The organism is Novosphingobium sp. G106 (genome assembly GCF_019075875.1).
Lineage (GTDB): Bacteria > Pseudomonadota > Alphaproteobacteria > Sphingomonadales > Sphingomonadaceae > Novosphingobium.
Window position 1 is genome coordinate 3,982,508 of the sequence record NZ_JAHOOZ010000001.1, and the last position, 849,993, is coordinate 4,832,500.

Annotated in this window: 837 protein-coding genes, 9 tRNA genes and 32 pseudogenes (2 of these 878 only partly in view); 461 read left to right on the plus strand and 417 right to left on the minus strand. The window is 65.0% G+C overall.

All coding sequences use genetic code 11. The features are described 5' to 3' along the window. The 4 genes in view from KRR38_RS19000 to KRR38_RS19015 are tightly spaced (at most 11 nt apart) and all read right to left on the minus strand, a layout consistent with a single transcriptional unit that may run on beyond the window. On the minus strand, nt 1–591 hold the 5' portion of the coding sequence (locus KRR38_RS19000) for an enoyl-CoA hydratase/isomerase family protein (protein ID WP_217404508.1). The gene continues 135 nt to the left of window position 1, outside the view; 591 of the gene's 726 nt are visible here — the first part of the coding sequence; its start codon is at nt 589–591; the stop codon falls past the left edge of the window. Between the two features lie 11 nt (nt 592–602). Then, complete coding sequence (locus tag KRR38_RS19005) at nt 603–1,457, minus strand: MaoC/PaaZ C-terminal domain-containing protein (protein ID WP_217404510.1); 855 nt, start codon at nt 1,455–1,457, stop codon at nt 603–605. A 4-nt stretch (nt 1,458–1,461) separates the two neighbouring features. Next, nucleotides 1,462–2,682, minus strand: coding sequence for an amidohydrolase family protein (locus tag KRR38_RS19010; RefSeq protein WP_217404512.1), 1,221 nt, complete (start codon nt 2,680–2,682; stop codon nt 1,462–1,464). Nucleotides 2,683–2,686: 4 nt separating this feature from the next. After that, nucleotides 2,687–4,111, minus strand: a complete 1,425-nt coding sequence (locus KRR38_RS19015; RefSeq protein ID WP_217404514.1) for a class I adenylate-forming enzyme family protein — start codon at nt 4,109–4,111, stop codon at nt 2,687–2,689. 146 nt (nt 4,112–4,257) lie between these two features. On the opposite strand from KRR38_RS19015, the gene KRR38_RS19020 reads away from it, so the two are divergent. Then, entirely contained in the window at nt 4,258–5,349 is a 1,092-nt protein-coding gene (locus KRR38_RS19020) for an amidohydrolase (protein ID WP_217404516.1), read from the plus strand. Between the two features lie 14 nt (nt 5,350–5,363). Further along, a complete protein-coding gene (locus tag KRR38_RS19025; protein ID WP_217404518.1) occupies nt 5,364–5,918 on the plus strand; it encodes a nuclear transport factor 2 family protein in 555 nt (184 codons plus the stop codon). Nucleotides 5,919–5,930: 12 nt separating this feature from the next. On the opposite strand, the gene KRR38_RS19030 is transcribed toward KRR38_RS19025, so the two are convergent. Next, entirely contained in the window at nt 5,931–7,652 is a 1,722-nt protein-coding gene (locus KRR38_RS19030) for an amidohydrolase family protein (RefSeq protein ID WP_217404520.1), read from the minus strand. A 12-nt stretch (nt 7,653–7,664) separates the two neighbouring features. Then, nucleotides 7,665–8,621 (minus strand): TauD/TfdA family dioxygenase, encoded by a 957-nt coding sequence (locus tag KRR38_RS19035; protein WP_217404522.1) that lies wholly within the window; start codon nt 8,619–8,621, stop codon nt 7,665–7,667. 101 nt (nt 8,622–8,722) lie between these two features. Between KRR38_RS19035 and KRR38_RS19040 the strand changes: the two genes are divergently transcribed. The 4 genes from KRR38_RS19040 (at nt 8,723) to KRR38_RS19055 (ending at nt 13,158) form a co-directional block, all read left to right on the plus strand. Beyond that, a complete protein-coding gene (locus KRR38_RS19040; RefSeq protein ID WP_217404524.1) occupies nt 8,723–9,688 on the plus strand; it encodes a LysR family transcriptional regulator in 966 nt (321 codons plus the stop codon). An 85-nt stretch (nt 9,689–9,773) separates the two neighbouring features. Further along, on the plus strand, nt 9,774–10,130 hold the full coding sequence (locus KRR38_RS19045; protein ID WP_217404526.1) for an STAS domain-containing protein: 357 nt from the start codon (nt 9,774–9,776) through the stop codon (nt 10,128–10,130). 18 nt (nt 10,131–10,148) lie between these two features. Then, a complete protein-coding gene (locus KRR38_RS19050; RefSeq protein WP_217404528.1) occupies nt 10,149–11,126 on the plus strand; it encodes an MBL fold metallo-hydrolase in 978 nt (325 codons plus the stop codon). After that, nucleotides 11,101–13,158 (plus strand): CHASE2 domain-containing protein, encoded by a 2,058-nt coding sequence (locus tag KRR38_RS19055; RefSeq protein ID WP_217404530.1) that lies wholly within the window; start codon nt 11,101–11,103, stop codon nt 13,156–13,158. The genes KRR38_RS19050 and KRR38_RS19055 overlap by 26 nt, the downstream gene beginning before the upstream one ends. On the opposite strand, the gene KRR38_RS19060 is transcribed toward KRR38_RS19055, so the two are convergent. Together KRR38_RS19060 and KRR38_RS19065 are read right to left on the minus strand one after the other, a co-directional pair. Next, nucleotides 13,155–13,724: an OmpA family protein gene (locus tag KRR38_RS19060; RefSeq protein WP_217404532.1), complete on the minus strand. Its 570-nt coding sequence runs from the start codon at nt 13,722–13,724 to the stop codon at nt 13,155–13,157. The two genes, KRR38_RS19055 and KRR38_RS19060, sit on opposite strands and share 4 nt — an antisense overlap. A 10-nt stretch (nt 13,725–13,734) precedes the next feature. Next, nucleotides 13,735–14,169: a FecR domain-containing protein gene (locus KRR38_RS19065; protein ID WP_254514871.1), complete on the minus strand. Its 435-nt coding sequence runs from the start codon at nt 14,167–14,169 to the stop codon at nt 13,735–13,737. Between the two features lie 88 nt (nt 14,170–14,257). Here KRR38_RS19065 and KRR38_RS19070 point away from each other — a divergent pair, with 88 nt between their 5' ends. After that, complete coding sequence (locus KRR38_RS19070) at nt 14,258–14,632, plus strand: ATP-binding protein (protein WP_217404534.1); 375 nt, start codon at nt 14,258–14,260, stop codon at nt 14,630–14,632. Between the two features lies 1 nt (nt 14,633). Here the strand turns inward: KRR38_RS19070 and KRR38_RS19075 are convergent, their stop codons facing one another. The 8 genes from KRR38_RS19075 to KRR38_RS19110 form a co-directional block, all read right to left on the minus strand. After that, complete coding sequence (locus KRR38_RS19075) at nt 14,634–15,548, minus strand: M48 family metalloprotease (protein ID WP_217404536.1); 915 nt, start codon at nt 15,546–15,548, stop codon at nt 14,634–14,636. After that, the gene (locus KRR38_RS19080) at nt 15,545–16,069 is read right to left on the minus strand and encodes a hypothetical protein (RefSeq protein WP_217404538.1); all 525 of its coding nucleotides are present in this window, start codon (nt 16,067–16,069) and stop codon (nt 15,545–15,547) included. The genes KRR38_RS19075 and KRR38_RS19080 overlap by 4 nt, the downstream gene beginning before the upstream one ends. A gap of 126 nt (nt 16,070–16,195) precedes the next feature. Further along, nucleotides 16,196–18,028 carry an adenylate/guanylate cyclase domain-containing protein gene (locus KRR38_RS19085; RefSeq protein WP_217404540.1) on the minus strand — a complete coding sequence of 611 codons (1,833 nt, stop codon included), beginning with the start codon at nt 18,026–18,028 and terminating at the stop codon, nt 16,196–16,198. Between the two features lie 49 nt (nt 18,029–18,077). Then, nucleotides 18,078–18,959: a transglutaminase family protein gene (locus KRR38_RS19090; protein ID WP_217404542.1), complete on the minus strand. Its 882-nt coding sequence runs from the start codon at nt 18,957–18,959 to the stop codon at nt 18,078–18,080. A gap of 10 nt (nt 18,960–18,969) precedes the next feature. Next, nucleotides 18,970–21,456 carry a circularly permuted type 2 ATP-grasp protein gene (locus tag KRR38_RS19095; protein ID WP_217404544.1) on the minus strand — a complete coding sequence of 829 codons (2,487 nt, stop codon included), beginning with the start codon at nt 21,454–21,456 and terminating at the stop codon, nt 18,970–18,972. Next, complete coding sequence (locus KRR38_RS19100) at nt 21,446–24,817, minus strand: DUF2126 domain-containing protein (RefSeq protein ID WP_217407343.1); 3,372 nt, start codon at nt 24,815–24,817, stop codon at nt 21,446–21,448. The genes KRR38_RS19095 and KRR38_RS19100 overlap by 11 nt, the downstream gene beginning before the upstream one ends. A 116-nt stretch (nt 24,818–24,933) precedes the next feature. Beyond that, complete coding sequence (locus KRR38_RS19105) at nt 24,934–25,386, minus strand: hypothetical protein (protein ID WP_217404546.1); 453 nt, start codon at nt 25,384–25,386, stop codon at nt 24,934–24,936. Between the two features lie 262 nt (nt 25,387–25,648). Continuing rightward, nucleotides 25,649–26,533 carry a LysR family transcriptional regulator gene (locus KRR38_RS19110; protein ID WP_217404548.1) on the minus strand — a complete coding sequence of 295 codons (885 nt, stop codon included), beginning with the start codon at nt 26,531–26,533 and terminating at the stop codon, nt 25,649–25,651. 116 nt (nt 26,534–26,649) lie between these two features. On the opposite strand from KRR38_RS19110, the gene KRR38_RS19115 reads away from it, so the two are divergent. Next, complete coding sequence (locus KRR38_RS19115; protein WP_254514873.1) at nt 26,650–27,489, plus strand: oxidoreductase; 840 nt, start codon at nt 26,650–26,652, stop codon at nt 27,487–27,489. A 220-nt stretch (nt 27,490–27,709) separates the two neighbouring features. On the opposite strand, the gene KRR38_RS19120 is transcribed toward KRR38_RS19115, so the two are convergent. The 4 genes from KRR38_RS19120 to KRR38_RS19135 all read right to left on the minus strand — a co-directional run bounded on the left by KRR38_RS19120 (nt 27,710) and on the right by KRR38_RS19135 (nt 32,588). After that, on the minus strand, nt 27,710–28,441 hold the full coding sequence (locus KRR38_RS19120; protein ID WP_309141087.1) for a M23 family metallopeptidase: 732 nt from the start codon (nt 28,439–28,441) through the stop codon (nt 27,710–27,712). A gap of 156 nt (nt 28,442–28,597) precedes the next feature. Beyond that, nucleotides 28,598–29,386, minus strand: a complete 789-nt coding sequence (locus KRR38_RS19125) for a ferritin-like domain-containing protein (protein ID WP_254514874.1) — start codon at nt 29,384–29,386, stop codon at nt 28,598–28,600. 2 nt (nt 29,387–29,388) lie between these two features. After that, nucleotides 29,389–29,865: a peroxiredoxin gene (locus tag KRR38_RS19130; protein ID WP_217404550.1), complete on the minus strand. Its 477-nt coding sequence runs from the start codon at nt 29,863–29,865 to the stop codon at nt 29,389–29,391. Continuing rightward, complete coding sequence (locus KRR38_RS19135; RefSeq protein ID WP_217404553.1) at nt 29,865–32,588, minus strand: bifunctional [glutamine synthetase] adenylyltransferase/[glutamine synthetase]-adenylyl-L-tyrosine phosphorylase; 2,724 nt, start codon at nt 32,586–32,588, stop codon at nt 29,865–29,867. The genes KRR38_RS19130 and KRR38_RS19135 overlap by 1 nt, the downstream gene beginning before the upstream one ends. A 106-nt stretch (nt 32,589–32,694) precedes the next feature. Between KRR38_RS19135 and KRR38_RS19140 the strand changes: the two genes are divergently transcribed. The 3 genes from KRR38_RS19140 (at nt 32,695) to KRR38_RS37085 (ending at nt 35,587) form a co-directional block, all read left to right on the plus strand. Then, nucleotides 32,695–34,335, plus strand: coding sequence for a M28 family metallopeptidase (locus KRR38_RS19140; RefSeq protein ID WP_254514875.1), 1,641 nt, complete (start codon nt 32,695–32,697; stop codon nt 34,333–34,335). Beyond that, nucleotides 34,332–35,312 (plus strand): agmatine deiminase family protein, encoded by a 981-nt coding sequence (locus KRR38_RS19145; RefSeq protein ID WP_217404557.1) that lies wholly within the window; start codon nt 34,332–34,334, stop codon nt 35,310–35,312. Before KRR38_RS19140 ends, KRR38_RS19145 begins: the two co-directional genes overlap by 4 nt. 149 nt (nt 35,313–35,461) lie before the next feature. After that, nucleotides 35,462–35,587 carry a hypothetical protein gene (locus KRR38_RS37085; RefSeq protein WP_256449490.1) on the plus strand — a complete coding sequence of 42 codons (126 nt, stop codon included), beginning with the start codon at nt 35,462–35,464 and terminating at the stop codon, nt 35,585–35,587. On the opposite strand, the gene KRR38_RS19150 is transcribed toward KRR38_RS37085, so the two are convergent. Together KRR38_RS19150 and thrS are read right to left on the minus strand one after the other, a co-directional pair. Then, nucleotides 35,584–36,027: an acetyltransferase gene (locus tag KRR38_RS19150; protein ID WP_217404559.1), complete on the minus strand. Its 444-nt coding sequence runs from the start codon at nt 36,025–36,027 to the stop codon at nt 35,584–35,586. The two genes, KRR38_RS37085 and KRR38_RS19150, sit on opposite strands and share 4 nt — an antisense overlap. Beyond that, nucleotides 36,024–38,015, minus strand: a complete 1,992-nt coding sequence (gene thrS, locus KRR38_RS19155; RefSeq protein WP_217404561.1) for a threonine--tRNA ligase — start codon at nt 38,013–38,015, stop codon at nt 36,024–36,026. The genes KRR38_RS19150 and thrS overlap by 4 nt, the downstream gene beginning before the upstream one ends. Nucleotides 38,016–38,413: 398 nt before the next feature. Between thrS and KRR38_RS19160 the strand changes: the two genes are divergently transcribed. The 6 genes and pseudogenes from KRR38_RS19160 to KRR38_RS19185 all read left to right on the plus strand — a co-directional run bounded on the left by KRR38_RS19160 (nt 38,414) and on the right by KRR38_RS19185 (nt 49,286). Then, nucleotides 38,414–40,558, plus strand: coding sequence for a bifunctional diguanylate cyclase/phosphodiesterase (locus KRR38_RS19160; protein WP_217404563.1), 2,145 nt, complete (start codon nt 38,414–38,416; stop codon nt 40,556–40,558). 67 nt (nt 40,559–40,625) lie between these two features. Continuing rightward, nucleotides 40,626–41,372, plus strand: coding sequence for an alpha/beta fold hydrolase (locus KRR38_RS19165; RefSeq protein WP_217404565.1), 747 nt, complete (start codon nt 40,626–40,628; stop codon nt 41,370–41,372). 11 nt (nt 41,373–41,383) lie between these two features. Then, a complete protein-coding gene (locus KRR38_RS19170) occupies nt 41,384–42,265 on the plus strand; it encodes a hypothetical protein (RefSeq protein ID WP_254514876.1) in 882 nt (293 codons plus the stop codon). Further along, on the plus strand, nt 42,262–43,254 hold the full coding sequence (locus tag KRR38_RS19175) for an LLM class flavin-dependent oxidoreductase (protein ID WP_217404567.1): 993 nt from the start codon (nt 42,262–42,264) through the stop codon (nt 43,252–43,254). The genes KRR38_RS19170 and KRR38_RS19175 overlap by 4 nt, the downstream gene beginning before the upstream one ends. Before the next feature lie 18 nt (nt 43,255–43,272). Then, nucleotides 43,273–47,981, plus strand: a pseudogene (locus tag KRR38_RS19180) (NAD-glutamate dehydrogenase domain-containing protein). Nucleotides 47,982–48,062: 81 nt separating this feature from the next. Further along, entirely contained in the window at nt 48,063–49,286 is a 1,224-nt protein-coding gene (locus KRR38_RS19185; RefSeq protein ID WP_217404569.1) for an NAD(P)/FAD-dependent oxidoreductase, read from the plus strand. 27 nt (nt 49,287–49,313) lie between these two features. On the opposite strand, the gene KRR38_RS19190 is transcribed toward KRR38_RS19185, so the two are convergent. Both KRR38_RS19190 and KRR38_RS19195 read right to left on the minus strand, forming a co-directional pair. After that, a complete protein-coding gene (locus KRR38_RS19190) occupies nt 49,314–49,793 on the minus strand; it encodes a M10 family metallopeptidase C-terminal domain-containing protein (protein ID WP_309141088.1) in 480 nt (159 codons plus the stop codon). Beyond that, nucleotides 49,750–50,760: a VCBS domain-containing protein gene (locus KRR38_RS19195; RefSeq protein WP_217404573.1), complete on the minus strand. Its 1,011-nt coding sequence runs from the start codon at nt 50,758–50,760 to the stop codon at nt 49,750–49,752. The genes KRR38_RS19190 and KRR38_RS19195 overlap by 44 nt, the downstream gene beginning before the upstream one ends. Before the next feature lie 384 nt (nt 50,761–51,144). On the opposite strand from KRR38_RS19195, the gene KRR38_RS19200 reads away from it, so the two are divergent. Further along, nucleotides 51,145–51,468 carry a RidA family protein gene (locus KRR38_RS19200; RefSeq protein ID WP_217404575.1) on the plus strand — a complete coding sequence of 108 codons (324 nt, stop codon included), beginning with the start codon at nt 51,145–51,147 and terminating at the stop codon, nt 51,466–51,468. Here KRR38_RS19200 and queG read toward each other — a convergent pair. Next, nucleotides 51,437–52,522: a tRNA epoxyqueuosine(34) reductase QueG gene (gene queG / locus KRR38_RS19205; RefSeq protein WP_217407348.1), complete on the minus strand. Its 1,086-nt coding sequence runs from the start codon at nt 52,520–52,522 to the stop codon at nt 51,437–51,439. The two genes, KRR38_RS19200 and queG, sit on opposite strands and share 32 nt — an antisense overlap. Before the next feature lie 64 nt (nt 52,523–52,586). Here queG and KRR38_RS19210 point away from each other — a divergent pair, with 64 nt between their 5' ends. The 3 genes from KRR38_RS19210 to msrB are packed head-to-tail and all read left to right on the plus strand — an operon-like array spanning nt 52,587 to nt 55,384. After that, a complete protein-coding gene (locus KRR38_RS19210) occupies nt 52,587–53,588 on the plus strand; it encodes an ATP-binding cassette domain-containing protein (protein WP_217407349.1) in 1,002 nt (333 codons plus the stop codon). Continuing rightward, nucleotides 53,585–54,832, plus strand: a complete 1,248-nt coding sequence (locus tag KRR38_RS19215; RefSeq protein WP_217404577.1) for an ABC transporter permease — start codon at nt 53,585–53,587, stop codon at nt 54,830–54,832. Before KRR38_RS19210 ends, KRR38_RS19215 begins: the two co-directional genes overlap by 4 nt. Before the next feature lie 60 nt (nt 54,833–54,892). After that, entirely contained in the window at nt 54,893–55,384 is a 492-nt protein-coding gene (gene msrB / locus KRR38_RS19220) for a peptide-methionine (R)-S-oxide reductase MsrB (protein ID WP_217404579.1), read from the plus strand. Nucleotides 55,385–55,390: 6 nt separating this feature from the next. Here the strand turns inward: msrB and KRR38_RS19225 are convergent, their stop codons facing one another. The 4 genes from KRR38_RS19225 to KRR38_RS19240 all read right to left on the minus strand — a co-directional run bounded on the left by KRR38_RS19225 (nt 55,391) and on the right by KRR38_RS19240 (nt 59,255). Continuing rightward, nucleotides 55,391–56,035, minus strand: coding sequence for a PilZ domain-containing protein (locus tag KRR38_RS19225; RefSeq protein ID WP_254514880.1), 645 nt, complete (start codon nt 56,033–56,035; stop codon nt 55,391–55,393). A gap of 194 nt (nt 56,036–56,229) precedes the next feature. Next, nucleotides 56,230–58,734 carry a TonB-dependent receptor gene (locus tag KRR38_RS19230; protein WP_217404583.1) on the minus strand — a complete coding sequence of 835 codons (2,505 nt, stop codon included), beginning with the start codon at nt 58,732–58,734 and terminating at the stop codon, nt 56,230–56,232. A gap of 71 nt (nt 58,735–58,805) precedes the next feature. After that, nucleotides 58,806–58,890, minus strand: a tRNA-Leu gene (locus KRR38_RS19235). Between the two features lie 83 nt (nt 58,891–58,973). After that, nucleotides 58,974–59,255, minus strand: a complete 282-nt coding sequence (locus KRR38_RS19240; protein WP_217404585.1) for an integration host factor subunit beta — start codon at nt 59,253–59,255, stop codon at nt 58,974–58,976. A 280-nt stretch (nt 59,256–59,535) separates the two neighbouring features. Here KRR38_RS19240 and KRR38_RS19245 point away from each other — a divergent pair, with 280 nt between their 5' ends. Then, a complete protein-coding gene (locus KRR38_RS19245; protein WP_217404587.1) occupies nt 59,536–61,185 on the plus strand; it encodes a peptide MFS transporter in 1,650 nt (549 codons plus the stop codon). On the opposite strand, the pseudogene dxs reads toward KRR38_RS19245, so the two are convergent. Then, nucleotides 61,182–63,130: pseudogene (dxs, locus tag KRR38_RS19250) on the minus strand (1-deoxy-D-xylulose-5-phosphate synthase). The gene KRR38_RS19245 and the pseudogene dxs overlap by 4 nt on opposite strands. A 96-nt stretch (nt 63,131–63,226) precedes the next feature. On the opposite strand from dxs, the gene KRR38_RS19255 reads away from it, so the two are divergent. Next, the gene (locus KRR38_RS19255; protein ID WP_217404589.1) at nt 63,227–63,610 is read left to right on the plus strand and encodes a VOC family protein; all 384 of its coding nucleotides are present in this window, start codon (nt 63,227–63,229) and stop codon (nt 63,608–63,610) included. 5 nt (nt 63,611–63,615) lie between these two features. On the opposite strand, the gene KRR38_RS36260 is transcribed toward KRR38_RS19255, so the two are convergent. The 8 genes from KRR38_RS36260 to rpe all read right to left on the minus strand — a co-directional run bounded on the left by KRR38_RS36260 (nt 63,616) and on the right by rpe (nt 71,360). After that, nucleotides 63,616–64,014: a proline dehydrogenase family protein gene (locus KRR38_RS36260; protein ID WP_254514881.1), complete on the minus strand. Its 399-nt coding sequence runs from the start codon at nt 64,012–64,014 to the stop codon at nt 63,616–63,618. A gap of 437 nt (nt 64,015–64,451) precedes the next feature. Then, nucleotides 64,452–65,573: a GNAT family N-acetyltransferase gene (locus KRR38_RS37430; protein ID WP_217404591.1), complete on the minus strand. Its 1,122-nt coding sequence runs from the start codon at nt 65,571–65,573 to the stop codon at nt 64,452–64,454. Between the two features lie 72 nt (nt 65,574–65,645). Beyond that, nucleotides 65,646–66,104, minus strand: coding sequence for a Fur family transcriptional regulator (locus KRR38_RS19270; RefSeq protein ID WP_217404593.1), 459 nt, complete (start codon nt 66,102–66,104; stop codon nt 65,646–65,648). A gap of 20 nt (nt 66,105–66,124) precedes the next feature. Then, a complete protein-coding gene (gene msrA, locus KRR38_RS19275) occupies nt 66,125–66,796 on the minus strand; it encodes a peptide-methionine (S)-S-oxide reductase MsrA (RefSeq protein ID WP_217407350.1) in 672 nt (223 codons plus the stop codon). 22 nt (nt 66,797–66,818) lie between these two features. After that, nucleotides 66,819–66,968: a hypothetical protein gene (locus KRR38_RS19280; RefSeq protein WP_217404595.1), complete on the minus strand. Its 150-nt coding sequence runs from the start codon at nt 66,966–66,968 to the stop codon at nt 66,819–66,821. Between the two features lie 127 nt (nt 66,969–67,095). Continuing rightward, nucleotides 67,096–68,688, minus strand: coding sequence for a bifunctional phosphoribosylaminoimidazolecarboxamide formyltransferase/IMP cyclohydrolase (purH, locus tag KRR38_RS19285; protein ID WP_217404597.1), 1,593 nt, complete (start codon nt 68,686–68,688; stop codon nt 67,096–67,098). 80 nt (nt 68,689–68,768) lie between these two features. Next, entirely contained in the window at nt 68,769–70,592 is a 1,824-nt protein-coding gene (locus KRR38_RS19290; protein WP_254515533.1) for a heparinase II/III family protein, read from the minus strand. Between the two features lie 105 nt (nt 70,593–70,697). Beyond that, on the minus strand, nt 70,698–71,360 hold the full coding sequence (gene rpe, locus KRR38_RS19295) for a ribulose-phosphate 3-epimerase (protein ID WP_217404602.1): 663 nt from the start codon (nt 71,358–71,360) through the stop codon (nt 70,698–70,700). Nucleotides 71,361–71,633: 273 nt separating this feature from the next. Between rpe and KRR38_RS19300 the strand changes: the two genes are divergently transcribed. Beyond that, nucleotides 71,634–72,131: a DUF2141 domain-containing protein gene (locus tag KRR38_RS19300; RefSeq protein WP_217404604.1), complete on the plus strand. Its 498-nt coding sequence runs from the start codon at nt 71,634–71,636 to the stop codon at nt 72,129–72,131. Nucleotides 72,132–72,137: 6 nt separating this feature from the next. On the opposite strand, the gene KRR38_RS19305 is transcribed toward KRR38_RS19300, so the two are convergent. The 3 genes and pseudogenes from KRR38_RS19305 to KRR38_RS37435 form a co-directional block, all read right to left on the minus strand. Then, nucleotides 72,138–72,872, minus strand: coding sequence for an NTP transferase domain-containing protein (locus KRR38_RS19305; RefSeq protein ID WP_217404606.1), 735 nt, complete (start codon nt 72,870–72,872; stop codon nt 72,138–72,140). Between the two features lie 72 nt (nt 72,873–72,944). Next, nucleotides 72,945–74,046: pseudogene (locus KRR38_RS19310) on the minus strand (inositol-3-phosphate synthase). 91 nt (nt 74,047–74,137) lie between these two features. Then, entirely contained in the window at nt 74,138–75,238 is a 1,101-nt protein-coding gene (locus tag KRR38_RS37435) for a CDP-alcohol phosphatidyltransferase family protein (RefSeq protein WP_217404608.1), read from the minus strand. Between the two features lie 124 nt (nt 75,239–75,362). Here KRR38_RS37435 and KRR38_RS19320 point away from each other — a divergent pair, with 124 nt between their 5' ends. Beyond that, complete coding sequence (locus tag KRR38_RS19320; protein ID WP_254514882.1) at nt 75,363–76,265, plus strand: CDP-alcohol phosphatidyltransferase family protein; 903 nt, start codon at nt 75,363–75,365, stop codon at nt 76,263–76,265. On the opposite strand, the gene KRR38_RS19325 is transcribed toward KRR38_RS19320, so the two are convergent. After that, a complete protein-coding gene (locus KRR38_RS19325; RefSeq protein WP_217404610.1) occupies nt 76,262–77,428 on the minus strand; it encodes a glycosyltransferase in 1,167 nt (388 codons plus the stop codon). The genes KRR38_RS19320 and KRR38_RS19325 overlap by 4 nt on opposite strands. A gap of 111 nt (nt 77,429–77,539) precedes the next feature. On the opposite strand from KRR38_RS19325, the gene KRR38_RS19330 reads away from it, so the two are divergent. The 4 genes from KRR38_RS19330 (at nt 77,540) to KRR38_RS19345 (ending at nt 80,928) form a co-directional block, all read left to right on the plus strand. Next, nucleotides 77,540–78,739: a M20 family metallopeptidase gene (locus KRR38_RS19330; RefSeq protein WP_217407352.1), complete on the plus strand. Its 1,200-nt coding sequence runs from the start codon at nt 77,540–77,542 to the stop codon at nt 78,737–78,739. A gap of 90 nt (nt 78,740–78,829) precedes the next feature. Further along, nucleotides 78,830–79,297 (plus strand): nuclear transport factor 2 family protein, encoded by a 468-nt coding sequence (locus KRR38_RS19335; RefSeq protein ID WP_217404612.1) that lies wholly within the window; start codon nt 78,830–78,832, stop codon nt 79,295–79,297. Next, nucleotides 79,294–80,244 (plus strand): hypothetical protein, encoded by a 951-nt coding sequence (locus tag KRR38_RS19340; RefSeq protein ID WP_217404614.1) that lies wholly within the window; start codon nt 79,294–79,296, stop codon nt 80,242–80,244. Before KRR38_RS19335 ends, KRR38_RS19340 begins: the two co-directional genes overlap by 4 nt. Before the next feature lie 3 nt (nt 80,245–80,247). After that, complete coding sequence (locus KRR38_RS19345; protein WP_217404616.1) at nt 80,248–80,928, plus strand: AAA family ATPase; 681 nt, start codon at nt 80,248–80,250, stop codon at nt 80,926–80,928. A gap of 40 nt (nt 80,929–80,968) precedes the next feature. Here KRR38_RS19345 and KRR38_RS19350 read toward each other — a convergent pair whose 3' ends face one another. The 3 genes from KRR38_RS19350 to KRR38_RS19360 all read right to left on the minus strand — a co-directional run bounded on the left by KRR38_RS19350 (nt 80,969) and on the right by KRR38_RS19360 (nt 84,015). Further along, a complete protein-coding gene (locus KRR38_RS19350) occupies nt 80,969–82,270 on the minus strand; it encodes a TonB-dependent receptor domain-containing protein (RefSeq protein ID WP_217404618.1) in 1,302 nt (433 codons plus the stop codon). Further along, entirely contained in the window at nt 82,267–83,466 is a 1,200-nt protein-coding gene (locus KRR38_RS19355) for a TonB-dependent receptor plug domain-containing protein (RefSeq protein ID WP_217404621.1), read from the minus strand. Before KRR38_RS19355 ends, KRR38_RS19350 begins: the two co-directional genes overlap by 4 nt. Nucleotides 83,467–83,724: 258 nt before the next feature. After that, nucleotides 83,725–84,015: a GNAT family N-acetyltransferase gene (locus KRR38_RS19360; RefSeq protein WP_217404623.1), complete on the minus strand. Its 291-nt coding sequence runs from the start codon at nt 84,013–84,015 to the stop codon at nt 83,725–83,727. Between the two features lie 57 nt (nt 84,016–84,072). On the opposite strand from KRR38_RS19360, the gene KRR38_RS19365 reads away from it, so the two are divergent. Beyond that, nucleotides 84,073–85,074: a low specificity L-threonine aldolase gene (locus tag KRR38_RS19365; RefSeq protein WP_217407353.1), complete on the plus strand. Its 1,002-nt coding sequence runs from the start codon at nt 84,073–84,075 to the stop codon at nt 85,072–85,074. Here the strand turns inward: KRR38_RS19365 and KRR38_RS19370 are convergent. After that, nucleotides 85,071–85,838 (minus strand): SDR family NAD(P)-dependent oxidoreductase, encoded by a 768-nt coding sequence (locus KRR38_RS19370; RefSeq protein WP_217404625.1) that lies wholly within the window; start codon nt 85,836–85,838, stop codon nt 85,071–85,073. The two genes, KRR38_RS19365 and KRR38_RS19370, sit on opposite strands and share 4 nt — an antisense overlap. A gap of 58 nt (nt 85,839–85,896) precedes the next feature. On the opposite strand from KRR38_RS19370, the gene pepN reads away from it, so the two are divergent. From pepN to KRR38_RS19400, 6 genes are all read left to right on the plus strand, one after another. Further along, on the plus strand, nt 85,897–88,554 hold the full coding sequence (gene pepN / locus KRR38_RS19375; protein ID WP_217404627.1) for an aminopeptidase N: 2,658 nt from the start codon (nt 85,897–85,899) through the stop codon (nt 88,552–88,554). Then, nucleotides 88,547–89,314, plus strand: coding sequence for a peptidoglycan editing factor PgeF (gene pgeF, locus KRR38_RS19380; RefSeq protein WP_217404629.1), 768 nt, complete (start codon nt 88,547–88,549; stop codon nt 89,312–89,314). The genes pepN and pgeF overlap by 8 nt, the downstream gene beginning before the upstream one ends. A 203-nt stretch (nt 89,315–89,517) precedes the next feature. Further along, on the plus strand, nt 89,518–90,084 hold the full coding sequence (petA, locus tag KRR38_RS19385) for a ubiquinol-cytochrome c reductase iron-sulfur subunit (protein ID WP_217404631.1): 567 nt from the start codon (nt 89,518–89,520) through the stop codon (nt 90,082–90,084). Between the two features lie 27 nt (nt 90,085–90,111). Continuing rightward, on the plus strand, nt 90,112–91,395 hold the full coding sequence (locus KRR38_RS19390; protein WP_217404633.1) for a cytochrome b N-terminal domain-containing protein: 1,284 nt from the start codon (nt 90,112–90,114) through the stop codon (nt 91,393–91,395). Between the two features lie 27 nt (nt 91,396–91,422). Beyond that, complete coding sequence (locus tag KRR38_RS19395; protein ID WP_217404635.1) at nt 91,423–92,259, plus strand: cytochrome c1; 837 nt, start codon at nt 91,423–91,425, stop codon at nt 92,257–92,259. A 75-nt stretch (nt 92,260–92,334) separates the two neighbouring features. After that, nucleotides 92,335–92,871, plus strand: coding sequence for an adenine phosphoribosyltransferase (locus tag KRR38_RS19400; protein ID WP_217404637.1), 537 nt, complete (start codon nt 92,335–92,337; stop codon nt 92,869–92,871). Between the two features lie 166 nt (nt 92,872–93,037). On the opposite strand, the gene KRR38_RS19405 is transcribed toward KRR38_RS19400, so the two are convergent. Continuing rightward, nucleotides 93,038–94,345, minus strand: coding sequence for a malonyl-CoA decarboxylase domain-containing protein (locus KRR38_RS19405; RefSeq protein ID WP_217404639.1), 1,308 nt, complete (start codon nt 94,343–94,345; stop codon nt 93,038–93,040). A 244-nt stretch (nt 94,346–94,589) separates the two neighbouring features. Between KRR38_RS19405 and KRR38_RS19410 the strand changes: the two genes are divergently transcribed. Then, nucleotides 94,590–94,663 (plus strand) — tRNA-Gly (locus tag KRR38_RS19410). A 37-nt stretch (nt 94,664–94,700) separates the two neighbouring features. On the opposite strand, the gene KRR38_RS19415 is transcribed toward KRR38_RS19410, so the two are convergent. From KRR38_RS19415 to KRR38_RS19425, 3 genes are all read right to left on the minus strand, one after another. After that, nucleotides 94,701–95,036, minus strand: a complete 336-nt coding sequence (locus KRR38_RS19415; RefSeq protein WP_217404641.1) for a hypothetical protein — start codon at nt 95,034–95,036, stop codon at nt 94,701–94,703. A 128-nt stretch (nt 95,037–95,164) separates the two neighbouring features. Next, nucleotides 95,165–95,404, minus strand: coding sequence for a hypothetical protein (locus KRR38_RS19420; RefSeq protein WP_217404643.1), 240 nt, complete (start codon nt 95,402–95,404; stop codon nt 95,165–95,167). A 97-nt stretch (nt 95,405–95,501) separates the two neighbouring features. Continuing rightward, nucleotides 95,502–96,296 carry a metallophosphoesterase family protein gene (locus KRR38_RS19425; protein ID WP_217404645.1) on the minus strand — a complete coding sequence of 265 codons (795 nt, stop codon included), beginning with the start codon at nt 96,294–96,296 and terminating at the stop codon, nt 95,502–95,504. 30 nt (nt 96,297–96,326) lie between these two features. Here KRR38_RS19425 and KRR38_RS19430 point away from each other — a divergent pair, with 30 nt between their 5' ends. Then, entirely contained in the window at nt 96,327–97,385 is a 1,059-nt protein-coding gene (locus KRR38_RS19430; RefSeq protein WP_217404647.1) for a M48 family metallopeptidase, read from the plus strand. Here the strand turns inward: KRR38_RS19430 and KRR38_RS19435 are convergent. The 5 genes from KRR38_RS19435 to KRR38_RS19455 all read right to left on the minus strand — a co-directional run bounded on the left by KRR38_RS19435 (nt 97,382) and on the right by KRR38_RS19455 (nt 103,353). Next, the gene (locus tag KRR38_RS19435; protein WP_217404649.1) at nt 97,382–97,756 is read right to left on the minus strand and encodes a hypothetical protein; all 375 of its coding nucleotides are present in this window, start codon (nt 97,754–97,756) and stop codon (nt 97,382–97,384) included. The genes KRR38_RS19430 and KRR38_RS19435 overlap by 4 nt on opposite strands. After that, entirely contained in the window at nt 97,756–98,925 is a 1,170-nt protein-coding gene (locus KRR38_RS19440; RefSeq protein ID WP_217404651.1) for a hypothetical protein, read from the minus strand. The genes KRR38_RS19435 and KRR38_RS19440 overlap by 1 nt, the downstream gene beginning before the upstream one ends. A gap of 70 nt (nt 98,926–98,995) precedes the next feature. Further along, nucleotides 98,996–101,203 (minus strand): GumC family protein, encoded by a 2,208-nt coding sequence (locus KRR38_RS19445; RefSeq protein ID WP_217404654.1) that lies wholly within the window; start codon nt 101,201–101,203, stop codon nt 98,996–98,998. A 7-nt stretch (nt 101,204–101,210) separates the two neighbouring features. Further along, nucleotides 101,211–101,831: a polysaccharide biosynthesis/export family protein gene (locus tag KRR38_RS19450; protein WP_309141089.1), complete on the minus strand. Its 621-nt coding sequence runs from the start codon at nt 101,829–101,831 to the stop codon at nt 101,211–101,213. A 139-nt stretch (nt 101,832–101,970) separates the two neighbouring features. Then, nucleotides 101,971–103,353: an O-antigen ligase gene (locus KRR38_RS19455; protein WP_217404659.1), complete on the minus strand. Its 1,383-nt coding sequence runs from the start codon at nt 103,351–103,353 to the stop codon at nt 101,971–101,973. Between the two features lie 227 nt (nt 103,354–103,580). Between KRR38_RS19455 and KRR38_RS19460 the strand changes: the two genes are divergently transcribed. The 3 genes and pseudogenes from KRR38_RS19460 to KRR38_RS19465 all read left to right on the plus strand — a co-directional run bounded on the left by KRR38_RS19460 (nt 103,581) and on the right by KRR38_RS19465 (nt 109,095). Next, a complete protein-coding gene (locus KRR38_RS19460; protein ID WP_217404660.1) occupies nt 103,581–108,302 on the plus strand; it encodes an FG-GAP-like repeat-containing protein in 4,722 nt (1,573 codons plus the stop codon). Next, nucleotides 108,268–108,531: pseudogene (locus tag KRR38_RS37815) on the plus strand (calcium-binding protein); the annotation flags it as partial. The gene KRR38_RS19460 and the pseudogene KRR38_RS37815, both read left to right, overlap by 35 nt. 6 nt (nt 108,532–108,537) lie before the next feature. Then, the gene (locus tag KRR38_RS19465; protein WP_217404662.1) at nt 108,538–109,095 is read left to right on the plus strand and encodes a calcium-binding protein; all 558 of its coding nucleotides are present in this window, start codon (nt 108,538–108,540) and stop codon (nt 109,093–109,095) included. A gap of 39 nt (nt 109,096–109,134) precedes the next feature. On the opposite strand, the gene KRR38_RS19470 is transcribed toward KRR38_RS19465, so the two are convergent. The 21 genes from KRR38_RS19470 to panC form a co-directional block, all read right to left on the minus strand. Beyond that, the gene (locus KRR38_RS19470; protein WP_217404665.1) at nt 109,135–110,133 is read right to left on the minus strand and encodes a hypothetical protein; all 999 of its coding nucleotides are present in this window, start codon (nt 110,131–110,133) and stop codon (nt 109,135–109,137) included. Further along, nucleotides 110,130–110,699 (minus strand): serine O-acetyltransferase, encoded by a 570-nt coding sequence (locus tag KRR38_RS19475; RefSeq protein WP_217404667.1) that lies wholly within the window; start codon nt 110,697–110,699, stop codon nt 110,130–110,132. The genes KRR38_RS19470 and KRR38_RS19475 overlap by 4 nt, the downstream gene beginning before the upstream one ends. A 2-nt stretch (nt 110,700–110,701) precedes the next feature. Further along, the gene (locus KRR38_RS19480) at nt 110,702–111,277 is read right to left on the minus strand and encodes an NAD-dependent epimerase/dehydratase family protein (protein WP_309141200.1); all 576 of its coding nucleotides are present in this window, start codon (nt 111,275–111,277) and stop codon (nt 110,702–110,704) included. Beyond that, nucleotides 111,174–111,842, minus strand: coding sequence for an NAD(P)-dependent oxidoreductase (locus KRR38_RS37440; protein WP_217404672.1), 669 nt, complete (start codon nt 111,840–111,842; stop codon nt 111,174–111,176). Before KRR38_RS37440 ends, KRR38_RS19480 begins: the two co-directional genes overlap by 104 nt. Then, the gene (locus tag KRR38_RS19490) at nt 111,839–113,056 is read right to left on the minus strand and encodes a hypothetical protein (protein WP_217404674.1); all 1,218 of its coding nucleotides are present in this window, start codon (nt 113,054–113,056) and stop codon (nt 111,839–111,841) included. Before KRR38_RS19490 ends, KRR38_RS37440 begins: the two co-directional genes overlap by 4 nt. Continuing rightward, entirely contained in the window at nt 113,053–114,189 is a 1,137-nt protein-coding gene (locus KRR38_RS19495; RefSeq protein WP_217404676.1) for a hypothetical protein, read from the minus strand. Before KRR38_RS19495 ends, KRR38_RS19490 begins: the two co-directional genes overlap by 4 nt. Nucleotides 114,190–114,343: 154 nt before the next feature. Then, the gene (locus KRR38_RS19500) at nt 114,344–115,570 is read right to left on the minus strand and encodes a polysaccharide deacetylase family protein (RefSeq protein WP_217404677.1); all 1,227 of its coding nucleotides are present in this window, start codon (nt 115,568–115,570) and stop codon (nt 114,344–114,346) included. Between the two features lie 85 nt (nt 115,571–115,655). Continuing rightward, a complete protein-coding gene (locus tag KRR38_RS19505; protein WP_217404678.1) occupies nt 115,656–116,525 on the minus strand; it encodes an AAC(3) family N-acetyltransferase in 870 nt (289 codons plus the stop codon). Beyond that, a complete protein-coding gene (asnB, locus tag KRR38_RS19510) occupies nt 116,522–118,450 on the minus strand; it encodes an asparagine synthase (glutamine-hydrolyzing) (protein WP_217404679.1) in 1,929 nt (642 codons plus the stop codon). Before asnB ends, KRR38_RS19505 begins: the two co-directional genes overlap by 4 nt. After that, nucleotides 118,450–119,640, minus strand: a complete 1,191-nt coding sequence (locus KRR38_RS19515; RefSeq protein ID WP_217404680.1) for a lipopolysaccharide biosynthesis protein — start codon at nt 119,638–119,640, stop codon at nt 118,450–118,452. Before KRR38_RS19515 ends, asnB begins: the two co-directional genes overlap by 1 nt. A gap of 14 nt (nt 119,641–119,654) precedes the next feature. Next, nucleotides 119,655–120,761 (minus strand): DegT/DnrJ/EryC1/StrS aminotransferase family protein, encoded by a 1,107-nt coding sequence (locus KRR38_RS19520; RefSeq protein ID WP_217404681.1) that lies wholly within the window; start codon nt 120,759–120,761, stop codon nt 119,655–119,657. After that, on the minus strand, nt 120,758–121,228 hold the full coding sequence (locus KRR38_RS19525; RefSeq protein ID WP_217404682.1) for an acyltransferase: 471 nt from the start codon (nt 121,226–121,228) through the stop codon (nt 120,758–120,760). Before KRR38_RS19525 ends, KRR38_RS19520 begins: the two co-directional genes overlap by 4 nt. Then, a complete protein-coding gene (locus KRR38_RS19530) occupies nt 121,225–121,758 on the minus strand; it encodes a Gfo/Idh/MocA family oxidoreductase (protein ID WP_217404683.1) in 534 nt (177 codons plus the stop codon). The genes KRR38_RS19525 and KRR38_RS19530 overlap by 4 nt, the downstream gene beginning before the upstream one ends. Beyond that, entirely contained in the window at nt 121,710–122,282 is a 573-nt protein-coding gene (locus KRR38_RS19535) for a Gfo/Idh/MocA family protein (RefSeq protein WP_217404685.1), read from the minus strand. The genes KRR38_RS19530 and KRR38_RS19535 overlap by 49 nt, the downstream gene beginning before the upstream one ends. 53 nt (nt 122,283–122,335) lie before the next feature. Beyond that, a complete protein-coding gene (locus tag KRR38_RS19540; protein ID WP_217404687.1) occupies nt 122,336–123,220 on the minus strand; it encodes an NAD-dependent epimerase/dehydratase family protein in 885 nt (294 codons plus the stop codon). Continuing rightward, nucleotides 123,217–123,786: a sugar transferase gene (locus KRR38_RS19545; protein WP_217404689.1), complete on the minus strand. Its 570-nt coding sequence runs from the start codon at nt 123,784–123,786 to the stop codon at nt 123,217–123,219. Before KRR38_RS19545 ends, KRR38_RS19540 begins: the two co-directional genes overlap by 4 nt. A gap of 74 nt (nt 123,787–123,860) precedes the next feature. Then, nucleotides 123,861–125,561, minus strand: a complete 1,701-nt coding sequence (locus KRR38_RS19550) for an SDR family NAD(P)-dependent oxidoreductase (RefSeq protein ID WP_254514883.1) — start codon at nt 125,559–125,561, stop codon at nt 123,861–123,863. Nucleotides 125,562–126,099: 538 nt separating this feature from the next. Next, on the minus strand, nt 126,100–127,545 hold the full coding sequence (locus KRR38_RS19555; protein WP_217404693.1) for a right-handed parallel beta-helix repeat-containing protein: 1,446 nt from the start codon (nt 127,543–127,545) through the stop codon (nt 126,100–126,102). A 109-nt stretch (nt 127,546–127,654) separates the two neighbouring features. Then, nucleotides 127,655–127,819, minus strand: a complete 165-nt coding sequence (locus KRR38_RS19560) for a hypothetical protein (protein ID WP_217404695.1) — start codon at nt 127,817–127,819, stop codon at nt 127,655–127,657. A 179-nt stretch (nt 127,820–127,998) separates the two neighbouring features. After that, nucleotides 127,999–128,781 carry a CsgG/HfaB family protein gene (locus KRR38_RS19565; protein WP_217404697.1) on the minus strand — a complete coding sequence of 261 codons (783 nt, stop codon included), beginning with the start codon at nt 128,779–128,781 and terminating at the stop codon, nt 127,999–128,001. Nucleotides 128,782–128,926: 145 nt separating this feature from the next. Next, the gene (gene panC, locus KRR38_RS19570) at nt 128,927–129,805 is read right to left on the minus strand and encodes a pantoate--beta-alanine ligase (RefSeq protein ID WP_217404699.1); all 879 of its coding nucleotides are present in this window, start codon (nt 129,803–129,805) and stop codon (nt 128,927–128,929) included. A 95-nt stretch (nt 129,806–129,900) separates the two neighbouring features. Between panC and KRR38_RS19575 the strand changes: the two genes are divergently transcribed. The 3 genes from KRR38_RS19575 to pgmG all read left to right on the plus strand — a co-directional run bounded on the left by KRR38_RS19575 (nt 129,901) and on the right by pgmG (nt 132,575). Then, complete coding sequence (locus tag KRR38_RS19575) at nt 129,901–130,725, plus strand: division plane positioning ATPase MipZ (protein ID WP_217404701.1); 825 nt, start codon at nt 129,901–129,903, stop codon at nt 130,723–130,725. Nucleotides 130,726–130,735: 10 nt separating this feature from the next. Next, a complete protein-coding gene (locus KRR38_RS19580; protein ID WP_217404703.1) occupies nt 130,736–131,023 on the plus strand; it encodes a J domain-containing protein in 288 nt (95 codons plus the stop codon). Between the two features lie 148 nt (nt 131,024–131,171). Continuing rightward, nucleotides 131,172–132,575, plus strand: coding sequence for a phosphoglucomutase/phosphomannomutase PgmG (gene pgmG, locus KRR38_RS19585; RefSeq protein ID WP_217404705.1), 1,404 nt, complete (start codon nt 131,172–131,174; stop codon nt 132,573–132,575). 4 nt (nt 132,576–132,579) lie between these two features. On the opposite strand, the gene KRR38_RS19590 is transcribed toward pgmG, so the two are convergent. Together KRR38_RS19590 and KRR38_RS19595 are read right to left on the minus strand one after the other, a co-directional pair. Next, nucleotides 132,580–134,124 (minus strand): alkaline phosphatase, encoded by a 1,545-nt coding sequence (locus tag KRR38_RS19590; RefSeq protein ID WP_217404707.1) that lies wholly within the window; start codon nt 134,122–134,124, stop codon nt 132,580–132,582. Nucleotides 134,125–134,215: 91 nt separating this feature from the next. Further along, nucleotides 134,216–135,166: a BON domain-containing protein gene (locus KRR38_RS19595; RefSeq protein ID WP_217404709.1), complete on the minus strand. Its 951-nt coding sequence runs from the start codon at nt 135,164–135,166 to the stop codon at nt 134,216–134,218. A 202-nt stretch (nt 135,167–135,368) separates the two neighbouring features. On the opposite strand from KRR38_RS19595, the gene KRR38_RS19600 reads away from it, so the two are divergent. Continuing rightward, nucleotides 135,369–137,837 carry a ligase-associated DNA damage response DEXH box helicase gene (locus tag KRR38_RS19600; RefSeq protein ID WP_309141091.1) on the plus strand — a complete coding sequence of 823 codons (2,469 nt, stop codon included), beginning with the start codon at nt 135,369–135,371 and terminating at the stop codon, nt 137,835–137,837. 5 nt (nt 137,838–137,842) lie between these two features. Here KRR38_RS19600 and KRR38_RS19605 read toward each other — a convergent pair whose 3' ends face one another. The 5 genes from KRR38_RS19605 to KRR38_RS19625 form a co-directional block, all read right to left on the minus strand. Beyond that, nucleotides 137,843–138,283, minus strand: coding sequence for a biopolymer transporter ExbD (locus KRR38_RS19605; RefSeq protein WP_217404711.1), 441 nt, complete (start codon nt 138,281–138,283; stop codon nt 137,843–137,845). Between the two features lie 182 nt (nt 138,284–138,465). After that, nucleotides 138,466–138,915 carry a biopolymer transporter ExbD gene (locus tag KRR38_RS19610; protein ID WP_217404713.1) on the minus strand — a complete coding sequence of 150 codons (450 nt, stop codon included), beginning with the start codon at nt 138,913–138,915 and terminating at the stop codon, nt 138,466–138,468. A 34-nt stretch (nt 138,916–138,949) separates the two neighbouring features. Then, nucleotides 138,950–139,480 (minus strand): biopolymer transporter ExbD, encoded by a 531-nt coding sequence (locus KRR38_RS19615; RefSeq protein ID WP_217404715.1) that lies wholly within the window; start codon nt 139,478–139,480, stop codon nt 138,950–138,952. Between the two features lie 126 nt (nt 139,481–139,606). After that, nucleotides 139,607–140,383, minus strand: a complete 777-nt coding sequence (locus tag KRR38_RS19620) for a MotA/TolQ/ExbB proton channel family protein (RefSeq protein WP_217404717.1) — start codon at nt 140,381–140,383, stop codon at nt 139,607–139,609. A 68-nt stretch (nt 140,384–140,451) separates the two neighbouring features. Next, entirely contained in the window at nt 140,452–141,102 is a 651-nt protein-coding gene (locus KRR38_RS19625; protein ID WP_217404719.1) for an energy transducer TonB, read from the minus strand. Between the two features lie 343 nt (nt 141,103–141,445). Here KRR38_RS19625 and KRR38_RS19630 point away from each other — a divergent pair, with 343 nt between their 5' ends. From KRR38_RS19630 to KRR38_RS19650, 5 genes are all read left to right on the plus strand, one after another. Then, nucleotides 141,446–142,300, plus strand: a complete 855-nt coding sequence (locus KRR38_RS19630) for a hypothetical protein (RefSeq protein ID WP_309141092.1) — start codon at nt 141,446–141,448, stop codon at nt 142,298–142,300. A gap of 59 nt (nt 142,301–142,359) precedes the next feature. Further along, entirely contained in the window at nt 142,360–143,679 is a 1,320-nt protein-coding gene (locus tag KRR38_RS19635; protein ID WP_217404721.1) for a homoserine dehydrogenase, read from the plus strand. 136 nt (nt 143,680–143,815) lie between these two features. Further along, a complete protein-coding gene (gene glpX / locus KRR38_RS19640) occupies nt 143,816–144,796 on the plus strand; it encodes a class II fructose-bisphosphatase (RefSeq protein ID WP_217404723.1) in 981 nt (326 codons plus the stop codon). A gap of 116 nt (nt 144,797–144,912) precedes the next feature. Beyond that, a complete protein-coding gene (locus KRR38_RS19645; RefSeq protein WP_217404725.1) occupies nt 144,913–145,848 on the plus strand; it encodes a ribose-phosphate pyrophosphokinase in 936 nt (311 codons plus the stop codon). Beyond that, the gene (locus tag KRR38_RS19650) at nt 145,848–146,630 is read left to right on the plus strand and encodes an inositol monophosphatase family protein (RefSeq protein ID WP_217404727.1); all 783 of its coding nucleotides are present in this window, start codon (nt 145,848–145,850) and stop codon (nt 146,628–146,630) included. Before KRR38_RS19645 ends, KRR38_RS19650 begins: the two co-directional genes overlap by 1 nt. Nucleotides 146,631–146,634: 4 nt before the next feature. Here KRR38_RS19650 and KRR38_RS19655 read toward each other — a convergent pair whose 3' ends face one another. After that, nucleotides 146,635–147,222, minus strand: coding sequence for a DUF805 domain-containing protein (locus KRR38_RS19655; protein WP_217404729.1), 588 nt, complete (start codon nt 147,220–147,222; stop codon nt 146,635–146,637). Nucleotides 147,223–147,258: 36 nt separating this feature from the next. Beyond that, entirely contained in the window at nt 147,259–147,552 is a 294-nt protein-coding gene (locus KRR38_RS19660; RefSeq protein ID WP_217404731.1) for an antibiotic biosynthesis monooxygenase, read from the minus strand. A 62-nt stretch (nt 147,553–147,614) separates the two neighbouring features. On the opposite strand from KRR38_RS19660, the gene KRR38_RS19665 reads away from it, so the two are divergent. Next, on the plus strand, nt 147,615–148,055 hold the full coding sequence (locus KRR38_RS19665) for a gamma-glutamylcyclotransferase (protein WP_217404733.1): 441 nt from the start codon (nt 147,615–147,617) through the stop codon (nt 148,053–148,055). 29 nt (nt 148,056–148,084) lie between these two features. On the opposite strand, the gene KRR38_RS19670 is transcribed toward KRR38_RS19665, so the two are convergent. From KRR38_RS19670 to KRR38_RS19680, 3 genes are read right to left on the minus strand one after another with little or no spacing between them, the layout of a single operon-like run. Beyond that, nucleotides 148,085–148,549 carry a GyrI-like domain-containing protein gene (locus tag KRR38_RS19670; RefSeq protein ID WP_217404735.1) on the minus strand — a complete coding sequence of 155 codons (465 nt, stop codon included), beginning with the start codon at nt 148,547–148,549 and terminating at the stop codon, nt 148,085–148,087. A 12-nt stretch (nt 148,550–148,561) separates the two neighbouring features. Continuing rightward, complete coding sequence (locus KRR38_RS19675; protein WP_217404737.1) at nt 148,562–149,023, minus strand: SRPBCC domain-containing protein; 462 nt, start codon at nt 149,021–149,023, stop codon at nt 148,562–148,564. Next, a complete protein-coding gene (locus tag KRR38_RS19680; RefSeq protein ID WP_217404739.1) occupies nt 149,020–149,358 on the minus strand; it encodes a helix-turn-helix transcriptional regulator in 339 nt (112 codons plus the stop codon). The genes KRR38_RS19675 and KRR38_RS19680 overlap by 4 nt, the downstream gene beginning before the upstream one ends. A 211-nt stretch (nt 149,359–149,569) precedes the next feature. Here KRR38_RS19680 and rpmI point away from each other — a divergent pair, with 211 nt between their 5' ends. The 7 genes and pseudogenes from rpmI (at nt 149,570) to KRR38_RS19715 (ending at nt 157,392) form a co-directional block, all read left to right on the plus strand. Continuing rightward, nucleotides 149,570–149,773, plus strand: coding sequence for a 50S ribosomal protein L35 (gene rpmI, locus KRR38_RS19685; RefSeq protein WP_217404741.1), 204 nt, complete (start codon nt 149,570–149,572; stop codon nt 149,771–149,773). An 18-nt stretch (nt 149,774–149,791) separates the two neighbouring features. Then, nucleotides 149,792–150,148, plus strand: a complete 357-nt coding sequence (gene rplT, locus KRR38_RS19690) for a 50S ribosomal protein L20 (RefSeq protein WP_217404743.1) — start codon at nt 149,792–149,794, stop codon at nt 150,146–150,148. Between the two features lie 224 nt (nt 150,149–150,372). Continuing rightward, a complete protein-coding gene (locus KRR38_RS19695; RefSeq protein ID WP_217404745.1) occupies nt 150,373–151,179 on the plus strand; it encodes an AraC family transcriptional regulator in 807 nt (268 codons plus the stop codon). Between the two features lie 83 nt (nt 151,180–151,262). After that, entirely contained in the window at nt 151,263–152,345 is a 1,083-nt protein-coding gene (pheS, locus tag KRR38_RS19700; RefSeq protein WP_217404747.1) for a phenylalanine--tRNA ligase subunit alpha, read from the plus strand. 13 nt (nt 152,346–152,358) lie between these two features. Continuing rightward, on the plus strand, nt 152,359–154,785 hold the full coding sequence (pheT, locus tag KRR38_RS19705; RefSeq protein WP_217404749.1) for a phenylalanine--tRNA ligase subunit beta: 2,427 nt from the start codon (nt 152,359–152,361) through the stop codon (nt 154,783–154,785). Nucleotides 154,786–154,829: 44 nt separating this feature from the next. Beyond that, nucleotides 154,830–155,715: pseudogene (locus KRR38_RS19710) on the plus strand (aldose 1-epimerase family protein). 138 nt (nt 155,716–155,853) lie between these two features. After that, complete coding sequence (locus KRR38_RS19715; RefSeq protein WP_217404751.1) at nt 155,854–157,392, plus strand: peptide chain release factor 3; 1,539 nt, start codon at nt 155,854–155,856, stop codon at nt 157,390–157,392. Nucleotides 157,393–157,488: 96 nt separating this feature from the next. On the opposite strand, the gene KRR38_RS19720 is transcribed toward KRR38_RS19715, so the two are convergent. Then, nucleotides 157,489–158,199 carry a sulfotransferase family protein gene (locus tag KRR38_RS19720; RefSeq protein WP_217404753.1) on the minus strand — a complete coding sequence of 237 codons (711 nt, stop codon included), beginning with the start codon at nt 158,197–158,199 and terminating at the stop codon, nt 157,489–157,491. Between the two features lie 38 nt (nt 158,200–158,237). Between KRR38_RS19720 and KRR38_RS19725 the strand changes: the two genes are divergently transcribed. From KRR38_RS19725 to KRR38_RS19735, 3 genes are all read left to right on the plus strand, one after another. Continuing rightward, nucleotides 158,238–158,942, plus strand: coding sequence for an endonuclease/exonuclease/phosphatase family protein (locus tag KRR38_RS19725; RefSeq protein WP_217404755.1), 705 nt, complete (start codon nt 158,238–158,240; stop codon nt 158,940–158,942). Nucleotides 158,943–159,092: 150 nt separating this feature from the next. Beyond that, nucleotides 159,093–159,431, plus strand: a complete 339-nt coding sequence (locus KRR38_RS19730) for a P-II family nitrogen regulator (protein ID WP_217404757.1) — start codon at nt 159,093–159,095, stop codon at nt 159,429–159,431. Between the two features lie 42 nt (nt 159,432–159,473). Next, nucleotides 159,474–160,970 carry an ammonium transporter gene (locus KRR38_RS19735; protein WP_254514884.1) on the plus strand — a complete coding sequence of 499 codons (1,497 nt, stop codon included), beginning with the start codon at nt 159,474–159,476 and terminating at the stop codon, nt 160,968–160,970. A 154-nt stretch (nt 160,971–161,124) separates the two neighbouring features. On the opposite strand, the gene KRR38_RS19740 is transcribed toward KRR38_RS19735, so the two are convergent. Beyond that, a complete protein-coding gene (locus tag KRR38_RS19740) occupies nt 161,125–161,556 on the minus strand; it encodes a TIGR01244 family sulfur transferase (protein WP_217404759.1) in 432 nt (143 codons plus the stop codon). Between the two features lie 307 nt (nt 161,557–161,863). Between KRR38_RS19740 and KRR38_RS37210 the strand changes: the two genes are divergently transcribed. From KRR38_RS37210 to KRR38_RS19775, 7 genes are all read left to right on the plus strand, one after another. Beyond that, nucleotides 161,864–162,625, plus strand: a complete 762-nt coding sequence (locus KRR38_RS37210) for a cold-shock protein (RefSeq protein WP_217404762.1) — start codon at nt 161,864–161,866, stop codon at nt 162,623–162,625. Between the two features lie 185 nt (nt 162,626–162,810). Then, nucleotides 162,811–164,004: an aspartate aminotransferase family protein gene (locus KRR38_RS19750; protein ID WP_217404764.1), complete on the plus strand. Its 1,194-nt coding sequence runs from the start codon at nt 162,811–162,813 to the stop codon at nt 164,002–164,004. After that, nucleotides 164,001–164,927: an ornithine carbamoyltransferase gene (gene argF / locus KRR38_RS19755; protein ID WP_217404766.1), complete on the plus strand. Its 927-nt coding sequence runs from the start codon at nt 164,001–164,003 to the stop codon at nt 164,925–164,927. Before KRR38_RS19750 ends, argF begins: the two co-directional genes overlap by 4 nt. Nucleotides 164,928–164,937: 10 nt before the next feature. Beyond that, nucleotides 164,938–165,864: an Hsp33 family molecular chaperone HslO gene (locus tag KRR38_RS19760; RefSeq protein WP_217404768.1), complete on the plus strand. Its 927-nt coding sequence runs from the start codon at nt 164,938–164,940 to the stop codon at nt 165,862–165,864. 112 nt (nt 165,865–165,976) lie between these two features. After that, nucleotides 165,977–166,381 carry a hypothetical protein gene (locus KRR38_RS19765; protein ID WP_217404769.1) on the plus strand — a complete coding sequence of 135 codons (405 nt, stop codon included), beginning with the start codon at nt 165,977–165,979 and terminating at the stop codon, nt 166,379–166,381. A gap of 53 nt (nt 166,382–166,434) precedes the next feature. Then, nucleotides 166,435–167,136 carry a 7-cyano-7-deazaguanine synthase QueC gene (gene queC, locus KRR38_RS19770; RefSeq protein ID WP_217404771.1) on the plus strand — a complete coding sequence of 234 codons (702 nt, stop codon included), beginning with the start codon at nt 166,435–166,437 and terminating at the stop codon, nt 167,134–167,136. Beyond that, a complete protein-coding gene (locus KRR38_RS19775) occupies nt 167,123–168,682 on the plus strand; it encodes an MFS transporter (protein WP_217404773.1) in 1,560 nt (519 codons plus the stop codon). The genes queC and KRR38_RS19775 overlap by 14 nt, the downstream gene beginning before the upstream one ends. Here the strand turns inward: KRR38_RS19775 and KRR38_RS19780 are convergent. From KRR38_RS19780 to KRR38_RS37090, 4 genes are all read right to left on the minus strand, one after another. Continuing rightward, nucleotides 168,666–169,205, minus strand: a complete 540-nt coding sequence (locus KRR38_RS19780; RefSeq protein WP_217404775.1) for a superoxide dismutase family protein — start codon at nt 169,203–169,205, stop codon at nt 168,666–168,668. The two genes, KRR38_RS19775 and KRR38_RS19780, sit on opposite strands and share 17 nt — an antisense overlap. Nucleotides 169,206–169,379: 174 nt before the next feature. Then, nucleotides 169,380–170,471 carry an OmpA family protein gene (locus KRR38_RS19785; RefSeq protein ID WP_217404777.1) on the minus strand — a complete coding sequence of 364 codons (1,092 nt, stop codon included), beginning with the start codon at nt 170,469–170,471 and terminating at the stop codon, nt 169,380–169,382. A 265-nt stretch (nt 170,472–170,736) separates the two neighbouring features. Beyond that, the gene (locus tag KRR38_RS36290; protein ID WP_254514885.1) at nt 170,737–171,006 is read right to left on the minus strand and encodes a DUF2793 domain-containing protein; all 270 of its coding nucleotides are present in this window, start codon (nt 171,004–171,006) and stop codon (nt 170,737–170,739) included. 377 nt (nt 171,007–171,383) lie between these two features. After that, nucleotides 171,384–171,512, minus strand: a complete 129-nt coding sequence (locus KRR38_RS37090) for a hypothetical protein (RefSeq protein ID WP_256449493.1) — start codon at nt 171,510–171,512, stop codon at nt 171,384–171,386. A 50-nt stretch (nt 171,513–171,562) separates the two neighbouring features. Between KRR38_RS37090 and KRR38_RS36295 the strand changes: the two are divergent. Then, nucleotides 171,563–171,861: pseudogene (locus tag KRR38_RS36295) on the plus strand (DUF932 domain-containing protein); the annotation flags it as partial. A 229-nt stretch (nt 171,862–172,090) separates the two neighbouring features. Here the strand turns inward: KRR38_RS36295 and KRR38_RS19805 are convergent. Beyond that, the gene (locus KRR38_RS19805) at nt 172,091–172,252 is read right to left on the minus strand and encodes an acylphosphatase (protein ID WP_217407537.1); all 162 of its coding nucleotides are present in this window, start codon (nt 172,250–172,252) and stop codon (nt 172,091–172,093) included. Nucleotides 172,253–172,474: 222 nt separating this feature from the next. On the opposite strand from KRR38_RS19805, the gene KRR38_RS19810 reads away from it, so the two are divergent. The 3 genes from KRR38_RS19810 to KRR38_RS19820 all read left to right on the plus strand — a co-directional run bounded on the left by KRR38_RS19810 (nt 172,475) and on the right by KRR38_RS19820 (nt 175,028). Further along, a complete protein-coding gene (locus KRR38_RS19810) occupies nt 172,475–173,395 on the plus strand; it encodes a HEPN domain-containing protein (RefSeq protein ID WP_217404781.1) in 921 nt (306 codons plus the stop codon). Between the two features lie 140 nt (nt 173,396–173,535). Further along, a complete protein-coding gene (locus tag KRR38_RS19815; RefSeq protein WP_217404783.1) occupies nt 173,536–174,042 on the plus strand; it encodes a ParB/RepB/Spo0J family partition protein in 507 nt (168 codons plus the stop codon). 344 nt (nt 174,043–174,386) lie between these two features. After that, nucleotides 174,387–175,028, plus strand: a complete 642-nt coding sequence (locus tag KRR38_RS19820) for a YqaA family protein (protein WP_217404785.1) — start codon at nt 174,387–174,389, stop codon at nt 175,026–175,028. Nucleotides 175,029–175,031: 3 nt separating this feature from the next. Here KRR38_RS19820 and KRR38_RS36300 read toward each other — a convergent pair whose 3' ends face one another. Beyond that, entirely contained in the window at nt 175,032–175,604 is a 573-nt protein-coding gene (locus KRR38_RS36300) for a hypothetical protein (protein ID WP_254514886.1), read from the minus strand. 104 nt (nt 175,605–175,708) lie between these two features. Then, the gene (locus KRR38_RS19830; protein WP_217404787.1) at nt 175,709–176,431 is read right to left on the minus strand and encodes an IclR family transcriptional regulator; all 723 of its coding nucleotides are present in this window, start codon (nt 176,429–176,431) and stop codon (nt 175,709–175,711) included. 75 nt (nt 176,432–176,506) lie between these two features. Here KRR38_RS19830 and KRR38_RS19835 point away from each other — a divergent pair, with 75 nt between their 5' ends. The 4 genes from KRR38_RS19835 to KRR38_RS19850 are packed head-to-tail and all read left to right on the plus strand — an operon-like array spanning nt 176,507 to nt 179,477. Then, a complete protein-coding gene (locus KRR38_RS19835) occupies nt 176,507–177,466 on the plus strand; it encodes a TauD/TfdA family dioxygenase (RefSeq protein ID WP_217404789.1) in 960 nt (319 codons plus the stop codon). 28 nt (nt 177,467–177,494) lie between these two features. Further along, complete coding sequence (locus KRR38_RS19840) at nt 177,495–178,361, plus strand: alpha/beta fold hydrolase (RefSeq protein ID WP_217404791.1); 867 nt, start codon at nt 177,495–177,497, stop codon at nt 178,359–178,361. Between the two features lie 38 nt (nt 178,362–178,399). Next, nucleotides 178,400–178,960, plus strand: coding sequence for a nuclear transport factor 2 family protein (locus KRR38_RS19845; protein ID WP_217404793.1), 561 nt, complete (start codon nt 178,400–178,402; stop codon nt 178,958–178,960). Nucleotides 178,961–179,018: 58 nt separating this feature from the next. Next, entirely contained in the window at nt 179,019–179,477 is a 459-nt protein-coding gene (locus KRR38_RS19850; RefSeq protein WP_217404795.1) for a cytochrome c, read from the plus strand. A gap of 3 nt (nt 179,478–179,480) precedes the next feature. Here the strand turns inward: KRR38_RS19850 and KRR38_RS19855 are convergent, their stop codons facing one another. Then, nucleotides 179,481–180,377 carry a sulfotransferase domain-containing protein gene (locus tag KRR38_RS19855; RefSeq protein ID WP_217404797.1) on the minus strand — a complete coding sequence of 299 codons (897 nt, stop codon included), beginning with the start codon at nt 180,375–180,377 and terminating at the stop codon, nt 179,481–179,483. A 176-nt stretch (nt 180,378–180,553) separates the two neighbouring features. Here KRR38_RS19855 and KRR38_RS19860 point away from each other — a divergent pair, with 176 nt between their 5' ends. Then, a complete protein-coding gene (locus tag KRR38_RS19860; protein WP_217404799.1) occupies nt 180,554–181,591 on the plus strand; it encodes a hypothetical protein in 1,038 nt (345 codons plus the stop codon). Beyond that, the gene (locus KRR38_RS19865; protein ID WP_217404801.1) at nt 181,588–182,751 is read left to right on the plus strand and encodes a sulfotransferase; all 1,164 of its coding nucleotides are present in this window, start codon (nt 181,588–181,590) and stop codon (nt 182,749–182,751) included. Before KRR38_RS19860 ends, KRR38_RS19865 begins: the two co-directional genes overlap by 4 nt. Here the strand turns inward: KRR38_RS19865 and KRR38_RS19870 are convergent. Both KRR38_RS19870 and KRR38_RS19875 read right to left on the minus strand, forming a co-directional pair. Then, the gene (locus KRR38_RS19870) at nt 182,715–183,506 is read right to left on the minus strand and encodes a TerC family protein (protein ID WP_217404803.1); all 792 of its coding nucleotides are present in this window, start codon (nt 183,504–183,506) and stop codon (nt 182,715–182,717) included. The two genes, KRR38_RS19865 and KRR38_RS19870, sit on opposite strands and share 37 nt — an antisense overlap. Before the next feature lie 10 nt (nt 183,507–183,516). Next, complete coding sequence (locus KRR38_RS19875; RefSeq protein WP_217404805.1) at nt 183,517–183,690, minus strand: hypothetical protein; 174 nt, start codon at nt 183,688–183,690, stop codon at nt 183,517–183,519. Between the two features lie 160 nt (nt 183,691–183,850). Between KRR38_RS19875 and KRR38_RS19880 the strand changes: the two genes are divergently transcribed. After that, nucleotides 183,851–184,519, plus strand: a complete 669-nt coding sequence (locus KRR38_RS19880) for a PEPxxWA-CTERM sorting domain-containing protein (protein ID WP_254514887.1) — start codon at nt 183,851–183,853, stop codon at nt 184,517–184,519. Between the two features lie 52 nt (nt 184,520–184,571). On the opposite strand, the gene mtnC is transcribed toward KRR38_RS19880, so the two are convergent. The 7 genes from mtnC to KRR38_RS19915 all read right to left on the minus strand — a co-directional run bounded on the left by mtnC (nt 184,572) and on the right by KRR38_RS19915 (nt 188,932). Next, a complete protein-coding gene (gene mtnC / locus KRR38_RS19885; protein ID WP_217404807.1) occupies nt 184,572–185,237 on the minus strand; it encodes an acireductone synthase in 666 nt (221 codons plus the stop codon). After that, a complete protein-coding gene (locus tag KRR38_RS19890) occupies nt 185,234–185,785 on the minus strand; it encodes an acireductone dioxygenase (protein ID WP_254514888.1) in 552 nt (183 codons plus the stop codon). The genes mtnC and KRR38_RS19890 overlap by 4 nt, the downstream gene beginning before the upstream one ends. Then, nucleotides 185,779–186,414, minus strand: coding sequence for a methylthioribulose 1-phosphate dehydratase (locus tag KRR38_RS19895; protein ID WP_217404811.1), 636 nt, complete (start codon nt 186,412–186,414; stop codon nt 185,779–185,781). The genes KRR38_RS19890 and KRR38_RS19895 overlap by 7 nt, the downstream gene beginning before the upstream one ends. Before the next feature lie 60 nt (nt 186,415–186,474). Next, a complete protein-coding gene (locus tag KRR38_RS19900; RefSeq protein ID WP_217404813.1) occupies nt 186,475–187,674 on the minus strand; it encodes an aminotransferase class I/II-fold pyridoxal phosphate-dependent enzyme in 1,200 nt (399 codons plus the stop codon). A 7-nt stretch (nt 187,675–187,681) separates the two neighbouring features. Then, complete coding sequence (locus KRR38_RS19905) at nt 187,682–187,921, minus strand: acyl carrier protein (RefSeq protein WP_217404815.1); 240 nt, start codon at nt 187,919–187,921, stop codon at nt 187,682–187,684. Between the two features lie 93 nt (nt 187,922–188,014). After that, nucleotides 188,015–188,542 carry a nuclear transport factor 2 family protein gene (locus KRR38_RS19910; protein WP_217404817.1) on the minus strand — a complete coding sequence of 176 codons (528 nt, stop codon included), beginning with the start codon at nt 188,540–188,542 and terminating at the stop codon, nt 188,015–188,017. A 12-nt stretch (nt 188,543–188,554) separates the two neighbouring features. Further along, nucleotides 188,555–188,932, minus strand: coding sequence for a response regulator (locus tag KRR38_RS19915; RefSeq protein ID WP_217404819.1), 378 nt, complete (start codon nt 188,930–188,932; stop codon nt 188,555–188,557). A gap of 109 nt (nt 188,933–189,041) precedes the next feature. Between KRR38_RS19915 and KRR38_RS19920 the strand changes: the two genes are divergently transcribed. From KRR38_RS19920 to KRR38_RS19940, 5 genes are read left to right on the plus strand one after another with little or no spacing between them, the layout of a single operon-like run. Next, the gene (locus KRR38_RS19920; protein ID WP_217404821.1) at nt 189,042–189,275 is read left to right on the plus strand and encodes a DUF3572 domain-containing protein; all 234 of its coding nucleotides are present in this window, start codon (nt 189,042–189,044) and stop codon (nt 189,273–189,275) included. Beyond that, nucleotides 189,272–189,916, plus strand: coding sequence for an HAD family hydrolase (locus KRR38_RS19925; RefSeq protein WP_217404823.1), 645 nt, complete (start codon nt 189,272–189,274; stop codon nt 189,914–189,916). The genes KRR38_RS19920 and KRR38_RS19925 overlap by 4 nt, the downstream gene beginning before the upstream one ends. Further along, nucleotides 189,913–190,386, plus strand: coding sequence for a RidA family protein (locus KRR38_RS19930; RefSeq protein WP_217404825.1), 474 nt, complete (start codon nt 189,913–189,915; stop codon nt 190,384–190,386). The genes KRR38_RS19925 and KRR38_RS19930 overlap by 4 nt, the downstream gene beginning before the upstream one ends. After that, complete coding sequence (locus KRR38_RS19935; protein WP_217404827.1) at nt 190,358–191,149, plus strand: glycerophosphodiester phosphodiesterase family protein; 792 nt, start codon at nt 190,358–190,360, stop codon at nt 191,147–191,149. The genes KRR38_RS19930 and KRR38_RS19935 overlap by 29 nt, the downstream gene beginning before the upstream one ends. A gap of 4 nt (nt 191,150–191,153) precedes the next feature. Beyond that, a complete protein-coding gene (locus KRR38_RS19940; protein WP_217404829.1) occupies nt 191,154–192,296 on the plus strand; it encodes a GNAT family N-acetyltransferase in 1,143 nt (380 codons plus the stop codon). A 60-nt stretch (nt 192,297–192,356) separates the two neighbouring features. Here KRR38_RS19940 and KRR38_RS19945 read toward each other — a convergent pair whose 3' ends face one another. Beyond that, the gene (locus tag KRR38_RS19945) at nt 192,357–192,695 is read right to left on the minus strand and encodes a hypothetical protein (RefSeq protein ID WP_375293426.1); all 339 of its coding nucleotides are present in this window, start codon (nt 192,693–192,695) and stop codon (nt 192,357–192,359) included. Between the two features lie 339 nt (nt 192,696–193,034). On the opposite strand from KRR38_RS19945, the gene dksA reads away from it, so the two are divergent. The 6 genes from dksA (at nt 193,035) to KRR38_RS19975 (ending at nt 197,322) form a co-directional block, all read left to right on the plus strand. Further along, complete coding sequence (dksA, locus tag KRR38_RS19950; RefSeq protein WP_217404831.1) at nt 193,035–193,493, plus strand: RNA polymerase-binding protein DksA; 459 nt, start codon at nt 193,035–193,037, stop codon at nt 193,491–193,493. 254 nt (nt 193,494–193,747) lie between these two features. Next, nucleotides 193,748–194,113, plus strand: coding sequence for a PilZ domain-containing protein (locus KRR38_RS19955; protein ID WP_217407359.1), 366 nt, complete (start codon nt 193,748–193,750; stop codon nt 194,111–194,113). Between the two features lie 72 nt (nt 194,114–194,185). Then, nucleotides 194,186–195,682 (plus strand): ABC transporter substrate-binding protein, encoded by a 1,497-nt coding sequence (locus KRR38_RS19960; RefSeq protein ID WP_217404833.1) that lies wholly within the window; start codon nt 194,186–194,188, stop codon nt 195,680–195,682. A gap of 41 nt (nt 195,683–195,723) precedes the next feature. Next, nucleotides 195,724–196,143, plus strand: coding sequence for a DUF4112 domain-containing protein (locus KRR38_RS19965; protein WP_375293466.1), 420 nt, complete (start codon nt 195,724–195,726; stop codon nt 196,141–196,143). Nucleotides 196,144–196,201: 58 nt separating this feature from the next. Continuing rightward, nucleotides 196,202–196,414 (plus strand): hypothetical protein, encoded by a 213-nt coding sequence (locus KRR38_RS19970; RefSeq protein ID WP_217404835.1) that lies wholly within the window; start codon nt 196,202–196,204, stop codon nt 196,412–196,414. Next, nucleotides 196,411–197,322 carry an SDR family NAD(P)-dependent oxidoreductase gene (locus KRR38_RS19975; protein WP_309141093.1) on the plus strand — a complete coding sequence of 304 codons (912 nt, stop codon included), beginning with the start codon at nt 196,411–196,413 and terminating at the stop codon, nt 197,320–197,322. The genes KRR38_RS19970 and KRR38_RS19975 overlap by 4 nt, the downstream gene beginning before the upstream one ends. On the opposite strand, the pseudogene arfB reads toward KRR38_RS19975, so the two are convergent. The 4 genes and pseudogenes from arfB to pabB form a co-directional block, all read right to left on the minus strand. Further along, a pseudogene (arfB, locus tag KRR38_RS19980) lies at nt 197,319–197,736 on the minus strand (alternative ribosome rescue aminoacyl-tRNA hydrolase ArfB). The gene KRR38_RS19975 and the pseudogene arfB overlap by 4 nt on opposite strands. Next, nucleotides 197,729–198,391 carry an RluA family pseudouridine synthase gene (locus KRR38_RS19985; RefSeq protein WP_217404837.1) on the minus strand — a complete coding sequence of 221 codons (663 nt, stop codon included), beginning with the start codon at nt 198,389–198,391 and terminating at the stop codon, nt 197,729–197,731. The pseudogene arfB and the gene KRR38_RS19985 overlap by 8 nt, the downstream one beginning before the upstream one ends. Next, nucleotides 198,391–199,563, minus strand: a complete 1,173-nt coding sequence (locus tag KRR38_RS19990; protein WP_254514889.1) for a pyridoxal phosphate-dependent aminotransferase — start codon at nt 199,561–199,563, stop codon at nt 198,391–198,393. Before KRR38_RS19990 ends, KRR38_RS19985 begins: the two co-directional genes overlap by 1 nt. Continuing rightward, nucleotides 199,560–201,350: an aminodeoxychorismate synthase component I gene (gene pabB, locus KRR38_RS19995; RefSeq protein ID WP_217404839.1), complete on the minus strand. Its 1,791-nt coding sequence runs from the start codon at nt 201,348–201,350 to the stop codon at nt 199,560–199,562. The genes KRR38_RS19990 and pabB overlap by 4 nt, the downstream gene beginning before the upstream one ends. 102 nt (nt 201,351–201,452) lie before the next feature. Here pabB and KRR38_RS20000 point away from each other — a divergent pair, with 102 nt between their 5' ends. Further along, nucleotides 201,453–203,018 (plus strand): helicase HerA-like domain-containing protein, encoded by a 1,566-nt coding sequence (locus tag KRR38_RS20000; RefSeq protein WP_217404841.1) that lies wholly within the window; start codon nt 201,453–201,455, stop codon nt 203,016–203,018. A 10-nt stretch (nt 203,019–203,028) separates the two neighbouring features. Then, on the plus strand, nt 203,029–205,689 hold the full coding sequence (locus KRR38_RS20005) for a M1 family metallopeptidase (RefSeq protein ID WP_217404843.1): 2,661 nt from the start codon (nt 203,029–203,031) through the stop codon (nt 205,687–205,689). Between the two features lies 1 nt (nt 205,690). Here the strand turns inward: KRR38_RS20005 and KRR38_RS20010 are convergent, their stop codons facing one another. From KRR38_RS20010 to KRR38_RS20020, 3 genes are read right to left on the minus strand one after another with little or no spacing between them, the layout of a single operon-like run. Beyond that, nucleotides 205,691–207,130, minus strand: coding sequence for a HAMP domain-containing sensor histidine kinase (locus tag KRR38_RS20010; protein ID WP_254514890.1), 1,440 nt, complete (start codon nt 207,128–207,130; stop codon nt 205,691–205,693). Next, nucleotides 207,127–207,867, minus strand: a complete 741-nt coding sequence (locus KRR38_RS20015; RefSeq protein ID WP_217404846.1) for a response regulator — start codon at nt 207,865–207,867, stop codon at nt 207,127–207,129. The genes KRR38_RS20010 and KRR38_RS20015 overlap by 4 nt, the downstream gene beginning before the upstream one ends. 18 nt (nt 207,868–207,885) lie before the next feature. Then, on the minus strand, nt 207,886–208,467 hold the full coding sequence (locus tag KRR38_RS20020; protein WP_217404848.1) for an EF-hand domain-containing protein: 582 nt from the start codon (nt 208,465–208,467) through the stop codon (nt 207,886–207,888). A gap of 312 nt (nt 208,468–208,779) precedes the next feature. Here KRR38_RS20020 and KRR38_RS20025 point away from each other — a divergent pair, with 312 nt between their 5' ends. Then, on the plus strand, nt 208,780–210,147 hold the full coding sequence (locus KRR38_RS20025; RefSeq protein WP_217404850.1) for a M48 family metalloprotease: 1,368 nt from the start codon (nt 208,780–208,782) through the stop codon (nt 210,145–210,147). Between the two features lie 10 nt (nt 210,148–210,157). Next, nucleotides 210,158–210,892, plus strand: a complete 735-nt coding sequence (locus tag KRR38_RS20030; RefSeq protein WP_217404853.1) for a DsbA family protein — start codon at nt 210,158–210,160, stop codon at nt 210,890–210,892. 80 nt (nt 210,893–210,972) lie between these two features. Here the strand turns inward: KRR38_RS20030 and KRR38_RS37445 are convergent, their stop codons facing one another. Beyond that, entirely contained in the window at nt 210,973–212,103 is a 1,131-nt protein-coding gene (locus KRR38_RS37445; RefSeq protein ID WP_217404855.1) for an adenylate/guanylate cyclase domain-containing protein, read from the minus strand. Then, nucleotides 212,096–213,073 carry a TIR domain-containing protein gene (locus tag KRR38_RS20040; protein WP_217404857.1) on the minus strand — a complete coding sequence of 326 codons (978 nt, stop codon included), beginning with the start codon at nt 213,071–213,073 and terminating at the stop codon, nt 212,096–212,098. Before KRR38_RS20040 ends, KRR38_RS37445 begins: the two co-directional genes overlap by 8 nt. A gap of 99 nt (nt 213,074–213,172) precedes the next feature. On the opposite strand from KRR38_RS20040, the gene KRR38_RS20045 reads away from it, so the two are divergent. From KRR38_RS20045 to KRR38_RS20060, 4 genes are all read left to right on the plus strand, one after another. Continuing rightward, nucleotides 213,173–214,333, plus strand: a complete 1,161-nt coding sequence (locus KRR38_RS20045) for a sensor histidine kinase (protein WP_217404859.1) — start codon at nt 213,173–213,175, stop codon at nt 214,331–214,333. 44 nt (nt 214,334–214,377) lie between these two features. Beyond that, on the plus strand, nt 214,378–215,175 hold the full coding sequence (locus KRR38_RS20050) for a LytTR family DNA-binding domain-containing protein (protein WP_217404861.1): 798 nt from the start codon (nt 214,378–214,380) through the stop codon (nt 215,173–215,175). Between the two features lie 167 nt (nt 215,176–215,342). Further along, nucleotides 215,343–216,200 carry a carboxylating nicotinate-nucleotide diphosphorylase gene (gene nadC, locus KRR38_RS20055; protein ID WP_217404863.1) on the plus strand — a complete coding sequence of 286 codons (858 nt, stop codon included), beginning with the start codon at nt 215,343–215,345 and terminating at the stop codon, nt 216,198–216,200. After that, nucleotides 216,197–216,895: a ribonuclease T gene (locus KRR38_RS20060; RefSeq protein WP_217404866.1), complete on the plus strand. Its 699-nt coding sequence runs from the start codon at nt 216,197–216,199 to the stop codon at nt 216,893–216,895. Before nadC ends, KRR38_RS20060 begins: the two co-directional genes overlap by 4 nt. On the opposite strand, the gene KRR38_RS20065 is transcribed toward KRR38_RS20060, so the two are convergent. Beyond that, entirely contained in the window at nt 216,892–217,347 is a 456-nt protein-coding gene (locus KRR38_RS20065) for a nucleoside deaminase (protein WP_217404868.1), read from the minus strand. The genes KRR38_RS20060 and KRR38_RS20065 overlap by 4 nt on opposite strands. Nucleotides 217,348–217,459: 112 nt before the next feature. Between KRR38_RS20065 and rpmB the strand changes: the two genes are divergently transcribed. Next, nucleotides 217,460–217,747: a 50S ribosomal protein L28 gene (rpmB, locus tag KRR38_RS20070; protein WP_217404870.1), complete on the plus strand. Its 288-nt coding sequence runs from the start codon at nt 217,460–217,462 to the stop codon at nt 217,745–217,747. 147 nt (nt 217,748–217,894) lie between these two features. Here rpmB and KRR38_RS20075 read toward each other — a convergent pair whose 3' ends face one another. The 5 genes from KRR38_RS20075 to xseA form a co-directional block, all read right to left on the minus strand. Beyond that, nucleotides 217,895–218,884, minus strand: coding sequence for an esterase-like activity of phytase family protein (locus KRR38_RS20075; protein WP_309141094.1), 990 nt, complete (start codon nt 218,882–218,884; stop codon nt 217,895–217,897). Between the two features lie 127 nt (nt 218,885–219,011). After that, nucleotides 219,012–221,909 carry a TonB-dependent siderophore receptor gene (locus KRR38_RS20080; RefSeq protein ID WP_254514891.1) on the minus strand — a complete coding sequence of 966 codons (2,898 nt, stop codon included), beginning with the start codon at nt 221,907–221,909 and terminating at the stop codon, nt 219,012–219,014. A gap of 276 nt (nt 221,910–222,185) precedes the next feature. Beyond that, nucleotides 222,186–223,052 carry a M23 family metallopeptidase gene (locus tag KRR38_RS20085; protein ID WP_309141095.1) on the minus strand — a complete coding sequence of 289 codons (867 nt, stop codon included), beginning with the start codon at nt 223,050–223,052 and terminating at the stop codon, nt 222,186–222,188. Further along, nucleotides 223,049–223,252, minus strand: a complete 204-nt coding sequence (locus KRR38_RS20090; protein WP_217407366.1) for a DUF2093 domain-containing protein — start codon at nt 223,250–223,252, stop codon at nt 223,049–223,051. Before KRR38_RS20090 ends, KRR38_RS20085 begins: the two co-directional genes overlap by 4 nt. A gap of 43 nt (nt 223,253–223,295) precedes the next feature. After that, nucleotides 223,296–224,666 carry an exodeoxyribonuclease VII large subunit gene (gene xseA, locus KRR38_RS20095; protein ID WP_309141096.1) on the minus strand — a complete coding sequence of 457 codons (1,371 nt, stop codon included), beginning with the start codon at nt 224,664–224,666 and terminating at the stop codon, nt 223,296–223,298. Between the two features lie 96 nt (nt 224,667–224,762). Between xseA and purD the strand changes: the two genes are divergently transcribed. Beyond that, the gene (purD, locus tag KRR38_RS20100; RefSeq protein ID WP_217404872.1) at nt 224,763–226,049 is read left to right on the plus strand and encodes a phosphoribosylamine--glycine ligase; all 1,287 of its coding nucleotides are present in this window, start codon (nt 224,763–224,765) and stop codon (nt 226,047–226,049) included. Here the strand turns inward: purD and KRR38_RS20105 are convergent. Beyond that, nucleotides 226,046–227,038: an adenosine kinase gene (locus tag KRR38_RS20105; RefSeq protein WP_217404874.1), complete on the minus strand. Its 993-nt coding sequence runs from the start codon at nt 227,036–227,038 to the stop codon at nt 226,046–226,048. The two genes, purD and KRR38_RS20105, sit on opposite strands and share 4 nt — an antisense overlap. Before the next feature lie 112 nt (nt 227,039–227,150). Between KRR38_RS20105 and KRR38_RS20110 the strand changes: the two genes are divergently transcribed. Both KRR38_RS20110 and KRR38_RS20115 read left to right on the plus strand, forming a co-directional pair. Continuing rightward, nucleotides 227,151–227,594, plus strand: a complete 444-nt coding sequence (locus KRR38_RS20110) for a hypothetical protein (RefSeq protein ID WP_217404876.1) — start codon at nt 227,151–227,153, stop codon at nt 227,592–227,594. Between the two features lie 58 nt (nt 227,595–227,652). Then, complete coding sequence (locus tag KRR38_RS20115) at nt 227,653–228,606, plus strand: hypothetical protein (protein ID WP_217404878.1); 954 nt, start codon at nt 227,653–227,655, stop codon at nt 228,604–228,606. On the opposite strand, the gene KRR38_RS20120 is transcribed toward KRR38_RS20115, so the two are convergent. The 9 genes from KRR38_RS20120 to KRR38_RS20160 are packed head-to-tail and all read right to left on the minus strand — an operon-like array spanning nt 228,596 to nt 234,824. Continuing rightward, a complete protein-coding gene (locus KRR38_RS20120) occupies nt 228,596–228,955 on the minus strand; it encodes an iron-sulfur cluster assembly accessory protein (RefSeq protein ID WP_217404879.1) in 360 nt (119 codons plus the stop codon). The genes KRR38_RS20115 and KRR38_RS20120 overlap by 11 nt on opposite strands. Next, nucleotides 228,955–229,440, minus strand: a complete 486-nt coding sequence (locus KRR38_RS20125; protein ID WP_217404881.1) for an SUF system Fe-S cluster assembly protein — start codon at nt 229,438–229,440, stop codon at nt 228,955–228,957. Before KRR38_RS20125 ends, KRR38_RS20120 begins: the two co-directional genes overlap by 1 nt. Next, on the minus strand, nt 229,437–230,600 hold the full coding sequence (locus tag KRR38_RS20130; RefSeq protein ID WP_254515562.1) for a cysteine desulfurase: 1,164 nt from the start codon (nt 230,598–230,600) through the stop codon (nt 229,437–229,439). Before KRR38_RS20130 ends, KRR38_RS20125 begins: the two co-directional genes overlap by 4 nt. Before the next feature lie 50 nt (nt 230,601–230,650). Then, on the minus strand, nt 230,651–231,388 hold the full coding sequence (locus tag KRR38_RS20135; RefSeq protein ID WP_217404886.1) for a SufD family Fe-S cluster assembly protein: 738 nt from the start codon (nt 231,386–231,388) through the stop codon (nt 230,651–230,653). Beyond that, nucleotides 231,385–232,125 (minus strand): Fe-S cluster assembly ATPase SufC, encoded by a 741-nt coding sequence (sufC, locus tag KRR38_RS20140; protein ID WP_217404888.1) that lies wholly within the window; start codon nt 232,123–232,125, stop codon nt 231,385–231,387. Before sufC ends, KRR38_RS20135 begins: the two co-directional genes overlap by 4 nt. 8 nt (nt 232,126–232,133) lie before the next feature. Beyond that, entirely contained in the window at nt 232,134–232,622 is a 489-nt protein-coding gene (locus KRR38_RS20145) for an endonuclease domain-containing protein (protein ID WP_217404890.1), read from the minus strand. After that, a complete protein-coding gene (locus KRR38_RS20150; RefSeq protein WP_217404892.1) occupies nt 232,619–232,918 on the minus strand; it encodes a cytoplasmic protein in 300 nt (99 codons plus the stop codon). The genes KRR38_RS20145 and KRR38_RS20150 overlap by 4 nt, the downstream gene beginning before the upstream one ends. Continuing rightward, nucleotides 232,915–234,396 (minus strand): Fe-S cluster assembly protein SufB, encoded by a 1,482-nt coding sequence (sufB, locus tag KRR38_RS20155; protein ID WP_217404894.1) that lies wholly within the window; start codon nt 234,394–234,396, stop codon nt 232,915–232,917. The genes KRR38_RS20150 and sufB overlap by 4 nt, the downstream gene beginning before the upstream one ends. Then, a complete protein-coding gene (locus tag KRR38_RS20160) occupies nt 234,393–234,824 on the minus strand; it encodes an SUF system Fe-S cluster assembly regulator (RefSeq protein WP_217404896.1) in 432 nt (143 codons plus the stop codon). Before KRR38_RS20160 ends, sufB begins: the two co-directional genes overlap by 4 nt. A gap of 353 nt (nt 234,825–235,177) precedes the next feature. Here KRR38_RS20160 and KRR38_RS20165 point away from each other — a divergent pair, with 353 nt between their 5' ends. The 4 genes from KRR38_RS20165 (at nt 235,178) to KRR38_RS20180 (ending at nt 240,471) form a co-directional block, all read left to right on the plus strand. Then, complete coding sequence (locus tag KRR38_RS20165; RefSeq protein WP_217404898.1) at nt 235,178–236,221, plus strand: quinone-dependent dihydroorotate dehydrogenase; 1,044 nt, start codon at nt 235,178–235,180, stop codon at nt 236,219–236,221. A gap of 11 nt (nt 236,222–236,232) precedes the next feature. Further along, nucleotides 236,233–237,951 carry a gamma-glutamyltransferase gene (gene ggt / locus KRR38_RS20170; protein ID WP_217404900.1) on the plus strand — a complete coding sequence of 573 codons (1,719 nt, stop codon included), beginning with the start codon at nt 236,233–236,235 and terminating at the stop codon, nt 237,949–237,951. Between the two features lie 82 nt (nt 237,952–238,033). Then, entirely contained in the window at nt 238,034–239,836 is a 1,803-nt protein-coding gene (locus KRR38_RS20175; RefSeq protein ID WP_217404902.1) for a long-chain fatty acid--CoA ligase, read from the plus strand. Then, nucleotides 239,833–240,471, plus strand: coding sequence for a DUF998 domain-containing protein (locus KRR38_RS20180; RefSeq protein WP_217404904.1), 639 nt, complete (start codon nt 239,833–239,835; stop codon nt 240,469–240,471). Before KRR38_RS20175 ends, KRR38_RS20180 begins: the two co-directional genes overlap by 4 nt. Before the next feature lie 37 nt (nt 240,472–240,508). On the opposite strand, the gene KRR38_RS20185 is transcribed toward KRR38_RS20180, so the two are convergent. The 3 genes from KRR38_RS20185 to KRR38_RS20195 form a co-directional block, all read right to left on the minus strand. Next, on the minus strand, nt 240,509–241,036 hold the full coding sequence (locus tag KRR38_RS20185) for a hypothetical protein (RefSeq protein WP_217404906.1): 528 nt from the start codon (nt 241,034–241,036) through the stop codon (nt 240,509–240,511). A gap of 118 nt (nt 241,037–241,154) precedes the next feature. Next, nucleotides 241,155–242,165, minus strand: a complete 1,011-nt coding sequence (thiS, locus tag KRR38_RS20190; RefSeq protein ID WP_217404908.1) for a sulfur carrier protein ThiS — start codon at nt 242,163–242,165, stop codon at nt 241,155–241,157. Between the two features lie 19 nt (nt 242,166–242,184). After that, nucleotides 242,185–242,544, minus strand: coding sequence for a MerC domain-containing protein (locus KRR38_RS20195; RefSeq protein WP_254514892.1), 360 nt, complete (start codon nt 242,542–242,544; stop codon nt 242,185–242,187). A 100-nt stretch (nt 242,545–242,644) separates the two neighbouring features. Between KRR38_RS20195 and KRR38_RS20200 the strand changes: the two genes are divergently transcribed. The 9 genes from KRR38_RS20200 (at nt 242,645) to KRR38_RS20240 (ending at nt 248,511) form a co-directional block, all read left to right on the plus strand. After that, entirely contained in the window at nt 242,645–243,691 is a 1,047-nt protein-coding gene (locus KRR38_RS20200; RefSeq protein ID WP_217404912.1) for a COX15/CtaA family protein, read from the plus strand. Next, on the plus strand, nt 243,688–244,014 hold the full coding sequence (gene cutA, locus KRR38_RS20205; protein ID WP_254514893.1) for a divalent-cation tolerance protein CutA: 327 nt from the start codon (nt 243,688–243,690) through the stop codon (nt 244,012–244,014). The genes KRR38_RS20200 and cutA overlap by 4 nt, the downstream gene beginning before the upstream one ends. Continuing rightward, complete coding sequence (locus KRR38_RS20210; RefSeq protein ID WP_217404914.1) at nt 244,011–244,727, plus strand: hypothetical protein; 717 nt, start codon at nt 244,011–244,013, stop codon at nt 244,725–244,727. The genes cutA and KRR38_RS20210 overlap by 4 nt, the downstream gene beginning before the upstream one ends. A gap of 136 nt (nt 244,728–244,863) precedes the next feature. Continuing rightward, a complete protein-coding gene (gene rplM / locus KRR38_RS20215; RefSeq protein ID WP_217404916.1) occupies nt 244,864–245,343 on the plus strand; it encodes a 50S ribosomal protein L13 in 480 nt (159 codons plus the stop codon). Beyond that, nucleotides 245,343–245,876, plus strand: a complete 534-nt coding sequence (gene rpsI, locus KRR38_RS20220) for a 30S ribosomal protein S9 (protein ID WP_217404918.1) — start codon at nt 245,343–245,345, stop codon at nt 245,874–245,876. The genes rplM and rpsI overlap by 1 nt, the downstream gene beginning before the upstream one ends. Before the next feature lie 39 nt (nt 245,877–245,915). Beyond that, nucleotides 245,916–246,674: an HPP family protein gene (locus tag KRR38_RS20225; RefSeq protein ID WP_254514894.1), complete on the plus strand. Its 759-nt coding sequence runs from the start codon at nt 245,916–245,918 to the stop codon at nt 246,672–246,674. Between the two features lie 154 nt (nt 246,675–246,828). Then, complete coding sequence (locus KRR38_RS20230) at nt 246,829–247,209, plus strand: PadR family transcriptional regulator (protein WP_309141097.1); 381 nt, start codon at nt 246,829–246,831, stop codon at nt 247,207–247,209. Beyond that, the gene (locus KRR38_RS20235) at nt 247,199–247,777 is read left to right on the plus strand and encodes a DUF1700 domain-containing protein (RefSeq protein WP_217404928.1); all 579 of its coding nucleotides are present in this window, start codon (nt 247,199–247,201) and stop codon (nt 247,775–247,777) included. Before KRR38_RS20230 ends, KRR38_RS20235 begins: the two co-directional genes overlap by 11 nt. Beyond that, nucleotides 247,774–248,511, plus strand: coding sequence for a GIN domain-containing protein (locus KRR38_RS20240; protein WP_217404930.1), 738 nt, complete (start codon nt 247,774–247,776; stop codon nt 248,509–248,511). The genes KRR38_RS20235 and KRR38_RS20240 overlap by 4 nt, the downstream gene beginning before the upstream one ends. Here the strand turns inward: KRR38_RS20240 and KRR38_RS20245 are convergent. The 3 genes from KRR38_RS20245 to KRR38_RS20255 are packed head-to-tail and all read right to left on the minus strand — an operon-like array spanning nt 248,505 to nt 250,537. Next, nucleotides 248,505–249,392 carry a metallophosphoesterase gene (locus KRR38_RS20245; protein WP_217404932.1) on the minus strand — a complete coding sequence of 296 codons (888 nt, stop codon included), beginning with the start codon at nt 249,390–249,392 and terminating at the stop codon, nt 248,505–248,507. The genes KRR38_RS20240 and KRR38_RS20245 overlap by 7 nt on opposite strands. After that, the gene (locus KRR38_RS20250; RefSeq protein ID WP_217404934.1) at nt 249,382–250,236 is read right to left on the minus strand and encodes a diacylglycerol kinase family protein; all 855 of its coding nucleotides are present in this window, start codon (nt 250,234–250,236) and stop codon (nt 249,382–249,384) included. The genes KRR38_RS20245 and KRR38_RS20250 overlap by 11 nt, the downstream gene beginning before the upstream one ends. 34 nt (nt 250,237–250,270) lie before the next feature. Further along, entirely contained in the window at nt 250,271–250,537 is a 267-nt protein-coding gene (locus KRR38_RS20255; RefSeq protein ID WP_217404936.1) for a hypothetical protein, read from the minus strand. 225 nt (nt 250,538–250,762) lie between these two features. Here KRR38_RS20255 and KRR38_RS20260 point away from each other — a divergent pair, with 225 nt between their 5' ends. Next, the gene (locus tag KRR38_RS20260; RefSeq protein WP_217404938.1) at nt 250,763–251,083 is read left to right on the plus strand and encodes a UrcA family protein; all 321 of its coding nucleotides are present in this window, start codon (nt 250,763–250,765) and stop codon (nt 251,081–251,083) included. An 83-nt stretch (nt 251,084–251,166) separates the two neighbouring features. On the opposite strand, the gene KRR38_RS20265 is transcribed toward KRR38_RS20260, so the two are convergent. From KRR38_RS20265 to KRR38_RS20280, 4 genes are all read right to left on the minus strand, one after another. Beyond that, nucleotides 251,167–251,892, minus strand: a complete 726-nt coding sequence (locus KRR38_RS20265; RefSeq protein ID WP_217404940.1) for a LytTR family DNA-binding domain-containing protein — start codon at nt 251,890–251,892, stop codon at nt 251,167–251,169. After that, nucleotides 251,885–252,658, minus strand: a complete 774-nt coding sequence (locus KRR38_RS20270; RefSeq protein WP_309141098.1) for a histidine kinase — start codon at nt 252,656–252,658, stop codon at nt 251,885–251,887. Before KRR38_RS20270 ends, KRR38_RS20265 begins: the two co-directional genes overlap by 8 nt. 112 nt (nt 252,659–252,770) lie before the next feature. After that, entirely contained in the window at nt 252,771–253,220 is a 450-nt protein-coding gene (locus KRR38_RS20275; RefSeq protein WP_217404945.1) for a hypothetical protein, read from the minus strand. A 72-nt stretch (nt 253,221–253,292) separates the two neighbouring features. Continuing rightward, complete coding sequence (locus KRR38_RS20280) at nt 253,293–254,819, minus strand: fumarate hydratase (RefSeq protein ID WP_217404947.1); 1,527 nt, start codon at nt 254,817–254,819, stop codon at nt 253,293–253,295. Between the two features lie 183 nt (nt 254,820–255,002). Between KRR38_RS20280 and KRR38_RS20285 the strand changes: the two genes are divergently transcribed. The 5 genes from KRR38_RS20285 to KRR38_RS20305 are packed head-to-tail and all read left to right on the plus strand — an operon-like array spanning nt 255,003 to nt 258,489. Beyond that, nucleotides 255,003–255,608, plus strand: coding sequence for a protein-L-isoaspartate O-methyltransferase (locus tag KRR38_RS20285; protein ID WP_217404949.1), 606 nt, complete (start codon nt 255,003–255,005; stop codon nt 255,606–255,608). A gap of 2 nt (nt 255,609–255,610) precedes the next feature. After that, nucleotides 255,611–257,137: a TolC family outer membrane protein gene (locus tag KRR38_RS20290; protein WP_217404951.1), complete on the plus strand. Its 1,527-nt coding sequence runs from the start codon at nt 255,611–255,613 to the stop codon at nt 257,135–257,137. Between the two features lie 5 nt (nt 257,138–257,142). After that, on the plus strand, nt 257,143–257,649 hold the full coding sequence (locus KRR38_RS20295) for a DUF2497 domain-containing protein (protein ID WP_217404953.1): 507 nt from the start codon (nt 257,143–257,145) through the stop codon (nt 257,647–257,649). A 28-nt stretch (nt 257,650–257,677) separates the two neighbouring features. Then, nucleotides 257,678–258,109 carry a thioesterase family protein gene (locus tag KRR38_RS20300; RefSeq protein WP_217404955.1) on the plus strand — a complete coding sequence of 144 codons (432 nt, stop codon included), beginning with the start codon at nt 257,678–257,680 and terminating at the stop codon, nt 258,107–258,109. Continuing rightward, a complete protein-coding gene (locus tag KRR38_RS20305; RefSeq protein WP_217404957.1) occupies nt 258,106–258,489 on the plus strand; it encodes a ferredoxin in 384 nt (127 codons plus the stop codon). Before KRR38_RS20300 ends, KRR38_RS20305 begins: the two co-directional genes overlap by 4 nt. A gap of 59 nt (nt 258,490–258,548) precedes the next feature. Here the strand turns inward: KRR38_RS20305 and KRR38_RS20310 are convergent, their stop codons facing one another. Next, nucleotides 258,549–258,845 carry a hypothetical protein gene (locus KRR38_RS20310; protein WP_217404959.1) on the minus strand — a complete coding sequence of 99 codons (297 nt, stop codon included), beginning with the start codon at nt 258,843–258,845 and terminating at the stop codon, nt 258,549–258,551. Between the two features lie 130 nt (nt 258,846–258,975). On the opposite strand from KRR38_RS20310, the gene KRR38_RS20315 reads away from it, so the two are divergent. The 4 genes from KRR38_RS20315 (at nt 258,976) to xth (KRR38_RS20330) (ending at nt 261,638) form a co-directional block, all read left to right on the plus strand. Then, the gene (locus tag KRR38_RS20315) at nt 258,976–259,404 is read left to right on the plus strand and encodes a CBS domain-containing protein (protein WP_217404961.1); all 429 of its coding nucleotides are present in this window, start codon (nt 258,976–258,978) and stop codon (nt 259,402–259,404) included. Between the two features lie 77 nt (nt 259,405–259,481). After that, nucleotides 259,482–260,471 carry a YdiY family protein gene (locus KRR38_RS20320; protein ID WP_217404963.1) on the plus strand — a complete coding sequence of 330 codons (990 nt, stop codon included), beginning with the start codon at nt 259,482–259,484 and terminating at the stop codon, nt 260,469–260,471. Between the two features lie 50 nt (nt 260,472–260,521). Continuing rightward, the gene (locus tag KRR38_RS20325) at nt 260,522–260,854 is read left to right on the plus strand and encodes an iron-sulfur cluster assembly accessory protein (protein ID WP_217404965.1); all 333 of its coding nucleotides are present in this window, start codon (nt 260,522–260,524) and stop codon (nt 260,852–260,854) included. Between the two features lie 7 nt (nt 260,855–260,861). Beyond that, the gene (gene xth, locus KRR38_RS20330) at nt 260,862–261,638 is read left to right on the plus strand and encodes an exodeoxyribonuclease III (RefSeq protein ID WP_217404967.1); all 777 of its coding nucleotides are present in this window, start codon (nt 260,862–260,864) and stop codon (nt 261,636–261,638) included. 36 nt (nt 261,639–261,674) lie between these two features. On the opposite strand, the gene KRR38_RS20335 is transcribed toward xth (KRR38_RS20330), so the two are convergent. The 10 genes from KRR38_RS20335 to KRR38_RS20380 all read right to left on the minus strand — a co-directional run bounded on the left by KRR38_RS20335 (nt 261,675) and on the right by KRR38_RS20380 (nt 268,132). Then, nucleotides 261,675–262,292, minus strand: a complete 618-nt coding sequence (locus KRR38_RS20335) for a cell wall hydrolase (protein WP_375293427.1) — start codon at nt 262,290–262,292, stop codon at nt 261,675–261,677. Nucleotides 262,293–262,513: 221 nt separating this feature from the next. Continuing rightward, nucleotides 262,514–262,855, minus strand: a complete 342-nt coding sequence (locus tag KRR38_RS20340) for a DUF1491 family protein (protein ID WP_217404971.1) — start codon at nt 262,853–262,855, stop codon at nt 262,514–262,516. A 6-nt stretch (nt 262,856–262,861) separates the two neighbouring features. Continuing rightward, nucleotides 262,862–263,347 carry a PaaI family thioesterase gene (locus KRR38_RS20345; protein ID WP_217404972.1) on the minus strand — a complete coding sequence of 162 codons (486 nt, stop codon included), beginning with the start codon at nt 263,345–263,347 and terminating at the stop codon, nt 262,862–262,864. Next, nucleotides 263,322–263,783 carry a PTS sugar transporter subunit IIA gene (locus KRR38_RS20350; protein ID WP_217404974.1) on the minus strand — a complete coding sequence of 154 codons (462 nt, stop codon included), beginning with the start codon at nt 263,781–263,783 and terminating at the stop codon, nt 263,322–263,324. The genes KRR38_RS20345 and KRR38_RS20350 overlap by 26 nt, the downstream gene beginning before the upstream one ends. A gap of 113 nt (nt 263,784–263,896) precedes the next feature. Then, a complete protein-coding gene (hpf, locus tag KRR38_RS20355; protein WP_217404976.1) occupies nt 263,897–264,463 on the minus strand; it encodes a ribosome hibernation-promoting factor, HPF/YfiA family in 567 nt (188 codons plus the stop codon). Nucleotides 264,464–264,481: 18 nt separating this feature from the next. Next, nucleotides 264,482–265,162 carry a DNA polymerase III subunit epsilon gene (gene dnaQ, locus KRR38_RS20360; RefSeq protein ID WP_217404978.1) on the minus strand — a complete coding sequence of 227 codons (681 nt, stop codon included), beginning with the start codon at nt 265,160–265,162 and terminating at the stop codon, nt 264,482–264,484. 51 nt (nt 265,163–265,213) lie between these two features. After that, on the minus strand, nt 265,214–265,816 hold the full coding sequence (gene coaE, locus KRR38_RS20365; protein ID WP_217404980.1) for a dephospho-CoA kinase: 603 nt from the start codon (nt 265,814–265,816) through the stop codon (nt 265,214–265,216). Beyond that, nucleotides 265,813–266,670 (minus strand): shikimate dehydrogenase, encoded by an 858-nt coding sequence (gene aroE, locus KRR38_RS20370; protein ID WP_217404982.1) that lies wholly within the window; start codon nt 266,668–266,670, stop codon nt 265,813–265,815. Before aroE ends, coaE begins: the two co-directional genes overlap by 4 nt. Next, nucleotides 266,667–267,290 carry a nucleoside triphosphate pyrophosphatase gene (locus KRR38_RS20375; RefSeq protein WP_217404984.1) on the minus strand — a complete coding sequence of 208 codons (624 nt, stop codon included), beginning with the start codon at nt 267,288–267,290 and terminating at the stop codon, nt 266,667–266,669. The genes aroE and KRR38_RS20375 overlap by 4 nt, the downstream gene beginning before the upstream one ends. Beyond that, nucleotides 267,287–268,132: a pyruvate, water dikinase regulatory protein gene (locus KRR38_RS20380; RefSeq protein ID WP_217404986.1), complete on the minus strand. Its 846-nt coding sequence runs from the start codon at nt 268,130–268,132 to the stop codon at nt 267,287–267,289. Before KRR38_RS20380 ends, KRR38_RS20375 begins: the two co-directional genes overlap by 4 nt. 354 nt (nt 268,133–268,486) lie before the next feature. Between KRR38_RS20380 and hemE the strand changes: the two genes are divergently transcribed. The 6 genes from hemE (at nt 268,487) to KRR38_RS20410 (ending at nt 273,191) form a co-directional block, all read left to right on the plus strand. Then, nucleotides 268,487–269,515 carry a uroporphyrinogen decarboxylase gene (hemE, locus tag KRR38_RS20385; protein WP_217404988.1) on the plus strand — a complete coding sequence of 343 codons (1,029 nt, stop codon included), beginning with the start codon at nt 268,487–268,489 and terminating at the stop codon, nt 269,513–269,515. A gap of 22 nt (nt 269,516–269,537) precedes the next feature. Further along, nucleotides 269,538–269,981, plus strand: a complete 444-nt coding sequence (locus KRR38_RS20390; RefSeq protein ID WP_217404990.1) for a CopD family protein — start codon at nt 269,538–269,540, stop codon at nt 269,979–269,981. A gap of 28 nt (nt 269,982–270,009) precedes the next feature. Beyond that, nucleotides 270,010–270,369, plus strand: coding sequence for a hypothetical protein (locus KRR38_RS20395; protein WP_217404992.1), 360 nt, complete (start codon nt 270,010–270,012; stop codon nt 270,367–270,369). Between the two features lie 161 nt (nt 270,370–270,530). Next, a complete protein-coding gene (gene rho / locus KRR38_RS20400; RefSeq protein WP_217404994.1) occupies nt 270,531–271,787 on the plus strand; it encodes a transcription termination factor Rho in 1,257 nt (418 codons plus the stop codon). Nucleotides 271,788–271,808: 21 nt separating this feature from the next. After that, nucleotides 271,809–272,453: a TerC family protein gene (locus KRR38_RS20405; RefSeq protein WP_217404996.1), complete on the plus strand. Its 645-nt coding sequence runs from the start codon at nt 271,809–271,811 to the stop codon at nt 272,451–272,453. 27 nt (nt 272,454–272,480) lie between these two features. Continuing rightward, nucleotides 272,481–273,191: a YjbE family putative metal transport protein gene (locus tag KRR38_RS20410; RefSeq protein ID WP_217404998.1), complete on the plus strand. Its 711-nt coding sequence runs from the start codon at nt 272,481–272,483 to the stop codon at nt 273,189–273,191. A 3-nt stretch (nt 273,192–273,194) separates the two neighbouring features. Here KRR38_RS20410 and KRR38_RS20415 read toward each other — a convergent pair whose 3' ends face one another. Continuing rightward, nucleotides 273,195–274,163 (minus strand): quinone oxidoreductase, encoded by a 969-nt coding sequence (locus KRR38_RS20415; protein WP_217405000.1) that lies wholly within the window; start codon nt 274,161–274,163, stop codon nt 273,195–273,197. Between the two features lie 96 nt (nt 274,164–274,259). Further along, nucleotides 274,260–274,958 carry a dienelactone hydrolase family protein gene (locus KRR38_RS20420; protein WP_217405003.1) on the minus strand — a complete coding sequence of 233 codons (699 nt, stop codon included), beginning with the start codon at nt 274,956–274,958 and terminating at the stop codon, nt 274,260–274,262. 109 nt (nt 274,959–275,067) lie between these two features. On the opposite strand from KRR38_RS20420, the gene KRR38_RS20425 reads away from it, so the two are divergent. The 7 genes and pseudogenes from KRR38_RS20425 to KRR38_RS20455 all read left to right on the plus strand — a co-directional run bounded on the left by KRR38_RS20425 (nt 275,068) and on the right by KRR38_RS20455 (nt 282,562). After that, nucleotides 275,068–275,322 carry a DUF6489 family protein gene (locus KRR38_RS20425; protein WP_217405005.1) on the plus strand — a complete coding sequence of 85 codons (255 nt, stop codon included), beginning with the start codon at nt 275,068–275,070 and terminating at the stop codon, nt 275,320–275,322. Between the two features lie 39 nt (nt 275,323–275,361). Beyond that, a pseudogene (gene mnmE, locus KRR38_RS20430) lies at nt 275,362–276,637 on the plus strand (tRNA uridine-5-carboxymethylaminomethyl(34) synthesis GTPase MnmE). Between the two features lie 67 nt (nt 276,638–276,704). Beyond that, the gene (mnmG, locus tag KRR38_RS20435) at nt 276,705–278,552 is read left to right on the plus strand and encodes a tRNA uridine-5-carboxymethylaminomethyl(34) synthesis enzyme MnmG (RefSeq protein ID WP_217405008.1); all 1,848 of its coding nucleotides are present in this window, start codon (nt 276,705–276,707) and stop codon (nt 278,550–278,552) included. Next, nucleotides 278,549–279,202, plus strand: coding sequence for a 16S rRNA (guanine(527)-N(7))-methyltransferase RsmG (gene rsmG, locus KRR38_RS20440; RefSeq protein WP_217405010.1), 654 nt, complete (start codon nt 278,549–278,551; stop codon nt 279,200–279,202). Before mnmG ends, rsmG begins: the two co-directional genes overlap by 4 nt. Beyond that, the gene (locus KRR38_RS20445) at nt 279,199–279,975 is read left to right on the plus strand and encodes an AAA family ATPase (protein ID WP_309141099.1); all 777 of its coding nucleotides are present in this window, start codon (nt 279,199–279,201) and stop codon (nt 279,973–279,975) included. The genes rsmG and KRR38_RS20445 overlap by 4 nt, the downstream gene beginning before the upstream one ends. Continuing rightward, entirely contained in the window at nt 279,972–280,946 is a 975-nt protein-coding gene (locus tag KRR38_RS20450; protein WP_217405015.1) for a ParB/RepB/Spo0J family partition protein, read from the plus strand. The genes KRR38_RS20445 and KRR38_RS20450 overlap by 4 nt, the downstream gene beginning before the upstream one ends. 134 nt (nt 280,947–281,080) lie before the next feature. Next, the gene (locus KRR38_RS20455) at nt 281,081–282,562 is read left to right on the plus strand and encodes a sorbosone dehydrogenase family protein (protein WP_217405017.1); all 1,482 of its coding nucleotides are present in this window, start codon (nt 281,081–281,083) and stop codon (nt 282,560–282,562) included. Between the two features lie 91 nt (nt 282,563–282,653). On the opposite strand, the gene KRR38_RS20460 is transcribed toward KRR38_RS20455, so the two are convergent. Both KRR38_RS20460 and KRR38_RS20465 read right to left on the minus strand, forming a co-directional pair. After that, entirely contained in the window at nt 282,654–283,481 is an 828-nt protein-coding gene (locus KRR38_RS20460; protein WP_217405019.1) for a DUF815 domain-containing protein, read from the minus strand. After that, the gene (locus KRR38_RS20465; RefSeq protein WP_217405021.1) at nt 283,478–285,220 is read right to left on the minus strand and encodes an acyl-CoA dehydrogenase; all 1,743 of its coding nucleotides are present in this window, start codon (nt 285,218–285,220) and stop codon (nt 283,478–283,480) included. The genes KRR38_RS20460 and KRR38_RS20465 overlap by 4 nt, the downstream gene beginning before the upstream one ends. A gap of 48 nt (nt 285,221–285,268) precedes the next feature. Between KRR38_RS20465 and KRR38_RS20470 the strand changes: the two genes are divergently transcribed. After that, nucleotides 285,269–286,213, plus strand: a complete 945-nt coding sequence (locus KRR38_RS20470; RefSeq protein WP_217405023.1) for an L-threonylcarbamoyladenylate synthase — start codon at nt 285,269–285,271, stop codon at nt 286,211–286,213. Here the strand turns inward: KRR38_RS20470 and KRR38_RS20475 are convergent. The 5 genes from KRR38_RS20475 to KRR38_RS20495 form a co-directional block, all read right to left on the minus strand. Further along, a complete protein-coding gene (locus tag KRR38_RS20475) occupies nt 286,210–286,533 on the minus strand; it encodes a hypothetical protein (RefSeq protein ID WP_217405025.1) in 324 nt (107 codons plus the stop codon). The genes KRR38_RS20470 and KRR38_RS20475 overlap by 4 nt on opposite strands. Before the next feature lie 120 nt (nt 286,534–286,653). Next, nucleotides 286,654–287,184: a CarD family transcriptional regulator gene (locus tag KRR38_RS20480; RefSeq protein ID WP_217405027.1), complete on the minus strand. Its 531-nt coding sequence runs from the start codon at nt 287,182–287,184 to the stop codon at nt 286,654–286,656. 277 nt (nt 287,185–287,461) lie between these two features. Then, complete coding sequence (fdxA, locus tag KRR38_RS20485) at nt 287,462–287,800, minus strand: ferredoxin FdxA (RefSeq protein ID WP_217405029.1); 339 nt, start codon at nt 287,798–287,800, stop codon at nt 287,462–287,464. Beyond that, nucleotides 287,797–288,111 (minus strand): RNA-binding S4 domain-containing protein, encoded by a 315-nt coding sequence (locus KRR38_RS20490; protein WP_217407371.1) that lies wholly within the window; start codon nt 288,109–288,111, stop codon nt 287,797–287,799. The genes fdxA and KRR38_RS20490 overlap by 4 nt, the downstream gene beginning before the upstream one ends. A gap of 4 nt (nt 288,112–288,115) precedes the next feature. Continuing rightward, nucleotides 288,116–290,647 (minus strand): helicase-related protein, encoded by a 2,532-nt coding sequence (locus KRR38_RS20495; RefSeq protein ID WP_217405031.1) that lies wholly within the window; start codon nt 290,645–290,647, stop codon nt 288,116–288,118. A 166-nt stretch (nt 290,648–290,813) separates the two neighbouring features. Between KRR38_RS20495 and KRR38_RS20500 the strand changes: the two genes are divergently transcribed. The 6 genes and pseudogenes from KRR38_RS20500 to KRR38_RS20525 all read left to right on the plus strand — a co-directional run bounded on the left by KRR38_RS20500 (nt 290,814) and on the right by KRR38_RS20525 (nt 297,103). Continuing rightward, on the plus strand, nt 290,814–292,397 hold the full coding sequence (locus KRR38_RS20500) for a M23 family metallopeptidase (protein ID WP_254514895.1): 1,584 nt from the start codon (nt 290,814–290,816) through the stop codon (nt 292,395–292,397). 92 nt (nt 292,398–292,489) lie between these two features. Beyond that, nucleotides 292,490–293,484: pseudogene (hemB, locus tag KRR38_RS20505) on the plus strand (porphobilinogen synthase). Beyond that, a complete protein-coding gene (locus KRR38_RS20510) occupies nt 293,481–294,005 on the plus strand; it encodes a GNAT family N-acetyltransferase (protein WP_217405035.1) in 525 nt (174 codons plus the stop codon). Before hemB ends, KRR38_RS20510 begins: the two are co-directional and overlap by 4 nt. Further along, nucleotides 294,002–296,260: a spermidine synthase gene (locus KRR38_RS20515; protein WP_217405037.1), complete on the plus strand. Its 2,259-nt coding sequence runs from the start codon at nt 294,002–294,004 to the stop codon at nt 296,258–296,260. Before KRR38_RS20510 ends, KRR38_RS20515 begins: the two co-directional genes overlap by 4 nt. Then, on the plus strand, nt 296,257–296,841 hold the full coding sequence (locus tag KRR38_RS20520; RefSeq protein ID WP_217405039.1) for a gamma carbonic anhydrase family protein: 585 nt from the start codon (nt 296,257–296,259) through the stop codon (nt 296,839–296,841). Before KRR38_RS20515 ends, KRR38_RS20520 begins: the two co-directional genes overlap by 4 nt. Then, entirely contained in the window at nt 296,822–297,103 is a 282-nt protein-coding gene (locus tag KRR38_RS20525; protein WP_217405041.1) for a DUF167 domain-containing protein, read from the plus strand. The genes KRR38_RS20520 and KRR38_RS20525 overlap by 20 nt, the downstream gene beginning before the upstream one ends. Here the strand turns inward: KRR38_RS20525 and KRR38_RS20530 are convergent. After that, entirely contained in the window at nt 297,093–298,685 is a 1,593-nt protein-coding gene (locus KRR38_RS20530; protein ID WP_217405044.1) for a cisplatin damage response ATP-dependent DNA ligase, read from the minus strand. The two genes, KRR38_RS20525 and KRR38_RS20530, sit on opposite strands and share 11 nt — an antisense overlap. After that, nucleotides 298,686–299,690 (minus strand): ligase-associated DNA damage response exonuclease, encoded by a 1,005-nt coding sequence (locus tag KRR38_RS20535; protein ID WP_217407372.1) that lies wholly within the window; start codon nt 299,688–299,690, stop codon nt 298,686–298,688. A 100-nt stretch (nt 299,691–299,790) separates the two neighbouring features. Here KRR38_RS20535 and KRR38_RS20540 point away from each other — a divergent pair, with 100 nt between their 5' ends. Further along, on the plus strand, nt 299,791–300,378 hold the full coding sequence (locus KRR38_RS20540; RefSeq protein WP_217405046.1) for a hypothetical protein: 588 nt from the start codon (nt 299,791–299,793) through the stop codon (nt 300,376–300,378). Between the two features lie 58 nt (nt 300,379–300,436). On the opposite strand, the gene clpA is transcribed toward KRR38_RS20540, so the two are convergent. Then, entirely contained in the window at nt 300,437–302,812 is a 2,376-nt protein-coding gene (gene clpA, locus KRR38_RS20545) for an ATP-dependent Clp protease ATP-binding subunit ClpA (RefSeq protein ID WP_217405048.1), read from the minus strand. A gap of 138 nt (nt 302,813–302,950) precedes the next feature. Further along, entirely contained in the window at nt 302,951–303,154 is a 204-nt protein-coding gene (locus tag KRR38_RS20550) for a DUF1192 domain-containing protein (RefSeq protein WP_217405050.1), read from the minus strand. A gap of 90 nt (nt 303,155–303,244) precedes the next feature. On the opposite strand from KRR38_RS20550, the gene KRR38_RS20555 reads away from it, so the two are divergent. Beyond that, nucleotides 303,245–304,246: an NAD(P)H-quinone oxidoreductase gene (locus tag KRR38_RS20555; RefSeq protein WP_217405052.1), complete on the plus strand. Its 1,002-nt coding sequence runs from the start codon at nt 303,245–303,247 to the stop codon at nt 304,244–304,246. A 69-nt stretch (nt 304,247–304,315) separates the two neighbouring features. Beyond that, the gene (locus tag KRR38_RS20560) at nt 304,316–304,942 is read left to right on the plus strand and encodes a glutathione S-transferase family protein (protein ID WP_217405054.1); all 627 of its coding nucleotides are present in this window, start codon (nt 304,316–304,318) and stop codon (nt 304,940–304,942) included. Between the two features lie 6 nt (nt 304,943–304,948). Here KRR38_RS20560 and KRR38_RS20565 read toward each other — a convergent pair whose 3' ends face one another. Further along, nucleotides 304,949–305,698 (minus strand): hypothetical protein, encoded by a 750-nt coding sequence (locus KRR38_RS20565; RefSeq protein WP_217405056.1) that lies wholly within the window; start codon nt 305,696–305,698, stop codon nt 304,949–304,951. A 180-nt stretch (nt 305,699–305,878) separates the two neighbouring features. Here KRR38_RS20565 and KRR38_RS20570 point away from each other — a divergent pair, with 180 nt between their 5' ends. Continuing rightward, nucleotides 305,879–306,580 carry a DUF1013 domain-containing protein gene (locus tag KRR38_RS20570; protein ID WP_309141100.1) on the plus strand — a complete coding sequence of 234 codons (702 nt, stop codon included), beginning with the start codon at nt 305,879–305,881 and terminating at the stop codon, nt 306,578–306,580. A 100-nt stretch (nt 306,581–306,680) separates the two neighbouring features. Continuing rightward, nucleotides 306,681–308,366 carry a long-chain fatty acid--CoA ligase gene (locus KRR38_RS20575; RefSeq protein WP_217405058.1) on the plus strand — a complete coding sequence of 562 codons (1,686 nt, stop codon included), beginning with the start codon at nt 306,681–306,683 and terminating at the stop codon, nt 308,364–308,366. Here KRR38_RS20575 and KRR38_RS20580 read toward each other — a convergent pair. Beyond that, complete coding sequence (locus KRR38_RS20580) at nt 308,363–308,743, minus strand: polymer-forming cytoskeletal protein (protein ID WP_217407374.1); 381 nt, start codon at nt 308,741–308,743, stop codon at nt 308,363–308,365. The two genes, KRR38_RS20575 and KRR38_RS20580, sit on opposite strands and share 4 nt — an antisense overlap. Nucleotides 308,744–308,747: 4 nt before the next feature. Further along, a complete protein-coding gene (locus tag KRR38_RS20585) occupies nt 308,748–309,914 on the minus strand; it encodes a peptidoglycan DD-metalloendopeptidase family protein (protein WP_254514896.1) in 1,167 nt (388 codons plus the stop codon). A 258-nt stretch (nt 309,915–310,172) separates the two neighbouring features. On the opposite strand from KRR38_RS20585, the gene KRR38_RS20590 reads away from it, so the two are divergent. The 13 genes from KRR38_RS20590 (at nt 310,173) to KRR38_RS20650 (ending at nt 322,454) form a co-directional block, all read left to right on the plus strand. Next, a complete protein-coding gene (locus tag KRR38_RS20590; protein WP_217405060.1) occupies nt 310,173–311,447 on the plus strand; it encodes a glutamate-5-semialdehyde dehydrogenase in 1,275 nt (424 codons plus the stop codon). Nucleotides 311,448–311,455: 8 nt separating this feature from the next. Further along, on the plus strand, nt 311,456–312,100 hold the full coding sequence (locus KRR38_RS20595; protein ID WP_254514897.1) for a nicotinate-nucleotide adenylyltransferase: 645 nt from the start codon (nt 311,456–311,458) through the stop codon (nt 312,098–312,100). A 124-nt stretch (nt 312,101–312,224) separates the two neighbouring features. Continuing rightward, the gene (rsfS, locus tag KRR38_RS20600; protein WP_217405065.1) at nt 312,225–312,641 is read left to right on the plus strand and encodes a ribosome silencing factor; all 417 of its coding nucleotides are present in this window, start codon (nt 312,225–312,227) and stop codon (nt 312,639–312,641) included. Continuing rightward, complete coding sequence (locus tag KRR38_RS20605; RefSeq protein ID WP_217405067.1) at nt 312,638–313,060, plus strand: 23S rRNA (pseudouridine(1915)-N(3))-methyltransferase RlmH; 423 nt, start codon at nt 312,638–312,640, stop codon at nt 313,058–313,060. The genes rsfS and KRR38_RS20605 overlap by 4 nt, the downstream gene beginning before the upstream one ends. 91 nt (nt 313,061–313,151) lie before the next feature. Beyond that, nucleotides 313,152–314,300, plus strand: a complete 1,149-nt coding sequence (locus KRR38_RS20610) for a murein hydrolase activator EnvC (RefSeq protein WP_254514898.1) — start codon at nt 313,152–313,154, stop codon at nt 314,298–314,300. Between the two features lie 96 nt (nt 314,301–314,396). Continuing rightward, nucleotides 314,397–315,740, plus strand: a complete 1,344-nt coding sequence (locus KRR38_RS20615; RefSeq protein WP_254514899.1) for a S41 family peptidase — start codon at nt 314,397–314,399, stop codon at nt 315,738–315,740. Between the two features lies 1 nt (nt 315,741). Beyond that, a complete protein-coding gene (locus KRR38_RS20620; RefSeq protein WP_217405073.1) occupies nt 315,742–316,230 on the plus strand; it encodes a disulfide bond formation protein B in 489 nt (162 codons plus the stop codon). Then, complete coding sequence (locus KRR38_RS20625) at nt 316,227–316,763, plus strand: demethoxyubiquinone hydroxylase family protein (protein ID WP_254514900.1); 537 nt, start codon at nt 316,227–316,229, stop codon at nt 316,761–316,763. Before KRR38_RS20620 ends, KRR38_RS20625 begins: the two co-directional genes overlap by 4 nt. Before the next feature lie 107 nt (nt 316,764–316,870). Further along, complete coding sequence (locus tag KRR38_RS20630; RefSeq protein ID WP_217405075.1) at nt 316,871–317,473, plus strand: hypothetical protein; 603 nt, start codon at nt 316,871–316,873, stop codon at nt 317,471–317,473. A gap of 570 nt (nt 317,474–318,043) precedes the next feature. Then, nucleotides 318,044–318,583, plus strand: a complete 540-nt coding sequence (locus KRR38_RS20635; protein ID WP_217407377.1) for a TolC family protein — start codon at nt 318,044–318,046, stop codon at nt 318,581–318,583. Beyond that, nucleotides 318,561–319,124, plus strand: coding sequence for a TolC family protein (locus KRR38_RS20640; RefSeq protein ID WP_217405078.1), 564 nt, complete (start codon nt 318,561–318,563; stop codon nt 319,122–319,124). Before KRR38_RS20635 ends, KRR38_RS20640 begins: the two co-directional genes overlap by 23 nt. Beyond that, complete coding sequence (locus tag KRR38_RS20645) at nt 319,121–321,280, plus strand: ATP-binding cassette domain-containing protein (protein WP_217405080.1); 2,160 nt, start codon at nt 319,121–319,123, stop codon at nt 321,278–321,280. Before KRR38_RS20640 ends, KRR38_RS20645 begins: the two co-directional genes overlap by 4 nt. Before the next feature lie 19 nt (nt 321,281–321,299). Beyond that, nucleotides 321,300–322,454 (plus strand): HlyD family efflux transporter periplasmic adaptor subunit, encoded by a 1,155-nt coding sequence (locus KRR38_RS20650; RefSeq protein WP_217405082.1) that lies wholly within the window; start codon nt 321,300–321,302, stop codon nt 322,452–322,454. A 6-nt stretch (nt 322,455–322,460) separates the two neighbouring features. Here KRR38_RS20650 and KRR38_RS20655 read toward each other — a convergent pair whose 3' ends face one another. The 20 genes and pseudogenes from KRR38_RS20655 to KRR38_RS20740 all read right to left on the minus strand — a co-directional run bounded on the left by KRR38_RS20655 (nt 322,461) and on the right by KRR38_RS20740 (nt 342,187). Next, the gene (locus KRR38_RS20655) at nt 322,461–324,110 is read right to left on the minus strand and encodes a glycosyltransferase family 39 protein (RefSeq protein ID WP_217405085.1); all 1,650 of its coding nucleotides are present in this window, start codon (nt 324,108–324,110) and stop codon (nt 322,461–322,463) included. 74 nt (nt 324,111–324,184) lie between these two features. After that, the gene (locus KRR38_RS20660) at nt 324,185–325,168 is read right to left on the minus strand and encodes a TylF/MycF family methyltransferase (RefSeq protein WP_217405087.1); all 984 of its coding nucleotides are present in this window, start codon (nt 325,166–325,168) and stop codon (nt 324,185–324,187) included. A gap of 18 nt (nt 325,169–325,186) precedes the next feature. Then, complete coding sequence (locus KRR38_RS20665) at nt 325,187–326,569, minus strand: hypothetical protein (RefSeq protein WP_217405089.1); 1,383 nt, start codon at nt 326,567–326,569, stop codon at nt 325,187–325,189. Continuing rightward, entirely contained in the window at nt 326,566–326,955 is a 390-nt protein-coding gene (locus KRR38_RS20670) for a GtrA family protein (protein ID WP_217405091.1), read from the minus strand. Before KRR38_RS20670 ends, KRR38_RS20665 begins: the two co-directional genes overlap by 4 nt. A gap of 1 nt (nt 326,956) precedes the next feature. Beyond that, entirely contained in the window at nt 326,957–327,913 is a 957-nt protein-coding gene (locus tag KRR38_RS20675) for a glycosyltransferase family 2 protein (protein ID WP_217405093.1), read from the minus strand. Next, complete coding sequence (locus tag KRR38_RS20680) at nt 327,910–328,980, minus strand: hypothetical protein (protein WP_217405095.1); 1,071 nt, start codon at nt 328,978–328,980, stop codon at nt 327,910–327,912. The genes KRR38_RS20675 and KRR38_RS20680 overlap by 4 nt, the downstream gene beginning before the upstream one ends. Nucleotides 328,981–328,994: 14 nt before the next feature. After that, nucleotides 328,995–330,524, minus strand: a complete 1,530-nt coding sequence (locus KRR38_RS20685; protein ID WP_217405096.1) for an SLBB domain-containing protein — start codon at nt 330,522–330,524, stop codon at nt 328,995–328,997. A 121-nt stretch (nt 330,525–330,645) separates the two neighbouring features. Further along, nucleotides 330,646–330,978 (minus strand): hypothetical protein, encoded by a 333-nt coding sequence (locus KRR38_RS20690; protein ID WP_217405097.1) that lies wholly within the window; start codon nt 330,976–330,978, stop codon nt 330,646–330,648. Nucleotides 330,979–331,085: 107 nt separating this feature from the next. After that, complete coding sequence (locus KRR38_RS20695; protein WP_217405098.1) at nt 331,086–331,775, minus strand: HAD-IA family hydrolase; 690 nt, start codon at nt 331,773–331,775, stop codon at nt 331,086–331,088. Continuing rightward, the gene (locus KRR38_RS20700; RefSeq protein WP_217405099.1) at nt 331,775–333,643 is read right to left on the minus strand and encodes a thiamine pyrophosphate-binding protein; all 1,869 of its coding nucleotides are present in this window, start codon (nt 333,641–333,643) and stop codon (nt 331,775–331,777) included. The genes KRR38_RS20695 and KRR38_RS20700 overlap by 1 nt, the downstream gene beginning before the upstream one ends. A 97-nt stretch (nt 333,644–333,740) precedes the next feature. Beyond that, nucleotides 333,741–334,859: an N-acetylneuraminate synthase family protein gene (locus KRR38_RS20705; RefSeq protein ID WP_217405100.1), complete on the minus strand. Its 1,119-nt coding sequence runs from the start codon at nt 334,857–334,859 to the stop codon at nt 333,741–333,743. A gap of 163 nt (nt 334,860–335,022) precedes the next feature. Then, on the minus strand, nt 335,023–335,952 hold the full coding sequence (locus KRR38_RS20710) for an NAD(P)-dependent oxidoreductase (protein WP_217405102.1): 930 nt from the start codon (nt 335,950–335,952) through the stop codon (nt 335,023–335,025). A gap of 10 nt (nt 335,953–335,962) precedes the next feature. Beyond that, complete coding sequence (locus tag KRR38_RS36315) at nt 335,963–336,568, minus strand: DegT/DnrJ/EryC1/StrS family aminotransferase (RefSeq protein ID WP_309141101.1); 606 nt, start codon at nt 336,566–336,568, stop codon at nt 335,963–335,965. A gap of 28 nt (nt 336,569–336,596) precedes the next feature. After that, a pseudogene (locus KRR38_RS36320) lies at nt 336,597–337,322 on the minus strand (DegT/DnrJ/EryC1/StrS family aminotransferase); the annotation flags it as partial. Next, the gene (locus KRR38_RS36325; RefSeq protein WP_254514902.1) at nt 337,319–337,516 is read right to left on the minus strand and encodes a hypothetical protein; all 198 of its coding nucleotides are present in this window, start codon (nt 337,514–337,516) and stop codon (nt 337,319–337,321) included. The gene KRR38_RS36325 and the pseudogene KRR38_RS36320, both read right to left, overlap by 4 nt. Beyond that, complete coding sequence (rfbG, locus tag KRR38_RS20720) at nt 337,513–338,409, minus strand: CDP-glucose 4,6-dehydratase (RefSeq protein ID WP_254514903.1); 897 nt, start codon at nt 338,407–338,409, stop codon at nt 337,513–337,515. Before rfbG ends, KRR38_RS36325 begins: the two co-directional genes overlap by 4 nt. Beyond that, entirely contained in the window at nt 338,394–339,164 is a 771-nt protein-coding gene (gene rfbF, locus KRR38_RS20725) for a glucose-1-phosphate cytidylyltransferase (RefSeq protein WP_217405104.1), read from the minus strand. The genes rfbG and rfbF overlap by 16 nt, the downstream gene beginning before the upstream one ends. A gap of 264 nt (nt 339,165–339,428) precedes the next feature. Continuing rightward, nucleotides 339,429–340,232, minus strand: coding sequence for an enoyl-ACP reductase FabI (gene fabI / locus KRR38_RS20730; protein ID WP_217405106.1), 804 nt, complete (start codon nt 340,230–340,232; stop codon nt 339,429–339,431). After that, the gene (locus tag KRR38_RS20735; RefSeq protein ID WP_309141102.1) at nt 340,229–341,248 is read right to left on the minus strand and encodes a YihY/virulence factor BrkB family protein; all 1,020 of its coding nucleotides are present in this window, start codon (nt 341,246–341,248) and stop codon (nt 340,229–340,231) included. The genes fabI and KRR38_RS20735 overlap by 4 nt, the downstream gene beginning before the upstream one ends. A gap of 12 nt (nt 341,249–341,260) precedes the next feature. Next, nucleotides 341,261–342,187 carry a DnaJ C-terminal domain-containing protein gene (locus tag KRR38_RS20740; RefSeq protein WP_217405108.1) on the minus strand — a complete coding sequence of 309 codons (927 nt, stop codon included), beginning with the start codon at nt 342,185–342,187 and terminating at the stop codon, nt 341,261–341,263. 100 nt (nt 342,188–342,287) lie between these two features. On the opposite strand from KRR38_RS20740, the gene pdxH reads away from it, so the two are divergent. The 3 genes from pdxH to KRR38_RS20755 are packed head-to-tail and all read left to right on the plus strand — an operon-like array spanning nt 342,288 to nt 344,640. Next, nucleotides 342,288–342,905, plus strand: a complete 618-nt coding sequence (gene pdxH / locus KRR38_RS20745; RefSeq protein WP_217405110.1) for a pyridoxamine 5'-phosphate oxidase — start codon at nt 342,288–342,290, stop codon at nt 342,903–342,905. Continuing rightward, nucleotides 342,902–343,846 carry a cation diffusion facilitator family transporter gene (locus KRR38_RS20750; RefSeq protein ID WP_217405112.1) on the plus strand — a complete coding sequence of 315 codons (945 nt, stop codon included), beginning with the start codon at nt 342,902–342,904 and terminating at the stop codon, nt 343,844–343,846. The genes pdxH and KRR38_RS20750 overlap by 4 nt, the downstream gene beginning before the upstream one ends. Continuing rightward, nucleotides 343,843–344,640 carry a PhzF family phenazine biosynthesis protein gene (locus tag KRR38_RS20755; RefSeq protein ID WP_217405114.1) on the plus strand — a complete coding sequence of 266 codons (798 nt, stop codon included), beginning with the start codon at nt 343,843–343,845 and terminating at the stop codon, nt 344,638–344,640. The genes KRR38_RS20750 and KRR38_RS20755 overlap by 4 nt, the downstream gene beginning before the upstream one ends. Here KRR38_RS20755 and KRR38_RS20760 read toward each other — a convergent pair. Beyond that, on the minus strand, nt 344,637–345,761 hold the full coding sequence (locus tag KRR38_RS20760) for a serine hydrolase (protein WP_217405116.1): 1,125 nt from the start codon (nt 345,759–345,761) through the stop codon (nt 344,637–344,639). The genes KRR38_RS20755 and KRR38_RS20760 overlap by 4 nt on opposite strands. Nucleotides 345,762–345,862: 101 nt before the next feature. Here KRR38_RS20760 and KRR38_RS20765 point away from each other — a divergent pair, with 101 nt between their 5' ends. Next, nucleotides 345,863–346,144, plus strand: a complete 282-nt coding sequence (locus KRR38_RS20765; RefSeq protein WP_309141201.1) for a hypothetical protein — start codon at nt 345,863–345,865, stop codon at nt 346,142–346,144. Here KRR38_RS20765 and mnmA read toward each other — a convergent pair. Continuing rightward, a complete protein-coding gene (gene mnmA / locus KRR38_RS20770; protein WP_217405120.1) occupies nt 346,141–347,289 on the minus strand; it encodes a tRNA 2-thiouridine(34) synthase MnmA in 1,149 nt (382 codons plus the stop codon). The genes KRR38_RS20765 and mnmA overlap by 4 nt on opposite strands. A 130-nt stretch (nt 347,290–347,419) precedes the next feature. Between mnmA and KRR38_RS20775 the strand changes: the two genes are divergently transcribed. The 6 genes and pseudogenes from KRR38_RS20775 to KRR38_RS20800 all read left to right on the plus strand — a co-directional run bounded on the left by KRR38_RS20775 (nt 347,420) and on the right by KRR38_RS20800 (nt 354,504). Then, nucleotides 347,420–347,743, plus strand: a complete 324-nt coding sequence (locus tag KRR38_RS20775; protein ID WP_217405122.1) for a hypothetical protein — start codon at nt 347,420–347,422, stop codon at nt 347,741–347,743. Nucleotides 347,744–347,751: 8 nt separating this feature from the next. Continuing rightward, a complete protein-coding gene (locus KRR38_RS20780; protein WP_217405124.1) occupies nt 347,752–348,051 on the plus strand; it encodes a DUF1153 domain-containing protein in 300 nt (99 codons plus the stop codon). Between the two features lie 249 nt (nt 348,052–348,300). After that, entirely contained in the window at nt 348,301–349,500 is a 1,200-nt protein-coding gene (locus tag KRR38_RS20785) for an efflux RND transporter periplasmic adaptor subunit (RefSeq protein ID WP_217405125.1), read from the plus strand. Nucleotides 349,501–349,503: 3 nt separating this feature from the next. Next, nucleotides 349,504–352,703: pseudogene (locus KRR38_RS20790) on the plus strand (efflux RND transporter permease subunit). Between the two features lie 68 nt (nt 352,704–352,771). Then, a complete protein-coding gene (locus tag KRR38_RS20795) occupies nt 352,772–353,986 on the plus strand; it encodes a DUF445 domain-containing protein (protein ID WP_217407379.1) in 1,215 nt (404 codons plus the stop codon). After that, nucleotides 353,983–354,504 carry a GNAT family N-acetyltransferase gene (locus KRR38_RS20800; protein ID WP_217405126.1) on the plus strand — a complete coding sequence of 174 codons (522 nt, stop codon included), beginning with the start codon at nt 353,983–353,985 and terminating at the stop codon, nt 354,502–354,504. Before KRR38_RS20795 ends, KRR38_RS20800 begins: the two co-directional genes overlap by 4 nt. Here the strand turns inward: KRR38_RS20800 and KRR38_RS20805 are convergent. Then, nucleotides 354,501–355,064 carry a nuclear transport factor 2 family protein gene (locus KRR38_RS20805; protein WP_217405127.1) on the minus strand — a complete coding sequence of 188 codons (564 nt, stop codon included), beginning with the start codon at nt 355,062–355,064 and terminating at the stop codon, nt 354,501–354,503. The two genes, KRR38_RS20800 and KRR38_RS20805, sit on opposite strands and share 4 nt — an antisense overlap. A 56-nt stretch (nt 355,065–355,120) precedes the next feature. Here KRR38_RS20805 and KRR38_RS20810 point away from each other — a divergent pair, with 56 nt between their 5' ends. Then, the gene (locus tag KRR38_RS20810) at nt 355,121–355,807 is read left to right on the plus strand and encodes an enoyl-CoA hydratase/isomerase family protein (RefSeq protein ID WP_217405128.1); all 687 of its coding nucleotides are present in this window, start codon (nt 355,121–355,123) and stop codon (nt 355,805–355,807) included. A 4-nt stretch (nt 355,808–355,811) separates the two neighbouring features. Here KRR38_RS20810 and KRR38_RS36330 read toward each other — a convergent pair whose 3' ends face one another. The 6 genes and pseudogenes from KRR38_RS36330 to sucC all read right to left on the minus strand — a co-directional run bounded on the left by KRR38_RS36330 (nt 355,812) and on the right by sucC (nt 361,093). Continuing rightward, nucleotides 355,812–356,891: a phosphotransferase family protein gene (locus KRR38_RS36330; RefSeq protein WP_254514904.1), complete on the minus strand. Its 1,080-nt coding sequence runs from the start codon at nt 356,889–356,891 to the stop codon at nt 355,812–355,814. Between the two features lie 44 nt (nt 356,892–356,935). Then, on the minus strand, nt 356,936–357,595 hold the full coding sequence (locus tag KRR38_RS36335; protein WP_254514905.1) for a zinc-binding dehydrogenase: 660 nt from the start codon (nt 357,593–357,595) through the stop codon (nt 356,936–356,938). Nucleotides 357,596–357,611: 16 nt separating this feature from the next. Continuing rightward, nucleotides 357,612–357,953: pseudogene (locus tag KRR38_RS37820) on the minus strand (alcohol dehydrogenase catalytic domain-containing protein); the annotation flags it as partial. A 113-nt stretch (nt 357,954–358,066) separates the two neighbouring features. Beyond that, nucleotides 358,067–358,996 carry an electron transfer flavoprotein subunit alpha/FixB family protein gene (locus KRR38_RS20820; protein ID WP_217405131.1) on the minus strand — a complete coding sequence of 310 codons (930 nt, stop codon included), beginning with the start codon at nt 358,994–358,996 and terminating at the stop codon, nt 358,067–358,069. After that, nucleotides 358,993–359,742 (minus strand): electron transfer flavoprotein subunit beta/FixA family protein, encoded by a 750-nt coding sequence (locus tag KRR38_RS20825; RefSeq protein WP_217405132.1) that lies wholly within the window; start codon nt 359,740–359,742, stop codon nt 358,993–358,995. The genes KRR38_RS20820 and KRR38_RS20825 overlap by 4 nt, the downstream gene beginning before the upstream one ends. Before the next feature lie 150 nt (nt 359,743–359,892). Continuing rightward, nucleotides 359,893–361,093: pseudogene (gene sucC / locus KRR38_RS20830) on the minus strand (ADP-forming succinate--CoA ligase subunit beta). Nucleotides 361,094–361,238: 145 nt separating this feature from the next. On the opposite strand from sucC, the pseudogene KRR38_RS20835 reads away from it, so the two are divergent. Continuing rightward, nucleotides 361,239–362,031: pseudogene (locus KRR38_RS20835) on the plus strand (3'(2'),5'-bisphosphate nucleotidase CysQ). A 2-nt stretch (nt 362,032–362,033) separates the two neighbouring features. Here KRR38_RS20835 and KRR38_RS20840 read toward each other — a convergent pair. The 4 genes from KRR38_RS20840 to KRR38_RS20855 are packed head-to-tail and all read right to left on the minus strand — an operon-like array spanning nt 362,034 to nt 364,169. After that, on the minus strand, nt 362,034–362,447 hold the full coding sequence (locus KRR38_RS20840) for a DoxX family protein (RefSeq protein ID WP_217405133.1): 414 nt from the start codon (nt 362,445–362,447) through the stop codon (nt 362,034–362,036). A 13-nt stretch (nt 362,448–362,460) separates the two neighbouring features. Continuing rightward, nucleotides 362,461–362,679, minus strand: coding sequence for a DUF4287 domain-containing protein (locus tag KRR38_RS20845; RefSeq protein ID WP_217405134.1), 219 nt, complete (start codon nt 362,677–362,679; stop codon nt 362,461–362,463). Between the two features lie 51 nt (nt 362,680–362,730). After that, nucleotides 362,731–363,438 (minus strand): helix-turn-helix domain-containing protein, encoded by a 708-nt coding sequence (locus KRR38_RS20850; protein ID WP_217405135.1) that lies wholly within the window; start codon nt 363,436–363,438, stop codon nt 362,731–362,733. Nucleotides 363,439–363,473: 35 nt separating this feature from the next. Beyond that, complete coding sequence (locus tag KRR38_RS20855) at nt 363,474–364,169, minus strand: OmpA family protein (protein ID WP_217405136.1); 696 nt, start codon at nt 364,167–364,169, stop codon at nt 363,474–363,476. A 176-nt stretch (nt 364,170–364,345) separates the two neighbouring features. Here KRR38_RS20855 and KRR38_RS20860 point away from each other — a divergent pair, with 176 nt between their 5' ends. Both KRR38_RS20860 and KRR38_RS20865 read left to right on the plus strand, forming a co-directional pair. Further along, entirely contained in the window at nt 364,346–365,668 is a 1,323-nt protein-coding gene (locus tag KRR38_RS20860; RefSeq protein WP_217405138.1) for a hemolysin family protein, read from the plus strand. A gap of 918 nt (nt 365,669–366,586) precedes the next feature. Then, the gene (locus tag KRR38_RS20865) at nt 366,587–366,991 is read left to right on the plus strand and encodes a hypothetical protein (RefSeq protein WP_217405141.1); all 405 of its coding nucleotides are present in this window, start codon (nt 366,587–366,589) and stop codon (nt 366,989–366,991) included. Between the two features lie 86 nt (nt 366,992–367,077). Here the strand turns inward: KRR38_RS20865 and rplL are convergent, their stop codons facing one another. Continuing rightward, nucleotides 367,078–367,455 (minus strand): 50S ribosomal protein L7/L12, encoded by a 378-nt coding sequence (gene rplL, locus KRR38_RS20870; RefSeq protein ID WP_217405143.1) that lies wholly within the window; start codon nt 367,453–367,455, stop codon nt 367,078–367,080. A gap of 69 nt (nt 367,456–367,524) precedes the next feature. Then, on the minus strand, nt 367,525–368,040 hold the full coding sequence (gene rplJ, locus KRR38_RS20875; RefSeq protein WP_217405146.1) for a 50S ribosomal protein L10: 516 nt from the start codon (nt 368,038–368,040) through the stop codon (nt 367,525–367,527). A gap of 625 nt (nt 368,041–368,665) precedes the next feature. Here rplJ and KRR38_RS36340 point away from each other — a divergent pair. Then, on the plus strand, nt 368,666–369,364 hold the full coding sequence (locus tag KRR38_RS36340) for a PEPxxWA-CTERM sorting domain-containing protein (RefSeq protein WP_309141103.1): 699 nt from the start codon (nt 368,666–368,668) through the stop codon (nt 369,362–369,364). A gap of 98 nt (nt 369,365–369,462) precedes the next feature. On the opposite strand, the gene KRR38_RS20885 is transcribed toward KRR38_RS36340, so the two are convergent. Then, nucleotides 369,463–370,470, minus strand: a complete 1,008-nt coding sequence (locus KRR38_RS20885; RefSeq protein ID WP_217405148.1) for a hypothetical protein — start codon at nt 370,468–370,470, stop codon at nt 369,463–369,465. A gap of 624 nt (nt 370,471–371,094) precedes the next feature. On the opposite strand from KRR38_RS20885, the gene rpoB reads away from it, so the two are divergent. The 9 genes from rpoB (at nt 371,095) to KRR38_RS20930 (ending at nt 382,721) form a co-directional block, all read left to right on the plus strand. Then, nucleotides 371,095–375,276: a DNA-directed RNA polymerase subunit beta gene (gene rpoB, locus KRR38_RS20890; RefSeq protein ID WP_217405150.1), complete on the plus strand. Its 4,182-nt coding sequence runs from the start codon at nt 371,095–371,097 to the stop codon at nt 375,274–375,276. Nucleotides 375,277–375,355: 79 nt separating this feature from the next. After that, on the plus strand, nt 375,356–379,639 hold the full coding sequence (gene rpoC, locus KRR38_RS20895; RefSeq protein WP_217405152.1) for a DNA-directed RNA polymerase subunit beta': 4,284 nt from the start codon (nt 375,356–375,358) through the stop codon (nt 379,637–379,639). Between the two features lie 96 nt (nt 379,640–379,735). Then, nucleotides 379,736–380,047: a ribosomal protein L7/L12 gene (locus KRR38_RS20900; protein ID WP_217405154.1), complete on the plus strand. Its 312-nt coding sequence runs from the start codon at nt 379,736–379,738 to the stop codon at nt 380,045–380,047. 165 nt (nt 380,048–380,212) lie between these two features. After that, nucleotides 380,213–380,377, plus strand: coding sequence for a hypothetical protein (locus KRR38_RS20905; protein ID WP_217405156.1), 165 nt, complete (start codon nt 380,213–380,215; stop codon nt 380,375–380,377). Between the two features lie 127 nt (nt 380,378–380,504). Continuing rightward, a complete protein-coding gene (locus tag KRR38_RS20910; protein ID WP_217405158.1) occupies nt 380,505–380,846 on the plus strand; it encodes a PilZ domain-containing protein in 342 nt (113 codons plus the stop codon). A 49-nt stretch (nt 380,847–380,895) separates the two neighbouring features. Next, nucleotides 380,896–381,330 carry a hypothetical protein gene (locus KRR38_RS20915; protein WP_254514906.1) on the plus strand — a complete coding sequence of 145 codons (435 nt, stop codon included), beginning with the start codon at nt 380,896–380,898 and terminating at the stop codon, nt 381,328–381,330. Between the two features lie 91 nt (nt 381,331–381,421). Further along, on the plus strand, nt 381,422–381,877 hold the full coding sequence (locus tag KRR38_RS20920; protein ID WP_217405161.1) for a thermonuclease family protein: 456 nt from the start codon (nt 381,422–381,424) through the stop codon (nt 381,875–381,877). Between the two features lie 137 nt (nt 381,878–382,014). Further along, nucleotides 382,015–382,242: a hypothetical protein gene (locus KRR38_RS20925; RefSeq protein ID WP_217405162.1), complete on the plus strand. Its 228-nt coding sequence runs from the start codon at nt 382,015–382,017 to the stop codon at nt 382,240–382,242. A 62-nt stretch (nt 382,243–382,304) separates the two neighbouring features. Continuing rightward, on the plus strand, nt 382,305–382,721 hold the full coding sequence (locus tag KRR38_RS20930) for a nuclear transport factor 2 family protein (RefSeq protein ID WP_217405164.1): 417 nt from the start codon (nt 382,305–382,307) through the stop codon (nt 382,719–382,721). A gap of 7 nt (nt 382,722–382,728) precedes the next feature. On the opposite strand, the gene KRR38_RS20935 is transcribed toward KRR38_RS20930, so the two are convergent. The 4 genes from KRR38_RS20935 to KRR38_RS20950 all read right to left on the minus strand — a co-directional run bounded on the left by KRR38_RS20935 (nt 382,729) and on the right by KRR38_RS20950 (nt 385,446). Then, nucleotides 382,729–383,163: an MAPEG family protein gene (locus KRR38_RS20935; protein ID WP_217405166.1), complete on the minus strand. Its 435-nt coding sequence runs from the start codon at nt 383,161–383,163 to the stop codon at nt 382,729–382,731. Between the two features lie 87 nt (nt 383,164–383,250). Then, nucleotides 383,251–383,457, minus strand: a complete 207-nt coding sequence (locus KRR38_RS20940) for a zinc-finger domain-containing protein (RefSeq protein ID WP_217405168.1) — start codon at nt 383,455–383,457, stop codon at nt 383,251–383,253. A 33-nt stretch (nt 383,458–383,490) separates the two neighbouring features. Beyond that, on the minus strand, nt 383,491–384,615 hold the full coding sequence (locus tag KRR38_RS20945; RefSeq protein WP_254514907.1) for an AI-2E family transporter: 1,125 nt from the start codon (nt 384,613–384,615) through the stop codon (nt 383,491–383,493). A gap of 48 nt (nt 384,616–384,663) precedes the next feature. Further along, nucleotides 384,664–385,446 carry an SDR family NAD(P)-dependent oxidoreductase gene (locus KRR38_RS20950; RefSeq protein WP_254514908.1) on the minus strand — a complete coding sequence of 261 codons (783 nt, stop codon included), beginning with the start codon at nt 385,444–385,446 and terminating at the stop codon, nt 384,664–384,666. 50 nt (nt 385,447–385,496) lie between these two features. On the opposite strand from KRR38_RS20950, the gene KRR38_RS20955 reads away from it, so the two are divergent. The 8 genes and pseudogenes from KRR38_RS20955 (at nt 385,497) to KRR38_RS20990 (ending at nt 393,753) form a co-directional block, all read left to right on the plus strand. After that, nucleotides 385,497–386,444, plus strand: a complete 948-nt coding sequence (locus KRR38_RS20955; RefSeq protein ID WP_217405170.1) for an ABC transporter ATP-binding protein — start codon at nt 385,497–385,499, stop codon at nt 386,442–386,444. A gap of 136 nt (nt 386,445–386,580) precedes the next feature. Continuing rightward, nucleotides 386,581–386,856, plus strand: a pseudogene (locus KRR38_RS20960) (endonuclease domain-containing protein); the annotation flags it as partial. 106 nt (nt 386,857–386,962) lie between these two features. After that, nucleotides 386,963–388,540 (plus strand): L-aspartate oxidase, encoded by a 1,578-nt coding sequence (gene nadB, locus KRR38_RS20965; protein WP_217405173.1) that lies wholly within the window; start codon nt 386,963–386,965, stop codon nt 388,538–388,540. Further along, nucleotides 388,537–389,001: an SRPBCC domain-containing protein gene (locus KRR38_RS20970; protein ID WP_217405175.1), complete on the plus strand. Its 465-nt coding sequence runs from the start codon at nt 388,537–388,539 to the stop codon at nt 388,999–389,001. Before nadB ends, KRR38_RS20970 begins: the two co-directional genes overlap by 4 nt. Before the next feature lie 131 nt (nt 389,002–389,132). Continuing rightward, on the plus strand, nt 389,133–389,891 hold the full coding sequence (locus tag KRR38_RS20975) for an SDR family oxidoreductase (protein WP_217405178.1): 759 nt from the start codon (nt 389,133–389,135) through the stop codon (nt 389,889–389,891). A gap of 4 nt (nt 389,892–389,895) precedes the next feature. Beyond that, the gene (locus tag KRR38_RS20980; RefSeq protein ID WP_217405180.1) at nt 389,896–390,657 is read left to right on the plus strand and encodes an SDR family NAD(P)-dependent oxidoreductase; all 762 of its coding nucleotides are present in this window, start codon (nt 389,896–389,898) and stop codon (nt 390,655–390,657) included. Between the two features lie 42 nt (nt 390,658–390,699). Continuing rightward, complete coding sequence (locus tag KRR38_RS20985; protein ID WP_217405182.1) at nt 390,700–391,725, plus strand: zinc-binding dehydrogenase; 1,026 nt, start codon at nt 390,700–390,702, stop codon at nt 391,723–391,725. A 132-nt stretch (nt 391,726–391,857) separates the two neighbouring features. After that, nucleotides 391,858–393,753 carry a glycosyltransferase family 2 protein gene (locus KRR38_RS20990; protein ID WP_217405184.1) on the plus strand — a complete coding sequence of 632 codons (1,896 nt, stop codon included), beginning with the start codon at nt 391,858–391,860 and terminating at the stop codon, nt 393,751–393,753. 79 nt (nt 393,754–393,832) lie between these two features. On the opposite strand, the gene KRR38_RS20995 is transcribed toward KRR38_RS20990, so the two are convergent. From KRR38_RS20995 to KRR38_RS21005, 3 genes are all read right to left on the minus strand, one after another. After that, nucleotides 393,833–394,078, minus strand: a complete 246-nt coding sequence (locus tag KRR38_RS20995) for a GlsB/YeaQ/YmgE family stress response membrane protein (RefSeq protein ID WP_217405186.1) — start codon at nt 394,076–394,078, stop codon at nt 393,833–393,835. A gap of 90 nt (nt 394,079–394,168) precedes the next feature. Beyond that, nucleotides 394,169–394,708, minus strand: coding sequence for a nuclear transport factor 2 family protein (locus KRR38_RS21000; RefSeq protein WP_217405188.1), 540 nt, complete (start codon nt 394,706–394,708; stop codon nt 394,169–394,171). Nucleotides 394,709–394,804: 96 nt separating this feature from the next. Beyond that, nucleotides 394,805–395,764: a LysR family transcriptional regulator gene (locus KRR38_RS21005; protein WP_217405190.1), complete on the minus strand. Its 960-nt coding sequence runs from the start codon at nt 395,762–395,764 to the stop codon at nt 394,805–394,807. Nucleotides 395,765–395,882: 118 nt separating this feature from the next. On the opposite strand from KRR38_RS21005, the gene KRR38_RS21010 reads away from it, so the two are divergent. From KRR38_RS21010 to KRR38_RS21030, 5 genes are all read left to right on the plus strand, one after another. Beyond that, on the plus strand, nt 395,883–396,962 hold the full coding sequence (locus tag KRR38_RS21010) for a Rieske 2Fe-2S domain-containing protein (protein WP_217405192.1): 1,080 nt from the start codon (nt 395,883–395,885) through the stop codon (nt 396,960–396,962). Beyond that, complete coding sequence (locus KRR38_RS21015) at nt 396,962–397,999, plus strand: aldo/keto reductase (RefSeq protein ID WP_217405195.1); 1,038 nt, start codon at nt 396,962–396,964, stop codon at nt 397,997–397,999. The genes KRR38_RS21010 and KRR38_RS21015 overlap by 1 nt, the downstream gene beginning before the upstream one ends. 547 nt (nt 398,000–398,546) lie before the next feature. Continuing rightward, nucleotides 398,547–400,472: a ribonucleoside-diphosphate reductase subunit alpha gene (locus KRR38_RS21020; protein WP_254514909.1), complete on the plus strand. Its 1,926-nt coding sequence runs from the start codon at nt 398,547–398,549 to the stop codon at nt 400,470–400,472. 23 nt (nt 400,473–400,495) lie between these two features. Next, on the plus strand, nt 400,496–400,831 hold the full coding sequence (locus tag KRR38_RS21025) for a hypothetical protein (protein ID WP_217405200.1): 336 nt from the start codon (nt 400,496–400,498) through the stop codon (nt 400,829–400,831). Between the two features lie 138 nt (nt 400,832–400,969). Beyond that, nucleotides 400,970–401,389 carry a membrane protease subunit gene (locus KRR38_RS21030; RefSeq protein WP_254514910.1) on the plus strand — a complete coding sequence of 140 codons (420 nt, stop codon included), beginning with the start codon at nt 400,970–400,972 and terminating at the stop codon, nt 401,387–401,389. 80 nt (nt 401,390–401,469) lie between these two features. Here the strand turns inward: KRR38_RS21030 and KRR38_RS37450 are convergent, their stop codons facing one another. Both KRR38_RS37450 and KRR38_RS21040 read right to left on the minus strand, forming a co-directional pair. Then, nucleotides 401,470–401,892, minus strand: a complete 423-nt coding sequence (locus KRR38_RS37450) for a DUF2171 domain-containing protein (protein ID WP_309141104.1) — start codon at nt 401,890–401,892, stop codon at nt 401,470–401,472. Between the two features lie 132 nt (nt 401,893–402,024). Then, the gene (locus KRR38_RS21040; protein WP_217405202.1) at nt 402,025–402,738 is read right to left on the minus strand and encodes an alpha/beta fold hydrolase; all 714 of its coding nucleotides are present in this window, start codon (nt 402,736–402,738) and stop codon (nt 402,025–402,027) included. Nucleotides 402,739–402,809: 71 nt separating this feature from the next. On the opposite strand from KRR38_RS21040, the gene KRR38_RS21045 reads away from it, so the two are divergent. From KRR38_RS21045 to KRR38_RS21090, 10 genes and pseudogenes are all read left to right on the plus strand, one after another. Further along, nucleotides 402,810–403,598: a glutathione S-transferase family protein gene (locus KRR38_RS21045; RefSeq protein ID WP_217405204.1), complete on the plus strand. Its 789-nt coding sequence runs from the start codon at nt 402,810–402,812 to the stop codon at nt 403,596–403,598. Next, nucleotides 403,595–404,050: a cupin domain-containing protein gene (locus KRR38_RS21050; protein WP_217405206.1), complete on the plus strand. Its 456-nt coding sequence runs from the start codon at nt 403,595–403,597 to the stop codon at nt 404,048–404,050. The genes KRR38_RS21045 and KRR38_RS21050 overlap by 4 nt, the downstream gene beginning before the upstream one ends. Beyond that, nucleotides 404,047–404,481: a cupin domain-containing protein gene (locus tag KRR38_RS21055; protein ID WP_217405208.1), complete on the plus strand. Its 435-nt coding sequence runs from the start codon at nt 404,047–404,049 to the stop codon at nt 404,479–404,481. The genes KRR38_RS21050 and KRR38_RS21055 overlap by 4 nt, the downstream gene beginning before the upstream one ends. Beyond that, a complete protein-coding gene (locus KRR38_RS21060) occupies nt 404,478–404,921 on the plus strand; it encodes a cupin domain-containing protein (protein WP_217405210.1) in 444 nt (147 codons plus the stop codon). Before KRR38_RS21055 ends, KRR38_RS21060 begins: the two co-directional genes overlap by 4 nt. Continuing rightward, on the plus strand, nt 404,918–405,388 hold the full coding sequence (locus KRR38_RS21065; RefSeq protein ID WP_217405212.1) for a cupin domain-containing protein: 471 nt from the start codon (nt 404,918–404,920) through the stop codon (nt 405,386–405,388). Before KRR38_RS21060 ends, KRR38_RS21065 begins: the two co-directional genes overlap by 4 nt. A gap of 12 nt (nt 405,389–405,400) precedes the next feature. Beyond that, complete coding sequence (locus tag KRR38_RS21070; RefSeq protein WP_217405214.1) at nt 405,401–406,138, plus strand: glutathione S-transferase family protein; 738 nt, start codon at nt 405,401–405,403, stop codon at nt 406,136–406,138. A gap of 199 nt (nt 406,139–406,337) precedes the next feature. Beyond that, nucleotides 406,338–407,403, plus strand: a pseudogene (locus KRR38_RS21075) (ribonucleotide-diphosphate reductase subunit beta). A 2-nt stretch (nt 407,404–407,405) separates the two neighbouring features. After that, nucleotides 407,406–407,888: a Panacea domain-containing protein gene (locus KRR38_RS21080; RefSeq protein ID WP_217405216.1), complete on the plus strand. Its 483-nt coding sequence runs from the start codon at nt 407,406–407,408 to the stop codon at nt 407,886–407,888. 1 nt (nt 407,889) lies between these two features. Further along, nucleotides 407,890–408,693, plus strand: coding sequence for a hypothetical protein (locus KRR38_RS21085; protein WP_217405218.1), 804 nt, complete (start codon nt 407,890–407,892; stop codon nt 408,691–408,693). 56 nt (nt 408,694–408,749) lie between these two features. Beyond that, nucleotides 408,750–409,046 (plus strand): DUF1294 domain-containing protein, encoded by a 297-nt coding sequence (locus tag KRR38_RS21090; RefSeq protein ID WP_254514911.1) that lies wholly within the window; start codon nt 408,750–408,752, stop codon nt 409,044–409,046. Nucleotides 409,047–409,141: 95 nt separating this feature from the next. Here KRR38_RS21090 and KRR38_RS21095 read toward each other — a convergent pair. Further along, nucleotides 409,142–409,954, minus strand: a pseudogene (locus tag KRR38_RS21095) (hypothetical protein); the annotation flags it as partial. Nucleotides 409,955–410,102: 148 nt separating this feature from the next. Between KRR38_RS21095 and KRR38_RS21100 the strand changes: the two are divergent. The 6 genes from KRR38_RS21100 to KRR38_RS21125 all read left to right on the plus strand — a co-directional run bounded on the left by KRR38_RS21100 (nt 410,103) and on the right by KRR38_RS21125 (nt 414,499). Further along, the gene (locus tag KRR38_RS21100) at nt 410,103–410,588 is read left to right on the plus strand and encodes a DUF2314 domain-containing protein (protein ID WP_217405220.1); all 486 of its coding nucleotides are present in this window, start codon (nt 410,103–410,105) and stop codon (nt 410,586–410,588) included. 277 nt (nt 410,589–410,865) lie between these two features. Beyond that, nucleotides 410,866–412,293 (plus strand): metalloprotease TldD, encoded by a 1,428-nt coding sequence (tldD, locus tag KRR38_RS21105; protein ID WP_217407388.1) that lies wholly within the window; start codon nt 410,866–410,868, stop codon nt 412,291–412,293. Between the two features lie 114 nt (nt 412,294–412,407). Next, nucleotides 412,408–412,809, plus strand: a complete 402-nt coding sequence (locus KRR38_RS21110) for a hypothetical protein (RefSeq protein ID WP_217405223.1) — start codon at nt 412,408–412,410, stop codon at nt 412,807–412,809. A gap of 82 nt (nt 412,810–412,891) precedes the next feature. Continuing rightward, nucleotides 412,892–413,518, plus strand: a complete 627-nt coding sequence (locus KRR38_RS21115; protein ID WP_217405225.1) for a TetR/AcrR family transcriptional regulator — start codon at nt 412,892–412,894, stop codon at nt 413,516–413,518. Between the two features lie 31 nt (nt 413,519–413,549). Beyond that, a complete protein-coding gene (locus KRR38_RS21120; RefSeq protein WP_217405227.1) occupies nt 413,550–414,104 on the plus strand; it encodes a DUF924 family protein in 555 nt (184 codons plus the stop codon). Next, nucleotides 414,101–414,499: a DoxX family protein gene (locus tag KRR38_RS21125; protein WP_217405229.1), complete on the plus strand. Its 399-nt coding sequence runs from the start codon at nt 414,101–414,103 to the stop codon at nt 414,497–414,499. The genes KRR38_RS21120 and KRR38_RS21125 overlap by 4 nt, the downstream gene beginning before the upstream one ends. Here the strand turns inward: KRR38_RS21125 and KRR38_RS21130 are convergent. Next, complete coding sequence (locus tag KRR38_RS21130; RefSeq protein WP_217405232.1) at nt 414,496–414,840, minus strand: hypothetical protein; 345 nt, start codon at nt 414,838–414,840, stop codon at nt 414,496–414,498. The genes KRR38_RS21125 and KRR38_RS21130 overlap by 4 nt on opposite strands. Nucleotides 414,841–415,009: 169 nt before the next feature. Between KRR38_RS21130 and KRR38_RS21135 the strand changes: the two genes are divergently transcribed. Continuing rightward, entirely contained in the window at nt 415,010–415,363 is a 354-nt protein-coding gene (locus tag KRR38_RS21135; RefSeq protein WP_254514912.1) for a helix-turn-helix transcriptional regulator, read from the plus strand. Further along, nucleotides 415,360–415,845 carry an SRPBCC family protein gene (locus KRR38_RS21140; RefSeq protein WP_217405234.1) on the plus strand — a complete coding sequence of 162 codons (486 nt, stop codon included), beginning with the start codon at nt 415,360–415,362 and terminating at the stop codon, nt 415,843–415,845. Before KRR38_RS21135 ends, KRR38_RS21140 begins: the two co-directional genes overlap by 4 nt. A 48-nt stretch (nt 415,846–415,893) precedes the next feature. Here the strand turns inward: KRR38_RS21140 and KRR38_RS21145 are convergent, their stop codons facing one another. Genes KRR38_RS21145 through KRR38_RS21155 form a run of 3 tightly spaced genes read right to left on the minus strand, consistent with a single transcriptional unit; the run spans nt 415,894 to nt 417,176 of the window. After that, nucleotides 415,894–416,340: an SRPBCC domain-containing protein gene (locus KRR38_RS21145; RefSeq protein ID WP_217405237.1), complete on the minus strand. Its 447-nt coding sequence runs from the start codon at nt 416,338–416,340 to the stop codon at nt 415,894–415,896. Nucleotides 416,341–416,379: 39 nt separating this feature from the next. Continuing rightward, nucleotides 416,380–416,850, minus strand: a complete 471-nt coding sequence (locus KRR38_RS21150; protein WP_217405239.1) for an SRPBCC domain-containing protein — start codon at nt 416,848–416,850, stop codon at nt 416,380–416,382. Continuing rightward, on the minus strand, nt 416,847–417,176 hold the full coding sequence (locus KRR38_RS21155) for a helix-turn-helix transcriptional regulator (RefSeq protein WP_217405241.1): 330 nt from the start codon (nt 417,174–417,176) through the stop codon (nt 416,847–416,849). Before KRR38_RS21155 ends, KRR38_RS21150 begins: the two co-directional genes overlap by 4 nt. 116 nt (nt 417,177–417,292) lie before the next feature. Here KRR38_RS21155 and KRR38_RS21160 point away from each other — a divergent pair. After that, nucleotides 417,293–418,595: pseudogene (locus KRR38_RS21160) on the plus strand (Hsp70 family protein). 3 nt (nt 418,596–418,598) lie between these two features. On the opposite strand, the gene KRR38_RS21165 reads toward KRR38_RS21160, so the two are convergent. Both KRR38_RS21165 and guaA read right to left on the minus strand, forming a co-directional pair. After that, nucleotides 418,599–419,012, minus strand: coding sequence for an SgcJ/EcaC family oxidoreductase (locus tag KRR38_RS21165; RefSeq protein ID WP_217405244.1), 414 nt, complete (start codon nt 419,010–419,012; stop codon nt 418,599–418,601). Between the two features lie 7 nt (nt 419,013–419,019). Further along, nucleotides 419,020–420,579 (minus strand): glutamine-hydrolyzing GMP synthase, encoded by a 1,560-nt coding sequence (gene guaA / locus KRR38_RS21170; RefSeq protein WP_217405246.1) that lies wholly within the window; start codon nt 420,577–420,579, stop codon nt 419,020–419,022. Nucleotides 420,580–421,180: 601 nt separating this feature from the next. On the opposite strand from guaA, the gene gyrB reads away from it, so the two are divergent. From gyrB to KRR38_RS21180, 3 genes are read left to right on the plus strand one after another with little or no spacing between them, the layout of a single operon-like run. Next, nucleotides 421,181–423,703: a DNA topoisomerase (ATP-hydrolyzing) subunit B gene (gene gyrB, locus KRR38_RS21175; RefSeq protein ID WP_217405248.1), complete on the plus strand. Its 2,523-nt coding sequence runs from the start codon at nt 421,181–421,183 to the stop codon at nt 423,701–423,703. Between the two features lie 58 nt (nt 423,704–423,761). Further along, nucleotides 423,762–424,349: a hypothetical protein gene (locus KRR38_RS37455; protein WP_309141105.1), complete on the plus strand. Its 588-nt coding sequence runs from the start codon at nt 423,762–423,764 to the stop codon at nt 424,347–424,349. Between the two features lie 25 nt (nt 424,350–424,374). Beyond that, nucleotides 424,375–425,541 (plus strand): 5'-nucleotidase C-terminal domain-containing protein, encoded by a 1,167-nt coding sequence (locus tag KRR38_RS21180; RefSeq protein ID WP_309141106.1) that lies wholly within the window; start codon nt 424,375–424,377, stop codon nt 425,539–425,541. Here KRR38_RS21180 and KRR38_RS21185 read toward each other — a convergent pair. Further along, on the minus strand, nt 425,538–426,587 hold the full coding sequence (locus tag KRR38_RS21185) for a class I SAM-dependent methyltransferase (protein WP_217405251.1): 1,050 nt from the start codon (nt 426,585–426,587) through the stop codon (nt 425,538–425,540). The two genes, KRR38_RS21180 and KRR38_RS21185, sit on opposite strands and share 4 nt — an antisense overlap. A 10-nt stretch (nt 426,588–426,597) precedes the next feature. Beyond that, nucleotides 426,598–427,455 carry a prolipoprotein diacylglyceryl transferase gene (gene lgt, locus KRR38_RS21190; RefSeq protein WP_217405254.1) on the minus strand — a complete coding sequence of 286 codons (858 nt, stop codon included), beginning with the start codon at nt 427,453–427,455 and terminating at the stop codon, nt 426,598–426,600. Between the two features lie 158 nt (nt 427,456–427,613). On the opposite strand from lgt, the gene KRR38_RS21195 reads away from it, so the two are divergent. The 3 genes from KRR38_RS21195 to KRR38_RS21205 are packed head-to-tail and all read left to right on the plus strand — an operon-like array spanning nt 427,614 to nt 432,508. Beyond that, complete coding sequence (locus KRR38_RS21195) at nt 427,614–429,278, plus strand: class I adenylate-forming enzyme family protein (RefSeq protein WP_309141107.1); 1,665 nt, start codon at nt 427,614–427,616, stop codon at nt 429,276–429,278. Continuing rightward, on the plus strand, nt 429,275–432,025 hold the full coding sequence (locus KRR38_RS21200; protein ID WP_217405259.1) for a [protein-PII] uridylyltransferase: 2,751 nt from the start codon (nt 429,275–429,277) through the stop codon (nt 432,023–432,025). The genes KRR38_RS21195 and KRR38_RS21200 overlap by 4 nt, the downstream gene beginning before the upstream one ends. Before the next feature lie 60 nt (nt 432,026–432,085). Further along, on the plus strand, nt 432,086–432,508 hold the full coding sequence (locus tag KRR38_RS21205; protein WP_217405261.1) for an NUDIX domain-containing protein: 423 nt from the start codon (nt 432,086–432,088) through the stop codon (nt 432,506–432,508). A gap of 383 nt (nt 432,509–432,891) precedes the next feature. On the opposite strand, the gene KRR38_RS21210 is transcribed toward KRR38_RS21205, so the two are convergent. Continuing rightward, nucleotides 432,892–433,722 carry a 23S rRNA (adenine(2030)-N(6))-methyltransferase RlmJ gene (locus KRR38_RS21210; protein ID WP_217405262.1) on the minus strand — a complete coding sequence of 277 codons (831 nt, stop codon included), beginning with the start codon at nt 433,720–433,722 and terminating at the stop codon, nt 432,892–432,894. Between the two features lie 76 nt (nt 433,723–433,798). Between KRR38_RS21210 and KRR38_RS21215 the strand changes: the two genes are divergently transcribed. Then, complete coding sequence (locus KRR38_RS21215; RefSeq protein WP_217405265.1) at nt 433,799–434,119, plus strand: hypothetical protein; 321 nt, start codon at nt 433,799–433,801, stop codon at nt 434,117–434,119. A 658-nt stretch (nt 434,120–434,777) separates the two neighbouring features. Continuing rightward, nucleotides 434,778–435,704 carry a phosphatase PAP2 family protein gene (locus KRR38_RS21220; RefSeq protein WP_217405267.1) on the plus strand — a complete coding sequence of 309 codons (927 nt, stop codon included), beginning with the start codon at nt 434,778–434,780 and terminating at the stop codon, nt 435,702–435,704. Nucleotides 435,705–435,859: 155 nt separating this feature from the next. Here KRR38_RS21220 and KRR38_RS21225 read toward each other — a convergent pair whose 3' ends face one another. From KRR38_RS21225 to KRR38_RS21265, 9 genes are all read right to left on the minus strand, one after another. Next, entirely contained in the window at nt 435,860–436,276 is a 417-nt protein-coding gene (locus KRR38_RS21225) for a DUF3035 domain-containing protein (protein WP_217405269.1), read from the minus strand. 3 nt (nt 436,277–436,279) lie between these two features. After that, complete coding sequence (gene lspA, locus KRR38_RS21230) at nt 436,280–436,894, minus strand: signal peptidase II (protein WP_217405271.1); 615 nt, start codon at nt 436,892–436,894, stop codon at nt 436,280–436,282. Beyond that, entirely contained in the window at nt 436,891–439,722 is a 2,832-nt protein-coding gene (gene ileS, locus KRR38_RS21235; protein WP_217405273.1) for an isoleucine--tRNA ligase, read from the minus strand. The genes lspA and ileS overlap by 4 nt, the downstream gene beginning before the upstream one ends. Before the next feature lie 79 nt (nt 439,723–439,801). Further along, nucleotides 439,802–440,737: a bifunctional riboflavin kinase/FAD synthetase gene (locus KRR38_RS21240; RefSeq protein WP_217405276.1), complete on the minus strand. Its 936-nt coding sequence runs from the start codon at nt 440,735–440,737 to the stop codon at nt 439,802–439,804. A 12-nt stretch (nt 440,738–440,749) separates the two neighbouring features. Next, nucleotides 440,750–441,235 carry a dihydrofolate reductase gene (locus KRR38_RS21245; RefSeq protein ID WP_217405278.1) on the minus strand — a complete coding sequence of 162 codons (486 nt, stop codon included), beginning with the start codon at nt 441,233–441,235 and terminating at the stop codon, nt 440,750–440,752. Between the two features lie 7 nt (nt 441,236–441,242). Further along, nucleotides 441,243–442,301 carry a 5-(carboxyamino)imidazole ribonucleotide synthase gene (locus KRR38_RS21250; protein ID WP_217405280.1) on the minus strand — a complete coding sequence of 353 codons (1,059 nt, stop codon included), beginning with the start codon at nt 442,299–442,301 and terminating at the stop codon, nt 441,243–441,245. A 4-nt stretch (nt 442,302–442,305) separates the two neighbouring features. After that, nucleotides 442,306–442,761 (minus strand): 5-(carboxyamino)imidazole ribonucleotide mutase, encoded by a 456-nt coding sequence (gene purE, locus KRR38_RS21255; RefSeq protein ID WP_217407390.1) that lies wholly within the window; start codon nt 442,759–442,761, stop codon nt 442,306–442,308. Nucleotides 442,762–442,787: 26 nt separating this feature from the next. Beyond that, entirely contained in the window at nt 442,788–443,474 is a 687-nt protein-coding gene (gene gpmA, locus KRR38_RS21260; protein WP_217405282.1) for a 2,3-diphosphoglycerate-dependent phosphoglycerate mutase, read from the minus strand. Between the two features lie 44 nt (nt 443,475–443,518). Next, nucleotides 443,519–443,674, minus strand: a complete 156-nt coding sequence (locus tag KRR38_RS21265) for a hypothetical protein (protein WP_217405284.1) — start codon at nt 443,672–443,674, stop codon at nt 443,519–443,521. Between the two features lie 131 nt (nt 443,675–443,805). Between KRR38_RS21265 and KRR38_RS21270 the strand changes: the two genes are divergently transcribed. Next, nucleotides 443,806–443,880: transfer RNA gene (locus tag KRR38_RS21270), tRNA-Thr, on the plus strand. A gap of 52 nt (nt 443,881–443,932) precedes the next feature. On the opposite strand, the gene KRR38_RS21275 is transcribed toward KRR38_RS21270, so the two are convergent. After that, entirely contained in the window at nt 443,933–444,148 is a 216-nt protein-coding gene (locus tag KRR38_RS21275) for a hypothetical protein (protein WP_217405286.1), read from the minus strand. 256 nt (nt 444,149–444,404) lie between these two features. Here KRR38_RS21275 and KRR38_RS21280 point away from each other — a divergent pair, with 256 nt between their 5' ends. Further along, nucleotides 444,405–444,743 carry a transposase gene (locus KRR38_RS21280; RefSeq protein WP_217405288.1) on the plus strand — a complete coding sequence of 113 codons (339 nt, stop codon included), beginning with the start codon at nt 444,405–444,407 and terminating at the stop codon, nt 444,741–444,743. A 29-nt stretch (nt 444,744–444,772) separates the two neighbouring features. Here KRR38_RS21280 and KRR38_RS21285 read toward each other — a convergent pair whose 3' ends face one another. The 7 genes from KRR38_RS21285 to KRR38_RS21315 form a co-directional block, all read right to left on the minus strand. Then, on the minus strand, nt 444,773–445,477 hold the full coding sequence (locus tag KRR38_RS21285) for a glutamine amidotransferase (RefSeq protein ID WP_217405290.1): 705 nt from the start codon (nt 445,475–445,477) through the stop codon (nt 444,773–444,775). A 51-nt stretch (nt 445,478–445,528) separates the two neighbouring features. Then, complete coding sequence (locus KRR38_RS21290; protein ID WP_217405292.1) at nt 445,529–447,994, minus strand: TonB-dependent receptor; 2,466 nt, start codon at nt 447,992–447,994, stop codon at nt 445,529–445,531. Between the two features lie 107 nt (nt 447,995–448,101). After that, a complete protein-coding gene (locus tag KRR38_RS21295; RefSeq protein WP_217405294.1) occupies nt 448,102–448,290 on the minus strand; it encodes a YezD family protein in 189 nt (62 codons plus the stop codon). Further along, on the minus strand, nt 448,287–449,264 hold the full coding sequence (locus tag KRR38_RS21300) for a sulfate/molybdate ABC transporter ATP-binding protein (RefSeq protein WP_217405297.1): 978 nt from the start codon (nt 449,262–449,264) through the stop codon (nt 448,287–448,289). Before KRR38_RS21300 ends, KRR38_RS21295 begins: the two co-directional genes overlap by 4 nt. Continuing rightward, a complete protein-coding gene (cysW, locus tag KRR38_RS21305) occupies nt 449,261–450,097 on the minus strand; it encodes a sulfate ABC transporter permease subunit CysW (RefSeq protein WP_217405299.1) in 837 nt (278 codons plus the stop codon). Before cysW ends, KRR38_RS21300 begins: the two co-directional genes overlap by 4 nt. Beyond that, nucleotides 450,094–450,900: a sulfate ABC transporter permease subunit CysT gene (gene cysT / locus KRR38_RS21310; protein ID WP_309141108.1), complete on the minus strand. Its 807-nt coding sequence runs from the start codon at nt 450,898–450,900 to the stop codon at nt 450,094–450,096. Before cysT ends, cysW begins: the two co-directional genes overlap by 4 nt. Nucleotides 450,901–451,025: 125 nt before the next feature. Beyond that, nucleotides 451,026–452,075 (minus strand): sulfate ABC transporter substrate-binding protein, encoded by a 1,050-nt coding sequence (locus KRR38_RS21315; RefSeq protein ID WP_217405303.1) that lies wholly within the window; start codon nt 452,073–452,075, stop codon nt 451,026–451,028. A gap of 396 nt (nt 452,076–452,471) precedes the next feature. Here KRR38_RS21315 and KRR38_RS21320 point away from each other — a divergent pair, with 396 nt between their 5' ends. The 9 genes from KRR38_RS21320 to KRR38_RS21360 all read left to right on the plus strand — a co-directional run bounded on the left by KRR38_RS21320 (nt 452,472) and on the right by KRR38_RS21360 (nt 461,358). After that, nucleotides 452,472–453,047 (plus strand): lytic transglycosylase domain-containing protein, encoded by a 576-nt coding sequence (locus tag KRR38_RS21320; RefSeq protein ID WP_375293428.1) that lies wholly within the window; start codon nt 452,472–452,474, stop codon nt 453,045–453,047. Nucleotides 453,048–453,152: 105 nt separating this feature from the next. Continuing rightward, entirely contained in the window at nt 453,153–453,470 is a 318-nt protein-coding gene (locus KRR38_RS21325; RefSeq protein WP_217405307.1) for a TrbC/VirB2 family protein, read from the plus strand. Between the two features lies 1 nt (nt 453,471). Then, nucleotides 453,472–453,756 (plus strand): type IV secretion system protein VirB3, encoded by a 285-nt coding sequence (locus KRR38_RS21330; RefSeq protein WP_217405309.1) that lies wholly within the window; start codon nt 453,472–453,474, stop codon nt 453,754–453,756. 14 nt (nt 453,757–453,770) lie between these two features. Then, nucleotides 453,771–456,185: a VirB4 family type IV secretion/conjugal transfer ATPase gene (locus KRR38_RS21335; RefSeq protein WP_217405311.1), complete on the plus strand. Its 2,415-nt coding sequence runs from the start codon at nt 453,771–453,773 to the stop codon at nt 456,183–456,185. Continuing rightward, nucleotides 456,182–457,396: a type IV secretion system protein gene (locus KRR38_RS21340; RefSeq protein WP_217405314.1), complete on the plus strand. Its 1,215-nt coding sequence runs from the start codon at nt 456,182–456,184 to the stop codon at nt 457,394–457,396. Before KRR38_RS21335 ends, KRR38_RS21340 begins: the two co-directional genes overlap by 4 nt. Beyond that, nucleotides 457,393–458,199, plus strand: coding sequence for a TrbG/VirB9 family P-type conjugative transfer protein (locus KRR38_RS21345; RefSeq protein ID WP_217405316.1), 807 nt, complete (start codon nt 457,393–457,395; stop codon nt 458,197–458,199). Before KRR38_RS21340 ends, KRR38_RS21345 begins: the two co-directional genes overlap by 4 nt. Before the next feature lie 8 nt (nt 458,200–458,207). After that, nucleotides 458,208–459,299, plus strand: coding sequence for a TrbI/VirB10 family protein (locus KRR38_RS21350; protein WP_217405318.1), 1,092 nt, complete (start codon nt 458,208–458,210; stop codon nt 459,297–459,299). A 117-nt stretch (nt 459,300–459,416) separates the two neighbouring features. Next, nucleotides 459,417–460,772 (plus strand): NADP-specific glutamate dehydrogenase, encoded by a 1,356-nt coding sequence (gene gdhA, locus KRR38_RS21355; RefSeq protein ID WP_217405320.1) that lies wholly within the window; start codon nt 459,417–459,419, stop codon nt 460,770–460,772. Nucleotides 460,773–460,776: 4 nt separating this feature from the next. Next, nucleotides 460,777–461,358 carry a Pycsar system effector family protein gene (locus tag KRR38_RS21360; RefSeq protein ID WP_254514914.1) on the plus strand — a complete coding sequence of 194 codons (582 nt, stop codon included), beginning with the start codon at nt 460,777–460,779 and terminating at the stop codon, nt 461,356–461,358. A 9-nt stretch (nt 461,359–461,367) separates the two neighbouring features. On the opposite strand, the gene KRR38_RS21365 is transcribed toward KRR38_RS21360, so the two are convergent. Then, nucleotides 461,368–462,291 carry a tetratricopeptide repeat protein gene (locus tag KRR38_RS21365; RefSeq protein ID WP_217405322.1) on the minus strand — a complete coding sequence of 308 codons (924 nt, stop codon included), beginning with the start codon at nt 462,289–462,291 and terminating at the stop codon, nt 461,368–461,370. Nucleotides 462,292–462,385: 94 nt separating this feature from the next. On the opposite strand from KRR38_RS21365, the pseudogene KRR38_RS21370 reads away from it, so the two are divergent. The 4 genes and pseudogenes from KRR38_RS21370 to KRR38_RS21385 all read left to right on the plus strand — a co-directional run bounded on the left by KRR38_RS21370 (nt 462,386) and on the right by KRR38_RS21385 (nt 468,420). Beyond that, nucleotides 462,386–464,920, plus strand: a pseudogene (locus KRR38_RS21370) (cyclic nucleotide-binding domain-containing protein). After that, on the plus strand, nt 464,920–465,798 hold the full coding sequence (locus KRR38_RS21375; RefSeq protein WP_217405324.1) for a hypothetical protein: 879 nt from the start codon (nt 464,920–464,922) through the stop codon (nt 465,796–465,798). The pseudogene KRR38_RS21370 and the gene KRR38_RS21375 overlap by 1 nt, the downstream one beginning before the upstream one ends. Before the next feature lie 15 nt (nt 465,799–465,813). After that, nucleotides 465,814–467,535 (plus strand): cytochrome c3 family protein, encoded by a 1,722-nt coding sequence (locus KRR38_RS21380; RefSeq protein ID WP_217405326.1) that lies wholly within the window; start codon nt 465,814–465,816, stop codon nt 467,533–467,535. A 33-nt stretch (nt 467,536–467,568) separates the two neighbouring features. Next, nucleotides 467,569–468,420: a phosphodiesterase gene (locus KRR38_RS21385; RefSeq protein ID WP_217405328.1), complete on the plus strand. Its 852-nt coding sequence runs from the start codon at nt 467,569–467,571 to the stop codon at nt 468,418–468,420. 3 nt (nt 468,421–468,423) lie between these two features. On the opposite strand, the gene KRR38_RS21390 is transcribed toward KRR38_RS21385, so the two are convergent. From KRR38_RS21390 to galU, 9 genes are all read right to left on the minus strand, one after another. Then, entirely contained in the window at nt 468,424–469,245 is an 822-nt protein-coding gene (locus KRR38_RS21390; protein ID WP_217405330.1) for an SDR family NAD(P)-dependent oxidoreductase, read from the minus strand. An 80-nt stretch (nt 469,246–469,325) separates the two neighbouring features. Beyond that, the gene (locus KRR38_RS21395; protein WP_217405332.1) at nt 469,326–469,655 is read right to left on the minus strand and encodes a hypothetical protein; all 330 of its coding nucleotides are present in this window, start codon (nt 469,653–469,655) and stop codon (nt 469,326–469,328) included. Nucleotides 469,656–469,900: 245 nt separating this feature from the next. Continuing rightward, nucleotides 469,901–471,451, minus strand: coding sequence for a DHA2 family efflux MFS transporter permease subunit (locus tag KRR38_RS21400; RefSeq protein WP_217405334.1), 1,551 nt, complete (start codon nt 471,449–471,451; stop codon nt 469,901–469,903). Nucleotides 471,452–471,454: 3 nt separating this feature from the next. After that, the gene (locus KRR38_RS21405) at nt 471,455–475,540 is read right to left on the minus strand and encodes an LVIVD repeat-containing protein (RefSeq protein WP_217405336.1); all 4,086 of its coding nucleotides are present in this window, start codon (nt 475,538–475,540) and stop codon (nt 471,455–471,457) included. Further along, complete coding sequence (locus KRR38_RS21410) at nt 475,540–477,528, minus strand: hypothetical protein (RefSeq protein ID WP_375293429.1); 1,989 nt, start codon at nt 477,526–477,528, stop codon at nt 475,540–475,542. Before KRR38_RS21410 ends, KRR38_RS21405 begins: the two co-directional genes overlap by 1 nt. Beyond that, entirely contained in the window at nt 477,528–479,504 is a 1,977-nt protein-coding gene (locus KRR38_RS21415; RefSeq protein ID WP_217405338.1) for a heme-binding protein, read from the minus strand. The genes KRR38_RS21410 and KRR38_RS21415 overlap by 1 nt, the downstream gene beginning before the upstream one ends. Further along, on the minus strand, nt 479,504–480,184 hold the full coding sequence (locus tag KRR38_RS37460; protein WP_309141109.1) for a hypothetical protein: 681 nt from the start codon (nt 480,182–480,184) through the stop codon (nt 479,504–479,506). Before KRR38_RS37460 ends, KRR38_RS21415 begins: the two co-directional genes overlap by 1 nt. Next, a complete protein-coding gene (locus KRR38_RS37465) occupies nt 480,066–480,881 on the minus strand; it encodes a multiheme c-type cytochrome (protein WP_309141110.1) in 816 nt (271 codons plus the stop codon). The genes KRR38_RS37460 and KRR38_RS37465 overlap by 119 nt, the downstream gene beginning before the upstream one ends. Nucleotides 480,882–481,076: 195 nt before the next feature. Beyond that, nucleotides 481,077–481,982, minus strand: a complete 906-nt coding sequence (gene galU, locus KRR38_RS21425; RefSeq protein WP_217405340.1) for a UTP--glucose-1-phosphate uridylyltransferase GalU — start codon at nt 481,980–481,982, stop codon at nt 481,077–481,079. A 140-nt stretch (nt 481,983–482,122) separates the two neighbouring features. Here galU and murA point away from each other — a divergent pair, with 140 nt between their 5' ends. From murA to chrA, 3 genes and pseudogenes are all read left to right on the plus strand, one after another. Beyond that, the gene (gene murA, locus KRR38_RS21430; RefSeq protein WP_217405342.1) at nt 482,123–483,406 is read left to right on the plus strand and encodes a UDP-N-acetylglucosamine 1-carboxyvinyltransferase; all 1,284 of its coding nucleotides are present in this window, start codon (nt 482,123–482,125) and stop codon (nt 483,404–483,406) included. Between the two features lie 59 nt (nt 483,407–483,465). Next, nucleotides 483,466–483,711 carry a hypothetical protein gene (locus tag KRR38_RS21435; protein ID WP_217405344.1) on the plus strand — a complete coding sequence of 82 codons (246 nt, stop codon included), beginning with the start codon at nt 483,466–483,468 and terminating at the stop codon, nt 483,709–483,711. A gap of 131 nt (nt 483,712–483,842) precedes the next feature. Continuing rightward, nucleotides 483,843–485,112, plus strand: a pseudogene (chrA, locus tag KRR38_RS21440) (chromate efflux transporter). Here chrA and KRR38_RS21445 read toward each other — a convergent pair. The 3 genes from KRR38_RS21445 to KRR38_RS21455 form a co-directional block, all read right to left on the minus strand. Further along, nucleotides 485,083–485,292: a ribbon-helix-helix domain-containing protein gene (locus KRR38_RS21445; protein ID WP_217407393.1), complete on the minus strand. Its 210-nt coding sequence runs from the start codon at nt 485,290–485,292 to the stop codon at nt 485,083–485,085. The pseudogene chrA and the gene KRR38_RS21445 sit on opposite strands and share 30 nt — an antisense overlap. A 210-nt stretch (nt 485,293–485,502) precedes the next feature. Continuing rightward, on the minus strand, nt 485,503–486,225 hold the full coding sequence (gene phbB, locus KRR38_RS21450; protein ID WP_217405346.1) for an acetoacetyl-CoA reductase: 723 nt from the start codon (nt 486,223–486,225) through the stop codon (nt 485,503–485,505). Between the two features lie 141 nt (nt 486,226–486,366). Continuing rightward, entirely contained in the window at nt 486,367–487,116 is a 750-nt protein-coding gene (locus tag KRR38_RS21455) for a hypothetical protein (protein WP_254514915.1), read from the minus strand. Nucleotides 487,117–487,383: 267 nt separating this feature from the next. Here KRR38_RS21455 and KRR38_RS21460 point away from each other — a divergent pair, with 267 nt between their 5' ends. The 6 genes from KRR38_RS21460 (at nt 487,384) to KRR38_RS21485 (ending at nt 495,725) form a co-directional block, all read left to right on the plus strand. Then, the gene (locus KRR38_RS21460; RefSeq protein ID WP_217405348.1) at nt 487,384–487,851 is read left to right on the plus strand and encodes a DUF3576 domain-containing protein; all 468 of its coding nucleotides are present in this window, start codon (nt 487,384–487,386) and stop codon (nt 487,849–487,851) included. Between the two features lie 14 nt (nt 487,852–487,865). Further along, complete coding sequence (gene leuS / locus KRR38_RS21465) at nt 487,866–490,391, plus strand: leucine--tRNA ligase (RefSeq protein WP_217405351.1); 2,526 nt, start codon at nt 487,866–487,868, stop codon at nt 490,389–490,391. Then, on the plus strand, nt 490,388–490,894 hold the full coding sequence (lptE, locus tag KRR38_RS21470) for an LPS assembly lipoprotein LptE (RefSeq protein ID WP_375293430.1): 507 nt from the start codon (nt 490,388–490,390) through the stop codon (nt 490,892–490,894). The genes leuS and lptE overlap by 4 nt, the downstream gene beginning before the upstream one ends. Nucleotides 490,895–490,904: 10 nt before the next feature. Continuing rightward, the gene (holA, locus tag KRR38_RS21475; RefSeq protein ID WP_217405353.1) at nt 490,905–491,930 is read left to right on the plus strand and encodes a DNA polymerase III subunit delta; all 1,026 of its coding nucleotides are present in this window, start codon (nt 490,905–490,907) and stop codon (nt 491,928–491,930) included. Between the two features lie 165 nt (nt 491,931–492,095). Continuing rightward, entirely contained in the window at nt 492,096–493,493 is a 1,398-nt protein-coding gene (locus KRR38_RS21480; protein WP_254514916.1) for a L,D-transpeptidase family protein, read from the plus strand. 111 nt (nt 493,494–493,604) lie between these two features. Then, nucleotides 493,605–495,725, plus strand: coding sequence for a bifunctional diguanylate cyclase/phosphodiesterase (locus tag KRR38_RS21485; protein WP_217405357.1), 2,121 nt, complete (start codon nt 493,605–493,607; stop codon nt 495,723–495,725). A 22-nt stretch (nt 495,726–495,747) separates the two neighbouring features. Here KRR38_RS21485 and KRR38_RS21490 read toward each other — a convergent pair whose 3' ends face one another. The 4 genes from KRR38_RS21490 to KRR38_RS21505 all read right to left on the minus strand — a co-directional run bounded on the left by KRR38_RS21490 (nt 495,748) and on the right by KRR38_RS21505 (nt 501,145). After that, nucleotides 495,748–497,058, minus strand: coding sequence for a glycosyltransferase (locus KRR38_RS21490; protein WP_217405359.1), 1,311 nt, complete (start codon nt 497,056–497,058; stop codon nt 495,748–495,750). Further along, entirely contained in the window at nt 497,055–497,690 is a 636-nt protein-coding gene (locus KRR38_RS21495) for a TetR/AcrR family transcriptional regulator (RefSeq protein ID WP_217405362.1), read from the minus strand. The genes KRR38_RS21490 and KRR38_RS21495 overlap by 4 nt, the downstream gene beginning before the upstream one ends. A gap of 135 nt (nt 497,691–497,825) precedes the next feature. Beyond that, on the minus strand, nt 497,826–499,106 hold the full coding sequence (locus KRR38_RS21500; RefSeq protein ID WP_217405364.1) for a cytochrome P450: 1,281 nt from the start codon (nt 499,104–499,106) through the stop codon (nt 497,826–497,828). 98 nt (nt 499,107–499,204) lie between these two features. After that, nucleotides 499,205–501,145, minus strand: coding sequence for a PKD domain-containing protein (locus tag KRR38_RS21505; protein ID WP_217405366.1), 1,941 nt, complete (start codon nt 501,143–501,145; stop codon nt 499,205–499,207). A gap of 126 nt (nt 501,146–501,271) precedes the next feature. Between KRR38_RS21505 and KRR38_RS21510 the strand changes: the two genes are divergently transcribed. From KRR38_RS21510 to KRR38_RS21530, 5 genes are all read left to right on the plus strand, one after another. Beyond that, nucleotides 501,272–502,132, plus strand: coding sequence for a TIGR03620 family F420-dependent LLM class oxidoreductase (locus KRR38_RS21510; protein ID WP_217405368.1), 861 nt, complete (start codon nt 501,272–501,274; stop codon nt 502,130–502,132). Nucleotides 502,133–502,185: 53 nt separating this feature from the next. Then, nucleotides 502,186–502,470 carry a hypothetical protein gene (locus KRR38_RS21515; protein WP_217405370.1) on the plus strand — a complete coding sequence of 95 codons (285 nt, stop codon included), beginning with the start codon at nt 502,186–502,188 and terminating at the stop codon, nt 502,468–502,470. A gap of 108 nt (nt 502,471–502,578) precedes the next feature. Further along, nucleotides 502,579–503,763 (plus strand): amidohydrolase family protein, encoded by a 1,185-nt coding sequence (locus KRR38_RS21520; protein ID WP_217405372.1) that lies wholly within the window; start codon nt 502,579–502,581, stop codon nt 503,761–503,763. A gap of 136 nt (nt 503,764–503,899) precedes the next feature. Further along, nucleotides 503,900–505,084, plus strand: coding sequence for an amidohydrolase family protein (locus KRR38_RS21525; RefSeq protein ID WP_217405375.1), 1,185 nt, complete (start codon nt 503,900–503,902; stop codon nt 505,082–505,084). Further along, nucleotides 505,081–505,902 carry a TauD/TfdA family dioxygenase gene (locus KRR38_RS21530; RefSeq protein WP_217405376.1) on the plus strand — a complete coding sequence of 274 codons (822 nt, stop codon included), beginning with the start codon at nt 505,081–505,083 and terminating at the stop codon, nt 505,900–505,902. The genes KRR38_RS21525 and KRR38_RS21530 overlap by 4 nt, the downstream gene beginning before the upstream one ends. Here KRR38_RS21530 and KRR38_RS21535 read toward each other — a convergent pair. After that, entirely contained in the window at nt 505,899–506,876 is a 978-nt protein-coding gene (locus KRR38_RS21535; protein ID WP_217405378.1) for an alpha/beta hydrolase, read from the minus strand. The two genes, KRR38_RS21530 and KRR38_RS21535, sit on opposite strands and share 4 nt — an antisense overlap. 133 nt (nt 506,877–507,009) lie before the next feature. Between KRR38_RS21535 and KRR38_RS21540 the strand changes: the two genes are divergently transcribed. Next, a complete protein-coding gene (locus KRR38_RS21540; RefSeq protein ID WP_217405380.1) occupies nt 507,010–507,315 on the plus strand; it encodes a hypothetical protein in 306 nt (101 codons plus the stop codon). Here KRR38_RS21540 and recQ read toward each other — a convergent pair. Then, nucleotides 507,312–509,108 carry a DNA helicase RecQ gene (gene recQ, locus KRR38_RS21545; RefSeq protein ID WP_217405383.1) on the minus strand — a complete coding sequence of 599 codons (1,797 nt, stop codon included), beginning with the start codon at nt 509,106–509,108 and terminating at the stop codon, nt 507,312–507,314. The genes KRR38_RS21540 and recQ overlap by 4 nt on opposite strands. A 110-nt stretch (nt 509,109–509,218) precedes the next feature. On the opposite strand from recQ, the gene KRR38_RS21550 reads away from it, so the two are divergent. The 3 genes and pseudogenes from KRR38_RS21550 to KRR38_RS21560 all read left to right on the plus strand — a co-directional run bounded on the left by KRR38_RS21550 (nt 509,219) and on the right by KRR38_RS21560 (nt 511,489). After that, a complete protein-coding gene (locus KRR38_RS21550; protein ID WP_217405385.1) occupies nt 509,219–509,812 on the plus strand; it encodes a carboxymuconolactone decarboxylase family protein in 594 nt (197 codons plus the stop codon). Further along, a complete protein-coding gene (locus tag KRR38_RS21555) occupies nt 509,809–510,603 on the plus strand; it encodes an MBL fold metallo-hydrolase (protein WP_217405388.1) in 795 nt (264 codons plus the stop codon). The genes KRR38_RS21550 and KRR38_RS21555 overlap by 4 nt, the downstream gene beginning before the upstream one ends. A gap of 24 nt (nt 510,604–510,627) precedes the next feature. Beyond that, a pseudogene (locus tag KRR38_RS21560) lies at nt 510,628–511,489 on the plus strand (SDR family NAD(P)-dependent oxidoreductase). A 3-nt stretch (nt 511,490–511,492) separates the two neighbouring features. Here KRR38_RS21560 and KRR38_RS21565 read toward each other — a convergent pair. The 3 genes from KRR38_RS21565 to KRR38_RS21575 all read right to left on the minus strand — a co-directional run bounded on the left by KRR38_RS21565 (nt 511,493) and on the right by KRR38_RS21575 (nt 514,213). Further along, the gene (locus tag KRR38_RS21565) at nt 511,493–512,353 is read right to left on the minus strand and encodes an HD-GYP domain-containing protein (protein ID WP_217405390.1); all 861 of its coding nucleotides are present in this window, start codon (nt 512,351–512,353) and stop codon (nt 511,493–511,495) included. Then, nucleotides 512,350–512,754, minus strand: a complete 405-nt coding sequence (locus tag KRR38_RS37825) for a DUF3391 domain-containing protein (RefSeq protein WP_217405392.1) — start codon at nt 512,752–512,754, stop codon at nt 512,350–512,352. The genes KRR38_RS21565 and KRR38_RS37825 overlap by 4 nt, the downstream gene beginning before the upstream one ends. 142 nt (nt 512,755–512,896) lie before the next feature. After that, complete coding sequence (locus KRR38_RS21575; RefSeq protein WP_217405394.1) at nt 512,897–514,213, minus strand: hypothetical protein; 1,317 nt, start codon at nt 514,211–514,213, stop codon at nt 512,897–512,899. Between the two features lie 155 nt (nt 514,214–514,368). On the opposite strand from KRR38_RS21575, the gene KRR38_RS21580 reads away from it, so the two are divergent. Both KRR38_RS21580 and KRR38_RS21585 read left to right on the plus strand, forming a co-directional pair. After that, nucleotides 514,369–514,725, plus strand: a complete 357-nt coding sequence (locus KRR38_RS21580; protein WP_309141111.1) for a metalloregulator ArsR/SmtB family transcription factor — start codon at nt 514,369–514,371, stop codon at nt 514,723–514,725. After that, the gene (locus tag KRR38_RS21585; RefSeq protein WP_217405396.1) at nt 514,715–515,191 is read left to right on the plus strand and encodes an SRPBCC family protein; all 477 of its coding nucleotides are present in this window, start codon (nt 514,715–514,717) and stop codon (nt 515,189–515,191) included. The genes KRR38_RS21580 and KRR38_RS21585 overlap by 11 nt, the downstream gene beginning before the upstream one ends. 8 nt (nt 515,192–515,199) lie before the next feature. Here the strand turns inward: KRR38_RS21585 and metH are convergent, their stop codons facing one another. From metH to KRR38_RS21605, 4 genes are all read right to left on the minus strand, one after another. Then, complete coding sequence (gene metH, locus KRR38_RS21590; protein ID WP_217407397.1) at nt 515,200–517,839, minus strand: methionine synthase; 2,640 nt, start codon at nt 517,837–517,839, stop codon at nt 515,200–515,202. A 115-nt stretch (nt 517,840–517,954) separates the two neighbouring features. Continuing rightward, nucleotides 517,955–519,001: a homocysteine S-methyltransferase family protein gene (locus KRR38_RS21595; protein WP_217405398.1), complete on the minus strand. Its 1,047-nt coding sequence runs from the start codon at nt 518,999–519,001 to the stop codon at nt 517,955–517,957. Next, nucleotides 518,998–519,915 carry a methylenetetrahydrofolate reductase [NAD(P)H] gene (gene metF / locus KRR38_RS21600; protein WP_217405400.1) on the minus strand — a complete coding sequence of 306 codons (918 nt, stop codon included), beginning with the start codon at nt 519,913–519,915 and terminating at the stop codon, nt 518,998–519,000. Before metF ends, KRR38_RS21595 begins: the two co-directional genes overlap by 4 nt. After that, nucleotides 519,912–520,919 (minus strand): metalloregulator ArsR/SmtB family transcription factor, encoded by a 1,008-nt coding sequence (locus KRR38_RS21605; protein WP_217405402.1) that lies wholly within the window; start codon nt 520,917–520,919, stop codon nt 519,912–519,914. Before KRR38_RS21605 ends, metF begins: the two co-directional genes overlap by 4 nt. A 133-nt stretch (nt 520,920–521,052) precedes the next feature. Between KRR38_RS21605 and KRR38_RS21610 the strand changes: the two genes are divergently transcribed. From KRR38_RS21610 to KRR38_RS37830, 4 genes and pseudogenes are all read left to right on the plus strand, one after another. Continuing rightward, nucleotides 521,053–521,355, plus strand: a complete 303-nt coding sequence (locus KRR38_RS21610; protein WP_217405405.1) for a hypothetical protein — start codon at nt 521,053–521,055, stop codon at nt 521,353–521,355. 92 nt (nt 521,356–521,447) lie between these two features. After that, nucleotides 521,448–523,103, plus strand: coding sequence for an NAD+ synthase (locus KRR38_RS21615; RefSeq protein ID WP_217405407.1), 1,656 nt, complete (start codon nt 521,448–521,450; stop codon nt 523,101–523,103). Then, nucleotides 523,100–524,437, plus strand: a complete 1,338-nt coding sequence (gene gltX, locus KRR38_RS21620) for a glutamate--tRNA ligase (protein WP_217405409.1) — start codon at nt 523,100–523,102, stop codon at nt 524,435–524,437. The genes KRR38_RS21615 and gltX overlap by 4 nt, the downstream gene beginning before the upstream one ends. 615 nt (nt 524,438–525,052) lie before the next feature. After that, nucleotides 525,053–525,163: pseudogene (locus tag KRR38_RS37830) on the plus strand (PEPxxWA-CTERM sorting domain-containing protein); the annotation flags it as partial. Nucleotides 525,164–525,200: 37 nt separating this feature from the next. On the opposite strand, the gene KRR38_RS21630 reads toward KRR38_RS37830, so the two are convergent. Continuing rightward, the gene (locus tag KRR38_RS21630) at nt 525,201–525,539 is read right to left on the minus strand and encodes a hypothetical protein (RefSeq protein WP_254514918.1); all 339 of its coding nucleotides are present in this window, start codon (nt 525,537–525,539) and stop codon (nt 525,201–525,203) included. Between the two features lie 97 nt (nt 525,540–525,636). Continuing rightward, the gene (locus KRR38_RS21635) at nt 525,637–526,563 is read right to left on the minus strand and encodes an alpha/beta fold hydrolase (protein ID WP_217405413.1); all 927 of its coding nucleotides are present in this window, start codon (nt 526,561–526,563) and stop codon (nt 525,637–525,639) included. A 161-nt stretch (nt 526,564–526,724) separates the two neighbouring features. Here KRR38_RS21635 and KRR38_RS21640 point away from each other — a divergent pair, with 161 nt between their 5' ends. After that, nucleotides 526,725–527,123, plus strand: coding sequence for a response regulator (locus KRR38_RS21640; RefSeq protein WP_217405416.1), 399 nt, complete (start codon nt 526,725–526,727; stop codon nt 527,121–527,123). A gap of 16 nt (nt 527,124–527,139) precedes the next feature. Here KRR38_RS21640 and KRR38_RS21645 read toward each other — a convergent pair whose 3' ends face one another. Beyond that, complete coding sequence (locus KRR38_RS21645; RefSeq protein WP_217405418.1) at nt 527,140–527,565, minus strand: nuclear transport factor 2 family protein; 426 nt, start codon at nt 527,563–527,565, stop codon at nt 527,140–527,142. Nucleotides 527,566–527,662: 97 nt separating this feature from the next. Between KRR38_RS21645 and KRR38_RS21650 the strand changes: the two genes are divergently transcribed. From KRR38_RS21650 to KRR38_RS21670, 5 genes are all read left to right on the plus strand, one after another. Continuing rightward, nucleotides 527,663–529,063, plus strand: a complete 1,401-nt coding sequence (locus KRR38_RS21650) for an MATE family efflux transporter (RefSeq protein WP_217405420.1) — start codon at nt 527,663–527,665, stop codon at nt 529,061–529,063. Nucleotides 529,064–529,191: 128 nt separating this feature from the next. Next, the gene (groES, locus tag KRR38_RS21655) at nt 529,192–529,479 is read left to right on the plus strand and encodes a co-chaperone GroES (RefSeq protein ID WP_217405422.1); all 288 of its coding nucleotides are present in this window, start codon (nt 529,192–529,194) and stop codon (nt 529,477–529,479) included. A gap of 39 nt (nt 529,480–529,518) precedes the next feature. After that, nucleotides 529,519–531,162 (plus strand): chaperonin GroEL, encoded by a 1,644-nt coding sequence (groL, locus tag KRR38_RS21660; RefSeq protein WP_217405424.1) that lies wholly within the window; start codon nt 529,519–529,521, stop codon nt 531,160–531,162. Nucleotides 531,163–531,342: 180 nt separating this feature from the next. Next, nucleotides 531,343–532,068, plus strand: coding sequence for an aspartyl/asparaginyl beta-hydroxylase domain-containing protein (locus KRR38_RS21665; protein ID WP_217405426.1), 726 nt, complete (start codon nt 531,343–531,345; stop codon nt 532,066–532,068). 142 nt (nt 532,069–532,210) lie between these two features. Beyond that, on the plus strand, nt 532,211–533,224 hold the full coding sequence (locus KRR38_RS21670) for a serine hydrolase (RefSeq protein WP_217405429.1): 1,014 nt from the start codon (nt 532,211–532,213) through the stop codon (nt 533,222–533,224). A gap of 173 nt (nt 533,225–533,397) precedes the next feature. Here KRR38_RS21670 and KRR38_RS21675 read toward each other — a convergent pair whose 3' ends face one another. Together KRR38_RS21675 and KRR38_RS21680 are read right to left on the minus strand one after the other, a co-directional pair. Continuing rightward, complete coding sequence (locus tag KRR38_RS21675; RefSeq protein WP_217405431.1) at nt 533,398–533,667, minus strand: hypothetical protein; 270 nt, start codon at nt 533,665–533,667, stop codon at nt 533,398–533,400. Between the two features lie 235 nt (nt 533,668–533,902). Beyond that, complete coding sequence (locus tag KRR38_RS21680) at nt 533,903–534,181, minus strand: hypothetical protein (protein ID WP_217405434.1); 279 nt, start codon at nt 534,179–534,181, stop codon at nt 533,903–533,905. 375 nt (nt 534,182–534,556) lie between these two features. Between KRR38_RS21680 and polA the strand changes: the two are divergent. The 4 genes and pseudogenes from polA to KRR38_RS21700 form a co-directional block, all read left to right on the plus strand. Next, nucleotides 534,557–537,403 (plus strand): annotated as a pseudogene (polA, locus tag KRR38_RS21685) (DNA polymerase I); the annotation flags it as partial. A gap of 589 nt (nt 537,404–537,992) precedes the next feature. After that, a pseudogene (locus tag KRR38_RS37835) lies at nt 537,993–538,103 on the plus strand (mechanosensitive ion channel domain-containing protein); the annotation flags it as partial. Between the two features lie 400 nt (nt 538,104–538,503). Then, entirely contained in the window at nt 538,504–538,848 is a 345-nt protein-coding gene (locus KRR38_RS21695) for a helix-turn-helix transcriptional regulator (RefSeq protein ID WP_217405436.1), read from the plus strand. Next, entirely contained in the window at nt 538,845–539,315 is a 471-nt protein-coding gene (locus KRR38_RS21700) for an SRPBCC family protein (RefSeq protein ID WP_217405438.1), read from the plus strand. Before KRR38_RS21695 ends, KRR38_RS21700 begins: the two co-directional genes overlap by 4 nt. 57 nt (nt 539,316–539,372) lie before the next feature. On the opposite strand, the gene KRR38_RS21705 is transcribed toward KRR38_RS21700, so the two are convergent. Beyond that, nucleotides 539,373–541,682 carry a CDC48 family AAA ATPase gene (locus KRR38_RS21705; RefSeq protein WP_217405440.1) on the minus strand — a complete coding sequence of 770 codons (2,310 nt, stop codon included), beginning with the start codon at nt 541,680–541,682 and terminating at the stop codon, nt 539,373–539,375. A gap of 417 nt (nt 541,683–542,099) precedes the next feature. After that, nucleotides 542,100–542,882, minus strand: a complete 783-nt coding sequence (locus tag KRR38_RS21710; protein WP_217405443.1) for a universal stress protein — start codon at nt 542,880–542,882, stop codon at nt 542,100–542,102. Nucleotides 542,883–542,990: 108 nt separating this feature from the next. On the opposite strand from KRR38_RS21710, the gene KRR38_RS21715 reads away from it, so the two are divergent. Continuing rightward, nucleotides 542,991–543,635: an HAD-IA family hydrolase gene (locus KRR38_RS21715; protein ID WP_254514919.1), complete on the plus strand. Its 645-nt coding sequence runs from the start codon at nt 542,991–542,993 to the stop codon at nt 543,633–543,635. 10 nt (nt 543,636–543,645) lie between these two features. Here KRR38_RS21715 and KRR38_RS21720 read toward each other — a convergent pair whose 3' ends face one another. Next, complete coding sequence (locus KRR38_RS21720; protein WP_217405445.1) at nt 543,646–544,098, minus strand: tRNA (cytidine(34)-2'-O)-methyltransferase; 453 nt, start codon at nt 544,096–544,098, stop codon at nt 543,646–543,648. A 44-nt stretch (nt 544,099–544,142) separates the two neighbouring features. Next, nucleotides 544,143–544,955 carry a sugar phosphate isomerase/epimerase gene (locus KRR38_RS21725; protein ID WP_217405447.1) on the minus strand — a complete coding sequence of 271 codons (813 nt, stop codon included), beginning with the start codon at nt 544,953–544,955 and terminating at the stop codon, nt 544,143–544,145. A gap of 140 nt (nt 544,956–545,095) precedes the next feature. Here KRR38_RS21725 and KRR38_RS21730 point away from each other — a divergent pair, with 140 nt between their 5' ends. From KRR38_RS21730 to KRR38_RS21760, 7 genes are all read left to right on the plus strand, one after another. Continuing rightward, a complete protein-coding gene (locus tag KRR38_RS21730; RefSeq protein WP_217405449.1) occupies nt 545,096–545,803 on the plus strand; it encodes a CoA transferase subunit A in 708 nt (235 codons plus the stop codon). Continuing rightward, nucleotides 545,800–546,675, plus strand: a complete 876-nt coding sequence (locus KRR38_RS21735; RefSeq protein ID WP_309141112.1) for an HAD family acid phosphatase — start codon at nt 545,800–545,802, stop codon at nt 546,673–546,675. Before KRR38_RS21730 ends, KRR38_RS21735 begins: the two co-directional genes overlap by 4 nt. Continuing rightward, nucleotides 546,675–547,310, plus strand: coding sequence for a CoA transferase subunit B (locus tag KRR38_RS21740; RefSeq protein WP_217405451.1), 636 nt, complete (start codon nt 546,675–546,677; stop codon nt 547,308–547,310). Before KRR38_RS21735 ends, KRR38_RS21740 begins: the two co-directional genes overlap by 1 nt. Nucleotides 547,311–547,323: 13 nt before the next feature. Further along, nucleotides 547,324–547,869, plus strand: coding sequence for a glutathione peroxidase (locus KRR38_RS21745; RefSeq protein WP_217405454.1), 546 nt, complete (start codon nt 547,324–547,326; stop codon nt 547,867–547,869). 119 nt (nt 547,870–547,988) lie between these two features. Next, a complete protein-coding gene (locus KRR38_RS21750; RefSeq protein WP_217405456.1) occupies nt 547,989–548,651 on the plus strand; it encodes a ferritin-like domain-containing protein in 663 nt (220 codons plus the stop codon). Nucleotides 548,652–548,670: 19 nt separating this feature from the next. Continuing rightward, nucleotides 548,671–549,051: a metallopeptidase family protein gene (locus tag KRR38_RS21755; RefSeq protein WP_217405458.1), complete on the plus strand. Its 381-nt coding sequence runs from the start codon at nt 548,671–548,673 to the stop codon at nt 549,049–549,051. Between the two features lie 320 nt (nt 549,052–549,371). Further along, complete coding sequence (locus tag KRR38_RS21760) at nt 549,372–550,082, plus strand: alpha/beta fold hydrolase (protein WP_254514920.1); 711 nt, start codon at nt 549,372–549,374, stop codon at nt 550,080–550,082. 39 nt (nt 550,083–550,121) lie between these two features. Here KRR38_RS21760 and metK read toward each other — a convergent pair whose 3' ends face one another. Both metK and lnt read right to left on the minus strand, forming a co-directional pair. Beyond that, entirely contained in the window at nt 550,122–551,336 is a 1,215-nt protein-coding gene (gene metK, locus KRR38_RS21765; RefSeq protein ID WP_217405460.1) for a methionine adenosyltransferase, read from the minus strand. Between the two features lie 42 nt (nt 551,337–551,378). Continuing rightward, nucleotides 551,379–552,965 carry an apolipoprotein N-acyltransferase gene (gene lnt, locus KRR38_RS21770; protein ID WP_217405462.1) on the minus strand — a complete coding sequence of 529 codons (1,587 nt, stop codon included), beginning with the start codon at nt 552,963–552,965 and terminating at the stop codon, nt 551,379–551,381. A 105-nt stretch (nt 552,966–553,070) separates the two neighbouring features. On the opposite strand from lnt, the gene KRR38_RS21775 reads away from it, so the two are divergent. Further along, nucleotides 553,071–553,760 (plus strand): heme-binding protein, encoded by a 690-nt coding sequence (locus KRR38_RS21775; protein ID WP_217405464.1) that lies wholly within the window; start codon nt 553,071–553,073, stop codon nt 553,758–553,760. 39 nt (nt 553,761–553,799) lie between these two features. Here KRR38_RS21775 and KRR38_RS21780 read toward each other — a convergent pair whose 3' ends face one another. The 4 genes from KRR38_RS21780 to hisS form a co-directional block, all read right to left on the minus strand. Next, nucleotides 553,800–554,639 (minus strand): DUF4167 domain-containing protein, encoded by an 840-nt coding sequence (locus tag KRR38_RS21780; protein ID WP_217405466.1) that lies wholly within the window; start codon nt 554,637–554,639, stop codon nt 553,800–553,802. 241 nt (nt 554,640–554,880) lie between these two features. Then, nucleotides 554,881–555,714, minus strand: coding sequence for a peptide chain release factor N(5)-glutamine methyltransferase (prmC, locus tag KRR38_RS21785; protein ID WP_217405468.1), 834 nt, complete (start codon nt 555,712–555,714; stop codon nt 554,881–554,883). 10 nt (nt 555,715–555,724) lie between these two features. Beyond that, nucleotides 555,725–556,795: a peptide chain release factor 1 gene (prfA, locus tag KRR38_RS21790; RefSeq protein ID WP_217405470.1), complete on the minus strand. Its 1,071-nt coding sequence runs from the start codon at nt 556,793–556,795 to the stop codon at nt 555,725–555,727. Nucleotides 556,796–556,934: 139 nt separating this feature from the next. Continuing rightward, nucleotides 556,935–558,176, minus strand: coding sequence for a histidine--tRNA ligase (gene hisS / locus KRR38_RS21795; protein ID WP_217405472.1), 1,242 nt, complete (start codon nt 558,174–558,176; stop codon nt 556,935–556,937). Nucleotides 558,177–558,260: 84 nt separating this feature from the next. Between hisS and KRR38_RS21800 the strand changes: the two genes are divergently transcribed. From KRR38_RS21800 to ppa, 3 genes are all read left to right on the plus strand, one after another. Continuing rightward, the gene (locus KRR38_RS21800) at nt 558,261–560,222 is read left to right on the plus strand and encodes a M61 family metallopeptidase (protein WP_217405474.1); all 1,962 of its coding nucleotides are present in this window, start codon (nt 558,261–558,263) and stop codon (nt 560,220–560,222) included. Then, nucleotides 560,219–560,884 carry a DUF1345 domain-containing protein gene (locus KRR38_RS21805; RefSeq protein WP_217405476.1) on the plus strand — a complete coding sequence of 222 codons (666 nt, stop codon included), beginning with the start codon at nt 560,219–560,221 and terminating at the stop codon, nt 560,882–560,884. The genes KRR38_RS21800 and KRR38_RS21805 overlap by 4 nt, the downstream gene beginning before the upstream one ends. 81 nt (nt 560,885–560,965) lie before the next feature. After that, a complete protein-coding gene (gene ppa / locus KRR38_RS21810) occupies nt 560,966–561,505 on the plus strand; it encodes an inorganic diphosphatase (protein WP_217405479.1) in 540 nt (179 codons plus the stop codon). A gap of 110 nt (nt 561,506–561,615) precedes the next feature. Here ppa and KRR38_RS21815 read toward each other — a convergent pair. Together KRR38_RS21815 and KRR38_RS21820 are read right to left on the minus strand one after the other, a co-directional pair. Beyond that, nucleotides 561,616–562,959 (minus strand): annotated as a pseudogene (locus KRR38_RS21815) (TldD/PmbA family protein); the annotation flags it as partial. Nucleotides 562,960–563,067: 108 nt separating this feature from the next. Next, nucleotides 563,068–563,463 carry a hypothetical protein gene (locus KRR38_RS21820; protein ID WP_254514921.1) on the minus strand — a complete coding sequence of 132 codons (396 nt, stop codon included), beginning with the start codon at nt 563,461–563,463 and terminating at the stop codon, nt 563,068–563,070. A gap of 179 nt (nt 563,464–563,642) precedes the next feature. Here KRR38_RS21820 and lptB point away from each other — a divergent pair, with 179 nt between their 5' ends. The 3 genes from lptB to KRR38_RS21835 all read left to right on the plus strand — a co-directional run bounded on the left by lptB (nt 563,643) and on the right by KRR38_RS21835 (nt 566,850). Then, on the plus strand, nt 563,643–564,431 hold the full coding sequence (gene lptB, locus KRR38_RS21825) for an LPS export ABC transporter ATP-binding protein (RefSeq protein WP_375293467.1): 789 nt from the start codon (nt 563,643–563,645) through the stop codon (nt 564,429–564,431). A gap of 40 nt (nt 564,432–564,471) precedes the next feature. Continuing rightward, nucleotides 564,472–565,983: an RNA polymerase factor sigma-54 gene (gene rpoN, locus KRR38_RS21830; RefSeq protein WP_217405486.1), complete on the plus strand. Its 1,512-nt coding sequence runs from the start codon at nt 564,472–564,474 to the stop codon at nt 565,981–565,983. 210 nt (nt 565,984–566,193) lie between these two features. Beyond that, the gene (locus tag KRR38_RS21835) at nt 566,194–566,850 is read left to right on the plus strand and encodes an energy transducer TonB (RefSeq protein WP_217405488.1); all 657 of its coding nucleotides are present in this window, start codon (nt 566,194–566,196) and stop codon (nt 566,848–566,850) included. An 88-nt stretch (nt 566,851–566,938) separates the two neighbouring features. Here KRR38_RS21835 and KRR38_RS21840 read toward each other — a convergent pair whose 3' ends face one another. Further along, nucleotides 566,939–568,744 (minus strand): methyl-accepting chemotaxis protein, encoded by a 1,806-nt coding sequence (locus tag KRR38_RS21840; RefSeq protein ID WP_217405490.1) that lies wholly within the window; start codon nt 568,742–568,744, stop codon nt 566,939–566,941. A gap of 226 nt (nt 568,745–568,970) precedes the next feature. Here KRR38_RS21840 and KRR38_RS21845 point away from each other — a divergent pair, with 226 nt between their 5' ends. Both KRR38_RS21845 and KRR38_RS21850 read left to right on the plus strand, forming a co-directional pair. Further along, entirely contained in the window at nt 568,971–569,309 is a 339-nt protein-coding gene (locus KRR38_RS21845; protein WP_217405492.1) for a hypothetical protein, read from the plus strand. 191 nt (nt 569,310–569,500) lie between these two features. Further along, nucleotides 569,501–572,011 carry an ATP-binding protein gene (locus KRR38_RS21850; RefSeq protein WP_217405494.1) on the plus strand — a complete coding sequence of 837 codons (2,511 nt, stop codon included), beginning with the start codon at nt 569,501–569,503 and terminating at the stop codon, nt 572,009–572,011. 111 nt (nt 572,012–572,122) lie between these two features. Here KRR38_RS21850 and KRR38_RS37470 read toward each other — a convergent pair whose 3' ends face one another. The 7 genes from KRR38_RS37470 to KRR38_RS21885 all read right to left on the minus strand — a co-directional run bounded on the left by KRR38_RS37470 (nt 572,123) and on the right by KRR38_RS21885 (nt 577,956). Further along, nucleotides 572,123–573,406, minus strand: a complete 1,284-nt coding sequence (locus KRR38_RS37470; protein WP_217405496.1) for a cytochrome P450 — start codon at nt 573,404–573,406, stop codon at nt 572,123–572,125. A gap of 175 nt (nt 573,407–573,581) precedes the next feature. After that, nucleotides 573,582–574,277 carry a spermidine synthase gene (locus tag KRR38_RS21860; protein ID WP_217405499.1) on the minus strand — a complete coding sequence of 232 codons (696 nt, stop codon included), beginning with the start codon at nt 574,275–574,277 and terminating at the stop codon, nt 573,582–573,584. Nucleotides 574,278–574,300: 23 nt separating this feature from the next. Beyond that, the gene (locus KRR38_RS21865; protein ID WP_217405501.1) at nt 574,301–574,630 is read right to left on the minus strand and encodes a DUF6481 family protein; all 330 of its coding nucleotides are present in this window, start codon (nt 574,628–574,630) and stop codon (nt 574,301–574,303) included. A 105-nt stretch (nt 574,631–574,735) separates the two neighbouring features. Beyond that, entirely contained in the window at nt 574,736–575,437 is a 702-nt protein-coding gene (locus KRR38_RS21870; RefSeq protein ID WP_217405503.1) for a hypothetical protein, read from the minus strand. Beyond that, nucleotides 575,355–575,783 (minus strand): hypothetical protein, encoded by a 429-nt coding sequence (locus KRR38_RS21875; RefSeq protein WP_217405505.1) that lies wholly within the window; start codon nt 575,781–575,783, stop codon nt 575,355–575,357. Before KRR38_RS21875 ends, KRR38_RS21870 begins: the two co-directional genes overlap by 83 nt. 96 nt (nt 575,784–575,879) lie before the next feature. Next, nucleotides 575,880–576,923, minus strand: coding sequence for a rod shape-determining protein (locus KRR38_RS21880; protein WP_217405508.1), 1,044 nt, complete (start codon nt 576,921–576,923; stop codon nt 575,880–575,882). Nucleotides 576,924–577,065: 142 nt separating this feature from the next. Continuing rightward, the gene (locus KRR38_RS21885; protein ID WP_217405510.1) at nt 577,066–577,956 is read right to left on the minus strand and encodes a LysR family transcriptional regulator; all 891 of its coding nucleotides are present in this window, start codon (nt 577,954–577,956) and stop codon (nt 577,066–577,068) included. Between the two features lie 109 nt (nt 577,957–578,065). Between KRR38_RS21885 and KRR38_RS21890 the strand changes: the two genes are divergently transcribed. Next, nucleotides 578,066–578,764: a pirin family protein gene (locus tag KRR38_RS21890; RefSeq protein WP_217405512.1), complete on the plus strand. Its 699-nt coding sequence runs from the start codon at nt 578,066–578,068 to the stop codon at nt 578,762–578,764. Nucleotides 578,765–578,842: 78 nt separating this feature from the next. Next, nucleotides 578,843–579,421 carry a nitroreductase family protein gene (locus KRR38_RS21895; protein WP_217405515.1) on the plus strand — a complete coding sequence of 193 codons (579 nt, stop codon included), beginning with the start codon at nt 578,843–578,845 and terminating at the stop codon, nt 579,419–579,421. Between the two features lie 71 nt (nt 579,422–579,492). On the opposite strand, the gene KRR38_RS21900 is transcribed toward KRR38_RS21895, so the two are convergent. From KRR38_RS21900 to KRR38_RS21910, 3 genes are all read right to left on the minus strand, one after another. Further along, a tRNA-Cys gene (locus tag KRR38_RS21900) sits at nt 579,493–579,566 on the minus strand. Nucleotides 579,567–579,632: 66 nt separating this feature from the next. Next, the gene (locus tag KRR38_RS21905) at nt 579,633–579,941 is read right to left on the minus strand and encodes a PilZ domain-containing protein (protein WP_217405517.1); all 309 of its coding nucleotides are present in this window, start codon (nt 579,939–579,941) and stop codon (nt 579,633–579,635) included. Nucleotides 579,942–580,003: 62 nt separating this feature from the next. Further along, complete coding sequence (locus KRR38_RS21910) at nt 580,004–581,389, minus strand: RNB domain-containing ribonuclease (protein ID WP_217405519.1); 1,386 nt, start codon at nt 581,387–581,389, stop codon at nt 580,004–580,006. 97 nt (nt 581,390–581,486) lie between these two features. Here KRR38_RS21910 and KRR38_RS21915 point away from each other — a divergent pair, with 97 nt between their 5' ends. From KRR38_RS21915 to KRR38_RS21945, 7 genes are read left to right on the plus strand one after another with little or no spacing between them, the layout of a single operon-like run. Continuing rightward, nucleotides 581,487–582,599: an S-(hydroxymethyl)glutathione dehydrogenase/class III alcohol dehydrogenase gene (locus KRR38_RS21915; protein WP_217405522.1), complete on the plus strand. Its 1,113-nt coding sequence runs from the start codon at nt 581,487–581,489 to the stop codon at nt 582,597–582,599. After that, entirely contained in the window at nt 582,599–583,435 is an 837-nt protein-coding gene (gene fghA, locus KRR38_RS21920; RefSeq protein WP_217405525.1) for an S-formylglutathione hydrolase, read from the plus strand. Before KRR38_RS21915 ends, fghA begins: the two co-directional genes overlap by 1 nt. After that, complete coding sequence (locus tag KRR38_RS21925) at nt 583,432–583,857, plus strand: NAD(P)H-dependent oxidoreductase subunit E (protein ID WP_217405528.1); 426 nt, start codon at nt 583,432–583,434, stop codon at nt 583,855–583,857. Before fghA ends, KRR38_RS21925 begins: the two co-directional genes overlap by 4 nt. Further along, nucleotides 583,854–585,365 (plus strand): NADH-ubiquinone oxidoreductase-F iron-sulfur binding region domain-containing protein, encoded by a 1,512-nt coding sequence (locus KRR38_RS21930; protein WP_217405530.1) that lies wholly within the window; start codon nt 583,854–583,856, stop codon nt 585,363–585,365. Before KRR38_RS21925 ends, KRR38_RS21930 begins: the two co-directional genes overlap by 4 nt. Beyond that, the gene (locus tag KRR38_RS21935; RefSeq protein ID WP_217405533.1) at nt 585,362–585,892 is read left to right on the plus strand and encodes a molybdenum cofactor guanylyltransferase; all 531 of its coding nucleotides are present in this window, start codon (nt 585,362–585,364) and stop codon (nt 585,890–585,892) included. Before KRR38_RS21930 ends, KRR38_RS21935 begins: the two co-directional genes overlap by 4 nt. Continuing rightward, on the plus strand, nt 585,882–588,758 hold the full coding sequence (fdhF, locus tag KRR38_RS21940) for a formate dehydrogenase subunit alpha (RefSeq protein WP_217405535.1): 2,877 nt from the start codon (nt 585,882–585,884) through the stop codon (nt 588,756–588,758). Before KRR38_RS21935 ends, fdhF begins: the two co-directional genes overlap by 11 nt. A gap of 1 nt (nt 588,759) precedes the next feature. Further along, nucleotides 588,760–588,954: a formate dehydrogenase subunit delta gene (locus KRR38_RS21945; protein ID WP_254514922.1), complete on the plus strand. Its 195-nt coding sequence runs from the start codon at nt 588,760–588,762 to the stop codon at nt 588,952–588,954. Here KRR38_RS21945 and KRR38_RS21950 read toward each other — a convergent pair. Further along, nucleotides 588,951–589,565 carry a LysE family translocator gene (locus KRR38_RS21950; RefSeq protein ID WP_254514923.1) on the minus strand — a complete coding sequence of 205 codons (615 nt, stop codon included), beginning with the start codon at nt 589,563–589,565 and terminating at the stop codon, nt 588,951–588,953. The genes KRR38_RS21945 and KRR38_RS21950 overlap by 4 nt on opposite strands. Before the next feature lie 152 nt (nt 589,566–589,717). After that, complete coding sequence (locus KRR38_RS21955; protein WP_254514924.1) at nt 589,718–590,077, minus strand: helix-turn-helix transcriptional regulator; 360 nt, start codon at nt 590,075–590,077, stop codon at nt 589,718–589,720. A gap of 31 nt (nt 590,078–590,108) precedes the next feature. Here KRR38_RS21955 and KRR38_RS21960 point away from each other — a divergent pair, with 31 nt between their 5' ends. Continuing rightward, entirely contained in the window at nt 590,109–590,567 is a 459-nt protein-coding gene (locus KRR38_RS21960) for an SRPBCC family protein (RefSeq protein WP_217405538.1), read from the plus strand. 71 nt (nt 590,568–590,638) lie between these two features. Then, entirely contained in the window at nt 590,639–591,298 is a 660-nt protein-coding gene (locus KRR38_RS21965) for a TetR/AcrR family transcriptional regulator (RefSeq protein WP_217405540.1), read from the plus strand. Nucleotides 591,299–591,311: 13 nt separating this feature from the next. Here the strand turns inward: KRR38_RS21965 and KRR38_RS21970 are convergent, their stop codons facing one another. Then, a complete protein-coding gene (locus KRR38_RS21970) occupies nt 591,312–592,118 on the minus strand; it encodes an SDR family oxidoreductase (protein WP_217405543.1) in 807 nt (268 codons plus the stop codon). After that, entirely contained in the window at nt 592,115–592,954 is an 840-nt protein-coding gene (locus KRR38_RS21975) for a MaoC/PaaZ C-terminal domain-containing protein (protein WP_217405545.1), read from the minus strand. The genes KRR38_RS21970 and KRR38_RS21975 overlap by 4 nt, the downstream gene beginning before the upstream one ends. Nucleotides 592,955–593,081: 127 nt before the next feature. Here KRR38_RS21975 and KRR38_RS21980 point away from each other — a divergent pair, with 127 nt between their 5' ends. Together KRR38_RS21980 and KRR38_RS21985 are read left to right on the plus strand one after the other, a co-directional pair. Beyond that, nucleotides 593,082–593,687 (plus strand): molybdopterin-dependent oxidoreductase, encoded by a 606-nt coding sequence (locus tag KRR38_RS21980; protein ID WP_217405548.1) that lies wholly within the window; start codon nt 593,082–593,084, stop codon nt 593,685–593,687. After that, nucleotides 593,597–595,324, plus strand: coding sequence for a molybdopterin-dependent oxidoreductase (locus KRR38_RS21985; protein ID WP_217405550.1), 1,728 nt, complete (start codon nt 593,597–593,599; stop codon nt 595,322–595,324). The genes KRR38_RS21980 and KRR38_RS21985 overlap by 91 nt, the downstream gene beginning before the upstream one ends. 28 nt (nt 595,325–595,352) lie before the next feature. On the opposite strand, the gene KRR38_RS21990 is transcribed toward KRR38_RS21985, so the two are convergent. Next, nucleotides 595,353–595,820, minus strand: a complete 468-nt coding sequence (locus tag KRR38_RS21990; protein WP_217405552.1) for a MarR family winged helix-turn-helix transcriptional regulator — start codon at nt 595,818–595,820, stop codon at nt 595,353–595,355. A gap of 147 nt (nt 595,821–595,967) precedes the next feature. On the opposite strand from KRR38_RS21990, the gene KRR38_RS21995 reads away from it, so the two are divergent. Then, complete coding sequence (locus KRR38_RS21995) at nt 595,968–596,363, plus strand: Ohr family peroxiredoxin (RefSeq protein ID WP_217405554.1); 396 nt, start codon at nt 595,968–595,970, stop codon at nt 596,361–596,363. An 81-nt stretch (nt 596,364–596,444) separates the two neighbouring features. Here KRR38_RS21995 and KRR38_RS22000 read toward each other — a convergent pair whose 3' ends face one another. Then, a complete protein-coding gene (locus tag KRR38_RS22000; protein ID WP_217405556.1) occupies nt 596,445–597,833 on the minus strand; it encodes an SRPBCC family protein in 1,389 nt (462 codons plus the stop codon). 129 nt (nt 597,834–597,962) lie between these two features. Here KRR38_RS22000 and KRR38_RS22005 point away from each other — a divergent pair, with 129 nt between their 5' ends. Further along, the gene (locus tag KRR38_RS22005; RefSeq protein ID WP_217405558.1) at nt 597,963–598,403 is read left to right on the plus strand and encodes a nuclear transport factor 2 family protein; all 441 of its coding nucleotides are present in this window, start codon (nt 597,963–597,965) and stop codon (nt 598,401–598,403) included. Here the strand turns inward: KRR38_RS22005 and KRR38_RS22010 are convergent. Both KRR38_RS22010 and KRR38_RS22015 read right to left on the minus strand, forming a co-directional pair. Further along, nucleotides 598,400–599,239 (minus strand): TauD/TfdA family dioxygenase, encoded by an 840-nt coding sequence (locus KRR38_RS22010; protein WP_217405560.1) that lies wholly within the window; start codon nt 599,237–599,239, stop codon nt 598,400–598,402. The two genes, KRR38_RS22005 and KRR38_RS22010, sit on opposite strands and share 4 nt — an antisense overlap. Beyond that, complete coding sequence (locus KRR38_RS22015) at nt 599,240–599,683, minus strand: nuclear transport factor 2 family protein (protein ID WP_217405562.1); 444 nt, start codon at nt 599,681–599,683, stop codon at nt 599,240–599,242. A 140-nt stretch (nt 599,684–599,823) separates the two neighbouring features. Here KRR38_RS22015 and KRR38_RS22020 point away from each other — a divergent pair, with 140 nt between their 5' ends. The 3 genes from KRR38_RS22020 (at nt 599,824) to KRR38_RS22030 (ending at nt 603,850) form a co-directional block, all read left to right on the plus strand. Then, nucleotides 599,824–600,477 carry an FABP family protein gene (locus tag KRR38_RS22020; protein ID WP_217405564.1) on the plus strand — a complete coding sequence of 218 codons (654 nt, stop codon included), beginning with the start codon at nt 599,824–599,826 and terminating at the stop codon, nt 600,475–600,477. A 104-nt stretch (nt 600,478–600,581) separates the two neighbouring features. Next, nucleotides 600,582–602,696, plus strand: a complete 2,115-nt coding sequence (locus KRR38_RS22025; RefSeq protein WP_217405566.1) for a glycosyltransferase family 41 protein — start codon at nt 600,582–600,584, stop codon at nt 602,694–602,696. A gap of 140 nt (nt 602,697–602,836) precedes the next feature. Continuing rightward, nucleotides 602,837–603,850, plus strand: a complete 1,014-nt coding sequence (locus KRR38_RS22030) for a hypothetical protein (protein ID WP_217405568.1) — start codon at nt 602,837–602,839, stop codon at nt 603,848–603,850. Between the two features lie 120 nt (nt 603,851–603,970). Here the strand turns inward: KRR38_RS22030 and KRR38_RS22035 are convergent, their stop codons facing one another. The 5 genes from KRR38_RS22035 to KRR38_RS22055 form a co-directional block, all read right to left on the minus strand. Further along, a complete protein-coding gene (locus KRR38_RS22035; RefSeq protein WP_217405571.1) occupies nt 603,971–605,617 on the minus strand; it encodes a hypothetical protein in 1,647 nt (548 codons plus the stop codon). A 129-nt stretch (nt 605,618–605,746) separates the two neighbouring features. Then, nucleotides 605,747–606,052, minus strand: a complete 306-nt coding sequence (locus KRR38_RS22040; protein ID WP_217405573.1) for a UBP-type zinc finger domain-containing protein — start codon at nt 606,050–606,052, stop codon at nt 605,747–605,749. Next, nucleotides 606,052–607,722, minus strand: coding sequence for a cyclic nucleotide-binding domain-containing thioredoxin-disulfide reductase (locus tag KRR38_RS22045; RefSeq protein WP_217405575.1), 1,671 nt, complete (start codon nt 607,720–607,722; stop codon nt 606,052–606,054). Before KRR38_RS22045 ends, KRR38_RS22040 begins: the two co-directional genes overlap by 1 nt. Continuing rightward, nucleotides 607,719–609,095, minus strand: a complete 1,377-nt coding sequence (locus KRR38_RS22050; RefSeq protein ID WP_254514926.1) for an FAD-containing oxidoreductase — start codon at nt 609,093–609,095, stop codon at nt 607,719–607,721. The genes KRR38_RS22045 and KRR38_RS22050 overlap by 4 nt, the downstream gene beginning before the upstream one ends. Then, nucleotides 609,095–609,406 carry a hypothetical protein gene (locus tag KRR38_RS22055; protein WP_254514927.1) on the minus strand — a complete coding sequence of 104 codons (312 nt, stop codon included), beginning with the start codon at nt 609,404–609,406 and terminating at the stop codon, nt 609,095–609,097. Before KRR38_RS22055 ends, KRR38_RS22050 begins: the two co-directional genes overlap by 1 nt. Before the next feature lie 369 nt (nt 609,407–609,775). Between KRR38_RS22055 and KRR38_RS22060 the strand changes: the two genes are divergently transcribed. The 4 genes from KRR38_RS22060 to KRR38_RS22075 all read left to right on the plus strand — a co-directional run bounded on the left by KRR38_RS22060 (nt 609,776) and on the right by KRR38_RS22075 (nt 614,908). Beyond that, nucleotides 609,776–611,719: a PrkA family serine protein kinase gene (locus KRR38_RS22060; protein ID WP_217405580.1), complete on the plus strand. Its 1,944-nt coding sequence runs from the start codon at nt 609,776–609,778 to the stop codon at nt 611,717–611,719. Between the two features lie 25 nt (nt 611,720–611,744). Continuing rightward, on the plus strand, nt 611,745–613,055 hold the full coding sequence (locus tag KRR38_RS22065; RefSeq protein WP_217405581.1) for a YeaH/YhbH family protein: 1,311 nt from the start codon (nt 611,745–611,747) through the stop codon (nt 613,053–613,055). Further along, the gene (locus KRR38_RS22070; RefSeq protein ID WP_217405583.1) at nt 613,052–614,617 is read left to right on the plus strand and encodes a SpoVR family protein; all 1,566 of its coding nucleotides are present in this window, start codon (nt 613,052–613,054) and stop codon (nt 614,615–614,617) included. The genes KRR38_RS22065 and KRR38_RS22070 overlap by 4 nt, the downstream gene beginning before the upstream one ends. Before the next feature lie 78 nt (nt 614,618–614,695). Continuing rightward, a complete protein-coding gene (locus KRR38_RS22075) occupies nt 614,696–614,908 on the plus strand; it encodes a hypothetical protein (RefSeq protein ID WP_217407539.1) in 213 nt (70 codons plus the stop codon). 113 nt (nt 614,909–615,021) lie between these two features. On the opposite strand, the gene KRR38_RS22080 is transcribed toward KRR38_RS22075, so the two are convergent. After that, on the minus strand, nt 615,022–616,035 hold the full coding sequence (locus tag KRR38_RS22080) for an LLM class flavin-dependent oxidoreductase (RefSeq protein ID WP_217405585.1): 1,014 nt from the start codon (nt 616,033–616,035) through the stop codon (nt 615,022–615,024). Between the two features lie 874 nt (nt 616,036–616,909). On the opposite strand from KRR38_RS22080, the gene KRR38_RS22085 reads away from it, so the two are divergent. Then, nucleotides 616,910–617,140: a hypothetical protein gene (locus tag KRR38_RS22085; protein WP_217405587.1), complete on the plus strand. Its 231-nt coding sequence runs from the start codon at nt 616,910–616,912 to the stop codon at nt 617,138–617,140. Between the two features lie 901 nt (nt 617,141–618,041). Here the strand turns inward: KRR38_RS22085 and KRR38_RS22090 are convergent. Continuing rightward, nucleotides 618,042–618,416, minus strand: a complete 375-nt coding sequence (locus KRR38_RS22090; protein WP_217405589.1) for a hypothetical protein — start codon at nt 618,414–618,416, stop codon at nt 618,042–618,044. A gap of 1,110 nt (nt 618,417–619,526) precedes the next feature. On the opposite strand from KRR38_RS22090, the gene KRR38_RS22095 reads away from it, so the two are divergent. Continuing rightward, nucleotides 619,527–619,928: a thioesterase family protein gene (locus KRR38_RS22095; protein ID WP_217405591.1), complete on the plus strand. Its 402-nt coding sequence runs from the start codon at nt 619,527–619,529 to the stop codon at nt 619,926–619,928. Between the two features lie 45 nt (nt 619,929–619,973). On the opposite strand, the gene KRR38_RS22100 is transcribed toward KRR38_RS22095, so the two are convergent. Then, on the minus strand, nt 619,974–620,693 hold the full coding sequence (locus tag KRR38_RS22100; RefSeq protein ID WP_217405593.1) for a Crp/Fnr family transcriptional regulator: 720 nt from the start codon (nt 620,691–620,693) through the stop codon (nt 619,974–619,976). Between the two features lie 174 nt (nt 620,694–620,867). On the opposite strand from KRR38_RS22100, the gene KRR38_RS22105 reads away from it, so the two are divergent. Further along, a complete protein-coding gene (locus tag KRR38_RS22105) occupies nt 620,868–621,146 on the plus strand; it encodes a hypothetical protein (RefSeq protein ID WP_217405595.1) in 279 nt (92 codons plus the stop codon). A gap of 125 nt (nt 621,147–621,271) precedes the next feature. Then, nucleotides 621,272–621,532: a hypothetical protein gene (locus KRR38_RS37840; RefSeq protein WP_375293431.1), complete on the plus strand. Its 261-nt coding sequence runs from the start codon at nt 621,272–621,274 to the stop codon at nt 621,530–621,532. A 62-nt stretch (nt 621,533–621,594) separates the two neighbouring features. Here the strand turns inward: KRR38_RS37840 and KRR38_RS22110 are convergent, their stop codons facing one another. The 8 genes from KRR38_RS22110 to KRR38_RS22145 form a co-directional block, all read right to left on the minus strand. Continuing rightward, on the minus strand, nt 621,595–621,783 hold the full coding sequence (locus KRR38_RS22110) for a hypothetical protein (RefSeq protein WP_217405597.1): 189 nt from the start codon (nt 621,781–621,783) through the stop codon (nt 621,595–621,597). 314 nt (nt 621,784–622,097) lie between these two features. Further along, the gene (locus tag KRR38_RS22115; RefSeq protein ID WP_217405600.1) at nt 622,098–622,445 is read right to left on the minus strand and encodes a response regulator; all 348 of its coding nucleotides are present in this window, start codon (nt 622,443–622,445) and stop codon (nt 622,098–622,100) included. Continuing rightward, nucleotides 622,442–623,884: a PAS domain-containing protein gene (locus KRR38_RS22120; protein WP_309141113.1), complete on the minus strand. Its 1,443-nt coding sequence runs from the start codon at nt 623,882–623,884 to the stop codon at nt 622,442–622,444. The genes KRR38_RS22115 and KRR38_RS22120 overlap by 4 nt, the downstream gene beginning before the upstream one ends. Before the next feature lie 674 nt (nt 623,885–624,558). Further along, the gene (locus KRR38_RS22125; protein WP_217405602.1) at nt 624,559–625,116 is read right to left on the minus strand and encodes a TspO/MBR family protein; all 558 of its coding nucleotides are present in this window, start codon (nt 625,114–625,116) and stop codon (nt 624,559–624,561) included. Further along, nucleotides 625,113–625,358 carry a glutaredoxin domain-containing protein gene (locus KRR38_RS22130; RefSeq protein WP_217405604.1) on the minus strand — a complete coding sequence of 82 codons (246 nt, stop codon included), beginning with the start codon at nt 625,356–625,358 and terminating at the stop codon, nt 625,113–625,115. Before KRR38_RS22130 ends, KRR38_RS22125 begins: the two co-directional genes overlap by 4 nt. Nucleotides 625,359–625,462: 104 nt before the next feature. Further along, the gene (locus KRR38_RS37475) at nt 625,463–625,765 is read right to left on the minus strand and encodes a hypothetical protein (protein ID WP_309141114.1); all 303 of its coding nucleotides are present in this window, start codon (nt 625,763–625,765) and stop codon (nt 625,463–625,465) included. 71 nt (nt 625,766–625,836) lie between these two features. Then, nucleotides 625,837–626,250: a response regulator gene (locus KRR38_RS22140; protein ID WP_217405606.1), complete on the minus strand. Its 414-nt coding sequence runs from the start codon at nt 626,248–626,250 to the stop codon at nt 625,837–625,839. Beyond that, the gene (locus KRR38_RS22145; RefSeq protein WP_254514928.1) at nt 626,247–626,567 is read right to left on the minus strand and encodes a response regulator; all 321 of its coding nucleotides are present in this window, start codon (nt 626,565–626,567) and stop codon (nt 626,247–626,249) included. The genes KRR38_RS22140 and KRR38_RS22145 overlap by 4 nt, the downstream gene beginning before the upstream one ends. Here KRR38_RS22145 and KRR38_RS22150 point away from each other — a divergent pair. The 6 genes from KRR38_RS22150 (at nt 626,560) to KRR38_RS22175 (ending at nt 631,503) form a co-directional block, all read left to right on the plus strand. Beyond that, on the plus strand, nt 626,560–627,006 hold the full coding sequence (locus tag KRR38_RS22150) for a hypothetical protein (protein WP_217407540.1): 447 nt from the start codon (nt 626,560–626,562) through the stop codon (nt 627,004–627,006). The two genes, KRR38_RS22145 and KRR38_RS22150, sit on opposite strands and share 8 nt — an antisense overlap. 68 nt (nt 627,007–627,074) lie before the next feature. Next, the gene (locus KRR38_RS22155; RefSeq protein ID WP_254514929.1) at nt 627,075–628,049 is read left to right on the plus strand and encodes a sensor histidine kinase; all 975 of its coding nucleotides are present in this window, start codon (nt 627,075–627,077) and stop codon (nt 628,047–628,049) included. A gap of 108 nt (nt 628,050–628,157) precedes the next feature. Continuing rightward, complete coding sequence (locus KRR38_RS22160) at nt 628,158–629,432, plus strand: sodium:proton antiporter (RefSeq protein WP_254514930.1); 1,275 nt, start codon at nt 628,158–628,160, stop codon at nt 629,430–629,432. A 922-nt stretch (nt 629,433–630,354) separates the two neighbouring features. After that, nucleotides 630,355–630,600: a hypothetical protein gene (locus KRR38_RS22165; RefSeq protein ID WP_217405613.1), complete on the plus strand. Its 246-nt coding sequence runs from the start codon at nt 630,355–630,357 to the stop codon at nt 630,598–630,600. Nucleotides 630,601–630,647: 47 nt separating this feature from the next. After that, nucleotides 630,648–630,917: a hypothetical protein gene (locus KRR38_RS22170; RefSeq protein WP_217405616.1), complete on the plus strand. Its 270-nt coding sequence runs from the start codon at nt 630,648–630,650 to the stop codon at nt 630,915–630,917. Nucleotides 630,918–631,038: 121 nt separating this feature from the next. Beyond that, on the plus strand, nt 631,039–631,503 hold the full coding sequence (locus KRR38_RS22175; protein ID WP_309141115.1) for an NUDIX domain-containing protein: 465 nt from the start codon (nt 631,039–631,041) through the stop codon (nt 631,501–631,503). Nucleotides 631,504–631,703: 200 nt separating this feature from the next. On the opposite strand, the gene KRR38_RS22180 is transcribed toward KRR38_RS22175, so the two are convergent. Then, nucleotides 631,704–632,048, minus strand: coding sequence for a DUF6894 family protein (locus KRR38_RS22180; protein WP_217405619.1), 345 nt, complete (start codon nt 632,046–632,048; stop codon nt 631,704–631,706). A 393-nt stretch (nt 632,049–632,441) separates the two neighbouring features. Here KRR38_RS22180 and KRR38_RS22185 point away from each other — a divergent pair, with 393 nt between their 5' ends. Next, complete coding sequence (locus KRR38_RS22185) at nt 632,442–632,807, plus strand: hypothetical protein (protein WP_217405621.1); 366 nt, start codon at nt 632,442–632,444, stop codon at nt 632,805–632,807. Between the two features lie 85 nt (nt 632,808–632,892). Here the strand turns inward: KRR38_RS22185 and KRR38_RS22190 are convergent, their stop codons facing one another. Then, entirely contained in the window at nt 632,893–633,768 is an 876-nt protein-coding gene (locus KRR38_RS22190) for a transglutaminase family protein (RefSeq protein WP_217405623.1), read from the minus strand. A 306-nt stretch (nt 633,769–634,074) separates the two neighbouring features. Here KRR38_RS22190 and KRR38_RS22195 point away from each other — a divergent pair, with 306 nt between their 5' ends. From KRR38_RS22195 to KRR38_RS22205, 3 genes are all read left to right on the plus strand, one after another. Continuing rightward, entirely contained in the window at nt 634,075–634,527 is a 453-nt protein-coding gene (locus KRR38_RS22195; protein WP_217405625.1) for a PA2169 family four-helix-bundle protein, read from the plus strand. A gap of 70 nt (nt 634,528–634,597) precedes the next feature. Further along, a complete protein-coding gene (locus KRR38_RS22200; RefSeq protein WP_217405628.1) occupies nt 634,598–634,960 on the plus strand; it encodes a PRC-barrel domain-containing protein in 363 nt (120 codons plus the stop codon). 662 nt (nt 634,961–635,622) lie between these two features. Beyond that, nucleotides 635,623–635,865 (plus strand): response regulator transcription factor, encoded by a 243-nt coding sequence (locus tag KRR38_RS22205; protein WP_217405630.1) that lies wholly within the window; start codon nt 635,623–635,625, stop codon nt 635,863–635,865. 180 nt (nt 635,866–636,045) lie between these two features. Here the strand turns inward: KRR38_RS22205 and KRR38_RS22210 are convergent, their stop codons facing one another. Together KRR38_RS22210 and KRR38_RS22215 are read right to left on the minus strand one after the other, a co-directional pair. Continuing rightward, nucleotides 636,046–636,252 (minus strand): hypothetical protein, encoded by a 207-nt coding sequence (locus KRR38_RS22210; protein WP_217405632.1) that lies wholly within the window; start codon nt 636,250–636,252, stop codon nt 636,046–636,048. A gap of 224 nt (nt 636,253–636,476) precedes the next feature. Further along, complete coding sequence (locus tag KRR38_RS22215) at nt 636,477–636,800, minus strand: hypothetical protein (protein ID WP_217405634.1); 324 nt, start codon at nt 636,798–636,800, stop codon at nt 636,477–636,479. 237 nt (nt 636,801–637,037) lie between these two features. On the opposite strand from KRR38_RS22215, the gene KRR38_RS22220 reads away from it, so the two are divergent. Both KRR38_RS22220 and KRR38_RS22225 read left to right on the plus strand, forming a co-directional pair. Further along, complete coding sequence (locus tag KRR38_RS22220; protein WP_217405637.1) at nt 637,038–637,313, plus strand: hypothetical protein; 276 nt, start codon at nt 637,038–637,040, stop codon at nt 637,311–637,313. 92 nt (nt 637,314–637,405) lie between these two features. After that, the gene (locus KRR38_RS22225; RefSeq protein WP_217405639.1) at nt 637,406–637,606 is read left to right on the plus strand and encodes a hypothetical protein; all 201 of its coding nucleotides are present in this window, start codon (nt 637,406–637,408) and stop codon (nt 637,604–637,606) included. A gap of 116 nt (nt 637,607–637,722) precedes the next feature. Here the strand turns inward: KRR38_RS22225 and KRR38_RS37095 are convergent, their stop codons facing one another. Together KRR38_RS37095 and KRR38_RS22230 are read right to left on the minus strand one after the other, a co-directional pair. After that, nucleotides 637,723–637,851: a hypothetical protein gene (locus KRR38_RS37095; protein ID WP_256449498.1), complete on the minus strand. Its 129-nt coding sequence runs from the start codon at nt 637,849–637,851 to the stop codon at nt 637,723–637,725. 11 nt (nt 637,852–637,862) lie between these two features. Continuing rightward, nucleotides 637,863–638,099 carry a DUF6894 family protein gene (locus KRR38_RS22230; protein ID WP_217405641.1) on the minus strand — a complete coding sequence of 79 codons (237 nt, stop codon included), beginning with the start codon at nt 638,097–638,099 and terminating at the stop codon, nt 637,863–637,865. 86 nt (nt 638,100–638,185) lie between these two features. On the opposite strand from KRR38_RS22230, the gene KRR38_RS22235 reads away from it, so the two are divergent. Together KRR38_RS22235 and xth (KRR38_RS22240) are read left to right on the plus strand one after the other, a co-directional pair. Then, nucleotides 638,186–638,383 (plus strand): hypothetical protein, encoded by a 198-nt coding sequence (locus tag KRR38_RS22235; RefSeq protein ID WP_217405643.1) that lies wholly within the window; start codon nt 638,186–638,188, stop codon nt 638,381–638,383. Between the two features lie 229 nt (nt 638,384–638,612). Beyond that, nucleotides 638,613–639,410 (plus strand): exodeoxyribonuclease III, encoded by a 798-nt coding sequence (gene xth, locus KRR38_RS22240; RefSeq protein WP_217407410.1) that lies wholly within the window; start codon nt 638,613–638,615, stop codon nt 639,408–639,410. A gap of 109 nt (nt 639,411–639,519) precedes the next feature. Here the strand turns inward: xth (KRR38_RS22240) and KRR38_RS22245 are convergent, their stop codons facing one another. From KRR38_RS22245 to KRR38_RS22255, 3 genes are read right to left on the minus strand one after another with little or no spacing between them, the layout of a single operon-like run. Beyond that, nucleotides 639,520–640,176, minus strand: coding sequence for a DUF6766 family protein (locus tag KRR38_RS22245; RefSeq protein ID WP_217405645.1), 657 nt, complete (start codon nt 640,174–640,176; stop codon nt 639,520–639,522). 2 nt (nt 640,177–640,178) lie between these two features. Further along, nucleotides 640,179–640,739: an ankyrin repeat domain-containing protein gene (locus KRR38_RS22250; protein ID WP_217405647.1), complete on the minus strand. Its 561-nt coding sequence runs from the start codon at nt 640,737–640,739 to the stop codon at nt 640,179–640,181. Further along, nucleotides 640,729–642,951, minus strand: a complete 2,223-nt coding sequence (locus KRR38_RS22255; RefSeq protein ID WP_217405649.1) for a catalase — start codon at nt 642,949–642,951, stop codon at nt 640,729–640,731. Before KRR38_RS22255 ends, KRR38_RS22250 begins: the two co-directional genes overlap by 11 nt. Nucleotides 642,952–643,187: 236 nt before the next feature. Between KRR38_RS22255 and KRR38_RS22260 the strand changes: the two genes are divergently transcribed. From KRR38_RS22260 to folE, 6 genes and pseudogenes are all read left to right on the plus strand, one after another. Then, on the plus strand, nt 643,188–643,937 hold the full coding sequence (locus KRR38_RS22260; protein ID WP_217405651.1) for a Crp/Fnr family transcriptional regulator: 750 nt from the start codon (nt 643,188–643,190) through the stop codon (nt 643,935–643,937). Beyond that, on the plus strand, nt 643,934–644,134 hold the full coding sequence (locus KRR38_RS22265; protein ID WP_217405653.1) for a hypothetical protein: 201 nt from the start codon (nt 643,934–643,936) through the stop codon (nt 644,132–644,134). The genes KRR38_RS22260 and KRR38_RS22265 overlap by 4 nt, the downstream gene beginning before the upstream one ends. A 150-nt stretch (nt 644,135–644,284) precedes the next feature. Then, nucleotides 644,285–644,845 (plus strand): SRPBCC family protein, encoded by a 561-nt coding sequence (locus KRR38_RS22270; RefSeq protein WP_217405655.1) that lies wholly within the window; start codon nt 644,285–644,287, stop codon nt 644,843–644,845. After that, nucleotides 644,845–646,035, plus strand: coding sequence for a zinc-dependent alcohol dehydrogenase (locus KRR38_RS22275; protein WP_217405657.1), 1,191 nt, complete (start codon nt 644,845–644,847; stop codon nt 646,033–646,035). Before KRR38_RS22270 ends, KRR38_RS22275 begins: the two co-directional genes overlap by 1 nt. 10 nt (nt 646,036–646,045) lie before the next feature. Then, nucleotides 646,046–646,831 (plus strand): SDR family oxidoreductase, encoded by a 786-nt coding sequence (locus KRR38_RS22280; protein WP_217405659.1) that lies wholly within the window; start codon nt 646,046–646,048, stop codon nt 646,829–646,831. Between the two features lie 261 nt (nt 646,832–647,092). Then, nucleotides 647,093–647,705 (plus strand): annotated as a pseudogene (gene folE / locus KRR38_RS22285) (GTP cyclohydrolase I FolE). 301 nt (nt 647,706–648,006) lie between these two features. Here folE and KRR38_RS22290 read toward each other — a convergent pair. After that, nucleotides 648,007–649,071 (minus strand): YihY/virulence factor BrkB family protein, encoded by a 1,065-nt coding sequence (locus tag KRR38_RS22290; RefSeq protein WP_217405661.1) that lies wholly within the window; start codon nt 649,069–649,071, stop codon nt 648,007–648,009. A gap of 288 nt (nt 649,072–649,359) precedes the next feature. On the opposite strand from KRR38_RS22290, the gene KRR38_RS22295 reads away from it, so the two are divergent. Further along, nucleotides 649,360–649,623, plus strand: coding sequence for a DksA/TraR family C4-type zinc finger protein (locus KRR38_RS22295; RefSeq protein ID WP_217405664.1), 264 nt, complete (start codon nt 649,360–649,362; stop codon nt 649,621–649,623). Between the two features lie 120 nt (nt 649,624–649,743). Here the strand turns inward: KRR38_RS22295 and ligD are convergent, their stop codons facing one another. Together ligD and KRR38_RS22305 are read right to left on the minus strand one after the other, a co-directional pair. Next, the gene (gene ligD, locus KRR38_RS22300; RefSeq protein WP_217405666.1) at nt 649,744–652,305 is read right to left on the minus strand and encodes a DNA ligase D; all 2,562 of its coding nucleotides are present in this window, start codon (nt 652,303–652,305) and stop codon (nt 649,744–649,746) included. Between the two features lie 69 nt (nt 652,306–652,374). Further along, the gene (locus KRR38_RS22305) at nt 652,375–653,346 is read right to left on the minus strand and encodes a GNAT family N-acetyltransferase (RefSeq protein WP_217405669.1); all 972 of its coding nucleotides are present in this window, start codon (nt 653,344–653,346) and stop codon (nt 652,375–652,377) included. 157 nt (nt 653,347–653,503) lie between these two features. Between KRR38_RS22305 and KRR38_RS22310 the strand changes: the two genes are divergently transcribed. Further along, nucleotides 653,504–653,716, plus strand: a complete 213-nt coding sequence (locus KRR38_RS22310) for a KTSC domain-containing protein (protein WP_217405671.1) — start codon at nt 653,504–653,506, stop codon at nt 653,714–653,716. Nucleotides 653,717–653,750: 34 nt separating this feature from the next. Here the strand turns inward: KRR38_RS22310 and KRR38_RS22315 are convergent, their stop codons facing one another. Both KRR38_RS22315 and KRR38_RS22320 read right to left on the minus strand, forming a co-directional pair. Continuing rightward, complete coding sequence (locus KRR38_RS22315; RefSeq protein ID WP_217405673.1) at nt 653,751–654,008, minus strand: hypothetical protein; 258 nt, start codon at nt 654,006–654,008, stop codon at nt 653,751–653,753. Further along, entirely contained in the window at nt 654,005–654,910 is a 906-nt protein-coding gene (locus KRR38_RS22320; RefSeq protein WP_217405675.1) for a Ku protein, read from the minus strand. Before KRR38_RS22320 ends, KRR38_RS22315 begins: the two co-directional genes overlap by 4 nt. Nucleotides 654,911–655,086: 176 nt before the next feature. On the opposite strand from KRR38_RS22320, the gene KRR38_RS22325 reads away from it, so the two are divergent. Next, nucleotides 655,087–656,112 (plus strand): ATP-dependent DNA ligase, encoded by a 1,026-nt coding sequence (locus KRR38_RS22325; RefSeq protein ID WP_217405677.1) that lies wholly within the window; start codon nt 655,087–655,089, stop codon nt 656,110–656,112. A 27-nt stretch (nt 656,113–656,139) separates the two neighbouring features. Here the strand turns inward: KRR38_RS22325 and KRR38_RS22330 are convergent, their stop codons facing one another. Beyond that, nucleotides 656,140–656,511: a UvrB/UvrC motif-containing protein gene (locus KRR38_RS22330; RefSeq protein ID WP_217405679.1), complete on the minus strand. Its 372-nt coding sequence runs from the start codon at nt 656,509–656,511 to the stop codon at nt 656,140–656,142. Nucleotides 656,512–657,040: 529 nt separating this feature from the next. Here KRR38_RS22330 and KRR38_RS22335 point away from each other — a divergent pair. The 4 genes and pseudogenes from KRR38_RS22335 to KRR38_RS22355 all read left to right on the plus strand — a co-directional run bounded on the left by KRR38_RS22335 (nt 657,041) and on the right by KRR38_RS22355 (nt 660,930). After that, nucleotides 657,041–657,844 (plus strand): oxygenase MpaB family protein, encoded by an 804-nt coding sequence (locus tag KRR38_RS22335; RefSeq protein WP_254514932.1) that lies wholly within the window; start codon nt 657,041–657,043, stop codon nt 657,842–657,844. Nucleotides 657,845–658,164: 320 nt separating this feature from the next. After that, a complete protein-coding gene (locus KRR38_RS22340) occupies nt 658,165–658,713 on the plus strand; it encodes a hemerythrin domain-containing protein (RefSeq protein WP_217405683.1) in 549 nt (182 codons plus the stop codon). Nucleotides 658,714–658,913: 200 nt separating this feature from the next. Continuing rightward, nucleotides 658,914–659,800 (plus strand): annotated as a pseudogene (locus KRR38_RS37845) (alpha/beta fold hydrolase). A 194-nt stretch (nt 659,801–659,994) separates the two neighbouring features. Continuing rightward, nucleotides 659,995–660,930: a cation diffusion facilitator family transporter gene (locus KRR38_RS22355; RefSeq protein ID WP_217405689.1), complete on the plus strand. Its 936-nt coding sequence runs from the start codon at nt 659,995–659,997 to the stop codon at nt 660,928–660,930. A gap of 210 nt (nt 660,931–661,140) precedes the next feature. On the opposite strand, the gene KRR38_RS22360 is transcribed toward KRR38_RS22355, so the two are convergent. Both KRR38_RS22360 and KRR38_RS22365 read right to left on the minus strand, forming a co-directional pair. Beyond that, the gene (locus KRR38_RS22360) at nt 661,141–662,685 is read right to left on the minus strand and encodes an ATP-binding protein (protein ID WP_217407411.1); all 1,545 of its coding nucleotides are present in this window, start codon (nt 662,683–662,685) and stop codon (nt 661,141–661,143) included. 68 nt (nt 662,686–662,753) lie between these two features. Continuing rightward, on the minus strand, nt 662,754–664,241 hold the full coding sequence (locus KRR38_RS22365) for an ATPase domain-containing protein (RefSeq protein WP_217405692.1): 1,488 nt from the start codon (nt 664,239–664,241) through the stop codon (nt 662,754–662,756). Between the two features lie 464 nt (nt 664,242–664,705). Here KRR38_RS22365 and KRR38_RS22370 point away from each other — a divergent pair, with 464 nt between their 5' ends. Further along, nucleotides 664,706–665,371, plus strand: a complete 666-nt coding sequence (locus KRR38_RS22370) for a response regulator transcription factor (protein WP_217405695.1) — start codon at nt 664,706–664,708, stop codon at nt 665,369–665,371. A gap of 185 nt (nt 665,372–665,556) precedes the next feature. On the opposite strand, the gene KRR38_RS22375 is transcribed toward KRR38_RS22370, so the two are convergent. Then, nucleotides 665,557–665,727: a hypothetical protein gene (locus KRR38_RS22375; protein WP_217405697.1), complete on the minus strand. Its 171-nt coding sequence runs from the start codon at nt 665,725–665,727 to the stop codon at nt 665,557–665,559. Nucleotides 665,728–665,896: 169 nt separating this feature from the next. Next, complete coding sequence (locus tag KRR38_RS22380; RefSeq protein WP_217405699.1) at nt 665,897–667,828, minus strand: PAS domain-containing sensor histidine kinase; 1,932 nt, start codon at nt 667,826–667,828, stop codon at nt 665,897–665,899. 720 nt (nt 667,829–668,548) lie between these two features. Here KRR38_RS22380 and KRR38_RS22385 point away from each other — a divergent pair. Genes KRR38_RS22385 through KRR38_RS22395 form a run of 3 tightly spaced genes read left to right on the plus strand, consistent with a single transcriptional unit; the run spans nt 668,549 to nt 671,846 of the window. Continuing rightward, complete coding sequence (locus KRR38_RS22385; RefSeq protein ID WP_217405701.1) at nt 668,549–669,922, plus strand: alginate export family protein; 1,374 nt, start codon at nt 668,549–668,551, stop codon at nt 669,920–669,922. Between the two features lie 53 nt (nt 669,923–669,975). After that, nucleotides 669,976–670,866, plus strand: coding sequence for a DUF1259 domain-containing protein (locus KRR38_RS22390; RefSeq protein ID WP_217405704.1), 891 nt, complete (start codon nt 669,976–669,978; stop codon nt 670,864–670,866). Next, nucleotides 670,863–671,846 carry a YncE family protein gene (locus KRR38_RS22395; RefSeq protein WP_217405706.1) on the plus strand — a complete coding sequence of 328 codons (984 nt, stop codon included), beginning with the start codon at nt 670,863–670,865 and terminating at the stop codon, nt 671,844–671,846. Before KRR38_RS22390 ends, KRR38_RS22395 begins: the two co-directional genes overlap by 4 nt. A gap of 117 nt (nt 671,847–671,963) precedes the next feature. Here the strand turns inward: KRR38_RS22395 and KRR38_RS22400 are convergent, their stop codons facing one another. Continuing rightward, nucleotides 671,964–673,403 (minus strand): PAS domain S-box protein, encoded by a 1,440-nt coding sequence (locus KRR38_RS22400; RefSeq protein WP_217405708.1) that lies wholly within the window; start codon nt 673,401–673,403, stop codon nt 671,964–671,966. Between the two features lie 191 nt (nt 673,404–673,594). Here KRR38_RS22400 and KRR38_RS22405 point away from each other — a divergent pair, with 191 nt between their 5' ends. From KRR38_RS22405 to KRR38_RS22420, 4 genes are all read left to right on the plus strand, one after another. After that, the gene (locus tag KRR38_RS22405) at nt 673,595–673,864 is read left to right on the plus strand and encodes a GlsB/YeaQ/YmgE family stress response membrane protein (RefSeq protein ID WP_217405710.1); all 270 of its coding nucleotides are present in this window, start codon (nt 673,595–673,597) and stop codon (nt 673,862–673,864) included. A 206-nt stretch (nt 673,865–674,070) separates the two neighbouring features. Beyond that, nucleotides 674,071–674,481, plus strand: a complete 411-nt coding sequence (locus KRR38_RS22410) for a low affinity iron permease family protein (protein ID WP_217405712.1) — start codon at nt 674,071–674,073, stop codon at nt 674,479–674,481. Between the two features lie 182 nt (nt 674,482–674,663). After that, nucleotides 674,664–675,434: a glycine zipper 2TM domain-containing protein gene (locus tag KRR38_RS37850; RefSeq protein WP_217405713.1), complete on the plus strand. Its 771-nt coding sequence runs from the start codon at nt 674,664–674,666 to the stop codon at nt 675,432–675,434. A 569-nt stretch (nt 675,435–676,003) separates the two neighbouring features. Next, nucleotides 676,004–677,169, plus strand: a protein-coding gene (locus KRR38_RS22420) for an IS3 family transposase (RefSeq protein WP_375293412.1) whose coding sequence is annotated in 2 segments (ribosomal slippage) — nt 676,004–676,256 and nt 676,256–677,169 — 1,167 coding nt in all. Because the reading frame shifts where the segments join, the coding sequence is not laid out codon by codon here. A gap of 2,739 nt (nt 677,170–679,908) precedes the next feature. On the opposite strand, the gene KRR38_RS22425 is transcribed toward KRR38_RS22420, so the two are convergent. Further along, nucleotides 679,909–680,604 carry a hypothetical protein gene (locus KRR38_RS22425; protein ID WP_217405714.1) on the minus strand — a complete coding sequence of 232 codons (696 nt, stop codon included), beginning with the start codon at nt 680,602–680,604 and terminating at the stop codon, nt 679,909–679,911. 262 nt (nt 680,605–680,866) lie between these two features. Between KRR38_RS22425 and KRR38_RS22430 the strand changes: the two genes are divergently transcribed. Beyond that, complete coding sequence (locus KRR38_RS22430; protein WP_217405715.1) at nt 680,867–681,178, plus strand: hypothetical protein; 312 nt, start codon at nt 680,867–680,869, stop codon at nt 681,176–681,178. A 197-nt stretch (nt 681,179–681,375) separates the two neighbouring features. Here KRR38_RS22430 and KRR38_RS37855 read toward each other — a convergent pair whose 3' ends face one another. Further along, complete coding sequence (locus KRR38_RS37855; protein WP_375293432.1) at nt 681,376–681,570, minus strand: hypothetical protein; 195 nt, start codon at nt 681,568–681,570, stop codon at nt 681,376–681,378. A gap of 202 nt (nt 681,571–681,772) precedes the next feature. Between KRR38_RS37855 and KRR38_RS22435 the strand changes: the two genes are divergently transcribed. Next, nucleotides 681,773–682,072: a DUF1153 domain-containing protein gene (locus KRR38_RS22435; RefSeq protein WP_217405716.1), complete on the plus strand. Its 300-nt coding sequence runs from the start codon at nt 681,773–681,775 to the stop codon at nt 682,070–682,072. A 214-nt stretch (nt 682,073–682,286) separates the two neighbouring features. Here the strand turns inward: KRR38_RS22435 and KRR38_RS22440 are convergent, their stop codons facing one another. From KRR38_RS22440 to groES (KRR38_RS22450), 3 genes are all read right to left on the minus strand, one after another. Then, entirely contained in the window at nt 682,287–682,472 is a 186-nt protein-coding gene (locus KRR38_RS22440; protein WP_217405717.1) for a YdcH family protein, read from the minus strand. A gap of 125 nt (nt 682,473–682,597) precedes the next feature. After that, nucleotides 682,598–684,223, minus strand: a complete 1,626-nt coding sequence (gene groL, locus KRR38_RS22445; protein ID WP_217405718.1) for a chaperonin GroEL — start codon at nt 684,221–684,223, stop codon at nt 682,598–682,600. 56 nt (nt 684,224–684,279) lie between these two features. Next, nucleotides 684,280–684,594, minus strand: coding sequence for a co-chaperone GroES (groES, locus tag KRR38_RS22450; RefSeq protein ID WP_217405719.1), 315 nt, complete (start codon nt 684,592–684,594; stop codon nt 684,280–684,282). Between the two features lie 269 nt (nt 684,595–684,863). Here groES (KRR38_RS22450) and KRR38_RS22455 point away from each other — a divergent pair, with 269 nt between their 5' ends. The 3 genes from KRR38_RS22455 to KRR38_RS22465 are packed head-to-tail and all read left to right on the plus strand — an operon-like array spanning nt 684,864 to nt 685,612. Then, entirely contained in the window at nt 684,864–685,097 is a 234-nt protein-coding gene (locus KRR38_RS22455; RefSeq protein ID WP_217405720.1) for a hypothetical protein, read from the plus strand. Next, nucleotides 685,097–685,363 carry an usg protein gene (locus KRR38_RS22460; RefSeq protein WP_217405721.1) on the plus strand — a complete coding sequence of 89 codons (267 nt, stop codon included), beginning with the start codon at nt 685,097–685,099 and terminating at the stop codon, nt 685,361–685,363. The genes KRR38_RS22455 and KRR38_RS22460 overlap by 1 nt, the downstream gene beginning before the upstream one ends. 27 nt (nt 685,364–685,390) lie before the next feature. After that, nucleotides 685,391–685,612, plus strand: a complete 222-nt coding sequence (locus tag KRR38_RS22465) for a hypothetical protein (RefSeq protein WP_217405722.1) — start codon at nt 685,391–685,393, stop codon at nt 685,610–685,612. A gap of 97 nt (nt 685,613–685,709) precedes the next feature. Here KRR38_RS22465 and KRR38_RS22470 read toward each other — a convergent pair. From KRR38_RS22470 to KRR38_RS22485, 4 genes and pseudogenes are all read right to left on the minus strand, one after another. Then, nucleotides 685,710–686,187, minus strand: a pseudogene (locus KRR38_RS22470) (Hsp20 family protein). Between the two features lie 300 nt (nt 686,188–686,487). After that, on the minus strand, nt 686,488–687,381 hold the full coding sequence (locus KRR38_RS22475; protein WP_217405723.1) for an NAD(+)/NADH kinase: 894 nt from the start codon (nt 687,379–687,381) through the stop codon (nt 686,488–686,490). A gap of 11 nt (nt 687,382–687,392) precedes the next feature. Then, a complete protein-coding gene (locus KRR38_RS22480) occupies nt 687,393–688,379 on the minus strand; it encodes an SPFH domain-containing protein (protein WP_217405724.1) in 987 nt (328 codons plus the stop codon). An 11-nt stretch (nt 688,380–688,390) separates the two neighbouring features. Further along, the gene (locus KRR38_RS22485) at nt 688,391–689,116 is read right to left on the minus strand and encodes an NUDIX domain-containing protein (protein ID WP_217405725.1); all 726 of its coding nucleotides are present in this window, start codon (nt 689,114–689,116) and stop codon (nt 688,391–688,393) included. A gap of 178 nt (nt 689,117–689,294) precedes the next feature. On the opposite strand from KRR38_RS22485, the gene KRR38_RS22490 reads away from it, so the two are divergent. The 3 genes from KRR38_RS22490 (at nt 689,295) to KRR38_RS22500 (ending at nt 691,546) form a co-directional block, all read left to right on the plus strand. Further along, a complete protein-coding gene (locus KRR38_RS22490) occupies nt 689,295–689,522 on the plus strand; it encodes an AlpA family transcriptional regulator (RefSeq protein WP_217405726.1) in 228 nt (75 codons plus the stop codon). A gap of 570 nt (nt 689,523–690,092) precedes the next feature. Then, on the plus strand, nt 690,093–691,133 hold the full coding sequence (locus KRR38_RS22495; protein WP_217405727.1) for an ArdC family protein: 1,041 nt from the start codon (nt 690,093–690,095) through the stop codon (nt 691,131–691,133). Then, nucleotides 691,130–691,546 (plus strand): DUF2958 domain-containing protein, encoded by a 417-nt coding sequence (locus KRR38_RS22500; protein ID WP_217405728.1) that lies wholly within the window; start codon nt 691,130–691,132, stop codon nt 691,544–691,546. Before KRR38_RS22495 ends, KRR38_RS22500 begins: the two co-directional genes overlap by 4 nt. A 207-nt stretch (nt 691,547–691,753) precedes the next feature. On the opposite strand, the gene ltrA is transcribed toward KRR38_RS22500, so the two are convergent. Further along, nucleotides 691,754–693,322, minus strand: a complete 1,569-nt coding sequence (ltrA, locus tag KRR38_RS22505) for a group II intron reverse transcriptase/maturase (RefSeq protein ID WP_217405729.1) — start codon at nt 693,320–693,322, stop codon at nt 691,754–691,756. A gap of 580 nt (nt 693,323–693,902) precedes the next feature. Between ltrA and KRR38_RS22510 the strand changes: the two genes are divergently transcribed. The 17 genes from KRR38_RS22510 (at nt 693,903) to yaaA (ending at nt 714,599) form a co-directional block, all read left to right on the plus strand. Further along, nucleotides 693,903–695,744, plus strand: coding sequence for a ParB N-terminal domain-containing protein (locus KRR38_RS22510; protein ID WP_217405730.1), 1,842 nt, complete (start codon nt 693,903–693,905; stop codon nt 695,742–695,744). 217 nt (nt 695,745–695,961) lie between these two features. After that, nucleotides 695,962–696,645, plus strand: a complete 684-nt coding sequence (locus KRR38_RS22515) for a thermonuclease family protein (RefSeq protein WP_217405731.1) — start codon at nt 695,962–695,964, stop codon at nt 696,643–696,645. 506 nt (nt 696,646–697,151) lie between these two features. Beyond that, the gene (locus KRR38_RS22520; RefSeq protein ID WP_217405732.1) at nt 697,152–697,454 is read left to right on the plus strand and encodes a DUF736 domain-containing protein; all 303 of its coding nucleotides are present in this window, start codon (nt 697,152–697,154) and stop codon (nt 697,452–697,454) included. A 411-nt stretch (nt 697,455–697,865) separates the two neighbouring features. After that, nucleotides 697,866–698,000 carry a hypothetical protein gene (locus KRR38_RS37100; protein WP_256449502.1) on the plus strand — a complete coding sequence of 45 codons (135 nt, stop codon included), beginning with the start codon at nt 697,866–697,868 and terminating at the stop codon, nt 697,998–698,000. Between the two features lie 621 nt (nt 698,001–698,621). Then, nucleotides 698,622–700,670: a relaxase/mobilization nuclease RlxS gene (gene rlxS, locus KRR38_RS22525; protein ID WP_254514933.1), complete on the plus strand. Its 2,049-nt coding sequence runs from the start codon at nt 698,622–698,624 to the stop codon at nt 700,668–700,670. 295 nt (nt 700,671–700,965) lie between these two features. Then, entirely contained in the window at nt 700,966–701,388 is a 423-nt protein-coding gene (locus KRR38_RS22530; protein WP_217405733.1) for a CopG family transcriptional regulator, read from the plus strand. Continuing rightward, complete coding sequence (locus tag KRR38_RS22535; protein WP_217405734.1) at nt 701,381–701,590, plus strand: helix-turn-helix domain-containing protein; 210 nt, start codon at nt 701,381–701,383, stop codon at nt 701,588–701,590. Before KRR38_RS22530 ends, KRR38_RS22535 begins: the two co-directional genes overlap by 8 nt. A gap of 85 nt (nt 701,591–701,675) precedes the next feature. Next, complete coding sequence (locus KRR38_RS22540; RefSeq protein WP_309141116.1) at nt 701,676–702,572, plus strand: HEPN domain-containing protein; 897 nt, start codon at nt 701,676–701,678, stop codon at nt 702,570–702,572. Between the two features lie 201 nt (nt 702,573–702,773). Beyond that, a complete protein-coding gene (locus KRR38_RS22545) occupies nt 702,774–703,793 on the plus strand; it encodes an AAA family ATPase (RefSeq protein ID WP_217405735.1) in 1,020 nt (339 codons plus the stop codon). Between the two features lie 46 nt (nt 703,794–703,839). Next, nucleotides 703,840–706,191: a S8 family peptidase gene (locus tag KRR38_RS22550; RefSeq protein ID WP_217405736.1), complete on the plus strand. Its 2,352-nt coding sequence runs from the start codon at nt 703,840–703,842 to the stop codon at nt 706,189–706,191. Nucleotides 706,192–706,326: 135 nt separating this feature from the next. Then, nucleotides 706,327–708,636, plus strand: a complete 2,310-nt coding sequence (locus KRR38_RS22555) for a P-loop NTPase fold protein (RefSeq protein WP_217405737.1) — start codon at nt 706,327–706,329, stop codon at nt 708,634–708,636. A gap of 248 nt (nt 708,637–708,884) precedes the next feature. Then, nucleotides 708,885–709,856, plus strand: a complete 972-nt coding sequence (locus tag KRR38_RS22560) for an alpha/beta hydrolase (RefSeq protein WP_217405738.1) — start codon at nt 708,885–708,887, stop codon at nt 709,854–709,856. Nucleotides 709,857–710,097: 241 nt separating this feature from the next. Next, nucleotides 710,098–710,385: a hypothetical protein gene (locus tag KRR38_RS22565; RefSeq protein WP_217405739.1), complete on the plus strand. Its 288-nt coding sequence runs from the start codon at nt 710,098–710,100 to the stop codon at nt 710,383–710,385. Further along, the gene (locus tag KRR38_RS22570) at nt 710,382–711,008 is read left to right on the plus strand and encodes a TetR/AcrR family transcriptional regulator (protein WP_217405740.1); all 627 of its coding nucleotides are present in this window, start codon (nt 710,382–710,384) and stop codon (nt 711,006–711,008) included. The genes KRR38_RS22565 and KRR38_RS22570 overlap by 4 nt, the downstream gene beginning before the upstream one ends. A 37-nt stretch (nt 711,009–711,045) precedes the next feature. Next, nucleotides 711,046–711,933 carry a TIGR03620 family F420-dependent LLM class oxidoreductase gene (locus tag KRR38_RS22575; RefSeq protein ID WP_217405741.1) on the plus strand — a complete coding sequence of 296 codons (888 nt, stop codon included), beginning with the start codon at nt 711,046–711,048 and terminating at the stop codon, nt 711,931–711,933. 1 nt (nt 711,934) lies between these two features. Further along, entirely contained in the window at nt 711,935–713,731 is a 1,797-nt protein-coding gene (locus KRR38_RS22580) for an acyclic terpene utilization AtuA family protein (protein WP_309141117.1), read from the plus strand. 115 nt (nt 713,732–713,846) lie between these two features. After that, the gene (gene yaaA, locus KRR38_RS22585; RefSeq protein WP_217405742.1) at nt 713,847–714,599 is read left to right on the plus strand and encodes a peroxide stress protein YaaA; all 753 of its coding nucleotides are present in this window, start codon (nt 713,847–713,849) and stop codon (nt 714,597–714,599) included. A 111-nt stretch (nt 714,600–714,710) separates the two neighbouring features. Here yaaA and KRR38_RS22590 read toward each other — a convergent pair whose 3' ends face one another. Together KRR38_RS22590 and KRR38_RS22595 are read right to left on the minus strand one after the other, a co-directional pair. Beyond that, nucleotides 714,711–714,962: a response regulator transcription factor gene (locus KRR38_RS22590; protein WP_217405743.1), complete on the minus strand. Its 252-nt coding sequence runs from the start codon at nt 714,960–714,962 to the stop codon at nt 714,711–714,713. 139 nt (nt 714,963–715,101) lie between these two features. Next, a complete protein-coding gene (locus KRR38_RS22595; protein WP_217405744.1) occupies nt 715,102–715,818 on the minus strand; it encodes a TetR/AcrR family transcriptional regulator in 717 nt (238 codons plus the stop codon). 271 nt (nt 715,819–716,089) lie between these two features. Here KRR38_RS22595 and KRR38_RS22600 point away from each other — a divergent pair, with 271 nt between their 5' ends. Next, nucleotides 716,090–718,546 (plus strand): TonB-dependent receptor domain-containing protein, encoded by a 2,457-nt coding sequence (locus tag KRR38_RS22600; RefSeq protein ID WP_217405745.1) that lies wholly within the window; start codon nt 716,090–716,092, stop codon nt 718,544–718,546. A 131-nt stretch (nt 718,547–718,677) separates the two neighbouring features. Here the strand turns inward: KRR38_RS22600 and KRR38_RS22605 are convergent, their stop codons facing one another. The 5 genes from KRR38_RS22605 to KRR38_RS22625 all read right to left on the minus strand — a co-directional run bounded on the left by KRR38_RS22605 (nt 718,678) and on the right by KRR38_RS22625 (nt 722,570). After that, on the minus strand, nt 718,678–719,892 hold the full coding sequence (locus tag KRR38_RS22605) for an MFS transporter (RefSeq protein WP_217405746.1): 1,215 nt from the start codon (nt 719,890–719,892) through the stop codon (nt 718,678–718,680). Between the two features lie 79 nt (nt 719,893–719,971). Beyond that, entirely contained in the window at nt 719,972–720,730 is a 759-nt protein-coding gene (locus tag KRR38_RS22610; RefSeq protein WP_217405747.1) for a TetR/AcrR family transcriptional regulator, read from the minus strand. Next, a complete protein-coding gene (locus KRR38_RS22615) occupies nt 720,731–721,624 on the minus strand; it encodes an oxygenase MpaB family protein (RefSeq protein WP_217405748.1) in 894 nt (297 codons plus the stop codon). Next, entirely contained in the window at nt 721,621–722,076 is a 456-nt protein-coding gene (locus tag KRR38_RS22620; protein WP_217405749.1) for a nuclear transport factor 2 family protein, read from the minus strand. Before KRR38_RS22620 ends, KRR38_RS22615 begins: the two co-directional genes overlap by 4 nt. A 20-nt stretch (nt 722,077–722,096) precedes the next feature. Then, nucleotides 722,097–722,570, minus strand: coding sequence for a nuclear transport factor 2 family protein (locus KRR38_RS22625; RefSeq protein WP_217405750.1), 474 nt, complete (start codon nt 722,568–722,570; stop codon nt 722,097–722,099). A 110-nt stretch (nt 722,571–722,680) separates the two neighbouring features. On the opposite strand from KRR38_RS22625, the gene KRR38_RS22630 reads away from it, so the two are divergent. The 5 genes from KRR38_RS22630 to KRR38_RS22650 are packed head-to-tail and all read left to right on the plus strand — an operon-like array spanning nt 722,681 to nt 727,076. After that, nucleotides 722,681–723,463, plus strand: coding sequence for an SDR family NAD(P)-dependent oxidoreductase (locus KRR38_RS22630; RefSeq protein ID WP_217405751.1), 783 nt, complete (start codon nt 722,681–722,683; stop codon nt 723,461–723,463). 10 nt (nt 723,464–723,473) lie between these two features. Further along, entirely contained in the window at nt 723,474–723,986 is a 513-nt protein-coding gene (locus KRR38_RS22635) for a nuclear transport factor 2 family protein (protein ID WP_217405752.1), read from the plus strand. Then, nucleotides 723,979–725,361 (plus strand): SRPBCC family protein, encoded by a 1,383-nt coding sequence (locus tag KRR38_RS22640; protein WP_217405753.1) that lies wholly within the window; start codon nt 723,979–723,981, stop codon nt 725,359–725,361. The genes KRR38_RS22635 and KRR38_RS22640 overlap by 8 nt, the downstream gene beginning before the upstream one ends. Nucleotides 725,362–725,372: 11 nt before the next feature. Continuing rightward, entirely contained in the window at nt 725,373–726,269 is an 897-nt protein-coding gene (locus tag KRR38_RS22645; protein ID WP_217405754.1) for a TIGR03619 family F420-dependent LLM class oxidoreductase, read from the plus strand. Nucleotides 726,270–726,290: 21 nt separating this feature from the next. Beyond that, nucleotides 726,291–727,076 carry a coniferyl-alcohol dehydrogenase gene (locus KRR38_RS22650; RefSeq protein WP_217405755.1) on the plus strand — a complete coding sequence of 262 codons (786 nt, stop codon included), beginning with the start codon at nt 726,291–726,293 and terminating at the stop codon, nt 727,074–727,076. A 151-nt stretch (nt 727,077–727,227) separates the two neighbouring features. Here KRR38_RS22650 and KRR38_RS22655 read toward each other — a convergent pair whose 3' ends face one another. Further along, nucleotides 727,228–729,540: an arylsulfatase gene (locus KRR38_RS22655; RefSeq protein WP_217405756.1), complete on the minus strand. Its 2,313-nt coding sequence runs from the start codon at nt 729,538–729,540 to the stop codon at nt 727,228–727,230. Between the two features lie 167 nt (nt 729,541–729,707). Here KRR38_RS22655 and KRR38_RS22660 point away from each other — a divergent pair, with 167 nt between their 5' ends. Further along, nucleotides 729,708–730,601, plus strand: coding sequence for a LysR family transcriptional regulator (locus tag KRR38_RS22660; protein WP_217405757.1), 894 nt, complete (start codon nt 729,708–729,710; stop codon nt 730,599–730,601). Nucleotides 730,602–730,789: 188 nt separating this feature from the next. Here the strand turns inward: KRR38_RS22660 and KRR38_RS22665 are convergent, their stop codons facing one another. Beyond that, on the minus strand, nt 730,790–731,473 hold the full coding sequence (locus KRR38_RS22665) for a MarC family protein (protein ID WP_309141118.1): 684 nt from the start codon (nt 731,471–731,473) through the stop codon (nt 730,790–730,792). 315 nt (nt 731,474–731,788) lie between these two features. Between KRR38_RS22665 and KRR38_RS22670 the strand changes: the two genes are divergently transcribed. From KRR38_RS22670 to KRR38_RS22680, 3 genes are all read left to right on the plus strand, one after another. Further along, nucleotides 731,789–732,442, plus strand: a complete 654-nt coding sequence (locus KRR38_RS22670) for a hypothetical protein (protein WP_217405758.1) — start codon at nt 731,789–731,791, stop codon at nt 732,440–732,442. 574 nt (nt 732,443–733,016) lie between these two features. Next, the gene (locus KRR38_RS22675) at nt 733,017–735,380 is read left to right on the plus strand and encodes a phosphoketolase (protein ID WP_217405759.1); all 2,364 of its coding nucleotides are present in this window, start codon (nt 733,017–733,019) and stop codon (nt 735,378–735,380) included. Further along, nucleotides 735,377–736,510 carry an acetate/propionate family kinase gene (locus tag KRR38_RS22680; RefSeq protein ID WP_217405760.1) on the plus strand — a complete coding sequence of 378 codons (1,134 nt, stop codon included), beginning with the start codon at nt 735,377–735,379 and terminating at the stop codon, nt 736,508–736,510. The genes KRR38_RS22675 and KRR38_RS22680 overlap by 4 nt, the downstream gene beginning before the upstream one ends. Nucleotides 736,511–736,674: 164 nt before the next feature. Here KRR38_RS22680 and KRR38_RS22685 read toward each other — a convergent pair whose 3' ends face one another. The 4 genes from KRR38_RS22685 to KRR38_RS22700 all read right to left on the minus strand — a co-directional run bounded on the left by KRR38_RS22685 (nt 736,675) and on the right by KRR38_RS22700 (nt 740,355). After that, a complete protein-coding gene (locus tag KRR38_RS22685) occupies nt 736,675–737,070 on the minus strand; it encodes a response regulator (protein ID WP_217405761.1) in 396 nt (131 codons plus the stop codon). Between the two features lie 647 nt (nt 737,071–737,717). Then, on the minus strand, nt 737,718–738,749 hold the full coding sequence (locus KRR38_RS22690) for a sensor histidine kinase (protein WP_217405762.1): 1,032 nt from the start codon (nt 738,747–738,749) through the stop codon (nt 737,718–737,720). Nucleotides 738,750–739,073: 324 nt separating this feature from the next. Continuing rightward, the gene (locus tag KRR38_RS36355) at nt 739,074–739,349 is read right to left on the minus strand and encodes an RcnB family protein (protein WP_254514935.1); all 276 of its coding nucleotides are present in this window, start codon (nt 739,347–739,349) and stop codon (nt 739,074–739,076) included. Nucleotides 739,350–739,962: 613 nt separating this feature from the next. Further along, nucleotides 739,963–740,355 (minus strand): hypothetical protein, encoded by a 393-nt coding sequence (locus KRR38_RS22700; RefSeq protein ID WP_217405763.1) that lies wholly within the window; start codon nt 740,353–740,355, stop codon nt 739,963–739,965. A 163-nt stretch (nt 740,356–740,518) separates the two neighbouring features. On the opposite strand from KRR38_RS22700, the gene KRR38_RS22705 reads away from it, so the two are divergent. Further along, a complete protein-coding gene (locus KRR38_RS22705; RefSeq protein ID WP_254514936.1) occupies nt 740,519–741,073 on the plus strand; it encodes a CinA family protein in 555 nt (184 codons plus the stop codon). After that, nucleotides 741,070–741,279 carry a hypothetical protein gene (locus tag KRR38_RS22710; protein WP_217405764.1) on the plus strand — a complete coding sequence of 70 codons (210 nt, stop codon included), beginning with the start codon at nt 741,070–741,072 and terminating at the stop codon, nt 741,277–741,279. The genes KRR38_RS22705 and KRR38_RS22710 overlap by 4 nt, the downstream gene beginning before the upstream one ends. A 188-nt stretch (nt 741,280–741,467) precedes the next feature. On the opposite strand, the gene KRR38_RS22715 is transcribed toward KRR38_RS22710, so the two are convergent. Together KRR38_RS22715 and KRR38_RS22720 are read right to left on the minus strand one after the other, a co-directional pair. Then, nucleotides 741,468–741,761 carry a plasmid stabilization protein gene (locus KRR38_RS22715; protein ID WP_217405765.1) on the minus strand — a complete coding sequence of 98 codons (294 nt, stop codon included), beginning with the start codon at nt 741,759–741,761 and terminating at the stop codon, nt 741,468–741,470. Between the two features lie 98 nt (nt 741,762–741,859). Further along, complete coding sequence (locus tag KRR38_RS22720) at nt 741,860–742,228, minus strand: response regulator (protein ID WP_217405766.1); 369 nt, start codon at nt 742,226–742,228, stop codon at nt 741,860–741,862. Nucleotides 742,229–742,480: 252 nt separating this feature from the next. On the opposite strand from KRR38_RS22720, the gene KRR38_RS22725 reads away from it, so the two are divergent. Further along, nucleotides 742,481–742,651: a hypothetical protein gene (locus tag KRR38_RS22725; RefSeq protein WP_217405767.1), complete on the plus strand. Its 171-nt coding sequence runs from the start codon at nt 742,481–742,483 to the stop codon at nt 742,649–742,651. Nucleotides 742,652–742,735: 84 nt separating this feature from the next. Next, nucleotides 742,736–742,936, plus strand: coding sequence for a hypothetical protein (locus KRR38_RS22730; protein WP_217405768.1), 201 nt, complete (start codon nt 742,736–742,738; stop codon nt 742,934–742,936). A gap of 168 nt (nt 742,937–743,104) precedes the next feature. Here KRR38_RS22730 and KRR38_RS22735 read toward each other — a convergent pair whose 3' ends face one another. From KRR38_RS22735 to KRR38_RS22750, 4 genes are all read right to left on the minus strand, one after another. Further along, the gene (locus KRR38_RS22735; protein WP_217405769.1) at nt 743,105–743,863 is read right to left on the minus strand and encodes an SDR family oxidoreductase; all 759 of its coding nucleotides are present in this window, start codon (nt 743,861–743,863) and stop codon (nt 743,105–743,107) included. Nucleotides 743,864–743,901: 38 nt separating this feature from the next. After that, complete coding sequence (locus KRR38_RS22740) at nt 743,902–746,118, minus strand: hypothetical protein (protein WP_254514937.1); 2,217 nt, start codon at nt 746,116–746,118, stop codon at nt 743,902–743,904. Nucleotides 746,119–746,678: 560 nt separating this feature from the next. Then, nucleotides 746,679–747,938 carry an NAD(P)/FAD-dependent oxidoreductase gene (locus tag KRR38_RS22745; protein ID WP_309141119.1) on the minus strand — a complete coding sequence of 420 codons (1,260 nt, stop codon included), beginning with the start codon at nt 747,936–747,938 and terminating at the stop codon, nt 746,679–746,681. A gap of 109 nt (nt 747,939–748,047) precedes the next feature. After that, nucleotides 748,048–748,374: a hypothetical protein gene (locus KRR38_RS22750; RefSeq protein WP_309141120.1), complete on the minus strand. Its 327-nt coding sequence runs from the start codon at nt 748,372–748,374 to the stop codon at nt 748,048–748,050. A 198-nt stretch (nt 748,375–748,572) separates the two neighbouring features. Here KRR38_RS22750 and KRR38_RS22755 point away from each other — a divergent pair, with 198 nt between their 5' ends. Together KRR38_RS22755 and KRR38_RS22760 are read left to right on the plus strand one after the other, a co-directional pair. Further along, a complete protein-coding gene (locus tag KRR38_RS22755) occupies nt 748,573–748,812 on the plus strand; it encodes a DUF6582 domain-containing protein (RefSeq protein ID WP_217405771.1) in 240 nt (79 codons plus the stop codon). A 315-nt stretch (nt 748,813–749,127) separates the two neighbouring features. Continuing rightward, entirely contained in the window at nt 749,128–749,925 is a 798-nt protein-coding gene (locus KRR38_RS22760) for an inositol monophosphatase family protein (protein ID WP_217405772.1), read from the plus strand. Nucleotides 749,926–750,029: 104 nt separating this feature from the next. Here the strand turns inward: KRR38_RS22760 and KRR38_RS22765 are convergent, their stop codons facing one another. Genes KRR38_RS22765 through KRR38_RS22780 form a run of 4 tightly spaced genes read right to left on the minus strand, consistent with a single transcriptional unit; the run spans nt 750,030 to nt 752,694 of the window. Continuing rightward, nucleotides 750,030–750,587 carry a nuclear transport factor 2 family protein gene (locus tag KRR38_RS22765; RefSeq protein WP_217405773.1) on the minus strand — a complete coding sequence of 186 codons (558 nt, stop codon included), beginning with the start codon at nt 750,585–750,587 and terminating at the stop codon, nt 750,030–750,032. Nucleotides 750,588–750,613: 26 nt separating this feature from the next. Then, the gene (locus KRR38_RS22770; protein WP_217405774.1) at nt 750,614–751,483 is read right to left on the minus strand and encodes an SMP-30/gluconolactonase/LRE family protein; all 870 of its coding nucleotides are present in this window, start codon (nt 751,481–751,483) and stop codon (nt 750,614–750,616) included. Nucleotides 751,484–751,510: 27 nt separating this feature from the next. Beyond that, nucleotides 751,511–751,816: a putative quinol monooxygenase gene (locus KRR38_RS22775; RefSeq protein WP_217405775.1), complete on the minus strand. Its 306-nt coding sequence runs from the start codon at nt 751,814–751,816 to the stop codon at nt 751,511–751,513. Between the two features lie 8 nt (nt 751,817–751,824). Further along, nucleotides 751,825–752,694 (minus strand): TauD/TfdA family dioxygenase, encoded by an 870-nt coding sequence (locus tag KRR38_RS22780; RefSeq protein ID WP_217405776.1) that lies wholly within the window; start codon nt 752,692–752,694, stop codon nt 751,825–751,827. A 48-nt stretch (nt 752,695–752,742) separates the two neighbouring features. Here KRR38_RS22780 and KRR38_RS37105 point away from each other — a divergent pair, with 48 nt between their 5' ends. Further along, on the plus strand, nt 752,743–753,402 hold the full coding sequence (locus KRR38_RS37105; protein ID WP_217405777.1) for a TetR/AcrR family transcriptional regulator: 660 nt from the start codon (nt 752,743–752,745) through the stop codon (nt 753,400–753,402). 533 nt (nt 753,403–753,935) lie between these two features. Here the strand turns inward: KRR38_RS37105 and KRR38_RS22790 are convergent. Continuing rightward, nucleotides 753,936–754,011 (minus strand) — tRNA-Thr (locus tag KRR38_RS22790). Nucleotides 754,012–754,587: 576 nt separating this feature from the next. On the opposite strand from KRR38_RS22790, the gene KRR38_RS22795 reads away from it, so the two are divergent. Continuing rightward, nucleotides 754,588–755,787 (plus strand): IS256 family transposase, encoded by a 1,200-nt coding sequence (locus KRR38_RS22795; protein WP_217401522.1) that lies wholly within the window; start codon nt 754,588–754,590, stop codon nt 755,785–755,787. Between the two features lie 1,961 nt (nt 755,788–757,748). Next, nucleotides 757,749–758,357, plus strand: coding sequence for a PEPxxWA-CTERM sorting domain-containing protein (locus tag KRR38_RS22800; protein ID WP_217405778.1), 609 nt, complete (start codon nt 757,749–757,751; stop codon nt 758,355–758,357). A gap of 1,430 nt (nt 758,358–759,787) precedes the next feature. Here the strand turns inward: KRR38_RS22800 and KRR38_RS22805 are convergent. After that, nucleotides 759,788–760,051: a hypothetical protein gene (locus KRR38_RS22805; RefSeq protein WP_217405779.1), complete on the minus strand. Its 264-nt coding sequence runs from the start codon at nt 760,049–760,051 to the stop codon at nt 759,788–759,790. Between the two features lie 836 nt (nt 760,052–760,887). Here KRR38_RS22805 and KRR38_RS22810 point away from each other — a divergent pair. The 3 genes from KRR38_RS22810 (at nt 760,888) to KRR38_RS22820 (ending at nt 762,502) form a co-directional block, all read left to right on the plus strand. Further along, nucleotides 760,888–760,962, plus strand: a tRNA-Val gene (locus tag KRR38_RS22810). A 515-nt stretch (nt 760,963–761,477) separates the two neighbouring features. Continuing rightward, entirely contained in the window at nt 761,478–761,927 is a 450-nt protein-coding gene (locus tag KRR38_RS36365; protein WP_254514939.1) for a helix-turn-helix domain-containing protein, read from the plus strand. Beyond that, entirely contained in the window at nt 761,924–762,502 is a 579-nt protein-coding gene (locus tag KRR38_RS22820) for a PIN domain-containing protein (RefSeq protein WP_217405780.1), read from the plus strand. Before KRR38_RS36365 ends, KRR38_RS22820 begins: the two co-directional genes overlap by 4 nt. A 351-nt stretch (nt 762,503–762,853) precedes the next feature. Here the strand turns inward: KRR38_RS22820 and KRR38_RS22825 are convergent, their stop codons facing one another. The 4 genes from KRR38_RS22825 to KRR38_RS22840 all read right to left on the minus strand — a co-directional run bounded on the left by KRR38_RS22825 (nt 762,854) and on the right by KRR38_RS22840 (nt 765,096). Continuing rightward, nucleotides 762,854–763,108, minus strand: a complete 255-nt coding sequence (locus KRR38_RS22825; protein WP_375293433.1) for a helix-turn-helix domain-containing protein — start codon at nt 763,106–763,108, stop codon at nt 762,854–762,856. Nucleotides 763,109–763,157: 49 nt separating this feature from the next. After that, a complete protein-coding gene (locus KRR38_RS37110; RefSeq protein WP_217405781.1) occupies nt 763,158–763,337 on the minus strand; it encodes a helix-turn-helix domain-containing protein in 180 nt (59 codons plus the stop codon). 273 nt (nt 763,338–763,610) lie between these two features. Next, nucleotides 763,611–764,843, minus strand: a complete 1,233-nt coding sequence (locus KRR38_RS22835) for an integrase arm-type DNA-binding domain-containing protein (protein ID WP_217405782.1) — start codon at nt 764,841–764,843, stop codon at nt 763,611–763,613. A 166-nt stretch (nt 764,844–765,009) separates the two neighbouring features. Further along, a tRNA-Leu gene (locus KRR38_RS22840) sits at nt 765,010–765,096 on the minus strand. A gap of 217 nt (nt 765,097–765,313) precedes the next feature. Between KRR38_RS22840 and KRR38_RS22845 the strand changes: the two genes are divergently transcribed. Next, nucleotides 765,314–765,616, plus strand: a complete 303-nt coding sequence (locus KRR38_RS22845; protein ID WP_217405783.1) for a DUF1153 domain-containing protein — start codon at nt 765,314–765,316, stop codon at nt 765,614–765,616. Nucleotides 765,617–765,685: 69 nt separating this feature from the next. Here KRR38_RS22845 and KRR38_RS22850 read toward each other — a convergent pair. Beyond that, a tRNA-Gln gene (locus KRR38_RS22850) sits at nt 765,686–765,758 on the minus strand. A 132-nt stretch (nt 765,759–765,890) separates the two neighbouring features. Here KRR38_RS22850 and KRR38_RS22855 point away from each other — a divergent pair. Further along, a complete protein-coding gene (locus KRR38_RS22855; RefSeq protein WP_217405784.1) occupies nt 765,891–767,123 on the plus strand; it encodes a Ppx/GppA phosphatase family protein in 1,233 nt (410 codons plus the stop codon). Then, on the plus strand, nt 767,120–767,779 hold the full coding sequence (locus KRR38_RS22860) for an RlmE family RNA methyltransferase (protein WP_217405785.1): 660 nt from the start codon (nt 767,120–767,122) through the stop codon (nt 767,777–767,779). Before KRR38_RS22855 ends, KRR38_RS22860 begins: the two co-directional genes overlap by 4 nt. Nucleotides 767,780–767,992: 213 nt before the next feature. Here the strand turns inward: KRR38_RS22860 and KRR38_RS22865 are convergent, their stop codons facing one another. Next, a complete protein-coding gene (locus KRR38_RS22865) occupies nt 767,993–768,631 on the minus strand; it encodes a cytochrome c family protein (RefSeq protein WP_217405786.1) in 639 nt (212 codons plus the stop codon). Nucleotides 768,632–768,748: 117 nt separating this feature from the next. Here KRR38_RS22865 and KRR38_RS22870 point away from each other — a divergent pair, with 117 nt between their 5' ends. The 9 genes from KRR38_RS22870 to KRR38_RS22910 are packed head-to-tail and all read left to right on the plus strand — an operon-like array spanning nt 768,749 to nt 777,341. Continuing rightward, nucleotides 768,749–769,642 (plus strand): prephenate dehydratase, encoded by an 894-nt coding sequence (locus KRR38_RS22870; protein WP_217405787.1) that lies wholly within the window; start codon nt 768,749–768,751, stop codon nt 769,640–769,642. A gap of 41 nt (nt 769,643–769,683) precedes the next feature. After that, on the plus strand, nt 769,684–770,367 hold the full coding sequence (locus KRR38_RS22875; protein WP_217405788.1) for a hypothetical protein: 684 nt from the start codon (nt 769,684–769,686) through the stop codon (nt 770,365–770,367). After that, nucleotides 770,364–771,671, plus strand: a complete 1,308-nt coding sequence (locus tag KRR38_RS22880) for a DUF4350 domain-containing protein (RefSeq protein WP_217405789.1) — start codon at nt 770,364–770,366, stop codon at nt 771,669–771,671. The genes KRR38_RS22875 and KRR38_RS22880 overlap by 4 nt, the downstream gene beginning before the upstream one ends. Continuing rightward, complete coding sequence (locus tag KRR38_RS22885) at nt 771,668–772,636, plus strand: AAA family ATPase (RefSeq protein ID WP_375293434.1); 969 nt, start codon at nt 771,668–771,670, stop codon at nt 772,634–772,636. Before KRR38_RS22880 ends, KRR38_RS22885 begins: the two co-directional genes overlap by 4 nt. A 3-nt stretch (nt 772,637–772,639) precedes the next feature. After that, entirely contained in the window at nt 772,640–773,950 is a 1,311-nt protein-coding gene (locus tag KRR38_RS22890) for a DUF58 domain-containing protein (RefSeq protein ID WP_217405790.1), read from the plus strand. Then, nucleotides 773,950–774,984, plus strand: a complete 1,035-nt coding sequence (locus KRR38_RS22895; RefSeq protein ID WP_217405791.1) for a stage II sporulation protein M — start codon at nt 773,950–773,952, stop codon at nt 774,982–774,984. The genes KRR38_RS22890 and KRR38_RS22895 overlap by 1 nt, the downstream gene beginning before the upstream one ends. After that, nucleotides 774,981–775,913, plus strand: coding sequence for an RDD family protein (locus KRR38_RS22900; RefSeq protein WP_217405792.1), 933 nt, complete (start codon nt 774,981–774,983; stop codon nt 775,911–775,913). The genes KRR38_RS22895 and KRR38_RS22900 overlap by 4 nt, the downstream gene beginning before the upstream one ends. Nucleotides 775,914–775,923: 10 nt before the next feature. Then, nucleotides 775,924–776,832, plus strand: coding sequence for a class A beta-lactamase (gene bla / locus KRR38_RS22905; RefSeq protein ID WP_217405793.1), 909 nt, complete (start codon nt 775,924–775,926; stop codon nt 776,830–776,832). Further along, nucleotides 776,829–777,341: a GNAT family N-acetyltransferase gene (locus KRR38_RS22910; RefSeq protein ID WP_217407421.1), complete on the plus strand. Its 513-nt coding sequence runs from the start codon at nt 776,829–776,831 to the stop codon at nt 777,339–777,341. The genes bla and KRR38_RS22910 overlap by 4 nt, the downstream gene beginning before the upstream one ends. 16 nt (nt 777,342–777,357) lie before the next feature. Here KRR38_RS22910 and KRR38_RS37480 read toward each other — a convergent pair whose 3' ends face one another. Further along, nucleotides 777,358–778,554 carry a cytochrome P450 gene (locus KRR38_RS37480; protein WP_217405794.1) on the minus strand — a complete coding sequence of 399 codons (1,197 nt, stop codon included), beginning with the start codon at nt 778,552–778,554 and terminating at the stop codon, nt 777,358–777,360. A 176-nt stretch (nt 778,555–778,730) separates the two neighbouring features. On the opposite strand from KRR38_RS37480, the gene ispG reads away from it, so the two are divergent. Genes ispG through KRR38_RS22930 form a run of 3 tightly spaced genes read left to right on the plus strand, consistent with a single transcriptional unit; the run spans nt 778,731 to nt 780,596 of the window. Beyond that, on the plus strand, nt 778,731–779,876 hold the full coding sequence (ispG, locus tag KRR38_RS22920; protein WP_217405795.1) for a flavodoxin-dependent (E)-4-hydroxy-3-methylbut-2-enyl-diphosphate synthase: 1,146 nt from the start codon (nt 778,731–778,733) through the stop codon (nt 779,874–779,876). After that, nucleotides 779,848–780,117, plus strand: a complete 270-nt coding sequence (locus KRR38_RS22925) for a hypothetical protein (protein WP_254514940.1) — start codon at nt 779,848–779,850, stop codon at nt 780,115–780,117. Before ispG ends, KRR38_RS22925 begins: the two co-directional genes overlap by 29 nt. Further along, nucleotides 780,114–780,596, plus strand: coding sequence for a GNAT family N-acetyltransferase (locus KRR38_RS22930; RefSeq protein ID WP_217405796.1), 483 nt, complete (start codon nt 780,114–780,116; stop codon nt 780,594–780,596). The genes KRR38_RS22925 and KRR38_RS22930 overlap by 4 nt, the downstream gene beginning before the upstream one ends. Here the strand turns inward: KRR38_RS22930 and KRR38_RS22935 are convergent. After that, the gene (locus KRR38_RS22935) at nt 780,587–781,018 is read right to left on the minus strand and encodes a hypothetical protein (protein ID WP_217405797.1); all 432 of its coding nucleotides are present in this window, start codon (nt 781,016–781,018) and stop codon (nt 780,587–780,589) included. The two genes, KRR38_RS22930 and KRR38_RS22935, sit on opposite strands and share 10 nt — an antisense overlap. Before the next feature lie 51 nt (nt 781,019–781,069). Between KRR38_RS22935 and KRR38_RS22940 the strand changes: the two genes are divergently transcribed. Beyond that, nucleotides 781,070–781,345, plus strand: a complete 276-nt coding sequence (locus tag KRR38_RS22940; protein ID WP_217405798.1) for a KTSC domain-containing protein — start codon at nt 781,070–781,072, stop codon at nt 781,343–781,345. Here KRR38_RS22940 and KRR38_RS22945 read toward each other — a convergent pair. Further along, on the minus strand, nt 781,308–781,655 hold the full coding sequence (locus tag KRR38_RS22945) for a DMT family protein (protein WP_217405799.1): 348 nt from the start codon (nt 781,653–781,655) through the stop codon (nt 781,308–781,310). The genes KRR38_RS22940 and KRR38_RS22945 overlap by 38 nt on opposite strands. Before the next feature lie 95 nt (nt 781,656–781,750). On the opposite strand from KRR38_RS22945, the gene KRR38_RS22950 reads away from it, so the two are divergent. Beyond that, a complete protein-coding gene (locus tag KRR38_RS22950; protein WP_217405800.1) occupies nt 781,751–782,533 on the plus strand; it encodes an alpha/beta fold hydrolase in 783 nt (260 codons plus the stop codon). Here KRR38_RS22950 and KRR38_RS22955 read toward each other — a convergent pair. The 3 genes from KRR38_RS22955 to KRR38_RS22965 form a co-directional block, all read right to left on the minus strand. After that, nucleotides 782,530–782,985 (minus strand): nuclear transport factor 2 family protein, encoded by a 456-nt coding sequence (locus tag KRR38_RS22955; protein ID WP_217405801.1) that lies wholly within the window; start codon nt 782,983–782,985, stop codon nt 782,530–782,532. The genes KRR38_RS22950 and KRR38_RS22955 overlap by 4 nt on opposite strands. After that, on the minus strand, nt 782,985–783,770 hold the full coding sequence (locus KRR38_RS22960; protein ID WP_217405802.1) for an SDR family oxidoreductase: 786 nt from the start codon (nt 783,768–783,770) through the stop codon (nt 782,985–782,987). Before KRR38_RS22960 ends, KRR38_RS22955 begins: the two co-directional genes overlap by 1 nt. 61 nt (nt 783,771–783,831) lie before the next feature. After that, on the minus strand, nt 783,832–784,215 hold the full coding sequence (locus tag KRR38_RS22965) for a DUF3592 domain-containing protein (RefSeq protein WP_217405803.1): 384 nt from the start codon (nt 784,213–784,215) through the stop codon (nt 783,832–783,834). A gap of 133 nt (nt 784,216–784,348) precedes the next feature. Between KRR38_RS22965 and KRR38_RS22970 the strand changes: the two genes are divergently transcribed. Further along, nucleotides 784,349–784,672 carry a hypothetical protein gene (locus tag KRR38_RS22970; protein ID WP_217405804.1) on the plus strand — a complete coding sequence of 108 codons (324 nt, stop codon included), beginning with the start codon at nt 784,349–784,351 and terminating at the stop codon, nt 784,670–784,672. Between the two features lie 46 nt (nt 784,673–784,718). Here KRR38_RS22970 and KRR38_RS22975 read toward each other — a convergent pair whose 3' ends face one another. Then, nucleotides 784,719–785,954, minus strand: coding sequence for a NupC/NupG family nucleoside CNT transporter (locus KRR38_RS22975; RefSeq protein WP_217405805.1), 1,236 nt, complete (start codon nt 785,952–785,954; stop codon nt 784,719–784,721). A 158-nt stretch (nt 785,955–786,112) separates the two neighbouring features. On the opposite strand from KRR38_RS22975, the gene KRR38_RS22980 reads away from it, so the two are divergent. The 7 genes from KRR38_RS22980 (at nt 786,113) to KRR38_RS23010 (ending at nt 791,031) form a co-directional block, all read left to right on the plus strand. Beyond that, nucleotides 786,113–786,799, plus strand: a complete 687-nt coding sequence (locus KRR38_RS22980) for a queuosine precursor transporter (protein WP_217405806.1) — start codon at nt 786,113–786,115, stop codon at nt 786,797–786,799. A 54-nt stretch (nt 786,800–786,853) separates the two neighbouring features. Further along, nucleotides 786,854–787,753: an acetylglutamate kinase gene (argB, locus tag KRR38_RS22985; protein ID WP_217405807.1), complete on the plus strand. Its 900-nt coding sequence runs from the start codon at nt 786,854–786,856 to the stop codon at nt 787,751–787,753. A gap of 44 nt (nt 787,754–787,797) precedes the next feature. Then, entirely contained in the window at nt 787,798–788,403 is a 606-nt protein-coding gene (locus tag KRR38_RS22990; protein WP_254514941.1) for a hypothetical protein, read from the plus strand. 76 nt (nt 788,404–788,479) lie between these two features. Next, nucleotides 788,480–788,773, plus strand: coding sequence for a YggT family protein (locus tag KRR38_RS22995; protein WP_217405808.1), 294 nt, complete (start codon nt 788,480–788,482; stop codon nt 788,771–788,773). Further along, complete coding sequence (gene folD / locus KRR38_RS23000) at nt 788,770–789,669, plus strand: bifunctional methylenetetrahydrofolate dehydrogenase/methenyltetrahydrofolate cyclohydrolase FolD (protein WP_217405809.1); 900 nt, start codon at nt 788,770–788,772, stop codon at nt 789,667–789,669. Before KRR38_RS22995 ends, folD begins: the two co-directional genes overlap by 4 nt. Further along, on the plus strand, nt 789,666–790,406 hold the full coding sequence (locus KRR38_RS23005) for a hypothetical protein (protein ID WP_217405810.1): 741 nt from the start codon (nt 789,666–789,668) through the stop codon (nt 790,404–790,406). Before folD ends, KRR38_RS23005 begins: the two co-directional genes overlap by 4 nt. Before the next feature lies 1 nt (nt 790,407). Beyond that, nucleotides 790,408–791,031 (plus strand): MarC family protein, encoded by a 624-nt coding sequence (locus tag KRR38_RS23010; RefSeq protein ID WP_217405811.1) that lies wholly within the window; start codon nt 790,408–790,410, stop codon nt 791,029–791,031. 3 nt (nt 791,032–791,034) lie between these two features. On the opposite strand, the gene KRR38_RS23015 is transcribed toward KRR38_RS23010, so the two are convergent. Continuing rightward, nucleotides 791,035–791,658: an LON peptidase substrate-binding domain-containing protein gene (locus tag KRR38_RS23015; RefSeq protein WP_217405812.1), complete on the minus strand. Its 624-nt coding sequence runs from the start codon at nt 791,656–791,658 to the stop codon at nt 791,035–791,037. A gap of 9 nt (nt 791,659–791,667) precedes the next feature. Further along, a complete protein-coding gene (locus KRR38_RS23020; RefSeq protein WP_217405813.1) occupies nt 791,668–792,576 on the minus strand; it encodes a tetratricopeptide repeat protein in 909 nt (302 codons plus the stop codon). 202 nt (nt 792,577–792,778) lie between these two features. Between KRR38_RS23020 and KRR38_RS23025 the strand changes: the two genes are divergently transcribed. The 3 genes and pseudogenes from KRR38_RS23025 to KRR38_RS23030 all read left to right on the plus strand — a co-directional run bounded on the left by KRR38_RS23025 (nt 792,779) and on the right by KRR38_RS23030 (nt 794,449). Beyond that, nucleotides 792,779–792,853: transfer RNA gene (locus tag KRR38_RS23025), tRNA-Gly, on the plus strand. Between the two features lie 186 nt (nt 792,854–793,039). Beyond that, nucleotides 793,040–793,195, plus strand: a pseudogene (locus KRR38_RS37860) (DUF6538 domain-containing protein); the annotation flags it as partial. Nucleotides 793,196–793,324: 129 nt separating this feature from the next. After that, a complete protein-coding gene (locus KRR38_RS23030; protein ID WP_217405814.1) occupies nt 793,325–794,449 on the plus strand; it encodes a site-specific integrase in 1,125 nt (374 codons plus the stop codon). Nucleotides 794,450–794,729: 280 nt separating this feature from the next. Here KRR38_RS23030 and KRR38_RS23035 read toward each other — a convergent pair whose 3' ends face one another. The 6 genes and pseudogenes from KRR38_RS23035 to KRR38_RS37870 form a co-directional block, all read right to left on the minus strand. Further along, nucleotides 794,730–794,993, minus strand: coding sequence for a hypothetical protein (locus KRR38_RS23035; RefSeq protein ID WP_217405815.1), 264 nt, complete (start codon nt 794,991–794,993; stop codon nt 794,730–794,732). Next, nucleotides 794,990–795,274 (minus strand): hypothetical protein, encoded by a 285-nt coding sequence (locus tag KRR38_RS23040; protein WP_217405816.1) that lies wholly within the window; start codon nt 795,272–795,274, stop codon nt 794,990–794,992. Before KRR38_RS23040 ends, KRR38_RS23035 begins: the two co-directional genes overlap by 4 nt. A 27-nt stretch (nt 795,275–795,301) precedes the next feature. Then, nucleotides 795,302–795,559, minus strand: coding sequence for a hypothetical protein (locus KRR38_RS23045; RefSeq protein WP_217405817.1), 258 nt, complete (start codon nt 795,557–795,559; stop codon nt 795,302–795,304). Between the two features lie 171 nt (nt 795,560–795,730). Then, a complete protein-coding gene (locus tag KRR38_RS23050; protein WP_217405818.1) occupies nt 795,731–796,180 on the minus strand; it encodes a hypothetical protein in 450 nt (149 codons plus the stop codon). Between the two features lie 150 nt (nt 796,181–796,330). Next, on the minus strand, nt 796,331–796,426 hold the full coding sequence (locus KRR38_RS37865) for a helix-turn-helix domain-containing protein (RefSeq protein WP_375293468.1): 96 nt from the start codon (nt 796,424–796,426) through the stop codon (nt 796,331–796,333). 93 nt (nt 796,427–796,519) lie between these two features. Continuing rightward, nucleotides 796,520–796,926, minus strand: a pseudogene (locus tag KRR38_RS37870) (recombinase family protein); the annotation flags it as partial. Between KRR38_RS37870 and istA the strand changes: the two are divergent. The 8 genes and pseudogenes from istA to KRR38_RS23095 all read left to right on the plus strand — a co-directional run. Next, nucleotides 796,849–797,895 (plus strand): annotated as a pseudogene (istA, locus tag KRR38_RS23060) (IS21 family transposase); the annotation flags it as partial. The pseudogenes KRR38_RS37870 and istA sit on opposite strands and share 78 nt — an antisense overlap. After that, nucleotides 797,882–798,610 (plus strand): IS21-like element helper ATPase IstB, encoded by a 729-nt coding sequence (gene istB / locus KRR38_RS23065; protein WP_217401355.1) that lies wholly within the window; start codon nt 797,882–797,884, stop codon nt 798,608–798,610. The pseudogene istA and the gene istB, both read left to right, overlap by 14 nt. Before the next feature lie 176 nt (nt 798,611–798,786). Then, a complete protein-coding gene (locus KRR38_RS36385; RefSeq protein ID WP_254515647.1) occupies nt 798,787–798,960 on the plus strand; it encodes a helix-turn-helix domain-containing protein in 174 nt (57 codons plus the stop codon). Between the two features lie 150 nt (nt 798,961–799,110). Further along, entirely contained in the window at nt 799,111–799,560 is a 450-nt protein-coding gene (locus tag KRR38_RS23075) for a hypothetical protein (RefSeq protein ID WP_217405818.1), read from the plus strand. A gap of 171 nt (nt 799,561–799,731) precedes the next feature. Further along, entirely contained in the window at nt 799,732–799,989 is a 258-nt protein-coding gene (locus KRR38_RS23080; RefSeq protein ID WP_217405817.1) for a hypothetical protein, read from the plus strand. 27 nt (nt 799,990–800,016) lie between these two features. Beyond that, a complete protein-coding gene (locus KRR38_RS23085) occupies nt 800,017–800,301 on the plus strand; it encodes a hypothetical protein (protein ID WP_217405820.1) in 285 nt (94 codons plus the stop codon). Then, nucleotides 800,298–800,561: a hypothetical protein gene (locus tag KRR38_RS23090; protein WP_217405815.1), complete on the plus strand. Its 264-nt coding sequence runs from the start codon at nt 800,298–800,300 to the stop codon at nt 800,559–800,561. The genes KRR38_RS23085 and KRR38_RS23090 overlap by 4 nt, the downstream gene beginning before the upstream one ends. An 855-nt stretch (nt 800,562–801,416) precedes the next feature. Beyond that, nucleotides 801,417–802,031 carry a PEPxxWA-CTERM sorting domain-containing protein gene (locus KRR38_RS23095; protein WP_217405821.1) on the plus strand — a complete coding sequence of 205 codons (615 nt, stop codon included), beginning with the start codon at nt 801,417–801,419 and terminating at the stop codon, nt 802,029–802,031. Nucleotides 802,032–802,281: 250 nt separating this feature from the next. Here KRR38_RS23095 and KRR38_RS23100 read toward each other — a convergent pair whose 3' ends face one another. The 10 genes from KRR38_RS23100 to KRR38_RS23145 all read right to left on the minus strand — a co-directional run bounded on the left by KRR38_RS23100 (nt 802,282) and on the right by KRR38_RS23145 (nt 812,035). Further along, entirely contained in the window at nt 802,282–802,716 is a 435-nt protein-coding gene (locus tag KRR38_RS23100) for an RcnB family protein (protein ID WP_217405822.1), read from the minus strand. A gap of 210 nt (nt 802,717–802,926) precedes the next feature. Further along, nucleotides 802,927–803,676 (minus strand): SDR family NAD(P)-dependent oxidoreductase, encoded by a 750-nt coding sequence (locus tag KRR38_RS23105; protein WP_217405823.1) that lies wholly within the window; start codon nt 803,674–803,676, stop codon nt 802,927–802,929. Between the two features lie 17 nt (nt 803,677–803,693). Further along, on the minus strand, nt 803,694–804,437 hold the full coding sequence (locus KRR38_RS23110; protein ID WP_217405824.1) for an SDR family oxidoreductase: 744 nt from the start codon (nt 804,435–804,437) through the stop codon (nt 803,694–803,696). A 10-nt stretch (nt 804,438–804,447) separates the two neighbouring features. After that, nucleotides 804,448–805,836: a hypothetical protein gene (locus tag KRR38_RS23115; RefSeq protein WP_217405825.1), complete on the minus strand. Its 1,389-nt coding sequence runs from the start codon at nt 805,834–805,836 to the stop codon at nt 804,448–804,450. Nucleotides 805,837–805,926: 90 nt separating this feature from the next. Continuing rightward, nucleotides 805,927–806,514 (minus strand): hypothetical protein, encoded by a 588-nt coding sequence (locus KRR38_RS23120; protein ID WP_217405826.1) that lies wholly within the window; start codon nt 806,512–806,514, stop codon nt 805,927–805,929. Between the two features lie 64 nt (nt 806,515–806,578). Next, entirely contained in the window at nt 806,579–807,445 is an 867-nt protein-coding gene (locus KRR38_RS23125; protein WP_217405827.1) for an alpha/beta hydrolase fold domain-containing protein, read from the minus strand. Nucleotides 807,446–807,484: 39 nt separating this feature from the next. After that, a complete protein-coding gene (locus KRR38_RS23130) occupies nt 807,485–808,651 on the minus strand; it encodes an LLM class flavin-dependent oxidoreductase (protein ID WP_217405828.1) in 1,167 nt (388 codons plus the stop codon). 14 nt (nt 808,652–808,665) lie between these two features. Further along, nucleotides 808,666–809,493, minus strand: coding sequence for an SDR family NAD(P)-dependent oxidoreductase (locus KRR38_RS23135; RefSeq protein WP_217405829.1), 828 nt, complete (start codon nt 809,491–809,493; stop codon nt 808,666–808,668). Nucleotides 809,494–809,584: 91 nt separating this feature from the next. Further along, the gene (locus KRR38_RS23140; RefSeq protein WP_217405830.1) at nt 809,585–810,784 is read right to left on the minus strand and encodes an amidohydrolase family protein; all 1,200 of its coding nucleotides are present in this window, start codon (nt 810,782–810,784) and stop codon (nt 809,585–809,587) included. 150 nt (nt 810,785–810,934) lie between these two features. Next, nucleotides 810,935–812,035 carry an AraC family transcriptional regulator gene (locus KRR38_RS23145; protein ID WP_217405831.1) on the minus strand — a complete coding sequence of 367 codons (1,101 nt, stop codon included), beginning with the start codon at nt 812,033–812,035 and terminating at the stop codon, nt 810,935–810,937. A gap of 152 nt (nt 812,036–812,187) precedes the next feature. Between KRR38_RS23145 and KRR38_RS23150 the strand changes: the two genes are divergently transcribed. The 3 genes from KRR38_RS23150 to KRR38_RS23160 all read left to right on the plus strand — a co-directional run bounded on the left by KRR38_RS23150 (nt 812,188) and on the right by KRR38_RS23160 (nt 814,560). After that, on the plus strand, nt 812,188–813,282 hold the full coding sequence (locus KRR38_RS23150) for a hypothetical protein (RefSeq protein ID WP_217405832.1): 1,095 nt from the start codon (nt 812,188–812,190) through the stop codon (nt 813,280–813,282). A gap of 157 nt (nt 813,283–813,439) precedes the next feature. Continuing rightward, nucleotides 813,440–813,781: a hypothetical protein gene (locus KRR38_RS23155; RefSeq protein ID WP_309141123.1), complete on the plus strand. Its 342-nt coding sequence runs from the start codon at nt 813,440–813,442 to the stop codon at nt 813,779–813,781. 164 nt (nt 813,782–813,945) lie between these two features. Next, nucleotides 813,946–814,560 (plus strand): hypothetical protein, encoded by a 615-nt coding sequence (locus KRR38_RS23160; protein WP_309141124.1) that lies wholly within the window; start codon nt 813,946–813,948, stop codon nt 814,558–814,560. Between the two features lie 7 nt (nt 814,561–814,567). Here KRR38_RS23160 and KRR38_RS23165 read toward each other — a convergent pair whose 3' ends face one another. Genes KRR38_RS23165 through KRR38_RS23175 form a run of 3 tightly spaced genes read right to left on the minus strand, consistent with a single transcriptional unit; the run spans nt 814,568 to nt 816,991 of the window. Then, nucleotides 814,568–815,134 (minus strand): hypothetical protein, encoded by a 567-nt coding sequence (locus tag KRR38_RS23165; RefSeq protein ID WP_217405833.1) that lies wholly within the window; start codon nt 815,132–815,134, stop codon nt 814,568–814,570. A 10-nt stretch (nt 815,135–815,144) separates the two neighbouring features. Beyond that, nucleotides 815,145–815,546, minus strand: coding sequence for an SH3 domain-containing protein (locus tag KRR38_RS23170; protein WP_217405834.1), 402 nt, complete (start codon nt 815,544–815,546; stop codon nt 815,145–815,147). Between the two features lie 2 nt (nt 815,547–815,548). Then, entirely contained in the window at nt 815,549–816,991 is a 1,443-nt protein-coding gene (locus KRR38_RS23175; protein WP_217405835.1) for an NAD-dependent succinate-semialdehyde dehydrogenase, read from the minus strand. Nucleotides 816,992–817,188: 197 nt separating this feature from the next. Between KRR38_RS23175 and KRR38_RS23180 the strand changes: the two genes are divergently transcribed. From KRR38_RS23180 to KRR38_RS23205, 6 genes are all read left to right on the plus strand, one after another. Then, nucleotides 817,189–818,577: an aldehyde dehydrogenase family protein gene (locus KRR38_RS23180; RefSeq protein ID WP_217405836.1), complete on the plus strand. Its 1,389-nt coding sequence runs from the start codon at nt 817,189–817,191 to the stop codon at nt 818,575–818,577. Between the two features lie 139 nt (nt 818,578–818,716). Next, nucleotides 818,717–820,174, plus strand: a complete 1,458-nt coding sequence (locus KRR38_RS23185) for an aldehyde dehydrogenase family protein (RefSeq protein WP_217405837.1) — start codon at nt 818,717–818,719, stop codon at nt 820,172–820,174. A 52-nt stretch (nt 820,175–820,226) separates the two neighbouring features. Then, on the plus strand, nt 820,227–821,027 hold the full coding sequence (locus KRR38_RS23190) for an SDR family oxidoreductase (protein ID WP_217405838.1): 801 nt from the start codon (nt 820,227–820,229) through the stop codon (nt 821,025–821,027). 3 nt (nt 821,028–821,030) lie between these two features. Beyond that, nucleotides 821,031–822,353 carry a cytochrome P450 gene (locus KRR38_RS23195; protein ID WP_217405839.1) on the plus strand — a complete coding sequence of 441 codons (1,323 nt, stop codon included), beginning with the start codon at nt 821,031–821,033 and terminating at the stop codon, nt 822,351–822,353. Between the two features lie 8 nt (nt 822,354–822,361). After that, entirely contained in the window at nt 822,362–823,384 is a 1,023-nt protein-coding gene (locus tag KRR38_RS23200; RefSeq protein ID WP_217405840.1) for an NADP-dependent oxidoreductase, read from the plus strand. 32 nt (nt 823,385–823,416) lie between these two features. Continuing rightward, complete coding sequence (locus tag KRR38_RS23205) at nt 823,417–824,442, plus strand: DUF2889 domain-containing protein (protein WP_217405841.1); 1,026 nt, start codon at nt 823,417–823,419, stop codon at nt 824,440–824,442. A gap of 130 nt (nt 824,443–824,572) precedes the next feature. Here KRR38_RS23205 and KRR38_RS23210 read toward each other — a convergent pair whose 3' ends face one another. Next, a complete protein-coding gene (locus KRR38_RS23210) occupies nt 824,573–825,337 on the minus strand; it encodes an enoyl-CoA hydratase/isomerase family protein (protein ID WP_217405842.1) in 765 nt (254 codons plus the stop codon). A 13-nt stretch (nt 825,338–825,350) separates the two neighbouring features. Further along, nucleotides 825,351–826,574, minus strand: a complete 1,224-nt coding sequence (locus tag KRR38_RS23215) for a CaiB/BaiF CoA-transferase family protein (RefSeq protein WP_217405843.1) — start codon at nt 826,572–826,574, stop codon at nt 825,351–825,353. 218 nt (nt 826,575–826,792) lie between these two features. Here KRR38_RS23215 and KRR38_RS23220 point away from each other — a divergent pair, with 218 nt between their 5' ends. Then, on the plus strand, nt 826,793–830,269 hold the full coding sequence (locus tag KRR38_RS23220) for an indolepyruvate ferredoxin oxidoreductase family protein (RefSeq protein ID WP_217405844.1): 3,477 nt from the start codon (nt 826,793–826,795) through the stop codon (nt 830,267–830,269). Here KRR38_RS23220 and KRR38_RS23225 read toward each other — a convergent pair whose 3' ends face one another. After that, a complete protein-coding gene (locus KRR38_RS23225; protein ID WP_217405845.1) occupies nt 830,270–830,719 on the minus strand; it encodes a GbsR/MarR family transcriptional regulator in 450 nt (149 codons plus the stop codon). It abuts the gene before it with no gap. A 145-nt stretch (nt 830,720–830,864) separates the two neighbouring features. Here KRR38_RS23225 and KRR38_RS23230 point away from each other — a divergent pair, with 145 nt between their 5' ends. The 5 genes from KRR38_RS23230 to KRR38_RS23250 are packed head-to-tail and all read left to right on the plus strand — an operon-like array spanning nt 830,865 to nt 834,591. Continuing rightward, complete coding sequence (locus KRR38_RS23230) at nt 830,865–831,623, plus strand: SDR family NAD(P)-dependent oxidoreductase (protein WP_309141125.1); 759 nt, start codon at nt 830,865–830,867, stop codon at nt 831,621–831,623. Between the two features lie 11 nt (nt 831,624–831,634). Further along, nucleotides 831,635–832,141, plus strand: coding sequence for a nuclear transport factor 2 family protein (locus KRR38_RS23235; RefSeq protein ID WP_309141126.1), 507 nt, complete (start codon nt 831,635–831,637; stop codon nt 832,139–832,141). Between the two features lie 41 nt (nt 832,142–832,182). Then, nucleotides 832,183–832,680, plus strand: a complete 498-nt coding sequence (locus tag KRR38_RS23240; RefSeq protein ID WP_217405846.1) for a nuclear transport factor 2 family protein — start codon at nt 832,183–832,185, stop codon at nt 832,678–832,680. 55 nt (nt 832,681–832,735) lie between these two features. Further along, nucleotides 832,736–833,770 (plus strand): zinc-binding dehydrogenase, encoded by a 1,035-nt coding sequence (locus KRR38_RS23245; protein WP_217405847.1) that lies wholly within the window; start codon nt 832,736–832,738, stop codon nt 833,768–833,770. Next, a complete protein-coding gene (locus KRR38_RS23250; protein WP_217405848.1) occupies nt 833,770–834,591 on the plus strand; it encodes a sugar phosphate isomerase/epimerase in 822 nt (273 codons plus the stop codon). Before KRR38_RS23245 ends, KRR38_RS23250 begins: the two co-directional genes overlap by 1 nt. Here KRR38_RS23250 and KRR38_RS23255 read toward each other — a convergent pair. After that, complete coding sequence (locus tag KRR38_RS23255; protein WP_254514942.1) at nt 834,570–835,433, minus strand: LysR family transcriptional regulator; 864 nt, start codon at nt 835,431–835,433, stop codon at nt 834,570–834,572. The two genes, KRR38_RS23250 and KRR38_RS23255, sit on opposite strands and share 22 nt — an antisense overlap. A gap of 111 nt (nt 835,434–835,544) precedes the next feature. On the opposite strand from KRR38_RS23255, the gene KRR38_RS23260 reads away from it, so the two are divergent. The 5 genes from KRR38_RS23260 to KRR38_RS23280 are packed head-to-tail and all read left to right on the plus strand — an operon-like array spanning nt 835,545 to nt 840,487. Next, the gene (locus tag KRR38_RS23260) at nt 835,545–837,146 is read left to right on the plus strand and encodes a carboxyl transferase domain-containing protein (protein ID WP_217405850.1); all 1,602 of its coding nucleotides are present in this window, start codon (nt 835,545–835,547) and stop codon (nt 837,144–837,146) included. 13 nt (nt 837,147–837,159) lie between these two features. Further along, the gene (locus tag KRR38_RS23265) at nt 837,160–839,097 is read left to right on the plus strand and encodes an acetyl/propionyl/methylcrotonyl-CoA carboxylase subunit alpha (protein WP_217405851.1); all 1,938 of its coding nucleotides are present in this window, start codon (nt 837,160–837,162) and stop codon (nt 839,095–839,097) included. Between the two features lie 7 nt (nt 839,098–839,104). Then, nucleotides 839,105–839,470, plus strand: coding sequence for a TfoX/Sxy family protein (locus KRR38_RS23270; protein ID WP_217405852.1), 366 nt, complete (start codon nt 839,105–839,107; stop codon nt 839,468–839,470). Nucleotides 839,471–839,472: 2 nt separating this feature from the next. Then, nucleotides 839,473–839,928 carry a MaoC family dehydratase gene (locus tag KRR38_RS23275; protein ID WP_217405853.1) on the plus strand — a complete coding sequence of 152 codons (456 nt, stop codon included), beginning with the start codon at nt 839,473–839,475 and terminating at the stop codon, nt 839,926–839,928. 25 nt (nt 839,929–839,953) lie between these two features. Continuing rightward, a complete protein-coding gene (locus KRR38_RS23280; RefSeq protein WP_217405854.1) occupies nt 839,954–840,487 on the plus strand; it encodes an SgcJ/EcaC family oxidoreductase in 534 nt (177 codons plus the stop codon). Here KRR38_RS23280 and KRR38_RS23285 read toward each other — a convergent pair whose 3' ends face one another. The 3 genes from KRR38_RS23285 to KRR38_RS23295 all read right to left on the minus strand — a co-directional run bounded on the left by KRR38_RS23285 (nt 840,488) and on the right by KRR38_RS23295 (nt 844,538). After that, a complete protein-coding gene (locus KRR38_RS23285) occupies nt 840,488–840,892 on the minus strand; it encodes a nuclear transport factor 2 family protein (RefSeq protein ID WP_217405855.1) in 405 nt (134 codons plus the stop codon). 58 nt (nt 840,893–840,950) lie between these two features. Continuing rightward, a complete protein-coding gene (locus KRR38_RS23290) occupies nt 840,951–843,470 on the minus strand; it encodes a TonB-dependent receptor (protein ID WP_217405856.1) in 2,520 nt (839 codons plus the stop codon). A gap of 285 nt (nt 843,471–843,755) precedes the next feature. Beyond that, a complete protein-coding gene (locus KRR38_RS23295; protein ID WP_217405857.1) occupies nt 843,756–844,538 on the minus strand; it encodes an IclR family transcriptional regulator in 783 nt (260 codons plus the stop codon). Between the two features lie 119 nt (nt 844,539–844,657). Here KRR38_RS23295 and KRR38_RS23300 point away from each other — a divergent pair, with 119 nt between their 5' ends. From KRR38_RS23300 to KRR38_RS23315, 4 genes and pseudogenes are all read left to right on the plus strand, one after another. Continuing rightward, the gene (locus KRR38_RS23300) at nt 844,658–846,235 is read left to right on the plus strand and encodes an acyl-CoA synthetase (protein ID WP_217405858.1); all 1,578 of its coding nucleotides are present in this window, start codon (nt 844,658–844,660) and stop codon (nt 846,233–846,235) included. 137 nt (nt 846,236–846,372) lie between these two features. Continuing rightward, nucleotides 846,373–847,497 (plus strand): MaoC family dehydratase N-terminal domain-containing protein, encoded by a 1,125-nt coding sequence (locus tag KRR38_RS23305; protein ID WP_217405859.1) that lies wholly within the window; start codon nt 846,373–846,375, stop codon nt 847,495–847,497. 133 nt (nt 847,498–847,630) lie between these two features. Next, nucleotides 847,631–848,848, plus strand: coding sequence for a CaiB/BaiF CoA-transferase family protein (locus tag KRR38_RS23310; protein WP_217405860.1), 1,218 nt, complete (start codon nt 847,631–847,633; stop codon nt 848,846–848,848). 135 nt (nt 848,849–848,983) lie between these two features. Beyond that, nucleotides 848,984–849,902, plus strand: a pseudogene (locus KRR38_RS23315) (SDR family NAD(P)-dependent oxidoreductase). Here KRR38_RS23315 and KRR38_RS23320 read toward each other — a convergent pair. Then, on the minus strand, nt 849,899–849,993 hold the final stretch of the coding sequence (locus KRR38_RS23320) for a VOC family protein (protein ID WP_217405861.1). It continues 766 nt past the right edge of the window; the window shows 95 of its 861 coding nt (coding positions 767–861); the start codon falls outside the window, past its right edge; it ends in the stop codon at nt 849,899–849,901. The pseudogene KRR38_RS23315 and the gene KRR38_RS23320 sit on opposite strands and share 4 nt — an antisense overlap.

Genomic DNA, 849,993 nt, shown 5'->3' on the forward strand with positions numbered 1-849,993 from the left:
AATGATTCGCGCGACACGATCGACCTCGGCATCGAGCCGATCGTCGGAGACCACGCGAATCCCGGCGCCCAGCGCGACGAGATCGGACACGGGCACGAGGTCCGCGGTCCACGTCAGATAGCGCATCGCCTGTTCGGACATCATCCGCCGCAGCATCCCCGCACCGCCGACCGCGCCGACCTTGATCTCGAACTGACCGAAGCGGGCGTTCTCCGAAGCGATCGCGAAGTCGGCGAGGCATGCGTAAAGAAAGCCCGCACCCACCGCGATACCGCGGACCTTGGCGATCACCGGCACCTTGCACTCGTGCATCACGCGGAAGACCTCGCGGCCGAGCTGCATGCCGTAATGCGGGATCGCGGGAGGCAGCGTGGCCGAGCTGGGCCGCTCCTCCTTCACGTCCATGCCGGCAGAGAAGAACTTCTCGCTAGTGCTTTCGAGCACGACGACGCGCGTTTCCCAGTCCTCGCTGGCTTCGATGAAAGCCGCCTTCACCGCGTGCATCATGTCATAGTTGATCGCGTTCGCCGGCGGGCGGTTGAGCGCGATCGTGCGGATACCATCGGCATCGCGCCTGGACTCGACGATCATGTCCTCTCCTGTCATTCGCCTATCTCGCAGCGGCCGTTGCGGAAGATCGTCGCGCCGCGTTCGGCCGCCTCGCATTCGAACGAAATCACCGATCCGTCCCGCCAGCTCTTCGTCACCAGCGTCTCGCCGGGGAAGAAGGGTGCGGCGAAGCGCACGTCGAAGCTGCGGATCAGGGCCGGATCGTTGCCGCACCAGTCCTGCATGATCGCGCGCGCGGCGAAGCCATAGGTACACAGGCCATGGAGCAGCGGCTGTTCGAAGCCCACGGTCTTGGCGACGACCGGGTCGATGTGCAGCGGATTGGCGTCCCTGATCGCATAGCGATAGAGCGCCGCCTGGTTCGCCGGCACATGCTGGCGCCGTTCCTTGTCGGGCGCGCGCTGCGGGATCGCGTGGATCGGGAACGGATCCTCGTTCGGTCCGCCGAAACCGCCGTCGCCGCGGCAATAGAGCGTCAGCACGACGGTGGCGCAGGTCTCGCCCGTCGCCGCATCGGCGATCGTGTGCTCGGCATAGACGACTGCGCCTTTCTCCGCGCCCTTGTCCGAGACGCCGAGCACGCGGCTGGAACTGCGCACGCGCCCCGCGGGCGGCAACGGCGCGTGGATGCGCAGGCGCTGCTCGCTGTGCACGACCTTGCGGAAGTTGATCTCGGCGCGGCCAAACAGATCGCCCGAGGAATCGAGCAGGGTCGTGGCGAAAGTCGGCAGGACGCGCAGGTCCTTCTCGTAGACGAGGCGCAGGTCGTCCGCGCCGAGTTCGTCGAGCCCCGCGCCGACGCCCAGCGCATAGATGATCGCATCCTGCTCGGTATAGGCGAGCTCCGCCGGGCCAGAGGTCAGCGAAAGGATTTCGGGATAGATCACCGCCTCAGTTCCAGATGCCGATGACGCGGGCGAGGTTCTCGCCCATCACGCCGCGCGTGGCTGCCTCGCCCAGGACGGGCTCGATCTTGTTCGCATAGGTCGCGGGATGGGCGAGGCCCTCCGGGTGCGGATAGTCCGAGCCGAGGATGATATGGTCGGTCGGCAGCACGGCGGCGAGTTGGGTAACGTCCTCTTCAGGGAACGGCGTGACATAGAGATGCTGCTTGAGGATCGCGCTGGGCAGGTCGTGCAGCTTGGGCGCGAGCTTGGAGCCGCGCCCCGACTGGTAGGCCTTGTCCATCTGCTTGAACAGATCGGCCACCCAGAACGAACCGCCTTCGACCGCCATAACGTTGACCTTGGGGAAGCGGGTGAACAGGCCGTGGAAGGTCAGCGCCGCCATCGTGTCCATCATCGGCCGCGCGCCGGTGCCGAGGTAGGACTGCATCGGCGTGATCTCGGTATAGGTCGGATCGCCCTTCTCGCCCCAGTGCACCGAGACGAGCTGGTGGTACTGGCTGAACGAGGAATGGAACGCGACGGGCACCCTGGCCTCGTTCAGCCGCGCCCAGAACGGATCGAAATGCTCCGAGGCCGGCGAGCGGCCGAACACCGGCCCCGTGCGCAGATGCACCGCGCGGGCGCCTAGCCGAAGTACGCGGTCGAGCTCCTTCACCGCCTCGTCGAGATCGAGCAGCGACAGCAGCGGCACCGAGAACAGGCGGTTCTCGGTGGCATAGCCCCAGTCGTCCTCGAGCCAGCGGTTGAAGGCATGGAGGTTGGCATAGGTCGCGCCGATGTTGCTGGCGAGCTGCTGCTCGATCATCACCGCGAGGCTCGGATAGAGCATCGCCGCGTCGATCCCCTCGCGGTCCATGAATTCGAGACGCTTGCCCACGTCGATCGAGTCCGGCAGTTCCTCGGCGCGCATCCGGTTCCGGACATTGAACTCGGCCATGCCCATGTCGGCATTGGGATCGCGAAACATCTCGAGGATGGACTCGGGCGGGGCGATGAAGTCCTGCGGGTGGACCGAGTTCGAGCGCAGCCGCTCGTTGCCGACCATCACGTAGTTGCGGCCGTTCTCGGCACGCTCGACGTGGATCGCCCAGTCGGCCCAGGCCGGGTCGATGTGGCGGGTAAAGCTGTCGTAGCTCTCGTAGTAGTGGTTGTCGCCGTCGAAGACCCGGTAGCGACCAGGGGCGTTGAGCGTGGCTTCGATCATCGTTCTATCCTTCCAGGGCGGAGGTTTCTGGGGCGAGCATCAGGCCCGAGCGGCGGACCTTGCCGGCGTCGTTGCGGATCGGCTCGGGCGAGAATTCGATGCGGCGCGGCAGCTTGTAGCGGGTGATCCGCGTCGCGAGGTAAGCGAGCAGGTCGTCGCGCCCGATCGTGCCGTTCTCGGCATAGACGCGGGCGCAGACGATCTCGCCCAGGTCGTCGTCGCGCTGGCCGAAGACGACGGCATCGCCCACGGCGGGATGGCTCTGGATCGCGGCCTCGACCTCGGCCGGAAAGACGTTGTTGCCGCCGGTGTTGATCATGTCGACGCGCCGGTCGGCGAGGTAGAGGAAGCCATCCTCGTCGAGCGAGCCCAGGTCGCCGAAGCTCTCCCACTCGCCATTGAGCCGCTGCTTCACGTCCGAGATCACGATGAAGCGGCGCGCGTCGACCGTGTTGCGCATGTAGATTTCGCCCACCGTGCCCGGCGGCACCGGCCGGCCCTCAGCGTCGAAGATCGCGATCTCGCCATTGCCCGCGGCGCGCCCGACCGAACCCGGGTGGTCGAGCCATTCGCGGCCGGAGATGACCGTGGTCGAGACTCCTTCGCTGCCGCCGAAGATTTCCCAGACCGCATCGGGGCCGACGAGGTCGATCCAGGCCTGCTTGAGCCACGACGGACAGGCCGCGGCCGAATGCCAGACGCGCTTGAGCGAGGATAGCTTCGCGCGATCCTCCGGCGCTTCCGCGGCCTTGAGGATGCGGTTCATCATCGTCGGCACGTAGAGCGCCCAGTGCGGCTTGTGCTGATCGATCAGCGCGATCGCCCGGGCTGCGTCGAACTTGCGCATCATGACGACATGGATGCCGCGCGTCAGGCCGCCGATCAGGTGGTTCATCGGCCCCGAGTGATAGGTCGGCCCCGGCACGAACATCGCCGGTCCCTCGGTCCAGCCCCAGTGATCCTCGGCAGGGTCGAGCGTGCAGGGTTCGGTATCGACGATCACCTTTGGCAGGCCCGTGCTGCCGCCGCTGGCCTGGGCGCGGCAGCGCAGCGCGAGCAGGCTCGGGCGCTCCCACAGCGGCTCCCCCGCGATGTCCTGCCCCTCGCGCAGCACGACCCGCGCGCCGGCGGCGGCCATGATATGGGCGAGTTCCGCCTCGGGCACGGTCTGCGACAGCGGCAAGGGCGTTGCGCCCAGCCGCCAGGCGCCGAGGAAGAAGCTCGCCTGCTCGTGCGAATTGGCCATCGGCAGGACGACGACGTCATCGCGCTGCACGCCGAGGGCATGGAGCCGGCTGGCAGCCCGGCGCGACGTCTCCACAAGCCGGCGATAGGACCAGGCCTCGTCCTCGACCGTCAGCGCCGGATCGTCGGCGCGCGCCAGCGCCAGGGCGTCCACGAGATCGACGATGTGCTGTCTCTTGTCCATCGGCCGCACGCTCTCCCTCGCGACTCATTATTTTAGACATCGTATAGATTTAAATGACCCATCTGCAATACGGCGCGCATAGATTCGCTTGACGGGCTGTCAGAAATTTAGATGTTGTCTGAAAATAGAAACGAGCGGGACGAGGCATGGCGGCAGGAACAGCGGCGGCTCACGGTGCGGAAGAGGGTCCGGTCGAGGCCATTCTCGAACCCGACCTGCCGATCGTCGACGCGCATCATCACCTCTGGTTCCAGTCGCAGGCGACACTCGATGCGCTCGACCGCGAGGACGGGGAACTGGGGCCGCTGACCCAAAACTTCAGCTTCCATCCGCGCTACCTGTTCGACGAATTGATGGGCCACGCGACCTCCGGCCACAACGTCCGTGCGACGGTCTATGTCGAGGTCCACTCGATGTACCGGCGCAGCGGCCCCGAGCACCTGCGTTCGGTCGGCGAGATCGAATTCGCCAACGGCATGGCGGCGATGGCCGAAAGCGGCATCTTCGGCGAGCCGAAGCTCTGCGCAGGGATCGTCGGCGGCGCCGATCTGCGCCGCGGCGCGGCGGTGCGCGAGACGCTAGAAGCGCAGGCGATGGCCGGCGGCGGGCGCTATCGCGGCATCCGCGCTGCCGGTATCGCCTACGATGAGCGCCTGCCCAAGCTGTCCGCCGCGATCGGCAGCCGGCCCGGGACCATGGCCGATCCGGCCTTCCGCGAAGGCCTGGCCCAGCTCGCACCGCTGGGCCTCTCGTGCGACATCTTCCTGTTCGAACCCCAGATCGCCGAGCTCAAGGACCTCGCCCGCGCCTTTCCCGACACGCAGCTCATCCTGAACCACGTCGGCATGCCGACCGCGCTCGGTGGCTTCAAGGGCACCCTGTCCGAACGCTTCCCGATCTGGCGCGACGCGATCCGGGCCGTGGCCGAGCACCCCAACATCACGATCAAGCTCGGCGGCCTGGGCAATGCCATGTGCGGCTTTCCCGAGGCTGGACGGCCCGAGACGACGGGCTCCGAAGAACTGGCCCGCGCCTGGGGCCCCTATATCGAGACCTGCATCGAGGCCTTCGGACCCGAGCGCAGCATGTTCGAGAGCAACTTCCCCGTCGACGGCGTGACCGCGCGCTATCCCGTCGTCTGGAACACCTTCAAGCGCATCGTCGCCGGCGCCTCGCCGGACGAGAAGGCCGCGCTTTTCGCGAGCACGGCCGCGCGCATCTACCGCCTGAACATCTGAAGAGGACCCACGCCATGACCGATCTCGCCGCGACGCTCGACTACGTGAAAAGCCGCATGGATATCCTCGACTGCGTCAACCGCTATACCCGCGGCATGGACCGGCTTGACCGGGACTCGGCGCTCTCGGCCTTCCATGCCGATGCCCAGCTCGAATATGGCGTCTTCGTCGGCTCGCCGGCCGAGTTCTTCGACTATTTCCACGAGCTGCACCTGCATCACCACAAGTCGACCAACCACATGATCTGCAACCACGTCTGCGATCTGGAAGGCGATGTCGCGCATACCGAAACCTACTTCGCGGTGGCCAACAACAACGCCTCGACCCCGCCCTTCTCGCTGGCCGGTGGCCGCTATGTCGACCGCTTCGAGCGCCGCGACGGCCGCTGGGCGATCGCCACGCGCGTCTGCGTCGGCGAATGGGACGCGACGCCGGGCAACGAACTGGCCGAGAAGCTCATCGCCAAGTTCCGCGAGATCGTCAGCATCGGCCGCGACCGCTCGGACGTATCCTATCAAAGGCCGCTGACTGTCCCGCCGGAGCGCCTGGGCACCAGTATCGCGGTCTGAACAACTGATCTCTTATCGCGCACCGCGCACCAGCCGGCCGGGAAGCGCCCCGGTCGGCTTGCCGGCGCGGTAGGTTACCTCGCCCGAAACGATCGTCGCATCATAGCCATCGGCCGCCTGCATCAGCCGGCGCCCGCCCGCGGGAAGGTCATAGACCGGGCGCGGCGCGTGGAGCTGCAGGCGATCGAGGTCGATGACGTTGATGTCGGCTTTCAGGCCGGCGGCGATACGGCCGCGGTCGCGCAAGCCGACTGCCTCGGCGGTATCGCTCGCGAGCATGCGGATCGCGCGCGGCAGGTCGACCCGCTTGGCGGGATCGGGATGCGCGGCCCAATGGGTCAGGAAATAGGTGGGCAGCGCCGCGTCGCAGATCATGCCGTAGTGGGCGCCGCCGTCGCTGAGGCCCAGCAGCACGTTGGGATCCTTGAGGAAGACCTGCCCTGCCCCTTCGAAGCGCTCGCCGATGCGGTTGGCCGAGGGGCGATAGAGCACGGCGCGGCCTTCGTCCTCCAGCAGCGCGTCGTAGATCACTTCCCTGGGATCGAGCCCGGCGCGCCGCGCGCGGGCGGCGATGCTGTCCTCCATCGCCGGGTGATAGTTAGGCGGATCGCCGAGCGGGAACAGCCAGTCGGTATCGTCGGCCACGGCCTTGAAGAAGGCGTGCGGGTCGTCGCTCTGTTCGCTCATCAATCGTCGGCGCAGTTCGGGATCGCGCATCGCGGCGACTTTCTCCGCCAGCGGCAGATGCGCGATCGCGGCGAAGCTGGGATGGAAGGCGAAAGGATGCAGCGAGAGGTCGAGGCCGATGAGGATGCCCACCGGCCGCGGCATGACCTGCGCCTTGATCGGCAGGCCGTCGGCGCTCGCCTGGGCGATACCGTCGAGGATCACCAGCCAGCGGTCGCTGCCGTTGCCCGGCTGGGTCAGCGTGAAGGACAGCGGCCGGCCCGAGGTTTCGACCAGGCCGCGCAGCAGCGCCACCGTCTCCTCGCCCGAAAGGCGGTCATCGCCGAGAATCTCGAACACCCCGCCGCCCGCATCGCGTAGCCCTTCGGCCAGGGCGGTGAGTTCGGCCACCTCGCTGGTGATGGTCGGCACGTTGCGCCCGTCGCGGTAGCGGTGTGCGAGATTGCGTGTGGTGCTGACGCCGATCGCGCCCGCGCGGATCGCCTCGGCGGTGAGTTCGCGCATCTGTTCCAGGTCTTCGGACGTCGGCGGCTCGCAATCGGCCCCGCGCTGGCCCATCACGTAGACGCGCAGCGGGTTGTGCGGCAGCTGCGCGGCGAAATCGATGTCGGCATGACGCTGTTCGATGGCGTCGAGGTAATCGGGAAAGGTCTCCCAGTTCCACGGCAGGCCTTCGCTCATCACCGCTTCGGGGACGTCCTCGACGCCCTCCATCATCTTGATCATCAGCTCGCGCTGGTCAGGCCGGGCCGGCGCAAAGCCGACGCCGCAATTGCCCATGACCACGGTCGTCACGCCATGCCCGGACGAGGGGGCCAGGCGGTTCTCCCAGGTGATCTGGCCATCGTAATGCGTGTGGATGTCGACGAAGCCCGGCGTGACGATACGGCCGGTGGCATCGATCTCCTCACGCCCGCGGCCGGAGATCGCGCCGACGCCGGCGACGGTCCTGCCGCGGATTGCGACGTCGCCGACGAAGGGCTCGCCGCCGCTGCCGTCGACTACCGTGCCGCCGCGGATGACGATGTCGAAGTCAGGTTCGGACATGGTTCTTCTCCCTTAGACGTCGAAATCGGCGACCGGGCCGTCGAGCCCGAGTGGACGGCCGAGCGCATAGTCCCCGCGGATCGTGGTCCGTTCCATCACCCGCGTCTGGTCGATCGGCACGCCCCGCGCGCTGTGCAGCGTGCGCCAGTTGTCCCAGAGCACCATGTCGTCGGGCTGCCAGGCATGGACATAGGCCAGCGCAGGATCGGTGCAGACGGCGACGACTTCGCGCAGCAGGGCGTCGCCCGCCGCGGTCCCGTCCTCATAAATGCCCAGCGCGAAGGCCGGCGAGACGTTGAGCACCTTTCGGCCGGTTTCCGCCTGGGTATAGACCATCGGATGGATCACGCGCGGGTAGGTGAACTTGCGCTTCTCGATCTGGGTGCCCGAGGCGGCCATGCGGATGAGGCGGGCATCGCCCTGGTCGACGAAGGGCTGCAGACTCATGTCGACATCGACGTGATAGACGACGTGGAGGCCTTCGATCCGCTCGCGCAGGCTATGGGGCAGGCGCTCATAGGCCGCGATCTGGTCGATGAAGCCGGTCTCGCCACCGATGTCCGGAAGCTGCACCGGGCGCAGGATGCCGCCATGGTTGATCCGGTGGGTGTAGATCAGGTCGCTGTGCCAGGGCAGCCAGCCGCCGCGCAGATCGCCGCCGATGTCGTAGTAGCTGCCGTCCTCGGGATAGAACTTGATCTTCACCAGGTCGGGCGCGCCGGCTTGGCGGCTTTCGGGAAAGGGGTGCGGCTCGAGATCGCCGAAGCAGCGGCTGAGCTCGAGATGCATGTCCTGCGAGGATTCACCGTCGCGGAACAGCAGCACGCCATGTTCGATCCAGAGATCGTTGAGCCGGCGGCGCATCGCGGGATCGTCGAGGTTATCACGCGTCAGGCCCGCGATGGTCGCGCCGAACGGCAGGACCGGCGCGAGCGGCGATATGCGAATGTCGGTGGCGACGCTGGCCATGTTCGGTCTCCCAACCGTTTCGGCATGGATGACGCAGCAGATGTTCCAGCACAAATGCCGTTTGGTTTGCGCCAGCTCTGCCGTTCCGGCATATCTGTGCCATGGAGCTCAAGCATCTGCGCTACTTCGCCGCGGCGGTGGAGGAAGGATCGCTTCAAGGGGCCGCCGCCCGGCTGAACATCGCTCAGCCTGCGCTGTCGCGCCGTGTGCGCGACCTGGAAGCTGCGGTCGGCTGTCAGCTCCTGATCCGCGGTGCACGCGGGATCGAACCAACGCGTGCGGGGCTGGCGCTCTACCGCGACGCCGTGGCGATTCTGGACAGTGTCAACGAAGCGGTTCAGCGCGCCCGGCAACAGGGGCACGACCGGGATCGCAGCATCGGCCTGGGCCTCGCGCCGACGGTAGCGCGGAAATACGCGTTCCTGCGCCAGGCGCTGGAAGAGTTCGCGCTGGGCGATCCCGAGAGAAGCATCGCGTTTCGGCAGGGCTCGTCCACCGAGCTCGCGGAAGGCCTTCGCGAAGGAACGCTCGACCTTGCCCTGATGTACGAGCAGCGTCCGGACTCGCCCCACGTCGCCGAACATCTCATCCATCGCGAGGTCTATATCCTCGCGGTCCATCCGGCGCACCGCCTCGCCACGACGGGGCCGGCCGATCTCGCCGAGTTGATCGGCCAGCCGCTGATCTGGCTGACGCGGCGCGACAATGCCGGCAACGTCAATCCGATGATGGCGCAGCTGCGTCGGCACGGGCTCGAGCCGGTGATCGGCCAGCTCGCCGAAAGTCCGGAGGAGCAGCTCGATATCGTCATGGCCAGCGTGGGCGCCTGCATCACGCCGGCGTCAACGATCCTGGCCGTGCCGCCCGGGGCGCTGCATTTCAGGGCGCTACCGAAACTGGATGCAACCATCGACTTCACGCTCGCCTGGCGTAGAACGGGGCTCGGCGAGGCCGCGGCGCAGCTGCTGTCCGAGCTGGAACACGCCATTTCCCGCCATCGAGCAGCGATCGAAGAAGGCCGCGAGGCGTGGATATCGCTCGACGGCTCTCTGCTCTACCGGCTGTAACGGCCGGAAAGAGTACCAGTTTGGCGCACCGGTTTCCGCGGGTGTGCCGCTTTCCAATTCCTTCGTGATCGCTTAACCTTAAGCTATGACGCGGGGCGATCTGGCTTGGACGGTTGAAACGCGCGGCGACGTGCGTCTGATTGCGCCTGCGGGCAGGGTGGACGAAGCGAGCGCCACCGCTTTTGCCGAACGGCTGGCTCAAGAGATCGAAAGCGCCGCCGCAGACGGTTCGCGCCGGCTGGCGATCGATCTCGCCGCGATCGACTATATGTCCTCGCGCGGCCTGCGCGGGCTGACCCTGGCGCAGCGCAAGTCTGGCGAGAGCGGGATCTCGATCGTGCTCGTCCGCCCCAACGAGATCATGCGCGAGATCCTCGCGATCAGCCGCTACGACAAGGTATTCCAGGTCTTCGACAGCATCGACCAGATCGGCACGACCTAGGGCAATTGGGAGCGGGGGATGAAAGTCCGGTTCTGGGGTACGCGCGGATCGCTTCCGGTGGCGCAGAAGGCCGGCACCGTCCGTGACAAGATCGCCGCCGCACTGGTCGCCGCCGACGGCCGCAAGTTTGCCGATGCCGAAGAAGCCCGCCGCTTCGCCGAAAGCGATCTCGATTTCGCGGTGTCCGGCACCTATGGCGGCGCGACGAGCTGCGTCGAGATCGAGGCAGGCGCCGATGCCGACGGCGAGGAAGTTTTCATCGTCTGCGACCTCGGCAGCGGGCTGCGCGAGTTCGGCCTCGATGCCATGGGCCGCTGCGCCGCCGGCCATCCGCGGACTTATCACGTCTTCCTGTCCCACTTTCACTGGGACCACATCATGGGCTTCCCGTTCTTCGTACCGGTGTTCGACCCAAACGCGAAGATCGTGATCCATTCGGGACATACCGACGCCGAGGAAGCACTGCGCCGCCAGCAGGAGGAAATCTCCTTCCCCGTCGCCTTCGAATGGCTGCGCGCGCAGATCAGCTTCCGCACGCTCGAGACCGGCCGGGAATACCAGATCGGCGCGGTGAAGGTCGAACTGATCGAGCAGAACCACTCGCACAAGTCTTATGGCTACAAGTTCACCGACGAGGCCGGCAAATCGGTGATCTACAGTACCGACAGCGAGCACAAGATCGACGCCATGGACGCCGAGGAGGCCTTCGTCGCCTTCTTCGGCGACTGCGACCTGGTGATCTGCGACACGATGTATTCGCTGGCCGATTCGATCTCGATGAAGGAGGACTGGGGCCATTCGAGCAACGTCGTCGCGATCGACCTCTGTCACCAGGCACGGGCGCGGCGGCTGGCATTGTTCCACCACGAACCTACCTACAGCGATGCCGACATCCAGCGGATGCACGAGGAGAGCATCCGCTATGAGGAACTGACGCGCGAGCATGCGCCGCTAGACGTGATCTGCGCCTATGACGGCCTCACCGTCGAGGTCTGACCGGCCCGGCCGCCGGCATGTCTGGTCGGTGGTGGCGGTGGGCGCGCTGATCGGCGCGCTGCTCAGCCTGATCGTCGCCAATCCGGTCCGGCGCGCGCTGTTCGACGAATGGCAGGTGCTTTCGCCGCGCAAGATCGAGGCGAAGGAAGTCGCGGTCGTGCTGATCGACCGCGAGAGCCTGGCTTCGGTCGGCCCCTGGCCCTGGCCGCGTTATTATCTTGCCAGACTGGCCGAGACGATCGCCGCGCAGAAACCGCGCGCGATTGCCTTCGACATGATCTTCGCCGAGGCCGACCGGCTCAACCCCAACCGCTTCACCGCGCTCTATCCCGAGCTCGATGCCAGTTCGGTCGCCGCGATCGGCGCGCTGCCGTCGATGGACACGAGCTTCGCCCGGGTGCTCGGCACCGCGCCGGTCGTGCTGGGCCGGCTGGGCATCGACGGTGGCGGCAGCGATCCCAAGGCGCTGTTCGTCGACCCCGAGGTCGGCGGGCGGCCGCCGCCGGGCACGGCCAGGTTCCCCTATGTGCTGTCGAGCATAACGGAGCTCGACGACGTCGCGCTGGGTCACGCCATGCTCAACGGGCCGCCCGACGCGGATGGCATCGTGCGTCGGGTGCCCCTGTCGATCCTGGCAGACAACCGCGCGATGCCGGGCCTGGCCGCCGAACTGACCCGGATCGCGCTCGATGCGCCCAAGCTCTCGTGGTCGGGCGAAACCGCTACGATCGGCACGCGCCGCCTGCCCGCGGACGATGCCGGGCAGATGCAGCTGCGCTTCGGCCACTTTCCCAACGCCGCGCGCCATTCGGCCGCGCAGGTGCTGGCTCACGCAGTGCCGGGCCGCGCCTTTGCCGGCAAGATCGTGCTGATCGGGCTCGGCGCCGAGGGGATCGCCGACCTCGTCTCCACGCCGCTCGAGACCGAAGGCTACGGCGTCTTCGTCCAGGCCCAGGCCGTCGATGCCATGCTGCACGGCGGCTGGCTCTCGCGCCCGCCCTGGCTTGCTGCCTGGGAGTGGGGCTTCGGCCTGCTGCTGGCGCTGCTGATCGGGCTCGCGGGGGCACTCTGGCGCCGCTGGCCGTGGCTGCTGGCCGGCGCGATCGGCCTTCTCCTGCCGCTCAAATCGTGGCTTCTGTTCGACTCGGTCGGACTGCTGTTCGATCCGCTACGCCCGGCGATGATCGGGCTCGGCGCCGGCTTCGCGCTCGCCGTCCTGGTCATACAGCGCGGCCGCGCCGAGCGCGCGCAGCTCGGCCGCGCGCTGGTCGAGCAGCGCATCACCACGGCGGTGCAGGAAGGCGAACTGCAGGCCGCACGGGCGATCCAGCTCGGCATGGTGCCGACGCGCCAGCGGCTGGCCTCGCTCGATCCGCGGATCGATGCCAGCGCGGCGCTGGAGCCGGCCTATTCGGTCGGCGGCGATTTCTACGACGCGATCCGGATCGACGCCGATCGCCTGCTGTTCCTGGTCGGCGACGTCACCGGCAAGGGCGTGCCCGCGGCGCTCTACATGGCGCTGTCCAAGACCCTGGCGAAAAGCGTGCTGGTGCGCGAGCGCGGCGGGCTCGCCCATGCGGTCAACACGCTCAACATCGAGCTGATGCGCGACGCCGACGATGCGATGGGCGTGACCATGCTGGTCGTTCTGGTCGACTGCGCCACGGGCAGGCTGACGATGGTCAACGCCGGGCACGAGAACCCGATCCTGCTGCGGCCGGGCCAGGCGCCCGAGACCGTGCCGATGGAGGGCGGCCCGCCGTTCTGCGTCGTCGAGTTCGCCTATCCCGAGGAGACTATGACGCTGCACCCCGGAGATATGCTGGTGCTGATCACCGACGGCGTGACCGAGGCACAGGATGCGGAGGGGCGGATGTTCGGCCTCGATGGAGCCCTGGCCATGCTCGGCAAGCGCCCTGGCGACGATCCCGATGCGCTCGTTGCCGGCACGGTAGAAGCGGTCCGCGGCTTCGAACACCCGACCGAACCCAGCGACGATTTGACGATCCTGGCGCTCCGCTACCGCGGCTAGCGCACGATGACTTCGACGCGGCGATTGTCGGCATTGGCGACATTGTCGCCGGTGTTCACCGCCGGCTCGCGCTCGCCGCGGCCGACCGCGCTCAGCGCGTCCTTGGGGAAACCCTCGGCGATCAGCTCGGCCATGACCTCGTCGGCGCGTTTCTGCGACAGGCGATCGTTGTCTTCGTCGCTACCCACCGTGTCGGTGTGACCGGTGACCTGGACTTCGGCACCCGAGCGCGCCGCCATTTCGGCGCGGATCTGATCGAGCACCGGTCGCGACGTTGGCAACAACGTCGAGGTCCCGTCGACGAAGTAGAGCGTGAAGCTCTTCGCCGGTGGCGGCAGCGCGTTCATCAGCTGCTGGTAGGCCGGTTTGATCGCGGTTTCCGTGCGCAGCGTCGTCCCGCCACGCGTCATCCGCGCCGAGCGCAGCGGCTGGTCCATGACCTGCTCGCCCCCCTTCTCGTCGAGCACGGCCAGCGCGCCCACCGGATGACCGTCCTCGCCCGGCAGCAGCAAGGCCTTCGGAGCAGCGCAGGCTCCGAGCGCCAACGCCAGTACGGCTCCCCCCATCCTCCTCATGTCAGGGAACGTCCACCACGAAGCGCGTGCCGCGCACGCCCAGCATCGATGTCGGCGTGCGCACGCGCATCGCGTCGCGTCGCGACTTGGCGATGCTGCCCGAAACCACGCCCAGCGAACCACGGTCGACGCTCGTGACGAAGGAACCGCTCTGGCGCGTCCGGTCGAATTGAAACTCGGTCAGGGTCACGCGACTGTTGGGGCCGACCGCGAAGCGCGTGCCGTCAACGAAAGTCACGCCCAGGCGCCCATCGCGACCGGTGACGAGGATATCGCCCGGCTCGAGCTGAACGCCCGGAGCCACGGCCACCGTCCGCCCGCTGCGGTTGACCGAAGCCGCGCCGACGTTGCTCTTGACGCGACCGATCTCGGCAAGCGCCGGAGCGGCACTGGCGATCATGACGGCAAGCGCCGCAATCTTCACAAGAGAACGCAATTTATTCCCCCTCGGCCCTTGGCCGTGGCATACCACCGGCATGGTTTCGGGGACAACCATTTCGCATTGTCACAAGTCGGGACACGAGTTGTCTGCCGCATTGCTCGCGGCGACAGGCGCGGTCGAGGCATTCGCGGGCTCTGCGGAGCTCGACCGTGTCACTGCGCGGCGGCTGGCGATCATCGTCGAGGAGATCGTCGCCAACGTGCTCGATCACGCCGCGCACGACCGTGACATAGCGTTCACGCTCTCGCTCGATCATCGTGAGAGCGGCCCGCTCGTCACGCTCGAAGACGACAGCGATGCGTTCGACCCACGGACTGCTGCATCGGTGGAAGCACCCAATCCGGACCGGGGCGGCGGAGTAGGTCTCGCGCTCGTCTCGGCCTGGGCGGAGATCGTCTCCTACGACAGCGCCGAGGGCCGGAATCGCCTCGTCCTGCAGCAGCGTCTTACCGGCTGAACTAGTTCCTGCGACGCCCCCGGCGCGGCGTCGATTTCGTCGCCGCCGGCGTGACGCGCGGCGGCTCGCGCAGCGCCACGAAGCTCGGAAGATCCTCGACGACATTGGTGACTCCGTCGAGCTTGGTGCCCATCGCGCGGTCGAGCCGGTCGAGCCGGTCGACGGGCAATGGGTGGGTCTTGTTCATCAGCGCAAAGCCCTTGTCGTCGGGCGCTGCGCTCAAGGTCTGCAGCACGCCGACGAGGCCGTAGGGTGAATAGCCGGCGCGCGCAGCGATGACGACGCCCATGCGGTCGGCGTCGTATTCGTCGTCCTTGTCGAGGCCGCGCATGTACATGGTCTTGCCGGCATTGATCAGCGCGGTCTTGAACTGCCCCGCGAGGCCACCGGTGCTGCCGCCGACATAGTCGGTAAAGCCGCCGAGCGCCGAATCGCGCAAGGAACTCTGCAGCGCGTTGATGTGATCCTTGCGCACGACATGCGAGATTTCGTGCGCCAGCACGCCGGCGAGCTCGCTCTCGTTGCGCATCCGGTCGAACATGCCGCGGGTGATCAGCACGTAGCCGCCGGGCATCGAGAAGGCGTTGACGTCCGCGGTCTCGACGATGCCGAATTTCCACGGCAGGTTCGGCCGGTCGCTGTGCAAGGCGAGCCAGAGCCCGAGCCGGTTGACGTAGCGCTGCTTGGCCGCGTCCTGCACCAACGGCGCCGTGCCGAGGATGACGCTGGCGAGATCGCCGCCAAGCTTGACCTCCTCCTCCTCGCCGATCTTGCGGAATGAATCGCCCAGTTTCTTGACGTTCTGGACGCCTTTGACCAGCCCGCCGATATTGGGGAACTGGGCCTGCGCTGCTGCGGGCAGCGCCTGCAGGACGCAGGCGGAGAGGACGACGCGGAATTTGCGGGCGGGTGTCATTTCCGGCTCCGTCCCTTGTCGAGATAGTCGACGGTATTTTCCTTGAGGCTGGCCTTCGTCGCCGTCGCTCGGGCATCGTCGGCGCTCACCGCCAGCGTGCCCAGCAGTTCGAGCTCGGCATAGTCCGGGGTGGCGTTGCGGATGTCCTCTTCGTCCATTCCCTTGACGCCCGTCGTCACCGTGCGGCCCGAGCTGCCGGTCTGCAGCAAGGACATGGGATTTCCGCCCGAGGGCCTGGCCCCGCCCGGCCGTGCGGCCCCGGCCGGACCCGGTTCCAGACGCAGGTTGAGCACGCGGACCCAGCCGGTCTTGCCGCCCGCCTCGACATTGGCCCAGGCGCCGCGGCGTTGAAGGATCGTCACGGGCTGGTTGGCCGTCAGGGGGCCGGACTTCGCGGCGTCGATGAAGGGTTGCGCGAGGAGATCGCTGGCACGCAGGACGAGGCCCTTCTCGGCCGCTTCGGCGCTCGTGACCCGGCAGAGCAGGATCGCTGTCAGTAGAATTGCAACGATGCGTCGCATGTCCGTCCCCATCGGATGCCGACCTCACTACCAGTTATCGGCATTAGCGCCTATAGGTTAGCAAAGTGATGCCCCTACTCGATAATCGAGCAAAGGTGATGTGGCCAATGTCACATCTTTCGGCCGTCAACTTCTACGCGTCGGCTCGTAAAGCCGTACCGGGGCCTCTCGACCCTTGACACTGTGCGAGCCGCAGTCCCGCCAATCGAAGGCCTCGCCCACGGCTTCCTTGGTCGCCTCGGACACCAGCACGCGGGCGATGCCCTTGGTCAGGCCCTCGATCCGGCTGGCAAGGTTCACCGTGTCGCCGATAACCGTATAGTCGAGCCGGTCGTTCGAGCCGATGAAGCCGACGACTGCGCGGCCGCTGTGAATGCCGATACCGATCTCCAGCTCCGCCCCCAGCGTGCCGAGCTGCCCGCGCAGGTCTTCGAGCGCGGCCGACATGTCGAGCGCGGCGGCGACGGCCTGCTCGGCGTGGTTGGGGCTGGCGACGGGGGCGCCCCAGAAGGCCATGATCGCGTCGCCGATGAACTTGTCGAGCGTGCCGCCGTGGCGGAAGATCACTTCGACCTGCTTCGAGAAATAACTGTTGAGCAGCGCCACGACATCCTCAGGCGCCGAGCTTTCTGACAGCGCGGTGAAGCCGCGGATGTCGGAGAACAGCACCGAGACCTCGCGCGATTCGGCGCTGGCGCGGTAGTCGATGTCGCCGCGCTCGATGAGGTCGGTCACCACGCGCGGGTCGAGGAAGCGCTTGAACATGCCCGAAGTGCGCAGACGCTGGGTGCGTTCCTCTAGATAGGCGATCGCGCTGCCCGAGAGATAGAAAGCCCAGCCGAAAGCAAGCGGCCCGAACAGGGGCACGAACACGCCGTTCGCCAGAGCAAGGGCGCCGACGAGGACCGAGGCAGCGGTGATCGCCAGCATCACGTAGCCCAGCCGGTTGGCGCTGACGTTTCGCGCGAGGCCGATCGCGACGACGGCGATCAGCAGCAGCGCGAAAGGCGCCATCGACGGGCGCGGCACTTCACGCAGCCAGTCGCCGCGATCGAGATTGTCGAGCGCGGTCGCGAGGATCTGGACACCGGGATAGGTGCTGCTGAGCGGGGTCAGGCGCAGGTCGAGCAAGCCTGGCGCGGCAGTGCCGACGACGATCAGCTTGCCTTTGAACTCATCCTTTGGCCGCAGGGGGTGCTCACGCAGGCTGTCGAGATAGACGTCGGCGAAGGAGACGTGCTTCCAGTCGCGCCGCCAGTTCAGCAGCACTTCCTGCTGCGGCGGCAGCGGATGATGGAGATCGCGCATCACCCGCGCGGCGAGCGAGGGGAAACGCCAGCCCTTGCGATCGCGGTAAAGCGTGTGGTGACGACCGACGCCGTCGCTGTCGCCGGTGAAATTGATCAGCCCGCCGCGCATCGCCCCAGGCTGATCGACGAGCACCAGCGGCATCATCAGCGGCACCCGCGCATCGACCGGCGGTTTCGTCAGAGGCTGCGCACCGATCGCCGGCGGCATCTGGCTGACCCAGGCGCCCTCTCCGTCGGCATTGAGCGTCATCGCCAGCCAGACGTTGGGATGCCGCGCCACGGCATCGGTCAGCGCCGCATCGTGCTCGGGCCGGTAGATGTCGCGCTCGTTGAACAGGATGTCGAAGGCCATGCCGCGCGGCTGCTGCTGCATGACGTAGTCGATCAGCTCGCCATGGACCGAGCGCGGCCAGGGCCAGGAACCGGCAATGTCGTTCATCATCTCGAGCGAGCGCTGGTCGATGTCGATGATGATCACGCGATCCGATTCGGGCCGCCGGGCGGTGTTCAGCGTCAGCAGGACATCGCCCGCGCGCTGGTCGACGATGCGGGTGAAATCGAGATAGCGGTAGTCGGCGAAGACGAGAACGGCGAAGCCCAAAGCCAGCAGGACCCACCTGCTCAGCGCCAGCCGTCTGAATTGCCCCACGACGTTCCCCATGCCGTGATCTTGGACCAGCACGCGCGCGCGCGCAATTCTACTCGATCGGCGCGACGTCCACCGAGAAGAACATCGTCTGCTGCCCGCCGCCGCGGAACACGCCGTCGAGCGGGGCAACGTCGCTGTAATCGCGGCCCATGGCGACGAAGATATGGTCGGTCGTGGCGAAGACGTTGTTGGTGGGGTCGAAGCCGACCCAGCCCAGATCATCGCCGCACCACAGCGCTGCCCAGGCGTGCATCGCATCGGCACCGACCAGCCGCTGCATCCCCGGCGGCGGCCGCGTACGCAGGTAGCCGCTGACATAGGCCGCGGGGATGCCATAGGCGCGCGCGGCAACGATCATGACGTGGGCGAAGTCCTGGCAGACGCCGTGGCGGGCGCGGAAGGCATCGAGCACCGGGGTGTCGGCCCGCGTGGCGCCACTGTCATAGGCGAACTCTTCGTGGATCGTCGCCATCATGGTTTTGCCGGCTTCGATGACCGGCATGTCCTCTTCGAGCAGGCCACGCGCCCAACCCGCAATCTCGGGCAAGGGGCCGGCGATCGGCGAAGCGAAGAGGTACGAGGCGGGCGCCGAACGGGTGAGATCGGGCCGCGCCAGCGCCAAAGCACGAAGCTCTGTAATGGTCGGGCTGTTCGCAGAGGCATAGTCGGCCGGCGGCGGAGCGACGTCGACGGTGAAGCTGCTTTCGATCGTCAGCTGGGTGATCGGATCGCGCAGCGTCAGCCGCGCCTCGTTGACCACATAGGCGCCCTCTTCCTCCTGCACGGTCCAGGGCAGCGGATCGACGAAACGACGGTAATTGGTCACCGTCTGGCTGGGCCAGGGCGCGGGCCGCAGCCGCACGTTGAACTGGGCGAGATGGACGAAGCCCGAATAGCGGATCGTGTTGTTGTGGCGGACCTCGTAGATCATGGCGGGTAGATCATGCCAGCAGACTGCCCTGGGTCGGATCCTCGGGCAGTTCGTAGTGCAGGAAATAACGCTCGGCGATCGCGTCGGACAGCGCCATCAGCCGCGTCTCGGTATCCTGCAGCAGCATGTCGCCGAGCTCACCGACCATCGCGCTGCGCAGCGGCCCGACGAGCGCGCGCGCGGCGAGCAGCGGCGCTTCGGGGACGTTGTCCTCGGTCAGCTGCGGCAGCGCCGCGACGTGTTCCTCGATCTTGCAGAGCTGGAACAGCAGCGAGCGCGGGTTGTCGCCGTCGAGCAGAACGAGGTCGTAGACCGGATCGCGGAGAGGCCCGGTGAGATAGCGCGAACGGTAGATGATCTGGCTGTCGCAGAGGTCGAGCAGCACGCCGAGCGCATCGTCCTGCACTTGCGCCCAGGAAAGCTGGCGCGCGATCCGGCAGATCGACAGCGCGCGTTCGAGCCGGCGGCCGAGGTCGAGGAAGCGCCAGGCCGGGCCGCGCACCATGTTCTCGGCGCTGAGGCCGGAGAGCGCACCGAAGCGCTCGATCAGGTCACGCGCCGATTCCATCATCGCATTGGGTCGGTCGCTGTCGATCCGCGGCATCGGCCGCTTGGCGATGCGCCAGAAATCGCGCGCGAAACGCTCGCGCAGCGACAGCGCAACGGTCTGGCTCTGGCGGATCAGCGCGGCAACGCCGCCGGGCAACTGCGCCTCGACCAAGGCCGCGCCGCAGACGCTGGGGATCGGCTGGCCGGCGGTAGCCTCGGTGATCGCACCCCAGAAGAACAGCAGGCGGACCAGGCTGTGGCGCACTTCGGGATCGCGCGCGTCGCCGCCGTCGACCTCGATCGAGCTGCCGAGGATCGAGCGTATCACGCGCAGGGTCATTTCGGCACGTTCGATATAACGGCCGAACCAGAACAGGTTGTCCGCCGCTTGGCTGGCGAGGATGCCGCCGCCGCGACGGATCGTTGGTATTTCGAGATTGATCGCGGCATTGCCCGGCAGCGGCGTGTCGTCGACCACGCAGACGTCAGCCGACAGCTCGCCCTCGCCCATCAGCGAGGTCAGCAAGTGATCGCTGGTCGAGACGCGCGCGAAGCCGCCGGGCATCACGGTCCATTCGCCATTGGCACCGCGCGCGACGAAAGCGCGCAGGGTAAACGGGCGCGGCACGAGCTGGTCGTCGATCATCGCCGGGGTGGTCGAAAGGTTGACGATCTCCTGACCACAATAGTCCATCGGCCGCCGCCGCATCGCTTCGAGCAGTGCGGCGCGATCCTTCGCGCTCAGCGAAGCGCCGGCCACCGGATCGCGGCCGGGCAGGTTCACCGAGGCCTGGCCGAAGGCGGAACCGATCACCAGCTCGTCCATCCGCTGCTCGACGATGCGCGCCTCGTTCTCCTGCCCGCACCACCAGGTGGCGATATTGGGCAGGATCGGCTCCTCGCCGAGCAGGTTGCGAAACAGCCGCGGCAGGAAGGCGGAGAAAGCGCGCGCTTCGAGCACTTCGACGCCGGGCCAGTTGGCAATCTGCAGCCCGCCGCGCGCCCAGGTGTCGAACAGGTTCGGCACGCCGAGCTCTGACCGCGCGTCGAAGCTCAGCGGATCGAGTGCGTTGGTGTCGATCCAGCGCCAGACTGCATCGATCCGCTTGGGGCCGGCAATGGTGCGGACGTAGAGCTTGTCGCCATCGACGGTGAGATCACGTCCTTCGACCAGTGGCAGGCCAAGATAGCGCGCAAGGTGCGCCTGCTCCGGGTAGGACTGGTTGAACCGGCCCGGCGTGAGCAGAGCGACGCGCGGGCGGGCGCGCTCGCAGTCACGCGCGATGCCCTCCCGCAGGCCCGAGAAGAAACCGGCGACGCGGCGCGTGTGGATGTCGGTCAGTAACGAGCCCGTCGCGCGCGACAGCGCCAGCCGGTTCTCCAGCGCATAGCCGATACCGTTGGCCAGCCTGAGCCGATCGCCGAGCACGCGCCACTGGCCCCGCGGACCGCGCGCGAGATCGACGGCATAGACGTGGATGAGATGCCCGCCGCGCGGCCTGAGGCCAATCATCCGCCGCGCGAAATAGCGGCTGCCGGCAACCACGGCCGCGGGCAGGTGCCCCTGCGCGACGAGGTTCTGCGGGCCGTAGATATCGGCGGCGACCTGTTCGAGCAGTTCCGCGCGCTGGATCAGCCCGCGTTCGACCGTGGCCCATTCCTCGGCGCCGACGATCAGCGGCATCGGCGTCAGCGGCCAGTCGCGCTCGTCCTCGTCGCCGGCGATACGGAAGGTGAGGCCGAGGTCCAGGATCTGCCGTGCGACCTGTTCGTGGATCGCAGAGAAATCCTGGTCGGCGGGGTCCGCGAGCCCGTTCGCCACCTGGTGCCACTTGGCCGCAACGGCATCGCTCGCACCGCGGAACAGATCGCCCGCGGTGGCGTCGGCCGGATAGGCATCGAGCCGGCTGCGTACCGGCGCGGTTCCGCTCTGCGGATCAGCCAGCACGAATCGGGCGACGCAGATCTAGCGACATCGGGAACTCTCCCGCCAATTCCTCGGGCGGCATGGCCTGGGGTCCGGGCGAATGGCCCTGATCCTGGAAGCGCGCCTTGCGCCGCGCTTCTGCCTCGTAACCGTTGATCGGCACGTCATCATAGTTGCGCCCGCCCGGATGCGCCACATGATAGACGCAGCCGCCCAGCGAGCGTCCGTTCCAGGCATCGAGGATGTCGATGGTGAGCGGCGCATGCGCCTTCATCATCGGGTGCAGGCAGTTGGACGGCGCCCAGGCCTTGTAGCGGATGCCGCCGACCCCTTCGCCCGGCGAGGCAGTCGCGGTCATCGGCACGCGGCGGCCGTTGCAGGCGATGATGTGGCGGCCCGAGACGAGACCCGTGGCACGCACCTGCAGTCGCTCGGTCGAGCTGTCGACATAGCGCACGGTGCCGCCGATCGCGCCGGTCTCGCCCAGCACGTTCCACGGCTCGAGCGCGTGGCTGATCTCGAGGCTGACGCCACCGCCTTCGACCGTGCCGTGGACCGGGAAGCGGAACTGGCGCTGCGCCTCAAACCAGACGGGGTCGAAATCGTAGCCTGCGCCGCGCAGGTCGGCGAGGACGTCGAGGAAATTGGCCCAGACGAAATGCGGCAGCATGAAGCGGTCGTGCAGCGCCGTGCCCCAGCGGACCAGCGATCCGTCGAGCGGCTGTTTCCAGAACATCGCCGTCATCGCGCGCAGCAGCAATTGCTGGGCCAGGCTCATCTTGGCGTCAGGCGGCATCTCGAAGCCGCGGAACTCGACGAGGCCGAGCCGTCCGGTCGGCCCGTCGGGCGAGAACAGTTTGTCGATGCAGATCTCGGTGCGGTGGGTGTTGCCCGTCACGTCTACCAGCAGGTTGCGGAACAGACGGTCGACCACCCAGGGCGGTGGTTGCTCCGACCCCGGCCCCGGGACTTGGGCGAGCGCCACTTCGAGCTCGTAGATCAGATCGTGCCGCGCTTCGTCGATCCGCGGGGCCTGGCTGGTCGGGCCGATGAACAGCCCCGAGAAGAAGTAGCTGAGAGCCGGATGCCGCTGCCAGTAGATGACGAAGCTCTTGAGCAGGTCCGGGCGGCGGATGAACGGCGAATCGAGCAGGCTGGGCCCGCCGAGCACTATGTGGTTGCCGCCGCCGGTGCCCGTGGCGCGGCCGTCGACCATGAACTTGTCCGCGGTCAGCCCGATCTCGCGGGCGTTGTCGTAGAGCGTCTCGGTAATCGCCACCGAATCGCGCCAACTCGTCGCCGGATGGATGTTGACCTCGATCACGCCGGGATCAGGAGTGATCTTGAGGACGGTCAACCGCGGATCTGGCGGCGGCGGATAGCCTTCGATCCGCACCGGCGTGCGGTTGACCTCGGCCACGGCCTCGATCGCGGCGATCAACTCGAGATAGTCGTCGAGCGCCTCGACCGGCGGGATGAAGATCGAGAGATAGCCGTCGTGCGGCTCGATCGTCACCGCGGTGCGCACCGCACCTTCGATGATGTGCTGCTCGACGCGCTCCTGCTGGGCGACCTGCGGGCCCTCGACCGCCTCGGAGCGCTGCTCCCTGTCGGGCGTCTCTGCCTCCCGCACTTCGTAGCCGCGCTCGGTCAGCTGGGTGCGGAAGTCGGCGAGCGGCTGGCGCGGCTCGGCCGTGTCGCGCGGGTGGATATAGGGGAAGTCCGAAGGCGGCACGAAAGGCAGCGAGCCCAGCGGCAAGCGGTAGCCGAGCGCCGAATCGCCGGGCACCGCGAACAGGGCGCCGCGGCGGACCTTCCACTGCTCGCTCTTCCAGCGCGGCTGCTGCTTGACCTCGGCATTCCACCGCTGGACCGGCAGGACATAGCCGACCGGCTTGGTCAGCCCGCGCTCGAATGTGCGCATGTAGCGCGCGCGTTCCTCGGGATCGTCGAGCTTGGGATCGGTGGGCGAGGTGTTTGCCGGAAGCTCGGCTTCCTTGACGATCCAGCTGACCGCGTCCTCGTAGACCGGCTGGACGAATTCGGGCTCGACGCCGAGATATTGCGCGGTCTCGATCAGGAAGCTGCCGGCCAGCGCCTGGTCGATCTTCGGCGCGGCTTTCTTTTCCTCGGGGAACAGCTCGCCCGCGATCAGCGAGGGATCGCGCCAGATCGGCACCCCATCCCCACGCCAATAGATCGAATAGCCCCAGCGCGGCAGGCTTTCGCCCGGGTACCATTTGCCCTGGCCGTGGTGGAGCAGCGAGCCGGGCGCGAAATTCTCGCGCAGCATGCGGATCAGCTTGTCGGCATAGGCGGCCTTGGTCGGGCCGACGGCGGCGCTGTTCCATTCGGGCGCTTCGAAATCGCCGTCGGCGATGAAAGTCGGCTCGCCGCCCATCGTCAGCCGGACGTCGCCGGCGTTCAAGTCGGCATCGACCCGGTCGCCGAGATCGAGCAGCGCCTGCCAGCGCGCATCGGTGAACGGCTTGGTGATACGTACCGCCTCGGCGATACGGCTGACGCTCATCGCAAAATCGAAATCGACCTCCGCCGGTTCGGCCAGGCCCTCGATCGGCGTCGCCGAGCGGTAGTGCGGCGTCGCGGCGAGCGGGATGTGGCCCTCGCCCGCGAACATGCCCGATGTCGCGTCGAGCGCGATCCAGCCGGCGCCGGGGACATAGGCTTCGGCCCAGGCGTGGAGGTCGGTAACGTCCTGCTCGACCCCCTTGGGCCCGTCGACCGGGATCACGTCGGCGACGAGCTGGATCGAATAGCCCGAGACGAAACGCGCGGCGAAGCCCAGCCGGCGCAGCAGCTGGACGAGCAGCCAGGCCGAATCGCGGCAAGACCCGGTGCCCGCCGCCAAGGTCTCCTCGGGCGTCATCACCCCGGTTTCCATGCGGATAACGTAGTCGATCCGCTGCTGGAGCCGGCGGTTGATGTCGACGAGGAAATCGACCGTGCGTCCCGCATGGCCGGCATGTTCCGCGACCAGAGCCTCGAACAGCGGACCTTGCGGCTCGGTGTCGAAATAGGCCGCAAGGTCGGCCTCCATGATCGGGCTGTAGGCGAACGGGTATTCCTCGGCCTCCGGCTCGACGAAGAAGTCGAACGGATTGATCACCGCCATCTCGGCCAGCAGGTCGACCTCGATCGAGAAGTGGTCGACCGGATCGGGAAAGACGATCCGCGCCTGCCAGGAGCCGTGCGGATCCTGCTGCCAGTTGAGGAAGTGGTTCGCGGGGCTGATCTTTAGCGAATAGTTGGGCACCGCGGTGCGGCTGTGCGGCGCGGGCCGAAGCCGGATTATCTGAGGGCCGAGCCTTATCGGGCGGCTGTAGCGGTAGCGCGTGAGGTGGTGGAGCGCGGCCTTGATCATGCCGCGGAGTGTGCGGCAATCCATGTTGCGCTGCAACACGGAAGTTCGGTTGCCGTTGGAGGGACTCCCGGCCGGCGCGGAGGCCAGGGTGGAGCCCCTCCGTTAGCTTCCAGGAGTTAGAGGGGCGGGTTCTGGCAGCTCGCCGCCACGGGGCGCGTGGGGAAAATCGCCGCCTCGTCCATCATTCGGCCGAGAGCGGAGAGTGCGCCGATGAGGTCTCCGATCGAATCCTCCTCGACGAGCAGCCCCAGCGTGTCGCGTAGCGCCTCGGGGCGCGAATCGCGCAGCGAGCAGACGAGACTGAGGATCAGCGCCTCGTGCTCCGAGACGTGGTTGCAGGCGAGCGCGCAGAACTGGAACGTCTCCAGCCCGTTGCGGTTGAACAGCGTCATCATGCGCAGGAAGGGCTGCAATCCGGCGATCATGTTCCACCGCGCGAAGGCATTGCCCAGCGCAGAGCCGGGGCACTGGCGGTCGCCCATGGCCTTGACCCAACTGCGCATCGACCAGACCATGAAGCGCCCGCCATGATCGAGGCTGGTGACCGGACGGTCGAGGAAGTCGTACATTTCGGGCTCTCCCTATGTGATCGAGCAGATTGATTCTCTCCAGAAGCCAGTTGGACACTATTCCTCTTGCAAATGCAAATGATTCGCAATAACTAGATGTGGTCAGCGGGTGGGACCCCATGTTCACCCCGTTGCCTTGGGTCGTTTTGACCTTTTCTCCCTCCCCAACTTCAACCGGGGCCGCGCATTTCCCGTGCGGCCCCGGTCTTTTGTTCACATCGCCATCATCTTCGTTGCATGCGTTGGTGCAGCTGCCGGTCGCCTATACGCGTAGCGCTTCGATCACCGCGCGCAGACCGGCCGAAATGTATTTGCGCGCAGGGTAGTAGAGATAGAGCCACTCTTCGGGCGCGCGCCACGGCACCAGGCATTCGATGAGTCTGCCGTTTTCGATGTGCGGCCGAGCGCGGTCTTCCCAGACGTAGGCCAGAGCATGACCCGACAGCGCGGCAGTCACCATGAGTTCGTGATCGTCGAGCGAGAGAGGGCCCGAAGGCTCGAACTGCGTCGTCTTGCCGGCACGGACGAATTCCCAAGGATAGGCCGTGCCGTTCGGATAGATATTGCGAATGCAGACGTGATCCTCAAGCTCTGCGGGCGTGCGCGGCTGGGGTTGGCGCTCGAAGTAGGTCGGGGATCCGACGACGATCAGCCGCGCGCTGGGCCGGATTCTGACCGCGGTCATGCCCTCGCGCAGGCTTTCGCCGAGCCGGATGCCGGCATCGAAGCCTTCGGCAACGATATCGACGAGGCGGTCGGTCGCGACGATCTCGAGCTCAAGATTCGGGTTTCGCTCGAGCAGGGGCGCCATGACCGGCCCGAAGACGAACAAGGCCGCCGAACTGGGCACGTTGATCCGCACTTTGCCGAAGGGCGTGTCGCGGAACCGGTTTAGCGCGTCGAGCGCAGAGCCGATCTCGCCGAACGCCGGCGAAAGCTGGGCCAACAGCATTGCGCCGGCATCGGTGAGCGAGACGCTGCGCGTCGTGCGGTTGAGCAGGCGGATGCCGACGCGAGCTTCGAGGTTGCTGACGGCATGGCTGATGGCCGAGGCGGTAACACCGCGTTCCTCGCTCGCCCGACGGAAGCTGCGATGACGCGCCACAGCGTCGAAGGCCGCCAGTTCGGAAAGGTCGGTCGTGCGCATAGATGAATTTCACTCATCTGTGAGAGGAAAACTATCGCGCTAATCGGAAGAATAGAAAAGCGGCAATTTACTCCTCGCGAGCCGGCATTGGGCCGGACCCGACAAGGAGACTGATCATGACCATGAAGACCTGGTTCATCACCGGCGCATCGCGGGGTTTCGGCGCGCTGGTGACCGAACGTGCGCTGGCCAAGGGCGATGCCGTCGTCGCCACGGCACGCAATCCGCAGGCGATCGCCGATCGCTTCGGCACGCACCCCAATCTCCTCGCCGTCGTGCTCGACGTGACCGACGAGGCCCAGGCCGGGGTGGCCGCGCGCGCCGCGATCGACCGGTTCGGCCGGATCGACGTGCTGCTCAACAATGCCGGCTTTGGCTTGCTGGGGGCGGTCGAGGAAGCGAGCGCGGCCGAGGTCGAGGCGATCTATCGCACCAACGTGTTCGGCCTGCTCAACGTCACCCGCGCCGTGCTGCCGCACATGCGCGCGGCGCGTTCGGGACGGGTGCTCAACGTATCGTCGATCGGCGGCTATCGCAGCGGGGCGGGCTTTGGTGTCTACTGTTCGACCAAGTTCGCGGTCGAGGGGCTGAGCGAAGCGCTGCATGAAGAACTCGCGCCGCTTGGCGTGCATGTGACCGTGGTAGAGCCGGGATTTTTCCGCACAGATTTCCTCGACTCGCAGTCTCTCTCGGTCAGTCCCGCAATCATCGGCGACTATGCGACAACGGCAGGCCAGGTCCGTGAGATAGCGAGCGGGCTGAACCATCAGCAGCCGGGCGATCCGGCCAAACTGGCAGAGGTATTGATCGCTTTCGTGGACGCACCGAACCCGCCGGTACGACTGCCGCTCGGCAGCGATACCGTGGCGGCGATCGAAGCCAAACAGGTTTCGGACACTGCCATAGTGGAACAGTGGCGCGCAGTCGCGGTATCGACGGATTTCGCCTCGGAATGAAAACTGCCCCGGAGCGGAGTTCGCTCTGCTCCGGGCCCCTGAGGCTGGCCAATGCCGAAGGCATGACTGCTTGCGTCCACCGCACCAACAAAAAAGGCGGCACCGAAGCGCCGCCCTTGTTGCATCCTCCTCAAACTACCCTTTTGTTCTACCCTGTTTGTTTTTTTGGGCTGGGTTTGGCTTTGTCGCCCGGTAGCCTCGAAGCTCCGGGCAAAATCTCTTAGTAGCTGGCGACCTGCATGTAGGGGACCGGGTTCACGGCCTCACCGGCGATGCGGACTTCGTAGTGCAGGTGCGGGCCGGTCGAGCGGCCGGTCGTGCCGACGTAGCCGATAATGTCACCCTTGTGGACTTCCTGGCCGGCCGCGACGTTCAGGCGCGACATGTGGCCATAGCGGGTCTCGATGTTACCGCCGTGCTCAAGCGCGACATAGAGGCCGTAGGAGCTGAACCAGTCGGCGCGGCTGACGATGCCGTCGGCCGTGGCGTGGATCGGCGTGCCGACCGGCGCGGGCAGGTCCACGCCCTTGTGCATGCGGCGACCGCCGAGCACGGGGTGAACGCGCATGCCGAAGTCGCTCGACATGTGGAACCCTTCGACCGGGACCCGCGAAGGGATCGATGCGCCCGAGCGGCGGAACGGATTACCGGTGAAAGCGATCAGGGGGGCGACGCCCGAGGGACGCGAAGAAGCGGCGAGGTTGGCGGCTTCGGAAACGGCTGCAAGCGGAGCCTGCTGCTTCTCGATGGCCTGCCAGCTGGAGAACAGCGAGCGGAACTGCTCTTCACCGCCGGTGGCCGGCTTTGCGGCCTGGGCTGCGCGCAGCGGCGCGGCGATGTCGGCGTTGGCACTGCTGTTGGCCAGTGCGGGGTTGGCGCTGAACACCGCTGCTGCGGCAATGAGCGAACCCGTGAATGCACGTACCGTCGCGATAAAACCGTTAACGACCACTCAAAATACCTTGTCTCGATCGGTAAGGTTTGCACGGGGCAAACCGCCGAGTACGACCATGTTCTGTCTCGGCAGCAGGGCCGCCGAGCCTGTTTTTTGGAGATGGTCGGAACCCCCCGCCAACTCGCAGCTTGGTTGTAGACAGGCAAAACTTACCTACGCAACCGCAGCATAGAGAGTCCGCGGTAAACCGGCTGCCGCACGCGCTGAGTCGTTGAACGGTGGCTTCGGAGTGCCCCGATAGTGGCGTTTTACCAGCGAATTCCACAGGTTTTCGACCGTTTCGCCGCGTCGATCGCAGGCTGCGGCGAAATGATTTGCGCCGAAACGAACGTGGCGAATCTCATCGTCAAGGATTCGTTCGAGCAGTCTGACGCCAGCTTCGTCACCCGTCGCACGCACCCGCGAAATCGTTAACGGGGTGACGTCCAGCGCGCGCGCTTCGAGCACCATCGGCACCACGGCTAGCCGCGCTGCGGCATCGTGCCGCGTCTCGTAAGCGGCGTCCCACAGGCCATCGTGAGCGGGCAGCGCACCATAATGGCTGCCGAGCGCTTTGAGCTTCCGTTCGAGCAGGGCGAAATGCATCGCCTCGTCGGCCGCGACCGAGAGAAAGTCGTCGACACAGCCCCGCCCCAGTTCGGCACCGAACCGCCCGACGAGGTCGAGCGCCAGATCGATCGCGACGAATTCGATATGCGCGATCGCATGCCACAGCGCGATCCGGCCGCGTTCCGACCCGCCCTTGCCGCGCTTGGGCATGCGGTTGGGCGGCAGCAGTTCGGGCGCGGCGAGGCGCGCCGGGCGATCGGGCATCGTGACGTCAAAGGCATAGGCCAGCCGCCCCAGCCGCCAGTCGCGCGCGACCTTGCGCGCCGCCATCGCCTTGGCGCGCGGGTCGCCGGTCAGCAGCGCGGCGTGGATGGCTTGTGCAACGCTGGGCAAAATCAGAGCGCTTTCGCCGCCTCCAGCACCTGGGCCGCGTGGTCTTTGACCTTCACCTTGTCCCAGACGCGGGCGATCTTGCCGTCGGCGCCGACGAGGTAGGTCGTGCGGACCATGCCCATATAGGTGCGGCCGTAGTTCTGCTTCTCGGTCCAGATGCCGAGCGCATCGGACAGGCCGCCGTTTTCGGCATCGCTGGCAAGCGGCGCGACGAGGCCGTGCTTCTCGGCGAACTTCTGGTGCTTCTTCGGCGGATCCTTGCTGACCCCGAGCAGCGCAACGCCGGCCTTGTCGAATTCGGGCGCGAGGCGCGAGAAGTCGATGTTCTCGGTGGTGCAGCCCGGAGTGTCGTCCTTGGGATAGAAGAAAACGACCAGCTTCTTCCCCTTGAAGTCCGACGGCTTCACCTGGCCGCCATCGGGCGTTTCGAGCGCGACATCGGGCAGGGCGTCGCCGACACCGGGACGGGTAGAGCTCATCAGGCTATCTCCAGTTCTTCGCCGAACAGGTCTTGCCAGACCGCGGCGACCGCGCCGCGTGCCTGGGCCAGGCTGGCCAGCACGGCATCCCAATCGCTGCATCCGCAGGCCTTGGCAAGCACGCTTCGTGCTGCGGACGGTGGTTCCCGCGCATCTGGCGCCAGCAGGCGTGCGGTGATCAGCAGGCGCGCCAGCGTCCCGTGCGCAGCGATCATTGCCTCGGGCAACAGCCCTTCGGCGATCAGAATGGGAATCGCCTCGCCGAGCCGCGGGATCAGCGCCTTGCCCTCTCTGAGTTGCAGATAGTGGACGATGAATTCGACATCGACGAGCCCGCCGCGCGACAGCTTGACGTCAAGCAGGCCCTTGCCCGGCTTGTGCTGCGCCATGGTCGCGCGCATTTCCAGCACGTCCGCCCGCAACTTCGCCGCATCGCGCGGCGCCTTCAGGACTTCGCTGACTATGCCGCAAAGCGCGTCGCGCGCCTCTGCCGAACCGTAGAGGGGCCGGGCACGGCACAGCGCCATGTGCTCCCAGGTCCAGGCCTGCTCCTTCTGGTAGCGCTCGAATGAGTCGAAGCTGACCGCGAGCGGCCCCTGGTCGCCCGAAGGCCGCAGCCGGGTATCGACCTCGTAGAGAGCGCCTTCCGCGGTCGGCACGCTCAGCGCACCAGTCACGCGCTGGCACAGGCGGTTGTAATAGGCGGTGGCGGCAAGCGGGCGGCGTCCGTCCGATTCGGCTTCGAAATCGCCGGTGAACAGATAGACCAGGTCGAGGTCAGAGGCGTGGGTCAGCGCGCCGCCGCCCATGCGGCCGAGACCGAGGATGACGAGTTCGCTGGCAGCGATGCGGCCGTGGCTGCGCTCGAACTCGGCCAGGGCCGCATCAGTCAGCACCCGAATCGCAGCTTCGGCGACGCGCGCAAGGGCAGCGGAGATCTCGAGCGGATCGGTCGCGCCTTCGATCAATTGGACGCCGAGAGCAAAACGCTTCTCACCGACGCGGCGGCGGACACGGTCGAGCACGCGCTCGTAGTCGTCGTCGCACTCGCCGCAGGCGAAGTCCGCAACCAGCGCCTCGACGTCGCCGGGCAGGGCGAAAGCGCTGGCGTCGATCAGCGGGTCGAGCAGGTCGGTGCGGCGCGCGAGCTCGTCAGCCAGCGGCGGGGCGAGGCTGAGAATGCGCGCGAGCAGTTGCACGAGCGCCGGCCGCGCTTCGAGCAGGTTGAACAGGTTGATCGCCGTCGGCAGGTTCGCCAGCAGCTGTTCCCAGCGCAGGAAGGCACGCTCGGGCTCGGGCGCGGCGGCGAGTGCGGCGAGCAGGGCCGGCTGGATCGCATCGAAGGCCATACGCGCGGCCTCGCTGCGCAGCGCGCGCATCTTGCCCGATCGCCAGCCGTCGATGCGCTGGGCCAGCTCGTCGGCGTCGGCGAAGCCCAGTCGCGCGAGTTCCTCGGTCAGCGGTTTGCTGCCGACGGGCAGGACATTCCCGCCGAGACTCCCGCCGTTCCCGCCACCATTCCCGCTTGCTGCGATCAGCGCGTCGTAGCGCTCGCCGACCGCCTGGGTGATGCGGGTGATCTCGCTCAGGAGTGCATCGCTGTCGGGCAGGCCCTCAAGCTTCGCCACGCCCTCGATGGCCGCCCATTCGCTCGGCAAAGCATGCGTCTGCTGGTCGGCGACCATCTGCAGCCGGTGTTCGAGCGTGCGCAGCCGGTCGTAGCTGTCGCCAAGGAGCTGCGCATCGTCGGCGGGAATGATTCCCGCCGCAGCCAAAGCATCGAGCGTGGCGCGCGTGCCGCGCAGCCGCAGCGCTGGATTGCGCCCGCCATGGATCAACTGGTGCGTCTGGGCATAGAATTCGATCTCGCGGATCCCGCCCCGGCCCTTCTTCAGATCGAAGTTCGGCCCTACGGTCCAGGCTTGGCGGGTGTTCGAGCGGATCTGCGACGTCAGCCGGCCGATCTCGGCGATCGCGCCGAAGTCCAGGCTCTTGCGCCAGACGAAAGGCCGGATCGCCGCGAGGAAGGCTTCACCCGCTCCAATATCACCCGCGCACGCGCGCGCGCGAATGAAGGCCGCGCGTTCCCAGGCGAGCGCCGAGCTTTCGTAATGGGTCAGCGCCGCCTCGATCGGAATCGCCAGCGGGCTGACTTCGGACGCCGGCCGCAAGCGCAGGTCGACGCGGAAGACATAGCCGTCGCCCGTCACCCGGCCGAGAGTCTCGACGACGGCACGTGCGACGCGGTCCGCCGCCTCGCCCGGCTCGTCGCGCTCGCGACGGGGGAGCAGCGCGGGATCATAGAGCAGGATCGGATCGATGTCCGAGCTGTAGTTGAGCTCGCAGGCGCCGTGCTTGCCGAGCGCCAGCGCGATGAAGCCGGCGGGCTCGGCATCGGGCACGCGGCGGCGGATGGCCTCGGCGATGGCTGCGTCCATCGCGCGGTCGGCGAACAGCGAGAGTTCGCCGGTGACTCGCGCCACGGGGAAGGCGCCCGCCAGGTCGCCGATCGCCAACGCCAATGCCAATGCCAGCCGCTCGCGCCGCAGCGCCACGCCGACCTCCTCCACGCCCTCGCCCTGTCGCGTGGCCCAGGCCAGCGCTGCCTTGCCCTCGCCAGCCGCCAGCAGCGCGACGAGATCGGGCAGCCGGTCCATCGCGCGCGAAAGGAAAGGCGCATGGGCTTCGGCGCGGGCTAGGGCTCCTGTCCAGTCGGCAGTCATGACCTCTGACTGCCCGCACACGGCGCGCAGAGCAAGCTGCCTTGTCGCCTGCCGCACGCTCACCTAAAGCCGCCTTGCCTGCCCCCCCCCACAGGATATGACCTTCATGAAACCAGCGCTTTCCGCCCTGACCGTCCTTTCGATCCTGCTCGCCGCGCCGGCGCTGGCCGCCGAGCCGCAGATCGATGTGCCGCTGATGAAGCGCGTGGTCGAGCGGCTGTCGGCCGACGACCTCGAAGGCCGCGCACCCAGCACCGCGGTCGAGCCCAAGGTACTCGACACGATCATCGCCGCGTTCAAGGCGGCCGGGCTGCAACCGGGCAAGGATGGCTGGCTGCAGGACGTGCCGACCGTGGAAGTCACCGGCAGTCACCATTCGCCGCTGGCAATCACCGGTGGCACCGCACCGCTGAGCTTCGCCGTGGGCAAGGACTATGTCGCGAACAGCTATCGCCTGCTTCCCAGGACCGACATCCAGGGCGCCGAGCTGGTCTTCGTCGGCTATGGCATCAATGCCCCGGAGCTCGGCTGGAACGACTATGCGGGCATCGACATGCACGGCAAGATCGCCGTGATCCTGGTCAACGACCCCGACTACCAGACCGAAGGCGAGCAGGGCCTCTTCAAGGGCCGCCGCATGACCTGGTACGGCCGCTGGCCCTACAAGTACGAGGAAGCCGCCCGCCAAGGGGCCAAAGGCGCGCTGATCGTCCACGAAACCTTCCCCGCCGCCTATGGCTGGAACGTCCTGCAATCGAGCGGGACCAGCCCGCAGTACTTCGTCCAGTCGCCCAACGACGGGATGGACCAGACCGAGGTCAACGGCTGGATCCAGCTGCCCGTCGCGCAGAAGATCTTCGCCGCCGCGGGCAAGGACTTCGCCGGCCTCAGCGCCGCTGCCCGGCAAAAGGGCTTCAAGGCCGTGCCGCTGGGCCTCAAGGCCAGCCTGTCGTTCGACAACGCTGTTCGCCGCTCGGTCTCGCACAATGTCGTCGGCGTGCTGCCGGGAACGACGAGGCCAGACGAATATGTGCTCTATTCGGCCCACTGGGACCACCTCGGCCACTGCACGCCCGATGCCAGCGGCGACGACATCTGCAACGGCGCGGTCGATAATGCGACCGGGGTCGCCGCGCTGACGGCGATCGCCAAGGCCAGTGCCGCGGCCGGACGCGCGCCGCGCAGCCAGGTGTTCCTGGCGGTCACGCTCGAGGAATCGGGTCTGCTCGGTTCGGAATTTTATGCGCGGCATCCGGTCTATCCGCTGGCCAAGACCGTCGGCGGCGTGAACATGGACGCGCTGGACCCCGGCGGCCGCGCGCGCGACTACTCGCTGACCGGCGGCGACAAGTCCGACCTGACCGCGTTGTTCCGCGCGGCGTTGGCCGACATGGGCCTCAAGGAAACGCCCGAGGACCACGCAGAGCGCGGCAGCTACTACCGGTCGGACCATTTCAGCTTCGCCAAGCGCGGCGTGCCGATGTTCGACCTCTCGCGCGGCACCGACCTTTTCGTCGGTGGCAAGGCAGCCGGCGACGCGGCCCACGAAGACTACGTCAAGAACCGCTACCACGGCCCGAACGACGAATATTCGCCCGACTGGGACTGGTCAGGCATCACCGAGGACGTGACGTTGTTCTATCGCCTCGGCCACGATCTCGCGATCAGCAGCGCCTGGCCGAACTGGCACCCTGACGACGAATTCCGCCGCGTGCGCGACGCGAGCCGGGCTACGGTGACGAAATGACCTTCAGCTTTCCCCCCGAATGGCACCCGCAGGACTGGCTGTGGATCGGCTTCCCGCACGATGCCGAGGAATGGCCGGGTTTTCTAGACGCAGCGCAGGCCCAGATCGCGGCCTTCGCGGGCGCCGTCGCCGAAAGCGGGCAGGAGGTGCGGCTGATCGTGCGCAGCGAGGCCAACGAGGCGCGGGCGCGGAGGCTGGTTGGCAGCAAGGTCACGCTCGAACGCCGTACCTATGGTGATGTCTGGCTGCGCGATACCGGGCCGCTGGTGAGGACAGACGGTGCGGGTGGTCGCCGGGCGCGGCGCTTCGGCTTCAACGGCTGGGGCGGGAAGTACCTGATGGAAGGTGATCAGACGATCGGCGCCGAACTGGCGCGCGATGCCGGTCTCGAAATCGACACGTCGGACTGGATCCTCGAAGGCGGCGCGATCGACACCGACGGCGCAGGCGTGGTCGCCACGACCGAGCAGTGCCTGCTCAATCCCAACCGCAACCCGCAACTGTCGCGCGGCGAGATCGAGCGCCAGCTCTGCGCCGATCTCGGTTTCGAGCGCGTGCTGTGGCTCGGCGACGGGTTGATCAACGACCACACCGACGGCCACGTCGACAATCTCGCACGCTTCGTCGCGCCCGGCGTGCTGGCGCTGCCGCGCGCCAACGGGGCGAACGATCCCAACGCGGCGATCTATGCCGACGCCAAAGCGCGCGCCGAGGCCTTCGGCGTGACCGTGCGCGAAGTGCCCTCGCCCGGCCTGCTGGAGCGTGACGGGCGGATCGAGCCGGCGAGCTACATGAACTTCGCGATCACCTCGAAGCTCGTCGTCGTACCGACTTTCGGCATGGCGATGGATGCCGAAGGCGTGGCCGCGGTGGCAGAGCTATTCCCCGATCGCGATTGCCTAGGTCTGCCCGCCGATGCCGTGCTCGCGGGCGGCGGCGGCTTCCACTGCGCAAGCCAGCAGATGCCTTCGGCATAGGCTAAAACCGGCTATCCTGAGCTTGTCGAAGGACTGTCCTGTTCTTGAGGCAGTACCGGTTGTCGCCAGAAAAGTGCAGCCCTTCGACAAGCTCAGGGAGCCGGAAAAACGTTTACGGTTCAGCAATGCCTCGGGCGCATGATCGAGCAATGGCACGAGTCATCGCCCTCACCCGCACCGCCCGGCAGGAGCCGCTCGAAGCCTTGCGCATATTGATCGTCTGCGGCTGCGCGCTCGCGTTGATCGCCGCCGGCGAGGCCTTGCCCTTCTTCTAAGCCCTCGCCGGTCCTGCATAGCGCAGGTGGACGATCGGATAGGGTCGCCCGTCCGAATCCAGCTCCGACCGCCCGATCCGCACAAAGCCGCGCGCCTCGTAGAACGGCAGCGCATTGCTCGCCTGCTCATTGGCATCGACCAGCGCCGCGGGCGCCAGCGTCAGCGCATGGGCGATCAGCGCAGAACCGAACCCGCGGCCATGTACGGCGGGATCGACGAACAGCGCGTCGATCATGTCACCGTCCATCACCAAGAAGCCGACCGGCAGGTCGGCATCGTCGACGATCCAGAGCGGAGCTTCGGGCAGGAAGCCCGAGACGATCCCGTCGATCTCCTGCCGGTGTTCGGCGCTGAGGAAACCGTGCGTTGCATCGACCGCCGCGCGCCAGATCGCCAGCGCGCGCGGAACGTCCGCCGAAGTACCGGGCCGAACCTTCACCGCAGATCAGGCGGAGTCGCCTCCGCCTTCAGCATGGCGATCGCCTCGTCCAGCGGCATGAAGCGCTGGCGCTCTTCGCCCAGCGTGCGGATCGCGACGGTGCCTTCCTCGGCCTCGCGCTTGCCGACGACCAGCAGGTGCGGGACCTTGGCGACCGAGTGCTCGCGCACCTTGTAGTTGATCTTCTCGTTGCGCAGGTCGGTCTCGGCGCGCAGGCCCGCGGCCTTGAGCTTCTCGGCCACTTCGGCGGCATAAGGATCGGCGTCGGAGACGATCGTCGCCACCACCGCCTGCACCGGCGCCAGCCAGACGGGCAGCTTGCCGGCGAAGTGCTCGATCAGGATGCCGATGAAGCGCTCGTAGGAGCCGAAGATCGCGCGGTGGAGCATCACCGGGCGGTGCTTCTCGCCGTCCTCGCCGATGTAGTTGGCGTCGAGCCGCTCGGGCAGCATGCGGTCCGACTGGATCGTGCCGACCTGCCAGGTGCGGCCGATCGCGTCGGTGAGGTGCCATTCGAGCTTGGGCGCATAGAAGGCGCCTTCGCCCGGCAGCTCTTCCCAGCCATATTCGGGCGTGGCGAGGCCCGCCGCGATCACGGCGTCGCGCAGCTCGGCTTCGGCGATGTCCCACTGCTCTTCGGTGCCGATGCGGTTGTCGGGCCGCAGCGCCAGCTTGATCGCATAGGTGAAGCCGAAGTCCTTGTAGACCCGGTCCGCGAGCGCGCAGAACGTGCGGACTTCATCGACGATCTGGTCCTCGCGGCAGAACAGGTGGCCGTCGTCCTGGGTGAACTGGCGCACGCGCATCAGGCCGTGCAGCGCGCCGTGCGGCTCGTTGCGGTGGCAGCAGCCGTTCTCGACGAGGCGCAGCGGCAGGTCGCGGTAGGACTTGATGCCCTGCTTGAAGATCAGGATGTGCGCCGGGCAGTTCATCGGCTTGAGCGCCATCCACTCGGCGTGGTCCGAGACCAGCGGTCCCTCGTCCTCGACATTGGGGATCTCGTCGGGGATGACGAACATGTTCTCGCGGTACTTGCCCCAGTGGCCAGACTTCTCCCACTGACGCGCGTCCATCACCTGCGGCGTCTTGACCTCGAGGCACTCGGCCTCGGTGATCGCGCGGCGCATGTAGTCTTCGAGCGCGCGGTAGATGACGTAGCCCTTGGGATGCCAGAAGACCGAGCCGTGGGCTTCGGCCTGGAGGTGGAACAGGTCCATCTCCTGCCCAAGCTTGCGGTGATCGCGCTTGGCCGCTTCCTCGAGCCGGAGGAGATGCGCTTCGAGCTGCTTCTTGTTGAGCCAGCCCGTGCCGTAGATGCGGCTCAGCATCGCGTTCTTCTGATCGCCGCGCCAATAGGCGCCCGACACGCGCGTCAGCTTGAACGCGGCGGGATCGAGTTTGCCCGTCGAGGGCAGGTGCGGGCCGCGACACATGTCGTACCAGTCCGATCCGCTGTGATAGACGGTCAGCTCCTCGCCCTGCGGCAGCTCGGCGGCCCATTCGGCCTTGAAGCTCTCGCCCGCGGCCTTCCACTTGGCGATCAGGTCATCGCGCTGCACGACTTCGCGCACCAGCGGCTTGTTGGCGGCGATGATCCGGCGCATCTCGGCCTCGATCGCCGGCAGGTCTTCGTCGGTGAACGGTCGAGCCGCGGGCGCGAAGTCGTAGTAGAAGCCATCGTCCGTCGAGGGGCCGAAGGTGATCTGCGTGCCGGGGAACAGCGCCTGTACGGCTTCGGCCAGGACGTGGGCGTAATCGTGCCGCGCGAGGTCGAGCGCCTCTGCCTCGTCCTTCGCCGTCACCAGCGCCAGCGAGGCATCGCCCGTGAACGGCCGCGACAGGTCGACGAGCTCACCGTCGATCTTCGCCGCCAGCGCCGCTTTGGCGAGGCCCGGCCCGATCGCCGCGGCGACGTCTGCGGGAGTCGAGCCGGCCGGCATCTCGCGCACGGATCCATCGGGCAGGCTGATCTTCAGAAGTTCGGTCATTCTCACTCTCGATCGAATTTTGCGGCGGTTTGGCAGAAAGCCCGACGCACCGGAAGGGGCGGCGTCTGTCAGTCAGGTTCGAAAAGGAGACGCCGCCTGTCCGAACCCGGACGGCGGCGTGCCGGCGCGCTAGGCGCCCGCGACGAACCGCCCCCGGTTGCCCGGGGTGGTGGTAGTGCTCGGCGCAAGGGAGAATACGCGTGCCATCACGGCCCGATTAGCACGGCGGCCGGCGCGGCTCAAGCGCGGCTAATATGACAGAAAAATGGCAGAAATCTGAGGTTTTGCTTCATAACTTAGGGAGAATTTCTCAACCATTGGCGCGTAGCTGGATCGCGTTCGGTGAACATGCCGGCCGCAGCGACGCGAGCCGGCCAAAAAAGTCGATGAGGTCGTTAATGCAGTGGTTGACGGGGGCGGGCCTCAAGGCCGGCCTAGGGGCTATTTTCGGATCGCTGGAAAAGCGGCTGATCGGGGCGTTGCTGCTTATCGTCGCCTGTACCGGCGCGCTGCAGGTGATCTCGCAGGATCGCGCAATCAAGCTGCGCGTGGAGAGCGAGACGCTGCGCGCCGCGGCAACTAATACCGAGCATGCCGAGCAGCTGGTCAAATCGATCTCCCAGTTCCGCCTGGCGACTCATCTCTATCTGTCGCCCGAACCCGGCGTCGATGCGAGCGAGTCCGACGACGGCGAGCTGACCGACACTGCCATCCGCATCGGCGAACAGATCAATGCGCTGCGCGCTACTGGCATGGAGCTCTATGGCCTGACCCAGGACAACGCGGCGCTCAACGACATCGACCAGCATGTCGCCACGATCATCGACGTCCATGGCAATCCCGCCTCGGGCCGCGCCGAGCGCGCCGCGATCGACGATCGCAATGCGCGGATGGCCGCGCTCGCCGCGGCGATCGAGGCCAAGGCCAGCGCCGACCGCGACGGCGCATACGACCAGCTCAGCCGGTCGAGCTCGAACTGGCAGTGGCTGGTGATCGGGACCGGTGCGGTGACGATCGGTTTCGCGCTGCTGATCCTGTTCGACCTGCTGTTCAACATCCTCCCCGCGCTGCGCCGCATGCATGTTGCCTTGCGCCGGCTGGCGGCGGGCGATCTCGACATCGAGGTCGGCGACTTCCGCCTGCGCGAATTGAAAGCGCTGTCAGGCTCGCTCGAAACCTTCCGGCGCAATGCCCAGGCCGTGCAGAATCTGGCCTTCACCGATCCCTCGACCGGACTGCCCAATCGCCGCGCCTTCGTCGACCGGACCGGCGAACGGCTGGCCGGCGCGAACGGCCAGACCTTCCTGGTGATGCTGGCCGACATCGACCGCTTCAAGCATGTCAACGACGACTACGGCCACGCCGTGGGCGACCAGCTCGTCAAGCTGATCGGCGAACGCATGAAGCATGAACTCGGCCCGGACGCGATCATCGCGCGTGTCGGCGGCGACGAATTCGCCCTCTGCGTCGCGCTGCCCGAAGCGGCCGCCGCGCCGACGCTGGGCACCAACCTGATCGGCGCCATGCGCGCGCCGTTCGATCTCGGCGACTACAACGTCGCGGTCAGCATTTCGCTGGGCCTCGTCGAAGCCAAAGGCATCGAAGCGGCCACGGGCGACGACGAAGCCAGCGATCGTGAGGCCGAGGTCAACGCGCTGATCAACAAGGCCGATCTCGCGCTCTACGCTTCGAAGAACGGCGGCCGGAACCGCGCGACGCGCTTCACCACCGACCTCGCCGAGGAGCGCGAGCTCAGCCGCGCGCTCGAACGCGACCTCGCGCTCGGGCTCGACGACGGCCAGCTGCGCATGGTCTATCAGCCGATCCACCCGTTCCAGGGGGCCGAGAACGAGGTCGAGGCGCTGGTCCGCTGGAACCACCCGCTGCTCGGCGAGATCAGCCCCTCGCGCTTCATTCCCGCCGCCGAGCGCAGCGGCCTGATGGTCCAGCTCGGCTACTGGATCGTCCAGCGCGCCCTGACCGACCTGGCGCGCTGGCCCGGGTTGTCGATGAGCATCAACCTCTCACCGCTGCAGCTGGCGCAGGAGGGCTTCGTCGGCTTCCTGATGGATTGCTGCCGCAAGCAGGGCATCACGCCGCAGCGCGTGATCCTCGAAGTCACCGAATCGCTGTCGATCGAGCGCAACACGCGCGCGCTGATGACGCTGAACCTGCTGCGCAACGCCGGTTTCCGCATCGCGCTCGACGATTTCGGCACCGGCTATTCGTCGCTCTGCATGATGAAGACCTTCAAGTTCGACCGGCTGAAGCTCGACCGCAGCCTGATCACCGATCTCGACAAGGACCCGACCTCGCAGGCGGTGTTCGACGCGGCGGTGACCATGGCGCTGCGCATCGGCGCCGAAGTGGTGGCCGAGGGCATCAGCGAGGAAGACCTGGTCAGCCCCGTGCGCAGCGCCGGTTGCACCCACGTCCAGGGCTATCACTACAGCCGCCCGATCGAGGCGGATGCGGTGCAGGGCTACTACGAGGGATCGCCGCAGCTCGAGGGCAAGCCGGACGCGGGTCGCAAGGTGGCCTGAGGTTACGCAGCGGATTGGCGAGGATGATGCCTTGCCGAGCCGCCCCGTCCGGCCCACATAGCCGGTGATGACCGAGCTGCGCTTTCATGAGATGCCCGACGGGCGCCGCATCGCCTATCGCTTCGCAACCGGCGGCGGACCGACGATCGTGTTCCTGCCCGGCTACATGTCCGACATGGCCGGCGGCAAGGCGAGCGCGGTGTTCGACTGGGCCGTGTCGCAGTGGCGAACCTGCCTGCTGGTCGACTATTCGGGCTGCGGCGAAAGCTCGGGCGACTTTGCCGACGGCACGCTCTCGCGCTGGCGCGACGAGGTGCTGGCGCTGATCGAGGCGCTCTGTCCCGGCCCCGTCGTGCTGGTCGGCTCGTCGATGGGCGGCTGGCTGATGCTGCTGGTAGCCCTCGCCCTGCCGGCCGAGCGCCGCGCCGGACTGGTCGGGATCGCCGCGGCGCCGGACTTCACCACCTGGGGCCGGTCCGATGCGGACAAGGCCCGGCTCGCCGCGGGCGAGACAGTCTACGAGCCCAATCAGTACGGGCCGGAGCCGACGCCAACCCATCCCGGCTTCTGGGCCGATGGGCAGGAGCACCTCCTGCTCGGCGACGACATCGGGCTCGATTGCCCCGTACGGCTGCTCCACGGCCAGGCCGACCCCGACGTGCCCTGGGAAGTTTCCATGCGCCTCGCGGCCGTCGTGCGTTCAGCCGACGTGCAGGTCACTCTGATCAAGGACGGCGACCACCGCCTCTCGCGCGACCAGGACATCGCGCTGCTGCTGCGCACGGTAGCGGCACTCGTCGGGGAGGCCGGCTGACGGAGCCCCGGATGTCGCTTGTCCTCGCCTTTCTCGCCCAGGTCGGCGCACTTAATTCGCCCGGCGCCGCGCCCCCGCTGCCGCATGAGCTGCAGAGCGAGCCGCTGCGGCCGCCGCGCAAGGCCCGGGTCCAGGCGCAGACAGCGCCGGCAAGGGTGCCAAGCCGGCAGCAGAGCTGCCTCGATATCGCGGAACAGACGCCCACCGACGGCGAAGCGAGCGCACGGTCCTGGCTCGCCAGCGTACAAGGCCCGGAAAAGGCGGTGCCCGGCGAATGCCTGGGCGTGGCGCTGAGCCGCCAGGACAGATGGGCCGAGGCCCAGTCCGCCTTCGTCGCCGCGCGCGATGCCGCGGGCGACAAGACGCTGCGCGCGAGGCTCGGTGCCATGGCCGGCAATGCCGCGCTGGCGCAGGGTAACGCTGGTGCGGCGCTGACCGAGCTCGATAGCGCGCATGCCGATGCCGTAGGCGACGCGGCGATGACGGGCGGCATCGACGTGGACCGCGCCCGTGCGCTGGTCTTGCTCAAGCGCAACGACGAGGCCGCGGCCGCGCTGACCGAAGCCCGCGAAGTCGCGCCCGACAATGCCCAGGCCTGGCTGCTGTCAGCGACCTTGTCTCGCCGGATGAACAAGCTGCCCGAAGCGCAGGCGCAGATCGAGAAGGCCGCGGCGCTGATTCCCGCCGATCCGGAAATCGGGCTCGAGGCCGGCGTCATCGCCGTGCTCGCGGGCCGCAACGACGCAGCGCGCAGAAGCTGGCAGTCGGTCCTGGCGACCGCTCCGGACAGCGAGGCGGCAGCGACCGCCAAGGGCTATATCGCGCAGCTCGGCCCCGCCCCCGCCGCGCAGGGGCCGAAGCAAACGCCAATGCAGACGGCAGTGAAACCATGATCCCGCTTTCCGTCCTCGATCTCGTTCCGGTGCGCGAGGGCGGCACGGTGGGCCAGGCGCTCGCCGAAACCGCCGCGCTGGCACAGGTCGCCGAGGCGGCGGGCTACAGGCGGTTCTGGGTCGCCGAACATCATGGCATGGAAGGTATCGCCGGCGGCGCGACCTCGGTCGTGCTCGCCCACATCGGCCATGCCACATCGACCATCCGGATCGGCGCGGGCGGCATCATGCTGCCCAACCACAATCCTTTCGTCATCACAGAGCAGTTCGGCACGCTCGACGCGCTGTTCCCGGGCCGCATCGACCTTGGCCTCGGCCGCGCGCCCGGAGCCGACCAGCGGATCGCCCAGGCCCTGCGCAAGAACCTGATGGAAGCCGCCGACCGCTTCCCGCAGGACGTCGCCGAATTGCAGGCGCGCTTCGCCGGCTATCCGCCGCTGCCGCTGGCAGCGACGCCAGGGACCGGCGCCGACGTCGAGATGTGGATCCTCGGTTCCAGCCTGTTCGGCGCCAGCCTTGCCGCCCATCTCGGCCTGCCGTTCGCTTTCGCATCGCATTTCGCCCCGGCCCAGCTCGACGCGGCGCTGAAGCTCTACCGCGAGCGGTTCCAGCCTTCGGAGACGCTGGAGAAGCCCCACGTCATGGCGGCGATGATGGTCGTCGCGGCCGATACCGACGAGGAAGCCGCGCTGCTTTCCACCTCGGGCGACCAGAGCTTCGTCGCGCTGCGGACGGGCAGCCCCGGCCGGCTCAAGCCGCCGGTGCCCGGCTATCGCGACAGCCTGCCGCCTGAGCTGCGCGCGGGACTCGACTTCGCCCGGAGTGCCAGCGCGATCGGCAGCCCGGCGAGCGTGCGCCAGCAGATGCAGGCCTTCATACAACGGACACAGGCGGACGAGATCATCGTCGCCGGTGCCATCTGGGATCCCAAGGCGCGGGAACGCTCCTTGCAGTTGACTGTTGAAGCCCTGCGACAGGGCGGAGTTTAAAAAACGGGGGAGCGGCCAATGCCGTCCGAAAAGCGCCTGGCAGCTGCCGTGGCCGAAGAACTGTCCGCCTCGCTGCTCGCCGGCGAAGACATTTTCACCAAGGAAAGCCTGGCCGCAGCGGCCGGCGCAGTGCTGGAAGCGGCGATGGATCGCGAGCCTGGCAAGCCGGCAATCGTAGTCAGATCGGTCACGGGTCCAGTCGCCGACCGGCTGACGCGGATCACCGTGGTCAACGACGACATGCCGTTCCTGGTCGATTCGATCGCGACGACGGTCGACGCGCAGGGGTTGGCGATCGACCGGCTCGTCCACCCGATGGTCACGGTTCGCCGAACCGAGGCCGGCAGGCTCACGGACCTTTCCGTAGGCGGCGAGAAGGGCCTGCGCGAGTCGATCGTCTATATCGAGACCCCCGCGCCGACGCGCGGACCCGCGTGAAACTGCGCGCAGCGCTGGCCGCGACGCTGGAGGACGTGCGTGCCGCGGTCGCCGACTGGCCGAAGATGCAGACGGCACTGTCCACCGACGCCGGGCGGCTCGAACAGATCGCCGGCGCCGATACCGATGGCGCGGCGCTGCTGCGCTGGTTCAAGGACGACATGCTGACCCAGCTCGGCCACGTCATGCGCCGCCGCGACGGGCGGCAGAGCAAGGCGCTGGGCATCTGCCGGCTGGGCCGCCGCGTTCTGCCCACCGCTGACAACTTCGAGCGCGCTTTCGATTGGTTCGAAAAGGGCGGGCGGGCGCCCCTGCTGCTCAAGTCCGACGAGATCAGCCATGTCCATCGCCGTGTGCCGGTGGACCTGGTGATCGTGCCGGTGATCGAGGACGGCAAGATCAGCGCGCTCTCAGTCCATGCCGGGCTCTGGACCAGCGCCGCCCTGGCCGCCCCGCCCGACCTGGTGCCCTGCCTGCGGACCGCGCTTGCCGCGCTAATGGAGCGCTTCGGCTTCGATCCGCGCGGGCATGACGGCAAGGCGCTGGTCCACGCGCTGACCGCGCTGCCGCACGACCTTATCATCGCTTTCGAGAGCGATGACCTGACCCGCATCGCCACCACCATGATGAGCCTGATCGACCGGCCGCGACCGCGCATCCTGCTGGTCCGTTCGCCGCTCGACCGGCATCTCTATGCCTTCGTCTGGATGCCGCGCGACCTGTTCTCGACGGCGCTGCGGCTGCAGGTCCAGGCCATGGTCGCCGATGCGGCCGACGCGCCGGTGATCGACTGGAACCTCGAAATCACCGAGAACCTCGCCATGCTGCGCTTCGTCGTCGACATCGACGATAACGCGCCCACGCCCGACGAGACGGTGCTGGACAAGGTCCTCGCCGCCATGGTGCGCGGCTGGCCGGCGGCGGTCGAAGCGGAACTGGTTGCGTGCGACGCGCCGGGCAGGGCGGCCGCGCTTGCCGCGCGCTTCGCCGATGCCTTTCCGCTCGCCTACCGCATGGATTACGGCCCGGCCGAGGCCGCCGCCGATATCGTCCGCCTGCAGGGCCTCTCTGTGGACGGCGCCGACACCGCGCCGCGTCGCGATGCTCGTTTCCACTGCCCTGAGGGCTGCGGTGAGGGCCGGCTCCACCTCAAGCTCTACCAGCGCCGCGGCATGCTCGAACTGTCCGACGCCGTGCCGATGCTGGAGAATTTCGGCTTCCGCGTCGCCGGCGACATGCCGACGATCCTGAACGAGGGCGAACTCGGCGCGATCCACGATTTCCAGCTCGACCTGCCGCGCGGCCTCACCGGCCCCGACCTGATGAAGCGCGCCGCCGAGGTCGAAGCGGCGATCGCCGCGGTGCTCAACGGTGTGGCCGAGGACGATGCCTTCAATCGGCTGATCACCGCCACGGCGATGGCCGCGCACGAGGCCAACTGGCTGCGCGCCTGGTATCGCTATCTGCGCCAGGCGACGCTGTCCTACGGCATCGGCACCGCGGTCGACGCGCTGCAGAACGCGCCGCGGGTGGCGCGCGGGCTGATCGCGCTGTTCGCCGCGCGCCACGATCCCGCCTTCTCCGGCGACCGCGCCAAGGCCGAAGAGGCTGCGCAGACCGCGATCCGCGAGGGGCTGGCGGCGGTCTCCGCGATCAACGACGACCGGCTGCTGCGCCACTACCAGGCGCTCGTCGAAGCCGTGCTGCGCAGCAATGCCTTCGTCGTGCCGGCAAAAACCGCGCCCGAGACGGCGCTGGCCTTCAAAATCGATTCGGCCGCCGTCCCCGGCCTGCCCCGGCCCGTGCCCTGGCGCGAGATCTTCGTCTATTCGCGCCGGGTCGAGGGCATCCACCTGCGCGCCGGCCCGGTCGCCCGCGGCGGGCTGCGCTGGTCGGACCGACGCGACGACTTCCGCACCGAAGTGCTCGGGCTGATGAAAGCACAGCGCGTCAAGAACGCGGTGATCGTGCCGACGGGCGCCAAGGGCGGCTTCTATCCCAAGCGGCTGCCTGACCCGGTGCGCGACCGCGAGGGCTGGTTCGCCGAAGGCAAGGCGAGCTACCAGGTCTTCGTCCGCACCCTGCTGGTAATCACCGACAACATCGTTTCGGGCAAGGTCGTCCACCCCAAGGGCGTGGTCATCCGCGACGGCGAAGACCCCTATTTCGTCGTCGCCGCCGACAAGGGCACGGCGACCTTCTCCGACACGGCCAATGCGCTGGCCGAGGAGAAGGACTTCTGGCTCGACGACGCTTTCGCCAGCGGCGGCTCGAAGGGCTATGACCACAAGGCGATGGGCATCACCGCACGCGGTGGGTGGATCTCGGTGCAGCGCCATTTCCTCGAACGCGGCGTCGACGTGCAGAACGAAAGCGTGCGGGTCGTCGGCTGCGGCGACATGTCGGGCGACGTGTTCGGCAACGGCATGCTGCTGTCGAAGGCGATCAAGCTGGTCGCCGCATTCGACCACCGCCACATCTTCCTCGACCCCGATCCCGACCCGGCAAAGAGCTGGGCCGAGCGCAACCGCATGTTCGCGCTGCCGCGGTCGTCGTGGGACGACTACGACAAGGCGCTGATCTCCAAGGGCGGCGGCGTGTTTCCGCGTTCGCTGAAGTCGATTCCGTTGAGCGCAGAAGTACGCGCCGCGCTGGGCATCGAGGCCGAGAGCGCCGATCCCGAAACGCTGATCTCCGCGATCCTCAAAGCGCCGGTCGACCTGCTCTGGTTCGGCGGCATCGGTACCTATGTGAAGGCCGAAAGCGAGAACAACGTCCAGGTCGGCGATCCCGCCAACGACGCGCTGCGGGTCAACGGCCGCGACATCCGCGTCCATGTCATCGGCGAGGGCGCCAACCTTGGCTGCACCCAGGCGGGGCGGATCGAGTTCGCGCTCCAAGGTGACGAGGGCCAGGGCGGCCGGATCAACACCGACTTCATCGACAACTCAGCCGGCGTCGACTGTTCGGACAACGAGGTGAATATCAAGATCGCGCTCGCCTCGGCCAAGCGCGACGGGCGGCTGACAGAGAAGGCGCGGGTCAAATTGCTCGGCGACATGACCGACGACGTCTCGGCCATCGTCCTGGAAGACAACCGCTTGCAGGCGCTCGGCCTGTCGATCGCCGAGGCCCCTGGCGCTGCGGCGACGCCGTCCTACATCCGCGTCATCGAGATGCTCGAGGAGCGCGGCCAGCTCGATCGCAAAACCGAGGGTCTGGCCGACAACGAGGTCCTCGCGCGCCGCGCCGCCGAAGGCCCCAACAATGGCGGAGGGGGCCTGACTCGCCCCGAACTGGCGGTGCTTTTGTCGAGCGCCAAGCTCGCCATCCAGGACGCGCTGGAGAGTTCGGCCTTGTCCGACGACCCCGGTTTGACGGTGGACCTGCTTGCCGCTTTCCCGCCGCAGATGCGCAAGAAGTTCGAGGAAGACATCCTCGGCCACCGCCTGCGGCGCCAGATCATCGCCACCAAGATCGCCAACCGCATCATCAACCGGCTCGGGCTGGTCCATCCCTTCGAGCTGGTCGAGCAGGAAGGCGCGACCCTGGGGCAAGTCTGTGCGGGCTTCATCGCCGCCGAACGGCTGTTCGGCATGGACCGGATCTGGCAGGCGCTCGAAACAACGGCCATGCCCGAGCCGGCGCGCATCCGGTTGCTGGGCAGCGCGGCCGCGGCACTGCGGCCGCAGATCGCCGATCTGCTGCGCGTCGGTGCGGGGCAGGTACGCCCCTCCGCCCTGATCGAGGCGCTAAAGCCCGGCGTCGACCAGTTGGCCGGCGCGGCGCAAAAGCTGCTCGGTAGCGAGAGCCGCACAGCATCGGGCAGGCTGCGCGACGAGCTCATCGCCGCTGGCGCCCCGGAAACCGAAACCGGCATGGTCGCACACGTGTTCGACATGGACGGGGCGGTCGGGCTTTCCAGCCTGGCGCGGGACATCGGCGTGACTGCGCCGGCACTGACGGCAGCCTTCATCGACCTCGGCACCCGACTAGGGCTCGACTGGGCGCAGGGCACCGCGGTGCGGCTGAACCCGTCGGATAGCTGGGAGCGGCTACTCGTCGCCGGCCTGTCGCGCGACTTCCAGCAAATGCGGCTCGATTTCCTGCGCCGCTCGATCGCCGGAAAGAAGGACCCCGTGGCCATTGTCGACACCTGGGCCGCAGCGCAGGCCGGCGCGATCCGCCAGTTCCGCGCGACGATAGCCCGCGCGCAGTCTGCGGTCGCGGTCTCACCGGCGATCCTGGCCCAGCTCGCCACGCAGGCACGCAACCTGCTGGCGCGATGACTCGCCTTTTGTGATCCATAAAGGCTCATAGGTGCGCGACGCCCCATTGACGCGCGGCGAAAATTCGCCAATCGAGCGGCCATGGAACAAGCAGATGTCGTCATTGTGGGAGCGGGTCATGGCGGGGCGCAGTGCGCCATCGCCTTGCGCCAGGGCGGATTTACCGGATCGATCGTGATGATCGGGCGCGAGCCCGAGCCGCCTTACGAGCGCCCGCCGCTGTCGAAGGAATATTTCGCCCGCGAGAAGACCTTCGACCGGCTCTACATTCGTCCGCCCGCCTTCTGGCATGAGAAGGACGTCACACTTCACCTCAATGTCGAGGTGACCGCGGTCGATCCGGCGAAGAAGGAACTGAGCCTGTCGAACGGTCAGGGCCTGACCTACGGCAAGCTGGTCTGGGCGACCGGTGGCGACCCGCGGCGGCTGTCGTGTCCGGGGTCTGACCTCGCCGGCCTGCACGCCGTCCGCACCCGCGCCGACTGCGACCAGTTGATGGGCGAGATCGACGGCGGCGTGAAGAACATCGTCGTCATCGGCGGCGGCTACATCGGGCTCGAAGCGGCGGCCGTGCTGACCAAGCTCGGCTGCAAGGTGACCCTGCTCGAAGCCCTGCCGCGCGTTTTGGCGCGCGTCGCGGGCGAGCAGCTTTCGGCCTTCTACGAAAAGGAACACCGCGATCACGGCGTCGACCTGCGCACCGGCGTTGCGGTCGAAGGGCTGGTTGGTGAAGGCCGCGTCTCGGGCGTGCAGCTGGCTGACGGCACCGTACTGCCGGCCGACGCGGTGATCGTCGGCATCGGCATCGTCCCCGCTGTGGGGGCACTGATCGCCGCCGGAGCCTCGGGCGGCAACGGCGTCGACATCGACGAATACTGCCGCACCTCGCTGCCCGACATCTATGCCATCGGCGACTGCGCCGCTTTCGCCGCCGACTACGCCGGCGGCACAGTGATGCGCGTCGAATCGGTGCAGAACGCCAACGACCAGGCGACCTGCGTGGCCAAGGCGATCCTCGGCGACGAGCATCCCTACAAGGCCTTCCCCTGGTTCTGGTCGAACCAGTATGACCTGCGCCTGCAGACCGCCGGCCTCTCGGTGGGCTACGACCAGACCGTGCTGCGCGGCGATCCCGACGCGCGCTCGTTCTCGGTGGTCTATCTCAAGGGCGGCAAGGTCATCGCGCTAGACTGCGTCAACATGGTCAAGGACTATGTCCAGGGCCGCAAGCTGGTTGAAACCGGGGCAAGCCCGGACTTGGCTCAGCTCGCCGACGCGAACGTGCCGCTGAAGGAACTGCTCTGAACCGTGCGCCTCGGTGCGCCGGCGAGGCTACAGGAAAAAATCATCCGCCGTCAGGGCACTGACCCCGAGCCTGAGCATAAAGTCCGTCTTGCCGTCGCCATTGATGTCGGCGCTGATATGACCATATGCATCGTAGCGTAACTGCCCGGCGACTTTGCCGAACTGCGCTGAGCCGATGAACGTGAAGCTGTCATTTGTCGCGGCACCATTGGCCGAATTGGCGTCGATGGCGGACAGGTCGATCCTGTCACCCGCGCCGAAGTCCCAGATCTCGTCGGCCGATTGCGCTGTTCTGCCGCTGTCGCCACGGCTGAATACGAAAGTATCGGCGCCGGCGCCGCCTTCCAACCGATCGACGCCAACCCCGCCGATCAGGATATCGTCCCCTTGGCCGCCCATGAGAAAATCGTCGCCGCCGCCGCCCAGGATACGATCGGACGATGCCGAACCAATGATCGTGTCGTCACCGGTGCGCCCGTCGATCCGGGCGATGCCCGCTAAGGTCACGCCCGACAGGTCGATGGTGTCGTCCTCTCACGGCGCCCGCGATGATCACGTTGGCATAGCCATTGCCGTCGATTGCTTCGATGCCGACGATGCTGATGTCCCGATAGTCCGAAACGTCGAAGGTCCAGTTGATCGTCACGTTGTTCGCAGTGGCGCGGATCGTGTCTAAGCCTTCCCCGCCGTCGAAATCGGCGACGACGTTGCCTTTTACCCAGAAGACGTCGTTCCCGGTGCCGCCATCCAGCGTGTCCGCGCCGCCATTGCCTTCGATGATGTCATCCCCGGCTCCGCCGCTGATAACGTTTGCATAGCGGCCGCCCGCGAGCACGTCGGCATGGGCCGATCCGATAAGGTTGCCGATATAATAGAATCTGTCGCCAGCCGCTTCGCCATAGCTTCCGCCTTTGGTCAGCAGGCTGGCCGAGACGCCAGAAGCCGCATCGGCATAGGTCACGGTGTTGACACCGCCTGGCCCGCCCATGCGATCGGCACCTTTACCGCCGTTGAAGAGATCGTCGTACGCGGTTCCGACGAGAACATCGTCGCGGTCGGTACCGATGAATATCTCATAGCTGCCGCTAATCGAAACGGTGAGAACACCGTAATCGCTCAGCCCATGCGCATCGATCACTCTGTATTCCACGCCGTCGAGTTGCGTGTCACCCTGCCGCAACGCGAGGGTGTTGAGGCTGGAGTTATCCAGCGCATAGGTCCAACTTCCATCGGCCTTGACGAAGAATTTGCCGAACATGCAAACGAAGATCGTGCCCTGATCCGTAACCGGATTGGGCTCAAACGGACCACGGAAGACATCCGACACGATCAGCCGCTCGTCCGGATCGGATGCGAGATCAGGATCGGTATCGTTTGCCAGCAGATTACCTGAAAGCAGGGCAACGCTGCCCTGGACCAGGCTACCACCTTGATCCTCGACCGCGAGCGGCGCGCTATTCACCGTGCGCTCCACGCGCAAAATCGATCCGCTCCGGCGACATGCGCCGGTTCCGCAAACACAAGAGCATTGCTTGTCGCCCCCAAGCCCCGGCGATCGGAGAATTTCCGATGGCCGTCGGAAGGCTCACCACATCGGCGTGAAGCTTTGATGTCGAAAAGGAGATGCCGCGGACCTAAGCCATAGCGCGCATTGACCGCCTGATGCGGCTGGCCGACGCTCGGCCGGTTGCAACAGGAGGTTCACACATGCGCACTGCCTTGCTTGCGGGTTTCGCCGCGGTAACCGCCCTTGGCCTGCCCTCTGCCGCCCGGGCCGAGAACGTGCATTTGCCGGTCATCCGTCCCCCCTGCTCCCGCGGACGCGCCGGCCAATCCGGGTCCGCCGTTCAGTGCAGCGGTGCAGGCGGGCGACACGCTCTATATCTCGGGTTCCACCGACACCGACCCGGCCACCGGCAAGCCTTTCACCGATCCAAGGGCGGGCGCAAAGTCGCTGCTCGACGGTCTGACGCGCACGCTCACGCGCGCCGGTATGACGATGGACGATCTCGTCTGGGTCCAGGTTTTCGCCACCGACCTCGGCAACTATGCCGCGTTCAACGAGGTCTATCGCACCTACTTCAAGGGGCCGCTGCCCGCCCGTGCCTTTCTCGGCGCGGGGAGCCTGCTTAACGGCGCCAACTTCGAGATCATGGGCACGGCGGTAAAGGCGAAGAAATAGTGCGGTCAGAGAGCGCGGCGGCGGCCCAGTCCGCCGCTTCGGCGACTACCGGATCTGGATCGCGGCGCAGCGTCTCTACCTGCGCCCGCAAGCCCGCGTCGCCACTGTTCCCCGCCGCGATCAGGCAGTTGCGCACGAAACGGTCGCGGCCGATCCGCTTGATCGGCGAGCCGGAAAACAGCGCGCGGAAGCCGGCATCGTCGAGCGACAACAGTTCGGCCAGCTTCGGCGCAACCAGTTCGGCGCGCGGCAGGAAGGCGCGCATCGCTGCTGCATCCTGGGCGAACTTGTTCCATGGGCAAACCGCCAGGCAATCGTCGCAGCCGTAGATGCGGTTGCCCATGGCCGCGCGGAACTCGTCGGGGATCGGACCCTTGTGTTCGATCGTCAGGTAGCTGATGCAGCGGCGGGCATCGAGCCGGTAGGGCGCGGGAAAGGCCTCGGTCGGGCAGGCATCCTGGCAAGCCTGGCAGGTGCCGCACCGGTCCTCGCCCGACTCGTCCACGGGCAGGTCCAGCGTCGTGTAGATCGCGCCGAGGAACAGCCAGGAGCCGTGTTCGCGGCTGACGAGGTTGGTATGCTTGCCCTGCCAGCCGAGCCCCGCCGCCTCGCCCAGCGGCTTTTCCATGACCGGTGCCGTATCGACGAAGACCTTGACCCCGATATCGCCAAGCCCGCGCTTCTTCGCGGCTTCGACCAGCCAGCGCGCCAGCGCCTTGAGCGCCTTCTTGACGACGTCGTGGTAGTCCTTGCCCTGGGCATAGACCGATATCCGCGCCCGGTCTGGATGGTCCGCCAGCGCCAGCGGATCGCTGGCAGGCGCATAGCTCATGCCGAGGCCGACCACGCTGCGCGCCTCGGGCCAGAGCCCTTGCGGCGAGCGGCGGTGGTGCGCGCGCTCCTCCATCCAACCCATCGAGCCGTGCATGCCCTCGGCCAGCCAGGTCTCGAGCCGAGCCGCCGCACGCGCATTCTCGGCCGCCGGCGCAATGCCGAAGGCGGCGAAGCCCAGCCGCTCCGCCTCCGCCGCGAGATCGGTGCGCAACGTGGCCATGGCTGCGGCGTTAACCAACTTTGCTGACGCTCCTATTCACAAGCCGCGGCTAATGCCGCAGACCATGAGGATGGACCTAGGTGATTGGGCCCCCACGGGCAATGAGAGCGCAGAAAAGGCGGTAGCCGGCAGGCCGCTCGCCATCGAGGCCCGCGGCCTCGTCAAGCGCTTCGACGGCTTCACAGCGGTGGACGGCGTCGACCTGTCGGTGCCCGAGGGCGCGATCTACGGCATTCTCGGCCCCAACGGCGCGGGCAAGACCACGACCCTGCGCATGCTGCTGGGCATCATCGATCCCGACGAGGGCCTGCGCCGGCTGCTCGGCGCCGATCGGCCGCATGACGTCGCCCATGCCGTCGGCTACCTGCCCGAGGAGCGCGGGCTATATCCGGCGATGAAGGCCTATGAGGCGATCGCCTTCGTCGGCGCACTGCGTGGCCTACCGCTGGCCGAGGGCCGCAAGCGCGGCAAGGCGCTGCTCGAGGAGCATGGCCTGGGCTATGCGATCGACCGTCAGATCCGCCAGCTGTCCAAGGGCATGGCCCAGCAGGTGCAGATCCTCGCGACGCTGGTCCACGAGCCGCGGCTGGTGATCTTCGACGAGCCGTTCTCGGGCCTCGACGCGCTCAACCAGGGCAAGCTCGAAAAAATGATGCGCGGACTGGCCGAGAAGGGCACGACGGTGATCTTCTCGACCCACGTCATCGCCCATGCCGAACGACTCTGCGACGAGGTCGCGATCATCGCCGGTGGCAAGGTGCCGTTCGCCGGCCCGGTCGACGTCGCGCGCGATCGCATTCGCCCGCAAGTACGGCTGGAAACGCGGGCCGACGACGGCCCCTGGCGCGCCGGATTCCCGGCCGATGCCCGGCGCGAGGGGCGGTTCTGGCATTTCACCCTGCCCGACACGGGCATCGAGCCGCTGCTGCGTGCGCTGATCGAGGGCGAGGCGGGCATCCTCTCGCTGTCGATCGAGCGCGCCGGGTTGCATGATGCCTTCGTTGCCATTGCCGGCGAGGCCGCAGCCAAGGCGCTGGAAGAAGAAGGGCCGGAGGAAACGCGATGACCACTCCCGTCCAATCCGGTCGCCTGTCGACGCTGGCCGCCGCGCTGGTCGTCGCCCGGCGCGATTTCGGCGCGGTCCTGTTCAGCCGCAGCTTCATCTTCTTCCTGCTGGGCCCGCTGTTCCCCGTGATCATCGCGATGACCGCCGGCAACATTGGCCAGAAGGTGCAGGAGAATGCAGCGCAGCCCGTGCTCGGCATCGCGATGCAGGCAGCCGATGCCGATGCGATGATCGCGGCGCGGCGCAAGCTCGATCCACGGATAGGCGCGAGCCTGCCCGAATTCGTCGTGGTCAAGCGATTGGCCCCCGGCGAGGCTTTCGACGCCACCACTGCGCTCAGCGGCAAGGGAGCCAATCTCGCCGCGATTGCCAGCGGCCCGCTTTCAGCGCCGGTGCTCACGGGTCCGACGGGGCGCATCGAGTGGTGGAAAGGCCCCGTTTCACTCGTCGCTGCAGAGGCCCTGGGCCGCGGACCGAAGAGCTATCCCGAGGTCTGGCTGTCGGGCACCAACGCCAATACCACGGCCGACCAGCACGAGGATCGCACGCGCACCGCCCAGGCCGGGCAGACGCTGCTGTTCTTGCTGACCATGCTGCTCGCCGGCATGGTGCTCTCCAACCTTGTCGAGGAGAAAGGCAACAAGATCATCGAGATCCTGGCGGCGGCGATCCCGATGGAGGCGGTGTTCTTCGGCAAGCTGTTCGCCATGCTGGCGGTATCGCTGGTGGCGATCTGCGTCTGGGGCACGGCGGGCGGCGCGGTGATGCTGGCGGGCGCGCAGGCGCTCGGGCCGGTGGCGGCGCCGGCGGTCGGCTGGCCGGCGTTCCTGGCGCTGGGGGGGATCTATTTCACGATGGCCTATCTGCTGATCGGATCGGTCTTCCTCGCGATCGGCTCGATGGCGACGACGGTCCGCGAAGTGCAGACGCTGTCGCTGCCCGCGACCATGCTCCAGCTCTTCGTGTTCCTCTTCGCCACCTATGCGATGAGCCGGCCGAACAGCGCGGTCGAACTGGCCGCGATCGTACTGCCCTTCAGCTCGCCCTTCGCCATGCTGGCGCGGGCGGCACAGGATGGGGCGATCTGGCCGCACCTGGCGGCGATCGCCTGGCAGGTGCTGTGGGTGCTGCTGCTGGTGCGCGCCGGTTCGCGGCTGTTCCGCACGCGGGTGATGAAGTCGGGCTCGGCGGGCGCAGCGCCCAAGCGCGGACTGTTCGGCCGGCGCAAGGCCGCCCGCGCCTAGTTGACATCGCGCCGGGACAACCGATCTTCTGGGGACAGTATCCCCCGGAGAACGCGCCCCATGTCCCAACACCTCGATCGCCGCAGCTTCGTGACATGGCTCGCCGCTTCGGCCGCGCTTCCCGCATTGGCCGCCTGCGGCAGCGGCACCGCCTCGGCCGCCGCCTATCCGGTCAGCTACAGCGAGGCTGAATGGCGCAAGCGGCTGACGCCCGCCCAGTTCCACATCCTGCGCGAGAAGGGCACCGAGCGCCCCGGCACCTCGCCGCTGCTGAACGAGCACCGCCGCGGCACTTTCGTCTGCGCGGCGGACGGCAATCCGCTGTTCTCCTCGACCACCAAGTTCGAGAGCGGCACGGGCTGGCCGAGCTTCTACCGCCCCCTGCCGCGCGGGATCGGTACGTCGCGCGATTTCGATCTGGGAATGGTCCGCACCGAAGTGCACTGCGCGCGCTGCGGCGGCCATCTCGGCCACGTGTTCGACGACGGTCCGGCGCCGACCGGGCTGCGCTATTGCATGAACGGCGACGCGATGGCGTTCCGCGCCGGCTAGGTCACCTCAGGCGAAGCGCCGGGGCGAGGCCTGTGCGGCGGGCGCGACGATCGGCTGCAACTGGGCGGCCAGCTTGGCCAATTCCTCGAAGCTGAAGACCTGCTGGAAGACGAGGCCATAGGCGCTGCGCGAGCGCCAGCAGACATTGCCGACGATCGTCGGCAGGCCTTTCACGGTGAAGTGGACCTTCTGGCGGATCGCCAGCGGCAGAGTGGTTTCGATGCGAGCGCCTTCGCGCGACAGGTCGCGCACGGTCGCCTCGCCGCTCTCGCCATCGGCGGTGATCCTTGCTGGGAATTCCAGCCGCAATCGCAGCGCGCGTTTGGGATAGGGACTGGCCTCGGCGATGAAATTCTTGACCTCGATCCAGTCGGCAAAGCGGAAGCCGGCGTGGTCCGCGGCTTCCCAGACGCGGTCGAGATCGTAGCGCTCGCCGGTGCTGAGCTCGAGCGAGAAGCGCTGGACGGGCGGCAGCTTGTGGAAGATGCGCAGCCTCACGCCGCTCGCCGAGACGTCGCGGATGATGCAGAGATATTCGGCGCCTTCGCAGATCAGCTTCGCGCTGCGGATCAGTAGAGTGAAGCGCGGCGCCGAGCGCAGTTCTTCGACCGAGAGCTCGGCAGCGTTTTCGGCAGCTGGATTGCGGCTCAAATCTTCCATCTTGCACCCGATCAAGCGCAGTCCGGCAGCCCCCTGGCGCACGCAGACGCGGTTAATATCGAGTGACGATAGGCTATGTGGCCTAACGGGCCATTAATCCCACCGCAATTTTTGAGACCGATTTGGACAAGAAAAGGCCCGGCTGCGACCTGCGCAACCGGGCCATATTCTATAGAACGGTCAGATCAGAACTTGTAGCCGACCGTACCGCCGAAAGTCAGCGGCTCGCCGATAGGCGCATAAGTGCGCGTCGTCGGCCGGTAGTGGACCTTGTAGATCTTGTTCGTCAGGTTGTTGCCCCAGACGCGAACATAGTAATGATCGGTCGGGTCCGCCCAGGTGATCGACGCATTGACCAGAGCATAGCCGCTCTGACGCGCGCGCTGTTCGTTGGCGCGACCGACATAGGCCGTGCCTTGCAACGTCTGCTGGTTGTTCGGCGCCGGCACCGGCTGTCCGGCCAACACAGCAGCGTTTTTGCGGGCAGTGTACGAAGCATCGCTCTCGCCGCCCCAGATCGACGCATCGGTCACCACGTAGCTGGACGTGTACTTGAGGTTACCCGCAAAGGTCAGGCCGCCTTCACCCTGCGGCACCTTGTATTCGAAGCCGACGAATCCCGAGAAGTCCGGGGCGCGGACCATCTGCATGTGCGAAATGTCCTGCCAGGCCGGCGGGATGAACACATTGGTTGCGCCCCTAAGCGGATCGACGGAATTGGGGAAGGCAGCAGCTGCCGGATTGACCGAAGTGCCGCGATAGTAGGCACCGTCGCCATAGCGCGCGTGCAGCCAGGTGGCGCCGGCGTTGACCTTGAAGTTCTCCATGACGTTGTAGCTGAAGTTGGCTTCGGCGCCGTAGATCTTCGCCTTGGGAATGGTCTGCAGGAGAACGCCCGTCACACCGTTGACGAACTGCACCGAGCTGACCTGCAGATTGTGGTAGTTGTAGTAGAAGCCCGAGAGGTCGAAGCTGTAATTGTGGCCGGCGCCCTTCACGCCGACTTCGAAGGCATCGATCGTCTCCTGGCCGATCTGGCCGAATTGCTTCCAGGTCGCGGCAGTGTCGAACGGGATGACGCCGTTCCATTCACCGGCCTTGAAGCCTTGCGAATAGCTCGCGTAGATGTTGGTGCGCGGTGCGATCTCATAGCGGATCGAAGCCCGCGGCGTGAACTTGCTGTAGGTCGAGCCATTGGTCGCGTTGTAGTTCTGCCCGCGCGATGCGCCGAACGGAATCGTGATCGCCGTCGCGCCGAGAGCCGCGCAGCCCGTCAGCACTGCGCAGTACGACGTCTTCACCGCAGAAATGTCCTGCGTTTCCTTGCTGTAACGGCCGCCGACGTTGATGCTCAGCTTGTCCGTCACGTGGAAGGTCGCGTCTAGGAAAAGCGCAAAGGCTTCCTTGGTGCGCGCATAGTCGCTGGTCGAGGCCAGGCGATAGGCCGAGAACGGAGTGCCCGGGCCCGAGGTCGGCGTGTTCGGGAACACGTAGTTGGCATTCTCGCGGCCCTTCCCGAACTTCTCCTTGTTGTTGAAGTAGGTGCCGCCGATGATCAGGTCGAGGTTCTTGATGGCGTTGATCGTGTAGTCGACGTTCTCCTGCCAGGTGTCCTCGAAGATCAGCGAGTCCGAGATCGTATCGTTGGCCACACCCGTGAGGCCGAACGCGCTGTAGCGACCATCGGAATCGTAAGTCGTCACGAGGCTGGAGTGCTGGTAGCCGGTGACAGACCGCAACGTGCCGATGCCGGTATCGAGTTCGAGCTTCAACGAACCCTCGTGCTGCTTGAAATCGAGCACCGCGGCGTCTTCGGAAACGTCGCCCAGGTTACGCGGCGTGAAGCCCGCGGTCAGGTTTTCGAACGGCGTGAAGTAGGCGCCCCGCGGATCGCTGGCGCGCGTGAAGTTATAGCCGATCGTGGCCGTCAACGCCCCCAGTTCGCCCTTGAGCTTGGCGCGGACCGATTCCTGCTCCAGCCCGAGCGTGCGACCATCGGTCTTCGTCACGTCGGTGAGGCTGACCTTCTTGTAGTAGCCGTCGGTCTTGCGATAGGTGCCGGCGATGCTGAAGCCGACATTGTCGCTGAGCGGCCCCGCGACATAGCCGCGCGCGCGCCGGTCGTCGAAGCGGGCATAGGTCGCCTCGAGATTGCCCTTCATCGAGCTGCCCGGATCGATCGTATCGAGCAGAATCGCGCCGCCGGTGGCGTTGCGGCCATAGAGCGCGCCCTGCGGGCCCTTGAGGACCTGGATGCTCTGGACGTTGGGCAGATCCATGTTCAGGACCTGCGGCGTGATCTGGTAGAGACCGTCGACCCAGAGCGCGACGTTGTTCTCGTAGGAACCCGAGTTGGTCGTGGTGACGCCGCGGATCGCCGGCTGTGGATAGGTACCGCTATTGTTGAGCGAGAAGCCCGAGGTCACGTTCTGCAGGTCGCGGACGCTGTTGACGCCCAGCTGACTCAACGTCTCCGGAGTGACGACGGTAACGGTCATCGGCACGTCTTCGACCGCTTCTGCGCGGCGCTGCGCGGTGACAACGATAGTGTTGCTGTCGACGCTGGCTTCCGCGCCCTGCGCCAAGGCGGGGGTGACGGAGAAGGGCGCTGCCAGCGCCGATGCGCCGAGCATGGTCGCCAGCCGCAGCCTGCGGCGCGCATGGATAGTCCTCGATTGATGTGTTTTCATTGCATCCTCCCTTGTTTATTGCATTAATTCCGGGGAGTTACCTCCCTCTGGTACCTAGTCTCGAAGGGGCTTGGTGCGGACGGCGGGACTCGAACCCGCACTGGGATACCCAAGCGGATTTTAAGTCCGCTGCGTCTACCATTCCGCCACGTCCGCGCGGGTGATGCGCGCCGTCTGTCGCAGAAGGCCCAGCCGCTTACAATAGTCCGGCAGCAACAGCTGCGCGCCCATCGGGCTGCCTAGCCGACGTTCAGGCGAGCGCGCATTTCCTTGCCCGGCTTGAAATAGGGCACGCGCTTCTCGGGAACGCTCACCGTATCGCCGGTCCGGGGATTGCGGCCCTTACGCGCTTCGCGCTGGCGGGTCGAGAAGGCGCCGAAGCCACGCAGCTCGACACGGCCACCCTCGGCCAGGCTTTCCGCCACTTCATCGAAGAAGGTATCCACCGCGCGCTCGACATCCTCGATGCGCAATTCGGGATTCTCTCTGGCCAAGGCCTGCAACAGCTCTGATCTGATCATCGCAACTCATCCCCCCACGACCCGGACTGAGCACCGCCACAATATTGGCTGCGCAAGCTCGCACCGTAGTGTCAAATTGCCATGACGCCCCGCTATTCGCAATACCGAAAGCTGGAACAGTACCGCTCAGGCAAACAATTTTACGGGGCTGTATCAATCTTGTATCACTATTCCTGGGGAACGACGTTCTCGAGGCAGCGGCTTTTCATCGCGACCAACTGCGCCTAGTCTGGCCGCTTGCCGGCAGGGCAAGGTCGCATGAGAAAGATCGCCACCCAGAATGAAATCCATGGCCGTCTGGAACGAGGGTGACTGGATCGCTGCGATCGCCGCCACCGCGCTATTCGCATTCCTGATCGTCGGCGCGCTGATCGCCACACGCAAGAGCGAGGAATTCGTCGGCCATCCGCGCGGCCTGTTCGTGCTGTTCTATGCGGAGATGTGGGAGCGCTTCTCCTATTACGGCATGCGGGCGCTGCTGATCCTTTATCTCACCAAGTTCTGGCTGTTCGGCGACGGCAAGTCGAACCTGATCTACGGCGCCTATACCAGCCTGGTCTACATCACCCCGGTGCTCGGCGGATATCTGGCCGACCGCTGGCTGGGGCAGCGCAAAGCCGTGGTGTTCGGCGGCCTGCTGCTGGCACTCGGCCACCTGTTCATGGCTTACGAAGGCTTGCAGGGCGCGACCGACCCGCTGGTCAAGCAGGCCGATCCGGCGATCAACGTGTTCTGGCTGGCGCTGGCGCTGATCTGCGTCGGCTCGGGTTTCCTCAAGGCGAACATCTCGGTGATCGTCGGCCAGCTCTATGCCATGCGCGATATCCGCCGCGACGCCGCCTACACGATCTTCTACATGGGCGTGAACGTCGGCGCGGCGCTCGGCACGATCCTGGTCGGTTACCTCGGCGAGACGATCGGCTGGTCCTGGGGCTTCGGCCTCGCGGGCATCGGCATGGTGCTCGGCCTCATCATCTTCATGATCGGCAAGCCGGCGCTGCGCGGTCAGGGTGAACCGCCCAAGCCGCTGGTGGGCAGCCGCGAATGGGTGCTCTACGGCACAGGCTTTGCCGCAGTGGCGGTGCTCTGGTTCCTGTTGCAGTACCAGGGCATCATCCAGAACCTGCTGATCGTCAGCGGCGTGGCGATGCTGCTCTACACGCTCTACGAAGCATTCAAGCTGCCCAAGGAACCCCGCGAGCGGATGTTCGCGATCCTGTTCCTGATCGCGCTGAACCCGGTGTTCTGGGGCCTGTTCGAGCAGGCCGGCGGGTCGCTCAGCCTCTATACCGACCGCTACGTCGACCGCGCCGGAGTGCCCACCAGCCTGTTCCAGTCGATCAACCCGATCTACATCGTACTACTGGGCCCGATCTTCGCCGCGCTGTGGCAATGGCTGGGCAAACGCGGGCTGGAACCCTCGGCCCCGGCCAAGTTCGGCCTCGCGTTGGCCCAGGTCGGGCTGTCCTTCCTGGTGTTTGTCTGGGGCGCCCGCGCTGTGGGCATCGAGAACATGACTCCCGTCATCTTCGTGTTCTTGATCTATTTCTTCGCCACCACCGGCGAGCTGTGCCTCTCGCCCGTCGGCCTTTCGGCCATGACCCGTCTCGCCCCGCTGCACCTTGGCAGCTTCATCATGGGCGCCTGGTTCTACATGACCGCGGTGGGCAATTTCGTCGCCGGCAAGATCGGTGAGGCGACCGGCGGTGAAAGCGGTGAGATGTCCAAGGAGCTGACGCTGGACATCTATACCAGGATCGGCTGGATCACGATCGGCGTGGCCGTCGTCGTCATGGTGCTGGCGCGCTGGGTGAAACGCTGGATGCACCTCGATACACTGGAAGACCGCGTCACGCCGGCCGACCAAGCCGCGATCCACGGCGGCGGCGAAGGCGAGAACGTCGAGGGGGCGTTGCCGGGGCGGGCCTAAGCCCGCGCCTCGCTGACCCCGGCGCTGTTGTGGCGCAGGGCTTTCAGCACGGTATCGACGATCTGCGGGGCGTTGAGGCCGGCGGCGTCGTACTGCTTGTCGGGCGCGTCGTGGTCCTGGAAGAGGTCGGGCAGGCGCATCGTGCGGATCTTGAGGCCGCCATGGGCGCTGTCGGGGTCGGTCAGGCCCTCGTCGCTGGCCATGGTCAGGACATGGGCGCCGAGCCCGCCGACCGCGCCTTCCTCGACCGTGACGACGACCTCGTGCGTCGTGATCAGCTTGCGGATCAGGTCCTCGTCGAGCGGCTTGGCGAAGCGCAGGTCGGCGACCGTGGTCGACAGCCCCTTGGCGTCGAGCTGGTCGGCCGCCTTGAGCGCTTCGGCCAGCCGCGTGCCCAGCGAGAGCAGCGCGATCTTGTTGCCCCCCTTGTCATTGCCGCGCACAATCCGGCCCTTGCCGATCTCGAGCCGCTCGGGAACCTCGGGCAGCGGCACGCCGACGCCGTTGCCGCGCGGATAGCGGAAGGCGATCGGGCCGTCGTCATGCATGGCCGCGGTATGCGTCATGTGGACCAGCTCGGCCTCGTCGGCCGCGGCCATGACGACCATGTTGGGCAGGGTCGCGAGGTAAGTGACGTCGAACGAGCCCGCATGAGTGGCGCCGTCGGCACCGACGAGGCCCGCGCGGTCGATGGCGAAGCGCACCGGCAGGTTCTGGATCGCGACGTCGTGGACGACCTGGTCGTAGGCGCGCTGCAGGAAGGTCGAATAGATCGCGCAGAACGGGCGCATGCCCTGGGCGGCGAGGCCCGCGGCGAAAGTCACCGCGTGCTGCTCGGCGATGCCGACGTCGAAGCTGCGGTCGGGGAAGGCCTCGCCGAACTTGTCGAGCCCGGTGCCCGAGGGCATCGCCGCGGTGATCGCGCAGACCGTGCTGTCGCGCGTCGCCTCGGCGATCAGCGCTTTCGCGAAGACGTTGGTATAGCTCGGCGGACCGGCGGCGCCCTTGGCCTGCTCGCCGGTGACGACGTTGAACTTCTGCACGCCGTGGTACTTGTCGGCGCTCTGCTCGGCCGGGGCGTAGCCCTTGCCCTTCTGCGTGACCACATGGATCAGGCACGGACCCTCGGCGGCGTCGCGCACGTTCTCGAGCACCGGGATCAGCTGGTCGAGGTTGTGACCGTCGATCGGGCCGACGTAGTAGAAGCCCAGCTCCTCGAAGAAGGTGCCGCCCATCGCCATGCCGCGGGCGAACTCGTCGGTCTTCTTGGCGGCGCGGTGCAGCGGCTCGGGCAGCCGGCGCGAGACGCGCCGCGCGAGATCGCGGATGCCGAGGAACTGGCGCGAGGAGACCAGCCTGGCGAGATAGGCCGAGAGCCCGCCGACCGGCGGCGCGATCGACATGTCATTGTCGTTGAGGATCACGACGAGGCGGCCCCCGCCTGCTTGGCGTTGTTCATCGCCTCGTAGGCCATGCCCGCGCTCATCGAGCCGTCGCCGATCACCGCGATGCCGCGGCCCGGCGTGCCCGCCAGCTTGTTGGCCACGGCAAAGCCCAGCGCGGCCGAGATCGAGGTAGAACTGTGCGCCGCGCCGAACGGGTCGTACTCGCTCTCGCTGCGCTTGGTGAAGCCCGAGAGCCCGCCGCCCTGGCGCAGCGTACGGATGCGGTCGCGGCGGCCCGTGATGATCTTGTGCGGATAGGCCTGGTGACCGACGTCCCAGACGAGACGGTCGGCCGGCGTATCGAACACATAATGGATCGCCACGGTCAGCTCGACCACGCCGAGACCCGAGCCCAGGTGCCCGCCGGTCTGCCCGACGGCAGCAATCGTCTCGCTGCGAAGCTCGTCGGCCAGCTGGCGCAGCCGCTCCGGCGGAAGCTTGCGCAGGTCGTCCGGACTATCGATCGTATCGAGCAACGGGGTGGCCGGTTCGGCAGTCATTGATAGGCCCTTACACGCTCGGCTAAGTGGTGTCGATTGAGCGTTGCGGCAATATTCTCAGCCTCCTGCAAGCGCTCCGCACGAGAGGATGTTCCCATGACGTTGCTATCCGCGAGCCCGGTCGCTTTCATCCTCACGGCCGACCGGACTCGGGCCAAGCCGTTCTATGCCGGCGCGCTGGGCCTGCCGATTCTCTCCGAGGACGACTTTGCTGTGACCTTCGGCCTCGGCAGCGGCATGACGATCCGGCTAACCGACCTGCCCGGCCACACCGGCGCCCAGCATACCGTGCTGGGCTGGGACGTGCCCGACATCGCCGCAGCCGCGGCCGAGCTCAAGGCCAAGGGCGTGACCTTCCGCATCTACGAAGGCTTCGGTCAGGACGCCGACGGCATCTGGAGCCCGCCTGGCGGCGGCGCCAAGGTCGCCTGGTTCACCGATCCTGACGGCAACGTGCTGAGCCTGACGCAGTTCGGCTAGAGGGTTCAGTCGACCAGGCCCAGCCGGTCGCGGACGATCCACTTCGGCAAATAGGGACGGCCCAGCGCCTTGTCGGCGGCATAGGGCAGCCAGCCCGGCCCGAACGGCACATAGATCCGCACCGGCACACCCAGCCGCCGCGCGATCGCCATGGTGCGGCGCATCGGCAGACCGCGGAGCTGCTCGAGCTCGCACGGCGTGCCGGCATCGAGCAGGATAGCGAGCGCACGCTCGGCAAGCAGAGGGCTGTGGGTGGCGACTGAAACAGGAGCGGTCCGGCCCGCGAGGCGCGTGACCAGGCCGAGGTAACTGGCTTCGATATCGCAATCCCCCCCAGTCGGGATCGGCCCACTCCCCCTTGACGATGCGCAGCCGCGCAGAGGTATCTCGGAAACGCGCCGCATCGGCCATGGAGCGCCTCCAGCGCGCGGGCAGAACGCAACCGGTGCCAGGGAACTGCGCCAGCAGCTCGCCGAACAGCGCCTGCGTGGCTTCGGCCTGGTGCGGGGCGTGCGCGTCGAACAGCACGGCCAGCCCGGACGATGCCGCAGCCTCGGCGATCGCCCGAAGGTGGGCCCGGTCGAATCCGAGCGGCGGCGCCTTGACCGAGAGATAGGCATCGCCGGCCCGCTCCTTCAGGCAGCCGGCCACGGCCACATTGGCAGCCGCGATGCTCTTCGCCGTGTCACGGCTTCCCGGGAAGTGTCCCGCGGTAGCGCGCAAGCCACGCGCCTGTAGCCTGGCGCAGATCTGCGCTGCTGCCTCGGGACCGGGCCCACTGCTGACCTTCTCGATCTGGCGCGGCAAGGCATAGCGCGCATCGCGCAGCATGCCCCAGAGGTCAGGCCGCATCGGCCCTGGGCTTCATTCGTGCGGTCATCCAGGTCGCCAGGTCAGCCGAGAAGCCGACCGCGCCGCGCAGGCCGAACGGATAGGTCCGCACGCGCAGGCATTCGCGGTGCTCGCGGGTCCAGAGCGCGGCGATCCACGGTTCGACATCGCCGAGCAGTTCGTAGGACTGCAGCCGGCGGCCGGCCGCCCAGCCCAGCGTATGCAGCATCAGCAGCGTGCCCGGCGAGCATTTGCCGAAGGCCTCGTCATAACCGATCTTGAACAGCCAGTAGCGGTCCAGGCATTCGAGCCCCATCTGCATGGCGACGGCCTGACCGTCGATACGCAGGAAGGCGACGCGGAAGATGCCTTGCCGGCTCGCCGAACGGAAGAAATTGCGGAAGAAAGCTTCCTTTGCGCCGTCGACCGCGATGGCCGTGCCAGCCTCCTTCTTCCACGAGCGCACTTCGACGGCGATGGCTTCGTCGAACAGCGCGTCGAAGGCCTCCACGCCCGGCGAGAGCATTTCGTAGGTCACCGTCCCGAGTTCGCCCGCACGGCGCGCGGCGCGGCGGAAATCGGATCGCCGCCCGGAATTGAACTGGCTTTCGGGCGCGGTCCAGCTTTCGTCGAGCGTGATCGTCGGCGTCGACACCCCCGGTCGCACCGACAGCCAGCCCTTGCCTTTCATCGCGCTCCGCAAGGCTGGGATCAGACCGGAGCTGGCCGGAATGCGATCGAGCAGCAGTGGCCGCGACTGGCGCGACAGCGCCTCCGCCAGCAGCACCACGCCTTCGTCATCGGCGCAGAGCGCATCGACGGGTTCGAACAGTTCCCGTGGCCCAACCGCCCGCCAGCGCGCGAAATAGCCCTTGCCGCGGCACAGCGGCAACAGCGCGCTCGCACCGCTCGCCGTCGATGCCATCAGCAGGGTCAGTGGCGTATCAGCGAGCAGCGTTTCGGAAAGTGAAGCGGCAAAAGCATAGAACTGCGTCGGCAGCTGCGCGGTCAGCTCGAGCCGAGCCCACGCGCCGATCAGCGCTTCGTCGGCGCTGAAACCGACGAAGCGCGAACCGCCGTCGAGACTGTCTTGCCGCAAGGCGCCTGCCCGGCCGACAAAATGCGTCGCCACTGCCGTCCCCCTTTGGGCGAGACATAGCGATACGGACTTAGGATTGGGTAAACCGGACTAAGCCGAGACCTCTCAACTACAGGTCTCGCACATGCCGCGCAGTTCGACCACGGGACGAACGTCTGCGAAGCCAGCGCTCTTCGCCGCGCTCACCAGCGCGCCGGTGAGCTTGTCGTCGTCGATATGGACGAGCTGGCCGCAGGAATCGCAGATCAGGAAGATGCAGTCGTGGCGACAGCCCGGGTGGCTGTTGGCGACATAGGCATTGGCGCTCTCGACCCGGCGCGCGAGATTGGTGCGCACGAAGAGATCGAGGATGCGATAGACCGAGTTCGCCGCGACGCGCTTGGCACGTAGCGCCGAGACGCTTTCGGCGATGTCGTAAGCCGAGCTCGGCTTGTCGCGTGCCGCGAGCGCGGCGAAGACGTCGGCACGCATCTCGGTCCACTGCTCGCCCTCCGCGACCAGCGCATCGCGCGCCGCGTCGATCAGCGTTTCACCCTCGTGCTCGTGATGGTCGTGCCCTGACATGCCCCCGATATAGGCAGCAATCAGCGCGCGGTGAAGGCTCGCTTGTATTCGCCGGGAAACACACGTTGCAGCGCTGCCACCTTGGGCGCGTCCCAGCGCCGGATATAGGGGTGATCGGGGTTGTTCAGCATGAAGTCCTGGTGATCGGTCTCGGCCGGGTAGAAGCGCTGATAGGCCTCTATCCGGGTGACGATCGGCGCATGCCAGACGTTCGAGGCGCGCAGCTGGGCAAGGTAAGCCTCTGCCACCGCACGCTGCTCGGGATTCATCGGTACGAGCGCGTTGCGGTACTCCTTGCCGACATCGGGGCCCTGGCGGTTGAGCTGGGTCGGGTCGGTTACTACCGAAAAGAAGATGCGCAGCAGCTGGTCGTAGCGGACGCGGGCGGGGTCGTAGGTGACGCGCACCGATTCGGCGTGGCCGCTGTCGCCGCCGTGGATCAGCTCATAATGCGCCTTGTTGGCAGGGCCGCCGTGATAGCCCGAGACCGCGCTGGTCACGCCGATCACATGGCTGAACACGCCTTCTACGCCCCAGAAGCAGCCACCCGCAAAAATTGCGGTCTTGAGGCCGGCTGGCTCGCTCGCCTGGCGCTGTGCGGCGGGCGTCAGAACGACAGTCTCGGCGGATGCGGGTTGCTGACAGGCGGCGGCAAGCGCCAGGAGGGGCAGCAGGAAGGCTGCGCGCCTCATCACGCGACGGGCTGGCTGGCGATCACTGGGCTTCGGCCGCGACGGCCTTGGGAACCACGCCGGTCGCTACGTCGCTGCTTCCACCAATGCCGAGCGTCGCCAGCACGAGCAGTGCCCCGGCGCCGAAGCCGAGGGCGAAGAAGCGGGTAATCTCTGACTTGAACAGTCCCATTGCATGAGTCGCTTTGTGATTCGTCGTGGCGGCCAATGGCATCACCGCGATTGCGGCGAAGTGAATAATACCACAAATTCCCTAATCGCGCGGCAAGCCGAGCTTATCGCGCGACGAACCGTTTGCCTTAGTGGCGGAATTGCCGCATTCCGGTGAAGACCATGGCCAGGCCGGCCGCGTCCGCAGCGGCTATGACCTCATCGTCGCGGATCGAACCACCCGGCTGGATGATCGCCGTGGCGCCCGCTTCGGCGGCGGCGAGCAGGCCGTCGGCGAAGGGGAAGAAGGCGTCCGAGGCGACCGCGCTGCCGACGGTACGTGCCTGGTCCCAGCCATAGGTCTCAGCGGCTTCCTTGGCCTTCATCGCGGCGATGCGCGAGCTATCGCGGCGGTTCATCTGGCCCGCGCCGATACCCGCCGTGACGCCGTCCTTGGCATAGACGATCGCGTTCGACTTGACGTGCTTGGCCACGGTCCAGGCGAACAGGCAGTCCTGAAGCTCCTGCTCGGTCGGCTGGCGCTTGGTGACGACCTTGAGGTCATCACGCGATATCGCACCGGTGTCGCGGTCCTGTACGAGCAGGCCGCCGGCGATGACGACCTGGTTGAAGCCCTTGCGCGCCGGATCTGGCAGGCCCTGGCTGATCAGCAGACGCAGGTTCTTCTTCCTGGTGAAGGCCGCGCGCGCCGCATCATCGGCACCGGGCGCGACGACGACTTCGGTGAAGATCTTGGCGATTGCCTCGGCGGTCGGCCCGTCGAGGGGGACGTTTGTCGCGACGATACCGCCGTAGGCCGAAACCGAATCGCAGGCCAGCGCCGCTTCCCAAGCCTCGAGCAGGGTCGGTGCCGTGGCGACGCCGCAGGGGTTGGCATGCTTGACGATGACTACCGTGGGCTGTTGCCCGGCGAATTCGCCCACCAGTTCGAGCGCGGCATTGGCGTCGTTGTAGTTGTTGTAGGACAGCTCCTTGCCCTGGACCTGCTCGGCCTGGGGAATGCCGGTGCCGAGCGACGAGCTGTCGGCGAGATAGAGCGCGGCTTCCTGGTGCGGGTTCTCGCCATAGCGCAGCGTGGTCGCGAGCGTGCTGGAAACTGCGCGGCGCGGCGGGAAGTGATGCTGCTGGTCGGTGCGGGCGAACCAGCCGGCGATCGCGGCATCGTAGGCGGCGGTGGCGGCGAAGGCCTTGGCGGCCATGACCTTGCGGAATTCTAGCCGGCTGGCACCGCCCGTTTCCTCAAGCTCCGTCAGCAGCGTCGCGTAGTCGGCGGGGTCGGTGAGGATCGTCACATAGGCGTGATTCTTCGCCGCCGAGCGCACCATCGAGGGGCCGCCGATGTCGATGTTCTCGATCACCTCGTCGCGCTCCGCACCCTTGGCCACGGTCTGCTGGAACGGATAGAGGTTGACCACGACGAGGTCGATCGCGCCGATGCCGTGCTCTGCCATCGCCTTGGCATGCTCGGCATCGTCGCGCACCGCGAGCAGGCCGCCGTGGACCATCGGGTGCAGCGTCTTGACGCGGCCGTCCATCATCTCGGGGAAGCCGGTGAGATCGGACACGTCGCGCACCGTCAGGCTCGCGTCACGCAGCGCCTTGGCCGTGCCGCCGGTCGAGACGAGTTCGACGCCCCGCGCGGCGAGCGCCTTGCCGAGATCGGCGAGGCCCGCCTTGTCGGAAACGGAAAGCAGCGCGCGGCGGATGGTGACGTCTGTCATGGCGAGACTCGCTATTTATGGCGGGGATTCGCGCCCCCCATAAGGATTTCAGCAAGAATCGCCAGCGGGCCGGGACCCGGTTACCCCATCTTCTTCAGCAGCCAGGCAAAATTGCCGCCGCCCCGCGAGACGAGACCGCTGACGACGAGCTGCTGGATCGGCACCGGCCGGCCCTGCCCGTCGACCCAGAACAGATCCTCGACGGTCACTTCGCCGCCCGCGGCACGGAACTGCCAGTAGGTGCCATCGGGCAAGGCAATGCCGACGCCCTGGCCATCGTCCGACAGGCCGACCTCGATATTGGGGCCCAAATGGAAGCGGATGGCGAAGGCCACCTTGCCGCGCTTGCCCTTGCGGCCGGTGGGCACCAGCAGGTCCTCGCCGCGCAGCTCGCTGCCGTCGTCGCGCAGGATCAGGATGCGGCGGTGGACCAGGCCGTAGCGCGCGGCATAGCCGTTATGGCTGGCTTCGAGCCGCGTCGCGCGGCCGCCTTTGCCGGCCTTGTCGACGGCATCGCCTTCGAGCGTGCGGCGGTCTATGTCGACTTCGGAGACGCCCGAGCCGATCTTGCCGTTGATCAGGACGGCGGTGGAATTGACGTCATCGAGCACCAACGTCGAATGCGCCGCGGTGGCGCGCAGGCCCTGCTCGAGCCGGACCGGAACGAGCCCGCCCGCGGCGGCCGAACCGCCGCAGTTGACGACGATCCGGTGTGCGCCCGAGGAAAACTCGAAAGCCAGCGTCGAGGCGCAGCCCGTCCGCGCATGCTTCGCCATCGGCGGCGGCGCGGCGTCGAACAGCAGCAGGCTCTTCTGCGCGGTGACGCGCTGGAAGCCCCACTGGCGCACGTCGCGCAGGGGCCGCGTGCGCACGCTGCTGGCATCGACCAGCCGGGCGATCTCGTCGGCGTCGATCGCCCAGGAGCCCTGCCACGAGCCCAGCGAGCCGTCGCCGTGGGTCAGCGCGAGCAGCGGCGGCACCAGCACCGCGATCAGGTTGTCGAGCGCTTCGGGCGCCTCGCGCCGCGTGGCGCGGTAGCAGGCGCGCAGGCTGACGAGCAGCGTGATCGCTTCCATCTGGCCGAGCGGGCTGCGCGACAGCACGCCGCCATCGTCGCCGATCAGGTCGCCCAGCGCGCGGATCAGCCCGGCCTCGCCAAAGAGGCGGCGCGGGCGGCCGTCGGGCAGCAGCAGGCCCGAGGCGACGATGCCACACCAGCCGGCGACCGCGCCCAGCAGGTCCTCGGCACGGCCGACGTTGCGGTCGAGCCAGCGCGCGCCGTCCATGACCGCCGCAAGTACACGCGGGCGCAGTCGCTTGTCGTGACCCGAAAGGATCAGCGGCGCGTGGACCAGCCAGTTGAGCTGGCGCGTGCCGGCGTTGGCCACACTCCAGGCTGGCCCCTTGCCGGGCTTGCCTGGCGGCTTGGGATTGGCGTCGAGCCAGGCGGCGAAGATCCGTTCGGCGACGGGCACGCCCTGCTCGCGCACGGCGCAGGCTTCGAGATCGGCGAGCCAGGCGAAGGAATGGACCACGCGCTCGAGCGGCGGGGTCATCCGGCCGGCGCCGGCGAAGTCGATCTGCGCTATCGGCGTCTTGGCACCGTGAACGAGGAAATGCCCGGCACGCAGCGCGGTGCCCGCGGCGCGGCTGCCCGGCAGCGGGTTCGACACAGTCGCCAGCAGCCGCGGCTTGGCCGACTTGCCCATCGGCGAGCTGAGCATCGAGCCGGGCACGCCGATCTTGTAGGCGAATCGTACCAGCCATTCGCCGGCACCGACCGAGGGCGGCGAGAAATCAGCGAGCGCCAGCGCCCGTCCCGGCTCGATGATGCCGGGCTCGACCGGTTCGCCGCGGTCCCGATCAGCCTCGCTGGCGGTGACCTCGGCTTCACTCACCACCATCTCCTCGGCCGCGTCGGTCAGCGGAATTGCCAGGGCGTCACCGGCATCGATATCAATAGCGGTACGCGTGGCGGCGAGAGCGGAAGTTGCCGTCTCGCCCATGGCTCAGGCAAGCCCCTTGAGCGCGGCGATATTCGCCGCATAGCGATCGGGGCCACCGCGGAACGTCGCCGTGCCAGCGACCAGCACGTCCGCGCCGGCATCGACGCAGGACTGCGCAGTGCCGACATCGACGCCGCCGTCCACTTCGAGCCTGATATCCCGTCCCGTCTTGTCGATCATCTTGCGGAGCGCCTCGATCTTGCGCAGCTGGCTGGAAATGAAGCTCTGCCCGCCGAAACCCGGATTGACGCTCATCACCAGGACGAGGTCGATCTCGTCGATCAGGTAATCCAGCATCTTGGCCGGGGTTCCCGGGTTCAGCGAAACGCCGGCCTGCTTGCCGAGGCCCTTGATCGCCTGAACCGTGCGGTGGGCATGCGGACCCGCCTCGGGATGGAAGGTGATGATGTCGGCACCTGCCTCGGCAAAGGCCTCCAGGTAGAGGTCGACCGGCGAAATCATCAGGTGCACGTCGAAGGGCTTCTTGGTGTGCGGCCGCAGGGCTTTGACCACCATCGGCCCGATCGTGATGTTGGGCACGAAATGGCCGTCCATCACGTCGACGTGGATCCAGTCGGCCCCCGCCGCATCGACCGCGCGCACTTCTTCGCCCAGCCGGGAGAAATCGGCGGAGAGGATCGAGGGCGAGATGAGAGGGGCGGCCATGAAAGGCGATTAGACACCGCCACGGGGGGGGGACAAGGACGAAACCAGGTGTTTTCCACACGCGAAGGTAAGCCGCACGACTAACGCCATTGCGCATGCGGCCAACCGTCGCCGCAAAGGCTTGCAAATTCAGTCTGTATTCAGCGGCAAAATCGAATATTAAGCCCTCTCGCCCCCGGGGGCCGCCGCCCCGCCGTCTCGAAACGGCAATGCCAAGCTGCTGAGATAGCCAATCCTTTTCCCCTCATTTTCATTGTCAGGACCAGTACGCCCATGACCCTCCCGAGACGTCTGAGCGCGGCGGCGATCGCTTGCGCCGCCACGCTGACGGCATTCTTCGGACACGCTGCGCAGGCCCAAACGGCAACGCCGCCGGCGGGCTGCACCGGCACGCCCAGCGCAACCTGGATCACCGTCAATGCGGAAGGCTTGCGCAACAGCAACGGCCTGCTCGCGGTCACCCTCTATGCCGACAATCCCAGCAAGTTCCTGGTCCGTCACGGCTCGCTCTACGTCGGCCGGGTGAACGCGGTGCAGGGCACGACCCATGCCTGCCTCTTCGTGCCGAAGCCGGGCGTCTATGCGCTGGCGCTCTATCACGACGAGAACGGCGACAAGAAGTTCGACCGCACTTCCATCGGCTTCCCCGCCGAAGGCTATGGCTTCTCGAACAATCCGCCGACGCTGGCCGGCCTGCCGTCGTTCCGCTCGGTCCGCCTAAACATCCCGCGCACCGGCCTGACTACGCGCGTGCAGATGAAGTACCCCTGATCCGATTCAGCCGTAGATTTCCTTGAGCTGCACCGGGGCCTCCGCCTCGGCCAAGGCATGCGCACGCGGATCGTCGACGTCGAGCCACCAGGCCTCGCCGACGTCCAGCGTCGCCGCCCGGCCCTTGTCGGCGAGGCGCTGCATGCCGTCGGACAGGCTTCCGGACTTGCCCGCCGTCACGGCCTCGGCGATCGCCTCGGCGAGTTCGGGCGTGGCGAGGAATGCACCGCAATCGACCGCGTCGTATTCGGGTATCGTCTTGCCGATGGCTTGGATGAAACCGCGCGCGTCGGTCCGGACCCAAGTGGCATCGTCGGGGTCGATCAGCGGGCTGGTGATGCGCCGGTCGATTCCCAGCGTGACGCCGCGGTCCGAGCCACCGGCCCCGGCGAGCTGCTGCAGCACCGCCGCGGAAAATATGTGGTCGGCCATCATCAGCAGGTAGTTGCCGTCGATCCGCGCAGCACCGGCCATGACCGAGAAGCCGTTCGGCTTCGACCAGTCGTCGACGCGCTGCGCGACGACGGGAATGCCCGCACGATCGGCCAGCGCCGGCAATGCGGCCTCGACCTTCTCCGCCTCGTGGCCGGTGACCACGACGACCCTCGCCGCGCCTGCGGCCGCGGCCTGGCGCACGCCGAGTTCGAGCAGCGGAATGCCCGCGACCGGTGTCAGCGGCTTCGATTCGGAAATGTCGCGCAGGCGGCTGCCATATCCCGCGGCAATGATCAGGGCTTCCATCGTGTCCTCACAAACGAACGGCGCCGGCCAGAACCAACTGACCGGCGCCGCCGTTAACCAGATTTGTCAGGCTTATTCCGCGGCGAGCGCGGTGACGCCGACATATTCCTCGACCATCTGCGCGGCGACGTCGTCGTTGAACTGCTGCGGCGGATGCTTGCAGAAGTAGGCCGACGGGCCGATCAGCGCGCCGCCCTCGCCGCGCTCGAGCGCGACCTTGCAGCAACGGATGGCGTCCATGACGACGGCCGCCGAGTTCGGGCTGTCCTCGACCGAGAGACGCAGCTCCAGGTTCATCGGGACATTGCCCCACAGCTGGCCTTCCATGCGCAGGAAGCAGAGCTTGTTGTCCTTCTGCCACGGCACATAGTCGGACGGGCCGACGTGGATGTTCTCGTCCTCGAGACGCTGGGCAAGCATCGCCTGCACGGCCTCGGTCTTCGATTCCTTCTTGCTGCCCAGACGCTGGCGGTCGAGCATGTTCATGAAGTCGGTGTTACCGCCGGTGTTCAGCTGATAGGTGCGCTCGACATTGACGCCGCGGGCACCGAACAGGCTGGAGAGAACGCGGTGGACGATCGTTGCGCCGAGCTGCGCCTTGACGTCATCACCGACGATCGGGAGGCGCTTCTCGCGGAAACGGGCTTCCCACTCGGGACGGCTGGCGATGAACACGGGCATGCAGTTGACCACCGCGACGCCGGCTTCGAGCGCGCATTCCATGTAGAATTCGGTGGCTTCCTGCGACCCGACGGGGAGGAAGTTGAGCAGAACCTCGGTGCCCGACGCCTTGAGCGCGGCAACGATGGATTCGCGGGTAGCTTCGGGCGCGTCAGCAACGATGAAGCCGCGCTCGCCCATGCCGGTCATGTGCGGGGCGACGCCGTCAGACACGCGGCCCATGATGACCTTGACGCCCGTTGCGGGGACGTTCGGCTGAAATACCGCAGTGTTGTTCGGCGCGGAGAAGATCGCTTCGGCAATGTCCTTGCCCACTTTGCGCGCATCGACATCGACGCCCATCACGAACTCTACGTCGCCGGCTCCGTAGCCGCCGATCGTGTCATGAATGAGTCCCTGAGAGGAGTTATTCGAGCGATAATAGGCAACCCCCCTGCACCAGTGAGCTGGCGCAGTTGCCCACGCCGATCACGGCGACCTTGATTGGCTTCATCAATTTTCGATCCCTTTCGAAAGACGCTTTTGCGCCCTAAACGCACGTAATTGTGAAAACACGCGGCAAAAGCAAGAAGTTTGCACAACGGTCAAGTTTGTCGCGGGCGAAGGACGAACACCACGACCACCAGCCAGACGGCAGCTCCAAACGAAAACAGCATGAGTCCCGGCGCCGCGACTCCCGCGACGATTCCGACGAGCCAGCCCAGAGCAAAAAAGTCCCGCATCGTCAACCAAATGAGCGTTTGGAACAGCCAGGACCGGCGCGCCTGGAAGTGCGTCTTAACCTCATCGAAGGTGAACGCAGCCTTGCTGTGACGCGCGCGTCGGCCGATCAGGAACAGCCCCAAAGCGACGATCGCCAGCCCCAGCGAGCCTGCGATTGCCGCTTCAGCGTTGCCCTGAATCCACAGATTAATGTCGAGCCCGGCAAGAAAACCTATGTTAGTTACCGCGTCGACGAGGCTGTCGGCCAGGGCACCGGCACGCGAAGACCGGAAAGTGGCTCGGGCGATCTCGCCATCGACGCCGTCGACGATCGACGCGAGCTGATAGAATATCGCGCCGAGGATCAGCCCGTTCGTGCCGCCGAAGATCAGCGAAGCGAGCATGGCAACCGCCAGCAAGGCCGACACCGCGGTCGCGTGGAACGGCGTGATCCCGGGGAAGCGCAACAACAACCGGCTGATCGCTTGCGAGATGGGCCGGTTGATCAGCTGCGAGACGATGCCGTCGCCCGGTTTCGAAGTTCCCGCGATGATCGCCTCGGCGGCGCGGTCAAGCCGCGCAATCGCCTGCGCTCGCGTGAGCTGGGGCAAGCGGGCCCAATCGCGTGGCGGAGCGAACAGCAGGGCACCATGCGGCAGTTCCGCGCCGGACAAGGCGGATCGCAACCGCTCGGCGCTGACCGGATGCTCACCCTGAAGCAGCAGTTGCGGCGCGTCGTCGCCCGCCAGCGAAGCGGTATCGACCACACTGTAAGGCATGCCCTGGGCCAGCCGCGCGAGCTCGGCCGCGGCGTTCCTGTCTGGCCGCCAGCCACCGGGCACGGCAATCGTGCAGCAAGCCGCCCCTGCCTGAGCAACCTCGCGCAAGGCACGCGCCGCGGCCGGCAGGCCCGCGACGAGATGCGCCGCCGACCAGGCGTCCGAAAATACGACGACTACCCCGTTGCTCGTCCGAATACTCACACACGATCCCATCACCGGCCTTCCCCGGCGCCGGTCTTGCTATATAGCGAGCCCGCGGCGACGCAAGGCGGCGCACCGGAACGGATCGCCCACCCTGGGCAAAAGCAGAGTAAGGAGTAGCGTCTTGGCTGCCGCGACACGCGACGAAACCCGCAAGGGCCCGCTGCCCGAAAGGCCCCGGCGCGCGCGCGAACTCCAGGATCCGCTGAACCACTATCTCTATCATCCGCTGGCCTGGCAGCTGGCGCTGCGCCTGGCGCGGACACCGCTGACGCCGAACATGGTCTCGGTCATCGGCGCGTTCTGTGTGATCGGCGCGGCCGCGGCCTACGCCCAGCCCTGGTGGCCGATTTCCGCCCTGCTCGGCCTCTTCCTCCACATGGCCTGGCACGTCGTCGATGGCGCCGACGGCGATCTCGCGCGGATCACCGGCAAGACCAGCCCGACCGGCGAATTGGTCGACGGGATCTGCGATTACGCCAGCCATATCGTGCTCTATTTCGTGCTGCTCTGGCTGCTGCTGCCGCAGATCGGCTGGATCGCATGGCCGATCATGGCGGTGGCTGGGCTCAGCCACATCGTCCAGTCGAACCATGTCGAAGTGCAGCGCCGCCAGTACCAGTGGTGGGTCTATGGCACGCCTTGGCTGCGCAACACCCATACCGAGGGTTCGGAGACCGCGAAGGGCGGAGCCGGCGCGCTAGTCTCGTTCTACCTGCGCCTCGCCAGCGGCATGACGCCCCACGCGCTGAAGATCGACGCGGCGGTGGAGAAGGCGATGGCGAGCGATCCCGCCGCGCTCGAACGCATCCGCGCCGCAGTTCGCGCCGAGGCGCCACCGCTCCTGTTCCTGTGCAAGCTGCTCGGCCCCAACCCGCGCGCGATCGTGCTCGGCCTGTCGATGCTGGCGGGCAGCCCGCTCTATTATTTCATCTACCAGGGCGTGGTGCTCAATGCGCTGCTGGTGCTCTCGGTAGTGCGGCACAACCAGGCGGCCGAACGGATCGCCGCGCGGATCGGCGCCTAGGCGATCATTTCCGCCAGCCGGCGCGCGAAGAATTCGCCGAGCCGTTTGCCGCGCGCGTCCCAACTGTTGCGCTCGGCCAGCGCGCGGGCATTTGCCCCGAGCCGTGCGGCCAGTTCGGGCTGGGTCAGGAGCAGGTCGAGCGCCAGCGCAGCCGCACGCGGATCGTCGGGCTGGACCAGCATCGCGGTTTCCGAATCCTGCAGCAGGTCCGCGGTGTCGGGCAGAGCCGGCGCCAGGATCGGACGGCCGGCGGCTAGATAGGCAAAGGTTTTCAGCGGTAGCACGCAATTGCCGAAGCGGCGCAGCGGCTCGCTCGACGCAGGAATCAACAGCACGTCGGCGGCAGCGAGGAAACCGGGCAAAGCATGCGGTGCTTGCCAGGCCACTACTGCGACGTTGGGCAGACGGCGCGCCTGGGCTTCGATCGGGCCGTCCCCCTCAGAGCCGACTATCAGGAAGCGGATCTCCGGCCGCAGCCGCGCCATGGCGAGCAACTGATCGAGCCCTTTCTGCTCGTTGACCCGCCCGGCATAGACCGCGATCTGCGCCGAGACGTCGAGCCCCAACGCCTGCCGCGCCTCGATCATGCCGGTGTCGGTGTGAATCACCGCACCATGACTTCCATTGTGAGCGACAAGGATGCGATCCTCGGAAACGCCAGCGCGCTTGTAGGCGTCGGCCGCGAGGCTTGAATGCTGGATAAAGCCGATACAGCGGGGCGCATTGGCCGTGCGCCGGATGATCGGCCGCGCCACTGGATAGATGTCGGGCCAGGGCCGGTAATGGTCGAAAGCAAAGGGGATCGGCGAGGAGCGGCCCAGCCCCAACACCGCGGGCAGCCGGCACAGCATCATGTCGAAAGTGGCGAGCCTACCGCTGGCGATGAGTTGCCGCAGCCAGGCCATGCCCTGGCGGAGGGTATCGCCCGCCCACCGGCTGGCGATCGCTTCGACGGCGAAATCGGGCTCGACGCCGAAACGCTCGGCAATTTCCTCGACCGTCACGGGCGTGACATCCGAGGGCGTGGGGACGAACAGTGTTACACGATGACCTTGCCGGGCCAGCGCGGCGACGGTGTAGATCGTCTGCTCGCAGGAAGCCTTGGTGTCGGGACGGTACCACGAAACCGGATATGCGATGTGAAGCCCGGAAGCGGAAACCATGGACGTATTTTCTCCACTTGACCGCGACTTGCCAAGCCCCTGTTTGCTGGTTGTCGCTGGAAAGCCCGCGGCAAGCGGTTATCATGCCGCAAAACGGACGGACCTATGCCCATGTTGCATGAAGCGCTGATTGACGATGCCCGATCGATCGCGGAGCGGATCACCGACCTGCGGCGGGCGATTCATGCCGAACCCGAACTGGGCCTTCATACCCCAAAAACCCGCGACAAAGTCCGCGCCGCCCTGGCCCACCTGCCGCTCGAATGGCGCGAGGGAACTTCGACGACCGGGCTGATCGCCCTGCTGAAAGGCGGAGCCGGAGAGGGGCGCTCCGTGCTGCTGCGCGGCGACATGGACGCGCTGGCGATGCCCGAGGAGACTGGGCTGGACTTCGCCTCGACGATCCCCGGGACGATGCATGCCTGCGGGCACGATGCGCATACGGCGATGCTGGCCGGCGCAGCCGAACTGCTTTGCCGACGCGCGGATGCGCTCAAAGGCGAAGTGCGCTTCATGTTCCAGCCGGGTGAGGAAGGCTATCACGGCGCCCGCTTCATGATCGAGGACGGGTTGCTCGATCCGCTGCCCGACGCCGCTTTCGCGCTACACGTCATGCCGACTGCGCCGCACGGCCTGATCGCCGGGCGCGCGGGTGCCTTGCTGGCAGCGGCAGACCAGCTCGACATCGTCATCGAAGGGCGCGGCGGCCATGCCTCGATGCCGCACCAGACACGCGACCCTGTGCCCGTCGCGGCCGAGATCATCCTCGCGCTGCAGACGATGGTGACGCGCCAGTTCGACGCGCACGATCCCGTGGTCGTGACCGTCACCAAGCTCGACGCCGGCACCGCGCACAACGTGATCGCCGATCGCGTCGCCCTGCGCGGGACGATGCGGAGCCTGTCGCGCGCCAACCGCGCGCGGCTGCCTGAAGCGGTGCGATTGCTCGCCGCAGGGATTGCCGGGGCACATGGGCTGACGGCCGATGTCACCGTGACCGAGGGGTTTCCCGTGACGATCTGCGATCCACATGCGGTAGATTTCGCCGAGAAGCTGAGCCGCGAGATGTTCGGGCCGCAATCCTTCCTGCGCCTCGACGCGCCGATCATGGGCGCGGAGGACTTCGCCTACGTACTCGACAAGGTGCCTGGTGCGATGTTCTTCCTGGGCGTGAGCCACGAGGGCGAGGACTGGACCAAGTGCTGCGGCATCCATTCGACCAAGATGATGCTCGACGAAAGCGTGATGCCCCGCGGGTCCGCGCTGCTCGCCGGCCTGGCCGAAAGCTTCCTCGAACGCGGCTTCGAATAGGCGCCAGCAAGACGTATTGCCGCAGCGGTCATCTACCGGTGCTTGCATTGGCCGGGCGTCTCGCGCTTTGCTCGGAGTGAGGAGAGGCGCATGGACCGGCTGGAGCGACTGGAAGCGATCGAGGCGATCCGCAGCCTGAAGGCCCGCTATTTCCGCCTGATGGACACCAAGCAGTGGGATGAGCTGCGCAGCGTCTTCACCAGCGACCTCAAGGTCCTGACGCCCGAGGGCACAGTCTATGCCGAAGGCGGCGACACCTATGCCGCGGCCCTGCGCCATTCGCTCGAACATGCTGTGTCGGTCCACCAGGGCCTCGCCGGCGAGGTCGAGATCGACGCGGACGGCACGGGCCGCGCGATCTGGGCGATGCAGGACATCATTTCCTGGGAGGATCGCCACCCCAAGGCCGGCTGGAAAAGCATCGTCGGCCGCGGTCACTACCATGAAACCTACCGCCGCGAGGACGGTACTTGGCGCATCGCCGCGCTGACGCTCACCCGCCTCTCACTTGACATCACGTGGCCTGCTTCGGGCCCAGAAGGACACCAACCCACATGACCGACGATCTCTCGTTCGCCGACTATTTCGGCGAAGGCCGCGACGACAATCCCTATTGGAACGAAAGCGTGTGGTTCTCGTTCTCGATCCCCGAGCGGCGGATCCACGGGATGATCCAGTACTACTTCCGCCCGAACATGGGCATGCTCAACGGCGGCCCCTGCATGTGGGACGCCTCGGGCACCTACCAGTGGAACGCGCTCTACTATAACTGGAGCCACCTGCAGGGAATGCCGGCGGGCGCACAGAAGTTCGACATGCAGGCGCGGACGTCGCTCAAGGTGAAGATGCTAGAGCCGCTCAAGCGCTACAAGCTCGACTACGACCGGGACGGTTTCGAGATGGATCTCGTGTGGGAGGCCGTCGGCCCCTGCCACGAGCTGCACACGGGCGATCCCGGCCAGATGGCGACGGCCAAGTTCCACATCGAGCAGCCCGGCCGGATGAAAGGCACGATCCGCCGCCACGGTGAGGAATTCCCGGTCGACTGCTTCTCGATGCGCGACACCTCCTACGGCGCGCGCGAGTACGAATCGCTGGCCACTGGCGGCTATTTCTGGGGCATCGCCGAAAACAGCTCGTTCCACGCGCTCTGCATGACCTCCGAAGGCCTCTATGGTCGCGAGGCCAAGTGCATCGGCGGCTACATCATGAAGGACGGTGAGATGGCGAGCATGGTCTCGGGCAAGCGCACCGTGCTCGAATTCGGCCAGTTCGGTCCGTCGAAATTCGTCTTCGAGGGCACCGACACGCTCGGCCGGTCGATGACCGCCACGGGCACGATCGATCCGGGCCTGGTCTTTACCGGCTATACTGACCACACCGTGGTATGGTCGCTCGCCGAATGGGACTGGGACGGCGTCAAGCACTGGGGCGACAACCAGGAATTCTCGCCCGGGGAGCCGTTCCGCCAGATGGCGCGCGGCGAGATCAAGCTGGGGGAATAAGGAATGCCCGGCCAGATCATCATCATCAACGGCACCTCGGGATCGGGCAAGTCGACCGCGGCCGAACTCTTCCAGAAGCGTTCGGACGACTACTGGCTGCTCTACGGCATCGACCACTTCCTCGCCGGCACCCAGCCCGCGCAGTACGGCCACCACGGCCCCAAGTCGCGCGAGGGCATCCATGCCGAGCCGGCCGATCCGGCGAACCCGGACGGGCCGCTCAAGTGGACGCTGGGTCCCAAGGGCGTCCAGGCCTTCGCCACGCTGCACGAATGGATCGCCTCGGCCTCGCGCCAGGGCTGCAATATCGTGTTCGACCATCTGCTGATGACGCAGACCCCGGTGCTGGCCGACTGTGCCTGGCGGCTCGAAGGCCTGCCCGTGCTGCTGGTGACGCTGAAGCCGCCGATCGAAGTGCTCGAGAAGCGCGTCGCCGAGCGGCAAATGGACAAGAAGCTGCCGACCGACCTACTCGGCGAGGATGCGGTGAAGAAGATCGTCGACCGCCTGGCGCGGCTGCGGCCGTGGTTCACCGAAGTGGTCTATGCCAACGACATCGCCGATCTCACGATCGACACCGCGGCCCACGGGCCCGAGGCAGTCTGCGCAATGATCGAGGCGCGGCTAACCGAAGGGCCGGGAACGGCGTTCGACCGGCTGCGCGAGAAATATCCGCGCCCGTAAGATATCGTCCCGGGCTGCCGCCCGGGACGATACTTCTCCTTTACAGGGCCGTCGGGCGCAGAGTCAGACGGAAGAACACCTCACGCCCGCGGTCGGGAATGCAGGCCAGTTCGTCCAGCCCGGCCGCATTGCGCGCCGTGCCGCCGCTCAGCGGCGGCAGCAGCACCTGCCCGGTCGAGGCGCTGAAAGTCGTGCAGTTGCCCGCAGTGAATTTGTTGGTGAGGTTGTTGCCGATCACCGCGAGTTCCCAGCCGCCGTCGTTGTCGCCGATGCTGATGTTCGCGTTGATCTTCGCGTAGCCCGTCTGGGTCAGGCCCGCCAGGCCATCAAAGCGACCGAGACCGCGCAGGAACTTGGACGTGTACTGGCCATTCACGCCCAGCTTCACGCGCATGTCCTTGCCCGCCGGCATCTCGTAGTCCACGCCGCCGGTCACGGTCCAGTCGGAGGCCTTCGGCAGTGGCGCTCCCGAAAGGTCCTGGCCCTTGTAGAGGCCGTAGAGGCCGTTCACGAGCACCGCGCCGGCGCCGGGGTTGGCCTGGCTCGACCCGCTCGCCGAAGTCGCCGGGAACGGGCTGAAGAACAGGTTGCAGCCGTCCTGCACGCGCTGGCCGCCGTAGCAGGGCGCATTGTCGAACTTCTGGAACCGCGCGTGGTTGTAATTCACCGCCAGACGGGTCGTCAGGCCGGGAACCGAAGGCGGCGCATAGGTAGCTTCGAAGTCGAGGCCATAGACCTTGGAGGAAGCGGCATTGATCGTCTTGATCACGGGCAGTCCGCCCGCCGCCTGCTCGTTGGCGCCGACCTGGAGATCGGAATATTTGTAATAGTAACCGGCCAGGTTGATCGTCAGGGCACGGTCTAGCATTCGCGCCTTGATGCCCAGTTCGCCGCCCTGAACCTTTTCGTCGCCGAACGAATTGTCGGCGCCCGGCGTCGCCGGCACGGTCATGATGAACGAGCCCGACTTGTAGCCCTGCTTGAGCGCGCCGAACACCGTGAGGTCGTCGGTCGGCGTATAGGTGATGGTCAGTTCGGGCGACCAGTTCTTCGACCGCAGGTTCGGCTTGGCGATCGTGATCGGGATCGGCGTGCCGAAATAGCTGGTCAGGCTGGAGGCATCGTCATGCCGCTTTTCGTCGGTGTAACGCACACCGCCCGCGATCTCGAGCGTCTCGACCGGCTTCCAGCGCAGCTGGCCGAAGCCCGAGTAGGTCTGGATGCCGACGTCGTTGGTACCAGCGGTGAGCGTCCGCGGCAGTTTGAGCGCCGTGTTGCCGGCGACGTAAACCGTATTGCGGACCCGGGCGTCCTGGTAGAACCCGCCGATCAGGAAGTTCACCGGCGATCCTGCCAGTCCGACTGCAGCCGGAGTTCCTGCGTGAAATCGCGGCGGAAGAAGCGGTTGTCGGATGACAGCGAAGGCCCGGCATAGCCGCTGTTCACGCCGTTAAGCAGGCCATCCACCTTGTGGTGGAAATAGCCGGTGGTCGAGGTGAAGGTCAGCTCGGGCGCGACGTCGTAGTTGATTTCGCCCGTGCCGAAAGTCGTCTCGTAGCGGAGGAACGGCGTGCCGCCATTGCGCGAATCAGGGAAGGCGACCGGGTCGAGATCGACGATATAAGCCGTGCGATCGACCTTGCAGTTGTCGTTCGGATTGATGAACGGGATGCCCAGCGGCGCGCCGTTGCCGTCGGGGCAGTTGCCCAGCGGCGAACCGCCGCCGATGACCGTGCGCTTGGTATTGTTGATCTTGAGCCGGACGCTGACGTCGCTCGAGGGCTTCCAGACCAGCGTGCCGCGCAGGATATATTCCTCGGTCGCGTTATAGCGGTTGCTCGACGGGGTCTTCGCGCCGGTGCCGGCCAGCGCCGTCGCCTTGTTGAAGAAGTAGCCGTTATCGTCCGAATACATGCCCGCGAGGCGGATGCCGACGGTGTCGCTGAGCGGCCCCGAATAGATCAGCTCGCCGCGCTTGCTCTGTGCCTCGACGCCGTAGATCGCGTTAGCCGTCACTTCGAGTTGATCGCCGGGATCGGCCGTGCGGATGGCGATAACGCCGCCCGGGCTGTTCTTGCCGAAGAACAGCGCCTGCGGGCCCTTGAGCACTTCAACCTGGGCCATGTCGAACATGCCGACGTCGTAGCTCGCGCCCTGGGTCAGCTGCAGGCCATCGATATTGAGCGACACCGATTGGTCGACGCCAGCGTCGAGCGAACTGGTACCGACGCCGCGCAGCGCGATCTGCGTGCCCACGGTCAGCACGTTGCCGCCGATCTGGAGGCCGGCGACCTGCTGGGTGATGCCGCGGATGTCGGTAACGTTGTTGGCAGCGAGCGATTCGGCGGTCAGCACGGTCTCCACGACTGGCACTTTCAGGATCGATTCCTGGCGCTTGCGCGCGGTGACGATGATGTCGCCCTTCTCCACATAGGCGCCCTGGCCCTCGGTCGCCGCGGCGTCCTGCGCCAGCGCAGGCATGCTCCAGATCCCCATTACCGGTACGGCCGCTGCGGCCAGTAAGGCTGCTTTCCTCATGATGTCCCCTCCGTCTGTGACCGACGGTTTGTTGAGCGCTCGATACGATGGCGCTGATTTTCTGCGACGCAGGTCGGTCTGCCGCGTCGGACGGGCGAGGGCCTAGCGCATCGCGCGGGCAAGTCTTGCCCTTGGCGGGCACTGCGACTTGTCCCGCAACGCGATTGCAGGAGGAGTCAATTTTTCGGGCAACTAGCCTACCGTTACGGACAGAAAACTGAACGATCGTTCAGCAATCAACCGATATGCAGAAGGTTTTCAAGCCTGGAGGGAGGCCCATTCGGGATGGCGCTTGAACGCCACCGCGACATAGCTGCAATCGGGGCGGATCTTGAAGCCGTCACGGTCCGCGTCAGCGATCAGCGCCTCGACCAGCTTGGCCGCGACCCCGCGATTACCGATCTCCGGCGGGACCAGCGTATGGTCGGCAACCTTGACCCCGTCCTCGAGATACCAGGTCAATCGGCCCACCACATCGCTGTCGGGGACGTGGGCACGGTACTCGCCGTTGCCGCCGGCATCGTGGCGGGTAATCGTGAGGCCTTCCATAAGCTGAACTCCGCAGCGCTTGACGCGGCACCTGCCGGGCGCAAGGCTGATATGGCCATGCACTTCATGTCCGACAATGCCGCCTCGGTGCACCCAAACGTCTGGCAGGCGATGCTCGCCGCCGACACCCCAGACTCACCCTATGACGGCGACGCGCTGAGCGCCAAGCTGGACGAGGCCTTTTCCGAGGTGTTCGAGCGACCCTGCTGGGCGCTCTGGGTGGCGAGCGGCACGGCGGCCAACTGCCTGGCGCTGGCGACGATGGTGCCGCCGCAGGGCGGCGTCATCTGCCACCGCGAGGCGCATATCGAGACCAGCGAAGGCGGTGCGCCGGGCTTCTACACCCACGGCGCCAAGCTGATGCTGGCGGATGGGGACGGCGCGAAGCTGACCCCGACGGCGATCCAAGGCGTGATCGATCCGATCAAGCCCGGGGTCCACTGGGTCCATCCCGCAGCGATCTCCATCACTCAGGCGACCGAACTCGGCCGCGTCTATACGCCCGCGGAAGTCACCGAAATCGGCCTTCTGGCGCGCGACAGGACGATGTGGCTGCACATGGACGGGGCACGCTTCGGCAATGCCGTCGCCTTCCTGCGCAGCACGCCCGCGAAGCTGACCTGCGACGCAGGCGTTCACGCACTGAGCTTCGGCTTCGTCAAGAACGGCGGCCTCGGCGCCGAGGCGATCGTGTTCTTCGATGAGGGCCTGGCCGACATCGCCCGCTATCGCCGCAAGCGCGCCGGTCACCTCCAGTCCAAGGGCCGTTTCCTCGCCGCGCAGATCCTGGCCCTGCTCGACGGCAAGCTGTGGCTGGAAAACGCCATGGCCGCGAACGAGGCTGCGGCGATCATCTCGCAAGGCGCCGCGGACCGCCTGCTCGAGCCGGTCGAAGGCAACCAGCTGTTCGTGCGCATGTCGGGTGCCGAACGCGAGGCGCTGCGCGGGCAGGGCTTCGCGTTCTACGATCACGGCCCCGATGGGGCACGGATGGTGACCGCCTGGGACAGCCGGCCCGAACACTGCACGGCAATGGCCGAAGCGATCGCGGCGCTCTAGACCAGCGACCTCAGCCCCTCCCGATAGGTCGGATAGCGCGGCCGCCAGCCGAGGACGCGCTTCGCCTTGCCGTTCGAGATGCGGCGGTTCTCGGCGTAGAAGGCGCGGGCGGCGGGCGACAGGGCGGCCTCGTCGAGCGAGAGCAGCGGCGGCTGCGCCACGCCGGCGAGCCGGCAGGCCTCTTCTATCACCGCGTTCTGGCCGCAGGGCAGGTCATCGCCGAGGTTGTAGGCGCCCACCGGTGCATCAAGCGCCGCGATCACCCCGTAAGCGATGTCCTCGACATGGACGCGGCTGAACACCTGCCCCGGCAGGTCGATCCGGTGGGCCTTGCCCTCGCGCACGCGGTCGAGAGCGCTGCGGCCCGGTCCGTAGATGCCCGGCAAGCGGAACACCCGCGCGCCGCGCCGCAGCCATTCGGCATCGGCTTCGGCACGGGCGGAACGACGGCCACCGCCGGTGGGGGCAGTCTCGTCGACCCAGGCGCCCGCTGTATCCCCATAGACGCCGGTCGAGGAAAGATAGCCGAGCCAATCGTGCTTCAAGGCGTCGCCGTAGCGCGCGAGCACGGGGTCGACACCTTCGGCCGGTGGCACAGACGACAGGACATGGCTGGCCGTGGCGAGACCCTCGCGGACCTTATCTTCGTCCTCGAACGGGATGTTTCCGCCGCCGGTACCGGCCACCATCCACCCCTCCTCGCGCATCGCGCGCGCGATGACGCTGGCCGTGTAGCCGAGGCCGAAAATAAACAATCGTTTCATCGGCCCATTTGATAGCGCGAGCGCTGGCAATCGGAAACGCATGCTCTAGATTGGCCCCATGGATATCGCCAGCAGACCCTCGACGCCGATCGAGAACCCCGAAACGGCCGACGCCGCAGTACCGCCCAAGGCCCCCGCGGTGATCCGGCGCGAGGACTATCGCGCGCCCGACTGGTTCGTGCCCGAGATCGCACTCGATTTCGCGCTCGACCTCGACGCCACGCGTGTCCGGGCGACGCTGGAAGTCCGGCGCAACGCGCAAGGCTCGGGCGACCACACGCTACGGCTCAACGGCGACGGCATCGCCGCGCGTTCGGTCCTGGTCGACGGACAGGTCGCGAACGACTGGCGGATGGACGGGCTGGACCTGCTGATCGAGCTGTCGGGCGACGCCCATACGGTCGAGATCGAAACGCTGATCAATCCGGCCGCCAACAGCCAGCTGATGGGGCTCTACGCCTCGAACGGCATGCTCTGCACCCAGTGCGAGGCCGAGGGCTTCCGCCGCATCGCCTTCTTCCCCGACCGCCCCGACGTGCTCAGCACTTACAAGGTGCACATGGAGGGCGACAAGGCACGCTTCCCCGTGCTGCTGTCGAACGGCAACTGCACCGCAACCGGAGAGGGCACCGACGGCAAGCACTGGGCCGAATGGCACGACCCCTGGCCGAAGCCCTGCTATCTCTTCGCGCTGGTCGCGGGCGAGCTGGTCGCCAACCACGATACCTTCACCACCGCGGGCGGCCGCAAGGTCGATCTCAACATCTGGGTCCGCCCGGGCGACGAGGGCCGCACCCAACACGCGATGGATTCGCTGATCGCCTCGCTGAAGTGGGACGAGGAAACCTTCGGCCGCGAATACGACCTCGACCTGTTCAACATCGTCGCCGTCTCCGACTTCAACATGGGCGCGATGGAGAACAAGGGCCTCAACGTCTTCAACACGCGCTACGTGCTGGCCGACCCCGAGACCGCGACTGACGCCGACTACGACGCGGTCGAGGGCGTGATCGGCCACGAGTACTTCCACAACTGGTCGGGCAACCGCGTGACCTGCCGCGACTGGTTCCAGCTTTCGCTCAAGGAAGGCTTCACCGTCCTGCGCGACCAGCTGTTCTCGGCCGACATGGGCTCGCCCGCGGTCAAGCGGATCGAGGACGTGCGCGTGCTGCGCTCGGCCCAGTTCCCTGAGGATTCGGGGCCGCTGGCGCACCCGATCCGGCCGGATTCCTACCAGGAGATCTCGAACTTCTACACCTCGACCGTCTACAACAAGGGTGCCGAGGTGATCCGCATGATGCGCTCGATGGCGGGGCCCGAATGCTTCCGGGCCGGCACCGACCTCTATTTCGACCGCCACGACGGCGAGGCAGCGACGTGCGAGGACTTCGTCAAGGCGATCGAGGACGGCACCGGGCTCGACCTCAAGCAGTTCCGCCAGTGGTACAGCCAGGCCGGCACGCCGCAGGTCAAGGTCCGGGTCGACCACGAAGGCGACACCGCGACGCTCCGCATCACCCAGACCGTCCCCGTCACCCCGGGCCAGCCGGTCAAGCAGCCGATGCCGATCCCGCTGCGCGTCGCGCTGTTCGACCGCGACAGCAGCGAGCACAGGGGCGAGCAGCTGATCGTGCTCGACAAGGCCGAGGACAGCTTCACCTTCCCCGGCTTCGCCCGGACGCCAGTGTTGTCTATCAACCGCGGCTTTACCGCGCCCGTCGCCATCGACAGCGACGTGCCCACCGCCGACCTCGTCTTCCTTGCGGCCAACGACGACGATCCCTTCGCCCGCTACGAAGCCATGCAGAGCCTCGTCGTCCAGCACCTAGTCGCGGCGGTCGGGGGCGGCATGCTCTGCGATGCCGAGCGGCAGTCGGGCCGCGACGCGATCGGCCGCGCGCTGGCGGCGATCCTCGACGACGCGACGCTCGACGACCTGATGCGCGGCGAACTGATGATCCTCCCATCCGAGGCCTATCTCGCCGAGCAGCTCGCGATCGCCGATCCCGGCGCGATCCATGCTGAGCGCGAAGGCCTCAAGGCCTGGCTCGGCCGCGAGCTCGAGGACCGGCTAGCTGCGCTGCATGACCGGGTCAGCGCTGTGTCCTACAGCCGCAGCGCCGAGGCACGCGGTGCGCGCAAGCTCAAGACGCAGGCGCTCGTCTATCTCGCGGCGGGCGTGCCCGACGAAGCCGCGAAGCGCGCGGCTACGCAATATGCCGCAGCCGACAACATGACCGACCGCCAGGGCTCGTTGATGGTGCTCTGCGGCCTTGATACGCCCGCCCGCGAGGAAGCCCTCGCCGACTTCCGCAAGCGCTACGACGGCAATGCCCTGGTCATCGACAAGTGGTTCTCACTCCAGGCGGGTTCGCTGCACCCCAGGGTGCTCGATCACATCAAGGCGCTGGCCCAGCACCCGGACTTCACGCTGCACAATCCCAACCGCGTGCGCGCGCTCTACATGTCCGCCGCGGTCAATCCCAAGGCGTTCCACTCGGGCGATGGCGAGGGCTACCGGATGATCGCCGATCTGATCCTGGCGCTCGACCCGATCAACGCGCAGACCGCGGCGCGCTTCGTGCCGCCGCTCGGCCGCTGGCGGCGGATCGAACCGCAGCGTTCGGGCATGATGCGCGCCGAACTCGAACGCATCGCCGCCGCGCCCAAGCTATCGCGCGACACGCTCGAGCAGGTGACCAAGAGCCTTGGCTAAACCGGTCGAAGTCAACCGTGCCGAAGTCCTGGCCGGCATTCCGCACGGCTTTCTCGGGCGCCGCGGAGGCGTTTCGACCGGCGTGGTCGCGGGGCTCAACGTCGGGCTCGGCTCAGGCGACGAGGAGGCTGCCGTCGCCGAAAACCGCAAGCGCGCTGCCGCCGCAGTGCTGCCCGGCGCGCCGATCGTTGCCTGCTATCAGATCCACTCACCCGACTGCGTCACGGTGGGCGAACCGTGGAGCGACGCCGAGCGGCCGCAGGCCGATGCCCTGGTGACCGACCGGCCGGGCCTACTGCTCGGCATCGTCACGGCCGACTGTACGCCCGTGCTATTCGCCGACCGCGAGGCCGGGGTGATCGGTGCAGCCCACGCGGGCTGGAAGGGCGCGATCGGGGGCGTTACCGACCGCACGATCGAGGCCATGGAAGCGCTGGGCGCGCGGCGCAGCGCCATTTCCGCAGCGATCGGCCCGACGATCGCGCAGGCCAGCTACGAAGTGGACGAGGGCTTTCGCGAGCGCTTCTTTTCCGCCGATTCGGCCAATGAACGCTTCTTCGAGGCGGGAAAGCCTGATCATTGGCAGTTCGATCTGCCCGCCTACGTCGCCGCGCGGCTAGCCGGCGCCGGGATCGGCCAAGTCGCGACCCTAGGCCTCGATACCTATGCTGTGCCCGACCGCTTCTATTCGTTCCGCCGCGCGACGCATCGTGGCGAGCCTGCCTATGGCCGCCAGATGTCGCTGATCGGACTGCCTTGAGGCAGGCTGAACGCTTTGCGGAAATCGCCAAAAATGCGGTTGGCAGGGCGAATTTTCGCGTCTATCAGCGCGCCAAGCCGGGGTCCGGCACGGGTCTGACCCGTGCAAAAGCCGGCGTCAGGGGGCTACTCAGGTGTAGCACTGGGCGAATAGGCCCGCGCCACTTTCCGGTTGCGGGCATCTAGAGCAAGGCAAGGTCAACCATGGCACATGATGCGGGCACTGACACTCCGGAACACATTGCCGGGGATGGAGTGCGGCGGCGCGATTTCATCAATATTGCAGCAGTCAGCGCGGCTGGCGTCGGCGGAGCGCTCACGCTCATCCCGCTGATCAGCCAGATGGCCCCTTCGGCCGACGTGCTGGCCGAGAGCTCGGTGGAGGTCGACCTTTCGCCGATCAAGCCGGGCCAGGCGATCAAGGGCGTGTTCCGCAAGCAGCCGGTGTTTCTGCGCAATCTGACGCCCAAGGAAATCGCCGAGGCCGACAAGGTCGCGATCTCCAGCCTGCGCGATCCGCAGACGCTGGCCGAGCGTACCAAGCCCGGTAAGGAGAACTGGCTGATCACGATGGGTGTCTGCACCCATCTCGGCTGCGTTCCGCTGGGCGCCGGTGAGGGCGAAGTGAAGGGTGAGTTCGGCGGTTATTTCTGCCCTTGCCACGGTTCGACCTACGATACCGCTGCGCGCATCCGCAAAGGCCCGGCACCGAAGAACCTCGAAGTGCCGAAGTACGAATTCACCACCGATACCGTCGTCAAGATCGGTTGAGGCCGAGAGCTACGCTGAGGACAAACCATGAGCTTTCCCTGGGCCAATGAATACAAGCCGTCGCATCCGTTCATGAAATGGATGGACGAGAAGCTGCCCGTGCCGCGTCTCGTCTACAATTCGGTCGGCTCCGGCTATCCCGTGCCGCGCAACCTCAATTACTGGTGGAACTTCGGTTTCATGGCGCTGACGTGCCTGGGCATCCAGATCGTCACCGGCATCATCCTGGCGATGCATTACGCAGCTAACGCGGGCGTCGCTTTCGATTCGGTCGAGCACATCATGCGCGACGTCAACTGGGGCTGGATGCTGCGCTACACGCATGCCAACGGCGCCTCGGCGTTCTTCGCGGTGATCTACATCCACATCTTCCGCGGCTTCTACTACGGCTCGTACAAGGCCCCGCGCGAAATGGTGTGGCTGCTCGGGGTCGTGATCTTCCTGCTGATGATGGCCACGGGCTTCATGGGCTACGTGCTTCCCTGGGGCCAGATGAGCTACTGGGGCGCCAAGGTCATCACCGGCCTGTTCGGTGCGATCCCGCTGGTTGGCGAACCGATCCAGCACTGGCTGCTCGGCGGCTTCGCTCCCGACAACGCCGCGCTGAACCGCTTCTTCTCGCTGCACTACCTGCTGCCGTTCGTCATCGTCGGCGTGGTCGTGCTGCACATCTGGGCGCTGCACATCCCGGGCTCGTCGAACCCGACGGGCGTCGAAGTGAAGACCGAGAGCGACACCGTGCCGTTCTTCCCCTTCTTCATCGCCAAGGATGGCTGGACGCTCGGCCTAGGCCTGACCCTCTTCACCGCCCTGGTGTTCTTCGGCCCGAACATGTTCGGCCACCCGGATAACTACATCCCGGCGAACCCGATGAGCACCCCGGCGCACATCGTGCCCGAATGGTACTTCTGGCCGTTCTACGCGATCCTGCGCGCCTTCACCTTCGACTTCTTCATCGTTCCCGCCAAGCTGATGGGCGTGATGGCGATGTTCGGCGCGATCCTGGTGTGGTTCTTCCTGCCCTGGCTCGACAAGTCGCCGGTGCGCTCGGCGAACTACCGCCCGACCTACCGGAAGTTCTTCTGGTTCGGCCTGATCCCGACCATGCTCGTGCTGTTCTACTGCGGCGGTGCGCCGGCGCAGGAACCCTACGTCATGATCAGCCAGATCGCGGCGTTCTACTACTTCGCGCACTTCCTCATCATCCTGCCGATCGTCTCCTCGATCGAACGGCCCGATCCGCTGCCCTTCTCGATCACCGAGGCTGTCCTCGGCAAGGACGAGACCGCCGCTTCGGCTCCGGCCGCCTGACCCTCTGAGAGACGGAAAGACAGACACATGATCCGCATCCTCTCCATCGCCGTCGGGCTGTTCTTCACGCTCGCACTGGCCTGGTCGTTCGGTAACGGCGCCTACAACGCGATCACCGAGCCCGCGGCCCCGACGGCCGAGCACGAGTTCCATCTTCACCCGAAGGAGCTCCACCTCGCCAGCGACGGCGTGTTCGGCAAGTTCGACAAGCAGCAGCTGCAGCGTGGCTTCCAGGTCTACAAGGAAGTCTGCTCGGCCTGCCACTCGCTGCGTCTGGTCGCCTTCCGCGACCTGAAGCAGATTGGCTACAACGACGACGAAGTGAAGGCGATCGCCGCCGGCTTCCAGGTTCCGGGCGTCGATCCCACGACCGGTGAAACCAACACGCGTCCGGGCCTGCCGACCGACTACTTCCCCAAGCCCTTCGCCAACGACATCGCCGCGCGCGCCGCCAACAACAATGCGGTTCCGCCCGATCTGTCGCTGATGACCAAGGCCCGCCACGAAGGTCCCGCCTATGTCTATTCGCTGCTGACGGGCTTCCAGAACCAGCCGGCCGAACTGATCAAGGAGTTCCCGGACTCCAAGACGCCCAACGGCCTGCACTACAACCCGTACTTCGCGAACCTCAACCTCGCGATGGCGCCGCCGCTGACCGCAGATGGCCAGATCACCTACAAGGACGGCACGCCCTCCACGGTCGACCACTACGCCAAGGACGTCGCCGCGTTCCTCGTCTGGACGGCCGAGCCCAAGCTCGAGAAGCGTCACCAGACGGGCTGGCCGGTCGTCCTGTTCCTGCTGTTCGCTACGGTCCTGGGCAACCTCGCCTACCGCAACGTGTGGCGTAACGAAAAGCACTGAGGCTAGCGCCAGACAGGCTAATCAACGCCCCTCGCATCACCCGATGCGGGGGCGTTTGCTTTTGGGGATACCCAGATGACCATCGATGAACTGAAGGCCCTGATCCGCTCGATCCCGGACTTCCCGCAGCCGGGCATCCTGTTCCGCGACGTGACCACGCTGATGGGCAACGGCCCGGGCTTCGCGGCCACCGTCAAGCTGCTCGCCGAGCAGGCGAAGGCACTGGGGGCAGAGGCCATTGCCGGGATCGAGGCGCGCGGGTTCATCTTCGGCGCGGCTGCAGCGGCCGAGCTGGGCCTTGGCTTCGTACCGGTGCGCAAGCCGGGCAAGCTGCCGGTTCCGGTGCTGGCGCTCGACTATGCGCTGGAATACGGCACGGGCACGCTCGAAATCGATCCAGACGCGATCGACGCCGGGCAGCGCGTGGTGGTGATCGACGACCTGCTCGCCACCGGCGGTACCGCTCTCGCCGCGACGCAGCTCCTGCGCAAGGCAGGAGCGAATGTCGAGCATTCGCTGTTCGTCATCGACCTACCCGATCTGGGCGGCAACGAAAGGCTGCGCGCGGCCGGACTATCCGTGACAGCGCTGATGGAGTTCCCGGGACACTGAAATACCTTCTCCCGCCTGCGGGAGAAGGATAGCGCAGCTTGCCGCGCCAGCGGCTAGCGAAGCTTGGATGAGGGCGGGACACGCTACACCCGCCACCCTCACCGCTGCGACCAGCGAGCAAGCCAGCCAGTCTCGCTCCTCTCCCGCAAGCGGGAGAGGGTGGCCCTCACGCGACCTTCTCGACCTTCTTCGCTTCCTTGGCTTGGCCGCCATCGGCAAGGGCCTGCACCGCCTTTGAGGCGGCGACCGTGCCGAGCTCGGTCAGCGCGAAGTGGTTCGCCTCGATCTCGGCGAGATCGTAGACGTAGTTCACCATCACGCCGTGCGATTGGCGCAGGCCGTTGGCCGACAAGTCCGCATTGGAGTGGATCGCCTCGAGCCGCGCACCGTTGCCGAGATGGAAGCGCGCCACCGAATCGGCCGGACCGCCGCGCTTGGAACGCGCCGTGGTGAGATAGCGCGCCGCATAGGAGCGCAGCTCGCGCGCCGGCGGCACCTTGGCCTCCTTGCCGATCTCGCCCGCGAGCCACTTGGCGAAGCCCGGCACCGGCGATAGCGTCGCGGTGCACTTGAGCTGTGGCAGTTCCTCCTTGAGCAGGCCGACGACGCGCTTGATCAGGTAGTTGCCGAAAGGAATGCCGCGCAGGCCGTCCTGGCAGTTCGAGATCGAGTAGAAGATCGCGTGGCTTGCTGCATGCGGATCGATCACCTTGCGCTTCTGCGCGGTGATCTGGCCGATGCCGCTGGGCAGTTCGTCGGTCAGCGCGACCTCGACGAAGATCAGCGGATCGTCGGCCATCTGCGGGTGGAAGAAGCCGTAGCAGCGGCGATCGATCGGCTGCACGCGGCGGCGCAGTTCGTCCCAACCGGCAATCTCGTGGACCGCCTCGTACTTGATGATCCGCTCGAGCAGCGCGGCCGGGGAATCCCAGGCGATGCGGCGCAGTTCGAGGAAGCCGGCGTTGAACCAGGCGGTGAAGGCGTCTTCGAGCTCGCGATCGAGCGCCTTGAGGCCCGGGGTCTGGTCTGGCGCGCTCAGCAGGTCCGAGCGCATCGCGATCAGCCGCTGCGTTCCCTGCGGCGCGAGGTTGAGCATGCCGATCAGCTTCTGGCTCGGCGAGGCGCTCGCCTCACTCAGCGCCTGAGCGGCGCTCTCGTCGCGCTTTTCCTGCCAGCGGGCGATCGCCTTGTCGATCGCCGCGGCGTCGCGCGGGTGCAGATCGTGGATCTGCGCGAGGAAAGCCTGGCGCGCCGGAAGGTCGCTGGCCTCGTAAAGGTCGAAGAAGGCCGAGGCCAGCGCCGGGCCCGACGCCTTGCCGCGCAGCGACAGCAGCGCACCCGCGAGATCGAGCAGCCCTTCGCTGGTGGCCGGGCGCGGGGCAATGCCGATCCGCGAGAGCAGCTTGCCGAGCCGCGAATTCATCACGAGCTCCAGCGGATTGCGCCGTACCGGGCGCGATCTGGGCATATCCATGGCCTTATCCTTTTCCCCGCCACTTGGGCCAACAAACGCCGACCCGGACGATTCGATCCTAAACAATATGGGTTTAGAATGAATGAGCCGACAGTGGTGTGACAAGGACTTATGGAAGCGACGAAGCGATTCAAGGCTGCGGCAACGGGCATGTCCGCCCAAGACAAGCCGCGCCGGTTCGGTTCGACGATTGACCACGACGGCGCGCTGGGGCATGGGAAGCCCCGCGCGAGACCTTCGCCGTGCGGGTATAGCATAGTGGTAATGCACTAGCCTTCCAAGCTAGCTAGAGGGGTTCGATTCCCCTTACCCGCTCCAACTCCCTCCGATCCTGAACCTGCGCAGAAGCAATGCGTTATGCCTCGCCGCGCCGTTCGGGACGGTCGCGCAGGGCCATCGGGCGAAGCCGCACGCCCAGGCTGATGACCAAGGGCCAGCACAGCGTATTGCCGAGATCGGCAAGCGTATCGGATACCCGCAGCCCATAGGAGAGATAGTCCATCGTCTCGTTGCCCAGCTCGGCCGCGGCCACTACCGCGAACGGCAGGAACGTGGCCAACGACCGCCGGCTGACGATGCGGACGAGCAGAAGGATCGCCAGCCCCGCATGGATGTGAAGGATCGCATCGGGCAGCCCGGTGCCATCCCCGATCCACAGTATCCAGGAATGATAGAGCTTGGGAAAATCCATTCGGCCGTCATACTCGCAATGTCGGATCTCGCACGCCCCCAAGCGCCTGCGATTGCCGGGACCGCGAGCCGCCCCGCAAAAAAAATGGCGGCACGGGGCCGCCATCTTCCCTATCCTGTTTCCGAAGCTTACTTGCTGTCGGAGCCGTCCGAAGCGACGATGGCCACCGTGCCGGCGACGACAATGGCAGCGCCGATGCCCAGCGCCACGCCGGAACCGATCTTGTTCGCCTTCTTGACCGAAGTCACCGCTTTCACCGGCGCCGCCTTGGCGATCGAGAGCGACGAAGCAGCGGGAGCCGCGGCCATCGCCGGCGTCGCGAGGAGAGCCGAAGCCGCAACGGCCGCGAATAAATTGCTGATATTCATTATTTTATTAGCCCCCTGAAACATTCGCGCAGACAGCTATCATCGGCAGCATGACGTCACAAGCGATGTCGTAACCGAATTGGCGGCAATCGACGCATCACGCGGCGACCGCCGCAGCAAGCCCTCGCTCCTGCACGATCCAGCGGCGATCGCCCTCGAAACCCATTGCACTGAGCACGCCGCTGCGGAAGGCGCCCGTGTCGAGAGCGATGCGATGCGGCAGCTCGACCACCTCGTCGAAGATCGTGTGGCCGTGGACCACGACCTTGGCGAAGGGTGGCTCCGCGCCGAGAAACTCCTCGCGGATCCAGCGCAGGTCGCTCGGCCGCTGCTCGTCGAGCGCCACACCCGGCCGAATCCCGGCGTGGACGAAGACGTAATCGCCAGCGACGATCTGGTCTTCGAACGACTCGAGAAACTGGCGGTGCGCCGCCGGTACCGCCGCCTCCACCAGGCGTGCCAGTTCGTCGTAGTCAGCGGCGGCGTAGGTCTCTTGCACGATGCCGTAGCTGAGGATCGTCTCGATCCCGCCGATCCGGGTCAGGAAGCGGAGCCCCTTGGCGTCGCCCTGAAGCGCCGACAGGAAGACTTCCTCGTGATTGCCGAGCAGGAAGCGGGTGCCGGGTCGCTCATCGCGCAGCGCGATGAGACGATCGACGACTTTCGCAGAATCGGGTCCGCGATCGACGAGATCGCCGAGGAAGATCAGTTCGCCGGGAGAACCGCCCCGCGCACTATCGTCGGCGTCGATGCGCGCCAGCAATCGCTCGAGCAGGTCGAAACGGCCGTGAATATCGCCGATTGCATAGATGCGGCGTCCCTCCGGCACGCACGGCACAGCGGCAGTCGCATCGCTCCGCTTGCGACCGAGAGAGAGAAGTTTCCTGATCATGACAAGGCCGTTAGGGCAGCGGGGATGAACATGGAATATCCGAAACGGGCGGCTGCCATTGCGGGAGCACGGATCGGGCGATTGGCCTGCGCGCTTCTTGCGATCGGCCTGCTGGGAAGCGCGCCGGCATCCGCCGCTGCGGCCGACAATCCGTTCGAAGCGATCCGCGAAACCGACGCCACGCTGGCACGGATCGGCTTCCGCCTGGCGACGGCCAACGCGTCGCTCTGCGACCGGCTGGAGCCGGGCCTGGGGCTCGTGCTCCACACCCCAAGCCAATATGCGCGCGGTGCGCGCGCCGAAGCTGTCCGGCACTTTGGCTTCGACGGGCCGGTCGGCGTGGAAGCGGTAATCGCCGGGTCACCAGCAGAGCGCGCCGGCCTTCATGCCGACGACAGCCTGAGCGCTGTCGGCGCGGCGCGGTTCGTCACCACCGATCCCCAGGCAGAGGCCAGCACGGCGGCGCTGATCGACGTCACCGCAGGAATAGCCGCGCTGCCGCCGGATGCACCGCTGACCGTCGAAGGGCGCCGCGCAGGTGCGCCCTTGGCGATCACGGTCCACCCCGTGCCCGCTTGCCACTCGCGCTTCGAAGTGGCCATTTCAGCGGGTTTCGACGCCCAGGCCGACGGCGACCTCGTCCAGATCAGCAGCCGGTTTCTCGAGACCTATCCCGAGGATCAGGTCGCCGCGGTCGTGGCCCACGAACTGTCGCACAACATCCTGCGGCACCGCGAGCGCCTGGAAGCGATAGGCGTGTCCTTCGGCATGCTCTCGGGCTTAGGGCGCAACGTACGCTATTTCCGTGAGACCGAACTGCAGGCGGACATCCTCTCGATCGCGCTGCTGGCGAACGCCGGTTACAATCCGCAGGCGGCCGTGCGCTTCTGGCGCGACTTCGGCCCCAAGCGTGCCGGCGGCATCCTGCGCAGCCGGTCGCACCCCGCCTGGCGGGATCGCATCACGACGATCGAGAATGCGATCGCAGCACTCGGACCGGAACGGCCGGCGCGGCCAGCTATCCTCGGCGATCGGAACAGTCCGCTGAAAGGGGAATGGGAAGCGTTGATCGCGAGGCACGCAGACTAGCGGCGATCGCGCTCCTTCTTCTCCACATCGACGAACGGCGACCGGGCGTTGGCCTGCGGATCGTAGTCTTCATCGATCCGGTTATGCATTCTCGACTGGATGCGGTTTTCGATGCGAGTGGAGATGCGTTTCATCGGATGGACGTCGGACGCGACATCCTCGCGCACCTGCCGCTGACCCGCACGGCCGACGGCGGATCGGGTAACGATGCCAGGCGAAGGCGCCTCCTGCTCAGCGGGCCTCTGCGACAATTCCTGCTGCGGCTCTTGCTGCTGAGGCTCATCATCGCGATTCTGCCCCGCTTGTGTCTGTGCAAACGCGGGCGTCACCGCAGCCAAGCCCAACAGGCCGAAGAGAAAACGCAGCGGCATCACGGCGCCGGAGCCAGCTGTACGCGATCGAGCTGGCCGTTCATGCCCGTTACCGCATCGGATGCGCGCGCGACGAACTCGAGAACCTGCACCGGGCATCCCGCGGGCACGCTCATGTCTCCGGCAAAGTTACCGCCCGACTGCGCGGAATTGGGCATCGGTACCCGCGCCAGCTCACGCCCATCCGACCGGCATAGCAGCCTCCAGTAGGGCAGCGACACGGAAGCCTGTTCGATCCCGCTGCTATGCCCGCTGAGGCGGTAAGTGCCGGGCGGGAGCATCTGCACCTGCTGAAGCATGGGACCGCCCGTGCTTGCGGGTGCAGCGAAGTCGAAGAAACCATCACGCTCGCCACGCTGGATCGAGGTGCTCACCCCTCCATCGTTGACCGGCACCCAGTCGAACGGAGTCGGCCTGTCGCCGGCTCCGCCGAAGCGGGGATCGCGTGACCGGTGCTGGTCGGCGTCGCGGTGTATCGCCGCGTAGTGGCGCCACGCCTCGTCCGGTAGACCGTCGACCAGTAGTGCATTGATGGCGACGGCATGGGCGTTCACGGGAACCGGCACGCCAGCCCGACCAAGTTCGAGAAAGAGCGCCGAAGTCGTCCGCGCGTCGGGCGGATTGGCCGTGACATAGCTGACGAAGGAATCGGCCCAGAGCGGCTTGCGGGCCAGCGTCTCTATCAGCGGACCGCGCACCTCGGCGTCGGCACTGGCGGAGGTGAGGATCGGGAAAAGCAGATCCCAGCTCTGCCCTTTGGCGCGCAGCGCGATGTCGTAGTGATGCAGCGCGCCGCGGATGTCACCGCGCGAGACGGCTGCCTCGATATTCCAGAGCTGAGTCTGAAGATCGCGGCGCGACAATCTTTCCGAATAGGCGAAGATGCGGCGTGCGCCTGCAACATCATTGCGAAACTGAGCGTCGATGCCCAGCGTCGAGACCGCGACGACAGCGGTCGGATCCCGCCGCAGCGCCTGACGTGCGAGCGCATCGGCGCGCTGTCGGTCGGCCGAAGTTGCCTGCGGGCCGGTGAGCGAAGCGGCGAAAGCGGCAGTGATCCGTCCGTCCCATGGCGCGATGCGGTGGGCCGCAGCCGCGTTGCTCTTCACCAGAACCTGCGCGAGCGTATGTGCGACGCTGAAGTAGCTGGCCACGACTGCCGCCGCCACCAGTCCCCCCCGGATCGCCCATTCGCGAGGAGCGCGGCGCGGAAGGAAACTGCGGCGCGGCACGGCTGGCTCAGCCCCTGCCCTTGGCCTCGTCGCGGCCGTAGCCGTAACCATAGTTGTAACCGTAGCCGTAGTGGGCCTTGCGGGCTTCGAACTTGGTCAGGACGCCGCCGAATATGCGGGCATTGGCGCTGGCAAGACGTCCCAGCGCGGTCCGGACCAAGCTCGACCGAATGCCGTGGGATTCGACTGCGTAGATCACGCCCTCGACACGGCTGGCGATCAGCGGCGCATCGGCGAGGCCCATGACCGGAGGCGAATCGATCACGACGTGATCGTAGTCCTCGAGCAGGCGCTCGATCAGCAGCGACAGCCGTTCGCCGGTGAGCAGCTCGGCGGCGTTCGGGGGAATCGGACCCGCCGACATCGCCACGAAACCCAGGTCGCTCATCTGGAAGGTCAGCGGCGCAATGTCGTCCTGCCCGGCCAGGAAGTTGCTGAGACCTTGGTCATGGTCGACGCCGCCGAGGTGATGCACCGAGGGCGAGCGCATGTCGCCATCGACCAGGATCACCTTGCGGTGCGCACGCGCCAGAGTGGTGGCAAGCGCCAGGGCGGTGGTCGACTTGCCTTCCGACGGACGAGTCGAAGTGACCGCGAACGAACGCGGCACGCCGTGTTCTGTCGTGAAGCCAAGGTTGGTCTGGATCGCGAGGTACGCATCGAACAGATCGGACTTGCGATCGAGCAAGGCCTCGCGCGGGGTGCCCGTATTCACCTTGGGCACCGAACCGAGCAGCGGCAGGCCAAGCCGCCGTTCGACTTCGGCCGGGTCCGCGATCGCTTCGTCGATCTGTTCGAGCGCGAAGGCGAGAAGGCCGCCGAGGCCCACACCGACGAGCAGGGAAATCAGCAGGTTCAGGAAGAGGCGCGGGCTCGAAGGCTTCTGCGGGATATCGGCCGCATCGACCACCGAGATGTTGTTCACCCCGACACCACCAGCGACCCCGATCTCCTTGAAGCGTTGGAGCAGCCCGTCATACAGCGCGCGGTTGGTATCCACTTCCTGCTGGAAGATGTTGTACTGGATGCTGCGGCGGCGGAGATCGAGGTAGTTCTGCTTGAGTTCGTCGACCTTGGCCTTCAGCGCGCGCTCGCGCTCGATCGCCCCGCGATAGTCGGCCTGGAGCGAGCCCGATACGCGGCCTTCTTCTCGCGCGATCGAACGATCGAGCTGGTCGATCTGCGACTGAATGGCTTTCGCCGCCGGATAGCCTGGCTCGAACTGGACCATCAGCCGCTGATATTCCGCCGAAAGTTCGGCCCGGCGCTGGCGCAGGTTGTTGATTGCCAGATTGCGCAGCGCCTCGGCCGAGGCGCCGCCGCCGCCCTGTTCGGAACGCGATTGCGCTTCGATGCGAGCCGCCGTGGCTTCGCTGAGCGACGCGTTGAGCGTGGCGAGATTGTCTGCGACGATCGATCGTTCCGACGTGGTCGAACCGTTGTTCGACTGTGCCGGCAGATTGATGATCTGCTGCTGCGAAGCATAGGTGACCAGCTGCCGCTGCGATTCATCGAGCCGCTCCTTCTGCAGAGCGAGCTGGCGTTCGAGCAGGTTGCGGCCATAGGAGGTGGCCTGGACCTTGCGTTCGAGATTCGTCTGGATGAAATTCTCGGCCCAGGCATTCGCGACGCGCGCCGAAAAGGCGGGATCGGGGCTGGTGAAGCCGACAGTCACGAGGCGGGACAGACGCGTCGGATCGACCGAGATGTACTTCAGCAGAATCTCGCCAGCAACACGCTGACGTTCGGCTCTGCCCGACGACGGGTAGTGCCCGTTCTCGAACTGGAACGCCGGCGAGTCATCCGAATTGCCGAAGCGCTCGTAGAAAGCCGGATCGTCGACGAGGCGCAACTGGATGGCCACCCGCTCGGAAAGGGTGCGCGAACGCAGCAAACCGTACTGCGTCTGATAGAATTCCTGATCGGCAATGCTGGTCTCGCGATCCACGCCCTGGAAATCGGTGACCTTGCTCGCTTCCCGCGAGATTTCGACCGTCGTCGTCGCGGTATATTTGGGCGTCATCAGCAGCGTGACGATAAGCCCCAGGAGAACGACGCCCACGATCGCCCCGATGATGACGTAACGCCAGCGCAGCGCGATCCGCAGGTACTGGCGGATCATCGGCAGGCGTTCGGGCTCCGTGTCACGCAGGTTGGCGAGCGGAGCCAGGTTGGCCGGGACGCCCAGCGGGCCGGGATTATGCGCATTCATCATGATAACACTACTGCACGACTGCGATCAGGGGTGCCGCAAGGAGCGGTGCCAGCGAGACGAAGTCCTTGAACAGGCGGCGCTGAGGCGAATCACCGACGACGATCACGTCATTGGCGTAGATCGGGGGATCATCGTAGGCGCCACGCCGAATGGCGGCCATGTTGTAGAGACCTGCCATCTTGCGCCCTTCGACAGTGCGCAGGATGACCACGTCGTCCTGCCGCGCGAATTCGGACATGCCCTTGGCCGAGGCGATCGCCCGCATCAGCGTCATCTGGTTGGTCACGGGATAGAGGCCCGGCTCGACCACCTGGCCGTCGACGGTCACGACCTGGCTGACCGAGCTCTTGATATTGATGGTGACTTCCGGATTGCGCACGTAACGCCCCCGGAGCGCCTGCTCGATGCTCCTGGACAGTTCTTCGGCGGTTTTGCCCCTTGCGTCGAGCGAACCCACGAGCGGCATAGCGATCCGCCCGCCGGCATCCACCTGCAGTTCGCGGCTGAGATCGGGAACGTTGAAGACATCGACCTGGATCGTATCCAGCGGTCCGATCAGCGCCGGTCTGTCCGCCGCCGTGAGATCGGCGCGATTGGGGGCAGGAAGGCTAGACGAGTCCTGAACCACGGTAAGCCGGTCGGTCGAAACGAGGGGCTCACGACCAGCGCACCCGCTGAGAGTGCATGCCAGCAACAATAGGGTCGAAAATCTACGCATCAGTTTGATTGGCTTCTAAGGTTACAGGCTGCGCGGCGGCTCATAGATGCTAAGCGGACTGTGGTAAAGCTGAGGCGCTTGCCGGTTGTGCATGGTCGCTCAGCCAGACGGCAGCAATCATGACTATTGCCATGATCATGGGCGTGCGTGCCGGATAGTCGACCAAGCTGGCGAGCATTATCAGCAACAGCATCGCCGAACCCAACCGGGGTATGACGTGAGGGCGATCCGCTTTCTCACGCCAGGCACGAAAGGTGGCCTTCGCCCACCAGCCGAGCGCGGCGAGGAGCAGAAGCAGGCCGGGCAATCCGGCGTCGAGCACAATCTCCAGGAAGTCATTGTGGGCGTGGTTGAAGTAAGTCGGCTTCAACAGCGCCATGGGCTCGTGCAGGCGGAACAGCGGATCGAAACCCCCTAGGCCGCTGCCGAACGGGAAGTAGTGACCGATCATGTCGAGAACCACGGGAAGGCCCCGGGTTCGCATGTCTTCGCCAACGCCCAGCGCGATCGTGCGATTGATCGATTCAGCGCGATTGGCCGCCACGCTGGTGAGGATCACGGCTGCGATTATGCCGACCACGACAAAGATCAGGACCCGCACAACCCATTTCGGCGCCCGGCGAAGCTCGCGCCGAATACCCTGCCTGGACAGGAGCAGCCCGAGACACATCGCCAGCAGACCGACCAGCATCCCAGCCCGAGACCCGCTGGCAAGGATGGTCAGCGCGAACAGAAGGAGAAGCGCAAAGGCCAAAGGGCCGCGCCGGTGCATTCGGCGCTCCTCCATGAACGCCCAGACAGGCGCCAAAAGACAGCCGCAGGCGAGATAGAGGGCGAAGTGGTTGCGGTTGGCGAAAGTACCGCTCACCTGCCCCAGCTCATCGTTTATCAGCGGATTGTCCAGATGTGCGCCGGAAAACTGCAGGAGACCGATCAGGGTCGATAGCGCGATCAAGGCCAGGACGAGGCTGGGCAACCAGGCCCGTTCCCGCCGCGTGAGCCCCAGGACCAGCAGCAGCACGACGGCCGGCACGATCAGCGACGAGAGCGCGTTCAATGTGGCGTCGGGAACGATCGACCAGGGACGCCAGGGCTGCGATTGCCCGCTAAGCAGCGCAGCCGAACCGAGAACCCCGCGGCCAGGCAACATCTGCCAGATCGATGGCGGCAGCGGGACGATCTGCAGCAGGGTGAGCGCGATCGCCGCCAACATCAGGACGGCGACCGGACCGATCGCTTTGGCTGCCGGCCGATCGCCGAACACCAAAGCCAATATCAGGCATATCCAGGCTGCCGCGCGAACGACAACCTGCCCCCAGACATCGGCACGCGATGCACCGCCTGCCGCGCACAATACGATCAGAAAGCCGGAAAGAAGAACGAAGGAGGCCGTAGGCCTGGATGCCCAAATCGAGTTGACGCGCACTCCCATACCGACGTGCCAATATGCGAAATCTTCCGGGCGTGAAACCTCTCTTTTGGCGTTCGGCACTGCACTCGATGCGGGGCCGGCCGATTCCGGCGGCCAGCTTCATAACGCGCAGGATCGTGGGTCAGTCAGGGCTTCACCCTAGTTACCCTAAACCTCCTGATAACCCTCTTTTGATACCCCGCTTGCCGGTCTTCAGGCGCAAAAAATAAAACGGGGTTTCAATCGCTTTGCCGAATTATGATTTTGACGCTGACGGTTACAGCGATTGGTACAGTTCTCAACCCGGCGCGGGAGTTCTAATCAGCCTCTCCAACGGCGCATCCTTTTCTGCTGCCTCGGCGTGGTATCAAGACCCCCAGTGGACCGCCGGACCTTGCTATGTCGGCGACTTCGACGGCGACGGCCGATCGGATCTGCTGCGCGTTTCGACGAGCGACGCCAGCCTGAGCGTTCTGCTGTCCGACGGCACGAAGTTTCTCGATCCCGTCTCCTGGAACACGGACGGTGCCACGTTGAGCGGTACCTTGCTGACGGGAGACTTCAACGGCGATGGCAAGACCGACGTCATATCCGCACGTGCCGACGGGACCGGTGTCGATATTCTGCTGTCGACGGGCAACGGGTTCCTGCCCGCCGCGGCCTGGGCCGACACGGAGCTGACCGACTTCTCCAACTGGCTGGTCGGGGACTTCAACGGCGACGGCAAAGACGACATCCTCCGGAAGATCGCCGGATCCTATGGCGCGGAGGTCCTGCTTTCGACAGACGGCACCCCCATCCTATCGACCAACTGGACCACGGCCGGCGTGCTGCAAGGCCAGAACTGGATGATCGGGGACTTCAACGGCGACGGCAAGGACGACCTCTTCCGCGTCCTGCCCTATCAGCTCGAACCCGACGTGTTCCTCAGCAACGGCCAGGGTTTCTACGAAACCAGCCATTGGAACGACGTAACCGGGATCGATTTCAGTTCCGCCAGGCTAGTCGACCTGAACGGCGACGGGCTGACCGACATCGCGGTCAACGACCAGTTCTCGCTCCTGAGCACCGGCCACAGCTTCGTCGCGAGCTATTCGGACGATCAGTTCCATCCCGAAAGCCTCGTGATACCGAAAGTGATCACCGAGGGCGGCGCGATCATTCTGAACGTCGACCACGGCGATCAGTACGCCTGTACGATTTTCGATCCGTCCACGGGCGCGGTCATCGCCTATCTGCCGTCATTGCCCGACGACGGCTATCGCCTGGAAATCGGCGACAGCTTCGCCCCCGGCTCGTTCTACGCGGTCCGCCTGACCTCGGTCAGCGATCCCCAGCTTTCCTATACCACCTCCTTCAAGGTGATATCCCAGGATGCGGCGGACCAGATGCTGTCGCTACTGGATCGCTTCGACATCAGCTATCACGAGAATACGGCTACCGGCCTGTTCTCGGACGACGGCTGGAAGGCGGGCCTGAAGTCCTTTCAGGATCTGGGAGATCTCTTCGCATCGAGAAGCGCCGCCGATCAGCATCTCGAGTTCGAAGGCTATGGCACCGAGACCGCGAACGCCTTGTATCTCATGGAATCCGTCAACCTCATGTGGGGCTACGGCAATCCGGTGGAAAGCACGCTGCCGGGACGGGTCATTCGCAACGAGCAATTCACCGCCACCGATACCAGCCAGATCACGTTCGATCTGTACCTGAACGCCGAGATTGCCGACTGCCAGGACTACGCGGCGCTGAACGCCTATCTCTTGACCCGCGCGGGCATCGAGAACCGGATCGTCCTGACCACGGGTCACGTTTTCAACGAAGCTTTCGTCGACGGGAAATGGTGGACCTTCGACCCGACCTACGGAATTGCCTATGGCGCTTCCTATGCAGAAGTTCTGAGCGGCGCCCAGGACATTGCCCTTCTGGACTTCGGCCGTGCCTCTTCCGCTCTCGGCTCCGATAAGTATAGAGAAATTACCGACGACGCCTATATTCAGAAGATCATCTCGGACGCTGCAGGGTCTTCGTCATCACCGCAGTATCTGTCGGTTTCCGATTTCTACGATTACATCGCCGATGGGTTCATCTACCGGCAGGCCCTGCCCGAAGGTGCCCTCGATCAAACCTTCGCCCCCGTGCCCATCGCTGACGGATACAACGCCACGCAAGTCGATTTTCGGGATTTCTACTACTATCTTTCAAACCTCAGCCGCTTCGACGTTTCCTATGCCGGGGCAACCAAAGCGGATCTGATCGGGGGCCTGGCAGGTAGTGCGCCGACGCTCCACGGCCTCATGTACGATCTGCAGTTGAGCCTGGCGCGTGCCGGCACCCCGCTCGAGCCGGTGCTGCTCACGACACAGAGCGCGATCTCCGATTGGGACCTCGATGCTTTGGGCGGCAGCGGCTCGGCCTATTTCGAAGCGGCGCTCGCCGGTGCAACGGCGAGCACACGCCTTGTCGCCTCGCTCGCCTCCGTGTTCGGCGCGGCCGGATTCGACGTGCGGATCATCGACGCCCACGGCGCCACCTTCCTGGAACTCGTTGGCGAGAAGGCGTCCTATGTCGTCGATCCGCGGCTCGGCATCGTTTACCTCGGCCGGTTCGACGAAGTGCTGGGATCGAACCAGGTCGAGACGATCATCCTGGACAACCCTGCACTCTTTCCCGAGCAGAGCGCTGGCGACGCGCAACAGGCCGCGCTCAGCCAGGACATGAAAACGAACCTGCTGAAGTTCCAGCTCGGCTATTACGCCGACTATTCCTCAACGTCATTCGATGACTGGCTGTTTGCCCAGGCTGGCGGCGATGGGCAGAATCTTCAGGGAGATTCGGCCGACAACACGCTGCAAGGCGGGGAAGGCAACGATCTCCTGTCCGACCATGTTGGCGGCAACGACACCCTGTGGGGAGGTGCCGGCAACGATCTCATCGACGTCACGCGGCCGCTCGATGTGCCCGGGTCGACCGTTGTGGTCGATGGTGGAGACGGGCAGGACGATATCCGCTTCAACGGCGCCGGTCGCAATCTCGATGACGTTTGGGCGAACGGCGGCGACGGCGACGACAGCATCCATATCGTCGATGCGAAGACTGTCGGGATCAACGCGGGTGGCGGCGCCGACACGATCTATCTGGTATCGAACAGTGGCTCTTCCGCTTCGATCGATGCGGGATCGGGCAACGACACCATCTATGTCTCGGGCTCCGGCGCGGTGACGATCTCGGCCGATGAGGGCGACGATACGCTCTGGATTGCCCAAAGCGAGAACACGATAGAAGTTTCGCTGGGTACCGGCCAGGACCGGATCGTGCTGCTGCCTTTCGTCTCGGAGGAAGGCTTCTCGCTCGGCGCGCCCGTGGTGGTGACAGACTTCGCGGTCGGCCTGGCCGGCGATGTTCTCGATCTGAGTCAGTTCCTGGCGAAGAGCTTCGATTGGGACGGCTCTAACCCCTTCGCGTCGGGGCACCTCAGGCTCCTGCAAGATGGCAGTTCGACGCTCGTGCAGATCGACCTGGATGGCGGCGGAGATACTTTCCAGACGGTCATCGTGCTTGAAGACGTTTCGGCGGAGGAGGTATCCTCGCTCAATCTTGGAGGTCTGGTCGAGGGCATCGAGGTTACGGGAACCGCTGCGCCCGAAGAGATCGTCGGAACGAGCCTGGCAGATGTTCTCAGAGGTCTGGACGGCGATGACGTCATCAAGGGCGGGGGCGGCGCCGATCTGATGATCGGCGGTCTCGGCGACGACACCTATGAAGTCGACAACGCGGGCGACGTCGTGGTGGAACTGGCCGGCGAAGGCCACGATACGATTGCGACCAGCCTGAACACTTACAGCCTCGAGAACGTCCCCAACGTCGAGGCGCTGATTTTCACGGGCACCGGCGACTTCACCGGCATCGGCGGGTCGGGTGACGACACCCTGCAGGGCGGAGACGGCAACGACACGCTGATCGGCAATGGCGGCGACGACATTCTCGACGGCGGCACCGGTTTCGACATCGTGGTCCTCGACTACGACAGGCGGGCCGCGAACGTGACATACGGCGTCGGCGAAATCGTGCTGGACGGCCCACAAGGGCACGACCGGATCATCAACGTGGAAGCGATCCAGTTCGCGGACGGACTCTACGATGTGCGCTCGGACGGGCTGATCGCGGCCAATCCGCGCCAGTTGCTGGACGGGACGGCGTCGGCCGACTGGATCGTCGCGGGCGATTCCGCGGACACGGTCAACGGCGGCGACGGCAACGATGCCATCTTCGGCGGTTTCGGCGCCGATATCCTCCATGGCAACGACGGGGATGACCGGCTGGAGGGCGGCGAGGATGACGACACACTTTACGGAGAGCTGGGTCGCGACACGCTGAGGGGCGGCATCGGGAACGACTACCTGTCCGGAGGCGACGGCGACGACTATCTGAACGGCAACGCAGGCAACGACGTGCTCGTCGGCGGGGCCGGTTCCGATCAGCTATTCGGTGAGGACGGAAACGACCAGTTGCAGGGCGGCGACGATGCCGACTACCTGGACGGCGGGGACGGTGACGACACTCTCAACGGCGGTGCAGGCGCCGACAAGTTGTGGGGGCAAGCAGGCAACGACTACCTCGCCGGCGACGATGGCAACGACTATCTGAACGGCGGCGTCGGCGACGATATTCTCTACGGCGGCGATGGATCCGACCAACTATTCGGCGAGGATGGCAACGATATTATCTCCGGCGAAGGGGATGCCGACTATATCGACGGCGGCGAGGGTGACGACACGCTCTATGGCGGCCTGGGTGCGGACATCCTGGTGGGTCGCGGGGGCGCCGATACGCTCTACGGTGGCGACGACAACGACTACCTGAACGGCGGATTGGGCGCCGACGTGCTCTACGGCGACGACGGCTCCGACCAGTTGTTCGGCGACGACGGCGACGACTATCTCCACGGGGGGAGCCGGCGCCGACTACCTTGATGGAGGCCTCGGCGCCGACACGCTTTTTGGCGATGCAGGCGCAGACAAGCTGATCGGACGCGAGGGCAACGACACCATCTACGGCGGCGACGACAACGACTACCTGAACGGCGGACAGGGAGACGATATCCTGTTCGGCGACGATGGCTCCGACCAGCTATTCGGTGAGGACGGAAACGACCAGCTCGATGGCGGCAACGGCGACGACTGGCTCGACGGCGGGCTGGGTGACGACGTGATCCACGGCGGACTGGGCGACGACGTGTTGCTGGGCCGCGAAGGCGACGACCATCTCTACGGCGACGACGGCAACGACTATATGAACGGCGGAGACGGCGCGGACATCCTCGAGGGCGGCAACGGCGACGACGTCCTCGTCGGCCTGGACGGCGACGATCATCTCTATGGCGACAGCGGCAACGACAGCCTCCAGGGCGGTGCGGGGAATGACGTGCTCTACGGCGGCGACGGGAATGACACCCTGCTCGGCGGAGACGGCGACGACATCCTCTACGGCGGCGCCGGCGATGACGTGCTGTCGGGCGGTCTGGGCAGCGACATTTTCGTCGTCGGCCCGGGAGAAGGGAATGATCGCATCGTCGACTTCGACAATGCGGCTCAAGGCGACGTCATCAAGCTGGCGGGCTTTGGCTGGACGAGTTTCGCGGACGTTCAGGCCCATGCTTCGCAGCAGGGTGCCAACACGGTCATCGAATTCGCACCGGGAGATACGCTCACGATTTCGAACGTGGCGCTCACGAGCCTTTCGGCCGCGGCCTTCCAATTCGCATAGCGGCAACTCCACGGCGCGCCGATCTCTTCTGGAAGGAGCTTAACCGGGAGAGCCGAGGACCTCGTCGAGCCACCCCGCCAGCGAATAGCGCCGACGAAGGTCCGGAGCGGGTTCGACGTAGTCCTGCCTGAAGAAATCGGGATCGATGCGCGCGTGGGCGCGGTCGATCACGAGAATGTTCCGCGGGTCGAAGAACTCCTCCTCGACGATATGCGGATTGGTCGTGATCAGCTTCTTGCGCGCGCCGAGGGTTTCCAGCGTGCGCATCGTCAATCCGCGCTGGAGCGGATGCTCGATATCGAGAATGGCGCGCGAGCGCTGGAACACGCGTCCGGTCTCCTCCTTCTTCATCGGCGCGTAGCGGAATAGGTCCGCCGGAACGCGCCGGAACGCGTTGCTCTTCAAGCCGTAGTAGCGCCGCACCCAGGGCGCTTGCAGGAACAGATACCAGAACCGGGAAATATCGGCGGGCAGCGAGGTGTCGATCGCGTTGACGATCGACGCGCGATCGCTGTGCGCGGTTCCGACGAAACTGATGTCGTAGAGCGGCGGCTCGTCCGAAACCGCGTCGAACACCGGGATGAAGAACAATGGCCGGTAGCGGAAGCCGAACTGCCGCGCATCGATGCGGTCGAAACCCGAAACACGGTCATATTTCGACAGTGCGGGAATGACCGAGGCCCGATTGCGCAGCGAATCCCAGATATAGAGAATGAAAGTGGCGTTCGGGCTATGCCGGCGCACATCGTCGAAGAATGCGATCGGCAGTGTCTGGCCGTTGATCACGAAGACGAAGTCGAACGATGCGTCGACCTCGGCGAGCACCTTCCGATAGAGCGGCAACGCTGCCTTGGCGATCATTCCCGGCGCGAGCTTGGTGACCGCCGTCATGAACGGGGTATCGAACGGGCGATCGAACAGGCGCGTGACCTTGGCACCGCGGCGGGTCATTTCCGCTACGATATCCTCGTCGTAGCCGAAAAATCGCGGCGCAACGAAAAGGATGCGCCGTCCATTCAACGCAACGTCGGTGGTCATGGCTTGTCAGAACCCGATCGTATCTCGCATGCAGGGGCGAGCGCGAGGGCGCCGGGCGGCAGCGAAGTGACGACATTGGCATTGCTGCCGATCCGGACGTCTGCGCCGATTTCGACCGGTCCCAGCACCTTGGCACCCGCCCCGATCAACACGCCGTCGCCGATCACCGGCCGCCGCTCCAGCGAGAAATCCATGTCGAGCTCGCGCGCGCCGATCGTGACGCCCTGATAGATGGTGCAATTGCTGCCGATCCGGGCGGCGCCGATCACCGTACCCTGGGTGTGCGGCAGGAACAGGCCCGGTCCGATCTCGCACTGGGAAGCGACCTCGATGCCGAACAGCACATAGGCCACGAGCGAACAGACCCGGGCGAGAGGCCCCAGCCGCCACAGAGCGCAGCGATAGGCCAAACGGATCATGAGATTGGGAAAAAGCCGCGGCGACAGCAGCATGAGCCATCCCTTGAGCCCTACCCGCGCCGACGCTCCTCCCGTCAAGGCCCGGTAGCGCAGGATATCAGCGCGCAAGGATTGCCGCAGCGAGAAGCGCGGTTCAGCGGCTTGCATAGTCAGCCCATCAGCCCGCGTTCGCGCAGTTCGGCATTGGCGCGCTCGAGACGATCCTCGGGCAATTCCTCGCCGGCGGCCCAGCGCGCGAAACGGCCGATGCCGGTTGCCAGGCCGATCCTTGGCGTGAAACCGAGAATGTCCCGCATGCGCGTGATGTCCGCGACGTTGTGACGAATGTCGCCGAGACGAAATTCTCCGGTCACCCGCAGATTTCGCGGCTTACCCAATGCGTCCGATAGCAGCCCGGCCACCTCGCGGACGCTCGTCCCGACCCCGGAACCGACATTGATCACCGCCCCCGACACTTCCCTCATCGTGAGCGCGCGCGCCAGAGCCTCTGCCACGTCCTCCACATGGACGAAGTCGCGCGTCTCCTCGCCGTCCTCGAACAGTGGCAGTTCGGCGCCGTGGCGCAATTTGGTCGAGAAAATGGACAGGATGCCCGTGTAGGGATTCTTCAGCGACTGCCCTTCACCATAGACGTTCTGGAGGCGCAGGATCACGTGACCGATGCCCAATGCTTCGCAGGCGATGCGGACCAGATCTTCCTGGGCGAGCTTGGTCGCCGCATAGATCGATGCCGGCCGGGTTGCGTCCACTTCCTGGGTCGGCGCCGCGGTCAAAGCCGAGCCGCATTGCGGGCAGGACGGATCCCAGCGCGCCGCCATCAGGGCCTCGGCGTTCCGCGCACCGGGGGAAACAGGGCCCGGTCCCGCAGTGCGTGCAGCGATAGCGGCCCTCGCCATAGACCGATCGGCTCGAGGTCAGTACCACCTTTTGCACCGAGCGATCCTGCGACTGCGCGAGGATATCGAACAGCAGTGCGGTGCCCTGGCTGTTCACTTCGTTGTAGCGCGCGATCTCGTACATCGACTGGCCCGTGCCGGTTTCCGCAGCAAGGTGCGCCACCGCCGTGGCACCGTCGAGCGCATTCAGCCAGTCGGAGCGCTCGGTGACCGAGCCGTGGATGAATTCGATCCCATTGCGTTCGGCCCAGGCCGGTACAGGCGCGCCGAGCCCGTGAATCTGCGGTGACAGGCTATCGAGTATGCGAACCCGCGCGCCCCGCGCGAGCAGGTTTTCGGTCAGCTTCTGCCCGATGAAGCCCGCTCCGCCGGCGATGAGAAACAGGTCCGTCACTGCAAGCTAACCTCCGCACGCGGCGCCGGTGCGGAGCGCGGCCTGACATCGAAAAACAGCCCGAAGAAAAGCAGGAACAGAAAGCCGTTGCTGAGCAACTGGCCAATCAGACCGGCAGAATAGAGACCGAGCACATAGAGCGGCCATATGGACCGAAACGCCTCATCGCGCGACCGCGCAAACCACTTCAGCGAACGCCCGATGAACAACGAGAACAGTATGACCCCGTACCAGCTGAAATTCACCAGGGCCTCGACAACGTAAACCGCATTGGAAGAGCCCGTTCCGGTCTCATTCTGCCCCCACTGATATTCGAAGACTATCCGCTCGAACGGAATGCGGGCCTCCCCGAATATGGGAGCCAGGAAACTGCTGGTCGCGCCAAAGAAAGGATGGTTGTGAAAATAGATATCGAAAACGCTTATCGAATCCGCTGCGGTGAACACCGGGACGGCGAACGACCGCCAGATGATATGCACCAACGGGCTGGACGGCGTGTAGTCGGAACTGAAGAAATCGGCCGAACCGCCTCCTGCCGTTACGGAAGCGCCGGACCCCGACAAGGTCGTCACCAGCAGCAGAATGGCTGCCCCCGCTGCCAGTGTGGTCTTGGGTCCAAATCGGCTGGTTACCGATCCCGTTCCGAAGAGATACAAAAGGGGCAGCATGACCTTCAGAAAGAAGGCTTTCTCGGCAAAGCTGATTGCGTAGACGATAAAGAATATGGTCAGGACCCAGCGCCACCTGAAGCGGTGTATGAACATCAGCGATATGCTGTACGGGATGATGGCACCGGTAAAAAACGCATTGAGGTAAACGAATATTGCCTCGACGCCCTCGCGGCTTTTGAGAAACTCCTCTCGCTGCAAGGCGATGAGATCGGGGCTTCCGCCCATGATGGCCGTGACGAGGGGAATTGCCGGTGCCGTTGCGACGATCAACGCAGCGATCAGCAAGAACGGAACCCAGACGAGCGCGGTAAACGTCTCCATGGATACTTCGATCTTGCGATCGCCGGTCAGGATGCGGCTTTTACCCAGAAACCCGACGAGAACGCTGACCACGGCCACCACAGTCACGGCAGAAAGCCTCAGGTAGCCATTGTCGGTTTGCGTCTGGAAGGTGAAGATCACGGGCGTGACGGCATAACCCAGGAAGATCGCCAGCGCGAATATCAGGCCCGAACGGGCGGGATCGAGAATGAAACGGATCATGGGTTTCGATCCGCCAATTTGGCGATGATGGCTTCGGATGCCCGATCGTAGGCCATGAGGAGCGAGGCCTCCTTCTCTGCCGTATCGTGAGATCGAGGCAGCTTGCTTCCGTTGCTTGCGGCGATGTCCCCGAACGTCGCCACGAGCGCAGCCTCATCGAGCAGATGCACGCAGAAACCGCAATAGTGCCGCACGAGCCAGTCTACATCGGATTGCGCGCGAATGTGGACGGGCAGGATCGGCTTCTCCCGGCGGAAATACTCGAACAGCTTGATCGAGACCTGCCCTTGATTGTCATCGGCGTGGTAACCGAGGAAAAGCAGCACGTCGGCCGCGTTCTGGACTTCGGCGACCGCATCGTGGCTCATCTGCGGACCGAAAACGATCAGGCCATCGGGAATCTGCCGCCCCCGCATGCGCGCAGCGAGTTCGCCGCCTGCCCCCACGAAGACGAACTGGATGTCGCGCGCTTCCGGATGTCGGCCAAAAGCCTCCACGGCAGCGAGAAAACCGTCGAGATCGTAGAAGCCCGCGGGGATGCTGCCCGTATAGACAATCTTGCGTGTGCCCGGCCGCAGCGCTTCGGATACGCATGCCCAGTCAAAAGCGGCCGGATCGGACAAAACCGGCTTGATGTGTGTCGCCACGTTGAAAACCACATCGGGCTTGCGCCCGAAGCGCTTTTCAAAACGCGCCTGTAGCGCCGGTGCGACGGTCGTGAAGATATCCGCGCCGCCGATAACCCATGATTCCACCAGCCGCTTCTGGAACTTCGGCCCTGGGAAAGCCGTGTGCAGGCTCCAGAGGTCGCGCATGTCGAGGGCCATGACGATACGATCGCCATGCATGGCCTTCATGACGCGGCCGGCAACTCCCATCGAAAACGGCGGGGATGAACACAGCAGCACGACACGGGAGGGGCCGTCACGCAGCATCGCATTCAACGTGGCGATGAGGCGAAAGATCGACGGGAATAACAGATCCAGCATGAAGACATGCTTGAGCAGCCGCCCGACGCGGGCCAGGCGGCTATCGCGGACCCCCGCACGAGGCGGGGCAGCAGCTATCCATTCCTTCCGCTTCGCCTGCAGTTCCTCGACCGAATGGACGTCGGCCCAGCGCACGTCGAACAATCCCGAAACCTGGAACAGCCGCACCGATTGACCGCGCGCGAGGATATATTCGCACCAGCGCTGCTGGCGAAATCCCCCCCCCGAGCTGACTCATGATATCGGCCGACAGGAGCCAGATTGCGGGCGTCATAGGATATTTCCAGGTCCGAACGTGTCAGGCAGCGGCGGGAAGCAGCCGCAAAGCCGCTCGATAGGTGGCGAAGTGCCAGCTCTGCTCAAAATAGTTGTTGTGCCATAACAGAGTGAGTTCGCCACGGAAGCGCCGGCACCAGCCGGCAAGGGTTTCGATACGGTGTTCCATCCTCGATTGATCGAGGTGTTCATAGCGCTCTGCAAGCAGCGTTGCATCCATGGCAAGCAGAGGATGTTCGATCAGATCGAGCGGACGCTGCGAAGCGTGGTCCCACAGGGCAAAAGGGCGGCAGGTCCCGCGACGGAAACCCGAGTGATCCGCAAAGCCGAGCGACGAGTCATGCGAGAACCCCGCTGCGGCCAGGAGCGCCGGGGTAAGCGCAGGATCGAAACGCAGATAGTGCATGCGAACGGGCGGAATCTCGAAAGGCAGGCCCAGCTTTCGGTGAATTTCGATGACCCGGTCGCGCTCCCGCTCCAGCGTGGGAAGCGAGCGAAAGCTGTTGTAGCTGGGATGAACGCCGAGCCGATGCCCGCGGTCCAGGATAGACTGCCACAACCTCATCATGACGGGATGATCCACATCGTAGTCGCCATCGACCCGTCCGCCGCTATGGCCCGCGATGACATAGAAGGTGCTGCGCGCGCCGACTTCCTCTGCTTGATCCATCATCCAGGCAAAATGATCGAACGGATCGCGACCAATATCTCCAGCTCGGACCCGCGCCCACTCTACCGGCGCCCTTGCTGCCTGTAACCAGCGACCGCGCAGTCCATCGCTGGCAATGGCCCTCATCAAGGCCATCGGGGATTGGAACGGATAACGGTACGGCGCGTCCACGTCGTGCGACAGGCTCAGGTGAGGATGCCTCTGATCGGCCTGCAGGGCCGGCCAGAGCCGCTGGAGCGCACGGACGATCGCGTCGCCCCACAGGTCGACGAAAGGCGCGTCGCCATAGCCTGCAGCGAACAGCCGCGATTTCGCCGCCGGAAACCGATCGTGCTGGTCGCGCTCCCCGCTTTCGACCTCTTCGGTCCCGGCAAGGACATGGAACAGTGCGGACAGCAGAAGCTCACCCAAGCCCCGGTGCTCGACCGACAACAGGTCGATGGCGTCGATCCTGTCGGGGGTGTGGGTCAGCAGCGGCGGAACGGAGCCAGTGAATGACCGATCCGCTGCGGCCAAGCACAAGCGCGCGTCGCCGTGGACGAACTCCACGCCTGGCAGTGGATGCTCGACGATCTCCATCGGCAATCCCGCACCGTCACGCAGAACCGCTTCGATGACATAGCGCGTGCGCAGGTCGCCGGCAGGAATAAGGACCTTCAAGGCGTCAGGCGCCATCGGCCGATCGTCCAAACCGTTTCAACAAGCGCCGGAAAAACCAGGCTGGCGCATGATGGACCCTGTCCCAGCGGCGCGCGTTGCACATGGCACAGCCCGGATTGTCGCAGACGGCGAAACGCGGATCGGCGCCGAGCAGTTCGCGCTCGATCGCGAATGCCTCACGCAAGGGGACCATGATCGAATAGGCCGCACCGACCATGCCCGCACTCAGGATGCCCCTCGTGACATAGTGCTCGTAGAAACGGCTGAACCCCTGCGAGCACAGCCCGTGATCGCGACGCTTGAAGAGCTTCGTCCCACCGGTCTCATCGAGGTAATATACCGAATTCAGCCAGGGAAACATCACGCGCCGGTAGAGCCCGAGGTCCGCTTCGGCAAGGTGGGCGGTGGTGAAGCCGGGGCTGCTGTCGACGCAGCCGACGAGCAGTCCCTTGCCCGCCAGTTCGACCAGCTTGCGGACCGGCTCGTAGGCGCCGCTCTGCGCATCGTGACCTGCAAGGATGATGTCAGCCTGTCTGCCGATGGCAACCATCGAGCAATTCGGATGGCGACTCCGCTGCATGGCGGGGTGCGCAAGCATGGCCTTCGGCAGCGCGCCCGCATAGGTCGGGCTATCGACCGTGAACGGCTTGGCAGGATCGGGTTTGCGGATAAAGGCCGTGTCGGTGAAGGCCAGCGAAACGATCGTCCCCTCGTCGCCTACGGCATCGAGCAGGGCGCCGACGATGGCCTGCCCCCCGCCCTGTATGCGCCCCACCTGACCGAGAGCGCCGCGCACCAACAGGACATCGCCCCTGCGTACGCCAAGGGATCGCAGGTCGGATGCTATGTCATCTCGGCTCAGGCTCGATTTCATATCCGGCTTTTCCAACCGCCATCGGCAAAGGTATCTGCCCAGGCCACCAAGTTGAGCGCGCGCACGCGCAGCCCCATCGAGGCAGCATTGAGATTGGTCGCATATTCATCCCCGACACCCCAATCGGTAAAACGCCTGAGTTGTGCCCGCGGCCTATCGAACCAGGCCCGCAAAGGGCCTTCGGCCCATTGCTTTTCCGGAATCGGCCAGCCGAGCTTGTCCTTTCGCCAGATGACGCTGTCGGGCAGCTTCCCGTCGAAGGCACGCCGGGCAATAAATTTCGTCCAGCCGCGGTGAATCTTGTAGGCTTCCGGGACCCTGGCGAGAAACGACGCCAGGCGGACATCCAGAAACGGCATTCGGGATTCGACACCGAAAGCCATCGACGTTCGATCCGCGTAGTGGATCAGGTTGGCCAGACTCGTCTGTGCATCCATCAGCAGATGCCGATTCATGCCCACGGACAGGCTGCGCCCATATTTGCGATGGCGATCGGCAAGACCGGGCAGAACGGCCATGAGCCTCGATCGCTGCAGCAAAGAGATCCCGAGCGATCCGGCGGCAAGGCGCCGGGGATGAACGTCGGCGATCCCGGCGAACTCGCGTGCAGCTTCCGACAGGCTGACGCCAGCAAGACGATGCGGCAGGTAGAACAGGTAGCCGCCGAGCTGCTCGTCAGCCCCCTGGCCGTCCAGCGTCACCTTAATTCCCGTCTGCTGCACCAGCTTGAAGGTGTGCCAGCCGGACATGCAGGTGGATTCGGGAGGCGTATCCATGTGCCAGATCATACGCGCATGCTGTTCGGGTACGTCTTCAGGATCGGGCTCGATCGTGTTCATCGTGACGCCGCAGAGTTGCGCCACTTCCCGGATATAGGCGCTTTCGTCGCAGGCTTCGGTTCCCGGCGTGCGATAGACGCTCGAGAAACTGTGCTGCCTGGGCGCATCCGGCGTCTCGCCCAGCGCCCTGGCCGCAAGGTATACCACGCTGGAACTGTCGAGGCCGCCGGATAGCGCCGAGCCGACGGGAACGTCGGCGCGCAGGCGGATGCGGACGCTGTCATCCAGCAGCCTGGCATATTCCTCCGCCAGCGCCTCGGCGCGGGCGCGATCGTACGGTTCCTTGGAGCTGTCGGTTTCGAGCTGCCACCAACGCTGCTGATCGCCCAAGAGGTCGATATCCGCAGACAGCGGTGCATAGATCATGCTTCCCGCGCGCAGCCGGACGACGTCCTGATAGATGGTCGTGTCGAGCCATTCGGAAGGCCCATCGCGCAGATAGGAGCGCACGTGCTCCCGATCGGGGCGGACCGAGAAACGCGGATGCGGGAGAAAGGCCTTTATTTCGGACCCGAAATGGACGGCGCCGTGATCCTTCCACAGATAGAGCGGCTTCACTCCGAAGCGGTCGCGCGCGAGGAACAGCATCTGCTTGCGCTGATCGATCAAGGCGAAGGCCCACATGCCGTTGAACCGCTGCAGGCAATCGGTCCCCCATTCTCGATAGGCAGCCAGGATGACCTCGGTATCGGAATGGCCGCGAAAACTATGACCCAGCGCGATCAGCTCACCGCGCAGTTCGACATGGTTGTAGATCTCGCCGTTGAAGATGATCCAGGTGGATCGATCCTCGGATGCCATCGGCTGATGGCCGAGAACGGAAAGCTCCACGATGGCAAGCCGCTGATGCCCGAGCACGATCGCAGCCTCACCGTCGAGCCGATCCGGCATGGGCCGCCATTCGACGCTCGATCCGCCCACGATCGACGGATCGTCGCTTCCGTAGATGACGGGATGTGCGGCGGGATCGGCGAACACCGCCACACCGGTGCCATCCGGCCCGCGATGCGCGATCGTCGAAAGGCTAGCGAGTACGGAACCCGTCGAGATCGCACGTGGCGAAACGAAGCCGAAGATTCCGCACATTAGGCTTTCCTGAAGACCGTCATGATGACGCGCAGGTAGATCAGATAGAGAATGATTTCATGCACCGCATAGAAAGCGGCGAACCCGTCCAGCGGGAGCATCCGGCTCGCCAGGCTGAACAGCGTCGCAGCCGACACGAAGTAGAGGACCTGCCAACGCAGCGCGAGATCGAACCGCTGAAAGGTCGCAAGGACCGCGCTGATCGGTGAAATCGACGCGCGAATGAACACGGCCGCCGAAATACCGACGATGAATGCCGCGCTGATCCGCCACTGGCTTCCGAACAGCCAGCCAAGCACCGGCTCGCCGACGGCTGCCACCACGATCAACGCCGCGCAGGCGCCACCCGCGAGCATCATCAGCAGCCGCTTGAGCAGTAGCTGCAGTTTAGGAAGATCGTCGCGCAGGACGGCCGTATCCCTGAGCAATATCTGCCCCAGGCTGATGCTCACCAGCATCAGCGGCGCGCCGACAATCCTTTGGATCTGCGAAAATGCCCCGCTGCCTTCCGTCCCGTAAGCATAGGTCACGATCCAAATGCACAGGCTGTAGCCGACCACGTCCAGGATGGCGCCGGGAAGCCCCAGCAGAGCAAACGAACGATAGCGCGCGGCCGTCGCCGCAAGGCTTGGACCGTGGCGATGCCGCGTGAGCATAGCCGCAAGGATCAGGCATCCCGGTGCGTAGGATAGTGCTTGCGCCCACATCAAACCGATATTGGGAAACAGCGCCAGCCCGACGAACGCAAGGCCCTGCCCTCCCCGTAGCGCGGCCATCGCGCGGATATGCCCGCGGCGCAGCAGCATGGAGCTGGCAGCCTGGAAATTGGCGCCGAACAGTACGCAAAGGCCCAACTGGAAAGGATGGTTGGCGATCCCGCCCACTGCTCCCACAAATGCCAGCAAAGCGGCAATGATCGCGACCAGGACCGCAGCCGCTCCCGCGATCAAAGCACAGAGCCGCAGAAGTGTAGGCGCATCCTCGTCGTCCGTCGATGGCAAGGCGAGATCGAACCGAGCGCAGCCGACCGCAACGCTGATGTTCGTGGCAGTGATGAGCAGCGCCAACATGCCGAAGTTCGCGGGTCCATAGAGGCGCACCAGCCACGGCGTTGAGAGGAGCACGGCACCCTGGCCCAGCGCCGTACCGAGCCCGAGCCCTCCTGCTCGCTTCAGAACGGTGCCGAGCATGACCGGCGCGGAACTCAGGCGTCGATCAGCGCGAACGCCCTGACCGCCTCCACCACCACCGAGGCGTCTTCGACCGTCAGGTGCTCCCCGATGGGCAGGCTCAGCAAGGTCGCATCAGTGCGATTGGCAAAGAAATAGGCATCGCCCATGCCGAGATAGTCATAGGCACGCAGCTTGGGCAGCGCGATCGGATAGTGAATGCCGGTCTGAATCTCACGATCGGCAAGGAATGCCTGAAGCTGGTCGCGCTGTTCGCTGCGGATCACGAAAAGATGAAAGGCGTGGCGGCCGTCGTCGGGCAATGCCGGCAGAACAATCCCGTTCAGATCGCGCAACCCTTCGAGATAGACCTGGGCGACGGCATTGCGCTGCGCAATCCAGTCGTCGAGGTGCGGCAGCTTGGCGAGCAGGACCGCTGCCTGCAAGCCGTCGAGGCGGCTGTTACGCCCCTCGAACAGGTGATCGTACTTCTGCAGCCGGCCGTGGTTGCTGATCATGCGGCAGCGCTCGGCAAGGGCCGTGTCGTTGGTGACGATCGCGCCGCCATCGCCGTAGGCCCCGAGGTTCTTGCCGGGATAGAAGCTGAACGAGCCAGCGTCGCCGATCGCCCCGATCCGCTGTCCTGCGATTTCGGCACCATGCGCCTGGGCGCTGTCCTCGATGACGCGTATACCGCGGACGCGGGCGAATTCGACGATCGGCGCCAGCGGCACCGGGTAACCGTAGAGATGCACCGCCAGGATGGCGCCGGTCCGCTCGGTAACCGCCGGCATGATCGTATCGATCGTCAAAGTGTAGGTGACAGGGTCGACATCGGCAAAGACCACCCGGTGGCCCGCGCGCGTCACCGCTTCGGACGTGGCGATGAAGCTGTTCGCGGGAACAATGATTTCACTGCCTACGGGAAGGTCGAGCGCTTCGATGATGATCTCTATCGCGTCGGTGCCGTTACCCACGCCGATGCAATGCGCGGCGTTCTGGTAGGCGGCGAATTCGGTTTCGAACTGCTTGACCGCCTTGCCGCCGATGAACGCGGAACCCTCGATGATCTCCGCGATCGCGGCATCGATCTCAGGCTTCAACGATTGATACTGCGCAGCGAGATCAAGGAACTTGATCATTTCACATCCCCAATCTTGCGTGCGGGTACGCCGGCGTAAAGACCGGGCTCGGTTATCGCGCGGGTCACTACCGAGCCTGCCCCGACAACGACGTCATCGCAAATTTCGACCGGCATGATCGTCGCATTGGTGCCGATGGAAACGCGATTGCCGATCGTCGTGCTGCGCCACAAGGTGCGATCACCCCGCGCCGGACCGCCGCGTTCGAACGTGTCGTTAATGAACATCGCACCATGCGAAACAAAGCAATCCTCGCCGATGCTCACGAGTTCGCAGACGAAGGCATGGCTCTGTACGCGCGTGCGCGCGCCGATCGTCACGCCGCGCTGGATCTCGACGAAAGGTCCGACGAAGACATCGTCACCCAACGTGCATTCGTAGATGTTGCTGGGCTCGACGATGGAAACGCGCTCACCCGCAACGACATCCCGGATCGCGCATTGCAGACGCTTGATCTCTCCGCTCATGTGCGGCCGAGACGGCAATGTTGCGGCTGGAAGCGCAATGCCACCTCGCGTCCGGTCTCGACCGATTCATAGATGGCATTGATCAGCTCGAGGCTGCGACGCCCCTCCAGCCCGTCGACCAGTTGCTTCCGGTCGTTGGCGATCGAGTCGATCACGTGATCGTAGTAGGCCTGATGGCCATAGCCATAGACATTCGGCGGGTTCACCGAATAGCGTTCAAGAACCTCGGCATCGCCTTCCTCGGGCTCGACGAAATTCCAGTGCTTCATCTGATTGACGGCAAAGCCGCCGATTTCGACCGTGCCCTTTTCGCCGAGCACCGAGATCGACCCCTCCAGGTCCTTCGGACGAACCGCTGTCGTCGCCTCGATCACGCCAAGGGCGCCGCTGGCGAACTTGAGCACGACAACGGCGGTATCCTCGGCCTCGATATCGACCAGCGCCGTCGTCGCCTTGGCGAATACGGTTTCGACATCGCCCATCATCCATTCGAGCAGATCGACGTGATGGCTGGCCTGGTTGGTGAGCACCCCCCGTCGTAGGCCCAGGTGCCGCGCCAGGCATCCTGGTCGTAATAGGCCTGAGGACGCGCCCAGCGGACGCGAACCGTGCCGAGCACCATCTTGCCGAACCGGCCCGCTTCGACGGCTTCACGCAACTTCACGACGGGCACATTGAAGCGATTCTGCTTCACGACAAAGAGCTTCACGCCCGCCGCATCGCAAGCGCGGATCATCGCGTCGGCATCTGTCAGCGTCAGCGCCATGGGCTTTTCGACCATGATGTGCTTGCCGTATTTCGCCAGGTTGATGACGTGCTCTGCGTGTCGGCCGCTCTCGGTGAGCACGACGAACACGTCGATCTCCACCGACCTTGCCATCTCATCCATATCGGAGAACGCGGACACGCCGAAGCGCTCGCCGAACGCATTAGCCTTTTCCGGAACGATGTCGCAGACCGCGGCCAATCTGGCCCCTGCGATTTCACCAAGCCCCAAGAGCTCGGCATGACGCTTTGCAATGCGCCCACAGCCGACAAGCCCAAAACTCAACATGTTCGCTTAGCCAATCCCTTGGTCTCGTTCCGCCCCCGAAGCACGGCTGCTCTCTAGCAGCTTCGCCGATGTTGTCCAGTGAACCGCCCGGCGACGAGGCCGTCCAAATAGCCCAACAAGGCGGCTTCCACACCGTGCTCTCCCGCGCCCTTCAACAGGTTGGCGGACGGAGACAGGACGCTCGAACGGAACAGCCGATCCGCAATCGCGGGGGCAATCCTGCCGGCGAGCAAAACTGCGGCTTCGGGGATAGGCAGTATGGCAATACGCCGCCCGAGCCTTTCGTCAATCAACCGTGCGATCACGGTCAGATCAAGCGGGCGAGGGTCCGCGGCGACGCAAACCTCGACAGATGGATCGGGCCCCTTCGCCAGTTCGATCAGGATCGCGGCCGCGCTCGCGTAGGTAATCATCGAACGCCGGCAGGGCTTTGCCGCAGAACTAGGCAAGACCCGCAAGCGCAGCATCAGGGCCACAAGCCGGCCGAGCATCTCGGGCTCCTGCGCGCTGAACATGAACGGCAGTCGCAACACAGACACGCGAAAATCGGCATGGTCGAGCGCCAACAAGGCCTGCTCCGCCGCAAGCTTGCTTCTGCCGTAGTCTCCCAAGGGCAAGAGCGGGGTCGCGGCATCGATCTGTTCGGCGCGCCCATAGACAGAAAAGGAGCTCACCTGAACGAAGCGCCGTACGCCAGCCATGCGCGCTTGCTGCGCTAGGTTGGTCGGGAAGGCCACATTCATCCGTTCGATCGCTTCGGTGGTACCGGTGACGCGGTTCGCGCAGTTGATGATCGCCTCGATCCCGGTCAACGCGGAAGGATCGGCCGTACCGTCGCCAGTAGGATTGGCCGCCACACCGCACGGCCCCAGCGCCGTCAGCACCGCCTTGCCCAGTTGCTCGTCGCTACCGGTTACAAGCACGCGAGCTTTGCTCACCGACCCGATACTGCGGCATCGCCGCTACCCCTGCCGAGTGCAGTCTGCATGAGCAGCATCAAATCTCGCCGCAGCGTCCAGGGTGAGAGGTAAGCGGCATCGGCGTGGGCGAGCGCCACTGGCTCGCTCATGTCGAGCCCGGCGATCTGGGCAACGCCGGTTATGCCTGGCCTCAGGCCGAGCACGCCGAGACGCGCGCGCTCCTCGATCAACTGCACCTGGCTCGGCAGGCAAGGGCGCGGACCGACAAGGCTCATGTCGCCGGTCAAAACATTCCAGAGCTGCGGAAGCTCGTCGACCTTGCTCTTGCGCAACAGGTGCCCCGAACGGGTGATCATCGACGCGCCCACTTCGTGCGACGCGCGATCGGGCGTGTCGACCCGCATCGTCCGCAGCTTGAGCATCGTGAAGATACGGCCATCGCGACCGACGCGCCGTTGCCGGAAAATCGGCGAACCGCCCGAATCGAGCCACACCCAAGGCATCACCGCCAATGTCACGACTAGGGCCGGCGCCGCGATGACCAAGCATACCAGCACATCGAACACGCGCTTCAGAGGTTTCATGTTTTTCCTGCCGAGCCGGTGCCGTTGATCGTCATGTGCAACAGTTCCCGCCGCCGCACCGATGGCTTCGGCTTCTAGTCGGTCATTGCGGGATAATCGACTCTGGTTTCGCGCGCGAACCGCCGCCGCTCCACACCCTGATAGGCCCAATCGACGATCTGCGCTTCCGGTTTGTAGTCGGTCACCAGCTTCAACAGCAGATCACGCGCGGAGGACACATCGCGGCGCTTCAGCGCACTTTCCAGCTCCTGCATCAACGTCTTGAAGGCGACAGGAGAGAGGGGCAGCAGCTCGTTCGCCTTCATGATGCGCTCGTGCGCGGTCGTCATCGGATTGTTGCCGATGAGTAATTCCTCGAAGAGCTTCTCACCCGGGCGCAATCCCACCACTTCGATCGCAATATCCCCGTCGGGGTTGGCGCTGTCCTGCAAGCGGAGGCCCGAAAGCGAGATCATGTTGCAGGCTAGATCATAGATCCTGACCGGCTCACCCATGTCGAGCACGAAGACTTCGCCGCCACGGGCAAGCCCCGCGGCCTGGATGACGAGCTGCGCGGCTTCCGGGATCGTCATGAAGAAGCGCGTGATGTCGGGATGGGTGACGGTTATCGGACCGCCCTCAGCAATCTGGCGCCGGAACAGGGGTACGACCGACCCGCTCGAATTGAGGACGTTGCCGAAGCGCACCATCGAGAAGCAGGTATCGCCAGGATCGAGCGCCGCGATTTGCAGCGTCATTTCGGCGAGGCGCTTGGTCGCGCCCATCACGTTCGTCGGCCTAACGGCCTTGTCAGTGCTGATCAGCACGAAATGCTCGACACCGAACTGGCGCGATACCTCGGCAACGGTCAAGGTACCGAACACGTTGTTGTCGATGCCTTCGATCACATTGTGCTCGACCAGGGGCACATGCTTGTACGCTGCCGCGTGGTAGACGGTTTGGGGACGCCACACATTGACGATTTCGGCGATGCGATCGCGGTCTCGCACCGAAGCAAGCAGGGGCACGATCTGTACGCCGCTCTGGTGCCGCTCCAGTTCGGAGTGAATTTGATAGAGCGCGAATTCGCTCTGTTCGACCAGCAATAACCGCTGCGGCTCCTGCGCCAGTATTTGCCGGCAGAGCTCGCTGCCGATCGAACCGCCCGCGCCGGTCACCATCACGACGCGCGACGTTATGGTGCGCCCGAGCAGATGGCTTTCCGGCGCCACGGCTTCACGGCTGAGAAGGTCGTCGATATCGAGATCGCGCAGGTCGCGCATGGAAATCTTGCCCTGGGCAAGATCCGACACTGCCGGAACTGTCTGCACGCGCACGGGCAACTCGCGAAGTTTCGCGATGATCTCGTTGCGGCGCTTGCGCGTGGCGCCCGGCATCGCGAGCAGAATATCGGTCAACACGCCCGACTGGATCGCCGCGACGGCCTGTTCGGGAGATTTGACGACGATCCCGTTGATGGTCTGGCCGTGAAGCGATTCGTTGTCGTCGATGAAGGCCGCCACGATGATGTCATCTGTTGCAGACAGAGCCAGAGCTAGCTGATGGCCGGTCGCGCCGGCGCCATAGATCGCGACGCGTTCTTTCACCCGGCGGCGGCCCGCGGCCGTCCAGCCGAACCATTCACGCACGACCAGCCGCGACAGCAGCACGATCAGCAGCAGCAGGATGGGTTGAATGACACCCATCGTCCGCGGCACGCCGGGTACGCTGATCAGGGTGAAAACCAGCAATGTCGGCAGCATCGCGCAGGCCACGGCATAGGTGACCAGCATCATCGCCTTCTGGCCGACATGCCGGAACACCGCACGATATAGGCCGAAGAAATGAAAGGTCGGGAGTGCAACGACCGGCGCAAAAGCGAACGCGAACCAAACGCCCCAGGTAAAATCGGGCAGTTCGCCGAGGCGCAGATAGAATGCCGTCAGCATGGCCAAAACACAGGCCAGCGCATCGCAAATGAAAGCTATCGTTCGCTTCCATACCCTGGGGAGCGAAATCAATCTGACGCAAAGAAGATCAAAACTCATGCGTATCCCGGTGGGCAAAGACCGGTGCGGTCGCTTTCAGGCGGATTTCGCACGGCAACATTTTATCCTTCGGCGACTGGCGTGAAAACCATCCCACCCCCGCGAAACGCCGGGACGTCACTAGCTGGAAGCGTGCTTGGAACGGTGTCGCAGCGCAAACTGATATCCTCAACCGGTCGGGCCGTGTCGCACAAACTCTAACGGGCTGCAACGTCTGGGTCGCTCCGTGATTCTGCTGATCCGGCGAGCGGACTGCCGCATAAGACCGTCGCACCGCCATAAGCGCTCATCGCCTGCCCTGCGCGTTCCCGCCGGCGCGGGCGGGGGAAACTGGAAGTGCCGTGATCGCGCCTGCCAATGTATAGTTGGCGAAAGTGGCATTGCTGACTGCATTGCCCTTGATGACGTTGTGGCCCGAAGTACCCTGTTCGATGATGCCATGCGACATTTTCGCGCTTCTATCGTCGATGGTGTTCCCCGCGACCCTGGATTCGACGGTGTTCAGGAGCCAGAGGCCGGCACCAAAGCCGGCGGCGTGTCGATTGGAACGCCGGATCGTGTTCCCGGAAATGGTGATGGCCCTGTTCCGGCCCGAGGGCGCAATGCAGGCGATGCCATGGACGCCGCTATCGCTGATCGTGTTTCCTGTGACCGATAAGTCCTCGACCTGATTGATCTCGATATTGCTCGCCGCCGAGCCCGTCGCGACATTGTTTGCCATACGGCCATGCCGCAGGTTCGCGACTTCAATATTGACGTAATTGCCCGACAGGACGTTCCCAAGGATGTTCAAATGCGATTGGACCGCGCCGCTTGGTGCATTGGCTACATAGATGCCGCCGCCCGACGAAAGCGGCAGGCCAGAATTTCGGATGCGGTTGCCGCGAATGGTCACGTTCGAAACGGTGCCGGTACTTCCAGAATAGGTCGTGATGCCCTTGCGATAGGCATTCTCGATAGTGACCCCGGACACCTCGATGTCCGACACGTTCGCGTTGTCGGTATTCGTGAAGATCATGATGCCGTGGTTGTTGGTCGCCGTGCCACCGCCAACCCCCAGGGCCCGGCCGCAATCGACCACTCGGCCGCCCCGGATCGCCGACCGCGTCAACTCCTCGAACAGAATTCCGCCCTGGGCCGTGTCGTGGACATAAACGTCTTCGATCACGTGGCCCGAACCGCCCGTCAGCCAGATTCCATAGTTCGCCCCTGCGTTGGTGGCATTCGCATCCACTTCCAGAGTGCGGATCGAGACGTTCGAGACCCCGGTACCACGTAGTAGCGCGCCAGCGATCCTGGCGCCCGCCTTCGCCTTGATGGCGGCGCCATTGCCAATGATCGTCAAGCCGGCGGGAAGGGTCAACTCAACGCTGACAAGATATGTCTTGCCCAATCGGAGGACGACGGGCGCACGCAAGGCAGCCGCCGCCGCGAAGGCATGGGCCAGCGCGGTGGCATCATCGGCAATCCCGTCGCCCACCGCACCGTATTGTGCGGGATCGATGGATGTTTGCTGGTGATCGACCTGAGCGACGGCAGCGGCACCCATATCGGGGATGAGCCCACCGACCAGCATCGCGCCCACCATTGCAATCGATGCAATGACGAAACGCAGAATGATCGAGCCAATCACAGGCTGCAACCGATAGGGACGGCGATGAGGTGCAACAAGGTATGCCAAATCCGTAATCTTAACCGCAGATTTGAAGGATATAGCACTTAAACCAGCCACTCTGGCGACGTTCTGTTAACCTGGGCGCTCCCGGATAGCCATGATCCGTGCGGAGCGCCCAACTCCGTCGGGACTTGCCCCGGATCAGCCAGTTTGACCGCGCGGCGAGTCAGTGCCCGCGGAAAAACCGCTCGAAGAAGCTTGGTTCTTCCATCGGCCGGAGCGGGCCGTGGATCCTGCGGCGGAGGCTGGGGTCGAGGTGCTGGCGCGGCTTCGACCAGCGGTCGGACAGGCTGCTGTGCGTGGTGTAGTTCGACATGGGCGTGTCCTCCATGGCAGGCACCCTCTCCCAGGTGCGCTAAAGTACCATCAACTCCGCGAAGGGAGAATACGTGGATGACCTGGGAGTTCCCCGGTCCGTATATTTCCCGAGCGCCGAGGGGCTCGTCGCCCCAAATGAAACGGGCGGACCTTTCGGCCCGCCCGTACTAAGCCAAATCGCTTGGCGCCGCGTCAGTTGGCGCGGGGTGCCGCCGCCGCGGCATTGTCTGGAAGGCCGCCGAGCTGGCTGACAAGCTTGGTATAGGCGTCGAGATAGGCGAGGACGATGACCTGGCCGATCTCGGTGTTCTGGTAGCCACCGCCGCCAGCGCCCGCGAAAGTTCCCCAGAAGCTGCCGCCACCACCGCCGCCGCCGAAGCTGACGTCGGACTTGCGCGCATAGCCCTCGGTCAGCGCGGTTTCCTCGGTGGTGCGGGCGTCTACGACAGAGAGCGTGACATTGGCTTCCTTCTTGTTGACGTTGATGCCGCCGGCGATGGCGCCGAAACCGCGGCCGAACAGGCCGCCGCCGATCGAGCCGAGCACGGCGCCAGCACCGCCGCCGCCCGAATTGCGGTTGGCGCTGACGATGTTGGGCTCGAGGAAGTAGTCGGCCGCGCGGACCTGGCCTCGCCCCAGGTTGGAACCGCGCTGCAATTCACCGTTATCGGCCATCGCACGCTCCATGGCGCGGCTCTGCATCGAGCGGCCACGGTTCACCAGGGTGAAGCAGCCCGATTGCTGGACGAAGACGCGCAGGATCGCCTCGGGACTGCCGAGGTTGTAGTCGCGCCACCACTGGTTGTCGGGCTCGACGATCGCGAGCGCGCCGAGGTTGCGCGTGCAATGCGGGATTTCCTGAGTCCCGCGGGTTTGCGCCTGGCGACCCGAAGACCCCTTGGTATCTGCGGCTGAAGCCGCCGATCCGGCCAAAGCGATAGCGAGTGCGGCCGCCCCACAGACGAATTTCTTCATCGATCCAACTCCTTCATACGCCCACGGCGCACGGGCACCCCGCCCGAAATCCTGTGATGTTATGATGAGCGCCCGTTAACCGCGTCATAACGCGCTTTGACCGGCGCGCAAATGACGAAAATATGCGGTCGACCAAGGGCTTGCGTCAGATGGAGACGCTGCCCTGAACGCGGCCGGGAACTGGCATGTTGTCGATGAGTCGCGCCTTGCCGATCCGCGCTGCTACCAGCAGCCGCGCACCGGCACTCTCGAGCTTTGCCACCGGCGCCAAAGTGTCGGGATCGCGCAGATCGGCATAGTCCACCGAGGCAAAGCCGCCGGCCAGCAGCTTGTGCCGGAGCTCGGCCAGCGTGGGCGCGGCATCCTCGCCTGCCGCCAAGGCGTCGATGGCCTCGCGCATGGCTTGGGGGAGCGCTGCCGCCTTGGCGCGCTCCTCGGGCGTGAGATAGGCGTTGCGGGAACTCATCGCGAGGCCGTCCGCCTCGCGTACCGTGGCGATTCCGTAAATGGTATCGACATGGGGGCGGACGAGATCGAGGTCGCGCGCCATGCGGCGGATCACGGCGAGCTGCTGCCAGTCCTTCTCGCCGAAGAAGGCCACGTCCGGGCGGACCTGGTTGAACAGCTTGACCACCACGGTCGCCACCCCGTCGAAATGGCCGGGCCGGGCGGCGCCGTCGAGCCCTTCGCTGACGCCCGAGACCGAAACGTTGGTGGCATAGCCGTCGGGGTACATGACCTTCACCGTCGGCGCCCAGACGAGCGAGACGCCCTCGCCCGCCAGCATATCGACGTCGCGCGCGAGCTGGCGCGGATAGGCGTCGAGATCCTCGCCCGCACCGAACTGGCGCGGATTGACGAAGATCGACACGGCGACGTGCCGGGCCACCCGCCTGGCCTCGCGCACCAGCGTGAGATGGCCGTCATGCAGGGCGCCCATGGTGGGTACCAACGCCAGCGGCCCGTCCACGCGCAGAGCCTCGACAGCACGGCGCAGTGGATCAAGCTGGTGGACGGTTTGCATGGACTAGCCCCCTCAGTTAAGACCCTACGGACCGGCTCGCTCGCCAGGGCCGCCGGGCGATAGCAGCAACACTTTCAGAAAGCGAACATCGTTCCGTGGCTCCATCCAACGCTCCACACCGTATCGTTTTCGCCAATGAGAAGGGTGGCACCGGCAAGTCGACGACCGCGGTCCACGTCGCCGTCGCCCTGGCTTACCAGGGCGCAAAAGTCGCGGCGATCGATCTCGATCCGCGCCAGCGCACGCTGCACCGCTATCTCGAGAACCGCGCCGAGACCCAGCGCCGCCGCGACGTCGCGCTGCCGACCGCACGCTTCGACGTGTTCAAGGGGGAGAGCGTCGAGGAGCTCGAAGCGCTGAGCGCCGAGGTCGGCGAGGGCATGGATTTCCTGCTGTTCGACACGCCCGGCCGCGACGACGCCTTCGCCCGCCATGTCGCCACCACCGCCGACACGCTCGTGACGCCGCTCAACGACAGCTTCGTCGACTTCGACCTGATCGGCCAGGTCGATGCCGAGACCTTCAAGGTTCGCCGCCTGTCGTTCTATGCCGAGCTGATCTGGGAAGCGCGCAAGAAGCGCGCGATGTCGACAATCCGCGAACAGAAGCGCGAGATGGACTGGGTCGTCGTGCGCAACCGCACCGGCTTCACCGAGGCGCGCAACATGCGCCGTATCGACCAGGCGCTGACCGAGCTGTCGAAGCGCGTCGGCTTCCGCGTCACCAGCGGCCTCAGCGAGCGCGTGATCTACCGCGAACTTTTCCCCTCGGGCCTGACGCTGCTCGACAAGGGCCATCTGGGTGAGCTCGGTACCAGCCACCTCGTGGCGCGCCAGGAAGTGCGCCAGCTGATCGCCGGGCTCAATCTGCCGTTGCCGGGCAAGCCGCAGCGCGAACTGGCACTGGCCGCAGGAGCCTGACGACCGGTCGATGTCGAGGATTGTCCTCTACCTCGTGCTGGCCTCGCTGGCCTGCAAGCTGATCCTGGGGAAATGGCCCTGGGACTACCTGCGACCGACGCCGACGCGCCAGCAGGCCGTGTTCCGCGCCCGCAAGCTGCTGGGCGTCGAGGCAGGCGCCTCGCGGCAGGACATCATCGAAGCCCATCGCCGGCTACTCGTCCTCGTCCACCCCGACAAGGGCGGCACCAATGGCCAGGTCCACGAGGCGAACAGTGCCCGCGACCTGCTGCTCGACGAGCTTCCCTACGAAAGCTGATCGCAGGTTATCGGCGGGGAACCGGCCTACAGGCAGCGCGTTGACCGGGTGAAGGGGCGGACCGGGACGACACCATCGACACGGACGCCACTTTGCGCGCAGAAGCCCCTCCGGGGCGCGCCGCCATGCCATCCGTTATGGAGCGACAATGAACCACCAGTTCCACCCGACCGTCCTGCGCGAATACGACATTCGCGGCATCATCGGCAAAACGCTGAGCGTCGAGGACGCGCGTGCGCTCGGCCGCAGCTTCGCCACGCGGCTGCGCCGCGCCGGCGGCCAGAAGGTGGTCGTGGGTTATGACGGCCGGGTCAGTTCCCCGATCCTCGAGGACGCGCTGATCGAAGGACTGACCGGCAGCGGCGCCGACGTCGTACGGGTCGGCCTGGGGCCGACACCGATGCTCTATTACGCCGAGGCATCATTTGAAGACGTGGATGGCGGCATCCAGATAACCGGCAGCCACAACCCCGCCAACTACAACGGCTTCAAGATGATGTTTCAAGGCCGTCCATTTTTCGGCGAGGACATCGTCGAACTCGGCCGCATGGCCGCGGCGGGCGACTGGATGCACGGGCTGGGCACGTGCGAACGCCGCGAGGTGCAAAGCGCCTATGTCGACCGGCTGCTGCAGGGACTGGACGGTATCGACCGCGACTGGCTCGCTTCGCTGCGGATCGGCTGGGATGCCGGCAACGGCGCCAGCGGTCCTGCACTCGAAGAATTGACGGCCAAACTGCCGGGTGAACACCACCTGCTCTACACCGAAGTCGACGGACGCTTTCCCAACCATCACCCCGATCCTACCGAGGAGAAGAATCTCGCCGATCTGAAAGCGCTCGTCGCCGAGAAGAAGCTCGATTTCGGCGTGGCTTTCGATGGCGACGGCGATCGGATCGGCGCCGTCGACGGCACGGGCCGGGTGATCTGGGGCGACCAGCTGCTGGCGATCTATGCCGAGGACGTCCTGCGCGACGAGCCCGGAGCCACGATTATCGCCGACGTGAAGGCCAGCCGCGCGCTGTTCGAGCGGATCGCCGAACTGGGCGGCAAGCCGCTGATGTGGAAGACCGGGCACAGCCTGATTAAGTCCAAAATGAAGGAAACCAATGCTCCGCTAGCCGGCGAGATGAGCGGGCACATCTTCTTCGCGCACCAGTATTACGGCTTCGACGATGCGCTCTACGGGGCGATCCGCCTGATCGCGGCCTCGGCGCACCAGGGCAAGTCGGTGACCGAGCTGCGCGGCGCAATGCCCGCGCTGATCAATACGCCCGAGTTGCGCTTCCAGGTCGACGAGAGCCGCAAGTTCACGGTGATCGACGAGGTCAAGGAGCGCCTGGCCGCCTCAGGCGCGGATGTCGATGCGACCGACGGCGTTCGCGTCAGCACGCCCGACGGCTGGTGGCTGCTGCGGGCGTCGAATACCCAGGACGTACTGGTTGCCCGTGCCGAGAGTGGCGACCAGCCCGGACTCGATCGGCTGCTCGCACAGGTCGATGCGCAGCTTGCAGCCTCGGGACTGAAGCGCGGACCGCAGGCGGAGCACTGAGCGCCTAGCGCCGCTCCGCCTCCAGCACCTTGCTCCACTGCACGCGGCCGGCGATGTCGCGGATCGACAGCGTCAGCGCGTGGCTCTGCGGGTCGATCTCGCCCATGCCGAAGAACTGCAGCCCCGCGCGCGGGCTGATGTCGGGCAGCGGCTCGGGGACGCCGGTATAGACGACTTCGGGGCCGAAAGTAGGGTCGGGTGGATTGAGGCTCAGGCTGAACGTACCGGCATTGATCGGGCCGGCGACGATCTCCCAGAACGGCAGGAAGTCGCGAAAGGCGGCGCGGTCGGGATGGTAGTGCACCGCAGCCGGGAAATGCACGTCGGCGCTGAGCCAGACGGTATTGGCGATGTTCTGGGCGCGGATGAAGGAGAGCAGGTCCGCTAGCTGGCCTTCACGTCCGCCGGGAGCACCGGGCAGACCATTGGCCATTGCCTCGATCCCGCCCGGTGGAACGTCGGGCATCAGGTCCTTGACCGTCAGCGACAGCGGCATTTCGCACCCGATCACCTTCCACACCGCGCGCGAGCGTGCGAGGCCCTGCTTGAGCCAGGCGATCTGGCGCTCGCCGTAAAGCCCGGCACCCGGCTTCGGCGAGGCCGCCTCGGCATTGCCGCCACGATAGCTGCGGGCATCGAGCAGGAAGACTTCGAGCAGCGGCCCCATGGCGAAGCTGCGCTCGACGCCGCTCACACCGGGCAGAAGCCGCATTGGATTGAATTCGACCATCGCCTGCCGGGCATGCGCGGCCAGTTCGCGGATCGGCGGACCGCTCTGCACCGCCTTGTCCGGGAACCAGTTGTTGCGCACCTCGTGGTCGTCCCACTGCGCCAGCATGGGCACTTCGGCGAGGAAGGCGCGCTTGTTCCGGTCGAGCAGGTTGTAAGCGAAATTGCCGCGGAAGTCGTCGAGCGTCTCGGCCGTGCGGGCCTTGGCCGGCGTGACGAGGTTCCGCCAGGTGCCGCCGTCGGCCAGTTTCACCTCTTCTTTCAGCGGATTGTCGGCGTAGATCTGGTCGCCCAGATGGATGAAGAAATCAGGCCGGACCTGCCGCATCGCCTCGTAGAGCCGGTAGCCGCCGAGCTCGGGATTGATGCCGAAACCCTGCCCGGCTTCGTCGCCCGAAAAGGTGAAGCGCACCGGCCGCGGCTTGAGATCGGGCAGGCGCAGCCGTGCCTCGCTCCAGGCGCTGGTAAGCCGGGCATTGTCGGGGTCCTGAAAGGCGACGCGGTAGTGTATCTCCCCGCCGGGCGGCAGGCCGGTCAGGTCGAGCTTGGCGGCCAGGCCGCTGTCCACCGTCGCCAACGGACCGATGCGCCGCTCGACCTTGCGGAAGCCGGCATCGCGCGACCATTCGACCACCATGCGTGCAGGCCGATCAGCTGCGCCCCAGATCATCGCGCGATCGGTCAGCACGTCGCCGCTCATCGGCCCGTAGGGCATCGTCGGCCGCGCGCTTTCGGCGCCGATCAGCGCCGGTGCTCGCGCCCCGACCAGAGCCGTGCCCGAGACCGCCAATCCGCCTGCCAGAACATCGCGCCGCCGCATGACTGCTCCTTACCTCGCGCCTGCGACGCTTCCATGGCATACAAAAAGGCGCCCCCCCAAGGAAGCGCCTTCCCGTTTCGATTCAATGCAATCAGACCTTGGTCGCCTGCTTGCTCGGATCGCTGCCGGCCGAGCTTATCGTGCCGCCCTCGGCGGTCGAACTGGCGCTCGTGGCATAGTTGCCGGTATAGGCCGTGCCGCTGGCCGAAGCGGTCTGGACGCGCAGATTGTTCTGTACGTGTTTCACGCCCGATATATCATCGACCACATCCTCGGCCCGGCGCTTGGCCTCGCGGCTGGCGACGGTGCCGTTCAGCGTCACTTCGCCATCCTTGACGCTGACGGTGACATTGCTGGCATCGACGCGCCAGTCGTCGGTCAGCTTGTCGTTGGCGTCGTCGCGAATGCGCTCGTCGGAACGGACATAGTCCTTCGGTCCATGCCCCCGGTGATCCTGTTCGCGGCGGCGCGCGGCGTCGTCATCACCGAACCAGGAAGCGACTTCGTCGCTCGCCCGGTCCCAGAAGCCGCGGCGCCCATCATCACGGTCGTAGCCATGTTGGCGATAGTCGGCGCCGTAGTGCTGGCTGCCGCCGTAGAAGGAACTCGGCACCTGCGGTGCGCCGACCGCCCAGCTGCCCTGCGACCCGGTGAAATAGCTCGAATCGCCGGTGCCGCCATAGGTTCCCTGGTAGGGATGGCCCGAGCGAAGTTCGCGGTCACGCTCATGCCAATGGACCTGCGGTCGATCCTGGCGATCGCGGCCGGCGCCGTAGGTGCGCTGCTCGGGCGAGGTCTCGTCACGGCCATAGCTGTTTCTGCCGCCATAATTGTCGTCGCGATAGGCTCGGCCATAGCCGAAGTCCTGGTTGCGGCGATTGGCTTCGTCGCGGTCGTCGCTGAAGCGATCGCTGTCGCTCTGCGAGCCATAGGATTGACCCTGAGCCTCTCTCCGATAGCGTTCTTCGGCGCGGCGCCAGCGATCACGGCGGTCTTCATCATCGTTGCGGCGACTGAAGCTGTCTCGATGGTTCTCGTACATAGTGGGTCCTCTCGATTTGAAAGCCGCGACCGCGGTTCCCGAGCCTCGCGTGCGCTTCCTTCTGGAGAACACGGCTGGCCGGACCTCCGTTCCGCGTTTCGTCGCAACCGGCGACCGCATGGAACGGGCTGATTTCAGGCAAACATTTCTGCCTCGTGTCCCGCCTATCGACAGGCGACATCGCCTTCCCCATCTTCTTTGCGTGAGCGTCCAAACCGCCCTGCCGCCCGAGATCGCCGCCTGGTTCGAGGGCCGCGGCTGGCGCGTGCGGCGGCATCAGAGCGAAATGCTCGAAGCCTCCGATGCCGGGCAGCATGCCCTGCTCGTGGCGGATACCGGCGCGGGCAAGACACTTGCCGGGTTTCTGCCCACGCTCGCCGATTTCGCGCCCTCGCGCCTGGCAGATGCGCCCGTGCCGGACGGCCTGCACACACTCTACGTCTCGCCGCTCAAGGCCCTCGCGCATGACGTGCAGCGCAACCTCATGGCGCCGATCGAGGAAATCGGCCTGCCGATCCGCGTCGAGACGCGCAGCGGCGATACCCCGTCCGACCGCAAGGCCCGCCAGCGCGCACGGCCGCCGCATGTGCTGCTGACCACGCCTGAATCGCTGTCGTTGCTGCTGTCCTATCCCGAGGCCGGGCAGCTCTTTTCGACGCTGAAGCGCGTGGTGATCGACGAGGTCCACGCCTTCGCGACGGGCAAACGCGGCGACCTGCTGGCGCTGTGCCTCGCGCGGCTCCAGACGATCGCGCCCGACATGCGCCGCGCGGCGCTGTCTGCAACTGTCGCGGACCCCGACGAGTACCGCGCCTGGCTCGCGCCCTGGGGCGAAATCGACCTTGTGACGCAGGTCGAGGGTGAACCTGGAGCCGAGCCGGAGGTTTCGATCCTGCTCCCGCTGGAAGAGCGCGTGCCCTGGAGCGGCCATGCTGCCGCCTGGGCCATCCCGCAGCTCTACGAGCAGATCAAGGCGCACCGGACGACCTTGGTCTTCACCAACACGCGCTTCCTCGCCGAGTACCTGTTCCAGCTTCTCTGGGACGCCAACGAGGACAAGCTGCCGGTCGGCATCCACCACGGCTCGCTGTCCAAGGAGGCGCGGCGCAAGGTGGAAGGCGCGATGGCGCGTGGCGAGCTCCGCGCGCTGGTCTGTACGGCAAGCCTCGATCTCGGCGTCGACTGGGGCGACATCGACCTCGTCGTGCAGATGGGCGCGCCGAAGGGCTCGTCGCGCCTGCTGCAGCGGATCGGGCGCGCCAACCACCGGCTCGACCAGCCGAGCAAGGCGCTGCTGGTGCCGGGCAACCGCTTCGAATTCCTCGAGGCCATGGCCGCCGCCGATGCGGTCCATGAAGGCCAGCGCGATGGCGAGGACTTCCGGCCCGGCGGGCTCGACGTACTGGCGCAGCACGTCATGGGCTGCGCCTGCGCCGGGCCGTTCCGCGAGGACGAGCTACTCGCCGAGATACGCAGCTCGCTGGCCTATGCCTGGGTCGATGCGGAACGTTTCGCGCGCGTGCTCGATTTCGTCGCCACCGGCGGCTACGCGCTGCGCGCCTACGACCGTTTCCGCCGCATCGTCCGCGACAAGGATGGCGTCTGGCGACTGACGCACCCCGAGCGGGCGCATCGCCACCGGATGAACGCGGGGATCATCGTCGATGCCGAGATGCTCGACGTGCGCTTCAAGAACGGCAAGTCGCTTGGCCGGGTAGAGGAGAACTTCGGTGCCAGCCTGAAGCCCGGCGACACCTTCCGATTCGCCGGCATGGACCTCGAGGTCGAGGCGATCCGCGATCTCGAGCTGATCGTGCGGGCAGCGAAGAAATCGGCGACGATCCCGAGCTACATGGGTGCGCGGATGCCGCTGACCACGCATATGGGCGAGCGCGTGCGCGCGATGCTCGCCGACCGCGCCGGCTGGGGCCGCTTTCCCGACGACGTGCGCGAATGGTTGGAAGTCCAGGACTGGCGCTCCCACCTGCCCGCGCCGGGGCGGCTGCTGGTCGAGAGCTTCCCGCACCAGAAGCTCGAATACACGACCTACTATACCTTCGAGGGCTGGAACGCGAACCAGTCGCTCGGCATGCTGATCACGCGGCGGATGGAGGATCGCGGGCTGGGGCCGCTGGGCTTCGTCGCCAACGACTATGCGCTGGCGGTCTGGGGGCTGAAACCGGTCGACGATCCTGCAGCCCTGCTCTCGCCCGATATCCTGACCCACGAATTCGTCGACTGGGTTCAACAAAGTTACCTGCTGCGCCGTGCCTTCCGCGAGGTTGCCGTGATCTCGGGCCTCGTCGAACGGCAGCACCCGGGCAAGAAGAAGACCGGGCGGCAGGTCACCTTCTCGACCGACCTGATCTACGACGTGCTGCGCAAGTACGAGCCCGACCACCTGTTGATCGAAGCCGCCTGGGCCGATGCGCGCGCACGGATGACCGACGTCGCGCGCGTCGCCGACGTGCTCGACCGCGCTGCGCGCGAGGTCGACCATGTCCGGCTCGAACGGATCAGCCCGCTATCGGTGCCGGTGCTATCGATGATCGGGCGCGAAAGCCTGCCTGCGGGCATGGCCGACGACATGCTGCTCGAGGAGGCAGAGGGCCTGGCCGCGGCGGCGATGCGGCCAGATCCGGTCGAAGAGGAACGCGAGGAAACCGGGTAGGGCCGCTATTCGGAGGGCTTACCGAATTCGGCGAATCGCTCATTACCGACAAAACCGAACTTGGTGACGCCGGAGCGCTTGATGTCGCGCGTAACGCGCGCGGCCAGATCGTAGCTCGCTTGTGCATCCGGTTGGTACTGGAGCTCGGGTTCGACCGGCCGCTGCCGCGATTGCATTAGCAATGTAGTAAGTTGCGTTTCACTGACGGCCCTACCGTTCCACATGATCTGGTCAGCAGCCGTTACCTCGAGCCGATTGACTACGGGATCGATGGGCCGATCGATTACAGGCGCACCGGCGCTGACGTTAAACTCGGTAGAGTTAGTCGCGACGGGTATTGTGATGATGAACATGATCAGGAGCACGAGCATCACGTCGATCAGCGGCGTCGTATTCATTTCCATCATCGGCTGGCCGCTTCCGGGCCGCGCGCTTGCAATCGTCATCGCCAACTCTCCTTTCGACAACACCTTCCCAAATTCTTTTCTCGAGTGAGACAGGTGTATCAGAGGCCCGAGTTCGCGAGAAGCGGATTAAAGGCAGCGCTACCGCGTCATTTGCGCGCACTGGACAAACGAAAAGGGGCGGATCGCTCCGCCCCTTCCATATCCGACCGGTAGCGTGGCGCTTACTTGGCGCCGGCCGCCTTGTCGAATTCCGAGAACTGCTCGTTGCCGACGAAGCCGAACTTGGTGACCTTTGAGCCCTTGATGATGTTGAGCACCTTGGCCGAGAGGTCGTAGCTGGCATCCTGGTCGGGCTGGAACTGCAGTTCCGGCTCGACCGGCATCGCGAGGGTAGCCTTGAGATCCCTGACGAGTTCGCTGCCGGTCTGCGGCGTCCCGTTCCACAGAATCAGCCCCTCGCGCGTCAGCGTGAGCTTGTTGATCGTCGGCTTGATCAGATTCGGCGGCGGCGGGGTGTTGTTTGGTACCGGCAGATCGATGTCGGTCGAGTGCGTCGCGACCGGAATGGTGATGATGAACATGATGAGGAGCACGAGCATGACGTCGATCAACGGCGTCGTGTTCATTTCCATCATCGGACTGCCATCGTCCTTGCCGCCTGACATTGCCATGGCAAATTACTCCTGAGTTACGTGCCGGCGCCGATTAGGCTTTCGGATCGACGGGATTCGAGATGAAGCCGACCGTCGGATAGCCGGAAATCTGGACGTTGTAGATGGCACCGGCGATGCAGCGCCACGGGGCGTTTACGTCGCCGCGGATGTGCACCTGAGGCACCTTGTCCGGTTCGCGCATCATCGCTTCGGGACCGCCCGCGCGCTTGACGATCGCGTCGAGCCGCTTGAACGCCTGGTCGCGGAGCTCTTCCGAGTTCACCGGCGTGATGTTGTTGAAATAGACGCGGCACTGGCCATAGCGCGAAGCGCCTTCGAAGCCGGGCTGACCCGCACTGCGACCACCGGAGTCGGTCGTGGTGACCGTCAGCAGCAGGTTCTCGACCTTGTCCTTCGATTCCTGCGAAACGACGATCGGGATCTTCAGCTTTTCGATGGTCTGGATCGCGACGGGAACCGCGATGAGGAAGATGATCAGCAGCACCAGCATCACGTCGACGAGCGGCGTGGTGTTGATGTCGGACATCGGGGTCTCTTGCCCGCCGCCTACTGAAACCGCCATAGTATCGTCCTATCCTTGCATTCTCGGTCCGGGAGAGGGCGACGGGCCCGCATGCAGCTGCCCGTCGCAATTCATTCCCGGCTGGCGGCGGAATTCACCGCCGCCGTTATCGCGCGCCGTTTGCGCTTAGGGCTTGGTCGGCGCAGCGGCCGGCTTCGCAGCCACCGGAGCAGGCTTGCCCGGAGCGGCGGTCAGGAACGCGGGCTTGACCGCACCGCCCGAGGCGATGTTGGCCAGAACGTCGGTCGAGAAGCCGGTGAGGGTTTCGCCGATCCGCTTGTTGCGCGACTGCAGGTAGTTGTAGGCGAGCACCGCGGGAACCGCGACGAGCAGGCCGAGCGCGGTCATGATCAGAGCTTCACCGACCGGACCCGCGACCTTGTCGATCGAGGCCGAACCGGCGATGCCGATGTTGATCAGCGCGCGATAGATGCCGACGACGGTACCGAACAGACCGATGAACGGCGAGGTCGCACCGACGGTGGCGAGGAAGGGGAGGCCCGCGGCGAGACGAGCGTTGATCGAGGCTTCCGAACGAGCCAGCGAACCGTGCAGCCAGTCGTGCGCTTCGGTCGAGTCCTTGAGCTTCAGGGCGTCTTCTTCGGCCAGGAGGCCGTCATCGACGATCTGGCGCCAGGCGCTGTTCTTGTCGAGCTTGGAAGCGCCGTCCTTGAGTGTCGGGGCTTTCCAGAAGCTGGCGCGCAGGTCACGGCCCTGACGCATGATCTTCGACTGTTCGACCCACTTGGTGAACAGGATGTAGAACGAGCCGAACGACATGATGCCGAGAATGGTCACCGTCGCATAGGCGATGAAACCGCCCTGCTGAAGCGCTTCGGCAAAGCCGAACTTGTTCTGCGGCGCGGCCTGGGCGGCCGGAGCAAGAAGGTCAATGAGTTGCATGCGGTTAGTCCTCTCAAGAATGGAAACAATCGGCCGGCAGCGCGCGGCATGCCGGCACAGTCAGGAAATCAGTCTTTCGGGATGACCCACCGGACCCGGTTCGAATAGGATCCAGAGGTCGGGTTGCCTTCACCATCGGTCGCCGGAGTGAAGCGGGCACGGCGGCGAACGTTGTCGCAGGTCGCCGCATCGAGATCGGCATGGCCGCTCGACGAGGTGATCGAACAATCGGTCACCCGGCCATCGGGACCCACCGTGACGCGGAAGCTGGTAGTGCCTTCGCGTTCTTCACGCAGCGCGCGCGACGGATAGTCGTTCGTCGTTGCCCAGTTCCCGGGATTGCCCTTCGGCTGAGCGCCCTTGGGCGTGAAGCGCGGCGGCGGCGGTGCGGCAGGAGCCGGCGGCAGCACGACCATCGGCGGCGGTGCGGGCGGCGGCTCGGACACGGTGGTCACCATCGGCGGCGGAGCAAGGTTCACCTTCGGCGGAGGCGCCACGATGGGCGGCGGAGGCAAATCCTTCTTCGGCGGCGGTGGTGGCGGTTCTTCCTTTTTGACTTCTTCCTTGATGTCGACCGTCGTCACCTTCTGGATGACCTTCTTGGCCGCTTCGTAGGCCAGACCCGTAACGAGCGCATAACCAACCAGGACGTGAATAAGGGCAACGATGATCAACGCGGTAACGCGATTACCGCTCATCTTTTGGTCAGCGTAAGCCATTCCGACGCATCACTCCATAACAATGCCCCGGGGGAAGCCCGAGGCGAACATGGGGCAAGCTTGAGGCCCGCTCCCATGCGAGTTTCTTAAAATTACAACCCGACGGACGTCCACTTCCCCCTCTCGGGGCATCGGCGCCCGAACAGGCGAAGGCAGGGCCTTTTTTTGTTTTAGCCCGGATTTCAGGCCCGCTTTAGCTCCGTTGCCAAACCCGTGCAACGCCTTATGCGCACGTCCAGAAGTTAACATCAGATTCAGACCCGTTAAAGCTGACTGTCGAAGTGGGGAGCCCTATGGCGGCCCCTAGAGCCCTCGAAAATACGACAAATTGCGGAGTTCCATCGTGATCCACCCGACCAAGCGCTTCGTTCGAATGCCCGGCACCATGATGGTGGCGGTGATTCTCCTGAATTTGTCAACTCCCACTTTATCGGCGGAGGTGTCCCCCGGTGCGACCTACGCCGACCTTGCAGATATGTCCGATTCGGCGCGATTGGTTCTGCGGGCTCAGGTCCGCAAGATGGCTCCGGTCGAGCCGGCGCGCGCACGGGGCGTTCGGGCGGGTTGGACGCGCTATTATATAGAGGCGCGGACCGAGGCGCTGATCCGAGGCGACGCGCCGCTCGGCCAGTCGCTGCGCTACCTCGTCGACATGCCGCCGGACGAGCGCGGCAAGGCGCCGAAGCTCAAGAAGAGATCAGTGCTGCTCTTCGCGACCAGCGCCAAGGGTCCTGCCGGCGATCTGCAACTCGTCGCCCCGGACGCGCAGGTTCTGTGGGATGCCGACGCGGAGGCGCGGACGCGTGCGATCCTCGCCGCGCTCGTCGCGCCCGACGCACCGCGCAAAGTGACCGGCGTGCGCGAGGCGATCTATGTGCCCGGCAATCTCGCCGGCGAAGGCGAAACGCAGTTCTTCCTCGATACCGCCGACCATTCGGCCGCCTCGATCACGGTCCGCCACCAGGCCGGCGCTCCGACGACCTGGGGCGTCTCCTTCTCGGAAGTCGCCGCACCGGCGGACAGCGCGCCCGCGCGCGATACGCTGACCTGGTACCGGCTCGCCTGTTTCCTGCCCAACAGCCTGCCGCGCGGGGTCAACCTGTCCGAAGACGCCTCCAGCCGCGGCCAGGCCGAAGCCGACTACCGCATGGTGCTGGGCGAGCTCGGCCCGTGCCAGCGGAACCGGGCTGCCTCCTAGCACTGCCTCTGGCGTTTTGGCCGGCTCTCGCCTAGGGCGCGCACCCGAAAGGGGGCATCATGGCCGCACCGCTTAGAATCGCACTGGCAGGACTCGGAACCGTCGGCGGAGGCGTCATCCGACTGATCGAGACCAACGGTCCGCTGATCGAGCGCCGTGCGGGCCGGCCGCTCGTCATCACCGCCGTCAGCGCGCGCGATCGCAACAAGGATCGCGGCGTCGACATCTCCCGCTACGGCTGGGAAGACGACATGACCGCCATGGCCGCGCGCGACGACGTCGACGCAGTGGTCGAGCTGGTCGGCGGCGCCGACGGCCCGGCGCTGACCCTGGCGCGCAATGCCATCGCCCATGGCAAGTCGCTCGTCACCGCCAACAAGGCGATGATCGCGCACCACGGGCTCGAACTGGCCGAGCTGACCGAGAAGGCGCGCGTCGCGCTGAAATTCGAAGCCGCGGTGGCCGGCGGCGTGCCGGTAATCAAAGGCCTGCGCGAAGGCGCGGCGGCCAACAACATCGACCGCCTCTATGGCATCCTCAACGGCACCTGCAATTTTATCCTCTCGACGATGGAGGACACAGGCCGCGATTTCGCCGACGTGCTCGGCGAGGCGCAGGCCAAGGGCTATGCCGAAGCCGATCCCAGCTTCGACGTCGAAGGCACCGACGCCGCGCACAAGCTGGCGATCCTGTCGGCGATCGCTTTCGGCACCCGGATCGACTTCGCCTCGGTCGACACGGCAGGGATCACGCGCATCCAGGCGGCGGACATCGCCCAGGCCGATGCGCTGGGCTATGTCATCCGGCTGATCGGGCTGGCCGAAGTCGATAGCGAAGGCGGCCAGCGGCGTCTGTTCCAGCGCGTCCAGCCGCACCTCGTGCCCTTCGATCATCCGTTGGCCCATGTCGACGGCGCGACCAATGCGGTCGTCGCCGAGGGCAATTTCTCGGGCCGGCTGCTGTTTCAGGGCGCGGGTGCGGGCGACGGACCGACCGCGAGCGCAGTGGTTGCCGACCTGATCGACATCGCCCGCGGCGATCTCGGCGGCGAAGCGGGCGCGCCTTTCTCGATCCAGGTCTCGGAAATGGAGACGATGGCGCCGGCCCCTTCGGGCCACCGGCTAGGCCGCGCCTATATCCGCTTTATGGTTGCCGACCGGCCCGGCGTTCTGGCCGAGATCACGGCCGCGATGCGCGATGCCGGCGTCTCGATCGAAAGCCTGATCCAGAAAGGACGCGCGGAGGAAGGTGGCAACGTCCTGGTTGCAATGGTCACGCACGAGGGTCCCGAAGCGCGGGTCGCCGAGGCGCTGCGCCTGCTCGATGGATCCGATGCGCTGGCCGAAGCGCCATTGGTGATGCAGCTGCTGGGCGAGTGACACTGGCAGTGGTGCGGTAATAATCCAGGGCTAGGGGAGCGCGACAGCGCTCCATCTCGACAAGAGTCGCGGCGCTGGCTAAGCGGCGAGCCAAATCCGTTGCGCGCCGCATCACTTGAGAGGATCAGCCAGTCCCATGACCGCCACCCCTGCCAGCCATGTGCTCGACCGCGTTCTCGTTCTCGAAATGGTGCGTGTCACCGAAGCCGCGGCGATCTCTGCCTCCAAGCTGATCGGCCGCGGCGACGAGAAGGCTGCTGACGCGGCGGCCGTCGAAGCGATGCGCGCGGCGCTTAACGAGCTCTACATGGACGGCACCGTCGTCATCGGCGAGGGCGAGCGCGACGAGGCGCCGATGCTGTTCATCGGCGAGAAGGTCGGCGCGGCGCAGGGCAAGGGCCCCAAGATCGACATCGCGCTCGATCCGCTCGAAGGCACGACGATCTGCGCCAAGGCCGGTCCGAACTCGCTGGCCGTGCTCGCGGTGGCCGAAGAAGGCAACCTGCTCAACGCGCCCGACGTCTACATGGACAAGCTGGCGGTCGGCCCCGGCTATCCCGAAGGCATCATCGATCTCGCCAAGACGCCGACCGAGAACGTCAAGGCCGTCGCCGCGGCCAAGGGCGTGCAGCCCAATGAAATCATCGTCTGCGTGCTCGACCGTCCGCGCCACGCCGAGCTGATCGCCGAGCTGCGCGGTCTAGGCTGCGGCGTCGTCCTGATCGGCGACGGCGACGTCGCCGGCGTGATCGCGGTGACCAACGAGGACACCACGATCGACCTCTACATGGGTTCGGGCGGCGCCCCCGAGGGCGTGCTCGCCGCCGCGGCGCTGCGCTGCGTCGGCGGCCAGTTCAACGGCCGCCTGCTGTTCCGCAACGACGACGAACGCGCCCGCGCGCGCAAGTGGGGCATCGAGGACCTCAACAAGATCTACAAGCTCGAGGAACTCGCCAAGGGCGACTGCATCTTCGCCGCAACCGGCGTGACCGACGGCTCGCTGCTCCAGGGCGTCAAGCGCCTCAAGGGCGGCCGCATCACGACCGAGAGCGTCGTCATGCGCGCTTCGTCGGGCACCGTCCGCTGGGTCAAGGGTGACCGCCGCAAGGCGCAGTGATCCACCGGGTAATCCACGCTGCTGCATTTGCGAAATATTGCATTCCCGCGACTCTGGGTTAGAGCCGGGCCGCTTGTAGAGGCCCTCGAATCGAGCGGGCGGGAAAGGCAGACGCAATGAAGATCATGGCCGGCAACAGCAACCTGCCGCTCGCAAGGGCGATCGGGGGCTATCTCGAGCAGCCGCTGACCGATGCCAGCGTGCGCCGTTTCGCCGACGAGGAAGTCTTCGTCGAGATCCACGAGAATGTCCGCGGCGAGGACGTCTTCGTCGTCCAGTCGACCAGTTTCCCGGCCAACGACAATCTGATGGAACTGCTGATCTGCATCGATGCGCTGCGCCGCGCATCGGCCAAGCGGATCACGGCGGTGGTCCCCTACTTCGGCTATGCCCGGCAGGATCGTAAGTCGGGGTCGCGCACGCCGATCTCGGCCAAGCTGGTGGCGAACCTGATTACCGAGGCTGGTGCCGACCGCGTGCTCTCGGTCGATCTCCACGCCGGGCAGATCCAGGGCTTCTTCGATATCCCGACAGACAACCTCTACGCGGCGCCAGTCATGGCTGCCGACATCCAGGCGCGGTACGGCGACCAGTCGCTGATGGTCGTCTCGCCCGACGTCGGCGGCGTAGTCCGCGCCCGGGCGCTCGCCAAGCGGCTCGATAACGCGCCGCTCGCCATCGTCGACAAGCGCCGCGACAAGCCCGGCCAGTCCGAAGTCATGAACATCATCGGCGACGTGAAGGGCCGCGCCTGCATCCTGATCGACGACATCATCGATTCGGGCGGCACGCTGTGCAACGCGGCCCAGGCGCTGATGGATGCCGGCGCTTCCAGCGTGACCGCCTATATCACCCACGGCGTGCTTTCGGGCGGCGCGGTGGCGCGGGTCAACGGCTCGGCGCTCAAGGAACTGGTCATCACCGATTCGATCCTGCCGACCGATGCCGCCAAGGAATCGGACCGCATCCGCATCCTCACCATCGCCCCGCTGCTGGGCGAAGCGATCCGCCGCACGGCCGACGAAAGCTCCGTCTCCAGTCTGTTCGACTGATGAACCTCGACGCCGACATCGCTCTGGCTCTGCGGCTTGCCGATGCGGCGGGCGAGGCGATCCGTCCGCATTTCCGCAGCGGCGTCGAATCGGAGCGCAAGGGCGATGCCAGCCCGGTGACGATCGCCGACCGCGCCGCCGAAGAGGCGATGCGACGCATCCTCAAGGCGGAAGTGCCGCGAGATACCGTGATCGGCGAGGAATTCGGCGCCACTGCCGGTAGCTCGGGCCGTTCCTGGGTGCTCGATCCGATCGACGGGACCTGTTCGTTCCTCGTCGGCCGGCCGATCTTCGGCACGCTGATCGCGCTGGTGGTCGAAGGCTGGCCCGTGCTGGGCGTGATCGACCAGCCGATCCTCGGCGAACGCTGGGTCGGCTCCACCGGACGGCCGACCACCTTCAACGGCCAGCTGGCCCGCACCCGCGCCTGCCGGGAACTCGGCGATGCGACGCTCGCCACCACCGGCCCTCACTACTTCGACGATCACGACGGCGCCCATTTCATGGGCCTCGCCGCCAAGACCGACCACAAACGGATGGTCATGGGCGGCGACTGCTACAACTACGCGCTGCTCGCCTCAGGGCATATCGACGTGGTGTGCGAGGCCGGACTCAAGCTGCACGACTGGGCGGCCCTGGTGCCGGTGGTCGAAGGCGCCGGCGGCACGATGTGCGACTGGAACGGCGATCCGCTACACGCGGGATCGACCGGCCATGTCCTCGCGCTAGGCGATCCCGCGCGGCTTGAGGACGTGGTCGCGGCGATCGCCTGCGACCACTGAGGGCTCAGAGAGGCGGCGGACCGTAGGGGTTGTCACCGAGCGTGCCTTTTCGCGCCAGCAGATAGATCACTCCAACCAGACACGCGATATAGACCGCGTTGTTAGCGAAGGTCAGAAAGAAGCGGCCGAGTTCAGGCTCTTTGCCGGCCCGTATGCCGGCGAACATATCGTTCATCAGCCAGAAGCCGGATGACAGAAAGAAAACCGGGATCAAACCGATCCAGCCGGGCACATTGCTATCGTGCAGACGCCGCGCCGCCGCAGATGCGATAAGCACGACGACTACCAGGGCCCCGACCATGACAAGGCCCAGAAAGGGCTGCATGTCGGGCATCAGTTCCGGATGATTCCCGTGAACCTGAATCGAATAGTGGCCCGGCCCCTGCTCGACGGTAACCTCATCCGGATGGGTCTGTGCAAACTCCTGCATGCGGCCGATCGCGCTTCCGATCATCGTCACGCCATAAAACAGCCAGCTGGCCACCGTGGCGCCGATTACTATGCCGGCATAGGGCCAGAATTGGTCCTGGCGGTCACGACCGGAGAAGTTGAAAAGATTGGCCAGGCAATGCCTGATCGACGCGAGCAGCATTCGAACCCCCGTTTGCCCCGTGATTTCCCTTGACGATCAGCCCGCCAGGCGATCCCAGTCCGCCATCTGCAGTGGCCCACCCATGACTGCCATGATTCGGCCCATGACGTCCTTCGGCAGCTGCGATCCCGCGGCCTTGCGCGATTCCTCGCCGTCCCAGAATTCGAGGAACAGGAACTTCTGCGCTTCCTTGCGATCCTGCAACACCATCGCGCCCTGCGACCCGGCGATGCCCTTCACCGCTTCCGCGAGGTCTCCAAGGGCAGCTCCGAGCGCATCCTCGCTGCCCTCGCGCGCGATCATCTGATAGCTGTGCACCAAAGCCGTCATCTTGCCTCTCCGTTCCGTTCGATGGGGACTTAGATGGCAGAGCGGCGGAATACAGGAAAGCGATGCATTTCTTCTTCTATGGCACGCTGATCGCGGGCAGCGGCAATCCGGTGGCCGCCGCCGCCCATGCGCTGCTGCGCGACCTGGGTACGGTAACCGCGCGCGGCGCGCTCTATGCCGTTAGCGACGCCGAGGGCTGGTATCCCGTGCTGCTTTCAGGTGCCGGCCCGGTCCACGGCCGACTCTATGAAGCGGCACCGGGTTTCGGCGAGTCCGATCTCGCTGCGCTCGACGCCTACGAAGATTTCGATCCCGCCGACCCGGGCGGCTCGCTCTATGTCCGCTCAACGATCGTCGTCAGCGACGGCGATGGCGCCTTCCACCAGGCCCAAGCCTACAGCTTCAACCGCCCGCTGCCGCCGGGCGCCCAGGCCATACCCGACGGCGACTTTCGAGCCTGGATCGCGCGAGAAGGGCTCAAACCCTACGGGACGGCATCGTAACCGACCGCGGCGTTGACGGGATCGTCCTGTCAATAGAGCAAAGGCCGGTTCAGTTCGGTGCGCCATTGAGCGGCGTCCGGCGTCGATTGCGGACCGACCGAATACAGTTCCCAAAGGCTGGGGGCGCCCTTGTGGCCGTTTGCGTCCATCCAGGCGATGAAAGCGTCCCAGGCCTCGGGCAGTCCCTCGTAGGGACCGGTATAGATCGCGCGTGCGACCCGCCCGGCCGGAAGTTCGCCAGGCAAGACACGGCCGGCCGGCGTCACAGGCGAGGAAACCTTGATGCCTAGTTCGAAGTCGAAGACGTCCGACGGCAGCTTTACGTGATGTGCGAATATGGCGCCGATCGGTTCGACACCCTGAGCGCCGAGGGTCGTCAGCAGCTCGCCGACGGCAGGACCGAAGACGTTGGGCATATCGCTGCTCGGAATTGTCAGGCGAATCACCGCGGCCTGCTCGGCGGCGGTCTCGACTATCTGATGTTCGCTCAGCATATTCGATCCTTTCTAAATCATCGTCTCGAGCCGCTGGAAGCTGGCTTCCATGCCATGCTCCATGCCGCTCGCCAGCATGGCCGCACGCGTCTCGGCATCGGGCAGGCTCATGCGCATGGTCATCAGCGTGCCGGCACCGTCGGGCTCGAAGGTCGTTTCGATGCGATTTTCGGGCGTCGGGTCGGGCAGGTGCATGCGCTCGACGTGGACGATGCGGCTGAACGGGGTAAGCTCGAGAAATTCGCCGGTGGTATGGAAGCCACCCGCGCCATTGCTCCATTCGTAACGGAAGCTGCCGCCTGGCCGAGCATCGCAAAGGCATACGGGCATGGTCCAGCCGTCCGGGCCGAGCATCCAGCGCTGGATCAGTGCCGGCTCGACATGGGCCCGATAGACCGCCTCCGCCGGTGCGGCGAATCGGCGGGCGACAATCACGCGCGTATCGCCTTCGGTCTCGATCGTCAGTCCAGTCATGCTGGTTCCTTTCCTTCATTGGGGTTCATCGCGGCCAGCACCTGGTCGAGCCGGTCGTAGTTGGCGGCCAGCGCCTTGCGCAGCATTGCCAGCCACTCGTCGATCGCGGCGATGCCCGCAGGCGCCAGCGCGCAGGGGCGTTTCGTCCCCTCGACACGACGCCGGATCAGGCCCGCGCCTTCGAGCACCTTGAGATGGCGGGAGATCGCGGGCTGGCTCATCGCGAAAGGCGCCGCCAGTTCCATCACCGTCGTCTCGCCAAGCGCCAGCCGTGCGAGAATCGCCCGGCGCGTCGGATCGGCGAGTGCGGAGAAGGAGGCATCGAGGTTGGGCATCGGGTGATTCTCTTTGTATAGCCATTGTGTTATATAACATACATGCTATGGTCAAGCGTGCAATCTGCGAAGCCCCGCTTGCACTGCGCGCTTGCCTTCCGGCGCATCCCTGACTATGGGCGCCCGCTTCACGACACGGATTCAAGCCACCGGCCTGGCTCAAAGGGCTGCCACGGCTGGTTGGAACGTGTCCCTGAACGAGGAGACGAAAATGCCCAAGCTCAAGACCAAGAGCGGTGTGAAGAAGCGCTTCAAGCTCACCGCGACCGGCAAGATCAAGCACGGCGCCGTCGGCAAGCGTCACCGCCTGATCAGCCACAATGCCAAGTACATCCGCCAGCATCGCCGTACCGACACGATTTCCGACGCCGACGCGAAGGTGATCAAGAAGTGGGCGCCCTACGGGCTCGGCTGAAACTAGGAGTACTGATCAATGGCACGTGTCAAAAGGGGTGTCACCACCCGCGCCAAGCACAAGAACATTCTCGAGCAGGCCAAGGGTTACCGCGGCCGCCGCAAGAATACGATCCGCGTCGCCCGCCAGGCCGTCGAAAAGGCCGGGCAGTATGCCTATCGCGACCGCAAGGTTAAGAAGCGGAGCTTCCGCGCCCTGTGGATCCAGCGCATCAACGCTGCGGTTCGCGCCGAGGGCCTGACCTATTCGCAGTTCATCCACGGCACCAAGCTGGCCGGGATCGAGCTCGACCGGAAGGCCATGGCCGATCTGGCGATGAACGAAGGTGGCATCTTCACCGCCATCATCGCGCAGGCCAAGGCGGCGCTCGCCTAAGCTCTTTCCCTTAGGGTTAAAAATCAAAAGGCGCAGACTCTTAACGAGTCTGCGCCTTTTTGTTGCGCTGCAGCATAATTGCCATTAGGGCCGCGCCCGAACGAGTGGTATCGTTCCAGTACGGGGGTCGCTTACCGTGCAATCGGCTTGTAACGTTCAAGTGAAGTTTCTGTCGCCGCCGGAGGCTCTTCGGCGTTACTTCACGTCGTTTTACTTTGCAGAAATTGCGCCTGCACCTGGCAGAATCGGCCGTAGACCTACTCCAGCCCGAATGGTCAAACCTCCGCTTCTTCTCGGGTGCCTTCCCTACAGCCCACGCGCGTGACGGCACTTCGGTCGCCGGAACGCCATTCTGCGTTACCGGGCCCAGCAGCCAGGCCGTGCACTTCGCCGTGGGCCCGACCCGCCTTTGGGGAGTCGGCTTCCTGCCGCTGGGCTGGGCCAAGTTCGTCCGGGGCGAGGCAGCTGATCTGGCCAATGCCGTGGCCGACGGTAACACTCACGATGCCTTCGCCTCGTTTCGCCCGCTGGCTGAGACGCTGTTCGGCGAGGAGCCCGACATCGAGGCCGAGCACGCCCGAATCGCCGAACATTTCCTGGCCCGCGCCCACGAACCGCTGGCCGACGAAGACCGCATCGTCGCGATCCACCAGGCGCTGATCGATCCCGAAGTCCACACCGTCGGCGCGCTGGTCGATCGTATCGGCGGCACGCCGCGCACGATCGAGCGCGTCTGCCGCCGCGCCTTCGGCTTCGCGCCCAAGCTGCTGCTGCGCCGCCAGCGCTTCATGCGGAGCCTGGCGCAGTTCATGCTCGACCCGAAAATCCGCTGGTCGGGGGCGATGGACGGGCACTATCACGACCAGGCGCAGTTCGTCCGCGACTTCCGTTCCTTCATGGGCATGACCCCCAGCAAATATGCGGCGATGGACAAGCCGATCCTCGCGGCCGTGATGCGCGAACGCGCGCGGATCTCCGGCGCCGCCGTGCAGACGCTCGACGGACCGAAGGGCGGAGCGGTCATCGGCTAGTCTTCGTAGCCAGGTCCGATTGCGATTCGACGCGCTGCCGCTTAAGGAGCGCCCCTGATTTCAACTATCGGGTGATTTCTCCAGTGGACTACGCGGCAACCGGGCAGGAGGCGCTTTCGCGGATCGCGGCAGCGCAAGACCTAGACACGCTCGAGGGGCTGCGGGTCGAGTTTCTCGGCAAGCAGGGCTCGATCTCGGGACTGCTGAAGACGCTGGGGGGCATGAACCCCGACGAGCGCCAGAGCGAAGGCCCGAAGATCCACGCGCTGCGCGAGAGCGTCACCGAGGCGCTGTCGGGACGCAAGGCCGGCCTCGAAGGCGCTGCGCTCGAAGCGCGCCTAGCCGCCGAGCGCATCGACCTTTCGCTGCCCGCGCCCGACATGCCGCGCGGTTCGGTCCATCCGGTCAGCCAGGTCATGGACGAGATGGCCGAGATCTTCGCCGACATGGGCTTCGCTGTCGCCACCGGCCCCGAGATCGAGGACGACTGGCACAACTTCACCGCGCTCAACATGCCCGAGAGCCATCCGGCGCGCGCGATGCATGATACCTTCTACTTCCCGGACAAGAATGCCGACGGCCGCGAGATGCTGCTGCGCACGCATACCTCACCCGTGCAGATCCGCACGATGCTGGAGCGTGGCGCGCCGCTGCGCGTCATCGCGCCGGGCCGCGTCTATCGCTCGGACAGCGACGCGACCCACACGCCGATGTTCCACCAGATCGAAGGCCTGGTGATCGACAAGGGCATCCACCTCGGCCACCTCAAGTGGACGCTGGAGACCTTCCTCAAGGCCTATTTCGAGCGCGAGGACATCGTCCTGCGCCTGCGCCCGAGCTATTTCCCCTTCACCGAACCTTCGGTCGAAGTCGACGTCGGCTTCACCCTCGTCAACGGCAAGCGCGTGCTCGGCGGGCAGGAAGGCTGGATGGAACTGCTCGGTAGCGGCATGGTCAACCGCAAGGTGATAGCCGCGGGCGGTCTCGATCCGGACGTCTGGCAGGGCTTCGCCTTCGGCGTTGGCGTCGATCGCCTGGCGATGCTCAAATACGGCATGGACGACCTGCGCGCCTTCTTCGACGGCGATGTCCGCTGGCTCGCGCATTACGGCTTCGCTCCGCTCGACGTCCCGACATTGTCGGGCGGCGTGGGCACGGCAGCTTAAGAGGAGCGACCACATGAAATTCTCGCTCTCCTGGCTCAAGGACCACCTCGACACGTCCGCGACGGTCGATCAGATCGCCGACAAGCTCAACGCGATCGGCCTCGAAGTAGAAGGCATCGAGAACCCGGCCGAGAAGCTCGCCGGCTTCACTGTGGCGAAAGTGCTGAACGCCGAGCGCCACCCCGATGCTGACAAGCTGCAGGTACTCACCGTGGACCGCGGCGACGGCCAGCCGCTCCAGGTCGTCTGCGGCGCGCCCAATGCGCGGTCAGGCCTCGTCGGGGTGCTCGGCCTGCCGGGCGCGGTGGTGCCGGCCAATGGCATGGTGCTGAAAGTCGCGGCGGTGCGCGGCGTCGAATCGAACGGCATGATGTGCTCGACGCGCGAGCTCGAACTCGGCGAGGACCACGACGGCATCATCGAACTGCCCGCGGACGCGCCGATCGGCACGAGCTTTGCCGACTACCACGGCGCCGATCCGGTGTTCGACATCGCCATCACGCCCAACCGGCCCGACTGCATGGGCGTCTACGGCATCGCCCGCGATCTCGCAGCGGCGGGGCTGGGCACGCTGAAGCCGGTCCCGGTGGCCCCCGTCGCCGGCACTTTCGCTTCGCCGGTCGAAATCCGCACCGACGATGCCGAAGGATGCCCCGCGTTCTACGGCCGCACGATCGTTGGCGTGACCAATGGCGCTTCGCCCGACTGGATGCAGGCGCGGCTCAAGAGCGCCGGCCAGCGGCCGATCTCGGCGCTGGTCGACATCACCAACTACCTGATGCTGACCTACGGGCGCCCGGCGCACGCCTATGATCGCGCCAAGCTGACCGGCGCCGTCGTCGCGCGCCGCGCCAAGGACGGCGAGGGCGTGACCGCGCTCAACGGCAAGCACTACTTGCTCGACCATTCGATGACCGTGATCGCTGACGACGCAGGCGTCCACGACATCGCCGGCATCATGGGCGGCGAGCATTCGGGCTGCTCCGAGGATACGCGCGACGTGCTGCTCGAGATCGCCTATTTCGATCCGACCCGGATCGCCGCCACCGGCCGGACGCTGAACCTCACCTCGGAAGCGCGCAGCCGTTTCGAGCGCGGCATCGACCCGCAGTTCCTCGACGCCGGGCTCGACCTGCTGACCGGGCTGATCCTCGATATCTGCGGAGGCCAGGCTTCAGAAGTCATCCGCGCGGGAACGCCGCCCTCGGGCGCCAAGGTCGTGCACTACGAGCCCGCGCTGGCCGAGAAGCTCGGCGGCGTCGCGGTTCCGCCGGCGCAGCAGCGAACGATCCTGGAAAGCCTGGGCTTCGGCGTGGTCGCGGTGGAGAGCCAGACCGGCGAGCAATGGAGCGTCACCGCTCCGGGCTGGCGCCCCGACGTCGACGGCGCGCCCGACATCGTCGAGGAAGTCATCCGCATCCACGGCCTCGACAAGGTCGAAAGCGTCGCCCTGCCCCGCGCGGACGGCGTCGCCCGGCCGACCACAACGCCCGCGCAGAAGCTCGAACGCCGCCTGCGCCGTGCCGCGGCAGCGCGCGGGAGCCACGAGGCCGTGACGTGGTCGTTCCTGCCCGAGGCGGACGCCGATGCCTTCGCCGACGGCGCCAACGATTCTGGGGGCGGCGTCTGGACGCTGGCCAATCCGATCAGCGAGGACATGAAGGCCATGCGTCCCTCGCTGCTGCCTGGCCTGCTTGCCGCGGTGCGCCGCAACCTCGACCGCGGGGCCACGGGTCTGCGCCTGTTCGAGATCGGCCGCCGTTATCTGCGCGGTGAAGGCGGAGCCAGCGACGAGCGCCTGTCGCTCGCTGTGATCCTTGCCGGCGAGAAGACCCCGCGCGGCTGGGCCACGGGCAGACCAGCGAGCTTCGACGCCTTCGACGCCAAGGCCGAGGCTCTGGCACTGCTCGCCGAAGCCGGTGCTCCGGTCGACAACCTGCAGGTCATGGGCGAGGCTGGACCACAGTTCCATCCGGGCCAGTCGGGCACGCTGCGGCTCGGACCCAAGACCGTGCTCGCACGCTTCGGCATGCTGCACCCTGCCGTGGCCAAGCAATTCGACATCGACGCGTCGGTCGCGGTGGCCGAGCTGTTCCTCGACGCGATCCCCGGCAAGCGCGGCGCGGCGACTTTCGCCCGCGCGCATTACGCGCCGCCGGCGCTGCAGGCGGTGACGCGCGATTTCGCTTTCCTTGTTCCCGCCGATCTTCCCGCTGGCGATCTCGTCCGCACGATCAAAGGCGCCGACAAGGCGAACATCGTCGCCGCCCGTCTGTTCGACGACTTCCGCGGCCAGGGCGTGCCCGAGGGTCAGAAGTCGCTGGCGATCGAGGTCACGCTCCAGCCGGGCGAGAAGACCTACGCCGAAGCCGATCTCAAGGCGATCGCCGAGAAAGTCACCGCGGCGGCGGCAAAGCTCGGGGCAACGCTCAGAGGCTGATCGAGGATTGAATCGGGCGCGGCTTGCGGCATGATGCGCGGGCCATGCCTGATCTCATCTCGATCGCCTCGGGCGACCTCACCGCCCGGATCAACCCGTTCGGCGCCGAACTCTGGTCGCTGACCGACGGCGAGGGCCGCGAGTATATGACCGACGCCGATCCGGCGTTCTGGACCGGCCATGCGCCGCTGCTGTTCCCGATCGTCGGCGCGCTGAATGGGGGGGGAATATCGGCTCGGCGGCGAGACTTACGCGTTGCCCAAGCATGGTTTCGCACGCACCAGCCTGTTCACGTTGATCGAGCATGACGCCGATTCAGCGCGCTTCCGGCTGACCGACAGTGCGGAAACTCGCGCAGTATATCCTTTCGCTTTCGCGCTCGACGTGGTTTTCGAACTCGACGGCCCGACTCTCCACATAACCGCGACGGTGGAAAATCGCGGCGCAGAAGAATTGCCTTTCAGTTTCGGTTTTCACCCTGCCTTCGCCTGGCCGCTACCCGGAGGAGCGGTCAAGGCCGATCACCGCGTGACCTTTGCTGAACCTGAACCTCAGTCGATCCGCCGCATCGACCCATCGAGCGGCCTCGTCCTGCCTAATACCCAGCCAAGCCCACTTGTCGGGCACGAACTGTGGCCGACCGCAGATCTGTTCGAGCCCGACGCGCTGATCTGGGATGAACTATCCAGTTGGCATTTGACTTGGGGTGCACCGGGCGGATCGCTGTTGAATATCGCGTTTCCCGACACCCCGATGCTCGGTATCTGGCAGAAACCGGGAGCCCACTACCTGTGCATCGAGCCGTGGCAGGGTATTGCTGATCCGCAGGGTTACGCCGGCGACTTCTACGAAAAGCCGGGAGTGGTGATATTAAATCCAGGCACTTCAGAAGGATTTCGTATGTTTATCACCGTTCAATCAGCCTCCTAGTCCGTCCGTCCTGAGCTTGTCGAAGGACCGTTTTCATTCGCGCAGCTCGGGAGAAAAGGGCAGCCCTTCGACAAGCTCAGGGTGAATGGAGCGGGTGTTGGTGGACGTAACCGTCCGCCCGCGCTAACCGCGCGGCCCATGAGTTCCAATCCCCCCCGTTCTAACCGGCGTACCTTCGCCATCATCTCGCATCCCGACGCCGGTAAGACGACGCTGACCGAGAAGCTGCTGCTGCAGGGCGGCGCGATCCATCTTGCCGGCGAGGTCAAGGCGCGTGGGCAGGCGCGGCGGGCGCGGTCGGACTGGATGAAGATCGAGCAGCAGCGCGGCATCTCGGTGACCAGCTCGGTGATGACCTTCGAGCGACAGGGCGTGACCTTCAACCTGCTCGACACGCCGGGCCACGAGGATTTTTCCGAAGACACCTATCGCACCTTAACCGCCGTGGACTCGGCGATCATGGTGATCGACGCGGCGAAAGGCATCGAGCCGCAAACCCGAAAACTGTTCGAAGTCTGCCGAATGCGTTCGGTGCCGATCATCACTTTCATAAACAAGGTCGATCGCGAGGGCCGCTCGCCGTTCGACCTGATGGACGAAGTGGCCGACGCGCTCGCGCTCGACGTCTGCCCGATGGGCTGGCCGGTGGGCATGGGCGGCGTGTTCCAGGGCGTGCTCGACATCACCACGGGCAAGGTCAGCCGACCCGAAGGCGACAGCCGCGAATTCCTCGGCAAGATCGACGATTCGCCCGAACTGCCACCCGAGATCGCCGACGAGGTCGAACTGGCCCAGGGCGGCTATCCCGAGTTCGACATCGAGGCCTATCGCCACGGCGACCTGACGCCGGTCTATTTCGGCTCGGCGCTCAAGAACTTCGGCGTGGCCGAACTGATCGAGGCGATCGCGAACTTCGCGCCACCGCCACGCCCGCAGCCTAGCGAGCAGGGCGTAATCCAGCCGGACGACAAGGAAGTCACCGGCTTCATCTTCAAGGTCCAGGCCAACATGGACCCGCAGCACCGCGACCGCATCGCCTTCATGCGGCTGGTCTCGGGCACCTTCAAAAGGGGCATGAAGTTGACGCCCTCGGGCCTCGGCAAGCCGATCGCGGTCCATTCGCCGATCCTGTTCTTCGCGCAGGACCGCGAGATCGCCGACAGCGCCGAGCCGGGCGACATCATCGGCATCCCCAACCACGGCACCTTGCGCGTCGGCGATACCCTGTCCGAGCAGAACAAGGTGCGCTTCACCGGCCTGCCCAACTTCGCGCCTGAGATCCTGCGCCGCGTCGCGCTGAAGGACCCGACCAAGACCAAGCAACTCCGCAAAGCGCTCGACGATTTGTCCGAAGAGGGCGTGATCCAGGTGTTCTATCCGGAGATCGGCGCGCAGTGGATCGTTGGTGTCGTCGGTCAGCTCCAGCTCGAAGTGCTGATCAGCCGGCTCGAAGCCGAATACAAGGTCGAGGCGATGCTCGAACCCGCGCCGTTCGATACCGCGCGCTGGCTCAAGGGTTCGGACGCGGCGCTCAAGGGCTTCACCGATTTCAACAAGTCGAACCTCGCCAAGGACCGCGATGGCGATCCGGTGTTCATGGCGCGCTCGGCCTGGGACGTTTCCTACCAGCAGGAACGCAATCCGGAGCTGACTTTCAGCGCGACAAAGGAACGCTAGCGGGCGGCCTTCGACAAGCTCAGGCCGAGCGGGGTCGGGCTAAAAACAACATCCGCTCATGCTGAGCTTGTCGAAGCACAGGCCCAGCCGTCGACCTCAGATTCCCGCTACGGCGCGCGCCTTTTCCGTATGCTGCCAGAACTCCTCGCGCGAATTGGTGCGCGGGAACGGCTCCGGCGGCGCCGGTACGCCCAGGAAGGCACAGAGCGGCTCCCAGCCGTCGCTTGCTTCGAACTCGAGCAGGCGCGACGCCGGGATCGTCCGGCGAACGCCTTCGACGTGGCGCTCGAACGCGGCGATGACGTTGTCCCGGCTGAAGTCGTGACCGAAGGTATTCTGCGATATGATCACCCCGCCGAAATACATCGGATGGTCTTCCGGCACCTTGTCGCCCGGCCCCAACCCCATCAGTTGCATCGACTTCAGGATCGTCTCGCTCATGGACTCGTACCAGCGCTCGGGATCGCGCTTCGACAGGATAATCTTGGCATCGGGATAGCGGTTGGCGAGCTCGGCGTAGAAGTGGCAGCCCGGCCAATCGACGGTGGCATTGTAGCCAGCGAAGATCTCGTCCCATTCGACCGCCTCCCCGCGCGCCACACGGTTCCAGTACGGCACCTGCGTCGCCGGATTGCCGAACACTTCGACCATGTGGTGGCACGGTCCGAATCCCAGCATTTCCAGCGCGGTCTTGAGCGTGAGCGTCCCCGTCCGGCCGAGGCCCGCACCGATCACCTTGAGCGCCATGGCCCACCCCCTTGCTGCCTCCGCGGGAACGCGGTCGGCCTTGGCGGATTGTGTAGCCATTGCCGCCAGGGAGCAAGGGGCCTAGCCTGAAGCCGACCGTGGAACTCACTTTCGCCAGCTACAACATCCACAAGGCCGTGGGTCTCGACCGTCGGCGCGATCCGGACCGCATCCTTGCGATCCTGAACGAGACCGGCGCCGACGTGATCGCGCTGCAGGAGGCGGACCGGCGTTTCGGCCGGCGGGAGAGCGTCCTGCCGCTCGCGGCTATCGAGAGCCACACGCCCTATCGCGCGGTGCACCTGGGAATGCGACCCGATAGCATCGGCTGGCATGGCAATGCCCTGTTGGTTCGGCGCACCATCGAGGTGACCGAAGCCTGCGCGGTGCCGCTGCCCACGCTCGAGCCGCGCGGCGCGATCCGCGCCGACCTTGTGGTGGAAGGGCGCCGCCTTCGCGTCGTGGGCATGCACCTCGACCTCTCCGGCCTCCGCCGGCGGCAGCAGGTGCGCTCGATCCTCTCCCATGTCACGGATTGCGAGAACCCGGTCCCAAGCGTGCTGATGGGCGATTTCAACGAATGGGCGCGGCACGGCGGCTGCTTCCACGAGATCCCGCGCGATTGGCAGGTCCTCGCCCCTGGGCGCAGCTTCCCCTCGCGCCGGCCGGTGGCCCAGCTCGACCGTATCGTGGTCTCGGACGAATGGCGCGCCATCGCTACGGGGGTCCACCACAGCGCCCTTGCTGCGCGTGGATCTGACCATCTGCCCGTCTGGGCAAGACTTGTGCTGCCTAAAATTTAGGCAACTGCCCACGATTCAGGCGCAGCCCGTGGCGCGTTCTTACAAGAGCGGGCGCGCGCGCCCTGGATTCTTTACGAATCCTTAAATTGGCACACCCCTTGCAGTGACTCCCCCTGCCGGCGATCGGCCGGTGGCTAGCAGGGGATAGGCATGAAATTCATCATCGCCATCATCAAGCCGTTCAAGCTCGACGAGGTGCGTGAAGCTCTCGGCGCCATCGGCGTCGCGGGGATGACCGTCTCCGAGGTCAAGGGATTTGGACGGCAGAAGGGGCAAACCGAAATCTACCGGGGGGCCGAATATTCGACCAACATGCTTCCCAAGGTGAAGATCGAGGTCGCCGCGCCAGACAGCCTAGCAGATCAGATCGTCGAGACGATTCAGCAGACGGCCAGCACCGAAGCCATCGGTGACGGCAAGATCTTCGTTCTCGACCTCGCATCCGCCGTGCGCATCCGCACCGGCGAGTCTGGAGACACCGCGCTGTGACGAGCGCGTCCGACCCATCTTTCAACAGGGGGGGATTCCACCATGATCCGCAAAATGATTTGCGGTGCTGGCGCGCTGGGCACTTCGCTCTTCGTCGCCACCACCGCCTGGGCGCAGGAGGCCGCGGCAAGTGCCGCTGCCGCCATCGCCACTGCTGCGCCTACGCCTGAAGCCACCGCATCCGCCACCGCCGCCGCGACGACCCTGATCAAGGCGCCAACGGTCGCGCAGATGGCCACCATGGTCAACAAGGGCGACACCGCCTGGATGCTCGTCTCGGCCGCACTCGTCCTGATGATGAGCGTTCCGGCCCTGGCGCTGTTCTACGGCGGCCTGGTCCGCACCAAGAACATGCTCAGCGTGCTGATGCAGGTCTTCATGATCGTCTCGATCGCCGGCCTTGTCTGGTGCTGCTGGGGCTATTCGATGGCCTTCACCGGCGGCTCGACGCCGTTCGTCGGCGGCTTCTCGAAGGTGTTCCTGGCGGGCGTCTCGGGCTCGACCTATGCCGCGACGTTCTCGAACAACGTCTATCTGCCCGAGCTCGTCTTCGTCGTCTTCCAGATGACCTTCGCGATGATCACCCCGGCGCTCATCGTCGGCGCCTTCGCCGAGCGCGTGAAGTTCACGCCGCTGATGATCTTCATGGTCCTGTGGCTGACGCTGATCTACTTCCCGATCGCGCACATGGTCTGGTACTGGGCCGGCCCGGACTTCCTGCCCGACGCCCCGACCGACTACGGCTATCTCTGGGGCATGGGCGCGCTGGACTTCGCCGGCGGCACCGTGGTTCACATCAACGCCGGTATCGCAGGCCTCGTCGGCTGCCTCATGATCGGCAAGCGCATCGGCTTCGGCAAGGAAGCCACGCCGCCGCACTCGCTGACCATGACCATGATCGGCGCCTCTCTGCTGTGGGTGGGCTGGTTCGGCTTCAACGCCGGTTCCAACCTTGAAGCCAACGGCGTGACCGCGGTCGCCTTCATCAACACCATGGTCGCCACCTGCGCCGCAGCGGTGTCCTGGGCGATCATCGAGCAGCTGCACCACGGCAAGCCCTCGATGCTGGGCGGTGCCACCGGTGCCGTCGCCGGCCTGGTCGCGATCACTCCGGCTTCGGGCTTCGCCGCGCCGATGACCTCGATCGTCCTCGGCCTCGTCGTCTCGCCGATCTGCTACTTCTTCGTCAGCGTCGTGAAGAACAAGTTCAAGTACGACGACACGCTCGATGTCTTCGGCGTGCACTGCATCGGCGGTATCATCGGCGCCATCGGCACGGCCATCGTCGCCGACCCGGCCCTCGGCGGCCAGGGCTTCTTCGACTACACGAAGTTCCCCGCCGTAGCCGGCACCTACGACATGGGCGCGCAGCTGATCACCCAGATCAAGGCTGTGCTGCTCACGCTGGTCTGGTCGGGTGTCGGTTCGGCGATCCTGTACTTCATCGTCGACAAGATCTTCGGCCTGCGTCCCACCGAGGAGTCCGAGCGCGAAGGCCTCGACATAACGGAGCACGGGGAGCGCGCCTACAACTACTGAGTCAATTCAAGTTTGGCGGGGGACGGGTTTTCCTCCTCTCCTCCCACTCGGACCCCGCCATCCGTTGTTCCTCCTGCGAACAGCAAACTAAAGGGCCGGAGCCAGCCGCTCCGGCCCTTCTTTTTTGTCCGCGCCGGATGGAGGGAAGTAGGGGTCAGCTCTTGCCGCTGGCCAGCACGTCGCACAGCGCGCGCACCGGCGAAATGTCATAGCCCGCCTGCGCCGCCTGGCCGGCCAGCGCGTCGGGATTGGCGCCGCGGCTCGCTTCGGCCAGCGACCACAGCAGAGTCGACCGCGTGCCCGAGCGGCAATAGGCAAGCACCGGCCCGCCTGCATTTTCCAGCGCCTCGGCCATCGCCGTGACCTGGGCCTGGCTGAAACCGGCATGGGTCACCGGGATCGCGACATAGTTCAGGCCCGCGGCCCTGGCCGCCGCCTCGATCTCCGCGCCCGGCGTCTGGTCGTCGCTTTCGCCCTCGGGGCGGTTGTTGATGATCAGCGTGACGCCCTGCGCCGCGGCCGCCGCAATGTCCGCGAGGTCGATCTGGGGGCTGGCGAGGACGGAATCGGAAAGCTTGCGGAACATCGGGCCATCTCCATCGCCGGATGAAAGTCGGGCGGCCTGCCTCTCTGCCAAGCCGTGACAGGGCTGGCAAGTCGGCCGCGGCGGCAAGCCGGGGCGCTTCCGAGACGAGTCACCAAAAGGGCACAAAATCCAATGCATTCATGCGGCAGACATGATTCCGTTCGCCATTCGGCCGAATCTCGTATATGCCGCAACCTGCAGAGGAGAGCCCGCGCTTGCAGCGTGGAAGTTGGCCCTGTCGCTTGGCGCGATTCGTCCGCGTGGCCAAGCTCGTTGGAAGGGGCGAAGCGAAGGTATACTCCGGTTTATGGGTTTCGATAGAGGTCGTCGCGGAAGGGGACGCGACAAACGGGACGGTTTCGGCGAAGAAGGCTTTGATCCCTTCGCAGGCGGCGGCGGCGACAGGTTCGGCGGTGGCGGCGATAGGTTCGGCGGCGGCGGTGGCGATCGCTTCGGCGGTGGCGGCGGACGCGGCGGCTTTGGCGGTGGCGCCGGTGGCGGCGGCGGACGCTTCGGCGGCGGCGGTGGTGGCGGCTTCGGCGGCCCCCGCGGCGGTGGCGGCGGCGGTGGCGGCATGCCCGCCCAGGTCGTTGGCCAGGGCAAAGGCGTCGTGAAATTCTTCAACTCGAACAAGGGCTTCGGCTTCATCCAGCGCGATGAAGGCGGCGAAGACGTGTTCGTGCACATCAGCGCGGTCGAGCGCGCCGGGCTGGAAGGCCTGGCCGAGGGCCAGCAGCTGGAATTCACGCTGGTCGATCGTGGCGGCAAGATCTCGGCGAGCGACCTCGTGGTCGTCGGCGACGTCATCCCCGTCGAGAAGCGCGAAGCCGCGCCGCAGCGCTCGCTCACCGGCGAGAAGGCTACGGGCACGGTCAAGTTCTTCAACTCGATGAAGGGCTTCGGCTTCATCACCCGCGACGACGGCCAGCCGGATGCCTTCGTGCATATCAGCGCGGTCGAACGTTCGGGCATGTCGGGCCTGAACGAGGGCGACCGGCTCGAATTCGATATCGAGGTCGACCGACGAGGGAAGTACTCGGCGGTCAACCTGGTGCCGCGTCAGGGTTGATCCCGTCCGCACCGCCCCTGGTGTTTGACCCGGGGCTCGCGACAGCATAAACGCGCGCAAATGGCGGCCCCCAAGAGTCTACGGACTCGGGGGGCCGCCATTTGTCGTTTGCGTTTCCCGAAGCATCGCAAAAGCCGCGATGCGACGATCAGACTTTCGATTTCGGAATGCAGAGGAAATTGACGATGTCCATCACCCCGCTCATGCCCGTCTATGGTCGGTGCGAGTTCCGGCCGGTGCGCGGCGATCACTGCCACCTGATCGGCGAGGATGGCCGCCGTTATCTCGATTTTGCCGCGGGCATCGCGGTCAATGCGCTCGGCCACTCGCACGCCGGCCTGATCGGCGCGATCCAGCGCCAGGCGGGCGAGCTGATGCACGTCTCCAACCTCTACGGCAGCCCGCAGGGCGAGCGCCTGGCCCAGCGGCTGGTCGACCTGACTTTCGCCGACACCGTGTTCTTCACCAATTCGGGCGCAGAAGCCGTGGAATGCGCGATCAAGACCGCGCGTTCCTACCACCAGCACGGCGGCAACGAGCACAAGTTCGAGCTGATCACCTTCAACCAGGCCTTCCACGGACGGACCCTGGCAACGATCAGCGCCTCCAGCCAGGAGAAGATGCACAAGGGCTTCCTGCCGCTGATGCCGGGGTTCAAATACGTCGAGTTCGACGATCTCGACGCGGTGAAAGCGGCGATCGGACCCAATACGGCAGGCTTCCTGGTCGAGCCGATCCAGGGCGAAGGCGGCATCCGCACCGCGTCCGACACCTTCATGAAGGGCCTGCGCGCGTTGGCGGACGAGCACGACCTGATGCTCGTACTCGACGAGGTCCAGTGCGGCTATGGTCGCAGCGGCACCTTCTTCGCCTACGAACAGTACGGCATAACGCCCGATATCGTCGCTTCGGCCAAAGGCATCGGCGGCGGCTTCCCGCTCGGCGCCTGCCTCGCCACCGAGAAGGCGGCGCGCGGCATGGTCGTGGGCGCGCATGGCTCGACCTACGGCGGCAACCCGCTGGCCATGGCCGCGGGCGAAGCGGTGCTAGATGCCTTCACCGCCGAGGAAGTGCTCGCCAATGTCCGCGACAAGAGCGCCAAGATCGTTGGCCGCCTCGAGCAGTTCATCGGCAACTATCCCGAACTGTTCGAGGAAGTCCGCGGCCGCGGGCTGCTGCTCGGCATCAAGCTCAAGGTCGAGCCGCGCGGCTTCGTCGCCCATCTGCGCGACAACCACCAACTGCTGACCGTCTCCGGCGGCGACAACACGCTGCGCGTCGTTCCCCCGCTTGTCATTGACGACAGCCATATCGACGAATTCATGGACAAGCTTTCGGCCGGCGCCGCGAGCTATCCGATGGAGCCTGCAGGAAAATGACCCGGCATTTCATCGACCTCACCGACGCGGGCGGCGATGCCGTCGCTGCGATGCTCAATGACGCGCTCGACCGGAAGGAAGCGCGCAAATCCTGGACCAAGGGCAGGCCCGACGCCGATGTGCCGATGGCCGGCCATGTCCTCGCGATGATCTTCGAGAAGAACTCGACGCGCACGCGCGTCTCGTTCGACATGGCGATGCGCCAGCTCGGCGGCAGCGCGATCGTCATGGACGCCGGCACCACGCAGATCGGCCGCGGCGAGAGCATCGCCGACACCGCGCGCGTGCTCAGCCGCATGGTCGATGCGATCATGATCCGCACCGACGATCACGCCAAGATCGAGGAACTCGCGCACTATGCCAGCGTTCCGGTGATCAATGGCCTTACCGACCTTTCGCATCCCTGCCAGATCATGGCCGACCTGCTGACGATCATCGAGCGCGGCTATGCCCTGCCCGGCCTCCAGCTGGCCTGGCTGGGCGACGGCAACAACGTTCTGAATTCCCTGATCGAAGCCGCGGGCCTGATGAAGTTCACGGTGCGCGTCGGTGGTCCGGCGGGCTACGAGCCCGATGCCGGCTTCGTCGAGCGCGCGCGTGCCGCGGGCGGCGAGGTGATCTTCACCCAGGACCCGCGCGAGGCCGTGGCCGGCGCGCAGGTCGTCGTCACCGACACCTGGGTCTCGATGGGTCAGGCCGGCGGCGACGTGCATATCGCCGCGATGCAGCCCTATCAGGTCAATGCCGCGCTGATGGCCGCAGCTGCCAAGGACGCGATCTTCATGCACTGCCTGCCCGCGCACCGCGGCGAGGAAGTGACCGACGAGGTCATCGACAGTTCCAGCTCGGTGGTATGGGACGAAGCCGAGAATCGCATCCACGCGCAGAAGTCGGTGCTGCGCTGGACGCTCGGCCAGCTGTGAAGCACGCACTGTGAAACATAGGGCCGCCCTGCCCGAAGGCGAGACCGGTTTTGACCGCGTTCTCACCTTCGCGCTCCCCCAGCGCGACGCGCGCGGGCGCGTGGTGCGGCTGGGACCGGTGCTCGACGAGATCCTTTCGGCACACGACTATCCCACCGCGATCCGCCACCTGCTGGCCGAAGCACTGGTACTCACCGCGCTGATCGGCTCGCTGCTCAAGGAAGATGGCGGCCAGCTGACCATCCAGGCGCAGGCCCAAGCCCAGGAAGGTGCCGCGCCCGGCATCGTCGACCTGCTCGTCTGCGACTATCGCGGCGGCGAAATCCGCGGCTATGTCCGTCACGATGCCGAGCGACTGGCCGCGCTGGAATCCTTCCCTTCGCTGCAAGCGCTATTCGGCGCAGGCGCCTATCTCGCCCTGACTTTCGACCTTGCCACGACCAACCAGCGTTACCAAGGCATCGTTCCGCTCGACGGGGAATCGCTGGCCGAGGCCTGCCAGGCCTATTTCGCGCGTTCCGAACAGATTCCGACGCTGATCCGCACCGGCGTCCGCTGGGACGGCCAGCACACGATCGCCGGCGGCCTGCTCGTGCAGCACTTGCCCGAGGGCGAGGAAGGCCGCGAGCGCCTGCACGTGAGGATGGATCATCCCGAGTGGGAGCATGTCGCCATATTGGCCGGCTCCACGCGGCAGGAAGAACTGATCGATCCGACGCTTTCGCTCGAAGGCCTGGCCTGGCGGCTGTTTCATGACGAAGGCGAGGTCCGTGTCGACGCGCTGGCGCCGCTTTCGCGCGGTTGCCGCTGTACAGCCGAGCACTATGCGAGCGTTCTTTCGCGCTTCCCGGAGTCGGAGCGCGAAGAGATGCGCGGCGACGACGGGATGATTTCGGTCGACTGCGCGTTTTGCTCGCGCGTCTTCAAGATCCCTTGAAAACTCACGATTCATCTCTCATATGGCACATTTGGTCGACGCCGACCGCTTTGGTACAATTTCTGCCTCAGAAATGATGGCTTAGCGACGCCGACAGGGGCGGGACGAGACGATGACGAGCCGGATACGATTGGCCATGGCTATGGCGGGGTTGCTCGTCGCTTTTTCCGCGCCCGCGGCAGGGCAGCGGCCGGCCCTCGCCATGCTCAACGAACTCGACGCCGGGCGGTGGGAACTGCGCGTGCGCGACGACGGTTCGGTCGAGCGGCTGTGCCTGCCCAACGTGAAGCGGCTGATCCAGCTACGCCATCCCGCTGACGCCTGCGAGCGGCTAATCGTCACCGATGCGGACAGCGAGGTGACGGTGCAGTACACCTGCCGCGGCCGCGGCTATGGCCGCACCCATATTCGCCGCGAGACCAGCCGGCTGATCCAGCTCGACACCCAGGGCATCGCCGACGGCCTGCCCTTCGCTTTTGCCGCCGAAGCCCGTCGCGTCGGAGACTGCGCCACCTGAACTCGAAAGCGAGCGCGGTTGCCTCGCCGCCGGGGAGCGGCTAGCCCCTGACGATGTCGTCGCTTCCCCTTGGAGAAGGCCGCGAGGCCGTGGTGCTGCTGTCGGGCGGCCTGGATTCGATGGTCGTCGCCGGCCTGGCGCGCGAAGCCGGCTATCGCATCAACGCGCTGACGATCGACTACAACCAGCGCCACCGCGTCGAGCTCCAGGCCGCCCGCGTCGTCGCGAATGCCGTGGACGCGGTGCGTCACGTGGTCCTGCCGCTCGATCTCCGGCAATTTGGCGGGTCTGCGTTGACCGACGATATCTCGGTGCCCAAACAGGGCGTGGATGAAAGTGCGATCCCGGTTACCTATGTGCCGGCGCGCAACCTCGTCTTTCTGTCGCTGACACTCGCCTGGGCCGAAGCCCTGTCCTCACGCGATATCTTCATCGGGGTCAACGCGCTCGACTATTCGGGCTATCCCGACTGCCGCCCCGAATTCATCGCAGGCTTTGCCGACCTGGCCGATCTCGCCACCAAGGCCGGAGCAGAAGGCGAACGCTTCGCCATCCATGCACCGCTGCAATTCCTCGGCAAGGCCGAAATCGCGCGCGAGGCGCACCGGCTCGGGCTCGATCCGGCGATGAGCTGGTCGTGCTACGATCCGCAGCCCGGTGGCCTGCCCTGCGGGCTCTGCGACAGCTGCCGACTGCGCCGCGCGGGCTTCGCCGACGCCGGGCTCGACGACGGGCTGACCTATGCGGCCAGCTGAGGCGGAGACCGACAGCGGCTATCGCAACTACGTCCTCGGCGTGCTGATGCTGGTCTATGCGCTGAACTTCATCGACCGCCAGCTGATCACTATCCTCGCCCCCGACCTGAAGCGCGACCTCGGCATCAGCGACAGCGATTTCGGCTTTCTCTACGGCACCGCCTTCGGCGTGTTCTACGCTGTGTTCGGCATCCCGCTCGGCAAGCTGGCCGATCACTGGTCGCGCGTGCGGTTGCTGACGGTCGGGCTGGCGCTCTGGTCTGCGATGACCGCCATGTCGGGTTTCGCACGCAATTTCGCGCAGCTCGGCGCAGCGCGCATCGGCGTCGGGGTGGGTGAAGCCACCGCCAGCCCCTGCGCTTATTCGTTGGTCAGCGACTATTTCCCGCCGCATCGTCGCGCGCTGGCGCTGTCGGTCTATTCGGCGGGGCTCTATCTGGGCGGCGGTATCTCGCTGGCTTTCGGCAGCAAGATCGCCGCCGACTGGAACGCCCACTTCGCTGTCGGCCAGGCGCCATTCGGGCTAGTCGGCTGGCAGGTCGCCTTCCTCGCGGTGGGTGTCCCAGGGCTATTGCTGGCACTGCTGGTGACGACCCTGCGCGAACCGCCGCGCGGCCGTTTCGACCCGCCGGAGGCCGAAGCAGATGTAGCGGCAGCCAAGCCGCTCGCCGATTTCATGCGCTCGCTCGAAGGCGTGCTTCCACCGTTCACTCTTTTCGCCGCAGCCCGGCACGGCACAAATGCCCTCGCAATCAACGCCCTGGGCGCGGCGATAGCCTGCCTGCTGGTCTGGGGGATGGCCCACCTGACCGGCGATCTCGTCCAGTGGGCCGCCTTCGCGCTCGGCTGCTATGCGGTGTTCTCCTGGGGCCAGAACCTGCGGCTCAGCGACAGGCCAACCTTCGATGCCGTCTGCCGCTCGCGCGCACTGGTCGGTGTTACACTCGGCTACGGCCTCGTCACCATAGTCGGTTACGCGATGACCGCATTCGCGCCGCTCTATGCGATCGAGGTCCTGGGCGCGAACCCGCGCGAAGCCGGGTTCATGCTTGGCGGAGCGGGAACGCTCGGCGGGATCATCGGCGTCGTCGGCGCAGGTGCGCTGGCCGATCGCCTCGCCGGAACCGAGCGCAACTATCGGCGCGTTTGGGTGATCGCCGGAACCGCAGTCGGCTCGGCACTGCTCTATGCGCTGATGTTCACCGCGACTTCGCGGGGGGCGTTCTATGCGCTGAACTTCATCGGCTGGATTTTCTTTTCGGGAACGCTAGGCGGCTCATCGGGCGCGGTAGTCAATGCCGTGGCGCCGCGCGTAAGGGGTATTGCCACAGCAGGCTTCGTGCTCGGCTCGACGCTGCTCGGACTCGCGCTCGGGCCCTATTCGGCTGGGAAGTTCTCATCCCTGCTCGGCAGTCTCGGCGATGGATTGCTCGTGCTGCTGGTCGTCGTGCCATTCGGCCTTGCCGCGCTGGCCGTGGCGGAACGCGAGTTGCGCCGCGCAACTCGCACAGCGCCGGGTGCTGGAGAGCTTAGCGGATACGCGTGATCGCGGCGCAGGCAATGCGCCCGCCGCTATTGCCGCTGGGATCGGTGCGGTAGTCGTCCCCATTCGCGTGAACGACGAGCGAAGTGCCGTCACCGTCGAACAGCACCTGCCAGAGTTCGGCCTTCGTGCCCGCCAGCCGCGCGGTCAACGAGCCGCTTCCGCCGCTTCCGACGGTCAGGTTGGGCAAGTCGCCGAGATGGCTGCCCTGGGGGTTGAGGCTGCCGTGCATCTTCCCATGCGGATTGAGATGTCCGCCGGCACTGACGAAATCGGGCGCATTGCAGCTTCCGACCATGTGCAGGTGAACGCCATGCTGCCCCTTCGGTAAGCCGTGAACCGTGAGTTTGAGGACCATGCCGTCACCGCGCTCGGCCAGAGTAACCTGGCCCCGCGTTGCCCCGCTGCCGTCGAGCAAGACCCCCGTGCCGACGATGCTCTTGTTGGCTGCCGCCGCGGGAGCAAGCCCGACCGTGGACGCAAATGCGCCGACGATCAGAAGGGGGAAGGAACCTTTGGTCAGCATCTTGATTCTCCGCGACAACCGCGCGGAAACTAGCATGTGCCCGTCGCAGGCCAAGCGAAAGAGGACCGCCGTAGAAAACCACAGGCAAAGAAAAAGGGGCCGGATTGCTCCGACCCCCAATTCTTGCCGATCCGGTTCCGGACGGCACCAGGCCATCCGGCGGGACCGTCGAGATTACATGCCCGAACCCGGACCGTAGGTGATCTCGACGCGACGGTTCTGCAGCTCGCGCACACCGTCCGCAGTCGGGACGCGCGGGTTGGTTTCACCGAAGGCCTGACCCGTGATCGCACCGTCGGGGATGCCCCGGGCGGTGAGGTACGAGCGGACCGAGGTATTACGACGCTCGGACAGGCCGAGGTTGTACTTCGGCGTACCCGAACGGTCAGCATAGCCGGCCAGCATGATCGGAACGCGATCGCAGTTGGCATAGGCGCTGATCGCGCTGTCGAGGATGGTCGCAGCCTCAGGCGTGATGTCCGACTTATCCCAGTCGAAGAACACGATGTACGGACCCTTGTTGCACACCGGCGGAGGCGGCGGCGGCGGGGGAGGCGGCGGCGGCGGCGGCGGGGGAGGCGGCGGCGGCGGCGGCGGCGGAGCTTCACCACCGAAGTTGTAGGTCAGGCTCGCGAGAAGCGAGTGCGACCGGAACCGCGTGCTCACCGGCGCGCCGGCGTTGTTCACCACGTCGACATTGCTGGCGTTGAAGAAGCGATACTTCAGGCCCACGTCGACATGATCGCTCAGCGGCGCGCGAACGCCGGCCAGAGCCTGCCAGGCGAAGCCACTGTCGGTGTCGTTGATCGCCGCACCGATGCCGGTCGAGGGCCCCGGGTTACCGGCCTGAACCTTGACGCGAGCGACGCCCACGCCGCCGCCGATGAAGCCCTGAAGGCCATCGTCGGGACCGAAGTCGAGCAGGCCGTTCAGCATGAAGCTGAGAGCGCTGGTGCCGCCATCGATGCGGCTACCGGGATAGGTGACAGTGCCGACGCGATATTCATCGCCTTCGTTGGCACGACGATAGCTCGCCTCGGTTTCGAGACGGAACATGCCGAAGTCATAACCGATCACGCCACCGAAGTCATAGCCGGTGGAAAGATCAAAGTTGCTGGCGTTGTTGGTTGTTCCGATGTCGAAATTAAGGTCTTCGACGATCATCGCGCCACCATCGGCTTCGACATACCAAGAACCGTCGCGTGCAAAAGCCGGTGTGGCGAGGGCCGTAGTAGCCAGCGCCATCCCAATGACGAGTTTCCGCATTATTATTCCCCTATTATAGAGACTGGAGCCACCGAGTAGCGTCGTGTCTACTGCGATAAACCTGCTCACGCAAGTGTGCAAAACTGATCGCTGTTGCATAAAAGCCGCGATTCCGGAGGGTTGGACGTGAGAAGTGACATTCCACCCCGGCCAGACTGGCGTTCGGCAGTTCCCTCACATTCATTCCCCTTATGCACTTTCGGGATAAATCCCGGCCACTTTAAGAGCAACTATAAGTTGCAAAATTGCTACGCGAGCCTCGGCATCAACGATCGATCCACCGGTTGGTTCCACGGGTTCCCCGGCAATTTTCCAGGTCCCGAAAAAAGCGACGCTCCTGTCCCATCGAACGATCGAGCAGGCGCATGCCGTCGCGGGGAGCGACGAACAGCCAGTTGCCGGATTGGCGGCAGGCCAGCTTGCCATCCTGCCCCGCCCAGTCCCCCGTGGCTGCGCTGGCGACCAGCCAGCTTTCACCGTCGACGGGTGTCGGCGGCGGCGAGGTCGCCTCGCTGTCAATGGCAGGATGCAGCAACGCGTCGGCCAGGGCGTGGGCTTCGTTGAAAGGCTTCCTTTGGGGTCTGGCCCGGGAAAAGAAGCGGAAGGCCGAAGCGCGGGCTGGCGGTATCGAACAGGAATGGATCGCTCATTACGGGTCCCGATCAGTCTAGCATGTGGAGAAAAAGCGGCTCTGACAGCGCGTAGCTGCCCTGCTGACGGACCTTGATCGGCCGCCCGGCAGCGCGGCGAGCGTTTCCGGCGGCAGGACGAGGCGTGGCTCGCCAAGTTCCCAGACCGCCAGCGGAGCAGCCGGATCGCCCAGCTTCACCAGATAGCGCTCGGATTGCTGTGCAGCGGCGCGTCGACCCCGTCCGGCCAGGACCAGGCCCCCCGCGCCCGCCGCGTCCAGCCCTACTCGATCGCGCCGCCGGCCAGGAAGGAGACCTGCGGATGGACCGGCGAGGGCGGCCGCAAGGTTATGCCGCGCAGCGCGATGATCGAAGACACCGGCACATCATCGCCGAACCCGACCGCGGCCACGTGCGCCTCCGGGCTGTTGCCGACCGCCGTTGCATCGATTGCGACAAGCCGTGAGGGCGCTGCCCGCGCCGCTCGCCGGCATCACCATGCTCCATGGCCTCCTCTCGCACCGCGGCGAGCAGGTGAAGCTTTTGGAGACGGGAAAGGGCCGAGCCGAGCTTCGTGCCGCGACCAGCCCCAGCTATGGCGGCATCTGGGATCACGAACTGGTCGCCACCGTCATGAGATCGCCGGCAACGGCACCGGGGACACGTGCTGGCAAGTGCCCGGCGTGCTCGACTGGAGCTCGATGGTCTATAATCCTGAGGTCGATATTACCCGCGACAACACGACGCTCTACCTGAACGAGGGGCCGCTTAGCGTCGTATTCCGATCAGTCCCCGACGTCGAACAAACTGACCACACCTTGCTCGTCGGATCAGCCCGTTTGGCGTCGTGTGAAACCTTTGATCGGTTCGATTTCTGCAGCCTCGGATTGGACGCTCTCAACGATGGATGAGGGCTACCCCTTGTGAAGATGCTTTGCAAACTGATCGAGCATGCTTTTGTCGCCGATCGCATGGACCTCTACGCGACCATCACGCCGATTTCCCACCCAAGCCCATGACGCCCATTTCGCGTGCCTTGGTCACGGTGCATTCCCGGAAGAACATCGCTTGGACATGGCCTTGAATCAGAAACCTGCGCGCGGCGGTCACTGATATGAGGTCACCGGAATTCTGAACTGCGTCCTTGCTCATCATCTTGCCGTTAGCAGCGGAGACAGCCGCCCGGCAGCCTCGTTGCGGTCGAGTGCCAATAACACAGAACAGGATGCAAGGGAGATCCAAGCTCGGGGATGCAAATGTCGATCCGTCCGCACGCCTGATTCGATCCAAATCCGTCGTGAAAGTTGGGACTCTCCAGGGCCTCCCAGCCGCGTGGACTGTTCATCCCGACCACATTTGCTAGGACCGCTTCTCATGCGCACCGATCTCGACCATCTGCCGCCAGCCAAGCAGCGAGAGCTCGAGCATGTCGTGCAGGTCCTGTTCGAGGAATTCTCCGCCGCTCAGGAAAATGCGACCGGGCGCCGCACGCGCGGTCGCATCACAAAGATCATCCTTTACGGCAGCCACGCCCGCGGCAGTTGGGTCGACGAGCCGCACACCGCCAAAGGCTACGTCTCGGATTTCGATTTGCTGGTTATCGTCAACCAGAAGGAACTGACTGACCGGGCAGCACACTGGACGAAGGCCGAGCAGCGGCTGAACGAAGAGAAGCTCGCCGGCCATCTCCGAACCCCGGTGAACTTTGTGGTCCACTCCCTACAGCAGGTAAATGACGCGTTAGCGCATGGCCGCTTCTTCTTCATGGACCTCGCCCGCGACGGCATTGCGCTGTTCGAGGCCGATGACAAACCTCTGCCCCAGCCGAAGCCGAAAACTCCGGAAGCCAACCTTCTTATGGCGCAGGAATATTTTCAGGAGTGGTTTCCGGCGGCGATGCGTCGCTACGATTTCGCACGATTTGGCCTTGAGAAAGGGCATTCGAAGGAAACCGCGTTCGAGTTGCACCAAACTGCCGAAAGTCTCTACCATTGCGTCCTGCTTGTCTGCACGTTTTACACCCCGCACAATCATAACCTTGCCTTCCTGCGGACTCAGGCCGAACGATTAGACCTTCGTCTCGTCGACGCCTGGCCGCGCGACACGCGCAAGGAGCGGGCCATGTTTGAGAAACTGAAGGACGCCTATGTGAAGGCGCGGTACTCCAAACACTACCGCATCAGCGCAGAGGAACTCACCTGGCTCGGCGAGCACGTCGAGGAGCTGGGCCGCATTGTCCAAGTCGTCTGCAGTGACCGCATAGCTGCCCTCGCAGCATCTGCCAAAGCAGCCTGATCGCAAACCAATCAACTATCGTGGTGCCGAACGACTCCGCTCGCTGGCGTGATGTCTCGTGCCTCTCGATGGCCCAGTTATTTGATCTGAGCCAGCCGCTCACCGAAATTCGGGCAGGAGAAAAGTAAGCGGTGGAGCGGATGCGGCAAGCGACCTGGTGGTCAGGTCGGCGCTGCATTCCGGAGACCATCAATGAACCAGCAACCGATCCTCGTTCCGGCCACGCGGCTGACCAAGTCGCCCAGCAACGTGCGCCGACCCGTTATCCCGAAGCCGACGCGCAGCTCGAGGCCAACATCGCCGAATACGGCGTCATCCAGAACCTGAAAGGCATGCCGGTAGCGCGCAAGAAGGGCGCCTTCGAAGATGAATACGTCCTGCCGGTCCTTGTCCTCGCCGACGCTAGGAACGCCATCGAAATCAGCCTCGCCGAGAACTTCATCCGCCTCGCGATGAACCTGGCAGATGCCTGCCGCGCGTTCCAGGACGTCATCGAGACCGAAAACAAAACGCCGACCGATGTCTCGCGTCGCTTTGGCGTCACCGAGAAGTTCGTCCTGGGCGGTCTGCGGCTCGTCTGCCTTGCCGAACCGATCTTCGAAGCACTCGCTGCCGGCGACATCACGCTCGACGTGGCGATCGCTTAGTCGGCAGCCTGGCGGACGTTAGAGGTTTCGGCGAGCTTGGCGAGAAATCGCTGCGCCAGTTCTGCGTCACTGCGCCCGCGGCGGCATGGCCCGCGCCGGGCCGACGCTGCTCGCGACGGCGCACACGCTTATTGCCCCGCCCAAGCGGTTTCGCCGAAGGCATTCGTTGCTCCGGCCAATGAGAAAAACGCGATGGCGCGTCGCCTTCCCGGCGACTCGCACCATCTCGATGTTCCGTTATGCAAGCAATGAGCGTGACGATGTCAAGTCGAAATAACCGATTTGGTTATTGCCCGTGGAATCGCGCCCGTCTAAGCAGCGCAATCGCCCGAGGGGAACCGAGCATGCTGCGCAGCCTGTACAACTGGACCATGGACAAGGCCGCGCATCGCCATGCGCAGTGGTGGCTGGCCTTCTTCGCTTTCGTCGAAGCGAGCTTCTTCCCGATCCCGCCGCACCCGTTGCTTGGCCTGATGTGCCTGGCCGAGCCGAAGAAGGCGATCCGCTATGCGATGATCGCGACCCTGGCTTCGGTGATCGGCGGCCTGCTCGGCTATGCCATCGGCCATTTCGTCTACGAAAGCATCGGCGTGCAGATGCTGGCGCTGCTGGGCCTGACCAAGAGCTTCCCCCAAGCGGCCTGCTATCTTCGCGAGTACGGCGCCGAGATTATCATGATCAAGGGCGCGACGCCGATCCCGTTCAAGCTGCTGACGATCACCGCCGGCTTCATCGGCATGCCGCTGCTGACCTTCATCGCCGCGAGCGTCGTCTCTCGCTCGATCAGCTTCATGATCGTCGGCGTGCTGTTTCGCCTGTTCGGCGCACCAATCAAGGCCTTTATCGACAAGTACCTCGGCCTCGCCACGGCTGCTTTCGCCGTGGCGGTGGTCGGTGGCTTCGTCGCGATCATCATGCTCAGCGGCACAGGCAGCGAGACGAGCGCGAAATGCGCACACGCCCCGCCGATCACCGCGACGGCCTAACCGTCAATTCTCGCCGCGCCGCCAGCCTCCGCGCCCGCCGCGATTTCCGCGGCCGGCAGGATCGCCGGTCGGCGATGACGTCAGGCCCTGCGACTGACGCTGCGCCTGCCAAGCCTCGCGCCGCTGCTGACGCTGATCGTCGGTAAGATCCTGCGATTGCTGACGCCGCGACTGCCAGGCCTCGCGCCGGGCCTGCCGTTGCTCGTCGGTCAGGCCCTGGTTCTGCGATCGCCAGGCTTCGCGGCGTTGCTGCCAGTTGCTATCGCCGGCATTGTTGCCATTGCCCCGGAAGCCGCTCCAGTTCTCGCTGCCCGAGCGGCTGCCGCGGCGGCCTTCCCAATAGCGGCGCTGGTTGTCGTTCCAGCTGTAACGACGCCCACCGCGATCGTAGATGTAATAGCCCGAGCCAGGATAGTAGTAGCCGTCGTTCCAACCCCAATAGGGGTCGCCGCCATAATAACCGCTGCCATAGCCGAGGCTGACGCCGCCGCCATAGCCATAGTCATCGCCCATGCAGCCCGAGAGCGTGAAGACGGCAGTTGCGGCCAGAAGCGCCGCGCCGATTGGATGTTTCATGGGAGCTTCTCCCGATGTCCTGCGAATCAGGAACTTTACGAGAGTACTACGCACTAACCCCGATGAAGGTTGCCTGAATTCTCGGGGTTTTACCCGATCGCAATCTACCCGACGGCCTGCGTCAGGGCCTCCGCTTCACGCCGCAGCCGCTTGCCTACCTCGTCGCGCCGCGAGGGCGGCAGCCGCTCGACCGGCCCGGTCAGCACCAGCGCCCCGGCGGGCACGCCCTGGCGCGAGACGATCGCAGCGGCCATGGCCACCGCGCTGGGCTCGATATCGCCGTCGTTGACCGCATAGCCGCGCGCCCGCGTCGCGTGGAATTCCTCGCGCAGGGCGGCCGTCACCGGCGTCCCCAGCAGCCTCTCCTGCTCCGCCTCGGACAAATGCGGCAAGATCGCCCGCGCCGTCGCCGTGCCGTGGACGCGCACGACCATGCCGACCGGCTGGACCATGCGCAGCAGGTGCTCGCTTTCGAGCGCGTCGAGCACGACGAACTGGTCGCCGTCGGGCACGGTCAGATAGGCGGTCTCGCCGGTTTCGCCGCGCAGCCGCTCGAGCGCGGGCCGCGCGCGCTGGCGCAGGCTATCGGTGCTGTGCGGCGGGCGGGCCAGGGTCAGGACGTGCGGGGTAAGTTCCCATTGCCCCGGCATGCCCACGGCGACGCGAATCCAGCCGGCGTCCGCCAGGGTCATCAGGTCGCGCTGGACAGCGCTCTTGTCCGCGCCGAGATCGCGGGCGAGCGCCGAGACGCCGATCGGCTGGTGCGCGGCGCAATGCTCGAACACCTTGAGCACGCGCGAGGCGCTGGAACTCCGCTTGACCGCCATGCCCATCCCTGCAATGTTACTATTCGACAAGATATATTACATTGTAATACGGTTCTGGCAAGTCTGGAGAGTTCCATGTCCTTGACTGATGTTCGACCACTGCAGGAAGGCCTGCCGTTCGGTGTCCGCATCGGCGGCCTTACCCGCGACCAGACGGCCGACCCTGCGATCCGTGACGAGATCGAGGCGCTGTTCTGGCAGCACGGCATGATCGTCTTCGAGGATGTCGAGCAGTCGGACGAGATGCAGGTCGCGCTGTCGACGATCTTCGGTCCGCTGAAGGAGCATCCGGTCAAATCGCTCGCCCGCGTCGACAGCGAGCGCTTGCCCGGCGTGATCGAGCTGCACACCAAGCCCAATTCGGGCGGGATCGTCGAAGTCGACGGCAAGCGCGTCTCGCACTGGCTGCCCTGGCATTTCGACCATTGCTACAACGACGAGCTAAACCGCGCCGGCGTGCTGCGCGCGGTGACGATCGTCGAGGAGGGCGGCATCACCGGCTTCATGGACGGCGTGGCACTCTACCAGGCCTTTCCCGCCGAACTGCGCGAGCGGATCGAGGGCAGCGAAGTCGTCTACACGCTGTCGACCCACTACACTCACCTCAAGTTCGGCCGACCGGCACAATACCGCGAGATCGAGCCAAAGCCCTCGTCCGATGCCTTCCGCGCCCAGGCGGCCGCGATGTCGCGCGCGATCCACCCGGCGGTCTGGACGCGGCCCACGGGCGAAAAGGTGCTCCACGTCTCGTCCTACATGGCCGAGGGTCTGCTCGGCCATGAGGATGCCGAGGGCGATGCGCTGCTCGAGGAAGTCTGCCAGGCGATCAATGGCTTTGCCGGCAAGTGCTCGTACCACCACAAGTGGCGTCCGACCGACATGGTCATCTGGGACAACACCCGCATGCTCCACGCCGTCTCGGGCAACCGCCCCGAGGACGAGCGGCTGATGTACCGCACGACGATCAAGGGCGACTACGGTCTCGGCCGCTGGGAGAGCGAAGCTCCCGCGGAAGCCGCGGACGCGATGGCCTGAATTCAACGAATCCAAGGGAGAGACTGCAATGGCGCGCATCGAGGTCGATGGGCTTGAGCTCGACTACGAACTGATCGGCGACGAAGGCGCGCCGCCGCTGATGCTGACGCCGGGCGGGCGCTATCCGCGCGACACCGCCGGTGTGCCCGAGCTCGGCCGCATCTTCGCCGACAACGGCTACCGCGTGCTGCTGTGGGACCGCCCGGGCTGCGGCGCCTCCGACATCGGTTTCGACGCGCCGACCGAGTCGGTGATGAACGCCAATGCCGCGGTCGGCCTGATCGAGGCGCTGGAGCTCAAGGACATCACGCTGGTCGGCGGCTCGGCGGGATCGCGCATCTCGCTGATGGCGGGCATCCGCATGCCGCAGAACGTCAGGAAGATCGCGGTCTGGTGGCTCTCGGGCGGGCCGATCGGCCTCGCCGGGCTTGCCTGGTTCTATTGCGGAGACCAGGTCGCCGCCTGTTCGAAGGGCGGCATGGAAGCCGTGGCGGAGCTGCCCAGCTGGGCCGACCAGATCGCCCGCAACCCGCGCATCCGCGAGATCCTGCTACGCCAGGACCCGGACGAATATATCGCAGTCATGGAAAAATGGGCCAAGGCCTTCAACTATCGCGAAGACACGCCGATGCCAGGAATCAGCGAAGCGGATTTCGCCAAGCTGACCATGCCCGTGCTCGCCTTCCGCAGCGGCAAGAGCGACATGGCCCATACCCGCGCGACCTCCGAATGGGTCGCGCGTCTGTTGCCCAACTGCACCTTCAGGGACCCGCCCTGGGGCGACCAGGAATGGAACTACGTCTCCACTTTCCCCAACGACGTCGCCGCGCGCCGCGGCCGCTTCGAACGCTGGCCGCTGATCGCGCCCGACGTGCTGGAATTCCTCAAGGCCTGAGGTTAGGCTCCCGGCTGAATCGGAGACGGGAGAACCAAATGGAAGCCGAACTGGACCGCAAGCTGCGCGAGCTCGTCGACCGGAGCGAGATCTGGCGTGTCATGCAGAAGTACGGCCGCGGGCTCGATCGGCTCGACAAGGGGCTCGTCATGTCCTGCTACTGGGAAGACGCGATCGAGGATCACGGCAACTACGTCGGCCACCCGAGCGACTTCATCGACTGGGCCGACCAGTCGACGCTGTCGTTCCAGTCGAGCCAGCACGGCCTGCTCAACCATTCGTGCGACCTCCAGGGCGACGACGCCTATTGCGAGACCTACTACCTGTTCAGCGGCGTCACCGGTGGGCCGACCAACTTCATGTCGACCGGTCGCTATATCGACCACTTCCAGAAGCGCCCCGGACCAAACGGCCCCGTTTGGAAGATCGCCAACCGCGTCTGCATCATCGAAGGCAAGTTCGACGTGCCCGCCAGCATGATGGGCGCCGACCTGCCGCCGCCCTATACGCCCGAGGAACCCTGCCAGGCGGCGCGCGACCGGACCGACGTATCCTATCACCGCCCGCCGGTTCCGCGCCGGCCCAAGCAGCTCGCCTGACGGGAACACCGTCCACTACCCAGCCGTTTCGCGTCCCGTCACTAGGAGACCCATCGCTATGAAGCCTCTGATCCTGCTCGCGCCGTTCGCCAGTCTCGCGCTGGCGGCCTGCGGCGGTCCGCAGACCCCCGGCGCCAAGGCCGCGCACGAACGGCACGAGAATTTCGAACAGATCGGCAAGAGCTTCAAGGCGCTCGGCGAAGAGCTCAAGAAGGACGCGCCCGACGTCGCGAAGGTCAAGGAGAGCGCGACGACGATCAACAATTACGCTTCGCAGGTGAAGACTTGGTTCCCCGCCGGCTCGGGCCCGCAGGATGGGGTAAAGACGCATGCGCTGGAAGCAGTGTGGAAGGACCCGGACGGCTTCGGCCTGGCCGCGGCCAAGCTGACCGACGCCGCGACCGCGCTCAATAGCGCCGCGCAGTCGGGCGATCTCGCCGCGGTGCGCGGCGCGGTCCCGCCGCTCGGTGCCGCCTGCAAGGGCTGCCACGAGAAATTCCGCGCGAAGGATGACTGAAGTCTAGCGCTGCCCCAGCCATGCAGCGCACTCCTCGCCAAGCTCGGCCCGGGCCCTGGCTTCGTAGGTTGCGCTGTCCGCGGCGGGCAGCACGTCCTGCCAGCGGCCATTGATGCCCTTGTTGATGAAGGTCGCCCCGCCGCCTTCGAAGATTATACCGCCGAGGGGCGTGACGTGATCGGCGTTGGTCTTCATCCATTCGAAGCTGCACAAGTTCTCGATCTCGGGCCAGTGGTCCGCCGGCACCGAGACCTCGAGGAAATCGGCGATCTCGCGCATCTTGCCTCCCATGTCGCGCTTGAGCTCGGCGAAATGGAGCATCATTACGTTAGGCAGGTGGCGGATTTCCCACCATGAGCGGACGTTTTCCCAGAAGGCCCAGAACGGAAAGCCATCGCGATCGAGCCACTCCCGGAAATAGGAGCAGATATCGGGATTGGGCGGATCGATCTTTGGACCGACGAGGCCGGGCGTATCGTTCAGAATCTCGTACCATCTGGCGTTGGCATTGGCGTGATGGTTGTACATCGACCATATGACGTCGCGCCCGTCGCGACCGACGAAGATGTACTTGGCCTTGGCCGAGAAGCGCAGCGCGTCGACGGGAAGGTGCGTCTTGAGGAAACGCCGGGCGGTCTGCGCCTCGAGCTCGGGCAGCTTGATATGCCTGGGCGGTACGCGCAGGTCGACCCATGGCGACAGGTCCGACACGGGTAGGGTCGGATCGGGTCCGTGCATAATCTGCCCGACGATCTGCTGCGTCCAGGTCGTGCCGGACTTGGCATAGGTCGCGATGAAGACGTCGTCGTCCCGGAACGTGAAATCGTTCCAGATCGTCGAGTCCATATGATGATTGTGCAGCTCGCGCGTCTTGCGCGGCAGTTCCGTTGTCGGATCCATGCCGATTCCCCCAGGGCGTTTTCGTATGCACCTTTTAGCACAGAGGCATGGCAGGCAGAACATCGCAGGCCGATGTTCTAGAGATAGGGGCCCTCAACCGGACCTTTCGTGTCACATGGTTTGAACGGAGCGCCGCGCATCCCTAAGCCCGCCGCAAAACGTGAAACGGAGCAGGAATGGCACACCCCCCGCGGATCGCGATCTATGGCATCGGCCAGTACGGCATGATGATTGCACGCCTCGCCGCCGACCGCGGCTGGCCGATCGTCGCTGCGTTCAACCGCGCCGGGCCCAAGGTCGGGCATGACCTCGGTCGCGTGATCGGGCTCGGCCGCGATCTCGGCGTCGTCATCCAGGACAGCGAGAGCGGTGACTATGCCGGCCTCGACGCCGACATCGGCGTGGTCACGCACCGCGATCTGCTAAGCGCCAACATGCCCGCCTACCGCCGGCTGATGGGCGCAGGGCTCAACGTGGCCTGCCACGGCGTCCAGTCCTACCTGCCGCAAAGTAACGATCCCGAACTTGCCGCCGAGATCGAAGCGCTGGCCCAGTGCAACGGCGTGACCTTCACCGGCTGCGGCATCTGGGACATGTCGCGGATATGGGCGGGAATCCTGACCGCCGGCCCCTGCACCGAGATCAGGTCGATCCACATCGCCAGCCTCACCGACCCCGAGGGTCAGTGCAATTCGATCGAACAGATCAGGCAATACTGCATCAGCCTGCCGGTCGAGACCTTCCACGAGCGCGGCATCGCCCGCAACGCCGCCGCACTGGCCAAGAAGACTATCCCCGAGATGGTGCTGCGCGCGCTAGGCTACACGGTGCTTGAATCCACCGCGACGATCGAGCCGGTGGTCTACGACGTGCCGGTGAAGACCAAATTCGTGCCCGAGGGCTGGTTCGAGCCCGGCCTGGTCATGGGCGTGCGCTTCCGCTGCGAGACGACCACGGCCGAGGGCGTGACCGGCACCGGCCTGATCGATCAGCGCATGTTCCTGCCCGGCGACGTCGAGCACATGTTCTGGGAAGTCGACGGCACCCCGCGCAACCGCACGCGGGTAGAGCGGCTGGATTCGGCCCATGCCACGGCAGGTAACCTGTTCAACCGCATCCCCGACATCATCGCCGCGCGACCGGGGATCGTGCCGGTCTATGAAATGGGGCCGCTGAAGACCACTGCGGTGCGCTGGCCGAGGATCGGCCGGTGAACCCGCATCCGCTGTCGCCGACCGCCGAGCAGCTCTTGGCCCGCTCGCGCGAGATCGCGGATATCGAGCTCGTCGACGAGGAAGTGGTCGAACCGCTGACCGTGCTCGTCCGCGCACTTAATACTGAGGCGAAGCTCGATGCCGAGGGTGCCCGCGCCTACGAGGCCAAGTTCCTGCGACTTCTGGTCAACCGCCTGCGGATGAAGCGCGATTTCCTGGCGCATCCCGAAATCGCCGAACAGGAGATCGCCGGGCCGCTGGTCATCATGGGCGTGGCGCGGTCGGGCACGACCAAGCTGCAGAAGGTCCTCGCCGCCTCGGGCGATTTCAATTTCCTGACTTTCTGGCAGAATTTCAACTGGGCCTCGGTCAGCGGCACACCGGGTGAGCCCGTCGACGCGCGTATCGCTGAGGCCGATGCCTTCTGCCGCTGGTACGACGAGCGCTCGCCCGAGACCAAGCTCGGCCACCACTTCTCCGCGCTCGAGCCCGAGGAAGAGGGGCCGCTCAGCGAGGGCTGCTTCGTCGCGCCCTCGTTCATCGGCTATGCCGAGATGCCGAGCTACGCGCAGTGGCTCGCAGACAAGCCGCGCAGCATCTTCTTCGCCTTCCTGCGCGACGTGCTCAAATACCTGCAGTGGCAGGGTCTCGCCGTGCCCGGGCGGCCCTGGCTGCTCAAGTCGCCCAACTACAACGGTCACGAGGCGGCGATCCGCGAAGTGTTCCCGAATGTCCGCTTCGTCGTCGCCAATCGCTCGCCGGTCGAGACACTGGCCTCGATGTGCAAGCTGCTGCGCTGCTTCCGTACGGCCTACGGCAGCCCCGAGGTCGACAATGCGATGATCGTCGAAGGCAATTACCGCGCGATGGAAGCCCACCTCGCCAACCGCGCCGCGCATCCCGAGATCCCGATCCTCGACCTGCGATTCCAGGACATCGTCGGCGCGCTGCCCGCGACAATCGAGCGGATCTACGCCCATGCCGGCATGGCGCTGACCCCGTCCTCGCGCGAGCGCATACTCGCCTGGAACGCGGCCAATGCCATGCACAAGCACGGCGAGTTCAGGTACTCGCTCGGCGACGCCGGCCTTGAAGAAGCCGTGATCCGTGAGCGGATGGCCCGCTACTTCGAGCTGCTCGAAAGACTCGATGCGGCCTGATTCGCCTTCAGCCTGCGCCGACGCGACCAGATGTTGAGACTCTCGACACCGGCCGAGAAGGCCATCGCCGTGTAGATATAGCCCTTGGGCACATGCACGCCGAAACCGTCGGCGATCAGCACCGCGCCGATCATCAGCAGGAAGCCCAGCGCCAGCATAACCACGGTCGGGTTCTCGTTGATGAAATTGGCTAGCGGATCGGCCGCAACCAGCATCACCGCCACAGCCACGATCACCGCGACCACCATGATCGGCAGGTGGTCGGTCATGCCCACCGCGGTCAGGATCGAATCGATCGAGAAGACGATGTCGAGCAGCAGTATCTGCACGATCGCCGCTCCGAAGTTCATAGCCACCTTGCCGCCGGTATCGAAGACGTCGCCGGCGGGCGCGGGATCGACGTTGTGATGTATCTCCTTCGTGGCCTTCCAGACTAGGAACAGGCCGCCGGCAATGAGGATCAGGTCGCGCCACGAGAACTGCGTCTCGAAGCCCTCGCCGCGCAGGCCGAGGTCGAAGACCGGAGCGGTCAGCCCGACCAGCCAGGCGATCGTCGAGAGCAGCGCGAGCCGCATGATCAGCGCCAGCGCGATGCCGGTACGCCGCGCCTTCTGCCGTTGCGCTTCCGGCAATTTGTTCGACAGGATCGAGATGAAGATCAGGTTGTCGATGCCGAGCACGATCTCCATCACGACCAGTGTCAGCAAGGCGGCCCATACGGCCGGCTCGGAAAATAGCGTCAGTAAGCCTTCCACGTTCGTCCCTTCACATCAGCGAAGCTGTGCCGATCGGGCCGAGGACGGGGGTGCTGGAGGAATGGGCCTCAGGACGCACCGAGCTCGGCTCGATGCGGTCCGACATCACGATCATCGCTGGAATGATCGCCAGAGGGGCCCGGTCCGCGCTTTGCGATGTAGCGGCGGCGGCGGCCCGGTTCAACCCCGCTGTCCAGCGAGCGCGCGTTCACGTCTCGCGCCTATTGCGTCCAGAACCGAGACAATCGCGTTTTCTCGCTAGCGGTTTGCGCATGCGCCGCTAGCGGGGCGGCTCGGGACGCAAAGAGGCTCGCGGGAACGGGCCTACTTTCCAAGGGAAACCAATGAACAAGAAACTGGCTACGGTGCTTCTGGGCACCGCCATGCTGGCCGCCACGCCGGCAACGGCTGCGACCGTCATGTACAATCTCACGATCTCGGGCAGCGGCAGCAGCTCGACCCCCAGCAACGACACGCCCTATTTTCTGCTGTCGAACACGTCGACGCACACCGGCGCGCCGAACAGCGCCGATGCGCTGACCGCGATGCTGACCTCGTTCAAGCTGACCTTCAACGGCACGTCCTACGTCGACCGCCTGACTTCGTTCCAGGGTTCGCCCAACGCCACTTCGCCGGGTATTTCGAACCAGGTCATCTACCCGACGCCGAACACGCAGGACAACATCGGCACGCCCGGCTTCCAGCTGGGCCTCACCGGCTTCAATCCCGGCGACGGCTATCGCTTCGCCGTGGACTTTGACAAGGCCGGCGGCGCGAACGAGAACTATCGCAGCCTGCTCGAAGGCGCAGTCATCGAAGTCGGCTTCTCCGACGGTACGAAGCTGACCAAGACGCTGTCCGGCTTCAACGCCAACGACCCCTCGTTCAGCTTCTCGGGCAGCGACATCTCGGCCGCCGTGCCCGAGCCCGCGACCTGGGGCCTGATGATCCTCGGCATCGGCGGAATCGGCGCCTCGCTGCGCCGCCGCAAGGCGACCCTCGCGACCGCCTGAAGCCGCTAACCGGCAAACGAACCGCCGTCGGCCTCATGGCCGGCGGCGTTTTTCATACCACTCCCTCGAGGCTGGCAACCGTCGGGAAAGGATTCTCGACCGCGCCGTCTCGCGCCACCAGCAGCACGCTGAAGCCCGCACCCTGCGCCGCGACGAGTTCCTCGGCCACGTCCGACAGGAACAGGATCTCGCCCGCCGACACGCCGATAGCTTCGGCGATCGCGCGATAGGAGGCGGCCTCCCTCTTCCCCCCGACGGCCGTATCGAAGTAGCCGCTGAACAGCCCGGTAAGGTCGCCCTGCGCAGTATGGCCGAACAGCAGCTTCTGCGCCGCGACCGAACCCGAGGAATAGACGTAGAGCGCGATGCCGGCCGCGTGCCAGCGCCATAGCGCCGCGGCAGCATCGTCGTAGATATGGCCCTTGAGCGCGCCCGAGGCGTAGCCCTTGGCCCAGATCAGTCCCTGGAGTTCCTTGAGCGGCCCGACTTTGCTGTCGGCATCGTGCCATTCGAGCAGCAGCGCGACGCACCTATCGGTATCGAGATCCGCCCGGTCGCCTTCGAGGCGCACCGCCGCGAGGATCGGTGCAACCTCGTCAGGATGCTCCGCGACGAATGTCGCTAGGCGTGCGCGTGAATAGGGGAACAGCACCTCGTGAACGAAAGCGATGCTCGAGGTGGTGCCTTCGATGTCGGTGACGATGGCTCTGGGCGTCACGCCGCACCTTCGTACAGCGGAATCGCCGCAGCGATCGTGTCGCCGGTGAACCGCGCCACCCAGCCCTCGGGCGTGGTGAAAAGCCGGATCGCGGTGAAGCGCGGCTGCGCGCCCGTGTCGAACCAATGACGCAGCCCGGCGGGCAGGACGATGAGATCCCCCGCCGCGCATTCGAGCGCCAGCACCTGCCTGCCCGCACGTATGTAGAACATGCCCGATCCTTCGACGAAGAAGCGCACCTCGTCATCGTCGTGAACATGCTCGGCAAGGAACTTTGCGCGCATCGCCTCGCGCTGCGGATTCTCCGACGTCAGGCGGACGACATCGCACGACTGGTACCCGCCGCGCGCCTTCAGCGCTTCGATGTCCGCTGCATGGGCCGCAACGATGGTATCGTCGTCCAGAGCCTCGCCCAGAGACCGCGCCGGCCACCGCTCGAAGCCGACACCCGCCTCCGCGAGCCGCGCGGTTATCGCCTCCGGTTCGGAGATCGTCCCCTGTACCGCGAAGGGCGCCGTGTCGTCGTAGAGGGTCAGAGTCGTCACCATGCGGCTCCTTGCGCTTTCAGCCGTTCCCACTCGCAGGCAAGCAGGAATTCGCTGCCCTCGACGATGTTCTCCGCCGCGGCCAGAGTCGGCCCCCAGGCGTAGAGGCCGTGCCCGCAGATATAGAACGCCGGCAAAGGCGGCGCATCGGTTTCCAGCAGCGGCCGCAGCCGCTCGGTGAGCGCCGGCATGTCCTGGCTGTTGTCGACCAGCGGCAAGCTCACGTTCGCCTCGTGTGTCCTGACTCCCGGATAGACTTTGAGCATTTCGTAACCGGCAAGCTCGATGATCTCTGTGCCGCGCAAGGCCCGGCTGAGCACGGTGCCCGCCACCGAATGGGTATGAAGCACGGCGCCTGCGCCGGGAACGGCCTCGTAGATCAGGCAATGCAGCAAGGTTTCGGCCGAAGGCTTCTTGCCGTCGAGCGCCGCACCGGTTTCCGACACGCGCATGATCTCGTCCTCGCCGAGGCGCCCTTTGTGCGCGCCTGAAACCGTGATCGCGATCGAACCGTCGGAGAGCCGCGCCGAGAAGTTGCCCGCGGTGGCCGGGGCAAGGCCGCGGTGGTCGAGTCGACGGCCGGTTTCGATCAGGGCGCGCGCAGTATCGGCGAATTCGTCACGGAAGAGCATCGCCCATAGCTAGGCGCCCGTTCGTGACGACTTGATGACGATCGTGCGGCAATCGCGCGATCAGATGATCCCGGTCGCCTTCCCCGCGCGCTCGAACATGCCAATGATCGTCTGGACCTGCTCGGCCGAATGCTCGGCGCAGAGCGAGCAGCGCAGCAGCGTCATGTTCGCAGGCGTCGCCGGCGGGCGAGCAAGGTTCACGTAGAGGCCCTCCTTCAAGAGCGCTTCCCACATCGCCGCGCCGCGTTCGAGATCGGGCATGATCACCGAAATGATCGCGCTCTGCGGGCTGTCGGTGCCGAGCTGAAAGCCGCGGTCCTTGAGGCCTTTGTGCAGCGTGCGCGAATTCTCCCAGAGATGCGCGCGCTTGTTGCCCGAATGCATGAGCTTGCGGATCGAGGTCGCGGCGGTGGCGACGACGCTCGGCGGCAGCGAGGCGGTGAAGACGTAGGGCCGGCAGACCAGCCGCAGGATCTCGAACTTCGGGTGGTTGGAAACGCAGAAGCCGCCGACCGTACCGACGCTCTTGGAAAAAGTGCCGATGACGAAATCGACATCGTCGAGCACGCCCTGATCCTCGGCAACACCGCGGCCGTTGGGACCGATGAAGCCCATCGAATGGGCCTCGTCGACCAGCACCATCGCGCCATTGGCCTTGGCGACGGCGATCATCTCCTTGAGCGGGGCGATATCGCCCATCATCGAATAGACGCCTTCGAGGATCACCAGCTTGCCCGCGCCCTCGGGAATGCGCTTGAGGCGCTTTTCCATGGCTTCGAGGTCGTTGTGCTTGAACGGGACGACTTCGGCATCACCGAGCTTGCAGCCGTCCCAGATCGACGCGTGGCTGTCGATGTCGAGGACGATGTAGTCGCCCTTGCCCGCCACCGTGGAAATGATGCCGAGGTTGGCCTGGTAGCCGGTCGAGAAGACCATGGCGTGATCCATGCCGTAGAATTCGCAGAGCGCCTGCTCGACCGCCTTGTGCCCGGCATAGGTCCCGTTGAGCACACGGCTGCCCGTCGTGCCCGAACCGAAATCGTCGAGCGCCTGCTTGCCCGCATCGATCACGTCGGGATCGAAGGTCATGCCCATGTAGTTGTAGGTGCCGAGGAGGATCGTTTCACGGCCGTTGCAGATCGCGACGGTCGGCGAGATCACCTTTTCCATCACGAGGCTGAACGGATCCTCGACGCCCGAGGCGAGCAGCCCCGCGCGGAGGTCGATGATCGGCTGGAACTTGTCGAACAGGTCGCCCATCTGCCGATCAGCCCTGCAGCTTCACGACGGCGTCCACAAGCTGGCCGTAGGTCTCTATCTCGGCCTGCTGGTTCATGCTGATGATGATGTCGAATTCGTCCTCGATCGCGGCGACGAAATCCATCACGGTCAGGCTGTCGAATTCGAGGTCGCCGGAGAAAGTGCTGGTGTCGTCGATCGGGACGCCTTTCTTGTTGAACGGCGCGATCAGCGCTGCGATCCGGTCGGCAGTGGCGGCACGGTCCATCAAAAAATATGCTCCTGAAACGATGCTGGCCCTCTGGCCAAGAATTGCGGCGCAAAAGCGGCGCGGGGCCGCCGTGTCAAGTTCTGCCGCGCCTCACGATCCGCGCGGGTTGACCACCGCAGAGATGTAAGCCGCGTCGCGCAGGCCGTCGGGTCCGCCCAGAATGGACTTGGGCAACGGCTCGCGCGGCAAGGGATCCAGGCGGTCATATCGCAGGCGCCAGCTCGTGATCTTCCAGGCGCCCTCGATCTTCCGGTAGGTCTCGTATTCGCGGCCGTGGCCGTTGTAGCCGCAGCGTTCGCCGGTCTGGGGATCGAACGGCCATTCGTTGTAATCGTGGAGCACCCAGATGCCGCTCGCTTCGGTCGGGCTTTCGAAGGTTATCTCGGGCATCGAGAAGCGGTGGAGCGAAATGGCCCCCTCGAGCATGTCCCTGACGGCGTAGGCGTAAGTCGCACCGCCGTGCATCAGTTCGCCCATGCCGAGGTCGAAGGTGCAATCGGCGCTAAAAACGTCCTTGAAGCCTTCCCAGTCCTTGACGTCGGCCAATCGGCCGAACCGCGCCTTCAGCTCGATAATCTCCTTGTAGTCGAGCATCTGTTGCAACAGGTCCTCAGCCATCGCGTCCTCTCCTTAGACTGCCGCTTTTTCGACCAGACCTTTCACGGCCGCCATGAACGGCCCGATCGACACGGGCTTGGCCAGGTAGGAATCGGCGCCCGCCTCGCGGATGCGTTCCTCGTCGCCCTTGCCCGCATAGGCGGTTACCGCCAGCACCGGGATCGAGCGCAGGATGGGATCGGCCTTGGCCGCCTCGATCAGGTCGAGCCCCGAAACGTTGGGCAACTGGATGTCCATGATGATGAGGTTGGGGACGAAGCTCTTGGCCTTGTCCAGCGCATCGAGCCCATCGGCGACGGGCTCCACGGCATAGCCCTGACTCTTCAGCACGTCGCAGAACAGCTTCCGATTGAGATCGTTGTCCTCGACAACGAGGATTCGCTTTGCCATTCGCCAGCCCGCGCACCATGTTGGTAAAGCGAACTTCTAAGCGCTGCAGGCGAGACTGACAATTCTACGAGACCGCTCATCCCCCGCGATAAATGCGGATTCACAGGCTTTGGCGCTGTCCGCGCTCGGCTGGGTGCTGGGCGACGAGAGCCGCGCCTCCCGCCTGCTCGCGCTAACGGGGCTAACCCCCGACGAACTGCGCGAGGGCCTTGGCGATCCGGCACTGCTCGGCGCGGTGCTCGACTTCCTCTGTTCGCATGAACCCGATCTCGTCGCCGCGGCCGATGCGCTCGGCGTCACGCCGCAGGACCTTGCCGGCGCGCGCGAAAGACTGAACCCATGAGCCGGCCGCTGGTCATCACCGATTGCGACGAAGTCCTGCTCTACATGATCGCGCCGTTCCGCGACTGGCTGGCCGAGACGCAGGGCATCCTGTTCGACATGAGCCGCGAGGACTTCGGCCGCGCCATGACCTATGCCGGCAGCGGCGACACGGTCGTGGGCGAGGAAGTCTGGCGGCTGCTCAACCTGTTCTTCGACGGCCAGATGCACCGCCAATCGCCCGTGCCCGGCGTGATCCAATCGATCGCCGCGCTGCGCGAGCATGCCGATGTCGTCGTCCTGACCAATCTCAAGGACTTCCGCCAGCAGGCGCGAACCCAGCAGCTGCTCGGCCACGGGCTCGATCTGCGCGTATTCACCAACCAGGGGCCGAAAGGCCCGGCGCTCAAGGCAATCCTCGACGAGTACCAGCCGTCGCGCGCGGTGTTCATCGACGACATCGCCCAGCACCACGGCTCGGCCGCCGAGCTAGTGCCGCATGTCAGCCGCCTACACCTCTGCGCCGAGCCGCTGCTCGCGCCGCATATCACTTGCGCCCACACCGCCGGCCACGCTCATGCGCGGATCGACGACTGGGAGAGCGCCCTGCCCTGGCTGCTCGATCGCCTGACCAACCAGAACGCCACCACGGAGACCGCATGACCACCGACGCCGCAATCGACGCGAAGTTGGCCGAACTCGGGCTGGAACTGCCCGAACCCGCCGCGCCGGTGGCCGCCTATGTTCCGGTGGTGATCGCCGGCGGGCTCGCCCACGTCTCGGGCCAGCTGCCCTTTGTCGACGGCGTGCTGGTCAAGGGCCGGCTCGGCGCCGACGTCGATGCCGGCAAGGGCTATGAGGCGGCGCGCGCCTGCGGGTTGATGATCGTCGCCCAATTGCGTGCGGCGCTGGGCTCGCTCGACCGGGTCGAACGGATCGTCAAGCTCGGCGCTTTTGTCAATTCGACCGGCGATTTCACCGACCAGCCCAAGGTCGCCAACGGCGCTTCCGAACTGATGGCCGCGCTCTTCGGTGAGGCCGGCAAGCATGCCCGCAGCGCGGTCGGCGTACCCGTACTGCCGCTTGGCGCCGCGGTGGAGATCGATGCCATTGTCGCCATTCGCGCCGATTGACCGCTGGCTGGCGCCGGCGCCCGATCCGGGCAAGGCCGCCTGGATCGGCGACCATATTTTCGCCCATCGCGGCCTTCACTACCCCGGCGTTCCCGAGAATTCGCCCGGCGCTTTCGCCGCCGCGATCTTCCGCCACTATGGCATCGAGTGCGACATCCAGCGCTCGGCCGATGGCCAGGCCATGGTCTTCCACGACTGGGATCTGGACCGGCTGACCAGCCAGAGCGGACCCGTGGCGAAACGTAACGCCGCCGAACTCGGCGCGATTATGCTGACCGGCAGCGAGGACCACATTCCGACGCTGCGCCAGTTGCTCGACCAGATCGACGGCCGCGTGCCGCTGCTGATCGAAATCAAGTCGCGCCGCCAGATGCATATCGGCGCGATCTGCCTCGCGGTTCGCCGCGTGCTTGAAGGCTATGTCGGCCCGCACGCCGTGATGAGCTTCGATCCGCGCGTATCGCGCTGGTTCGCGACCCATTCGCCGGCGACCGTGCGCGGGCTCGTCGTCACCGAGGAGAACGACAAGACGGCGACGGGCCGGATCAAGCGACACCTGTCGCTCTGGCAGGCGCGGCCCGACTTCCTCGCTTACGACATCCGCGACCTGCCGAGCGCCTTCGCCGCCGGCCAGCGCAGCCGCGGCCTGCCCGTGGCGAGTTGGACCGTGCGCAGCGCAGAACTGCGCGACAGGGCGGCGCTCCACGCCGACGCACCGATCGCCGAAGGGGCGGGGATCGGGCAAGTGCCTGTGCTAGGCTGACCTCATGGCCGATTCCGATCCCGCCTATGCCGTCCGCCTGCTCGCTTCGGTCGGCGAATGCGATGCCGCCGAATGGGACGCGCTGACCGATGGGGGCAATCCCTTCGTCTCGCATGCCTTCCTCAGCGCCATGGAGGATTCGAAGTCGGTCGGCGAGCGCAGCGGCTGGCTGCCGACCCCGCTTGTGATCGACGGGCCCGACGGGCGGCTGGCGGCGGCCCTACCGGCTTATGTGAAGTCGCACAGCCAGGGCGAATATGTCTTCGACCACTCCTGGGCCGATGCCTGGCACCGCGCCGGTGGCTCCTATTACCCCAAGCTGCAGATCGCCGCGCCGTTCACCCCGGCGACCGGCCCGCGCCTGCTGACCCCCGAGCCCGCGCTCGCGGCGCCCCTGCTGCGCGCGGCCGAGCAGTTCTGCGTGCAGCAGGGGCTGTCCTCCGCCCACGCCACTTTCATCGAGCCTGCCCAGGCTCCGCTATTCGAGCGCGCCGGCTGGCTGCTGCGCGAGGACATCCAGTTCCATTGGGAAAACCGCGGCTACGCCAGCTTCGACGACTTCCTCGCCCAGTTGAGCTCGCGCAAGCGCAAGGACCTGCGCAAGGAGCGTGCCGCGGCGCAGGCCGGCGTCGAGATTCGCGCGCTGCGCGGCGACGACATCCGCCCCGAGCACTGGGACGCCTTCTGGCATTTCTATCAGGACACCGGCGCACGCAAATGGGGCCAGCCCTATCTGACCCGCAAAGCTTTCACCCTGCTCGGCGAGCGGATGGCGAATCAGATCCTGCTGGTCCTGGCTTTCGTGGATGACCAACCCATCGCGGGCGCGCTCAACTTCATCGGTGCCGACGCGCTCTATGGCCGCTACTGGGGGGCGCTGGTCGACAAGCCGTTCCTGCATTTCGAGCTCTGCTACTACCAGGCGATCGACGCGGCAATCGCGCTGGGGCTTTCCCGCGTCGAGGCGGGCGCACAGGGCGGGCACAAGCTGGCGCGCGGCTACGAACCGGTGCGCACCATCTCGGCGCATTACATCGTCCATGAAGGATTTCGCGAAGCGGTCGCCGAATTCCTCGCGCGCGAACGCGAGGGGATCGTCGGCGAGCAGCTCTATCTCGGCACGCGAACGCCGTTCAAGAAAGGTTAGGGCGATTTCGCGCCGGCTGCCCCCGGCCGGCCCGGAAATCGCAGCAGAACCAGTAGTACCTCAGGCCGCCTTGCGAGCCGTCGCGGCGAGCCATTCGCGGGCGCGGCGCTGGGCTTCGGCGATCTCGCGCGCGGTCATCTCTTCCGAAATGTCCGCCCGGCACATCTGGGCTTCCTCGTGACCCGCGACGGCGGCGAGGTTGAACCACTTGTGCGCTTCGACCAGGTCACAGGCGATGCCGTGGCCGCCGGTCGAGTAAGCCACACCGAGATCGAAATAGGCGGCAATGTCGCCCTGCGCCGCTGCGGCGAGGCATCGTGCCACCATCATGTCACCGGCTGTGTCTTGCGTTTCGCTCGCGCCGGCCAAGTCAGTATTGTGTATCCAGGCTATCGTCATGCTAGTTGCCCCCCTGGCTGAAAATACGGGTCCTCCTTCGCCCGTCCTGTGTCGGACGCTGGCAGATTTATGGTCAAGAAAAGGTTAACGCGTTTCCGCATTTCTCGCCGGGCGAGGCCCGGATTGGCCCGAACCCACATGCCCAAAGCTCGGAATTCTCACAAAAATGTCATCTTCAGCAGGGCTTAAGGAAATTTCATGTAGGAGAAAGTCTATTGCCGCTTGTGCGGGTTCAGGCCCCCAACTATAGGCGCGGCAACCGTGGCTCGCAGTACGCTACCGGGAAAACCCGGGGCACCAAATGCAGGCGGTCCGGGGAGGAGTGGTGCGGAGACTCTGATGGCGACTGCCCTTGCTGATGAAATCGACGTCCTGGCGAAAGCCAAACGTGCGCTAGGGGGCGATTACACCCCCAGCGAAGACGAGCCCTATATGTCGGAGGCGCAGCAGGACTATTTCCGGCGCCTGCTGATGGAATGGAAGAAGCTGATTCTGAATGCCGCGGCCGATACGCTGCAGCAGCTCCAGGACGGCCCGATCCGCGAGCCCGACCTCAACGACCGCGCCTCGAGCGAGACCGATTGGGGCATCGAGCTGCGGACTCGCGACCGGCAGCGCAAGCTGATCGCCAAGATCGATTCGGCGCTGCGCCGCATCGAGGAAGGCGACTACGGCTATTGCGAGGTCACCGGCGAGCCCATCGGCATCGGCCGGCTGACCGCCCGCCCCGTCGCGACGATGACGGTCGAGGCGCAGCAGGCGCACGAACGTCGCGAGAAAGTGTCCCGCGACGACTGATGTGCGATCGCCTTCGATTGCTTCGAAGGCGATGCTCCAGCTTCTCGGCTATCCGCGGCTTCGGATCCGTCTGATGGCCAATCTGTCCCGAAATCGGTCTGATGCGGCGCCTCCAGATTCCCGATTAAAGCTTTGTTTGTCAGTTCCGTTTATCAGCGGGCGGTGGTACGACGGCTATGGGTCGCACCATGGTTGCACGCACGGATCTCGACTGGGATCTTCGATTTGGCACTGGCAATTGGCTAGGCGAGACGATGGACGGAAGTGAAAATAGGCAAATCGCGCGCGACAGCCTGTTCGTCATGGCCGACCTGCGCCTGCCCGATTCCGCCGCCGAGCATCGCATCAAGGTGCGCAACCTCTCCGCCGGCGGCATGATGGGCGAAGGTACGGTGCGCGTTTCGCGCGGCGACCTCGTCGAAGTGAACATCCGCAATATCGGCTGGGTCGAAGGCTCGGTAGCCTGGGTCCAGGACGATCGCTTCGGCGTCGCCTTCCAGGAAGAGATCGATCCCAAGGTGGCCCGCGCGCCGGTGGCGCAGGCACAGACGGCGGGTGCCAGCCCCTCGCCCCAGCATAAATACGTGCCCCGCGACGCTAAGTCGCTGCGCAAGATCTGATCCCAAACTGGCCGGGCATTCCTTGCCCAGCCGCATTCCCGCCTCCGGCAAAATCGGCTAGGTCCGGCGCGGATGCGAAAGGCCCGGAAATCCCTCGCGAAACGCATCAAGCTGCTGGTCGCTTTGCTGGCTGGCCTGCCGCTTGCCGCCTGCGGTTCGGGCAAGGACGCGCTGACCGTCGTCACCATCGGCAGCCCCGCTTCGCCTTTCGAGAAAACCGCACGCCTTTCGCCGCCGGCCCGGTTGATCCGCGCCGCGACGGTCGAGGGCCTGGTCGGCTTCGACGAGCAGGGCCAGATCGTCCCGGCCCTGGCGGACCGCTGGATCGTCACCGACGACGGGCTGAGCTACATCTTCCGCTTGCGCGACGGCACTTGGGCCGACGGCAGCCCGCTGACCGCACAGAGCCTGCGCACCGCCCTGCGCGAGACGATGGCGGGGCTCCGCGGCATGCCCCTGGCGCTCGACCTCTCGGGCATCACCGAAATCCGCGTGATGACCGGACGCGTGATCGAGATCCGGCTGGCCGCGCCGATGCCCAACCTGCTGCAGCTGCTCGCCCAGCCCGAGCTCGGCCTAGCCCACGAGGATCTGGGCACCGGCCCGATGCGGCTGCGGCGCGACGGCGACGTCGCGCTGCTGACCGCGATTCCGCCGGAGGGTCGCGGGCTGCCCCAGGTCGAGGGCTGGAGCGGCAAGGTTCGCCCGCTGCGGCTGCTCGCGCTTCCCGCCGAACAGGCCGTGGCCAGGTTCAACAGCGGCGAGGCGGACGTCCTGCTGGGGGGCAGGATCGAAGACTTCCCCCTGGCAGGCTCGGTCGGGCTCATCCGCGGGACGATCCAGCTCGACCCGGTCATGGGCCTGTTCGGACTGGCCGTTTCGGAGACCGACGGCTTTCTTGCCGCGCCCGAAAATCGCGAGGCCGTGGCCATGGCGATCGACCGCAGCGCGCTGATCGACGCTTTCGGCGTCGGCGGCTGGACCCCGACCACGCGCATCGTCGGCGCCGGCGTGGCCGACGATCCAGGCTCCATCGGCGAACGCTGGCCCGGCCTGTCGATCGGCGAGCGCCGCGCCCAGGCCACCGCACGGGTCAACCGCTGGCGTGCCACCCAGCCGGGAGCGCCGGCACCGGTCGAACTGCGCCTGGCGCTGCCGCGTGGACGCGGCGGCGATATCCTGTTCGCGCGGCTGCGGGCCGATCTCGCAGCAGTCGGCATCGAGGCCCAGCAGGTCGGCCCCGACGACGAAGCCGAACTCCGCCTGGTCGACGCCGTCGCCCGTTATCCCCGCGCCGCCTGGTTCTTGAACCAGCTGGGTTGCGGTGCCAGGCGCGGCCTCTGCAGCGAGGATGCTGATCGCCTGGTCGCTCAGGCGCAGCGCGCGAGCGACCCCGCGGTCGGCAAAAATCTGCTCGCCGATGCCGAGGCAGAGCTGACCAAGGCGAACGCCTTCATCCCCTTCGGCCCGCCGATCCGCTGGTCGCTTGTACGCGGTGACGTCCACGGCTTCGCCGCCAACCGCTGGAACATTCATCCCTTGATGCCGATGGCTATGCTTCCCAAATGAAGCGCGTCCGTCGTTCGGACGGGATCGGAGCGAAGACCAAAATGGCCGGTACGGCACAGCAGACACGGCGCATGGCGCCGGAACTACCCCTCGGACGCGACGCAGTCGCCGTGCGGCAGCGCATAGAAATGGCCGAGCGGCTGCTCGAGCGGGTATTTGTCATCCCCGGTATCAACCGGCCGATCGGGCTCGACGTCATCCTCGATATCGTGCCCGTGGCTGGCAATGCGATCGGCGCGTTGATGGGCATGTACCTGGTCTGGGAAGCCCGCAACCTCGGCATGTCGAAGTGGCAGATGACGCGGATGATGGGGAACGTCGGGATCGACGCCGTCATCGGTGCGGTGCCCTTCGTCGGCGCCGTCGCGGACTTCTTCTTCCGGTCGAACACGCGCAACCTGAAGATCGTCCGCAAGCATCTCGACAAGCACCACCCGGCCTCGCGCATCATCGAGGCCTGATCGCCCGAACCTGATTGGAGGGGCTGGCGGCGCTTTCGCCAGCGGCTATGATGCCGCGATGCGCAAGACCTGCCTGCTCGCCCTTCTTTTCGCTCTCGCCGCCTGCGGCAAGTCGGACAATGCCCCCGGCCCGGGCGGCGTCACCGTCGGCGAGGCCCGCGCGCTCGACGAGGCGGCCGAGATGATCGAGAAACGCCAGCTTCCTAAGGACGCGCTGCATCCGCCTGCTCCGGCCCCTTCGGCCGCGGCCAGCGCAAGCACCACGCCATGATGCTCGCGGGCAAGGTCGTCGCCGTGACCGGCGGCGGGCGCGGCATCGGGCGAGCCATCGCGCTGCTCTGCGCGCAGGAAGGTGCCGCGGTGCTGGTCAACGATCCCGGCGTCGCGCAGGACGGAGACGGCAGCGATGCCGGCCCCGCCGAGCAGACCGCCGCCGATATCCGCGCCGCCGGCGGCCAGGCCCAGGCCAATCTCGCCAGCGTCGCCGATCCCGCGGGCGCGCAGTCGATCGTCGCCGACGCCATTGCCGCTTTCGGCCGGATCGACGCCGTGGTGAACAACGCCGGCATCCTGCGCGACGCGATCTGGCACAAGCTGAGCCACGAGGACTGGCGCGCGGTGATCGACGTCCACCTCCACGGCGCCTTCAACGTCGCCAAGGCCGCAACGCCGCATTTCCGCGAGCAACAGTCGGGCAGCTTCATCCATTTCACCTCGGGCAGTGGGCTCACCGGCAACGTAGGCCAGGCCAATTATGCCGCGGCCAAGCTGGGCATCGTCGGCTTGTCGCAGTCGATCGCGCTCGACATGGCGCGCTACGGCGTGCGCTCGAACTGCATCGCGCCGGTCGCGTTCACCCGAATGATCGAGAACCTGACGCGCCATCGCGCCGACGACGACCCCAGCATGGCCAAGTTCCGCGACATGGGGCCCGAAAAGATCGCCCCGCTCGTCGCCTATCTTGCCTCGGACGTCGCGGCAGACGTCACCAACCAGGTCTTCGGCGTGCGCCGCAACGAGATCTTTCTCTATTCCAAGCCGCGCATCCTCCGCTCGATGGCCAAGAGCGAAGGCTGGACCGCGCAGTCGATCGCCGACGAGCTGATGCCCGCGTTGCGCCCAGATTTCGAGCGGGCCGATCTGACGGCGCAAATGCTTCAGCCCTACGATCCGATCTAGTCGAAGCTCACCTTACCGCGCCCGGCCTTGACCGCGCCGCGCAGCTTCTTGCCCTGGAGCCGCTGTTCCTTGCCGACACGGTTGAGGCGGGACTTGGCGCGCTTTTCGGGCAGATTGTGCGCTTCGGTCAGCAGTTCGGCGAGCCGCTCGCGGGCGTCGGCGCGGTTGGCTTCCTGGGTACGGAAGCGGCGCGCAGTGAGGACGAGTTCGCCGCGCGCGGTCATACGGCTGCCGGCGAGTTCCTTGAGGCGGTGAAAGATCTCGGGGGGGCAGGCGCAACGCGAAGACGTCGAGCCGCAGCTGCACCGCGGTCGCCACTTTGTTGACGTTCTGGCCGCCGGGGCCCGAGGCGGTGATGAAGCTTTCGCTCGCCAGTGCCTGCGCGCGTTCGATGGCAGGCTCAGCGTCAGGCATCCGGCTCTTCGAAGCCGAGAATGGCGAAATCGGCGGGCAGTGACGAAGTCGCGGCGACCGGCGGCTTGTCGCCGCGGTGCAGGATAAGCGCAGAGGCGTGGAGCATCGTGCGGGTCACGCGGCGGTCCTTCTTACCGTAGACCGGATCGCCGACCAACGGAAAGCCGAGCCCGGCGAGCGCGTGGATGCGGATCTGGTGGGTGCGACCGGTCACCGGCTTGAAGCGGACCATGGTGACGCCATCGTGGACCGCCAGTCGCTCCCAATGGGTCATCGCCGGCTTGCCCTTCTTCGCTGCGATCATCCGCCAGCCGTCCTTCTCGCTGCTGATCTTCGACAGTGCGAGTTCGATCGTGCCGGCTTCCTCGGCCAGCTCGCCGGCGACGAGGCCGATATAGGTCTTGTCGACCTGGCGCTCCTCGAAAGCGGCGGAGAAGCGCTTGAGCGCCTTGGGATTGCGCGCGAGCAGCAGGCAGCCCGAGGTATCCTGGTCAAGCCGGTGGACCGGTGCGGGTGGGCGCTGGAAGCCGAGCTTGAGCTGTTCGAGATAGTCCTCGAGGCAGGGCCCGCCGGCGCGCGGACGATCGAGCGGCAGACCGGCGGGCTTGTCGATGACCAGGGCCTCGCCGTCTTCGAACAGGATGGGCAGGTCCATCAGGCGACCGCCGCCGCGATCCGGCGCACGGCTTCGGCGAGCTGCGCGTCGTCGGCAGCGAAGCTGATGCGAAAGCCGTCCGCCCCGCCGAAGGCCGAAGCCGGGACGATGGCGACGCCGTGTTCTAGCAGTTGCAAGGCCAGTGCCTCGTCATTGCCGAACCGGCTCATCAAGGGCGCGGCGTCGACCATGCAGTAGAACGCGCCGTCGGGCACCGGGCTCGACAGGCCGGGGATCGCATTGATCCCGCCGACCACGAGATCGCGCCGCGTGCGGAACCGCTCGCGCCAGTCGAGCAGGAAGTCCTGCGGGCCCTCGAACGCCGCCACCGCGCCAGCCTGGCTGACCGAGCTGGGGTTGCCCGAGCTGTGCGACTGCAGCTTTTCCATCGCCTGGATTAGCCAGCGCGGGCCAGCGACGACGCCGATGCGGAAGCCCGTCATCGCGTGGCTCTTGGAGACGCCCGACACGGTCAGCACGCGGTCGGCAATGCCGGGATATTCCACGGCGAGCGTCGCATGGGCGCCGCCCGAGTAGCGGATCGGCGCATAGATATCGTCGCTCATCACCAGCACGCGCGGGTGGCGTGCCAAGACCTCGCCGATCGCCTGCAGCTCCTCGGCCGGATAGGTCGCGCCCGTGGGATTGCCCGGGCTATTGAGCAGCAACCAGCGCGTACGCGGCGTGATCGCCTGTTCGAGCTGTGCGGCGGTGATGCGGAAGCCGCCCGCGGCGTCGGTCGGCAGCTTGACCACCTCGGCCCCGGCGAAGCGGACGATCTCCGGATAGGAGACCCACCACGGCGCGGGGATCAGCACTTCGTCGCCGGGATCAAGCGTCGCCAACAATGCGTGGAAGATCGCCTGCTTGCCGCCGGCGCTGATCGTCACCTGGCTGACCGGCACTTCGATGCCGAGATCGCGGGCGAAATGCAGCGCCGCCGCCTTCTTCAGGGCCGCCGTGCCGCCCACCGGGGTATATTTCGTATCACCTGCGTCCATCGCCGCCTTTGCCGCGGCGATGACGTGCGGCGGCGTGGCGAAATCGGGCTCACCCACCGACAGCGAGATGATGTCGCGCCCTTCGGCCTTGAGCGCCGTGGCGCGGTCGGTCATCGCCGTGGTCTGCGAGGGGGCGATGCGCTGGAGCGCTATGGACGTATTGTCGGTCATGGAAGCAGCCTCGCTGGCATCAGGCCGCGCAGGGCATTGCCGATGAAAAATCCCTGGCCGAGATCGGCGAGCGTCAGCTCCGCCTCTTCGGCGCGGCCTTCCTCGATCAGCGCGCGGCGCAGCACGCCCGGCAGCAGGCCCAGCGCCAGCGGCGGGGTCAGCAGCTTGCCGTCGCGCTCGACGAAGACATTGGTGAAGCAGCCTTCGGTGACGAGCCCGTCGCTGCGCAGGAACAGCCCCTCTACCCCGCCCTCGGCCTGCGCCGCGGCAAGCCCGGCCTCGTAGAAGCCGCGGTCCGAATTCTTGTGCCGCAGCCGCCAATCGCCCGGATCGACCGGCAGGCGGAACACCGCGCATGGCGCCGGGTCGGGCAAGTCGGCAGGAAGGTCGGCCAGTTCGAGGCTGTAGGAACCGCTGCGCGCGAGCACGAGCCGCAGTTTGCCCGGCCGATCGGCATCGAAGCACAGCGCCTGTATCGCGTTGCGCACGGCGTGGCGATCGAACAGGAAGCCGAGTTCCGAAGCGCTCGCCTTGATCCGTTCGAGATGCAGTTCGAGCAGCGGGATGCCGCCGTCGGGCGTGAAGGCCATGGTCTCGATCAGGTCGAAACTCGCCGGCGACTCTCGCACGAAACCCCCTTTGACCAGGCACTCGCGCCATTCGTCCAGTGCATCGGAATCGGCGACGATCGCCGATCCCACCCCCAGCACCGCACGACCCCGACCATTTTCGCCGGGTGTCAGACGCAAAGTTCGGATTGCCACATTGAACGCAGCATCGCCAGAGGGATCGATACGGCCGATTGCACCGCAGTATGCCCCCCGCGCATCGCGTTCGGTCTGCTGGATCAGTTCCATCGCCCGGATCTTGGGCGCGCCGGTGATCGAACCGCAGGGGAACAACGCGCGGATCATGTCGACCGCCCCCTTGCCCGGCTGCAGCCGCGCGCGCACGGTCGAGACCATCTGGTGCACGGTCGGATAGCTCTCGACCGCAAAGGCGTTCTCGACCCGCACCGAGCCCGGCTCGGCAACGCGAGAGAGATCGTTGCGCATCAGGTCGACGATCATCAGGTTCTCGGCGCGATCCTTGACCGAAGCGGCGAGTTCGTCGGCCAGCGTCTTGTCCTCGCCCGGCGTGCGGCCACGCGGACGCGTGCCCTTCATCGGCTTGACCGTCGCGGCGCCGTCTTTCAGCGCAAAGAACAGCTCGGGCGAGAAGCTGAGCAGCCAGTGCGTGCCGTCGAACACCACGCCGCCGTAACCGGCGCCCGCCGAGGGCCGGATCGCCGTGTAGAGCGCCAGCGGATCGCCGCGCCAGGACGCCGCGAGCGGAAAGGTCAGGTTGGCCTGGTAGATATCGCCCGCGCGGATCGCTTCCTGCAGCGCGGCGAAGTTGCGGCCATAGCCGCCGAATGAAAGCTGCGGCTCGAGCGGACCGATCGAGCCCGATGGACCACCGGCATTCGCCGCGAGCCACTGCGGTACTTGGGCGGCGGAAATCGTCTCGTAATTCTCGAAAGCACCGAACCAGACCAGCGGCCCCATCGCCCCGGTTCGCCCCGCGGCGAGCGAGGCCAGCCGCGGTTCGAGCGCAAGGCCGGCCTCATAGGCGAGGTAGCCGGCCAGCTCGCGCCCTTCGGCATGCAGCGCCTCGATCCGCGCCAGCGCGGGCGCCACCTCTTCGGGCCGCCGTGCGACGACCAGCTCGACCGGCGCGCGGTAGAGCCTGGCGTCGCTCGCGCCCTCGGGCCGGGCATCGTCGAGCAGGATGAAGGGTTCGGCCATTCTGCCCGCCCTCTAGCCGCGACAGGCGCCGCTTGCAAAAAGCCTCTCGCACAGTGTCCTAGGCCCCGGTACACCTGTGCCGCAAGACAGCTGGAGTGCGGCATGAGCGAGATCTACATCGGACTGGGCGCGAACAACGAGCGGCAGGTGCTGCACCTCGGCCGAGCTAACCGCCACGGGCTGATCGCCGGCGCGACGGGCACCGGCAAGACCGTCACGCTCCAGACCATCGCCGAGCAGTTCTCCGCCAACGGCGTCCCCGTCTTCCTCGCCGACGTGAAGGGCGATCTCTCGGGCATTTCGATGGCCGGCAGCCACGAGTTCAAGAACGCCGCGATCCTCGAAGGCCGGGCGAAGGAAATCGGCATCACCGACTACGCCTATCACGACAATCCGGCGATCTATTGGGATCTCTACGGCGAGCAGGGCCACCCGATCCGCACAACCATCTCGGAAATGGGCCCCTTGCTGCTGTCGCGGCTGATGGGCCTCAACGAGACGCAGGAAGGCGTCCTCAACGTCGCCTTCCGCTATGCAGACGACAACGGCTGGCTGCTGCTGAACCTCGAGGACCTGCAGGCCGTGCTCACCGCCACGGCCGAGAACGCCGGCGAGCTCGCGACCAAGTACGGCAACGTGTCGAAGGCCAGCGTCGGTACGATCCAGCGCCAGCTGCTCGCTTTCGACAGCCAGGGCGCAGCCAAGTTCTTCGGCGAGCCGGCCTTCGAGATCGCTGACTTCATCCGCTGCGACGACAACGGCAAGGGCTACGTCAACATCCTCGCCGCCGACAAGCTGATGCAGAGCCCCAAGCTCTACGCCACCTTCCTGCTCTGGCTGCTGTCCGAACTGTTCGAGGCGCTTCCCGAAATGGGAGATCCCGACAAGCCCAAGCTCGTCTTCTTTTTCGACGAGGCGCACCTGCTGTTCGAGGACGCACCCGACGCGCTGATGGACAAGGTCGAGCAGGTCGTCCGGCTGGTCCGCTCGAAAGGCGTCGGCGTCTATTTCATCACGCAGAACCCGATCGACATTCCCGAGAAGATCGCCGGCCAGCTCGGCAACCGCGTTCAGCACGCGCTGCGCGCCTTCACCCCGCGCGACCAGCGCGCGATCAAGGCCGCGGCCGAGACCTTCCGGATCAATCCCGATCTCGACGTCGAGAAGGCGATCACCGAGCTCAAGGTGGGCGAAGCGCTTGTCTCGACCTTGCAGGACGACGGCAGCCCCTCGGTGGTCCAGCGTACCCTGGTAGCGCCACCATGCTCGCGGCTCGGGCCGGTAACGCCCAAGGAGCGTGCGATCGTCCAGTCGATCAGCCCCTGCGAGGGTAAGTACGATACCGAGGTGGATCGCGAATCCGCGTCCGAAATCCTGGCGCAGAAAGCACAGGATGCAGTGGCGGCGGCGCAAGTCGTCGAGCAGCAGGGCGAGGAAGCGCAGCGCGCGCAGCCGCGCCAGTCGCCCTCGCTCTGGGAGAAGGCCGGCAAGGCCGCGCTGGGCGCCGCCGCAGCTTCGGCCGGGACCATGGTCGCACGCAGCATGAGCGGCCGGAAGTCTTCGGCATCGCCGATGGCCTCGGCCGCCACCGCCGCAGTAGGTGCGGTTCTGGGCAGCGGTGCGCTCGGCCGATTCGCACGGGGTTTGCTTGGCGGATTATTGCGCTAATAAGGCAGCGATGATCCGCACACTCCTGGCCGCGCTGCTGGCCACCGTTCCGGCGCAAGCCTTCGCCCAGGCCGCCGTTCCAGCTCCCGCCCCAGCGCCTGCCGCGACGCCAGCCGCCTATCCGGTGGGACAGCTTTCCGACGCCGTGCAGCCGCAGGACTATCGCCTCGATCTCACCGTCGATCCGTCGAAGGAGCGCTTCTCGGGCAAGGTCGAGATCGACGCGCTGCTGAAAGCGCCCAGCGCGACTATATTCCTCCACGGGCGCGATTTCGCCATGAACCGCGCGGTCGCGCGGGTCGGCGGCAAGGAATTCGTCGGGACCTGGAAGCAGATCGATCCGACAGGCGTCGTCGCGCTGACTTTCGCCCAGCCGCTGCCGGCCGGACCGGTCGTCTTTGCTTTCGACTACGATGCGCCGTTCCAGGACGGACCCACCGGCATGTTCCGGGTCAAGGTTGGCGGCGACTGGTATAGCTGGACACAGTTCGAATCGATTGACGCGCGTGCGGCTTTCCCGGGCTTCGACCAGCCTTCGTTCAAGACCTCGTTCACCGTCACTCTGCGCACACCGCGCGGACTGAAAGCGGTCGGCAACGCGCCTGAGACATCGACGACCGCCGAGGGCGGACTCGACGTCCACCGCTTCGCCCGGACCCTGCCGTTGCCAACCTATCTCGTGGCCATGATGGTCGGCCCCTTCGCCACGGTCGAAGGCACGGTTCCGCCGACGCCGCAGCGCACGAAACCGCTGCCGCTGCGCATCGTCACGACGCAGCCCAACGCCGCCAAGCTCGACTTCGCGCTACAGGGCTCGAAGGAAATCGTCGCTCTGCTCGAAGACTATTTCGCCGACGGTTTCCCCTACCCCAAGCTCGACCAGATCACCTCACCGATCCAGCCCGGCGCGATGGAAAACGCCGGCGCCGATCTCTATGGCGACAGCCTGCTGGTGATGACCAAGGACGCGCCGACGCCGAAGAAGCGGCAATTCGGCATGGTCGTCGCGCATGAGCTGGCGCACCAGTGGTTTGGCGATCTCGTCACGCCGACGTGGTGGGACGACATCTGGCTCAACGAAAGCTTCGCCAACTGGATGGGCTACCGCATCGGCGACGCCTGGCGGCCCGATCTCAATATCCGCGCCGGCGCGGTGGCCGAGGGCTTCGGCGCGATGGACACTGACGCGCTGCTCGCCGGGCGGCCGATCCACCAGAAGATCCCGGCCAATTCGGACATCGACGCCTCGTTCGATTCGATCACCTACGGCAAGGGCGGCCACGTCGTCGCGATGATCGCGGCCTTCATGGGTGACACGAAATTCCGCGACGGCGTGCGCCGCTATATGGCCGCGCACCGCTACGGCAACGCCACCAGCACCGACTTCTTCGCCGCCATGGCCGACGCTGCGCACGATCCACGGATCATCCCGGCGATGCAGAGCTTCATCGATCAGCAGGGCGTGCCGCTGCTGACCTTCGCCCGCACAGCAGACGGCTACACTGTCCGCCAGAGCCGCTACGCCAAGCTCGGAACGACGCCGCCCGCAACGCGCTGGGGCGTGCCGATGTGCCTGCGCCGCGGCGAGACGCGCCAGTGCAGCCTGCTGACCGAGGAAAGCGCAGCGGCGACGATCTCCGGCAGCGGCCCGCTGGTGCCCAATGCCGGCGGCACCGGCTACTACCGCTTCGAACTGCCCGCGGCCGACTGGGACGCGCTGATCGCCGATGCCGACAAGCTGACACCGAGCGAGGCCCAGGCGACGGTCGATTCACTGTTCGCCAGCCTGCTCGCGGGGCGGTCAGGCGCGACCAAGCTGGCCGCGCTGGCGGAAAAGCTGATCAACTATCCCGACAGCTACGCCAGCGACGTCGCCATCGGCGCGCTCGGCAACCTGACCAGCGCCGACCTGCTCGACGATGCCGGCCGCCGCGGCTGGCGGCGCTTCGTCAAGCGGCTCTATGCGCCGCTGCTGACGCAGTACGGTTTCAATCCGCGTGCCGGTGCCTATGCCGCCGACGCGCCCGAGCGCGCCCAGAGGCGAGTCCAGATCGTCGCACAGCTCGCCGGCGCGGCGCGCGACAAGGGCCTGCGGCGGCAGCTCGAAGCGGCGACGCGCGACTTCCTCGCCGGCAATGCCCAGGCGCTCGACGAATCATGGCTGGGGCTCGGTCTCGACGTCCATCTCGCGCAGGGCAAGCTGCCCGCCGCCAAGGCGCTGGTCGACAAGGCCCTGGCTTCGGAAGACCCGGCCTTCCGCCCTGCCGCGCTGGGCACGGTGGCGGGCAGCGGGCGCAAGGATGTTGCCGCCTGGCTGCTCGACGGCCTCAAGGATCCGCGTCTGCGTGCGAGCGAAAAGCGCGACCTGCTGCGCGGGGTGATCCTGAACGGAAGCACGCGCGAAGTGGGCTATGCCTGGCTGCGCGCGCACCTGGACGAACTGACTACGGGCGCGGGCGGGATCTTCTTCGCCGCGCGCCTGCCGCAGATGCTCTCGCGCTTCTGCTCGGTCCAGCGCGCCGATGAATTTGCCCGCGATCTACGCCCGCGCTTCGCGGGCAAGTCCGGCGAGCTCGAACTCGAACGAACGATCGAGCGCATGCGCAATTGCGGCGTGCTGAGCGACAAGCGCAAGGACGAGCTCTCGGCCGAGTTCGCGCGCCTGAAGTGACCTAAAGCGGCAGGCTGATCGTCGCGACCAGCCCAACGACTTTCCCGTCCGCACTGCGGCGGTTGGCAAGCGCGAGCGAGCCGCCGTGCTGCTCGGCGATGGCGCGGGCGAGGGTCAGGCCGAGCCCGGCCCCGCCGGTGGCGCTGTTGCGCGAAGGCTCGCCGCGCGAGAACGGCTCCATCATCCGCTCGATATCGGCTTCGGCGATACCCGGCCCATCGTCCTCGATCCAGATCACCGCCTGCCGCGTCTCTCGCACCAGTGACACCCGCGCGCGCTGGCCATAGCGCAGCGCATTGTCGATCAGGTTGCGCAGGCCGCGGCGCAGCCAGGTCGACCGCACCGGCAGGACGATACGCGGCATGTCATTGAGTTCGACCGGCTCACCCATGTCCTCGTATTCCTCGACCACCGAAGCGACGAGCGCCGAGATCTCGGACTTCTCGAGCGGATCGCTCGGCCTGCCGACGCGAGCGAGCGAGAGGATATCGTCGAGCGAACGGACGATATCCTCGATCGTCGCTGCCATGCGCGCTCGCTCGATATCGTCCTCGACCGATTCGATGCGCACGCGCAGCGCCGCGAGCGGCGTCTTGAGATCGTGGCCGATCGCGCCGAGCATCACGTCCTTTTCATCGAGCAACGCGGCGATGCGCGCTTCCATCGCATTGTGCGCGACGATCAGCCGGCGCACGTCGTCCGGGCCCTCTGGCTCGAGCTGGCCATCGGGGTTGCGCGTCTCGGTGAAGCGCTCGAGCCGCTCGGTCAGCGCCTCCAGCGGCCGCGTGATGCGCCGCAGGATCAGCGCGATCGCGCCCACCAGCACGACATAGATGAACAGCGTCTGCAGCAGCAGCGATATGACGATCGCGCGCTCGCCCGGCGGTACGATCGCGCGCGCGACGATCCAACCGTCGCGTTCGGGTATCTTCACGGCCGCGACGACGACCTGCGTCGGCTGTTGTTCGTGCTGGGCAACGAGCACCCGCCGCTGCCGTTCGAGCCGGCGGCTGGCCACCTCGTCACGCGCGATCGCGCGCCGCAGCACGATGACGTCCGCCACGGCGAAGTCCTGGTCGGCAAGGATATGGCGCAGTTCGCCCTCGGCTTCACTGTCGCGCACGTCGCCCGCCTGCTGCGGCGATGCGATGGCACGCTCGGACCGGAAGCCGCCACCACCGCCGCCACCGCGAAAGCCGGGACCGAAATCGGGGCCGCGCCCCCTGCCTGCGTCGCGCGGCGGGCGACCCTGGGCGCGATCGTCGTCGTCGCGCGCCGAGAGAAGACGAAATGCTGCCGAATGCAGCAAGGCGGCTTCGCGCCGCTCGGCCCCCGCGCGATAGGCGAGAACCGCACCGATGAGCTGCGCGGCAAGCAGCGCGACCGCGACCGCGAGCATCATCTGCCCCATCAGACTGCGCGGCAGGAACCTGCGGATCATGCGGAAGCAGTGCGCTTGACGTCGGTGGCGAGCATGTAGCCGCCGCCCCAGACGGTCTGGATCAGCTGCGGGTTGCGGCTGTCGACCTCGATCTTGCGGCGCAGGCGGCTGACCTGGTTGTCGACCGCGCGGTCGAACAGATGCGCCTCGCGGCCCTGGACCATGTCGAGCAGGCGGTCACGATCGAGCACCTGCCGCGGATGTTCGAGGAAGGCCATGAGCAGGCGGAACTCGACCGAAGAGATTGCCACGATCGCTCCTTCGGGGTCGATCAGCCGGCGCTTGAGCGGGTCGAGCTTCCAGCCTTCGAATTCGAACAGCTCGTTCTCGGGCGCGGCGGCGCTGCGGCCGGCGCGGCGGAGCACGGAGCGGATGCGCGCGACCAGTTCGCGCGGCTCGAAGGGCTTCACGACGTAGTCGTCGGCGCCGATCTCAAGCCCGACGATGCGGTCGGTCGCCTCGCCTTTGGCCGTCAGGAAAATGGTCGGAATCGCGCGTGATTCGACGAGATGACGGCACAGCGACAGACCATCCTCGCCGGGCATCATGATGTCGAGCAGGACGAGATCCGGGGCCGCCCCGTTGTTCTGGTCGTCGCGGATCTGGCTGCGCGCCTCTGCAGCGCTGGCTGCCTGGGCAACGTCGAACCCCTGGCGCGAGAGGTACTCGGCCAGGGGTTCGCGCAGGGCTGCCTCGTCGTCGACGATCAGCAGCCGGACGGGCGCGGTCTCGTTCATGCTTACCGCGCTCCGGGCTTAGTTGGGCTTGGCTTCGGGCTGGCCCATACGGCTCTTCCACTGCTCACGCATCGCCTGACGCGCGGCCTGGCGTTCTTCCTTGGTCACCGTGCCGTCGTGGTTGGTGTCCATCCGGTCGAAGCGCTGCAGCGCTGCTGCCGTGAATTCGGCCTGGGTGATCGTGCCGTCCTTGTTGGCATCGGCCATCCGGCCCATCATCATTCCGCCGCCGCGATGGCCGCCACGGTGGCCCCAGCCGTGCTTGCCGGAACCGCGTTCACCGTCGGGACCGCCGGCTTCGGGACCATGCGGACCGCGGGCACCCGGGCCCATGGCGTCGAACTCGGCGCGCGAAATCTGGCCGTTGTGATCGGTATCCATGCGATCGAACATGGCGTCGCGGCGCGCCGCGCGGTCGGCCTGGTCGAGCTTGCCGTCCTTGTTGACGTCCATGCGGGCGAACATTTCCTGCGCCTTGGCCTGAGCTTCGGCACGGGTAAACGAGCCGTCGCCCTTGGCGGCCTGCTGGGCATAGGCCCCACCGGCAACAGCGGTGACGGCCAGCGAGAGCCCCAGCATGATCTTGCGAGTCCTGGTCATTTTCATTTCGATCCTCCGATACTTCCCAAAAAAGGCGGAAGCCGCGCCGGGGACGTGAAGGGGAGGGGGAACGTCCCGCAACACAGCTTCCTTGGCCTTGCTTCTAGAAGCCGAATGTCGCGCGGTTATGCCGGCTCAAGGGTTTATTGTCGCCAATTGTCACAATGCAGCCGCCTCGTTCATCTTGCTGAAAGTGCTTTGGCATGTTGATACATCTCGAAGGTGGTGAAGCAAGCGCCCCGCGGCTACACCCATTGCATGCCCTACCCGCTTCATGCCCGGTTCAGCGCTTTTCAGGCTAGCGCAGAGCCCATGCGCAATCGCCTTCGCACGCCGGGCCGCCTTCTGCTCGCAATTGCCGGAGCCGCCGTCATCGCGGTGCAGCCCGCCGCCGCCCAATCGATCCTGCGCGATGCCGAGACCGAAGCGCTGCTGCACGACATGGCGCAGCCCATTGTCGTCGCCACGGGGCTCGACCCCAAGAACGTGGACGTCGTCCTGGTCAACGATTCCTCGGTGAACGCCTTCGTCGTCGGCGGTCAGGCGGTCTATCTCAACAGCGGACTGATCAACACGGCCGACAGCGCCAACGAGGTCCAGGGCGTGATCGCGCACGAACTAGGCCACGTCGTCGGCGGCCATGCCATCAGCGACGGCGGCGGCAAGGCAGCCCAGGGCATCAGCCTGCTGTCGCTGCTGCTGGCGGCCGGCGCGGCCGCTGCAGGCGGCGGCGACGCGGCGATCGGCGTGCTTATGGCCGGGCAGCAGGCAGCTATGGGCAAGTACCTCGCCTTCAGCCGCAGCCAGGAATCGAGCGCGGACGCCGCCGGCGCGCAGTTCCTCTCGAAAGCCGGGATCACCGGCAAGGGCTCGGTCGCCTTCTTCAAGAAGCTGCAGAACCTTGAGTTCCGCTATGGCTTCACGCGCGACGCGGACTCCGAATTCTACAGCACCCACCCGATGACCGGCGACCGCATCACGACGCTGCAGGACACCTACGAGAAGGATCCGGCCTGGAACAAGCCCAGCGACCCGGCGATCGAGGCACGGTTCCAGCGGGCCAAGGCCAAGCTGTTCGGCTATCTGGCCGAACCCGCCGATACGCTGCGGACCTATCCCGAAGGCGATAACTCGGTCCCCGCGCGCTATGCCCGCGCCTATGCCTTTCACAAGGACGCGCACCTCGACAAGGCGATGGACGAGACCGACGCGCTGCTCAAGCAGGCGCCCGACGACCCCTATTTCCTCGAGCTCAAGGGCCAGATCCTGCTCGAAGCGGGCAAGCCACTCGACGCGCTCGCCCCGTTGCGACGCGCGACCGAGCTCACCAACAACCAGCCGCTTATCGCCACTACTTTCGGTCACGCGCTGATCGCCACCGAAGACGCCAAGAACATGCCGGAGGCGCAGCGCGTGCTGAAGGCGGCCGTGGCGCGCGACCGCGAGAACCCCTTTGCCTGGTACCAACTCGGCGTGGTCTATGCGGCCAACGGCGACATGCCGCGTGCGCGTCTCGCCAGCGCCGAGCAACAGGTGCTCTCGATGCGGATGCCCGAGGCTCTGGGCAGCGCCGAAGCGGCCGAGTCGGCGCTGCCCAAGGGCTCGCCCGACTGGCTGCGCGCGCAGGATATTGCCATGCAGGCGCGCGCGGCGATTGAACAGACCCGCAAACGCAGGTAGCCCGCCGCCTATGAACTCTCGCAATTGGACGGTGCTGACCGTCGTCGGAATCGTTCTCGCCCTCGGTGCCGGCCTGCTCGTCGGTCGCTATTGGCACGACAGTGATCGGACTAAGGGCAACCGTGCCGAGGTCGAAAAGATCGTCCGCGAGTATATCCTCGACCATCCCGAGATCCTGCCCCAGGCGATGGAGAACCTGCAGAAGCGCGAGAATGCGCAAGCGCTCTCGGGCATCAGCGATCAGGTTCACGCCCCCTTCCCCGGCGCCGTTCTGGGCAACCCGCAAGGCAAGGTGACGCTGGTCGAGTTCACCGACTTCGCTTGCACATTCTGCCGTCAGAGCGTCGCCGAGGTCGAGCAGCTGATCGCCGCCAATCCTGACCTGCGCGTCGTGGTGCGCGAGTTGCCGATCCTCAGTCCGCAGAGCGCCAATGCCGCCAAGATGGCGCTCGCCGCCGCAGAGCAAGGCAAATATGCCGCGTTCCACAACGCGATGTACGCCGCCGGGCAGCCCAGCCCCGAAACGATCGCCGCCGCCGCCCAGGCCGCCGGGCTCGACATGGACCGTGCGAACAAGACCATCGCCGATCCCAGGCTCGAGGCGGAACTGACACGCAACGTCGAATTCGCCCGCAGGCTGGGCTTCAGCGGCACACCGAGCTGGATCGCGGGCGATGCGCTGCTCTCGGGCGCCGTGGGCAAGGACCGGCTGGCCGAAGCGATCGAGGCTGCGCGGAAGGGGTGATGCTTCGACAAAGCTCAGCATGAGCGGATGTTGTTTTAGAATCCAACCCCGCTCAGCATGAGCTTGTCGAAGGCCAAGCGCTACACCGCCTCCAACAAATACAACTCCAGCTCGCCGGCTTCCTTCGCCAGCGCCTTGCGTCCGACCGAAGTGAAGCGGCAGTCGTTGCAATCGTCGATCAGCAGCGCCGCGGCGAAGCTTTCGGTGCAATAGACCCCGCCGACCGGCGTTACCGGCTCGATCCGGGCCGTGCGGTTGACCTCGCTGCCGTACCAGATGCGGTTGCCGGTGATGCGGTCTGTGCCGACCCAGATCGGACCATAGTGCAGGCCGATGCGCATCCCCGCGATGCCGCCGGGCGGGGTCAGCGCCGGCGGCAGGTCCGCCAGGCGCTGCTGCAGCGCCAATGCCAGCCGCGCAGCGATGCGCGGCTCGTCGACGATCGCGTAGATCGCGTCGCCCCAAGTGTTGCGGAACTCGACGTGGTCGCCGAACTCGGCCAGCACCGCGCCGATGCGGCCCATGACCTCGGCCATGAACAGCGGCAGTTCGCGCTCGCCGAGCCGCGAGAAGCCCTTGTAGTCGGCGAAGAGGACCGAGCGGATCTCGCGCCGCGTGCCGTCGCCGGCGGGCGCGTGCTGCGGGAAGGCCAGGTTGCGCTCCACCGGGCCGGCCGGGATCGCCACGGTCTCGCGCCCCAGCGCCTGCCACATGCCGATGTCGGCGAGCGTGCCGGCAAGCCCGGTCTTCGACAGCGTCTGGAACTTGTCCGAAATCACCGCCACCTGCACCGCCTCGCTACCGATCTGCTGGGCGCGCAGCGCGGTGAGACCCATGACCAGGCGGGTATTATAGGCAAACTGGTTGTCGTCGCCGACATAAGCCCCCGGCGTGGCGAAATGGACCGCCACCGCGGCATCGCGGCAGGCATGATAGCGCGCCAACCAGCCCTCGCCGCCGCAGAGCACCGATTCGGGAATGAAGTCCTCTTCCGCAAAGGGCAGCACGACGTTGAGCTCGGCCCCGCGCGCTAGTAGCGCCTCGGCAATGAGTAGATCGGCGCCGCAGGCCAACGGGCCATAGCCGATCGTCGTGCCCAGCCGGTCGAGCGCCTCGCCGATCCGTGCGGCAAGTGGCACTTCCTCGGCACAGCCAGCGTTGAACATATGACCGCAATAGCCGACGACCGCGGCCGGGCCGGTCTCAGCCACCGTAGCGCGCCTCGGCCTTGGCCAACAGGTCGACGTTTGACTGCTCGGTCGGCGTCAGCTGCACCTGATCGTAAAGTGGCTTGTACCAGGTATAGCGGCTGAACCAGTCGCGCAGCCAGGGATCGTTGAACTTGCGTCCCTTGCGCGCATAAATCTCGTTGCGCGCGATCCGCAGGGTCGTCGGGCCCTTCGACATGACTTCGGCGGCCGTCAGCAGCCGCGTGCTGGAATCGGGAAATTCCATGTCGGCCGGATTGGGCTTGAGCGCCGCCTCCTGATCGGGATCGAGAACCGGGGCCGGTACCGCCTGCGAAGGCGTGGGAGCGGCCGCCTCGGGCTGCGGTGCGGCAACGGCAGGGGCCGGCGCTGCCACGGGAGCGGCGCTGGAAGGCGGCGTGGCCGGAGCATTGCTACCCCGCCCCAGCAACATACCGCCCGCCACGGCCAGCGCGACCACGGCTATGCCGATGCCCGCGAACAGCGGCCAACGCGACGCAGTGGGTGCGGGGGCCGGGGTGGGCTGCGGTTGGTACTGCGGTGGCGGCGGAACGCGCGGCGTCGACGGTTCCGCGGTGCCGCGCTGGCCACACAGATCGGCCAGGCTGAGCTTGACCTTGCGCCATCCCGGATGGTCGTCCTCGCCGCGCCAGTCGCCCATTTCGGCATACTGGATCTGGTTGAATGGCAGCGGCGGCATGACATCGTCGATCGCGGTCTGAATCAGCTTGCGCTGGTTGCGCGCCATGTCGGCCTCGGCGCGGACCCATTCCGATTTGGCCGCGCTGGCCGACCAGACGACGATCGCCGCCTTGGCGCTCGCGACTTTCTCGGTGATCACGTCGCCATAGGACTGGTGCGGCGGCAGCTCGGCATCCCACCACACGTCATAGCCGGCCGCCTCTACGGCGCGGGCCAGCATCGCCACCATCGGCTGGTCGCTGCGCGAATAGGAAATGAATACGTCGACCATCGGCAGCCCCGCCCGTTGCGGATGCGAGGATAAGGCGCGCTAACGGTCTCTCCAAGCAGGGATTTCATCCCGCCGCGGTTTTCGGCTAAGGATGGCCACATGGCCGTGCTGCCCTTCCGACCGACGCCCTTCTTCGCCAACAAGAACCAGGCCTTCTGGCGCCTGCAGGCAGCCGGCTGGGCCGGTGCGATGCTGCTGCGCGCGATGTCGAGCCTGGCCAATGCCCAGCCGCCCTCGTTCCTCGTGCTGCTGCTGATCGCGACGATCACGGGCTTCTCGATCTCGCTGCTGCTTTCGGTGGTCTATCGCCAGCTGATCCAGCAGCGGCCGCTGATCACCTGGGGCGTGACCATGCTGATCCTGCCGTTCGCGGTGGCGCTCAACGCCTTCATCGATGCCTGGGTAATCTCGCTCTACCGCGCCGAGAGCGAATCCAGCTTCGCACAGCTGTTCGTCGGCGTGTTCTACCTCGACCTGACGCTGCTCGGCGCCTGGTCCGCGCTCTATTACGCGATCAATTTCTTCCTCCAGATCGAGGAGCAGAACGACCAGCTGATCCGGCTGGAGAACCAGGCGACCAGCGCCCAGCTCGCCATGCTGCGCTACCAGCTGAACCCGCACTTCCTGTTCAACACGCTGAACTCGATCTCGACGCTGGTGCTGCTCAAACAGACCGAACCGGCCAACGCGATGCTGAGCCGCTTGTCATCGTTCCTGCGCTACACGCTGATCAACGAGCCCGGCGGGCGGGTCACGGTCTCGCAGGAAATCGACACGCTGAAGCTCTACCTCGACATCGAACGGATGCGCTTCGAGGAGCGGCTGCGCACCACCTTCAACGTCGATCCGGCGACCGAGACCGCGCTGCTGCCCTCGCTGCTGCTGCAGCCACTGGTCGAGAACGCGATCAAATATGCGGTCGGCCCGCAGGAGAGCGGCGCCGAGATCACGATCACGACGCAACTCATCGGCCAGAACCTTCGCATCACCGTCTCGGACACCGGCCCGGGCTTGCAAAGCGCCAGCACCAGCAACAGGTTGTCGGGCGTGAGTTTCGACGGCGGCGAACCTGTATCCACCGGGGTGGGATTGGCGAACATTCGCGATCGCCTGGCGCAAGCCTATGGCGAGCAGCATCGTTTCGAGACGTTGGAACCACCCGAGGGCGGCTTTGCCGTCGTCATCGAGATCCCCGTAGAACGCCGCGAAATTGCGGAACAGGAACCCATCGCGCCGCGAATCGTTGCTGCCGCGGGTTGAACCGTCGCATAGTAGCGTTCCGGGTTCCCAGCAGAGGTTATTGCATGAGCATCCGCACCATCCTCGTCGACGATGAGAAACTGGCTATCCAGGGACTTCAGCTTCGCCTGGAGAAATTCCCCGATGTCGAGATAATCGACACCTGCTCGAACGGGCGCGAGGCGATCCGCAAGATCAAGACCGAGAAGCCCGATCTGGTCTTCCTCGACATCCAGATGCCTGGCTTCGACGGTTTCTCGGTGGTCAAGGGCGTGATGGAGATCGAGCCCCCGCTGTTCGTCTTCGTCACCGCCTATCAGGAGCACGCCGTGAAGGCCTTCGAGGCCAACGCGGTCAACTACCTGATGAAGCCGGTCGACGAGGACAAGCTCGCCGACACACTCGACCGGGTGCGCACGCGCCTGATCGAGAAGCGCGGCGCCGAAGAGGCCGAGAAACTCAAGCACGTCCTCGCCGAAGTGGCGCCCGATGCGATGGATGCGATGCCCGAGGAGCCCGACGCCAACGCCGCGCGCTACGAGAAGCTGATCAACATCAAGGATCGCGGCCAGATCTTCCGGATCGACGTCGATTCGATCGAGCATATCGAAGCCGCCGGGGACTATATGTGCATCCGCACCGCCGACAATTCGCTGATCCTGCGCGAGACGATGAAGGACCTCGAACGCCGGCTCGACCCGCGCGTGTTCCAGCGCGTGCACCGTTCGACCATCGTCAACCTCAACCAGGTCCGCCAGGTCAAACCGCACACCAACGGCGAATGCTTCCTCGTGCTCGATTCGGGTGCGCAGGTAAAGGTGAGCCGGTCCTACCGCGACGTGGTGGCGCGCTTCGTTCATTGAGCGTGAAGGCCGAGGTTGTGCCAGCATCCTTCGCCAAGCTCAGGATGATGCTTCGACAAGCTCAGCATGAGCGGGGTTGGGAACAACCAAACCTCTGCTCGGCCTGAGCTTGTCGAAGGCCCACGCGCAACGCTTGACCTGAAACAGCCTCCCGCTAGTCAGCAGGCATGACCTTCTCGATCCCCGGCTTCGACCTCGATGCCTTCGTCGCCGCCACGCTCGCCGAGGATCTCGGCGAGGGCTGGCCCGGCGGCGGCCGTGACGTGACTTCCGAAAGCGTCATTCCCGCCGATGCCCGCTTCACCGGGGTGATGGACAGCCGCGATGCGATCACCGTCGCCGGCCTGCCGATCGCCGCCGCCTTCTTCCGCAAGCTCGACCCCGCGATGGAGATCGAGATTCTGGTCGAAGAAGGCGCACAGGTCTCGGCAGGCTCGGACCTGATGCGCCTCTCGGGCAACGCCCGCGCCATGCTGACCGCCGAGCGCAGCGCGCTCAACACCGTGCAGCACCTCTCCGGCATCGCGACCATGACGCGCGAATATGTCGATGCCATGGGCGGCCACGCGGTGCTGCTGGACACGCGCAAGACCATTCCCGGCCTGCGCCACCTGGAAAAGTACGCGACGCGCATGGGCGGGGCGCAGAACCACCGGCTCGGACTGTGGGACGCGGCGATGATCAAGGATAACCACGTCGCGGTCGCCGGCAGCGTCGGCCAGGCCGTGGGTGCGGCCAAGGGCGCTGGGGTCGAGCGAATCATCTGCGAGGTCGATCACCTTGATCAGATCGAACCGGCGGTAGCAGCGGGCGCCAACCACCTGCTGCTCGACAATATGAATCCCGACAAGCTGCGCGAAGCCCTGGCGATCGTCGCCGGCCGCGTGCCCTGCGAGGCGTCGGGCGGGGTCAACCTCCAGACCATCGGCGCGATCGCCGCGACGGGGGTCGACTACGTCTCGGTCGGCCGCCTGACCCAGAGTGCGCCCGCCGCCGACGTCGGGCTGGATTTTACGCCGCTATGACTTGGCGCGGCGCCGCGCTGCTGGCTCTGGCCATACCGGCTCCGGCGCTAGCCCAGGCCTATCAGTGCACCCCGCCGCAGCGGTTCGATCCAGTGCGGCCGATTCAGCCCGACGGGCCGCCGCGGCGGGTGCCGATCGCGGGCTATACGCTGGCGGCGAGTTGGTCGCCCGAATATTGCCGGCGGCCGCAGGACAAGGCCTCGATGCAGTGCTCTGGCGCCAACGGCCGCTTCGGCTTCGTGCTCCACGGGCTCTGGCCCGAGGCGGGCAGCGGGCCCCCGCCGCAATGGTGCTCGCTGACGCCGCGGCCCTCGGCTCAGGTCATCCGCCGCAACCTCTGCATGACGCCGGTGCCCTGGCTGCTCGAGCACGAATGGGCCAAGCACGGCAGTTGCATGGCGAAGACGCCCGAGACCTATTACCGTGCCGCCGGCGCGCTCTGGCGCTCGCTGCGCTGGCCCGATGCCGACCGCCTCTCGCGCCAGGACGGGCTGACCGCCGGCGACCTGCGTCGCGCTTTCGTCGAGCGCAATCCAGACTGGAAGTTGGAGCAGATCGGCGTGCTGGCCAGTGACACCGGCTGGCTGCGCGAAGTGCACCTCTGCTATGGCCGCGACTTCATGCCCGCGGCCTGCGACCGCCAGAGTTTCGGCCCACCCGATTCGGCAACGCTGAAGATCTGGCGCGGGCTCTAGCGCCGCTCGCGGAAAAATCCGCGCAACAGTTCAGCCGCCTCGGCCTCGCCGATCCCCGGATAGACTTCAGGCCGGTGCAGGCACTGGTCCTGCTCGAACACCCGCGCGCCGTGCTCGACCGCGCCGCCCTTGGGATCGGACGCTCCGTAATAGACCTTGGCGATTCGCGCGTGGGCGATGGCGCCGGCGCACATCGCACAGGGCTCGAGCGTGACCCAGAGTTCGCAGCCGTCGAGCCGCTCGTTGCCGATCGCCTGCGCCGCCGAGCGAATCGCCAGCAGCTCGGCATGGGCGGTAGGATCTCTGAGGGTGCGCGGGGCATTGTGCGCGGTAGCGATCACCGCACCGTCCTTGACCACGACCGCACCGATCGGCACTTCGCCCGCAGCCACGGCCTTCCCGGCCTCGGCGAGCGCAAGCGCCATCGGTTCAGGAAGCGGCCAGCGTGACATCCGAGCGGCGCTAACACCTCGCCCCCCTGTGCACAACTTGACCTTGGCGGGTGGAATCGGTAAGGGCGCCGCTCCCCCGTTATGGGCCAGCATTTTCGAAGCGAGTAAAACCATGTCCCGCATTTGCGAACTGACCGGCAAGGGCCGCCAAGTCGGCAACAACGTCAGCCACGCCAACAACAAGACCAAGCGCGTGTTCCTGCCCAACCTGCAGAACGTCACGCTGCTGTCCGACGGCCTGGAGCGCAGCTTCAAGTTCCGCGTCTCGACGCACGGCCTGCGTTCGGTCGAGCATGTCGGCGGCCTGGACAACTGGCTGCTGAAGGCGGCCGACGCCAAGCTGTCGCCGCGCGCGCTTAAGGTGAAGCGCGACCTCGCCAAGAAGCAGGTCGCCGCCTAAACCTCTTTCAGAGGCAATTCGCTGAAGGGCGCGGGGTAACCCCTCGCGCCTTTTTGCGTGCATGAGGCTTTTTCCAGCTGACGCTGGAAGCGGCACCGGCCCGCTCCCCCACCCGTGCCGCGTCTGGTTCAGCCTTGCTGAACCCCATCAGGGCAGCCGCGCCGGGTCTACCACCATCTTCCAGAGCAGCGTGCGCTGGGTCACCGCATGATTATCGTCGGAGATCAGCCAGACGGTGACCCGACCGTCGGCGCGCGGCTCGATCGCCATGCCTTCGAAATTGTCGACCGGAAGACTCGATGTCAGCTTGGCGACCTCGGTGGCATGCCAGACCACGCCGGGGCGGATCTCGGCGGGATCGGCTATCGTGATCCGCCCCCCGAAATGCAGCGGAAACGGCCATAGCAACCGGCGCTGGAGCACGAGTACGCGGCCATCGGGCAATTGGGCCATGTCGGTGACGCTGAAATTGGGCGAGCCGGAGAAGCTGAATTCCACGCCCCTGTCTCCCCGCAGCGGATCGCGCGGGAACAGCACCGCCGGATGCAGCCGCGGTTCGAAGAAGCCGGTGAACCCCTCCTCGATCACGACGAAGCGGCCGTCGTGCAGCCGCACCATGGCCTCGGGCCCGACATTGCGCGGCCAATCGTGCATCAGGACGGGCCTGATATTGACGAAACTGCGGAAGGCGGGATCGATCCGCGAGATCGCGTTGCTGTCCTCCCGCGCGACCCAGACGGTCCCGGTCGCGGGATCCTGGGTCGCGGCTTCGGTATCCCGATTCTTGCGTATGCGTTCGAACCCCGGCAGCACCTCGGCCGAGATTGGCCGAGCATAGGGGACGCCCGGCGGCGAGAATTCGAAACGCCGGGCATTGTCGCCGATCGCCATCAGCCGCCCACCCGGCCTCGGCAGCAGTGCCGAATAGCCGCCGAAGGCACTGTAGTCGCTGGTCAGCGACCAAGCCCGCTCCAGCTCGAAGGCACCGAGATGATGCGCCAGTTCGGCTTTGGGCGGCAGCTTCACCTCGGCAAAGCGGATCGAGGCCGTGGGATTCCAGGGTGCTGCCGTCTGATAGAACCACATCCCCGGCGCGAGCCCCAGGATCAGCAGCAGGGCGAGGAGGACGCGGCGCACGGGTCAGGGCATAGCGGATCGCGCCGGATCGGCAAGCATCGGCCAGGCTGAGTCGATGCGCGACGAAAAAGGGCGGCGGATTGCTCCGCCGCCCTGCTCGAAAGGCCTCGCGACCTCTACGAGATCGTCAGAACTTCGCCCTTACGCCCGCATAGAGCCGACGACCGAGCAGGTCGTAGGTGCTCGCGACGGTATTGCTGCCCGGCCACTGGTTGGTGAGGTCGGCAACGATCGGCGGCTGCTTGTCGAACAGGTTGTTCACGCCGAAGTAGACCTCGTAGTTCTTGTCCTCGCCGACCGTGAACTTCGCCTGGATGTCCGAATAGGTATAGGCGGGGATCCGGTCCTCGTTGGTGGTCGTTACGACAGGGCTGAAGTAACGGAAGGTGTAGGCAAGGGTAAAGGGCCCGGTCTGGTAGGCGAGGTTGGCCGTCACCTGATCCCGGAAGCCCGTACCGATGTTCTGGCTGGTGCCGTAGACATCCGCGACGCCCACCTGGTGGCTGACGAAGGCGCCGGCAAACGGCGTCTTGTCCTGCTTGAACTTGTGGTTCCAGAACACGCTGAGGTTCACGCTTTCATCCGGGCCGAAGAGGTGCGGCCTGAACGCGTAGTGGACCTGGGTGTCGAGTCCGGACACCTGATAGGACGCACCGTTCAGGAAGATCGCATCGACCGACTTGATGATGCCCGTGGCAGGATCGCGGGTCACGTTGCTGCAGAAGTTCGGATCACTGGTTGCCACGCACTGATTGACCGAATCCTGGAAATCGACCTGCGTGATCGCGTTGTTGACCTTGATGTTGTAGTAATCGACCGAAAGATCAAAGCCGCGGAAGAAGCTGGGCGTGAAGGTGCCGCCCAGCGTCAGCGTGTTGGTCGATTCGGCGCCAAGGTTCGCGTTGCCGCCGATGGTGCCGCTGATCGTCTGGATCTGCGCCAGCGAATAGTTGAACGTCGGGTGCGTCTTCAGATAGTTCGCGATGCCCGGGATGGCCTTGCAGGCAGCCGACAGCGGCAGCGGGCCGCCGGCAATCGGATCGTCACCGTTGCCGCCGTTCTGGTCGCAGGGATCGATCACCGCCGGCGCGGTGTTGGCCGCGCCCGAGTACAGCTCGTTGACATTGGGGGCGCGGACCGCGCGGGCATAGATCGCGCGGAAGCGGATGTCCGAGACCGGGGCGTAGGTGCCGCCGAACTTGTACGACACGAACCCGCCGACGGTCGAATAGTCGGCATAGCGAACCGCGCCTTCGAGGCTCAGTTCCTGCGCGAACGGAACGTTGCGGAGCAGCGGAATGCTGACTTCGCCGTAGACTTCCTTCGAATCGTACTTGCCCACCGTGTTGGCCGCCTGCTGGAACGAACTCCAGCCCGACTGGGTGAACGGATCGTAGAACTGTTCCGATTTCTCGCGATGGTATTCGGCGCCGACCGCGATCTGCACCGCGCCGGCGGGCAGCTGGAAAAGCGAGCCGGAGAGATTGAGCGCGGCAACGTCCTGCGTGCCCGTGCGCTGCAGGTCATAGACCGCCGTGTCACCCACATTGGCGCCGGGCACCAGGGCACCCTTGCCGGTGTAAGTGCGGAGCCACTTGATCATCGCGGGCGTGACGGTGTTGAAGCCGAAGATGTTGATCGGGACGCAGCCGGCGGCTTGCGCTGCCGGATCGGTGCAGCCCTGGAGCGCTGCGCCGTAGTTGGTCATCATGATTGCGTCGCCCGACGTGTGGTCCTTCACCCGGCTGTGTTCGTAGTACGCCTCGTACTTCCAGTTCGAACCGATATCGCCCTTCACACCGAGCACGCCGCGATAGTAATCGCGTTCGCTGGCGGCGCTGCGGTCGAAGATGCCGTTCGAGCGACGACGGAAGTAGATGATGTCACCGGCCGTCGCATTGCGGATCGCTGCGGGTACGTACTGTTGTGTCTTCGGGATACCGCTGAAGGCAGAACCGTCGAAATTGTACACGGTCTGGCCCTGCGCGCCCTGATCGTCGACCGCCAGCGGCTCGACGGCCGAGCGGGCCGTGGTCCTGGAATAGGTGAATTCGCCGAACACGGTCACCGCCGGGCTGAACTCGTAGTCCCCCGTGACCGAGCCCAGGTAACGCCGGCTCGGCGTCGTCAGCAGGCGATCACCATTACGGTTGTAGCCGTCGATGGCAGCGCTTTGATAGGGCTTGACCGCATTGGCGGAGTTGAAGGTGTAAGTCGTCCCGGCAGCAGGGCTGAAGGTCGGCGAGCCGCCGGTGTCGAACAGGCCCTGCGCGGCATAGGAGCTCTTGTTGGGTACGTCGACCGCCGAATAGGCGCGACTGCGCGCGTAGACCGGCTCGTCATTTGTGAAGGTGAAATTGGCGATCACGTGGCCGCGACCGTCGGAGAAGGTCTTGCCGGCGGTGATGGCGGCGAGCTGGTTGCCGGCATCGCCGCGGTCCGAAACGCCGCCCTGCATGTGCAGCTGGATGCCGTCGAACTTCTTCTTCAGGATGATATTGACCACGCCGGCGACCGCGTCCGAACCGTAGACCGCGGAGGTGCCGCCGGTGGCGATCTCGATGCGATCGATCAGGTCGGGCGCGATGTTGTTGAGGTCGACCGCGCTGTCGCCCGGCGTACCGACGCTGCGGCGGCCGTTTATCAGCACCAGCGTCCGCGAGGTGCCGAGGTTGCGCAGGTTGACGGTCGAGATGCCGTTGTCGAAGTTAGAGAAGTTCGAGGCCGACTTGTCGAGCGACTGACCAGCGATCGGAATGTCGCGAATGGCGTCGAGAGCGTTGGTCTGGCCCTTGTTCTGGATAGCCTGATCAGTGACCACCGAGATCGGGATGGACGCTTGCAGATCGGGCCGGGAGATGCGCGATCCGGTGACGACAATCGCTTCGGCTTCATCGGCGGTGCCTTCGGACTTCGCCGCGGGCGCGGTGTCCTGGGCGAACGAAGGTGTGGACAGCAAGGCAATGCCGACAGCCATCGCTGCTGCACCGACTTTCAGCGCAGCAAAGTTCGTCATGGTTTTCATGGTTTGGGACCCCTGGGTTCAAAGGGCTGCCCGCCAATCCGCCTGAAGCGCAAAAATGCATGTCCGCGCTCCGGGAAAAGCGCGGACTTCAGGCGGATTGGGACAGCCTCGTGGATAAAAACTCACATGGCTGAAAGTTCCGCTTGGGGCTATATACTGACAATGCTGTAAGGTCGGTTTTTGCGCGATATGTAACAATCCTGCAACACATGCACCGTTGGCTCCGCACAGGCGTGCCGAGTGTAATGCTTATCAAGTAGTTGGAATTGGCCGGATTTATCCGGCTAGTTCATCGGCCCCGTGAACAGGATCGGATCGAGGCGCAGAATCGCGCCATTTAATGCCCCAGTGCAGATGCGGGCCGGTCGCGCGGCCGGTCATGCCGATCCGGGCGATGATCTGGCCCTGCTTCACCGCCTCACCCTGGTGCACGAGAATCTGCGAGCAATGCAGGAAGGCGCTGTTGAGCCCCATCCCGTGGTCGATCATCAGCAGGTTGCCCTCGAGCGTGAACGGGCTGGCCGCGGCGAGGATGACGACCCCGTCGGCTGGCGCGGTGATCGCGGCGCCCGCCCCGCCCGCTATGTCGGTGCCTGAATGATAGGAACCCGGCACACCGTTGTAGATGCGCTGCGAGCCGAACATGCCTGAAAGGCGGCCCCTGGCCGGCCAGGTGAAGCGCTGCCGCCAGCCCTGGCTGTGGCTGTCGATCGCCCGCGCGGCGTTGATCTGCTTGAGTTCGGCCTCGCGGCGGATGCGGAAGGCCTCGCTCGGCGGTGTGCCGGGCTTGGGACCGAGCGGAATATATTCGAGCTTCCAGGCGCGCGGTGAGACCGCCAGCGTGCGCGTGATCGCAGTGCCATCGCCAAGCTGGGCGACGAGCCGCGCCTGCGCGCCCGCGTCGCGGTCAAATGCGAGGAAGAAAGCACCGTCGGGGGCGACGGAAACGGGCTTGCCGTCGAACGTCAGGGCCGCGGTGCCCGCAGGCGCCGTGCCGCGCGCCCAACCGCCCTGGGTCAGTTCGCCGGCAAGCGCGATGTCCTGCCGCGGCGCGCTGGCGCTCGAGCGGGTTATACCGCTGCCTACCGCCACGACCGCTGCCGCACCGGCAAGGCCGAGCACTATGACCAGTGAACGCTTCACTTCGCTTCCATCAGTCTCCGCGTCGAGATCTCGCAGCTGGCATAGGCCTCCTGCAGTTCCCCACTCCAGTAACGCAGTGCATCGAGCGGAATCTTCTCGCCCGTCACGGCGCAAAGCACATAGCTGCCGGCAGTCACTACGCGGAAGCCGTTGGGGCCATAGTGCAGCGTGGCGGGGCGATCGTTCGAGGACATCAGCATGGCAGACACTATAGGAAGCCCCCCCTTCCAAAGCAAATTGGCCTTAAAGCAATTTGCCCTGCTCGGGCGGCGCCGGTTTGTCCTTGCGCGCGGGCGGTGCGGCGCGGACGCCGGCGGGAGTCACAGCCAGTTCGCCGTCGCGGAAGTGCAACGCCAGCGCCGCCTCCTTGGCCGCCACCGCCTTGCTCACCAGCGTGCGCCCGTCGGCGCCCGTGACGCGGACATAGCCGCGATCGAGGATGTTGTCGGGATTGAGCGAGACCATGAGGCGGCCCAGCCCGTCGAGCCTGTCGCGCTGCGCTGCAATCCGGCCCGTAACCAACGCCGGCGTCAGCCGCTGCGCCGCCAGCCGATGCTTCGCATGATCGAGCCGCGAGGCGAGCAGCGGTGCGGAGAGCCGCGCACGGTCCGCCTGCAAGGCTTGGCGCGCAACGACGATGCGCTCGCCCAGCCCACGCCGCAGCCGCTCGCCCAGGTCGTCGAGCCGCTGGACGAAAGGCGCGAGTACCGCATCGGCGCGGGGCAGGCGCTGAACGCGCGCTTCGAGCCGCTCACGCCCCAGCGCCACCGGCCGGGCGACCGCGCGGCGCTTGCGCAGCGCCAGTTCGGCGACCTGGTTGATCAGTTCGCTGCGCACCGGCACGGCATGCTCGGCCGCCGCGGTCGGGGTCGGCGCGCGGAGATCGGCGGCGAAATCGGCGAGGGTGGTGTCGGTCTCGTGGCCGACGGCGGAGATCACCGGGATCGAGCAGCCCGCGATCGCCCGCACCACCACTTCCTCGTTGAACGCCCAGAGGTCCTCGATCGAGCCGCCGCCGCGCGCGACGATGACGAGATCGGGCCGCGGCACGCGCCCGCCCGGTTCCAGCCGCGAGAAGCCGTTCACCGCCGCCGCCACCTGCTCGGCCGCGCCCTGCCCCTGGACCAGCACCGGCCAGACGACGACGTGGCAGCCGAAGCGGTCCGACAGCCGATGCAGGATGTCGCGGATCACCGCCCCGGTGGGTGACGTCACGACGCCAATCACGTCGGGCAGGAACGGTATCGGCCGCTTGCGCGCGCTGTCGAACAAGCCCTCGGCCTCGAGCCGCGCCTTGGTCTTGGCGAGCAGCGCCAGCAAGGCGCCCTCGCCCGCCACTTCCATCCGATCGATGACGATCTGGTAGTTCGAACGGCCGGGATAGGTCGTCAGCTTACCCTGGGCGATCACCTCGATCCCGTCCTCGACGCGGAACGGCAGGTTACCCGCCTGCCCGCGCCACATGACGCCGTCGAGCCGCGCCGATTCGTCCTTGAGGCAGAGGTAAAGATGGCCCGATGCCGCGCGCTTGACGCCCGAAAGTTCGCCGCGGACGCGGACGAAGCCGAAGCGTTCCTCCACCGTGCGCTTCAGCCGGCCCGAAATCTCGCTCACCGAAAGAGGCGCGGCGTTGTCCCCCGGTGTATCCTTCGCTACCAGCCCCCCCCCGGACCATTGGCATCATCGTCATCGGAATAAGAAGGCACGCGTATGAACATCCTGCTGTTGGGATCGGGCGGGCGCGAACATGCGCTGGCATGGAAGCTCGCGCAATCCCCGCTCTGCGAGACGCTCTACGCTGCGCCCGGCAATCCGGGGATCGCCGAGCAGGCCGAACTGGTCACGCTCGACGTGACCGACCATGCCGCAGTCGTCGCCTTCTGCGAGGCCAAGCGGATCGGCCTCGTCGTCATCGGCCCCGAGGCGCCGCTGGTCGATGGCCTGGCCGATACGCTACGTGGCGCCGGCTTCGCGGTCTTCGGTCCCAGCCGCCAGGCCGCGCAGCTCGAAGGCAGCAAGGGCTTCACCAAGGACCTTTGCGCCCGCGCCAACATCCCCACCGCCGGCTATGAGCGGGTGACCAGCGAAGCGGCCGGCCTCGCCGCACTCGCGCGCTTCGGCGCGCCGGTGGTGATCAAAGCCGATGGCCTCGCCGCGGGCAAGGGCGTGACCGTGGCCATGACCATGGCCGAGGCAGAAGAGGCCGTGCGCGAGATTTTCAGCGGCCGCTTCGGCGAGGCGGGCGCAGAGGCCGTGGTCGAGGAGTTTCTCGAAGGCGAGGAAGCCAGCTTCTTCGCGCTGACCGACGGCTCGACGATCATTCCCTTCGGCTCGGCCCAGGATCACAAGCGCGTCGGCGACGGCGACACCGGCCCCAACACCGGCGGCATGGGCGCCTATAGCCCGGCGCCGGTGCTGACACCGATGCTGGAAGGCGAAGTCCTGGCAAAGATCGTCGCGCCGACGGTGCGGGCCATGGCCGACGAAGGCATGCCCTACTCTGGCGTGCTCTATGCCGGGCTGATGCTGACCGCCGAAGGCCCCAAGCTGATCGAATACAACGCGCGCTTCGGCGATCCCGAATGCCAGGTGCTGATGATGCGGCTGGAAAGCGACCTCGCCGAGATTCTGCTCGCCTGCGCGGAAAACAAGCTGTCCGCCTGCCAGCAGCCGGTCTTTTCATCCGATACCGCGCTGACCGTGGTCATGGCGGCCGAGGGCTATCCGGGCACGCCCAGGAAGGGCGGCCGGATCGACGGCATTCCCGCAGCCGAGCATGACGGCGCCAAGGTATTCCACGCCGGGACCGCGCTGGGCATCGACGGCGTGCTGACCGCGGACGGCGGCCGGGTGCTCAACGTCACGGCGCGTGGCGCTTCGGTGCGCGCGGCCCAGGCAAAGGCTTATGCCGCGGTGGATGCAATCCGCTTTCCCGAGGGCTTCTGCCGCCGAGACATCGGCTGGCGTGAGATCGAGCGCGAAGCCTCCAAAGGCTAGCCCAGCTTCGCGGCCAGCTCCCTGAGGTCTGCCTCGGGCCGCGCACCGTAGTGCGAGATCACTTCGGCGGCGCAGACCGCGCCGAGCTTGAGGCTCTGCGCGAGCGGATAGCCGCGGACGTGGCCGAAGAGGAAGCCGGCGGCGAAGAGATCGCCCGCGCCGGTAGTGTCGACCACCTTGGCGATCGGCTCGGCCGGGACTTCGGCGCGCTCGGTGCCCGCCACCGCGACCGCGCCCTCGGCACCGCGCGTAACAACGAGCAGCGGCACCTGGCTCGCCAGCGCAGCCACGCCAGCGTCGAAGTTCGCCTCGCCCGTCAGCGCGGCGAGTTCGTCCTGGTTGGCAAAGAGGATGTCGATCTCGCCGGCGGCGATCAGCTTGCGGAAATCGTCGCCGTGGCGCGAGATAACGAATGCGTCGGACAGCGTGAAGGCCACCTTGCGCCCGGCGCCTTTCGCAGCGCTGATCGCCTTGCGCATCGCAGCGCGCGGCTCTTCAGGATCCCAGAGGTAGCCTTCGAGATAGAGCACCGCTGCGCTGGCGATCGTGCTTTCGTCGAGCGCGGCGGCGGGCAGGAACTGCGAGGCGCCGAGGTAGGTGTTCATCGTCCGCTGGCCGTCTGGCGAGACGAAGATCAGGCAACGCGCCGTCGGCGGATCGCCCGCACGTGCCGGGGTTCCGAACGCGATACCGCCGGCGCGGATGTCATGCGCAAAAACCTCGCCGAGCTGGTCGTCGGCGACCTGGCCGATGAAAGCGCAGCTGGCGCCGAGCGCGGCAAGGCCGGCGAGCGTATTTGCAGCGGAACCACCCGAAATCTCGCGCGCCGGTCCCATCGCCTCGTAGAGCTCGCGCGCCCGGTCAGTGTCGACCAGAGTCATGCCGCCGCGGACGAGGCCGAGTTGCTCGATCGCTTCGTCCGAACTGGGCGCCATGACATCGACGATGGCGTTGCCGATGGCGATGACGTCTAGGGAAGGCTGGGACATCGGCGATTTCCTGCGTTGGTATGTTCAGCGGCGGCGCCTAGCGGTCAGCGCTCCTGATCACAAGGCCCGTTGGCGTTGACATGGCCCGCCGCCCAAGCGATGCCGCTCGGCAATGCGTAACTTTGCGACATTCCCGCTGGTCATGGCTCTGGCCGTGGTGCTCTCGGCCTGCAGCACGGCCGGAACCGCGCCGCGCACCGGCACGGCACCTCCGAAGAAGCCCGTCACCGTGCGCCAGAACAAGCCGCGCCAGGCCGTCCGGCAGCCGATCACCCGGCCGCCGCCGGTGGCGCAGGTGCTGCAGCTCCCCGGGCTCGAAGGCGTGATCGGGCGAAACTCGGCCGAGCTCACTCGCCAGTTCGGCACGCCCCGGCTCGACGTCCTGGAAGGCGATGCGCGCAAGCTGCAGTTCACGGGCACGGCCTGCGTGCTCGACATCTATCTCTATCCGAGTACCCCGGGCCGCGAGCCGCAGGCAACCTATGTCGACGCCCGCCGCGCCGACGGCCGCGACGTCGATCGCGCCGCCTGCATCCAGGCACTGAGAAAGCCGTAACCCGAATTTAAGCTGATCGGCCGATAATCCCCGCGAAAAGGTTGGGGACATACGACCGATGAGCATGCATTTCCGCGATCTCGCCGCGCAGGCCGCTGCCGACGGCATCATCTCGCCCGAGGAAATCCTGATCCTGCGCCGTGCCGGCTGGCAGGACGGCAAGATCGACATCGACGAGGCCGAAGCGATCTTCGCCGTCAACGACCGCATCGAAGACCATTCGCCCGAATGGGTCGACTTCTTCGTCGAGGCGCTGGCCGAATATGTCGTCAACGGCTCGGAGCCGCTCGGCTATGTCGACGAGGCGAAGGCCGAATGGCTGATGGAGCACATCGACCGCGACGGCGCGGTCGAGACCATGGGCGAGCTCGAACTGCTGGTGAAGCTGTTCGAACGCGCCACCAGCGTTCCCGAGCAGCTTCGGACCTACGCCATCGCTCAGATCGAAAAAGCGGTACTCATCGGCGAAGGCCCGACCCGCTATGGGCAGGGGCTCAGCCTGGGCAATATCAACGACACCGAGGCAAAGCTGCTGCGCCGCCTGATCTTCGCACCCGCGAGCGACCGTCCGGCCGGGGTCAGCCGCGCCGAAGCAGAGCTGCTGTTCCACCTCAAGGATGCGACGCTGGGCGGCGCCAACAGCCCCGAATGGAAGCGCCTGTTCGTCCAGGGCGTCGGCAACTACCTGATGGCTTACACCAGCTATGAACCGCTCTCGCGCGAGCGCGCGGCCGAGCTCGAGGAATTCATCAGCCGGCCGAGCGACGGCGTCGGTCGCTTCTTCGCGCGCATGGCCCATTTCGACCTGCAATCGGGCTTCACCGGTGTGTTCGGCCGCAAGCCCATGCGTAACCGCGAGGCCGAAGAGGCCGTCGCTCAAGAAATCACGGGCGACGAGCGGTCCTGGCTCGATGCCCGGATCGACGCCGACCATCAGGTCGACGAGTACGAGCAGGCGCTGATGGATTTTCTGGCGGAAGAAGGCGGCAAGGAACCCTTGCTCAGACCGTGAAGCTTTCGCCGCAGCCGCAGCTCCCCTTGGCGTTGGGGTTCTGGAAGGTGAAGCCGGCGGTGAAGTCGTCTTCTTCCCAGTCCATCGTCGAACCGATCAGGTAGAGCACGCTGGCGCCGTCGATGAAGAACAGGCCGCCCGGCGTTTCGATCCGCTCGTCGAAGGCATTGGCCTCGGTCACATAGTCGACAGAATAGGCCAGACCCGAGCAGCCGCGGCGCGGGGTCGAGAGCTTGACGCCGATCGCGTCCGCGGGTGCCTGGGCCATCAGCTTGGCGACGCGCGCTTCGGCAGCCGGGGTCAGGATGACCGCGGCGGGGCGTGCGCGTACTTTGGTTTCGCTACCCATTACAGCATTCCCAGTTCGAGCTTGGCCTCGTCGCTCATCGACGACATGTCCCACGGCGGGTCCCAGACGAGATTGACTTCGGCATCGCGCACGCCGGGAACCGCGCTGACGCGCAGTTCGACTTCGCCCGGCATCGATTCCGCCACCGGGCAATGCGGCGTGGTCAGCGTCATAGTCACCTTGACCTCGCCGTCATCAGTGACGTCGACGCCGTAGATCAGGCCGAGGTCGTAGATGTTGACCGGGATCTCGGGGTCGAAGATTTCCTTCAGCGCCGAGACGACGCCGTCGTAGATCGCCCCGCCGGGTTCGCCTTCAGCTGCGCCCTGCGGCTTTTCCGCGAGGAAGCCTTCGAGATAATCACGCTTGCGAGAGAGCTTGGCGCCAGGAGTCTCAGGAGCCGTCTCGATATCCTCGACACGCGCACGCGGCGGCGGCGTCACGCTCTCGACTTCTTCCACGGTGAACTTGGTCTCTTCACTCATCCGAAGATCCTCTTGGTCCTCTCGATGCCGCGCAGGAGCGCGGCAATATCGCTTTCGTCGCTATAGATGCCGAAGCTGGCCCGCGCCGTCGCCGGCACGCCGAGCCAGTCCATCAACGGCTGCGCGCAATGATGCCCGGCGCGGATCGCCACGCCTTCCTCGTCCAATATGGTGCCGAGGTCGTGCGGATGCACCCCGTCGAGCGCGAAGGAGACGATGCCGGCCGATTGCTCGGGACCGAACACGGTCACCGAATTGAGCCGGCGCAGTTGGTCGCGCGCCTGCGCGGTCAGCGCCATTTCGTGCGCCGAGATCGCCTCGATGCCGATCGCCTCAACGTAATCGACCGCCGCAGCGAAGCCGATCGCCTCGATGATCGCCGGGGTGCCAGCCTCGAACCGCGCGGGCGGCGGGGCATAGGTCGTGCGCTCGAAGGTCACGCGGTCGATCATCGCGCCACCGCCGTGCCAGGGGGGCATCGATTCGAGAATCTCCGCCCGCGCCCAGAGTGCTCCGATGCCCGTAGGCCCGTAGAGCTTGTGCGCTGAAAAGACGTAGAAATCCGCGCCCATCGCCGCGACATCGACCGGTAACCTGGGAACCGCCTGACAGCCGTCGACCAGCACCTTCGCGCCGACCCGGTGCGCCAAAGCGACGGCATGTTCCACGTGGAGCATCGAGCCGAGCACGTTCGAGACATGGGCGAGCGATACCAGCTTGTGCGCCGGCGTCAGCAAGCGCTCGGCCGCGGCCAGGTCGATCAGGCCATCGGGCGTCAGCGGGCAGACGTCGATCTCGACGCCGGTGCGGTCGCGCAGTAGCTGCCACGGGATGATGTTGGCGTGATGCTCGAGCGTCGACAGCAGGATACGGTCGCCGGCCTTGAGATGGGTGTTGCCCCACGAGTGCGCGACGAGATTGATCGCCTCGGTCGCGCCGCGGGTGAAGACCAGCTCGTGCTCGGGCGCGCCGATGAAGGCCGCGATCCGGCGCCGCGCCGCCTCGTAGGCCAAGGTCATGTCGGCCGAACGCGCATAGACGCCGCGGTGGACCGTGGCGTAGTCGGCGCCCATCGCGCGGACGGTAGCGTCGATCACCGCCTGCGGCTTCTGCGCCGTGGCGGCCGTGTCGAGGTAGTGCCAGGGGCTGCCGTCGGCCATCACCAGGCCGGGGAAATCCTGACGTACGGAGCGGATGGGAGTAGCCACGTTCACAGCATCGCCTCCAGCCGCAATAGCGCCGCCTGGGTCAGGCTCTCCTCGTCGGCCGCGCCGGTGAAGGCCTCGGCGATGAAGGCTTGGAGCATCAGCTGCTTGGCTTCGGGCGGAGTCAGGCCGCGCGACTGCAGATAGAACAGGCCCATCGCATCGAGCTCGCCCACCGCGCAGCCGTGTGCGCACTTGACGTCGTCGGCGTAGATTTCGAGTTCGGGCTTGGCATTGGCCGTCGCGGTCCGATCGAGCAGCATCGCCCGCACCGACTGCTCGGCATCGGTCCCATCGCTGCCGCGTGCGACCGCGACCTTGCCGAGATAGGTGCCCACGGCCTGGTTGCCGAGCACCGAGCGCACCACCTGCCGGCTGACCGCGTTGGGCGCCTCGTGGCTGACTTCGGTGACGATCTCCAGCGTCTGCGCGCCCGAACCGAGCTGCGCGGCGCCGAGCGTGAACGATGCCCCCTCGCCCAGCCGCGCTTCCACCGCAATGCGGCCGAAAACGTTGCCAGCATTTAGAATGCGCAAGTCGAAAGCCGCCCCGGCCTCCACTTCGATCACCAGATGCCGCGCGACAGCGGCCTCACCCTGCTCGACGACGCTCAGCGATGTGTTCTGCCCGCTCGGCACGAGAATTTCCTCGCGCGCAACCGGCCATACGCCCGCCAGCGCATCGATATCCGAATAACGGAACGCTTCGCTCTTGCGCGTCGGAAGGGGCGCGAGTTCGCTCACGCCACCGCCTCGTAGCCTTCTTCTTCCAGCTGAAGCGCCAGCTCGGGACCGCCAGTCTTGACGATGCGGCCGCCGGCGAGGACGTGGACCTTGTCGGGCTTCACGTAGTCGAGCAGCCGCTGGTAGTGGGTGATGAGCAGCACGCCCTTGTTCGGCTTGCGCATGATCGCGTTGATCCCCTCGCCGACGATGCGCAGGGCATCGATGTCGAGGCCCGAATCGGTCTCGTCGAGCACGGCGAACTTGGGATCGAGGATGCCCATCTGGACCATCTCGGCGCGCTTCTTCTCGCCGCCCGAGAAGCCGACGTTCACCGGGCGCTTGAGCATGTCCATGTCCATGCGCAGCAGCGCTGCCTTCTCCTTGGCGAGCTTGAGGAATTCACCGCCCGACAGCGGCTCCTCACCGCGCCCGCGGCGCTGGGCATTGGCCGCCTCGCGCAGGAACTGGACGAAGGAGACGCCAGGAATCTCGACCGGATACTGGAAGCCGAGGAACAAGCCGGCGGCAGCGCGTTCGTAGGGTTCGAGCGCGAGCAGGTCCTGTCCGGCGAAATCCACCGAGCCGCCGGTCACAGCGTAGCCGGGCCGGCCGCCGAGCGTGTAGCCGAGCGTCGACTTGCCCGCACCGTTGGGCCCCATGATCGCGTGAATCTCACCCGCATTCACGGTGAGCGAAAGGCCCTTGAGGATCAGCTTGTCGGCGACGGTGGCCTGGAGGTTGTCAATCTTGAGCATGGTCATCTCTAGTAATCCCGCCGTGCGCGGCCGGGGTTGGCGGGCCGCGGGCGGGCGCGGCGTTCGTCGTAGTTCTTCTTCATTTCGGCTACGATCGCCTGGACGACGCCAGCCGTATCGTCGCGCACCTGCGCCGCGGGATAGCGCAGCACCTTGATGCCGACTTCAGCAAGGCTGCGATCACGGCGACGGTCGATCTCGGCATTGGCATCGGGCTCGTCGATCTCGACCGCAAGCTTGAGCGAATGGCAGGCGAAATCGACGATCGCCGAGCCGATCACCACCTGGCGGCGGAACCGGTACTTGCCGAGTTCGGCGGCGACGAGCGCCTCGGCCAGCAGCACCTGCGCCTCGGTCGGGTTGCGCCGCATCTCGCGCGCGGTGTCGTGCAGCGTATCGAGCCGCGATTCGGCAATGTTCCAGCCGCGGCCCTTCTTTTGCAGGGCCGGGGCTTCGGTACGCTCCTCGGGCGGACGGACGGTGAGAGTCTTCTTCAAAACCAAGCCTCGTTCATAGCCTTGAGAAAGGCCAATTCGGTCACTGGGAAGCCAGAAGCCGAACCAATCACCGAATCTATGCCGCACTTAGGACACATGGCCGTCGCGCCGTCATCGATCCACTCTTCGACCAAAGCCGGAGCATAAGTTCGGCAGCAGTAAAAGCAGCCAGCTTCGTTACTTTGGCCGAGTTCATCGCGGTTTTCGCTGCAATGCGCGTGCGCTTCGCCGACCGGCCCACCATTCTTTTTGAAATCATTGATGCGCGAAATCGCTTGATCGAAATCGTCACTCATCCGACCGATCCCTCGAGACTGATCCCGAGCAGCTTCTGCGCCTCCACGGCGAACTCCATCGGCAGCTGCTGCAGCACTTCCTTGGCAAAACCGTTGACGATCAGCGCCACGGCCTCTTCTTGGCCGAGCCCGCGCTGCATCGCGTAGAATAGCTGATCGTCGCTGATTTTGCTGGTCGTCGCCTCGTGCTCGATCTGGGCCGACGGATTGCGCACCTCGATATAGGGCACGGTATGCGCCCCGCATTCGCCGCCGAGGAGCAGGCTGTCGCACTGGGTGAAGTTGCGCACGCCCTCGGCCTGGGCACCGACGCGGACGAGACCGCGGTAGGTGTTGTTGCTCTTGCCCGCCGAAATGCCCTTCGAGACGATCGTCGAGCGGCTGCCCTTGCCATTGTGGATCATCTTAGTGCCGGTATCGGCCTGCTGGTAATTGTTGGTCACCGCGACCGAATAGAACTCGCCGACCGAATCCTCGCCGTTGAGCACGCAGGACGGGTACTTCCAGGTGATCGCCGAGCCGGTTTCTACCTGGGTCCACGACACCTTGCTCCGCTTGCCCTGGCAGAGCGCGCGCTTGGTGACGAAGTTATAGATGCCGCCCTTGCCCTGCGCATCACCGGGGTACCAGTTCTGCACGGTCGAATACTTGATCTCGGCATCGTCGAGCGCGACCAGCTCGACCACGGCGGCGTGGAGCTGGTTCTCGTCGCGCATCGGCGCGGTGCAGCCTTCGAGATAGGACACGTAGCTGCCCTTCTCGGCTATGATCAGCGTCCGCTCGAACTGGCCGGTGTTTTCGGCATTGATGCGGAAATAGGTGCTGAGCTCCATCGGGCAGCGCACGCCCTCGGGGATGTAGACGAAGGTGCCGTCCGAGAAGACCGCGCAGTTGAGCGCGGCGAAATAGTTATCCTGCGTCGGCACGACCTTGCCCAGCCAGCGCTTCACCAGCTCGGGATATTCGCGGATCGCCTCGCTGATCGAGCGGAAGATGACGCCCGCCTGCTCCAGCTCCTTGCGGAAGGTCGTGGCGACCGAAACCGAATCGAACACGGCATCGACCGCGACCTTGCGCGCACCTTCGACGCCGGCGAGCACCTTCTGCTCCTCAAGCGGAATGCCGAGCTTTTCATAGACGCGCAGGATCTCGGGATCGACCTCGTCGAGCGAGGACAGCTCCTTCTTCGCCTTGGGCGCGGCGTAGTAATAGGCGTCCTGGTAGTCGATCGGCGGGACGTTGAGCTTGGCCCAGTCGGGCGGCGTCATCGTCAGCCACATGCGATAGGCCTTGAGCCGCCAGTCGAGCATCCATTCGGGCTCGTTCTTCTTCGCCGAGATGAAGCGGACGGTGTCTTCGCTCAGACCCTTGGGCGCGAATTCGGTTTCGATGCCCGAAGACCAGCCGTGCTCGTAATCGGCGACGCGCGCTGCCGCGTCGCGGGCGGCCTGGTCCTTCAGCGTGGTTTCCTCGGTCATGATACGGTCTCGGGCGCGCGCTGCGCTACTTCGGCCAGCCGGGTCAGCGACACTTGCGCCAGGGCGCCGCGCAGCGCCTCGTTCACCAGCGGCCAATGCGGCCGGACCATGCAGGACGATTCCAGCGTGCAGTCGTGCCGGCCATGCTCGACGCAGGCGGTCAGCGCGATGGGGCCTTCGACGGCTTCGACGATGTCCGCCAACGTGATCGCCGCCGCCGGCCGCGCGAGCTTGAGCCCGCCGCCGACACCGCGCGACGAGCGCAGCAGCCCCGCCGCGGTCAGCCGGCTGACCAGCTTCTGCACGGTCGGCGCCGGGACACCCGTCTCCTCGGCGAGCTGGGTCGCCGAAACGCGCGCACCGCCACAGTGCCGCGCAGCGGCGGCCATGGTGACGACGGCATAGTCTGCCATGCTCGAAAGTCGCATTTGAGAACCGTTCGCAAAATCGGAGTGATTCGTTCCGGTTTCACCTAAGAGCGGTTCGGTCGCATTTCAACCGCTGCTTCGCAGCATTCCGTGGTTCAGCGGCGGTCTATCTGCTGCGGACAAAAAAGAGGCGGCCTTCGGATGATCCGGAGGCCGCCGCAAAGTCGAGAACTCGCTGCAAATGCTACGAGCCCTTCGGGTCGCAGGGGTCGGATATGCCTGGCCTCCAACAAAAAATTGTACAAATGCGACACACTTCAACGGCTCACCTCGTATTTACACTATATTGTGTTCGATATGGCCAATGGGCAACACATTGAGCTTTGCCTGTCGCAGGCGCTAAGGGCGCGAGGATGGTCTATTCGCTCCTGCGCCCCGCCCTGTTCCGACTCGACGCCGAGCAAGCACACGGCCTTGCCTTGAACGCGCTGAAGCTGATGCCCGGCAGGCGCCACGCCCAACCGGGCGGCCCGCTGGCGGTGACGGTGGCCGGCATTGCGTTCCCCAACCCACTCGGCATGGCGGCTGGCTTCGACAAGGACGGGGAAGTGCCCGACGCGCTGCTCGGCCTGGGCTTTGGCTTCGCCGAGGCCGGCTCGATCACGCCGCTGCCGCAGGCGGGCAACCCGCGCCCGCGGCTGTTCCGCCTTGTCGAGGACCGCGCGGTGATCAATCGCATGGGCTTCAACAACCGCGGCGGGGCCGAAGCCGTAGAGCGACTGCGCGCACGCAATGGCAAACCGGGCGTCGTCGGCATCAACATCGGCGCCAACAAGGACTCGGCCGACCGCATCGCCGACTATGCCCTGATGACGCGGCTGTTGGCCCCCTTCGCTTCCTATCTGGCGGTCAACATCAGCAGCCCGAACACCCCGGGCCTGCGTGCGCTGCAGGACGAATCGGCGCTTACCGCGCTGCTCGACGCAGTGCTGGAAGCGCGCGGCTCCTACGGCCCACCGATCTTCCTCAAAGTCGCACCCGATCTCGAGCCCGCCGACATCGACGCCATCGCCCGCATCGCTATCGACAAGGGCTTGGGTGCGCTGATGGTCTCGAACACGACGATCTCGCGTCCCCAAGGTTCTCTGGCGTTGACCTCACGCCATGCCGGCGAGGCTGGCGGACTGTCGGGTGCGCCTTTGCGCGAGCTGGCGCAGCAGCGCCTGCGCGACTTCCGCAAGGCAACCGGCGGCGCGGTTCCCCTGGTCGGCGTTGGCGGCATCGCCAGCGCCGAGGATGCCTGGGCGCGCATCCGCGCCGGGGCGAGCCTGGTCCAGCTCTACAGCGCCATGGTCTATGAGGGACCGGGCATTGCGCGGAAGATCACGCGAGGGCTTGAGGAACTGATGAAAAAGGACGGATTCACGTCGATTGCAGAGGCGGTCGGAAGCGAATAGCATCGGGCGCGATGCTGCGCTCCCTCCTCGCTCCGCTTGCCGCCGGCCTGCTTCTCGCCGGCTGCGCCACCGCCCCCAAATCCGTCTCGACTGCACCGAACAGTAGCGCCTTCGCGCATGGCATGGTCAGCGCCGCCGATCCGCGCGCAGCCGATGCCGGGGCCGAGATGCTTCACGCGGGCGGCAGCGCGACAGACGCGGCGCTCGCCATGCTGCTGGCGCTCAACGTCGTCGAGCCGCAAAGCTCGGGCGTCGGCGGTGGCGGTTTCATGGTGCTCGATGACGGCAAGGGCCACGTCGAAACGCTCGACGGCCGCGAAGCAGCGCCCAAGGCGGCGACGCCCGAATGGTTCAAGATGAACGGCCAGTACCTCTCGGTACCCCAGGCCATCCCCGGCGGGCTCAGCGTCGGCGTTCCCGGCAATGTCGCGCTGATGGCGCAGGCGCACGAGCGCTATGGCAAGCTGCCGTGGAAACAGCTGTTCGGCCCCGCGATCAAGCTTGCGCGCGACGGTTTCGCGGTGACGCCACGGATGCGCCAGTTCCTCGACCGGGCGCGCGGCACGGCCGGGCTGACCGCCGACGGCCGCGCGCTCTATTTCGGCGCCGACGGCGAGCCGCTGCCTGTCGGCACCACAATCCGCAACCCCGCCCTCGCCGCCTTCCTCGAAAAGCTCGCCGCGGGCGGCCCGAAAGTGTTCTATTCGGGCGCCAATGCCGCGGCGATCGCCGAGACGGTGTCGAAGTCGCCGCGCAACCCGGCGCCGATGACCGCGAGCGATCTTGGCGCCTACCACGCCAAGTGGCGCGCGCCGGTCTGCGCGCCCTACCGCGCCTACAGGATCTGCGGCATGGGTCCGCCCGCCTCGGGCGCGACTACCGTCTCGGGCGTGCTCGGCGTGCTCGAACGCTTCGACATGACTGCGCTGGGCAAGGATTCGCCCGTCGCCTGGCACCTGATCGCCGAGGCCGAGCGGCTGGTCTATGCCGACCGCGACCGCTACCTTGCGGACAGCGACTTCGTCTCGGTTCCCGTCGCCGGCCTCGTCGCGCCCGACTATCTCGCTGCCCGCTCGCAGCTCATCGCGCCCGACAGGACCCTGCCCGCCGCCACGCCCGGCACGCCTCCCGGCGCCCAGGTCGCCCAGGCCGATACGCTGACCCCCGACGTGCCCTCGACCACTCATTTCGTCGCGGTCGACCGCAGCGGCCAGGCGGTGACCCAGACTTCGACCGTCGAAAGCAGCTTCGGCTCGGGCCTGATGGTCAGCGGCTACTACCTCAACAACGAGCTGACCGATTTCAGCCTCGTGCCCGACCGCGACGGCAAGCCCGTGGCCAACCGGGTCGAGCCCGGCAAGCGCCCGCGCAGCTCGATGGCGCCGACCCTGGTCTACGGCCCCGACGGCAAGCTGAGACTGGCGGTCGGAGCCGCCGGTGGTGCAACGATCCCGGCACAGGTGCTGCGCGTGATCATCGGCGTGATCGACTGGAAGCTCTCGGTGCAGGACGCGATTGCGCTGCCGGTGATCTATGCCCCGGGCGGCACGACCGTGTCGGTCGACAAGGGCGGCGCACTGGAGGCGATGATCCCGGCGCTGAAAGCCCTCGGCCACGACGATATCGTCGTGCGCGAGCTGCCGCTGAAAGCCAATGCCGTCGAAGTGGTGAACGGCGAACTGCACGGCGGCACCGATCCGCACACCGAAGGGGTTGCCAGATCGGACTAGTTTCCACCGGTAATGGCGGTACTATTCTGAACGATCTTGCGTTAGGACCGGGCGCAAGGACGGGCGAGAGGGCAGCAACCGCGTGAAGTTTTCCGATTTCGACGCCAGCCGCAATCTCGTCGAGCTGTTCTTCCTGCGCGCGGACGAGTTCGGCGAGAAGCCGATGCTCTGGGCCAAGCGAGACGGGGCCTGGCGATCGATCAGCTGGGCCGAGGCCGCGCGTCGCGTCTGCCTGATCGCGGAAAGGCTGCGCGCGCTAGGGCTCGTCCAGGGCGACCGCGTGCTGCTCGTGTCCGAGAACCGCCCCGAATGGTGCCTGGCCGATCTCGCGATCATGGCCGCGGGCTGCGTCACCGTCCCTGCCTATACGACCAATACCGAGCGCGATCATCTGCATGTGCTGGAAAACTCGGGCGCTCGTGCGGTCATCGTCTCCGACGCCAAGCTGGCCAAGCCGCTGCTGCCCGCCGTGCTGCGCTCGGACAACGTCAAGCACGTCATTGCGATCGAGCCGCTGCGCAACAACCAGGCCGGTGCGGTCGCGATGCACGACTGGTCCAGCCTGCTGGCGGGCGATGCCGCTGCCGCGCGCGCGGCGGTCGACGCGCGCATAGCCGGGGTCGGCCGCGAGGACCTCGCCTGCATCATCTACACCAGCGGCACCGGCGGCGCACCGCGCGGGGTGATGCAGCACCACGGCGCGATCCTTTGCAACGTCGGCGGCTGCGCCGAGATCCTGAGCGAGGACTTCGGCTGGGACGACGAGGTCTTCCTCTCGTTCCTGCCGCTGAGCCACGCCTACGAGCACACTGGCGGCCAGTTCCTGCCCATCGGCATGGGCGCGCAGATCTACTACGCCGAGGGGCTCGAGAAGCTTTCGGCCAATATCGAGGAGGTGCGCCCGACGATCATGATCGTGGTGCCGCGGCTGTTCGAAGTGCTGCGCGCGCGGATCATCAAGCAGGTGGAAAAGCAGGGCCGCCTCGCCAACTACCTGATGGACCGGGCGCTCCTGCTGGGCGAGCGCAAGGCCGAGGGCAAGCAGCGGCTGATCGACCAGCCGATGAACCTGATCCTCGAACGCACGCTGCGCCCGAAGATCCGCGCGCGCTTCGGCGGGCGAATGAAAGCATTGGTCTCGGGCGGCGCGCCGCTGAATCCGGACATCGGCGTATTCTTCGACGCGATGGGTCTGACGCTGCTCCAGGGCTACGGCCAGACCGAAGCAGGGCCTGTAGTCAGTTGCAACCGCCCCAAGGCCGGCCTCAAGATGGACACCGTCGGCCCGCCGCTGCGCGGGGTCGAGGTGAAGATCGCCGAGGACGGCGAGATCCTGCTGCGCGGCGAGCTCGTCATGCACGGCTATTGGCGCAACGAAGCCGAAACCGAGCGCGTGCTGCACGATGGCTGGCTCTCCACCGGCGACGTCGGCCATCTCGATGACCGGGGCCGCATCGTCATCACCGATCGCAAGAAGGACATGATCGTCAACGACAAGGGCGACAACGTCTCGCCGCAGAAGGTCGAAGGCATGCTGACGCTGCAGCCCGAGATCGCCCAGGCCATGGTGGCGGGCGACAAGCGGCCCTATCTCGTCGGCCTGATCGTGCCCGATGCCGAATGGGCCCTCGCCTGGGCACGCGCGCAGGACGAGAAGTTCGACATGAAGGCGCTGCAGGACCTGCCCGCCTTCCGCACCGCGGTGCGCGATGCAATCGACCGGGTGAACCGCGATCTCTCGGTGATCGAGAAGGTCCGCCAGTTCTGCTTTGCCGACGAGGCCTTCTCGATCGACAACGAGGAAATGACGCCGAGCCTGAAGATCAAGCGGCACAAGATCCGCGACCGCTACGGCGCGCGACTGGACGGGCTGTACAAGGCTTGACCTCGCGATTGCGGCTGCCCGGCGCACTCTGGCTGCTCGCTGGCCTGCTTTACCTGACATCCGAAGCGATCGCCGCTTCGGCCTTCGTCGGATACAGCTACGCGAACAACTACATCAGCGACCTCGGCGTGCCTTACGCCCTGACCGACGGCACGGTCTCACCCCTCGCATGGGTGATGAACTTTGGCGGGTTCATCCTCGATGCCCTGCTTTACGGTGCGGCGGCGATCGCGGCGATGGGCCTCCAACGCCCGCACCGACGGAGGGCCACGGCTTTCGTGGTATTTGCATTGATCCACTCGGTCGGCTCGATATTGGTCGGCACCGTCCATAGCGGTCCGCGCGAGATCGCTGCCGGGACGCACGACATTCATGTCTTAGGCGCGGCGATGGCAATTATCGGCGGCAACGCCGCGTCGATAACCGCGAGCCGTTTCGATGCGTCGGCGGCCTACCGGCGCGCAAGCCTGTTCCTGGGACTGGTCGGATTGGCCAGCCTGGTCATGCTCGAAGCCAATCGGATTACAGGCACGCCGATCCTTGCCGACGGCCTGTTCGAGCGAGGCAGCGTCTATGCGATTACGGCCTGGGAAATCCTGACGGGCCTGACGCTGCTGTTCAGCAAGCGCGATTGACTGAAGCACGAGGGCCGAAGCCCTCGCCCCGCCTAATTCAAGCCGCTTCCTTCTCGATCCACTCGGGGAAGAAGCAGGGCTCGCGGGTCGACCAGCCGGGCGCAGTAGCCGCGGCTTCGCTGATCGAGTGGAGCAGCTTCTTGCGGCGGTCGGGCTTGATCTGCGGCAGCGCGGCGGCGGCGCAGAAGGCGCTGGGCAACCAGGGCCGCACGGCGGCGCCGAGCAGGCGCTCGTAGAGGAAGCGATAGGCCGAGAAGCTGGTGATGCGATCCTGGGCCAGATCGAAGCCGGTCACGCGCACGAGCTTGCCGATGAAATCGTCGAGGCCGTCGAAGCCGGTCTCTTCGGGCGCCGCGCCGCGCAGGTTCTTGAGTTCCTGGTAGGCGACGTACTGCGAACGGATCGAAGCAACCTCGGCAGCGTCGCGTGCCCAGAGCTTGAATGCATCCTGGCGGCCGAGGCCGATATCGAGGCTGCGCTTGATGTAGCGCTGCTCGCAGGCCGAGAAGCTGGCGAATTCGCGCAGCTCGTTGATCGTCAGCGAAGCCGTACCCGTGTTGCCCATGGCAAGATGAACCCCCGTTGCAGGCCAATGGGCCCGACAAGCAGACTTCATCAGAACTTGGTTATTATCGGGTTAACCAACCCGCCGATTAAATGCGCAGGCTAACGGAAGCTTTTGATCAGATCAGACCCGCCAGCGGGCTGGAGGGATCGGCATATTTGCGCGTCGCCATACGACCTGCGAGATAGGCATGGCGGCCAGCCTCGACTCCCAGCTTCATCGCGCGGGCCATACGGATCGGATCCTTGGCTTCGGCAATGGCCGTGTTCATCAGCACGCCGTCGCAGCCGAGCTCCATCGCGACCGCCGCTTCCGAAGCCGTGCCGACACCGGCATCGACCAGCACGGGCACCTTGGCGCCCTCGACGATCAGGCGCACGGTCACCTTGTTCTGGATGCCGAGGCCCGAGCCGATCGGCGCGCCGAGCGGCATGACCGCGACCGCGCCGGCTTCCTCAAGCTGCTTCGCGGCGATCGGATCGTCGACGCAATAGACCATCGGCAGGAAGCCTTCCTTGGCCAGGACCTCGGTCGCCTTCAGCGTCTCGCGCATGTCGGGATAGAGCGTGCGTGCTTCGCCCAGCACTTCCAACTTGACCAGATCCCAGCCGCCCGCCTCGCGCGCCAGGCGCAGGGTGCGGATGGCATCGTCGGCGGTGAAGCAGCCGGCGGTGTTGGGCAGATAGGTGATCTTTTTGGGATCGATGAAGTCGGTCAGCATCGGCGCCTTGGGATCGCTGACGTTGACCCGGCGCACGGCGACGGTCACGATCTCGGCCCCCGAAGCCTCGACCGCCGCGGCGTTCTGCGCGAAGTCCTTGTACTTGCCCGTGCCGACGATCAACCGCGATCGGAAGGTACGGCCCGCGACGGTCCAGGTGTCTTCCGCAGTGGTGTCAACGTCCCCACCCCCGACGAAATGGACGATCTCGAGCACGTCGCCGTCGCCGAGCACGACCTCGGCCAGCGAGGAGCGCGGTGCGATCTCGCCATTGCGCTCGACCGCAACCTTCTGCGGGTTGAGCTCCAGGCTCTCGACGAGCTGGGCGATCGTGGCGCCGGCGGCAATGCGGCGCGGCTCGCCGTTGACGGTCAGGGAAAGTTCCGCGGAAGTGTTTTGAACGGTCATGGCCCACAGCCCTTAGCGTTCAGGCGGCGTGGCGCAAGTTCCGGATATGGGCCGTGGCGACCAGCGCGACGCCGGCGATCGTCAGCATGGCTTCCTTCGGGCCGTGAGGAACCAGCAGCGCGAGCGACATGAGCGAGATTCCGCCCGCGCCGATAAGCAGCGGCCCAGCCTGCCGGTGACGCAGCACGCCCAGCCCCAACGTGACCACACCGACGGCAATCGCCAGCGCCAGGCCGATCTCGTGGATCGCCGGCGTCAGCAGGATCTCGCCGCCGAGACCGAGCACCGAGACGAGCACGATCGAAAGCACGCAATGAAGCGCGCAGAGCCCCGAAAGGACCACGCCTACCCGGTCGAACCGGTCCCGAATCGTGAGCATGACGCGCGACATGCCGATGATCTATGTGATGTTGTATCATCTTGCAACCCGAGTCGCCTCGCCGCTTGCGATTTTGTCCGGCCGGGAGCAGGACGCGGCCATGTTCGATTCCTCTACGGTCCGTGGCTCGGATCTCTCCGCCAGGCCGCTGGCGCTGGCGCGCTGGCTTTATATCGTGGCGGGCCTCGTCGTGCTGATCGTCGCGGTCGGCGGGATTACCCGGCTGACCGAGTCGGGCGTGTCGATCACCGAATGGAAACCGGTCTCGGGCGCGCTGCCGCCGCTTAGCCAGGCGCAGTGGCAGTCCGAGTTCGACGCCTATCGCCAGACGCCGCAATTCATCCAGATCAACGGCCCGGCCGGCATGACCTTGGCCGACTACAAGTTCATCTTCTTCTGGGAATGGGTGCACCGGCTGATTGCCCGGGCGATCGGTATGGTGCTGGCGCTGGTGATCGCCTGGTACGGGATCAAGCGGCAGATCCCGCGTGGCTACCTGCCGCGGCTGTTGGCGCTGGTCGCCCTGGTCGGGCTGCAGGGCGCGATCGGCTGGTGGATGGTCGAATCGGGCATCGTCAACGACGTCAAGGTCAGCCATTTCCGCCTCGCCGCGCACCTGCTGACGGCGCTGGTGACCCTGGGCGGCCTAGTCTGGACCGCGCTCGACCTCCAGGCGCTGGCCCGTGGCGAACCGCGTTCCCGGTTGACCGGCTTCGCCGCCCTCGCCCTCGCCGCGCTGCTGGTACAGCTGTTCTTCGGCGCGCTGACTGCGGGTCTGCGCGCGGGCCATGTCGCGAACGACTGGCCGCTGATGCAGGGTAGCCTCGTTCCCGAAGGCATCGACTGGACGCTCGGGCCGATCCATGCCGCGCTCAACGATCCCTTCCTGATCCATTTCATCCACCGCTGGTGGGCCTGGGTGGTCGTCGCCGTGCTGATCGTCATGGGCCGCAAGCTCAAGGCCGCAGGCCAGCGCCCGGCCTCGATCGCGCTGCACAGCGCCTTCGGCGCCCAGGTGATCCTGGGCATCGTCACCGTCTGGTCGGGCATCGCGCTGTGGCTGGCCGTGGCGCATCAGCTGACCGGCGCACTACTGGTCGCGGCGACGACCTGGGGCGCTCATGCGCTCGGCAGGCGCAGGGCATGATGGAACCTGCAGGCCCCGCGCTGATCTGGTGCCCCTTTCCCGACGCGGGAATAGCCGCCGCAACGGCTAAAACGTTGCTTGACGAAAGGCTGGTCGCCTGCGCCAATATCCTGCCCGCCATGCTTTCGCTGTTCGAATGGAACGGCGAGCGCGGCGAAGCGACGGAGGCGGGGGCCTTGTTCAAGACGGATGCCGCATTGCTCGATCGTGCCGTGGCGCGCCTGGCCGAGGAGCATCCCTATGACGAGCCGGCCATCCTGGCCTGGCACTGCGATGCCGCGACGCCCGGCACCGCCGCCTGGCTCGGAGGCCTGACCCGGTGAGCCGTGCGGTCTGGCTGGTGGCCACGGCTGCGATCCTCCCCATCGCAGCGATGTCGGCTGCCGAAACGCCGAAGCCGGCGGCCGGCCTGTTCAAGCCGACGGCGGCGCCGCTGATCCTGACACGCACGCTGCGCCATATGATGCACGACGGCACGGCCATCGTGACGCGGCGCAGCTACCGCGTGCAGTTCACCGCCGAAGGCAATGGCTTCGAACTCGCGGGCACGCTTAGCGAAGTCAGCGTCGAGGCCCCGCCCGGACTCGAAGCGCTCGCCGCGCTCGAACGCCGCCGGCCAGACCCCGGGATCTTTCCGATCAAGCTCGATGCGGCGGGCATGATCGTGCCCTCCGAAGATCCCGCGCCCAGCCGGCAGCAGCGCCAGGCGATCGGCACGGCCTCGGCCGACATTGCCCGGATGAACCTCGCCTCGGCCGAGGCGACGCAGGCGCAGGGCTTCGTCTCACAGTTCCAGACGCGGCCCTTCCGGACCTACTGGCCGCTCGACCTGTTCCACCCGGCCGCGGGCACGCAGCGCGAGCAGAAGGCGATCGCGCTCGACGGCGGCCTGCAAGGGCAGGTCACGACCGTCATAACCGCCAGCACCGATCGCGCCTCCGGCCTAGTCTCCGATTTCACCCGCACCGTCGTGACGGATCTGGGAGGCGACAAGCGCACCGTGATCGAGGAATGGACGCTCGCTCCGGCGCCCTAATTCCGAACGGTATTATTTTACCTCCATGCAAAACCGCCCATTCGCTTGACTTTTGGCGCCCTTTCCACGATTGGGCCGCCTTCGCCGCGCATCCGTCCACTCGGATTCGCGGTCAAAGCAAGGGAAATGACCAGCCATGAAGGCGCTCAGCAAGGTCACCCGGTCGATCAAGCCGGCCGAGGTGGAAAAGAACTGGCATCTTATCGATGCCGAAGGGCTCGTGCTCGGCCGCCTCGCGGTGATCGTTGCCAACGTCCTGCGCGGCAAGCATAAGCCGAGCTTCACCCCGCACGTCGATTGCGGCGATCACGTCGTCGTGATCAATGCTGATAAGGTGCGGCTGACGGGCAACAAGCTCAAGCAGAAGACCTATTACAAGCACACCGGCTATGCCGGCGGCATCAAGGCGGTCACCGCGGACAAGATCCTCGACGGCCGCTTCCCCGAGCGCGTGCTCGAAAAGGCGGTTGAGCGCATGATCCCGCGCGGCCCGCTCGGCCGTGCGCAGATGCGCGCGCTGCATCTCTACGCCGGCACCGAGCACCCGCATGGTGGCACCCAGCCCCAGCCGCTCGATGTTGCCAGCCGCAACCGCAAGAACAAGGTGGGTGCCTAATGTCCGATAACACCGTCACCGATCTCGCCGACCTCGGCGCTCTCGCCGCCGGCGCTCCCGTGGATGCTTCGACCGAAGCCGCTCCGGAAGCTCCCGTCGTGCGCACCGGTCCCCCTGCTCCGATCCGCGATCAGGAAATCGACGCACAGGGTCGCGCCTATGCGACCGGCCGCCGCAAGGACGCCGTCGCCCGCGTGTGGCTGAAGCCCGGCTCGGGCAAGATCATCGTCAATGGCCGCGATCAGGAAGTCTACTTCGCGCGTCCGACGCTGCGCCTCGTCATCAATCAGGTGTTCGGCGTCGCCGATCGCGCTGGCCAGTACGACGTCGTCGCGACCGTCAAGGGTGGTGGCCTCTCGGGCCAGGCCGGCGCGGTCAAGCACGGCATCGCCCAGGCGCTGAGCAAGTTCGAGCCGAAGCTGCGCGCCGCAGTGAAGGCCGCCGGCTTCCTCACCCGTGACCCGCGCGTCGTCGAGCGTAAGAAGTACGGCCGCGCCAAGGCCCGCCGCAGCTTCCAGTTCTCGAAGCGCTAAGCTTTTCGCGAACTGCTGCCGAAAATCGGGGGGTCAGCCATGCTGGCCCCCTTTTTTCGTATCTGCACGCAATCCCGGGAGCCTCCCCTGCCCTATCGCCTCCTCGTCCGCGCTGCGAGCCACGCCGGCGGCCGTCTGGGCTGGGCACGCAGCGCCGTGGGCGCGATCCTGGGCATCGTTTCCGCCACGCTGGTGACCGACATGGTGCTCGGCACCAACCGGGCCGCCCTGCCCTGGCTGGTCGCCCCGGTCGGCGCTTCGGCCGTGCTGGTCTTCGCGCTGCCGGCCAGCCCGCTGGCGCAGCTCTGGCCGGTTCTGGGCGGATCGATGATCTCGGCAATGATCGGCCTCGCGGTCGGCCATCTGATGCCCTACCCTCCGCTCGCCAGCGCGGTGGCCGTCGCCGTGGCAATCGCGGTGATGAGCGCGCTGCGCTGCCTCCATCCCCCCGCCGGCGCCTGCGCGCTGATCGGCGCGATGGGCGCGCCGCTGATCACCGCGGTCGGCTGGCCGACCTTCCTGCTCGCGCTCTGGCTCGATCTCGTGGCGCTGCTCGGCATGGCCTGGGTATTCAACAACATGACCGGCCATAGCTGGCCGCACGAGGCCGCGGCGATCGCTCCGCTGCCGCCCCAACACTGGATGGGCCGCTACGACATGGCCGATCTCGAGGCCGTGCTCGAGCACTGGGACGAAGTGCTCGACGTCAGCCGCGACGATCTCGACGCGCTATTCCGCGCAGTCGAAGAGCAGACCTATCAGCGCGTCAATGCCGGCCTGGAGCCGCGCGACCGCTGACTTTGCGCTCCGTGCCGGCGCGCCACCCTTAAAATTCTCCCATATTTCAGCGATTTCGAGGGTACTACGCATTGATTGGAACTAGTCATAACAAGCTACCTTGCAATGAATAGTACCTTGTATTAGACAGGCCTCGAACCAGGAGGCGTGATTCGTGCCCGAGGCTATCGAAATCCAGCTGAAGAAGGGGGTGCTCGGCCTCTGCGTGCTCGCGCTGCTCTCGCGCGGGAACAGCTATGCCTACGAGATCGCGAGCAAGCTCTCGCATGCGGTCGATATGGGCGAGGGCACGATCTATCCGCTGATGCGCCGCATGCAGAACGAAGGGCTTGTCGGCACCTATCTCGAGGAATCGCCATCGGGGCCGCCGCGCAAGTATTACCGGCTGACCGACGCCGGTCACGCCAGCCTGGCCTCCCAGCTCGCCGAATGGCGCAGTTTCACCACCGCCGTCGAAGGCCTGATCGGCCATGTCGACGCGGCCCCAGCAGATGCACAACCCGAAGCAGGTGCGGAGACCCGGGATGACGCGTGACGAATTCCTGAAACGGCTGCGGCGCGGCCTCGAGGGCATGTCCCCCGAAGCGATCGCCGATGCGATCGGCGACTACGAAGCCCATTTCGACGCGGCGCGCGAAGATGGGCGCTCCGAAGCCGAGGTGGCCGAAGCGCTCGGCGATCCCGGCCGGCTGGCGCGCGAGCTTCGCCTGGAAGCGGGTATCAAGCGTTGGGAGGAAGTCCGCTCGCCGTCCTCGGCGACCAATGCGGTCATCGCCTTCCTGGGCCTGGGTGCGATCGACATTCTCGTGCTGCTGCCGATCCTACTGCCGGCGATCGGCGTGATCATCGGGCTCTACGCCGCGCTGCTCGCGCTGTTCATCGCCGGCGGCGTGATGCTGGTGACCGGGCCTTTCAGCGGCCTCACGGTCGGCCCCGCGATAGGCTTCGTCTTCGGCGGCCTGGGCATGATGTCCGCCGCCGTGGCCTTCGGCGCGCTGCTGTCGATCGTCGCGATCTGGTTGGTCAACGGCCTGCTGTGGTTCGGCCGGCTGCATTACCGGGTCATCGAACCCGCCATCAAATCCGACAGGAGCGCCCAATGATCCGCAAGCTGCTCATCGTCTTCGTCAGCGGGCTCGTGCTGTCGATCCTGCTGGTCAGCGGCGCCTGGGTGCTCGGCGGCGAAGAGATCAAGGCCCGCTTCCGCCACGACCACGGCGATTGGGACTTCGACGCGAGCGACGACGGCCCGACCGTAAAGCGAAGCTTCGCGTTCGACGGCTCACGCATACTCAAGATCGACGGGCCGGTGTCGCTGCGCTTCGTCCGCGGTCCCAAGAGCGAGATGACCGTCTCGGGCAATGCCCGCCTGATCGACGGCTTGCGCTGGCAAGACGGCGAACTCTCTTCCGAGCGCCACGGATGGCGACATCACGGCGGGCTCACCGTGGAGATCACCGCGCCGCAGATCGCCGGCCTGGAACTGCGCGGACCTAGCCATGTAACGCTGGAAAACCTCGACCAGCCGTCGCTTCGCATCGAAGTGCGCGGGCCCGCAGACCTCGACGCTTCGGGCAAGGTGGGCAAACTCGACATCGACAGCCGCGGCGTCGGCACGCTCGATCTCGCCAAGGTCGAAGCCGGCGATGCCACCGTGCGCGTCCGCGGCGTCGGCAATGTCGACATCAAGGCTGCAGGCACGGTCGATGCCTCACTCAACGGCGTCGGCAACATCACACTCCACCGCAAGCCCGCGATCCTGAACGCGGAAACGCATGGCGTCGGTGAAGTCCGCCACGATTACGACGAAGACGGAACCGCCAAGAAGGCTCAGTGAACCGGCGGGTCTTCCACCGGAACCGCGCCCACCGGCGCGATCGGTTCTTCCTCGGAACGCGGCGGCAGCGCATTGGGCGGCACGTCCGGGATCAGCATCTCGCGCGTCGGTACCGCTTCGAGATTGCGCACGCGCACTTTCACGTCATGGCCGGAGATCGTCAGCTCGTTGAAGCTCGGCGGGGTCGAGCGGATACGCTTGGACAGCGTGCCCGCGCCTATCATCCGTACCGGGCCGGCCGCGGTCTCGTGCTGCAGGTCGAAGGCGTCGTGGACATGGCCCGACAGCACCGCGAGGACATTGCGCCGGGCAAGTGCTTCGAGCGCGCGCTGACCGCCGCGGGTGAGGGCGGTGCCGCGCGTGCCGGTCTCGACCAGCGGGTGATGGCAGGCGACGAGAACGCGTGTGCCTTCAGGCAAGGCATCGATCTGCAGTAGGGTCTGCGCCAGCGCGGCTTTCGTCACCCAGCCCTTCGACCAGTTCAGCCGCCACTGCGCGCGCGCCGTTGTCTTGAGCGGGACGATGGCGACGCCTCCCACGCCCTGGCGAAGCTCGATCTTGCGCTCGACCAGCGCCTCGATCGCACGAAAGCGGCGGTAAGGATCGAGGAAGCGCTCGGCGAGGTTGAAATAGGGCAGGTCGTGGTTGCCGACCTCGACCGTGACCGGCGCTTTCAATCCGAGGATCCAGTCGCAGGCGGCGGCATATTCGCGCGACCGCGCGCGCATCGTCAGGTCGCCGGTGATCGCGACTGCGGCGGGCGCCTCGCCCTCGATGCAGCGCTCGGCCCATGCCAGGGCGTGCCGGTCCTCGAGCCCGAAATGGATGTCGGAAATGTGGAACAGGCGCAAAGGCGCGGAGGCCGGCGATTCAGTCGTCATCGCGGGTCGCTAGCAGATCGACGCCGCAGTGGGCGAGGGTGAACGTCTCCTCGTTGCCCGCTTCACCCGGTTCGCCGTCGATCAGCAATCCCATCGCTTCCCCTTCCGGACAGGCAAGCCGCACCGAACGATAGTGGCCAAGACTGTCATGCGGCCCCTCGCGGAAATTGCGCCGCAACAGCGCGATCCCCTGCTTCGCATAGTCGCCAAGTGTTTCAGCATAATAACCTTCGACCGCAAAGCCGTCCGCCCCGGGCACGAGCTGGATCGCCGAATAGCCCTCCGGCCGGCCAATCGCAGGCTCCACACAGTGGACGTTGGAACCCGCCGTGGATTCGCCGATGGCCTCGGCCGCGCCGCTGATCGTGCCGAGCACGTCGGTTTCGCGCATCGCCTCGCGGACCTGCGCCCAGGCGGTGCCCGGTCCGGCGAGAATGCCCGACAGACCATCGCCATGCCGCGATCGCACCAGCGTCGGGCGGACCAGGCGGGCGCGGCCGGCTGCGACGCGGGCGATGATCTCGGCCGGCTCGGCATCGCCGTGCAGGCGCTGCGCGAGAATGTTCATCGTCCCGCCAGGAAGCACCAGCACCGTGCCTTCCCAGCCGGTGAGCCCGGCAACCAGCGAATTGACCGTGCCGTCACCGGTGAAGATCACCAGCAGATCGACAGTTGCGCGGCGCAACTCGTCGATCGCGGGCGCACCTTCCTCGTGGAAGCCGATGCGCCGGCCGATCAGGCAGTTCTCGTCGCGAAAGGCCTGTTCGAGCGCCGCCACTGCATCGTCGCTGTTACTGCCGCTCGCCGCGTTCACCGCGAGCCAGATGGTCTTTCCATGGATCATCGCAAAGGGACGCACGCGGCGCCGGTTTGGTTCCCTAGACGCGGCCCGAGAGGATCAGCCAGGCCGACAGCGCATTGACCATGCTGTAGAGCGCATAGCCCCAGGCCCAACCGAGTGCACCGGCGTCGACCATCAGCATGGCGCCGAGCAACATGAGGAATTCGACGCCCAGGCTGATGCGGCCGCTGAGCATGTGGACGAACCAGGGGGTTCGTCCAAGCAACGGATGTCCACTTTCGAGGACAGCCCTTTGCATCGCGAAATTGGCGATGCCGAGCAGGAAGAGCACGACGATGGCCATAGACGGGGGCAGCCTACGCCTTGCCGCGCCGCTTGGCCAGTGGAGGTAGAGACAGGCCAAGCGTCATCGCTCCGACGGCTTGCCGTTCGTCGATCCCGGCATGACGCTCGTCGAAGCGGCTCGGCCCTCGTCGGCCGGTGCAGGGTTTGGTCGAACGATCCGGGAAGCCTGCTGCGGCGAGCGGTAACAGAGCTCCAGTCCGTTAGGAATGGAAGGGAACCGGACATGAGAACTATCCTATTTTCGCTCGGGATCGCAGCGGCCTGCCTGGCGGCCAACCCCGCTTTGGCCGGCGAGGTCAAGCTCGCCTGGAAGGATCTCGATCTCACCACCGCAGCCGGCAAGGCCGAGCTCGGCAGCCGCATCGACGCGGCGGCCGAACAGGCCTGCACGTCCGACCCGGCCACCGGATCGAGGCTCACCCGTGCAACCCCGGGCTGCATCGCCGATGCGCGTCAGGCAATCACCGCACAGGTCGCCGCCAAGCTCGGCAACAACCGATTTGCCGCCAGCGGTGGCGGCGCCAATGGCGAGGCACGCCGCTAAAAAGTTCGCGTGGGGACGGCCGCCCCGCACGAAAAGGTGAGCCCGGCGGCGGGACCCTCCGGGCTCACCAAACACCCGCCGATTCAGCGCCCGGCCATGGCCTTGGCGCGCGCGAGATAGGTCCGCCCGATCCGTACCGCGCTGCCATCGGCAAGCTCTGCCGACCAGGTCCCCAGCCCATCGTGCTTCAGCCCCCGAATGCGGTCGCGCCGCAGGATGCAGGAACGGTGCAGGCGGATGAACAGCGCCGGATCGAGCCGCGCTTCGAGTCCCGAGACGGTGTGGAGCAGCAGATAGCTCGCCTCGCCGACATGCAGCCGGACATAGTCGCGCTCGGCATCGATCCGGTCGATGTCGACCGCCGCGATGCGCAGCAGTTCCGAGCGGTGGGGCACCCAGAATTCCTCGAGCCATTCACCCTTGGTCTTCTCGCCGTCGTTCCGACGCGCCAGCGCCCGCGCGATCGCGCGCTGCAGCCGTTCGGGCGCCACCGGCTTGAGTACATAGTCGACCGCCTCGAGATCGAAGGCTTCGACCGCGAAACCGTCGTGCGCGGTGACGAAGATCACCGCGGGCGGCGAGGGCTGGGCGGCGAGGGTACGGGCGAGGGCGAGGCCGTCCATCTCGGGCATGGTCACGTCGAGCAGGATGAGATCGGGCGCCAGCGCGGCGATCAGCCGCAAGGCCGCGCCGCCGTCGCTCGCCGTGCCGGCCACGGCGATGCCGGGCAGGCCCGCGCAAACGATCTGCAGCCGCTCGACCGCAAGCGGCTCGTCGTCGACGATCAGGGTGCGTAGCGCCTCAGCCATCGCGGTGCTGAAGCGGCAGGCGGATCACGGTCCTGAACCCGCCCTCGGGCGCGGTGCCGGCGTCGAGGCTGGCCGCCCCGTCGAAACGCGCCTGCAGCCGGTCGCGGACATTGGCGAGGCCGATGCCGCAACCGTCCTGCCAGATCGCGCCCGCTCCGGGTCCGTCGTCGCTGACCGATATTGTAAGCCCGCCGGCCTCGGCGCGCGCGGCTATGGTCACGGTCACCGGGCGGTTGGTGGCGGCCACGGCATATTTGATCGAATTCTCGACCAGCGGCTGCAGGATCATGCCGGGCACCAGCACGTCGGCGAGTTCGTCGGGCACTTCGAACACCGTCCGCAGTCGCTCGGGAAAGCGAACGGCCTCGACCTCGAGATAGAGCTTCTGGAGCTTGATCTCCTGCGCCAGCGGCAGGTCTCCGGTGGGGTCGCCCGCCAGGCTGCGGCGGTAGAAAGTGGCGATCGTCTGGATCATCCGCTCGGCCTCCGCCGGCTTGCCGGTGAGCACCAGCGCCGACAGCGAATTGAGCGTGTTGAACAGGAAGTGCGGGTTGATCTGGTAACGCAGCGAGCGCAGCTCGGCCGCCTGCGCGGCACGGCGGAACTCGCCCTCGCGGCGCTCTGCCGCGCGCGCCTGCTGGGCATTTTCGAGCGCGAGGTAGAGCGCCATCCAGGCCACCAGCAGGAAATAGCGGCCGAGCGCCATGTCGGCATACTCGTCCCAGAAATTCTTCTCCTTGGCCGGCAAGGTCTGCGCCTTAGTCATCGGAGGCGGGGACGCCGGTGAATTCACCGCAGGCGAGGGGGGTGAAGGAGGCGAGGGCGGGACAGGAGGTGATCTGTCCGCGCCCTTGCTGGCATTCACGACCAGCTTGCCATCACCCACCTCGACAACCGAGCCGTCGTCGCTGCGCACGCGAACATGCCCCCCCATGTATCTCGACGACATTGCCTTCGCCGTCATCGAGCACATTGACGCTTTGCCGCTGTTCTTGCTGCTTCGCCTCGTGGTCCATGTCGGCGAAGGCCCAGCTGTTGATCATCGTCGCGAGCAGGGCCACGGGGAGTGCGGCCATCAGCATCAGGCTCGCCCGCCGCCATAGCGGCCAGCGCGCGAGCAGCGCCAGCAGCGGCCAGAGCGCCGCGGTCACGGCCATCGAGCCCAAGGTGACGACCAGCCGCCGCGAGAGGAAGGCCCAACTGAGGTCGTAACCCAGCAGCGCGCCGCGCAGCGTCGTCAGCACGAAATAGCAGGCCCAGAGGCCCACGATCGAAGCCAGGACCAGCCGCGGCGGGACCCGCGGGCGCTGGGCGGTGTTGTCGTTCATTGCCCGACAAATAGCCCGCCAGGCGGCCGGTGCGCCAGCCGCTTGGTCGATCCGCCTGGGACGCTCGTCGAATCAGCTCGGCTGGAGCAGGCCTTCCTTGGCGATCTTGTCCTGCCAGACCAACGGCGCGAGCTTGTGGACGTTGCTGCCCTCGCTATCGACCGCGACGGTCACCGGCATGTCCTCGACCGTGAACTCGTAGATCGCTTCCATCCCGAGATCGGCGAAACCGACGACTTCGGCCTTCTTGATCGCGCGGGCGACGAGGTAGGCCGCGCCGCCAACCGCCATCAGGTAGGCCGACTTGTGCCTGGCGATCGATTCGGTCGCCGCCGGGCCGCGCTCGGACTTGCCGACACTAGCGAGCAGGCCGAGATCGAGCATCATGTCGGAGAACGAGTCCATGCGCGTGGCCGTGGTCGGGCCGGCGGGGCCGACGACCTCGTCGCGCACCGGATCGACCGGGCCGACGTAGTAAATCACGCGGCCCTTGAAATCGACGGGCAGCGCCTCGCCCCTGGCCAGCATGTCCTGGATGCGCTTGTGCGCAGCGTCGCGGCCGGTGAGCATCTTACCGTTGAGCAGCAGCCGGTCGCCCTGCTTCCAGGCCTGAACTTCCTCGGCGGTCAGCGTGTCGAGATTGACCCGCTTGGCCTCCTTGCTGGGCGTCCACTGCACTTGCGGCCATTCCTCGAGCTTCGGCGTCTCGAGATAGCTCGGACCCGAGCCGTCGAGCGTGAAATGCGCGTGGCGCGTCGCGGCGCAATTGGGGATCATCGCGACGGGCTTGCCCGCGGCATGGCACGGCCAGTCGAGGATCTTGACGTCGAGGATCGTCGAAAGCCCGCCCAGCCCCTGCGCGCCGATGCCCAGCGCGTTGACCTTGTCGAAGATCTCGATGCGCATGGCTTCGAGATCGTTCTGCGGGCCACGCGCCTTGAGCTGGCCCATGTCGATCGGTTCCATCAGGCTCTGCTTGGCGAGTTTGACGCAATGTTCGGCCGTGCCGCCGATGCCGATGCCCAGCATGCCCGGCGGACACCAGCCGGCGCCCATCTGCGGCAACATCTCGATCACCCAGTCGACGATCGAATCCGACGGGTTCATCATCTTGAACTTCGACTTGTTCTCGCTGCCGCCGCCCTTGGCTGCGACGTCGACCGAGATCTTGCTGCCCGGCACCATGCTGACGCTGAGGACGCAGGGGGTGTTGTCCTTGGTGTTGCGGCGGGTGAAGGCGGGATCGGCCAGCACCGAGGCGCGCAGCTTGTTCTCAGGGTGGTTGTAAGCCCGGCGCACGCCATCATCGACGACGTCCTGCAGCGAACGGTCCGATTCCAGCCGGCAGTTCTGGCCCCATTCGATGAAGACGTTGACGATGCCCGTGTCCTGGCAGAGCGGGCGATGGCCCTCGGCGCACATGCGGCTGTTGGTCAGGATCTGCGCGATCGCGTCCTTGGCGGCCGGGCCTTGCTCGGCCTCGTAGGCCTCGCCCAGCGCGCGGATATAGTCCATCGGGTGGAAATAGCTGATGTACTGGAGCGCGTCGGCGACGCTTTCGATCAGGTCTTCTTCACGGATGGTGACCATCTCAGCCATTATGCGTATCCCCATGCTGCAGCCGTGCGGGCAGAAATCCGGGCCGCCATAAGCCCACCGGGACGCTCCGTCAAAGCGCTTGGCGAGCTTGCAGCCTTCGCCTATTAGCGTGCCACCGCGCTACCGGGGGGCCGCTGCAAGGTACTGGTCGGGCTTCGGCAGCGCATGAGGGATTTGCATTTGATGACTTTGACCGAGAACCGCCCCGCTGCTGCTGCGTCAGAAGCGGCCCGCCGTGCGATGATCGACAGCCAGCTGCGCACCAGCGGCGTCAACGAGCCCTGGGTGCTCGCCGCCATGGCGCGCGTCCCGCGCGAAGACTTCGTTCCCGAGGCGGCAAAGGCCGCCGCCTATATCGACCGCGCCGTGCCGCTGGGCGAGGGCCGCTTCCTCGCCGCGCCGCTGGTCCAGGGCATGATGCTGAGCGAGGCCAAGCCGAGCGCCGAGGACAAGGCGCTGCTAATCGGCGACGCTAACGGCTACCTCGCCGCGCTCCTCGGCCCGCTCGTCGGCTCGCTCGAAGCGGCCGATCCCGCCGATGTCTCGGCGAAGAAGAAAAACGGTCCCTACACGCTGATCGTCGTCGATGGCGCGATCGAGGAACTGCCTGGCGCGCTCGCGACGCAGCTCGCCGAGGGCGGCCGCATCGTTACCGGGCTCGTCCTGCGCAGCGTGACCCGGCTGGCCGCGGGCCGCAAGGCTGCGGGCGAAGTCGCACTGCTGCCGCTCGCCGAGATCGGCATCCCCGTCCTTCCCGAATTCGCTGCACCGAAGCGCTGGAGCTTCTGAACGTGCCGCAAACCGGCCTGCGCCTCCGGCTGCTGGCCGGAGCAGCCCTGCTGGCGAGTCCCGCCGCCGGGCCCGCCGCAGCCGAGGACCTGCGCGGCGCGCTCGTCGCCGCCTACAACACGAACCCGACGCTGCAGGCGGCCCGCGCGGGCCAGCGCGCCACCGACGAGGACGTGCCGATCCAGAAGGCTGCCGGCCGTCCATCGGTGACCGGGCAGGCAACGCATACCGAATTCATCCAGAAGAGCGCCAACAACTTCACCGCGCCCGATCGCAACCTGAACGGCACCGTCTCGCTGTCGGTACCGCTTTATTCGGGCGGATCGGTGCGCAACGGCGTGAAGGCGGCGGAAACCCGCGTCGTGGCCGGCCAGGCAGCGCTGCGCGGCACCGAGAGCACGGTGTTCAGCCAGGTCGTGGCGGCCTATATGGACGTAATCCTGAACGAGGCGGTGGTTGGCCTCAACCGCAGCAACGTCCAGGTTCTCGAAGTCAATCTGCGCGCCACGAGCGACCGGTTCGAGATCGGCGACCTCACCCGTACCGACGTCGCGCAATCACAGTCCCGCCTGGCGCTGGCCCGCGGTGATACGCGCACGGCCGAGGCGAACCTGGTGGCAGCGCGCGAACGGTATATCAGCCTTGTCGGCGAAGCCCCGGGCGCGCTCGATCCGCCGCCGCCGCTGCCCGGCTTGCCCACCAGCGCCGAGGAAGCGGTAACGCAGGCACTGGACGAAAATCCCGACCTCCTTGCCGCGCGCGAACAGCGCAAGGCGGCGGCCTATGACGTGAAGGTAGCAGGGGCAGGGCGCTTGCCGACGGTCCAGGCTTTCAGCCAGGGCACCTACAACAACTATTTCGGTACCCTGGGCGGTGCCGGCGGCGCCGCGGCTGCCTTCACCCAGCACGAGACGACCGCCCAGGTCGGCCTGCGCGCCTCGGTCCCGTTCTACCAGGGCGGCCGTCCCGCCGCCCAGCGCCGCCAGGCCCAGGCCCTCGAAGGCGCCGCCATGGAGCAGGAGATCGCCGCCGAGCGCAACCTGATCGCGCAGGTCCGGTCGGCCTATTCCGCGTGGCAGGCCTCGAACGAACTTATCGTTTCCAACCAGTCGGCCGTCGATGCGGCACGGCTGAGCCTGGAGGGCGTGCGCGCCGAAAACAGCGTCGGCAACCGCACGATCCTCGACATCCTCGACGCCGAGCAGGAACTGCTCTCGGCCAGCGTCCGCCTCGTCACCGCAAGGCGCAACGCCTATGTCGCCGGCTTCGCGATGCTAGCGGCCATGGGCAGGGCCGAAGCGCAGGATCTGGGGCTCGATGGCGGGACGCTTTACGACCCCGGCGTCAACTACAAGCGCGTGCGCGGAAAGTGGTTCGACTGGGACGACGATGCCGCGCCGAAGCCCCAATCCACGCGAACCGTTGACACCAAGCCCCAAGACGGCGAGATTCATGGCACTGAGGGGGGCTACGATTCAGTCTACCAATACTGGTGCGCCCGACACGAATGCCCAGGGGGGGGTAAATAACCGCGATGCGTCAAACTGCTGAACCGACGGTCGAGGAAATTCTCGAATCGATCAAGAAGGTGATCGCGCGCGACAACCGCGCCGGCGCCGACGAACAGCGCCGCCAGCGCGAGACGCAGGGCGTCGTCGCGCCTGCCGTGCATCAGGCCAAGGACCTCGAAGAGGACCGGGCGGCTGATGACGAGGCCTTGTTCGACGAGGAAGACGTGCTCGACCTCGGCAGCGAAAGCGAGTTCGCCATGACCGAAGACGACGGTGACGAACGGCCCGAATCGCCGCTGCTGACCGATGCCGCACGCGTATCGATGCAGGAATCGCTGGCCGCGCTGGCCATGCTGGCCGAACCCGGCGTGCCGCCGCAGATCGTGCGTTCGGGTGAAACCTCGCTCGAAGGCATGGCGCGCGAGCTGCTGCGCCCTGCGCTGGCCGAATGGCTCGACAAGAACCTGCCGCAGATGGTCGAGCGCATGGTCGCGAGCGAGATCGCCAGGATCGTCGGCAAGAAGGGCTGATTGCCCGCCAGCCGATACCGACAGACCGATGCCGAAACCCGATCCCGCGCTGCTCGATCCGGCGCGCTATCCGTTCCATTGCAGCATCGAGACCCGGTTCGCCGATCTCGACGTCAACCAGCACATCAACAATGTCTCGCTGGTCGGGCTGCTCGAGGAAGGCCGCGTGCGCTATCACCGCGCAGCCGGCGACCACGGCGCGCGTGGCGAGCTCTCGGTCATGGTCGTCAGCATGGCGGTCGAATTCCTCGGCCAGAGTTATTTTCCCGATCCGCTGAAAATGCATGTCGCCGCGGGACCGCTCGGGCGGACCAGCTATAGGCTCCTCCAGCTCGTCACCCAGCAGGAGCGGCTGATCGCCTTCGCCGAGGTGACGATGGTCAGCACGGCCGGCGGCCAGCCCAATGAAATCCCAGCCGCGGTCCGCGAAAGCCTCCAGGCCTGGGCATTGAAGTCATGAACGACAGCCCGGAAGTCGTGGCCCAGGCCGAACGCGCCCTCGAGATTCTCGGCGGCTTCGCGACCCAGCGCCACATCATGATCTGCGCCGACCCGGAAAAGCCCAAGTGCTGCGATCGTGAGACCGGGATCGAGGCCTGGAACTTCCTCAAGCGCCGGCTCAACGAACTCGGGCTGGGCGGTAAGGCCGGCGTGCTGCGCAACAAGGTCTCATGCCTGCGCGTCTGCATGGCCGGGCCAGTCGCCGTGGTCTATCCCGAGGGCGTCTGGTATCACGGCTGCACGCCCGAGGTGCTCGAACGGATCATCCTGGAACACGTGATCGGCGGCGTGCCGGTCGAGGAATACCGGCTCAATCCGCCCAGAGCGGAGGCGCTCTAGGTTTTTGTTTTACCTCGATTTCCGAGTCGCCAGATGATTCCATCCGGCTCGAAATCGCTCTAGGGATTAGGGTGCTCGTCCTCAAACGGATCGACGATCGCATCATCGTGACCGGTGCCGTTTGACAGGAAAACCAGGCCCATCAGCGCCGACATCAGCAGCATCATGAAACCGATTCCGAGCGCGGTCGCGATGTAGAAATGGATCGAGACGAAGCCGTTCTCGCGGTAGAGCAGCACGCAGGCGCCGATCACTATGGTGATGGTCACGCTGAGCATCAGCCACATCAGCCGCCTGAACCGCGCCCAGGCGAAGGCGGCGGTCTCGGGATCGTCGAGAGGCGAGCGCGGAATCATCGCAGCCGCCTTGCGCCTTTGGCAGGATGTTCGCAAGCAGGGAACCTGCCCTGCGGGGCTGCGGCGCGATGAACTGGCGCAAATGCTTGAGCTATGGCATAGTGCCTGCCCAAGCTCCGGGAGACGAGCCATGACCATCGGGCGCCTGATTGAAGGCCGGGCCGGCACCATCATCACCTGCGAAGCCGATGCCAGCGTACGCGAGGGAGTCGCGCTGCTGGCTGGGAAACGCATCGGCGCGATGCCGGTGATGGAGAAGGGCAAGATCGTCGGCGTCTTTTCCGAACGCGACGTGATTTACCAGCTGCAGTCGCTCGGCCCCGCCATGCTCGACCGCAAGCTGCGCGACGTAATGACAAGCCCGGCGGTGACTGTCGAGCCCGACACCACGGTGCTGGCCGCGCTGTCGCTGATGACGCGGCGGCGCATCCGGCACCTGCCGGTGGTTCAGAACGGCGAAATGCTCGGCCTCGTGTCGATCGGCGATCTCGTCAAGTCCCGCATCGAACACATCGAAAGCGAAGCCGAAGCGCTCAGGACCTATATCCAGACCGCCTGAACGTCGCGGAAGAGACCCGCCAGCATGCTATCGCCACAATCTTTTGTCATGCCGCGATCCAGCGAAAGAGGAACTGCATGCTCGCCAAAGCCCGCTGGCTGACCGTCGTTTTCGCCGCCCTTCCCTATACCGCCTCCGCCGCCGACACGCCCGCCGACAATCGTGGGCCGGAAGCGGCGGGCGATGCCGCCAGCGCGGCCAGCACGGCGCCGCTCGATCCCGGCATCCGCAAGATGATCGAGATCGCGATCGCCAAGGGCAACGCCACGACGATCGCTAGCGTCTTCGCCGTCGCCCGCCAGGCCGCGCCCGAAGCCAGGCAGGAGATCGACGAACGCGAGCAGGCCTGGCACGCCCAGGTCGCCGTCCAGACCGCGCAGGCCAAGGTCGAGCAAATCGAAAAGCTGCGCACCGCCTCGGCGCTGTCTAACTGGAAGGGCGAAATCGAGGCCGGAGCCTCGCGTTCGACCGGCACCTCGAGCAGCTTCGGCATGCTGGGTGCGCTGGATCTCAAGCGCGAAGGGGTGGACTGGACGCACAAGCTGTCCGCCCGTGCCGACGTGCAGAGCACCAACGGCGAGACCACGACCGAACGGGTCTTCGCTGCCTGGCAGCCGAGCTACCGCTTCCAGGAACGCACCTATGCCTATGGCCTGGCCCAGTACGAGCACGACACCTTTGCCGGTTACGACAATCGCTACACGCTCGGCGGCGGGCTAGGTTACCGGGCGCTCGACGGGGCGCGGGTCAAGCTCGAGCTGGAAGGCGGACCGGCGCTGCGCCGGATCGACGAAGTCGACGGTGGTGGCATTCATTCGCGCATCGCCGGCCGCGGATCGCTCAATCTCAACTGGCGGGTCACGCCCACGCTTAGCCTGACGCAGAATACCGCGGTCTATATCGAAGGCGCCGACGGCAACGTCGTCGCGAATACCGCGCTCGATACCAAGCTGATCGGCAATCTCAAGGCGCGCTTCTCGTACAACGTCCAGTACGAGCGCAACCCGCCGGTCGGCACGGCGGAACTCAACACGCAGAGCCGCGCGACCTTCGTCTACAGCTTCTAGGCACGAGCCTGCCGCTTGCCCGGGGCGGCCTGAGTCCCTACATCCGGCGCATGGAAGCACCCAGCCTGACTCTGAGCCCCTCGGCAGCCGCCCGCGTCGCGGCAATCGCCGCCAAGACGGGCAAGCCCGCAATCCTGCGGCTTTCGGTCGAGGGTGGCGGTTGCTCGGGCTTCCAGTACCAGTTCGGCTTGGCCGAGGCGCCCGATGCCGAGGACCTGGTCAGCGAGACCGACGGCGTGCGACTGGTGGTCGATCCGGTCAGCCTCGACCTCGTTTCCGGCTGCGTCGTCGATTTCGTCGGATCGCTGGGCGGCGCTGCCTTCCGCGTCGAGAACCCCAATGCCGTGGCCGGCTGCGGCTGCGGCTCGAGTTTCTCGGTCTGATCGCGGCATGATCAAAGTCGCGTCGTTCAATATCAACGGGATCAAGGCGCGCCTGCCGCGCTTGATCGAGTGGCTGGAGGAGACGCGTCCCTCGGTCGCCTGCCTGCAGGAGATCAAGACCCAGGACGAGGGCTTCCCGGTCAAGGATTTCGAGGCGATCGGCTACAAGGCGATCTGGCACGGCCAGAAGGGCTTCAACGGCGTCGCCATCCTCGCCGACGGCGTCGAGCCGGTAGAGGTCCGTCGCGGGCTCGAAGGCGATCCTACAGACGAGCATTCGCGCTACATTGAATGCGACGTGTTCGGCCTACGCATCGCCTGCATCTACCTGCCCAACGGCAATCCACAGCCCGGACCCAAGTTCGACTACAAGCTGCGCTGGATGGAGCGGCTGCGCGACCGGATGCGCGAGATCGCCGCCGAGGAAGTTCCGGCAATCATCACCGGCGATTTCAACGTCATCCCCGAGGACAAGGACGTCTGGTCACCGGCCGCGATGGCCAGCGATGCGCTGATGCAGCCGGAATCGCGCGATGCCTATTTCCGCCTGCTCGGCGACGGCTGGACCGACGCGCTCGACCTGCACAATCCGCGCGGCGGCGTCTGGACCTTCTGGGACTACCAGGCCGGGGCCTGGCAGCGCGACCATGGCTTCCGCATCGACCATGCGCTGCTGTCGCCTGAAGTGGCCGATCGGCTGATCGCCGCGGGCGTCGACAAGGAATATCGCGGCCGCGAGAAGGCCAGTGATCACACACCCGTCTGGGTGCAGATCAGCGAGTAAGACCCTCCCCGAGCTAGGCCCGGGGAGGATCCATCGTCACCTGTAGAAAACGTGATTGCCGATCCGCGCGATGCGGGTCGCCCGCCAGCTGGGCGAGACGCGTGCAGCGTGAAAGAACAGCGCGCCCTCGGCCGGGCTGCGCACCGAACCCGCATCGGCGATGCGCGCGATGGCGACGGCTTCGTGCCAGTCCTGCGAGGCGGTGTTGATCGCGGGCATCGCGCGACCGCGGATGAACGAGAACTGCGAGGGCTGGTAGACCACGCCGCAATAGGAGGCGGGGAAGCGGCCCGACTTGGACCGGTTCACGATGACCCGGCCGACGGCGAGCTGGCCGGGCAGGGGTTCGCTCTTGGCCTCGAAATAGATGGCGCCGGCGAGGCAGCGCATTTCGGGTGAGAGCGTTTCGGGCTGGGTCTGCTCCGCAACCAGTTCGGCGAGCGAACCGCCGACAGAGGCGGTAGCGGCAGCAGCATCGTCGCTCTGCGCGGGTCCGGTGGAGAGAACCTCCTGGGCCTCGGCGGGCAGCGGCTGGACGATGGGCCGGGAAATCGTGGAGAGGGTTTCCTGTTTGGCCGGCCCGGACAGCGTGTCCTGAGCGACCGCGCCCGAACCCTGGGCGCTGACAACGGCAGTAAAAAGAGTCGCGGCCACGGCAAACGTGCTGGCCGGATATAACTTGGACTTCATTATTTCAAATTCGGGTGCGGTGAACGCGCCCGCGCAGAAGGAACCGAACCGCCGCGAGCGACGTTAGATGTTCGGAGCGTCCTGCCGGCTGCCCCCCGTCTGCGTGCTTGCCGGAGCGGCCTTAGTGCCGTCCCCGCCGCCTGCGCGACCGTGAGCGGTCCCCATGTTGCCCGTTCAGCCGAGAGTCAACTTGTGGGCACAGGCAATCCGATGAGTCGTTCCCCCTGCGCGATGTCCAGCTCTATGATCCACAAGTCTCGGTCCTGGGCGCCACGACGGGTCAGATATTCTCCGAATTCCGCTTTATTTTCATCATCTTGAGACCTCGAAAGGGTCCATTTTCGGTCACCATCCGGGGCCGGCATGCGCTCGTAGACCCGCGCATTTGTGTCATTTTCGCACAGAACGAGCAAAATCGTTCCCGCTTCGCTTTCACCCTTCTGCAACACAGCTGCGAAGCCACCTTCGGCCTGAGTCTGGCGAATCAGCGCCGCGGCTTCGAGATGCGCAGGGAGCCGCCCTTCCATGTCAGCTCAACGCAGCGCCTGGGCGTAGCCGGCGAGCCCCGAGAGCGAGATACGCGAACGCTGGAACGTGCCGGTGCCGCGGCCGATTTCCTCGCCCTCGCTGTCGATCAGCCGCGATTCGGCGACGAGCACGCGCCGCCGGCCCGAAATCCAGCGCCCTTCGGCCACGACCTGTCCGATCCGCACGGGCCGGGTGAAATGGAGGTTGAACGAGGTCGTCAGCAGGAACCGGTCGGTCACCAGCGTATTCGCCGCATAGAAGGCCGCATCGTCGAGCATCTTGAAATAGATCGTGCCATGCGCCGCGCCGGCAGCATGGTAGTGGCGCTCTTCGACCTGGAAAATGATCCGCGAGTAGCCTTCCTCGGTGATCTCAAGGCTGGACGCGAAGAGCTGGTTCACGGGTGCCGAGGCGTAGAGCCCTTCGAGCGCGCGCCAGTGAAGTGTCGCGCCTGAATCGCGGGCCTCAGGCGGCGTCGCGGTCGATGACATTGCAGATCAGGCCGTAGATCGCTTCCGGACCCGGTGCCTGGGTCAGCGCCGCGTGCATTTCCTCGTCGCGCATCATCCGCGAGATCGCCGCGAGCGCGTGGAGGTGGGTCGCTCCGGCATGTTCGGGCGAGAGCAGGCCGAAGACGATATCGACCGGCCGGCCATCGGCCGCATCGAAAGCAACCGGCGCCTCGAGCCGCAGCAGCGCCGCGACCGGACGGTTCACCCCGGCGAGCCGGGCGTGCGGTATGGCGACGCCGCGGCCGAAGCCGGTACTGCCCAGCTTCTCCCGCTCCTGCAGCTTGGCGAGCACGTCCGAACGGTCCAGCGCATAGACCGTGGCGAAACGGTCTGCGAGCTGTCCGAGGATTGCCGGCTTGCTATCGGCGCGAATGGCACCGACGGCTTCGGGCAGGATGGTGAAGAGAGATCCCATTAGCAATCAAACAATAGTCCAGCACCAGTTGCCAGATGATGTACGAACCTGAGCCCGGGTCGCCCCGGGTGCCAAGCCTCTTTCGATCTGGAAAGCAAGCGCGTTTGCGAGCGTCAGGACGGTTCGACCCAGCCGATCGAGCCATCGCCGCGGCGGTAAACCATATTATGCTTGCCGGTTCCAGCGTTTTTGAAAAGCAGGGCGTTGGTGTTGCGCAGGTCGAGCATCATCACCGCGTCGGACACCGTCGCTTCGGGAACGTCCACCTTGGTCTCGGCAATGACCACCGGCGCATCGGCGGTCACTTCCGCATGATCGTCGGCCGGCTCCTCGAAGATGACGTAGGCGGCTTCCTCTTCCTTCAGCGCATAAGTGCTCTGTTCATGCCGGTCGTTGAGCCGGCGCTTGTAGCGGCGCAGCTGCTTGTCGATCTTGTCGGTCGCCTGATCGAAGGCGATATGCGCGTCCTGCGCGATGCCCGCTCCCTTGAGCACGAGGCCCTGCATCACATGGGTAACGATATCGCAGCGGAAAGCGCCGGCCGGCGCGCGCCCGAAAGTCACCTGAGAGGACAAGGCGCGGGCGAAGTATTTGTCGACCACATTGGTCAACCGCTCGCTGGCGTGGACTTGCAAGGCTTCGCCCGTGTTCATCTGATGACCGGATACGCGGATTTCCATGGTCCATCTCCTCTTGGGCTAGGTACTCCAGAGCGGAGCCTTGAGAGTCTGTATAAACTCGGCATGCGCAGCGAGTTCCGCCTCGCTGGCGGCGTGTGGCCGGGCCGGGCGGAACACGCGGTCGGTGCGGACCGTCATCACCGTGACGATTTCCTTGCGCCGATCGGCCGCCAGCTCGAGCCCGATCTGCCGTCCGCCGCGCAGCTCGACATAGACCTGGGCGAGCAGTTCGGCATCGAGCAGCGCACCGTGCTTGGTGCGGTGGCTGCGATCGATGCCATAACGCGTGCAGAGCGCGTCGAGCGATAGCTTGGCGCCGGGATGGCGCGTACGCGCGATCGCCACCGTATCGACCATGCGATCGCGCGAGACGATGTCGAGCCCGCAGATAGTCATCTCGGCGTTGAGGAAACCGAAGTCGAAGCCGGCGTTGTGCGCGATCAGCGGACTGTCTTCGATGAATGCGATCAGCTCGGCCGCGCGCTCGGCGAACTTCGGCTTGTCGGCAAGGAAAGCCTCGGACAGGCCATGTACCGCCTCGGCCTCGGCCGGCATGTTTCGCTCGGGATTGAAATAGGCGTGAAACGTGCGGCCGGTGGCGACGCGGTTGACCATTTCGATGCAACCGATCTCCACCATCCGGTCGCCGCGCTGCGGATCGAGGCCGGTCGTTTCGGTGTCGAAAATGATCTCACGCATCCCGATTGATATCGGCCCGAGAGGGCTGCGAAGCAAGGGGTTGTCGCGCTATTATTCGCTTGCCGTCAGGCTGTGGACGAGCCGCTGCACGGCATGGCGCGTTTCGGCCAGCGAAGTGCCGGTATCGACGACATAATCCGCCCGGGCGCGCTTTTCCGCGTCGGGCACCTGCAGCTTGAGGATCTGCTCGAATTTCTCGGGCGTCATGCCGGGACGGGCGAGGACGCGTTCGCGCTGCGCTTCGGCGGAGGCCGAGACGACGACCACGGCATCGACCTGTTCCCAGCCACCCTTTTCGAACAGCAAGGGAATGTCGAAGACGATCAGCGGCTTCTCCGCATTCTCGGCGAGGAAATCCTTGCGCATCGCGCCGACGGCGGGATGGACGATCCGTTCGAGGCGCTTCAGCGCTTCTGGATTGCCGAACACCGCCGCGCCCAGCTTGGGCCGGTCGACGCCCTGAGGGCCGGTCGTGCCGGGAAACTCCGCCTCTATCGTCGGCAACAGCGCACCGCCGGGACCCTGGAGCCGGTGGACAGCGGCATCGGCATCGAACACCGGCACGCCCAGCCCCTGGAACATCGCAGCGACGGCGCTCTTGCCCATGCCGATCGAACCGGTGAGGCCCAGGATGAACGGCCTGGCCTCGCTCACGAAGTCAGCCTTGCGCGCAGTTCGCCGTCGAAGTCGCGCGGCGGTGCGACTCCGAAGAAGTGCTCGAAGGCCACCGCCGCCTGGCCAATCAGCATCGACAGCCCGTCGATCGTGCGGAAGCCAGCCGCGCGAGCGCATTGCAGGAAATCGGTATCGAGCGGGTGCGTGACGATGTCGTAGATCACGCTGCCCGGCGGTGCGTGGCTAAAATCGAAAGCGAGCGGCGGCTGGCCCGCCATGCCCAGCGGGCTGGCATTGACGATGAGGTCGAGACACTGTTCGCGATCGTCGAAAGCGAAATCGGTGGCATCGGCGAAATGGGCGAGATCGATTGCATGGTGATCGTTGCCGCGCGCCAGTTCGTCGAGCAGTTCCTGTGCCTTCGCCGGATTGCGCCCCGCGAGCACGACGACACAGCCCTGATCCGACAGCGCCGCGACGATCGCGCGCGCCGCGCCGCCCGTGCCAAGGACGCGGGCCATGCGGAAGTAATGCTTCTCGGCCAGTGACGACGCCAGCGGCTCGAGAAAACCTGCGGCGTCGGTATTGTAGCCGGTCAGCGTGCCGTCGGCCTCACGCACCACCGTGTTGACCGCACCGATGCGCGCGGCGAGCGGATCGACCCGGTCGAGCAGCGGCATGATCGTCTGCTTGTGCGGCATGGTCACGTTGCAGCCACGCCAGTTCGCGTTTCCGCGGACACCGGCGATATAATCTGGCAGCCCATCGGCAGTGACCAACGAACGGCCATAGTCCGCCTCAATGCCGAGCTTTTCCAACCAGAAGCCGTGGATCGCAGGCGATTTCGACTGGGCAATCGGATCGCCGATTACCTCGGCATAGCGTCTGCTCACCGCGGCAGCTCACCGAGATCGCGCAGCGCGCCCAGAACCTGCAACAGCGGCATGCCGAGCACGGTGAAATGATCGCCGTCGATCCGCTCGAACAACTGCACGCCCCGCGCCTCGATGCGGAACACGCCGACGCAGCCCGCGACCGCCGGCCACTCGGCATCGAGATAGGATTCGATAAAGCTGTCCGACATGGGCCGGACGTGCAGCTCGGCCGTCGCCGCATGAGTCCACAGCGTCGCGCCATCGCGCACCAGCGCCGCCGCACTATGCAGATACATGATCCGGCCTGCGAAGAAACGCAGGTGTGCCGCCGCTTCCTCCCGGCTCTTCGGCTTGTCGAACCGCTTGCCGTCGACCGCGACAAGCGAATCGCTGCCCAGGACCAGAGCATCGCGCTGCTCGCATGAAACCGCGAAAGCCTTCTGCTCGGCGAGCAGCAACGCGATCACCTCAGGCGGCTTCCCGGCCTGGTCGTGCTCGATCGCACGCTCGTCGATGTGCGCCGGGATCGCTTCGAAATCGACGCCGGCGGCCGATAGCATCTCGCGGCGAGAAGCGCTTTGCGAAGCGAGCACGAGCGGCCGCAGGCGAGCCTGGCCTGAACTGGTGGGAAGAGTCATATCGGTTTGGGTCCAGCCGGTGTGGTATCGCCAGAAGCCTGGCGTTCGTTAAGCAGGTTGATCACCGCCGCTGCAGTCTCTTCGATCGAGCGGCGGGTGACGTCGATCACAGGCCAGCCGTTATCAGCGAACATGCGCCGTGCATATTGCACTTCGCGGCTGACCTTCTCGGTATCCACATAGGCCGTCTCGGGTGACTGGTTGAGCGAGAGCAGCCGGTTGCGACGCACCTGGATCAGGCGCTCCGGGGCCGTCGTCAGCCCGACCACCAGCGGCCGGCGCAACCCGAACAGCGCGTTGGGCGGCGGGCTTTCGATGACGATGGGAATATTGGCGACCTTGTAGCCGCGGTTGGCGAGGTAGATCGACGTCGGCGTCTTCGACGAGCGCGACACGCCGGCGAGGAGGATGTCGCAATCCTCCCAATCCTCCCAGGCAACGCCGTCGTCATGCGCGATGGTGAACTGGATCGCCTCGACGCGCGCGAAATAGGCGTCGTCCATCAGGTGCTGGCGGCCGGGCTTGCCCTTGGCTTCCTGGCCGAGCACGTTTTCAAGGGTATCGGTCACGGCGTCGAGTGCGGCGACCGAGGGCAGGGCAAGCGCCCGGCAATGCTCTTCGAGCCGGGTGCGCGTCTCGCTGTTGACGAGCGTGAACAGCACAAGGCCGGGATTGGCGGCGATATCGGCCATGATCCGGTCTAGATGCTGACGCGAACGGACCATCGGCCAGAAATGGCGCACGACGTCGGCATCCTCGAACTGGGCGAGGGCGGCCTTGGCGATCATCTCCAGCGTTTCGCCGGTGGAATCCGACAGAAGGTGGAGGTGAAGGCGGGTCATGCGGTCGGATCGGGCCTGCTTGTGGATGGGGCCTGATCAGGGATCAGGGGCTGGGGACAAAGCCTAGCATAAATCATGAGAGAGAAGGTCTGACAACTTCGGGGGGTCATTCGCTGCCCACTGGCGGCATTCGGATCCGGACTCTGTGGACAGGTGGACAGCGCTTCCCACAGGCTGGGGATAGCTGGGATAAGCCTTGCTTGACGGCGCAGCGAAGGGAGTCGCCAAGCGGCTGCCCTCTGTTCACGGCGGGACAAATCGGGCAAGGCGCCGCTGTCCCCGATATCCACAGGACCTACTACCTACAGAATCCTATTATAAATCTTTTATTTTATTGGATTGGACCCTTCCGAAATGTCCGGACTCCTCCTTCGCACGTTGCGCGGCGAGAATGCTTCCGAGCGACCGATCTGGCTCATGCGCCAGGCGGGACGCTACCTGCCCGAGTACCGCGCGCTGCGTGCCGAGAAGGGCGGATTCCTTGCGCTCGTCTACGACAGCGACGCCGCGGCCGAGATCACGCTCCAGCCTATCCGCCGCTTCGGCTTCGATGGCGCGATCCTGTTCTCCGACATCCTGATCGTGCCCTATGCGATGGGCCAGGATCTCGAATTCCTGGTGGGCGAAGGCCCGCGCCTCTCGCCCCGGCTCGTGGATACCGCACTGGATGGCCTCAGAGCTGCGCCTGAGCGTCTCGAGCCGATCTATGCCACCGTGGCCAAGGTCAAGGCCGGACTCGGCGCTGGACGGACGCTGCTGGGCTTTGCCGGAAGTCCCTGGACCGTCGCGACCTATATGGTTGCCGGCGAGGGCAGCCGCGACCAGCACGTCACGCGGGCGATGGCCTATCGCGATCCCAAGGGCTTCCAGGCGATCATCGATGCGATCGTCGAGGTTACCGTGGATTACCTCGCCGGCCAGGTCCGTGCCGGCGCCGAAGCCGTGCAGCTGTTCGACAGCTGGGCGGGCAGCCTGGCCCCGGCCGAATTCGAGCGCTGGGTGATCGCACCCAATGCCGCGATCGTCACCCGGCTCAAGGCGCATTTTCCGAGTTTGCCGGTGATAGGCTTTCCCAAGGGCGCGGGCGAGAAGCTGCCGGCCTATGCCCGCGAGACCGGGGTCGACGCGCTGGGGCTCGACGAGACGATCGATCCGTTCTGGGCGGCGAAAGCTCTGCCCGAGGGCCTGCCGGTACAGGGCAATTTCGATCCGCTGCTGATCGAGGCGGGCGGACCGGAGATCGACCGCCAGGCCACGCGCATCCTCGATGCCTTTGCCGATCGGCCGCATGTCTTCAACCTGGGCCACGGCATCGGTCAGCACACGCCTATCGCGCATGTCGAGCAGCTGCTTGCCGTCGTCCGCGGCTGGCGGCGCCCCTGACGGCTCGCTATATGCCGGGTCCATGCAACAGGTTCTCGCGATGACCTATCTCTGGCTCAAGGCCGGCCACATCATTTTCGTGATCTTCTGGATGGCCGGGCTGTTCATGCTGCCGCGCTATTTCGTCTATCACCAGGAATGCGAGCCGGGCTCGCCTGAGAACGCGGTCTGGATCGATCGCGAGCGCAAGCTGCTCAAGATCATCCTCTGGCCATCGCTGGTCGTCGTCTGGGTGCTCGGTCTCGCCCTCGCCATGACGATCGGCGCTTTTGCCGAAGGCTGGTTTCATGCCAAGCTTGCGTTGGTGCTGGCGCTGTCGGCCTACCACGTCTGGCTGGCCGGCTATGCCGCCGCCCTGGCGAAAGGCGAGCGCAAGCTCACGGGCAAGAAGCTGCGCCTGCTCAACGAAGTACCGGGCATCGCCGCGGCGCTGATCGTTGTGCTGGTGGTCGTCAAGCCGTTCTGATCTTCGACACCTTTCTGGAGCCAAGCCGATGATGACGATCCTGCTCGCGGCCGCTGCGGCTTCCGCTGCGCCGGCGCTGCCCACCGATCCCGACGTGCGCTGCATGGCCGCCTATCTGGTTGCGGCGGGCAATGCGAAGGACGACCCCTCGGTCAGCGCCGACGACAAGGCGGGCATCCAGTCGATCGTCATGTATTTCTTCGGCAAGCTCGACGGGCGCCGGCCCAATGCCGATCTCAAGAGCGACATCCTGAAGATCGTCGGCTCGCCGACCTATACCCAGATCCTCCGCCCCGACATCGAGCGGTGCAGCGCCGAGGCCGAAGCGCGGGGCAAGTATCTGCAGTCGTTCGGCGATCAGACGGAAACCGGCGCGCCGAAGCCTTAGATCGTCGCGCCCCGATTGACGGGCGGCCCCTGCATAACTATGTGAGCTTCGTCTTTACCGGCAGCCGACGGCGTGCATTCCCGCAGGCCCGATCCGCTTTCTCCAAGCCCTTCGATCGGCCGGTCATCGAGACCTCTCTAAATCCGCAAATCGGACTCACAATGCATCTCAAAGAACTCAAGAAAAAAACCGCTGCCGAGCTGGTCGAAATGGCCGAAGAGCTCGAAATCGAAGGCGCATCGACCCTCCGCCGACAGGACCTGATGTTCGCCATCCTCAAGGAAGTGGCGGAAGACGGCGAAGAAATCATGGGCCTCGGCACGATCGAAGTCCTGACCGATGGCTTCGGCTTCCTGCGCAGCCCTGAGGCGAACTATCTCGCCGGCCCCGACGATATCTACGTCTCGCCCAACCAGGTCCGCAAATGGGGCTTGCGCACGGGCGATACGGTCGAAGGCGAAGTCCGCGCGCCCAAGGACGGCGAGCGCTATTTCGCGATCACGAAGCTGACCAGCGTCAACTTCGACGATCCCGAAGCAGTGCGTCACCGCGTCAACTTCGACAACCTGACGCCACTCTATCCTGACGAACGCCTGGTGCTCGACAGCTCGGACCCGACGGTCAAGGACAAGTCGGCCCGCGTGATCGACTTGATCAGTCCCCAGGGCAAAGGCCAGCGGGCGCTGATCGTCGCGCCACCGCGTACGGGTAAGACCGTCCTGCTGCAGAATATCGCCAAGGCCATTACCGACAACCATCCCGAGGTCTTCCTGCTGGTGCTGCTCGTCGACGAGCGTCCCGAGGAAGTCACCGACATGCAGCGCTCGGTGAAGGGTGAGGTCATTTCCTCGACCTTCGACGAGCCCGCGCAGCGCCACGTCCAGGTCGCCGAAATGGTCATCGAGAAGGCCAAGCGTCTCGTCGAGCACAAGCGCGACGTCGTCATCCTGCTCGATTCGATCACCCGCCTCGGCCGCGCCTACAACACCGTGGTGCCGAGCTCGGGCAAGGTCCTGACCGGCGGTGTCGACGCCAACGCCCTGCAGCGCCCGAAGCGCTTCTTCGGTGCCGCGCGCAACATCGAGGAAGGCGGCTCGCTGTCGATCATCGCTACCGCGCTGATCGATACCGGCAGCCGCATGGACGAAGTCATCTTCGAGGAATTCAAGGGCACCGGTAACTCGGAAATCGTTCTCGACCGCAAGGTTTCGGACAAGCGCATCTTCCCGGCGCTCGACGTCGGCAAGTCCGGCACGCGCAAGGAAGAGCTGCTCGTCGCCAAGGACCAGCTCTCGAAGATGTGGGTGCTGCGCCGTATCCTCATGCAGATGGGCACGGTCGATGCGATGGAATTCCTCCTCGACAAGATGAAGGATTCCAAGAGCAACGAGGACTTCTTCGCCACGATGAACCAGTAAGCCGGCAAGCATCGGCACCCGATGGATCTGCAATCGCTTCTTTCGTCGGGTGTCGTCGCCGATTTCGGCAAGGTCATCGCCATCGACCTGATGATGGCCGGCGACAACGTCGTCGTGCTCGGTGCTCTGGCTGCGGGCCTTCCTTCCGACCAGCGCAAGAAGGTCATCACGATCGGCGTCGGCATCGCGCTGGTTTTCCTGATCGGCTTCGCGCTGCTGGCCACACAGTTGCTACATGTCGTCGGCCTGCTCGAGGCGGGCGGTTTGATGCTGCTCTGGGTAGCATGGAAGCTGTTCCGCGAGCTGCGGCACCAGGACCGTGCGCCCGACGACATGACCGACGCCGAAATCTCGGCCGAGGCATCGAGCAACCCCAAGAGCTTCAAGGCTGCGGTGATCCAGGTCGTCATTGCCGATCTGTCGATGAGCCTGGACAACGTGCTGGCAGTCGCCGGAGCGGCGCGCAAGCATCCGTTCGTGTTGCTGTTCGGCCTGGTGTTCTCTGTCACCTGCATGGGACTTGCGGCGAACGCGATCGCCCGGCTGATCGAGCGGCATCGCTGGGTCGCCTATCTCGGCCTGGCCATGCTGCTCTATGTCGCAGCCTCGATGATCTTCGAAGGCTGGACCGATCCCGACATCGGCTTGCTGTCCCTCTTCACCTGACCGCGAAACGAGGCTAGCGCTGCGCCCATGATCGAATTGATGGCGAACGCGGCCGATGCCGCCGAAATGATGGGGCCCGGCGGTATCTGGGAGGCGATGAAGCGCGATTTCGCGAACATCGGCACGCCCAGCGCACTGGCTGCATTCCTCCAGGTGCTGATGATCGACATCGTCCTCGCCGGCGACAACGCGATCGTCGTCGGTGCACTCGCCGCGGGACTGCCCGACGCGCAGCGCAAGAAGGTCATCGCCATCGGCGTGCTCGCAGCGCTGGTACTGCGCGTTATCTTTGCGCTGATGGTGACCTGGCTGCTCGGCATCGTCGGCCTGGTGCTCGCCGGCGGCTTGCTGCTGCTATGGGTGGCCTGGCGCATGTACCGCGACATTCGCGCTCACGCTTCACCGGCTGGCGGCTCGCCCGAGGTCGCGGGTGACGAGCATTCCGGCCTGAGCCCGGCCAAGAGCTTCGCCGCCGCCGCCTGGGCGGTTGCCGTCGCCGACGTCTCGATGAGCCTCGACAATGTCCTCGCCGTCGCCGGTGCGGCACGTGAGCATCCGGGCATCCTCATCGTCGGCCTGATCTTCGCCGTCGCGCTGATGGGCGTCGCGGCGAACATCATCGCCAAGTACATCGAGCGTTACCGCTGGATCGGCTGGGTCGGCCTCGTCGTCATCCTCTACGTCGCGGTGAAGATGATCTGGGAAGGCTGGCACGAGGTCGTGCCTCACCTGTTCTGATTCCTAGGGAATCAGAACTGTCGATCCCACGGTCTGCCGCGCTTCCAGGGCGCGGTGGGAATCCGCTGCGTCGGCCAAGGCAAAGCGCTGACCGATCACGGCCTTGACCACGCCGCGCTTCATCCGGTCGAACAGCCGCTCGGCCGTATGCGCGAGATCCCTCGGCGCTGCGATGTAATCGGCCAGGGTCGGGCGGGTCACGTAGAGCGAACCGCCGCGCATCAGTTCGAGCAGGGTGATCGGCGGCACCGCACCCGAGGCATTGCCATAGCTTGCCATCAGCCCGCGCCGCTTGAGACAGGCGAGCGAGGCCGCCCAGCTGTCCTTGCCGACACCGTCATAGACGACATCGACGCCCTGGCCGCCGGTGATGGCTTTCACCTGATCGGGCAGTGCGTCAAACGAGCCACTGAGGCTGTGATCCGCCGCGACGCTTGCGGCCTTCTCCGGGGTACCGGCGTGGGCGATCACGGTGACGCCCTTGTCGCGGAGCCAGGGCACGAGGATCGAGCCGACGCCGCCCGCTGCCGAATGGACGAGCGCCACCTGTCCGGCCGAGAGCGCGATCGTGTCTTCTGCGAGATAGCAGGCGGTGAAGCCCTTGAGCATCGTTGCCGCTGCGTCTTCGGCCGAAATGCCGTCGGGGACGCGGACGATCCGGGCGGCAGGGAGGATGCGATGCGTGGCGTAGGCTCCCGGCGCGCTGACCGAGCCGACGCGGTCACCCACCGCGAATTCGGTCACGGCCGAGCCGACCGCCACGACCTTGCCGACGCTTTCGGAGCCCAGCGCGATCGGGAAGGGCGCGTCGTAGAGTCCCGTGCGATAATAGGTATCGATGAAGTTGAGGCCGATCGCCTCGTTCTCGACGAGGACTTCGTCCGCACCGGGCTTGCCGGGGTCGAAGTCCTCGCGTTCGATCACCTCGGGTCCGCCGAACCTGCGAACCACCATGCGCCAGGGCCCAGTCATTTACGTCTCCGTTGCGCTAGCACCCTTCGACAAGCTCAGGGTGAGCGGGGCTGGATTTTCAGAACAACATCCGCTCATGCTGAGCTTATCGAAGCATCAGCCCACGTGCCTCGCGAAGAACTCCGCGGTGCGCGTATCAGCCAGCGTCGCGGCTGCCTCGTTGCGGCGCACGCCGTCCTCGGCGGCAAAGCCGTGGTCGAGGCCTTCGTAATCGTAGAGCGTGACGTGCGGGTTGTCGTCGAGCCCTTCGTGCATCGCCTTCTGCGCGTCGGGCGAGACGAAGCCGTCGGCGGTCGGCACGTGCAGCAGCAGCGCCTTGGCGATGGCATGCGATTCGTTCAGCATCTGGTCGATGCCGACGCCGTAGTAGCCGACCGAAGCGTCGACGTCGGTGCGCGTCGCAGCCAAATAGGCGATCCTGCCGCCCATGCAGAAGCCGACCAGGCCGACCTTGGCGACGCCGGCTTCACGGCGAATCCAGTGCACGGTAGCCTCGACATCCTGGATGCCCAGGTCGAAGTCGTGCTTCATCATGTAGCCGACGGCTTCCTGGAATTGCTCGGGAATGTCCGAATCGAGTTCGATGCCGGGCTTCTGCCGCCAGAACACGTCGGGCGCGACGGCGAGGTAGCCCTTGGCTGCCCAGTCGTCGCACTTCTTCACGATGCCCGGATTCACGCCGAAGATTTCCTGGATGACGATGATCGCGCCGCGCGGGCTGCTCGCGGGTTTGGCGACATAAGCAGGGAAGCTGCCGGCGCTATCCAGAGTCGGGATCGTCGTGTTGGTCGTCATGGCGGCTCTCCTCGGGGCTGTTTCGTGGCCTATTCCTAGGCCTCGGCGGTGGACTTTGCCAAGGCCGTGTGTCAGCAGTGCTGCATGAGCAATCGCCGAGGTTAAGGCCATGAAAGTCAACGTCGAGATCGATTGCACGCCCGAGGAAGCCCGACGGTTCCTGGGCCTGCCCGACGTCAGCAAGGCCAACGAAGCCTATATGGATGCGGCGCTGAAAGCGATGCAGGGCGTCGGCAGCTTCGAGCAGATGCAGGAATATGCCAAGCAGCTCGCGCCGATGGGGCAGATGGGCATGAAGCTGTTCGAGAACCTGATGGCCAGCGGCGCCAGCTTTGGCGGTATGGGTGGCGCGGGCAAGAAGTAGAACTCCCGCCGTCCGGGCGATTCTGCTAGCGCCCGCGGCATGACCGATACCATCTTCGCGCTCTCGAGCGGCGCCCCGCCGGCCGCGATCGGCGTTGTGCGGATCAGCGGACTCGCCGCGGGCGAGGCCTTGCGCGCGCTGGCGGGAGGGTTGACGGCACCCCGACATGCCGCATTTCGGCCGCTGTCGGCCTGCGATGGTGCACTTCTCGACCGCGCTCTGGTGCTCTGGCTGCCAGGTCCGGGCACTGCGACGGGCGAGGACATGGTCGAGCTCCATCTTCATGGCGGCCGCGCGGTGATTGCCGCGGTGGAGCGCGCGCTCGAAGCGCTCGGGTTGCGCCGCGCAACTCCGGGCGAGTTCACGCGCCGGGCCTTCGCCAATGGCCGGATAGACTTGGCCGAAGCCGAAGGGCTGGCCGATCTGCTCTCCGCCGAGACCGAACTACAGCGCCGCTCGGCGATGGCGATGGTGGGAGGTGCGTTCTCGGGCCAAGTCGAGGACTGGCGCGAGCGCGTGCTTGCCGCTGCGGCCGCTGTCGAGGCCGTGCTCGATTTTGCTGATGAAGATGATGTCGCGGTTCTTCCGACCGATTTCTCCGCCCGCCTGGAGGCGCTTTCAGGCGAAATCGGCGATTGGCTGGCGCGCCCGCGCGCGGAAATGCTGCGCGAAGGCTTTCGGGTGGTGCTGGCTGGTCCGCCAAACTCTGGAAAAAGCACACTTTTCAATGAATTAGTTGAAAGTGAGGCGGCTATTACTGCTCCAATCGCGGGAACAACGCGCGATGTGCTGACCCGCCCGGTTGCTATCTCCGGCGTGCCGTTCCTGTTTGTCGATACCGCGGGACTGCGCGATGAGGCGGGTGACGAAATCGAGGCCATCGGTGTCGCGCGGGCGAGGGGTGAGCTTGGACAGGCCGATCTCGTGCTGTGGCTCGGACCCGAAGGTGAGGGGCCGGACGGCTGTTGGGAGATTGCGGCGCAGATCGACCGGGCCGATGGCGTGGACAAGGGGGGCACCGCGCCATCGGCTTTCGGCGATCACGGGGGACGGGCTGGCAGCGCTCCGCGACGACCTCGTCGTCACAGCCCGCGCCGCGCTGCCGAAACCCGGGGAGGCCGCGCTCAATGCTCGTCAGCATATTCTGCTGGGCCGGGCGGGGACAGCGCTGGTCGATGCCTGCCGCGACAGCGATCCGCTGGTCATAGCGGAGCACCTGCGCATCGTCCGCGTCGCTTTCGACGGCCTGATCGGTCGCGCGACGACCGAGGATATGCTCGACGCCCTGTTCGGACGATTCTGCATCGGCAAATGAGCCGAACTGTTCCACGTGGAACATGCGCGCTTTGACGCGAATCCCGGTGTCGGTTAAAGGGCGCCGCATGCACTCCTTCGACATCATCGTGATCGGCGGCGGCCATGCCGGCGTGGAAGCGGCGGCGGTCGCGGCCCGGATGGGCGCGCGCGTCGCGCTGGTCAGTTTCGACCTCGCTGCGATCGGTGCGATGAGCTGCAATCCGGCGATCGGGGGACTCGGCAAGGGTCATCTCGTGCGCGAGGTCGACGCCTTCGACGGGCTCATCGCGCGCGCGGCCGATGCCGGGGCGATCCATTACCGGATGCTCAACCGCTCGAAGGGCAGCGCCGTCCAGGGCCCACGCGTCCAGGCAGACCGCAAGCGCTTCAAGGCGGCGATCCAGACGATGATCCGTCAGCAGGGCGATCTCTCGCTGGTCGAGGGTGAGGCCGCCAGCCTGGTCCTCGCCGGTGGGCGCATCGTCGGAGTCAAGCTCGGCGACGGCAGTGAACTCTCGGCGAAGGCAGTCGTGCTCTGCACCGGCACCTTCCTCGGTGGCACCTTGTTCCGCGGCGAGGAGCGGATGACCGGCGGCCGGATCGGCGAGGCCTCGGCCCAGGTTCTGGCGCAGCAGTTGCGCGAGGCTGATCTGCCGATGGCCCGGCTCAAGACCGGCACACCGCCGCGGCTGGACGGGCGGACGATCGACTGGGGCCGGCTCGGCGAGCAGCCTTCGGACCGGGAACCCTGGACGATGTCGCCACTCGGCGAAGGCAGGGTGCTGCCGCAGATATTCTGTGCGATCACCCGGACGAACGCACGCAGCCATGATGTGATCCGCGCCAACCTCCACCGCTCGCCTCTGTTCACCGGCGCGATCGGCGCTTCGGGCCCGCGCTACTGCCCATCGATCGAGGACAAGATCCACCGCTTCGCCGACCGCGACGGGCACCAGATTTTTCTCGAACCCGAAGGTCTCGACACGCATCTCGTCTATCCCAACGGCATCAGCACATCGCTGCCCGCCGAGGTCCAGCTCGACATGTTGCGGACGATGGAGGGGCTCGAACAAGTCGGGATGGCAGTGCCCGGCTATGCGGTCGAGTACGACCACATCGATCCGCGTGCCCTGCGGTCTAGCCTCGAACTGCGCGCGATCCCCGGTCTCTACTGTGCAGGTCAGATCAACGGCACGACCGGCTATGAGGAAGCGGCCGCCCAGGGGCTAGTTGCCGGAATGCATGCTGCGTCCGCCGTGCTCGGCCGCGAACCGGCGCCGATCGACCGGGCCAACAGTTACATGGCGGTGATGATCGACGACCTTACACTGCAGGGGGTGAGCGAGCCCTACCGCATGCTCACAGCGCGCGCCGAGTACCGGCTGCGTCTGCGCGCCAACAATGCCTCGACCCGGCTGACGTCGCTCGCGATCACGGCGGGATGCGTCGGCCGGGAACGGGCCGAATGGTTCGAGCAGCGGGAGTCGAAGCGTCAGGCGTTGGAGCAGGAGCTCGATCGCGAACTGTCGAGCGCGGTGCTTGCCGGGGAAGGACTGCCTGTACGCACCGACACCGGAAGACTATCCTTGCGCGAATGGCTGCGCTTCGGCGGGATCGACCTGGCCGCGCTGTCTCTCTGGATAGCGCCCGAAGTACTGGCCGACACCGAGCTGGCCGAAGAGGTTGCCGAGGACGCAGCCTATGCGCCCTACCTCGCGCGGCAGGAGAGCGAGCTACGCGAGCTGCGTGCTAGCGAAGCGTTGGCGCTGGGTGATGATTTTCCTTATGACGCAATTGCAGGTCTCTCCCGCGAGATGGTCGAACGCCTGGGCAAGGCGCGACCGGCAACGCTCGCCGCGGCGGGTCGGGTTCCGGGTGTGACGCCTGCGGCGCTCGCTGCGCTACTGGTCCATGCGCGCAGGCTCGCCGCATGATCGCCGATGAGGGCGAAGCTCGCGCCTGGTTGCGTCAGCTTCCGGAATGCGATGATGCAGCGATGGTCCGGCTCGAGCGGTTGGCCGACCTGCTCGCCGATGAGAACCAGCGCCAGAACCTCGTCTCGGCGGCGAGCTTGGAGGAGGTCTGGCGGCGGCATATAGCCGACTCTGCTCAGCTCGTGCCGCATGTTCCACGTGGAACATCGCCGTGGATGGATCTGGGAACGGGTGCGGGGTTTCCCGGTCTCGTCGTTGCTGCGCTCCGTCCGGACTGCGAAGTCGTGCTCGTCGAATCGCGCAAGCGGCGAATTGAATGGCTGGAGCGTGCGGCCAGCGAGCTCGGTCTGACTCGCGTGACCGTGCAGGGCTTGCGACTTGAAGATGTCCCGGCGCGGAACGCCGCGGTCATTTCTGCGCGCGCTTTTGCTCCACTTGACCGATTGCTGGACCTATCCGCACGATTTTCCACAAGCGACACGGTGTGGCTGTTGCCCAAGGGGCGTTCGGCGCAGCAAGAACTCGCTATGGTTCGCGGATGGAATCACATGTTCCACGTGGAACAATCGCTGACCGATTCGGAAGCCGGTGTGATCGTTGGAACTTTGGCGGGGCCGATACGACCCGCCAGGAAGGGAAAAGCTTCGTGATTCGCGTAGCAATCGCCAATCAGAAGGGCGGGGTGGGCAAGACCACCACTGCCATCAACATCGCCACGGCCATGGCCGCAACTGGGTGGAAGACGCTGCTGATCGATCTCGATCCGCAGGGTAACGCTTCGACGGGGATCGGCATCCAGGCCGCGGACCGCCTGCGCTCGTCCTACGACGTGCTCATCGATGAGGCGTCGATCGCTGAATGCGCGATGGCGACTCGGATCCCCGGTCTCGATGTCGTTGCGGCGACCGTTGATCTGTCCGGAGCCGAGGTCGAGCTTGTGGCGGTGGAGAACCGCACCGACAAGTTACGCCAGGCTCTCGATCGCGAGAACGGCTATGACATCTGCTTCATCGATTGCCCGCCCTCGCTCGGCCTGCTGACGCTCAATGCTCTGAGCGCGGCCGATACGCTGCTCGTTCCGCTACAGTGCGAGTTCTTCGCGCTAGAAGGCCTGAGCCAGCTTTTGAAAACTGTCGAGCAGGTTCAGCAGCGCTTCAATCCCGAGCTCGGCATCATTGGTGTGGCGCTGACGATGTTCGATCGCCGCAACCGCCTGACCGACCAGGTGGCCGATGACGTGCGCTCGTGCCTCGGCCCGCTGGTGTTCGGATCGACGATCCCGCGCAACGTCCGGCTGTCCGAGGCGCCGAGCCATGGCCTGCCGGCACTCGTCTATGATCACGCCTGCGCCGGCAGTCGCGCCTATATGGCCCTGGCGCGCGAGCTGATCGCGCGGCTGCCCGAACAGAGGAAAGCGGCATGAGCGACGATCCCGTCATCCGTATTGCCGTGCCGCCGGCCGAAGCCGCTCCGGCGAAGCGCAAGCCGCCCGCGCTGGGTCGCGGCCTCGGCGCATTGATGGGCGAGACCCGCCGCGAGGAATCGGTCGTTGCTGCCCGCAGCGTCGGCAGCGCACCCGCGGCACCGACTAGCGGACTGGCGATGCTCTCGATCGCGGATATCGAGCCACACCCCGAACAGCCGCGCCGCTATTTCGCTGAGGAAGCGCTCGACGAGCTTGCCGCCTCGATCGCGCAGCGCGGGGTGATCCAGCCGGTCATCGTCCGACCGCTACGCGCGGGCCGCTATCAGCTCGTTGCCGGCGAACGCCGCTGGCGCGCGGCGCAGCGTGCGCAGCTGCATGAAATCCCGGCGATCGTCCGCGAGCTGACCGAGCGCGAGGTCATGGCCCTAGCGCTCATCGAGAATCTGCAGCGCGAAGATCTCAATCCGATCGAGGAAGCGCGCGCCTATCACCGTCTTGCCGAGCACGAGAGTCTGACCCAGGCTGAGATCGCGCGGATGGTCGACAAGAGCCGCAGCCATGTCGCCAATATCCAGCGCCTGCTGCTGCTACCCGAACCGGTCATGATGCTGGTCGAGCAGGGCAAGCTGTCGATGGGCCACGCCCGCGCGCTGATCGGGGCCGAAGGCTCCGAGAAGCTGGCCGAGTTGGCAGTGGAGAAAGGGCTGTCGGTCCGAGAGGTTGAGAAGCTCGTGCGCCGCCAGACCAAGGGCGATGCGCCTTCCGCGCCGCGCACGGCCAGGCCCGAGCGCAGTTCGGCCGACGACGCGGATATCGCAGCGGTACAGGGTCATCTCGAGGAGTTCCTCGGCCTGCCGGTAAAGATCCTCGCCGACGCCGATCCGCGTTCGGGCGCGGTGACGATCCGCTACCGCACGCTCGACCAGCTTGATCTGATCTGCCAACGGTTGACCGGTGGTGGTATTTAAGTAATTGATAAATAATTATAAAGTTTAGAACTCGGTGAGCAGTTGCTGGCGCGCCGAGGGCTAGTCGCTTGGGGTGGCGGTAAGTCTCAATTCCCTTCCTTGCCGTGATGCGGTGTGCGCTCTATCTCTCCGGCATGAATCCTCGCTTGCGCAAGCTCCTCGTCACGCTCGGCGTGATCGTCGTCGTCCTCGTCGCCTTCACGGCCTGGGTCATGCACGGCAATCCTTCCGACAAGCCGTCTGATGCGACCACGGGTAAAAGCCCGCTGCTGGTCGAGGCGGAGAGCGAGACGATCCCGAGCGTCGGTCTCGCCACGACGATCGGCTGGACGGCAGGCGAGGCGCCCAAGCCGGCCCAGGGCCTGGCGGTCGCCCGTTTCGCAGAAGGGCTCGATCACCCGCGGACGCTGCTGACCTTGCCGAATGGAGACGTGCTCGTCGCCGAGACCAATTCTCCGCCGCGCGAAGGTGGCGGCGGCAGTGGTGGGATCACCGGCTTCTTCATGAACCTGTTCATGAGCCGGGTTGGCGCCGGTGAGGCCTCGCCGAACAGGATCGTGCTGCTGCGTGATGCCGACGGCGACGGCGAGGCCGAGCAGCGCTTCACGTTCCGCGAGAAGGGCCTCGTCGCGCCCTCGGGCATGGCCTGGGGCGCGAACAAGCTCTACATCGCCAATCACAACGCCGTGCTGGCTTTCGATTTCGTTCCCGGCGCAACGACGCTGACCGGTGAGCCCAAGAAGCTCATGGACCTGCCGGGCGGCGGTAACCACTGGATGCGCAACCTGCTGCTGAGCCCTGACGGCAAGAAGCTCTACGTCGCGGTCGGCTCGTCATCGAACATCGCCGAAAACGGCATTGCTGCCGAACAGGGCCGCGCGGCGATCTGGGAGATCGACCTCGCCAGCGGCAGCGTCCGGCAGTACGCGGGCGGTCTGCGCAATCCCAACGGGATGGGCTGGAACCCCTCGACCGGCGAGCTGTGGACCGTGGTCAACGAGCGCGACATGCTCGGACCCGATCTCGTGCCCGACTACCTGACCAACGTGCCCGTCGGCGCGCAATATGGCTGGCCCTGGGTCTACTGGAAGGACGTGATCGACTGGCGCGTCAAGGATCCGATGCCCGAGTTCCTGCTCGAATATACGCGCAAGCCGGAGTTCGCGCTGGGCGCCCATACCGCGGCGCTGGGGCTGGTCTTCGCGGGCGACGGCAATATCATGGGCGATGCCTATGCAAACGGTGCCTTCATCGCGCGCCACGGTTCGTGGAACCGCAAGCCTCTCGCGGGTTACGACGTGGTCTTCGTCCGCTTCGATGCCAACGGCAATCCGCTGGGCAAGCCGCTGCCGGTGCTGACCGGCTTCCTTACGGGTAACGACAACGAGACGCATGGCCGCCCGGTCTGGCTCGCCTGGGACAAGCCGGGCGCGCTGCTGGTAAGCGACGATACTGCCGGGGTGATCTGGCGGGTGATGGCGCCGGGCGCCAAGCCACTGGTCGGGCCCAAGGCGGTGGTCACGGATCACATGCCCGCGCAGAAGGGGCTCACCGACCCGACGACCAAGTACGAGGCGACGCTTGGCGAAGTGCGCAACGAAATGAAGCAGCGGTAACCTTCGACAAGCTCGGGCTAAGCGGGAATATTTGTATAAACGCGACATCCGCTCATCCTGAGCTTGTCGAAGGATGCCAGCGAAACGCCTCCTAAATCGCCTTGCCGGCGCGCCCGGCGAGTTCGGTGACGTACTGCCAGGCCACGCGCCCTGATCGCTGGCCCCGACGCCGCGACCATTCGAGTGCATCAGCCTGCTCCCAGGTCAGGCCGAAATGCGCCGCATAGCCGGCGATGATCGCAAGATAATCGTCCTGGTTGCAGTTGTGGAAGCCGATCGACAAGCCGAAACGGTCGGCCAGCGCGAGCCGATCATCGACCGCGTCGCGCGGATTCAGTGGATCGTCCTGCTCGCTGGCATGGCGTGGGACGATGGCGCGGCGATTCGAAGTGACCGCCAGACGGACGTTGCCCGGCCGCGCTTCGACCCCGCCTTCGAGCCACGAACGCAGTAGTCGCGGTCCGCCGCCGTCGCCGTCCTCGAAGCCGAGGTCGTCGATGAAAACGAAGAAGCGGCGGTCGATCCTGCCCAAGGTCGCGAAGAGTCCGGCAATGCCTGCCATGGCATCCTGCGCGACCTGGACGAGCGCGATGCGGCCCGGATGGAGCGTCTGTGCAGCGACGATGCTCGCGCGCAGCAGCGCCGACTTGCCCATGCCGCGCGAGCCCCAGAGCAGCATGTCGTGCGCTGCATGGCCCGCGGCGAGGCGGGTGACGTTGGCGGTCACCACGTCCTTCTGCTGATCGATCCCCTGAAGCAGATCGAGCGCCGGTGCGTAGATCTTCTCGACCGCTCGGGCGCCGCCACCGTCCCAGACGTAGGCGGGATGGGCCAGCCAGTCGATTGCCGGGGCGGGTGGAGGTGTCAATCGCTCGAGCGCGGCCGCGATGCGCGCGAGGGGATCGCCCTGATCGGTCATCCGGCCAACTCCTCGGTGCTCAGATCATAGAGGAGCGCCGATCCGCCGGTGGCTGACGCCTTCAGCCCGATCGCTTCGGGAACGATGCGGTTGAGGAAGTAGCGTGCGATCACCGGCTTGCTGCGGGCGATGCCAGCGGGCGCGCCATCCTCTCCGGCCGCACGGGCCTGGCGAAGTAACTGCCATCCGGCGACGGCCACCGCGCACATCGTCTGGAACGGCACGCTGCCCGCCAGCCGGTCGTCGAGGCTGGCATCCTTGAGCATCCATTCGCCGGTTCCGGCGCAGGTCTGCGCCAGTTCGGCCAGCGCCGCAGCGTCACCCGCCTCGCGCGCGATCTCCGCCATCAGCGCCGCCAGTACTCCGCCGTTGTTCATGCCGAGCTTGCGCGTCACCAGATCTGCTGCCTGGATGCCGTTGGTGCCTTCGTAGATCGGCGTGATCCGGGCATCGCGGAAATGCTGGGCGGCGCCGGTTTCCTCAATGAAGCCCATGCCGCCGTGGACCTGCACGCCGAGGCTCGCGACTTCGCAACCGACGTCGGTGCCCCAGGACTTGATCAGCGGCACCAGCAGCTCGGCACGCGTCTGCGCGGTGGCATCGCCCAGCGTTCCGCGATCGACCTGGCCTGAGGTGTAGTAGAGCAGCGCCCGCGCGCCTTCGGTGAGCGCCCGCATCCGCAGCAGCATGCGGCGCACGTCGGGATGCTCTATGATCGCCACGGACGCTTTGTCGGCCGAGCCGGCACGGGCCGACTGTACGCGCTCGCGCGCATAGGCCATGGCGCGCTGGGTCGCCGCCTCGGCCACCTGCACGCCCTGGCTGCCGACGTTGATCCGCGCCGAGTTCATCATCGTGAACATCGCGCGCAGGCCTGCGTTTTCGGCGCCGACGATCTCGCCGATGCATTCGTCGTTGTCGCCGTAGCTCATCACGCAGGTCGGCGAGGCGTGGATGCCCATCTTGTGCTCGAGGCTGACCACCTTGAGGTCGTTGCGCGGTCCCAAGGTGCCGTCCTGGCCGACAAGATACTTGGGCACGACGAACAGCGAGATGCCGCGCGATCCTGCCGGAGCGCCGGGCGTGCGGGCGAGGACCAAATGGACGATGTTGCCCGAAAGCTCGTGCTCGCCCCAGGAAATGAAGATTTTGGTGCCCTTGATCCGGTACTTGCCGGCGTGGGGACCCTCAGTGATGGGCGTCGCGGTGGTGCGTAGCGCACCGACGTCGCTGCCCGCCTGCGGCTCGGTCAGGTTCATCGTTCCCGACCATTCGCCGCTGATCAATTTCGGCAGGAACAGCGTCTTCTGGTCTTCGCTGCCGTGATGGTCGAGCGCTTCGATCGCACCGACGGTCAGCATCGGCAGCAGGCTGAAAGCGAAATTGGCCGCGCCCATCGTTTCGAGCACGCAGCAGGCGAGGCTGTAGGGCAGGGCTTGGCCGCCGAAGGCTTCGGGCGCGGCCACCGCGCCCCAGCCGGCCTCGACGAAGCCCTGGTAGGCTTCGGCATAGCCCGCCGGCAGGCGTACAACGCCGTTCTCGAGCTTCGCGCCCTCGGTATCGCCGACGCGGCTGAGCGGCGCCCAGACGCCCTGGGCGAAATCGCCTATGCCTTCCGCGATTGCTTCGACCATATCGGGGCTCGCGGCGGCGAAGCGGTCCTGCGTGGAGAGTTCCTCGATCCCGGCGCAGACCTTGAGCGCGAAGACCTGTTCGGCGGTGGGCGGGGAGAAGTCCATTGCGCGCTTTTCCTTGGCTTTGGCCGGCAAGGCCTATAGCGGCGGGCCATGACGGGCAACAGCCAAGCCACGATAGCTACCGCCGACGAGGCCGGAATCGCCCGCGCCGCTGCCGTGTTGCTGGCGGGCGGGCTGGTCGCGGTGCCGACCGAGACCGTCTATGGCCTCGCCGCGCGCGCGGACAGCGATGCGGCGGTTGCGGCGATCTACCGTGCCAAGGGGCGGCCTGACTTCAATCCGCTGATCGTCCATGTCATCGATCTGGCCCAGGCCGACGAGCTGGCCTTGTTCGATGAGCGCGCGCTTCGGCTGGCAGCGGAATTCTGGCCTGGCGCTTTGACTCTGGTGCTGCCGCGCCGGACCGGGGCCGGACTGGCTGCTGCGGTTACCGCGGGGCTCGAGACCGTGGCGTTGCGCTGCCCAGCCCATGGCGCGATGCGTGCAGTGCTGGCGGCGGCGGGCCTCCCGCTCGCCGCGCCTTCGGCTAATCGTAGCGGCGGGGTGAGCCCAACCAGTGCGGCCCACGTCGTAGCGTCGCTCGGACCGAAGGTCGATCTGGTCCTCGACGGCGGCACCTGCGAGGCGGGGATCGAATCGACGATCGTTGCGCTCAGGCCTGGCGGCGGCTGGCAGATCCTGCGACCCGGGCCGATCACCGGGGCCCAGCTTTCGGCGATTCTCGGCGGCTCAAGTGACGTCACGGCTTCAGGCATCGAAGCGCCTGGGCAGCTTGCCAGCCACTATGCACCGGGCAAGCCGGTGCGGCTAAACGCGCCGGAGGCGGCCGCGGATGAGTTCCACATCGGTTTTGGACCGGTGGCGGGCAATGTGACTTTGTCCGCTTCAGGTGACCTTGCTGAGGCGGCCGCGCGGCTCTACTCGGTCTTGCATGAAGGCGCTTCGGCCGAGCAGCCCCGCATAGCGGTGGCGCCAATACCGCAGGATGGAATCGGTGCGGCGATCAACGACAGGTTGAAGCGGGCTGCCGCCTAACGCTGCGGCGCAGGTATCGTCGCGCGCAGGTTTTCCATTTCCCCGTAGTCGGCGCGGGCGACGTCGCAGGCCTCCTCGTTTCCGTTCATGCACTGCTTGGTGTGCTTGTCGTAGTCGCGTTGGAGCCTGCCGAGCCGCTCCTCACGATGGCGCAGGTCGCGGCCGCGCTTCTCGTCGGATTCGGACTGGCTCGTCGTCATCATGTCGACGCCCTTGGAAGCCACGCGCACTGGCGCAGTGACGAGATTGGCAGCGGTGCTGGCGATGCAGCCGCTCATCAGCGGCGCGGCTAGCGCGATGGGGACAAGGCGAAGGATCATGCTGCGGTCATAGCGTCCCGAGGTTGCCCGCCCATGAATTTGGGATGAGGAGAGTGCCCATAACGGCAAAGGGCCGCCCCTTGCGGAACGGCCCCCTGGTGATCTTGCGATCCTATCCGATCAGGCCGGAGCCGTCTCGTAGTATTTCGGCGCGTATTCGTTGAGGATCGCGAGGATCTTCTTAAGCGCTGCCGGCTCGTCGGTCTTTTCCATCGCCGCGAGTTCACGCGCGAGGCGCGATGAGGCGGCTTCGAAGATCTGCCGTTCGGAATAGGACTGCTCGGGCTGATCGTCGGCGCGGAACAGGTCGCGGGTCACTTCGGCGATCGAGACGAGATCGCCCGAATTGATCTTGGCTTCGTATTCCTGGGCGCGGCGCGACCACATGGTGCGCTTGACCTTGGGTTTGCCCTTCAGCGTGTCGAGGGCTTCGCGCAGCGTCTTGTCGGACGACAGTTTGCGCATGCCGATGGCTTCGACTTTATTGACCGGGACGCGGAGCGTCATGCGTTCCTTTTCGAAGCGCAGCACGTAGAGCTCGAGCTGCATGCCGGCAATTTCCTGCTTTTGAAGCTCGATGACTCGGCCGACACCGTGCTTGGGGTAAACAACGTAATCACCAACGTCGAAGGCGTTAGCCTTGGTTGCCATGTATCGTCCTTTCGCCTGCAGGGGCGACGCCGGTATGCCGGTTGAGGATAGAGGGGATGACCGACGCCGTATCCGCGCGGTCCGATGGCTCCATCAACCGGTGTTTTGCGACCCTGCCTTCCATGATGCCTGCTGCCGTTGTGGGACAGAGGGCCCCGGCAGTCGGGTGATTATATAGCACTGCTGTAACAAAATTGCCAGAGGCGAGAATCCTTTCGGATTCCCGCCTGCGCAAAAGTGTACAAACATTAATATTCCCGCGCGCAGCGCGGGGCGATCAGTCGCCTTCGCCGGGCTCTGCCGAGAAGAACTGGTCGAACTTGTTCTCGACGCCCTTGTACTCGTCGGCATCAGCCGGCGTGTCGCGCTTCGAGGTGAGGTTCGGCCATTCCGCCGAATACTTGGTGTTCAGCTCAAGCCACTGCTCGAGGCCGCTTTCGGTATCGGGCAAGATCGCTTCGGCGGGGCATTCGGGCTCGCAGACGCCGCAGTCGATGCATTCGCTGGGGTTGATGACGAGCATGTTCTCGCCCTCGTAGAAGCAGTCCACCGGGCAAACTTCGACGCAATCCATATATTTGCAGCGGATGCAGGCGTCGGTGACGACATAAGTCATGGCTGCAAATCCCCTTCGGCAGTTTCGTTACGATTGGGCGCTGCTATGGGGAAAGCCCCGGTCTCGTCAAGCACCCTGTAGCAGGATTGTGCCTCGGGTGCGGGCCCGCGGCGGTGCGGCAGGGCCAGCAACTCGATCACGCGCACACCCGGCGCCAGCGGCAAGGTCAAGATGTCGCCGGCCACCACCTTCTGATGGGCTCGGTCAACGCGGCGCGAATTGAGCCGGATATGGCCCTCCTCGGCCATCGCCTGAGCGATCGAACGTGTCTTCGCGAGCCGCAGGAACCAGAGCAGTTTGTCGATTCGCATGGAATTAACGGACCAGTTCGGCGAGCGCGGCAAAGGCGCCTTCGGGCCGGCGCGGTTCGGCGGGCTCGGGCTCGGCCTGCCGGCGCGGCGGGCGCCAGCGCCAGGTCAGCGGCTGCAGCGGGCCGTGCGCGCCTTCGCGCAAGGCTCGCGGCATCAGCGGCTGGAAGCCGGCGAGGCGCAACAAACGGGCATAGCTCGCCGTGGTCAGCCCCATCGACACTGCCTTGGCCGGATCGAGCGTGAACGGCCGGCGGCCAGCCGCGATGCGCGCGGCGTGGGCATCGCGCAGCAGCTTCTCGGCCATGTCGACCCGCAGCCATTGCTTGCCGAGCACGCGGTAGCCGGGCGGGAGGGGGCGCTTCTCGGCCGCGAGGGTGGGCGGCATGGCCGGATCGGGCAGCGGCGTCTTGCGGCCCGTGAGTTCGCGCCAGAGCGCGAGCGCGGCGGGGCGCAGCATGGCCGGTACGAAGAGGTCGAGCGCACCGACGCGCAGGCCTAGCCGGGCGAGCATCGTGCGCTGGTCCTTGCCGAGCGCATCGAGCCCCGATTCCGCGCGTTCCATGAGTCCGCCCTCCTCGACCAACCGGATCAGCAGCGCGCGCAGCTCGGGTCCGGCCTCGTGCGCCATGGTCGCGGCTTCGAGCTTGCGCAGCGGCGCCAGCGGTTCGAGCATCCTGCCAAGCCAGCCGGCCAACGCCGTAACCAGCGCCTTGCGCGCAGGGGCGGACAGAGCGTCAAGCGTCGGATCAGGGACGATCTGGGGGGAGAGCAGGGTCTTGCCGCGCGCCAGTCGGCCCAGCACTTGGCCGTCCCAGGCAATCGCGCCTTCTTTCAGAGTCGGCGTGGCGGTCCCGTCGGCCAGTGTTTTGGTCAGCACATCGGCGCGCTGGGCCAGCAGTCCCGGCACGTGGCGCTCCGCCGCCGCCAGCAGCAGCTTGTGGTCGGCATGGCGGGCGGCGGGATCGACGACGAAGCGGAAGCCCTTGAGCCGGCCAATGTGCTCGCCGTCGACCAGCACGTCCTCGCCGTCGAGTTCCACTGGCAGCAGCGCCGCGTCGGGGCCGAGCTTCTTCATCAGCACGGCGGTCCGGCGGTTGACGAAGCGTTCGGTCAGCCGTGCGTGCAGGGCATCGGACAGCCGCGCCTCGACCGCGCGGGCACGGGCGGCCATCTCGTCCTTGGCCAGGACCCAGTCGGGCCGCTGGGTGATATAGGCCCAGGAGCGGACCGAGGCGATGCGGTGCTGCAATGTGTCGATATCGCCCGAGACGTTGTCGAGCGCGGCGATCGCGCCGGCGACATAGTCCCCGCCGAGCTGGCCGCGGCGCAGGTCTTCCCAGAGCCGTGCGACGAAGCGGCCGTGCGTCTCGGTGCCCTGCTGGCGGAAATCTGGCAGGCGGCAGGTTTCCCAGAAGCGCCGGACGGCCTGTGGCGAGCGTACCGTGCCGGCGATCTCGGGATCCTCGGCAAGCCGCTTGAGCACGGCGAGGTCGATCGCTTCGGGCGCCGCGATGAGCTGCGGGACTGTCGGCGGGGCTTCGAGATCGCCGATCAATGTGTCGAGATTGTCGAAGCGCGGCTCAGGCTCGCGCCAGAACAACCGGGTCAGCGGCGGAAAGCGGTGCTCCTCGATCGCATAGACTTCCTCGTCGGCGAATGTGGCGTCATGACTTCCGGTGCCGGCGAGCGTGCCGAAGGTCCCGTCGCGCTGGTGACGGCCGGCGCGGCCGGCGATCTGCGCCATTTCCGCCGTGGTCAGCCGGCGGTGGCGGACTCCGTCGAACTTCGACAGGCCGGCGAAGGCGACGTGGCTCACGTCGAGATTGAGCCCCATGCCGATGGCATCGGTGGCAACGAGATAGTCGACCTCGCCCGACTGGTAGAGCGCGACCTGGGCGTTGCGCGTCTGCGGGCTGAGCGCGCCCATCACCACGGCCGCGCCACCGCGGAAGCGCCGCAGCATCTCGGCGATGGCATAGACCTGCTCGGCCGAGAAGGCGACGATCGCGCTGCGGGGCGGGATGCGCGAGAGCTTGGTCGCGCCGACGTGGCTGAGCGTCGAGAAGCGCGGGCGGCTGACGATCTCGGCTTCGGACACCAGCGCCCTGATCATCGGTTCGAGCGTGGCCGAGCCGAGGATCATCGTCTCCTCGCGGCCGCGGGCGTTGAGCAGACGGTCGGTGAAGACGTGCCCGCGCTCGCGGTCGGCGGCGAGCTGGGCTTCGTCCAATGCGACGAAAGCGAGGTCGCGGTCTATCGGCATCGCCTCTGTCGTGCAGAGCAGCCAGCGCGCATCCCTGGGCTCGATCCGCTCCTCGCCGGTGATCAGCGCGACGCGATTCTCGCCCTTGATCGCGCAGACCCGGTCGTAAACCTCGCGCGCCAGCAGCCGCAGGGGAAAGCCGATCGCTCCGCTCGAATGGGCGCAGAGCCTTTCGATGGCGAGGTGGGTCTTGCCGGTGTTGGTCGGGCCGAGCACCGCCTTTATCCGGGAATCGGCTGCGCTGCGCGCCTGTGCGGGCGGGTAGGTGGCCATCTTGCGAATCAATGTGGCATTGCCCTCGGGCGCCCGCAAGGGACGGCGCTTTCGCCCCGTCGCTGGACTTTGTGAAAATCCACAGGATTTAGCCAAAGATTAACCTTGATCGTGCAGGGATTGGTGCTGGATCTGCGGCGAAATGGCCGCGCGCGGGGACCGGCACTTGTACAAGCCACACGGCGAGCTCGACGGCATCGGTGGCGGCCCAGCGGCCGTCGCAGCGGTGCCCGCGTTCGGCCTTGCCTCGGCAGACCGCTTTCAGCCCCGCCGCGACTGGCGCAGCCGCATCGAACATCACTTCCACAGGCTCGATCTGGTCCACGACCTGGCCGAGGACATCGGCACCGCGCACTGGTATCGCGGGTTTGGGACGATGATCGCTCTGGGTGTCGCCGCCCTGGCCTTCTGGCCCGATTTCTCCGCAGTAGAAGCTGCCACCACGGTTCACGCCGGCGCGTCGGTTCGGGACGAGTATCGCAGCCAGGCGATCGCCCCGCTCGGGCTGGGAGGCGACACCGGCCGCCGGATGGGGCCCAGCGCGAAAGTGGTGCCGCTGGCCAGCGTGCCGGAGCGGGCAAGCCTCCAGCTCGTTGCAACGCTCGGCGAGGGCGACAATTTCGCCCGCATGCTCCAGCGCGCGGGCGTCGGCACATACGATGCCGGTGTCGCTTCCGACATGGTCGCTGCGGTGATGCCGATCGGCGACGTGAAGCCGGGTACGCGCTTCGACGTGACGCTCGGCCAGCGCAGTGCTCCGGGCGAACCGCGGCAGCTCGACAAGCTGGTCTTCCGCGCCCGCTTCGATCTCGATCTCGCGGTCGAGCGGCAGGGCGGGGGACTGACGATCAACCGGCACCCGGTCGCGGTCGATGCGACGCCGCTGCGTATCCGCGGCACGGTCGGCGCGAGCCTGTTCCGTTCGGCCCGCGCGGCTGGCGCGCCGATGAAGGCGATCGAGCAGTATCTCCAGACGGTTGCTGCCCATCTCAGCCTCGACGGCGACATGGCCCCGACCGACCAGTTCGACATGATCGTATCCTACAAGCGCGCTGCTGGTGGCGGCAACGAGGTCGGCGACCTGTCCTATGCCGGGCTCGAACGCGACGGCAAGCCGATCGCCCAGCTCGTACGCTGGAAGGACGGCCAGTTCGTCGATGCCGCCAGCATGAGCCAGCCGCAGGTCTTCAGCACGGGCATGGTCCAGCCAGTTAACGGCCACATGACCTCCCCTTATGGCATGCGCCGCCACCCGATCCTCGGCTATGTGCGGATGCACGCGGGCATCGATTTCGGCGCGGCCTGGGGTTCGCCGATCTTCGCGGTGAGCGACGGCGTGGTCACTTTCGCCGGCCGGCACGGAGGACACGGCAACTACGTCAAGCTCGACCACGGCGGCGGGCTGGGCACCGGCTATGGCCACATGAGCCGCATCGCGGTCGTGCCCGGCGCGCATGTCCAGGCCGGGCAGGTGATCGGCTATGTCGGCTCGAGCGGGCTCTCGACCGGACCTCACCTGCATTACGAGGCCTATCAGAACGGCCGCACGGTCAATCCGCTGTCGATCAGCTTCGCCAGCTTCCGCACGGCGAGCGTCGACAAGGGTGAGCTCGACGCGGTCAAGGGCAAGATCGCCGCGCTGAAGAAGGTTGCACCAGGCGCCGCGTTGCAGAAGCTCATGCCCAAATATGCGCCGGAGAAGGGCGCAACTGGCGCAAAGTCCAAAGCCCCGATTGCCGAGAGCGATTGAAGCGCGCGGTTGATTCCGATTTTCTGTGGACGCATCGCCAGTTGCGGAAAACCGGTTCCCACTTTTCCGCGCGATGCTCTAGAAGCGCGGCGATGACCGCGTCCTATCCCGCTTTGCGCCTCCGCCGCACGCGCGCCACGGCCTGGAGCCGGGCGATGCACCGCGAAACCTTCCTCTCGCCCGCCGATCTGATCTGGCCGCTGTTTGTCACCGACGGCAGCGGTGTGGAGGATCCGATCGCCTCGCTGCCCGGCGTCTCGCGCTGGTCGCTCGACGGCATCGCGGCACGGGCCAAGGAAGCGGTCTCGCTCGGCATTCCCTGCATGGCGCTGTTTCCCAACACCCAGCCCGGGCGGCGCAGCGAGGATGGGCGCGAGGCGCTCAATCCCGACAACCTGATGTGCCGCGCGATCCGCACGATCCGCGACGCCGTGGGCGACGGCGTCGGCGTGCTCACCGACGTGGCGCTCGATCCCTATACCAGTCACGGGCAGGACGGTCTGATCGACGATGCCGGCTATGTGCTCAACGATGCCACGGTCGAGGTCCTGGTTGGCCAGTCGCTGAACCAGGCCGCCGCGGGCGCGGACATCATCGCACCTTCGGACATGATGGATGGCCGCATCGGCGTGATCCGCGCCGCGCTCGAAGGCGCAGGCCACGCGAACATCCAGATCATGGCCTATGCCGCCAAATATGCCTCGGCCTTCTACGGCCCGTTTCGCGATGCGGTGGGTTCGGGGGGCTGCTCAAGGGCAACAAGATGACCTACCAGATGGACCCTGCGAACGGCGAGGAAGCGCTGCGCGAAGTCGCGCTCGACCTCGCCGAGGGCGCCGACAGCGTCATGGTCAAGCCGGGTCTGCCCTACCTCGACATCGCCCGCCGGGTGAAGGAGCGCTTCGAAGTGCCCGTCTTCGCCTATCAGGTGAGCGGCGAGTACGCGATGCTCGAGGCCGCGGTCTCGGTCGGCGCGGCGGACCGCGACGCGCTGGTGCTCGAGACATTGACCGCCTTCAAACGCGCGGGCTGTTCGGGCGTGCTGACCTATCATGCCGCCCATGCGGCGCGGCTTCTGGGCGCATGATCGAAACCGAACGGCTGATCGTGCGCCCCTGGCGGGAAGCCGATCGCGAGCCGTTCTTCGCCATGGCCTGCGATCCCGAGGTCATGCGCTACCTGTTGCCGCTGAACACGCGCGCCGAAAGCGACGAGCGGATCGACAGCCTGATGGCCATGCAGGCCGAGCACGGCCATTGCTTCTGGGCCGTGGAGCGGCGCGAGGACGGGCGTTTCCTGGGCTTCTGCGGCGTTGTCATCCCGCGTGAGCCGATCTGGGAACATGAGATCGGCTGGCGTCTGGCACGCGATGCCTGGGGCCAGGGCTATGCCTATGAGGCGGCACAGGCCTCGCTCGACTGGGCCTGGCGGCACATCGACACGCCGTCGATCATGGCGATCACCAACATAGAAAACACCCGAAGCTGGGGGCTGATGGAGAGGCTGGGCATGAGGCGTTATCCCGAAGAGGATTTCGAGCATCCGTCGGTGCCGGTGGGCGATCCGCTGCGCCCGCATATCCTCTATCGCATCCACCGCCCGCAATGAGCGAAGGCGACATCGCCGGCAATCCGCCGGTTCGTAGCGTGCCGGTCAACCGCGCGCTGTTCGTCGCGACGATCCTGACCGGGAGCTTCCTGCTGTTCCTCGTCCAGCCGATGGTCGCGCGCATGGCGCTGCCGCGGCTCGGCGGCGCGCCGAACGTCTGGAACAGCGCCATGCTGGTCTATCAGGCGCTGCTGCTGGCGGGCTATGGCTATGCTCACAAGCTCGGCCAGATGCCGCTGCGCCGCGCGGCGAAGATCCACCTGACGCTGCTGGTCGTGGCGGCGGTGACCCTGCCGGTGACGCTGGTCGCGCTGCCGGCACCCGCGCCGGGCTGGGAAGTGCTGTGGGTGCCCGCGCTGTTTGCGGTGACGATCGGTCCCGTGTTCTTCCTCGTCTCCGCGCAGGCGCCGCTGATGCAGCGTTGGTTCGCGCTGCATCCGGGGGCGGGCGAGCCCTGGGCGCTCTATGCCGCATCCAATATCGGCAGTTTCGTCGGGCTGATCGCCTATCCGATCCTGGCGGAACCGCTGCTGAGTATCCACGAACAGAGCCTGACCTGGAGCATCGGCTATGGCGTGCTCATCGCGCTCGTGGCGCTGACCGCCTGGGCACGCTGGCACGTGGCGCCGATCGCGCAGGTTGCCGACGCGCCGATCGAGGATCAGGCGGAGCCCATCGGCTGGCAGCGCATCACGCTGTGGCTGGCGCTTTCGGCTGTGCCGTCGGGCCTGATGCTGTCGACGACGACGCATCTCACCACCGACGTATTCGCCATGCCGCTGCTATGGGTGATCCCGCTCGGGCTCTACCTGCTGAGCTTTGCTTTCGCCTTCTCCGACCACCGGGACGTTGCCAACGCGGTGACGCGTGTCGCGCCGCTGATCCTGATTCTCGCCGGCGGCACGGCGATGCTGTCGCATAGCGCGAGTAGCATGACTCTGGCGACGGGCAGCGTCGCGCTGCTGTTCGTCGTCGCGGTGGCGCTCCATGCGAAGCTGTACGACAGCCGCCCGCCGGCCTCGCAGCTGACCTTGTTCTACTTTGTCATGTCGGCGGGCGGCGCGCTCGGAGGCGTGTTCACCGCGCTGATCGCGCCCGTGGTGTTCGACTGGGTCTGGGAGCACCCGCTGCTGGTGATCGCTGCGGCGCTGCTCTTGCCATTGAAGCCGGTGCTCGATTGGCGGCGGCTGCCCGATCTCGATCCGGGCATGGCCCGCGCCGGGGTGGTGATGCTGCTGCTCGTCTCGCTGTTCCTGGCCTTCAAGGTCCACGAGTACATCGCGGCGACCGATTCCTCGCTGTCGCGGCTGTGGTTCGTCGGCGGCATAGCACTGATCGGCATGCTGCTGGTGCCGTGGCGCGCCGCCTTCGTCACGCTGCTGGTCGTGCTGATGTTCGCGCAGGGCGGGATCGAAACGGTCAAGGCCTCGCTCGAGGGAGCACGGACGCGCAGCTATTTCGGCATCTATACGGTGCGCAACTATGAGGCGAGCAGGCTGCGCACGCTGGCGCACGGCACGACGCTGCACGGCCAGCAATCGCTCGACAAGAAGCTCGAATGCGCGCCGATGACCTACTACGGCGCAGGCTCGGGCGTGGGCGTCCTGCTGGGCAATGCGCAGATGCTCTATGGCCGCGAGGCGCGGATCGGCGTGGTCGGGCTCGGCACCGGGACGACGGCCGCCTATTTCCAGCCCGGCGAAAAGTGGCGCTTCTACGAGATCGATCCCGCAGTGCTGCGCCTCTCGCTGAACGGCACCTTCACCTACCTGACGCATTGCGCGCAGAACCCGCAGGTCGAGATCGGCGATGCCCGGCTGGAACTCGGCAAGACGGCGCCGGGCTCGTTCGACATCCTGGCGGTCGATGCCTTCTCGTCCGACGCGATCCCGCTGCATCTGCTCACCGACGAGGCGGTGGGCGTCTATCTGCGCGCGCTTTCGCCCAAGGGCGTGCTGCTGATCCACATCTCGAACCGGTACATCGAACTCGAGCCGGTGCTCTCGGCGATCGCCAAGCATCGTGGACTCACCGCGCGGGTGCGCGACGACAATCCGTATGACCGGAACCTGCTGACACCCTCCTCTTGGGTCCTCCTCACGCGAGATCCGACGCAGCTCAAGGCGCTTGCCGCGGCGAGGCCCGATGCGCCATGGACGCCGCTGCAACCGCCGGCGCCGCGGGTCTGGACCGACGATCACGCGTCGATCCTGCCCTATATCCTCTGGCACAACCTTTTGGGACCACAGCAATGACCGACAACAGCCTTTCGCGGCGGACCGATATCACGATCGCTGCGATCAAGGGCAAGGCCCCGCGCATCCATTCCAGCGCCTTCATCGCGCCGGGCTGCCGGATCGTCGGCGATGTCGAGATCGGGCCCGACGCGTCCATCTGGTACAACTGTGTGATCCGCGCCGACGTGCACCGCATCGTCATCGGCGCGCGCAGCAATATCCAGGATGGCACCGTCGTCCACTGCGACAGCCCCAAGCCGAAGCGGCCGGACGGATTCCCGACGATCATCGGCGACGACGTGCTGATCGGCCACATGGCTATGGTCCACGGCTCCACGCTCGAGGACCGGGCCTTCGTCGGGCTCGGCGCGATCGTCATGGACGGCTGCACGATCCATTCGGACGGTATGCTCGCCGCAGGCGCGCTGCTGACCCAGGGCAAGGTCATCGAATCGCGCCAGCTCTGGACCGGACGCCCGGCCAAGTACCTGCGCGACCTCACCGACGATGCCCTGGCCGACATGCGGGCCGGGGTGAAGGGCTATGTGATCAACGGCAAGATCCACCGCGAAGCGCTGGATGGCGCGCAGCAAGGCTGAGCTGCCGGCGGCGGAGGCGATCCGCGCATTGGTGGATGGCGAGGGCCGGTTAGCCGTGCGCGTGACCCCGGGCGCTCGGGTCGAGACGTTGGAGATTGCTGACGGCAGGCTGCTCGCAAAGGTCCGTGCCAAGCCAGAGGACGGAAAAGCGAATGCCGCGGTGATCGCGCTTCTGGCGACAGGCCTCGGCATCGCGCACTCGCGGCTTGTCCTGTTGCGCGGCGCAACTTCGCGCGAGAAGCTTTTCCGGATCAATCTTTGATCATCCCCCGCAGCGTCTCGATCCGGTCGGCCTCGTGCGCGGGTTTGTCGGTGCGGATGCGGCTGATGCGGGGGAAGCGCATGGCGAGGCCGGACTTGTGGCGCTTGCTGGCGTGGACCGAATCGAAGGCGACTTCGAAGACCAAGCTCTTGTCGGTCTCACGCACCGGGCCGAAGCTCTTCACCGTGTGGTTGCGGACATAGCGGTCGAGCCATTTCAGCTCCTCGTCGGTGAAGCCGAAATAGGCCTTGCCGACCGGCAGCAGCTCGGCGCCTTGATCGGGATCGCCGTCCCAGCAGCCGAAGGTGTAGTCCGAATAGAACGAGCTGCGCTTGCCGCTGCCGCGCTGAGCATACATCAGCACGCAGTCGACCAGTAGCGGATCGCGCTTCCATTTGTACCAGAGACCGGTGCGGCGGCCGGCGACATAGGGACTGTCGCGGCGCTTGAGCATGACGCCTTCGATCGCCTCGTCGCGGGCGCGCTCGCGGATCGCGGCGAGTTCGTCGAGGCTGGCGGCCTCGATCACTTCGCTGAGATCGAAACGTGCCGGATCGAGCCGCGGTACGAAGCACTGCAACATGGCGCGGCGCTGCTCCCAGCTATGCTCGCGCAGGTCCTCGCCTTCGAGGATCAGCGCATCGTAGAGCCGGACGAAGGCCGGGTATTCCTCGAGCATCTTCTTCGAAACGGTCTTGCGCCCGAGCCGCTGCTGGAGCGCGTTGAAACTGGCCGCGCCGCCCTTTTCGCCGCCTTGATGCGTGCCGCGTACGAGCAGTTCGCCGTCGAGCGCCGCCGGGATCTCGAGCGCGGATGCGATCTCGGGGAATGTGCCCGATATGTCGTCGCCGGAGCGCGAATAGACCCGCGTTTCGCCGCCCGCGTGAACGAGCTGGACGCGGATGCCGTCCCATTTCCACTCCGCCGCATAGTCGGCCATGTCGACCACCGTATCGTCGAGCGGGTGGGCGAGCATGAAGGGGCGGAACAGCGGCATGTCCTCGCCCGAAGGCGGCTCGGCGCCGCGCGCGGCCCAGTCGAACAGCGGCAGATAGGGCGCGGTCTGGCCGTGCCAGTACTCCTCGACATCGTCGACGCTGACTTCGAAGGCCTGGGCGAAAGCGGTCTTGGCGAGCCGTGCAGAGATGCCGATGCGCATCGCGCCAGTCGCGAGCTTGAGCAGGGCATAGCGGCCGTTGGCGTCGAGCCGGTCGAGCAGGGCTGGCAACTCGCGCATCACGGACGCGCGGGTCATGCTGGCGAGGATGTCGACGGCTTCGGCGACGGTCGGCGGTGCAGGGGAATTGGGCGGCTCGGGCCAGAGAAGGCTGGCGGTCTCGGCGGTGTCGCCGACGTAGTCGCGCGACAGCGCGAACAGCACCGGATCGACACGCTCCATCAGCAGGTTTCGGATCGTCGAGCCCTTGACCGCAGGGAAGTCGAGCCCGTCGGTCAGCGCGGCGAGCGCCCAGCCGCGGTCGGGATCGGGGGTGAGGCGCAGGTAGTCGGCCAGCAGCTTCAGCTTGGCGTTGCGCGAAGAGGTATAGACCAGCGCGTCGAGGAGGGCGGCGAAATGTTCCACCTAGTCGTCCTCGTCCTCGTACCCCACCATTGCCAGCGCCCGCGCCTTGCGCTGGTTGAGCTCGCACCAGCGCAGCAGGGCTTCTTCGCGGCCGTGGGTGATCCAGGTCTCGGCGGGGTTCACGTCCTGGATCGTCTGGGTCAGTTCGTCCCAGTCGGCGTGGTCGGAGATCACCAGCGGCAGCTCGACATTTCGCTGGCGCGCACGCTGGCGAACCCGCATCCAGCCCGAGGCCATGGCGGTGATCGGATCGGGCAGGCGGCGGCTCCAGCGGTCGTTTAGCGCCGAGGGCGGGCAGATGATGACCTGGCCCATGAGATCGGCCTTGGGCGTGTCGGCCACCAGCCGCAGGTTGCCGAGATCGACGCCGAGCTCCTGATAGAGCCGGCACATCCGTTCCATCGCGCCGTGCAGGTAGATCGGCTCGCGATGGCCCGCGCGGCGCAACTCGGCGATCAGCCGCTGCGCCTTGCCCAGCGCATAGGCGCCGACGAGCACGCAGCGTTCCGGGTTGGCCTCGCGTGACGCGAGCAGGCGCGCGACTTCCTCCTCGACCGGTGGATGGCGGAACACGGGCAGTCCGAAGGTCGCCTCGGTGATGAGAATATCGCACGGCGTGACCACGAAAGGCGGGCAGGTGGGGTCGGGCCGGCGCTTGAAGTCGCCGGTGACGATCACCCGCTCACCGGCGTGTTCGAGCAGGATCTGCGCCGAGCCGAGTACGTGGCCCGCCGGTAGCCAGGTCGCGGTGACGCCGCCCTTGAGTTCGATCGTCTCACCGTAGGGTATGGCTTCGCCGCCCTCGGTTACCCCATACCGCACTTCCATGATGGCCAGCGTCGCCGGCGTGGCGATCGTCCGACCATGGCCGCCGCGCGCGTGGTCGGAATGGCCGTGGGTCACCAGTGCGAGGTCGACCGGCCGCGCCGGGTCGATCCAGCACTTTGCGGGCGGGATATAGATTCCGTGCGATTCGGGTCGGATCCAGGACGCGGTGGCGGGCATGGAGGAAAGATGGCGCGGGGTGGCCAATTGTTCCAGCCCGGCCGGTGTTTGCGAAAGCCGATGGCCGCGTTAGGCTGCTGGGGAACGAGAGGCATCCGATATGGACGCGATCACGTCACACGACATCTATTTCCATATCCGCGTCCTGCTGGGCGTCGTCGTCGGTCTCGGCGTGACGCGCATTCTGTCGGGCCTGGCCCGGCTGGTGCAGCATCCGGGGCAGAAGCGACTCTATTTCCCGCATCTGGTCTGGGCGCTGGTGATCCTCACCTCGATCATCCACTTCTGGTGGTGGGAGTTTGCGCTGATCCACCAGGAGACCTTCCGCTTCCAGCTGTTCGTCTTCATCCTGTTCTACGCGTTCCAGTTCTTCGTGCTCGCCAGCCTGCTGTTTCCTGACGAGATGGCCGAGTACGACAGCTACGCCGACTACTTCCTCTCGCGCCGGCGCTGGTTCTTCGGGCTGTTCGCGCTGACTTTCGTCACCGACTTCGCCGATACGCTGATCAAGGGGCCGGCGCGGCTGGCGGAGCTGGGACTGGAATACGAGATCAAGCTGGTCGTCTGCATCGGTCTTTGCCTGGTCGCCGCGGTCACCGGAAACCGGCGCTTTCACTGGCTCTTCCCGGCGATCTACCTGCTCTATTACCTCGGCTGGATCGGGCGCGAGTTCGACATCCTCGGTTGAAACGAAAAAGCCCCGGAAGCTTGCGCTGCCGGGGCTCCATTCGAGAGTTCAGCTCGATTTATTCGGCGTCGGTGCTCGGTTCCTGCTTCTTTGCCGCGGGCTTGCGCTTGGCAGCAGCCTTGGGCGCGGGCTTGGCAGACTTCTTGACCAGCTTCGGCGGGGCCGGGGTCAGCTCGAAGCTGAGCGCCGCGTCCTTGACCGAGACATGGACCTCGCCGCCGTTGTTGAGCTTGCCGAACAGCAGTTCCTCGGCGAGCGGTTGCTTGACCTTCTCCTGCAGCAGGCGGGCCATCGGCCGCGCGCCGTAGAGCTTGTCGTAGCCGCGCTCGCCCAGCCAGCCGCGGGCATCGCCGTCGAACTGGATGTGGACGTTCTGTTCGGCCAGCTGCAGTTCGAGCTGGAGGATGAACTTGTCCACGACCCGGCTGACGACTTCGGTGCCGAGGTAGGCGAAGGGCACGATGGCATCGAGGCGGTTGCGGAACTCCGGAGAGAACATCCGCTTCACCGCTTCGTCGCCGGCGTCTTCCTTCGAGACGTCGCCGAACCCGATGCCCTGCTTGGCCATGTCGGAGGCGCCCGCGTTGGTCGTCATGATCAGGACGACGTTGCGGAAGTCCACCGTCTTGCCGTGGTGATCGGTCAGGCGACCGTTATCCATCACCTGCAGCAGGATGTTGAACAGGTCGGGATGCGCCTTCTCGATTTCGTCGAGCAGCAGCACGCAGTGCGGCTGCTGGTCGATCGCATCGGTCAGGAGACCGCCCTGATCGAAGCCGACATAGCCCGGAGGCGCACCGATCAGGCGGCTGACCGAGTGGCGCTCCATGTATTCGGACATGTCGAAGCGCTGCAGCGGAATGCCCATGATCGAGGCGAGCTGGCGTGCAACTTCGGTCTTGCCGACACCGGTCGGGCCCGAGAACAGGAACGAGCCGATCGGCTTGTCCGGATCGCGCAGGCCGGCACGGCTGAGTTTCATTGCCGAAGACAGCACTTCGATCGCCTTGTCCTGGCCGAAAACTACGCGCTTGAGGTCGCGCTCGAGATGCTCGAGCACGGTGCGGTCGTCGGAGCTGACCGACTTGGGCGGGATACGCGCCATCGTCGCGATCACGGCCTCGATCTCCTTGGCGGTGATCGTCTTCTTGCGCTTGCTTGGCGGCAGCAGCATTTGCATGGCGCCGACTTCGTCGATCACGTCGATCGCCTTGTCGGGCAGCTTGCGGTCGTTGATGTAGCGGGCCGACAGCTCGACCGCCGTCTTGATCGCGTCGGGGGTGTACTTGACCTTGTGGTGGTCTTCGAAGGCAGAACGCAGGCCCTTGAGGATCTTGATCGTGTCCTCGATCGTCGGCTCGTTCACGTCGATCTTCTGGAACCGGCGCAGCAGCGCGCGATCCTTCTCGAAGTGGTTGCGGAATTCCTTGTAGGTGGTCGAGCCGATGCAGCGGATCGAACCGCTCGACAGGGCCGGCTTGAGCAGGTTCGAGGCGTCCATCGCGCCGCCGCTGGTCGCACCGGCGCCGATCACCGTGTGAATCTCGTCGATGAACAGCACGGCTTCGGGCATCTTCTCGAGTTCTGAGACGACCTGCTTCAGCCGCTCCTCGAAGTCGCCGCGATAGCGCGTGCCGGCGAGCAGCGAGCCCATGTCGAGCGAATAGATCACCGCGTCGGCCAGCACCTCGGGAACGTCGCCTTCGACGATCTTGCGCGCCAGGCCTTCGGCGATCGCCGTCTTGCCGACGCCGGGATCGCCGACATAGAGCGGATTGTTCTTCGAGCGGCGGCAGAGGATCTGGATCGTCCGGTCGACCTCGGGGCCGCGGCCGATCAGCGGGTCGATCTTGCCGGTCAGCGCCTTCTCGTTGAGGTTGACCGTGAACTGATCGAGCGCGGAATCCTTTTTCTGGCTCTTGCTGTCGCTCTTTTCTTCGGCCTGCGGCACTTCGTTCTCGCTACCTTTGGGGGTGCGGTCCTCGATCCGGCGGCCGCCCTTGCCGATGCCGTGGCTGATGAAGCTCACCGCATCCAAACGGCTCATGTCCTGCTGCTGCAGGAAATAGACCGCGTAGGAGTCTCGCTCGGAGAACAGCGCGACGAGCACGTTGGCGCCGGTCACCGTGTCCTTGCCCGAGGACTGGACGTGGAGGATGGCGCGCTGGATCACGCGCTGGAAGCCGGCGGTGGGGGCGGGGTCGCCCTTGTCCGCGGTCTTGAGCGACTGGTATTCCTGATCGAGGTACTGCCGCACGACATCGCCGAGATCGCCGAGGTCGACGCCGCAGGCCTGCATGACCTGGGCTGCGTCCGAGTCGTCGATCAGCGCGAGCAGCAGATGCTCGAGCGTTGCATATTCGTGGCTGCGTTCGGACGCATGGGCCAGGGCCGAATGCAGCGTCTTTTCGAGGTTCTGAGCGAAACTGGGCATCATCTATCTTTCGCTAGGGAAGGTGACTTTCCGCTGACGGGAAAACATGAAGAAGATTGGTTAACGAATCCCCGCGGGAACGGGGTGGGTTGATCCCTATATGGGAAGGCCTCTTCGGCGTTGCGAGAGGGGCGCCTCTCACGGTGTTTTCAACCTGAACAACGCGTCGGCAGCGGCCATATGAGCGGCGGTCTTGGCCTTGTGGGCGGTGACGCGGGCGATCTCGGCTTCGAGCAATTCTATGCGTGCGACAAGCTCGTCCTGCGAATAGCTGTCGAGGCTTTCGCCGGCTAGTCGGCTGGCGGAATCTCCGCGGGGCCGTGGTCGATCGTCGTCGTCCATTGCGGTGCAGCATCGGACGCTCTTCGCTTGCTGTCAACCGGTAGCCGGATTAGTGAACAAGTGCGTTTCGCGCGGCAAAAGGGGGCCCAAATGCCGGCAATTGTTCCGCAATTCATGACGGCTATGGGCTTCGATGCGCCCGGCGGCCCCGAGGTGCTGCGCGCCGAAACACTGCCCGTGCCGAGTCCCGGACCGGGCGAGGTGTTGGTCAAAGTCGCTTTTGCCGGGGTCAATCGGCCCGACGTGGTGCAGCGGCAGGGCTCCTATCCGCCGCCGCCGGGCGCTTCGCCGATTCCTGGGCTGGAGATCGCCGGCGAGGTTGTTGCGCTGGGCGAGGGCGTTGGCGAACTGGCTGGGGGCCAGCAGGTCTGCGCTTTGGTGCCGGGCGGCGGCTATGCCGAATACTGCCTGGCGCGGGCCGAACATTGCCTGAGCGTACCCGAGGCGCTGAGCCTGGCCGAAGCGGCCGCGCTGCCCGAGACGCTGTTCACCGTCTGGCACAACGTGTTCGAGCGTGGCTGGGCGATGGAGGGCGAGACGATCCTGGTCCACGGCGGCACCAGCGGCATCGGCACCATGGCGATCCTGCTGGGCAAGCTGTTCGATCTCACCGTCATCGTCACCTGCGGCGGGCCCGAGAAATGCGCGCGCGCGCTGGAGATCGGCGCGGCCCATGCGATCGATTACAAGGCGCAGGACTTCGTCGCGGAAGTCAGCCGCATCACCGGCGGCAAGGGTGTGCAGATCGTGCTCGACATGGTCGCGGGCGACTATGTGCCGCGCAATCTCAAATGCCTCGCGGAGGACGGGCGCCATGTCACGATCGCTGTGCAGGGTGGGGCGAGAGCCGAGCTCAACATGGCCGTGGTAATGATGCGGCGCTACACGCTGACCGGTTCGACGTTGCGCCCGCGTTCGGCCGTGTTCAAGGCGCTGCTGACACAGGAGATCGCGCGCAACGTCTGGTCCTTCGCCGAGGCGGGCCAGCTGCGCCCGGTGATGGACAGGACCTTCCCGCTGGCCGAAGCCGCCGCTGCGCACGCACGAATGGAAGCGGGCGCGCATGTCGGCAAGATCGTTCTGGAGATATAAGCTCTCCTTGTCGCTGCACCTCGGCTTCGTGGAAGTCAGGCCCGGCCCAATCCGCTAGGTATCGTGCCCATGGACACATTCATCCTCCACGAAGACCCCTGCAGCGGCAATTGCTACAAGATCCGGCTCACCGCGGCGCTGCTCGGGCTGCCGATCGAGCGGCGGTTCTACGACATTCGCAAGGGCGAGACGCGGACGCCGGAATTCCTGCGTGAGGTCAACGCCAATGGCCGCATTCCGGTACTGCAGATCGGGGAGGGCGCGGCTGCGCGCTTCCTGCCTGAGAGCAACGCTGCCTGCTGGTACCTCGCCGAAGGCAGCGCGCTGATTCCGGACAATCGCTTCGACCGGGCCGACATGCTGCGCTGGATGTTCTTCGAGCAGTACAACCACGAGCCCAACGTCGCGACGCTGCGCTTCTGGCTGTCGATCGTCGGCGAGGGCGATCTGAGCGACGCCCAGCGCGGCCAGATCGCGGCCAAGCGCGCGGGCGGCGAGGCTGCGCTGGCGCTGATGGACGAGCATCTCGCCAGCCGTGACTGGTTCGCGGGCGACCGAGCATCGCTCGCCGACATCGCACTCTATGCCTATACCCATGTCGGTGAGGAGGGCGGCTTCCGGCTGTCCGACTATCCGGCGGTCCGCGCCTGGTTGGACCGCATTGCGGCCCTGCCCCGCTATGTGCCGATGGATTGAACCGGCTTAGTACTCGTAGCCTTGGTCGGTCCGTTCGACATTGGTCGTCGGCGCGGCCGCTTGGCTCAGCGCGCGCTCCTGCTTCCATTCGGCGTCCGCCTGAGCGAACTCGCGCTGTTCCTGCGCCGCGTCGGGATCGACCGTGCGGATCGCGCTGCCGTTCACACTGGGCTCGGACGAACGGCCCGAACCGGAAAACGCCAGCAGCAGCGTCGTCAGCTTTTCCGGGTTGTTCTTGAGGTCGAGCGCGCGCGCCATTTGCTTCTCGTTGGTTGCAACCGCGATCGCCAGAAGCATGGTCGAGAGGCCCGAGGTTTCGGATTTCGCGCTCGAACCCATCTCGAGGCTGCGCCCGGTCGCTTTCAGCAGGCCTTGCAGGGCGTTCTCGATCTTGCGCTCGCTGACCACCATCTCCTTGCCGCCGATCGTGGCATGGACTTCCGGGACTCTGACGAATGCGTGCACGACCGTCGCCTGGCCGCCGTCCTTGGCTTCGAGCTTCAGGCGGACGGTGGCGGGAAAGCTGCCGCTGCCGGGGATCGTGTAGAGGATTTCCCCATCGCTTGGCCGGCTGCGCTGGAAGGTGATGCCGGGAAATACGATCTGCGCCTGGCTGATGTCGGCCGCCAGCAGCGGCGCATAGACTACCTCGACCGGCCGCTTGATCTCGACGGCGAAATCCTCGGCATCGCTGCCTTCGCCGCAACCGGCGAGCAACACTGCCGGCGCCAGAACCGCAAATCCCCAAAACCGCATGTCTCGTCCCCTGGATGACGCGCGATGCTCATAACTAGGAATGCTTAAGCTTTGGTGCGTTCCACTTGCCGAACCGGGCGATTGCGCCTAGATGACGGTCGGTACGGCCGCTCCGCGAGGGGCGGCCCTTATTGTTTCTGCCGAATTTTCGAACAAGATTTCCCGAGTGGAGAAGAACCCGTGACCCAGCCCACCCCGCTGATGCCGCATGCGACCGCATCCTGGCTCGTCGACACCACGTCGCTGACCTTCGAGCAGATCGCCGAATTCTGCGGGCTGCACATCCTCGAGGTTCAGGCCATGGCCGACGATCTCGCCAGCAGCAAGTACACGGGCCGCGATCCCGTTCGCGCCGGCGAGCTCAACATGGCCGAGATCGAGAAGGGCCAGGCAGACCCCAACTATTCGCTCAAGATGCAGAAAGCGCCGGTTACGGTCAATCGCACCAAGGGCCCGCGCTACACGCCGGTGTCGAAGCGCCAGGACAAGCCCGACGGCATCGCCTGGATCCTGCGCCACCACCCCGAGATTTCGGACGCGCAGATCGGCAAGCTGATCGGCACGACGCGCAACACGATCGCGGCGATTCGCGACCGCTCGCACTGGAACATCGCCAACATCCAGCCGAAGGATCCTGTAACGCTGGGTCTTTGCTCGCAGCGCGAGCTCGATGCCTTGGTGGCCAAGGCGGCGAAGAAGGCGGGCATCGTCGACGACGGCCTGGCCGACCAGCGCCTTGGCGACGACCGCGAGGCCCTTATCGAGGAACTGCGCGCCGAGCGCGAGGCCGCGACCAAGGCGGCCGGCGAAGCCGCGCAGGAACTCGAGGCCCAGGCTTGGCTCGAAGCCAAGCGCGCGGCCGAGGCCGCCGGCGAGGCCTGAGGCCCATTATCAGTCAGTTCGGAGCATTTGCCGCTCCGAACTGACATTGCTGTAAACAAGCCCGCTTGCCCTTCGCGCGGGGACAGTCCACACTCTTCTCATGGAAGAGGGGATCGGACCGGAAATCTGGCGCACGCGCTACGCGCATCCTGGCGTCTGGGATCAGCAGTTTCCGCCGCTCGCCATGACCGATCTCTTTGCCGAGGCAGCGGCGAAGCGCGGCGATGCGCCGCTGGTCGACTTCTATGGGCGCATTTACAACTACAAGGACATGCTGGCCGAGGCGCGTCATTTTGCCGCCGGCCTCCAGGCCATGGGCGTCGGCAAGGGTGACCGCGTCGGGCTCTACCTGCCCAACGTTCCCACCTATATCCCGGCCTATTTCGGCGCGATGTTCGCCGGCGCCACCGGGGTGAACTTCTCGCCGCTCTACACCGCGCGCGAGCTCGAGGCGCAGGTCGAGGATTCGGGCACGCGGCTGATGGTCACGCTCGACTCGCCGGCCCTGTTGCCGACCGCGCTCGAAGTGCTGAAAAGTTCGTCGCTCGAAAAGCTGATCGTCGCCCATCTCGCGGACATGCTGCCTTTCGTCCAGAGCCTGGGCCTGCGGATGTTCCGCCGCCGCGAGATCGCGCCGATCCCGAAGCAGGCCGATGTCATCCATTGGCGCGACGCCTTGTCCCCGGCCGAGCCCAAGCCGGTAGCGATCGATCCGCTGACCGATCTGGCGCTGCTGCAATATACCGGCGGCACCACCGGCACGCCGAAGGGCGCGATGCTGACGCACCAGAACCTGTCGGCCAATGCCCGCCAACTCGTGGTGATCGATCCGCACCGCAGCGAACGCGACGTGATCCTGGGCGTGCTGCCGTTCTTCCACGTCTTCGCCAATGCCTGCGTTCTCAACCGGACGGTGTTCGACGGCGGCTCGATCGCGTTGCTGCCGCGGTTCAATGCCGGGCAGGCCTTGAAGACACTGGCGCGCACCCAGGCCACCGCGATCCCCGGGGTGCCGACGATGTACCAGGCTTTGCTCGATCATCCGGATCTGGAGAAGACCGATTTCTCCTCGCTGCGCACCTGCGTTTCGGGCGGCGCGCCGCTGCCGGCGCCGGTCAAGCAGCGCTTCGAGGAGGCGACCGGTGCGCGGCTGATCGAAGGCTACGGCCTGACCGAGACCTCGGGCGTGGTCACGACCAATCCCTACGAGAACGGCGACCGCTCGGGCACCATCGGCCAGCCGCTGCCCGGCACGCGATTGCGGCTGCTCGACAAGGAAGACCCGACGCGCGACGCGCCGCCTGGCGAACCGGGCGAGCTGGTCGTCAACGGCCCGCAGGTCATGCTCGGCTACTGGAACCGGCCCGAGGCGGCGGCTTCGGCCTTTGCCGAGATCGACGGCGAGCGCTGGCTGCGCACCGGAGACATCGCGGTGATCGAGCCCGACGGCTTCGTCCGCATCGTCGACCGCAGCAAGGACATGATCGCGGTCGGCGGTTTCAAGGTGTTCCCGAGCCAGGTCGAGGCGGTGCTGTTGCAGCATCCCGCGGTAAAGGAAGCGCTCGTGATCGGCGTGTCGGACAATTATCGCGGCGAAGTGCCGCGCGCTTTCGTGACGTTGCACGAGGATGCGGAAGCCGACGGCACCGCGCTCAAGGACTGGGTCAACGAGCGGCTCGGCAAGCACGAGCGCGTCGACAGCGTCGTGGTTCGGCTCAGCCTGCCCAAGACCATGGTCGGCAAGCTCGACCGCAAGGCGCTGCGCGAAGAGGTCGCGGCAGCTTAGTCCTGCGAGCTTGCGAGGATCAGGTGCGTTTCGGCGTTTTCCGGCGAGGTCTTCGCGCCGCGCGGCTGCAGGCGGCCGTCGACGAGCGCGCCCTGCTCGATCGTCAGCGCGTCGTAGTGGACGTCGCCTTCGATCCGCGCACTCTTGAGGATCACCAGCTCGCGCGCAGAGATCGTACCGCGGACCTTGCCGGCCAGTCGCGCAGTTTCGGCAGTCACCGCGCCGACGATCTCGCTGCTCTCGCCCTGGACCAGAGCAGCGCAGGCGATGTCACCTTCGACCTTGCCGTCGATGTGCAGGTCGGCCGAGGCGGTGATGTCGCCGCGGATTGCGGTATCGGCGCCGAGCACCGAGAAGGTGGAGCCTTTGCCCGCCATGCGGTTAGTTGCGGCCACCGGGGCTTCCGGCCCGGGCTTCTTCGAGAACATGGGGGGCTGCCTCCAGGAAGGGCCGCGGGTTGACGGGCCGGTCGTTGATCCGGACTTCGAAATGCAGGTGCGGGCCGGTCGAGCGGCCGCTGGAGCCGATGGCGCCGATGAGGGCGCCGGCCTTGACCGGCTGGCCGACCGTCGCGTGGAAGGCAGACATGTGCGCATAGCGCGTCATCAGGCCGTTGCCGTGGTCGATCTCGATGCAATTGCCATAGCCCTGGCGCTGGCCGACGAAGGCGACCTTGCCCTTGGCCGCGGCGTAGATCGGCGCGCCGATCGGGCCCTTGAAATCGAGCCCGGCGTGGAAGGCGCCTTCGCCGGTAAAGGGGTCGGAGCGGTAGCCGAAGCCCGAGGAGATGAATTCCATCGAGGCCGGCAGGGTATTGGGAATGCCCGAAAGCCCACGCTCGAGCAGGCCCATGCGGGCGAGGCTGAGGCCGAGGCGGCGGAAGCGCGGATCGAGCGAGCCATCGGCTGACGTAGCGAGGTGCATCAGCGGACCACCCTGCGCACTCTTGTCGTCGAGCTGGGCGATCATCGTCTCGGGATTGAGGCCGAGCGCGCGGATCGCTGAAGAGGCGCGCTCCGAACGCCGGTCGGCGAGGCGGGTCATGTTCTCGACGAAGGCGAGCTGGCGCGCTTCGATGCGGGCCAGGCCGGCGGCCTCGGGCAGCGCAGCGCTGACCTTGTCGACGGTCCGCTTGGCCTCGCTGCTGCTGTTGGAAACGGTTTCGCCGGCCTTGGCATCGGCTGGTAGCTCGCCGACCTGGCTCTCGACCATCTTTTCGATGAAGTCCTGCCGGCGGGCGAGGTCGGCGGCGGTCGCGTCGAGGTTCTTGCGGTAGGCGGAGACGCGGCTCTCGGCGGAGGCTACATCGGCTTCGCGGTTCAGCAGCGCCAACCGATTACGCGTCGACAGGATCTGCGAAATGGCGACACTCGCCATGGTGACGATCCAGGCCGCGAGCAATAGCGCGACGACGCCGGCGACCGCCATCTGCAGCCGCGAGGAAATCTTGATGAAACGGACCTGTCCCTGCGAACGCATGAAAAACTCGCGTTCGGGAAACACCGCCCGCAGGCGGCTCTGCATGCCGCCGGCAGTTGCAACTTTCAAAGCGACCCCGTGCTTATAGCCTTTTTACCCCACGGCTGGCGCGGCTAGCAGCTTCATTACCTAGGGGCGAATCCCTAGGGACGATTCACGCCGAGTCGAGCGCCGGTAGCGACGAATGGTGAAAAGTGCGCACAACGCGCGGGTTCGCGCCTCACATTTAGGTAACGATTTAGTTGGAGGGGCGATTCGCTCCCAACTCTATCGCCGGTCGGATACACTGCGGTGACAGGCGCGCCGCCGGGTGCTAGGCGCGGGATCATGGCTACGCAGACTCTCGTTACGGAAACCCCCGAGGCGCTCGTCGCCCGCATGGCCGAGACCGGCCGCGCCGCGCAACGTCGGTTGGCGCTTTTGTCCGACACCGAGAAGGCCGCTGCACTGCGCGCTGCCGCGCAGGCGCTCCGTGATGCCGAGGGCGAAATCCTCGCCGCCAACGCGCGCGACTATGCCGCGGGAGAGGCCAACGGCCTGACCGGTGCCATGCTCGACCGGCTGAAGCTCGATGCGAAGCGGCTGGCCGGCGTTGCCGATGCCGTGGCCCAGGTCGCCGAGCTGGCCGATCCCGTCGGCCAGGTCATCGATCGTAGCGAGCGACCCAACGGCCTCCGGCTCAGCCGGGTGCGTGTGCCGATCGGGCTGATCGGCATTATCTACGAAAGCCGCCCCAACGTTACCGCCGACGCCGCGGCCCTTGGCTTCCGCTCGGGCAATGCCGTGCTGCTGCGCGGCGGCAGCGAGGCGGTCAATTCCAACCGCGCGATCCACGCGGCGCTTGTCCGCGGGCTCGAATCGGTCGGCGCGCCCGTCGATGCGATCCAGCTCGTGCCCACGCAGGACCGTGCGGCGGTCGGCGCCATGCTGACCGCTGCCGGCCTGATCGACATGATCGTGCCGCGCGGCGGCAAGAGCCTCGTCGCGCGCGTCCAGGCCGATGCCCGCGTGCCCGTGCTCGCGCACCTCGATGGCATCTGCCACACCTATATTCATTCGTCTGCCGATCCGGAGATGGCGCGGACTATCGCGCTCAACGCCAAGATGCGGCGCACGGGCATCTGTGGGGCGATGGAGACATTGCTGCTCGACGCACTGTTTCCGCATTCGGCCGATGTCGTGACCGCATTGCTCGACGTCGGCTGCGAACTGCGCGGCGATGCCCGTGCCTGCGCGCTCGATCCGCGCATCCTGCCGGCAGCGGCCAACGACTGGGATACCGAGTACCTCGACGCGATCCTTTCGGTCGCGGTGGTCGACGGGCTCGACGCGGCGCTGGCGCATATCGCGCAGCACAGCTCACACCATACCGACGCGATCGTCACGGCCGACGACGCTGCGGCCGAGCGATTCCTCGATGAAGTCGACAGCGCCATCGTCATGGTCAACGCCTCGACCCAGTTCGCCGACGGCGGCGAATTCGGCCTCGGCGCGGAGATCGGCATCGCCACGGGCCGCCTCCACGCGCGCGGCCCGGTCGCGCTCGAAGGGCTGACGACCTACAAGTGGGTCGTGCGCGGAACCGGCCAAGTTCGTCCTTGAGCAGAGGATTGCCGCGCTACGTCGGCCTGCTCGGCGGCAGCTTCAATCCAGCGCACGGCGCGCATCGGCGGATCACGCTGTTCGCGCTCGATGCGCTGGAGCTCGACGAGGCCTGGTGGCTGGTTTCACCGGGCAATCCGCTGAAGCCTACGCAAGGCATGGCGCCGCTGTCCAAGCGCTTCGCCTCGGCCCGGCGGACGGCCCGCCGCGCCCCGATCCGGGTCTCGGCCGTCGAGCGCGAACTGGGTACGCGCTATACCGCCGAGACGCTCAAGAAGCTGCAGCGCCGCTATCCGAACCGGCGCTTCATCTGGCTGATGGGGGCCGACAATCTCGCCCAGTTGCACCGCTGGAAAGACTGGCGAAAGCTCGCCCGGTCCATGCCGATTGCAGTTGTCGCCCGTCCGGGGTATGATGAAGCCGCTGTCGCGAGCCCCGCGATGGCCTGGCTCAGGCGTTTCCGGACGTCCGCCGCCAGTATCCGCAACCGGACTGGATGGAGCGCTCCGGCGCTGGTGTTATTGCGTTTCGATCCCGATAGGCGTTCGGCCACGGCAATCCGCCAGGCCGATCCGCACTGGGCAGACAGCCTCGAAACAGGCGGTTTGCGCGACGGGGTAACGCACCGTTCCATCCCATCGGGTGCGGAATGAGCCCAAAGGGCAAACCCGCGAGCGCGCTGACTTCCTGCGGTAACATTTTCCGATCAATTCTTGACCGCGTAAGCGCGCTTCCCATTTGTCATAGTGTTATTTCAGAGGAGCAATTTCGACTTACATGAACCAGGCGCAATCCCAGCCGGCCGCCGCCGGCGCTGCCGCCCCCGCCCCAGCTTCTCCCGTCGCTGCTGAGCAAGACTCGCTGCACGCGCTGGTGCTGACCTCGCTTGACGACGATCAGGCGCAGGAGGTTGTCTCCATCCCGCTCGAAGGCAAGAGCACGATCGCGGACCACATGGTCATCGCCTCGGGCCGCTCGACCCGCCAGGTAACCGCCATGGCGCAGAAGCTGGCCGAGCGGATCAAGAAGGCCGGGTTCGGCAATGCCCGGATCGAGGGTCTTCCCGCTGCCGACTGGGTCCTGGTCGATGCCGGCGACATCGTCGTGCACCTGTTCCGCCCCGAAGTGCGCAGCTTCTACAACCTCGAGCGCATGTGGGCATTCGGAGACAGTGCGGCCCTCGGAGCCGCGTGAGGCTCCACATCATTGCCAGAGGCAAGATCGGCCGCTCGCCCGAGGCCGAACTTGTCGATCGCTATGCCAAGCGTATTGCCTGGCCGTTCAAGCTCAGCGAGCTGCCCGACGTGGGCGGCACGCTCCCGGCACCGCTTACGCCTTCGCGCGATATCCTGCTCGACGAGCGCGGCCGCCAGCTTTCGTCAGAGGAATTCGCCGCCCTGCTCGGCCGCTGGCGCGACGACGGGGTGCGTGAGACGCGCTTCCTGATCGGCGCGGCCGATGGGCACGGCGATGAAGGACGGGCCAAGGCCGATCTGCTCATTGCCTTCGGTGCGATGACCTGGCCGCATATGATGGCCCGGGCCATGCTCGCCGAACAATTGTGGCGCGCGACCAGCATTCTTGCTGGCCATCCCTACCACCGATCTGGTTAAGACCGACGTTATGACGTCGGGGCTGCGACCACTTTTATACTTTATCCTGCCGATGAGCGTGCTCGCGGGGGTCTGGGCGTTTGGGGCGGCCATGGCGCAGCAGACCTACGACGATGCCGCCGATGCGCGTCGCGCGCTGGCGGACGCGCGTTCGCAGGGCGCAACGGCGCGTGAACGGGCGGAGCGGCTCGAGGCCGAGGCGGCCCGCGTGTCGGCCGTCGCCGATCGCACCGCGCGCGAGGCAGCCGCCGTCGCCGCGCGCATCCAGCAGACCGAGGCAGACATTGCCGAGCATCAGGCGCAGGCCCGGCTGATCGGCCGCGAACAGGCGGTGCTGCGCGCGCGGCTGGCCGAGCGGCAGCAACCCGTGGTGCGGCTGACCGCGGCGCTGCAGCGGCTGTCGCGGCGGCCGCCGGCGCTGGCGCTTTTGCGCCCCGGTTCGGTACGCGAGACGATGTACATGCGCGCGCTGCTCGCGACGATGTTGCCTGAAGTTCAGCGCCGCACTGCCGCGCTGCGTGCCGAAATCGACCGGAGCAAGGCACTGCAGCAGCGCGCCGAAGTTGCGCAGCGCAACTTGCGCGAAAGCCAGGCCATGCTGACCGCGCGGCGCAAGACGCTGGCTGCGCTCGAAACCCGCCAGCGGCTCGATTCGCGCAGCGTCACCGGCGCTGCCGACCGCGAGGCCGAACGCGCGTTAGCGCTGGCCGAGCAGGCGCGCGATCTCGGCGCCCTCACCGAGGAACTGCGCAAAGCAGGCGCGGTGCGCGACGAGCTTGCGAGGCTGCCCGGCCCGGTAATGCGTCCGGCACGGCCCGAGGAAGCGCAGGTTGCTCAGACCGAGCAAGCGCCGACCGAGGCCGCCGTGGGTCTATCCGGCTATCTGCTTCCCGTCGCAGGCCGGCTGGTCAGCGGCTTCGGCGCAGCGCAGCAGCAAGGCGGCGCGCTGGTCCGCGGCATCGCGCTGGCGCCCCGCGGCGGTGCCCAGCTCGTCGCGCCCGCTGCGGGCCGCGTCGCTTTCGCCGGGCCTTATCGCGGCTACGGCAATATCGTCATCATCGAGCATCCCGGTGGCTGGACCTCGCTGGTCACCGGCCTTGCGCGCCTCGATACCAGCGTCGGCGCGCCGCTGCTCGGCGGATCGCCGCTCGGTATCGCCGGGCCCGGCCAGCCAATCGTCACGATCGAGCTGAGGCGCGACGGCCTGCCGGTCAATCCGTTGGAATTCGTAGGGCGGTAATGGGGGCCGGTAACGGGATCGGGCGCCCTGTCCGGGCCATCTGGCGTTCATCCCGCGAGGGCGATACAAGCACCATTCATGTTTGAAAGACTCCCGATGTCCAAGCTTGCTTCCATCGCCCGCGCGACCATGCTGGTCGGCGCCGTTGCCCTCATTCCGGCGGCGACGCAGGGTCTTGCCGCGGTCGACAGCCGCTCGGGGCCGCAGTTCGGCCGGCTCGTCGCGATCTACCAGCTGATCAAGCAGAACTACGTCGACAACGTCGACGACGACAAGCTGGTCAAGGGCGCGATCAACGGCATGCTCGAAAGCCTCGACCCGCATTCGTCGTTCCTCGACGGCCCGAGCCTGCAGCGGCTGGAGACGATGATCGACGGCAACTATTCGGGCCTCGGCCTGTCGGTCGTGATGGACGACGGCGCGGTCAAGGTGGTTTCGCCGTTCCGCGGCAGCCCGGCCGAGCAGGCGGGCATCAAGGCGGGCGACTACATCACCCACCTCGACGGCAAGCTCTATTACGGCGGCGACCTCGACGAGGCCGTGGCCAAGATGCGCGGCCAGGCCGGCACCTCGATCCGCCTGACGATCTTCCGCTCGGGTCGCGACGAGCCTTTCGACGTGACTGTCACGCGCGGCGTGATCCAGCTCCAGCCGGTGACCTCGAAGCTCGACGGCACGGTCGGCGTGGTCACGGTCAATGAATTCTCGCGCGATGTCGGCAAGTACGTCGACGAGGCGATCACGAAGATGAAGCGCGACACCGCCGGCAAGCTGTCGGGCATCGTGCTCGATCTGCGCTCCAACCCCGGCGGTTCGCTCGACGAGGCGATCGCGCTGTCCGACCTGTTCCTGACCTCGGGCGACATCGTTTCGCAGCGCGGTCGGATCGCCAGCGAGAATGAATATTACAAGGCCGAATCGGTGTTCAAGGGCGACGTCGCCAAGGGCCTGCCGATCATCGTGCTGGTCGATGCGGGCAGCGCCTCTGCCTCCGAGATCGTCGCCGGCGCGCTACAGGACCAGGACCGCGCGGTGATCATGGGCGAGCGGACCTTCGGCAAGGGTAGCGTCCAGTCGATGTTCACGCTCGACAAGACCAGCGCGGTCAAGCTCACCACGGCACGCTACTTCACGCCTTCGGGCCATTCGGTGCAGGAAGGCGGCATCGAGCCAGACATCCGCGTGCCGCAGCTGTCCGATCCCGATGCGCGCAAGCGCTCGGAACGCGCTCTGCGCGAATCCGACCTGCGCGGGCACCTGATCAACGAGGTGAACCTCGAGGACAAGCAGCTCGAGACCGACAAGCAGGACGATCCGCGCTTCCGCCTGACCGCGGAACAGCTCAAGGCCAAAGGGATCACCGACTTCCAGCTGACCTACGCGATCGACACGCTGCGCCGGACCGCCCAGCCGGGCCTGCTCGCCGCGCGCAAACCCTAACATGGCGGTGGGGGAAGCGGCGCTCAAGCAGGCGCGCGGGATTGCACTGGCAACGCCTCTGGCGCTGCTCGGCGGCGCGTATATCGGGCAATATGCCTTCCATCTGTTCCCCTGCGAGATGTGCTGGTGGCAGCGCTATGCCCATTTCGCGGCCCTCGCACTGGCGGTTCTGGCCTTTGTCGTCCCGACTGGAAAGCGATCATTCGTCTGGCTGGCGGCGCTGGCGATCGCCGTTTCGGCGGTGATCGGCGGGTTTCATGCCGGGGTCGAATATCACTGGTGGGAAGGTTTCACCGCCTGCACCACCTCGGTTACTGCCAAGGGCGGCGATCCGCTGGACGCGATCATGAACGCCCCGCTGATCCGCTGCGACGCGGCGCAGTGGGAGCTGTTTGGCATTTCGCTGGCCGGATGGAACTTCCTCTTTTCCGGCGTCGCCGCGCTGGCGGTCGTGCTACTGCTCGGGCGTAGCGCGAAGGGAACGGCATGAGCGAGGCACAGCCCAAAAATTCATTGGCCGACACGTCCATCATGCTTCGTGTCGACCAGGCGGGCGAATATGGCGCGACGCGGATCTATGCGGGCCAGCTCGCGGTGATGGGCAACCGCACGCCGCGTGCGGCCGAAATCGCCGCCATGGCCGTTCAGGAAGCCGCACATCGTGCGCGGTTCGACGCCCTGCTGGCCAAGCGCGGCGTGCGACCGACAGCGCTGCAGCCCTTGTGGAGCGTTGCCGGTTTCGCGCTCGGCGCGGCGACCGCGCTGGTCGGGCCTGAAACTGCGATGGCCTGCACGGCAGCGGTCGAGGAGGAAATCGACCGGCACTACACGCGCCAGATTGAGGCGCTGGGGGACAGCGATCCCGAGCTATCCGGAATGATTGAGGAATTTCGCGCCGACGAACGCGCGCACCGCGAAGCTGCGCTGGAGGCGGGTGCGGAAAGGGCTCCGGCCTATCCGCTGGTCTCCGCGGCGATTCGTCTTGGATGCCGCGTCGCGATCCGGCTGTCGGAGCGTATCTGACGCTGCCGCGGAACGATGTACTGACTCGGCCGCTTCAGTTATCATTCACTGCCGACGACCCTATATCGTTGGAGCCACTCGGACCGACCAGACAAGGAAACGATGCCGTGCCACGCCTTTCTCTAGCCGCCGCAGCCGTTGCCCTGGTTTCCACACTTCTGCTTTCCCCCGTTACGGCCGCAGCGCAGGCGGCCGGCCCGGCGGCGCCCTCGGGGGAGGACAAGGTCAACATGCTCATCGTCTATGGCGACGACGAATGCCCGCAGCCGAAGGGGGACGAGATCACCGTCTGCGCGCGCAAGAGCGAGAACGAGCGCTATCGCATCCCCGAAGAGCTGCGCGGTTCGCAGTCGCCGGCCAACGACGCCTGGAACAACAAAGTCATGGCCTATGAGACGGTCGGCAGGTCGGGCACGCAGAGCTGCTCGCCGGTCGGCCCGGGCGGAGCGACCGGCTGCGTCCAGCGCCTGATCGACAAGGCCTATGCCGAAAAGGGCCAGAATCCCTCGATCCGCTTCGGCGAACTGATCGCCGCCGAGCGTGCGAAGCGTCTTTCGACGATCGATGCCGATGCGGCCGCCACCCAGGCGCGCGTCGAGCAGGCCGAGCGCGACTACGATGCCCGCCGTCAGGCGGAAGAGGCCGGCAAGGCCGCTCCGGCGCCGGCAGTGCCCGCCCAAACCCCTACAGGTTCTCCGGCCGGCCAGTAGAACCACAACATCTCGTAGTTTCCGCATTCGATTGCGGCGCGCAGTTCATTATTTGCATGCGCTGCAACGGTTAACTATAGTTGGCCGCAGGCTCGCAGCCGTGCGGGCGGCGTCGCTTCGGCTACGGTGACGCCGGAAGCATCTGCGGAGTAGTCGGTATTTTGCCGGCCGCGTCTGAGGGGACAGGCGCGTGACGAGATTATCCAATATGACAATCAGCCATCTCGGAGCGCCTGCGTTTGAATCACCGTCCCGACGTCAACCGGCCGGCAACCGGCAAGCTCCGCGCGAGCGTCGGACGATGACCCGAATGACTTCCCTGGCTGCGCTGACCTGCGCGGCGGCCTGTCTTGTTGCTGCTGCGCCGCCCGTGCAGGGTCCTCCGGCCCCCGCTGCCCCTGCCTATGGTCCCCCGTCGGACAGTGACGTTGCGATCGCGCCGGTCGCGGCGCCGCCCGGGATTCCTCCGGCGTTGCTGGAGGCGGCGGCAACCGCGACCGAGAACTATCCGTCGATCCGCAATGCCGAAGCCGAGCTTCGCGCTTCGCGGACGGACCTGCGCAGCGCGCACTGGCTGCGCTTCCCCAGCGTTCAGGTCGAAGCCCTGGCGCTGCGGGGGGCAAGCCGGGCTATGATGACCCGTTCACGGCCAATATCGTCGGCGAGCAGCCGATCTACAATTTCGGCAAGCTCGACGGGACGATCGACCGTGCCCGTGCGACCATGCTCATGCGCGTCGCCGCGCTCGACCAGACCGCGCAGCAGGTGGCGATCCAGGTATCCGACGCGTTCTATAACCTGGCGCTCGCGGCCCGGCGGACGGCCGTGCTAGAAAGCGGTCTGGAACAGCATCGCGCGCTGCTCCAGACGATCCAGAACCGCGTTCGCCAGGAAGTCAGCCCGCAGGCGGACCTTGACCTTGCCATGTCACGCACGGCGCAGCTCCAGCAGGATCTCGAACAGGCCAAGGCCGCGCGCAGTTCCGCGCTCGCCCAGCTGGTCCAGCTCGTCGGCACCAATAGCCAGGACTTCGGCATGGTGCCCGAGTACGATGCGGTAACGATGCATCCGAGCGATCAGGGGGGCCATGGCGCGCGCGCTCAATTGTGACCCGGGCCTCGCGCGGCTGCGCGGGGAAGTGCTCATCGCCCAGGCCGATGTCAGGGTCGCCAGGGGGGCGATCATGCCCGAAGTGGTGGGGCAGGTGTCGCAGAACGAGATCACCGGCACGCGCGTGGGCATCGTCCTGCGCGCGCAGACGGGGAACGGCCTGTCGAAGCTCACCGATGCCGAGGCAGCGCGCACCCGGGTGGATGCGGCGCTGTTCAACGTCGCCACGGCCGAACGCGAAGTACGCGAACAATTGCAGCTCGATTTCGTCAACAACCGTTCGGCGCGCGAGCGAGCGGCGGCGAACACGCAGGCGAGCATGACTTCGCAGCTCGTCACCGAAAGCTACAAGCGCCAGTTCATCACCGGCCGCCGCACCTGGCTCGACGTGATGAATGCATCGCGCGAAGCAACGAATTCTAAACTATCCGTGGCCGAGGCCGAGACGTCGGCCATGGCTTCCAATGCGCATATCTGGCTCAGGACCTGTGGCTGGCAGCCGAGGCCGCTCGACAGCGGTCTCCCGGGAGCAAAGAAATGACGACAGATACCAGCCTCCGCGGCGCCGTGGAGCATTTCGCCCACGTCAAGGGCACGGCACTCGCGCCCAAGTGGGATGACGGTCTCGACGACGCGGATCTCGGCCTCGGCGCTGAGGACCTCGCCGTGCTCTGTGCGCGGCTTGCCTGGCCTGCACCGGCACAGCTTCACGCCAGGCCGCGCGCCGATCAGTTCCCGCTTCTCGTCTACGACCGGGCGATCGGCTGGGCCGTGGCCGAACAGTGGGAAAGCGATACGCTGATCCGGCTTTCGGGCCTGCATCTGCCGTTGCTCGACTACGGCGAAGACCTGGCCTTCTTCGACGTCGCCTTCCCCGATCCGCTGCAGCAGGGCCAGGAGACGCCGAAAGCGATCTCGATCTTCTGGCGCGCGATCATCAAGCGCAAGTCGGTGCTGGTCTCGGCGACTCTGGCAACGGTCTTCGCCAATATCATCACCCTGGTGACATCGCTCTATTCGATGCAGCTCTACGACCGGGTCATTCCCAACGGCAGCGGCAGCTTCTCGACGCTCTGGGTGCTGACGATCGGCGTGATCGCGGCGCTGTGCATCGATTTCATCCTGCGTACGGTGCGCTCGATCATGATCGAGCGCGAGGCGGCCGAAATCGACGCCGAGGTTTCCGAATACTTCTTCGCTCGCGCGCAGGCCGTCCGGCTCGATGCCCGTCCGCCGGGCATCGGCACGATGGCGGCGCAGTTGCGCGGGCTCGAGCAGGTGCGCGGGATCATGTCCTCGGGATCGCTGTTCCTGCTGTCGGACCTGCCCTTCGCGCTTTTCTTCATCGTCATCATCGCCCTGATCGGCGGGGTGGTGGCGATCATTCCGGTCATCGCGCTGCCGATCTCGCTCGGTCTGGCCTTCGGCCTGGCCAAGATGATCCGCATCGGCACCGACCGCGCGCAGGTCAGCAGCAACCGCAAGAACGGCCTGCTGGTGGAATCGCTCGACGCCGCCGAATCGATTAAGGCCGGGCGCGGCTCGTGGTTTATGCTGGCGCGCTGGAACCGGCTGCTGCGCGAGATCCATCACTACGAGGATCCGGTCAAGCAGCGGTCGGCCGCGGCGGCCACGGTCTTCGCGACGATGCAGCAGCTCGCCTATGTCGGCATCATGGCGGTAGGCGCGGTCGAGGTCGCCGCGGGCAACATGACCTCGGGCGCGCTGCTCGCCTGCTCGATCATCTCGGGCCGGGTCAACGGCCCTCTGATCGCCATGCTGCCCGGGCTGATCGTGCAGTGGGGCTATGCGTCCTCGTCGCTGCGCGCGCTCGACGGCATCCTCAAGCTTCCGCTCGATCGCACTTCGGGCGAAAGCTCGCTGCGGCCGGGCAAGATCGAAGGGCCGATGGTGCTTGAGCGGATCCGCTTCGCCTACCCCGGCGCGCGCGAGGGGCTCGACATCGGTCGGCTCGAATTCCGCCCCGGAGAGCGCATCGCGGTCATCGGCGGCGTCGGTTCGGGCAAGACCACGCTGATCCGCATCATGTCGGGCATATTCGACGCTCAGCAGGGCACGGCCAAGCTGGCCGGCCTCGACATGACGCAGATTGCCGACGACGTGCTGCGCCAGCATATCGGCTATCTTCCGCAGGAGTACCGGCTGATAAACGGCACCCTGCGCGACAACCTGCTGCTCGGCCTGCCCAAGCCCAGCGACGAGACGGTCATGGAAGCGGCGAAGAAGACCGGCCTGATCCAGCTCATCGCATCGCATCCGCTGGGGCTCGACCTGCCGATTCAGGAAGGCGGCCGCGGGCTCTCGGGCGGCCAGCGCAGCCTCGTCGGTCTCACCCGCCTGCTGATGGCCAACCCGCGGATCTGGCTGCTCGACGAGCCCACCGCCAATCTCGACCAGAACAGCGAAGTCGCAGTGCTCGCCGCGCTCGACCAGGCGATCGGGCCCGACCAGACATTGGTGATCGTCACCCACCGCCTGCAACTGCTCGCGCGCGTCCAGCGGGTGATCCTGATGGGCGGCGGCAAGGTCATGCTCGACGGACCGACCAACGAAGTGATCCAGAAGCTTCAGGCCAAGCCGACGCCGCCTGCGCGGCAGGCCAAGATCGCACCCGCCGCCGGGTCTCCGCCGGAGTCGCCCACCGCACCGCCCGTCTCGGGCACCTTCGGCCGCTAGTTCCAGGAAACGCAGCACCATGTTCAAAGCGTCTCGGACTTCGACCTGGGTCATCGCCACGATCGCGGTGACGATCGTGCTGTTCATCCTGTGGTCGCTCTGGGCCGAGCTCGATCAGGTCACCCGCGCGCCGGGCCGCGTCGTCCCGATCGGCCGCGTCCAGATCGTCCAGAGCGCCGACGGCGGCGTGATCAGCGAGATCCGCGTACGCGAGGGCGACAAGGTCACGCGCGGCCAGCTGCTGGTGACGCTCGACAAGGTCAAGCTTCAGGCCGCGGTGACCGAGGCACGCGCCAAGGTCGCCTCGCTGCAGAGCGCGATGGTCCGGATCCAGGCCGAACTCTATGACCGGCCGCTGACTTTCCCCGCCGGCCTCGACGGCTACCCGGACTTCGTGCGCAACCAGCGCGAGCTCTATTTCAAGCGCCGTGCTGCCCAGCAGTCCGATCTCGATGCCTTGCACTCGATGAAAGGGCTGATGCGCCAGGAGCTCGACCTCAACATGCCGCTGCTCAAGAGCGGCGACGTGGCCCGGTCGGAGATCATCCGCATGCAGCGCGGGATTGCCGACGTCGACGGGCAGATCTCGGGCAAGCAGGCCAAGTACATCGCCGACCTGCAGACCGAATATACCAAGACCGACGAGGACCTCGTCTCGGCGCAGCAGATCCTGGCGCAGCGCGAGGATTCGCTGAAAGCGACCGACCTCATCGCCCCGACCAACGGCATCGTGAAGAACGTCCGCCTGACCACGGTCGGCGCCGTGCTTCGTCCCGGTGACGAGGTGCTGCAGATCGTGCCCTCGGGCGAGCGGCTGATCATCGAGGCGCAGGTCGCGCCCAAGGACATCGCCTTCGTCAAGGTCGGCCAGCAGGCATCGGTGAAGTTCGACGCCTATGACAGCAGCGTCTACGGCGTCGGCCACGGACGTGTCACTTTCATCAGCCCCGACACGCTGAGCGAACAGCGCCCCGACGGCACCTCGGTCACCTATTTCCGGGTGAACCTCGAAGCCGATGCCAGCAGGCTGCGGCCGCGCCATCCGGGCGAGAAGATCGAGATCCAGCCCGGCATGACCGCGACAGCCGAGATCCTCACCGGCAAGAACACGGTGTTCCGCTACCTGACCAAGCCGATCACCAAGACCACGTCGGAATCGATGAGCGAGCGCTAAAGCGGGTCACCGCGGGAAGCGGATGATCCGGGTGACCGGGCCGCCGACCTTGCCATATTCGGGCGAGAACGTCGCGACGATCTGGCCGCGCGAAAGCATCTCGCGATAGGCGGCGTACTGCTCGGGGAAGGCCGTGCGTTCGGCCGCATAACGGTCGTATTGGGTCAGGATGGCATAGTCGGCGCGGCAGGTCTCGCGCATCGCCGGTGCGACCGTGCCGTAGTCGACGTTCGACCGGCCCTTCTTGCCGGCCTCGACCGTATGGAGCTGCACCTTGCCGTGGAGCATCGCCTTGGCGTCGATGCAGCCGGCGTCGCCGAGCGGGAAGATGAAATGCCAGGGCTCGGGCTGGAGATCGAAGGCGAAGTGCTCGACCAGCACCGTGCTGCCCGCCGCGACGTTGCGGTGCGCCCAGGCCGAGGCGAGCTGGCGCGTGTCGTTGAGACGCGCGCGCGCGTCGGCCGCCGCGCGCAGGCCTGGCTGAAGCAGCGCTAAGGCGAGCACGGCAGGAATTGCAGCGGCGGCGAATCGGGGTGAACTGCGCTGAGTAACCAGGGCACTCAGCGCGGCCAGACCGGCAGCACCGGCGATCGCCAGCAGCGGCATCAGCGCCAGAGCCCAGCGTTCCCAGACCAGGTTCTGGACGCAGAGCAGCAGGGAGAAGCCGAGTGAAACCGGCAACAGGACGGCCAAAGCCTCGCGCCGGCGGGCTATCATGACGAGACCCCAGGCGGCCAGGGCCAGCCCTATCACGCCAAAACCGGTCAGCACCGGCCCGCTCAGATACCACCAGGCGTTGTCCCAAGGCGCGCCGCCGGTTGCGCCAAGGTGGCGGATCTGCGCCTCGCCGCGCATGTTGCCGAGCGCGGTCCTGGAATCGAGCACGAGATAGGGCGAGATCAGCAGCAGGAAGCCCAGCGCCATGGCGCCCGACAGGGCCAGCCGTAACACGCTGCGGCGGCGGTCGGCGGGGTGGCTCGCCATGCGCAACGCCGCGACGCCACAAAGTGCCAGAGCGGTGATCGCATAGGGCCACTTGGTCGCTATCGCCGCACCCAGCCACAGCGCGGCCAGCACATGGTCGCGCCAGCGGTCATGGCGGGCGATGCGCAGCGCTGCCAGCATGCACAGCAGCATGAAGAAGCAGGCCATCATGTCCGAGCGGATCACCTGCGACCAGGTGACGTGCACCGGATTGACCGCCAGCAGCGCCGCGGCGGCGAGCGCGGTGCGCCGGCCCAACAGCTCTCTCGCCAGGAGATAGGTCAGGTAGATTGTCGCCAACGCGAAAACCGCCATGGCGATGCGCCCGGGCAGGATGACCCAGCTCGGATCGGCATAGATGGCATCGGCGAAGCTGCCGACCGTGGGGAACCGGCCCAGCAAATGGCCGATGCCGAATACGGCTGCAGTGACCAGCGCCAGTACGTACATCGTCGTGGTGGCGGGATGGCCGAACCAGCCGGGATTGAGCGTCGGCCCGCGGAGCATCTTGAGCGCGCCTAGCTCGAAGGTCAGCTCGTCGGGGTCGTTGAGTGCGGGCAGGCCGAAACGGATGCTATAGAGGCAAATGACGAGGGCGATGACGAGAATACCCGCGAGAACAATTCCGTGCCCGGGTGCACCCGCAGCAGCGGACGAATCTCGTGCAATCATCTGCCCCTCCGACCGCGCGCGGTCGTAAGGCGGGCGGGGAAGCACAAGGTCATCCAGGTCAGATAACTCACTCATCAGGGCTTCATCACGACAATAGAACCGGAAAAGTCAGGAAGTGGTAGCGTGCAGGCTGACGTTGTTGCGACGAAATCCTCCACCGCCTTGCGCACACCATTGTAGCGGCCGTTGTTGTAGTCATGAACGAAGATGAAGCCGCCAGAATTGAGTCGCTGGTAGAAGAATTCGAGGCCGGCAGCGGTGGGGTCGTGCAGATCGACGTCGAGGCTGACGAAAGCGAAGCGATCCTCGACACCTTCCGCCGTCGCAGGAAAGAATCCTTGGTGCACAACCACCCGCTCAGGCCGATGCAGCTTGCTCATCACCAGGTCGATGCTGGTGTTGGCGAAGTCACCAAGGCTCGCCCCGGAAAATCCCGAGTTCTCTTCGGCACCGAGATCGGCCTTGGCGAAGCCTTCGAACGTGTCGAACAGATGAAACGGCCGATCGGGGAAAAGCCGCGAGATCAGGTGAGCTTGATCACCACGGAACACGCCGAGTTCGGCCACTGAACCGGTGACGCCTCTCGATGCGATCTGTTCGGCGCAGAGGTTGAAGGTCTGGTTTCGGACGAAGTCGACCGGCCAGGCAGAGGCCTTTAGGTTCTCGCTCTCGAAACGGAGATACATCGTGGCGATGCCTGCGGCTGGCAGGTTGATACCCAAGCCCTGGTTCAGGCGAGTGATGTCGATATTGACCTGATCGACGAGCGTCGCGCTGGCGCTGGGGCAAAGCGCGAGGATCTTGTCGGGCGCGGCGCCGAGAGCGATCAACTGCTCGCGCACCGGATCGACCGCACCCGCGGTGATCACAAGTGCATCGTAATCGAGTCGTGCCAGCTCGGCGGCGGGCACAATTGATACCCCGCCCGCGCTTTGCCCATGACGCGCGGCGTCGTTATCGCCGATGGCGACGAGTTCGACATCGCCGGGAAGCAGGGTGAGAAGATCTTTCAGGCCGCTACCGGCGCCGAACGCCGCTAATTTGCGAAACTTCGTCATGACTATACCTTTTTGGGATCAACTATCGTTGCTCGTAGCCGCGGCGGGAATGGGGTGCTCCACCAGCGGCAGAATTGGGGCATCGTCGCGATAGCGCCAGCGACCTCGCCACCCCTGCTGGCGAATGTCTGTCCAAATGTCGCGGAGCGTTACGCAGGCGAGGCAGATGATAATGAGGTAATTGCCCACCAACCGCAGGAGCGAAGCGGCGCCAACGCCGTATTGGGTGATAACCCGGGCGCCCCCATCCCATAGCCAACTGGTCCGCACCATTGGTGCAATGTCGAAAATCACATACTCGGCGGGCAGACATAGTAGGTAAGCGACGAGCAAGGCGATCGGTCGGCCTACGCCGCGCCACGGTTCCATGAACACGAATATAAGAACAAGCAGTTGCGTGTAACCGCCGGCCTCTGAAGAACTGAGCGCCAGCGTGATAGCCAGGAATACCATGCGGTGAAGCGGGACCGCTTCAGGCCGCAACCAGGCTGCCACAGCAGCCAGGACGATCAGTAACTGAGTCGTCCGCAGATATCCGGTGACGACTATCAGCAGAATATCGACAACATTCGAATCCAAGATCGTCGTGATCGGGAAGGTCTCTCCCTTGAGCAGCGAGATCGCCGGGATAAAACTGCCGGCATACCATAGATCGAGGAAACCGCCGGCGCCAAAACCGCCGACATAGGTCGTGACGTTCCGAACGATCTGGCTTGGCGAGCCCTCGCCGAGGAACAGCCAGGTGACGATATAAACCGCCGCTCCGAACAGCAGCATGCCTTCGGTCTGGGACCACTTACGCCGAAGCAACGGCGCAAACACCGCGCCGATCAGGTAAATCTTGAAGTTCAGCGCGACGCCGCCGAAAAACCATCGCAGGCGTGCCGATCTCAGCAAGGGGCCGAAGCCCAGTAGCACCGCGGGATAGGTGAACAGCAGCAAGTTGCCGCGCTCGAATGCAAAGATCATCGGAAAGCCGAAGGACAGGGCAAAGGCCCGCGGAATATAGGTCTCCCGGTCGTGCTTTCGGAACGTTAGGAAGGTCAGTATCGCGTTGACCAGGACCATGCCCAACAAGGCATAAATGCCGATGTGATCACAATCGCGTGCCCATTCGCTTTCGAACTGGGGATAGCAGCTTGGCTTGCTGAAGATGCGCAGGATGATGAAAGACAGTGGCGGATAGATGGTGCCGGCAATATCATATGCACCGGGCTCGTGCCCCCAGACAACCAGCGAGTACCAGTCCATGAAAGTGCCCCAGGGCTCGTAGAACCATGGCTGCGGCAGATAGTGGTATTTGAAGAGGAACCAGGCCGAATAGGCGAGCCCTGACAGAATGCCGCCAATGAAGGCATATTCCAGCCATAGCGATGCACGCCGGCGCCGGACCACTGTCATGCCTTGGCGGCCTTGAAGACGAACTGCTTGAGCACGAAATAATTGATGAACGAGACGATGACTACCGACACGAAACCGGCAAGATAGGGCGAGACGATGAACTGTGCGACCGATGCGAGCACGGCCAAGCCCGCCAGATAGTTGAAGGCGTAGGATAGCGTGAAACGCATTTTCGCCGAGGAGGCATCGCGGAAAACATGACGCCTGTAGCTGATGTAGTTGAAGGCGACGCCTATGCAGTGTGATAGGAGTTGAGCTGCGAACATGTTGATGCCCAGCCAGATCAGCAACGAATAGAGCCCGAAACCGAAGCCGGTGTTGACCACGCCAGCCTGGTAGTAGCGCCAGACCTCAAGCAGGCGGGCTCGGGATGGTCGTACAATCACGTCAGTAATTCGGGGGGAAGTTGATGCGCTCGCGCTCTATCACCAGCGGTGTGCGACGTGAACGCTCGGAAATAATTCGGATATTGTCGCCCAAAAGGCCAAGAAAACCGAACAGCAGCGCAAATTCGGCCTGGACAATAGCAGCGATGAACCACCCGGCAATAGGGCGGCCCAGAAAGAACGCGACGGTTCCGCCAATCAACATGACCACAGTCATCAGGGAACCGAAAGCGCCAATGTACATCGGCGCGCGCAACAGACGTTTCGATGAACCGGCCAGCGCAGACATTGCGAAATCGAGCAGCCCGAAGAAGTCGTTCTTTGATTTTCCCGCTGCACGCTCGGGGCGCGTGTATGGCAGCGTGACAACCTTGAAGCCGGTTTCCACCAGCATGCCGCGGAAGAAGGGTTCGGGTTCAGCCAGCAATCGGGTCGCGTCGACTACGCGCGCATCATAGATGCCGAAGCCGGTGGCGTTGGGAATGACCGGATAGTCGCCGAATTTTGCGGCGAGCCAGTAGGACAGCTTGCGCATGGTGCGCAGGACGGGGCCGGCTTTGCCTTCGCCCTGCCGAACGCCGAGTACGATGTCCGCTCCCGCACGCCATTGCTCGACCAGCTGAGGGATTAAGGCGGGCGGATCCTGGAAATCGGCCGCGAGGCCAAGTATCGCGCGCCCGCGCGCCTGATAGATCGCGTGGACCGGTGAGCGCATCTGGCCGAAGTTTCGCGTGTTGACGATTAACCGCACACGCGGTTCACGCGCGCAGATCGCCCGAACGATTTCCACCGTGCGGTCGGTCGAATCGTTGTCGATGAATATGACGTCGAAACTCAACCCGAGCGGCTCGAGTTCGGCGATCGCCGCCGCGACGATCGCCTCGGCGTTCTCTTCTTCGTTGTAGCACGGGATGATGACCGAGATATCCGGCCGCTCAGGCGTGTCCGTCGGGGTCATGTCAGCTTCCGATCCTGCAGCGGCGGACGCAGCGTGTAGAACTCGATAGCAATGCCGAGCAGCACTAGCAGTACGCCCATCATCAAGGGCGCGTAGTTGTATTGCCGGGCCGGATCGACATAGGCCGGCTCGAGCACACGCACGTTGATGTTCGAGGTCATGTCCTCGGCAGCGGTGCTTTGCAGGAACCGTCGATAGGTCTCGTGCAGGACCTGGGCGAACAGTAGATCCCGTCGCAGACGCTCGCCTCGCGTCGATTCTTTGACCACTTGGCCAACGGAATCCACTTTATCCGGCGCAATGGACTTCGCCTCGTCCAGTTGTGCCTGGAGTGCTTCGAGCTCTGCGAGAATCTGGCGCACGCGCATGTTGTCGTCAGTCGCAAACTGGCGCTGGGCAGCGAGTTCGACTTGTTTTGACTTGATCATCTGCTCGAGCACGGGAATCCGCTCGCCGATAGCGGTGATTGCGGCGAGAGGCTGGCCGTAGCGGGTCTGCAAGCGGAAGTTGTCGTAGTCGGTCTGCGCCTTCTGCAGCCGTTCACTGGCGTCAGCGACGATGTTGACCAGGATATCGCGCTTGAAGGTCGCTTGGTTGCGGCTGATCGTTGCGAGTTTCGCACTTACCGCTTCGCCATAGGCCGCCACGATCTCGCTGCCGAGCTTTCCGTCGCCGTATTGGATCTCGAACTGTATGATGCCGCCTCGCATCGATCGGACATCGACCTTTCGGTCGAGCCAGCGCAGGACATGGATCCGGTCCATGTCGAGCCTTTGGTTGAGTTTAAGCTTTTCGGCAACAGCATTGCGTACGCTGGGGCTGGCCGCGATCTTGAGCGCAACTTCAACCGTGGACTGGTTACCGAACACGCTGTTGAGAGCGCCGAGCTGACTCATGCCCGACGAGATGCTGAGACTTGGCGGGGCTTCAGGCGTCAGGCTCATCGCGGCACGCTTGCGTTCCGGGAAGAGTGTGAGCACGGCGCACAGCGCCACGAGTACCAAGATCAGCACACGGCGCTTACTTGGCTCGCGGAACACCGGCGCGTGCGTCAGTCGGCCGATCATGCTTTGCGCCTTCGTCACTGAATTGCGGCCACGGTCGCGGCACTCAGGCCGAGTTGGAACAGCGTCTGGGTGATATCCTTGAACTTGGCCCAGAATGTATTGCCCTGGGTTCTTACGGGCACGAAAATGATGTCACCAGGCAGTACGCGGGCCTTCAATGCTCCGCGCTTCTTGCTCAGAACCTCGCCATTGGCGCGGACAACGAAGATCGTGCCCTTGTCGGCTGCGCGGATCGTGCCGCCGGCCTGCTCGATATAGTCCTGCACACGCTTGGGACCGCCGGCGCCGAGGAGGAAAGAGGCAGGGCGATAAACCGCGCCGAACACGCCAACCGTATCGATCCGCGGCGGAACGACGATCCGATCGTTGTTCTCGAGAACGAGATTACCGGGCAACTGCGTCTCGTTGGGGGAGAGTTCCAGCACGAGCCGGCCATCCGGCTCGGCGCTGCGCAGTTTTTCCAGGAAGCCACGGACCGATGCGAGTTGCGCCTGACGGTCGCCGCCGTTGAATGACGTGTCTTGGGTCAGTGGGGCGGTGATCAAAACCTGCTCCATCTGGTCGATCGCGTCTCGATAGCTTTGGCGTTGCTGCGTACGTACCGTCTCACGGGTAAACCGGGTGCCGAAAACGAAAGCGCGCTGAGTCAGCCCGCCGGCCATTTCGATGACCGTCGAAAGCGGAGTGCTGGGCGGCACGTAATAGTTGCCGGGCCGATTGACCTCTCCTTCAAGCCGCACGATCGTCGATTGGCGATCGAGCGGCCGTACGAGCGAACCCTGCGGCAGTAACTGGATAATGTCGCCCGCTTCGGCTGTCTGGGTCGCCGCATCGCCGCGGCTGAGCTGGTGGTTCCAGCCGCTGTCGCGGTCGCGCAGGCGATAAAGTATCACACGTCCCCCGTCGGCGAGGTTGGTCGGGCCGCCCGCGATGCGCACCACGTCCTCGATCGTTTCGCCCGCACGCGCCTCGTAAACGGCCTCTTCGTTGACGCTGCCGACGACCGCGACCTGTTGCCCGACCGGCGGGATGAACAAGACGTCTTCGTTTTGCAGCAACGGATCGCGCGATTTGTCGCCCTTTCGTATAAGGTCATAGAGATCGAAATCGACGACCTCGCGGCCATTGCGATAGAGCTTGATCGAGCGGAAGCTGCCCCCTGCCGAAGGCCCGCCCGCGGCCAACACGGCATTGACCAGCGTCGAAAGGCTGTTGACCGTATAAGCCCCGGGATTGTTGGCGAATCCGGTCACGTAGACGCGTACGCCGCGCAGTTGCTGGATGGAGACCGCAACGTTGTAACCGCGGTACTGGCGGCCGACCGCGGCCACGAGGCGGTCCTTGAGGTCGCGATAATGCGTTCCGACAAGCCGGACGGCGCCTACGTTCGGCAGGATTATCTGGCCGTTGCGGTCGATTTCGAAATTGGCACTGCCTTCTACCGAACCGTTGAGCGAGATCGATATGACGTCCCCGACATTGAGCGCGTAGTCGGGAGGGATCGCTGAAGTTGCTGGAACTGCATAGTCGCGATTGCTGGGCAATAGAAGATCGCTGCCGAAGCGCTTCAGTTTGCGGCCGGTGACTTCCAGCAGCCAACGCTCGTATTCGCCGGGCGCTGCGGGCGGCTTGAGCCGAGGATTGCGAATGTCGAGAACATCGCTGTCAGGTCCGGGCGGAGCATTGGAGAGCGCAGCCGAGGGGGGATTGGGCGATGCCGCCCGAGATCGTCACGGGGGCGATGGGCGTCGTCGGCATGACGACGGTGCTCGTGCTTCGCTGCGGACCGTCCTGGCTCGTGCCGCGCTGGTTCTGGCTAGACTGCCCGCCATCGAGTGGGGAGCCGCTTGGCACGCCACCGTAATCGCCCATCTGTGCCCAGGCGACCTGTGAACAGAGCAGCGATAGCCCGACCGGCACCACCATGGCGATCCAGCAGAACCGGCGAAATCCGCGCGGCTTGCCCTTGGCCCCGCTCAGCAAACCTTCAGCAGTCATCGAATTTATGTCCACCCGAACTTATATCCGCCAGCGCCGCCGCCGGCACCTAACATGCGACCCGAACCTTGGCCATGATCAACATGGTGGCCGGATCGCCTCGATTTTCAGCCAGTCGCGCGAACCTGCGGCGCCCGTTCGTCCGATACCAGCCGATGCAGCACGGTCGGAAGTTCATCGAACCTCGCGAAGACGGCCGACACCGCTTCATTGGCGCAGCGATCTGGCTCGTAACCTCCCAAAAACAGTGCGAAGCGCAGCCCCGCAGCGGTCGCGGCACGCGCGTCGATGTCGCTGTCACCGATCATGATCGCGACATCTCTTCTTCCTGCCAAGCCTTGCAGTGCATGACGAAGCGGCGCCGGATCGGGCTTGCAGACGGCCAAAGTGTCGCCGCCAACGATCGCCCCGAAAAAGTGGGCGAGATCCAGTTGCTCCAGCAATAGGCGTGCGAGCTGCTCAGGCTTGTTGGTGACGACCGCGCAGGCGTGGCCGACCGACGTGAGCTTCGTGAGAGCGTCGATCACACCGGAAAAGATGATCTCGGGCTTTGGGGGTAGCCGGGTAAGAATCGCACGAAATGCAGCGACGTCGGCTTCGCTGTCGCCAGCGAGCAAGCCTAGAGTCTCGCGGACCAATGCCGGCGCGCCTTTGCTGACCAGGCGGCGGACGCGGGCGACATCAGCGGGCCCGCCACCACGCATCGCCGACAGCTCGGAAAGCGCTAACGTGATCGTGACCGCGCTGTCGACCAGGGTGCCGTCGAGATCGAAGAGAAGTGCTGCCGGCCGGTTCATCAGCTCATCAATGGAATGAGCATATTCGCCTCGAGTTCCTCGCGCGGAAGGAAGGGGGCGAGGTCTTCCAGCGGGGCGGTGACCATGGTGCCGTCCTCAAGCTTTTTCGACGAGAGCTTGGGCGCGAACTGCTGAGCCTTGTCGGTCATGATCTCGCAAATCGCAGGGCCCTCAGCCTCCAGCGTCCGGCGCACCGCATCGCGAATGTCCGAGTGGTCTGAGGTTCTAGTATAAGCGAAACCGAAAGCGGCGGCGATCTTGCCGAATTCGGGGAAGGTTACGCCCGAATCCGGACCGCAACCAACCGAAAAGCCCTGAAAGTGAGCCTGCTGCGACTGACGGATCGAGTGATAGCCTGAATTGTTGTAGAGGAAGATCTTGGCCGGGATGCCCTGACCGACGATCGTCTGAAGTTCCTGCAGGTTCTGCATGATCGAACCATCGCCCGCCATGCAGATGATGCGTTCGGGATAGGCGGATCCGGATTCCAAAGTCATGGCATGCCACGCGCCGATCGTCGCGGGCAGATCATAGCCCATCGATGCGGCTCCCGAGTTTGAATAGAGCCGCTGTCCCTTCTTGAGCCGAGCCGCTTGGACGGTGACCACAGCCGCGGTGGCATCAGCCATGACGACTACTTCGTTCTCCTCCAGCTGCTCGAACAGCGCCTCTGTGAAGCAATAAGGGTTCACAACTCCCTTGGTTTCCCAGTATTCGGGCAAGACCGGGTGGTATTTGGCGCGGCGCTCAAGCGCCCAGTCAAGATAGGCTTTGTGGGTCGTCGGCGCTTCGTAGCCCACGAGCGCGCGCTCGAGCGCGGGCAGGAAATCCTTGAGGTTCGCGTGGATCGGCATGTCGATCGACAGCGTCGGCTTGGCGAGTTCGGCGGCGTCGACGTCGACCATGATCTTCTTCGCAGCACGCGCGAAGGAGGCGAAATTGTAGCTGATCTGGCGGATGTTGAGCCGGCAGCCGAGCACGAGTACGCAGTCGGAGTTCTGCACCGCGAAGTTGCCCGGTCGATCGCCGACGGTGCCGGGACGACCGACGTAGAGCGGGTGTTCGTCTTCGACGAGGTCTTGCGCATTCCAGGCGGGCGCCACGCCGATCCCGAGCTTTTCGGCTACGGCGAGGAAACGGTCGTATTCGCCGCTGATGCGCACGCCGGTGCCGGGCAGGATCACCGGGCGTTCAGCAGCCTTGATCGCCGCGACGACGTCGCGCGCGGCCTGGTCAAGCGCTTCGCCGGTCAGCCATCCATATTCCGCTGGAAGGGCAAAGTCGCGGCCATAGCCTTCAAGCCGCGGATCGAAACCGTGGAGATCCTCGGTGTCGATCAGCGCCGACTGAACGTCGATCGGAATGTCGATCCAGACCGGACCCGGCCGGCCGGTCTCCGCCAGCCACAGCGCCTTTTCCAGGATATAGCGGATATCGCGCGGATCAGTGACCATTGCCGCGAACTTGGTGATCGGCTTGACCATCGAAACGATGTCGACTTCCTGGTCGCCGAGCTGGCGCAGGCGCACTGGCGCGTTGCTGGCCAGCGTCTCACGCTTTACTTGGCCTGATACGACGATCATCGCGATCGAATCCGTATAGGCGCCGTGCACACCGTTCAGCGCGTTGATGCCGCCTGGGCCGGTCGTAACGTTGAGTGCGGCGAGCCGTCCCGAGAGCCGCGTATAGCTCTCGGCAGCCATGGCCAGCGCCTGCTCGTGGTGGCAACAGACGTATTTCAGCCCATCGACCCGACCCATGGCATCGTTGAGATGCATCGCTCCGCCGCCAGTCAGCATGAACACGTGCCGCACGCCGTACTCGTGCAGGCGGCGCGCAATGTAGTCGGACAGGCGGATTTTGGTCATGGTCGTTCCTGAAAGCACCGAGCTCCAGCCCCGATAGAGTCGGGACCAGAGCTCCGCAAGCCTAGCAGTAGCCCTTAGCCGAGCCGGTAAAGGCGGCTTACTGGTTGACCGCGATCTTCATGTCGGGGAGCCGACGTGCCAAGCCGCGGTCGGGCACCAGGCGGCGCACTTCCGGATCGCTAGTGTAGGCCGCGTCGATGTCGTCCAGCAGAACCGGCTCATCGGCCGCGAGCGGACCCTTGAGCACCTCACCGCTTTCGAACTCGCGGGTCGAGATCTGCCCCTTGAGCAGAGGCACGGCGAGATAGACGTCGTCATCGGTCAGCTTGTGGCCGGCGGGTAGGTCCTGCTTGACATAGACGCCACGAACCAGCGCATCGAGATATTCGCGCTCCTTGGCCGGAACCGAGCGCTTGGCCTCAGCCGAGCCGCCGCACATTTCCTTGGCCTTGTTAAAGGCCTTGAACCAGACGTCGGCCTGATCGGGCTTCGTGCAATAGGGGCTGACAGGGACGCCTTCGTAATCGATGTCTATGTGACGTTCGAAAGTACGGGCACCCTTGCCATAGGCGATGAGGATGGAATCGTGCCAGTCACGCTGCTCGTGCGTTGACAGGCCGATCGTGATGTCCGGATAGCGCGCCTTGAGATAGTCAATCTGGTTGAGCTCGAGTTCGCTGTCTTCGGACGGATAGATCGACACGCAGTGATTGAGCGCGAAAGGAATGTTGCGCGAGGTGAAGTAATTCACCAGCCGATCGATGTGATGCGCATCGGCACCGCCAGACGAGGCGACGACGGGAAGGCTGGTCCCGGCAAGCTTGCGTAGCAGCGTCTTGTCGCGGATGTCGGAGCTGGCAATCTTTAGGATGTCGACGCCGAACTCGACACATTTGTCGACGGAGACCTCGTCGAACGGAGTGACCATGGCAATCATGCCATGCGATTTGACGCGATCGATCATGGCGCGCAGCTCTTCCCAGGGCATCTGAGTGGCCAGCGTCTTCTTAATGTAGCGAACGTCGTCGCAATCTCGGTAATCGCGATGAATGAACTCGTCGACGTTGCGGAATTGCAGCTTGATCGATGCCTTGACGCCATTCTCCTTCACCACGGCAGCGAAGTCATCGATGATCTTCAGGCCACGTTGGAGCTTGCCCCAATGGTTGTTCGCCAGTTCGAGGACGAACAAATCTTCAAAGATATCAACTACCACTAAGCGTCTCCAAACCTGTGCGAAGGCTTCTATCCGGCGAGTGATCCCGCGTCCAGCCTCATGCGACTCACTTTCAACTTCTATTGTAGACAGTCGATATCACCAATTTGGATGCATTTTCCGCTCCTGAACTGGCATTAGCTGTCTTAACTAAACGTCTTTCCTACTGCTGCATGGCACTTGTCCGATCCAGCCAGGCGATCGTGTCCCTTACCTGCAGCGGCAAGGCAGACAGCCGATCGCCGAGTTCCATGGCCAGGACTTTGGTTTGCGCGTGATCGCCGAGATATAGGCTCGGGCGCGTGTAGTCGACTGGCCGGCGATTGATCTTTGGCGAATTAGGGGAGGCTTCGGCTACGAGCACAGCGAGGTCTTCCATCTCGACGACTTCGGCGCCGCACAGGTCGATCGGCCGATCCCGGCCGACGCCCTGTACCGCCGCGTCGATGACCAGAGTGCAGAGATCATCGACATGCAGAAAGGACCGGAAAACCGGGACTTGGGCTTCAATGAGGATTTCGCCCTGTTCGCGTGCCTGGAGGGCGAAATTCGAAATGGCATAGGACTGCAGCTTGTTAATGTGCGGTCCCGCAACGTTGAAGATCCGGCCGGCGATGACCGGTATTCCAGCGGACTTGCCCCAGGCGATGAAGCGCGCTTCCTGACGCAGTTTAGCGAGGCCGTAGGGGTGCTGATCGCCCCCCCGCTCGGCCAGCGCAGCGGCGCCCGAGGAGGAGACGAACAGACTTGCCGGTGCGGCCATGCCTATCGCGGCCAGCAAGGCATCATCTATCGCATCGTTAGTCGCGTTGAAGGCGGATTCGCCGAGCTGATCGGCCTTTTCCTTGGTCAGGTAGGCGAGGTGGATGACATGGGCACCCGCGACATCATCGGGGCCGATCGTATCGAGCGCGCGCACCTCGAGCCGTTCGCCCGAAGCCAAGGTCATGCTCCGTGCCCGGGATCCGAAGGTGACCACCCGTCCGCCCAACCGGCCATCGAACGCCCGGGACAGGGCGTCGAGCATCGCCCTGCCAATCCAGCCCGAAGGGCCGGTCAACACGAAACGGGACGAGGCAGGCGGGTGGGCCATGCTTCAGCGATTATCCCTTGCGGCGCGCGGCGATGAAGCCGGCCAGGGTTTCGACGGCGTAGGCGAGGTGGCTTTCGGTCAGTCCCGGGTAGAGTCCTATCCAGAAAGTGCGTTCGGTCACGATGTCAGCATTGGTAAGATCGCCGACAACGCGATAACGCTGATCTTTCATATATGGTTGCCGAAGCAGGTTACCACCGAACAGCAAACGAGTGCCGATCTTGTGGTCGTTTAGGAATTCGACCAGTTCCTCGCGGTCGATGCCGGTCTTTTCGCGGATCGTGATCGGATAGCCGAACCAGGACGGTGTGCTGCGCGCAGTAGGCTGCGGCAGAATCAGGACATCCTCCAACGGCCGTAGCATCTCGGTCAGCAGGTCGAAGTTGCGTTGCCGCGCGGCGATGAAGCCGTCGAGCCGGTCCAGCTGAGCCAGACCCACGGCCGCCTGCATGTCGGTGATCTTGAGATTGTAGCCGACGTGGCTGTAGGTGTATTTGTGGTCGTAGCCCTTCGGCAGCGAGCCGAGCTTCTGGCAGAACCGCTTGCCGCAGGTGTTGTCCTGACCCGGCGCACAATAGCAGTCGCGCCCCCCAATCGCGCATCGATTCGATCGCACGTTTCAGGTTGGGCTTCTTGGTAAACACGGCGCCGCCTTCACCCATGGTGATGTGGTGTGCAGGATAGAAGCTGAGCGTGCCGATATCGCCGAAAGTGCCCACGCCCTTGCCGTCATACCGCGCGCCCAAGGCGTCGCAGCAATCCTCGACGACCAGCAGATCGTACTTCTTGGCGACGCGCATCACTTCGGCGATGTCGAAAGGATTGCCCAGCGTATGCGCGACCATGATCGCGCGCGTCTTGTCGGTGACGGCGGCCTCGATCATCTCGGGCTTGATATTGTAGGTCGGGATGTCGACGTCGACGAAGACCGGGATGAGCCCATATTGCAGCGACGGATTTACCGTGGTGGGGAAGCCGGTGGCCACGGTGATGACTTCGTCGCCCGCCTTCAGAGCCTTGTCGCGCACATAGCGTTTCGACGTGAGCGCGGAGAGCGCGAGCAAATTGGCCGAAGAACCCGAATTCGTCGTCAGGGCAAAACGCACGCCCAGTCGCTCGGCCAGTCTGGCTTCGAAAGAGTCGTTGAAGCGTCCGGTGGTCAGCCAGAAATCCAGCGAGGAATCCACCAGCATTTGCATGTCGGTATCGCCATAGACCTTGCCGGAAACGGGCACGGGGCTTTGGCCAGGGACGAAAGGCTTGGTCGCATGAAAGCGACGGGCATATTCGCCCGTAAGGTCGAGGATGAGCGAACGCAGTTGCGCTTCATCGAGACCTGAGGGGTCGAACATGGGAGTCTCGACGGTCATGCAGCCCCTTTCTGGGAAAGCGCGCGTTTGAATTCGATGCGATAGTCGTCAAGCTGCGCGAGCGAGATCGCCCGTGCATCGCCGCCGTCGGCCACCTCGCGGTGCCACTCGACGATACGAGCGAGCGCGCTATCGAGCTGATAGGCCGGGCGCCAGCCCAACTCGTCGCGAGCCTTGGCGCAATCGAGTTTCAACAGCTTCGCCTCGTGTGGTTGTGAGCCTTCGGCCTGTTGCCAGTCGATTGCCCCCCCAGTCGCTTACCATACGCTGAACGATCCAGCGCACGGGTTGCGTATCGCCTTCGGCTGGTCCGAAATTCCAGCCCGTCGCGGCCCAATCGTGGCCTTGGACAAGACGTTCGGCGATCATAAGATATCCCCCCTAGCGCCTCTAGCACATGCTGCCATGGCCGGATGGATTCGGGAGAGCGGATCAGGGGCTTTTCCCCAGCAATCAATGCTCGGATGAGATCAGGGATCAGCCGGTCTGTCGCCCAGTCGCCCCCGCCGATGACATTGCCGGCGCGCACGGAGGCCAATTTGGCCCCCTGTTGGAAGAAACTACGGCGATAGGCTGCGACGACCAGTTCACTTGCGCCTTTGCTGGCGCTGTAGGGATCGTATCCGCCCATAGCGTCGTCCTCGCGGTAGGGCCTGTCCGTCTCGCGGTTCTCGTAGCACTTGTCGCTAGTGATGCAGACTATGGCCTTGAGACTTTCGACGCGCCGGCACGCGTCGAGTACATGCACGGTGCCTTGCACGTTGGTCGCGAAGGTTTCTACCGGAGTGGAATATGACAGCCGTACCAGCGGCTGCGCTGCGAGATGAAAGACCACTTCGGGCCGCGCCGCCGCCATGGCAGCCTCGACCGCAGCGAGATCGCGGATATCGCCCTCGACGTGGTGGACGAGTTCGGCCACGCGCGCCTGTTCGAACAGGCTCGGGCTTTCGGCCGGCAAGGCAAAGCCCGTGACTTGGGCGCCCATGCGCGTTAGCCAGAGGGCGAGCCAGCTTCCCTTGAAACCCGTGTGACCGGTGAGGAAGACCTTGCGCCCGCGCCAGAAGGTGTCGCTTACCAGATCTTCCAAGGGGCGCCTTCCTGCCAGAGCTGCTCCAGATATTGCTTGTCACGCAGCGTATCCATGGGCTGCCAAAACCCGTCGTGGCGGAAGGCGACGAGATCGCCTGCCGCGGCGAGGCGTTCCATCGGCTCGCGTTCCCAGATCGTGCCGGGTCCTTCGATCTCGTCGAGCACGCTGGGATCGGCAACGAAAAAGCCGCCGTTGATCAGGCCACCGTCGCCGGCGGGTTTCTCGCGAAAGCTGGTGACGTTGTCGCCGTCGAATTCGAGCGCGCCGAAGCGGCCCGGCGGGGCAACGGCGGTGATCGTCGCCCTGCGGCCGTGTGCTTGGTGGAATGCCAGTTGCGCCGTGACGTCAACCGTGGCGACGCCGTCACCGTAAGTGAAGCAGAAGGGTTCGTCGTCAGGCAGGAAACGGCGTACGGCCTTGAGGCGGCCGCCAGTCATCGTTTCCGCGCCGGTATCGACCAGGGTTATTCGCCATGGCTCGCTGCGCTTCTCGTGCACTTCCATGCTGTTCTGCACCAGATCGATCGTCACGTCGGCGGCATGAAGGAAGTAGTTCGCGAAGAACTCCTTGATCATGTAGCCTTTGTAGCCGAGGCAAATGATGAAATCGTTCAAGCCGTGGGATGAATAGATCTTCATGATATGCCAGATTATCGGCATGCCGCCGATCTCGACCATGGGCTTCGGACGAACAGAAGTTTCCTCGCCGAGTCTGGTGCCAAGGCCGCCGGCCAAAATTACAGCCTTCGGCAATGACTTACTCCTGATAAACGCCCAGATTCAGGGCTCTTTAGGTGTGCCACTATCGATCTGTCAATGTTTCGTCATGGCGACAGCGCAGGCCTGAGTTGACGCACGCCGAGCACCGAGAGGCACCCACCTGGAAGCATTAACTTCCTTAACCGCCTTTATTTGACAAAAAATTGACAGTCGCATCAACAGAGGCAACCGGTTGCCGCAAATAGAAGCTTGTTCGTCGCGTTTCTAGGTCTCAAAAGCTGCCAAAATGGACGCAGTTCACACCAGGCTGATGTCCGGCGCATCTTCCTGCTTCATGCCGATGACGTTGTAGCCCCCGTCGATGTGATGGATTTCGCCGGTCACGCCCGAGGACAAGTCGGACAGCAGATAGAGCGCTCCGCCACCGACGTCCTCGATGGTGACGTTGCGGCGCAGCGGCGAATTCAGCTGGTTCCACTTGAGGATATAGTTGAAGTCGCCGATGCCGCGCGCCGCCAGCGTCTGGATCGGGCCGGCAGAGATCGCGTTGACGCGGATATTCTCCGCACCGAGGTCGTTGGCCAGATATTTGACGCTGGTCTCGAGCGCGGCCTTGGCTACGCCCATGACGTTATAGTGCGGGACGACCTTCTCGGCGCCGTAATAGGTCAGCGTCAGGATAGAACCGCCGCTCGACATCATCGGCTTGGCGCGCTGGGTCACTGCGACCAGGCTGTAGGCCGAGATGTTCATGGTCATCAGGAAGTTGTCGAGCGTGGTGTCATAAAAGCGCCCGCGCAGCTGGTTCTTGTCGGAGAAGCCGATGGCGTGGACAATGAAGTCGATCGTCGGCCAGCGCGCGGCCAGCGTGGCGAAGGCGGTGTCGAGCGCGTCCATGTCGGACACGTCGCAGTCGATCAGGAAATCGCTGCCCAGGCTCTCCGCCAGCGGCCGCACGCGCTTTTCCAGTGCCTCACCCTGATAGGAGAAGGCCAGCTCGGCGCCGTGTTCGGCCAGGCGCTTGGCGATCCCCCAGGCGAGCGACTTGTCGTTTGCCAGGCCCATGATCAGGCCGCGCTTTCCCTGCATCAGACTCGTCATTCCGTTTTCGTCCCGTTCCCTTTACTCTGCTCGCGCACCCGATCATCCGCCTGTCCGAGCGCATCGCGTTCCTCGGGTGTCTCGGCAAGCGCCGCGTTGAGTTCGGCGCCCATCACCATCCCTAGTCCGACAAGCCAGAAAAAGAAAAGCGTGATCATCACCCCGGCGAGGCTGCCGTAGGTCAGGTCGTAGGAAAAAAATCGCCTGAGGATACCGGGCAACACTACCGTCATCGTCACCCACCAGACCGTGACCAGCAGCGCGCCCGGCCATTTGGGATAGCGCCGGCTGCGATAGGCCGAAGGGGTCAGCGACAGGAACAGCGAATAGATCGACAGATAGAGCATCGCCGCGGGGATCAGCCGCGAGGTGGTCAAGGTCAGAGTCCAGTCGCCGAGCCGCGGAAACCACGAGGCGATCGCTTCCTGCGCAGCGCTGATCGCCACCTGGGCGAACAGCGAGATCAGCAGCAGGATGACGGCGCCCATGATGAAGGCGGTCGAAAACAGGCGGTAGCGCCAGAAGGCTGCCGTCGCGCGCGTGCCATAGGCGCGGCGCAGGATGTCGCGGATCGTCTCGATCAGGCTCGAGACCGACCACAGGCCGACGATCCCGCCGAACCAGAGCAGCCAGCCGCTGCGCGCCTTGACCACGCTGAGCGCGACGGGTTCGAGCGCGCGGGCGACGACCGGCGGCGCGGCGGAGAGGAACGCGCGGATCGAGGCTTCCTGCTGCCCTGCCTCGCCCAGTGCCGTGAACACGGCGGCGATGACGATGAAGAAGGGGAACAGCGCGAGGATCGCGGTATAGGCTAGGTTCCCGGCGTGGATGAAACCATCGGTGTAGGTCCCGACGATCACGCGCTTGGCTACGATGAAGAAGTGGCTGGCGGGCCCGAGATTGCGCTCGAACTGCTGCTGCAGAGCGTCGCGGTCCAAGAGCAGGGCCTTGCGCCGCCGCGCCTCGGGAGACTGATCATTGAGCCCGGCAGGCGTATCGATCGGGGCTTCCTGCACGCGCGTGTCGGTTCAGACGCCGAGCCTGGCGCGCAGCGGCCGTTCGTCGCGCCAGCCTTCGAGGCGCCGGGCGAGGTCCTCGTCGCCTTCGGGCAGCACGATCTCGAGCGTGATCAGCTGGTCGCCGCGCGTGTTGTCCTTCCTGGTGAAGCCCTTGCCCTTGAGGCGCAGCGTCTTGCCCGAGCTGGTGCCCGGCGCGATCGTCAGCATCACCGCCCCGTCGACCGTCGGCACCTTGACCTTTGCGCCGCCCACCGCCTCGTCAAGGCTGATGGGCAGGTCGAGGCGGATGTTGTCGCCGTCGCGCTTGTAGAACGGGTGCGGCTGGATTTCGATCGTCACCAGCGCGTCGCCGGCGCCGCCCGGACCGGGCTCGCCCTTGCCGCCGAGGCGCATCTGCGTGCCGTCCTCGACGCCCGCGGGGAGCTTGAGGTCGATCGTCTTGCCATCGCCTAGGGTGATCCGCTGCGAGGCGAGCGTGGCAGCGTCGGTCAACGTTACGCTGAGCCGGTACTGGACGTTGCTGCCGCGCGGCGCTGCGCGGCTGCGTCCGCCGCCGAAGCCGCCGCCCATTCCTCCGGGTCCACCGGCGCGCCCGCCGAAAATCCCGCCGAAGATGTCGCCGAGGTCGATGCCCTCGGACGAAAAGCCGCCGCCGCCGAAGCCCTGATGGCCGCCGCCGGGGCCGCCACCGCCGAAACCGTAGCCCATCGGATTGCCGTCGGCGTCGATCTCGCCGCGATCGAACTGGGCGCGCTTGTCCTTGTCGGACAGCAGGTCGTAGGCGCGCGTGACGTCGCTGAACCGCTCGGCCGCCTTCGGATTGTCCGAATTGCGGTCCGGATGCAGTTCCTTTGCAAGCTTGCGGTAGGCGGACTTGATGTCCTTCTCGCTCGCGCCGCGCGATACGCCCAGGGTGGTATAGGGGTCTGCTGCCATCGCGCCTAACTAGGTGCGCAAGGTGGCGACGACAAGCCGCGCTTTCCTCCGGCGTTGTGCATCGCTATTTCGAAGGGCTCTTTTGGATCAGGAACTGCGCGTGGAAGCCGAACAATTCGCCGATACCATTCCCCATGGCGATCCGATCGCGCTGTTCGAAGCCTGGTATTCGGCGGCCCAGGCGAGCGAACCCGGCCTGCCTGATGCGATGGCGCTGGCGACGGCCACGGCGGACGGACGCCCTTCGGTGCGCATGGTCCTGCTCAAGGGCCACGGCCCGGGCGGTTTCCTGTTCTATACCAACAGCCATAGCCGCAAGGGCGACGAACTCCTCGCCAATCCCCACGCTGCGCTGCTGTTTCATTGGAAATCGCAGCGCCGCCAGGTGCGGCTCGAAGGGCCACTGTCGCCCGTCGATGCGGCTACCGCGGACGCATACTTCGCCAGCCGCGCGCGCGATTCGCAGCTCGGCGCCGTAGCGTCGGACCAGTCGGCGCCGCTCGATTCCCGCGCGACCTTTCTGCAGCGCTTCGAGGAGGTCGAGGCCCGATTCGCCGACGGGCCGGTCGAACGGCCTGCACATTGGCTCGGTTACTGCCTGAAACCGCAGACCATCGAGTTCTGGCAGGACCGCCCCCACCGGCTGCACGAAAGGCGGCAGTTCACGCGTGTTTCCGATGAGGGAGGCGGCTGGACGAGCACGCTGCTCTATCCGTGAAAACTTCCGGCGCGACTTTCGCGGATCAGGGACGGCTCAACCGCAGTGCGGCCTATGCCAGCATCGCTGTGGCGCTGCTGCTCGTCGTGCTCAAAGGCTGGGCAGCATGGTCGACGGGTTCCACGGCGATGCTCGGCAGCCTGGCGGACACCGCGCTCGACCTGATCGCCAGTGTGGTCACGCTGGTCGGTGTCCGGGTGGCGGCGCAGCCCGACGATGCCAAGCACCGCTTCGGCCATGGCAAGGCCGAGGCGCTCTCGGCTATCTTCCAGGTGACGCTGATCTCGATCTCGGCGCTCGGCCTCGCGGCGCGCGCGATCGAACAGTTCTTCGCAGGCGGCCGCACCGAAGCGGCGGGCGAGGGCATTGTCGTTTCTGTCGTGGCGATGGTGGCAACCGCGGCCCTCCTGGCCTGGCAGCGGCACGTGATCCGTCGGACCAATAGCCTCGCCATCGCCACCGACCATGTCCACTACCAGTCGGACCTACTGCTCAACCTCGCGGTGATCGCGGCGCTGGCGCTCGATCAATATGGCGGGATTGCCGGCTCCGACCCCCTGCTGGGTCTCGCCATTGCGGCCTGGCTCGGCTGGGGCGCCTGGGGTGCGTCGCAGCGGGCGATCGACCAGCTGATGGACAAGGAGTGGCCGCAGGAGAAGAAGGACCGCTTCATCGAACTGCTCGCGCGCCATCCCGAGCTCAAGGGCGTGCATGATTTGCGCACGCGCACCGCGGGCAACCGCGATTTCGTCCAGTTCCACGTCTGGGTCGATCCGGCGATGTCACTGGGCAAGGCGCACCGCATCATGGACGAGATCGAAGCGCGGCTGGCGGTCGAATTTCCCGATACCGAGATCCTGATCCACCCCGAGCCCGAGGGGCTGATGGACCAGGAAGGCCTGCAGGCCGAGGAAGTGCTGCCCGTGGAGACCCGCCCATGACGACGTCCATTCCCTACTGGCATGTCGATGCCTTCACCGACCGGCCGTTTGCTGGAAACCAGGCGGCGGTGATGCAACTGGCAGAGCGGCTCGACGACGCCGTGCTGCAGGCAATCGCCACCGAGCACCTCTTCGCCGACACCGCCTTCCTCGTTCCCGATGCGAGCAGCGTGGCCGATTGGGAGCTGTGCTGGTTCACGCCGACGGTGGAGGTCAAGCTCTGCGGCCATGCCACGCTGGCCTCGGGCCATGTCCTGCTGACTCTTGCGCCGGAACGCGACGCGGTGCGGTTCAGGACGCGCCATGCGGGCGTGCTCGAGGTGCGGCGGTTGGGTCAGGGCTACGAGCTCGCGCTGCCCGCGATCGCCACTGCGCCCGGCTCGTTTCCCGAGGCGGTTATGGCGCTGGGCGCGGAGCCTCGCGAAATCTGGCGCTCTCCCGCCGGCTACACCCTTCTCGTGTTCGACGGCGAAGATCAGATCCGGGCACTGCGGCCCGACCTGCGCATGCTCGCCCGATTGGGCGACGAGCAGTTCATTGCCACCGCCCCGGGGCGGGAGACGGACGTCGTGAGCCGCGTCTTCGTGCCGGGGGGTGGAATCGACGAGGACAGCGTCACCGGATCGGCCCATGCCGCGTTGACGCCGTTCTGGACGCAGAGGCTGGGACGCAAGAGCTTCACCGCCTACCAGGCCTCGAAGCGCGGCGGGCGGGTTTCGTGCCGCCTCGACGGGAAGCACGTCTGGCTCGGCGGCGACTGCGTTACCGTCGTCGAGGGTACGTTCTTCCTCTAGGCCTTCGGGAACAGCGCGACGATATCGGCCAGTCGCCGGCGCAGTTCGGCGCGATGTTCGCCGTCGGTCTTGCCGAGGCGGACCAGGGTCAGCTTCTGGTCCGGCGAGACGATGACATATTGGCCGAGGTGGCCGACGCAGGCGAAGGCGCTTTGCGGGGCGCGGTCGGGGAACAGCATGTCGCCGTCGGCCTTGGTCGGGCGGTTGAGCCAGAGCTGGGCGCCATAGGCGGGATTGCGCGGGCTCGGTGATGTCATGAAGTCGACCCAGCCGCGCGGGACGAGCTGCGCGCCGCGGACCGCGCCGCCGTTGCGCAGGAATTCGCCGAACTTGCCCCAGTCGCGCGCCGTGGCATGCATCATGCTCGAGCCGATCAGCGTTCCTGCCGCGTCGAACTCGACCACGGCCGATTTCATGCCCACCGGATCGAGCAGCCGCGTGTGCAGATAGTCGCGCACCGCCTGGCGGCGGAACCCGGGGTCGGGGTTGTCGGTCAGCGCGCGCGCAGCGATATCGGCAAGGATCACCGTAGTGGCCGAGGAATATTCGAAGGTTCGCCCGGGGTCGGCCTCGAGCGGCTGGGCCTCGGCATAGGCGGCCATGTCGTCTCGTCCATCGAGGAACAGCATCCGCACCTCGTCGGAATCGTAGACCGGCGAACTCGCCTCGCGATGCCGCAGGCCCGAACGCATCTGCAGCAGCTGACGCAAGGTGATCTCACCGCGCGGGTCGCCCGATCGCTGCCAGGCGGGCACCGGTGCGGTCTCGTTGAGCCGCAGGCGGCCGTCGGCCACCAACTGCCCGATCATCACACCGGTGATCGTCTTCGACATCGACCAGCCGATCAGCCGGCTGCTGGGCCCATAGCCCTCGCCATAGCGCTCGGCGACGATGCGGCCGCCAGACATCACCAGCAGTGCGCGGGTCTCGCCGGCCTGGCCATCGGCGAAGAGATCGTCGATCGCGCGCGCCAGTTGCTCGCGCGGCACCCCGGGCTCGGTCGTGACCGCAGATAGCGCCGCGGGCGCCAGCGGTGGAGGGCCTTTATCCCCGCCGCCGCATCCCGCCAGGGCTGGCAGCGCGAGCAGCGGCAGGATAAGGGGCAGGCGGCGCGTCGGCATGGCGTGCGGTCCATGCGACAAACCGGGTTCCAATGGCAACAGCACAGCCGATAGCTTCATCATCTGCCCGGCGCAAAAGGCGCCGGCTGTGGTTGATTCCTGTGGTTATCCTAGGCGGGGCGGTCGCTTGGTTCTGGCACCCCCTGCATTCCTATGCGGTGACGGGCGCTTCCTATGGCGCGCGGGTCGGCTGTTCGTGCCGCTTCGTCGAAGGACGTGCGCTCGGCGACTGCCGCAAGGATTTCGAGGCGGGCATGGCGCTGGTGCGCCTGAGCGAAGATGAGACGGCGAAGAGCGTCACGGCGAGCTTCCCGCTGCTTTCCCGCCAGACAGCGACCTTCCGCGAAGGCGAGGGCTGCGTGCTGGAGCGGTGGGAGAACTAAGCGGCTTCGGTCGAATCGATCCAGCCGCCGCCGACTACGCGGTCACCCGCATAGATCACCGCCGCCTGTCCCGGGGCGACGCCGTATTCGGGGCTGGCGAAACGGATCGTGGCATCGGCACTATCGCCTAGCGGCCCTTCCAGACTGATCGGCACGGGCTTCGCCAGCGAACGGACCTTGGCGGTCAGGTGCGTGTCGGGCAGCGGCCCGATGCGGTTGGTCTCGACGATCCGCGCCGATCCGACCGCCAGCAGATGCCGCGGCCCCACGAGCACCCGGCGGCCAGGCGCATCGATTCCGGTGACGTAGAGCGGTTCGGGCTGGCCGCCGATCTCGAGCCCGCGGCGCTGCCCCACCGTATAGTGGATCACGCCGCGATGCTCGCCGAGCACCTCGCCGCTGGTCGCGTGGACGATCTCGCCCGGTGCGGCACCTTCGGGGCGGACCTTGCGTACCACCGCGGCATAGTCGCCTTCGGGAACGAAGCAGATATCCTGGCTGTCGGGCTTGGCCGCGACCCTGAGGCCGGCGGCTTCGGCGATCCGGCGCACCTCGCTCTTGGGCAATCCTCCCAAGGGGAAGCGCAGGTAATCGAGCTGCGCCTCGGTGGTCGCGTAGAGGAAATAGCTCTGGTCGCGGGCGGGATCGGCGGCGCGATGCAGCTCCGGGCCCGCGGCGCCCAGCGTGCGGCGGACATAGTGGCCGGTCGCTAGGCAATCGGCGCCGAGCTCGCGCGCCATGGCGAAAAGGTCGGTGAACTTGGGCCCCATGTTGCAGCGGATGCAGGGAATCGGGGTGCGGCCGGCGAGGTAATCGTCGGCAAAGCGCTCGACGACCTCCTCGCGGAAGCGCGATTCGTGATCGAAGACATAGTGCGCGATCCCGAGTCTGTCGGCGACGGCGCGGGCGTCGCGGATATCGTCGCCGGCACAGCAGGCGCCCTTGCGGCCGGTGGCTGCACCGTGATCGTAAAGTTGCAGAGTCACGCCGATAACCTCTGCGCCGCTGGCGGCGGCTAGGGCGGCGACCACCGAGCTGTCCACTCCCCCAGACATGGCGACAACGATCCGCCGCTCCGTAAGCGGTTGCGGCAATTGGAAAAGCGCGGCGGCATCGAGGCCGGAAAGGGCAGCGTCGGCGGACATCAGAGGTCCCATATAGGCGCGGTAGCGGCTTGGAAACAGGCGGTTGCGGCCAGTTAACTTAAGTCAATGTCAGGTAAAGCCCGCCTTTACCTCCCCTTGACCTCTGCGCGCTATAAGCTGGTCCATGAAAATGAGCTTCGACCTCGAAACCCCGCTGGCGGCATCGTTCGCAATGGCGGCTGGAAACCATCCGGGCGAGACGTTCGACTGGTACGACCTGCGGGCCCGCATGGCAGCCGCCTATGCCACCCGCTGCGTGCTGGAACTTGAAAAAGCTCGCGAAACTCCGATTCCCATGGGCAGCTTCGACCGCGGATCCGCGCGCGTCATGGCGGTCTACGGCATGGGCCCCAGCGAAGGGTTAGAACGTATTAACCCAACTGGTTTAGCCAATGGCAATTCGGGGTGCGACAATAAGACGGTCGCTGCCAACGCAAACGTGGCAGGCGACTGAGGATAGAGATGATCGAGAACCAGAAAATCCGTCCTGCGATGGTAATCGGGCCGCTCGGCGAACCGCTCTCCGTGGATTCGCTGCCGCCGCCGAGCACGACCCGTTGGGTCGTCCGTCGCAAGGCCGAAGTCGTGGCCGCCGTGAACGGCGGGCTGCTGACGATCGACGAAGTGTGCGAGCGTTATTCGCTCACGCTCGAGGAATTCGCCTCGTGGCAGCGCGCGGTCGACCGCTCGGGCATGCAGGGCCTGCGCGTCACGCGCATCCAGCACTATCGCGATCTCTACGAGCGTCAGCAGAAATACTGACCGTCTAAGGCGGCGGCGCAGCCCTGCGCCGCCGCGATATTCTCTCCACAGCGCCGCTATTCTGCCGCTCGGCCCGCAAACGGCCGGATGACTGCGCATTGCCTCGCGGCGAGCGCAGGTCTATGTCGGAATGTGAATTATCCGCACACCGCGGCATCACTACGATGTCCGCGGTGTTTCGGGTCAGGGTGTAAGGCAGGAAGCCGTCTCGCCGCCATTGGCGCTGCGGTTCCTTTCCGGGTGGAATCGATGAACTACGATACCAAGATCGATGCGGCTAGCGGTGCGGAGGATTCCTCCTATAATCCGCTCGTCGCAGGCGATGCGGAAGATCGCGCGTCGAGCCGCCGGATGTGGATCATCGGCGCGGTTGCCGCCGTTCTGATGATCGGCCTGTGGTTCATGCTTCATCACAAAGGCGCCCCGACGCCCGAAACGTCGACGATCGCCCAGGCGCCCGTCGTTACCGTGATCGCGCCCGGCCGCAGCACCGTTGCCGGCCAGATCACCGCAACGGGTACCTTGGGCGCACGGCGCGAGTTGCCCGTCGGTTCGGTCGGCGAAGGCGGCCAGGTCGTCGAAGTGCGCGTCGAACCCGGCCAGTGGGTCCGGCAGGGGCAGATACTCGCGGTTATCGACCGTTCGGTGCAGAGCCAGCAGGAAGCCGGCAGCGCCGCGCAGACCCGCGTCGCCCAGGCCGATGCCAGGCTCGCCCAGGCCAATCTCGACCGTGCGCTCAAGCTGGTCGAACGCGGTTTCATCTCCAAGGCCGACATCGACCGGCTGACCGCGACGCGCGACGCCGCCAATGCCCGCGTCGGTCTCGCCCGCGCGCAGCTCGGCGAGATGCAGGCGCGTGTTCGCCGGCTCAATATCGTGGCTCCGGCCGACGGCCTGCTGCTCGAACGCATGGTCGAGCCCGGCCAGGTCGTCGCGGGCGGCAACACCCCCCTGTTCCGTATCGCCAAGGGCGGTGAGATGGAGCTGCTTGCGCGGCTGACAGAGGATGACCTCGCGGCGATCTCGACGGGCGTGTCGGCCCAGGTCACACCCGCGGGTTCGGGCAAGAGTTTCACCGGCCAGGTCTGGCAGATCTCGCCGGTGATCGACCCGCAGACCCGCCAGGGAATCGCGCGCATCGCGCTTGCCTATGCGCCGGAACTCAGGCCCGGCGGCTTCGGCAATGCCACGATCGCCGCGGGCAGCGTCGTTGCGCCCTTGTTGCCCGAATCGGCGGTGCTGTCCGACAGCAAGGGCAGCTATGTCTTCATTGTCGAGAAGAACGGCAAGGTCGCGCGTCGCGACGTCAAGACCGGCGGCCTGAACGATCGCGGCATCATCGTGATCTCGGGCCTCTCCGGCGATGAACAAGTCGTCCAGCGCGCCGGCGCCTTCCTCTCGCCGGGCGAGACGGTGAAACCGAAGCTGTCCGCGCAGCCGAAGGGCTGATCGATGAATTTCAATCAGCTCTCGGCCTGGTCGATCCGGCACCCCGTGGTGCCGATCGTCTTTTTCATCGCGCTGGTCATCGCCGGCATCGTCAGCTTCATGCGCATGGACGTGCAGCAGCAGCCCGACATCGAATTTCCGCTGGTCATCATCAGTGTCACCCAGCCCGGCGCCGCGCCGAGCGAGATCGAGACCCAGATCACCCAGAAGGTCGAAGCGGCGGTCCGCTCGATCAGCGGCGTCGTCACGATCAGTTCGACGGCGACCGAGGGTTCGAGCCAGACGATGGTCGAGTTCGCCATCGGCGAAGACATCAACGGCGCGGTTAACGAAGTGAAGAACTCGGTCGACCAGATCCGTTCCTCGCTGCCCGACGGCATTCTCGAGCCGCAGATCTTCAAGGCCGCTACCTCGTCGCAGCCGATCGCCTATTTCGCGGTCGAGGCCGACGACATGACGATCGAGCAGCTCTCCTGGTTCATCGACGACACCGTGGCCAAGCGCCTGCTGTCGATCGACGGCATGGCCGAAGTGAAGCGCTCGGGCGGCGTCAGCCGCGAGATTGTCGTCACCCTGATTCCCTCGCAGATGCAGTCGCTCGGTGTCACCGCGAGCCAGGTCAACGCGACGCTGCGCAATCTCAACGTCAACGCCGCGGGCGGCAAGGCGGAGATCGGCGGCACGCGCCAGTCGGTGCGCGTGCTCGGCAACGCCGAAGACGCCTACAAGCTCTCGCAGACCGACATCGCGCTCGGCAATGGCCGGACGATCAAGCTGGCCGACATCGCCAAGGTCACCGATTCGTTCGGCGAGATCGTCAATATCGCCAAGTACGACGGCAAGCCGGTGGTCAACTTCGGCCTGACGCGTGCGCGCGGCGCCTCGGACGTCACCGTCTACGACAGCGCGGTGGAAGAGATGGGCAAGCTCGAGAAGGAGCACCCGGGCGTCCACTTCAAGCGCATGTTCACTTCGGTGGGCTACACCAAGGCGCAGTATGAAAGCTCGATGGCCTCGATGGTCGAGGGCTCGATCCTTGCGGTCATCATCGTCTTCTTTTTCCTGCGCGACTGGCGTGCGACGATCGTCTCGGCGATCGCCATCCCGCTTTCGGCAATCCCGACCTTCTGGTTCATGGAGATGCTGGGCATCACCCTGAGTTCGCAGTCGCTGCTCGCGCTCGGCCTCGTCGCGGGCGTCCTGGTCGACGATGCGATCGTCGAGATCGAGAATATCGTGCGCCACATGCGCATGGGCAAGTCAGCTTATCAGGCGGCAATCGACGCAGCCGACGAAATCGGCTTGGCGGTCGTCGCGACGACTTTCTCCATCGTCGCGGTATTCCTGCCCGTCGGCATGATGCCCGGCGTCTCGGGCGAGATCTTCCGCGCCTTCGGCCTGACCGTCGTCGTCGCGGTGCTGATGAGCCTTGCCGTCGCGCGTACGATCACGCCGATGGTCTCGGCCTATTTCCTCAAGGCGCACGGCCATGCCGAGCACGCCGGCGGGCCCTGGATGGACCGTTATCTCGACGTGCTGCACTGGTCGCTCGATACGTCGAAAGCGCAGGCCTACCGCGCAGAGCATCGCGGCGTAGATGGCCACCTCAGTCTGTTCCACCGCCTCGGCGCAAGGCTGCGCGACCATCGTGTCTGGATGATGGGCGTCGGCGGCTCGGCGCTGCTCCTCACCGGCGTGATCGGCGGATCGCTGCCGATGGAGTTCTTCCCGACGCAGAATAACGACTTCAGCGGCATCCAGATCGAGATGGTGCCCGGCACGACGCTCCAGCAGTCGGAGGCCGTGTCGGACCAGGTGCGCCGCATCGTCCAGCAGCGGCCAGAGACCAAGAACGTGCTCCAACGCATCTTCGAGGACAAAGGCAACCTGATGGTCATGCTCCGCGAGGACCGCAAGAAGACCAGCAAGGAATTCGAGAACGAACTGACGCCCATTCTGCAGCAGATCCCGGATGCTCGCGTGACCATTCAGGATATGCAGAGTCAGGGTGGCGGCACCGGCACCGGCCGGCCGATCTCGATCATGCTCACGGGCACCGATTCGGCGCTGCTCGATCAGACCGCGGCGAAGCTTGTCCAGGAAATGCAGGGCTTGAAGCAGATCGTCGCCCCGCGCGTCAGCGCCGACATGCGCCGGCCCGAGATCGTGGTGAAGCCGCGGCTCGATCTCGCCTCGCAGCTCGGCGTCTCGACCCAGGCGCTCAGCACGGCGATCGCGTCGCGACGATCGGCGAGATCGACCAGAACGCAGCCAAGTTCTCGCTATCGGACCGGCAGGTACCGATCCGCGTACGCCTGCCCGAGGACGCGCGCCGCGACCTGTCGAACATCGCCAACCTGCCTGTGCAGACGGCGAGCGGTGGCTCGGTACCCCTGTCGCGCGTCGCGGAGATCACTTTCGGCTCGGGGCCGACGACGATCCAGCGCTACAACCAGCAACGCCGCATCTTCGTCGGCGCCGACCTCGCGCCCGGCGTCGTCAAGAGCGAGGCGACGAGCGCCATTTTCGCCCTGCCGACGCTGAAGCACCTGCCGCGCGGCGTTACCAATTCGCCAGTCGGCCAGGATCAGTGGCAGCTCGAAATGATCCACAACCTGATGATCGCGGTTCCCACCGGCATCCTGCTCGTCTTCGCCGTGCTGGTGCTGCTCTACCACCGGATCATCTCGCCGCTGGTCAACATGGGCTCGCTGTTCCTCGCGCCCTTCGGCGGGCTGCTGGCGCTGCTGATCACCGGGCAGTCGCTGTCGATGCCCGTGTTCATCGGCATCCTCATGCTGCTCGGCATCGTCGCCAAGAACTCGATCCTGCTGATCGACTTCGCGATCGAGGAAATGGCCACCGGTACGTCCAAATTCGATGCGATCGTCGAAGCCGGGCACAAACGGGCCCAGCCGATCGTTATGACCACCGTGGCTATGATCGCAGGCATGATTCCTACCGCGCTGTCGCTTTCCGGCGATGGCGCCTGGCGCGCGCCGATGGGCACGACGGTGATCGGCGGGCTGCTCTGCTCGACCTTCCTGACGCTGCTGATCGTGCCCGCCCTGTTCAGCCTCGCCGACGGGCTCGAGAAGCGCCTCGGACCGAAGCTGCGCCGCTCGCTGTTGACCTATGAGCCCGAGCATGGCGAAGCCTCGCGCCGCCTAGAGCGCGGAGAAGGCGCCCTGCCGGCGGAGTGAGCGAGTTGGGCGAAGCCCTGTCTGGCCCTGCCAAGCCCGATGCCCTGCTGTCCGACAGGGCGCGCCGCATGCGCATGATCGCGACGGGGCTGCTGCTGTTCATGGCGGCTAGCTTCCTCGCGGCGCGCGAGCTTTCGGCGCTATTCCCGCACCCGGCCTGGGGCTTTGCCATTGCCTTCACCGAAGCGGCGATGGTCGGCGGCCTGGCCGACTGGTTCGCGGTCACGGCGCTGTTCCGTCACCCGCTCGGCCTGCCGATCCCGCACACCGCGATCATTCCGGAGAACAAGGACCGCATCGCCGACACCATGGCGGCCTTCCTGCGGACCAATTTCCTCACGCCCGCGGTGGTCGCGCGGCGGATCCAGGGCTTCAACCTGGCGCAGGCGGCGGGCAACATGCTGATCGAGCAGCGCAGCGGCACCCAGTCGCGGCTGCGCGACGGCGCGGCGAACCTCCTGGCCGACCTCCTCGAATCGCTCGATGAAGAACAGTTCGGCGGCATGGTGAAGTCGGGCCTCAAGAAGCAGCTGACCAAGCTGAACCTTGCACCGCTGCTCGGCCAGCTGCTGCAGACCGCGATCGCCGACCGCCGGCACCCGCCGGTCCTCGACGCCTTCATCCGCTGGGCCGCGCTGACGATCGAGGCCAATGAAGACCTGATGCGCGACATCATCCACAAGCGCGCGGGCGCGCTGCTGCGCTGGACGGGGCTCGACGACAAGGTCGCCAATGCCGTGCTCGACGGCATCTACAAGCTGCTCGCCGAGACCCTGGTGATCCCCGATCACCCGATTCGCGCCAAGATCGAGGAGGGCCTGGCGACGCTCGCCCACTCGCTGCTGCACGATCCCGAAATGCAGGAGAAGGTCGCGCGGCTGAAGGAGGAGGTGCTCGCCAATCCGGCAATGAGCCACTGGCTCGACGGCATGTGGGAACGCACGCGCGGCGGCCTGCTGCGCGCGGTGCGCAATCCGCAGGGCCTGATGAAAGGCAGCCTGGGGCTCAGCATCGAGCAGCTCGGCAGGACGCTGGTCGAGGACGAGGAACTGCAGCTTCTGGTCAACCGCTTTGCCCGGCGCACCCTGGTCGGCTCGGTCTCGCGCTATGGCGACGAGATCGTCCGCATCGTCTCGGAAACTGTGAAGCGCTGGGACGCGCGCACGGTGACTGGCCGGATCGAAGGCGCGGTCGGTCGCGACCTCCAGTTCATCCGTATCAACGGCACGCTGGTCGGAGGGCTGGTCGGCGTGCTGATCCATACGGTGGACCGGTTGCTGTGAGCGAGCCGCTTCTGCGCACGGAGCGGCTCGAACTCTGGCCGCCGCGGCTGGGCGACATGCCGGGCCTCGTCGACCTTATTGCCGCTGACGAGACGCGGCGTTTCCTCGGTCCTGCGGAGGCTAGCGCAAAGAGCCAGTTCGAGAAGCTGCTGCGCAATGCTGGCGGCTGGGCGCTCTACGGCTACGGCAGTTTCCATGTTCGCCTGCACGGGGAGCCCGACATCGTCGGCAGCTGCGGCATTTTCCATACCTGGCGTGGCTTCGGCCAGGGCATGGACGACGTGCCCGAAGCCGGCTGGATCATCCGTCACGACCACTGGGGCAAAGGCATCGCCGGCGAAGCGATGCGCGCAGCGCTTACCTGGTTCGATGCGACTCACGGGCCACGACGGATCGCGGCGATGATCGAGGATGGCAACGCCGCCTCGCAGAAGGTCGCGGCGGCGTTGGGCTTCCTCGAGTACGGCCGCCAAGAGTTCGAAGGCTCGCCGCTGATCCTCTACGAGCGGATCGGCTAAGCTGGAGCCGCGACCTCGGCGAGCCAGGGATTGCCCGAATGGGTGAGGCCCAGCGTGCGATAGGAATGGTCCTCGGGCCCGCGCCGGGTTTCCTCGAAGCCGCGACCGGCCAGCCAGTCGCGCTCCTGCGCGTGTGAGATCGACCATTCGCGGATGCACAGGCGATCCTTGATCCGCCAGACGCCGCCCTCGCGCACCAGCGTATCGATATAGCGCCCCCCAAGCTGGTTGAGCATGTCCGCCACGCCGTTCTTGCCTGGATAGATCACAGTCGCGACGAAATAGGTCTCGGCACCAGCCTGATCGCCGTCCACCTTGATCAACGACTGGCCCAGCATGTGGCTGACCACATCGGTCGTGCGCAGCGATTCCTCGACCGTCTCGATCGAGAAGCGGCGGCCTTCCATCTTGCGTGGGCCGTGGTCGTCCCAGCTGTCGGCAGCATAGGTGCTCGCCATCTCTACCTCGTCGCCGCGGTCACAACCGTGGCAGTACACGGCCAGCAACTGGCGGATTTCGTGGTGGTCGAGCATTTCCTGCAGGCGCGGATCAAGATCCATCTTATCCCCTCTCTCGTCGTTTTGCGGAGAGGCTAGCACGTGATAGGCCCGGCGCCATGGCCGAAGTGGAACTGACGAAAGAGGGGCCGGTCGCGCTCATCACGCTGAACCGGGGTGCGAAGCGCAATGCGATATCGATTGCGATGCAGCGTGAACTGGTGGCCGCGCTGGAGGCGGTTGCCGGCGACGCTGACGTCCGTGCGCTGATCCTGACCGGCGCCGGCTCGGACTTCTGCGTGGGTGGTGATCGCGCCGTGGTCGAGCAGATCGCCGCGGACGCCGGTTTCGAAGCGATGGCGGCGGCACAGCACCGCCGTACCGCCGCCGTCCTGTTCGGGCTCGAGGTGCCGGTCATCGCGGCGATCGAAGGTGCGGCTTTTGGCTTCGGTGCCGAGCTTGCCGCCGGCAGCGACATCGTCGTGATGGGCGATGCCGCACGGCTGGCCGATCCGCACGTCCGCTTCGGACTCCCGCCGGCACCGATCGTGGCGCTGGCCTGGCCGCTGATGAGCTCGCGCCTAGTAGCGGCCGAGCTAGTCCTGACCGGGCGGGAGGTTCCGGCGAACGAAGCGCTGGCGCTGGGCCTCGCCAGCCGGGTAGTGCCGGCCGGAACCGCGCTCGCCGTGGCTAGAACATTGGCCGAGACGATTGCAACTCTGCCCGTCGAGGGCGTCGCTCTCGCCAAGCGGGCGATCCGGCTCGACGTCGCCGATCTCGACCGGTTCTATCCGCAGCCGCGCTGAACGCTCAGGAAATCCGCCGGATGAATTCGGCGTTGCGCTTGAAGCCGCCGTCGACGCTGCGGCGAAAAAACTCGCCAACCTCCGTCGGCAGGTGTCCCGCGGCGGCGGCAGCTACCTTGTACTCGATGATGCAGCCGACCTTGAATCCCGCGAGGATGCAGAAGTAGTCGAAGTCGGCCATGTCGCGGCCGGTGCCCGCGCAATAGTATTGCCCCAGCGCCTGCTTGGTCGGCGCGTTGGTCACGTCGATCAGCCCGTGGGCGCTGGTCATGTCCGGGAAGCGTTCGTCGCGCAGCCCGCCGCAGAGCCAGCCCATGTCAAGCATCGGGTCGCCGATCGTCGACAGCTCCCAGTCGATCATCGCCGCGAGCCGTGCCGGCGGGCCGTGGCGGAACAGGACGTTGGTCGTCGCGATGTCGCCGTGGATGATGCCGATGTCGCGCGTCGGCCGGGCATTGGCGCGCAACCATGCTTCGACCTCGTCATAGCCTTCGAGATGGCGTTTTTCGTAGCCGGGGTATTTCTCCGGATAGGAGGCAAGCTGGCCGGCCCAGCGGTCCACCTGGCGCTCGAGGAAATTGTTCGCCTTGCCGAAGGTCTCGAGCCCGATCGCCTTGTAGTCGACATTGGCCAGCTTGATCAGCCCGCCGACGATCGCATAGGCGAGGCCGTATTCGTAAGGCGCCTTGTCGAAGGGCGGCTCATTGTGGATCTGCTCATCGCGCAGGTTGCCCGCCCAACCCTCGACCTTTTCCATGACGTAGAACGGCATGCCGATGACTTCGCGGTCCTCGCAGACGCCGTAGCAGATCGGGTGGGGCACGTCGGTGGGGTTGAGCGCAGAGAGCACCCGCGCCTCGCGCATCACCCCACGCTCGGCGCCCGGCGGCGGCACGGCAGGCGGCCGGCGCAGGACCATCTGCGGGCCGCCGCGATCGAGCGTCAGTACGACGTTCGAAGTGCCGCCGTGGAGTAGTTCGGTCCTGAGCGCGCCTTTGCCGAGTTCGGGGATATGGGCATCGAGCCACTCGGTCAGGCGCGGTATGTCGGCTAGTGCCGCAAGGTCATGGGTAATGCCGCTCATCGTGCTCTCCGCCTCTTTTGCGGAGAGCCTAACGTGGATGATCGCTAGCCGGAAGCGCCCGTGTCCAGCACGACCCGGAACCGCGCCTTGCCGCTGATCATATGATCGTAGGCGGCCTGTGCCTGTTCGAGCGGATAGATCTCGTTCATCGAGCTGACGCCTTCGATCGCGGCGAATTTCAGCGTGTCCTCCGAATCCACCGAGGTGCCCGAGTACCAGCCCTTTACCGCGGCGCGCTTCATCAGCAGGTCCATCGTGTCGACCTCGAAGGCGCCAACCGCGCCGATCACCATGAACACGCCGTTGGGCCCGAGCCCGCCGACGAGCTGGGCCATGGCCTCGGCATTGGTCACGGTCGCGATGATCGCGCGGGCACCGCCCATGGCGCGCAGTGCCGCCGCGGGATCGCCGGCAGTACTGTCGATGTAGTCGTGTGCGCCGAGCTCGCGGGCGAGCGCTTCCTTGTCGGTGCCGCGGTTCACCGCGACGGTCCGGTAACCGAGCTTGCGTGCGAACTGAATGCCGAGATGGCCGAGGCCGCCGACGCCGTGCACCGCGACCAGGTCGCCGGGCTTCGCGCCCGAATTGCGCAGCGCGTTGAACGTCGTGATCCCAGCGCAGAGCAATGGCGCCGAGGCGACCATCTCGAGATCGGGGGGCGATCCGGGCCAGGGCGCTGGCCCGCGCGACCATGTAGTCGGCATAGCCGCCATCGCGGTAGATGCCGGTGACGTCGTGGACGTTCTCGCAGGCAAAGGCATTGTCGTGCCGGCAGTTGTCGCAATGGCCGCAGTTGCCGCTGTGCCAGCCTACGCCGACGCGCTCACCCGGTTCCCAGCCGACGACGCCGTTACCCAGCGCATCGATCACGCCGACGACTTCGTGCCCGGGGACGCGCGGGTAGGTCAGCCCGGGGAAGATGTTCTGCATGATGACGGCGTCGCTGTGGCAGACGCCGCAGGCATGGACGCGGATACGAACTTCACCGGGGGCGGGCTCCGGCAGGGGGCGTTCGACCAGCACCAGTGGGCCGCCGGGCTCCCGGACTTCGATAGCACGCATGATCAGCTCCTCACGAGTCCCGCGGCATCATCCTATCCCGGGCATCGAGCGAGGCCAAAGAAAAGCCCCGGCGGTGAGGCCGGGGCTTTGTCATTCCGCGATCGCCTGAGCGTTCAGAGCTTGCCGGTGAGTTCCGGCACGGCGTTGAACAGGTCGGCGACGAGGCCGATGTCGGCGACCTGGAAGATCGGCGCGTCCTCGTCCTTGTTGATGGCGATGATGGTCTTCGAATCCTTCATGCCCGCTAGGTGCTGGATCGCGCCCGAGATGCCGATGGCGATGTAGACTTCGGGGGCGACGATCTTGCCCGTCTGGCCGACCTGGTAGTCGTTGGGCACGTAGCCCGCGTCGACTGCGGCGCGGCTGGCGCCGACGGCGGCGCCGAGCTTGTCGGCGAGCGGGAAGATGACCTGTTCGAAAGTCGGCCCGTCCTTGAGCGCGCGGCCGCCCGAGACGATGATCTTGGCACTGGTCAGCTCGGGGCGCTCCAGCTTGGCGATCTCGGCGCCGGCGAAGCTCGAGATGCCGGCATCGCCCGCACCCGAGACGCTCTCGACGCTGGCCGAACCGCCAGCAGCGTCGGCCTTAGCGAAGGCGGTGCCGCGGACGGTGATGACCTTCTTGGCATCGACCGACTGCACGGTGGCGATGGCATTGCCCGCATAGATCGGACGCGTGAAGGTGTCGGCGCTCTCGACCGAGAGGATGTCGCTGATCTGCATCACGTCGAGCGAAGCGGCGACGCGCGGGGCGATGTTCTTGCCGTGCGCCGTGGCGGGCGCAAGGAAGGCATCGTAGTTCGCCATCAGGCCGGCCACGAGCGGCGCGACGTTCTCGGCCAGCTGGTTGGCATAGGCCGCATCGTCGGCCAGCAGCACTTTGGCGACGCCGGCGATCTTGGCGGCCTGGTCGGCGACCGCGGCAGCGCCGCTGCCCGCGACGAGGACGTGGACTTCGCCGAGCTGGGTGCCGGCGGTGACGACGGCGAGCGTGGCGTCCTTCAGCGACGCGTTGTCATGCTCTGCGTAGACGAGGACGCTCATGCGGCGACTCCCATTTCCTTGAGTTTGGCGACCAGTGCGTCGACGTCGGCGACCTTGATGCCGGCGCTGCGCACGGGCGGCTCGGTGACCTTGAGCGTCTTGAGGCGCGGCGCGGTGTCGACGCCGTAGTCGGCAGGCGTCTTGTTCGCGAGCGGCTTGGACTTCGCCTTCATGATGTTGGGCAGCGAAGCATAGCGCGGCTCGTTGAGGCGCAGGTCGGTGGTGACGATGGCGGGAAGCGACAGCTTCACCGTCTCGAGGCCGCCGTCGACTTCACGCTTCACCGTGACCGAATCGCCGTCGACGGTGACTTCGGAAGCGAAAGTGCCCTGCGGACGGCCGGTGAGGGCGGCGAGCATCTGGCCGGTCTGGTTGCAGTCGTCGTCGATCGCCTGCTTGCCGAGGATGACGAGACCCGGGGTCTCTTCGGCCATGATCGCCTTGAGGATCTTGGCGACGGCCAGCGGCTCGACGTCGTCCTCGACAGTCACCAGGATCGCGCGGTCGGCGCCCATGGCGAGCGCGGTGCGCAGCGTTTCCTGGGCCTTGGCCGGGCCGACGGAGACCGCGATGATCTCGGTCGCGACGCCCTTTTCGCGGAGCCGGATCGCTTCTTCGACGGCGATTTCGTCGAAGGGGTTCATGCTCATCTTGACATTGGCGAGGTCGACGCCGGTGCCGTCGGACTTGACCCGCGGCTTCACGTTGTAATCGATCACCCGCTTGACGGGCACGAGGATCTTCATCGGATGAGGTCCTTCCTCTCAGATGCGGTGGAAATTTAGCCGCGCGATTAAACTGAATCGCCGGACGCCATTGCCGCCTATGGCCTTAACGTCAAGCCCCGCCGCGATGGGATCGCGGCGGGGCTTTTGCAATTCATCGATATGATAGGCTCAGGCGGCCTTCTTCACTTCGGCAACGATCTTCTTGGCGGCGTCGCCCAGATCGTCGGCCGGCACGATGGCGAGGCCCGAGCTGGCGAGGATCGCCTTGCCCTGCTCGACATTGGTACCTTCGAGGCGGACGACCAGCGGAACCTGCAGGTTCACTTCCTTGGCGGCGGTGACGATGCCTTCGGCGATCGTGTCGCACTTCATGATGCCGCCGAAGATGTTGACGAGGATGCCCTTCACCGCAGGATCGGCGAGGATGATCTTGAACGCCGCGGTGACCTTCTCGGTCGTGGCGCCGCCGCCGACGTCGAGGAAGTTGGCGGGGAACATGCCGTTGAGCTTGATGATGTCCATCGTCGCCATGGCGAGGCCGGCGCCATTGACCATGCAGCCGATGTCGCCGTCGAGCTTGATGTAGGCGAGGTCGTACTTGCTCGCTTCGACTTCGGCCGGGTCTTCCTCGGTCTCGTCGCGCAGAGCGGCGATGTCGGGATGACGGAACAGCGCGTTCGGAATCGAAGCTGACCTTGGCGTCGAGCACCTGGATCTTGCCGTCCTCGGTCTCGATCAGCGGATTGATCTCGAGCATCGCCATGTCGGTGGCGACGAACGCGTCATAAAGCTGCGACGCGACCTTCTGGGCCTGCTTGTTGAGATCGCCCTTGAGCTTCAGCGCGAAAGCGACGGCGCGGCCATGGTGCGGCTGGAAGCCCTCGGCAGGATCGATGACGATGGTCTGGATCTTCTCGGGCGTGTCGTGGGCCACGGTCTCGATGTCCATGCCGCCCTCGGTCGAGACGATCATGGCGATGCGGCCGGTCGCGCGGTCGACCAGCATCGACAGGTAGTATTCCTTGGCGATGTCGGCCCCGTCGGTGATGTAGAGGCGATTGACCTGCTTGCCGGCTTCACCGGTCTGGATCGTCACCAGCGTGTTGCCGAGCATGTCGGTGGCGTTGGCGCGCACTTCGTCGAGCGTCTTCGACAGGCGGACACCGCCCTTGGCGTCGGCGCCCAGTTCCTTGAACTTGCCCTTGCCGCGGCCGCCGGCGTGGATCTGCGCCTTCACGACATAGAGCGGCCCGGGGAGCTTGCCGGCGGCGGCGACGGCCTCGTCGACGGTCAGAGCGGGATAGCCCGCGGGCACCGCGACGCCGAATTTCGCAAGCAGTTCCTTGGCCTGATACTCGTGAATGTTCATGGAAGTGTCGCTTTCCGCTGGGGGCCCAGAATCCGGGGGAGGAAGGGCGGGTTTGTGCGCCGCCGCATAAGCACAACAATCGCGGCTTGAAAAGTCTTGGCTGCGGGCCGATTTCGACTCTTCGCCAGGAGACAACACACTTCGCATGATCGACCGCACCCGTCTCGAGATGATCCTCCGCGAAGCCGGCCGCATGGCCATGGCATCCCTGGCCCGGCGCCAATACCCTTGGGGGACATGCGCTGCAGGTCTGGGAGAAGGCGCCCGGCAACCCGGTTTGCGAGGCGGATCTCGCGGTCGATGCCTTCCTCAAACGCGAGCTCACGCGGCTGTTGCCTTCGGCTGGCTGGCTCTCGGAAGAGACGATCGACGCGCCCGAGCGGCTCGCTGGCGACCTGATCTGGCTGGTCGATCCGATCGACGGCACGCGCGACTATATTCGCGGTCGCCGCGGCTGGGCGGTCTCCGTCGCGCTGATCAACGCGGGCCGGCCGCTGTTCGGCATGCTCTGCGCGCCGGCGCGTGACGAGTTCTGGTACGGTCAGGCCGGGCACGGATCATGGCGCAACGACATTCCGCTGGTTGCCAGCCAGCGTACCCAACTGGCGGGATCGCGTGTCCCGGCCAAGCAGGTAAGCCAGGAGGACGCCGACCTGGTGATGGTCGACCAGCCCAACTCGATCGCGCTGCGGATGGCGATGGTCGCGGCCGACGAGGCCGATCTCGTCGCGACGCTGCGCTGGGGCTTCGAATGGGACATCGGCGCCGCCGCGCTGATCGCGCGCGAGGCCGGTGCGATGGTGACCGACGCCTTCGGCGGGCCGCTCAATTACAACAAGCGCGATCCCCGCGCCTTCGGCGTGCTGGTGACCGCGCCGGCGATCCACGATGCGGCGATCGCCCGTCTGGCCGACCGGGCGAGGAAGCTCGCAGGCTGACGTTACCCGTCCTGTGCGGGCAGAGTTCGGAACGGCAGGAGCGCCCTGATCCGCGGATCGCGCAGATAGAGGCCGCCCCAGGCAAGCAGGCCGAGATAGACGCCGAACAGGACGTGGCTGAACAGCGGGCTGCCGATTCGAACATGCGTCGCCACGGCGCCGCCCAGATACCCGGTCAGCAGGATGGCACCGAGCACGGCCGTCCGCGGCCAGGCGTAAAGCGCCGTGCAGGTCAGCGTCAGGATACCGAGCCCGCGGACCATCCCGAGCGAGGTCGGGTAGCCGAGACCTGCCGTCGTCTCGATGACGACCTGCAGCGGCACGAGCTTCATTCCCGCGTCCATCACCAGGAAGGCGATCAGCAGGCCGCTCATCACCCAGCCCGCGGTGCGTTTGCCCTTGTCGTTGCCGTTCATGACTCTTCTCCCCCTACGCCTGCTTGCCCTTGAACAGGGCGACGATGGCCATGGCGTGCCCGTGGCCCAGGCCGAACTCCTCCTTCAGCGCCAGAATGATCGCGCCGGCTTTCACGCCGGGTGCGAGACCTTCGGCAGTGGCGAAACCCTTGTCCGCACCCCACTGGCGGAACTCGGCCGGCGTCTTGCCGGTGTTTCGCTCGATGCTGTTCAGATATCCCTGGAAGCTCATGGCATCACCCCTTCCGTGCCCGTTTCCGCGCCGCGGGGTGGGAATAGGCGATCAGCGAGCGGAAGTTTTGTACGAGAACGACAACTGGGGGCGCTCGCGGGCGAGCCGGGCCGGGGTCGTGCCGATGAGGTCGCGCAGGGACCGGGTGAGGTGCGCCTGGTCGAAATAGCCCGCGTCGAAAGTGGCATCGAGCAGCGAGTGCCCGTCCAGCAGCAGGCCCGCGGCATTGCGCGCGCGCTGGATCTGTTGGTGTCGGCTAAGCGTCATGCCGGTGACCTGGCGGAAGTGCCGTTGCAGCGAACGCTGGCTCGCTCGCTTCAGGTCGCCTTCGAGCATTGCGCGGGCATGGCCGCTGAGCGCGATTGCACCGGCCGCGGCCAGCCGCGCGACGAACTGTTCGGCATTGTCGAAGCGCGGGATTTCCCAGATCGCGCCGCCGAGCAGGAACCGGCCATCGGTGAGGACCGGCAGATCGACGCTTTTGTGATCCGCCAGGGCTGCCGTGGGAAAATCGGGCAGGTAGGCCCCCATGCGAAAACGAATGGCGAGCCACCGGCCGTGCGGCGGGCAGTCCACGCTCGCGGCCCGCGAGACTGGGCCGCGCAGCGTGACCATGGTGGTGCCCGGCAGGCGCGATATGACCAGCTCGATATTGCTGTCGGCCATCGACAGGAACGAGCCGCCGCCCCGGCTCCGGCTGCGCCAGACGCGTTCGATATAGGGGGAATCGGATTCCCGGTCGTCGAACTCGATGAGCATCCGGCTGCTCCGAAGCTCGGGCGTGCCGGCCCGGGTTACTGTCGCTGCTGGCGCGCGGCCTGGACCTGGTCCTGGCTGATCGGGACGATCTTGATCTCGACGCGGCGGTTGCGGCGGCGGCCTTCCTCGGTGGTGTTGTCGGCCACGGGCAAGGTCTCGCCGAAGCCCTGGCTGCGGATGCGCGCGGCGGAGACGCCCTGCATCGTCAGGTAGTTGGCGACGGTGCGCGCGCGGTTTTCGGACAGCGTCTGGTTGTACTGGTCCGAACCCGTGGAATCGGTGTGGCCGTAAACGTCGATCAGGCTGTTCGGGTACTGGTTCATGGACTGCGCGATCTGGTCGAGCGTCGCGCGGAAGCTGGGCTGCAGCGCCGCGCTGGCGACGTCGAAGGTGACGCCTTCGGGCAAATTGACGAGGATCGCCTGGCCGTTGTCGGTGGGCGTGATGTCGACGCCGCTGCCCGCGGTGCTCTCGCGCAGCTCCTTGATCTGCTTGTCCATCGTATAGCCGATCGCGCCGCCGGCGAGGCCGCCGATGCCCGCGCCGATGATGCGGCCGGTGCCGCCGCCGATCAGCCCGCCGAGCAGCAGGCCGCCCAGCGTGCCCACGCCCGCGCCGATGGCGGTGCGTGAAACCTTCTGCTGGCCGGTGTTGGGATCGGTCACGCAGCCGGAGACGGTGATCAGCGAAACCACGGCGACGCATGACGTCAGCAGGCGGGATTTCTGCATCGTTTTTCTACCCTTCCTTCTCGAAAACTTCGGCTTGTTATCGTCTGTTTGGAAACCTGAATGAGCGCTGCACGGCCCTTTTGTCAACGAAGGCCCCGTTCTTCGCCGGGCACTGTTGGCCGCCCTCATTTCGGGGCCTCTTCGCTATCGCGCGGTTATCTGCTAGCGGCACTCGGGTGACGCCGTTCCCCTGGACCGATGTCCTCGTTATCGCGGGGCTCATTCTGCTCAATGGCCTGTTCTCCATGTCGGAGCTGGCGATCGTTTCGGCGCGTCCGGGGCGGTTGAAGGTCGCTGCGGAGAAAGGCAGCGGTGGTGCGCGTTGCGCGCTGGCCCTCGCCTCCGACCCGGGCAAATTCCTGTCCACCGTGCAGATCGGCATCACGCTGATCGGCATCGTCGCAGGCGCCTATTCGGGCGCCAGCCTGGGTGGGCCGACGGGCGAGAGGCTGGCCGCACTCGGTGTGCCGCCACGCGCGGCGGACGAGCTCGGCTTCGCCATGGTCATCTTCGCCACGACCTATTTCAGCGTCGTGGTCGGCGAGCTGGTGCCGAAGCAGGTGGCCTTGCGGCTGGCCGAGCCGATCGCGCTGGTCGCCGCGCGGCCGATGACCTGGCTGTCGACCGCGATGGCGCCTTTCGTCTGGCTGCTCGACAAGTCTTCGCGGGTGCTGCTCGGCCTTATCGGCATGCGCCGCTCGAGCGACCAGGAGGTCACCGCCGAAGAACTCCACATGCTCTTCGCCGAGGCGACCAAGTCGGGCGTGATCGAGGAGGAAGAGCGCCAGATCATGACCGGCATCATGCGCCTGGCCGACCGGCCGGTGCGCGAGCTGATGACGCCGCGGACCGAGATCGACTGGGTGGACCTCGGCGCCAGCGACGGCGAGCTGTTCGCCCGTATCCAGGATTCGCCGCATTCGCTGCTGCCCGTGGTCGAAGGCGCGCCCGACAACATCGTCGGCGTGCTCAAGGTGCGCGAACTGCTGGCGATGCGGCTCGCCGGCGAAATGGTGAACATCGCGGCGGTGATGCGCAAGGCCGAGGTCATCCCCGACCAGCTCGACGCGATGGACGCGCTGCGCCTGCTGCAGCAGGCCGATGTGTCGATGGCCATGGTCCACGACGAATACGGCCACCTCGAAGGCGTCGTCACCCCGGCCGACCTGCTTTCGGCGATCGTCGGCAACTTCGTCAGCCACCAGGACGAGGGCGACGAGCCGATGGTGGTCGAGCGCGAGGACGGTTCGCTGCTGATCTCGGGCGCGCTGCCAGCGGACGCGCTAGCGCAGCGGCTGGACATCGATCTCGACGAAGACCGCGAGTTTGCCACGGCCGCGGGCTACGTCCTGTCGGTGCTCAAGCATCTGCCCAAGGAGGGCGAGCATTTCGTCGACCAGGGCTGGCGCTTCGAGGTCGTCGACATGGACGGGCTCAAGATCGACAAGCTGCTGGTCAGCGAAGTCGCCCCGGCCGAGCCCGAGGCGAGCGAGGACTAGTTTCGGGGAGCGTCACACCGGAGTCGCCCTGTCATCTGCCACGTGGCGATAGGTCGTGGTTATGCTCGATCAGGGCTGAGGAGGATTGCCCGATGAGGCGAGGCGCGATCTGGGATCGAATTCCATGGGCACTGAAGTGGGGTGCGGTGGGGTTTTGCCAAGTTCAGTGCGCCTATCTCCTGTACAGAGCGATCTCGAAGGGGGAGGCGTACTCTCGGACTTGGGGATATGTTTCCTACGCGGATCATCCCGCCGCGTTCATCGTTGGTATCGTCTTTCCGCTAATAGGTTTTCTAGGCTGCTTGATCGCACTCTCTACGCTTTTGCCTGGGCAACGAAGGGTGCCATTAATAGATCAGCGGGAAGCGGTTACCCCCCTTAGAACGGACCGAATTCAGGTCATCATCCCAGCCTGAACAAGATCAGCATTAAAGCGGCGAACCTGCCCCCCTTTGAGAACGAGAGGGTGTGCTAGGCGCGGTTCGTGCCGACTTCTCTGTTTTCGTGTCTCGTGGGGACTCCCAAAAGCGGCCGCCCATCAGCCGCGCGACAATCCTTCTATAGATAGGTCAAGGCCGCTCCAGCCGGGAGCATCGCCATTCCGGTTGTCGCGGACAGCGGCCCTTTCGGCTCGCCTGACGCGCGTTGGCGAAGGGATTTCCCGAGGCTGTCGTTATGTGATTGCCGTGTCAATCCTCCCCCCTCTGACGCGGCATCTCCGAACCTTGGCCCCGCTTCGGCGGGGTCTTTTTTGTCGGTGCTGCAAGGATTTCGCAGGCCGGAGCACTGCAGGCGTAACAGCTTCACGACATTGTCGCGAAGGCCATTTCGGACTTGCGAACCGCGAGGCGAGGCTTTAGTTATTGCGATAGAGTCGCAACAAGGCGGCCAGAGGGGGTATCAAGGAGACTTTCCGCGATGCCTGACATGCAGTTCCCCGACCTGGATCCGAGCGCGTCCCGCGTACTGATCACCAACGCACTACGCGACTGGCATGATGCGCGGCAAACCGGCGCGCCCGTCATGCCCTATCTGTTTGCCTCGCTGCACGGCCCGGCCTGTGCCTTGCTCGCGCCTGTGCTCGACAGCCTTTTCCGGTTCTATCAGGCGGCGCTGAACCGCACTCCCGTAACCGGGCAAACCGAGTGCCTCAGCGATGACGAGGCGCTGCTGCTCGCGCTTATCTCCCGCGCAGAATTCAAGCACGAGACCTTCGATTGCCCGATCGGTATTGCGCGGGGCTTCGATTGCGCCTTGTGCTCTGCCCGGATCATGCTGGCTTTCGCCTTGGAGGACCAGTCCTGCGGCAGGCGCCTCCAGTAGGGGCATCGGCAGGTTTCCTCCAAAAAGAAAAGGGCGGCTCCGAGGAGCCGCCCTTCCTTGTTTCCAATCGAAGCAATCCGTTCGGATTACTTGATTTCGACGGTGCCGCCGGCTTCTTCGATCTTCTTCTTGATGTCTTCGGCTTCGGCCTTGTTGACACCTTCCTTGATCGCCTTCGGAGCGGCTTCCACCAGCGCCTTGGCTTCGGTCAGGCCCAGCGCGGTGATGGCGCGGACTTCCTTGATGACCTGGATCTTCTTGCCACCGTCGCCGGTGAGGATCACGTCGAACTCGGTCTTCTCTTCGACGGCTTCGGCAGCAGCGCCGCCACCGGCGGGAGCGGCCACGGCCACAGCGGCAGCGGCGGAAACGCCCCATGCCTCTTCGAGGGCCTTGGCGAGGTCAGCCGCCTCGAGGACGGTCAGCTTCGAAAGTTCTTCAACAAGCTTGGCGATATCGGCCATGATGCTTCTCCTGATGTTGTGCCCGGGTGAGCCCGAACGGCCCGGCCCGGAAAAAATCGCTAAACAATCTTACGCGGCGTCTTTCGTGGCGTAGGCGCCGAAGACACGCGCCAGCTTGGCCGCCGGAGCGGTCGAGAGCTGGGCGAGCTTGGTCGCCGGAGCCTGAACGAGGCCAATAAGCTTTGCCCGCAGTTCATCGAGCGACGGCATCGAGGCGAGAGCCTTGATCCCTTCCGCGTTCAGAACCAGCGCGCCCATCGAACCACCGACGATTTCGATCTTGTCGGTGGTCTTGGCGAAGTCCACGACCGCCTTGGCGGCGGCGATGGGATCGACCGAAGAGGCGATCGCCGTCGGACCCGTGAACATCTCGTCGATGCCCGCGTAGTTCGTGTCCTTGATGGCAAGCTTGGCAAGACGGTTCTTCGCAACCTTGTAGGTCGCACCCGCGTCACGCACTTTTCCGCGCAGGACGGTGGACTGGGCCACCGACATGCCGAGGTTGCGGGTGACAACCACCACGCCGACCTCGTTGAAAGTCGCGTTGAGCGAAGCGACCGATTCGGCTTTCTGCGAACGATCCATGCCTTACTCCTTCACAAATGACCGTTTGAGGCGAACCCCGAACGGCCGGCTACATTTGTCCATGCCGAATGATCGACACGGGCGAGTCCGTTGAGGGGGAAGGAGCCCGCGCCGAAACGCGGAAAAGGCACTGCACTCCCAAGGGAGCTGAGGCCGAGGGGACCGGAGTCCCCGAAATTCTCTTTTCCCCGCCTAGGCTGGAAATTAAGCCGGGAACCGGCACCAACTGTCTCGGACGGATGATCGGCAGCGAACTGCCGGTCGGTGCGGGCCAATGGCGGAAGTGCCCCGGGAAGTCAAGCACGGCGACGGACGAATCGGGGCGGCGCGTGGCGCTATACAAGTCGCGCGGCACTTCTGCGCGGCGACGTATCGCCCTGCGGCAAACCGCAGTTTCGTCCCAAAAAGACCCGCCTTTCGCCGCCCGGTCGCCCCGCATTGGGAAACGCCCAATCTTTCTTAAGATTTCATTAAATTGAAATGTTCGAAAACTAACGCAACGCTAATCGCGCGGTATCAGACATAAAAGCGCGCGATTTCTAAGGTGTCGCAAATACAAAATATCAACCCTCGGGTTCGGGCGAATTCTTGCTCCGGATACCGATGTCCTGTTGGAGAATATCCCGTGTCTCGTCATGAAAAGATCATCGCCTCGGCCGCGCTTCTCGCGGCTTCGGCTTCGCCTGCCTATGCCGTTGAAGTTCTGGTCAACGGCAATTTCGAATCCGGCATTACCGGCTGGACGACCTATACTACGGCCAATGGCACGATCACCGAGATCCCCAGCCTGCCGCCTTCGTCGCCGCAGCCCCAGGTCGCCACGACGGTTTCGTTCAACACGACTGGCTCGGGCGCCTCGAAGGCGCTGTTCCTCAACGCCGGCGCCTATCAGCCGCCTTACGGCGTGGGCCAGCAGGGTGGCGGCGTGTTCCAGACGTTCACGCTCGGCAAGGACGGTACGGCCAGCTTCAGCGCCGACATCGCCGCGCTCACCAACAACAACTCGCTGGGCGTCGGCCTGCTCAGCGTCCTGCTCGACGGTGTCGTCATGGACAGCTTCGACTTCGGCGCGCTGAACAACGCCACCGCTCGTTCGACGCTGGACTTCACCAGCTTCCTCACCGCGGGCGACCACACGATCTCGCTGCAGGCCACCCGCGCTTTCGCGCCGGCCCGCGGCGTGACCTCGCAGTACTTCGACAACGCTTCGCTCAACTTCGCCGCGGTCCCCGAGCCGGCCACCTGGGCGATGATGATCCTGGGCATGGGTGTGATCGGCCGCACGATGCGCCGCCGCCGTGCGGCCGTCCGCTTCGCGTTCTGATCGCATCGGCCCTGCCGACAAGGAAGGCGGTCCCGGAAGGGGCCGCCTTTTTTTGCTTTCCCAACAGCGAAGGCGGCCCCGGGGAGGGACCGCCTTCTTTATCCCATCCCCTCTTGCGAGGGGCTGGGCACACGCACCTTCAGACCGTGACCCGCGGGGGGAGTTGCGGGGGCGGGGTTGCTGGTCGACGACTGATAAGTGCGCCAGTCGAACGGTTGCACTTCGGCTTCCTTCTGCTTGTGCTCGCGGCCCTGCAGGATCAGGCGGGCGCGGCGCATGCGGCCCTTGCGCGAGGTGAACGGGTTTTCGGCATCGGGCTCGGCCGAGACCATCTGCTCGAGCAGGGCATCGCGGTCCTCGCGGTTGTCGGGGACCAGTTCCTCGGTACCGATGCGCTGGGCGACCGACGGATGCGGCGTGGGCTCGATCGCCTTCGGTGTGGCCTCGGCCGCCATTTCCTCGGCCGGCGCATAGGCGGGCATCGGCAGTTCGGGCTCGAGGACGCTCGGTTCGCTGGCCGCCATGGCCGGCGCCATCATCGGGCCCGGCTCGTCGTAGAAGCGCGCGGGATCGGCAGCATGGGCGTCTTCATAATAGGCTTCTTCGTAGTCCTCTTCCTCATCCCGGCGGCGCGAGCGGAGGGCAAGAACGCCCGCGGTGCCGATGCCGAGCGCGGCCAGAATACCGGCGATCCACGCGGCGGTGCTCAGCCCCGTCGAGGTATCCGATTCGGTCGGACTGACGGCTGCGACAGGCGGCTGGGTAACCGCCGGTTGCGCCAGGGGAGGAGCAGCAACCGGCGGCATGGCATCGGCCGCGCGCTGAGCCGGCGCGGCTATCGGTGTAGCAGGAGGCGTTTCGGGAGCGGCGGTGCGCGCAGCACTGACGCTGCGCGCCGCGGCGGGTGCTGCAGCCTTGGCTGCGGCGCGGGGCTTAGTGCTGCGTTCAGGAGCAGGTTCGTCGGCTACTGTCGCTGCGGGAGCAGCGGCCGGAACCTGCTGGACTACGGGCGCGGCAGTAGAAGCGGCCGGGGCAGCCGGCAGCACGATCGTCGGCTGTGCGGCAGGTGTCGGCGCCGGGAGCGTAATCGCTGGCGCCTCGCTCACGGGCGCCGAAGCTTCCTGAGCCCAGGCGGGGGTGGATCCAAGCGCGAGCACGGCACAAATCGCCGTGGTGGCGCAAAAGCTGCGGAGGGGTGCGTGTGTCATGAACACAAGGTTGGGCAAGTATCTGTGATTGAAAAGACCCAGATCGCTGCAAATCGATAAGTCGAGCCCATATGGCTGATGAATGGAGGCGATTTACTGTTTGTGATACAAGCTATATCGCGAATTTCATTGCAATATTGAGGTTTATACTATATAAGTCTTGCAGTATTAAGTATGGTTAGGACCGCGACTGGCGATTTTGTTCCACCGCCGATCGCAAATCATGCTCGGCCGAACGATTTGCGTCCGATGCCGCCGCATTGACAGCATCGGGCCACCTTCCTATATGCGCCTCCCTGCCCGACGCTTCGAGCAAGGCCGGTCCATGCGCGGGGACCAGTCCACGAAGGAAGCGAACCGGGTTTCATCTGACGCGATAGGCTGCCGGCAATGGCCTCCCTCCAGGGAGCGCTCCCGCCGTGCGGCCTTTTCGCGTCCGATGCGCCACACGCCGCGCGTGGCATGATTTTCCGCCGGTTTTCCGCATCGGAGCCGGCACAACACAAGAGGCAAGACCCCTCCATGGCGACCAAGCCCCTCAGCCCGACCGGCGCTCTCCGCGCCTCGGCCAAGAAGCGCATCCGCAAGATCTTCGGCGACATCCACGAAGTCGTGCAGATGCCGAACCTCATCGAGGTTCAGCGCGAATCGTACGAGCAGTTCCTCCGCTCGGACCCTTCGCGCGGCTATGTCTCGGGCCTGGAAAAGACGCTGCGCTCGGTCTTCCCGATCCGCGACTTCGGCGGCACCAGCGAACTGGACTTCGTCCACTACGAGCTGGAAGACCCCAAGTACGACACCACCGAATGCCGCCAGCGCGGCATCACCTATGCGGCGCCGATGAAGGTCACGCTGCGCCTGATCGTCTTTGAAGTCGACGCCGAGACCGAGACCCGGTCGGTGCTCGATATCAAGGAGCAGGACGTCTATATGGGCGACATGCCGCTCATGACCGAGAACGGCACCTTCATCATCAACGGCACCGAGCGCGTCATCGTCTCGCAGATGCACCGTTCGCCGGGCGTCCTGTTCGACCATGACCGCGGCAAGACGCACTCGTCGGGCAAGTTCCTTTTCGCCGCGCGCGTCATTCCCTACCGCGGTTCGTGGCTCGACTTCGAGTTCGACGCCAAGGACATCGTCAACGTCCGTATCGACCGCAAGCGCAAGCTGCCGGTCACGGCGCTGCTCTATGCGCTGGGCCTCGACGCCGAACAGATCCTCAACCACTTCTACGATACCGTCGTGTGGAAGCGCGGCACCAAGGGTGCCGACGGTGGCTGGCTCGTGCCTTACGTCGCCGAGCAATGGCGCGGTACCAAGCCGACCTTCGACATCGTCGACGCCGGCTCGGGCGAGGTCATCTTCCCCGCTGGGCAGAAGATCAGCCCGCGTGCAGCCAACAAGGCGCAGAAGGACGGCCTGACCGAGCTGCTGATCCCGACCGAGGAAATCTTCGGCCGCTATTCGGCCAGCGACGTCATCGACGAGTCGACCGGCCGCATCTACATCGAAGCGGGCGACGAAGTTTCGACCGACAATCTCGATGCGCTCGACAAGGCGGGCATCGACCACATCGACCTGCTCGACATCGATCACGTCAACACCGGTCCCTGGATCCGCAACACGCTCCAGGTCGACAAGGCCGAGAACCGCGAGATGGGCCTCGAGGCCATCTACAAGGTCATGCGCCCGGGCGAGCCGCCGACGAAGGAAACCGCCGAATCGCTGTTCGATGGCCTGTTCTTCGATGGCGACCGCTACGACCTGTCGGCCGTGGGCCGCGTCAAGCTGAACATGCGTCTGGGCCTCGACGCCGAGGACACCGTCACCACGCTGCGCACCGAGGACATCCTCGCCGTGGTCAAGGAGCTGGTGAACCTCAAGGACGGCAAGGGCGAGATCGACGACATCGACAACCTCGGCAACCGCCGCGTGCGTTCGGTCGGCGAGCTGCTCGAGAACCAGTACCGCGTCGGCCTGCTCCGCATGGAGCGCGCCGTGAAGGAGCGCATGAGCTCGGTCGACGTGTCGACCGTCATGCCGAACGACCTGATCAACGCCAAGCCCGCGGTCGCCGCAGTGCGCGAGTTCTTCGGTTCGTCACAGCTCTCGCAGTTCATGGACCAGACCAACCCGCTGTCCGAAGTCACCCACAAGCGCCGCGTCTCGGCGCTCGGGCCGGGCGGTCTGACGCGCGAGCGCGCGGGCTTCGAAGTCCGCGACGTCCACCCGACGCACTATGGTCGTATCTGCCCGATCGAAACGCCGGAAGGCCCGAACATCGGTTTGATCAACTCGCTGTCGACCTTCGCCCGCGTCAACAAGTACGGCTTCATCGAGACGCCGTACCGCAAGGTGATCGACGGCAAGGTGACCAAGGACGTGGTCTACCTCTCGGCGATGGAAGAGCAGAAGCACACGGTTGCCCAGGCCTCGGCCGAAACCAATGCCGACGGCTCGTTCGTCGAGGAATTGGTCTCGGCTCGTGAGTCCGGCGAATTCGTCATGGCGCCGCGCGATCACGTCACGCTGATGGACGTTTCGCCCAAGCAGCTCGTCTCGGTCGCCGCATCGCTCATTCCGTTCCTGGAAAACGATGACGCCAACCGCGCGCTCATGGGCTCGAACATGCAGCGCCAGGCGGTGCCGCTGGTTCGCGCCGAGGCACCGTTCGTCGGCACCGGCATGGAAGAGACCGTGGCGCGTGACTCGGGCGCCGCGATCGCCGCCCTGCGCGGCGGCGTGGTCGACCAGGTCGACGCGACGCGTATCGTCATCCGCGCCGCTGGCGACATCGAAGCCGGCCAGTCGGGCGTCGACATCTACACGCTGCAGAAGTTCCAGCGCTCGAACCAGAACACCTGCATCAACCAGCGTCCGCTGGTGAAGGTGGGCGAGTTCGTCGAAAAGGGCACGATCCTGGCCGACGGTCCCTCGACCGAGTTCGGCGAGCTGGCGCTGGGCCGAAACAGCCTCGTCGCCTTCATGCCCTGGAACGGCTACAACTATGAGGACTCGATCCTCATCAGCGAGCGCATCGTCAAGGACGACGTCTTCACCTCGATCCACATCGAGGAATTCGAAGTCATGGCCCGCGACACCAAGCTCGGGCCGGAAGACATCACCCGCGACATCCCGAACGTCGGCGAGGAAGCCCTGCGCAACCTCGACGAGGCGGGCATCGTCTACATCGGCGCCGAAGTGCACCCGGGCGACATCCTGGTCGGCAAGATCACGCCGAAGGGCGAAAGCCCGATGACGCCGGAGGAAAAGCTCCTCCGCGCCATCTTCGGCGAAAAGGCCAGCGACGTGCGCGACACCTCGCTTCGTCTGCCGCCGGGCGTTTCGGGCACGATCGTCGAAGTGCGCGTGTTCAACCGCCACGGCATCGAGATCGACGACCGTACCCGCGCGATCCAGAACGAGGAAATCGAACGCCTCGCCAAGGACCGCGAGGACGAGCGCGGCATTCTCAACCGGGCGACCTATAACCGCCTGCGCGACATGCTGCTCGGCCAGGTTGCCGCGGCTGCGCCGAAGGGCATCAAGAAGGGCGTCGAGATCAACGAGGAAGTCCTCGCCGAGGCCGAGCGTCACGAATGGTGGAAGTTCTCCGTCGCCGACGACGGTCGCCAGATCCAGCTCGAAGCGGTGAAGGCCCAGTACGACGAGACCGTCAAGGCGATCCAGGAGAAGTTCGAGGACCGCAAGGAGAAGCTGGAGCGCGGCGACGAGCTGGCTCCGGGCGTGCTCAAGATGGTCAAGGTCTTCGTCGCGGTGAAGCGCAAGCTGCAGCCGGGCGACAAGATGGCCGGCCGCCACGGCAACAAGGGTGTCATTTCGCGCATCCTGCCGTGCGAGGACATGCCGTTCCTCGAGGACGGCACCCACGTCGACATCGTGCTGAACCCGCTGGGCGTGCCTTCGCGCATGAACGTCGGGCAGATCTTCGAAACGCACCTCGGCTGGGCCGCGCGCGGCCTCGGCCAGCAGATCACGGCTGCGCTCGAAGACTGGCGCCATGCCAACCCGAACCCCGAAGCGGCCGCGCCGCCGACGGCTCTGGTCGACCGCCTGAAGGACATCTACGGCGAGAACTACCACGACGAGATCGAGAACCGCACGGTTCCCGAAGTCGTCGAGCTGGCCGAGAACCTGAAGAACGGCGTGCCGATGGGTACTCCGGTGTTCGACGGCGCGCGCGAGGCCGACGTCTCGTACATGCTGGCCAAGGCCGGGCTCGATACCTCGGGCCAGGTCACCCTGTTCGACGGGCGCACCGGCGATGCCTTCGACCGCAAGGTCACCGTGGGCTACATCTACATGCTGAAGCTCCACCACCTGGTCGATGACAAGATCCACGCGCGTTCGATCGGGCCGTACTCCCTCGTCACCCAGCAGCCGCTGGGCGGTAAGGCGCAGTTCGGCGGCCAGCGCTTCGGCGAGATGGAGGTCTGGGCGCTCCAGGCCTACGGCGCCGCCTATACGCTGCAGGAAATGCTGACGGTGAAGTCCGACGACGTTGTGGGCCGCACCAAGGTCTACGAAGCGATCGTCAAGGGCGACGACACCTTCGAGGCCGGCATTCCCGAGAGCTTCAACGTGCTCGTCAAGGAAATGCGCTCGCTGGGCCTCAACGTCGAACTCTCGTCGCTGACCGACGAGGACGATGACGACGGCATTGCGATCGCGGCTGAGTGAACCTTTCGGAGCGCTGCCTCCCGAAGGCAGTGCTCCACCGGTTCGCCACAGAAATTGACCCTCTAAAGGGACGAAAACCATGAACGACCTGACCAAATTCACCAACCAGATGGCCAAGCCCGAGACTTTCGACCAGATCCAGATCGGTCTGGCGAGCCCCGAGCGCATCCGCTCCTGGTCCTTCGGCGAGATCAAGAAGCCGGAGACGATCAACTACCGCACGTTCAAGCCCGAGCGTGACGGCCTGTTCTGCGCGCGCATCTTCGGCCCGGTGAAGGACTACGAGTGCCTCTGCGGCAAGTACAAGCGCATGAAGTACAAGGGCGTCGTCTGCGAGAAGTGCGGCGTCGAAGTCACCGTCACCAAGGTGCGCCGCGAGCGCATGGGCCACATCGAGCTGGCCGCCCCGGTTGCGCACATCTGGTTCCTGAAGTCGCTGCCTTCGCGCATCGGCCTGCTGCTCGACATGCAGCTCAAGCAGCTCGAGCGTATCCTGTACTTTGAATCCTACGTCGTCATCGAGCCGGGCCTGACCCCGCTCGAAAAGTACCAGCTTCTCACCGAGGACGAGCTGCTCGACGCGCAGGACGAGTATGGCGAAGACAGCTTCTCCGCCGACATCGGCGCTGCCGCGGTCAAGAACATGCTGATGAACCTCGACCTGGTTCAGGAGCGCGAGGACCTGCTGCAGGAGCTCGCCACCACCAAGTCCGAGCTCAAGCCCAAGAAGATCATCAAGCGCCTCAAGGTCGTCGAATCGTTCATCGATTCGGGCAACAAGCCCGAGTGGATGATCCTCGACGTCGTGCCGGTCATTCCGCCCGAACTGCGCCCGCTGGTGCCGCTCGACGGCGGCCGCTTCGCCACGTCGGACCTCAACGACCTCTACCGCCGCGTGATCAACCGCAACAACCGCCTGAAGCGCCTGATCGAGCTGCGCGCCCCGGACATCATCGTCCGCAACGAAAAGCGCATGCTGCAGGAAGCCGTCGACGCGCTGTTCGACAACGGCCGCCGCGGCCGCGTCATCACCGGCGCCAACAAGCGTCCGCTGAAGTCGCTGTCCGACATGCTCAAGGGCAAGCAGGGCCGCTTCCGCCAGAACCTGCTCGGCAAGCGCGTCGACTATTCGGGTCGTTCGGTCATCGTGACCGGTCCGGAGCTCAAGCTGCACCAGTGCGGCCTCCCCAAGAAGATGGCGCTCGAGCTGTTCAAGCCGTTCATCTACGCCCGCCTCGATGCCAAGGGTCTGTCGATGACCCTGAAGCAGGCCAAGAAGTGGGTCGAGAAGGAGCGCAAGGAAGTCTGGGACATCCTGGATGAGGTCATCCGCGAGCACCCCGTGCTGCTGAACCGCGCCCCGACGCTCCACCGCCTCGGCATCCAGGCTTTCGAGCCCGTGCTGATCGAGGGCAAGGCGATCCAGCTGCACCCGCTCGTCTGCTCGGCCTTCAACGCCGACTTCGACGGTGACCAGATGGCCGTCCACGTGCCGCTTTCGCTGGAAGCCCAGCTCGAAGCGCGCGTGCTGATGATGTCGACCAACAACATCCTGTCGCCCGCCAACGGCAAGCCGATCATCGTGCCGTCGCAGGACATGGTGCTGGGTCTCTACTACCTGTCGATGGACCGTGAGAACGAGCCGGGCCAGGGCATGCTGCTGGCCGACATGGCCGAAGTGCACCAGGCGCTGGAAGTGGGTGCGGTGACGCTCCACTCGAAGATCATCGCCCGCGTCCCGCAGACCGACGAAGAGGGCAAGGAATACCTCAAGCGCTTCGAGACCACGCCGGGCCGCATGCTGATCGGCGAGTGCCTGCCGCGCAGCCACAAGGTGCCCTTCGAGATCGTCAACCGCCTCCTCACCAAGAAGGACGTGGGCGACGTGATCGACGAGGTCTATCGCCACACCGGCCAGAAGGACACGGTGCTGTTCGCCGACGCGATCATGTCGCTCGGCTTCCGCAACGCGTTCAAGGCGGGCATCTCGTTCGGCAAGGACGACATGATCATCCCCGACAGTAAGGTGGCCCTGGTCGAAGAGACCAAGGCGCTGGTGGCCGACTACGAGCAGCAGTACCAGGACGGCCTGATCACGCAGCAGGAGAAGTACAACAAGGTGATCGACGCCTGGAGCCGTTGCGGCGACCAGGTCGCGAACGCCATGATGGACGAGATCCGCGCCACGCCGATCGACCCCGAAACCGGCCGCATGGCACCGATCAACTCGATCTACATGATGTCGCACTCTGGCGCTCGTGGCTCCCCGACGCAGATGAAGCAGCTCGCGGGTATGCGCGGCCTGATGGCCAAGCCTTCGGGCGAGATCATCGAGACGCCGATCATCTCGAACTTCAAGGAAGGCCTGACCGTTCTCGAGTACTTCAACTCGACCCACGGCGCCCGTAAGGGTCTGGCCGACACGGCGCTCAAGACGGCGAACTCGGGTTACCTGACCCGCCGTCTGGTCGACGTGTCGCAGGACTGCGTGGTCGTGATCGACGATTGCGGTACCGAGCGTGCGCTGGAAATGCGTTCGATCGTCCAGGGCGGTGCGACGATCGCCTCGCTCGGCGAGCGTATCCTGGGCCGTACCCTGGCCGAGGACATCGTCGACAAGGAAGGCAACGTCATCGTCGCCAACGGCACGCTGCTCGACGAGCCGACCACTGCGAAGATCGAAGCGACCGGCCTCCAGGCCGCGCGCATCCGCTCTCCGCTGATCTGCGAAGCGACCATGGGCGTCTGCGGCAAGTGCTATGGGCGCGATCTCGCCCGCGGTACGCCGGTGAACATCGGTGAAGCGGTGGGCGTCATCGCCGCCCAGTCGATCGGCGAGCCGGGCACGCAGCTGACCATGCGTACCTTCCACATCGGCGGCGCGGCGCAGGTCAACGAGACCTCGCACCTCGAATCGATCTCGGACGGCACGGTCCAGTACCGTGACATCCCGACGATCGTCGACAAGCGCAGCCGCCTGCTCAGCCTTGCCCGTAATGGCGAGATCGTGGTGTTCGACACCGAGGGCCGCGAACGCGCGATCCACAAGGTGCCCTACGGTACCGTGCTGCTCCACAAGGACGGCGCCAAGGTGAAGGAAGGCGAGCGTCTGGCCGAGTGGGATCCGTTCACCACCCCGGTCATCACCGAGAAGCCGGGTATCGTGAAGTACCAGGACCTGATCGATGGCCGCACGCTGACCGAGCAGACCGACGAAGCCACCGGCATGACCAGCCGCGTCGTCACCGAGAACCGCGGCGCCAGCCGGGGCAAGAAGGAGGACCTGCGTCCCCGGATGACCCTGCTCGACGAGGCCTCGGGCGAAGCCGCGCGCTACATGCTCGCCCCCGGCACGACGCTGTCGGTCGAGGACGGCCAGGCGGTCGAGGCGGGTGACGTTCTCGCCCGTGCTTCGCGCGAAGCCGCCAAGACGCGCGACATCACCGGCGGTCTGCCGCGTGTTGCCGAGCTGTTCGAGGCGCGCAAGCCGAAGGACAACGCGATCATCGCCAAGACCTCGGGACGGATCGAATTCGTCCGCGACTACAAGGCGAAGCGCAAGATCGCGATCATCCCCGAGGATGGCGAGCCCGTCGAGTACCTGATCCCCAAGAGCAAGGTGATCGACGTCCAGGAAGGCGACTGGGTCAAGAAGGGTGACAACCTGATCTCGGGCAGCCCCGATCCGCACGACATCCTCGAGGTGCTCGGCGTCGAGGCGCTGGCCGAATATCTCGTCGCGGAAATCCAGGAGGTCTATCGTCTCCAGGGCGTGAAGATCAACGACAAGCACATCGAGGTGATCGTTCGCCAGATGCTGCAGAAGGTCGAGATCACCGACGGCGGCGACACCACGCTGCTGGCGGGCGAGCAGGTCGACTTCGAGGAGATGAACGAGATCAACGGCAAGCTGGATGACGGGCAGAAGCCCGCCGAAGGCAAGCCGGTGCTGCTCGGCATCACCAAGGCCTCGCTGCAGACGCGTTCGTTCATTTCGGCGGCCTCGTTCCAGGAGACCACCCGCGTGCTCACCCAGGCGGCGGTCGAAGGGAAGAAGGACTCGCTGATCGGCCTCAAGGAGAACGTGATCGTCGGCCGTCTCATCCCCGCCGGCACCGGCGCGGGCATGAACCGTCTGCGTGTCGCCGCCTCCAGCCGCGATGCCGCGCTCCGCGCGCAGTACCGCAAGCTGCAGGAGCACCTGATTGCGCCCGAAACCGCTGCCGAAGAGCATGCGGCCGAGCTCGCCCAGGGCCCCGAAGCGGCGATCGGCAACGATCCGCTGGCCGCCATGGAAGGCGAGACGCACGGCACCGATGCCGATGCGGGCGACTACCTGGTGAAGGGCGACGAGGCCGAATAAGCCTCAGGCGTCCAGCCTACCTATCGAAGGGCCCCGCCGGAGCGATCCGGCGGGGCTTTTTCGTTGCGCGGCGCGGTTGTGCTATAGGCTCGGCTCATGATCACGATGACGCTGGACTGGGGCGCGCTGGTCGCCCTCATCGGCTGGAGCCTGTTCGTCTTCTGGCTGGGCCGCAAGTCGGCCGGCCCGCGCGATCGCGACCTCTCGGGCCCACCGCCGTCGTTCACGATGCAGCGCCCTCTGCCATCAGCGAGGCCGGGACCCGCCACCCTCTCGCCCGAGGCGCTCGCCGCGATCCGCGGCGAACTGGCGCGCGGCAACAAGATCAACGCGATCAAGCTGATGCGCGAGGCGACCGGCCTGGGCCTCGCCGAATCCAAGCAAGCCGTCGAAGCGATGGAAATCTAGCGAAAGGGAAGGGTGCCATGTCGGCCGTGATCATCAGCTACAAGCTCAAGCCGGGCGTCACGCCCACCGATTTCGACCACTGGGTCAGGACCGTCGACCAGCCGACCCTGCGGGGGGATCGCGCGGGTCAAGGCCTGCGACACCTTCCGCGTCGAGCGTCTGCTCATGGGCGAAGGCGAACCCAGCGCCCACTACGTCGAACTGTTCGACATCCCCGACCTTGCCGGCTTCATGGCCGAGGACATGGCCGGCGAGACGATGCAGGGCATCATGGCCCAGTTCGCCGGCTTTGCCGAAGCGCCCGAATTCCTCGTCGCCGAGAAGCTCTAGGGCCTGTACTCGGTGCGGCCTTAAACCCCGCTTAAGCTGTTAACGACAGCGTCAACACATCGTTAACCCTCGTGTGACAAACCATGACAGTCATCTGTCGGACTCCGGGGGGGAGCAGGACGAAACCGTGTCGGTACTTCTGACCATCCGCGCCCACAAGCGCTACGCCGTCTGCAGCAAGGTCCGCGTACGCAAGGACGGCAAGCGCGGCTCCGACGGCCTGCTGATCGAGCTCTCGCTCGACGGCTGCCGAATCAGTCATGTCGGAAAAGCGGGCAGCTTCGCGCTGGGCGATCCGCTGACGCTTCGGCTCGACGGCACTGCACCGATCGAAGGGCATGTCCGCTGGGCGAACGACAGTACGATCGGCCTGCGCTTCGACCGTCCGCTGCACATCGCCGGGCTCCAGGAGCTGATCCAGCTCTGCCGCGGCGGCGGCGTTCCGGAACAGCGCGCCTACGGAACGTGACTCGGCGCTGAAGCCGGGATACATTGGCCTCTCCGCAAAGGAGACCGGCATGAGCGACCTCGATCAGTCTGCGCAGCCCGCCCCGCGAGCCGACCTCGACCAGGGCCCTCAAGCTACACCGGGGGCACCCGCGGCCGCGCCGCCGGCCAGTAGCAGCTTCGATTTCAACCATCCGACGATCATCAGCCTGCTCTACCTCTCGTCGGTCGTGCTGGGTGTCACCGCGATCGTCGGCGTGGTGCTGGCCTATGTCTGGAAAGGCGAGGCGCACGCCGATTGGGAAAGCTCGCACTACCAGTACCTGATCCGCACCTTCTGGATCGGGCTGATCGGCTTCTTCGTCAGCGTGCTCTGCATGATCCTCCTGATCGGATTCCTCATGCTGATCGCGGTGGGCGTGCTGGTGCTGGTCCGCTCGGTGCTGTCGCTGGTTGCCGCGCAGAAGCAGCAGCCAATGCCCAATCCGACGAGCCTCTTCGTCTGAGAGCATTCTCGGCGGATTCCAGCGGCTAGTCCCTCCGATCCGGAGCATTTGCCTAGCCTTGCCTTAGTCCGGCCGGGCGCATGCTGGCGGCATGGCCTATCGCATTCTCGTCCTCGCGCTGTTCGCTGTCGCCGCCGCGCTGTCATCGCTTGCCACCCACCGTTCTGCTGCGGCGATCACGCTGCCGTCCGATCACGAGGCGGCGCGGTTCACGCACTGCTCTGGCCCCGTAAGGGTAAGCTGCGTCGTCGACGGCGACACCTTCTGGTATCGCGGCGCCAAGATCCGCATTGCCGATATCAACGCCCCCGAAACCAGCGAGCCGCACTGCGCCGCCGAAGCCCGCCTCGGCGCTCGCGCCACCAGGCGGCTGGCCGAGCTGTTGAGCGCCGGCGCCTTCTCGCTCGAACCCGCCGACCGCTTGCGTGACAGCTATGGTCGCAGGCTGTTCACCGTCACCCGCGGCGGCGAGAGTCTGGGCGGAAAGCTAGAAGCCGAAGGCCTGGCAGAGCCCTGGCGCGGCTATCGGCGGGATTGGTGCAGCTGAGCGAAACGCCTTGCTAATCGCACGAAGGCGCCCATACCGCGCCTACCGCGCGCATTCGGTGACCGTAAGCGCGCGCGGCAGAGAGACCCCCCAGCGAATTGGGTCGCGCTCCCGCTTACGCGACTGGGAACAAGCCAATGAGCCGCGCAATGAACCTCAAGCTCGAACAAGCCGACGTTGTCGCGCAATGCGCCAAGGCCGGCGTCGCCATCAGCGCGATCGAGACCCTGCCCGCCGGCGGCACGCATCTGGTGCTGGTCAGGCCCGAGGGCGCCGAGACGATGCGCGGCGTCTTCGCCAAGAGCATCATCGAAGGCCGCGTGAAGCGCTTCGCTTTCATGCATCCCAGGCCCTCGCCGCTCTAAGGCGCTTCCCCGCACGGGCGATTTGAGGCATTCTTCGCCGGGAACGGCACGGGAGGCGACTCATGGATCGCGACCAGGTTCTAGCCATCATCGACCAGGCTTATGCTGCTCGCCAAGCGAACGACGAGGAAGCCCTCGGCCAGATCTGGGCCGAGGATGCGACCTTCGAACTGGCGGGCGAGACCAGCCTGCTCGAGAACTTCCCCGGCTCCACGGGTCCCGAGGCGGGAAAGCCTGCTGTCGAAGCGCTGATGCGCCTGGTGGCGATGAGCAACGTCACCCGCCTTAACGCCGTGGTCGAAGGCAACAAGGCAGCGACGCTATCGAGCGCGACGGTCTCCTTCGCCGGCCGGCCCTCATTCGAGACGCTGCTCTACGACCTCTGGGAGATCAACGAAGCCGGCCGGGTCCGCTCGCTCCAGCAGTTCGCCGACACCGCGCGGGTGGTCCACGAGATGCGCGCGCTGAAAGAGATCTGACGCGCTCCTACAGCTTGGCGCAGATCGACAGGCCGATGTTGACCCACAGCGCCATCACGAACAGCACGCCCAGGATGAACCCGCCGCCGCGGTGCGAGGGGTTGTTGTAGGTCATGTGGACCGCACTCTGCAGCAGCCGCGCGACGACCCAGCCCCAGGCGAATGCCAGCGTCCAGCCGCTCACCGCACCCAGCACGAAAGCCGTGATGCAACCGGCGTAGAACAGCGTCGGCAGTTCGAACAGGTTATCCCAGTGCCGCACGGCGGCCGTGGCGCCCTCGGGCTCGGGCGTGCCGAGATGGGCGCGATAGAAGCTGGGGTCCTGGCCGGCCTTCACCGCCGCGCCGCGCGCCGTGGCCATCTTGATGAAAGCCACGAAGGTCAGCGCGACGATGACCAGCATCGGCACGAGAATGGTCACCGGATTGGTATGATCGAACATTGGCAGCTCCCCCCTTATACGGCGGCTACCCCTGCCGCCTTGGGGGAGAGCATGCCTGCAGCGCCGAACGACGCAAGCGGAAAAGGATCAGGCCGCGGCCACGTCTCCGCCGTCGGCCGAGCCGCCGCGCAGCACGAAGCGGCGGTCGCAATAGCCGCATTCGACGAAGCCGGTCTCGTCGATCTCCAGCCAGACACGCGGGTGGCCAAGCGCGGCGCCGCCGCGAATGTCGGTGGCTCCGTCGCAGCTGACGCGGGTGGAATCGGTGTAGACGGTTTCGGGCGGCTTGATCATGGCGCGCGGGATAACAGGGCTGGGCGCGATTTTCTAGCCGCCAATCGGTGGCATGCGCTCGTCGGGAACCGCGGGATTGAGTGGTCCGCGCTGCGCCCCGATCCATTCGCGCCACAGCAGCAGCAGCGCGGCCATCAGTGCCGGCCCGAGGACGATGCCGATCAGGCCCCAGGCCTCGATCCCGCCGATGATGCCCAGCAGCACCAGCAGGAACGGCAGCCGCGTCGCGCCGCCGATCAGCACGGGGCGGATGAAATGGTCGGCAACGAAGACCACCACCGAACCCAGCACGCCGATGGCGATGGCCGCGCCGATCTCGCCGGCCGCGGCCAGCAGCCCGGCCGCCGCGACATAGGCAACGACCGCGCCCAGCGGGATCGCCGAGAGCAGCCCGGTGAGCAGGCCGAGGATTGCCGGATGCGGTACCCCGGCAACATAGTAGGCCGCGCCCATCAGCACGCCTTCGCCCAGGCCGACGACGACCAGTCCGTTCACCGTGCCGCGGATGGCCTGGACGATCTGCTCGCCGACCTGCTCGCCCGCCGGACCGAAGGCCCGGGCGATGCCGACGCGCAGGCCGCGGGCGAGGCCTTCGCCATCGCGCAGCATGAAGAAGAAGATCAGCAGCATGAAGACGATGATGAGCAACCGGTGCAGCACCGCGCCGAGGAAGCGGCCGCCGAGGTCGAGCGACGAGCGTCCACCCTCGCCATGCAGGATCGACAGATGGCTCAGCGCCCCCGGCTGCGCGAGATTGGCCTGCCACCAGCCGACGAGCTGGTCGCCGAACGGCAGCTGCGCGAGGATGTGCGGCGGCGGAATGCCCTGTGCTCCCGATTGCTGGACGAATTGCACGAAGTCGGCGCTGTCATGCGCCAGCGCGGTGGCGACCATGATCAGCGGCAGCACGAAGATCAGCAGGATCAGCAAGGTGACGCCGAGCGGCAGCAGTACGCGACCCTGTTTCGGCCAACGCGCCTGACAGCGGACATACCACGGCCACAGCGACACGGCGAATACCGCCGCCCAGCCCGCCGCCGCCAGGAAGGGTAGCAAGGTCCACAGGCCTGCCAGCGCGAGCAGGATGACCGCGACCAGCGCAGCCCTGGTCTGACCGCGTGAAAGAGCCCCGAAGCTGCGGTTGCTGTTTTCGTCCATGCGGCAGGCTATAACCGGTGGGGGCAATCAGCCAACACGCCTTTTGGTCTATCCGCCCGTTCCGCCCACTATCGGCCCGCCCGCCACGGTCAGGGTCTCGCCGGTGATGTAGGACGAGGCCTCGCTGGCGAAGAACACGATCGCCCGCGCCACGTCCTCCGCGCGGCCGGCGCGAGGAATCGGATAGTTCGCGCAGAACGTATCGACTTCGATATTGTTGGCGACGAAATCCTTCGTCGCGTTGTCGGTGGCGATCAGTCCCGGTGCCACGCAGTTGATGCGGATGCCGTGCCTGCCCCATTCGGCCGCGGCGACGCGGGTGAACATCTGGATACCTGCCTTCGCCACCGAGTAGGCCGCCAAGCCCTGCACACCGTCGTTCCCCGCCACCGAGGACACGTTGACGATCGTGCCCGAGTGCTGCGCCCGCATGTGCGGGCCCACCGCCTGGGTGCAGAGAAATCCGGTGTCGAGATTGCGCGCGAATTCGAAACGCCAGGCGGCAAGGTCCATGTCGCTGAGCTTCGCATGATCGCCCCAGCCGACGCCGTTGACCAGCACGTCGATGCGGCCGAACTCGGCGATCACACGCGCGACCATCGCTTCGACTTCGGCTTCCAGGCTGACATCGGCCCTGATCCAGATGCAGCGGCGGCCCGTCTCGTTCTCGATCGCCTGCGCAGTCGGCGCGAGCGTCGACTCGCTGCGCCCGGCAATGGCTACGTCGGCGCCGTAGCGCGCGAGCAATAGTGCCGTCGCCGCGCCTATCCCGGTGCCCCCGCCAGTCACGATCGCGACCTTGCCGGTGAAGTCATACCCTTCGGCGATCATCGCATAGCTCCTCTCTTTACCCGGGCCTCTTCCTGTCCCAAGGAAGCACTATGAGCGAAGGTCCGGCGATTTCCATCCGCAATCTGGTGAAGCGCTATGCCGGGGAGAAAGGTGCGCCCGGCAAGCTGGCGCTCGACGACGTCAGCTTCGACGTGCCGCAAGGCGGCATCTTCGGCCTGCTCGGCCCCAACGGCGCGGGCAAGTCGACCTTGATCAACACGCTGGCGGGCCTCGTCATGAAGACCTCGGGCCAGGTCTCGATCTGGGGCTTCGACATCGACAAGAACATGCGCAACGCCAAGCGCGCGATCGGCATCGTCCCGCAGGAGATCTTCTTCGATCCCTTCTTCACCCCCTTCGAAGTGCTGGAGAACCAGGCCGGGCTCTACGGAGTCGCCAAGCCGCTGCGCCGCTCGATGGAGCTGCTGCAGGACGTGCACCTGGCCGACAAGGCCAAGTCCTACTCGCGCACGCTCTCGGGTGGTATGAAGCGGCGGTTGCTCGTCGCCAAGGCCATGGTCCACTCGCCGCCCGTGCTGGTGCTCGACGAGCCGACCGCCGGCGTCGACGTCGAACTGCGCCGGCAGCTCTGGGAACTGGTCAGCGAGATGAACGCCCAGGGCGTGACCGTGGTGCTGACCACGCACTACCTCGAGGAAGCCGAGGAGCTGTGCGACCGCATCGCCATCATCAACCACGGCAAGCTGATAGCCAACCAGTCGACCCGCGAACTGCTGGCGACCGCGCGCGAGAAGGTCGTCGTCCTGACGCTCGACCGCGACCTCAGCGGGCTGCCGGAGCATGCCTGCTTCCTCAGATGCGAGAAGACCGGCGAGCGCACGGTCGAGATCACCTACAACAAGGATACCACCAACGCCGGCGAAGTGCTGGCTTCGGTCCAGAGCCAGGGCTTCGCGATCGTCGACGTGACGACCAAGGAAGCCGATCTGGAGGACGTTTTCGTCAGCCTGACGAGCGCGGTGCAGGTGCCGGTTTAGCGGTGCCCACCCTAGCCCCTCCCGCAAGCGGGAGGGGGATGGCCGGGGCCTAGATCGATCCGAAAGCGAGCAGCTTCAGCGCGATCAATCCCCCTCCCGCTTGCGGGAGGGGTTGGGGGTGGGCCAGTCTCCGACCATGCCCAACTGGAAGCCCCGAAACACGGAACGCGCCCGCGAACTGCGCAACCAGGCTACGCCGGCAGAGCGCCACCTCTGGCATTTCATCTCGAACTCCCAGCTCGGCCATAAATTCAGCCGCCAGATGCCGGTCGGTCCGTTCTTCGCCGATTTCCTCTGCCGAGAGCAAAAACTCATCATCGAACTCGACGGTTTCTCGCACGAGGTCGATCCCGGACGCGATATCTGGCGCGACAAGTACCTGAACGAAGCCGGATATCGCGTGTTGCACTTCCCAAACGCCGAAGTCCTCGCCAATGTCGAAGGCGTGGTTACGATGATACGCTTTGCCTTGAACGAAAGGCCCACCCCCGGCCCCTCCCGCAAGCGGGAGGGGGATCATGATCCACGACGTCATCATCGTCGGCTCGGGCGCCGCTGGCCTCACCGCCGCCCTCGGCCTCGCCGAGAAACTCAAGGTCCTCGTGCTGGCCAAGGGCTCGCTGACCGGCGGGTCGACCGCCTGGGCCCAAGGCGGCATCGCCGCCGTGCTCGATGCGGGCGACACTTTCGAGGAGCATATCCGCGATACGATGATCGCCGGGGCCGGGCTCAACCGGCAGGAAACCGTCGAATTCGTCATTGAACGCGCGCCGCATGCGATCGACCGGCTGGTCGAGCTCGGCGTGCCGTTCAACATGGACGGCAACAGCCTGCACCTCACGCGCGAGGGTGGTCATTCGCACCGCCGCATCGTCCATGTCGACGACGCGACGGGCTGGGCCGTGCAGTCGGCGCTGCTCAAGGCGGCCGAGGATCATCCCAACATCACGCTGCTGCCGGGGCAGTCCTGCATCGACCTGATCACCGGCAAGCACGAGCTGCGCTATTCGGGCTCGGGCAGGGTCTGGGGCGTCTACGCGCTCGACGAGGCGACGGGCAAGGTCGAGCCGCATACCGCGCGCGCGACGATCATGGCGACAGGCGGCGCAGGGCGCGTCTACCAGTTCAGCACCGCCCCGCGCGGCGCCACCGGCGACGGCATCGCCATGGCCTGGCGCGCGGGCGCGCGCGTCTCCAACATGGAGATGATGCAGTTCCACCCGACCTGTCTCTACAACCTCGAGGTCAAGAACTTCCTGATCACCGAGGCGGTGCGCGGCGAGGGCGGGCGGCTGATCAACCCGCGCAGCGGCAAGCGCTTCATGGAATTCTATGACGCCGAGCGGCTCGAGCTGGCGCCGCGCGACATCGTCGCGCGCGCGATCGACGCCGAGATCAAGCGCTTCGGGCTCGACTACGTCCATCTCGACATCAGCCACCAGCCCGCGGACTTCGTGAAGGGCCATTTCCCGACGATCTACGAGAAGCTGATGGGCATCGGCATCGACATGACCAAGCAGCCGATCCCGGTGGTCCCCGCGCAGCACTACACCTGCGGCGGTATCGTGATCGACCTTAACGGGCAGACCGACCTGCCGGGGCTCTATGCCGCGGGCGAGTGCACCGAAAGCGGCCTTCACGGGGCCAACCGCCTGGCATCCAACTCGCTGCTCGAATGCTTCGTCTTCGGCGAGGCCGCGGCGGCGCATATCCTCGACTGCTGGGATGCCTTCGATCCGCCGCCGCCGGTTCAGGCCTGGGACGAAAGCCGCGTCACCAACTCCGACGAGGAGGTGATCATCAAGCAGAACTGGACCGAGATCCGCCGCTTCATGTGGAACTACGTCGGCATCGTCCGCACGACCAAGCGGCTCGAACGCGCGCAGCACCGGATCCAGATGCTGACCGGCGAGGTCGAGGACTACTACGGCCACTTCCGCGTCAGCACCGACCTGATCGAGCTGCGCAACCTGCTGCAGACCGCCGAGCTGATCGTCCGCTCGGCGCTGAAGCGCAAGGAAAGCCGCGGGCTGCACTATACGCTCGACTATCCCAAGACGCTGCCCGAGGCGCGCGATACGGTGCTCGTGCCGTGAGCGAAGAGCACCGCGTCGACCGCGCCTGGCGCGTGATCGAGGCGCCGGTCTCGGCAGTCTACGATGCGCTGGTTGACGGCAGCAAGGTGTCGCATTGGCTGCCGCCCGAGGGCGCCACGGGCACGCTGGAGGCCTTCGATCCGCGCCCCGGCGGCGCCTTTCGCATGACCTTGCGTTTTTCCTCGGGAACCGGCGGAAAGACCACTCGCGACACCGATACCGTTAGCGGCCGCTTCGTTGATCTCGAGCCCGAAGAGTTCGTCATCCAGGATTTCGATTTCGTCTCGGACGATCCGTCTTTCGCCGGCACCATGCGGATGACCTGGGGTCTGACCTGGTGCGCCGAAGGGACCGAGGTCTCGATCGTTGCCGAGAACGTACCCTCCGGCATAAGCAAGGAGGACCACGCGCAGGGTCTGGCCTCGTCGCTTGCCAACCTGGCGGCCTTTGTCGAGAATTGAACGAACAAAGCCTGACCCGTCACCCCTGCGAAGGCAGGGGCCCAACTGACGGTGCGGTTTGACGCCGCCGTCGCATTGTCGACGCGAGCTTATCTAGACCCCTGCCTTCGCAGGGGTGACGGGAGAGAGGTGTGAGACTCGCAGGACGGATAGCGCTGGTGACGGGCTCGTCACGCGGCATCGGCGCGGGAATCGCCCGTCGGCTCGCTGTTGATGGCGCGAAAGTGGTGCTCCATGCCAGCCGCAGTCGTGAACTGGTCGATCGGGTCGCGGCTGAGATTCGCGCAGGAGGCGGGACGGCCGACATCGTGCTCGGCGATCTCGCCGAGGGCGACATCGCGGCGCAGGTCGTGCGCGATGCCTTTGCGGTCCACGGCGCACTCGATATCCTCGTCTGCAATGCCGGCGCCCCCGCATCTGGGCCGGTCACGGGGCTCGAACCCGCCGCCATCGACGCGCATCTGGCACTCAACCTTCGCTCCGTCATCCTGCAGGTGATCGAATACGCCCGGCTGACTACGAGCGACCAGGGCCGCGTCGTGCTGATCTCCTCGGGCTCGGCGGCGGTGCCGGTGGGCAATGCCGCGCTCTATTCGGCGGCCAAGGCCGCGGCGGACGGCTTCATCCGTTCGGTGGCGCACGAATTGGGCGAGCGCGGCATCACCTGCAATTCGGTGCAGCCGGGGCTCACGCTGACCCGCGAGCTTGACCCCGCGATCAGCGACAAGGTCGCACGGTGGAACGCGCTGCGCCGTCCCGGCCAGGTCGAGGACATCGCCGACGTCGTCGCCTTCCTCGCCTCGGACGATTCGCGCTGGCTCACCGGCCTGACCCTGCCGGCCAACGGCGGCCAGGTCACTTCCGCCACCACGATCATCGCGAAGGGATAGGGCCATGCGGCTGGAAGGAAGAACCGCGCTCGTCACCGGATCGTCGCAGGGCATCGGCAAGGCCATCGCACTGCGCCTCGCCGCCGACGGCGCCAAGGTCATCGTCCACGCCCGCAGCGCCGAGAAGGCCGAACCCGTGGTTGAGCTGATCCGTAGCCAGGGCGGCACGGCCGATGTCGTGCTGGGCGATCTGGTCGAAGGCGATACCGCAACGCGCGTGGTTCAGGACGCCGCCGCGGTCCACGGCGATCTCGACATCATGGTCCTGAACGCCGGCGGCGGCAGTTCGGGGCTTGCGACCAATCTCTCGATCGAGACGATCGACCGCACCCTGGCTTTCAATCTGCGTGCGACGATCCTGGCCGTCTCCGAATATGCGCGGATCACGCAGAGCCCGCACGGGCGGATCGTCTTCATCTCCTCGGGCATGGCGACCTATGGCGCGCCCGGCGTTTCGGTCGGTGCCGCGGCCAAGGCGGGATCGGAAGCGTTCGTGCGCTCCGCCGGACAGGAACTCGGCGCGCGCGGGATCACCTGCAATTCGGTCGCCCCGGGCTGCACGCGGACCGAGATGATCGCCGGGCAGACCTGGCCAGATGCTGTCCCGCCCTGGACCGCGCTCGGCCGGCTGGGCGAGCCCGACGACATCGCCGACGTCGTAGCCTTCCTCGCCAGCGACGAAGCGCGCTGGCTGACCGGGCTGACGCTCGCGGCCAACGGCGGTCTCGTCACCACTGCCGCCAATATCCTTGCGCGGTCGCGCTAGGCGGGCGTAGCCTCCTTTCAAAGAGTCGAGAGGAAGCCTGCCATGCCGAATGCCACCTATCGCGGCGCAATTTTCCGGGGACCGGGCTCTGTCGACGTCATCGACCTGCCTTACCCGACTTGCGGCGACGACGATGTCATCGTCCGCAACCTGATGGCCGGCGTCTGCGGCTCGGACGTGTCCGCCTACAAGCACGGCGGTGACGACCACATGATCTGGCAGGATCACGAGTTCGGTCACGAAGCCGTCAGCGAGATCGTCGAGATGGGTCGCAACGTGAAAGGCCTGAGCCTCGGCGATCATGTCTTCGTCAACCAGGGCAAGGCGCTGCGCGACATGAAGCGCATGGCCACGGTCGGCTCCTTCTCCGAATATATCCGGATTCCGCAGTGCGAGGTCGGCGAAAGCGTGCTGATGATCGACAACGACATCCCGGTGAAATCGGCGGTGCTGGTCGAGCCTTTCGTCATCGGCACGCGCGGCGCGCTCAACCTCGATCCGGGGCCGGACAAGACCGCGATCGTCTTCGGCGCCGGGATCATCGGGCTATCGGCGGCGATCATGCTCAAATGGTTCGGCTGCCCCAAGGTGATGATCGTCGACATCTCCGACTTCCGCCTGGCCAATGCCGCCAGCTTCGGCCTCGTCACCTGCAACCCGGCCAAGGAAGACCTCAGGGCGCGCGCCTTCGCCGAATTCGGCAGCCAGCAGACCTTCTTCGGCGAGCGCTGTCAGGCGCAGCTCTATCTCGATGCCATCGGCATGAAAGTGGCGATCGACAACTTCGCCATGCTCGCCGGGCGCGGCGCATCGCTCGCGGTCGTCGGCGTGCACCACGAGCCCGTGGCCATGGACCTGATGGCGGTCTGCTACAGCAACTGGAAGATCAAGGGCTGCGGCGAGACTGCGATCGAGGAAGCGCTGCCGCATATCCTGGCGATGATGAAGTCGGGCCGCTTCGACCTTTCGGCGCTGGTCACCCACGAATACCGAGTCGAACAGATCGCCGAAGCGCTCGTCATGGGCGCCAATGCTGGCGAGGCGCAAAAGGTTTGCATTGCATTCTGAACACTTAGGCAAGGCCCGTTAACCACACATAGCGGTTCCTGCACCGTCCGTCGCAGGGGGGCCTTGCCACATCGCGTCCTCATTGGTCTCGCGGGGCAACGAAGAACGTCGCAACCGTACGAGGGCCGCTAATTGCTGGATTTATCTAGAGCTTCGCTCGACTGCTCGCTGCTGTTCCTGGCTATCCTCTCTTTCGTAACCGCCGTCCTCACTGCCCGGATCCTGCCCGCGCCGCACCGGATCGACAGGCCTGCGTCGGAGGAACCCTACGAACTGCTCGGTGCGCTCGCCGCCTCGGTGGCGATCCCCGCTGTGCTTTCGGCGCGCCTGGTCGATCTGGCGCCCGTGCTGGTACTCGTGCTGAGCGTGGCAGCGGTTCTCTGCTACTTCGTCCCGCGGCTCAGCCTGCCCGGCGTGCTGTCGCTCTCGGCGCAGGGTGTTGCGCTGCTGGTCGCGCCGATCTGGGGCGTGCTGTTCGTGGTCGAGGCAGGGCTCCCTGGCTGGCTCGAGTCCGGTGCCCTGGCGGCGATCGCACTCGGCATGGTCGCCAGCGCGGTCGGGCTGTTGGCGAGCTTCGCCCGCGAGGCCGTGCTGACGCACGAAGCCTGGCGCCTGCCGACCCGCGCGCCCGCGGCGCCCCAACTGTCGCGCCGCTCCAAGGTCTCGCTGCACCTGTGCTGTTATGCCGAGCCGCCCGAAGTGGTGAAGGCGACGATGGATTGCCTGGCCGCGCTCGACTACTCCGATTTCGAAGTCCTGGTCTGCGACAACAACACCAAGGACGAAAGGCTGTGGCGCCCGCTCGAAGCGCATTGCGCGGTGCTCAATCGCCGGCTGGGGCGTGAGGTGTTCCGCTTCTTCCATGTCGCGCCGCTGGCCGGCGCCAAGGCCGGTGCGCTGAATTTCTTACTGAAACGGATGGCTCCCGACGCTGAGATCGTCGGTGTCATCGATGCCGACTACCAATCGCGCAAAGACTTCCTGGCGCGGCTGGTGCCGTTCTTCGCCGATCCCGAACTCGGTTACATCCAGACCCCGCACGATTACCGCGCCTATGACCACAGCGCGTATCTGACCGCCTGCCACTGGGAATATATGCCGACCAACAAGGTCGATTACCCGGGCGTCAGCGAATATGGCGGCGCCTTCACCATCGGTACCATGTGCCTGCTGCGCGCCGAGGCCCTGCGCCGCGCCGGCGGCTGGGCCGAATGGTGCCTGACCGAGGATTCCGAAGTGTCGGTGCGAATCCGCGCCGCCGGCTACCGCGGGCTCTATTTCGGCGAGACCTTCGGTGCGGGCCTGATCCCCGAGACCTTCGACGACTACCGCAAGCAGCGCTTCCGCTGGACCGCGGGCCCGGTGCAGCAGCTGCGCCGCCATTGGCGGCTGTTCCTGCCAGCGCCGCTCGCACCGCGGCTGCCTGGTTGGAGCAAGCTACTCGAAGTCACGCGCTGCATGACGCCGCTGCTCAGCCTCGCCGGGCTCGCGTTCGGCGCGCTTGCCACGGTCGGCGCGGCGCTGGTCGTCGCGAGCGGCCATGCCGCGGCGATCGATGTGCCCGACATCGCTTGGCTGCTGCTGCCCGTCGGCTTCGCCACCTGGATCGTGCGCACCGTCCACCGCTACCGGCTGTCGGGCTGCACCGACCCGCGCGACATGCTGCGCGGCGAGATCGCCCGCGCGTCGCTCGACTATGTCGTGCTGACGGCCGGTGTTGCCGGGCTGTCCAAGCGCCCGCTGGCCTGGCGGCGGACACCAAAGTTCGCCGTGCGCTCTGCCGGAGAGACCCCGTTTGCCGTTGCCCGGTCGGAAACCGTCGCCGGCTCCGTCTGCCTCACGCTGGCGTTGCTCGCCGGCCTGGGGGCTTCGCGCCTGGGCGGGGAGTTCGCGCTGTTCACGGGGCTGGGCCTGATCACCATGGCGCTGCGCTTCTTCTGCGCGCCGCTGATGGTCGCATTGGGCATCGGCCATGTCGAGCGCATGGCCGCTACACTAGCGCCCGAGCCGCAGCCGTTGGCAGCTTAGGCGCGATCGATTTGCCAGAACTAGGTCCGTCACCCGGGACCAAGTCCGGGATGACGGTGCCGACGAAGGAAAGGCCTGCCTAGAAATGCCAGCCCAGGTGCCGGCCGATGAAGATCAGCACCATCGCGCCGATGATCGAGGCGAGGCAGCCAGCGCGGTTGAACTCGGGATCGCCGCGGCTGGTGACTAGCCCCGCAAGCAGCGAGCCGCCGACGCCGAGCAGGATGGTCATGATCCATCCCATCTCGACCGCGCCCGGATAGAAGAACCGGGCGAGCGCGCCGATGATAAGGCCGCTGATGATGGCGCCGATGATGTTGAACATGAGTGTCCGATCCTCTTCGTTTCACTGCGCCCTGTCACTCGCAATTATGGTCACCCGCAATGCTGTCGCGGTAAAGCATAGGCAGAATGATCAGGTCTTGATCCGGTTCCGGTCGATCCTCAGTGGGCGCTGGTAGGACGGATCGCTGCGGTCGCGCCTGGACGGGACATAGGCATCGTTGCCGGCATTGCCGTCAGGCCCCCAGATCTCGTCGCGCGCCTCGACCAGACAGATCCGCTCGGCAATGCCCCAGCGGCCGTCGCGCTTCTCCATCCGGTCGATGTAGCGCCCGCTCGAGACATTGTACCAGGGCGGTGCCTTGTTGACGCAGCGGAACAGGTAATAGGACTCGCAATGCGCGACATCGCCGTCGAGGTCGCAGCGGTGGTTGGTGATCTGGTGCTGGGTGAATTCCTGGTAGGTCGAATGCAGCGCCAGCGCGGCATCGGCGAACCCCTGGACGTCGCCGATATAGGTACTGCCGTGATCGTCCAGCGCATCGGGGTGATAGGCCGACAGCAGCAGCTCGCGGTCCAGCCGGTCGATCCCACTGCAGTAGCGCATGATGCAGTCGTAGATCTCGTAGCGGTCCTTCATCTCGCGCGCGATCGCGGCGGCTTCGGCGTCCATCGGTCTCTCCCCATTTGATTGTTCGGGTGATCGTTTGGGAAGATTAGGCACGCTCGCCGCGGCGCTGCCAAGACAAATTGCGCAGGTCGGACATGCTCAGCCGGCATAGGTCGAGAGCAGGCGCGGATCGAACAGCCACTCGGCCGGCCAGGCGCCGCTTGTCACTACGGCCGACCATTCCGCGAAGATGACGCGCTCGACCTCGTTGTAGGTGCTGCGCGGCACGCGCCAGAGCGGCTGCACCGCGTAGAGGATCATGCGGTCGACCGCGGGATCGGTTACGGATGCGGCGACGAGTTCGCCTCGCGCCACCGCCTCGCGGCAGGCCAGCGGCGGCAGGAAGGTGAAACCGGCGCCGGCCTTGACCACGTCCCGGGCGAGATCGATCGAATCGACCTCGCCGGCCATAGTCAGCTTCGCTTCGCCCCGCGCTGCCAGCTTTTCGAGCAGGGTCGGCAAGCCATCGGGCGGGCTTGGCAGGATCAGGGGGAAATTCTCGAGCTCGGCAAAGGCCACGCTGCCGCGCCCGCTCAGCGCCGAACCGGGCGCGCCGACGAGCAGCAGTTCCTCGCGCAGAACTTCGCTGCGGAACACGCGGTCGTCGGGTGTGACCCCGGCGAGAAGCGCTATGTCCACCAGGCCACGCAGCAGGTCGGCCGCCAGGCTCGCCGAATCGCTCTCGACGAAGCGCAGCTTCAGATTGGGCAGTTCGCGCGCCAGCCGCAGATAGATGCGCGGACCGAGCAGCTGCGCGATGCCCGGCGGCAGGCCCATGGTGAAGGACACGTCGACGCGCGCCGCGAAGGAGCGCACGTTCTTCAGCGCGAGATCGAGCTGCTGCAGTGGATCGCCCAGCGCCTCGCGCAGATATTCGCCCTCGTCGGTCAGCCGCATGCCGCGTGCCATGCGCTCGAACAGCCTCACCCCGAGCTCGGCTTCGAGCAGCTGGATCTGCCGCCCGAGCGCCGGCTGGGCGACGCCGAGGCTGCGCGAGGCCTGTCCCAGCGAGCCCTCGCGCGCGACCTGGAGGAAATAGCGGAGACGGCGCAGTTCCATGCTCGATGCATACCGCTTCGGCATCGGTAAGCCACAGATATTGTAGTGGCGGCATGGATCGATGTCGGTCATCCTGCGTGCCTGAGACCCGGCCGAAGCCGGGCATGGGAGAATTCGGATGGCGACTTCGGCGGAATATCGTCTGGGCGACTATGCCTTCCCGCGCGGCTGGTTTGCCGTGGCGAACGGCAGCGAGGCCGGGCGCAAGCCGACGGCGCTGCGCTACTTCGGCCAGGACCTGGTGATGTACCGCGGTGAGAGCGGGCGTGTCGTGGTGCTCGATGCCTATTGCCCGCACATGGGCACGCACCTCGCCAGCGGGCCCAGCACGGCAACCAGCCGCTCGGACACCCACATGGAAGGCGACAATATCCGCTGTCCGTTCCACGCCTGGCGCTTCGGGCCCGACGGCGTCTGCAACCACATCCCCTACCACGACGGCCCGATCCCCCCTGCCGCCCGGCTGAAATCATGGCCGGTCGTCGAGAAGTACGGCATCGTTTTCGTCTGGCACGATCCCGAGGCTCAGGAGCCTGACTATCCGGTGATCGAATTCGCCGAATGGGACGATCCGCAATGGGTGCGCTGGGACGGGCTGCAGCATCTCTGCGATCTCAACCACCCGATCGAGATCTTCGACAACATGTCCGACGTCGCGCACCTCGGCCACCTGCACGGCGGCGATGCCGTCGCCTACGAGAACGAGTACACAGGCCACCTGATGCACCAGCGCCAGCGCTCGGCGGTCGAGCCCATTCCCGGCGTGTTCGACGCGACCTATTCGACCCACGCCGGCTATGTCGGCCCCGGCACCGCCTTCGGCCGTTTCATCGAGCTCGAGGCGATCCAGCTGATCTGCGTGACCCCGATCGAGGACGGCACCTGCCGGCTCTGGCAGGTCGGCGCGGTCAAGTCGCGCAGCGAGGGCGGGGTGGTCGACGATGCCGCGCGGGCGATGCGCGAGCAGATCAGCGCGATGTTCGGCAACGGGCTCATGACCGATGCCGAGGTCTGGAAGTTTAAGCGCCCGGCGACCCAGATCATGCAGCTCCCCGGCGATGGCCCGTTCCGCCAGTCGCGCGTCTGGTACAGCCAGTTCTATAATCCGCGCGCCAATGCCGACGAGATCGTCGCGCGCGTCGCCGGCGTGCACTATTCGAAGAACTGGCCGCCCTTCACCGCGGAGGCGGCCGAGTAATGGATTACCGCGAGCTGGGGCGCAGCGGTCTCAGGGTGAGCGCCTACGGCCTCGGCGTGATGACATTCGGCGGGCAAACGCCCGAGGACGACGCGCTGCGTCAGATGGACATGGCCTGGGACGCCGGCATCACCCTGTTCGACACGGCGGAGAACTATCCGACCCCGACCGGGCCCGAGACGCAGGGCCGCTCGGAGGAGATCCTCGGCCGCTGGGTGAGGGCGCGGGGGCTAAAGGGCAGGGCGGTGATCGCCACCAAGGTTGCCGGGCCCGGCAATGCCGCGGGCGACATGACCCATATCCGCGGGGCGCAGCGCAAGCTCGACGCCGCGAACATCCGCCAGGCCTGCGAGGACAGTCTGCGCCGGCTGGGTACGGACTGTATCGACCTTTACCAGCTCCACTGGCCCGAGCGCGCGGTGACGACGCTGGGTCGGTCACGCTATTCGCTCGTGCCCGATGCGCCGGATCAGGTCGTGCTCGGGGAAACATTGGCCGCGCTTGCGTCGCTGATTGCCGACGGGAAGGTTCGCGCCATCGGTGTCTGCAATGAATCGCCTTGGGGCGTGATGTCTTACCTGTCGTTGTCGGAGGCCGGCCTGCCGCGCCTCGCCTCTGTGCAGAACGGCTACAGCCTGCTCGACCGCTACTACGAGCTCGGGCTGGCCGAGGTCGGCATGCGCGAGGGGGTGGGCCTGCTCGCCTATTCGCCGCTCGCGCGCGGAACGCTGACGGGCAAGTATTCCGATCCCAACAAGCTTGCCGCGATGCCCGCCGGTTTCGCCGCGCGTATGCTGTCCGAAAACCGCCGCCACGCCATCGCTGCCTATGCCGAGATCGCGCGCCGGCACGGGCTCAGCCTCACCCACATGGCACTCGCGTTCGCGCGCCAGCAGCCTTTCATGGGCAGCGTGCTGATGGCGGCGAGTTCGGTGGAGCAGCTAGGCGGCAATCTCGGCGCGATCGACGTTTCGCTGGCCAAGGATATCGTGCAGGAAATCAATGCGGTGCACGACGCAAACCCCAATCCGAAGTAGGTCGCCCGCGGCCCGATTCATCCGCAAAAATTTTCCCACAGATTCACTTTGCATCTTGCGCCATTCACAAGCGCTGAGTTTTCGGCGCGTCGCTTCGATCCGATGTGAGTCCGGAAGGCCACACCGGGCTGCTGCGCTGGTTTCCCTCGTATTAACACTCTTGCGCCCGACTCCGGTTTCGTCACTATTGGTTGTGGGTGAGACGTGGGGCACACATCTAGACCTTGAATCCGAAGGGTGGATCGCCAAATCGATCCTGTCCGTGGACGCAAGCGCAGATCGCCGCTCCGCCATCGCACCGGGGGGAACAAATGGGGGATAAGTTTTTCCCCCAAGCCGCCCCGTTCTGGTAGGTTGGGAGCTTGCCCTCCGAATCGAACGAATGAGGAACACGGCAGAGGTCGCAATTCGGGCATCGGGGGCGCGGACAGTGGAATTCAGAAACGGAAACGAGGCGGATATGGACGGCGCAGAAGCAGGTCTGTTCGCAGGCGAAATGCCGGCCCGTTCAAAAACGAAGGAGGCGGGCGCCAGCCCGGCAGTGGCTATGACGCAGAAGACCGATGCCGGCAGTGAAGACCTCGTGGCCCAGCTCGGCGCAGAAGCGCTGGCCAATGCCGTTTCGGGCGTTGCCAAGGCCGCGGCCGCACCGAAAGACGATTCCAAGTCGATCGCCGATCGCCGCTTCACTATCGTCACCGATGAATCGCGTGACAGTCTGCTCACCGATTTCGGCAAGGACACGCTCGACGACCGCTACCTGCTGCCGGGCGAGAAGTACCAGGACCTCTTCGCCCGCGTCGCTGATGCCTATTCCGACGACCAGGATCACGCCCAGCGCATCTACGACTACATCTCGAAGCTCTGGTTCATGCCGGCGACACCGGTCCTGTCGAACGGCGGCACCGGGCGCGGCCTGCCGATCTCGTGCTACCTGAACTCGGTCAGCGACAGCCTCGAAGGTATCGTCGGCACCTGGAACGAGAACGTCTGGCTCGCTTCGCGCGGCGGCGGCATCGGCACTTACTGGGGCGGTGTGCGCGGCATCGGCGAGCCCGTGGGCCTCAACGGCAAGACCAGCGGCATCATCCCCTTCGTCCGCGTGATGGACAGCCTCACCCTCGCGATCAGCCAGGGCTCGCTGCGCCGCGGCTCGGCCGCCTGCTACCTCGACGTCTCGCACCCCGAGATCGAGGAATTCCTCGAGATCCGTAAGCCCAGCGGCGATTTCAACCGCAAGGCGCTGAACCTGCACCACGGCGTGCTGCTGACCGACGAATTCATGGAAGCCGTCGCCGCGGGCGCCGAGTTCCATCTGCGCAGCCCCAAGGACGGCTCGGTCCGCGCCACGGTCGACGCGCGCTCGCTGTTCCAGAAGTTGGTCGAGACCCGCCTGGCCACGGGCGAGCCCTACATCGTCTTCTCCGACACCGTGAACCGGATGATGCCCAAGCATCACCGCGACCTCGGCCTCAAGGTCTCGACTTCCAACCTCTGCTCGGAAATCACGCTGCCGACGGGCCGCGACCACCTCGGCAACGACCGCACCGCGGTCTGCTGCTTGTCCTCGCTCAATCTCGAGACCTGGGACGAGTGGAACGGCGACGACGTGTTCATCGAGGACGTGCTGCGCTTCCTCGACAACGTCCTGCAGGACTACATCGACCGCGCACCCGACGAGATGGCACGCGCCAAGTATTCGGCGATGCGCGAGCGTTCGGTCGGCATGGGCGTGATGGGCTTCCACTCGTTCCTGCAGCTCAAGAACATCGGCTTCGAGACCGCCATGGCCAAGGCCTGGAACCTCAAGATGTTCAAGCACATCGCCGCCAAGGCCGACGAGGCCTCGCTGATGCTCGCGCAGGAACGCGGTGCTTGCCCCGATGCCGCGGACATGGGCGTGATGCAGCGCTTCTCGTGCAAGATGGCGATCGCGCCGACCGCCTCGATCTCGATCATCTGCGGCGGCACCTCGGCCTGTATCGAGCCGATCCCGGCGAATATCTACACGCACAAGACGCTGTCGGGCTCCTTCGTGGTCAAGAATCCCTATCTGGAGAAGCTGCTCCAGGCGAAGAGCAAGGATTCGACCAACGTCTGGAACTCGATCCTCGAGCACGGCGGCTCGGTCCAGCACCTCGACTTCCTGAGCCCAGAGGAAAAGGCGGTCTACAAGACCTCCTTCGAGATCGACCAGCGCTGGCTGCTCGAATTCGCCGCCGACCGTACGCCTTTCATCGACCAGGCACAGTCGCTGAACCTCTACATCCCGGCCGACGTCGACAAGTGGGATCTGATGATGCTGCACTTCCAGGCCTGGGAACGCGGCATCAAGAGCCTCTACTACCTGCGCTCGAAGTCGGTCCAGCGCGCGGGCTTCGCCGGCGGCGTTGAGGCCGACAATACCGCCGAGCCTGCGGTGATCGAACTCGCGGCGCAGACCGATTACGAGGAATGTCTCGCCTGCCAGTGAGCTAGGCCAGAGGAGGTAGAGTAGTGGAAGCCTTTGGCGATCTGCTGTTCTTTGTCCTTCTGTTCTGCGCCGCGGGCTGCGCGATGGCCGTGCTCGGCGCGATCGCACTTTTCGTGGCGCGCAAGGCCGATCCGGTCGCGCAAAGATCGCTGCGGCGCGTCGGCTGGCCGCTGTTCGGCTGCGGCGGCTTGATGGCAGTGACGCCGGTAGCGATCTTTGCGGCCATCGTGCTGTTCGGCATGGGCGTGGTGACCTTTTGCGGCGACAAGCCTGGGTGCGAGCGCTTCAATGGACGTCCGCCCGCCGCCGCGAATACGCCTCACGCAGAACAACAGCCGCTACCAAACGGAAGGCATTAAGCCGCGGCGGGGTCGCTCTTCGCCGTAAATGCGAACGCTTTCGCCAAGTCGGCTGCAACCGGTCTTGCCAATCAGCCCGACGATGAAGATGCTTCGCCGGTCAATAATGGCACAAACTAGCCGGAGGGGGCGGCGGCCATGGCATATCGAGACCAACTTCAAGCGAACGGTGGCTGCACGGCGATTGCCGGCGCAATCGGGGTGGTATTGCTTCTTGGCCTGTTCATTGTCTGGCCGCAGTACCGCGTCTACCAGCAACGCCTCGCGGGCGAAGCCGCGCTAGCCGAGGCACAGAGTTCGCGCCAGGTCGCCATCCTGGAAGCCCGCGCCAAGAAGGAAAGCGCCGTTTCGCTCGCGGAAGCCGAAGTGATCCGCGCAGAAGGTGCAGCCAAGGCGAACCAGATCCTGCAAAATTCGCTGGGCGGCCCAGAAGGCTATCTGCGTTATCTGCAGATCCAGGCGCTCGAAGACAGCAAGGCTTCGTTGATCTACGTGCCGACGGAGGCCGGTTTGCCCGTCACCGAGGCCCGGCGTCTGGAGCGGCAGCAACAGCCGTGAACCAAAACGCCCCCCCGTTATCAAACGGAGGGCGTTAAGCCGCGGGGGTCGCTCCTCGCCGCGGGGCGGCTGGTTAGGCCTTAGCGGGACTCGCCAAAGTCGTTGTCGCCGCGTTCGCGCAGGCGGACCTTGTCGCCTTCGATACCGGCGACCTGGCTCAGCGACACGTAGTGGTGCTCGCCGTCCTGCGAATCCTTACGCGAGAGCTTGATCTTGTCGCCATCGATATGATCGACCGTGCCAACGTGGTTGCCGGCGTCATCGACCACTTCCTGGTGCTCGCGAATCTGGTCGGCGAAGCGGCTGTCCGCACCGCCGCCGCCCTGCTGGCCACGGCTCTGGTCGAACTGCTGCGGCTGGCGCGAGCGATCCTGGTCGGCGCCCTGCTGGCCGCTGCTGCGGCTGGCGCTGGAATCGCCGATGCCGCTGACGCCGCCCTGATTCTGGCTCTGCTGCGGCTGACTGCTCTGATTCTGGTCTTGCTGGTTGCGACGTTCGTCCACGACGACTCTCCTTTTCTTTTCAACCGGTTGACCGCGACGGGTGCGCGGCGTCGGCGTATCGGGGCAACGGAGTCACGAGGCATATCGTTCCGGCGCGGCGGTGGGTTTCGCGCCCAATGAGACGAGCGGGGTTCAGGCAGCCGTGAAGCGATCGCCGATCTCCAGCATCGCCTCCGCCAGCACCTCGGGCGTGCAGAGGAACGGCGAATGATCGGCCTCCAGGGTCAGCACCGGATCGCAGGGCGCGGCCGACTGCATGTCGCGCTGCTTGTCGAGCGAGAGCACCCTGTCCTCGCTGCATTCGATGAAGGCGCGCGGCACGCGGCCCCAGCGTTCCCAGGTCACCGTCGCGGGCGTGTGCATCACCTGCAGCGGCTCGCGGTGGAGGTTGGAGATCGCCCAGTCGGCATCCTCGGGCGTGCAGCCGCTGTAGAACAGGGTCCGGGCCATGGCCGCAAGCTGCTCCGGGCCTATCGCCGGCGCATCGGGATCGGCGCGGTGGCCGGTGACGTCGGCCAGGCTCTGCCCTGGTGGCACGAGCAGCGCGGTCAGGTAGATCAGCCCGGAAATCAGCTGGGGCACGCGTTCCGCCGCCTCGCCGATGACGAGACCGCCGCGGCTGTGCCCAGCGAGCACGACCGGCGCCTTCGCGCTCCGCACCACATCGGCGACGAAGTCACCCCAGTCGGCCAGCGTCACCTGCTCGACCGGGATCGACATGTTGGTGCCCATGCCGGGCAGATCGGGAGCGATGACTTCATGCCCCGCGGCTTCGAGCAGCGGTACGATCCGGTCCCAGGTCCAGCGCCCGTGCATCGCACCGGGGATCAGCACGAAGCTTGCCATCCACGCTCTCCTCTTCTGTATTGGGCCGAAGCGAGCAGGCGCGGGCGCGCCTGTCAATCTGGAGAGAAGCCTTGGGCGAGCCACTGACCCTCTACGGCATGTCGAGCCCGAACGTGCGCAAGGTGGTGATCGCGCTCGAGGAGATCGGCCTGCCCTATCGGACCGAGCACGTAGCCGTGTTCCGCGGGCGGCAGTTCGAGGAGCGATTTCTCGCGCTCAATCCGATGGCCAAGGTGCCGGTTATTCTCGATCCGTCGGGACCGGCCGGCGCGGTGCCGATCTTCGAATCGGGTGCGATCCTGATCTACCTCGCCGAAAGCTATGCGCCGCAGTTCTATCCGGCCGAAGGGCCGGGCCGCTGGGAGGCGCTCAAGTGGCTGATGCTGCAGATGAGCCAGATCGGCCCGGTGTTCGGCCAGCACGGCCACTATCGGCTCATGGAAGGAAACGATTATGCCGCCGGCCGCTTCCGTCGGGCGACGGCGCAACTGTTCCAGGCGCTCGAACGGCGGCTGGGCGAAGTGGCCTCGCGGGGCGGGGCACCGTGGCTGGGTGGCGACGCCTATTCGATCGCCGACATGGCGACCTATCCCTGGGCCAAGCGGCTGAAGCGCTACGGCATGGATGCGGCGGAGTACCCGCACCTCAGCGACTGGCGCATCCGGATCGAAGCTCGCCCCGCGATCGAACGCGCGCACCGCGCGATCGAGGCTTGGGCCGAGCAGGACACCGCCGACCGCGCCCAAGCCACCGAAGAGGAGACCAAGCGCTTTCTTGGGCTTCACATTCGCGCGCCGAGCGCACAGGCTGCGGGCGCCTATCGCGGCCAGACCAAAGCGAGACGGGAGAGCGAACAATGAGCAACCTGGGCAACCGCCGCGTCGTCACCGGGCTCGATGCCGCGGGCAAGAGCACCGTCGTCATCGACGGGCCGATCCCGCGCTTCAACGACATGACCGCCGCGCTCGCCTGGCGCACGGCGGACACGCCGGCCGACAATTCGGGCAACGAGGATCCGGTCGCGGCCTATGACGTGGCCATGCTGCACACGCCGGGCTCGAACTTCGCGATCTGCGAGTTCCGCCCGAACACACCCGAACTGATGCACGCCACCGACACGATCGACTACCTGATCATCCTCTCTGGCCGGGTGACGCTGGTGCTCGAAGAGGGCGAGGCCGATCTCGGCCCGGGCGACTTCGTCGTCGACCGCGGCGTCGTCCACGGCTGGCGCAACCCGCACGACGAGCCCTGCGTCGCCGCCGTGGTCAACCTGCCGGCGCATCCGGTGGGTAAAGGCCGCACCATATGAGGCGGGTCGTCACCGGGCTCGATGCCGCGGGCAGGAGCTGCGTGCTGATCGACGGCGAGGTGCCCCGGCTCGGGCCTGGGCCTGCCCTGATCTGGCGGGCCGGGCTGCCGGCCGACAATGCGGGCAGCGACGATACCGCCACGCCTTACGATCCGGCGATCTTCCACGACGGCGGCAGCACTTTCATGATCGTCGAGGTGCCGCCTGGCTATCCGCATTTCATGCACGCCACCGACACGATCGACTACCTGGTCGTGCTCGCGGGCGAGCTGGTCATGGAGCTGGAGACGGGCGAAGTGCGCATGGGGCCGGGAACCTTCATCGTTGACCGGGGCGTGATCCATGCCTGGCGGAACGACGGGCCGGAAACGGTCGTGCTCGCCACGGTCATCCTGCCGGCGGATCGGGTGGGCAAGGGAGCAACGCTATGAAACGTGTCGTCACCGGGCTCAATGCCGCGGGTAAGAGCTGCGTGCTGATCGAGGGCGAAGTGCCGCGCCGTCGCCCAGGCGCCAACCTGATCTGGCGCACCGGCGCGCTGCCCGCGGACAACAGCGGTTCGGCCGACGAGGCCGTGCCCTACGAGATGGAGATGCTGCACGACGGCGGGGTGAACTTCATCCTGACCGAGCTGCCGCCCGGGCCCGGCGCTCAGGCCTTCATGCACGCGACCGATACGATCGACTACCTCGTGATGATCAGCGGCGAAGTCGTGCTCGCGCTGGAGACCGGCGAGGTGACTTTGCGCGCGGGCGATTTCATCGTCGACCGCGGCGTGATCCACGGCTGGCGCAACGACGGGGCTGTCCCGGCGGTCTTCGCCTCGATAACGATCCCCGCCCATCCCGTCGGACAAGGAAGAACCGTATGAGCAATGCACCCCCCATTGCACCTAGGCGCGTCGTCGCCGGCCTCGATGCGAACGGCAAGAGCTGCGTCGTCTCCGACACGTGCCTGCCGCACACGGGCACGCAGCCGGTGATGGAAGCGACCGCGGTCTGGGGCGGCAGCGCGGTGGCGGTCGATAACGCGGCACCGCTCGAGGAAGGCCTCGCGCCGTTCTCGATGGAGCGGCTGTTCGGGCCCTACTACACGTTCCTCCACGCCGAATATGCCCCGGGCCTCGGCAAGGACGACCCCGGCATGCATTTCACCAACACCGCCGACCACTTCTACATCATCGAGGGCGAATGCGTGCTCGTGCTCGAAAGCGGCGACGTGGTGCTGAAGGCTGGTGACATCGGCATCTGCCGCGGCGTCATGCACGGCTGGCGCAACGACAGCGACAGGCCCTGCCGGCTGATCACCTTCATCCTTCCCGCCAATCCCCTGTCCTGAAAGTAGTTCCCGATGTCCGACAAGCTGATCCTCCACGGCATGCAGAGCCCCAACGTCATCAAGGTCATCCTGATGCTCGAGGAGTGCGGCCTCGACTACGAGCTCAAGCACACCGCCGTGTTCAACCAGGCCCAGTTCGAGCCCGGCTTCCTCAAGATGAACCCGCTGGGCAAGGTGCCCGTGCTGGAGGACTCCAAACTGGGTCAGCCGATCGCCGAATCGGGGGCGATCCTGTTCTGGCTGGCCGAGCGCGAAGGGAAGTTCCTGCCGACGCAGCAGCCGCAGCGCGCCGAGGTCATGCAGTGGCTGATGGTGCAGATGGCGAACTATGGCCCGATGCTCGGCCAGTATACCCATTTCAACATCGCGCCCGAGGACGCCGCGCCCTATGCCAAGGCCCGCTACCGCGCGATCGCCGAGAGGCTGAACCACGTCATCGACGAGCGCCTGCGCGGTCGCCAGTGGATCGCCGGCGACGCCTACTCGATCGCCGACATGGCGACGCAGCCCTGGGCCTACTACGTCGAGCGGCACGGCTTCGACCCGGCCGATTTCCCCGCGCTGATCGAATGGCGCGAGCGGATCGCCGCGCGCCCGGCGGTGCAGCGCGCGCTGGCGCGGGCGCAGGAGGCCTTCGACGAGGTCGCCAACCGCACGCGTAAGGGCGCTTCGGATGCGGATCTCGACAAGTTCTTCGGCCGCACCGAGACCGTGCCCGTCACCGATTATTCCGCCGTGAAGCTGATGTAGCGCGCATCCTTCGCAAGTGTTGATAACCGCTCCCACGAGGCCACATCGTGTGGCGAGCGGCGCCTTGTGATACTATGTAGGGTGTTACGGCCTCGTTCCCGCAGGCGCCGGTCTCTGGCCGAAAGCGCGGGTAACGGCGGGCCGCGGCGCCCGCGCCGATTCGTCTGCAGTTCCAGTTCGCTCTAAAAGGTCGCCCAAGATGCCTCTTCTCGAAGCCCGCAAGACCTACAAGCCCTTCGAATATCCCTGGGCCTACGAGTTCTGGAAGCGGCAGCAGCAGATCCACTGGATGCCCGAGGAAGTGCCGCTGGGCGAGGACTGCCGCGACTGGGCGCAGAAGATCAGCGAGCACGAACGCAACCTGCTGACGCAGATCTTCCGCTTCTTCACCCAGGCCGACGTCGAGGTGCAGGACTGCTACCACGACAAGTACGGCCGCGTGTTCAAGCCGACCGAGATCAAGATGATGCTCGCCGCCTTCTCCAACATGGAGACGGTGCACATCGCCGCCTATTCGCACCTGCTCGACACGATCGGCATGCCCGAGAGCGAGTACGGCATGTTCCTCGAATATGAGGAGCTGCGCGCCAAGCACGATTACCTGCACCAGTTCACCGTCGACAGCGACGAGGACATCGCCCGCACGCTCGCCATGTTCGGCGGCTTCACCGAAGGCCTGCAGCTCTTCGCCTCCTTCGCCATGCTGATGAACTTCCCGCGCTTCAACAAGATGAAGGGCATGGGCCAGATCGTCACCTGGTCGGTCCGCGACGAAACGCTGCACTGCGAGGGCATCACCCGCCTGTTCCACACTTTCGTCAAGGAACGCGACTGCCTGACCAAGTCGGTCAAGGAAGACATCATCGACTGCTGCCAGAAGACCGTGCGGCTCGAAGACGCCTTCGTCGACCTCGCTTTCGAGCAGGGCCCGGTCCCCGGCATGAGCGCCAAGGACATCAAGAAGTACATCCGCTACATCGCCGACTGGCGCCTCGGCCAGCTCGGCCTGCCGGCGATCTACCTGCAGGAGGAACACCCCCCTGCCCTGGCTGACCCCGCTGCTCAACGGCGTCGAACACGCCAACTTCTTCGAGACCCGCGCCACCGAATACTCGAAGGGCGCCACCCGCGGCGACTGGAACACCGTCTGGTCGAACTTCGACCAGCGCCGCAAGGCCAAGGGCAGCGAGACCGCGGCGAACGAAGAAGGCGGCGAGGGCGACGGACCGGATATGTTTGCCAAGGCGGGGATCGCGGCGGAGTGACAATGGATCCGCGAGCCCTCGCGAATCTGATCTTGGATATCGCAGATGCGGAAGGCATCGGCGTCACAAACCTTGCGCTGAACAAGGTCGCATATTTTGCCCACGCCCTCTATCTGGCCGAACAAGGACATCCTTTGGTCGATGCCAAGATAGAAGCGTGGCAATATGGCCCCGTATTTCGCGAAATATACCATCAGTTCAAATCATTCGATAAGTCAGCGATTCGATCTCGGGCCAAAGTATTTGATCCAGAAATAGAAGAATATACTTCCTGCAGATACGATATTGAACAAAAAGAGTACGAGTATATTCGGTCGATCACATTGCCCTATCTGAAAATGCGCCCAGGCAAGCTTGTCGACCTATCACATGAACCCGGTGGGCCATGGCACAAGGCTTGGTTCCACGATGGTGAGGTAAACCCGGGCATGGAGATAACTGACGCAGCGATTGAGGCGCACTTCTCTCGGCAAGTGAGACACTAAAATGAGCTTCGACAGAATCGAAAAAAAGATTGTTCGTCCGCCCGCGGCCCACAATGTGGCACGTTTGCTTGACCCCGAATCAGAGCTGAAAACAACCGACAATATTGCTCGGTTCGCGCTGTCGATACCGGCGTTTAACTACGTCTCAGCGTTGAAAGTTTGCTTTGATCGGGTTGCTCTTGGAATAGATATAGAAACTGCAGTCAATGCTGTAAGGCAATCTGGAGCTCCAAGCGGCCGTATCCAAAATGAGCAACTAGTCCGAGCCTTTTTTAAGCATGATGAGATGCGGAAATATTCCAACCTCAAAGTGCTCGACAGCTATCGTGGTCAGTTCATGATATCCCGCGACATTTCCGTCCCAACTGTTCCAACATTCACGGTTTTTGAAAGCGGGAGGCAAGTTCCCGTTGTCATTTGCGGTTGGAAGTCGTTTAATCTTAGAAGAGATCAAATTCGCGCTTGGCTATCGATGCTCGAAAGCGGTCTCTTCTCATTCGCTGACTATCGTGGTTCGCCGTGGGAAATACTGCTGCTTCCGGATGCTGGTGATGTTGCAAAGCCGGCCCGTGAAGCTCGGGTTATTCGGTCAGGCGAGTACAATCTGTTTTCCGAAGCCGAGTTGCGAGAACTGGCAGCGATGTATGCGCGGGCGCAGAAAGCTGCGATGCCGATAGCGCGTGAACTCTGGCACCAACGGGAACAGAGGCGCCGCGAAAAGGAACGAGATCTCCCCAGCAGGCCGGGCATGCCGGACCGTGACAGCCCGCCGGATCTTTTCGCCAAAGGCGATGACGAAGACTAGGGACCTAGCTAGGAGCGCGGGTTGCTGCGTACGGCAGTCAACCTGCCTCTCATCGCATGACCAACCTCATCACGCAGATGACCGCGCTCACCAATCTCGTCATCACCCTCAACCTCCTCACCTTCGTCGCCTTCAGCATCGACAAGCTCAAGGCCGAGACCGGGCGCCGGCGCATCCGGGAAACGACGCTGCTCCTGCTGGCGCTGCTCGGGGGAACGCCGGGCGCCTATGCCGGCCGCGCGCTGTTCCGCCACAAGACGCGCAAGCAGCCGTTCTCCGGCCGGCTCCATACGATCGCCGCGGTGCAGCTCGCCGCCCTGGCCGCCGGCAGCGCGTGGCTGCTCGGCGGTTGAGCGCGGCATTCCGGTCCTAGCGCCAATAGTCGCGGCGTTGCGCGCCGTCGAAGCGGCCGGTCTTCAGGCAACAGGCCTTGAAACCTCTTCCCCGAACCGCAGGGGCACGGATCGTTTCGGCCCAGCTTCTCGAGCAGTTCCACCGCGCCGCCCTTGATCGTGCGTATCCCGCGCTTGACGCGCGTCTCGCTGGGATAGCCCTTACGCCGCTTGGAGGTCCGCTCGAAAGGACGGGAGCGTGTCGAACGTGGGATCGTGGTTTGGCATCTCTGCCTCCTCTTTTCAGGTTTGGAAAACGAAGCGGCGCCGGCGCGCGCGGATCGCTCCACGGGCACCGGCGCCGGTAACGGTCGGGCTTGGCCACGACCTGCCAGGCATCGCGGTAGAGGATCTGGCCGGGATGCTCGGCCAGGCGCCGCGTGACGGGCACGCCGCAGTCCTCGATCAGCGCCGCCATGACGTGCGCGTGGGTCAGCATCTCGCGCGCGTCGCCGCGGAACCAGCAGACGCCGTCCTTGTGCCAGCGCTTCTTCGAGCGCACCGCGAACGGCTGGCGCCCGCGCGGGACCGGCAGGTTCCGCTCGAACCAGTCGATCTCCCACCAGAGCGCCTGCCCCAGCGGCTCGTGCCGTGCTGGCGGGCCAGCGGATAGGCCGCGCGGAACAGGCCCGGCGCGATACCCGCGCGCGTGACTTCGCCCGGGGTGGTGAAACGGATGTACATGAGCAGTCTCGTGAACGGCCGGCGGCGGCAAGCCGGCCTCGTTCAGCGAGAGCGCGGCCGGTCAGCGGCGGGCGGGAAATTCCGAAGCGAAGCGCGGACGCGCAAAGGCAGCGCGCCGGCACGGAGGCATCGCAAGATCGAACATGAACGCCTCCTTCGGCTTCGCGCGCGGACCATCCGGGCACGGTCGGCGCCGTTAGACGAGGCCGGCTTGCCTGGCAAGAGACTGGCTCGGCAGGGACTTGCTCCGGTTCCGATCAATCTCGACTCCGCACGGCTTGATCGCGACCGGCGATGCGGCAAGCTGGCGGCGATACAGGGGGACTGCCGCTCATGATCCGTTCGCTTCGCCTTGCCGCGCTGTCGCTCGCGCTTGCCTGCTCCGCGCCGGCCTTCGCTGCGCCGCCGGAGCACGACGATATTCCCATCGTCAACGTCCGCACCAGCGACGCCAAGATGAACGCCGCCATCGCCGCGGCGCGCAAGACGCTGCCGAAATTCCTGGCGCTGCTCGCCGATCCGCCGCCGGGCACGGGCGAATATACGTTCAAGTATCCGCTCGGCGGCTGGGAGCACATCTGGGTCGATCACGTCGAGCGCCGCGGCGACAGGCTGACCGGGCAGCTCGCCAACATTCCCGAGCAGGAGGGTTACCGCCAGGGCCAGCGCGTGACCGTGCCGATCGCCGAGGTCACCGACTGGGCCTATCGCGACGCCAATGGCGTGATGCAGGGCCACCGCACGACGCGCGTGCTGCTGCCGCAGCTCGATCCCGCCGATGCGCAGTCGGTGCGCGAGGACATGGGCTGGGCGCGGTGAGGCCAGCGCATCGGTCCGATAGCGTTTTCCTACAGGACCGTGATTTGCCAAGATGCCGCGATGCTCGCGTCCGCCCGTCTCCGGTCCTGCCCATTTTTATTCCGCAGAAGTGGCACCCTGTCCGCGCGGGTCATAAGCATTTCTATGCATTGGCTTTTCCGGCCCTTCCGCAGGGTGACAGGGTGTAACTTGCGTAACCCTGGTGCCGGAGCGCCAGTTCAGGTTCTCTGCAACCCCGCCGCTGGCGCTCCGCCCCAAGCACGCCTATATCCCCCGCATGACCGCTGTGCTCGACCCCCGCTCGCTCCTCTACCGTTCCGGCCAGCTTTCGCCCGAGGAGGCGCAGGCGCTCGCCAAGGAAGTTCTCGCCAAGTGTGACGACGGCGAGCTCTACCTCCAGTTCATCGCCTCGGAGTCGTTCGGCTTCGACGATGGGCGGCTCAAGACCGCCGACTATTCGCGCGACGCGGGCTTCGGCCTGCGCGGCGTATCGGGCGAGATGACCGGCTTCGCCCATGCCAACGACATTTCCGCCGCCGCGATCCGCCGCGCCGGCGAGACGCTGCAGCTGCTCGATCCGGCCACGGGCTCGCCCGCCGCGCCGCCACGTCAGTCGAACCGCCACCTCTATACCGGGGACTCGCCGCTCGACGCTGTGCCCTTCGAGAAGAAGGTCGAACTGCTCAAGACGATCGACGCCGCCGCCCGCGCGCGCGACCCGCGCGTTTCGCAGGTCTCGGCCAGCATCTCGGGATCCTGGACCGTGGTCGAGATCGTCCGCGCCGACGGCTTCGTCGCGCATGACGTCCGGCCGCTGGTCCGGCTCAACGTCGGCATCGTCGCCGAAAGCAACGGCCGGCGCGAGACGGGCAATTTCGGCATGGGCGGCCGCTGGCTCTATGACGACCTGTTCGATCCGGCCAACTGGAACCGGGCGATCGACACGGCGCTGGAACAGGCGCTGACCAACCTCGAAAGCGTCGACGCTCCCGCGGGCGAGATGACCGTGCTGCTCGGACCCGGCTGGCCCGGCGTGCTGCTGCACGAGGCGGTCGGCCACGGCCTCGAAGGCGATTTCAACCGCAAGGGCACCAGCGCCTTCTCGGGCCGCATCGGCGAGCGCGTCGGCGCGCCGGGGGTCACCGTGGTCGACGACGGTTCGATCGCGGGGCGCCGCGGCTCGCTGTCGATCGACGACGAGGGCACGCCGACCCAGGAGAACGTGCTGATCGAGGACGGCATCCTCAAGGGCTATATCCAGGACCGGCTCAACGCCCGGCTGATGGGCGTGCCCGCCACCGGCAACGGCCGCCGCGAGTCCTATGCCCACGCGCCGATGCCCCGCATGACCAACACCTTCATGCGCGGCGGCAACGACGATCCCGCCGAACTGCTGAGCCGGATCAAGAACGGCATCTATGCCAAGAGCTTCGGCGGCGGCCAGGTCGACATCGTCTCGGGCAAGTTCGTGTTTTCCTGCACCGAGGCCTACAAGGTCGAGAACGGCAAGCTGGGCGCCCCGATCAAGGGCGCGACGCTGATCGGTGACGGGCCTTCGGTGCTGACGCGGGTGACCGGCATCGGCAACGACATGGCGCTCGACGAAGGCGTCGGGGTCTGCGGCAAGGGCGGGCAGTCGGTGCCAGCGGGCGTCGGCCAGCCGACCTTGCTGGTCGAGGGTTTGACGGTGGGTGGAACGGCGTAGTTTTTCCGCTGGTGGCAGAACCATTTCCGTGGAAACGGATACAGAAGGACGGGTCAGGCTCCATTAAGCCTGTTTGTGCGAATTCACGCACAAGGGGACGACAAGGAGAGTGACATGCGCAAGTTTGCAATGGCTCTCGCGGCGGGCGCTGCTCTGCTGGCGGGGACCGCATTGGAAGCGAAGCCCAAGTTGACCGGTGAGGAACAGCTCGCCAAGGCCATCGGCGACCGCGTCCCCGGCAAGCCGGTGGATTGCATCAGCCTGTTCGATTCGCGCGACCAGCAGGTGATCGACAAGACCGCGATCGTCTATGGCAACGGCAGCACGATCTACGTGAACCGGCCGTCGAACGCGCGCGATCTCGACCGCGACGACGTGATGGTGATGGACATCCACGGCAGCCAGCTCTGCCGGCTGGACATCGTGCGCACGCACGAGCGTTCGGGTTTCTTCCCGACCGGCTTCGTCAACCTCGAGCAGTTCGTGCCCTATCGCCGGGTCGCGAGCAGCAACTGATCCTGCGGTTTCGGCTTGATTCCGCCTTGCCTCTCCGGCTGTTGCACGTCAATTTGACGACGGGGTGACATCAGGAGGGGCAATGGCATCGACTCCCGGTACTCAGGCGCGCGGATCGCGTTCGCGGCTGAAGCTGATCGAGGCGGCCTACGACCTGCTCGGGGACGAAGGCTACCACGCTTTCAGCGCGCGTCAGGTCGCCCAGAAGGCGGGGCTCAAGCCGCAGCTCGTCCACTATTACTTCCGCTCGATGGAAGAGCTGATCGTCGCGGTGTTCCAGCGCTCGTCGGCCAAGTATTTCGACCTGCACGACAAGGCGCTGTCTTCCCGCCATCCGCTGCGCGCGCTCTGGGCGCTGAACAGCAACCTGCCCGAGGGCAAGCGGATGACCGAATATGTCGCGCTGGGAAAGGTCTATCCCGGCCTGCGCGAAGAGATGCGCAAGACCGGCGAGAGCTTCCGCCAGCAGCAGATCGACGCGATGGAGCGGGTCTATGCCGAGCGCGGCTTCGACAGGATCTTCGTTGGCCCGCGCGGGCTGGTCCTGCTGATGTCGGCGGTGGCGCGCAACTTCGTCATCGAGGGCGAGGTCGGCGTGGAGCTGGGGCACAGCGAGGTCCGGGCGCTGATCGCCAAGCTGCTCGATCACTTCGAACCGCTGGGCGATGACGCGCCCGCCGCGGCAGAATTGGATCCGCATTCGGCCTAGTGGTTCGGTTGGTCGAGGAGGGCAGTGAACGATGACGGCCGCACGGCAGGCCTGGGCGGCAGAGCTCCTGCATTTCTGGTTTCATCGCTTGCGCCCGGGCCAATGGTTCGGGCGCAACGACCTGGTGGACATGGCGCTGCACCGCCGTTTCGGACGCGATCTGGCCATGCTCGGCAGGCGCCCTGCGGGAGACTTCCTGCACGATCCGCTGACCGCACGCGCCGCGATACTCCTGTTCGATCAGGTCCCGCGCAACCTGTTCCGCAAGGACGCCCGCGCCTTCGCCTACGATGCACTCGCCCGCGCGATCACCCGGGGCACGCTGGCGAAAGGCTGGGACAGGCCGCTGGCTATGCCTGAGCGACACTTCCTCTACATGCCCCTGATGCACAGCGAGCATGTGGCCGACCAGCGCCTGGCACTGCGCCTCTTCGCGCGCCTGGGCGACACCCGGACTTTCACCTTCTGCCGCGACCACGCCCGCATGATCGAGCGCTTCGGCCGCTTCCCGCACCGCAATGCCGTGCTCGGCCGCAAGAGCACCCGCGCCGAGAAGCGCGCTGTCGCCGCGGGTAACGCCTGGTGAGCGGGCGCGATTTCGCGCGCTGGGCCCTGGCGCTATTCTACGCCGTGGCAGGGGCGCTGCATCTGATCCTACCGCGACCTTTCGTCTCGATCGTACCCGACTGGGTGCCCGCGCCTGAATTGGTTGTCGCTCTGACGGGCCTTGCCGAAATCGCCGGTGCCGTGGGACTGGTCCAGAGCCGATCGCCGGCCTTGCGCCGTGCGGCCGGCTGGGGCCTTGCGGCCTATGCCCTCTGCGTCTGGCCGGCAAACTTCAACCACATGCTGCTCGACCTGGCTCGCCCGGGTCACGGCCTCGGCCTGGCCTACCACGTCCCGCGCCTCGCCGCGCAGCCGCTGCTGATCTGGCTGGCGCTCTGGGCGAGCGGCGCAATCCAGCGCTCAGGCAGCCACTAGGGCCTGTCCTTGGCGAGGACGAGCCCCGTCGCCTCCTCGTAGAGCATGACTGTGGTGGCATCGAGGTTGAACGCCGGATGGATCGGCATGGCCTCGGTATCGCGGTGGGCGAACATGTTCTCGATCACCCAGTCGGGATCGTCGGTCTCCATGTCGTAGATCGCGAGGTGCTTGTTTAGCGTGGAGCCCATCGACACCGAATGGAGCTTGAAGCGCTGTGCCGTGGTGAAACCGTCAAGCGCGCAGATGTCATCGAGATGGCGGCCCGTGTACCATTCGTCGAATTCCACGTCGCGGCCTTCGAACGGCTCGGAAAACACCAGCATCTTGAAGCGTCGCATCGTTTTCTCTCCCGGTTTTGCGCCATAATGCCCGAAGCCGCGGGTCTGTAAACGGGGGGCTCTTGCCGCCCGAAGCAGCGGGGCTTGCCTCGCCACAATACTTAGGATTTGACCTAAGTATTGTGGCGAGCTATGGGCGTTACATCAGGCCACTCGAAGGATCGAAACCATGACGCCCCGCGCGAGCGCATCGCCCCCGGCCATCGACGACATCTTTCGCGCCTTGTCGGATCCGACAAGGCGCGACGTGGTCGAGCGCCTGAGCGCGGGCCAGGCTTCGGTGAGCGACCTTGCTGCGCCCTACCGCATGGCCCTGCCATCGTTCGTCGCGCATCTGCGCGTGCTCGAAGGTTGCGGGCTGGTGACTTCGCACAAGCGCGGCCGTGTGCGCACCTACAGCCTGGCCCCGCAGCAACTGAAATTCGCCGAGGACTGGCTCGGCCGGCAGCGCAAGCTCTGGGAAGCCCGTCTCGACCGCCTCGATGCCTACCTGCTGAAATTGAAAGAGGAGAAACCCCAATGAGTGCCATCAAGATCGACCCGAAGCTCGACCTCGTGCTCGAGCGTGAGATCGACGTTCCTGTCGAACTCGTCTGGACCGCCTGGACGACGCCGCACCACCTGAAGGAGTGGTTCGTGCCGAAGCCCTGGACGATCACCCATTGCGAAATCGACCTGCGGCCGGGCGGAGCCTTCAATTCGACGATGCGCTCGCCCGAAGGTGACGAGTTCCCCAACAGCGGCTGCTTCCTGGAGATCGTCCCGCATCAACGTATGGTCTGGACCGACACGCTGCTTCCCGGCTTCCGTCCTGCGGAGAAGCCGTTCTTCACCGCCGCGCTGCTGCTGGAACCCCTGGGACAAGGTACGAAATACACGGCCATCGCCATTCATGGCAGCGCGGAAACGCGCAAGACCCATGAAGAGATGGGCTTCCACGACGGCTGGGGCACGGTAGCCAGCCAGATGGTCGACTATATAAAGGCGGGCAAGGTTTCGAACTGAGCCCCGCGATAGCCCGCTCCTGGTCCTGCCGGAGCGGGCTCCATCGATTCAGCTCACCCGGCCGACCTGGACGTCATCGGGAAAAGGTGCACCGGCCCCTGTCTCGACGAGCGACTTCAGGCTCAACAGGAAGGTCGCCCACTTCGTGCTGCAGTGGTGCATGAACGGCACCGGCTCGCGCCAGTCGCAGTGCCGGAAGGTCACGTCCGTGAAGCCGCCTTCCGAGGCAAGGTCCCATTCGATGCTGGTGCCGATCCATTCCTCGGGGCCGTCGGTGACGCGCCATGCGACGCGTTCGGCCGGGTGACGCTCGACTACGTCCATGTCGAAGAAGCCGCGTCCGCCGAAACCGAAATGCAGCTTCTCACCGGCATCGGTCAGGCTGGTCGTGGTTTCCTCGGTCCACCAGCCGGCCAGCCCTTCGCGGCTGGTCAGCGCGTCGTAGACTGCGCCCGCGGGCGCCCGGACGCTTACGGCATGCAGAATGTCCACCATCCGATTTCTCCTTGTTTGCGGGTTATCTGCGAGGCCGGGTCAGTCCTCCTGCACTCCGGCGAGTTGGCCGACCTGGCTGACGATCTTGCTCCAGCCACGGCCCATGTTGGTGTGGGCGAGTTCGTTGCGCGGCAATACGAAGCCCGAATGGACCAGGCGCAGCCGCGTACCCTCGGCAACGGGTTCGAGCGTATAGGTAACGACGGTGTCGAGCGGTGCGCCGTAGCCGACGTTGCCCTCGTCGCCGCCGCGCCAGGAATAGGCCAGGCATTCGTTGGCGATCACTTCGATCACCCGGCAGTGGATCGTGCCGTCCCAGGCGCCGGCGGGCGTCGTGCGATAGGTGAATTCGGTGCCGGCGACTGGCGCGAAGCCGATCGGCTCCATCGGCATCCAGGTGGCGACGAGCGCGCTGTCGGTCAGCACTTTCCAGAGCCTTTCGGGCGGATAGGGAAAAACCTCCTCGACTACGATGCTTTGCGTGGCGGGCTTGAGGGTGCTGTCGGTCACGGATCGATCTCCTTGAGAAGGCTGCGGATGTCGGCGAAGCGTTCGCGCCAGAAGGCGCCGTAGTGGCTGATCCAGTCGGCCAGCGGCTCGAGCCCCTCGGGCGCGGCGCGGTAGTAGACCTTGCGCCCCTCGGGACGCTCGGCGACCAGACCGGCCAGCCGCAGCGACTTGAGATGCTGCGAGATTGCGCCCTGCGTCACCCCGCTGCCCTGCGTGAGTTCGGCGACGGTGATTTCCTCGGCGCGGACGACCCGTTCGAACAGGCCGCGCCGCGTTGGATCGGCAAGGGCGCGCATGATGGCGTCGATGGGAGAAGCTTGCTGCATGCGAATCACATTAGTAAATACTAATGTATTAGTCAATGCTAATGTGATTGACCGCCCGACTTGCCCTCGCGCCGTCTCGGTGCCATAGGCGCCGCCCCGAAGCCGGAGCGCACCTCATGCAGACCAACACCGCAGGCGGCGCGCTGGGGCTCGACTTCGGCACGACCAACAGCGTCGTCGCCCGATCCAACGGGACGCCTTCCCCAGAACTGGTCGAGTTTGCCGGCGATCATGCGATGGGCGCCGTGTTCCGTTCTGCGCTGTGCTTCTGGGAGGATCCTGCGGTGCGCGGCGGGTTAGCCAGCGAGGCCGGGCCCTGGGCGATCGCCGAGTACCTCGACTTCCCGCTCGGCTGCCGTTTCATCCAGTCGTTCAAGACCGTCGCGGCGAGCCCGCAGTTCGAGCATGCCTCGATCTTCACCAAGCGCCTGCGGTTCGAGGAATTGGGCGCGCTGTTTCTCGAACGCCTGGTCGGTCACGCCGGCGGCCGGCTCGACGACCGCCCTTCGCGCGTGATCGTCGGCCGGCCGGTGGCCTATGCCGGCGCCCGCGCCGACCCGCTGCTGGCACGCGAAGGCTACGACAAGATGTTCGGCAGCTTCGCCCCCGAGATTCACTATGTCTACGAGCCGCTAGGCGCCGCGTTCAGCTATGCTTCGCGGCTGACCGAGCCCGCTACTCTGCTGGTGGCCGACTTCGGCGGCGGTACCAGCGACTTCTCGATCGTGCAGGTCGCCGAACCCGGTGCCGCGCGGCGCTGCGTGCCGCTTAGCTCGACCGGCATAGGCATCGCGGGCGATCGCTTCGACGCGCGGATCGTCGAGCGGCTTGTTCTGCCGCTGCTCGGCAAGGGCGGCTCTTACCGTTCGTTCGACAAGGAGCTCGAGATACCGCCCGGCTATTTCACCGATTTCGCCGACTGGTCGAAACTGGCGCTGATGCGCAACCGGCGCACGCTCGAGGAGTTGGCCAAGCTCCAGCGCAGCGCGATCGACCCTGCCGCGATCGGCCGGATGATCGCCATCGTCGAGAACGAGCTCGGCTATCCGCTCTACGACGCGGTCGGACAGCTCAAGCGCGCGCTTTCGACCGAGAGCCACGCGGGCTTTCGCTTTGCCGGTGCCGGGCTGGACATATCGGCCGACGTCACGCGGGCCGATTTCGAGAGCTGGATCGCCCCCCGATATCGCCCGGATCGAAGCCTGCGTCGACGAGGCGCTGGTCAAGGCCGGGCTGGCTGCGGGCAGGATCGATCGCGTCTTCCTGACCGGAGGCTCGTCGCTGATCCCCGCGATCAGGCGGCTGTTCACCGAGCGTTTCGGCGAGGAGCGCATCGCCAGTGGGGGAGAATTGACTTCGATCGCCCATGGCCTCGCGCTGATCGGCGAAGTCGACAATATCGAAGACTGGGCCGCCTGAGGCTCAACCGCGCAGGACGGTCTCGCCAGTCCGCGGGTTCGTGAGGGTGACGTTCTCGAGAGCCTGGATACGCCAGGTTCCTTCACCCCGCGTGATCACCGCGAGAATCATGGTATCGACTTCATGCGGGCCGGCGGGATGGGCCAGGCCGGCTGCCAGCCGGCTCCAGAAATGCAGAATCACTGCGCCGTCCGCGATCGGCACCAGATCGACAAGCTCGTTTTCAAGCGTGGAATCGCGGTAGATCGTCTCGTGGATCGGGGCGTGCAGCGCGATGATCTCGTCCACCCCGCGCACGTAGTGCCCGAAACGGTTCACGAAAGTCGCATCGTCGTGAAACAGCGCGCCGAGCGCCGCCATGTCGTGCGCGTTCCAGGCGGCTTGAAAGGCCGAGGGCGCATCCTCCGGCCTTTCCATCAAGCGGTTATTCCCACTCGATCGTGCCGGGCGGCTTCGACGTATAGTCGTAGACCACGCGGTTGATGCCCTTGACCTCGTTGATGATCCGCGTCGCCACGCGGCTGAGGAAGGCGGCGTCGAAGGGATAGATGTCCGCGGTCATGCCGTCGGTCGAGGTGACGGCGCGCAGTGCGCAGACGTTGTCGTAGGTGCGGCCGTCGCCCATTACGCCGACGGTCTTGACCGGCAGCAGCACGGCGAAGGCCTGCCAGATCGCGTCGTAGAGCCCGGCGTTGTGGATTTCCTCGAGATAGACCGCATCGGCCTTGCGCAGGATGTCGCAGCGCTCGCGCGTGACTTCGCCGGGGATGCGGATGGCGAGGCCCGGGCCGGGGAACGGATGGCGGCCGACGAAGATCTCGGGCAGGCCGAGCTCGCGGCCGAGCACGCGGACTTCGTCCTTGAACAGCTCGCGCAGCGGCTCGACGAGCTGCATGTTCATGCGCTCTGGCAGGCCGCCGACGTTGTGGTGGCTCTTGATCGTCACCGAAGGGCCGCCGGTGAACGATACGCTCTCGATCACGTCGGGATAGAGCGTGCCCTGGGCGAGGAATTCGGCGCCGCCGATCTTGTTCGCCTCGGCCTCGAACACGTCGATGAAGGTCTTGCCGATGAACTTGCGCTTCTGCTCGGGGTCGGTGACGCCGGCGAGGCCGTTGAGGAAAAGCGTCGAGGCATCGACGTGGACCAGCGGGATGTTGTAGTGGCCGCGGAACAGCGAGACGACCTGTTCGGCCTCGCCCATGCGCAGGATGCCGCCGTCGACGAAGACGCAGGTCAGCTGGTCGCCGATCGCCTCGTGGATCAGCAGCGCGGCGACGGCGCTGTCGACCCCGCCCGACAACCCGCAGATCACTCGGCCCTTGCCGACCTGGGCGCGGATTTCCTCGATCTTGGTCTTGCGGAACTCGGCCATCGTCCAGTCGCCCGAAAGGCCGCAGACGTGGCGGACGAAGTTCTTGAGCAGCCGGCCGCCGTCGGGCGTGTGCACGACTTCGGGGTGGAACTGCATCGCGTAGATGCGCTTGGCGTCGTTGGCGATCACCGCGAAAGGCGCGCCGGGGCTCGCCGCGACCGAGCGGAACCCGGGGGCGAGCTGGGTGACCTTGTCGCCATGGCTCATCCATACCTGGTGTGTCTCGCCCTCGCTCCACAGGCCGTCGAACAGCGCGCAGCGGTCATTGATCTCAATGAAGGCGCGGCCGAACTCGCCGCTATCGCCGAGCAGCACTTCGCCGCCCAACTGGTGCATCAGAGCCTGCTGGCCGTAACAGATGCCGAGGATAGGGAGGCCGCTTTCGAGGATCGCCTCGGGTATGCGCGGGCCGTCGGCATCGAGCACCGAGGCCGGCGATCCCGAAAGGATCACGCCCTTGGGCTGCATCCGCTCAAAGGCAGCCTCGGCCGAGCCGAAGGGTGCGATTTCGGAATAGACCCCGGCTTCGCGAACGCGGCGCGCAATCAGCTGCGTCACCTGGCTGCCGAAATCGACGATGAGGATGGAATCCGAAGGCTGTACGCTCATGTCGAGCAGTTAGGCGCGCGCGTGCTGGCTGTCCAGAGGGCTGGACGCTGGGTCCGGCCTGCTTTCCAGACCAATCCGAGGCGGCTCGTCGGTCCGCCGAAAGCACATGCTGCGGCATACTAACCAAGGTAACCTTTTTCTAGGACTTTTGCGTTAGAGAGCAGCTGTCGGAACGGAATTTCCTCGCTTCGGCGACGTTAATAAACGGTTTGCCGACGATTGCGTTTAACGCAACATCTATTGTTGCCTTTGCCCGTGCGAAAATTACTAACCTATGTATGTTGCGCTTGCGAAACGGGGACCAATTCCCATTTCGCAAATGTGATTTTAAAGGAGGAAAACATGGAACGCATCTATCGTGCGCTCGGTCTCGCGGTTGCCCTTGGCACCAGCGGTCTGATGTTCGCTTTGACGCTGGCTTGATGTCGGCGCATTCGGGCCGGCCTTGCGCCTGACGGCTGGATTTTCCAGACGCAGCGCAAGGCCGAGCCTCAGCCACTTAGAGTGGCAGCAGTAGCCCGCGATTTCGCGGGCTTTTCTGTGGATTTCAGGCGCGAATACGGGTTCCGCAAGCCCCCCCCTTCGTGCCTATATGCTGGTCATGGCCAGCACCCCCGAAAACACTCCCAACACCAATTCCTATGGCGCGGATTCGATCAAGGTCCTCAAGGGCCTCGACGCGGTCCGCAAGCGCCCCGGCATGTATATCGGCGACACCGACGACGGCTCCGGCCTGCACCACATGGTGTTCGAGGTGTCGGATAACGCGATCGACGAGGCGCTGGCCGGGCACTGCGACCTGGTGCTGATCGAGCTCAACCCCGACGGCTCGGTCTCGGTTACCGACAACGGCCGGGGCATCCCCACCGGCATCCATGCCGAGGAAGGCGTCTCCGCGGCCGAGGTCATCATGACCCAGCTTCACGCCGGCGGTAAGTTCGACAACACCAATGATGACAACGCCTACAAGGTGTCGGGCGGCCTCCACGGCGTCGGCGTCTCGGTGGTTAACGCGCTCAGCGAATGGCTCGAGCTGACGATCTGGCGCGACGGCGAAGAGCACTGGATGAAGTTCGCGCACGGTGATGCGGTTTCGCCGCTGGTCGTCCGCGGCCCCGCGCCCGAGGGCAAGAAGGGCACGCGCGTGACTTTCCTCGCCTCGACCGACACCTTCAAGAACGTCACCGAGTTCGATTTCGAGAAGCTCGAGCATCGCTACCGGGAACTGGCTTTCCTCAACTCGGGCGTGCGCATCCTGCTGCGCGACAAGCGCCACGCCGATGTGGCCGAGCACGACCTGTTCTACGAGGGCGGCATCGCGGCTTTCGTGAAGTACCTCGACCGCAACAAGACGCCGCTGCTGCCCGAACCGATTTCGATCAGTTCGGAACGCGACGGCATCGGCATCGACGTCGCGCTCGAGTGGAACGACAGCTACTACGAGAACGTCCTCGCCTTCACCAACAACATCCCGCAGCGCGATGGCGGCACGCATATTGCCGCTTTCCGCGCGGCGCTGACCCGTACGCTCAACAACTACGCCGAGAAATCGGGTCAGCTGAAGAAGGAAAAGGTCAACCTCACCGGCGAGGACATGCGCGAAGGGCTGACCGCGATCGTTTCGGTCAAGCTGCCCGACCCCAAGTTCTCATCGCAGACCAAGGACAAGCTGGTCTCCTCCGAAGTGCGCCAGCCGCTCGAGAGCCTGATGGCCGATCGGATCAGCGATTGGCTCGAGGAAAATCCAGCCAATGCCAAGCAGGTCGTCGGTAAGATCATCGACGCTGCTGCCGCGCGCGAAGCCGCCAAGAAGGCGCGCGAGCTGACCCGGCGCAAGGGCGCGATGGACATCGCCTCGCTGCCCGGCAAGCTCGCCGATTGCCAGGAACGCGATCCGAGCAAGTGCGAACTGTTCCTGGTCGAGGGTGACTCGGCCGGCGGCTCGGCCAAGCAGGGGCGCGATCGCCACTATCAGGCGATCCTGCCGCTCAAGGGCAAGATCCTCAACGTCGAGCGCGCGCGCTTCGATCGGATCATCTCGTCGAAGGAAGTCGGCACGTTGATCCAGGCGATGGGCACGGGTATCCGCGACGAGTTCAACCTCGACAAGCTGCGCTACCACAAGATCGTCATCATGACCGACGCCGACGTCGACGGCGCACACATCCGCACCTTGCTGCTGACCTTCTTCCACCGCCAGATGCCTGACATTATCCGCGCCGGGCACCTCTTCATCGCCCAGCCGCCGCTCTACAAGGTCAACAAAGGCCGCAGCGAAGTCTACCTCAAGGACGCCGCCGCGCTCGACCGCTACCTGGTCGAAGCCGGTTTGGCTGGCCGCGTGCTCGAAACCGCCGGCGGCACCCGCGGCGGCACCGAGCTCGAAGGCCTGGTCGAACACGCGCTACGCCTGCGGAGCCTGATGGGCTTCGTCCCGCGCCGCTATGATCCGGCGATCGTCGAGGCGCTGGCCATGGCCGGCGTGCTCGATCCCGATCTCGACCGCGCCGGCCGCGAGGCCGCGCTGGCCCGCGCCGCGACCTGGCTCGACATCGGCGAGCGCGACGCCAAGTGGACCGCGCTGATGACCGAGAACGGCGACGTCACCGTTCAGCGGCTGTGGCGCGGCGTGACCGACCACCATGTGATCGAAGCGGCGTTCCTCACCAGCGCCGAAGCGCGCAAGCTGGCCCGCCTCGCCGGCGAGCAGGCAGAAGTCTATGCCTCGACCGCCAAGCTGGTGAAGATCAGCGCCGCCGCGGAAGAAGTCGTCGAAGCCGAACCGGCGATCGAGGATGAGGGCGAGGTTCAGGAGAATGCGCCTGCTGCCCGCCCCGCCAGCAACGAAGGCGCGATCACGCGACCGTCCGAACTGCTCGACGCCGTCCTTGCCATCGGCCGCAAGGGCCTGTCGATCGCGCGCTACAAGGGCCTGGGAGAGATGAATGCCGAGCAGCTCTGGGAAACCACGCTCGACCCCGACCACCGCATCCTGCTGCAGGTCAAGGTCGAGGACGCCGACGTTACCGACGAGATCTTTACCCGGCTGATGGGCGATATCGTCGAGCCGCGCCGCGACTTCATCCAGGAGAATGCACTCAACGTGGCCAACCTGGACGTGTGATTTCGGTTCGGCGGCGAAGTCTTATGGCTGTCATATTCGCACTTCAGGAATTGCGGGCATGATCCGTCGCCTCACCGCTGTCCTCGCCTCGATCTTGCTTGTCTCGGCTTGCGCCGCACCGATGGTCTCGCGGCCTGGTGGTGCGGCTGCAAGCGAACCCGTTACCGTCGGCATCATCGCGATCAACGATTTTCACGGCGCGCTCGAGCCGCCCAAGCAGTCCGTCTTCGTGCCGACGGGCAAGGGGCCCACACCGACCGATCCTTCGGGCACAGTCGGCGTGCCGGCGGGCGGGGCGGCCTGGCTGGCTTCGGCGATTGATTCCATCCGGGCCAAATATCCGAACCACGTGACCGTCTCCGCCGGCGACATGATCAGCGCTTCGCAATTCGCCTCATCGCTCTATCTCGATGAGCCGGCGATCGGTGTGATGAACCGCATCGGCGTCGACTTCAACGCCGTTGGCAACCACGAGTTCGACCGCGGTCCGGCCGAGCTGCTGCGCATGCAGAACGGCGGCTGCGAGAAGAACACCGTGCGCGAACCTTGCCAGCTCGAGCAGTTCAAGGGAGCAACGTTTCGCTACCTTGCCGCGAGCACGCTGACCGCGGACGGCAAGACGCTGTTCCCCCCCGACCGGTCTTAAGAGCTTCGGCGAAGGCGCGCGCAAGGTGACGATCGGCTTCATCGGCCTGACGCTGAAAGGGACGCCCGACCTGGTCTCGCACGATCGCATTGCCGGCCTGACTTTCGCCGACGAGGCGGACACGATCAATGCCGCGGTGCCCGCGCTCAAGGCGCAGGGCACCGACGCGGTTGTCGTGTTGATCCACCAGGGCGGCAAGACCGATGAATTCTCTAACGTCAGCGGCTGCCAGAACCTGAAGGGCGAGATCGCCGGCATTCTCGACCGGCTCGACACGCGCGTCGACGTCGTCGTTTCTGGCCATACGCATTGGCCCTATGTCTGCGACTACGCCAAGATGAACCCGGCCAAGCCCTTTCTGCTGACCAGCGCCGGGGTCTATGGCGAGCTGGTGACCGACATCACACTGTCGATCGATCCGGCGACGCATCGCGTGGTCGGCAAGCGCGCGACCAATGTCGTCGTCCAGTCGCAACCCTACACCGCCTCGCGCGGACCCGTGCCCAACAACGATGTCGTGCCGCGCTTCGAGCCTCGCGCCGACATCAGTGCCTATGTCGGTCGCTACGTCGAGGCGGCGAAAGCGTTTTCCGAGCGGCCGATCGGCAAGCTGAGCGGCCCCTCGCAGCGCCGCGAGATCGGCAATGTCGACTATGGCGGCCCGGCGGGCAACCTGATCGCCGATGCCCAGCTCGCCGCAACCAAGAGCGCCGGCGCACAGATCTCGTTTATGAACCCCTTCGGCATCCGCGCGCCAATCGTACCCAGCGCCGACGGCAGTGTGACCTTCGGCATGATCTACCAGACGCAACCGTTCAACAATGACCTCGTCACCTTCACGCTAAGCGGGGCCGAGTTGAAAGCCGTGCTGGAGCAGAGCTTCGCCGATTCCGGCCCCGAGCAGTTCCTGACGCCTTCGGCTGGCTTCAGCTATACGGTGGACCGTCAGGCCCCTGCCGGATCGCGGGTATCGGCCATGTCGCTGAACGGGACGCCGGTCGATCCGGCAACCGACTATCGCGTAACCGTCAGCACGTTCCTGGCCAACGGCGGCGACGGCTTCAGCGCTTTCGACAAGCAGCGCAATGTCGTGCTCGGTCCGACCGACATCGACGCGCTGGAGGCCTGGATCAAGGCAGTTCCGGTCCGCCAGGTGCCGACCGAATCGCGCGTGTTCGAAGCCAAGCGCTAGAAGCCGGCACCCTCCGGCCAGCCGGACGCGGTGAGGCCCATGACCTTGAACAGCGCGCCCATCTGCTCGGGATCGACGAGCCGATCGCGCGCCACGGCAACCGCTTCCGCCCGCGCGGGCACCGCGCGCGCCAGCGCCTCGGCCCGTGCATCGATCCCGAGTGCCCGCAACCAGACGCCTTGCTCTGCGATGCCGAGCCGTCGCGCGCCGTGGCTCTTGGCAACTTCCGCCAAGGTCGCGAAATCGACGAGCGCGGTTAGGTCCGCCTCGCCGGGATCGGCGAAGGGATCGACCTTCCGGTGCGCGCGCACAGCCTGCAGTGTCGAGCCGGTGCGGAATTCGGCATGGCCATAGTCGATGAACAACGCCGCTCCGCCCTGCGCGGCCAGCCTTTGCGAAACCTCGCCGACCACCGTCGCAGCGCCGGGGCAGGTCTCGATGATCGTGCCTGGCGCGGCATCGCGCAGTGTCTCGGGCAACGCCGCGTCCATGGGCCGGTCGCCGATCATTGGACGGAACCTGCCGTCCTCGCAGCCGACCATCCGCTCGCGCCAGCCGGCTTCGGCACGGACGAGCTGTCGCACCGGCAGCGCATCGAGGAATTCGTTGGCGACGAGCAGAATCGGCGCGTTCTCGGGCAGGCTCGACAGGTCGGCATGCCACTGTGCAGTGGGCACGGCCTGCGACTGGAGAGCACGCAGCGCCGGCGATCCCTCGACGAAATGGACTTGCGGCACGAGGCCTGCCTTGCCCGCCGCGCGCAGCGCATCACGCGCCAGCGTGCCGCGGCCCGGACCCAGTTCGACGTAGTGGACGGGTTCCGGCCTACCGGCGCGGCTCCAGATGTCGGCAAGCCACAGGCCGATCAGTTCCCCGAACATCTGGCTGATCTCGGGCGCGGTGACAAAGTCGCCCGTGGCGCCGAGCGGGTCGCGCGCCGCATAGTAGCGGGCGTTGGCCTCGCCCATATACTGCATGACGCTGATCGGACCGAAATTTGCGATGAGTCTGGCAAAGACTGCCGACAGCGTCTCCTGCGCGCTCATGCCGGCCCCCTCACGCTGGAGCAGCGATATCCGCCCCGAGCGGTCGCCGCGTCAGCGCCCGCACAAGGAAGAACAGGCCGATGAGGATCATCGGCACGGTCAGCCACTGGCCCATCGAGAAACCGGTGCGCAGAGCGAACTCCTGCAGCTGCTGGTCAGGCTCGCGGAAATATTCGACCGTGAAGCGCGCCAGGCCGTAGCCGAGCGTGAACAGGCCCACGAGCAGGCCCGGCCGCCAGCGCGCCCGCGTCTTCCAGAACAGCGTGAGCAGGACGACCATCAGCACCAGCCCCTCGAGCCCGGCCTCGTAAAGCTGGCTCGGATGACGCGGCAGCGGGCCGCCATCGGGGAAGACCATCGCCCAGGGCACGCCCTCGGTCACGCGGCCCCAGAGCTCTCCATTCACGAAATTGGCGAGCCGGCCGAAGAACAGGCCGAAGGGCACGCAAACCGCGATGTAGTCGGCGACGCGCAGGAAATCGAGCTTGCCGCGCCACGAGACCCAGGCGATGGCCAGCACCGTGCCGATCAGGCCGCCGTGGAAGCTCATCCCGCCGTTCCACAGCTTGAGCAGCTCGGTCGGGTGCGCCCACAGCTCGGGCGCGTAGAAGGTCGCATAGCCGAGACGGCCGCCGAGGATGATGCCGAGCGTGCAGTAGAAGAAAAGATCGTCGGCGTGGCGCTGCGCCATCGGCGCGCCCGGCGCTCGAAGCATGCGCGTCAGGTGCCAGTAGCCAAGGACGATGCCTGCGAGATAGGCCAGCGAATACCAGCGGAGCGTGAAGAAGTGGAGGTCGATGCCCCGGGTCAGCCCAAGATCGACCCACTGAATCGGCGCGTTTGCGGCGGCAACAAGCAAGGACAACAAACGATTAACCCCATCGCGGTATAGCTGCCAGGCAGCGTTCTGGCGGTGCCTTCTTGCATAGCGGCAGCCGCTGCGGAACCCGGCAATTGGCCGGTGCGGGGCCAGGGGTGGAAAAGCAGTCTATGCCGAGCGAACTCGACAGGCGACTGGCGTCTACCGTGAAGCGTCTCATCGCGCGGGGCACTCCGTTCGAAATCGGCTCGATCGAGCGCGGCGGCGTCAAGCTGCCGTTCTATAGCCGCGCGCCGAAAACGCTGCCCGCGCTGTTCGACTTGTTCTGCGCCGAGCACGGCGATGCCGAATTCCTCGTCGACGGCACGGTCCGGCTGAGTTTCGCGCAGACCCATGCCCTGGCGCGCCGTGTCGCGGCCGGGCTGGTGACCCGGCATGGCGTCCGCCGCGGCGACCGCGTCGCCATCGCCGCGCGCAACTCGGCCAACTGGATCGTCGCTTACATGGGCGTCCTGATGGCGGGCGGCTGCGCCACGCTGCTCAACGGCTGGTGGTCCGGCGAGGAACTCGCGGGCGGTATCGCCCTGCCTGATTGCACGCTGGTGCTGGCCGATCCGCCGCGCGCGCAGCGGCTGGCCCGCGTCCCGCTTTCGGCGCGGGTCGTCCTGTTCGACCATGGCGAGCCCGAGCATGGCCTCGCCCAGCTGCTGGGCGCCGATGACGACCAATGGCGTCTGCCCGAGCTCGCCGGCGACGACCTCGCCACCATCATGTTTACCTCGGGCTCGACCGGCACGGCAAAGGGCGCCGTTTCCGATCACCGGGCCGTGGTCCAGGCGACCTGCAACTTCGCGGTGCAGAGCCTGGCCGCATTGATCGCCGATGCTCCGGACGGCGAACTGCCGCCGCCGCAATCCACGCTGGTCAGCGTCCCGCTGTTCCATGTCACCGGCAAGATCGCCCTGTTCCTGCAGAGCTTCGTCACCGGCCGCCGCCTCGTCATCATGCCGAAATGGGATGCGCGCGAGGCAATGCGCCTGATCGAGCGCGAACGGATCACCTTCTTCGCCGGCGTGCCGCTGATGAGCTTCGAGATCGCCACTCATCCGGCGCGTGCGCACTACGACCTGTCGAGCTGCGCGAGCTTCGCTGCCGGGGGAGCCGCGCGCCCTGCCGAGCACGTCGCTGAACTCCGCAAAGCCCTGCCCGGCGCGGCGCTATTCATGGGCTACGGCCTGACCGAGACCAACTGCACCGGCTGCACCAATTTTGCCGCCAACTACATCGCCAAGCCCGAGAGCACCGGCCCCGCCAGCGCTCCGTTGGTCGAAATCGCCGTGCTCGGGTCCGATGGCGAGGCTCTGCCCGCCGGCCTGCGCGGCGAGATCGCCGTGCGTTCGGTCTGCAACTTCCGCGGCTACTGGGGCAATTCGCTCGAGACTGCGGCAGTGCTGCGGGCCGACGGTTTCTTCCTCACCGGTGATCTCGGCTACATGGACGAGGCAGGCTACCTCTTCGTGGTCGACCGCAAGAAGGACATCATCATTCGCGGCGGCGAAAACATCGCCAGTGCCGAAGTCGAACAGGCTATCTACGCGCATCCCGGGATCGCCGAAGCCAGCGTCTTCGGACTGCCGCACGAGCGCTACGGCGAAGTGCCGGTCGCGGTCTATTCGATCAAGGACGGCCACCGCCTGAGCGAGGAGGAACTGCTCCGCCATCTCGCCACGCGCATCGCCGCGTTCAAGGTTCCGGTGCGCCTTTGGTGCGAGGACAGCGCGCTGCCGCGGCTTGGAACAGAGAAGATCGACAAGCGAACGTTGAAAGCCCGCTATTCGCAAGCCTGGGAAGCCGCTAAAGGCGCTCTATGAGCGCATCGCGCATACCGAACCAGCGCGCCATCATCGATCGGCGCATTCTCACCGAAGCGATTGCCGAGGCCGTCCAGGCCAAGGGCAGCGGCGGCGCGGCGCGCCCACAGGTCGTCGAGCTGCTGCGCGGCGCCCTTGCCCAGGGCCGCAAGGAGATCAGCCGCCGCCTGGCCGACAAGCCCTCGGCCGGCCACGACGTCGCAGAGGCGCAGGCCTTCCTCATCGACCAGATCGTGCGGGTCATCCACGACCATGTCGTCGGCGACGTCTACCGTGCCAGCAACCGGTCCTCGGGCGAGCGGCTGACGATCATGGCGGTTGGCGGCTACGGCCGCGGCGAAATGGCGCCCCATTCGGACCTCGACATCGCCTTCCTCACACCGATCAAGGCCACATCCTGGTGCGAGCAGGTGATCGAGGCGATGCTCTATTTCCTTTGGGATCTGGGCCTCAAGGTCGGCCATTCGAGCCGCTCGCTGAACGAGATGGTGCGGATGTGCCGCGCCGACCTCACGATCCGCACGGCCCTGCTCGAAGGGCGCTATGTCTGGGGCGACCAGCCGCTCTACGAGGAAGCCCGCAAGCGCTTCTGGGCCGAAGTCGTCGCCGGGACCGAGCGCCAGTTCGTCTCCGAGAAGCTCGCCGAGCGCAACGACCGGCACAAGAAGCTGGGTGACAGCCGCTATGTCGTCGAACCCAACGTCAAAGAGGGCAAGGGCGGCCTGCGCGACCTCCACACGCTTTACTGGATCGGCAAGTACATCCACAAGGTGCGCGACGTCAGCGAACTCGTCACGGTGGGCCTGCTGAGCCAGGACGAATACCGGGCCTTTCGCCGCGCCGAGAGCTTCTTCTGGGCGGTCCGCTGCCACCTCCACACGATCACCAACCGCGCCGAGGATCGCTTGACCTTCGACTTGCAGCGCGAGGTGGCGGAGCGGATGAATTTCTCCGACCGCCCCGGCAAGAGCCCGGTCGAGCGGTTCATGCAGTACTTCTTCCTTCAGGCGAAAGTCGTCGGCAACCTGACCGGGCTGTTCCTGGCCCAGCTCGACGAGCAGTTCGCCAAGGCGCCGCGCGGCCTGCTGGCGGGCTTCCGCGCTCGCGCCCGCACGCTCAAGGGCTATCGGATCTTCGGCGGCAAGATCCAGGCCCAGGGTGACGACTGGTTCGAGAACGACCCCGTGCGCCTGCTCGAGATCTTCACGATCGCCGACAGCGAAGGGCTGGAAATCCATCCGGAGACGATGCGCTTGATCGCCCGCGACGCGCGGCTGATCAACGGCGAGGTGCGCAGGAACGCGCGCGCCAACGCACTGTTCCTCGACCTGCTGACCAGCCGCAACAATGCCGAGATGGTGCTGCGTTGGCTCAACGAAGCGGGCGTATTCGGGCGCTTCATCCCCGACTTCGGCCGGGTCAACGCGCAGATGCAGTTCGACATGTACCATCACTACACGGTCGACGAGCACACGATCCGCGCCATCGGCCTGGTCGCCAAGATCGAGAAGGGCGAGCTCAAGGGCGATCATCCGCTGGCGCACGGGATCATTCACAAGATCCAGTCGCGCCGCGCGCTCTACTGCGCGGTGCTGCTGCACGACATTGCCAAGGGCCGTGGCGGCGATCATTCGGTGCTTGGCGCCGAGATCGCGATGCGACTTTGCCCGCGGCTCGGGCTGAGCGAGGACGAGACCGAGCTTGTCGCCTGGCTGGTTCGTCAGCATCTGCTGCTGAGCGCAACCGCGCAGAAGCGCGACCTGTCCGATGCCAAGACGATCGCCGATTTCGTCGAGCAGGTGCAGTCGATCGAGCGGCTACGCCAGCTCACCTTGCTGACTATCGTCGATATCCGCGCGGTCGGCCCCGGGACCTGGAACAGCTGGAAGCGCCAGCTGATCGCCGAGCTCTATGGTGCGGCCGAGGAACGCCTGCGCCTGGGTCATGCGCTGCACGGCCGCCCGGAACGCGTCGCCGCCAAGAAGGACCGCGTCGCCGAGCGGCTGGGCAAGGCCAAGAAGCTGGTTGAGACTGCGGGTTCGCAGCTCGGCGACGCCTACTGGATCGCCGAGCCCGAAGACATCATCGCGATGAACCTGGCGCAGCTCGAAGCTGCCGACGGCGCGCCGTTGTCGATCGCCACCGAATATTACGCGGCGCGCGGCGCGACGCTGGTGACCGTGGTCGCAGCCGACCATCCGGGCCTGTTCTACCGCATCGCCGGCGGCATCCACCTTGCCGGCGGCAACATCATCGACGCGCGCATCCATACGGCGCGCAACGGCATGGCGGTCGACAACTTCCTCATCCAGGACCCGATCGGCCGGCCGTTCATGGAGGACAGCCAGCTCGCCCGGCTCAAGTCGAACATCGAGGATGCCCTGGCCAACCGGGTTAAGCTGGTGCCGCAGCTCGCTGCCCGCCCGCTTGCCCGGCCGCGCGCCGATGCCTTCGAAGTCCGCCCGCGCGTCGAGTTCGACAACAAGGCCTCGAACCGCTTCACCGTGGTCGAAATCAACGCCCGCGACCGCCCGGCGCTGCTCAACCGCCTCGCCCGCGCGCTGTTCGAAGCGCGGCTGATGGTTCATTCGGCGCACATCGCAACCTATGGCGAGCGCGCCGCCGACACCTTCTACGTCACCGACCTGCTCGGCGAGAAGATCGACGCGCCCGTGCGGTTGAAGGCCGTCGAGAAACGCCTGCTCGAAGCCGCGAGCGAGGATGTCGTGGAAGTCGAGGCGGCCTGACGGTCTGGCGAATGGCGCCTCATTGTTGCGACCGCATGGGAAACGCGGCAGACTCCGGGCATGGGTGACGCGGCAGGACAGACCATTCGCATCGCCGCCGCGCTGATCGATGATGATCTCGGGCGGTTGCTGCTGGTCCGGAAAGCCGGGACGACCAGCTTCATGCAGGCAGGGGGCAAAATCGAAGCCGGCGAGAATGCCTGGGCGGCGCTTCGCCGCGAATTGCTCGAAGAGATCGGCCTCGATCTGTCCGACCATGAGGAGCGCTACCTCGGCCGCTTCTGCGCCGCGGCGGCAAACGAAACGGGCTGCGTAGTCGAGGCTCAGCTATTCCACGTGCGGACGCTGCATGTGCCCATGACCGCAGCCGAAATCGCAGAAGCGGTCTGGGTTCATCCGGCCGAGGCGGCCAACCTCGCTCTCGCCCCGCTGACGCGGGATTGGGTCCTGCCGCTGGCTGCCGGCATTGCGAGCCGCCGCTAGGCAACAAATGCGCTGCTGGCGCATGTAGGTGACACATGTGTCACCCGGTCACCCCTCCGCTCTCTTGAAATATCACTATTTACCAATATCTTGTTGGCGGAGGGGCAGGGTGACACTTTTCCAACCTATTCCGTATTCGTGATGTCAAAGAGCGTGGGTGCAACACCGCGCAGGCATAATGACGGCTCAGGGTGAAGTAGGAAAATGGTTTGGCTTCTTGTGCTCATAGCCGACGTTCGAGGGTCCAGTTCCATTCCCTGCAACCGGTCTTTGGTTCATGAAGTTGGGGAACGGGTAATGCGCTAGGTTCCGCGACTAAACCCTCGTTCTCGGCTTGGGCCTGCAATGCGTAGTCCCGCTGAAGGGCGAAATGAGGGCTTACTTTAATCGCCCAACCAACCGGTTGTGATCTCGCCCTTATGCCCCTCCGGCGCCAGCGCGGCGCGCAGGGCTTCCAGCAGAGGCGGCAGCGCCTGCGTAAAGGCGTAGGGCGGGTTGACTATATAAAGGCCCGCACCGTTATAGATGTCGGGCTGATCGCTATCGTACAACCAATGCTCCACCCGAAGAAATTTCGGGATGCCGAGCCTGCGTAACTGCTCCTTCCACCGCCAATGCGTGGCGCGGTCTTTCAGCGGATACCAGATCACCGTCACACCAGTTGCCCATTTGCGGTAAGCGGCGGCGAGGGTGGCGGTGATACGTGCGCGTTCGTCCCGCTGTTCGTACGGCGGGTCGACCACCACCACGCCGCGCGCGGTGCGGGGCGGCAGCATCGCCAGCCAAAGCTCGTAGGCGTCGCGCTCATGCACGGCGGCGGATGTGTCGCGCATCACGCCGCGCAGGGCATAGGCGTCTTCGGGATGTTTTTCGTTCAGGATCAGGGAATCCTGCGGGCGCAGAAGCTGCGCCAGAATCTGCGGCGAGCCGGGGTAGAGGTGCGGCTCGGCCCCGACATTCACCGCCTGTACGGCGGCGCGGTAGTCGTTCAGCAGGGGGTTCGGGTCGGCAAAGGCCCGCAGCACGCCCTGCATGGACTCGCCGGTGCGTCGGGCCTCCTCGCCGCCAAGGTCGTACAGCCCGCAGCCAGCATGGGTGTCGATCAGGGTCAGCGCGCCCTGTTTGTGCTGCAAGGCCCGCACGAGGGCGATCAGCAGGCTGTGCTTCACGACATCGGCGCTATTGCCGGCATGGAAGGAATGGCGATAATTCATTGCGATTCAAAACCCTGACGATCTGCCTCTATATGAACGGCTGGATTGCAGTGAAAGAGCTGCTACTCGCTCCGACATGGCAAACATCCCCAAGCTTACCGGTATCGTTGACGTTGATGGCCTCCAATACGAATGGGAACTGCGGAGCGAACCCCAATGGGGCGAGTCCGAGGGCTGGAAGGGCATGACGATCGCGCTGATGCAGAAACATACGCAGCGAGGAGCGTTGCTGGAATTTCCTCCCCCGAAGCGACTGTTGAAAGGCATGCAGCGTGGCCGCCTGCAAGTGGATAGCGCCACTATTTCCCGGGGAATCCGCGCTGCTTTGACGGCGGGGTGGGAGCCTGCATCTCGAGGCAAGCCAATGGTGTTTATGGTCGACGCCGACGGAAACTAGCCGCCGATCGAGGAAAATAAAGCACGTCTAAGATCAATCCCTTAGACGCGACGACACCGGAATCGCCGACATTGCCGCCATTGAGACGGCCATCCTCGTGGACTAAAAGCGGACGCTCGGAACGGGGAAGTGCGATCATGAACATGCAGGCGGACGACGATGCAGTGCGCTAGGATGAGAGGCTAGGCAAGCTGGTGAAGATCCAGCTGGAGCCGGAGAAGCCGGAGTGATGTGGGACTTCCTCGTCGACAACTTTTGGTACGCGCTACCTCATTGGCTTCAGTGGCTCATCCTCGCGCCGTGCATCTTGGCGCTTGGCGTCGGCGCCTACCTGCTTTGGCAGGAGGGATAGGGCCCGGCCCGTGCCAGTGTTTGCAATCTATACAATCGCTAATAATAAGTCCCCAGCTACCGATGAGGCTTGGAACTTGTGTGGACACAATTTGACAGCCGGTCGCCTTCGTCAATGAATGACTAACGCCGTGACGGAGAAAATATCCGTTTTGGATTATTTTCATCGCGACAATATAGTCCGTTCCGGATGAGTCTCTTACATCGGCAATAACGAATTATTTGAAATACCTCGCCAAACAACTCGGCCATGGACAGGCAACGTGATGAGAGGTATTCAATCTTAGGGCTACGCCTTTGGATTCCAGTGTGGCTTTTTGCTCTTTGCGGGGTCGCTCTCTTTCTAGCGACCGGTTTCCGCGTTACTTCGAATGATTGGTTAGAGCGTTTGGTAATTATAGTTATCGGCGGCTGCCTCGCAGCATTGCTAAAGAAGCAGCCGACCTACTGCGTCGCGATTGCCGGCACGGCATTTTTCCAGGGCATTGTTATCTCGACTGCCGCAATGATGGTAACCTACGCCGCCGCCACGTCCGGAAACGAGTTGGCCGATGAGGCGCTACTTCGGATGGACAGGGCACTGGGTTACGATTGGCAGGCTTACGCCTCCTTTATCTATTCGCACGAGACCCTAACCTCGCTCGTCCTGCCGAGCTACTGGTTGATCTTCCCGCAGCCGATCCTGATTATCTGCCTGCTGGCGGCGAAAGGGCGAGCCGACAAGCTCGAGAAGTTCATAATCGTATCGGCCCTCACCCTGTGCGTTACCGCGGCCATATTCTATTTCCTGCCCGCAACGCAGGCCTGGACGCATCTTGGCTATGGTGACGACCGGATCGCCATCTATCCGGATATGTCCCATTCGAGCCATGGCTGGGTTCAACAGTTTCTGAAGATTCACGGTGGGGGCGGAAGAGTAATGTCACACTTCACCGGCGGCGCGCTGATTGCCTTTCCCAGCTATCACTGCATCTCTGGCTTGATTTTCATTTGGGCGACTTGGCCGATTGCGGTCCTTCGGCCGACCTCCGTAATCTTCAACGGCCTCATGATCGCGGCGACACCGATCGTTGGCGGACATTACCTCGTGGATATCATCGGTGGGGCGCTCGTCGCTGCCGCCGTCATCGGCGTAACGGAGCGGTTCTACCCGCGTCTATGCAGGTTCGCGGGAGGTGATCAAAACCGTCCCGAAAGGCAGCGTCGTGGTGGGGAGAATGTCCCCAGCAATTAGCTGGTTTCACTCGGACACAGTGCGCAAGCGAAGGTCGGCTTGCACGGAACCGCGAGAAGCTGCCTGTCCGGACTCCCCAACAAAGCCACCCTCCGTGCACGAAAAAGCCGCCACCCCATGCGGGATGACGGCCCTGTCTCGCGTTGCGACGTAGTTTAGGAAGCGCCGCCGGCTACGGCCTGGGCTTCGCGGCCGTCGCCCGCGGGGGCGGCGATGATGTCGCGGGTGACGTCGCCCTTGGCGACGGTGTTGGTTTGATTGTCGCCCACGTTCGAGCGGATGCCCGGCGCGGCGGTGCCAGCGCGGCCGATCGTGTTCTTCTCGACCTCGCTGCGCGGGGCCGGGCCGCCGAACAGGGCGTCGAGCGTCTGCTGCTGGCTGTTGGTCTCCACCGGACGCGGCGCGCCCTGCTGCGGCGGGGTCAGCGCGAAATCGGGCGGCACGACCAGCGGCGACTGGCGCTGGACGGCGAATTCGTCGGGCCGTTCGCGGTTGAGCAGCCCGCCGCCGCCGCAGCCGGCGAGCAGCGCCGAGGCAGTCGTCACGAGGATCAGGGCTGTAACTTTACGCATGTCTTAGCTCTCCGGGGCGGTGTCGGCCGGCTTTTCGGGGTCCGCAGGCCCTATTTCAGCAGGTTTGGGCTTCTCGCGCGAAAACAGGGACCGGGCAAGGATTATCAGGACGCCGACTGTGATCGCGGCATCGGCGAGGTTGAAGATCAGGAACGGGCGCCACTCGCCGATATGGAAATCGGCATAGTCGACGACATAGCCGTGCCAGGCCCGGTCGTGGATATTGCCGAGCGCGCCGCCGAGCACCAGTGCCAGCGCGGCAAGGTCGAGCTTGGCCTTCTCGTACTTCACGATCCAGACGAAGACGACGAGCGCGATCAGGCTGGTCAGGGCGACCAGCAGGTAGCGCATTTCGATCGACTGCGCGGTGAGCATGCCGAGCGAGACGCCGTAGTTCTCGGTCCAGGTCAGCTTGAAGAAGGGTAGTCCCACCGAGACGCCGGCGTCCGGAATTCCCATGCGACCGGCATTGCGCGACGCTTCCGCCACGCCCCAAGCGCCGGCGACCTGCCGCTTGATCCACTGGTCGATGGCATAGACCAATCCGGCCAGGACCAGCGCGGCGATGCGGCGGCGCCAGAGCGTAGCTGCGGGCAGGTCGGCCGCGGCGGAACTCATGCCGAAACGTCCATCCCTTCGACCACATCGTCGCAGCGCGCGCAGAGCGTGCCGTCCTCGGTCACTTCGGGCAGGTGGCGCCAGCAGCGGCCGCATTTGTGGTAGGAGGTGCGCGAAACGGTCACGCCGTCGCCCTGCGCCCGCGTCACTTGCGCGCTGATGAACAGCTCGGCGAGATCGGCGTCGGGCGCGCTGGCGGGGACAGTGACAGTGGCTTCAAGGCCCGAGCCCAGCACCTTCTCGCGCCGCAGCGGCTCGATCGCTTCGAGCACCTGCGCGCGCAACGCGCGCAGGTCGGCCCAGCGCTCGGCCAAGGCAGCGTCGTCGCTTGCAGGCAGTTCCGGCCATTCGAGCAGGTGGACGCTGCCGCCTGCGGGATAGCGCGTCAGCCAGACTTCCTCGGCTGTGAAGACCAAGACTGGTGCGGCATAGCGCACCAGCGCGTGGAACAGCGTGTCGAGAACCGTGCGGTAGGCCATGCGCTTGGCGTCCGCAGGCGCGTCGCAGTAAAGGCTGTCCTTGCGGATATCGAAGAAGAAGGCCGAGAGGTCCTCGTTGCAGAAATCGGTCAGCGAGCGGACGTAGGTATTGAAATCGAAGTCCGCGATCGCCTGCTTCAGCGTCGCATCGAGCCGCGCGAGCAGCGCCAGGACATAGCGTTCGAGTTCGGGCATCACGCTCGGCGTGACACGCTCGGTCTCTTCGAACCCTTCCAGCGCGCCCAGCAGATAGCGGAAGGTGTTGCGCAGCTTGCGGTACTGGTCGGCGACGCCCTTGAGGATCTCGTCGCCGATGCGGTGGTCCTCGGTATAGTCGACCGACAGCGCCCAGAGCCGGATGATGTCGGCGCCGTTGCTTTCCATGACCTTCAGCGGGTCGATGGTGTTGCCCAGCGACTTCGACATCTTCAGACCCTTCTGGTCCATGGTGAAGCCATGGGTCAGGACCGTCTTGTAGGGCGCGCGGCCGCGCGTGGCGCAGCTCTCGAGCAGCGAGGACTGGAACCAGCCGCGGTGCTGGTCCGAGCCTTCGAGGTAGAGGTCGGCGGGCCACTGCAGATCGGGCCAGCGGCCGCTTTCGAGCACGAAGGCGTGGGTCGAGCCCGAATCGAACCAGACGTCGAGGATGTCGGCGACGCGCTCGTAGTCGGCCGCCGCATAGTCGTTGCCGAGGTATTCCTGCGCGCGGTCGTCGGACCAGGCGTCAACGCCGCCCTCGCGCACCGCCGCGATGATGCGGGAATTGACTGCGGGGTCGTTCAGGTACTGGCCGCTCTTGCGGTCGACGAACAGCGTGATCGGCACGCCCCAGGCGCGCTGGCGGCTGAGCACCCAGTCGGGCCGCCCTTCGACCATCGAGCCGATGCGGTTGCGGCCCTTTTCGGGGATGAAGCGCGTGTCGGCGATGGCGTCCTTGGCGACGGTGCGCAGCGTCGGCGGCATCACTTCGTCGAGCAGCGCGTAACGCTCGTCCTGACGCACCAGATGCTCGGACTCGCGGTCCATCGGCACGAACCACTGCGGCGTGCAGCGGAAAATGATCTTCGCCTTCGAGCGCCAGCTGTGTGGATAAGAGTGTTTATAATCTGTGGAAGCTGCCAGCAGGCCGCCGGCTTCGCGCAGGTCCGAGCAGATCGGGCCGTCGGGCGCGTTGAACTTGGGATTGATCACCGATCCCTGGCCGCCCATCCACAGCCAGTCGGCGCGGAACTTGCCGTCACCCTCGACCGCGAAGACCGGCTCGATGCCGTGCTTCTTGCAGAGCAGGAAGTCGTCCTCGCCATGGTCGGGCGCCATGTGGACGAGGCCGGTGCCGCTCTCGGTGGTGACGAAGTCCGAACCGTCGAGGAAGGGACGGGGCTTGGCGAAGAATCCGCCGAGCGCGTGCATCGGGTGGCGCGCCGTGGCACCCGCCAGCAGCGGGCCCTTGACGTACATCTCCATCTTGAAGCCGTCGGCACCGATGCGCTTGAGGAAGGCGTCGATCAGCGGTTCGGCAACGACGTACCGGTCCTCGCTCCCGCTGGCGCCCGTGGCGCGCAGGAGGATGTAGTCGACCGGCGCGCCATAGGCGATCGCCTGGTTGGACGGGATCGTCCAGGGCGTGGTCGTCCAGATCACCGCCTTGGCGCCGACCAGTTCCTCGGCCTCGGGGCAAGTGACGATCTCGAAGGCGACGTCGATCTGGGTCGAGACGATGTCCTCGTACTCGACTTCTGCCTCTGCCAGCGCGGTCTTCTCGACCGGCGACCACATCACCGGCTTGGCGCCGCGATAGAGCTGGCCGGTCTCGGCGAATTTCAGCAGCTCGGTGACGATCGTCGCCTCGGCCTGGAAATCCATCGTCAGGTAGGGATTGTCCCAGTCGCCGTTGATGCCCAGGCGCTTGAGCTGCTCGCGCTGGACGTCAACCCAGTGCTGCGCATAGGCGCGGCATTCAGCGCGGAACTCGACCGGATCGACCTGGTCCTTGTCGAGTTTCTTCTTGCGGTACTGCTCCTCGACCTTCCACTCGATCGGCAGGCCGTGGCAGTCCCAGCCGGGCACATAGGGCGCGTCCTTGCCCAGCAAAGTCTGGGTGCGCACGACCATGTCCTTGAGGATGTGGTTCAGCGCATGGCCGATGTGCATGTCGCCATTGGCGTAGGGCGGGCCGTCGTGGAGGATGAACTTTTCCCGGCCGGCGCGGGCCGCGCGGGTCTGGGCGTAGATGTCCTGTTCCTGCCAACGCGCAAGAATGCCGGGTTCCTTCTGCGGAAGCCCGGCTTTCATGGGGAACTCGGTCTTCGGCAGGAAGACGGTCGATCGGTAGTCGCGCTGCTCGGTCATGACCGGCCGCCGTTAGAGGAATCTGGTTAAGGATGAAAGTCCGCGCTGCACCGTAAGTCGCGCCGTACCCCGTTAATAATCAAGGTACGAGTGTCGCAAGTCTCGCCCGGGCCTCGTCGCAGTCGCGTGCGATCTGCGCGGTCAGTTCTTCGAGGCTGTCGAACTTGCCTTCGGGGCGCAGGAAAGAGTGGAGCGCGACCTCGATCTCCTGGCCGTAGAGATCGCCCGAAAAGTCGAAGAAATAGGGCTCGAGCAGTTCCTTCGGCGGATCGAAGCTCGGGCGGATGCCGATATTGGCGGCGCCCTGCACGACCCGGCCGTCGGGCAGTCGGCCCGTCACCGCATAGATTCCATAGCGCGGACGCAGATATTCGCCGAGCTCGATGTTGGCGGTGGGGAAGCCGATCGTCCGCCCGACCTTGTCGCCGTGCTGGACCGTTCCCCGAATCGCGAAGGGCCGGGTGAGCAGCCGCGTGGCGGCCTCGCAGTCGCCCACTTGCAATGCGGTGCGAATGCGGCTCGAGGAGATCGGTCCCTCGGTATCGTGGACCGCGCCGACCGTGCGCGCCTCGATCCCGAACTGCGCGCCCAGGCTCTTCAGCAAGGCAGTATTGCCGCCGCGGCGCTGGCCGAAAGTGAAATCCTCGCCGGTAACGACGCCGGCCGCGCCGAGGTGCCCGGCGATCATGTCCTCGATCCAGCGCTCTGCCGGCATGTTCGCGAGCACGGCGTCGAAGAAGAACACCAGCACGCCATCGACCCCGGCGGCCTCGAACAGTTCCATCCGCTGGTCGAGCCGGGTCAGGCGGAACGGATCGCAGTCGGGCTTGAAATAGCGCATCGGGTGCGGCGAGAAGGTCGCCACCACCGCGGGTCGGCCTTCGCGGCGCGCCCAGTCGATCGCCGTGCCGACCACGGCCTGGTGGCCCTGGTGGAAGCCGTCGAAATTGCCCAGCGCCAGGACGGCGCCGCGCAGGCTTTCGGGCATGGGATCGCGGTGATCGAGACGAATCATGGTTGGCCCGGGCTATAGGTCGCGGCGCAGCGTCACGAAAGCGAATGCGGGGCGGCCGTTGTCGGCGGGATGCTCCTCGCGGAACACTTCGCGCCAGGATGCGTCCAGCGGCGGCATATGGGTATCGCCGTCCACCTCGGCATGGACCTCGGTCAGTTCGATGCGGTTGGCGAGCGGCAGGAACAGCGCGTTGATCTCGGCGCCACCGATCACCGCGGTGTCGCCGTCACCCGCCATATCGAGCGCCGCATCAACCGAATGCGCCACCTCGGCGCCCTCCGCCGACCAATCGGCATCGCGCGTCAGAACGATGTGACGCCGGCCGGGCAGGGGACTGGGAAAGCTGTCGAAGGTCTTCCGGCCCATGATCATCGGCCCGCCGAGCGTCAGCGCCTTGAAGCGCTTAAGATCGGCAGGGATATGCCAGGGTAACGCGCCGTCCTTGCCGATCGTGCCGTTGGCGGCGCGCGCGTAGATCAAGAACAGGTCTCGGCTCATCCCCGCGTCAAGCCAGCGTCAGCCGCGTGACGTGGCCCATCTTGCGCCCGGGCCGCGCCGCCGCCTTGCCGTAGAGGTGGAGGTGGTTGGCGGGATCGCCGAGCAGCTTCGCCCAGTCCTCGGCCGCGTCGCCGATGATGTTGCGCATCTCGACGGCCTTGGCGGCGAGCGCGGTGTCACCCAGCGGCAGGCCACAGATCGCGCGGATATGGTTCTCGAACTGGCTGGTGACCGCGCCCTCGATCGTCCAGTGCCCCGAATTGTGCACGCGCGGCGCCATCTCGTTGAACACCGGGCCGTTCGCCGTGGCGAAGAATTCGAGCGTCAGCACGCCGACATAGTCGAGCGCTGCCGCTACCTTGGCCGCCAAGGCGCGGGCTTCGGCCAGCTGCGCTTGCACCAGTGAGCAGGCTGGCACGGTCGAGCGGGCGAGAATCCCGCCCTTGTGGACGTTGTCGGGCGTATCCCAGAAGCGGATGTCGCCATCCGTTCCGCGGCAGAGCAGCACTGAGAACTCGGCTTCGAAAGTGACGAAGCCTTCGTAGATCAGCGGTTTTGCCGGCAGATCGAGTGCGGCGGCGTCGCCTTCCGCCATGATCCGCCACTGGCCCTTGCCGTCGTAGCCGTCGCGGCGGGTCTTGAGGATGCCTGGTGCGCCGATCCTGGCGACGGCCGCCGCAAGGTCCGCGGCGCAATCGACAGTGGCGTAGGGGGCGGGTTTGCCGCCCAGTTCCTCGATGAAGCGCTTCTCGTTCAACCGGTCCTGCGCGGTTTCCAGAGCGCGCGGGTGTGCCAGCAGCGGCACGTCGCCCAGCGCAACGAGTGGCGGGACGGGGACGTTCTCGAACTCGTAGGTCACCACCGCGCAGTCGGCGGCGAAGCGCGCCATGGCTTCGGCATCGTCCCACGCGGCGCAAGTGAAGGCGCCGCAGACTTCGGCGGCGATGGAGTCCGGCTCGGGCGCATAGACATGGCAGCGATAGCCGAGCTGCGCCGCGGCCATGGCCAGCATCCGGCCGAGCTGGCCGCCACCGAGGATACCGATCGTCTCTCCCGGCGAAATCATCGTCTCAGGATGGCCGCTCGGCGACCGAGGCTGTCTGCGCCTCGCGGTAGGCCTTGAGGCGCCCGGCCAGCGCAGGATCGTTCGTCGCGAGGATCGCCGCGGCCAGCAGCCCGGCATTGGTTGCGCCCGCCTCGCCGATCGCCAGCGTGCCGACGGGGATGCCCGCGGGCATCTGCACGATCGACAGCAGGCTGTCCTGGCCCGAAAGCGCCTTCGACTGCACGGGCACGCCGAGCACGGGCAGATGCGTCATCGAGGCGACCATGCCTGGCAGGTGCGCGGCGCCGCCTGCACCAGCAATGATGACCTTGAAGCCCTCTTCGGCTGCACCCTTGGCGAAAGCCACGAGCCGGTCGGGAGTGCGGTGCGCCGAAACGATCCGCACGTCGGCATCGACTTCCAGCTTCTCCAGCACTTCGGCGGCGCGCTGCATCGTCGCCCAGTCGGACTGGCTGCCCATGACAATCGCGACGAGCGCGGACACTCTTAGCGCTCCGAAAGGTAGTAGCGCTCGACGGCGCTGAGGTTGCCATCGAGCTCGTAGACGATCGGCTGGCCGGTCGGAATCTCCAGTCCGGTGATCTCGTCGTCCGAGATGCCCGACAGATGCTTGACCAGCGCGCGCAGCGAATTGCCGTGCGCCGAGATGATCACGGTCTCGCCGGCCTTCAGCTGCGGCACGATGGCGCTCTCATAGTAGGGCAGGACGCGGGCGATCGTGTCCTTGAGGCTCTCGGTATTGGGGATCGCGATGCAGGCGTAGCGCGCGTCCTTGCCGAGATCGAATTCCGAACCAGCATAGAGCACCGGCGGCGGAATGTCGAAGCTGCGGCGCCAGATCTTGACCTGCTCGTCGCCGTGCTTGGCCGCGGTCTCGGCCTTGTCGAGCCCGGTCAGGCCGCCGTAATGGCGCTCGTTCAGGCGCCAGTCCTTGGTCTCGGGGATCCACAGCCGGCCCGCGGCCTCGAGCGCGAAATGCAGCGTGCGGATCGCGCGCGTCTGGAACGAGGTGAAGGCGACGGTCGGCAGCACGCCCTTGGCGGCGAGCAGCTTGCCCGCGGCGAGGGCTTCTTCCTCGCCCTTGGGCGTCAGGTCGACGTCCCACCAGCCGGTGAAGCGGTTTTCCAGGTTCCACTGGCTCTGGCCGTGGCGGACGAGGATCAGACGAGGCACTGTGCGAAGGCTCCCTGCAGGCAAGGGTTTTGGAAGCGGCGGCCCTAGCTTTTCGGGGGCTCTTTGGGAAGGGGCGCATTGCCTTCTTCATTGCCGTGATCGCCGAGCTCGCGCGCCTGGGCTTTGCGGCGCTTCAGGTTCTCGCGCAGCTTGGCGGCGAGGCGCTCTTCGCGCGTGGGAGCATCGGCCTTCTTTTCCATTGCGCCAGCATGTGCCTCCTGGCGGGACAAAGCTCAACACGGCCGCAACCCGCGCTTGACTTTGCCCGGCCTCGCGGCCAAAGCGCGCGCCTGCCGGCACCGTCAGGTCGTCGGCCGTGCCCGAATGGTACGCTGCTGTAGCTCAGTGGTAGAGCGCATCCTTGGTAAGGCTGAGGTCGGGAGTTCAATCCTCCCCAGCAGCACCATTCCCGCACCGCGGGACGGTGTAGTCATCGCCCGGCCCTGATGGGCACGTGGCTAGATGAGGAAGTCCGCTTCGGTCTCGTCGACCGGTTTTTGCCCTTCGAGCACGAATTCCAGCTCGCGCAGGCTGTGCAGGCAGCGGGCGATGTTGTGCTGGATCGCCTTTCGCGTCTCGGGCGACATCGCCAGCTTGTCGAGATCCGTGCGGTCGAGGTCGATGGTGCTCGTCAGTGTCTCGAGATCGCGCAGTATTTTTTGTGAATCGGCCATCGGCGTCTCCATGCGCATCACGGGCGCAAGCGTTCGCAAGTGCGGCATGGGCAGAGTGACTGATTCGCGCCTGTAAATCCAGCCCGCATCGGTGCTGAAACGGTAGCCCGATCGGCCTTTGCGATGACTACGTGAAATTGCGTATTTTTAATGTTGCGCGGCCTAGCCGTGCTCGCGCAATTATGTTATATATTGTATACAGAGGCGAGCGGGGGGCCGTCGCCATATCGGCCGGTCAACCGGCATGGAGACGACCATGAGGGGCTTCGTGCTTCGCAGGCTTGCGCCACATACAGGGGTAATCAAGCAACGATATTTCGCCGGCGAGTCCTTCGAGGAGCTTGCAGAGCATTTCGACTGCGGATGGGGCACGATCCGCCGTTTCCTGATCTCCGAGGATGTGCCGCTGCGGCAGGAGCCGCGCAAGCGCAAGCTGGATACCTTCGGCGTCGAGGTGATCGAGGCCTTCCGAACGGGCACCGACGTGAGCGAAATTGCCGAGCGCTTCAGCGTCCGGCCGCAGACCGTGCGCAATTTCCTGCTCGATCGCAGCGCGTTGCTGGCCCCGGTGCCCGATTCGGACGTCACCGGCTAAGCGCTTCGCTGCATTGCAAAAATTGGGCTTCAGTCGAACCCTTCGAGCCATTCCGCGATCATCGCCTGGCCGGCGGCGACCGCTCCGGGACCTAGCGTATCGTGATCGGCGCGGAGGCGGGCTTCGGTCGTGCCGGCACGGGCCATGGCCGCTTCGCCGCCTTCGATCCAGGCTTCGATGCGCGGGTCCAGGCCCATCTCGGCGTGGAACTGCAGCGCCAGGACGTTGTTGCCGCGGCGGAAGGCCTGGTGTGCGTAGAGCGGGCTCGAGGCCAGCAGTTCGACGTTCTCGGGCAGGGAGAAAGTGTCGCCATGCCAGTGCAGCACGGGCACTTCGGCGACGTGGCGCAGGGGTCCTGCCAGGCCTTCGGCGCTCAGCGTGACCGGATGGAAGCCGACCTCGGAGGCGGGGCCGGCGAACACCCTGCCGCCCATGGCTTCCGCAATCATCTGCGCGCCGAAGCAGACGCCGAGCGTCGGCCGGTTGGCTTCGAGCCGGCGCGCGAGGCGTTTCAGCTGGCAGGCGATCCAGGGATATTCTTCCTGCTCGTAGACGCCCATCGGCCCGCCCATCATGATGAGCAAGTCGTGTTCGACCAGGTCGAGCGACGAAAAGCGTTCGTCGGCGACGTCGATCCGGTCGACCTCGTAGCCCGCGGCCTCGATCGGTGCGCGGAAGCCGGCGACCCCTTCGTAGGGAACGTGCCGGATGATGAGAGCGGTCTTCTGAGTCATTTCACTCCTCGGAAAGGGAGCCGGCGCGGGTGGTCCCGTCGCCGGCCTGTATCACACTATCAGAAGTCGAGCTTGACCGTGGCCCCCCCAGGTGCGCGGGTCGCCCGGCTGGCCGACGATCAGGCCGCTGCTGCCCGATTGGGTGCTGAGCAGTTCGAAATACTTCTCGTTGAAGGCGTTGCGCACCCAACCGAAGATGTTGAAGTGATCGCGGCGGAAGCCGAGCCTGAAATTGTGGAGCGAATAGCTGTCGATGTACATATAGGCCGACGGCGAGGGGTTCGACGAGAAGCGCGAGCGGTAGCTGCCGTCATAGCCGAAGTAGACTTCGGCGCCGTCGCCCCCGAGAGGCACGTTGTACTCGCCGCCCCAGGAGACCGACCACTTGGATATGCCCGGCAACACTTGGCCGGAGATGTTGCACGATACCGGGCTGATACCGCCAGCGGTCCCGGCCGGGCTGGCGACCTGCGTTCCGGTGGGGGCGGTGCCGCCGGCAAGCTCGGGCGGGCAGGGCGCGTTTGTGAACTTGACAAACTTGGCGTCGGTGAAGGCGCCGTTGACGTAGACGTTGAAGCGGTCGCTGGGGCGGAACGCGGAATCGAACTCGAAGCCGCGCACGCGAACCTTGGGCGCATTGGCCAGATAGCCGCGGATGACGTTGACCGCGTTGGCGTTCACGGTCGTCTGGTAGTCCTTGATCTCGTCCCAGAAGCCGGCGAGGTTCAAGGTGACCTTATGGTCGAGGAACTGGGTCTTGAGGCCCACTTCGAAGTGATTGACGTTCTCCGGCTTCACCGTCTGCGTGGTCAGGTCGACCCCGGTGCTGGTCGAGTTCAGCGGCAGGCCCGAGAGATTGATGCCGCCCGACTTGAAGCTCTTGGCGTAAGTCGCATAGCCGTGGATGTCCTGGCTGAAATCGTAGGACAGGGTGATATCGCCCGATACGTTCCAGTCGTCGAAATGGGGTTCGTAGTGCTGCGGCGCCAGGGTGTTTATCTGGTTCTGGAAGGTAGTCTTGGCCGTGCCCGTTTTCGAGTCGAGCATGGCTTGCACGTTGGCGGCAGTAGCGGTGAAGTTGTACTGGCTGTTGGCGATGCTGACGACGGCGTCGTAGTAGCCCGACTTCTTGTCGTAGTTCACGCGGACGCCGGGCTGGATGTGCAGGCCGTTGACCGGTTCCCAGTTCAGCTTGCCGAAGACGGCGAAGCTGTCGTTGCTGAAGCGGATGGTGTTGGTGCTGGTCAGGCCGTTGAGCACGTTCGGGTTCGATGCGTCCGTGCCCGACAGCAGCCAGCGGCTGGCAGCAGAGCCCTGCACCTGAACGCCGTTGGTGTTGATCTTCTGATGGAAATAGTAGGCGCCCAGCGTGTACTGCAGCCGCGTCTTGCCGTTGGAGGTCAGGCGCAGTTCTTGCGACCACTGCGTCTGGTGCGACGGGTTGGCCGAAACCGTGGTGATCGGCAGGCCGATGAAGTCACGGTCGTTGGCCGGGCTCCAGTCCCAGTTCCGCCAGGCGCTGATCGAGGTGATCGTTGCCGGTCCGAGGTCCCAGTTGCCCGTCAGCGAGACGCCGGCCATCGTCTGCCGCGCATTGAGATCGGCGTCGAGGTCGGTCACCCGGTCGAACGGATCCTTGGTCGGCGGCGTGTAGCCGAAAGCCCCGGCGAGTGCGGTGTATTGGCGGGCGAGCGGGCGCTGGGTCGGCGCGAGGCGGGCATAGTACTGCACGCAGCACAGCGGGTTCTGCCAGTTGTAGTCACCGGCAAGGGTGAAATCGAGGCTGGATGACGGCTTCCACAGCAACTGGCCGCGCGTGCTGAAGCTGTTCATGCGGTGCAGGTCCTCGCCTGTTCGAACGTTGTCGATCGTGCCGTCACGCTTCGAGTAGGATGCCGAGAGGCGGGCGGCGAGCGTATCGGCGACGATCGGTCCTGAGACCGAAGCCTTGGCCTGCATGAAGGAGTAGTTGCCGCTGCTCAGTTCGACACGGCCTTCGGGCTCGAAGCTCGGCGCGCGGGTAGTGACGTTGACGGCGCCGGCGGTGGTGTTCTTGCCGTAGAGCGTGCCCTGCGGTCCGCGCAGGATCTCGACACGCTGGATATCGACGAAGTCGAAAGTCGATGCGCCGGCACGGCCGACGTAGACGCCGTCGATATAGAAGCCCACGCCCTGCTCGATGCCGTCATTGGTCAGGCCGAACGGCGCGCCAAGACCGCGGATGTTGATCGCGGAGTTGCGCGGGTTGCTCGAATAGAACTGCACCGAAGGCTGGCTCTGCTGCAGGCGGTTGATGTTGAACGCGCCCTTGGAGTCGATCTCCGGGCCGCCGATCACGGACAGCGCGATCGGCACTTCCTGTGCTTTCTCCTCACGGCGCTGGGCTGTGACGATGATTTCGTTGTTCGCGGAAGATGCTGTGGCCGCATCGGCGGCTGCGGAGTCTTCGGCAAAAGCGGGAGACGCAAGAAGGGCTATGCCGGCGGCGCTGGCCAGCAACACGGTACGGGAAATCATCGTTATTCTCCTGGTAGAGATCTCGACGCCTCCAGTGGACCGGTTGGCAGTCAGCGATGTCTTGATTTGGGTTGTTGAAAGGGATGTGACGAAACGCGGGTGACCGGTCAGTTCGGCTTGAGCCGTTTCTTTTCGGTCACGTCGATCTGGACGACGCGGCCCTCGTGGACGGTGAGGGATACGTTGCCGTATTTGAGGCCTGTCAGGGCTTCGCGGACGCTGATGATGCTCTCTTCGAGGATCCGCGCCGCTTCCGGTGACAGCGGCTGCTGTTGTTCGGGGTGGTTGCTGGTCATGGCTGGGCTCCTTGCGGTGTGAAATTCTTGGACCGGATCGGGCGGATCCGGATGGTGCTGCCGAGCATCGGCGCGGGCTGGTCGGCATCGAGATCGATCTCGATGACTCCGTTGCCTTCAAGCACGCCCTCGACGCGCCAGGCGCCGCCCTTGCGGAAGACGTTGTCGACGACCACGCTCCAGCTGTCCTCGGAAGCGCCGTTGTCGACGATCTCGATGTCGTGCGGGCGGACGTGGCTGCCGTCGGGCAGCTTGTTGGTCTCACCGACGAAGTCGACGACGAAAGGCGTCGCCGGCTCCATGTAGACTTCCTCGGGCGTGCCGATCTGCTCGATCTTGCCGTGATCCATGACCACGACGCGGTCGGCGAGCTCGAGCGCTTCCTCCTGGTCGTGAGTCACGAAGATCGAGGTCAGGCCCATCTGGTGATGCAGCTCGCGCAGCCAGCGGCGCAGGTCCTTGCGGACCTTGGCGTCGAGCGCGCCGAACGGCTCGTCGAGCAGCAGCAGCTTGGGCCCGATCGCCAGCGCGCGGGCGAGGGCGACGCGCTGGCGCTGGCCGCCCGACAGCTGGCTGGGCAGGCGGTCGCCGAGCCCGTCGAGTTTGACCAGGCGCAGCAGTTCCTCGGCGCGCGCCTTGATCTGGGCCTTCTTGGGCCGGTCGCGGCGCTTCTTGACGCTGAGGCCGAAGCCGACGTTCTCGGCCACGGTCATGTGGCGGAACAGCGCATAGGACTGGAAGACGAAGCCGACGCCGCGGTCGCCCACGCCGACTTTCGACATGTCCTCGCCATTGAACAGCACCTGGCCCGAATCCTGGAATTCCAGGCCGGCGATGATGCGCAGAAGCGTCGTCTTGCCCGAGCCCGAGGGGCCAAGCAGGGCGATGAACTCGCCGGGCTCGATCTTGAGGTCGATGCCGTGCAGCGCCGGGAAGTCGCCGAAGCGCTTCGTAACTTGGTTTACCGTAATCAATGTCCTGTCCCCCCGTGAACGTCGAACCGCCACTCCAGCACGCTCTTGGCGACGAGCGTCACCAGCGCGAGCACTGCCAGCAGCGAAGCCACGGCGAAGGCACCGACAAAGTCATATTCGTTGTAGAGAATCTCGACATGCAGCGGCATCGTGTTGGTCATGCCGCGGATGTGGCCCGAGACCACCGAGACCGCACCGAACTCGCCCATGGCGCGCGCGTTGCACAGCAGCACGCCGTAGAGCAGGCCCCAACGCACATTGGGCAGCGTGACGTGCCAGAAGGTCTGGAACCCACTGGCGCCCAGCGAGATCGCGGCCTCTTCATCGGCCTTGCCCTGTTCCATCATCAGCGGGATCAGCTCGCGTGCGACGAAGGGGAAGGTGATGAACAGCGTCGCCAGGACGATGCCGGGCACCGCGAAGATGATCTTCAGGTCGTGCGCCTGGAGCCAGGGGCCGAGATAGCCGTGGGCACCGAACAGCAGCACGAAGATCAGGCCCGAGACGACCGGCGAGACCGAGAAGGGCAGGTCGATCAAGGTGATCAGCAGGCTCTTGCCCGGGAAGCTGAACTTGGTGATCGCCCAGGCGCCGGCGAGGCCGAAGACCATGTTGAGCGGCACCGTGATCCCCGCGATGATCAGCGTCAGCCGGATCGCCGCCAGAGCATCGGGGTTCTTGATCGCCTCGATGAAAGCGCCGATGCCTTTCCCAAGGCCTTCGGAGAAGACCGCGATCAGCGGCAGCAGCAGGAAGAAGCCGAGGAAGGCGAGCGCGATGCCGATCAGCGAGATCTGCGTCAGGCGGTCTTCGGTGGTGGAGCGGACCCTCATGTGATGGCCCTCGCGCGCGAGGTGGCCTGGATCCAGTTGATCAGCAGCAGGACCGCGAAGCTCGCCAACATCATCACCGTCGCGATCGCGGTGGCGCCGGCATAGTTGTACTGTTCGAGCTGGGTGACGATCAGCAGCGGCGCGATCTCGGTCTTGCCGGGCATGTTGCCCGAGATGAAGATCACCGAGCCGTATTCGCCGACGCCGCGGGCGAAGGCCAGCGCGAAGCCGGTCAGCAGCGCCGGGCCAATCGCCGGAAAGATCACGCGGGTAAAGGTCTGGAAACGGTTGGCGCCGAGCGTGGCCGAAGCCTCTTCCACATCCTTGCCGAGATCGGCGAGCACCGGCTCGACCGAGCGGACGACGAAAGGCAGGCCGATGAAGACCAGCGCGACGGTGATGCCGAGCGCGGTGAAGGCGACCTTGATGCCCAGCGGGTCGAGGTATTGCCCGACCCAGCCGGTGGGCGCGTAGAGCGCCGTCAGGGCGATGCCCGCGACAGCGGTCGGCAGCGCGAAGGGCAGGTCGACCAGCGCGCTGACCACGGCCTTGCCGGGGAAGTTGTAGCGCACCAGCACCCAGGCGACGAGCAGGCCGAAGACGGCGTTGATCAGCCCGGCGGCGGCGGCGGTGCCGAAGCTCAGCCGGTAGGCCGCGAGCGCCCGGTCCGAGAAACCGACCGCGACGAAATCGTGCCAGCCCATGCCGGCCGATTTCAGGAAGATCGTGGCCAGCGGGATCAGCACGATCAGCGTCAGCCAGGCCAGGGTGAACCCGAAGGTCAACCCGAAGCCGGGCAGCACCGACGGGCGTCGCCAACCGCGGAGGCGGGGATTGGGAAGAGACATCTGCAGTGGCCTGCTCGAATGCGAGGGACGGGAAAGCGCGCTATTTCCGCGATCTGTGACGGGGCTATTTCTTCACGGCGCTATTTCTTGACAGCGATGCGGTCGAAGACGCCGCCGTCGTCGAAATAGGTCTTTTGCGCGTTGCCCCAGCCGCCGAAATCCTTGTCGATCGTGACGAGGTTGATCTCGGGGAACTGGCTCTTGTACTTCGCCGCCACTGCGGGATCGCGTGGGCGGTAGAAGTTCCTGGCGATCGCCTCCTGCGCCTGCGGCGTATAGAGGTATTCGAGATAGGCTTTGGCCACTTCCTCGGTGCCGTGCTTCTTGGCGTTCTCGGTGACTACCGCGACCGACGGCTCGGCGAGGACCGAGATCGAAGGCACGACGATCTCGAACTTGCCCGCGCCCAGTTCCTTCTCGGCGAGGAAGGCCTCGTTCTCCCAGGCGAGCAGCACATCGCCGATGCCGCGCTCGACGAACGTGGTGGTCGATCCGCGCGCGCCGCTGTCGAGCACCGGCACGTTGCCATAGAGCTGCTTCACATAGGTCTCTGCTGCGGCTTCGGACCCGCCGGCCTTGCGGCCATAGGCCCAGGCGGCGAGGAAGTTCCAGCGTGCACCGCCGCTGGTCTTGGGATTGGGCGTGATCACCTGGATGCCCGGCTTCACCAGGTCGCCCCAGTCCTTGATCGCCTTGGGATTGCCCTTGCGGACGAGGAAGACGATCGTCGAGGTATAGGGAGCGCTGTTATCGGGCAGCGCCTTCTGCCAGTCGGCGGAAAGCAGCTTGCCCTTGCTGGCGATCGCATCGACGTCATAGGCGAGCGCCAGCGTCGCGACGTCGGCCTCGAGCCCGTCGATGATCGCGCGGCTCTGCTTGCCCGATCCGCCGTGGCTCATCTTGAATGTTACGTCCTGGCCGGTCTTGGCCTTCCAGGCGGCGGCGAAAGCGGGGTTGATCGCCTGGTAGAGTTCGCGCGTCGGATCGTAAGAGACATTGGTCAGCTCGACCGAGTTACCCTTCTTCTCCGCGCCGCCCGAGCAGCCGGCCAAAGTCGCAGTCAGGGCGGTAACGGTGAACGCCAGAGCAGCAGTCAGGAACAGCCGGCGGCCGGTAGTGGTGGCGTTCATTCTCAGTCTCCCTCGTGGGTTGGACGCACTTAAACTCAACTAATTCAATAGACATTCAATTTAAACTGTTCCGCCCTAAAGCGCGGCTTTCAACGCGGCTCTCTTCCCGCGAGCTTGTGGGTAAAACTTTGGGCACGCTCCATCGAGTCGGTTAATGCCCGAACGGGCGCGACATCTATCTCAACCACCGGAGTAGACAATGGCCGGGCGACGAACCGAAGGTTAATGTCGATGAAATGAGTAGAGTTAGTTTCGGACCGCGACCCGGCGCTTCGGACGAGCAGCATGCCCCGCTGGCGAAAAGCGCGCAGTTGCGATAACGCTGCTGGCTCGGGTTTTGGAGGATCGAATCGGGTGCGGGTCCGGTTTTTGTTCTGTTTTGCTTTGGTATTTGCCGTGACCGCACCTTCGGTGGCGTCTGCCGACGTTATGGAAATCGGCGGCAACGGCTTCAGCTGGGTCGCGGGCGGTCCTCGCACGCCGGCGGCTAGCTTCTCCACGTCTGCCGCGACACCCGAACCGGCGATCGAAACGGCCACGGAGCCGCAGGTTGCCTCGCTCACGCAGGTCGGCGCCAGCGCCGGTCCGGCGCAGTGGCAGCCCCGCGTGGCCGAGCTCGCGGCCAAGTACGACATCAGCCCGACGCTGCTCGAAGCGGTCGTCTGGCAGGAGAGCCGCTGGAACACGGGCGCCGTTTCGCCGGTCGGCGCGCGCGGCCTCGCGCAGCTCATGCCCGGAACCGCGCGGCAGATGGGGATCGACCCGCACGACCCCAGCGCCAATCTCGAAGGCGGCGCGCGCTATCTGCGGCTCCAGCTCGATGCCTTCGAGGGCGATCTCGAGAAGGCGCTGGCTGCCTACAATGCCGGGCCCGCCCGGGTGCAGCGGGCCGGCGGCATCCCCGCGATCCGCGAGACGCAGCTTTACGTGTCGTCGATCCTGTCGCGGCTCTCCGCGCCGGTAAGGCAATAGCAATGTCCCGGCGGTCAACTCGGTCGATATTGGGGGGGATCGGGTCGTCACGGTCGTCACAATGCTGTTATATTGCTGGCGCATCGGGACCGCCTGGAGGGTCACTTGAACCGTCGATCGTTTTCATTCTCGCTTCTTTCTCTGCTGCCGTTCCTTGCCGCGCCCGCCTCGGCCCAGGCCGTTCGGGGCGCCGATCCCGCGGGCTCGGGCCCGATCGTCGCGGCGCTTGGCTGGCTCCAGGGCACTTTGCTCGGCAATGTCGCCACCGCCGTCGCGGTCATGGCTGTCGCCGCCGTGGGCTTCATGATGCTGACGGGACGGATGAACTGGCGCTTCGGGGCCACGGTGATCATCGGCTGCTTCATCCTGTTCGGCGCGGGCGCGATCGTCTCGGGCATCCAGTCGGCGTCGGGCGCGGGTTGAGATGAGCCAGCTCGTCCGCCATCCGGTCCACCGCGCGCTGACCCGGCCGCAGATGTTCGCCGGCGTCACCTACAGCTTCTTCGTCATCAACATGGCGGTCACGACCGAGCTGTTCCTGATGACCAAGAGCTTCTGGGCGTTGCCTGCCGCGTTGCTGATCCACGGCGCCGGCTACCTCGCCTGCCTGCGCGAGCCGCGGGTGTTCGACCTGTGGATCACCAAAGTCTCGCGCTGTCCCCGCGTTCCGAACTGGAAGCGCTGGGGCTGCAACAGCTACGCGGTCTGAGGGAGCGCCGGGCGATGGCGAAACCGAAGTTCTCACTGCCCTGGGCCGCCAAGGAGGCCTTGGCGGGCGACCGGCTGCCCTACCGCGCGCTGGTCGACGACAACGTCGTGTTGCTGCGCGACGGGTCGGTGATGTGCTCGCTGCTGGTGCCGGGCATCAGCTTCGAGACTGCCGACGCCGACGAGCTCAACGCGCACGCCGCGGTGCGCGAGGTGCTGCTGCGCGCGAGCCTCGATGCGCGCTTCGTGCTCTATCATCACGTCGTCCGGCGCCGCGTTCATGTCGAGCTGGCCGGCACTTTCGAGGATCCGCTCGCGGCCCATATCGACGCGCGCTGGCGCGAGCGGCTCGGGTCGGGCGCGCTCTATGTGAACGATCAGTTCGTCACGCTGGTGCGCCGTCCGGCGCGCGGCAAGGCCGGCTGGCCCGAGCGGCTCGGCCGCATGTTCCGCAACCGCGGCAGCGAGCCGGTCGAAGCCGAGCCCGCTGATGTCCGCGCGCTGCGCGCGGCGGCTTCGGCGATGCTGGCGGCGCTTGGGGCCTACGGCGCGCGGTTGCTGGGTGACTACGAGGGGGCGGGCGGCGTCTGCTCCGAAGTGCTCGAACTGCTCTCGGCGCTCTACAACGGCGAGATGCGCCCGGTGCGGCGGCCGGCCGAGGGCGTCGACCTGGGGCACATGCTGCCCTATCGCCGCGTCAGCTTCGGGCTCGACGCGATGGAGCTCAAGGGCGCGGGAGGCACGACTTTCGCCGCGCTCGTCAGCCTCAAGGACTATCCCGATTCGACCGGGCCGGGCCTCACCGACGCGCTGTTGCGCCTGCCGCAGGAACTGACGCTGACCGAGAGCTACGCGCCGTCCGACCGCCAGGTCTCGCGCGAGCGGATCGATCTCGCCATCCGCCGGCTCAAGAGCGCCGATGAGGAAGCTCTTGCCGAACGTCGTGAGATGATGGCAGCGCGCGATGCATTGGGCACCGGTGCGGCGGCTTTCGGCGACCACCATCTGTCGGTGCAGGTCCGCTCCGACCGGCTCGACAGCCTCGATGATGCCGTCGCCGCCTGCGCCGCGGCGCTGGCCGATGCCGGCGCGGTCGCGGTGCGCGAGGACGTGAACCTCGAGCCCGGCTTCTGGGGGCAGCTTCCGGGCAACGAGCAATACCTCGTCCGCCGCTCGCTGATCTCCTCGGCCAACATGGCCTGCTTTGCCTCGCTCCACGGCTTCGCCATGGGTCAGGCCAGCGGCAACCACTGGGGCGAGGCGGTTACCCTGCTCACCACGACCAGCGCGACGCCGTTCTTCTTCAACTTCCACAACGGCGATCTCGGCAACTTCACCGTCATCGGGCCCTCGGGCTCGGGCAAGACCGTGGTGCTCAATTTCCTCGCCGCCCAGGCGCAGAAGTTCTCGCCCCGCCTCGTGCTGTTCGACAAGGATCGCGGCGCCGAGGTCTTCGTCCGCGCGATCGGCGGCACCTATTCGCGGATCGCCGCGGGCCATCCGACCGGGTTCAACCCGCTGGCGCTGCCCGATACGCCAATCAACCGCGCTTTCCTGCGCGACTGGCTGGCCGTGCTGCTCGAAGCGAGCGGTCCCGAGGAGCTGGCGACTATCACCGCCGCGGTCGATGCCGCCTATGCCAATGACGCGCGGCTGCGCCGGCTGACCCATTTCCGCGAACTGCTCGCCGGCAGCCGTCGTCCCGAGCCGGGCGATCTCGCCAGCCGGCTCGATGCCTGGATCGGAAATGGCGAGCATGGCTGGCTGTTCGATAACGAGCAGGACCGGCTTGATCTGACGTCGATGACGCTGGGGTTCGACATGACCGCGCTGCTCGAAACGCCGCGCCTGCGCACGCCGGTCATGATGTACCTGTTTCACCGTATCGAGGAACGGCTCGACGGCGAGCCGACGATGATCCTGATCGACGAGGGTTGGAAAGCGCTCGACGATCCGGTCTTCGCCGCGCGCATCCGCGACTGGCTCAAGACGCTGCGCAAGCGCAACGCGCTGGTCGGTTTTGCCACGCAGTCCGCGCGCGACGCGCTCGAAAGCCGGATTTCGGCGGCGTTGGTCGAGCAGACCGCGACGATGATCTTCATGCCGAATTCTCGCGCGCGCGAAGAAGACTATTGCGGCGGCTTCGGCCTGACGCAGCACGAGCTCGAGCTGATCCGCACCTTGCCGGCGCAGAGTCGCTGCTTCATGATCCGCCAGCCCGACGCATCGGTCGTGGTGCGGCTCGATCTGTCGGGCATGCCCGAAGTGCTGACCGTGCTGTCGGGCCGCGAGAGCACGGTGCGCAAGCTCGACACATTGCGCGAGACCTACGGTGATGCGCCGGCCGCCTGGTATCCGGTGCTGACCGGGCAGGTCTGGCCTGCGGACGCCGAGGGCGGCGATCCGCTCTGGATCGAGGCCGCGGAATGAGCGCCTGCGAAGTCCTTTCGGCCGAGGCCTCCGCGGGCGTCGCGCCGGCGTTGCGTGCGGTCGATTGCCTGGTCGGTGAGACGGTCGTATCGGCCTTCGCACGGCTGGACGGGCTGCTGCCGGCGCTGACTATCGCCCTCACGCTGTACATTGCTTTCTTCGCGATCGGCCTCTTGACCGGCCGCAGCCGGCTCGGCATCGCGGCCCTGACGCCGCGGATGATCGCGCTGGGCTTCGTGCTCACTTTCGCGACCAGCTGGGTCGCCTACAGCCAGGTCGTGTGGAATCTTGCCGTCGGTGCACCCGACGAGATCGCATCGATTCTGACCGGCACGTCCAATAGCTCTGGAGGCTCGGCAACACAGATATTCGGAGACCGCGTCGATCTGGTGTTCGGCGCCATCGCCGATGCGGCAGAGGCGGGCAAGCAGGCGGCTCCGCCCGCACAGGCGGGCCAGCAGGGCGCGCAGGCCGCAAGCGCGGCGGTATCGGGCAATTTCACTCCGGCGAACGTCATGTGGCTGGGCGCGCTTTTGCTGCTGCTCGGCACGGTGGGCGTGTTGCTGACCGCTCGGATCGCCATGGCCGTGCTCCTGGCGGTAGGGCCGATCTTCATCGTCCTCTCGCTGTTCAGCGGCACCCGCGGGCTCTTCGTCGGCTGGTTGCGCGGCCTGACTCTAACTGCAGTGACTCCGCTGTTCGTCGTGGTCGGCGGCGGCGTGGTCATGGAACTGCTGGTGCCGGTGGTAGCTTCGCTGCAGGGCGTCGGCGGGGTCAGCGGCCGCGCTGCACTGGCGCTGTTCGTGATTGCCAGCGTCCATGTCGCGCTGATGGCGATGATGCTGAAAGTCGCGGGCACGATGGTGTCGGCCTGGCAGGTGTTCGGGCTCGCCCGGCGCGAGGGTGATCGTGACGGTCCGTCCGCAGCGCCGACGATCGTCGCGCCCGCGGCCGCGCCGTTGCTGCCTTCGCCCGCTGCAATGGCTGCCGGCGGACGGACGGCGGGACTGGTTTCACCCGCTAGTATCGAGGTGGTCGCCGCTGGATCGGGCTCTTCCGGCTCCTCCAGCACCAGCCGCACGCTGGTTTCCCAGGTTTCGAACGGCCGTTCCGCCGAACTGCCGCCGCTGCCGCGCAGCCGTGCGCGTGGGATCGGCAGCCGTTTCGCCGCGCCCCAGATGCAGGGCCGGGCAGGAGGACTCATTCGATGATACGCCGCGTTCTAGCCCTCGCCGCAATCGGCTCCGTGCTGGCCGGCGCGCCCGCCGAGGCGCGCGATGCCAGGCTGACGCAACGCCTCTATAATGCCGAGGAAGTCGTCCGCATCGACGGCAGGATGGGCGTCCAGGCCACGGTCGCCTTCGCCGACGACGAGCATATTGAGAACGTCGCGGTGGGTGATGCCGAATCCTGGCAGATCACACCGAACAAGCGGGCGAACCTGCTGTTCGTCAAGCCGCTGTCGGCAGCGGCGCGGACCAACATGACCGTGGTGACCGATCGGCACACCTATTACTTCGACCTGATCGCCAATTCGCGGGCGACGCCGGTCTATGCGCTCAAATTCACCTATCCCGCGGAGCCGAAGAGCGCCGCCGGCACGCCCGGCGCACAGGCGGTGCTGACCGATGCCGAGCGCGCGGCTTTGAACGACGAGGCACCGGTCGATCCGGCGCAGCTCAACTTCGCCTGGCGCACGAGCGGGCCGGCCAAGCTGATCCCGCAGCGGCTCTATGACGACGGCGAATCGACCTATGCGGTCTGGGCGGCGGGCGTGCCGATCCCGGCGATCCTGGTAACCAACGAGAAGGGCGACGAAGGCCCGGTGAACTTCGCGGTGCGCGGCGATACGATCGTCATCGACGGCGTGCCTTCGCACATCGTCCTCCGCGTCGGCCGCGACCGCGCTCAGCTCGACTACAAGGGGCCGGGGCCGAAGCCGAAGAGTCCGCCACAAGCTCCCGCGCCGGCCACTGCCGCCGTTTCCGATCCCGTCCTTCCGCGCAGCGAATAGGAACTGCCATGAACAGCCAGCTCGGCACGCGCCGCAACCCGGAACAGCTCGAGGACCCGCGCGATCAGGGTGGGGCCGAGGTGATCGACCTCGCCACGCGTTCGGTGCTGCCGCAGGTTGCCAAGGCCAAAGGGCGTTCGGACGGGCTCGGTTTAGCCGCCGGTGTCGCGTTGGTCGCGATGCTCGGTGGGGTGACGCTCTGGTCGATGAACGCCGCGCGTCAGAATATCAAGCCGGCCCAGGTCGTCGCGCCGCAGCCAGCGCCCGTTGCCATCGCGCCGGCGGTGCCGCCGCAGGCGATCACCCCCGGGCCCGTTCCCGGCGCGCCGCCCGCACCGGCTCCGGCGCCGGTGCTCGCCGCCCCGCCGCAGACCGCGATGGCCCCGCGCGCCAATCCCGCCGCGGCGCCCGCCGTAGTGTTCGACGCCTCGGCGCTGCCCTCACCGATGGGCGGCCCGGCCATCCCGGGGGGCGCGGTCGGCAACGGCAACAGCAACGACGATTTCGCCGCGCGCCTCGGCGTCAGCGGCGGCAACGGCATGGCGACGGCCACCGCAATGATCGATCCCAAGACCACGGTTACCCAGGGCACGCTGATCCCGGCGATCCTCGAGACCGCGATCGACACCGACGTCCCCGGCTATGTCCGAGCGATCGTTTCGGCCGACGTCCGCTCGTTCGACGGCAGCCGTGTGCTGGTCCCGCGCTCATCGCGGCTGATCGGCCAATACAAGTCGGGCCTCCAGGCCGGGCAGAAGCGCGCCTATGTCATTTGGACGCGGCTGATCCGGCCCGACGGCGTCTCGGTCAACATCGCCTCGCCTGCCGTGACTTTCTCGGGCGAGACGGGGCTTGCGGGCAAGGTGAACTCGCACTTCTTCGAGCGATTCGGCTCGGCCATGCTGCTCAGCGTCATTGGCGGGCTTTCGGCGATTGGTGGCAATGCCGGTGTGATCATCGCCGGCGGTGGCCAGTCGGCCGCGGCCGCCGCGGTGGGCCAGACCGCGCAGATCGGCCCGACGGTGCGCGTCCGCCAAGGCGAGCCGATCCGCGTCTTCACGGCCAAGGATCTCGATTTCTCGAAAGTGAAATCTGAATAGGCCAAATCGAAGTAGGAACGTTAAGCGTTCCGCTTATAGTACCCGCGGGATCACAGCCCGACTCGTGAAAATCGAGCGATGCGGGTAACTTGGGCGGCATTACAAGGGGGACGGAAAATGGCGGTATCCGATCACGTCGACTTCAACGGCTTCATGGAAGGGGTCAAGCGGCGCAACCCCTATCAGCCCGAATTCGTCCAGGCGGTCCAGGAAGTGGCCGAGGACATCTACTCTTTCCTCGACACCAACGAGGAATACCATTCGCAGCAGATCCTGCGCCGGATCGCCGAGCCCGACCGGGTCGTCTCGTTCCGCGTCTGCTGGGAAGACGATAACGGCAACGTCCGCGTCCAGCGCGGCTGGCGCGTCCAGAACAACAACGCGATCGGCCCCTACAAGGGCGGCCTGCGCTTCCACCCCTCGGTCACCGAGAGCGTGCTCAAGTTCCTCGCCTTCGAGCAGACCTTCAAGAACGCGCTGACCGGCCTGCCGATGGGCGGCGGCAAGGGCGGATCGAACTTCAATCCCAAGGGTAAGAGCGTCCGCGAAATCCAGCGCTTCTGCCAGAGCTTCATGACCGAACTCTACCGCCACATCGGCGCCGACGTAGACGTTCCCGCGGGCGACATCGGCGTGGGCGGGCGCGAGATCGGCTTCATGTTCGGCCAGTACAAGCGCATCACCGGCCAGTTCACCGGCGTTCTCACCGGCAAGGGACTCGAATACGGCGGATCGCTGATCCGACCCGAGGCGACGGGTTATGGCGCCGTCTATTTCCTGATGAACATGCTCGCGACCAAAGGCCAGGACCTCGTCGGCAAGACCGCGGTGATCTCGGGCTCGGGCAATGTCGCGACCCATGCAGCGGAGAAGATCGTCCAGCTCGGCGGCAAGGTGCTGACGCTGTCCGATTCGGGCGGTTTCATCCACGATCCCGACGGCATCAGCCAGGAGAAGATCGACTGGGTCAAGACGCACAAGACGCACCGCCGCGGCCGGATCGAGGACTACTGCGCCGAGTTCAAGAGCGCGACCTTCACCGCCGGCAAGACGCCCTGGGGCGTGCCCTGCGACGTCGCGCTGCCTTGCGCGACGCAGAACGAGCTGCTGGGCGACGACGCCAAGGAACTGGTCAAGAACGGCTGCAAGGCGGTGTCCGAAGGCGCCAACATGCCGACCGACCTCGCCGGTGTGCACGTCTTCCGCGACGCCAAGCTGCTCTATGCTCCGGGCAAGGCAGCCAATGCTGGCGGCGTCGCGGTTTCGGGCCTCGAGATGAGCCAGAATTCCGAGCGGCGCTCGTGGAAGGAAGAAGAGCTCCAGCAGATGCTCAAGGACATCATGGCCGGCATCCACAAGAGCTGTGAGACCTATGGTCGCCAGGGCGACGGCTATATCGACTACGTGAAGGGCGCCAACATCGGCGGCTTCAAGAAGGTCGCCGACGCCATGCTGGCCTTCGGGGTCGTCTGATCGAATGGCCGAAAATGCCGAGGGGAAGCCGCCGGAGGTAAAGCCTCCGACGGCACCCGCGCGTAATGCCGACGGGTTCTCGGTCCAGGCGATCCACCTGGTCCGCACGACCCAGCAGATCAACGTCACGCTGAGTCAGATGGCGGATGCCAAGGCGTCGATCCTGATGGGCGCGACTTTCGTCGTCTTCACGATCTCGGTCGGCCAGGCCAGCAAAGGCGCGGTTCCCTATGCGCTGCTGGTGCTGGCGCTTTCCGCCTTTCTCTCGGCCTTTTGCGCCGTAATGGCGGTCATGCCGTCGTTTCGTCCGCCGCCGCGCAATCCGGGTCAGGAGAATATCCTGTTCTTCGGCGTTTTCGCGGAAGGCAGCGAGCAGGACTATGCCGACCGCGTGCTCGATCAGCTGCGGTCGGACGAGACGGTCTTCCGCACGATGCTGCGCGATTCCTATCAAAACGGCGTCGTGCTGCACCGGAAGAAGTATCGCTTCCTCGGCTATGCCTATCGCATCTTCCTGACCGGACTGACGCTGACGCTGATCACTTTCCTGATCGAGAGCCACTCCAGCTTGCTACCCTTTCTATGATTCGTCGGTCTATTTGACCCCCAGCATCGAAGCCTGATCGCGGATCATCCCGGCCTTGTCGGGGTTCGCCGCCAGTGCATCCTTCAGCGCCTGGCTCGCCTTCTCGGGCTGGCCGAGCGTTACCCGGCTGCGCATGAGCATCAGCCAGCCATCGGGGTCCTTGGGGCTACCCTTGAGCCGCGCTTCGAGCCGCGCGACCATGCCTTCGGCCATCTGGCGCTGCTCGCTCGGCGCCATGGCCGAGGCGGCGTTGATATCCTGCGCGATCGGACCGGGAATGCCGCGCGCCACCACGGGCATGGTCGGCTCGGGCGATTTCGCTCCGGCAGCGGCGATCCGCGGGGCGACATCGATCTTGTGGATCTTGCCGACCTGCTCGATCGTGCGGACGAGGTCGGTGCGCCAGGGCGCGTCGGCCGGCGAATCTGCCAGCAGCGCCAGCCAGTCGGCCACCGCGCCTTCGTGATCCCCTGAAAGATCGCGCTTCACCGCCAGGAAATAGCGCGCGCGCGGATCCTTGGCATCGAGCGCGATGGCGCGTTCGAAGGCTGCCGCGGCGGTCGCCGGCATCGGATCGCTCTTGCTCGCCATGACGCGCGCCTCGCCGAGCGCAGACCAGACCGCCGGCTTCTCCGGCGCGAGAGTGCTCGCCTTGTCATAAGCGCGCACCGCGTCCTCGTAGCGGGCCTCGTTGTAATAGGCGGCGCCGAGCATCTGCCAGCCGCTGACATCGTCCGGCTGCGCCTGGGTGCGCTTTTCCAGCGTCTCGATCGATACCATCCCGTTATCGGCCGCGGCGACAGGCGCGCTTGGAGGTGGCGAAGCGGCGGGCTTGCGCATGATCGCGACGCCGACGGCGAAGGCCGCGATCAGCGCGGCGATCAGCAGCGCGATCCTGCCGAGCGGCATTTTGGCGATGGCTTCTTGTGTCATCCTGCCCTTCCGGCCATAGTCCGCGCCGGCCCCCTGAAGCCGCGTCGCCGAAGAAATAATTCGGCGATTTGCGCAACTTTTGCTGATAAAGCAAATGCCGAAGTGGGTTCGGGGAACGGGGGGAACAGGGGTGGACGCTCGCGTTCGCATTGCCATCATCGGTTCTGGGCCCGCCGGGCTCAGCGCTGCGTCGCGCGCGGCGCAGCTGGGGCTGTCGCACGTCCTGATCGAGAAGACCGACCATCTCTCGGACACGATCTACAAGTACCAGAAGGGCAAGCACGTCATGGCGACGCCCTCGTCGCTGGTGCTGCGCTCGGAACTGGATTTCGATGCCGGCAAGCGCGAGGTCGTGCTTGGCACCTGGGACGAACAGACCGCGGCCAACAAGGTCAACGTGCTCTACAATGCCGAGATCACCGCGATCACCGGCGCGAAGGGCGATTTCACGCTCAAGACCAAGAAGGGCGACACGATCACCGCCGAGACGGTGATCCTGGGCATCGGCACCCAGGGCAATCCCAACCTCGTGCGCTGCCCGGCGGAAGAGGGCACGATCGTCCAGTACCAGCTCGACGATCCCGGCGAATACATCGACGAGCACATCACCGTGATCGGTGCGGGCGACGCGGGCATCGAGAACGCGATCGGCCTCGCGGCCGATCCGATGCAGCGCAACAAGGTCACCATCGTCAACCGCTCGGCCGATTTCGCCACGGCCAAGGACGCCAATATCAAGGCGCTGCTGGCGATGGAAGCCGAAGGCCGTATGCAGGTGCTGCGCGAGACGACCGCGTCGCACATCGGCGGAGGCACGATCACATTCGACACGCGCGACGGCGAGCTCAAGGTGCCCTGCAACCGCGTCATCGCGCGCATGGGCTCGGCCCCGCCGCGAGCCTTCGTCGAGGGGGGCCTGCGCCGAGTACGAGGAAAAGGACGGCAAGAAGGCGATCAAGCCGGGCACCGGCATCCAGTTCACCAGCAACGACCGCGTCGCCTATCCCAAGCTTTCGCCGACCTTCGAATCGACCGTCCCTGGCATCTATGTGATCGGTGCGCTCGCGGGCTATCCGCTGATCAAGCACTGCATGAATCAGGGCTACGACGTCGTCGAGTTCATCAACGGCAACACCACGCTCAAGCCGGCCGACGAGCCGATCCTGGCGGGCAAGTTCGCCGTCTTGCCGGGCAAGCGGTCGGTCGACGAGTGGCTGACGACTTTCGGCACGAACATCGACATCTTCAAGGAAGTCTCGCCGCTGCAGCTGCGCGAGTTGATGCTCGAATCGAACGTCGCGAGCTTCGCCAAGGACCAGACGGTGTTCCTGCGCAACGAGCCGGGGACTTCGCTTTTCGCCATCGCGCAGGGCTCGGTCCTGGTCGAGATCGACAAGGACGATCCGTCGAAAGTCGTGCCGATCCCGCAGGGCTCGATCTTCGGCGAGGTCGGCCTGATCTCGGGCCGTCGCCGCGGCTCGACGATCCGCGCGGCCGAGCCGACCGTCGTGGTCGAACTGTCGCGCAACGCCGCGCTCAAGTTGATTTCCACCGTGCCGCCCGCGGGACGCGCGATCACGCGCATCTCGATCGAACGCCAGCTGCTGCAGATCTTCGGTTCGGGCCTGACCAGCGAGGACGTCGCCGAAGTGGTCGAGGGCGCCGAGGTCATGGACGTCCGCGCCGGCGGTGTGGTGATCACCGAGGGCGACAAGGGCGACGACATCTACGTCATCCGCCGCGGCTCGATGATCGTCGAGAAGACGATTGCCGGCAAACCGGTGTTCCTATCTTACCTGCCGGCCGGTTCCTACGTCGGCGAGATGGCGCTGATCGACGGGCTGCCGCGCTCGGCCACGGTCAAGGCGGCGATCAAGTCCGAAGTGATCCGCCTGCCGGGCGAGGCCTTCGGCCGGCTGCTCGCCAAGAAGCCGCAGCTGCTCAAGAAGGCTCAGGCCGATGCCGCCGGCCGCCGTGACGTCAACGCCTTCATTGAAGGGCGCAAGGACATCTTCTCCAGCGTCGTCGACATGTATTCGGAAACCGCGCGCTTCCTGATCGAGAACGGCATCGGCGAGGCGACCGACGTGCTGCTGATCGACGAGACGCTCTGCGTCGGCTGCGACAACTGCGAGAAGGCCTGCGCCGACAGTCACGAGGGCCTGTCGCGATTGAACCGCGAGGCGGGCCGGACCTATGCCCACCTTCACGTGCCGACGAGCTGCCGCCACTGCGAGCATCCGCACTGCATGGCCGATTGCCCGCCCAACGCGATCAAGCGCGGCCCCGATGGCGAGGTGTTCATCGACGACACCTGCATCGGCTGCGGCAATTGCCAGCGCAACTGCCCCTACGGCGTGATCCGCATGGATTCGGTGCCGCCCCCAAGCCGTCGCTGCTCGAATGGCTGTTCTTCGGCAAGGGCCCGGGACCGGGCGAACCGTCGAAGTACTGGCGCAAGAAGAACGCGGTGCCGGGCGAGGAAAAGCCCAAGAAGGCGATCAAGTGCGATATGTGCTCGGGCATCGAAGGCGGCCCGGCCTGCGTGCGCGCCTGCCCGACCGGCGCCGCGATCCGCGTCGCGCCCGAGGCCTTCCTCACCGTCGCACGGCTGGGGGACGAGGGCTGATGGCTACCCGTGCGCGTCAGAGCGGCCAACAATCGGGCCGCGAGATCGTCACCGATCACGAGGGCTTCCTGCGCCACGCGGGCTTCCGCTGGCTGAAGATCGCGTCGGTGATCTGCGTGATCGCGGTGATCGGCTATATCGGCGCCGACGTGAAGCCGCGGCCCAACGGCGGTTCCTGGTACGGCTATACGCTGGGCACGATCGGCGCGCTGTTGATCGTCTGGCTGACCCTGCTCGGCTATCGCAAGCGGCACATGTCGCGCGGGGCCTGGTCGCTCAAGGCCTGGACTTCGGCGCACGTCTATCTCGGGCTTTCGTTGATCGTCATCGCGACGCTGCACACCGGCTTCCAGTTCGGCTGGAACGTCCACACCCTGGCCTATGCGCTGATGATGCTGGTGATCCTCTCAGGCATCTTCGGCATCAGCGCCTATGCGACGTTGCCGCAGGCGCTAAGCAACAATCGCGGCGAATTGACGCAGGGGCAGATGCTCGATGCGCTGCGGGCGATCGACCGCCAGTTGCATGAGGCGGCCCAGCCGCTCGACCGGCACTATGCCGATCTCGTGCTGGCGGCGCTCGAGCAGGATCCGTTCGCCGGCGGGCTGATGACGCGGCTCGGCGGCCGGTATCGCTCCTGCGCGACGCGCGCGGCGGTGGACGGTTTCAACCGGGCGACCCTCGCGGAGTCGAACGATCCGGTGATCCAGCGCATCGAATCGCTGCTGCAGCGGCGCGCGTCGCAGCTCGACCGGATGCGGCGGCATATGCGCATCAGGGGCCTGTTGGAGGTGTGGCTCTATGTCCACGTGCCGGTGACCTTTGCGCTGCTCGCCGCCCTGACCGCGCATATCATCAGCGTCTTCTATTACTGGTAGGGGGCGTCGGGGGGCATGACTTCAGTGGGGGCATTCAGGCTCAGAACGATCGACACGACGGCCGATGGCCGGCAGATCGTGCGCGACCGCGACGTAGCCGCGACGACTTTGAGCGTCGGCCGTTCGGCGGAGAACGACATCCACCTGCCCGACCTCGCGGTCGATCCCGAGCATGCGACGCTCGAACTGCAGGGAACTCGCGTGGTTGCCACGGCCAAGGGCACGCTGGGCTTCGGCGTCGACGGGGTCGTCAGCCAGTCGGCCAGTATCGACCCGTCGCGGGGCGCCGAGCTGCGCTTCGGCAGCTACAATCTGACAATCTCGCGCGATGCCGACGGCACGCCGCTGATCACGATCGCGCAGGTCGCGAGCCAGGATGCGGGCGAGGCAACCGACGAGAAGCATCGCTTCTCGCTAGCGACGGCGATTCCGGGCAAGCGCACAGCGGCCTGGGTGCTGGGGCTGCTCGTGCTTGTGGCGTTCCTGGCCTTTCCAGTGGTCAGCAACCTCTGGCACCAGGCCAATCCTGCGGCGAAGGTCCACGGCGACAAGAGTTGGAGCGCCGGCCCGCTTAGCCTCGCGCACCATTCGCTCGAGGGCTCCTGCGAGTCCTGCCACGTCAAGCCGTTCGAGGCGGTGCGCGATACGGCCTGCGTCTCCTGCCACAAGGACGTCCACGATCACGCCGCTCCGGCGCGGCTGGCCCTGGCGCGCGGTGGCGGGCCGTGGGGCCAGCGGATGCTCTGGGCCGTCGCCCACGCGTTCAACAAGCCGGGCCCTGGTGCTTGCGTCGATTGCCATACCGAGCACGAAGGGCCGACGCGCATGGCGTTGCCGGCGCAGCAGTTCTGCAGCGATTGCCACGGCGCGCTGAAGGACAAGCTGCCCGATACGCGGCTCGGCAATGCCAGCGATTTCGGCAAGATGCATCCGCAGTTCACCCCGGCGATCGTGACCGATCCGGTGACTGGACGGACCACGCCGGTTTCGCTCGATGCCCATCCGCGCGAGAACAGCGGCCTCGCCTTCCCGCACAGCGTCCACCTCGATCCACTGGGCGGCGTGGCGCGCATGGCGGCTTCGATCGGCCGCGAGAAGGGCTATGGCCGCGCCGGGCTGCAGTGCGAGAACTGTCACCACGCGACCGAGGACGGCGTGCGCTTCCAGAAGATCAACATGGAGCGCGATTGTGAGGCCTGCCACAGCCTGGCCTATGACAAGGTCGGCGGCACGGTTCGCCGGCTGCGGCATGGCGATGTCGACCAGATGATCGCCGACCTTTCCGCCGCCGGTCCCAATGCCCCGATCGCCGCGGACCGCCATCGGCCCGGGCAATTCGCACCTGGTGGCAATTATCACATCAATTTTACCCCGCCGCGCTATACAAGTGCCACTTTCCAGCAGGCGCTATCGAAGGACGGCGTCTGCGGGGAGTGCCATACGCCGGTGATGCGGAACGGTAAGCCGGGGGTCATGCCGGTCAGGCTAGTCTCGCGTTACATGGTGGATGGCTGGTTCAACCATAAGGCCCATACTCAGGAGAAGTGCACCTCTTGCCATGCCGCCGAGAAGTCGGCGTCCTCTACCGACCTGCTGCTGCCGAACGTGCAGTCATGCCGGACCTGCCATCAGGGCGAGGACAGTCACCAGGCGAAAGTGCCTTCGGGTTGTGCCATGTGCCACGGCTATCACCCCACGCAGAATGCCCCGCGTGGAGCGAAAGACGATAGGACATAAGAAAAAAGCGGTCGGAGAATACGTGAGGCTTTTTTGCTGATCGCCCAGATCACCGACGTTCACATCGGCTTCGACCGGGGCAATCCGGACGAGCTCAACATGCAGCGGCTGCGCGCCGTGATCCGGCGGTTGGCCACGGGGCCGAACAAGCCGGACCTGCTGCTGATGACGGGTGACCTGACCGAGGCCGGCGATGCGGACAGCTATGCGCGGCTGGCCGATGCGGTGAGCGGGTGCCCATTCCCGGTCTGGCCAATGGTCGGCAATCACGATGAGCGCGATACCTTGCTCGCGGCCTTTCCGCAGACGCCGTCGGACAGCGGCTTTGTCCACTATGTTCTCGACTTTCCCGGCCTCCGGCTGATCGTGCTCGATACGCTCGAGCCCGGCCGCCATGGCGGGGCCTTCTGCGAGGCGCGGGTGGCCTGGCTGCGCGCGGAGCTGTCGCGCGATCCTGGAACGCCGACCTATATCGCCATGCATCATCCGCCGTTCGAATCGGGCATCACGTGGCTCGACAGCGCGGCGACCGAGCCGTGGATCGCGCGCTTCGCCGGGGCGGTGCAGGGCTTCTCGCAGATCCGGGGGATCATCGCCGGCCATCTCCACCGCACGATCCATACGCAGTGGAACGGGTTGTCGCTGAGCGTCTGCTCGTCGACGGCGCCCGCCGTCGGCCTTGATCTCAGCCCGATCGACGAAGACCGGCCCGACGGGCGCGAGCTGATCACAGACGAGCTGCCCGGCTATGCGCTACACCGCTGGGACGGGCGGAATCTGATCACCCATTTCGAAAGCGTCGGCCACCAGATCGCGCTGGCACGCTTTGATGCCCAGCTTCAGCCGATGATCAAGGGCATGATGGCCGAGCGGCGCGAGAAGTAGCCGCTACTTCGTTCCAGCGAGCTGCGAGGCGGCCAGCCACTTCTCGCGTTCCGCATGCCGCCGCCCGTCGTGCAGCGCAACCACGTCGAGCCCGTGCTGACCGAGGATGAGCCGCCGCGGCGGGGTGGGATCGGCAAGCGCGGCAAGTAACGCTTCGGCGCCGTCGCGCGCATCGTGGCCCGCGCCCCAGTGCGAATTGCCCGATTCGATCGACAGCGCTGCCATGTCGTAATGCGGCGAGGGCGGGATGAAAGTCATCGAAGGCGTGAAATGCGTTTCGAACGGCCCGAGCTCGGCGAGTGTGACGTTGATCCCGAGCGGCTTCATTTCCGCGCCCAGCGACTCCGTCAGCCCGGCGAGCGCGAACTTGGACGAGCTGTAGTAGGAAATACCCGGGAACCCGATCTGCCCGGCGACTGAGCCGATGTTGACGATCTGCCCCGAACGCCGCGCGATCATGTCGGGCAGGACTGCCTTGATTAGCGCCAGGGTGCCGAAATAGTTGGTTTCGAAGACTGCGCGTGCCTCGTCTATCGGGGCGTCGTCCACAGTGCCGAAGCCGCCATAGCCGGCGTTGTTGATCAGCACGTCGATCGCGCCGAAGCGGTCCTTCGCCGCTGCTACCGCCTGTTCGATATCCTCGCCGCGGGTGATGTCGAGTTTCAGGGCCAGCGCAAGCTCGTCATGCCCGGCAACCAGATCTGCCAGCGTTTCGGGCTTGCGCGCCGTCGCGACCACGCGCTCGTCGCGCGCCAGCAGGATTTCGGCCAGGACGCGGCCGAAGCCGGTCGAGCAGCCGGTGATCATCCAGGTCCGTGCAGGCATGCGATTCCCCCAAAGAAGCGTTTGCTTGCTTGTCGGGCGCATCGCCTGCCGCCGTCAACTACGATCGATATAAGGAATGCCTAGGCGGCGACCTTGAGTCCGCCGGCTCTGGCGTCGTCCGGGCATTGATAGAGGCGGTAGCCGATGGTCCGTCCGCAATTGTCGATACGGAAAGTGCCGATCTTGCGTGCAAGATGCATCATCCTCTGGACGATCTGGCCTTCGGGATATTCGGGTTCGGCGTCGGGATCGGGATAGACGGTGTCGATCAATTCGTTGATCGTGACGGGATTGGGGTAACGGATAAGCAATGTCGAAAGCAGTTCGGTTTCAATTGGCGACAGATTGACCGTCCAATCTCCGATACTGCATTGACTACGCCGGTACTGCGGCCAAGTCATGGTGATCATTGTAATGGGTGCTAGTCCATAGGCGGCGTAAAACGCCGCTCTGTGTGTATTTCTGTAATTGGGCGACCGAGGGCTCTGAATGTCGTGTTCAGTTGCTATTCTAGCTAGAGAAAGTTCCAGCTGCGGCACAGTTACATGCGATATTTGGTGTATGACGCGCGCCGAACGACGCAACGCTTTGCAAATAGCGACTTATCCACAGGCCGTATGTCAAGTCGGTGACGATTTTCGGCCGTGACAGGGCTTTACCGCGGCTTGACGGGGCCTCCCAAGCCCTTCGGTTTTGGCGAAAACCAGACGACCACGGCGCAGAGGAAGAACACGGCTGCGGTGATCAGGAAGATGTAGTCGACCGCCATGGTCGTTGCCTCACGGTCGACGAGATTGGCGATATAGGCGGTCGCGCCCTGCTCGCTGAAGCCCGCGCCGGTGAGCGTGCGCATCGTCTCGGCGGGCTGGAGCTTGCCGACGATCTCGCTGTGGGCTTCCTGCTGGGTATTGCCCTGTATCGTCAGCACCAGCGCGGTGGCGACGCCGATCGCCAGGGTGCGCACGAAGTTCTGGATGCCCGCGGCCGACGCCGTCTCTTCCATCGAGACCGAACCCAGCGAGATCGTCGTCAGCGGCAGCATGAAGAACGACATGCCGAAGCCCTGGATCAGCTGTGGTGCGGCGAGGTACCAGAAGTCGGTCTCGCTGGTCCAGGTCGCGCGGACCAGCGCCATGCAGCCGAGCCAGGCGACGGCGAGGGACACCAGCAGCCGCGCGTCGATCCCGCGCGCCAGCGCCTTGGAAGCGAGCTGCGAGGTGGTCAGCGCGGCGAGCGCGGTGCACGAGGTGATGAAGCCTGCGAGCATCGCCGGATAGCCCATCGAGCTCTGTAACCACTGCGGGATCAGCACGATCGAGGCGAAGTACGCACCGAAGCACAGCGACAGCGCGATCACGCCGAAAGTGAAGCCGCCGTGGCGGAACACGCGCAGGTTGACGATCGGATGCTCCTCGGTGAGCTCCCAGATCAGGAAGGCGACGAAGCCGACCGCGGCGACGCAGGCCAGCACGACGATCAGCGGGTCGGCGAACCAGTCGTGCTCGCGGCCGATGTCGAGCATGAACTGCAGCGATCCGACCCAGGCCAGCATCAGGCACAGGCCGATCACGTCGATCGGCAGCTTGACCGTCGGCGTCTCGGCCGGCGGCAATAGAGCGCGCGCAGAAAGGATCAGGACGATCACCAGCGGAATGTTGATCAGGAAGATCCAGTGCCAGCTGACGTTGTCGCTGATCAGCCCGCCGATCGTCGGTCCCATCGCCGGTCCCAGCATCGTCGTCATCGCCGCCAGCAACATGGCGCGCGGGCGCTGCTCCAGCGGAAAGATACGCAGCAGCAGAGTCTGCGCCAGCGGCATGACGAGGCCGCCGCAGAGCCCCTGGCCGACGCGGCAGATCACCATCATCTCGAGCGTCACCGACGAGCCGCAGAGCAACGAGAAAAAGCCGAAGCCGGTCATCGCCAGCGTGTACATCCGCAGCGAGCCCCAGCGCCCGGCCAGCCAGCCGGTCAGCGGCACGGTGATCGCCTCGGCCACCGAGTAGGAGGTGATGACCCAGGATCCCTGGTTGAGCGAGACCCCCAGGCTGCCGGCGATATGCGGCACGGAGACATTGGCCACGGTCATGTCGAGCACGACGATGAAATTGCTGAAGGCCAGCACGAGTGCCGCGAGAGTCAGCCGCTGCGGCGTCAGCAACGGATGCGCCAGCGTGGCGGCCTGAGCGGTGAGCGGTGCGGCCATGACCTACTTCCTGTAGGCCGCCGGCACCCAGGCCGACATGTCGACCTCGTCGGAGACCTTGAACGGCACGCCGCGGCTGTTGAGGAACAGTCGCTCCATCTCGGACCGGGTGAAGGGGCGAGAACCGAGCCGGCCGAACACCGCCATCTGGCCGCCGGTCTCGTCGACCGCGCGGTCGCGGTCGAGCCCCTTGGACAGGGCCAGAGCGGGCGACGGCGTCTTGGCCCAGGCGATCAGCTCGGGCCGGGGCGCGGGCGAGAAGCCGTAGAAGTTAGGCTGGCTGGACGGCGAGGTCAGCTGGATGACCTTCAGGCCGTTCCGTCCGTCGGCGACATAGGCGAACAGCGAGGCATTGGTCGAACCGACGATGACGTCCTCAGCATCGCTGAGCTGTCCGTCGAAATTGGCCTTCATGTAGATCGTCGGCGCCAGCGGCTTGGTGACGTTGACGATGACGAGCCCGTCCTGCTTGGCCGCGACATAGGCATAGGTGCGCGCGAGGTAGATCCTGCGCGCATTGGCCAGGGGCACGGTGGCCGAGGGAATGTGCTGCGGCTTGGCCAACTGCGTCACATCGAACAGCTCGAGCCCGTTGGCCGTGGTCACCCAAAGATAGCGGAACTGCACGGCCGTGGCGCGCGGGTCGCTGAGCGGGACGACGCTGGTCACTTCGGGCGCCAGGCACGTGTCGTTCGCGGTGATCTCGCACGGCTTCTCGCGCGACCACGGCTTGGTCAAGTGGACGGTGACCAGCGCCTTGTCGGTGACGATGTAGGCAAAATCGCCGGCCAGGGTGATGTGGCGGGCGCCGGTCAGCACGCCGTCCGGATTGAACGTCAGCGCGCGGCGGATGTCGTTGTTGCGGAATTCGCCGTCGGCGAAGGTGTCAACGTTGACCGCGATCAGGCCTTCGGCGCTGTCGGTGACGAAGGCGTAGTTGTAGATCGGGCTGAACGGTTGTTCCTGGTTGATCCCGCGCAGCTCGGGAATGTTGCGCGTCGGCGCGATCGCCTGGTTAGTCGGCAGCGCCATGCAGGTCGCGTTGGTCGTGGCAACGTGGTTCTGCTGGCCGAGCGACGAGAACGGCGAGGAGACCACCGCGTCGGAGAAGCCCTTGTTGGCGACCGAGGCGATGTCATAGACCTTGAAGCCGCCGCTGCCCTCGGCGACGAACATGTATTCGCCGCGCATCTGCAGGCAACCGACGCGGTCGCGCGTGCCCTGGACGATGTTGCGGAAGTCCTCAAGCGGATGGGTCTCGCCCGAGGCCTTTCCGGCGAAGGTCTTGCCGCGAACCCAGTTCTTGAGCTCGCGGCCGTTCTGCTCGACGTGCATCTTGTAGTAGTCGGGATAGGCGTACTTCTGCAGGTAGGAGCCGATCACCGCCTGCGGCTCGTCCCACTCGGTGACGCGCACCGCCTCGAAGCCGCCTTCGAGGCCGGTCCAGGCGTTGAGCCCGACGAAGTTGACGAAATTGGTGCCGTTGAGCAGCAGCTGCGCCATGATCGCGTTGTTGTCGTCGGCCTTGCTCAGGTGGCAGTCGGTGCAGGTCTTGGTCTCGTTCAGCCGCACCGTGTGCGGGAAGTGCGGCGCGAAGGCCTGGCTCGAGAAGCCAATCGCGCTGATCGGTGGCTGCTGGATATAGATCCGCTCGCGGTTGAGATTGGTCGAGCTGAGCACGAGCGCCGAGGTCGAGCGGATCGGCGCCGTCTCGTTGCCCTTGGTCGTCATGTGCTTGCCGAGCTGGAACATCTCGTCGCGCGCGACCTGCGGGTTGTAGGTCGCGAAGTTGCGCGTCTCCTCACCCTCGTAGTGGTGCATCGCGGTTTTCCAGTTCGCCTCGATCGGCAGGTGGCAGCCGCCGCAGCTCGTGGTCCAGGAAAGGTGGCAGGTGAAGCAGGCGACCTCGCCTTCCTTGTGCGCGCGGCCCGCCAGCGGCACGCCGGGGCCGAAGCCGAACTTGCCGTCTTCCATGCCGCTCGCGCTCATCAACTTGGCGCGCGCCGACTTGGCATTGAAGTTCGGCGAGGAGGGATCGACCGCGTCCTTGACCAGGCTGACCTGCCAGGAGAGCCGCGGATCGACGATCGAGCGCTGGATCAGCGTGCGGCGGCCGAAGCTATCGGTGCTCCATTCGAAGCGGCGCTGGCCGTCGCCGTTGCGCAGCAGCGCGAGGTTGTTGCCCTTGGGCGGCGCAGCCGGGCCCGAGGTCAGCAAGGTCGGATATTCGTCGGCCGTGCCGTGGCAGTCCTTGCAGCCGATTTCGACCGCGTTGGCGACCTCGCCATAGATCAGCCCGTTGCCGTGGCTGTCCTGCGCGAAGTGGCAGTCGGCGCACTGCATCCCCTTCTCGGCGTGGATGTCCATCATGTGGACCGCCTTGCCCGGCTGGCTGCCGACGTCGGCGAACTTGGGCGCGCCGGCCTTGCGCCACTTCTCGGGATCGTTCGGATCGATGATGTGCGCCTTGTCCGTCCCGTAGGTCGCCATGTTGCCCTGAGCGTCGAGCAGGTTGCCCTCGCGGTCCCGCTTGAAGATGCCGCGGAAGTTCCAGCCGTGGCCGTGATAGTCGGCGAACTGCGTGTCCTTGAGCTCGGGATTGAGGTCATAGACGTTGCGCAGGAAATCGAGGTCGGCCCACTTGCCGCGCGGTGCGGCGCCTTCGGGATTGCGCTCGTTGATCTCGCGCACTTCCTTGGCGGTCGGGTACTTCTGCTGCTCGGGCCACATCTTCGGCGCGTCGCTCTCGTAGTCCCACATCGTGTAGCCGAGGAACGAGTTCAGGAAGATGTTGGGCTGGTGCATGTGGCAGTTCATGCACTGCGCGGTCGGGATCGCGCGGGTGAAGACATGCTGCAGCGGGTGACCGCTTTCCTTGACGCCGCCGGCTTCAGGGGTGGCGTGGTCATCGTGATGCTCGCCCTTCAGAGCGCCGTGCTGCGACGGTGCGGCCATCTTGTTGGCGATCGTCGGGTCCACGGTGATCGTCTGCCCGTCGCGGCCAAGCGAGGCGTAGATCGAGCTGTGCCGCGGCTCGCGGTCGTTGGCGTAGATCACGTGGCAGCTCGTGCAGCCCGAATGGCGATAGTCGCCCGGCTGGTCGTTGGTGCCCATGAACCAGGTGTAGGGATCGTTGAGGCGCGTCTTGTGGATGTTGAGCACCGGGATCGCCACGCGCAGGCCCGTGGCAGGGCCGCGGTTCGACTGCTTGAGGTCGGGCCGGCCCGGTTCTTCCAGGCGCTGAATGATGCCGTTGGGATTGGGCAGGCCGATCTCGGCGAACTGGCTCGACACGTTGCGCCCGCCGCGCTCGAACACGCGGAACACGTCGCCCGGCGGGATCACGTTCCAGCGCGGCAGCGGATAGAGCGCCGCCAGCACGCCGCGCGCCCTCTGCGCCTCGGTGATGGTTCCCGGCGGACTGCCCGGCGAGACGATCTTCGCGGGCTGGCCGTCCTTGGTATAGCCCTCGCCGAAGATGTAGTTTTTGAACGGAACGATGCCGTTGTTGTAGGCCGCGCCGCCGAACAGCATCGCGCCCGAGGCCATCAGTGAGCGCTCGGCCGCCTCGATCACCGGCATGTGGCAGGCCCCGCAGGATTCGCGCGCGACGCGGTAGTCGCCGGGATTGACGAAGCGGACGAACTCGGGCGCTTCCTTGTTGAGCAGGGTGTAGCTGCGCGGCGGATTGGCCGATGACGGATAGTGCCAGCTATGCGGATAGCGCGGCAGCACATGCGCCTTTTCCATCGCGCGCTGGTTGAAGGCGTCGTCGTAGCCGAGCTCGGGCTTGCCCCAGGCGGCCTTGGAAACTGCGTCGCCGCCGTGGCAGTCGGTGCAGCCCAATTGGACCGCGGTCGTGACGTGCATCGTCGGCGCGTCGGTCTTGACGTGGCACGAGAGGCAGCCGGCGGACTTCGCCTCGACATCGGCTACCGACTGCCGCGCCGGGGCGGGCTTGCCGCGGACCAACGAATAGTCGCGGGTCACGGGCTTTTCCGCGTCGTTCGCTAGCGTCCGCGCAGCGGGCACGAGCAGCGCGCCGACGACCAGCGCGAGGATCAGGAGGAGGGAGCGCAGCTGCCGCATCAGTAGGCCACGATGATGTTGGCGAGGATCGAATAGTAGTTCCTATTCCCGCCCGCGTTGTCGAAGAGGTCGCGGAAGCCCTTGCCGGGGAGCAGGGCAGCCGCCGAAAGCCGGAATACGATATTCTGCGTCGCCTTGGGCCGCCAGATCGCCGCCGTCGAAAGGTCCCAGCCGATCGTCTTGGGGATCGAGCCCTCGACACGCAGTGCCTGCAAGGTCGCGGTGTTCTGGAACCACAGGTGGTTGGCATTGCCCGAAAGCCGGAACTCGGGGGTCAGATCGAAATCCGCGCCTGCGCCCAGCAGCATGGTACCGGGATTGTTGAAGTTCGACTGGCCCTGTTCCTTCGACGAGCGCAGGTCGTTCAGGATGCCGTTGCGCCCGCTGATCGAGATGACGCGGCCGCCGCCGGCGAAGGGGATCGTCTGGCGGATCCAGTACGATGTGTCGGCGCCGGCGAAGATCGGGTTCTCGAAGATCGCGTCGAAGCCGGTTTCCTTGTTGTCGTAAGGCCTGCCGTCGCCGCTTGCATAGAGCCCCGAGAGGCGGAAGCGCATCCAGTCGTGGTCGTAGCTGATCTCGGCCGCACCGAAGAAGGCGCGGATGTCGGCGGGCTTGCCGGTGAAGAAGCTGTTCTTGTCCTTGCCGAGCGCGGCATAGGCCGAGGCGGTGAGATTGATCCGGCCGATATGCCCGTCGGCGTTGTAGCCCAGATAGAACACGTCGTAGTCGCGCCCGCGCAGGTTGCCGAGCAGTGCCGGGCGCACGGGGAAGCCGTTGTCGTCGATCTCAATGTCGCCGGCTTCGCGGTTGCGGTTGTAGACCAGCGTGATCTGGCTGGTCAGCGACGGGATCAGGAAGTCCTGGCGATAGGCGTTGGCGATGAAGACGAAATCGTCGCGCAGCTTCTCGGTCAGGTTGTTGAGGCCGCTGTTGGTGTCCTTCTCGATCCGCCAGAAGGCGGCGAGGTTGTACTGGAAGCGGTTGTTGTCGCGGTTGCCGAACAGGCGGATGCCGAGCTGGTTGTCGTTGAACAGGAAGCCGCGGAAATCGGCCTGGAACGGCTGGATGCCGACGCGGACTGAATCGAAGTCGTAGCGGTCCGAGACGTTGCGGATGTGATAGTCGATGAAGGCTTCCTGCAGGCCGACGAAATTGTCGTCGCGCTTGGTGCCTTTCGAGGGTTCGACGAACAGCACGCGCCGCTCGGGCACGGTGACGTGGCTGTAGTTGAACGCCACGGCGACGCGGTATTCGATCTCGGGCGGCTTGAACGCGGTCTGGCCCTTGATCAGCGAGGCGCTGGCGATGAAGCTCTGCGAGAAGACGAAGCTTGCGTCCTTGCCGAAGACGTCGAGGCTCTGCGGCCGCGCCGTGGTCTGGACGCCGACCGGGATCGGGAAGGTCCGCGGTTCGAGCACGCTGTCGCTGACGAGGCCGAGGTTGATGAACCAGTCGTCACCCTTGAGGAAGCCCGGCCGGCTCTCGCCCAGCGGGATGTCGCCCTTGAGCACGTTCTGATGATAGGGATTGGTCTTCGAGTGGCAGACCTCGCGCATCGCGTGGAACTGGGTGAACAGGGTCTGGTCGGCGCCTTTGGCCGGGCAGAGGCCGGTCAGGATGCGCCAGCGGTCGGGCACCGGCAGCTGGTCGGTCGGGAAGGCTTCGGGCGGCGGCGCACGGACGGCACCGGCGTTGTTCTGCACCGCTTCCTCGGGAAGCTTCTCGTTGTAGCCGGGGCGGCGGCGGCCATCGATGATGCCGCTGTCGACCTCGGCCGGTGCCGGCTCCTCACCGGGAGGCAGCATGACGGGGCGTTCGGGAGCAGGCGCCGCGCCGCCGAAGGTCGGATCGGGCACCTCACCGGGCACCGTTCGCTCGGGCGCGGACTTGGCCGTCTCCGGCTCTCCTCCGGGCGCAGCCGCTTCGCCGGCATCGACCGGAAACGGTGCGAGCAGCAAGGGCGCGAGGAGGAGCGGAACCGCCATCAGAGCCCCTGGCAGACGTTCTGGTCGGCGGTGTCGAGGAACGGCGCGAAGGGGCAGCCGACATAGCGCAGCCGGACCGTGCTGTTGTCGGCCAGGGTGACCACCACGGTGTCCGAGCGGATCGCCGCGGGGGCATTGTTCACCGTGCCGAGGACCTTGCCGGCATTGTTCAGCCCCAGGAAGCTGATCATGTCGTCCTGGTCGATGCCGTCGCCCGAAACGCCGATCGCGCCGATCAGCACATTCCCGCGGTAGATCGGCACCGCTCCGGGGAAGATCTGGATGCCGTTCTGCAAGCGGTTCTGCCCCGGCGCGGCGTCGGGGATCGAGGTGCAACGCTGCGGCGTATCGGTCGCGCTGGCGCCGGTCACGAATTGGAGGTGCTGGCCCAGATTGCCGAAGATCAGCGCCGATTGCAGCCCGGTCGAGAAGGGATTGAACTTGCCGATCGGGCGGCCGAACGGCCCGTTGGGCCGCCCGACTTCGCCATCGGGGAAATAGGGCCGCGAGATATTGCCGATGGCGCGGTCGGCGAAGGCGATCTTGCCGGTCAGCGCCGTGGGATCGTTGAAGAAGGTGCGTGCGGCCGGGACCATGCTGCGTACGTCGCTGCTGGGGTCGGCCAGCAGGTCCGAACCCGCATTGGCGTTCGAGAAGAACGAGACCGTCCGGGCCTTCTGCAGGCTCACGTCGATGCCGAAGATCGGCGCGTCGGGCGCGCGCACGATGCCCAGCACGACGCCGCGCGTGTCGACCAGCGAGACCGTGACCTGCGCGCGGCTGTCGAGCGGCTGGCGGATCTGCCCGCGCGCGCGCGACATGACGGTGAAGGCTTGCTCGAGGATCGTGCGGGCTTCCTGCGCGGTCAACGCGGTGCCGACATCGGCGGCGTCGGTGCCCGCACGGATCGGGTAGCGGTTGGCACCGGCGCCGTCTGACAGCACGAAGGCTTCGTTGTTGCTGAAATCGGCGGTCGTCGCGCGTCGGATGCCCGAGGCCTCGCTGCCATAGGGCGTACCCGCGAGGATCGCAGCGGTCGGATAGTAGCCGGTTATCGTGACCAGGCTGCCCAGCGCGGGCGCCGTCGCGGCGTAGGTCGCCGTGCTGACGTTGGTCAGCGCCGAATAGTCCGCGTCGCTGTAGCGCAACGCGCTTCCGTCCACGTTGATCTTGTTGGCGCGGATCAGTTCCTGCGCCTCGAAGCCGACCGTTCCGGCCAGCGCGATGCGTTCGTCGACGTCGCTGTCGACGTCGAGGGTATTGGCATCGAAGCCATAGACGCCGTCCGCCGAGACGCCGATGCCGCCGACGAGCACGCCGTTCTTGTAGAGTGGGAAGCCGCCGGGGTCGGCGGCGAGGCCGAACGGCGAGCGTTTGGGGCCGATGAAGGCGCTGGCGCCGCCGCCGATCCGCGCCGCCAGGTCGGAGCAGGGCAGCTGGCTGAACTGCACGCCGTAGAGCGGGCCGCTTTCGAGCCCCGCGGTCGTCGGGGCGGGCGGGAAGTGCTGCTGGACGATCTGGCTGGCCGTGCGCGTCGAGAAGGCGTTGCCGCCGCTCGACAGGTAGGCGCCGGTGATCGCCTTGGCGAGCGCGGCGCCCTCGGCGGGAATGTCGAGCCCCTGGACATCCTGCTTCGAGCCGTCGGGCGCTTCGGGAATATGCGCATTGGCCGGTGCGCCGGTCATGCGGAACGCGGCGAGGACGTTGCCGACGCGGTCGACCACGACGATCACCGCCGGCTTGCTGTCGGCCTTGGCCTGCGCTGCCGCCTGGGCGACGACCTTCTGGACATCGGCGACGGTCAGCGATTCCTGCGCGGGCGCGGTGAAATCCTGTGGCGGCGGGGTGGGACTCGGCGTCGGTGCCGGGCTGGGAGTTGGCGTTCCGCCGCCGCCGCTCGAATCGGTGCCGCTACCGCCGCAGGACGCGAGCAGCAGCGAGGCGATCGCGGTCATCGTGACGAGGCTGGAACGCATCAGCGCAGCGCCTCGATCGAGCGGGCGGCCTGGCCCAGCGCGGCGCGGAAGGCGGGCGGGTCGTAGCTGGTCGGGCTGGCGACCGCGGCATAGGCACGGTTGACCTGGGCGCGGATGCCGGCCGCGGCGCCGACAGTGATCCGGCCTTCGCGGACCAGCGCGTTGAGCAGGGTGTCGACACCCATTACCGCCTGTGCAGAGCCGGTATAGTCGGTGAAGCGCGGGCTGATCGCGCGGCCGGCGATCGCATCGATCACGGCGAAGGCGCTGTCGGGATTGGCGCCGCGCGCCGCCATGGCGCTCGACAGAGCCGAAGCCGCCGCGCGCAGCTTGCCGGCGGCGGCGACAGCCTGCGGTCGGCCCTGGCCCATCGCCGTGTGGAACTGGCGGCTCGCGGCATCGAATGCGCCGGCCTGGCCGGGTGCCAGCACCTGCGCCACGGCCGAGAGCATGATGATGTTCTCGTCGTTGTAGGGCGGCAGGCCGAAGGGCATCGGCCTGCCGGGATTGACTTCGAACTTGCGCGGGCGGTTCGGCTGGTCGTCGATGCCGCGGTGGCAGCTATGGCAATCGAAGAAGTAGAACTGCGGGAACAGGCCTTCGGTCGCGAGCTGCGGCTGGGCGAAAAGGCCGAGCGAGCGCTGGACTGCTTCGGCCTGGCCGACCGCCCAGAGCCGCACCGGAATCGCCGCCGCCCTTGCGCTGCCTGTAGTCGGCGTCCTCGTCCCAGTGGCGCTGCAGGTCGGAGAACAGGTCTAGCTCGAACGCGACGCGCGGATGGCCGGCGGCCATCATGCCGTGAGTGACGAACTGGCCGGGCTTGCCGCTGCCGAAATGGCAATCGAGGCAGACCGAGGCGCGCGCCTTGGGATTGTCCAGCGGGATCATGCCCTGGGCGATGTTGCTCACATGGGTGGCGGGCACGGCATAATGCGTCGAGAGCCAGCCCGATGCCGCGCCGTGGCACGATTCGCAGCCCACGCCATCGCTCAGCTGGAAGCGCGGGCCGCGCTCGCCGGGGCCGGCATTGGTTGCATGGCAGCCGAGGCAGGCCGAAGCGCTGTTGGCGTTGCCCAGGCCGAGCGAGGCGGCGATCTTCTGGCCGCGGGCCGAGCCGAGCGCGGCATAGGCGCGGCTGTGCGCGCCGCCTTTGCTCGAAGGCTCCTGCCAGTGCATGAGTTCGTCCTGGCGGACGACCTTGCCGTCACCCTCGCTGCGGCCGTGGCAGGTCGAGCCGGCGCAGCTGGCGACGCCCTGGTAGAGGCCGCCGGCGACCGCCATCGATCCGCCGGTCAGCAGCAGCGCCAGGACGATGAATAGGCGCGCCCAGACCAGCCGTCCGGTCCGCACCCCCTGTGCCGCTGCCGTCCTCATCATTCCCTTGCCCCCGCCTCGGTGCTCGGACGCTAAGCTATTTCTTGGCTGCTGCGAAGCCCCCATGCCCGCTTACCGACATGATCGGCCGCAGGCTGGCGATAGCCTTATGTACCTTGCCCAAGGCCGACTTTTTCGCCGAGCGCGGGCTTTCGTCAAGCAATTCTGCCGCGCCCGCGCAGTTCCGGGCGGCCGGTATCAGGCGAGCAGGCGCTTCGCCATGGCGCGCACGGCCTCGCCGATGTCGGGGCGTTCCAGCGCCAGCGCCAGCGTCGCCTCGACGAAGCCAACCTTTGAGCCGCAGTCGAAGCGCCGGCCGTTGAAGGTGACCGCGTGGAACGGCTGATGGCCGATCATCTTGGCCATGGCGTCGGTCAGCTGGATCTCGCCGCCCGCACCCTTTTCCTGGTTTTCGAGCGTGCGCATGACGTCGGCCTGAAGGATGTAACGGCCAGAGATGATGAGATTCGACGGCGCGTCCTCGGCCTTGGGCTTTTCGACCAGGCCGTTGACCTCGGTCAGCGTGCCGCCGAACCCGTCGAGCTTGTTGCCCGGCGCGATCACGCCATAGCTCGAGACCTTCTCGTGCGGCACTTCGAGCACCGAGATCAGATTGCCGCCGACCTCGTTGTAGGCTTGCATCATCTGTTTCATGCAGCCCCCTGTCCCGTCATTATGGCCGATCATCAGTTCATCGGGCAGGATGATGGCGAAGGGCTCGTCGCCGACGATCGCCCGCGCGCACCAGATGGCGTGGCCGAGGCCCAGCGGCACTTGCTGGCGCACGGCGACAAGGTTGCCGGGCTGGATGCGCGTTGGTTCCAGCGCGTCGAGCGCCTTGTCACGCTCGCGCAGCGTCGCCTCGAGCTCGAAGGCGTGGTCGAAATGCTCGACCATTGCAGTCTTGCCGCGGCCAGTGACGAAGATCATCTGCTCGATCCCCGCCTCGCGCGCTTCGTCGACGGCGTACTGGATCAGCGGCCGGTCGATGATCGGCAGCATCTCCTTGGGAATCGCCTTGGTGGCGGGGAGGAATCGGGTGCCGAGACCGGCGACGGGGAAAACGGCCTTGCGGACGGGTTTGCGAAGCGAATGGTCGGTCATGTCGGCGCGGACATAGCCCAATCGCAATTACAGTGCAGTTACATTCGGGCTCGCAGCACCGTAAAAAGGATGCGGCTCCCCTGCCATTCTATCCACCGCGGCGCGTTTGCGGCCTGCCGGTTTCGCGCTAAAGCGGCCGGATGGACAAAATCATCATCCGCGGCGGCAATCGCCTTCAGGGCACGCTGCCCGTCTCCGGCGCCAAGAACGCCGCGCTCACCCTGCTGCCCTGCGCGTTGCTTACCGACGAGCCGCTGACCCTGCGCAACCTGCCGCGGCTGGCCGACATCGACGGCTTCCAGCACCTGATGAACCAGTTCGGCGTCTCGACCACGATCGCCGGTTCGCGGCCCGAGGATTTCGGCCGGGTGATGACCTTGCAGGCGACGCGGATGACCAGTTCGGTCGCGCCTTACGAGCTCGTTCGCAAGATGCGCGCCTCGATCCTCGTGCTCGGGCCGATGCTGGCGCGGATGGGCGAGGCGACGGTCTCGCTGCCCGGCGGCTGCGCCATCGGCAACCGGCCGATCGACCTGCACCTTAAGGTGCTCGAAGCGCTGGGCGCAACGATCGAGCTGGCGTCGGGCTATGTCCGCGCGATTGCCCCCGACGGCGGCCTGCCGGGTGGGCGCTACTCGTTTCCCGTGGTTTCGGTCGGTGCGACCGAGAACGCGCTGATGGCCGCGGCCACGGCGCGAGGCAAATCGACGCTGCACAACGCTGCGCGCGAGCCTGAGATCGTCGACCTGTGCCAGCTGCTCGTCGACATGGGCGCCGAGATCGAGGGCATCGGCACTTCGGACCTTATCGTCCACGGCGTGCCGCGGCTCCACGGCGCGACCTACCGGGTGATGTCAGACCGAATCGAAGCCGGCTCCTATGCCTGCGCCGCGGCGATCACCGGCGGCGAGGTGCTGCTAACCAATGCCGTGATCGAGGAGATGGAGGCGACCGTCCAGGCGCTGCGCGATGCCGGCGTCCATGTCGAGCCCAAGGACGGAGGCATCCATGTCGCGGCCGACGGCCCTCTGCGGGCCGTGACGTTGTCGACCGCGCCCTATCCGGGCTTTGCGACCGACATGCAGGCGCAGCTCATGGCGCTGCTCTGCCGTGCCGAGGGTGCTTCGGTGCTGACCGAGACGATCTTCGAGAACCGTTACATGCACGTGCCCGAGCTCAACCGCATGGGCGCGCATATCGAGACCAAGGGACGTACCGCGATCGTCCACGGCGTACCCAAGCTGACCGGCGCCGAAGTCATGGCGACCGACCTGCGCGCCTCGATGAGCCTGGTCATCGCCGGCCTTGCCGCCGAGGGCGAAACCAACGTCCACCGGCTCTATCACCTCGATCGCGGCTACGAGCGGCTCGAGGAGAAGCTCGCGCTGTTGGGCGCCGACGTGGAGCGGGTCGGCGACGATTGACGTGAACCTTCGGCGCCTTCGCGTGTTATTCTGGCGAACCGTCTAGGAGACTCGGGCTCATGGCTCTCTTCAAACTCGCCTTTGCTACTGCCGCCGCTTACGGCTTATATCGCTACATGACTCGCGACCAGAAAGTGCAGCGCGCCGCTTTCGCCGATGGCGAAGCAAGCGGCGGCCCGGTCGAAGTGCGCAACGCCGGACCCGAGGGGATGCGCAGCGATCCGCCGCAGTGGGACAAGGTCGACGAAGCCAGCGACGAGAGCTTCCCGGCCAGCGATCCGCCGGCGATTCCGCGCGCGAGCTGACCCTCTTGCCATCGCTCCCCGCGCCGGCCTAGAAGGCGGGCGCGGGGCAAGGCAACCTCCCGTTCCAGGCGTTCCCGCCCAAGCGTTGCGGCTTTGATCGCGCGGCATTCGTACCGTGCGCGGGAACGGGCATGGCTGCGGCAAAACCTTCATTTTCAGAACTCCTGCGCGTTTTCGCTCAAATCGGCTTTCTAAGCTTCGGCGGACCGGCCGGTCAGATCGCCTTGATGCAGCACGAGCTCGTCGACCGGCGCAGCTGGGTCGATCAGGGTGCGTTCCTGCGCGCGCTCAACCTCTGTCACCTGCTGCCCGGCCCCGAAGCGCAGCAGCTCGCGACCTGGATCGGCTGGCGTCTGCATGGTCTGCGCGGCGGGCTCGCGGCGGGGCTGCTGTTCGTTCTGCCCGGTGCGGCGGTCATGTTCGGGCTGTCGCTGCTCTATGCGCTGGCGACGGGGCTCGGCTGGTTCGCGGCGCTGTTCCTCGGGATCAAGGCGGCGGTGCTGGCGATCGTCGCGCAGGCGCTGATCCGCATCGGCAAGCGCGCGCTGGGCACGCCTTTCAAGGTGGGCCTGGCCGTGCTCTCGTTCCTCGCTCTGGCGCTGGTTCAGGCGCCGTTCCCGCTGGTGGTCCTCGTCGCCGCGCTGATCGGAGCCGCCGCGGGAGCGGTTCGACCCGACTGGCTGGGCGCGCACGTACACGTCGCCGAACGAGGCGCTCTGCCGAGCAAGCGCCGGCTCGTGGCCGGGACGATCGTCACGGTTGCCGTCTGGCTGGCGATCTGGGCCGCGCCGATGGGGCTGATCCTCGCGACCTTGGGCAAGGGGCATGTCCTCTGGCAGATCGGCGCCTTCTTCTCGCAGCTTGCCGTGGTGACTTTCGGCGGCGCCTATGCCGTGCTGTCCTACATGGCGCAGGCCGCGGTCGAGCAGTACCACTGGCTGGCACCGGGCGAGATGGCCGACGGGCTGGGCCTGGCCGAGACGACGCCGGGGCCGCTGATCATGGTGACGCAGTTTGTCGGTTTCCTCGCCGCCTGGCGCGCGCCCGCGCCGTTCACGCCGCTGACCGCCGGGTTTCTCGGCGCCCTGCTTTCTCTGGATATTCGCCTTCGCGCCCTGGATGGAGCGGCTCGAGCGCGCCAAGGCGCTTCAGGCCGCCCTGGCCGCGATTACCGCGGCGATCGTCGGCGTCGTCGCCCATCTTGCCGCCTGGTTCGCGGTGCACGTGCTGTTCCTGCGGCCCGAGGCCGAGATATTCGGCCTGCCCGACGTGACCAGCCTCGACTGGCGGGCTGCGGCGATCGGCCTCGCCGCGGCGCTGTTGCTGTTTCGCTGGAAGCGTGGGGTTATGGAAGTGCTCGCCGTCGCCGCGCTAGCCGGCCTGGTTCTCGGGCAGCTCTAGCCGCGCCGCCAGCCACAGCCGGATCGCGCTGGCGAGGCCGGGCGGGGTTTCCGCGGCGATGCGCTCAGCGTCGATCCGCGCGACGAGCGCGTTGATCGGCACGCCTTCGGTCTGCGCGGCGTGCTTGAGCAGGTTCCAGAACAGCGGCTCGAGGCTGATCGAGGTCTTGTGACCGGCGATCTCGACCGAGCGTTTGACCGGGGGTGGTAGGGTGTGGTCACACCCTCTGCTAGCGCACTGAGCGGCGACGGCAAAGCCGCCGCCTTGACGTCAGACGGGATCGGAAGGCCTGATGGTCGCCGCCCCGCTGGCCGAGCCGGACCGTGCCTGCGGCACCGGCGAATAGGTTGCGTTCGCCGTGCGAACGCCGGCGCTATTCGCCTCGGCCCGTCAGTACATATGCTGCCCACCATTGATCGACATCGTCGACCCGGTGATGAAACCCGCCTCGTCCGAAGCGAGGAAGGCCACGCCGCGCGCGATCTCTTCGGCCTGGCCGAGGCGGCCGACGGGGATCTTGGCGACGATCTTCTCGAGCACAGGTGCGGGCACCGCGGCGACCATGTCGGTGTCGATGTAGCCCGGCGCGATCGCGTTGACCGTCACGCCGAACTTGGCGCCTTCCTGCGCCAGGGCCTTGGTGAAGCCGTGGATGCCCGATTTGGCGGCCGCATAGTTGACCTGACCGTACTGCCCGGCCTGGCCGTTGATCGAGCCGATGTTGACGATCCGGCCCCAGCCGCGCTCGCGCATTCCAGGGAACGTGGCCTTGGCCATGTTGAAGCAGCCGCCGAGGTTGATGCGCATGACGTCGTTCCAGTCGTCGAAGCTCATCTTGTGGAGCACGCCGTCGCGGGTGACGCCGGCATTGTTCACCACCACGTCGATCGGGCCGAAGCGCGCCTCGATGTCGACGCAGTTGTGGAAGGTGGTTTCGTGATCGCCCACGTCCCAGCGCACCGCCGGGATGCCGGTGCGATCGGTGAAGGCCTTGGCCTTTTCGGTGTTGCCGGCATAGTTCGCGACGACGGTCAGGCCCTGCTCTCGAAGCGCGAGCGATATCGCCTCGCCGATACCACGCGTTCCACCCGTCACGACAGCCACTCGCGCCATATCCTGCCCCTTTCGATTCAGCCTTGTAAGCCTAGGAAAACTGCGCCTTTTCGCGACCGATAGCAATCGTGTTGAAGGGCGCCGCAGCACCATTCGAGCGAAATTTTGACTGTGCGATGACTTCGCGCGCGGAGAGTGCGGTCAGAAGCGGAACTGGGTGCCGACGTAGACGGCCTGATTGTCCTGCTTGCCGTCTGTCAGTGGGTGCAGCCGCTCACGATCCTGCTGCGAATAGCGCACGCCTGCGGTGACGTTGAGGTTGCGCGTCAGGCGATAGCTGCCGCCGACATCGACCTGATCCTCGCCGTCGCCGGCGAAAGTTCGTGGCGCACGGCCGGCGGCCTGCTTCTCGTCGACGACGATGCGCGGGCTGAGCCGGGCCGGATCGCCGGCCGACTGGCTGCTGGCCGCCAGATTGTACTTGTTGAGGTCGGGCAGGTCGAGTTTGCGGGCATCCTGGGGCGGGACCAGGTTCTGGGCGAAATTGTGATAGCCGCGCGAGACGCCGAGGCTGAACGCGGTCGGCGCGATGCGCAGCGGCTGGGAGTCGGCAATGTCGGTGACGCGGATGCCGCGGACCGAGATCATCTGCGGCGTGCCCGAATCGACGCGCACCGCGACCGTGACCGAGCGGTCAGGCCGGTTCGGCGTGCCCGCCGGGGTGAACGGATAGAGCGGACCCTTGGCCAGCGAACGGATCGGGATGGCGCGCGCGAGGCGCGGTGTGGTCGCGGCGGAATCGATCGCCTGCATCGATCCGGCGGGCGACGAAGCTTTGGTAGGCTCGAAATTGGTGGCGAAAGCGAGCACGGCGCTGGGCAGCGCCAGCAGCGACACGGCGCCGGCGAGCCATAGACCGGCAGGCATGCCGTTCTTGGATCCGCTGGCCATGAAAACTCCCCTTACCGTAATTCGATTGCCCACGCGCCGGATTCGCCGGCCGCTAAAGAAGGTGCCGGAGACTCGCGCAGCTTACCTTAACACAAGCTGATTTTTCTGGACAGGATTGCTTTGTTCAGGAGGCGTTTAGCCGTCCACGCCCATGCGCCACTTGCCGCGCGGCCAGCGGCGGTTATAGAGGCTGCAGCGGCGGCGGCGATGCCGCCTTCCGCTATGGCCAGTACTTTGGCCTCTCTATCTAGGGATTTGGGAACGACGATGGCTGGCAGCACTGACACCGGTCTTTTTTCTTCGCGCACGTTGGCCCGCGCCGGCGTGGTCGGACTGATGGCGCTCGCCCTGGCGGGCTGCGGCCACAAGAAGGAAGGACTGCGGCAGGATATCGCCGCGTCGAAAATCACGACGATCGGCGTGAATTCCTACCTCTGGCGCGCGAGCCTCGACGCGCTGTCGTTCATGCCGCTGCTGCAGACCGATAGCAACGGCGGCGTCATCGTCACGGACTGGTACGCCAACCCGCAGAACCCGGGCGAGCGCGTCAAGGTCACCGTCACGATCCTCGACCAGGACTTGCGCGCCGATGCGCTGCGCGTCGCGGCGAGCCGGCAGGTTGCGCAGGGCGGTGGCTGGGTTGATGCGCCGGTCCAGGCGGCGACCGTGCAGAAGCTCGAGGACATCATCCTCACCAAGGCCCGCGACCTGCGCCGGAACGCCATTGGCGGCTGAGGTTTTAATTTGAGATGACCGAGCGTTTCGACCCGGCCGCGGCCGACCTCCGCTGGCAGCGCATCTGGGACGAGAAGCAGAGCTTCCGCGCCGACGACGCCAGCGCCAAGCCGCGCAGCTACGTGCTGGAGATGTTCCCCTATCCTTCGGGGCGCATCCACATCGGCCACGTCCGCAACTATACGATGGGCGACGTGCTCGCCCGCTACAAGCGGATGCAGGGCTTCGAAGTGCTGCACCCGATGGGCTGGGACGCCTTCGGCATGCCGGCGGAGAACGCCGCCATGGAAAAGGGTGTCCACCCCGGCGGCTGGACGCGCGAGAACATCGCCAACATGAAGGCGCAGCTCAAGCGCCTGGGCTTTGCGCTCGACTGGAGCCGTGAACTGGCGACCTGCGAGCCCGAATATTACGGTCACGAACAGGCGTTGTTCCTCGATCTCTATGCGGCGGGCCTCGTCTACCGCAAGGAATCGGCGGTCAACTGGGACCCGGTCGACATGACCGTGCTTGCCAACGAGCAGGTGATCGACGGGCGCGGCTGGCGCTCGGGCGCGCTGGTCGAGAAGCGCAAGCTCAGCCAGTGGTTCCTTAAGATCACCCAGTTCGCCGACGAACTGATCGAGGGTCTCGATAGCCTCGAGAACTGGCCCGAGAAGGTTCGCCTGATGCAGGAGAATTGGATCGGCAAGTCGCAAGGCCTGCGCTGCACCTTCCGCTTCGTCGACAGTGCCGACGGCATCGAGGTCTACACGACCCGGCCCGACACGCTGTTCGGCGCGAGCTTCGTGGCGATCGCGGCGGACCACCCGCTGGCCCAGCGCCTCGCCGCCAATGCGCCCGAGCTCGCCGCTTTCATCGAGGAATGCAAGCGCGGCGGCACCACCGCGGCCGAGCTGGAGACGGCCGAGAAGCTGGGCTTCAACACCGGCCTGTCGGTCGAGCACCCGCTCAAGAAGTCCTGGCATCTGCCCGTCTATGTCGCGAATTTCGTGCTGATGGACTACGGCACGGGCGCGGTCTTCGGCTGCCCGGCGCATGACCAGCGCGACCTCGACTTCGCGCGCAAGTACGAGCTGCCCGTGACGCGCGTCGTGGCCGAAGGCGACGAGACCGGGAGCACTTTCCACGGCAACGAGGCCTATACCGGCCCGGGCCGCATCGTGAATTCCGAATGGCTCGACGGCATGAGCGTCGACGAGGCCAAGGCTGCGGTCATCGCCAAGGCGCAGCACGATCACTGGGGCCAGGGCGAGACGCAGTACCGTCTGCGCGACTGGGGCGTCTCTCGCCAGCGCTACTGGGGCACGCCGATCCCCTTCATCCACTGCGGCACTTGCGGCATCGTTCCTGTGCCCAAGGAGCAGCTGCCGGTCGTGCTGCCCGAGGACGTCGATTTCAAGACGCCGGGCAACCCGCTGCTGCGCCACCCGACTTGGAAAGACGTCGCCTGCCCGCAGTGCAACGAGCCGGCGAGCCGCGAGACCGACACGCTCGACACCTTCGTCGACAGCTCGTGGTATTTCCTGCGCTTCGCCAGCCAGCCGGCCGACCGTCCGTTCGATCCCGAGGCGATCAAGCGCTGGCTGCCGGTCGAGCAGTACATCGGCGGCATCGAGCATGCGATCCTGCACCTGCTCTATGCGCGCTTCTGGACGCGCGCGCTCAAGCACATCGGCCTGATCGACATCGCCGAGCCTTTCGCCAGCCTGTTCACCCAGGGCATGGTTACGCACGAGACCTATTCGCGTGTCGATCCGGGCAACGGCCAGCCGGTGTTCTTCTCGCCCGCCGAGGTCGATCGCGGCGGTGAAAGCGCGACTTTGATTGCCGATGGCGCGCCGGTCGAGATCGGCCGTGTCATCAAGATGTCGAAGTCGAAGAAGAACGTAGTCGATCCCGACGAGATCGTTGCGACTTACGGCGCCGACGCGATCCGCTGGTTCATGCTGTCCGACAGCCCGCCCGAGCGCGACCTGCCCTGGTCCGAAGCCGGCATCGAGGGCTGCGGTCGTTTCGTCCAGCGCCTCTGGCGCCTGTTCGCTCAGTACGATGCCTCGGCGCAGGGCGAGGACAAGGCTCTGGACCGCAAGCGAGACCAGACCGTCGCGGCGACAGCCGAGGACATCGAAGCGCTGTCGTTCAACAAGGCCGTCGCGCGGATCTATGAGCTGACTTCGGCAATCGAGAAGGCCGCGCCGTCGGCCAGCCGGTCGCAGGCGATCAAGACCGTGCTGCTGCTCGTCGCGCCGATGATGCCACATCTGGCCGAGGAGGCCTGGGCTTCTATCGGCGAGGGCCTGGTCGCCGAAGCCGCCTGGCCGCCGGTCGATCCGGCACTGCTGGTTGAGGACGAGGTGACCGTTGCGGTCCAGGTCAAGGGCAAGCTGCGCGACACGCTGACCGTCGCCAAGGGCACCCCGCGCGAGGAACTGGAGGCGCTTGCCCTGGCCAGCGACAAGGTCCAGCGTGCGCTCGACGGGGCGGAAGTGAAGAAAGTTATCGTCGTGCCCGACCGTCTGGTAAATCTCGTCGCGTGAAGAAACTCGCCGCCCTGCTGCTCGCCGTCGCGCTGCCAATGGCTTTGGGCGGATGCGGGCTTCAGCCGCTCTATGCGGGCGGCGGCAAGGGTGCGGTAGCGCAGGGTCTCGCCACGATCGACGTCTCGCCGATCGAAGGCAAGGCCGGCTGGCTGGTGCGCAATGCCCTGGTCGACCGGCTCGGCGCGGCCGATGGCAAGAACGGCGCGGCGCGCTATCGGCTCGACATCCGGCTCGACGACAAGCTCGAAGGCCTGGCGCTGCTGTCCGACGATACGATCGGCCGCGAACGCCGCACCTTGCGCGCGCGCTATCAGCTCGTCGATCTCAACAACGGCCAGATCGTGCTCGACGCCAGCGACGGTTCGGACGCGGGCATCGACGTGGTCTCTTCCGAATATGCGGTGATCGCCGCCGAGAACACCGCGCTCGAGAACCTCTCGAAGGACATCGCCGACCGCATCGTGACCAAGGTCGCGGTGCAGCTCCGCAAGAGCCAGTGATGGCGGGGGTGTGAAGGCGACCCAGCGCGACTTTGCCGGCATGGCGGCGCGCGCGTCCGGGGCGGCGAAGGTCTTCTTCTTCTGCGGCCCCGACGAGGCCGGCGCGCACGATGCCGCGCAGAAGATCCTGTCGCTGTTGCCGGATCCCGGCGAGCGGGTCGAGCTGTCGGGTGGCGATCTCAAGCGCGATCCGGTCAAGCTCGGCGACGAGGCCCGCTCCAACTCGCTGTTCGGCGACACCCGGCACATCCTGATCCGCGCTCAGGGCGACGAGGTCTATGACGCAGTCGAAGTGCTGCTGTCGGGAGAGGTCGAGCCCTGTCCGGTGCTGATCGTCGCGGTCGGCGCCACTGACAAGTCGCGCACGGCCAAGCTGCTGGCCGACAGGCCCGATGCGCTCGTCGCGATGTTCCATCCGCCCGATCTCAAGTCGGTCGCGGCTTCGGTGCGCGCGATGGCGGACGCGGCGGGCCTGCGCATCGGCGGTGACCTGGCCGAGCGGATCGCCCGCGCCGCTGGTCTCGACACCCGGCTGGCGCGGTCCGAGGTGACCAAGCTCGCGCTCTATCTCGACGCCAGCGCCGAAAGCCCGCGGAGTGCCGATGCCGCCGCGCTCGACGCGATCGGCGCGAAGACCGAGGAGGATGGTTTCGGCGCGCTGGTCAATGCCGTGCTGGGCGGGGAAAAGGCGAAGATTCCTGGCGAACTCAAGCGTATCCGCGAACTTGGGCTCAATCCGGTGGGCCTGCTGCTGGCGATCGAGCGGCGTGCCGCGCAACTCGCCGCACTCGCCGCCAAGCTCGGGCCGAAGGGCGATGTCACTGCGCTGCTCAAGGCCGAAGTCGCGGCGCGGCGCGTGTTCTGGAAGGACGAGCGCGAGCTCGGTGCGCAGCTGCGGCAATGGCGCGGTCGCAAGCTCGAGCGGTTGGTCGACAAGCTGGTCGGCATGCACCGCAGCCTGCTGACGAACAGTCAGGACGCCGATCTGCTGCTGTCGCAGGGCCTCGCCGAGATCGCCCGCGCCGCTGCCGGATGACAACGCTCACCGCGATATTCACTGAAATCCTTCATGATTCATCGCAGTGAAAGGCCCAATGCTTGATGCTAGGCGTTGAACAGGGCAAAATCAGGGACGAACAGTGGCCGCCGGCGATTGCGCGGCCACAGCTTCCAACCCGAAATGGCTGTACAGGCTCCGAACATGGCACAGGGGATTGAAGTGGAATTGCGCAAGGCGTTGATCATGGCGGGCATCGCGGTTCTGGCAGTGCAGCCGGCGCTCGCGGCGCAGCCGCGCGGCAATGCCGCCCCTGAAGATCTGCTACCTCCTCCGGCGACAACTCCTGCCGCCAAGCCGCCTCTCGTCATCCCGAAGGCGCCCGCCGCGGCCGGCGCCCCGGCCGTTGCCGTGCCCGAGGTCCAGCCGCTGCCCGTGGCCGAACCGATAATGCCCTGGACCGTCGGCGACGCGCAGGCGCTGCTTGGCGTGATCGGGTCGATCGATAGCGAGGGCCTGTTCTCCAAGGACTATCAGCCAACGGCATTGGCCGCGGCGATCGCGGGCGGCCCCGGCGCGACGCTCGACGAAGTGGCCAGCAAGAGCTTTTCCTGGCTTGCCGAGGACTTGCGCGATGGGCGCACGCCGATGAAGGACCGCGTGCAGTGGTTCGCGGTCGATCCCGACCAGGACGTCAACCCGACCGGCGCGCTGATGACCAAGGCGCTGCAGACCCACGACGTCGCCGGCGTGCTCGCCAGCCTGGCGCCAACCCATCCCGATTACCAGGCGCTCAAGGCGACGCTCGCGGCCACGCCCAAGAGCGACGTCGCGACGCGTTCCAAGATCCGCATCAACATGGATCGCTGGCGTTGGCTGCGGCAGGACCTGGGCTCGGTCTATCTGCTGACCAACGTGCCCGAGTTCCAGCTGCGGCTGACGGTGAACAACCGCATCATCAAGACCTACAAGACCGTCGTCGGCAAGCCCGGCAAGACGGCAACGCCGCAGTTGGCCGAGCAGGTCACCGCGGTGGTGTTCAATCCCACCTGGACCGTTCCGCAGTCGATCGTCGTCGGCGAGGGGCTCGGCGCCTCGCTGATGCGCGCGCCGCGCAAGGGTTACAAGGCCACCCGCGGCCCCGACGGCACGATCACCGTCGTCCAACAGCCCGGCCCCAGCAATTCGCTCGGCCTGATGAAGATCGACATGCCCAATCCGCACGCGATCTATCTGCACGACACGCCCGCGAAGCAGTACTTCAACCAGGCGGTCCGCGCCGAGAGCCACGGCTGCATCCGCACCGAGCGGGCGGTCGAGCTGGGCATGACCATGGCCATCCTGGGCGCCGACATGCCGCAGGAACAGCTGGTGGCGAATGCAACCTCGGGCAAGTACACCAGGGTGCCGATGACCCGGACCTTCCCGGTCTACCTGACCTATTTCACCATGGCGCAGGACGTTTCCGGCAAGCTCTCGACGTTCCGCGACATCTATGGCCGCGATACGCCGGTGCTGGCGAGCTTCGCCAAGCCGCGCGAGCTCAAGACGACGCAGCGGATCAGCGACGAGCCCGTGGTGCAGCTCGACAATCCGCTCTGAGCCTGCCGAGCTTCCTGTAGTTGGATCGGAAGCCGCTGGTTTCTGCGGCTTTGGACGGAATTTTAACGCTTTACGGTTAACCCTGCACCGCCGAAATGCAGGGGATTACCTATGGATTACCGTTCGTCCGGCCAGTGCGAGGCCGGCGAAGCCCAGGATGCTGCAGCGATCGATGCCCTGACCCGCGCCGAACAGGCGGCGGATCTGGCGGAAACGCGGCTGCGCGAAGCGATCGAGGCGATGCCCCACGGCGTGGTCTTCCTCGATGCCGAGGGCCGCTACATCCTGTGGAACAAGCAATATGCCGAGACCTATCACCGCTCGGCCGATCTCTTCCATGTCGGCGCCAAGCTGGCCGATACGCTGCGCCAGGGCGTGGAACGCGGCGACTATCCCGAGGCCGTGGGCCGCGAGGAGGAATGGATCGCGCAGCGCCTGGCGCTGATCGAGAACCCCACCGGACGCCACGAGCAGATGCTTGCCGATGGCCGCTGCATCATGATCGAGGAGCGCAAGACCGCCGACGGCGGCACGATCGGCCTGCGCGTCGACATCACCGAGATGAAGGCGCGCGAGGAAAGCTTCCGCCTGCTGTTCGACAGCAATCCCGTGCCGCTGCTGGTCTACGACCCAGTCGAGGAGTGCGTCCGTTCGGCCAACGCCGCCGCGGCCGAGCACTTCGGCTATTCGGTGAGCGAGCTTTCGGGCATGGCTGCCGAGCGCCTCTTCGCGGTCGACGAGTGGCCCGAAGCGCGCCGCCTTCTGGCCAGTTCCTGCTCGGACAAGGATCGCTTCTGGCGCCAGATCGCCCGCGACTGGAGCGAGATCGAATCGGTGCTGTTCACCCGCCAGTCGGTGATCGACGGCAGGCTGGCGACGATCGTTTCGGTCTTCGACGTGACCGAGCGCCGCAAGGCCGAGGCGCGCATCGCGCATATGGCCAAGCACGACGAGCTTACCGGCCTCGCCAACCGCGCCCATTGCCGCGAGGGGCTGCAGGAGATGCTGGCGGGCCTACATGACGTCAACAACGGCCTCGGCGGCGGCACCGTCGCCATTGCCATGATCGACCTCGATAACTTCAAGCAGATCAACGACAGCTACGGCCACCACGTCGGCGACATCGTCCTTGCCGAGGCGGCGCGGCGGATGCGCGCGCTGGTGCCCAAGCAGGGCGCACTGCTCTGTCGACTTGGTGGCGACGAGTTTGCCGTGGTCTGCCAGGCCAAGACGCACGAGAAGATCGACCTGATCGCGCGCTCGATCATCACGGTGATGGCCGAGCCCTTCACCGTCGCGGGCACAACGCTGCACATCGGCGCGACGATCGGCATTGCCATGGCGCCGCAGGACGGCGTCGACGCCAACAACCTGCTGCGCTACGCCGACCTCGCGCTCTACTGCGCCAAGTCCGACCAGCGCGGTACGGTCCGCCGTTTCGATCCGGAGATGGACGCTGCCGCGCAGGAAAAGGCGCGGACCGAGAACGACCTGCGCCGCGCCGTGCGTCAGGGCGAACTCGTCATCCATTACCAGCCGCTGATCGACCTCGCGACCAACGAGATCATCGGCTACGAGGCGCTGCTGCGCTGGAATCACCCCGAGCGCGGCATGCTCTATCCCGACAGCTTCATCGGGCTTGCCGAGGAAATCGGCATGATTGACGTGATCGGCCAGTACGTGTTGCAGGCCGCCTGCCGCGAGGCGGCGACCTGGCCCGACGGGATCAAGCTCGCGGTCAACGCCTCGCCGCTGCAGTTCCGCGGCGGCAACCTGCTCAACATCATCCTGCAGGCGCTGGCGATGTCCGGCCTTGAACCTTCGCGGCTCGAGATCGAGATCACCGAGGCCGTGCTGATGGACCGCAGCCCGGCGATCGCCAGCCTGCTCGAATCGATCCGCAACCTCGGCGTCGGCATCTCGATGGACGATTTCGGCACCGGCTATTCGTCGCTCAGCTATCTGCTCAGCTACCCCTTCACAAAGATCAAGATCGACAAGAGCTTCATCATGGGGCTGCGCGAGGCGAATTCGAAGGCCGTGGTCAGCGCGATCATCGGCCTGGGCCAGAGCCTGGGCATGATGGTGACGGCGGAGGGCATCGAGGAGCCCGAGCACATGGAATACCTGCGCGGGATCGGCTGCGGCCAGGGTCAAGGCTATCTGATCGGCCGCGCCACGCCCAGCGACCAGCTGCCGCACGAGGAAGACCGCCGCCGCGACGTGGCGTGAACCGCCGCGGCGTAGCGTCAGGTCAGGCCGCCTTGCGTCCGTTTCCCATGCGGCTCTGCCGCACCAGGGCTTCAAGCTCGTCGACGACAGGCGAGCCGCGGGTTTCCTCGGCCACCCTGGCGCCCAGCGCCTGCGCAGCCGCGGTATAGGCGGCATCGGTGAGGACCGCTGCGATGGCCGAGCCGAAGGCCTGAGCATCGCTATCGGCCGGGACCATCAGCCCGGCGCCGCGCGTGGTGACACGCACGGCGTTGTCGGCCTGATCGCGGCCGTGCGGCACGACGACGAGCGGCTTGCCGTGCATCAGCGCGCGGGTGACTGTGCCGTGGCCGCCGTGCGTGACCACCAGCACCGCCTCGGGCATGACCGCGTTGTGTGGCGCGCTCGATACCAGTCGGCAGTTCTCCGTCGGTGTCAGCTCGCCCGGTGCGATAGTGTCGCCGAGCGTGACGAGCAGGCGCAACGGCAGGTCGGCGGCACCGTCGATCACCCGCTGCAGCACTTCGACATGGCCCTGAAAGGTCGTGCTGAAGCCCACCAGCACAAGGGGACGCGGGTCGGCCGCGTCCCACGGCGAGCGCCAGGGTGCGGCCCAGGCCGGATCGCCGAGTTGCGGCCCGACATAGGTGATATGCGCGGGCAGCTCGGCCGGGGCGAAGTCGAATGCCCGCGCCGTGCCGAGAAGCAGGCGTTCGGCGATGCGGTGCTGGTCGGTCAGCGAGGCCAGCGGCGCCAGGCCGAGCGCGGCGCGCGCCGCATTGACCGCGGGCAGGCCGCCGTCAAGCATCTGCCGGCTGGCTTCGGTGATCTGCGCGTGCAGCGCATGCTCCTCGGTGGTGCGGGCCGGCGGCAGGCCGGGGCCGAGCGGCGGCACGCCTTCCATCGGAAACAGGCTGATGTTGCAAGTGAGCAGCGCCAGCCTCTGGCCGAGGGCCTCGCAGCCGAGCGGCACGCCGAACAGCATCTCGTTCGACACGACGAGGTCGGCCGGTTTGCGCTGCAGTTCCTCGATCACGTCTTCGGCATAGGCCAGCGCGGGCCCGGCCATGATCCGGTGCAGCACGCGCAGGAAGCCTTCCTGCGGGTTCGCCGCTTCCCAGTCGCGCATGATGTCGCTTTCGCGCGAGCGGTCGGCGCGGCTCGGCGCACGGGTCCAGGGGACGAAGACGGCGCCCGCCGCTTCGGTCTCGGGCCGGTTCACCCGGTCGCTCATCACGCGCACCCGGTGGCCGCGGTCTGCCAGCTTCTTCGCTACGGTCAGCACCGGTGTCACCGAGCCGCCGCCTTCCCAGGTGGCCAGGAGGAAGTTCATCGTTTCGGCTGCCTCCGTCATCCCGCTTCTCCTTCCGCGTTCCCGAACAAGTCGGCCCGCGCGGCGCCAAGCGCTGCGGCGAGCATGGTTTCCATGATGTCCCGGTATTCTTCGATCGCCCGGCGCATGTCGCGGCGCACCAGCTTCCAGACATAGAGGTCGCCGGCGACGACCAGGCTGTCTTCTGCCTGCTGCCGGGCGACCGGAGTCATCGGTGAGAGCCAGGGCGCGAAGGCCTTGGCGATCCACTTGCGGTGCTCGCGTCGGCCGACATCGGTCACGGTGCGGCAGGCGGGAAAGCGGTCCTCTTGCGCCAGTACGCGCATAACGATGTCGCCGTGTTCCTCGTAGTCCTCGATCAGCGAAGCGACCGCGGCATCGACCGCGCCTTCGGGCACATCGCGCCGCACTCCGACGACTTTGCTGATGCGCTGCTGTAGCGCGTCGAGCAGCCCTTCCTTGCTGCCGAAGCGGCGAATGACGGTCTGCGTCGTCACTTCGGCGTTGCGGGCGATGTCATCCAATCGGATCTCGTCGAACCAGCGATGCTGCATCTGCGCCTCGAAGGTGTCGAGGATGCGTTCGGCGGTCGCCTCCGCGGCGAGCGCGCGGGCGGATTGACGATAGGCGCGTTTGGGCGAATCGCTATTCATGATAGTATCAATAACATCAATTCACGTGATGGCAATATCCATCTTAATTGCACTAACATGAAATTGTAAAAGCGCCAAAAAAAGCCGGGCGCGGGGATGTCCCCGGCCCGGCCAAATTCGCGCTGAGCGTCGGGTTCAGCGCGGTGTCAGAACCACGTGCAGGTTCTCCAGTCCGCGGATGATATAGCTCGCTTCGTAGTTGAGGTTGCGATTGTTCGGCGGGCCGTGGTGCTTTTCGGAAATGCTGATGTCGGACGTCTGTTCTAGCAGGCGCTCGAACAGCACGCGGACCTCGACGCGGGCCAGTGGCGCGCCGGCGCAGGTGTGCGCGCCGCGGCCGAAGGCGACGTGTTCCTTGATCCTAGGCCGGTTCAGCTCGAAGGCGTTGGGATCGTCCCAGCGGCGCGGATCGCGGTTTGCCGCGGCCAGGCCGATGAAGACGCGCTTGCCCGCGGGCACGTCGATGTCGCCGATCTTGGTGTTCCGCACGGCCAGCCGCGCGGTCATCTTGGTCGAGCCCTCGAGCCGCAGCATCTCTTCGAGAAAGGCCGGGACCAGCGTAGGATCGGCGCGGAGGCGGTCCTGCATGCCCTTGTTCTCGCAGAGAAAGCGCATCGCATTGCCGATGAGCTTGGCCGAAGTGTCCTGGCCCGCGGCGAAGAGGAACATCGCCGCCTTGGCCGGCTCGACCAGTTCGGGCAGCGTGCCGTCGGGATACTTGGCTAGCGCCAGCTCGGTCATGATGTCGCCCTGCGGATTGGCCCGGCGTTCGCCGAGATAGCGCATGAAATAGCCGATCATGAACTGCAGCGCGCCGCTCTGCGCGGTGTTCTCGGCATCGTCCATGTTGCCCGGCGGCGGGCCCTGGTCGATCACGTCGCGGAACTGCTTCTGGTCTTCGGCCGGCACGCCGAGCAGGTCGGCGATGACCAGCGTGACGTAGGGCACGGCCACTTCGTTCACCACTTCGCAGCCGCCTTCGGCGACGAGGTCGCGGACCATCTCGTCGGCATATTTGTGCATGAAGAGCTCATTCGCCTTGAGGCGCGAGGGCACGAGCAGCGGATTGAGCAGCGAGCGTGCGGCGAGGTGGAAATCGCCGTCCTGATTGATCATCAGGTCGCGCTCGCGAATGGATTCCTCGTAGGCCAGCACCTGGGCCGAGATGTCGTCGCCCTCGACTTCGAACGGCAGCGGTGCCGCCGGGCCAGGGGCAGCGATCATCGACGAGAAGTCGGCCTTGTTGAGCAGTACTTCAACTGCTTCCTTGAAGCCGGTGACGAACAGCATGTCGCGGTTGGTCAGCTGGACTACGGGCCCGCGGGCGCGGATCTCCTCGAAGAAATCATAGGGATCGAGCAGCACCGACTTGTCGGTGAAATAGTCGCGCTCAGCCGCATCGGGCGCCGTGGCCATCGTTGAAAAACTCCCTCGGAGGAGTCGTTCGAGCGCCTCCTTTGTCTTGATACAGTATGTATCATAGGCGTGGGAGGCGCTGTCAAGGAAAGGCGCGCTCAGCGCACGACGATACGTGCCCGCGCCAGGTTGAGCACACGGGCGTAGGGCGTGGACGGATCGCTCTCGCGCTGCGCTGCGACGCGTAGCACGGCGAAGTAGGTGCCGGGGCGGGCATAGGCATGGCGGGCGGTGAGCTCGATCCGTTCCTGCGGCGCGCCGATCGTGGCCGCGGTGAACGTGCCGGTGCCCTCGAAATCCCATTCCGCCGCGACGATCTTGCCGGTGCCCGGCGGGGCTTCGATCGACGCGGTCAGGCCGACCGCTTCGCCCGCCGCGACCTCGGCTCGCTCGCCGCCTTTCGCACGCAGCTCGACGACAGGCTGCACACCGCCCCGCGCCGCTGCGCTGGGCGGGACGACGATCTGCGAGTCGGTCACCGTGTACTGGGTCTCGCTCGGTTTCCGGCCGGTCTCCACCCATGTCGCCAGATCGCGCAATGCCTGCTGCAATGCGCCCGAGAAGCTGGCGACCTGCGTGCGCTGGAGCGCGTCGAGCGGGTTCTCGTGGTGCGCGCGGTCGACAAACCAGAGCGCGAAGTTGTCGTCGAACCCGTCGCCGAGCGTCTCCTTGACCCGGTCGCGATACCAGTCGGCCTGCCAGGCATAGGCATCGATGTCCATCATGGCGGAAAGCATCAGCACCTTGCCGTTGATCGCGCCTTTCAGCACCGATCCGGCGGCGTTCGAGGTGCCCGTCGGGCCGATCTGCACGGGCCGCTGCGGATAGATCGGCGTGCCGCTCGCATCGCGGAACTGGTTCCAACCGTAATAGTCCTGGGTCGGCGGCACCTGGTGGCGGTGGTAGGACTGGAGCGCCAGCGCCCATGAGTTGTCGATCCGCACCTTGTCGCCGGCGCGGATGCCGGCGGCCTTGGCTTCGTCGAGCACGGCGATCAGGCGGACTGTCTTCCCATCGACGCGATTGATCGGCAGGCTTGCCCCCGCGGATTCCCCGCTTAGCACGACCAGATGCGCGTCCTGGCCGTTGCCGTCGGGCAGGTCGGCCAGTTCGATCACGTAGGGAGGGCCGCTGACTTCGGCGACGGTGGAATCGAAGCGGAACCGTGCTTTGCCGATCGCGCTTTCGGGATCGGTGCCGAGATAGCCGGGCTTGCTCCAGAAATCGTCGGCGTAGGTCGGGTCTATCATCGGGATCATGCCCGAGATGTTGGCGAAATATCCGCTGTCGAGCGTCTCGTGGCGATACCAGCCGCGCGGCGGATAGCCCATCAGCGTGACCTCGCGCAGCGCGCCGGCTTCTTCCTCGGTCAGCCCGGCATAGGGATCGCCGCTGCCGCCCACCTCGACCGCGTCGGCGATCGCGGCGAAGACATCGGGCCGCTGGCGCAGCACGCGCAGCGCGTGCATGCGCACCGTGAACATGCTGGGGATCGCGTGGTCGCAGCCGGGCACGAAAGGCACGAAGCCGTCCCACACGCCGCTGGTGTTCTCGGCTGCGCCCAGGGTCTGGTAGGCGCCGCCGCTGCCGCCGAACAGATAGCCCCAGGGGCGGTGCTCGCCGTAAATGTCGGCCGCCACCTTCCGCGAAAACTTGGCGGCCGCAGCGTTGACGCGATAGGCGGCGATCGCCGGGTCGAGCCCCGGGTTGCGGAAGACCAGGCCGTTGTTGGTCTGGACGTAATAAGCGCCGCTATCGAGCGTGAAGCCCAGATCGCCGACGGCGACGTCGAACTGGATCGGAAACGGCCCGATGTCGGAGCTGACGGCCATCGGATAGGTGTTGTGAAAGAAGCGGCCCTGGTACTGCTCCTGCGGCGGAAAGTAGAACGAGAACCGCGCGTCGGTGCCTTTGAAGCCGCCGCTGACGTAGCGGTGCGGCACGGGCTCGGTGCGCTGGTCGTCGATGTCGACGAAGGGCTCGGCATAATCAGGATCGACCGAATCCGCGGTTACGCGCACCTGGGGCTGGGTTACCATCTCGTCCTCTCCGTCGGCTATGTTTCCAACTGATAACATACTGCAGTCGGGCCTTGTCAACGGATTCGACTTGATGCCTGCCTCGGCCCGCCTCAAGATCGGCGAAACTGCATCTGGGAGATTGAGATGAGCGTTCCCCCCGTCGGCCGTATCGGCATCTGGTCGCTGGAACTGCGCTTCGGCGATCCGGGCGAGTCCGCCGAAGCCGCGGCCGAGCTCGACGAACTGGGCTTTGGCGCGATCTGGTTTCCCGGCGGCGTCGGCGGTGACGTCACCGGCGATTTCAGCCGGCTGCTGAACGCGACCAAGCGTGCGACGCTCGCCACGGGCATCATCAACGTCTGGAAGCACGAGCCGGCCGAGATTGCCGACTGGTTCAACGGCCTGTCCGATGTGCACAAGGCGCGTGCGCTGCTCGGCATCGGCATCAGCCACGGGCCGCTTATCGGCGAGGCCTGGGGCAAGCCGATCCCGGTAACGCGCGACTGGGTAGAGAAGCTGACCGCGCTGGGCGTCCCCGGGGACAACCAGTGCCTCGCCGCGCTCGGGCCGAAGATGGTCGCGCTGTCGGGCGAGCGCACTGCCGGCGCGCACCCCTATCTCGTCACGCCAGAGCACAGCCGGATCGCGCGCGAAATCCTCGGGCCGGGCAAATTGGTCGCGCCCGAGCAGGGCGTCGTGCTCGAAAGCGATCCCACGGTCGCGCGCAATCTGGCACGCGGCGCGGTCGATCACTACCGCGCGCTGCCGAACTATCGCACGAACTGGCACCGGCTGGGCATCGACGATGCCGACATCGAAGCGATGAGCGACAAGTTCATCGATGCGCTGTTCGCCTGGGGCGGCGTAGAGCAGATCGCCGCGCGGGTGAAGGAGCACCTCGATGCCGGCGCGAACCACGTCTGCCTGCAGGTTGTGGCGCCACAGGGCCAAGGGATGGCCAATCAGCGTGCAGCCTGGCGCGAACTCGCCGCTGCGCTGCTCTGAATCGGGCCAAGAACGGGGTTGCGCGTGGGCGCTGCGCACCCCAAGTGCAGAGAATGGACGAAAAACCCAGCAGCGCCGTCAGCCAGGCGGTCGAACGCATCACCGAGCTCGAATCGGAACTGGAGGCATCGGCCGAGGCCACCACGGGCGGCGATCCGCTCTCCCGGGCGCGTGAGGTCCTGCACCGCTGGGTGGACAGCGTCACCGCCGTGGTCGCAACGCCTGGCGTGGGCCGTGTTGTGCTGATTCACGAGAACGGCAGCGAATCGCGCATCGCTTCGCCCGACCTGCCGATGCAGCTTTCAGTGCCAGTATCCTGGAGCGACAAAGCGCGCTAATCTTCTTCACCGGCCGCATCGCGCGATGTCGTGATTGCGCATTAGCCAAGCGCTTGCTACGGGACGCTAGATGCCCGGGCGGCGCTCGGCCGGGATGGGAGAATAGCAATGGCTGAAGCCGATTTCGACGTTAACCGCCAGTTCGAAGCCGAACCGCGCTTCGCCGACTATACAGTCGATGCCGACGTTCACGTCACCCCGCCGCCCACCTTCTGGGCCGAATACCTTTCGCCCCAGTTCCGCGATCTCGCGCCGAAAGTCGAGCAGGGCGAGGATGCCGACTATATCGTCTTCGAAGGCACCCGCCGCGCGGTGAACCTGATGCAGTCGCAGGCCGGCCGCACTTTCGACAAGTACAAGAACTCGGGCAAGCTCAGCGACATGCGCACCGGCGGCTGGATGGTCGGCGCGCGTCTCGAAGACATGGACCGCGACGGTATCGACAAGGCCATCTGCTTCGGCGGCGGGCCGCTGGGCACGGGCAACCTCGACCTCTATCTCGACAGCTTCGACGCGTTCAACCGCTGGCAGTCGGACTTCTGCGCCGATTCGAACGGCCGCATGTTCGCCTGCGCCTACCTCACCACGGTCGACGTCGACCAGACGATCGCCGGCGTGAAGGCCGCCAAGGCACGCGGCGATGTCGCGGTGAACCTGCCGGCCTTCCCGCAGTCGCTGAGCCAGTTCACCAAGGAAGGTTCGGTCTGGCAGGCGATGACCGGCGATCCACACGGCGAGCGCCAGTATCGCGATCCCGAGTTCGACAAGCTCTGGGCCACGCTGGTCGATCTCGACATGCCGATGACCTTCCACCTCGGCGCGCGCACCAGCCGCTTCAAGGATAAGACCAACTTCCTGCCCGACATCCCGATGGGCAAGCCGGCGATGCTCGAGATGATCAACATCATGCTCTATTCGGGCGTGTTCGATCGCTTCCCGAAGCTCAAGGTCGGCCTGATCGAGAGCGGCGTGGGCTGGATCCCCTGGGCCTGCGAATACATGGACCGCACCTGGGAAATGCAACGCCACTGGACCGAGTGCAAGATCCAGCACCCACCCAGCTTCTACTTCGACCAGAACGTCTATGCGTCGTTCATCAGCGATCCGGTCGGCGTCGAGCTGCGCCACAAGCCGGGCTGCAAGAACATCATGTGGTCGTCGGACTACCCGCACTCCGAGACCACCTTCCCGCATTCGCACAAGGTGATCGCGCAGAACTTCGCGGGCGTGCCCAAGGCCGAGATGGACTGGATCGTCGCCGGCTGCGCCGAGAAGTTCTTCGGCCTGAAGTAAGCATCGCTTCCGGAACGGCAAAGCCCTCTCCCGCCCGCGCGGGGGAGGGCTTTCCTTTGCGCCCGACCAAGCGTCTGCTACGCTTTCGTTCGAGAGTCGCTCCGCCAAGCACGGGGCACCGAACGGGAGACATGCCATGGCCGAAGCCGATGCCAATCGCGAGATCGCCGCGCAGCCGCGCGTCGCCGACTATGTGGTCGACTCCGACGTCCACGTGACGCCGCCGCCGACCTTCTGGGCTGAATATCTGTCGCCGCAGTTCCGCGACCGTGCGCCGACCGTTGAATATGATGACGATGCCGACTGGCTGGTGTTCGAAGGGACGCGCAAGAAGCTGAACCTCATGCAGTCACAGGCCGGCCGCAAGTTCGAGGAGTTCAAGAACGACGGCAAGCTCAGCGACATGCGCGTCGGTGGCCACGTCCTCGCCGCGCGGCTCGACGACATGGACCGCGACGGCATCGACAAGGGCGTCGTTTTCGGCGGCGGGCCGCTGCACACAGGCGACATGGCGCTCTATCTCGACAGCTACGAGGCGTTCAATCGCTGGCAGTCGGACTTCTGCGCCGATTCCAACGGCCGACTTTACGGCGCGGCCTTCCTGCCGACGATCGACGTGGACCTGGCGGTGCGGATGATGAAGGCGGCGCGCGCACGCGGCGACGTTGCGGTGAACATGCCTGCCTTCCCGCAGACGGCCAAGCATTTCGACAAGGGTTCCACCTCGCTGATGGAAGGCCTGATGGGCGATCCCAAGGGCGAGCGGCAGTACCGCGATGCCGAGTTCGATCCGATCTGGAAGACCGCGATCGATCAGAACCTGGCGATCACCTTCCACCTCGGCGCGCGCATCGTGCGCTATACCGACCGGACGCATTTCCTGCCTGATCTCTCGGTCAGCAAGACGCCGATGCTCGAGATCATCGCGCCGATAATCTTCACCGGCCTGTTCGACCGCTTCCCAGACCTGCGCGTCGGCCTGATCGAGAGCGGCTCGGGCTGGATGCCCTGGGCGGCCGAGTACATGGACCGCATCTGGCACATGCAGCGCCACTGGACCGGCTGCGACATCAAGCACCAGCCGAGCTATTATTTCGACCAGAACGTCTACTGCTCGTTCATCTCGGACAAGGTCGGCGTCGCGCTGCGCGATTTTCCGGGTGGCAAGAACCAAATGTGGTCCTCGGATTATCCGCATTCGGAAACCACCTTCCCGCACTCGCATCAGGTGATCGACGACCACTTCAAGGGCGTATCCGAGGAAGACAAACGCTGGATCCTCGCGGGCTGCGCCGAGAAGTTTTACGGACTGAGCCGTTGAGCGAGGTTGCTGGCAAGTCGGCGCAGCGCCTGACGGGCGCGGTCGGCGCTTTGCTCGAAGGCTACGACCTGCGCCGCGCGCAGGAACCCGGAGAGGTGGAGGAACTGCGCCGGGCGCTGGCAGACCACGGCGTGATCTTCTTCCGCGGGCAGCGGCTCAGCGACGCGGAGATGGCCACTTTCGTGTCCTGCTTCGGCGAGATCCAGCCGTCGCGCGCGGGCGGCGAGGCGCATAGCCCAGTCACCACGGGCAATCTCGCGCCGACGCGTTACAGCACTGCGGTCTGGCATGCAGACGTGACCTGGATACCGGCGCCGCCGATCGCGACGGCGCTCCGTGCGGTCAGCCTGCCGCCGGTCGGCGGGGACACCTGCTGGCTCGGCACCGAAGCGGCCTACGATGCGCTGTCGCAGCCCTTTCGCCAGATGCTCGACGGGCTGACCGCGGTCCATTCCATGCGCCCGACGCTTGACCGCGAGCCCGCGCTCGCCGGCTATCTCGACAAAGGTGCGGCGGTCATGGAGAGCGTTCATCCGGTCATCCGGGTCCATCCGCAGACCGGCCGCAAGAGCCTCTATGTCAACGAATGCTCGACCGTGCGGATCGTCGAGCTGAGCCCGGGCGAAAGTGCCGGCGTGCTGTCGGTGCTCTTCGCGCACCTGCGCTCGCCGCACTTCGCGCTGCGCTGGCACTGGTCGCCCGACGACGTCGCCATCTGCGATAACCGCAACACGCAGCATTTCGCCGTGCCCGACTATGCCGAGGAACGGGTGATGCAGCGGGCCCAGTTGGCAGGCGAGGTGCCGGTCGGGCCTTAGCGGCCGGTCCAGATCCTCTCGCAGAAGCCGCGTACCTCGGTATCGAGCTCGGCTTCCTCGGGCGTGCGGTTGCCGAAGCCGCCGTGCGCCGCGGCTTCGAGCACGTGGAGGTCCGCCGGCACGCCCGCGGCTCGCAGCTTGCGGTGCAGGCGCACAGCGTTCGACAGGAATACGTCGCGCGTTCCGGCCGTCAGCAGCGTCGGCGGGAATCCCTTGGTGAAATCGCCGAACAGCGGCGAGACGTAGGGATCGGTCAGGTCGTGCCCGCCGGCATAGAGCAGGTTGGCCTGCATCAGGCTGCCCATGCCGTCGATCCCGGCATTGGTGCGGAAGGTATCGCCCGATTCGGTGAGGTCGACTTCGGGCGAGAGCAGTACGACCGCGGCGGGCAGAGGCAGCCCTTCGTCGCGCGCCTTGAGTACCGTCGCGGCAGCCAGGTTGCCGCCCGCCGAGGCGCCGCCGACGATGATCTCCCTGGGATCGTGGTCGCGCAGCAGCCGGCGGTAGAAGGCGAGGCAGTCGTCGAGTCCCCTCGGGAACGGATGATCGGGCGGCATGCCATAGTCGGGCGCGACAACGCGCGCGCGGACATAGGCGGCGGTGTTGATCGCCATGGCCTTGCAGACCTCGCCCGCACCCATGATCAGCCCGCCGCCGTGGATGTCGAGGAAGATGCGGCGGTCGGAGGGATCGACCTCGGCGGGGAGAATGTCGAAGCCGCGCGCATCGCCTTCCTGGATCGGCGTGACCTCAGCCTCGGGTAGCGGCTTGCCCGAGAGGTGCACGTTCATGATCATCGCATCGCTCGCGGCGATGCGCCGGCGCCAGCCTTCGGCGTCATCGAGCGGCGGGTCTGCGGGCGTGCCGGCGGGGCGCGGCATCGACAGCCAGGCCTGCGCCTGCGGGCTCAGGTGCGCCGGCACCGGAATCTCGCGCGCAGGAATCTGCAGCGCTGCGGGTTTGCTCTCGGCCATCCTGTCCTCCCACATTCGTGGCGTTTCGCGCAGCATCGACGCAGTTGCATTGGCGCGCAAGCTTGCGGCAAATTCATCGGCAGGTGCAGCTCTCGAAATCGCCGGGGCGCGGCAGATGTGCTAGAGACAGGGCATGGTTTGGGATCTCAGAGCTGCATTGCTGCGGAAAGAAGAGTTCGAATCCGCGCGGCTGACCGACTTCGAATTCCGCGAGATGGTGCGCGCGGTGCGCCTCGTCGCCGCAGAACTGGCGGTCGAGGTCCAGCCAGTACTGCACGAGTTGACCGATCACGGCCTCGATGCGGCATTCGCGCTGCTCGGCGAAATGGCGGGCCAATTGGCGAGCGAAGTCGAGGCACTCTACCATCAGGCCAAGCCCGAAGCGCGCCGCCAAGTCATCGCCGAGCGCGGTGACCCGACACCCTATCGGCTTGGTTAGAACTGCCGGATCACATTGACGAAGGCATCGCCGTATGCCTCGAGCTTGCGCGTGCCGACGCCGCCGACTTCGCCGAGCGCGGCCAGCGAGGCGGGCCGCAGCGTTGCCATTTCGCGCAGAGTCGAATCGTGGAAGATCACGTAAGGCGGCACGCCGGCTTCCTGCGCCAGCGCGCGGCGTAGTTCGCGCAGCGCGTCGAACAGCGGATCGCCGATCGGGTTGACCCCGCTGCCGCCGCGGCCCGACCGATCACCGCGGCGCCCGCGCGGCTCCTTCTTCGGCGGCAGCACGATCGAGACCGATGCTTCGCCCTTTAGAATCGCGCGTGCGTCGCCGCCTAGCATCAGTCCGCCGTGTTCGGTCGGCAGCAGGCTGCCGCGGGCCTGAAGCGCGCGGCTGAGCGGCTTGAGCAGCCGCGCTTCCTCCGCATCGACGATGCCGAAGACAGAGAGCTGGTCGTGCCCGCGCTGGAGCACGCGGTCGTCGGCCACGCCGGTCAGGACCTTCTCGACATGGCCGAAGCCATAGGTCTGTCCGGTGCGGAACACCGCCGAGAGCAGTTTCTGCGCGGTGGTCGTGGCATCGGCGACGCCGGGCGCGTCGAGGCAGTTGTCGCAATTGCCGCAACGCTCGGGCGGCACTTCGCCGAAGTGGCGCAGCAGCACGGCGCGACGGCACTCGCCGGTCTCGACCAGCACGGCCAGGGTATCGAGCCGCACCTTCTCGCCCTCGCGGCGGTGGTCTTCGACTTCGGAAAGCCGCATCCGCGCCTGGGCGAAGTCGCCCGCTGCCCAGAACATCACGGCCTGGGCCGGATCGCCGTCGCGGCCGGCGCGGCCGGTTTCCTGGTAATAGGCCTCGATAGACTTGGGGATGCCGGCATGGGCGACGAAGCGGACGTCTGGCTTGTCGATGCCCATACCGAAAGCGATCGTCGCGACGATCACCATGTCCTCCGAGGCGACGAAAGCCGCCTGGTTGGACTGTCGCTCCTGCGGCGGCAGCCCGGCATGATAGGGCAGCACCGGACGCCCCGTGGCCGCCGCCAGCTGCTCGGCCAGCTTCTCCGTCTTCGCCCGCGACGAGGTATAGACGATGCCCGGGCCGGGGATCTCGGCCATGAGCTGGGCAATCTGCTTCGTGGCGTTCTCGCGGTGGCGGATCGCATAGCGGATATTCGGCCGGTCGAAGCCGGCGACGATCAGCCCTTCCTCGGGAATGCCGAGCTGGGTGAGGATATCTGCCCGGGTATGGGCATCGGCGGTGGCGGTCAACGCCAGCCGCGGGACCTCGGGAAAGGCGTCCATCAGCGGGCGCAGCAGGCGGTAGTCGGGGCGGAAATCGTGGCCCCATTCGGAAACGCAATGCGCCTCGTCGATGGCGAAGAGGTTGACCCGCGCCTTGCTCAGCAGTTCGCGGAAATGCGGCTGGCTGGCGCGCTCGGGCGCGACGTAGAGCAAGTCGAGCTCGCCCGCGCGGAAACGGTCGATCGTCGCCTCGCGGTCCATGTCGGCGCTGGTCAGCGTCGCGGCGGCGATGCCGTTGGCCGTGGCCGAGCGCAGCTGATCGTGCATCAGCGCGATCAGCGGGCTGATGACGATGCAAGTGCCCTCCTGCATCACCGCGGGAAGCTGGTAGGTCAGCGACTTGCCCGCGCCGGTGGGCATGACCGCCAGAGTCGACCGGTGGGCCAGCACGCGCTCGACGACCTGCTCCTGCACGCCGCGGAAGGCGGAGAAGCCGAAAGTCGCGTGGAGGGCTTCGGCGGGGTCGATCTGGGCTAGGTCGGACATGCCCGGCGACCATGGCAGATCGGTACCGGCGAGGGAACCGGCGGGGGCTTTTCGCGGCCCGGACATTGGTCCATGCTGGGTACAAATCGCCGGATAAGAGGGAGAGACTCATGCCGCGCATCGCCCCGATTCCCTGGGAGGACATCCCGCCGGCCTCGCGCGCCTGGATGGAACAAGGGCTCGCCTCGGGCGGTTTCACCGATCCGGTGCCGCTGCAGATCATGGCCTATGCCGACCACGAGACACCGCCCGACGACGGCGATCGCCATCCCAATTTCCCCAAGCACCTGCTGCCGGGCAAACTGCTCGAGCTACTGCGCATCCGCAGTGCCCAGCTGGGCGGCTGCGAGCCGTGTCAGGCTTCGCGCAAGGTCGAGGGCGCGACCGAGGAGCTTGTCGCCTGCATGGTCGATCCCGCGCTGATGGGGAAACTGAGCGCGCGCGAGCGGCTGGCGCTCGAATATCTCGAGCTGATGGCGACCAACCATTTCGCCATCGACGATGCCGTCTACCGCCGCCTTGCCGAGCATTTCACCACGGCCGAGATCGTCGAGCTGGGCCTCACCACGTCGCACATGATCGGCACGCACCGCTTCATGCATACACTGAACATCTACGGGGACACCGACCCGGCGATCGCCTACGACCCCGCGCAGGTGGGGCGGACCTGGGCCGAAGTGCATCAGGCCGCGGCGCCGGCATGAGCCATTTCGATATCGATCTTTCCAAGCCCGCCCCGCGCCAGCGGCCGCTCGAAGTGGCGCCGGGCGTCTTCTCGATCCGTGCGCTGACGGCATCGGTCGGCGGGACCTGGACCCATCTCAATTCGATGGTCATCCGCGCGGCCGAGCCGGTGGTCGTCGATACGGGCATGGTCACGCACCGCGACGAATTTTTCGAGGACGTGTTCTCGCTCGTCGCGCCCGAGGCGGTGCGGTGGATATTCGTCACCCACATCGACACCGATCATGCCGGCAACCTGATCGAGGCGCTGGAGCGGTGCCCGAACGCGGCGATGATCACCAGCCGCGGCGAATCATTCCGCGCCGCGGCGTCGCTCGGCATTCCGTTCGACCGCATGCGCATGGTGGAGAACGGTGAGCGCTTCGCTGTCGGCGATCGCATGCTGCGCGCCCTGCGCCCGCCGGTCTACGACAGCCCCTATTCGCGCGGCCTGCTCGACGAGGCGAGCGGCGTCTACTACGCGTCGGACGCGTTCTGCGCGCCCGTTCCCGCGGGGCCGGTCGACTGGGTCGAGGAAATCGAGCCCGATCTCTGGGCGACGGGTCTCGCCAGTTTCCATCATGCCTCGCTTTGCCCCTGGGTTGCGCTGGTCGACCAGGCCAAATACCAGCAGGAGATCGACGGGCTGGCGCGGCTGGGCATAAAGGTCATCGCCAGCGCCCATTCGCCGGCGATCCGCGGCGCTTCGGTGCAGCGCGCGTTCGACCTGCTCGCGCGGCTCCCGGCTACGGGGCCTGTGCTGGCGGACTGACGACGAATATAGGAAATGGACGGAATGAAGGATAGACAACGCGTCGCGGTCGTTACCGGGGCAAGCTCGGGAATCGGCAAGCAATTGGCGACGGCGCTGGTGGCGCAGGGCTGGCGCGTGATCGGCACGGGGCGCGACGAAGCCCGCATGGCCGAGGCGGCGGCGGAAATCGCGGCGGCGGGGGGAGGGCAGCATCGAGATGCTGCGCGCCGACCTGTCTCTGATGGCCGAAGCGCGCAAGCTGTCGCAGGCGATCGCCACCCTGACCGATCGCATCGACGTTCTGGCCAACAATGCCGGCTGCATGACCGACCGGTTGGAAATGACCGCCGAGGGGCTCGAAGCCAATTTTGCCGGTAACCATCTCGGACCTTTCGTCCTCACCGAAGGCCTCATGCCGCTGCTGCGCGCGGCGGCTGCGGAAGCGCCTTCCGGTTCGACCCGCATCCTGATGACGGCCTCGGACGCCAGCGAGATGATGGGGCCGCTCGATCTCGACGACATGCAGAACCTCGGCCGCTTCAGTCCGGGCGCCGCCTATTGCGGAAGCAAGCTGGCCAACGTGCTGTTCGCCCGCGCGCTCGCCGGGCGGCTCGAAGGGACTGGCATCGTCGCCCACGCCATGGCTCCCGGAGCGACCGACACGCCGTTCTTCAGCCACGGACCCGAGGAGACGCAGGCCTATACCCGCGATCTGCCCAAGCTCAGCGTCGCCGAGGGCACCGATACCTTGGTCTGGCTGGCAACTGGCGAGGAGCCGGGCCGGAGCAGCGGCGGCTACTGGGAACAGCGTGCGCCGCGTGCGCCCAACCCGCAGGTCGACGATCCCGCCGCGGTGGCGCGGTTCTGGGACGAGAGCGAGAAGCTGGTCAACTCGGTGAGCTGAGGCTCAGGCCGCGATCAGCTTGGTATCGCCGCGCTTCAAACGAGCGGCCAGGCCTTCCCAGTCGTCGAAGCCCCATTCCGCGGGCTGTTCCCAGCCGACGATGCTGTCGTTGGCGAGGTTGTCCTGGATGACCACTTCCTGCGGCGTGATGAAGGTGCGGTCGCGTGCGGCATAGAAGGCGAGCACGTGCGGGCGCGTCTTGCGGCGCTTGTTCTCCAGCACCAGCGCCAGCCGGTTGCTGCGCAGCCGCACGAGCATGCCCGCCGGGAAGACGCCGATGGACTGCATGAAGCTGAACAGCACGGTGCGGTCGAAATGGCCTTCCCACGACCACATGGCGGAAAGCGCTTCGGCCGGCGACCAGGCGTCCTTGTAGACCCGCTCCGAGGTCAGCGCGTCGTAGACGTCGCAGACCGCGCCAAGCCGGGCGACCAGCGATATGGCATCCGCAGGCAGGCCGAAGGGATAGCCGGTGCCGTCCATCTTCTCGTGGTGGTGGCGGCAGACGTCGAGCGCCATTTCGGGCATGTTCGGCGACTGCGCGAGGATTTGGTAGCCGCGCTCGGGGTGGTCGCGCACTTCGAGGAATTCGGCTTCGGTCAGCTTGCCGGGCTTGTTGAGGATGGTTTCGGGCACACCCATCTTGCCGAGATCGTGGAGCAGTCCGGCGAGGCCGTATTCGCGCGTCTCGGACGCGCCTTTGCCCATGTGGCGGGCGGCGTTGACCATCAGGGTGCAGACGGCGACCGAGTGCAGATAGGTATATTCGTCCTTCTGCTTGAGCTGGATTACATCGAGCAGGGTGCGAGGGCTGCGCTCGACTGCGCCGGTGATGTCGTCGACGATCTCCTTGACCTCGGTCATCCGCACTGCACGGCCGAGCCGCACGTCGGCAAAAGCCGTCTTGAGAACCTTAAGCGACCGCGTGACGATTTGCTTGGCGCGTTGCCGGTCGGCGCGCTCGCGGTTTTCCTCGTCGGCGTAGTAGTGCGTCTGCGGTGGGCTGGGCTTGGGACGCGGCGCGGACGCTTCGGGGGGGGGGTGCTGGCGCGCTCGCCGGGGCGGCCGTCACCGGTTCGGGGGGCAATGCCCAGCGTGTCGTCGATCACGACGTGAGGCACGCCCGAATCCCGCACGCGGTCCAGATCGTCCTCGGTCTTGAGAACGAACTTCGCGCGAAAGAACGGGTGGCTGAACCAAGACCCGCCGAAGCCGCAGATGTACATGCCCATCCGGACGTCTTCGGGTCGAATTTCGTGCCGCATAGGCGGACTCCCAATTACGCTCCGTCCGAGTGGATTGTCTTCCGCCTTCGGTCAGATCGCGCGATACAGAAAATCGCGTGATTTCAATGTAACGAGGTAGTCTTAAACGGGGCTTAAGTTCACATAAGGACACGCCGAGGGGTCAGAACAAGCGCTTGAGCGTTCCCGTTAAGTCTTCAGACTGCCAGAAGGCGAGGAAATTGGCCATCATTTGCAGCTGGACCCGTGCAGTTTCACTCGCGGTAATTCGCGGATCGAGCGGCCCGGTGCAGTCGAAGAGATCGGCCACTTCGCGGCGGATGCGCGGCGGCGCATCCATCAGCCAGCACAGGCCCATCATCGCCGAATAGAGCAGCAGGTGCGTCCGCAGTTCGGCAAGATCGAGCGCGGGGCCGCCGTGCGCGGCGTATTCGGCCACGAAAAGCGCCAGCAGCTCGTCCAGGTGGTCCTGCCACATCCAGAGCTCGGCGCTGGAAAGGCAGCCCCAGAGCGTCATCGCCACGTGCATCTGGCCGACGCTGCCCCAGTCGAGCAGGCCGCATTGCAGTTCGCCTGCGGCATCGCGCCAGTACCAGCCGTTGTCCGAATTGGCGTTCCAGTGGCAGAGCGCGATCATGCGCGGATCGCCGTGGAGGAAATGCTTGATCGCATCCTCGTGCGTCTGAAACAGCGCCGCGCCCTCGCCGAGATCGGCGATGAAGGCCTCGCTGCGGATCGCTTCGGGCAGCAGCTGCGGCAGTTCGGCGGCGAAGGCGGCATAGCGCGAGACGCGGTTTGCGACCTGCTGCGGCGTATAGGGCAGGCGATCGCTCGCCAGCGCCTTGGCGTGGTCGAAGGGAAACTCGGCCTCGACATAGTCGGGCAGCCGGCCGCCCTTGTGACTCCCCGCGAGCCGCGCCAGCGTGCCGATCAGCGCGCGGTAATGCGCGAGCGGCTCGGGCATGACCTGGTCCATGCACTTCTCGTACTGGCGCTCGACGCCGTCCCGGGCGAAGCCGATGCGCTGGGTGATCAGCAGGCCGGTGCCGCTCTCGTGCGCGAAATCGGCGAACAGACACTCAGGCACCGCCACCGGAAAGCCCGGCATGCGCGACAGCGCGGCAAAGCGCACCTCGGGCTCCATGTGGAACCGGGCGCGGTCGGCCATGGGATCGTCGAAATTGCGCGAGAACTTGACGAAGAGGTCCTCGTGCAGGTGCGGGCCGGGCTTCTCGTAGGCCACCGACAGCAGCGCCTTGGTACCGGTGCCACCGCCCGAGAAACCGTCGCAGCGCGTCACGGCGGTGACGCGGTTCTCGGGTGCCAGCGCGCCCATCGCGCGGAACGCCTCGGTCAACCACGCCGCGCCGCCTTCGCGCAAAGCTGCGGCATCCGCGGGAATCCGCAGCCCGAGACGATCGCCGACAGCCCAGCCGTCGTTACGGGCTGCGTCGGCGGTAGAAAGCGCGGGATCGGTCATGATCGGGCGCTCTGGCAGATCGCCGACAGGTGCGAAAGGGCCCGCCGCGCCGTCGGCTTGCCTGTGACGGACAGGCGAGGCCCGATCATCGCGCTTGACGGATGAGGGCCGTGGAGATATTTAAGGAATTACTTAAATATCTCCACGGTGGTAGAGTGCTGACCTCGCAAGACATGCCTCAGACCTTTGCCGCCCTCGGCGACCCGACCCGGCTCGCGATCCTGAGCCGGCTGGCGACTGAGGGCGACATGACGGTGCAGGAAATCGCCAGCCCCTTCGCGATGAGCCTGCCGGCGATCTCGCAGCACCTGAAAGTGCTCGAACGTGCCGGTCTCATCATCCGCGGCCGCGACGGCCAGAAGCGCCCATGCCAGCTCCGTCCCGACCGGCTCGCCGAGGCGCGGCAATGGCTCGACCACACGCGCCAGGCCTGGGAAGCGCGCTTCGACCGGCTGGAAAGCTTTCTGCAATCCTCCTCCCTTCCTGCGAAAGGACTTCACGATGAGCAATGATCCCCTCAAGACCTGGGCCCTCGACCGCGAGATCGTGCTGTGCCGCGTGCTCGATGCGCCACGCGAACGCGTGTTCGCGGCGTGGACGGATCCCGAGCAGCTCGGGCAGTGGTTCGGACCGGCGGGCTTCAAGACCGAGACGCTGGAATGCGACATTCGTCCCGGCGGCCGCTGGCGCTTCATCTACACCGCGCCCGACGGCACGATCTACGACAACCGCATGGTTTTCCTGCGGATCGAGGCGCCGCGGCTGATCGAGACCGAGCACGGATCGGACAAGGACGACGATCCGGGCCGCTTCCACGTGACCATCACGTTCGACGAGCAAAGCGATGGCAAGACCGTGCTGACCATGCGCCAGCTCCATCCGACAGCCGAGCAGCGCACGGCCGGGATCGGCTTCGGCGCGGTCGAATTCGGCTATCAGACCCTGGACAAGCTCGCGCGTCACCTCAGCGCGAGCTGATCCGGGTCCTAGTCCAGGTTCGGCCGCAGCCAGCGCTCGGCGGTCTTCAGGTCGATACCGCGCCGCGCGGCATAGTCCTCGAGCTGGTCGCGGCCGATCCGCGCGACGCCGAAATACTGCGCCTCGGGATGGGCGAAGTAGAAGCCTGAAACCGCGGAAGTCGGCAGCATCGCCTGGCTCTCGGTCAGCGTGATCCCGGTGCGCTCGCCGGCTTCGAGCAGGTCGAACAGGATCGGCTTGAGGCTGTGGTCGGGGCAGGCGGGATAGCCGGGGGCCGGGCGGATGCCGCGATACTGCTCTCGGATCAGCTCTTCGTTGCCGAGTTGCTCGCCGGGCGCATAACCCCAGAGTGTGGTGCGCACATGCTTGTGCAGCCGCTCGGCGAAGGCCTCGGCGAAGCGGTCGGCCAGGGCCTTGAGCAGGATGTCGTTGTAGTCGTCGTGATTGGCCCGGAAACGTTCCAGATGCGGCTCGATGCCGTGGATGCCGACGGCGAAGCCGCCGATCCAGTCGCCGTCGTGGTCGATGAAATCGGCCAGGCAGAAATTGGCGCGGTCGCGGCTCTTGCGGATCTGCTGGCGCAGGAAAGGCAGGTGCAGCGGCGGCTGCGGCCCCTCGATATGCAGCACGACATCGTCGCCGACGCGGGCACAAGGCCAGAAGCCGCAGACGCCCCGGGCCGTCAGCCACTTCTCCGCGACGATCTGGTCCAGCATCGCCAGGGCGTCGGCGTAGAGCGAGCGGGCGCTCTCGCCCACGACCTCGTCGTCGAGGATCGCCGGATAGACGCCGGCCAGCTCCCAGGCGCGGAAGAAGGGCGTCCAGTCGAAGTGGGCGCGCAGGTCGGCGAGGTCCCAGGCGTCGAAGGTGTGCAGGCCGGGCTGGGCCGGTGGGGGCGCCTTGTCGCGCATGTCCGCCTTGAACGAATTGGCGCGTGCGTCTTCCAGGCTCAGCAGGATCGAGCCTTCCTTGCCCGCGCGGACGTCGCGGATATGCTCGTATTCGTTGGCGGTATCCGAGACGAAGCCCGTCATCTGGGTTTCGGACAGGAGCTGCGAAGCGACGCCGACCGCGCGGCTGGCATCGAGTACGTGGACCACCGGCCCTTCATAGGCGACGTCGATGCGCAGCGCCGTGTGCACCTTGCTGGTGGTCGCCCCACCGATCAGCAGCGGGATTTTCATGTCGGCGCGCTGCATTTCCTCGGCGACGGTGACCATCTCGTCGAGCGAGGGCGTAATCAGGCCCGACAGGCCGATGATGTCGGCGTCGTTCTCGTTCGCCGCCTGCAGGATCTTCGCCCAGGGCACCATGACGCCGAGGTCGATGACCTCGTAGCCGTTACACTGCAGGACCACCCCGACGATGTTCTTGCCGATGTCGTGGACGTCGCCCTTGACCGTCGCCATGATGATCCGGCCCTTGGCCTTGGCGCCTGCGACCTTTTCCGCCTCGATGAAGGGAAACAGATAGGCGACCGCCTTCTTCATCACGCGCGCCGATTTCACCACCTGCGGCAGGAACATCTTGCCCGATCCGAACAGGTCGCCGACCGTGTTCATCCCGTCCATCAGCGGGCCCTCGATCACTTCGATCGGCTTGCCCCCGCGCGCGGCGATCTCGGCGCGGGCTTCCTCGGTGTCATCGACGACGAAAGTGTCGATACCCTTGACTAGGGCGTGCTCGATCCGGCGCACGACCTCCCAGCCGCGCCATTCCTCGGCGGCCTTGTCGGCGACGGCATCCTTGCCTTTGAAGCTTTCGGCAAGCTCGATCAGCCGTTCGGTAGCGGTCTGCTCACCCTCGGCCACGTCCTGCTTGCGGTTGAGGATGACGTCCTCACACGCCTCGCGTAGCACTGGGTCGATCTGGTCGTAGATGTCGAGCTGGCCGGCATTGACGATTGCCATGTCGAGCCCGGCCGGGATCGCGTGGTAGAGGAACACAGAATGCATCGCCCGGCGGACGATCTCGTTGCCGCGGAAGCTGAAGGACAGGTTGGAAAGCCCGCCCGAGAAGTGGACGTGCGGGCACGTCGCGCGAATCTCCTTCACCGCCTCGATGAAGTCGACGCCGTAATTGTTGTGCTCCTCGATGCCCGTGGCGACGGCGAAGACATTGGCGTCGAAGATGATGTCCTCGGGCGGGAAGCCGTTCCCGGTCAGCAGCTTGTAGGCGCGCTGGCAGATCTCGACCTTGCGCGCCTGGGTGTCGGCCTGCCCAGCCTCGTCGAACGCCATGACCACGACGGCGGCGCCATAGGCCATGCATTTGCGCGCCTGCTCGAGGAACGGCGCTTCGCCTTCCTTCATCGAGATCGAATTGACGATCGGCTTGCCTGAGACGCATTTCAGGCCTTCCTCGATGACGTGCCACTTCGAGCTGTCGATCATCACCGGCACGCGCGCGATGTCGGGCTCGGCGGCGATCAGCTTGAGGAAGGTGGTCATCGCGACGACCGCGTCGAGCAGACCTTCGTCCATGTTGACGTCGATCACCTGCGCGCCGTTCTCGACCTGCTGGCGTGCGACATCGACTGCCTTGGCATAGTCGCCCGCGAGAATCAGCTTCTTGAACGCCGCCGAGCCGGTGACGTTGGTACGTTCGCCGATGTTGACGAAGCGGGTGGAATCGAAAGTCTGCGTCATCATGATCTTTCCCCCTCCCGCTTGCGGGAGGGGTCGGGGGTGGGTCAGTATCGATCTGGACGCAAGGCCGCGACAGGCCCACCCCCAGCCCCTCCCGCAAGCGGGAGGGGAGTAATCAAGCCGCCATGGTGAAAGGCTCAAGCCCGGCCAACCGCGTCACCGGCTCCAGCACCGGGATCGCGCGAGGCTTGGCATCGACCACGGCCCTGGCGATCGCGGCAATGTGATCCGGCGTCGTCCCGCAGCAGCCGCCGACCGCATTGACCAGCCCGCCGTCGAACCATTCGCCGATAAGCTGCGCGGTCTTGGCCGGAAGCTCGTCGTACTGGCCAAGTTCGTTGGGCAGGCCGGCGTTGGGATAGGCCAGGATGAGCGTGTCGGCGTTCTTGGCCAGTTCGGTCAGGTAGGGCCGAAGCAGGTCGGCACCGAAAGCGCAGTTGGCGCCGATGGTCAGCGGCTTCAGGTGCCGCAGCGCATACCAGAAGGCGGTGATCGTATGACCCGAGAGGTTGCGGCCCGACATGTCGGTGATCGTGAACGAGACCATCAGCGGCACCTCGCGGCCCGATGCCGCTTCGGCCTCGCGCGCGGCCATGCCGGCGGCCTTGGCGTTGAGCGTGTCGAAGCAGGTCTCGACCAGCAGGAAATCGACCCCGCCGGCGATCAGCGCGTCGCACTGCTCGCGGTATTCGGCCTTGAGGCTGTCGTAGTCGACCTCGCGGAAGCCCGGGTCGTTGACGTCGGGCGAGAGCGACAGCGTCTTGTTGGTCGGCCCGATCGAGCCCGCGACGAAGCGCCGGCGGCCGTCCTTGGCCTGGGCCTTCTCGGCCGCATTGCGCGCCAGCTTGGCGGCGGCGATGTTGATGTCCCAGACCAGGTGCTCGCAGCCGTAGTCGGCCATGGCGATCCGCGTGGACGAAAAGGTGTTCGTCTCGACCATGTCGGCACCGGCATCGAAATAGGCCTGGTGGATGCCCTCGATGATATCGGGCCGCGTCAGGCAGAGCAGGTCGTTGTTGCCCTTCTGATCCATCGGCAGGTCCAGGTCGCCGCGGTAGTCGGCTTCTTCCAGCTTGAACTTCTGGATCGAGGTGCCGTAGCCGCCGTCGAACACGAGGATGCGCTCGGCCGCTGCCTTACGGAAATCTGCTTCTGCGCTCATCGCGCGTTCTCCTTGGCCAACTCTTGGGGGCGCACGCCGAGCAGCTGGCAGATCGCATAGGCCTGCTCGGCGCGGTTGAGCGTGTAGAAATGGAAGTGACGGACGCCGCCCTGGTAAAGCCGCTGGCAGAGATCGACCGCCACCGTCGCGGCGACCAGCGCGCGCGGGCCGGGGCGCTGGTCTAGCCCTTCGAAGGCCTGTTCGAGCCAGGCGGGGATCTCGGTATTGCCCGACATGCGGCGGATCGCCTCGAACGAGGTTACCGGCATGATCCCCGGCAGGATCGGCGCGGTGATACCCGCGGCGAGCGCCTTGTCCAGGAAGCGGAAATAGGCGTCGGTCGAGAAGAAGAACTGGGTGATCGCCTGGCTCGCGCCGGCATCGAGCTTGCGCTTGAGGTTGTCGAGATCGGCCTCGGCGCTCAACGCTTCGGGGTGGGTTTCGGGATAGGCCGCGACCGAGACTTCGAAATCGTGCAGGAGCTTGAGCCCCGCGACGAGGTCGGCGGCGCTGGCATAGCCTTCCGGGTGCGGCACGAAGCGCCCGCCATCGGCCGGCGGCGGATCGCCGCGAAGCGCGACGATGTGGCGCACGCCCGCTTCCCAGTACTGCGAGGCGACTTCCTCGATCTCGGCCTTGCTCGCGGCGACGCAGGTCAGGTGCGCCGCGGGCACCAGTGCGGTGTCGCGGGCGATGCGCGCGACGGTGTTGTGCGTGCGCTCGCGCGTCGAGCCGCCGGCGCCATAGGTCACCGAAACGAAGCGCGGAGCGAGCGGAGCCAGCGTCTCGATCGATTCCCACAGGGTCTCTTCCATCTTCTCCGTCTTGGGCGGGAAGAATTCGAACGAGACGGAAATGTCGCCCGGGAGACCGGCAAAGAGCGGTTCGGCGGACGGTCTGGTAACGGCATTCATCGGCCTGCGGCCCTCTCGGTATTCGTGTCGTTGTGGGTGGTCTCGGGCGCCCTGCGCCCATCCTTGTGCGCCGTCCAGATTTTTACCGTGAGCGGCGTGCCGGGCAGGGCGATCGAGGGTTCGGGCGTCAGGCCGGCATCGGACAGCAGTGCCAGCATCTGCTCGTCGGAGAAACCGAGACGGGCATGGGCGTGGCGTTCGCGCAGTTCCTCACGGTCGTGCGCAGCGAAATCCACCACGGCGATACGACTCCCCGGCCTGGCGACGCGCGCTGCTTCGGCGAGCACGGTCTCGGGCTCGAGCGCATAGTGCAGCACCTGGTGGAACAGCACGGTATCGAAGCTGGTGTCCGCGAAAGGCAGCGCGGTGAACTCGCCCTGGACCAGCGAAATCTGCTCGGCGGGGAACTTCTGCAGCCGGGCGCGGGCAATGCGCAGCATCTCGGGGCTCTTGTCGAGCCCGGTGACATGGGCAGAGCGGGGCGCGAACAGCTCGGCCATGCGCCCGGTGCCGGTGCCGATATCGAGCAGCGAACCCAGTGAGCCCTGGCCGAGCGCCCCCGCCAGCGCTGCCTCGACGGGTTCGTCCGGGCTGTGCAGCAAGCGCAGCGTGTCCCAGTCCTCTGCGTGGCGGGCGAAATAGGTCTCGGCGCTGGTCTCGCGCGCGGCGCGGATCGCGGCGAGGTGGCGGCGGTCTTCGCCGCAGCGCGCGGCGAAAGCGGCATCGTCGCGCTCGGCCGCGGCCAGCAGCTTTGCGGCCGCCGCGCCGAGCGGCGGTGCGCGGTTCTCGCCGATGCCGCTGCGCAGGAACACCCAGCTGCCTTCCTTGCGTCGCTCGGCAAGGCCCGCGTCGCAGAGGATGCGGATGTGGCGCGAGACGCGCGGCTGGCTCTGGCCGAGAACCTGGGCCAACTCCCCCACGGCCAGCTCCATATGCGCCAGCAGGCGCATGATGCGCAGCCGCGTCGGATCGGCGAGCGCACGGAGGAGGGGATCGATCTTCATGGGACATCATATAAAGAAATCTTTATATGACTTCAACCCGCAGATTTAGGTAGATTTACGTGGCTTCTTTGCCGTTTGCCATCATTTTGGCGCTCGTCTAATCTGCGGCGGGCCAGATCGAAAAGGGATACGCATGAAGAAAATCGCCGCAAAAGTCCTTGGCGCCGCCTTTGCGACAGCCGCCGCTCTGGCGCTTTCCGCCTGCGGCAGCTCGGACAAGGCCAGCGAAGGTGCCCAGGCCGAGAACGTCGAGATGCCCGCCGAGGAAGCGATGAACACGGCCGATGCCGGTGCCACGCCCGTCGCCGATGCCGGTACCGATGCCGCTGCCATGGCGAGCGATGTCGCCGGCGAAGCTGCTGCCGGTGCAAGCACCGCTGCCGAAGCCACGCCGAAGCCGGCCGAGAAGAAGGCGCCGGCCGAAAAGAAGATGTGATCTTCGCGCGCCGGCTTAGCGCTCAACGAAGCCCTCCCCGCGGGGAGGGCTTTTTGTTTGCATGACGCAGACCTAGGCGGCATCAGAATTCCATGCCCGATACGCTCAAGATCACGCTCGCCCAGATGAACCAGTCGGTCGGCGATCTCGCCGGCAATGCCGCAGCCATGCTCGCGGCGCGCGACCGGGCGAAAGGCGCCGATCTCATCGCCTTTCCCGAACTCCAGCTGATCGGCTATCCGCCCGAGGACCTGATCCTCAAGCCCGCGCTGATCGAGCGCGCCGCGGCCGAGCTCGACAAGCTGGCCCAGGCGACCAACAGCGATGGACCGGCGATGCTGGTCGGCTCGGTCTTCGTCCGCGACGGCGCGTTGCACAACGGCGTGGCGCTGCTCGACGGCGGCCGGGTCGCGGCGACGCGGTTCAAGCACGAGCTGCCCAACTACGGCACTTTCGACGAGATGCGGCTATTCCAGCCAGGGCCGCTGCCCGAGCCGATCATCGTGCGCGGCACCATGATCGGCGTGCCGATCTGCGAAGATATCTGGCAGCCCGAAGTCTGCCGGCATCTGGCGGACTTCGGCGCCGAGATCTTCGTCTGCATCAACGGCAGCCCTTACGAGATCGACAAGGACACCCTGCGCATCGACGGCGTCGCCAAGCGGCGCGCGGTCGATACCGGCCTGCCGCTCGCCTATCTCAACCGCGTCGGCGGTCAGGACGAGCTGGTGTTCGACGGGGCGAGCTTCGTGGTCAACGGCGACGGCGGCCTCGCGGTCCAGATGAAGGACTGGGAAGAACAGGAAGTCGAGACCCGCTGGACCAAGACCGCCAAGGGCTGGCGCTGCGACCGCGGCGAGATCGCGCCGCTCGCCGACCATCCTGAGGACATCTACTGCGCCATGGTCATGGCGCTGCGCGACTATGTCGACCGCAACCGCTTCCCCGGCGTGGTCCTGGGCATGTCGGGCGGTATCGACAGCGCGATCTGTGCGGCGATCGCCGCCGACGCGCTCGGCCCCGACCGCGTCTGGCCGGTCATGCTGCCCAGCCGCTTCACCAGCCAGGAAAGCCTTGACGATGCCGCCGAATGCGCGCGGCTGCTCGGCTGCAAGCACGACATCATCCCGATCCAGCCAGCGGTTGCCGGCTTCGATGAAATGCTGGCGGACAGCTTCGCCGACAAGGCGGTCGACATCACCGAGGAGAACCTGCAGTCGCGCATCCGCGGGACGACCTTGATGGCGCTGTCCAACAAGTTCGGTCACATGCTGATGACCACGGGCAACAAGTCCGAGATGAGCGTCGGCTATGCGACGATCTATGGCGACATGGCGGGCGGCTACAATCCGATCAAGGACGCCTACAAGATGACGGTGTTCTCGATCTCGAAGTGGCGCAACCAGCACAAGCCCAAGATCGGCCTCGGCCGCGACGGGCCCGTGATCCCCGAGAACATCATCGTCAAGCCGCCGAGCGCCGAGCTGCGCCCCGACCAGAAGGATTCGGACTCGCTGCCGCCCTACGAGGTGCTCGATCCGATCCTGCTCGGCCTCGTCGAGCACGAGAAGTCGGTCGACCAGCTCGTTTCCGAGGGTTTCGACCGGCCGACCGTGGTGCGCATCGAGCGCCTGCTCCACCTCGCCGAATACAAGCGCCGCCAGGCCCCTCCGGGGGTCAAGCTCGGCACGCGCAACTTCGGCCGCGACCGGCGTTACCCGATCACGCATTCGTTCCGCACGGCATGACCAGATCCACCCGTTTCGCCCCGTCTCCGACGGGAATGCTGCACGTCGGCAACGTTCGCATGGCGTTGCACAACTGGCTGCTCGCCAAGCGGCTGGGCGGGCGCTTCCTGCTGCGGATCGACGATACCGACAAGGAGCGCAGCCGCGAGGACTATGTCGAGGCGATCCGGGCCGATCTCGCCTGGCTGGGGCTCGTGCCCGACGGCGAGGAGCGGCAGTCGTCGCGGTTCGAGCTCTACGAGCGCGAGTTCCAGCGGCTGGCCGACGGGGGCCGGGTCTACCGCTGCTACGAGACCGCGCAGGAGCTCGAACTCAAGCGCAAGGTGCAGCTGGGCCGCGGCCTGCCGCCGATCTACGACCGCGCCGCGCTGAAGCTGACCGAGGCCGATCATGTAGCTAAAGCAGCCGCCGGGCAGGCTCCGCACTGGCGCTTCCTGCTCGACCACGACATGCCGATCGAATGGACCGACGGCATCCGCGGACCTCAGCATTTCGATGCGCGGCAGATGTCCGACCCGGTGATCCGCCGTGCCGACGGTTCGTGGCTCTATATGCTGCCCTCTGTGATCGACGACATCGCCATGGGCGTCACCGACGTCCTGCGCGGCGAGGATCACGTTTCCAACACCGCCACGCAGGTGCAGATGTTCGGCGCACTCGGTGCGCCGGCGCCGAACTTTTCGCACGAGGCGCTGCTGGTCGGCGCCGAGGGCAAGCTGTCGAAGCGGCTCGGCTCGCTAGGCTTGGCCGAGCTGCGCGAGGCTGGGATCGAGCCCGAGGCACTGATCGCGCTGCTGGCCCGGCTGGGTACTTCGGATCCGGTCGATCCCGCGCTCGACGCCACCGCGCTGGCGGCGAGTTTCGAGCTCGCCCATTTTGGCCGCGCACCCGCGCGTTTCGACGAAGCCGAATTGCACCGGATCAACGCTGCGATCGTCCACCGCCTTCCTTTCGGCCGTGTGGCCCACTTGCTGCCTGAAGGCATGAGCGAGGCCGGCTGGGACGCGATCCGGCCCAACCTCGCGCATATCGGCGAGGCAGCTGAATGGTGGCAGGTGGTAACCGGCCCGGTCGCTCCGCCCGAATTCGATGCCGAAACCCGGGAATACCTGGCGCTCGCCGCAGACAGGCTCGGCACTCTGCCTTGGAGCGGCGAGATCTGGCAGGCGCTGACCGGCGACCTGAAGCAGGCGACGGGCCGCAAGGGCAAGCTCCTGTTCCTGCCGCTCCGCCAGGCGCTCACCGGTCGCGATCACGGCCCCGACATGGCGGCGCTGCTGCCGCTGATCGGACAGGACGCGGCGGTGGCGCGGCTTCGGTTCGCCGCAAACTAAACGGCCGGCAGGCTCGTTAAGCCACAGGCAAGCAACGCCTGCTAGATGGGGCGGCGTCGATTCTCGGGATCGGCGAAGGTGGCGCACAAAGGCGCCGTGAGGCAACAGCCGGCAGGTATCTCGGCGAAGGTTCGCTACCAGGCCGACAATTGTTCAGGAAAATAGATGGTTAGATCAATGCTTGGCGCGATGGCCATGGCCGCTGCGCTCGTATCTGCTCCCGCGATGGCGACGACTTTCATTACCGATCCGATCTCGAATCCCTCCAGCCAGTGGAACGGCATCGACTATTGGGGCGTCCAGGTTTCGCAATTCTCCAAGATCGATCAGACGCTGACGTTCGACATTGCCTCCGATAGCAAGATCGACCTGTTCATCCAGGGCTCGCCAAAGTTCCAGTTCACCGATCTGCTGCTGAACGGTCAGTCGATCGCCGGCAATTTCACCGTCGGTAATTCGCTGAACCTCACCGCGACCGGCTATTCGGCCGCCGGTCCCGCCACGCTGCGCTTCGTGGGTGACTACACTTGCGCGAATTGCTGGGGCGACTGGTTTGGCGGTTATGTCCAGGCGACGAAGGCCGCTCTTCCTGGCGTTCCCGCCCTGCCGGACCCATCGCATTCGGCCGCGGTTCCCGAGCCGGCGACCTGGGCGATGACGATCGCGGGCATCGGCTTGATCGGCGGTGCCATGCGCCGCCGCCGGGCAAAGACCAGCTTCGCCTGAGGCCGTTGACCTCAACAAGCCGCCTCGAGTTCCTGCGTCAAGCGACCTGGATGCTGAACGCGAACCACGCACCTTTTGTGTGATCGTACAGTTGCACCACCTCATCGGTCGCGGTGAGCGTGTAGTGGCTCAATGAGCGCCGGTCGTACCCCTTTGCCGTCAGGCCATCGATCTCGAGCGAGACGAACGAGTCGTCGCCGGCATCGTACAGTTCGGAAAGGGTCCCGCTGAACTTTGCCGATCGATCGCCATCGAACCCCAGCAGACGGTCTCCACGCGTTTCCGCCGCGATCAGCAAGTCCTGTCCGGTCGCATGATCATGGACGCCCGCCACCTTCTTGCCGAAAATGAAGGCATGGGCGGCAGCAGCGATCATGGCTCGGGTGTGCGGTAGCATCCCGCCACCTGACAGCGACCGAGCGAGGAAGCAAGCAGTCTGGCGAAACTGACAGCAGCTTCCGGGTGGCGGCCCGCTATCGCGAGCGCGCCGCGATCCACGACAGGACTATGCCCTTGATCGCGGCGACGAAGGCCAGGGGGCTGTCGATCGGCGGATAGTGCGTCGCTCCAGGCATGGTGAAGACGACCGTCCTGCCCTGCGAGGCTGCGCTGATGACGTCGCTCGCGGTCTCGTCGGCCAGATGCGAATGCTCCGCGACGATCGCGGCCGTTTGGCAGCGATAGTCCTTGAGCGCGTCGAGCAGCTCGAACGCCAGGTTGATCGTCATGCCCTGCGCGGTATCGTATTTCGAAGTCCAGCCGCCCTCGGCCGGCCGGAACGAATGGCGGGCGATGTGCTCCAGGATGCGGGGCGCGTCGATCGGCAAGAGCGGCGCGGGCGTCAGGCGGAAACGCGCAACGGCATCCTCGTAGTCGGCATAGACCCGCGGCGGCTTGGCCGGAGGGCGTCCCTCGGTCAGGACCTTGATCGCATGGTCCTTCTCGAGCCGCGCATAGCGCAGGCCGTCGACCGAGATGACGCCCAGCAGCGCTTCGTCGTTGGGGATGGCTGCGCGCAGGGCGAACTGCGCACCGGCGCTGTGGCCGACCAGTGTGGGGGGAATTGCCGCGTCCAGCATCCCGGAGGCGGCCAGCACGCCCATGATCTCGGCGGTGATGAAGGTCTGCGAATATTCGGGCCGCCGGTCCGAATCGCCGCAGCCGGACAGGTCGATCGCCGCAACGTTGAACTGATCGGCGAAAAGCGGTGCGACGTGATCGAACCAGTGCGTGTGGCCGCCGCTCGCCGGTATGAACAGCAGCCCCGGCCGCCTCGGATCGCCCCACTGCGCGTAGTGGATACGGCAGCCCTCGACTTCGGTGAAATGGCTTTGTCCGGCCTGGGCCAGCGCGCGCGTGAGCCAGTCGGGAGCGTTTTGTTGAGACACGGTAGAATGCATGCGCGGTTCCTATTCGCTCGCGGCGCCCCGTCCAGCAAGATCATCGACCCATCGAGGTTCGTCGTAGCTTCGCCTCTTTCTGCCGATATTAGCCAGTGCCGTTTACTATCCGGAGAGGCGAATCCGGTCACTCTGCCTGCGCGGGGTCGATTGGAAGCTCTATGGTATCGAAGCAACTGAAGCGCGCGTCCCGGTCCGCCAGGATCCTGATCCTCGAAGACGACCTGCTCAACGCGTTCCTCATCGAGGATACGCTGAAGCAGGCCGGGCACGAGATCGTCGGGCCGGCCAAGACCGTTCCGCAGGCGCTCGGGCTGCTCGAAAGGGGCGGTACCGATGCGGCGATCCTCGATCTCCAGATCAACGACGAGATGTCCTACGAAGTCGGCCGCAAGCTCGATGAGCTGAGCATCCCGTGGGCGATCACGACTGCCCATCCGCCCAGTTTCGTCGGCCCGCAATTTTCGCATGTCGCGTTCCTGAGCAAGCCGTTCGGCGTCGCCGCCTTGCTGGACCTCATCGAGAAGTTGCTCGATCCGCCGGGCGAGCCCAAGCGGTAGCGCCGGCTCCTCGCGGTTATCCTCGCATGACGCTGGTCGGGCTGATCCACAAGGTGCGTGGCTTGCGGTGTTCGAGCAGCCACTCGCCGCCGACCTTGCGCAGCCGGTCGTCGTAGTAGCCGTTGTGGTCGATCCCGGCGTTGCTGGTGACCAGCCAGTAGGTACGCACTTTCGCGGCGTCGCCGGCCAGTTCGACCTTACAGGTCGTCAGGTGGTGGCTGATGAAGCCCGGCGCGCGGTCGCTCGGCTGGGTGATGATCGAGGCGCCGCCCATCCAGGAACGGATCGCCTCGCGCCCGGCGATCGCCTCGTCCAGTTGCAGCACGCCGTCCTCGGTGAAGCATTTGGCATAGATGTCGGCCTTGCGCGCGTCGCCGGCCTGGGTGCAGGTGGCCAGCCGGTCGGCGATGGCGAGCCGGTCCTTCATTTCCTCGTCGGTCATTCTCGTCTCCCTTGTAGATGCGAGCCTACCGCGGGCGAAGGCGCAGGCAAGGAATAGCTTTCCCCCGGCACCGGGCTCCCCTATCGCGTCGCGCCTCATGGCCCGTGCCGCCCTCTCTCCTTTTCGCGTCGAGCTCGGCGCCACCCTGCGGCTCGCGGGGCCGCTGGCGCTGGCGAACATGCTGCAGATGGCGGTCTATGCGCTCGACGTGATCTTCGTCGCGCGGCTGGGCTCGCACCAGCTTGCAGCCTCGAGCCTCGCGGTCGCGATCTTCGGCGTCATCAACTTCGGCTTCCTCGGCCTGACCGGCGCCGTCGCGCCGCTGATCGCCGCCGAGCGCGGGCGCCGCATGCATGCCGTGCGCGAGATCCGCCGTTCGGTACGCATGGCGCTGTGGCTGGCGGTAATCGGCGGGGTGGGCGGCATGGTCCTCTGCCAGTTCGGCGAGGCCTTCATGCGGCTCACGGGGCAGGATGCCTCCATCGCGAAGACCGGCGGCTGGTTCCTGGCACTGCTGTCGCTGGCGCTGATCCCGATGCTGATCACCAACGTGCTGCGCATGTTCGTCTCGGCACTGGGTCGTCCGGTCTTCGCCACCGTCGTCACCGCGCTCGCCATAGCGATCAACGCGCTCGGCAACTGGGCGCTGATCTACGGGCACTTCGGCATGCCGGCGCTGGGGCTGGCGGGTTCGGCCGTCTCGACCCTGCTCACGGCGATCGTGACGATGCTCGCCTATGCCGTAGCGATCCGCTGGGACCGCAACCTCCGGCGCTATCACGTGTTCGGCCGCTGGTGGCGTCCAGAATGGGTACGTTTTCGCGAGATCGTGCGGCTGGGCATTCCGATCGCGCTGACCGTCGTTGCCGAAGGCGGGCTGTTCTCGAGCGCGGCCTTCCTCATGGGCCACATCGGCGAGACCCAGCTCGCCGCGCATACCGTGGCGCTGCAGATCGCCGCCTTCTTCTTCCAGGTCCCGTTCGGCGTGGGCCAGGCCGCGACGATCCGCGTCGGCTATCACTTCGGCGCGCGCAATGCCGTTGCGGCCGGCCATGCCGGCTGGGCCGCCGTCGTGGTCTGCCTCGCCTTCGCCGGCGTCTCGGCGAGCGCGATGATCCTGGTGCCGCAGCTCATCCTCTCGGCCTATGTCGATGTCACGGCGCCGGCCAATGCCCTGATGGTTGGCTTCGCGGTTCAGTACCTCGTGGTCGCCGCGGCGTTCCAGCTCGTCGACGGGGCTCAGGCGGTTGCCGCCGGGGCGCTGCGCGGGCTGCAGGACACGCGCGTGCCGGCGGTCGTCGCCATCGGCGGCTACTGGCTGATCGGCTTCGTCATCGCGATCGTGCTTGGCTTCGCCACTCCGCTCGAAGGAATCGGCGTGTGGATCGGGCTTGCTGCGGGGCTCACCGCTGTCGCGATCGCGCTCGTCTGGCGCTGGCATCGGCGCGAGGGGCTGGGACTCGTCCCAGCGGCTGAGAGTTACTCGACCCGCACCTGAACCGACTGAAAGTTTTTTCCGCGGACTCTGCTTGACGCCCCGTCGGGGCCGACCCATATGCGCGGCGCTGGCACTCTCCGCACGAGAGTGCCAATCGCATATCAGTTCACAGGAATAGGGAGAGTCCCATGGGTTTCCGTCCGTTGCATGACCGCGTGCTCGTACGCCGCGTCGAAGCCGAAGAAAAGACTGCCGGCGGCATCATCATCCCCGACAGCGCCAAGGAAAAGCCCGCCGAGGGTGAAATCGTTTCGGTCGGTTCGGGCGCTCGCTCGGATGACGGCAAGGTCACCCCGCTGGACGTCAAGGCCGGCGACCGCGTGCTGTTCGGCAAGTGGTCGGGCACCGAGGTCAAGGTCGACGGTGAAGACCTGCTGATCATGAAGGAAAGCGACATTCTGGGCATCATCGCCTGAACGTCCATCCCAACTCATTATAGATAAAGGATTATTGAAATGGCAGCCAAGGACGTACGCTTTTCGCGCGATGCGCGCGAACGCATTCTCGCCGGTGTCGACATCCTCGCCAACGCCGTGAAGGTCACGCTGGGCCCCAAGGGCCGCAACGTCGTGATCGACAAGAGCTTCGGCGCTCCCCGCATCACCAAGGACGGCGTCACCGTCGCCAAGGAAATCGAACTCAAGGATAAGTTCGAGAACATGGGCGCGCAGATGCTGCGCGAAGTCGCCAGCAAGGCCAATGACGCGGCCGGCGACGGCACCACCACTGCCACCGTTCTGGCCCAAGCGATCGTTCGCGAAGGCATGAAGTCGGTCGCCGCGGGCACCAACCCGATGGACCTGAAGCGCGGCATCGATCTCGCCGTCGTCAAGGTCGTCGAGAACCTCAAGGCGCGTTCCAAGCCGGTCGCCGGCACGCAGGAAATCGCTCAGGTCGGCATTATCTCGGCCAACGGCGACACCGAAGTCGGCCAGAAGATCGCCGAAGCCATGGAGAAGGTCGGCAAGGAAGGCGTGATCACGGTCGAAGAGGCCAAGGGTCTCGAGTTCGAACTCGACGTCGTCGAAGGCATGCAGTTCGACCGTGGCTACCTCTCGCCCTACTTCGTCACCAACCCCGACAAGATGACGGTCGAGCTGGAAAATCCCTACATCCTCATCCACGAGAAGAAGCTGTCGAACCTCCAGTCGATGCTGCCGATCCTCGAGGCCGTGGTGCAGTCGGGCCGTCCGCTGCTGATCATCGCCGAGGACATCGAGGGTGAGGCCCTGGCCACGCTCGTCGTCAACAAGCTGCGCGGCGGCTTGAAGATCGCCGCCGTCAAGGCGCCGGGCTTCGGCGATCGCCGCAAGGCCATGCTGGGCGACATCGCCACGCTGACCGCCGGCGAGATGATCTCGGAAGATCTGGGCATCAAGCTCGAGAACGTCACGCTCGGCATGCTCGGCCAGGCCAAGAAGGTCTCGATCGACAAGGACAACACGACGATCGTCGACGGCGCCGGTTCGGGCGACGAGATCAAGGCGCGCGTCGAGCAGATCCGTTCGCAAATCGAAGTCACTTCGAGCGACTATGACCGCGAGAAGCTGCAAGAGCGTCTGGCCAAGCTGGCCGGCGGTGTTGCCGTGATCAAGGTCGGCGGCGCCACCGAGGTCGAGGTCAAGGAGCGCAAGGACCGCGTCGACGACGCTCTCCACGCGACCCGCGCCGCGGTCGAAGAAGGCATCGTCCCCGGCGGCGGTACGGCACTGCTCTATGCCACCAAGGCTCTCGAAGGCCTGAAGGGCATCAACGAGGACCAGACCCGCGGTATCGACATCGTCCGCAAGGCGATCCAGACCCCGCTGCGCCAGATCGCCGAGAACGCCGGCCATGACGGCGCCGTCGTTGCCGGTCGTCTGCTCGACAAGGGCGACGAGACCTGGGGCTTCAACGCCGCCACCGAAGTCTACGAGAACCTCACCGCCGCCGGCGTGATCGACCCGACCAAGGTCGTCCGCACCGCGCTGCAGGATGCGGCCTCGGTCTCGGGCCTGCTGATCACGACGGAAGCCGCGATCAGCGAGAAGCCCGACGACAAGCCGGCCATGGGCATGCCCCCGGGCGGCATGGGCGGCATGGGCGGCATGGACTTCTAAGTCCAAACCGACCGAGCCGTTTCAGGCAAACGATTGGGGCCGGGAGAGCGATCTCCCGGCCCTTTCGTTGTTCGCCGGCCTGTCCAGGTCTCCGGTCCGAGTCAGGCGTTTCCCGGCTTGAATCTCATTTATGACATTCTTATTTTCACGCCGCAGGTGCGAAGAAGCCGGCCCCTTTGCATGGATTTTGAACGGTATATCAAAGGCAGAGACACGTTTGCCGTCCGCTTCGGCAAGTGGGTGCGCTGGCCGCTCAACCGCTTCCTCGCACGCCAGTCGCTGATCGGGACCGAGCCTTTCTATGATGCCGGACAGATCCTCGGGCTCGATGCCCTGCGCGAGAACTGGCACGTGATCCGGGACGAGGCGGCGGCGCTCATGCAGGAGCGCGACAAGGTGCCGCCACTGGGCGAAATCTCGCCCGATCACCGCGCGCTGGCTTCTACGTCGAAATGGAAGAGCTTCTTCTTCACGGGCTATGGCTACCAGGCGCCGGCCAATCGCGCGCTCTGCCCCGGGACTGCGGCCCTGGTCGACCGGGTGCCCAACCTCGTGGTCGCCTTCTTCTCGGTGTTCGAGCCCGGCACCTACGTCCGCCCGCACCGCGGGGTGACCAAGGCCATGCTCAACGTCCATCTCGGGCTGATCGTCCCGCAGGGGCCGGAGCGCTGCGAGATCCGTGTCGAAGACGAGGTCCGTGGCTGGAAGCCAGGCGAGTACATGATCTTCGACGAGACGTTCGAACACGAGGTGTGGAACGAGACCCGCGAGCCGCGCGTCATCCTGTTCCTTCAGGTCATGCGGCCGATGCGCTGGCGGGGGCACTACCTGAGCCGGTTTTTCCTGTGGTGTATCAAGCGCACCAGTTTCGTTCAGGACATCCGCCGGGCGCTCAATGCCAGCTGATTTTCCGCCTGATTATCGGGGTTTACACCGATAGTTTCACAACTGCCCGCGGATATATCCCGGTTCGTCGCGGGAATCTTCCCGTGCCGTCAGTTTATCGTTAAGCATTTGCCAAGGTGCGGTGCGTTATTGTGGCAGGGTGATGCCGGGTATTTTTCGTTTTTTCACGCGTAGGGCCGCCAATGGCCTGGCTCTGGTTCTGGCCTGCGGCGCTTCGCTTTCGCCCGCTGCGGCCGGTGATCTCGATGCCATCCAGTCGGCCTTCGACAGCGCTCTCGGCACCGAGCAGCGCGCGCCGCGGCCCTATGCCTCGACCTTCGATGCGCAAGTGGCCTCGCTGGCCAGTGCCCAGGAAGGCCGCATCGGCGTCGCCGCTTTCGATCTGACCACGGGGCGTATGGTCACGGTTCTCGGCAATCAGCCCTTTCCCATGGCCAGCACTAGCAAGGTCGCCATCGTCGCGACCTTCCTCGAAGGTGTGGACCAGGGCCGCTATCGCCTAGAAGACCAGTTCCCCTTGATGATGCCGGTGCCGTCGCGCAAGTTCGACGGTCCGGTCGCTCCGGTCCGTCCCGGCACGATGATGAGCGCTTCGAACCTCATCGAGCTCGCGCTGACGCGCAGCGACAACCATGCGACCGACGCCCTGCTCGCGGTCGTCGGCGGGCCGCAGGCGGTCAACCGCTGGCTGCGCCGGGCCGGCCTGACCGAGCTTCATATCGACCGCGACATCGCCACGCTGGTGCGTGACGACGGTGCCGTCGATCCCGCGCGCACGATCGACACGCGCGACAGCGCCACGCCCGTCGGCATGGTGCGCCTGCTCTCGGGCCTCTACCGCGGCGAATGGCTGAGCGCCTCGAGCCGTGCGGTCCTGTTCGGCGCGATGGAGCGCTGCCGCACCGGTACCAAGCGCATGCGTGCGCTGTTGCCCGAGGATGCGCGCATCGCGCACAAGACCGGCACGCTCTACAACACCTCGAGCGACGTCGGCATCTTCCACATGCCCGACGGTCGTGCCGTGGCCGCAGCGATCTACGTCACCGGCCAGGGCGGCAAGCCCAACCGCGACGCCCGTATCGCCGCGATCGCGCGCGCGCTCTACGACGGCTACAGCGCCGATCCCGCAGGCCTGCGCCGCACCGCGGTTCGCTGAACCCTTTTCCGATTGAAAGCTTGAGCATCCTTCTCCCGGCGGGGGAAGGTTAGTGAGGCTCGCCCCCGTCCAGGGTGGCGTGCGGAGAGGCTTCGCTAGATTTCAGACGCACAAACGAAAGGGCGCGCAGGTTGCCCTGCGCGCCCTCGAAACTCGTCGTAACGAGACGAAGCTTAGTGCTTCGCGGCTTCCGACGAAGCAGCAGCGGCGTCCGAAGCGGCACCGGCGGCAGCGCCAGCAGCGTCCGAAGCAGCGCCAGCGGCTTCCGAAGCGGCACCGGCAGCAGCGCCAGCAGCGTCGGTGGCAGCGGCAGCAGCGTCACCAGCGGCGTCCGAAGCGGCAGCGGCTTCCGAAGCGGCGGCTTCAGGGGCTTCCGACTTCGAGCAGGCCGAGAGACCGAGAACGGCGGTGGCGGCGACGGCAGCGAGAACGATCTTGCGCATGTATGGTATCCTTGAACAACGAATGGACCAAGCACGGCACAAGGCCGGCGCACGCCTAGTGCAATAGGAACTCTCTCGCGTCAATTAACAGCGTGCAACTTTGCCCCATTTTTGTCTTAATTCGCGAAATGGAGGCTAAGAATCGCGGGTTCGGCACCGATTCCACGGCTCCAAACGCGAAAGGGCGCGCGGGTTGCCCCGCGCGCCCTCGAAACTCTTCGCCGTGAAGCGAGGCTTACTTGTGCATCGCGTCCGAAGCAGCGGCAGCGGCTTCCGAAGCAGCGCCGGCAGCAGCAGCAGCGGCTTCCGTGGCGGCCGACGAAGCGCCAGCAGCGGCTTCCGTGGCAGCGGCAGCGGCGTCGCCAGCGGCGTCCGAAGCGGCAGCAGCAGCGTCGGTGGCGGTGTCAGCGGCTTCCGAAGCAGCGTCAGCGGCTTCCGTGGTTTCCGACTTCGAGCAGGCCGAGAGACCGAGAACGGCGGCAGCAGCGGCAGCAGCGAGAACGATCTTGCGCATGTATGGTATCCTTGAACAGCGAGTGGACCAGGCACGGCACAGGGCCGGGCCGAAAGCCTACCGCAACAGTAGACTTCGCGCGTCAATTAACCAGCTTGGCGCGTTGATGCAAGCTTGTAGTGGCCTCGCACCGCTCTCCGTTCGTCGGATCGAACCCAAACCATAGTGGCAGATTGTGTCGAGGTTGTGACCGGATCGGGGTTTCGTGCGGATTTTCGCACCGAGATTCGAGCTTCGATGGCGGCGTCAAAAAAGTGTAACAGAAATGGGGCGGCGGCGGTTTGGCGATCAAGGGCCGGGCGCAACGCTCCTTGCCGGCGATTTGCGCGGAGCCGCGGCTTCCCCCTCGGGGGATCAGTCGCTAGGTAGGGCCGCATGGCGGACAAGCAGCATCTCTACCTCGTCGACGGCTCGGCCTATATCTTCCGTGCTTATCACCGGCTGCCGCCGCTGACCGATCCCGAAGGCACCCCCGTTGGCGCGGTCTATGGCTACACGACGATGCTCTGGAAGCTGGCCGACGATCTCAACAAGGCCGACGGCCCGACGCATCTCGCGGTGATCCTCGACAAGTCGTCGATCTCGTTCCGCAACGATCTCTACGACCAGTACAAGGCCAACCGGCCGCCGCCGCCCGAAGACCTCGTGCCGCAGTTCCCGCTGATTCGCGATGCGACGCGCGCCTTCTCGCTGCCCTGTATCGAGGAGGAAGGGGTCGAGGCCGACGACGTGATCGCTTCCTATGCCCGCGCTGCAACGCGGGCCGGGTGGGACGTGACCATCGTCTCGTCGGACAAGGACCTGATGCAGCTCGTCGGCAAGTGCGCCGAGGGCGATAACGGCGTCGAAGGCGGCTGTGTCGACATGCTCGACACGATGAAGAACGCGCGCATCGACATTCCCGAGGTGATCGAGAAGTTCGGCGTGCCGCCCGAGAAGGTCGGTGACGTGCTCGCGCTGATGGGCGATTCGGTCGACAATGTCCCTGGAATTCGCGGGATCGGGCCCAAGACTGCCTCGAAGCTGATCCAGGACTACGGCGATCTCGAATCGGCGCTTGCCGCCGCGCCCGACATGAAGCCCGGGAAGCTGCGCGAGAGCCTGATCGAGCAGGCCGAGATGGCGCGACTGTCGCGCGTGCTCGTCGCGCTCAAAGAAGACGTCCCGCTGCCGATCGCGATCGAGGACTTCAAGCTCGGCGCAATCCCGCCTGATCCGCTCGCCGCCTTCCTCACGAAGCATGGCTTCACCAGCCTGCTCAAACGGCTGGGCGCGGGCACCGGAAGTCCCGAGCGGTCTACCCAGCTCAATCCGTCGAAGCCCGTCACCCCTGGCGCACCGGCCGCGCCGCCCGAGGGCAATCGCCAGCCGCCGCATGAAATGCCGGCGCCCGATCTCGGCGCCTACGAATGCGTACAGACGCGCGAGGCGCTGGTCCGCTGGATCGACCGGGCGTTCGCGGCCCGCCTCGTCGCTGTCGATACCGAAACCAGCGCCCTCGATGCGATGCGGGCCGACCTTGTCGGCGTGAGCCTCGCGCTCGGGCCCAACGACGCCTGCTATATCCCGCTGGGTCATGGCGGCAGCGACATGTTCGCCGAGAAGCCACAGCAGATCGACAAGGCAGAGGCGCTGGCACTGCTGAAACCGCTGCTCGAAAGCGATGCGGTCCTCAAGGTCGGGCAGAACATCAAATACGACATCAACATCCTCGCGCGGAACGGTATCCACGTCGCGCCGATCGATGACACGATGATCGTCAGCTTCGATCTCGACGCAGGCCGTAGCGAAGAAGGCATCGGCGGCGGCCATGGCATGGACGAGCTCGCCACCCGCCACCTCGGCCACACCACGATGACCTACAAGGACATCTGCGGCACAGGCAAGAAGGCGATTCCCTTCGGCGAAGTACCTCTCGACCGTGCGACGCGCTATGCGGCGGAAGACGCCGATGTCACCTGGCGGCTGCACCGCCTGCTGCGCCCCCGTCTGTCCGAAGAAGGCGGCACGCGCATCTATGAGCGGGTCGACCGTCCGTTGATCCCGGTCGTGGCGCAGATGGAGCGCCATGGCATCAAGGTCGACCGCGAGCGACTTGCAGGTCTCTCGACCGAGTTCGCACGCGAGATCGGCGCGCTCGAGGGGCAGATCCACGGGCTCGCGGGCGAGGTCTTCACGATCGGCAGCCCCAAGCAGCTCGGCGACGTGCTGTTCGATCGCATGGGCTTCAAGGGCGGCAAGAAGGGCAAGAGCGGGCAGTATTCGACCGACCAGTCGGTGCTCGAAGCGCTGGCTGCCGAAGGCCTCGAAATGGCGACGCGGGTGCTCGAATGGCGCCAGCTCTCCAAGCTGCGCTCGACCTATACCGAGGCGCTGCAGGCGGCGATCAACCCGCAGACGCAGCGCGTCCACACCTCCTACTCGCTAGTCGGCGCGCAGACCGGCCGGCTGTCCTCGACCGAACCCAACCTGCAGAACATTCCGATCCGCACCGAGATCGGCCGCCAGATCCGCGACTGTTTCGTTGCGGAGCCGGGCAACGTGCTTATGTCCGCCGACTACAGCCAGATCGAGCTTCGCCTCGCTGCGCATATGGCCGATGTGCCTTCGCTGAAGGAGGCCTTCGCCAATAACGAGGACATCCACTCGCGCACGGCGACCGAGATGTTCGGCTCGGTCGACCGCGATACGCGCGGCCGCGCCAAGACGATCAACTTCGCCATCCTCTACGGCATCTCGCGATGGGGCCTCGGCCAGCGGCTCGGCGTGCCGGCGGACGAGGCGCAGTTCATGATCGACCGCTATTTCGAGCGCTTCCCCGGCATCCAGCGCTACATCGTCCACACGCTCGAAACGGTGCGCGAGCGCGGCTATTCGGAGACACTGTTCGGCCGCAAGACCTGGTTCCCGCGGATCAATTCCAAGCACCAGGCCGAGCGCCAGGGCAGCGAACGCGCCGCGATCAACGCGCCGATCCAGGGCACCAGCGCCGACATCATCAAGCGCGCCATGGCGCGGATGCAGCCCGCGCTGGCCGAGGCCGGGCTGCCCAACGTCCGCATGCTGCTGCAGGTCCACGACGAACTGGTGTTCGAAGCGCCCGAGGCCGATGCCGAAAAGGCTGCGCCGGTGATCCAGCGCGTCATGGCCGAGGCGGCGGCGCCCGCTGTCCACCTCGACGTGCCGCTTGGCGTCGAGATCGGCTTCGGCGCGAGCTGGGGGCGGCGCATTGATCCTGCCTTCGGGCGAGGTCCTGCTCCACTGGACGGCGCGCGCCACCGAGGCGGCGATCGCGCTGTCGATCACGATCGTCATCGCGCTCGCGCTGCATTTCGTGCTCTTCGCCGTGCTCGGCCGGATCACCCGGCTGTCGCAGCTCCAGACCGACGGTGTCGTGGTCGATCGCCTGCGCCAACCGATCCGCTGGTCGCTGATCGCGGTCGCCATCTCGCTGGTGGCCGAGACCCACCCGGCAGTCGCCGAGCTCTGGGACAGCGTCGCGCGCTTCGTCGTGCCGGCGCTGCTCGGCTGGGTGGCCTTTGCGCTAGTCAAGGCCTTCGCCGTCGCCATGGACAGCCGCGCCGAACTCTCGGCCGACGAGCTGGCCGCGCGCAGCCGGCGGACGCGGATCGCGATCCTCAGCCGAACGGCGGGCTTCGTCATCGTCTTCGTCACCGTGGCGCTGATGCTGCTGGGCATTCCCGGCGTGCGCAATGTCGGCGTGACCCTGATGGCCTCGGCGGGCCTTGCCGGCCTGGCCGTAGGCGCCGCGGCCCAGCCGGCGCTAAAGTCGCTGATCGCGGGCATCCAGATGGCGCTGACCGAGCCGATCCGTATCGGCGACCTCGTGGTAATGGAAGGCGAGAGCGGCCGGGTCGAGGACATCCGCATGACCTACGTGGTCATCCGCACGGCCGACGAGCGCCGGCTGATCGTGCCGACGGCGAAGTTCCTCGAGACCACCTTCCAGAACTGGACCCGCGTCGCTGGCGGGTTGACCGGAACGGTCGTGTTGCCGATCGTCCCGGGTCACGAGATCGCCCCGATCCGCGCAGCTTTCCAGACACTGATCAACCAGCAGCCCGATTGGGACAAGCGCACCGCCGCGCTGATCGTGTCCGAGGTGAAGATCGACGCCGTCGAGCTCAAGCTGCTGATGAGCGCGCCGGGCCCGACGGCGCTGGCTAACCTGCGCCTGGCCATGCGCGAGGCGATGGTCGAATGGCTGCGCACCGAAATGCCCGAGGCGCTGCGCAAGGAAATCTAGGCCAATCTGTGGAATAGTTTGCCAGTCGGAAAACTATGACCTAATAGTTCGCCATATGGCAAACAATATAGCATCGCTCGATTCGGCTTTTCATGCTCTCGCGGACCCTACGCGCAGGGCCGTGGTCAGCCGCCTCATCACGGGGCCGGCCTCGGTCACCGATCTGGCGCAGCCTTTCTCGATCGGCCTGCCGACCTTCCTCAAGCACCTCAAGGTTCTGGAGGACTCGGGCCTGATCGGCTCGGGCAAGACCGGGCGCGTCCGGACCTGCCATCTGAATCCGGCGCGGCTGACCGCGGCCGAGGCCTGGCTCGCCGAACAGCGCGCGATCTGGGAAGGCCGCGCCGACCGGCTGGCCGACTATGTCGAGAACTACATGCAGAAGGAGCAAGGACAATGAGCGCCGACCTAATGATCTCGCGCCTGATCAAGGCACCGCCTGCCGCCGTTTGGCAGGCCTGGAGCGATCCGCATCACTTCGCGCAATGGTGGATTCCGGAACCCTACGAATGCAAGGTCATCAAGCTCGACCTGCGCCCCGGCGGCGGTTTCGAGACGATGATGCGCGAGGGCGGCCTCGACAAGAATGGGGACGCGTTTCAGCCGCACGTCGAAGGTTGCTTCCTCGAGATCCAACCCGAACGGAAGCTGAGCTTTACCACCTCATTGGTGGAGGACTGGCGCCCGGGCGAACCCTGGCTGGCGCTGACGGCGCAGATAACCTTCACGCCCGAGGACGGCGGCACGCGCTACACCGCGCGGGTGCTGCACAGGAATGAGGCCGAGGCGCGCAAGCATGACGAGATGGGCTTCTACGACGGCTGGGGCACGGCGCTCGCGCAGCTGGCACGGTTGCTGGAGAAATAACAAAACGCCGCCCCGGGTCGAAACCCGGGACGGCACTTCTGCTTGCGTTGCTTCGCGTTACCCGTGCTTCCGCTCGCGCGTCGGCTCGAGCATGCCGGGGGCGATGAAGCCGATGGCCGGGACTTCCATGGCGCGCTTCTTCAGCTCGCCCTTCATCCGCTTGTACTCTTCCTCCATCTCGGCGGTCACCGTCGCGCGGCTGTCCTCGAGCGCGTCGGCGAAGTCGTCGGCGGTCACCTGGACGACCTCGGCCCCGCGCTTGCGGATGGCGATGAGGCCCGCGCGGCGAACCACGTCTTCGAGATCGGCGCCGGTGAAGCGCTCGGTCTCGCGGGCGATCACCGCCAGGTTCACATCCTCGGCCAACGGCATCTTCGCCGTGTGGATCTTGAGAATGTGCTCGCGGCCTTCCTCGCTCGGCGTGCCGACATAGACGAGCTCGTCGAAGCGGCCGGGCCGCAGCAGCGCCGGATCGACCAGCGCCGGGCGGTTGGTCGCACCGATCAGCACGACCGACTGCAGCTCCTCCATGCCGTCCATCTCGGCGAGGATGGTGTTGACCACCCGGCCGGTGACCTGCGGTTCGCCGCCGTTGCCGGAGCCGCGTGCGGGCACGAGGCTGTCGATCTCGTCGATGAAGATGACGCAAGGCGCCACCTGCCGCGCACGGGCGAAGAGCCGGGCGATCTGCTGCTCGCTCTCGCCGTACCACTTCGACAGCAGGTCGGACGACTTGATCGCGATGAAGTTGGCTTCCGCCTCCTTCGCCACGGCCTTGGCCAGCAGCGTCTTGCCCGTGCCTGGAGGCCCATAGAGCAGAAAGCCCTTGGCTGGCCGGATGCCCAGGCGGTGGAACGCCTCGGGACTCTTCAGCGGCAGCTCGACGCCTTCCTTTAGCTTGAGCTGGGCCTCGTCCAGGCCGCCGATATCGGACCAGCCGATGTTCGGCACCTGCACCATGACCTCGCGCATCGCCGAAGGCTGGACGCGCTTCAGCGCCGCGACGAAGTCCTCGCGCGTGACCGACAGGCTGTCGAGCACTTCGGGCGGAATCGTCTGCGCCTCGAGATCGAGCTTGGGCATGATCCGGCGCACGGCGTCGATCGCCGCCTCGCGGGTCAGCGCGGCGAGATCGGCACCGACGAAGCCGTGCGTCGTGCGCGCGAGTTCGGTCAGGTCGACGCCTTCGGCCAGCGGCATGCCGCGGGTGTGGATCGCCAGCACCTCGCGGCGGCCCTTCTCGTCGGGCACGCCGATGATGATCTCGCGGTCGAACCGGCCGGGCCGGCGCAGCGCCTCGTCGATCGCATCAGGCCGGTTGGTCGCGGCGATGACGACGATGTTGGAACGCGACTGCAGCCCGTCCATCAAGGTCAGCAGCTGTGCGACCAGGCGCTTCTCCGCCTCACCGTGCACCTGCTCGCGCTTGGGCGCGATCGGATCGATCTCGTCGATGAAGATGATCGAAGGGGAGGACTTGGCCGCCTCCTCGAACACTTCGCGCAGCGCCTTCTCGCTCTCGCCATAGCCCGAACCCATGATCTCGGGCCCGTTAATAGTGAAGAACGACGCCTCGCTCTCGTTCGCCACGGCGCGCGCGAGCATGGTCTTGCCGGTTCCTGGCGGGCCGTGCAGCAGCACGCCGCGCGGCGGATCGACACCCAGGCGGGTGAACAGCTCGGGATAGCGCAGCGGCAACTCGACCATCTCGCGCAGCTGGCGGATCGTGTCGCCCATGCCGCCGACGTCGTCGTAGTTGAGACCGGCGCGGCTCAGGCGCGCTTCCTCGAACTCCTCGCGCAGCTCGACCTCGGTGTTCTCGTCGATGTGGACGATGCCCTTGGGCGTGGTCGAGACGACGGTGAGGCGGATCTGGGTCAGCGCATAGGCCGGCGCATTGAACATGCGCTGGACCTGCGGCGGCATGTCGCGGACCTGCTGCTGGCCGGCGGTGGCGACGATGTCGCCCGCGATCAGCGGCCGTGCGAAGAAGTTGCGCTTGAGCGCCACGGAAGGACCCTGCAGGCGCATCTCGCGCTGCGCCGGAGCGAAGACGACGCGCTGCGCCGGACGCGATTCGGCCTTGCGGATGGTGACATGGTCGCCCGAGCCCACTTCGGCATTGGCCCGCTGCAGGCCGTCGAGGCGGATGACCTCGATGCCTTCGTCCTCGGCATAGGCGAGGACGGCGCGCGCGACGGTCACGCGCTTGCCGGTGATTTCGAGAACGTCGCCTTCGAGCGCGCCGAGCGCCGATAGCGCCGACTTGGGCAGACGGGCGATGCCGTGTCCGCTTTCTTCCTGGCGCGCAGCTGCGACCTGCAGCCGGACAGTCCGTTCTTCCACGTTCGTTGCCGTGTCGGCCATGTCAGATAGTCCCCAGATTTCGGTCCCTCGGAAGAGGTTAAAGCAAGCTAGGAACTGCGATGCACGATTGCAAAGGGGGTGTGCCGCGCAAGCCCGAAAAGGCGCCGGAAACCGAGGACAAAAAAAGACCCGGACGTTGCCGGCCGGGCCTTGGAAGTTTTGGGAGAGGATGCCTGAAAGGCAGGTTCTTTATGATTCGAATCCGATTTTTGTGCAAGTGCGAAATAGCTTTTTGAGCTTGCAAAAACTGCAATCTAGCTTGCGTGGAAATGCATAATGATGATTTTAAAAGATAAAAATGACCTCAATCGAGTATTTCTAACTGACATCATTGTTCAATCTGTGGATATGTGCTGCGGTGCGTCAGAAGGTGTGGCGCTGCAGCAAGTTTCGACGGAAATCCGCGTTTTATCGGGATCAGTGCGCCATCAGCAGCGCAGGGCGCGGACAGTCCTCGAGGAAATAGCGCGTGACGCCGCCGAACAAGAATTCGCGCATGCGGCTGCGGCCATAGGCACCCATGATCAAAAGCTCGCCGCCGACCTTCATCACCGCCGCAGCCAGAGTCTCTTCGGTCGAGCCCTTGCGGGTCAGCTGGTGCGGCTCGGCCTTGATCGAATGGCGCGCCAGGTAGCGCACGGCGTCGGCCGCGGGAAAGCCGCCGGGCTTCTCGCCGACGGTCAGCACGTTGACCGAGGCGCAGCGCGCGAGCAGCGGGATCGCGCCGCGTAGCGCCGCCGCCACCTCGTTGCCGCCGTCCCAGGCGACGCAGGCATTCGCGACAGGAGCGGGAAGGGCCTTGTCGTTGGGCAGGACCAGCACCGGGGTCCGCGTCGCCAGCACCACTTCGCCGGCGATCGCACTGGCACGCGAGAGGATGACCACATCGGCCAGCCGCGAGGCCACCGCCAGGGCTTCGACCGGTTCGTCCTCGCTGCGGATCACATCGTAGGGTAGGCCCGATTCCTGCAGTTGCACCCGCAGCCGCGCGGCCTGGCCGTCGTCGTCGGCCAGCGCCTGCTTCATTGCGTCGGACGCGACATAGGAGCCGCCCATCGGGTCCATCGAGATATAGCGGCCGATCGGCGTGTCGACGAGCAGGGTGATATGTCCTTCGCCCGCCTTGGCGAGGGCCAGCGCCGTTTCCAGCCTGGCCGGCATGGCGGCACTGCGGTCCGCATAAACGAGGATCGAACGCATAGCCGTCTCCCTGTTTTTATTGCCCGATTGTGTTGTCATATCACGGGTCTTGCCTTCAATAGCCGCGTCTCGCTTTGATAACGATCAAAACTTTCGAAGGGTGCCGCCTTGATACGCAAATTCAGTGCCGTGATCTTCGACTTCGGCGGCGTCATCACGGCTTCGCCGTTCGAGGCCTTCGCCCGGCTCGAAGCGGAGCGCGGATTGCCGCCGGGCCTGGTTCGACGGATCAATACGCTGAACCCCGATGGCAATGCCTGGGCGCGGCTCGAACGGTCGGAGATCGACACGGCCACGTTCGACACGCTGTTTGCCGAGGAAGCGGCCGCCTTGGGCCATGTTCTGCCCGGCCGCGATGTGCTTTCGGTGATCGCCGGCAAGGTCCGCCCGGAGATGGTGACGGCCTTGGGGAAGCTGCGCGGCGCTGGCTATCGCCTGGGCTGCATCACCAACAACATGCGCTCCGAGGAGAGCAAGCCGGGTGTCGGCGCGATGGGCCCCTATGCCGAGGCGATGGGCCATTTCGAGCATGTCATCGAGAGCGCCACTGCGGGCGTACGCAAGCCCGATCCACGGATCTATGCGATGATGTGTCAGGCGCTGGCGCTGCCGCCCGAAGCCTGCGTCTATCTCGACGACCTCGGGATCAACTGCAAGCCGGCCGCGGCGATGGGCATGCACGCGATCAAGGTCACCAGCGGCGCGCAGGCGCTGGTGGATCTCGGCGCGGCGCTGGGGATGGAACTGGCCTAGGCCTCTCCGGTCAGCCGGGCAGCGTTCCCGTCTGGCGCAAGGCTTCGCCCAGCGCGAGCGCCGCCGAAGTGGCCAGGTTCATCGAGCGCACCTGCGGCCGCATCGGAATGCGCAATCGCGCGTCGCAGGCCTCCGCCACGGCAACGGGCACGCCCGCGCTTTCCTTCCCGAAAAGCAGGACATCGTCGGCCTGGAAGGCGAACTCGTAGGCCGATTGGCTGCTCTTCGTGGTGAACAGCACCAGCCTTTGCGAACCGGTCGTAGCCTTGAACGCATCGAAGCCGGCGTGGCGAGTGACGCTGACGTGATCGATATAGTCCATCGCGGTGCGGCGCACTCTGCGATCGTCCCAGGTGAAGCCCATCGGCTCGATCAGGTCTATCTCAGCACCGAAGCAGGCGCCGAGCCGCAGGACGGCGCCGACGTTTCCCGCGATTTCGGGCTCGAACAGGGCAATGCGCATGCGGGCTTGTTGGCGGCGGCGAGAGAGCCGCGCAAGCCTGCTTTTCAGCGAGCGGCCAGAAGCCGGCGTGCGCCCTCAACGCAGCGCCGGGTCCGCTCGCGCGGGCCGATCCCCGCCTCGGCGAGCGAGCGTATCGGGATCTCGAGGCTGATGACCACGTCCTCAGGCACCAGGCGGACGAATTCCTGCAGTGGCAGCTCGCCGTCGCCCGGAGCCATGCGCTCGTACATCGCCTCTTCCATGTAAGTGTCGAAGCGCGGCGCCCAGGGCGCGTCGGCCAGCTGGACGTAGCCGATCAGCGCCGGATCGAGCGCAGCGAAATCCGCCAGGCTGTTGCCCAGGCGGAAGAAGTGCATCGAATCGATCACCAGCGAGAAATTCGGCCGGCCGACCCCGCGGGTGACTTCGAGCGCCGGCGCGACGCGGTCGAGCGGGCCGAGCGAGCCCATCTCGGCGCTCACCTGCAGTCCGCGTTCCGCCGCGATCTCGGAAAGAACGCCGAAGCCGTCGATCGCCTGGTTCATGTCCTTGCCGATCGAGACGACGTTGATCCGGTCGCAGCCGAGTTCGGCGACCAGATCGAGGTCGCCGGCGAAGCCGCCCATGTCGTTGTCCGGCAGAACGGCAAAACCCTCGACGATGGCGATCCGCACGCCGAGATCGCGTGCTGCTGCCACCGTTTCGCGGCGCTGCGCCGGATCCTCGCGCAGGTTCCAGGCGGGGTGGTCGTCGGGATTGTAGCCGCCCGGTGCCGGGGCCAGGCCGATGCCCACGCAGTCGCAGCCGAGATCGGCGGCGAGCGCGACGATCTGCGGTGGCGGCATGCCGAAAAGGCCGAGCCGTTCGATACCCAGCATGGTTCTCTCCCTCGCCTGGATAGTCGACACTTCCCAAATCGCGGTCAATTGCGAAAACCGGACCGGGCGGCGTCGCGTTCGCAATTGCGACACGGGGGCGCTTCCGCTAACCGGCACGCTTCCGCGCCTCAGGAGGCCCCATGAACAAGATCTATCCCTCAGCCGCCGCCGCCCTCGACGGGGTGCTGCGCGACGGCCTGCTGATCGCCTGCGGCGGTTTCGGCCTTTGCGGTATCCCCGAGCGTCTGCTCGACGCGGTGCGCGACAGCGGCGTCAAGGATCTGACTTTCGCCTCGAACAATGCCGGCATCGACAACGAGGGCATCGGCAAGCTGCTGCGCACGCATCAGGTGCGCAAGATGATCGCGAGCTACGTCGGCGAGAACAAGGAGTTCGAGCGCCAGTACCTTTCGGGCGAGCTCGAGGTCGAATTCTGCCCCCAGGGCACCCTGGCCGAGCGCATGCGCGCGGGCGGCGCGGGCATCCCGGGCTTCTACACCAAGACCGGCGTCGGCACCTTGATCGCCGAGGGCAAGGAAACCAAGGTGTTCGAAGGCGAGGAATATGTCCTCGAACGCGGCATCTTCGCCGATCTCAGCCTGGTGAAGGCCTGGAAGGCCGATGAAACCGGCAACGTCATCTTCCGCAAGACCGCGCGCAATTTCAACGTGCCCGCCGCGACCTGCGGCAAGGTCTGTGTCGTCGAAGTGGAAGAGATCGTGCCCGCGGGCTCGCTCGATCCCGATGCGATCCATCTGCCGGGCGTCTATGTCCAGCGGCTGATCGTCGGCGCCCCCTATGACAAGAAGATCGAGTTCCGCACCGTACGCGAAAGGGAAACGGCGTGAGGAAGCTAGCGCCGGCGCTGCTGCTCGCGCTGGCCGGTTGCGCGTCGGCGCCCGTGGCACCGCCGCAGACCGCCGCGCCGCCTCCGCCAGTACAGGCCGAGGCGGACAAGCCGCCGGCGGGAATGCAGTATCTCTACGGCTCGGCTGAGGCTGCGGCGCTGAGCATCCAGGCCTACAATGCGCTGATTGCCGCGGTCCGCACCAATCTCGCCACGAGCCGTCCGCCGACATCGGCGATCCTGGCACCCGAGGGAACGACCGCGCCGTCCTGCGCCGGCAAGCCGCTCGCCGCGGTGTTCGATATGGACGAGACCGCCGTGCTCAACCTCGGCTTCGAATATAACGATGCCAGGTCGGGCAAGGGCTATGACCCCGCGCTCTGGGCGCGTTGGGAACAGACCGGCGCAGACAAGGTCGCCGCGGTGCCCGGCGCAAAGGCGGCTTTCGAGACGCTGCGCGCGATGAACATCACGCCGATCATCAACACCAATCGCGGCGCGGCCTCGGCCGAGAAGACGACCGAGGCGCTGGCCTTCGCCGGCCTCGGCGACTTCCGCCACGGCGAGACGCTGTTCCTCAAGGGCGACGTCGATGGGAAGTCGGGCAAGGACGGCCGCCGCATGGCGATCGCCGCCAAGTGGTGCGTCGTCGCGCTCGGCGGCGACCAGCTCGGTGACTTCACCGACGCGCTCGCGGGTGCTCCTGCCGCCCGCCGCGCCGCAGTGACGGCCGAGCCTTACCTATCCTACTGGGGCCACCGCTGGTTCGTCCTGCCAAACCCGGTTTACGGCACCGGCCTCGGCAGCGGCTGGGACGACACGTTCCCCGCCGACAAGCGCTGGGCCGACCCCGCAGCTCAAGGAGTGAAATAATGCCCTGGACCCGCGACGAAATGGCCGCGCGCGCGGCGCGCGAGCTGCAGGACGGCTTCTACGTCAACCTCGGCATCGGCATCCCGACGCTGGTGGCGAACCACGTGCCCGAAGGCGTGACCGTGACCTTGCAGAGCGAGAACGGCATGCTCGGCATCGGCCCGTTCCCCTATGACGACGAGGTCGATCCCGATCTGATCAACGCCGGCAAGCAGACGATCAGCGAGCTTGCCCACTCGGCCTATTTCGACTCTGCGCAGAGCTTCGCGATGATCCGTGGCGGGCATATCGACCTGGCCGTGCTCGGCGGCATGGAAGTGTCCGAGCAGGGCGATCTCGCCAACTGGATGGTGCCCGGCAAGATGATCAAGGGCATGGGCGGGGCGATGGACCTCGTCGCCGGGGTCAAGAAGATCATCGTCGTCATGGAGCACAACGCCAAGGACGGCTCGGCCAAGTTCATCCCGGCCTGCACCTTGCCGCTGACCGGCCGTAACGTGGTCGACATGATCATCACCGATCTTGCCGTCTTCCAGAGGGCGGACCACACTTCGCCGTTCCGACTCGTCGAGCTCGCTCCCGGTATCACCCCGGCCGAGGTCAAGGCGAAGACGACCGCCAATTACCTGGACTGATGGGAGAAATAGCATGGCCGATATCGCCGCAATTCCGCTGACCCGCATCGACGGCAGCGCCGACACGCTCGCCAACCACAAGGGCAACGTCCTGCTCGTGGTCAACGTCGCCTCGAAGTGCGGTCTCACGCCGCAGTACGAGGGGCTGGAGAAGCTCTACACCGAATACAAGGATCAGGGCCTCGAAGTGCTGGGTTTCCCGGCCAACGACTTCGGCGCGCAGGAGCCGGGCACCGACGAGGAAATCGTCGCCTTCTGCTCGGCCAACTACGGCGTTTCGTTCCCGATGTTCACCAAGGCCGACGTCAGCGGCGCGAACAAGCAGCCGCTCTACGCCGAACTGATCCAGGCGGTCCCGACCAAGCAGGGCGACGTCGACGGCATGAAGGAGCGCTTCAAGGGCTATGGCATGACGCCCAACGACGATCCCGAAGTGCTGTGGAACTTCGAGAAGTTCCTGATCGGCAAGGACGGCCAGGTCGCCGGCCGCTTCGCCCCCGCGATGACGCCCGACGATCCGGCGCTGGTCAAGGCGATCGAGAAGGAACTGGCGAAGTAACGCCTGCTGGATCCGTCTTGGCGGGTTGAAAGTACCGGGTGGTCGCAACCAATCGTGCGGCCACCCGTTTTTCATGGCTCAGACCCCGCTTTCGTCGGGGCTGGCCAGGAGCGCCAAGATTGAGCCAGAGCCTTCGCGCGTCCTTTCGCAACCGCTACCTCGACGTCGTCGGCTCGATCTACATCTACAATGAGTACCGCGGCTATACGTCGCTGGATCGCGTGCTCGCGGCGGCGCGACGGCACTGCGCGGACGACCCGGATTTCATTGCCGCCGTCGCCAGGCATCGCGCAGACGAACGCAAGCACTATCTGATGTTCAAGCGTTGGTTCGAGCTGAGGGGACTGATGCCGCTGGCGGTCGACACCAGCTACGGCCATATCGATCGCTTCATCCATCGGGTCTTCGGCTGCGGCATCGACCAGCTCGATACCGATGCGATCGTCGCCGATCCCGGCCTGTTCGAAAAGCTCTGCCGCGTCATCGTGCTGACCGAACAGCGCGGTCTCGATCAGGTGGAGGAACTGCTGCGCCACAAGGCCGTGCTCGGCGATCCGGTGATGCATCGCATCTTCCGCATCGTCCACGAGGACGAACCGAGCCACTTTCTGCCCTACCGCGACTGGCTGACGGAACAGGGCGGCCGAATCGAACGGTGGAATGAGAAGCTGGCCGACTGGTGCATCCACAAGGTGCTGCTGCTGGGCAAGATGCCCGCACTGTTCTTCGACGCCGGCGCTCCGCGTCTGGAGCGGTGGCCCGACGCTGGCGAGCCAGGGTAGGATCGCCCATATAGGTGGAATGCTCACGGACACCGCTACCTTCGAACGGCTGGCGCGCGAGGCGCTCGACCGTCTGCCCGAGCCGTTCCACGATCATCTGGGCGACATCGTCATCCGCGTCGAGGAATTCGCCGACGAGGCGACCCTGGATGCGATGGACATCGGCAGCCGCTGGGAGTTGACCGGGCTCTACCACGGCCGGCCAATGACCGAGCAGTCGGTCTGGGAAACCGGCGACATGCCGCCGATGATCACGCTCTACCGCGCCCCGCTGCTGCGCGAGATGCGCGAGACCGGGGTTTCGCTGGAGAACCTGGTCAACCACGTCGTCGTTCACGAGGTCGGCCACCACTTCGGCCTGTCCGACGACGACATGCACCGGCTCGAGGATGAGGACTGAGCGATAGCGTTTGCGCGCCGGCGCCGGCCAGTTCAAGCTGCCGCTTGGACGACAGGGCCGGGGGCACGACATGGCAATTCTCGATACGATTCGGAAGCTTACTCTTGCGCTGCTGGCCGGGATGGCCACGGCCAGTGCGGCCCACGCCGCGGCGGCGCCAGCCCAGACCTTCGCCTTCCCGACCGGGTTCCGCGTGCAGGAAATCCCGGCCAACGGCACGACGATCCACGTCCGCGTTGGCGGTTCCGGGCCGGCCGTTGTGCTGATCCACGGCTATGGCGATACCGGTGATATGTGGCTCCCCCCTGGCCGCAGACCTGATGCGCGACCACACGGTGATCGTGCCCGACCTGCGCGGCATGGGCCTTTCCTCGGTCGCGACCGTCGGTTTCACCAAGAAGAACGAGGCGGAGGATATCGCGGGCGTGCTCGATGCACTGAAGGTGCGCCAGGCCGATGTCGTCGGCCACGATATCGGCAACATGGTCGCCTTCGCCTTCGCCATCGCACATCCCGAGCGGACGTCCCGCCTCGTCATCATGGACGCGCCGGTGCCAGGCGTCGGTCCGTGGGAGGAACTGCTCAAGAACCCGATCCTCTGGCATTTCCGCTTTGGCGGGCCCGACATGGAGCGGCTCGTGGCCGGGCGTGAGCGCATCTATCTCGACCGCTTCTGGAACGATTTCTCCGCGAAGCCGGTGCGCTTTGCCGAAGCCAATCGGCAGCACTATGCGACGCTTTACGCCGGTCCCGGGCGGATGCACGCCGGCTTCCTGCAGTTCGCGGCCTTCGATCAGGATGCGATCGACAATCGCGCTGCGCTGGAGCGCGGGCGGCTGACGATGCCGGTTCTGGCGATCGGCGGCGACCACTCGTTCGGTACGACCATGGCCTTCGTGATGCGGTTCGCCGCCGACGACGTGAAGCAGGTCGTCATCGCCGATTCGGGCCACTGGCTGATGGAAGAGCAGCCGACGGCAACGATCGCCGCAATCCGCGGCTTCCTCGATAGCGCCGGTTGCCCGAAGTAATTGCCGACCCTCTCCCGCTCGCGGGAGAGGGTTTATTGCTCATCCCACCGCCGACTTCAGCTTGTCGGCAAGGTCGGTCTTCTCCCAGGGGAAGAAGTCGCCGTTGGGCTTGCGGCCGAAGTGGCCATAAGCGGCTGAGGGGCGATAGATCGGCTTGTTGAGGCCCAGACCCTCGCGGATACCGCGCGGGGTCAGGCCGCCGAGCGCATCGGCTGCCACCTTGGCGACCGCGGCTTCAAGCCTGGCGTCGTCGACCGTGCCCGTGCCGTGGGTGTCGACATAGAGCGACAACGGCTTCGACACGCCGATGGCATAGGCCACCTGGATCGTGCAGCGCTTGGCGAGGCCCGCGGCGACGACGTTCTTGGCGAGGTAGCGCGTGGCATAGGCGGCCGAACGGTCGACCTTGGTCGGGTCCTTGCCGGAGAAGGCACCGCCGCCGTGGGGCGAAGCACCGCCGTAGGTGTCGACGATGATCTTGCGGCCGGTCAGGCCGGCGTCGCCGTCGGGGCCGCCGATCTCGAAGGAACCGGTCGGGTTGATGTGATAGACGGTCTCGTCCGAAAGCAGCGAAGCCGGCAACAGGTCGGCCACGACCTTCTTGACGTAGGCGTGGAGTTCGGCCTCCTTGGCGCCCTCGTCATAGCCCTTCTTGTGCTGGGTCGAGACGACGATCGCGGTGGCGGCGGCGACCTTGCCGTCCTTGAAGCGCAGCGTGACCTGGCTCTTGGCGTCGGGTTCGAGGAACGGGGCAGTGCCCGAGTGGCGGTCGGCAGCCATGCGTTCGAGGATCTTGTGGCTGTAGTCGAGCGTCGCCGGCATCAGGTCGGGCGTCTCGTCGCAGGCGAAGCCGAACATGATGCCCTGGTCGCCCGCGCCTTCGTCCTTGTTGCCCGCGGCGTCGACGCCCTGCGCGATATGCGCGGACTGGCCGTGGAGGTTGTTCGAGAATTCCAGCGTCTGCCAGTGGAAGCCGTCCTGCTCGTAGCCGATGTCCTTGACGACCTGGCGCACCGTCGCCTCGATCTCCTCGAGCGCGCCGGGGGCCCACTGGCCGTTCTCGTAGACGCCCTTGCAGCGGATCTCGCCGGCAAGGACGACCTTCTGCGTCGTCGTCAGCGTTTCGCAGGCAATGCGCGCCTCGGGATCCTTCGACAGGAACAGGTCGACAATGGCGTCGGAAATCTGGTCGGAGACCTTGTCGGGGTGGCCTTCGGAAACGCTTTCGGAGGTGAAGAGGTAATCGCTGCGCATCGATAAATCCCGATATAAAGAAATCTTTATGTGAGTTCGCCTCTACCTCTTGATGCGTCTCAAGGCAATCACCGAGAGCACAAGTAGAAATACTGCCCAGCCAAGCGGAAGCATGTTGCCCAGGCGCGCGAAAGGCGTCGGAGCGTGGGCGGGCGGCACCGTTCCGTCGAGCCGTCCGGCGACATGGCGCGCGACGTACTGGCGGACGACGCCGTCGGCGTCGACCACCGCGCTGATGCCGGTGGTGGTCGAGCGGAGGACGGGCAGGCCTTCCTCGATCGCCCGCATCCGCGCCTGGGCCAGGTGCTGCGGCGGGCCCCAGGCGCCGAACCAGCCGTCGTTCGACGGGTTGAAGAGGTAGTCGGGGCGATGGGCGCGGTCGACGACTTCGCCCGAGAAGACGATCTCGTAGCAGATCTGCATGCCCGCCTTGCCCCAGGGACCGAGATCGATCGTGCGCGGGCCGGGGCCGGGCCAGAAGTCGAGCGTGCCCGCGACCAGCCGCGAGGCGCCCAGCGGCTCAAGCAGCCAGCGCATCGGCAGATATTCGCCGTAAGGCACGAGGTGCGCCTTGGCATAGCCCGGCAGGATCGCCCCGTCGGCGGCGATCGGCGAGATGACGTTGCGCGCGGCAATGGCGTCGAGCTTCTTGAATTCTAGATCGATCGCGCCGGTCAGCAGCAGGCTGCCGGGGCCGATCACCCGGCCGATCCGCCGGCGCGCGACCAAGGGATCGGCGGCGAAGGTGTTCTGCCGGTAGAGGTATTGCGGATAGCCGTCGCGCAGGTAGTCGGGCAGGCCCGATTCCGGCCACAGCACCAGCCGGGTCGTGCCGGGCTGGCGCGGCAGGGTCAGCCCTGCCAGCGTCGCGAACTGGTTCTCCCACTGGCGCGGGTCGTTGAGGTCGTCCTGACGGATGTCGGGCTGGACCAGGGTGAAGGGCAGGGTGCCCTGACGCGCGTCGTCGCCCAGGCCGGGCAGCAGGAACAGGGCGATGGGCGCGAGCGCCAGCACGGCCGTCTGCCAGCCGAGCCGTATGTGCATAGCCAGCAGCCAGCAGCCAGCGAGCAGAGCGACCAGCCCGGACAGCGCATAGGTGCCCAGCCACGGCACCAGCGCGGCCAGGCCCGGCCGCTCGAAACCGCCGAGCGCCGCCATGCCCAGCGGGTTCCAGGCGAAGCCGGTGAAGACCCAGGCGCGCAGCCATTCGCTGACGATCCAGCAGCCGGCGAAGGCGAGGACCGTCGCCAGACGGTTGTCGCCGCCCCGCCGCCCGATCGCCCAGGCCCCGAGCACGCCGAGCATCGGATAGACCGCGAGGTAGAGCGACAAGAGCACCACCGCGATCCAGCCAAGCCAGGCGGGCATGTTGGCCTGATAGGTGAAGGCCGTGGCGATCCAGTTATTGCCCAGGGTGAAATGGCCAAGCCCGAACAGCCAGCCGATCAGCGCCGCGTCCTGCCAGCGCCTAGTCCGCGCGGTCAGCTCGATCAGTCCGGCGATGGCGAGCAGCGTCAGCGGCCAGAGCGCGAGCGGCTGGAAGCCGCAGGCGGCGAGCGCACCCAGAGCCGGCGCGAACCAGCGGGGATGGGCGAAAAGGGCGGCCGTCAGGCGGCGGATTGGCTGCATCGACGCTGGCTTGTGGCGGCTCGCCGCATTCTGCGCAAGCGCGGGGAACGGACGGTCGTGCGGGGCATTGATCTGGCAGTTGAATTACTCCCGGGAGATCGTGCCATGGCCTTCACCGCCGCCCTGCCTCTGCATTCGCGTCAATCGTTCGGCGCGCTGCTCGGGCGCCAGTCGCCGCGCCGCATCGCCGGCGAGATCGCGCTAGGCGCCGCCGGTCTCGCGATCGGCGGGCTGGCGCTCTATTTCCTCAAGGAACGCAGCCAGGAGGAAGCCGAGCACACGGTGATCGAGCGCGATGGCGCCTTTACCGTGCGCCGCTACGCGCGCCTCGTGACCGCCGAGGTCACGCGTTACGGAACGATCGCCGATGCCATGGACGAGGGCTTCCGGCCGCTGTTCGACTATATTTCGAACAAGCACGATTCGCGGATGACGGGCGCAACCGGGCGCAAGATCGCGATGACGGTACCCGTGACCGTGTCGCCGGCCGACAAGCCGGGCGCCTGGACGATCCGCTTCGTCATGCCGCGGTCTTGGAGCCGCGCCACTTTGCCAGAGGCGGCGAACGGCGTGACGCTTGGCGAGCGGGCGCCGCGCACTCTTGCAGCGGTGCGGTTCAACGGGCGCGGCACCGACCGCGATCTGATCGCGGCCAAGCGCGACGAACTGCTCGCCTGGGTTGAAAAACGCGGCCTGCAGACGCTCGGCGAACCCGAATTCGCCGCCTATAACGCTCCCATCGTGCCCGGCGCGCTGCGCCGCAACGAGTGGTGGGTGGAAGTTGGCAGCCTCTAACGAAAAACCTCCCCGTTTGCGGCGGGGAGGTCTTCGTGATCAGTCTACCGTTTCGAGCGTCTCGCCGGCGGGCGGTTTGGGCCGCCGGGCGCGCGGGGCGCGGCGCGGCTTAGCCTCCGGCTCGGGAGCCGCTTCGGCCGGAACCTCGACACTTTCCTCGCGTCCCGCAGAGATCGCCGGTGGCAGGATCGACGGATCGAAGCCCTGCGGCGCGTCGTTGTCGCTGTCGTTGCTCTCACGGCGAGGACGGCGATCTTCGCGGCGCGGCTTGAGGCCGCGGCTGCCGCGGACGAAGGGATTTTCGGGCGGCTCGTAGGGCGAGCGCTGCTCGGCCGCTTCGCTCGAACCGCTATCGTCGCTGGTGGTGTCGTCGCTCGCGGTATCGCGGCGCTGCTCGGGCTGGCGCTCGGTGCGCTCCGGGCGGTCGCTCCGCTCCGGCCGTTCACGCGGGCCGCTCTGCACTGGACGGTCGTCCTGGCGCTGCGGGCGATCCTCGCGTTCGCGACGATGCGGCTGGTCGTAGGCCGTGTAGTCGTCCGCGGCGTATTCCGAGCCGTATTCGCTCTCATCGCGCTCGCGCTCGCCTTCGCCGCCTTCCTGCCAGCGATCCGTGCGGGGCTGGCGCGATTCTTCCTGGCGTTGGCGCTGGTCGGCGAGCACGCGGAAATAGTGATCGGCGAACTGGAGGTAATATTCCTCCTGCACGCGGTCGCCATTCAGGTGCGCGTCGTGCGCCAGCTTGCGATATTTCTCGAGCAGCTGGGGCGCATTGCCGCGCGCCCGGCTGTCGATCCGGTTGACGTTCTGGCCGCCGCCCTGCTGGCGATTGTTGTTGTTACCCCGGCCGCGCCGGCGGTTATTCCCACGATTATTGTTCAAGGGTGATATTCCTCAGCAGCCCCTGGGCTCCGCCGGGACAAAAGTCCGGACGGCATTTCGCACGCCTATCTTCCACAAACCCGCAGAGGGACCCGTGGTCCCGACATCTGCGCCCGGCGAGCGGCTTATTTTCCGCGAGCCTAGGCAAATGTTGGAGTGAAACCGGCCGAATGGGAAGCGTGCATCCATCCGCTGGTTACAACGCCAGATAAGCACGGTTCGGGTAAATGCCAAGTGAAAATTATGGCATAAGCGAAAGTTCTAGCGCGCGGGGGCGGCCGCCGAGATCGCGGTGGAGTTTTGCAGCGAAGCCGGCCTCTGCCGCGATGGCGGTGACGGCTTCGGCCTGGGTGTGGCCGATCTCCAGAATCGCGATGCCGCCTGGGTTCAGCAGCTTGGGCAATTGCGGGATGAGGATGCAGTAGTCGTCGAGGCCCTCAGGTCCGGCAAAAAGCGCGCCATGCGGCTCGTGGGTGCGAACCGAGGGCGCAAGGTCGGCATCGGTTTCGACATAGGGCGGGTTGGCGAGGATCAGATCGAACGACCCGCCCAGCAGGTCGGACCAGCCGGGCTGACGCCAGTCGGCCTGCACCATTTGCGCGCGGTCGGACAGATCGAGGCATAGGGCATTGTCCTGCGCCACCGCCAATGCCGCCACAGAGCGGTCGATGCCGATGCCTTCCGCCTCCGGCAATTCGCTCAGCACCGCCAGCAGCAGTGCGCCCGATCCGGTGCCGCAATCGAGTATGCGGACGGCGTCGGCGCGCGCGGTCAGCGCGGCCTCGACCAACACCTCGCTATCGCCACGCGGGATCAGGACATCGGCGGTGACGCGGAAATCGTGGCCGTAGAACTCCTGATGCCCGAGGATATAGGCGACCGGTTCGTGGTTCTGCCGCCTTTCGAGTAAAGCGGCGAAGCCGTCGGGCGCTGTGCTGTCCATGTGCCGCAGCAGCAGGTCCGAGCGAGAAACGCCCAGCGCCTCGGCCATCAGCAGTTCGGCGTCGAGGCGCGGGGTGTCGGACGAGGCTTCGAGCGCCGCTGCAGCTTCACGCAGCGTCTGGGCGATCGTCACGAATCCGCCCTCATTCCCCCAGGGCCGCCAGCCGCTTGGCCTGGTCCTCGGCAATCAGCGCGTCGATCAGTTCGGCGAGGCCGGGGCCTTCGAGGATCTCGGGCAGGCGATGCAAGGTCAGGTTGATGCGGTGATCGGTCACCCGGCCCTGCGGGAAGTTGTAGGTGCGGATGCGTTCGGAGCGGTCGCCCGAGCCGACCATGGCCTTGCGCGCCTCGGCCTCGGCGCCCTGCACTTCGGCGCGGCGCAGGTCGTAGAGCCGCGTGCGCAGCACCTGCATCGCCTTGTCCTTGTTCTTGTGCTGGCTGCGCTGGTCCTGCTGGATGACGACGAGCCCTGTCGGCAGGTGGGTCAACCGCACTGCCGAATCGGTGGTGTTGACGTGCTGGCCGCCGGCGCCGCTGGCGCGGTAAATGTCGATCTTGATGTCGCCCGGATCGATCTGGACGTCGACCTCGTCGGGCTCGGGCAGCACCGCGACGGTTGCCGCCGAGGTGTGGATACGCCCCCCGCTCTCGGTCACGGGCACGCGCTGGACGCGGTGCACGCCGCTTTCGAACTTCAATTTGGCGAAGACGCCGTTGCCGGCGATGTTGGCGACCACTTCCTTGAAGCCACCGAGCTCGTTGGCATTGGCTGAGACCATTTCGACCCGCCAGCCGCGGTCGGCGGCATAGCGCTCGTACATGCGGTAGAGGTCGGCGGCGAACAGCGCCGCTTCGTCGCCGCCGGTGCCGGCGCGGATTTCGAGCATTGCGGGCCGCGAATCGGCCGAATCGCGCGGTAGCATGGCGATCGACAGCTTGTGTTCGGCCTCGGGGAGTTCGGCCTTGAGGCTGGTGATCTCCTCGTCGGCCAGCGCGCGCATCTCGGCATCGGTTTCGTTGAGGGCCGAGAGGCTGGCCAGTTCCTCGCGCATCGAGGTGACGTCGCGCGCGGCGCGGGCGACGGGTTCCAGCTCGGCATAGTCGCGGCTCGCGGCGACAAACTCAGCGCCTTCGAGCGTGCCCGAAGCCAGCCGCGCCTCGAGCTCGGCGAAACGCGATGCGATCTGGGCAAGGCGTGCGTCAGAAACAGACATCAGCTCCACACTCCCCCGTCACCCCTGCGAAGGCAGGGGCCCAACAGACGGTGCCTCCACGAGCCTTGCGTGTCAGGACGAGAGCTCGGCTGGGCCCCTGCCTTTGCAGGGGTGACGGAAAGAAAGGCTGCGTACAAAATCAAAGCCCGGGCGCCAGGATCGCGTGGATCGACTGGGTTTGGCTTTCATCGACGTTCGCGCCACGCAGGTTCACGCGGAGATCGCCATCGATGAGGTTGATGCTGGCGAGATGGGTCGCTCCAGCCTTCGCAGCCTTGTCGAAACGTTTCTTCGGCGAGCCGGTGGCAACAATGTCGGCGGTAAAGCCCTTGCGACGCAGCTCTGCGAGTTTGGCCATCGCGAAGGCGAAAGCCTCGTCATTTTCGAGTGCGATCATGACATCCAGTGTGTCGGCAGGGACTGCCCCGGCATCCGCCACCAGCATCGCTAGCCGCTCGATCCCCGCGGCCCAGCCCACCGCCGGCGTATGCGCGCCGCCGAGTGTCTCGATCAGCCCGTCGTAGCGTCCGCCGCCGAGCACGGTGCCTTGCGCACCCAGCCGGTCGGTGACGAATTCGAAGGCGGTGTGGCGGTAGTAGTCGAGGCCGCGGACAAGCGCCGGCGCGCGCGTCCATTCGACGCCTGCGGCATCGAGCCCGGCGCAGACCTTGCCGAAGAAGTCCTGCGCTTCACCCGACAGGAAATCGTCGATCTTCGGCGCATCGGCCGTGAACGGCTTGTCGCGCGGGTCCTTGCTATCCAGAATCCGCAGCGGGTTGCGTTCCAGCCGGTCCTGGCTGTCCTCGCTCAGCTCCGCACGGTGGCTCTGGAAGTAATCGATCAGCGCCAGCCGCCAGGCCTCGCGGCTCGGCGCGTCGCCCAGCGTGTTGAGCTGCAGCGTCACGCCATCCGAAATACCCAGTTCCTTGAGGAGCTGATCGGCCATCACAAGCAGTTCGACGTCCGACTGCGGTTCGGCCGCGCCGATGATTTCCGCATCAAGCTGGTGGAACTGGCGATAGCGGCCCTTCTGCGGGCGCTCGTAGCGGAACAGCGGGCCGTGGGTCGCCAGCTTGAGCGGCGCATGCTGCTGCCAGCCGTTGGTCAGGTAGGCGCGGGCGATGCCAGCGGTGAATTCGGGGCGCAGGGTCAACGATTCGTCGCCCCGATCGAGGAACGAATACATCTCCTTCGAGACCACGTCGGTGGTCTCGCCCAGCGAGCGGCTGAACACGGCGGTCTTCTCGAACACCGGCATTTCGGCGCGACGGAAGCGGTAGAGCTTGCGCACCCGCTCGAAAGTTTCGACGACGCGCGCGAAAGCCTCCGCCTCGGCGCCGAAGATGTCCTGGGTGCCTCTGATGGCCTGCGGTGTTTCCATGGCGGCGCGCTTAGCCCCATTGCGCTTCGGGGAAAAGAGCCAGGCTTCCTTGCCCGAACGCCCCGATGCCGCCAAGATCGCGCGATGAAGAGCCTAATAATTGCCGCAGCGCGGACGACCGCGCTTTTCCTGCCCACTATCGCCGCCGCCCAAGGGACGGTACCCAGCGCGCCCCCTGGTGCTCCCATGGCCGCGCCGATCACGCAGAGCGTGCCCGATCCGGTAGATGCGCCTTACCCCGGTGGGACGATCCGGCTCGACATCGACGCCAGCGATACGCAGCGCGGCGCCTACCGCGTCACCGAGTCGATCCCGCTTACCCCCGGCGCCAAAAAGCTGACGCTGCTGTTCCCGCAATGGCTGCCCGGCAACCACGGCCCGCGCGGGCCGCTGGCCGAGCTGGTCGACGTCCGCTTCTTCGCCGACGGCAAGCCCCTGACCTGGCAGCGCGATCCGGTCGAGGTCTATGCCTTCCATGTCGACCTTCCTGTCGGCGCGCGCGAACTGGTCGCCAAATTCATCCACACCTCACCGCTGCAGACCTCGGAAGGGCGCATCACGATGACGCCCGAGATGCTCAACCTCCAGTGGGAGAAGATGAGCCTCTATCCCGCCGGGCATTACGTCCGCCGCATCCGCATCAAGCCGGCGGTGACTTTCCCTAAGGGTTGGACCGCGGCCACGGCGCTCGACGGCGCGCAGGCGTCGGGCGACAAAGTCACCTGGGCCGAGACCGACTACGAGACGCTGGTCGATTCGCCAATCTTCGCCGGCGTCAATTTCCGCAAGTGGACTCTGGGGCACGACGTCACGCTCAACGTGGTGGCCGACGAGCCCGAACTGCTCGCCGTCTCGCCCGAGAACCTCGCCAAGTTCTCGTCGCTGGTCGACGAGGCGCTGGCGGTGTTCGGCAAGCCGGCTTTCGACCACTACGAATTCCTCCTCGCACTGACCGACCGGATGGGCGGCATCGGCCTCGAACACCTGCGTTCGAGCGAGAACCAGATGGAGCCGAAGAACTTCATCGACTGGGAGGGGATGGACTGGGACCGCAACGTCCTGCCGCACGAATTCACCCACAGCTGGAACGGCAAGTACCGCCGCCCGGCACGGCTCTGGACGCCCGACTACCGCCAGCCGATGCAGGACGACCTGCTCTGGGTCTACGAGGGCCAGACGCAGTTCTGGGGCTTCGTCCTCGCCGCCCGCTCGGGCCTGCAGACCAGGGAGACGGTGCTCGGCATGCTGGCGACCCAGGCCGGCGGTTACAGCGAGCAGCCGGGACGCGCCTGGCGCTCGGTCGAGGATACCACGCTCGATCCGGTCTTCGCGGCGCGCAAGCCCAAGCCCTACGGCTCGCTGGCGCGCAGCGAGGACTACTACAACGAAGGCGCACTGATCTGGCTGGAGGCCGACCAGGTGATCCGCAGCGGCACCGGCGGGCGCAAGGGGCTCGACGACTTCGCGCGCTCGTTCTTCTCCTACGCCGGCGGTGGCCACAGCTCGGCGACCTACGAGTTCGCTGACGTCGTGGCGGCATTGAATGCGGTCTATCCCTATGATTGGGCGACATTCCTGCACACGCGCATCGAGGGCACGGGCCAGCCCGCCCCGGTCGCCGGCATCGAGCGCGCCGGCTATCGCCTGGTCTGGCGCGACGCGCCCAATCCTTTCGACAAGGCGCGGATGGACGATGCCAAGAACCTCAGTCTCTATCACTCGCTTGGCGTGACGATCGACCGCGAGGGCACAGTCACCAGCACGCGCTGGGACAGCCCGGCGTTCAACGCGGGCGTGGTCAACGGCGCCAAGATCGTCGCGGTGAACGGCCGCGCCTATGACGGCGAGAAGCTGCAGCAGGCGATCACCGCGGCCAAGGGCGGGAGCAAGCCGATCGAGCTGTTGATCAAGCGCGGCGACAAGTTCTTCACCGTGCCGGTCGGTTACTATGGCGGCCTGCGCTGGCCGTGGCTCGAACGCGCGGGCAAGAGCACTGCGCCGCTCGACCAGTTGCTTGCCCCGCGTCGCAGTACGGCACTGAAATGACCGCGCGTCGGCCTACGGTGGGCAACCGGCTCGCGCCGGCGCGGTTCATCGGTTTCCTCGTGGTGCTGGTCGGCGGCTATCTGGTGTCGCATTGGCTGCTGGGGAACAGCGATTGGAAGGACGCCGTGGCGCTGGCGTTCGACCTCGCCGCGGTCTGCTTCCTGATCTCGCTGGTGCCTCTGCTCAAGCACGGCACCACCGCGGTCATGCGGCTTCATGCCGAGGAAAACGACGCAAATCGGCTGATGGTGCTGGTGATCACCTCGCTGCTGACGCTGGTCGTCATGGTGGCGGTCAGCGGCGAACTCGACCGCGTCAACAAGGGCGACCTGCTGTCGGCGGCCAAGCTGGTCGCGACGCTGCTGCTGATCTGGCTTTTCGCCAATTCGGTCTATGCCTTGCACTATGCCCACGCGTTCTACTCGCACGATCCCAAAACCGGCGGTGACAGCGCTGGAATAGACTTCCCCGGCACCAAGACACCGTCCTATTCGGACTTCGCCTATTTCGCCTTCACCCTGGGCATGACCTTCCAGACTTCGGACGTGGAAATCAGCGCGCCGGCGATCCGCCAGGTGGCGCTGCTGCACAGCTTCGCCGCCTTCATCTTCAACATCGGCGTAATCGCCTTCACCATCAATGTGCTGGGCGGAAGTGGCTGATCCGCGAGGATCAAGAAAACTCCTGCATGACTGACGCAGGTTCCTGTTGCGGCGCAGCATGGTCACGGCTAGGGGCGCGGCATGCGTATCGACCTGATCCCCGTTGGCGACAATCCGCCCGAGAGCCTGAACGTCATCATCGAAGTGCCAGTCGGCGGCGAACCCGTGAAATACGAGTTCGACAAGGCCTCCGGCGCGCTGTTCGTCGACCGGATCCTGCACACGCCGATGCGCTATCCGGCCAACTACGGCTTCATCCCGCATACGCTCTCGCCCGATGGCGATCCGCTCGACGCGTTGGTCATCGCGCGCTCGCCCTTCGTCCCAGGCTGCGTCGTGCGCGCCCGTCCGATCGCGGTGCTAAACCTGGAAGACGAAGCCGGCGGTGACGAAAAGCTGGTCTGCGTGCCCGACGACAAGACCTTCCCCTATTATTCCGACGTCGCCGAGAAGGACGACCTGCCCGGCATCGTCATGGAGCAGATCGAGCACTTCTTCACGCACTACAAGGATCTCGAGAAGACCAAGTGGGTGCGCATCGGCAAGTGGGGCGGTGCCGAAGATGCCCGCCGCGTCACGATCGAGGCGATCGAGCGCGCCAAGGAAGCCAAGGGCAAGTAACCCTCGTCTAGCGCCTGTGCTTCGACAAGTTCAGCATGAGCGGATGCTGTTTGAAGCCAAGCCCCGCTCAGCCTGAGCTTGTCGAAGGCCAAGCGCGGCGTTGGCCTCAATCCCCCCGCGATGATCATCCCGTCGATTCGGATCGTGGGCACGTTGATCGGGCGGAACCACTCCAGGTCATTGGCCGGCGTCAGCGCCGCATACATGTCGATGAGATTGCCGGCGATGGTGAACTCTGCCACCGGACCGGCGCGCTGGCCGTCGACGATGCGGAAGCCCGAGGCGCCGCGGCTATAGTCGCCGGTCACGCCGTTGACCCCTTGGCCGATCAGTTCGGTGATATAGACCCCATCCTTGATGTCGGCCATCAGCGCCTCGGGGCTCGCGCTGCCCGCGGCGAGGTGCAAGTTGCTCACCGACACGCCCGGCGCGCCGCCGTGCCCGCGCGAGGCGTGGCCGGTAGGCTGCATGTCGAGCTGGCGGGCCGAGGCGCTTTCCAGCAGCCAGCCGGCGATCCGCCCGGCTTCGACGAGGTTGCGCGCAGTGGTCGCCAGGCCCTCGCCATCGAACGGACGCGACCGAAGGCCGCGGGGGCGGTGCGGATCCTCGACGATGGAGACGCCGCTGTCGAGCAGCTGCTCGCCCAGCCGGTCGAGCAGGAAGCTGGCGCGCCGCGCGATCGAGGAGCCGGCCATGGCACCGATCAGGTGGCTGACCAAGGTGCCGCCGACACGTGGATCGAACACCACGGGCATCGTCCCGCTCTTGAGCTTGCCGGGATTGAGCCGTGCTACCGCGCGTGAACCGGCCAGCTGGCCGATCTCGAGCGGCGTCGGCAGGTCTGCGCCGTGGCGAGCCGAGCGCCAGCCATAGTCGCGCTGCATGTCGGCGCCTTCGCCGGCGATGACGCTGGCGCTGAGGCCATGGCTGGTCGTGGCATAGGAGCCCGAGAAGCCGTGGCTGGTGGCAAGCGCGAACAGACCGCGACCCGAGCTGGCGCCGCCGCCTTCGGAATTGGTCACGCCGGGCACGGCGCGCGCCGCGTCCTCGGCCGCCTCGGCCATTTCGCGCAGCAGGCGAGGGCTCGGCTCGGCTGGGTCTTCCAGGTCGAGCGCGGGGTAGGGCCCCTTGGTCAGCAGCTCGGCGGGCGCGAGGCCGGCATAGGGATCCTCGGGCGCCGAGCGCGCCATGGCGACCGCGCGCGCCGCGAGCTCGTCGAGCGCGGCGTCGCCCATGTCGCTCGAACCGATCGAGGCCGAACGCGTGCCGATGAATACGCGCAGGCCGATGTGCTCGCTTTCCGAGCGCTCGACATCCTCGAGCTTGCCGAGCCGCACCTGGATGCTTTCGGAAGCGTCGGCCGAATAGACCGCGTCGCCGGCATCGGCACCGGCACGCCGCGCGCGTTCGAGCAGCGCCAGCGCGCGTTCCTGTGCGGCTTCAAGGCTGAGCATCCCAAAACTCCTACAGGCGCGCGAAAGAAGCGCGCAGGGCGGCTCTAGTCCCGGCTGGCAGGAAGGGCAATGTCAGGAAAGAAGAGGGATTTTTAGGCGAAAGCCAATTCAAGCAAAGGTGAAGGCGAGCAGCTTGAATACGCCGGTCAGCGCAAAAGGCAGGCCGATCGCCAGCAGCCACAGCGTGATCCGGTCGCGGCGGAAATAGCCGGCCATCGCGGGATCGTGAGCCTGGTCCTCGCTGAGGCGGTTCCAGCGACGTTCGAAGCGGCGGCAAGCGGGGATGATAGCGCCGACCAGCACGACCAGCGCCAAGTAAGGCAGCAACGAAGCGCCTTCGGACTTCAGCGCGCCCATGGTCACAAAGATCTGCAGAGCGGTATAGACGAGAAGCGCGTAAGCGATGTTGTCGCTCATCTTGCGGCGCCAATCGACAGCCTTGGCGTCCACGGGGCGGGTTGCCGCCTGTGGCGCGAGCCAACCACGCTGCCAGACTTTCGCCATTCAGAATCCTCTCATCGCTCTCCAACCGGCACTAGAACACCGAATCGCGGGGGGATCAAGCAACTTAACCACGGCGAGCGGCAGCCTGGCGGCTCGCCATGCACAAAACCTGCCAAACTGTCTAAACGACGCTTGCTCATCCTCGGTGCGCCGCTTACATCGCGCAAGGCATGACCGACATGACGCAGATCGCCCCGTCCGAGGACGCTCCTCACGCCGTTATCAGCGCGTCGCAGCCGATCCCGCAGGGTGGGCTGGAGGTCGTCTCGATCGCCAAGTCCTATGACAAGCGCGCGGTCCTGACCGACATCTCGCTTTCGGTGGGCCGCGGCGAAGTGCTCGGCCTGCTGGGCCCCAATGGCGCGGGCAAGACCACCTGCTTCTATTCGGTGATGGGGCTGGTGAAGCCCGATTCGGGCCGCATCCTGCTCGACGGCGTCGATATCACCAAGCTGCCGATGTACCGCCGCGCGATCCTGGGCCTCGGTTACCTGCCGCAGGAAACCTCGATCTTCCGCGGCATGACGGTCGAGCAGAACATCAATTGCGTGCTCGAACTGGTCGAGCCCGACAAGGCCCTCCGCGCGCAGGAGCTCGACCGGCTGCTCGACGAGTTCAGCCTGACCAAGCTGCGCACGAGCCAGGCCATGGCGCTTTCGGGCGGTGAGCGGCGGCGCTGCGAGATCGCCCGCGCGCTCGCGGCGAACCCCTCGATCATGCTGCTCGACGAGCCGTTCGCCGGCATCGACCCACTGTCGATCGCCGATATCCGTGACCTTGTGAAGGATCTCAGGAACCGCGGCATCGGCGTGCTGATCACCGATCACAACGTCCGCGAGACGCTCGACATCGTCGACCGTGCCTGCATCATCTATGGCGGCCAAGTGCTCTTCGCGGGCAGCCCCGAGGCGCTGGTCGCGGACGAGAACGTGCGCCGGCTCTATCTGGGCGAGGGTTTCACGCTGTGAGGTCCTGGCATTGACGGGGGCGCCGCGCGGCGATTGATCGATGGCTTTGGGGCCCCGCCTAGATCTACGCCAATCCCAGTCGCTGGTGATGACGCCGCAGCTTCAGCAGGCTATCAAGCTGCTGGCGCTGTCCAATCTCGAGATCGAGACCTTCATCGGCGAGGCGCTCGACGCCAATCCGCTGCTCGACATCACCGAGGCGGCGCCCGCCGCCCCCGGCGAGACCGTGGACATTCCCGAGGAGGCACGTCGCACCAGCCTCGAAAGCTCACCGGTCGACCAGCTGATCGGCGAGGGCAGGGGTGAGGACGACCGGCCGCTCGACATCGATACCAGCGCGCTCGACCGCGATCGTGACACCGGGGATAGCGACGGCGGTCGCGAAGGCGGCGATTGGGGCGGAGACCTGCGCTTCGCCGCGGCCGAACTGGGCCCCTCGATCGAGGAGCGCGCCGCGGGCGCCGAAACGCTGGCCGAACATCTCGAGGCGCAGATCGGCACGGCCACATCCAACGAACGCCTGGGCGCGATCACGCGCTACCTGATCGGCCAGCTCGACGAGGCCGGCTATCTGCCGGTCTCGCTGCGCGACATAGCCGAGGATCTCGGTCTGCCCCTGGCCGAGGCAGAGGCGGGGCTCGCGCTGCTGCATACGCTCGATCCCACTGGGGTCGGCGCTCGCTCGCTCGGCGAATGCATCGCGCTGCAGGCGCAGGAGGCGGATCGCCACGATCCGGCGATGGCGCGGCTCATCGAGAATCTCGACCTCGTCGCGCGCGGCGAATTCGCTCGGCTCAAGCGCATCTGCGGGGTCGATGACGAAGACTTCAGCGACATGCTGAACGAACTGCGCGGCTACGATCCCAAGCCCGGCCTGAAGTTCGGCGGTACGCCCGGCTCGGCGGTGACGCCCGATATCCTATTGACCGCACGCGCCGACGGCGGCTGGGACATTTCGCTCAACCAGGCGACCTTGCCGCGGCTGATCGTCAACCGCGCCTACTATGTCGAGCTGCGCGGCTCCTGTGCCGACAAGCCGTCGAAGGGCTGGCTTTCGGAAAAGTTGGCCGACGCAAACTGGCTGATCAAGGCGCTCGACCAGCGGCAGAAAACGATTCTCAAGGTTGCGGCAGAAATCGTCCGGCAGCAGGACGGCTTCTTCCGCCACGGCGTCTCGCAGCTCAAGCCGCTGACCTTGAGAGCGGTGGCTGAGACGATCGCCATGCACGAATCGACGGTCAGCCGCGTCACTTCGAACAAGTATCTCCAGTGCGAGCGCGGCATCTTTGAACTCAAGTACTTCTTCACTTCGGGCGTCGCCGGGGTGGACGGCGAGGGCGCGGTCTCGGCCGAGGCGGTCAAGGCCGCGATCCGCTCGCTGATCGACGCCGAGGACGCCAAGGGGATCCTGTCCGACGACGCACTGGTCGACCTGCTGCGCGCCAAGGGCTTCGACCTCGCCCGGCGCACCGTGGCGAAATACCGTGAGGCGATCGGCCTGGGCAGTTCGGTGCAGCGCCGCCGGCAGAAGGCGCTCGCCGCGGTGCGCTGAAGCCGGCGCGGCTGTCCTGCCGGGTCTGTCATCTTCGGTTGCTAAACTATATTAGCAAATACTAAACATGTTTATTAAGTGCTTGGCAGTTTTGTACTTGCACTACTTAGTATAAAAACGTTTTCAAATGAAAGTATCTTGGTAAATTGAAGGCCTCAACCACGCTGCCTCAGTATTGTCCCCCTGGGGCGGTAATAAGAGGGGAGTGCCATGGCCTATATAGACCAAAGGAGTGGAAGAAATCAGCGCATTGCGGCGATGACCGTCGTGGCCGTTCTTCAAGGCGCGGTGATCGTCGCGCTGATCAACGGGCTCGCCGTCCATTGGCGCCCCGGACCGCCGCCGACCCGTACCGAAGGAGAGCAGATCAATCTTGACCCGATTCCGACACCGCCGCTGCCGCCCAAACCTCCGATCGACCAGAAGAAGCCGATCGACCAGCCGCAACCGAGGGTGCCCTTGGGCGAAAGCACGGATCGCCCCCTGCCGCCGGTTTCGATACCGTCCGATCCAATTCCGACGCAGACCTACGATCCACCGCCATTGCTGCCCAAGCCCCCAGTGTTCGAGGTGCGTGCGCCCAAACCGAAGAACGCCCCGGGAAGCTGGGCGACGCCCAACGACTACCCATCGCGCGACCTGCGCGAAGGCAACCAGGGCGTGACGGGTTTCGCGCTGACAGTCGGCGCGGACGGGCACGTGCAATCATGCACGGTCACCGCCAGCAGCGGCTTCCCCGGGCTCGACAAGGCGACCTGCGACAACGTCTCGCGTCGCGCGCGCTTCGAGCCGGCGACCGACAGCAGCGGCAATCGCACCGTCGGGACTTACAGCAGCCGCATTCGCTGGCAAATTCCGCAGGGCTGACCAGCCCCCTACCGGTCGGTCCCTGAACGGAGTCGGCATCCTCCCGCGTCCAACGAGCGGGAGGATGCCGATCTTTTTCAACCTGACTTTAGAACGCGTCCCAATCTCCGGACGAAGCGCCGGTATCGAGTGCGACGTTGCCGATCACGGCGGAAGCCGGCGCTTTGGCGGCCCTGGGCATCGGCACGACCTTGGCCTCGCCGGTCTTGAACTGCGTTACCAGCTCGGCAAGCTGGCCGGCCTCGTCGGCCAGGCTTCGCGCAGCCGCGGTCGATTCCTCGACCATCGCCGCGTTCTGCTGGGTCATGCGGTCCATGTCGCTGACCGAGGCGTTGACCTGCTGCAGGTGCGAGGCCTGGGCATCGGTGGTCGAGGCGATCTCGTCGAACATCCGGTCGATCCGGCCGACGCGGCCCGCGATCTGGCCGAGCAGTTCGCCGGTCTCCGAAACCAGCTTCGCGCCCGCGCCGACGTGCTCGGTACTGTTCGAGATCAGCGCCTTGATGTCGTTCGCGGCGTTGGCGCTGCGCTGGGCAAGCGCGCGGACCTCGTTGGCGACGACCGCGAAGCCCTTGCCCGATTCGCCCGCACGCGCGGCTTCGACGCCGGCATTGAGCGCCAGGAGGTTGGTCTGGAAGGCAATGGCGTCGATGACGTCGACGATCTGGGTAATCTGCTCCGCGGACTTCTCGATCTCCGCCATCGCCGCGACCGTGCGCCCGACGACGGTCTCGCCGTCATGCGCCTGGCTGTTGGCCTGGGCGATCGAAGTGCGAATCTCGCGGGTCTTGGTGGCGGCTTCGCTGGCGCCTGAGGTGACCTGGTTCATCGCCGCCGCCGTCTCTTCGAGGCTGGCGGCCTGGTGCTCGTTGCGGCGGGCGAGGTCGTCCGAAGCCGAGCGGATTTCGGATGCGCCCGACGAGACGCTGTTCGCAGAGCGGGTGACCTGTTGCATCACCTGCGCCAGCTCGGCGACGGTGCGGTTGTAGGCTTGCCGCAGAGGCTCGTATTCGGGTGCCAGCTGCTGGTTCATGCGATGGGTCAGATCGCCGTCGGCAAGCCTGGCCAGCGCTGACGACAGACCGGCCACCACCGCGTCCTGCTTCGCGGCGCTTTCGCGCTGCTTGATGCCGGCGTCGCGGAACACCTCGATCGCGTTAGCCATCATGCCGATCTCGTCGCGCCGGCCGAGACCTTCGGGCGTGCGGCTATAGTCGCCGCCGGCCATGAGCTGCATCATCTGGGCGGTCTGGCCCAGCGGAGCGACGACGCGGCGACGGATGAACCGGCCGGCGAAATAGATCGCCGCCAGGATCAGCAGCGCCAGGGCCAGGGCCGCGGCCAGCGCCATTTCGACGATCCAGCTGCTGCGGGCTTGCATCTCGGCGCGGTACTTGTTCGACATCTCGACGAGCCGTTGGGTCTCGGCGCGCTGGGTACTGTAGATCTGGGTGAGTTCCCCGTCTCGAACCGCGGCCATCGTGTCGGTATCGTGCCGGCGGGCGGCGGGCATGAAGTGGGTGTCGATCGCGTTCCAGAACCGATCGGCAGACTTGATCGTCGCATCGATCTGCGGCCGCAGTTCCTCGGGCACCGTCGCCTGGGCCCAATAGGCCTTGCGCGAGAGGAAGTCGTCGCGTGCAGCCTGGAGGCGCCTGAGCGCATCGGCGTTGGTACCACCGCTGTCCTTGACCGCCTCTGTCAGCATGAAGGGTTCGACGACGAACAACGGCGGCGGCAGAACATCCGCCAGCAGTTCGTCCTGTAGCGCGCTTTCATGTTGGAGCGGCCCGCCGAAACGGATCTGGCCGACCACAAGTGCAGCGATGACGATCGCCACGGAGATGAGCGCGATGAGGCCGATAGCGCCGCGGCGTGCCTGGGTTTCGAGCATGGGAGTCCTGTCGGAATCGAACCGGATTGGATGGACCTATTCCTGCACGAAAAGGGTTAAGGCGACGGGAAGGAGCACCCTCGTCAATACCCGATAGGATGCTAAGGAAAGCGTTACAGCCTGCCTGTTTCAGGCACTTCGATAGCTCGGGCCGGGGCTGACGTCTTGGCCGCGCTAAGAACTGGTTAACCATAGTTAGCTAATAAAGCGGGCGGAGGTTCTTTCGATGTACGCAAGCAAGCACGAGATCATCTCGGCCGGTTTCTCGGAAGCGGTGAAGATGAAATCCGCGGTGGCCAATGCCGCCGCCGATGCCAACGTGACGATGAACGTCCGCCAGTTCGGCAGGCTTGCGGGCCTGCTCGAAAGCCTGTGCGAGACCGCGCTCGGCGAAGTCGGCGGCGGCATGGGCGATCCGCGATACTGGGTGCCGCTCGAAGAATATGCCAAGCTCAAGCGCGAATACCAGCAGCTGAGCGCCCAAAGCGCACCCTTCGATCTGCGGCTGAGCGGCTGGGAACCCGCGTCGCCGGATACAGTTTCCACGTCACGATCGCTGATGTAGCGCTGCGAGCCGGTTGGCCGCATTCACCGCTAGGCCTTCGGGGCTTGAGTGGGCTCAAATGCTAAATGTTTGTCGCCCTCTGGGTCTTGAGGGGCGCCGCTCCTCACACCATAGCAAGCACGCGCGGTTTTGAGAGGTCCGTCGGCGGGGTGATTCGGCAAGATCGTATCGGAAATCCCGCGGCCTCGCGGATGGACTGGCGCGGTCTTGGGTTGATCGCCGGGCTGGCGCTCGCCGTGTTCCTTGTGTCCGCGTTCTGCCTCGCTCTTCCGCGCGACGCCTATGGCAACATACAGATCTGGTACACCAACGGTCTCGCCTTCGCCGCCTTGCTGCGCACGCCTGAAAGGCGTTGGCCCGGGCTGATCGCGGCGAGCATGCTCGGCATCGTCGCCGCGGCAGTGCTTTACGGTGCGAGCTGGGGCGAAATCGCCCTCTGGACAATCAGCAGTGCCCTGCAGTTCACCCTGACCGCCTATGTCCTGCGCCGACGGCGGGGTCCCGACCTCGATCTCACGACCTCGCGGAACATTCTCGCTCTGGCTGCCGTCAGCTGCCTCGTCGCGGTCGCCATGGTCATAGTGCTGGCGGGCTCGGCGGAAGCGCTCGGGCTGTCCTTTGCGCCCGGCGTGGAACCGATCATTCTGGGGTGCCTGACGACTTGCCTGTCCATGCTGGCACTCGGCGTGCCGGTGCTGTCGCTGACTTCGCGGCTGGGCTGGAAAAACCATTGGTTGGATAGCCGGGGCATCGCTCTGTTGCTCCTGCTCCTCGCGCTCGAGATCGTCATCCTGTGCCTGACGTTCGGTCCTTGGACGATACCCGGCGTCTTCGTAGTCATGCCGGTCCTGATGTTGATCGCCTGGCTCTACGGACTGCAGGGCGCCGGATTGGCCAACCTGCTGCTCACCGTGATTGTCGCCGGCTTCACCTATCAGCGGATCGGCGCCGAGAGCATCCTCACCCGGGCAGGCTACGCCTCGTTCAGCGGGGCGCTCTATGTGGCGACGTTCTTCTGCGTCTGTCAGCTAATCAGTCTGCCGCTGGCCATCGCGCGCGCGCGCCAGATCCGCCTGACCGAAGATCTGGCGGCGGCCTTGTCCGCGGCCGAGCAGCGCGCGATTCGGCTCGAACAGAGCGAGCAGGCCGCCAAGCGGTCCGAAGCCAGCGCCGTTCGCGCCCGCGAACGGCTGCGCAGCATCATCGAGACTTCGACCGACATCATCTGTACGCTCGACGCCGAGGGGCGGTTTCTCGAAATCAGCGAGAATTGCGAAGAGCTCTGGGGAATTTCACGTGAGGCCCTGCTCGGGCGGCCCTTCTTCGAGGTGATCGTTCCGGAGGAGCGGGAACTGGCGGTCCAGTTCTACGACATTACCCCTACCACGCTGGCGAAACGAACCATACGCACCAATCACGCGCTGCCCGATGGCTCAATCATGCCGATGTCCTGGGCCGCGACCTGGCTCGAGGACGAGCAGATCGCCCATTGTGTCGGCCGCGACATGTCCGAGTACAACGCGATGGAAGCCCGCTTCCACCAGGCCCAGCGCATGGAGGCGATCGGCCAGCTGACTGGCGGCGTCGCCCACGACTTCAACAATCTGCTGACCGTCGTGCTAGGCAGCTGCGAGGCGGTGTCGCTCGAACTCGACGATCCGCTGCTCGAGCAGCACATGGAAATGGCTCTGGAGGCCGGCGAGAAATGCGCCGAGCTCACCCGCCAGCTTCTCGCCTTCGCCCGGCGCCAGACTCTGACGCCGCAAGCCTTCGACCTCAACGAGCGGATCACCGCAGCCGCGCCATTGATCATGCGGACGCTGGGCTCGGACCTCGAATTTTCCATCCGCACCTCGCGCGATCTGCGCCGCGCCTTCGCCGATCCGCTGCAAACCGAAACGGCCATTCTCAATCTTTGCCTGAATGCGCGCGACGCGATGCCGCAAGGCGGCCGGCTGCTGATCGAGACCTCGAATGCCACGCTCAGCGAAACCTACGCCAAGCGTAACCCCGACGTGCGGGCCGGTAACTACGTCATGATCACGGTCAGCGACACCGGCCTGGGCATCGCGCCCGAGATCATCCAGCGGATATTCGATCCCTTCTTCACGACCAAGGATATCGGCAGCGGCACTGGTCTCGGGCTTTCGATGGTCCATGGCTTCGTCAATCAGTCCAACGGCCACATCAAGGTGACGTCGAAGCCGGGCAAGGGTGCGAAATTCCAGCTCTACCTGCCGGTTGCTCCCCAGCACGAGATGGCGGTCGTCCGGCCGGACATTGAGGCGCAGGCCATGCGCTACGGTCAGGAGAACGTACTGCTGGTCGAGGACCACCCGCTCGTTCGCGATCATCTCCACGGCAAGCTCAAGAGCCTGGGCTACCTGGTGACCGTTGCCAGCAGCGCCGCCGACGCACTGGCGATTCTGGAACGGCGCGACGACATCGACCTGCTGCTGACCGACGTGGTCATGCCGGGCGGCATGGGCGGGCTGGAGCTCGGTCAGCTGGCCGCCAGACGCTGGCCGCAGATTCGCATTCTCTACACCTCTGGCTATGCGCCGGACACGCTGACCAAGGGCGGACGCCTGCTCGACGGCGCGGCGCTGCTGCCCAAGCCCTACACCAAGAGCGAACTGGCGCGGAAGGTCAGGTCGGTTCTGGACGAGGACAGCCCGGCTACAAGCGATTTTTTTCGTTAGGCGGGAACTAACCCTGAGCCCGGAGCGTATAGGAATTACTGTCGCCGCCTACCCTCCCTGGGTACCGGTAGATCCGGCACCGAAAGCCGGCGGCGACAGGCCCTCCCTTTTTCAGTTCAACCGCACGCGCAGGTGATTGACGCCGCGCGCGACCAGGCCGCCGATGATGCTGGTCGACTCGCCGCTGTCGTCGAGGCGCATTTTCGGAAAACGATCGAGCAGCGCGTTGATTGCCGCGGTCATTTCCGCCGCGGCGACGAAACGGCCGAGGCAGGTGTGCGGGCCGGCAGCGAAGCCGACGTGCCGTTTGGCCGGCCGGTGCAGGTCGTAGTCGTCGGGCCGCTCCCACCGATCCGGATCGCGGTTGGCCGCGCCGAGGCAGCAGTCGATGATCGCGCCTTCGGGGATCTCGTGCCCGTCGAGCACGGTGTCGCTCATCGCCATGCGATAGAACAGCGGGTCCGTGCAGTTCCAGCGAACCGACTCCTCGATCGCCTGCGGCATAAGCGAGCGGTCGGCGCGCAGCGCTTCGAGCTGGTCGCGGTTGCTGAGCAGCGCGAACAGCGTGATGCCGAGCTGGCGGAAGGTCGTGCCGCCGCCCGCGAGGAGCAGCAGGCGGGAGAACGAAAGGATGGCCTCGTCGTCGAGATGCGAGGCCTGGCCTGCCGCATCGGTGAAGGGCGCGTCGATCATGCGCGAGATCAGGTCGTCGCGCCGCTCGGCCCGCCGTTCGGCGATCGCCCCCAGCAGCACCTGCCGCACCTTCTCGTGGGCCACTGCGCGCGCTGCTTCGGGCAGCACGGGGGCCATCGAGGTTAGCAGACTATCGCGAAACTCCAGGGCTTCGTTCGAATCCAGGCCATAGGCGGCGGTCACCGTGTGCATCGGCAGGCGGCCGCAAAGCTGCGGGACGAGATCGACCGCGCCCTGGCCTTCGATGCCGTCGAGCAGGATCTGCACGAAAGGCTCGATCCACATCTCGGTCCACCAGCCCATCGCCTGGTCGCGCGTCATCATCGGCTGCACCGCGGCGCGATAGCGGGCATGCTCGTTGCCGATCATCGTCAGCACGGTGTGCCCGATGTTCTTCATGACGCTGTCTTGCTCCTGGTAATGCGCCGAGGAGAACTTGTCGGCTTCGACCAGGGCTTTGCTGCAGGCGTTGAACGACAGCGCGGTAAAGTGCTTGCGTTGGGGAGAGGTGTGATCGGGCCGGCCAGTCAATTCCATCATCAGACTGCCGGCGAAAACCGATCCCTGCGATCGCAGGCGGGCGAAATCGGGATAGGGATCGGGGATCATGACGCCGCCGGAGTGTTCGATCTCCTTCTCGACGTTGAACATTTCCTTGTAGCGCGGATCGTCGCTGGTCAGTGCGCTGGATTTTGCCGTCACCTTAACATCTCCCATGCGGCGCTAGCTATCGCGCCTGTGACACAGACTATGTCATAAAAATTCGCAATTTCGATCATTAATTCGCCAATGATAGTTGGCCGAGATGGATCCAAGCGCGGGATCGCATCCCTGCGAGGTCGGCCAGGCACTTCTTCGAGAGCGCCCCTCTAGCGGGCTAGGCTGCGGCCTTGGCGGGCGCTGCCGCTTTCCGGGCGAACCAGATGACATGCTGCGCACCCTTGCCGTTGGGACGCGAGCGGACGCGGACCTCGTCCACTGCGAAGCCTGCCTTCTCCAGTCGCTTGGTGAAGTTGTCGTCGGGCTCGGCCGACCAGATCGCGAGAATGCCGCCGGCACGCAGCGCGTCCTTGGCGTTGAGCAGGCCGTTGTTCGAATAGAGACAGTCGTTGACCCGACGCACGAGCCCGTCGGGGCCGTTGTCGACGTCGAGCAGGATCGCGTCGTAGGCGTCGCGTGCCGAATCGATCAGCATGGCGACATCGTCGTTGACCAGCACCACGCGCGGATCTTCAAGGCAGCCGGCGGTCAGCGCTTCCATCGGCCCGCGCGCCCACTCGATGATCTCGGGGACGATCTCGGCGACGGTCAGCGTCGCATCGGCGGTCAGGGTCTTGAGCGCCGCGCGCAGCGTGAAGCCCATGCCGTAGCCGCCGATCAGCCATTCGGAACCCGTCCTGAGGCCGAGCCGCTCGGAGGTCATCGTCGCGAGCGCTTCCTCCGAATTGCTCACGCGCGTGTTCATCAGCTCGTTGCGTTCGAGCAGGATGGTGTATTCGTCGCCGCGGCGCATCAGCCGCAGCTCGACGCCGTCGGGCACCTGGGCGGTGCCAACCAGTTCAGCTGCGATCATGATGCGTTCCCCCGGCAGAGCCGTTATCTCTTGCGGGCCTTGCGCGCGGCATAGCGCGCGTCGCGGGCGGCCTTGCGTTCGGCCTCGGTCAGCTCGGGCTTGACCTCGGCTACCTTGGCGGCCTCCGCTTCGGCCTTGGCCAACTTGGCGGCCGCCCTGGCTTCGCGCTCGGCCTGCATGGCCTTGCGTTTTTCGGCCAGTGCAGCTTCGCGTTCGGCCGCCTTGGCGGCGCGCTGGGCCTCTAGTTCGGGGTCGACCGCCGGCTTTGCCTGCAGTTTTGCGAGGGCCTTTGCCCGCGCTGCGGCGGCTGCCGCCGTCCGGTCCTGAAAGCCCGGTTCCTTGTATCCTGCCATCAATTCTTACTCGGTTTCCTTGATCATCGATTGCCGCCGATCGCACAGGTCGGGACCGGCAGGGCCGCCCTTAGCACGAGGAAACGACAGCGGCATAGTGCGGTGTCAGGCGATTATCGTAGTCTGCTCGGGCCGGGCCGACCGTTCGATCATGCCATAGGCGGTTTGGCCGTCCCAGGTGTAACGCACGCCGCTCTGCTGGAGATCCAGGCCCCACATCTCCTTGCTGCTGACGCGGCAGGTGGCGAGCGTCGTCAAGCCTTCGATCCGCGTCACGCCGAGCTCGGAATGGAGCTCAACCGAAACGTCGTCGCCCGAGGCACCGAATTGGCGGAGCCAGGGCATCGCCTTCGCCTTGGCGGGGTACATCTGGCCGTCCTGCCAGATGAAGCCCTCGTTCCACGGCTCGAAGCCGTCGTCGTGCGGCGGATAGGCAAGGTAGCCGAAGGCGCGGCCATCGGGGAAGACCGCGGTCTGCCAGCAGTGGCCGCGCAGGAACAGTCCATCAGTGCGCACCGAGCGGCGCTTCACCCGCATGCCGCTGGCGCTGAAATCACGCCGCTGGCCGTCGACGTCGAACCAGCCCTTGCCCTTGAACAGCTGCTCGATGCGCCAGCCGAGGCCCACCGAAAGTCCGTCGCGCTGCTCGCCCTTGCCGCGCTTGAAGAAGGCTTCGGGCGAATTATCCTGGATATAGGCGGGGACCACCATCTCCAGCTCGATCTCATAGCGCAGCGGGATACGGGGGAAAGCCTTGCGTCTGCCCGGCGAGCTGGTTGCCGATGTGGGTGTCGCTGACCTCGCCATCGAAGCCCACCTGCCAGCGGCGGAAGGGTTCGAGGCAGCGGAAGGTGAGGGGACCTGCGCCGAGCACCGCGGGTTGGCCATTCCCGTCACGCACCGGGTGCATCGCGCCCGCACCCATGTCCGAGAGCACGCGGCCGTCGGCGAACGCGAAATTGGCCTGGTAGCGGCGGTTTTCCCAGCTCACCGGCTCGGCCTCGACGCCGTTGCGCGGGATGCCGAAGCGTCCTTCGTCGTCGAAAATCCAGAACGAGGTGCCCTCGCGCTCCCAGGCGCAGGCGCTCGGCTGCTCGAAGAAGTAGTCATCCTCGAGCCGCAGCCCGCCGGTCATTTCGGTGCTCGAATCCATGGCATTGCTCTCCGCGCTTTTGCGGACAGGCTAACGTGCCGACGAACGATAACAATCGCCAAATTCGCAATAGTGATTGTTTGTTCGCGCTATGGGTCAAGTCGCGTGCAGCACGCAGTGATAGGATGCGTCCTCGAGCGCGCGACCGGCGCCCAGCGCGACGCAGTCGAGCGGGTTTTCGGCCACGCGCACGGGCAGTCCCGTTTCGCGGGCCAGCACGGCATCGATTTCGGCCAGTAGCGAGCCACCGCCGGTCATGATGATGCCCGCGTCGATGATGTCGGCGGCAATCTCGGGGGCGGTGCTTTCGAGTGCGGTACGGACGATCTCGATGATCTGGCCGAGCGGCTCGGCGAGGGCATCGAGCACTTCGGCTTGGCTGAGCGTGATCTCGCGCGGTACGCCGCGGGTGATGTCGCGGCCCTTGATCTGGGTGCTGACGGCCTTCTTGCTCTTCTCGATCCGCGCAGTGCCGATCTCCTTCTTCACCCGCTCGGCCGTGGCTTCGCCGATCATCAGGTTGTGCGTGCGGCGGACGTGCGAGGAGATCGCGTCGTCCATCTTGTCACCGCCGACACGCACCGAGGTGCTCAAGGTCATGCCACCGATCGAGATCACGCCGACTTCGGTCGTGCCGCCGCCGATATCGACCACCATCGAGCCCACCGGATGGGTGACGGGCAGGTCGGCGCCGATCGCTGCGGCCATGGGCTCGTCGATCAGCCAGACCTTGCGTGCGCCGGCATTGGAAGCGGCATCACGGATCGCGCGGCGTTCGACCTGGGTCGAGCCCGAGGGAACGCAGATGACGATTTCGGGCCCGCCGCGCATCTTGCCGCGATTGCCCTGCGCCTTGCGGATGAAGTGCTTGATCATCTGCTCGGCCACTTCGAGGTCGGAAATGACGCCATTGCGCAGCGGGCGGATGGTCTTGATGTTGTCGGGCGTCTTGCCGAGCATGAGCTTGGCGTCGGCTCCGACCGCGAGCACGCGTTCGATGCCATTGATGGTCTGGAGTGCGACCACCGAGGGCTCGGCGAGAATGACGCCCTCGTCCTTGACGTAAACGACAGTGTTGGCGGTCCCCAGGTCGATCGCAAGATCGCATGGGGAAAGGGAAAACCGATTGAACAAGGACATGCCTGTTGGAACTCGCGACCGAATGTATTTGCCCCCGACCCGCACCAAGGGGGAGGGCGGGAAAGCTGCAAGCGCCCCGCGCCCGGGGGAGGGCGGCACGCGACGAGCGGAGGAACTGTCGCCGAAGCGTGAGGGCCTGGCGCTAGAGCGCGTCCTGGAAGGCCGAGATCATCCAGGATGCGGCTGGTCCGGGAATTCGGTCCCGACGCCATAACGCGCTTAACTGGAACTCGAAATGTGGGCCTTCCGGCACGGCCAATTGGACCAGCGTTCCCCTGGCCAGATCCTCCTCGATCATGTGCCGCGGCATGTTGCCCCAGCCGAGGCCCTCGCGAAGCAAGACGTGCTTGGCGCCGAGGTCGGCGAGCCGCCACGAGCGCGGGCTCGTCACAGAAAAGTCGCGGCCTTCGGTCAGCGGCGAGCGGTCGGACAGGACGAGTTGCAGGTGCCGGCGCGCTTCGCCGGGCGGGATCGGCTGCATCTGTGCCAGCGGATGCGATGGGGCGGCAACCGGGATCAGTTCGACCGCGCCGACCACCTGGCGTTCGACTTCGGGGCAGTCGGCCGCGACCGGGCCGCCGATGGCGAGGTCGGCTTGGCCATCGATCACCAGCGCCGCCACCGCGCCGAGCGCCTCGACATGGAGCCGCAGCGGCACCGAGGGGAACATGCGCTGGAATTCGCGCAGGATGCGGGCGAGGGCATCGCCGGGAACCATAACATCGACCGCCAGAGACAGCTCGGATTCGAGGCCCTGCTGTAGGCTGCGCACCTTGGCGATCAGCGCATCGACATCGTCGGCGACGGCACGCGCCTCGGCCAGCAAGGCTTTCCCGGCGTCGGTGAGCTGGGGCTTGCGCGAACCCTCGCGCGCGAACAGCGCGACGCCAAGCTGCGTTTCCAGGTTGGAGATCGCGTAGCTTACCACCGAGATTGCCCGGCCGAGCCGCTGCGCCGCACGGTTGAAGCTGCCTTCCTCGGCGACGGTCAGGAAGATGCGGAGCTGGTCGATGCTCGGCTGGGCGACGTCCATACTATTCGACTTTCTCGAACATAATGGCGTGTTTTATCCCAATTCCTTCGCAGGGTCGCAAGGCCTATCTCGGCTTCAACACGTTCACTCCTACAGACGGAGACAACAGATGATCGAAGTCCGCCCCTTCAACAGCCTCGGCGCCGCCAACCACGGATGGCTCGATGCTCACCACCACTTCTCCTTCGGCGACTACCACGAGCCGGGCCGCACCAACTGGGGCCGCCTGCGCGTCTGGAACGACGATACGATCGCGCCGAAGACGGGCTTCCCGGCCCACCCGCATCGCGACATGGAAATCATCACCTATGTCCGCAAGGGTGCGATCACCCACAAGGACAGCCTCGGCAACGAAGGCCGCACCGAAGCGGGCGACGTCCAGGTGATGAGCGCCGGCAGCGGCATCCAGCACGCCGAATATAACCTCGAGGACGAGGAAACGACGCTGTTCCAGATCTGGATCCTGCCCGACGGGCGCGGCGGCGAGCCCAGCTGGGGCGCGCAACCCTTCCCCAAGGGCGACCGTTCCGGCCGTTTCGTGACGTTGGCCTCGGGCATCGAGGGTGACGAGGGCGCGCTGCCGATCCGCAGCAATGCCCGTGTCGTCGGCGCGACGATCAAGGCCGGCGACAGCGTGACCTACCCGCTGACGCCCGACCGCCACACCTACCTCGTCCCCGCCACCGGCCGCATCACGGTCGGCGACAAGGAAGCCAATGCCCGCGACGGCGTCGCCGTGACGGGTCTCGACAGCATCACTCTGACTGCCATCGAGGATAGCGAGATCGTCCTCGTCGACGCCGCCTGATCCTCCCCCCGGGCCCCTCCCCAGACCCTCCCCCGCCGGGGAGGGGCCACTCCCTCTTTTCTTCAAAGGAACTCCGCCATGACCACCCGCACCGCCCATCCCAAGGTCCACCAGCTCTTTCTCGACCGCTGGTCGCCTCGTGCTTTCGACGAGAGCGCGATCTCCGATGAAGACCTCGAAGCGATCTTTGCCGCCGCCGGCCTCGCGCCTTCGGCTTTCAACTACCAGCCGTGGAAATTCCTCTATGCCCGCCGCGGTGATGAGAACTGGGAGCGTTTCCTGTCGCTGCTGATCCCGTTCAACCAGATGTGGGCCAAGGACGCGGCGGCGCTGGTGTTCATCGTCTCCGATACCAAGAAGCGCGATGGCGAGGAGCATAGCGACTTCTACAGCCACAGCTTCGACGCCGGCGCAGCCTGGGCGCAGATGGCGCTTCAGGCGACGCTGCTCGGCTACCACGCCCACGGCATGACCGGCCTGGAATTCGACAAGGCCCGCGCCGAGCTCGGCCTGCCCGATGACATCCGCCTCGAAGCGGCAGTGGCGATCGGCCGGCGCGATGCCCCCGAGCGCCTCCCCGAAGGCCTGCGTGGCGGCGAAGTGCCCAGCCCGCGCAAGCCGGTCGCCGAGATCGCTTTCGCCGGCAGCTACCGCTGACAGTTGATCGCTTGATGATGTAAGGAAGGAAACGGCCGGCGGCGCAAGCTGCCGGCCGGTCTCTGTTCCGCTGGAGGCCCGAGCCGGAATCGAACCGGCGTGCGCGGATTTGCAGTCCGCTACGTAACCACTCCGCCATCGGGCCTCGATCGCGGGAATGCGCCCCTATCAATCCCCGCGAGTGGGTGCAATCGGATTCGGGCCGGCTTACCTACGATCCGCGGTTGAACGCTCTTTGCAGGTGTTCGGCGACGGGGCCGTAGAGCGGCTTGTCGAACTCGATCCCCGCAAAGCCGCCGCGCGACCAGCGGACCACGCCGGGCAGGCTTTCGAAATTCTGCGGGCGGATGCGCAGCTTCAGCCCTTCGCCGAGCGACAGGGCCTTGGTGAAGATGCGGCAGCCCTCGGCGGTCAGATCGACGATCGTGACATCGCCTTGCCGGCCGGTATCGGTGCGGCAGACGGCAGGCATGGTAACGGGAGGCCGCGAAGTGCGGCGCTGATTGATGGCGCGACCCATTCGACCGACCCTAGATCGACCGCTGCGATCCGTCTGTTACCTTTTGAACGCAGGGCGCTTTTTTACGATACTCGCTGGAACTGCAGCCGGCGTTGGATCGGATCGGCGGCGAGCAGGCGGACGCGGATCGCCTCGCCGGGGATGACGCTGTGCGCGGTCACGCGCGCTACGATCGGCAGGTCGGACAGCTGGATGCGCGCGCCGCTCTCGCCGATATCGGTGACGACTGCGCGGAACAGCGAGCCCTCATGGTTGGCCAGCAGCGCGACTTCGGCGAGGTCGATCGCGGCGCGGTCGATCTGGCCGTCGCGCGCTTCGGCCCTGGCCATAGCCTGAGGCAGGCGCTCGAAAGCCGCGGCCACGGCTCCGGGCACCGGCTTGCCGTTGGCCACCGCCAGGACGGCCTCCAACACATAGCGGTCTGCCAGCCGGCGCAGCGGGGCGGTGCAATGGGCGTAGGTCGCTGCCATGGCCGAATGCCACGGCGTCTCGCCCTCGCGATAGGGGATGTAGGACGCTCCCCGTCCGGCGCGGCGGATCGCCAACATGAAGGCAGCCTCGGGTGCTACGGTCGCGCGCAGCGTCTTCTCGAAAGCGGTGAGTGGTATGTCCGCCGGCCAGTCGAGATGGAAGGCCACGGCAGTCCGGCGCAGCCGCGCCTCGGCGCCGGCATCGGGCTCGGCCATGACGCGGAACAGTCCCGTGTGCGCCGCTTGCAGCGCGTCGGCGACAGCGAGGTTGCTCGCCAGCGACATCGCCGCATTGCGTTCCTCGGAGGCGAGTTGCGGGCGGAAGCGCAGGGTGAAGTGGCCGTCGGTATCGCGCGTCACTTCCTGCTCGGGCGGATTGACGCGAGCGGCCCCACGCCGGTCCTCGGCCGCCTCGATCCGGGCGGCGAGTTCGGCGAAATCCGGCGGCAGGTCCTCGTCGCGGACGGTCTCGTAGGCAAGCTTGGCGCGGCTTTGGATCAGAGCACGAGCTGCGCCTTCGAGCTTGACCGCACCATCGGGCGCGACGCGCGTTGTCATGACCACGGCTGGCCGCGGGCCGCCCGGCAGCAGGCTGGCGGCCTTCTCGCTAAGCGCGGGCGGATAGAGGTTGGCCTTGCCGTCGGGCAGGTAGGTTGTCGTGCCGCGCTTCCAGGCCTCTGTGTCGAGCGGATCGCCGTCCGAAACGAACCAGGCGACGTCGGCGATCGCGTAGTGGAGCAGGAGGTCGGTTCCCGCCCGTTCTATCGTGAAGGCCTGGTCGAGGTCGGTCGATGTCGCCGGATCGAGCGTGACGAAAGGCTGGTCCGTCCAGTCCGCATGCTCGGTCGGCACACGCGCCGCGGCCTTGTCGGCAGCGGCGAGCACTTCGGGCGGAAAATTGTCGGGAACGCGGAACTGCGCGCGGATCGCGGCGAGCCCCTCGGACAGCAGGTTCTGGGGGTCGCGTATGGCCTTCATCGCGCGAGAGGACAGCATCGGGCGGCAATTGGCAAGATTGTCTAGCGCAGTCCGAGCGCTATAGCTGGACCGATCGTCCCATACCGGAGTTGCCAGAATGAAGACCCGCGCCGCCGTTGCCTTTGCGCCGAAGACCCCGCTCGAGATCGTCGAGCTGGACCTCGAAGGTCCCAGGGCGGGCGAGGTACTGGTCGAGATCATGGCGACGGGCATCTGCCACACCGATGCCTATACGCTCGACGGCTTCGACAGCGAGGGCATCTTCCCCTCGATCCTCGGCCATGAGGGCGCCGGGATCGTCCGCGAGGTCGGCGCAGGCGTCACCAGCGTCAAGCCGGGCGATCACGTCATCCCGCTCTACACGCCCGAATGCCGCCAGTGCAAAAGCTGCCTTTCGGGCAAGACCAACCTCTGCACCGCGATCCGCGCGACCCAGGGCCAGGGGCTGATGCCCGATGGTACCAGCCGGTTTTCGTACAAGGGGCAGACGATCTACCACTACATGGGCTGCAGCACCTTCTCGAACTTCACCGTCCTGCCCGAGATCGCGGTTGCCAAGATCCGCGAGGACGCGCCGTTCGACAAGAGCTGCTACGTCGGCTGCGGAGTGACCACGGGCGTCGGCGCGGTGATCAACACGGCCAAGGTGACGCCGGGCAGCAATGTCGTGGTCTTCGGCCTGGGCGGCATCGGGCTCAACGTGCTGCAGGGCGCCAGGCTGGTCGGCGCGGACAAGATCATCGGCGTCGATCTCAACGACAGCAAGGCCGACTGGGGCCGCCGCTTCGGCATGACCCATTTCTACAATCCGCGCGGCAAGGACACGGCGCAGGTCGTCGCCGATCTCGTCGCGATGACCGACGGCGGGGCCGATTACACCTTCGACTGCACGGGCAATACCGAAGTCATGCGCCAGGCGCTCGAAGCCTGCCACCGCGGCTGGGGCGTCTCGACCGTGATCGGCGTGGCCGAGGCGGGCAAGGAGATCTCGACGCGACCGTTCCAGCTCGTCACCGGGCGCGTCTGGAAGGGCTCGGCCTTCGGCGGCGCCAAGGGCCGCACCGACGTGCCCAAGATCGTCGACTGGTACATGAACGGCAAGATCGAGATCGACCCGATGATCACCCACGTCCTCAGCCTCGAGGAGATCAACAAGGGCTTCGACCTGATGCATGCCGGCGAGTCCATCCGCAGCGTGGTCGTGTTCTGATGCAGCAGGTTTCCGCCTGGAAAAGCCACGGCGGCATTCAGGGCGTCTATACTCATGCATCGGCGGAGACGGGGACCGAGATGACCTTCTCGGTCTTCGTGCCCGATCACGATCCGGGCGAGAAACTGCCCGTGCTCTGGTATCTCTCGGGGCTGACCTGCACCCACGCCAACGTCACCGAAAAGGGCGAGTACCGCCAGCAGTGTGCCGACGAGGGGATCATCTTCGTCGCGCCCGATACTAGCCCGCGCGGCGATGACGTGCCCGACGACGAGGGTTGGGACTTCGGCAAGGGCGCTGGCTTCTATGTCGACGCCACCGAGCAGCCTTGGGCGGCGAACTACCGCATGCGCTCGTACATCGAGCGCGAGCTGCCCGCGCTGATCGCCCAGAGCTTCCCCGCCGACATGGCGCGGCAGGGCATCACCGGCCACTCGATGGGCGGCCATGGCGCGCTGACGATCGCGCTGCGCAATCCCGGCCGGTTTCTGTCGGTCAGTGGCTTTTCGCCGATCGTCAGCCCGCTGAACTGCCCCTGGGGCGACAAGGCGCTCGGCGGCTATCTGGGGCCCGACCGTGCGGCCTGGCGCGAATATGACGCCTGCGCGCTGATCGCCGACGGTGCGCGGCTGCCGAACCTGCTGGTCGACCAGGGCGAGGCCGATGGCTTTCTCGAAGTGCAGCTCAAGACCCATCTGCTGAGCGAGGCCTGCGCCGCCGCGGGCATTCCGGCGACGATCCGCATGCAGTCCGGCTATGACCACTCGTATTATTTCATCTCCAGCTTCATGGCCGAGCACGTCCGCTGGCATGCCGGCCACCTATATCGCGGATGAGCCAAGGGAAGCGCCTCGCCGAGATCGTAGCGGCCCATGCCCACCGCGAAGGCCCGCTGCTGCCGATCCTGCATGACGTCCAAGCTGCCTTCGGCTGCATCGACCGCGAGGCCGAGGCGACGATCGCGCTGGCGCTCAACCTCAGCCGCGCCGAAGTCCGCGGCGTGGTCAGCTTCTACCACGACTTCCGCGTCGAGGCGGATCCGCGTCCCGAAGTGCAGCTCTGCCGCGCCGAGGCCTGCCAGGCGCGTGGCGTGGAAGCGCTGGTGCCCGCGGCCGAGGCGGCGGCTGGCGATCGGGTGCGGTTGTCGACGGCCTATTGCCTGGGCCTCTGCAGCGTCGGGCCGAATGCGCGCGTGGGTGACGACCTGTTCGCGCGGCTTGACGAGGCGGCGCTGGTCAAGCTGATAGAGGCGGCATGACCGCGGTGCGGATCTCGGATGATGCGCTGGCGCTGGCCTGCGGCGCGGATGCCGTGGCTGAAGCGTTCGAGGCGGCGGGCTGCAAGGTCGAGCGCGTTTCGTCCTGGGGCATGCAGTGGTTGGAGCCGCTGGTCGAGTTTGATGGCCGTGGGTTCGCCCGGGTCGAGACCCGGCATGTCAAAGCTATCCTAGGCGAAGACGTTCGCCAGTGTATCGGCCGCATTGAAGCGCACCCCTTTATCGCCCGCCAGAGGCGCCTGACTTTCGCGCGGGCCGGCAAGACCCGTCCCTTGAGCCTCGACGACTATATCGCGACCGGCGGCTGGGCCGGGCTCACACGCGCTCGCTCACTTGCCCCGCAGGACGTCATCGCCGAGGTTGTCCAATCCGGCCTGCGCGGCCGCGGCGGCGCCGGTTTCCCGGCGGGGATCAAATGGAAGACCGTCGCTGAAGCGCCGGGCCGGCGCAAATACATCGTCTGCAACGCCGACGAGGGCGACAGCGGAACCTTTGCCGACCGGATGCTGATGGAAGGCGATCCCTTCGCCTTGATCGAGGGTATGGCCATCGCCGCCCATGCCGTCGGGGCCGATCAGGGCTACATCTACGTGCGCAGCGAATACCCGCATGCAATTCAAAAGCTGAACTCAGCTTTAGATTTATCGGCCGAGATCGTCGCCCCTTTCCGCGTCGAGGTTCGCGTCGGCGCGGGAGCCTACGTCTGCGGTGAGGAGACCGCGCTGCTGAACTCGCTCGAAGGCAAACGCGGCGAGGTGCGGGCCAAGCCGCCGCTGCCCGCGCTTGCCGGCCTGTTCGACAAGCCGACGGTGGTCAACAACGTGCTGACCCTCGCAGCCGCGCCGCATATCCTGCGCGAGGGTGGTTCAGCGCTCTACCAGAGCCTCGGCACGGGCCGGTCGCGCGGGACGATGCCGATCCAGCTTGCCGGCAACATCAGATACGGCGGGCTCTGCGAAGTGCCCTTCGGCATCACCCTGAAGGAACTCGTCGATGAGATTGGCGGGGGCACCGTCTCTGGTCGGCCTATCAAGGCCGTGCAGGTGGGCGGGCCGCTCGGCGCCTACATTCACCCCGATCAGTTCGATCTTCCCTTCGACTACGAAGCCTATGCCGCTGCCGACGCGCTGATCGGGCACGGCGGGATCGTGGTGTTCGATGACACCGCCGATATGCGCGCTCAGGCGCGCTTCGCCATGCAGTTCTGCGCCGCGGAGAGCTGCGGCAAGTGCACGCCCTGCCGGATCGGGGCGGTGCGCGGGGTCGAACTGATCGACCGGATAGGCGCCGGAACTCGTATTGCCGACCCCGTCGGTGCGCTGCCCCAGATGCACAACGCTCCGAAAACCGCGCGGACGTGCGAGGAAGACATTGCCTTGCTCGAAGACCTTTGTGAAACAATGCGGTTCGGTTCGCTTTGTGCCTTGGGCGGGTTTACGCCATACCCGGTGCTCAGCGCGCTCAAAAACTGGCCGGAGGAGTTCGAATGATCCTGGGAGCGGTCCTTGCCGGCGGAATGAGCTCACGCTTCGGCAGCGACAAGGCGCTGGCCGAATTTCGCGGCCACACGCTGCTCGCCCATGCGGTCGATACGCTATCGGGCTGGTGCGAGCATGTCATCGTCGTCGGCCGCGCCACCGCGCCCGCGCCGACGCTGCCCGACTGGCCGCGCGCCGGCATGGGCCCGCTGGGCGGGATCGCCGCCGCGCTCCACCACGCGCGCGACGAGGGCTACGAGTTCCTGCTGACCTGCGGCGTGGACTCGCTGGCGCTGCCCGAGGAACTGCCCGACCTGCTGATGCCCGCACCGGCCTTCCTGGAATCGCAGCCCATCATCGGGCTCTGGCCCGCGACCGTCGCGAAGACCGTCGAGGACATCCTCCATGCCGAAGGCCCGCACTCGCTGAAGCGCTTCACCCAGGCGATCGGTGCGCGGGCGGTGAAAACCAAGGCCGAACCTGCTAATATCAACACGCAGGCGGATCTCGCCGCGCTGGAGCAGAGGCATGGGCTATGAGCCCCAAGCCGATTTCGGGACGCCCGAGACCGGTTCGACCGATACGGTAATGTTGACGATCGACGGGCGCGCGGTGACCGTGCCCGCCGGAACCAGTGTGATGCGTGCCGCGGCGCTGTCGGGCGGCTCGATCCCCAAACTCTGCGCCAGCGACAATCTCGCCGCTTTCGGCTCCTGCCGGCTCTGCCTCGTCGAGATCGAGGGGGCGAAGGGCACGCCTGCCTCCTGCACAACGCCGGTTGCCGAGGGCATGAAGGTCCAGACCCAGACCCCGCGCCTGCAGAAGCTGCGCCGCGGGGTGATGGAGCTCTACATATCGGACCACCCGCTCGATTGCCTGACCTGTTCGGCCAACAACGATTGCGAATTGCAGGACCAGGCGGCGGCCGTGGGCCTGCGTGACGTGCGCTACGGCTATGCCGGTGAGAATCACCTGTCGCAGGCGGTCGACACGTCGAACCCCTATTTCGACTTCGATCCGTCCAAATGCATCGCCTGCTCGCGCTGCGTCCGCGCCTGTGACGAAGTGCAGGGCACACTGGCCTTGACGATCGACGGCCGCGGCTTTGCCTCGAAGGTTAGCGCGGGGCAGGCGGGCGACGACTTCCTCGCCAGCGAATGCGTGTCCTGCGGGGCCTGCGTCCAGGCTTGTCCGACCGCGACCTTGCAGGAGAAAGCGGTCAAGGCAATCGGCAAGCCCGAGCGCGCGGTGGTCACGACCTGCGCCTATTGCGGCGTTGGCTGTACTTTCCGCGCCGAGATGCGGGGCGAGCAGCTCGTCCGCATGGTCCCGTGGAAGGACGGCAAGGCCAACCGCGGCCACAGCTGCGTCAAGGGCCGCTTCGCCTGGGGCTATGCCCAGCACCAGGAGCGCGTGCGCTCGCCGATGATCCGCGACGGCATTGACCAGCCCTGGCGCGAAGTATCGTGGGACGAGGCGCTGGCGTTCACCGCGGGCAAGCTCAATGCCATCAAGGCACAGTACGGCGCGCGGGCGCTCGGCGGCATCACCTCGAGCCGCTGCACCAACGAGGAGACCTTCCTCGTCCAGAAGCTGGTGCGCGCGGGCTTCGGCACCAACAATGTCGATACCTGCGCCCGCGTCTGCCACTCGCCGACGGGCTATGGCCTCAAGACGACGTTCGGCACTTCGGCGGGCACGCAGGACTTCGACAGCGTCATGCAGTCGGACGTCATCATCGTCATGGGCGCCAATCCCACCGATGCGCATCCGGTCTTTGCCAGTCGGATGAAACGGCGGCTCAGGCAGGGCGCCAAGCTGATCGTCATCGACCCGCGCCGGATCGACCTCGTCCGCTCGCCGCATGTCGAGGCCGCGCATCACCTTGCGCTCCAGCCCGGCACCAACGTGGCGGTGCTGACCGCCATGGCGCACGTCGTGGTCACCGAGGGCCTCGCCAACGAGGCTTTCATCCGCGAGCGCTGCGAGGTCGACGAATACGAGGACTGGGCGCGTTTCGTCTCGGAAGAGCGTCACAGCCCCGAAGTGCTCGAAATGGTCACCCGCGTCCCGGCCGCGGAGCTGCGTGCCGCCGCGCGGCTCTATGCGACGGGCGGCAACGGCGCGATCTACTACGGGCTTGGCGTCACCGAGCATTCGCAGGGCTCGTCGACCGTCATGGCCATCGCCAACCTGGCCATGGCCACGGGCAATATTGGCCGGCCCGGCGTCGGCGTGAATCCGCTGCGCGGGCAGAACAACGTCCAGGGCGCCTGCGACATGGGCTCTTTCCCGCACGAGCTGACCGGCTACCGCCACATCTCGGACAGCGCGACCCGCGCGATGTTTGAAAGTGAATGGGGCGTGGCGCTCGACAGCGAGCCCGGGCTGCGCATTCCCAACATGCTCGATGCGGCGATAGACGGCTCGTTCCGCGCGATCTACATCCAGGGCGAGGACATCCTCCAGTCCGATCCCGATACCCACCACGTCGCCGCCGGCCTCGCGGCAATGGACTGCGTCATCGTCCATGACTTGTTCCTCAACGAGACCGCCAACTACGCCCACGTCTTCCTGCCCGGCTCCACCTTCCTTGAGAAGAACGGAACCTTCACCAATGCCGAGCGGCGCATCCAGCTGGTGCGCAAGGTGATGGAGCCGGCCAACGGCCCCAATGGACAGGGACTTGAGGACTGGCAGGTCACCCAGGCGCTGGCGAATGCGATGGGGCTGGGCTGGGACTATACCCATCCCCGCGAGATCATGGACGAGATCGCGCGGCTGACGCCGACCTTCGCCGGCGTCTCGCACGCGCGGCTGGAGGAGGCCGGATCGCTGCAATGGCCGGTCAACGCGGCCCATCCCGAAGGCTCGCCGATCATGCACGTCGACGGCTTCGTCCGCGGCCCAGATGGCAAGGGCAGGGGCAAGTTCGTCGTCACCGACTACGTGCCGACCGACGAGAAGACCGGGCCGCGTTTCCCGTTGCTGCTGACCACGGGGCGCATCCTCAGCCAGTACAACGTCGGTGCGCAGACGCGGCGGACGGCGAATGTCGTCTGGCATCACGAGGACGTGCTGGAGATGCACCCCACCGACGCCGAGAACCGCGGGCTCAAGACCGGCGACTGGGTGCGCCTCGCCAGCCGCAAGGGCGAGACCAGCCTGCGCGCCGAAGTCACCGACCGCGTCGCGCCGGGCGTGGTCTATACGACCTTCCATCATCCCGAGACTCAGGCCAACGTCGTCACCACCGAGTTCTCCGACTGGGCGACCAATTGTCCCGAGTACAAGGTGACCGCGGTCCAGGTCTCGCCTTCGAACGGGCCGAGCGGCTGGCAGGAAGGCTATGCGGAGCTTGCCGCTCGGTCGCGCCGCATCGCGCCCGCGGAAGCTGCCGAATAGGATGGAGATAGAGCGCCTGCGCTACATGGCGGACCAGATCGCCCGCAACTTCGCCATGCAGGGCGAGGACGAGGCGGCTGCCGCCACGGCCGAACATATCCGGCTCTACTGGGACCCGAGGATGAAGGCCGCGATCCTGGCCGACGATCGCGCGGCGCTGTCGCCCGTCGTCGCGGCGGCGATCGACCAGCTCTAGCGCCGCGCTTCGGTCGCCATTCGAACCGCCAGACCGGCGAGTACGGTCCCCATCAGCCAGCGCTGCACCGTCGCCCATGTCGGGCGGCGGATCAGGAACTGCGCGATCGAGGCCGCGGACACCGCGATCATGCCGTTGACCAGAATGCTGATGACGATCTGCACGCTGCCCAGCGCGAGCGCTTGACCCAGCACGCTGCCACGCGAGGGATCGATGAACTGCGGCAGCAGCGACAGGTACATGACCGCGATCTTGGGATTGAGCAGGTTGGTGGTGAAGCCCATCAAGAATAGCTTGCGCGGGCTATCGGCTGGCAGGTCGCGGACTTCGAACGGTGAGCGTCCACCCGGCTGCACCGCCTGCCAGGCCAGCCAGAGCAGATAGACCGCGCCGGCGATCCGCACCGCGTCGTAGGCATAGGGCACGGCCAGTACGAGCGTGGTGATGCCGAAGGCGGCGCAGAGCATGTAGAACAGGAAGCCCAGCGCCACTCCGCCCAGTGAGATCAATCCCGCGGCGCGGCCCTGGCAGATCGAGCGCGAGATCAGATAGATCATGTTCGGCCCCGGCGTCAGCACCATGCCGAGCGCGATCAGAGCGAAGGCGATCAAGTTGGTGGAACTGGGCAGCGGGGTTCTCCGAGCGGAAGGGGTTACCCGCGTGTACCGGCGCCGTCCAATTCCAGCACGGGCCACGCGGGCAAGCTTTGTCTAGGCGCGCTAGCAACGCCTGAAAATGCGCGCAATGGCGTAGGTGCCGGGGGTCAGGACCGCGACGACGATGGCTTTTCGAGCTGCCGCTTCAGGCCTGCTAGCCTCTCGACCGCACGCGCGGCGTGCGGGCCGATCCAGCGCTCATGGATATCGTGGATCGGCAGCGGATTGAGGTGGTTCCACCGCTCGCGCCCGCGCCGTTCGGCGATGACGAGGTCGGCAGCTTCGAGCACCTTGAGGTGCTGCATCACGGTGCAACGGTCGAGTTCGTGGAACAGGTCGCAGAGCCGGCCTGTGGTCATTGGCGCATCGCGCAGATGGTCGAGCAGCGCGCGCCGCGCCGGTGAGGCAAGCGCGCGGAAGACGGCGTCTTGGCGTTCCGACGGAGACATGTTATAAATATATAACATAATGAGGCGACTCGCAAGGAGACACACAGCCATGGAACTCAAGTTCAAGGTCTTCGCGCACATCTCCCGGCCCAGCCACGAGGTGTTCGAGGCGGTCGCTGACCCGGCCAGGCTCTCGGGCTATTTCACCACGGGCGGCGCCGAAGGCCGGCTCGAAGCGGGCAAGACGGTCTCGTGGGACTTCCACGACTTCCCCGGCCGCTTCCCGGTCGACGTGATCGAGGTCGTGCCCGATCGGAAGATCGTGCTGAAGTGGGAAGCCAACGAGGGCGAGGCGCAGCCCGGCTACAAGACCACGGTGACGATGGAATTCACTCCGCTTGATGGCGACACGCGCACGCTCGTCTCGATCACCGAGGAGGGCTGGCGCGAGAACGAGGCGGCGCTGGGCTCGTCCTATGGCAATTGCATGGGCTGGTCGCAGATGCTCGCCGCGCTCAAGGTCTATGTCGAGCACGGCATCAACCTGAGGGAAGGAATGTACAAATAGAGCCCATTTAAATCGCGAGTGGAGCATTGTGCGCTGGGCAATCATCGAATTGTCCTGATATGACCCCGCGCATGAAGCTGGTGGTCCAGAACGAAAGTATCGAGGCACCGCGCCGAACGCGTGGGCGGCCCAAGCTCGAAGACGTTGCCCAGATCGAGAGCCGCCTGCTCGAGGTTGCGCTGCAGGAATTCCTCGCCGAAGGTTACGGCGGCACGTCGCTGAGCCGGATCGTCAAGGCGGCGGGGATTTCGAAGACCACGCTCTACACGCGCTTTTCCTCGAAGGAGGAATTGTTCCGCGCCGCGCTCCAGCGCCAGATCGACAACCTCGCCGCGGTCGCCGCGCTGCGCTCGCCCAAGGGCAAGCTCGATCTGGTCGGCGGGCTGAGGGCCTATGGCAACCGCACCTTGGAGATCAGCCTCGAAGGCGATCTGCTCCAGGTCAACCGGCTGATCTACAGCGAATCGGCGCGGTTTCCCGAACTCGGCCTCGCCGCCGCAGAACGCAGCCAGAGCGGGATCGACGACGTCTCTATCTTCATCCGCACCTGCGCCGATGCCGACGGCATTCCTTGCCGCGATCCGCAGGCGATCGCCGAAGCCTTCATCTTCATGCTGCGCGGCTGGTACGTCGACATGTTGCTGACCAACCGCCAGGTTTCGGTCCGCCAGCGCCAGCGCTGGGTCGATACGGCCGTCCAGGCGCTGGTTGCGGGCCGCGCCGAATGGTGATGGGCAGCGCGGCCTAGCCGGACATCTTCTTGCCGAAGATTGCGGCGCTTCCCGCATCGATCTTGAGCACATGGGCGCGGCGGGCGGCGGCGGAGGGCCAGTTCTCGCCGGCTTCGTCGTCGGCCAGACCCCAGTTGTGGATCGGGCCGTAGGGCAGCCTTTCGAGTGCCTTTTCGGCTACGGCATCGGGCGACGCAAGGTCGGGCGGGATCGGCAAGCCGTTGCGTTCGAGCGTACCGCGCAGCATCGGCGTGTCCGTCTTGTCGAGCGCGATCGTCAGAACGTCGACGCCGTGCGGGCGCAGTTCCGCCCAGAGTCCCTCGGCGAAGTTGAGCAGAAAGCCCTTGCAGGCCGAGTAGGTCGCCAGGATGCTGGCCCCGCCGTAGCAGGCCCCCGAATTGACCAGCACCAGCCCGCCGCGCCGCCGCTCGCGCATCGGGCCGCCGAAATGATGGCAGGCCTGCATGGTCGTGACGACGTTCAATTGCAGCAGCCGGAGCCAGGCCGCGACCTCGCGCTCGTGGAAGCGCGTGCCGATGCGGTCCGAGCCGGCGTTGGCGACGTAGAGGCCGATCTCGCGGTCGCCGGCTGCCTCGGCGATCCGTTCGAAGGCATCGGGTGCGGCGAGGTCGATCTGAGCGGTGACGCATTCGACGCCGAGATCGCGCACCTCGGTCGCGGACTGCTCGAGCGGCCCGCGCTTGTCGATCAGCAGGCAGTTGAGCCCCCGCGCAGCGACGGCCTTGGCGAAGCTCCGCCCGACACCTTCCGAGGCGCCAGCGATGATCGCCCATGCGCCGTATTTCTCGCGGAAGGTCATTCGCGCAGCCGGCAGGCGCCGTTCCTGATCACGGTCACGCCGCGTTCGGCGACCGCGCATTCGAACGCCACGGCGTCGCCGTCCCGCCAGATGCGGGTGGTCACGGTCTCGCCCGGATAGACCGGCGAGGAGAATCGCGCGTCGAGGCTGGCGATGCGCGCCGGATCGCCGTTCACGCAGGCGCGCATGATCGCGCGTCCGGCGATGCCGTAAGTGCAGAGGCCATGGAGGATCGGATTGGGAAAACCCGCTCGCCTGGCAAAGTCGGGGTCGATATGCAGCGGGTTGCGATCGCCCGAGAGGCGGTAGATCGCCGCCTGCTGCGGCAGCGTCGGGATGGCGATCTCGAAATCGGGCGCGCGCGTCGGCACCGGATCGAGCGACAGAACGTCCTCGCTCGGCCCGCCGAAGCCGCCGTCGCCGCGGCAGAACAGGGTCATGATCGCGGTTGCATAGAGGGTGCCGTCCTCGCCGCGCGCCGTGCTCTCGACATTGACCAGCGCGCCTTTGTCCGCACCCTTGTCGACCACGCCCAGGCAGCGCGCTTCGGAAATCATCCTGCCGGCCGGCGGCAACGGCCGGTGCAGCGTCAGCCGCTGCTCGCCGTGGACGATCATCGTGTAGTCGATGCCGCCCTGCTCGATGAAGGCGTTCGAGGCGCCGCCCATCATCACCGCCATCGTCGGAAGCGCCTGCAGGTCTTTCTCGTAGACGAATTTGAGCTCGTCGGGCGCCGCGCCACAGCCCAGGCCCAGCGCATAGAGCTGGGTGAAGTTCGCATCATAACAGAATGCCGTGGGCTGCGCCTTGATGGACAGGATTTCGGGGTAATGCATCAGGCCCTCTTCCGGATTGTTCTTGTGCGCCAGTGAAGCGCGAAAACGGCATTTACGCAATGCGAGGACGGCGTAGACTGCCGATGCCGAACGAGCGCCAGCAAGGCGCCGGGGCGGAGGATGAACCATGGCGACAGCCCCGACGATCGAACCCAAGGTCGAAACCAAGCGCGGCACCTGCCCGATCTGCGGTGTCGGCTGCTTCGTCGAGACAAAGCTCATCGATGGCAAGCCCGTTTCCATCAAGCCCGACCGCACCGCCGGCTTCCCTGCCGACTGTCCGCGCGCCGGCCAGGCGATGGACTATTACGACCACCGCGAGCGGGTGAACTACCCGATGAAGCGCGTCGGCAAGCGCGGCGAAGGCAAGTGGCAGCGGATCACCTGGGATCAGGCGCTCGACGAGATCGCCGACAAGCTCAAGGAGCTGCGCGACCGCCATGGGCCCGAGACGGTGCTGACCATGGGCGGCTCCTACAAGGGCGCGGGCGATGCCTCGTGCTGGCGCTGGTCGAACCTCTGGGGCACGCCCAACATTCTCTACCAGGGCAAGAACTGCGGCGAGGCCGAGCTGCTGTCCGAATGGGCGGTCTATGGCGACCAGTCGGCGATTGGCAATGCGCCGGTGCCGGGGGTTACGAAATGCTACGTGCTCTGGGGGTCGGCGGGGCCATGGCGCTCGCCAGCCAGCGCAAGAACCTCAAGGCCTATCAGCAGGCGGGCGGCAAGCTGATCGTCATCGATCCGCGCCGCACCGACCTCGCCGAAATGGCCGACATCCACCTGCAGGTCCGCCCGGGCAGCGATGGGGCGTTGGCCTACGGCCTGCTCAACGTGATCATCGCCGAGAAGCTTTACGATGCGGACTTCGTCGCGCAGTGGTGCCGGGGATTCGAAGAGCTTAGCGCCGCGGTGAGGGACTTCACGCCAGAGAAGGTCGCCGCGCTGACCTGGCTGGAGCCCGAACAGATCGTCGCCGCGGCGCGGATGTTCGCGACCAACAGTCCCGCACACATCCCCTTCGGCCTTGGCGTCGCCGAGCTCGGCAAGGCGACCAACGCGGCGGTGTTCGGCAAGACCTACCTGCGCGCGATCACCGGCAATCTCGACGCCCACGGCGGTGCCAAGTTCGCCGATGCGCCGACATCGACCCGCTACATCGAGGAACTGCACTGGGACAAGCTGATCGACCACCCGCTGCGCACGCGCGATTCGATCAGCGCGGACCGTTGGCCGATCGCTTCGATCAAGGGCCTGCAGACCTACCGCAAGGCGATGGAGAAAGTGCATCCGCAGGGCATCGGCCCGACGATCTACAACATCGTGGTCGCGCCCAGCGCGATCCCCGGGGCGATCCTCGACGGCGATCCCTATCCGGTGAAAGCCTGGATACTCCAGGGCGGCAATCCGCTCGTCTCGCTCGGCGATGCGCGGCGGCTACACGCGGCGCTGATGTCCGACGAGCTCGAGCTCAGCGTCAACATGGACCACTGGATGACGCCGTGCAGCGAGCTGGCCGACTATGTGCTGCCTGCGACGGACGGGCTCGAACGGCCGCTGGTCAACAACATGTGGGGCTTTGCCGACAGCTTCACCGCGGCCAAGCGCATTGTCGAGCCGAGCTACGAGCGGCGCGACGACTATCAGCTCTGGCGCGAGCTCGGCAACCGGCTGGGCCAGCAGGGCTATTGGCCCGACAGCCTCGAGGAATGGTACGACTGGGTGCTCGAACCGACCGGCACGACCCATGCCGAACTGGCCGAGCGGGACTTGCCTTGGCTGATGGCGACGCCGCAGTACAAACGCTACGAGACAACGGGCTTCGCGACGGCCTCGGGCAAGGTCGAGCTGTCCTCGGACCTGCTCGCCAGTCTCGGTTATGCGCCGATCCCGGCCTGCGAGGAACCGGCCTGGAGCCCGGAGTCCACGCCCGAGCTGGCCGGCGAATTCCCGCTCGTGCTGACCACGGGTAACTCGCTCAAGTGGTACTACCGCTCGCAGCACAAGCACCTCGCCAAGATGCGCAAGCAGCATCCCTATGCCCAGCTGACCTTGCATCCCGATACGGCGGCGGAGCTCGGAGTGATCGAGGACCAGATGGTTTGGGTCGAGACGCCGATGGGCCGGGTGCGGCAGGTTGCCAAGCTCGACCCGGCGATCCATCCGCGCGTCGTCCACGCCGACAGCCACATGTGGTATCCCGAGCGCGAAGCCGAGGGCGATGCGCACTACGGCGTCTGGGAATCGAACATCAACGCCATCCTGCCAGACGGCGAAGGGTTCTCGGACTATGCCGGCGACTGCTACATGCGCGGGCTGATCTGCAGGATCTACCCGGTCGGCGAGACGCAGGTGGAAGCGGCGGAATAGCGCGAGCGCCTGGCTCAGCGGGGCACGTTCATTCCGCCCTACTTGTCTTCGGCGCGCGCAGCAGATTGTCGCGCAGCGCCGCGACCGCCTGCTGCATCGCCGGAAACGATTCCTCGTCGAGCCCGGTCGCGTCGAACAGCGCCATGCCGGGCCTCCGATCCACGATCTCGCGACCAGCGGCGGTCAGGCCGAGTCTTACCTGGCGCTCGTCCGCAGGATCGCGGCGGCGCTGCAGATAGCCGCCGGATTCGAGCTTCTTGAGGATCGGCGTAAGCGTGTTCGATTCGAGGAACAGCTTCTCGCCCAGCTCGCCGACGGTCTGGTCGTCCTTCTCCCCCAGCGCCACCAGCGCGATATACTGAGTATAGGTCAGGCCGAGTTCGTCGAGCAGCGGCTTGTAAGCCCGGCTGAACGCCAAGTTCGCCGAGTAGATCGCGAAACACAGGAAATTCGAAAGCTTGGGGCTGTCGCTGTCGGCCTGAGGGGGCAGTGGCATGTCTGTCTCCGGTATATCCATCGAGGCTGACATATATATCGCGTACGATTAAATCGGAAGGGGGTTGACGCGAATCACCAGCTCACATATTTAGATCGTATCCGATTAAAACGGGCACGATCTAAATTCTCATAAAGGAATATCGCCATGACCATCAAGACCCTCTTCACCGGCAAGACCCACAATACCGCTGGCGCCGACGGCGGCACCCGCAGCCAGGACGGCCTTCTAGACGTCCAGTTCGAAGCGCCGCATCCCGCGGCCGAGAACCTGTTCGGTGCCGCATGGTCTGCCTGCTATATCGGCGCGATCGAACTCGCCGCCTCGCAGCAGAAGGTGAAGCTGCCCGTCCACCCAGCGGTCAACGCCGAGATCGACCTGAACCTTGGTGAGGACGGCTATTTCCTCGCCGCCCGTCTCAAGGTCAGCATTCCCGGTCTCGACACAGAGGTCGCCGAAGAACTGATCGCGCTGGCGCACACGATCTGCCCCTATTCGAAGGCCGTCCACGGTAACATCGATGTCGAGACTGTCCTGATCTGACCGCTTTGGCCTCTCCCCCAGACCAGGGGGAGGGGGCTAGGCGTCAGACCCGACCGAGCAGATTCTAAAAACGCTCCGGGTTCAACTCGGCGGCACGGCCACTTGCGGTTCCGGCCCCAAGTCGTCGTCGGAGTGCGGGTCTTCGAGGAAGCGGCGCAGCGCGCGGTGGAAATTCGAGACCGCACGTTCCTGCACCGGGCTGGGCCGCCCGCCCTTGAACCCACGCGACTTCATGCCGCGCTGGACCTTGGGGATGTTGAGGAAGTCCTGCCGGAAGATCAGCGGAAAGTCGCCATCGCGCCAGTCGGCGAAGGTCTGGTGCTCGACCTCGGGCTCGGTGCCCGGAGCGAAACGCTCGAACGACCAGACGTCCATCAGGCAGCGTTGGTGGTCGTCGACATAGGGACGGAACCGATACCATAGCACGGCCTCGATTGCCGGATGAAGGAAGGCCGTGTTGGGGAAGACGTGCCAGTCGAAGCCCGAGGCGGCGATATATTCGGGCGTCAGCCTGTCGGGCCAGCCGGCGCCGCTTTCGATCGCGGCCTCGTAGATGAAGCCGGCCCATTTTCCCAGCACCTCGCCGGGGGGGGCATCGGCGGGGACTTCGGTGCGCAGCCGCTGCGTCGCCTGGTAGGCACGATCGGTCATCATCGCCTGCAGGTCACCGGTGAACTGCTCGGCATATTCGTAGAGGTATTCGCGGAAGTCGGGCACCTCCTTTGGCGGCAGGCGCGGGCTGCGCGACACGGGAAGGCCCGAACTCGCCGCGTAGGAGATCCAGCCGTGCCGGCCCATGCCGCGGCTGGTCGAATAGTCGTCGGTATAGGTTAGCATCTGCGCGTGGGTCGTCTGCACGTGATAGAACTCGGTGAAGGCGCCGAGCACGGTCTTCCAGTTGGCTTGGACCACGACAGACTTGTTCCAGGCGGGGCGCAATTTGTCGAATTCGAACAGCTCGCACATCTCGGCCATCGGCGAGAGGAATTCCATCAGCGGCTGGCAGTCCGGGTCCATGTTGATCCAGACCCAGCCGCCCCAGATCCCCGCCTGGACCGGCGAAAGGTCGGTATCGCCGGCTTTGAGGCAGCCGCCCCAGTCGTGGCTGTCGACCACTTCGACGTTGCGCCCGTCGAGCCCGAAGCGCCAACCGTGGAAGGGGCACAGGAACTCGCGGATCGAGCCCTTACCGTCGTTCTCCGTGGGATCGACCAGCTGCGTACCGCGATGCGGGCAGGCGTTGTGATAGGCGGCGACTTCGTCGGGGCCGCGGCGGACGACGACGATCGAATCGTCGATGATGTCATAGGTGGCATAGTCGCCGGGTTCGGGAATCTCTTCGAGCCGGCAGGCGGCCTGCCAGACCTTGGGCCAGAGGTTTTCCTTCTCCAGCTCGTGAAAGCGGCGGTCGAGAAAATCGGCCTTGGGCACGAAATCGTCGCGCACTTCGCCCGCAGGAAAGCCGGTCATTCAGTCTCTCTCCGTTACACATTTTATATATTGTGTCATGTTTCAGCCGGAAACGATAGACGCCCGTCGGATATTGGCGATAATTCCCCGAAGCGCAGAAAAATGCCAGCCGCTTGGGAGAATCTCGTCATGCCCGCCACCCGGACCGCAGCAGAGCTAGCCGACGCCTATCTTACTGCATTGCAGGCCAAGGACATGCCGGCAATGCTCGCGCTGCTTGCGCCCAATTTCGAACTGGAGATCCCGTGCAACCTGTCGGGCACCAACGATCTCTCCGACAGCTGGCGCGGCTTCGACAATGCCGAGCCGAACTATGCCCAGGCTTTCGAGAAGATCGCAGTGCTGAAATATGCCGATGTCGAGATCACCCAGGCGGCCGATCCGAGCATCGCCTTCCTCGAAGGCCGCGGCACCATGCGCATGGCCAACGGCAATCCCTACAACAACCGCTACGTCTTCCGCTTCGACGTCGATCTCGCCGCCGGCAAGATCCGCCGCGCACGGGAGTATGTGAATCCGATCACTTTCGCCGTCGCGATGCACCAGCCGCTGCCCGATACGGCAGCTTAGCGAGGACCCACGGGCCGCTCGCCCCTGACGTAAGCCTTCTGCAGAACGCGATTGCCCGTGTAGTCGCGCACCGCGTAGTGCTGGAAGGCCATGTTGTCCCACAGCGCGAGGTCGTTCGGCGCCCAGCGCCAACGCATGGTGAACTCGGGGCTGGCCGAATGCTGCCATAGCATGGCGAGCAGGCTGTCGCTTTCATGCGGCGAAAGCCCGACGATCGATTCGGTCCAGAGCTCGTTGACGAACAGCGCCTTGCGTCCGGTCTCCGGGTGGACGCGCACCACGGGATGGACGTTGCGCATCGTCTCCTGAAGATAGCCGGTATTTGAACCGCCGAGCAGCGGCAGCGTCTTGTAGGCCGAATGCTCTGCCGAAAGCCCGTCGATGAAGGCCTTCACCGGCGCGGACAGCGTATCGTAGGCCGCATACATCGATCCCCAGCAGGTATCGCCGCCGCCGCTCGGCGGCAGCTCGAGCGCGCGCAGCGAGAGGTAGGCGGCAGGCTCGGCGGCGAGCGTCGAATCCATGTGCCAGACCGCGGTCGCCTTCGCGTTGCCGTAGGTCGGCATGTTGTGGACCGAGGCGTCGAGCGTCGGCGGCGCGAGCGCCGCGACCGAGAAGGGATCGGTGCCGAGCGGGCCGAAGTTCTCCATGAACGTGGCGGCCTGCTCGCGCGTCAGGTCCTGCCCGCGGAAGAAGACCACGCCCTGGTCGAGCAGGGCGCGGCGGATCTGCGCGACGGTCCCCGCGTCGAGCGGCTCGCGCAGGTCCACCCCATGCGCGATCGCGCCGACCGCGGGGGTGATGTTCTCGATCATCAGCTTGCTGATCATGGCCATTTACCCTCTCCCCATGCCGCTGTCGGTGACGTCGTGCCGCTCGCTCCACAGGAAGCGGATCTGGCGGTCGGCGATGCGCCATTCGCCGCCGGTCCGCGCATAGCGGTCGACATAGCGAATGATGACGTTGATCGACGAAGCGCCTTCGAGATGCCGCGCGGTGCAGAGCACCTGGCCGCTGGCCTCGTCGCCATCGACCTCGACGAGATGGTTGGTCATCATGTGCGTCGTCGCGCGGTACATGCCGCGCATCGTGTTCGGGATCGTGGCGAGCTGCGCATGGCCGGTGAGGTCTGCGAAGGGCTCGGCGGCCTCGGGGTGATAGGACCTCAGCCGCGCGTCGGGCGTGAAGACGCTCTGGAACAGCGCCACGTCGCAGGCATCCACCGCGGCGGCATAGCGATAGGCCAGCTGGTTGAGCTCGACGACATCGCGTTCGTGCACGGGCATTCTCCCATCTTTTTTGAGCGGCCATCTCTTTTGAGTGATAGTGTTTCATTGCTCCGGCACGCGCGCAAGGCGCTTGCGCGACAGGGGCCGCTTGCCATACCCCAAGGGGCAATCACTTCTGCGGGGACAGTACGATGGCGGAGATTCCGGACGACATTTTCACCGAGCAGGACGCCGATCCCAACACCTTGGCCAAGCTCGGTCCGCTGACGCGGCTCGCCGGCATCTGGGCCAGCCAGGGGCCGCGCGGCGCCGACGTCAATCCCAAGGCCGAGGGCCCCGAGCATCGCATCTATAGCGAGCGGTTCGAAGCCCATGCGATCGACGCGCAGTCGAATGGCCCGCAGCTGTTCTACGGTCTGCGCTACCACACCCACATCAATGCGCCCGAAGAGGATGCGACCTTCCACGACCAGACCGGTTACTGGCTTTACGAGCCCGACACCGGCCTGATCCTGCAGACCGTGTCGATCCCGCGCGGCCAGGTGGCGCTGGCCAAGGGCTTCGCCGCTCCCGACGCGAGGAGCTTCAAGCTCACTTCGGTCCGCGGCTCGACCGAAAACGGCATCTGCTCGACCAGCTTCCTCGAACAGGCCTTCCGGACGGACTCCTATTCGATCGAGGTCACGTTCAATGCCGACGGTTCGTGGAGCTATGTCACCGAGACGATGATGGCGGTGCGCGGGCAAGAGGGGATCTTCAACCACAAGGACCAGAACACGCTGTTCAAGGTGGGCGAGCCCAATCCCAACCCGCTCTCGCTGATCGTCGGCCAGGGACCGATCTAACGGTCGATCCGGCCATGCACTAAGGGCAACTACCTAGGCGAGTGGTTACCACATATCATTAACGGGTCGTTACCCGAGGGGCATCGCGTCCAGAGTAGTCAGACATGAACAGCGCCGCCGGCCTATTGCGAAACCAACCGGACGAGGCGCCGCCTCAATCGACTATCGATGGCCTGCTCGCGCTCTATCAGGCCGGCTGCCTGGCCGAAGCGGTCCGCGAGGGTGAGGTGCTCGTCGCGCGCTACCCGCGTTCGCTCATGATCTACAACATCCTCGGCGCGGCCTGCATCGGCCTGGGCGCTTTCGAGAAGGCGGAAGCCGCGTTCCGCAATGCCCTTGCCTTTGCGAGCGGGCATGCCGAGTTGCACAACAACCTCGGCGCGGCGCTGGAGGCGCAGGGCAGGTTCGACGAGGCGCTCACGGTCTTCGAACATGCCGCGGCGCTCAATCCCAGCTACGCTTCTGCGTATTACAATCAGGGCAACATCCTGCGCAAAACGCAGCGCTTCCCCGAAGCAGTCGCCTGCTACGAGCGTGCACTGGAGCTGAAGCCCGACTATGCCGAGGCGTACAACAATCTCGGCCTGGTGCAGCGGCAGTTGCGCGCCTTGCCCGAAGCGATCGCCAGCTTCGAGCGCGCGATCGCGCTCAACCCTGGCGGTGCCGAGGCCTACAACAACATCGGCCTCGCCCTGCAGCAGCTGAACCGGCCGGCCGACGCCATTCCCTTCTACCAGCATGCGTTGTCGCTGAACCCGGCCTACCCCGATCCGCTGCAGAACATCGCTTCGGCGCTGGCTGACGTGAAGGACTACTTAGCTTCGGCCAAGGCCTTCGAACTGGCCCTGGCGCGCGATCCCGGCAACGTCGTCGCCCGCGCGCAGATGGCCTTCGTCAAGATGCAGATCTGCGACTTCTCGGCCGAACGCGTCCTGCCCTCGTTCGAGGAACTGGCCGAGCGCGCGCCGGCGCTGCTGCCGCCCTGGATGATGCTCGCTTTCGGCGACGATCCCGCATGGCACCTGCGCTGCTCGCAGACCTGGGCCCGGGCCTCGCATCACGCGCAGCCTACGCCCGCGCCGATGAAGGCCGAGCCGAACGAGCGCATCCGCGTCGGCTATTTCTCGGCCGACTTCCAGAGCCACGCCACCCTCCATCTCATGGCGGGGCTGCTGCGCGAGCATGACCGCGAGCGGTTCGAGATCGTCGCCTATTCCTATGGCGCGTTCGGCAACGACGTCACGCGCAGCCAGCTGATCGACGACGTCGAGCACTTCATCGACATCCAACACCTGTCCGATGCCGAGGTGCTGGACCTCGTGCGCGAGCATGAGCTCGACATCGCGGTCGACCTCAAGGGCTATACCGAGCAGTCGCGCTCGCACCTCTTCGCGCACCGCCTCGCGCCGGTCCAGATCAACTATATTGGCTATCCGGGCTCAATGGGCTGCCCGTCGATGGACTACCTGATCGCCGACCGGCAGGTGATCCCCGAAGAATCGCGGCGCTTCTACAGCGAGAACCTGATCACCCTCCCCGGCTGCTACCAGCCGAACGATGACCGGCGCGCGATCGCCGAGACCGGCGCAAGCCGCGCCGACTTCGGCCTGCCGCAGGACGGCTTTGTGTTCTGCGCCTTCCACCAGAGCTACAAGATGGGCCGCGACGAGTTCGACATCTGGATGCGTCTGCTCGGCCAGGTGGCGGGCAGCGTGCTCTGGCTGCTGCGGTCGAACGACTGGGTCGAGGCGAACCTGCGCCGCGAAGCCGAGGCGCGCGGCATCGACCCCGATCGCCTGGTCTTCGCCGACAAGGTACCGCAGGACCAGCACCTCGCGCGCCTGCGCCTCGCCGACCTGTTCCTCGATACGTTCAACGTCAACGCCCACACTACGGCCAGCGACGCGCTCTGGGCTGGACTGCCCTTCGTCACCAAGGCCGGCCGCCAGTTCGCTGCGCGCGTCGGCGCGAGCGTGCTCCAGGCGATAGGCCTGCCGGAACTGATTACCGAGAGCGAGGCCGAGTACGAAGCGCTGGTGCTGGAACTGGCCACGCAGCCGACGCGGCTGGCGGAGATCAGGGTGCGGCTGGAGGGCAACCGGCTGAGCCAGTCGCTGTTCGATACCGTGCGCTATACGCGCAAGTTGGAAGAGGGCTACGTGGCGGCGCTGCAGCGCCATGTCGAAGGGCTGGCGCCGGCTGATATCGCCATCGCCTAGGGGCTGGTTTTCGGTCCAGATCGGATGATTAACCCGCAATTTGCCATCTCGCTTGCACGACAGTTAAGTCGTTGAAGGCATAGCGCTTCCACGTTTCTGGCCCGCTTTCTCCTGGGGGCCAGGCGGCAGGGGGCCTTTTCGTGAAACCATATTTTCGCCTTGTCGGCTGCGCAGTGCTCGTCGGCGTTTCGAGCGCTGCGGTCGCCGCGCCGCGCTGGGAGTTGCAGCCGGTCCAGATCGGCCAGGAAAGTCTGCGCTACAAAAAGGGCGTGCCGACCGTCGATCTCGAGCTCAAGGACGGCGTCGTCCAGGTGACGCCGCTGGAACTTGATCACGGCAGCCTGTCGTTCGGCATCGCTGTCTACAATGACAGCTGGCGGACCGTCGACTTCGGTGTGGAGAACATCCGCGTGTCCTATGAGGGCGCGCCGCTGCAGGTCTTCACCCGCGAGGACCTGCAGAAGAAGGCCAAGAGCCGGGCGCTGTGGACCTCGTTGGCGGTTGCGGCAGTGGGCGGCGTGGCCGCAGGCCTGGCGGCCAGCCAGCAGGACAATTATCGCGTGAGGACCGTCACGCCCGGCGGCCGCGTTTATCGCAGCTACTACAGCGCGCCCAGCGCCGCAGGGCAGTTCCAGGCAGCCGCGATCAGCGCCGGGACCGGAGTGAGCATTGGCCGCATTCAGGACAAGCTCGACCAGACGCTGGCGAATCTGCGCGATGAGATCGTCCAGCGTTCGACTGTGGATCCGGGTGAGTCCTATGCCGGCCGCATCGTCGTGGCCAAAGTCACGCCGGCCACCCTGCCGGCGCGCGTCGAGCTGGCGCTGACCTGGAACGGTGAGACCTATCCCTTCGCATTCCAGATCGCCCGCCCTGGCACGCCGGCACCCGCTTTCGCCGCCGTGGCCCGCCGGTCCGATCTGATCAGCTTCCGCGCTGGGCCTGCGGCTGCGCCGGTGGGCCCCGTGCCGACCGTAATTGCTCCTGCATCGCCCGCTGCGCCGTCGCCGGTCCAAAGAACCGTCGTCGCGGGCCTGGCACCGGCTCCATCGACCCAGAGCGCTGCGCCCGCGCGGCGTGCATCCAGAGGCTTGGCCACTTCAAACCGCGCGGCGTCGAATTCGTGGGGTCTGGTGCCGGTGACGGCCCGGTAGCGGTCCGCTCGAAATTACGCTTGATCGCCCCAAGTGAAGCCCGCGTCCGGGACGGAGGCTTCACCGATCAGGTATCGCTCACGCCGCCAATGTCGGCAGCGTGAGCGAAGCTATGTTCGATCAGCCAGGAAAGCCGACGACGCTAACGCCGTTGTCGGAAGCCGCGCCGCTCGTGCCGTTGGACTTGTAGTAACCCGGCGAGGTGATCTGAAGGCCGTTGACCATCAGCTTGCGTCCCGAAGAGATGCCACCGGCATTGACCCGGGTCGGATCGATGGTGACGCGGGCATTCGCCGATCCCTCCAGGGCGATGCCCCGTGCCCAGGAGCTGCTCTGGCCGTAGATGGTCGGATCGACATGGGATTCGACCACACCGGTCAGGGATACGGCGGGGCGTGTGCCGCCGCTGTTGTTCACACCGTCGCCGATGAGCGGGCTGATCCTGAGTCCGTTGGTGTTGAGCGCGTTCACCGGGTAACCGATCGCTTCGATGATGACGCTGTCGGTCACGTTGACGGTCGGATAATTCTGGAGCCAGATACCGATGCTCTGATTGCCGCTCCCACCGACGATCTGGCCGTTCGCGACGGTAGCGAAGCCACTGCCGCCGAGGAACTGGATGCCGTTGTTGCTCTTGTCACCGGTCGATACGATCTGGATGTAGAACTGATCGATGTGGATCTTGGCATAGCTGTTGGTGTTGTGGATCTCGATGCCATTGCCCTTGCACTGGTCGAAGACCAGTCGGCGGAGGTGGACGTCGCCGTGGCCGCCGGCGTAGGTCCAGCCTGCACCGTCTAGACGGATGCCGAAATTGACCTGGCTCGTTTCGAAGCCGTCGACATAGAGGTCGGCGAAGTCCTTGGTGGCATAAAGGCCGGTCGCCTTGTCGAGCACGGTCTGTCCGTCGAACGTCATAGTGACGTTGGCGTCCCGGATGTAGAGCGAGGCATTGGCGCCGGCGAACCCGGTCTCCGCCGCGGTTCCGTAAGGCCACATGCCGATCATGAAATCATGGGCGCCGAGGCTTCGCGTGCGGGTGCAGCCGGGCTGCACCGTCTGGCTGTTGATGTTGTCGAAGAAGGCATGGCCGATGAGGGCATCCACCGCGACGCAGCAATAGGCCTGAAAGACCAGGCAATGCATGAAGTGGAAGGCCTTGGGGCACGCGAGGCGGTCGGTATCGGTGCCAGAGGCTGGAGCGACGGGATCGGTTGCCCACCGGGCGCAGATATCCTTCACCCGGACGATGCGCCGACGATCGCTCGTACTCGTGCCGCCGACCCGAACCACGTCCTTGGTGTTGTTCGTCTGGATCAGCGGCGTTCCCTGGGGCAGAGTCCCTTCGATACCGAACAGAGTGCCCTGAAGCGTCCGGTAATCCTTGTTCACCCAAACGGTGTCGTTGACGTAGTAGGAAGCCAGACCCAGCTGCGTGATCGGGCAGAGGGCGATACACGCCTGGATCGCCGCGTAGTTGTCGGCCGGGACGGTACCAGCGGAGGAATCGGCGATGGCGCCGAACCACTCGGGCCGGCCGGTAATTCCGTCCCACTCGCGGACCCAGCAGCCGCTGGTGATGGCCGTGACCGTCGACGGCACATAGATACCCATCAGCGGATCGGAAGCCGCCTGCGTCGTGAAATTTCCGCTCTTCCAGATGAAGTTGCCTTCGCGGCCGGCTTTCGAGAGTTGCGTAACCGCACCTGCCGGCGTGGCAGTGGCCTGCAACGCGACAATGGTTTGGACGGTGGTAATATTGGCCATGAATATGTCCTTTCGGGGATAGGCCGCCTCGGCTCGGGGCGGCCCCACTCGAATCATCGAATGGAACATATCATGAACATTTGAAATCCAACATTTCAAGCACTTACGGGCTCTTGGCTTGCCTTGGTTTCACACCCAGCGTTTGATCGGCCCCACCTGCGGCGTCTGGTCGGGTAGTTCGACGAAGGTCTCGTCGACGTAGCACCAGCCCCAGCCTTCGGGCGGGTCGTAGCCTTCGATGATCGGGTGTGCGGTCGCATGGTAATGCGCGGTGGCGTGCTTGTTCGGGCTGTCGTCGCAGCAGCCGACGTGGCCGCAGGTGCGGCAGAGGCGCAGGTGAACCCACCAGTCGCCGGTCTTGAGGCATTCCTCGCAGCCCTTGGCGCTCGGCGTCACCTCGTGGATCGCATCGCCGTGGCTGCATCCCTCACTCATTACACTGTCTCCTCGCGCCGCGCCGCAGCCTGGGCCGCCAGCGCCTGATGGATCTGCGCAACCACCGCCGCGCCCTCGCCGACGCCCGAGGCGACGCGCTTGACCGAGCCAGAACGGACATCGCCGATCGCGAAGACGCCGGGCTTGCTGGTCTCGTGCGGCAGGGCCGGATTGGTCGTGCAGACGAAGCCGTGGGCGTCGGTCTCGACGCAGCCGTCCAGCCAGGCCGTGTTGGGATCGGCGCCGATGAACAGGAACAGGTGCTTGAACTGGCAGGTCTTGTTCGAGCCGCTGGCCTTGTCGCGGAACACGGCGCCGGTGAGCCCGGTCTGGCAATCGCCTTCGAGCGCGGCGATCTCCTTGCCGATGTGCAGCGTGACGTTGGGCAGGGCGGCGATGCGCTCGATCAGATAGCGCGACATGGTCGCTTCCAGCGGGCGCCGCGCGACGAGGTGAAGGTGCTTCACGCGGGCGGCGAGGAAGACGACGCCCTGGCCCGCCGAATTCCCGCCGCCGACGAGCGCGACATCCTCGCCCTCGCAGAGCTTGGCTTCGATCGGCGAGGCCCAGTAGGAGATGCCTTTGCCTTCGAACATCTCGAGCTTCTCGACATCGGGCCGGCGGTAGCGTGCGCCCGAGGCGATGACCACGGTGCGTGCCTGGACGCGGCGGTCGCCCGCGAGCTCGAGCCCGAGCGGCCTTTCGAGGCAGACCTTGCCGTCGGGGCAGTCGAGCCGCTGTACGGCGAGCGGGATGGCGATCTCCGCGCCGAACTTGAGCGCCTGGTTGTAGGCGCGCCCGGCCAGCGCCTGGCCCGAGATGCCAGTGGGGAAGCCGAGGTAGTTCTCGATCCGGTTCGAGGCGCCGGCCTGGCCGCCATAGACGCGCTCGTCGAGCACTATGGTGGAAAGACCCTCTGAGGCGGCATAGACCGCCGCCGCGAGGCCCGCGGGCCCGGCGCCGACGATGGCGACGTCGTAGAGCTTGGTAGGATCGATCTCGGGCGTCAGTCCGAGGCAGGCGGCAAGCTCGATCTCGCTCGGCCGGCGTAGGATGGCACCGTTGGGGCAGACGACCAGCGGTAGTTCCTCGGGCAGGACGCCGATCCGCTCGACCAGTTCGTGGCCCTCCTCGTCGCGTAGCGCGTCGAGCACCAGGTAGGGATAGCCGGCACGGGCGACGAAGCCCTGCAGCTTGACCACGTCGCGGCTGCCCGGCGCGCCGATGATGATCGTGCCCGCGCCGCCTTCTTCGATCAGCCCGACGCGGCGCAGGATCAGCGCGCGCATGACCAGTTCGCCGATCTCGGCCGAGCCGATCATCAGCGCGCGCAGATGCGCGGCGTCGAAGGGCAGGGCCGTTGCGCCTTCGCTGCCGGCGCGGGCGCGGGCGATGGCCGGACGACCGGTGAGCTGGTTGACCTCGCCGGTGAACTGGCCCTGGTGCAGCGTCGTGATCAGCGCTTCCTGGTTAAGGCCATCGCGCCGCTTGACGTCGGCCGAGCCCGCGAGCAGCAGCCACGATGGCGCGTTCTGCTCACCGATGTCATAGAGCACCTGGCCCGCGGCGAAGTCCTGCGCCGGCCCGCTGGCGAAGCGCGAGACGGTTTCGATCTGCGCGGCGCTGAGCACCGGGAACATCTGATGGCGGCGTTCGGTCAGCGTGCTCACGATTCAGGTTCCTTGAGGCCGAGGATAAGCGTCGGGATCAGTTCGGAGACCGTCGGATGAATCGGCACCGCCCAGCGCAAGGCGGATAGTGGCTGATCGGCGCTCATCATGTCCACTATCCCGTGGATCGCCTCGTCGCCGTTGGTGCCGAGGATGGCCGCGCCGAGGATCCGCTGTGTATCGGCGTCGGCGATCAGCTTCATGAAGCCCTTGGTCTCGCCCTTCTCGATCGCGCGGCCGACGCGGGTCATCGGGCGGGTGGAGATCAGGATCTTGCGGCCCGACTTGCGCGCCTCGGTCTCGCTCATGCCGACGCGCCCGAGTGGCGGATCGATATAGAGCGCGTAGCCGGTGACGCGCTGGGCGAGGCTGCGGTCCTCGCCGTCGAGCAGGTTGGCGGCGACGATCTCGAAGTCGTTGTAGGCGGTGTGGGTGAAAGCGCCGCGGCCGTTGCAGTCGCCCAGCGCCCAGATGCCAGGGACATTGGTTTCGAGCCTGTCGTTGACCGTGATGTAGCCGCGCTTGTCCATGGCGACGCCGGCTGCGTCCAGCCCGAGCTCGTCGGTGTTGGGCCGCCGACCGACCGCCAGGAGGACGTGGCTGCCATGGATCACCGGCTCGTCCTTGAAGCAGTCGACCGAGACTGCAACGCCTTGCTTATGCGGGGCGAGGGCGATGCAGTTGGCGCCGGTGCGCACGGTGATCCCCTCGTCTTCGAGGATGGTGCGGATCGCTTCGGAGATGTCCTCGTCCTCGCGCGCGATCAGGTGCGGCATGCGCTCGACCACGGTGACCTCGGCGCCAAAGCGGCGGTATATCTGGGCGAATTCGAGACCGATGTAGCTGCCGCCGACCACGACCAGATGCGGCGGCAGCGTGCCCAGCGCGACCATGTCGGTGTTGTCGAGGTGCGGGACCTTGTCGACGCCCGGCAGGTCCGGCACGCTGGCCCGCCCGCCGACGTTGAGGAAGATCTTCGGCGCGGTCAGTTCCTCGCCGTCCACCGCGATCGTTCGCGGCCCGGTGAAGCGGGCATGGCCGCGCAGCAGGGTCAGGCCTGCGAGGCCGCCGAGCCATTTCTCATTGTTGCCGCGCGCGTCGAGGATCACCTTGCGGGCGCGTGCTTCGACCGCCGCCATGTCGACGCCTACTGCGCCGGTGCTGACACCGAAGTCGGCGGCACGCCGCGCCAGGTGCGCGGCATAGGCGCTGGCCACGAGCGCCTTGGTCGGCATACAGCCGGTGTTGACGCATGTGCCGCCGAGGAACTTGCGCTCGATCAGCGCGACTTTCATCCCCGCCTCGACCAGCCGCCCGGCAAGCGGCGCCCCGGCCTGGCCGGCGCCGACGATGATGGCGTCGAAGGTGCGCATCACACCGAATAGGCGACGAATGCCGCAAGGCCGATCGCCACGGCATCCTCGATCAGCGCCGCCGGCCGGTCGCTGCCGAAGGCTGCGGCCATCCTGCCGCGCGCCCAGGCGCCGCCGAGCGTGCCGATCACTGCGCCGACCACGCCCAGCGCCAGCCCAGCCGCCGCAGAGCCCTGGTCGAGACCGATTGCCGCACCGCACAAGGCGCCGCTGGCGATCCGCGCGCCGAACTGCACGGGCACCTTGCGGCTGGGCGTCGAGGGCAGCTGGTCCGTGACAGTTCTCCGCCGGCCAGCAGGCTCAGGACCCATGGCGTGAAGCGCCAGCCGAGGAACACCAGCGGGCTGCCGTCGAGCGTCAATCCGCCGCTTGCCGCCGCCCAGGCCACTGCTGCAGGTGCCGTCATGGCGCGCAGGCCGGCGACAATTCCGATGACGAGTGCAAGAGCGAGCATGAGGTTCTCCGGAGACGCCGGGATGCTCACACAGCACGCCGCCCAGGTCAAACGCGACGAACCGTTGGCGCGGAGAACCGGCGCAAAAGCGCTAGTTTTGCGGCTACGTCAAGTTTCGTCTCGCGTCAGGACGTTTGTTGCGCACAACTTTGTTGCAAGTGCGTTTCTCACGCACCATCTTGAATGGTAGGAATGGGGGGGAGGATAGGCGAACAAGGAGTTGCTTATGCCAACCGGCGATCTTTTTTCCGACTTTGCCCGCAGCTATGAAGCGAGGCGGCAGACGGAGATGTCGCTGGAAGAGTATCTCAAGGGCTGTCGCGGCGATCCCATGATGTACGCCAGCGCGCCCGAGCGATTGCTCGCAGCGATCGGTGAATCCAAACTGGTCGATACGTCGACCGACCCGCGCCTCGGCCGGATCTTCATGAACCGGACCATCCGGCTCTACCCCAGCTTCGCCGAATTCTACGGCATGGAAGAGACGATCGAGCGCATCGTCTCCTATCTGCGCCACGCCGCGCAGGGCCTCGAGGAGCGCAAGCAGGTGCTCTACCTGCTAGGTCCCGTCGGCGGCGGTAAGAGCTCGCTCGCCGAGCGCCTCAAGGCGCTGATGGAAACCCACCCGATCTACGTGCTGAAGGCCGGCGACGAGGTCAGCCCGGTGTTCGAAAGCCCGCTGGCGCTGTTCGATCCCGAGCTGCACGGCGCGATGATCGAGGACAAGTACGGCATTCCGCGCCGGCGCCTTTCCAGCCTGATCAGCCCCTGGTGCCGCAAGCGGCTCGACGAGTTCGAGGGCGACATCTCGCGCTTCAAGGTCGTCCGCTTGATGCCCAGCCGCATCCACCAGATCGGCATCGCCAAGACCGAGCCGGGCGATGAGAACAACCAGGACATCTCAAGCCTCGTCGGCAAGGTCGACATCCGCAAGCTCGAGATGCTCAGCCAGAACGATCCCGACGCCTATTCCTATTCGGGCGGGCTCAACCGCGCGAACCAGGGCATGCTCGAATTCGTCGAGATGTTCAAAGCGCCGATCAAGATGCTCCACCCGCTGCTGACCGCGACGCAGGAGAGCAATTACATCGGCACCGAGAACATCGGCGCGATCCCGTTCACCGGCATTGTCATGGCGCACTCGAACGAGAGCGAATGGGCCAATTTCAAGAACAACAAGAACAACGAAGCCTTCATCGATCGCATCTACGTGATCAAGGTGCCCTACTGCCTGCGCGCGACCGAGGAACGGCAGATCTACGAGAAACTGATCTCGGGATCGGAGCTTGCCGCGGCGGCCTGCGCGCCGGGCACGTTCGACATGCTGGCGCGCTTCTCGGTGCTGACGCGGCTGCGCGATCACGAGAACTCCAACGCCTATTCGAAGATGCGCGTCTATGACGGCGAGAGCCTGCGCGAGGTCGATCCGCGGGCCAAGTCGATGCAGGAATACAAGGACGCTGCCGGGGTCGACGAGGGCATGGACGGCATCTCCACCCGCTTTGCCTTCAAGGCGCTGTCGGCCACGTTCAACCACGATCCGACCGAGGTCTCGGCCGATCCCGTCCATCTGATGTACGTGCTCGAACGCATGGTGAAGGCCGAGCAGTTGCCCGGCGAGACCGAGACGAAGTATCTCGAATTCATCAAGGGCGATCTCGCGCCGCGCTATGCCGAATTCATCGGCAACGAGATCCAGAAGGCCTATCTCGAATCCTACCACGACTACGGGCAGAACCTGTTCGACCGCTATGTTGCCTATGCCGATGCCTGGATCGAGGACCTCGACTTCAAGGATCCCGATACCGGCCAGTTGCTCGACCGTGAGATCATCAACCAGGAACTGAGCCGGATCGAGAAGCCCGCGGGGATCGCCAATCCCAAGGACTTCCGCAACGAAGTGGTCAAGTTCGCGCTGCGCATGCGCGCGGCGAACAGCGGCCGCAACCCGTCGTGGACCTCCTACGAGAAGATCCGCGAAGTGATCGAACGGCGCATGTTCAGCCAGGTCGAGGACCTGCTGCCGGTGATCAGCTTCGGTTCGAAGAAGGACGGCGATACCGAGAAGAAGCACGACGAATTCGTCGAGCGCATGATCTCCCGCGGGTACACCGCGCGGCAGGTTCGCCGGCTTGTCGAATGGTACATGCGCGTGAAGCAGGCCGGTTGATTTGAAGGAGGTGAGCCCAGCTTAGATGTACATCGTCGATCGCCGCCTCAATCCCGGAGGCAAGAGTCTGGTCAACCGGCAGCGCTTCCTGCGGCGGGCGAAAGCATTGGTGCAACAGGCGGTCCGCGACAGCCTCAAGGACCGCAGCATCAAGGAACTGGAGCAGGAGGGCGAAGTCACCATCGCCCGTGACGAGGTCCACGAGCCGACCTTCCGCCGCGGCTCCAGCGGCGGCAACCGCGAGCACATCCTTCCGGGCAACAAGGAATATCTCCAGGGCGACGAGATCGAGCGGCCGCCTTCGGGCGGCCAGGGCGCCGGCGGGCACCAGGGCGACGGCGAGGACGAGTTCCGCTTCGTGCTCAGCCGCGAGGAATTCCTCGACATGTTCCTCGAAGACTTGGAATTGCCCGAGCTCGCCAAGAAGAAGCTGACCAGCGGCGAAGCGCAAGGAGTGCGCCAGGCCGGCTATTCGACCAGCGGTAGCCCTTCGGCGCTGTCGATCGGCCGCACCATGCGCAATTCGATGTCGCGCCGCATCGCGCTGAAGCGGCCGCGCGGCGAGGACATGCTCAAGCTGGAAGAGGAGATCGCCCGGCTCGAAGCGCTCCCCGGCGACCACGCGGATGAGATCGCCAAGCTGCGCGAGGAGTACGAGCGGCTCGACCGGCGGCGCAAGCTGATCACCTACGTCGATCCGATCGACCTGCGCTACCGCCGGTTCGAGCCGACGCCCAAGCCGATCAGCCAGGCGGTGATGTTCTGCCTGATGGACGTCTCGGGCTCGATGACCGAGCACATGAAGGATCTCGCCAAGCGGTTCTACGCGCTGCTCCACCTTTTCCTCAAGCGCTGTTACCGCCACGTCGAGGTCGTCTTCATCCGCCACACCGACAAGGCCGAGGAAGTTGACGAGGAGACCTTCTTCTACAGCCGCGAGACCGGCGGCACCCTGGTCTCGACCGCGCTCGAAAAGATGCTCCAGGTGATGAAGGACCGCTATTCTCCCGAGGACTGGAACATCTACGTCGCCCAGGCCTCCGACGGCGACAACATGCCGAGCGACACGGCCAAGACCATTTCGCTGATGGCCGAGGGCATCCTGCCCCACGCGCAATACGTTGCCTACCTCGAAGTCGGCCGCGAGGAGGACCCGATGATGTCGATGGGCGGGCCCTTGATGCGCGCCAGCGATCTCTGGCGGTCCTACGAGCAGATCGGCAAGGCCGGTGGCAAGTTCGTCATGCGCAAGGTTCACCACCGGCGCGAAATCTACCCCGTGTTCCGCGAGCTCTTCGCGAAGCGCGGCATGGCCGAGCGGGGGGCGAAGGCATGACCGCGCGCAAGGCCGTGAAACTGGCGGAAAAGCCTCTCTACGAAGGTAGCGACTGGAACTTCGACACGATCCAGCGGATCTACGACACGGTCGAGAAAGTCGCCGGCGAAGAGCTGGCGTTGAACACCTATCCCAACCAGATTGAGGTGATCACGGCCGAGCAGATGCTCGACGCCTACAGCTCGACGGGCATGCCGCTGCTCTACAACCACTGGTCGTTCGGCAAGCAGTTCCTCAGCAACGAGCTGATGTACCGCAAGGGGCAGCGTGGCCTCGCCTACGAGTTGGTGATCAACTCGGACCCCTGCATCAACTACATCATGGAAGAGAACTCGGCGACGATGCAGACACTGGTCCTCGCCCATGCGGCGTTCGGCCACAATCACTTCTTCAAGAACAACTACCTGTTCAAGCAGTGGACCGATGCCGAGGGGATTCTCGACTACCTCGAATTCGCCAAGCGCTACATCTCGCAGTGCGAGGAGCGTTACGGCCAGCTCCAGGTCGAACGGCTGCTCGATGCCGCCCATTCGTTGAGCCGGCAGGGCGTGCACCGCTACCCGCGCGGATCGGCGCGCGATCTCAAGGCGGAAATGGCACGCGAGAACGTGCGCCATGCCCAGCGCGAGAAGGATTACAACGACCTTTACCGGACGCTGCCCAAGGCCACGGGCAAAAAGGCCGAACCCGCCAGCGCGCGCGCCCTGGCGCTAAACTTGCCGCAGGAGAACGTGCTCTATTTCCTAGAGAAGTCGGCGCCGCGGCTCGCCCCCTGGCAGCGAGAGATCCTGCGCATCACCCGCGTGCTGGCGCAGTACTTCTATCCGCAGGGCCAGACCAAGGTGATGAACGAGGGCGCGGCCTGCTACGTCCACTACCGGATCATGACCGCGCTGCACGCCCGCGGCCACATCACCGAGGGTTCGTTCCTCGAATTCCTCACCTCGCACACCAATGTCGTGAGCCAGCCGATGTTCGATTCGGGGCGCTACGGCGGGCTCAATCCCTATTGGGTCGGCTACAACATGATGGAGGACATCGCCCGCGTATGCGTCGACCCGACCGAGGAGGACCGCTCCTGGTTCCCCGACATCGCCGGCGGCGGCGATGTCGAGGGTACGCTCAAGCACATCTGGGCCAACTATCGCGACGAAAGCTTCATTTCGCAGTTCCTCTCGCCGCGGCTGATGCGCAACTGGCGCATGTTCAAGATCGCCGACCGTGAGAAGGAAGAGGCGATGAAGGTCGACGCGATCCACGACGAGCGCGGCTATCGCGAAATCCGCCGCGCGCTGGCGCGTCAGTATGACATCTCGTGGCAGGAGCCTGACATTCAGATCGTGGACGTCGACCTTGCCGGCGACCGCAAGCTGGTGCTCGAACATCACGTGACCAACGGCGTGCTGCTTTCCGAGAAGGACGCTGACAAGGTGGTCCAGCACCTCGCCGATCTCTGGGGCTACGAAGTCGTGCTCAATGAGGTCGACGACGAGACCAAGTCGTCGCTCAAGGAACACAAGGCCCGGCCAAGGGCCAACGGGCCGAGGCTGGCCGAAGGCTGAAGCCCGCAAATCCGCTTCTCTCTGTCACAATTTGGGAGTATGCCCATCACATAAGGACAGGGGACAGGAGCGACTTTGATGTTCGATTCACCTGACGCTGAAGCTTACATCGAGCGCGCCGAGATGCATGAGCAACTCGCGGCCAACACGGCCGACATCCCGGCTCGCAAGATGCACCAGGCCATGGCCGAAGCCTACCGCCGCAAGGCAGAGGAAGCCAACGGCCGCATGATCCAGGCGATCCCGATGGACCCGGCGCCGAGCCGGTTGCTGGTCCCGACCGGCTACTAGGTACGACTGGACGGCTGCAAGGTGCCGCATTGGCTGCGGCATGGCGCAGCGACAATGGCGCTTTCCCCCCGATTTCCGCGCTCTAGCGGGAAATACCTGTTTTTGGCCGTTTTTCAGCGAAAAGCCGGCATCACTTTCTTCGCGAATAGCTCGGCATGCTCGGCCAGCTTGGCGAGCGGGAAGCCGCTCGCAGCCTGCATGCAGAAGGCCTCGATCGGCGCGGCTTCCTGGCGCGACTTGATATAGGCGATCGCCTCGTCCGGCGTCACGACCTTCATCACCCCGGCCTGCTTGAACTGCCCGAGATCCATCCCTTTGAAGACCTGCCAGTCGGCGCCTTCCTGCCATTCGGCATAGGTGTTGATCTGGTAGTAGGCGTGCGGCGCCAACTCGTGAATCGTCTTCTCCGGGTCCTCGCTGACGAGGAACCACATGTCCGAATAGGACATCGAGACGATTCGCGCTTCGGCCGGATTTTTGCCCGCAGCCTTCATTTCCTCGAGATAGGCGGGCCAGAATTCGACCGGGCCGATGAAGCCGTCGCCATATTTTGCAGCCCTGCGAAAGCCCGGCTGGGCGACGCCGCCGACGAACATCGGGATACCGCCGGCCTGCACCGGCAACGGCGTGCAGCGCGCGCCCTTGAGCTGAAAATGCTCGCCCACATAGTCGAGCGTCTCGCCCGTCCAGAGCCATCGGACGATCTCCAGAACTTCGTCGGAAATCCGGCCGCGCTGCCCTCGTGGCAGACCGTAGGCTTCGGTCTCGAAGCCCAGGTAGCCGATGCCCATGGCGAATTCGGCGCGCCCGTTCGACAGGATGTCGAGCACCGCCAGGTCCTCGGCCAGCCGGACAGGATGGTAATGCGGCAGCAGGCCGACGCCCTGCGAAATGCGCACCTTCTTCGTCCGCGTCGCGATTCCCGCACCGAAGACGATCGGCGAAGGCATGTAGCCGTCGTCGATGCCGTGGTGCTCGGCCAGCCAGACGCCCTCGAAGCCCAGGCTTTCGATATGTTCGATGAACTCCAGCGTCTCGGCATAGAGATCGGGCCAGGGTCGGAACCAGGCCTTGGGATTGCGCATGTCGAAGCCGTAACCGAAGCGCAGACGCGGCGGATTGCTCATATCCATTCTCCCGCCGCGATCCTGACAGGGCTACGCTCTCAGGCAAATGACCCGGGCGGCAAAAGATTGACGCCCCGCGTGCGGCGAGGCATCGTGGGGGTCCTTCGAAAGACGCCTCGCGGCAAGACGACACCATCCGCGAGTCTCAGACTTCGCCCCCGCTTCGGCGGGGGCTTTTTCATGCCTGGCTCGGATTGCGCGGCTTTGCCCCCGCGGCTGGCGGTTTTCGAGGGAGCAGCGATGTCGCAGAAAATGGTGCCAGAAGAACACTTGAGATATGCGTATAATGGATTGATTTAAAAAAAGATTTTAGACGGCATTTGAGCGATACCCGCAACGGTACCTCGGGACTTTTTATCGAGGAGGTTCGAGTCCCAATAACGCCCGATCGGGAATTCCGCGTCACCGATTCGGGACGCTGCTCGCCAATCAGGATGGCCGCGGATATCGAATTGGAGTTGTGGGAACGTATAGGTAGGATTGCGTACTATGCTCCCGAGCGGGTGCATGTGGAATGGATACGGCTCGGTTAATGCCGTGTGATACCGTACGGGAGCACTTTTCGACTTTTCGAGGCCATCCCTAATTTGCTCCCGAAAGGGAGCAAAAGATGAGTGAGGATCCCTGAACAAAAACCCCGCCGATGCGGGAATCCAGTTGCTGGGACATCTCGTTATCCGAGCCGGGCGCCGACGGGATACTGGCGCGTCATGCCATGGAACAGCAAGGCGCCGCGGCAAATATCCCAGCTACTGAGAACATTTTCGGGGCGGGCGCGCGAATCCCAGCGCTAGGACCCACAAGTTGATCTCGATCAATGCATTCAGTGCGACGACGCGCTAGCAAAAGGACTTCCCCGTTTTCGGAGGCTCCTATGCACAGCTACAGCGTCGTATCGACCGATCACGCGAGCCCATCGGTCGCCTTCCTTTCAAACGATGCGACGCCCGCGATGTGCGTCGTGCAGCAACACGCTTTAAAGGACGCAGACGTCTTTCAGGACGGCCATTACCTCCTGTCCCTGTCTTTGTCGGACGGTGGATTGTGGACGATCGCCCGGAAAAGCGCCAATATTCCCGCTGCTTGCATTCCCGCTTACGGGTGATTGTAGATTGTCACTTCTCGCTGCACAGTTCAGAGTTCTGCGATTGGTTCGACAGTAGTGGTTGTGACCAGCGCGATTATGCGATCGAATGCTCCCAAGAGTTTTTCGTGAACGCGCGATCGCGATGCGCCAGCATCCTCGTCATTGCGAAACAACTTGTCTTGTTCGGTTTGCAATCGGGTAAGCAGTTTATGACGTTTGGCGCGCTTGTTGCAGTCGAGGGTCTATAGAGACTGGGCCAATGCATGAGGCTTCCAGGCCGATCAAGCCGACGCGTCCGAAGAAAGTCAAAAGTGGTGGCGAGCGGAAAGGGCATGGCGTCGCCTTGCGGCAATACCGAGTTCGGAGTTCTCCAATTCGATTCCTGAACAAGTCTGGCGTGTTTAAAGGATGCGGTGTGGCACCGCGTCCGGAAAATACCTCCGCTCAAGATGGAACTGGCGCCGTGTTGCGCGGTTGAGTCGACAAGGGCCCGCCCAATCAGTTGGGCGGACGGCTCGGTGGTCTAAGCTGAGCCCATAGCGGCCGAGGATTGAACCTAATGGCAGCCGAAAGCGCTTCAGAATGCCTGGTTCGTGCGGGAGCAGAGCGAGCCCTTGCCGAGGCTGCAACCCTTCAAAAGGTACGCGAACAACACTTGCGATCCGCCGAGAGGTGGGGCGACCTGGCTTCGGAGATTCGGCTTAGAGCTGAGGTGCAAGCGCTCATCAAGGAAGGAGACTCGGAGCGGAGAAGTGTTGTAGCAGCCGAGCGGGGCAGGAAAGGGGGCAAGCGACGCATGGCAACAATGACGGCAGAGGAACGGTCTGAAGCTGCTCGCCGGGCTGCCGAAGAGCGATGGCGCAAAGACTGCTAAGCAACCTCGGGGTCTGCCGACCCGCGCGAATACCGAGGTGAAAGATTAGCCGCTTAAAGGCGTGGGTCCGGTTCCTTCGTTCAATTTCCCATCGCCCGCATCTTTCGGTGTCTTTGGGTCGGGAATGTTCGTGCTCTCCGGAACCAGCGCTCGGCGCGCCTCAGTGCCAGACCCTTCCGATGATGCCCCAGTCGGATCGGTAGCCGATCTCGGTGGATTACCTTCTTGCCCCGGTGCTTTCACCATTTCGTTTTCGACTTCACGGTTTTTCGGCCGTTTAGCCTGCGCTGGCGAGCTTGCATCAGCGTGCAGTTCGGGGCGTCGAATTTCTTCCGCCGTGTCGGTGCGAAAGTTGGGGGCCTCACCGTCCTGAGAGCTGCCCACACTGGTCGCGCGTTCTTTCGATTGGTCAATCATCATCAGCTCCTTGAAGCTGGAAGCGCCTGCGGAACGGATCTGTTCCGTTCCTGGTGAGGCGAAAAAGACGATACACCCTCAGCCCGAACAAACAGGTAGCATTGCCAAACATAGCGGAGCTCCCCCGAACGGGTTGGCTGCCGCAATCACCAAGGGGCGAAGAAAGACGGGGGGCCGTCGTGCGGCAGCCGAGTCGGTCTATAAGCTCGAAGGCGATGGAAGAAATTGATCTAGGTTGGGGCAGGCTCACGACGCCGGTCGGCGCGGTCGACGCCTTGGCGGCAACTGTTCGTCCGATAAACGAGAGCAAGCGGAACAACGGCATCAGCGCGCTGCTGGCAGGCGATGGGCCTACGTTCCTTCTTGCAGGTGCGAACCGACAGCCGGCACACCGATGCTAGGCGAAGCGGGAAACAGGATAGAGGGCGAAGAGCGCCAAAAACCGTCGATTGCGACTGTTGCAAATCCTATATAGCGGTTTGGGGCTGAACTTCCCAGTCCAAGCGTCGCCGCGTGCCGCGATCACCGCCCCTTGAGCGATGGCGCCTTACCCCGGCAATGATCAGCAGTGACCAAACAGATGAGGCTTCCTGGAGGAATTTGGGCTGATGTCGAATGGCGGGGCGAATACCTTGCCAGAATAAATCTAGATCAACTTCCTTTTCATAAAACGCCATATTCTTGGGACGACTGCCGTCGCTGTGGTCGCCTCCTCTCGCGCGATACCCTCCCCCCGAGTGACAGCGGCGGCAGTTACCCATTCGGGTCCTCTAAGGTCCCGGCTTTTGGCAACGCATAAGTGCATAATGGCGGCGAGCAGAGATTTGGTTGTGTCTGACGATCCAGAGGAGTGCCTCTTGCGAGCGGCCAACGAGCGTAATCTGGCTCTGAACGCTAGTCTGGAAAGCGTTCGCCAGCGCCACCTTCGTTCGGCGCAGACCTGGGAGGACCTGTCTTCGCGGATCCAGCGTATGCGAGAGGCGCGAGGCAGAAGGAAACAGTCTTAGGGGCTTTCGTTTTCTCGGCTCACGTCTGAGGCCGTCCACGCGCGCAAATGGATTTTGTTCAACCTAAATCAAGATTGTTGGCGCCCTAACTTGCTATTTTGCGACCATGGAAACTTCCTCGTCGCACGCCTTCAAGATTTCGATCGATCCTCTCGACATCGATTTCATGGGCCATGTGAACAATGCAAGCTACCTAAAGTGGGTGCAGGACGCTGTGCTCAGCCATTGGCGGCGCCTTGCACCACCTGAAGCACTCTCTTCTCACCAGTGGGTCGCCTTGAGGCACGAGATCACTTATCGGAAGCCAGCGTTCCTGACGGATGAGGTCGTTGCAACGGTCGTTCTCGAACGGGTGCAGGGGGCGAGCGCCTTTTACGACACGGTCATCCGGCGCGGCAATGATGTGCTCGCCGAGGTCAAATCGCGCTGGTGCTGCCTCGACGCAGGCACACTGCGTCCCACCCGGCTGGCCGCTTCAATCGTGCGGAACTTTATTCCGGAGGCCTGAACTCAAGCTAGCCGACCAGAATTCCGCTGTTCGAAGAACGGAAATTCAGGCGGCGCGGAGCTTACGATGGAGGTAGTTATCGTCGAAGCCGGCAATCTGGGCCAGGGCGGCGGGATCAAGGATGATGATCCGGCCCCGCTGGAGATCCATCACGCCCTCGCGCTTCAGACGTTTCAAAACCCGGTTGAGGTGGACGGCCGTCATACCAAGGGAATCCGCGAGCAAGAGCTGGGATAACGGCAGAGTGAAAGTGGCCTCGGAAATGAGGCCAATGTTTCGGGCTCTGATGTACAGCTCGCACATGAGATGGGCGACGCGCTCGCCGCTCGTCCGCCGCCCCATACTCGTTATCCAGGCGCGGAGCGTCCCCTCGTCGACGAGCTGGGCGATATACATCGCATTGGCAACGCTGCGGTGCGTGTCGAGAATGGCGTCCATTTCGCCGCGCTCGATCGTCGCCACTTGCGCCGTGGTGATTGTCTGAATGCTGTGATCCATCTCGGCAAGCAGACCGATATGAAGATCGCAGCAATCGCCGGGCATGAGATAGGCCAGGACCTGGCGAGTGCCGGAAGGCAGGATTTTGTATCGATAGGCCCAGCCGTCGAGCATCACGAAAACTGGCCCGGGCCTGTCCCCTTCCCGGATGAGATCGCGGCGCCCTGACATCTTGCGGGACCGGCTGGTGGCTTGCACGAGTGCGGCTTCACCGGCCGAGCTCAGCGCGTTGAAGGTGCGCAGCTTTTCAATGAACCGATTCGTCATGGTCCAATCTCCCACACAACGATCGCTTTCCATATTGTTCTAAATCAATGTCGAAAGTTGATTTAAGTGGTGGTGCGACCGTCTGCTTCAGCTAGCGTGGACATATCGTCGGCTCTTTCTGGCACCGGCGGCTGGGAGATTATTTGCGCTCTCGCCTGTTCGGAGCGCCGTATTGTGAGCGATGAGATTTCCAACGACAACGAGCGCCATTCTGCGCCGCCCCCGCGGGAACCCGATGCTCATGGGGAAGCCGCACTGATTCTCGTCGAGAGTTTGATCCACGGCCTGATCGAACGCGCGGTGCTGCGCGTTGAGGATGTGCTGGATATTCTGGATACGGCCGTCGAAGTGAATGGGCAGCAGGCTGAGGAGCCTGTCGCCAATGGCGCGATAGTGCGAACCGCGAAGACGATCTTGGAGGCGATCAGCTCGAGCTTGAAAACCGATCAATAGATGAGGCTGTAAAATATCCGAATGACCCATGCGTCGAATCTATCTGCCTGGAGACCGCACTGCATCAATTCAGTATTTAATGGATGAAATTAGTGAGACAAATTTAATTCATAGGCTAAAGTTGAATGTCAATATTTTATTTGCACTTTTGCAATGGTAAATCCCGAACGGTAGATGTTTCCGGATATGACTTCACCGATCTCCAGGCCGCATGGCAAGGTTCTGTTAAGGCGCTTCGCGAGGCAATGGCCTGGGATATCCAAGCTGGAGAAATGTGCCTCGGATCGTTTATTGAGGTCGAGGATAGCGTACGTCGGCACGTCGCGACTGTGCGCTTGGCTGACGCGGTTAAAATAACCATTGAACCTGCGTGCGCGCCCCGCTGATGGCGCTAAGCCCAGCTACACCTAATGGCTGCGATCGCAGGCCAGCCCAGGTATGCCTTTTTCTAGTAGCGACGACTTTTCGCCGAACTATCTGAGCTGTCGTACAGATCGTGCATTGCCGCTGCGTCGCTCTCTTGATGCCTGCGCTCCAAATTTTTGCGTTTGATCGCCTCTTTAGAAAAGAACTGAAGGTATTCGATCAGGGCGCAGGATGCGATAAACAGAATCAGACCGATCAAAATGGCTTGCATGACCGCCTCCCAGAGGAAATTGACAGATCCCCTCAACCGCCAGCGCGATGTCTCGACGAGGCACAACTATACGCTTCTTCGATCAGATAAATGTTGATCTATGTCTGATTTAAAAGCCATGCCACTGCCAATTAATCTTTCGGGTAATATAACGTAGGCAGTTTCTGAGCGTACTGAAATGGTCTCGAGCCGCAGCTCTTTCGTCAGCGACGGCCGTAGAAAATTAGCTTGCAAAGCGGCTCGCCGGACAGGGTTCTTTCTCCCCGGATTTGGGGGAGGGAGACGATGAACTTTTATCAGGCAATGTGTTGCTGTTACAGCTTTTCAATCGCGCGCTCTATGTCTGCCAGGCTGTATGGCTTGACTATGGTAGGAATCGCTTCGAATTCCGGCGGATGAAGCGCGTCGCCATAACCGGTGGCGAATATGAACGGTACGCCCAACGCTAACAGCATCCTCGCCACAGGATAGCTTCGATGGCCGTGCACATTGATGTCGAGGATAGCCAGTTCGACCGTGTGTTCGGCGATCATTGCGAACGCCTCGTCAATCCGCTCCGCGGAAAGGGGCCAACCTCCCGCTTCCTCTATCAGATCTTCGAGAGCAAGAGCGACGATGGGTTCGTCCTCGACTATCAGCACCAAGCGGTCGCGCAGTGTCACGGCTGGTTGATCGATACGTGGGCAGTTATCCGGCAATGAAGTCCTTGCCGAGCGAAGTTCATCTCAACATCGGACTTTAGATCCGAGGAGATGCCACGTTGGATGAGGCGCGTGCCAAAACCTTTGCGTTCGGGCGGTGCGACAGGAGGTCCGCCGCGCTCATTCCATTCGAGGACGATCTCACAGTGTTCCCCGACCGGCCTTGAAGTCCAGGTCACATCAACCCGCCCGGTTTCGACCGAAAGTGCTCCATATTTGATCGCATTGGTACTGAGTTCGTGAATTATCATCGCGACCGACATGACTGCCTGCGGCGGCAATGTCGCATGCGGCCCTTCGGCGCGAATACGGTTGACGTCGGACCCGACCGTCGCGGCAATCGCAGTGTGGATTGTCTCCGCCAGACCGGCGACGTCCCAATTATGAACTGTAAGCAGGCTGTGAGCGCTGGCCAGAGCGGACAGTCGTGCTGTGAAGGTCGTGCGAGCTGATTCCAAGCTTCTGGCGTTGCGGAACGTTTGGGTCGCTAAGCTTTGGACGATCGCAAGCGTGTTTTTAACTCGATGATTAAGCTCATTGATAAGGAGTTTTTGATGTTCTTCGGCCAAAACTTGTTGGGTCACATCATGTCCCTGGACAAAGATGCCCGAAACCTGACCTCCCTCAGTGAAAATCGGCTGGTAGAGAAAGTCGAGAAAGCGTTCACTGCCACGCGAAAGTGGGTTATTTTGAAGTACCACTTTCTCCCGGCGACCCACGTAAGCTGTACCAGAATTGTGAACCCTGGTCAGTAGGTCGGCGAATCCTTGTTCGACAACTTCGGGAAGCGCTTCCGAAACCGACTTTCCCGCCAAGTCGCGCTTGCCCACGAGATTACGATAGGCTTCGTTGGCAAGCTGAAACACATGATCTGGCCCGCTCAAGATCGCCACGAACCCAGGTGCCTGCTCAAATAGCGCCCGCAGTTGTTCGCTTTCGGCAGCCAGGTCCTGATTCCGCTCCTGCACGGCCTGGGCACGCTGCACTATACCCATCTCGTCGCGCATTGCCCTGAGCGCGTGTAGCTCTGTCACATCAACGGTATGTTGTAGGATCAATGAAATTTCGCCATCCGCATCGAGAAGCGGCGTGTGCGTTGCGCTCCAGTAGCGAACGTCCATCGATCCACTGGGATTCAGAATATCGTAGCGGATCAACGCGATCTCGTCCGCCTTCTTGGTATTACGAACACGGTCGAATGAAGCCTTCAAGAGCTGATGGCTTTCGGAGGATGGATCGCTCGGGAAGGCATCAAACATCGATCGACCCAGGATGTCGTCGCGCTGGCGCATGGTCGCACTAAGATACGCGTCATTCATCGATACGATGATGAGGGACGGATCAAGAACCACGTAAGGGTTTGGAGACGCTGCAAACAGCGCTTCGAAATCTCTGTCCACCTGGTTGTGCCCGATCCTTGCCGTGCTCGGATAATGCTCGCACCCTCTTATCGTTCCCTCGCCCGGCTTCCAGCGATTAATCGCAACGGCGCCCGCTCCGATTAATCACTGGGATCAAACAGGGCACCGGGGCTGATCCCAATGAGCTTCTGTGAAGGAAAGGCAGGCCCTCGCGATCAGCGCGCCGAAAGCCGCTCGTCCCGCGGCCCTGAACAAGCTGCAGCTGACAGCGAGAGCGCTCGTCCCAGTGACCGGCAGCTTAGTGGACGGGAGGAGCCCCCCTAGAGCTCCGGCGGGTATAAGTTCGAGGCATCGGATTCCTGCAGCGCTTTGGCATAGCGCTCGGATATCGCCAAATACTCGTCCGCTAAGTCGGGATGTCCTGCTTGCCTCGCTCGCGCGAGCCATTCGAGCCGCTTCCGTTCGAGCTGGTCTCTTCTGGTGGGTGTAATCACAACCTCCCCATGTGCGTCGGGGCGGCAAAATTATCACGCAGCAATGCAGACAAGAGCCTAGGTCCGTCACTTTCGTGAACATTAAATGCAGATAACGGGTTGGCGTTCCCTCGCTTCGCGCCGGCCGATAGCGTTGAGGATCGACCGCTACACGGCGGATTAAAAGCGAGTGATAGAGTGAGAACTTCGCGTGATCTTAGCCTTAAGAACGCCCGCTTTTCAGAGATTGACGGTGGATTGGGCCCTTGCCCGAGGCTTGGCCGGATTGCGCTGCCATATACGTGTCGCGAGCCCGGTCGCGAAAGCGAGCCAACCGACAAGAGGAACGGCCGTCGCTTGAGCGACGCGGTCGACCTTGTGCGTCATCGCGACATAGCTCGTTGCCGTCGCCAGCATCACTCCGGAAGCCAAGGCGCTGCCGGGGAGGTTCCGCTTGCGAAAGAACATTTCGGTCCAGCCGCCGATCATGCCGGTTGTAGCGAGCCAGAGGCCCACTGACGCGTTGCGGCGAAAGGAAGGATCGTGCCGCAGGAGTCGATAGCCTCCCACTGCGATACCGGTCTCCAACAATGGCCAGGCGAGGCCAAAGATCGCATCAGGCGGCGTGAAGCTTGGCTTGTCGAGGCCCTGATACCAGCGCCGAATTCCAGGATGTGATTGATCCGGTGCGTTCCGGCGCCCCAGCAAGGCACTCAGCCCGAGTACGCCTACGACCACTGCGCCCGCGAGGAAAGGAGATAGACCGGAAGAACGAGCCGAAGCGTTGTCCCGGCTCACTTGGCCAGATAGCCTTCAAGATCATCGCTGCCACCGATGCGTTTGCCGCCGATGAAGACCTGCGGCGTGGTTTCGACCCCGTGTTTCAGCTCGAACGCATCAACCTCTTCTCGCGATTGGAGAATCTGCTCGTCGATGGCATATCCGTTCGCCTCCAGTATCTGCTTGGCCCGAACTCCGAACGGGCACGTCTCCTCTGGCAGGACCATCCGATAAAGGGTTGCGGTCTTTTCGTCGGTCATAAGGTGGTCCTTTGAAGATGATCGATAAATGAGTTTTAAAGCGGAAACGGCTCAAGAAAGCCCCCGCCGAAGCGGGGGCGATCCTGCGCGGATAATCGCGCCGCTTACTTTGCGTCGTTGGCGGTTTTGGTAACTGCCTCCCCAGCCGACTTCGCGTCCTTGCCTGCTCCGGCAACCGTGTTGCAGGCTGAAAGGGCAAGACCAGCCGCTAGAGCGGCAATAATGAGTAGCTTGGGCATGACATGGAACTCCGATGAGAATTTCATCAATGATCCAACCCCTCGGCTCCACCTCTGTTCCGTTGGCCGGCCCTGACTCATGTCGGCTTCGGCGAAACTGTTATGGAAGTGCGAGGCGGCTAGCATCGCGTGATCGCAGGCGCATCGATATCGGGCTTCGATGATCACCGTCACACTATCGATGAAGCTGCAAGTTGGGCGCCATTACGGCAAAGCCCGGACGACCGGCGCAATCAGACCTACGATCCTTCGCTCCGCTGCTGCGTGGCGCGTCGCTGAATGATATAGTCGATGACGCTTTGCGGATCATAGGGCCGGGCAGTATGGGGCCCGCTGTCGCAGAGATTGGCGGCTGCCTTTGCAGCCCCCTCGACACTCGCCGCCAGCTTGACCTCGAGGTCAGGCCGGTTCTGGCGCACCCATGTCGCAAGCTCGAACCCCGACCGCGATCCAGCAACGGCAACATCACACAGGACAACATCGACTGAGAGACTAGCTTCCGCGAGGGCGAGCATAGCCTCGTCGCTGCTCGCAGCCTCTACAACACGGTAACCGCAGTGGCGAAGATAGTCCGCCAAGGCATGCCGGACGAGAATATCGCTGTCGACGATCAGTACCGAGGCGCCCCTGTCATCGATAAGCTCGTTTGTCATCGGCTACCAGCAAGACTGGCGGCAATCAGATCTGCTACGTCTTCCACGCTGTAGGGTTTCGGAACGAATGCGGTTGCACCAGCGCTGATGGCCTGGGCCGGCTTGAGGTGCCCCGAGGACACGATTACCGGTACGCCCGGTATTGTACGCTGTGCGAAAGCAAGCAGCGCTAAGCCGTCAACGGTGCCAGGCATGCGTACATCCGTGAAAATCAGATCGATGGCGGCTCCAGATTGAATGAATGCCATCGCCTCATCGCCATTGGCGGCTTCCACAACAAGCCGGCCGCCGTCACGGAGGGCATCGACGATGACCATCCGGACCAGCCATTCATCCTCCACCACGAGAATGACCGCGGTGGCGTCTCTTGCAGGAGCTGTCGATGTCTCTGCGCTGTTCATGGCAATTTACGGAACCCTCAAGCTCTTCCAACCGCGCCCCGGCGTGAAAGTTCCTGAGGTACAGATACCTGCAGATAAATCGCCGTTCTCAAATAAATATTCAAGGCACGACCATCCTTCGCCCGACGATAAATTTGATGGGTTATATTCAAAATTATGGATTCTCGCGTCGTCGCCGATTTTTGAAATATTGGCTATCGATCGCCTAAACAATGCGACAGCCTTTATCATGCGTGTTATATTGTTTCCTCCCGCGCCCAACCGGCACTGCGGCAAGAGTCTGGCATCATTCGGCGATGCCAACCTGAAAGCTCCTCTATGCGCAACCCGCCCCCGCCCCCGCCCCCTGCTCTGATGGCGCTTGAGCTCGCGCTGGCCGTGGTCTCGTCCTCGGCCGCGCCGCTATTGCTCATTGACGGCGACATGCGGCTTCTGGCGGCCAGTGACTCATTTTACGCGAGCTTCCAGATTTCGTCCGAGAGAACAATCGGGAGTTCCATCTTCGAACTGGATGGCGGGCGCTGGGACCTGAAACGGCTGCGCTCGGTCCTCGCAGCCAGCCTGACCTCGGATGATGCCATAGAAGCCTACGAGTTCGACCTGCCGACGCAGGAGCGCGGAACGCGTCGGCTTGTGGTCAAGGCCCAGAAGCTCGTTTACGCGAGCGATGCGAATGTCTGTATTCTCGTCTCCATTGCGGACGTTACCGATGCGCGGCTCGCGGAGATGCTGAAGGACGAACTGCTTCGAGAGAAGGCCGTCCTGATGCAGGAACTTCAGCACCGTGTAGCCAACAGCCTGCAGATCATCGCCAGCGTGCTCATGCAGAGCGCGCGCAAGGTCCAGTCGGAAGAAGCCAGGCGACATCTCCAGGATGCGCACCACCGCGTGATGTCGGTGGCATCGATCCAGGATCAGCTTGCCGCCACGGGCCTCAGTGAAGTCGCCTTGCGGCCATATCTGACCCAGCTTTGCCAGAGCGTTGCCGCCTCGATGATCCATGACACCGATCAACTCGCACTCGAAGTCCGGTCAGACGATGTCGCCGTGCCCGCGAACGTGTCGGTCAGCCTCGGGTTGATCGTAACGGAACTCGTCATCAATGCGCTAAAGCATGCATTTCCCGACGGTCGGCGCGGTCAGATCGACGTCGACTACTCTGCACATGGGGCAAACTGGACACTTGCCGTATCGGACAACGGGATTGGCATGCCGGTTGCCCCGGATCTCGCGACCTCCGGTCTGGGTTCCTCCATCGTCCAGGCACTCGCAAACCAGCTGAAGGCCAGGATCAGCGTGCGAGGAAGAGATCCCGGGACAGCGGTATGCGTCAGCCACACTCAACTGAGTTCGGTGGCCTCCGACGCCACTGCCATCCCCGAGACACGCGCGATATAGGAAGCCAGAAGCGCTGTCCTGCGCCGACTAGCACCCACCCAAGAGCGAAAAGTGAAGCGGGCCGTTGGTAGTGGCGCCACGCCCTTCCTCGCTGCGAGTTACCCAATAATGATGCAGATACCTCCATGGCCGCCGGAGCCCTACATTCTGGCCCTGACGGGCGTGGGATTACTTATCGCGCTGGTTGCATGGCTGCCTCTTGCGCTGAAGAAGTTGCCGCTGTCGCTTCCCATCATCTGTATCGCGATCGGCCTCATCCTGGGCCGCTACGCGCCAACTCCGACCGTGCCCTTGCCAAGCGAATATCCTGGCTTTGTCGAGCGGTTCACAGAGCTGGTGGTCATAATCGCCCTCATGGGAGCGGGATTGAAAATCGACCGGGTGTTCAGCTGGAAGCGATGGGCGATTACATGGCGGCTCCTCGGTCCGACCATGCTGCTGACGATCGCTTCCGTGACCGTGATCGGAATCTACCTTCTTCATCTACCGCTCCCACTGGCGATCCTGCTTGGCGGTGTGATGGCACCCACCGATCCGGTGCTCGCCGCGGATGTCCAGGTCGGCCCGCCCAAGTCCGGCGAGGAGGACGAGGTGCGCTTTGGCCTCACCTCCGAAGCGGGCCTAAACGACGGCCTGGCGTTTCCGTTCATACATCTGGCGGTTGCGCTTGCCGCCGTAGGAACGACTGGCGCCCCCTGGGTTGGCCAATGGTTCCTCCATAATGTCCTCTGGGAAATCGCAGCCGGTGTCGGCATAGGCTGGCTGGTCGGATGGCTGTTTGGATGGATCACCTTCCACATCCCTGCCGACAGCAAACTCGCTCAAACGGGTGACGGCGTGATCGCGATTGCCGCGACGCTAATCACTTACGGCGTTTGCGAGATGGCCCAGTGCTACGGCTTCCTCGGTGTCTTCATCGCGGCGCTTGTCATTCGCCATGCGCACCGGAGCCACGCATTTCAGCGCGAAATGCACGATTTTACCGAGCAGATCGAGCGCATCGCCATGATGGCGGGTCTCGTGCTTTTCGGCGGCGCTCTCATCAGCGGCGTGTTAGCCCCGCTCGGCTGGAGAGAGGCGCTTGCCGCAGCGATGATCCTGCTGATCGTTCGGCCAGCCGCAGGAATGCTGGGATTGATTGGCTTCAGGGCCCACAAAAGCGAGAAGGTAACCCTCGCCTTCTTCGGGATTCGCGGCGTCGGGTCGTTCTATTATATGGCCTATGGCCTCAATCATATGGAGGCGGGTCACCAGAATGGCCTGTGGGCATTGCTCAGCCTCGTCGTGCTGATTTCGATCCTGATGCATGGGCTCACCGTTACGCCGGTGATGCGCTCACTTGATCGGTTCCACGGTCGCAATCCAGATGGGGCGGCCGGCTAGCGAAAAGCGCCGCTCAATGCGCCGGCGCGGACACGCTTCGCTCGACGTCGCGCGCTGTGACCCATGAGCTGATCTCATCATCCGTCAGCTCGATGCCGAAAGCTTCTTCCAGAGCTATCGGAAGCGAGTAAAATCGATCGAACGCATTTAGGTGCAATTCCGACAAATTGACGAGGGAAGCTACACGGGATCGAGAATCCGCGGGAGTATACCGGGCGATAAAGCTTAGGACGTTTGACATGGATGGTTTCCTGACCCTCATAATAAGGGTCGGCAAGTTTGGTTCCGCGGCTTTATTTGTCAGATAGAGGAGCGCAGAGCTTCAGCCGCGCATCCATTAATCTGCATATTTATCCATCCAGCCGATCCGGTGGGAGTCGCTACCTCGGGAATGATCCTTGAAATTCCCATCAAATAAAAATCACCACTTCTATTTCTGGCGCTACCGGTTCGAGCACCGCTATTACAAAGCCATTCGACCTACCTTAGATGTTCCATCGTCTCGCACTGGCGCCACGTCTTTGCGACGGTTTCGGCTTTTTGAACAGGCGGCACTTACAAGGCTGCGGCTGACTTGCCCCCTTCTGGGTCGTCCAAAATCCCAGTTATTTTGGACGACGAAGGAGTTGCTCGATCAGCAGTTCGGGCAGTGCCGAGGATTACAACGAAAAGGACCCTCTTGGGTAAACTTTGCCCGGTAGGAGTAGAGCCATGCCGGGAATTGAGCCAAGCTGAGAGAGCCGGAACGAACTCTTCCCCGTCGACTAGGCGAGCCCCACGGTGGAAGACTTTCAGCCTCAAGTCGTAACTCTAGGTTTCGATCGAGCCACCGTGTTGCCCGCCCTCACGGCAAGTGAACGCCTACCGCGAACTTTGCCTCACCTCCAGCGTTGGAAGCAGCACAGGCAATCAAGGAAACGACATGGTCTTGCTCAAGCTCGCCTTCGCCTCAGCCGTGGCCTACGGCGTCTTTCGTTACGTGAACCGGGAGCGCCCGCTGCGCCGCGCCGCCTTTGCAGCCGGGGAGTCCACTGCCGGGGCCGTGGAGGTACGCAACGCGGGCCCTGATTCCATGCGAAGCGATCTGCCTGAATGGGACAAGGTCGATCAGGCGAGCGATGAAAGCTACCCCGCCAGCGATCCGCCGGCCAGCAATCGCTTCACCTGATCGAATTGCCGCCAAAGTACGCTAACGCTTCTTCAAAAGGGATGAGCATGACGACACCAGGAGACCAGCTTGCCGCCGGCAAGAGGCTCGCTGCCATCGCCGGTGGACGCGGGGTCGCGCAGGACACACCCAAGGATAGCGCAGCCGGCGAAAGCAGGGGCGCTGCCCCCAAAGTCGTCAAGCCGCGCCATGGCGAGATCGGCCTCGAGGACGACATCCATGAACACGAAAGCGAACGGCTCAATCCCGGCGATTCGGGCGGCAACGAGACCGGCGCTTCCGGAGATCGGCCGAAGGATCCATCCAATAGCGCGTGACCGGGCCCGAAACGCGTCACGCCCACATTGGATTGGGCCAGACCCCGAAACGTGAAAGGTCGCCATCTGAGCGAGGCTGGGAACGAGACATGGGCGAACTATTGGTCGCGCTTTGCGCATAGTGGCCCGCAGCGCAGGCATCCTTCTCTATCGCTTTGCTGAAGACAGCCTCGAGGTCCTGCTCGTGCATCCTGGCGGTCCATTCTGGCGAAGCAAGGATCGAGGCGCCTGGCAAATGCCCAAGGGTCTAGTTCTGCCTGGCGAGGACGACGAGACTGCCGCGCGGCGCGAGGTTGCGGAGGAACTGGGCTGCCGGATCGACGAAGAGCTGATCTCGCTCGGAGACATCCAGCAGTCTGCCGGCAAGGTGGTGGTCGCATTCGCGGCGCAGCGTAACTTCGATCCGGCGGCGCTGGTCAGCAACATGATTGAAATCGAATGGCCGCCTCGCACCGGCCGCAAGCTTGTCGTTCCCGAGGTCGACGCGGCCCGTTGGCTCGACCTCGATGCCGCACGCGGCCATATGCTGCCGAGCCAGACCCAGTTGCTCGACCGACTGGAGGCGGCACTCTCCAATTGCGGCTGAGCTAATCATGTGCCGGAAGATGCTCTGCGACCCAGCGCGCCGCCCCCGATCCGATGCGTACTCACGCGATCGCGTTAATCGAACGGATGAAGTGCAGGCGAAAGCCGGCACTTCGCGAAATCCGATCGGCCGGCAAAGACGGATCGGTGCTCCTCCGACGCCAACCGAAGAAGCCTCTCAATCCCTCCCATTCTTTTAACTTAGGCTTCGATTGGTCCGCTGAGCTCGAGGGCGGCCGCGCGCAGCACGAACAGGGGCATGCCGGCCTTGCTGACGCTGATGCGCCAGTCCCTTGCCGCCCAGAAATCGGCCACGCCATTGCTGATCATGTCACCGAAAATGCGGGTGAGTTCCTCTCGGGCCGCGCCGACGCTCGGCAGCTCCATGTCGTATTTCTGGGGGCCGCGGCCGTCGTCGATCGTAACGCAATAGGTTTCCATGGGGGCTGAATGCGGCGCATGGCCTTTCGTTGCCAGGGGGCGCAAATGGCCCGGGCCGCACCGTGGCGTTTGGGCGCCAAAGGCCATGACGGAACTGCGGGCCATGCGATGGCACGCTTCCCAGCCTATGATCGAAGGGCGGCGGAGTTGACCGAGGCTTGAACGGCTGCGTCGACGGGCCAGATCCAGGTCGCGGCCGCCTCGTCCAGCAGGATCTGCGGGGTTGATCTATTTAGACGCTCAGCTCTTGTCGCTGGTCGCGGGTGCGGGCCGCACCACCAAGCATCGAGTCCGAAAGTACCGCGATGGACGAGCATGAAGCGCGCCCATCGCGGCAACCGTTGCGACCCGAGGCTCTCGATGACCTACGTTGACCGGTTGCTTACACCAGCATCAGCAACAGCCGGCTTTGCGCTGAGCTCCAGATTCTTTGCAGACGGTGACAAGCCGCCATAATTCAGGCTTTGTCGAAGCGGCGATCCTGGGTCATACGGTGAGATGGTCGGCGAAGAAGCACCCTACCTGTTCAGGGAACTGGAACCCGCGCGTTGGCGCGATCACCTGTGCGCCGAGCGGACCACATTGCTGGACGCCTTGCTCGCGGCGGAAGCGAACGGTGTCGTTCGCCTCGGTTATACGAACATAAGGGCACCGGGGACGGTTGCCATCCTTGAACGCGCGCCATCCGACAATGCGCTGGAGCATGTCCAGGTCGTCGGCAAGACCATGCCCGGCATCAATATTGTCGGCGGCGGAATAGGATGCGGGAACCACTATTGCGAGATCGACTGGAGCGTGCCGGTGACGGGCCGACCAGGTTTCCTGCGCCGCTTGGCTTACTGGTGCGCGCGCCGGTTTAGCTGACCATTTCCATCCTGGCGTGGCTCGTCGGTGAGGATGAAATTGCGGATAGGCGGGCTTCCGAACAGCGTCCGCACCATTTTTTGGTCTACGTGGGCAATGCCCCCTGCTCGTGCCGAACCGTTACTGCGACTTCCATGGAAATAAAGTCCTCGGGAGAGCCCAGATATCCCCCCGTGACCGGCATGATCTGCCGGTTGAGGCGGGCAACTGCGACAGGCACCAGGCGGCCCGCCCCCAAACGGTTGTGGGTGGGATCGAAGGCGATCCACCCGGCTCCGGGCAGGTAGACCTCGGCCCAGGCATGGGTCGTTCCTGCATCGGCCTCGGACTGGCCGGGATCGATCAGGTACCCCGATACGGCCCGCGCGCCGAGCCCGAGATGCCGGACTGCCTCGATGAAGAGGCCTGCAATGTCACGGCACGAGCCGCTCGCGAGCGCGAGGGTTTCTGCGGGCGACTGCGTCCCCTCCTCGTCGCGGACGCGGTATTGCACGTGCCCCAGCACACCGGAATTGAGGTCTTTGAGCAGCGACAGCGTGTCAGTTGCTGGGCCAGCCACAAAGGCGCGCGCCCAGGCGCTGACAGCGTCGCCGCCGCGCGTCAGCCAGTCGGGCTCGGCCAGACGGCCAAGATCGATGGCATCGTCGAGCGCGTAGGCAAAGGGATATGTGTGAGCGGCCGGATCGATGGAAAAGACCGGCCAATCCGGCGCCTTGTGATCGACCAGCGCCCTGCTGACGATCGTCAGTTCCTCGGCCGGTTCGATAAAGTCCGCGGTGGCTATGAGATTGCCGAAGACGTCGACGGTCCAGCTCAGCTCCGCCGCAGGCTCGCAAACGAGCGAGCGCTCCAGGGTGGTGAGATCTGTGCCATCGCGCGGCACGACGACGAGGCGATGCGGCTGCAGGGCAACGGGAAATGAATAGCGATACCGCGTCGTGTGTTCGATGCTGAGATGCATGGGTTCTCCCGAGCCGAAACGGCCAGATGATCGAGCGGCCGGTCGTCCGCGGACACGCGGGGGCAGGCGTCACTCGCTAAAGCGCTCCATGAAGGAGACGGTTGCGGCAAGACCGCATCCAGGCGTCCCCGCCCCACGACGGACTTCCCTCAACCGCATCGAACAGCCCCCATCCATTCAACCGGAATATTTAGCCTTGTGCAAGCTTTGCCCTCTTTCTCCGCTCATCTTGGCTCGGGCGCGGAACATGAGCGAGTGGCCAGGGGTTATTGAGGCTCCTACCTCCGACATGACGGGTATTTCACTGTGACCACGGCAACTCACGACACTTCCATCCTCAACGACCTCATCGCCACGCTGCTCGACAGCGTCGACGGCTACCAGAAATCGGCTGGCGACATCGACAATCAAGCACTTGCCGACAAGTTCAATGCCCGGGCGCGCGAACGCCAATCGGCGGTGGCGAAGCTTCAGGCCGCCGTGGCTTCGGCGGGCGGCAATCCCGAAGACGATGGCACGCTTCTGGCCGGCGCCCACCGCGTCTTCATGAATCTCAAGGAAGCGGTCACGGGCAAGGACGACAAGGCAATCGTCGCCGAGATCGAGCGCGGCGAGGATCATCTGAAAGCCAAGTTCGAAAAGGCTCTCGCCAATGCCGACCTGTCGCCGACGGGCCGCGCGGCAACCGATGAAGCGTGGCAGTCGGTCCGCGCCGGGCACGACGAGATGAGCGCGCTCAAGCATTCGATGGGCGCCTGACGAGACTGGGCCGGCGCGGCTTTGGTCGTGCTGGCCCATTGGCTCCGTCTCGATCGAAGGATTTGCAAGCATGACAGAAGCACGCGAAGCGACCTCCCTGCTCGCCGAAGCCTCTACCCAGGACCTCAAAGTCAAGTCGCGCGATGGCGATGGCCTCGGCCAGGTCAAGGCGCTCATGATAGACAAGCGCAGCGGCCAAGCGGCCTACGCCGTCTTGAGCCTGGGCGGATTTCTGGGGCTCAACAAGAGCTTCTACCCCATCCCCTTCGGGCTGCTGGCCTACGATCCGAGCGAGGACTTCTATGTCGTCACGATCGATCGGCGCGTTCTCGAAGGCGGTCCTAGCTGGGCCAGCCACAGCCCCGAGTTCAACCAGGCCTATGCCGACCGTGTCTCGAACTACTACGGCACGCCGCCGGCCGCTATCTCCTAGCTCGGCTTGGCCGACTGGCGGAAAGGGAGGCCAAAGGCAGTCTCCTTCGTCAGCCCCGCCTGCTTTGCCTCGTCGGCTCCAGGATACCAGTTAGACGGCGCCCACTTGCAAAATCTCGCCCATGGTCACGGCGGAATGGGGGCAGCTCCGTTTGATACTTCGCGCGGCCCTTCTGCCGAAACGGGTCCCGGCGCCGGACTAACAATGCAGGCTTTGCCATAGGTCCCGCGGCGGTAGACGCTGCCGCTGAGCAGATTGTTGATGACTGCATCTGAGGAGCTGGCGTCGCACCGATTGGCGGGCAATGCTTACTTCGCATGGAGTGCTTGCGGGAGCGATAAACAGATGACCGAGCGTCTCGCCCTGGTATTCTGCCTGGCCATCATGAGCGCCCTTTTTCTGTGGCCTTTGGCGGCCTCGCTTCGGCATTGACCGGAGGTCAACGTCCATCTCGCTGAGCGGCTTGCGGCCGCCAAGTTCCACCATGCACAACGCTCATGGCCACAGCGGGAACGAAGCGGCAAGGTTGCCGTTATGGCATTGGCCGCGGCGCGTGCGAGTTCACGCGCTGCGGCCTGTCGACGCGGCCGGTTCGATACCTCTTCGCAATCCCTTCCCCCGCCTCGGCATCAGGGACAATAATGAAGTGAGGAAGATACCGCGTGAGAGCCGTCGAAGCCGGGTCACCTTTGACCGACCGCGAACTCCAGATCCTTGGCGCGATCGCGGACGGTTGGTCAGCCAAGGAGGCTGCCCGAACTTTAGGCATTACACCGCGCACCGTGGAATGCCACCTCGACACCGCCCGTATGAAACTGGGCGCACGAAATCGAACCCACACGGTCACAATTGCTCTGGCCTTGGGATTGCTTCAACACCCGCCGCATCGGCTCGAAGCCGCGTGACCTACGTTGCGGTCATTCAAATCTTCGCAAATCAGCTGGGAAGTATCATTGGGTGAAGCGTTGCGGTCTTGTCGTCGGTGATGGAGAGTTCCTCGTGAAAGTCTCTAAGAGCTGATCCGCCGGGAACGGTCTCGCGCTAGCGAAATATCAGCGATCGCGGACGTCGGACTTGCACCGAACCTAGGTCGGCGAAGCCACAGCCTGGTTCGAGATGCCATCCCCTGGGGTATCCTGCGGCGCATTGGCTGCGCCGAACATCCAGACAGCCGCGAGCGCTGCGATCGCCAGGATGAGGCTGACGGCCAGGACATAGCGGACAATGTGCGGCGTGCGTCCGGCGCGCGCCTCGTTAGTCGAGACATGGATCTCGTCGGGGTTGGGGTTCATTCGAAGTCTCCTGTCCCCGGAGGAGCCGGAGCTTGACCTAACGCCCCGTGGCCGTGCGAGTTCCGTTTCTTTGGGACGTGTGCGCCCGCTTCCAACGGAGTCTTCAGGGAAGCGGCGCGGTCGCGACCCCTTGCCCCCCGGCAATGCCTAGAAGTCGATGCCCTGCTTTTCGGCCCATTGGCGGCCCAGCCACCCGATCAGCGCACCGCCGGCCATCATGGCGATCATCGACACGGGGTAAGGTCCAGATGGCGTTGGACCAGCTCCTCGAGTGCGTTGCTGGTGCGGCGATGTTCGTTCGCGAGTCTGGCTTCCTGTTCGTGGGCAATCGGATCCGACGCGCTCATACCCTCTGACTCGGCCTCGAGCCATTGATCGAGATCCTTCTTCCACTGGCAGAGGAGCTCATGACGCGCCGCGATATCGAGGTCGATATCCTCTGCCAGATCTTCGGGGCTGGCGTAGTGACGACGGGCGTCGGGTGCTTTGTCCGCGGCGGCGTCATCGGTGACGGCCTGTGCGGGTTCGACTGCGGAGTCGTCGCTCATGGGTATCCTTTCGCCGGGAGATCCAGCTAAACGCGAAACGGGCGGGCGATCGGTCAGTTCCTGGTCTGCCGGACGCGCGCAAAACACCCACATTTTACGGCTCGTTGCCCAAACATAGGTCTTTCCTGTTGTCGCCTAATCCCGCAACCAGCCCAATTCGTTTGGCCCGCAGTTACGGCCAGGTACCAGCCAGTGGAACACCCCCGATCCCGCCGAGTTGAGGAAGTGCAGGCATCGATGGAGACGATCGCTATGGAAAGCCAAAGCCGGATCCTCATGTCGGAGCTCTCGCAGCGGGTCACTCTCGAGGGCATGACTGTCGATGTGCAGATCTTCAGAATCGGCGCCGAAGATGACTGGATCCTCATCGTTGCCAATGAAAGTGGCAGAACGAACCGCTGGGACGACGTCTTTTCCTCGGACATCGAGGCGATGGCCGCTTTCCAGATTGTCGCTCAGGAGGAGGGTCTGGCGGCCTGTCTGGCCCAGGGCGCCGAACTCGCGGTGCACTGACGCTGCAAGTCTTGCGTTGCGGTCGGCATGGGCGGCTTTTCCCCTTCGTTTGCCGGGACCAACTAAGCCTTTCGCTCCTAGGAGGGGATTGCATGGACGATCTGGAGTCGAGGCTCGGCGCCGCAGACGAATTCATCATCGCACATGCCATGGATAACGACTCAATCGGCTGGCCAATCAAGGATCGCGCCGAATTCCTCGAAGCCTTCAACCGAATTCTCGACGAGCTGGGCGTCCCGGACGCGCATCGACGGCGCGGCGGCCCTGATGTTTCCGGTTCTATATCGCCGTAACCTGGCGCCGCAAACTTGGTGTCAAGATCGGTGCGAGGCGGAAGATTTGGCGTCGCAAGCGCAGACCAGCGCCTTTCAGTTAAAGGCATCCATGCACCTTTAGCCCCGTCAAGCGGCTAGGACCCCGGCAGCAGCCGATCCAAGATGCCCGGTTTGTGTCCGGACGGACCTTGCGTCGGCGTGGGCGTCGTGACCATCAGCATGATGATATAGGCGGCGGCGAGCGCGACGAGGGTCCAGATCAAGCGGCGCCCCATCATGTGAGGACCGTGCCCGCTTCTCCGAATCCGATGGTGAGGACCTGGCTAGCGTCCTCCGCCAGGACAATTATGAGATCCTTGAAATCGAGACGGCCCGCCAGGACGTTCGTGCTCGAAACTTCGCACGCGGTTTCCGCGGCATTCTTGAGAGATGAAGCGTCATCCGCACAGTCGCTGCCCTCCTCGTCGATGGCGGTGACCTCGTTGTAGAGATTGAAAAAATTCCGACGCATGCTCACTCAAGCTGCAGGCAGCGGGTTGGTTCCGCATACTTAACCTATGTTCTGGCGCGCCGGCTCGCCCGCGCCAGAGTCGAACGATGACCAAGACCATCCATTCCATTTCCGTACCCTGGAGAGATCTCCGCGACGCGCGCGATCTGCTGAGCCGTTCGGCCGATGCAGCCTTCGAGGCAAGGCCGGTCGGAAACCGGGTGGTGATCGATTGCGAGCGCGACGCCGACGCTCAGAGAATCCTGGAGGCGTTCACCCATGCCCGACGCTTCAAGGCCGGTTGATGGTGTCAGAAGTCGTCGATAAGTACTCAGCACAGGAGCAGACCTGAACTGGCTGCGCCGCAGGCTAAGGTCCAAGGGATCGCCAAATCTGCCTCGATGTTGCCCCATGCCATCTAACATCTAATTGTGGACCCTCCGGCTGCCTGACGCCGTGATAATCACGTTCGCAGCGGTCAGGTGATTCCCACTCGCGCCGGAACGAGTCAGCGTGTCGCGCTCTTCCTATGCCGTGAAGATCGCGACCTACAATGTAAACGGCATCAATGGACGTCTGGAGGTGCTGCTGCGCTGGCTTGAACTGGCGGAACCTGACGTGGTCTGCCTGCAGGAACTCAAGGCGCCCGACGAACGCTTCCCTGAGGCGGCGATCCGCGATCTGGGTTACGATGCGGTCTGGCACGGCCAGAAGAGCTGGAACGGCGTCGCGATCCTTAGCCGGGTAGGTGTTATCCAGGAGACGCGGCGAGGACTGCCTGGTGATGCCGACGACAGCCACAGCCGTTATATCGAAGCGGCGGTGAATGGCGTCCTGATAGCGGGACTCTATCTGCCCAATGGGAATCCGCGTCCCGGGCCGAAATTCGAATACAAGTTGCGCTGGTTCGAGCGCTTGCATGGACACCTTTCCGGGCTGGTCGGGCTTGACGCGCCGGTGGTCATCGCCGGAGATTTCAACGTCATGCCGACCGATCTCGATGTCTATGTGCCAGAGCGCTGGCGCGACGACGCGCTGTTCGCGCCCGAGGTAAGGCAGGCCTATGCGAAACTGCTGCAGCAGGGCTGGACCGACGCGGTGCGGGACCTTCATCCGGGCAAGCGAGTCTACACCTTCTGGAAATACTGGCGGCAGTCGTTCGAACGCGATGCGGGCCTGCGCATCGATCATATCCTGCTTAATGCGAGAGCCGCCGACCGTCTTGTCAGCGCCGAAGTCGATCGTCGCCCGCGCGGCTGGGAGAAGACCAGCGACCACGCCCCGGTCTGGGTCGAGTTGGCCGACAAAGCGAAGCGACGCAGGAAGGGCTGAAGCTGATCATAGAGAATTCGGGCATGCTGCTGACGATTGGCATGACGCCGCGGAAATCTCGATCGCCGCGAGTTGGGGAGCGTCGAGGCAGTTTTTTGTCGTTCTTGGGTCAGGCGCCAGTTTGCGTGTGCGGCGCAGCGACGGGCTTTGATTCGGGCGATTCTTTCTGCCTGAGAAATATTGAAAGAACGACCAAGACCGCGGTCGACAGGAATTCGCTCTGCCAATTCTGGAAGGACTCGAACCAGAGTTGGGAGCTGAAAAGATAGGCAGACACCGACAGCGCCGGCTCGCCGTGTTCGATGGCCTCCTCTGCGGCCGTGCGGGCGCTGGCGATCCAGTGAAACACGAACGACACGAGGAACAGCGCCGCGAGCGCGAGGCCCAGCGAACGGCCATAGAGCGCTCGCCAGACATGGCCCTGGCGCAGGATGTTGGGCGCGCCGTCTGCTCGCGCCTTGGCAGCCAGATTGTCGTCGCGCGGGACGGCGTCAGGATCCTTGGACTCGGCGGAGCCGCGCTGGAACAGGACAGCAGTTAGCATCACATAGGCCGACATCTGGAGAAATTCGCTTTCCCAGTTCTCGAACACAGCGGCGACAAACGACGCGCTATGCGCATATTCGGGCAGGCTCATCCCGGGCTGGTGATGGCGCGCCGCGTCGGTGAGTTCTACATGCCAACCCGCTAGCAACTGGCCGACGATGCTCACCCCGAAAAGCAGCATGAGCACGATCGTCAGCCCGTTGTCGCGCAGCAGGCGCATCGTCAAGCGTCTGGGCGTTGCCGCGAGCAGAGGCGCGCGACCATCAGGTCGTTCGCCTGCGAACGCGCGACAGAAACGGCGCTATTGCCGGCAGCATCAATAAGATGCGGATTCGAGCCCCGCGCGATCAACTGATCGACAGGGGCCGCACGGCCAAACAAAGCTGCGAACATCAGGGCGGTCTGGCCCGCATGGTTGACTACGTCCGGCTCGGCGCCGGCTTCGAGCAGACAATGGGAGATGCCGTGCAAACCCTTGAAGGCCGCCCCCATCAAGGCGGTGTTGCCACGGGTTCCGTCCGGCTGGTCGACGGGCGCCCCCAATGCCAGCAGCAGCGCGGCCGCGTCCTCATGGTCGTGATAGCAGGCGAGGATCAGCGCCGTGTAGCCGCTTTCGTCCCGAGCCGCGATGTCGGCGCCGGCCTGGGTCAGCGCCGGGATCATGTCGATGCGCCCTAGCCGCGCTGCGTCGAACAGCAGCTCCTGAATGCGCTCGGGCGGCGGCAGCGGCGGCAGTGGTTCATCGTCGTTGGACGGGAGATGCAGCAGCGCCTCACTGAGCATCGAGATCGACCTTGAGCTCGCGCGGCCAGAACCGCAGCGCGGCGATGGCATCAACGAAGGCAGCGGCATCGTTGGCTCCCGCCAGCGGAATGCAGGCGTCGTCGAGCAGGTCTGAAATGCCGCCCTTTGCAAAGATTGGCTCTGCTTCCTTCGTTAGACCGATAAACTTGCAGTGCCCGAAGGCGTCGCGCACAAAATCCTGCGCGGCTGCGTCGCCGGCGAGCAGCCCCGCACCTTCGTCGGAGACGACAACGGCAACGGCGTCGAACAGCACCGAGGGCCCGCCATCGATCTTCTGTTTGGCTGCCACCTTGGTGCCGTCGGAAAGGGTCACGCCGCCGATCTTGGGAGCCACGACTTCATAGACTGCGCCGACCTGATTGATCTCCTTGACGAGGGCGTTGAAAAGGCCGGCATCGGCACCGTCGCTCAAGAGGATCCCCAGCTTGCGGCCCTTGAAGCTCGCCGGTCCGTTCTTGACGATCGATAGCGCATCCGACGCGGGCAAATCGGCGATCGTCGGCCGCGCTGCTTGAGCCGCAGATGGCATCGCCGCAAGCGCAAGCCCATCGGCGACGGTGCCCGCGAGCCCTTCATCAATGTTAAGCAGATGCGATACCACGCGCGAGCGAATGTCGGGGCGCTCGACTTTGGACAGCTCGAAGACGATCGCATCGCCTATGTGCTTCTGCTCGATCGGCGTCTGGCTGACGAAGAACTGCCTCGCCTGGCTGTAGTGATCGGCGAATGTCTCGGATCGCACGCGCTGCTTTCGCCCGCTGGCATCTTCGACAAAGCTCGGGAAGCCGAGCTCGCGATCCTCGCGGGGACCGCCCTCAGCCGCGCCCCATGAGTTTGGCTCGTAATTGACCCGTCCCTTGGGATTGCGCATGGCCATATGCCCGTCCTGCTGGAAATGAGCGACCGGGCATTTCGGGGCATTGATGGGAATGTGCGTAAAGTTAGGGCCGCCAAGCCGCTTGATTTGCGTGTCGAGGTACGAAAAGTTGCGTCCCTGAAGCAGGGGATCGTTCGAGAAGTCGATGCCAGGCGGCACGTTCTGCGTGCAGAACGCAACCTGCTCGGTCTCGGCAAAGAAATTGTCGACCACTCGGTCGAGCACCAGCCGCCCGACAACGCGAATGGGAACCAGTTCCTCGGGGATCAACTTGGTCGCGTCGAGAACATCAAAATCGAAACTGTCGGCAAATGCATCGTCGAACAGCTGAACGCCGAGTTCCCATTCGGGGAAATCGCCACCATTGATCGCATCCCACAGGTCGCGGCGATGGAAGTCCGGATCGGCACCGTTGATCTTGACCGCCTCGTTCCAGACAACCGACTGCAACCCTTGCTTGGGTTTCCAGTGGAACTTGACGAAAGTCGATTTGCCGGAGGCGTCGAGCAGACGGAACGTATGAACACCGAAGCCCTCCATCGTCCGGAAGGAGCGCGGGATCGCACGGTCAGACATCGTCCACATGATCATGTGGAAGCTTTCTGGCGTCAGGCTGATGAAGTCCCAGAAGTTGTCATGGGCCGAGGCCGCCTGCGGGAAAGCGCGATCGGGCTCAGGCTTCACCGAGTGGACCAGATCCGGGAATTTCATCGCGTCCTGGATGAAGAACACGGGAATATTGTTGCCGACGAGGTCCCAATTGCCCTCCTGCGTGTAGAGCTTGACGGCAAAACCGCGCACATCGCGGGCGAGGTCAAACGAGCCTTTCGATCCGGCGACGGTCGAGAAGCGCACGAAAGCCGGGGTCTTCTCGCCAACCCGCTGGAAGACATCGGCGCGGCTGACGTCGGCCAGACTGTCGGTCAGCTCGAAGAAGCCGTGCGCGCCGTATCCGCGCGCGTGAACGACCCGCTCGGGAATCCGCTCGTGATCGAAGTGGAATATCTTCTCCCGGAAATGGAAATCCTCGAGCAGCGTCGGCCCCCTCGCGCCCTGCTTCAGACTGTTCTGGTCATCGGCAACCGGAATACCCTGCTGGGTGGTGAGCACCGCAACCTCGCCGCCTGCGATCTGATGGGTCTCGCCGCCATCCGCCTGCTCCTCCGCGTAGCTTTCCGAGATCAGCGCGTCGGCGGGGATGGGCGAAGCCTTCTGCGGCGACTCTCCGCCGACATCTGCGCCCCCGAGGTCAGGCGGAGTTACGCCATTTTTGGCGGACGAGGGATTGTCGGCTGACGCCGGCTTTTTGGCCATGAATATGCACCTTGATGATTGATGATCGTCCGCAAGACGCGTGGGGAAAACACCCGTCACGCGCTGCGAAGGCAAAGCTAGTGATGGCTTAACCCGCAGCGCGGCTGCGAGTTGCTTGCCCCTCTCAAAACTAATCTACATCAAGACGATTGCCTGGAGGGTCGCCGCAACGCCTCGCGCATATGCCCGTTATGACTCTGGCGAGACCGCAATGCGTCTCGGGAGTCCGACGATCGATGTTTACCGAACGTTTTCTGCGCGGCCGTCGCGGCGTTCGGCTTGAAGAAGCCGAGCGGGCGCGGCTTGAAGCGGCGATCATGGACGTCCGGTTTGTCGAACCGCGCGCGCGCCTCGTTCGCGCGGGCGAAAGACTAACGCATAGCACCATGCTCATCGAGGGATTCCTGTGCCGCTACATGGACGATCGCCGGGGTCTGCGTCAGCTTGTCGCCATCCATGTGCCGGGCGATTTCGTCGACCTTCACGGCTATCCACTCGGAACACTCGATCACGATATCGCCTCGTTGACCGCGGCGACTATCGCAGCAGTTCCGCACGAGGCACTGGCGGCCATCGAGCGTGATGCGCCGGAGATGGCACGCAAGCTCTGGTTCGCTACGCTTCTCGACGCCGCCATACACCGGGCCTGGCTGTTTCGGCTTGGGCGGCTTGATGCGGTGGGCCGGGTCGCGCACTTCCTGAGCGAAACCAATGCGCGTCTGGTCCTCGCAGGCCTGAGCGACGGCCGCCGCTTTGCCCTGGGTCTGACGCAAAACGATCTTGCCGAGATCTGCGGCCTCACGGACGTCCATGTGAACCGCGTCATACGCACGATGCGAGAAGAGGGCCTCTGCACGTTCCGCTCCTCGCTGGTCGAAATTCCCGACCCAAAGCGGCTGGCCTCGCGCGGCCAATTCGACTCGTCCTATCTGTACATCGACGAGCAGGCTTCGGATGCGCTCGCAACATTGGATCGACCATCATGACCCAGCCTGCGATTCCCCAACCACAAACCCAGCCCGGCCAAGCAGTCGCCGAGGAAGGCCTCGTTATCCTCGATGGTCCCGCCGGCATCGCCGTCACCATGACACCTGATGCTGCCGCCAGCACGGGCCAGAGCCTGCTCGACGCCGCCGCGGTCGCGCGCTCCCAGAATAAACAGCCGAACCAGTCAGAGGCATGACGCTGCGAGGGCGCAGTCTGCGAAACCTAAGCATCTACCGTGCGCACGCTCCGTCTTGCGGCCAGTCGTGTCCCCGTCCCCCATACGCCTGACACAGGAACTTTCCCCCCACCCTCGCATTCGCAAGACAAGCGCACAGGAGTAAAAATGATGACAGCCCATAGAGATGCAGGCGGCGCGCGACATGACGACGCACCTGTCACGACGTCCAAGGACACGCATCCCGATCGCGCGCTTGTCGCAGAGAGCGTAACTATCAATCGGCCGGCAGAGGAACTCTATGCGTTCTGGCGCCAGAGCGCCAATCTCGTTGCCGTGATGGACAACATCGCTTCGATCCAACCTATCGACGAGACGCGCTCACGCTGGACCGTGAAAGCCCCCGCTGGCCGGGAGGTCAGCTGGGAATCGGTCATTACCAAGGACGTTCCTGGCAAGGAAATCACCTGGCAGTCTGCTCCAGGCGCCGATGTCGCCAACGCCGGGCGCATCGAATTCCAGGACGCCGGCGCGCGCGGCACAGTAGTGCGGGCCGTGATTGCCTACGACCCGCCGGGCGGCGCAATCGGTCAGTTCATCGCCAAGCTGTTCCAGCGTGAGCCGCGCCTGCAGGCGCGCCGGGATCTCAGGCGGTTCAAGCAACTCATGGAAACCGGCGAAATCGCGACCTCGTCGCGCACCGCCAAACAGTTCGCGGAGGAGAAAGCCTGATGCGCGCGCTCACCTGGCACGGCAAGCACGACGTCCGCGTCGATACGGTCGACGATCCCGAAATCCTCAACCCACGCGATGCGATCATCAAGATCACCGCGACGGCCATTTGCGGGTCGGACCTCCATCTCTACGATGGTTACATTCCCACGATGCAGAAGGGCGATATCCTCGGCCACGAATTCATGGGCGAGGTGGTCGAGACCGGTGCCAAGAGCACGCTGCAGAAAGGCCAGAAGGTCGTGGTCCCTTTCACCATCGCCTGCGGCAGCTGCTACCACTGCGGCAAGCACCAATATTCAGCTTGCGACAACGGCAACCCTGCCGACAACCAGGACATCGGCCGAGAACTCTACGGCCAGCCCATGTCGGGGCTGTTCGGCTACAGTCACATGACTGGCGGCTACGCCGGCGGCCAGGCCGAATATGTCCGCGTGCCCTTCAGCGACGTCGGTCCGATCGTCGTGCCGGACGATATCGAGGACGAGAAGGTTCTCTTCCTCTCCGATATCCTGCCCACGGGCTGGATGGCCGCCGAAAACGCCCAGATCGAGCCCGGCGATACGGTCGCCGTCTGGGGCTGCGGTCCGGTCGGGCTTTTCGCCGTGCAGTCGGCGTTTCTCATGGGGGCAGCGCGCGTTATCGCCATCGACCACTTCCCCCACCGCCTGGAACTCGCCGGGAAGTTCGGCGCCGAGACGATCAACTTCGAGGAATCGAAAACCTACGAGGCGCTCATGGAGATGACCGGCGGCATTGGTCCCGACGCTGTGATCGATGCGGTCGGCCTCGAGGCGCATGGCTTTTTCGTCGATAACGTCATCGACCAGATCAAGGCGTCGATGTTCCTGGGCACCGACCGCACGCATTCTATACGCCAGGCGATCCTCGCCTGCCGAAAGGGCGGCCGTGTCTCGATGCCCGCGGTCTATGGCGGCTTCGTAGACAAGTTTCCGCTGGGCGCCTTCATGGAGAAGGGCCTGACGCTCAAGACCGGGCAGACCCACGTCCAGCACTACATGCCGGCGCTGCTCAACGCGGTCGTCGAGGGCAAGATCGATACGACCTTCCTCATCTCGCACACCTTGCCGCTCGAAGACGCGCCGAAGGGCTACAAGATGTTCCACGATAATCAGAACGAAGTGACCAAAGTCGTGCTCAAGCCCGACCTGGCGCTCGCCGCCGAATAAGGAAATCCAGATGGCTAACAAATTTGCGATCGTCACCGGCGCCTCGACGGGCATCGGCTTCGAGCTTGCCAGCATTGCCGCCGAGAATGGCTACGACCTCCTCGTCGTCGCCGATGAGCCGCTGATCGATGCGGCGGCGGCTGATTTTCGCTCGCATGGGGTCGAGGTAACCTCGATCGAAGCGGACCTTGCGACATTGGAAGGCGTCGACCGACTGCTCGCCGCGGGCGGCGGCCGGCAGGTCGACCTGCTTTGCGCCAATGCCGGGCGCGGTCTGGGCCATGGCTTCCTCGAACAGGACGTTGCCGACTGGCGCCGGGTGATCGACACCAATGTGACCGGCACGATTTACCTCCTCCAAAAAGTGCTCAAGGACATGGTTGCGCGCGATGGCGGCAAGGTCCTGATCACCGGGTCAATCGCCGGGTTCATTCCGGGAAGCTTCCAAGCCGTGTATAACGGCACGAAGGCTTTCATCGACAGCTTCGCAGACGCGATCCGCAACGAGATCAAGGAAGCCAAGGGCGTCACGGTCACGACGCTTATGCCGGGGCCCGTTGAGACCGAATTCTTCGATCGCGCCGACATGCTCGACACCAACGTCGGCGCTTCCGACAGCAAGAGCGATCCGGCTGACGTTGCCCGCGACGGCTGGGAGGCTTTGATGAAAGGCGAAGCCCACATCGTCTCTGGCTGGAAGAACAAGGTCCAGGCGACCCTTGCCCATGTTACACCCGCATCGGTACTCGCTGAACAGCATCGTCACATGGCCGAGCCCGGCTCGGCGAAAAAGTAGCGCGCTTGCGACGTCTTATGAGCGGGTACCGCATTCGAACAGAGACGGCCGATAGCGGGACAGCTTTCGTCAGGAACGAGTTGCTTCGACCTGACCAAGATAGTCAGGCGGGCGCCAGGATCAGCATCCTCGATCGGCGGATCGTCCAATCAAGCCGATCATTGGCTGGGACACAGCCCAAGCGAATGCTGGAACCCACGGCGGCCGTGCCGCTTTCTCCAGTGAGGCGGAATGATCCGTTCCAAAATGGCGGAGACAGGCATGATAGACCATGAAGACAGCGACATCGCCTCGACGCCAAAGGCCAAGCTGCCGGTTCCCGACGAAGTCCAGAATGCCATCCGTACGCTGATTCGCTGGTCGGGCGACGACCCGGACCGTGAAGGCCTATTGGATACGCCAGCGCGCGTCGGCCGCGCCTGGAAGGAATATTGCCAGGGCTATCAGGAAGACCCCGCGATCCATCTGAGCCGCGTGTTTCACGAGGTCGGGGGGCTACAACGAGATCGTTCTGCTCAAGGACATCCCGTTCCAATCGCATTGCGAGCACCACATGGCGCCGATCATCGGCAAGGCTTCCATCGCCTATCTGCCGCGCGACCATGTCGTCGGCATTTCCAAGCTCGCGCGGGTGCTCAATGGGTTCGCCCAACGGTTGCAAATCCAGGAACGCCTGACCGCGGAGGTCGCCGAATGCATCTGGGACGCATTGAAGCCCCAGGCGGTGGCGGTCGTCATCGAAGCGCAGCATGGTTGCATGACCGGACGCGGCGTGCGGACCCCCGGCGTTGGCATGATCACGAGCCGATTGCTGGGCATATTCCTCGAGAATTCGAGCAGCCGCAAAGAAGTCCTCAGTTTGATGGGCTATTGAGCGAGTCTTTGATTGGTCGCCATCCGCAACCCCATGGCGATGGAGCCGTGCCCGGCGTAAGTATCAGCGCGAGCCACCCAGGATCGATCCAAGTTTCCCGCCGAGGCCGTCAGGACAAGGTTCGCCTGCGCTAAAAAGCGCATGGAAGAGGGCGCTCAAACGCCCCCTCGGGCGGACGAATTTCGCACGGCATTGCCTCGAACCTGAAATCGCCCGACGGACAGTGCTCGAGCGGTTTATCTTCGGTAGGAAGATGCCGAGTTTTATGGGATCTCGTTCAATAAGGCTCCTGCGTTTCATCTTAGTCGGCTGCGATCGGCACGGTCGATCGTTGACGATTGTCCGAATGTCCCGTCAACCAAACGTACAGGACGGCCAATCCCATGATCGCCACTTCGGCCGAGCGCGATAGCTTCTTGGGCGCAGCTTGTTGCGGCTGATCGTCCTCATCGGGATCGATCGACCCACCGGCTACATCGTCGGCCATCGCCGCGCCGCGCGAGCCGATCGGTCGCTCCGGGCCGTCTGTTGTATCCCGCGCCGTTTCGCGTTCGAGCTCGGAATTGAGTTCAGCGCCAAATATCAGGGCATAGCTCGAGAGATAGAGCCAGGTTAGCAGGACGACGACCGCGCCGAGCGAGCCGTAAGTGCCGTTGTAGTTGCCGAAGTTCGCCACGTAGAGCCCGAAGCCCAGCGTCAGGCACAGCCACAGGACGGACACGAGCACCGATCCGGGGCTGATCCACACCCAACGCGCTTTGCGGCGCGACGGCGCATAGCGGTATAGCGTGGCGGCGCCGGCAGCGCCGGCGAGTAGCAACGCTAAATAGGCGAGTACCCGCCCGGCTGTCAGCACGGTCTCGGGCAGGTAGGGAAACAGGGCTTCGACCCGTGCTAGGAGTGCAATGGCAAATGCGGCCAGCAAGGCGAAAAGCACGGCGCACCCGGTGATCACCAGCGCGAGGAGGTTGACCCAGAAGAAGCCCCGCTTCTCCTTTTCCTCATAGGCGATGTTTAGCGCGGTGATGATCGCGCTCGCGCCGTTGCGCGCACCGAACAGTGCGAGCCCGAGCGCCAACAACAGGCCAAGGCCCTTCTTGCCATCCGATGTCTCGACCACGTTGAGCAATTGCTCGCCGATGACCTTGGCAGCATCGGCCGGCATGACCCGCATCAGGGCCTGCATGTTTTCGACGACAGTCGCGGGTTCAGCGACGAGGCCGTAGCTGAGGACCAGCGCGCCCAGGAGCGGTACCATGGCGAGAAAACCGTAGAACGCGACCCCGGCGGCTATCAAGCCGACGTTGTCGTCCGAGGTTTCCTTCACCGCGCGCCAGACGACAGCTTTCCAGGCGCTGAAAGGCATGCGCCAGGGGCTCGTCGCGGACTGGGCCTGCCGGGCGTCAGATGACGACAAGTTGGACGCAGCAGTTGGAGGAGCGGCGTTAGACACAAGCGATCGCTCCTATGGCAGAGGTGCCAAGTTACACAACGAGACCAGAGGGCTGACGTTCCCGCCCGTCACGGATGTCCCAGTCGCATCGCGCGCCGGTTGCGCGCCGGCGAAGGCGGCAGTCGGTGCAGGCTGATCGCACTGGATTGCTCCCTGCAGCGTTCCTATCTCAGACTTTCGTAGATTACCGGGAACACACGCATGGCCAACGGCTGGGCGCCGGACGGCGCCGTTCAGGATCAGATAGAGGACAGCATCAAGGATGCCCTTGAGAGTGCGCGGGCGCGCATGCCCAGCGGCGAGGGCCTGGAAAATTGCGAAGATTGTGGCGAGGAAATTCCCGCGGCGCGGCGCAAAGCGCTCCCTGGCGCGCGAACCTGCGTCCCATGCCAGTCGGCGCGCGACAAGCTCCCCACCTTCTCCGCAATCAATCGCCGTGGCAGCAAGGACAGCCAGCTCCGCTGACCGCCCGGCGAGGGCCTTCAAGACAGCAGCAGGCACGCCGGCCAGCAAAATCCCGATGCCAAACCGGTCGTGTCATACCCGCTCGTCAGAGACCCGCCCACGCGAGCATCATGAAAGTGTTCAGAGGTCGGGAAGCACTTGGTCCGCCCGGCCCCAATGCGCGAGATCCTTCGACGCCGCGCGACGCACCATTTCCGCGCCGTCGCCGATGTGCCAGCGCGCGGGACTGGCGAGACCGCGAAGTTCTTCCCAGGTAATCGGAACCGCGATCGGCGCATATTCGCGCGACCGCACACTATAGGGCATGACCGCGGTCGCGCCGCGTTGGTTGCGCAGGTAGTCGATGAATATTCGTCCGGTTCGCTTGGCCTTCGCCAGCGCTGCCGTGAAGCGCGCGGGCTCGGCCTGCGCCAGCGCCAGCGCGAAACGGTGTGCAAAATCCTTGACTTGCGGCCACTCGGCCGACGGCGTCAGCGGCGCGATGACATGGACGCCTTTGCCGCCCGTCACCATCGGGAAAGTGACGAGGCCCATCTGCGCCAGCACGTCCTGGACGTGGAACGCCGCCGAGACGACATCTGCGAATTTAAGGCCGACGTCGGGGTCGAGATCGAAGACGAGACGGTCGGCTTTTTCGACATCCTCGATCCGCGCACCCCAGCCGTGGAACTCGATCGTGCCCATCTGAACGCAGGTCAGCAGCCCAGCGGGCGTATCGACGAACAGGTAGGGCTCGTCGTGCCCGTCCTTCTCGCGAATGGCGACGTGCTTGACGTCGTCGCCGAAGCTGCCGGCATCGTGCTTCTGGAAAAAGCATTTCTTGGCGCGGCCCTGCGGACAGCGCACGAGGCTGATGGGCCGGCTGCCGGCCCATTCGAGCATGATCGGCGCCACCGCCTCGTAATAGTCGGCGAGCTGGCCCTTGGTATGCTTGCCTTCGGGAAAGATCACGCGCTCGCGGTTGCTGATCTTGACCCCGCTGGTCGCCGGCGCGGCCGCGACGGCGGCGACCGGCTGCTCCTTTTCGAGCACGACGGCCTCGGGTTTCTTGTCCTCGCGCAGGCCGAGATAGCTCGGATGGCGCAGCACGCCTTCATCGGTGAATTCGATATAGGCGATCTCGGCGACAAGCCGAGGCTTTAGCCAATGAGCGCCGCGCACCGCTGCTCGGGGGGCCGGAACGGTGGCCTCGCTCTGCTCGAGCGGTGCCATGATCTCCATGAGGCGCTCGATCTCATCACCGGAGAAGCCGGTGCCGACCTTGCCCGCATAGCGCAGCATGCCATCTTCGTTGACGCCGAGCAGCAGCGAGCGGAAACCGCGCTGCTTGTCCGAGGGTGTCCAGCCGACCACGACGAATTCCTGGCGCCGGATGCATTTGGTCTTGACCCACGAGCCGGCGCGCGAGCCCGAATACTTGGCATCGACGCGCTTGGAGATCACCCCTTCGAGCCCAGCGCCGCAAAAGCTCTCGAACAGCTGTTCGCCCTGGCCGAGGATATGGTCCGAATAGCGCAGGCGGCCGTTGACCCCATCGAGGAGCCCGGCAAGCAACGCCTTGCGCTCAAGCAGCGGGCGACTGGTGAGATCCTCGCCGTTGAGCTCGAGGAGATCGAACGCGAAGTAGTCGATCTTGCCGGGATCGCCCTTGAGCGCCGCCTGCAGCGCCTGAAAACTCGTCCGCCCGTCGGGCAATGTCACTACGGCTTCGCCGTCAATGAGGGCACTGTCGGCGGCAAGCTCGGTCGCCTCGGCAATGAGCCGGGCGAACCGGTCGGACCAGTCGAGGCCCGAGCGCGTGTAGGCCCGCCCTTCGCCGCTGCCGACCGCGAGTAGCGTGCGGTAGCCGTCGTACTTAAGCTCGTGGAGCCAGCGGTCTCCCGGCGGGACACGGTCAACCAAGGTCGCGAGCTGGACGGGCTGGAACGGTGGTAGAGTCCCGAGGGCCTTGCGCGACTTCTTGGCCTTGACCGGCGACCGCGCTTCGGTCGGTATTTTAGCTTGGGCGGGCGTCTTCGCCGCCCCGGCAGACTTGGCTGCGGCGCTGCGCTTGGGCGCCGCCAGGCCGGCGGCAATCTCGTCCATGGTGCGGCCGCTGTCGATGCTGGTCAGGTGAATGCCGACAAGATCGTCCGAACCGCCGACGAAATCGTCGCTGACCTTGCGCAGTATCCAGTTTTCGCCCTTCTCCTTGCCGCGCGGCTTCAGCCGAAACAGGATCCATTCGCCCTGCATGCGCCGGCCGTGGAGGATGAAATGGAGGTGACCTTCGGGCAGGGTCTCGCGCGGATCCTTGCCGGGGATCGATTCCCAGGTGCCGTTGTCCCACAGCATGACGGTGCCGCCGCCATATTGTCCCTTTGGAATCGTGCCTTCGAAGCGTGCGTAGTCGAGCGGGTGATCCTCGGTCCTCACCGCAAGCCGTTTGTCGTCGGGATTGTTGCTGGGCCCGCGCGTCACCGCCCAGCTAACGAGGACGCCGCCTAGTTCCAGGCGAAAATCGTAATGGAGCCGCGTAGCGGCATGCTTCTGGACGACAAATCCATTGCCGGCTGTGGGCTCGGTCGCGCCGGCGGGTTCGGCGGTCTGCGCGAAGTCGCGCTTCGCGCGGTAGCGCGCGAGCGCCGCCTCCGCCTGCTTTGTGTCAGCCTGTCTTGTGCTGGTCGCTGCGCCTGATTTCATGCCGCTGTTCCGTTTGCCCGACCTAAATCCCCGGCAAGGCGGACTCGTTCCCGCCGCGCGGCGGCGACGTCACCGCGCGATCGCGCGGGCGAAGCGGTAGCTTATCTGATCGAATTTCAGAGTTCGGAAGAAATTGTGCGAATTCTTGATTTGGATGTCGCTCATGGCCTCTACAATCGCACAACCCTTTTTCGCGAGCGCGGCTTCAGCCTCGGCGAGCAGCAGCGTTCCGATCCCCTGCCGGCGGTGAGCCTCATCGATGACGAGGACAGTGATCCGCCCGACCGGACCGCGCTGGAGCGTCGAAACGACGGCCCAGCCGATACACCCGACTAAGGTCCCCGATTCGGCGACATGGATGCCCGAACCGCTCTTGCGCAGCGCGGCGAGATGGCGCGCGACCTCATCCTTGCTTGCAGAAGGACCGCTGAGCTGACCCAGAAGCTTGGCCAGCGGGCCAGCATCGGTCGGTTTTGCCGCGCGCAGCACCAGGTCAGGCTCGACCTCGACCGGCTTCGATTTTGCGGCCGCGGGCCTGTCTGGAGAATTGGAATTCGAGTTACCCGGTTCAGACCCACTCCATGATGTAGCCTCGCGCCGACGCGCGGGACGGGCGGGCTTGCCTTCGGACTTCGGCTGGGGCTCGCTCTCAGGCTGGGGCGATGACTGGGACACCGCAGCCTTCGAACCCTCGACCGAAACTCCGCCAGCCGCCTCGCCGCGCCCGCGACGAAATGTCGCGCTGTCCTGCGCGTCCGGCTCGCCGCGCTTGACCTTACCCCGCGGCGCCGGCCGATCGGGCAGGATCTTGGCCGATTGCTGCCAGGTGCTGGCGGCACCGGCGCGCAGGTAGTTCTCAATGTCTTCGGCGCTCGCGGTCAGACCCTCGTCGCCAATTCCGAGTAGGGGCTTGCCCTGATCGTCTGTCAGGCCAAACTTGCCGTAGTCGCCAGTCCCCGGCTTGCGGCGCCGCGACTTGACCAGCTTCAGCCCGCGATGCTGGGCCATCTCGCGCAAGCTGTCCGCCGTCTCGTCTACCATCTTTGCAAAAATCCAGTGTTCACAGATCGATACGTCCAGAATTGCCCCACTCGACGCGCTTCAGCGCGCGCTTGATCGGCTCGCCGCAAGGTTGGGAACGCGCGAGTCGCAGACGCGCTGCACGGCCATGCGAGCGTGCCGGTTCAAACAGTCTTCGATGATAGAACGCGTCGCCTACGATGACGACGCGCATAGCCTCTGCGTCTCGTTCCGCCAGACCGGCAAATACGTCTACTACGACGTGCCGGCGGCGCTCTTTGAAGCGCTGTGCCAGGCGGCCTCGGTCGGCGCCTTCTTCAACACGCGGATCAAGGGCCGTTTCCAGGGCCGGCGCGATCCCGAACGAAAGCGCTACGGTCCGGGCGCATAGGCGCTGCTGACGGGGCGCTGTGCAGGAGGCGCCGCTAGGTCTCGGCAAGCACGCGGTAGACCGCCATCAGGTGGCGCGAGGCGGCAGCGCGGGCACGCGGCGAACGCACGGTCTCCTCATTGGTTTCGTGAAGCATGGTCAGCATCCCCAGCACGTCCTCGCGCGGTGTGCCCGTCTCACGCAGCTGCATGCCGATCATTGTCAGGAGGTTGCTCCACAGTGTTATCGCGCCTTCGGCATACGCAGCATCGTCGTCGTCCAGGATGACGAGCGCTGTATCGCCGTCGCTCATGCCCGCTTGCGAGCCGCTGGCTTGGCGGGCGGCTTGGCCGGCGCCTTGGCGGCCTCCTTTTTGGCAGGCGCCTTGGCCGCAGCCTTGCCGGCGGGTTTCTTCGTGCCCGTGTCGCTCTTGCCGAGCGAGTTCTTGAGCGCCGCCATCAGGTCGACGACGTTGCTGCCGCGCGCATCCTTGCCGCCGCTGTCCGCGCTCTCGATGTTGAGGGTCTTGCCCTTTTTCTTGCGCTCGATGAGCTCTTTGAGCGCATCGACGTAGCGGTCGTGGAAGTCGCTGGCGTCGAACTTGCCGGTCTTCTTGTCGATCAAGGTTGTGGCGAGGTCGAGCAGCTCCTCGTCGGGATCGGCATCGCCAATGTCACGGAAGTAGCTCGCCGCCTTGTGAACTTCATCGGCATAACGCAGCGTTTCCATCACCATGCCGCGCCCGCAGGCCTTGATGCTGACGACATATTCGCGGCCGCGCATGGCGAGCTGACCAAGACCAATCTTGCGGCTGCGCCGCAGCGCCTCGCGCAGGACGATAAAAGCCTCCTCGGCGAGATCGTCGGCGGGGACGACGTAATAGGGTTTTTCGAAATAGATCATGTCGATGTCCTGGGCATCGACGAACTGGGTCAGCTCAAGCGTCTTCTTGCTCTCAAGCTTGACCCCCTCGATCTCCTTTTCGTCGAGCAGGACATATTCGCCCTTCGAATATTCGAAGCCCTTGACGATCTCGTCGACATCGATCGGCCCGATGCCGGGGACGACCTTTTCATATTTGATACGTTGACCCGAGGGCTCGTGAATCTGGTTGAACGCGATCGTGGCGCCGCTCTTGGTCGCCGAATAGACTTCGACGGGGATCGATACGAGAGCCAGTCTAATCTGGCCCTTCCAATAGGGGCGTGCGGCCATGAGCGTCTCCTGATGAGACTCGCATAATCCGCAGGCTGTCCGAGCGTTCCCGGACGTCCGCGCACAGCGGCAATGTGCAACTTCAAATTGCGCCGCACGGCGCCGCGGGACCCAATCGCCGCGCCGCGGTTTTCTCAAGCGAGCTGCGCGCGCCCGTTGCCATCCGAAAGGCCTCCATGAGCAAGTTGCACCGACTGGCCAAGACCGCGCCGATGGAAGCGAAGCTGGTGAGCGAACTGCCCAGTGACGGCGACTGGCAGTTCGAGCCCAAGTGGGACGGCTTTCGCGCGATAGCCTCGCGCGACGGCGACGCGGTGGAGCTCATGTCGAAGTCGGGCAAGTCGCTGGCGCGCTTCTTTCCCGAGATCGCCGCGCTGTTGGCGAACACGAAGGCCAAGGATTTCGTCATCGACGGCGAGCTCATTCTTCCGGTCGGCGATGTGCTGTCGTTCGAAGCGCTGCAGGCTCGGCTGCACCCGGCCGACAGCCGCATCCGCAAGCTCGCCAAGGAGACGCCGGCACAGCTTATGTTGTTCGACTGCCTGGCGCTCGGCGGCAAGGACCTCATCAGTGCACCGCTGGCCCAGCGCCGCGGGTCAATCGAGGCTTTCGTAGAAGCCGAAGGCAATCCCGGACTGCCGCTCTCGCCCGCGACGCGCGATGCCAAGCTGGCTAAGTCCTGGCTTGCCGGCAGCGGCGGCGCGCTCGACGGGGTCATCGCCAAGCTGCTGGGCGAGCCTTACCGCGGCGGCGAGCGCGCCATGCTCAAGGTCAAGCAGCGGCGCAGCGCCGACTGCGTGGTCGGCGGCTTCCGGCGGGCGAAAACAGGTCCCGAAGTCGCTTCGCTATTGCTTGGTCTCTATGACGCGGAGGACAAATTGAATTACGTGGGGTTCACCTCGGCCTTTGCGGGAAAGGACAAGGCCGCCCTCACGGACAAGCTCGAGAAGCTGATCGCCGAGCCTGGTTTTACGGGCAACGCGCCCGGCGGACCCAGCCGCTGGAACAAAGGCGAGCAGTCAATATGGTATCCGCTGCGCAGCGAGCTGATCGTCGCAGTCAGCTTCGACCAAGTCACCGGCGGACGATTCCGTCATGGTACAAAGCTCTTGCGGTGGCGCTCCGACAAAGCGCCGCACCAGTGCCGGATGGAGCAGCTAGACTATCCGCTGAGGCCGTCCGAGCTACTTGAGATCCGCTAGCGGCCGGCGCTGGCCCTGCCAGCTTATCTACCGCCGGTCGGCCGGATCGTCGTCGGCCGGAACGCCGTTGCGCGGCTGCGTCTTGCCCGCGTCCGGTTTGCCCGACGAAGCTTGGCCGGCGCGCCGATTGCGGTTCGCAGTGAGAGGATCGGGCTTCTTCGGGCGCACCCAGCCCGCCGGCGGGGTCATCGACTGCTGGCTGGTGCCGAGCCCCATGGCGCCGGGCTGCTGGCGTATCAGCCCGCTCGGATCGAGGTCTTCGGTCTCGGCATCGGCATCGCCATTGGCATCGCTAAGGCGCAGTAAGCTGATCTTGTCGCGCAGGCGACTGGCTTCCTCGAAATCCATCGCCGCCGCAGCGCGTTCCATGGCCAGCCTGAGCTCTTTGATCCTGGACATGAGCGAACAACGCACGAGGGTGCGAAAACATGCAAGTCGAGACAGAGAAACCGTGAAACAACCCTCATGGGATCATACCGCTTGACTTCCGATGAACGAGAATCATGGATCCTGGACAGGAAGATTTCCCTCTTGCGGCCGCGGAGCCAAAGGCAGCCAGGCCAGTGCGTGCCCGCGCGGGAAGGATGGGCTGGGCGGAGCGGGACCACCGTCATCGCTCGCGCCGGCCTCCCGCACGACTCCGCGGCGAGCCCCGTCTGACCCGAGACCGCAATCGGCCAAACGGCCGGCTATGGATTTCACTGCGAAAGGCAGAACCCAATTTGGCGATCGCGCGCGCCCGCCAGCCCTCGCCATGGTCGCCGCCTTGCGAGGCACCCGCAGCTGGCAGGCAAAACCCGGTGGCTCGCGCGGACACAGAGGAACGACCGCGCGCCTCGGTGCGTTGCTGCGGCTCCCAGGAGCCCTTTTTCATGACCTCATCACTCTATCCGCTCAAGGCTGGCGAATGCGCGCGGCACTAAAACGCATGCTCGCAGGACGTGTACGAGCGGCGTTCAACGATCCCCAGAACGGCGAAGGTCCGGTCGAACGCCGCTCCGACGGCCTGTTCGGACCCAATTCCGTGGCCTGGCGGGTCCACGGCGACGTAACGACGATGATGGTGGGCGGCGTCACCGCGCTGCTCCTGCAAATGCTGCATCCTGCCGTGCTCGCAGGGGTCTGGGACCATTCGAATTTCCGCGCCGATATGCACGGCCGTCTGAAGCGGACCGCGCGGTTCATCGCGCTCACTACGTATAGCAGCCGTGTCGACGCCGAGGCGGCGATTGCGCGCGTTCGTGGTATTCACGAGCGCGTGACCGGCACGCTTCCGAGCGGAACGCCTTATACGGCACGTGACCCGGCGCTGCTGACCTGGGTTCATGTCACCGAGACGCTATCGTTTCTCGATGCCTGGCGTCGCTATGGTGAGCCGGCGATGTCGCTGGCCGACCAGGACCGGTATTTCGCCGAGACCGCGGTCGTCGCTTGGCTGCTCGGCGCTACGTCGGTTCCGACTACGCGCGCCGACACGCTCGCCTATATCGAAGAGATGCGGCCGCAGCTCTGCGCCGACGCGCGGACACGCGAAGTCGCCGCGCTCGTCCTCAAGCAGCCGGGAGCGACGCCTGAGGCCTTGCCGCTCGAACTCATCCAGCGCGCCGCGGTCGATCTTCTGCCACGCTGGGCGCGCCGCATGCATGGCCTCAGCGCGTCTGGGGTGATGCGGCCGATCGTCGCCAACGGCACGCTTGCGATGGCGCGAACGCTGCGTTGGGCTTTCCGCTAAGCCCAGTCATAGCTCATGCCCCGCTGCGGTGGATTCTCTTTCGTTCCGGAACATCGTGCCTATGCCGTCGCTGAGCTGGGACGTCGAAGAGGGCGAAGGCTACCTAGTGCACATCCTCAACCAGCCCGACTGCCTTGGCCCCGGCAGCTTTGATGTTTGGACGGCGCTTTTTATATCCGCAGAAAATGTGGACACCTGTTCGCAAACAAATCGCACTGATCGAAGTTAACTTGTTTTCTCGGTCGGGTCTTTTGGCCGCGCCCCGCGTTTGCACTCCAACAGGGATGTCCCGCCTCCGGGAGCCCTCGCGGAGATTTACCATGGCCACCACCAAGACTGCAGCGGCGCCCGAACCGGCGATCAAGCCCAAGAGAGCCAAGCCGGCATCCAAGGCCGCGCGCAAATCCGAGCGCACGGCGGCCAAGCCCGCCGATGCAATCAAGCTGCTCAAGGACGACCACAAGGAAGTGAAAACCTACTTCAAGCAGTATGAAACGCTTGAAGATGACGCCGAACGGCGTGCGCTCGCCGACAAGATCTGCATGGCGCTTACCGTCCATGCCACGGTCGAGGAGGAGATCTTCTACCCGGCCGTGCGCGAGGCAATCGACGACGACGATCTGCTCGACGAAGCCGAAGTCGAGCATGCCAGCGCCAAGCAGCTGATCGCCGAGATCCAGGCTATGGACGTGAACGACCGCCTGTTCGACGCAAAGGTTACCGTGCTTGGCGAATACATCGATCACCATGTCGAGGAAGAAGAGACCGAGATGTTTCCCGAGACCCGCGAAAGCAATCTCGACCTCAAGGCGCTCGGCGCCCAGATGGCCGAGCGCAAGGCCGCGCTGATGGCTGAACTAGCGCTGTAGAACGACGGCGAGGCGGCGCGCGCAGGACCGGGCCTTGAACACCCTGGCAGCGCGCGCCGGCATCCGGCCTGCCGGAAATTGGGAGCAGTGTGTCCGAACGTGCTCGCCTGCGGTCGAGCCAGCAAGTCAGCACCACCAGCTGCCGATGCGCCAGGTCCCGCGGGGCCGGTGAGCAGGTCGGCCACTCCTTCGGAGACTTCATGCAACACCCACTTTCCCGCCGCCGTCAGGCGACCTTCTCAGATCATCATGTCGGCGCAGACCGTTTTCGCGTCGCGCGCTGGCGGGCCGAGACCCAGCGGCCCGCGCGGCCGCTGCTGTTTTTCAGCGGCATCGGCGCCAACATTGAGTTGCTTGCCCCGTTCCTCGAGCAGCTAGGCGGGCGCGATGTCGTGACGCTCGATATTCTCGGGCTGGGCGGCTCGTCCCAAAGCCTTCAGCCCTATCGTCTGTCGGCGATGGCCGAGGCCGCGGCGCAGATCGTTACCGAGCTCGGTTACGACGAGATCGATGTCATGGGAGTCAGCTGGGCGGCATGCTCGCGCAGGAGTTCGCCTATCGCCAGCGGCTCAGGGTGAAGCGGCTGGTTCTCGCCGCGACCTCGCCCGGCATGCCGATGATCCCGGGCAACCTGTCCTCGCTGTTCAGGATGGCGCTGCCGCACCGGTATTCGGCCTCGGGCGGCATCGAGACATTCCTGCAAGGGCTCTACGGCGGCAGCACTCAGGGGCTTGATAACTATGCGTCCCGCATCCGCGCGCCCACGCCGCAGGGCTATCTTCATCAGGTGCTCGCGATCGTCGGCTGGACCAGCGTCAGAAAGCTCGCGCGCGTCACGGCCGAGACGCTGATATTGATGGGCGATGATGATCGCCTCGTGCCTCCGGCAAATGGCCAGATACTCAAGTTCCTGCTGAGGAACGCCCGGCTCGAAGTCCTCAGGGATGCCGGCCATCTGTTCCTGCTGACGCACCGCGACCAGGCGGCTGAGCATATCGAACGCTTTCTGGGAGGCGCTACCGCCCCAGAGATCGCCTCCGCGCTCAGCAATAGCGCGGACCTGTCGCCTGCAGCCAGTACCGCGTGAGCATTGTTCTGGGCGATGATGGGTCGCCGCCACGACGACTGCGGTCTCGGGCGGTCCGGGAACGGCCGGCCGGGCCACCGGTTTGTCGACTAACACCTCGTTCCCAAGGTGGTTAGAGGCGCGGACCACGGACAGGTGATGGTCGCAAAGATGTGTTGCTTCGAACCCGCCGACTACTCCAGCGATTGCACACCATGAAGCCCGACAACTCGAAAGTCCTGATCATTGCGCTTGCGGCAAACGTCGGCATCGCCATCGCCAAGTTCGTCGCCGCGGCGGTGACCGGGTCCTCAGCCATGCTGACGGAGGGTGTCCACAGCCTGGTCGACAGCACCAACCAGCTTCTCCTGATGTACGGTCAGAAGCGCGCTGCCAAGCCGGCCGACGCTGCGCATCCCGCGGGTTACGGCCGAGAGCTCTACTTTTGGAGCTTTGTCGTGGCCTTGCTCGTCTTCGCACTGGGCGCTGGCGTGTCAATCTACGAAGGCATCGTTCACCTCCTCGAGCCCGAGCCCGCAGTTGCCCCGCTTGTGGCCTACGGAGTGCTCGCCCTGGCCTTCGCGCTCGAAGGCGGCTCGACATGGGCGGCGTTCCGCGAATTCGATTTGGCGCGGCGCGGTAAATCGTGGTGGCAGGCTCTGACCTCGACAAAGGATGCGGCGACGGTGATCGTCCTCCTCGAGAACGGCGCTGCCATGCTCGGCATCGTAATTGCCGCGATCGGGCTCGCGGTGTCGCAACTGACCGGTGATCCGCGCTTCGACGGCGCCGCTTCAATTCTCATTGGGCTGCTGCTCGGCCTGGTCGCGATGTTTCTCGCGCGCGAAGCGAAGGGCCTGCTGATCGGCGAAGCGGCCGATCCCGAGCTGGTCGCGGGAATTCGCCGGGCGGTGGCCCGCGACGGCGTCATGGGCATCGGCGAAATCGTGACGATCCACAATGCACCCGAGCAAGTCGTCGCTGCGGTCAACGTGGATTTCGACAATCGTCTTTCGGCGGGAGACGTCGAGCGCATGATCGACGAGATGGAGCGTGAGGTGCAAAGGCAGTTCCCCAGCGTCTACCGAATATACGTTCGGCCGCACGAAGATGCGGGCGCGAAGTTCGGGTTCAGCCGGGGCATCAATTGATATCCTGAAGGCGGGTCCCGTGGTGTTTCATCTTTTGTGAGCAAGCGGCACTTTCAAGGCTGCGGCTGACCGGTCAGTCGGCGGCTTTGCCCGCGACACAGATCGAAACGATCGCACTATCCCCCTCTTACTGTAGTGATGCCGAATGGCCGATCAGTCGATCATGGCCTACTGCCAGCAGCCGTGGCTGGATTGACCGCCATGCGGGCGTTAGGCGCTTGTCAGTCCTTCTAGCATCGTGGCAAGGTCAGTTTCGCGGAACGGCTTGGTCAACCGCGCCAGGTCCGGCGCAATACCTTCAACCTCGGCATATCCCGATATGATAAGTACGGTCGTGGCAGGGGACTTTTCTCGCACCCGCTGCGCAAGCTCGGTTCCCGTGATCCCCGGCATTAGATGATCAGTGATAAGGATATCCGGATCGAGGCCGTCGGCCAAGATCTCCAAGGCTTCCTCGCCGGATGCCGCTTCTGTAACCGAATAGCCCATTTCGCTAAGCATGTCGGCTGTGCTCATGCGGATCAGGGGTTCATCATCCACCAGTAAAACCCTACCGGAACGATCATCCGCATTAGCTGCGCTCTCTTCTGCGGGCTGGTTTGCCGCAAGAGGATCGCTCGAAAGTGGAAGCCATAGATCGACACTGGTCCCGGCGCCCACTTCGCTCGAGATCCGCATGGATCCGCCAAGCTGCGCGGCAAGGCCATGCACCATTGATAACCCCAACCCAGTTCCCTGTCCGATACCCTTCGTCGAGAAGAATGGCTCGATGGCGCGCTCCAGCGTGGCCTCGTCCATGCCCGTGCCTGTGTCGGCGACCTGAAGATGGATATATTGCCCAGCCTCTAGATCCGCGCGCTCACCGTGCGAGATTGATTGCTCGCTTGCCGCGATCGTAAGAGTACCGCCCTCCGGCATCGCGTCGCGTGCGTTAACCGCGAGATTGAGAATGGCCATTTCAAGTTGATGCGGATCGGTATGCACTGGCGGCAGATCGCCAGGAATGGCGAGCGTGATCGCAACCCGCGGACCAGAGGTGCTGGCCACAAGATCCATCATATTGCGGATCAGATCGCCCAAATCGACGCTTCTGGCCTGCAACGGCTGACGCCGTGCGAAAGCCAGCAGTCGTTGCACGAGGGTCTTTGCCCGCTCTGCTGACTGCAATGCTCCTTCGATCAGTCGTATCTCGCGCGGACCAGTGATGCGGCGCTGCAGCAGATCGAGCGTTCCAAGAATGGGCGTCAGCAGGTTGTTGAAGTCATGCGCCACACCGCCGGTCAACGTGCCGATCGCCTCCATCTTTTGCGACTGCCGCAAAGCTTCCTGAGCTTGCTGCAATTCTTCGGTCCGCATCTGGACGCGTTGCTCAAGACTGGCCTCGCTTTCCCGCAGAGACTCTAGCCGCGCACGCGCCTCGTACTGCCGCCGCCGGCCCCGCAAAGCCGCTTGGGCAAGGCTGATCAACGTCGTGGGGTGAAAGGGCCGTTCGAGAAACGTAACATTGCCGAGCGTTTCGAGATGACGCGCGGCCGCAGGATTTCGCTCGAGACCGCCGCCGCGCTGGGTAAGCAGCACGAACGGAAAATCCGACCATTCGGGCTGACTTTCGATCCACAGCTTCAGCAGCCGCAAATCTTTTCCCATCAGTGCCTCTTCGGTCACGACGGCAAAGCCCGCGCCATTATCCAGCTCTTCTACGAGGCTTTGGATATCGCGGCATATGGTGGTGACAACGCCAGTTTCGTTAAGCATGCCAGCGGCCACGACCGCGTCCCGGCCTAAGGGAGCGACGATGAGAGCGCGTTCGGAGGAACCTTTATTCAACGCCCGGCACTATCCAGAAGATTGCTGCCGCCGCCGACCAGGACAGGCACCCCGCGCAACACGCCTTGGAATTCGGTAAGCGGCTCTCCCAGAGTTATACCCGCTTCGCCAATAACATATTCGCGAATTGTATCTTCATGCGCTCCGGTGCGCTTTTTCACGACGGACATGGCGCGACGAACACGGCCCAATGCTTCGAAATAACGCAAGAGAATGACCGTGTCTGCCAGATAGGTCACGTCCACTGGCGATTGCATGTCGCCAACCAGACCATGCTGCGCGACGGTGAGGAAGGTCGTCGCACCCTGGCGATTTAGGTACTGCAAAAGCTCATGCATGTGCAGGATGAGCGCGTTCTCCTCCGGCATGGCGGCCTGAAATCCATTAAGGCTATCGATCACGACGGTCAGCGCGCCGTGAACCTCAATGCAATTACGAACTTTGTCCGAAAATTCTCCTGGAGTGAGTTCGGCGGCATCGATCTGTTGCAGCACGAGCTGATCCGCATCGAGCATAGCCTGCAAATCGATCCCGAGCCCCTTGGCCCGCTCGATCAGGAGCCCTTTTTCCTCATCGAAAACAAACATTGCAGCCCTCTCGCCGCGCCTGATGGCACCCACGACGAACGTCAGGGCGAGGAGCGATTTTCCGGTACCGGCGGGCCCTAGTATGAGGACACTGGAACCGCGTTCCACGCCGCCTCCCAGCAGGGCATTGAGCGGAACGGATTCAGTCTTGAGGTTATCGCGAGTTACTGGAGTGCGATACTCGGCCGAAACCAGCCGCGGATAGACCTTGACCCCGCCGGTCTCGATCGTGAAGTCGTGGTAGCCGCCCCGAAACCTTCGGCCGCGATACTTGACGACGCGTAGGCGCCTGCGTTCCGCACCGTAATCGCGGGCCAATTCCTCGAGCGCCACCACGCCATGCGCGACGCTGTGCACGGTTTTGTCATTAAGCTCGGTCGTCATGTCATCGAGCATCAGGACCGTAGCGTTCTTCGTCGCAAAATAGTGCTTGAGCGCCAGGATTTGCCGGCGATACCGCAGCGAAGATTGGGCGAGCAGCCGAATTTCCGAGAGGCTGTCGAGAACGACCCGGTCCGGCGACACTCGTTCAAAGGCTTCGAAGATGCGCTTGGTCGTCTCGCCCAGTTCCAGATCGGACGAATAGAGTAGGCTTTGTTGTTGCTGCTCGTCCAAGAGATTCTCCGGCGGCACCAGTTCGTATACCTCGATGCCGTCGAGCGACCATCCGTGGGACTGAGCGCTTTCGCGCAGCTCCCGTTCGGTTTCAGAAAGCGTTATATAGAGCGTTCTTTCACCAGCCGCGGCACCGGCGATCAGGAACTGGGTGGCGATCGTCGTCTTGCCCGTTCCCGGACTTCCCTCTAGCAAAAAAACACGGCCGCGGGAAAAGCCGCCGGCCGTTATTTGATCTAGTCCCTCGATGCCCGTAGCCGCGAACTGAAGCGTAGTCTCCATAGATGGCTCACTCCTTCCCCCCATTAAACGTGCGATCTTCGTCCCCGTTCCGCCGCGCCTAACCTCCTAAACTGCGGTTGGGGGCGGAAACTCGAGCCAAACGAAAGCGGGGAAAGCACCTTCCAATGAGTGGTTGCCGCCAATCGGCGCGTTAGCAAGAAGGCTGTGCGCGGACCGTTAGCCAGGGCGAAGATGCCTGGCAAAACGCTCACACCGGCCAGAGAACACGCTTCCTTTGGCCACTGTCCCTGGCGCGTGAGCTAAATCGAGCAACCGAGCGAACTACCCCTCGCGTCCAGCCTTCGTTTTCTCTTTCGCTGTCTGTCGGGCCCGGCCGACCGCAGGTCACAAACCACGTACTTCTACGATCCAGGTCTTATGAAATGCTAACCATGTTTCGCCGATGGGGTGGGGAAGCGCGCTCGCGAACACATCTCCTTTTATATCCAGGGTCCACGCCAGCAATGCACGATCTTGTCTTCGTAATCGATGCGGACGTTCGTCGCCGCGCGTCGATCACCTACTATCTCAATAACAACGGCATATTCGCCGAGCCTTACGAAACGATCGACGAATTTGTGCGCTCATGGTCCAAATCCGGGATCGTCCTGATCCACGACGATGAGCAGGGGGTCTCCTCGCTGGTCCAGCAGATCACCAGCCGGCACAGCTGGCTACCAATCGTCGCATTCTCGGAAGCACCTCTGCCATCGCAGATTGTCGATGCCGTGCTCGATGGAGCGATCGGCTATGCCGTTTGGCCAGCCCGCGGCGAATTGCTGACCAAGACCTTGCTCGAGGCCGCCAGCCGGACCGGCGCGGTAATCGCCTCCGGTTCCCGGCAGGCGCTGGCGACGGCGCGGATCGCGCGACTCTCACGGCGCGAGCGAGAAATACTCGCTGGCATGGCGGAGGGGCTCAGCAACCGTCTGATCGGGGGGCATCTTGGTATCAGCCCTCGCACCGTCGAGCTTCACCGCTCCAATTTGCTCGCGAAAATCGATGCCAGGCACAGTGCTGAGGCGATACGCCTGGCAATCGAAGCGTCTCTGCCCGCATTTGAGCCGTCGATGACGCCCGCCAATGCAAACTCCCAGCAAAGCGCTGTTGGCGCGATGTTGGTAAATTGACCTAGGCGTAGGAGTTTGGCGTCGTCCGCGGCCGCAAGGAGTTAACGGACGAGGCCGCGCCTGACGCCAACCAACCTACCGGAAGAGCGCCATCATGCGGCGATACCCGCGTCAACGCGCGTGTATTTCTAACCTCGGAAGATGCTCTCGAGCGAGCCGTAGAATGGCAGTGTGCGGGCTTGGCGCTATCCTGATGTCGCCGATTGATCCTTCGCCATCATCCGCGCGATGTCTGCTTCGCCATCTTCTGCCATTTCAAGAAGGGCTCGAACGGTTTTCTCGTCCGTACAGGATCGCGCAAGACGGCGGCACCGCTCGATCCGCAATCGCATATTGGCCAGCGTTGTCTCGTCCATATTGCCCCCAAGGCCGGTTGAAGCGACGAAATGCGCCGATCTCCCGTTTAGCGCCACCCCTGGCGGAGAACGGTCAAGACCAGGTGAGCGAGCCGCCGCTTCTAGGGCCAATCAATTTCTCGCGCTAGCCGGATCTGTGGGCACCAGTGGGCAGCCCAGCCCACGCGACTTAGCTTGCGATGATCTCGCGGATGCGGCCGGCAAGTTCTTCGATCGGAAATGGCTTCGACAGTACGAACATGCCCTTTTCAAGCCGACCGTTTCCCACCACCGCATTCTCGGCATAGCCAGTGACGAACAGCACTTTAAGATCAGGCCGAGTAGTTCGAGCTGCATCGGCAACCTGCCGGCCATTCATGCCGCCCGGTAAACCAACGTCGGTTATGAGCAAGTCTATCCTCGCGTTCGACTCCAGAACTCGAAGCCCGCCTGGACCGTCTGGCGCCTCGATCACGGCATAGCCTGCGTCGCTCAGTACCTCCGCGACCAGCATACGGATGGTCGGTTCATCATCGATAACCAGCACCACTTCGCCTTCACCCGCAGGTTCCAGGGCGGCGGTGACGACAGGTTCGTTCTCCATCGGTGCCTCCTCTCCATGGCGTGGAAGATAAAGGCACATCGTTGTTCCCTCGCCAACTTCAGAATAGATCCTGATCTGACCACCCGACTGGCGGGCAAATCCGTAGATCATCGAAAGCCCGAGCCCCGTGCCCTCACCCAGCGGCTTGGTGGTGAAAAACGGGTCGAAAGCCTTGGCGACTACCTCGGGCGTCATGCCGACGCCCGTGTCGGTCACGCAAACCGACACATATTGCCCAACCGGCAGATCGTGCTGGCGGGCCGCGGTGGAATCCATCCACCGGTTTGCCGTCTCAATGGTGAGCTTGCCGCCGTCTGGCATCGCGTCGCGCGCATTGATGCAGAGATTGAGGACTGCGTTCTCTAGCTGGTTCGGGTCGACATAGATCGGCCACAAACTGCTAGTGCCGACTACCTCGACTTGAATGCCTGGTCCGACAGTGCGTCGAACCAACTCTTCCAGGTCGCTCAGAAGTCTGTTTGCGTCGACTGCCTTAGGATCGAGAGTCTGGCGCCGGGCAAAGGCCAGTAAGCGATGGGTCAATGCGGATGCTCGCTTCACCGCACCTTGCGCGGCAAGAAAGTAGCGATCGAGATCCGCGGTCCGGCCCTGCGCAATACGCGTTTGCAGCAGGTCAAGGCTGCCGCTTATGCCAGTCAAGAGGTTGTTGAAGTCATGGGCGAGACCGCCCGTCAGCTGTCCGACGGCTTCCACCTTCTGCGACTGGCGAAGCTGATCCTCGATAGCCCGCTTCTCAGTCAGGTCCCGCGTCACCTTGGCAAAACCTATCAGCTCGCCGCCATCGTTCCGGATCGGATCGATGATTACGCTGGCCCAAAACTGCGACCCGTCCTTGCGCACACGCCAACCTTCTGCCTCAAACCGCCCCTCGCGGCGAGCGGTGGCCAGGGCAATGCGGGGAATTCCCGCACGACGGTCTTCCTCAGTGTAAAACCGCGAGAAATGCTCGCCCATGATCTCGTGAGCAGCATAGCCCTTGAATCGCTCGGCCCCGGAATTCCAACTGCTGACGCGGCCTTCTGGATCGAGCATGTAAATCGCATAGTCGGTGACGCTCTGAACCAGTGTGCGGAACCGTTCTTCACTTTTGCGAAGTTCTTCCTCGGCTGCCTTTCGCTCGGTGAGATCGCGAGTGACCTTGGCAAAGCCGACGAGATTACCTGCGGGATCGCGGATCGGATCGATGACCACGCTTGCCCAGAAACGGCTGCCATCTTTGCGCACGCGCCAGCCTTCAGTTTCAAAACGGCCTTCGCGTTCAGCTGTTTCCAGCGCGATCCTCGGAATGCCCAGCGCCTGCTCTTCGGGCGTATAGAAGCGGGAAAAATGCTCGCCGATTATCTCTTCAGGCTGGTAGCCCTTGAAGCGCCGCGCGCCCGCGTTCCAGCTCGTGACATAGCCGGCAGGGTCTAGCATGTAGATCGCATAGTCGGTGACGCTCTGCACCAAGAGCTCGAACCTGCTTTCGCTGCTTGGTTCGTGTATTACCTTCACCATTCGCCCGCCGCTTCGCTGAACGACACAAACGAATGCGTTGGCATGTAGTTCCGCCAAAAGGCAGGCAGTGCCTCTGCGCAAGGTTAGGAGACCACCGTCACATGCCTAGCGCGCGGCCGCTTCCCGGTCGGGCTCAGCGAGGCCGCGGCCATCTGGGCGACGGACGCATGGCGTTCCTTCGCAGACGGCGCCGATCATTCTTCGCTACCGCTTCGGATCCATTCGCTGCAGGACCAACATCGGTCGTAGAACCAACCCAGCTTTGGCCAAGCTCGTTACGCTGTCAAAAGGTCGAATTTACGGCGACTCGGCTCCCTTGGCGGCTGCAGCGTCGCCGAGGCTTGCTCCAAGTAGAATGCTCGCTGCGACATATTCCCCATCCTGGCCTCGCTTCCCACACCGGTCCGCTGCATTGCGACAAATGTCTGGTAGCGGTCGGATGAGTAACAGGCGGAGCGGCGAGTAAGGCGTCTTCCCAAGTTTGATATGAGCAGGTGTCGGCTGTCAGGAACTCGGTGTTGAATGCGGGCCGGACGGTAAGTCGACGTTGAGGGACCAGTCGCTCAATCATCTCTGCCTCCGAGTTCCAAGCGGCTTGGCACGGCATTCCAAACTTGGTAGTCAGCGCCTCGCTCGGGGCAACGCAACCTCCCGATCAAGCACAGCGCGTGCCCAAGTGTTGCTTCTTCCGCTGGCGTTCGTCGGCCGAGGGAGCATTGAATGACTTGGGTCCACGCATCTCTGATTTCTTCATGCATCGCTTTTCTGATCGCGCCGGCGGTAGCGCTTGCCGACGTGCCGACGCTGCAGTCCGCGATCGGCAATCCAGACGATTTCAAACTTTCGGGCAGTGCGCGCGTCCGCCACGAAATGCTCGATGGTCAACCTCGCGCGGGGTTCCGTTCGCGTGACCAGGAGCTCGCGCTGCGCACCACGCTTTTCGCCGAGTATCATCGCAATGCCCTTCGCATCGGTGGCGAGCTCTACGACAGCCGGGCCTATCTCGATAAACCTGGTAGCCCGCTCACGACTAACGAGGTCAACACGCTCGAACTCGTGCAGGCTTACGTCGCAGCCGACTTCAAGAACGCCCTCGGTTCGAGCACGACGCTACAGCTTCAGCTTGGGCGAATGCTGCTGAACCTCGGGTCGCGGCGGCTGATTGCCGCCGATGACTATCGCAACACCACCAACGGCTACACAGGCCTGCGCGCAGATCTCAAGGCGAAGGGCACGACCGCGACGCTTATCTACATGTTGCCCCAGGTACGGCTCCCAGATGACCTGCCCTCGCTGCGGAGCGGCAAGGTGCAATGGGACCGCGAAAGTTTTGACCTGCAGCTTTGGGGCGGCCTGATTGCCCGGCCGCGGACGATTGCCGGGGCTACGGCAGAGTTCAGCTACTACCGCTTACAGGAAGACGACGCTCCGGGCCGCCCGAACCGCAATCGCGACCTCCACACGGTGGGCGCGCGGATCATCCGCGATCCCAAAGCCGGGTGGTGGGATTTCGAAGCCGAGGGCATCTATCAGTTCGGCTCTATCCGCGCGAGCAACGCGGCCGGTGCTGCGCGCATCCCGGTTGCCGCCTGGTTCCTCCATCTCGATGGAGGCTACACTTTCGCGGGACCTGCAAAACTGCGCATCTCGGTCGAATACGACAATGCCAGTGGCGACGGTCCCGGCGGCCGTTTCAACCGCTTCGACACCTTGTTTGGCATGCGCCGGGCGGATTTGGGTCCGGCCGGCATCTACAATGCCGTCGGCCGAGCGAATATCAGCACGCCGGGTCTGCGCGTGGAGATCGCACCGACTAAACGGTTCGACGGCTTTGCTGTCTACCGGGCAATGTGGCTGGCGAACCGGACCGATGCCTTCTCCACCACCGGCGTTCGCGATCCGACCGGCCGAAGCGGATCGTTTGCCGGTCATCAGACCGAGGCGCGATTGCGTTACTGGTTCGTGCCAGGCTTCCTGCGCGGTGAAATAAACGGTGTCTGGCTCGCCAAGGGCCGCTTTCTGAAGACAGCCCCCAACGCCACCCCAACCGGAGACACGCATTACCTGTCAACTGCCCTATCCATCACGCTCTGACCGTCCCTTACAGGTTCACGTCCCGACGATCTTTCCAGACGAGGAGACCAAGCATGCAGAAGTTTCTCACATTTGCCGCGACGCTTTCCGTTCTCGTCGCCAGCCCTGCGCTGGCGGCACCTGATTGGACGAAGGTCGATTCCGCGATCGGACGTCCCGGTGCGGCTCAACCTGACGGTGTTCATCGCTACAGCTTTCCCCGCTCGGATTTGCAGGTCACGCTGGACGGTGTTTCGATCAGGCCCGCGCTCGCGCTCGGGTCGTGGACCGCGTTCCAGCCGATGGGCGATCAGGCGATGGTCATGGGCGATCTCGTGCTGACACACGAGGAAGTGACCCCGGTGATGCGCAGGCTGCTCGCAAGCGGCTTCACTATCACGGCGCTGCACAATCATCTTCTGCGCTCCGCCCCGGCAACGATGTACATGCACGTCGGTGCTCACGGCGATCCAGTGAAACTCGCCCAGGCGCTCCACGATGCTCTTACTCTGAGCAACACGCCGCTGTCGGCGCCGCCCGCCGCTCAGCCCGCTTCTGCGCCAGCGCCGCTTGCACTCGATACTGCGGCTCTCGACAGCCTCATGGGCGCCAAGGGCAAGGTCAGCGGCGGCGTTTATCAGTTCAGCTATCCGCGCGCCGAAGCGCTCACGGCGGACGGGATGCCCGCGCCCGCTTCCATGGGGACGGCGACTGCCATCAATTTCCAGCCGACGGGCGAAGGCAAGGCCGCAATCACCGGAGACTTCGTCTTGCTCGCGAGCGAGGTCGATCCGGTGATGAAGGCGCTCGTCGCCAGCGGCATCGAGATCACCGCGCTGCACAATCACATGCTCGACGATCAGCCGCACCTGTTCTTCATGCATTTCTGGGCCAATCAGGACGCCAAGAAACTTGCTCAGGGCCTGCGCACGGCCTTGAACGCGATGAACCTGCAAAAGCCGTGAGCCGCATGCGGGCCGGGATGGCCCTGGCGGTCCTGTTCGCCGCTCCCGCCTGCGGCACGGCGCCCACGACCTATGCGCCGCAAGACGCCGCCGCGCCGCTCCGCCTCGAGCGCAAGATACCTCTGCCGGGCGTCAAAGGGCGGATCGATCATCTGGCGCTGGATCCCGCGCACCGGCTGCTCTTCGTCGCCGAGTATGGCAACGGCTCGGTCGATATCGTCGATCTCGCTGCCGGCAAGGTGGTGGGCCGTATCGCTGGCCTGCACGAGCCGCAGGGCGTCGCCATCGCAGGGAGCGAACTGGTGGTCGCCTGCGGGGACGGATCAGTCCTTTTCTACTCGGCCGTGGACCGGCACCCCGTCGCGCAACTTACACTGGGCGAAGATGCCGACAACGTGCGCATCGACGAGCGCAACGGTCACGTGATCGTCGGCTACGGTTCGGGAGGGCTCGCGGTCATCGACCCGGCGACCCATGCCGTTCTCAGTCGCACGCCCCTGCCGGGACATCCCGAAAGCTTTCAGCTCCTAGGCAGCACGGCGTTGATCAACATACCCGATCGAGGCTCGATCGCGTCTGCCGATATCGATACCGGCAAGGTCGGTGCCACTTGGCCCACCGGCTCCCACGGTTCGAACTATCCCTTGGCGATCGACCCTAGGCGCGGCTGGTTCGCAGTCGCCTACCGAGCGCCTGCCGCGCTGCAGCTTCGCGCAACCAGAGACGGAACGATCCGCGCCACGGCGTCGACCTGCGGCGATGCCGACGATTTGTTCGTTGATCGCGAAAGACTTCTTGTGATCTGCGGGGCCGGCCATGTCGACGTCTTGTCGGCTGCCAACCCGGCCAGCGATCACAAGCGCCTGACGACGGCGCCTGGCGCGAGGACAGGACTGCTAATTCCCGAGCTCGGGACGCTGCTCGTCGCGGTTCCGGCAAGGTCGGAAGAAGCCGCAATCTGGGTTTTGCGCGCCGCCTAAGTGAGGATGAACAAGCTGAACGAATGTTCTCTAATGGGAACGCCAAAAATCGGTGTTTAGTGGCAGGTTGTCGGCGGAAGCTGTTGCAAGGACACGCATGACATTAATGAGTGCGGCTTACCTGATTTTCCCACCGACCCCGCGTTCGCGACCCCAAACCACGGCGCCGCTGCGACGATTGACGCCGATCTTAGCGTAGAGGCGCGCGACATGGTTGCGAACGGTATTGCGCGAGAGGTCCAGCCGTGCGGCAATCGCTGCGTCGTCGAGATCCTCGCAGATGAGCTCAAGTATTTCGCGTTCGCGTGGACTGAGGTCGGCATTCGAGCCCGAGGTGCCCGGCCGTCGAAGCGACGCGAGTTTGTCGACGATCGAGCGGCTCAGCCAGCTCGCATCCTTCATCACCTCGTCGATCGCCTGGACGAGCTCCAGCTCGCTTCGTCGCCGTTCGGTGATGTCCTGGAAGACCCACAGGATGAGCGATGCGCCATGCCTGTCAATCGCTTCGGCAGAAGCAAGGCAGTCGACTGCCTGCCCGTCCTTGGTCAAAAGCCGGGCATCGGCATTACGCATCCGGCCTTGCGCTTCGACCTCGCGATCAGCGGCGGCGCGATCCTCGGAGCGCGCCCAGAGCTGCAGGTCGTCGATGGTTTGGCCGGCCGCCTCGTCCGAAGTGAACTGGGTCAGCTGGGAAAAGGCGGCGTTGACGTTGACGATCTGCCCGTCGCCGCGACCTATCACCGCCATAGGGATCGGTGCCATGTCGAAGATGGCGGCGAGGTTCTTTTCGCTCGCGGCAAGCGCCGCCTCGGCAAGACGGCGCGGCTCGAGGTCAGCGAATGTCAGCAACAGCGCATCCTCGCCGGTCACGTCGACCGGCTGGCCGGCAAAAAGGACCAGGCGGCGCGAACCGTCTGCCACGAGGAGCCGTGCCTCTGTCTGCGGCACGACCTCGCCAGCCTCAATTCTCCGGCGAAACTCCGACGCGTGGTCCACATCCTGAAGCAGATCGATGCCGAACAGGGTCTTGCCGATCAGCTGATCCGCCTCAAAACCGGTCAGGGACAGAAAGCCCGCGTTCGCCTGCGTGAGGCGCAAATCGCTCTGGCGCACAATCACCGCGGGCGCGGGGTTAGCACCGAACATCGCCTTGAACCGTGCCTCGGCGTCGAACCGCTCGGAGATGTCGCAAATGACGAGTGCGAGGAAGTCGGGCTCGTCACCGTCGTCATCCATGGCGACGTCGCGGACCTGGTGCACCCAGCGCGCTTCGCTCTCCCCCGCTGGGGCGACTTCGACAACCAGGTCGGGAAAGGTGTCTCCCGCGAGGAGACGGAAGAGTGGATAGTCGCGTCGCTTAAGCGGGCGGTGATCAGCCGAGAAGACTGTGAATCGCTCAGCATAACCCTCCGCCGTGGCTCCGAGCTCATCGACCGAGGCCACACCGTGCATGCGCAGCGCTGCGGTATTGGCACTGAGGATGGCGCCCGCCGTGTCGATGAGGATTATCCCATCGAGGAGCTGCGCCGTGAGCTGCTCAAGATGCGCGAAGGTCAAGCGACTGGCGTGATGACTGACGGCGGAATCCATTGCCTGGTAAGGCGATACCCGCAGAAAAGTTCCGCGCGCTTGTACTAGTTCCGTTGGTGCCTCAGCACCTATGCAGGCTCGGGCTCGAAAAGCACGAACGGAACGCAACGACCAAGTCCAGGGTTTCTTCGGTTCCAAGAGTGCAGAAAGGTTATGCAATGGGTATCGTTATTCTTCTCGTCGTCGGAGGCCTGATCGGCTGGGTCGCGAGCATGATCATGCGCACCGATGCCCAGCAGGGCGTCCTCCTCAATGTCGTCGTGGGCATTGTCGGCGCGCTTATTGCAGGTTTTGTCGTCACACCGCTCATCGGCGGGGCGCCGATCACCAGCGGCGTGATCAGCATTCCCTCGGTGCTTGTCTCCCTGGTCGGTGCGATCCTGCTGCTCGCCATCGTCAATCTGTTCCGCCGCGGCTCGGTGCGCTGAGCGCTTCGTCGAACTGCATCACTCTCACGTGCCGCAGAAGCAAGCTCGCTCCTGCGGCACAATAATCAAGCTGGACCAGAGCGCGGCGAATCTGTGAGCCGTCGACGTGTTCGAAGATCTGCCCTCCAGCAAGCGCCTCCCTAGCTACCTTTAGGTGGCGCCTGGCATATGCCCCTATTCAATTCTGTTGATCGAATGAGAGGATCATGGACCGTCTTTTCACCAACATCGCCAGCAGATCGGCGCATGCGCTCGGAGAGCCACTCGCCTTCATCCTGTCGATCGTTCTTATCGTCGCCTGGGCGGTCTCCGGTCCTTTCTTTCACTATTCCGACACGTGGCAGCTGATCGTCAACACGGCGACGACCGTGCTGACCTTTCTGGCGGTGTTCCTCATCCAAAACAGTCAGAACCGCGACGGCGCCGCGATCCAGGCAAAGCTAGACGAAATACTCCGCTCGCTCGATGCAGCGCGCAATCAGTTCGTCGGGATCGAACATCTCACCGATGCCCAGATCTGTCAGATCCGCGATGCGCTGGAGGAAGACATTCAGCGGGCGGACCAAGAAGGCGAGTCCGCAGAATCTTCGGTCGAGCGACTTCTCGATCGCCATTGATGTGGATCTCCACAGGATCGGGACCAGATAATTGCTCCTATTCTTAAAATATTTTGAAATATGATTGAGCGGTGTGAACAGGTCACTCATACGCCATTCATCGACGATGACGTAATTATGAGTTTCCGGCATTACCGGTGTAATCGCAACTTTGCGAAAAAATAATAATAATGGAGACCGATATGCCCAATATCAAAAATACTGTCGCCATAGCTTTATCTCTTGTCCTACTGGGCAGTTCGCCGGCGATAGCGCAGGCGAATTGGCAGGGGGCCAATGGCGGGTGGCACGACAACGGCAGCGCAAGATCCAATGGCGGCTGGGATCGGGAAGCATTTTGGCGTGACGCTCCAACTGACCTGCGACAAAGGATCGATTTTGTCCAGCGCCGGATCGACAGCGGCGTCCGCGACGGCACGCTGACTCGCCGAGAGGGGCGAGAACTCAACGGTCGGCTGAATTCCATCCGACGTGAGGCGCGGCGCGGCTACGGAAATGATGGTCGGCGCGATAGCCTGCAGTCGCAGCTCGATGATCTCAGCCGCCAGGTTCGCTGGCAGCGCCGCGACGGCGACAGCCGCTATGGCAACCGGAACAACATCAGCGGCGATCGTTCCGGTTATAACGGCAATGGCATCGGCAACCGCGAGGATCGGTTCGCCACGCAATATGATGCATCGCGATATTACCGCGACGACCCACGCTATACCGAGCGTCCTCTGAGCTACAGCGACGAGGTCTATCGGGGGTCAGATGGTCGGTATTACTGCAAGCGAAACGACGGCACGACCGGCTTGATTGTTGGCGCTATCGGCGGCGGTGTTCTCGGCAACGTCGTTGACGGCGGTCGTAATCGCGTCGGTGGAACGCTGATCGGCGGAGCTCTCGGCGCCTTGCTGGGTAAATCCATAGATCAGAACAGCGGCGCCAACAGCGACGTACGCTGCCGTTGACCCCTGCACGGGAATGATCGGGGCCGGATCCGATAGGGTCCGGCCCTACGCGCGAAGGCTGCGTCTATTTGCGGTCGATCGGTTCGAAACGATGGCCTCAGACGGAAGGAAGCCGATAGATCGGAACACTGCGAATGGAGCCGTTTGGCGGCAGCGAGAAAGCGTTCGCGAAAGTCCGAAACGTCGGCGACTAGTTCCATACGCTGAAAACCCTTTTTTGGGGAATGAAATGGAAATTCTCGCAAAGCTCAAGCTGCGGGCCTCCCAACTCAAACGTAACATTGTGGCCCTTTGGCTCGCTTCTCGCGATCCGCGGGTGCCCCCTGGCCTGCCAAAGCCGTCGCAGCGATAGTCGCTGCTCTTGCTCTATCACCAGTCGATTTAATCCGGGGGTTTCGTTCCGCTGGTTCGTACCTGGATGATCCGGTCATCCTGCCGCTCGGCGTTGCCGTTGCGGTGTGCCTGAGCCCGGGACGTCATGTGCGATCTGCGGGTATTGGCGATGGTCTGAGCCCCGCGATTTCCTCCAGATTTGAGTAGAGTCCGGCCCATCGAAGGAGTCGGACGGAATGAAGCGGAGCAGGTTCAGCGAAGAGCAGATCATTGCGATCTTGAAGGAGCAGGAGGCCGGGGCGCCGACGGCGGACGTGTGCCGGCGTCACGGGGTGAGCAGCGCGACCTTTTACAAGTGGAAGGCCAAGTTTGGCGGCTTGGAGGTGTCGGAGGCGAAGCGCCTGCGGCAGCTTGAGGACGAGAACGCGAAGCTGAAGAAGCTGCTCGCGGAGGCGATGCTGGACAACGCGATGCTCAAGGAGATCACCGCAAAAAAATGGTGACGCCCGCTGTCAGGCGGGAAGCGGTGGCTCACCTCGAGCAGGTGTTTGAGGTGAGCCAGCGGCGGGCGTGTGATGTTCTGGGCGTGGACCGGACGATGGTGCGGTATCGCAGCCGGCGAGGCGATGACGGTGCGATCCGGGAGCGGATGCGCGGCCTGGCGGCGGAGCGTCGGCGGTTCGGCTATCGCCGCCTGCACTGGCTGCTGGGGCGCGAGGGCGTCGTGATCAACCACAAGAAGTTCCGCCGGCTGTACCGCGAGGAACGGCTGCAGGTGCGTCGCCGCGGTGGCCGCAAGCGGGCGCTGGGCACGCGTGCACCGATGACGATCCCGCAAGGTCGCAACCAGCGCTGGTCGCTCGACTTCGTGTCGGACGCGTTCGCCTGTGGCCGGCGGTTCCGTATCTTTGCGGTGGTCGACGACTTCACCCGCGAGTGTGTCCGGCTCATCGCCGACACCTCGATCTCCGGGATGCGCGTGGCGCGCGAACTCGACTGGGCGATTGTCGAGCGGGCACGTCCGGCGATGATCGTCAGCGATAATGGCACCGAACTGACCAGCATGGCGATCCTGCGCTGGTCGAAGGAACGCAACGTCGAGTGGCACTACATCGCGCCGGGCAAGCCGCAGCAGAACGGGTTTATCGAAAGCTTCAACGCCCGGCTTCGGGACGAGTGTTTGAACGAGACGATCTTCACCAGCCTGCCTCAGGCCCGATCGGTGCTCGCCGCCTGGCGACATGATTACAACCATCACCGGCCCCACTCGAGCCTAGACAACATGACCCCGGCCGAGATGGCAGCCAAATCAGTCGGCAAACCGGGTTGGGGGTTAACCCCCAACCCGGTTGTCATCACGCCCAAGCATGGGCATCAATCGGGCCACCGGCTCTACTCTTAGGTGGAGGAACGTCGGGGCTCAGACCAGCAATTACGCAGGTTAGGCATCGCAACGAGAAGGGCTCTATGCGGCCCTGCTGACTTGGAACGTCACAGCGTCGGCAACTGTCTGGTTTATTTGGCGTCACAGATAAATCGGATCAGCTTAGCAAAGAATTCGCCTCGCTTGGCTGATGTGATGCATTCTCGCCTGGCGGCGGTAGCGTAGCTGCTGCTCATATTTAAGCACATGGTCTAATGGAGCACCGCGGAAAAACATCTGCTCCGACGCGGTGAGCGCTACTCCCTCTTGCGCGTACGCAGATACGGTATCTTCCCAGAGCGACGCCAGATCGATCTGCGCGCAATAGCCTCTGTCCATTCCACTCCACTCGTTGACCCCAAGTCGAACTAAGCTGGAGGATCAGAAGTTCCGGCCTGTAAAAAGATTGACGGTTAATTTGAACCTACCATCTGCAATCCAAAGCAAAAACGTTCCCTGGGCTGGCGGCCAGCGTCGCGGGACCAAAAATACTCGGGAGGTGGATCGCACGAGACTTGGGGAAACGGCGATACGCACGCGTTATTGAAACGGAAAATTTCGCCTGATTGCGCGCTGTTGGCACTTCCCTGCGTCCCAAAAAATGCGGCAGAAATGCTAAAGCACATACCGGTTGGACCCAACTCAAAGAGGTACGTCTCCGGCTCGCCGCCATGCGGTGCGAGACGAATTCTGTCATAGCGCAGTCCCACCCCACCGGCGACACGCAGAACATTGGGTTCAGACCGGTGAGTGCGGTCGCTGGAAGCCAAACGGCGAGCTCGGGCGCATTTGGCCTAAGCGGTCGAGACGGGAGGCTTCATCGGTTAAATTCTAACAAAGCGACTGGGCGGGCATCCAAGAATATTGGCACTGTTCCCATCGCGAGGGCGACATCCCGCTCAGTGCCGCGCGAAGTTGGCCGCAAGGTCGTCAGCCATCAGTCAGCATCAAGGCTTGTACGGATGCAGAGTTTTAGCCTGCGCCTCGCGTAGCCGGAGTTGGTCCTCAGAGTGATACGAACGGGCTGAAAGGAGCAGGCCGGAAAGGAGCGTGAACACCGCAGCAGCATGAGCGCAACGTGCATTGTGACGTCCCAATTTCAAAAAACTGCCGCCGACTAAAACCGGTGGCGCCGATCCCACGGCAGCAGCCCGTCCCCCCCCAAGCGAATGGTCGACCGAAAGGTTGCCGATCATCCAGCCAAATGGACCATTTCAGGAAAGGGCGAGGCGGAGCCTCGCCTAAGTCGGAGGCTCATCCGAAATGGATTTATTGCTGCCTATTTTTGTCGCGTTTCGACAAGTCTGGACGGTTAGCTAACGCTAGTGATCCCGGCGCGACCCAATGGCTTCACCTAGCCATAACTGCGAGGCGGCCTTCGGGCCGCCCTTTTTGCGCGGTCAACGCCTGGGTCCTGGTTAGGCGATGGCAAGGTATCCGACATGGCCGATCGCGCCGGCGGAGAGCTCGTTGCTCTTCGCTTCCCACCGGTCTTTTCGCGAATAAGGGCCACTAACTGGCTTCGGATCGAGAGACCAGTCAGATGTTCCATTATGTTGGAATAGCGCTCCCTTGCGAGTTGGGCGCGGATCTCTTGGACGTCTTTGCACGGACCAGCTCGCGCTAGCTCGATTGCGCGTTCAATGGTGCTCTTCTCAGGCAGTCCCTATTCCTTTGTGGTTATTACTGCCGCCGCTGACGCAAAAGCATCAGGGAGAAAACCGCGGCAACGGCGACAGCTGATGGGTAAGCGCGTCACACGGGCTGATGGTTCCGCGTCCCGTGATAAGAAGGCGGCCGGACCCGCCGGCGCGCTGGGAGCGTTCGATCCATCGGCGCCGGATCCAACGGAGAGTGCGACCGAACACGCTAGCCATGTCGTCGAACAGTGACGGATTGCCAGCATCGCGCATTCACTCACCACAGATCGAAAAGCCCCGCTGCCGCTTCCACGCTCCATGCAGCGGGGCTAGGTCGGTCGACTGGCAATCCTGCCCGAGTGACCGCCCTGACTGAGTTGTTAAGCTGCTGAAGACGAGGCCGCTAGCCCGGCGACCTCGTCTCGCGCAGGCTTTTTCCGCACAAAATCGCAGATTCACCAGTCCCAGCGTCGGTAAGGGCCGAGCGTCCTACGCCGCTCATCGCGACGTTTGATCTGAGGCTCGGAATAATACCAGCGAAGGACGCACCCTGCGAAGCCGACCAGGAATATCAGCGCGAGAAGAATGGATGGCAGATGCATATCGACCTCTAACGTTGGCAAGATTGTGCCGCGGCCTCTGCCGATATCTCGACCTCGGCCGGGACGCACATCAAACTCCGGGCTGCCGGTCTGGTTCCAGGTGGCCAATCAATTCGATGATGGTCTTTCGGCCCAGCTAACGGCACCCGGCTCCATTGTTGGAGCGATCGGCGGCGGACCTCCCGAGAACGTCGTCGACGAAATCGCGTCGGTGGCACTTGCCTGCTGAGCGCTGGGCGCATTGCGGATGGGGTCAGAAGAGCGCTGCCAATATCGCGGGAACACCGATGCACGCCATCCTATGACAGATAGCCGGTTTAGCCGCACCGGCGCGCTCCTCGCGGCCGGTCGCCGGCAAAAGGGGGCGCAATTTCAAATTGCAAAGTCGGCCTTGGGTTCAAACCAGCGCAGCGATCAGGTTGCGTCCTGACCGACGGGACCGGAAACGAAAGCTCGCCCCCGGTCCCGCCTCTCGGTCAGCGACGCTGAGCCGAAGCGGTAACATCGCTGGTTTGCATAGCGCTGACCAGGACATTGCCTGAACCTTCGAAGTTCGCTGCGGGCAACGTCACCGGACCACGTGCGGTGTTCACCACGAGCGTGCGCACGGCGCCGGCACGATCGGTTGCGACCGATCGGACGCGGCCGACGGTCTGGCCGGCGCGATCACGCACCATCATGCCGCGCGAAACCGCGAAATGCCCTGCCCTGGAAGCAGCCGCGCTCCCCCGAGCCGCGAGCATCGAAGCATGACCCGTCGCGCTCTGAGCAGCGCCGGTCGTCGTCTGTCGGACATTGCCCACGCTATCCCGAACGGCGTCTGTTCCGACAAGCTGGGCGTTCGCGCTACCCCCGACGTTCTGGCTTACCGATCCGGCGCCATGCCCGGTCGTGTTCGCGACCGTGCTAGTGGCCGAAGTCGAGTTGTTGCCGGTCGCCGATCCGGTTGCGCTCGCCGAGCCCCGGCGGTGATCGACCGAGGCACTTCCGCGCGTTGCCGCGTCGGTCGAGCTGCTGACCGATCCCGTCGTACGGCCGATGTCCGTTCCAAGCGTGCCGCCAACGGTACTTCCTGCACCGCCGACCACGCCGCCAGCGCCGCCGAGGATTTGCGCCGATGCCGGAACCGCGAGGGCCAGTGTAGCCGCGCTCGCGAGGATAATGGTCTTCATGGTGTTCTCCCATATTCTTCAGTGGCTGGTTGCCCTTGCGTGGGGAGAACGAGCGAGAAGAGGAAAAGCATCCATTTTAAATGAGAAAATTTTCAAAGGCCGAGCACCGGCAACGCCGTCTGCCGAGCCTCCCCGCAACCGCTCCGGGCTGGTCCCGCTTTAAGCGCCAGGCAGCTCATCCCCTTGCAGAGCTCCACGGAGTATCGTTATGATCCACGAAACTCATAACTAACAATCGGGTAAGCTCGAATGAGGGGATCGCATGATATTCGTCGCCGTCCGGCACTTTAGCGACACCGTAGCCGCTCAGGCTGATGTGCAGTCCGCCGCTAATTCCATCTGGAAAGGTCTGATCGAGGCGGAAGCTGAAGCAGGAAATGTCGGGACGGGAAGGATGTTACGCTGGCTTTCAGAGAAAACCCGGGGAAACTTCCGCGCATGGGTCGAAATCGTACGCAGGGAACCAACCCTGGATGCTCGCCAGCGCATATCGGGCAGTGCCGGATACAGGTTTAGCAATCTCGAGGATGCGAGCAGATTCGCTGAGGCATTTGGGATGCCTGATTTAGCCTAGCAGACTCCAGTTCTCTCTCTCACTGCTTTGCGTTGGCGTTGAACACTGAGCTTCGACGGTCAGTCGATTGACCCCGGAGCCGCTGCCGGCGATGTCGGCTGAACAGGCTACTGGTCGAGGAATTCCCGTTGGTCGATTGAGAGACCGCTGTGTCGGCGTCGGCAGCCCAGGATTTCGATCGCCTAGCTTGCGGGGGGCTACTGGCGAGTACGGTCGCTTCTATCGCCCAGCTCGCAGATCCGTTGCTGTATCGACCTCCACGTCCGGGCGCCCTCAAAAGCACCTTCGGCATCGAGTGCATCAGCGCGGCTGAACGCGAATTGCGATGCATTTTCCCCGTGCTGGCGCTCGACCTCTAACGCGCACGCCCACAGCTGCTGGTCCTCGGTCATAGGCAAGTCACCAGTGGTTCACCCCAAGCAGGTGCACGATACTAATCACGCTGAACCTGATCGCAACTGTCCGGGTTGTTAATTGGTTTTCACTCCGCGGCGAAAACGAAGACTGCACTTAACCTGCGAGCCCCGCGACCGTTCTTCCCCGACAGCAGGCACTGATCCCGAGGCTCGACCCCTGCATATTTCGGGAGATGGGATGCCGCAAAATCAGAACTCTCGGCCGACAGCCGTAATAGGACCGCTAGGGGAGTGGCTAACCCTTGAGACGCTGCCGCCCTCCAACACAAGCCGTTGGGTGGCCAGGCGCAAGGCGGAAGTAGTCGCGGCCGTGCACGGTGGTCTGCTGTCGATTGACGAGGCTTGCGATCGCTACAAATTGGAACTCGAGGAACTGACGGGCTGGCAGCGCGCGGTCGAACGCGCGGGTATGCCGGCACTCATGGTGACGCAGTCCAGGCGGTACCGCGATCTATGGGAGCGGCAGCAGCGCTTCTAGCTGCGGCTCGGAATCGCACGCATCCAGATGAATGGGCGGAGGCTATAATCCGCCTTTCAAGACGGTTTGTACGGCGGCGCTGTCGGCGACCCTCCCGACGATTCCTTCTCAGGTTGCACCTGCTGGGCGCCGCCGTGCGCCATAGCAACAGCAGGCTCAAGGGGCTCGAAAATTGCCGATTGGGCGGGACCTCATCGATCCCGCCTCACGAAATTCAGGCTGCGCGGCTGCGGCTTTCTTCCGCCGTCCAAGCTGCGATCTGATCCTTCACCGCAAGCTTGAGCTTCTTCAACCGAGCAACCAAGAATGGGGCGGGATAAGGCCGACGTTCCTCGGCCTGAATTTCCGCTTCCAAGCGCGCGTGTTCGCGCTCCAGATAGTTCAAATAGTGGTCGGACATCGTCGTCTCCCTATCGAAAGTTGATGATGTACGCATTGTGATCCCGCTCTGCCCGATGGCTTCAGGGGCTCGCGCGGCACCGCGTGGAAGGGGAAGGCTCGGCAATACCGAGCCCTCCATTTCACTCAGAAGTCCATCGCCGGAACGGCACCAGACGAGGCATTCTCGTCCTTGGGCGCTTCGGCCACGAGCGCCTCGGTGGTGATCAGGAGCGAGGCCACCGATGCGGCGTCCTGCAGCGCGGTGCGCACGACCTTGGCCGGATCGATCACGCCGGCCTGGACGAGGTCCTGGTATTCGCCGGTCGCGGCATTGAAGCCCCAGGTGTAGTCCTCGCTCTCGAGCAGCTTGCCGACGATGAACGCGCCGTCCTCGCCGGCATTGTCGGCAATCTGCCGTGCCGGTGCGCGAAGGGCGCGGCGCACGATGTCGATGCCGGACTGCTGGTCGTCGTTCGCAGCCTTCAGACCATCGAGCGCCTTGAGCGCGCGAAGCAGCGGAATGCCGCCGCCCGGAAGGACGCCTTCCTCGACCGCGGCCCGGGTGGCATGGAGCGCGTCGTCGACACGGTCCTTCTTCTCCTTGACCTCGACCTCGGTCGCGCCGCCGACCCGGATGACCGCGACCCCGCCCGCGAGCTTGGCCACGCGTTCCTGCAGCTTCTCGCGGTCGTAGTCGCTCGTCGTGGTCTCGATCTGCGCGCGGATCTGGGAAACGCGAGCATCAATGTCGGAGCGAGCGCCGGCGCCATCGACGACGGTCGTGTTGTCCTTGTCGATGATGACCTTCTTCGCTCTGCCGAGCATGCCGAGCGTGACGCTTTCGAGCTTGGTACCCAGCTCCTCGCTGACGACATTGCCGGCCGTAAGGACAGCGATGTCCTCCAGCATCGCCTTGCGGCGATCGCCAAAGCCCGGCGCCTTGACCGCGGCGACCTTGAGGCCTCCGCGCAGCCTGTTGACCACCAGCGTTGCCAGGGCCTCGCCTTCGACGTCCTCGGCGATGATGAGCAGCGGACGGCCCGACTGCACCACCTGCTCGAGCAGCGGGATGAGCGCCTGGAGGTTCGAAAGCTTCTTCTCGTGGATGAGAATGTAGGGGTCCTCGAGCTCGACCTTGAGCTTCTCGGCGTTGGTCACGAAGTAGGGTGAGAGATAGCCGCGGTCGAACTGCATGCCCTCGACGGTCTCGAGTTCGGTCGCGAGGCTCTTCGCCTCCTCGACCGTGATGACGCCCTCGTTGCCGACCTTCTCCATCGCCTCGGCGAGAATGCGGCCGACTTCCTCGTCCCCGTTCGCCGAGATGGTCGCGACTTGCGCTATCTCGCTGTTGGCGCTGACCTTCCGGGCATGGGCCTCGAGATCCTTGACCACCGCGCTGACCGCGATGTCGATGCCCCGCTTCAGGTCCATGGGGTTCATGCCCGCAGAGACTGCCTTCGAGCCTTCACGCACGATGGCCTGGGCAAGCACGGTTGCCGTCGTCGTACCGTCGCCGGCCTTGTCGTTCTGCTTCGATGCCACTTCGCGCAGCATCTGGGCGCCCATGTTCTCGAACTTGTCCTTGAGCTCGATTTCCTTGGCGACAGTGACGCCGTCCTTGGTGATGCGCGGCGCGCCGAACGACTTCTCGATGACCACGTTGCGGCCCTTGGGGCCCAGGGTCACCTTCACTGCATTTGCAAGCGTATCCACGCCGCGCAGCATGCGATCACGCGCGTCAGACGCAAACTTCACTTCCTTGGCAGCCATAATACCTCAACTCCTTTCCAGATTTCCTTCCAATGTTTGAGGACAAGCGGGGGGCCTCAGGCCGCCTGCTTGAGCTGGGCCTGGGTCTCGACCACGCCGAGGATGTCGCTCTCCTTCATGATGAGCAGATCCTCGCCGGCGATCTTGACTTCGGTCCCCGACCATTTGCCGAACAGAACGCGGTCGCCGGCCTTGACCGAGAGCTCGACCAGCCGGCCGGCATCGTCTCGCGCGCCCGGGCCGACGGCGACGACTTCGCCTTCCTGCGGCTTTTCCTTGGCGGTGTCGGGAATGATGATGCCGCCCGAGGTCTTCTCCTCGGCTTCGATACGGCGGACGACCACACGGTCGTGCAAGGGGCGGAAATGCATGCATAACCTCCAGATGCAAAACGTTGATGTCATGAACCTCCTCCCTTGCGGGCAGGAGGCGGCGCAGAAATATGAAACTCGCTTTTCCCGATCAAGAGGGTGCGAAAAATTTTTTGGCAGTCGTGCGCCAAGAGTGCCAGAAGTGCATGTTCTCAGCAGCTTGCGCTCTCGGTGGGTCTTGACTTGCCGGCGAGCAGATCCAAAATTCTAGAAAGGCGGGGCCTTAATGCCGCCGCCGAGAAGGAGCGACCATCTGAAAGGAGGATAGCATGTCGCAGACCGTCTCCCGCTTCGTTCATCCCTTCGACGTCGTCCACCACCCTACGCTGGAGCCCGAGGTGAAACGCGCAATCCTCGCCTCCTGGGCTTCGGACCGCGTCGCCGTTCCGGACCACCCAGCCCTTCGCCAGCCAGCTGGACTGGATGAGCCGATACCCATCGATGATGTACTGGCCGCGCTTCACGCTCTGGATAGCAATTCGCAGCCTCCGAGCCTGCAGTGATGGCCGGTTCCGATCTGCTGAAGCAGCTTCAGGGCAGCGCGCTGACGACGGCAGAAATCCACTATTTCCTGCCAGACTATCCGAGCCTGCTGCAGCTTTTCATCTGGCAGGACTATGACGAAGCGCCGGACTTTCCGGCGCTTCACCTCTTCCTCGGCCATTGGCACAGAGAAATCGATGGGATTTTGCATTCGGTCAGGGTCGCCCATCGCCGCGATGTCGGGCCGCCTCGCTGGCGGAACCTCGACGCGATCAGGCCAATCTAATCTTGAAATTCTGCAAATGAGGGAGCGATGATCTACCGACTTTACTCGGCCGATCGCCGGGCAGGAAGCCCGATCGGTGAAACCGAAATGCCCAGCAACTTCGCAGCACTCGACTGGGCGCAGTCCTGGCTGCGCGAGCAAAGCGGGAGCGAGCGCTATTCCATCGCAAGCGAGGACGGCAGCTTCGGCGCAACTTTTGTTAGAACTGCCGGCGGGCAGTGGTATGCCATCGGCCAGGACCCAGGCTAAGCACGAGCCTATTGTAGCCGCACCGAAAATCGCAAGAATTGCGTAGCTTGCCGGGCCACCGAGAAGGTGGCGCCGGCAAGCCCTTCACATCCCGGGATCAGGCCGCGTCGCGCGCCTCATCCTTCGGGCCTTCGATGCGATCGTTGGCGGCCTTGCCGCCGATCTCGATACGCCGCGGCTTCATCGCTTCTGGCACCACGCGCCTCAGCGCGATCGTGAGCAAACCGTGCTCGAAGGTTGCGTTGCCAGCCTCGATAAAGTCGGCAAGCTGGAAGCGGCGCTCGAAAGAGCGCGTGGCGATACCGCGGTGCAGATATTCACCGCTGGTATCGTCATCGGAGCGCTTGCCTGTCACCGTCAGCAGGTTCTGCTGGGCGACGACCTCGATGTCTTCGGGCCGGAAACCGGCCACCGCGAGCGTAATGCGGTAGCTGTCTTCCCCGTCCTTCAGGATATCGAAGGGGGGGAAAGCCATCGGGCACTTCAGCGCGCGATCCGGTTTCCAGGAGATCGAAGAGCCGGTCGAAGCCGACCGAGGAACGCCGATAGGGCGCAAAGTCGAAGTTGGTTCTCATTTCCAAATCCTCCTATCGAAGCAATTCGGACTTGAGATGCACCGGAACACAGAGCCGGTGCCCTCTATGTCCACCGGACCCGAACGCGGCATCCGGCACCGGCTAGCTAATTTTGGCTTCGGCAATTTCAAGAGTGATCGATCATCTCATTGCCCAAAAAATTAGGATGAACGTGCGTCCGCTATCAGACGCCATGCAGCGGGCTTTGAATGGCACAAGAGCCGGCGGCTGCCGATATTCCTTACCCTGTTGGCTTATCAGGTTTGAAGCCGCGATGAGCGCGATCCGCTGACGGCGCAGCTAGGCTGTTACCAACCTCAACATGCGCCCCGATGGCTGCAAGGACACCTGCCGGCCCCAGTCGAACGCGAGATAGTCCTGCTCGATGCCATCGGCGAAAATAACGCCGCCTTCGTTCATATGCGAGGTGACGCTCAGCGGTGCCCCATCCAGTTTGCCGGCGCGCATCGTGGTCGCGGTGGCGACGCTCGGGAATGGCTCGCGAACGAAATAGGCAACTGCATGCTCTTGCGGCGAAAGCAGGATCGGGTTGCCGGTCGCCTCCATGATCGATCGCGCCCAACCGGTCGCACCTGTGCCGGAAGCAACGATCAGCCCACTCGACGAATGGTTCTCGGCGCTATCACCAATCGCAATGCGATAGCGCGCCGATTGGTGGCTGCGGTGGCCGACGAATAGCTCGTTCAGCGCGACGAGAGTTTCGCCCGTGTCGAGCACGGCTTCGACCATCGTCCGCTCTTCGATCGTGATGTCCCCGTGGTGAGAAGCGCGCAGAGCCCGGTGCAAATTACCGAGCGGCACTCGCACCAGAACGCCGTCGTAAAGATCCGGCGCCGGGTTCACTCCCAGCACCGGCTGCCCGCTCAAATATTTGGCGACGTTTGCGATCAGGCCATCCTGGCCGACCGCGATGATCACATCGTCGGGCGCGAACAGGAAGCGGTCGAGGTCGGCGCGGCGTACCAGGGCCTGCCGCCAATCGGCGGGCGCCGAGGCGCGCGCCTGGCGCAGCACAGCCTGGAACTTTGCGTGGCGCGCCTCGAGATCAGCCAACCTCTGCCCGCGCGTCTCGAGATAGAAACGCGCCTGCTCGCGCGTGGCATGCCGCGCGAGCAGAAGCTCATAGTCGGTCTCGCGCGTCACGAACACGGCCCGGGGTGCGGTGGTGGTCATGATCGCGCCGCCTATTTAGCCGTGATCGCCGCTGGAGGCGCTTGCCGGAACTCGCGCATAATCGTCGCCAGCAGGTCGGGCGTGACGTTCAGGTGCTCGATCGTGTCGAGATTGCCGGCCAGTTCCCGAGCCGCAAGACCAAGGAGGACCGCGGGTGGAAGGTCGCGGTAGATCGCGATGTGCGCCTGCTCCGTCTCTGCCTTGGCGCTCTCAATCGTGCGGATGCGTCCGGCCTCGGCTCCCGCCTCGATCTGCTGGGCTTCCGCAAGTCCCGTCGCGCGGTTGCGGGCATTCTCCGCCTCCTCGGCGATCAGCTGTTTTTCGCGCCGTGCGAGCTCGGTCTTGTTGGACAGTTCGTTCTCCGCGATCGCGCGCTCCTTGTCGACCGCGAGCGCCCGGCGCTCGAACATCGCCTCGTCCGCCTTTTGCTGTAGCTGCTCGAAGGTCGGCGTCTGAAGCGCGCGTTCCAGTTCGCTGCTCGGTGCAAGATTGTTGAGGCGTACAGCCACGACGGCGAGGCCGATCTCGGCGAGCGTCGGATCATTGGCGAGCGCCTGTTCGAGCCGCTGGCGCAGCGGTTCGACCCCGGCATCGAGGAGAGCGCGTACGGGGGCTTCAGCGAGATATTGCAGCGTCGCCTGGTTTACGAGGCCCGCTAGACGCGTCTCGATCCGCTCGATGGGTTCGCGGATATATTGGCCATTGGCCAAGCCGATGGTGAAATCGATGCGCTCGGCAAGCCGCTCGGGCTCCACCACGCGCCACCCGATCGCGCCCTGGACATTGACCGCCTGGAAGTCGGCACTGCGCCCCTTGACGAAGAGTGTCGTCTCGCGATCGTCCATCGGGACCTCGGCAATGCTGGCGGTTTCCGGCCTGAACCAGAAGACCAGGCCGCGGCCGCTCTGACGGACACGGCCATTGCGGTAGCGGATGACGTGGTGGCTGGCATCGCTGCGCAGCTGCGCGAAGAAACCGAAGCTCGTAATCTGGGCCATCTTTGCCTCCCTCAATCGATTGGCTTGAAACGGTAGAGTTCCGCGGGTCGGAACGAAGTGCCTGCCTCGCGTTCGCCGGTGCCTTCAAGCCAGCCGCGGTCGAGCATGCGGCGCCGAAAGGCGGGCTTGTTCAGTCGCACACCGAGGATCGCTTCATGGACATCCTGCAACTGGCGCAGCGTGAACAGCTCGCGCAACAGCGCAAAGGCGATCGGCGAATAGTCGAGCTTTCCCCGCAGGCGCTTGATCGCGAGACCGAGAATATCGGCGTGGTCGAAGGCCAAAGGGAGCACTTCTCCCTGATCATCGCAGGCGGTGACCAGGCCGCCGACCTCTCCCGCCCAGGGGATGGTGAGCTCGGCAAGCGTCAGTTCGGCGCTCTGCTTGAGGGCGGCCGCGAACCGATCCGCCGGCAGCAATGCGAAATAAGCGATCGTGACAACGCGGGTTCGAGGATCGCGCTTTGGAGCGCCGAAAGTGTAGAGCTGCTCGATATAGGCATCTTCGAGGTGCGCCTCTGTCCCGAGCAGCCGGAGTGCCGCTTCGTCCAGGCCTTCGTCGATACCGACAAATCCCCCTGGCAACGCCCATTGCCCCAGGAACGGATGCTCCTCGCGTCGGCGCAGAAGCGCAGCAGGAACGCCCTCGACCATCGTCATGAGAACGAGGTCAACGGTGACCGAGGGCCGTGCGAAGACAGCCGGATCATAGCTGGCAAGGAACTCGTCTTCGGTCATGGCAAAAGCCTTATATGCGTCATGCATATTAGTTATACGCAAAATGGATATATGTCAAATGAGAATAAGAGTCCGAGTGTGCGAAATTCCGAAAACCCCCTCGATCGAGGGATGGCGCGCGGCCCGAAAGTAATGTTGGTTAGGCGCTCTCTCAGCGCTTACCAACGAGACGCGCGGCATGAGCGATGACGAAGATGCCCGGGCGGAGCGGGCCCGCAGCGGCCATCCGTTTTTGAATTCCCCGCAGGCGGCCCATTATCTGCGCATGTCCAACCGGCAGATGGAACGGCTGCGAAGCCGCGGCGACGGGCCACGCTTTCGCCGGCATGGGCGATACGTCCGATATCATATCGACGACCTTGATGCCTGGTCGGAGAGCACGCGGATACCGAGCGACGGAGACTGAGGACCCGAGCGCTTGCCGCCTTGGTGCATTGGCGCTTCATACACCCGCCGCACGCGGCGCTGCCCAGTGAGGCGAGCCAAGGCGAGTGCCTGCTGTCGCTCGGGGTAACCGAGTAGCGAAAGCGTCGTTTCAGAAGGTTCCTGGCCCTCGCGCCTGACGCCGCGAAACGCGCTCTACTGCGCTAGGCTCACCTGCGTTCGCCGAGCTCCGCCGGGCCGCGCTCGCGCGTCCCGGCCATTCGGTCACGATCACGGGGCGGGGCCGGTGCCCGCGCACCGGCTGAAATGACGCCGCGCCTCGTGGGCGCGGCGGCGCTGGTTGTTGGCCTTTCCCTCGTCGCGTGGGAAGCGGCGCTCCCTTCTGGGCGGTCCCCGGCGTGCCGCAAGCCGGCCTCGCGGCCGGCTCCTCCTCTTCGTTCCGGCCCTTGCCACCCCGTCGCTCGCGCGGCGGGGACCCCGGCTGCGGGTGCGGCCCGCCTCGCGGGGACCGCCCTGCCGGTCGCTCTCGCCGCTCCCCCCGCTCCTGCGGGAAAGCCCTGGTGGGTTTTTGGGGCGGGAGATGAGGTGACCCATGCGCCAAGCCTGCCGACCTTACGCTCGCGGACGACGTTCCGTGTCCCGGACCCATGAGCCGCGCGCCAATCTCTATGACGAGGTGACTGCCCGCATCGTCGCCGAGCTCGAAGCCGGTCGCTTCCCGTGGGTGCAGCCTTGGGCCGGCAGCGCGGGCCTTGAAGCGGGCGGGATCGCGCCGGGACTGCCGCGCAATGCGCTCACCTCGCGCGCCTATTCTGGGATCAACGTCCTGATCCTCTGGGGCGCGGTCATCGAGCGGGGCTATCCTTCGCAGGGCTGGCTCACTTACCGGCAGGCGGCGAGCGCGGGCGGCTCCGTTCGCAAGGGCGAGAGCGGGACCTGCGTCGTCTATGCCGACCGTTTCGTGCCCGAGGCCGAGAAGGTGCGCGCGCACGATACCGGCGAGGACGCCCGCGCCGTCCCCTTCCTCAAGCGCTTCACGGTCTTCAACGTTGCGCAATGCGATGGCCTGACCGAGGGACTTGCCATCGACGCCCCATTGCTGCCCGAGCGCGAAGTGGTGCCGCTTGCTGAGCAGGTGATCGCAGCCTCGGGCGTCGATTTCCGGGTCGGCGGCGCCAAGGCCTTCTACGTGCCAAGTGCCGACTATGTGCAGGTGCCGCCGCAGCCCGCTTTCTTCGAGCAGATCAACTACTACCGCACCGCGCTCCACGAACTGACCCACGCGACCGGCCACGCCTCGCGGCTGGCGCGCGACCTCAAGAACACGTTCGGTTCGAAGGATTACGCGCGCGAGGAACTCGTCGCCGAGATGGGCAGCGCCTTCCTCTGCGCGGCGCTCGGGATCGTCCCGACCGTGCGGCATGCCGACTATCTGGGCAGCTGGCTCGAGGTCCTCAAGGAGGACAACCGGGCGGTGTTCCGTGCCGCTAGCCAAGCGAGCAAGGCGGCCGATTGGCTGCTCGCGCGGCATGCCGCTTTCGCGGGCGATGCCGCTGGCGATTCGCAAGCCGAAGCACCCCGCACGGACGCGACCGATCCGGTCCAGCCTCGGCAAGAGGGAGAAGCGGCATGATCATCTTGCCTCCCCAGCTGCGCACGGCGCTGCGTTTCAACCACTTCGCTCGGCTCCAGGCGCTTCGCGAGGAACGCCCCGAGCCCGATCCGATTCCGGTCATCAAGCTGTTCAATCCCATCGGCGCGGCGACGTGGCTCGCGAGCGAACTCGGGTCAGACGGTGACACGCTGTTCGGGCTCGCCGACCTAGGTTTCGGGTGTCCGGAACTTGGGTCTTTCAGCCTGTCGGAGATCGGCGGCGTGCGCCTGCCCTTCGGTCTCGGGATCGAACGCGACGCCCTGTTCACCAGCGACAAGCCGCTGTCGGTCTGGAGCGAGGCAGCGCGCCGAAACGGAGCGATCTTCCTCGCCGAATTCGAATTCCGCCGCGACGCGGCAACCGGACTTCCGCCGCTGAGGCGCGGCGGATGACGTGGGCGGCCGTCCGCCGCCCAACCGAAAGCCGGTCCGCGTACCCACGCTAATGAAACGCGGACCGGCGCCTCTCTCGAAAGGAGAGTAGGGATGGAGCGCCATACCCCTTCGCAGAGGCTGGTTTCGCCATCCCTCTCGCCGAACCGGACGTGCAATTTTCACTGCATCCGGCTCTCCACGCGTGACCGAGGCCACGGGTGTCTGTCAGGCTACGGCAAGCTGCCGCATCATCGGCCAGAAGTCACGGCGGTCTCCCGTCCATGCCTCGTCGATGATGTCCCAACCGTTGGTGATCTTGGTGCCCCGGAACGGGTAGGGGGAGGTGCCCCCCTCACTGAACCGGCGCAGCCGCGCCGTTCCCTCTGTCCAACGCAGCGGCCCCCCGGGCGCTCTTCGGTAGAAGCGCCGGAAGATCGTTCGCCGGGTTTTCGGGTGTTTCTTGCGCAGCCATCGATAGATGCGCTCCCAAAGCCAGTGGTCCAGTTTGCTGAACTCACGGCATGCTCGCATGGCGTGACGATAGTAGGTTCGCCACCCCAGTATGAGCGGGTTGAGGTTGTCGATGATGGCGGACAGCGCGAGCAGAAGGCTCGGCCTCTTGGTCCGCGCCTTGATCGTATCGCGCAGACGCTGCAGCCTGCTCAGTGGAATGAGCAGTTTGCAGACGAACCGCCCGGATCGGGGGGATCGCTTCTTCACGATCCGATAGCCGAGAAAGTCGAAGCCCTTTCGGATATCGGTGATCAAGGTTTTCTCAGGCGACAATTCAAGGCGCAATTCCTCGCGGAGGAACCTTGCCAGCGCTTCCTTCTCGGCTTCTGCCGCCGCTCTTGGTCCCGACACGAGAACGACGAAGTCGTCCGCATATCGCACGATGTAGAAGGTGGCCTTGCCGCTATTGTAATCGCGACCGCGACGCTGGGTCGCGCTGGTCACCGTCTCGTATGGACCCGGCGTCCACCGCCTGTATCGCTCGTCGATCGCTGTCAGGACGATGTTCGACAGCAGCGGCGATATGATGCCGCCCTGCGGAGTTCCCGCGACTGGGTGGCGAACGGTGGTCTCGACCATGATCCCTGCCCTCAGGAAGGCGAGCACGAGCCGCAGGATCTTGCGATCCCTTATGCGGCGTCGCACCCGCTCCATCAGCCGGTGGTGGTCGATGTTGTCGAAGCATCCTTTGATATCGCCTTCGATCACGTAGGTGATCCGCGAGTTACACCAGCGGTTCGGGTTAACCTGCCGCTGGATCATCGCGATGGCGTCGTGGGTGCTGCGACGACGTCGGAAGCCGAACGAGGTCGGATAGAAGTCCGCCTCGAAGATCGGCTCCAGAACAAGCTTCAAAGCCATCTGTACCAAGCGGTCTTTCAGCGTAGGAATGCCCAGCGGTCGGACCTGACCCGGCTTTCCCGCTTTGGGGATAAGCCGCTGCCGCACAGGCTGAGGCCTGTAAGTTCCTGCGCGAAGCTCCGCCTCGATCTCGTCGAGAAAGCGCTCCACGCCGCCGGTACGCTGTTCGACCTGTATCCGCCCCATGCCGTCTGTGCCGGGCGTCCTGCTGCCCCTGTTACGGGCCATCTTGCGCCAAGCGTAGCCGAGCGTGCGGCGGTCACTCACCAGATTGAACAAGTCCCCAAACGTCTTGTCCGGGGCTGCCTGACTCCACCGATACAGCTTGCACTGCATGTCGAGGATGAACTCGGTATTCACCGGGCCGGGCTGACGCCCACCTCCTGCCGGCTCGCTGTATCCGCTGCCCCCCTTCGCCATGTGAACGGCTTTCCCGTTCTCGGACTACTACGAGGGCTCCGTCCCACGTCACCGCGATCATCGGTCGCTTCGATCATCTCCGTGAGAGATGCGGCAACGTGGTTCTTGGGTTCCGCAACTGACCTTTCACTTGCTTTAGGGACCGACTTTACCCCGTGTGACAACTGGCCTGCGACCACCACAGTCTTAGTCGCAAGCTGGCGCGCGGATGACCGCGCTCCCCTGGGCCGCTTCACCTACAGCCAGCCCGGCGCATCACTGGCCCGAAGGCCATGCCGCCCACATCCGCATCGGCGACATTCATGTTCCAACGAGGCGTCAACCATCGGTTCGATTCCTCTTCCCTTGGCAAGTTCGCTCGCCGGGTCGCTTCAGATCGCGGAAGTTCTCCTGTCCCCGGCTTTGACGGGTTCTGCTCATTTACGGCTCGCCGGAAGCACCCGGTTCACCTCACCCGTCTGCTTTTCCCCCCGCGCTGCGTCGCGTTGGGCGCGAGGTCCTCCCCCTCGCAAGGTCATTCGCAGCTTTTAATGATCAGAATTTCTCCTTTCTTTTCAAACCCAACGCACAGGCAACTGTCATGATCCTCGACTTTATCGCTCTCGACAAGCTCCGCGTCAGCAAGGCCAACATGCGCCATGCGAAAAAGCCGCCCGACGTCTCGGACATCCTTCCCACCGTTCGCGCGCGCGGCGTGCTCGTTCCGCTGATCGTGCGGCCCTGCGCCGGGTCCGGAGAGGATGGCGCCCCCCTCTTCGAGATCGTCGCAGGCGCGCGGCGCTTCCATGCCGCGCGCATCGTCGCCGACGAGCAAGGCGGGACGGGCGGCGAGATCGATCCGCTGCCCTGCGCGGTACTGGACGCAGGCGACGACGCCGCAGCTATCGAAGCCTCGCTGATCGAGAACCTTGCCCGGCTGGAGCCCGACGAGGTCACGCAGTGGGAGACTTTTACCCGTCTCGTTCGCGAAGGCCGCGAGCCCGAGGCCATCGCCGCGACTTTCGGCCTTGCCGACCTCACGGTCCGGCGCGTCCTCGCGCTCGGCAACCTGCTGCCGCGCATTCGCGACCTCTACCGCCGCGACAAGATCGACCGCCTGACGGTGCGGCACCTGACGCTTGCCAGCAAAGCGCGGCAGCGCGACTGGCTCGGGCTGCATGACGATCCGCAGGCCCACGCGCCCACAGGCCAGAACCTCAAGTCATGGCTATTCGGCGGCCAGTCGATCCCCTTGCGCCATGCGCTCTTTGACACGGCCGGCATGGACGGGATCGTCACCGACCTGTTCGGCGAGGACGCCTGGTTCGCGGACGCCGAGGCCTTCTGGGCCAAGCAGGACGCGGCCATCGAGGAACGCCGCGCGGCCTATCTCGAAGCAGGCTGGGCCGATGTGGTCGTGGTCCCGCGCGGCAGCCACTTCCAGAGCTGGGAGCATGAGAAGGCGCCCAAGCGCAAGGGCGGGCGCGTCTATATCGACGTGCGAACAAGCGGAGAGGTGAGCTTCCACGAGGGCTATGTCACCCGAAAGGAAGCGCAGCGGATCGAACGCGGCGAGCCGGCCTCGACGCCGAAGACGCCGCGCCCGGAACTCACCAGCAGCGTCCAGACCTATGTCGACCTGCACCGCCATGCCGCGCTGCGCGCCGCAATGACCGGGCACCCCGCGCTCGCGCTGCGGCTCATGGTCGCGCACGCCATCGCCGGCTCGCCGCTCTGGACGCTGCGGACCGAGCCACAGGCGACGAAGGACGATGCAATCGGCGAAAGCGTCGAAGTCTCGCCGGGCGAAACGCTGTTCGACGAGAAGCGCCGCGCCGTCCTCGCGCTGCTTAGAATGTCCGCCGAGGAGCCGACCGTGACCGGGGGGCACGATCCCCACGGCCTCGTCGGCCTGTTCCAGCGGCTCGTCGCGCTGGACGACGCGGCAGTTCTCTCGGTGATCGCGGTCGTCATGGGCGAGACGCTGCAAGCGGGAAGCGCCGCGGTCGATGCTGTCGGCGCCGAGATCGGCATCGACATGGCGCGCTGGTGGCAGGCCGATGAGGCGTTCTTCACAGGGCTTCGCGACCGCGAGGTCCTGACCGCGATGGTTGCCGAGGTGGCCGGCCCCCGCGTTGCCGAGGCCAATGCGCGCGAGACGGGCAAGGTCTTGAAACAGATTGTGCGCGATCATCTCGCGGGTTCGGGCGGGCGCGAGAAGGTCGAGGGCTGGGTGCCGCGCTGGATGGCCTTCCCGCCCGCAGCCTATACGGCGCGCGGCGGCGTTGGCAGCGTTGCCGCCCATGCTGACGTCATGGCGGCGCGAGCGGCTTTGGACGTCGAGGCGCAAGCGGAAACGGATGCGCCGGATGAGACGAACGGAGCAGGGACCGAAGACGGCGATGGCGCCGCTGACGTCGCGGTGCAGCAGCTCGCGGCTTAGTTCGGGGCGGGCGGCGGACATGCCGCCCGCTTCCTCATTCAGGGCGCGAATTTCGCAGCGCCGCTCGGCCCGAGGGCCTTGCGGCGCGGCGATTCTCTTCCGAAGCGGAAGTATTTCGCCGCGACCGGATGAGGTTCTGGTGACAATCTGCTAGTAGGAATGTGGGCCAGAATTCTTGGGGGAAGCAGACCGATGGGGGGGATTGAGGCACTGGGCGATGGGTCTTCTGCTCGCCGGGCTGGCCGGCGCACCCGTCGTCGCCAATGCCCAGTCCGTTTCTGGAGAAGCACGCGCAGGCGATGGAGACTCGCTCGAAGTCGGTGGCCGCAGGGTCCGTCTCGTCGGCATCGACGCGCCCGAACTCGATCAGACCTGCGACCGGAGCGGCATAACCTGGCGTTGCGGCGAGGATGCGAAAGCGTTTCTCGCGAGCCTCGTCGCCGGCCAGCGCCTCGACTGCCAAGGTCAAGGCAGCGATCAATATGCAAGGGTTCTCGCCGTGTGCTGGGCGGGCCGGACCGAGATCAACCGCGTCCTGGTCGAACAGGGCTGGGCCACCGCCTTCCGCCAATACAGCGATGCCTACGCCGCCGACGAGCTGCGCGCCAAGGCCCAGCATCTGGGCATCTGGAATTCGACCTTCGTGAGTCCAGGCGACTATCGTCTTGCCAAGCTACCGCCAGTGCCGCGCAGCGCGCAGGTCCGGGCCGCACCGGTATCGCGCCCGGCAAGCAGCTATTCAGGTGGCTGCTTGATCAAGGGCAATCACAGCCGCCGAGGTGAGTGGATCTACCACTTGCCGGGCATGCCCTATTACGAGCAGACTCGCGCCGAGGAGATGTTCTGCAGCGAGGCGGACGCGGTCGCCGCCGGCTATCGCCGGTCTCGCGCCGCGCCATGAACGGCGCCTATCGCTGGCTCTAAACGCGCTTGCCGATGGGGAGGGGATGCTCGCTACATAGTCCGCAAGGGCCATTTTACAGTTCGAAACGGCGCGCGTCCCCGCGCGATGACCGGCCGGCCGGCTTCCTCGACGATGGCCAAGCCGCGTCGTTCGAGCTCGCCTAGCAGCGCCGACTTGCCGCCGCGAGAGCATCCGGAGATGGCGAAGAGCCGGTTTCTCGTGCTGTCCTGCCCCTGTCCCTGTCCCAAAGTCATTCCTGTTCGCCTCGGCCCCATCCGCGGCCCGTGCTTGGCTGCTCTGGCACCGGCCATGCCTCGCTTGCAACGGCTCCGCCGACCTTCTTCCCCGGCGCGGTTCCCGCGCCTTCCTCGCGAGGCAAGAAGCCCGGCTCCCGCCGTCCTCCGCTTCGCTGCGGCCCATGGGTGCAAGCGGTCCCGTCCGCCGCCGATCGAGCGCCATCGGGCCACGCTGGGTGGCGCCGAGCACATGGCAGGAGACGAAACATGGCACAGATCGGCACGTTCACGCGCGATGAAACCGGCACTTTCACCGGAACCATCCGCACCCTCACGCTCAACGTCAAGGCGGTGATGAAGCCTGCAGCGCGCGAGCACGACAAGGCGCCCGACTACCGCGTCACGGCCAACGGCGGCGTCGAATTCGGGGCCGGTTGGACCAAGGCGGCGCGCGAGACCGGCGCTGAATACCTCTCGGTCAAGCTCGACGATCCCTCGTTCCCGGCGCCGATCTACGCTACGCTCGTCCAGGGCGAAAACGGCGAGCACAAGCTCATCTGGTCGCGCTGACTTCCCTCGCTGCGGCGCCCTCGCGGGCGTCACAGCCAGGATTTACCGAGCACGAAACGGCCTCGTGGAACATCCCCCCGCGAGGCCGTTTCCGTGTGGCTGGTCCTGGCGTTCCCATACGATCCCAGGGGCGCTTTCGATGGCGAAGATCAGGGATGCCGGCGAGAGGTGAAGGGAAGGATTTTCGCTCGGGTCTGCCCAGTCTACGGCGCCGCGCGAGCCGCCTCAAGGACGACAGGGCCCCACGGTTTTGCACGGGCGGCGCGGGCCATGGCGCATTCCTTCGGGCGCCGTTCGCCCGCACAAAACCGTTACCCCCATCGCCGCTTCGCGGCCGCTGGCGCGGTCCTTGACCCGGCCCGCGCGGCGCCGGGCACGCCTCCCGTCCTTCAGGCAATCAGGAGACGAGAGATGGCCATCGAACAGCAGATCGAGGAATTGCGCGCGGAGCTTTCAGGCTGCGACGAGCCCGGCGAACGGGCGCGGATCGCGGCCGAACTCGAAGCGGCAAGGGCGCAGATCGCGGCGCTCGGCGGGTGCGATTGAATCGCCAGGCACGGCTTCCGGGCGGCGCCGAGAGACGTCGTTCGGGAGCCTGTTTCTATGCTCGCTGACAAAGTTTCGGAGCAGTCTAGGCAGCTCTCCTAGTGACAAGTGATGTCCCTTCCTCAACAATCCGGCCCGTTCTTCCTCCCTAGGTCTAGGGAGGAAAGCGAAAGGCAACTGCGTCGCGTTCCATGGACGGGGGGGATCGATGACAAGGGTCACGAGGACAGTTTCTCCGCCAACTCAGGCTGAAACAGCAATGCGCTGCATCTTTCATCGCGGATGACGGAGCTCGCAGACGGCTCACGATCCCACTGGTGTCCACGGCATCGAGAAAGCCGTCCATCAGCGTCCAGGCATGTTCGGGGGAGGGCTGGGCAGAGGGGAAGGGGCAGGGGAAGGCAAGATAAAGAGCCTGCCTACCTACGGGCCGGCAATCGCAGTCTGCACAGGGTTTTGGCGGTAGGCATGCCCCAGGCCCATGCCTACCGCGTGGCACCATAATCCGCTAAAATCACGCAGGTCTGCGGGTCTCGGCGGCACTGTCATTGGAGGCTCTTGAAGGGCACGCCGCGGCTCCCTTCATCACCCATTCCTCAAGGGCAATCGAAAGGATCGGTGATGGCACAGGGTGATGGGTTCGACGTCTGGCTGGGACGGATCGGCAAGGACAGCCCCATGCGCCGGCAGCTTGGCGCGATCCGCGCGCGCCGCGCCGGTAAGGCCGGCAAGCGCAGCGCCTTCACCGGCAGCATCATCGGCCGCGGCTCGGGCATCGGCCGCATGCTCGGCTCTCGCGATCAGATGTCCTCGCGCTTCTCGCGGCGGGTGGTGGTCAAGACGCGGATCGTCCGCCTCGGCCCGAAGGGCTTCAAGGGCGCCAAGGCGCACCTGCGCTATCTCGAGCGCGATGGGACGACGCGCGATGGCGGCCGCGGAACGCTATACGGGCCGGGCGAGGACAGCATCGACGGCAAGGCCTTCCTCGAACGCGGCGCCGACGACCGCCACCAATTCCGCTTCATCGTCGCCCCCGAGGACAGCGCCGAGTACCCGGATTTAAAGCCCGTCGTGCGCCGGCTGATGGACCAGATGGAAAAGGATCTCGGCACCAAGCTCGACTGGGTCGCCGTCGATCACTTCAACACAGGCCATCCTCATGCGCACGTCATGCTGCGCGGCAAGGACGAACTCGGGCAGAACCTCGTCATCGCGCGCGAGTACCTGACCCAAGGCCTGCGCGAGCGGGCGACCGAGATCGTCAGTCTGGACCTGGGACCGCGCACCGAAGCCGAGATCCTGCGCAGCCGCACGAACGAGGTCGCGGCGGAGCGGATGACCGGCATCGATCGCTCGCTTCTGGGAGCGGTTCGGGGCGACGGCCTAGTCCGGCCCGTCCATGGCGACGCGATCGAGCAATCGCTGCGCGCCGGGCGGCTGCAGTCGCTCGGCCGGATGGGACTTGCCGAAGAGGTGACCCGCGGCGCCTGGAAGCTCGACCCCAATCTCGAGGAAAAGCTTCGCCGCCTGGGCGAGCTTGGCGACATCATCCGAACTATGCACCGCGCGCTGCGTGAAAAGCTGCCCGAGCGCAGTCCCGACCACGTGGCGCTCTACGAGCCCGCCGGCGGCCGCGCGGCGCCGCTGGTGGGACGGGTCATCGAGCGCGGCCTCTCCGACGAGCACGCCGATCGCCACTACCTGATAGTCGACGGAGTCGATGGCCTCGCAAGATATGTCGACATCGGTGCCCATGCCGAGGCCTTTCCCGAAAACGCCATCGTGCGCCTCACGGGCAGGCAGACGCGAGCCCATGCCTTCGATCACACCGTGGCGCGCGTCGCGGAAGCGAACGGCGGGCGTTACTCGGTCGATATCCACCTGCGTCACGACCGCACGATCATGCAGGATTTCGCCGAGCGGCACGTGCGCCGGCTTGAGGCGATCCGCCGGGCGGACGGCGGCGTCGCTCGGGATATCGACGGCACTTGGCTCATCGCGCCAGGCCACGTCGCCCGCGCCGAGGCCTACGAGCGCGAACTGACCAGGCGCAATCCGATCGTGCTTGAGACGCTGTCGGCGCGGCCCCTCGAGCAGCTTCCCCATCACGAGGGCGCGACATGGCTCGACCGCGAATTGGTGAGCGCGGACAAGATACCGCTAAAGGCCGGGTTCGGGGCACAGGTGAACCGGGCGCTCTACATGCGCCAACAATGGTTGATCGAGCAGGGTCTGGCCGAACTCGAAGAGGGCAATATGGTCAACTACCGCAAGGGCTTCACCTCCGCCCTCCAGCAGCGCGAGTTGCGGCGCGTGGGCGCGCAGTTCAGCCGCGAGCTTGGACTGGCCTATGCCGAGGTCGGGCAGGGCGCGCACATTGAGGGAAAGATGAAGGGCACGGTGCAGGTCGGCGACACCAAGTTCGCGCTGATCGAGAAGTCGCGCGAGTTCAGCCTTGTACCTTGGCGGCCCGTGCTCGAGGGGGGCAATCGGCAAGCACGTTTCCGGCATTTCGATGGGAGAGGGAATCGACTGGACGATCGGCCGGAGTCGCGGCCTCGACATCGGCATGTGAAAGCCGATTTCCGGAAAATCGGTGCTGACATTCACCAAAAAGGTACCTGGAGTCGGCGGAGAGGTACTTTAAGCGCCGCTCGACTCGCGAGATAATCGGCTTTCCCAACAGGAGAACGCCGATGAAGCGGAACGTGCGTAACCAGGTCTATCTCCCCCCGAGGCAAACGCAGCGGCGGGATCGTCTCGCCTCGCGACTGCGTGCTTCCAAGACCTCGGTGCCCACCGTCGCGTTCGAGCTGCTGTTCGAGCACACGCGGCCAGCGAACTGGCCGCGTGTTGCCGGATCCGACCCGAAAGAGTCCTCACCAGTCTCCTCCAGACACCACTGGTCCACTTCACCTGCGCGGCCACAAGAACGACAATGGACCTTAGATGCAGGAGACGCTCGATGAAACGAAAGACCCGGCACCAGTTCTACCTCCCCCACAGCCACACCGAGCGCCTGGATCGCCTCGCCGCGCGTCCTGGCGCGTCGAAGACCTCGGTCCTGACTGCTGCCCTCGACCTGTTCTTCGAGCACGAGGGGGCCATTGAGCTCGACGCGCATTTTGGAAGGAGGCTCGACCGGCAAAGCCGAACCGCCGAGCGGATCGAACAAAAGGTCGAAGCGCTGACCGAGCTCGTCGGCGTATTCATCCATCACCACCTTTCAGCGACATCGCTCCAACCAGCCATGAGCGAAGAGATGAGCCGCCTCGGCCAGCAGCGCTTCCAGAAACTGCTCGCCTTCGTAGAAAACCGGCTGGCCCAGGGCGGGACCGCGGCGCGGCTCGCAAAGCCGAAATCAGCCAAGGGAGACAGCCATGAGTGAAGGCGATCCGTTCAAGCCGCTGACCGTGCGAATTCGTGATGCCTGCCGTATGACCGGCATCGGGCGCTCGAAGCTTTACGAGCTCATCGAAAGCGGCGACATCGAGGTGATCAAGATCGGCCGGATGACGCTTATATCTGTCTCCGAATTGGAGGCATTTATTGCGGCGCATAGGGGGGTGAATTCCGCGAGACGGCATTGATTTTTCGCTGGTAAGCGGCGAGAATCTGGCATGTTCGACGTGTTCCCCCCTTCACGCGCCCTGCGCTCTCGTTGGCCTTTAACGCGTGCATGACGACCTCTCGCATTTGCCGGCGAAGCAGCAGGATGAGTTGCAGCGCGCTGTCCGCATTCTCATGGAGGAATTCGAGAAGGCGATCGTGCTCGGCAATCAGGCGTGGAAGCGCGGCGGCAAGATTTACAAGATCATCCTGTTCGGCTCATACGCGCGAAGCGACTGGGTCGACGACCCGAAGAGCGGTTACCAGTCGGATTTCGACCTGCTCGTCATCGTAAGCCATGAGAAACTGACTGAAGTCGCCGAATACTGGTATGTTGCCGAGGACAGGATCCTGCGCGACGAGAGCATCGGCCGCCAGGTCAACATCATCGTCTACGACCTCAACGATGTGAACAACGCGCTCAAGCGTGGCGAGTACTTCTGGGCCGACATCGCTCGCGACGGCATCGTGCTGTACGAACTGCCCAATCACCCATTGGTGAAGCCCGTGCCGCTCACTAAATATGAGGCGGTGCAAACGGCAGAGCGGCATCTGGCCCTGTGGCTCGAAAAAGTCGATAGCGCACTCGAACTTGCACTGCTTGCGATTGAACGAAATCGTCGAAACGACGCCGCGTTCTTGCTCCATCAAGCGACCGAGCGGGCCTATGCTTGCTTTCTACTCACCTCCACGTTCTATTTTCCTAAGTCACACAACATCAAGTTTCTACGATCTCTTTCAGAGAGTAAGGAGCCACAGCTCGTCGAGGCATGGGCGCGCGATTCCAAGATTGATCGCCGTCGTTTCGAGCTGTTGAAGCGTGCTTACGTCGAGGCACGCTACTCATCAAACTACAGCATCTCGATTGAGGATCTTGATGCCCTGTACACGTCGGTGAAGCGATTGCGAGATATCGTGTCGCAGCTATCCGAGAAGCGGATCACCGAACTTTCGCGATCGTAGGTTGTCCGGCCTGTTCGACGTTGCCGACAGTCCGGAATCGAGAGCCCAAACGGCGTAAGTAGACATTTGCCCGGTGACCATGCGCAGGCAGTGGCACGCTGACGATCGGCGTGGTGACGGCACGACACACCCAAGATAGGTCTCTTTCAATCTCTCCGGCTTTGACGTAGGCTGACCCAACCGCTAGGGGGCGAGCGCAGGATGTCACTGGGGCTTTTTGGGGCAGATCACCCTACATTCTCCGCATGCACGGAGACTTCGGATGTTCAAGATCGGGTGGTGAAGGAAACGCCTCCAAGGTATTTCGTGAAACGCATCGCAAGCCAATCGCGGGAAACTGGCTCAGTCCTTTCGGGTGATGACGAACCACACATCGCCAGCAAGCCCGCACGACTGAAGCCTACCAGCACGACAGCAAGTCGAGCGGCAAGCCTCAAGGCTGGCTTTGGCGAGCTCGTGGAAGTTGTCTCGCCAACCCACACCGTTGCCGATCTCATTCTAGGTAACGAAAGTGCGTTCACACTTTCAAGCGTGGCCAGTGAATTTCGGCGCGGTGACGAAATACGAAGGCATGGGCTTCAGGTGCGTTCGAAGCTGCTATTTTGTGGACCTCCTGGCTGCGGGAAATCGCTTTGCGCTGAGGTGGTAGCAGCCGAGCTAAAGATGCCTTTGGTGATTGCCCGATTGGATGCCGTCATCGCCTCGCATCTTGGCGAAACCGCGACAAACCTCCGAAAGATGTTTGATGCAGCGCGTACCCGACCCGTTGTACTTTTTCTTGATGAATTCGACGCCCTTGCGCGAGCTCGTGACGACACAACGGAACACAGCGAAATTCGCCGCGTGGTGAATAGCTTGCTAATGATGATCGATACGTTCCAAGATCGAAGCCTGCTTATTGCCGCAACCAATCTAGAACAATCGGTGGATCGAGCCATTTGGAGACGCTTCGATGAAGTCGTGGTATTTGAGAAGCCTACTATTGTTCAAATACGGCAACTTCTTAGACTAAAAACCAAAAACTTTCCTGCCGATTTTGACATTACCAAATATGCAAGTGAATTTTTAGGCATGTCGTTCGCCCAGATAGAGCGGGCCTGTCTAAGCAGCATTAAATCATCAATTTTAGATCATAAAAAGTCAGTCAGCATAATCGCATTTGAGGCTGCGGTAAAACACGAAAAGCAGCGCGCGACCATTGAGAAATCACTATTGACTTAGTAAAATCGATTGAGCAGACCCTTCCCAATCGGGGTTGGGGCAAATAATGGCTAAGTACGATTACCTGCCGCTCAAGCGACTCGAAGGAGAGCTTCAGCGTAGAAAACCGCCAGGATTTGGAGGCGGCCCCAAGAGGGAGCCGACTCAGCACGGCCCAAAGCTTTCTGGCGAAATTGCCACCGTTTTGGAGGAATACAAGAAAATGCCCTCTATCGAGGGCATCGACCCATCACTCATTTTGCGAGTTGAGCTCGCGGGATTTGTTGATGAGGCGGAATGGGGTCGCCTAGGATTAGTAGTACTCTCCGAAGATCAGAATAAGACGCTTTTGCTTTTTGCTACCGATAAAGAACTTACTGAGTTTCGGAAAAGAATTGAAGCATATCAGGGAGAGCTTCCCTTAGGCCAAAAAGCTCCAGCCTACGCAGGGTTGATTGAAACAATCGAGAATATCGGAACCGCCCGCCCAGATGATCGCATAGGCGAAAGTATTGTTTGCTCTGGCATTAATACATTAACTGACTTTAATGTCGATTATATCTATCTCGTCGATGTTGAATTATTTCACCCCGCCGACGACCTTCAAGCGGATATATTCGTATATCGCTTGGAAAATGCGTTATCGTCAAAGGGCGGAAAGGTCATAAATACATACAAGGGGGACAACCTCTTATTGTGCCGGGTCGAAGGCTCGGGAGACGCAATCCGGGAGATACTCCAACTCTCGGAAGTATCCGCCATCGAACTCCCTCCGCAACCCGATCTGCAAATGGACGATCTTGGAGAGATCACGACAGAGGCCGTTTTTCCGGGAGATGCCCCCGCGGAAGAGGCGATAGCGATTGCGGTGATCGACAGCGGTATAAACTCTGGTCATCCACTGCTAACACACGCGGTACGCGGTAGCATTGTCGGCAAGTCATCGTGGACGGACGCGGACGAGGTCGGACACGGTACTTCGGTGGCGTCTATGGCGCTGTATGGCGATGTCGGCGCGCGAGCGCTAGATAACAGCTTTGATGCACCCTTCTGGGTCGCAAGCGCTCGCGTCGTCGATGAAAAGGGGAACTTTCCGAAAGAGATAACGGTTCCTGAGATAATGGAATCGTCAATCAGATCACTTCACAAAGACCATGGTTGCCGGATATTCAACATTTCTCTCGGCGATCCAAAGCTTATTTATAGCGGTGGCAGGGCTGGAGTTTGGGCGTCTAAGCTCGATGAACTCGCGCGAGAACTAGATATACTTTTTGTGGTGTCCTCTGGAAACCAGAAAGATTTAAGCGCGCTTTACGGCGAGCAGATTCTGAAGAAGTATCCCTCCTACCTTCTTGATCCCAGTTCTCGAATTTTGGACCCCGCGACAGCTGCAAATGTACTCTGTGTGGGTTCAATTGCTCATGCCAACGGCCTCGACGGAGAAGACGCCGATCTTGTCGGCGTGCGTCCGATTTGCGAAGCCGACCAACCTAGTCCTTTCACAAGAACAGGACCTGGCATTCGCGGAATGATAAAGCCCGATTTGGTCGATTATGGCGGCACGGCCGTGTGGGATGGTCCAACGAAATCGCTTCTGAACGGCGGCAAAAAACCTAGTGCCGGGGTGTGGGCCTTTCACCACAAGCCTATTGATCGCCTCTTCCGTGCTCGATCTGGGACCTCTTTTTCGGCTCCTGCAGTTGCTCACAAGGCGGCGATCATTCTGGCCGAAAACCCAAACGCGCCAGCCAATTTTTTACGAGCAATGCTAGCCCTTTCAGGCGAGATGCCGAGCGCGTCACTGGAAGTGCTGGCCTCTCACGGGAAGCAAGCTCCACTAATGGTCTGCGGCAATGGCGTCCCCAACGTTGAGAATGCGCTTGGTTCAGACGACAGCCGTGTGATTCTGTATGCCAACGATGATCTGATGCCCGACCACTTTGCTGTTTTCGAGGTCCCAGTCCCACCATTATTTCAAACGACGAAAGGCACTCGCGAGATCAAAGTGGCCCTCGCGTTCGACCCTCCGGTTCGACGCACCCGAGCGGACTACCTCGGTTTAACGATGGGTTGGAGGCTACTTCGTGGGACCGACCAAAAGACGGTCTTCGATAATTTTCGAAAATGGGAAAAAGCGGAGGGTGATCCCCCCGAATTCCCGGCGAAATTCACCTGCGCGACCAATCCAGGGCCCCAGCTTCGAGAAAAGGGCACACTCCAATGCGGCACGTTCTCAGCTAAGAAGGACATGTCCGATTATGGCGACACCTATTTCGTTGCAGTCTGGTGTCGTCGGAGATGGGCTCCGGATAGCTTAAAATCTCAGCGATTCTCGTTGGCCGTAGAGCTTAGGCATAGCGCCGGCATAGCGCTGTATTCAACTTTAACAGTTCCTTTGCCGCTTCCATTGAAGGCGTAGCCACTGTCAATCATGATATCCATCAACGATCGCCGGCGATTCTGGTCAATCGCCAATCGTGATCGGCCGATAAACAGAATACGCGCCTGACATGTTCGTAAAGCGGATCGAAAATGAGAGGGGCGAGGCAGGATCATGTGGTTCAGCTGGTTTCGAAGGTCGCAGCAGGCCAATGCTGAGGCACATCACGTCGAAAATGTCGGAGCGGACATTCCGATACGCGGTGCTGCAGAAGACCTGCTTAGCCGAACGATCCTCGCCACTCGAATTGCCCAGCTCCTAGCCACGCCGGGAGCGCGCGAAGGCCGGGTATTTGCGATCCGTGGCGGCTGGGGCTTTGGCAAAACGTCGCTCAAGAACCTTGTCATCGAAGCGTTGAACAAGGCGAGTCCCAAAGTAAGCTTCCTCGAGTTTAATCCCTGGCAATGGGGCGATGCCGACAGCATTGCACGAGCACTGTTCGGACAAATGGCTAGCCGCCTAGGTGGCGCGCACGCGCCCGATGCCAAGAAGCGCGCCAAGGCCCTGCGGCGCTATGGCGGTATTCTGGTTGGAGGGAGCGGGTCGCTGGTCAAGGCCGGCGACGACAAGGGGCTATCTTCATGGCTGAATAGCGCAGCGTTGGTCTGCGCCGCGCTCGGAATTGGCTTCCCCAGTCTTCCTACCAAGATTTTGGCGGCCGTCACGCTCGGGGCTGCGGGTCTCGCCATGGCGGTTGGGCGATTGCTAAATTGGATTGGCACGGATCTTTCCAATGCCCCGCTTGATGAGGTGCGCGAGGATTTGGAGGCTAGGCTGCGCAAGCTAGAGTATCCGCTGGTCATTTTCGTCGACGATATCGATAGGCTCGAACCCGATCAGATCCGGCTGCTGTTCCGTCAGATCAAGGTCAATGCCAATCTGCCCAACCTGTTGTTTGTGCTGCTGTTCCAGCCAAGCATCGTCGAACGAGCCCTGGCGCCTGTCGCCGGGGAGGAGGGGCGTCAATTCCTTGAGAAGATCGTGCAAGCGCATTTCGATCTTCCGCCGGTAACCTCCGAAAAGATGTTCCAGATTTTCGGCATGCAACTCTCGACATTGATCGACGGGCTTACAACGTCGGAAAATGGTTTCGAGCAGCGCCGCTGGGGAAACATAGTGCTTGGCGGAATCCAGCCATTCATTCGTAACTTGCGCGACGTCAACCGGCTGCTGACGTCGATCGATATGCACCTGCCGATGCATCGCGGCTCGCACATTCTCGAGGTCAATATCCTCGATTTCTTGGCACTCGAAACCTTGCGCGTCTTCGAGGCCGACTTTCACGCATTCCTAGCAGCCCACAAGCCATTGCTGCTGCAAAGTGAGCGGTTTCGCGGTGATCATCGCGAACAATCGGACCGCGAAGCGATTACTTCACTGTTGGCTGGCGTGGCCGATGCCAATCGCGGCGCTTGTGAAGCGATGCTCAAAGAGTTGTTCCCCCCTGTCGAGTGGGCGCTTGGGGGCAGCCACTATGGTAGCGGCGATTGGGCCCGTACCTGGATGCGCGAGAAGCGGGTATGCACCGATCGCAGCTTCGATCGCTATTTCATGTTGCAGCTGCCCGACGGGGCAATGTCCGAATCCGAATTCGCCGCACTGACCCTTGCGGTCGCCGACCCGAAAGCGCTTACCCCGATCGTCGCTGACCTGCGAAGGCGCGATCTGCTAACCGCGCTCGCGACGCGATTTGATGAATCCGTCAATGAGCTACCGCTCGATCCATTCGACAACATGCTCGCCTTGATCGTGGTGCTTGGCGAAGAGATGGGGCGTACCCCGGGGCTTAAGGACCCTTTCAACACGCCCTTTCTATCTTGTTGGCGGGCAGCCTCTTGGTATCTCCAGCGCTTGAAGGAGCCCGAGCTTCGCACTGCGGCCTTGCTTCACGTCATGGAAGAAACCGGTGCTTTGGCTGTGCCGGCCGTGCTGATTTCGCTAGATATCGACCGCCGCGCCAAACCCGAGAACGGGGACACCGGCCCAGCTTTTGATGACGAGGGGCTCGCTTCGCTGAAGCAGCAATGGGTGACGCAAATGGAGGCGCGCTCAGCTGAATGGGATACCATCCTCGAAAACGATCAGCTGGTGTCTCACCTTTATCGTTGGCGCGATTTTAGTCCCGTCGGGATCGACGCGCCACGAGCGTGGGTCCAGACCGTGATTGTCGATGATCATAAGCTGGCTCGCCTGCTGGTAAGGTTTCTGTCGATTGGTTCGCAGCAAAGCTGGGGCGATCGTGTTGCCACAAAAAGTGAGAGTTTTCGCCGCGACAGCCTTTCTGATTTCTTCGACCTCTCAGACCTCGAAAATCGGCTGCGGCGGTTGAAACGAGCCGACCTCGACGCCGAGCAGCGCCGAGTCCTAGAGCTTCTCGATTGGCACTTTGACCAATGGAATGCTGGTAAGAGCACGGACAGGTGAGGGAGCGTACCATCGCGGAACAGCGATGAGCCAGTTCGCTATCAGCCAAACTCAAGGCGCTTGCAGCACATAAATGTATGTCGGCTTTCGACGGAGCGATTTCGCCTCGCGAAAGTCGGCTATGTCGGCGTGTCCGGCAGCGCGTCACCCGGCCCTTAGCCGATGACCTATGTCAACGTGGCCTTGGCACAGCGTCAGAAAGCATTCATATAGATAATGAATCGCCCTCGCTTCATTAGGTCATTGCCATGCCGCTTCTGCCCTTGCTTAAGCCGATGTTCGAAGCGCAACTCAGTTCTCCGCCCATGCCTGACGATGTACCGCCAGCGCAGATGCGGGCAGCGATGCACGCGATGATCGACAAGAGCTTCTTTGCTCTTGCTACGCCCCAAGCTCCGGTCGCCTCTGAACGGGATATCACGATTGCGGTACGCGCGGGCGAAATCACCCTGCGGCTTTATCGCGGCGCCCCGGAAAATGCCCTGTTGCCCTGCCATGTTTACTACCATGGCGGCGGGTTCTTCCTGGGAACGCTGGATCAGAGCGACAACTATTGCCGGGCCCTGGCAAGGGCTGTGGGCTGCGCTGTCGTCTCAGTAGATTATCGGCTTGCGCCCGAACACCGCTTTCCCACCGCCGCGGAGGATGCTTATTCAGCGCTGGTATGGACGGCGTCGCATGCACAAGAACTTCGGATCGATCCGGCCCTGATTTCCGTCGGCGGAGGTAGTGCGGGCGGCAACCTTGCTGCTGTAGTCGCGCAGATGGCGCGGGAGCGCCTCGGTCCTTCGATTGTCGCGCAAGTGCTGGAAATACCGGTCACCGACTTTACCTCTATGCTGGCGCTTGAATTTCCGGACGAAGGTATCCGTTTCGAGCCTGCTAAAGCTTACGCACCCCTCTATCTTCGCGATGAGACCGACGCACACGATCCACTCGCATCGCCCTTACTGGCCAAGTCACTAAGTGGTCTCCCTCCAGCGCTTGTCGTTTGCGCCGAATACGACCAACTTCAACCCGAGGGCGAAGACTATGCACGCCGTCTATCGGAAGCGGGAGTGCCCACGACATACCGCCTCCTGCACGGACAGTTTCACGGATCGCAGGGCTTCGATGCCGTGATACCAGCCGAAGCGGCCGCTTACCGCGAGGAGATCGCCTCCTTTCTAACTGAGGCCTATCGCAAGCAGGCTTCGGTACGTGCCCAAACGGCAATCTAACTTTATTTTTCAAATGCTTGCAAAACACCAGTTGCGGTTGCGCTTTGCGGACAGACTTTAACGGTTTGCCTGACTTCGGAAGCATAGGAACCGCGCCGGAACTCGATATTGATGGGCGAAGCCGATCAGTCGGTTCACGGCACAATGCCCTGCAGCTATTGCAATTCATTTCCGCCCGGCCTTAACATGTGACAATATGTAACACATTGGCGCCAATCCGAGTCGAACCGGGAGAAATGCGATGGAAATCCGTATCCTCATCAAGGGCGGCACCGTGGTCGACGGTTCGGGCGGGCCCGCCTACGCCGCCGATGTCCGCGTCGCCGGCGGTCGGATCGTCGAGATCGGCCGCGATCTGACTGCCGGCACCGGCGGGCGGACCTATCGCTATATACGCGATCCGGCACCGATGCGCCTGACGCTGGTGAACGGCGAGCCGACTTTCGACCGCGGCGAATTCACTGGCCGCTATCCGGGCCGGTTCGTCGGCCCCGAGACGCGCGAAGAGCTGGCGATCGCCGCCGAATGACAAGCGCTGCCCTGGCCCTGCCCGCGGGGCTGCTCGCGTTCCAGAGCCGGCGCAAGGAGGATACGCGCAGCCGGCTGCTCGGCGCCGCGGCGACGGCGTTCTGCGCGCGCGGTTATGTTCCGGTCTCGATCGAAGAGATCGCGTTGGCTGCGGGTGTCAGCAGGATGACTTTCTATCGCCACTTCGGCGGCAAGGCGGAAATCGCTACCGAGCTGTTCCGGCTCAACGCCCACGCCCACCTGCCGATGATTGCGGCGATCGGCGCCTGCGAATTTCGAGACGCCGCAGTGGTGCGGGACTGGATCGCCGGGATATTCGCGGTCGACCGCGAACAGCGCGCGATCCTGCAGGCTTTCATCCAGGCGAACGTGATCGAAGCGGGTTTTGCCGAAGAAGGCCACGCATTCATCGGCGCGATCATCGCTGTACTCGGCGAGGATATCCCGGCCTTCGCGCTCGATCCGAATGCACCGTCGGATCGCCGCCGCTATGTCGAGGCGTCGCTGCTGCTCTACGAACTGCTTGACCAGAGCAACCACGCCGCGCGCAATCTGGGCGTGGCGGCTGATCATATCCTCGTCGAAGTCCTGGCCGACCGCTTCGTTGCCTTCGTCACGAGATAGCGCTTTCGCCGCTGCGGGCGGCTTTTCTGGAGGTTGCATGGAACATGGTCGTCTGGGAGTCTGGTGCGCCACGGATGGGTTGTCGTCGGCGCAGGTGGCGCAGCTGGCAAAAACAGTGGAAGCGCTGGGCTATGGGGCCCTGTGGCAGCCGGAAAGCTTTGGCCGCGACGTGACCGTCCTGTCTTCCTGGCTACTCGCCAATACGGCCAACCTGGTCGTCGCCAGCGGCATCGCCAGCATCTACGCCCGCGACGCGCAGTCCGCGCATGCCGCCCAGCAGGGGTTGGCCGAACAGTCGGATGGACGGTTCCTGCTCGGTCTGGGCGTCTCGCACGCGCCCGCCGTCGAACGGATGCGGGGGCATGAATACGGCAAGCCGATAGCGGCGATGCGATCCTATATAAAGGCCATGTCGAAATCGCTCTATCTAGCCCCGCCGCCTGCAGCGAAGCCGCCGCTGGTGATCGCGGCGCTCGGTCCGCGCATGCTCGAACTGGCGGCCGAAATGACCGACGGCGCGCATACCTACAACGTCACGCCCGCGCACACCGCCGACGCGCGAAAGCGCCTCGGGCCGGGCAAGCTGCTCTGCGTCGAACAGATGGTGGTGCTCGAAACCGATGCGGAGAAGGCCCGCGCGACCGCGCGTGCCACGCTCGGCATGTATCTGAGCCTGCCGAACTACCGTGCCAACTGGCAGCGCCTCGGGTTCGACGACGCCGACATGGACGATGGCGGATCGGACCGGCTGATCGACGCCACCGTCGCCTGGGGCGATCTTGACGCGCTGCGCGACCGGGTGCGTTCGCACTGGCAGGCCGGTGCCGATCACGTCTGCATCCAGCCGCTGTCGAGCGCCGGCTTCGGCACCTTCGACGACGCTGCCCTCGAACAACTCGCGCCGCGCGGCTGGCAGGAGCCGTGAGGTGAGCCGGATCGTCCGGATCGGCGCGGCCACCGCCTTCTTCAACGACAGCCGCATGGGCATCGCCCAACTTCTCGAGAAGGCCGACAAGCTCGACTACATCATTTTCGATTTCCTGGCGGAATCGGTCATGGGCGGGCTGGGCCGCGGCATGGCCGATGGCACCGGCCGCGGTTTCGCGGCCGATTTCGCCGATGGCTATATCCTGCCGAACCTCCAGACGCTGCTTAATCGGAACATCCGCGTCGTTGGCAATGCCGGCGGGCTCGATCCAGGCGCCTGCGCGGAAGCGTTGCGGCGCGGCGCCAAGGCATTGGGATTGCACCCACGCATCGGTGTAGTCGCGGGCGACAACCTCACGGCGAACCTGGACTCATTCGTTGAAGCCGGAACCCGCGACATGTTCGACGGGTCGTCCGTGCTGGCGAAGATTCAGAGGGCAGATCGCGTCAACAGCCTGGTTGCCTATACCGGTGCCTTTCCCATTGCAGCCGCGCTCGGCGCCGGGGCCGATGTGGTCATTACCGGCCGCGCGGTCGACAGCGCGCTGGCACTGGGGCCGCTGATCCACGAATTCGGCTGGAGCCCGGACGATTTAGACCTGCTCGCCGCGGGGACGCTGGCCGGGCATCTGCTCGAATGTTCGGCGCAGGTCACCGGCGGCACTTTCACCGACTGGCGCGAGGTGCCCGACTGGGCCGGGATCGGCATGCCGATTGGCGAATGCAGCGCGGATGGCGGGCTGGTCATCACCAAGCCCGAGGGCACCGGCGGGCTGGTTTCGGTCGGGACCGTATCCGAACAGCTGCTCTACGAGGTCAGCGATCCGCAGCGCTACATCGTCGCCGACGTGGTCTGCGATTTCACCGCCGTGACTTTGACACAGGTCGGGCCGGATCGCATAGAGGTCAAAGGCGCTCGCGGGCTGGGCCGCACGGGAACCTACAAGGCCAGCCTGACCTACGACCAGGGATGGCGCGCCGCGGCTCTCATCCCGGTCATCGGCCTCGACGCCGCGGCCAAGGCCGAGCGGGTCGGCGAGGAACTGTTCCGCCGCGCCGACACCATGCTGCGCCAGAGCCAGTTGCCGCCCTTGACGAGAACCCGCTGCGACGTGATCGGCGGCCACGGCGACGAGGCGACCACCGCGATCTGCCGGATCGTCGCCGATCATCCCGACAGGGACGGCGCACAACTTCTGGTTCGCGAACAAGCGTCGGCAATCAGCCACATGTCGGTCGGCATCTCGCTGGGCCTCGGCGCTTCAGTCCGCCCAGTCCAGTGGATCAGCGGTTTCCTGCTTCCCAAGTCGTCAGTCTCGCTGACGGTAACCCTCGACGGAGATGCCGTACCATTCCGTCAGGAAAACGAAGCCATAACCCATCACGCAGATTTCCCGATCCCGACCCTTCCGCCCACGGCATGCGATGCCGAACCGCTGTATGTGGTGCCTCTGATCCGGCTGGCCTGGGCAAGAAGCGGCGACAAAGGCAACCTGTTCAACGTCGCGATCATCGCACGGCAGCCCGAATACCTGCCCTATATCGCCGCCACGCTCACGCCTGCGGCCGTGGGCGAGCACTATGGCCGGGCACTCAGCCATGCCGGCGCGCCGAACGTCAAGTGCTTCAGCGTGCCAGGATTGTCCGCGCTCAACTTCGTAGTCCAGGATTCGATGGACGGAGGTGTTCTAGCCGGCACATCAATCGATCCCGTCGCCAAGGGTATGGCGCAGTTACTCCTAGATATACCCGTGCCGATCAGTTCCGCATTACGGCAAAAGTTGCTCGACGTCTGATAGCCATGAACAGAGGGCAGCGTTCGGCGAACCCTCAACGACCCTCGAACGACGCCTTTTGTCGGCGTGAGCCGAGGTTTTGACGCCTGCTACCACCCCAGCTACGGACCGCAGCATGATCGCCCTGCTTTCCCCTGCCAAGACGCTCGACTTCGAGCGCGCACTACCGCCGTTAGATGCCACAAGGCCCCACTTCGCCGAAGAAGCAAACGGCCTCGCAAAATCGGCAGCGAACCTCTCGCAGAAAAAGCTGGCCGATCTGATGCATATCTCGCCGCGCCTAGCCAAGCTCAATGCGGAGCGCTTTCGTGACTTCGCAGAGCTCCCGGAGCGGCCAGCGTTGTTCGCATTTGCTGGTGACGTCTACACCGGCTTCGAGGCGCATAGTCTGGACGATGCGGGCATCGCTTTCGCACAGGACCATGTGCGGATGCTGTCGGGCCTATACGGCCTGCTCCGACCACTTGATGAGATCCGACCCTACCGTCTGGAAATGGGCACGCGCTGGGCGCCTCGCCGCAAGAGCCTGACCGACTGGTGGGGGAAGCGTATCGCAGAGCTGCTGATCAGCCAGCTTGCCGAAGAAGGATCGGGCGTGGTGCTGAATCTCGCTAGCCAGGAATATTTCGCTGCCGTCAAAGGCAAGCTCGCGGGTGCGCGGGTAGTGGACGTTGAGTTTCGCGAGCCGGGCCCGGATGGGCCGCGTTTCGTCAGCTTCAACGCCAAGCGCGCGCGCGGCATGATGGCGCGCTGGCTGTGCGAGCACCACGTCACCGATATCGAGGCGATGCGCGGCTTCGACAGTGACGGATATCGCTTCGACGCTAGCGAGAGCGAAGCCGATCGTTGGCGCTTTAACCGCGCCTGAGAGGCGGAGAATGCCCGGCCGAGACGAAAGGCAGCCGCCCTTGGAGAATTTGGCGGATAGCCCCAGCCAGCAAGCTCGCACGGAGCGTCGGACCGCCACTAGGTCGGCGGATCACGCCGCCAACGGTGGCGCTGCCAGGAACATGGTGCGAGGAAGCAGCGCTAGCTCAATCGCCAATGCCACCATGTGTGTGCGGTTCCGAGCTCGCAGCTTCAGTCGCATTGTGTCGAGGTGGCATTCCACCGTGCGCGGTGCAATGCCGCACTCTTGAGCGACTTCCTTCGCCGAAGCACCCAGCGCTATCAGCTCCAGGATCTGAAGCTCACGGACCGTCAATGTCGGACTTGGTTCAATGAAATTCATGAGCACCTCCACCTGAAACTCAGGTTGTCTGGTGCGGCCCCGAACGCTCTTTCGCTTGCATAAATTTCTGACGAAGAACGATTTCCAGAATCACCATGAGCTTCAACTCGGGCCAATGCAACCGACAGGGAGGATCTCTTCATTCGTATTTCACACCAGACTTTGAAGGCGGACCACCATCCAAGCCCGCAGGCGAAAGGACGCCGTTCATGAAGAGATCAACTTTCGCCTGAAGCAGGTCGTCAGCTTCGGCCAAGGCAGCCATCTGGGCGAACCTCGTAGTAGGAAAACCGACCACGAGATTGACGAAGACGCTAGCTGCGGTCGCGTAATCCTCCTCGAAGTTCAGGCCCTGCTTGCCTAGTTCCGCAAGCATTGTCGCGACGGCGCCTTTAATCCGCTCTTGAACGGAATTCCCGGTTACGGCCAGCAGCTCGGGAAAGAGCTTTTGCGCAGCAACGACGAGGGACAGCAGGGCAGCGTCGCGGACACAGAGAATGCTCGAATTTACGTATTGTGCCGCCCGCAGAAGAGCGACACGAAGCGGCTCGCCTGCATTGACAGCCAGAACAACATCTTGGCCGGCGCCACAAATGGTGAGAATGACTTCCCTCAGGAGAGTGTGCTTGCCGCAGAAATGCCGCGTCAGTGTTTTCGGGCTCGTACCTGCCCGAAACGCGATCTCGCCAATGGTGGCATCCGCATAGCCTCGCAGCAGAAAGACATCCCTGGCAGCATCGAGAATCCTGGCATTGCGCCGTTCGTGCTCGGCGCTGGTGACGCGGCCACATGGAATTCGCGCTGCCCGAGGCGGCTTGTTCTTGCGCGACCAGCGATTTCGAGTGCTGCTCGCCACTACCGGCATTGCCGCCGATCGGGGCGCCGCGCACCTGCTCTATCCAAGCGCAAAGCACCGCCGGGCGCGGTGAGGAACGAGCGCTGTTCCATATTTTACGCCGCACAGCCTAGCCAAGCAGCCACAACGATATTGCATTTCATCAGTTGCATTCATATTTTCATCCATTAACCTAACACATGTCAGCCTTCAACCGGATATGTCGATTCGGGAAGCTGACGGTGTCGACGAGCGCAAAGCCTGCGCCCGACCTTCGATGGGGGAGTATCCAGTGACGAGAGCGCAATTTTTCCGCATGGGCCTGCTAGTTTCATCGGCTCTCGCGACGAGCACGCTGGGTGCTGGCGCGGCTCGTGCGCAGTCTGCAGCCGCTGAAAGCGGCGGCCTCGAAGAGATCGTCGTAACCGCGCAGAAGCGCGAGCAGAGCCTGCAAGACGTGCCGATCGCTGTCACCGCGCTCACCGAAAACACTTTGCAGGTGAACCGCGTTTCGAGCGTTTCCGATCTTTCCGGACTCGCGCCAGGTGTGATCGTGCGCACCGCGGCGGGCGGCTCGCAGCTTCCCTCATTCTCGATCCGCGGCGCTATCAGTTATGGCGTGGTGCCTGGTTCGGACAAGCAGGTGTCGATCTATGTCGACGGAGTTTACGTTGGCTCGGGCCGCGGCGGCATTTTCGATCTTCCCGACGTCCAGCGCATCGAAATGCTGCGCGGCCCTCAGGGAACGCTGTTCGGACGCAATGCCACGGCCGGCGCGGTCAGCATCTCAACGCGAGATCCAAGCGGCGAGGTCGGCGTGAAGGCGTCCTTCACCGTCGGCAACTACGACCAATATCGCATGCGGGTAAGCGTCGATACGCCCCAGGTCGGCCCCTTCAGCGCCTATGGCACATTCGTTCACAACTATAAGCGTGGCGATATCCGCAATGCCGGAGCGGGCGCAGTCTGGGATCGCCGCGCCGCAGGCCTGGGAGTTGCCCGCTCGCCCCAATGGCTCGGCACCAGGAAATCCGATTCCTACTTTGCTGCGGTGAAATTCGAGCCGAGCGACAGCTTCAAGACCGTCTACAAGTTCGATTACAATCGGGAGGAAGGCACCCCGGAAGGTACGGGACTTGTCGGCATAAATTCGGCAGCGCCGGGTATCGGCGCGCTGCTCGGCCCGCTCGTAAACACGCTGATCGCCAGCCAGGCGACCCCCGTCAACATCGCCGCCGACGGGAAACGCCCGTCGGTCGTCAACAACAGCTGGGTCGTTCCCACCGATCAGAAGACCTATGGGCACAGCCTTACGAGCACGCTCGTGCTCAGCGACAGCCTTTCTGTGAAGAACATCCTCGCCTATCGCAATTCACATATTTTCGCGCCGTCACCGATTGACGGCTTTAGCGGACTGACCTTTACTCAGCAGTCCGTCGTGCCCCTGGCGACGTTCCAGGCGATCGCCGGCGGCCTGCCGACCTCGTTTATTCCGGTGATCGCTGCGGGCCTTCAGTCCCGCGTTGGGCAGCCTTTCGTGGCGCTGGGCGTCGAGGCGGAATCTTACAGCAAGCAGTGGAGCGACGAGTTCCAGATCAACTACAATTCGAGCCTACTGACTGTCACTGCGGGCGGTATCTGGTTTCATTCCGACGAGCGAAATGGTGCGCTCAGAATTCCTGGCACCGTATCCTTCTCGGTGGTGAACGGCGGCGTCATCACCGGCAACCAGGCGGTCAACTACAACAAGGCGACCTCGCTTGCTGCTTTTGCGCAGGTTGAAGTTCACGTCACCCCTGAGCTTGATCTCGTGGGCGGCGCTCGCATTACGTATGACCACAAGACTGGCCAGCTCATCACCGGCCCCGCCAACGCGCTCATTGCCTTCGCGCCGTTCGACTACAAGAAGACCAAGCCCAACTTCCTGGTCGGCATGAATTTCAAGCCGTCGGAAGAGATCCTGCTTTACGGCAAGTTCTCGACAGCGTTCGTCTCGGGTGGTTCCGTCTCGGGCCTCGTATTCCAGCCCGAAACAGCGACCTCATGGGAAGCGGGCGTAAAAGCCGATCTGCTCGGCAGGCGGCTGCGCACCAATCTCTCGCTGTTCCACGTCACCTACAAGAACTTCCAGACAGCGCAGAGCGGCAGCAATTTCCCTGGCTTGTTCCCTTCTCCGCCCTTCCCGATCGGTTTCGCAAGCGTGGTCGGCACGGTCATCGTACCCCAAGGCGGGCCAGTCAAAGCGCAAGGCTTCGAATTCGAAACAACCGCGGCACCTTTCCGCGGCCTTACCGTCGGGGGCAGCCTGTCCTATACGGACACCAAGTTCGAGAACGTGAACCCGGTGTTGATCGCCCAATCGCGCGGCGACTACCAGCCGGCATTGCGGTCCAAGTGGACCGGCGGCCTGTGGGGCCAGTTCGAGACTCAGCCGCTGGTGGGCGAGACCACTCTTCTCCTTCGCGCCGATGCGAACTGGCATTCGATGTTCTACCTGACGCAGAACCCGTCCGAGAATATCCCCGCCTTCGCCGGTATTCGCACTGTCGGGGCGAGTTGGACGGTCAATGCCCGGGCCGCGCTTCGCAACATCGACATCGGCGGCGTTAAAACCGAAGTCGCTGTCTGGGCGAAGAACCTGACCCAAAACCGGGAGGCGACTTTCGCGCTTACTACGCTCGGCGTGTTTGGCGCGGCGAACTATGTTCCGGCTCGGACAATCGGTGCCGATCTCACAATTCAGTTCTGATTTTGTTACTACCGGGGAAGCCTATGCAACTTCCTAGATCCTATTGCCGGCACAGCTCCTCCGTGCCAGCAATAGGCTTCGGCTTTGGGCTGTCGATTTCACCCAAGGCCCTCTGATAATTGAGCCAAACATCAAACCAGTTTGCCTTCGTCTGCGGCGAACGGAATCAAAGCAACGATACCAGCTGCCACAATCACCATCGGCACAACTGTGATGAGCCAAGCGATATAAGAGTGGCTGGCATCATAGATGGCTCCAGCAATAACCGGGCCGATGCTGGCGCAGATGGAAATGATCGCAATGAACGCCGCGTAGATGGACCCGAACATCTCCTGCTCAAATCGGCGCGCGACAATGTAGGTGACTATGTCGAGTTCCGCGCCCGAAGCGAAACCCAGAAGGGCGACAGCCACAACAGCGGCTGGAATTGCGCCTGGAAAGCCAAGCAGGCATGCGATTGCCCCGAGCGGCAGAAGGAACGCGAAGACTCCCACGATCCGCGTCGGCAAGCGATCGAGCAAGATACCCGTGACAAGCCGACCGACTATCGAGAATACCCCCACGAGACCGGCAATGCCGGCTGCTGCCGTCAAGTCCAAGCCATCGGCCTTGAACAATGGAACGAGATGCATCGACATCCCATAATTGATCGCCGAAAACAGCCCGGCCGCTGCAGCGAGACCAACGAAGGTTCGCGATCTCAGCGCACTTGCGATCGCCTTGCGCGGCCCGCGTTCCGATTGCCGGATGTCCTGATGCGCTGGAACATGAAAGAACAGATAGACCGATGGCAAGGCTACCAAGAGGTATAGTGCCGCCATGGCCGGAAAAGCGCCCCTCCACCCAATCGTCTCGACAAAAATGGCCGCGAGGACGGGCCAAATGAAGCTGCCGAGCCCCAGACCCGCCAGTGTCACGGCCATCGCAAGGCCGCGCGAATGGTCGAAGCGGCTTACGATCGCTTTCATCCAGACAATCTGTGTAATCGCTGCTTGGAAAACGGCGAGCAATAGGCAAACCGCATACCACTGCCATAGCGCGCCATGGACCAGGCCGAAGAGCGAGATACTAAGGGCAAATGGGACCATGCCGCCCAAGGCTACCTTTCGCGGACCGACGCGATCTGTCAGCCAACCTGCTGCGGGCGCGAGGAAAAGACCCGACAGCATCATTAGCAAGAACGCAGATGAGTACTCAGCGCGACTCCATCCGAACTCGGCAGTGACGCTCTCCATGTAGACGCCGCCCGCGTAGGCGAACATGGCGCTCCCCGACACGCCAACCATGCAAACAAGGGGAATAGGCCACATGGCCGCCCATTCCTGGCGAGCAGTCAAGGGTGTCATGGGACGGTTCCTTTGCCTTGGGACACCGATTTTCACGGCAACACCGGATCTATCAATTGGCGCTGGTGCAGCAGTTCGATCACTTGGCTGGCGGGAAGAGGCAGTCGACCGCGTCGAACACGAACTCTTTCACGGCCTTGGCGGAATTGCCCGCGCGATCGGGAGCTAGATGCGCCAAAGCTATTCGGCCGTGGGCGAGCGAGATCAGCAGCAGCGTGGTGGATACTGCGTCCTTAAGAGGCAGACGCCCGCCTCCTTCTGCGAATGCCTCGATCAGATGCAGAACCGGGCGGTAGGCCGGGCGCATGTGCCCTTGCATCTCGTACTGTTCCTCGGTGTTGATGGGATGCAAAGCGAACAGCAGCTGGTACCGCGAAGGCCGACCCATCGCATATTCCACGAATGCGCCGAACTGGTCCTTGAGCCTACCAATCATATCGGGAGCCGGTGACGAAGCGGCCGCTGCTTCCATCTCTTCGCCAACCTGGCGCCAGCATGCGCGCACGATCTCGGTCATCAAGGTACGGGCATCGGCAAAATGCGGATAGACCGACGGCGCTGCCACCCCCGCCTCCCGTGCAACCAGTCGAAGCCCAAGTTGCGTCCCGGGCGCAGAGTCGAGGATCCGCATCGCCGCCTGGATCAATTCCTCGCGGAGGCGCGATCCCTCGCCTCTCTGATTACGCTTTCGTTTCGCTTCTGGATTGACCGCGTTCTCTTTCATCCTGCCCACTTCCCGATCATTCTGGCACGCAATTGCCAATCTCGCATGGCTGCGGCAGTCGGTACGATCGCCTGCGGTTGATGGCGAACCGCCTCCTCCAAGAGTCTCGCCCACTTATTCAGCCGCCTCTTGCCCTGCATCTTCGTCAACGTGCGTACCGAGGCCCGCCAGTTCATATCCATCCGGATAGATCTGGCGAACCATCTTCTCGAACTTGTTCGGCGCACCATCGGGAACCGGATCGCGTCTCCCGATGCGTTTCATGGCCTGATGCGCGATACGCCGGGTAAGCGCCGAAGGAACCGGCACTCCGCACGCCTCGGCAATCCGCCGATCGAGATGAGAAAACAGGAATGGCGCTGTCAGCGGGCGCAAGGGAGCGGGAAGCAATTTGCGAAACCACACCATGAACGCATCCGACATTCGCCGGTTCTGCGGCTCGAAGCCCAGCTCGGTGTCCAGATAATGATCGAAGAACTCGCGCATTTCCGCCACTGAGCCGGGCAACGGCCTAGGCGAACCGAAGGCGAGCGCCTGGTAGTTATAAAAGATGCGAACGGCCTCCCGTTCGATATCCGTCACCGGGCGCCAGCCGAATTTCTCGGCGAGGTCGAGCGAGCCAATTGCTTCTTCGATGCCGACTACAACGAAGTCGTCTGCCTGGATGTCGTAGCGACTGTGCATGGAATTCACGCGCCGGGCCGCCTCGCGGCCGACCGGAGTGCCAAACCCATGCTTCATCACGGCGCTACCAAGCAAGGTCGTGTCGAGGATGCGCTTGGCGATGCGATTGTCGATTTCGCCGGTCGAGCCCAGGACACGCGAGATACGGGGCGCGGCAAACGTGAACATGAACCCGTTGAAGGACTTAAGCAGCATCACGGACTGGAAATCTGCGTAGAAGAGGTTGGTGATCTCGAGATAATCCTTGGCGGGATCAAGCTCCTCGATACGCTGCGAGCGCGCGTACGGATCGGGTTGTCCAAACCAGAGCGGCTTCTGCGTCATAGCTGGCTATTCTGGTCGAGCGAGGGCGACAGGCGCATATGGGTGCGCTTGAGCTGGCGGCTGGTAAACAGCCAGGTGTCGTCACGCTTCTCGTAGGTCTCGTGATAGAAGCCGAAGCCGTGGATCAGAAGCTCCTTGGTCTCGGCGTCGAAGATCATGTCCTCCATGCCCCAGATGCCCTTAGCCCGGGTCGGCGTTTCGAACGTGATCTCGGGGGTGTGCGAATGATGCACGGTGATGCGGTGGTCGCCCATCAGCTGGCTGACATTGTCAATCATCTCCTGGGCGCTGCCCCAGCGCGGCAAGCCCTCGTTGTGCGAGACGTGGTCGGGCGCGTGCAGGGATAGGTATAGCGCCCAGTCCTTCGTGTCCGCGGCGCGGTCACGGCGCGCCTTCAGGAGCTTGATGTCCTCGAGCGCGAGTAGCCGCTCCAATTCGGTCATGCCTTCCATGTCGTCATCCTCGTCTTGGGTTAGCCCGCAGCCCCATTGATCGGCGGGGGAAAGGTCGCTCCCGGCGAACGCCAGGTGTGAAAATACTTGAGGCGGCGGCTGGTGAAGAGCCACCGGCCTTCCCGCTTCTCGTAAGTCTCGTGATAGTGGCCGAAGGCCTGAAACCAGTGTTCTTCGCCATCCTGCCGCCACAGCGACAACCCTTCCATTGCCCAGATACCGCTCGCCGTGGTCGGCGACTGGAAAGTAATCTCGGGCGTGTGGGAGTGGTGCAGGGTCGTCAGGTTCTCCATCGACTTCCTGACGGTCACCATCATCTCGGCCGCGGTCGTCGTCCCGCCGTAATCGTCATTGTACGAATGGTGGTCGGGAGCGTGGAGCGCCTCGTAAAGTGCCCAGTCCTTGGTGTCGGCAGCCCGATCGCGGCGCGCCTTAAGCAGACCGATCTCGTGCAGCGCCGCAAGGCGCTCCAGGCCGGAAATCTGATCATCCATAGTGCCCTCTGGAGCCCCCACCACAACCACCTTGACCCATTACCTAACATACGTTAGCTGACAAGAAAATAATGCATATGAGCTGATGCATTATAGTTGAGGAGATCGGAATGGCCGGCAGACTGGAAGGCAAGGTCGCCATCATCACCGGCGCGAGCACCGGCTGCGGCCCGGTCATGGCCAAGCTGTTCGTGGCCCAGGGTGCGAAGGTACTGCTTTCCGCGCGGCGCGAGGAACTTGTCCTGGAAGCGGCGAAGGAAGCTGGTCCCGGCGCTATCGGCATGCGCTGCGACGTCACGAGCGAGCCTGACGTCCGGGCCATGGTCGAGCGCGCAATGCAAGAGTTCGGTCAGGTCGACATCATGCTGAACAATGCCGCGGCACCCGGTCAGGACAAGTGGGTCTGGGAGCAGACCGTCGAGAATTTCAACGACACCCTGGCGATCGACCTGACTGCCGCGATGCTCTGCACGCGCGAGGTGCTCAACCGCTCGATGCTCGAACGCAAGGCCGGCTCGATTATCAACTTCTCGTCTACCGCCGGCTGGACCGGCATGGTGCGAAAGACCCACTACACGGCAGCGAAGGCAGCCTTGCGGGCGATGACCAAGACAATCGCTCTCGAAGTCGGCCAGTTCGGCATTCGCTGCAACTGCCTGGTGCCCGGTAGCATCGAGACCGAGCTCTGGGTCAACTGGGGCAAGCGGATGGCCGCGGAACAAGGCAAGACCTACGACGAATGGAAGGCGAAGACGCTGGAAGGCGTACCGCTGCGCACGATCTCGCAGCCGATCGACGTCGCCAACCTGGCTCTGTTCCTCGCAAGCGAGGAAAGCCGCACGATCACCGGCCAGTCGATCAATTGCGACGCTGGCGGCTACATGGTGGGCTAAGGGAGACGGGATGATGACATCGGCAAAGCTCTCGTTCGAAGAGCGGCTACTCGCGCTCGAGGACCGGCAGGCGATCTATCAAGTGGTCTGCGGCTACGGCTATTCGGTCGATGGCTGCAATGCCCAGTCAGTCGGCGACTTCTATGTTGAGGATGGGGTCTATGCAGTTGGCGACATGCCAAGCTGGGTCGGGCGCGAAGCGATTGCCGGCATCACTCGCGAAGCGGGGCATCTTAAGCTGGTAAACGCAGGCTGCGCGCACATGTCGACACTGCCCTGCGTGCTTATCGACGGCGACCAGGCCGTCGCTACCTGCCACACGATGGTGCCGATGCATGGCGAGAACGGTTTCTTCATCGGCCGCCTCAGCGCGTCGCGGATAGAGCTCGCCCGCCAGGCCGGCGGTGGCTGGAAAATCGTGCAGCGCCAGAACTACATGCTCGACGGCAGTCCCGACGGCCCGGCGCTGCTGGCAAGGCTGAAGGATGGCCCGGAAAACATGGGAAGGATCGCGCATGGTTGACACGATTGCGCAGGCGCTCGAGCAGGTTCCCCACCGGATTGCCAATCCCGAGCTGATCCCGACCCAGCGCTACTACGACGAAGCCTTCTTGGCGCTGGAGAAGGAAAAGCTCTGGCCGCACATGTGGCAAATGGCCTGCCGGCTGGAAGAGATCCCCGACGTCGGCGACTATACCGTCTACACGATCCTAGAACATTCGGTGCTCATGCTGAACACCCAGAACGGGGTGAAGGCTTTCAAGAACGCCTGCCGCCACCGCGGCGTGAGGCTCGCCCACGGGCCGGGCCATTGTGGATCCGAAGGCCTCGTCTGTCCGTTCCACGGCTGGCGCTGGAACGCAGACGGCGAAAACACCTTCGTATTCGGATCACAGATCTTTTCGGACGAGCTGCTGGACCGCGCCGAGATCGATCTCGCTCCGGTCCGCGTAGAATTCTGGGCCGGCTGCGCTTTCATCAATTTCGACGACGACGCCCCGTCGCTGCGCGAATTCCTGGGTCCCGTGGCCAACCGGATGGACGCGCGCCATGCCGACAAGCTCAAGATGGACTGGTGGTGCGGTACGATCCTGCCGACAAACTGGAAGCTAGCCATGGAAGCCTTCCAGGAAGGGTATCACACGATGCAGACGCATCCGCAGCTCTTCCACGTCTCGCCCAATGCCACCAAGTCCTTCGGGACCCGTGCCGATGGCCTGCCGGTCAATGAGGACCTGGACGCACGCCAAACGATCGACATGAGCGTCGACTTCATGGCCAAGCTCAGCGAGGGCATGGACGGCATGGTCCACAAGACCGAAGTCGCTGTGCTCGAGAAGATGCGCGGCATGGAAGTGCCCGAAGACCCCGCGATCGCCGGCCAGATGTTCTATGGCCGTGCCTATCAGGAAGTCACCGAGGACGCCCGGCAGCGCGGCGCCCCGATCTTCGATCTGCTGAAGGTGGCGCAAAGCCATGAATTCCACGCAGTGGAATTCATGTTCCCGCACTACTTCCTGCTGCCGATGCTGGGCGCGATGTCGTCGTACCGCATACGCCCTCTGACCGCCGAGACCTGCCTGTTCGAGATTTGGTCGCTGGTCATTCGGCCCGAAGATGAGCCTTACGAGACGCCCAGCGAGCCGACGATGTTGCCCTACAATTCGCCGAATTTCCCAGAAATCCCGCGCCAGGACTACTACAACCTGCCGCTGCAGCAGCTCGGGCTACATGACATCGAGCACATGCGCCTCTCGAAAATCAACGAGGGGATGCTGAGCAACTATCAGCGCCTGATCGACGGCTACCTCGCCGGGCTTGATCGCGACTTGCTCACCAAGGCCGGGCAAATCGTCAACAGCGGCTTTGAATCACCGTTGCTGGACATCGGTTTCTGATGAGGGTCACCATGGCCATCCCGCTCGGCGACATTGCGCCGGGTCAGTTCCAGACGCCAGAAGCCGTTCGCGACATGTCCGTCGCGCTGGAGGCGGCGGGCATAGATGCCTGCTACCTGACCGATCATCCTGCGCCCGACGCCGCATGGCTTCATGCCAACGGTCACGATGCTCTCGATCCATTCGCGGCGTTTGCCTTCGTCGCGGCGGCGACGACCCGCCTGCGCATGCATACCAACATCGTCGTGATGCCTTATCGCAATCCGTTCCTCACGGCCAAGTCCGCTGCTACCGTGCAGGTGCTCTCGGGCGGCCGCCTGATCCTCGGGGTCGGCGCGGGATATCAGAAAGGCGAGTTCGAAGCGCTGGGGGTTGATTTCCACCAGCGCGGCAAGCTGTTCGACGAAGCGCTCGAAGTTATTCGCCGAGCCTGGGCCGGTGGGCCCGTCGAATACCAAGGCACAAATTTTCACGCGGCCGGCAACGAACCGCGTCCCGCGCCCGGTCCGCCGCCACCTATCTGGATTGGGGGCGGCAGTGACAAGGCCGTCGGGCGTGCCGCTCGCTGGGGCGACGGCTGGAGCCCTTTCTACGCGGCGCCGACCATGTCGCAGCTCAATCGCGACACAGGTATCCATACGGTCGAGCAATTGGGCGAGAAGATCGCCATGCTCCAGGGGCTGCGCCAGCAAATAGGCAAGACCGGGCGGTTCGACGTCGCCATCGGTCCCAAGGCGCGGCTGAACTACGGACACCCGGGCGGGGCCGACAGGTTCCTTGAGGAATTGCGCGGACTGGCCGACGTCGGCGTGACCTGGGCGATGGTCGAGCCGCCGCATCCGAGCCGCCAGGCCTATATCGAAAACGTCCAGTGGTTCGGCGAGGAAGTCGTCGCCAAGCTGCGCTAGGACAGCGCGGGGAGAGCATTAGTGACCGATCCTTACGGGTACCGCGGCAAGCACGTCGTCGTGACGGGCTGCGCCTCAGGGATCGGCCAGGCTACGGCGCGCCTACTCCGTCAGGCTGGCGCGGACGTGCACGGCATCGATTGGAGGGAGCCCGACTTTGAGCTGTCTCGCTTTTCGCGGGTGGATCTGCGGGACCGATCGGTGATCGACGAGGCCGCGCGCGAAATGGGCCGGCCCGTCGACGCGCTGTTCAATTGCGCGGGCCTTCCGCCGATGAGTCCGTGGGCCGATGTCATGAAGGTAAACTTCATCGGCATGCGTCACCTGAGTGAGGCCATCGCTGAGGCAATGCTTCCCGGAAGCGCCATCGTCACGGTCGGCTCGAATGGCGGCGCCGGATGGCGCCAACGCTTGCCGGAGCTGCGCAATTTCATCGCGACCACATCGTTCGAGGATGCGGCTTACTGGTGCGAAGAGCATGAGGCGCCGCAGAAGGTGGCCTACAACTTCGCCAAAGAAGCAATCGTTGTCTGGACCCTAACCTGGTCCGCACAAACGATCGCACGTGGTATCAGACTCAACTGCACGAGCCCGGGATCCGTTCAGACTCCGATGCTGGCGGCAATAGAGGAGGTCGTGCCAACCGATCTGATCGACGCCGTCGCGCAGCCGATTGGACGGCGCTCAACGGCAGAGGAGCAAGCTTGGCCCCTCCTAATGCTGAATGGCCATCAGGCATCCTACATCAACGGCGTGGACCTCCCGGTCGATGGCGGATTTATCGCTGCTCGAACGATTACGGGTTGATCCCCTTCCGAGCAGATTGTCGCGTGAAATGAATTGGGATTTGAATCGTTTCGGCGAGCATTGACGCCTTCTTCTTAGCCCTGAACAAATGTCCGCTAACAGGGAGCTGATAAGGGCGATCGAACTTCCGCTTTGTCGGCGGGTTCCGCTGCTAGTGGAACTGTAGTCCGCCGCCACCTTTGCCATTGAAATCGAACGTCACGTCAGTGAGCGTTCCCGGAAATGCACTGCCGGCGCGATAGCCCGCCATGACTGGCGATCCCCAGTCCGCTGCGAGGTCGAATGTTTCGGGAATGCCGAAGTAGAAGGGCAGCGCAAAGGTGACCTGTTCCTGCGCGAGTACGGCGTCACCCGATCGGATGGTAACATCGAATGGGGCCACGCCAGACGTATCGGGTTTGCCTCGGATCACCTCCAGCGTGATAATCTGGGCACCGGGAGTGAGTGCTCGAGATGCGCCGACCGAGACGGTTTTTCCGCCAAGATCGGTCATCAGGAACGTCGGCTTGCCGTCCTTCAGATAGAAGCCGATCCCGCCCAGTTGGCCACCCATTGAGAAAATGGGTGCGGTGGCGTCCGGACGGTCCAGGTTGAGCTTTGCCGTCATGGTAAAGCCGCGGGTATTCACTGGCGGGGCAATCATCGAAGCGAGACCGCTCGTCGGCCCGGCATAGTGCCAGCGGCCTCCCCGGCGCGCGAAATCCTGAGCAGCCTTCTGAGAGGATTCCCCGGCCGTGTCGCTCAGATTGTGGATCGGATAGACGTTGTAGCGCTTCGCCTGCTCGTCGAAGGCCCCAGCCATCGCCGCAACACGCTCGGGGTACTTCGCTGCGAGATCGGTCGTCTGGCCGGGGTCTTTCCGCAGGTCATAGAGCTCCCACGGTTCATCGAAAGTCTTTGCCGTCTGCCAATCCCAGGTCTTGTAACGGTGCGTCGTGACGATCTGCCAGCCATCCTGCCACAGGCCCTTGTTGCCGTAGAGCTCCACATACTGCGGGCCTTGGTGGCCGGGCGCCGTGGCCGAAGCGAATGACGCGATAAGGCTCTGCCCCTCCATCGGAACCTGCGGAACGTTGTTGACCATTTCAGCTGGCTTCACGCCAGCCGCCGCGAGCAGTGTCGGCGCGATGTCCGACACGTGGGCGAACTGCCCGCGCACCTCGCCATGTGCCGCAATACCTTTGGGCCAAGCGATCACCAGCGGCACATGCGTTCCGCCCTCATGGGTGGTCTGCTTGTAGTAACGGAACGGCGTATCACCTGCTACCGCCCAGCCGTAGGCGTAGTGCGGATAGGTCCCGGGCCCACCCCAACGATCCAAGAAAGCGCCATTTTCCGCCACTGTCGGCGGGCGGTTCCCGGTCACGGCGGCTTCGTTGAACAGACCGTTTGGCCCGCCCTCGGCGCTGGCGCCGTTGTCGGAGGTGACGACGACGATTGTATTGTCGAGTTCTCCAGCCGCCTCGAGCGTGTCGAGGATCCGCCCGAACTGGAAATCGGCATAGGACAACGAAGCCGCGAACACTTCCATCTGATGGGCGTAAAGCCGCTTTTCCTCGGCGCTCAGGCTGTCCCAGCGCGGCATCGTATCGGGCAGCGGCGCCAGCTTGGTGCCCTTGGGTACAAGCCCCTGGGAGATCTGTCGCTTCAGGATCTGCTCGCGTGCGTTATCCCAGCCTTGGTCGAACTTGCCCTTGTAGCGTGCGATCCAGTCCGCTGGTGCGTGGTGCGGGGCATGTGCGGCGCCGGTCGCCCAGTACATGAAGAAGGGGCGTTGCGGATCGCTCGCCCCGCGCGACTGGATCATCGCGATAGCCTGGTCGGCAAGGTCGGCGCTCAGATGATAGTCCGGCCGCTGCGGATGCGCGATTGGCGTCACGTCCCGAACGAGCTGTGGATCCCAATTGTTGGTATCGGCGGAAAGGAAGCCATAAAACCGGTCGAAGCCCTGGCCTGTCGCCCAGTAGGTGAACGGACCCGCGGTGGAAACGTCCGCGTTGGGCAGGTGGTCCCATTTCCCGAGCGCGTAAGTCGCATAACCCGCGGCGTGCAGATTGGCCGCGATCGTGCCGGCGCCTGCCGGGATGTGCGCGTCGTAGCCGGGAAAATCGCGCGCAGCGGTGGCGTGGCCGCCGATATGAACGGAATGCGGCATTCGCCCGGTCAGTAGCGACGCGCGCGAAGCCGAGCAGATCGGCGCCGTGTGGTAGTTCGAATAGCGCAACCCTATCGCCGCCACGCGATCGATATTGGGAGTTTGCACTAGTCCGCCGAAACATGACACCTGGGCGAAGCCGACATCATCCATCAGCCACAGCAGCACATTCGGCCGCTGCTGCTGCGTTGGGGCGGGGGCAGGCTGAGTGTTCGTCGGCGGCTCAGCCAGAGCGGCACTCGAAGACAGCCCCGAAGACAAAGCGGTTCCGGCGAGCGCAAAAGCCAGAATGGTGCGAGCAAGGGCCATGGGATCTCCCGGTCAGTTTTCTGCGGGGATGATGCATCCGGCGATAGGATCGCCTGCGCCCTCGGCTGCCTGCTCCGCAGCGAAAGGTTCACTCCCTCGTAAAATCTGGCAGAGGCCCCTCAGTGTGTCTAATGCATACAGATGCAGATTTTGATACCTAAATCGAAATGATCGACCTGCGCAGCCTAAGCTACGTCGTTACCCTGGCTCGCCGGCTCAGTTTCGCGCGGGCGGCGGAGGACCTCGGAATTTCGCAGCCGGCACTGACACGTGCAGTACAGGCGGTCGAAAAGCGCTTCGACGTTCGCCTGTTTGATCGCGATCGCTCCGGGGTCAGAGTGACGGCGCAAGGCCAGGCCATGCTGGACGCGGCGGCTGTCCTACTGGCCAATGCCAACGACCTGGAACGGCAGTGGGACCGGACAGCGAAAGGCCAGTCGGGGGACGTCTACTTCGGAATGGCGCCGATGCCGGCACGCGCCCTGCTTTCCGCGACGGTGCTGGAACGCCTGAAGGCGGCGCCGGGCGTCAGGAACATTGCCGTCGTGCGCAATGTCGATGCCCTCTGGCCCTTGCTGGTTGCGGGCGAGATCGAATTCTTCGTCGCGGCGGAAGGCCAGGTGCCAGAAGCCGTGCCGGTGCGTGCCGAAGTGGTTGGCACCTTTCCCAACAGCTTGATTGTGCGGCGCGGCCATCCCCTGCTCACCGGTACGGGCACCGATGCTAGATTTCCGATCCTGACCTCAAGCCGAAGCGGCATGTCCCACGCTGCCGGCCTGGAGGATACCGCCGACGGGGCTCCACACGTCATCGAGGACTTCGGCGCGCTGGTTCAGCTTACCGCATCCAGTGATGCCATCTGGCGGACATCGTCCTACGCCGTCGCTGAGGAAATCACTCGCGGGTTGCTGTGCGAACTGCCGCGATCGAGGGGAAACGCCGCGAAAAACATCCGCATGATGATGTACCGCCTGGAACGCCGGTCTCAATCGGTAGGCGCGAAGTCGCTGGCGCAAATCATGCGGCGACTGACAAGGCAGCTTAGCGGTCAGAAATGGTAGCGGCCTTGCAATGGCTTGAACTTTCTCACCCACGGACGTGAACGCACGTCCGGTTTCAAGGACATCGAAAAGCGATCTGAACGGCAGGAATGTCGGCGGTTTCGGGCTTTAGTGCCCCCGCTATCGAGCCATTGGCGTCCGGCTGCTTTCCGGACAATGTGCTCCATTGGCGCATTGTTTCGAGGACGTTATTGCCAACCGGGAAAAATCCTCAAAAGCGCTCCGGTCATGCCATCAACTGCGAGCGCAACAACGACAAGTCCGAAGAGTTTTTCGGTCACGATCAGTGCTTCGGGACTGACAACGCGCACGATTGTCGTCGCCAGAAAATTTAGCCCAATGATCACGAAAGCATTGGCGATTATCGCGACGACCGCGCCAATATAAACCGGCTCCGGGCCACTGCCCCAAGCGATAACAACAGACAATACGCCTGGTCCCGCATAGATTGGAAAACCCAGCGGAGTAATGCCGACGCTACGAGGGGATGGCGCCGCTATGTTTCTCTGTATGTCGATCCGCGTGTTTGAGGCAGAATGAAAATGCTGGTCTGGCAAATTATCCCCCGTCAGGCTCACCACCGTTGGCGCATTGATCATTTTCCAGCCAATAACCGCGACGACAGCCATGCCGGCTAACCGCAATCCGCTGCTACTCACCCCGAAAAAGATTAGCGCGGCGTTACCTGCGAATAGCGCCACGAATGCGGCAATCATGTAGGTCGCGGTCGCGATCAGGGCAGTTTTGCGGCGGTCCCGGCCAGTCTGACCGTTCGTGGCGCTGACAAACAATGGGATGGCGGCAATCGGCGCAGTGATGCCGAACAGCCCAATAAACATCGTCAGAAACACGCTATCGGTCAAACCGCTCACTTGGCGTCCGCCACAATCACAGTCGGCTCACGGCCGGTAGCGCTGCTGGAACGGAAATCACGCGCAAGATCCTTACCATGGAATACTTTTACGATGATCGTGCTGAAATATGATATTTTTACGAATATGGTCATTTAATTTTATTATATATATTTTATAATGATGGCCAATATATTTTCAATTTTATCAAGATAATAGAAAGCCATACCGGTTGAAAATCTAATTATGTTTGTCATTGCCCGGAATTTACAGGAAACATTATTGGACGTTGCGGGTTTCTCGGCCGAAGGCATTTGTCTTCCAAAGGAAAATCCCATGCTTCGCAGAACCCTCTTCGCACCGCTTCTAGCGGCAAGCGCGATGGCGCTTGCCCTCGCCACGCCCGCACATGCCGGCAAGGCTGACCGCGCTCGCGAGGCCATCGCTGCCGCCGATGCCAAGATCCACACGGCCGAAACAATGGGCGCGGGATCGGAAATGACGCATCAGACGGCAGAGGCAAGAGCCGCCTTGGCTATAGCTAAGGAAAAGCTGGCGGCCGGACAAAAGTCGACTTCTATCGCCGAAGCCATCCGCGCATCCACACTCGCGGACGCCGCGATCGGCGAGATGCAGGGCCGTCAGGAACGGACGATTGCCGCCGAACGGCAGGCGCGAACCGATGGCGTTGCCGCAGCGCAGCAGCAAACGGCCGTGGCACAGCAGCAGAGCGTAGATGCCAACGCCCGTGCGAATGTCGCCCAGCAATCCGCCGCAATATCTGCGAGCGAAGCGGTCGTAGCACGCAATGCGGCGGCAGCGGCGCAAGCGCCAGTCGGACACATGGAAACTACCACTACGACGGTGCAGCCCGCCCGAGGCAGCACTCACGCCACGACGCGAACCTCTGTGACAACAAGTACGATCAAACCCGCCCCGCCTGCGGCCGCGGTGACGACCACGACGACGGTTACCCCGCCGACGCGATAAGACGCGGTCGATCATAACGTAGGCCAAGCCTTGGCCCGGCTATCCACGCAGGAGGCCGGGCCAGTCTCCCTCGAATGGGGGATGCTGGGACAGTCCTGCGTCAGACTTGTCGCCGACGCGAAACTGAGCGCGTCCACCCAGAATTTGAGGAGCAAGGCCATGGGCCAGGATATAATGATCGCATTCCTACTCGTGTTCGCCGCAGGATTTAGCACGCTGGCGGCCTACGCCCTTCGAAGCACCATGCGCGATCGATCCAAGCGGAACGCTGCCGCTGCGGCTGTCCGATAATCAGAGTCTGCATCGGAGGGCGTGCCGACGCGGAATGCCAAGGGGCTCATCTTTCCTCCGACCAGCATAGCGACTGCATCTGGCCTAAGGTCGCGCCGATCATCCGCTTCATTCGCGATGCTAAGTCGGTGCTTGTTATGTGACGATAAGCTGCGGGCCGAAGCGGACTGCGCCCTGACCCATCTGTGCTCGCGATGAACTCTCTCACCGCGCCTCTTCCTTTCTCGCACAACCGAAGACTTCGACCATTGCCGATCGCCGCAACCGATCGCTGGAGAAACGTATGACCGACACATTGTCGCCCGATATGCTTGCTCGCATGGATGCGTACTGGCGCGCCGCAAACTATTTATCGGTCGGCCAGATTTACTTGCGGGATAACCCGCTGCTGGAGGAGCCGCTTCGGCTTGAACACATCAAGCCGCGTCTCCTCGGCCATTGGGGCACAACAACAGGTCTAAATTTTCTCTACGTCCACCTCAACCGCCTGATCGCGCAGAACGATCTCAACATGATCTATGTTATCGGGCCCGGACACGGTGGACCGGGGCTGGTGGCGCATACATATCTGGAAGGGTCGTACACCGAGCTATTTCCCGCGATTGAACGCGATCGCAGCGGAATGCGGCGCCTGTTTCGCCAATTTTCCTGGCCAGGTGGCGTACCTAGCCATGTGGCCCCAGAGACGCCGGGCTCCATTCACGAGGGCGGCGAGCTTGGGTATTCACTTGTCCATGCATATGGAGCAGCGCTCGACAATCCCGACCTGATCGTCGCTTGCGTCGTTGGTGACGGTGAGGCGGAGACTGGGCCGCTTGCCGCAAGCTGGCATTCGAACAAATTCGTGAATCCTGCGCGTGACGGCGCGGTGCTACCTATCCTGCATTTGAATGGCTTCAAGATCGCCAACCCAACGATCTTGGCGCGGATCAGCCGCGATGAGCTGACAGATCTACTGCGCGGATATGGCCACGAACCCTTCTTCGTAGAAGGGGATGATCCGGCCCAGGTCCACCGGCAACTTGCCGCAACGCTAGACACCGCATTGGAACGCATACAGGTCATCCAAGCCAAAGCACGTGCGAGCGATGCGCCGGTAGGCGGAGACGCGCGCCCACGTTGGCCAATGATCGTATTTCGCACTCCCAAAGGTTGGACCGGTCCCAAGGAGGTGGATGGCAAACGGGTCGAAGGGACCTGGCGAGCGCATCAGGTGCCGATCGCCAATTTCGATAAGCCCGGACACCTTGCCCAACTCGAAGCCTGGATGCGCAGCTACCGGCCAGAGGAATTGTTCGACGCCAATGGTAAGCTGATTGAGGAACTGGCCGCGCTTGCACCCACAGGCCGTCGGCGTATGGGATCTAATCCCCATGCCAATGGCGGCCTTCTGCTCGAGCCACTAGGTCTTCCCCATTTTCGCGATCATGCGATCACTGTCACTTCGCCCGGCAGTGTCCGCGGTGAAGCCACTCGTATACTTGGCCGCTACATCCGTGACGTCATGCGCCTGAGCCTTCCCGCCGCCAATTTCCGTCTATTCGGGCCCGATGAGACGGCGTCAAACCGGCTCGAGGCATCCTACGAGGTGACCGGCAAGGCGTGGATGGCCGAGATCGAAGACGTCGATGAAAATCTCAGTCCATCCGGCCGGGTAATGGAAGTGCTGAGCGAGCACCTCTGCCAAGGTTGGTTGGAGGGCTACCTGCTGACCGGCCGTCACGGCTTCTTCTCATGCTACGAAGCCTTCATTCACATCGTAGATCCGATGGTCAACCAGCATGCCAAATGGCTCAAGGTGAGCGCCAAAATCCCTTGGCGCAGGCCGATTGCCTCGCTCAACTACCTGCTGACCTCGCATGTCTGGCGCCAGGACCACAACGGTCTGTCGCACCAGGATCCAGGCTTCATCGATCATATCGCAAACAAGAAAGCAGACGTCGCGCGCATTTACCTACCGCCGGACGCCAATTGCCTGTTGTCGGTTGCAGATCACTGCCTGCGCAGCCGGGGCTACATCAACCTCATTGTCGCTGGCAAAGAGCCTGAATGGCAATGGCTGACGATGGATGAGGCAATCGTCCATTGCACGGTCGGAGCCGGCATTTGGGGGTGGGCGAGCGACGACGGCGAACCTGACGTCGTAATGGCCTGTGCGGGCGACGTGCCAACGCTAGAGGCGCTAGCCGCAACAACATTGCTGCGAGCCTATGTGCCGGATATCCGCATCCGTCTTGTCAATGTAGTCGATCTTATGGTGCTCCAGCCCCAATCCGAGCATCCGCACGGCCTGTCCGATGAGGATTTCGAGGAGCTCTTCACCGCCGAGAAACCGGTGATCTTCGCGTTTCACGGCTATCCGGCGATGATACACAAGCTCACCTATCGGCGCCCAAATCACGGCAACATCCACGTCCGGGGCTACAAGGAGGAAGGCACAACCACGACACCGTTCGACATGGTGGTGCTCAACAATCTCGACCGGTACCAGCTTACGCTTGACGCCATATCGCGCATTCCGCGCCTGCACGACCGCGTGCCAGCGGAAACGCAGCGCTACTGGGCAACTATGGAACGGCATAAGCTCCATGTCGCGGAGCACGGCGAGGACATGCCGGAGATCCGTGACTGGCGCTGGGCACGATGATCGTACTCACGCTGAACGGCGGGTCTTCGTCGCTAAAGTTCGGCCTTTATCGTGTCAGCGGATCGCGGCTTGACCCGATAATGATCGGCGAGGCCGACAAAGACGGCGTGCGCACAAGGAATAAGAGAGGTGAGCCGATGCGGGCAATGTACGTTGATGGAACACCCGAGACCTCGATTCCGGCAATCGCCGGGCTAATTTCTGACGAGGCTTTGCCGGCGCCCCAAGCGATCGGCCACCGGATTGTTCATGGCGGACCCAACTTGCGCTCGCATTGCCGCATTGATGACGCGGTGCTTCGTGAGCTGGAACAGATCCGTTCGCTATCACCGCTTCACGCGCCCGCAGCGCTCACGATCATCGCACTCGCACAAGCGGAGTGGCCGAACGTCCCGAACGTCGCCTGCTTCGATACGGTGTTCCACGCGGCGATGCCCGAAGTGGCCTGCACGTTGCCGATTCCGCGTGCGTGGAAGGAGCAGGGAATTAGGCGATACGGCTTTCACGGGCTGTCGTGCGAATCTATCGTGCGCCAACTCGGACCAAATCTGCGCCCCCGAACAATAATTGCCCATCTCGGAAGCGGCGCAAGCGTGACTGCCGTTCTGGAAGGTCTTTCGATTGACACCAGCATGGGACTCACCCCTTCGGGCGGGATTATCATGGGCACGCGAACGGGCGATATCGATCCTGGGACGCTGATCTATCTTGCGCGTGAAAAAGGCTACGATCTTGCCGCTCTGGAGCAGCATATTGAGAATCGCTCTGGCCTGCTTGGGATATCGGCTCTGAGCAGTGATATGCGCGTGCTCGAAGGCGCAAAAGGCAACGCTTCGGCGCAGCTTGCGGTCGAGATGTTTTGCCTTTCCGCCGCGAAGCAGGTTGCAGCAATGAGTGTCGCCCTGGGCGGAATAGACGACATCATTTTTACCGGGGGCATAGGAGAGAACGATTTCGCTGTGCGTGCGGCGATTTGCGGCCACCTATCCTGGGCCGGCGTCCACATCGATGTCGCGGCCAACCAAGGATCGAGACAACGTTTAGATGATGAAGAATCACCCGTGCGCGTGCATCGCTTTTCTTCCAAAGAGAATGAGGAGATCGCGCGGCACGTCGGCGAATTAGCCTGACGAGCGAACTGATATCACATTGAAAGAATGGCTAAGCGAGGAAAGTGACCGCCTTCAGTACCCTGATGCAAGGAAACCCGAAATCTCAGCAATCTGGTACATCGCTCTCCGCTTCCATTTAGGCGTATGACAGGTGCGACTCCGACAGTATGTAAGCATATCCATCATTTGAGCGTCGGCTCAGCGGATCGCCGAGCAAGCATGCCCGCCAGCACGGACTGAACGTACTCGGCCTGGAACGGCTTGGTGATGGAGAGCGCAGCTTGAAGTTGGGGATGGGACTCATCGGCGCCAATGCCCGTGGTGATGGCATAAGGTATATTTCGGCTATGAAGTTCATGGGCAATCTCATCACAATAGATGCCGGCGACAATCATGTCGAGGATCGCAGCATCGATTTTCCTGGTGCGGAGCAGTGACAACGCGCCGCTGATATCGGTCGCCGGCCCAACAATCGTACCATCCGCTGCGCTGACGGCGGCCTCTAGAAGTGCTGAGATCGCCGGTTCATCTTCTACGATTAATATCTTCGCGCCGATGAGTGATCCACATGGCTTCATTTAAATCTGTCCCCGAAATATGCTCGGCCAATTCGGCAGTCACCCCCCAAAAACAATTTGAATAACTGCCGCCACCACCACTCGGGGGAGGGATCGCAACGAGAGGTCACGCTAGCGGTGACGGCAATCCCATCTCAAGCGCGCAGGAGAGCGAAAGGTTGCTCAGCTGATTGTACCTCGATCAGTCATTGATCGCTCCGCATAGAATTAGAGCGGTCAAGCTGAACCGCAGACCTGCCCGGGCTTTCAGGAGATAAATGGACTGCGGCTTTCGCGAAGAAATAATCGCCGGCGGGCGGTCTGTTTTTCGGCGGATTTTCACCTCTTTAATCGCGCTCTCATCCCGAGCTCGGTCATGGGTAACCGCACCGCTATGGATGCAATTGTCCGGGTGTTTCCCGCAACCTTGCCGGCTCAGCGACGTATGCATATTGGCTGCCGCCGCTTTATCGAGAGCCCCCGCTAGCGCCTAGCGGCGGCAGTTCACACGATGAACCCCGCTTCTTCGAGCCCCATCACGAGGACGGCTTGAATGAGGACCTCATCCTCAACGTATAGCAGGACGGGCGCCGACTGATCGCTGGACATGCGAGTTGCGTTCCGAGAAATAACGGCGCCTAAAATGAAACGCGTTGTGCAACAACGCTCTAAGCCAGCAATGGTTCCGGCGCACCGTGGATGACGGATACGAGCGTCCCGGGATTGGCATTCTCCATCTTGACGCTTGCCTGGAGCTGCTTCGCAAGCGCCTCGACTATACCCGTGCCGAGGCCAAGCAAGGGCTTATCCGGCCTTCCGACGCCATCGTCGCTGACTGTCAAAGTCCATGCCAATCCATCGGATGAGTAATTGACGGCGATGTTCCCGCTCTTCACCTCCTCCGGGAACGCGTGTTTAAGCGAATTGATAATCAGCTCGGTTACGATCAGACCAAGGCTTACGGACTCCTCGGCTTTGGCAACCGTGTCGGACACCGTTGCCACGATCCTGATGCGAGCAGGATCGGCAATCATGGACGCGCCGATCGTGCGGCACAGGTCGGTGAAGTACGGTCGGAGGGCGACGTCGCCTGTCGCCGTCTCGGCGAGTTGCTTTTGCAGCATCGCGATCGAGAGAACGCGATGATGAGCATCGTTCAGATGGATGCGGGCTTCGTCCGACTGGACCTTGCGCGCGCTTTGCATCAACACGCTGGCGATGATCTGAAGGCTGTTGGCGACGCGGTGCTGAAGCTCCTTTAAAAGGACCTGGTTATCTCGCACGAGAGCGTCCTTGTGCCGCTCGGCCGCGCGGACTGCAGTAACATCAGACACGGCCAGGACCAGGCAAACTTCGTCGGTCTCGCCATAGTCCAGTCGCTGTACGTTCAGAATCAGGTGCTGAACGTTGGCGCCCCGGACTAGCTCGAGTTCGTAGGCGTCGATTGCTGCGTCGCCAGAGAGGGTCGCGTCCAGTAGTGAGCGCAGCCGGGTGAGATTCCACTCACCCCCGCCGAGGGCAAACAGCTCGGTTCCCATCACTGCATCGGGATCGAGCCCAAACGCACGGCAAAATGTTGCACTCGCCGCACTCACCACAAATGCGGCATCAAGCAGAACCAGTGGGGTGCTGGAGCACAGCACAAGGGCTAATCCCAGGTTATTCGGACTCGCTGGTCTGTTGGGCGTAAAAAATTCCATGGCCGAAGCCTTCGGGAACCAGAGGCTCGCGGTGCGAAAGCCATACCTGGTGATTTCATCGACGAAACCAGCGCGCTGGAGGTCGATGTCGAGCGTGGATTTTTATAACACACCTCACTTAAGGGGATGCATCAATTCGGGAGCCGCGCGTGTCCTGCGATCAGGTAAGCGGATGACCGGCCGCTTGGGAAGGTTAGGAGCCTTCTCCATAAGCCAACGGGGCGGGAAAAACCGAATTCGCCCCTCCCTTTCCGCCGAAAAATTTGAAGAGCCCGGAGGGACACGCCTCCGGGCTCTTCTTGTTACAGCCGGTTAGATCGATGATCAGTAGCGGTCATGGAGTACCTGAATGACTCGCCCGCTGCGAACATTCACGAGGACCAGATCGTCACCATAGCGGACCCAGCGCTGGAAGCGACCAGGCTGATGCAGGCCACGGTGCGAGTAGTCGGTAACGAAATACCTGCTGGCGTAAAACGACGGACGAAGTTGGTAACCGACGCCGATCCTGTTGTAGCTCCAGTTGCGGTACGGGGCGGCATACCGGACGCGGTTTCTATCGGCGCGATCCTCTCGCGATCCCTGCCGGGCGTCGCGCAATCGTGGCGCTCGTCCCGGACATCTCCGCGCACGCCGATGCGGCGCGCGTCATGAAGGTCCTGACGTTGCTCCTGCACGTCGCGGCGGTCACGGCGAACGTCCTCGCGCGATTGCGCAGAGACAACCGTCGGCATAGTCGCAGCGGCGATCAGGCCGTATAGGATAAGCTTGCGCATAAATGCTCCAGTCAGTTGGGTCGGGTGCGACCGACCGAGGGCGGTGCAGCGTAACTACGCCGAGAATGATATTCCCCAGGCATTGAAGACGATGAATGCGCGAGCTACCTCAGTCTGATCCCTAGACCGGATCCCGCTGAAGTCACCGAGCGATAAGGAATGACGCTGAGTCCAGAAGACAGAGCCTACTACACTCACCGCCGAGACGAGTGGCTTGAGCGTGCCAAGAAAGCGCGAGATCGGCGGACTGTCAAAGAGTGCAAGTATATGGCCCAGCGGTACGACCGGCTCGCGAATCTCGGTTTGAATGCCGATGACGCTGAGCAACCTTAGCTGGGATGAAGCCAGACGAATTGTGACCGAAGATCAGCCTCGAACGGGCGCTTATGTCGGCGAAGGCAGCCTAAGCGGCAGAATCGGTGCCTTGGCCGAGATGCTCAAGCACTGTTGTTATGGTCTCCGCTGCGCCGTGACGGGTTGGCTCCGACATCGCCCTTCCCATCTGTATCGGGGCCCGGCTCGAGGCGCTCCCGGTCGAGATCCTCGTCCAGTGTATCGTTGCGGCCGCCTTGTCTGTCATTCGCCGCGGCGGCATCGGCAACGCTGGCCGGATTGTTGTCCTGAACACCAGCGGGAGGTTTCCCGTCCCGGTTGGTCCAACGCCCGTCGGAAGTACTGGCAGTGCCAATGACATTGCGCGAATCCCGGGGTTCATATTCGCCGCCGTGACCTTTCTTCTGGCGGTTGCCGGTAAAGTGCCCGTCAGGCGTATCAGCGGTGCCCGTCACATTCCGCGAGTCCTTGGGCTCGTATTCGCTGTCGCCGCCCATTGTCGTTCTCCTTGAGATTTGAGCCGTATGCGCGACCCTCCCTATTTCAACCGCTGGGCATCGGAGCAGTTCCGCAAACCGCCGCATAGTCCGCCAGCCCGCCATCGGAACCAGGAAAGATGTCCGTGGTTTTCAAAACAATAATCAAGAAATGGTCTGCGCCATGGGCACATCCAGTCATGAGGAATTTGCAGTCGCACGGACCGGCGAGGAGCTGCCCGATCAGATGGCCAACCTTTCGGCGCAAGCGCTGGAAGTGCTCAAAAACTTGAGACGGCACAAGCTCTCGGTCGCGACCGCGGAGAGCTGTACCGGAGGTCTCCTCGCATCGCTGCTCACCGATAAGGACGGTCTCGGCCGTTGGTTTGACAGGGGATTTGTGACCTACACCGATGAAGCCAAGAGTGACATGCTCGGTGTCGATCTCGTCGAGATCGTCCGTCACGGTGCTGTAAGCCGCGAGATCGCCTCGGCCATGGTGCAGGGCGCTCTTGAACATTCCAAGGCCGATATTGCTATAGCAATCACCGGCTATGCCGGCCCCGCCGGGCCGGGCGACGAGGTCGGTTTGGTTCACCTCGCCAGCGCTCGCCGCAACGGCCGGCTTATTCAGCGCGTCTGCCGCTTCGGTTCTTTGGGCCGCGAACGTATTCGATATCTCGCGGCCGCGCGCGCGCTTGAAATGATCGTAGAAGCGCTCGAGATGGAAGCGCCATGAGGCTCGTTTCCGATCTCAAGGGAGCAGGCTATCTGATCTCGACCGCCAGCGTCCTTCTCTTGGGGATCGTCACCTGGCAATCGGCATCCGAGCGTCCGCTGCTGCTCATCTGCCTGATCCTTGGCATGCTGCTTTCGGTCCTCGGGATGATGCTAAGGTGGCGATCTCACCGGCTGGAGCAGAAGGAAAGAGATCGAGAGCGATGACATGGCGGCGGTGATTTTGGGCTGTGAAATCGCTCGCCACTCTTCCAGCGGCACACGAGTGTCTCCGTAAACCAATTGCGTCATTGGTGCGCACACGGACCGGCGCATTGGCACAACGATACGTGTCGCGCCACCCAGCGCGATACCCATCGGCCCTGTGATCCCATAGCGCGCTAAATCGGGGATCGTCAGCCTTGGGCGTGTTTGCGCCGTGTTACCCAGCCCTTGCGGGCGGCCGCCGAACGCTGCTCGAACGAACCCGACTTGTTTGCCTTGCCGCCGCGCGAGGATGAGACGTGGGTATCCTTCTTGCCGCGGCCCGAGCCCGACTTGTTACCCCCGCCGCTTTCCTTGTTCACCGTTGCCCAGGCGCGGCTTTCAGCTTCCTTCTTGGGAACGCCGCGATCCTCGTAGCCTTCCTCGATATGCTGTGCCTTGCGCTTCTGCTTGTCGGTGTAGCTGCCTTTGTCACCTCTCGGCATCACGGGTCTCCTCTTAGGCCACTCCCCACGCTCGCTCAACGACGACAACCGCTATTTGCTTCCACGCTTTGCCGCAAAATAGCGCTCGCTGGCGGCCATTATCCGCGAGGCATCGGCAGACCTAGCTGACCTGCAACGATCCCTTGGAGAAAGCTCGGATCGAATGGTTTGATGATCACAGGGCAGCCAAAACGGCCGTCGATTTCACCCGCATCGTAGCCGGTTGTGAAAAGGAACGGCGCGCCTCTACGTCTCAAGTCCTCGGCGATCGGGTAGGACGTCTCACCCTCGATATTGATGTCGAGGATCGCGAAGTCGATCTCTTTAGCTTCGAGGAGTTGGCGCGCGCGATCGAGGCTGCAGGCGGGGCCCACTACCTCGGCTCCCAGTTCCTCGACTAGCTCTTCGAGCATGGCGGCGATGAGTGGCTCGTCTTCCAGAATGAAAACGGACCGTCTGGACGGCATGTTTGGGGCTCCTCAATTCCGGTCATGTCGTGTGAGTAAAAATCACATATCTCGAGTTTCGTTCCGACGAAACCTGACTTGTTCGCGGCTTCGACCAGATTGATGCCACCCAATCAGAGCCGTCCTCGGCGATTTTCCATCCCGTGGTCGGCAGTGGTTTTCAAAATTCTTCCGTGACCGAGCGTAGGCGGAACCCCTCCAAAATCCTGACGTTATCAATGGCGAAAAGCCAGATAGTCGGGGTTGGGAAGAGTGAACCTGCAACAGATAGCTTTTTGCGAGCGCCGGATTGCGGAGGAAGAAATGCTGAGCCGCAACGCAAGCACGCGCGATGACGCGGCGACTCATGCCCAGCTGGCGCTGTTTTATAAAGCGCAACTAAGCTTACTGCTGCGCATGCGGCCGGCCGAGCTGGCCGAATAATCGTGCCTTGAGATTAGCTAGGACGACATGATCTCGGTTCGTCAGCCGAGGTCACCCGAATCTATTGATTAACGGGAAACGAGGATGACCGAAGAAATTATCCATCGCGTTCAGATCCCTTGGCAGGGTGCACGAACAGCGCTCGACTTGCTTCAGCAGACCGCACGCGGCGCTTACCGGCCCCACCCGATAGGAAATCGCGCAGTCATTGACTGCAGCGAGCCATCAGATGCCGAAGATCTGGTCAAAGCAATTCAGGGGGCCCGAATAATCCGTGTGGAATGACGATAAACCAACAGCCCGAGACAGTTCGACCTTCCAGAAGAGTGTGATCGCGGCACAACGTATCGGACGAGAACAGGCCTGTGCAGCGCGAGGCGAGCCGATGAACGAGCGGCAGCTATCAGGGAGCCCAAGACTGGCAGCGAACGGCGGTTCTGTCGGTGGCGCAGGTCACTCCCGGTCCTGCATGCGCGGCGCGATGGTCAGCTGCTGCACAACGGCCCGGCGCGGCTGTGTCAGGAGGTAATGCACCCCGACCGCAATGTCCTCGGCCCGCAGCATGCTTTCCTCGTGGATCATCTCGCGCTGCTTCTCTGCCGGAATGTCGGGATACTGGATGTCGGCACCGGTCTTACCAGGCTCGACCAGCGAGACCTTGATCCCTTTGGGCCCCAGCTCTTTGCGTAGAGCTTCGGAGAACCCGGCGACCCCTGCCTTAATCCCCGCATAGACGGTCGATCCCGGGCCCAGGACATGGGCGCTGATCGAGCCGATTAAAACGATGTCGCCCTTGTCACTTAGCAGCGCCTGACCGGCATGGGCGCTCATGATGTAAGCGGTGAAGTCGGTCGCGATCGCATATCGAACCTCGTCCTCGCTCATCTCGGAGAGACCGCTGGCGGTGACCGCGGCATTGACGACCACAATGTCCGGTGAGGCGAGATAGTCTTTCGCCGCCGCGAAAAACCGGGGGACGCCGTCCTTTTCAGCGAGATCGACTGCCATCCCATCGCCCTCACCGACTTCGCGGATACGTGCGAGCGCGTCCTCGAGATGTTCGGGTGTACGGCCGCAAATGAACACCTTCACTCCCTCGCTCGCCAGCAGCACGGCGATGGCACGGCCAATTCCTGTCGTCCCACCGGTCACAATGGCAGCCCGGCCTTTCAAAGGGACCAGTCGGGCGTGGGCGTCGCTCAAATCTTTCATGGCATTCTCCTGCCGGATGGGCCCACCTATCCCCGGCCTCACCAAAGGAGGCTAATCTGCCCGCTCGCCGGGATTGTGAAGTCGACCCGGTCATCGCTGACCCGGTCGGGCCGAATGCGCTCGCCATCCCCGATCGAGAGCCTGAACTTGGGGAGCTTGGCGCGGCCGGTCCGAACCAGGCGGAAGCTAGCTGCGCGCGCGTGGCCGCCGTCGAGGCCGAACGCCAACGACCGGGTCGAGGTTCTTTCGCTCGTGACCGGGAAATGATCGCAGAAGATGCGAAACGGGGCGTCGCTAACGTTGTGGAACGCGCGCGTCGCGAAGATAAAGGCCGCGCCGGCGCCATAAATCTCCTGACCGACCTGGCCCGCCGGTTGCCCATCGACGTAAAGGTCCTCCAGCGGGAACGACAGCTTCGTATCGATGTAGCCGTTACGGATGTCGTCGTGGGCGAGAACCTCGGATGGCAACGCATCGGGATAATAATACCAGCCCCGATCGATCGCATATTTGCAATATTCGCTAATCAGCAACCGGACCGCAGGATCGAGGTCGGGGCCGCTATCGCGCAGATAGCGTTCGAAGGCGGCGAAACTGTCGAAGCACTCGAAGATCGCCATGTAGGGTGCGTCGTGCAGGCAGGTGACGCCCAGGAATACGTTGTAGTGCTGCGCCAGCTCAATCTGTGATTCCCAAATCGCGGCATTGTGGAAGAAGCTTGCCACATAGACGTAACCCTGACGCAGGTAGTAAAACTCGTTGGTCACCCGCCATAGCCGCATGCAGGCGGCAGCGCCCCAGGCGGTGAGATTGGCCTGATAGTTGAGTTCGAACCGCATGCCCTTGGCGGCGTCGATCGCCTTGCGCGCTTCGTCGAGGTAGACCGTATCGCCGAGCAACTCGTGCGCCTGCATCATGACATAGGCATAGATGCCGCCGACGTCGGTCTGCCCCAGCCCGTCGTCGTTGCGTGCCTCTACGATGACGTCGAAGCTGTCGACCTTGAACTGGATCGGCCATGCGTAGTCGAAGTGCCTTGCTGCCTTGATCGCGAAGTCGAGCGAAGCGGTGAACAGACGCGCGGCCTGGGCATCGCCATCGAGCGCGAGGTGAGCGAGATTGAGCAGTGGGTGGTAGAGATACCAGCTGTCTACCGCGAACTTGTCCTTGTCTTTGCCGACGTTCGGCAGATAGCGGCGCATCGTCTTGAGTTCGCGGTCGTGGAACTTGTCCAGACCCTTAGCCAGCGCGCGCGCAAATGGGATGTTTTCCCCTTTCCAGGTGGAATAATTATGCAGTGCCGAGATGATCGCCATCTGCACCATGACGTCCGGATATTCGGCCGCTGTATAGGGATGGATGTATGGGTGCCCGTAGTGGCGGATTATCGCCGCCGGCTCCGTTTCCAGATCGTGTAAGGTCTTGTCGGCGCGCCACACCCAATCGCGATACTGGGTCGCCGGCGCGTCGAGCTGGCGATAGGCGGCCCCAAGTAGCTGGAGAAACCGGCGTGCGCTGTCCTGCTCGTCGCAGGCAGCATCGTCGTGGAATACGAGAATCGCGTCGGAAATGGTCACAGCCCTGCCCGCTGGTAGGGGATCGGTAGGAGGCGTTCCGCTCTGCGGCGGTGTCGGCGGGAGGTAACCGATCTCGGGCCATTCGCCGCCGACTGCGCCATCGGGCTTGGTTTTCGTAGCCGTGAAGTAGTCGTTCAAGGCCGTCAGGTTCTGGAAATAGAGCACGCTGCCAAACGCCGGCGTGTCGAGATGAAAATAGCTGAGACCGCTGTTCAAGCCGCGCTGCGCCGCCTCAACACGTCCCACTGCCAGGAGCGGATCGTCCCCTGGGCCCAGCGGATAAACGTCGCGCGGAAAAAACGGAATGAGCAGCGGTTCGGCCGGCGTCAGAACATTGGTGACGCGCAGAGTTTCAAGTGCGTCGCGGTCGCTTCGCAGTGTGACTTCCTGCACACCGATGGCGCTGTCGATGGTAAGCGCGAGCAAGGCCCCTTTCGGCTTGCGGCTGCGCCGAAGGCGCGAACATCCGCCCCAGCAGTGGGCGACGCGTAGCGCGACACCGCCATCGCCCGGTCGACCACCGCGCCGGATGATTGCCCATATTGCATCCGATCCTGCCATGACCTCGACGGATCGCTCGCCCAACTCAAGCCGGGCGATGCGCCGCATGCCTTTGCGGAGTTCAGAACGCAGGCCCAGCACCGCCGCGCTCGCGGCGACAGGCATCTCGGCAGTCATATCGACCACTCCCTGCTCCAGATTTCGACATGCTCCGATGCTAGTAGCTTTCGGCCTCGGAATGAGGCGTGAAAGTGATACGATCCAGCGGCGGCTACCGAGGACATGCGAGCCGATGATGCGGTCCGCAGAATATAAATTGCTGCGGTATGCTTTCGAGTTGAGTGCCTGCCCATCGCAACCATGCTCGCGCTCTCCTATTCAGGACGCCGAACTGAAGCGGGCGTAGCCAGTTCCCATTGGTGTTCGATAAATCGACCAAATTTCGGTGCTCGCATTGGCTGACCAGTGCTTTGTTGCGGTGCTCTTCGCGCTCGGATCGGGCGGCTGCTTGTCGCAGGGAAGCCTCTGGCAACTCGCTGCTGTTGCCATCGCCCCATGTTGATCAGGCCGGAAATCTTCTGGGCAATGGCGGCTTCCCTCGATATCAACGGAGGCCTGGTGCCTGAAATGAACCGCAGCTTTTGCACGCCGTCTCAGGCGCCTCCTCAAGCCAGGTAGCATTCTCAAACTGCACAGAGCGAGATATATAGAGAAAGCGCTGCCGGACCAGAAGTGCCCTACTCAGCAGCGCTATAATCGCCGCCAGATTCCGCCTGCGTGATGAGCCGCGCACCGCGCTGATTGCGCGTGTAAATCCACAACCAGTTGAGCGCGACGCTGAGCCGGGACCGGACGCCCACCAGAAAATAAATGTGGGCGATCCCCCATAGCCACCAAGCGATAGAGCCGCGCAGCTTGAGCCATCCGAAGTCGATCACCGCCTTTCGCTTGCCGATCTGGGCGAGGCTGCCTTCATGATGATATCGGAACGGCGGTTGCTCGCCTTTGCCCGAGAGCCGTCGCCGGATGGTTTTGGCGACGTAGGCCCCCTCCTGCTTCGCGGCAGGCGCGATGCCCGGCACCGGCGCACCACCAAGTGCCTGGACAGTGACCGTGTCTCCCACCGCGAAGATGTCGGGATGACCAGGGACGCTGAGGTCCGGCTCGACGATGATCCGGCCGTTCCGGTCGGCTGCCACGCCCAGCCATAGCGCTGCCGGCGAGGCCCGCACGCCGGCCGCCCAGATGACGGTGCGGGCTTCCACCCGCTTGTCGCCGAAGGTGACCGCCCCGCGCTCGATCAGCGTAACCATTGCGCCCAGTTTGACTTCCACACCCAGCTTCTCGAGCGCGCGCTTAGCATATTCGGAGAGACTGTCCGGATAGCCGTTGAGGACCTTTGGTCCGGCCTCGACGAGCAGGACATTCGCTTGTCGGGTATCGATCGTGCGGAAATCCCGCGGTAGCGTGTCATGCGCGAGATCCGCGATCGTGCCGGCCAGTTCGACCCCGGTGGGGCCTGCGCCGACGATCACAAAGGTGAGCAGTGCCGCTCTGCGCGCCGGATCGGTTTCGCGCTCGGCTTCCTCGAACGCCAGAAGGATACGGCTACGGACGGCAGTAGCGTCCTCGATCGTCTTGAGCCCCGGAGCAACAGCTTCCCATTCATCGTGGCCGAAATAGCCATGGCGGGCACCGGTTGCGAGGATCAGCGTCTCGTAGGAAACAATGCTTCCATCCGCGAGCCGCACCCCACGACCGACCGTATCCACGCCTGTCACGGTTTCGAGAATGGTGGTGACGTCCTTGCGGTCGTGGAGCATCGATCGGATCGGCCACGCGATCTCGGATGGCGCGAGTGACGCGGTCGCGACCTGATACAGGAGCGGCTGGAAGAGATGGTGATTGCGCTGGTCGATGAGGACGATGTCGACCTCTGCGCCCTTCAAACGCTTCACGGCCCACAGGCCGCCGAACCCGGCGCCCACGATAACCACGCGATGGCGTTTCGAAGGATGACTGATTACCGTCATTCGTAATTACGCTCGACCACCCTTTCGAGACAAGTGCTCTGCTCAATTTCTCAATGCCGCCCCGGCTTGAGGGCTAGTCCTGGGCAGGGTCACCTTCATAGTCGCCAAGTGCTGCTTCGACCATCACGCGCCAAAGGTTCGGATCGCCGGCATTGGCCATGACGATATCAGGCTCGCGGAGCGTCTTCAGGACGGCCACAGCCTGCCCAATATACAAATGCCATTCTGCATCCACCTCATCGCCAGCGGAAGGCTCATATCCTTCGGCATTCACGCTCAGCCGCTCCGCGGCAAGAACGCGTGCTATCCTTTCCACGGCACTCAGCTCAGAGATCGGCATTCCATCCTCCTCGGGTCTTGAACGCTGCCGCTTCAGGCTGGTTGCACTTAGGGCGATCATGTTGGTCCGCTCGTCAGATTAGCTCAATCTACCGCGTGGCCGCCTCGCAGTGACCGCAGGCTCGCCCCGAGGTAGACGAAGCCCGGTGGCTCAATCTCGATGCGGCGCGGAACCATATGCTGGCGAGCCAGGTTCCGTTGCTTGATCGGCTGGTGGCGGCACTCTCAATTACAGCGGCCCAGCAGCAAGGAGAAGCCAATGACGAAACTCACCGCTGAAGGTCGCAACGCGCTCGACAAGAGTTCCTTCGCCTTTCCCGAGCAGAAGAAAGAGCCGCTGGAAAACGCCAGCCACGTGCGAAATGCTGTCGCCCGATTCAACCAGGTTAAGGACGTGTCCGACGGCGAACGTGATGCAGCCTGGAAACGGATCAAAACCGCCGCGAAAAAGCATGGCGTCGATATTAAGGAAAAAAGTTGGCGCGAGATCGGAAAATAGGACGCGCTGCCGCCCGTTCCTGATTGGTCTGCGGCAAATTGGCAGCTACCTCGCGACGAGTTCGCGTTTTCGCGAGCGGGCGATCGGAGACCACGGAATACGCTGGCAGTTTCATAGGGAAAACCAGAACGGAAATGCTGGCGGCCGACAGCACTCAGACTGTTGCAAGACCAGCCAATGGAAGTCGCTATCATACTGGCTGGGAGCAGAGGCCGATCGAATCCGAGGTGACCGGCCTTGTCGCAGGAGCCCACGCCGCCATCGCAGCGGTTCGATCGTGGACGGCCTTGGCGTGAGGACGGGGGGCTAGGGTTGATGCTTTCGCTGACCAGTTCTGTCTTCACCATTATGCGGCAGTCCGCAGAAGTCGCCATATTGCCGCGGTATCGGTCGCTCGAAGCTCATGAGGTGAGCGCCAAGGCCGGCGGCGACACAGTAACGATAGCCGACCATGCAAGTGAAGCTATCCTCACCGAGGGGCTGGCTCGGCTGCTTCCGGAGGCAGTTATCGTCGCTGAGGAAGCAGTATATTTCGACCCATCGCTGGCCCGGGAATTAGGTAACTCTCTTTGCTGGGTCATCGATCCGCTTGACGGCACCAACAACTTCGCTGCTGGCAATCCTCCCTTCGGCATTATCGTTGCTCTGGCCGAAGCGGGAGAGACTATTGCGGGCTGGATCTTTGATCCGCTCACAGGCCGATGCTGCCATGCTGAACGTGGCAAGGGCGCATTCGTCGATGGCGCAAAGCTCATTTCGCGCGGCTCTGGAGAGGCCAAGCCAATCGTCGCCATCTCGATGGCACGTGTCGACCCGAGGCATACTGGCAGGATGCGCGATCTGCTCGAGCCGCGCTCCTCGATTGTAAATATTCCGCGCTGCGCTGCTGAGCAGTACCCGAGGATCGCAATGGGGCAGAATGACCTAGCGTTCTTCAACCGCACTTTCGCCTGGGATCATGCTGCTGGAGTCCTTTTCCTCAACGAGGCGGGAGGCAAGGCAGCGCGCTACGACGGGTCTCCCTATCGCCTCGATGACGAGAAAGTGGGGCTCCTCGTAGCAGCGACACCCGCCTTGTGGGATTGGCTCACAGAATTGCTGAAAGACACCTGATACACCGGTTTGCTGTCACAGCTGTTTGAATGACCGCTTTTGCAGAGGCTCAATGATGACCTGAATGGCGGCAATGTCGGTGGCCGCCGCCTCCCATTCGCCCCTCACCAGCGGCCACCGCTATCAGGTGAGAGCGGGCGCTCGTAGGACGGGTCGGTGCGATCGCGGTTGCCCCTGAGGTAGCCGGACCCGGGCAGAAAGGCCCCGGTTGGCAGCGTTGCCTTGCCTTCAAGGGCGATTTCTACTGTTGAGCGACGGAGCATTATCCGCCATTCGCCATCGCGCTTCTCAAGGCGGTCGATATAGAGGCCAGCCAGAACTCGGCCCGTCTCTCCGCCTTTATCCAGGAACATACCCAGGCTGTAGCTCTCGGCGTGAGCGACATCACCGTCGATCTCACACATGTGCATCGTCACATTGTGCAGGTTCGCGTCGAAGAGCTTGCCGTGGGCCGCGTTGGCGTGTGCGCCATAGCCGGCACCCGGCACGCGGTTCTGGCCGACTTCGTGAAGGCCGTCATCATGGTAGCTGCCCGCGGTCAACGCCGCATCGAAACGGTCGTTGCCACGCGAGTTGCGCTTGATGCAGTCGAAGATGGCTTGGCGATCCGTCATCTCCTGCATATTGGCTTCGAGCGCGGCGAGACGTTCCTCAATGGTCATATGCATTCCTTCTCGATGGTGCTGGGTCAACCTGCGTAACGGTGTTCAGGGCGACCTTTGGCGCCGAGCCCGTCGACCACGAAAAGCGCGCCTGCCCCTTCCTCGGTGGGCTCACCCTGCGTGCCGTGCGCGATCGTGGTGACGAAGAGGCGATCGAGGTCGGGGCCGCCGAAGGCGACGCTCGAGACGAGCTTGACCGGCATGTCGATCGCACGCGCGAGCGAACCGTCCGGGCGGAAGCCTCCAATCTTGCCGCCCTGGTACACAGCAACCCAATAGAGCCCATCGGCGTCCACGGTCGCGCCATCGGGCAGGCCGCCCAATGCGCGCGTGTTCACGAAAGGGCGCCGGTTCGATACCGTGCCGGTTTCGATGTCGTAGTCGTAGGCGAAGGTCGTATCGATCCAGCTATCCGAGAAATAGAAGGTCTTCTCGTCGGGCGACCAGCACGGGCTGTTCGAGAAGTGGATGCCGGAATCGAGCCGCGTCACGGTTCGGTCGGGGTCGAGCCGGAATAGGCCGCCATCGGACGCGGGCGCCGCGAAATTAGCTGTGCTACCACCAATCAGGAAGCGGCCGCGGCTGTCGACTTTGCCGTCGTTGTAGAGGTAGGGCGGCGGATCGGACAGCGGATCGATCATCTCGAGCGCACCGCTGTCGAGATCGAGGAAATGGATGCCGCTGCGCAGCGTCACCACGGCGCCTCCTCCGCGCCGCAGAACCAAGGTGGTGATCACGGTCGGCATGTCGAGCGTACGCGTGGCGCCGGTCTCAGGATTGTAGGAGTGGACCTTCCAGCCCGCGTTGTCGATGTAGTGGAGTTCGCCGCGCATGGGGTCCCACATCGGGTTCTCGCCGCCCTTGCACTCGGGCGCAGCCAGTCTCGTTATCTTCATCTCTTCGTCCAATACCCTGGTCGCGGCTCAGACGGGCCGAACGCTTTTCACCGAATGGAAATGAACGGTGGTCTTGGCGGCTGAGACGAACGGCAAAACGAGCTCGCGGAACTTGGCATGCGCCGGCTCGGGACGAGATTCCAAATGCGCCTCAATGGACTGCCATTCGGCGAGGAACATGACGTTGTCAGCATCTTCCTCGCCGCGTAGCGCGGTGAAGGAGATGATACCGGTGAAAGTCTGCGTCAGTGGGATCGCCTGTTCCACGAGCACGTCGAGGAACTCGTCCATTTTGCCGCGCTTGATGGTGATTTCGGCGCGTTCGAGGACCATGGTTTTGCTCACTGTTTCACGCTGGCGAATGCGCCGGCCTCCGCGGTGATTGCCTCGCGGCCTTTCAGGGTCGTGCGATGCATCACACGGCCAGCAGCGTCATCGTAGGGAAAGGAACGATGCAGCAACCCGGGATTATTGAAGATCACGAGGTCGCCGTCATGCCACTTATGCCGGTAGGTAAAGCGATCTTGGGTGCACCATTCCAGTAGCTCATCGAGCAGCGCTCGACTGTCATCCTGGGCCATGCCGGCGATGTCGTTCGCGGTTGACCCGATCAGCAGTGCCGCCTTGCCGCCCTCCTGGGCCCAGACGAGGGGATGCTCGAGCCGGGGAAAGATCGCGTCCCAGCGCGCGAAATCCTCGGCTGTCGGGTGCTCGTAGAGCCAGCGCAGCGACGACGAAAGGCAGTGGCCGACCTTCAGACCGGCGAGCCGCCGCTTTCTCTCCTCTGGCAGCGCGGCATAGGCGGCGTGCAGGTTGGCGAAGCCCGTGTCCCCGCCCTGCTTGGGCGCGCTCTCGCACTTGAGAAGCGTCGCTTTGACCGGGTCCGTGTAGGACATGCCATCCATATGCCAGAAGTCGTTGCCGAGGATGAACTCGCGCTGGGTCTTGTCGTCCTTGTCGAGCGCGATGCGGAATATGCCCTTGTTGCTCGCTGCGGAGCCGTCGTCGGTCACCTTGTTCTCGTGCATCTCGCCCAGCGCAGCCGTTAGCGCGAGGAAGATATCGTCGCTCATATTCACCCGGGGAAAGACCAGCACGTTGTAGTGGTTAAGCGCGCCGAGCAGCAGCTGGGCGGCCCCATCGGCCAGCACCGCCTCAGGCGCGACCTCTACGGTCGCACCGATCTCCGCCGTAATGGGCTTGATGATCATCTTCTTGCCTTCCCGCCGATTGCGAATCTACTAAACACATGTTTAGTAGTGCGCGCCATTGTCGTCAACGGCGGTGTCCGGCATGGCGGTCCATGGCGCCGCATTACGCGCGGGAGGAAGGGGCAAGTGAACAAGCCGAAGCGGATCCGGCGCGATCCAGAGACGACGCGAACGCTCATCCTCGACACGACCGAGCGATTGATGATCGACGAAGGCTATGCCGCCGTGACCTCGCGCCGCGTCGCGCAGGAACTCGGCATCAACGGAGCAACGGTCCACTATTACTATCCAATAACCGACGACCTCTTCATCGCACTTCACCAGCGGATGACCGAGCGGCAGCTGGCGGAATTCGAGCAGGTCTTGGCAACGGAGGATCCACTTGCGGCGCTCTGGACCTTTCAGTCGGGATGGGCCCAGTCAGCTCTCGGAGTTGAGTTCCTCGCGCTGGCAAACCATCGCAAGAGCATCCGTGACGTGCTCGCCAAGACGACCGACGAAGCGCGCGACGCCCAGACCCAATCACTCGCCCGCATCTCAAGCCAATCAGCGTTCGGTCCTGAAATCCTCCCGCCGATCGCGTTGACCACCATCCTCGTGGCGATCGCCAGGACGCTGGCGAACGAGGAACGGGTAGGGATAACGCGTGGGCACGAAGAAGTACGCAGGTTCGTCAAATGGGGCTTGGCGAACCTGCAGCGACCTTAACTAACGGAAGGTTTTAGGGAACTGCTCTGACCCGCTGAATGTCGCCTATGTCGGCGATTCCAGCGGGATACCTGTCCATGTTGGAACTTGTTGATCCTGACTTAGGCGTAAACGTCTCCATTCAACCGCCGCGAAGACCGGTCCTGGATCATTGGGATCAGCGGCAGGAAGCGCAGCGGCTGTCTCGCGCGCGAAGCGTCTGCGAAGTGCTGGATCCGACAGGCAGGCTTTATCCCCCAATTCAGGATCCGCTCACGAGCGTTCAGCAGCGTGCCTGCAGAGGGCACGTGGTTCCGCTTCTGATGCTGGTTTACTCGAGCTCCAGGTGCATGGCCAAAATCTGGGTGGCGGAAAACGAAATTTCGCGACCTTATCCCTCCTTACGGCCACCTGGCGGCGTAACTGCGCGCTGCGGGCGACGCCTCGTAACTCCTAACTGATTTGGCCCAGCTTACCGGTGCCGCCTCGGTAGCGGTTGCGTTCGGTAGATTTCAGAGTTTCCAACCGTTGGCGGATGTTTGCGAACGGAGGAATGGTGCCGCTTAGGTGACTCGAACACCTGACCCCATCATTACGAATGATGTGCTCTACCGGCTGAGCTAAAGCGGCATTTCCCGGACGAAGCCCTTAGGCAGGGGGGCGCCTTTACCGATGAGCAGCCGTGGGCGCAAGGCCCTGTTTCATCTGGTGTCATGACAGGCGCTCGTAGAACGACCACATCAATCGCACAGCTAGGCTGGCGAGGAGGTCGTCCACCACATCACGTCAGTCCGCCCTTGGGCTTGCCGTGAAAGCCTCATGAGGAGGCAGCAAGCCTTTTGTTACGTCGATCCACTAACTTGGAATGCGCCTCCGGTGACCTAATGAGCCTTCCGGAGGCGCATTCTGTGCCAGTCGCCGAGGTGCTGAATCTCGACCGGTCTGCTTTGCCAATAGCAGGTTTGTCCCCGGTTTGAGACATTGGGAAGTTGCAACAATATCGGCCACAAAAACGGTAGAAGGCGCCCTACAACGCAGCTTAGCGAAGGTCGTGCCCCGGATGGTGGTGTAGCTCGAGGGTAGCGAAGCTGACCGGACGCGCGCTTTCCATATAGCGCTGTAGCGGCCGGTCAGGTTCGCGGGTGGTCATCGGAGATCTTCGGATAAGGTTGGGTTGCAACACTCAACTTGAACGAGGACGTTCCGATGACCGAAGACATGATGGACCTGCAGGCGCTGGTGGGAAAGAGCCCGGATGCGGATTTTCTGCGCGATATGATCGGCTTTGCCGCGCGGCGACTAATGGAGATGGAGGTCGGCGGCCTGACCGGGGCCGCTTACGGCGAGAAGGACGTCGAGCGCCTGGCCCAGCGCAATGGCTACCGGGATCGCGACTGGGAGACCCGGGCGGGCACGGTCGAGCTGCGCATCCCCAAGCTGCGCAAAGGCAGTTACTTCCCCGGATTTCTGGAACCCCGGCGGATGGCCGAGAAGGCGCTGACCGCTGTCATCCAGGAAGCGTACATCCAGGGAATCTCGACGCGATCGGTCGATGATCTTGTCAAGGCCATGGGCATGAGCGGCATCTCGAAGAGCCAGGTAAGCCGGCTCTGCGGAGAAATCGACGGGCGCGTGAAAGCCTTCCTCGAGCGGCCCATCGAGGGCGATTGGCCATACGTCTGGATGGATGCGACTTACATCAAGGTCCGGCGAGCAGGCCGGATTGTGTCGGTCGCCGTCATCATCGCCGTCGGCGTCAACAGTGACGGTCGCCGCGAAGTGCTCGGCATGGCGATCGGCCATTCCGAAGCCGAGACCTTCTGGACCGACTTCCTGCGTAGCCTGGCTCGCCGAGGCCTGCGCGGCGTGAAGCTCGTGATCTCCGATGCCCATGAGGGCATCAAGGCGTCCATTGCCAAGGTGTTCAGCGCAACCTGGCAGCGCTGCCGCGTCCACTTCATGCGCAATGCCCTGGCGCATGCCGGAAAGAGCGGGCGCCGGGTCGTATCGGCGTTCATCGCCACGGCCTTTGCGCAGGAGACACCTGAGGCCGCAAAGCTTCAATGGCGCTCAGTTGCAGACCAGCTTCGTCCCTCGGTCCCCAAGCTCTCTGCCTTGATGGACAGCGCCGAAGAGGACGTCCTGGCCTACATGACCTTCCCGCCGCAGCATCGCACCAAGCTTCACAGCAACAACCCCATCGAACGCCTCAACGGTGAGATCAAGCGGCGGACCGATGTCGTCGGAATCTTCCCCAACGATGAAGCGATAACCCGCCTCGTCGGCGCTATCCTCCTGGAACAGAACGACGAATGGGCGGTCCAGCGCTGCCGCTACATGAGCCTTGAGAGCGTCGCGGGATTGAGCGACAATGCCATCATCACGTTGCCAAGCATGGCAGCCTGATCAATCCGGCTTAGCCGGAGATCGACGTGGCCACGCCCGCGATCCTACACCACGCCATGGGGCACGATCCTTAGCGAAACCTTCTGGGCTACCCTTCGTTGGTTCGGAGAAGGAGCCCACATGGCCACGCAACCCGAAATGCCTCCGCCCGATAAAATCGAGCCCCAATCTCCGGACGAAGCGCCGTCGGCCCCAGAGCCCGAGGAATATCCGGTAACCGAACCGCCGGAAATCGCGCCGACCAGCCCTGATCGCGACAATCCCAGTCCCGGGATGCCAGAGATTTTACCTCCGCCTGACTGATGTCTGACGCTTCCGTCTATTCGCCGTTACCTTTTTTGCCGCCGACAGCTAAACGGCCCGACTTTTAGTAAAGTCCTCGGACGTGGAGAGCGATAGCTTGGCGAGCCGTGCGCAGGATTGTCAATCGGGCATAACTGAGCCAAGGCATGATCCTCCGACCCCTCCAAGGTTGGTTACGACGAAGGGCGTTCCGGGCTTCATCCGGGGCGCCCTTTTTCATTTGGGCCGGTCGACTGCCACCCGAAGGTTTGGGTTTTGCACGGACGGCAGCCGGCGGCGCCCATAGCGGGTGTCACGCATTAGTCGTCAGGTCTCGTCGATGGTGACGCCTTTGAAACATGTTCAATTTCGGTTTGGGCAACCACATTCAGAAACCGGATTTTGACATTTGGTCTCCAAATGTGCGTCCATGGGACTGGATGCCGACAGCGATGTTGGTCGCAGGCTCGAAGAACGAGCCCGGTCTATCATGTCGCGTGGGCGGCGGACCTCCGTTGCGGCGTCACTTTTTCTCGCCTCATCCCGCTGACGATCGTTGAAGAGATTATTCGCGCGAGCGGTGGGCGTAATTCGCAAAAGCTGGCGCACGTGCGCGCGCGTGGATCGTTCTCGAAGCTCGGCAAGATCAAGTTGCCTTAGCTCAAGTGACAATTGTCTGAGCAGCAACCATTCCTGCTGCCGCGCGCTAAAGAATGCGACGGCCGTCGTTGCTCCGTGACTGTCACGTTGCGATTCCTCTCCCCTGAATGAGCGGCGGCGGCGGTCACTCCATGAGCGCGCCTAGCGGATAGCATAGAGTTTCCAACATGGATCTACCGGTTTCAGACAAAGACGTGCTTGCCGAGCTTTACGCCTGGAAGCGCGAGTACACTGAGAAGCTGCACGCCGCTGAGTCTTGCGGCGACATGCAAGCGAGGCACAAGCTTCACATGCGCTTGAGGGAGATCAAATCCCTAATTCTGGAAAGGGGAGGTGATCTGGATTGCTAAAGGTCCATGCGGAGAGAAAGCCCCAGCCGACGCTATCGGCCTTGCCATACATAGTGGTTTTGTCCAATGTCAGGGACCTATTAACCTCGCTGAGGTCTAATAGCTTTTGACTGTCGTCGCCCTCATGGTTTCCCGATCAAAGGCACCGGCGACAGTCACCAATTCCAGCCTTCGGTCCTGACGCTGCTCAAAAATAGTTCGATTGCGGGCCTCGACGCAGGCCCTTCTCGGCTCCAAATCGGTTGCGCCGATGCTCCTGCCAGATCACGGCGCCAACCGTTTGCCCCCGCTTCGGCGGGGGCCATTTTACGGCCTACGGTTCGTTCCCCTCCGTCGGTTCCTCGCTGCAAACCGCGCATCCAAAACTCCGGTTTCTCCAAGCACCGAACTGACGAGGCCACCCGGCTAGTGGTCCGTAAATTTACGGAAGGACCCGAAGTTGATTCAGTTGCGTTCGCGGTAATCCGTCAGGATCAGCGGCAATAATGGCCTCGGGAGGTGTTTCGTATCGGGACAAGCGGTTCCCCCCACTTAACCTGCGCGGGCACCTTTTTGCCGAACAGGTGTTGTCCCTTCGACGTCACCGTCAACGCCGCGGCGCTCGGTGTGCGATCGGGGAAAATCGGTCAGCTCGAACCCGTGCTAAGTCAATCTCCTGAGAGGTCTTGTATGAAAATCGCCATAGTATCGAGTGCAGCCATCGCCCTTTCCCTCCTTGCGGCACCTGCCGCTCACGCCACCGTCATCGCCAGTCTGGGCAACAACGGTTCGGCCTTCACTTCGATCGGCTCCCTCGGCACTCGCGTGGGCGGCATGGTGTACACTTCGGACGAGCCCTTCGCGGACATTCCGAAGGGCGGCATCTTCGACTCCGAGTTTCTCGCCTCCGGGCCGTCGTCGGGAGCGCCCGCGACTATCACCTTCAATAGCGCGCTGAACTATCTCAGCTTCCTGTGGGGGTCGCCGGACACCTACAATCTGCTGACGCTCACCACGAACCTCGGCAATACCCTTACTTATACACCGCAAGGCCTGAACTTCGCCGTGACGGATGGCAATCAGGCATTCTCGCAGTACGTTCAGTTCAAGGCATCGGGCGGGGAATACATCACTTCGGCCAAGTTCGATGTGACCTCACCGACGGACGCTTTCGAAGTGGCCAACTTCCGCGCGGCCGTCCCAGAACCGGCAACCTGGGCGCTTATGATCATGGGCATCGGCTTCGCTGGTGCTGCGATGCGTCGCCGCCAGACCGCTACGGTTCGTTACGCCATCTAATCACAAGTGTGCTCTAGCTGGATTGCTCCCTGATCACAGGAAGTGACCCAAACATGAGCCTCCTAGCGAATCCCCGTCCGGCGAGTCTGGGCGGGGGTTTTGCTATGGATGATTAGTAGATCCCAATTTTTTGGAAAATGCACCCCCGGCGACTCTGCGGGTGCCAGGGGTACATCCTATGCCAGTCGCCGAGGTGCTGAGTCTCGACCGGCTGCTACGACGGTACGATGTCCGTCCCGTTCGAAATAACGGGGAGACTCAACGTTGCCTAACCGCGTCATCCCTGTCACGTATCAGGCCAGTCAGTTGCTTACGGATCGTTAGGCCGGACAAATGCTCGGTGACGTTGGCATAGCGCTCTTTTCAAAGCTGCAGCCGAATCTCTTCGACGCTGCTGCACGGACCGTTTCGCGCTAACTCTATTGCTCGTTCGATGGCACTTTTTTCGGTCAGTTGGCGCTGCTCCACAATCGGACTGCCGCCGCCGACACGGGAGCATCAGGGGGATACCGCGACAACGACGACAGCTGATTAATAAGCGCAGGAGCGCCAGATTAGTTGCGCTGGGTACGGGCCGAGCACTGCCTGCCCCCCTGGTCGCAGGCCCGGCCCCATCGTGCTCCGGGGTCCAACCGAGCGCGACCTCGATTGCCTAACTGACCTTTCGGAAATGGTCTGCTGGCTTTTGCACACTTTCTTCAGGCAGCACGCCGTCGGTTTCAAAGACTGCCCGTTGCGTTTCTGCCGCCCTCCTGAGTGCTCGGACACCCAGTACCGCCATCTCGTCATAGGGGCGACGCAAGGAGCGATGAAATACCAAGGCCCAACTTCATTCCGAAGATTGAGACCGTCGGTTGCACAGCACAATCGAGCGTTTCGATCTGCAAAGCCGGGGGCGCCGGCTCAAATTCGGCCGTGCATGCCGTTCTAAATCATGACTTTCGGAACGCTCAACCAGAAAGTCTCGATTAACCGAAGATGTCGCAGGCGCCCGCTTGCGGCCTCTTTGGTTTAGGCAGGGAACGCCTCACCGCACTATATTTGACGATCTAGCTGCGGATCGTTTCACATCGCGTCGTCTTATGAGCACTGTGTCTTTGGGTTCGCAAAGTCGAGGGCACACGCTGCTGGTGCGGGGAACGCTGGCCCATAACGAACTTTAGGGGATCACCTGAACCCTCGCTTCGGCGAGGGTTTTCTTCTGGCTCTGCCGCGTACGATTCTTGCCGATTTGTCATTTGTAATCTTAGAGTTGCCTTTTACGGGTGGGTGCGGGCTTGACGTCCGAGCCCCTGTAAACTTGGCCCCCGCTTCGGCGGGGGTTTTCTTTTGCCTCGATGGAACGCAGTTCGATTTGAGCGCGTTGTAACTACGCCCCGCGCAATGACCAGCGCGGCTAAGCCCCGAGCCGATCCAGGGCGGATCGGCACTTAACTCGCCCCCGTCCTGCCGGCGGGGGCTTCTTTGATTGGACCAGACCTGGGAATCTTGGCGGGCTCCACGCCATAGATCTTTATCAATTGCTCGACCGTAGCAAGTTCCTGTCGCAGCATGTCGAGCGCCATGGGGGTAACGTCGATCTCGGGATTGGCATCGCATTTCATCAGTCGCACGCGACCTTCCTCCATCGCATTTAGCTGGCGGGTCATGAAGGCGCGGGAGCTGAGCAGGTAGCCGTAAAGCTGCTTCGTCATGTAAACTCCATACGCGGATCGCATTGCTGGACCCGTATTCAATACAAAAAGTTAGTTGTCCGTAAGACGCCGCTGCGACGGCTAGGTTGGGCAGGAGCAAAGAGTGAGATGCTGCCCTATTACGAAATTGCATTAGGCCCACGTTCCACCTGTTTCAACCGCCACTGACGTGATGGCGTGGACGGCCCCCTGCACCGACATAGCTCTGCATTGACGTGGCCGTTGTAGGTCCCCGTGTGGACAACCCCTGCGACGCAAGAGCTTTTGTTTAGCGATGAGCACCGGTCGGGTGCATCCATGCGTTCGGCCCGTTCGTAGCGCCCGCATGGCTGCTGCCCTGATGAAGTCCGCAGGCTCCCTCCCTATTCACGTCATCGCGCTCGAAAGGCCGCGGACGTTGAGGTCAATCAGTATGGCTGCGTTAGACAGGCTGATCGCGAATGAATTCATGAAGAATAAGGCAGTGGCCGCCGGCGTCGAAGAGCGCAATGTCGGCGCAAGTAGCCCCAGTCGCCTAGCTAACGGGAGTTGCGCGCCTCCCGAAAGAGGCGCGCGCACACCCTTCACACGAGGGCGCATCTACCCACGAGGTGGGGTTGGCGCAAGGGCTGCAGCATCTCGTAACCAGAACGGCGGTAGTTCGAGTTTTCCCGAACTCCATTGTTGAGTGCAATGCCAGCTCTGGTTCGGTGGATTGCCAATTAAGACTTCGACATCGGATGCACCGACGATCGCTGTGCTTCATCCCGAGTGTCTTTATCAATTCCTACCCGCTTGCCGCAACGCGCTTGTCAACACGCGATTCGTAAAGTAGTGGGCCGTCCTTCCGAGGGAATGGGCGCGTAGCTCAGTGGTAGAGCACACCCTTCACACGGGTGGGGTCGCAGGTTCAATCCCTGCCGCGCCCACCATTCCCTCGGTTGATCTTCCTACATTTTTTCGTTTGACGACGTACTTGCCGCTGTGGCTGTCCGGGGCGAGCATTTGCGTAGCATCGAACGCTCGCGTCGCTTGCTGACGGCGGCTTCCCGCCGCGGTCGATCCGTGGCGTTCTGATTGCTATAGTTGTAGATGCCGCGAGCTTGCGCACTTGGGAGGCTTTCCTCTTTCCTACAGATAACCTATCTGGTTATTTCGGCAGAAGAGGAGTCGTTTCATGCTAAGTTTTCTGCCCGCCTGCATAGTAGCCTTTTCGACGCTCATCAGTAGCGTCGCCGCCTTGGTCTGGGCGATCAGGCGGCGATCGTAGCGGGTGATCCAGGTCGTCCCATGAGGGGGAAGCGCGATCCGCGGAAACGTGAGACGCAGCGTTATCAAAGAATGGGAACCGGCTCCCGGTGAAACAGTTATTTCATTTGTTTCACTTATTGCACTTGTGGCTGGAATGGCTTATCTGACGTTCATGCAGCCAGCGAGGAGAACGGTTATGAGCGAACAAGCTCTCACTCAACGGCCGCCTACGGAAATTGAAGTACGGCAAGCCTCTGAGGCGGCACGAGTGCTTGCCACGGCGTTGACGCCCGACGGACTGCCCTTCTCGGTGCGCAGGGATGGAGATAGCACGCAAGTGGATCTATCGCAGGCCTTGGGACAACTGGTGCTCGATGTGCTGACGCACGTTGCGCGAGGCGAGATGGTGACCTTCGTGCCCTACGGCGCCGAATTGACCACCAAGGAGGCTGCGGATCTCTTGAATGTATCGCGCCCATTCCTGGTCAAGATGCTCGAGGAGAAGAAGCTTCCTCATCACAGGGTCGGATCCCATCGCCGCATCCGCGCTTGCGACGTTCTGGCATTCCGCGCGCAGCGCGATGCTGAGAGGAGCGATGCTATGCGGGACCTGCAGCGCCTTGGTCAGGAGTTTGACGAGGGTTGAGATGCGTCGCGGATCGATTTGTCGTCGTTCTCGACGCGAATGTCCTTTACCCTTTCCGCGTGAGGGATGCCCTGCTCCGGTTTGCCGAAGCAGGGCTTTTCCGTGCTCGCTGGTCGCCGCGGATCATCGATGAATGGACGCGGAACCTTCTGGCCCACCGACCGGACTTCAAACTCAGCATAAATCAGCAGGTCGCGGCAATGACGCTCGCGTTTCCCGAAGCCTGCGTGGATGGTGCCGACAGCTTGATAGACGGCCTCGATCTTCCCGATCCAGACGATCGGCACGTGTTGGCGACGGCGATTCGCACCGGCGCCGAACACATAATCACCGAGAATCTGCGGGACTTTCCGGATGACAGACTCGCTCCTTTCGGAATCACAGCAGTATCGGCCGACGACTTCCTGTCGAGCACGTTCGAACTGTATCCCGCCGAAGCATTGGCTGCCATGCGCTTGATGCGCCGGGACTACCGGAAACCTCCCTTCACGCCAGGCGAGTTCATCTTCGATCTCCAGACCAAGGGCATGCCGAAGCTCGCATCGATGCTCAAGGAGAACATAGACGTCCTTTAGATGCGCGAGACTGCTGCCGAAGCTTGGCGGAGAGTTGGGAATGATCGACCGGAATTGCCCCCAAATACCTAAGCGGGCGCGCTCGCACTCATCGTCGCCGACTATTCGCAATGCTCGCCGATGATCTTCGGGCCAGGCTAGCTGACTCGAACACCTGACCTCACCAATAAGAATGGTGGGCTGTACTGACCGGGCTGAAGCGGCATATAACCTGCGGCAGGGAGCGTTTCCCGCGGGGCGTTGGACGAGAGACTGTTTTACCCGCCGCACAGGGGGATTGCCTCTACCTCTTGCTGTCCAGGCACAGGCATCCGGCGACGTCGCTCTCCTAAAAGGCGGATAGGTCAATGCTCACCGGTTAGCGGATGGCGCCGCGATGGAAAGATCGCAGCCGAGTGTCATCAGCACCTGCAGGGCCTTACCTAGTTGGATCGTCGGCTTTCCGGCTTCGAGATCGACAATAAAGCGGGTGCCCACATTCGATGCTGCTGCAAGCTCATCTTGCCGCAGTCCTTGAGCCTTGCGTTCGCCTCGAACGATCCTGCCGATTTTGCGAGTGTCCATATTCCCGAGCGGGAATATTCGCCGCAATATATCAAATTTCAACCGGAATATTCCTGATCGGGAATATTCCAGTTTTAGCGTCGCTTCTCGTTCACGTGGCTGGCCGGCCCGGAGCGCCGTCCAATGCTTTCAGCGAAGCCACCCTCACCAACCGGCGAGAACCGATCTTCACCGTCTCGACCTGACCTTCGTCCATCAATCGATACATTGTAGTGCGGCCGAGCCCGACTAGCCGGCACGCTTCATTTACCGACACAAACACTGTTTCCATGATGCCCTCACCCTTGTTGTGTGCGGGGGAAAACCTGCGCCGGGCGAGCAGTGCGATCGAGGCGGAAAAGGTAAGCGTCGGCCAAGAAATCAGCGTTCGCGCTTTGATGCGTTGGCCCTAGTATCTTACGTGCGAGCCAATGTCGGTCACCGATCTGGACCCCAACACCCGACATTTCGGCCACGTTTTGACCGTTGCCGCGCAGTGAAGCCCCCAATCTGGCCCCCAGCGTTATGAGAGGCCTCCTGCCGAAAAATCGCATGCGGTCGGGCGTTAGCGAGGACGACGCGCCCCGAATTTCGGCTTCAGCACTGTCGCACCGTCGCGAAGCTGGTCGAGTTCGTCAGACCAGAATTGCATCATGGTAACGCGTTCGTCCCAATATTCTCCGCGCGTGTAGGCGCGGCGCACACCATCGTTCTCCATGTGCGCGAGCTGCCGTTCGATCGCGTCCGGATTGAAACGACCGGTCTCGTTGAGAAGCGTCGCAGCCATCGCCCGGAAACCGTGGGCGGTCATCTGTTCCTGGCTGAAGCCGAGCGCGCGCAGCGCTCCGTTGACGGTGTTTTCCGACATGGGTCGGGCTCCGGTCCGGAACGACGGGAAGCAGTATCGGCCATCGCCCGTCAATTCCCACAGGGCCTCGAAGTAGTCGGTCACCTGTGCCGACAACGGCACGCGGTGAGGCCGGCGCATCTTCATCTTCTCGGCAGGGATGCTCCACACCCCTTTCTCGAAATCGAACTCGCTCCACTCTGCGTGTCGAAGCTCGCCCGGCCGCACGAACAGATGTGCTGACAGGCGCAAGGCAAAGAGCGTGATTGCATGGCCGGTGTAGCCTTCGATCGCGCGCATGAGACCGCCAGCTCCATCGGACGTCGTGATGGCCGCAAGATGCTTGGCCTTGGGTACGGTGAGCGCGCCTCGCAGGTCGCCGGCGGGATCGCGTTCGGCCCTGGTCGTCGCGATGGCATAGCGGAACACCCGGCTGAGCACGCTGCGCATCCTGCGGGCGCTCTCATGGCGGCCCGTCGCCTCCACGCTCCTGAGCGCAGCTAAGACTTCCTGGGCGGTGATCTTGGCGATCGGACGGTTGCCGATCTTCGGATAGGCCTTGTCGAGCAGCCAGCGGATCTTGCTGAGAGTGATCTCGGCCATGCCTTCGCGCTCGTTCTTCGCCGTCCACTCGATCGCGACGGTCTTGAAGGTGTCGTTCTCCTCGACGCGCGCGCGGGCGGCATCCAGTTTCTTCTGGTGCGAAGGATCAGTGCCCGCGGCGAGGAGTCTTCGGGCGTCGGTCAGCCGCTCCCTTGCATCGGCAAGGCTAACTTCCGGCCATGCGCCGAAGGCGAGCGTGCGGTTCTTGTCGAGATAGCGATAGTTGAAACGCCACAGCTTCGAGCCGTTCGGCCGGACAAGAAGATAGAGACCTCGGCCATCGGAAAGCTTATAGTCCCGGTCCCGGGACTTGGCGTTGGCCACGTTGGTCGCGAAAAGGGTGTTCATCGATGGTATCTTCCCCGCGAAAGGGAGGAAAACGATACCGTCGGACATACCCGAATTGTTCCCGATTGGTGCCGTATCCGCCCGGATTTGACTGGACGGTTATAGCACAGGAAACGGCTGAAATCAGCCATTCTCCGGACGTCTATGGACGTTCCAGGAGAACAAATGGTGCCCAGAAGAGGACTCGAACCTCCACGCCCTTGCGAGCGCCAGCACCTGAAGCTGGTGCGTCTACCAATTCCGCCATCTGGGCACGGGGTAGGGGGCGGCCTTTAGAGGCGAGAGTCGGGACCTGTCAACAGCGACGTGAACTGCGCCGCGATTCCGCTGCGGTTTGGCGATCCGGGTATCGTGCTCGCCAGCCGGGAGGGGGTGAAGTGCCCGCCGCGTGAGCCGACCCGTTGGCTGGGGTAAAGCGAAATTAACCATGAATCGGCGATTTTACCCCTGTCAGAAAGGGAATGTGCATCATGTGGCTTGCCCCTAGCACGACCGAGATTTGCGTGGTCGCCAGTGCTCCAGCGTCGGTCATCGGACCCCGCGGCGAAAGGCTGACTCTGGCGGCTTTGCCCACGCCCGGCAGACTCCGCTGGAACGTCCGCCGCAAGGCCGAGGTCGTGGCGGCGGTCGACGGTGGCCTGCTGACCCTGCGCGAGGCCTGCAAGCGCTATGGCCTCGATCTGGAGGAACTGCTCGACTGGCAGCGCGCGGTCGAGCGCTGGGGCTGGCACGGCCTGCGCGTGACCAAGCTTCAGCAATATCGCAACCAGTAAGGACGCCCACAACGGCCGGCAAATCTGTCTGAGCGGGCGGCCTGGCGATAACGGGCGGGAGTGAGAAAATGGATGCCCCGCGAGGATCGAACCTCGATAGACGGAATCAGAATCCGTAGTCTTACCATTAGACGACGGGGCAACAGGCGGGTGCCTCTAGGCGCCGAGTCGAGCGCCGTCAAGACGCTGCACTTGCCCCTTTGCTGCACTGCGGCTAGCATCACGTCAGGTACCCGTCGCATTCGGCGGGAAAACGATAACGAGTGCATTGACCATGGCGGAACAGCTTCCGCCGGCAGCGCGCGCCAAGGTGTCGGGCGACAGGGGCCCGGCGCCGGACGAGCGTGAAGCCGACGTAAACGATTCAGTGCCCCCGGTCTCGCCCTCACGGCCGGCCGGCGGCGGGGCATCCAGGAACGAACAGCCGCAGCGTTCGCCTTCCGGCGAGGAGCGGCGTGTCGAGGCCGGGCGTCAGGCCCCCAATCCCCGACAGGCCTACGCGGCGATCGATCTCGGCACCAACAACTGCCGGCTGCTTATCGCGCGGCCGTCGGGCGAGAACTTCATCGTCATCGACGCGTTCAGCCGTGTCGTGCGACTGGGCGAGGGCCTGGCGCAGACGGGTCGGCTCAGCCAGGAGGCGATGGACCGCGCGTTGGCCGCGTTGCACGTTTGCGCCGACAAGCTCTGTCGCCGCTCCGTGCAACTGGCCCGCTCGGTCGCCACCGAAGCCTGCCGCCGCGCCGAGAACGGGGCCGAATTCATCGAGCGCGTCAAGCAGGAGACCGGCATCGCGCTCGACATCATCAGTGCGCGCGAGGAAGCACGGCTCGCGGTGCTGGGCTGCCATATTCTGCTGGAACCCGGCGCCGGCCCGGCGATGATCTTCGACATCGGCGGCGGTTCGACCGAACTGGTGTTGATCGACAGCACGGAGCCGGTGCCGCACATCCTCGACTGGCAATCGGTACCCTGGGGCGTGGTGTCGCTGACCGAAACCTGTGGCCCCGAAGGCGAGAGCCATGCCGACCGCGTCGCGCGCTATATCCGCATGCGCGAGCTGGTCAGCGACAGCTTCGCGCCCTTCGCCGACCGCACGGCGCGGGTCCGTGCGGCCGAGCCGGCTGGCGGCCCGCTGCGCTTGCTCGGCACGAGCGGCACGGTGACGACGCTCGCCAGCCTCCACCTTGACCTGCCGCAATACGACCGCCGCGCGGTCGACGGCCTGATCGTGCCGGCGGATTCGATGCGGGCGATCTCGACGCGGTTGTCATCGATGTCGATGGCTGAGCGCCGCGAGCTGCCCTGCATCGGCCGCGAGCGTGCCGACCTGGTGGTGGCGGGCTGTGCGATCCTCGAGGCGATCCTCGACATCTGGCCGGCCGACCGGCTCGGCGTCGCCGACCGCGGCATTCGCGAGGGCATCCTGCGCAGCCTGATCGCGGCGAACGGGCAAGGCGAGAAGCTGCGCGCAGAACTGCGCCGCTTGCGTCACGATCCATCGTGAGCCGCTCGGGACGCGATCCGGGCGAGCGGCTCAAGACTGCCAAGAAGCGCACCGCCAGTTCGGCGCGCTGGCTGTCGCGGCAGATCAACGACCCCTATGTCAAGAAGGCCAGGGCCGATGGCTACCGCAGCCGCGCAGCTTACAAGCTGGCCGAGCTGGACGACAAGTTCGCCCTGCTCAAGGGCGTGACGCGCGCGGTCGACCTCGGCATCGCCCCGGGCGGCTGGAGCCAGATCGTTCGCCAGCGTAGCCCGAAGGCCAGGGTCGTGGGCATCGACCTGCTGCCGACCGAACCGATCGAGGGCGTGACGATCTTCCAGATGGACTTCATGGCCGACGAGGCGCCGGCGGCGCTGGAAGAGGCGCTGGAAGGCGCGCCCGACCTCGTCCTGTCGGACATGGCGGCGAATACGGTGGGCCACAAGCAGACCGACCATTTGCGCACCATGGGCCTGGTCGAGACGGCTGCGGACTTCGCCATCTCCACCCTCGCACCCGGCGGGGCCTTCGTCGCCAAGGTGCTGGCAGGCGGCACCGACACGCAGCTGCTGGCACTGCTCAAGAAGCACTTCACCACGGTCAAGCACGCCAAGCCACCGGCGAGCCGCAAGGATTCCTCCGAGTGGTACGTGATCGCCCAGGGGTTCAAGGGCTAACTGCCCCCCCATCTCAATCCCGTCTTCCGTGCGAAGGCAGGGGTCTAGATGAGCCTGCAAAAGCGAAAGGTGTCAGCGCAGCGTCAGCTAGACGCCTGCCTTCGCAGGGGAGACGGGGAGGCAGAGTGGTGCCTTGCAGGCCTATTCGCCGTACAAACAAAAAGGGCGCCCCGCCTTGTAGCGGGGCGCCCTTTTTGTTTGGCCATCCGAAGCTTACTTCTTGGCGGCTTCCGCGGCCGGAGCGGCTGCCGCGGCAGTGCCCTCGGCGGGCTTGGCTGCAGCGTCCTTGCCAGCGGCGGCGGGTGCTGCGCCAGCGGCCGGAGCGGCGGGCAGCGGCAGGTTCGAACCCTGCGTGTTCAGCCAGGCGATCAGGTTGGCGCGGTCTTCGGCGCTCGAAAGGCCGGCGAAAGTCATCTTGGTGCCCGGCGCGAAGGCCTTGGGATTGTGCAGCCACTGGTTGAGGCTGGCGAAGTCCCAGGTACCGCCCTTGCTCTTCAGTCCATCCGAGAAGGCGAAGCCGCCACGGCCCTCGGCGATGTGATCGCCGACGACGCCGTAGAGGTTCGGGCCGATGCCGTTGGCACCGCCCTGGTTGAAAGTGTGGCACGAGGTGCACTTCTTCGAAATGCCTTCGCCCTTGGCCGGATCGGCCTTGGCCAGCAGCGCCTCGATCGGCTCTTCGGTCTTGCCGCCTTCGCCCGACTTGACCACGCCTTCGATCTCGTAGCCCATCTTGTGGGGCGGGTGGTTCTTGTCGGCCTCGAAGTAGTGGCTGCTCAGGCTCGACAGGCCGAATGCGACGATGCCCGAAAAAAGTGCCCAGCCGGCAATGGTGTTGAAACGATCGTCCATTGAAAAAGCCCCGTGGGAAGTGCCTGTTGCGGTTTGGGCGCCGCTCTAGTCAGCGGATGTGGCGAGCGCAAGGGCCATTGCGGGATTCGCTGCAGGTGCGTAAGCGGCCGCTCTATTATGCACAGCTTTCCCGAACCCGCCGTAGCCCTGGTCGACGAGATGACGAACGCCGCTGCCGCCGATCCCGCGCGGGCGGTGTCGTTCCAGGGCGCGCCCGGCTGCAACGGCCACCGCGCCGCGCTCGAATATGCGCCGGGCTGCCTACCGCTGCCGTGCTTTGCCTTCGAGGACGCGCTCGACGCCGTGAAGGAAGGCCGCGCCGCGCGGGCGATCATCCCGATCGAGAATTCGCAGCACGGCCGCGTCGCCGACATCCATTTCCTGCTGCCCGAGAGCGAGCTCTATATCGTCGGCGAGCATTTCCTTTCGATCCAACACGCCCTGATGGCGCTTACGGACGGACCGTTCGCTGCCGCCTATAGCCACCCGCAAGCGCTCGGTCAGTCGCGCCACTACCTGCGCGAACGCGGCATCGTGCCGATGTCCTATGCCGATACCGCAGGGGCAGCGGCCTTCGTCAAGGAGCAGGGCGATACAGCGGCCTGTGCCATCGCCCCGGCGCTGGCAGCCGAGCTCTATGGGTTGAAGATCATCGAGCAGAACGTCGAGGATGCGGCCGACAACACGACGCGCTTCGTCATGCTGGCGAAGAAGCCGCTCGATCCGGCCGAGCTCAACGGCGTGCAGGCGATGACGACGTTCGTCTTCGAGGTGAAGAACATCCCGGCGGCGCTCTACAAGGCGCTCGGCGGCTTCGCCACCAACGGCGTCAACATGACCAAGCTCGAGTCCTACCAGAAGGGCGCGAGCTTCGCGGCGACGACCTTCTTTGCCGACATCGAAGGCGCCCCCGGCGATGCCGCGATCGACCGCGCGATCGAGGAACTGGCGTTCCACTGCAAGGACTTGCGGATCCTCGGCACTTACCAGCAGGCTCGAAAGCGGGGCTAAGTGCGCTTGCCCTTCGCTGGGCCGCATGTCACCAAGCGTGTGTGACGACGGCAGGGGCACAGATCGCGGGGTCGACGGCAGCGCAGGACGCCGCGCGCGATTGGCAGGCGCTGCGCGGGGACAGCGACATCCAGTACGCCCCGCTGCCGCCGTACCAGCCGCCCAAGCCGCCCGAGTTTCCCCAATGGCTCAAGGATCTGGCCGAGTGGCTCTCCTGGGCGCTGAACAAGATTTTCGGCCCGGTCGGTGAGTTTCTCGGCTTGTCCTGGCCGGTGATGAAAGTGATCGGCATCGCGGGGGGTATCCTCGTCGTGCTTGCCATCCTGTGGTTCTGGGTGATCCGGCCGCTGCTCGATGCCCGGCGCCCGCGGGAGCTCGAGGAAGAGCCCGAATGGAGCCCCGACCGGAACGCTGCGGTGGCACTGCTCGAGGATGCCGACCGGCTCGCAGCCGAGGGCCGCTATGGCGAGGCGGCGCACCTGCTGCTCCAGCGCAGCGTCCATCATATCGCGGCTGCGCGGCCCGACTGGCTGCAGCCGGCGAGCACTGCGCGCGAAATCACCGTGCTGCCGATGCTGTCCGAACGGGCGCGGCAGGCCTTCGGGACAATTGCCACACGGGTCGAGCGGAGCCTCTTCGCCTTGCGCGAGCTCGACGCGGCGGATTGGCAGGCGGCGCGTGCCGCCTATGCGGACTTCGCGCTCCAGCGGTTCCAGGCGGCATGAGCGAAGCGGCTACGGACGGCGGGGCAAATCCCTTCTCGCCGCGCGCGGCGCTGGCGCTGGTCCTGTTCGGCGCGCTGGTCTTCGTCGCGCTGCTCTACATGATCGGCGCAGGCGCGACCGGCGGTTCGACCAACAACGGTGGCGGTCATGCCGGCGGCAAAGGGCTCAACGGCTTCGCCGCTTTTGCTGGTTTCGTCGAGAAGCGCGGCTACGCGGTGCGGCGGCTGCGCGATCCGGCGGCGCTCGATGATCCGGGCCTGCTCGTGCTTACGCCTCCCGCCGGCGCCGAGGGCAAGGAGATCGACAAGATCGTCCAGGCGCGCCGTTCGGTGGGGCCGACCCTGGTCATTACGCCCAAATGGAGCGCGATGCCCGCGCCGTCCGGCACCCCCAATGCCAAAAAGGGCTGGGTCATCCTGGCCGGCACTGCTCCGCCCGAGTGGAAGGGCTTCCTCGATGACGTCGGGGTCCGGATCGGGCCGATGAACGGGGGCAAGTCGGCAGGCTGGCTCGCCAACGGGATGGCCGGGCCGCTGCCGAATGCGGGGCAGGTCCAGGCGGGCAACGGCCTGTCGCTGGTGCCGCTCGTCGTCGGCCGTGAGGACGGACGGATACTCGCCGCCTATGTTGCCGACGGCAGCGCCTATCCCGGCCTCGAGCATATTGCCATCCGGCGGCCGCCTGCCGCGGATAACGAAGGCGCCCTCTATCCCGTCATCCTGGTGTTCGAGCCGGACCTGCTGGACAACTACGGCATGTCCAATCAGGCCAATGCGCAACTGGCCGAACGGCTCGTCGATGCAGCCGTCGTGAGCAGCGATCGCACGGTCAATTTCGACCTGACGCTCAACGGCTTCGCCCGCGCGCCCAACCTGCTGACCCTGGCTTTCACCCCGCCGTTCCTCGCGGCGACGCTATGCCTGCTGCTGGCGGCGATCGCGACTGGCTGGCGCGCCTTCCTACGCTTCGGGCCGCCGCGCGCCGGTGTCCGCGCGATCGCTTTCGGCAAGCAGGCGCTGGTTTCGAACGCCGCGGGACTGATCCGCCGCAGCCGCCGGCTCCACCTGATCACCACGCCCTATGCGACGCGCGCGCGCGAGCGGCTGGTCCAGGCGCTGGCCCTGCCACGGCTCGCCGACATCGCCGCGACCGAAGCTGCGATCGACCGCGCGCTGGCGGCGCGGGCGCCTGAGGCTACACCCTTTTCCGACATCGCCGCGCGGCTGCGCGCGGCCCATTCACCCCATGACATCATGAAGGCGGCGCAGGACCTGCACGCGCTGGAAAGGACCTTGATCCGATGAGCGAACCCATGACTCTCGACCAAGTTGGCGCGCTCGCCGGCGCGATCCGCGGCGAGATTGCCAAGGCCGTGGTCGGCCAGGCCGAGACCGTCGAACATATGCTGGTGGCGCTGCTGGCGCGCGGGCACGTGCTGCTCGAAGGTCCGCCAGGCACGGCCAAGACCTTCCTCGCGCAGAGCTTCGCCGCTGCCATCGGCCTGCAGTTCGGCCGCATCCAGTTCACGCCCGACCTGATGCCGGGCGACATCCTCGGATCGAACCTGTTCAACTTCCAGACGAGCCAGTTCACCCTGACGCGCGGGCCGATCTTCTGTGACCTGCTGCTTGCCGACGAAATCAACCGCACTCCGCCCAAGACCCAGGCAGCGCTGCTCGAAGCGATGCAGGAACGCCGCGTGACGCTCGACGGCACGCCGCATGCGCTGCCGGCGCATTTCATGGTCGTGGCGACGCAGAACCCGATCGAAAGCCAGGGCGTCTATCCGCTGCCCGAAGCGCAGCTCGACCGCTTCCTGTTCAAGCTGCTGATTCTCTATCCGAGCATCGAGGAGGAGACGCGGATCGTCTCGCGCTATGGCGAGCGCAGCGGACTGCCCAGCCCGACAGAGCTCGGCATCGTTCCGGTTGCCAATGCGGCCTCGCTCGATGCCGCGACAGCGGCAGTTAGCAAGGTCACGCTGTCCGAAAGCGTCACCGAATATGTCGTCCGGCTGGTTCGTGCGACGCGTGACAGCGCCGATCTTTCCAGCGGCGCGAGCCCGCGCGCTGCGGTGCTGCTGGCCAGCGCCGCGCGGGCCAAGGCGGCGCTCGAAGGCCGCGACTATGTCGTGCCCGACGACGTCAAGACGCTCGCCACTGCAGTGCTGCGCCACCGCCTGCTGCTGAGCCCGGCCGCCGAGATCGAGGGCAAACAGGTCGAAGCGCTGGTCGAGGATATGGTCCGCCAGACCGAGGCGCCCCGCTAGGCCATGATCGTCCCCACGCTCCGCGCCGCGATCCTCATCGCGCTGGTGGCGCCGGTCGCGCTTGTGGTCGCGGCCGCGGCGCCGGGGGCGTGGATCATCGCGCCGGCGCTGGGCGGTGCCGTGCTGGTCCTGGTGCTGGCCGATGCGCTGATGGCCGGAAGGCTGCGCGACATCGCGCTTACCGTGCCGCGCGACGTCGAGGTTGGGGCCAAGACCGAGTTGCTCGCCCATGCGCAATTCGGCGCCGGCCAGCGCAGCCGCGTCGATGCGGCCGTTGCGCTCGATCCACGGCTGGCGCCGGGCGGGCGTGCGACTTTCTCGCTTCTGCATGCCGAGCTGGACTGGCACGGCACTTTCGCCTTCACGCCCAGCCGCCGCGGCACGGGCCTGGCGAGCCGGCTCTGGCTGCGCTGGGCGGGGCCGCTCGGTCTCGGCGCGCGGCAGCATACGCGCGCGCTCGACCGGGCGGTGCGCGTCTGGCCCAACATCGGCGAAGTGCGCTCGCCCGCCTTGCAGGCCTTCCTCAAGGATGCGCAGTTCGGCCTGATCGCCCGGCGCATCCGCGGCGAGGGCACGCAGTTCGAGGCGCTGACCGAATATCAGCCCGGCATGGACCGCCGCCGCATCGACTGGAAGAGCTCGGCGCGCCACGTCCATCTCTATGCCAAGGAATTCGAGACGGAGCGCAACAACCAGATCGTCTTCGCCTTCGACTGCGGGCAGACGATGTGCGAGCCGCTGGCCGGCATGCCGCGGATCGACCGCGCGGTCTCGGCGGCGCTCGCCACGGCCTACGTCGCGCTGAAAGGCGGAGACCGCGTCGCACTGTTCGGCTTCGCCGCGCGGCCGGTGGTCTCGACGCCTTTCGTCATGGACAGCCGCGATTTCCACCGCCTGCAGAGCGCTGCAGCGGGCCTCGACTATCACGCGCAGGAACCGAATTTCACTCTGGCGCTGGCGACGCTCGCCGGGCGGCTGCAGCGGCGCTCGCTGATCGTCGTGTTCAGCGATTTCACCGATCCGACCAGCGCCGAGCTGATGATCGAATCGATCGGCCGGCTGGTTTCGCGCCATGTCGTGCTGTTCGTGACCATGGCCGACGAGGAACTGGAGGACATTGCCGTCGCCGATCCGGCCGACATGCAGGCACTGGCCATGTCGGTCACCGCCGATTCGTTGCTACGTCAGCGCGCGCTGGTGACGCGGCGGTTGAAGCAACTCGGCGTCGACGTGGTCGAGGCGCCCTACAGCCAGATCGGCACGCGGCTGATCGACGCCTATCTGGCGATCAAGCGTGCGGGGGTGATCGGCTGATGGCGACGCAAACTGCTGTCTCGGCCATCGAAGCTGCGGCGCTACGCTCCGACCGGTTCCGGCTCGAGCGTGAGGACGACTGGAAGCGGCTCGACGAGATCGTCACGCGCATGGAGAAGGGCCGGCTGCGCAAGCTGTCCGACGACGATGTGCTGGCCTTGCCCGTGCTCTACCGTACGGTGGCGTCCAGTTTGTCGATCGCGCGCGAGACTTCGCTCGACGCGGCGACGCTCGCCTATCTCGAAGCGCTTGTCCAGCGTGCCTGGTTCATCGTCTATGGCCCACGCGCCTCGCTCGGTTCGTGGCTGCGGCGGTTCCTCGGCGGCGGGCTCAGCGCTTCGGTGCGGGCGATCTGGCTTGACCTGCTGATCGCGCTGGCGGTGATGGTCGCGGGCACCGTGGTCGGCTGGCTGCTCGTCGCGGGCGATGCCGAGTGGTACCACTCGCTCGTCCCCGGCCAGTTCGCCGACGCGCGCGCGCCAGGCGCGAGCCGCGAGGTCCTGCTAAAGACCCTGTTCGACGACCAGACCAAGGAGCCGCTGGCCGCCTTCGCCGCCTATCTCTTCGGCAACAACGCCCAGGTCTCGATCATGGCCTTTGCGCTCGGCTTCGCCTTCGGCGTGCCCTCGCTGATGCTGCTGGTGCAGAACACTGCGACGCTGGGTGCGATGCTGTGGCTCTATCACGGGGCGGGGCTGACGCTGGACTTCGCCGCCTGGATTTCCATCCACGGCACGACCGAGCTTTTCGCCATCCTGCTCGCCGGCGCCGCCGGACTCCACATTGGGCGATCGATGGCCTTTCCCGGCGAGCGTCCGATCATGCAGGCCGCCGCCGAAGCCGGCCGACGCGCCTCGCAGGTGATGATGGGCGTCGTGCTGATGCTGATCGTCGCCGCGCTGCTCGAAGGCTTCGGCCGCCAGCTGATCAACAACACACCCGGCCGGCTCGGGGTCGGTACCTTCATGTTGTTCTTCTGGCTCGCCTACTTCTTCGGCTTCCGTTTCAAGGCGGAGGGGACGGGCACGTCATGAACGTCGCCGCTTCGACCAGACTGCCCGCCGCGGGCCGTGAGCGAGTAATGATCACGCCCGAGGGCGTGGCCCTGCCGCTGACCATCGCCAGCCGCGGCGCGCGGGTGGGTGCGCTGTTCCTCGACCTATTCTTCATCGGCCTGCTGATGACGGTGACGACGGTGATCCTGCTGTCGGTCGCCGGTGGCGCGATCACGGGCGGGGCGGTCACCGACAAGGGGCCGCTTGGGCAACTGCTCGAAACGCTCGCGGTGATCTGGATCATTACGATCTTCCTGTTCCGCAACGCCTATTTCCTGTTCTTCGAACTCGGCCCGCGCGGTGCGACGCCGGGCAAGCGGATCACCGGCATCCGCATCGCCGCACGCGACGGTGGTCGCCTTTCCGCGGAAATGGTCATCGCGCGCAACCTGCTGCGCGATATCGAGCTTTTCCTCCCGCTGGTCTTCATCGCCTCGGCCAGCAGCGAGGGCGGCGACATGGGCGCGGCGGGGATCGCCGCAACGGCCTGGTTCCTGATCTTCATGCTCTTCCCGCTGTTCAACAAGGACCGCCTGCGCGCGGGCGATGTCATCGCGGGATCGTGGGTGGTCGAGGCGCCCAAGCGCAAGCTGGAAGCCGCCATGTCGGTGGCGCCCGCGGCTCAGGTCAGGGCCGGCCCGGCGGCCGAATCCGCGCCTGCCTACCGCTTCGGCGAGGCCGAGCTAGCGGTCTATGGCGAATACGAGTTGCAGATGCTCGAACGCGTGCTGCGCGACAACCGACCCGAGGCCATGCAGGCGGTCTATGAGGCGATCTGCATCAAGATCGGCTGGACCGCCGGGCACAGCGACGCGCGGCCGTTCCTCGAAGCCTACTACCGCGCGCTGCGCCAGCGGCTCGAGACCGGCATGCGCATGGGTAAGCGCAAGGCGGACAAGTTCGCATGATGAAGCTCCTATGATCGATCGTCGCCAATTCGCTCTGGGCGCCGGTGCGGCGTTGCTGCTGCCGGGTTGCAGCGAGGCCAAGCCGGAAAAGCCGGCCATGCGGATCGACGCCACGGCGCGGCTGGCAGCGATCGAGAAGACCGCGGGCGGGCGGCTCGGTGCCTACGTGCTCGACACGGCTTCCGGACGTGGCGCCGGCTGGCGCAGCATCGACCGGTTCGGCATGTGCTCCAGCTTCAAGCTCAGCCTCGCCGCGCTGGCGCTGCGCGAGGCTGCGGCGGGGCGGGCACGGCTGGACGAACAACTCGCCTACACGCGTGCCGACCTGCTCTCCAACTCGCCCGAAACCGAGAAGCACGTCGACGAAGGCAGGATGTCGATCGCCGCACTGGCCGAAGCGGCTCAGATCTACAGCGACAATTGCGCGGCCAATCTACTGCTGCGGCGTTTCGGCGGCCCCGCGGGCCTGACTCGGTTCTGGCGCGAGATTGGCGACAAGGATTCCCGGCTCGACCGCTTCGAGTCGGAGCTCAACCGGGTGCCGCCCGGCGAGGTGCGCGACACGACCACGCCCGAGGCGATGGCCCGAGGAGTCGCCCGCTTTCTGCTGGGCGACGTGCTGGCGTCCGCCGACCGCGCTCGGTTGGGCGACTGGATGGGCCGCACCGCCACTGGTGCGCGGCGCATCCGTGCCGGCTTGCCTAGCGATTGGCGCAGCGGCGACAAGACCGGCACGGCGAGCTACAAGGACTTGGCGACCCGGATCAACGATATCGCCGTGCTCTATCCGCCGAACGGCCGCGCGCCGCTGATAGTGACGGCTTACTACGAGACGGCTGGGCCGACGGAGACGACCAGGCCGGAGGATGAGGCGGTGTTGAAGCAAGTGGGCGAGGTGGCGGTGGCATGGGCGAGCTGATTCTACGTGACGCGACCGCGGCTGACATTCCCGCGCTGTCGGCACTCGGCAGCGATAGCTTCGTCGTGAAGTTCGGCGACATGTACAGGCCCGAGGACCTCGCCGCTTTCCTCGATGAAACCCATTCGCACGATGCGCTCGCCCAAGAACTCGCGCACGCCGAGCGCCGCTATCGCCTGGCCGAGATCGACGGGGCGCTGGCTGGCTATTGCAAGCTGGCGATCCCGAGCAGTCTGGCCGAGCACCACGATGCCGCGCGGCCGATCGAGATCAAGCAACTCTACACCGCCCCGGACCTGACCGGCAAAGGCATCGGCGCGGCGCTGATGGACTGGGCCATGGCCGAGGCGCGCGCCTACGGAGCCGACGCAATCCAGCTCTCGGTCTGGAGCGGCAACACCGACGCGCAGCGCTTCTACGCGCGCTACGGCTTCGCCAAGGTCGCCGACATCGAGTTCTGGGTCGGCGAGCAGTGCGACGAGGAGTTCCTCTTCGCCCTGAATCTCTAACCGCGCGCCTGTAGGCTCAGTCGCAGGTCACCAGGACGTTGGTGATCTCGAAGGTCGAGACGTTCGGTTCCCACACCATTTTCGGCTGCGAGGCGAGCTTGACGCCCGGCACGCGCAGCAGCCGGTCCATCAGGAACAGCGTCTCGTTGAACGCCAACGGAGAACCCGGGCAGCGGTGCATGCCGTTGCCGAAGCTCATCATCGGGGCCTGATCGCCGAGCTTTTCCTTGCGCGTCAGGTCGATCGCGTGGGGGCAGGGGCCGACCAGTTCGGGATCGTGGTTGGCGTGGCGGATCGAGACGCCGTAGCGGGTGCCGGCGGCGAACTCGTCCTTCGCCTTCTCGTTCAGATCCTGGGGCGCGCGGCGGTAGAGCGTCGAGACGATCGGATCGAGCCGCAGGATCTCCTCGAGGATGCCCATCTTCCCGTCGTAGTCGGCGGTGAGGAACGCTTCCTTGAGATAGGGCTTCTCCAGCATGTGCCAGGCAGCCATCGAGATGAACTCGCGCGTGGTCTGCATGCCCGCGCCGCAGAGCATCATCACGTCGGCGAGGATCGCGGTGTCGCTGTAGTTTTCCTTGACCAGAGTCGAGATCACGTCGTCCTGAGGCGCTGCGCGGCGCGCCTTGACCGTCGGCAGCACGTCCTTGCGCCAGAAAACCATCATGTCGTAGGCGCGGCGCAGCTTGGCGAGCTTGAGCTGCCAGCCGGTCATCATGCGCATCTTGGTGGCGTAGAGGCAATTCTCGATCCGCTTCGCCGTCTTCTTCATGTCGTCGCGCGACTTGCCGCGGGTGACGCCGATCAGGTCGCCGACAAGCGTGACCGCCATCTGCCAGGACACCTCGTCGATCCGCAGCTGCTTGTCGCGCTCCAGGTCGGCGATCAGCGTGTCGGCGGTCTTGCGCATCAGGGGCTCGAAATGCTCCTTGATGTAGCGCGGTGCGAAGTAGCTGGTGATGTGCTTGCGGCGGTCGCGGTGGGCCTTGCCGTCGAGGAAGATCAGCGGCACTTCCTCGGGCTTCATCCGCTGCGCGGCCGCTGCGTCCATGCCGTCCTGGACGAGGTGCGGGCTGCGCAGGATGTCCTTCACCCGCGTGCCTTCGTAGACGACTTCGGCGTTCTTCTTGAAGATCCGGCCTTCTTCATAGAGCTGCCAGGTCTTGCGGTCGTCTTGGTTGGGATCGATCGGGCATTGGGCAGCGGTGGCCACGGGGCAACTCCGGTTATGTTATGAGATAGCGTGGACCATAGGCCCGATCGGTTTCGCGGCAAGTTGCAAGCGCTTGGTGTTCAGGCGCAGTCTTCGGACGACGCAGGCTCAGGCAATTTGGCCGGCCATCGCGCGCAGCGTTTTATAATCGTTTCCGAACTGCTATGGGCGGCGACATGTCCTCGATACGTCCCTGGCGCGATATCGCGCGCCGCAAGAGCCGCCAGATCATGGTAGGGTCGGTGCCAGTCGGCGGTGATGCGCCGATCACTGTCCAGACCATGACCAACACGCCCACTGCAGATGCCAAGGCGACGATCGACCAGATCCGCCGCTGCGAGGACGCGGGTGCGGACCTGATCCGCGTGTCCTGTCCAGACGTGGAGAGCACTGCGGCCTTCCGCGAGATCGTCCGCGCGGCGCGTGTGCCGCTGATCGCCGACATCCATTTCCATTACAAGCGCGCGCTCGAAGCGGCCGATGCTGGCGCTGCCTGCCTGCGGATCAATCCGGGCAATATCGGCTCGTCCGAGCGTGTTGCCGAGGTCGTGCGCGCGGCCAAGGCCAACGGCTGCGCGATCCGCATCGGCGTCAATGCCGGCAGCCTCGAGAAGGACCTGCTCGAAAAATACGGCGAGCCTTGCCCCGAGGCGCTGATCGAATCAGCGCTCGATCACATCAAGCTGCTGCAGGATCACGATTTCCACGAATACAAGGTGGCGGTGAAGGCCAGCGACGTGTTCCTTGCGGTCGCCGCCTACATGGGCCTTGCCGAGGCAGTCGACTGCCCGCTGCACCTTGGCATCACCGAGGCGGGCGGGTTGATCGGCGGCACGGTCAAGTCATCGATCGGCATGGGCAACATGCTCTGGGCCGGCATCGGTGACACCATCCGCGTATCGCTCTCGGCCGAGCCCGAGGAGGAAGTGCGCGTCGGCTTCGAGATCCTGAAATCGCTCGGCCTGCGCACCCGCGGCGTGCGCGTCGTCTCGTGCCCCAGTTGCGCGCGGCAGGGCTTCGATGTGATCCGCACGGTCGAGGCACTCGAAAGCCGGCTGCAGCACATCAAGACCCCGCTGTCGCTTTCGGTGCTCGGCTGCGTCGTCAACGGACCGGGCGAGGCGCGCGAGACCGACATCGGCGTGACCGGCGGCGGCAACGGCAAGCACATGGTCTATCTCTCGGGCGTGACCGACCACCACGTGTCGAGCGAGGCGATGCTCGATCACATCGTGTCGCTGGTCGAGGCCAAGGCGGCGGAAATGGAAGCCGGACTGGGGGCGGAGAACGACGATGCACGAGAAGTCGACGCTGCAGAATAAGCTGGACGACAAGCTGGCGCGCAAGGGCATCGTCAAGCTGCCGCCGACAAAGCTGCCGGCGGTGGGCGTTGGTGCGTTGTCGGCGGGGACGCTGGCGCTCGGTTCCTTCGCGCTGGGCGCGATCGCCATGGGCGCCGTCGCGATCGGCGCGCTGGCGATCGGCAAGCTGCGGATCAAGGATGCGCGGATCGACCGGCTGCGCATCGGCAAGATCGAAGTCGGCGAGAACGACCAGGCATGACGCTGTCGATCCGTCCCGCCACGCGCGAGGACCTGCCGCTTATCGCTTCGCTGATCCGCGAATTGGCCGAATACGAAAAGCTCGCGCATGAGGTCCGCTTCGACACGGCCTTGCTCGGCGAGCACCTGTTCGGCTCGCGGCCGATGGCCGAGGTCGTGATTGGCGAAATCGACGGCGTCGCACAGGGCTTCGCGCTGTTCTTTCACAATTTCTCGACCTTCGAGGGCAAGCCGGGCATCTACCTGGAGGACCTGTTCGTTCGGCCCGAAGCGCGCGGCGGCGGACTGGGCAAGGCGCTGCTCGTCCATCTCGCCGGGCTCGCGCTCAAGCGTGGCTGTGCGCGGTTCGAGTGGTGGGTGCTCGACTGGAACGCCCCGGCGATCGGGCTCTACAAGAAGATGGGCGCGCGCTCGATGGACGAGTGGACGGTCATGCGCGTCGATGGCGACGCGCTGGTGGAACTGGCCGCTCAGAAATAGATGTCGACGTAGTCGGTCAGGTCGTCGCACCATTCGAAAGTGCGGATGCGCCAGTAGCGGCGGTTCTGGGTCACGGCGAAGCGCCAGACGTCGTGCTTCTCGCAGGCCCGGCCTTTGTCGGGCGTGTCGGTGATGCGGACCGTGCCGTCGAATAGGAAATAGTCGCGGCCGATCTCGGTCACCCTGCCGTCGAGGAACAGCCGTCCCGGCCCGCCTGCCTCGGCCTGCGCTGCGCGCAACGTCCAGGCGCCATTCGCGACGCTGACATGGGCGCTGCCGCGCGTGTTCCAGTCAATCCACTGCAAGGTCACGCCCTTGTTGGCGCGCAATCGCTGGGCCGCGGTGTTGTCGAGTATGCGGGTGGCGGGAACGCCGGCGCCGAGCGTGAGCAGCAGGACGAGGCCGAGCAGGATTCGTTTCATCGCGTCACGCTAGCATGGAACCTTCCGCGGGGGCTCGCGCGTTATGGCGTCATGCCGTCCACCGTCATCCGCAGCTTCGCCTACGACCACGCCAGCGCCGCGCTTGAAGTCCTGTTCCAGAATGGGCGCAGCTACCGCTATTTCATGGTCCCGGCCCGTGTCGTCGAGGAGCTGAGCGAGGCCATTTCGAAGGGCCGCTACTTCAACGCCCGCATTCGCGACCGCTATCCGTTCGAAGAACTCGCGGACCAGGCCGAGGCGCCCGCCGCTCCCGTCGTCGCGGACAAGCTCACTTCCCCAGGAAAAGGAAGCCGGCGGCGGCCATGATGCAGGCGAAGGCGGCGAAGTGGCGCCAGGTCAGCGCCTCGCCCAGCACCACGACCATGAAAACGCCGAAGATGGTCAGCGCGATCGCCTCCTGCGCTATCTTGAGCTGCCCGGCGCTCCAGCCGTTGGCGTAGCCGATCCGGTTGGCCGGTACTGCCAGGCAGTATTCGACCAGCGCCAGTCCCCAGCTCACCGCGATGACCAGCGCGATCGGTCGGGCATTGGCTACCGCTGGGCCGCCCCTGAGGTGCCAGTACCAGGCGGCTGTCATGAACAGGTTCGAGAGCGAAAGCAGGATCAGCGTCGGCATCCGCGCCTTGTGCTGCCGGCTGCGCGGAGAGGCAAGTCGGGTCAGTTGTTATCGCTCGATCACAACCCTAGTCTGCCGCGAAAGATGGGAGACACATGATGCGCTTCATCCTCGTTCACGGCGGTTTCCACGGCGGTTGGTGTTGGGATCGGGTGGTGCCCGAACTGGAGAAGCTCGGGCACGAGGCGATTGCGCTCGACCTGCCCGGCCACGGCGAGCGGCGGGCCGAGCGGCCGGTGAACTTCCAGGGCCGCATCCAGCCGATCCTCGATATCCTGCAGCCCGGCGACGTGCTCGTCGGCCACTCGGGCGGCGGCTACGACATCGCGGTGGCGGCGAACCATGCGCCCGAGAAGGTCGGCCACCTGATCTTCCTCGCCGCCGGCCTGCCGATCGAGGGCAAGACCGTGGTCGAGGCGACGGGCGGCGCGACCGAGCAGGACGAGAGCGGGCACGCCCGCGCGGTCCAGCTCATGGACGACGACACCGGCATGCTGCGCTTTATTTCATTGCTGCCCGATGGCACGATGGACTGGACCAGCCGCGATGGCGCGCGCGACTTCTTCTACCACGATTGCGACGAGGCGACGGTCGACTGGGCATTCTCGAAACTCTCGCCCGGCATCTCGCCGTTCCCTGAGGAGAAGCTCCACCTCGGCGCCTTCTGGGAAGCCCAACTGCCGCGCAGCTACATCCATTGCACGCAGGATCGCGCCAAGCCGCACGCGATGACGAAGGAGGTCGTCCGCCGCCTCGGCGTCCAGCCGCTGACGATCGATGCCTCGCACTCGCCCTTTCTCAGCCGTCCGGCCGAGTTGGCGGCATTGTTCATGGAAGCGGTGGGGATGAAGCCTATCGGGCCGCTGCTGCCGCGCTAGAGGACGATGTCGAGTTCCACCCGCACCGAAGCGATGCGCCAGCCGCCGGTCTCCGTCAGACCAGGTTCCTTGCGATAGGTGTCGAACACAGTCGCATAGGCCAAGCCGAGGCCGGGCAGTTCGGGGCGGGTCTCCTTGATGAACGTTTCCTGCCGCCAGATGCCAGTGGCGTGGCGCTCGTCTTGGAATTCGATCTCGGGGATAGTGACGATGTGGAGCAGCATCTTCATCGGCGCGAAGGCCTTGTGCATCATGCCGATCACCGTCTCGCGTCCCTCGATCGGCGCCACTTCGCTGCCCAGCACCTTGCCGGTCGGCGACATGTCGAGCACGAAATCCTCGGTAAGCACCTCGCGCAGCCGGTCGAAGGTGTGACTGTCGATCGAGCGGCAGTACTTGGCACGCAGCGTCTTGATGTCCTCGATGGCCAGAAGCCGCTCGAGCGGTTCCATCAGAGCGTGGCCTTGAGCGCCGAGGCCATCGCCACCACAGCCTGCGCGCGCGGCATCGCGGTCAGTTGCTCAAACTGCGCCTTGTAGTGAGCGTTGGGCACGAAGACCGGGCCGTTGGTGATGTTGTCGAGCGTGAGCTGCGCAACTTCGCGTGCGGGCTGCATGTTGGGCACCGCCGCATATTTCTCCGCATATTTGGCCGTCGCTTCGGACTCGGTCGCGCCGGGACACAGTGTCAGCACGTCGACGCCGCTGCCGGCCAGTTCACCGAACAGGCCTTCGCCAAGGCCGATGACCAGCGCCTTGGTAGCCGAATAGGCGGTCGAGAAGGGGCAGCCGATGAAGCCTTCGACCGAGCTGGTGAAGACGATCCCGCCTTTCCCCCGCGCCTTGAGCCGTGGCAGGAAACCGTGTGCGAGCTGCATCGGTGCGTGGCAGTTGACGGTCAGCATCTCAGCCATCTCGACCGCGTCGGTCGTCTCGAAATAGCCGCGGATGTTGAAGCCGGCGTTGCTGATGACGAGGCCGATGTCCTTGCCCGCGGTCGCGGCGAGCAGCGCGGCCGGCGCATCGGGCTTGGACAGGTCAGATTCGCAGAGCTGCGTCGCAGTGCCGTGCGCTGCTTCGAGCTTCGCGGCCAATTGCTCGAGCCGGTCGGTGCGGCGGGCAGCGAGGACGAGATCGAAGCCGCGCGTGGCAAGCTCCTCCGCGAAGGCCCAGCCGATGCCCGAGGACGCGCCGGTGACGAGCGCGACCGGGCCGTAACGTTCGAGAAATGCGCTCATCCTGATCCCTTCCAAAACTTTGGCCGCAGCCTAGCGCGGATGCGGCCAGCGGTGGAAGGGGCTAGCCGATATACCCGGCCATCCGGGCAACGATCGCCACGGCGCAGCCCGAGCAGACGGCATAGACGCAGAGCCAGAGGACGAGACGTGGCGGGCGGGCGAGGTCAGGGCGGCCTGCGGGATAGACCAGCTCGCAGACCGCGCCGATGGGCGGGCGCGGTGTTGCCTCGTAGACCGCATCGGTCACTTCGTGCCGGCCGCTTTCGTCGGTAAAGGCGTAGATCGCCGAATAGGACGTCGCGTCGTCGCGGGTCACGCGGTGGCCAGTGACGCTTGCGGTGACGCGGCGTCGCGCCCGGGTCAGCCGCACCCAGTCGTGCCGGCCGAGTAGCCAGAGCGTGACGAGGCAGAGGAACAGACCGGTCAGGAGGATCGCGGTTTCCATCGCCGCGATCTTACCCGAGCTCGGTTAAGTTTTTGCAAGGTGTTTCGAAGCGCTGGCGTGCGCGGAACATGTCGCGCGGCCCGACGTTGCGACCCCCAGGGAATGGATGGGCGAGCCTCATGAAAGGCAAGGCATGAAGCATATAACGATAAGTGCAGTGGCGTTCCTCCTGGTCTTGGCCGGCCCGGCTCTGGGTCAGGTGACGACGCAGGAACAGATGCCCAATGGCAACGTCCGGACGACGTCGCGCGTCGACACACCCGGCGGAACCGCGGCCACGCGGACGGTCGATCGCCCCGACGGCTCGCGCACGGTCGTGCGCAGAACCACAGATACGATGGGCAATAGCCGCGTGGTCCGCCACGATTCGCGCGACGGGCCCGGGACGCGCCGGGTCTGCAGCAAGCGGTGGCATGACGGGCATCGCGTGACGCGTTGTTGGACGCGTCACGGCTGAAGCCTAAGGATGGAGGCTTCTCGCAAGAGGCCTCCAATCGTCTCGTTTACAGGCTCAGGAACAATCCCGCGAGCGCCCCGCTCATCAGGTTGGACAGGCTGCCCGCGGCGAGCGCGCGCATGCCCAGCCGGGCGATCGCCGGGCGTTGGTTGGGGGCGAGGCCACCGGTCACCGCCATCTGGATCGCGATCGAGCTGAAATTGGCGAAGCCGCACAAGGCAAAGGTCACGACGCCGACGGTGCGGGGGCTGAGATCGGTCGCCTGGCCCAGGTCGATGAACGAGACGAATTCGTTGAGCACGATCTTGGTGCCGAACAGGCTGCCCGCGTGGAGCGCCTCGGGCCAGCTCGCGGCGCCGAGCAGGTAGAACACCGGCGCGAAGACGTAGCCGAGCAGCGACTGGAAGGTCACGCCTTCGAGGCCGAACAGCCCGCCCAGCCAGCCGACGAAGCCGTTCGCCAGCGCCACCAGCGCGACGAAGGCCAGCACCATGGCGCCCACCGCAACGGCGAGCTTGACGCCGGTCTGCGCGCCCTGGCTGGCGGCCATGATGACATTGGCCGGGCGCGCTTCGCCATCGTCGTGCAGCGCTGCGGCATCGACGCCGGCGTCGAGATCGAGCCCCGGCGGGTCGGGCATGATCAGCTTGGCCATGAGGATGCCGCCCGGCGCCGACATGAAGGCCGCGGCGACGAGGTAGTCGATGCGGATGCCCATCGAGGCATAGGCCGCGAGGATCGTCCCGGCGACGCCCGCCATGCCCACGGTCATCACGCAGAACAGCTGCGAGGGGGCGAGGCCGGCGAGATAGGGCCGGATCACCAGCGGGCTCTCGCTCTGGCCGACGAAGATGTTCGAGGCGGCGCAGAGGCTCTCGACCTTGGAAATGCCCGTGACTTTCTCCAGCCCGCCGCCGATCCAGCGGATGACGAGCTGCATCACGCCGACGTAGTAGAGGATCGAGATCAGCGCGGCGAAGAAGATGATCACCGGCAGCGCGGAAATGGCGAAGCTGGTGCCGCCGATCTCTGGCTTGGCCAGCGGACCGAACAGGAAGGCGGTGCCGGCATGGGCATAGCCGAGCAGGCTGGCGACGCCGCTCGCTACCCCTTGCAGCGCATAGTTGCCCGGCGGGAAGTACAGTACCAGCGCGGCGAGGCCCACCTGAAGCGCGAAGGCCGCGCCGACCACACGCAGCCGGATCGCCTTGCGGTTCGACGAGAGCGCCACGGCCAGGGTCAGGATCAGCAGGATGCCCAGCAGGCTGTAGGCGATATGCATGGGCGCTTGGTTCCCCCCCGGCGCGGTTATTTACATCCGGACAGGTAACGGCGGCTCGCCAGCGCGCATAGAGGCCTGGCGCGAAATCCGTGGGCAACGCGGTGTCTGCCGGCCGGCGCTTAGTGCAAATCACGGGAGCGACCGCTAGACCCGCGGCGATGCAGGATCGGGCCCAGGACACCGGGGGGCTTATCCCCCGATCGCTATTCGTCTTCGCGCTGCTCTATGGCGGCCTCGCGGTGCTCGCGGGGGTGCTGGGCACCAAGCTCGCTTCGCTGGGGCACTGGCCGTTGCTGGGTGACCTTGCGGTGGAATCGGGCATCTTCGCCTTCCTCCTTCTCGTCGTGATGTCGAGCGCGGTTGCCGAGCTGTTCGGTCAGGGCGTGGCGAACAAGCTGGTCCGTTTCGGCTTCATTCCGCTGATCGTCTCGATGGTGCTGCTGACCCTGGTGATCCACGTGGTGCCGCCGGCGGCGTTCTGGCACGATCAGGACGCCTTCGCCCGCCTGCTCGGCCAGGGAGCACGGATGCAGTTCGCCGGGCTCATTTCCTACGGCACTTCGCAGACGCTCAACGTCGCGCTGTTCTCGCGGATCGCCGGTGGGCAGGGGAAAGCGCTGATGCTGCGCGCCTGGATCGCCTCGATGCTCAGCCAAGTGGTCGACACCGTGATCTTCATCACGATCTCGTTCTACGGCGTGGTCGACCAGACGGGCCAGCCGATGCCGATCGTCAATATCATGGAGGGCCAGATCATCTCGAAGCTGGTGCTATCGACGATCATGGTGCCGCCGTTCATCTATCTGTTCGTCCGGTTGGGGCGCTGGCTCGACCGTCCCCGCTGATCGGGCGCGCTGAAAATACTTCAAATCGCGGCCCAGCGCGGTAAAGCGCGAGGCATGTCGAATCCCCACGATCCCGCGATGCTCGCCAAGGCCGAAACGCTCATCGAGGCGCTGCCCTATCTGCAGCGCTATGCCGGGCGCACTTTCGTCGTGAAATACGGCGGCCACGCCATGGGCGATCCCGAGCTTGCGCGCGATTTTGCCGAGGACGTGGTGCTGCTCAAGGCCATCGGCATCAACCCGGTCGTCGTCCACGGTGGCGGGCCGCAGATCGGCGCGATGCTCAAGAAGCTCGGCGTCGAATCGCAGTTCATCGATGGCCTCCGCGTCACCGACAAGGCGACCGCGCAGGTTGCCGAGATGGTCCTGTCGGGCGCGATCAACAAGGAACTGGTCGCCTGGATCAGTGCTGCCGGCGGCAAGGCCATCGGCATCTCGGGCAAGGACGGCAACATGGTGACCGCGAGCAAGGTCACCCGAACAAAGAAAGACCCCGAAAGCAACATCGAGCAGGTCGTCGATCTCGGCTTCGTCGGCGAGCCCGAGACGGTCGATACCTCGGTGATCGAGACGCTTTCGAACGCGGGCATGATCCCGGTGATCGCGCCGATCGCGGCGGGCACCGATGGCGAGACCTACAACATCAACGCCGACACCATGGCCGGTGCGGTCGCCGCGGCGATCGGCGCGGCACGGCTGTTCCTGCTGACCGACGTGACCGGCGTGCTCGACAAGGACAAGAACCTGCTGACCCAGCTGACCCCGGCCGACATTGACCGGCTGAGCGCGGACGGCACGATCCAGGGCGGCATGATCCCCAAGCTCGAGACCTGCGTCCATGCGGTGCTGGCGGGCTGCGAGGCGGCCGTCGTGCTCGACGGGCGGGTACCGCACGCGATGCTGCTCGAATTCTTCACCTCGCGCGGCGCGGGCACGTTGATCAAGGCCGGCTAGGGGCGAGGGTTGCGCGCGGCCTTCGACAAGCTCAGGCTGAGCGGATGTCGCCAGATACCCCAGGTCCGCTCAATTCCCGAGACCCGCTCACGCTGAGCTCGTCGAAGCGCACGCGCAACGCCGGCGTCGCTGCGCTCGTCCTTTTGACTTTGGCGACCGGATGTAACCGGGAGAAGCCCGAGCCCGCGCCTAGTGAAGCGGCGGTCGTCCCGTCCGCCGCCGCCACGCCTGCGCCCGCACCGATCGCGAGACCGAGCGCGGTCGCGTCCAAGGCTCCGCCGCCCCTCGATACCGGCGCGCTCAACGATCGAGAGGACCCCGACAGCCTGCTCCGCTATTACGCCGCCGCGCTCGGCGCGCGCGACTGGGCGGCGGCGGCGAAGGCCTGGGGTGAGGGCAGCGGGGTGACGGCGAAAACGCTGAAGGAGTCCTACGACCGGGCGGAGGCGCCGCAGCTCACCGTCGGCAAGGGCATCAGCGAAGGCGCGGCGGGCTCACTCTATTACGAGGTCCCGGCGATGCTGCGCTTCGGCTCGGGCCTGTCCGAACATGGCAGTCTGGTCCTGCGGCGGGTCAACGACGTCGATGGCGCCACGGCGGAGCAACTGCGCTGGCACATCGAACGCAGCACGATTGGGCAGGGGCAGTAGGGCTGCAGCAGCACTCTTCCCGATCCGGCCTCGCTCGGCTATCAGCGCTCGACCTTGACCGCTGAAAGGCACGGCCTTGCTGTTCTTCACGCTCTACGAAATCGTTTCCTACCTCATCAACATCATCGTCATCGTCGTGATCGTCCAGTTCGTGATGAGCCTGCTCATCTCGTTCAACGTGGTGAACATGCACAACGATTTCGTCGCGGCCATCTGGCGCGCGGTGAACGCGATCCTCGAGCCCGTCTTGGCGCCGATCCGCAAGATCATGCCCAATACCGGGGCGGTGGACCTTTCGCCTATGGTGTTGATCATCGGGCTCACCATCATCCAGATCATCCTCAAGAACCTGGCATTCGCAGCACTATGACCCAAGCTTCCATCATCGACGGCAAGGCCTTCGCCGAGGGCCTGCGCGGCCGCGTCGCCACTTTCGCCGCCTCGTTCGAGGCCGCCGCGGGCCGCAAGGCGGGCCTGGCCGTGGTACTCGTCGGAGAGGATCCGGCGAGCCAGGTCTATGTCCGCTCGAAGGGCAAGCAGACCGTCGCCAGCGGCATGGCGAGCTTCGAGCACAAGCTGCCCGAGGACACGACGCAGGAAGTGCTGCTGGCGCTGGTCGACCGGCTCAACGCCGATGCCGCGGTCGACGGCATCCTCGTCCAGCTTCCGCTGCCCAAGCAGCTCGACGAACAGGAAGTGGTGGACCGGATCGATCCCAGCAAGGACGTCGACGGGCTGACTCCGATCAGCACGGGTCGGCTCGCGCTGGGCCAGCCCGGCCTCGTGCCTTGCACGCCGCTGGGCTCGCTGATGCTGCTCAAGGACCGGCTGGGCAACCTCTCGGGGCTGAACGCGGTCGTCATCGGCCGCTCGATCCTCGTCGGCAAGCCGATGGCGCAGTTGCTGCTGGGTGAGAACTGCACGGTGACGATCGCGCACAGCCGCACCAAGGACCTGCCTGAAGTCGTGCGCCGCGCCGACATCGTCGTTGCGGCGGTCGGCCGCGCCGAGATGGTCAAGGCCGACTGGATCAAGCGGGGCGCAACTGTGATCGACGTGGGCATCAATCGCCTGCCGCCCGCGGAAGGCGCCGAGAAGGGCCGTCTCGTCGGCGATGTCGACTTCGCCGATGTCAGCGCGGTTGCCGGCGCGATCACGCCGGTGCCGGGTGGTGTGGGGCCGATGACCATCGCCGTCTTGCTGCGCAACACCATCGTTGCCGCGCACCGCAATGCCGGGATAGCACTCGCGGCGGACGCGATTTGAAGCGTTTCCTCGCCTGCCTGGCGCTGCTCGCTCTCGCGAGTGGAGCCCAGGCGCAGGAGCGGCGTCCGGAAGGCGGCATGCGGGGTGGGCCGGGAAGCTCGCGCTTCAGCTACGCCAATCCCAGCGCGGCCATCGCCGCCGAGATTGCCTTCGCCCAGCTCGCCCGCGACAAGGGCCAGTGGACTGCCTTCGCCGCAACCGCGGCGGATGATGCGGTGATGTTCACGCCGGCCCTGACGCTCGCCCATCCCTGGCTCAAGGGCCGCGCCAATCCGCCTTTACCGTTGACCTGGCAGCCGCACGAGGTCTGGTCGAGCTGCGACGGCTCGCTGATGGTCACGACGGGCGCCTGGCAGCGGAACGACAAGCACGGCTGGTTCACCACCGTCTGGCAGCGTCAGGAGAAGGGCGGCTACAAATGGGTCTTCGACCACGGCGACGAGACCAAGGATCCCATCGCCGCGCCCGACATGATCGGCGCCCACGTCGCCACCTGTCCCGAGCGTCACGCCGGCCCGCGTCCGGGAGGGCAGGCGCACAAGCCGGGCAAGCCGCCGAAGCAGGCGAAAGCGCCGCCCGCTCCGTTCGATCCGACTAAACGCGAAGGCAAGTCGACCGACGGCAGCCTGACCTGGCGCGTCACCGCCGACGCGGCCGGCACGCACGATTTCACCGCGCAGATGCAGGTCGAAGGGCAGATGCAGGAAATCCGCAACGAGCACGTTGCCGGCGGCTGACGTGATCGACCTTTTCGTCTCCGCCTTCGTCACGCTGTTCGTCGTCATCGACCCGCCGGGCTGCGCGCCGATCTTCGCCGGGCTGACCAGCAGTGCGCCGCTTCCCGCGGCACGGCGCATGGCGATCCGCGCCTGCATCATTGCGGCGCTGATCCTGTTCGTCTTCGCGCTGTTCGGCGAGAATCTGCTCGGCGCGCTGCATATCGAACTCAACAGCTTCCGCATCGCCGGCGGCATCATGCTGTTCCTCATCGCCATCGACATGGTCTTCGAGAAGCGGACCGAGCGCCGCGAGAAGCGCGCCGAGGAAATTCTCACGGCCGAGGAAGTGGACGACGTCTCGGTCTTCCCGCTGGCCATACCGATGATTGCCGGCCCCGGCTCGATCGCCACGATCATGCTGCTGATGGCGCGCGCCGAAGGGACCGAGGCGACGCTGGTGATCCTCGCGGCGCTCGCCGCGGTGATGGTGCTTTGCCTGCTCGCGCTGCTCGCCGCGGGTCCGCTCATGCGACTGGTCGGCGCGAAGGCCGAAGCGGTGGTCACACGGCTCCTGGGTGTCCTCCTGGCTGCCCTGGCGGCGCAGTACGTGATCGACGGTCTGCGAGCCGTGATGGCCGGCTAGAGCCTACTGCAGCGTCACTCCGTCGTCGTCGTCGCTGTCGCGCCGGCCGAAGAACTGCATCAGCTGGATCAACAACTCGCACCGCGTCCCGATCCCGTCGGCTTCGAGCAGTGCCTGCTTGGCCGCCGCGTCGAACGGGGCGATCTGGCAGACGCCGTTGATCAGCGACATGTCGTCGAGCCGCGACACCGAATCCCAGTCGACCCGATAGCCCTGCGCATCGGCAAAGCGGCGCGCCTCGCGCTCGAAGCTGGCGCGCTCGATCGCGGCAAGCGCCTCGTCCTCGTTCTCGGGCAGAAGTTCGGCCTCGATCTGACGGAAGGGCGTGGTCACGTCGAGTTCGCGCAGCACGCGGAAGCGCGCCTCGCCTTCGAGGACCACATTGAAGCGGCCGTCGTCGAGCGCCTGGACGTCGCCGATGCGGCCGAGGCAGCCGACCTGGAACAGTGGCGCGCCTTCGTGCTCACGCTGCGGCTGGATCATGCCGATGCGCCGGTCACGCGCCAGCGCATCGCTGATCATCGCGCGGTAGCGCGGCTCGAAGATGTGCAGCGGCAGATGAAGGCCGGGATAGAGGATCGCGCCCGTAAGCGGGAAGATGGTGATCCTCGTTTTTCCCTCACCCACGATCCGGGCCTAACCGAACAGGACGGTTGAAAGCCGCCGGCGCGTCGCGGAGACCCAGGGATCCTCGAGCCCGATGGCATCGAACATCTGCAGCAGCTTGGCGCGCGCCGCGCCCTCGTTCCATTCGCGGTCGGCGGCGATCATCCGCAGCAGCGTGTCGGCGGCGGCATCGCGGTCACCCGCTGCGAAGGCGGCAGTGGCGAAAGCGAGCTGGGCCTCCATGTCGGCCGGGCGTTCGACCGCGGCAGCGCGCAGCGCGGCGATCTGGCCTTCATCGGGCTTGTACTTGGCGAGATCGACGGCGGCGCGCGCGCGATCGATCAAAGGGTCCTTGGCAAGCTCTGGCTCAAGCGAGGCGAGCAGCTCTGCGGCCTCCTCGACGCGATCAGACAGGGTCAGCGCGCGGATCAGTCCGCCGATCGCCTGGGCATTGTTCGGTGCCATGTCGACAATCTGGGCGAATACGTTTGCCGCGCGATCCCCATCGCCGCCAGCAAGCACTTCCTCACCCATGGCGAGCAGCGGGGCGAGATCGGGTGCGGCTTCGCCGCCGGGCTGGACCGGCAGCTTGGCAAGCAATTGATCGAGAAGCGCCTTCAATTGCGATTCGCTACGCGCCTGGGTCAGGTCCGCCACCGGCTGGCCCTGGAACATGGCATAGACGGTCGGGATGGACTTGATCTGGAATTGGTCGGCGATGAAGCGCTCTTCGTCGACGTTGACCTTGGCGAGAACGACGCCTTTGTCGGCATATTCCGCAGCGACCTTTTCCAGCGTCGGGGTCAGAGCCTTGCAGGGCCCGCACCATTCGGCCCAGAAATCGAGGATGACGAGGCTCGTCATCGACGGCTCCGCCACCTCCTTGCGGAAACGATCTACGGCTTTCTGCTCTTCGATATTGAGGCCGAGGCTTGCCAAGGCGGGTTCTCCACTGGGTACGATCTGCGCCAATGTGGGCTTTTCGCCGCGTTTGTGAAGGGCGAAAGCGCGCGGGAGGCGTGCACGGCACAAGCCTTCGCACTTCTTGCACTTTCCCCCTTGCGGCCTGCGAAACCCGCTGCTAGTGGCGCGCCTCACCCCGGCCCGCCGCCACCCAGTGGCAGCAGGCTGAGACGTTCGAGCGGGCGTAGCTCAGGGGTAGAGCACAACCTTGCCAAGGTTGGGGTCGAGGGTTCGAATCCCTTCGCCCGCTCCAAGTTCATCAAAAATCGCAGAAAACCGCCAAAAACCGTCGCCAAGACGGTCGCGGTCGAGCGTTGTCCCCACAAAGCGTCTACACAATGATGCCCGTGATGATGGGTTAAGTGTCGAGTTATCCTCGATAAATCATCATGCTGGCGTCTACACAAACCGTCTACACAAGCGACCGTCCGGGCTTTGCTTGAAGCGGGCCGTCTACCATTACCGGAGACGCGTCCCGACCGATCTGGTGAAGGTCTTGGGCCAGCGCGAAATCTGGCGGACGCTCGATACAGACAGCTTCACAGTTGCGCTTCGACGGCTTCACCGTGCCGCCGCGATGGTTGAGAGCCAGTTCGAGCGAGCGAGGGCTGATCTTGGCCGATCATGCGATCCGACGCTCTCGGCACCGTTGGCAGACGGTCCCGCCCCGCAGTTTGTGGCTTCACTCCCTTCGCCGTCATTTCCGACGACAAGCGTGCCAGCAATGATCCAGACCCGTTCGATTGGCGAGGTCTACGACATGTTCATTGCCGACCCCCGGCACGCATGGACCAAGCGCACCTCGATCGCCCATGGGACTACGCGCAAATGGGTGCTCGAAGCATTCGGCGCTGACACAGCAATCGGCGGAATCACGCGCGAAGGATGTCGCGAGTTCGTCGATCTATTGCGCAGGATGCCAACTCATGCCGACAAGCGGTTTCCCGACCTGCCGTTTCGCGATGTCATCGCGGCGGCGGCTGCCCGTGGCGAGAGACGGTTCATCAGCCCAGCGAACCTGAACGCTTACATCAACCGCTTCGGTGGCGTGATGCATTGGGCGATCGATGAGGGCTACATCGACCGCAACCCGCTCAAGGGCCTCAAGCTCCGCGACCCTGTGAAGCGCCGGGACAAACGAAAGCCATTTTCCATCGAGCAGTTGCGGCGCATTTTCGCAGCGCCGATTTTCACGGGGTGCAAGGACGACGAGCGCGGATTCTCGGTGGCTGGTCCTGCAAGACCTCGCCGCGCTCGCTTCTGGGCTCCCCTGATTGCATTGTTCAGCGGCCTTCGGATGAACGAGATTTGCCAGCTTGAGGTGAGCGACATCGTGAAGATCGATGGAATCGCCTGCTTCAAGGTCGCGACCGGTCTCAACGCGGCAGGGCAGCAGAAGCGGGTCAAGACCGCCGCGAGCGAGCGGCTTGTCCCTATTCACGATGAGCTTGCCCGGTTCGGCTTCCTCGCATTCGTCGAGGCCCAGCGCATTGCTGGCGAGCCAAATCTATTTCCGGACCTGCCTCTGGGTCATTTGGGATACCGTTCGACCGCACTGTCAAAATGGTTCTCGCGGTTCCTCGTGACGGCCAAGGCAGACGCACCGCTGACCTGCTACCACTCATTCCGCCACAACTTTCGGGACGGATTGCGCGAAGCGAAAGTTGACCGCGAGCGCTCCCTGATCCTCGGCGGTTGGACCACTGACGGCAAGTCCTCGGCAATCGCCGACAACTACGGCAGCGGATACCCAGCCAAGGTGCTCGCCGAAGCACTGAACTCAGTTCGTTTTCCGCTGCTCAACCTCGACCACCTGTCGGTGGCAGTCGAGCACCGTGAGCCAGCATGATGATTTATCGAGGATAACTCGACACTTAACCCATCATCACGGGCATCATTGTGTAGACGCTTTGTGGGGACAACGCTCGACCGCGACCGTCTTGGCGACGGTTTTTGGCGGTTTTCTGCGATTTTTGATGAACTTGGAGCGGGCGAAGGGAACGCGTCCGGGCTGCTGATGATCGGCAGATCATGAAGCCCACCATCGGCTGTCGCTACGCACTGCTCGATGGTCCCGGGCGATGATTCCGGATCATTGGTGGCCATGGCTTCGTGGCAGCCTTGATCGATCATCGTGCCACCGTGGGTCTGACGATCTGGCTCGGGAGCATGATGTCGAACTCGGCGTAGCCTTCCTCGATCTCATCGGTTCGGACCACGCGTGCGGTCATGTCGGATGGGTCGATCATGCGGATTGCCCAGTGCGGATCGCGTGCAAGGCGGCACACCTCGATCTTGATGGGCTCGTGATCCTCCACGCGGATCGTCAATGCGACGGTATCGGTGATGACCATCAGACGGGGCTGCGCTTCGGTCGGGGAAGGCTCTCTCATAGCCCGATGGCCCGACACAGCGGACAGGTGGTCGGGGCGTCGTCGTCATAGGACTCGATGCCATCTCTCTCCAAGTCGGCTTCGAAGGCCCGCAAGGCATCTTGATCGGTCAAGAAGTCCTCGGTCCACATGATTGCGGTTCCGGCCTGATTGACGATCTTGAGCGTCCATCGGGGCTCGGCCATGTCACGGTAAATCTGGACTTCGACGCTCCTGTCATCGCGCCTGACCGTGCGGGAGAGCGGCGATGTCTCGGTAATCTGGGAGGGCTCTTTCATCAACGGATGCTCTCACGGATCGGTGAGGCGTCAACCAATGTCTTTGCGGCGGTCGAAGCCCATGCCCTTCATCCGACTTGAGTAGCCCGGCAGATCACGAGCATGGCGGTTCATCGACGCCCCGAGGATCGTGGTGCAGGTCGGGATGTAGGGCGGTTCCTCTGGCTTCGGCTTTGGTGTCCGGAGCAGGGTCAGGAACGCGATTACGGCATAGGCGACACTGGCGATCGCAGCCATCACGGTGGCCGCCGCGCCGATGATGGCGAGGGCAGTATTGAGGTCGGTCATCTTGATCTCCTTGGGGTTGATGACTTTCCCTGCCTGCTCGATGGCGTCACATCACGGGCGAACTGGCTGCACCGCCGAGAACCAAGCCCAGATTTTTCGGGTCGATCTCGTCGCCCCGAACGCAAAAAGGGCGGCTCTCGGAGCCGCCCTTTCCGTTGACCTGACGCTGGATCAGTCGAGTTCGAAGTAGATGCGCAGCGAGCGGAAGGTCGTTGGCGTCACGGCATACTGCCCTTCGCCTTCGCCGACCTCTTCCCAGTTGTCCCACGCGAACAGGAAGGCATTGTCGTCGCCCGTGATCGTGCGAGTGCGCTGGGTCACGCGGCCTTGGAAGTGGCCGATCTTCTCGATGCCGATGGCAGTGAGCAGTTTGGCTTGGATAACCGGCCCGTGTTCGGCGAAGACCTTGAGCCCAGCGATGGTCTTGTCCGAGCAGCCCGCCATGAACTCCTCGATCTGGCCGGGCGTCAGATCGACGACCGACTCGAAGTCTTCCTCTGTGAAGCCCGTGGGCAACTGGCCCGGGTTCGCCTTGGGCTTCGAAGTTAGAACGGCGAGGATTTCCGCTCGCGTCGAGGGCGAGAACGAGGTAAAGTCTTCCTTGGTAAGAACGATCATCATGGTAGCCTCCATAGGTCAGTTTTGCCATTTGAGGGGTCAGATGGCCGTCTGACCCCTCAACTCCAAAAACTGGACCCTTGAAGTTCACCTGTCAACTGCAAAATTTGACCGGTCAGATTATTTTTTGACAGGTCAGATTCTGCTGTCAGTTTACCCAGCCAACGCCCGGTAGACCGACGCCCGACCGATTCCGAGTTCCCGGGCGATCTGGGACGCTCCCAAGCCAGTCTGGCGAAGCTCCTGCACTCTGCTGACATCGACGCTCGGCTTACGCCCCCGGTAGCGTCCTTCGGCCTTGGCCTTCTCGATCCCTTCGGCCTGACGCTCTCGGCGGATGTCGTTCTCGAACTGGGCGACCGCACCAAGCACGGCGAGCATCAAGCGGCCCGTCGATGTGTCGGTATCGACGCCCGACTGGTTCAGGCATCGGAACGCCACGCCCTTGGTCGTCAGCTTCTCGACGATCTGGTGAAGGTCACCGACACTACGGGCCAGACGGTCGAGCCGGGTGACGATCAGCGTGTCACCTCCCTCACGAAGTCGATGGCTTGGCCAAGTTGCTCGCGATCACCTGCCGAGCGTCCCGACATCTTCTCGCTGAACAGCTTCTCGCACCCCGCCTCGGTCAGTGCTTCGATCTGGATGTCGAGGCTCTGCCCCGCTGAACTGTGCGGCTTTGCGCATCGCGGGCGGTGTTCGTGCGGGCCTATCCCCGCGAGACGCAGGAGATGGTGTTCGACGCCCACGCGCGGGCGTTCGCCTTCTTCGGCGGCGTGCCGACGCGGGGCATCTACGACAACATGAAGACCGCGGTCACGACGGTGTTCACGGGCAAGGAGCGGGTCTTCAACCGCCGGTTCCTGATCATGGCCGACCACTACATGATCGAGCCCACCGCCTGCTCGCCAGCGGCGGGTTGGGAGAAGGGCCAGGTCGAGCACCAGGTGCAGACGATGCGCGGCCGGTTCTTCCAGCCCCGATTACGCTTTGCGAGCCTGGAGGAACTGAACGGGTGGCTTGAGGCCGAGTGCCGCCGCTGGGCGGCGCTGCATCCCCATCCCGATCAGCGCGAGCTGACGATCGCCGAGGCATGGGACGCCGAGCGCCCGGCGCTCCAGGCGATGCTGGCGCCGTTCGACGGCTTCCACGAGACGCCGCACGCGGTAACCGGCACCTGCCTGATCAGCTTCGACCGCAATCGCTACTCGGTCATGGCCAAGGCGGCCCGGCGTGCGGTGCAGGTTCGCGCCTATGCCGACCGGATCGTGGTCCGCCTCGACGACGAGGTGGTCGCCGAGCATCCCCGCTTCTTCGGCCGCGATCGGATGATCCTCGATCCCTGGCACTACCTGCCGGTGCTGGCCAAGAAGCCGGGCGCCTTAAGGAACGGGGCACCGTTCCAGGACTGGGATCTCCCGCCAGCACTGGCCCGGCTCAGGCGCAAGCTGGGAACGGGCGATGAAGCCGACCGCCGGTTCGTGCGCGTGCTCTCTGCCGTGCTCACCGACGGGCTCGAAGCGGTCGAGGCCGCGATCCGCGAGGCGCTCGCCGCCGGCGCTGCCAGCGACGATGTGATCCTCAACATCCTGGCACGACGGCGCGAGCCGCCCCGATCACTGACCATCGCGACGTCCGAAGCGTTGGCGCTCAGCCACCCGCCGACCGCGGACTGTGCTCGATACGACCTGCTGCGAGGCGCCCGTGCAGCGGCATGAGATGATCGCCGCGATGAGCGGCCTGGGCCTCAAGGGCATGGCCAGCGCCTTCGACGAGGCGGTCACCACGGGCATGCAGCGCAAGCGCACCGCCATGGAGATCCTCACCGACCTGCTGCGCGCTGAGGCTGCTCACCGCCACGCGGCATCGATCCGCTATCGCATGACTGCGGCCCGGCTGCCGACGGTGAAGGACATCGATGCGTTCGTGTTCGAAGGCACACCGATCAACGAGCAGCTGGTACGCTCGCTGCATGCCGGCTCGTTCCTGCCCGGACAGCGCAACATCGTCCTGGTCGGCGGCACCGGGACCGGGAAGACCCACCTCGCGGTTGCGATCACTGCCAGCGTCGTGCGTGCCGGCGCCCGCGGCCGCTACTTCAACACCGTGGATCTGGTGAACCGGCTCGAGGAGGAGAGCCGCCTCGGCAAGGCAGGCGCGCTTGCGGCCCAGCTCTCGCGCCTTGACCTCGTCGTGCTCGATGAGCTCGGCTACCTGCCGTTCGCCCGCTCGGGCGGCCAGCTGCTGTTCCACCTCGTCAGCAAGCTCTACGAGCGCACCTCGGTGATCATCACGACGAACCTGGCGTTCGGGGAATGGCCGACCGTGTTCGGCGATCCCAAGATGACGGCCGCGCTGCTCGACCGCATCACGCATCACTGCGACATCGTCGAGACCGGCAACGACAGCTGGCGCCTCAGAAACCGGAGCTAAAACCCTCCCCCCGGACCCCCCACCCGGCGGTTGACCCGGTGGGTCCACAGGAACCTCCCACGGCCGTCACCGCCAGCGCTTTAGGAGGCGCGCGGCGACGGCCGCGGGTCCCTCCTATGGACTACCGGGACAACCGCCCTGCAAACCGCAAAGGGGGGGCCCTTTTGCACGCCGATATGGGGTCCCGGTTCAACGCCTATTTACAGCCGAAGGACGCTACCGGGGGGCGTAAGCCGAGCGTCGATGTCAGCAGAGTGCAGGAGCTTCGCCAGACTGGCTTGGGAGCGTCCCAGATCGCCCGGGAACTCGGAATCGGTCGGGCGTCGGTCTACCGGGCGTTGGCTGGGTAAACTGACAGCAGAATCTGACCTGTCAAAAAATAATCTGACCGGTCAAATTTTGCAGTTGACAGGTGAACTTCAAGGGTCCAGTTTTTGGAGTTGAGGGGTCAGACGGCCATCTGACCCCTCAAATGGCAAAACTGACCTATGGAGGCTACCATGATGATCGTTCTTACCAAGGAAGACTTTACCTCGTTCTCGCCCTCGACGCGAGCGGAAATCCTCGCCGTTCTAACTTCGAAGCCCAAGGCGAACCCGGGCCAGTTGCCCACGGGCTTCACAGAGGAAGACTTCGAGTCGGTCGTCGATCTGACGCCCGGCCAGATCGAGGAGTTCATGGCGGGCTGCTCGGACAAGACCATCGCTGGGCTCAAGGTCTTCGCCGAACACGGGCCGGTTATCCAAGCCAAACTGCTCACTGCCATCGGCATCGAGAAGATCGGCCACTTCCAAGGCCGCGTGACCCAGCGCACTCGCACGATCACGGGCGACGACAATGCCTTCCTGTTCGCGTGGGACAACTGGGAAGAGGTCGGCGAAGGCGAAGGGCAGTATGCCGTGACGCCAACGACCTTCCGCTCGCTGCGCATCTACTTCGAACTCGACTGATCCAGCGTCAGGTCAACGGAAAGGGCGGCTCCGAGAGCCGCCCTTTTTGCGTTCGGGGCGACGAGATCGACCCGAAAAATCTGGGCTTGGTTCTCGGCGGTGCAGCCAGTTCGCCCGTGATGTGACGCCATCGAGCAGGCAGGGAAAGTCATCAACCCCAAGGAGATCAAGATGACCGACCTCAATACTGCCCTCGCCATCATCGGCGCGGCGGCCACCGTGATGGCTGCGATCGCCAGTGTCGCCTATGCCGTAATCGCGTTCCTGACCCTGCTCCGGACACCAAAGCCGAAGCCAGAGGAACCGCCCTACATCCCGACCTGCACCACGATCCTCGGGGCGTCGATGAACCGCCATGCTCGTGATCTGCCGGGCTACTCAAGTCGGATGAAGGGCATGGGCTTCGACCGCCGCAAAGACATTGGTTGACGCCTCACCGATCCGTGAGAGCATCCGTTGATGAAAGAGCCCTCCCAGATTACCGAGACATCGCCGCTCTCCCGCACGGTCAGGCGCGATGACAGGAGCGTCGAAGTCCAGATTTACCGTGACATGGCCGAGCCCCGATGGACGCTCAAGATCGTCAATCAGGCCGGAACCGCAATCATGTGGGCCGAGGACTTCTTGACCGATCAAGATGCCTTGCGGGCCTTCGAAGCCGACTTGGAGAGAGATGGCATCGAGTCCTATGACGACGACGCCCCGACCACCTGTCCGCTGTGTCGGGCCATCGGGCTATGAGAGAGCCTTCCCCGACCGAAGCGCAGCCCCGTCTGATGGTCATCACCGATACCGTCGCATTGACGATCCGCGTGGAGGATCACGAGCCCATCAAGATCGAGGTGTGCCGCCTTGCACGCGATCCGCACTGGGCAATCCGCATGATCGACCCATCCGACATGACCGCACGCGTGGTCCGAACCGATGAGATCGAGGAAGGCTACGCCGAGTTCGACATCATGCTCCCGAGCCAGATCGTCAGACCCACGGTGGCACGATGATCGATCAAGGCTGCCACGAAGCCATGGCCACCAATGATCCGGAATCATCGCCCGGGACCATCGAGCAGTGCGTAGCGACAGCCGATGGTGGGCTTCATGATCTGCCGATCATCAGCAGCCCGGACGCGTTCCCTTCGCCCGCTCCAGTCTTCACACATTCACGTGGACAGACGCTTCCCGGTTGCAAGGCTAGGGTCGCCCGGCTGCGACTGCCGCCGCTGCAGCATGGATGGGAAACTCACGGGCGCGACGGCAGTCGTCACCGCTGTGGCCGAGAAGGGTTAACACACCTAAATCATTGGAAAAATACAATCGGGGTTGCAGATGCGTTACGGCTCTGCTTCCGACGACTTGGCAACCTGCGCTCCGATGAATCCTTCAGGATCAGTCATTTGGCCTTAGGAAAACCCAAGTAAAACAAGTGATTTTAACAGGCGATTTCGGAATCAAATGCTTGGGGGAGCCTATTTCAAATTATTGACGCGGTGTAGTGATTTTTACAGGATATATTCTACCGATCATACTGAGTTAACCTCTTGGCGAAAAGAATGCGTTTTCTGCTGTTCAGGCTTTCTTTTGAGACGGTCCACAATAATGCAAGATCATGACACTTGCGGATATTCCTGCAGTGCGGTCACGTCGCGTCTCAACTTACCAGTTTGTAACTTGCATTGGGCATTGCCAATGCCTTGCCGCGACCTGGGGGGAGTATAACGGGCCATCCACTGAGTCTTTACAGATAGAACAGGTCGCGAGGCTTGGGGTCGCCGCTGGACATCCGGCAATCACCCTTTGCTGCCGACGGGGCGATCCACCCGTCGGCAAAGGAGCCTGACGATGACGTACAAACTCAATATGATGGCCGTGGCATTGAGCTGTTCGCTCGCTGCTTTCTCGGCTCCAGCTCTCGCTGTCGATGTGGTCGACGGTTTCACGCTCGACTCTGGAAGCTTCGGCACTGGCTTTGGCGTGCATTCAGACGGCACGCAGACCGGGCCGACGCTCAACGCGCATGTCAATATTGACGGCTCGGCAGTGACGTTCGGCTCGACCGGTGGGCTGACCATGACGGGCGGCGGCGAAGCCACGGTTTATCCCGATGGCGGTGTAATCGATGACCTGACCGTCGACTTCGCCAAGAGCTGGAACAAAATCACTTTCAGTTTCGACGGCGAGGAGGATGGCATCTTCACGCTGCTGGTGAACGGCGCGTCTCTTTTCGACGGCTGCTTGCTCTGCACGCTCGATTCGAGTGGTCAGAATAAGTTCATTCTGACCGGAAGCGGGATCAACAGTCTCGCCTTTACCTTCGATCCCGGAATCCTCACCGCGAAGCAGTTCCGGGTCGACGGGGTGACCGATGCAGTCCCCGAGCCCGCGACCTGGGGCCTGATGATCCTAGGAATCGGCGTGGCGGGTGCCGCGATGCGCCGCCGGCAAAGGCAGCGCATCCGGTATCATCTCGCCTGAAGCGGTTCAGGGTCCTGCTTGGCGGGAAGGGGGGTGCCTTGGCATCCCCTTTTCCGGTGGACAGATGCGTGCGGTTGAAATGCCGTGGGGGCTGCCTACATCCGTCTTAGCCGGTGCAGGCTAACGGTTCCCCCTTCCGCAGCCGCACCGCGCCGAGTGGGGTGGCTGCAGACACCTCGCCATTTTTTCGTGACGATAGAGCCAGCGGAGCGGCCGGGCATTGCACCAGCCGCTCCGCTTCTCGTTTCCTTTAGCGGCCGAGCTGGCTGCCGAGGATCAGGCCGATCGCGCCGGTGGCGATCGCGGCCATGATGATGTCGCCGTTGGTGTCGCGGTAATAGCGATAGCCGGCGCGCGGCGGCGGCAGGTCATAGCGGCGCCAGTCGTTCACGTAGTAACGGCTGTTGTTCCAATAGGTGAAGCGCTGGCCTTCGCGCCAACGGCCACGATAGCCGTTGTAGCCGTAGCGGCCGCCATAGCTGTTCCAGCGATACTGCTGGCGACGGTTGTCGTGGCGGTCGTACTGGTCGCGGCGGCCGTCATGATTGCGATCACGGTTCCATTCGCGGCGGTCCGAACGGCCATCGCGGTCACTGTCTCGGTTCTGTGCCACGGCGGGGACCGCGGTCACCACGCTGGCGATGGCAACAAGCCCCGCCATAGCGCCTGAAAAGATCTTGTTCATACCAGCTCCTTGCATTGCGCCGTTTTCGGCGTTTTCAGCGGGAGAACTAACGGCCCGGTAGCGCGCTTTGTTCCCCACAGCGCTTATGGTTGTGCCCCATCGGTCCTGATCGCCACGTGAACGCTTCTGTCCACTACTGTACAGGAATTCCATGCAAAAAGGCCGTCAGGTTGCCCGGACGGCCTTCGTGTGTCGGCAGTTGTGAAAAGCTCAGCTGACGACGCGGCCGCCGTTCACGCCGATCGTCTGGCCGGTGACGTAGCTCGATTCCTCGAGGCACAGCCAGGCGCAGGCATTGGCGATGTCGTTGGGCTCGCCCATGCGGCGCACGGGCAGGGTCTGGAGCAGGACCTCGGTCGGGATCTGGAAGCGGTCGCGGTTGGCTTCGGACATGATCGTGCCCATGACCGAGCCCGGCGGGATGTTGTTCACGGTGATCCCGTGGGGGCCGAATTCCTGCGCCATCGAGCGCGTCATCGTCACCACCGCGCCCTTCGACGAGGAATAGGGGATCATGTTGATCGCGCCGGTCTGCGCCGACGAGGACGAGATGTTGACGATGCGGCCCCACTTGGCGGCCTTCATGTCGGGCAGCACTTCCTGGGTCATCAGGAACGGCCCCCGCACGTTTACCGCATAGATGAAGTCCCAGCGGTCCTCGGTCAGTTCCTCGAACGGCGTGAAATCGGTGACGCCGGCGTTGTTCACCAGGATCGTGATCGGGCCGAAAGCTTCTCGCAGCTTCTCGATCGCGGCCTTGACCGGCGCACGCAGCGAGACGTCGGCGCCCAGCGCGATCGCCTTGCCGCCGGCCGCCTTGATCGCGTCGACGGTCTCGGCGCAGCGCGCTTCGTCGAGGTCGAGCACGCCGATGGCGATGCCGTCTTTGGCCAGCCGCTTGGCGCAGGCCGCGCCGATGCCGGCCGCCGCGCCGGTGACGAGGGCTACTCGGTAGGTCATGATTCGTCTCTCCCGGATCAGGTGTTCGCTGCACCATTAGCGAGAATGTTGCCGCCGGTAACCCAGCTTGCCTGAGGGCTTGCGAGGAAGGCGACGACCGCGGCGATTTCGTCGGCAGTGCCGATGCGCTTGAACGGCGAGGCATTGGCGAAGAACTCGGTGTACTGCGGCGAGGCGTCGATCATGCCGGGGCTGGTGGCCCCCGGGATTACCGTGTTGACCGTGATCCCACGCGCGCCGAGTTCGCGTGCCCAGCTTTCGGTGAAGCTCTCGATGGCCTTCTTGGCGGCCGAATAGAGTCCGGCGCCGGCGAGCGGATATTTCGCTACCGAGGAGCTGAAATTGATTATGCGGCCGTTGTCCTGAAGGCGCTTGGCCGCCTCGCTGGCGATGTAGAGCGGGCCGAAGACGTTGATGCCGAAGATATAATCGATGTCTTCGTCTGTCACTTCGGCAAGCGCACCGCTGCCGCTGACGCCCGAATTGTTGACGACGATGTCGAGCCGACCGGGGTTGCGGTCGATCTCAGCGAACATCGCCTTCACTTCGGCGCGCTGGGCGATATCGGCTTGGTAGGCGATGGCCTTGCCGCCCTTGGCTTCGATCTCGGCGACGGTCTGCTCGGCGCCGGCCTTGCTATGCGCGTAGTGGGCAACGATCGAGGCGCCGTCCTCGGCGAGGCGCAGCGCGATCTCGCGTCCGATCCCGCGCCCGGCTCCGGTGACGAGCGCGACTTTTCCTGTGAGCGGCTTGTCGGTCATCGTTCTCTCCTCAACCCTCGCCGGCGACGAATTCCATGAACTCGTTGTAGGCCTGCTGCGATCCCGCGCAGGTGATCTTGTCGTCGCCGCCTTCGTTCTCGGCGAAACGGCGGATCGTCTTGCCGACGCGGGGGCTGTCCCAACCGCAGTCGCATTTGCCGTCCCAGTGCACGGTCACCTCGTCGCCCGAAGTGAAGCCGCCCCAGTAGGACAGCGGCACTAGGTCGACGAGCACAAGCCGGCCCTTCTGTACGCCTTCGCGCGGCAGGGCCTCGCCCTCGGCGCCCATCAGTAGCGGCACCGAATAGGGCGGCAGGTGGAAGAAGCCCGCCGCGCAGAGCGGGGCGTTGCCGATGCATTCGGAGAAGCCGTACTGGTTGCCCATGCGGTCGATGTTGAAGAACTGCTTGATCTGGTCTTCCCAGTCCTCGGGCGCGTCCTTGTAACCCTTCATGCCGCCGCCACCCATGATGATCGAGCCGGGCGCGAAGTTGCAGCGCACGCCGCGGTCGAGCCCGGCGCGGGCGACGCGGTACATGTCGGCGAACGTGCCGCCGATCTTCACCTGCTGGCCGTCGAAGCGCTCGATCATGCGGCCGAACCAGGCATCGAGGTCGCCGTCGCGCGCGCGGCCCTGGGCGAGCATCTGCTGGCGCTGTTCGAGCAGTGCCGGATCGAGGCCCAGGCTGGCGACTTCGCCCTTGTCCTCGGCAGACTGCAGCCGGCCCGACAGCGCCATCAGGTCGGCCGGGATGTGGGTGTCGTAGAGCGTGTGATAGTTCGCCTCGCCGCCCGCCATCTCGACGTTGAACAGGCTCATCATCTTGAGCATCGTCTGGTAGCCGCCGCGGTAGCCCGGGAAGAAGGTGGGCAGCTTGGTCTCCCAGGCGTTCACCCCGCTGGCGGCGTAGTTGACGTTGTAGAAGTGGAACTTCCACGGCCCGAACTCGTCGTAGGACCGCGGTACGAAGCTGAGCTTGCCGGTGGTACCGCTGGAGTAGGTGACGAGCATGCCGAACTTCTCGAGCCGCCCCAGCCATTCCTCGATCGTCTTTAGGCCGGTCAGGTCCACCTGCGTGAGGTCGTGCGCGGTCAGCTTGTCGAGCCAGCCGGTGAGTTTGGCGAAGTCGCGGTTCTCGATGATCTGGATCGGATAGTTCTTGAGCACGCGGTGGTCGAAGCTGACCGGGAGCAGGTCCTCGATCCGGTCGATCGTGTCCACGCCCTGGCGATCGGCCAACTTTTTCAGCGCAGGAATGCGGTCGCGCAGGCGGCGGAACATGATCCGCGCCGCTTCCAGCTGCAGCTTCTCGCGCTCCTCGCGCGGGATCGCCATGAGTTCGTCCCACGAGCGGTAGGTCCAGGCAGCCGGATTGTCGGGCAGGAGGCTGATCGCCATCGGGGTTCCTCTCTCGCTTTCTGTGCTTGCTGATCACTTTGTTAGCGGGCGGGGTGAGCGAGGTCAATCGAAGGACGGCACTCTTTAAGATTACTTGGCTCGGATTTGCGCCGAGGCCGCGTTCAGGCGGGAGACGATCTCGGTCATTAGGCCCGAAGCCTCCGTGCCCTCCCGGCTCGCGCAGTTCGTCGGAAGGAGGAAAGAGCCCCAATTGGACTTGTTGAGGAAATTGATCCCGGCGAGGCTGGGCTTCGCCTTGTCCGGCATGCAGCCGCGCGGATAGGCCTCGCCGGCATAGCCGCGGACCGGATCGTCGGGGCCGAGCGCCATCGGGCGCAGCAGCGCTGCCTGTTTGCGCAGGGCTTCGAACTCGCTCTGCGGCAGCGCGAAGCTCTGGCGTCGCTCGGCAAGGTCGGCAGCACTTTCCTCGGTCGGCTCGTCGGCGCGCTCGGGCGTGTCGAGATATTCGACGGTGCCGCCGGGCGTGATCGACCAGGAATGGAAACGCCACATGCCGTCGGCCAGGCGGACCCGCTGCCAGACGGTGATCGTGTCGCCGGCCAGCGCGTAGATGCCGGGCGCAGCTGCATCGCCGACGAGACTGCGGGTTGGCGGTATGGGCTGCTTGCAGCCGCAGAGAGCGAGGGCGACCGAGAGGGCAAGAAAACGCGGACTCATGCGCGTTCTCTTGGCATCGGCCGGGGCCTGTCCGCAAATGCAGTGGGCGGGTTTTCCCGCGGTATCAGCCCAGGATGCGCTCGACGAAGCCGACGACTTCCTCGAAGGTCTCCGCTGCGCCGGTCAGGTCCAGGCTGCGGATCACGGCGACGTGCTCCATGCCGTCGATCGCGCTCAGCCTGGAACTGACGCCGGCGGCGGTGAGCTTTTCGTGGAACAGTAGCGAATCGTCGTAGAGCACCTCGCCCTTGCCGACGCTGACCAGCGTCGGCGGGTAGGCCGCGATCTGTGCGAGCAGCGGCGAGGCGAGGGGATGCTCCGGGTCGAAGCCCTGGAGGTATAGTTCCGCGGCGACGTCGGCCGATTCCTTAGAGAACATCGGATCGCTGGCGGCATTGCCGGCATAGCAGGGCGACGAGACGCGCAGGTCGAGCCAGGCCGACAGGAGCACGAGCCCGTCGATCCGCGGTCCGCCGCGCGCGGCCGTCAGCACGCCGAGGCCCGCCGCAAGTCCGCCGCCTGCCGAATCGCCGCCGACGATCAGCCGCGCGTCGCCGATTTCCGCACGGAGCGCGGTCAGCGCGGTCAGCGCGTCGGTGAGGCCCGCGGGGAAGGGACCCTCGGGCGCGAGGCGGTATTGCGGCACCACCACCTCGACGCCGCAGCGCGCTGCGAGCGCCTCGGCAAACAGGCTTTCGAACTCGGGCTGGCCGATGCGAAAGCCGCCGCCGTGGAGCATGAGGACATAGCCGCGCGGCGGGCCGTCGGGTGCGAACCGCAAGGTGCGCAGGCCACCCATGGTCGTTTCGAGCGGCGGCCTCGCCGTCTTCCACGCGCCGGCGTCGACTGCCGCCTGCATCTGTCCGCGCCGCTCGGCAAGGTCCGCCGGGGCCGGGCGGCCCGGCCGCAGCGGTGGAAGGTCTATGTTCATGAATCCGCTCCCGATTATCCTTTGATGGAAACCGAAAGCCTATTCTGCCGCCTGCTGCAAGGCGATCGATGCTTCGAGACTGCCGGCGACGCGCTTCGCGCCCATCGCCTTCAGTTCGGGGATCACATAGTCGCCCAGCAGCGTGATGCATTCGAGCACGGCGTCCTGCGGCAGGTAGCCGAAATTGACGTAGCACAGCACTTGGTCGACCCCCGCGTCCTCGTACTTGAGGAACTTCTTGAGGCATTCCTCGGGGGTGCCGATGATGACCATGTCCTCACGGTCGAAGTGGTCCATGTCGAAGCCGCCTTCGGCCTGCTTCTTGAGCAGGGGGAAGGCCTTCTCCTGCACTTCGGGCGGCATATGCGCGAGTTCCCACTTGAGCGTGAACTCGGCGACCGAGGCGTACCACCACCAAACCGATTCCCAGAGGCGATTGGTCTCGAGCTTGGCGCGCGATTCGGTGCAATGGACCAGCGTATAGACGCCGACCTTGTTGGTATGGATCGAGGTCACCGGCACGGCGCGGGTCTGCTCTTCGCGATAGGCGCGGATCAGTTCGGCCAGCTTGTCGAGCGGCTGCATGATCGAGAAGCACAGCAGGCCCAGCCCGTTGGCGCCGGCCATGCGGATCGTCTCTTCGGACGAAGCCGCCATCCAGCAGGGCGGGTGCGGAAACTGGTAAGGCTTGGGCGTGACCATGCGCTTGGGGAAGTCGAGATATTCCGAGTGTTCCTCGTAATATTCCTCGGCCCACATGCCGGTCACCGTCTTCGCCGCGGCGAGCATCTTCTTCTTGGAATTGGCCACGTCGACCTTGAAGGCGATCTGCTCCATGGGCGTCGAGCGGCCCATGCCCCATTCGACCCGGCCGCGCGACAACAGGTCTACGGTGGCGACCTTCTCGGCGACGCGTGCCGGATGGATGAATTCGTGCGGCATCAGCGCGACGCCGAAGCCGAGGCGGATGTTCTCGGTGATCTGCGATAGCGCCCCCAGCACCACGTCGTTGCAGGGCATGTGGCTGCGGCCCTCGCGGAAATGGTGCTCGACCAGCCAGGCGGTGTGGAAGCCCTTCTTGTCGGCCAGCGCGACCTGTTCGACGCAGTTCTTGTAGGCCATGCGCTCGGCCGTGCGCTGGCCCCAGGGATGTTCGCCCGCCCAGGGCTGTGGCGCTTCGAATTCGTAGAGTAGACCCAGTTCCATTCGCCGCTCCCGCCTTAGTTGGTTTCGCCCATCTGCTTGCGCGTCAGCCGCCGCCCGCCGCAGAACTTGGTGCTCAGCGTGCTGTCGACGGCGATGTTCTGCCCCGATACGCCCGAGGCGAGATCGCTGAGCAGGAAGGCGATCGTATTGGCGAGCTGCACGGGCTCGGTGAAGATCACCGTGTCGCTGGGATCGCGGCTGGCCTTGGCGCGCTCCGACATCGTCGTCGCCTTGTCGATCACACGCGCACTCATCACCGCGCCCGGCGAGACCGAATTCGCGCGGATGCCGAACTCGTGCCACTCGTTGGCCATGGTCCGGGTCAGCGCGATGATGCCCGATTTGGCGGCGCCGTAAGGCCCGTGCCAGGGCGCGGCGTCCTTGGCGCTGACCGAGCCGATATTGACGATCGCGCCCGAACGGCCGGTGCGGATCCATTCGGCGGCAGCGTCGCGGCAGAGATAGAAGACATAGGCAAAGTTGAGCTGCAGCGTCTTCCAGAAGCTTTCGCCCGGGGTTTCCTCGAGCGGCATCCATTCCTCGCCGCGGGTGCCCCCGGCCACGCAGACGAGCCCGTCGATCGGCCCGAATTCAGCGAGCACGCGCGGGATGACCTGCTCGCATTGGGCCACGTCGAAGAGATCGGCGGTCATCGTATGGATCGTGCCGCCGAGCGCCCGCACCTCGTCGGCGATGTCGGCGGCGTAGCTCTCGTCGCGGTCGAGGGCGATCACGGTACCGCCGGCCTTGGCCACCTGCCGGCAGGTCGCGCCGCCCATGCCCCCCTTGTGGATGCCCACGACAAGGATGGTCTTTCCCGTGAAGTCGAGTGCCAGAGTCATCGGCTCGCTCCTTTCCCAAATCCCGTTCCCGGGGGTGCGCCGGCGCCCTTTGCGGGCGTCCGGCGCGGTATTGCATCCCTTGCGGGGTAGATCAGATCTTGATGTTGTAGAGCTTGGCTGCGTTCAGGCTCAGCACCTTGGAGCGCTCTTCCTGGGTCAGGCTCGACAGGCGCTCTTCGAGGTTGTCGATCGGGTAGAGCGAGGTCGGGTGCGGGAAGTCGGTCTCGAACAGGCAGTTGTCGATGCCGACCTTGTGCAGCATCTGCGAGACGTCCTTTTTCTCGAACCAGAAGCAGGCGTAGAAATTGCTCTTGAAGTATTCCGACGGGCGCTTCTCGAAGCCCTTGGTCTCGGCGATCTCGTCGAGCTGGTAGTCGAGCGCTTCCATCAGGAAGGGCACCCAGCCGATGCCGCTCTCGACCGAGACGAACTTCAGCTTCTTGTAGCGGTCGAGAATGCCTGAATAGATCAGGTTCGACACGGTCGCGCCGTTGTTGAAGAAGATCATCGCGCCCGAAATGCCCGAGCGCAGGTCATAGGACAGCGACGGCCAGCCCTGCTTGCCCATCCAATCGATCGCGGTTTCCGAGGCGCCGATGTGGAAGTTGATCGGGATGTCCTTGTCGTTGCAGACTTCCCAGAGCGGATACCAGTGCTCGGTGCCCAGGTCGGGGATCAGGTTGCCGTCCTCGTCCTTGCTGGTGTGCGGGTCCGAGTTGATGTTGATGCCCTTGAGGCCCATCGCCGCGCAGCGCTCGGTCTCCTTGACCGCCTGCTTGACGTCCCACCAGGGTAGGAGGGCCATCGGGAACAGGCGCTGGCCGCTCTCTTCCTGGATTTCGGCCATGGCGTCGTTGTACATCTGGACCACGGCCAGACGCAGCTCGGGGTCGACACGTGCCGAGGCCTGGCCGCCGAAGCCGAGGATGTTGGGATAGACGATCTGGGCGAAGATGCCCGCATCGTCCATCACCTTCAGGCGTTCCTTGACGTTCGACGAGCCGGCGTGGACGTCCTCGAACTGCAGCTTGAGGAACTTGTCGAGGTCGCGGACCTTGCCGCCTTCCTTGAGCACCGAGCTGTTCGGATGCGCGCCGGTGCCGATCGACTTGTCGCCGTCGATCACCCAGCAGCGTTGGCCGTTGAGCATCTTCACCTGCGGCACGCGGTCGCGCAGCGAGGCGGGCGCGCGCTTGATCCACATGTCGTGCGGTTCGGTGAGGTGGGTATCGGCGTCGATGATCTTGATCGTCGACTTGGCCTGCGGGCGATCTAGGGTTTCGGTGGACATTCGCTTCTCCAATCCTGCGTTGCCGCTTCAATCGTCTCGGCGGCATCCCGCGGCAATGGCCGCCCCTCCATGTGCCATGACCGATCGTCCACGCTGAGACGGCTTGGGCCGGGCATTTCCTCCAGCTATCATGCTCGATCGTCCAGCCCGTTAGTCGCGCTTGCCGCCTAGCAGGATACCCGCCTTGGGCGTGGGTTTTCCCGATATGCGCTGGCTGGCCGCAGGAGCGCGCTGGCGCGCGAGCACCGCGGCGCTCTGGCCGGCGCGGCCCGAGAGCACGGGCGGGAAGGCCGGACCCACGGACTTGACCTCGCCGCCCGCCCGCGCGCGATCGCGCATCTGGCTGGGCGAAATACCGAAATGCCGGGTGAAGCGCCGACTGAACGCGGCTTCGGAGCCATAGCCGGCCATCTCGCTGATCTCGGCGATCTTGAGCTTGCCCTGACGCAGCAGGCTGGCCGCGTGTTCCATGCGCTGCTCGGCCACCAGTTCCATCGGCGCCCGGCCGACCTGCTGGGTGAAATGGGCGGCGAAGTTCGAGCGGCCCATGCCCACCGATCGCGCAAGCCGCTCGACAGTCCAGTTCGCAGCCGGACTGGTCTCGATCAGGCGCAGCGCATCGGCGATCGGGTCCTGCCGCGGCGGCGCGAAGAGCTGGCGGCAGCGCGGGTCGGCGCGCAGCCCGGCGACCAGCATCATTGCTGCAAGCCGCGTCAGCAGCGCGGCCGAGCCGGCGCCGATGCCGGCCAGCGGCAGCGCTTCGGGGCGCAGCAGTGCGACGAGCGGCCCGGCGTCCATCACGCTGCCTTCGCCTTGGCCCAGCGGGAGCAAGGAGGGCAGCGTCGCGCGGTTGACCTCTCCGGGCCAGGTCGCGCGCAGCTTGCCGCTGAGAACGCGCGCGGCGATGCGGCCTGAGCCGATGGCGAGGCTGGGCGGAATATCGACGCTGTCTTCGCTGCGCAGAAACTCGTGCGTCGTTGCCTGGCTGCCCGCGCTGGTGCGCAGCGCATGGGCCTCGCCCGACAGCACGATCACTGCGTCGCCGACGCCAAGCTCGATCATAGCGCCGCTGGCGCAGGCGATCCGCGCCGAGCCGTGAAGCACGGCATGGAACAGCACGGCGTCACAGGGTGCGACCGAAAAGCCGGCATCCTGGCCGACGTCGCTGTAGCACCAGGTCTGCCCGCGCAATTCGAGCGCGGACAGCAGGTCCGAAACGGACTTGTCTTCGCTCGCGGCCCGACGCTGCATGTCTCCCGAAACTCCCACAAAGAATCCGAATGCCAGTGCCTTGCACGGCTCCGTTCTGTTCGCTTCAGGATATGCCTTTGCCCGGGCGCGTCAATTCGCCTTTGACGTGACGGCCTTCGCTGGGTCAAAGCGGGGGCGGAGGACAGGAATAGATGAGTCAGACAATCGACCTGCGCATCGACGTGAGCAATGCGGTCGATCTCGACGAACCGGCGCACATGGCGGTGACGGTGGTCCTGCCCGATCCCGCCGATCTGCCCGCACAGCCCGTGGTCTGCTTCGCCAAGCCGGGCGGCGGCTATTCGCGGTTCTATTTCACCCATGCCCTGCCCGGGCCGCCCCCCGGCATCGAGCTCGGCGCCCAGGCCGACTTCCACGTGGCGCGGGGTTGGATCTTCGTTGCGCTGGACAACATCGGTTCGGGCGAGAGTTCGATCCATGATGCTTCGGCGCTCGGCTTCACCAATGTCACGCGCGCAGCGCTGGCGGCCGAACAGGAAGTGCTGCTGCGGTTGGCCAACGGCATCCTCGTGCCCGGTTATCCGCCCGTGCTGCAGCCGGTGCGGCTGGGCATCGGCCAGTCGACCGGCGGCAGCCTGACGATCGTCCAGCAGGCGCGCCACGATTGCTATGACGGGATCGGCGTGCTCGGTTTCAGCGCGGTCTACAGCCACCCCGCGACGCCGCCGGGCGAAGTGCCGATCGTCACGCCCTGGTTCTCGCGCGAGATGTCTCCGCGCGAGCCCGGCGGGATCATCAACGCCGCGGCGGTCGCGGCCGCGAGCGCGGCCAGCGCGGAAATGGCGGAGGATGCGGCCTGGGCGGCGATTGCCTGGGGCTTCCACTATGATGACGTGCCGCAGGACGTGGTCGAGCAGGACCTCGCGCACTATGAAGGCATGTCCCAGTCGATCGTTACCTCGCCGCCGCCGGCGCGCGAGCGCGACCCGGCGCCATGGAATTCCTATACCCTGCCCAACGATGCCACGCGTTTCACCTTGACCCCCGGTGCCGTAGCACCCGAAGCCGCGGCGATCGTCGTGCCGGTGCTGAGCGCCATGGGAGAGCGCGACCTCGTCGTCGATCCGCTGGGCGAGGCTCGCGCCTTCCGCTCGGCGCCGAGCTTCGACCTCTTCATCTGTCCGCGCATGGGCCATATGCACAACTTTGCGGGCTCCCGAGCGTTGTTCTGGGAACGGATCCATCGCTTTGGCGAGTGGTGCGCGGCGGCGAAGGCGCTGACCTAGATTCTGTTTCAACAGACTCGCCGAATCATTGCAGGATCAGCACAAGAACTCCCGGTTTCTAGGGGATTTCACGGGTATCTCGCAAAGGGTTCCTGGCAGAAGCTGGGGGCGCCCGATGGGATTTCGTGGCCCAGGAACCTGACGGTCCGATGCCGGTGTGCCGCATGGCAAGCCGGTCATTGGTCAGCAGGCCGAACGAAAGGAGTTGACGATGCTCTTCCCGGTAAAAAAGACTGCGGCGGCCGGTTTGGCCTTGGCGTTCGGACTGAGCCTGAGCGGATGCGCCACGACCGAATATGTCGATGAGCAGATCGCCACGGTGAACAATCGCATCGGCGCCTTGGAATCGAAAGTGGCGCAGGTCGACAGCACGGCGCAGGCGGCAGCGGGTTCCGCGCAGCAGGCGAACCAGCGGATCGATCAGCTCTCCGGCAGAATGGACGGCCTCGAACAGCAGATGGTCCTGCTGAGGCAGACGCCGAAGAAGCCGCGGAACTAGTCGCCTCCTTCGGCGCTATAAGGCTGGAGATGACGACGAGAACCATGCGCAGTGGCGTACTATCGGCATGGCTTGCGCTCGCGCTGGCGAGCTTCGCCCTCTCTTGTCCGTCAGCGGCTTCGGCAGCAAAGGTTCAGAAGGTCCAGCGGGTGCCCAAAGCGCCAGTGCCCAAGCCGCAGCCTCCGTCCCCACCGATGCAGATGTCCCAGGAGGCCATTGACGTGGCGAACTGGGTCATCGCCTCGGGCGACAACGGCGATCTGCCCTTCATGGTCATCGACAAGGTTGCCGCGGCCGTGTTCGTGTTCGATGGCCACGGCCAGGACCTCGGCGCGACGCCGGCGCTTCTGGGGATCACGCCGGGCGACGATTCTGCGCCAGGCGTGGGCGACCGCGAACTGTCCGACATCGCCCCGGAAGACCAAACCACGCCCGCCGGGCGCTTCGTCTCCAGATTCGGGATCGCCGCGGGCAATCGCAAGGTTCTCTGGGTCGACTACGTGACCTCCATCTCGCTGCATCCGGTGATCACCACGAACAAGAAGGAGCGGCGCCTGCAACGACTGAACTCGCCTTCGCCGGAGGACAACCGGATCACCTTTGGCTGCATCAACGTCCCGGCCCGCTTCTATGCGAAGGTCGTGGTTCCGAATTTCAAGGAAGGTGTCGGCGTCGTCTATATTCTTCCCGAGATCAAAACGCTGCAGGAGGCTTTCCCGGCCTATCTTGCGCAAGACGAGCCCGGTCCGCCTGCGGAGGTAGCGCATCAGGAGCCGTGATGCTGTCTCAGCGCGGTCCCTTGCGGGGTTCCGGGAACGGCGCAAAGGGATCTCTCGGCAGGTTCGACCGCCGCGCCCGCTCGCGCTCGGCCGCGGCGAGATCGGCGCGCAACCGTACCAGGCACTGATCAACCAGGGCCAGCGCGGTCCCGCTGCCAGCCAGAGACAGCCGCTCGATCTCTTCGCCCGCGAGCAGGACCTGGAGGATGCTGCCCTCGGCAAAGTCTTCGGCGAACCTGCCCACGAAGGTCGATACGAAGCCCTTGCGGCCGCGCTCCGCCGTGCCCACCGCCTTGGCCCCGCCGTAGGTCGCGCCGTTCACGATGTAGGAAATATCGTAGCGCGCATCCTGTTTCGCGCTCCACTCGGTGTTGGTGATCATGATGCGGATGTTTCCCGCGGCATATTTGATCACCATCATCTCGGTATCGCCGAGCCCTTCGTAGGTCCGCGTCATGCCGCAGCTCTTGCTGTCGCGGAAAACCTCCCAGTCGCCGCGCGTGCCGATCACTTCGGCTGCCTGCAGGGCTTGCGGAACGATGGCGAGGGCAATGGCAGCAAGGGGCAGCTTCATGCCAGGCCTCCTATCCGGCGATGACTTTCAGAAAGCGGCTGGCGACCCAGCCCGACTGGCAGGTTCCTGAATAGGCCTGGCGCCTGGCGATCGGCGTGCCCACGCCGCAGTCGAGCGAGCCGTCGGCCGGGGCGACGAGCACGCCGGTCCAGCCGCCCGGAGTCTCCTCGCAGACCCAGACCTGCTGCTCGGGGCGTAGCCGCGACAGCTCGCGCGCCGTGCTCGACGGCTGGCTGCGCAGCGACAGGAAGTTGTCGCCGCGCGGGTTGAGGCCGGTCACTTTCGAAACGGTCAGGCAGGCGTCGAGATCGTCCCGCCCGCCAATCATGACCGGCCGCTCGGGCTTCAACGGCGCCGCATTACCCATTAGAGCAGCAGCGCCGGAGATCGCCAGGAGCGGACCGGCCTTCATGGTCAGATCCCCATGCAGAGGTATTTGGTCTCCATGAAATCCTCGAGACCGTATTTCGAGCCCTCGCGGCCGAGGCCCGACATCTTGATGCCGCCGAAGGGCGCGACTTCGGTGGAGACGAGGCCGGTGTTGATCCCGACCATGCCCGCTTCGAGCGCCTCGGCGACGCGCCAGACGCGGCTGAGATCGCGCGAATAGAAGTACGAAGCCAGGCCGAACTCGCTGTCGTTGGCAAGGCGGATCGCCTCGGCCTCTTTCTTGAAGCGGATCACGCCGGCGAGCGGGCCGAAGGTCTCCTCGCGCGCGAGCTTCATGTCGGCCTTGACGTTGGCGATGACGGTCGGCTGGAAGAAGGTGCCGCCCAATGGGCTGCGCGCGCCCCCGGCCAAGACCTTGGCACCGCCGGCGAGCGCGTCGGCCAGATGCTCCTCGACCTTCTCGACCGCGGCTTCGTCGATCAGCGGGCCGGCGTCGACGCCTTCGTCCATACCGTAGCCGACCTTCATCGCCTTGACTCGCGTGGCCAGCTTGCTGACGAATTCGTCATAGACCCCGTCCTGGACATAGAACCGGTTGGTGCAGACGCAGGTCTGTCCGTTGTTGCGGAACTTGGAGATCATCGCGCCTTCGATCGCGGCGTCGACGTCGGCATCGTCGAACACCAGGAACGGTGCGTTGCCGCCCAGTTCCATCGAGCACTTCTTCACCGTTTCGGCGCTTTCGCGCAGCAGCTGGATGCCGATCTCGGTCGATCCGGTGAACGTGATCTTGTGGACCGTGGGGTTGCGCGTCAGTTCGCCGCCGATCTGGCCGGCGCTGCCGGTGACGACGTTGAACACGCCAGCCGGAATGCCCGCCATCTCGCAGAGTGCGGCGATCGCCAGCGCCGAATAGGGCGTCGCGGTCGCGGGCTTGAGCACCATCGTGCAGCCCGCGGCCAGGGCCGGACCGAGCTTGCGCGTGACCATGGCATTGGGGAAGTTCCACGGCGTGATCGCGCCGACCACGCCGAGGCCCTGTTTGAGCACGACGATGCGCTTGTCGGCGGCATGGCTTGGGATCACGTCGCCATAGGCGCGCTTGCCCTCTTCGGCGAACCATTCGATGAAGCCGGCGCCATAGGCGACTTCGCCCTTGGCCTCGGTGAAGGGCTTGCCCTGCTCGCGGCTGAGCAGTTCGCCCAGCGCGTCCTGATGCTCCATCATCAGGTCGAACAGGCGGCGCATCAGCTTGGCCCGCTCGCCCGCGGTCTTGGCGCGCCATGCCGGCAGCGCGGCCTGGGCCGCTTCGATCGCGCGGCGCGTCTCGTCGGTGCCCATCTTCGGGATGGTGCCGAGCTTGCCACCCGTGCCGGGATCGGTGACGTCGATAGTCCCCCCGCCATCGGCGTCGCACCATTTGCCGTCGATATAGCACTGCTGCTTCAGAAAATCTTTGTAGTTCATGTGGTTGCTCCCCACGCATCGTGCCCCGGCTGGCGCCGGCCGATTCCATAGCCCCGCCTTAGGCGCGGCCCGCGGCCGAAGGCAACATCGCAGCGGCGGTAACAGCCTTTGACGATCGGGCGCAGTACCCTATTTGTCAGGCGGTAAACCGCCGGGGCCGATCCCGGCGCAGGTAATTTTGGGATCAGGAGCACAGCATGGGTACGTCGGACAGCGCATTCTCGGTCGATCCGGAAATCATGGCGCTCGTTTCCAAGGCGCGGGTCGCGCAGGCGGACTTCGAGGCCTTCGGCCAGGAACAGGTCGACGCGATCGTCCGCGACATCGGCAAATACGTCTACGACAATGCCGAGAAGCTGGCGCGCATGGCGGTGGATGAGACCGGCATCGGCAATTTCGAGGACAAGGTCCTGAAGAAGAAGGGCAAGGCCCGCGCGATCTGGAACAGCCTGAAGGGCAAGAAGAGCCGCGGCATCATCGGCGAGGACGAGGAGAACAACATGGTCTTCGTCGCCAAGCCGATGGGCGTGGTCGGCGCGGTGACGCCGATCACGAACCCGGTGGTGACGCCGATGTGCAACGGCATGTTCGCGCTCAAGACCGGCAATGCCGTGATCTTCGCGCCGCATCCCAAGGCGCAGCAGTGCGCCGAGCACCTGACCGACGCCTTCCAGGACATCGTGCGCAGGCATGGCGGGCCGGAGAACCTCGTCCAGGTGGTCAGGAACGGCTCGATCACCAAGACCCAGCATCTGATGGAATCGGTCGACGTCGTCGTCGCCACCGGCGGCGGGGCGATGGTGAAATCGGCCTATTCGTCGGGCAAGCCGTCGTTCGGCGTCGGCGCGGGCAATGTCCCTGTGATCATCGACCGCGGCGTCGACCTTGCCGACGCGGTGGGCAAGATCGTCACCGGTGCCTCGTTCGACAACGGCATCATCTGCAGCCACGAGCAGTTCGTGCTCGCCCCGCAGGAGCAGTTCGCGGAGACGGTCAAGACCTTTACCGACACCGGCAAGGTCTGGTTCACCGACGACGAGGCGCAGATCCAGGCGCTGCGCGAGGTGGTCTTCCCCGGCGGGCACCTGAACAAGGACGTAGTCGGCATTTCGGCGCGCGAGGTCGGCAAGATGGCCGGGATCGACGTGCCCGAGACCGCGCGCATCATTCTGCTGCCGGCCAAGGGTGCGGGCGTGGACGACATCCTGGCGCGCGAGAAGCTCTGCCCGGTCGTCGCTATCCTGCCCTACGAGACCTTCGAGGAGGCCGTGCAGAAGGCCAAGGCCAACCTCATCGTCGAGGGCGCAGGCCACTCAGCGGCGCTGCATTCGAACGACGAGGCGAACATCCGTCACGCCGGGCTCGAACTGCCGATCAGCCGGCTCGTGGTCAACCAGCCAAGCTCGCTGACCGCGGGCGGTTCGCTGACCAACGGCTTTGCGCCAACGACGACGCTCGGCTGCGGGTCATGGGGCGGCAATTCGATCTCCGAGAATCTCGACTACAAGCACCTGATGAACGTCTCGCGCATCGGCAAAGTCATCGCCAACAAGCCGGTGCCGACCGACGAGGAAATCTGGGCCTGAGGCGATAGCGGGTCGTCCCGGCTGCGATCCGGGACGACGCTATGAGCGCGTGAGTCTCGTTGACGAATGGCCGTCGCTTAGCTATTTTGCTTTTTCGAATAAGAATTCGTTATTACGAATTTCACCGGGAGAGAATTGCGTGAGCTACGCAGGCTATATCGATGGCGCTTTCGTTTCGGGCGAAGGCCAGAGCTTCATCGTCGAGAACCCGTCGGACGAATCGGTCGTTGCCGAACTGCGCGGCGTCAGCACGGGCCAGGTCGCCAAGGCGATCGCGGCCGCGCGGACTTCGTTCGACGATGGCCGCTGGAGCGGCCTCACCATGAAGCAGCGCGGCGAAACCATGCGCCGTTATGCCGAAGCGCTGCGCAAGCGTGCTGGCGCGCTGCACGAATTCGCCATCACCGAGGCCGGCTGCCCTGTCTCGTCGACCGTCATGGGCGCACAGGTCCACGCGCCGCTGCGCATGACCGACGAGATCGTCGACATGTTCCTGACTCTGCCGGAGCATGAAGAGAACCCCCTGCCGCTGCACGAGCGGGTGAACCCCTATTTCTCGGTCCAGAGCCTCAAGCTCTACCGTCCGCTGGGCGTGGTCTCGGCGATCTCTGCCTACAACGTGCCGTTCTATACCGCCTTCTGGAAGGTCGTCCCGGCGCTGATGGCCGGCAATTCGGTCATCCTGCGGCCCAACCCGCTGACCCCGCTTTCCTCGCTGATCTTCGCCGAAGCGGCCGAGGAAGCCGGCATTCCCGCAGGCGTGATGAACGTGATCATCGAGCAGGGCCTCGAAGGCGGCCAGATGATCTCGACCGACAAGGCGGTCGACATGGTCAGCTTCACCGGTTCGTGCACGGTCGGCGCCAAGGTCGCCGAGCAGGGTGCGCCGACGCTGAAGCGGCTCGTGCTCGAGCTCGGCGGCAAGTCGGCGGCGATCTTCCTGCCCGATTCGGTCGAGCGCGTCGCCGCGCACGGCTTCCAGGTCTGCACTTCGCATGCCGGCCAGGGCTGCGTGCTCGGTACGCGCGTCTTCGTGCCGCAGGAGAAGAAGGCCGAAGTGCTCGAAGCGATGGCGGCCGCGGTCGCCGATGTGAAGATCGGCCCGGCGCGCGATCCCGACACCGTGCTGGGCCCCGTTATCAGCGCCGCCCAGCGCGCCCGCGCCGAGCACTTCACCGCCGCGGCCGTGGCCGCCGGTGGCCGTGTCGTCGCGGGCGGCAAGCGCCCCGCGGGTCTCGACAAGGGCTATTACTTCGAGCCGACGATCCTCGACGTGCCTGACAATTCGAACCCGGCGGCGCAGGAGGAGATCTTCGGTCCGGTGGTCACGGTCATCGGTTACAAGGACCTCGACCATGCGGTCGCCATGGCCAACGACAGCCAGTTCGGCCTGTCCGCCTGGGTCACGGGCAAGGACAAGGTCGCCGCCTTCCAGACCGGCCTCAAGATCCGCTCGGGCGCGGTCAACGTCAACGGTGCGGTCATGTCGAGCTACGCCTCGGGCGGCGGCATCAAGATGAGCGGCCTCGGCCGCGAGCGCGGCAAGGAAGGCCTGCGCGAATTCCAGATGGTCACGACGTTCAATCTGGGCGGCTGATCTTCGCTTCACAGCATAAAGCCACAAAAACTACGGGATAGGGAATAGGCAGATGCAAGGACTTCTCGAAGGCAAGGTTGCCGTCATCACGGGTGCGGGTTCGGGCGTGGGCCGCGCGGCGGTGAAGCTCTGGGCCGAACACGGCGCCAAGATCATCGCCGCCGACATCAACCTGCCGAGCGCTGAGGAATCGGTTCAGCTCGCCGGGGCGCAGCAGGGCCAGATCAAGGCGGTGCAGTGCAACGTCGCCGATCCCGATTCGGTCGATGCGGCGGTCGCGCTCGCGGTTGCGACCTTCGGCCGGCTCGACGTGATCTACAACAATGCCGGCATCACGGTGAACCCCGTGCCGGGCGTGGGCCTGCGCAAGCTGGTCGACCTGCCGCACGACGAGATGCGCAAGGTCGAAGAAGTGAACATCAACGGCGTCGTCTTCGGTGCCCAGGCGGCGATCCGCCAGTTCGACAAGCAGGGTGGCGGCGGCGCCATCGTCAACACCGCTTCGGTCGCCGGAATGATCGGCTACGGCGGCGTGCTCTATGGCGCGACCAAAGGCGCCGTGATCGCGTTGACCCGCACCTTGGCGATCGAAGTCGCCGACAAGGGTATCCGCGTGAACTCGGTCTGCCCCGCTGGCATGCTGACGCACTATTCGGGCATGGATCCCGACAGCGAGAACAAGGACAAGATCCTCGAAGGCATGGGCAAGGCGCATCCGCTCGGCAAGGCGATCGACCCGGCCGACACGGCGGCGGCCGCGATGTTCCTGGTCTCTGACCTGGCGTCGAACATCACCGGCGTTTCGCTGCCGGTCGATGGCGGCCTGACCGCCGGCCGCAAGGTGGGAGGCTGATCGATGGCGACCTGTCCCGTTTCAGGCGGCGCGACGTCGAACGCACTGGCCTCACTGGTGTCGGACAACCCGCGCTACGACGAACTGTTCAACATGAAGAAGCAGTCGGCGAACGTCGGCGTCGACATGGAGCGGGACTACACCCAGGACATGAACCGGCTGCGCGACAGCTCGGCGGTGCACAAGGGGTCGCTGCGTGAATTGCTCGGCGTGCCTGAGATGCCCGGAATGCACGGGCCGGAGCGGGAGAGCTATACCTTCTTCTCCTACCGTTCCTGCGAGGTGGGCTTTCGTGAGAACCTGATCTTCTCGTCCGAAGGCTATAACGAGAGCGCCGGGGTGCGGACGATCGGCAAGACGATCCTGTCGATGGTCGGCAAGCCGCACAAGCGCCTGCGCTCGGCAGCGCAGCCACTGTTCAAGCGCCCCAAGGTGCTCGACTGGTGGAACAAGCGCTGGATCCAGGAAACGGTCGACGCGCTGCTCGACAGGATTCAGGATCAGGACGCCGTCGACCTCAATTCCGAGCTCTGCGCTCTGCTGCCGATGGCCACGGTCACGCGAGCGATCGGGCTCGAGGGCGCGAACGTCATCGAGTTTCGCTATCAGCTTGATCGCGCGACCTTTGGTGCCGCTCGGCTTCCAGCCGAGGAATCGGCGGCGTCGCGCGCCTGGATCGACAAGACTCTGCGCGATCTCATCGCCGAGAATGCCACCAATGCCGGCGACAATCTCATTTCGGGCCTGATCAAGGCCGAGATCGTCGACGAGGACACCGGCGACAAGCGCCCGCTGACCGAGGACGAGATCTTTGGCTACTGCAAGCTGGCGATCTTCGCCGGCGGCGGCACGACCTGGCGCCAGCTTGGCATCACCATCGACGCGCTGATGAATCACTACCACTTCTGGGAGGCCGGCGTGAAGGAACGCGGCCTGCTCGACCAGGCGGTGGAAGAGGGCCTGCGCTGGCGCGCGACCGATCCCGTCTTCCCGCGTCTCTGCATGGAAGACACCGAGGTCGAAGGCGTGTTGGTCCCGGCCGGCAGCCGCGTCCACATGTGCCTCGGCGCGGCGAACCACGATCCGGCGGTGTTCAAGAACCCGGAGGAATATGACATCTTCCGCGACAAGAGCCACCAGATGGGCTTCGGCTTCGGCCCGCATCGCTGTCTCGGCATGGACGTCGCCCGGCAGGAGATGATCGTCGCAATCAGCGGTCTGATGGACCGGTTTCCCAAGATGCGGCTCGATCCCGACCAGCCCAAGCCGGTCTATCGCGGGCTCGACCACCGCGGCGTGTCGGCGGTGACGGTGCGGTTGAAATGACTGGTACGATGAAGCAGGTCGTCCTTGCGGCCTACGCCAAGGGCAATCCCAGGCCGACCGACTTCCGTGTCGAGCAGGCGCCGATCCCGGCGGCGGGCGATCGCGAGATTCTGCTCAGGACCCTGTGGCTCGCGGTCGATCCGCTGTTCCGTTTCGCGATGGACGAAGTTCGCCTGTCGGGCGCGCTTCACCTCCAGCTCGGTGACGTGATGGCCGGCGCGACAGTTTCCGAAGTCGTCGCCTCGAACCATCCCGACTACAAGCCCGGCGACGTGGTCGAGGGCCGCACCGGTTGGCGCGAATATGCCGTCGTCGCGCCCGATCAGGCAGACTACCGCGGGCCGCCACGCAAGCTCGACACCAGTCTGGCGCCGGTCTCGACCGCGCTGGGCGCACTCGGCATGCCCGGGCAGACCGCTTACGGCGGCATCGAGACGCTGCGGATCAAGCCGGGCGAGACCGTCGCCATTTCCGCCGCGGCCGGCGCGGTGGGCTCGATCGCCGGGCAGATCGCGAAGATCCTCGGCGCCAAGGTTGTCGGCATCGCCGGTGGGCCGGGCAAGGTGAAGGCTTTGCTCGACCTCGGCTTCGACGGCGCGGCCGATTACAAGGCCGCCGACTTCGCCGCCCAGCTCAAGGCGGCGGCGCCGAACGGCATCGACTGCTATTTCGACAACACCGGCGGCGACGTGACGCTCGAAGTGTTCAAGCACCTCAACCGCGGCTCGCGCATGGCGATGTGTGGCTACATCGCCTACTACGGCATGGGCATGGAAGGGCCGGGGCCGGACCATATGCCGGCGCTCTACCGCACGATCATGGGCACGGGCCTCGAGATTCGGGGCTTTGCCGGCGTTTTCGCAGGGCCGGAAGCGCTCGAAAACATCGCTCGCTGGATATCCGAAGGTAAGATCACCTACCCCGAAGCCGTCGTCGAGGGCATCGAAGCCGCGCCCGAAGCCTTCGCCAGCGTGTTCTCGGGCAATTCGTTCGTCGGAAAACTGCTGGTCAGGATAGCAGACATCGCTTGAAATGCCGGCGAAAGGGGAACACTTTACTAAGCATGGCTAGTAAAGTTCTCCCCCCGCCGCCCAAGTCGACCGCCAATCCCGCGCCGGCCCGCCCGAGCAATTCGGTTCGCCGCACGTCGAGCATCGACGTCTCCTGGCCCGATGGCGAAACGGGCGGCCGGCTGTTCGTCGGCCGCGTGCGCGACTATCTGACGCCTGTTGCAGGCGCGCCGGGCCGGGTGCTCGACCAGGCCGAATTCCGCGCCCGGCTGACCGACGACAAGACGATCACCGCGATGGAGGTTACGCCATCCTTTGTCGGGGCCGAGCGTCTCTTGGGCATGCGCGGCGGCAATCACCTGCGGCTGTTTATCAAGGAGACCTTGCCCGAGCTGATCGAATCGGGCGCGCCGATCTACCTCGCGCTCGACGACATTTCGGGAACCGCGCTGGTTTCCGCCTTCGCCTGGTCGCACTGGCATGGCGACTTCCTCGAGCGGATGCGCGAGCGGATGGGCGAGGAAGAGCTCGCCAAGCTGATGTCCGATCGGGTCAACGTCTGCTGGGGCCTACAGGAAGGCAACAGCGGCGTTTCCGGCGATGGTCCGAAGCGCGACGTCGCCGAAACCAACGCCGGCGACGTGCGCAATCCGGCGGACCCCGAAGGTTGGCACGAGCTCTACGATCCGCAGGGGCCAGGCTTCCGCCGCGCGCGGCGCATCGACGTTACGCGCGATCCCTCGGGCCTGATCCGCGTCGACGCGGCGTTCCAGGACAGCGTGGCGATCAAGACCGGCGGCCGCGGTGCGATCCACGAATACAACCTGAGAGTGACCGCCGATGCCGAGACGCTCGAGATCCTGACGCTTGAGCCCGAGGCGCGCATTCTGCCGTTCTCGGAATGCCCGGGCGCGATCCACAATGCGAAGCGGCTGATCGGCACGCGCATCACCGACGTGCGCCAGTCGGTCCTGGCCGAACTGCGCGGACCCCAGGGCTGCACGCACCTCAACGACGCTCTGCGCGCGCTCGCCGAGGTGCCCAAGCTGGCGGGCTATCTGCAGACGGAAGCGGCCTGAGGGGCGCTACCGCTACTAGGCCGTCGCCCCTGCGAAGGCAGGGGGCCAAGCAGCGCTGCCTCGGAAAGCATGATCTCCAGACCGAGAGCTTGGCTGGGCCCCTGCTTTCGCAGGGGAGACAGAGTTGGGGCTAGTTCTGCGGCACGAGCGTCGCCAGCGCCTCATGCGCCAGGCCGCTGTGCAGTTCGTCAAACATTCGGCGCCGCAGGTCCTTCGCCAGAAGCATCCGTGTATGGCGTAGAAGCGGCAGCGGCAGTTTCGCCAGTTGTGCCGCCAGCTCGCGCGCCCGGGGCATCAGGCCTTCGGGGCTCAGCACCTCTGCTACAACGCCGATCTGCCGCGCTTCCTGAGCCTGGATCCGTTCGCCGGTCAGCAGGAAATAGCGGCCACGGTTGGGGCCGAGCAGCATCGGCCAGACTACGTGAACGCCGTCGCCCGGGATCGCTCCGCCGCTCGGCACGTGGGCGAGATCGGCGAATTCGGCGGTGTCGGATGCCAGCACGATGTCGCAAAGCACGGCAATCTCCGCGTGGATCAGCGCCGGTCCGTTGACCGCTGCCACCATCGGCACAGGTAAGGCCAGCAGGTTGTTGAGGAGTGCCACACCTTCGTCGTAGATACGCGTCCACATCTCGGCGAGGCTGGCTTCGGGATAGGAGAACGCGGGATCGAAGCCTGCAATGAAGCTGTCGCCTGTGCCGGTGAGCAGGATCACGCGGTTCTCGCGGTCGCGCGCGATGTCGAGGAAGGCTTCGCCGAGTTCGCCATGCAGGCTATCGGGCGAGGAGCCCCACTTTGCCGGCCCGCCGCGCGTGTGGAGCGTCATTTCCAGCACGCCGCCCTCGCGGGTGAAGCGGATGCCCGAGTATTTGTCCTGATAGTCGCTGAGTTGCATTGTTTCGCCTCCCTTAAGCGATCGCGCCTTTGGCCTTGAGCTGCTCGATCTCGTCCCATTCGAGGCCGAATTCCATGAGGAAGGTCTCGGTATGCTCCGAGGCCTGCGGGGCGCGGGTCGTGACCAGCGGCTGGTGATCGAACTGCACCGGGCTGCGCACCAGGCGGATCGGCTTGCCGCCGTCGCCTTCAACCTCGAAGATCATGTCGTTGGCCAGCGCCTGCTCGTCCTGCGCAAGGTCCGCGGCGCTCTGCGCAGGGGCCCACTGGCCTTTCAGCGTCTTCAGATGCTCGCGCCAGTAGGCGAATGGCTTGGCGCCGATGGCAGCGGCGATCAGCTTGCCGCCTTCTTCCCAGTTCTCCATCAGCGCATGGACTTCGCTGAAACGCGGATCATCGGCCAGCTCGGGCATTCCCAGATGGGTAAAGGTATCGCGGATATAGCGGCCGGGCTGGAGGTGGCAGAGGTTGATCGTACCGCCGTCCGAGGTCAGGAAATTGCCCATGAACGGATTGCCCGGCGTCGAGCCCGAACGCGGATAAGGCGAGCGGAGCTGGAAGCCGTATTCCATGTTCATCGCCATCGACGAGGCATAGGCCCAGGCCGCCGTGCTCATCAGCGAGACGTCGAGTTCGGTCGTCTGGCCGGTGCGCTCGCGGTGGAACAGGGCTGCGGCGATGCCGCCGGCGATGTTCATGCCGCCGACCGTGTCGCCGAAGGCCGGGATGCCCTGCGACATGATGCCGGGCAGTTCCTCGGGCGTCAGCGCATAGCCGATGCCGCCGCGGGTCCAGAAAGCGGTGCCGTCATAGCCGCCCATCTCGCGTTCCGGACCTTTGTCACCGTGGGCGCTGCCGCGGGCATAGATGATGTTCGGATTTATCGCGCGAATGTGCTCGACGTCGATTTTCAGCTTTTGGCGCGTGGCGGGAAGGAAGTTCGTCAGGAACACGTCGGCGGTCTCGGCGATGCGATAGATCAGCGCGAGCCCTTCGGGGGTGGCGACGTCGATGCCGACGCTACGCTTGCCGCGGTTGGGATGCTCCATGATCGTGTTGCGCGTCGGCGTGATCGGGTGGGCGCCGACGCGGACCAGCCCGCGCTGGGCATCGCCGTGCACGGGATGTTCGATCTTGATCACGTCCGCGCCCCAGTCCGCCATCACCGCGCCGGCCGCCGGCACGAAAGTGAACTGCGCGACTTCGAGGATGCGCACGCCTTCCATTACTTTGGTCATCTCAACCTCTTCCCGTCCCATGCGGCATCGGAATCGCCGCAGCATTCGGCGGCATCATTGCGGCGAGGTGGGTAAATGCAAGCTATCGTTTGCTTGGTCGCCGTGCGGACCGGCCGGCAGGCAAGCCTGCTTGACCGCCGCGGCGCAAGCGCGCTTGCCGCTTGCATAGGCTGCACCCATCTGGAAAGCGCATCGGCTATGCATAGAATGGGGAAACCGTGACCAAGACGGTCGTCACGCTGAACGACAAGTACACGCAAGAGGGCGGGCAGGTGATGCTCTCCGCGCTGCAGGGCGTGGTGCGGCTGCTGCTCGACCAGTCGAAGCGCGACAAGGCGGCGGGGCTCAAGACCGCGGGCTATGTCACCGGCTACCGTGGCTCGCCGATCACCACGCTCGATGCGCAGCTCTGGGCTTCCGAGAAGCTGCTGACCGAGTACGACATCCGCTTCGAGCCGGGCCTCAACGAGGAGCTGGCGGCGACATCGCTGCGCGGCACCCAGCAACTCGGGTGGTACGGCAAGGCCCGTGTCGATGGCGTGTTCTCGCTGTGGTACGCCAAGGGCGTCGGCGTCGAGCGCGCGGGCGAGGCGATCAAGGCGGCGAATTTCGAGGGCACGCACAGGCACGGCGGCGCGCTGCTGCTCTGCGGCGACGATCATGCCGCCAAGTCCTCGCTGACCGCGCACCAGTCCGAGCACGTGCTGGTCACGGCGATGGCGCCGATGCTCTATCCGGCGACCACCGACGAGATCCTGTCGATGGGGCAGCTCGGCTGGGCGCTGTCGCGGGCCAGCGGGCTGTACGTCGGCATGAAGGCGGTGACCGACACGCTCGACCTGTCGACGACGGTTACGCTGCCGGGCCACGATTTTCCGATCCGCATGCCCGATCTTGCGGGCCGGGTGTCGCCGAACCTTAAGCTCAACGCCTCGGCGCTGCAGCAGGAAGAGGCGGTGATCGAGCACCGCCTGCCCATCGTGCCCATGTTCGCCCAGCTCAACCGGCTCGACCGGGTGAGCCACGACGCGCCGACGCGCAGGCTGACCGTGGTTACCGCGGGCAAGGCCTGGCTCGATGTCTGTCAGGCGCTCGCCGACCTGGGTCTCGACGAGGCGAAATGCCGGGCGATCGGGTTGCGGGTGGTCAAGCTCGGGCTGGTCTGGCCGATGGACGTCGGCTTTGCACGCGAGGCCTGCGGCGGCAGCGCCGAAGTGCTCGTCGTCGAGGAGAAGCGCGCCTTCCTCGAAGAGCAGATCGCGCGGATTTTCTACGGCCGTGCCGATGCGCCGGCACTTTCGGGCAAGACGACGCCCGATGGCGCGACGCTGATTTCCGAGATCGGCGTGCTTGATCCCGGTTCGGTGCGCAAGGCGCTGGTGGCGCGGCTTTCGGCGCTCGGCATCCTGACCGATGAAGCCGCGGCGCGCGATGCGGCGCTGCGCGATCTTGAGGAGGGCGCCAAGGGCCTGGAGCGGACCTCGATCCGCGCCGCCTATTTCTGCTCGGGCTGCCCGCACAACACCTCGACCTTGGTGCCCGAAGGCTCGAATGCGATGGGTGCTACTGGTTGCCACGGCCTCGCGCATTTCATGCCCGAGCGGCGGACGATGCAGACTGTCTCGATGGGTCAGGAAGGCATGCCCTGGGTCGGCGCTCAGACTTTCGTCGAGACGCCGCACATGTTCCAGAATCTTGGCGACGGGACCTATACGCATTCCGGCTTCCTGACGATCCGCGCATCGGTGGCGGCGAAAAGCAACGTCACTTTCAAGATCCTCTACAACGATGCCGTCGCGATGACCGGCGGGCAGCCGGCCGAAGGCGCACTCAAGCCCGAGCAGATCATCCACGAACTGGTCGCCGAGGGGGTCAAGCCGGTCGTTCTCGTCAGCGAGGATCCGTCTCGCTTCAACCTAAGCGATCTGCCGCCCGGCACGCGCATCCTACACCGCGATGAACTCGACGCGGTGCAGCGCGAACTGCGCGAAATCCCCGGCACTTCGGTGATCGTCTACGAGCAGACCTGCGCCAACGAGAAGCGCCGCCGGCGCAAGCGCAAGGACTATCCCGATCCCGACAAGCGGCTGTTCATCAACAAGGCGGTCTGCGAGGGCTGCGGCGATTGCTCGGTGCAGTCGAACTGCCTGTCGGTGACCCCGGTCGAGACCGAATTCGGCCGCAAGCGGGCGATCGACCAGTCGACCTGCAACAAGGACTTCTCCTGCATCAAGGGCTTTTGCCCGAGCTTCGTCGAAGTGTCGGGCGGCACGCTGGCCAAGCGCAGCTTCGACGATGCGGCGCTGGCGCGGCTGGTCACGACCTTGCCCGAGCCCGCGGTCCTGGACGTATCGGGCAAGCCGCTGGCGATGCTCGTCACCGGCATCGGCGGTACCGGCGTGCTGACCGTTGGCGCGATCATCGCGATGGCGGCGCACCTCGAAGGCAAGGCCGCCAAGGTGCTCGACCAGACCGGCATGGCGCAGAAGGGCGGCGCGGTCACAAGCCACATCCGCATCGGCCAGGACACCGCCGCGATCCCTTCGGCGCGCCTGGGAACCGGCCAGGCGGACCTCGTCATCGCCTGCGACCTGATCGTCGGCTCGGCGCCCGACGTGCTGACCCTGGCTCGGCCCGATACCCATGTCCTCGCCAACGAGGACGTCACGCCCACCGGCGAGTTCCAGACCAACCGCAACCTCGATCTCACCGCCAGCCGGTTTATCAGCGCGATCGCGAAACGCGTCGCGCCCGAGAACATCGCCACCTTGCGCGCCGGCGCGCTGGCCGGGCGGTTGCTCGGCGATACGATCTTCACCAACCTGATGATGGTGGGCTTCGCCGCGCAGAAGGGGCTGCTGCCGGTATCGCTAGGCTCGATCGAAGAGGCGATCCGGCTCAACGGCGTCGCGGCCAAGGCGAACCTCAACGCGCTCGCGCTCGGCCGTCTTGCCGCGCACAGCGCCGCCGACCTGTTCGACCTGGCCGACGCTTCGGCCCATGCCACGCCGCTGCCGCGCACTTTCGCCGAAGTGGTCGAGAGCCGTACGAAGCTGCTGACCGCCTACCAGAACGAAGCCTACGCGGCCGACTATCGCGCGTTCCTGGGCGAGATCGAAGCAGTGCTCAAGACGCGTGGCAATGTGGACGGCGAACCCTTCATGGTCGAAGTCGCCAAGGGCCTCGGCAAGCTGATGGCCTACAAGGACGAATACGAAGTCGGCCGGCTCTACAGCGATCCCGCCTTCCTCGAAGGCCTGCGCGATCAGTTCTCCGGTGATCCGAAGCTCAAGATCAACCTCGGCTCGCCGCTGATTTCGTGGAGCAAGGATGCCAAGACCGGGCGTCCGAAGAAGGTTGCGATCCCGGGCTGGCTGGCGCTGCCGGCATTCCGCCTGCTGGCGAAGCTCAAGGGTCTGCGCGGCACGCCTTTCGACCTGCTCGGTTGGCAGGCCGACCGCAAGCTCGAGCGCGCGCTGATCGGCGAGTACCGCGACCTGATCCGCCAAGTGGCCGCCAAGGTCGCTCCCGCTAACTTGCACACCGCGGTCGAACTCGCCGCGGCGGCGGACCTGATCGCCGGCTACGGCCCGGTCAAGGAGCAGGGTGTCGCGGCTTACCGCGCGCGGGTGGCCGAACTGCTGCCGAAGTTGGCCGAGGCCGAGGAGGCGAAGGCCGAACGCGTCCCGGCCTGATCAGTCCCGGAACTCGGGCCGTTCGTAGACCTCCTCGATCGCCTCGCGCATCGCGTCGAGGAAAGCGGCGACCCCGGTCAGGCGGTTCTTCACCGCGGCGCTCTCCACCGGCTGGCGCATCATCAGCGCCGCCATCGTGCCCATCATCGCCGCCTGGTCGGTGAACGGGCCATAGCGTTTTTCCGGCGCCGAATAGAGGATCTGCTTGGTCCCCGGCTGGCTGTGACGGCGGGCATTGCCATATTGCTCCAGCTCGCGCGCGGCGACGCTGGCGATCGACTTGGCGACGCCGACATGCTCGCTGATCTCGTCGAGAGTCGCCGGTTGTTCGCGCAGCAGCAGGTAGGCGAAGATTCGCGACACATTCCGTGACCAGCCCCAGGGCGCCATCAGCGACGCCACTTCGTCCATGAACCGCCGGTCGGATTCGGAAGGGAAGGCTTTTGACATATTCGGAATTTCATGAATATATCACGACCATTGGACGAATCAAGTATTGATGCCAGTCTCGCTGGCAACCAAAGACGGGAGAGTTGAAAGGCCATGGCCACTACCGAACTAGCTACGAAGTATGGCCCCTGGGCGGTGATCACCGGTGCGTCGGACGGCACCGGCTTGGCCTTCGCCAGGCGCCTGGCCGGACAGGGGGGTCAATCTGATCCTCATCGCGCGTAGCGCCGACAAGCTCAAGGCCGCCGCCGCAGAACTCACGGCGCTGGGCGTTGAATGTGTGACCGCCTCGGTCGATCTTTCCGCCACCGATGCCGCGGCGCAGATCGCCAAGGCGGCGGGCGACCGCGAAGTCGGACTGCTGATCACCAATGCCGGTGCCGATCCCAACGGCTCGCGCTTCCTCGACAAGGACATCGCGGCCTGGGATGGCCTGGTGACGATGAACGTCAACACGACGATGCACCTCGCCCACCATTTCGGCCAGGGTATGAAGGCGCGCGGGCGCGGTGGCATGATCCTGGTGAGCTCGGGAGCCTGCTATGGCGGCATGCACGGGATAGCGGCCTATTGCGCCTCGAAGGGTTTCGTCCTCAACTTTGCCGAAGGACTCTGGGCTGAACTGCGGCATGTTGGCGTCGATGTCCTGACGCTGGTGCTCGGCCGCACCGACACGCCTTCGCATCGCAAGATCCTCGAAGAAAGCGGACAGGCCATTCCCGAGGACATGGCGACGCCCGAAGACGTTGCGGAAGTCGGTCTGCGCCAGCTGCCGCATGGCCCGATCTGGAACTGGGGCCAGGAGAACGACGTCACCGGCTATGCGTCCGGTTCGCCCGACGATCGTCGCGCGAAGATCGTCTACATCGAGCAGATGATGCCGAGCTACGACACCAACGGCTAGAGAGACCAACCGTGAGCAACGAAACCACGCTGCGCGAAGTGGCGGACCGTCAGGCGATCACCGATCAGATCTATCGCTATTGCCGGGCGATGGACCGGATCGATCACGAACTCGGCTATTCGATCTGGCATGAGGACGGCGTCGCCGACTACGGCGCGGATACGTTCCAGGGTACGGGCCGGGGCTTCATCGACTGGGTGTGCGAATCGCATCGCCCTCTGCTCGCCCATTCGCACCAGGTGACGAACATCATCATCGATCTGGATGGCGACAAGGCGGGCAGCGAAGCCTACGTCACCGCCACCTTGCGGATGGAACGCGGCGGCAAGCAGATGCAGATGAGCGTGTGGAGCCGCTATATCGATCAGTGGTCGAAGCGCGGCGGGCGATGGGCCATCGACAAGCGAGTGACCGTGATGGACTTCGATGAAGTCCGCGAGGTGACCCCGATGAAGCAGCACACGGTGGCCAGCCGCGACCATAGCGATCCGTCCTATGTCGCTTTGCCGACCCGCTGACCAAGGCAGCGGCCGATCCATACCAAAGGCGGAAAACAGCCATGACCCTATCGCCCACCGAAGTTGCCGACAAGCTGGAGATTGCCGACAAGATCTACCGCTATTGCCGATCGGTCGACCGACTCGACGTTCCTGTCGGTCATTCGGTGTTCCACGCGGACAGCGTCGCCGATTTCGGCGAGTCCTATGTCGGCACGGGCCGCGGCTGGATCGACTTCATCTGCGAGGAGCACAAGAAGTTCCTCTATCACTCGCACCAGGTCACCAACGTCATCATCGAGCTGTCGGGCGAGACCGCGGGCAGCGAATCCTATGTCTATGCCTCGCTGCAGCGGCAGGACGGCGACAAGGTGGTCCAGCATGAATTCTGGGCGCGCTATGTCGACAAGTGGTCGAAGCGCGGCGGCGACTGGGCGATCGACCGGCGCGATTGCATTGTCGATTACGGCGTGATCCGCGAAGTCACGCAGCTTCCCGGCAATCCGGCCAGCCGGCGCGACCGCGACGATCCGTCCTATGACGTGCTGACGCGGAGCTGATTTGCCATGCAGCGTTACCGCAGCGATCCCTCTTACAAGTGTTGAGAACCACCCGATGAAAGCAGCCTATTTCCAGGACGGCAAAGTCCATGTCGGCGAGATGCCCGAACCTACGCCCGGCAAGGGCCAGGCCTTGGTTCGCACGCATAGCTGCGGGCTCTGCGCCTCCGACGTGCACTTCCTTCACGCTGGCCAGAACATCATCGACCTGTCGCGCCGGCTCGGCGGGCCCTATGCGGCGCTCGACTTCGCACGGCCGTTCGTGCCGGGGCACGAATTCGTCGGCGAGGTGATCGACTACGGCCCGGGCAGCAAGCGCACCGTCAAGGCGGGCCGCAAGGTCACTTCGGTGCCGATCATGCGCCAGGACGGCGCACACAAGGTCATCGGCTACAGCCACGAATGCCCGGGTGGCTTCGGTGAGCTGATGCTGCTCGACGAAGAGATCATGATCGAGGTGCCGTCGGACCTCAACGACGACTATGCCGCGATGGTCGAGCCGATGGCGGTCGGCTTCGAGCATGCCCGGCGCGGGAATCCGACCAAGGACGACGTGGCACTGGTTATCGGCTGCGGCGCGATCGGGCTGGGCGTGATCGCCAGGCTCAAGCTGATGGGCATCGCGCCGATCGTCGCCGCCGATTTCCATCCCGGTCGCCGCGAGCTGGCGATCAAGGCGGGCGCGCATATCGCCGTCGATCCGCGCGAGATCAGCCCCTATGCGCCGCTGCCCGATTTCGGAAACCGCCAGGTCAATCTGATCTACGAATGCGTCGGCCAGAAGGGCATGCTGCAGCGGATCATCGAGGCGGCGCCGTTCGATGGACGTATCGTCATGGGCGGCTACTGCATGGACGAGGAGCCGCTGTTCGTTTTTGCCGCGCAGAACAAGCGGCTGAACGTTCAGTTCGCCGGCGGCGAGGAGCCGCAGGACATGGAACTGGCGCTGCGCTCGATCGCCGAAGGCAAGATCGACGTGACGCCGTGGTTGGGTGCGCGCGTGGGCCTGAGCGGCGTCGAGAAGACGCTGGCCGAGATGTCGGGGCCGCTGGCACCGGTGCGCACGGTGGTCGATCCGCGGATGCTGTGATGACGCGGGCCGTGACGCCATTGCTGTCGCTCGACAGCCTGACGCTCACGGCCACGCGGCCATCGGACCTCATCCGCGCGGCGGGCGCGGCGGGGTTCGATCTCGTCAGCCTCTGGGTGCAGCCGCCACCGATCTATCCAGAGGCGCTGGTGACGTCGGCGGAAGCGCGCGAATGCGCGGCGCTGCTCGCGGACGGCGTGGTGAAGGTGCAGGCGCTCGAAGTGTTCGATCTGACGACGCTGGCCGATCTCGATCTCTACCGGCCCGCGCTCGAACTCGGCGCTCGGCTCGGCGGGACCACGGCGCTGGTCTACAATCTCACCAATCCCGACCGCGGCGAGGTTGTCGAGGTGCTGGCCGCCTTTGCCGTGCTCGCCAGCGAATATGGCCTCGCGACCAATCTCGAACCCGTCGTGATGGGCCGCACGGCAACCCTCGGGCAGGCCGCATCGCTGGTCGAGGCATCAGGCGCCGACGTCGGCCTGCTCTACGACCTCTGGCACTTCGTCCGCGCCGGCGGGACGGCGGCGGACCTGACCGGAATTGCGCCGGGCCTGATCCGCTATGTCCAGGTCAACGATGGGCTGGCGGCGATCCCGGCCGAGCAGCTCATCCCCGAATCGATCGGCGAGCGGCTCTATCCGGGCGAGGGAGAGTTTCCGCTTGTGGAACTCCTCAAGGCCGCACCGCGTGATGTGCCCTGGGCGATCGAGACGCCCAGCCTGCGGCGGGCGAATGTCGGCGTGACCGGCGAGGCGCAGGCGATCGAGACGCTGGCTCTCCTGCGGGAACTCGTCGCTCAGACAGCTTGGGAGCGATAGTGCTCACGGAGCAGCGTGAGGAACGCGCTGTCCGCATGGGCCGCATTTTCGCTCCCCGCAGCATAGAGGACGCCTATATCGCGCGTCAGGTCGAAGTCGGCGACGCGGACCATGCGAACCATGGGATCGGCGAAGCTTTCCGGCATCATGCCCACGCCCTGGCTGGCGCGGACCACGGCCAGCACGCGCTGGTCGCTGGTGGTCTTGAGCACAAAGCGCGGGCGCACCCCGCGCGCGGTGAAGAAGCGGTCGATCTCGGGCAGAGCCTCACAGTGACGGCGGACGACCATGCGATCGCCGGCCAGGTCTTCGGGCTCTACCACGTCGGCCTCGGCCAGCGGGTGATCCTGCGGCAGGACCATCAGGTAGCGTTCGCGGGCCAAAAGTTCGGGTCGGAAGCGCGAATGATGCGGGCGGATGACCGTCAGCGCCAGGTCGATCCGGCCCCTGTCGAGCCGCTCTGCCAGGTCGCGCTCACTGCCGTCGAGCAGCTCGAGCACTTCGCCGCTGCCGGCCGCGCCGTGGCGGGTGAGCAGGTGCTCGACTGTCGAGGTGGGGATCGTGTTCAGCACCCCGACGCGCAGCACGGAGGGCTCGGGCGCATGTTGCAGGTCTTGCAGCGCCAGCTCGTATTCGGCGGCGATGCGGCGGGCACGGGCCAGGAAGCGGCTGCCCGCGGGGGTCAGCGCGACACCCTGGCGGTCGCGGTCGAACAATCGCGCGCCGAGCTGGCGCTCGAGCTTGGCGATGCCCGCCGACAGCGTCGGCTGGGTGACGCTGACCGCTTTGGCGGCGCGGCTGAAGTTACCGGTCTCGGCCACGGCGAGAAAGTAGCGCAGCATATATTGGTCTATCATAGATACTGTCTATTACGCGGGCGCGATTCTTTCAATTTCCGCGGAAGCGCAGGCGGGGCTAGATAGCCGGCGACAAGCGACACGAGAGGACCTTCGATGAGCGCGCCCGTGCTCCAGACCGCACTCAACCTCGACAGCCCCGAAGCCCAGACCCGCGCCGCGCACAACCGCGCGCTGGCTGCCGAACTGCGCGAGCGCGTCACCGTCGCGGCGCTCGGCGGCAATGCCAAGTCGCGCGAGCGGCATACGTCTCGCGGCAAGCTGCTCCCGCGCGACCGCGTCGAACGCCTGCTCGATCCGGGTTCGCCGCTGCTCGAGATCGGCCAACTCGCCGCCTATGGCGAATATGGCGAGGACATCCCCGGCGCCGGCATGATCGCCGCGATCGGCCGCGTCTCGGGCCGCCAGTGCATGATCGTCTGCAACGACGCGACGGTGAAGGGCGGCACCTACTACCCGCTGACGGTCAAGAAGCACCTTCGCGCGCAGGAGATCGCCGAGGCGAACAACCTGCCGTGCATCTACCTGGTCGACAGTGGTGGAGCCAACCTGCCGCACCAGGCCGAGGTCTTCCCCGACCGCGACCACTTCGGCCGCATCTTCTTCAACCAGGCGAACATGAGCGCCAAGGGCATCCCGCAGATCGCCTGCGTCATGGGCTCCTGCACCGCGGGCGGCGCCTATGTGCCGGCGATGAGCGACGAGAGCGTGATCGTTAAGGAGCAGGGCACGATCTTCCTCGCCGGCCCGCCGCTGGTGAAGGCCGCGACAGGCGAGGAGATTAGCGCCGAGGATTTGGGCGGAGGCGATCTGCACAGCCGCAAGTCGGGGGTCACCGACCACTTGGCTGAAGATGACGAGCACGCGCTGACCATCGTGCGCGACATCGTCTCGCACCTGGGCCCGCGTCACCGGCACGGGCTGGAACTGCGGGAACCCCGCCCGCCGAAGTATGCGGCCGAGGAACTGTACTCGGTGATCCCCGACGACGTCCGCGCGCCCTACGACGTGCGCGAGGTGATCGCCCGCGTGGTCGATGGCAGCGAGTTCCACGAGTTCAAGGCGCTCTACGGCTCGACCCTGGTCTGCGGCTTCGCGCATATCCACGGCATGCCGGTGGCGATCCTCGCCAACAATGGCGTGCTGTTCTCCGAGAGCGCGCAGAAGGGCGCACACTTCATCGAGCTCGCCTGCCAGCGCAAGATCCCGCTGCTGTTCCTCCAGAACATCTCAGGCTTCATGGTCGGCGGCAAGTACGAGGCGGAAGGCATCGCCAAGCACGGCGCCAAGCTGGTCACCGCCGTCGCGACCGCGACCGTGCCCAAGATCACCGTGCTGATCGGCGGCTCCTTCGGCGCGGGCAACTACGGCATGTGCGGCCGTGCCTATGCGCCGCGCTTCCTGTTCACCTGGCCCAACGCGCGCATCTCGGTGATGGGCGGTGAGCAGGCGGCGTCCGTGCTGGCGACCGTCCACCGCGATGCCGACAAGTGGACGCCAGAGGAGGCCGAAGCCTTCAAGGCGCCCGTGCGGCAGAAGTACGAGGACGAGGGCAATCCCTATTACGCGACGGCACGGCTGTGGGACGATGGGGTGATCGATCCCGTGCAGACGCGCGATGTGCTGGGGCTGGCACTGGCTGCGAGCCTCGAGGCGCCGATACCCGATCGGCCGCAGTTCGGTGTGTTCAGGATGTGACGAGGAAAACGCTATGATCAAATCCCTCCTCATCGCTAATCGCGGCGAGATCGCCTGCCGGATCATCCGCACCGCGCGTCAGCTCGGTATCCGTACCGTTGCGGTCTATTCCGACGCCGATGCCAAGGCGCTGCATGTGCACGAGGCAGACGAGGCCGTGCACATCGGCCCCTCACCTGCGCGCGAGAGCTATCTCGTCGGCGAGAAGATCCTGGCTGCAGCAAAAGCCACGGGCGCGGAGGCGATCCATCCAGGCTACGGTTTCCTGTCGGAAAACGCCGAGTTCGCGCAGAGCGTCATCGACGCCGGCCTGATCTGGGTCGGGCCGAAGCCTTCGTCGATCACCGCGATGGGGCTCAAGGATGCGGCAAAGAAGCTGATGGCCGAGGCCGGCGTGCCGGTGACGCCGGGCTACATGGGCGCGGACCAGGACCCGGCGCTGCTCGCCGCGGAAGCGGGCAAGATCGGCTATCCGGTGCTGATCAAGGCGGTCGCCGGCGGCGGCGGCAAGGGGATGCGGCTCGTTGAAAAGGCTGAGGATTTTGCCGACATGCTGGCCTCGTGCCAGCGCGAGGCGGCTTCGTCCTTCGGCAATGCCCACGTGCTGATCGAGAAGTACATCCTCTCGCCGCGGCACATCGAGGTGCAGGTGTTCGGCGACAGCCACGGCAATGTCGTTCACCTGTTCGAGCGCGATTGCTCGCTGCAGCGGCGGCACCAGAAAGTCATCGAGGAAGCGCCCGCACCGGGCATGGATGCTGCAACTCGCGAAGAGCTTTGCTGCGCAGCAGTGCGTGCAGCAAAAGCCGTCGACTACGTCGGCGCGGGGACGATCGAATTCATTGCCGACGGGTCCGAAGGCCTGCGCGCCGACCGTATCTGGTTCATGGAAATGAACACGCGCCTGCAGGTCGAGCACCCGGTGACCGAGGAGATTACCGGCGTCGATCTCGTCGAGTGGCAGCTGCGTGTGGCGAGCGGTGAACCGTTGCCGCTGCAGCAGGACGAACTGTCGATCGACGGCTGGGCGATGGAAGCGCGGCTCTATGCCGAGGATCCCGAGAACGGCTTCCTGCCTTCCACTGGGACCGTTTCGACATTCGATATCCTGGCGCCAAATCGAACCGAGACCGGAATCGCGAAAGGCGATACAATATCTCCGTTCTACGACCCCATGATCGCTAAGATCGTGGTCCACGACATGAATCGGTACGAGGCGATCAAGAAGCTGCACAAGGCCTGCAGGAACACCCAGGTTTCTGGAGTTAAAACGAACGCGGGATTTTTGGCACGGCTCGTTGGGCACGCAGATTTTGCCGCTGAGAACCTTGATACGGGCTTCATCGAGCACCACTGGCCGGATTTGGAACGCCCGAAGCGACTCCGCGAGGACTTACTCGACGATGCGGTAACCGTGCTGCTCGCAATGAGCCTCTCGCCCATGCGTGGGCACTGGCACGGGCCTTCGATTGAGCATTCCTACTACGACCGCTTTGAGGCAGAGCCTTGGCGTCAAACGTTTGGCTTTCGTTTGAACGCGGATTGGGATCACACGATTGCGATGAATGTTGAGGGCGACACCGTTCGGCGGGAGTTGCCGGATGATTATTTGAGCCGGCGGATCGAAGCCCGTTCCCGGTCGGATGGCGGTGTAGTTTTTCGCGAAGGCGAAGCGCTGATCGTAGGCAACCGTTGGGATAACTCCCACGGCGGGCATGGTGGCGATGGCGCGATCCTCTCGCCGATGCCGGGCAAGATCATCGCGGTCGAAGTCGCGCAAGGTGACACGGTCACCAAGGGCCAGAAGCTGCTCACGCTCGAGGCGATGAAGATGGAGCACACGCTGACCGCACCGTTCGACGGCGTCGTCGCCGAGCTCAACGCGAGTGCTGGCGCGCAGGTTCAGGTCGAGGCGCTGCTCGCGAGGATCGAGGCGGCTGCCGAGGAATGAGCCGCCAATGACCAATCGAGGCTCCGAACTCGTGGACTGGGTGGCCGAAGCCATGGAGCCCGTCGGCACGGTCACGTCGCGCAAAATGATGGGCGGGCACACGCTCTACTGCGACGGCGTGGTCTTCTGCATCGTCGCTTTCGACCAGCTCTGGTTCAAGGGTGATGCCGAGAACGACGCCGAATGGGATGCGGCGGGCTGCGAGAAGTTCCGCTACGATCGCGAGGGCAAGACCGCGACGATGAACTATCGTCTCGCGCCCGAGGAAGCCTACGACGATCCCGACGAACTGCGCCGCTGGGCCGGGCTGGGACTCGCGGCGGGCCGCCGCGCCGCGGCGAAGAAGAAACCGCGTAAAAAGAAGGAAAGCTGACGATGCCGGGCCGCTATTTCGATGAATGGACCGTGGGCGACAGGATCGTCCACCAGCCGAGTCGCACCGTGACCGAGACCGACAACCTGATGTTCTCGGCGATGACGCACAACATGCAGCCGCTGCATCTCGACGCCGAATATGCCAGGGCCAGCGAATTCGGCCAGATCCTGGTCAATTCGACTTTCACTTTCAGCCTGGCCGTTGGCCTGTCGATCGCCGACACCACGGTGGGCACGCTGATCGCCAATCTGGGCTTCGACAAGGTGGTCACTCCCAAGCCGACCTTCATCGGCGATACGCTGACCTGCTCGACCGAAGTGGTCGAGATGCGCGAGTCCAAGTCGCGGCCGGGGCAGGGGATCGTCACCTTCAAGCACGAGCTGACCAACCAGCGCGGCGAAGTGGCGCTGACGATGCTGCGCACGGCCTTGCTGAAGCCGAAGCCTTCCGCCTAAGCTCGCCCGAAAGGGAGAGCCGAGCATGACCGATCTCGTCGCGATAGAATGCGCGATCCGCCAGCTCCACGGGCGCTATGCCGATGCGCTGTGGCGCAAGGACCCGGATAGCTTCGCGGCGCTTTTCGCGGTCGATGCCGAATGGAAGGTCGCCGGCATGCACATGCGCGGGCGCGAGGAGATCCGCGAGACTTTCGCGCGCTTCATGGTCCACACCGGGCGGACGCTGATGACTTTCCGCTCGCCGATCGTCGAGCTGGTCGACGGAATGGTGACCGCGCGCACCTATGTGACCGAGCAGAACAAGTTCGCGAGCGGGCAGAGCGCCGATACGATCGGCATCTACTATGAGCGCTTCGTCGAGGAAGATGGCGCGCTGCGGTTCCGCTACCGCCACTGGAACATGTACTACATTGGCCCGCCGGACCTCACCGCGAAGTACTACGACGTGCGCGATTATGGCCCGCCGCCGGGCTTCCCCGGGCCTGACGATCCGACGACGGTGCGGACCGACTTCCTGTTCACCGATGCCGAGGGGAAGGCTTCGGCGACGCCCTAGCTACTTGGCGAAGAATTCTGCCGCCGACTGCGTGTCGAGGTATTCCTTCACCCGCCAGACCAGTCCGTCGCGGAAGGTGAAGAGATAGTGGTACATGTTGGTATAGACGCGCCCGTCGGGCAGCGTGCCTTTCGTCTCGGCCTCGACCGCCACCCGGTCGCCCTCGGCGGTGATGTCGCCGAAGGTGGTCTCCACCCCGCCGACGAAGATGCTGGGGCTGGCCATGTAGGCGCAGATCGCCTCGCGGCTCTTCTCGCCGCAATAGGCAAAGAGGTGCGGTTTCCCCAGCGTCCAATAGGTCCCCTCGGGGTGCATCAGCGCGGCGAAGGCCGGCCCGTCGTGCTTGCCCGAGGCTTCGAGCAGCGCGAGCGCCTTGCGCTTGTTGGCTTCGGTATCGGTGCTCATGCTTGCGTCTCCCACGGCGTGCCGGCGTCATGGCACGCCGCAGGAGATCGCGGCAAGATCAGTAGCGGACGGTAGCCTGCAGCGCGATGGTGCGCGGCAGCGTCGGCGTGCCGATGATGTCGGACAGAGCGGCGCAGCCCGCCTGGAACGCAGCGGTGCAGCTCGTCTGGGTCGTGCCCTTGCCGCTGCCGGTGCCGGTGCGGTCGATGCCGTTGATCAGGTTGCGCTTGTCGGTGAGGTTGCGGCCGATCACCGCAAACTCCCAACGCTTGTCTTCCGAGAAGAACCGCAGCGTCGCGTCGAGCTTGGCATAAGCGCTCTGGTAGGCGAGCGGCTGGTAGTTGGTCCCGTACTCGTAGGCGCCCGAGTAGGAGCCGTCGACCGAGAGGCCCATCATCAGCCCATTGGTGACCAGCGTCTCGTAATAGCCGCCGAAAGTCGCGGCGAATTCGGGCGCCTTGCGCAGGCGCTGACCCGAAAGATTCTGCGCAGTGTAAATGCCGGTGGCCGTGTTCTGCACGAGGTTGCAGCCCAGCGCGAAGGTTTGGCCATTGTAGCAATCGGCATTGTCGAACTTGCGGTACTTGGCGTCGTTGAAGGCCCCCGTCGCGTGCAGGCTTAGGCCAGGTATCGCGTTCGGGCTGTAGCGCAATTCTGCCTCGATGCCGCGGACCCGCGCCGAACCCGCGTTCTGCAGGCGGAAGGCGCGACTGATCGTGTCGAACACCGAAACCTGGAAGCCCTTGTAGTCGTACCAGTAGCCGGTCAGGTTGAAGGTCACCTGGCGATTGGCGAAGCGCGACTTGAGGCCCAGCTCGCCGCCCTTGACGTGTTCGGGCAGGAAGATCTGGCCTTGCGCCCGCCGGGCGGAAGCTGCCGCAACCTGCGCCGCCGTCGCGGTGGGCGAGGCGAAGATGGCGCCGCCGGTATAGCCCGCGTCGAAGCCGCCTGACTTGAAGCCTTCCTTGTACGAGGCGAACAGCATGATGTCGGTCGCCGGCTTCCAGGTGACGGTGATTTCCGGCGAGAAATCGTTGTACGACAGGCGCGGATTGGGGCCGCCGCGATAGTCGGGCAGCTTGGTCACGTCGACGCCGGGCAAATAGACGCCCGCCGAAGTCTGTGCGACGGTGTAGTCGAGCAGATTCTTGACCTCGTGCGTGTAACGCGCGCCTGCCGTGAGCTGGATCTGGTCCGTGGCGTCCAAGATGAGCTGGCCGAAGCCCGAATAGCTTTCCTGCTTCTGGTGCGTCGATTCGATCGGCAGGCGGGTGTTGGCCGGCACGGGCGTGGCGGGAAGCGCGGGCGACAGCGTCGCAACGAACGGCTGGACGATGATCGTCGAGGTGAAGAGTTTGCGATCCTCATAGAAGCCGCCGGCGAGGAAGTTGATCGGCCCGTCGAAGGATGAGGCCAGGCGCAGTTCCTGGGTGACCTGGTCGCTCGAGAAGCCCACGGCGAATACGTTGTTGGAGTAGGGGCCGTAACCGCCGTTCGAGGTCAGGTCTTCGGTGATCCGGTAATAGCCGGTGACCGAGGTCAGCTTCAGCGTGTCGGTGACGTTCCAGTCGAGCTGGCCGCTCAGCAGCGTCTGGTTGTTGGTGCGGCTGCCGTTCGGGTTCTTGAACAGCGGGCTCACCGCCATGGTCGAAGGCAGGATCTGCGAGATCAGGATGTGGCCGTCGTTTCTGCAGTTCGCAGGCGTCTCGCCGGGGCGCTGCGGCGTGCCATAGGGGCAGCCGGTGATGTCCGAGAAGTTCGAGGAGCCGCCGATCATGTCGGTATCGGTGAAGGTCGCCTTGAGCCGCACCGAGACGCGGTCCGAGGGCTTCCAGGTCAATGTGCCGCGGAAGAACAGTTCCTTCTGGTCGGGGAAGCGGCTGATATCCATGGGGATCGTGCCCGGGCCGGTCGGCGTGTCGATCTTCATGTAGCCGTCCATGTCCGAATAGCGTGCGGCGAGGCGGAGGCCAACGGTGTCGGACAGCGGCGTCGAGAACATGCCCTCGACGTATTTCTCGCGCGCGGTGAACTCGTAGCCGCCGCGGAGCATGGCTTCCATGCGCTCGCCCGGATCGGCCGTGGTCAGCGAGATGATGCCGCCCGGGCTGTTCTTGCCGAAGAACAGCGCCTGCGGGCCGCGCAGCACTTCGATCTGCTTGAGGTCCAGCTGAGCGGCGCGCAGGATCTGCGCGGAACTGATCGGCACGCCGTCGACGTTCGAGGACACGGCCTGGTCGATGAAAGCCATAGAATCGCCCGAGCCGATACCGCGCAGCGAGATCGTGCCGCCCATCGCGCCCGACGATTCACCCGTATAGAGCCCTGGGGTCAGCGACTGGATCGAAGCGACGCCCTTGACGCCGTAACGGTCGAGCAGCGCGTCGTTGAGCACGGTCAGCGCGACGGGGGTTTCCTGCGCGGTCTCCTGTCGGCGGCGGGCGGTGACGATGATGTCGCCTTCGCCGGATACTTCGCCAGCCTGCGGCTCGGCATCGGACTTCTGCGCTAGTGCCGGTGTTGCGCCGATAGTTGCGAGCAGCGTGCAACCGCTCAGGAACCAGTTCTTGCACCTCATCCCATTTCCTCCTTGGCAATCGTTCTTGTTTTGCATCGCTCGCGCGGCGGTTCCTTGACCTTGCGCAAAGTTACCGCGAGCAAAAACCCGCGGCATTAGTCTGTCGATGTTCAATCAGTCGCGGGCATCCGGCCTATTTTCGCCTACCGGTCAGCGCGACGGATCGCTCCAAGTCTCATCCCTTGGGGACATGTTCCTAAGAGGCTGAATGATACGCGGCAATATCCTATGGACGATTTTTGGAACCGAAGAGCTCGACTGTGCCCATATTGCAACGGCGGGCCGTTATCCGCCCAGTTGCGTCGTCAGCGTCTGGGCCGCGCCGAGCAGCGCCTGTTCGAGTTCGGGTAGGCCGCTGCGCTTCAGGGCGGAGCCGAGGCCGATGGCGACGAGCGCGTGGCTTGGGCGTCCGACCGCTTTCCATACCGGCGCAGCGAGGACGGTCACGCCCGCGATGTAATGGCCCTCGTCGATGCCGAAGCCCTGGGCGCGGGTCTGGGCGACCTGTTCCTTCCATTCGTCGAAGCTCGGAGGGTCGTCCCACCGCAGAGGCTTGAAACGGGCCTCGAGCTGGGCCTCGGGATAGTCGCCGAAGGCGGCGATGCAGCGACCAGTGGCGCTGATAAGCGCGGGGAAGCGGCTGCCGACCTGGACACTGACCTGGAACGCGCCGGCCTGCGACACGGCAACCGCGATGATCCGGTCGAGCCCGAAGATCTGCACGGCGAGCATGGTCACGCCGAACTTCTGAGCCAGCCGGTCGAGCGCGGGTTGGGCGAGGTCGGGCACTTCGTCGCGTCGCAGCCATTGCCGCGCGAGCGTCAGCACGCCGGCGTCCAGCGCATAGCGCTTGGTGTCGGCGTCGAACGAGACCAGCCCCTCGGCCACCAGCGCGCGCAGCACGTAAAGGCAGGTCGACGGGACCAGGCCGAGTTCGCGCGCGATCGGCTGGAGGCCGAGAGGCACTTCGCTCTTACCCAGCAGGCGCAGCACCGCCGCTGCTCGCGAGATGGCGGGGGCCTTGCTGTCCTTTACGGCCTTGGCGAGTTGGGCTTCAGGGTCATTCATTCAATATATTGAATACCATTCTATATTTGCAATAGCAAGCGCGATCTGGCATTTGCCCTCTCGTCCGGGCGGTGACACGATCTGCTCGCCTGCAGAAAACAAATGATTTTGGTGGACCGATGCCCAAGCTGACCGAAATGACGAGCTATTCGGACGCCCAGGCGCATGCCAATTCGGCCGCGCTATGGGAGCTGTTCGACGGCGACCGCGAGCATCTGAACATCGCGCACGAATGCATCACCCGGCACGCCGACGGTTCGGGCCGCGCCGCCGTGCGCATCGCTCATGCCGACGGCAGCGACGAAATCCTGAGCTTCGACACGATCTCGGCCGGCGCCGCGCAGTTCGCCCACTGGCTCGACGCCCAGGGCATCCAGCAGGGCGACCGTATCGCCTTCATGCTCGAGCCGAGCCTGCCCTTCTACGTCTGCCTGTTCGGCGCGATGCAGACGGGTGCGATCTCGGTGCCGCTGTTCACGCTTTTCGGCCCCGATGCGCTGCGCCTGCGCGTCGGCGATTGCAACCCGACGATCCTGATCACCAATGCGGAAAAGGCCGAGCTTGCCCGCGGTGCGGTCAATGTCGACGGCAGCCCGCGCGTCGTGGTCGCCGACCAGGGCCTGCTCGACGAGATCAAGCAGTACCCGGAGACCTATACGCCGAAGACCAAGGCCAACGACATGGCCGTCTTCCAGTACACCAGCGGCACCACGCGCGAGCTGCCCGAGGCGGTCAAGCATTCGCATCGCACGCTCGTCACGCTGATGTTCGCGGCGCTCTACGGCACCGGCATCCGCCCGGGCGACGAGTTCTTCTGTCCGTCGAGCCCGGCCTGGGGCCACGGCCTGTGGCATGGTACGCTCGCCCCGCTCGCGATGGGCGTGACAACGGGCACTTTCGCCGGGCGCTTCGATCCGGTCCGCCTGATGAAGGGCCTCGACGATTTCGGCATCACCAATATGTCGGCCGCGGCGACCCACTACCGGATGATGAAGAACTCCGGGAAGGGCGGCGACTACACGTTCCACTTCAAGAAGCTGAGTTACACCGGCGAGCCGATCGACCCGGCGACGCTCGAATGGGTCGACGAGTATTTCAAGGTCCCGGCCTGCTCGATGTACGGCACGACCGAGATCGGCGTCGTGCTGGTCAACTATCCGGGCGCCGAGGACTTCCATGTGAAGCCCGGCTCGCTCGGCAAGCCCGTTCCGGGACAGAAGCTGGAAGTGCAACGCCCCGACGGGTCGCAAACCGACGCGGGTGAGATCGGTGAACTGATGCTCTGGCGTGGTGGCGGGTGGATGACCACCAAGGATCGCGCCAAGACCGATGCAGACGGCTACTTCTACCACTGCGGCCGCGCCGACGACGTGATCATCTCGGCCGGCTGGACGATGTCTGCGGTCGAGATCGAGAACACCATGCTGCGCCACGAGAACGTCCTGGAATGCGGCGTGATCGGCGTGCCCGACGAGAAGCGCGGCCAGGTGGTCAAGGCCTTCGTCGTCGCCAACCGCGAAGGCAGCGACGAGTTCACCAAGGAACTGCAGGACTTCACCCGGGAACGCCTGGCCCAGCACGAGTTCCCACGGATCGTCGAATACGTATCCGAATTGCCCAAGAACCCCGCCGGCAAGGTGCACCGCAAGATGCTCCGAGACCAGGAAGCCGCGAAAGCGGCGGCCTTGGCCGGATGACCTTTTACCCGTCCCCGTCATCCCGGGCTTGACCCGGGACCCCGCTTTTTTCCGCGACGTCGCAAGGAAGCGGGACCCCGGATCAAGTCCGGGGAGACGGACCAGAGATTTGAATTCAGGATTTAGGAGAAGAGACAATGGCAGCCAAATTCCCCAAGATCACCGAGGAAGGCCTTGCCTCCCTGCGCCAGCGCATCGGCGTGCGCATCGAGAACACGGTCGAGCCTTGGAACTACGAAGCTTCGCGCGACGCGATCCGCCACTATGCCCACGGCATCGGTGACGACAACCGCCTGTGGACCGATCCCGACTACGCGAAGAACACGCAGTACGGTAACATCGTTGCGCTGCCGAGCTTCCTGTTCTCGACCAACCGTATCATCTCTGGCTACTCGGGCGGCCTCTCGGGCGTCCACGCGATGTGGGCCGGCGCCGACTGGACCTGGCACAAGCCCGTCCTGCGCAACGACGTGATCTCGTCGGAAGCGCACCTCAAGGACCTGGTCGAGCACCAGACCAAGTTTGCCGGCCGCTCGTTCCAGCAGATCTACCACGTCGACTTCTACAACCAGCACGGCGACCACGTCGCCGGCGCGGACAGCTGGGTCTTCCGTACCGACCGCGACGAAGCGCGCGAGCGCGGCACGAAGTACACCGAAGCCCGCGGCCGCGTTGAGCCCTTCACCGAAGAGCAGCTGGCCGAGTTCTCCGAATACTACGCGAACGAGGAAGTCCGCGGCGCGACCCCGCGCTATTGGGAAGACGTGCAGGTTGGCGACACCCTACCGCGCATGATCAAGGGGCCGATGACGGTCACCGGCTTCATCGCCTATGCCCAGGGCTGGGGCGGCCTCTACATCCGCGCCAACAAGATGGCGTGGAAGATGCAGGTTGCGCACCCGGGTCTCGGCATCAAGAACCGCTTCAATGTGCCCGACTGCCCCGAGCGCGTGCACTGGGACGAGGACTTCGCCCTCGAGGTCGGCGCCCCGGGCGCTTACGACTACGGCCCAGAGCGCTGCTCGTGGCTGACGCACCAGATGACCAACTGGATCGGCGACGATGGCTTCCTGCACAAGTCGAGCTGCCAGATCCGCCGCCACAACCCGGACGGCGACGTGATCTTCATCGACGGCACGGTCACCAAGAAGTTCGAAGAGAACGGCAAGAAGTACGTCGAGGTCGAACAGAAGGCGACGACGCATCGCGGCGAGCTTTCGGCCTTCGGTACTTCGGTTGCTCAGCTGCCCACCAAGGGCTGAGCCCATACCAGATCGTCACGCCCTCCCGGTCGCGCTTCTCGCGCGGCCGGGATCGGTCGTTTCAGGCCACCTCGTCTTCGCGCCGGCGAGGATTGAGATAGACCCTCAAGGGGCATAGAGCGCGGGAGAGCTTATGACAGATACCGAAACTCCCGCTCCTTCCTGGCCCGGCCCGCTTGCGGGCATCCGCGTGCTCGATTTCACCCGCGTGCTTGCCGGGCCGGCCGCGAGCCTCGCGCTGGCCGATCTAGGTGCCGAGGTGATCAAGATCGAACCGCCGGGCAGCGGTGACGAGACGCGCGACTTCCCGCCGATCCGCGAGGGCGAGAGCCACTATTTCCTCAGCATCAACCGCGGCAAGAAGAGCATCGTCATCGATCTCAAGTCTGAAGCCGGTCTGGCCCTGGCACGGGACCTGGCGGCGAAATGCGACATCGTGGTCGAGAACTACCGCCCCGGCGTGATGGACCGCCTGGGCCTTGGCTACGAGGCGCTCTCGGCGGCCAATCCCAAGCTCATCTACTGCGCGATCTCGGGCTACGGCCAGACCGGACCGCTCAAGGACCGCCCTTCGTTCGACATCGTGCTCCAGGCCATGTCGGGCGCGCTTAGTGTCAATGGCGAGCCGGGGCAGCAGCCGACCAAGCTCGGCATTCCGCTCGGCGATCTCGTCGGCGGGATCAATGGTCCCATTGCGATCCTCGCCGCGCTGCATGAGCGCAATACGACCGGGCGAGGACGCTATATCGACATCAGCCTGATGGACGGCCTCGTTGGCATGCTCGGCTACATCGCCCAGCTCGCCTGGTTCAACGGCGAGGATCCCAAGCCGCAGGGTTCGCAACACCCCAACCTCGTGCCCTACGGCGCCTTCCCGGCAAAGGACGGCTCGATCATCGTCGCCTGCCTGACGAACAGTTTCTGGGGTAAGATCTGCGACGCGCTCGGTTGCCCCGAGAACACCGCCGATCCGCGCTACGATTCGATCACCAAGCGCCGCGAGGCCCGCGTCGAGGTCAACGCGATCGTCTCCGCCTTCACGCAGGACAAGACGGTCGCCGAGCTGATCGAGCTGTTCACGAAGTATGAGGTGCCCCACGCGCCGATCCTCGGCGTGACCGAGGCGCTGTCGCAGCCGCAGACCGTGGCGCGCGAGATGGTGGTCGAGGTCGATCACCCGGTGTTGGGCACGATCCCGATCGTCAACCGCCCGATCAAGTTCGACGAGAAGCAGCCCAAGCCGGCCGCGCCGCCGGTGCTTGGGCAGCACACCGACGCGATCCTGGCCGAGGTGCTGGGGCTGACCGCGGAGCAGATTGCCGAATTGCGCAGCGGCGGGGCCGTAGCCTAACCACACTTGCCTCGTCGCCCCTGCGCAGGCAGGGGCCTAGATAGGCTCTCCTCGTCGACCCACCGTCGGCATCAGGACGAGATGTCAGATGGGCCCCTGCCTGCGCAGGGGCGACGAATTGGGAGAACAGGTGCCATGTCCGAATTGCGTTTCGACGACCGCGTTGCCGTGATCACGGGCGGGGGGCAGGGGGCTCGGCCGCGCCTATGCGCTGCTGCTGGCCTCGCGCGGCGCGAAGATCGTCGTCAACGATCCGGGCGTCTCGATGTCGGGTGATGCCACCGAAGAAGGCCCGGCCGATGCACTGGTCGCAGAAATCCGCGCTGCGGGCGGCCAGGCCGTCGCCAGCCTCGACAGCGTCGCCACGCCCGAGGGCGCCAGGGCCATCGTCCAGACCGCGCTCGACGCTTTCGGCCGCGTCGACATCCTGATCCACAGCGCCGGCAACGTCCGCCGCGGTCTGCTGACCGAGATCGCCTACGAGGATTTCGAGTCCGTGGTCTCGGTCCACCTGCGGGGCGCCTTCCACATGGTGCGTGAGTGCTTCCCGCACATGACCGCGCAGAATTATGGTCGCATCGTCCTGACGGGATCGATCAACGGGCTCTACGGCAAGGCCAACAATGCCAGCTATTCGCTGTGCAAGGCCGGTTTCATGGGCTTGTCGAACACCGCGGCGATCGAGGGCGCCGAAGCCGGCATCAGGAGCAACGTCATCATCCCCGCCGCCGTGACGCGCATGTCCGCCGGGATCGACACCAGCCAGTTCCCACCGATGGAGCCCGAGATGGTCGCCCCGGCCGTGGCCTGGCTGTGCCACGAGGACTGCTCGATCTCGGGCGAGATGCTGGTCGCGATGGGCGGCCGCGTTGCCCGCGCCTTCATCGCTGAGAGCGAGGGCATCTTCCGCAAGGACTGGACGATCGAGGACGTCGCCGGCGACATCGCCGCGATCCGCGCAGCGGAAAAGCCGCTGGTCTTTGCGCCGGCACCCAAGGGCGAGCTCGAGCACCTGCTGTTCGGGTTCGACATGGCGAGGAAGAACGGGGCCTAACCCTTCACGTACCAGTGCCGCGCCCCATCGAGCACTAGCTCGTGGGTATAGTGACTGCCCTCCGGGATGGTTTCGGCCGTAAGCTTGCAGG

Bases quoted from the DNA above. Each gene is read 5' to 3' on its own strand.
- KRR38_RS19010 (WP_217404512.1), bottom strand. From the start codon at position 2,682: ATGATCGAAGCCACGCTCAACGCCCCTGGTCGCTACCGGGTCTTCGAC.
- KRR38_RS19015 (WP_217404514.1), bottom strand. From the start codon at position 4,111: ATGGACAAGAGACAGCACATCGTCGATCTCGTGGACGCCCTGGCGCTG.
- KRR38_RS19020 (WP_217404516.1), top strand. From the start codon at position 4,258: ATGGCGGCAGGAACAGCGGCGGCTCACGGTGCGGAAGAGGGTCCGGTC.
- KRR38_RS19025 (WP_217404518.1), top strand. From the start codon at position 5,364: ATGACCGATCTCGCCGCGACGCTCGACTACGTGAAAAGCCGCATGGAT.
- KRR38_RS19030 (WP_217404520.1), bottom strand. From the start codon at position 7,652: ATGTCCGAACCTGACTTCGACATCGTCATCCGCGGCGGCACGGTAGTC.
- KRR38_RS19035 (WP_217404522.1), bottom strand. From the start codon at position 8,621: ATGGCCAGCGTCGCCACCGACATTCGCATATCGCCGCTCGCGCCGGTC.
- KRR38_RS19040 (WP_217404524.1), top strand. From the start codon at position 8,723: ATGGAGCTCAAGCATCTGCGCTACTTCGCCGCGGCGGTGGAGGAAGGA.
- KRR38_RS19045 (WP_217404526.1), top strand. From the start codon at position 9,774: ATGACGCGGGGCGATCTGGCTTGGACGGTTGAAACGCGCGGCGACGTG.
- KRR38_RS19050 (WP_217404528.1), top strand. From the start codon at position 10,149: ATGAAAGTCCGGTTCTGGGGTACGCGCGGATCGCTTCCGGTGGCGCAG.
- KRR38_RS19055 (WP_217404530.1), top strand. From the start codon at position 11,101: ATGACGGCCTCACCGTCGAGGTCTGACCGGCCCGGCCGCCGGCATGTC.
- KRR38_RS19060 (WP_217404532.1), bottom strand. From the start codon at position 13,724: ATGGGGGGAGCCGTACTGGCGTTGGCGCTCGGAGCCTGCGCTGCTCCG.
- KRR38_RS19075 (WP_217404536.1), bottom strand. From the start codon at position 15,548: ATGACACCCGCCCGCAAATTCCGCGTCGTCCTCTCCGCCTGCGTCCTG.
- KRR38_RS19080 (WP_217404538.1), bottom strand. From the start codon at position 16,069: ATGCGACGCATCGTTGCAATTCTACTGACAGCGATCCTGCTCTGCCGG.
- KRR38_RS19090 (WP_217404542.1), bottom strand. From the start codon at position 18,959: ATGATCTACGAGGTCCGCCACAACAACACGATCCGCTATTCGGGCTTC.
- KRR38_RS19100 (WP_217407343.1), bottom strand. From the start codon at position 24,817: ATGATCAAGGCCGCGCTCCACCACCTCACGCGCTACCGCTACAGCCGC.
- KRR38_RS19105 (WP_217404546.1), bottom strand. From the start codon at position 25,386: ATGTACGACTTCCTCGACCGTCCGGTCACCAGCCTCGATCATGGCGGG.
- KRR38_RS19110 (WP_217404548.1), bottom strand. From the start codon at position 26,533: ATGCGCACGACCGACCTTTCCGAACTGGCGGCCTTCGACGCTGTGGCG.
- KRR38_RS19115 (WP_254514873.1), top strand. From the start codon at position 26,650: ATGACCATGAAGACCTGGTTCATCACCGGCGCATCGCGGGGTTTCGGC.
- KRR38_RS19130 (WP_217404550.1), bottom strand. From the start codon at position 29,865: ATGAGCTCTACCCGTCCCGGTGTCGGCGACGCCCTGCCCGATGTCGCG.
- KRR38_RS19135 (WP_217404553.1), bottom strand. From the start codon at position 32,588: ATGACTGCCGACTGGACAGGAGCCCTAGCCCGCGCCGAAGCCCATGCG.
- KRR38_RS19140 (WP_254514875.1), top strand. From the start codon at position 32,695: ATGAAACCAGCGCTTTCCGCCCTGACCGTCCTTTCGATCCTGCTCGCC.
- KRR38_RS19145 (WP_217404557.1), top strand. From the start codon at position 34,332: ATGACCTTCAGCTTTCCCCCCGAATGGCACCCGCAGGACTGGCTGTGG.
- KRR38_RS37085 (WP_256449490.1), top strand. From the start codon at position 35,462: ATGGCACGAGTCATCGCCCTCACCCGCACCGCCCGGCAGGAGCCGCTC.
- thrS (WP_217404561.1), bottom strand. From the start codon at position 38,015: ATGACCGAACTTCTGAAGATCAGCCTGCCCGATGGATCCGTGCGCGAG.
- KRR38_RS19160 (WP_217404563.1), top strand. From the start codon at position 38,414: ATGCAGTGGTTGACGGGGGCGGGCCTCAAGGCCGGCCTAGGGGCTATT.
- KRR38_RS19165 (WP_217404565.1), top strand. From the start codon at position 40,626: ATGACCGAGCTGCGCTTTCATGAGATGCCCGACGGGCGCCGCATCGCC.
- KRR38_RS19170 (WP_254514876.1), top strand. From the start codon at position 41,384: ATGTCGCTTGTCCTCGCCTTTCTCGCCCAGGTCGGCGCACTTAATTCG.
- KRR38_RS19175 (WP_217404567.1), top strand. From the start codon at position 42,262: ATGATCCCGCTTTCCGTCCTCGATCTCGTTCCGGTGCGCGAGGGCGGC.
- KRR38_RS19185 (WP_217404569.1), top strand. From the start codon at position 48,063: ATGGAACAAGCAGATGTCGTCATTGTGGGAGCGGGTCATGGCGGGGCG.
- queG (WP_217407348.1), bottom strand. From the start codon at position 52,522: ATGGCCACGTTGCGCACCGATCTCGCGGCGGAGGCGGAGCGGCTGGGC.
- KRR38_RS19210 (WP_217407349.1), top strand. From the start codon at position 52,587: ATGAGGATGGACCTAGGTGATTGGGCCCCCACGGGCAATGAGAGCGCA.
- KRR38_RS19215 (WP_217404577.1), top strand. From the start codon at position 53,585: ATGACCACTCCCGTCCAATCCGGTCGCCTGTCGACGCTGGCCGCCGCG.
- msrB (WP_217404579.1), top strand. From the start codon at position 54,893: ATGTCCCAACACCTCGATCGCCGCAGCTTCGTGACATGGCTCGCCGCT.
- KRR38_RS19230 (WP_217404583.1), bottom strand. From the start codon at position 58,734: ATGAAAACACATCAATCGAGGACTATCCATGCGCGCCGCAGGCTGCGG.
- KRR38_RS19240 (WP_217404585.1), bottom strand. From the start codon at position 59,255: ATGATCAGATCAGAGCTGTTGCAGGCCTTGGCCAGAGAGAATCCCGAA.
- KRR38_RS19245 (WP_217404587.1), top strand. From the start codon at position 59,536: ATGAAATCCATGGCCGTCTGGAACGAGGGTGACTGGATCGCTGCGATC.
- KRR38_RS19255 (WP_217404589.1), top strand. From the start codon at position 63,227: ATGACGTTGCTATCCGCGAGCCCGGTCGCTTTCATCCTCACGGCCGAC.
- KRR38_RS36260 (WP_254514881.1), bottom strand. From the start codon at position 64,014: ATGCGGCGCGTTTCCGAGATACCTCTGCGCGGCTGCGCATCGTCAAGG.
- KRR38_RS19270 (WP_217404593.1), bottom strand. From the start codon at position 66,104: ATGTCAGGGCACGACCATCACGAGCACGAGGGTGAAACGCTGATCGAC.
- msrA (WP_217407350.1), bottom strand. From the start codon at position 66,796: ATGAGGCGCGCAGCCTTCCTGCTGCCCCTCCTGGCGCTTGCCGCCGCC.
- KRR38_RS19280 (WP_217404595.1), bottom strand. From the start codon at position 66,968: ATGGGACTGTTCAAGTCAGAGATTACCCGCTTCTTCGCCCTCGGCTTC.
- purH (WP_217404597.1), bottom strand. From the start codon at position 68,688: ATGACAGACGTCACCATCCGCCGCGCGCTGCTTTCCGTTTCCGACAAG.
- KRR38_RS19290 (WP_254515533.1), bottom strand. From the start codon at position 70,592: ATGGTGGTGAGTGAAGCCGAGGTCACCGCCAGCGAGGCTGATCGGGAC.
- rpe (WP_217404602.1), bottom strand. From the start codon at position 71,360: ATGGCCGCCCCTCTCATCTCGCCCTCGATCCTCTCCGCCGATTTCTCC.
- KRR38_RS19300 (WP_217404604.1), top strand. From the start codon at position 71,634: ATGACCCTCCCGAGACGTCTGAGCGCGGCGGCGATCGCTTGCGCCGCC.
- KRR38_RS19305 (WP_217404606.1), bottom strand. From the start codon at position 72,872: ATGGAAGCCCTGATCATTGCCGCGGGATATGGCAGCCGCCTGCGCGAC.
- KRR38_RS19325 (WP_217404610.1), bottom strand. From the start codon at position 77,428: ATGGTTTCCGCTTCCGGGCTTCACATCGCATATCCGGTTTCGTGGTAC.
- KRR38_RS19330 (WP_217407352.1), top strand. From the start codon at position 77,540: ATGTTGCATGAAGCGCTGATTGACGATGCCCGATCGATCGCGGAGCGG.
- KRR38_RS19335 (WP_217404612.1), top strand. From the start codon at position 78,830: ATGGACCGGCTGGAGCGACTGGAAGCGATCGAGGCGATCCGCAGCCTG.
- KRR38_RS19340 (WP_217404614.1), top strand. From the start codon at position 79,294: ATGACCGACGATCTCTCGTTCGCCGACTATTTCGGCGAAGGCCGCGAC.
- KRR38_RS19345 (WP_217404616.1), top strand. From the start codon at position 80,248: ATGCCCGGCCAGATCATCATCATCAACGGCACCTCGGGATCGGGCAAG.
- KRR38_RS19355 (WP_217404621.1), bottom strand. From the start codon at position 83,466: ATGAGGAAAGCAGCCTTACTGGCCGCAGCGGCCGTACCGGTAATGGGG.
- KRR38_RS19360 (WP_217404623.1), bottom strand. From the start codon at position 84,015: ATGGAAGGCCTCACGATTACCCGCCACGATGCCGGCGGCAACGGCGAG.
- KRR38_RS19365 (WP_217407353.1), top strand. From the start codon at position 84,073: ATGCACTTCATGTCCGACAATGCCGCCTCGGTGCACCCAAACGTCTGG.
- KRR38_RS19370 (WP_217404625.1), bottom strand. From the start codon at position 85,838: ATGAAACGATTGTTTATTTTCGGCCTCGGCTACACGGCCAGCGTCATC.
- pepN (WP_217404627.1), top strand. From the start codon at position 85,897: ATGGATATCGCCAGCAGACCCTCGACGCCGATCGAGAACCCCGAAACG.
- petA (WP_217404631.1), top strand. From the start codon at position 89,518: ATGGCACATGATGCGGGCACTGACACTCCGGAACACATTGCCGGGGAT.
- KRR38_RS19390 (WP_217404633.1), top strand. From the start codon at position 90,112: ATGAGCTTTCCCTGGGCCAATGAATACAAGCCGTCGCATCCGTTCATG.
- KRR38_RS19395 (WP_217404635.1), top strand. From the start codon at position 91,423: ATGATCCGCATCCTCTCCATCGCCGTCGGGCTGTTCTTCACGCTCGCA.
- KRR38_RS19400 (WP_217404637.1), top strand. From the start codon at position 92,335: ATGACCATCGATGAACTGAAGGCCCTGATCCGCTCGATCCCGGACTTC.
- KRR38_RS19405 (WP_217404639.1), bottom strand. From the start codon at position 94,345: ATGGATATGCCCAGATCGCGCCCGGTACGGCGCAATCCGCTGGAGCTC.
- KRR38_RS19415 (WP_217404641.1), bottom strand. From the start codon at position 95,036: ATGGATTTTCCCAAGCTCTATCATTCCTGGATACTGTGGATCGGGGAT.
- KRR38_RS19420 (WP_217404643.1), bottom strand. From the start codon at position 95,404: ATGAATATCAGCAATTTATTCGCGGCCGTTGCGGCTTCGGCTCTCCTC.
- KRR38_RS19425 (WP_217404645.1), bottom strand. From the start codon at position 96,296: ATGATCAGGAAACTTCTCTCTCTCGGTCGCAAGCGGAGCGATGCGACT.
- KRR38_RS19430 (WP_217404647.1), top strand. From the start codon at position 96,327: ATGGAATATCCGAAACGGGCGGCTGCCATTGCGGGAGCACGGATCGGG.
- KRR38_RS19435 (WP_217404649.1), bottom strand. From the start codon at position 97,756: ATGCCGCTGCGTTTTCTCTTCGGCCTGTTGGGCTTGGCTGCGGTGACG.
- KRR38_RS19445 (WP_217404654.1), bottom strand. From the start codon at position 101,203: ATGATGAATGCGCATAATCCCGGCCCGCTGGGCGTCCCGGCCAACCTG.
- KRR38_RS19455 (WP_217404659.1), bottom strand. From the start codon at position 103,353: ATGGGAGTGCGCGTCAACTCGATTTGGGCATCCAGGCCTACGGCCTCC.
- KRR38_RS19470 (WP_217404665.1), bottom strand. From the start codon at position 110,133: ATGACCACCGACGTTGCGTTGAATGGACGGCGCATCCTTTTCGTTGCG.
- KRR38_RS19475 (WP_217404667.1), bottom strand. From the start codon at position 110,699: ATGCAAGCCGCTGAACCGCGCTTCTCGCTGCGGCAATCCTTGCGCGCT.
- KRR38_RS19490 (WP_217404674.1), bottom strand. From the start codon at position 113,056: ATGATCCGTTTCATTCTCGATCCCGCCCGTTCGGGCCTGATATTCGCG.
- KRR38_RS19500 (WP_217404677.1), bottom strand. From the start codon at position 115,570: ATGGAGATCGTCGAGCATCCACTGCCAGGCGTGGAGTTCGTCCACGGC.
- KRR38_RS19505 (WP_217404678.1), bottom strand. From the start codon at position 116,525: ATGAAATCGAGCCTGAGCCGAGATGACATAGCATCCGACCTGCGATCC.
- asnB (WP_217404679.1), bottom strand. From the start codon at position 118,450: ATGTGCGGAATCTTCGGCTTCGTTTCGCCACGTGCGATCTCGACGGGT.
- KRR38_RS19515 (WP_217404680.1), bottom strand. From the start codon at position 119,640: ATGCTCGGCACCGTTCTGAAGCGAGCAGGAGGGCTCGGGCTCGGTACG.
- KRR38_RS19520 (WP_217404681.1), bottom strand. From the start codon at position 120,761: ATGATCAAGTTCCTTGATCTCGCTGCGCAGTATCAATCGTTGAAGCCT.
- KRR38_RS19525 (WP_217404682.1), bottom strand. From the start codon at position 121,228: ATGAGCGGAGAGATCAAGCGTCTGCAATGCGCGATCCGGGATGTCGTT.
- KRR38_RS19535 (WP_217404685.1), bottom strand. From the start codon at position 122,282: ATGTTGAGTTTTGGGCTTGTCGGCTGTGGGCGCATTGCAAAGCGTCAT.
- KRR38_RS19545 (WP_217404689.1), bottom strand. From the start codon at position 123,786: ATGAAACCTCTGAAGCGCGTGTTCGATGTGCTGGTATGCTTGGTCATC.
- KRR38_RS19550 (WP_254514883.1), bottom strand. From the start codon at position 125,561: ATGATGCTGGTCACCTATGCCGTGGCCTGCGCGATGCTGCCGACATTG.
- KRR38_RS19560 (WP_217404695.1), bottom strand. From the start codon at position 127,819: ATGGAGGACACGCCCATGTCGAACTACACCACGCACAGCAGCCTGTCC.
- KRR38_RS19565 (WP_217404697.1), bottom strand. From the start codon at position 128,781: ATGAAGAAATTCGTCTGTGGGGCGGCCGCACTCGCTATCGCTTTGGCC.
- panC (WP_217404699.1), bottom strand. From the start codon at position 129,805: ATGCAAACCGTCCACCAGCTTGATCCACTGCGCCGTGCTGTCGAGGCT.
- KRR38_RS19580 (WP_217404703.1), top strand. From the start codon at position 130,736: ATGTCGAGGATTGTCCTCTACCTCGTGCTGGCCTCGCTGGCCTGCAAG.
- pgmG (WP_217404705.1), top strand. From the start codon at position 131,172: ATGAACCACCAGTTCCACCCGACCGTCCTGCGCGAATACGACATTCGC.
- KRR38_RS19590 (WP_217404707.1), bottom strand. From the start codon at position 134,124: ATGCGGCGGCGCGATGTTCTGGCAGGCGGATTGGCGGTCTCGGGCACG.
- KRR38_RS19595 (WP_217404709.1), bottom strand. From the start codon at position 135,166: ATGTACGAGAACCATCGAGACAGCTTCAGTCGCCGCAACGATGATGAA.
- KRR38_RS19605 (WP_217404711.1), bottom strand. From the start codon at position 138,283: ATGACGATTGCAAGCGCGCGGCCCGGAAGCGGCCAGCCGATGATGGAA.
- KRR38_RS19610 (WP_217404713.1), bottom strand. From the start codon at position 138,915: ATGGCAATGTCAGGCGGCAAGGACGATGGCAGTCCGATGATGGAAATG.
- KRR38_RS19615 (WP_217404715.1), bottom strand. From the start codon at position 139,480: ATGGCGGTTTCAGTAGGCGGCGGGCAAGAGACCCCGATGTCCGACATC.
- KRR38_RS19620 (WP_217404717.1), bottom strand. From the start codon at position 140,383: ATGCAACTCATTGACCTTCTTGCTCCGGCCGCCCAGGCCGCGCCGCAG.
- KRR38_RS19625 (WP_217404719.1), bottom strand. From the start codon at position 141,102: ATGGCTTACGCTGACCAAAAGATGAGCGGTAATCGCGTTACCGCGTTG.
- KRR38_RS19635 (WP_217404721.1), top strand. From the start codon at position 142,360: ATGGCCGCACCGCTTAGAATCGCACTGGCAGGACTCGGAACCGTCGGC.
- glpX (WP_217404723.1), top strand. From the start codon at position 143,816: ATGACCGCCACCCCTGCCAGCCATGTGCTCGACCGCGTTCTCGTTCTC.
- KRR38_RS19645 (WP_217404725.1), top strand. From the start codon at position 144,913: ATGAAGATCATGGCCGGCAACAGCAACCTGCCGCTCGCAAGGGCGATC.
- KRR38_RS19650 (WP_217404727.1), top strand. From the start codon at position 145,848: ATGAACCTCGACGCCGACATCGCTCTGGCTCTGCGGCTTGCCGATGCG.
- KRR38_RS19655 (WP_217404729.1), bottom strand. From the start codon at position 147,222: ATGCTGCTCGCGTCGATCAGGCATTGCCTGGCCAATCTTTTCAACTTC.
- KRR38_RS19660 (WP_217404731.1), bottom strand. From the start codon at position 147,552: ATGACGGCTTTGGTGCACAGCTATCAGATGATCGCGCGCGAGGGCAGC.
- KRR38_RS19665 (WP_217404733.1), top strand. From the start codon at position 147,615: ATGCATTTCTTCTTCTATGGCACGCTGATCGCGGGCAGCGGCAATCCG.
- KRR38_RS19670 (WP_217404735.1), bottom strand. From the start codon at position 148,549: ATGCTGAGCGAACATCAGATAGTCGAGACCGCCGCCGAGCAGGCCGCG.
- KRR38_RS19675 (WP_217404737.1), bottom strand. From the start codon at position 149,023: ATGACTGGACTGACGATCGAGACCGAAGGCGATACGCGCGTGATTGTC.
- KRR38_RS19680 (WP_217404739.1), bottom strand. From the start codon at position 149,358: ATGCCCAACCTCGATGCCTCCTTCTCCGCACTCGCCGATCCGACGCGC.
- rpmI (WP_217404741.1), top strand. From the start codon at position 149,570: ATGCCCAAGCTCAAGACCAAGAGCGGTGTGAAGAAGCGCTTCAAGCTC.
- rplT (WP_217404743.1), top strand. From the start codon at position 149,792: ATGGCACGTGTCAAAAGGGGTGTCACCACCCGCGCCAAGCACAAGAAC.
- pheT (WP_217404749.1), top strand. From the start codon at position 152,359: ATGAAATTCTCGCTCTCCTGGCTCAAGGACCACCTCGACACGTCCGCG.
- KRR38_RS19715 (WP_217404751.1), top strand. From the start codon at position 155,854: ATGAGTTCCAATCCCCCCCGTTCTAACCGGCGTACCTTCGCCATCATC.
- KRR38_RS19720 (WP_217404753.1), bottom strand. From the start codon at position 158,199: ATGGCTACACAATCCGCCAAGGCCGACCGCGTTCCCGCGGAGGCAGCA.
- KRR38_RS19730 (WP_217404757.1), top strand. From the start codon at position 159,093: ATGAAATTCATCATCGCCATCATCAAGCCGTTCAAGCTCGACGAGGTG.
- KRR38_RS19735 (WP_254514884.1), top strand. From the start codon at position 159,474: ATGATCCGCAAAATGATTTGCGGTGCTGGCGCGCTGGGCACTTCGCTC.
- KRR38_RS19740 (WP_217404759.1), bottom strand. From the start codon at position 161,556: ATGTTCCGCAAGCTTTCCGATTCCGTCCTCGCCAGCCCCCAGATCGAC.
- KRR38_RS37210 (WP_217404762.1), top strand. From the start codon at position 161,864: ATGGGTTTCGATAGAGGTCGTCGCGGAAGGGGACGCGACAAACGGGAC.
- KRR38_RS19750 (WP_217404764.1), top strand. From the start codon at position 162,811: ATGTCCATCACCCCGCTCATGCCCGTCTATGGTCGGTGCGAGTTCCGG.
- argF (WP_217404766.1), top strand. From the start codon at position 164,001: ATGACCCGGCATTTCATCGACCTCACCGACGCGGGCGGCGATGCCGTC.
- KRR38_RS19765 (WP_217404769.1), top strand. From the start codon at position 165,977: ATGACGAGCCGGATACGATTGGCCATGGCTATGGCGGGGTTGCTCGTC.
- queC (WP_217404771.1), top strand. From the start codon at position 166,435: ATGTCGTCGCTTCCCCTTGGAGAAGGCCGCGAGGCCGTGGTGCTGCTG.
- KRR38_RS19775 (WP_217404773.1), top strand. From the start codon at position 167,123: ATGCGGCCAGCTGAGGCGGAGACCGACAGCGGCTATCGCAACTACGTC.
- KRR38_RS19780 (WP_217404775.1), bottom strand. From the start codon at position 169,205: ATGCTGACCAAAGGTTCCTTCCCCCTTCTGATCGTCGGCGCATTTGCG.
- KRR38_RS19785 (WP_217404777.1), bottom strand. From the start codon at position 170,471: ATGCGGAAACTCGTCATTGGGATGGCGCTGGCTACTACGGCCCTCGCC.
- KRR38_RS19805 (WP_217407537.1), bottom strand. From the start codon at position 172,252: ATGAGCAAGGACGCAGTTCAGAATTCCGGTGACCTCATATCAGTGACC.
- KRR38_RS19810 (WP_217404781.1), top strand. From the start codon at position 172,475: ATGCGCACCGATCTCGACCATCTGCCGCCAGCCAAGCAGCGAGAGCTC.
- KRR38_RS19815 (WP_217404783.1), top strand. From the start codon at position 173,536: ATGCGGCAAGCGACCTGGTGGTCAGGTCGGCGCTGCATTCCGGAGACC.
- KRR38_RS19820 (WP_217404785.1), top strand. From the start codon at position 174,387: ATGCTGCGCAGCCTGTACAACTGGACCATGGACAAGGCCGCGCATCGC.
- KRR38_RS36300 (WP_254514886.1), bottom strand. From the start codon at position 175,604: ATGAAACATCCAATCGGCGCGGCGCTTCTGGCCGCAACTGCCGTCTTC.
- KRR38_RS19830 (WP_217404787.1), bottom strand. From the start codon at position 176,431: ATGGCGGTCAAGCGGAGTTCCAGCGCCTCGCGCGTGCTCAAGGTGTTC.
- KRR38_RS19835 (WP_217404789.1), top strand. From the start codon at position 176,507: ATGTCCTTGACTGATGTTCGACCACTGCAGGAAGGCCTGCCGTTCGGT.
- KRR38_RS19840 (WP_217404791.1), top strand. From the start codon at position 177,495: ATGGCGCGCATCGAGGTCGATGGGCTTGAGCTCGACTACGAACTGATC.
- KRR38_RS19845 (WP_217404793.1), top strand. From the start codon at position 178,400: ATGGAAGCCGAACTGGACCGCAAGCTGCGCGAGCTCGTCGACCGGAGC.
- KRR38_RS19850 (WP_217404795.1), top strand. From the start codon at position 179,019: ATGAAGCCTCTGATCCTGCTCGCGCCGTTCGCCAGTCTCGCGCTGGCG.
- KRR38_RS19855 (WP_217404797.1), bottom strand. From the start codon at position 180,377: ATGGATCCGACAACGGAACTGCCGCGCAAGACGCGCGAGCTGCACAAT.
- KRR38_RS19860 (WP_217404799.1), top strand. From the start codon at position 180,554: ATGGCACACCCCCCGCGGATCGCGATCTATGGCATCGGCCAGTACGGC.
- KRR38_RS19880 (WP_254514887.1), top strand. From the start codon at position 183,851: ATGAACAAGAAACTGGCTACGGTGCTTCTGGGCACCGCCATGCTGGCC.
- KRR38_RS19890 (WP_254514888.1), bottom strand. From the start codon at position 185,785: ATGGTGACGACTCTGACCCTCTACGACGACACGGCGCCCTTCGCGGTA.
- KRR38_RS19895 (WP_217404811.1), bottom strand. From the start codon at position 186,414: ATGCTCTTCCGTGACGAATTCGCCGATACTGCGCGCGCCCTGATCGAA.
- KRR38_RS19900 (WP_217404813.1), bottom strand. From the start codon at position 187,674: ATGGGCGACCTGTTCGACAAGTTCCAGCCGATCATCGACCTCCGCGCG.
- KRR38_RS19905 (WP_217404815.1), bottom strand. From the start codon at position 187,921: ATGGACCGTGCCGCCACTGCCGACCGGATCGCAGCGCTGATCGCGCCG.
- KRR38_RS19910 (WP_217404817.1), bottom strand. From the start codon at position 188,542: ATGGCTGAGGACCTGTTGCAACAGATGCTCGACTACAAGGAGATTATC.
- KRR38_RS19915 (WP_217404819.1), bottom strand. From the start codon at position 188,932: ATGGCAAAGCGAATCCTCGTTGTCGAGGACAACGATCTCAATCGGAAG.
- KRR38_RS19925 (WP_217404823.1), top strand. From the start codon at position 189,272: ATGAGCCGGCCGCTGGTCATCACCGATTGCGACGAAGTCCTGCTCTAC.
- KRR38_RS19930 (WP_217404825.1), top strand. From the start codon at position 189,913: ATGACCACCGACGCCGCAATCGACGCGAAGTTGGCCGAACTCGGGCTG.
- KRR38_RS19935 (WP_217404827.1), top strand. From the start codon at position 190,358: ATGCCATTGTCGCCATTCGCGCCGATTGACCGCTGGCTGGCGCCGGCG.
- KRR38_RS19940 (WP_217404829.1), top strand. From the start codon at position 191,154: ATGGCCGATTCCGATCCCGCCTATGCCGTCCGCCTGCTCGCTTCGGTC.
- KRR38_RS19945 (WP_375293426.1), bottom strand. From the start codon at position 192,695: ATGACGATAGCCTGGATACACAATACTGACTTGGCCGGCGCGAGCGAA.
- dksA (WP_217404831.1), top strand. From the start codon at position 193,035: ATGGCGACTGCCCTTGCTGATGAAATCGACGTCCTGGCGAAAGCCAAA.
- KRR38_RS19955 (WP_217407359.1), top strand. From the start codon at position 193,748: ATGGACGGAAGTGAAAATAGGCAAATCGCGCGCGACAGCCTGTTCGTC.
- KRR38_RS19960 (WP_217404833.1), top strand. From the start codon at position 194,186: ATGCGAAAGGCCCGGAAATCCCTCGCGAAACGCATCAAGCTGCTGGTC.
- KRR38_RS19965 (WP_375293466.1), top strand. From the start codon at position 195,724: ATGGCCGGTACGGCACAGCAGACACGGCGCATGGCGCCGGAACTACCC.
- KRR38_RS19970 (WP_217404835.1), top strand. From the start codon at position 196,202: ATGCGCAAGACCTGCCTGCTCGCCCTTCTTTTCGCTCTCGCCGCCTGC.
- KRR38_RS19975 (WP_309141093.1), top strand. From the start codon at position 196,411: ATGATGCTCGCGGGCAAGGTCGTCGCCGTGACCGGCGGCGGGCGCGGC.
- KRR38_RS19985 (WP_217404837.1), bottom strand. From the start codon at position 198,391: ATGGACCTGCCCATCCTGTTCGAAGACGGCGAGGCCCTGGTCATCGAC.
- KRR38_RS19990 (WP_254514889.1), bottom strand. From the start codon at position 199,563: ATGACCGACAATACGTCCATAGCGCTCCAGCGCATCGCCCCCTCGCAG.
- pabB (WP_217404839.1), bottom strand. From the start codon at position 201,350: ATGGCCGAACCCTTCATCCTGCTCGACGATGCCCGGCCCGAGGGCGCG.
- KRR38_RS20000 (WP_217404841.1), top strand. From the start codon at position 201,453: ATGAGCGAGATCTACATCGGACTGGGCGCGAACAACGAGCGGCAGGTG.
- KRR38_RS20005 (WP_217404843.1), top strand. From the start codon at position 203,029: ATGATCCGCACACTCCTGGCCGCGCTGCTGGCCACCGTTCCGGCGCAA.
- KRR38_RS20010 (WP_254514890.1), bottom strand. From the start codon at position 207,130: ATGATCCGCAGGTTCCTGCCGCGCAGTCTGATGGGGCAGATGATGCTC.
- KRR38_RS20015 (WP_217404846.1), bottom strand. From the start codon at position 207,867: ATGAACGAGACCGCGCCCGTCCGGCTGCTGATCGTCGACGACGAGGCA.
- KRR38_RS20020 (WP_217404848.1), bottom strand. From the start codon at position 208,467: ATGACCAGGACTCGCAAGATCATGCTGGGGCTCTCGCTGGCCGTCACC.
- KRR38_RS20025 (WP_217404850.1), top strand. From the start codon at position 208,780: ATGCGCAATCGCCTTCGCACGCCGGGCCGCCTTCTGCTCGCAATTGCC.
- KRR38_RS20030 (WP_217404853.1), top strand. From the start codon at position 210,158: ATGAACTCTCGCAATTGGACGGTGCTGACCGTCGTCGGAATCGTTCTC.
- KRR38_RS20040 (WP_217404857.1), bottom strand. From the start codon at position 213,073: ATGGTCGACGTATTCATTTCCTATTCGCGCAGCGACCAGCCGATGGTG.
- KRR38_RS20045 (WP_217404859.1), top strand. From the start codon at position 213,173: ATGGCCGTGCTGCCCTTCCGACCGACGCCCTTCTTCGCCAACAAGAAC.
- KRR38_RS20050 (WP_217404861.1), top strand. From the start codon at position 214,378: ATGAGCATCCGCACCATCCTCGTCGACGATGAGAAACTGGCTATCCAG.
- nadC (WP_217404863.1), top strand. From the start codon at position 215,343: ATGACCTTCTCGATCCCCGGCTTCGACCTCGATGCCTTCGTCGCCGCC.
- KRR38_RS20060 (WP_217404866.1), top strand. From the start codon at position 216,197: ATGACTTGGCGCGGCGCCGCGCTGCTGGCTCTGGCCATACCGGCTCCG.
- KRR38_RS20065 (WP_217404868.1), bottom strand. From the start codon at position 217,347: ATGTCACGCTGGCCGCTTCCTGAACCGATGGCGCTTGCGCTCGCCGAG.
- rpmB (WP_217404870.1), top strand. From the start codon at position 217,460: ATGTCCCGCATTTGCGAACTGACCGGCAAGGGCCGCCAAGTCGGCAAC.
- KRR38_RS20080 (WP_254514891.1), bottom strand. From the start codon at position 221,909: ATGAAAACCATGACGAACTTTGCTGCGCTGAAAGTCGGTGCAGCAGCG.
- KRR38_RS20090 (WP_217407366.1), bottom strand. From the start codon at position 223,252: ATGCTGATGTCCTCGAACGATCGCCCCGCCACGCTGCACTATGGCCCC.
- purD (WP_217404872.1), top strand. From the start codon at position 224,763: ATGAACATCCTGCTGTTGGGATCGGGCGGGCGCGAACATGCGCTGGCA.
- KRR38_RS20105 (WP_217404874.1), bottom strand. From the start codon at position 227,038: ATGTCCCAGCCTTCCCTAGACGTCATCGCCATCGGCAACGCCATCGTC.
- KRR38_RS20110 (WP_217404876.1), top strand. From the start codon at position 227,151: ATGCGTAACTTTGCGACATTCCCGCTGGTCATGGCTCTGGCCGTGGTG.
- KRR38_RS20115 (WP_217404878.1), top strand. From the start codon at position 227,653: ATGAGCATGCATTTCCGCGATCTCGCCGCGCAGGCCGCTGCCGACGGC.
- KRR38_RS20120 (WP_217404879.1), bottom strand. From the start codon at position 228,955: ATGGGTAGCGAAACCAAAGTACGCGCACGCCCCGCCGCGGTCATCCTG.
- KRR38_RS20125 (WP_217404881.1), bottom strand. From the start codon at position 229,440: ATGAGTGAAGAGACCAAGTTCACCGTGGAAGAAGTCGAGAGCGTGACG.
- KRR38_RS20130 (WP_254515562.1), bottom strand. From the start codon at position 230,600: ATGGCCGACGGCAGCCCCTGGCACTACCTCGACACGGCCGCCACGGCG.
- sufC (WP_217404888.1), bottom strand. From the start codon at position 232,125: ATGCTCAAGATTGACAACCTCCAGGCCACCGTCGCCGACAAGCTGATC.
- KRR38_RS20150 (WP_217404892.1), bottom strand. From the start codon at position 232,918: ATGAGTGACGATTTCGATCAAGCGATTTCGCGCATCAATGATTTCAAA.
- sufB (WP_217404894.1), bottom strand. From the start codon at position 234,396: ATGACCGAGGAAACCACGCTGAAGGACCAGGCCGCCCGCGACGCGGCA.
- KRR38_RS20160 (WP_217404896.1), bottom strand. From the start codon at position 234,824: ATGCGACTTTCGAGCATGGCAGACTATGCCGTCGTCACCATGGCCGCC.
- KRR38_RS20165 (WP_217404898.1), top strand. From the start codon at position 235,178: ATGGTCTATTCGCTCCTGCGCCCCGCCCTGTTCCGACTCGACGCCGAG.
- ggt (WP_217404900.1), top strand. From the start codon at position 236,233: ATGCTGCGCTCCCTCCTCGCTCCGCTTGCCGCCGGCCTGCTTCTCGCC.
- KRR38_RS20185 (WP_217404906.1), bottom strand. From the start codon at position 241,036: ATGGGCAACACGGGTACGGCTTCGCTGACGATCAACGAGCTGCGCGAA.
- thiS (WP_217404908.1), bottom strand. From the start codon at position 242,165: ATGACCGTTCAAAACACTTCCGCGGAACTTTCCCTGACCGTCAACGGC.
- KRR38_RS20195 (WP_254514892.1), bottom strand. From the start codon at position 242,544: ATGCTCACGATTCGGGACCGGTTCGACCGGGTAGGCGTGGTCCTTTCG.
- KRR38_RS20200 (WP_217404912.1), top strand. From the start codon at position 242,645: ATGTTCGATTCCTCTACGGTCCGTGGCTCGGATCTCTCCGCCAGGCCG.
- cutA (WP_254514893.1), top strand. From the start codon at position 243,688: ATGATGGAACCTGCAGGCCCCGCGCTGATCTGGTGCCCCTTTCCCGAC.
- rplM (WP_217404916.1), top strand. From the start codon at position 244,864: ATGAAGGCGCTCAGCAAGGTCACCCGGTCGATCAAGCCGGCCGAGGTG.
- rpsI (WP_217404918.1), top strand. From the start codon at position 245,343: ATGTCCGATAACACCGTCACCGATCTCGCCGACCTCGGCGCTCTCGCC.
- KRR38_RS20225 (WP_254514894.1), top strand. From the start codon at position 245,916: ATGCTGGCCCCCTTTTTTCGTATCTGCACGCAATCCCGGGAGCCTCCC.
- KRR38_RS20235 (WP_217404928.1), top strand. From the start codon at position 247,199: ATGACGCGTGACGAATTCCTGAAACGGCTGCGGCGCGGCCTCGAGGGC.
- KRR38_RS20240 (WP_217404930.1), top strand. From the start codon at position 247,774: ATGATCCGCAAGCTGCTCATCGTCTTCGTCAGCGGGCTCGTGCTGTCG.
- KRR38_RS20245 (WP_217404932.1), bottom strand. From the start codon at position 249,392: ATGACGACTGAATCGCCGGCCTCCGCGCCTTTGCGCCTGTTCCACATT.
- KRR38_RS20250 (WP_217404934.1), bottom strand. From the start codon at position 250,236: ATGATCCATGGAAAGACCATCTGGCTCGCGGTGAACGCGGCGAGCGGC.
- KRR38_RS20255 (WP_217404936.1), bottom strand. From the start codon at position 250,537: ATGGCCATCGTCGTGCTCTTCCTGCTCGGCATCGCCAATTTCGCGATG.
- KRR38_RS20260 (WP_217404938.1), top strand. From the start codon at position 250,763: ATGAGAACTATCCTATTTTCGCTCGGGATCGCAGCGGCCTGCCTGGCG.
- KRR38_RS20265 (WP_217404940.1), bottom strand. From the start codon at position 251,892: ATGGCTGAGGCGCTACGCACCCTGATCGTCGACGACGAGCCGCTTGCG.
- KRR38_RS20270 (WP_309141098.1), bottom strand. From the start codon at position 252,658: ATGACTAAGGCGCAGACCTTGCCGGCCAAGGAGAAGAATTTCTGGGAC.
- KRR38_RS20275 (WP_217404945.1), bottom strand. From the start codon at position 253,220: ATGAACGACAACACCGCCCAGCGCCCGCGGGTCCCGCCGCGGCTGGTC.
- KRR38_RS20280 (WP_217404947.1), bottom strand. From the start codon at position 254,819: ATGGCTGAGATGGTCACCATCCGTGAAGAAGACCTGATCGAAAGCGTC.
- KRR38_RS20285 (WP_217404949.1), top strand. From the start codon at position 255,003: ATGACTTTGACCGAGAACCGCCCCGCTGCTGCTGCGTCAGAAGCGGCC.
- KRR38_RS20295 (WP_217404953.1), top strand. From the start codon at position 257,143: ATGCGTCAAACTGCTGAACCGACGGTCGAGGAAATTCTCGAATCGATC.
- KRR38_RS20300 (WP_217404955.1), top strand. From the start codon at position 257,678: ATGCCGAAACCCGATCCCGCGCTGCTCGATCCGGCGCGCTATCCGTTC.
- KRR38_RS20305 (WP_217404957.1), top strand. From the start codon at position 258,106: ATGAACGACAGCCCGGAAGTCGTGGCCCAGGCCGAACGCGCCCTCGAG.
- KRR38_RS20310 (WP_217404959.1), bottom strand. From the start codon at position 258,845: ATGATTCCGCGCTCGCCTCTCGACGATCCCGAGACCGCCGCCTTCGCC.
- KRR38_RS20315 (WP_217404961.1), top strand. From the start codon at position 258,976: ATGACCATCGGGCGCCTGATTGAAGGCCGGGCCGGCACCATCATCACC.
- KRR38_RS20320 (WP_217404963.1), top strand. From the start codon at position 259,482: ATGCTCGCCAAAGCCCGCTGGCTGACCGTCGTTTTCGCCGCCCTTCCC.
- KRR38_RS20325 (WP_217404965.1), top strand. From the start codon at position 260,522: ATGGAAGCACCCAGCCTGACTCTGAGCCCCTCGGCAGCCGCCCGCGTC.
- xth (WP_217404967.1), top strand. From the start codon at position 260,862: ATGATCAAAGTCGCGTCGTTCAATATCAACGGGATCAAGGCGCGCCTG.
- KRR38_RS20340 (WP_217404971.1), bottom strand. From the start codon at position 262,855: ATGGAAGGGCGGCTCCCTGCGCATCTCGAAGCCGCGGCGCTGATTCGC.
- KRR38_RS20345 (WP_217404972.1), bottom strand. From the start codon at position 263,347: ATGTCATCGACCGCGACGCCGCCTGAGGCCCGCGATTCAGGCGCGACA.
- KRR38_RS20350 (WP_217404974.1), bottom strand. From the start codon at position 263,783: ATGGGATCTCTCTTCACCATCCTGCCCGAAGCCGTCGGTGCCATTCGC.
- hpf (WP_217404976.1), bottom strand. From the start codon at position 264,463: ATGGAAATCCGCGTATCCGGTCATCAGATGAACACGGGCGAAGCCTTG.
- dnaQ (WP_217404978.1), bottom strand. From the start codon at position 265,162: ATGCGTGAGATCATTTTCGACACCGAAACGACCGGCCTCGATCCGCAG.
- KRR38_RS20375 (WP_217404984.1), bottom strand. From the start codon at position 267,290: ATGACTCTTCCCACCAGTTCAGGCCAGGCTCGCCTGCGGCCGCTCGTG.
- KRR38_RS20380 (WP_217404986.1), bottom strand. From the start codon at position 268,132: ATGACCCGCCTTCACCTCCACCTTCTGTCGGATTCCACCGGCGAAACG.
- hemE (WP_217404988.1), top strand. From the start codon at position 268,487: ATGTCCGGACTCCTCCTTCGCACGTTGCGCGGCGAGAATGCTTCCGAG.
- KRR38_RS20390 (WP_217404990.1), top strand. From the start codon at position 269,538: ATGCAACAGGTTCTCGCGATGACCTATCTCTGGCTCAAGGCCGGCCAC.
- KRR38_RS20395 (WP_217404992.1), top strand. From the start codon at position 270,010: ATGATGACGATCCTGCTCGCGGCCGCTGCGGCTTCCGCTGCGCCGGCG.
- rho (WP_217404994.1), top strand. From the start codon at position 270,531: ATGCATCTCAAAGAACTCAAGAAAAAAACCGCTGCCGAGCTGGTCGAA.
- KRR38_RS20405 (WP_217404996.1), top strand. From the start codon at position 271,809: ATGGATCTGCAATCGCTTCTTTCGTCGGGTGTCGTCGCCGATTTCGGC.
- KRR38_RS20410 (WP_217404998.1), top strand. From the start codon at position 272,481: ATGATCGAATTGATGGCGAACGCGGCCGATGCCGCCGAAATGATGGGG.
- KRR38_RS20415 (WP_217405000.1), bottom strand. From the start codon at position 274,163: ATGACTGGGCCCTGGCGCATGGTGGTTCGCAGGTTCGGCGGACCCGAG.
- KRR38_RS20420 (WP_217405003.1), bottom strand. From the start codon at position 274,958: ATGACGACCAACACGACGATCCCGACTCTGGATAGCGCCGGCAGCTTC.
- KRR38_RS20425 (WP_217405005.1), top strand. From the start codon at position 275,068: ATGAAAGTCAACGTCGAGATCGATTGCACGCCCGAGGAAGCCCGACGG.
- mnmG (WP_217405008.1), top strand. From the start codon at position 276,705: ATGCACTCCTTCGACATCATCGTGATCGGCGGCGGCCATGCCGGCGTG.
- rsmG (WP_217405010.1), top strand. From the start codon at position 278,549: ATGATCGCCGATGAGGGCGAAGCTCGCGCCTGGTTGCGTCAGCTTCCG.
- KRR38_RS20450 (WP_217405015.1), top strand. From the start codon at position 279,972: ATGAGCGACGATCCCGTCATCCGTATTGCCGTGCCGCCGGCCGAAGCC.
- KRR38_RS20455 (WP_217405017.1), top strand. From the start codon at position 281,081: ATGAATCCTCGCTTGCGCAAGCTCCTCGTCACGCTCGGCGTGATCGTC.
- KRR38_RS20460 (WP_217405019.1), bottom strand. From the start codon at position 283,481: ATGACCGATCAGGGCGATCCCCTCGCGCGCATCGCGGCCGCGCTCGAG.
- KRR38_RS20465 (WP_217405021.1), bottom strand. From the start codon at position 285,220: ATGGACTTCTCCCCGCCCACCGCCGAACAGGTCTTCGCGCTCAAGGTC.
- KRR38_RS20470 (WP_217405023.1), top strand. From the start codon at position 285,269: ATGACGGGCAACAGCCAAGCCACGATAGCTACCGCCGACGAGGCCGGA.
- KRR38_RS20475 (WP_217405025.1), bottom strand. From the start codon at position 286,533: ATGATCCTTCGCCTTGTCCCCATCGCGCTAGCCGCGCCGCTGATGAGC.
- KRR38_RS20480 (WP_217405027.1), bottom strand. From the start codon at position 287,184: ATGGCAACCAAGGCTAACGCCTTCGACGTTGGTGATTACGTTGTTTAC.
- fdxA (WP_217405029.1), bottom strand. From the start codon at position 287,800: ATGACTTATGTCGTCACCGACGCCTGCATCCGCTGCAAATATATGGAT.
- KRR38_RS20490 (WP_217407371.1), bottom strand. From the start codon at position 288,111: ATGCGAATCGACAAACTGCTCTGGTTCCTGCGGCTCGCGAAGACACGT.
- KRR38_RS20495 (WP_217405031.1), bottom strand. From the start codon at position 290,647: ATGGCCACCTACCCGCCCGCACAGGCGCGCAGCGCAGCCGATTCCCGG.
- KRR38_RS20510 (WP_217405035.1), top strand. From the start codon at position 293,481: ATGATCGAAACCGAACGGCTGATCGTGCGCCCCTGGCGGGAAGCCGAT.
- KRR38_RS20515 (WP_217405037.1), top strand. From the start codon at position 294,002: ATGAGCGAAGGCGACATCGCCGGCAATCCGCCGGTTCGTAGCGTGCCG.
- KRR38_RS20520 (WP_217405039.1), top strand. From the start codon at position 296,257: ATGACCGACAACAGCCTTTCGCGGCGGACCGATATCACGATCGCTGCG.
- KRR38_RS20525 (WP_217405041.1), top strand. From the start codon at position 296,822: ATGGCGCGCAGCAAGGCTGAGCTGCCGGCGGCGGAGGCGATCCGCGCA.
- KRR38_RS20535 (WP_217407372.1), bottom strand. From the start codon at position 299,690: ATGCCCGCCACCGCGTCCTGGATCCGACCCGAATCGCACGGAATCTAT.
- KRR38_RS20540 (WP_217405046.1), top strand. From the start codon at position 299,791: ATGGACGCGATCACGTCACACGACATCTATTTCCATATCCGCGTCCTG.
- clpA (WP_217405048.1), bottom strand. From the start codon at position 302,812: ATGCCCAGTTTCGCTCAGAACCTCGAAAAGACGCTGCATTCGGCCCTG.
- KRR38_RS20550 (WP_217405050.1), bottom strand. From the start codon at position 303,154: ATGGACGACGACGATCGACCACGGCCCCGCGGAGATTCCGCCAGCCGA.
- KRR38_RS20555 (WP_217405052.1), top strand. From the start codon at position 303,245: ATGCCGGCAATTGTTCCGCAATTCATGACGGCTATGGGCTTCGATGCG.
- KRR38_RS20560 (WP_217405054.1), top strand. From the start codon at position 304,316: ATGGACACATTCATCCTCCACGAAGACCCCTGCAGCGGCAATTGCTAC.
- KRR38_RS20565 (WP_217405056.1), bottom strand. From the start codon at position 305,698: ATGCGGTTTTGGGGATTTGCGGTTCTGGCGCCGGCAGTGTTGCTCGCC.
- KRR38_RS20575 (WP_217405058.1), top strand. From the start codon at position 306,681: ATGGAAGAGGGGATCGGACCGGAAATCTGGCGCACGCGCTACGCGCAT.
- KRR38_RS20580 (WP_217407374.1), bottom strand. From the start codon at position 308,743: ATGGCGGGCAAAGGCTCCACCTTCTCGGTGCTCGGCGCCGATACCGCA.
- KRR38_RS20590 (WP_217405060.1), top strand. From the start codon at position 310,173: ATGGCTACGCAGACTCTCGTTACGGAAACCCCCGAGGCGCTCGTCGCC.
- rsfS (WP_217405065.1), top strand. From the start codon at position 312,225: ATGAACCAGGCGCAATCCCAGCCGGCCGCCGCCGGCGCTGCCGCCCCC.
- KRR38_RS20610 (WP_254514898.1), top strand. From the start codon at position 313,152: ATGGCGCAGCAGACCTACGACGATGCCGCCGATGCGCGTCGCGCGCTG.
- KRR38_RS20615 (WP_254514899.1), top strand. From the start codon at position 314,397: ATGTCCAAGCTTGCTTCCATCGCCCGCGCGACCATGCTGGTCGGCGCC.
- KRR38_RS20620 (WP_217405073.1), top strand. From the start codon at position 315,742: ATGGCGGTGGGGGAAGCGGCGCTCAAGCAGGCGCGCGGGATTGCACTG.
- KRR38_RS20625 (WP_254514900.1), top strand. From the start codon at position 316,227: ATGAGCGAGGCACAGCCCAAAAATTCATTGGCCGACACGTCCATCATG.
- KRR38_RS20640 (WP_217405078.1), top strand. From the start codon at position 318,561: ATGGCGCGCGCGCTCAATTGTGACCCGGGCCTCGCGCGGCTGCGCGGG.
- KRR38_RS20645 (WP_217405080.1), top strand. From the start codon at position 319,121: ATGACGACAGATACCAGCCTCCGCGGCGCCGTGGAGCATTTCGCCCAC.
- KRR38_RS20650 (WP_217405082.1), top strand. From the start codon at position 321,300: ATGTTCAAAGCGTCTCGGACTTCGACCTGGGTCATCGCCACGATCGCG.
- KRR38_RS20655 (WP_217405085.1), bottom strand. From the start codon at position 324,110: ATGATTGCACGAGATTCGTCCGCTGCTGCGGGTGCACCCGGGCACGGA.
- KRR38_RS20660 (WP_217405087.1), bottom strand. From the start codon at position 325,168: ATGACGAAGTTTCGCAAATTAGCGGCGTTCGGCGCCGGTAGCGGCCTG.
- KRR38_RS20665 (WP_217405089.1), bottom strand. From the start codon at position 326,569: ATGACAGTGGTCCGGCGCCGGCGTGCATCGCTATGGCTGGAATATGCC.
- KRR38_RS20675 (WP_217405093.1), bottom strand. From the start codon at position 327,913: ATGACCCCGACGGACACGCCTGAGCGGCCGGATATCTCGGTCATCATC.
- KRR38_RS20680 (WP_217405095.1), bottom strand. From the start codon at position 328,980: ATGATCGGCCGACTGACGCACGCGCCGGTGTTCCGCGAGCCAAGTAAG.
- KRR38_RS20690 (WP_217405097.1), bottom strand. From the start codon at position 330,978: ATGACTGCTGAAGGTTTGCTGAGCGGGGCCAAGGGCAAGCCGCGCGGA.
- KRR38_RS20695 (WP_217405098.1), bottom strand. From the start codon at position 331,775: ATGAACCGGCCGGCAGCACTTCTCTTCGATCTCGACGGCACCCTGGTC.
- KRR38_RS20700 (WP_217405099.1), bottom strand. From the start codon at position 333,643: ATGACCAAAATCCGCCTGTCCGACTACATTGCGCGCCGCCTGCACGAG.
- KRR38_RS20710 (WP_217405102.1), bottom strand. From the start codon at position 335,952: ATGGCCCACCCGCCTGCCTCGTCCCGTTTCGTGTTGACCGGCCCTTCG.
- fabI (WP_217405106.1), bottom strand. From the start codon at position 340,232: ATGACGAGTCTGATGCAGGGAAAGCGCGGCCTGATCATGGGCCTGGCA.
- KRR38_RS20740 (WP_217405108.1), bottom strand. From the start codon at position 342,187: ATGGCAGCAGACCCCTATACCACCCTGGGCGTATCGCGCGGCGCGAGC.
- KRR38_RS20755 (WP_217405114.1), top strand. From the start codon at position 343,843: ATGACGACGTCCATTCCCTACTGGCATGTCGATGCCTTCACCGACCGG.
- KRR38_RS20760 (WP_217405116.1), bottom strand. From the start codon at position 345,761: ATGCCGACGCGCCGCCTGCCCCTTATCCTGCCGCTGCTCGCGCTGCCA.
- mnmA (WP_217405120.1), bottom strand. From the start codon at position 347,289: ATGTCCGCCGACGCTGCCCTTTCCGGCCTCGATGCCGCCGCGCTTTTC.
- KRR38_RS20775 (WP_217405122.1), top strand. From the start codon at position 347,420: ATGAGCTTCGACCTCGAAACCCCGCTGGCGGCATCGTTCGCAATGGCG.
- KRR38_RS20780 (WP_217405124.1), top strand. From the start codon at position 347,752: ATGATCGAGAACCAGAAAATCCGTCCTGCGATGGTAATCGGGCCGCTC.
- KRR38_RS20785 (WP_217405125.1), top strand. From the start codon at position 348,301: ATGAACTACGATACCAAGATCGATGCGGCTAGCGGTGCGGAGGATTCC.
- KRR38_RS20795 (WP_217407379.1), top strand. From the start codon at position 352,772: ATGCGCATGATCGCGACGGGGCTGCTGCTGTTCATGGCGGCTAGCTTC.
- KRR38_RS20805 (WP_217405127.1), bottom strand. From the start codon at position 355,064: ATGGATCTTGATCCGCGCCTGCAGGAAATGCTCGACCACCACGAAATC.
- KRR38_RS20810 (WP_217405128.1), top strand. From the start codon at position 355,121: ATGGCCGAAGTGGAACTGACGAAAGAGGGGCCGGTCGCGCTCATCACG.
- KRR38_RS36330 (WP_254514904.1), bottom strand. From the start codon at position 356,891: ATGAGCGGCATTACCCATGACCTTGCGGCACTAGCCGACATACCGCGC.
- KRR38_RS36335 (WP_254514905.1), bottom strand. From the start codon at position 357,595: ATGCCGACTACATGGTCGCGCGGGCCAGCGCCCTGGCCCGGATCGCCC.
- KRR38_RS20820 (WP_217405131.1), bottom strand. From the start codon at position 358,996: ATGAGCGTCCTCGTCTACGCAGAGCATGACAACGCGTCGCTGAAGGAC.
- KRR38_RS20825 (WP_217405132.1), bottom strand. From the start codon at position 359,742: ATGAAGATCCTCGTGCCCGTCAAGCGGGTGATCGATTACAACGTGAAG.
- KRR38_RS20840 (WP_217405133.1), bottom strand. From the start codon at position 362,447: ATGAACGGCAACGACAAGGGCAAACGCACCGCGGGCTGGGTGATGAGC.
- KRR38_RS20845 (WP_217405134.1), bottom strand. From the start codon at position 362,679: ATGAGCTTCCAGGGATATCTGAACAGCATCGAGCGAAACACCGGCAAG.
- KRR38_RS20850 (WP_217405135.1), bottom strand. From the start codon at position 363,438: ATGCTCATCGAGTTCGACGACCGGGAATCCGATTCCCCCTATATCGAA.
- KRR38_RS20855 (WP_217405136.1), bottom strand. From the start codon at position 364,169: ATGCAGAAATCCCGCCTGCTGACGTCATGCGTCGCCGTGGTTTCGCTG.
- KRR38_RS20865 (WP_217405141.1), top strand. From the start codon at position 366,587: ATGCCTGACATGCAGTTCCCCGACCTGGATCCGAGCGCGTCCCGCGTA.
- rplL (WP_217405143.1), bottom strand. From the start codon at position 367,455: ATGGCCGATATCGCCAAGCTTGTTGAAGAACTTTCGAAGCTGACCGTC.
- rplJ (WP_217405146.1), bottom strand. From the start codon at position 368,040: ATGGATCGTTCGCAGAAAGCCGAATCGGTCGCTTCGCTCAACGCGACT.
- rpoB (WP_217405150.1), top strand. From the start codon at position 371,095: ATGGCGACCAAGCCCCTCAGCCCGACCGGCGCTCTCCGCGCCTCGGCC.
- rpoC (WP_217405152.1), top strand. From the start codon at position 375,356: ATGAACGACCTGACCAAATTCACCAACCAGATGGCCAAGCCCGAGACT.
- KRR38_RS20900 (WP_217405154.1), top strand. From the start codon at position 379,736: ATGATCACGATGACGCTGGACTGGGGCGCGCTGGTCGCCCTCATCGGC.
- KRR38_RS20905 (WP_217405156.1), top strand. From the start codon at position 380,213: ATGGGCGAAGGCGAACCCAGCGCCCACTACGTCGAACTGTTCGACATC.
- KRR38_RS20915 (WP_254514906.1), top strand. From the start codon at position 380,896: ATGAGCGACCTCGATCAGTCTGCGCAGCCCGCCCCGCGAGCCGACCTC.
- KRR38_RS20920 (WP_217405161.1), top strand. From the start codon at position 381,422: ATGGCCTATCGCATTCTCGTCCTCGCGCTGTTCGCTGTCGCCGCCGCG.
- KRR38_RS20925 (WP_217405162.1), top strand. From the start codon at position 382,015: ATGAGCCGCGCAATGAACCTCAAGCTCGAACAAGCCGACGTTGTCGCG.
- KRR38_RS20930 (WP_217405164.1), top strand. From the start codon at position 382,305: ATGGATCGCGACCAGGTTCTAGCCATCATCGACCAGGCTTATGCTGCT.
- KRR38_RS20935 (WP_217405166.1), bottom strand. From the start codon at position 383,163: ATGTTCGATCATACCAATCCGGTGACCATTCTCGTGCCGATGCTGGTC.
- KRR38_RS20940 (WP_217405168.1), bottom strand. From the start codon at position 383,457: ATGATCAAGCCGCCCGAAACCGTCTACACCGATTCCACCCGCGTCAGC.
- KRR38_RS20945 (WP_254514907.1), bottom strand. From the start codon at position 384,615: ATGGACGAAAACAGCAACCGCAGCTTCGGGGCTCTTTCACGCGGTCAG.
- KRR38_RS20950 (WP_254514908.1), bottom strand. From the start codon at position 385,446: ATGATCGCCGAAGGGTATGACTTCACCGGCAAGGTCGCGATCGTGACT.
- KRR38_RS20955 (WP_217405170.1), top strand. From the start codon at position 385,497: ATGAGCGAAGGTCCGGCGATTTCCATCCGCAATCTGGTGAAGCGCTAT.
- nadB (WP_217405173.1), top strand. From the start codon at position 386,963: ATGATCCACGACGTCATCATCGTCGGCTCGGGCGCCGCTGGCCTCACC.
- KRR38_RS20980 (WP_217405180.1), top strand. From the start codon at position 389,896: ATGCGGCTGGAAGGAAGAACCGCGCTCGTCACCGGATCGTCGCAGGGC.
- KRR38_RS20985 (WP_217405182.1), top strand. From the start codon at position 390,700: ATGCCGAATGCCACCTATCGCGGCGCAATTTTCCGGGGACCGGGCTCT.
- KRR38_RS20995 (WP_217405186.1), bottom strand. From the start codon at position 394,078: ATGTTCAACATCATCGGCGCCATCATCAGCGGCCTTATCATCGGCGCG.
- KRR38_RS21000 (WP_217405188.1), bottom strand. From the start codon at position 394,708: ATGGACGCCGAAGCCGCCGCGATCGCGCGCGAGATGAAGGACCGCTAC.
- KRR38_RS21005 (WP_217405190.1), bottom strand. From the start codon at position 395,764: ATGGAACTGCGCCGTCTCCGCTATTTCCTCCAGGTCGCGCGCGAGGGC.
- KRR38_RS21010 (WP_217405192.1), top strand. From the start codon at position 395,883: ATGGCGACTTCGGCGGAATATCGTCTGGGCGACTATGCCTTCCCGCGC.
- KRR38_RS21015 (WP_217405195.1), top strand. From the start codon at position 396,962: ATGGATTACCGCGAGCTGGGGCGCAGCGGTCTCAGGGTGAGCGCCTAC.
- KRR38_RS21020 (WP_254514909.1), top strand. From the start codon at position 398,547: ATGACGCAGAAGACCGATGCCGGCAGTGAAGACCTCGTGGCCCAGCTC.
- KRR38_RS21030 (WP_254514910.1), top strand. From the start codon at position 400,970: ATGGCATATCGAGACCAACTTCAAGCGAACGGTGGCTGCACGGCGATT.
- KRR38_RS21040 (WP_217405202.1), bottom strand. From the start codon at position 402,738: ATGGCAAGCTTCGTGCTGATCCCCGGTGCGATGCACGGGCGCTGGACC.
- KRR38_RS21050 (WP_217405206.1), top strand. From the start codon at position 403,595: ATGAGCAACCTGGGCAACCGCCGCGTCGTCACCGGGCTCGATGCCGCG.
- KRR38_RS21055 (WP_217405208.1), top strand. From the start codon at position 404,047: ATGAGGCGGGTCGTCACCGGGCTCGATGCCGCGGGCAGGAGCTGCGTG.
- KRR38_RS21060 (WP_217405210.1), top strand. From the start codon at position 404,478: ATGAAACGTGTCGTCACCGGGCTCAATGCCGCGGGTAAGAGCTGCGTG.
- KRR38_RS21065 (WP_217405212.1), top strand. From the start codon at position 404,918: ATGAGCAATGCACCCCCCATTGCACCTAGGCGCGTCGTCGCCGGCCTC.
- KRR38_RS21070 (WP_217405214.1), top strand. From the start codon at position 405,401: ATGTCCGACAAGCTGATCCTCCACGGCATGCAGAGCCCCAACGTCATC.
- KRR38_RS21080 (WP_217405216.1), top strand. From the start codon at position 407,406: ATGGATCCGCGAGCCCTCGCGAATCTGATCTTGGATATCGCAGATGCG.
- KRR38_RS21085 (WP_217405218.1), top strand. From the start codon at position 407,890: ATGAGCTTCGACAGAATCGAAAAAAAGATTGTTCGTCCGCCCGCGGCC.
- KRR38_RS21090 (WP_254514911.1), top strand. From the start codon at position 408,750: ATGACCAACCTCATCACGCAGATGACCGCGCTCACCAATCTCGTCATC.
- KRR38_RS21100 (WP_217405220.1), top strand. From the start codon at position 410,103: ATGATCCGTTCGCTTCGCCTTGCCGCGCTGTCGCTCGCGCTTGCCTGC.
- tldD (WP_217407388.1), top strand. From the start codon at position 410,866: ATGACCGCTGTGCTCGACCCCCGCTCGCTCCTCTACCGTTCCGGCCAG.
- KRR38_RS21110 (WP_217405223.1), top strand. From the start codon at position 412,408: ATGCGCAAGTTTGCAATGGCTCTCGCGGCGGGCGCTGCTCTGCTGGCG.
- KRR38_RS21115 (WP_217405225.1), top strand. From the start codon at position 412,892: ATGGCATCGACTCCCGGTACTCAGGCGCGCGGATCGCGTTCGCGGCTG.
- KRR38_RS21120 (WP_217405227.1), top strand. From the start codon at position 413,550: ATGACGGCCGCACGGCAGGCCTGGGCGGCAGAGCTCCTGCATTTCTGG.
- KRR38_RS21130 (WP_217405232.1), bottom strand. From the start codon at position 414,840: ATGCGACGCTTCAAGATGCTGGTGTTTTCCGAGCCGTTCGAAGGCCGC.
- KRR38_RS21135 (WP_254514912.1), top strand. From the start codon at position 415,010: ATGACGCCCCGCGCGAGCGCATCGCCCCCGGCCATCGACGACATCTTT.
- KRR38_RS21140 (WP_217405234.1), top strand. From the start codon at position 415,360: ATGAGTGCCATCAAGATCGACCCGAAGCTCGACCTCGTGCTCGAGCGT.
- KRR38_RS21145 (WP_217405237.1), bottom strand. From the start codon at position 416,340: ATGGTGGACATTCTGCATGCCGTAAGCGTCCGGGCGCCCGCGGGCGCA.
- KRR38_RS21155 (WP_217405241.1), bottom strand. From the start codon at position 417,176: ATGCAGCAAGCTTCTCCCATCGACGCCATCATGCGCGCCCTTGCCGAT.
- KRR38_RS21165 (WP_217405244.1), bottom strand. From the start codon at position 419,012: ATGGAAAGGCCGGAGGATGCGCCCTCGGCCTTTCAAGCCGCCTGGAAC.
- guaA (WP_217405246.1), bottom strand. From the start codon at position 420,579: ATGAGCGTACAGCCTTCGGATTCCATCCTCATCGTCGATTTCGGCAGC.
- gyrB (WP_217405248.1), top strand. From the start codon at position 421,181: ATGGCCAGCACCCCCGAAAACACTCCCAACACCAATTCCTATGGCGCG.
- KRR38_RS37455 (WP_309141105.1), top strand. From the start codon at position 423,762: ATGATCCGTCGCCTCACCGCTGTCCTCGCCTCGATCTTGCTTGTCTCG.
- KRR38_RS21185 (WP_217405251.1), bottom strand. From the start codon at position 426,587: ATGAGCGCGCAGGAGACGCTGTCGGCAGTCTTTGCCAGACTCATCGCA.
- KRR38_RS21200 (WP_217405259.1), top strand. From the start codon at position 429,275: ATGAGCGCATCGCGCATACCGAACCAGCGCGCCATCATCGATCGGCGC.
- KRR38_RS21205 (WP_217405261.1), top strand. From the start codon at position 432,086: ATGGGTGACGCGGCAGGACAGACCATTCGCATCGCCGCCGCGCTGATC.
- KRR38_RS21210 (WP_217405262.1), bottom strand. From the start codon at position 433,722: ATGAATTATCGCCATTCCTTCCATGCCGGCAATAGCGCCGATGTCGTG.
- KRR38_RS21215 (WP_217405265.1), top strand. From the start codon at position 433,799: ATGGCAAACATCCCCAAGCTTACCGGTATCGTTGACGTTGATGGCCTC.
- KRR38_RS21225 (WP_217405269.1), bottom strand. From the start codon at position 436,276: ATGCGTAAAGTTACAGCCCTGATCCTCGTGACGACTGCCTCGGCGCTG.
- lspA (WP_217405271.1), bottom strand. From the start codon at position 436,894: ATGAGTTCCGCCGCGGCCGACCTGCCCGCAGCTACGCTCTGGCGCCGC.
- ileS (WP_217405273.1), bottom strand. From the start codon at position 439,722: ATGACCGAGCAGCGCGACTACCGATCGACCGTCTTCCTGCCGAAGACC.
- KRR38_RS21240 (WP_217405276.1), bottom strand. From the start codon at position 440,737: ATGATTCGTCTCGATCACCGCGATCCCATGCCCGAAAGCCTGCGCGGC.
- KRR38_RS21245 (WP_217405278.1), bottom strand. From the start codon at position 441,235: ATGAGCCGAGACCTGTTCTTGATCTACGCGCGCGCCGCCAACGGCACG.
- KRR38_RS21250 (WP_217405280.1), bottom strand. From the start codon at position 442,301: ATGATTTCGCCGGGAGAGACGATCGGTATCCTCGGTGGCGGCCAGCTC.
- purE (WP_217407390.1), bottom strand. From the start codon at position 442,761: ATGGGCAGCCAGTCCGACTGGGCGACGATGCAGCGCGCCGCCGAAGTG.
- KRR38_RS21265 (WP_217405284.1), bottom strand. From the start codon at position 443,674: ATGGAAAAGAAGGCCGATGCTCCCACGCGCGAAGAGCGCCTCGCCGCC.
- KRR38_RS21275 (WP_217405286.1), bottom strand. From the start codon at position 444,148: ATGGCCGATTCACAAAAAATACTGCGCGATCTCGAGACACTGACGAGC.
- KRR38_RS21280 (WP_217405288.1), top strand. From the start codon at position 444,405: ATGAGGGGCTTCGTGCTTCGCAGGCTTGCGCCACATACAGGGGTAATC.
- KRR38_RS21285 (WP_217405290.1), bottom strand. From the start codon at position 445,477: ATGACTCAGAAGACCGCTCTCATCATCCGGCACGTTCCCTACGAAGGG.
- KRR38_RS21290 (WP_217405292.1), bottom strand. From the start codon at position 447,994: ATGATTTCCCGTACCGTGTTGCTGGCCAGCGCCGCCGGCATAGCCCTT.
- KRR38_RS21295 (WP_217405294.1), bottom strand. From the start codon at position 448,290: ATGACCAGCAACCACCCCGAACAACAGCAGCCGCTGTCACCGGAAGCG.
- cysW (WP_217405299.1), bottom strand. From the start codon at position 450,097: ATGAGGGTCCGCTCCACCACCGAAGACCGCCTGACGCAGATCTCGCTG.
- KRR38_RS21315 (WP_217405303.1), bottom strand. From the start codon at position 452,075: ATGAACGCCACCACTACCGGCCGCCGGCTGTTCCTGACTGCTGCTCTG.
- KRR38_RS21330 (WP_217405309.1), top strand. From the start codon at position 453,472: ATGAGCCAGCTCGTCCGCCATCCGGTCCACCGCGCGCTGACCCGGCCG.
- KRR38_RS21335 (WP_217405311.1), top strand. From the start codon at position 453,771: ATGGCGAAACCGAAGTTCTCACTGCCCTGGGCCGCCAAGGAGGCCTTG.
- KRR38_RS21340 (WP_217405314.1), top strand. From the start codon at position 456,182: ATGAGCGCCTGCGAAGTCCTTTCGGCCGAGGCCTCCGCGGGCGTCGCG.
- KRR38_RS21345 (WP_217405316.1), top strand. From the start codon at position 457,393: ATGATACGCCGCGTTCTAGCCCTCGCCGCAATCGGCTCCGTGCTGGCC.
- KRR38_RS21350 (WP_217405318.1), top strand. From the start codon at position 458,208: ATGAACAGCCAGCTCGGCACGCGCCGCAACCCGGAACAGCTCGAGGAC.
- gdhA (WP_217405320.1), top strand. From the start codon at position 459,417: ATGGCGGTATCCGATCACGTCGACTTCAACGGCTTCATGGAAGGGGTC.
- KRR38_RS21360 (WP_254514914.1), top strand. From the start codon at position 460,777: ATGGCCGAAAATGCCGAGGGGAAGCCGCCGGAGGTAAAGCCTCCGACG.
- KRR38_RS21365 (WP_217405322.1), bottom strand. From the start codon at position 462,291: ATGACACAAGAAGCCATCGCCAAAATGCCGCTCGGCAGGATCGCGCTG.
- KRR38_RS21375 (WP_217405324.1), top strand. From the start codon at position 464,920: ATGGCTACCCGTGCGCGTCAGAGCGGCCAACAATCGGGCCGCGAGATC.
- KRR38_RS21380 (WP_217405326.1), top strand. From the start codon at position 465,814: ATGACTTCAGTGGGGGCATTCAGGCTCAGAACGATCGACACGACGGCC.
- KRR38_RS21390 (WP_217405330.1), bottom strand. From the start codon at position 469,245: ATGCCTGCACGGACCTGGATGATCACCGGCTGCTCGACCGGCTTCGGC.
- KRR38_RS21395 (WP_217405332.1), bottom strand. From the start codon at position 469,655: ATGATCACCATGACTTGGCCGCAGTACCGGCGTAGTCAATGCAGTATC.
- KRR38_RS21400 (WP_217405334.1), bottom strand. From the start codon at position 471,451: ATGGCCGCACCGCTCACCGCTCAGGCCGCCACGCTGGCGCATCCGTTG.
- KRR38_RS21405 (WP_217405336.1), bottom strand. From the start codon at position 475,540: ATGCGGCAGCTGCGCTCCCTCCTCCTGATCCTCGCGCTGGTCGTCGGC.
- KRR38_RS21410 (WP_375293429.1), bottom strand. From the start codon at position 477,528: ATGGCGGTTCCGCTCCTCCTCGCGCCCTTGCTGCTCGCACCGTTTCCG.
- KRR38_RS21415 (WP_217405338.1), bottom strand. From the start codon at position 479,504: ATGCGTTCCAGCCTCGTCACGATGACCGCGATCGCCTCGCTGCTGCTC.
- KRR38_RS37465 (WP_309141110.1), bottom strand. From the start codon at position 480,881: ATGATGAGGACGGCAGCGGCACAGGGGGTGCGGACCGGACGGCTGGTC.
- galU (WP_217405340.1), bottom strand. From the start codon at position 481,982: ATGACCGACCATTCGCTTCGCAAACCCGTCCGCAAGGCCGTTTTCCCC.
- murA (WP_217405342.1), top strand. From the start codon at position 482,123: ATGGACAAAATCATCATCCGCGGCGGCAATCGCCTTCAGGGCACGCTG.
- KRR38_RS21435 (WP_217405344.1), top strand. From the start codon at position 483,466: ATGGCTCTCTTCAAACTCGCCTTTGCTACTGCCGCCGCTTACGGCTTA.
- phbB (WP_217405346.1), bottom strand. From the start codon at position 486,225: ATGGCGCGAGTGGCTGTCGTGACGGGTGGAACGCGTGGTATCGGCGAG.
- KRR38_RS21455 (WP_254514915.1), bottom strand. From the start codon at position 487,116: ATGGCCAGCGGATCCAAGAACGGCATGCCTGCCGGTCTATGGCTCGCC.
- KRR38_RS21460 (WP_217405348.1), top strand. From the start codon at position 487,384: ATGGCTGGCAGCACTGACACCGGTCTTTTTTCTTCGCGCACGTTGGCC.
- leuS (WP_217405351.1), top strand. From the start codon at position 487,866: ATGACCGAGCGTTTCGACCCGGCCGCGGCCGACCTCCGCTGGCAGCGC.
- KRR38_RS21480 (WP_254514916.1), top strand. From the start codon at position 492,096: ATGGCACAGGGGATTGAAGTGGAATTGCGCAAGGCGTTGATCATGGCG.
- KRR38_RS21485 (WP_217405357.1), top strand. From the start codon at position 493,605: ATGGATTACCGTTCGTCCGGCCAGTGCGAGGCCGGCGAAGCCCAGGAT.
- KRR38_RS21490 (WP_217405359.1), bottom strand. From the start codon at position 497,058: ATGACGGAGGCAGCCGAAACGATGAACTTCCTCCTGGCCACCTGGGAA.
- KRR38_RS21495 (WP_217405362.1), bottom strand. From the start codon at position 497,690: ATGAATAGCGATTCGCCCAAACGCGCCTATCGTCAATCCGCCCGCGCG.
- KRR38_RS21500 (WP_217405364.1), bottom strand. From the start codon at position 499,106: ATGGCCACGGCGCCCGATGCGGCTGAGCGCGACTATTTCACCGACAAG.
- KRR38_RS21505 (WP_217405366.1), bottom strand. From the start codon at position 501,145: ATGGTAACCCAGCCCCAGGTGCGCGTAACCGCGGATTCGGTCGATCCT.
- KRR38_RS21510 (WP_217405368.1), top strand. From the start codon at position 501,272: ATGAGCGTTCCCCCCGTCGGCCGTATCGGCATCTGGTCGCTGGAACTG.
- KRR38_RS21515 (WP_217405370.1), top strand. From the start codon at position 502,186: ATGGACGAAAAACCCAGCAGCGCCGTCAGCCAGGCGGTCGAACGCATC.
- KRR38_RS21520 (WP_217405372.1), top strand. From the start codon at position 502,579: ATGGCTGAAGCCGATTTCGACGTTAACCGCCAGTTCGAAGCCGAACCG.
- KRR38_RS21525 (WP_217405375.1), top strand. From the start codon at position 503,900: ATGGCCGAAGCCGATGCCAATCGCGAGATCGCCGCGCAGCCGCGCGTC.
- KRR38_RS21535 (WP_217405378.1), bottom strand. From the start codon at position 506,876: ATGGCCGAGAGCAAACCCGCAGCGCTGCAGATTCCTGCGCGCGAGATT.
- KRR38_RS21540 (WP_217405380.1), top strand. From the start codon at position 507,010: ATGGTTTGGGATCTCAGAGCTGCATTGCTGCGGAAAGAAGAGTTCGAA.
- recQ (WP_217405383.1), bottom strand. From the start codon at position 509,108: ATGTCCGACCTAGCCCAGATCGACCCCGCCGAAGCCCTCCACGCGACT.
- KRR38_RS21550 (WP_217405385.1), top strand. From the start codon at position 509,219: ATGCCGCGCATCGCCCCGATTCCCTGGGAGGACATCCCGCCGGCCTCG.
- KRR38_RS21555 (WP_217405388.1), top strand. From the start codon at position 509,809: ATGAGCCATTTCGATATCGATCTTTCCAAGCCCGCCCCGCGCCAGCGG.
- KRR38_RS21565 (WP_217405390.1), bottom strand. From the start codon at position 512,353: ATGACCGAGGTCAAGGAGATCGTCGACGACATCACCGGCGCAGTCGAG.
- KRR38_RS37825 (WP_217405392.1), bottom strand. From the start codon at position 512,754: ATGCGGCACGAAATTCGACCCGAAGACGTCCGGATGGGCATGTACATC.
- KRR38_RS21575 (WP_217405394.1), bottom strand. From the start codon at position 514,213: ATGACCGATCCCGCGCTTTCTACCGCCGACGCAGCCCGTAACGACGGC.
- KRR38_RS21585 (WP_217405396.1), top strand. From the start codon at position 514,715: ATGAGCAATGATCCCCTCAAGACCTGGGCCCTCGACCGCGAGATCGTG.
- metH (WP_217407397.1), bottom strand. From the start codon at position 517,839: ATGACGCAGACTTTCGATTCCACCCGCTTCGTCAACATCGGCGAACGT.
- KRR38_RS21595 (WP_217405398.1), bottom strand. From the start codon at position 519,001: ATGAGCGCAGAAGCAGATTTCCGTAAGGCAGCGGCCGAGCGCATCCTC.
- metF (WP_217405400.1), bottom strand. From the start codon at position 519,915: ATGAATGCCGTTACCAGACCGTCCGCCGAACCGCTCTTTGCCGGTCTC.
- KRR38_RS21605 (WP_217405402.1), bottom strand. From the start codon at position 520,919: ATGAAGATCGATCCCCTCCTCCGTGCGCTCGCCGATCCGACGCGGCTG.
- KRR38_RS21610 (WP_217405405.1), top strand. From the start codon at position 521,053: ATGAAGAAAATCGCCGCAAAAGTCCTTGGCGCCGCCTTTGCGACAGCC.
- KRR38_RS21615 (WP_217405407.1), top strand. From the start codon at position 521,448: ATGCCCGATACGCTCAAGATCACGCTCGCCCAGATGAACCAGTCGGTC.
- gltX (WP_217405409.1), top strand. From the start codon at position 523,100: ATGACCAGATCCACCCGTTTCGCCCCGTCTCCGACGGGAATGCTGCAC.
- KRR38_RS21630 (WP_254514918.1), bottom strand. From the start codon at position 525,539: ATGATCGCTGCTGCCGCCCATGCCTTCATTTTCGGCAAGAAGGTGGCG.
- KRR38_RS21635 (WP_217405413.1), bottom strand. From the start codon at position 526,563: ATGCATTCTACCGTGTCTCAACAAAACGCTCCCGACTGGCTCACGCGC.
- KRR38_RS21640 (WP_217405416.1), top strand. From the start codon at position 526,725: ATGGTATCGAAGCAACTGAAGCGCGCGTCCCGGTCCGCCAGGATCCTG.
- KRR38_RS21645 (WP_217405418.1), bottom strand. From the start codon at position 527,565: ATGACCGACGAGGAAATGAAGGACCGGCTCGCCATCGCCGACCGGCTG.
- KRR38_RS21650 (WP_217405420.1), top strand. From the start codon at position 527,663: ATGGCCCGTGCCGCCCTCTCTCCTTTTCGCGTCGAGCTCGGCGCCACC.
- groES (WP_217405422.1), top strand. From the start codon at position 529,192: ATGGGTTTCCGTCCGTTGCATGACCGCGTGCTCGTACGCCGCGTCGAA.
- groL (WP_217405424.1), top strand. From the start codon at position 529,519: ATGGCAGCCAAGGACGTACGCTTTTCGCGCGATGCGCGCGAACGCATT.
- KRR38_RS21665 (WP_217405426.1), top strand. From the start codon at position 531,343: ATGGATTTTGAACGGTATATCAAAGGCAGAGACACGTTTGCCGTCCGC.
- KRR38_RS21670 (WP_217405429.1), top strand. From the start codon at position 532,211: ATGCCGGGTATTTTTCGTTTTTTCACGCGTAGGGCCGCCAATGGCCTG.
- KRR38_RS21675 (WP_217405431.1), bottom strand. From the start codon at position 533,667: ATGCGCAAGATCGTTCTCGCTGCCGTCGCCGCCACCGCCGTTCTCGGT.
- KRR38_RS21680 (WP_217405434.1), bottom strand. From the start codon at position 534,181: ATGCGCAAGATCGTTCTCGCTGCTGCCGCTGCTGCCGCCGTTCTCGGT.
- KRR38_RS21695 (WP_217405436.1), top strand. From the start codon at position 538,504: ATGGCAAACAATATAGCATCGCTCGATTCGGCTTTTCATGCTCTCGCG.
- KRR38_RS21700 (WP_217405438.1), top strand. From the start codon at position 538,845: ATGAGCGCCGACCTAATGATCTCGCGCCTGATCAAGGCACCGCCTGCC.
- KRR38_RS21705 (WP_217405440.1), bottom strand. From the start codon at position 541,682: ATGGCCGACACGGCAACGAACGTGGAAGAACGGACTGTCCGGCTGCAG.
- KRR38_RS21710 (WP_217405443.1), bottom strand. From the start codon at position 542,882: ATGCGTTCGATCCTCGTTTATGCGGACCGCAGTGCCGCCATGCCGGCC.
- KRR38_RS21720 (WP_217405445.1), bottom strand. From the start codon at position 544,098: ATGCGCATTGCCCTGTTCGAGCCCGAAATCGCGGGAAACGTCGGCGCC.
- KRR38_RS21725 (WP_217405447.1), bottom strand. From the start codon at position 544,955: ATGCTGGGTATCGAACGGCTCGGCCTTTTCGGCATGCCGCCACCGCAG.
- KRR38_RS21730 (WP_217405449.1), top strand. From the start codon at position 545,096: ATGAACAAGATCTATCCCTCAGCCGCCGCCGCCCTCGACGGGGTGCTG.
- KRR38_RS21740 (WP_217405451.1), top strand. From the start codon at position 546,675: ATGCCCTGGACCCGCGACGAAATGGCCGCGCGCGCGGCGCGCGAGCTG.
- KRR38_RS21745 (WP_217405454.1), top strand. From the start codon at position 547,324: ATGGCCGATATCGCCGCAATTCCGCTGACCCGCATCGACGGCAGCGCC.
- KRR38_RS21755 (WP_217405458.1), top strand. From the start codon at position 548,671: ATGCTCACGGACACCGCTACCTTCGAACGGCTGGCGCGCGAGGCGCTC.
- KRR38_RS21760 (WP_254514920.1), top strand. From the start codon at position 549,372: ATGCGCGACCACACGGTGATCGTGCCCGACCTGCGCGGCATGGGCCTT.
- metK (WP_217405460.1), bottom strand. From the start codon at position 551,336: ATGCGCAGCGATTACCTCTTCACCTCCGAAAGCGTTTCCGAAGGCCAC.
- lnt (WP_217405462.1), bottom strand. From the start codon at position 552,965: ATGCAGCCAATCCGCCGCCTGACGGCCGCCCTTTTCGCCCATCCCCGC.
- KRR38_RS21775 (WP_217405464.1), top strand. From the start codon at position 553,071: ATGGCCTTCACCGCCGCCCTGCCTCTGCATTCGCGTCAATCGTTCGGC.
- prfA (WP_217405470.1), bottom strand. From the start codon at position 556,795: ATGTCTGTTTCTGACGCACGCCTTGCCCAGATCGCATCGCGTTTCGCC.
- hisS (WP_217405472.1), bottom strand. From the start codon at position 558,176: ATGGAAACACCGCAGGCCATCAGAGGCACCCAGGACATCTTCGGCGCC.
- KRR38_RS21800 (WP_217405474.1), top strand. From the start codon at position 558,261: ATGAAGAGCCTAATAATTGCCGCAGCGCGGACGACCGCGCTTTTCCTG.
- KRR38_RS21805 (WP_217405476.1), top strand. From the start codon at position 560,219: ATGACCGCGCGTCGGCCTACGGTGGGCAACCGGCTCGCGCCGGCGCGG.
- ppa (WP_217405479.1), top strand. From the start codon at position 560,966: ATGCGTATCGACCTGATCCCCGTTGGCGACAATCCGCCCGAGAGCCTG.
- KRR38_RS21820 (WP_254514921.1), bottom strand. From the start codon at position 563,463: ATGGCGAAAGTCTGGCAGCGTGGTTGGCTCGCGCCACAGGCGGCAACC.
- lptB (WP_375293467.1), top strand. From the start codon at position 563,643: ATGACGCAGATCGCCCCGTCCGAGGACGCTCCTCACGCCGTTATCAGC.
- rpoN (WP_217405486.1), top strand. From the start codon at position 564,472: ATGGCTTTGGGGCCCCGCCTAGATCTACGCCAATCCCAGTCGCTGGTG.
- KRR38_RS21835 (WP_217405488.1), top strand. From the start codon at position 566,194: ATGGCCTATATAGACCAAAGGAGTGGAAGAAATCAGCGCATTGCGGCG.
- KRR38_RS21840 (WP_217405490.1), bottom strand. From the start codon at position 568,744: ATGCTCGAAACCCAGGCACGCCGCGGCGCTATCGGCCTCATCGCGCTC.
- KRR38_RS21845 (WP_217405492.1), top strand. From the start codon at position 568,971: ATGTACGCAAGCAAGCACGAGATCATCTCGGCCGGTTTCTCGGAAGCG.
- KRR38_RS21850 (WP_217405494.1), top strand. From the start codon at position 569,501: ATGGACTGGCGCGGTCTTGGGTTGATCGCCGGGCTGGCGCTCGCCGTG.
- KRR38_RS21860 (WP_217405499.1), bottom strand. From the start codon at position 574,277: ATGATCGCAGCTGAACTGGTTGGCACCGCCCAGGTGCCCGACGGCGTC.
- KRR38_RS21865 (WP_217405501.1), bottom strand. From the start codon at position 574,630: ATGGCAGGATACAAGGAACCGGGCTTTCAGGACCGGACGGCGGCAGCC.
- KRR38_RS21870 (WP_217405503.1), bottom strand. From the start codon at position 575,437: ATGGCGAGGTCAGCGACACCCACATCGGCAACCAGCTCGCCGGGCAGA.
- KRR38_RS21875 (WP_217405505.1), bottom strand. From the start codon at position 575,783: ATGGATTCGAGCACCGAAATGACCGGCGGGCTGCGGCTCGAGGATGAC.
- KRR38_RS21880 (WP_217405508.1), bottom strand. From the start codon at position 576,923: ATGTCCTTGTTCAATCGGTTTTCCCTTTCCCCATGCGATCTTGCGATC.
- KRR38_RS21885 (WP_217405510.1), bottom strand. From the start codon at position 577,956: ATGGACGTCGCCCAGCCGAGCATCGACCAGCTCCGCATCTTCCTGACC.
- KRR38_RS21890 (WP_217405512.1), top strand. From the start codon at position 578,066: ATGATCGAAGTCCGCCCCTTCAACAGCCTCGGCGCCGCCAACCACGGA.
- KRR38_RS21895 (WP_217405515.1), top strand. From the start codon at position 578,843: ATGACCACCCGCACCGCCCATCCCAAGGTCCACCAGCTCTTTCTCGAC.
- KRR38_RS21905 (WP_217405517.1), bottom strand. From the start codon at position 579,941: ATGGGTCGCGCCATCAATCAGCGCCGCACTTCGCGGCCTCCCGTTACC.
- KRR38_RS21910 (WP_217405519.1), bottom strand. From the start codon at position 581,389: ATGAAGGCCATACGCGACCCCCAGAACCTGCTGTCCGAGGGGCTCGCC.
- KRR38_RS21915 (WP_217405522.1), top strand. From the start codon at position 581,487: ATGAAGACCCGCGCCGCCGTTGCCTTTGCGCCGAAGACCCCGCTCGAG.
- fghA (WP_217405525.1), top strand. From the start codon at position 582,599: ATGCAGCAGGTTTCCGCCTGGAAAAGCCACGGCGGCATTCAGGGCGTC.
- KRR38_RS21925 (WP_217405528.1), top strand. From the start codon at position 583,432: ATGAGCCAAGGGAAGCGCCTCGCCGAGATCGTAGCGGCCCATGCCCAC.
- KRR38_RS21930 (WP_217405530.1), top strand. From the start codon at position 583,854: ATGACCGCGGTGCGGATCTCGGATGATGCGCTGGCGCTGGCCTGCGGC.
- KRR38_RS21935 (WP_217405533.1), top strand. From the start codon at position 585,362: ATGATCCTGGGAGCGGTCCTTGCCGGCGGAATGAGCTCACGCTTCGGC.
- fdhF (WP_217405535.1), top strand. From the start codon at position 585,882: ATGGGCTATGAGCCCCAAGCCGATTTCGGGACGCCCGAGACCGGTTCG.
- KRR38_RS21945 (WP_254514922.1), top strand. From the start codon at position 588,760: ATGGAGATAGAGCGCCTGCGCTACATGGCGGACCAGATCGCCCGCAAC.
- KRR38_RS21955 (WP_254514924.1), bottom strand. From the start codon at position 590,077: ATGTTATATATTTATAACATGTCTCCGTCGGAACGCCAAGACGCCGTC.
- KRR38_RS21960 (WP_217405538.1), top strand. From the start codon at position 590,109: ATGGAACTCAAGTTCAAGGTCTTCGCGCACATCTCCCGGCCCAGCCAC.
- KRR38_RS21965 (WP_217405540.1), top strand. From the start codon at position 590,639: ATGAAGCTGGTGGTCCAGAACGAAAGTATCGAGGCACCGCGCCGAACG.
- KRR38_RS21970 (WP_217405543.1), bottom strand. From the start codon at position 592,118: ATGACCTTCCGCGAGAAATACGGCGCATGGGCGATCATCGCTGGCGCC.
- KRR38_RS21975 (WP_217405545.1), bottom strand. From the start codon at position 592,954: ATGCATTACCCCGAAATCCTGTCCATCAAGGCGCAGCCCACGGCATTC.
- KRR38_RS21980 (WP_217405548.1), top strand. From the start codon at position 593,082: ATGGCGACAGCCCCGACGATCGAACCCAAGGTCGAAACCAAGCGCGGC.
- KRR38_RS21985 (WP_217405550.1), top strand. From the start codon at position 593,597: ATGCTACGTGCTCTGGGGGTCGGCGGGGCCATGGCGCTCGCCAGCCAG.
- KRR38_RS21990 (WP_217405552.1), bottom strand. From the start codon at position 595,820: ATGCCACTGCCCCCTCAGGCCGACAGCGACAGCCCCAAGCTTTCGAAT.
- KRR38_RS21995 (WP_217405554.1), top strand. From the start codon at position 595,968: ATGACCATCAAGACCCTCTTCACCGGCAAGACCCACAATACCGCTGGC.
- KRR38_RS22000 (WP_217405556.1), bottom strand. From the start codon at position 597,833: ATGACCGGCTTTCCTGCGGGCGAAGTGCGCGACGATTTCGTGCCCAAG.
- KRR38_RS22005 (WP_217405558.1), top strand. From the start codon at position 597,963: ATGCCCGCCACCCGGACCGCAGCAGAGCTAGCCGACGCCTATCTTACT.
- KRR38_RS22010 (WP_217405560.1), bottom strand. From the start codon at position 599,239: ATGGCCATGATCAGCAAGCTGATGATCGAGAACATCACCCCCGCGGTC.
- KRR38_RS22020 (WP_217405564.1), top strand. From the start codon at position 599,824: ATGGCGGAGATTCCGGACGACATTTTCACCGAGCAGGACGCCGATCCC.
- KRR38_RS22025 (WP_217405566.1), top strand. From the start codon at position 600,582: ATGAACAGCGCCGCCGGCCTATTGCGAAACCAACCGGACGAGGCGCCG.
- KRR38_RS22035 (WP_217405571.1), bottom strand. From the start codon at position 605,617: ATGGCCAATATTACCACCGTCCAAACCATTGTCGCGTTGCAGGCCACT.
- KRR38_RS22040 (WP_217405573.1), bottom strand. From the start codon at position 606,052: ATGAGTGAGGGATGCAGCCACGGCGATGCGATCCACGAGGTGACGCCG.
- KRR38_RS22050 (WP_254514926.1), bottom strand. From the start codon at position 609,095: ATGCGCACCTTCGACGCCATCATCGTCGGCGCCGGCCAGGCCGGGGCG.
- KRR38_RS22055 (WP_254514927.1), bottom strand. From the start codon at position 609,406: ATGGGTCCTGAGCCTGCTGGCCGGCGGAGAACTGTCACGGACCAGCTG.
- KRR38_RS22060 (WP_217405580.1), top strand. From the start codon at position 609,776: ATGCCAACCGGCGATCTTTTTTCCGACTTTGCCCGCAGCTATGAAGCG.
- KRR38_RS22065 (WP_217405581.1), top strand. From the start codon at position 611,745: ATGTACATCGTCGATCGCCGCCTCAATCCCGGAGGCAAGAGTCTGGTC.
- KRR38_RS22070 (WP_217405583.1), top strand. From the start codon at position 613,052: ATGACCGCGCGCAAGGCCGTGAAACTGGCGGAAAAGCCTCTCTACGAA.
- KRR38_RS22075 (WP_217407539.1), top strand. From the start codon at position 614,696: ATGTTCGATTCACCTGACGCTGAAGCTTACATCGAGCGCGCCGAGATG.
- KRR38_RS22080 (WP_217405585.1), bottom strand. From the start codon at position 616,035: ATGAGCAATCCGCCGCGTCTGCGCTTCGGTTACGGCTTCGACATGCGC.
- KRR38_RS22085 (WP_217405587.1), top strand. From the start codon at position 616,910: ATGCACAGCTACAGCGTCGTATCGACCGATCACGCGAGCCCATCGGTC.
- KRR38_RS22090 (WP_217405589.1), bottom strand. From the start codon at position 618,416: ATGATGATTGACCAATCGAAAGAACGCGCGACCAGTGTGGGCAGCTCT.
- KRR38_RS22095 (WP_217405591.1), top strand. From the start codon at position 619,527: ATGGAAACTTCCTCGTCGCACGCCTTCAAGATTTCGATCGATCCTCTC.
- KRR38_RS22100 (WP_217405593.1), bottom strand. From the start codon at position 620,693: ATGACGAATCGGTTCATTGAAAAGCTGCGCACCTTCAACGCGCTGAGC.
- KRR38_RS37840 (WP_375293431.1), top strand. From the start codon at position 621,272: ATGTCAATATTTTATTTGCACTTTTGCAATGGTAAATCCCGAACGGTA.
- KRR38_RS22110 (WP_217405597.1), bottom strand. From the start codon at position 621,783: ATGCAAGCCATTTTGATCGGTCTGATTCTGTTTATCGCATCCTGCGCC.
- KRR38_RS22130 (WP_217405604.1), bottom strand. From the start codon at position 625,358: ATGACCGACGAAAAGACCGCAACCCTTTATCGGATGGTCCTGCCAGAG.
- KRR38_RS22140 (WP_217405606.1), bottom strand. From the start codon at position 626,250: ATGACAAACGAGCTTATCGATGACAGGGGCGCCTCGGTACTGATCGTC.
- KRR38_RS22150 (WP_217407540.1), top strand. From the start codon at position 626,560: ATGACCATCCGGACCAGCCATTCATCCTCCACCACGAGAATGACCGCG.
- KRR38_RS22145 (WP_254514928.1), bottom strand. From the start codon at position 626,567: ATGGTCATCGTCGATGCCCTCCGTGACGGCGGCCGGCTTGTTGTGGAA.
- KRR38_RS22155 (WP_254514929.1), top strand. From the start codon at position 627,075: ATGCGGCTTCTGGCGGCCAGTGACTCATTTTACGCGAGCTTCCAGATT.
- KRR38_RS22160 (WP_254514930.1), top strand. From the start codon at position 628,158: ATGATGCAGATACCTCCATGGCCGCCGGAGCCCTACATTCTGGCCCTG.
- KRR38_RS22165 (WP_217405613.1), top strand. From the start codon at position 630,355: ATGGTCTTGCTCAAGCTCGCCTTCGCCTCAGCCGTGGCCTACGGCGTC.
- KRR38_RS22170 (WP_217405616.1), top strand. From the start codon at position 630,648: ATGACGACACCAGGAGACCAGCTTGCCGCCGGCAAGAGGCTCGCTGCC.
- KRR38_RS22180 (WP_217405619.1), bottom strand. From the start codon at position 632,048: ATGGCCCGCAGTTCCGTCATGGCCTTTGGCGCCCAAACGCCACGGTGC.
- KRR38_RS22185 (WP_217405621.1), top strand. From the start codon at position 632,442: ATGGTCGGCGAAGAAGCACCCTACCTGTTCAGGGAACTGGAACCCGCG.
- KRR38_RS22190 (WP_217405623.1), bottom strand. From the start codon at position 633,768: ATGCATCTCAGCATCGAACACACGACGCGGTATCGCTATTCATTTCCC.
- KRR38_RS22200 (WP_217405628.1), top strand. From the start codon at position 634,598: ATGACAGAAGCACGCGAAGCGACCTCCCTGCTCGCCGAAGCCTCTACC.
- KRR38_RS22210 (WP_217405632.1), bottom strand. From the start codon at position 636,252: ATGAACCCCAACCCCGACGAGATCCATGTCTCGACTAACGAGGCGCGC.
- KRR38_RS22215 (WP_217405634.1), bottom strand. From the start codon at position 636,800: ATGAGCGACGACTCCGCAGTCGAACCCGCACAGGCCGTCACCGATGAC.
- KRR38_RS22220 (WP_217405637.1), top strand. From the start codon at position 637,038: ATGGAGACGATCGCTATGGAAAGCCAAAGCCGGATCCTCATGTCGGAG.
- KRR38_RS22225 (WP_217405639.1), top strand. From the start codon at position 637,406: ATGGACGATCTGGAGTCGAGGCTCGGCGCCGCAGACGAATTCATCATC.
- KRR38_RS22230 (WP_217405641.1), bottom strand. From the start codon at position 638,099: ATGCGTCGGAATTTTTTCAATCTCTACAACGAGGTCACCGCCATCGAC.
- KRR38_RS22235 (WP_217405643.1), top strand. From the start codon at position 638,186: ATGACCAAGACCATCCATTCCATTTCCGTACCCTGGAGAGATCTCCGC.
- KRR38_RS22245 (WP_217405645.1), bottom strand. From the start codon at position 640,176: ATGCGCCTGCTGCGCGACAACGGGCTGACGATCGTGCTCATGCTGCTT.
- KRR38_RS22250 (WP_217405647.1), bottom strand. From the start codon at position 640,739: ATGCTCAGTGAGGCGCTGCTGCATCTCCCGTCCAACGACGATGAACCA.
- KRR38_RS22255 (WP_217405649.1), bottom strand. From the start codon at position 642,951: ATGGCCAAAAAGCCGGCGTCAGCCGACAATCCCTCGTCCGCCAAAAAT.
- KRR38_RS22260 (WP_217405651.1), top strand. From the start codon at position 643,188: ATGTTTACCGAACGTTTTCTGCGCGGCCGTCGCGGCGTTCGGCTTGAA.
- KRR38_RS22265 (WP_217405653.1), top strand. From the start codon at position 643,934: ATGACCCAGCCTGCGATTCCCCAACCACAAACCCAGCCCGGCCAAGCA.
- KRR38_RS22270 (WP_217405655.1), top strand. From the start codon at position 644,285: ATGACAGCCCATAGAGATGCAGGCGGCGCGCGACATGACGACGCACCT.
- KRR38_RS22275 (WP_217405657.1), top strand. From the start codon at position 644,845: ATGCGCGCGCTCACCTGGCACGGCAAGCACGACGTCCGCGTCGATACG.
- KRR38_RS22280 (WP_217405659.1), top strand. From the start codon at position 646,046: ATGGCTAACAAATTTGCGATCGTCACCGGCGCCTCGACGGGCATCGGC.
- KRR38_RS22290 (WP_217405661.1), bottom strand. From the start codon at position 649,071: ATGCCTTTCAGCGCCTGGAAAGCTGTCGTCTGGCGCGCGGTGAAGGAA.
- KRR38_RS22295 (WP_217405664.1), top strand. From the start codon at position 649,360: ATGGCCAACGGCTGGGCGCCGGACGGCGCCGTTCAGGATCAGATAGAG.
- ligD (WP_217405666.1), bottom strand. From the start codon at position 652,305: ATGAAATCAGGCGCAGCGACCAGCACAAGACAGGCTGACACAAAGCAG.
- KRR38_RS22305 (WP_217405669.1), bottom strand. From the start codon at position 653,346: ATGGTAGACGAGACGGCGGACAGCTTGCGCGAGATGGCCCAGCATCGC.
- KRR38_RS22310 (WP_217405671.1), top strand. From the start codon at position 653,504: ATGATAGAACGCGTCGCCTACGATGACGACGCGCATAGCCTCTGCGTC.
- KRR38_RS22315 (WP_217405673.1), bottom strand. From the start codon at position 654,008: ATGAGCGACGGCGATACAGCGCTCGTCATCCTGGACGACGACGATGCT.
- KRR38_RS22320 (WP_217405675.1), bottom strand. From the start codon at position 654,910: ATGGCCGCACGCCCCTATTGGAAGGGCCAGATTAGACTGGCTCTCGTA.
- KRR38_RS22325 (WP_217405677.1), top strand. From the start codon at position 655,087: ATGAGCAAGTTGCACCGACTGGCCAAGACCGCGCCGATGGAAGCGAAG.
- KRR38_RS22330 (WP_217405679.1), bottom strand. From the start codon at position 656,511: ATGTCCAGGATCAAAGAGCTCAGGCTGGCCATGGAACGCGCTGCGGCG.
- KRR38_RS22335 (WP_254514932.1), top strand. From the start codon at position 657,041: ATGCTCGCAGGACGTGTACGAGCGGCGTTCAACGATCCCCAGAACGGC.
- KRR38_RS22340 (WP_217405683.1), top strand. From the start codon at position 658,165: ATGGCCACCACCAAGACTGCAGCGGCGCCCGAACCGGCGATCAAGCCC.
- KRR38_RS22355 (WP_217405689.1), top strand. From the start codon at position 659,995: ATGAAGCCCGACAACTCGAAAGTCCTGATCATTGCGCTTGCGGCAAAC.
- KRR38_RS22360 (WP_217407411.1), bottom strand. From the start codon at position 662,685: ATGCTTAACGAAACTGGCGTTGTCACCACCATATGCCGCGATATCCAA.
- KRR38_RS22365 (WP_217405692.1), bottom strand. From the start codon at position 664,241: ATGGAGACTACGCTTCAGTTCGCGGCTACGGGCATCGAGGGACTAGAT.
- KRR38_RS22370 (WP_217405695.1), top strand. From the start codon at position 664,706: ATGCACGATCTTGTCTTCGTAATCGATGCGGACGTTCGTCGCCGCGCG.
- KRR38_RS22375 (WP_217405697.1), bottom strand. From the start codon at position 665,727: ATGGACGAGACAACGCTGGCCAATATGCGATTGCGGATCGAGCGGTGC.
- KRR38_RS22380 (WP_217405699.1), bottom strand. From the start codon at position 667,828: ATGGTGAAGGTAATACACGAACCAAGCAGCGAAAGCAGGTTCGAGCTC.
- KRR38_RS22385 (WP_217405701.1), top strand. From the start codon at position 668,549: ATGACTTGGGTCCACGCATCTCTGATTTCTTCATGCATCGCTTTTCTG.
- KRR38_RS22390 (WP_217405704.1), top strand. From the start codon at position 669,976: ATGCAGAAGTTTCTCACATTTGCCGCGACGCTTTCCGTTCTCGTCGCC.
- KRR38_RS22405 (WP_217405710.1), top strand. From the start codon at position 673,595: ATGGGTATCGTTATTCTTCTCGTCGTCGGAGGCCTGATCGGCTGGGTC.
- KRR38_RS22410 (WP_217405712.1), top strand. From the start codon at position 674,071: ATGGACCGTCTTTTCACCAACATCGCCAGCAGATCGGCGCATGCGCTC.
- KRR38_RS37850 (WP_217405713.1), top strand. From the start codon at position 674,664: ATGCCCAATATCAAAAATACTGTCGCCATAGCTTTATCTCTTGTCCTA.
- KRR38_RS22425 (WP_217405714.1), bottom strand. From the start codon at position 680,604: ATGAAGACCATTATCCTCGCGAGCGCGGCTACACTGGCCCTCGCGGTT.
- KRR38_RS22430 (WP_217405715.1), top strand. From the start codon at position 680,867: ATGATATTCGTCGCCGTCCGGCACTTTAGCGACACCGTAGCCGCTCAG.
- KRR38_RS37855 (WP_375293432.1), bottom strand. From the start codon at position 681,570: ATGACCGAGGACCAGCAGCTGTGGGCGTGCGCGTTAGAGGTCGAGCGC.
- KRR38_RS22435 (WP_217405716.1), top strand. From the start codon at position 681,773: ATGCCGCAAAATCAGAACTCTCGGCCGACAGCCGTAATAGGACCGCTA.
- KRR38_RS22440 (WP_217405717.1), bottom strand. From the start codon at position 682,472: ATGTCCGACCACTATTTGAACTATCTGGAGCGCGAACACGCGCGCTTG.
- groL (WP_217405718.1), bottom strand. From the start codon at position 684,223: ATGGCTGCCAAGGAAGTGAAGTTTGCGTCTGACGCGCGTGATCGCATG.
- groES (WP_217405719.1), bottom strand. From the start codon at position 684,594: ATGCATTTCCGCCCCTTGCACGACCGTGTGGTCGTCCGCCGTATCGAA.
- KRR38_RS22455 (WP_217405720.1), top strand. From the start codon at position 684,864: ATGTCGCAGACCGTCTCCCGCTTCGTTCATCCCTTCGACGTCGTCCAC.
- KRR38_RS22460 (WP_217405721.1), top strand. From the start codon at position 685,097: ATGGCCGGTTCCGATCTGCTGAAGCAGCTTCAGGGCAGCGCGCTGACG.
- KRR38_RS22465 (WP_217405722.1), top strand. From the start codon at position 685,391: ATGATCTACCGACTTTACTCGGCCGATCGCCGGGCAGGAAGCCCGATC.
- KRR38_RS22475 (WP_217405723.1), bottom strand. From the start codon at position 687,381: ATGACCACCACCGCACCCCGGGCCGTGTTCGTGACGCGCGAGACCGAC.
- KRR38_RS22480 (WP_217405724.1), bottom strand. From the start codon at position 688,379: ATGGCCCAGATTACGAGCTTCGGTTTCTTCGCGCAGCTGCGCAGCGAT.
- KRR38_RS22485 (WP_217405725.1), bottom strand. From the start codon at position 689,116: ATGACCGAAGACGAGTTCCTTGCCAGCTATGATCCGGCTGTCTTCGCA.
- KRR38_RS22490 (WP_217405726.1), top strand. From the start codon at position 689,295: ATGAGCGATGACGAAGATGCCCGGGCGGAGCGGGCCCGCAGCGGCCAT.
- KRR38_RS22495 (WP_217405727.1), top strand. From the start codon at position 690,093: ATGCGCCAAGCCTGCCGACCTTACGCTCGCGGACGACGTTCCGTGTCC.
- KRR38_RS22500 (WP_217405728.1), top strand. From the start codon at position 691,130: ATGATCATCTTGCCTCCCCAGCTGCGCACGGCGCTGCGTTTCAACCAC.
- ltrA (WP_217405729.1), bottom strand. From the start codon at position 693,322: ATGGCGAAGGGGGGCAGCGGATACAGCGAGCCGGCAGGAGGTGGGCGT.
- KRR38_RS22510 (WP_217405730.1), top strand. From the start codon at position 693,903: ATGATCCTCGACTTTATCGCTCTCGACAAGCTCCGCGTCAGCAAGGCC.
- KRR38_RS22515 (WP_217405731.1), top strand. From the start codon at position 695,962: ATGGGTCTTCTGCTCGCCGGGCTGGCCGGCGCACCCGTCGTCGCCAAT.
- KRR38_RS22520 (WP_217405732.1), top strand. From the start codon at position 697,152: ATGGCACAGATCGGCACGTTCACGCGCGATGAAACCGGCACTTTCACC.
- KRR38_RS37100 (WP_256449502.1), top strand. From the start codon at position 697,866: ATGGCCATCGAACAGCAGATCGAGGAATTGCGCGCGGAGCTTTCAGGC.
- rlxS (WP_254514933.1), top strand. From the start codon at position 698,622: ATGGCACAGGGTGATGGGTTCGACGTCTGGCTGGGACGGATCGGCAAG.
- KRR38_RS22530 (WP_217405733.1), top strand. From the start codon at position 700,966: ATGAAACGAAAGACCCGGCACCAGTTCTACCTCCCCCACAGCCACACC.
- KRR38_RS22535 (WP_217405734.1), top strand. From the start codon at position 701,381: ATGAGTGAAGGCGATCCGTTCAAGCCGCTGACCGTGCGAATTCGTGAT.
- KRR38_RS22545 (WP_217405735.1), top strand. From the start codon at position 702,774: ATGTCACTGGGGCTTTTTGGGGCAGATCACCCTACATTCTCCGCATGC.
- KRR38_RS22550 (WP_217405736.1), top strand. From the start codon at position 703,840: ATGGCTAAGTACGATTACCTGCCGCTCAAGCGACTCGAAGGAGAGCTT.
- KRR38_RS22555 (WP_217405737.1), top strand. From the start codon at position 706,327: ATGTGGTTCAGCTGGTTTCGAAGGTCGCAGCAGGCCAATGCTGAGGCA.
- KRR38_RS22560 (WP_217405738.1), top strand. From the start codon at position 708,885: ATGCCGCTTCTGCCCTTGCTTAAGCCGATGTTCGAAGCGCAACTCAGT.
- KRR38_RS22565 (WP_217405739.1), top strand. From the start codon at position 710,098: ATGGAAATCCGTATCCTCATCAAGGGCGGCACCGTGGTCGACGGTTCG.
- KRR38_RS22570 (WP_217405740.1), top strand. From the start codon at position 710,382: ATGACAAGCGCTGCCCTGGCCCTGCCCGCGGGGCTGCTCGCGTTCCAG.
- KRR38_RS22575 (WP_217405741.1), top strand. From the start codon at position 711,046: ATGGAACATGGTCGTCTGGGAGTCTGGTGCGCCACGGATGGGTTGTCG.
- yaaA (WP_217405742.1), top strand. From the start codon at position 713,847: ATGATCGCCCTGCTTTCCCCTGCCAAGACGCTCGACTTCGAGCGCGCA.
- KRR38_RS22590 (WP_217405743.1), bottom strand. From the start codon at position 714,962: ATGAATTTCATTGAACCAAGTCCGACATTGACGGTCCGTGAGCTTCAG.
- KRR38_RS22605 (WP_217405746.1), bottom strand. From the start codon at position 719,892: ATGACACCCTTGACTGCTCGCCAGGAATGGGCGGCCATGTGGCCTATT.
- KRR38_RS22615 (WP_217405748.1), bottom strand. From the start codon at position 721,624: ATGACGCAGAAGCCGCTCTGGTTTGGACAACCCGATCCGTACGCGCGC.
- KRR38_RS22620 (WP_217405749.1), bottom strand. From the start codon at position 722,076: ATGGAAGGCATGACCGAATTGGAGCGGCTACTCGCGCTCGAGGACATC.
- KRR38_RS22625 (WP_217405750.1), bottom strand. From the start codon at position 722,570: ATGGATGATCAGATTTCCGGCCTGGAGCGCCTTGCGGCGCTGCACGAG.
- KRR38_RS22630 (WP_217405751.1), top strand. From the start codon at position 722,681: ATGGCCGGCAGACTGGAAGGCAAGGTCGCCATCATCACCGGCGCGAGC.
- KRR38_RS22635 (WP_217405752.1), top strand. From the start codon at position 723,474: ATGATGACATCGGCAAAGCTCTCGTTCGAAGAGCGGCTACTCGCGCTC.
- KRR38_RS22640 (WP_217405753.1), top strand. From the start codon at position 723,979: ATGGTTGACACGATTGCGCAGGCGCTCGAGCAGGTTCCCCACCGGATT.
- KRR38_RS22645 (WP_217405754.1), top strand. From the start codon at position 725,373: ATGGCCATCCCGCTCGGCGACATTGCGCCGGGTCAGTTCCAGACGCCA.
- KRR38_RS22655 (WP_217405756.1), bottom strand. From the start codon at position 729,540: ATGGCCCTTGCTCGCACCATTCTGGCTTTTGCGCTCGCCGGAACCGCT.
- KRR38_RS22660 (WP_217405757.1), top strand. From the start codon at position 729,708: ATGATCGACCTGCGCAGCCTAAGCTACGTCGTTACCCTGGCTCGCCGG.
- KRR38_RS22670 (WP_217405758.1), top strand. From the start codon at position 731,789: ATGCTTCGCAGAACCCTCTTCGCACCGCTTCTAGCGGCAAGCGCGATG.
- KRR38_RS22675 (WP_217405759.1), top strand. From the start codon at position 733,017: ATGACCGACACATTGTCGCCCGATATGCTTGCTCGCATGGATGCGTAC.
- KRR38_RS22680 (WP_217405760.1), top strand. From the start codon at position 735,377: ATGATCGTACTCACGCTGAACGGCGGGTCTTCGTCGCTAAAGTTCGGC.
- KRR38_RS22685 (WP_217405761.1), bottom strand. From the start codon at position 737,070: ATGAAGCCATGTGGATCACTCATCGGCGCGAAGATATTAATCGTAGAA.
- KRR38_RS22690 (WP_217405762.1), bottom strand. From the start codon at position 738,749: ATGGAATTTTTTACGCCCAACAGACCAGCGAGTCCGAATAACCTGGGA.
- KRR38_RS22700 (WP_217405763.1), bottom strand. From the start codon at position 740,355: ATGGGCGGCGACAGCGAATACGAGCCCAAGGACTCGCGGAATGTGACG.
- KRR38_RS22705 (WP_254514936.1), top strand. From the start codon at position 740,519: ATGGGCACATCCAGTCATGAGGAATTTGCAGTCGCACGGACCGGCGAG.
- KRR38_RS22710 (WP_217405764.1), top strand. From the start codon at position 741,070: ATGAGGCTCGTTTCCGATCTCAAGGGAGCAGGCTATCTGATCTCGACC.
- KRR38_RS22715 (WP_217405765.1), bottom strand. From the start codon at position 741,761: ATGCCGAGAGGTGACAAAGGCAGCTACACCGACAAGCAGAAGCGCAAG.
- KRR38_RS22720 (WP_217405766.1), bottom strand. From the start codon at position 742,228: ATGCCGTCCAGACGGTCCGTTTTCATTCTGGAAGACGAGCCACTCATC.
- KRR38_RS22730 (WP_217405768.1), top strand. From the start codon at position 742,736: ATGACCGAAGAAATTATCCATCGCGTTCAGATCCCTTGGCAGGGTGCA.
- KRR38_RS22735 (WP_217405769.1), bottom strand. From the start codon at position 743,863: ATGAAAGATTTGAGCGACGCCCACGCCCGACTGGTCCCTTTGAAAGGC.
- KRR38_RS22740 (WP_254514937.1), bottom strand. From the start codon at position 746,118: ATGACTGCCGAGATGCCTGTCGCCGCGAGCGCGGCGGTGCTGGGCCTG.
- KRR38_RS22750 (WP_309141120.1), bottom strand. From the start codon at position 748,374: ATGATCGCCCTAAGTGCAACCAGCCTGAAGCGGCAGCGTTCAAGACCC.
- KRR38_RS22755 (WP_217405771.1), top strand. From the start codon at position 748,573: ATGACGAAACTCACCGCTGAAGGTCGCAACGCGCTCGACAAGAGTTCC.
- KRR38_RS22760 (WP_217405772.1), top strand. From the start codon at position 749,128: ATGCTTTCGCTGACCAGTTCTGTCTTCACCATTATGCGGCAGTCCGCA.
- KRR38_RS22765 (WP_217405773.1), bottom strand. From the start codon at position 750,587: ATGACCATTGAGGAACGTCTCGCCGCGCTCGAAGCCAATATGCAGGAG.
- KRR38_RS22770 (WP_217405774.1), bottom strand. From the start codon at position 751,483: ATGAAGATAACGAGACTGGCTGCGCCCGAGTGCAAGGGCGGCGAGAAC.
- KRR38_RS22775 (WP_217405775.1), bottom strand. From the start codon at position 751,816: ATGGTCCTCGAACGCGCCGAAATCACCATCAAGCGCGGCAAAATGGAC.
- KRR38_RS22780 (WP_217405776.1), bottom strand. From the start codon at position 752,694: ATGATCATCAAGCCCATTACGGCGGAGATCGGTGCGACCGTAGAGGTC.
- KRR38_RS22795 (WP_217401522.1), top strand. From the start codon at position 754,588: ATGACCGAAGACATGATGGACCTGCAGGCGCTGGTGGGAAAGAGCCCG.
- KRR38_RS22800 (WP_217405778.1), top strand. From the start codon at position 757,749: ATGAAAATCGCCATAGTATCGAGTGCAGCCATCGCCCTTTCCCTCCTT.
- KRR38_RS22805 (WP_217405779.1), bottom strand. From the start codon at position 760,051: ATGACGAAGCAGCTTTACGGCTACCTGCTCAGCTCCCGCGCCTTCATG.
- KRR38_RS36365 (WP_254514939.1), top strand. From the start codon at position 761,478: ATGAGCGAACAAGCTCTCACTCAACGGCCGCCTACGGAAATTGAAGTA.
- KRR38_RS37110 (WP_217405781.1), bottom strand. From the start codon at position 763,337: ATGGAAACAGTGTTTGTGTCGGTAAATGAAGCGTGCCGGCTAGTCGGG.
- KRR38_RS22835 (WP_217405782.1), bottom strand. From the start codon at position 764,843: ATGAACACCCTTTTCGCGACCAACGTGGCCAACGCCAAGTCCCGGGAC.
- KRR38_RS22845 (WP_217405783.1), top strand. From the start codon at position 765,314: ATGTGGCTTGCCCCTAGCACGACCGAGATTTGCGTGGTCGCCAGTGCT.
- KRR38_RS22855 (WP_217405784.1), top strand. From the start codon at position 765,891: ATGGCGGAACAGCTTCCGCCGGCAGCGCGCGCCAAGGTGTCGGGCGAC.
- KRR38_RS22865 (WP_217405786.1), bottom strand. From the start codon at position 768,631: ATGGACGATCGTTTCAACACCATTGCCGGCTGGGCACTTTTTTCGGGC.
- KRR38_RS22870 (WP_217405787.1), top strand. From the start codon at position 768,749: ATGCACAGCTTTCCCGAACCCGCCGTAGCCCTGGTCGACGAGATGACG.
- KRR38_RS22880 (WP_217405789.1), top strand. From the start codon at position 770,364: ATGAGCGAAGCGGCTACGGACGGCGGGGCAAATCCCTTCTCGCCGCGC.
- KRR38_RS22885 (WP_375293434.1), top strand. From the start codon at position 771,668: ATGAGCGAACCCATGACTCTCGACCAAGTTGGCGCGCTCGCCGGCGCG.
- KRR38_RS22890 (WP_217405790.1), top strand. From the start codon at position 772,640: ATGATCGTCCCCACGCTCCGCGCCGCGATCCTCATCGCGCTGGTGGCG.
- KRR38_RS22895 (WP_217405791.1), top strand. From the start codon at position 773,950: ATGGCGACGCAAACTGCTGTCTCGGCCATCGAAGCTGCGGCGCTACGC.
- KRR38_RS22900 (WP_217405792.1), top strand. From the start codon at position 774,981: ATGAACGTCGCCGCTTCGACCAGACTGCCCGCCGCGGGCCGTGAGCGA.
- bla (WP_217405793.1), top strand. From the start codon at position 775,924: ATGATCGATCGTCGCCAATTCGCTCTGGGCGCCGGTGCGGCGTTGCTG.
- ispG (WP_217405795.1), top strand. From the start codon at position 778,731: ATGTCCTCGATACGTCCCTGGCGCGATATCGCGCGCCGCAAGAGCCGC.
- KRR38_RS22925 (WP_254514940.1), top strand. From the start codon at position 779,848: ATGCACGAGAAGTCGACGCTGCAGAATAAGCTGGACGACAAGCTGGCG.
- KRR38_RS22930 (WP_217405796.1), top strand. From the start codon at position 780,114: ATGACGCTGTCGATCCGTCCCGCCACGCGCGAGGACCTGCCGCTTATC.
- KRR38_RS22935 (WP_217405797.1), bottom strand. From the start codon at position 781,018: ATGAAACGAATCCTGCTCGGCCTCGTCCTGCTGCTCACGCTCGGCGCC.
- KRR38_RS22940 (WP_217405798.1), top strand. From the start codon at position 781,070: ATGCCGTCCACCGTCATCCGCAGCTTCGCCTACGACCACGCCAGCGCC.
- KRR38_RS22945 (WP_217405799.1), bottom strand. From the start codon at position 781,655: ATGCCGACGCTGATCCTGCTTTCGCTCTCGAACCTGTTCATGACAGCC.
- KRR38_RS22950 (WP_217405800.1), top strand. From the start codon at position 781,751: ATGATGCGCTTCATCCTCGTTCACGGCGGTTTCCACGGCGGTTGGTGT.
- KRR38_RS22955 (WP_217405801.1), bottom strand. From the start codon at position 782,985: ATGGAACCGCTCGAGCGGCTTCTGGCCATCGAGGACATCAAGACGCTG.
- KRR38_RS22960 (WP_217405802.1), bottom strand. From the start codon at position 783,770: ATGAGCGCATTTCTCGAACGTTACGGCCCGGTCGCGCTCGTCACCGGC.
- KRR38_RS22965 (WP_217405803.1), bottom strand. From the start codon at position 784,215: ATGGAAACCGCGATCCTCCTGACCGGTCTGTTCCTCTGCCTCGTCACG.
- KRR38_RS22970 (WP_217405804.1), top strand. From the start codon at position 784,349: ATGAAGCATATAACGATAAGTGCAGTGGCGTTCCTCCTGGTCTTGGCC.
- KRR38_RS22975 (WP_217405805.1), bottom strand. From the start codon at position 785,954: ATGCATATCGCCTACAGCCTGCTGGGCATCCTGCTGATCCTGACCCTG.
- KRR38_RS22980 (WP_217405806.1), top strand. From the start codon at position 786,113: ATGCAGGATCGGGCCCAGGACACCGGGGGGCTTATCCCCCGATCGCTA.
- argB (WP_217405807.1), top strand. From the start codon at position 786,854: ATGTCGAATCCCCACGATCCCGCGATGCTCGCCAAGGCCGAAACGCTC.
- KRR38_RS22990 (WP_254514941.1), top strand. From the start codon at position 787,798: ATGTCGCCAGATACCCCAGGTCCGCTCAATTCCCGAGACCCGCTCACG.
- folD (WP_217405809.1), top strand. From the start codon at position 788,770: ATGACCCAAGCTTCCATCATCGACGGCAAGGCCTTCGCCGAGGGCCTG.
- KRR38_RS23030 (WP_217405814.1), top strand. From the start codon at position 793,325: ATGATCCAGACCCGTTCGATTGGCGAGGTCTACGACATGTTCATTGCC.
- KRR38_RS23035 (WP_217405815.1), bottom strand. From the start codon at position 794,993: ATGAGAGAGCCTTCCCCGACCGAAGCGCAGCCCCGTCTGATGGTCATC.
- KRR38_RS23045 (WP_217405817.1), bottom strand. From the start codon at position 795,559: ATGACCGACCTCAATACTGCCCTCGCCATCATCGGCGCGGCGGCCACC.
- KRR38_RS23050 (WP_217405818.1), bottom strand. From the start codon at position 796,180: ATGATGATCGTTCTTACCAAGGAAGACTTTACCTCGTTCTCGCCCTCG.
- KRR38_RS36385 (WP_254515647.1), top strand. From the start codon at position 798,787: ATGGGGTCCCGGTTCAACGCCTATTTACAGCCGAAGGACGCTACCGGG.
- KRR38_RS23075 (WP_217405818.1), top strand. From the start codon at position 799,111: ATGATGATCGTTCTTACCAAGGAAGACTTTACCTCGTTCTCGCCCTCG.
- KRR38_RS23080 (WP_217405817.1), top strand. From the start codon at position 799,732: ATGACCGACCTCAATACTGCCCTCGCCATCATCGGCGCGGCGGCCACC.
- KRR38_RS23090 (WP_217405815.1), top strand. From the start codon at position 800,298: ATGAGAGAGCCTTCCCCGACCGAAGCGCAGCCCCGTCTGATGGTCATC.
- KRR38_RS23095 (WP_217405821.1), top strand. From the start codon at position 801,417: ATGATGGCCGTGGCATTGAGCTGTTCGCTCGCTGCTTTCTCGGCTCCA.
- KRR38_RS23100 (WP_217405822.1), bottom strand. From the start codon at position 802,716: ATGAACAAGATCTTTTCAGGCGCTATGGCGGGGCTTGTTGCCATCGCC.
- KRR38_RS23105 (WP_217405823.1), bottom strand. From the start codon at position 803,676: ATGACCTACCGAGTAGCCCTCGTCACCGGCGCGGCGGCCGGCATCGGC.
- KRR38_RS23110 (WP_217405824.1), bottom strand. From the start codon at position 804,437: ATGACCGACAAGCCGCTCACAGGAAAAGTCGCGCTCGTCACCGGAGCC.
- KRR38_RS23115 (WP_217405825.1), bottom strand. From the start codon at position 805,836: ATGGCGATCAGCCTCCTGCCCGACAATCCGGCTGCCTGGACCTACCGC.
- KRR38_RS23120 (WP_217405826.1), bottom strand. From the start codon at position 806,514: ATGAGTCCGCGTTTTCTTGCCCTCTCGGTCGCCCTCGCTCTCTGCGGC.
- KRR38_RS23125 (WP_217405827.1), bottom strand. From the start codon at position 807,445: ATGAACATAGACCTTCCACCGCTGCGGCCGGGCCGCCCGGCCCCGGCG.
- KRR38_RS23130 (WP_217405828.1), bottom strand. From the start codon at position 808,651: ATGGAACTGGGTCTACTCTACGAATTCGAAGCGCCACAGCCCTGGGCG.
- KRR38_RS23135 (WP_217405829.1), bottom strand. From the start codon at position 809,493: ATGACTCTGGCACTCGACTTCACGGGAAAGACCATCCTTGTCGTGGGC.
- KRR38_RS23140 (WP_217405830.1), bottom strand. From the start codon at position 810,784: ATGTCCACCGAAACCCTAGATCGCCCGCAGGCCAAGTCGACGATCAAG.
- KRR38_RS23145 (WP_217405831.1), bottom strand. From the start codon at position 812,035: ATGCAGCGTCGGGCCGCGAGCGAAGACAAGTCCGTTTCGGACCTGCTG.
- KRR38_RS23150 (WP_217405832.1), top strand. From the start codon at position 812,188: ATGAGTCAGACAATCGACCTGCGCATCGACGTGAGCAATGCGGTCGAT.
- KRR38_RS23165 (WP_217405833.1), bottom strand. From the start codon at position 815,134: ATGAAGCTGCCCCTTGCTGCCATTGCCCTCGCCATCGTTCCGCAAGCC.
- KRR38_RS23170 (WP_217405834.1), bottom strand. From the start codon at position 815,546: ATGAAGGCCGGTCCGCTCCTGGCGATCTCCGGCGCTGCTGCTCTAATG.
- KRR38_RS23175 (WP_217405835.1), bottom strand. From the start codon at position 816,991: ATGAACTACAAAGATTTTCTGAAGCAGCAGTGCTATATCGACGGCAAA.
- KRR38_RS23180 (WP_217405836.1), top strand. From the start codon at position 817,189: ATGGGTACGTCGGACAGCGCATTCTCGGTCGATCCGGAAATCATGGCG.
- KRR38_RS23190 (WP_217405838.1), top strand. From the start codon at position 820,227: ATGCAAGGACTTCTCGAAGGCAAGGTTGCCGTCATCACGGGTGCGGGT.
- KRR38_RS23195 (WP_217405839.1), top strand. From the start codon at position 821,031: ATGGCGACCTGTCCCGTTTCAGGCGGCGCGACGTCGAACGCACTGGCC.
- KRR38_RS23200 (WP_217405840.1), top strand. From the start codon at position 822,362: ATGAAGCAGGTCGTCCTTGCGGCCTACGCCAAGGGCAATCCCAGGCCG.
- KRR38_RS23205 (WP_217405841.1), top strand. From the start codon at position 823,417: ATGGCTAGTAAAGTTCTCCCCCCGCCGCCCAAGTCGACCGCCAATCCC.
- KRR38_RS23210 (WP_217405842.1), bottom strand. From the start codon at position 825,337: ATGCAACTCAGCGACTATCAGGACAAATACTCGGGCATCCGCTTCACC.
- KRR38_RS23215 (WP_217405843.1), bottom strand. From the start codon at position 826,574: ATGACCAAAGTAATGGAAGGCGTGCGCATCCTCGAAGTCGCGCAGTTC.
- KRR38_RS23225 (WP_217405845.1), bottom strand. From the start codon at position 830,719: ATGTCAAAAGCCTTCCCTTCCGAATCCGACCGGCGGTTCATGGACGAA.
- KRR38_RS23240 (WP_217405846.1), top strand. From the start codon at position 832,183: ATGACCCTATCGCCCACCGAAGTTGCCGACAAGCTGGAGATTGCCGAC.
- KRR38_RS23245 (WP_217405847.1), top strand. From the start codon at position 832,736: ATGAAAGCAGCCTATTTCCAGGACGGCAAAGTCCATGTCGGCGAGATG.
- KRR38_RS23250 (WP_217405848.1), top strand. From the start codon at position 833,770: ATGACGCGGGCCGTGACGCCATTGCTGTCGCTCGACAGCCTGACGCTC.
- KRR38_RS23255 (WP_254514942.1), bottom strand. From the start codon at position 835,433: ATGCTGCGCTACTTTCTCGCCGTGGCCGAGACCGGTAACTTCAGCCGC.
- KRR38_RS23260 (WP_217405850.1), top strand. From the start codon at position 835,545: ATGAGCGCGCCCGTGCTCCAGACCGCACTCAACCTCGACAGCCCCGAA.
- KRR38_RS23265 (WP_217405851.1), top strand. From the start codon at position 837,160: ATGATCAAATCCCTCCTCATCGCTAATCGCGGCGAGATCGCCTGCCGG.
- KRR38_RS23270 (WP_217405852.1), top strand. From the start codon at position 839,105: ATGACCAATCGAGGCTCCGAACTCGTGGACTGGGTGGCCGAAGCCATG.
- KRR38_RS23275 (WP_217405853.1), top strand. From the start codon at position 839,473: ATGCCGGGCCGCTATTTCGATGAATGGACCGTGGGCGACAGGATCGTC.
- KRR38_RS23280 (WP_217405854.1), top strand. From the start codon at position 839,954: ATGACCGATCTCGTCGCGATAGAATGCGCGATCCGCCAGCTCCACGGG.
- KRR38_RS23285 (WP_217405855.1), bottom strand. From the start codon at position 840,892: ATGAGCACCGATACCGAAGCCAACAAGCGCAAGGCGCTCGCGCTGCTC.
- KRR38_RS23290 (WP_217405856.1), bottom strand. From the start codon at position 843,470: ATGAGGTGCAAGAACTGGTTCCTGAGCGGTTGCACGCTGCTCGCAACT.
- KRR38_RS23295 (WP_217405857.1), bottom strand. From the start codon at position 844,538: ATGAATGACCCTGAAGCCCAACTCGCCAAGGCCGTAAAGGACAGCAAG.
- KRR38_RS23300 (WP_217405858.1), top strand. From the start codon at position 844,658: ATGCCCAAGCTGACCGAAATGACGAGCTATTCGGACGCCCAGGCGCAT.
- KRR38_RS23305 (WP_217405859.1), top strand. From the start codon at position 846,373: ATGGCAGCCAAATTCCCCAAGATCACCGAGGAAGGCCTTGCCTCCCTG.
- KRR38_RS23310 (WP_217405860.1), top strand. From the start codon at position 847,631: ATGACAGATACCGAAACTCCCGCTCCTTCCTGGCCCGGCCCGCTTGCG.